Source organism: Petrimonas sulfuriphila, assembly GCA_038561985.1.
GTDB lineage: Bacteria > Bacteroidota > Bacteroidia > Bacteroidales > Dysgonomonadaceae > Petrimonas > Petrimonas sulfuriphila.
Genome location: CP073276.1, coordinates 3,114,257 through 3,833,268, shown reverse-complemented (window position 1 = coordinate 3,833,268; position 719,012 = coordinate 3,114,257). Strand labels below are relative to the sequence as shown.

At 43.6% G+C, this 719,012-nt stretch carries 589 protein-coding genes, 9 tRNA genes, 14 pseudogenes and 1 riboswitch (1 of these 613 cut by a window edge); of the genes and pseudogenes, 341 read left to right on the top strand and 271 right to left on the bottom strand.

The genetic code is table 11. The features are described 5' to 3' along the window. The first annotated feature begins 560 nt into the window (after positions 1–560). The 3 genes from KCV26_16265 to istB (KCV26_16255) are packed head-to-tail and all read left to right on the top strand — an operon-like array spanning position 561 to position 2,462. On the top strand, positions 561–1,106 hold the full coding sequence (locus KCV26_16265; GenBank protein ID WZX36813.1) for a transposase: 546 nt from the start codon (positions 561–563) through the stop codon (positions 1,104–1,106). A 16-nt stretch (positions 1,107–1,122) separates the two neighbouring features. Then, positions 1,123–1,713: a hypothetical protein gene (locus tag KCV26_16260; protein ID WZX36812.1), complete on the top strand. Its 591-nt coding sequence runs from the start codon at positions 1,123–1,125 to the stop codon at positions 1,711–1,713. Next, a complete protein-coding gene (gene istB / locus KCV26_16255) occupies positions 1,710–2,462 on the top strand; it encodes an IS21-like element helper ATPase IstB (protein ID WZX36811.1) in 753 nt (250 codons plus the stop codon). Before KCV26_16260 ends, istB (KCV26_16255) begins: the two co-directional genes overlap by 4 nt. A gap of 115 nt (positions 2,463–2,577) precedes the next feature. On the opposite strand, the gene KCV26_16250 is transcribed toward istB (KCV26_16255), so the two are convergent. The 8 genes from KCV26_16250 to KCV26_16215 form a co-directional block, all read right to left on the bottom strand. After that, the gene (locus KCV26_16250) at positions 2,578–4,440 is read right to left on the bottom strand and encodes a DEAD/DEAH box helicase family protein (protein ID WZX36810.1); all 1,863 of its coding nucleotides are present in this window, start codon (positions 4,438–4,440) and stop codon (positions 2,578–2,580) included. Between the two features lie 522 nt (positions 4,441–4,962). Then, positions 4,963–5,178, bottom strand: coding sequence for a hypothetical protein (locus KCV26_16245; protein ID WZX36809.1), 216 nt, complete (start codon positions 5,176–5,178; stop codon positions 4,963–4,965). Between the two features lie 4 nt (positions 5,179–5,182). Next, positions 5,183–6,259, bottom strand: a complete 1,077-nt coding sequence (locus KCV26_16240; protein WZX36808.1) for a hypothetical protein — start codon at positions 6,257–6,259, stop codon at positions 5,183–5,185. A gap of 523 nt (positions 6,260–6,782) precedes the next feature. Further along, positions 6,783–6,854: transfer RNA gene (locus KCV26_16235), tRNA-Arg, on the bottom strand. A 5-nt stretch (positions 6,855–6,859) separates the two neighbouring features. Next, complete coding sequence (locus tag KCV26_16230; protein ID WZX36807.1) at positions 6,860–7,474, bottom strand: DUF3256 family protein; 615 nt, start codon at positions 7,472–7,474, stop codon at positions 6,860–6,862. A gap of 6 nt (positions 7,475–7,480) precedes the next feature. Continuing rightward, positions 7,481–9,280, bottom strand: a complete 1,800-nt coding sequence (locus KCV26_16225; protein ID WZX36806.1) for an alpha-L-fucosidase — start codon at positions 9,278–9,280, stop codon at positions 7,481–7,483. Positions 9,281–9,394: 114 nt separating this feature from the next. After that, positions 9,395–9,622 (bottom strand): hypothetical protein, encoded by a 228-nt coding sequence (locus tag KCV26_16220; protein WZX36805.1) that lies wholly within the window; start codon positions 9,620–9,622, stop codon positions 9,395–9,397. A 239-nt stretch (positions 9,623–9,861) separates the two neighbouring features. Then, entirely contained in the window at positions 9,862–11,508 is a 1,647-nt protein-coding gene (locus tag KCV26_16215; protein ID WZX36804.1) for an AMP-binding protein, read from the bottom strand. Between the two features lie 221 nt (positions 11,509–11,729). Between KCV26_16215 and mtaB the strand changes: the two genes are divergently transcribed. Genes mtaB through KCV26_16200 form a run of 3 tightly spaced genes read left to right on the top strand, consistent with a single transcriptional unit; the run spans position 11,730 to position 14,997 of the window. Continuing rightward, positions 11,730–13,049: a tRNA (N(6)-L-threonylcarbamoyladenosine(37)-C(2))-methylthiotransferase MtaB gene (gene mtaB / locus KCV26_16210; protein ID WZX36803.1), complete on the top strand. Its 1,320-nt coding sequence runs from the start codon at positions 11,730–11,732 to the stop codon at positions 13,047–13,049. Between the two features lie 11 nt (positions 13,050–13,060). After that, positions 13,061–13,963: a lysophospholipid acyltransferase family protein gene (locus KCV26_16205; GenBank protein WZX36802.1), complete on the top strand. Its 903-nt coding sequence runs from the start codon at positions 13,061–13,063 to the stop codon at positions 13,961–13,963. Continuing rightward, positions 13,960–14,997 carry a glycosyltransferase family 2 protein gene (locus KCV26_16200; GenBank protein WZX36801.1) on the top strand — a complete coding sequence of 346 codons (1,038 nt, stop codon included), beginning with the start codon at positions 13,960–13,962 and terminating at the stop codon, positions 14,995–14,997. The genes KCV26_16205 and KCV26_16200 overlap by 4 nt, the downstream gene beginning before the upstream one ends. On the opposite strand, the gene KCV26_16195 is transcribed toward KCV26_16200, so the two are convergent. Beyond that, positions 14,984–15,688, bottom strand: coding sequence for a PorT family protein (locus tag KCV26_16195; protein WZX36800.1), 705 nt, complete (start codon positions 15,686–15,688; stop codon positions 14,984–14,986). The genes KCV26_16200 and KCV26_16195 overlap by 14 nt on opposite strands. Before the next feature lie 289 nt (positions 15,689–15,977). Here KCV26_16195 and KCV26_16190 point away from each other — a divergent pair, with 289 nt between their 5' ends. Continuing rightward, entirely contained in the window at positions 15,978–16,145 is a 168-nt protein-coding gene (locus KCV26_16190; protein ID WZX36799.1) for a 4Fe-4S binding protein, read from the top strand. A 129-nt stretch (positions 16,146–16,274) separates the two neighbouring features. Here the strand turns inward: KCV26_16190 and gap are convergent, their stop codons facing one another. The 7 genes from gap to KCV26_16155 form a co-directional block, all read right to left on the bottom strand. Continuing rightward, positions 16,275–17,279, bottom strand: coding sequence for a type I glyceraldehyde-3-phosphate dehydrogenase (gene gap, locus KCV26_16185; protein ID WZX36798.1), 1,005 nt, complete (start codon positions 17,277–17,279; stop codon positions 16,275–16,277). 195 nt (positions 17,280–17,474) lie between these two features. Beyond that, positions 17,475–18,386: a putative sulfate exporter family transporter gene (locus KCV26_16180; protein ID WZX36797.1), complete on the bottom strand. Its 912-nt coding sequence runs from the start codon at positions 18,384–18,386 to the stop codon at positions 17,475–17,477. 73 nt (positions 18,387–18,459) lie between these two features. Continuing rightward, complete coding sequence (locus tag KCV26_16175; protein WZX36796.1) at positions 18,460–19,356, bottom strand: LysR family transcriptional regulator; 897 nt, start codon at positions 19,354–19,356, stop codon at positions 18,460–18,462. Positions 19,357–19,581: 225 nt separating this feature from the next. After that, entirely contained in the window at positions 19,582–22,677 is a 3,096-nt protein-coding gene (locus KCV26_16170; GenBank protein WZX36795.1) for an efflux RND transporter permease subunit, read from the bottom strand. After that, entirely contained in the window at positions 22,674–23,753 is a 1,080-nt protein-coding gene (locus tag KCV26_16165; protein WZX36794.1) for an efflux RND transporter periplasmic adaptor subunit, read from the bottom strand. The genes KCV26_16170 and KCV26_16165 overlap by 4 nt, the downstream gene beginning before the upstream one ends. A 34-nt stretch (positions 23,754–23,787) precedes the next feature. Further along, the gene (locus KCV26_16160; GenBank protein ID WZX36793.1) at positions 23,788–25,143 is read right to left on the bottom strand and encodes a TolC family protein; all 1,356 of its coding nucleotides are present in this window, start codon (positions 25,141–25,143) and stop codon (positions 23,788–23,790) included. A gap of 88 nt (positions 25,144–25,231) precedes the next feature. Next, on the bottom strand, positions 25,232–25,834 hold the full coding sequence (locus KCV26_16155; protein WZX36792.1) for a TetR/AcrR family transcriptional regulator: 603 nt from the start codon (positions 25,832–25,834) through the stop codon (positions 25,232–25,234). A gap of 243 nt (positions 25,835–26,077) precedes the next feature. Here KCV26_16155 and ettA point away from each other — a divergent pair, with 243 nt between their 5' ends. The 9 genes from ettA to KCV26_16110 all read left to right on the top strand — a co-directional run bounded on the left by ettA (position 26,078) and on the right by KCV26_16110 (position 38,403). Further along, a complete protein-coding gene (ettA, locus tag KCV26_16150) occupies positions 26,078–27,757 on the top strand; it encodes an energy-dependent translational throttle protein EttA (GenBank protein WZX36791.1) in 1,680 nt (559 codons plus the stop codon). Positions 27,758–27,771: 14 nt separating this feature from the next. After that, positions 27,772–29,367, top strand: coding sequence for a hypothetical protein (locus tag KCV26_16145; protein ID WZX36790.1), 1,596 nt, complete (start codon positions 27,772–27,774; stop codon positions 29,365–29,367). Positions 29,368–29,453: 86 nt separating this feature from the next. Next, positions 29,454–30,470, top strand: coding sequence for a tRNA (adenosine(37)-N6)-threonylcarbamoyltransferase complex transferase subunit TsaD (tsaD, locus tag KCV26_16140; protein WZX36789.1), 1,017 nt, complete (start codon positions 29,454–29,456; stop codon positions 30,468–30,470). Positions 30,471–30,501: 31 nt separating this feature from the next. Further along, positions 30,502–32,199, top strand: coding sequence for a glutamine--tRNA ligase/YqeY domain fusion protein (locus tag KCV26_16135; GenBank protein ID WZX36788.1), 1,698 nt, complete (start codon positions 30,502–30,504; stop codon positions 32,197–32,199). A 1-nt stretch (position 32,200) separates the two neighbouring features. Next, a complete protein-coding gene (locus KCV26_16130) occupies positions 32,201–33,631 on the top strand; it encodes a tetratricopeptide repeat protein (GenBank protein ID WZX36787.1) in 1,431 nt (476 codons plus the stop codon). Between the two features lie 3 nt (positions 33,632–33,634). Then, positions 33,635–34,759 (top strand): DUF5009 domain-containing protein, encoded by a 1,125-nt coding sequence (locus tag KCV26_16125; protein WZX36786.1) that lies wholly within the window; start codon positions 33,635–33,637, stop codon positions 34,757–34,759. Between the two features lie 221 nt (positions 34,760–34,980). Then, positions 34,981–36,450, top strand: a complete 1,470-nt coding sequence (locus tag KCV26_16120) for a Gfo/Idh/MocA family oxidoreductase (GenBank protein ID WZX36785.1) — start codon at positions 34,981–34,983, stop codon at positions 36,448–36,450. Between the two features lie 118 nt (positions 36,451–36,568). Further along, entirely contained in the window at positions 36,569–37,441 is an 873-nt protein-coding gene (locus KCV26_16115) for a DUF1080 domain-containing protein (protein WZX36784.1), read from the top strand. Positions 37,442–37,509: 68 nt separating this feature from the next. Then, positions 37,510–38,403 (top strand): sugar phosphate isomerase/epimerase, encoded by an 894-nt coding sequence (locus KCV26_16110; protein ID WZX36783.1) that lies wholly within the window; start codon positions 37,510–37,512, stop codon positions 38,401–38,403. Positions 38,404–38,436: 33 nt separating this feature from the next. Here KCV26_16110 and KCV26_16105 read toward each other — a convergent pair whose 3' ends face one another. Next, entirely contained in the window at positions 38,437–39,606 is a 1,170-nt protein-coding gene (locus tag KCV26_16105; GenBank protein ID WZX36782.1) for a helix-turn-helix transcriptional regulator, read from the bottom strand. Positions 39,607–39,800: 194 nt separating this feature from the next. On the opposite strand from KCV26_16105, the gene KCV26_16100 reads away from it, so the two are divergent. The 7 genes from KCV26_16100 to KCV26_16070 all read left to right on the top strand — a co-directional run bounded on the left by KCV26_16100 (position 39,801) and on the right by KCV26_16070 (position 45,130). Next, positions 39,801–40,493 (top strand): hypothetical protein, encoded by a 693-nt coding sequence (locus KCV26_16100; protein WZX36781.1) that lies wholly within the window; start codon positions 39,801–39,803, stop codon positions 40,491–40,493. Positions 40,494–40,885: 392 nt separating this feature from the next. Beyond that, positions 40,886–41,647 carry a hypothetical protein gene (locus tag KCV26_16095; protein ID WZX36780.1) on the top strand — a complete coding sequence of 254 codons (762 nt, stop codon included), beginning with the start codon at positions 40,886–40,888 and terminating at the stop codon, positions 41,645–41,647. Next, a complete protein-coding gene (locus tag KCV26_16090; protein ID WZX36779.1) occupies positions 41,634–42,287 on the top strand; it encodes a hypothetical protein in 654 nt (217 codons plus the stop codon). The genes KCV26_16095 and KCV26_16090 overlap by 14 nt, the downstream gene beginning before the upstream one ends. 85 nt (positions 42,288–42,372) lie before the next feature. After that, positions 42,373–42,513, top strand: coding sequence for a hypothetical protein (locus KCV26_16085; protein WZX36778.1), 141 nt, complete (start codon positions 42,373–42,375; stop codon positions 42,511–42,513). 32 nt (positions 42,514–42,545) lie between these two features. Beyond that, positions 42,546–43,130, top strand: coding sequence for a hypothetical protein (locus KCV26_16080; GenBank protein ID WZX36777.1), 585 nt, complete (start codon positions 42,546–42,548; stop codon positions 43,128–43,130). A 137-nt stretch (positions 43,131–43,267) separates the two neighbouring features. Further along, on the top strand, positions 43,268–44,884 hold the full coding sequence (locus KCV26_16075; GenBank protein ID WZX36776.1) for a LamG domain-containing protein: 1,617 nt from the start codon (positions 43,268–43,270) through the stop codon (positions 44,882–44,884). Between the two features lie 105 nt (positions 44,885–44,989). Beyond that, complete coding sequence (locus KCV26_16070; GenBank protein WZX36775.1) at positions 44,990–45,130, top strand: hypothetical protein; 141 nt, start codon at positions 44,990–44,992, stop codon at positions 45,128–45,130. A gap of 63 nt (positions 45,131–45,193) precedes the next feature. Here the strand turns inward: KCV26_16070 and KCV26_16065 are convergent, their stop codons facing one another. Then, positions 45,194–46,186: a class II fructose-1,6-bisphosphate aldolase gene (locus KCV26_16065; protein ID WZX36774.1), complete on the bottom strand. Its 993-nt coding sequence runs from the start codon at positions 46,184–46,186 to the stop codon at positions 45,194–45,196. Positions 46,187–46,456: 270 nt separating this feature from the next. Between KCV26_16065 and KCV26_16060 the strand changes: the two genes are divergently transcribed. From KCV26_16060 to KCV26_16015, 10 genes are all read left to right on the top strand, one after another. Next, positions 46,457–47,614, top strand: a complete 1,158-nt coding sequence (locus KCV26_16060) for an NAD(P) transhydrogenase subunit alpha (protein ID WZX36773.1) — start codon at positions 46,457–46,459, stop codon at positions 47,612–47,614. Between the two features lie 28 nt (positions 47,615–47,642). After that, entirely contained in the window at positions 47,643–47,960 is a 318-nt protein-coding gene (locus tag KCV26_16055; protein ID WZX36772.1) for an NAD(P) transhydrogenase subunit alpha, read from the top strand. Continuing rightward, positions 47,957–49,930, top strand: coding sequence for an NAD(P)(+) transhydrogenase (Re/Si-specific) subunit beta (locus KCV26_16050; protein ID WZX36771.1), 1,974 nt, complete (start codon positions 47,957–47,959; stop codon positions 49,928–49,930). Before KCV26_16055 ends, KCV26_16050 begins: the two co-directional genes overlap by 4 nt. A 165-nt stretch (positions 49,931–50,095) precedes the next feature. After that, positions 50,096–50,407 (top strand): DUF3467 domain-containing protein, encoded by a 312-nt coding sequence (locus tag KCV26_16045; GenBank protein ID WZX36770.1) that lies wholly within the window; start codon positions 50,096–50,098, stop codon positions 50,405–50,407. Positions 50,408–50,458: 51 nt separating this feature from the next. Continuing rightward, the gene (locus tag KCV26_16040) at positions 50,459–50,707 is read left to right on the top strand and encodes a DUF4492 domain-containing protein (protein WZX36769.1); all 249 of its coding nucleotides are present in this window, start codon (positions 50,459–50,461) and stop codon (positions 50,705–50,707) included. Positions 50,708–50,745: 38 nt separating this feature from the next. Then, positions 50,746–52,293 carry a cytochrome ubiquinol oxidase subunit I gene (locus KCV26_16035; GenBank protein ID WZX36768.1) on the top strand — a complete coding sequence of 516 codons (1,548 nt, stop codon included), beginning with the start codon at positions 50,746–50,748 and terminating at the stop codon, positions 52,291–52,293. A 44-nt stretch (positions 52,294–52,337) separates the two neighbouring features. Next, the gene (gene cydB / locus KCV26_16030) at positions 52,338–53,492 is read left to right on the top strand and encodes a cytochrome d ubiquinol oxidase subunit II (protein ID WZX36767.1); all 1,155 of its coding nucleotides are present in this window, start codon (positions 52,338–52,340) and stop codon (positions 53,490–53,492) included. Positions 53,493–53,619: 127 nt separating this feature from the next. Beyond that, positions 53,620–54,531 carry a DUF3298 domain-containing protein gene (locus KCV26_16025; GenBank protein ID WZX36766.1) on the top strand — a complete coding sequence of 304 codons (912 nt, stop codon included), beginning with the start codon at positions 53,620–53,622 and terminating at the stop codon, positions 54,529–54,531. Then, positions 54,528–55,148 (top strand): 16S rRNA (guanine(527)-N(7))-methyltransferase RsmG, encoded by a 621-nt coding sequence (rsmG, locus tag KCV26_16020; protein WZX36765.1) that lies wholly within the window; start codon positions 54,528–54,530, stop codon positions 55,146–55,148. The genes KCV26_16025 and rsmG overlap by 4 nt, the downstream gene beginning before the upstream one ends. 40 nt (positions 55,149–55,188) lie before the next feature. After that, positions 55,189–55,263, top strand: a tRNA-Val gene (locus KCV26_16015). A 72-nt stretch (positions 55,264–55,335) separates the two neighbouring features. Here the strand turns inward: KCV26_16015 and rsgA are convergent. The 6 genes from rsgA to KCV26_15985 all read right to left on the bottom strand — a co-directional run bounded on the left by rsgA (position 55,336) and on the right by KCV26_15985 (position 59,909). Next, positions 55,336–56,403, bottom strand: a complete 1,068-nt coding sequence (gene rsgA, locus KCV26_16010; protein WZX36764.1) for a ribosome small subunit-dependent GTPase A — start codon at positions 56,401–56,403, stop codon at positions 55,336–55,338. Between the two features lie 17 nt (positions 56,404–56,420). Beyond that, the gene (locus tag KCV26_16005; GenBank protein WZX36763.1) at positions 56,421–56,570 is read right to left on the bottom strand and encodes a hypothetical protein; all 150 of its coding nucleotides are present in this window, start codon (positions 56,568–56,570) and stop codon (positions 56,421–56,423) included. A gap of 75 nt (positions 56,571–56,645) precedes the next feature. Continuing rightward, a complete protein-coding gene (locus tag KCV26_16000; GenBank protein ID WZX36762.1) occupies positions 56,646–57,704 on the bottom strand; it encodes a hypothetical protein in 1,059 nt (352 codons plus the stop codon). Between the two features lie 731 nt (positions 57,705–58,435). Further along, on the bottom strand, positions 58,436–58,879 hold the full coding sequence (locus tag KCV26_15995; protein ID WZX36761.1) for a helix-turn-helix transcriptional regulator: 444 nt from the start codon (positions 58,877–58,879) through the stop codon (positions 58,436–58,438). A 5-nt stretch (positions 58,880–58,884) separates the two neighbouring features. After that, positions 58,885–59,100, bottom strand: coding sequence for a hypothetical protein (locus KCV26_15990; protein WZX36760.1), 216 nt, complete (start codon positions 59,098–59,100; stop codon positions 58,885–58,887). 482 nt (positions 59,101–59,582) lie between these two features. After that, entirely contained in the window at positions 59,583–59,909 is a 327-nt protein-coding gene (locus KCV26_15985; GenBank protein WZX36759.1) for a carboxypeptidase regulatory-like domain-containing protein, read from the bottom strand. Between the two features lie 264 nt (positions 59,910–60,173). Between KCV26_15985 and KCV26_15980 the strand changes: the two genes are divergently transcribed. Both KCV26_15980 and KCV26_15975 read left to right on the top strand, forming a co-directional pair. Beyond that, positions 60,174–61,394, top strand: a complete 1,221-nt coding sequence (locus tag KCV26_15980; GenBank protein ID WZX36758.1) for a beta-lactamase family protein — start codon at positions 60,174–60,176, stop codon at positions 61,392–61,394. A 285-nt stretch (positions 61,395–61,679) separates the two neighbouring features. Beyond that, positions 61,680–62,849 carry an ATP-binding protein gene (locus tag KCV26_15975; protein WZX36757.1) on the top strand — a complete coding sequence of 390 codons (1,170 nt, stop codon included), beginning with the start codon at positions 61,680–61,682 and terminating at the stop codon, positions 62,847–62,849. On the opposite strand, the gene KCV26_15970 is transcribed toward KCV26_15975, so the two are convergent. The 3 genes from KCV26_15970 to KCV26_15960 all read right to left on the bottom strand — a co-directional run bounded on the left by KCV26_15970 (position 62,839) and on the right by KCV26_15960 (position 67,236). Next, a complete protein-coding gene (locus tag KCV26_15970) occupies positions 62,839–63,309 on the bottom strand; it encodes a helix-turn-helix domain-containing protein (GenBank protein WZX36756.1) in 471 nt (156 codons plus the stop codon). The two genes, KCV26_15975 and KCV26_15970, sit on opposite strands and share 11 nt — an antisense overlap. 166 nt (positions 63,310–63,475) lie before the next feature. Next, positions 63,476–64,249, bottom strand: a complete 774-nt coding sequence (locus tag KCV26_15965; protein ID WZX36755.1) for a response regulator transcription factor — start codon at positions 64,247–64,249, stop codon at positions 63,476–63,478. A 5-nt stretch (positions 64,250–64,254) separates the two neighbouring features. Next, positions 64,255–67,236, bottom strand: a complete 2,982-nt coding sequence (locus tag KCV26_15960; protein WZX36754.1) for a histidine kinase — start codon at positions 67,234–67,236, stop codon at positions 64,255–64,257. Between the two features lie 866 nt (positions 67,237–68,102). Here KCV26_15960 and KCV26_15955 point away from each other — a divergent pair. Further along, the gene (locus tag KCV26_15955) at positions 68,103–69,155 is read left to right on the top strand and encodes a hypothetical protein (protein WZX36753.1); all 1,053 of its coding nucleotides are present in this window, start codon (positions 68,103–68,105) and stop codon (positions 69,153–69,155) included. A 19-nt stretch (positions 69,156–69,174) separates the two neighbouring features. Then, complete coding sequence (locus tag KCV26_15950; protein ID WZX36752.1) at positions 69,175–69,642, top strand: hypothetical protein; 468 nt, start codon at positions 69,175–69,177, stop codon at positions 69,640–69,642. Between the two features lie 399 nt (positions 69,643–70,041). On the opposite strand, the pseudogene KCV26_15945 reads toward KCV26_15950, so the two are convergent. The 13 genes and pseudogenes from KCV26_15945 to KCV26_15885 all read right to left on the bottom strand — a co-directional run bounded on the left by KCV26_15945 (position 70,042) and on the right by KCV26_15885 (position 89,298). Further along, positions 70,042–71,037 (bottom strand): annotated as a pseudogene (locus tag KCV26_15945) (IS481 family transposase). A 209-nt stretch (positions 71,038–71,246) separates the two neighbouring features. After that, positions 71,247–71,858: a hypothetical protein gene (locus tag KCV26_15940; protein ID WZX36751.1), complete on the bottom strand. Its 612-nt coding sequence runs from the start codon at positions 71,856–71,858 to the stop codon at positions 71,247–71,249. 1 nt (position 71,859) lies between these two features. Next, positions 71,860–73,326, bottom strand: coding sequence for a PglZ domain-containing protein (locus KCV26_15935; GenBank protein WZX36750.1), 1,467 nt, complete (start codon positions 73,324–73,326; stop codon positions 71,860–71,862). Then, positions 73,319–76,087, bottom strand: a complete 2,769-nt coding sequence (locus KCV26_15930; protein ID WZX36749.1) for a DEAD/DEAH box helicase family protein — start codon at positions 76,085–76,087, stop codon at positions 73,319–73,321. Before KCV26_15930 ends, KCV26_15935 begins: the two co-directional genes overlap by 8 nt. Continuing rightward, positions 76,077–77,603 (bottom strand): putative DNA binding domain-containing protein, encoded by a 1,527-nt coding sequence (locus KCV26_15925; GenBank protein ID WZX36748.1) that lies wholly within the window; start codon positions 77,601–77,603, stop codon positions 76,077–76,079. Before KCV26_15925 ends, KCV26_15930 begins: the two co-directional genes overlap by 11 nt. Positions 77,604–77,638: 35 nt before the next feature. After that, positions 77,639–80,263 (bottom strand): hypothetical protein, encoded by a 2,625-nt coding sequence (locus KCV26_15920; GenBank protein WZX36747.1) that lies wholly within the window; start codon positions 80,261–80,263, stop codon positions 77,639–77,641. A 17-nt stretch (positions 80,264–80,280) separates the two neighbouring features. After that, entirely contained in the window at positions 80,281–83,949 is a 3,669-nt protein-coding gene (locus tag KCV26_15915) for a hypothetical protein (protein WZX36746.1), read from the bottom strand. Between the two features lies 1 nt (position 83,950). After that, positions 83,951–84,370 carry a hypothetical protein gene (locus KCV26_15910; GenBank protein ID WZX36745.1) on the bottom strand — a complete coding sequence of 140 codons (420 nt, stop codon included), beginning with the start codon at positions 84,368–84,370 and terminating at the stop codon, positions 83,951–83,953. Positions 84,371–84,611: 241 nt separating this feature from the next. Continuing rightward, the gene (locus tag KCV26_15905) at positions 84,612–85,877 is read right to left on the bottom strand and encodes a DUF4935 domain-containing protein (GenBank protein WZX36744.1); all 1,266 of its coding nucleotides are present in this window, start codon (positions 85,875–85,877) and stop codon (positions 84,612–84,614) included. 285 nt (positions 85,878–86,162) lie between these two features. Next, positions 86,163–86,909 (bottom strand): hypothetical protein, encoded by a 747-nt coding sequence (locus KCV26_15900; protein WZX36743.1) that lies wholly within the window; start codon positions 86,907–86,909, stop codon positions 86,163–86,165. Positions 86,910–87,246: 337 nt separating this feature from the next. Beyond that, positions 87,247–87,982 (bottom strand): annotated as a pseudogene (locus KCV26_15895) (virulence RhuM family protein). A 4-nt stretch (positions 87,983–87,986) separates the two neighbouring features. Next, a pseudogene (locus KCV26_15890) lies at positions 87,987–88,799 on the bottom strand (KilA-N domain-containing protein). A gap of 82 nt (positions 88,800–88,881) precedes the next feature. Then, on the bottom strand, positions 88,882–89,298 hold the full coding sequence (locus KCV26_15885; protein ID WZX36742.1) for a helix-turn-helix transcriptional regulator: 417 nt from the start codon (positions 89,296–89,298) through the stop codon (positions 88,882–88,884). Positions 89,299–89,545: 247 nt separating this feature from the next. Here KCV26_15885 and KCV26_15880 point away from each other — a divergent pair, with 247 nt between their 5' ends. The 9 genes from KCV26_15880 (at position 89,546) to KCV26_15840 (ending at position 104,075) form a co-directional block, all read left to right on the top strand. Next, positions 89,546–90,286, top strand: a complete 741-nt coding sequence (locus KCV26_15880; GenBank protein ID WZX36741.1) for a FadR family transcriptional regulator — start codon at positions 89,546–89,548, stop codon at positions 90,284–90,286. 106 nt (positions 90,287–90,392) lie between these two features. Continuing rightward, complete coding sequence (locus tag KCV26_15875; protein WZX36740.1) at positions 90,393–91,304, top strand: dihydrodipicolinate synthase family protein; 912 nt, start codon at positions 90,393–90,395, stop codon at positions 91,302–91,304. A gap of 79 nt (positions 91,305–91,383) precedes the next feature. After that, positions 91,384–94,548, top strand: a complete 3,165-nt coding sequence (locus KCV26_15870; GenBank protein ID WZX36739.1) for a TonB-dependent receptor — start codon at positions 91,384–91,386, stop codon at positions 94,546–94,548. 50 nt (positions 94,549–94,598) lie between these two features. Further along, on the top strand, positions 94,599–96,026 hold the full coding sequence (locus KCV26_15865) for a RagB/SusD family nutrient uptake outer membrane protein (GenBank protein WZX38417.1): 1,428 nt from the start codon (positions 94,599–94,601) through the stop codon (positions 96,024–96,026). 66 nt (positions 96,027–96,092) lie between these two features. Continuing rightward, positions 96,093–97,550 (top strand): sulfatase, encoded by a 1,458-nt coding sequence (locus KCV26_15860; GenBank protein ID WZX36738.1) that lies wholly within the window; start codon positions 96,093–96,095, stop codon positions 97,548–97,550. A gap of 80 nt (positions 97,551–97,630) precedes the next feature. Beyond that, positions 97,631–98,788, top strand: coding sequence for an exo-alpha-sialidase (locus KCV26_15855; GenBank protein ID WZX36737.1), 1,158 nt, complete (start codon positions 97,631–97,633; stop codon positions 98,786–98,788). Beyond that, positions 98,785–99,720, top strand: a complete 936-nt coding sequence (locus KCV26_15850; protein WZX36736.1) for a dihydrodipicolinate synthase family protein — start codon at positions 98,785–98,787, stop codon at positions 99,718–99,720. Before KCV26_15855 ends, KCV26_15850 begins: the two co-directional genes overlap by 4 nt. 21 nt (positions 99,721–99,741) lie before the next feature. Then, positions 99,742–101,382 carry an exo-alpha-sialidase gene (locus tag KCV26_15845; GenBank protein ID WZX36735.1) on the top strand — a complete coding sequence of 547 codons (1,641 nt, stop codon included), beginning with the start codon at positions 99,742–99,744 and terminating at the stop codon, positions 101,380–101,382. A gap of 56 nt (positions 101,383–101,438) precedes the next feature. After that, a complete protein-coding gene (locus tag KCV26_15840; protein WZX36734.1) occupies positions 101,439–104,075 on the top strand; it encodes a sodium/solute symporter in 2,637 nt (878 codons plus the stop codon). A gap of 71 nt (positions 104,076–104,146) precedes the next feature. Here the strand turns inward: KCV26_15840 and tnpB (KCV26_15835) are convergent. Further along, a pseudogene (tnpB, locus tag KCV26_15835) lies at positions 104,147–104,293 on the bottom strand (IS66 family insertion sequence element accessory protein TnpB). Positions 104,294–104,297: 4 nt separating this feature from the next. Beyond that, positions 104,298–104,675 (bottom strand): IS66 family insertion sequence element accessory protein TnpB, encoded by a 378-nt coding sequence (locus tag KCV26_15830; GenBank protein ID WZX36733.1) that lies wholly within the window; start codon positions 104,673–104,675, stop codon positions 104,298–104,300. On the opposite strand from KCV26_15830, the gene KCV26_15825 reads away from it, so the two are divergent. Then, positions 104,659–104,979 (top strand): hypothetical protein, encoded by a 321-nt coding sequence (locus KCV26_15825; protein ID WZX36732.1) that lies wholly within the window; start codon positions 104,659–104,661, stop codon positions 104,977–104,979. The two genes, KCV26_15830 and KCV26_15825, sit on opposite strands and share 17 nt — an antisense overlap. A gap of 103 nt (positions 104,980–105,082) precedes the next feature. On the opposite strand, the gene KCV26_15820 is transcribed toward KCV26_15825, so the two are convergent. The 3 genes from KCV26_15820 to KCV26_15810 all read right to left on the bottom strand — a co-directional run bounded on the left by KCV26_15820 (position 105,083) and on the right by KCV26_15810 (position 111,897). Next, positions 105,083–107,032, bottom strand: a complete 1,950-nt coding sequence (locus tag KCV26_15820) for a hypothetical protein (protein ID WZX36731.1) — start codon at positions 107,030–107,032, stop codon at positions 105,083–105,085. Between the two features lie 320 nt (positions 107,033–107,352). Then, entirely contained in the window at positions 107,353–109,968 is a 2,616-nt protein-coding gene (locus KCV26_15815) for a DEAD/DEAH box helicase family protein (protein WZX36730.1), read from the bottom strand. Between the two features lie 3 nt (positions 109,969–109,971). Next, on the bottom strand, positions 109,972–111,897 hold the full coding sequence (locus tag KCV26_15810; protein ID WZX36729.1) for a site-specific DNA-methyltransferase: 1,926 nt from the start codon (positions 111,895–111,897) through the stop codon (positions 109,972–109,974). Positions 111,898–112,417: 520 nt separating this feature from the next. On the opposite strand from KCV26_15810, the pseudogene KCV26_15805 reads away from it, so the two are divergent. Further along, positions 112,418–113,561 (top strand): annotated as a pseudogene (locus KCV26_15805) (IS110 family transposase). Between the two features lie 527 nt (positions 113,562–114,088). Here KCV26_15805 and KCV26_15800 read toward each other — a convergent pair. After that, positions 114,089–114,580 (bottom strand): annotated as a pseudogene (locus tag KCV26_15800) (KilA-N domain-containing protein). Positions 114,581–114,628: 48 nt separating this feature from the next. Between KCV26_15800 and KCV26_15795 the strand changes: the two are divergent. From KCV26_15795 to KCV26_15785, 3 genes are all read left to right on the top strand, one after another. Further along, positions 114,629–115,006, top strand: coding sequence for an IS66 family insertion sequence element accessory protein TnpB (locus KCV26_15795; GenBank protein WZX36728.1), 378 nt, complete (start codon positions 114,629–114,631; stop codon positions 115,004–115,006). After that, positions 114,990–115,349, top strand: coding sequence for an IS66 family insertion sequence element accessory protein TnpB (gene tnpB / locus KCV26_15790; protein WZX36727.1), 360 nt, complete (start codon positions 114,990–114,992; stop codon positions 115,347–115,349). The genes KCV26_15795 and tnpB (KCV26_15790) overlap by 17 nt, the downstream gene beginning before the upstream one ends. Positions 115,350–115,444: 95 nt before the next feature. Then, positions 115,445–116,530 (top strand): IS66 family transposase, encoded by a 1,086-nt coding sequence (locus KCV26_15785; GenBank protein WZX36726.1) that lies wholly within the window; start codon positions 115,445–115,447, stop codon positions 116,528–116,530. Between the two features lie 43 nt (positions 116,531–116,573). Here the strand turns inward: KCV26_15785 and KCV26_15780 are convergent, their stop codons facing one another. From KCV26_15780 to KCV26_15770, 3 genes are read right to left on the bottom strand one after another with little or no spacing between them, the layout of a single operon-like run. Continuing rightward, positions 116,574–117,599 (bottom strand): site-specific integrase, encoded by a 1,026-nt coding sequence (locus KCV26_15780; GenBank protein ID WZX36725.1) that lies wholly within the window; start codon positions 117,597–117,599, stop codon positions 116,574–116,576. Beyond that, the gene (locus KCV26_15775; GenBank protein WZX36724.1) at positions 117,586–118,578 is read right to left on the bottom strand and encodes a tyrosine-type recombinase/integrase; all 993 of its coding nucleotides are present in this window, start codon (positions 118,576–118,578) and stop codon (positions 117,586–117,588) included. Before KCV26_15775 ends, KCV26_15780 begins: the two co-directional genes overlap by 14 nt. Before the next feature lie 22 nt (positions 118,579–118,600). Beyond that, positions 118,601–119,836, bottom strand: coding sequence for a tyrosine-type recombinase/integrase (locus tag KCV26_15770; GenBank protein WZX36723.1), 1,236 nt, complete (start codon positions 119,834–119,836; stop codon positions 118,601–118,603). A gap of 210 nt (positions 119,837–120,046) precedes the next feature. Between KCV26_15770 and KCV26_15765 the strand changes: the two genes are divergently transcribed. After that, positions 120,047–120,577 (top strand): transposase, encoded by a 531-nt coding sequence (locus KCV26_15765; GenBank protein WZX36722.1) that lies wholly within the window; start codon positions 120,047–120,049, stop codon positions 120,575–120,577. Positions 120,578–120,707: 130 nt separating this feature from the next. Here KCV26_15765 and istB (KCV26_15760) read toward each other — a convergent pair. The 3 genes and pseudogenes from istB (KCV26_15760) to istA all read right to left on the bottom strand — a co-directional run bounded on the left by istB (KCV26_15760) (position 120,708) and on the right by istA (position 123,038). Further along, a pseudogene (istB, locus tag KCV26_15760) lies at positions 120,708–121,459 on the bottom strand (IS21-like element helper ATPase IstB). Next, positions 121,456–121,779, bottom strand: coding sequence for a hypothetical protein (locus KCV26_15755; protein ID WZX36721.1), 324 nt, complete (start codon positions 121,777–121,779; stop codon positions 121,456–121,458). Before KCV26_15755 ends, istB (KCV26_15760) begins: the two are co-directional and overlap by 4 nt. A gap of 284 nt (positions 121,780–122,063) precedes the next feature. Then, positions 122,064–123,038 carry an IS21 family transposase gene (gene istA, locus KCV26_15750; GenBank protein ID WZX36720.1) on the bottom strand — a complete coding sequence of 325 codons (975 nt, stop codon included), beginning with the start codon at positions 123,036–123,038 and terminating at the stop codon, positions 122,064–122,066. Positions 123,039–123,398: 360 nt separating this feature from the next. On the opposite strand from istA, the gene KCV26_15745 reads away from it, so the two are divergent. Next, positions 123,399–123,773, top strand: coding sequence for a hypothetical protein (locus KCV26_15745; GenBank protein ID WZX36719.1), 375 nt, complete (start codon positions 123,399–123,401; stop codon positions 123,771–123,773). 80 nt (positions 123,774–123,853) lie between these two features. Here the strand turns inward: KCV26_15745 and KCV26_15740 are convergent, their stop codons facing one another. The 6 genes from KCV26_15740 to KCV26_15715 all read right to left on the bottom strand — a co-directional run bounded on the left by KCV26_15740 (position 123,854) and on the right by KCV26_15715 (position 132,069). Then, on the bottom strand, positions 123,854–125,338 hold the full coding sequence (locus KCV26_15740; protein WZX36718.1) for an SIR2 family protein: 1,485 nt from the start codon (positions 125,336–125,338) through the stop codon (positions 123,854–123,856). Positions 125,339–125,599: 261 nt separating this feature from the next. After that, the gene (locus tag KCV26_15735; protein WZX36717.1) at positions 125,600–126,628 is read right to left on the bottom strand and encodes a hypothetical protein; all 1,029 of its coding nucleotides are present in this window, start codon (positions 126,626–126,628) and stop codon (positions 125,600–125,602) included. Continuing rightward, the gene (locus KCV26_15730; protein ID WZX36716.1) at positions 126,628–126,840 is read right to left on the bottom strand and encodes a KTSC domain-containing protein; all 213 of its coding nucleotides are present in this window, start codon (positions 126,838–126,840) and stop codon (positions 126,628–126,630) included. The genes KCV26_15735 and KCV26_15730 overlap by 1 nt, the downstream gene beginning before the upstream one ends. 21 nt (positions 126,841–126,861) lie before the next feature. Beyond that, positions 126,862–128,661 (bottom strand): ATP-binding protein, encoded by a 1,800-nt coding sequence (locus KCV26_15725; GenBank protein WZX36715.1) that lies wholly within the window; start codon positions 128,659–128,661, stop codon positions 126,862–126,864. Next, entirely contained in the window at positions 128,654–129,925 is a 1,272-nt protein-coding gene (locus KCV26_15720) for an SIR2 family protein (GenBank protein ID WZX36714.1), read from the bottom strand. The genes KCV26_15725 and KCV26_15720 overlap by 8 nt, the downstream gene beginning before the upstream one ends. Before the next feature lie 698 nt (positions 129,926–130,623). Further along, positions 130,624–132,069 (bottom strand): caspase family protein, encoded by a 1,446-nt coding sequence (locus KCV26_15715; GenBank protein ID WZX36713.1) that lies wholly within the window; start codon positions 132,067–132,069, stop codon positions 130,624–130,626. A 328-nt stretch (positions 132,070–132,397) separates the two neighbouring features. Here KCV26_15715 and KCV26_15710 point away from each other — a divergent pair, with 328 nt between their 5' ends. Further along, positions 132,398–133,540: an IS110 family transposase gene (locus tag KCV26_15710; protein ID WZX36712.1), complete on the top strand. Its 1,143-nt coding sequence runs from the start codon at positions 132,398–132,400 to the stop codon at positions 133,538–133,540. Positions 133,541–133,964: 424 nt separating this feature from the next. Here the strand turns inward: KCV26_15710 and KCV26_15705 are convergent, their stop codons facing one another. Beyond that, positions 133,965–134,402 (bottom strand): helix-turn-helix transcriptional regulator, encoded by a 438-nt coding sequence (locus KCV26_15705; protein ID WZX36711.1) that lies wholly within the window; start codon positions 134,400–134,402, stop codon positions 133,965–133,967. 301 nt (positions 134,403–134,703) lie between these two features. Between KCV26_15705 and KCV26_15700 the strand changes: the two genes are divergently transcribed. The 7 genes from KCV26_15700 to KCV26_15670 all read left to right on the top strand — a co-directional run bounded on the left by KCV26_15700 (position 134,704) and on the right by KCV26_15670 (position 147,872). Next, on the top strand, positions 134,704–134,961 hold the full coding sequence (locus KCV26_15700; protein ID WZX36710.1) for a hypothetical protein: 258 nt from the start codon (positions 134,704–134,706) through the stop codon (positions 134,959–134,961). Between the two features lie 85 nt (positions 134,962–135,046). Then, the gene (locus tag KCV26_15695) at positions 135,047–138,190 is read left to right on the top strand and encodes a TonB-dependent receptor (GenBank protein ID WZX36709.1); all 3,144 of its coding nucleotides are present in this window, start codon (positions 135,047–135,049) and stop codon (positions 138,188–138,190) included. A 20-nt stretch (positions 138,191–138,210) separates the two neighbouring features. Next, positions 138,211–139,986: a RagB/SusD family nutrient uptake outer membrane protein gene (locus KCV26_15690; protein ID WZX36708.1), complete on the top strand. Its 1,776-nt coding sequence runs from the start codon at positions 138,211–138,213 to the stop codon at positions 139,984–139,986. A gap of 181 nt (positions 139,987–140,167) precedes the next feature. Continuing rightward, on the top strand, positions 140,168–141,760 hold the full coding sequence (locus KCV26_15685; GenBank protein WZX36707.1) for a DUF4091 domain-containing protein: 1,593 nt from the start codon (positions 140,168–140,170) through the stop codon (positions 141,758–141,760). A 205-nt stretch (positions 141,761–141,965) separates the two neighbouring features. Then, the gene (locus KCV26_15680) at positions 141,966–145,178 is read left to right on the top strand and encodes a TonB-dependent receptor (protein WZX36706.1); all 3,213 of its coding nucleotides are present in this window, start codon (positions 141,966–141,968) and stop codon (positions 145,176–145,178) included. A gap of 11 nt (positions 145,179–145,189) precedes the next feature. Next, a complete protein-coding gene (locus KCV26_15675; protein ID WZX36705.1) occupies positions 145,190–146,959 on the top strand; it encodes a RagB/SusD family nutrient uptake outer membrane protein in 1,770 nt (589 codons plus the stop codon). A 7-nt stretch (positions 146,960–146,966) separates the two neighbouring features. Beyond that, a complete protein-coding gene (locus tag KCV26_15670; protein WZX36704.1) occupies positions 146,967–147,872 on the top strand; it encodes a hypothetical protein in 906 nt (301 codons plus the stop codon). Positions 147,873–148,121: 249 nt separating this feature from the next. Here the strand turns inward: KCV26_15670 and KCV26_15665 are convergent. Next, positions 148,122–150,242: pseudogene (locus KCV26_15665) on the bottom strand (sialate O-acetylesterase). Positions 150,243–150,989: 747 nt separating this feature from the next. Then, a complete protein-coding gene (locus KCV26_15660; protein WZX36703.1) occupies positions 150,990–152,003 on the bottom strand; it encodes a virulence RhuM family protein in 1,014 nt (337 codons plus the stop codon). A gap of 228 nt (positions 152,004–152,231) precedes the next feature. Here KCV26_15660 and KCV26_15655 point away from each other — a divergent pair, with 228 nt between their 5' ends. The 21 genes and pseudogenes from KCV26_15655 to KCV26_15555 all read left to right on the top strand — a co-directional run bounded on the left by KCV26_15655 (position 152,232) and on the right by KCV26_15555 (position 173,399). Beyond that, positions 152,232–152,399 carry a helix-turn-helix domain-containing protein gene (locus tag KCV26_15655; protein ID WZX36702.1) on the top strand — a complete coding sequence of 56 codons (168 nt, stop codon included), beginning with the start codon at positions 152,232–152,234 and terminating at the stop codon, positions 152,397–152,399. Positions 152,400–152,809: 410 nt separating this feature from the next. Continuing rightward, positions 152,810–154,051 (top strand): site-specific integrase, encoded by a 1,242-nt coding sequence (locus KCV26_15650; protein ID WZX36701.1) that lies wholly within the window; start codon positions 152,810–152,812, stop codon positions 154,049–154,051. A gap of 133 nt (positions 154,052–154,184) precedes the next feature. Continuing rightward, positions 154,185–154,913 (top strand): hypothetical protein, encoded by a 729-nt coding sequence (locus tag KCV26_15645; GenBank protein ID WZX36700.1) that lies wholly within the window; start codon positions 154,185–154,187, stop codon positions 154,911–154,913. Further along, positions 154,910–155,887: a nucleotidyl transferase AbiEii/AbiGii toxin family protein gene (locus KCV26_15640; GenBank protein ID WZX36699.1), complete on the top strand. Its 978-nt coding sequence runs from the start codon at positions 154,910–154,912 to the stop codon at positions 155,885–155,887. Before KCV26_15645 ends, KCV26_15640 begins: the two co-directional genes overlap by 4 nt. 14 nt (positions 155,888–155,901) lie before the next feature. Further along, a complete protein-coding gene (locus KCV26_15635) occupies positions 155,902–156,306 on the top strand; it encodes a hypothetical protein (GenBank protein WZX36698.1) in 405 nt (134 codons plus the stop codon). A 318-nt stretch (positions 156,307–156,624) separates the two neighbouring features. After that, complete coding sequence (locus KCV26_15630) at positions 156,625–156,966, top strand: helix-turn-helix domain-containing protein (GenBank protein WZX36697.1); 342 nt, start codon at positions 156,625–156,627, stop codon at positions 156,964–156,966. Between the two features lie 4 nt (positions 156,967–156,970). Continuing rightward, complete coding sequence (locus tag KCV26_15625) at positions 156,971–158,179, top strand: helicase (GenBank protein WZX36696.1); 1,209 nt, start codon at positions 156,971–156,973, stop codon at positions 158,177–158,179. A gap of 279 nt (positions 158,180–158,458) precedes the next feature. Then, positions 158,459–159,358, top strand: a complete 900-nt coding sequence (locus KCV26_15620; protein WZX36695.1) for a toprim domain-containing protein — start codon at positions 158,459–158,461, stop codon at positions 159,356–159,358. A 124-nt stretch (positions 159,359–159,482) separates the two neighbouring features. Continuing rightward, positions 159,483–159,884, top strand: coding sequence for a DUF3408 domain-containing protein (locus tag KCV26_15615; GenBank protein ID WZX38416.1), 402 nt, complete (start codon positions 159,483–159,485; stop codon positions 159,882–159,884). Between the two features lie 211 nt (positions 159,885–160,095). Then, positions 160,096–160,407, top strand: coding sequence for a hypothetical protein (locus KCV26_15610; GenBank protein ID WZX36694.1), 312 nt, complete (start codon positions 160,096–160,098; stop codon positions 160,405–160,407). A gap of 10 nt (positions 160,408–160,417) precedes the next feature. Beyond that, complete coding sequence (locus KCV26_15605) at positions 160,418–161,386, top strand: relaxase/mobilization nuclease domain-containing protein (protein ID WZX36693.1); 969 nt, start codon at positions 160,418–160,420, stop codon at positions 161,384–161,386. A 179-nt stretch (positions 161,387–161,565) separates the two neighbouring features. Next, entirely contained in the window at positions 161,566–164,265 is a 2,700-nt protein-coding gene (locus KCV26_15600; protein ID WZX36692.1) for a DEAD/DEAH box helicase family protein, read from the top strand. A gap of 21 nt (positions 164,266–164,286) precedes the next feature. Beyond that, positions 164,287–167,079, top strand: coding sequence for a DNA repair protein (locus tag KCV26_15595; protein WZX36691.1), 2,793 nt, complete (start codon positions 164,287–164,289; stop codon positions 167,077–167,079). Between the two features lie 6 nt (positions 167,080–167,085). After that, positions 167,086–168,507, top strand: a complete 1,422-nt coding sequence (locus KCV26_15590) for an SAM-dependent DNA methyltransferase (protein ID WZX36690.1) — start codon at positions 167,086–167,088, stop codon at positions 168,505–168,507. Continuing rightward, positions 168,507–169,598: a restriction endonuclease subunit S gene (locus tag KCV26_15585; protein WZX36689.1), complete on the top strand. Its 1,092-nt coding sequence runs from the start codon at positions 168,507–168,509 to the stop codon at positions 169,596–169,598. Before KCV26_15590 ends, KCV26_15585 begins: the two co-directional genes overlap by 1 nt. Before the next feature lie 118 nt (positions 169,599–169,716). Further along, positions 169,717–170,316, top strand: coding sequence for a hypothetical protein (locus KCV26_15580; protein WZX36688.1), 600 nt, complete (start codon positions 169,717–169,719; stop codon positions 170,314–170,316). Positions 170,317–170,376: 60 nt separating this feature from the next. Then, the gene (locus KCV26_15575; protein ID WZX36687.1) at positions 170,377–170,694 is read left to right on the top strand and encodes a transposase; all 318 of its coding nucleotides are present in this window, start codon (positions 170,377–170,379) and stop codon (positions 170,692–170,694) included. A 16-nt stretch (positions 170,695–170,710) separates the two neighbouring features. Next, positions 170,711–171,301, top strand: a complete 591-nt coding sequence (locus KCV26_15570; protein ID WZX36686.1) for a hypothetical protein — start codon at positions 170,711–170,713, stop codon at positions 171,299–171,301. Beyond that, positions 171,298–172,051 (top strand): annotated as a pseudogene (gene istB, locus KCV26_15565) (IS21-like element helper ATPase IstB). The gene KCV26_15570 and the pseudogene istB (KCV26_15565) overlap by 4 nt, the downstream one beginning before the upstream one ends. Before the next feature lie 60 nt (positions 172,052–172,111). Then, positions 172,112–172,543, top strand: a complete 432-nt coding sequence (locus KCV26_15560; GenBank protein WZX38415.1) for a restriction endonuclease subunit S — start codon at positions 172,112–172,114, stop codon at positions 172,541–172,543. 52 nt (positions 172,544–172,595) lie between these two features. Further along, positions 172,596–173,399, top strand: a complete 804-nt coding sequence (locus tag KCV26_15555) for a tyrosine-type recombinase/integrase (GenBank protein WZX36685.1) — start codon at positions 172,596–172,598, stop codon at positions 173,397–173,399. Between the two features lie 28 nt (positions 173,400–173,427). Here the strand turns inward: KCV26_15555 and KCV26_15550 are convergent, their stop codons facing one another. Both KCV26_15550 and KCV26_15545 read right to left on the bottom strand, forming a co-directional pair. Continuing rightward, positions 173,428–174,666 carry a restriction endonuclease subunit S gene (locus tag KCV26_15550; GenBank protein ID WZX36684.1) on the bottom strand — a complete coding sequence of 413 codons (1,239 nt, stop codon included), beginning with the start codon at positions 174,664–174,666 and terminating at the stop codon, positions 173,428–173,430. Between the two features lie 172 nt (positions 174,667–174,838). After that, positions 174,839–174,913 (bottom strand) — tRNA-Val (locus tag KCV26_15545). Between the two features lie 276 nt (positions 174,914–175,189). Here KCV26_15545 and purB point away from each other — a divergent pair. The 4 genes from purB to lepA all read left to right on the top strand — a co-directional run bounded on the left by purB (position 175,190) and on the right by lepA (position 181,058). After that, positions 175,190–176,533, top strand: a complete 1,344-nt coding sequence (gene purB, locus KCV26_15540; GenBank protein WZX36683.1) for an adenylosuccinate lyase — start codon at positions 175,190–175,192, stop codon at positions 176,531–176,533. A 107-nt stretch (positions 176,534–176,640) separates the two neighbouring features. Beyond that, positions 176,641–177,747: an rRNA pseudouridine synthase gene (locus tag KCV26_15535; GenBank protein ID WZX36682.1), complete on the top strand. Its 1,107-nt coding sequence runs from the start codon at positions 176,641–176,643 to the stop codon at positions 177,745–177,747. Between the two features lie 111 nt (positions 177,748–177,858). Beyond that, on the top strand, positions 177,859–179,256 hold the full coding sequence (gene asnS, locus KCV26_15530; GenBank protein WZX36681.1) for an asparagine--tRNA ligase: 1,398 nt from the start codon (positions 177,859–177,861) through the stop codon (positions 179,254–179,256). Positions 179,257–179,270: 14 nt separating this feature from the next. Further along, on the top strand, positions 179,271–181,058 hold the full coding sequence (gene lepA, locus KCV26_15525; GenBank protein WZX36680.1) for a translation elongation factor 4: 1,788 nt from the start codon (positions 179,271–179,273) through the stop codon (positions 181,056–181,058). Positions 181,059–181,067: 9 nt separating this feature from the next. Here lepA and KCV26_15520 read toward each other — a convergent pair whose 3' ends face one another. Together KCV26_15520 and KCV26_15515 are read right to left on the bottom strand one after the other, a co-directional pair. Then, positions 181,068–181,469: a polymer-forming cytoskeletal protein gene (locus KCV26_15520; GenBank protein ID WZX36679.1), complete on the bottom strand. Its 402-nt coding sequence runs from the start codon at positions 181,467–181,469 to the stop codon at positions 181,068–181,070. Positions 181,470–181,476: 7 nt separating this feature from the next. Then, the gene (locus tag KCV26_15515) at positions 181,477–182,301 is read right to left on the bottom strand and encodes a peptidoglycan DD-metalloendopeptidase family protein (GenBank protein WZX36678.1); all 825 of its coding nucleotides are present in this window, start codon (positions 182,299–182,301) and stop codon (positions 181,477–181,479) included. 199 nt (positions 182,302–182,500) lie between these two features. On the opposite strand from KCV26_15515, the gene KCV26_15510 reads away from it, so the two are divergent. Beyond that, the gene (locus KCV26_15510) at positions 182,501–182,902 is read left to right on the top strand and encodes a hypothetical protein (protein WZX36677.1); all 402 of its coding nucleotides are present in this window, start codon (positions 182,501–182,503) and stop codon (positions 182,900–182,902) included. Between the two features lie 3 nt (positions 182,903–182,905). Here KCV26_15510 and KCV26_15505 read toward each other — a convergent pair whose 3' ends face one another. Continuing rightward, a complete protein-coding gene (locus tag KCV26_15505; GenBank protein ID WZX36676.1) occupies positions 182,906–183,982 on the bottom strand; it encodes a YncE family protein in 1,077 nt (358 codons plus the stop codon). Positions 183,983–183,994: 12 nt separating this feature from the next. Next, on the bottom strand, positions 183,995–186,016 hold the full coding sequence (locus KCV26_15500) for a TonB-dependent receptor (GenBank protein ID WZX36675.1): 2,022 nt from the start codon (positions 186,014–186,016) through the stop codon (positions 183,995–183,997). A gap of 106 nt (positions 186,017–186,122) precedes the next feature. Next, a riboswitch (cobalamin riboswitch) is annotated at positions 186,123–186,388 on the bottom strand. Between the two features lie 53 nt (positions 186,389–186,441). On the opposite strand from KCV26_15500, the gene KCV26_15495 reads away from it, so the two are divergent. The 6 genes from KCV26_15495 to KCV26_15470 are packed head-to-tail and all read left to right on the top strand — an operon-like array spanning position 186,442 to position 191,270. Next, entirely contained in the window at positions 186,442–187,314 is an 873-nt protein-coding gene (locus KCV26_15495) for a hypothetical protein (protein ID WZX36674.1), read from the top strand. 5 nt (positions 187,315–187,319) lie between these two features. Beyond that, a complete protein-coding gene (locus KCV26_15490) occupies positions 187,320–187,775 on the top strand; it encodes a S24/S26 family peptidase (GenBank protein WZX36673.1) in 456 nt (151 codons plus the stop codon). A gap of 51 nt (positions 187,776–187,826) precedes the next feature. Further along, on the top strand, positions 187,827–188,228 hold the full coding sequence (locus KCV26_15485) for a hypothetical protein (protein ID WZX36672.1): 402 nt from the start codon (positions 187,827–187,829) through the stop codon (positions 188,226–188,228). A 47-nt stretch (positions 188,229–188,275) separates the two neighbouring features. Next, on the top strand, positions 188,276–188,545 hold the full coding sequence (locus KCV26_15480; protein WZX36671.1) for a PqqD family protein: 270 nt from the start codon (positions 188,276–188,278) through the stop codon (positions 188,543–188,545). Next, a complete protein-coding gene (locus KCV26_15475) occupies positions 188,538–189,650 on the top strand; it encodes a nucleotidyltransferase family protein (protein WZX36670.1) in 1,113 nt (370 codons plus the stop codon). Before KCV26_15480 ends, KCV26_15475 begins: the two co-directional genes overlap by 8 nt. Next, positions 189,651–191,270 carry an ABC transporter ATP-binding protein gene (locus tag KCV26_15470; protein ID WZX36669.1) on the top strand — a complete coding sequence of 540 codons (1,620 nt, stop codon included), beginning with the start codon at positions 189,651–189,653 and terminating at the stop codon, positions 191,268–191,270. On the opposite strand, the gene KCV26_15465 is transcribed toward KCV26_15470, so the two are convergent. Beyond that, positions 191,267–192,133 (bottom strand): hypothetical protein, encoded by an 867-nt coding sequence (locus KCV26_15465; GenBank protein ID WZX36668.1) that lies wholly within the window; start codon positions 192,131–192,133, stop codon positions 191,267–191,269. The genes KCV26_15470 and KCV26_15465 overlap by 4 nt on opposite strands. A 98-nt stretch (positions 192,134–192,231) precedes the next feature. On the opposite strand from KCV26_15465, the gene KCV26_15460 reads away from it, so the two are divergent. From KCV26_15460 to KCV26_15385, 16 genes are all read left to right on the top strand, one after another. After that, positions 192,232–193,674 carry an HD domain-containing protein gene (locus tag KCV26_15460; GenBank protein ID WZX38414.1) on the top strand — a complete coding sequence of 481 codons (1,443 nt, stop codon included), beginning with the start codon at positions 192,232–192,234 and terminating at the stop codon, positions 193,672–193,674. Further along, entirely contained in the window at positions 193,671–195,395 is a 1,725-nt protein-coding gene (locus KCV26_15455; GenBank protein ID WZX36667.1) for an SGNH/GDSL hydrolase family protein, read from the top strand. Before KCV26_15460 ends, KCV26_15455 begins: the two co-directional genes overlap by 4 nt. Positions 195,396–195,421: 26 nt before the next feature. Further along, positions 195,422–196,465 carry a TerC family protein gene (locus tag KCV26_15450; GenBank protein WZX36666.1) on the top strand — a complete coding sequence of 348 codons (1,044 nt, stop codon included), beginning with the start codon at positions 195,422–195,424 and terminating at the stop codon, positions 196,463–196,465. A 126-nt stretch (positions 196,466–196,591) separates the two neighbouring features. Then, positions 196,592–197,470 carry a permease-like cell division protein FtsX gene (locus tag KCV26_15445; protein ID WZX36665.1) on the top strand — a complete coding sequence of 293 codons (879 nt, stop codon included), beginning with the start codon at positions 196,592–196,594 and terminating at the stop codon, positions 197,468–197,470. Positions 197,471–197,584: 114 nt separating this feature from the next. Then, the gene (locus KCV26_15440; protein ID WZX36664.1) at positions 197,585–197,830 is read left to right on the top strand and encodes a DUF3098 domain-containing protein; all 246 of its coding nucleotides are present in this window, start codon (positions 197,585–197,587) and stop codon (positions 197,828–197,830) included. A gap of 16 nt (positions 197,831–197,846) precedes the next feature. Continuing rightward, a complete protein-coding gene (locus KCV26_15435; GenBank protein WZX36663.1) occupies positions 197,847–198,731 on the top strand; it encodes an undecaprenyl-diphosphate phosphatase in 885 nt (294 codons plus the stop codon). A 1-nt stretch (position 198,732) separates the two neighbouring features. Next, a complete protein-coding gene (truB, locus tag KCV26_15430) occupies positions 198,733–199,434 on the top strand; it encodes a tRNA pseudouridine(55) synthase TruB (protein ID WZX36662.1) in 702 nt (233 codons plus the stop codon). 48 nt (positions 199,435–199,482) lie between these two features. After that, a complete protein-coding gene (gene queA / locus KCV26_15425) occupies positions 199,483–200,532 on the top strand; it encodes a tRNA preQ1(34) S-adenosylmethionine ribosyltransferase-isomerase QueA (GenBank protein ID WZX36661.1) in 1,050 nt (349 codons plus the stop codon). A 35-nt stretch (positions 200,533–200,567) separates the two neighbouring features. Then, positions 200,568–201,053, top strand: coding sequence for a 2-amino-4-hydroxy-6-hydroxymethyldihydropteridine diphosphokinase (folK, locus tag KCV26_15420; GenBank protein WZX36660.1), 486 nt, complete (start codon positions 200,568–200,570; stop codon positions 201,051–201,053). Positions 201,054–201,220: 167 nt separating this feature from the next. After that, the gene (locus tag KCV26_15415) at positions 201,221–202,201 is read left to right on the top strand and encodes a hypothetical protein (protein WZX36659.1); all 981 of its coding nucleotides are present in this window, start codon (positions 201,221–201,223) and stop codon (positions 202,199–202,201) included. A 21-nt stretch (positions 202,202–202,222) separates the two neighbouring features. Next, a complete protein-coding gene (locus KCV26_15410; GenBank protein ID WZX36658.1) occupies positions 202,223–203,062 on the top strand; it encodes a hypothetical protein in 840 nt (279 codons plus the stop codon). A gap of 253 nt (positions 203,063–203,315) precedes the next feature. After that, on the top strand, positions 203,316–203,462 hold the full coding sequence (locus tag KCV26_15405) for a hypothetical protein (GenBank protein WZX36657.1): 147 nt from the start codon (positions 203,316–203,318) through the stop codon (positions 203,460–203,462). 240 nt (positions 203,463–203,702) lie between these two features. Further along, entirely contained in the window at positions 203,703–204,569 is an 867-nt protein-coding gene (locus tag KCV26_15400; protein ID WZX36656.1) for a patatin-like phospholipase family protein, read from the top strand. Beyond that, on the top strand, positions 204,566–206,263 hold the full coding sequence (locus KCV26_15395) for an alpha-amylase family protein (GenBank protein ID WZX36655.1): 1,698 nt from the start codon (positions 204,566–204,568) through the stop codon (positions 206,261–206,263). Before KCV26_15400 ends, KCV26_15395 begins: the two co-directional genes overlap by 4 nt. A 219-nt stretch (positions 206,264–206,482) precedes the next feature. After that, entirely contained in the window at positions 206,483–207,418 is a 936-nt protein-coding gene (locus tag KCV26_15390) for a ribose-phosphate pyrophosphokinase (GenBank protein WZX36654.1), read from the top strand. A 7-nt stretch (positions 207,419–207,425) separates the two neighbouring features. Next, on the top strand, positions 207,426–208,412 hold the full coding sequence (locus KCV26_15385) for a metallophosphoesterase family protein (GenBank protein ID WZX36653.1): 987 nt from the start codon (positions 207,426–207,428) through the stop codon (positions 208,410–208,412). A gap of 4 nt (positions 208,413–208,416) precedes the next feature. On the opposite strand, the gene KCV26_15380 is transcribed toward KCV26_15385, so the two are convergent. Together KCV26_15380 and KCV26_15375 are read right to left on the bottom strand one after the other, a co-directional pair. Further along, positions 208,417–209,127: a hypothetical protein gene (locus KCV26_15380; GenBank protein ID WZX36652.1), complete on the bottom strand. Its 711-nt coding sequence runs from the start codon at positions 209,125–209,127 to the stop codon at positions 208,417–208,419. A 78-nt stretch (positions 209,128–209,205) separates the two neighbouring features. After that, positions 209,206–210,009, bottom strand: a complete 804-nt coding sequence (locus tag KCV26_15375; protein ID WZX36651.1) for a cation transporter — start codon at positions 210,007–210,009, stop codon at positions 209,206–209,208. A 73-nt stretch (positions 210,010–210,082) separates the two neighbouring features. On the opposite strand from KCV26_15375, the gene KCV26_15370 reads away from it, so the two are divergent. Next, entirely contained in the window at positions 210,083–210,712 is a 630-nt protein-coding gene (locus KCV26_15370) for an HAD family hydrolase (GenBank protein ID WZX36650.1), read from the top strand. Between the two features lie 102 nt (positions 210,713–210,814). On the opposite strand, the gene KCV26_15365 is transcribed toward KCV26_15370, so the two are convergent. Beyond that, a complete protein-coding gene (locus KCV26_15365; protein WZX36649.1) occupies positions 210,815–212,971 on the bottom strand; it encodes an elongation factor G in 2,157 nt (718 codons plus the stop codon). Between the two features lie 416 nt (positions 212,972–213,387). Here KCV26_15365 and KCV26_15360 point away from each other — a divergent pair, with 416 nt between their 5' ends. The 3 genes from KCV26_15360 to KCV26_15350 all read left to right on the top strand — a co-directional run bounded on the left by KCV26_15360 (position 213,388) and on the right by KCV26_15350 (position 218,203). Next, entirely contained in the window at positions 213,388–214,023 is a 636-nt protein-coding gene (locus tag KCV26_15360; protein WZX36648.1) for a hypothetical protein, read from the top strand. Between the two features lie 194 nt (positions 214,024–214,217). Continuing rightward, positions 214,218–216,890, top strand: a complete 2,673-nt coding sequence (locus tag KCV26_15355; GenBank protein ID WZX36647.1) for a calcium-translocating P-type ATPase, PMCA-type — start codon at positions 214,218–214,220, stop codon at positions 216,888–216,890. 149 nt (positions 216,891–217,039) lie between these two features. Next, positions 217,040–218,203, top strand: coding sequence for a phosphoglycerate dehydrogenase (locus KCV26_15350; protein ID WZX36646.1), 1,164 nt, complete (start codon positions 217,040–217,042; stop codon positions 218,201–218,203). 14 nt (positions 218,204–218,217) lie between these two features. Here KCV26_15350 and KCV26_15345 read toward each other — a convergent pair whose 3' ends face one another. The 3 genes from KCV26_15345 to KCV26_15335 are packed head-to-tail and all read right to left on the bottom strand — an operon-like array spanning position 218,218 to position 221,861. Then, positions 218,218–218,766, bottom strand: a complete 549-nt coding sequence (locus KCV26_15345) for a hypothetical protein (protein ID WZX36645.1) — start codon at positions 218,764–218,766, stop codon at positions 218,218–218,220. Between the two features lie 15 nt (positions 218,767–218,781). Continuing rightward, entirely contained in the window at positions 218,782–220,278 is a 1,497-nt protein-coding gene (locus tag KCV26_15340) for an acetyl-CoA carboxylase biotin carboxylase subunit (GenBank protein ID WZX36644.1), read from the bottom strand. A 50-nt stretch (positions 220,279–220,328) separates the two neighbouring features. Beyond that, positions 220,329–221,861 carry an acyl-CoA carboxylase subunit beta gene (locus tag KCV26_15335; protein ID WZX36643.1) on the bottom strand — a complete coding sequence of 511 codons (1,533 nt, stop codon included), beginning with the start codon at positions 221,859–221,861 and terminating at the stop codon, positions 220,329–220,331. Between the two features lie 58 nt (positions 221,862–221,919). Here KCV26_15335 and KCV26_15330 point away from each other — a divergent pair, with 58 nt between their 5' ends. Further along, entirely contained in the window at positions 221,920–222,126 is a 207-nt protein-coding gene (locus KCV26_15330) for a hypothetical protein (protein WZX36642.1), read from the top strand. A gap of 14 nt (positions 222,127–222,140) precedes the next feature. Beyond that, positions 222,141–224,957 carry a glycosyl hydrolase family 2 gene (locus KCV26_15325; protein ID WZX36641.1) on the top strand — a complete coding sequence of 939 codons (2,817 nt, stop codon included), beginning with the start codon at positions 222,141–222,143 and terminating at the stop codon, positions 224,955–224,957. On the opposite strand, the gene KCV26_15320 is transcribed toward KCV26_15325, so the two are convergent. Further along, positions 224,901–225,779 (bottom strand): aldo/keto reductase, encoded by an 879-nt coding sequence (locus KCV26_15320; protein WZX36640.1) that lies wholly within the window; start codon positions 225,777–225,779, stop codon positions 224,901–224,903. The two genes, KCV26_15325 and KCV26_15320, sit on opposite strands and share 57 nt — an antisense overlap. A gap of 192 nt (positions 225,780–225,971) precedes the next feature. On the opposite strand from KCV26_15320, the gene KCV26_15315 reads away from it, so the two are divergent. The 5 genes from KCV26_15315 (at position 225,972) to KCV26_15295 (ending at position 234,623) form a co-directional block, all read left to right on the top strand. Further along, entirely contained in the window at positions 225,972–226,418 is a 447-nt protein-coding gene (locus KCV26_15315) for a hypothetical protein (GenBank protein ID WZX36639.1), read from the top strand. 89 nt (positions 226,419–226,507) lie between these two features. Then, positions 226,508–228,010, top strand: a complete 1,503-nt coding sequence (locus KCV26_15310) for an efflux RND transporter periplasmic adaptor subunit (GenBank protein ID WZX36638.1) — start codon at positions 226,508–226,510, stop codon at positions 228,008–228,010. A 16-nt stretch (positions 228,011–228,026) separates the two neighbouring features. After that, on the top strand, positions 228,027–231,110 hold the full coding sequence (locus KCV26_15305; protein ID WZX36637.1) for an efflux RND transporter permease subunit: 3,084 nt from the start codon (positions 228,027–228,029) through the stop codon (positions 231,108–231,110). Beyond that, entirely contained in the window at positions 231,107–232,282 is a 1,176-nt protein-coding gene (locus KCV26_15300; protein WZX36636.1) for a TolC family protein, read from the top strand. The genes KCV26_15305 and KCV26_15300 overlap by 4 nt, the downstream gene beginning before the upstream one ends. Positions 232,283–232,400: 118 nt before the next feature. Then, complete coding sequence (locus KCV26_15295; protein WZX38413.1) at positions 232,401–234,623, top strand: S9 family peptidase; 2,223 nt, start codon at positions 232,401–232,403, stop codon at positions 234,621–234,623. A gap of 5 nt (positions 234,624–234,628) precedes the next feature. On the opposite strand, the gene KCV26_15290 is transcribed toward KCV26_15295, so the two are convergent. The 11 genes from KCV26_15290 to KCV26_15240 form a co-directional block, all read right to left on the bottom strand. Then, a complete protein-coding gene (locus KCV26_15290) occupies positions 234,629–235,288 on the bottom strand; it encodes a DUF2461 domain-containing protein (GenBank protein WZX36635.1) in 660 nt (219 codons plus the stop codon). Positions 235,289–235,292: 4 nt separating this feature from the next. Further along, positions 235,293–235,922: an HD domain-containing protein gene (locus KCV26_15285; GenBank protein WZX38412.1), complete on the bottom strand. Its 630-nt coding sequence runs from the start codon at positions 235,920–235,922 to the stop codon at positions 235,293–235,295. Positions 235,923–235,939: 17 nt separating this feature from the next. Further along, complete coding sequence (locus KCV26_15280; GenBank protein ID WZX36634.1) at positions 235,940–236,845, bottom strand: transporter; 906 nt, start codon at positions 236,843–236,845, stop codon at positions 235,940–235,942. Between the two features lie 16 nt (positions 236,846–236,861). Beyond that, the gene (locus KCV26_15275) at positions 236,862–237,785 is read right to left on the bottom strand and encodes an alpha/beta hydrolase (protein ID WZX36633.1); all 924 of its coding nucleotides are present in this window, start codon (positions 237,783–237,785) and stop codon (positions 236,862–236,864) included. A 44-nt stretch (positions 237,786–237,829) separates the two neighbouring features. Next, a complete protein-coding gene (gene gmk, locus KCV26_15270; protein WZX36632.1) occupies positions 237,830–238,396 on the bottom strand; it encodes a guanylate kinase in 567 nt (188 codons plus the stop codon). A 2-nt stretch (positions 238,397–238,398) separates the two neighbouring features. Further along, positions 238,399–239,271 carry a YicC family protein gene (locus KCV26_15265; GenBank protein ID WZX38411.1) on the bottom strand — a complete coding sequence of 291 codons (873 nt, stop codon included), beginning with the start codon at positions 239,269–239,271 and terminating at the stop codon, positions 238,399–238,401. Between the two features lie 102 nt (positions 239,272–239,373). Further along, positions 239,374–240,087, bottom strand: coding sequence for a response regulator transcription factor (locus KCV26_15260; GenBank protein ID WZX36631.1), 714 nt, complete (start codon positions 240,085–240,087; stop codon positions 239,374–239,376). A 1-nt stretch (position 240,088) separates the two neighbouring features. After that, positions 240,089–241,648, bottom strand: coding sequence for a HAMP domain-containing histidine kinase (locus KCV26_15255; GenBank protein WZX36630.1), 1,560 nt, complete (start codon positions 241,646–241,648; stop codon positions 240,089–240,091). A 295-nt stretch (positions 241,649–241,943) separates the two neighbouring features. Next, positions 241,944–242,648 carry a CDP-alcohol phosphatidyltransferase family protein gene (locus KCV26_15250; GenBank protein WZX38410.1) on the bottom strand — a complete coding sequence of 235 codons (705 nt, stop codon included), beginning with the start codon at positions 242,646–242,648 and terminating at the stop codon, positions 241,944–241,946. A 209-nt stretch (positions 242,649–242,857) separates the two neighbouring features. After that, the gene (locus tag KCV26_15245) at positions 242,858–243,478 is read right to left on the bottom strand and encodes a 30S ribosomal protein S16 (GenBank protein WZX36629.1); all 621 of its coding nucleotides are present in this window, start codon (positions 243,476–243,478) and stop codon (positions 242,858–242,860) included. A 331-nt stretch (positions 243,479–243,809) separates the two neighbouring features. Beyond that, positions 243,810–244,850 carry a helix-turn-helix domain-containing protein gene (locus tag KCV26_15240; GenBank protein ID WZX36628.1) on the bottom strand — a complete coding sequence of 347 codons (1,041 nt, stop codon included), beginning with the start codon at positions 244,848–244,850 and terminating at the stop codon, positions 243,810–243,812. Between the two features lie 197 nt (positions 244,851–245,047). Between KCV26_15240 and KCV26_15235 the strand changes: the two genes are divergently transcribed. The 32 genes and pseudogenes from KCV26_15235 to KCV26_15080 all read left to right on the top strand — a co-directional run bounded on the left by KCV26_15235 (position 245,048) and on the right by KCV26_15080 (position 283,948). Beyond that, positions 245,048–245,269, top strand: coding sequence for an NVEALA domain-containing protein (locus KCV26_15235; protein WZX36627.1), 222 nt, complete (start codon positions 245,048–245,050; stop codon positions 245,267–245,269). Positions 245,270–245,274: 5 nt separating this feature from the next. Beyond that, positions 245,275–246,324: a hypothetical protein gene (locus KCV26_15230; protein WZX36626.1), complete on the top strand. Its 1,050-nt coding sequence runs from the start codon at positions 245,275–245,277 to the stop codon at positions 246,322–246,324. A 1-nt stretch (position 246,325) separates the two neighbouring features. Continuing rightward, positions 246,326–247,207 (top strand): DUF1573 domain-containing protein, encoded by an 882-nt coding sequence (locus KCV26_15225; protein WZX36625.1) that lies wholly within the window; start codon positions 246,326–246,328, stop codon positions 247,205–247,207. Between the two features lie 58 nt (positions 247,208–247,265). Beyond that, positions 247,266–247,526, top strand: a complete 261-nt coding sequence (locus KCV26_15220; protein WZX36624.1) for a hypothetical protein — start codon at positions 247,266–247,268, stop codon at positions 247,524–247,526. A gap of 382 nt (positions 247,527–247,908) precedes the next feature. Next, positions 247,909–249,060 carry a 6-bladed beta-propeller gene (locus KCV26_15215; GenBank protein WZX36623.1) on the top strand — a complete coding sequence of 384 codons (1,152 nt, stop codon included), beginning with the start codon at positions 247,909–247,911 and terminating at the stop codon, positions 249,058–249,060. Next, positions 249,050–250,105, top strand: a complete 1,056-nt coding sequence (locus tag KCV26_15210; GenBank protein WZX36622.1) for a 6-bladed beta-propeller — start codon at positions 249,050–249,052, stop codon at positions 250,103–250,105. Before KCV26_15215 ends, KCV26_15210 begins: the two co-directional genes overlap by 11 nt. A gap of 318 nt (positions 250,106–250,423) precedes the next feature. After that, on the top strand, positions 250,424–250,669 hold the full coding sequence (locus KCV26_15205; GenBank protein ID WZX36621.1) for a hypothetical protein: 246 nt from the start codon (positions 250,424–250,426) through the stop codon (positions 250,667–250,669). 56 nt (positions 250,670–250,725) lie between these two features. Then, positions 250,726–251,733, top strand: a complete 1,008-nt coding sequence (locus KCV26_15200; protein WZX36620.1) for a hypothetical protein — start codon at positions 250,726–250,728, stop codon at positions 251,731–251,733. 12 nt (positions 251,734–251,745) lie between these two features. Beyond that, a complete protein-coding gene (locus KCV26_15195) occupies positions 251,746–252,162 on the top strand; it encodes a hypothetical protein (protein WZX36619.1) in 417 nt (138 codons plus the stop codon). Between the two features lie 528 nt (positions 252,163–252,690). Further along, positions 252,691–253,698 carry a hypothetical protein gene (locus tag KCV26_15190; GenBank protein ID WZX36618.1) on the top strand — a complete coding sequence of 336 codons (1,008 nt, stop codon included), beginning with the start codon at positions 252,691–252,693 and terminating at the stop codon, positions 253,696–253,698. Positions 253,699–253,804: 106 nt separating this feature from the next. Beyond that, positions 253,805–254,098, top strand: a complete 294-nt coding sequence (locus KCV26_15185) for an NVEALA domain-containing protein (protein WZX36617.1) — start codon at positions 253,805–253,807, stop codon at positions 254,096–254,098. A gap of 80 nt (positions 254,099–254,178) precedes the next feature. After that, positions 254,179–255,168, top strand: a complete 990-nt coding sequence (locus KCV26_15180; GenBank protein ID WZX36616.1) for a hypothetical protein — start codon at positions 254,179–254,181, stop codon at positions 255,166–255,168. A 141-nt stretch (positions 255,169–255,309) separates the two neighbouring features. Beyond that, the gene (locus tag KCV26_15175) at positions 255,310–257,343 is read left to right on the top strand and encodes a hypothetical protein (protein ID WZX36615.1); all 2,034 of its coding nucleotides are present in this window, start codon (positions 255,310–255,312) and stop codon (positions 257,341–257,343) included. Further along, on the top strand, positions 257,344–259,011 hold the full coding sequence (locus tag KCV26_15170; protein WZX36614.1) for an O-antigen ligase family protein: 1,668 nt from the start codon (positions 257,344–257,346) through the stop codon (positions 259,009–259,011). After that, a complete protein-coding gene (lepB, locus tag KCV26_15165) occupies positions 259,001–259,891 on the top strand; it encodes a signal peptidase I (protein WZX36613.1) in 891 nt (296 codons plus the stop codon). The genes KCV26_15170 and lepB (KCV26_15165) overlap by 11 nt, the downstream gene beginning before the upstream one ends. Before the next feature lie 348 nt (positions 259,892–260,239). After that, positions 260,240–260,503, top strand: coding sequence for an NVEALA domain-containing protein (locus KCV26_15160; protein ID WZX36612.1), 264 nt, complete (start codon positions 260,240–260,242; stop codon positions 260,501–260,503). Positions 260,504–260,573: 70 nt separating this feature from the next. Beyond that, positions 260,574–261,584, top strand: a complete 1,011-nt coding sequence (locus KCV26_15155) for a hypothetical protein (GenBank protein WZX36611.1) — start codon at positions 260,574–260,576, stop codon at positions 261,582–261,584. A 340-nt stretch (positions 261,585–261,924) separates the two neighbouring features. Further along, on the top strand, positions 261,925–262,926 hold the full coding sequence (locus KCV26_15150; GenBank protein WZX36610.1) for a hypothetical protein: 1,002 nt from the start codon (positions 261,925–261,927) through the stop codon (positions 262,924–262,926). A 536-nt stretch (positions 262,927–263,462) separates the two neighbouring features. Continuing rightward, positions 263,463–264,563: a 6-bladed beta-propeller gene (locus KCV26_15145; GenBank protein ID WZX36609.1), complete on the top strand. Its 1,101-nt coding sequence runs from the start codon at positions 263,463–263,465 to the stop codon at positions 264,561–264,563. Positions 264,564–264,912: 349 nt separating this feature from the next. Continuing rightward, on the top strand, positions 264,913–265,215 hold the full coding sequence (locus tag KCV26_15140) for a hypothetical protein (protein WZX36608.1): 303 nt from the start codon (positions 264,913–264,915) through the stop codon (positions 265,213–265,215). Between the two features lie 72 nt (positions 265,216–265,287). Beyond that, positions 265,288–266,418, top strand: coding sequence for a 6-bladed beta-propeller (locus tag KCV26_15135; GenBank protein WZX36607.1), 1,131 nt, complete (start codon positions 265,288–265,290; stop codon positions 266,416–266,418). Positions 266,419–267,094: 676 nt separating this feature from the next. Continuing rightward, positions 267,095–268,309, top strand: coding sequence for a 6-bladed beta-propeller (locus KCV26_15130; protein ID WZX36606.1), 1,215 nt, complete (start codon positions 267,095–267,097; stop codon positions 268,307–268,309). A 145-nt stretch (positions 268,310–268,454) separates the two neighbouring features. Further along, positions 268,455–269,576: a 6-bladed beta-propeller gene (locus KCV26_15125; protein WZX36605.1), complete on the top strand. Its 1,122-nt coding sequence runs from the start codon at positions 268,455–268,457 to the stop codon at positions 269,574–269,576. 65 nt (positions 269,577–269,641) lie between these two features. Then, entirely contained in the window at positions 269,642–270,736 is a 1,095-nt protein-coding gene (locus KCV26_15120) for an efflux RND transporter periplasmic adaptor subunit (protein WZX36604.1), read from the top strand. Between the two features lie 93 nt (positions 270,737–270,829). Then, positions 270,830–271,664: pseudogene (locus tag KCV26_15115) on the top strand (6-bladed beta-propeller). After that, positions 271,661–272,836 (top strand): 6-bladed beta-propeller, encoded by a 1,176-nt coding sequence (locus tag KCV26_15110; protein ID WZX36603.1) that lies wholly within the window; start codon positions 271,661–271,663, stop codon positions 272,834–272,836. Before KCV26_15115 ends, KCV26_15110 begins: the two are co-directional and overlap by 4 nt. Next, positions 272,833–274,008, top strand: coding sequence for a 6-bladed beta-propeller (locus KCV26_15105; protein WZX36602.1), 1,176 nt, complete (start codon positions 272,833–272,835; stop codon positions 274,006–274,008). The genes KCV26_15110 and KCV26_15105 overlap by 4 nt, the downstream gene beginning before the upstream one ends. Before the next feature lie 29 nt (positions 274,009–274,037). Beyond that, positions 274,038–274,532 carry a 6-bladed beta-propeller gene (locus tag KCV26_15100; GenBank protein WZX36601.1) on the top strand — a complete coding sequence of 165 codons (495 nt, stop codon included), beginning with the start codon at positions 274,038–274,040 and terminating at the stop codon, positions 274,530–274,532. Positions 274,533–274,557: 25 nt separating this feature from the next. Continuing rightward, positions 274,558–277,653, top strand: a complete 3,096-nt coding sequence (locus KCV26_15095; GenBank protein WZX36600.1) for an efflux RND transporter permease subunit — start codon at positions 274,558–274,560, stop codon at positions 277,651–277,653. A 55-nt stretch (positions 277,654–277,708) separates the two neighbouring features. Continuing rightward, positions 277,709–279,196: a TolC family protein gene (locus tag KCV26_15090; protein ID WZX36599.1), complete on the top strand. Its 1,488-nt coding sequence runs from the start codon at positions 277,709–277,711 to the stop codon at positions 279,194–279,196. 11 nt (positions 279,197–279,207) lie between these two features. Beyond that, on the top strand, positions 279,208–282,390 hold the full coding sequence (locus KCV26_15085; GenBank protein ID WZX36598.1) for an efflux RND transporter permease subunit: 3,183 nt from the start codon (positions 279,208–279,210) through the stop codon (positions 282,388–282,390). Positions 282,391–282,784: 394 nt separating this feature from the next. Beyond that, positions 282,785–283,948 (top strand): 6-bladed beta-propeller, encoded by a 1,164-nt coding sequence (locus KCV26_15080; GenBank protein WZX36597.1) that lies wholly within the window; start codon positions 282,785–282,787, stop codon positions 283,946–283,948. A gap of 194 nt (positions 283,949–284,142) precedes the next feature. Here the strand turns inward: KCV26_15080 and KCV26_15075 are convergent, their stop codons facing one another. The 6 genes from KCV26_15075 to KCV26_15050 all read right to left on the bottom strand — a co-directional run bounded on the left by KCV26_15075 (position 284,143) and on the right by KCV26_15050 (position 289,069). Further along, the gene (locus tag KCV26_15075; GenBank protein ID WZX36596.1) at positions 284,143–285,327 is read right to left on the bottom strand and encodes a 6-bladed beta-propeller; all 1,185 of its coding nucleotides are present in this window, start codon (positions 285,325–285,327) and stop codon (positions 284,143–284,145) included. A 227-nt stretch (positions 285,328–285,554) separates the two neighbouring features. Further along, a complete protein-coding gene (locus tag KCV26_15070; protein ID WZX36595.1) occupies positions 285,555–286,373 on the bottom strand; it encodes a DUF4143 domain-containing protein in 819 nt (272 codons plus the stop codon). Between the two features lie 65 nt (positions 286,374–286,438). Next, entirely contained in the window at positions 286,439–286,741 is a 303-nt protein-coding gene (locus KCV26_15065; GenBank protein ID WZX36594.1) for an ATP-binding protein, read from the bottom strand. Between the two features lie 316 nt (positions 286,742–287,057). Beyond that, entirely contained in the window at positions 287,058–287,225 is a 168-nt protein-coding gene (locus KCV26_15060) for a hypothetical protein (protein ID WZX36593.1), read from the bottom strand. Between the two features lie 241 nt (positions 287,226–287,466). Further along, positions 287,467–287,539 (bottom strand) — tRNA-Lys (locus tag KCV26_15055). 111 nt (positions 287,540–287,650) lie between these two features. Beyond that, entirely contained in the window at positions 287,651–289,069 is a 1,419-nt protein-coding gene (locus KCV26_15050; GenBank protein ID WZX36592.1) for an adenosylhomocysteinase, read from the bottom strand. Positions 289,070–289,199: 130 nt separating this feature from the next. On the opposite strand from KCV26_15050, the gene KCV26_15045 reads away from it, so the two are divergent. From KCV26_15045 to KCV26_15010, 8 genes are all read left to right on the top strand, one after another. Then, entirely contained in the window at positions 289,200–289,529 is a 330-nt protein-coding gene (locus KCV26_15045) for a hypothetical protein (GenBank protein ID WZX36591.1), read from the top strand. A gap of 185 nt (positions 289,530–289,714) precedes the next feature. After that, positions 289,715–290,563: a bifunctional methionine sulfoxide reductase B/A protein gene (locus tag KCV26_15040; GenBank protein WZX38409.1), complete on the top strand. Its 849-nt coding sequence runs from the start codon at positions 289,715–289,717 to the stop codon at positions 290,561–290,563. Positions 290,564–290,667: 104 nt separating this feature from the next. Next, complete coding sequence (locus tag KCV26_15035) at positions 290,668–291,153, top strand: BON domain-containing protein (GenBank protein ID WZX36590.1); 486 nt, start codon at positions 290,668–290,670, stop codon at positions 291,151–291,153. 8 nt (positions 291,154–291,161) lie between these two features. Beyond that, on the top strand, positions 291,162–291,572 hold the full coding sequence (locus KCV26_15030; GenBank protein WZX36589.1) for an SH3 domain-containing protein: 411 nt from the start codon (positions 291,162–291,164) through the stop codon (positions 291,570–291,572). A gap of 184 nt (positions 291,573–291,756) precedes the next feature. Further along, entirely contained in the window at positions 291,757–292,500 is a 744-nt protein-coding gene (locus KCV26_15025) for a glycosyltransferase family 2 protein (protein ID WZX36588.1), read from the top strand. A 2-nt stretch (positions 292,501–292,502) separates the two neighbouring features. After that, positions 292,503–293,150, top strand: a complete 648-nt coding sequence (locus KCV26_15020; GenBank protein ID WZX36587.1) for a lipid-A-disaccharide synthase N-terminal domain-containing protein — start codon at positions 292,503–292,505, stop codon at positions 293,148–293,150. Next, entirely contained in the window at positions 293,140–294,687 is a 1,548-nt protein-coding gene (locus KCV26_15015) for a glycosyltransferase family 39 protein (protein WZX36586.1), read from the top strand. The genes KCV26_15020 and KCV26_15015 overlap by 11 nt, the downstream gene beginning before the upstream one ends. A gap of 10 nt (positions 294,688–294,697) precedes the next feature. Further along, a complete protein-coding gene (locus tag KCV26_15010) occupies positions 294,698–295,717 on the top strand; it encodes an NAD-dependent epimerase/dehydratase family protein (protein ID WZX36585.1) in 1,020 nt (339 codons plus the stop codon). Positions 295,718–295,725: 8 nt separating this feature from the next. Here the strand turns inward: KCV26_15010 and udk are convergent, their stop codons facing one another. Genes udk through KCV26_14990 form a run of 4 tightly spaced genes read right to left on the bottom strand, consistent with a single transcriptional unit; the run spans position 295,726 to position 298,546 of the window. Beyond that, positions 295,726–296,340, bottom strand: a complete 615-nt coding sequence (gene udk / locus KCV26_15005) for a uridine kinase (GenBank protein WZX36584.1) — start codon at positions 296,338–296,340, stop codon at positions 295,726–295,728. A gap of 33 nt (positions 296,341–296,373) precedes the next feature. Then, positions 296,374–296,853, bottom strand: coding sequence for a hypothetical protein (locus KCV26_15000; GenBank protein ID WZX36583.1), 480 nt, complete (start codon positions 296,851–296,853; stop codon positions 296,374–296,376). Positions 296,854–296,869: 16 nt separating this feature from the next. Continuing rightward, positions 296,870–297,463 (bottom strand): LEA type 2 family protein, encoded by a 594-nt coding sequence (locus KCV26_14995; protein WZX36582.1) that lies wholly within the window; start codon positions 297,461–297,463, stop codon positions 296,870–296,872. 30 nt (positions 297,464–297,493) lie between these two features. Beyond that, positions 297,494–298,546: a DUF2027 domain-containing protein gene (locus tag KCV26_14990; protein ID WZX36581.1), complete on the bottom strand. Its 1,053-nt coding sequence runs from the start codon at positions 298,544–298,546 to the stop codon at positions 297,494–297,496. Between the two features lie 109 nt (positions 298,547–298,655). Between KCV26_14990 and KCV26_14985 the strand changes: the two genes are divergently transcribed. From KCV26_14985 to KCV26_14970, 4 genes are all read left to right on the top strand, one after another. After that, positions 298,656–299,897 (top strand): S-adenosylmethionine:tRNA ribosyltransferase-isomerase, encoded by a 1,242-nt coding sequence (locus KCV26_14985; protein ID WZX36580.1) that lies wholly within the window; start codon positions 298,656–298,658, stop codon positions 299,895–299,897. Positions 299,898–300,122: 225 nt separating this feature from the next. Further along, positions 300,123–300,392: an oxaloacetate decarboxylase gene (locus KCV26_14980; GenBank protein WZX36579.1), complete on the top strand. Its 270-nt coding sequence runs from the start codon at positions 300,123–300,125 to the stop codon at positions 300,390–300,392. Between the two features lie 17 nt (positions 300,393–300,409). Next, a complete protein-coding gene (locus tag KCV26_14975) occupies positions 300,410–302,326 on the top strand; it encodes an oxaloacetate decarboxylase (GenBank protein WZX36578.1) in 1,917 nt (638 codons plus the stop codon). Between the two features lie 4 nt (positions 302,327–302,330). Beyond that, positions 302,331–303,539, top strand: a complete 1,209-nt coding sequence (locus tag KCV26_14970; protein WZX36577.1) for a sodium ion-translocating decarboxylase subunit beta — start codon at positions 302,331–302,333, stop codon at positions 303,537–303,539. Between the two features lie 2 nt (positions 303,540–303,541). On the opposite strand, the gene KCV26_14965 is transcribed toward KCV26_14970, so the two are convergent. The 22 genes from KCV26_14965 to KCV26_14860 all read right to left on the bottom strand — a co-directional run bounded on the left by KCV26_14965 (position 303,542) and on the right by KCV26_14860 (position 331,880). Beyond that, positions 303,542–305,068, bottom strand: a complete 1,527-nt coding sequence (locus KCV26_14965; protein WZX36576.1) for a DUF1846 domain-containing protein — start codon at positions 305,066–305,068, stop codon at positions 303,542–303,544. Between the two features lie 130 nt (positions 305,069–305,198). Beyond that, positions 305,199–305,984 (bottom strand): 4,5-DOPA dioxygenase extradiol, encoded by a 786-nt coding sequence (gene ygiD / locus KCV26_14960; GenBank protein ID WZX36575.1) that lies wholly within the window; start codon positions 305,982–305,984, stop codon positions 305,199–305,201. A gap of 88 nt (positions 305,985–306,072) precedes the next feature. Next, on the bottom strand, positions 306,073–306,498 hold the full coding sequence (locus tag KCV26_14955) for a GNAT family N-acetyltransferase (protein ID WZX36574.1): 426 nt from the start codon (positions 306,496–306,498) through the stop codon (positions 306,073–306,075). A 224-nt stretch (positions 306,499–306,722) separates the two neighbouring features. Then, positions 306,723–307,541 (bottom strand): alpha/beta hydrolase fold domain-containing protein, encoded by an 819-nt coding sequence (locus KCV26_14950; GenBank protein WZX36573.1) that lies wholly within the window; start codon positions 307,539–307,541, stop codon positions 306,723–306,725. 119 nt (positions 307,542–307,660) lie between these two features. Then, positions 307,661–308,137: a hypothetical protein gene (locus tag KCV26_14945; protein ID WZX36572.1), complete on the bottom strand. Its 477-nt coding sequence runs from the start codon at positions 308,135–308,137 to the stop codon at positions 307,661–307,663. A 63-nt stretch (positions 308,138–308,200) separates the two neighbouring features. Next, positions 308,201–309,409: a hypothetical protein gene (locus KCV26_14940; GenBank protein WZX36571.1), complete on the bottom strand. Its 1,209-nt coding sequence runs from the start codon at positions 309,407–309,409 to the stop codon at positions 308,201–308,203. 17 nt (positions 309,410–309,426) lie between these two features. Beyond that, entirely contained in the window at positions 309,427–309,768 is a 342-nt protein-coding gene (locus KCV26_14935) for a hypothetical protein (protein ID WZX36570.1), read from the bottom strand. 8 nt (positions 309,769–309,776) lie between these two features. After that, positions 309,777–310,598, bottom strand: coding sequence for an N-acetylmuramic acid 6-phosphate etherase (gene murQ, locus KCV26_14930; GenBank protein ID WZX36569.1), 822 nt, complete (start codon positions 310,596–310,598; stop codon positions 309,777–309,779). A 12-nt stretch (positions 310,599–310,610) separates the two neighbouring features. Further along, positions 310,611–311,465, bottom strand: a complete 855-nt coding sequence (locus KCV26_14925; protein ID WZX36568.1) for an ATPase — start codon at positions 311,463–311,465, stop codon at positions 310,611–310,613. A gap of 13 nt (positions 311,466–311,478) precedes the next feature. Next, complete coding sequence (locus tag KCV26_14920; GenBank protein WZX36567.1) at positions 311,479–312,651, bottom strand: DUF5009 domain-containing protein; 1,173 nt, start codon at positions 312,649–312,651, stop codon at positions 311,479–311,481. A 104-nt stretch (positions 312,652–312,755) separates the two neighbouring features. Next, positions 312,756–313,979, bottom strand: coding sequence for a DUF1343 domain-containing protein (locus KCV26_14915; protein WZX36566.1), 1,224 nt, complete (start codon positions 313,977–313,979; stop codon positions 312,756–312,758). Between the two features lie 136 nt (positions 313,980–314,115). After that, positions 314,116–315,426: an AmpG family muropeptide MFS transporter gene (locus KCV26_14910; GenBank protein WZX36565.1), complete on the bottom strand. Its 1,311-nt coding sequence runs from the start codon at positions 315,424–315,426 to the stop codon at positions 314,116–314,118. 12 nt (positions 315,427–315,438) lie between these two features. Then, positions 315,439–316,752, bottom strand: coding sequence for a SpoIID/LytB domain-containing protein (locus KCV26_14905; GenBank protein WZX38408.1), 1,314 nt, complete (start codon positions 316,750–316,752; stop codon positions 315,439–315,441). Continuing rightward, complete coding sequence (locus KCV26_14900; GenBank protein WZX36564.1) at positions 316,749–318,200, bottom strand: glycosyltransferase family 2 protein; 1,452 nt, start codon at positions 318,198–318,200, stop codon at positions 316,749–316,751. The genes KCV26_14905 and KCV26_14900 overlap by 4 nt, the downstream gene beginning before the upstream one ends. 69 nt (positions 318,201–318,269) lie before the next feature. Continuing rightward, entirely contained in the window at positions 318,270–321,302 is a 3,033-nt protein-coding gene (locus KCV26_14895) for a xanthan lyase (protein WZX36563.1), read from the bottom strand. A 288-nt stretch (positions 321,303–321,590) separates the two neighbouring features. Further along, positions 321,591–323,036 (bottom strand): family 10 glycosylhydrolase, encoded by a 1,446-nt coding sequence (locus KCV26_14890; GenBank protein WZX36562.1) that lies wholly within the window; start codon positions 323,034–323,036, stop codon positions 321,591–321,593. Positions 323,037–323,129: 93 nt separating this feature from the next. Continuing rightward, positions 323,130–324,935, bottom strand: a complete 1,806-nt coding sequence (locus KCV26_14885; protein ID WZX36561.1) for a RagB/SusD family nutrient uptake outer membrane protein — start codon at positions 324,933–324,935, stop codon at positions 323,130–323,132. 14 nt (positions 324,936–324,949) lie between these two features. After that, positions 324,950–328,621 carry a TonB-dependent receptor gene (locus KCV26_14880; protein WZX36560.1) on the bottom strand — a complete coding sequence of 1,224 codons (3,672 nt, stop codon included), beginning with the start codon at positions 328,619–328,621 and terminating at the stop codon, positions 324,950–324,952. A 161-nt stretch (positions 328,622–328,782) separates the two neighbouring features. Beyond that, positions 328,783–329,937, bottom strand: coding sequence for a FecR family protein (locus tag KCV26_14875; GenBank protein ID WZX36559.1), 1,155 nt, complete (start codon positions 329,935–329,937; stop codon positions 328,783–328,785). 59 nt (positions 329,938–329,996) lie between these two features. Then, positions 329,997–330,572, bottom strand: coding sequence for a sigma-70 family RNA polymerase sigma factor (locus tag KCV26_14870; protein WZX36558.1), 576 nt, complete (start codon positions 330,570–330,572; stop codon positions 329,997–329,999). Positions 330,573–330,582: 10 nt separating this feature from the next. Further along, a complete protein-coding gene (locus tag KCV26_14865) occupies positions 330,583–331,089 on the bottom strand; it encodes a dihydrofolate reductase (GenBank protein WZX36557.1) in 507 nt (168 codons plus the stop codon). Next, entirely contained in the window at positions 331,086–331,880 is a 795-nt protein-coding gene (locus KCV26_14860) for a thymidylate synthase (GenBank protein WZX36556.1), read from the bottom strand. Before KCV26_14860 ends, KCV26_14865 begins: the two co-directional genes overlap by 4 nt. A gap of 421 nt (positions 331,881–332,301) precedes the next feature. Between KCV26_14860 and KCV26_14855 the strand changes: the two genes are divergently transcribed. Then, complete coding sequence (locus tag KCV26_14855; GenBank protein ID WZX36555.1) at positions 332,302–332,769, top strand: hypothetical protein; 468 nt, start codon at positions 332,302–332,304, stop codon at positions 332,767–332,769. On the opposite strand, the gene KCV26_14850 is transcribed toward KCV26_14855, so the two are convergent. Further along, complete coding sequence (locus KCV26_14850) at positions 332,770–334,056, bottom strand: bifunctional folylpolyglutamate synthase/dihydrofolate synthase (GenBank protein WZX36554.1); 1,287 nt, start codon at positions 334,054–334,056, stop codon at positions 332,770–332,772. It lies immediately after the preceding gene. A gap of 99 nt (positions 334,057–334,155) precedes the next feature. Next, positions 334,156–336,204 (bottom strand): dihydrofolate reductase, encoded by a 2,049-nt coding sequence (locus KCV26_14845; GenBank protein ID WZX36553.1) that lies wholly within the window; start codon positions 336,202–336,204, stop codon positions 334,156–334,158. Between the two features lie 183 nt (positions 336,205–336,387). Here KCV26_14845 and KCV26_14840 point away from each other — a divergent pair, with 183 nt between their 5' ends. The 6 genes from KCV26_14840 to KCV26_14815 all read left to right on the top strand — a co-directional run bounded on the left by KCV26_14840 (position 336,388) and on the right by KCV26_14815 (position 343,837). Beyond that, positions 336,388–338,433 carry an acetate--CoA ligase family protein gene (locus KCV26_14840; GenBank protein WZX36552.1) on the top strand — a complete coding sequence of 682 codons (2,046 nt, stop codon included), beginning with the start codon at positions 336,388–336,390 and terminating at the stop codon, positions 338,431–338,433. A gap of 6 nt (positions 338,434–338,439) precedes the next feature. Then, positions 338,440–339,621 (top strand): hypothetical protein, encoded by a 1,182-nt coding sequence (locus KCV26_14835; protein WZX36551.1) that lies wholly within the window; start codon positions 338,440–338,442, stop codon positions 339,619–339,621. Positions 339,622–339,689: 68 nt separating this feature from the next. Next, positions 339,690–340,409 (top strand): ABC transporter ATP-binding protein, encoded by a 720-nt coding sequence (locus tag KCV26_14830; protein WZX36550.1) that lies wholly within the window; start codon positions 339,690–339,692, stop codon positions 340,407–340,409. Positions 340,410–340,421: 12 nt separating this feature from the next. After that, positions 340,422–341,597, top strand: coding sequence for an FtsX-like permease family protein (locus KCV26_14825; protein WZX36549.1), 1,176 nt, complete (start codon positions 340,422–340,424; stop codon positions 341,595–341,597). 96 nt (positions 341,598–341,693) lie between these two features. Beyond that, entirely contained in the window at positions 341,694–342,965 is a 1,272-nt protein-coding gene (locus KCV26_14820) for an FtsX-like permease family protein (GenBank protein ID WZX36548.1), read from the top strand. 131 nt (positions 342,966–343,096) lie between these two features. Continuing rightward, positions 343,097–343,837 (top strand): outer membrane lipoprotein-sorting protein, encoded by a 741-nt coding sequence (locus tag KCV26_14815; GenBank protein ID WZX36547.1) that lies wholly within the window; start codon positions 343,097–343,099, stop codon positions 343,835–343,837. Positions 343,838–343,842: 5 nt separating this feature from the next. Here the strand turns inward: KCV26_14815 and KCV26_14810 are convergent, their stop codons facing one another. Further along, positions 343,843–344,676 carry an ROK family protein gene (locus KCV26_14810; protein ID WZX36546.1) on the bottom strand — a complete coding sequence of 278 codons (834 nt, stop codon included), beginning with the start codon at positions 344,674–344,676 and terminating at the stop codon, positions 343,843–343,845. Positions 344,677–344,984: 308 nt separating this feature from the next. On the opposite strand from KCV26_14810, the gene pdhA reads away from it, so the two are divergent. From pdhA to lpdA, 4 genes are all read left to right on the top strand, one after another. Then, on the top strand, positions 344,985–346,073 hold the full coding sequence (gene pdhA, locus KCV26_14805) for a pyruvate dehydrogenase (acetyl-transferring) E1 component subunit alpha (protein WZX36545.1): 1,089 nt from the start codon (positions 344,985–344,987) through the stop codon (positions 346,071–346,073). Beyond that, positions 346,070–347,047 carry an alpha-ketoacid dehydrogenase subunit beta gene (locus KCV26_14800; GenBank protein ID WZX36544.1) on the top strand — a complete coding sequence of 326 codons (978 nt, stop codon included), beginning with the start codon at positions 346,070–346,072 and terminating at the stop codon, positions 347,045–347,047. The genes pdhA and KCV26_14800 overlap by 4 nt, the downstream gene beginning before the upstream one ends. 106 nt (positions 347,048–347,153) lie before the next feature. Then, a complete protein-coding gene (locus KCV26_14795) occupies positions 347,154–348,428 on the top strand; it encodes a 2-oxo acid dehydrogenase subunit E2 (protein WZX36543.1) in 1,275 nt (424 codons plus the stop codon). Between the two features lie 34 nt (positions 348,429–348,462). After that, positions 348,463–349,809, top strand: coding sequence for a dihydrolipoyl dehydrogenase (lpdA, locus tag KCV26_14790; GenBank protein WZX36542.1), 1,347 nt, complete (start codon positions 348,463–348,465; stop codon positions 349,807–349,809). A gap of 15 nt (positions 349,810–349,824) precedes the next feature. On the opposite strand, the gene KCV26_14785 is transcribed toward lpdA, so the two are convergent. The 7 genes from KCV26_14785 to KCV26_14755 form a co-directional block, all read right to left on the bottom strand. Further along, positions 349,825–350,154: a rhodanese-like domain-containing protein gene (locus tag KCV26_14785; GenBank protein ID WZX36541.1), complete on the bottom strand. Its 330-nt coding sequence runs from the start codon at positions 350,152–350,154 to the stop codon at positions 349,825–349,827. 96 nt (positions 350,155–350,250) lie between these two features. Then, entirely contained in the window at positions 350,251–352,077 is a 1,827-nt protein-coding gene (locus tag KCV26_14780) for a U32 family peptidase (GenBank protein ID WZX36540.1), read from the bottom strand. A gap of 22 nt (positions 352,078–352,099) precedes the next feature. Next, on the bottom strand, positions 352,100–353,038 hold the full coding sequence (gene metA / locus KCV26_14775; protein WZX36539.1) for a homoserine O-succinyltransferase: 939 nt from the start codon (positions 353,036–353,038) through the stop codon (positions 352,100–352,102). Positions 353,039–353,057: 19 nt separating this feature from the next. Continuing rightward, positions 353,058–353,624 carry a flavin reductase family protein gene (locus KCV26_14770; protein ID WZX36538.1) on the bottom strand — a complete coding sequence of 189 codons (567 nt, stop codon included), beginning with the start codon at positions 353,622–353,624 and terminating at the stop codon, positions 353,058–353,060. Positions 353,625–353,646: 22 nt separating this feature from the next. Next, the gene (locus tag KCV26_14765; protein WZX36537.1) at positions 353,647–354,099 is read right to left on the bottom strand and encodes an aspartate carbamoyltransferase regulatory subunit; all 453 of its coding nucleotides are present in this window, start codon (positions 354,097–354,099) and stop codon (positions 353,647–353,649) included. Between the two features lie 31 nt (positions 354,100–354,130). Then, positions 354,131–355,048: an aspartate carbamoyltransferase gene (pyrB, locus tag KCV26_14760; protein WZX36536.1), complete on the bottom strand. Its 918-nt coding sequence runs from the start codon at positions 355,046–355,048 to the stop codon at positions 354,131–354,133. Positions 355,049–355,066: 18 nt separating this feature from the next. Beyond that, on the bottom strand, positions 355,067–356,269 hold the full coding sequence (locus tag KCV26_14755; protein WZX36535.1) for a saccharopine dehydrogenase family protein: 1,203 nt from the start codon (positions 356,267–356,269) through the stop codon (positions 355,067–355,069). Between the two features lie 378 nt (positions 356,270–356,647). Here KCV26_14755 and KCV26_14750 point away from each other — a divergent pair, with 378 nt between their 5' ends. The 3 genes from KCV26_14750 to KCV26_14740 all read left to right on the top strand — a co-directional run bounded on the left by KCV26_14750 (position 356,648) and on the right by KCV26_14740 (position 359,727). Then, positions 356,648–357,997 (top strand): mechanosensitive ion channel, encoded by a 1,350-nt coding sequence (locus tag KCV26_14750; GenBank protein ID WZX38407.1) that lies wholly within the window; start codon positions 356,648–356,650, stop codon positions 357,995–357,997. A gap of 83 nt (positions 357,998–358,080) precedes the next feature. Beyond that, complete coding sequence (locus tag KCV26_14745) at positions 358,081–359,103, top strand: aminotransferase class V-fold PLP-dependent enzyme (GenBank protein WZX36534.1); 1,023 nt, start codon at positions 358,081–358,083, stop codon at positions 359,101–359,103. A gap of 60 nt (positions 359,104–359,163) precedes the next feature. Then, positions 359,164–359,727 carry a DUF2179 domain-containing protein gene (locus tag KCV26_14740; GenBank protein WZX36533.1) on the top strand — a complete coding sequence of 188 codons (564 nt, stop codon included), beginning with the start codon at positions 359,164–359,166 and terminating at the stop codon, positions 359,725–359,727. Positions 359,728–359,730: 3 nt separating this feature from the next. Here the strand turns inward: KCV26_14740 and KCV26_14735 are convergent, their stop codons facing one another. The 12 genes from KCV26_14735 to KCV26_14680 form a co-directional block, all read right to left on the bottom strand. Next, positions 359,731–359,940 (bottom strand): hypothetical protein, encoded by a 210-nt coding sequence (locus tag KCV26_14735; GenBank protein WZX36532.1) that lies wholly within the window; start codon positions 359,938–359,940, stop codon positions 359,731–359,733. Next, positions 359,937–360,716 (bottom strand): nucleoside triphosphate pyrophosphohydrolase, encoded by a 780-nt coding sequence (mazG, locus tag KCV26_14730; protein ID WZX36531.1) that lies wholly within the window; start codon positions 360,714–360,716, stop codon positions 359,937–359,939. The genes KCV26_14735 and mazG overlap by 4 nt, the downstream gene beginning before the upstream one ends. 4 nt (positions 360,717–360,720) lie before the next feature. Then, the gene (locus KCV26_14725) at positions 360,721–362,751 is read right to left on the bottom strand and encodes a thioredoxin family protein (GenBank protein WZX36530.1); all 2,031 of its coding nucleotides are present in this window, start codon (positions 362,749–362,751) and stop codon (positions 360,721–360,723) included. Between the two features lie 90 nt (positions 362,752–362,841). Then, positions 362,842–363,885: an ACR3 family arsenite efflux transporter gene (gene arsB / locus KCV26_14720; protein ID WZX36529.1), complete on the bottom strand. Its 1,044-nt coding sequence runs from the start codon at positions 363,883–363,885 to the stop codon at positions 362,842–362,844. Between the two features lie 3 nt (positions 363,886–363,888). After that, a complete protein-coding gene (locus tag KCV26_14715; protein WZX36528.1) occupies positions 363,889–364,314 on the bottom strand; it encodes an arsenate reductase ArsC in 426 nt (141 codons plus the stop codon). Positions 364,315–364,403: 89 nt separating this feature from the next. Next, the gene (gene arsM, locus KCV26_14710) at positions 364,404–365,219 is read right to left on the bottom strand and encodes an arsenite methyltransferase (GenBank protein WZX36527.1); all 816 of its coding nucleotides are present in this window, start codon (positions 365,217–365,219) and stop codon (positions 364,404–364,406) included. Positions 365,220–365,248: 29 nt separating this feature from the next. Continuing rightward, positions 365,249–366,568, bottom strand: a complete 1,320-nt coding sequence (locus tag KCV26_14705) for a permease (protein ID WZX36526.1) — start codon at positions 366,566–366,568, stop codon at positions 365,249–365,251. 3 nt (positions 366,569–366,571) lie between these two features. After that, positions 366,572–367,285, bottom strand: a complete 714-nt coding sequence (locus KCV26_14700) for a sulfite exporter TauE/SafE family protein (protein ID WZX36525.1) — start codon at positions 367,283–367,285, stop codon at positions 366,572–366,574. 7 nt (positions 367,286–367,292) lie between these two features. Continuing rightward, complete coding sequence (locus KCV26_14695; GenBank protein WZX36524.1) at positions 367,293–367,742, bottom strand: thioredoxin; 450 nt, start codon at positions 367,740–367,742, stop codon at positions 367,293–367,295. Between the two features lie 4 nt (positions 367,743–367,746). Further along, complete coding sequence (locus KCV26_14690) at positions 367,747–367,980, bottom strand: thioredoxin family protein (protein ID WZX38406.1); 234 nt, start codon at positions 367,978–367,980, stop codon at positions 367,747–367,749. A gap of 69 nt (positions 367,981–368,049) precedes the next feature. Next, positions 368,050–368,370, bottom strand: coding sequence for a winged helix-turn-helix transcriptional regulator (locus KCV26_14685; GenBank protein WZX36523.1), 321 nt, complete (start codon positions 368,368–368,370; stop codon positions 368,050–368,052). A 203-nt stretch (positions 368,371–368,573) separates the two neighbouring features. Continuing rightward, entirely contained in the window at positions 368,574–369,182 is a 609-nt protein-coding gene (locus tag KCV26_14680; protein ID WZX36522.1) for a nitroreductase family protein, read from the bottom strand. Between the two features lie 211 nt (positions 369,183–369,393). Between KCV26_14680 and dnaB the strand changes: the two genes are divergently transcribed. The 8 genes from dnaB (at position 369,394) to KCV26_14640 (ending at position 375,638) form a co-directional block, all read left to right on the top strand. Then, the gene (gene dnaB, locus KCV26_14675; GenBank protein ID WZX36521.1) at positions 369,394–370,941 is read left to right on the top strand and encodes a replicative DNA helicase; all 1,548 of its coding nucleotides are present in this window, start codon (positions 369,394–369,396) and stop codon (positions 370,939–370,941) included. Between the two features lie 22 nt (positions 370,942–370,963). Further along, positions 370,964–371,251 carry a hypothetical protein gene (locus KCV26_14670; GenBank protein WZX36520.1) on the top strand — a complete coding sequence of 96 codons (288 nt, stop codon included), beginning with the start codon at positions 370,964–370,966 and terminating at the stop codon, positions 371,249–371,251. A gap of 104 nt (positions 371,252–371,355) precedes the next feature. Further along, positions 371,356–373,326 (top strand): LysM peptidoglycan-binding domain-containing protein, encoded by a 1,971-nt coding sequence (locus KCV26_14665; GenBank protein ID WZX36519.1) that lies wholly within the window; start codon positions 371,356–371,358, stop codon positions 373,324–373,326. Then, positions 373,327–374,019, top strand: coding sequence for a PorT family protein (locus KCV26_14660; protein WZX36518.1), 693 nt, complete (start codon positions 373,327–373,329; stop codon positions 374,017–374,019). A 137-nt stretch (positions 374,020–374,156) separates the two neighbouring features. Continuing rightward, entirely contained in the window at positions 374,157–374,471 is a 315-nt protein-coding gene (locus tag KCV26_14655) for a helix-turn-helix transcriptional regulator (GenBank protein WZX36517.1), read from the top strand. Positions 374,472–374,483: 12 nt separating this feature from the next. After that, positions 374,484–374,708, top strand: a complete 225-nt coding sequence (locus KCV26_14650) for a hypothetical protein (protein WZX36516.1) — start codon at positions 374,484–374,486, stop codon at positions 374,706–374,708. Between the two features lie 23 nt (positions 374,709–374,731). Next, the gene (trxA, locus tag KCV26_14645) at positions 374,732–375,232 is read left to right on the top strand and encodes a thioredoxin (GenBank protein WZX36515.1); all 501 of its coding nucleotides are present in this window, start codon (positions 374,732–374,734) and stop codon (positions 375,230–375,232) included. Between the two features lie 7 nt (positions 375,233–375,239). Next, the gene (locus KCV26_14640; protein ID WZX38405.1) at positions 375,240–375,638 is read left to right on the top strand and encodes a DUF302 domain-containing protein; all 399 of its coding nucleotides are present in this window, start codon (positions 375,240–375,242) and stop codon (positions 375,636–375,638) included. Between the two features lie 92 nt (positions 375,639–375,730). On the opposite strand, the gene KCV26_14635 is transcribed toward KCV26_14640, so the two are convergent. Then, a complete protein-coding gene (locus KCV26_14635; protein ID WZX36514.1) occupies positions 375,731–376,681 on the bottom strand; it encodes a diacylglycerol kinase family lipid kinase in 951 nt (316 codons plus the stop codon). 220 nt (positions 376,682–376,901) lie between these two features. Between KCV26_14635 and KCV26_14630 the strand changes: the two genes are divergently transcribed. The 3 genes from KCV26_14630 to KCV26_14620 are packed head-to-tail and all read left to right on the top strand — an operon-like array spanning position 376,902 to position 379,651. Further along, on the top strand, positions 376,902–377,534 hold the full coding sequence (locus tag KCV26_14630; GenBank protein WZX36513.1) for an HAD family hydrolase: 633 nt from the start codon (positions 376,902–376,904) through the stop codon (positions 377,532–377,534). Between the two features lie 34 nt (positions 377,535–377,568). After that, the gene (locus KCV26_14625; protein ID WZX36512.1) at positions 377,569–379,047 is read left to right on the top strand and encodes a sodium:solute symporter; all 1,479 of its coding nucleotides are present in this window, start codon (positions 377,569–377,571) and stop codon (positions 379,045–379,047) included. Between the two features lie 4 nt (positions 379,048–379,051). Then, the gene (locus KCV26_14620; GenBank protein ID WZX36511.1) at positions 379,052–379,651 is read left to right on the top strand and encodes a YihA family ribosome biogenesis GTP-binding protein; all 600 of its coding nucleotides are present in this window, start codon (positions 379,052–379,054) and stop codon (positions 379,649–379,651) included. A 41-nt stretch (positions 379,652–379,692) separates the two neighbouring features. Here KCV26_14620 and KCV26_14615 read toward each other — a convergent pair whose 3' ends face one another. Genes KCV26_14615 through KCV26_14590 form a run of 6 tightly spaced genes read right to left on the bottom strand, consistent with a single transcriptional unit; the run spans position 379,693 to position 386,732 of the window. Next, the gene (locus tag KCV26_14615; GenBank protein WZX36510.1) at positions 379,693–380,436 is read right to left on the bottom strand and encodes a penicillin acylase family protein; all 744 of its coding nucleotides are present in this window, start codon (positions 380,434–380,436) and stop codon (positions 379,693–379,695) included. A 2-nt stretch (positions 380,437–380,438) separates the two neighbouring features. Next, positions 380,439–381,008, bottom strand: coding sequence for a penicillin acylase family protein (locus tag KCV26_14610; GenBank protein WZX36509.1), 570 nt, complete (start codon positions 381,006–381,008; stop codon positions 380,439–380,441). 5 nt (positions 381,009–381,013) lie between these two features. Continuing rightward, positions 381,014–382,072: a 3-dehydroquinate synthase gene (aroB, locus tag KCV26_14605; protein WZX36508.1), complete on the bottom strand. Its 1,059-nt coding sequence runs from the start codon at positions 382,070–382,072 to the stop codon at positions 381,014–381,016. Between the two features lie 21 nt (positions 382,073–382,093). Next, complete coding sequence (locus tag KCV26_14600; GenBank protein WZX36507.1) at positions 382,094–385,069, bottom strand: serine hydrolase; 2,976 nt, start codon at positions 385,067–385,069, stop codon at positions 382,094–382,096. A gap of 60 nt (positions 385,070–385,129) precedes the next feature. Then, positions 385,130–385,963 (bottom strand): metallophosphatase, encoded by an 834-nt coding sequence (locus KCV26_14595; protein ID WZX36506.1) that lies wholly within the window; start codon positions 385,961–385,963, stop codon positions 385,130–385,132. Between the two features lie 13 nt (positions 385,964–385,976). Further along, a complete protein-coding gene (locus KCV26_14590) occupies positions 385,977–386,732 on the bottom strand; it encodes a 5'-nucleotidase C-terminal domain-containing protein (GenBank protein WZX36505.1) in 756 nt (251 codons plus the stop codon). 221 nt (positions 386,733–386,953) lie between these two features. Here KCV26_14590 and rplS point away from each other — a divergent pair, with 221 nt between their 5' ends. After that, the gene (rplS, locus tag KCV26_14585) at positions 386,954–387,304 is read left to right on the top strand and encodes a 50S ribosomal protein L19 (protein WZX36504.1); all 351 of its coding nucleotides are present in this window, start codon (positions 386,954–386,956) and stop codon (positions 387,302–387,304) included. Positions 387,305–387,382: 78 nt separating this feature from the next. Beyond that, entirely contained in the window at positions 387,383–388,105 is a 723-nt protein-coding gene (gene recO, locus KCV26_14580; protein WZX36503.1) for a DNA repair protein RecO, read from the top strand. Here the strand turns inward: recO and KCV26_14575 are convergent. From KCV26_14575 to KCV26_14545, 7 genes are all read right to left on the bottom strand, one after another. Continuing rightward, positions 388,063–388,749 (bottom strand): thiamine diphosphokinase, encoded by a 687-nt coding sequence (locus tag KCV26_14575; protein WZX36502.1) that lies wholly within the window; start codon positions 388,747–388,749, stop codon positions 388,063–388,065. The genes recO and KCV26_14575 overlap by 43 nt on opposite strands. 43 nt (positions 388,750–388,792) lie before the next feature. Further along, complete coding sequence (gene ric / locus KCV26_14570) at positions 388,793–389,527, bottom strand: iron-sulfur cluster repair di-iron protein (protein ID WZX36501.1); 735 nt, start codon at positions 389,525–389,527, stop codon at positions 388,793–388,795. A gap of 28 nt (positions 389,528–389,555) precedes the next feature. Next, entirely contained in the window at positions 389,556–391,781 is a 2,226-nt protein-coding gene (locus KCV26_14565) for a nitric-oxide reductase large subunit (protein ID WZX36500.1), read from the bottom strand. Positions 391,782–391,894: 113 nt separating this feature from the next. Continuing rightward, positions 391,895–392,329, bottom strand: a complete 435-nt coding sequence (locus tag KCV26_14560; protein WZX36499.1) for an Rrf2 family transcriptional regulator — start codon at positions 392,327–392,329, stop codon at positions 391,895–391,897. 88 nt (positions 392,330–392,417) lie between these two features. Further along, positions 392,418–393,077 (bottom strand): hemolysin III family protein, encoded by a 660-nt coding sequence (locus tag KCV26_14555; GenBank protein WZX36498.1) that lies wholly within the window; start codon positions 393,075–393,077, stop codon positions 392,418–392,420. After that, complete coding sequence (locus KCV26_14550; protein ID WZX36497.1) at positions 393,070–394,236, bottom strand: carboxypeptidase-like regulatory domain-containing protein; 1,167 nt, start codon at positions 394,234–394,236, stop codon at positions 393,070–393,072. Before KCV26_14550 ends, KCV26_14555 begins: the two co-directional genes overlap by 8 nt. A 19-nt stretch (positions 394,237–394,255) precedes the next feature. Continuing rightward, positions 394,256–394,783: a sigma-70 family RNA polymerase sigma factor gene (locus KCV26_14545; GenBank protein ID WZX38404.1), complete on the bottom strand. Its 528-nt coding sequence runs from the start codon at positions 394,781–394,783 to the stop codon at positions 394,256–394,258. 211 nt (positions 394,784–394,994) lie between these two features. Between KCV26_14545 and KCV26_14540 the strand changes: the two genes are divergently transcribed. From KCV26_14540 to KCV26_14515, 6 genes are all read left to right on the top strand, one after another. Further along, positions 394,995–396,848: a von Willebrand factor type A domain-containing protein gene (locus KCV26_14540; protein ID WZX36496.1), complete on the top strand. Its 1,854-nt coding sequence runs from the start codon at positions 394,995–394,997 to the stop codon at positions 396,846–396,848. Between the two features lie 104 nt (positions 396,849–396,952). Then, the gene (clpB, locus tag KCV26_14535) at positions 396,953–399,541 is read left to right on the top strand and encodes an ATP-dependent chaperone ClpB (protein WZX36495.1); all 2,589 of its coding nucleotides are present in this window, start codon (positions 396,953–396,955) and stop codon (positions 399,539–399,541) included. 95 nt (positions 399,542–399,636) lie between these two features. Further along, entirely contained in the window at positions 399,637–400,779 is a 1,143-nt protein-coding gene (nspC, locus tag KCV26_14530) for a carboxynorspermidine decarboxylase (protein ID WZX36494.1), read from the top strand. A gap of 82 nt (positions 400,780–400,861) precedes the next feature. Next, entirely contained in the window at positions 400,862–401,107 is a 246-nt protein-coding gene (locus KCV26_14525) for a GlsB/YeaQ/YmgE family stress response membrane protein (protein ID WZX36493.1), read from the top strand. A gap of 27 nt (positions 401,108–401,134) precedes the next feature. Continuing rightward, entirely contained in the window at positions 401,135–401,719 is a 585-nt protein-coding gene (locus KCV26_14520; GenBank protein WZX36492.1) for a nicotinate-nucleotide adenylyltransferase, read from the top strand. Between the two features lie 95 nt (positions 401,720–401,814). Beyond that, on the top strand, positions 401,815–402,327 hold the full coding sequence (locus tag KCV26_14515) for a hypothetical protein (protein ID WZX36491.1): 513 nt from the start codon (positions 401,815–401,817) through the stop codon (positions 402,325–402,327). A gap of 62 nt (positions 402,328–402,389) precedes the next feature. On the opposite strand, the gene speA is transcribed toward KCV26_14515, so the two are convergent. Next, a complete protein-coding gene (speA, locus tag KCV26_14510) occupies positions 402,390–404,291 on the bottom strand; it encodes a biosynthetic arginine decarboxylase (protein WZX36490.1) in 1,902 nt (633 codons plus the stop codon). 194 nt (positions 404,292–404,485) lie between these two features. On the opposite strand from speA, the gene KCV26_14505 reads away from it, so the two are divergent. Then, on the top strand, positions 404,486–405,742 hold the full coding sequence (locus tag KCV26_14505; protein WZX36489.1) for a serpin family protein: 1,257 nt from the start codon (positions 404,486–404,488) through the stop codon (positions 405,740–405,742). Positions 405,743–406,128: 386 nt separating this feature from the next. Then, positions 406,129–408,672, top strand: a complete 2,544-nt coding sequence (locus tag KCV26_14500; GenBank protein WZX36488.1) for an adenosylcobalamin-dependent ribonucleoside-diphosphate reductase — start codon at positions 406,129–406,131, stop codon at positions 408,670–408,672. A gap of 162 nt (positions 408,673–408,834) precedes the next feature. Here the strand turns inward: KCV26_14500 and KCV26_14495 are convergent, their stop codons facing one another. The 5 genes from KCV26_14495 to KCV26_14475 form a co-directional block, all read right to left on the bottom strand. Continuing rightward, positions 408,835–410,625 carry a hypothetical protein gene (locus KCV26_14495; protein ID WZX36487.1) on the bottom strand — a complete coding sequence of 597 codons (1,791 nt, stop codon included), beginning with the start codon at positions 410,623–410,625 and terminating at the stop codon, positions 408,835–408,837. 98 nt (positions 410,626–410,723) lie between these two features. Continuing rightward, positions 410,724–412,085, bottom strand: a complete 1,362-nt coding sequence (locus tag KCV26_14490; GenBank protein ID WZX36486.1) for a Gfo/Idh/MocA family oxidoreductase — start codon at positions 412,083–412,085, stop codon at positions 410,724–410,726. A gap of 194 nt (positions 412,086–412,279) precedes the next feature. Continuing rightward, complete coding sequence (locus KCV26_14485) at positions 412,280–413,764, bottom strand: hypothetical protein (protein WZX36485.1); 1,485 nt, start codon at positions 413,762–413,764, stop codon at positions 412,280–412,282. A 25-nt stretch (positions 413,765–413,789) separates the two neighbouring features. After that, positions 413,790–414,920, bottom strand: coding sequence for a discoidin domain-containing protein (locus KCV26_14480; GenBank protein ID WZX36484.1), 1,131 nt, complete (start codon positions 414,918–414,920; stop codon positions 413,790–413,792). Next, the gene (locus KCV26_14475; protein ID WZX36483.1) at positions 414,901–416,037 is read right to left on the bottom strand and encodes a DUF5126 domain-containing protein; all 1,137 of its coding nucleotides are present in this window, start codon (positions 416,035–416,037) and stop codon (positions 414,901–414,903) included. Before KCV26_14475 ends, KCV26_14480 begins: the two co-directional genes overlap by 20 nt. Before the next feature lie 210 nt (positions 416,038–416,247). Here KCV26_14475 and KCV26_14470 point away from each other — a divergent pair, with 210 nt between their 5' ends. From KCV26_14470 to KCV26_14460, 3 genes are all read left to right on the top strand, one after another. Then, complete coding sequence (locus KCV26_14470; protein ID WZX36482.1) at positions 416,248–416,577, top strand: transposase; 330 nt, start codon at positions 416,248–416,250, stop codon at positions 416,575–416,577. A gap of 147 nt (positions 416,578–416,724) precedes the next feature. Further along, a complete protein-coding gene (locus KCV26_14465; GenBank protein WZX36481.1) occupies positions 416,725–417,114 on the top strand; it encodes a hypothetical protein in 390 nt (129 codons plus the stop codon). Then, positions 417,041–417,958, top strand: coding sequence for a hypothetical protein (locus KCV26_14460; protein ID WZX36480.1), 918 nt, complete (start codon positions 417,041–417,043; stop codon positions 417,956–417,958). Before KCV26_14465 ends, KCV26_14460 begins: the two co-directional genes overlap by 74 nt. Before the next feature lie 77 nt (positions 417,959–418,035). Here the strand turns inward: KCV26_14460 and KCV26_14455 are convergent, their stop codons facing one another. The 4 genes from KCV26_14455 to KCV26_14440 form a co-directional block, all read right to left on the bottom strand. Further along, positions 418,036–419,928, bottom strand: coding sequence for a RagB/SusD family nutrient uptake outer membrane protein (locus KCV26_14455; GenBank protein ID WZX36479.1), 1,893 nt, complete (start codon positions 419,926–419,928; stop codon positions 418,036–418,038). A gap of 11 nt (positions 419,929–419,939) precedes the next feature. Then, positions 419,940–423,170 (bottom strand): TonB-dependent receptor, encoded by a 3,231-nt coding sequence (locus tag KCV26_14450; GenBank protein WZX38403.1) that lies wholly within the window; start codon positions 423,168–423,170, stop codon positions 419,940–419,942. A 398-nt stretch (positions 423,171–423,568) separates the two neighbouring features. After that, positions 423,569–424,591, bottom strand: coding sequence for a DUF4974 domain-containing protein (locus KCV26_14445; protein ID WZX36478.1), 1,023 nt, complete (start codon positions 424,589–424,591; stop codon positions 423,569–423,571). A 120-nt stretch (positions 424,592–424,711) separates the two neighbouring features. Beyond that, the gene (locus KCV26_14440; protein ID WZX36477.1) at positions 424,712–425,263 is read right to left on the bottom strand and encodes an RNA polymerase sigma-70 factor; all 552 of its coding nucleotides are present in this window, start codon (positions 425,261–425,263) and stop codon (positions 424,712–424,714) included. A gap of 460 nt (positions 425,264–425,723) precedes the next feature. On the opposite strand from KCV26_14440, the gene KCV26_14435 reads away from it, so the two are divergent. The 3 genes and pseudogenes from KCV26_14435 to KCV26_14425 all read left to right on the top strand — a co-directional run bounded on the left by KCV26_14435 (position 425,724) and on the right by KCV26_14425 (position 429,278). Further along, complete coding sequence (locus KCV26_14435) at positions 425,724–426,323, top strand: YigZ family protein (protein ID WZX36476.1); 600 nt, start codon at positions 425,724–425,726, stop codon at positions 426,321–426,323. 85 nt (positions 426,324–426,408) lie between these two features. Then, positions 426,409–428,778 carry a type I DNA topoisomerase gene (topA, locus tag KCV26_14430; GenBank protein WZX36475.1) on the top strand — a complete coding sequence of 790 codons (2,370 nt, stop codon included), beginning with the start codon at positions 426,409–426,411 and terminating at the stop codon, positions 428,776–428,778. 17 nt (positions 428,779–428,795) lie between these two features. Then, a pseudogene (locus KCV26_14425) lies at positions 428,796–429,278 on the top strand (GNAT family N-acetyltransferase). Here KCV26_14425 and KCV26_14420 read toward each other — a convergent pair. From KCV26_14420 to KCV26_14410, 3 genes are all read right to left on the bottom strand, one after another. Beyond that, on the bottom strand, positions 429,269–429,826 hold the full coding sequence (locus KCV26_14420) for a chromate transporter (protein ID WZX36474.1): 558 nt from the start codon (positions 429,824–429,826) through the stop codon (positions 429,269–429,271). The pseudogene KCV26_14425 and the gene KCV26_14420 overlap by 10 nt on opposite strands. A gap of 3 nt (positions 429,827–429,829) precedes the next feature. After that, the gene (locus tag KCV26_14415; protein WZX36473.1) at positions 429,830–430,390 is read right to left on the bottom strand and encodes a chromate transporter; all 561 of its coding nucleotides are present in this window, start codon (positions 430,388–430,390) and stop codon (positions 429,830–429,832) included. Positions 430,391–430,779: 389 nt separating this feature from the next. After that, positions 430,780–432,126: a TrpB-like pyridoxal phosphate-dependent enzyme gene (locus tag KCV26_14410; GenBank protein ID WZX36472.1), complete on the bottom strand. Its 1,347-nt coding sequence runs from the start codon at positions 432,124–432,126 to the stop codon at positions 430,780–430,782. 285 nt (positions 432,127–432,411) lie between these two features. Between KCV26_14410 and KCV26_14405 the strand changes: the two genes are divergently transcribed. From KCV26_14405 to KCV26_14395, 3 genes are read left to right on the top strand one after another with little or no spacing between them, the layout of a single operon-like run. After that, a complete protein-coding gene (locus KCV26_14405; protein ID WZX36471.1) occupies positions 432,412–433,002 on the top strand; it encodes a TetR/AcrR family transcriptional regulator in 591 nt (196 codons plus the stop codon). A 34-nt stretch (positions 433,003–433,036) separates the two neighbouring features. Then, on the top strand, positions 433,037–433,783 hold the full coding sequence (gene fabG, locus KCV26_14400) for a 3-oxoacyl-[acyl-carrier-protein] reductase (GenBank protein WZX36470.1): 747 nt from the start codon (positions 433,037–433,039) through the stop codon (positions 433,781–433,783). Positions 433,784–433,787: 4 nt separating this feature from the next. Next, positions 433,788–434,468, top strand: coding sequence for an RNA pseudouridine synthase (locus KCV26_14395; GenBank protein ID WZX36469.1), 681 nt, complete (start codon positions 433,788–433,790; stop codon positions 434,466–434,468). Between the two features lie 21 nt (positions 434,469–434,489). Here KCV26_14395 and arfB read toward each other — a convergent pair whose 3' ends face one another. Further along, entirely contained in the window at positions 434,490–434,897 is a 408-nt protein-coding gene (gene arfB / locus KCV26_14390; GenBank protein WZX36468.1) for an aminoacyl-tRNA hydrolase, read from the bottom strand. Between the two features lie 157 nt (positions 434,898–435,054). On the opposite strand from arfB, the gene KCV26_14385 reads away from it, so the two are divergent. The 6 genes from KCV26_14385 to KCV26_14360 all read left to right on the top strand — a co-directional run bounded on the left by KCV26_14385 (position 435,055) and on the right by KCV26_14360 (position 441,969). Continuing rightward, positions 435,055–435,957, top strand: coding sequence for a nucleotidyltransferase (locus KCV26_14385; protein ID WZX36467.1), 903 nt, complete (start codon positions 435,055–435,057; stop codon positions 435,955–435,957). A 5-nt stretch (positions 435,958–435,962) separates the two neighbouring features. Continuing rightward, complete coding sequence (locus tag KCV26_14380; protein ID WZX36466.1) at positions 435,963–437,264, top strand: HlyC/CorC family transporter; 1,302 nt, start codon at positions 435,963–435,965, stop codon at positions 437,262–437,264. Positions 437,265–437,507: 243 nt separating this feature from the next. Then, a complete protein-coding gene (locus tag KCV26_14375) occupies positions 437,508–438,581 on the top strand; it encodes a galactose mutarotase (protein WZX36465.1) in 1,074 nt (357 codons plus the stop codon). Between the two features lie 47 nt (positions 438,582–438,628). Beyond that, a complete protein-coding gene (locus KCV26_14370; GenBank protein ID WZX36464.1) occupies positions 438,629–439,936 on the top strand; it encodes an MFS transporter in 1,308 nt (435 codons plus the stop codon). A gap of 67 nt (positions 439,937–440,003) precedes the next feature. Next, positions 440,004–441,152: a galactokinase gene (gene galK / locus KCV26_14365; GenBank protein ID WZX36463.1), complete on the top strand. Its 1,149-nt coding sequence runs from the start codon at positions 440,004–440,006 to the stop codon at positions 441,150–441,152. Between the two features lie 124 nt (positions 441,153–441,276). Further along, positions 441,277–441,969 carry an NUDIX hydrolase gene (locus tag KCV26_14360; GenBank protein WZX36462.1) on the top strand — a complete coding sequence of 231 codons (693 nt, stop codon included), beginning with the start codon at positions 441,277–441,279 and terminating at the stop codon, positions 441,967–441,969. 1 nt (position 441,970) lies between these two features. On the opposite strand, the gene KCV26_14355 is transcribed toward KCV26_14360, so the two are convergent. Further along, on the bottom strand, positions 441,971–443,626 hold the full coding sequence (locus tag KCV26_14355; protein WZX36461.1) for an AMP-binding protein: 1,656 nt from the start codon (positions 443,624–443,626) through the stop codon (positions 441,971–441,973). Between the two features lie 350 nt (positions 443,627–443,976). On the opposite strand from KCV26_14355, the gene KCV26_14350 reads away from it, so the two are divergent. The 7 genes from KCV26_14350 (at position 443,977) to KCV26_14320 (ending at position 455,251) form a co-directional block, all read left to right on the top strand. Then, complete coding sequence (locus KCV26_14350; protein ID WZX38402.1) at positions 443,977–446,217, top strand: GH92 family glycosyl hydrolase; 2,241 nt, start codon at positions 443,977–443,979, stop codon at positions 446,215–446,217. Positions 446,218–446,385: 168 nt separating this feature from the next. Further along, positions 446,386–447,552 (top strand): Gfo/Idh/MocA family oxidoreductase, encoded by a 1,167-nt coding sequence (locus KCV26_14345; GenBank protein ID WZX36460.1) that lies wholly within the window; start codon positions 446,386–446,388, stop codon positions 447,550–447,552. Positions 447,553–447,700: 148 nt separating this feature from the next. Next, positions 447,701–449,293, top strand: coding sequence for an SUMF1/EgtB/PvdO family nonheme iron enzyme (locus KCV26_14340; GenBank protein ID WZX36459.1), 1,593 nt, complete (start codon positions 447,701–447,703; stop codon positions 449,291–449,293). Between the two features lie 26 nt (positions 449,294–449,319). Beyond that, positions 449,320–450,690, top strand: coding sequence for a Gfo/Idh/MocA family oxidoreductase (locus tag KCV26_14335; protein ID WZX36458.1), 1,371 nt, complete (start codon positions 449,320–449,322; stop codon positions 450,688–450,690). 21 nt (positions 450,691–450,711) lie between these two features. Beyond that, on the top strand, positions 450,712–451,635 hold the full coding sequence (locus KCV26_14330; GenBank protein WZX36457.1) for a sugar phosphate isomerase/epimerase: 924 nt from the start codon (positions 450,712–450,714) through the stop codon (positions 451,633–451,635). 190 nt (positions 451,636–451,825) lie between these two features. Continuing rightward, positions 451,826–454,267, top strand: coding sequence for a cytochrome c biogenesis protein CcsA (gene ccsA / locus KCV26_14325; GenBank protein ID WZX36456.1), 2,442 nt, complete (start codon positions 451,826–451,828; stop codon positions 454,265–454,267). 3 nt (positions 454,268–454,270) lie between these two features. Continuing rightward, positions 454,271–455,251, top strand: coding sequence for a Gfo/Idh/MocA family oxidoreductase (locus tag KCV26_14320; GenBank protein ID WZX36455.1), 981 nt, complete (start codon positions 454,271–454,273; stop codon positions 455,249–455,251). A gap of 31 nt (positions 455,252–455,282) precedes the next feature. On the opposite strand, the gene KCV26_14315 is transcribed toward KCV26_14320, so the two are convergent. Continuing rightward, the gene (locus KCV26_14315; GenBank protein WZX36454.1) at positions 455,283–455,876 is read right to left on the bottom strand and encodes a TlpA family protein disulfide reductase; all 594 of its coding nucleotides are present in this window, start codon (positions 455,874–455,876) and stop codon (positions 455,283–455,285) included. A gap of 129 nt (positions 455,877–456,005) precedes the next feature. Beyond that, entirely contained in the window at positions 456,006–457,217 is a 1,212-nt protein-coding gene (locus tag KCV26_14310; protein WZX36453.1) for a uracil-xanthine permease, read from the bottom strand. A 159-nt stretch (positions 457,218–457,376) separates the two neighbouring features. Between KCV26_14310 and KCV26_14305 the strand changes: the two genes are divergently transcribed. The 7 genes from KCV26_14305 to KCV26_14275 are packed head-to-tail and all read left to right on the top strand — an operon-like array spanning position 457,377 to position 463,431. Next, the gene (locus KCV26_14305) at positions 457,377–457,901 is read left to right on the top strand and encodes a DUF4199 domain-containing protein (protein ID WZX36452.1); all 525 of its coding nucleotides are present in this window, start codon (positions 457,377–457,379) and stop codon (positions 457,899–457,901) included. 28 nt (positions 457,902–457,929) lie between these two features. Further along, positions 457,930–458,880 carry a glycosyltransferase gene (locus KCV26_14300; GenBank protein WZX36451.1) on the top strand — a complete coding sequence of 317 codons (951 nt, stop codon included), beginning with the start codon at positions 457,930–457,932 and terminating at the stop codon, positions 458,878–458,880. Between the two features lie 10 nt (positions 458,881–458,890). After that, positions 458,891–459,406: a nitroreductase family protein gene (locus KCV26_14295; GenBank protein ID WZX36450.1), complete on the top strand. Its 516-nt coding sequence runs from the start codon at positions 458,891–458,893 to the stop codon at positions 459,404–459,406. A 26-nt stretch (positions 459,407–459,432) separates the two neighbouring features. Next, positions 459,433–460,449: an FAD:protein FMN transferase gene (locus KCV26_14290; protein ID WZX36449.1), complete on the top strand. Its 1,017-nt coding sequence runs from the start codon at positions 459,433–459,435 to the stop codon at positions 460,447–460,449. A gap of 1 nt (position 460,450) precedes the next feature. After that, entirely contained in the window at positions 460,451–460,999 is a 549-nt protein-coding gene (locus KCV26_14285; protein WZX36448.1) for a methylated-DNA--[protein]-cysteine S-methyltransferase, read from the top strand. Between the two features lie 4 nt (positions 461,000–461,003). After that, positions 461,004–462,032 carry a hypothetical protein gene (locus KCV26_14280; protein WZX36447.1) on the top strand — a complete coding sequence of 343 codons (1,029 nt, stop codon included), beginning with the start codon at positions 461,004–461,006 and terminating at the stop codon, positions 462,030–462,032. Between the two features lie 13 nt (positions 462,033–462,045). Further along, entirely contained in the window at positions 462,046–463,431 is a 1,386-nt protein-coding gene (locus KCV26_14275) for a DUF1080 domain-containing protein (protein WZX36446.1), read from the top strand. Positions 463,432–463,446: 15 nt separating this feature from the next. Here the strand turns inward: KCV26_14275 and KCV26_14270 are convergent, their stop codons facing one another. The 3 genes from KCV26_14270 to KCV26_14260 are packed head-to-tail and all read right to left on the bottom strand — an operon-like array spanning position 463,447 to position 468,019. After that, positions 463,447–464,670: an L-serine ammonia-lyase gene (locus KCV26_14270; GenBank protein ID WZX36445.1), complete on the bottom strand. Its 1,224-nt coding sequence runs from the start codon at positions 464,668–464,670 to the stop codon at positions 463,447–463,449. Positions 464,671–464,689: 19 nt separating this feature from the next. Then, complete coding sequence (locus KCV26_14265; GenBank protein ID WZX36444.1) at positions 464,690–467,251, bottom strand: glycoside hydrolase family 2 protein; 2,562 nt, start codon at positions 467,249–467,251, stop codon at positions 464,690–464,692. 18 nt (positions 467,252–467,269) lie between these two features. After that, positions 467,270–468,019, bottom strand: a complete 750-nt coding sequence (locus KCV26_14260) for a DUF1080 domain-containing protein (protein WZX36443.1) — start codon at positions 468,017–468,019, stop codon at positions 467,270–467,272. A 182-nt stretch (positions 468,020–468,201) separates the two neighbouring features. Here KCV26_14260 and KCV26_14255 point away from each other — a divergent pair, with 182 nt between their 5' ends. Beyond that, positions 468,202–470,406, top strand: a complete 2,205-nt coding sequence (locus KCV26_14255) for a bifunctional (p)ppGpp synthetase/guanosine-3',5'-bis(diphosphate) 3'-pyrophosphohydrolase (protein WZX36442.1) — start codon at positions 468,202–468,204, stop codon at positions 470,404–470,406. Positions 470,407–470,458: 52 nt separating this feature from the next. On the opposite strand, the gene KCV26_14250 is transcribed toward KCV26_14255, so the two are convergent. Then, entirely contained in the window at positions 470,459–470,830 is a 372-nt protein-coding gene (locus KCV26_14250) for a 2-amino-4-hydroxy-6-hydroxymethyldihydropteridine diphosphokinase (GenBank protein WZX36441.1), read from the bottom strand. Positions 470,831–470,932: 102 nt separating this feature from the next. Here KCV26_14250 and KCV26_14245 point away from each other — a divergent pair, with 102 nt between their 5' ends. Continuing rightward, the gene (locus KCV26_14245) at positions 470,933–472,315 is read left to right on the top strand and encodes a nodulation protein NfeD (protein ID WZX38401.1); all 1,383 of its coding nucleotides are present in this window, start codon (positions 470,933–470,935) and stop codon (positions 472,313–472,315) included. Between the two features lie 3 nt (positions 472,316–472,318). Here KCV26_14245 and KCV26_14240 read toward each other — a convergent pair whose 3' ends face one another. Next, on the bottom strand, positions 472,319–472,768 hold the full coding sequence (locus tag KCV26_14240) for a type I restriction enzyme HsdR N-terminal domain-containing protein (GenBank protein ID WZX36440.1): 450 nt from the start codon (positions 472,766–472,768) through the stop codon (positions 472,319–472,321). A gap of 50 nt (positions 472,769–472,818) precedes the next feature. Here KCV26_14240 and KCV26_14235 point away from each other — a divergent pair, with 50 nt between their 5' ends. Together KCV26_14235 and holA are read left to right on the top strand one after the other, a co-directional pair. Further along, entirely contained in the window at positions 472,819–473,595 is a 777-nt protein-coding gene (locus tag KCV26_14235) for an AMP nucleosidase (protein ID WZX36439.1), read from the top strand. Between the two features lie 52 nt (positions 473,596–473,647). After that, positions 473,648–474,664, top strand: coding sequence for a DNA polymerase III subunit delta (gene holA / locus KCV26_14230; protein WZX36438.1), 1,017 nt, complete (start codon positions 473,648–473,650; stop codon positions 474,662–474,664). Here the strand turns inward: holA and KCV26_14225 are convergent. Beyond that, positions 474,661–475,212 carry a glutathione peroxidase gene (locus tag KCV26_14225; GenBank protein ID WZX36437.1) on the bottom strand — a complete coding sequence of 184 codons (552 nt, stop codon included), beginning with the start codon at positions 475,210–475,212 and terminating at the stop codon, positions 474,661–474,663. The two genes, holA and KCV26_14225, sit on opposite strands and share 4 nt — an antisense overlap. 822 nt (positions 475,213–476,034) lie before the next feature. Between KCV26_14225 and KCV26_14220 the strand changes: the two genes are divergently transcribed. The 8 genes from KCV26_14220 (at position 476,035) to KCV26_14185 (ending at position 483,392) form a co-directional block, all read left to right on the top strand. Next, positions 476,035–476,493, top strand: coding sequence for a helix-turn-helix transcriptional regulator (locus KCV26_14220; protein WZX36436.1), 459 nt, complete (start codon positions 476,035–476,037; stop codon positions 476,491–476,493). A gap of 148 nt (positions 476,494–476,641) precedes the next feature. After that, positions 476,642–478,051 (top strand): amino acid permease, encoded by a 1,410-nt coding sequence (locus tag KCV26_14215; GenBank protein ID WZX36435.1) that lies wholly within the window; start codon positions 476,642–476,644, stop codon positions 478,049–478,051. 115 nt (positions 478,052–478,166) lie between these two features. Next, a complete protein-coding gene (locus KCV26_14210; GenBank protein ID WZX36434.1) occupies positions 478,167–478,715 on the top strand; it encodes a class I SAM-dependent methyltransferase in 549 nt (182 codons plus the stop codon). A 136-nt stretch (positions 478,716–478,851) separates the two neighbouring features. After that, on the top strand, positions 478,852–479,625 hold the full coding sequence (locus KCV26_14205) for a dihydroorotate dehydrogenase electron transfer subunit (GenBank protein WZX36433.1): 774 nt from the start codon (positions 478,852–478,854) through the stop codon (positions 479,623–479,625). After that, positions 479,613–480,524, top strand: a complete 912-nt coding sequence (locus KCV26_14200) for a dihydroorotate dehydrogenase (protein ID WZX36432.1) — start codon at positions 479,613–479,615, stop codon at positions 480,522–480,524. Before KCV26_14205 ends, KCV26_14200 begins: the two co-directional genes overlap by 13 nt. Positions 480,525–480,642: 118 nt before the next feature. After that, positions 480,643–481,680 carry an aspartate--ammonia ligase gene (locus tag KCV26_14195; protein WZX36431.1) on the top strand — a complete coding sequence of 346 codons (1,038 nt, stop codon included), beginning with the start codon at positions 480,643–480,645 and terminating at the stop codon, positions 481,678–481,680. 167 nt (positions 481,681–481,847) lie between these two features. Beyond that, positions 481,848–482,510: a uracil-DNA glycosylase gene (gene ung, locus KCV26_14190; GenBank protein ID WZX36430.1), complete on the top strand. Its 663-nt coding sequence runs from the start codon at positions 481,848–481,850 to the stop codon at positions 482,508–482,510. Positions 482,511–482,534: 24 nt separating this feature from the next. Beyond that, a complete protein-coding gene (locus tag KCV26_14185) occupies positions 482,535–483,392 on the top strand; it encodes a DUF1460 domain-containing protein (protein WZX36429.1) in 858 nt (285 codons plus the stop codon). Positions 483,393–483,395: 3 nt separating this feature from the next. Here the strand turns inward: KCV26_14185 and KCV26_14180 are convergent, their stop codons facing one another. From KCV26_14180 to KCV26_14170, 3 genes are read right to left on the bottom strand one after another with little or no spacing between them, the layout of a single operon-like run. Beyond that, a complete protein-coding gene (locus KCV26_14180) occupies positions 483,396–483,851 on the bottom strand; it encodes an MgtC/SapB family protein (GenBank protein ID WZX36428.1) in 456 nt (151 codons plus the stop codon). A gap of 3 nt (positions 483,852–483,854) precedes the next feature. After that, positions 483,855–484,919: a CapA family protein gene (locus KCV26_14175; protein ID WZX36427.1), complete on the bottom strand. Its 1,065-nt coding sequence runs from the start codon at positions 484,917–484,919 to the stop codon at positions 483,855–483,857. 10 nt (positions 484,920–484,929) lie between these two features. Further along, entirely contained in the window at positions 484,930–486,603 is a 1,674-nt protein-coding gene (locus KCV26_14170) for a S41 family peptidase (GenBank protein WZX36426.1), read from the bottom strand. A 175-nt stretch (positions 486,604–486,778) separates the two neighbouring features. On the opposite strand from KCV26_14170, the gene KCV26_14165 reads away from it, so the two are divergent. From KCV26_14165 to KCV26_14115, 11 genes are all read left to right on the top strand, one after another. Next, the gene (locus KCV26_14165; protein ID WZX36425.1) at positions 486,779–487,186 is read left to right on the top strand and encodes a VanZ family protein; all 408 of its coding nucleotides are present in this window, start codon (positions 486,779–486,781) and stop codon (positions 487,184–487,186) included. 63 nt (positions 487,187–487,249) lie between these two features. Continuing rightward, positions 487,250–487,834: a redoxin domain-containing protein gene (locus KCV26_14160; GenBank protein WZX36424.1), complete on the top strand. Its 585-nt coding sequence runs from the start codon at positions 487,250–487,252 to the stop codon at positions 487,832–487,834. A gap of 32 nt (positions 487,835–487,866) precedes the next feature. After that, positions 487,867–488,334 (top strand): DUF4870 domain-containing protein, encoded by a 468-nt coding sequence (locus KCV26_14155; GenBank protein WZX36423.1) that lies wholly within the window; start codon positions 487,867–487,869, stop codon positions 488,332–488,334. Beyond that, a complete protein-coding gene (locus KCV26_14150; GenBank protein ID WZX36422.1) occupies positions 488,334–489,020 on the top strand; it encodes an ATP-binding cassette domain-containing protein in 687 nt (228 codons plus the stop codon). Before KCV26_14155 ends, KCV26_14150 begins: the two co-directional genes overlap by 1 nt. Before the next feature lie 115 nt (positions 489,021–489,135). Continuing rightward, positions 489,136–490,308 (top strand): glycoside hydrolase family 99-like domain-containing protein, encoded by a 1,173-nt coding sequence (locus KCV26_14145; protein ID WZX36421.1) that lies wholly within the window; start codon positions 489,136–489,138, stop codon positions 490,306–490,308. 17 nt (positions 490,309–490,325) lie between these two features. Next, the gene (locus tag KCV26_14140; protein WZX36420.1) at positions 490,326–490,892 is read left to right on the top strand and encodes an RNA polymerase sigma-70 factor; all 567 of its coding nucleotides are present in this window, start codon (positions 490,326–490,328) and stop codon (positions 490,890–490,892) included. A 118-nt stretch (positions 490,893–491,010) separates the two neighbouring features. Continuing rightward, the gene (locus tag KCV26_14135) at positions 491,011–492,033 is read left to right on the top strand and encodes a DUF4974 domain-containing protein (GenBank protein ID WZX36419.1); all 1,023 of its coding nucleotides are present in this window, start codon (positions 491,011–491,013) and stop codon (positions 492,031–492,033) included. A 179-nt stretch (positions 492,034–492,212) separates the two neighbouring features. Further along, positions 492,213–495,674 carry a TonB-dependent receptor gene (locus KCV26_14130; protein ID WZX36418.1) on the top strand — a complete coding sequence of 1,154 codons (3,462 nt, stop codon included), beginning with the start codon at positions 492,213–492,215 and terminating at the stop codon, positions 495,672–495,674. A 12-nt stretch (positions 495,675–495,686) separates the two neighbouring features. Next, complete coding sequence (locus KCV26_14125; protein ID WZX36417.1) at positions 495,687–497,369, top strand: RagB/SusD family nutrient uptake outer membrane protein; 1,683 nt, start codon at positions 495,687–495,689, stop codon at positions 497,367–497,369. Positions 497,370–497,388: 19 nt separating this feature from the next. Beyond that, the gene (locus tag KCV26_14120; protein WZX36416.1) at positions 497,389–498,906 is read left to right on the top strand and encodes a Gfo/Idh/MocA family oxidoreductase; all 1,518 of its coding nucleotides are present in this window, start codon (positions 497,389–497,391) and stop codon (positions 498,904–498,906) included. Between the two features lie 63 nt (positions 498,907–498,969). Beyond that, positions 498,970–499,821, top strand: coding sequence for a sugar phosphate isomerase/epimerase (locus KCV26_14115; protein WZX36415.1), 852 nt, complete (start codon positions 498,970–498,972; stop codon positions 499,819–499,821). 149 nt (positions 499,822–499,970) lie between these two features. On the opposite strand, the gene KCV26_14110 is transcribed toward KCV26_14115, so the two are convergent. The 8 genes from KCV26_14110 to KCV26_14075 form a co-directional block, all read right to left on the bottom strand. Further along, the gene (locus tag KCV26_14110; protein ID WZX36414.1) at positions 499,971–502,637 is read right to left on the bottom strand and encodes a TonB-dependent receptor; all 2,667 of its coding nucleotides are present in this window, start codon (positions 502,635–502,637) and stop codon (positions 499,971–499,973) included. 86 nt (positions 502,638–502,723) lie between these two features. After that, entirely contained in the window at positions 502,724–503,725 is a 1,002-nt protein-coding gene (locus KCV26_14105) for a FecR domain-containing protein (protein ID WZX36413.1), read from the bottom strand. 160 nt (positions 503,726–503,885) lie between these two features. Next, the gene (locus KCV26_14100) at positions 503,886–504,485 is read right to left on the bottom strand and encodes an RNA polymerase sigma-70 factor (protein WZX36412.1); all 600 of its coding nucleotides are present in this window, start codon (positions 504,483–504,485) and stop codon (positions 503,886–503,888) included. Between the two features lie 125 nt (positions 504,486–504,610). Beyond that, positions 504,611–511,762, bottom strand: a complete 7,152-nt coding sequence (gene sprA / locus KCV26_14095; GenBank protein WZX36411.1) for a cell surface protein SprA — start codon at positions 511,760–511,762, stop codon at positions 504,611–504,613. A 41-nt stretch (positions 511,763–511,803) separates the two neighbouring features. Further along, positions 511,804–512,394 (bottom strand): Holliday junction branch migration protein RuvA, encoded by a 591-nt coding sequence (gene ruvA, locus KCV26_14090; GenBank protein WZX36410.1) that lies wholly within the window; start codon positions 512,392–512,394, stop codon positions 511,804–511,806. 142 nt (positions 512,395–512,536) lie between these two features. Continuing rightward, positions 512,537–513,154 carry a class I SAM-dependent methyltransferase gene (locus KCV26_14085; GenBank protein WZX36409.1) on the bottom strand — a complete coding sequence of 206 codons (618 nt, stop codon included), beginning with the start codon at positions 513,152–513,154 and terminating at the stop codon, positions 512,537–512,539. Next, positions 513,151–513,594, bottom strand: a complete 444-nt coding sequence (locus tag KCV26_14080; GenBank protein ID WZX36408.1) for a TlpA family protein disulfide reductase — start codon at positions 513,592–513,594, stop codon at positions 513,151–513,153. The genes KCV26_14085 and KCV26_14080 overlap by 4 nt, the downstream gene beginning before the upstream one ends. Beyond that, on the bottom strand, positions 513,584–514,837 hold the full coding sequence (locus KCV26_14075; GenBank protein ID WZX36407.1) for a CinA family nicotinamide mononucleotide deamidase-related protein: 1,254 nt from the start codon (positions 514,835–514,837) through the stop codon (positions 513,584–513,586). The genes KCV26_14080 and KCV26_14075 overlap by 11 nt, the downstream gene beginning before the upstream one ends. Positions 514,838–515,015: 178 nt before the next feature. Here KCV26_14075 and KCV26_14070 point away from each other — a divergent pair, with 178 nt between their 5' ends. After that, on the top strand, positions 515,016–515,270 hold the full coding sequence (locus KCV26_14070; GenBank protein ID WZX36406.1) for a type B 50S ribosomal protein L31: 255 nt from the start codon (positions 515,016–515,018) through the stop codon (positions 515,268–515,270). A gap of 84 nt (positions 515,271–515,354) precedes the next feature. Here KCV26_14070 and KCV26_14065 read toward each other — a convergent pair whose 3' ends face one another. Further along, entirely contained in the window at positions 515,355–515,957 is a 603-nt protein-coding gene (locus KCV26_14065) for a SagB/ThcOx family dehydrogenase (GenBank protein WZX36405.1), read from the bottom strand. 143 nt (positions 515,958–516,100) lie between these two features. Between KCV26_14065 and KCV26_14060 the strand changes: the two genes are divergently transcribed. The 11 genes from KCV26_14060 (at position 516,101) to pyrF (ending at position 534,202) form a co-directional block, all read left to right on the top strand. Further along, on the top strand, positions 516,101–517,243 hold the full coding sequence (locus KCV26_14060; GenBank protein WZX36404.1) for an IS110 family transposase: 1,143 nt from the start codon (positions 516,101–516,103) through the stop codon (positions 517,241–517,243). A gap of 461 nt (positions 517,244–517,704) precedes the next feature. After that, positions 517,705–518,949, top strand: coding sequence for a DUF4105 domain-containing protein (locus KCV26_14055; GenBank protein ID WZX36403.1), 1,245 nt, complete (start codon positions 517,705–517,707; stop codon positions 518,947–518,949). 103 nt (positions 518,950–519,052) lie between these two features. Beyond that, a complete protein-coding gene (locus tag KCV26_14050; GenBank protein ID WZX36402.1) occupies positions 519,053–520,636 on the top strand; it encodes an alkaline phosphatase family protein in 1,584 nt (527 codons plus the stop codon). 97 nt (positions 520,637–520,733) lie between these two features. Then, positions 520,734–524,030 (top strand): preprotein translocase subunit SecA, encoded by a 3,297-nt coding sequence (gene secA / locus KCV26_14045; protein WZX36401.1) that lies wholly within the window; start codon positions 520,734–520,736, stop codon positions 524,028–524,030. A gap of 273 nt (positions 524,031–524,303) precedes the next feature. Continuing rightward, positions 524,304–526,850, top strand: coding sequence for a DNA gyrase subunit A (gene gyrA, locus KCV26_14040; protein ID WZX36400.1), 2,547 nt, complete (start codon positions 524,304–524,306; stop codon positions 526,848–526,850). Between the two features lie 102 nt (positions 526,851–526,952). Beyond that, complete coding sequence (locus tag KCV26_14035; GenBank protein WZX36399.1) at positions 526,953–528,224, top strand: tetratricopeptide repeat protein; 1,272 nt, start codon at positions 526,953–526,955, stop codon at positions 528,222–528,224. A gap of 208 nt (positions 528,225–528,432) precedes the next feature. Continuing rightward, positions 528,433–529,614, top strand: coding sequence for a phosphoribosylformylglycinamidine cyclo-ligase (locus KCV26_14030; protein ID WZX36398.1), 1,182 nt, complete (start codon positions 528,433–528,435; stop codon positions 529,612–529,614). Positions 529,615–529,705: 91 nt separating this feature from the next. After that, entirely contained in the window at positions 529,706–530,791 is a 1,086-nt protein-coding gene (gene prfA / locus KCV26_14025) for a peptide chain release factor 1 (GenBank protein WZX36397.1), read from the top strand. 44 nt (positions 530,792–530,835) lie between these two features. Continuing rightward, a complete protein-coding gene (locus tag KCV26_14020; protein WZX36396.1) occupies positions 530,836–531,555 on the top strand; it encodes a hypothetical protein in 720 nt (239 codons plus the stop codon). A 10-nt stretch (positions 531,556–531,565) separates the two neighbouring features. After that, positions 531,566–533,284, top strand: coding sequence for a hypothetical protein (locus KCV26_14015; GenBank protein WZX36395.1), 1,719 nt, complete (start codon positions 531,566–531,568; stop codon positions 533,282–533,284). A 93-nt stretch (positions 533,285–533,377) separates the two neighbouring features. Beyond that, a complete protein-coding gene (pyrF, locus tag KCV26_14010; GenBank protein ID WZX36394.1) occupies positions 533,378–534,202 on the top strand; it encodes an orotidine-5'-phosphate decarboxylase in 825 nt (274 codons plus the stop codon). On the opposite strand, the gene KCV26_14005 is transcribed toward pyrF, so the two are convergent. The 6 genes from KCV26_14005 to KCV26_13980 all read right to left on the bottom strand — a co-directional run bounded on the left by KCV26_14005 (position 534,197) and on the right by KCV26_13980 (position 540,942). After that, positions 534,197–535,387 (bottom strand): SAM-dependent methyltransferase, encoded by a 1,191-nt coding sequence (locus KCV26_14005; protein WZX36393.1) that lies wholly within the window; start codon positions 535,385–535,387, stop codon positions 534,197–534,199. The two genes, pyrF and KCV26_14005, sit on opposite strands and share 6 nt — an antisense overlap. A 110-nt stretch (positions 535,388–535,497) precedes the next feature. After that, the gene (rpmA, locus tag KCV26_14000; protein WZX36392.1) at positions 535,498–535,767 is read right to left on the bottom strand and encodes a 50S ribosomal protein L27; all 270 of its coding nucleotides are present in this window, start codon (positions 535,765–535,767) and stop codon (positions 535,498–535,500) included. A 20-nt stretch (positions 535,768–535,787) separates the two neighbouring features. Beyond that, positions 535,788–536,099: a 50S ribosomal protein L21 gene (gene rplU / locus KCV26_13995; GenBank protein WZX36391.1), complete on the bottom strand. Its 312-nt coding sequence runs from the start codon at positions 536,097–536,099 to the stop codon at positions 535,788–535,790. A gap of 159 nt (positions 536,100–536,258) precedes the next feature. Then, complete coding sequence (locus KCV26_13990) at positions 536,259–538,574, bottom strand: GH92 family glycosyl hydrolase (protein ID WZX36390.1); 2,316 nt, start codon at positions 538,572–538,574, stop codon at positions 536,259–536,261. A gap of 51 nt (positions 538,575–538,625) precedes the next feature. After that, a complete protein-coding gene (locus tag KCV26_13985; protein WZX36389.1) occupies positions 538,626–540,122 on the bottom strand; it encodes an NAD(P)H-hydrate dehydratase in 1,497 nt (498 codons plus the stop codon). A gap of 409 nt (positions 540,123–540,531) precedes the next feature. Then, on the bottom strand, positions 540,532–540,942 hold the full coding sequence (locus KCV26_13980; protein ID WZX36388.1) for a hypothetical protein: 411 nt from the start codon (positions 540,940–540,942) through the stop codon (positions 540,532–540,534). A 78-nt stretch (positions 540,943–541,020) separates the two neighbouring features. On the opposite strand from KCV26_13980, the gene KCV26_13975 reads away from it, so the two are divergent. The 15 genes and pseudogenes from KCV26_13975 (at position 541,021) to KCV26_13905 (ending at position 556,805) form a co-directional block, all read left to right on the top strand. Next, complete coding sequence (locus KCV26_13975; protein ID WZX36387.1) at positions 541,021–541,320, top strand: transposase; 300 nt, start codon at positions 541,021–541,023, stop codon at positions 541,318–541,320. Then, complete coding sequence (locus KCV26_13970) at positions 541,317–542,117, top strand: IS3 family transposase (protein ID WZX36386.1); 801 nt, start codon at positions 541,317–541,319, stop codon at positions 542,115–542,117. The genes KCV26_13975 and KCV26_13970 overlap by 4 nt, the downstream gene beginning before the upstream one ends. 149 nt (positions 542,118–542,266) lie before the next feature. Continuing rightward, complete coding sequence (locus KCV26_13965; GenBank protein WZX36385.1) at positions 542,267–542,644, top strand: discoidin domain-containing protein; 378 nt, start codon at positions 542,267–542,269, stop codon at positions 542,642–542,644. Between the two features lie 391 nt (positions 542,645–543,035). Further along, positions 543,036–544,122 (top strand): annotated as a pseudogene (locus tag KCV26_13960) (IS110 family transposase). Between the two features lie 407 nt (positions 544,123–544,529). After that, complete coding sequence (locus KCV26_13955) at positions 544,530–544,772, top strand: hypothetical protein (GenBank protein WZX36384.1); 243 nt, start codon at positions 544,530–544,532, stop codon at positions 544,770–544,772. Between the two features lie 69 nt (positions 544,773–544,841). Beyond that, on the top strand, positions 544,842–546,017 hold the full coding sequence (locus tag KCV26_13950; GenBank protein ID WZX36383.1) for a DUF4221 family protein: 1,176 nt from the start codon (positions 544,842–544,844) through the stop codon (positions 546,015–546,017). A gap of 13 nt (positions 546,018–546,030) precedes the next feature. Continuing rightward, positions 546,031–546,477, top strand: a complete 447-nt coding sequence (locus KCV26_13945) for a hypothetical protein (protein WZX36382.1) — start codon at positions 546,031–546,033, stop codon at positions 546,475–546,477. A 17-nt stretch (positions 546,478–546,494) separates the two neighbouring features. Continuing rightward, on the top strand, positions 546,495–548,849 hold the full coding sequence (locus KCV26_13940) for a hypothetical protein (protein ID WZX36381.1): 2,355 nt from the start codon (positions 546,495–546,497) through the stop codon (positions 548,847–548,849). 169 nt (positions 548,850–549,018) lie between these two features. Continuing rightward, positions 549,019–550,230, top strand: coding sequence for a transposase (locus KCV26_13935; protein WZX36380.1), 1,212 nt, complete (start codon positions 549,019–549,021; stop codon positions 550,228–550,230). Positions 550,231–550,274: 44 nt separating this feature from the next. Next, entirely contained in the window at positions 550,275–550,514 is a 240-nt protein-coding gene (locus KCV26_13930; GenBank protein ID WZX36379.1) for a hypothetical protein, read from the top strand. Between the two features lie 142 nt (positions 550,515–550,656). Beyond that, entirely contained in the window at positions 550,657–552,627 is a 1,971-nt protein-coding gene (locus KCV26_13925; protein WZX36378.1) for a transglutaminase domain-containing protein, read from the top strand. Beyond that, the gene (locus KCV26_13920) at positions 552,627–554,276 is read left to right on the top strand and encodes an O-antigen ligase family protein (protein ID WZX38400.1); all 1,650 of its coding nucleotides are present in this window, start codon (positions 552,627–552,629) and stop codon (positions 554,274–554,276) included. Before KCV26_13925 ends, KCV26_13920 begins: the two co-directional genes overlap by 1 nt. Beyond that, positions 554,266–555,153 (top strand): signal peptidase I, encoded by an 888-nt coding sequence (gene lepB, locus KCV26_13915; protein WZX36377.1) that lies wholly within the window; start codon positions 554,266–554,268, stop codon positions 555,151–555,153. Before KCV26_13920 ends, lepB (KCV26_13915) begins: the two co-directional genes overlap by 11 nt. Before the next feature lie 561 nt (positions 555,154–555,714). Beyond that, complete coding sequence (locus tag KCV26_13910) at positions 555,715–555,981, top strand: transposase (GenBank protein WZX36376.1); 267 nt, start codon at positions 555,715–555,717, stop codon at positions 555,979–555,981. 20 nt (positions 555,982–556,001) lie between these two features. After that, positions 556,002–556,805 carry an IS3 family transposase gene (locus tag KCV26_13905; GenBank protein ID WZX38399.1) on the top strand — a complete coding sequence of 268 codons (804 nt, stop codon included), beginning with the start codon at positions 556,002–556,004 and terminating at the stop codon, positions 556,803–556,805. A 423-nt stretch (positions 556,806–557,228) separates the two neighbouring features. Here the strand turns inward: KCV26_13905 and KCV26_13900 are convergent. The 5 genes and pseudogenes from KCV26_13900 to KCV26_13880 all read right to left on the bottom strand — a co-directional run bounded on the left by KCV26_13900 (position 557,229) and on the right by KCV26_13880 (position 562,611). Further along, a pseudogene (locus KCV26_13900) lies at positions 557,229–558,242 on the bottom strand (IS481 family transposase). Between the two features lie 110 nt (positions 558,243–558,352). Next, on the bottom strand, positions 558,353–559,573 hold the full coding sequence (locus KCV26_13895; protein ID WZX36375.1) for a glycosyltransferase: 1,221 nt from the start codon (positions 559,571–559,573) through the stop codon (positions 558,353–558,355). Continuing rightward, a complete protein-coding gene (locus tag KCV26_13890; GenBank protein WZX36374.1) occupies positions 559,566–560,270 on the bottom strand; it encodes a hypothetical protein in 705 nt (234 codons plus the stop codon). Before KCV26_13890 ends, KCV26_13895 begins: the two co-directional genes overlap by 8 nt. A gap of 9 nt (positions 560,271–560,279) precedes the next feature. Continuing rightward, positions 560,280–561,437 (bottom strand): 6-bladed beta-propeller, encoded by a 1,158-nt coding sequence (locus KCV26_13885; GenBank protein WZX36373.1) that lies wholly within the window; start codon positions 561,435–561,437, stop codon positions 560,280–560,282. 1 nt (position 561,438) lies between these two features. Then, the gene (locus tag KCV26_13880) at positions 561,439–562,611 is read right to left on the bottom strand and encodes a TIGR04150 pseudo-rSAM protein (GenBank protein WZX36372.1); all 1,173 of its coding nucleotides are present in this window, start codon (positions 562,609–562,611) and stop codon (positions 561,439–561,441) included. Between the two features lie 368 nt (positions 562,612–562,979). Here KCV26_13880 and KCV26_13875 point away from each other — a divergent pair, with 368 nt between their 5' ends. Continuing rightward, on the top strand, positions 562,980–563,279 hold the full coding sequence (locus tag KCV26_13875) for a transposase (GenBank protein WZX36371.1): 300 nt from the start codon (positions 562,980–562,982) through the stop codon (positions 563,277–563,279). Beyond that, on the top strand, positions 563,276–564,169 hold the full coding sequence (locus tag KCV26_13870) for an IS3 family transposase (protein WZX36370.1): 894 nt from the start codon (positions 563,276–563,278) through the stop codon (positions 564,167–564,169). Before KCV26_13875 ends, KCV26_13870 begins: the two co-directional genes overlap by 4 nt. 842 nt (positions 564,170–565,011) lie before the next feature. Here KCV26_13870 and KCV26_13865 read toward each other — a convergent pair. From KCV26_13865 to yidC, 9 genes and pseudogenes are all read right to left on the bottom strand, one after another. Further along, a tRNA-Leu gene (locus KCV26_13865) sits at positions 565,012–565,095 on the bottom strand. Positions 565,096–565,111: 16 nt separating this feature from the next. Continuing rightward, a tRNA-Leu gene (locus KCV26_13860) sits at positions 565,112–565,195 on the bottom strand. A 101-nt stretch (positions 565,196–565,296) separates the two neighbouring features. Next, on the bottom strand, positions 565,297–566,568 hold the full coding sequence (locus KCV26_13855; protein ID WZX36369.1) for a Gfo/Idh/MocA family oxidoreductase: 1,272 nt from the start codon (positions 566,566–566,568) through the stop codon (positions 565,297–565,299). 24 nt (positions 566,569–566,592) lie between these two features. Beyond that, positions 566,593–567,634: pseudogene (locus KCV26_13850) on the bottom strand (PHP domain-containing protein). A 143-nt stretch (positions 567,635–567,777) separates the two neighbouring features. After that, a tRNA-Gly gene (locus tag KCV26_13845) sits at positions 567,778–567,850 on the bottom strand. Between the two features lie 89 nt (positions 567,851–567,939). Then, positions 567,940–568,416 carry a GAF domain-containing protein gene (locus tag KCV26_13840; protein WZX36368.1) on the bottom strand — a complete coding sequence of 159 codons (477 nt, stop codon included), beginning with the start codon at positions 568,414–568,416 and terminating at the stop codon, positions 567,940–567,942. Positions 568,417–568,485: 69 nt separating this feature from the next. Next, entirely contained in the window at positions 568,486–569,166 is a 681-nt protein-coding gene (locus KCV26_13835; protein ID WZX36367.1) for an OmpA family protein, read from the bottom strand. Between the two features lie 45 nt (positions 569,167–569,211). Continuing rightward, complete coding sequence (locus tag KCV26_13830) at positions 569,212–569,535, bottom strand: hypothetical protein (protein ID WZX36366.1); 324 nt, start codon at positions 569,533–569,535, stop codon at positions 569,212–569,214. 473 nt (positions 569,536–570,008) lie between these two features. Then, the gene (gene yidC, locus KCV26_13825) at positions 570,009–571,973 is read right to left on the bottom strand and encodes a membrane protein insertase YidC (protein ID WZX36365.1); all 1,965 of its coding nucleotides are present in this window, start codon (positions 571,971–571,973) and stop codon (positions 570,009–570,011) included. Positions 571,974–572,350: 377 nt separating this feature from the next. On the opposite strand from yidC, the gene KCV26_13820 reads away from it, so the two are divergent. Next, positions 572,351–572,917: a cupin domain-containing protein gene (locus tag KCV26_13820; protein WZX36364.1), complete on the top strand. Its 567-nt coding sequence runs from the start codon at positions 572,351–572,353 to the stop codon at positions 572,915–572,917. 11 nt (positions 572,918–572,928) lie between these two features. Next, a complete protein-coding gene (locus KCV26_13815; protein WZX36363.1) occupies positions 572,929–574,578 on the top strand; it encodes an AMP-binding protein in 1,650 nt (549 codons plus the stop codon). A 6-nt stretch (positions 574,579–574,584) separates the two neighbouring features. Here KCV26_13815 and KCV26_13810 read toward each other — a convergent pair whose 3' ends face one another. From KCV26_13810 to KCV26_13795, 4 genes are read right to left on the bottom strand one after another with little or no spacing between them, the layout of a single operon-like run. Continuing rightward, on the bottom strand, positions 574,585–575,601 hold the full coding sequence (locus KCV26_13810; protein WZX36362.1) for a S41 family peptidase: 1,017 nt from the start codon (positions 575,599–575,601) through the stop codon (positions 574,585–574,587). 4 nt (positions 575,602–575,605) lie between these two features. Further along, entirely contained in the window at positions 575,606–576,409 is an 804-nt protein-coding gene (locus KCV26_13805) for a hypothetical protein (protein WZX36361.1), read from the bottom strand. A gap of 25 nt (positions 576,410–576,434) precedes the next feature. Then, positions 576,435–576,890, bottom strand: coding sequence for an RpiB/LacA/LacB family sugar-phosphate isomerase (locus KCV26_13800; protein WZX36360.1), 456 nt, complete (start codon positions 576,888–576,890; stop codon positions 576,435–576,437). Positions 576,891–576,917: 27 nt separating this feature from the next. Then, the gene (locus KCV26_13795; protein WZX36359.1) at positions 576,918–578,942 is read right to left on the bottom strand and encodes a transketolase; all 2,025 of its coding nucleotides are present in this window, start codon (positions 578,940–578,942) and stop codon (positions 576,918–576,920) included. 187 nt (positions 578,943–579,129) lie between these two features. On the opposite strand from KCV26_13795, the gene KCV26_13790 reads away from it, so the two are divergent. Then, positions 579,130–579,882: an RNA methyltransferase gene (locus KCV26_13790; GenBank protein ID WZX38398.1), complete on the top strand. Its 753-nt coding sequence runs from the start codon at positions 579,130–579,132 to the stop codon at positions 579,880–579,882. Between the two features lie 10 nt (positions 579,883–579,892). Here the strand turns inward: KCV26_13790 and carB are convergent, their stop codons facing one another. Then, positions 579,893–583,105 carry a carbamoyl-phosphate synthase (glutamine-hydrolyzing) large subunit gene (gene carB / locus KCV26_13785; GenBank protein ID WZX36358.1) on the bottom strand — a complete coding sequence of 1,071 codons (3,213 nt, stop codon included), beginning with the start codon at positions 583,103–583,105 and terminating at the stop codon, positions 579,893–579,895. A gap of 116 nt (positions 583,106–583,221) precedes the next feature. Next, a complete protein-coding gene (locus tag KCV26_13780; GenBank protein ID WZX36357.1) occupies positions 583,222–583,635 on the bottom strand; it encodes a Dabb family protein in 414 nt (137 codons plus the stop codon). Positions 583,636–583,874: 239 nt separating this feature from the next. Between KCV26_13780 and KCV26_13775 the strand changes: the two genes are divergently transcribed. Then, a complete protein-coding gene (locus tag KCV26_13775; protein ID WZX36356.1) occupies positions 583,875–584,657 on the top strand; it encodes a DUF4230 domain-containing protein in 783 nt (260 codons plus the stop codon). A 61-nt stretch (positions 584,658–584,718) separates the two neighbouring features. Here the strand turns inward: KCV26_13775 and KCV26_13770 are convergent, their stop codons facing one another. The 7 genes from KCV26_13770 to KCV26_13740 all read right to left on the bottom strand — a co-directional run bounded on the left by KCV26_13770 (position 584,719) and on the right by KCV26_13740 (position 592,748). After that, a complete protein-coding gene (locus KCV26_13770) occupies positions 584,719–586,296 on the bottom strand; it encodes an outer membrane protein transport protein (protein ID WZX36355.1) in 1,578 nt (525 codons plus the stop codon). 173 nt (positions 586,297–586,469) lie between these two features. Then, positions 586,470–587,789 (bottom strand): hypothetical protein, encoded by a 1,320-nt coding sequence (locus KCV26_13765; protein WZX36354.1) that lies wholly within the window; start codon positions 587,787–587,789, stop codon positions 586,470–586,472. Between the two features lie 224 nt (positions 587,790–588,013). After that, positions 588,014–588,772, bottom strand: coding sequence for an MBL fold metallo-hydrolase (locus tag KCV26_13760; GenBank protein WZX36353.1), 759 nt, complete (start codon positions 588,770–588,772; stop codon positions 588,014–588,016). 111 nt (positions 588,773–588,883) lie between these two features. After that, positions 588,884–589,396: an SPOR domain-containing protein gene (locus KCV26_13755; GenBank protein ID WZX36352.1), complete on the bottom strand. Its 513-nt coding sequence runs from the start codon at positions 589,394–589,396 to the stop codon at positions 588,884–588,886. A gap of 150 nt (positions 589,397–589,546) precedes the next feature. Further along, complete coding sequence (locus KCV26_13750) at positions 589,547–590,809, bottom strand: DUF3472 domain-containing protein (GenBank protein ID WZX36351.1); 1,263 nt, start codon at positions 590,807–590,809, stop codon at positions 589,547–589,549. 111 nt (positions 590,810–590,920) lie between these two features. Next, positions 590,921–591,781, bottom strand: coding sequence for a DUF4382 domain-containing protein (locus tag KCV26_13745; GenBank protein ID WZX36350.1), 861 nt, complete (start codon positions 591,779–591,781; stop codon positions 590,921–590,923). Between the two features lie 175 nt (positions 591,782–591,956). Further along, positions 591,957–592,748 carry a DUF4382 domain-containing protein gene (locus KCV26_13740; protein WZX36349.1) on the bottom strand — a complete coding sequence of 264 codons (792 nt, stop codon included), beginning with the start codon at positions 592,746–592,748 and terminating at the stop codon, positions 591,957–591,959. A 141-nt stretch (positions 592,749–592,889) separates the two neighbouring features. On the opposite strand from KCV26_13740, the gene KCV26_13735 reads away from it, so the two are divergent. From KCV26_13735 to KCV26_13680, 12 genes are all read left to right on the top strand, one after another. Beyond that, positions 592,890–593,489, top strand: a complete 600-nt coding sequence (locus tag KCV26_13735; GenBank protein ID WZX36348.1) for a TetR/AcrR family transcriptional regulator — start codon at positions 592,890–592,892, stop codon at positions 593,487–593,489. Beyond that, a complete protein-coding gene (locus KCV26_13730; protein WZX36347.1) occupies positions 593,486–594,769 on the top strand; it encodes a TolC family protein in 1,284 nt (427 codons plus the stop codon). The genes KCV26_13735 and KCV26_13730 overlap by 4 nt, the downstream gene beginning before the upstream one ends. Positions 594,770–594,792: 23 nt before the next feature. Next, complete coding sequence (locus KCV26_13725; GenBank protein ID WZX36346.1) at positions 594,793–595,710, top strand: HlyD family efflux transporter periplasmic adaptor subunit; 918 nt, start codon at positions 594,793–594,795, stop codon at positions 595,708–595,710. Beyond that, positions 595,707–596,609 (top strand): ABC transporter ATP-binding protein, encoded by a 903-nt coding sequence (locus tag KCV26_13720; GenBank protein WZX36345.1) that lies wholly within the window; start codon positions 595,707–595,709, stop codon positions 596,607–596,609. Before KCV26_13725 ends, KCV26_13720 begins: the two co-directional genes overlap by 4 nt. A 3-nt stretch (positions 596,610–596,612) precedes the next feature. After that, positions 596,613–597,362 carry an ABC transporter ATP-binding protein gene (locus KCV26_13715; GenBank protein ID WZX36344.1) on the top strand — a complete coding sequence of 250 codons (750 nt, stop codon included), beginning with the start codon at positions 596,613–596,615 and terminating at the stop codon, positions 597,360–597,362. Positions 597,363–597,374: 12 nt separating this feature from the next. Next, positions 597,375–598,478 carry an ABC transporter permease gene (locus KCV26_13710; protein WZX36343.1) on the top strand — a complete coding sequence of 368 codons (1,104 nt, stop codon included), beginning with the start codon at positions 597,375–597,377 and terminating at the stop codon, positions 598,476–598,478. A gap of 14 nt (positions 598,479–598,492) precedes the next feature. After that, positions 598,493–599,611 (top strand): ABC transporter permease, encoded by a 1,119-nt coding sequence (locus tag KCV26_13705; GenBank protein ID WZX36342.1) that lies wholly within the window; start codon positions 598,493–598,495, stop codon positions 599,609–599,611. A 54-nt stretch (positions 599,612–599,665) separates the two neighbouring features. Further along, positions 599,666–600,259: a hypothetical protein gene (locus KCV26_13700; GenBank protein WZX36341.1), complete on the top strand. Its 594-nt coding sequence runs from the start codon at positions 599,666–599,668 to the stop codon at positions 600,257–600,259. Between the two features lie 24 nt (positions 600,260–600,283). Then, positions 600,284–600,949, top strand: coding sequence for a 7-cyano-7-deazaguanine synthase QueC (gene queC / locus KCV26_13695; protein ID WZX36340.1), 666 nt, complete (start codon positions 600,284–600,286; stop codon positions 600,947–600,949). A gap of 87 nt (positions 600,950–601,036) precedes the next feature. After that, a complete protein-coding gene (locus tag KCV26_13690; GenBank protein ID WZX36339.1) occupies positions 601,037–601,657 on the top strand; it encodes a DUF1345 domain-containing protein in 621 nt (206 codons plus the stop codon). Positions 601,658–601,792: 135 nt separating this feature from the next. Further along, complete coding sequence (queF, locus tag KCV26_13685; GenBank protein ID WZX36338.1) at positions 601,793–602,260, top strand: NADPH-dependent 7-cyano-7-deazaguanine reductase QueF; 468 nt, start codon at positions 601,793–601,795, stop codon at positions 602,258–602,260. A gap of 97 nt (positions 602,261–602,357) precedes the next feature. Further along, positions 602,358–603,086: a ThuA domain-containing protein gene (locus KCV26_13680; protein WZX38397.1), complete on the top strand. Its 729-nt coding sequence runs from the start codon at positions 602,358–602,360 to the stop codon at positions 603,084–603,086. A 4-nt stretch (positions 603,087–603,090) separates the two neighbouring features. Here the strand turns inward: KCV26_13680 and KCV26_13675 are convergent, their stop codons facing one another. The 6 genes from KCV26_13675 to KCV26_13650 all read right to left on the bottom strand — a co-directional run bounded on the left by KCV26_13675 (position 603,091) and on the right by KCV26_13650 (position 612,064). Then, a complete protein-coding gene (locus tag KCV26_13675) occupies positions 603,091–603,870 on the bottom strand; it encodes a glycoside hydrolase family 16 protein (GenBank protein WZX38396.1) in 780 nt (259 codons plus the stop codon). 149 nt (positions 603,871–604,019) lie between these two features. Continuing rightward, complete coding sequence (locus KCV26_13670) at positions 604,020–604,412, bottom strand: cation transporter (protein ID WZX36337.1); 393 nt, start codon at positions 604,410–604,412, stop codon at positions 604,020–604,022. Between the two features lie 35 nt (positions 604,413–604,447). After that, positions 604,448–606,103, bottom strand: a complete 1,656-nt coding sequence (locus tag KCV26_13665) for an efflux RND transporter periplasmic adaptor subunit (protein ID WZX36336.1) — start codon at positions 606,101–606,103, stop codon at positions 604,448–604,450. A gap of 15 nt (positions 606,104–606,118) precedes the next feature. Then, complete coding sequence (locus KCV26_13660) at positions 606,119–607,609, bottom strand: TolC family protein (GenBank protein WZX36335.1); 1,491 nt, start codon at positions 607,607–607,609, stop codon at positions 606,119–606,121. Positions 607,610–607,622: 13 nt separating this feature from the next. Next, a complete protein-coding gene (locus tag KCV26_13655; GenBank protein WZX36334.1) occupies positions 607,623–611,444 on the bottom strand; it encodes an efflux RND transporter permease subunit in 3,822 nt (1,273 codons plus the stop codon). Between the two features lie 161 nt (positions 611,445–611,605). Further along, positions 611,606–612,064, bottom strand: a complete 459-nt coding sequence (locus KCV26_13650) for a hypothetical protein (protein WZX36333.1) — start codon at positions 612,062–612,064, stop codon at positions 611,606–611,608. Positions 612,065–612,280: 216 nt separating this feature from the next. Between KCV26_13650 and KCV26_13645 the strand changes: the two genes are divergently transcribed. Continuing rightward, on the top strand, positions 612,281–613,216 hold the full coding sequence (locus KCV26_13645; GenBank protein ID WZX36332.1) for a cation transporter: 936 nt from the start codon (positions 612,281–612,283) through the stop codon (positions 613,214–613,216). On the opposite strand, the gene KCV26_13640 is transcribed toward KCV26_13645, so the two are convergent. The 8 genes from KCV26_13640 to KCV26_13605 form a co-directional block, all read right to left on the bottom strand. Beyond that, the gene (locus tag KCV26_13640) at positions 613,217–613,924 is read right to left on the bottom strand and encodes a hypothetical protein (GenBank protein ID WZX36331.1); all 708 of its coding nucleotides are present in this window, start codon (positions 613,922–613,924) and stop codon (positions 613,217–613,219) included. 113 nt (positions 613,925–614,037) lie between these two features. Next, positions 614,038–614,502, bottom strand: coding sequence for a V-type ATP synthase subunit K (locus KCV26_13635; protein WZX36330.1), 465 nt, complete (start codon positions 614,500–614,502; stop codon positions 614,038–614,040). A 40-nt stretch (positions 614,503–614,542) separates the two neighbouring features. Beyond that, complete coding sequence (locus KCV26_13630) at positions 614,543–616,360, bottom strand: V-type ATP synthase subunit I (GenBank protein ID WZX36329.1); 1,818 nt, start codon at positions 616,358–616,360, stop codon at positions 614,543–614,545. Beyond that, entirely contained in the window at positions 616,354–616,968 is a 615-nt protein-coding gene (locus KCV26_13625) for a V-type ATP synthase subunit D (GenBank protein WZX36328.1), read from the bottom strand. Before KCV26_13625 ends, KCV26_13630 begins: the two co-directional genes overlap by 7 nt. Positions 616,969–616,980: 12 nt before the next feature. Further along, positions 616,981–618,300 (bottom strand): V-type ATP synthase subunit B, encoded by a 1,320-nt coding sequence (locus KCV26_13620; protein ID WZX38395.1) that lies wholly within the window; start codon positions 618,298–618,300, stop codon positions 616,981–616,983. Positions 618,301–618,303: 3 nt separating this feature from the next. Further along, the gene (locus KCV26_13615) at positions 618,304–620,046 is read right to left on the bottom strand and encodes a V-type ATP synthase subunit A (GenBank protein ID WZX36327.1); all 1,743 of its coding nucleotides are present in this window, start codon (positions 620,044–620,046) and stop codon (positions 618,304–618,306) included. Positions 620,047–620,101: 55 nt separating this feature from the next. Beyond that, positions 620,102–620,950 carry a DUF2764 family protein gene (locus KCV26_13610; protein WZX36326.1) on the bottom strand — a complete coding sequence of 283 codons (849 nt, stop codon included), beginning with the start codon at positions 620,948–620,950 and terminating at the stop codon, positions 620,102–620,104. 139 nt (positions 620,951–621,089) lie between these two features. Further along, on the bottom strand, positions 621,090–621,677 hold the full coding sequence (locus KCV26_13605) for a hypothetical protein (protein ID WZX36325.1): 588 nt from the start codon (positions 621,675–621,677) through the stop codon (positions 621,090–621,092). Positions 621,678–621,858: 181 nt separating this feature from the next. On the opposite strand from KCV26_13605, the gene KCV26_13600 reads away from it, so the two are divergent. The 6 genes from KCV26_13600 to hemW all read left to right on the top strand — a co-directional run bounded on the left by KCV26_13600 (position 621,859) and on the right by hemW (position 628,350). After that, entirely contained in the window at positions 621,859–623,157 is a 1,299-nt protein-coding gene (locus KCV26_13600; protein WZX36324.1) for an MATE family efflux transporter, read from the top strand. A 17-nt stretch (positions 623,158–623,174) separates the two neighbouring features. Continuing rightward, positions 623,175–624,272 carry a hypothetical protein gene (locus KCV26_13595; GenBank protein WZX36323.1) on the top strand — a complete coding sequence of 366 codons (1,098 nt, stop codon included), beginning with the start codon at positions 623,175–623,177 and terminating at the stop codon, positions 624,270–624,272. Between the two features lie 155 nt (positions 624,273–624,427). Next, positions 624,428–625,981, top strand: a complete 1,554-nt coding sequence (locus tag KCV26_13590; protein ID WZX36322.1) for a serine hydrolase — start codon at positions 624,428–624,430, stop codon at positions 625,979–625,981. Positions 625,982–626,000: 19 nt separating this feature from the next. After that, complete coding sequence (locus KCV26_13585; protein ID WZX36321.1) at positions 626,001–626,777, top strand: glycerophosphodiester phosphodiesterase; 777 nt, start codon at positions 626,001–626,003, stop codon at positions 626,775–626,777. Continuing rightward, positions 626,774–627,226, top strand: coding sequence for a phosphohydrolase (locus tag KCV26_13580; GenBank protein WZX36320.1), 453 nt, complete (start codon positions 626,774–626,776; stop codon positions 627,224–627,226). The genes KCV26_13585 and KCV26_13580 overlap by 4 nt, the downstream gene beginning before the upstream one ends. Continuing rightward, positions 627,226–628,350: a radical SAM family heme chaperone HemW gene (gene hemW, locus KCV26_13575; protein ID WZX36319.1), complete on the top strand. Its 1,125-nt coding sequence runs from the start codon at positions 627,226–627,228 to the stop codon at positions 628,348–628,350. Before KCV26_13580 ends, hemW begins: the two co-directional genes overlap by 1 nt. Here hemW and KCV26_13570 read toward each other — a convergent pair. The 3 genes from KCV26_13570 to KCV26_13560 form a co-directional block, all read right to left on the bottom strand. Then, a complete protein-coding gene (locus KCV26_13570; protein ID WZX36318.1) occupies positions 628,310–629,128 on the bottom strand; it encodes a transporter substrate-binding domain-containing protein in 819 nt (272 codons plus the stop codon). The genes hemW and KCV26_13570 overlap by 41 nt on opposite strands. An 11-nt stretch (positions 629,129–629,139) precedes the next feature. After that, the gene (locus tag KCV26_13565; GenBank protein WZX36317.1) at positions 629,140–631,191 is read right to left on the bottom strand and encodes a putative porin; all 2,052 of its coding nucleotides are present in this window, start codon (positions 631,189–631,191) and stop codon (positions 629,140–629,142) included. Positions 631,192–631,552: 361 nt separating this feature from the next. Continuing rightward, positions 631,553–633,322, bottom strand: a complete 1,770-nt coding sequence (locus KCV26_13560) for an IS1634 family transposase (protein ID WZX36316.1) — start codon at positions 633,320–633,322, stop codon at positions 631,553–631,555. Positions 633,323–633,723: 401 nt separating this feature from the next. On the opposite strand from KCV26_13560, the gene KCV26_13555 reads away from it, so the two are divergent. Genes KCV26_13555 through KCV26_13520 form a run of 8 tightly spaced genes read left to right on the top strand, consistent with a single transcriptional unit; the run spans position 633,724 to position 640,717 of the window. Further along, a complete protein-coding gene (locus tag KCV26_13555) occupies positions 633,724–634,581 on the top strand; it encodes an ATP phosphoribosyltransferase (protein ID WZX36315.1) in 858 nt (285 codons plus the stop codon). 2 nt (positions 634,582–634,583) lie between these two features. Beyond that, the gene (hisD, locus tag KCV26_13550) at positions 634,584–635,897 is read left to right on the top strand and encodes a histidinol dehydrogenase (GenBank protein ID WZX36314.1); all 1,314 of its coding nucleotides are present in this window, start codon (positions 634,584–634,586) and stop codon (positions 635,895–635,897) included. Continuing rightward, entirely contained in the window at positions 635,884–636,915 is a 1,032-nt protein-coding gene (gene hisC / locus KCV26_13545; protein ID WZX36313.1) for a histidinol-phosphate transaminase, read from the top strand. Before hisD ends, hisC begins: the two co-directional genes overlap by 14 nt. Further along, the gene (gene hisB / locus KCV26_13540) at positions 636,912–638,003 is read left to right on the top strand and encodes a bifunctional histidinol-phosphatase/imidazoleglycerol-phosphate dehydratase HisB (protein ID WZX36312.1); all 1,092 of its coding nucleotides are present in this window, start codon (positions 636,912–636,914) and stop codon (positions 638,001–638,003) included. The genes hisC and hisB overlap by 4 nt, the downstream gene beginning before the upstream one ends. A 5-nt stretch (positions 638,004–638,008) precedes the next feature. Next, positions 638,009–638,590, top strand: coding sequence for an imidazole glycerol phosphate synthase subunit HisH (gene hisH / locus KCV26_13535; GenBank protein ID WZX38394.1), 582 nt, complete (start codon positions 638,009–638,011; stop codon positions 638,588–638,590). A 17-nt stretch (positions 638,591–638,607) separates the two neighbouring features. After that, a complete protein-coding gene (gene hisA, locus KCV26_13530) occupies positions 638,608–639,327 on the top strand; it encodes a 1-(5-phosphoribosyl)-5-[(5-phosphoribosylamino)methylideneamino]imidazole-4-carboxamide isomerase (protein WZX36311.1) in 720 nt (239 codons plus the stop codon). A 32-nt stretch (positions 639,328–639,359) separates the two neighbouring features. Further along, a complete protein-coding gene (gene hisF / locus KCV26_13525) occupies positions 639,360–640,115 on the top strand; it encodes an imidazole glycerol phosphate synthase subunit HisF (GenBank protein WZX36310.1) in 756 nt (251 codons plus the stop codon). 14 nt (positions 640,116–640,129) lie between these two features. Further along, positions 640,130–640,717 (top strand): bifunctional phosphoribosyl-AMP cyclohydrolase/phosphoribosyl-ATP diphosphatase HisIE, encoded by a 588-nt coding sequence (locus tag KCV26_13520; protein WZX36309.1) that lies wholly within the window; start codon positions 640,130–640,132, stop codon positions 640,715–640,717. 98 nt (positions 640,718–640,815) lie between these two features. Here the strand turns inward: KCV26_13520 and KCV26_13515 are convergent. Next, a tRNA-His gene (locus KCV26_13515) sits at positions 640,816–640,891 on the bottom strand. A 143-nt stretch (positions 640,892–641,034) separates the two neighbouring features. Here KCV26_13515 and KCV26_13510 point away from each other — a divergent pair. The 5 genes from KCV26_13510 to nth are packed head-to-tail and all read left to right on the top strand — an operon-like array spanning position 641,035 to position 645,766. Next, positions 641,035–641,637 carry a bifunctional nuclease family protein gene (locus tag KCV26_13510; GenBank protein ID WZX36308.1) on the top strand — a complete coding sequence of 201 codons (603 nt, stop codon included), beginning with the start codon at positions 641,035–641,037 and terminating at the stop codon, positions 641,635–641,637. Further along, on the top strand, positions 641,630–642,337 hold the full coding sequence (locus KCV26_13505; protein ID WZX36307.1) for a 16S rRNA (uracil(1498)-N(3))-methyltransferase: 708 nt from the start codon (positions 641,630–641,632) through the stop codon (positions 642,335–642,337). Before KCV26_13510 ends, KCV26_13505 begins: the two co-directional genes overlap by 8 nt. 5 nt (positions 642,338–642,342) lie before the next feature. Next, positions 642,343–643,479 carry a chromate efflux transporter gene (gene chrA, locus KCV26_13500; protein ID WZX36306.1) on the top strand — a complete coding sequence of 379 codons (1,137 nt, stop codon included), beginning with the start codon at positions 642,343–642,345 and terminating at the stop codon, positions 643,477–643,479. 50 nt (positions 643,480–643,529) lie between these two features. Further along, a complete protein-coding gene (locus KCV26_13495) occupies positions 643,530–645,095 on the top strand; it encodes a M81 family metallopeptidase (protein WZX36305.1) in 1,566 nt (521 codons plus the stop codon). Positions 645,096–645,100: 5 nt separating this feature from the next. Beyond that, the gene (gene nth, locus KCV26_13490) at positions 645,101–645,766 is read left to right on the top strand and encodes an endonuclease III (protein ID WZX36304.1); all 666 of its coding nucleotides are present in this window, start codon (positions 645,101–645,103) and stop codon (positions 645,764–645,766) included. Here the strand turns inward: nth and KCV26_13485 are convergent. The 11 genes from KCV26_13485 to KCV26_13435 form a co-directional block, all read right to left on the bottom strand. Continuing rightward, entirely contained in the window at positions 645,751–646,539 is a 789-nt protein-coding gene (locus tag KCV26_13485; GenBank protein WZX36303.1) for an NIPSNAP family protein, read from the bottom strand. The two genes, nth and KCV26_13485, sit on opposite strands and share 16 nt — an antisense overlap. Before the next feature lie 30 nt (positions 646,540–646,569). Further along, the gene (locus tag KCV26_13480) at positions 646,570–647,727 is read right to left on the bottom strand and encodes a galactose mutarotase (GenBank protein WZX36302.1); all 1,158 of its coding nucleotides are present in this window, start codon (positions 647,725–647,727) and stop codon (positions 646,570–646,572) included. Positions 647,728–647,809: 82 nt separating this feature from the next. Further along, the gene (locus KCV26_13475) at positions 647,810–649,849 is read right to left on the bottom strand and encodes a hypothetical protein (GenBank protein WZX36301.1); all 2,040 of its coding nucleotides are present in this window, start codon (positions 649,847–649,849) and stop codon (positions 647,810–647,812) included. A gap of 15 nt (positions 649,850–649,864) precedes the next feature. Further along, complete coding sequence (locus KCV26_13470; GenBank protein WZX36300.1) at positions 649,865–650,872, bottom strand: family 43 glycosylhydrolase; 1,008 nt, start codon at positions 650,870–650,872, stop codon at positions 649,865–649,867. Position 650,873: 1 nt separating this feature from the next. Then, positions 650,874–652,028, bottom strand: a complete 1,155-nt coding sequence (locus tag KCV26_13465) for an exo-alpha-sialidase (protein WZX36299.1) — start codon at positions 652,026–652,028, stop codon at positions 650,874–650,876. After that, positions 652,007–653,818, bottom strand: coding sequence for a beta-galactosidase (locus KCV26_13460; protein WZX36298.1), 1,812 nt, complete (start codon positions 653,816–653,818; stop codon positions 652,007–652,009). Before KCV26_13460 ends, KCV26_13465 begins: the two co-directional genes overlap by 22 nt. A gap of 114 nt (positions 653,819–653,932) precedes the next feature. Further along, the gene (locus KCV26_13455; protein ID WZX36297.1) at positions 653,933–657,871 is read right to left on the bottom strand and encodes a response regulator; all 3,939 of its coding nucleotides are present in this window, start codon (positions 657,869–657,871) and stop codon (positions 653,933–653,935) included. A gap of 184 nt (positions 657,872–658,055) precedes the next feature. After that, positions 658,056–659,018: a glycoside hydrolase family 43 protein gene (locus KCV26_13450; protein WZX36296.1), complete on the bottom strand. Its 963-nt coding sequence runs from the start codon at positions 659,016–659,018 to the stop codon at positions 658,056–658,058. A 59-nt stretch (positions 659,019–659,077) separates the two neighbouring features. Then, a complete protein-coding gene (locus KCV26_13445; protein WZX36295.1) occupies positions 659,078–660,643 on the bottom strand; it encodes a RagB/SusD family nutrient uptake outer membrane protein in 1,566 nt (521 codons plus the stop codon). Positions 660,644–660,663: 20 nt separating this feature from the next. Next, on the bottom strand, positions 660,664–663,684 hold the full coding sequence (locus KCV26_13440) for a TonB-dependent receptor (GenBank protein WZX36294.1): 3,021 nt from the start codon (positions 663,682–663,684) through the stop codon (positions 660,664–660,666). A gap of 366 nt (positions 663,685–664,050) precedes the next feature. Next, positions 664,051–666,120 carry a DUF349 domain-containing protein gene (locus KCV26_13435; GenBank protein WZX36293.1) on the bottom strand — a complete coding sequence of 690 codons (2,070 nt, stop codon included), beginning with the start codon at positions 666,118–666,120 and terminating at the stop codon, positions 664,051–664,053. A 255-nt stretch (positions 666,121–666,375) separates the two neighbouring features. Here KCV26_13435 and KCV26_13430 point away from each other — a divergent pair, with 255 nt between their 5' ends. Continuing rightward, positions 666,376–666,825: a hypothetical protein gene (locus KCV26_13430; protein WZX36292.1), complete on the top strand. Its 450-nt coding sequence runs from the start codon at positions 666,376–666,378 to the stop codon at positions 666,823–666,825. A 17-nt stretch (positions 666,826–666,842) separates the two neighbouring features. Here the strand turns inward: KCV26_13430 and der are convergent, their stop codons facing one another. Both der and era read right to left on the bottom strand, forming a co-directional pair. Continuing rightward, positions 666,843–668,156, bottom strand: a complete 1,314-nt coding sequence (gene der, locus KCV26_13425) for a ribosome biogenesis GTPase Der (GenBank protein WZX36291.1) — start codon at positions 668,154–668,156, stop codon at positions 666,843–666,845. Positions 668,157–668,241: 85 nt separating this feature from the next. Beyond that, positions 668,242–669,135, bottom strand: coding sequence for a GTPase Era (gene era / locus KCV26_13420; GenBank protein WZX36290.1), 894 nt, complete (start codon positions 669,133–669,135; stop codon positions 668,242–668,244). Positions 669,136–669,424: 289 nt separating this feature from the next. On the opposite strand from era, the gene KCV26_13415 reads away from it, so the two are divergent. The 4 genes from KCV26_13415 (at position 669,425) to KCV26_13400 (ending at position 675,947) form a co-directional block, all read left to right on the top strand. Continuing rightward, a complete protein-coding gene (locus KCV26_13415) occupies positions 669,425–671,296 on the top strand; it encodes a TlpA family protein disulfide reductase (GenBank protein ID WZX36289.1) in 1,872 nt (623 codons plus the stop codon). A gap of 220 nt (positions 671,297–671,516) precedes the next feature. Continuing rightward, complete coding sequence (locus KCV26_13410) at positions 671,517–672,416, top strand: GLPGLI family protein (protein ID WZX36288.1); 900 nt, start codon at positions 671,517–671,519, stop codon at positions 672,414–672,416. 21 nt (positions 672,417–672,437) lie between these two features. Continuing rightward, positions 672,438–673,301, top strand: coding sequence for a GLPGLI family protein (locus KCV26_13405; protein WZX36287.1), 864 nt, complete (start codon positions 672,438–672,440; stop codon positions 673,299–673,301). 6 nt (positions 673,302–673,307) lie between these two features. Further along, complete coding sequence (locus KCV26_13400) at positions 673,308–675,947, top strand: hypothetical protein (GenBank protein ID WZX36286.1); 2,640 nt, start codon at positions 673,308–673,310, stop codon at positions 675,945–675,947. A gap of 60 nt (positions 675,948–676,007) precedes the next feature. Here the strand turns inward: KCV26_13400 and gcvP are convergent, their stop codons facing one another. From gcvP to KCV26_13380, 4 genes are all read right to left on the bottom strand, one after another. Then, on the bottom strand, positions 676,008–678,857 hold the full coding sequence (gene gcvP, locus KCV26_13395) for an aminomethyl-transferring glycine dehydrogenase (GenBank protein WZX36285.1): 2,850 nt from the start codon (positions 678,855–678,857) through the stop codon (positions 676,008–676,010). A gap of 89 nt (positions 678,858–678,946) precedes the next feature. Further along, positions 678,947–679,597, bottom strand: a complete 651-nt coding sequence (locus tag KCV26_13390) for an MBL fold metallo-hydrolase (GenBank protein WZX36284.1) — start codon at positions 679,595–679,597, stop codon at positions 678,947–678,949. 152 nt (positions 679,598–679,749) lie between these two features. Beyond that, on the bottom strand, positions 679,750–680,889 hold the full coding sequence (locus KCV26_13385; protein ID WZX36283.1) for a PHP domain-containing protein: 1,140 nt from the start codon (positions 680,887–680,889) through the stop codon (positions 679,750–679,752). Between the two features lie 166 nt (positions 680,890–681,055). Next, positions 681,056–683,080 (bottom strand): hypothetical protein, encoded by a 2,025-nt coding sequence (locus KCV26_13380; GenBank protein ID WZX36282.1) that lies wholly within the window; start codon positions 683,078–683,080, stop codon positions 681,056–681,058. Positions 683,081–683,218: 138 nt separating this feature from the next. Here KCV26_13380 and KCV26_13375 point away from each other — a divergent pair, with 138 nt between their 5' ends. The 3 genes from KCV26_13375 to KCV26_13365 are packed head-to-tail and all read left to right on the top strand — an operon-like array spanning position 683,219 to position 687,431. Continuing rightward, on the top strand, positions 683,219–684,226 hold the full coding sequence (locus tag KCV26_13375) for a family 43 glycosylhydrolase (protein ID WZX36281.1): 1,008 nt from the start codon (positions 683,219–683,221) through the stop codon (positions 684,224–684,226). Positions 684,227–684,263: 37 nt separating this feature from the next. Next, complete coding sequence (locus KCV26_13370; protein WZX38393.1) at positions 684,264–686,534, top strand: alpha-galactosidase; 2,271 nt, start codon at positions 684,264–684,266, stop codon at positions 686,532–686,534. 36 nt (positions 686,535–686,570) lie between these two features. After that, positions 686,571–687,431, top strand: coding sequence for a glycerophosphodiester phosphodiesterase (locus tag KCV26_13365; GenBank protein WZX36280.1), 861 nt, complete (start codon positions 686,571–686,573; stop codon positions 687,429–687,431). Positions 687,432–687,507: 76 nt separating this feature from the next. On the opposite strand, the gene KCV26_13360 is transcribed toward KCV26_13365, so the two are convergent. After that, positions 687,508–687,581, bottom strand: a tRNA-Ala gene (locus tag KCV26_13360). An 86-nt stretch (positions 687,582–687,667) separates the two neighbouring features. Between KCV26_13360 and KCV26_13355 the strand changes: the two genes are divergently transcribed. From KCV26_13355 to KCV26_13345, 3 genes are read left to right on the top strand one after another with little or no spacing between them, the layout of a single operon-like run. After that, the gene (locus KCV26_13355) at positions 687,668–687,976 is read left to right on the top strand and encodes a DUF4286 family protein (GenBank protein ID WZX36279.1); all 309 of its coding nucleotides are present in this window, start codon (positions 687,668–687,670) and stop codon (positions 687,974–687,976) included. Further along, a complete protein-coding gene (gene ruvC / locus KCV26_13350; GenBank protein WZX36278.1) occupies positions 687,973–688,551 on the top strand; it encodes a crossover junction endodeoxyribonuclease RuvC in 579 nt (192 codons plus the stop codon). The genes KCV26_13355 and ruvC overlap by 4 nt, the downstream gene beginning before the upstream one ends. Before the next feature lie 37 nt (positions 688,552–688,588). Beyond that, positions 688,589–689,509, top strand: coding sequence for an SPOR domain-containing protein (locus KCV26_13345; GenBank protein WZX36277.1), 921 nt, complete (start codon positions 688,589–688,591; stop codon positions 689,507–689,509). A gap of 4 nt (positions 689,510–689,513) precedes the next feature. On the opposite strand, the gene KCV26_13340 is transcribed toward KCV26_13345, so the two are convergent. After that, entirely contained in the window at positions 689,514–691,013 is a 1,500-nt protein-coding gene (locus KCV26_13340) for a Zn-dependent exopeptidase M28 (GenBank protein WZX36276.1), read from the bottom strand. Between the two features lie 249 nt (positions 691,014–691,262). Here KCV26_13340 and KCV26_13335 point away from each other — a divergent pair, with 249 nt between their 5' ends. Further along, positions 691,263–692,162: a hypothetical protein gene (locus tag KCV26_13335; GenBank protein WZX36275.1), complete on the top strand. Its 900-nt coding sequence runs from the start codon at positions 691,263–691,265 to the stop codon at positions 692,160–692,162. Position 692,163: 1 nt separating this feature from the next. Here the strand turns inward: KCV26_13335 and KCV26_13330 are convergent, their stop codons facing one another. The 4 genes from KCV26_13330 to KCV26_13315 all read right to left on the bottom strand — a co-directional run bounded on the left by KCV26_13330 (position 692,164) and on the right by KCV26_13315 (position 695,379). After that, positions 692,164–692,868: a response regulator transcription factor gene (locus KCV26_13330; protein WZX36274.1), complete on the bottom strand. Its 705-nt coding sequence runs from the start codon at positions 692,866–692,868 to the stop codon at positions 692,164–692,166. A gap of 73 nt (positions 692,869–692,941) precedes the next feature. Next, positions 692,942–693,241, bottom strand: coding sequence for a type II toxin-antitoxin system RelE/ParE family toxin (locus KCV26_13325; GenBank protein ID WZX36273.1), 300 nt, complete (start codon positions 693,239–693,241; stop codon positions 692,942–692,944). Further along, on the bottom strand, positions 693,222–693,491 hold the full coding sequence (locus KCV26_13320; protein ID WZX36272.1) for a type II toxin-antitoxin system ParD family antitoxin: 270 nt from the start codon (positions 693,489–693,491) through the stop codon (positions 693,222–693,224). Before KCV26_13320 ends, KCV26_13325 begins: the two co-directional genes overlap by 20 nt. A gap of 97 nt (positions 693,492–693,588) precedes the next feature. After that, on the bottom strand, positions 693,589–695,379 hold the full coding sequence (locus KCV26_13315) for a HAMP domain-containing histidine kinase (GenBank protein ID WZX36271.1): 1,791 nt from the start codon (positions 695,377–695,379) through the stop codon (positions 693,589–693,591). 423 nt (positions 695,380–695,802) lie between these two features. Here KCV26_13315 and KCV26_13310 point away from each other — a divergent pair, with 423 nt between their 5' ends. The 8 genes from KCV26_13310 (at position 695,803) to KCV26_13275 (ending at position 704,043) form a co-directional block, all read left to right on the top strand. Beyond that, a complete protein-coding gene (locus tag KCV26_13310; protein WZX36270.1) occupies positions 695,803–695,961 on the top strand; it encodes a hypothetical protein in 159 nt (52 codons plus the stop codon). Between the two features lie 54 nt (positions 695,962–696,015). Then, on the top strand, positions 696,016–696,390 hold the full coding sequence (locus tag KCV26_13305) for an HU family DNA-binding protein (GenBank protein WZX36269.1): 375 nt from the start codon (positions 696,016–696,018) through the stop codon (positions 696,388–696,390). Positions 696,391–696,660: 270 nt separating this feature from the next. Next, complete coding sequence (locus KCV26_13300) at positions 696,661–698,178, top strand: DUF1565 domain-containing protein (GenBank protein WZX36268.1); 1,518 nt, start codon at positions 696,661–696,663, stop codon at positions 698,176–698,178. 81 nt (positions 698,179–698,259) lie between these two features. After that, positions 698,260–698,790, top strand: coding sequence for a hypothetical protein (locus KCV26_13295; protein ID WZX36267.1), 531 nt, complete (start codon positions 698,260–698,262; stop codon positions 698,788–698,790). Positions 698,791–698,942: 152 nt separating this feature from the next. Next, positions 698,943–700,298, top strand: coding sequence for a hypothetical protein (locus KCV26_13290; GenBank protein WZX36266.1), 1,356 nt, complete (start codon positions 698,943–698,945; stop codon positions 700,296–700,298). Positions 700,299–700,548: 250 nt separating this feature from the next. Further along, positions 700,549–702,036: a hypothetical protein gene (locus KCV26_13285; GenBank protein WZX36265.1), complete on the top strand. Its 1,488-nt coding sequence runs from the start codon at positions 700,549–700,551 to the stop codon at positions 702,034–702,036. 130 nt (positions 702,037–702,166) lie between these two features. After that, the gene (locus tag KCV26_13280) at positions 702,167–702,520 is read left to right on the top strand and encodes a hypothetical protein (protein ID WZX36264.1); all 354 of its coding nucleotides are present in this window, start codon (positions 702,167–702,169) and stop codon (positions 702,518–702,520) included. 347 nt (positions 702,521–702,867) lie between these two features. Continuing rightward, positions 702,868–704,043, top strand: coding sequence for an OmpA family protein (locus KCV26_13275; protein ID WZX36263.1), 1,176 nt, complete (start codon positions 702,868–702,870; stop codon positions 704,041–704,043). 137 nt (positions 704,044–704,180) lie between these two features. On the opposite strand, the gene KCV26_13270 is transcribed toward KCV26_13275, so the two are convergent. Beyond that, the gene (locus KCV26_13270; protein WZX36262.1) at positions 704,181–704,732 is read right to left on the bottom strand and encodes a TMEM43 family protein; all 552 of its coding nucleotides are present in this window, start codon (positions 704,730–704,732) and stop codon (positions 704,181–704,183) included. 5 nt (positions 704,733–704,737) lie between these two features. On the opposite strand from KCV26_13270, the gene KCV26_13265 reads away from it, so the two are divergent. Then, on the top strand, positions 704,738–705,355 hold the full coding sequence (locus KCV26_13265) for a hypothetical protein (GenBank protein ID WZX36261.1): 618 nt from the start codon (positions 704,738–704,740) through the stop codon (positions 705,353–705,355). Positions 705,356–705,518: 163 nt separating this feature from the next. On the opposite strand, the gene KCV26_13260 is transcribed toward KCV26_13265, so the two are convergent. Next, entirely contained in the window at positions 705,519–705,722 is a 204-nt protein-coding gene (locus KCV26_13260) for a hypothetical protein (protein ID WZX36260.1), read from the bottom strand. Between the two features lie 201 nt (positions 705,723–705,923). Here KCV26_13260 and KCV26_13255 point away from each other — a divergent pair, with 201 nt between their 5' ends. Beyond that, positions 705,924–706,793, top strand: a complete 870-nt coding sequence (locus tag KCV26_13255) for a hypothetical protein (protein ID WZX36259.1) — start codon at positions 705,924–705,926, stop codon at positions 706,791–706,793. 163 nt (positions 706,794–706,956) lie between these two features. On the opposite strand, the gene KCV26_13250 is transcribed toward KCV26_13255, so the two are convergent. Further along, entirely contained in the window at positions 706,957–708,135 is a 1,179-nt protein-coding gene (locus KCV26_13250; GenBank protein WZX36258.1) for a putative sulfate exporter family transporter, read from the bottom strand. Between the two features lie 208 nt (positions 708,136–708,343). Here KCV26_13250 and KCV26_13245 point away from each other — a divergent pair, with 208 nt between their 5' ends. Genes KCV26_13245 through KCV26_13235 form a run of 3 tightly spaced genes read left to right on the top strand, consistent with a single transcriptional unit; the run spans position 708,344 to position 712,966 of the window. Beyond that, the gene (locus KCV26_13245) at positions 708,344–711,127 is read left to right on the top strand and encodes a TonB-dependent receptor (protein WZX36257.1); all 2,784 of its coding nucleotides are present in this window, start codon (positions 708,344–708,346) and stop codon (positions 711,125–711,127) included. 47 nt (positions 711,128–711,174) lie between these two features. Beyond that, complete coding sequence (locus KCV26_13240; protein ID WZX36256.1) at positions 711,175–712,248, top strand: sensor histidine kinase; 1,074 nt, start codon at positions 711,175–711,177, stop codon at positions 712,246–712,248. 7 nt (positions 712,249–712,255) lie between these two features. Beyond that, positions 712,256–712,966, top strand: a complete 711-nt coding sequence (locus tag KCV26_13235; protein WZX36255.1) for a response regulator transcription factor — start codon at positions 712,256–712,258, stop codon at positions 712,964–712,966. Between the two features lie 12 nt (positions 712,967–712,978). On the opposite strand, the gene KCV26_13230 is transcribed toward KCV26_13235, so the two are convergent. From KCV26_13230 to KCV26_13210, 5 genes are all read right to left on the bottom strand, one after another. Beyond that, positions 712,979–713,473, bottom strand: coding sequence for an O-acetyl-ADP-ribose deacetylase (locus tag KCV26_13230; GenBank protein ID WZX36254.1), 495 nt, complete (start codon positions 713,471–713,473; stop codon positions 712,979–712,981). Positions 713,474–713,486: 13 nt separating this feature from the next. Then, complete coding sequence (corA, locus tag KCV26_13225; GenBank protein WZX36253.1) at positions 713,487–714,551, bottom strand: magnesium/cobalt transporter CorA; 1,065 nt, start codon at positions 714,549–714,551, stop codon at positions 713,487–713,489. Positions 714,552–714,670: 119 nt separating this feature from the next. Further along, complete coding sequence (scpA, locus tag KCV26_13220; GenBank protein WZX36252.1) at positions 714,671–716,821, bottom strand: methylmalonyl-CoA mutase; 2,151 nt, start codon at positions 716,819–716,821, stop codon at positions 714,671–714,673. Positions 716,822–716,971: 150 nt separating this feature from the next. Next, positions 716,972–717,874, bottom strand: a complete 903-nt coding sequence (locus KCV26_13215; GenBank protein WZX36251.1) for a prenyltransferase — start codon at positions 717,872–717,874, stop codon at positions 716,972–716,974. Positions 717,875–717,889: 15 nt separating this feature from the next. Continuing rightward, on the bottom strand, positions 717,890–719,012 hold the 3' portion of the coding sequence (locus tag KCV26_13210) for a methylmalonyl-CoA mutase small subunit (protein WZX36250.1). 776 nt of this gene lie beyond the right edge of the window; the window shows 1,123 of its 1,899 coding nt (coding positions 777–1,899); its start codon lies off the right edge, out of view — the gene reads right to left on this strand; its stop codon occupies positions 717,890–717,892.

Here is a 719,012-nt window from a genome sequence, read left to right as displayed (position 1 = left end):
GTAATCAGTAACTTCGCATGTACAATTTTCGGCAAGATTGAATGTACAGAAATTGGCAATATGCAATGTACATAAAAAGGGTTAAAGAAGAGTCTTCATATATTTGTAATTCACAAAAAATACAAACACTATGAAGACTCAGATACATGACCTTAGAAAGGTACGTATGTGGTACGAAGTTAAAGAACTTTCCAGTAATCCGGGCAATTCGGACAGTAAAATTGCAAAAAAGTTGGGTGTTGATCGCAGAACTGTTTCCAGGTACAAGAAGATGAGTGAAGAAGAGTTTCATGAGTTTTCAATGAAACAACGTGTATACGAACTTGTTCTGTCGCCATATTACCCGGACGTTCTTTCCTTATTGAGTATAGACAATGGTTTGCCGGCGGCAGTGATAGAAGACCGGCTGAAGGAGAAATACGCCGACTTGCCGAAGGTGAACAGCAAGACTGTATACAACTTTGTCCAGCACGTGCGGCGTCAGGAGAAGATCCCTGTACCGGAGAAGATCCGCCAGACGGAAGCCCTGGAAGAGTTTGCATATGGCAGCCAGGCGCAGGTTGACTTCGGTACAGCACAGATGCGACGTTTGGACGGCAGTAGGCGCAGGGTTTATTTTTTTTGCCCTTGTCCTGTCACGCAGTCGCTACAAATATGTGTTTTTCCAAACAACTCCCTTCACCGGGAAAACAGCCGTCCAGGCTCACGAGCAGGCCTTCAAGTATATAGAGGGTATCCCCGGGAAGCTTCTCTATGATCAGGACTCGGTGTTTCTGAAAAGTGAGAACCTTGGCGATTATCTCCTGGCTGATGATTTTCGTCGCTACAGGGATGAACGCGGTATCAGCGTTGAGTTCTGCCGCAAGGCCGATCCCCAGAGCAAAGGCCGGGTCGAGAACGTGGTAGGATACGTGAAAAACAACTTTCTTCGCGCGCGTACCTTTCACGATATAGATCGCCTCAACGAGGAAGCCCTGAGCTGGTTGGAGCGCAAGGCGAACGGCACCAAACATGCCACGACGAAGCGCCTGCCCCATGACGTGTGGTTGATTGAAAAGGAGCATCTCTCCTTTTTTTCGCCCCTCACCGGCAATCCCCCGGGATGAGATTCCCACCTACACGGTGAGAAAAGATAACACAATCAGTTACAAGGGGAACTTCTACAGGGTCCCATATGGCACCTATAACGGGAAGGGACCGGAGGTATTACTCAAGGTCAAGGATGGCACCCTTTCGCTTTCCAACCGGCAAGGCATCCTTCTGGCCGAGCACCCCGTCAGTCTTGAAAAAGGCAAGGTAATCGGCAGCACAACTTATCGACGGGATCGGAACTCCAGGCTCGAGGTCTTCAAGCAGGAAGTCCTATCGATCTGGAAGGGCAACAACACTTTGTACCTGTTCATAGAGGAGATACACAAGTATAAGCCCCGTTATCTGAGAGACAATCTGAAAATGATAAGGGAGGTGATGGGCGAATATGGTGAGGAGATCGTTGGCAGCGCACTTGATTACTGCCTCGACAATGGGCTCCACAACGCCCTTTACCTGAAAGAAGCCGCATCACATTACCGGGAGTTAAAACGCCGGGAGAAGAAGCCCTTGCCTGTTGTAAGCGTGTTGCATGACGGTGTTCAAACAAGTCAGTATGACACGGATGCATACATCCCCGAGAGAAGCAAGATAAACCGGTACGATCAAATCATGGAGCTATGAAGCAGATAGAAAACATGAAGCAATATGCCGGCATACTTCGTTTGGGATACCTGAGCAAAAACTTGCAGCCGATGCTTCACCAGGCGAGCATAGATACACCGGGATACGCGGACTTCCTGGAGAACATGCTTGTAAAAGAGCTGGAGCAGCGACAGCTGAATGATTACCGGCGCAGGACTAAACTGGCCCGTCTGCCACGTGCACACGAGCTTGACGAGTACGATTACAAGGCCTCGAGCAGCATCGGCATAAGGCAGATGACACAGCTCAGGGAGCTGCTCTGGGTCGATCAGCTATACAACCTGGTGCTGATGGGTCCAAGCGGTACGGGCAAAACATACCTGGCCGGGGGACTGGTCAATGATGCCATCAAGAAAGGTTATAGGGCCTATTTTACCACCATGGCTGACCTGATAGGCGTGCTCAACAGGAAAGAAATCATCTCATCGGCAATGAGCACCTACAAGCGATACACCAAGGCACACCTGATTGCCATAGATGACATCATGATGTTCCCGGTGCAAAAGAGTGAAGCGGTGGCTCTGTTCAATCTGATCAATCACCTGCATGAGCAGTGCTCGATCATCATCACCACTAACAAGTCACCCAGCCAGTGGGCGGAGACACTGGATGATGAAGTGTTAGCCACAGCCATCCTGGATCGACTGCTATATCGTTGCGAGGTGATCAGGTTCGAGGGAAACGGTTACCGTATGGACAACCGGAAAACTTTCCTTGAGAAAGAATAAAAAAACAGTTGAATACAATAAAAAAGAGATAGTTAATGTAATGTTAAACCTGTACATTGGATATTGCCAAAAGTTGTACACTCAACATTGCCATTTTTTGTACATTGTAAATTTGCTAATTACAAGCTGAAAATTCAGGCGATTTTTCGTAAATCTTTTGTCCGTCAACAATTGCCTTGCGAACAATCATTTTCTTGTCCTTCAGCACATCATCAACCAAAGTAACAATTGTATCATCGTCAAAACCTGATTTTTCTTTGAGTGTTTTAATGAGTTCTTGTTCTGTGAATGTTTCAGAAATCAAGAATGAGTTGCTTAAAATTTCATTTTGAATTGCCTCAACAAAGCCGTGTTCTTTGCTTGATACAACTACATCAAGGTTGTTGATTTTCCAAAATGTTTCTTGGTCGTCATTCAGATTTTTAAGTGTGTTCCGCTGTAAGTTTTGATTTACGCAAATGCGTAAACCTCTTCCAATCTGTTGCAATTTTGATATTTCGCTTCCCTGATTGGAAAGTTTGCAAATGGTGAACACGTTCGGATTGTCCCAACCTTCCTGCAATGCCCAAATGGAGAAAATGAAACGGGTAGGACTTTCAAACGAAAGCAATTTCTTTTTGTCTTTCAGAATTTCGTCAACTCCTGCTTTTACTTTTTCGTCTGCGTTTCCTTTGTCGCCTGAAAAATATCCTTTGTGAACTTGTAAAGTATTTTCGCTGTCAAAATCGTTTTGCAAGAATTTATAATAGTCGCTTGATTGGTCAAGTTTGCTTACAATTTCGGTGTATTGCTTTTTGTATTCTTCTTCAAAAAAGGTTTTGATTTTTGGATTGTCGCCACGAAATAAACTGGTGTCGGCTTCCATAAAAAACAAAGTGAGTGCTTTTACGCCTTGCTCAAACAAACCTTTTTCTTTCTCAAAATGAATTTTGATTGTTTCTTTAATCATTGCCCGCAATGATTCGTCCGACAAAGAATAATCAACTTTTTCAATGGTGTCGTCCGCTAAAACAATGGTGTCTTTGTTTATTTTCTTTATGCTTTTACCGTTGAAAACTGCCCCAACGCCTAATTCCCGTCTTGCAATAATTCCATTGGTTAAAGTGCTTACAAAGGCTTTATTAACTGTTCCAACTTTTTCAATGCCAATGAGTGTGTCTGTGTTCTCAACTACGTCTTGCGTATAAACCACAATTTTCTTTACCAAACTTTGTCGGAACGAAGAAATGCTGTCTAACACATACGCTACATTGGATAAAGGCAAACTATCTTTCTTTTTTGGGAATGTAGCACCAAAACGCAAAAAGTAATTTTCAAAACCTTCAAAATATGTTTTAAAAGCGTTTCCCTCAAAGCGGTGAGGTTCGTCCATTATCACGATTGGATTTAGTCGTTTCAAACATTCCAAATATGACTTTGGCGGTTCTTGATTGTTTACAAATAATTCAGGCGTGTTAATGTCTTTTTCTAATGGTCGGTTTAAGATATTGTCTTTGTGGCTGAATGAACTTGGTGTCATTACCAAAACCGATAAATGCGAAGTGCCAATAAATTGTCTAACGGCTGAAATATTTCCACCTTCGTAAACAAAGGTTTCAATTTCCTTTTCTTTTTCGTTGGCGTATAAGCTTTTAAAATAATCTTTGGTATCCTCTAGGTTTGTTTTTGTTCCCTCGCGAATAGGAACAGTAGGGATAAGAATGATAAATTTTTTGTAGCCAAAATTCTTACTCAGTTCAAAAATCGTTTTGATAAACGTGAACGTTTTCCCCGTTCCCGTTTCCATCATAATGTCAATATTTTTAGTGTCTTGAACCGGAAAGTTATATTTATTCTTTTTGTGGTGTGCTGTCAGCACCTCACCAAAATTCACTTTTTGGCGAAGGCTTTCAAAAAGACTGGTAATGTTTGTAACACAGTCCTCCTGATAGCTTTGTATTTCATATTGAAACTGTTTTGTTTCTGTTTTTGTCGTCATTTATTACTTCAATTTTCCAATTGTCAAAGTTAAAATTTAATATCGTTGTCTACCCGTTTTTCTCTTGAAATCCACTCGTATTGTGTCAGGGTGGTGGGTGGGCTTGGGTGCGTAGGCAAGAGCAAGCTCTTTTGCATTTTTGGGGTCGGCTTGTGCGTTGGCAAAAATGCAAATGTGCTTGCTGTGCGGTGGCTGTCCTTCAAAAATGGTTTTAAAAAATATGCGGTGGAAAAAAAATAAAAAACATTGGGTCGGCTTGAGTGTCGGCTCAAATGTCCTGTTGAAGTATGGTCTTTATGTTGTCTGTCACCTGTCAAAATGGTTTACTTTTTCTTCTCTGTTTAACGGTCATTTTCTGTTGTGTCGTGTCGTAATACGCTTGCAGCTAACGGTTACGTATATGAAACGTTTGGCATTTCGAAGCACTTATCTGTCAAGTTACAAGTACTTTTGATACGGGCTGAAACGCTCGATAACCCACTGACTGCCAAATGTTTTATATACGATGTTAGGCAAAGTTTTTTATTCAGTCACACATATAAAACTTAAATTTAAAGGTTCTTCTGTTTTCTCAATTATAAGTGAAGTCAAGTCTAATTCACTTGTATCCAAAGTATCAAAACATGTATAAATTTTGTCAGAATTCTCAAAATTGCTCTCGTAAGGATTGTTTCCTAATTCTTTCAGGAATTCATTAGAAAATCCTAAGTTTTTTAATAGAGTCTCTTTTGTTTCCATAATATTATTTTTTTACTCCATTGTTATCGTTACGCATAATACAATAATTCTCTGATATAAACACCTTTGTTAATGGTAAGTTTTCAAAAAGCCAATAATATAATGCCCACATTCTTCTCATTGCTTTATCTAATCCTGCAATATTCTCTGCGTGTGTAATTTTTAATTTACATACATCCCACGCAGCTTCTCTTGTTATTGCATGACCATGATTCTTCCACTTTCCATGGTCACAAAGCATTTTTGCAATCTCGGTAGCTCTTGCTTTTCTTTCTCCATCTGAAACTTGTGTTACACCATCTGAATGAACTGTCCAATTTTTAAATTTATAATTATACAAGTATTCTTCAACCATTTGTATAGAATAGTTACTTGCATTCATTGCATTCCCTATTTCCTTTGGGTCAATTCCATTTAATATTTGCAAATCAGTCCATGCTGGTTTCTGTCCTTTTTTTAAAAGTTCCTCACCTCGAACTTTTATTTCATCAATAAGAGTCAAAATTGATTGTGCTGGCACAAATTCACCATTTCTAGTTCTAACCTGCGGGTCAACGGGGCCAATTTGTGACTGATTAATCATTATAATTTCATCTCCAGATGTTATAAAGATAGTACCTGCACTCATTGATTTATTAAGCAATATAAATCCAACATTATCAAATCTTGGCCTAAGTTTATTAACAAACTTTGCAACTTGATGAGCAAAACCACCTGGAGTTACCAAAACAATATCAATGTCTTTAGCGTCTGGAGGTAACGATGCAATCATTTCGTTGAATGGCAAATCATCAGAATCATCTATTGATATTGAGGAACTTGTTGGTTTGACAACATTTGCAACATAGCAAACAACAGGTCTTTTTCTTATTGCTTTAATTTCTTGTATACTTTTCTGTAATTCTCCAATAACATTCAAGTTATGATATTGGTATTTCAATAGTCTTTCAAACTCTCTACCATCTACCATTTTATCAAGCATCGTCGATGAAATTGGTGGCATTTGGACAGGATGTGGTTGTGGTTTGTTCTGTGGAATCATGGGAATATGTCTCTTATTTGGTTTTTTGTTTTTACTCATCTTGCTTTGAATTATCTGTGTTATTAGGGTTTCTTAAATTTTGCCTAACGTGTTGTTTACGCAATAAATAAACAACTTTCGTAAATACTCGATTTATAACATTCGTATATCCCTTCATAATCGGGGATGTTTACGAAAGATATTAAAATTCGATTACAGCTGTGGAAACTTGCGTTACTCAACGGCATTAGTGTATTAGCGTGCATGAATTATTTGATATTCTACCACCAGGCTTTATTTTTCCTCATTGTCATGATTGGAAAAACCTGACTCTTAATTATTGATTAATCTATTTAAGTTAAAAAGTCAAAGTTAGCAAAATATTATCTTAAACAAACCAATTAGGATATTCTTTTTTCTTCAATAATTTAGTCAAAAAAAGACAATCAAAGTAACTTTACGAAATGAAGATATTAAGAGTTTTCATTTCAGAGAAAATTCAGGAAAAAGCTAAGGCTTAACAAAAAAACGTCCGACATTTAGTCCGACGTTTTCCTAATTAATTGATTATCAATAACTGTTGTACACCCGGCGAGATTCGAACTCGCATCGTCGGAACCGGAATCCGATATTCTATCCATTGAACTACGGGTGCAGAAATTACCTGAAAGAAATATTGTTCCAGTTCAGCGTGATTGTTTCACTTTTTATAAACGGCTTAACCTCTGCTAGTTGCTCATCAGAAAGGTATCCCTCCAGATCGAGTTTCAGTGTTAACGCGTTTGAGCCGTTTTCAAATTCAGCCGAAACGGGATAAATATCCGGCAAAGATAGTGCAAATTTATAATTTTCGGAATCTTTTTTTGATGAATCGAAAAAAGATGCTGCAGAAATATGCGATAAAAGCGTTTTTGCTTCCAATTCTTTCCAATCGGTAGAGTAAAACCGGATGTTGCTGTCGCATGCTTTTCCACAAACGGTTCTAATGACGCAAATAATCTGGGTGTCGTTGATCAGCGGTAATAGTTTCAGTTGCGTTGAGCCAATTCCGGAAGTTTTTATTTTTAAAAAATCCGGTGCATAAGCCAGTTTCTCTATTTCCCCAAGGGAGTAGGGGATGACCGTTTTTCCGGTATCCACCAGAAGCATGGTCCTGTTGCCGTCCGATAATCCCGGTAAGATGGAGTTGGGCATTGTTTTAAAAACATCGTCTATTTTCTGCGGAAATGCAGAGGCGGCGATAAAAATAAATAATACGGTAACTATTTTTTTCATTGGATGTTATTGAGTGAGAATACCTATTTGATCAATGGATACACCTGGTTTTCCACCTTCTGTCCCGATAATGGTTTCGAACCGGAAAAACCTTGCCTTCAGGTCATTATCGAACCTTACAAATTGTGGAATAGGATTGTTTTTGATGTTGCTGAACTCACCTTTTTTCAATCCGGTCCATGTCTTTCCATCGTCGCTCATGCTGAAAGCATAGTTGAAGACCGCTTCTTTTTCACTGATGGGTTTGTAGGTGAAGCCTTTAACGGAAACAACCTCGCCCATATCCACAATCAACGGGCTGTGGCTTTTGACGGTCCATTTTTCTTTGGACACGTCGCTCAGCTTCAATTCGCCGGATGTTTCTGAAATCTGAGGGGCGCGATAAGCACCTACGGCAAGGATATGAGCTTTTTCGCGGGTCTCGGTGACGGTTACCCGGATCCTGGAAGGAGCGCAATCATCAAATTTAAGCAATCGCTTGTATCCGATGGTAGTCCCTTCTGCCAGTTTTTTCCATTCATTGTGAATAAATCCTTCCACTTTAAACACCTCCACGCGTTGACCTTTTTTAATGTCTTCCTGCAACATCACGGTGTTGACGGTGTCGCCGGTTACGGTAAATTCCCTGAATTCTCCGTTGTTGGCGGTCCAGGCAGTGTTTCCGGTATTTATCCTGTTGTTTTCAAAAGTACTCCTGATGTATGCGCCAAATTCTTTCAGCCTAGCCACATCCGCTTCGTGCAGTAAGCCGCGTTTGTCGGGAGGAATATTCAGCAGGAGGACCGAATTCATCCCAACCGATTGATAATAGATATCGACCAGCTGCTGCAGCGTCTTCACCTGGTGGTCCTGCTCAGGATGATAAAACCATCCCGGACGAATGGAAACATCCACTTCCGAAGGGTACCAATAGAGTTTTTTAGCTTCGCCAATAAGGTTGCGGCTACCTAAATCCTTGGACATGGGGTTGATGTCCAGCCGGTTGTTTTCTGCGACAACGGCCTCGTTAATGTCCGGGTTCAGAGGGGTTACGCTCCACTCCGTTTCGCGTCCCAGCCCCGATTCATTTCCAACCCAACGGACATCGTTGCCCATAATGGCTTTCACTGCTTTGGGCTGAAGACTGTCTATCACCTGGTAAAAACGCGTCCAATCGTAAACCTGGCGTTTTCCGTTCGGGCCTTCGCCGTTAGCACCGTCGAACCAGACTTCGTGAACTTCACCATAATTGTTCAGTAATTCTTTCAACTGTTCCACAAACATCGCATTGTATCGTGGGGAATCACCGTAACTTTCGGCGTTTCTGTCCCACGGTGAGAGATAAACCCCGAACTTCATTCCGTACTTGTCACAGGCATTCTTTACTTCGCGGACAACATCGCCGTTCCCGTCTCTCCACAGCGATGACCGTACGGAGTGCCTGGTGGTTGCCGTGGGCCAGAGACAGAACCCGTCGTGATGTTTGGCCGTGAGAATAATCATCTTGAATCCGGCTTCCTGAAGGGAAACAACCCACTGTTCCGCGTTAAAATCTGTCGGGTTAAAAAGAACCGGATCTTCTTTTCCTTCACCCCATTCACGGCCAGTAAAAGTGTTCATCCCGAAGTGAATGAATGCTGTCAGTTCCAGCTGTTGCCACTCGTATTGCTGGTCGGTTGGAGTGAGGTGGGCCGCCAGTTTTATTTTCTGTTCGGGTGTAATATTTTCGGGGAAAGCCAGTTCTTTTACGAAGTACTTTTTGTCTTTAGAAACGCACGAGGAAAACACGGCGAAAATAAGTAAAGCGACAAAAACTGTTTTTTTCATATCTGTATAATCCGTTTTTTGAAATATCCACAAAGTTAAGCTGTTTTGAGAGAACTGCAAATAAAAAAGCCATCCCGCTCAGGATGGCTTCAGGTGATTTTTTCGAACTCCTTCTTACTTAACGGCAGCAGCGGCAGCTTCAACCAAAGTGTCGGCAGCAGCAGCGGCAGCGGCAGCAGCGATGCTGTCAGCTTTAGCTTGTTCTACAGCGGCGATGCTATCTAATCTAGCCACTTCAGCAAGGCTGTCTAATCTGGCTTTTTCAGCTTCAGCTTGTTTGTTTGTGCAAGAGGCAAATCCAAGGGTAGCTACCAAAGCTACAAATAATAATACTTTTTTCATTTTTTCAATAATTTTAAACGATCAATAATACTTGGTTTTAAAAAAACTGTGCAAAGTTATATTGTTTTTATGTTATATAACATGTTTATCGAAAAAAGTATAGTTAAATAATATTAAAAATCGTCGGTCGGTTTTGTTCAATGGTTATGAGGCTCCAGTCCTTTTTCCTGCGTGGCGTGAACAGTCCTTTCCAGATGCGGTTTTCACGTAACAGCAGGCTTTTTGGAAGCAACAGTTTCTCAGTTATATAAAAACCGTTTAATGCTTTTTTTCGGAGTTTTCTCAAACTCTTTTTCAACTATTATCAGAGAGCTGATCCTCTCGTAATTGGCCACCTGTTTGTTTAAAACACCTTTGTTATCATCCATGATCTGCGGCAGTTGACCGGCAGTAAGGCCGCTCGCTTCCAAGGCGGCAAAGTCGGGATAAACCAACGCCGCCAGTTTGTTTTCTCTTTCAACGACGAGGCTTTCTGCTACATACGGGAGGTTGTTTAACTTCGCCTCAATCTCTTCCGGATAGATGTTCTGTCCGCTTGGCCCGAGGATCATGGTTTTGATGCGCCCTTTAATAAAGAGCCTTCTGCCTCTCATAATGCCGGAATCGCCCGTTTTCAGCCATCCGTCTTTGGTGAATGCGGCTTTTGTGGCTTCCGGGTTTTTGTAGTAACCCTTCATCACATTTTCTCCACGAACCTGAATCTCTCCCGGTACATTTTCCGGATCGGGAGAATCAATTCTCGCTTCCATGATGCCCGCCAGAACAGAACCGCAGGAGGTGGGAACAAATTCATAGTGGTGGTCGTAAGAGATCAGTGGGGCACATTCTGTCATTCCGTAACCTACGGTAAAGGGAAATTTTATTTTGTAGAAAAACGCTTCAATATCCTTTCCCAAAGCTGCTCCGCCAATGATTACCTCCCTGAAATTTCCACCCAGGGAATCGATGAGCGATTTTCTTATTTTGCTGTAGATCATGTTGTTTATTCCCGGGATTTGGAGCAGTGTTTTCATGATGGGCTTGTCGACAATCGGAAGAATCCTCTTTTTGTATATTTTTTCGAAAATAAGTGGAACAGTAATAATGATGTTCGGCTTGATTTCCTGAAACGCCTTAATAAGATTTTGCGGCGAAGGAATAATATCAAGGAGCGTAACGTGAACACCTGTAGAAAGGGCATATAGAAAATCGAATGCGCACCCGTAAGCATGAGCCATTGGCAGGAACGCCAAATCCCTTTCACCTGGGAAAAGCAGCTCAAGGGTATGTGCATAGGTGATGTTCCCGGCAAAATTATTCGCAGTGAGCATGACCCCTTTGCTAAACCCGGTGGTTCCCGATGTGTAGTTCAGACAGATAACATCATCGTTGTCCACGTCAGCATAAACAACATCTTCCGGGTGAAACCCGGCGGGGTATTTTTTTGCAAAAAGAGCATCTATTTTGCCGGTAAGATTTCTTGTTTTTTTATTTTCGCTTTGAAGCAAGTTAAATGATGGAAGCGAAAAAACAGGAAGCTTAATATTGCCTTTGTCCAGGTTCTCCCAAATATTTTCGTTAATAAAGATACATTTCGATTCACTGTGAGCAATGATATGCTCCATGCTCTCGGGATTGAATTCGTGCAAAATAGGTACGATGACAGCTCCATAAGTGAAAGTAGCCAGAAAGATAACCGACCAGCTGGTGTGGTTCTTCCCGATCAACGCCACTTTATCCCCTTCTTCTATTCCAAGCTCTGTAAACAGGATATGTATCCGTGCAATTTTTTCAGCCAATTGGCCGTAGGATAAAGTCTCCTGGTCTTTGTAGTTGGACAGCGCAGGTAATTCCCAGTTCGTCTTAAAACTTTCTTCGTAAATCTTTATGAAGTTCTGTTGTATCATTATTTTTGCACAAATATTTAAGTTGTGTGCAAAAATAATACGAATTTATAGATTGACAAAGAAATACTACCGCTAAATTGAGGCAAATTTTGTATTTTTGCGGTTTGGAAACGAGGCTTTTTATATAAATATTCAATATTCGCGTGTGTTACGATAACAGATAAATCGTTTAAAGTTGTACATTGGCAATAAACACGAGCGAAACTTAAACATTTCTATTCATGATCGATCAAACTGTTTTTGAAAATAAAACGGCTGCATATTATACATTGGGTTGCAAACTGAATTTTGCGGAAACGTCTGCTATCGGCAAGCAATTGCTTCATGCCGGAGTATTGCGTGCCCGGAAAGGGCAGAAGGCTGATATTTGTGTCATAAATACCTGTTCCGTTACGGAACTGGCCGACAAGAAAGGGCGTCAGGCCATTCGGAGAATGATTCAAAGCCATCCCGGCGCATTTGTAGTGGTTACCGGTTGTTACGCCCAGCTCAAACCCGATGAAGTTGCCTCCATCGACGGTGTGGATTTGGTGTTGGGGTCGGAACAGAAGCTGGATGTTATCCGTTATCTGGATGATTTGAAGAAAAAAGACAAGGGAGAAGTTGTTACGTCTAAAACGCATAGAATCAGGACTTTTGTTCCCTCTTGCTCTGCCGACGACCGCACGCGGTATTTCCTGAAGGTACAGGACGGATGTGATTACTTCTGTTCATTTTGCACCATCCCTTACGCTAGGGGAAGGAGCCGCAACGGCTCCATTGCCGATCTGGTTAAACAGGCACAGGATGTGGTGGTACAGGGAGGAAAGGAGATCGTGCTTACCGGTGTTAATATCGGGGACTTCGGGCATACTACCGGCGAAACATTTTTCGATTTGATAAAAGCCTTGGATGAAGTGGAAGGCATCGAACGGTTTCGCATCTCATCCATCGAACCCAACCTGCTGACGGATGAGATCATCGATTTTGTGGCGGGCTCAAAACGGTTCGCACCCCATTTCCACACTCCGCTGCAAGCTGGCAGCGATGCCGTTTTGAAACTGATGAAGAGAAAATACGACACGGCATTGTTCCGTCGCAAGGTGGAAAGAATAAAATCTGCCATGCCGCACGCGTTCATCGGTGTGGATGTGATTGTGGGGCTTCGCGGTGAAACGGACGCGTATTTCGAGGAAGGCCGGGATTTTATTGAGTCGATCGACTTCTCACAGCTGCACGTCTTTACTTATTCCGAACGTTCCGGAACGCAGGCCCTGGAAATTGGGCACGTCGTAGACCCGCGCACCAAACACAACCGGAGCAAGGAACTGCACGACATCTCCGACCGTAAGTTGCGTAGTTTCTACGAATCACAAAAGGACGGTTTCAGAAAAGTGCTTTTCGAACACACGCGACACGGAAATAGGATGCACGGATTCACTGAGAATTACGTGAGGTTGTATGCGGATTATAACCCGTTGCTCGTAAATAAGATAACCGGTGTGAAAATAGGAGAGTATAACGAAGACGAAATGGCTATGGAGGCTGTTTTTGGAGAATAATTCGCAAAAGGATGACCGGGAAAAACAGAAAAGGAATCGGGTTTTACCCACTCTACGGCGCAACGTACCTTATGGCAATGCTTCCGTTCCGGGTATTGTATATCCTTTCCGATGTTCTCTATATAGTGGTGTATTATCTGGTCGGTTACCGGAGAAAGATTGTCCGAAAAAACCTTCTGCGTTCCTTTCCTCGAAAGAAAGAGGAAGAGATACTGCAGATCGAGAAGAAATTTTACCGACACCTGTGTGATTACTTTGTGGAAACTGTAAAAACCTTGCGTATCTCCGAAAAAGAAATTCGCAAGCGCATGGTTTTTAAGAACCCTGAGATTGTCAACCGGCTCACCAAAGACGGGAATACCTGCCTGTTAAGCTTGGGGCATTACGGAAATTGGGAGTGGGTGCCCTCAATAGCGTTGTATCTGTTGCCCGGAGTAGAGCCGGGACAGGTGTACAAGACCCTGAAGTCAAAAGCTTTTGATGAGCTTTTTCTGAAGATCCGCTCCCGGTTCAATCCTCTATCCATTGAGATGAAGACGGCCTACCGAACCATCATTCGCAAGAGAAATGAGGGTCAGGCGATGGTTATCGGATTTTTAACGGATCAACGGCCGCGAAAACACAACAACGAATACTGGGCTACATTTTTAAATCAGGATACGTTGTTGCAGACCGGTATGGAACGAATTGCCCGCCAACTAGGGTTGGCAGTGGTTTACCTCGACATCAAAAAGGTGGAACGAGGGCATTATGTGGGGAATTTTTCGGTAATCACGGCAGATGCAAGCGCCGAGGAAGAATTTACTGTAACGGAGAAATATACCCGGAAACTGGAAGAAACGATATTGAACGATCCGGCATATTATTTATGGTCGCATAATAAATGGTCCCGGTCGAAAAAGCAAGAAGCATGAAGACATCGGTAGTGATATTGAACTGGAACGGACGCAAATTACTGGAGCGGTTCCTGCCGGTGGTGTTGCAACACACGTTGGATCACCAAACCGAAGTGGTGGTTGCCGACAATGGCTCTTCCGACGATTCGGTTGATTTTCTAAACACCCGTTTCCCGCAGGTGCCACTCATTGTCCTCGATAAGAATTACGGCTTTGCGGAAGGGTATAACAAGGCATTGCGGCAGGTTGACGCGGAATACGTGGTATTGCTGAATTCCGACGTAGAAACTACCGAAAACTGGCTTTCAACCATGATCAGCTACCTGGATGAGCACCCCGGTGTCTCTGCCCTCCAACCCAAGATCCTGGCACAAAGAAACAAGACCGGGTTTGAATATGCCGGCGCTTGCGGCGGTTTTCTGGACAGGTTCGGTTATCCTTTTTGCCGGGGAAGGATCCTCGACAACGTGGAGCAGGATAGGGGCCAGTACGATACGGTAATCCCGGTGTTTTGGGCCACCGGAGCCTGCCTGTGTATCCGCCGGAAAGATTATTTCGAAGCAGGTGGCCTCGATGCGCGGTTTTTCGCGCACATGGAAGAGATCGATCTTTGCTGGCGGCTGAATGCGCGTGGAAAAAGAATCGAATGCCTGCCGCAATCGGTGGTTTATCATGTGGGTGCTGCATCGCTGGAGAAAGAGAACCCGAGAAAAACCTACCTTAATTTCCGGAACAACTTGTTGATGTTGTACAAGAATGCCCGCATAAGGAGCCTGCTTGTTGTTTTTACCGTCCGGTTGATTTTAGATGCGTTGGCTTTTTTGCATTTATTATCTATGGGAAAGTTCGACAATGCTAAATCGGTTATTGAAGCACACAGGGACTTCTTCAGGATGATGCCCGGTTTCCGGCACGATCGCCGCGAAAATTTAAAACGAAGATTGGTTACCGATATTCCTACAAAGTTCAAAGGCAGTATCTTGTGGAATTATTACGTGAAGAGAAAAAAAACGTATAGCGACTTACCACTCACTCCTGTCACTCAAAATTAAAACTCAGTACGATCATCCGTTGCGTGGCTCTGGCCAGTGAAAGCGGATATTTTATCAATTCCTTGTCGGTCAGGTCGGATCGGTCCTTTTCGAGCATGTCGTTCAGTCCGAAACAGAATTTGAGCTCGGGGCAAAGGTTGAAGTAAGGCAAATAAAAATCGCAACCTATACCGATTTCAACTCCGTAATCGTAGGGTTTCAGTAAGATTGGTTGATTTTTTCGCGAGGCCAGCTCGATACTGCCGTAGGTTCCCGCCACAAGGTAAGGTCGGTAATTGTTAATGCGGGTGGACACCAGTTTCACCTGCAGGGGCAGGGTAACATAATTGTTCCTTAAGCCTGTTTTAAACGTTTCGCCCGAAGCCTGTTCCTTAAATACAAGATTCTTGCTTCCCAGATGCAATGTGGGGATTGCCCGCAGGTTCATAAAACGGTTCAGGTACAAATCGGTAATGATTCCCACGCTAAATCCCGGTGAATAGGACGGGATTTCTGAAAACCATACCTCGCCGTTTTCATCCGTGTGTCCCGATTGTGTCAGCATCAGGTCTTGCGTATGCACCCCTATCGTAAATCCCAGGTGAAAGATCTTATGGTCGGCGTATGGCCGGTTCTGCAGTTTCTGTTGTTGCCCGTATGTTGGGTCAGACAAGGCCGAAAGCACAATAACCAGAAGGAATATCTTTCTCATTACAATTTAAACGATTTTAAAGCAAGGTTATTATAAACGGAATGAAAAAAATCTCCCCGGGATTGTATCTTATTTAGAAATCGTAAAAATAGCACCTCGTTAGTAACGATAAAGATATAGATAATCAGCTAGATAGCTTGTTTTTCTGATTTGAACCATAAAAAGAACAAATATTTGTCCCAAACTAAGTGCAAAACAAAGTTTCTTGTTTTTAAAAAACTATGTATCTTTGTGCAGAGTTTTATGGAAATAAAATAATCACACAACATTAACTAACAAATTATTTATTATGGCTTACGTAATTAATGAAGATTGTATTGCTTGTGGAACCTGTATAGATGAATGCCCGGTTGAGGCAATCTCTGAAGGTGATATCTACGTGATTGATCCCGATGTTTGTACCGATTGCGGTACTTGTGCAGAAGTTTGCCCTACAGAAGCAATTCATCCGGCTTAACATATACCGGAAAAGAGGTAAAAAGGCTGATCGGAATACTCCGGCCGGCCTTTCTTTTTTTTGTGAAACGGCAACAAAAAAAGCACCACCTTTTCGGGTAGCGCTTTTTGCGTATGTGTTAATAAACGATTATCCGTTTACTTTTGCCATATGTGCAACCAGGTCGAGTACTTTGTTTGAGTAACCCCACTCGTTGTCATACCAGCTGATTACTTTAACGAAAGTCGGGCTTAGTTGGATACCTGCTTTTTCGTCAAAGATTGACGTGCGTGCATCACCGATAAAATCGGAAGAAACCACGTCGTCACTAGTGTAACCGAGGATGCCTTTTAATTCACCTTCTGAAGCTTCTTTCATAGCAGCGCAGATTTCTGCGTAAGATGTTTCTTTTGCCAGACGTACAGTCAGGTCAACTACAGAAACGTTCAGGGTAGGAACGCGCATGCTCATACCGGTCAGTTTTCCGTTCAGTTCGGGAATAACTTTTCCTACTGCTTTGGCTGCTCCTGTGGAAGATGGGATGATATTGCCCGATGCTGCGCGGCCGCCTCTCCAGTCTTTAGCGGATGGGCCGTCAACAGTCTTTTGAGTGGCTGTTGTAGAGTGAACGGTAGTCATCAAACCTTCGAGAACGCCGAATTTGTCGTTCAGTACTTTAGTGATAGGAGCCAGACAGTTGGTCGTACATGAAGCGTTTGACACAAACTGCTCACCTTTGGTGTAGGTGTTTTCGTTAACGCCACATACATACATGCGTGTGTCGTCTTTAGAAGGAGCCGACATAACCACATATTTTGCACCTGCATCAATATGGCCCTGAGCTTTGTCTTTAGAAAGGAATAAACCGGTAGATTCAACAACGTAATCCGCACCAACTTCTCCCCATTTCAAATCAGCCGGGTTTTTTTCAGCTGTTACGCGGATGGTTTTTCCGTTTACCACCAAATGGCCGTCTTTCACATCAATCGTTCCGGTGAACTGGCCGTGAATAGTATCGTATTTCAACATATATGCGATGTAATTTACATCAAGCAAATCGTTGATTCCTACCACCTGAATGTCATCTCTTGTTTGAGCTGCCCGGAAAACCAAACGTCCGATACGTCCGAATCCGTTGATACCTACTTTAATCATAATTTTTTGAATTTTTATTTGTTAAGAATGTTCCTAAATACTATCTTTCTAATCAAGTTGCAAAAATACGAAATGTTTTTATTTTAACGAAATTATTTGTATCAAAAAACTGTAATTTTTTGATTTTGAGACCGTCGAAATAAACTGATGCGTTACTTCCGGTGAGTAACCGTTGCTTGTAGTCAAGAAGCCTGATTACCGCGTTAACAGAAAAAGTGAGAAGGCTGCCGTTACCACCCATAATGTAACGCCCAACAGAAAACACCGGGTTCCCGACTGTTTGATTTGATGGAGGGTGATGTTGGAACCGATGAGAAACAGTGCGACAACCATTGCCCTTCTTCCCAGCCAGCTGAAATGGGCATAGCTGGACTCAAAAGCAGGAAAAATGTTAGCAAAGAATATGGCTGCCGCAAAGAGCAGGATAAACCAGGGGAATTTGATTGAACGCTTGTCGCCGTTTTTGCTGAAAAAAGCCAGCACGATGGAGAGCGGGATAATCCATAAGGCACGTATCAGTTTCACCGTAGTGGCCACCTGCAGTGCCTTCTCTCCGTAGATGGCTCCTGCTCCCACTACCGAGCTGGTATCGTGTATGGCGATGGCTGCCCAGTTGCCAAAAACTTCCTGGCTCAACCCGAGCCGTTGCCCGATAAGGGGAAAGAGCAGCAGGGCTACGGCGTTCAGAACAAACACCACGATCAGGGCAAACGAATTTTGATAATTCTCACTTTTGATGATGGGTGCCACAGCCGCAATGGCACTTCCTCCGCAAATTGCCGTCCCCGCGGCAATCAGCAGTGTTGTGTTTTTTTCAACCCTCAAGAGCCTGCCAAGGACAATCCCGCCGGTCATCACCAGGGATACTGAGATGAGCGTCTGTACGAAGCCACTTTTTGACGCAGTGATCACTTCTTCCAGTCCCATCCCGAAGCCCAGGAGAACAATCGATACCTGTAGAACCCTTGAGGTATACCGGTGAATGGAATCGTGCCTGATTCCCAAAAAAGAAAAAACAATGCCTATGCAGAGTGCAACCGCCGGTGAAACAAAAGGTAGAAAACAAAAACAGATAACCACCCAATAAAGCCAACTTTTATTATTCATTCCGATACTTTAAGGCGACAAAAGTAGTATCGTTGTATAATATAAGCAAATGCTTTATTCTTATAATGTATAACTATATGTTATAATTAAGGAGGAAATTTTCAAACAGTTCAACCTGGCGGCTTTTATGTCCCAGCTTGTAGGCTATGCGGAATTGGCGAGGAATGGAAAATCCGGAAACCTTTAATTTTACAAGGGTTTTCAGTTGCAGTTCGCCGGAGACCGCTTTTTCCGATACAATAGCCACGCCATCGAAATCGAGCAGGAAATTTTTTATGGATTCCGTGCTGCCCAGGTGGATGGGTGTATGGAAGTGTTCACTATCTATCCCGTGCCGGGAAAAGGCCTCTTTTATGACTTCCAGTGTGCCGGAACCCTGTTCCCTTAACACCATCGGGAGTCGCGACAGCTCGTCTTGGGTGATGGTTTCCCGTTTAGCATAAACACTTCCGGAGCCGGTGACCACGATCAGTTCATCGTCGAGAAACTTTTTATACCGGATATCCGATTGGGATGAGGTGTTTTCTACAAGCGCTATGTCCACGCTGTTCTCCATCAACTGTTTCTCCATTTCAAACGAATTTCCGTTCATTAAATGGATTTTAATCGTTGGATACCGCTTATGAAACGATGCGATCACTTTGGGTATCACATATTGTGCGATGGTCGAGCTCGCACCTATTCTGAACTCGCCGGCAACGGTGTTTTGCAGTTCCCCTACCTCAAAATCGAGCTCACGGTACTGCCGGTCGATCAGCTTAAACGTGTGGTATACTTTCTCTCCTGCCCGCGTCAGGTAAATCTTGTTGCCTTTACGTTCGAAAAGGTTGGTGTGATACCTCTCTTCCAACTCTTTGATGTGCCTTGTTACCGCAGGCTGACTGATGTTTAGCTCATCGGCTGCTTTCGAGAAACTGAGGTTTTCTACCACTGAAATAAAAACGGTGTCCCTGTAATCCATTCGTTCCATTCTGTTATTCCAACGCTTCCTGCAATCAGAATTTTAAACCGTGTAAAATTACAATTTTAAACGAACATACGGAAACGGCTTTTTTTAGTCATAGAAAAGACTGGTGACACTGATGATGTGAAACAAAGTCTCCATAAATGTCATCACTAATAAGTACACCCGGTGAATTCTTGCCCGATCCTATAGCTTTCATTAACCCATCATGTCGGTTTGTCGGTAGAGAGCTTATTTTTTTATGCATCTCTTCGTAAATTGTTTTACCTGTTCCGCCAGGCTGTATACGACGGGTAGCACGATCAACGAGAGCAGCATCGAGCTGGTCATGCCACCGATGATGACCCATCCCATGCCGCTTTTCCACTCGCTGCCCGTGCCATGCGACAGGGCGATGGGCAACATCCCCACCACAGTGGAAAGGGCTGTCATGGCGATCGGACGGAACCGGAGCCTGACAGCCAGCGTCAAGGCTGCATGGATATCCTTTCCCTCACCGCGCAGCTGGTTGGTGAAATCCACCACCAAGATGGCATTCTTCAATACCAGCCCTACCAGCATGATGATACCCAGCAGGCTGAACAGGCTGAGTGCCTGTCCCGTCAACGCCAGCGCCAGCAGGGCGCCGATGATGGAGAACGGTATGGAAAACAACACGACAAAAGGATGCAGATAGCTCTGATACAGGGCAACCATGATCAGGTATGCCAGCACGATCGCTATCAGTAACGCCTCACCCAGTGAGCCAAACGCCTCTGCCTGGTATTTGAGTTCACCCTCGGGGAGCCAGGTGACCCTGTCGGGTAGTTCCGTTTCCTCGAGAAGACGGAAAATGTCATTGCCCACTTCACCTACCGTCCGGCCCAGCACCTGCGATTCGAGTACGACGGAGGATATACGTCCATAGCGTTCTCTTTTCGATGTCCCCGCTTCTTCCGTGACCGTGGCAAACTGCCGCAGTTTGACTGCCTGACCGGTTTGACTGATAAAAGTCAGGTTTTCCACATCGCTCACTGACCGGCGGTTGAAGGCATCCAGACGCACATTGATAGCATATTCGAAATCACCGCTCCTGAACTTATGATCACTGTTGCCGCTGAAAGAGGTATAAAGTGTGGAACCTACCACGGAGGGGGTGAGTCCGAGATGCGCCATTTTCTCCTTGTCCGTCCTGATCACCACTTCGGGATGACCGCTCTCTACCGTCAGCCTGACATTGCTCGTGCCGGGGATCCCCGCTATCTGTCTTTTCATCTTTTCAGCAAAAGCCAGCAGCGTATCGGTGTCAGCCGACTGAAAGACCACCTGCAGCGGTGCATCGTCTACGCTGCCTACGAGGTTCATCACTGCCGATTCTACCTTCACGTCGGTGAAAGTCTCATTCAGTTCTCGTTCGAGCCTTTTTACAAATAAATTGGAGGAGATATCTCTCTTTGTTTTCTCTACCAGCTTGATATTGATCTCCGACTGATCATCGCCGCTCTGGACCGCCATAAATCCCGACCCACCTCCAACGGTAGAATAGATGGCGGTTACCTCCGGCTTACGGCTGATAAATTCTTCTATTTTTCTTGTCATCAGGTTGTTCTGTGCGAGGGTGTAGTTTTTCGGATACTCCACCCTGACGATACATTCACCCGTATCGCCTATGTTCAGGAATTCACTGCCGATAAACCCTCCTGACAACAACAGGAGGGATCCGATGAACAGGGTGGTTGCCAGAGCCATGGTTGTCCATTGATGCCGTAACGACCATTGCAACAGCGATTGAATAGCGTCGGACAATTGTGTGAGCACCCATTCGAAACCACGGATCAGGGTACCCCACCATCCTTTCCCGTCGAAGGATGCAAGTTTCGAAAAACGGGAGGTCAGCAGGGGTACAACAGTAAATGCCACCAGCAGACTGATCAGGACCGACAGGGTGATCACGATGGCAAAAGGGGCGATGATGGGTGAGATAACGCTGTCGGACATTGCGACCGGGAGGAAGACGACAACCAGTACCAGGGTGATGGAGACTACACTCAGGCCTATTTCGCGTATACCGTCCACCGTTGCCTGCATCCGGTTTTTGCCCATCTCCAGGTGTCGGTAAATGTTCTCAAGCACCACGATGGCATCGTCTACCAGCGTCCCGATCACCAGCGAGAGTGCCAGCAGTGTCATCAGGTTGAGGGAATAGCCGAAAAGGCTGATCCCCACAAAAGTGGAGACAATGGAGAGAGGTACGGCCACCATCACAATCACCGCATTGCGGGCACTATGCAGGAAGAAAAACATGATTACCGTCACCAGGATCACTGCCATCAACAAATCGAGACTCACCGAATCGGCCGCATCAATGATCATCTGTGACCCGTCATGAGGTACGGTGAACTGCATCTGCGACGAAGTATAGCTTTTTTCAATGGATGCGATCTCCTCTTTGATCGCATTACAGACCGCAACGGTGTTGGCCCCCTCCTGTTTGGTTATCTCAATCCCTACCGCCGGCTTCCCGTTCACGCGGTAAAGCGAAGCGGCATCCTTCTCCGTGTCGATGATTTCTGCGAGGTCCTCCAGCTTCACCAGTGATCCGTCGGGATGACGGGTGATGATAAGCGCTGCCATATCGGTGATATGCATGAAGGTGGAGGATAAGCGCAGCATGGTCTGGGTGTGATCATTGGAGATCCTGCCCACAGGATAATCGTGGTTGGACAACTGTATGGTATTGACCACCTGTAACACCGACAGGTTGTGGGCAGCCAGCTTGTCGTGATCAATATTGACCTGAATCTCCCGCTCCGTAGCTCCCAGAAAGTTCACCTCTGCTACCCCTTCTATCCTGGCAAAAGCCGGACTGATCCGATAGTTCAGCTCATCGTACAATGCCGTAGGCGACAAGTTGGCTTGCACACTCAACGTCATCACCGGTAACTCGTTTACCGAGAACTTCCTGATGACCGGATCCATTGCCTGTGGCGGCAACAGACCGCGGATAGCCTGGATTCTGCGTACGGCCTCATTGACAATAGGATCTATCCTGGCATCAATCTTCAGCGTGACAATGACCATGGAGGCTCCTTCCAGAGAAACGGACCGGATCACATCGATGTTGTTCAGGCCGGAGAGCGCTTCTTCGATCTGCCTGGAGACACTGTTTTCCACTTCCAGAGGACCTGCACCCGGGTAAACCGTCGTCACCGTGAAGACAGGAGAACTGAAATCGGGTATCAGCTCATATTTCAGCGACCGATAGCTCATGATACCCAGAAACGTGAGCATGGCAAAGACGACCACCACCAGGGTAGGGCGCCTGACCGATAATTCTGATAGGTTCATTTTCTTGTTTTTTTGGCGTTGATGATGCTCACCTTACTGCCCTCTTCCAGGTTGATCTGTCCGGAAACAACAATCCTGTCTGTTTCTCGGATCCCTGCTATGACGATGACCTCGTTTTCATTCAACGGTAGGGCGTTAACCCGCCGCTGCATCACTGTATCGCCGCTGACAATAAAAATTTTTCCTTCCTTGATGCTGCCATAAATACATTTGCGGGGAATCACGAGGGCCTCGTCCTCTGAGTCATACCTGAATGAGCCCCTGCCACTCATCCCCGCCAGTAGCCTGCCGTCGGTATTACGCAGCAACACCTCCGTTGCATATCGTCCCGCCAGGTCGGGAGTTTTGCTGATGCCCCGCACGATACCCGTGAAGACTTCCCCGGGCATAGCGTCAATAGAAATACGTGTTTCCTGGCCGGAGTGAAGCTTCATCACCTCCTGTTCGGGAATATGCATGAGGAAGATCAGCTGTTCCTGTTCCGACAGGGTAAACAGCGGTAGGGAGGGTATCAGGAAGGATCCTTTTTCGATCATCCGTTTTGAAATCACCCCGCTGACGGTCGCCCGGATCGTGGTGTTTTCCAGCTGTTTCTTCGCTACCGTAAATTGAGTCAATGCATCCTGGTACTTCAGCCTGGCCGCTTCCAGTTGCTGTGGGGTCACCGCCTCACCACCAGCCAGGTTGTTGTAGCGTGACAGGTCTTTTTCTGCATTTTCCAGATTCATCTTCGCCAGCCGCGACAGACTTTCGGAGACCTCCTTTTCCACCGTTACCAGGGTCTGGCCCCGTCGTACCCGTTCGCCAATATTTCCATGGACAGACAAAACCTTTCCCGATGTTTCGGAGAGAATGGTCACTTCAGCACCCGATTGTAGCACACCATTACCGACATATGTTCGTGATACCGCCTGCAACAAGGGGGAGATAACTTCAACCGGCACAACCGGATTGAACTGTTGGAAGGCGGCCAGTTCATCGTTCATTTTTTTTCTGTTGGCAACAAGGATGATTGCCGTGATGATTAACGCGAAAATCATTGTTGTGACTGTTGCGATTGATTTTAGTGTTTTCATATGATTCAGTTGTTTTTTTATCCCACTTGTCATGTTATCGGGGTGATTGATCTATCAGCAATAATTCGAGCGTTCCTTTCGCTTTCATTAATACCAGTTCCGCATTTTTCAGCTGCAACAGCGCGTTGTAATAGGAGAGACGTGCTTCCGTGAGACTGTTTTCCGACAGGAGCAGGTCGGACAACGGTACCAGCTGCTGACGATATCCCTGCACACTCACCGCATAGGTCTCCTCAGCCACCCTGATGTTCTCTCTTTGCCGGACAATGGCTTTGTAGCTGCTTTCGTAGAGCCGGGCAGCATCGGTAAATTCCTTCGAATAATAGGCCGCAGCCTGCTCCTGGCTGTTTTTCAGTTGTCTCAGCTCTAGGTCATATTGTTTGGTCTTCGCCTTTTTCTCCCAACCGTCAAATAGCGGTATATGAAGGCTGATGCCTACCACACCGACCTTGTAGAACTTATCGTCACCCCCCCGGAAAAAGTCGAACGTATTGCGTTGTCCCTGATAATAGAACTCGCCGAATCCCGAGAGCGTGGGCAAATAAGCCTGTCGGTTCATCTTTTGTGTCAGTTTGGTCATTTCGATCTTTTTGTCCAGTAACTGCAATTCCACCCTGCGTGTCCTATCCGCCGCACCAGGCAGCATGGGAGTGGGCGATAACGACAAGGTATCGGTGAGGATCAGTTTCGTATCGGCAGGTAAGCCTGTCAGGTATCTCAGCATGCCAAGCTGCTGCATGTAAAGCTGCTGCAGATGATCGGCCTCTGTCTGCAGGTTGTTCAGATTGACCGAAATTCTTGCTTGGTCTACCTTCCGGATGATCCCGTTCTCATACTGTTGTTTTGCTATTGCGCGTAGCTGTTCCATATTCTGAAGAGCCAGTTCCAGCTGCCCAATCTGCCGGTGGGTGGCCTGACACAGATAATAGAGCTGTGAGATCTGATAGATGACCTCTTCTTCTTTCTGCCGCTGGTTCAGCTCTTCCACCAATTCCATGCTTCGGGCCAACTGTAGCGATGTATGGTAGCTTTGGTTGTACAGCAGCTGTGTCGCCCTAAAACCACTCGTCCACTCGAAACGGGTACCTATCTCCACTGCCATCAACCCTGTCTGCCCGAAGATCTCACCGGGAATGATCAGCTTCGGTATCGCATAGTTATATCCAAATCGACTGTAACCCTCCAGTTGAGGATATCGTTTACTTTCCTTTCCCTGCACGATGTAACCGGCTTTCTGTTGTTGCAGGGTAGCATTCAAGACATCCGCATGCCGTTCTATCCCCAGCCGGCAGGATTGTTTTAGGGACAATGATATGACTTTTTCCTGCGCCGGCATCTGCTGAATCAACAAGCAGAGCAGTGCGGTAACGATGGCTGTTCTTGTTGTCATTTCTTTCCTTGGATGTAAAACCGACTGTTCGGTATGTTTATGCCCAAATTAAAACCGACCAGTCGGCATGTTTTGAATTAAAAAAAAATTATACTTTCAAATCGGCATATAAGCCGTCGTAAAGGGCAAGTACTTCATTTTGCGCCTCTTTAATTTTACCTTCCATCACCAGATGTGCCACCATGCCGTCGGAAGAGTAGATAAAAAGCTTCGCGATTTGCAGGGCGGTCATTTTGCTCGTTATTTCACCGCGGTTCAAGGCAGACTGGATAACCTGTTCCCAGGCACTCAACTCAATAGCATGCATTTTTTCGCTTTGTTCCTTGAATCCGGAAAAAAGCTTGACGGCATCGAGCACCAGAGTGAAGTAGGTGATGTCGTCTTCGTCGTTGGTGTCACTGAGGAACTCTTTCAGGTCCATGAACTTCATTACACTGTTACGGATTACGTCGTGATAGAATCCATGAAATGAATCTTTCCGGAAACTGTCGAAATCTATTTTCATCTGTGAGAAATAGAAGGTCTCCACAATCTCCCTGAACAGCTTCTCCTTGCTGGGGAAGTAGTGATAGAATGCTCCCTTGGAGAGGCCACTTTTCTCGACGATCTCCTTGAGTGTTACTTCCTTGAAGCTCTTCTGCAGAAAGAGCACAAAGGCTGTTTTTAAGATATGTTCCCTAGATTCATTCATAAACCGACCGTTTGGTCTGCAAATATACACACTATTTTTTATTGTACAAACAAATTGATACTTTTTTTTAAAATTGATGTTTTTTTTCTTCATTCATGCTTGTCTTCAGGTTTTGCCCTTTTTCCGTCATTTTTACTATCTTTGTGCTCCGTTACGAAAGGTCGGGTTGAAAAATGTTGATTCATATCGACTTAGAGGGACGGGACATTGATAAAATATTGAATAAACTGACTAAAAACAGATATGGCTGACGATAAAAAAATTATTTTTTCCATGGTGGGGGTAAGTAAAACGTTCCCTCCCCACAAACAGGTGTTGAAGGATATCTACCTCTCCTTCTTCTACGGTGCCAAGATTGGCATCATCGGGCTGAACGGTTCCGGTAAATCTACCCTGCTGAAGATTATTGCTGGGATTGAAAAGGAATACCAGGGCGAAGTAGTCTCCGATAAAAGTTTCTCGGTGGGATACCTGGAGCAGGACCCGAAACTGGATGAAGACAAATCGGTGATCGAAATCGTTCGTGAAGGAGTGCAGCCGGTGATGGACCTGCTGGCGGAATATGAAGAGATCAACCTGAAGTTCGGATTGCCCGAATATTACGAGGATGAGGAAAAGATGAACAAGCTGTTCGACCGCCAGGCAGAATTGCAGGACAAGCTGGATGCCGTCGACGCGTGGAACATCGATAATCGCCTGGAGCGTGCGATGGATGCCCTTCGCTGTCCGCCTGAAGAACAGCCGGTCCGTGAACTTTCAGGAGGTGAACGCCGCCGGGTGGCACTGTGCCGCCTGCTACTGCAGGAACCCGACGTGTTGCTTCTCGACGAGCCGACCAACCACCTCGATGCCGAGTCGATCGACTGGCTGGAGCAGCATTTGCAGCAGTACAAGGGAACGGTGATCTGTATCACGCACGACCGTTACTTCCTCGACCATGTGGCGGGCTGGATTCTCGAACTCGACCGCGGTGAGGGAATCCCCTGGAAAGGGAACTACACCTCGTGGCTGGAGCAGAAAACCAAACGGATGGAACAGGAAGAGAAGCAGGTGAGCAAGCGTCGCAAAACGCTGGAACGGGAGCTGGAATGGATCAACCTGGCGCCCAAGGCGCGCCAGGCCAAAGGAAAAGCACGTCTGAACTCGTACGAGCAACTCCTGAACCAGGATCAGAAAGAGCGTGAGGAGAAACTGGAGATTTTTATTCCCAACGGCCCCCGGTTAGGAAACAAGGTGATTGAAGCTAGAAACGTGAAGAAAGCCTTTGGTGACAAGCTGCTGTTCGACAACCTTAACTTCATGCTTCCACCCAACGGGATCGTTGGCGTTATCGGCCCCAACGGTGCTGGAAAAACCACCCTTTTCCGATTGATACAGGGAATGGAGACCCCGGACAATGGCTCGTTCGAGGTGGGAGAGACCGTTGTTACGGCTTATGTGGATCAGGCTCACGAAGCCATCGATCCCGGTAAGACCGTCTATCAGGTGGTGTCCGGTGGATTGGAGTTTGTACGCGTGGGGGGCAAAGAGGTGAACTCCCGGGCATACCTGTCGCGATTCAATTTCTCGGGAGCGGACCAGGAAAAACTGTGCGGTGTTCTTTCCGGCGGTGAACGAAACCGTCTACACCTGGCATTGACACTCAAAGCCGGGGCAAACGTACTGTTGCTCGACGAGCCGACCAACGATATCGACGTGAATACCCTCCGTGCACTGGAAGAAGGGTTGGAAAACTTTGCCGGATGTGCCGTGGTGATCTCGCACGACCGGTGGTTCCTGGACCGTATCTGTACCCATATCCTTGCGTTTGAAGGAAATTCAGAAGTATTTTATTTCGAGGGTTCCTATAGCGAGTATGAGGAGAACAAGAAAATGCGCCTAGGCAACGTAGAGCCGAAAAGGGTACGCTACCGGAAGCTGTAAACAGAAAATTAAGAATGAGGAAGTTTCTGATTCTGTTTTTCTTGCCGGTATTAAGCCTGCCAGTACTTGCTCAATACAAAGAGGTCAGTGGGGTAGTTATCGATGCGCAGTACAACACGCCGGTCCCCTACGCCGCGATCTTTGTGGAGCATACCAAGATCGGAGTAGTGGCCAGTAATGTGGGTGAATTCTCACTTCAGGTACCCGATTCATTGAAGAATAACCGCCTGGTGAGTGTGGGAGAAGGGTATAGCCTGACTTACCTCTTGCCGGAGGACTATGGGCATGCTCCGCTTCGCATCGCGCTGGTGCCCCAGGACCGTGAGACGGCACTGTTATCGCCGCCGGGCGGCGCTGTCGTGAAACCCGGGAAGGTCGTATCGTTGCTGAGCAAGGCGGCCCGGTTTGTGATGGACGACTGGATCCCGCTGGGAAACCCGGAGACCAACACGTTCGATTTTGGCAGGATCCAGACTCTTCCCACTTACAATCCCGTCGAAGGCGTCCGCCTGCGGGCGGGAGCAGCATCCAATTCGCGCCTGAGTCCCCATTTTTTTATGAAGGGATACTTGGCTTATGGTTTTAAAGACCAGCAGTTCAAGTACCGCGGAGAAGCCGTCTGGTCGTTCGATAAAAAAGCCTATCATGAGGACGAATTCCCCAAAAATAATATGCGCCTGGTGTATGAAAACGATCTGTTCTCCCCCGGCGAGATGCACCCGCGTTCTCTAAACGACCTGTTGCTGATTACCTACCGGAGGTCGGTTAATGAAGCGACGTACCGCAACTTTGCCGAGATAAACTACGAGAGGGAGTACAAAAACGGTCTTGCGCACACCTTCTGGTGGCGAAAATCGAGGTTGATCCCGCAGGGAGAACTGGAGTTCCGGAGGAGTTCCGACGCCGGGCTTACCGCATACGATGGGCTGGACACTTCCGAGGGTGGGGTGCTGCTGCGCTACTCTTTCGAAGAGGCCTATTTACAGCAAAAACGCAAACGAAAACCTGTCGATGTGACAAGTCCCGTCTTTTTTCTTTCACACTCCATCGGCTTCGTACATTTACCCGAAGGTGGTGCTGCATACCACAGAACGGAGTTCTCGGCACAAAAACGTTTCTACTTGGGTTACGCCGGACGACTGGATGCCGTGGGGGAATTTTCAAAAGTGTGGGACGCAGTGCCCTTTCCGCTACTAGTCTATCCCAACCAACGATATAAACATCATATCGAGAACAACGCGTTCTTCCTGAACCGGGCCCTGGAGTTTGTTGCCGATGAGCAGTATACGATTCGGACGACTTTTGTAGGCGATGATTTCCTGCTGGCCAAGATCCCACTGCTGGACGATCTGGGAGCAAAAGAGTTGATCTCGTTGCGCGCCTCTTACGGTAGGCTGAGCAGCAAAAACGACCCGTTGCTTTCCCCCTCTTCTCTCATCTACGATTTTCCGCCGGTATCCTACCGGTACGGCTCAGCCCCCTATGTGGAGGGAACCGTTGGAATCACGAATCTCCTGGGACTTTTGCGTGTGGAATACGTTCATCGGTTCACGTATCGCGATCATCCCGGCGCTTTACTGGGCAGGGTGCGGGTTGACGTGACATTGTAAGAACATTGCCCCTGAGTATTTTTCTTATCAAACGTTTTTTTGTGTTATCTTTGTCGTTTCAATATTACAACATCAGCTGAATTAAATTGATTACGATATTAGGTATAGAATCTTCCTGCGACGACACCTCGGCAGCGGTTATCCGCGACGGTGTCATTTTGTCGAACGTGATTGCCTCGCAGGCAGTACACGAGCGGTATGGCGGCGTGGTGCCCGAGCTGGCATCCCGCGCACATCAGCAGAACATCATTCCCGTGGTGCACGATGCCCTGAAACAAGCGGGCGTCACAAAACAGGAAATTTCGGCGGTGGCTTTCACGCGCGGGCCGGGATTGTTGGGCTCGTTGTTGGTAGGAACCTCCTTTGCGAAAGGGCTCTCCTCTGCTCTTAATATCCCGATGGTGGAGGTGAACCATTTGCAAGCACACGTGCAAGCCCATTTCATCAAAGAAACCCCGGACGATACGAACCGACCGGAGTTCCCGTTTTTGTGCTTGCTGGTTTCGGGCGGTAACTCACAGATTATTCTCGTGAAATCGCACCGGCAGATGGAGATTATCGGGCAAACCATCGACGATGCCGCCGGTGAAGCCTTCGACAAATGCGCCAAGGTGATGGGCCTGGGTTATCCCGGAGGGCCTGTCGTGGATAAATTAGCCAAACAGGGCGATCCCGGCAGGTTTATTTTCAGCAAGCCTCATATCGCGGGATACGATTATAGCTTCAGCGGCCTGAAAACATCGTTTCTCTATTTCCTGCGCGACGAACTGAAAACCGACTCCGGCTTTATCGGGAAAAACAAGGAAGATCTCTGCGCGTCCCTGCAAAAAACGATCGTCGATATATTGATGGACAAGTTGTACCGCGCGTCAAAAGAGTTAAAAATAAAGGAAGTGGCCGTGGCGGGCGGTGTGTCTGCCAATTCAGGCTTGCGCGCTGCTTTTGAAGATTATAGTCGCCGTTATGGATGGAAAATACATATCCCGAAATTTGCTTATACTACCGATAATGCGGCTATGGTAGCTATCTCAGGGTACTACAAGTATCTCGACGGTGAGTTTTGCGGAAAAGACGTGGCGCCTTACGCCAGGGTATCCATATAACAGTATTTTAAAAATTAACCAACCATATATTATGTCACAAAAAGAGATTCCTGCTGTGGAAGAAAATAAGAAAAGTCTCAACTTCATTGAACAGATTGTTGAAAACGATTTAAAAGAAGGTAAAAACGACGGCCGTGTGCAAACCCGCTTTCCGCCGGAACCCAACGGGTACCTGCATATCGGGCACGCCAAAGCCGTGTGTATCGACTTCGGTATTGCCGAAAGATACGGTGGCATTTGCAACCTTCGGTTCGATGATACCAATCCGGTCAAGGAAGACGTTGAATACGTGGATTCCATTATGGAAGATATTCAGTGGCTCGGATTTCAGTGGAAGAACGTGTTTTACGCCTCCGATTACTTCCAGCAGTTATGGGATTTCGCCGTCCAGCTTATCCGGGAAGGAAAAGCCTATATCGATGAGCAATCGGCCGAAGAGATTGCGCGCCAAAAAGGGACGCCAACCGTTCCCGGGACGCCCAGCCCTTACCGCGAACGTCCCGTCCAGGAATCGCTCGACCTGTTTCAAAAGATGAATAGCGGTGACGTTCCAGAAGGAAAAATGGTGCTGCGCGCCAAAATAGATATGGCGTCGTCAAATATGCACTTCCGTGACCCCATCCTATACCGGGTCCTCCATATCCCGCACCACCGTACGGGGACTGCCTGGAAAGCCTACCCCATGTATGATTTTGCGCACGGGCAATCCGACTATTTCGAAGGCGTGACCCATTCCATCTGCACCCTGGAATTTGTGGTACACCGCCCGCTTTACGATTGGTTTATCGACCAGCTGGCCACCGATGATTACCGTCCGCACCAGTACGAGTTCAACCGCCTGAACATGACTTACACCATGATGAGCAAGCGCAAGCTGCTTCAGCTCGTACAGGAGAAGCTGGTTTCGGGATGGGACGACCCGCGCATGCCCACGCTTTGCGGACTGCGCCGCCGCGGCTACACACCACAATCTATACGCAACTTTGTCGATAGTATCGGCTATACCAAATACGACGGGATGATCGACGTGTCGCTCCTTGAGTTTGCCGTGCGCGAGGACCTTAACAAAAAAGCCGTCCGCGTGTCGGGCGTTATCGACCCCGTAAAGCTTATCCTCACGAATTATCCCGAAGGACAAACGGAAGAGATGGAGGCGATCAACAACCCCGAGGACGAATCGATGGGAAGCCGCCGGGTTAAATTCTCGCGCGAACTCTGGATCGAACGCGACGATTTTATGGAAGACGCCCCCCGTAAATACTTTCGTCTTACGCCGGGAAACGAAGTACGCCTGAAAAATGCCTACATCGTGAAATGTGCCGGATGCAAAAAAGACGAAAACGGAAACGTTACGGAAGTATACGCCGAGTATGATCCGCAGACCCGGAGCGGGATGCCCGAGGCTAATCGCAAAGTGAAAGGAACCATCCACTGGGTGTCGGCACCGCATGCCCTCGACGCTGAAGTACGGCTTTACGACCGGCTGTTTATTGTGGAGGATCCGGCTGGAGAGAAAGAAAAGGACTTTCGCGAACTGCTGAATCCCGATTCACTTATCGTGAAGAAAAACTGCAAGGTGGAAGAATACCTGGCCGGAGCTGCGCCGCTAGACAGCTTTCAATTTCAGCGTATCGGGTATTTTAACGTAGATACCGATTCCACGGGCAAAAAACTTGTCTTCAACCGGACAGTAGCCTTGAAGGATTCGTGGAAGAAACAAAATAGTTAAAATGGACGAAGAACTGGACGACATATCTTCCTTGGTGGAAAAATACGAGCAAATGAGTATGTTCGGCAGGAAAATTTATTTCGATGCCGACGAGTTTGCCGTGCTTGCCGATCATTATAACAGCCTGGGAGACAATGAACAGGCCGAAGAGATTATTGAGGAGGGACTCAAGATGCATCCAGCCAGTCCGGAGTTGATGATCTTAAAGGCCAAGACATTGGTATACTCCGAGTTGTATGACGAGGCGTTGTCGTACCTGAACAACATCCCCGGGGAGGGAGATATCGAACTACCCCTGCTTCGGATTGAGAGCCTGCTGCATCTGGAAAAAACGGATGAAGCCAATGAGGTGATCAATGAAACGATGAACAGGGAACTATCGATTGATGATTTGTACGTTTTTATTACCGAGGTTGGTTATGTGATGAACGACGTGGAGCATTTCGACCGGGCCATTTCCTACCTTGAGGAGAGCCTGAAGATTGATGAATCCAATCCCGATGTGCTTATCGATCTGGCATATGCCAACGAGATGAAAGGCGATTTCGCGCGAGCCATAGAATACAACAACCGGTTGCTCGATCTGGATCCCTATTCGTTTGAAGGTTGGGTAAACATCGGCAAGCTCTACTCGATGAATGAACAGTATGAGAAAGCCATTGATTCCTTCGATTTTGCGCTGACCATAAACGAAAACGATATCTCGGCACTGAAGATGAAAGCGCTGTCGCTCTATCTGAACGATAATGCCTCAGAGGCCATCCGTATCTTCGAAGAATGTATCCGCATATCGCCCGATGACGAGTCGCTTTACGATTCGTTGCTCGAGGGGTATGAGGCGATGGAACAGTACGATCAAATGTTGCGTGTTATCGATATCAAGGAAAAGCGTTTCGGATCGAAAGGGATCGCTACGCGCCGGGCATTTGTTGAGCTGTTGAAAGACAACATGACTTCTGCCCGTGAACTGTACAACAACATTCCTGCCGATGAAAAAGAATCACTCGACTACTACATGCTCGAAGGAGAGCTGAGTTTTATCGACGGTGATTTGCGGGCGGCGGAAGCGGCATACATAAAGGCTGCACTGCTTTCGGAAGACAACGAGGAGATCATTGACCGCCTGGCCAACGTGAGTGTTGCCCAGGAGAAATACGAGCAGGCTGCGGAGTATCTGGAACAGCTGCTGGAGATCGATCCTGATTATCCGACGGCAAAATCGCGCCTGGCTTTTATCCGTTTCGAGATTGGAAACAAAGAACCTTTCGATGAAATTATGAAGCAATTTTCGGACGATGAACTCCGTGCCTTACTGAACATCATCTCCGGCTACGAAAGTGCCGACTTCTCTAACTACAATCGCCAGAAGATGCTGGTTCGCCTCAATGAAGCGCGCGAAAACAGGGTGTTGTTTAAGAACATTAAATACTGAACAATGAATACACATTCCATTCCGTCCAATCGCCTCGCATCTCTTGATATCCTGCGTGGCTTTGACCTTTTTATGCTGGTTTTCTTTCAGCCTGTCTTCGTAGCCTTTGCCCGGCACTGGAAAGACGTTCCGGTTTTTTCATTTCTGTTGCATCAGCTTGAACATGTTAAATGGGAGGGCTTTAGTGCCTGGGATTTGGTGATGCCGCTTTTCCTTTTTATGGTGGGTGCCGCCATGCCTTTCTCGTTTGAGAAATATCGCGCGAATCCTGACAAGAGAGCCATTTACAAAAAAATTACGAAGCGGTTTGTCATTCTGTTCATACTCGGTGCTGTGGTGCAGGGTGATCTGTTGAGCCTCGATCCGATGCAGATCCGCATTTATACCAATACATTGCAGGCAATTGCCGTAGGTTATGTTATTTCAGCCGTGCTACTGCTCCATCTGTCCCGGAAAGGCCAGGTGGTGGCCACTTTATTGCTGCTGACGGGTTATTGGGCATTACTTACTTTCCTGGGCGACTTCACCCCTGACGGTAACTTTGCGGAAGCTGTCGATAGGGCCGTACTGGGAAGAGTTCGCGACGGCGTAACGTATGCCGAAGACGGTTCGTGGAGTTTTTCGGATAACTACCGCTATACCTGGGTGCTGACCAGTATGGTGTTTGGGGTAACCACTATGCTGGGTGCTTTTGCCGGACAAATCATGCAAAACGGTAAAGATAAACGGAAGAACAGCCAATTGCTGTTCACTATTGGTGGGGTGTTACTCGTCTCAGCCTGGCTGTTGAGCTTCCAAACCCCCATTATCAAAAAGATCTGGTCGGCCAGCATGACGCTCTGGTCAGGAGGATTATGTTTTCTGTTGATGGCATTGTTCTATTACATCGTTGATTACAAAGGCTGGTCAAAAAGATTGAACTGGCTGAAAATTTACGGAATGAATTCAATCGTTGCTTACACGCTTGGAATGGTTATCAACTTCAGAAGTGCGGCACATTCCCTGCTTTGGGGGTTGGAAAAATATACGGGTGACTATTATTCCGCGGTACTCACTTTTGCCAATTTTCTTATCCTCTTTCTTATTTTGCAATTGATGTATAAGTTGAGGGTATTTGTTAAAATTTAGGCGTAACCCCTGAACGTAAATCAACTGAGTAACCAATTCTTCACCTTAAGGTATTTCCGGGGGGTTAATTTTTTATTGAAAATTTCAGTTGTTCAGTTTTTATTGCTATTTTTACGCCAATTATTCTATATCCATTTTTCCCAGGAAAAAAAGAGTAACTTATTAAATCAGAAAAGTTATAAAACAATATTTTTGAATTTCTAAATCTAAAACAAATTTTTATGTCATCAAAAATGTCAAGAAGGAAGTTTATCCAGGCAGGCGCAACAGCTGCAGTTGGATTAACTGTCGTACCTTCATCGGTACTCGGTAAAAGCATGGGGCACATGGCTCCGAGTGATAAACTCAACATCGTTGGTGTTGGAGTTGGAGGGATGGGTTTTGCTAACCTGAAAAACCTCGAGAGCCAGAACATAATTGGTCTGTGCGATGTGGACTGGAAGTACAGCCAGCGCGTTTTTGATTATTTCCCGAAAGCGAAAAAATACTACGACTATCGTAAGATGTACGACGAATTAGGAAAATCAATCGACGGTGTTGTTGTAGCTACTGCTGACCATACTCACGCTATTATTGCGGCTGAAGCCATGACCATGGGTAAACATGTGTACGTGCAGAAACCGTTGACACACAGTGTATATGAGTCGCGTCTTCTGACGAACCTGGCTAAGAAACACAAAGTGGCCACTCAGATGGGTAACCAGGGATCTTCGGGCACGGGGGTGCGCCAGGTGATTGATTGGATCCGGGACGGACAAATTGGTGAAGTCACCCGTGTGGATACTTTCACCGACAGGCCCATCTGGCCGCAAGGTCTGATGATACCGAAGCAAGTAGACAAAATTCCATCGACTTTAAAATGGGATTTGTTTATTGGCCCGGCCAACAAACGTCCGTTCAACAACATCTATCACCCCTGGAACTGGCGCGGATGGTGGGACTTCGGAACAGGCGCATTGGGAGATATGGCTTGCCATATTTTGCATCCCGTGTTTAAAGGATTAAACCTTGGTTATCCCACAAAAGTTCAGGGCTCATCCACCATGTTGTTAACAGACTGTGCACCCAATGCACAAATGGTGAAATATGTTTTCCCGGCTCGCGACAATATGCCGAAAGTAGCTATGCCTGAAGTGGAAGTTACCTGGTACGATGGCGGCCTGCAACCGTTCCGTCCCGAAGGAGTACCTGCCGGAAAGAACCTGAACGACCAGGGCGGTGGCGTTATTTTCCACGGAACAAAAGACACGTTGATCTGCGGCTGCTACGGCGTAAATCCGTGGTTGGTATCTGGAAGGACACCCAACTCCCCGAAAACCCAGCGTGAAGTTACCCTTTCTCACGAACTGGATTGGGTGCGTGCATGTAAGGAAAGTCCGGAAAATCGCGTTGAAACAGCCTCTCCTTTCTCGGAAGCAGGTCCTTTCAACGAAATGGTAGTCATGGGTGTTCTTGCTGTAAGGCTACAGGGTCTTAACCAGGAACTCCACTGGGATGGTGAAAACATGAAGTTTACCAACATTCCGGCCGATGCGAATATCCGGACAATTATTGAAGACGGTTTCAAAATTACAGACGGTCACCCCACGTTTAACAAAACATGGACGGAACCTGTAAATGCTAACGAGTATGCAGCTGAAATGATCAACCATACTTATCAAAACGGATGGAAATTACCGGCAATGCCGTAAATTTTAGATAACAGATGTCAGATGTCAGACTCCTAAGCTGTCTAGTAACATCGTTTTGAGTCTGATATCTGATGTCGTCATCTACAAGGAAAAGTTTAAATTTTAAAAAAGAACAAGTATGAAAAAAGTTTTTAATGTGCTCTTAAGCGTTGCGGTTGCCACAGCTTTTGTAGCTTGTACCGGAGGTGCAAAAAAAACAGCAGAAACAGAAGGTGTTGATTCTATGAAAACAGAAACTCCTCAATATTCAGTAGTTGACAAACCGCAAGTGGACTTGTCGAAGTTTGAAACGGATAAAGACGGTTACATCGTATTGTTCAACGGTAAGGACTTTACCGGCTGGCGCGGATACGGCAAGGATGCTGTACCCGGAAAATGGACCATCGAAGACGGTGCTATCAAGTTCAACGGTTCTGGAGGCGGTGAAGCCCAGGACGGTGACGGTGGCGATATTATTTTCGACCACAAGTTCAAAAACTTTGAACTGGTGCTGGAGTGGAAAGTCTCCAAAGGAGGTAACTCGGGTATCTTCTATCTGGCACAGGAAGTAACTACAACCGATAAAGACGGCAACGTAAAAACCGAACCTATCTATATTTCCTCTCCCGAATACCAGGTGCTGGATAATGCCAACCATCCCGATGCCAAACTGGGTAAGGACAATAACCGGCAATCCGCTTCGCTCTACGATATGATTCCTGCAGTTCCACAAAACCAGAAACCTTTTGGTGAATGGAACGCAGCAAAAATTATGGTGTATAAGGGAACCGTTGTTCACGGACAGAACAACGAAAATGTGGTTGAGTACCATTTGTGGACTCCCCAATGGACAGAAATGCTCCAGGCCAGCAAGTTCAGCCAGGAAAAATGGCCGTTGGCTTTTGAACTGCTGAATAACTGTGGCGGACCCAACCGCGAAGGATTCATCGGTCTCCAGGACCATGGGGATGATGTTTGGTTCCGTAACATTAAAGTTAAAATCTTAGATTAAGCGTATAATCCCAAAAAGAGTGTTTCTGTCGTGTTCAGGAATACTCTTTTTTTTAATAGAATCAAAGAATGAAGAAAAATTCAAATTTATTTGCATTAATTTTGTTGGGCAGCCTCTTCCTGTTATCGGGTTGTAACCAGGGACAGAAAAAAGAAGAAGCGGAAGCGAGTGTTAAAAAAAACATCTACTTACAGCTCTATTCACTTCGGGACGACATAAAGGCCGACTACGCAGCTACAATTGCTAAAGTGGCTGAAATAGGCTATACCGGGGTAGAGGCTGCCGGGTATAACGACGGTCAGTTTTACGGAATGGCTCCTGCCGACTTTAAAAAATCCATTGAAGATGCGGGGTTGGAAGTTCTTTCTTCCCACGCAGGGCGTCCGTTGGCTGAAAACACAAAAGATACCAACTGGGACGAAGTTTGGAAATGGTGGGATACCGCTATCCAGGCTCATAAGGATGCTGGTATGAAATACCTGGTGGTTGCCTGGATCCCCACACCCAAAACGTTGGTCGATCTTAAAGCTTATTGCGATTACTTTAACCAGGTTGGAGAAAAATGTAACGCAGCAGGAATCCGCTTCGGCTATCACAACCACAACTTCGAATTCACCGAAATAGAAGGAGAAGTGATGTACGACTATATGTTAAAAAATACCGATCCTGCCAAGGTGTTCTTCCAGATGGACGTGTACTGGGTAGGAGAAGGCGGTAAAGACCCAGTAGAGTATTTCAACAATTATCCGGGCAGGTTCGAAGTGCTTCATATCAAAGACGAAACCGAACTGGGTAAAAGTGGAAAAGTAAATTTTGAAAATATCTTCAACAATGTTGATAAATCAGGTGCAAAATACATGGTTGTAGAGGTAGAAAGATATACCGGCACACCGGTGGAAGGTGTAAAAGAAAGCTACGATTACCTAGCGAACGCTGCTTTTGTGAAAGACAGCTATAAATAATTCATAAAGAAACCCGGCACTCGCCGGGTTTCTTTATTCAACTATCCCTCTATATTCTCCGGGAGTTACTTTTTCTTTTTCCTTGAATACCCTGTAAAACGCACTCAGACTCGAGAATCCCGACATCTCGGCGATCTGTAACATCGACAAATTGTCGTACTCCGGATTCTTCATGATTCCCTTTACATACTCTATACGAAAACCGTTCACCCAATCGCAAAAGTTCGTCCGCATCTCTTCATTCACAATTCGGGATATGTAGGTCCGGTTGGTCCCTGCCATCAATGCAATGTCGGTTATTCGCAGTTCGGGATTCTTGTACAGCTCGTTCTTCCTCAGTAAATCCGAGAGCTGCTGCTTGGTTATTCTGTCGCTTAACGCCAGTTGCTTCCTCTCTGTGGCCCGGAGCCTTTTTTTGCGGTAATCATTCACGTCGTTCGTGAAATCGGCTACGGTAAAGTTTTGGTGATAACCAACGTATCCGATAAAAAACAAAAAAAGTGAATGCGTGAGAGCCGGAAAGGCTATTAAAGGGCCTTTATCTACAAAAAAATCCTTACCAATCACATTGGAGACAAGCGAGACAACGGAAGCAAACAGAAAGGCGAAAAGAATCCACTTTACCGAACTGAGGTCCTTACCTCCTGTGTTGGAGTAAAACTCTTTCACCTCCTTATTGTACCGGACTATAAGCCTGTATCCGAACCACACCGATAAGATTACCTGCACCAGAAAAAATGCCTTGAACAAGGTGGTGCGAAGAACCTGCAATCGTACTAACTGAGGATAGGACCCGGTGTAGCCCTGTTCGTGGTACATGACTCCGCGGACAAAAAGGTCCAACTCTTCGGGCGACATGGCGAAGTAGATGACGAACGAGAAGACCGACAACACCAGCGCAGGCAGTAAAATCCAGCTCCACCGCCAGTCGATCCGGATATCGCGCGTAAGAAGCCGGATATAATAGTAATAAAGCGGGTAGGAGGAGAGGGACGTGAACACCCAGATGTTGTCCGTAAAGGCGAACAGGTCGTATTGCCGGTTGAAAAAAGCGGCGTGCACAAAATAGTTGACAGCCGATAACGACAGGAAGAAAGCCAGGTAATTTTTCGGTAGATTCCGGTTATTGTCGCACAACAGAAGTACTACCCAAAACAGGCATACGAACATGGGCATGACCGACAGGATAAGTTGTATCAACATATGGGGGCAGTTTGTTTTTACAAAAATAAGTAATTTTTATGAATTAGGAATAAATTTTTACGAATCGGGAACACAAACATGTTTTTAAGCAAAAAAGGTAAAAAATATTGCGGTAATTTTACAAGCGAATAAATAAAAATCATTAACACTACCGCATTTTAATGCATTATTGATTCTTTAAAACTATTTTAATTATGAAAAATTTGAAAACGGTTTCTAAATTATTTATCTCTTTACTATGTGGATTTTATTTACTGTCTGCTTGCGAAAAAGAAGGAAGTAGCTCAAGTGCAGAATTGGGTGGAGATACAAACTTGACTAAAAATCAAGTGGGAAATACTTCAACCGGAACAATAAAGTTAGGCGGGACAGCTTCAAGCATCAATTCACAGGTGAAAGTTGTAGAAAACAACAATGGTTTAATCGCTGTTGAATTTTCATTCCCCATCTCCTCAAGTTTTAGCGGCACCGTTGATGACATAGGAAATGCTTTATACGGAGAAGATTTTAATAAATACAAATCGTCATTTATCGACTCCAACGGAAACTTCAAAGGGAAATTCAAATTTAAAAACAGTTCAGAAGGAGTAGCAATAGTAAATGCTTCAGGCAAACAGGCTGTTATCATGAAATATGACGTAAACGTGGGTGATAAATGGACATATACAAAAAAGAACGGGAAAATAGCCAATTATAAAGTCACGAAAAAATCAACCACTGATGATTACGATTACGGGTCCCTCAAAATTAAAACTGTACAGGTGGAACGAACCTCCAGCGAACCTGGTGTAACCAAAATTATCTATATCGGAAATCATAAATTCGGATTAATTGGTATAGAAATGTACCTTGAAGATGGAAGTGTAGTAAAATATACAATAAGCTAATATCAAAGAAGTGAATAACAAAAATAAATTTCTAACGGCAACGGGGCTGATTTTTATTGCTGTCGGCCTGCTGGGAATATACTTCTTTGTTTTTAAAGGCATAAAACCCGGATGGTTGCAGCTGAACGTTTTTACTGTTTATTCAAAATATTTAGAAACGAAAACGTTTACTGTTATTCAAAATAACCAAGGAGACGAGTTGGCTGTAACAAGCTACTGCATGGGGTGGCTCTTGATTATCCTCAGGTATAAGCCATCTTTTCCGAGCAGACAGTCATTGGTCATCCTTTTTTTTATTGCCGGATATTTATTTTTACATGGATTGGCCGTAATCTATTTTATGCTTTCGTTGCTTTTTATACTGCCTCTACTCTTTCTTATACATATAAAACATGAATCCTTTCTTTCAAAACATAAGGGATAACACAGAATGGCTGTACGGCGTCATCTTTGAATACAACTGGTTCTATTATGACTTCTGGTCGTTTGTTCATCTCTGGAGCGGAGCCATCATTTTCGCAGTTTTATCGGCTTACAACGTTAAGAAAAGATGGTTAAAACTGCTCTTGATCTTGGGCGTTTTTGAAGTAGTGGAAACCCTTTTTTTTATCGCAATACTGAACTTGTTCAAGCCGGAGAAAGCCGTCGATGTAGTAAACGATATTGTTATTGGAATGCTCGGAGGAGCACTCATGTACGCTTTCTTCAGATGGAATGACACCGGAAAGTACACAAGGTTTCTCGCGTTATTTATTTCAGCAGTAACCGTTGCTTTTATTTGGGTAGGCTGGTATGGATATAATTATACTATACCTTTTTTTAATTCTCCTTACGTGAATTGGTGGGCGCTAAGCTGCTGGACGATATCGGGGGGGACGATCATCTTATTGTTCAGTAATTTCAAAGCTAAAGGAAGTACTTTCTTTGCAATCACTTTTCCTTGGCTGATTTACCTTGTTCTGCTTTTTGCGGTAGAGTACGCGGCTTACCATCTGTTGTCGTTCAGAGAAATTACACAAGGGTCAACGCCATTGATTTTTGATATTGTACATGGGAGCAAGATCATGCATGTTTTTTATGTTACCGCCCCCCTGTTCTTTATAGGATTGTTTGTTTTACTTGACGCATTATTAAAGAAGTATGAACAGTCGTAAAATAAAGAGAACAATTAATAGGTTCTTGTATGCTTTAGGGGCAATTGTATTGCTTTACCTCTTGTTGTATAGTATTGACAGGATATATGGTCGTTATTACAGCCGGACTAATTCGGCCGGAACAATTACCGTTGAACGCGGTGATATCATTTACAAAGTAACCTCTTTTATGTTGGCAGGCAGCAACTACCCGTATTACGGATCTTTCCCCGGCCATTTGGGCATCTTCTTAAGCGATACCACAATCGCTGTTAAAAACAGCGATTTTAAAAAGATGTTGGTTGCGGAGTCATCTTTGTTCAATATAAAAGAGAAAAAGATGATGCCTGTTCTCCGGATTAATCCGGCGGAAAACAATTACGGTTATGCCGGGGGAAGGTTGCTGCTCGTCAAAACACACCTGAACGATAGTCAGAAGGAAAAACTGCAACGGTATGTTGAATTAAACAGCGGAAAACCCTATCAACTGTTTGCCAAAAAAAATGATTCGATCAGTTTTAACTGCGCCACTTTTGTGTGGAATGCCTTTAACAGTGCCGTAAATATTGATGTGGATGCCAACGGAGGGAAGACGGTATTGCCAGCCGATATATTGAGTTATTTTATGAAAAAGGAAGATGCTGAGATTATAAGGTTTTAGCACCCCTCGCTCTATGCGCTAGACGGATAGTCTTTCTTACTTTTTCTGGAACGGAGATACTAAAAAAACAAACATTTTTAAAACAATGAGAACAGAACAAACACCAACGGAGAAGCCTGCTGAATTTTACACAGCACCTCAAATTGAGGTTGTCGACATCGAACTGGTTCAAAACATCATGGGCAGCACCGATACGTTGCCGGACATACCGCTCGAAGACTGGTAAGTGAATTCATTACAAATCACAAATTTTAAATTATGAAAAATAAATTCTTATTCTGGGCAGTATCGGCTTTCTTCGTTATTGCCGGGTGCACCAACGATGCGGTTGTAGACGAAAAAGATGTCACGGCGAAAGGGCACAAAATTACCCTGACGGCCTCCATGCCCGACGGAGCATCAACAACCCGCCTCAGTTTAGAACAGGAAGCCGATAGCAACCAAATCACCGTCAAATGGAAAGCGGGCGATGTGTTGCAGTTCTTTTTCAAGCAAGGTGCAACGCTCGTGACCGGGTCATCCGTAACGCTGGCTGCGGAAGACATTACCATGGAGGGTAAGAAAGCTGCCTTTTCCCTCGAAGTCCCCACGGAGATCGATGAGCGGTCCGCCTTTACGGTCTACACGCTTCACGGGGCGGAAGCTTCCGTCAGCGGAGGGAAGATAAACGCAAATGTTTCCCCGGTAGGGTTCAAGCCCATAAGCGAGTTGACCGAATCGGAAGTGACGGTGAAGTCAGGCACCCGGGTTGCAGCGGTGAATATCGGCCCTGAATTCTTTTCGGTCTATACCGATAACGCCGACTCAAAGATCAAAATCCGGAAAATCATAGTACCCCAATAAAAGTAAAAATCCCCGGCCACATTGGCCGGGGATACTACTGACTTTCCGGAAAATGTCTTAAAAATTGTGTTTTATTTACAATTTGAGAATAATTTTTACGGTATGGGAAGTTTTTAATTATTACCAATTAATAGACCATGAGAACAATCAATTTCACTATTGCCCTCTTGCTGATGCTTTGGGTAACTGCCTGCAGCAATCAAGAGATCGTTGAAGAAGATCCGATGGAAACGGCGCACGCCCGTACCCTCAAGTTGAACGCTTCGATGCCGGATGAGGAGAAAAAGAGCGGCACGTCATCCACCCGTCTCACTTTCACGGAGACCGATGAGGGAGCCATTTCTGTAAGCTGGAAAGCGGGAGACAAGATCCATCTTTGCTTTGTCAGTGAAAATGGAAGCATCGTAAGGACAGTCCCAGATGTGGCTGTGACCAATATCTCCGCGGATGGGAAGAGGGCCGATTTTGAAGTGGTGATTCCCGAAGAGATCACCGGCACCTTCCATCTCTATGGTATCTATGGGGCATCCTTCTCACCGGCAAACAGCAAGACGGTGCTATTCCCGGCTCCGGCAGGAACCACTTCCGGAACTTTGCTGGGCGACACCGAGCCGATCAACGTGATGCGGTTCGCGGCGGAGAACCTGACGGAGGCATCTTCTCCGCAGGTATCTTTCAGCCACATAGGCTCCATCTTTTCCGTTTGGATCTACAACGATACACCATCCCCTGTGAGCGTGGGGCAAATTACCCTCTCCAGCGCCGGAAAGGGTTATAACTGGCTGCGGAACAGCACCGGAAATGCCACATTCGATATTGCCGACAACAGCTTTATCAATACCAATGCCGGTACCGAGCTGGTCTATTCTCCTCCTGCAGGAACCACTATCGCCGCAGGGGAGTCGCTCAAGCTCTATCGCTGGGTGGTGCCGGGCGATGAGGTTGACCCTTCCGACACCTCCAAATTGATGGATATCAAAGATATCAACGGTTCATCATTTACCGAGACAATTTTTGCCAGGGCCATGCAACTCGGGAAGTACTACCGCCTCAAAATGGTGTATGACGGCAGCCGGTTCAGGTATATCAAGATCCCGACCGACAGCGGGCTGACAGGGTACTGGTCCTTCGACGGCAATGCGAACGATATGGTAGGTACAAACAACGGAACCGTATACGGGAACGTGACACTCACCACCGATCGGAAAGGCAACAGCAACCGTGCTTACCAATTCAACGGCGGCAGCGGTGACTATATCAAGTGCTCCTCTCCCGGGATCACCGGCACCGCCGCACGTACCTTCTCCTTCTGGGCTAAAGCGGATGCCTTATCTGCTTCAGAACAGGCCATTCTGAGCTACGGTGGTCCAACAACGGATTATGGAGGCCGTTTTGAAATAAGTCTCGTGAACGGCGAGCTGATATGTGATATCTCATGGTCGAACTTGGGAAAGAAATCGACTGCGATCACTCCAGCCGTGTGGAATTTTTATACGGTTGTATTCATCGGTGGAGAAGGCCAGACACTCACTACAGGTGTGCGCTATTATGTGAATGGCACGTTAATCACCGATGTTGGTAAGATAACAAGGAATGATGTTATCAATACACGAAGCGATAATCCAATCTTTTTCGGCTCTCTTTATGGAACAGGTCGTCCTTTTAATGGGGTTATCGACGAGGTGAGGATGTACGACAGGGCGTTGACCGGATCGGAAGTGAAAGGTCTCTATTACATGGATCGCCAGTTCTGATAAAAAGGGTATGTTGGCTATGAGTGTGCCTCGCTTGTTGCATTGCCGGGTATACGGGTAATATGTGGAACCAGTGGTGCAAACCTGTTCACTAAATATAACACAGTGGAAAATATCGAATCGGAAGTGATGGTGAAAGCAGGCACCCAGGTTGCGGCGGTGAATTTCGGCCCTGAATTCTTTTCGGTGTATACCGATAACGCCGACTCAAAGATCAAAATCCGAAAAATAACAATACCCTTGTAAAAGTAAAAATCCCCGGCCAGTGTAGCCGGGGATTTTTGTATCGTTCAGAAACCGTAAAGTGGATTACGCTTTGCCTGCGCTGCCGAGTACTTTCTCGGTTTTGTGCATATAGAGTTTCTTCAACGATTCGCGAGCCGGGCCCAGATATTTGCGCGGGTCAAACTCAGCGGGCTGGTTGGCGAACACTTCACGAACGGCAGCTGTCATAGCCAGGCGTCCGTCGGAGTCGATGTTGATTTTACATACAGCCGATTTGGCAGCTTCACGTAGCCATTCTTCGGGAATACCGATCGAGTCTTTCAGCTTGCCGCCGTATTGGTTGATGATATCCACGTATTCCTGTGGAACCGAAGAAGAACCGTGCAGAACGATGGGGAATCCGGGTATACGCTCTTCGATCTCTTTCAAAATGTCGAAACGCAGCATAGGGGGAACCAACTTGCCGTTCTCGTCGCGTGTACACTGGTCGGGCGTAAATTTAAACGCTCCGTGCGATGTCCCGATGGAGATAGCCAGAGAATCAACTCCGGTGCGGGTGACAAAATCAACCACTTCATCCGGTTCGGTGTACGTGTGGTGTTCGGCCTGAACATCGTCTTCGATACCGGCCAAAACGCCCAGTTCACCTTCAACCGTCACGTCGAATTGGTGCGCATAATCCACCACTTTCTTGGTCAACGCGATGTTATCTTCGTACGGAAGGTGCGAACCATCAATCATAACCGAAGAGAAACCGCTTTCGATACAATCCTTGCACAATTCAAAGCTGTCACCGTGGTCCAGGTGAAGGACAATAGGTATCTCATATCCCAGTTCCTTTGCATACTGAACGGCGCCTTGAGCCATATAACGCAGCAGGGTCTGATTGGCATACTTACGCGCACCGCTGGAAACCTGCAAAATTACGGGCGACTTTGTTGCCACGCAAGCAGAAACAATTGCCTGCAACTGTTCCATGTTGTTAAAATTGAAAGCAGGAATAGCATAGCCTCCCTCAATCGCTTTTTTAAACAATTCTTTTGAGTTTACCAAACCCAACTCTTTGTAACTTACCATATTCTTGTTATTTAAAAAATTAATGAATTACGTTCCCAAAACAAGGTACAAAAATAACATTTATTCTGCACAAACGGAAATTTTTTCTCCTAAGAGAATGTAAAAGAGTTGAGTTTATTAGAGATGGAGTCTCATATTTTTGTTAAAACTGTCGTTATGTCATTTTTTTCTCCTATTTTTGTGATTAATTTTTGAGTGGCCTTTACAAAGAGAAACATCCAAAAAGTTAGTTTTCTAATATTATTTTGAACAATAAATTACAAATCAATTATGATCGTAGGGATTCCCAAAGAAATTATGTCGGGAGAAGCTCGTGTGGCTGCTACCCCCGAAACCGTGAAGAAATTTATTCAGGACGGCATGACCGTGCTTGTGGAAGCCGGTGCCGGAGTGAAATCGCTTTATTACGACGAACAGTATAGAGAAGCCGGAGCCGAAATGGTAGGCGACGCGGAGCACCTCTTCGAAAGAGCTGACCTCATCCTGAAAGTGAAAGAACCGCTTTTTAACGAAAATGTGGGCAAGCACGAAGTGGAGATGATGCATCCGGGGCAGTTCCTGATTACGTTCATCCATCCCGCCTCACCCGTAAACCACAACATGGTAAAGCAATTGGCCGCCCGGGGCGTGACCGGCCTCACACTCGATAGCATCCCCCGCATCTCGCGCGCTCAAAACATGGACGCCCTCACCTCGATGAGTACTTGTGCAGGTTACAAGGGAATCATCATGGCGGCCGACGACTTGTCGGTATTCATGCCGCAGATGTTCACCGCCGTAGGAATGCTTAAGCCTGCCAACGTGCTGGTTATCGGTGCCGGTGTTGCCGGATTGCAGGCGCTGGCCACTGCCAAGCGGCTGGGGGCAGTGACTTACGCCATGGACATTCGTCCTGCTGCCAGCGAACAGGCCAAAAGCGTCGGAGCCAGGATCATTGAAACCGGCATTCCGGAAGAGTTGGCGGTCGGCAAGGGCGGATATGCGCAAAAGCTCCCCGAGGAGTGGTTGGCGAAAGAGCGTGAAGTGCTGGCAAGTGTGCTGAAAGATATGGACATTGTGTTCTGCAGCGCGTTGATTCCGGGAAAGGTGGCGCCGGTTCTGATTACCGGGGAAATGGTGGAATCGATGAAAAACGGAGCAGTGATTGTGGATATCTCCATCGATCAGGGCGGTAACTGCGAGGTTACCCCGGCAGGAAGAAAAGAGGTGATCCACAACGTGATGGTTCAGGGAATCAAGAATATACCGGGATTAATTCCCACCAGCTCTACCTGGATGTTCTCTCAAAACGTTTATAACCTGGTGAAATACTTATCGAAAGACGGAGAGGTAGCGCTGGACCTGAACGATGAAATTGTCCGTTCTATCCTGGTAACCCATAAGGGCAAGATCGTGCACGAGGGAACGCGTGAAGCGATGGGATTGTGAAAAATAAATTTTAATTGCTGAGGTTGACATGAATCCAGTTTTTTTGATAGTGATTTTTGCATTGGCCACCGGGGTCGGATACGTGATCATCAAAAACGTGCCGAGCTTGTTGCATACCCCGCTGATGTCGGGGATGAACGCCCTGTCGGGAATTACCATTCTCGGTGCGGTAGCCGTGGTGGGCTTGTCGGTGGCGGCCGTTCGGCAGCAGGACGTTATAACCGGACAGATCCTGGGTGGATTGGCCGTTGTTGCCGCTACGGTAAACGTTGTCGGCGGTTTCGGAGTTACACACCGGATGCTTAAGATGTTCGACAAGAAAAAGAAGGAGGAAAGGCCATCATGACACCCACTCTTTATTACGTTGTTTGTGCGGTTTTGTCCGTCACCGTTTTGTTGGGGATCTCCATGATGAGCCGGGTGAAGACGGCTGTCCGGGGCAACATCATCAGTGCGGCCAGTGTTCTCGCGGGGATTGTGGTTACGTTGCTTTACAACCGGATTGCTTCTGTTGGAAGCATATACGTTTATATGTTGGTGGGGGTTGTTATCGGAAGTGCGTTTGCCGTCCGTGTAAAAATGATCCAGATGCCGCAGCTGGTCGCCTTGCTGAACGGGGTAGGCGGGCTGGCATCTGCCCTGGTAGGTATCCTGACGTTGCTGGGAGTGGGGCAGTGGGTAAGTGATTTTCCCGTCTTTTCCAACGTTACCGCCGTCCTGGCGATAGTGGTGGGGGTTATCACCCTGGTTGGTAGCCTGGTCGCTGCCGGGAAGCTGCATAAGCTTTTGTCCCAGAGGCCGGTAATCTGGAAAAACCACGCTGTCGTGTTGAACTTCAGCCTGATTGTGCTCACCGTTTCCGTGGTTTATTCTGCTTTTGCGGGAAACATGTTTGGCCTGCCTGCGGACGTTGCACTGATTCTGTTGATAAGCATCGCATTCAGCACACTTTTCGGATTTGCTTTTTCCATCCGCGTGGGAGGAGCGGACATGCCCATTACCATCTCGCTGCTTAACTCGTTGAGCGGTGTGGCCGGAGCTATTGCCGGTATGGCGATCAGCGATATCCTGCTGGTTTCGGTCGGAGGGATTGTGGGCGCATCCGGATTATTCCTGACGCAGATCATGTGCCGTTCGATGAACCGCAGCCTGATGGATATTTTAACCGGGAAAACCTCCGTTTCGGGGAAAAAAGTGGTCCAGCCCCAGCCAGTAATGGAAGAGCCGAAAAGCGAAACGCCAGATGAGCAATCCGGTAAGCCGTCGGCCGGAGAAATCCTGCGTAATGCCCGGTCGGTGATCATCGTTCCCGGATACGGAATGGCCCTGGCACAGGCACAACACCTGGTACGCCAGCTGGCCGACAAGCTGGAGGCGAACGGTGCGGAAGTGCGTTACGCTATCCATCCCGTCGCCGGCCGCATGCCCGGGCACATGAACGTGCTGCTGGCGGAGGCCGACGTGCCTTACGAACAGCTTTACGAGATGGATGCGATCAACGGCGACTTCAAAGACACCGATGCCGTGATCGTGATCGGCGCCAACGACGTGCTCAACCCGGCCGCCCGCGATGCGGTGGATACCCCCATCTACGGGATGCCCGTGCTGAATGTGGATGAGGCTCCGGAGGTTTTCATCTGCAATTTCGACCTGAGCCCCGGTTACGCCGGCGTGGAGAACCCGCTTTACACCAAAAGGAACGGCGTTCACCTGATGCTGGGCGACGCCAAGGATTCGGTCGGCCGTTTACTTTCGGAGCTGGACAAAAAAGAACCGTCCGCTTCTTCTTCAGGTGAAGAACCTGCTGCCGTCAACTCTTCCGAAAAACTGCGGAATGCCCGGTCTGTAATCATCGTTCCCGGATACGGAATGGCCCTGGCACAGGCACAACACCTGGTCCGCCAGCTGGCCGACAAGCTGGAGGCGAACGGTGCGGAAGTGCGTTACGCCATCCATCCCGTCGCCGGCCGCATGCCCGGGCACATGAACGTGCTGCTGGCGGAGGCCGATGTGCCTTACGAGCAGCTTTACGAGATGGATACGATCAACGGCGACTTCAAAGACACCGATGCCGTGATCGTGATCGGCGCCAACGACGTGCTCAACCCGGCTGCCCGCGATGCGGTGGATACCCCCATCTACGGGATGCCCGTGCTGAATGTGGATGAGGCCCCGGAGGTTTTCATCTGCAATTTCGACCTGAGCCCCGGTTACGCTGGCGTGGAGAATCCGCTTTACACCAAAAGGAGCGGCGTTCACCTGATGCTGGGCGACGCCAAGGAGTCGCTCTCAACGATGATCGCGTGGTTGAATTAAAAAAACAGTTGCAAAAATGTCCCTGAAAACGGGACATTTTTGATTTAAAACAGGCCATTTCCCCATTTTCCCTTACGGATAGCTTTGTAGTTTAATAAATTTTATATTTCTTTGTTTGGCTTTATTTATCTTTTCCACACTTATTAATGTTTAATTTCTCGGCAAATGGAAAATTTCAACAACGATAATCAAATTCAGATAGAGCTCACGGAAGAAATTGCTCAGGGAACCTATTCTAATCTGGCCATCATCTCACACTCCTCTTCGGAATTTGTGGTGGATTTCGTACGGATTGTCCCGGGTATTCCCAAGGCAAAAGTAAAATCGCGCATTATCCTCACGCCCGAACACGCCAAAAGACTTCTTCTGGCGCTGAAGGACAATATTGATAAGTTTGAGAAGATGAACGGGACCATTTCGGTGAACAACGAAAATCCCGGTTTTCTCCCTCCCATAGGAGGAATGGGGCAGGCGTAGCCTCTCCCCCTTTTTTTGTTTACATTTATTTTAAAAATCACACTTTTTTTTATGGAATCAGAAGTAAAAAAAGAAAAATTCAATTGGTTCACCATGTTTTGGGAGGGCTTTATCAGTATGTCGAAACTCGGCAGGACACTGTGGATAATAGTGATTGTAAAGCTCATCATCATGTTTGCCATACTCAAGCCCATTTTTTTTCCCGATTTTCTCAAGGCACAGGTAAGCGACGAATCGGAAAAAGCGGGATACGTGCGTGAACAAATGATTGAAAGGTCGTCTTTCGATTCAGAAGAATAAAAATAAAATTATTAACCCAATTAATCTTTTAAAGATCTATGGACTTATTACTGAATGCATCAGCTGTTGGTTGGGCGAGAGGGCAGTTTGCCCTTACGGCCGGCTATCATTGGATTTTTGTCCCGCTTACGCTGGGATTGGCCGTGATCATGTCTATCATGGAAACCATGTATGTGCGTACCGGAGACGAGAAATGGAAAAAAACCGCCAAGTTCTGGCAAATCATTTTCGGTATCAATTTCGCTATCGGTGTGGCAACGGGCATTATCCTGGAATTTCAGTTCGGTACAAACTGGTCGAATTACAGTTTGTTCGTGGGCGATATTTTTGGCGCGCCGCTAGCCATTGAAGGTATTGTAGCGTTCTTCCTCGAAGCAACGTTCATTTCCATCATGTTTTTCGGGTGGGACCGGGTAAGCAAAAAGATGCACCTGGCTTCGACCTGGCTGGTGACCCTCGGGGCCACTCTGTCGGCGTTCTGGATCCTGGTGGCGAACGCCTGGATGCAGTATCCCATCGGGATGGAGTTCAACCCCGAGACCATGAGGAACGAGATGGTCGACTTCTGGGCGGTGGCCGGATCTCCCGTTGCCATCAACAAGTTTTTTCATACGGTCACCTCGTCGTGGGGCCTCGGCGCCGCGTTCGTGGTGGGGGTAAGCAGCTGGTACCTGATCAAGAAGAGGCACCAGGATTTTGCGCTCAGGAGCATAAAGATTGCCACCATATTCGGATTGGTGTCGTTTATATTGATTGCGGTCAGTGGTGACGGGTCGGCCTATGAAGTCACGCAAAAGCAGCCGATGAAGCTAGCCGCCATGGAAGGCTTGTACGAAGGAAAGGAAGGGGCCGGATTGGTAGCTGTCGGTTTGCTCAACCCGAAAAAGGAAGCATACAACGACGACGTGAATCCCTACCTGTTCAAGATAGAAATCCCCAAGCTTTTGTCCCTGATGGGATATCGGAACATAAACGCGTTTGTACCCGGCATCAAGGACGTTATTGACGGCGGATACACACTGCCCGACGGCTCCACCGCCTTGTCTTTCCAGGAAAAAAGGGAGCGCGGCCTGCTGGCCCACAAGGCGTTGGCCGATTTCCAGCAAGCGAAGAGTGAAGGACGGGATACCGATGCCGCCAATTTCGAAACCATCATCAAAGACAATTACAGCTACTTCGGCTACGGTTTCCTGGAAAAGGAAGAAGACCTGATCCCGAATGTTCCCCTCACGTTTTACATGTTCCACTTTATGGTGATGGTAGGTGGATATTTCATCCTGTTCTTTGCGGTGGTTTGGTATTTCCACAGCAGGAAAAAGCTCGAAAACTTCACAGCCCTGCAATACATCGGTTTATGGAGTATCGTGCTGGCCTACCTGGCCAGCCAGTTCGGATGGGTGGTTGCCGAAGTGGGGCGCCAGCCGTGGACTATACAGGACGTGCTGCCTGTTCAGGCGGCAGCGTCGGGAGTATCTGCCGGAAACGTGATAACCACTTTTATCCTCTTCGCGGTGTTGTTCACCGTTCTACTTATTGCGGAAGTTACCATTATGCTGAAACAGATCCGGAAAGGGCCTGATTTCTAATCTTTCACAGAATAATTTATACACTTTAAAAACTCAAGCAAATTATGATAACTTACGAATTTCTACAGAATTACTGGTGGTTTATAATATCGCTGCTGGGAGGATTGTTGGTCTTTCTTCTTTTTGTGCAGGGTGGACAGTCGATGATCAATTCGATCTCGAAGACGGAAGATGAAAAGAAACTGGTTATAAATGCCCTGGGCCGCAAATGGGAGTACACCTTTACCACACTGGTCACGTTCGGTGGCGCGTTCTTTGCATCGTTCCCGTTGTTTTACGCCACCAGCTTCGGCGGGGCATACTGGGTATGGATGTTGCTTTTGTTCTCTTTTGTGGTGCAGGCCGTATCCTATGAATTTCAATCGAAGCCGGGTAATGTGTTCGGGCCGAAGACGTATCGGTCGTTCCTGTTCTTCAACGGGATAATCGGTACTTTCGTGCTGGGTGTTGCCGTTGCCACGTTCTTCACCGGATCGGAGTTTACCATCAACAAGGTGAATCTGGTGAGCTTTGGAACTGCCGGGAACGTGATGAGCGGGTGGGACAATCCGCTTCACGGCCTCGAAGCGCTGGGGAACCTGAGGAACTGGTGCCTGGGGCTGGCCGTTCTTTTTCTCGCAAGGACGATGGCGAGCCTGTTTTTTGTGAACAGGCTTGATCACGACGTGTTACACAAGAGATCGAGAAAATACACGCTGTACAACGGTGTGCCGTTTGTGGTATTCTTCCTGGCTTTTCTCATCTGGACGCTGGTTTCCGACGGCTATGCTGTTAATCCGGATACGCAGGAGGTATATATGGAACCCTACAAGTACCTGAACAACTTCATCCAGATGCCGGTGGTGCTTGTTCTTTTCCTGTTTGGTGTCGTGTCGGTTCTGTGGGGAATTTTCGGTACGGTGGCCAACAAATCGTTCAATAAGGGAATCTGGTTTGCCGGGGCTGGCACAGTGGTGGCGGTAACCATGCTGCTGCTTGTGGCCGGCTACAACCATACGGCATATTATCCGTCGTATACCAACCTGCAAAGCTCGCTTACCGTACAAAATTCATCCTCCAGCGAGTTCACGTTGACGGCCATGTCAATTGTTTCGTTGCTCGTTCCTTTTGTGTTTGCCTACATCGTTTATGCCTGGAGGGCGCTGGAAGGGAAGAAGCTGAAACTCGAAGACTTGAACAAGGACGGGCACGCCTATTAAAAATTCTGTGTCTGGTGTCATTTAAGAAGGGGAACAATCAAAAAAAGGTTGTTCCCTTTTATTTTAACCGTTTCAGGGCAGGTGTGAAAAATAAAATGTGTATATTTGCATACATATTTTTTAACAGATGAGACGAAAAGTATTCGTGTTTTCATTCCTTGTGGCGGTTCTGCTCTCTTCACTCTTCTCCTCCTGCAACCAGGACAAGAGAAGTTTGTTCAAGGCAGACAACGGGATAGAGTTTGATACGATAAACATAGAAAAGAAATACTTTCTGGATGATAATCCGGAAAATCCCTCGTGTAACCTGAAACTGACCTTTGTTTATCCGGAAAGAATTTCGAATTTCGACGCCCGGGCAGCCAGACGTGTTTTTCTAAGGACGGTGATCGGCCCCAGCTACGACAGCTTGTCCGTTCAGGAAGCCGTTGACAGGTACGCCCGGAATTATATCGCGAACTACCGCAATGATGCGGAGATCTATAAGGTCAACAAACCCTTGCACGACGAGCATACCGGCGACACTGCAGAAGGCCTGTATGTCACCGATGAAGAGCTCGATTATCTCCCCGAGGTGTTTTACTCCTATTACGAGAACCTTTCCGATTCCATCGTTTACAACCAGTTTGGCATTATCTCGTTTCAGGTGAGGCAGGTGAACAACAAGGGTGGCCGCATGTCGTACGAAACCGTTAGAAACTACGTGCTCGACTTGTCGAGCGGCGAGCTGATGGCCGAAGGCGACATTTTCTCCGCCGGTTACGACCTGGCATTGCGTCCGATCCTTCAAGGCTCTTTGCTGGAAGCACACGGCGTAAAGTCCGTCCAGGAGCTGGAAGACCTGGGCTTTTTCGGTATTGACGAGATCGTTCCGAACAAGAATTTTCTCATTAACGATAAAGGAATAACCTACACGTTCAATAAGGGAGAGTACTCGGCTTACCAGCTTCAGGTACCCGAGGTTTTTATCCCGTATACGGCCGTCCGCTCCCTGTTGCGCGAGAATTCCGTTGTCTCAAAATTAGCCCGGCTGAAGTGAGTGTCATCGATACATATTTCCCCTCGCTTTCCGCAAAGCAGAAAGAGCAGTTCGACGCCCTTTTTGATTTGTATTCCGACTGGAACTCCCGGATAAACGTCATTTCGCGTAAGGATATCGATAATCTTTACCTCCACCATGTACTGCATTCGCTTGCCATTGCCCGGTTCATCCGTTTTCAACCCGGTACGTCCGTTATCGACGTAGGGACCGGCGGTGGGTTTCCCGGTGTGCCGCTGGCCGTGTTTTTCCCTGAGGTCCGCTTTCTGCTGCTGGACAGCATCGGGAAGAAGGTAAAGGTAGCCCGCGAGGTTTCGCAAGCCATCGGCCTGGAAAACGTGGACTTCATCCATTCGCGTATGGAAGACGAGAAGCGGAAATTCGACTTTGTAGTGAGTCGCGCCGTCATGCCGTTGCCCGATCTGGAGAAGATCGTGCGGAAAAACATCTCCTCCGAACAGAGAAATGCACTCCCCAACGGGATTATCTGCCTTAAGGGCGGTAATCTGGCCTCCGAGCTGTCCCCGTTCAAGAACAAGGCGGAGGTGTTCTCCCTCAGCAGCTACTTCCCCGAACCTTTCTTCGAGACCAAGAAGTTGGTCTATCTGCCGGTGTAGGGTTGTATATTTGAAGAAAATGTTTTATTTTTGCAAACCCGAATTGTTAGCTCAGCTGGTTTAGAGCGCTGCCTTGACAGGGCAGAGGTCGTTGGTTCGAATCCAACACAGTTCACTACATTACCTTACTTGTCTCCTCCGGGATTCATAATGTCGGTTTAAGCGGAGGATATTTGCATCGTCAAGTTTAGTACTTGTTCTTATTCATGCCTTTCTTATAATTCTTTATTATTTTCCCCAATTCTTTATCTTTTTTGCGTTTCTCCACCACTGTCAATTCAAAGTGCGCTTTCTCTCTTTCCAATTTTAAGTAATTTTCATAAGAGTTTTTATCTATATCTCCTTTTTCAACGGCTTCAAGAATGGAGCAGCCCGTCTCGCGGGTGTGTGTACAATCTTTGAACTTACAATTTTGAGAAAGACTGACAATCTTGTCAAATGTGATTTCTAATCCGCTTGTTGTGTCTGCAATGCCTACTTCTCTCATACCTGGGTTGTCAACCAGTATCCCTCCATTTTCAAGAATAATCAATTCTCTATGACTTGTAACGTGCCGCCCTTTATTTGTACTCTGGCTAATTGTATCTGTCCTCATTATGGTCCTGCCAGAGAGATTATTCAATAAGGTGGACTTCCCAACTCCCGAAGAACCAAGCATACAATATGTCTTCCCTTTTTCAATCGTCTTTTTTATTGCTTCATATCCATTTTGAGTCTCGTTACTTATTGCAATAACCGGTACATTTTTTATACGTAGTTTAATATCGTTCAGTATCCCATTAATTCTTTGCTCGTCTATCAGGTCAGTCTTACTGAGCACAATGATGGGGCTAACGTCTGATGAGTAACAAATGGTCAGGTATCTTTCAAGTCTGTTTATATTGAAATCCCGATCAACCGCTTGAATTAAAAACGCATAATCAATGTTTGTCGCAATTATCTGTACCTCTCCGAATTGACTAACAGACTGCCTCGAAATGATTGAGAACCGTGGTAATATTCCATGGATTATAGAAAAGCCTGAATCATAGATTGTCAATGCAACCCAATCGCCTACTGCTGGAAAATCTTCGCGACCTTTTGCTGAAAATCTCAAGTTGCCGGTAATCTCGGCTTCAAATTCGCCTTTTTCGGTTTTAACTATGTATCTTTCTTTATGTTCCGAAATTACCCTGCCAATATCAAAGTCTTCAAGGTTATTCTCAATCCTTGATTTTTCAATCTTATCATTATATCCTAGATCATCTAATTTCATATCCGTATCAATCTACGTTATTTGAGGAACCTGCTGAAGAACTTCCACAGCTCATCACCCGTTCCATGCCCCACACTGCCAACGGCAGCAACAAAAAGCATGAGTACTGTCAGGAAGGGTCTGGCAGTCAGAACTTCAAATAAATGTTTCAGGTTAGATGTTGACATGAAAATAATGTTTTAAGTTCTTTACAAGCTCGTCATCTACTTTACAACCGAACGCTTTTTCTCTGCCGAGTTTGTTTATTCTACTTCTTGCATAATCCGTTTCCAAATTGTTTGATTCTGCAAAATTTCATGCATCTTGTCATCGGTAAGTGCGTAACCGGGTTTCCATGTTACAACGATTAAGCGAATCTTGTCGTTTGTGTTTTTGGATATTGCCTTGTCGTTCGGTTTTACCAATGGTTGAGCTTTTTCGGTCTCGTTGTCGGAAACAAGCCCCGAAAAGTTACCCTTCTTTTCCATTGAATGAATGGCGTAGTATGCTTGCTTTTTTCTTTCGGCAGGCGACAGGTGGGCTAGTTCTTTCTTGTAGGAAGATGTCAAATCGTCTGTGGTGTTATTTTGAACCAGATCTTTTCGGAAGCTTTCCATATCTTTTCTGAATTCCTCGGCAGCTGCCTTATCGGTTTTCAGTAGTTCCTGATATGCTTTTTCAATCTCTTTCAAATTATCATCCATAGAAATCGGACTGCCATTTTCCTTGTTTTTCTGTTCTTCGTATTTTATCAGTGCATTGAGATATTCTTCTTGCGAAACAGGCAGGAATAATGGTTCATTGCCTGTGTAAATTGCGGTGGTTTCACGTCCTTCGTGTTCATAGATGGGAAAGCCCATAAAATCGCCGGTTTTTGCGGGTAGGGTATAAATTTCGCCGATACCTGACTGCAAGGGTTGTCTGAAAATAGAGGCTATGTCATTGAAATAAAAGTTGATATTGCTTCCCGGCTTGCGCACGGTTTCTCCTTCTTCCAGCAGATAGGGCATAAAGTGTAGCTCCAACATGTGACTGGTTCCGTCGCTGTATGCTTCCACCTCGTAGCCTTGAGGTGTATTTACACTCGGAAGTGGCCGTAAAATGGCAAATATTTTTTGAGCAATCAGGTCATTTTCTGGTATTCTGTTTATAACTTTTCCCTTTATATAGGGTAAAAATGTGTCTTCGCCCACGGTTACGGGTTTAGGGGAATACTGCTGGCCAAAAATTGCCATGTTCGAGACTGCCAAAAGTAATATAAAGAGGCGTGTACGCATTATTGCAGATAAATTTTCATTCATGATACTTTCAGACTCCATCATCGTTTTAGATTTCAATGGTTCAAAGCTTCGCCATCATTTTTTTGATCACTGCAAAACTAATGAAATTTTTTTAATCCCTGTTGTTATCAACAAATTAATCGAAGGAGTACATCCATTCGGAAATCGAATGGGCCCCAATAGTAAACCTGCAATTAAATATTCTTGTTTTTTATGTGCACCCTGCATGAGCAGCGCGCACCTGCTGGAAGCAACAGTAAAATTTCAAAATTACAACAGCATTTCATCCCACTGTACCCCTTGTTCAAGTAGCTACAGCATCCGTATATTTGGATGCTTCTGTCTGATTATCAAATATAACCATTTTTAGTGTGTTTTTTCCCTCCTATAGTACAGTTGTATCAAGCCCGTTTCGAAAGTTTTTGCTGTGATAAATTCAAGTCTTTGTTCAGGTCTTCCATCTTTAAAGTAATTCATTTCGGGGCTTACCCTCCCAAACTCTTCAGAGCTTATCGGCTAATTTTATAATCACATCTTCTTTTATAATTTCCTCAACGTTTGTCAGCGGTAAAACGACATGATTCAGGTCTGTTCCTTCAGTCCTGCTATGTAGAATTCCTCTGGACGTGCCTACCACTATTACACTGAGATGACGTGCGAACCCTTCGCTAATTGTGTATTTACTCCTATCGGCGCATCGGGTTCGTACATATCTCTCAGTATACCAAACTGATCAGTACTCAGTCTTACTAACCTGAAGTTAATAGTTTCTTTCATGCAACATTATCATCCTTGTTTTGGAAAGTATTTTTATAGTTGACATAATCATCATTCACCCGGGTACTCAAACTCTTAGATAATGGAATTCTCGTATATGACTCATTATACGTTATTGTTTCAGGATAAACATACTGTACGTTTCCGTTCACAGAGATGAGGGTAATACCCAAAGCTTCCTCTATTTTCCATATGGTCTCGAGCGATAGATTCTCCTTACCTTTTACTATCTTACTAACATATTGCGGAGACACATTCATTCTCAATGCCAATTCCTTCTGCGATAATCCTTTTTCATCCAATTCGCTAAGGATACGAAAAGCTATTTTGGAAGATTGTTTTAACCATCCATTATTTTGTCTGTACCAATTGGCTTCCTCCTGCCAAGACGACATTTTCCCGGCAGCAAGCTCCTTTAATCTATCTAAACTTTTTCCCATAATTATCAAAGTTGAAATTCAATGAAATCAACGAGTCCGTCACCATCAAAAACATTCTCTTTCATTAAAAAGTTTCGTCCTTTTTCTAATTTGATAAGTTCTTCCATGGTATGCGCCCTTTCTTCCATCTTGTGTGTGAGTTTAATAGCTCCTCCTGTAATCACGTAAACACCCTTCTCAACACGCAGTCCATATAGCCTTAACCAACTGGGAGCATTCATGCCATAGCATTTACTTTTATTCAAATTGATGAATGAAGTTTGTAAATCATTTAGAGGTTTGAATCGTTCTTCTAGATTTATTTCATGATTATCCAGAAATTCGCTTTCAAATTCTAAAGCATCTTGAATTGTTTTATCTATTGCATATTCTATAGAAATGTACTTCCAGATAGATCGATGAAGATCTTTGTAATTGAATTTAAAAAAATTGTACAGAAACTCCGGATCTTTCCAATTGCTGAATTGAAATGCAAGCTAATAAATATCTTTCGATATAAAAAGATTTTATAAATAAATGTTTGAATAAAAGTAATTTGCTTGTTGAGTAATGTCATGTGAAATGAAACATTTGTCAGAAAAGCTCCTTTTATTGCAAATTAAAAAATCTGTCTTCCCCAAGCCCCGACAAGATAAAGAAATTCCTCAAACTTTTGTAAAACATAAAGTTTGAGGAATAGAGTGGGAGGGAAGAGTAGCCGATTTTACTTCACAGCCAGCTCTTCAGGTTCCTTGGCCTCTCCCCGGAGCTTGACATTCTGTTCCGGCAAAGCGCGAAACGAGATTTCTTTGTACCCGTCGACGGAGAACTTCAGCATTTTGTTTACGCTCTGGAGATTTGTGAATGCAAACTCACCGTGCTCATCGGTCGAGGTTTCGTTGATCAGTACCGAGTCCGGCAGGGAGTAGACAGCCACTTTGGCGTACTGAATGGGATTGTTGTTACTATCGGAAACAGTACCTTTTATCTTGGCGCTCATGGGTATGATCAACCCGCTTAGAAGAATAGAAAAGAGAATTTTTTGTACCATCTTGCTTGATTTTTATTTGTTACAATCATAAGACTTCAATTCTCTTTATATGGTTACAATAGTTTTTCCTTTTTTTCTTTTTATCGCAGTGCTCCATCAGCATCTTATCCATCCCTGATTACATCAAAAAGAAATGGGCAGAAGAAAATAGTTTTAGGAAAAACAGTATCTTTGCAAAACAATGATTATATACTATAAAATAATATAAGCGTTTACTTTTAATTGATTACTTCTGCACAATAAACCAATTATCATCATAAAAACATGAAGAAAACGATTTTTTTGCTGATTGCAGTGTTCTGTTTATCAGCTTCAGCCAAGAATGAGCCCAAAGACTCCAAGACAAGTTTTGCAAAAACAGTGCTGCAACCCTACGTGGACAGTGGTCAGTTGGCCGGTGCCATTAGTGTATTCTACAAGGACGGCGTGCAGGAAACCACCTGCATAGGCTATGCCGACGTATCAAAAAAGCGCCCAATAGAGATGGACAATGTATTCATGCAATGTTCACAGACAAAAGGCTTCTGCGGAGTGACAATCGCCAAGCTGGTGGAAGAGGGCCGTATTTCACTCGACGACCCTGTTTCAAAGTATCTTCCGGAGTTTGTGGAATTATGGGTGCTGGATGCAGCAAATGACAGTACCAAGACCCTTCGTAAGGCCAAGAACGTCCTTACCATCCGTATGGTGCTCAACCATACTGGAGGCTTTCCCTTCGAAATTAGTGCCAAGCGCTCCGACGTCAGGGGTGGCGGATGGTCCGGAGGAGCTCCTCTTCGCCAGACAGCCTCCATCGCTGCCGCATCGCCCATCATGTTCGAGCCCGGTACCCGCGAGCTCTATTCCAATACGGGAATTGACATTGGTGCAGCTATTGTTGAGGTCGTCACAGGGATGAAGTGGGAGGTATATCTCAAGCAGGAGGTGCTTGACCCCTTGGGAATGAAGTCCACATGGTTCTGGCCTACCGACAAACAGCTTAAGAACAAGATAGAACTCTATGAGAACAAAGAGAATGCTCCAGCTGAGTGGCGTGAAGAAATGCCATGGCAGCAACGGCCTTATAATGACTCCCATGTATTTGCTTCTGCCGGTGCGGGTCTCTGGACTACTGCCAATGACCAGCTGAAGTTCTATAAGATGCTGATGAATCTTGGCTTGGGAGAGAATGGTGTGCGCATCTTGGAAGAAGAAACCGTGAAGAATCTTCTCGCTCTTTCCACCCGTCCCAAGGGTCTGGGCGGCTATTCCCTCGGCTTGTCAGCACCAGAACAGGACAGCGAAGACGCTTGGTTTGGTCATGGTGGTGCCTGGGGTACTAACTGTTCTGTCAATTGGCACAAGAAAGAGCTTAAGCTCTGGGTGGTCCAATCCGCCGGAGGAGGACAGCCATGGCTTGCCGAAGTCGACGAAGCTGCCGAGAAGTTCTTCGCACAGCCATTAAGCAAATCTGGCGTTGATGCATATACTGGAAGAATGAAATAATTCATTTTTTTCATAAAAGCCAACTGCTTTTACTTTATGGCAAGCTCTTCAGGTTCCTTGGCCTCTCCCCGGAGCTTGACATTCTGTTCCGGCAAAGCGCGAAACGAGATTTCTTTGTACCATCTTGCTTGATTTTTATTTGTTACAATCATAAGACTTCAATTCTCTTTATCCGGTTACAATAGTTTTCTTTTTCCCCTTTCCCTGGGAACTAAGCGGTTGTCTCTTTTGGTAGTTTTAAATACATTTACTACATTTGTGCAAAATAGAAATTGTATTTATGATATGCAAAAACTGGTCGACAGAAAAATAGAAACATTTGTAAAAGAGAATCTAAGCGTATTTCCTGCGGTTGTCATTTTAGGCCCAAGGCAATGCGGAAAGTCCACCTTGGCGAAGATGCTCTATCAAAATTCGAATGCCTATCTATATTTGGACCTTCAGAACCTGGATGACTTGAACAAGTTGAGAGAGCCTATGTTATTCTTCCAGGCTAATCAGCATGTAACAATTTGTTTGGACGAGATTCAGTTAGTACCGGAACTTTTTTCTGTCTTACGAAGTGAAATAGACCGTCACCGTCGTCCAGGACGGTTCATTTTGCTTGGATCTGCTTCGCAGGACCTTATACAGAAAACGTCAGAATCGCTAGCCGGAAGAGTCGGGCTTATTGAACTCACACCCTTTACAATTGAAGAAGTTGAGCAAAACATAGATTTTGAATTGAATAAGTTCTGGCTTCGTGGAGGATATCCTGATAGCTATCTCGCATCATCTGAACAAGGAAGTGTACTTTGGAGAGAAAATTTCCTTAGAACATATGTAGAACGGGATATTCCACAGCTCGGATTTCAAATTCCCGCATTGCAACTTCGTCGTCTGCTGACTATGTGTGCGCACAATCAAGGGCAACTTTTTAATTCGTCCAAATTGGGAGAATCGCTAGGTGTAACCTATCAAACTATTCGCCGGTATATCGACCTGATGGAACAGACCTTTATTATCCGTTCGCTACCGCCATTTGAAAAGAATATCAAGAAACGTCTGGTTAAATCCCCAAAAATTTTTGTGAGAGATAGTGGGTTATTACATAGGCTGCTACAAGTGGATGATTTCAATTCACTAATGGGCAACCCTGTTTTCGGATCATCTTGGGAAGGATTTGTAATTGAAAACATCATTTCTTCATTGAGAGATTGTAAGTTTTCTTTTTATCGCAGTGCTACAGGGGATGAGTTAGACTTGCTTATTGAGAGGGGTTCCCGAACGATAGCGGTAGAATGTAAAGCCTCATCGGCACCACAGGTGACCAAAGGCTTTTGGAGAGCTATAGAAACCACAAAACCGGATAAAACATATATTGTTTCTCCCGTATCAGCATCTTATCCATTTAAAAATGATGTGGAAGTTTGCGGGTTGAGTGATTTTTTGAAAAAGGTCGTAACTATAATCTGATCTCCACGAATTCTACTTTTTCATAAAAGTCAACTGCTTTTACTGATTCGGTAAGGATTAGTCCCTCCTGTGCAACCTTGCTCTCAAGGGCTTTCAATCGCTTTTGAAATGTTTCCAGATCATGCCGTAGCCATACACAACGAACCCCGCAGGGTGAAATAAACATGCCTTCTTTTTTCAATTCATTCGATGCCCGGGTTTGTCCGAAAGCCGGGTGTTCTATGGCAAAGGAAACAACCCTCTCTTCAATATGGGCTTCTATACGGTTCTTGATATTGGGCTTTTTACGACTCATCTCCCGCAGGGCTTCTTCTCCTCCTTCCGAGAATAAATCCTTATAACGATAAAATGTATCCCTGCTATATCCTAAATACTTGCAGGCTAATGATACATTGCCTAATTCTTCGGCCAAGTTCAATAAACCTAACCTACTTTTAATTACTTTTGTTTCTACATTCATTTCTGACAGTTTTAAAGGGTTAAACTTGATTTTGTTTTTAGCATTACAAATTTAATTTGTTTGCCCTTTAACTGTCAGATTAAATCGAAACTAATTCAGTGCATATCACCGGAATATCTTCATTCAATACGCAAAGCTGAATCTTATTAATTGAAACAGCCTCTTTTTAGGTCTTCCTTTTTATTATCTCCAACAACTCCTTGAATTTTTCCCGTGAACTTTTTATTTCTCCAAAAGGAGGTTTAAGAATAATGTCCCTCTCGGTTTTATTTGAAAACCCCTGTATGAAGTTCAAGTTTAAAATGGTATTGTTGTGAACACGAAAAAAATCGCTAAAGGATTTAATTTGTTTTTCATAAAATCCCAAGTTTCTTGAACTCTTTATCACTTGTTCGTTGGCGAGTACGATGTATGTATAAGAATCCTTACTTTGGAAATAAACAATGTCTTTGGGTGAAATAAAATGACTTCTGGTGGCGGTATTTATTACCAGCGTATTTTTCAGAATATTGGCGGATAAGATTGTCTCATTCCTGTTTTCAGGTTTAACCCGTTCAATTGCATTTTTTAGTCTTTCCTTATCAACCGGTTTTGGGAGAAAATGAACCGCACCGTATTGAAATGCCATATCGTAATATTCTCTTTCGCAATGACCGGAGAAAATGATGGGTTTAAACGCAAACTGATTATTCTTCCGATACAGCTCCAGCAAATCAAAAGCTGTTTTTCCTTCCGATACAAACTTAATGTCGAGTAATACCACATCGGGATGCAGCGAATCGATAGTCTTTTGGGTCTGGCTTAAGGTGGTGTGTTTGCCAATTATCTTGGCTTGCGGACAAACTTCCTTGATAAGAGAACAAACCAAGTCAAGACTATCCTCAATGTCGTCTGCTACAACTACACGAATCCCTTTTTCTTTCTGCTTCTCCGGTTCCATTGTATCTAATTTCTGGTTTTCTTTTCGGCCGATTTTAATAAAACAATTGTCACGGTTGTTCCTTTTTCGGATGTTTCGGTATCAATTTCGATGTTAAATCCTAACTCATTCAGCAAATGAATGCGTCTCATTGTAAGTTTTCTTCCACGCGAAGGGTATTTAAATTTGGACTGATCTCGCATTTGGCGCGATTGTTCTATCCCGACACCATCATCAATAATACGGATAATTGTTTTGTTTTGTTTTTTGAATGACGAAATGTCTATCTGCAGCCGTCCTACTCCTTGTTTGGGTATTAAACCGTGACTGATGGAATTTTCAACAAAAGGTTGCAACAGCATTGGAGGAAGATATATTTTTTCAACATCGACATTGTCATCGATGCTGAGTAAATAAATAAATTCCTGTGGATAAAGCAATTGTTGAAAATCGATAAACTCCTGTAATAAATCCAACTCTTGCGCCAAAGTTACTGTATTTTTCAGAATATCAGATTTATTGTCATTATTTTCAATGTCTTGAGCAGGTAAATGTAAAAAACGCCTTATCAGGTGAGCCATTTTTAGCAAAGATTGTTCTGCTTCTTCAATTTTGAGATTGCGAATTTTTGATTGGACATTGGCAAGCACGTTGTAGACAAAATGGGGATTCATTAGTGCTTGAATGGTCTCGGCTTCCGCATATTTTGCACGCATGAGTGTTTTTTGTAAACGGGTTTGCGTCCGTCCATAAACGAGTGTCACAATAATAAGCGTCAGTAACAGCAAAAATAGAACAAGTGGAATGAACCATGCCTGGTTGTAAAAAGCCTTACTAACGTAAATGACAACAGGAAATATCGTGCTTACACCTTGCAGCGATGCTTGCACATATAGTGTTGTTTTCCCGTGTGGTAAATCGATAAGCGTAATGTAATTATCGGTTTGGGCAACGCTCCAGTTCTTACTTTTATTTATCCGGTAATTATATTCGACAGGTGTTGGTCGATTAAATGCAACAGCATCAAACACAATGGTTACCGATTCCTGGTTATGCGGCAGTTTAATTTGGTGTTGTTCATAAAGAATGGGCGTGTTGTTGTATTTAGTGAAAACGAGGTTTAGTCGGAGAGAATCTTTTTTGGGTAATAAATTGGGATTCAATCTGGATAACGCAGATGTGCCCGTAATCCAGATATGCCCTTGTGAATCTTTAAATGCACCTGCTTGTCCCGGCTCTCCGCCTAAGTAGCCATTGGCTTCGTTGTAACACGACAAGATCACTTTTCCATTTCGGTTGAATTCATCCAAGTCTAAAATATATAATCCGTCGGGCTGTGATAACAAAAGCCTGGATTTATCGATGGGTAAAACCATTAATACCCAATTTTGCAATTCGGGAACGTTTATTATTTTTACGCTGTCGGTTTGTTTGTCATAGTAGTAAAGTCCTTTTTGGGTGCCGAACCATGTCCTGCCACTGTGGTCGGTAGCTGCATCCAGACAATTGATAATTTCCGCCGATGAAGCATATTGTTTCAGTCTGTTTGTTTCCCAGTTGTAATGATAAATGTCGGGACTGCCGAACCAAAAGTTGGATGCGGAATCTTGTGCAATGCAATGTACAAAACCGGTTATGGGCATTCCGCTTGCTCTTCCTATTTCACGGACGAGCTTGTCGTTATCGTCCCACACGGCCACGTTACCGCGAAAACCGCCCAACAAATGTCTTCGCTCCTTATCGTAATGGGTATAGAAACAAATGGGAGGATTGTCATTCCATGTGTAATTTAACAATTTCGTCTTTCCGTTTGGCATGTATTTTAAAATACCGTCGCCAAGGGCAAAATAGAGTGAATTGTTGCCATTTACTGCAGGATGAAAATAATTTCCGAGTATTTCCTTGCCGTTCAACAACAGTGACTTCAATTTGTTGTCTTTTAATGATTTTACCCCATAAGAGAAAGAAGCAAACCAAAACCTGCCTTCCTGCTGTTCGGTTACAGACCATATTTCAGGTAAAAGGGCGGGATTAAAGGTTGTAAACGCACCCGAAAAAATACGTAACAAACCATCTTCGGCACCGTACCACAATCCACCGTTCTTATCCTTTAGTATTGTTCTTACATTGTGCCCTGAAACATTGAGCGGATAGATCTCCCCGTTTTCTATGGTATATTGAACATAATTTTGAACCGAAAGTCCTTGAAAAAATGAAATATGCTCGCGTAAGTTGTCAGGTGGATATTTTAAACATTTTCCAAAACTATATTCTGCTATAAGTTCCGATGTGGTTTTATTAAAACTGTAACACAATATGTGGTTCAGGTCGGATGAAACATAAAAAACAATAAAATCATTTTCCAGCCGGATGATTTTTGCAGGCTTATGGTTTTCATAAGGACAAGGATGTGAAAATGACTTCACTTCGTTTTGGTTGACTTGATAAATATTTTCTTCAGAGCTAAAGATGTAAGCATCTAATTTCTCGTTGTAAGTGAATAGATGCCCGTCCTTATACCGGTCAATAAAGGGTAGGTCCAATAATTTATACTCCCCATCTGTCCAATATCCCACCATTCGTTTATCATCTTTTTTTCGGGTGGCGATAAACCGAATCGTATCACCAGCTGTAAAATCACCTTGAGCAAAGTAATATTCATTTTGCGGAAACGCAGCTACGCTGTCGCCGCTTATACAAGCAATGCCATGCCTGCAAAGCACCCAAATCCGCCCTTGTTTATCTTCTGCAAAGTTGTTTACGTATCCAAATGGAAATCCATTTTTAGTGGTAAACGCAAAGAAATTTTCTCCGTTAAACCGTGCAGCACCATTGTTTGTACCTGCCCAGATATATCCTCTACTGTCTTGAAACAACGTGGTGATTTGTGTTTGAGGCAACCCGTCTTTCAACCCGTATTGCTTGTGACCGGGCAATGTGAGTTCTTGTGCAATTCCTGTGTTCGCGAAACAGAGCAAAATCAATATGTAAGTATAGATAATCTTCATTGATTGTGCGGCAATCTTCAACTGTTAAGCTGTATTTAAAGTGTTAATCTAAATTGTATTTGTGATTTACCAATTTATCAAGGGCAAATATATGCTTTTCTTATTTCAACAACAAAATATTCAAACAAAAAACTAATCTTTTAATCCTGAAAACTAACGACATTTGCTTTAAATATCTTCTTTCAAAAATATTTTTTGCTGATTAATGAATAGATAATACCAAATAATGAATGGGTTTGACCGAACAATGAATGACTCATTTCATTTAAGAATTTGCTATTTTTTGGAATGGTTTTTAACTTAACTTTGCGAAAAGGAAATACAAAAAAAATGAGAGGATGCTCAAAAGTGAACAAAAAAATATTCGTTAGGTGATAAAAAAGTTGTATAAGTTTAATTTATCAATATATAAGTTCACTTGTGTCCACTTTAACTTTTAAATTAAATAGATATAGCATTGAAACAATGATATTTACAAGCGAAAATAGATGTCCAAGTCTTGAGAGTCTTGAGAGCTTCGTTGTTGGATAAAACTCCTGTCAGGGATATTTTCTTCAAAGAGACTAATATGGATGAAAATGATATTCAATTAAAACTTAATTTTTTAGTGGATACTAGTGATAAATTAACTTTACTTGCAGTGGTAAACTTTAGATTGAAGACATACAAGCATCTCCTTCTAAAAGCGTTTAGACGATTTTACCAAAAAGTATAGACGTTTTTGGAGAGAGGCAGTGATAATTTTGAGAAAACACGATTGGGGCAGATTGTTAGTGTTGTTTTTTAACTTAATGTTGATGGTAATAAAGAATAAAACGGGGAAACCGAAAACCGGGGAAAAGAGTAGGTAGAAAAAAATCATAATTATGAAAAAAATTATTTTTGGAATTGTTCTTGTCTTACTGACAACCTCTTTCCAAGTTATGGCTCAAGATATGATAACTAATCAGGATATTATATCAATGAAGTCTGCAAAAATAGGAGATGATGTTATTCTTACAAAAATAACTTCAAGTCAATGTGATTTTGATTTGAGTATGTCAGGATTAATTGATTTAAAAAATGCAAAAATATCGGATAATATTATTAAACAAATGCTTATTTCTTCTCCACCAAACGAAACAATTACTAATGAAGATATTATTGGAATGTATAAGGCTAAAATATCTAATAGTATCATAAAAGATAAGATGCTTGCTACAAATCACCAATATGACGTTTCATCAAATGGTTTAATTGATTTAACAACAGCGAAAGTTCCAAAAGACGTTGTGAAACTAATGATTGAGGAGCCACAAGGGAAAGGCAATATTATGAGTTTGCAAAACATTAACAATGAAAAAAGAGGTTTTTTCGATAGACGCAGTAATAATACCAATAGAGAAACTGACTCAAGAGTAGCCCCAATAGAGTATACTTTTAACCACACAGTTGTGGAAGATTGTCCCATACCGGAATTTTCGTTAAGACCTTATTTCTTTTCTAATGAAACTTTGAAAAGCATGGAAAGAGCGGATGCGTCCATTGATGTGAAAGTAGTTGCTTTTGGGTATGGAGGGTCGGAAGTATTTTATACGGTCTTTCCCTCTCAATCAAATTCTAGATTCGGAGAAGGAAAAATAGCCCCAATAATAGTGAAAGTAGAGAATGATAGTGATCCTTCAGAAATATTTTATTTGGTAAAAGCAAAGGAAGTAAAGAAAGACAGAAGAAGATTCATCATGTCGAAAATGTCAATGGGAGGGAAAGGTGCAGATCTATCAGAATTTGTTATTCAAATAGAGTTTAGAAAAATAAAAGACAATATATATCAAATACTTGTTCCCGACAATTTACAGCCCGGTGAATATGGCTTTATGCCGATAAGTTCAAAAAAAGAGGCAACAACGATTAAAATTACCTGCTTTGGAATTGATTAAAAATAAAAAAATAACGAGTATGAGAAAAATATCAAATTATTTATTTATGACGTTGTGCGTGTTTATTTTAAACTCATGCAGCAAAGATGATGTTAATGGTAGCAACTCATCGTATTGGACATTATATGGAGAAACTTATAAAGTGACTTCCACTCTTTATGATAGTCGATCAGAGCTGGAAAGTCTAACTGCCTATACGGATGATTCATATACTTCATTAAGCATTTACTTTGGTGATAAACCCACTACAGCTGGTTTATACGATCTGACTGATTTTTTTGTTTATGAATCGTCAAGTCCTAGTTCAAAAGCTACTCTTGGAGTGGCAGCATATGGGAGTCTTTACTTTGCTACAGGTCGTACTGGTGATAAATTGAAAGTAGAGATTCTATCAAATAATAAATTAAAAGTAACCTTCAGCAATATCGAAGTTAAAAGAACCGGTGAGAAGGCAACTACACTTTCAGGGGTATTGATCGAACAATGAGAAGCTTTTGATTTAATGAGGAGGTAATTAATTGTCCTATAACAATAGATTCGATACATTTTAACGTTGAGTTTTCTAAGTCATTTATGACCGGAATAGTTATTTTTCAATATTATTCTGTTTGAGAAATTTTAAATATTGATAGTTTGTAATAGTTCAGACTTGATCTGACAGTGGGCATTTTTTAATTTATGGATTTGAGTTTTTTGAGACATAGCTGACCGGAATGGGAAAGTGGTAAGAGGGGGTATCTTCACCCCCTCGGCCATTCCAGCCAGTCGGATTATTTCTGACAAGTTGCTCTCCAGCAGCGCCTGTTTCCTCTTCATCCGACGGAGTCAAAGATACAAAATTTTGATTCAGAGTATCCAATAATTTCTCTTTTGTCAGATGAAGGCTATCTTTCCAGGTCTGAATCGGCGTCTTACCGTAACAATATTTGCCCGAATGAGGTCTCTCGTTGTTGTAGTACTTCAACCAGATATCCACATCGTTTTGCAATTCCTCGATCGTTCTGTATATTTTCTTCCGGAATGCAGTCGCATAAAACTCTTCCTGCATTGTCCGGTGAAAACGTTCACAGATACCGTTTGTTTGGGGACTTCTTGCCTTGGTCTTCGTGTGATCGATATCCTCAATCGCCAGATAGAGTTGATATTCGTGATGCTCTCTTGCTCCACAATATTCGGTTCCCCTGTCAGTGAGCACCCGCATCAATGGGATCCCGTACTGGTCGTAAAGAGGGAGCACCCGGTCATTCAGCATATCAGCAGCAACAAGAGCTACTTTGCGATCATAAAGTTTAACTGTGGCGACCTTCGTGTATGTATCAATAAATGTCTGCTGATAAATACGTCCCACGCCCTTGATGTTCCCCACGTAATACGTATCCTGGGCTCCAAGATAACCGGGATGATAAGTTTCAATTTCACCCCTGGCAACCTTTTCCTCCTTGGCCTTTTCCAAAGCCACAACCTGAGCTTCGGTGAGTACGATTCCTTCCTGGGCAACCTTTGCTTCCAGCGCTTTCAAACGCTTGCGGAATGTTTCAAGATCATTTCTCAACCATATGCTTCTAACTCCAGATGGTGATACAAAAACACCCTCCTTTTTTAACTCATTGCAAACACGGACCTGACCAAAAGCAGGGTTTTCTGTTGCAAATGATACTACCCGATCTTCAATCTCCTGTTCAATACGATTCTTGATGATGGGCTTTCGTCTGCTGATCTCCTTGAGAGCTAATTCACCACCGGTTTCCACCAGTTCCCTGTATCGGTAGAAGGTATCCCGGCTATATCCTAAATACTTGCATGCCTGAGAGACATTACCTAATTCTTCTGCTAATTTAAGCAGTCCTAACTTGTTTTTGATTAACTTCGTTTCTGAATTCATTTCTGACAGTTTTAAGGGTTGAACTTTATTTGTTTGTGCAATTACAAATTTAAGTTTTTGCCCTTAACTGTCAGATTAAATCTAAACTAATTCAATTTATCTATTATTATTTATAAAGCCACTTTTTGTAAAGTAAACAAATGGTGACTGATGATGAAACCAATTCGAACATGCATGTTACTATGGATAATCTTTTATAACTAGAATGATCAAATAAATTCAAAATAGGGATGGTCTGCATAATCGTGGTTACTCTCCTCAAGCATGGGATTATTCACAAAAAATGATTTGATATACAAATCCCGAGCGAAAGAAGTCACAATCGAATTATCTTTCTTCGTATACACACCAACTTTTTTCCTGCTAATTAGACCCGCTTCAATGTACATGGGCATGATGCAGTACAATCCATTTGATAGCGAGCGATTGCTTGCATACATCAATGACATATGGTTCATGATAAGGCCGGTGAATACTTGCTCCTGCACATGGAAAAATTTTCCCAATATGACCATGGCATCATAGCCAAAGCCATAAGCTGCATTGATCAGAGCAGCGTATATGATTGCTCTGTCTCCGGTGTATTTGATACTTGTAAGGTATTCCTGCTTGTGCTCTTCAATGAAAGGATAAAGCGGGTTGCGTTGTGTCAATTTACCAATGATACTGCGAGCTTTATTGATTCGGTTTGCGCCCTGGTATTCACCGGCAGCCAAGTCTGCAGCATACTCAGGCGTGAAGCTGCCGTCGAGACAAGCTTTTATTGCCATCTCCATTACATTTATACTTATTCGTTGGTTGATACCTATAATTTTTTCCATTTCAATCTTTTTCTATTGTGACAAAAGGGACGATTACCTCCAGGAAATGGGAACCTCCATGGGTTATTTCATCTTTTCCCTTAAAGCATCGACTGTTTTTCCAGACGGCCCAATTATCATGTACAAGCAACTCTTTATGAATCTCCGGATTATTTTGAATAAAATTGTCCAGGTAGGTTGCATTTGAATAAATAAGATGTCTACTCCCTTTGCTTTCTTTCTCGTATAAAAATGTGCGTTCCTGTGAATTGAGCGATCGCCAGGAATGAGCCATGATATTGCCATGGTCGGCAGTAATATAAATTGTATATCCCTGCTCATGCAACAATTTGATATTCTCTGCTGCTTCTTCTGCCCAGTTTTCCGTCAAATCGTATAAGTCTTTATTGCTGGAAGAGCTGTGCATTTTACGATCCAGACTGACATCCACAAACGCTTGTTTATACAGAACGTTGTCATCTGTCAAGAGACTATCGTGTGTATAGGCAATTTCATAAGGTTGCATCTGTTTGGAACCCCTGTAACGATTGGACCAAAACTCGCTCCAAAGTCTTCCCTCAGCGATGGGAGTCTGCCCGTAATCTTGTTGTGGAATATTTCCTCTAAAAATAGCTTGACGCGATAGTTTGGTAATAGAGGGAATCCAAGCCATGGTTGCATCCTTCTTCGTTTTAATCCCCAACCCTGTTAATTTTTGTTCCAATATCAGGTATTGCCAAAACGTCATACCGTCTATCACAACCAACGCCACCTTTTCGGTACGATTGTGTTTGTAAGCCAAATGAGGCAATATTTTATTTACCGTTTTAGGCTTAACGATGTGTGACGATGAAGACAAAGCAAAATATTTCTCGGCAATATATTGTTGGAAATCTTCATTAATAATTTCTACAGCTGACTCCATCTTATCATAAACTCCTTGGCTAATCGCCTTGAGTAAGATGTGGCAAATGGAATCCATCGTTTCCACCTTCTCCCATTTTAATGGGATTGATTTTAGTTTTGTAGTCAGTTCATTTATGTCTTCTCCGTAGCGTTTTTTTGCCTCTTCAATCACTTCTTTGGTTTCAACAGCAGAAAGGTTATAAACGAATTTCTTGTTGTGGATGTAAGAAGCCATCCCAAATGTTAGTCGAGCTTGACGGATTTCAGCCTCATTGCAAGCAGGCATAAGATCTGGAATTGAAAAGGTATGGGCGTTGTATAACAATCGCTTAATATCAGGTAAGACAGATGATGGGTCATCCATGATGTAGCAAATTCGCTCTCGGGTGTTTTTGTCGTACAGTTCATACCTCACACGAAGTTCAAGTGAAGAAGAGATTGGTAGTAAAAGCAAGCCACAAGCGTTAAGTACGGCTTGTTGTGTGTCTGGCCGTTGTAAGAAACCATCCGGATTTCTCACAATACTGAGACGCTTACCTTCACCGGTAAGCCTCTGTTCTAACCTATGAATAAATTCATCCATCAATTCTTACGGTTAAGATATGATTCACGTCGGGCACCACGCTAAGCCCTTTGACAAAAGCACTTTTCCACTCTTCTTTTTCTGTAGTCAGCTTTCGTAACTTGGCATTTCTAATGTTTTCAATGCCAATGCGGTTGAGCCGATTCTCTGCATAACTCCAAGCCTTCAGTTTTTTCTCTGCTCTTGCTTGCAAAACGTTTTGAATTTCGGCTTCCATCCGATGGAACAAGGCATGAAGATTATTGTTTAAGGCTTGGTTTTCCTCTATAGCCAGATTGCATTCTGTTTCACCCACATATTGAAAACTGTTTTTCTCTTGCACCAATCTATTCCACACATCATTGCCGTAGGGAGCAAATACCCTGCCCGCATCGGTAATAAACTGAGCAGAATAAGTTGTTTTGGTTTCGTAGTTGTTTTTGGCCAACACTTTCCATAAGGTCAGATAGCCACATGTCTCACCACCATTTTTAGACACAATTACAGGAACCATCGTTTGACTATTCCCATCCATCTCATCCAGAATTCGTTTCACGACGGGATGTTGCAAAGTAAGATGTTCCGAACCAGGATTATCACCCAGCTTGTCTGCTTCAAATACAGCTTCCAGTTTATATCCGTTGATGGCGTATTCGGAAACACCGGACAATCGCTTCACAATTTTACCCTTTTCATTCATCGTGTAAAGATCCATCAACTCTTCCAGCCATACAGGAAGCGGACTGTATTTTATTTCACCGGTACTTTCCTTTTTTATATCATCTCCTGTAAAAACAGGTAAAATACCTTCCGTAGATTTATAATCGTTGAGTTTGCTTTTTATCTCATACAGCCATTTGTCACTGGCAAAATCAAATCGATGGGGATCGAGCAATGATTGCAGATAAAGATGATTTACCTGCTTCATATCGATAGTAGAGTCCAATACATCATTGGTTTTGTCAATTCCCAATTCTTGCAGTATGGCATCCAGTTTCTCCACGATAATCTCATATACTCTGGTGTCGACCGTGTTATTGGTCAACATATTGAAAGCAACTACCGGAAATTTCTGACCAATACGATCTACACGTCCGATGCGTTGTTCTATGGCCATTGGATTCCAAGGCAAATCATAATTGAAAACGATGTGGCAAAACTGCATATTCAACGATTCACCCGCCGCATCCGTTGCCACCATCACATTGGCTTCGTTCTTAAATTTCACAAGCGCCTGTTGTCGTTCCGCCAAATCCATGCTGCCATGTATTTCCACCGTAGTCAATCCTGCACCTTCAAGGATTTTTTTCAGATAGCCCTGTGTCTTGCGAAACTCGGTAAACACCAGTACTTTTAACTGAGAATTGTTGTACTTGTCTTGCAGTTTATAGATTTTCCGAACCAAAACTGTCGCTTTGGCATCTTGTTCTGTTTCCAGGCAGGTGCGTGCCTCCACAATCAATTTTTGGAGTGCTGTTTCTTCATTGAAAAAGCCATTATCCTGTATTGCAACCGAAAAGTCGTTCGTATCTAAATCATCAAAGTCGACTACACCCTCTTCATCATAGTCGTCAATGTCATCATCCGTTTCACCATGTTGCAACCTCCACAAACGAGTTTCCATGGCAGCCAAAATAGCGGCCGTACTGCTACTTGCCAACTTTTGCATCATCACCATCACCAGTCCTGTAGCATTCCTATTACCTCGCTTGGCACGTCCAAAACAATACCTCACATAGTTGGTTACATGATTGTATAAATCTATCTGTAAGCGATGATCTGTTTCGTTGAGTGGAACATCCAATCGTATGGTCATTCGCTGCTGAAAAAGTTTCTTCCCGTCATAATCCACCGCATATCGTTTTTCTGAACGCATCACGTAAGGCTCAATCTCTTCAATACTCGGCATTCCGTCTCCCGGGAAAGCGTCGGCATCAATCAATTTGAGCACTCTGCGGAAATGATCGCTCTTGCCGCGATGGGGAGTAGCGGTGAGAAGCAACACATTCGGCACGGCATTACATAGTGTTTCGGCCAATTGATAGCGAGATACCTGTGCCGTACTTCCACCCATGCGGTGGGCTTCATCAATAATAACCATGTCAAATTCAGCATTCACCACGGCTTCCAGGCGATACTTGTTGTATTCATCAATTTTCTCCTGGCTCCATCCTTGTCGAGCTGACAATGGCTTCAACGCATCAGTAGAAACAATGATTTGATGATGCTGTTTCCAGAAATTCAACTCCTCTTCTGCTTCAAATCTGGCAAAAGTACGAGCCATCCCCGAAATAAAATCACTGTTGTAGATATGGAAGTTCTCGTTGAAGTGCTCCCTCAACTCCTGTTGCCACTGAAGCATAGCCGATTTAGGCACAATCAACAAGATTCGCGTTATCTCGCCGCGCAATTTCTTCTCCTTTATCACAAGTCCAGCTTCAATGGTCTTTCCCATGCCCACTTCATCTGCCAACAAAAAACGGGTTTGAATACCCTGCATTACTTTCTCCAATACCAGTATTTGGTGTGGCAAAGGAATAAGGCTACTTTCATAAGGGGCCAACAATCGCTTTTGAGCCATTTCCTCTTTGATACGTGCCGCTATAGCCATATAACGAACGTATGCCATACCCCTGTTGGAGTTCCTGTTCAGATCATCATCCAGATCAGAACGAAGCACTTGGGCAAAACTGTTATCCTCCAGGATACGAATCCAGAGAGTTTCCTTGCCAAATAGCGTTTTACTGCCTATTATCTCTACATTTTTGCCTTTATATTTCATGGTTCTCCTCTGAAAGAATAACTTTCATTGTAATGCCCAACTCCGTAAGTTTATATTTTTGTTTGGGGTGGTGGGGGGTGTCTGCATAGAGAGGGGCTATCCAACCAAGCTCGATAGCCGGTTTAAGAATATGCACCATAAAATAGCGTGCGGAGCTCGTGCGGAGTTCGAGCGGAGTTTGTGCGGAGTTCATACGAAGTTGCAATTCTCTCGCACTATAATAGTCCCTATTGATGTTGCATATCAGTGATTTAACGCGAATTTTGTAGTTGTCATCAAGTTGTGCCAACTTCGTGCGGAGTTCATCATGAGTTCGCTCTAAAGCCGTAACGTTAGCATCCATAACCACCACTTCAAAGACGGTTAATTTATCCACATTAAAATGTGCCGGCTTAGAGCCATTGGTTTGAAGGTATTCCTGCACCCGGCTTATGCCTCGATTGAACATATTTACGTACTTCATTACCTTCATTGCTTCTGCCACGATAGGATTGCGGTAGGCATTCACATGGGGGAAGTTTTCCGGACGAGCTTCGCCATACAGTCCGCCTGCGTTCATAATTTCAATGCGGTCGTCAAACTGATAGAGTCGAATGGGAGTGTTTGACTGATAATCTCTGTGCATGCAGGCATTCATCAAAAGTTCACGTAAAGCTCCTCCGGGGTAGTTTGTAACCGTTTTTTCGCGTAGCAGACTTATTTCTTCCGGTCGTTGCGTAACAATAGCATCGGCTACGAATGATTCTAATCGAGGTAACAAAGTTGTTAATCCTCCTTTAAATTCTTTTTCGTTGATGATTTTGCCGGCCTTTGTTGTTCCCTCAAAGTGAACATATTGCACATAACAACCCGGCATAAAATATTTAGGCTGTTTACCAAAAAGTATGATTGCTGCCATTGTGGGACAATCATATTGCTTGTTGTATAAGCGTAGAGAGGCCATCTGTTCCGTAAAACTACGAGTATCTGTTTCGAGTGTTTCGGTATCGATGGCTTGAGGAAAATATTGCTGTTTGATGATATCTGTATCAATATCATCCAATGTTGCTTCTCGGCAGGGCATTACATCGAAAGTGGCTAGATGTGCAGCATTTCGTTCGGTGAGGATCCGTTCTTCTTCAGCCGAAGCGATATCCTTACGTGGGCCGATGCGTACGAAAACGCGACCTCGGTAGCGGACAGGAGTGAAGAGAGAAGGAGTAACTGCGACGGCAAGCACATCGCCTTTTTCGGTTTCTACCTTTTCTGTACTCATTACAGGTAAAGGGAGGATGTTGCCGTCTGAACGAATTCCGGAAATTTTTTTTACCAGGGCATCATCCACTTTAAGTCCGCTCACCGAACCATCATCATTGACACCTATAAGTAGGTAGCCTTTCTTCCCGGAACCGGGAAGATCATTGGAAAAAGCACAGATTGCCTCCTGAAACTTATCCATGTTGGAAGTGGAAGCAGTACGTTCTATGCGAAAATTTTCATCCGTTTGCAACAACTCGTTCAACTCTTCCTTGGTCATACACTGTCGTTTTAACAACTCAACATTCTAAGAGATTACACTCTTGAAACAGCAATATCGTAATACTGGAGCAGAATCTCATCTTCTTGAAGCAGAGACTCCTGTATGTGGTCGCCCACTGTGATAATTGCCTGGTAGTCCTTTTGCTTGTAACACTCCTTGAAACCATAGCGAAGCACTTCGAGACGGGTATCTCTCATCCGCCTAGCCTTTGGCTTTTGTGCTTGTTCCAGATACATATTATATTCTTTCATCATCTTTCTTCCCCGCATAATCTCCATATCGGCAGCCTTTTCGGCGTCTGGCTTGCGCCATTTGCCATCAGCGTCTTTGATGAAGTTATCTTCCAGAATTTCAGATAGCTCAGGAAGAATATCACCTTTCTTAGTGGGAGTCATATTCTTCATCCATTCAGGTTGCAATTCTGAATAGGTCTGGTGTGTTTCCAATTCACGCTTCAACCATTCAATGCCCTCCGCTTCACTACCTATAAACAAAGCCATTGGCACAATACCTGTCGTCTTACTCTTCTTGTCTTCATATTCCAGTGCTTGAGAAGCCGTAAAGAACATCTCATCGCGCTCAATAAATCGATCGCGAAGATTTTTTTGAAATTCTTGGGCATCCATGGGAATGGCATAACCATGCCGCACATAGTAAGAAATAAGTCTATCATAAAGAATCTTAGGGCTACGTTCCACTACGGCTGTCGTAGAATGGTCTTTTTCTTGATGTACCGGTAAATGCACCAATAATTCTTCTATGAAATCCATCGCATTTGAAGCTTTGTCCAATGCATCCTCAAATTTGAATGTCAATTCATCTGAAGGTTTATAGCAAGTGATCACAAGGTCTTGCTTCACGGCAGTTGTAGTAGTTACTGCTTTAAAAGAACCTTGTTTCTTGTCAAGTGCTGCAACATTCACAACGATAAAGCCAACTCCCTGCAAAGCATTTTGAATTGAATTCCACACAGAAGCAGAGGTATTGCTAAATTCTATTGTTATCCACTTCCCGGGTTTTAATACCCTGTAATACTCTAGAAAAGAGCGGTTCATCAAAGTCTGGTATTCAAAGAGCGATTTCTGCTGAACCTTATTTATAATGGCTTCTTCCTTGGTATTGGTTGCTACTTTTATCCAAGCTTCCCAAATGAAATTTAATTCGGAATACATAATATTTGACCCGAAGGGTGGATCAGTAAAGATATAATCTATGGAAGCATCTGGTAAATTGCAAAGCTGAGTAGCCGAATTAATGCTAATGGCAGTCTTTCCTCGTGTATGATAAAATGCTCTTGTAAAAGCATTTGACTTACTTGTTAAGAATGGGTGAGGAGAATAGACTCTGTTTAGAGAAGGAATATATAAAGTACCACTAACAATCCCTGTTCCGGCAAACATAAATTTGCTCATATACGTTGTTCTTTGTAACACTGAAGTCAACCATGTTTGAAGAAAAATATCTCCTTTAGCCAATTCTAAAACTCGACTTAAATAGATAAAGTTTCTTTTTGAATAGAATTGATGAGCATGAGTTATTCCAATTCTGTCATTTCGCCGGGATTCATCTCCTTCAGGCATCCTTATTGAAGACAAATCTGAGATATCAATTCCATCAATTTTTTTAAATAATTTTAAATCAGATTGTACAACATCTCGTTCCCCGCGTCTCCCATTACAGGTATAATTCACCCTAACCGGAACTTTTTTGTTCATGGTTACAGTTTTATTCAACAAGGAATCATACGATGTTTCCCAAGCTTTATCCATGCTTTTTTTGGAACAGGTAGCGCCACAATGTGGGCAAGGAAAAGAGTCTTTAATTTTTTGTTCCTGAAGATTAACGGCTTCGTTCCACAGCGTAATTTCCTGTCCACACGAAGGACAAACAAAAACATCACTCCAAATTGTATAATTAATCTTTGCTTTTTTTCCGTCTACCTCCGTTTCGTACATCCAACCCAATTCATCTTCTACTTGATTGAGTATTGCATTGGCTTTTTTTGCAAAAGATTGTACATCGAATTTCAAATTATAAGAGGCAGCTATAAGCGAAGCAATAGGTGAAAGGTCGGAGCAAATAGCTTTGCGAACGCCCACTTTGGCATTCTTCACTCCTAATGCTTCCACATCTTCCTTTGAACCGCAAAGTTGTGCTGCCACTCCTGTCATTCCTGTCCCAGCAAACCCATCAAATACAATATCTCCCGGTTGGGTATAATGCAAAATATATCGCATGATAGCTGGATGAGGAACCTTGGTGTGATAAGCATGGGCCATATAAATGGGATTGTTTTTCCCTTCACTGACATCTGCGGCATAAGGCTCATTCACTTCAAAACGAGCCTTTCTCTTTCCTGCTGCTTCCAGTTCTTCTTTTTCTTTTTCCCATTCCCCAATAAAACCATTTAACCAGGGGTTGGGACAAGCTGTATAATAGGGGGGATCAGAGAGATTGACAATGTCATCATCCTCTCCAATAGGAAAGCCTTCTATCTTTTTTAGTTCCGGCAGTTTCTTGCGAAGCTCTTCCCGAAAATAATCCCGACGAGCCTCTTCACATGGAAATTCCATTCCAAGGCAAACTACGGGTTCCGGGTTCAAATTGGTCTCCTCAAATTCATCATCAAGAAACAGCCTGGGGTCTTTATTGCTCATATTTGGTTTTATTCTCTTTATTTGATTATGATACGTACATCTTCCGGACGGTGTCCACGGCTTTGGGCCTCTATGTATTCAGCCAAAGCCTCAATAGCTTGTTGCTTAGTCATAGGCTTAGAAAAGATTCGAAGCATATCCCCATGATTGATCTCGATTTTCGTGAAACTACGCTGTAATTTAGTAATAATTTCTATCAACGGATGTGCATACTGCCGATTGAGTTTGATCACTCCATCGGCAAACTGCTGAATCATGGTCTTTTCCTGATGGCTCAGCATCTCCTGATTGCGCTTAGTTGTAGGATCATCCAGAGCATCACGGAATTGTTGCTCATATTCAGCATAGATTTCGTTTAATTCATCCTGTAAATCTCCAATTTGTGGCAGCGGCTCTCGCTGAAGTGTGGGATTGAAGCCATCGGGAGCTGTGGGCATGGATAGAATTGTCTGCTTACTGACAGTTGGATTCACAACTTGCAGCAGTGCTAATTTTCTTAACCATGCATCATACCGGGAGGGGTGAATGAAAGGTGCATCGCGAATAATATCGCACACCTGTTTATACTCATTGGCCCTAAGTTTCTGTGCCTTGCTATAGTCAATCTCACTGATATGTGCTTTTACATATTCGCTCATATACCAATCGGCATATCGCTCTTTTAGGGTCTTAAGTTCGGATTTATAGGCATCCATCACAATTTTGTCCTGGCCTATTACCTCTTTAATATTGTTAATGCCTGCGATAATATCCTCTTTGAGATTGGGTTCATTGATGTTGGACAGAGCGGTGCGTAGATAGCCAATCATATCCTTGAAGATATTCAACTCTTCCAGTATACGTTCTGTGTCATCCAGCTTCCGCAAAGTTTCGTTCATCGCTTTTTTAACCACATCGATAGACCAATCAATATTGCGCATCTTGGCTTTGGTATTGTATCGCTGAAGTTGGTTGCAAATGCCTTTTAAACGAACAAGTTCCTTGTCAAATTCCGAAGCTTCTTCGCTTGAGATCACTTCAATGTCACCGGCAAAACGATAGCCTCCTTGAATCTTATACTGTAAAGTGACCACGCGATTCTCGATGCTTTGTGCCTTGCTCGACAAATCGGCAAACACACTGCTGTTTGGGCTATCCAATTCATTCACACGGTCTATACCCAGCAGGCCCAACATCAACTCACGAACCAAGGTAACATTCAATCCTTTTGGGGGACAAATATTCGAGAATGTGTAATTATCTTGCGGATTCAGTTTGTTGATATCGGAAATGTTGCTGGCATTGATACGAGTTCCTCCTTGTAGCACAATCTCTATTTCACCCAAGGCTGCCATGGTTGCCATCACCAACATTTGCAAATCGGCCTCAATATGAAAATCGGAGGAGATGTACTCGTGTGTTTCATCGAAGAACAAATCCAATAACTCATCCCGATTCACTACTTGACCATCTTTTGCCTCCAGTTTCTGCTTCAGACTACGGGCATATTGCGAGTGATCGGTGCTAAGGCGACCGTCATTCCACAAACCAAGTCCCATCAGGATGGCTTCTCCATTTCGGTTAATGATGGTAGGGTTGGCTATTTTAGCACGCGCTGAACGCAAAAGATTATCACGATTTTCCCGTGTTAAAGGTTGACCCAATTGTGAGAACTTCGGGTAATGAGGGTTCTCTGCCTCAAACTGCGGCTCCATAATATAAGAAGTGACCGCACTGATGGCATCAATTTTTGATTCTGCCTGTGCTCCCTGCATTGTCTCCATAGCAAGCTTTTCACCCAAATACTCCACCATGGTTTTGGCAAGAAACTGTTGGTTGAAAAGCTCACGTGCTTCCTTAAAGTATTTTTCGCGGAGTTGCTTGTAACGAGGCTTTTCATCGCTACTTGCACTGCCTTCTTGAGAGAGAGCGGAACCATAGAGTGTAACTTTCTTTTTAAACTCATCGCTCAAATCGTCCATCAGGAAGAAAACGCTATCTTTCTCTGTAGGATAAGATTTTCCAGCTGAATCAAAGATAGGCATAAAGTAGATGTAGAAATGCTGCTGTGGCTGAGTTGTTGAACGATCATTTGGATTACCCATAAAGATATATCCGGCACGATGGCATTTGTGGGATAACCATTCTATATTGTGCGCCCAGATCCGGAAATTGCGACGGTAAGTCTCGCCTTCCACCGGCAGTACTTCGGCCAGAAACATAAAGAAGTATTCATCTTTCTGAGCGTCTCCCATCTGTGCGGCATAATCCTTCACCTTCTGTTCGTAATTGACCCCTCCTTCTATTCTGAGGTGGTATTCATTGTTTTCTCCTTTTTCAAAATATTGTCCGATAGTTGCCGAGACAATCGCATCCAAAGTACGGTTAAATGCCAAATCTACCAACTCATCGTAGTTTTCACACGTATGATCGATATGGCAAAGGTCGTTGGCCAAAGATTCAGCTGTAACACCGTTGTGCTGACTAAGGTCCGCCTGAAGCATCTTGATGGCCGCTGCAGCTACAATACGGTGAGCCAACGCTCTTTTAGGAGCAAGGCCCTTCGTAAAGTTATCTCTTATCTTTTGATCAACCAGTTCAGTAATATCGCTCACCTTACTCACATCGGGGTCGGCCTTCAGATCTACATTGTTTTGCATATCTTTCCAATAGGAGTCATAACAGATAAGGCCAGGCTCGTTTGTAGGCACCTCATCGTTCATGATACCTTCAAACTTATGGGATAGTGTCTTTAACACTTCACGTTGACTTTTGCCGATGCGTATCAAAGAAAAATTATCAAAGTAGCTTGGATGTACGGGATATAAGTTCACATAAGTATCCAGGTTGTTATTCATATTTGGGAACATGACTAAAAACCGGGACAGATGTTGACGAATCTGTGCTTTCTGATGCTCATTCTTTCGCAACAATCGTTGTTGTACAATGAACTGAACATCTTCCTTCTGAATGGTGAGCCCAACGTATCGTTCGTTAACTCTTCCCAACATATCTTTGGCAAATTGAAATTCGGGAGAGCGGTAAATAAGCTCCTGAACTCCAAATACCATACGGAAATGAGTGCGATCGCTCATTTGCCCCAACGCCTGCAAAACAGCCAGATCACGATTCAGTTTAGCGGGTTCACTCCGACCTTTTAAATAAGATAACATTTCATCGATGACAAGCATAAAGCCTTTTTCAGGGTATTTTTCTTCAAAGGCTGCCATCATGCACTCTATCTTTTCAGAATAAGATTTAGGAGAATCATCATCCGATATGGAATAGGCAACACCCCATTGCGCCAAAGCCGAATCAATCTTATAAATAATAATATCCCACAATTCCTGATTGTGCCCCAATTCAAAACGGTAAACCATGTATTTCCCCGCAATCGTTTTGAGCCAATCTTTCGCTTTATCACTTTGTACCATGGGTAAGTAGTCTGCATTCTCAGCAATGATGGAGAATAGCGACATCAAGTGAGATTTACCAGTGCCATTGTTTCCCACAATCTGAATACCCTTTGTCTCAGTAGTGGCATTCAAATCGAGTGTTGCACAGATTTTCGGAATAATGTAGTTTTCAAAGGTACTGGAAAACACAAAGTTTTTCACCACTTTTGCACGATAATCATCATTGTAGAGTTTCCCAAACATGATGATTTCATCAATCGGGTCAAATTGTATCAAATCCCTGTATCTCATTCTATAAGATCTTATATGTTATATCTTTCAAGTTTAATGAATAGTTGGTTTCGCTATTTGTGGTAAGAAAGAAGACATGGTTATGAATAGTACCTTCGTGATGAATGATTAACACTCTGGTCCTCGACCACGAATCGACTTTAGCATGAAGATTGATATGTAATGCAGGCTCAAAGAGAATACCAATATTTCGGATAGCAACATAATCGCCAATATCAGGATCATGTATTGTATATTGATTTATAATCTTATCGAGAGCTTCTTCGGCCATCATCGAAAGCCGTTTATCTTGAAGTGCCGGCTCTATAGCTGTAGATAATTCGGTTCCCACATCCACAAACGATATACCTTCTATCACACGGGTAACAAAAAGCAGTTTGTGCCGAGAATCTACAGCGATATGTTGTTTCCATGTTTCCATTTATGGGATTTCTTCTTTGAAAGGATGATCAGTAATCTATCCTTATTCTCCAAAGTAGTGTACGAAATATAACATAGCAAAGATAACGAAGATATTTCAAATCTCTTCAAAGATTTTTATAAATCGTAATATCGTTAATTGGACTGAATTGAGAAATAAATCGTTAAGCACATAGTAACCGCAAACGGTGGGTATAGTTTAACACCGACTCATCGCTGGGTCGTGTCGACCGTTCAGAGTCCTATTTATTAGGTGTAGATTTTTTTTCATCATCACCGTTTGTTTTAGTCTTTTTCATAGATTTCTTAGGACTGTCAGTTTTATTCAAAGAAGAATCAAAAAAGTCAGATATATTTTTTGATGCTAACTTTTGAGCACTTAGCATGTCTGAAATACTTTTTGAAGTCATTGCCTGAGAACTCAATATATCAGAAATACTAATCGGTTTATATGATTGGGCACTAAGCATATCTGAAATACTCTTTGAAGTAATTGCTTGAGAACTTAACGTGTCAGAAATATTAATTGGTTTACAGGTCTGAGCACTTAGCATGTCTAAAATACTCTTTGAAGCAAGTGAGTGTGTGTTCAAAATATCACTTAAATTAGTATAATATTTTTCATCTGAAACACGAATATCTTTTACTTCTTCAATCGTCTCATCTTTAATTTCTGGTAGCAAACCTCTTTCCTTTGCATAAGTTAAAAACTGGTCAGCATTATAAATTAGAATTCTTATTCCTGTAAAATCAAAAAATTCCTTTATTAATTCTTCTCTTGGTCTTAAAGTTTTCCCTTTTTCAATTGTCCACCAATCTTCCTTTCTATCATCAGTTATAAAAATGAGAGGATTTTTTTTGTTTTTCGTATAATTAATTAATTCTTTCCAGACAATCAAATCACCATAAATGTTTCTGAGCCCTTTTTTTTGCTTTGTGTTTTCATCTTTATATCCAGGAGGGATTTCATTAGCATACCTTTCTTTTCCCTCTGAATAAATCTTAGTTAATTCATCTTTTGAGAATTCTTCACCCACACTATCATCAAAAAGTTCAGTAATTTCATTTAATACAGTATCTTCAGTTTTGAAATCTGGATGATTCGCTTTTTGTTTTTCAAGCTCATTGGATACATTCTCCAAGAAATTATCATGTGTTTTTATTATTTCATCTATTAGGATTGACGGATGCTTTTTATAGTGATTTAATTGCTTTTGTAAGTTTTTATCAAAATTTTCTATAAGAAGAGAATTAATATCATCATATGATTTTTCGATTCCTTCAATTACCCCAAGTCTGTTTTCATGATATTCAAATGCGGCTTGATATGGAAGAAATAGCTTATCTTTTATCGTTTTCAATGCTCGAATAAAATCATTTCTTGTATTTACCGTATATCGATATAAGTTTAAAAGTGTATTTGCATCAAAAGCAAATACTCCTTTGCTCCAAGCTTCGTCAGTTTCTTTTTTATCTGGCGAATAATATCCAATAAATTTCTTTTTCATATGTTTTCTGTTTAATTTCTGACTAACTTAAAATTAAATGTCAGTAATTCAATGGTTTATATTATGGGTTTTATTCAGTTTTCATTCACTTTTTTGACCATTCTATTACGTTAGCTTAAGTAGTCAATGTCTCTGGAATAGGGTGAATTACGCCTAAAGTTTTCGGGATTTGCGTTAGGGCGGGTTTCGGAGCACAAAGCATCAAGTTTACACGTCACCCCGCCTGACACAAAATCCGTGTTATGCGGTCGTGCTTCTCTGTCCGTTATACAAATTTCTATATTTTTATTTGTCAATTTCATTATAAAGCTGTGAAATGATGTCAATGTAATTATTCTTTTCGCAAATCTTTATTAGTTCTTCAAAATTGTCAGGAGTCAAATGTTTAAGAAGTAATTCCTTTTTCGTTTTGTCTGAAAGCTTGGAATAATGAATACCCCAAATCAAGCTAGTTTTGTCTTTGTAGGTGAAGTTGGTATCAAAGTTTAATCTCAGTCCAATTAGTTCGGATAAACGATTGTCTAGGTCTTTTTTCTTCAGTCTTTGGTTGCACCAAGTTGTTATTGCCTTGTTGGGTTTAGGATAACGAAGAAGTCTATTTTGTATGTGTTCTGAAATTTCATAATTGTCTATGAGCCAGTCAATGTTTTCTTGTGAAAGTTCAATGTCTTTAATTGTCACGCTTAAACTCCAAACAATCGTCTCATTGACTTCATTTATTAATGACTTGAAAACGAAAAACAATTTGTCAGAAGTTTTGCTGTCAATAAAAGAGTTATCATATTGCCAGCGAATTAACTTGATGAAGGTAATTTTCTGAAATCGTTGATTGCTTTTTATTTTTTCAATAACAGTGTCAAGAAGATGATTTAAAATACGTTTGTCAGGTTTTGCATACCTAATAAGGTCTTTATACTCAAGAATCGTTTTGTAGTCCTGAAATATTTCGTCTGGAATCTGTGTTGGAAAATGTCTTAGAAAAGAATTTTCAAGCAGTATAAATTGTTCAGGTGTCAATTTCATTTTGTTCATTCTTTTGGCGAAATACTGTCGCAAAGCTTACCACTAACATGTTTTTCACCCAATCAATCTCCTCCTTGCCTAAATGTTAAATTTAAAACATTCGTATATCTACACGCAACAGGGGTGTTTACGAAAGTTTGTTGAATCCGGATAAATAATTGATGGAAACTTGTGTGTTGCATAAGTATCAGTATTTTGAATCGCAAATATAACGATTATTTGGATAAAAAAACGATATTGTTAAAAAGTTATGAGTTTTCTTCCATGAGTATATTTTATTGATGTGTTCTCCTATATGTTGGATATTGGCAAAGCGGAAGCAGATCCAAAAGAATAAATATGCTAATTAAATATTATAGTGAGAAATTATTATCCGGGCATCAATATCCAGTTTAGAGAAAGCGAACAGTTTTTTCCCTAAGTCTTTCAGTGATGCTCCCAGGTGGTATACGTCGGTTTCGTCAATAATAAGGAACCGGTCATGTGCTTGTTTATATTCCCGGATGATTATCTCCGGGTATTGATTATTATGTTTCTGCAAATCTAAAAGAAGTCCCTCGGATACCTTTCCGGTATAGGTAATGGCCGTAACCCCAGAATTTCTTTTGGTCAGCATCAAAAGAACGCTTTCATCGACATAGTTATCAATGAGGATCAGTGATTTTTTAGCTGACTTGATTAGGTTGATAGCAAATACATAGGCATCGAATATTTGCCCGTTGAAAAAAATATCTTCCACTGGAGGGAGAGATGTACGAACAAAGAAATCTATCTTTTCGCCCTGTTCGGCAACGGTTCTCACCAACTTATCTATGCGTTGACTGACGACGTAACCTTTAAGCATATACTCTTTCAATACTTTGTTGGCAAATTGCCGGAATTGTGTGCCTCTGATGGATTTTACCCGATAACCAACTGATATGATAACATCCAAACTGTAAAATTTAACAGGCTTGTCAGAATTTGCAATGTGCAAAAAATGCACATTGCTTTTTTTGTCAAGTTCATTTTCCTTAAACGTTTCCAAAAGCCGTTACCAAAGATATTTTGGCTGAAAATAAGCTTTGATAAAGCTGCGCTATCGTCTTATTTCAAATATTTACGATTCTCAACTTCCTGCAACACCCGCATCTGTTGAATGGCTATCTGGTTAAGTTTTTGCAGCCGTTCCGATTGTGGAATTTTCTCGTTGATCAGGACGGCGTTGATGTTCTCCATATTCGACAGGCATATCAGTTCGTTGATGGTTGCGTAATCACGGATATTGCCTTTCAATCCGGGATTGGCTGCACGCCACTGTCCTGCCGTTATCCCGAAAAGAGCCATATTCAACACGTCCGCTTCACTGGCATACACGATTGATATTTGTTGCGGGGTAAGCTTTGCCGGGATCAGATTGTGCTTTACAGCATCGGTATGGATATGGTAATTGATTTTCGACAGTTCCCGTTTGGCCGAGCAGCCTAACGCTTTTTGCTCCTCAATTTTTAGTCGCTTAAATTCGGTTACGAGATAGAGTTCAAACTCTGCTGAAATCCATGCTGCAAATTTAAATGCAATATCCGAGTGAGCATACGTGCCTCCTCCGTAGCGACCCGATTTTGAGGTTATCCCTATCGCGTTTGTTTCGGAAATCCATTTTTGAGATGACATCCAGAAGTGAGGTTTTGCTGATTCGTTTTTAAACCCCTCATAAATGTGGGGTTTAAAATCCGGATTGTTCAGCATTTCCCATAACCCGATATATTCGATTGTGCTGTAGGTTCTTAACCACAAGCTGATTATTTGTGAAGGATTGTCTTTGTCCCGAATTTTTGAGATGTCTGTCAGTGAAATATAGCCTTCTTCTGACTTTTTGTAAAAGACTATATCTGTTCCCTTTTCTGTTATTTAAGACATAATCCATATTCGGTATAATTAAAAGTCGATGTGTAGGGCAAAATGAAGTAATATCAGAGGCGACTGCACATTCCTCGAAACCTTATTTTCTGTCCTCTAACAACTTCTCCAGAAGGGCGCTCTTTTCTTTCTCCAATTCGAGCATTAGCTCGAAGAGAGCTGTTTTCTCTTTGTTCAGTTCCAGAATCTGTTCAATGGGATCGGAGTTGTTATGAATATCACCATCATTATAATAAATACCAGCCATACATCCTTTGTCAAAGGTATTATTTTCAATTATCAAAGTTACCTGATCTTCTTCCACTTCCTTGATCAGTTCGTGAGCCACGTTCAGGGCTTTGGCAAAACGTTCGATTACATCGTCTTTGAGGACCTTCCTCTGTTCGTAGGTGAAAATCAGTGCCTGGCTAAGCTCCATTTCGACGGCGAGGGTTTCCTGCTTGATGTCCAGTGTATGACGGAAACGCTTGATAGCGTGCCCGTGATGGGTGTTTTTCACTTTTTGTTCTTTCGTTATCGGTTACTTTTACCTCTGGAAATAAATGAATGTAGTCTGCAATAAATTTCACCTCTCAATACGTTAATAAAAGTTATATTATTGTTAAATATCAGGTTTTATAACAAATATTTAAAATATTCTTCATTTATTTGTCAGACAAATCAGATTAATAATATCTGTTGTGCATTTTTATCTGAAAACATCGCTCATTTTTAAGTGAGAAAATATATTTGAAAATAATCTTACGATGGAAAGGCTTAGGATTCAAAACAATTCAACTACACTGGTAGATCAGGTCGAGGACAGGCTTTTGAACTATTTCAAAGAGAAGGACTTGCAAAAAGGAGATGCTATTCCTAATGAAATGGAATTAACCGTCTCATTGGGGGTGTCGAGGAGTGTAGTACGGGAGGCATTAAGCCGACTGAAGATGATGGGAATAGTGGAGACACGCACACGACGGGGCATGGTACTTTCCGAGCCTTCTATATTCGGCGGAATGAAACGTGCTGTTGATCCGAGAATTCTAAGTGAAGATACCCTCTTTGATATTCTCGGATTTAGGATTGTTCTGGAAATAGGCATTTGTAGTGAAATATTCCGAAAAATTACTCCTGATGATATTGCAGATCTGGAAGAGATTGTGAATGTAGGAATCATGTATGAAAACAACGAATATGCTCCTTTTAGTGAATTTGCTTTTCACACAAAGCTTTATAAAATAACTGGCAACAAAACTATCTCCGAATTCCAGAATATCATTCATCCTGTGATGACATTTGTGAAGGACAAATTTCAGGAGTTTCTGGCACCCATTAATATCCGTTTAAAAGAGGAAGGGCGGATTGTAACCCATCAGGACTTGCTACAGTTACTAAAAGATGGAGACGAAGACAGGTATAGAAAGGCCTTGGAGGAGCATTTTGAGGTTTACAGAATTTTTATCAGTCAAAGAAATCAATATCACATTGCTCAGCAAAACGGTTGATTTGATCGGTACAGTGCGATGTTGCTATTTAAAGTGTTTATAAGGCTTTTTCGTCCTTGTAATCATCAGCCGAACACAAAAAGTATATTTACCAATTAAAATATCTATGAACAATTACAAAAAACTAAAAGGGCTAATTGCTGCAACCTTTACACCCGTTGATACTAACAGCGATATAAATTATTCTGTGATCAGAAAATATGCACAGCATATTAAAGATTCCGGAATATCGGGTGTATTTGTTTGCGGGACGACAGGAGAGTTTACTTCCCTCACCACTGTCGAAAGAAAACTGATCTTGGAGGAATGGATAAAACGTGGTGAAGGAGACTTTCAAATTATTGCCCATGTGGGCAGCAATAACCAGCGCGAGGCAATGGAGCTGGCACGTCATGCTGCAGTGAAAGGCGCAGATGGAATCGGATGTATCGCCCCTTCTTTTTTCAAGCCTGAAAAAGTGAAGGATCTGATCGATTTCTTTACGCCCATTGCTTCTTCCGCTCCTCAATTGCCATTCTATTACTACAACATGCCCTCCATGACCGGGGTAAACCTTTCGGTTGCACAATTTCTTCACGAAGGGAAAAAAACTATTCCCAACCTGGCCGGAGTGAAGTTTACACACAACAACCTGATGGAAATGGGCGACTGTATTCAGCTGGATAACGGGGCATTTGAGGTGTTGCATGGCTTCGACGAGACACTGATTTGTGGATTAGCACTCGGAGCCGTAGCCGGTGTGGGAAGTACGTATAACTATATACCCCATGTTTATCTGAATATTCTGAAATCTATGGAAAGTAACGATGTGGAAACGGCGCGTGCCTTTCAGATGCAGTCGGTAGAAATGGTGAAAATCATTATTCAATATGGAGGTGGCGTGAGAGGCGGAAAAGCCATCATGAATCTGATTGGAATCGAATGTGGACCCTGCCGCCCTCCTTTTGCCACATTCGAAAGGGAAGAGTATGATGCTCTCAGGGAGAACCTCCAGGGCATTGGTTTATTGGTAAAATAGAGAAGGGAGTGTGTCCTCTAAACAATACCCCCTTCTGGAAGAATTTAAAAACACAATTATTTTTAAAATCTATACAAAGATGAGAAAAATTTATCGATTTTTGGCCTTATTAACTGGTATAATCTTTTCAGTTGCTTTTCTCCAGGCACAGGAGATAATGGTTAAAGGTGAAGTGCGCGATAACGAAGGTGAAACTTTACCTGGTGTTTCTGTGGTTGTGAAAGGAACCACACATGGTACTGTCTCTGATATTGACGGGAATTATGCGTTGGCCGTTACTTCCGGTTCAACACTGATTTTTTCATATGTGGGTTATCAAACATTGGAAGTGAGAGTGACAAGCTCACCGGTCATCAATGTTGTTTTAAACACATCGACAGTAGGTCTTGATGAAGTGGTGGTCGTGGGATATGGAACCCAGTCACGCCGTACCATCACGTCTGCCATTACCAAAGTGGGTGGAGAGGTATTACAAAATGTACCGGTAAACACGGTAGGAGAAGGATTGAAAGGGAAAATTTCCGGAACACGTATTTATTCAAACAACAATACGCCAGGTGAAGATGCAACCATTCGGATTCGCGGCGGTTCCTCCATCAACAAGAGTAATGAACCACTCATCCTGGTAGATGGAGTTGAGAGAGCGTTTAGTGGGATAAATCCGAACGATATTGAATCAATAGAAGTTCTTAAAGATGCCTCATCCACAGCTATATACGGTTCAAGAGCTTCCAATGGGGTTGTTTTGATTACAACGAAAAAAGGATCTGTTGGCAAAGCTCCGAACATCACTTTCGAAGCAAACATGGCATTGCAGGAAGCAGGGACACTCTATAAGTTCATGAACGCCAGGGATTATCTGAGTATTGTTCGTCCGGCAGTAGCTGCAGGTCCCAATGCAAAGTATAATTCAATGGATGGTTATTCCGCCAGTTCCGGCAATACAGCTACCTCCATCTATTCTACTCGTTATCTGGGAGAAGGAGAGACTATCCCGGCAGGTTATTATTCCATGCCCGATCCAATTGATCCGACAAAAACGCTGATATTTCAGGATAACAACTTTCAGGATGAAATCTACAAGCAGGCAGTTTGGCAAAATTATTATGTCGGACTTGATGGGGGAAATGAAGGGATTCGTTACAATGTCAGCCTTGGCTATACCGACGACGCCGGTGTTGCCATAGCCACTGGGTTCGACCGATTGAATTTACGCAGTAACATCGATGTAAATATCAATAAACATTTGTCACTTGTCGCGGGATTCGACTACTCCAGAGCTAATTCACAGGAGTACCCTAATCAGATGAATGTCATTTCAAGGGGTTTGGCGACACCACCCACTCAGAAAAAGTACAATGATGATGGAACCCCCACCAAAGGATACAATGCCACCTCACCCAATCCACTCTGGTATGCCTATTATAATGATCAAAGCCGAGAAGATAAAAGATTGTCAGCTTTTGGTAAACTTACTTACCGCATTTTTGATGATCTGAAAATTGAATCGCAATTATCAACCTACAACCATCATTACCAAAGCAACAGCTTTCAGAGAGCCAATGAATTTAACGGACTCCGTCCAGCCAGTTCATCCTTTGGCGAGCTTAAACGAGACAAACTGGAGATCTATGCAACCTATATTAAGGGGTTAGACGATCATTCATTATCTATAATGGGAGGGCACTCTTATCAGAAGGACAGTAACCAATCCCTGGGGGCTTCCGTTGATGGGGCTAGTTCCGATAAGGTGCCTACACTGACCGCAGGCCCCAATAAGAAGGATGCCACCAGCAATTTTACTCAGGATGTGACGATTGGTTATTTCGGTCGTTTGACATATGATTTTCAAAAAAAATATCTGCTTTCTGCAACATTTCGGGAGGATGCTTCCTCACGTTTTGCAAAAGGAAAACAGTGGGGATTCTTTCCAGGAGCATCAGCCGGATGGATTATCTCGGATGAACCCTTTATGCAGGGAATAAAAAATCTTGATAACTTGAAAATCAGAGTTAGTTACGGCCAAACAGGGAACAATGCAATTGGTCTGTACGATGCGTACGGAAGGTATTCCACCAATGCAAGATATGATGGATTTGCGGGTATTGTAGCTTCTACTATGCCAAATATGGATCTGACCTGGGAGACCTCTACGCAACTCGACCTGGGATTCGATCTGTCACTTTTCAAGAATCGATTCACAGTCTCAGCAGATTATTTCGATAAAATCACAGAAAACCTACTTTTTAGCAAAGAGTTGCCAAATACCACCGGTTTTTCTTCTGTACAAACAAATATTGGAGAAGTAAAATTTTATGGATTCGACCTGGAGATTGGTTCGACCAATATTCGTACAAAAGATTTTGAATGGACTTCGAAATTCACCTGGAGTTTTGTAAAAAACAAGGTGCTTAAATTGCCAGATAACGGACGAGACAAGAATCGTATCGGGGGTATCACCCTAGCCGACGGAACGGCTTTCGGTGGAACTGCTGAAGGTGAGTCGCTTTACCGTTATTATGGATATATGGTAGACTATATCATTGAAACGGAAGAACAAGCCAAAACAGCGATGTATGATAATTCGGCAAAAGGCTATCTCCCTTCAGACGGGAAGAAAATTGCCGGAAGAAAGCATATCGGAGACTATGAATGGAAGAACAGGCCAGGTAGTCAGACCCGAAACGATAAAGATTACATTGACAGTCAAGATCAGTTTTTTCTGGGGTACACTGTTCCACACTCTACAGGAGGTTTAAATAACAATCTTACATTCAGAAATATATCTCTAAATGTTTTTGTTGATTGGGCATTGGGACACTCAATCAATAACAATTCTGAAATGCGATATTTTATGAACACCTTTGCCAATAATTACACATTGATTGATAAGGTAAAACAAACATGGAAAGCTCCCGGTGATAAAACAAAATATGCTCGTTTTACAGCCAATGATCCGGATGACGGAAATGCCAATTTTAGTCGTACATCCAACATCTTCAACTATAAAGGTGATTACCTTTGTATTCGTGAAATTAGCCTGCAATACAATGTACCTTCTTCAAAATTAGGTAAACTGGGTATGCAAAATCTGGCCATTACCTTAGCTGGTAATAATCTGCATTATTTCACCGCAGTGGAAGGCGTTTCACCTGAAGTAGGTGCATCCACCACATATAATGCTGGTTATTACAATTATCCTCCTATTCGTAAATATTCTATCGGAGTAAAAGTTACATTCTAAATCACACTACAAAAATGAGAATCATGAAAAGTAAAATCATCATATGCTTAATGTCCTTTTTTACGTTATTGACAGCATGTCACGGTGATCTGGACATCGTACAAAAGAGTGAGGTATCTGCCAACTCTATGTGGCAGGATGAAGGAGATGCTACTTCGGCTATATATGGGCTATATAACAGATTCAGATCTACATTTGAGCAAGGCTACATGTACTGGGGAGAGTATCGAACAGGATTGTGGGCCGACGGACTTGCTGGTCAGACGGCACGAGATCAGATTTATCAGAATCAGATTCCCACCAACCATGGTTATGCCAATTGGACTGATTTATATACGACGATCAATCAGGCTAATCTGATCCTGAAATATACACCAGAAATAGAATTTGTCAGTGAAGAAACAAAAAATAAGGTATTGGCCAATGCTTATTTCGTGCGTGCATTCTGTTATTACTGGATAGGCCGAATTTGGGGAGATGCTCCGGTATTGCTGGAAGGTTTTGAGTCAGATAAACAGGAAGGATTGTTCCCCGGTCGCGATGCGGCAGATTTGGTGTTTAAGCAAGTTGGTGATGATATTAATGCTGCGCTTATTCATATGCCCGCCTCTGTAACCGACCGTAAATTAGCTTCACAGGCCTCTATAAACATGTTAAAAGCTGATTATAATCTTTGGATGTTTAAGGTACGTAACGGAGGCGATGCGGCACTCAACAATGCTGCAACGGCTGTTGCTGCAGTACTGGGAAACGGCAATTACAGCTTAGTAACTGATTATTCTTCCATTTTTAAGAATGAAGGGGGACCGGAGGTTATCTTTGCCTGGAGTTATCTTCAGGATGAACACACAAGTGGTGCCACGAATGACTGGCTGGTGCCCTCCCAGTATATTTCCCCAGAATATATTGAAAATCCTGTGAAAGTGGGAAGTCATCAACAATGGTGTTTTTATACGGCCGATTACAAAGCATTGCTTTCAGAGTATGAAAATGACCGACGAACCATTGTAAGTTTCCAGACGTTCTTTGATGATAAGAAAAATGGTACTTTCCAATGGATAAACAAGTATGCTGGATCCTGGGTAAGCGGTACTCGTATTTTCGATTCGGACGTGATCGTATATCGTTATGCAGATGCTGTACTGTTTGATGCAGAAATTAAAAATGCAAAAAACGACCGTAACGGAGCTGTGACTGCTCTCAACAAAATTGCCAAACGTGCCTATGGAGTCGATAGTTTTTATTCGAATACGCTTACAGCTTCCGAAATTGATGCATTAATACTGAAGGAGCGAATGAAAGAATTTGCAGCAGAAGGAAAGCTTTGGTGGGATTATATCCGTTTTGATGTAGTTTTTGAAAAAAATCCGTTCCTTGTAGGTCGTGAAAATGAACAAAACATCTTGTTGTGGCCTGTAGCACAAGCATCTATCAATCGAAATCCCAATCTCAACCAGACCCCGGGTTATGATAAATAGAAAATAATAAGAAGGAGACTCTCTAATTTCATGAGTCTCCCTCTTATTTAAAATAACCATAAAAGAGTGAATATCAATTCGTCCATCTGTAACCTGAAATTTGGATTGTTCTTTCATCTGCTTTTTTTATCATGTAGTAATAGAGATGAAGTAAAAGGACAAATACCCAATGTATTATTTATTGCGATAGATGATATGCTTCCGGTATTAGGTTGCTATGGGAACTCAACGGCTCTTACACCCAATATCGACACGCTAGCAAATCAGGGAATTTTATTTATGAATGCCTACTGTCAGGTGGGACTCAGTAATCCTTCCAGAGCTTCATTGATGACGGGAATGCGACCGGATGAAATTAAGGTATGGACGCTAAAACCTCATTTTCGTGAAGAAAAACCGAATGTAGTCACATTGCCTCAGTTCTATAAAGAAAAAGGCTACGCAACACGTGCAGTAGGAAAGATATATCATGATGGGGCATATCATCAGGATCCTGTATCATGGTCGAATCCTTCCGTACTGAGTGTTACGCGTGACGGAAGAGGACATAAGTATGTATTACCTGAAAATTATATGCCCAAAAGGTCAAAAGCAACAACTACGGAGAATGCAAATGTACAGGATACGGCATATATTGATGGGAAAGTATGTCAGGCAGCAATTGAATTACTAAATCAACTGACAGATTCAACTTTTTTTCTTGCAGTGGGTTTCAGGCGTCCCCATCTTCCTTTCTCGGCGCCTAAAAAATATTGGGATCTCTATGAGCGTGAAATGTTCAAAAAAGAATTAAAAAATCCGAGAAGACCCGCAAGAGCACCAGATTTTGCATTTCATAATTCCAACGAGTTAAGAGGGTATGAAGATATTGGAGAATTAGGAGTTATCCGGGAAGAGAAGCAGCTGGAGCTCTTGCATGGATACTTTGCAAGCGTAAGCTATATAGATGCACAAATAGGTAAGTTGATTGCAGAATTAAAGCGACTGGGTCGCTATGATAATACGATCATCGTTCTTTATTCCGACAATGGTTTTCATCTTGGAGATTTCGGATTATGGGGAAAAACAACAAATTATGAAGCTTCGGTAAATATTCCACTAATATTCTGTGGTAAGGGAATTGAACAGGGAGCAATTAACCGATCAATGGTCGAGTTAATCGATATTTATCCAACCCTAATTGATTTGACTCATGGAGAAATGAAATCATCTCACGACGGAATTTCTCTTTTGCCGATCCTTAAAGGAAAGTCCTCAAAAGTGAAAAGTTATGCACTAAGTCAGATTGTAAGACCTTATCAGGACGCCATCAATTCGAGATCACCAGATTCAATGGGATATTCATTGAGAACGGAAAAATATCGTTACATAGAATGGCGAAATACAAAAAACATGTCGGTGTTCGCCCGAGAATTGTATCGGATGGATGATGCTTTGTCAGAAAAAGAAAATATAGCATCTGATATAAAAAATGAAGCATTAATGAATCAATTTTCCGATATTGTTAACAGGATTAGAAAATAGGAGAATGTATGCTGTTTGTGAAATCAAACATCAGTTAAAGAATAACAATACAACAAATGGTTCTTTTTAATCTATATGATATGAGGAAAAATTTACTTTTAATATCGAGTATCCTGCTTGTCTTACCGTTCCTTTCTTTGAAGGAAAAGGAAGATATTGATCAAACCGTCTTGTGGGAACAGGGGATGGGTGAATATAACAATTACAGGATACCGGCGCTGGTTGTTACCAACGAAGGAACACTGCTCGCTTTTTGCGAGGGACGTGAGTCAGGTGATACCGGAGATATCAATTTATTGTTAAAACGTTCGGAAGATAATGGGATGACCTGGAGCAATGAACAGGTTGTATGGGACGATGCAAAAAACACCTGTGGGAATCCTTGTCCTGTGGTCGATGAGGAAACCGGGCGAATCTGGTTGTTTATGAGCTGGAATAATGGGAAAGACAAGGAAAGTGACATCATCAATAAAACGTCGTTGTCTTCTAGATTACCCTATGTCTGTTATTCCGATGACGATGGCAAAACGTGGTCGAAGCCAGCGAGTCTGGAAGAAACATGCCGAGACCCTTCATGGGGGTGGTATGCTACCGGCCCCGGAATAGGGATACAAGTGAAGAAGGGCGCTTACAAAGGCAGGCTGGTTATTCCGGCGAATCATAGTTACGATGATCCTCAAGGAAACCTGGCAGGAGGCCCCTATGGCTATGGGGCCCATGTGATCTATTCTGACGATCATGGAAAATCGTGGCAGATAAGCGAATCCATCAAGCCTGGGTGCAACGAAAGTCAGGTGACTGAATTATCCGACGGTACCTTGCTGATGAACATGCGGTCCTACAATAATAAACAGGCAAGGGCAATCAGTTATAGCACGGATGGTGGGCAAAGCTGGTCGGATATTGAACACGACTTTCAGCTGGTGGAGTCGTTATGCCAGGCGGCCGTATTGAATTTTGGTGAGGTGGACGGACAAGGGGTGCATCTCTTTCTCAATCCTGCCGTGCCTCACGGAAGAGATCATCTGACGCTTAAAGTTAGCCTGGACGACTGCCGGAGTTGGAGCAACAGTAAGCTGGTGTATGAGGGGCCGGCTGCATACTCCTGCATTACCAGGTTACCGAATGGAAGAGTGGGCCTTTTTTTTGAAGCCGGAGAAAAAAGACCGTACGAAAAAATGATCTTTGTCTCCTTTGACTGGAATGAGATTTTTCTTACGGGAACCATCGTACCATGAAGCCACTTTCTTCAGATGAAATATACGGCAATTGGGCAACGCTGCTCTTGGCAACTGACAAAAACGGAGAGATTGACTTTTCCCGAATGAATGATGAGATTGACGTTTTAATCGATTCACAACCCAACGGAATTTATTCAAACGGGACTGCCGGTGAATTCTATTCACAGACCGATGACGAGTTTCTTCGGATTAGTGAACTACTGGCTGTGAAGTGTGAAAAGGGAGGTATCCCTTTTCAAATAGGAATCAGTCACATGAGTCCGCAGATATCGCTGCACCGGTTGAAAATGATTACACATTTAAAGCCGGGAGCGGTACAGGTTATTCTTCCCGATTGGTTTCCCCCCACTTTGGAAGAATGCGCGATATTTCTGAAAAAAATTGCAGCGGAAGCCGGCGAGATCAATCTTGTCCTGTATAACCCGCCACACGCGAAGAAACAATTACAGCCCGAAGAGTGGCAGGTTTTAAAAAAGGGAATACCGGCTTTGGTGGGTGTGAAGGTGTTTGACAGAAATTCCGACGTGGAATGGTACAAAAGGGTAAAAGACAACAGGGATGGCATTTCCGTGTTTATACCGGGTCATAATCTAGCGACCGGCATCAGCCTGGGTGCACAGGGAGCCTATTCCAACGTCTCTTGTCTGAACCCACGGGCTGCCCAGAAATGGTATCAACTAGTGCGAACCGACATGAGTCAGGCGCTGGAGTTGGAACAACGGATCAAACATTTTATGAAAACCCTGATAGAGCCGTTTATTACGCAACATCACTTTTCCAATCATGCCTGCGATCGTTTTATGGCTTTGGTAGGCGGATGGGCCGACGTAGGTGCCAGCTTGAGGTGGCCCTATAAGTCTATTCCGGAAGATTTGGCCGGTGATGTTCGGAAAAAAGCTGTGAATATCATCCCCGAATTTTTTGAATAACAACACACATATCTTTTTATCATGCAAAGAAAATTACTGTTTTTACTTTCTCTGGTCATGCTGACCATCTCATGCGGATATAACAATCGAGTAAGCGCCGAAATAGATTCGCCCACTCTTCCCGTTCTGACTGGAAAAAAGTACAACCCGGTACAGAAAATCAGGTTGATCCGCGATAGTACCGGCTTAAACCGGGAAGAATATATTCTTGAGAAAGTGACGCTCTCACTGGAAGGAACGACCGATATAAGTGACATCGACAAGGTAATGCTGTTCAGGGCAGGAGAGAACGATAAATTAGAAACAGATCATCCTGTCGGCGAGGTGCAGCCTACTGCAACGAAGATTACTTTTTCCAATCACTTCACCGTAACAGAAGATACTACTATCCTCTGGGTTTCAGTTACCCTGAAAAAAAGTATCGATCTGTCACACAAAATAAAAATACGGTGCGAAGAAATAGTCACCGACCGGGGAAAACTGAAAATTTTACCGCATGATGCAAAGGGACTGAGAGCCGGTGTGGCCCTTCGGCAACATGGACAGGATGGTGTACACACCTCACGCATCCCCGGGTTGGCTACCTCTAAAAATGGCACGTTGATGGCAATTTACGATGCACGCTACGAAAGTGCGCGCGACCTGCAGGGTCATATGGACATTGCCTTGAACCGGAGCTTCGATGGCGGACGCACTTGGGAACCCATGCAGGTAGTACTCGATAGGAAGGAGTGGGGTGGCATGCCGGAGAAATATAACGGGGTGAGCGATGCCTGTATCCTGGTGGATGATCGAACAGGAGACATTTATGTAGCCGGCCTGTGGATGCACGGATTGTTGGATGCGGAGACAGGGAAATGGGTTGAGGGTTTGACTGCCGACAGCACACGGTGGCTACACCAATGGCGTGCGAAAGGTTCTCAGCCCGGCTTTGGTGTGAAGGAAACCTCCCAGTTCCTGATTACGAAAAGCAGCGACGATGGCCTCACCTGGAGCGAACCAATCAACATCACCTCCGCAAAAAAGAAGGAGTGGTGGCTCTTTGCGCCGGCACCCGGACAGGGAATCACCATGACTGACGGCACGTTGGTTTTTCCATCACAAGGTAGGGATGAAAATGGCATCTCATTCTCTAACATTACCTGGAGCAAAGATGGAGGAAAGACATGGAAAACAAGTAACCCGGCAACCAAAAATACGACAGAGTGTGCCGTGGTTGAACTCCAAGACGGATCACTGATGCTGAATATGCGGGATAACCGCAACAGGGGCAATGAGGAGGTGAACGGCCGATCGGTGTTTGTTACCAGTGATCTGGGCGAGACTTGGAAAGAACACCCCACCTCCCGGAAAGCTCTTATAGAACCCACCTGCATGGCTAGTCTCCATGCACATCGTTATATGGAGGATGGTGTGAAAAAATCGTTGCTACTGTTTGTCAATCCGGCATCTACCTCAAAACGGAATAACATCACCCTGAAAGTGAGTTACGACGGTGGCAATACCTGGCCCGAAGAGAAACAGATCCTGCTTGATGAATACAGCGGACGTGGCTATTCCTGCATCACATCGGTGAACGACTCCACCCTTGGCATTCTGTATGAGAGCAGCCAGGCTGACATGGTCTTCCAGACGGTTTCTCTTAAAGAGATACAACCATGATGCGTTCGAAGACTTACAATTTTTTATTCACCACAAACTTCATATAAATTTACTGCATGATCCGAAAGAAAATTTCACGTATCTATCTCCTTATATGGATGTGGTTATCCATATCCGTCACTTTCCTAAAAGCGGATAATCTAAATACCCTTCACCAGATAAACTGTTTCTCCATGGAGACATTGGAAGATTCTACCCTGTGGGAGGGGCTGGCAGGTACTTTTTTCGGTAAACAGGAAAACCGGTTTATCATGGCTGGAGGATCCGCTTTCCCCGGAGGGAAACCATGGCAGGATGGAATCAAACATTTTTCGGATCAGGTATTTGTTTTTGAACAACTCCCTGACGGATCTTTCAGCAAGGTCTATCAGGGAAATGACCTGCCTGTACCCTTGGCGGAAGGCTCCTATGCCACGCTTCCCGGCGGACTGCTCTGTGTGGGTGGACTTACCCCGGATGGCATCACCGGAAAATCCTGGTTGCTGGCATACTCCGGCAGCGGCATCACTGTCACAGAATATCCCTCGCTACCAGTGCCGGTAAAAAATTCCACAGCTACAGTCATAGGCTCAAAGGTTTATTTGGTTGGCGGCGAACTGGCCGACGGCACCTCAACCGACCAGTTTTTGGTGCTCGACCTCTCCAATCCGACAAAAGGATGGGAAAAACTACCCAATTTTCCAGTACCGATTTCGGGAGCTACCCTTACTTCCCAGCAGGATGGGGAAGAGGTGGCTCTCTTCTCTTTTGGCGGAAGGGCCAGAAGAACTGCCGGAGAAGCCACAATCTTTTATGCATCTGTTTACCATTTCCGACCTTCACTCAACAGGTGGACCCAAAAAGGAGATATCCAGCACGATAAGGACACTTCAGTTTCTTTGGCAATGGCTACCGCCTCAGCTGTGGGTGGTTCACATGTGCTGCTCTACGGCGGTGATACTGGCCATATTTTTAACCAGGTAGAGAAGGCTGTCCGGGAAGGCAATACAGCTAAAAGAGATAGTTTGTGGATACATCATACGGGATTTCATAACAAGATATTGATCTACAATACCATCACCGATACATGGTTTGAAGCAGGAGAAACCGTGAATCCTCCCGTGGCTGTCACATCGGATGTATCCGACGGAAAGAATGTTTATATTGCCAGCGGGGAAATTCGCCCCGGAGTGCGTTCCCCCCTCATCACGCAGCTTTATTATACCTCACAACCCTCTTTCGGATGGATCAACTACCTGGTGCTTATCCTCTATTTTGGAGGAATGCTGCTGATGGGCTTCTACTTCATGAAACGAAATGAGAATACCGAGGATTTCTTCAAAGCGAGCGGACGCATTCCCTGGTGGGCCGCGGGAATCAGTATTTTTGCCACAACGCTGAGTGCTATTACATTCCTGTCGATACCTGCAAAGACTTATGCAACCGACTGGCGTATGCTTGTCTTTAATATCTGCATCATTCTCATTGTCCCGGTGGTCATTCGTTATTTTCTTCCTTTCTTTACCCGCTTCCGGCTGGGTACTGCTTACGAATACCTGGAGAAACGCTTCAACCGCACCACAAGATGGCTGGCTTCTGCCCTGTTTGTTGTCTTTATGGTGAGCCGCATTGCCATTGTGCTGTTTTTGCCGGCACTGGCACTGAATGCGGTGACAGGGTTCGATATTTATCTCTCTATCGTAGTCATGGGGTTGGTAACCATTATCTACAGTACTAGCGGCGGTATGGAGGCCGTTGTCTGGGGAGACGTCATACAGGGATTTATTCTTGTCTTTGGAGCACTTGCTGCATTTGTTTTGATGGTAATGGGTATCGATGGAGGCTTGGGAGAATTCTGGCATACTTCCATCGAGTTTCACAAATTCCGGACGTTCGATTTCCGGTTTGATTTTACACAGCCGGTATTCTGGGTAGTACTAATCGGAGGGGTAGCCAACTCTCTCATCACCTACACCAGCGATCAGTCTATCGTACAACGTTATATGAGCACAAAAGATGAAAAATCCACTTCCCGCAGCATCTGGCTGAATGGTATCCTAAGTGTTCCGGTCACCATTTTGTTTTTTCTGATAGGAACCGGCCTTTTCGCATTCTATAAAGATAACCCCGCAAGCATGATGGTTACCAATCCCAATATCGATTCGGTATTTCCGCAGTTTATCGTGTCGGAGATGCCGGTAGGGTTTGCCGGACTGCTCATTGCCGCCATTTTTGCCGCAGCCATGTCAACCCTTTCATCCAACATCAACTCCTCTGCCGCCGTGCTCACATCCGATTTCTACCAGACCATTTTCCCGAAAAGTACTTTTTCATCACAACTGAAAATGGCCCGCTGGTCGGGCCTCCTCTGCGGATTACTGGGAATGGGTATGGCATTGATGCTGGCCACCTGGAACATCGCTTCTTTGTGGGACCAGTTCAACACGTTCCTGGGACTTCTCACCAGCGGAATGGGGGCCCTCTTTATCCTGGGAATATTCTTTCCCCGGGTGGGTGCAGGGGCAGCCCTTGTCGGCGTGATCACAGGGCTCTTCCTGCTACTGATTATCAAGGAGCATACTCCCTTGTCGTTTTTGCTGTACGGTTTTATCGGAGTGTCGGTAAGTATCCTGATTGCCTGGCTGTCAAGTTTTTTGTTACCCAACAAAAAGGAGATCAAAGGGTACACCTGGAAGGGTATGCAGAAAGAATGACATGCTACCCCTTTTTTAGGGACAAGATAACTTGATCTTTTCAAAGTGGCACAAATCAAACCGTTATATCCAAGCTTCATGGTTGTACGGTTTCGATTGATGAAGATGAAGACGTCACCCATGCGGACCTCATATCCCATCAGGTTTTGAACCACACCACAGAGCGAGTTCATCCCTTTTCGCATGTCTGTCTTTCCCGGGCACAGGAAATAGCGCATGGTGTCATTCAGGCAGAACATGGCGTGAGCAGATTTGATTCAGTAAATTGATCGCGAGCTCTGTCTGGGCAGTGCCAATGAAACTAACCTGAATACCTCCCGGGAGCTTGATCCTGATCTCTCCCTGACTGCTGCGTGGTGATGAAGCCGGCGAGGATACAGGGGCTTTAACGGGAAGATTGATACTGATCGGTGCCAGCGTACTCGTGGGTGCCTCCGGTGCATGATTGTTATAGGAGCGGGTGAGTCCGAACTTGGTTTTCCAATAGTGGAAGCTGGAGACTGTATAGGACTCGTTCGCACAAAAATCCTTGATGCTTAACCCGCTCTTTTGTTGGCGCTCCAGTATCGCCAGGAATTCTTCTTTGCTTACAGGCTTCATAGAAAATACGTTTGCCGGCAAAGATCGAAAAAAAACATTTACGCTAAAATGGGTATTTTATCGGGGGCTTACAGTAGTACGAGGATGGATGAATTATTACGGGAAGTACTGTATGCATTCCATGAAAGGTATAATGGACGACTTTAATCTTATGCTACCCCGCTGGGCAAAAGCCAAATATAAACGTTTCAAAAGAAAACCTGTTTATTTGGCTCTTAAATGGCTTGGCTGTATTGCAAAAAGAGAACCGATGTTTTATCACTGGAAGCTTGGAATATATCCCAAGAATGTGAAATGTTATTGAGGTTGAATAAGAAGAGCCGTGTGAAATAAGAGTTTCACGCACGGTTCTGTGAGAGGTTTAATGTGAAATCCCTTTTATCTACTCGATTGTATGCTGGCCGTTTTTATTTTTTCTTTTTAAATGTATTTATAATCAAGCTAATAAAAGACCAAATTCCACTTTTTTTTGCGATAAAATCAATTGCCAAAAGTATTAATCCTGCTGCTGAACCACTATAAATCCTAATTTTATTGCTAAGAGGTGAATAGAAAATAGTCCAAGCAATAAAAAGAATAAATAGTGTGATTAAGAAAATGTAAATAATTGATTTTGTTTTTTGCCTTTCTTTAGATAAATCATTTTTGTAAATATCTATCTCCTTATCTTTGTCATTTATTTTAATATCACCATCTGCAAGTTTCTCTTCAATTTTTTGTTTTGACTCACTAAGTTTTGCCTTTTCATATTCTTTTTCAGCAAGAGCTTTTTCTAATTCTTTCATTCGAGCATCCATTTCGGAAATCTGCTTATTTTGCTGCTCTTGCTGCTCTGCTGCTTTCTTGATGAGTTTTAAAGCTGTCTGCTCAACTTTTTCCGGCTCTTCCTCAAGTAAATATTTTTCGATTTTTTTTGCAGATTCTTTTGCTATTGCAGTATGTAAATAAAGATATTGCTCATCAGTTATTTTAAGATTATTCTTTACTTTTTCTTCATAGGTATAAATTATTTCCTGACTTGGAATTTCTTCTTTGAATGTAGTTGAAAGAATAGAACTTAATCCTGCTTTTTTTACTTTATCTAAATATTTCGTAGGGTCTTTAAGCCACAATAAACCTATTAAATAATCAGGAAGAGCAACTTCTGTAATTTTTTTTGTTACTGTATGTTCTTTGTTGTATTTAAAGAGATTTCCATTATTAGTAACAAACCAGTGTTTCCCTTTTTGAACTGAAGAAACGTACTTATCTCTCAAATGTCTCACATACAAATAAGCTAATACATCATGTTCAGCACTATACTTAAATCTCTGCTTTTGAAGTTCCTTTATGTCAGTTGAGTTTTTAAATTTTTCTTTTAACGAAGCTGGAATTAGTTCAAGAACCACACCAAGTTCTTGTTCAATTCTATTCTGGATATCAGAATTAAATATCATTAACCATTCTTTGCCTTTTTTATTTCTAATACAAGCATCGTTTATTATCGTTTTCGGATTCTTGGAATCCCATTTATAAATAGCCTTTTCAATCTGATGCCCAAGTTCACTTAATGTTATCCCTAAAATTTTTAGCTTACCCCCTGTATTCGTTATAATACTCAAAAGTTCTTTAGCAGGATTTGTTTCATATTCTGCCTGTAAGTCTAGGGCTTGTAAAATTATTTGAGTATCTATAAAATAAGTTTCACCATTTTCAAATTTTGTATCAAGGTCGATTTCATTTTCGAAATAGCTTGTAACAATCGCCCCCAAGTATAATTGCTCTGAGATTTTATATAAGTCATTTCGATTACGTTCAATCTCTTTTAAAAAGTTAGCATGGCATAAATATGAAATCTCAATATCGTCACCATTTAATAAATCATTGCCTGTAAAAAAACTCGATAATCTTTTTTGATATTTTTCTATAAAACTTGCAAATGTTGGACAAGAGATTTGGTCATTCTTACTAGCATATCGACTAAACTCATTCTCTATTAGGTTTGCGTCTCTTTGACTTCTTCTGTATTTATCTTCATGGTCTGTGAATACAAAATCATTAAACTGAAATGATTTAGGTCTTTTTTCAGACAAAATCAGTAAATATTTGTCTTGTTCCTTTGCTGAAAATGATTTCTGAATTCTTTTCAGCAAAAGAGAAATAATTGACTCTGGAACATTAATGCCATAAAGTTCAATTATTGTACTTTGTAAATCAGAATATAATCCACTTTTGCTCTTATGAGCACAATGATACGATAATGCTCTTTTACATATAGGAACATATACATCGTTATACAAATCCCTTCCAGTTTCAGTCAGAGAGGCTAAAAAGCAAAATGCTGATAGTCTTGTTGAGTTTGTTTCAGTGTCATTCATAATCAGTATATTATTTAGCTATCGTGTAGGGTTTTTCTCGGCTTGCTTACAACGTTTTCGGGCTTTGCGTTCGGGCGGGTTTTCGTAACACAAAGTTTCAATTTATTACAAAAGTTCATTAGAAACACAAATCTTCTATAAGTTTGCACGTCACCCCGCCTGACGCAAAACCCATGTTACCAGTTCGTGCTTCTTTTCAATCGTGTTGTTGTCTGTCCATGTTGCAGTGTCTTTTGTGTGTTGGCTTAGTGGCTCTTTTGCATAACTTGGCTTTAGCGTGGGCTTGTGCGGTTTTGCAAATGTGCCATCAAATGCGTGGGCTATATATTTTTTATGATGTTTAAAAAGTCTTCCAATTTATATGCTCCGTCAACTGTTCGTCTTTCGTAAACCATGAAGTAACGATAATTATTACCTGCTTTACTTGCCCAAAGTCCGCCAAGTCTTATTTTTTGTTCTGCGTCCAAATGGTCGCCTTTGGTTTCTAATAAAATTGTCTTTCCGCTTTTTGTCTGAATGATGAAGTCGGGATAATGATTTACAAAGCCGTTAATTCTAAATCCTTTACGTTCTATGTTCCTTGTCCAGAAAGCAATGTTTATCATGTTGCCAATTTCATTGATTACACGTTCTTCAAAACCGTTCATGCTTCCTTCTTTCTCGTAAAGCGATTTTGTTATGTCTTTTGCTGTGTCGCCTGGCGAAATATTTTTTGGTAAGGTAAACGATGGTTTGATAAACACTTTGTCAGTGTCTAAAAAGTCTTTGAATTTCTTCTCCGCAAACTGTTCTGAAAGTGTAATTATTTTGAATTTGATTTTGTCTTTGTAAGTGTATTCGTTAGCTGCCAAGTCGCTAAATTGCTCGTCTTTGAAATCTTCTAAAATTCGGTTGATGTATTTTTCAATTTCCTTGTCAGGAATTGGAAACATATTTCCGATTAAGTCCATCAGTCGTTTAGTGAAATTCTTTACTCTGCTGTCTTTGCGTGAAGGGTCGAGAATGTAAGTCATTACACTTTCTTTCACTTCTCCGTCAAGCCTTACAAATGTTGGTGTATGTTCTTTTTTGGTTTCATCCAAGTCAACTTTGTAGAGTTCAGAAGTAATGCTGTCAAACGCAATATTTGTGTCGGCTTTGCTCAATGCAAAACCTTCTAAGAGGTTTTCTTTTTCTAAAGGCAATTCTTCTTCTTTCTTGCCAAACAAATCGTTAGAAGGAACTTTTAAATAAAACTGTGGCAAATTGATTTGCTCTGCCTGTTCTCTAAAAATGTCTTTAATACTGTATGTTTTCACAAGTTGTTGTATTTCATTTGGTAATGCCGTTGTATGGTTGGCTTCCATTTCTGAAACCGTTTTTTCAAATGCATCATTTTGTTCAATGGCAGTTTTTTCAATTTCAGAAACGGTTGTATTTGGCAACTCTGTTTCTGATGGTGCAGAAATTTGGGTTGTGTCAATGTCTGAAGTAATATCTTCTGTTGGTGTTTCGATTGTTGGAAAAACAGTAAGTTGTTGTAAAGGGTCTTGCTTTTTGGCTTCTTCCAACATGGCAGGGTCAGCCAATTTATAATCCTTATCGCTAAAACCTGCTTTGTTCAAACCTTTTACAATGTTGTCCAATGTGTCAAGGAATTTTGATGAAGCCGTTAAAACATAACTCAAATTGAGTAGCGGAAAATTATGTTTCATCACATACGGTTGGCGTAAAACTCTACCCAAAATTTGTTCAACATCAACTGCTGAACTCTTGTCTGCCAATGATGCCAAGATGTAAGCAAATGGACAGTCCCAACCTTCTTTCAGTGCGTTTATGGTAATGATGTATCGAACTTCACAGTCTTTGCTCATCAAGTCAATGCCTTTTATTTCGTTGATGTTTGCCGTTTTAATTTTTATTTGTTCGGCAGGAATTTTCGACTCAATTAGTTTTTCTTTCAGTTTCTGAACGTTTGATTTTTCTTCTTCTTCGTTTAAAAAATCTTTGCCGTTTCTCGGCTGTGCTTGAAACAACACAATGGGACGAATGTATTTACCGCCTTTCTTTTCTTCTTCAATGGCTTGTAGTTCCAAGCGTTTTTGTAGTTGTAAAGCTGAATTGATTACTTCTGTTTTGTCCTGATGATTGTAAACAATAACAGGAAGTTTTACCATGTTTTCCTTTTTCAGCTCCAAGGTATCAATGAAACTGATAATATTACTGTTTTTGCGTGGCGTGGCGGTTAAGTCAAGAATGAAACAAGGGTTAAACTCTTTAAGCATTTCTACACTTAAATCCGTTTCAGCATTATGACTTTCGTCCACAACTATCATTGGGTTTAAGTATTGCATTACTTTCATTAACGAAATTTCTTCGTCTTTGCCGAGTAATGCTTCAAATGATTGCAACGAACCGTTTTGCTCAAATACTTTTCTTCCTTCTTTGTTGGCAGTTCTTATGCTGTCAAAACTCAAAACAAAAATGTTCAATTGCTCTTTTACCGAAGTGGCATTAAATCCGCTTCCCTGCAATAGTTCTGCTTTGTCAAATACTTCTACTTTGTTTCCGAAATGAGAATTGATTTTTTGGCGGTAAGGGTGATTAGTGTCTTTTAAGTTTTTAATGGTTTGGTCTAAAATGGTAATGGACGGAACCAACCAAACTACTGCTTTGAGTTTGTCGTAAGCAAAGGCATTAAAAATGGTTTTAATGGCGTTGCAGGCAATAAAGGTTTTCCCGCCTGCCGTTGGCACTTTTACGCAAATGTGCGGAACACGGGGAGCATTGTTTTTGTAGGGTTCAATGGCTGTGCCTGAAAACGGAAACAAAGGCGTTCTTGGGTGCTTTGCCCAAAAATTATAAAAAGCGTCTTTCACGTCTTTGGTTTCCTGTATGTTTTCCAAAAACAGTGCAAGGTCGTTGATTACTTGTTGTTGATATGGTTTTAATTCCATTGCTTAAAATCTTGTTATATCTCTTGGTATTTTCTTGAAAATGATATTGTGCTTCGTCATGAAATCCTTTGTTAGCAAACAGTTGTCGGCATAAATTACATACTGCTCGGCTTTGGTTTTCATGGTTGCTAAAAAAGTATGGTCTAACGTAGTTACTTCGTCTAGCTCGTAGTGGAAGTAATACGCTGTATCATTATGTTTGCCCAAGAAATGTTTATTGTCTTTGTGTTTGCTTGATGTAAGTGGCGTTTTAGTTTCGGTGTAATAAACATATTGGCGAATTCTCTCAACACCTACCAATTCATTCAAATTGCCATCTTTCAAAAACATGGGTTGCCCCAACTCGTAAAAATCAAAGCTTCCGCCTAATGGCTCTACTTTATCAATAATTTCTGTTACACCTGTTATCAATATTTCATTTCCAGATGATTCGATTTTTACGTCTTTGAATTTGCTTTCTTGTTTTAGCTCATTGTATTGATTAACAATTTTATCTGCTTTTTTAAGAGTAGTAATGTTGATTGGAAAAGTTGATACTACTTCTTTTTTGTTGCCCGAATAATTGTAGCCGCTAATAACTCTTCTGGTTCTTTCAGCGGTAATTGTTTCCGCATAATCCATCATTTCAATGCAAATGAATTTTCTATTGCCTTTGTCTTTTTTGTTGAGTGACAAAACTGCTTGTGCTGTGCTTCCTGAACCAGCAAATGAATCAAGAACGATAGCATTTTGATTAGGAATCAAACTAATCAAGTATTCAAGCATATTTATGTTTTTAGGGTTATCAAATATGTTTGATTCGCCCATTATATTATTTAATTCATTTGTGCCGTCATTTGTTGAAAAGTTAATAATGCTTCTAGAATTGCCAAATGAAATCATTTGAATAAAGAATTTACCTTCTTCTCCAAACACATCTGACTTTTCTACAAAAGTTCTTTTCTTAACAGCGTATGAGCCTTTCTTGCCAGTTATTATTATTTCTTTCTGTTGGTCATTGAATTTGTCAAGTGACCAAGTCCAACAACCTAATTTACCACGAACTTTTGGAGGTCTGATTGGAATGTAACCAAGAGAAACTAAGTTTTCATCCGTTGTATATAATTCGTCTTCATTGTTTGAAGTCTTTGCTAATTCAACATCATAATCTTGAATCGCAATTTTTTCTTTCGTCTCTGGATTATAATAAACTGTATATCCAAGATTAGTCCGTGCATTAAGAATACCACCTTCGCCCCTTGTTGTGATAGAGTCATTTACATAATAGTATTCACCGTCTTCTTCAAACACTTCTTTTGTAATCCATTGCTTATTAATTATTGATGGATTTACTTTAGTTCCTTCCGTAACAGTTCCTTTTTTTCTGTATAGGACAATGAACTCATGATTTTTCTGAACATTAACAGTATCGTTTTTTGCATTCATTTTATTTTGAATTATCGGTCCAATGCAATTAGGATAACCGAAAATGTCATCACATAAAAGTTTTAAGTTAGAGTATTCATTATCATCAATTGAAATAAAAATTGCCCCATCATCAGAAAGTAACTTGTGTAATAATTTTATTCTCGGATACATCATGCAAAGCCATTTGTCATGTCTGCTAAGGTCTTCGCTTTCTTTACCAACAACTTGTCCTAGCCACTTTTTAATTTTCGGGTCGTTCACGTTGTCGTTATATACCCAACCTTCGTTTCCTGTATTGTATGGAGGGTCTATGTAAATGCAGTCAATTTGTCCTTCGTATTCAGGCAAAAGGGCTTTTAGGGCTTCAAGGTTGTCGCCATGTATAATTTTGTTTCCGCTGTTGGTTTCTTGGTCTGTCTGCGTTCCGTTGTCAAAACCGTAGGAGTGTTCCAAAACTTTAAACGGAACATCCATGTGATGATTGATAACTTTATCTTTTCCTATCCAGTGTAATGTTGGCATCTATAAATATCTATTTCAATTCGTTTTTATTGTTGGTGAAGTTAATTTTTTACGCTCTGTAATTGTCAAAAAAGCCCTTCAAACTGTCCGTTATCCCAAAGTCGGGTGGTGGATGGGCTTGGGAGCATGGGGCAAAGTAAAATATGCTGCAAATTGTGTCGGCTTGTGCGTTGGGTTGCAGCTCTTTTTATTTTGCGAAGGGTTGGCATTTTGTCTGTCGTTTTACTGTTCGTTTATGTTTATGATGTCGTCTTTTAGCATGACCGGTAACGTGTTGTTTACGCAATAAACTTATAACATTCGTATATTCCCACACAATCGGGGGTGTCTACGAAGGTTCTTTGAATCGGGATAAATAATAGTGGAAACTTGTGTGTTGCATTAGTATCAGTATTTTGAATTACAAACTTATATAAAAAAGTTTGAATTTTATACGCCGCCCGATAAAAATCGGGGCCGTAACTGTTCTACTTGTAATTAACGTGTTCTAAGACACAAAGTATAATTTAAAATTATCATTATGAGAACAGTTAGCGGCCTCGACGTTCACAAAGATAGCATATTTATGTGCATCCTGGACGAGCAAGGCAAAAAAACAGAAGAAAAATTCGGAGTTACCACTCGCGAAATAAAGCGGATGGCCGTTGTAATGCACTCCCGTTTTGTGAGTGATGTATGTATGGAGAGTACGGGCATTTATTGGATTCCCCTCTGGCGTTTATTGGAAACAGATTTCAAGCTTCATCTGGTCAACCCCCAGTTTCTTAAGCAACTGCCCGGTCGCAAGAGCGATGTGAAAGACGCGCAGTGGATTGCCACGGCCCTGCTCAAGGAATTAGTCAGGGACAGCTTTGTTCCTGACGGCAACATTCAACGCCTGCGCCAATACGGACGGCGCATCAACGAGATAAACAAGGACACGGTTCGTTGTGAACAGCGTATCGACATGCTTCTTCAGCGCTGCAACGTGCGTTTGAGCAATTATGTCTCGCGCACCAGAAGCAGGAGCTACCGCAAAGTGGTGGATTCCCTGATAAGGGGTGAGACATCCGTGGATGAACTTATCCGGCTTATCCACGGGCGCACGGTTAACCGACACGGAAAATCGGCGGTGCATGATGCGTTGGAGGGCTGCATCGTTGAAAGCGACAGGGATTTGCTTGGGCAATACACGCAGATGCTTGACATGTATCAATCACAAAAACAGCAATGCCACGAGGCGATGGTTCAAATGTGTATGAACCTTTATCGGGAAGCATTTTTGTTTCTGCTCGGTATTCCGGGTGTGAAGGAGCTCTCGGCAGCTATCATCATTTCTGAAATAGGCGACAATATGGAACTTTTTGCTACCGCAGCAGCCCTTGTGTCATGGGCAGGACTCAGACCGCGTAACGATGAAAGCGCAGGAAAAAATTAAGAGCCGCCAAATAACACACGGGAACAAGTATCTGAGAAAAGCTTTGATAGAATGTGCATGGAGTGCCGCCCGAACAAGAGGATCCGTGTTTTACTGCCGTTTTTGGCATTTAAAAGGCATGAAGAAACACCATAACGCCATTATCGTAGCCGTTGCCCGGGAGATGCTTACCGTTATCTGGAAACTGCTTTCCAGACATGAGAACTTTGATGAAACGTATCATCTGAAGAAAAAAACTGCTTCGTAGGGCGGACTCCTGTTCCGCTTTTCAGGAGCAGTCGGATTGTTTGTAAGGCCTTTATATTTGTGGTGGATTTTATACCCCGGTTCGCAAACTGACCGTGTCAGACAATCCGTATTGAACGCCGATCAAGAACCGTAAGAGTTCGAAGAGGAAATTAATTTACATTGACGAAAGTTCATTTTTCTTTCGTCAGTAAATCTATGTGTCTAAAATATAGCAAACCAGCTTCAATGAGTTTATTATGCAGGGAAACAAATGGATTTATAGAGGAAATATAACAATTATTTGGATAAAAAAACGGTATTGTTAAAATTAATGAGCTTTATTTTATTGCCCTTGCTTTGTTCACGTTATTCACGACAGTTTAGGGGATAGTTTTTCGGTTGGATAACCGAGAGCGTTTAACAGGTACATCGGGATTGTGCATCCGGTTTTTTCACCTTTGTTCAGGTACAGAATCCGTTTTGTGACATATGCACTCCTCGTTTATATTTGGTCTCCAAACCTATCCCGCAACTCATGGTCCGTATTCAACTCACTTTAGTCGCTTTACAGTTTTGCTTTGCATCAGCGATTTCATTTGCGTGATCGCTGTTTTGTTCAGATGGATAAGTCCTCGTTCTGCGGAAGTCCTTGAGGGAATTGGCGTCTCTCCATTCCTTAGCGGTCATTCCGAAAAGAGGGCGACGTTGAGCAAGTTTGCTTCCGAGGCATAGACCAGATTAGCCTGTTGTCGGGTCACTTTTTGAGGTGTCAGGTTCTCTTTAATGGCGTCGGTGTGGATATTGTGAGCTGATCCACATTCCAAACTCAAAGACAATATCGGGATGCGCATAAGTCCCACCATATCTTCCTGTTGTGGCTTTTAAACCGATCGCATTTGTTTTTTCGCCCCATTCCTTGACACTTAGTTTATAATTGTTCAATCCTGCTAAGCTTTTAATTATGGCGATTTCGCCATAATTAAAATGCGGATTATAAACAGACTCCCAAATACCGTAAGCCCCCGATAAAATACCCATTTTAGCGTAAATGGTTTTTTTCGATCTTTGCCGGCAAACGTATTTTCTATGAAGCCTGTAAGCAAAGAAGAATTCCTGGCGATACTGGAGCGCCAACAGAAGAGCGGGTTAAGCATCAAGGATTTTTGTGCGAACGAGTCCTATACAGTCTCCAGCTTCCACTACTGGAAAACCAAGTTCGGACTCACCCGTCCCTATAACAATCATGCACCGGAGGCACCCACGAGTACGCTGGCACCGATCAGTATCAATCTTCCCGTTAAAGCCCCTGTATCCTCGCCGGCTTCATCACCACGCAGCAGTCAGGGAGAGATCAGGATCAAGCTCCCGGGAGGTATTCAGGTTAGTTTCATTGGCACTGCCCAGGCAGAGCTCGCGATCAATTTACTGAATCAAATCTGCTCTTCCCATGTTCTGCCTGAATGACACCATGCGCTATTTCCTGTGTCCGGGAAAGACAGACATGCGAAAAGGGATGAACTCGCTCTGTGGTGTGGTTCAAAACCTGATGGGATATGATGTCCGCATGGGTGATGTCTTCATCTTCATCAATCGAAACCGTACAACCATGAAGCTTTTGCATGCGGAAGATGGCGGGTTGGTTCTGTACATGAAAAGGCTCGAGGAGGGTACCTTCCGCATACCCGCGTACGATGAAAAGAGTCGTTCCTATCCCATGCAGTGGCGCGATCTGGTGATGATGGTGGAAGGGATACAGGATGATCCGGGAAGCCGCTTGAAGAGGCTCAAGGCGATGAGACACGGGTGATAAAAATAATCGGGAAAAGAGTGAGAATAATCTCCTGAAAGCTTGTCCAGATCAGGTTTTTTTAGTATTTTTATGACTGAATAAAAGCCCGGTAAATGGACCAGATGCAAGCAGTAGAGCTCCTCATACAATCGCAGGCGGAACAAATCCGTCAGCTCACCGAGGCTAACGCGAAGCTATCCGGACAGCTCACCGGGATGCAGCAGCGGATGGATAAGCTGCTGGCACAGATCGCCTGGTTCACCCGCCAGTTCTACGGGCGTAAAAGCGAGAAACTCTCGCAACTGGATCCGGGCCAGCTCTCCCTGTTTGAAACGATTGCAGACGAAGAGGAAAGGCTTGCCGAGATCGAAGCGGCCCGTGCTACTGCCGAGAAGCAGATAGAAGAGCAGGCTCCCGCCAGGAAGAAAGAGAGATCCAACCGCAAGATGTTGGAGGGTCTGCCCGTGGTGGAGGTTGTGCTGGAACCGGAAGAACTTGACCTGAACAAGTATAAGCGTATCGGTGAGGAACGTACCCGCACACTTGAGTTTGAACCCGGGAAGCTGTATGTGAAAGAGCTTGTGCGCCCCAAGTACGCTTTAAAAGACAACACTGCCCCGACGGTTGATGGCACATCCGGTGTGATCATCGCCCCGCTCCCGTTACTGCCCATATACAAGGGACTTCCCGGTGCCAGTCTCCTGGCTGAGATCCTGCTCCAGAAGTATGTGTATCATCTCCCCTTTTACCGCCAGGTACAGCAGTTGGGGCATCTGGGGGTGAAGATACCGGAGAATACGATCTCCGGCTGGTTCAAACCGGCCTGTGAGCTCCTGAAGCCACTCTACGAGGTACTGAAGAAAGAGGTTATTGATACTGATTACCTCCAGGTGGATGAAACCACACTTCCGGTGATCAACAAGGAAAGTCACAAGGCAAAGAAAGAATACTTGTGGATGGTGAGAGCGGTCATGAAGAAACTGGTTTTCTTTTATTACAACGATGGTTCCAGGTCACAACAAACTGTGGGTACCTTACTGAAATCCTTTACCGGTTACCTGCAAAGTGACGGGTGGCAAGCCTACAATGTCTTTTACAAGGAGGATCAGGTGTGTCTCGTTGGCTGCATGGTCCACATAAGGCGTTATCGCAACTTTAATTTAATCAAAAGTAGCCCGATAATGATCGCTGATAATTAATACTTTACAAGTGTTTCTTTTCAAAACTACTTTTGATAATTGTTCAAGCCAAACTTTTTAAAAAAGCTTTGAGCTTGGGATCTTTTTCCCAGCTTTTCACATCTGGTTCTGTTATTCCAAGATCTCTATAGGCATTCTCTATGGCTTCTCTCTTTAACTTCGAGTCTGCCCTCGCGTAAATCTCGGTTGTTTGTATCGACACATGACCCAGAAGATCCCTGATATATACCAGGTTTACACCGACCTGTAGCAGATGCATTGCTCTTGAGTGCCTGAACGTGTGAGGAGTTGGCGTTGACGGGACTATATCGGGATGCGCAATACGTGCCATTGAAGCATATTTATGCAAAATATAGGTAATCCCGGGATTGGAGAGCTTTGCCCTCCAGCTATTGAAGAACAGGGGATGATGATCCATTCCTGGCCTGTCCAAACCATATTCCTTCATATAATTTCCAAGTAAATTCATCATATTATCATCAACCGGCACTAAACGCTTTTTAGCACCTTTTCCGAACAACTCGAAGACATAGGGTTTACTTGCCCTTATCGATGACGGTGTAAGATCTATCATTTCCTGAACCCTGGCTCCAAGATTATACATCAATGACAATAGGGTCAGGTTTCTTCTTCCTTCACGGGTATTTGTATCTATCTGTTCAAGAACAGCTTTTATACCATCAACGGTCAGGTACTTGACACTATTTCGCTCCTCTCGCTTTATACGTATTGAGCATATCGATTTCCAGTGTGATAAATGGACGGGATCTTCGTACATCATGTATTCATAGAAAGATCTTATCGTGGCATATCTCTGGTTCCGTGTGGATACGGCGTTGTGTTTAACTTCCTGGAGCCAGTCCAGGAAGGATAAAACTATACTCCTGTCTATGTCATCCAGTCCCAATTTGTCCGCCGATATCTTCTTCTCTTTATTCATATATTCAAGCAGGAGGACAAAAGTATCCCTGTATGAACGCACTGTATGGGCACTAACACCACGCTCCTTTACCAGGTAATCGGTAAAATACTTTTCAATACACTCTGCAATGTCTTTATATGCTTCCATGATTATCAACCTTAACGAGTGATTTTGCAATAAGTATTCCAAGTCCGGCGGTTACGGACACGTCCATCTGGATAATCTCCGGATACATGTTTCGTGTAAGACGAAGATAATACTCGGTGTCCAGGACTTTTACATGCCCCATAAATGTAGAGAGTATCGGGAGGCAACAGTATATATCTCTACCTTGCCTATGCATGCGGATGAGAGAGTGTACACAAGCGGTATGCCTTAGATTATGAAGGCTTGGACCTTCTTCGTGTCCCCTATAGGGTATGTTTGCCTCCTGCAATAGTCTTCTAAAATATCTGCCCAGACTTGTTTTTGCCAGTTTATGTCCAAGACCATTGACAAAAAGAGGATTCTCCGGCGCCATTATACCTTCGACTGGTAACATATTTCTGTAATGGATGTATTGTCTCAAAGCTTTTTTTAAAGATTCATTTAACGGGGCAAGTCTTTGACGTCCATTCTTTGTATTATCCAAAACAATGGTATGCCCTTCAAAGTCTATGTCCTGATTACGAAGATTTATTGCTTCACCAATTCGTATTGCTGTGCTATACAAAGTTCTTAGCAAAACAGGAATAACCATCATCAATGACTTGGCATGATGTTCTTTTTCCCGGAGATTATCAGCCGCAGCAAACAGGCTCTTGATTTCGTTTTCAGTAAAGATGTATGGTACATATTCAGATTTATGCTTCCTTGGTAATCTTGGGACATAACATTCAAGCCCCATGCTGCTCATATATAGCAAAAAGCGTCTCATTATGGAAACTTTCTGATATATGGTTGATACTTGTTTGTTATCACAAGTTGCATGATACCAACTATCATAGGATATCCTGTCAATATAACTTGACTTATGATCCTTCTCCGCCAGATACCGGTCCAACTCGTAAAGGGTCCACTTTATATCTTCCCCTTTTATCCCTTTTCGGGTTTTTGATTCTACAAAAGATCTTATGTGAGGAGCCATAATACTCCTATAATTTAGATAGTCAAGCATATAACATCCCCCCTTTCTGCGTGTAAAAATTATCGGGAACATCCGGTACCGCCAAGGAACATTCCAGTAGAGACTTGATGTCAACGCCAAGATAATACATAGTCGAGCCCGTCGAACCATGTCCTAACACTTCAGATATTACAGGTAAGGAAGTGCCACTTTCCAAAAGATTCGTGGCCAGACTATGTCTTAGGGAGTGGGTACCATGATGCCTCCCTTTAGGTGACACTCCTGCCGCGTAAAGGTAAGCAGCTACAATAGTGCACAATGTCGACACTTTTATTTGCCTATAAGGCTGGACAAGAGACAAAAACAAATTCTTCGAGTCATTTTTTGGCCTACCGTTCTTTATATAATCAATAATGGCATCTCCTAGATCGGAGAGAAGCGGCAGGGTGATCTCCCTTTTGGTCTTGTATTGTTTGAGAGTAATGATACTCTTATCCCAATCAAAACTAGCAAACTGGAGTCTTGTAATATCGGAAGCCCGTAGCCCGAGTCTGGATGCAAGCAGTATCATCGCGTAATCCCTTTTGCCTTTCGCTCCGGTCCTGTCTACCGCCTCCTCTATTTTTATTACTTCATCCCTTGTATAAAAGGAGGGTAATTTCTCACCCCGATGACACTTCAACCCCTCTAGTTCTTTGCCCAGATCCTCTTTTGTAAAGCCAAATTCGAAAAGATGCTTTAAAAATATTCTGACAGGACCGCATTTGTATAACGTTTGATTTTGGGATGAAGCGAGAAAATAATCAATATCCTCTCTTTTAAGTGTTTCCAATGTCGCACCATGTGTCTTCATGGCTGTGGTGAAACTGTCTAACGAACTTTGATATGTCTGTATTGTTGAATCACTGAACCTGTACTCCTTGCTGCGAAGAGATATGAAGCTTTTGGCTTCCATTCCCAGTTTGCTGGGAAAAGTGTAAAGATCACCTTCCTGATATTTTGGTCGGTATGGCAAACCTTTAAGGAAATTATTCAACAAGAAGACCGCCCCCCTTGATGTTGTGTATTTGTATTTCGAGTCTGTCAACTCCAAACTTTTAAGAAAAGACATTCCGACCTCTTGCGTATAGATATCGCGACCATGCTCCTGCATGAAAGCCACCAGTTCACGGATACGGCGAACATGTCTTGATCCCGTCTGTTGAGTTAGCTTGTATTCTTTTACAAGTAATTCTTCTTGAGACAACAATTCGTCTCTTGCGATTTTTATTTCTTCCATACCTTTAATAAATTTAGATTGATGAATGTATTTTCATCAACCACAAAGATATATAGGCAGGAGTAATTTAATCAGAGGAATATTATCAAAACAATTATTGTCTATCAAAGAGTTCCCGATGTCGAATCAATGGTACTTTTGATTAAATTAAAGTTGCGATAACGCCTTTTATCAAAAGGTTTTGATAAAAGGCGCTATTACGAGAAGGCCTTGAATGAGAATAAGGCACTGGCAGAACATGCCCTGAAAGAGATCCAGCAGCTATACCGTATAGAGAGGATGGCCGATGAGCGAAACCTCCCGTTCGAGGAACGGGCCAAACTCAGGGAGGAACTTGCAGCTCCTATCATGAAGTCGCTTGAAGCCTGGATGGAGAGAACCTACCCGAAGGTTCTTCCCCAGAGCCTTATCGGTGAAGCCATAGGTTACTCCTACTCACTTTGGCCTCGAATGAAAAATTACCTGCTGGATGGGAGGCTGAAACTCGACAACAACATGGCTGAAAATGCCATCCGTCCCATTGCCCTGTCTCGAAAGAACTTCATGTTCTGTGGCAACCACGAGGCAGCCGGGAACACGGCCATCATCTGTTCCCTGTTGACCTCATGCAAGGAGCAGGGCGTGAACCCGCGGGAGTGGCTCATCGATGTTATAGGCAAGATGCCATATTACCAGAAACCGGGGAATGATGAAAACCTGAAGAAGCTCTTGCCGCATTACTGGAAAAACGAAGGAAACTAACGAATCTGTAATTAGCAAATTTACAATGTACAAAAAATGGCAATGTTGAGTGTACAACTTTTGGCAATATCCAATGTACAGGTTTAACATTACATTAACTATCTCTTTTTTATTGTATTCAACTGTTTTTTTATTCTTTCTCAAGGAAAGTTTTCCGGTTGTCCATACGGTAACCGTTTCCCTCGAACCTGATCACCTCGCAACGATATAGCAGTCGATCCAGGATGGCTGTGGCTAACACTTCATCATCCAGTGTCTCCGCCCACTGGCTGGGTGACTTGTTAGTGGTGATGATGATCGAGCACTGCTCATGCAGGTGATTGATCAGATTGAACAGAGCCACCGCTTCACTCTTTTGCACCGGGAACATCATGATGTCATCTATGGCAATCAGGTGTGCCTTGGTGTATCGCTTGTAGGTGCTCATTGCCGATGAGATGATTTCTTTCCTGTTGAGCACGCCTATCAGGTCAGCCATGGTGGTAAAATAGGCCCTATAACCTTTCTTGATGGCATCATTGACCAGTCCCCGGCCAGGTATGTTTTGCCCGTACCGCTTGGACCCATCAGCACCAGGTTGTATAGCTGATCGACCCAGAGCAGCTCCCTGAGCTGTGTCATCTGCCTTATGCCGATGCTGCTCGAGGCCTTGTAATCGTACTCGTCAAGCTCGTGTGCACGTGGCAGACGGGCCAGTTTAGTCCTGCGCCGGTAATCATTCAGCTGTCGCTGCTCCAGCTCTTTTACAAGCATGTTCTCCAGGAAGTCCGCGTATCCCGGTGTATCTATGCTCGCCTGGTGAAGCATCGGCTGCAAGTTTTTGCTCAGGTATCCCAAACGAAGTATGCCGGCATATTGCTTCATGTTTTCTATCTGCTTCATAGCTCCATGATTTGATCGTACCGGTTTATCTTGCTTCTCTCGGGGATGTATGCATCCGTGTCATACTGACTTGTTTGAACACCGTCATGCAACACGCTTACAACAGGCAAGGGCTTCTTCTCCCGGCGTTTTAACTCCCGGTAATGTGATGCGGCTTCTTTCAGGTAAAGGGCGTTGTGGAGCCCATTGTCGAGGCAGTAATCAAGTGCGCTGCCAACGATCTCCTCACCATATTCGCCCATCACCTCCCTTATCATTTTCAGATTGTCTCTCAGATAACGGGGCTTATACTTGTGTATCTCCTCTATGAACAGGTACAAAGTGTTGTTGCCCTTCCAGATCGATAGGACTTCCTGCTTGAAGACCTCGAGCCTGGAGTTCCGATCCCGTCGATAAGTTGTGCTGCCGATTACCTTGCCTTTTTCAAGACTGACGGGGTGCTCGGCCAGAAGGATGCCTTGCCGGTTGGAAAGCGAAAGGGTGCCATCCTTGACCTTGAGTAATACCTCCGGTCCCTTCCCGTTATAGGTGCCATATGGGACCCTGTAGAAGTTCCCCTTTGTAACTGATTGTGTTATCTTTTCTCACCGTGTAGGTGGGAATCTCATCCCGGGGGATTGCCGGTGAGGGGCGAAAAAAAGGAGAGATGCTCCTTTTCAATCAACCACACGTCATGGGGCAGGCGCTTCGTCGTGGCATGTTTGGTGCCGTTCGCCTTGCGCTCCAACCAGCTCAGGGCTTCCTCGTTGAGGCGATCTATATCGTGAAAGGTACGCGCGCGAAGAAAGTTGTTTTTCACGTATCCTACCACGTTCTCGACCCGGCCTTTGCTCTGGGGATCGGCCTTGCGGCAGAACTCAACGCTGATACCGCGTTCATCCCTGTAGCGACGAAAATCATCAGCCAGGAGATAATCGCCAAGGTTCTCACTTTTCAGAAACACCGAGTCCTGATCATAGAGAAGCTTCCCGGGGATACCCTCTATATACTTGAAGGCCTGCTCGTGAGCCTGGACGGCTGTTTTCCCGGTGAAGGGAGTTGTTTGGAAAAACACATATTTGTAGCGACTGCGTGACAGGACAAGGGCAAAAAAATAAACCCTGCGCCTACTGCCGTCCAAACGTCGCATCTGTGCTGTACCGAAGTCAACCTGCGCCTGGCTGCCATATGCAAACTCTTCCAGGGCTTCCGTCTGGCGGATCTTCTCCGGTACAGGGATCTTCTCCTGACGCCGCACGTGCTGGACAAAGTTGTATACAGTCTTGCTGTTCACCTTCGGCAAGTCGGCGTATTTCTCCTTCAGCCGGTCTTCTATCACTGCCGCCGGCAAACCATTGTCTATACTCAATAAGGAAAGAACGTCCGGGTAATATGGCGACAGAACAAGTTCGTATACACGTTGTTTCATTGAAAACTCATGAAACTCTTCTTCACTCATCTTCTTGTACCTGGAAACAGTTCTGCGATCAACACCCAACTTTTTTGCAATTTTACTGTCCGAATTGCCCGGATTACTGGAAAGTTCTTTAACTTCGTACCACATACGTACCTTTCTAAGGTCATGTATCTGAGTCTTCATAGTGTTTGTATTTTTGTGAATTACAAATATATGAAGACTCTTCTTTAACCCTTTTTATGTACATTGCATATTGCCAATTTCTGTACATTCAATCTTGCCGAAAATTGTACATGCGAAGTTACTGATTACAGAATCACCAGTCAAAATCTAATAATGCTCTAATAAATGCCTATAGGCACTCTAATAATACGCTAACAATTTACTGGAGATCCAGTAACTGTCGGAATGAATAATCAGATCAAATCCGTGGGTGCGTATGCTCCGGAATAATCAAGAGGTAGTTGCTCGGGGGCTTACCAAATACCAAGGTATTCGATCGTGTTTCTATTACGAAGTCAGTCGGAAATGTAAAAAACACCGTTGAGAAGTAAGTCCCCGATAAACTACACCAAACTGAAAGAAGTACAACAAGGCTGGTTTCAATACTACCGCCTGGCAAGTATTCAGGAAAAACTCAAAGATGTTGATGGTTGGGTGCGTAACCGGTTGCGATGCTGTATCTGGAAACAATGGAAGAAACCCGAACGAAGACGGAAAAACCTGATACGTCTGGGTGTAGACCTTGAGCACGCATACAATCACAGCCGTAGCCGAATGGGTACATGGGCGGTTGTCTGTAGCCCTATTTTGAAAACCACCATCACGGTGGAACGTCTGCAACAACGCGGTTACGAACCTATGTTTGTGTATTATCTGAAAATAGCTCCATTTCTTAACGAACCGCTGTATACGTGAACCGTACGTACAGTGGTGTGAGAGGCTCTCCCCGTCAGTCAAGACTGGCGGGGCAGTCTACTCGATTATGTGGCGATTTTCTATTTGTCCAATTGCTCAAGTAATCTAGGTGCTTCTGAATGATTATTATACCAAATTACATTTAAGCCGATTTCATGAAAAGTATCTTCTTGGATTTTATGATGCAATTTTGAAAACTCAAGAAACTTTGTTGATTTATTTATTATTTCATCTTTAAATTGTCTTTCTAATAGAATATAATGTTTACAACCATCAAATCTTTTCGAATGAATACTGAATAATCTCCGCAGATTCGGGTCAACACCAGATAATCCAACAAGCACGCATGTTTTTTCTCTTAATGCCTTCATTTGAACCATATTTGACCATGAGTATGCATCAAATTGCAGTTCGTGATACCCTTCTTCACTAAATACTAAAAGTGATTGCTCTAAATTTTTATATTCATCAGCGTTTTTAGGAATGAAACCATGAACATGATATACTGAAAGATTTGTTGGAATCTCAAAATCACCTTCTCTATATATACTCTTGAAGTCAACGCCGTTCTTTTTTAATTGAGTTTCTAGTAAATCATCAAAATTATAGGTTATAATAGCTTCAATACCAACACGTTTCCTTCTTGGGCGAGATAACTTTGCAATTACTTCCAATAATAGTTGGTCTTTAGTTGGTTTGACATGTTTATATAATGAATTTTTAATTTCAGTTACAAAATCATTTCCTAATGCATTTCTTATATATGAGGCACTAACCAATGGTGCTCCATTTTGCATACTTACTAAAGAGTCTGCAAGTTCACTTTTTTCGCTAATATTTAATTTACTCGATATTTGCTTGTCAATAATCGACAAGTTTAAATCTTTCAATAACTCACCCCAGTCAGGTACACCTGCATCCTTTGAAGCTCCAGCCCCAATCATTAAGACAATATCATCATTTTTATATGCTACTTGGAGTTTTTCTATTTGAGAATCACGTTCTTTTGTCCAGTCATTAGATGCCTTTTTTGCATTTTCAATTGTTAAATTAAATATTTCATTATCAATATTATTAATGATGTTTTTGCTTAGTTCATTAGACAAAGAAGCAAGTTCCCTGATTTTATCTAAATCCCATATCTCAAGATTTGTGTTAAAACTTTTTGTCAGATTATTTTTTAAGAATTTCTTGTCCGTATTTGATAAAGAAGTGCCAATAATAAATAAGTATGATTGAAATTCTTTTGCGTAATTTTCATTGAAATTAAATAAATTTTGAATTGTCTTAGTTGAAAGATTTGATTTAATTTCAATTAATGTGGGTCCTGGCAAATTATTAATTCCTTCAGGAGCAATTGCATCAAGTTGAATGTAAGATTTACATTTATTTTTTTCAGAAATTAAGCCTATGTCAGGATATTTTATTAATGGTTTATCTTCTTTTTGAAGTATATTTTCAATTAATTTTAAGACAAATGTTTCAAAATATTTATAAAAATTTCTATCATTTGTGAACCTATTATTGATAAGGTTATTTTCAAAAAAAATATCAAAATTCTCCATAGTTTATTTTTTTAAATTACCACATAACGGTCTCGTGTATGAGCAGTAGCGGTTTTTAATCCACTAAACTGTCAGATAGCACCGACCTTTGATTTATAGTTTTACGTTTCAAAATAGCACTAAACCCGCTATTGCTTATACACAATGTTGTGCGGTCGTACTTTTTTTGTCCGTGCGTTGGCGCAGACACACTCTTTGACAAGCTTTGGCTGGTGCGGCTGCTTTGAACGGCTTGGCAATGTGTGTGGCTGTCTGACATGGTTATATTTCGTTGATGTCTTTTTCGACCAATCTAAATTTATCTTTGATATCTTCTCCTGTATAAAAGTCGAGCAAATCCTTTTTGGAAAGTGTACCATCTTTCAAGAATTTCTTCAAATATTCTTGATTAAATTCCATCAGAAGTAAAGACTTTTCAAGCTGTTTTAAAATTGATTTATTATTATCAATATTCTTCTGAACTAAGTCCTTTATTGTGAGTACTTCATTAATGTCCTTAATAATCCTGTTAACGAGAGCATTTAACAAATCTTTATCCAGCTCGATTTCTCTTGAATTCAAAGCAATGTCCCTTGCAAGCATATATGCAATAGCAAGATTCGAATAGTCTCCTTTTTGAGAATTGATAATTGCAACCAAACCTATACCAGGAATGAAACCGACATTTTCAAAGTTTTTAAGTATAGAATTATCCACTAAAGAAATATCAAAGACTATCAGGCTTACTTTGGAATCACGGTTGGCTTGAGCTTCTATTAATTGGCTCCAAGCCGTATCAGTTTTTCTGGTGAATATTTCTTTGCTATCAATATCTCCGAGACGTATACTTTTATCAAATTTACACTCTATAGCAATCTTCAACTCAGAATTACCGTCTATTTCGCAAATGATGTCACCAGTTTTGTTTTTAGGTAGATTTCCTGCAGTATTCCCTGTAAGAACAGCTCTGTCTTTTAGTTTTCTATCCGAAAAGTATTGATTGAGAAATTCCGCTATTTCATCCTCAGCAAGGACTCCTTTTATAGTCGATTTATAGAAAAGCTCTTTCTTCATTTCGAAGATCATTTTTAAACTTTCCAGTTCTGTTCCTAGTTCATTGCTGGTTTTAGACAAGAAAGCTGAAATTCGATCTTCCATTAAAGCCAAAACACCAATATAGATAGCACGTATAAGCTTTTCATCTCGTTCAGCTGCAGGAAGATTATCGAAGTAATTAAAAACGATTTCATTGTCCAGTTCAAAACTGGATATCTCTATTCGCTTAAGCTTTTGATTTATGGATAATGCCATTAGCCTACTTTTTCATAAGGATATTGCCCTTTAATGTTTTGATGAAGATATGACCCTACTGAGGGGGCATCTCTTAGTGCTTCATATTCCAATTGGCCAACTCCAGTGTAGTCATAAACTGAACCATTTAGAAACCAAACTCTAAGAGTTTCAGTATCCTCATCGTAACCTACTGCTTCGATATTTGAAGATTGTACATATTCTTTTTCCATGATTTATTTATTTACTGTTAATTACTTTAGTTTTCTGTTTCTCCAGCGGAGCATTAATTCTTCGTATTCTTTAGAATCGGGCTTATCCTTTTTCCAACTTTCGGACACCAATGGATCGCTACTTTTAGGTGCATATGGAATTTTATCAAACTTAACTCTAGATGGAATTTTCACAGCTTCCCCCATTACTAATCCTTCACCAGTTCTAAGACTTGGTAGTATAGAAACTAAATCATTAAGGTCATCAGGCATTACGCTTCCTACATGTCCACGATCTTTTGAATTAGTCATTCGTAACGCGATTAGAGACCCTAATTGGCTTAGTACTGTTTCGTCCAATTCGGAAGGTCTCTGAGTTATTAGAAGCAAACCAACACCATATTTACGCCCTTCTTTTGCAATTGTCTGCACTATTCTAGATGAGATCGAATTTTCACCAGCCTTTAGATAGCTATGAGCTTCTTCTAACGCCAACATGATTGGTTGATTTCTTCCCCCAACACTAAGTTCTTGCCCCCAAAACAAGGAATCGTAGATTATCTTCAATATTGTGCCAGAAATAGATGTCATTATTTCCGATGGTACGCCTGATAAATCTAGAATTGTTATTGGACTATCATGATTTAACCAGTCAGATAATAAAAAGTCCAAATCCTTCTTTACTTTACCATCAATATCAGGATGATAATCTTCCAAATCGAAAAGGAATTTATACCTATCATCTAGAATTCGATTCCTCACACCATTTAAGTAGGTCAAAATCCCCATTGCCCCTCGATTAATATTAGGATTTCCTCCTCCTGTTGCTGGAGGATGGTGTTGGCTCGGGATAAGTTTTTCAGGATCACCATCTTCTATTCTCGCAACCAATTGAAGTTCAGTATCAGTACCGACTTTCACTTTATTGAATACTTGTTTTTCAAAATCATCTAAATCATACCAAAGTTGATTTATGCTGAAGGGAATAGGACTGTCGGCATTCAAAGAATGTTCTAGTGGAGGTTTAGTTAGGTGTTTAGCTGACTCTATTTTTCTTTTCTGAATCTCAACCCTTATTGAATCAGATGCAGTTTCTTTTAGTGTGCCAGGAAAAACGGAAAACAACTCATTGTAAGGAAGAGCCCAGAATGGTATTTTGAGCTCACTTTCATTATTTGCTATATCAGCACCAATTTTAAAAACCTTACTATGAGCTTTTAAAGTTTCATTATACTCGCCATGTGGATCTATTAACAATATCCTAGATGATTTGAACTTTCTATTCGAAGCTATTGCATCCAATATTATTGAAACAGTATTAGACTTTCCGCTGCCAGTACTGCCGACAATAGCACTGTGGCGTGATAAGAATTTATTTAAGTCTATATGAGCAGGTAAGCTTTCGGAAGCACTAATTTGACCGACTGTAAGTGAACTTTCACTATCAATTTCACTGTAGATTATCCTTAAGTCATCTATTGTGACTAGGTGAACTTCATCATCAGGGGTGGGATATTGAATAACGCCTCTTTCAAACCTATTTCTTACTCTTTCACCAACTAATACAACAGATATCCAGCGCATACCCTGTTGATGATCCTCAAATGTTTCCTTGTTTATTAGTTTCTCGGGAATTGCATCTGCACCGGCTTGAGTGACAATCCCGTATAAATGAGCATATCCAAGTGGAATCCTCACGAAAGAACCAATCTGTCCTATACGATAAACAATACCGTTAATAATTGGCATTGATGATTTGAAATCATCAGACAGCTTAATTGATAAACGACTTCCGTTTACACTTTTAACCTGCCCAATTATCGTATGTATTTGATCATTCATAGCGGCCTTCATTTGGATATGAAAGATCAACAAGGAATTCAATAAGAGCGTTGAAGTCTACTAGTTTTAGTTCGCCAGTTGGAAGTTCCTTTTCATCGCCTTGTCCTTTATCAGCTACTGGCAATGGAGCATCCCTATCAAAAAATTGGTCAATGAATTCAAAATCATCCTTAGCTGGCTCACGTTTAAGCGCCCATTTACCAAAAATTCCACCAATCAGTGCAGCTTTATTTCCGCAAATCATGAATTTGTTAGAGTTTCTTCCAACTTTGATTGCCGTAGAATCTTCATCTAAGGCTTTGTCAAAAACCAGCGCAATCACTGTTGTAGATTTTGATTGTGCTAAAGCATTGATAATGGTATCGTTAATATGTTCGTCTCCAAATGAATAGCCACAAATAAATAGAACGCCATCATCCTTTTTTATGAATGAGGAAAGTCGCTCTATATAGCTAGAATACGGTTGTTTTCTAGAATCATCATATTTGAGAAGAGAAGGATATATGACAATACCATCATCACTTATTTCTCTACTTCTAATTATTCTTTCTTCCTTGTCGTCATAACCCCAGCCCAAGGAACCATGTAGTTTCCATAATCTTGTCCATTTTGGTATCAAATAATCATTCTCGACACTAACTGGATCGAAAAAAGGTTTATATCCACCAACGAATCCATCAAAATATGGCAACTTTTTAGACTCAAATCCTAGTTCAAAAAGATAATCATAGTTTGTAGTAAAGACCCCATTGGCATTTTTTCGAGAAGCATTATTTACCCATCTAGCAAAGTCAGTATGAAGTTGCGATGACTTCTCTATGTTTATGTCTGGATTATTGTGTACAGAAACTAAGGATCGTATTTCTTTTTGGAAAAGTATTCTCAATTCCTTCAACTCCTCTTTGTTAAGTCCACATAGAGTGTCCTTACCTACTACTTTTAATTTTTGATCGATAGCAGAAATAATATTTTCAAGCATAAAGGCAGAATTGTTTTCTTCTAACTCCGCTTTGATAGTTTCTAATGCCTTTTTAAACTTAGCCTCAACAATTCCCGCAATAATTGAATCTGTCATTGCCCAGACCCCTGGTATCAGAGGCTTTATCCTATTCTTTTCGTCTTTTATAGGCTCTCCATCGCTATCAGTAAGAGGAGCAGCCATGGATGTACCAGCACCAAATAGAAAGCCTATTCTAATAGTATTGTTGATTAGAATTTGTTGAATGCCTCTTATAAATTCCCTTGGGTCGTGTACTTTTTCCATTATTTTCTTAATTCATTCGTCAGTTTATTAAATTCCCTTTCGAGCGCTGGCAACAAAACAGGCTCTTTTGGTTTTTCAGTGTTGGATTTGCGTGTTGGCAAAAACCAAATGTGCCTGTTTGTGTGTGGGCTTTCTTTGTATGCCGCACAACGTGTCGTTTACGTAATAAATACACAACTTTCGTAAATACCCGATTTATAACATTCGTATATCCCTATACAATCGGAGGTGTTTACGAAGGTTCGTTGAATCCGGATAAATAATTGGTGGAAACTTGTGTGTTGCATAAGTATCAGTATTTTGAATCGCAAATATAACGATTATTTGGATAAAAAAACGATATTGTTAAAAAGTTATGAGTTTTCTTCCATGAGTATTTTTTATAGATGTGTTCTCCTATATGTTGGATATTGGCAAAGCGGAAGCAGATCCGAAAGAATAAATGTACAAATTAAATATTTTACCCGATAACCAACTGATATGATAACATCCAAACTGTAAAATTTAACAGGCTTGTCAGAATTTGCAATGTGCAAAAAATGCACATTGCTTTTTTCGTGAAGTTCATTTTCCTTAAACACATTATTGATGTGTTTGGTGATGACAGTTCTTTCACGCTGAAAAAGTTCACTCATTTGTGCCTGCGTAAGCCAAACCGTCTCAGCTTCCTGACGCAAAACCCGTGATAGCAGCAGTAATTATTCTTTTGATGTTTCTTTATTTACAAATTTCTCTTCTATGTCTTTTTTTATTTTGTCAATGAGTTGATTAAATATTTTATTCAATCCTTCCATAATCTTTTCAGTTTCCTTTAATTGGAATTCTGATGTAAACCATTCTATTTTAGTATTTAGTTTTCTTTCGTCCCAATTCTTTGTTTCAAAATTTGTCAAGAAGTAGAAAAAACGAATCTGTTTCTTCGACAACAGATAAATAATTCTTGCAGTATAGCTCTCGATGTTAGGAAATTTGGAGTTTAAAGTGAAAAATATTGATTTGTAAGGTACTTCGACTTCTAATTCAAAACCGTTTCTTACCCATTCAAACTCGAAGTCTTCCTCAATGGGATTTAAAAAACTAGATGTTTGTAAGGCATTGAGACTTCCAAGAATGTTTGTATGTCTATCTTTTTTCTCTCTTACATGACTTAACTTTGCAAAATATTCGTGGGGATTCTCGTAAAGCCATTTGCCAATAGTGTTTTTGTTTACAATTCCGTCATAGTTTTCTTGAAATATAATTGACAGATCAAAAATTTCATTTAGCTCATCGTCAAGTTTATACTCGTTTAGATTTAGCTTTAATTCGTTCAAAAGTTCAATCGCTTGTTCCTTTGTAAAGTATTCAGCAGCCTGTTTTTTTATCTTATCAAGTAATGAGGTTTCAACTTCTTTTTCTTCAGTTTCATCAAAAAATGTTGTGTCAAGGCTATTCAGATATTCTTTTAGAGTTTTATTGATAACACAAAACTTTTCAGTATAGTCAGCTTGAACTACAAAAAAGGGTGTTTGCAAAGTGTTTTTTTCAAATACATCCGAAATGAAATCAATGATGTCTTTGTATCTAATTTCATTCGTGTCATGTTCTTTAATTGAATTAATGAAACTCAATGTAAAATCACTTATCACTTCGGTTTGAAATGAACTTTGGTCTTTTAATGAAGAGTTAAGAAAATAGCACCTATTAAAACGGTTAATTGTTTTTTGAAAGTACTTTGTAATAGCACCTGCTTCCTTTATATAAGCTTTTCCTGACTGACAAGCATCAATAACTTTAACAACGATATCAGGATTTAAAGTTCTAAATAAACTATCCACTTCCTCATTTTGAAGTGATGTCTGATTTTTTTTGATTTGATTGTAATCCGAGAGCAAATAATAGAATTCATTATTTTTGAATTCACCATGTCCAGTATAATAAAAGAATAGTTCGTCTATTCTTTTATTTTTATGTTCAGATATGAATGTTGTTAGCTTTTCTTTTACTATCCCGCTTGAGAGTTTTTCGTTTATAAATAGTATTTCGTCAAACTTTGAAGTTTTGGTTATGATGTTGTTTATACAGTCTGCATCCTTTTTACAACCTGGTAAGTTGTTTATACTATCGGTGTATTCACTAACACTTAATATTATCGCTAGATTCATTTTTATGTTTTATTAGATTCACTAAGTCATGGTTCCTATTATGGTAACCAACATGTTTTCTACCCAATCAATCTCCTCCTTGCCTAAATGTTAAATTTAAAACATTTGTATTTCCTCACGCGCAATCGGGGGGTGTCTACGAAGGTTCTTTGAATCGGGATAAATAATAGTGGAAACTTGTGTGTTGCATAAGTATCAGTATTTTGAATTACAAACTTATATAAAAAAGTTTGAATTTTATACGCCGCCCGATAAAAATCGGGGCCGTAACTGTTCTACTTGTAATTAACGTGTTCTATGACACAAAGTATAATTTAAAATTATCATTATGAGAACAGTTAGCGGCCTCGACGTTCACAAAGATAGCATATTTATGTGCATCCTGGACGAGCAAGGCAAAAAAACAGAAGAAAAATTCGGAGTTACCACTCGCGAAATAAAGCGGATGGCCGTTGTAATGCACTCCCGTTTTGTGAGTGATGTATGTATGGAGAGTACGGGCATTTATTGGATTCCCCTCTGGCGTTTATTGGAATCAGATTTCAAGCTTCATCTGGTCAACCCCCAGTTTCTTAAACAATTGCCCGGTCGCAAGAGCGATGTGAAAGACGCGCAGTGGATTGCCACGGCCCTGCTCAAGGAATTAGTCAGGGACAGCTTTGTTCCTGACGGCAACATTCAACGCCTGCGCCAATACGGACGGCGCATCAACGAGATAAACAAGGACACGGTTCGTTGTGAACAGCGTATCGACATGCTTCTTCAGCGCTGCAACGTGCGTTTGAGCAATTATGTCTCGCGCACCAGAAGCAGGAGCTACCGCAAAGTGGTGGATTCCCTGATAAGGGGTGAGACATCCGTGGATGAACTTATCCGGCTTATCCACGGGCGCACGGTTAACCGACACGGAAAATCGGCGGTGCATGATGCGTTGGAGGGCTGCATCGTTGAAAGCGACAGGGATTTGCTTGGGCAATACACGCAGATGCTTGACATGTATCAATCACAAAAACAGCAATGCCACGAGGCGATGGTTCAAATGTGTATGAACCTTTATCGGGAAGCATTTTTGTTTCTGCTCGGTATTCCGGGTGTGAAGGAGCTCTCGGCAGCTATCATCATTTCTGAAATAGGCGACAATATGGAACTTTTTGCTACCGCAGCAGCCCTTGTGTCATGGGCAGGACTCAGACCGCGTAACGATGAAAGCGCAGGAAAAATTAAGAGCCGCCAAATAACACACGGGAACAAGTATCTGAGAAAAGCTTTGATAGAATGTGCATGGAGTGCCGCCCGAACAAGAGGATCCGTGTTTTACTGCCGTTTTTGGCATTTAAAAGGCATGAAGAAACACCATAACGCCATTATCGTAGCCGTTGCCCGGGAGATGCTTACCGTTATCTGGAAACTGCTTTCCAGACATGAGAACTTTGATGAAACGTATCATCTGAAGAAAAAAACTGCTTCGTAGGGCGGACTCCTGTTCCGCTTTTCAGGAGCAGTCGGATTGTTTGTAAGGCCTTTATATTTGTGGTGGATTTTATACCCCGGTTCGCAAACTGACCGTGTCAGACAATCCGTATTGAACGCCGATCAAGAACCGTAAGAGTTCGAAGAGGAAATTAATTTACATTGACGAAAGTTCATTTTTCTTTCGTCAGTAAATCTATGTGTCTAAAATATAGCAAACCAGCTTCAATGAGTTTATTATGCAGGGAAACAAATGGATTTATAGAGGAAATATAACAATTATTTGGATAAAAAAATGGTATTGTTAAAAAGTTATTAGTTTTATTCGGCAAAGGCATTGGTGAGAGGGAGCTCCGCCACTAAAGCATACTCTTTTCTCTTTCGTTAAATAAGCCACCTGCCTATCTTAAATAGGAAACGAAACCTTATTTCTTCTCCTTTATCATTTGCTCCAAGAGGGCGCTCTTTTCTTTTTCCAGTTCGAGCATCCGTTCGTAGAGGACTGTTTTTTCCTTACTCAGTTCGAGAATCTGTTCGATGGGATCGGAGTTGTTATGAATATCACCATCATTATAATAAACACCAGCCATACAGCCTTTGTCAAAGGTATTATTTTCAATAATCAAAGTTACCGGATCTTCTTCCAGTTCCTTGATCAGTTCGGGAGCCACGTTCAGGGCTTTGGCAAAACGTTCGATTACATCGTCGTTGAGGATCTTCCGCTGTTCGTAGGTGGAAATCAGTGCCTGGCTAAGCCCCATTTCGGTGGCGAGGGTTTCCTGCTTGATGCCCAGTGTATGGCGGAAACGCTTGATAGCGTGCCCGTGATGGGTGTTTTTTAATTTTTGTTCTTTGGTTTCCATATATCTGTCTGGATATTATTTTATTACTACAAATATAGTCAAAAAAAGGGAGGTATTGATAATTATCAATGCAAAATTGATAATTAACAATGGACTTCTTAGCATATGTTTGGTTAAATTTCGTTTTCTTTGAGCCATGAATCAACAATTGTTAAATTTTAAAAAACTAAGAACCATGGATCCATAACAGAATTTAAAATGAATTATTATCTTTGTACCGTAAAACCACGGTACGAAATAATATAGCGCTTTTTTTGGCCTTTATAACGAATCCGCAAAATTCAAAGTCAGAGGCCAAGGAATGGAAGCGCCCTTAGAAATAAGGGCGTGGACATTGTTATATTCTCTGACTAAGGCCCTTGCGGAGCCTGTAAAGAAGAATAACGACAATCGTCCGCGCCTCTTTTTTTATATCCCCGCGCATACTACGATTGCCCGTTACCGCACCGGGTTTCAGTTATCTGCAAACTCTCTTCTCTTTCAACCGGCTTTCGCCGGAAATACCCGTTTAGTTCAGGTTTCGCATGCTGTTGATCTGCCTGTAGAAATGAAGTTGTAGGCCTGCAGTATGTAATTTACCATGACGTATAAAGACTTGACGGGATACTAAATATCTAATAACTAATTTAAAACAAAATTCAAGAATGAAACAAATGTTTTTAAGTGTAAAGAAAGGGATATTTTTTCTCTTTATGTGGTCATTTTCCTTATGCCTGCTTGCCCAAAACATAACGGTAAGAGGCACGGTAACCGATACTTCGGGAGAACCGTTGATAGGCGTAACGGTGCAGGTGAAAGGAACATCCGTAGGCACAGTTACGGATATCGATGGCACTTTTATTCTTTCAAACGTCCCTTCCAACGCTACTTTGGAAATATCTTACGTGGGTATGGCTTCACAAAGTGTTGCTGTTAACGGAAGAACAACCCTCAATATCGTGTTACAAGAGGATGCGGAGACGCTCGATGAAGTGGTGGTTGTGGGCTATGGGGTACAGAAAAAAGAAACCCTCACAGGTGCCATTGCCCAGGTCAGAGGAGAGGAACTGGAAAACCGAATAACCTCTAACATGACATCTGCATTACAAGGAGTTTTGGCTAACGTAAATGTCTCCATTACCAATCGAGGAGGTGAGCCCGGCGCTATTCCCTCTATTAATATCCGTGGCTTTGGATCTCTATCAGGAAGCAATCCATTGGTAATTGTTGATGGTGTTGAGTCTAAGTTGGAAAACATAAACCCGAATGACGTTGAATCTATTGCTGTCATGAAAGATGCTACCGCGACAGCTATTTTTGGTTCCAGGGCAGCTTTTGGAGTACTCAACATAAAAACGAAAAGGGGAAGGGATACGTCAGGAAAAATATCGGTCCGGCTTAATTCTACTTTCGGAATGAATGGCCCTGTTAATCTTCCTCAACCTGCTTCAGGTTATGAGTGGTTGTATACATTGGATACAGCTTTTCACAATGCCGGGGTAACCTCTCCCATAACAAGCGAAACGTTACAAAAAGCCAGGGAGAACCACGAACATCCCGGGACGCATCCTGCCATGACGGTTAATCCGACTAACCCTGAACAGTTCACCAGCTATTACGAGGCTGTTGGCAACACTAACTGGTATCAGGTTTATTATAAACCGTGGGCACTTACGCAAAAACATGATATCAACGTAAGCGGAGGAAGTCAAAAAGCTAACTATTTCATCTCAGGTGGTTTCTATAATGAAGATGGAATTTACAGAATTGGAGATGAGAAATTCCAACGGTATAATTTCGTTGCGAATATTGATTCGAAAATCAGCAATTGGCTATCGTTGCAATTCAACAACAGATACACACGGCGCGATATAGATACACCTCATAACTACGCTGATATTGGAGATTACTATCATTCAGTTGCCAGAACCTGGTCGAATATGCCGGAAAAAGACCCAAACGGCAACTATTACGAAAGTTATCATGTATTGTTATCACAAGCCGGCAGGAACAAAAGAAATCAAAATGAATTGTTGAATAGTGTCAATGTTATTCTTGAACCCCTTAAAAACTGGAAAATTAACTTTGAAACCAATATACGCCAGAATTTCAATAACCAGACCAACCATAAAAAAACCGTTTATAGAACACTGGTAGACGGTGTAACAAAAAGCAGGAGTGGAGTTTCGTTCCCCAATTTTTATGTGGAAAACGGTTCGCGTGACTTTTATAACACCAACAATATTTATTCGAATTTCGATTTAAACATCGCAAAACATAAAATTACTTTTATGGGCGGTATGCAGAATGAATATTATTACCATACATCCGTTGAAGGTAGAAATGATTACCTGGTTACAGAATCAGTCCCGTCCTTAAGGACAGCCACGGGCCAAATTCACCTCTCCGGTTATAAAGGCCATTGGAGCACTTTAAGTTACTTTGGCCGGATAAACTACAATTTCGACGATAAGTTCTTATTTGAAGTTTTAGGCAGATACAATGGTTCTTCCAGGTTTGCACCCGGATATAACTGGGGGTTTTTCCCCGCGTTCTCGGCAGGTTACGTAATCTCAAACAATGATTTTTGGGAAGATAACCTGGCATCTAAAGTCAGCTTTTTAAAGATTCGAGGCTCTATGGGAGAGGTGGGTAACCAAAACGTTGCAAATTATTTATACCTGCCGACAATGGGTATAAATAAAAACCTCAACTGGATAATTAATGGCGCTCGTCCCATATACGTTAGTGCAGCCGGATTAATATCACCTGATGTGACGTGGGAAACGGTACGGACAGCAAATATTGGATTTGACTCTTACTTTTTGAATAACAGGTTGAGCTTGATTTATGATTATTTCGTAAGGGAGACAAAAAACATGTTTGGCCCGGCTGAAAGCTTACCGGCAACTTTAGGAGCATCTGCGCCAAAAAGAAATAATGCAGACCTCCAGACCAAAGGGTTTGAAATGCAAATAGCATGGCGTGATAGAATTGGCGATTTAGGATACAACATAGCTTTTAATCTTTCAGACAACCAGACAACAATTACCAGGTACAAGAATGACAATGGGGTACTGTCTGATTATTATGTAGGACGTAAAATAGGGGAGATCTGGGGATACACCTCTGTGGGTATCTATCAAAGTCAGAAGGAAGCTGATGCGGGCCCCGATCAAACATATTTCTTCTCACGGTGGGGTGAGGGGGATATCGAATATGCAGATTTAAATAAGGATGGAAAAATTACTCCCGGAAACAACACGTTAGACGATCATGGCGACCTGTCTATTATTGGGAACTCAACTCCGCGTTTTAGCTACGGCATTAATCTTGGACTTGACTGGAAGAATTTTGATTTAAGTGTTTTTTGCCAGGGTGTTGGCAAGCGTGATGGGGCTCCGTCCGGTAACATGTTCTATGGAATTTCAGGAGGCATATGGGGAAGTAGCGTGTTCGTTCAACATCTGGATTACTGGAGTCCGGATAATCCGAACGCTTATTATCCAAAGCCCTATTTAGGCACGAATGAACATTCAAAAAACACTCAGACTCAGACTCGTTTTCTGCAAAATGCAGCTTACTTCAGGTTGAAGAGTTTTCAATTTGGATATACACTTCCGGTAGAAGAAAAGATAAAGTTCCCAATTGAGAAAATCAGATTCTTTGTGACGGGTGAAAACTTGTTTACACTAACCAAGATGCATAAATCATTTGATCCTGAAACAGCATTTGTAGGAGATTACGGATCAGGGAAAGCTTATCCCCTGAGGAGAGTTTTTTCGTTTGGATTAAATGTTGATTTATAAAATATAAAAGAATTACAAGTATGAAAAAAATTATATATTTAATAGTATTCTCCTTTACGGTTCTCACAAGTTGTGATTTGGATGATTACTTGAATAAAACACCGCTTGACTCCATTACAGATGTTGATTATTGGAAGTCTGCATCGGACCTGCAGCTATACGTTAATCAATTTTATACGATGTTACCTCAATTTCCCAGCTGGGGAGGAGGATATCTGTGGGATGATAACAACAGTGACAATATGGCAAGCCGCTTTTATGATAATCGTTTAGCCGGAACCAACACGATTACGACAAATAACGGAAGTTGGAATTATTCACGAATCAGGAGCATCAATATCATGTTGAGTAAATACAAAGAGATGAGCGTTTCCGAGTCTGAAATAGCTCCATATGTGGGTGAGGCATATTTCTTCAGAGCATTTGCATACTTTAATCTAGTAAGACAGTATGGGGATGTTCCGTATGTTTCGCAAGTGCTGACCCCTGATTCAGAAGAACTTTTTGCAGCACGTACCCCCCGTAAAGAGGTTATCGACTACATTCTGGATGACCTCTCCCAGGCAATAGAAAAACTACCTCCTAAAGCAGCATCAACACGTAATCGCATCAATAAGGAGTCCGCTCTTTTATATAAATCGCGAGTGGCTCTTTATGAAGGAACATGGGAGAAGTATCATCAGGAAACTGTCTTTGGAGTGAAGGGTGGTAATGGACAGGAATATTTGGAAATCGCTGCCGCAGCGGCGAAGCAGCTGATGGACATGAATACCATAGAACTATACTCCACCGGCCATCCCGAAGTTGATTATGCTTCATTGTTTAACCGTGATGACCTAAGCGGTATAGGTGAGGTTTTGCTCACAAGGGATTATAGTATTTCGCTGAGCACAGTACATAATCTTCAACGATATACAACGAGCGGTGCCGGAACGGGATTGACTAAATCGCTAATAGAGAGCTACCTGTGCGAGGACGGAAAACCGATATCTTTAAGCCCGTTATATAGGGGTGACAAGTCATTGGAAATGGTAGTGGAGAATAGAGATCCACGATTAAGACAAATGATTTATTGGAAAGAAGGAGAACCCAGAAGAACCCAAAACGGAGTTCCAGTACCCGGATATGAATTTACCCGGCCTTATATAGATCAGGGCGGAGAGGGAGGAAATACTACCGGTTACATGTTGAAAAAGGGGCTTGACACCGAATCAAGAGGACAACCGGATCCGAATGCATCGGAAACATCCATGCCTATCTTTCGCTATGCAGAGGCACTTTTAAATTATGCTGAAGCAAAAGCGGAGCTCGGGACTATAACACAAGACGATATGGATTTGACAATAAACAAAATCCGTTCAAGGGCAGGTATGCCGTCTTTAAACTTACACTCCATAGCGAACGATCCTGACTGGCAATTTCCGGAACTTTCACCCATTATTAACGAGGTGCGTAGGGAAAGGAGAATTGAATTGGCTTGTGAAGGATATAGAGGTGATGATCTATTAAGATGGAGAGCACATCATTTGATTGTTGGCATACGTCCTCTTGGATACTGGTTCGACAAGGACTTCTGGACGGGAGTTCAGGATAGTGAGGATAACTATGTAGATGGAGGCCCTTTGTTAATTCCCGGAAAAGATGTTTTTGTGAATGAAGACGGCTACCTTGATCCGTATCAGAAAAACCTGCCAAACGGGTTCGGATTCAAACCCGACAGGGATTATTTATATCCGGTTCCTCCTGCCCAAATATCACTGAACGGTGAGTTGACGCAAAACCCGGGTTGGGAGTGAGTGATAAGGTTTTGTCTAATTTATTAAAAAATCTATGAGAATGACGTTGAAAAATAATACATTTCACCTGTCTGATTCAGTAAAAAAAACTTTTTTAAATGCAATCATTTTACTATCTGTGATTTGTTTCTCTGGTTTCAGTTGCGACAGGAAAGAGATTCAATTTGAATATGTTGACCCTATGGAGAAAGTTCTTGCAGAAAGCAGTTTTTTCCCGGGTTCACAAGAAGCAATTAGTGAAGTGGTACGGGGCGAGCATGCCAGTCTCCAGTTTGTTGTTCGCTCACCCTATACAATAAACAACTTAAGGGTAACGGTTACCCAAGCATCAAATAAAGACAAACTGCTCCCCGCATCGAAAGTAAGATTTGTTGGTTTTGTTAAAGTTGGGCGAAGTATCTGGGATTATTCCCGGGACAGAATCAATTCACCTTCAGGTTATTTTCCCGATCCGTTATTGGAAGAGGATGAGATTGATGTGAAATTTGGTAATTCACAGCCAATTTGGATCACTATACCCATCCCCTCGGATGCTAGCCCCGGACTGTATAGTGGCAAGGTGATAATTAATGGGAATATTGAAAACAAAGAATTTCATATCGAAAAGGACTATTCTGTCAGGGTTTATCCTGTAACAATTGATAAAACCAGTTTATGGGTAACAAATTGGTTCACAATAGATGCGGCTCAACTTAAATGGATGAACCGGGGTGAAGATTTTGAATCTTTTTCTCCACAACATTGGGAGTACATCCGGAAACTGGCAAAAATGATGGCGGAATACAGACAGAACTCGGCCAGAATTTCCCCACTGGATTTATCTGATTTTGCATTCATAAATGGGAAGTGGCAAGTAGATTTCAGCCGATTCGACAAGGTGGTAGAAATTTTCATACAGGAAGGGGTTATTGGCAGGTTAGAAGGAGGGCACATTGGGACAAGAGAAAGTAATTGGGATTCACAGTTTGTGGTGAGGGTGCCTTCAGTGGATAGAAACGCAGAAAATAGGTTTGAAAAACTGCCATTATCCAATGAGCGAGCTCAGCAGTTTTACGTTGATTTTTTCACTTCTCTTAAACATCACCTGAAGGAAAAAGGGTGGGAGGGTAATTATTTACAATATATTGCCGACGAACCTACACCTACTAACGTACAAAGTTATGTGGAAATTGCACGGTTTGTCAAGCAAGTGTACCCGGAGATTAAAATTATTGAAGCTACACATAGCAAAGATCTGGAGGATATTGTGGACATATACGTGCCTCAACTGGATTTCATGAACAAGGATTATTATTTTTACAATAACATCAATAAAAATAGTGAAGGGAAAGAAGCATGGTTTTATACATGCCTGTCTCCCAAGGGAGAATACGCCAATCGGTTTATTGAGTTGCCTTTACTTAAAACCCGGTATATACATTGGTTAAACTTCAAGTATAACATACCCGGTTATTTGCATTGGGGGCTCAATCATTGGCGAACGGATCCCTGGGATGAACAAACTTCAATTAATTATGAAGGAGGAAATATTTTACCGGGAGGCGACTCCTGGATAATTTATCCACAAGGTGATAAACTTCTTAGTTCAATCCGGTTTGAAGCTATGCGTGATGGAATTGTGGATTATGAACTTTTCAAGATGCTCGAAAAGAAAGATCCAGAAGCGGCCCGCGATATCATTGATAAAGTGATTTACAGTTTTGATAGATATGATAACAACATAACTGCGTTCAGAGAGCACAGGAGGAGGTTGATGGAACTGTTGTCTGAATAAACTCCTCGATATCACCGGCAATGAAACCGGTAAATGTTTGCCCCTCAAGGCGGTTCAAAACTGTCTTGAGGGGTTTTTATTGGGTTGTGTTCAATTCTCAAATGTTAAGTAACAAATTCTTCGTTAAAAAGTAACCGCTTCTTAACATGTATAATTTTTCTTTGCGTCTCGATTGGAAATTTTAATTTGATTAACAAAAAAAATTATGGTTAGAAGTAAATTGTCAAGTGTGTTTATAAGCTTGATTGTGTTATTTTGGGCTCTTTCAGCAGGAGCAGTTGCGCAAAACAGTACCCTGAGGGGGACCGTGAAAGACATTACCGGCACCCCGCTCATAGGGGTGAATGTGATTCAAAAAGGTACCACAAACGGAACGGTGACGGACGTGGATGGGAACTTCTCGATCAACGTTCCCGCAAACGCGGCGATAGTCTTTACGTACATCGGTTTTTCAGCGCAGGAAGTTGTCTGGGACGGTGCTTCCGCAATGAATGTGGTTATGCACGAAGATGCAGAGCTATTGGATGAGGTTGTAGTGGTTGGTTATGGAACACAGAAAAAAGTGAATTTGACAGGAGCTGTGGACAATATGTCCGAAAGCCGATTGGCGTCTCTTCATGTAAACACGATGGGGGAGGCTTTGCAAGGCCAGCTGCCGGGTGTTTATGTGTCTACTGCCGACGGGAAACCGGGAAGATTCTCGTCTTTTAATATACGGGGAACTACCTCCATAAATGGAGGCGACCCTTTAATTGTTATTGACGGGGTTCCTCAGTCGAGCAATAGTCTGAATAATTTATCGCCGAATGATATTGAAGATATATCTATTTTGAAAGATGCCGCTTCGGCAACTATCTATGGCGCACGTGCATCGTTTGGGGTTATCCTTATCACCACAAAAACAGGAAAAAAGGGAAAATCCAAGGTGGAATACAACAATTACTTCGGATTCAGCAAAGCTACCATTGTCCCTGAAATATACGATAATCCGGTAGATTATATCGATATAAATCAAAATGAATTCAATAAGTACATAGGGCAATCGTATTTTACCGATGCCCAGGTGGAGTATCCCTACTTGTATGAAAAGGACCCGACCCTTCCACAGGCAAAATTAGAAATAATCGGCGGACGATCGACTTTGCTGTTGGGTGGAAAAGTATATAACTATTATAAAGAGTGGTTGCGCAAATATACTCCTCAACAAAACCATCGGATCAGTGTCAGCGGAGCCAACGACTCTTTTCAATATTACCTGGCGGGAGATTACAATTACGAAGAGGGGAATATTAAGTTCAAACCCGAGAAAATTAAAAGATACACTTTGTTGTCTAATTTGAGGTACAACCTCAACAAGAATGTTTCCTTGTTTAATAATACGACAATGGTTAAAAGGGATGAGGAGCATCCCAACCAGTATTTATATGGCTTTACCTCCAATGTATACAGGTTTATTGAGAATTCAAACGCGATGATGCCTGAATATGTAGATATCGATGGGAAAATGGTGCCTACCGATATCGGGTTCTACAGGAGATTTCTCGAAAAACAATCGGGTATTGAGAAAGATGTGCATGATGTGAAAACCACATTGGGAGTGGATATTTCTTTGTTGAACAAGGATTTGGAAATACGAATAGACGGGACATACCAAAATGAAAATACAGACTACCTAAGGTGGTGGGATAATGTTGGGCCGTACTTGTCAAATTCTTTCAACAACAGAAACATAGTCTTGGATTATTATTCGGATGCCGGGCCGGCCAAAATATACCGGAGTAACTGGAAAAGCGTATTGACCAACATTAACGCCTACGGTACGTATAGTAAACTGATCAATGACCATGACATAAAGGTCATGGGAGGGTATAATCAGGAACATTATGACTATTTGTATTCTTATGCTGAAAAACTGTATCCACTTCCTGTAGACCAACATTCTCTCAACCTGGCAACGGGCGCTTCAAACACGCGGGATGACGACAATCGGAATTCGTCACGCAGTATCTTTTCCCGCTTAAACTACAATTGGAAAAGCAGGTATCTCGTGGAATTTAATACCAGTTATTTCTTGTCATCGAGATTTGAAAAACAAAAGCGGGGACACGGCTATCTTTCTTCATCGGCTGCATGGCGAATATCCGAGGAAGCGTTCTTCGAGCCTTTAAAGACAGTTGTACCTAATCTGAAATTGCGGTTTTCGTACGGCTCATTGGGGAATGCGAATATAGGCTCTTATGACTATATTCCTATTATGAGTGTAAGCCAATCCGGTTTTTCGTTGGACGGAAACCTCGTTAACCTGACGTCTGCTCCTGCCCCGAAGTCTGACAACTTTACCTGGGAAACGGTCGAGTCGTTCAATTTAGGCCTGGATTTTTCTTTGTTCAACAGTAAATTCAATACGACATTGGATGTTTTCAGGAGAGACACCAAAGATATGCTTGCCAACTACAGGTCATTACCATCTGTTTTCGGAGCAAGTGTCCCTAAAGAAAACATTGCATCTTTAAGAACGAAAGGATGGGAGTTGAATGTCAATTGGAACGATTCTTTTACTCTGCTGGATGACAGGTTTATGTACGGCGTGTATTTTAACGTGTCGGACTACATGTCCCAAATAACGGATTATTATAATCCGACAAATTATTTGGCAGATTATTACGTGGGACAAACTATTGGAGAAATCTGGGGCTTGACTACGTTGGGGTATTTTCTTACGGATGAAGAGGCCAAAAAGAGTGCGGTCTTGTCGTCGAGCTCAACCAGCAGGGTCTATGCCAGTGCGGGAACGATAAAGTTTGAAGATAAGAACAACGACGGTGTCATTAGTTGGGGAGACAGGACATTGGATAATCCTGGAGATTATAGGGTTATCGGGAATGAGACTCCCCGTTATCAGTTTGGATTAACGCTTAATGGTGCCTGGAAAGGGTTCGACATGAATGTGTTTTTTAATGGCGTTGGGAAAAGGGACATTTATCCCGGCGCCGAAGCCGTTAATTTCTGGGGGCCTTATAACCGGAAATATCAGGTGATGACAAAGCATGTGATAGAAAATAGATGGACACCTGAAAACCCGAATGCATACTTTCCCAAACCGCAGGGATATATTGCATTAGGGGGGAATGACCTGGGGCAACCTCAAACCAAGTACATGCAAAATGCCGCCTATATACGGTTGAAAAACTTTTCATTCGGCTATTCCTTACCCCATGATCTAGTGAAGAAAATCAAACTGAACAGCCTGAGATTCTTTGTTTCCGGGCAAAATCTCTGGGAATATACAAAACTGCATTTCAGCCTCGATCCTGAAGGGTTGATGAAGGATCCGGACGCCAATCAGGGAAGTGTAGGCCTGGGTACTGCGTACCCCATCCAGAGGGTTTATTCTTTCGGAGCACAAATTCAATTTTAAAAGATGAAAATATGAAAACAATAAAATATTTACACCTCACCGTAATAATTACAGCAATAATATTTCTGTATTCCTGCAACGACGATTTTTTGGAATTAAAACCATTGACAAAACTGGCGGAATCCGAGGCATTCTGGGAAAATGAAAGTAGCATTGAAACTTTTTCGAACAGTTTCTACAATTACATCGATAGAGGCGATATTCTTGCAGATTTCACAAGCGATAATTGCGAACACAAAACTTCACCTCCGGCTCTTCGCAGGGGCGTTTATTCAATGCCTACAGCACTTGGCAGTGGCGGATGGAACTGGTCTCAATTAAGGAATATCAACTATTTCATTCAAAACGTGAATAACTCTAAGCTGGATCCGTCTGTAAAAAATAAACACATAGCTTTAGGAAAATTTTTCCGCGCATGGTTCTATTATAAGAAAGTGCAGCAATTCGGAGATGTCCCCTGGTATTCCCAGCCGCTAGCGACAAGTGATGAAGATTTGATCTTTAAACCGAGAGATCCCCGTACCTTAATTGTTGATTCAATAAGAAAGGATATAGATTTTGCCATCCGGTATCTTCCTGTCGAAAAAACAAAAAACAGAATTTCAAAATGGATGGGACTTGCGTTGAAGTCCCGTATACTGTTATACGAAGGAACATATTCAAAATATCATGGGCTTAGGGACGCAAATGCCTGCAAGGTACTTCTTCAGGAGGCTGTTGACGCAAGCAAGGAGTTAATGGAATCCGGAATGTATACGATTTATTCTACGGGAGATCCGCATCGTGATTACTTTAATCTTTTCCAGCCCAAGGATGCTTATACGGAGGAGGTTATTTTAGCCCGGTCCACACAGAACCAATACTTTTATTATACTCCTAATTTCACATCCACTTCGAATGGAAACTATGGCGCTACTTATTCTTTAATTTCTGATTACTTGATGAGTAATGGGGAGACATTCCAGAAAAGATATCCCGATGAGAGCAAGAGGCGTGCATTACCTTATATGGATGAGTTTAAGGACAGAGATCCCCGTCTATGGCAAACCCTGGTTTTCCCCGGATACGTAAGGGTAGGGACAAGTGGCGAAGCTTTGACCGATTTCAATCAGAATACTACCGGTTATATGATACATAAAAGAGTAGGGCCCCCTATAGAAGATCAGGGCGGCGGACTGAGGGATGTGATCATGATCAGGTATGCAGAGGTTTTATTAAATTATGCGGAGGCGAAAGCTGAGCTAGGCATTTTAACACAAGAAGACTTGGATATTTCTGTGAATTTAATCAGAAAAAGAGTAAATTTACCTCCTCTTTCCATAAATTCGCCTCTGGATCCTTATTTGGATGATTATTATAAAAATACTTCAGACCCCATGATTCTTGAAATAAGAAGAGAGAGGAGGGTGGAGTTGGCTTTTGAAGGATTTAGAACGGAAGATTTAAAAAGATGGAAAGAAGGACAGCTCTTCAGGGATCGTTATCAAGGTATGTATATAAAAGAATTCAACACCTATATCGATCTGAATAATGATGGGAGTCCCGACTTATATGTCCTGAAAAATAATCAGACTCCTCCGTCCGATCGCATCGCAGGAGTTCAGTATTTTCGTTTGGCGGATGTGGCGGCATTGAGTGAGGGGGAATATGGCAGAATAATACCTTACTCAAGAGAATTGCCCGAATTTAAAGACTGGGAATACCTCAACCCGATTCCTACTGAAGAGCTTACGTTAAATAAAATGTTGAAACAAAATCCCGGATGGGATAACTTAAACTAAAAGAACGATGACAAAATGTAAATGTGTTGATTGGATCGCTCTCGTTTTCTTCCTTTTCGTTGCCGTTTCGTGCAGCGAATCAAACTCGAAGCTTCCGCGGGAAATAATCGTCGGGGGAGACAATGTGGTGATGATCCTGGATTTCGACAACTCGGCCGACAGCGTAAAGAAAGTCAATTGGTACCTGAAGACATCCGAAGTCACGAACATGCCCGATACAATGATCCGGCACATGAGGACCGTGGATGATCACAAATCGGTAGATAACCATACCAAGATCCTGATCTGTTCCTCGAGCGGAGGAACCCTTCTGGTGGACCGTGCGACCCGGAAATGCCTCTTTTACGCCATCACACCCAATGCGCACTCCGTAGAATACCTTCCCGGTAACCGTATAGCGGTTGCATTGTCTACCGCCGACAAGGGGAACCGGTTGGAAATTTACGATGCGGGCCGTTCAAATACCGTGTTGTTCAGCGATTCGTTGTATTCCGGCCACGGCGTTACCTGGATGGCGGGAAGGAACTTGCTCTATGCGTTGGGCTACGATGAACTGAGGGCGTATTCGCTGGTTAACTGGGACACTCCCAACCCGGGTTTACAACTGGAGGAGAAGTGGACACTGCCGGAAACGGGCGGGCATGACCTGTATGCCTCTTCGGAAAATCAGCTGCTGATAACCACGTCGAAAAAAGTATGGAAGTTCGATTTAAACAGCAATGCGTTTGAGCCTTTTGCTCCCCTTGCGAACGAGCCCGATGTCAAGTCGGTCTATTACGACGAAAAAGCGGATCATCTCATCTATACCCAGGGTGAAATAAGCTGGTGGACCCACAACATATACTCCATAAATCCAACCAAAAAAATAATGATCCCCGAAATTGATGTGTACAAGGTGAGGGTTATCAAATAATCCGGATACGTTTTAATCAGCACTGCAGTAAAGCACCCGTAAGTCGGTTTTATAACCCCTCTTACGGGTGTTGACGTTCATGCAGGATAGTGATAGTGAATTTACACGAAAGGGAAAAGAAAGAATTGCGTAAAAACACTATCGGAATTTACATATTTCCTTTCTCAACGATATAGATACAGAACAAAAACGACTACTCAAAAGCTGATACGTTTAACGAACTATTGTTGAAAATAACAAGTTAAAAAATTAATTTTTTAAGAGCCTTACGATCTTATCGGCTGTAATTTTATATCCCTCACTTGTCATGTGTATATAATCTGAACTATAAAGACCTTCTCTGATAACATTATTGTTATCTAAATACCATTCCGTAGGGTTAATATACTCTACTTGATTAAATTGATGAGAACTTAATATGTCATGTACTTTATCACATTTGATGCGTATTGGATCTTGTTGATATTTACCAGACGGATAAAGCCCGAGAAGAATGATCCGAGATTCTGGAAATTGCTTCCGTGCCTCTTCCGCTACAGCAATTATTCCTTCAGCAGTATCTTCCGGAGTATCTGATGCTATCAAATTATTAATGCCAATTGCTATAACTACATTTTCTGGCTTGCAAATATTATAATTGCCATTTTGAAGCCGCCATAAGAGATTTTGCGTTCGATCACCCGAAATGCCGGCATTTTCCCACGTACCTTCTCCGATAGCTTCGTCCATTGCTTGCTTTCAGGTAAACGTAGTAATTAATTGCCGTGTTCCTCCCCACGCTTGTGTGATTGAATTGCCCAATAAAAGTAATTTCAATCTCTTATTTTGTAAAGTTTCCGTTATATCTTCAGAGACATTATGCCAATCTGATCCTTTTACCCAACCGGCTCCGGAACGAAACTCATTACCAGGTAAGGCATGTGTGCAATCATTACTTTTTCGTCCGGTAGCAGCAAGAATAAAACGGACAATAGGCTCAGGATTATTAAGAGAATGAGGATGATGACCGATTCCGGGTTTATGAATTACGGTAATGGGAGCATTAAAATTTTTCATACGCTCTTCAAAAACAGCCGTATTTTCATCAACAGGAACCACTACATCAGCGTCACCTACTACATGGATAATCGGAATTTTTGCTTTTGCAATAATTTCCGCCCAATCTAACGGATTATGCTTCCATTCAATCGCTTGATTTTCATTCATAAAACCGTAAGCTGTGAAAAGTTTTTTTGTATCGTCTTCAGACTTGGTTGGTTTACCTTTACCCATTGGCCAGCTTTTAAAATCCATTACCGGGGCATCGGCATAAATACAAGCTACTTTATGTGAGTTTTTTGCTGCCCAGTTATAAACAATTAGACCTCCCCGACTCATTCCTTCCAAAACTACCTTTTTGTTTAATCCGGCTTTGACCATTTTTTTATAAAATCTATTCCATCGCTCAACAGCTTTATTTGAACCATAGAGATCAGCTACGTCACAATACGTAATATAGAAACCCTGCTCAAGAAGATCAATATCTGTTTGGGGTTCATGCCCCCAGAAACGTGCACGAATCACCCATGGTTTTCCATTAGCATCACGATACGGTCTAACAATTTTACATAGGACGCCTCTATCATAGAATTCATAACCTTGGTACCCATGAAAATTAAATTTCTTGGCGTTTTGAGGAATGAGTGATTTGATAGGTTTTGTTTGAGTATAATGTGGTAAAGAAAGATAATTATATATTTTTTTTGCCATTAATCCAGCCCCAATGGAAGAAGGATGGAGCTTATCGGGAGTAAGATAATCCTTAAACTCATCACCGAATATGTTAAACATATTGATGATCTCCAGATTATTTTTCCAGGCTAATTCTTCAACCATTGGCCTTACCTCTTTTTCAATGAATTGTGCATTAATAGATGAACCTTCCGGCAGGAAGCAACGTATCGGTGTGAGCAAAATAATACGAGGATGTGAACTTAGCATTCGATAACTGTCAATAAGCGCTTGATAATCTTCCAAGAAATCATCTTGATATTTCCAATTCTGAGGTTTAGTGTCGTTAGTACCCAGTTTAATCAAAACAACATCCGGTTGATATGCGAGGGATTGTTTATAAACATCCGTTTCTACATAAGGATAATCGCCTTTGATTAATACTGTCCGAGCAGATACCCCAAAATTTTTCACTTCATAATTATCGCCTAAATATTCCTGAAGCTGTGCCGGATAGGAGTTCTTCTCTCTGTTTACAATGCCAGCACCGTAGGTAATACTGTTTCCCACGCAGGCTACTTTAATTGTTTTTTGGGCAAAAATTGTTTCAGTAGAAAATGATAATATTGCAAAGAATAAGTAAAGGATATTTCTTTTCATTTTGATTAGATAGTATATTTTATGAAATCCACCAATTCTTCTATGGTGTATGTCTTCAACCTTAAGTTTACCCCTGCAAGTTTAGTTAAATTATTTTTAATAGATTGGTTTTAGGATAATTTTCTTTTCAAAACCCTCTTTTTTTGTGTGAGAGCGTTCGAAAAGAGAAATATTAGTGTTACGAGCATGACACAGTTTATCCTGTTCGTAAATTTTTCTCCTTAAAAGTATCGACTCTTTTTTATTTGTTTCCTGATTGTTAAAATCTTCTCTCCTCTGCCCAGATAAACGTCGGCAGACTTGAACAGCGATATCCGGGTAATATGGAAATTCCGGAATGAGGGATGACTTAGTATGTTTTTAGGAAGATAGATAAGGTAACCCGATGAGATATCGGCTACCGGCTCAAATAATTAACGTTTTTTAATTTACTAATTCATCCATAAATTACTAAAATAGTATCCATTTGCATAAAATGTAAACAAAATTAGGGATGAAATCGGAAAACCAAGAATCGTTTCCTGTAGTTTTTCATTTACACAATTTTTCGGATAGTGTCTTTAAAACATTAATTATCAACTATATAAAATTTCTATTATATATAGTAGGGTGCTTTCTTAATACACTTTTACTTCACAAAGGGGTAATTAATAGCGTTGAAATGTTTACCGGATACTAATCAATATTTATTTATCAACGCAAATAATTTACAAAAGAGGACACATTTTGTACATTACTGCAAAATATTTATGAGTCTCTTTTATTATTCTTATTTCCTTTGATTCTCTTTATTTCTTTATCAAAGTCGGAAAGATAATATTCGTCTTGAATCTTTCGGAACGTTTCATATTCCTGTTCTGCTTTTAGCTTTGCTTCTAAAGCAGAGACCTTACCTTTGTCCTGTAAAATAGGATATTGAGACAGCTCCAAAAAGAGATTTAAAAAGTTAGCCCAATCCTGCATATTTGTTGTTATTCCCCGTTCCGCTCTGTTTTCCGCCAAATCCAGATAAGCAGATACTATCCGGTTTAATTCCCTGATGTGTGCTTCATTGAGGTAATTTTTAGCAATGGTAACATCCGATTTTAATATTTTTCCATCAGGAGCTTGTTTCCAGTTGGTTAATCCCATGTATAGTTTGGTTGCATCAGCTGAAGTATAAATAATTTCAGCAGCCGTTTTTCCTGTGATTGCCCAATGTAACTTATTCTGTACAGTGGCAAAAAAGTCTTTGGTTACAGGAGCGTTTTTATCATAATCCGCAGCAGTAGCATAGATATCTGTAATTTTCTGATAAAACCTGCGTTCACTTGCCCGAATCTCCCTGATACGTTCAAGCAACTCGTCAAAATAGTCTTTACCAAACGAACGTCCGTTCTTCAGCATCTCATCGTTTAAAACAAAACCTTTGGTAATGTACTCTCTAAGCGTATTCGTAGCCCAGATCCGAAATTGTGTTGCCTGATAACTATTGACACGATAACCAACAGCAATGATTGCATCCAAATGGTAAAAGTCCAGTTCACGGGAGACTTCTCTGGAACCTTCCCGTTGAACTATCCGGATTTTCCGGATAGTTGACTCTTTATCTAATTCTTCTGAGTTGTAAATATTCTGTAAATGTTCATTGATCGTTCTCACATTTACTCCAAATAGTTCTGCCATACGCTTTTGCGTAAGCCAAAATGTATCATCTTCGAATTGAACTTGTACATTCACATATCCATCAGGAGTCGTGTAAAGAATAATATTATTTTCCATATTATTTTCTCAGTTTATTGTAATACCTATTTCTTTGCTTGAACATCTTATCAAAGTAATCTATTTTAGAATCCCGGTAATCAAATATTACAGGAGGTTTACCGGAACGCTGTACACGACCTATGTAAAGATAGGAAAATTAGTTGAAATAAGTACTCATTTATTTTAAAAGTGTCGCCAAAGTAAACGATTTTATTTATGTGTATTTTTGCCAAAAGAGCTAAATTTATGGATAGTCGTATCAACATACTAAAAGGCATTCATCCCGGAAAACTAATAGAAAGGGACTTGAAGAAACAGGATATTACCCAACGCAGTTTGGCAGAGAAAATAGATGTTCCCTATCAAGCCATCAATGCAATTATTATGGGAAAGCGTAATCTTACAACAGAGTAAGCGTTAAAAATAGAAACAGCTTTGGGATATGAAGAAGGATTTTTGTCGATTCTTCAATCCTATTATAATATAAAGTTTAACCTATGTTTAACCCAAAGAAAAAAGCACTCACCGAAAATTATCGATAAGTGCTTGATCATTAGGTGTGGGCGTTGACGGATTCGAACCGCCGACCCTCTGCTTGTAAGGCATAAAGATATCTATTTCTTTCATTTTTATTTATTTTTAATTGTTATTTATCATATTGTATATGAGTATTATATTCGATTTTGTGTTCTATCCGTTTTGTTTATATTCTATGCTTTTCCTATCTTTGTGTGCGAATTATGTGCGAGATATGTGCGAAAAATATGCCATCTTTTCTCTTAAATAAATGGTTTTAGATATAACAATGTGCAAAAATAACGATTATGCTACAATATGAATTTACAAACGGGACAATTTCTTTGTTTTTTGACGATAGAAGAGCAAACAAAGATGGAAAATATCCACTAAGGTGGCGATTGTATTATCGTGGAAAACGAGTTTATTATCCAATTAATAAATATTTAACAAAAGAAGAGTGGGATGCCTTACCAACTTCACGAATTGTGTCGTTAGTTGAGATTAGAAAGGATTTGAATTATTATTTCAACGAAATTCTTATTAATAAAATCAATGAGTTGGTTAGAAATAACAATTTTTCTGTTGAACAATTCAATTATTTGTTAGGAAAATCAGATATCTTATCTGTAAATGATGCATTTAATGCTAAAATCAAAGAATTAGAGAAAGACGAAAAAATATCGAATTCCATCATTTATCAATGTGCCATAAATAGCTTAGAATCTTTTGCGGGAAAAAATATATCTTTTTCTCAAATAACATTTAAATTCTTGAAAGATTATCAACAGGATATGGAGAAAAAAGAATTGCGTAGAAGTACTATTGGAATTTATATGCGATGCTTACGTGCAATTATAAATAATGAAGGGGACCCTTATTTAACCGGGGCGAAATACCCTTTCGGCAAAGGGAAGTACATTGTCCCAACGGGTTCCGGCAGGGAAATGGCTCTGCAGTTGTCCGATATTCACTTGCTTGAAACTTACGATTGCGATGATGTAGTAGCCGAACAATGTCGCGATATGTGGTTGTTTTCATTTTATTGTAGTGGTGCGAATTTTAATGACATTTGCAAGTTCAAGTACAAAAATATAATGAACGGTGAAATCTATTTTATCCGTCAAAAGACGAAAAGTACCACCCAAGACCAAAAAGATATTGTTGTGCCGATTTTAGAGCCGATGCAGAAGATTATTGATAAACACGGAAATGAAAACACCGACAAGGAAAATTACATATTTCCCTTTCTCAACGATACTAACACGGAACAAGAGCGATTTCTCAAAACTCAAAATCTGATACGTCTAACGAATAAAAAAATCAAACTTATCGCAAAGAAAATAGGTTTAATGGACGGTATTAGCACCTATACGGCACGACACTCTTATGCTACGATTTTGGCAAAATTAAGAGTACCGGAAAGTTTTATCGCCGAGCAACTGGGGCATTCAAAACGAACAGTTACTCAAAACTACTTTGATAGTTATACTAAGGAAGAGCGAGTGAGTTTCAACAGCTTGTTACTTCAATATAACTCGGGAAAATAGATACTTTGTCGAAAAGAGAATGTCCAATTTTTTGTGTAATAAACTGGACAAAATATTATTTTAATTGAAATAACTTGTCAAGTAAATGGAGCGAAATACTTGACATTATCAAAAGAATTATTACCTTTGCGTTATGAACTTATCAACGCAAATACAAAAACAAATAAAACGGTTTCCCGAAGGCAAAACATTCGGTTATCCCGATTTAGATATTAGCAGAGAAGACTTCCAATCAACCGCCAAGATACTGGAGCGTTTGCAGGGCAAAGGCTTAATCAAGAAAATGTCCAATGGGGTGTTTTATAAGCCAATAAAAACTGCTTTTGGCGAGCTGAAACCCGATTACAACGAGCAACTACGACCATTTTTGTATGAGAATGGAAAACGAATTGCCTACGTTACAGGAACATATTTGTATAATCAGATGGGATTAACCACACAGTTGGCTGTTCGTGTAAAAATTGCATCTCGAAGCAAGCGAATAAACATTAATCGGGGAGCATTGAAAGCAGATGCTGTAAAGAGTTACGCGGAAGTAACAGAAAATAACTATGCCCTTTTAGGATTTTTAGACGCAATAAAAGATATTAGGAAAATACCGGATACCACAGTTCAAAATTCCGTAAAAATTCTTTCGGCAAAAATTGCTGAAATGGATGAAAAAGAGATTGTCCGATTGATTAAATATGCCCTGTTGTATCCGCCAAGAGTGCGGGCATTATTGGGAGCAATTCTCGACGATTTAAGTAAACCCGAAAACATTACGATGCCATTATTAAACAGTATTAACCCGTTGACGAAAATAGATTTAGGATTGAATGATGTAGATTTGTCAACAGTTGAAAAATGGAATATTGTATGAAACTTCACACGGATAAAAAACTGTTTCGAGATGCTGTCAGCATCACCGCACAACAAATGAATATCCCCACAATCTATGTAGAAAAGGACTATTGGGTTACGTTTGCATTAAAAGAAATTTTCAGTAACGAAATCGGAAGAGATACCATTTTCAAGGGCGGAACTTCGTTGGCTAAATGTTTTAAAATGATTAATCGGTTTTCTGAAGATATAGATCTGGTAGTGATTCGGCGAGAAGACGAAACCGATAATAAGCTGAAACGCAAATTAAAAGATGTTGAAAATGCAATAAATGATACGCTTCCGGAAATCGAAATTCAAGGCTTGACACATAAAGTGGGGATGAGTCGAAAAACAGCTCACAGTTATAGCAAAGAATTTTCGGGTGCTTATGGACAAATACGAGATGTAATTGTAATAGAAGCAACTTGGTTAGGGTATTACGAGCCATTTACAAATCAAAACATTAATTCTTTTGTTGGAGAAATGATGCTCAATGTTGGGCAAACGGAACTTGTTGAAAAGTATGACATGCAGGCATTTACTATTCAAGTTCTCGAACCGGTTAGAACAATTTGTGAAAAGATAATGAGTTTAGTGCGGTTTTCGTATGGCGAAAGGCCCATTGAGGATTTGAGAAATAAAATTCGTCATACCTACGACTTACACCAACTTTTACAACAAAAAGAATTTTTCAACTTTCTCAATTCGTCCGATTTTGATGCCATGTTACTGAAAGTAGCTAACGATGATGTGAAAAGTTTTAGAAACAACAATGAATGGTTGGTTCATCATCCCAATCAATCACTGATGTTCAAAGATTTATCGAATGTTTGGTCGCAATTAGAAGCAACCTACAACGGTAGTTTCAGAGATTTGGTTTATGGCGATTTTCCGAGTAGTGATGTTGTCCTATACACCTTGGAGAGTATCCGTGAAAGAATGTCCGTCGTAAGTTGGAATGTAAAACTGTAAAATAAAGATTATCCATGGCACGCCCCCGCATAAAAACTCTTCCCCTTTCAGACTTAAAATGCTTTGACACTATTGTGTTAGAACTGAAATCTATGCCCGAGTTTGAAGATTTTGATATTGGAAATGCCATTGTCAGCATAAAACAACGAAAGCCAGTATATACTGCCAAACCCGAAAGTATCGAGACCGCTATCAAAAATCTGGAAAAATACATTGAAAAAAATGGTACAGACAAATTTGCGGAATTAACCAAGCAAGATATGAGTGCACTTTTAGGTATTTCTCGCCCTACATTAGACCGCTGGATTGAAGCGGAAATCATAGAAAGAGGCACAATTGGATTTTATCATGGCATAGAAATAAGAACTTTTACGGCTATTTCAGTTCTGAACAGCTTAGAAGAATTAAGACAAAAATAATCCCGTTATATCCTTTTATACAACATTTTATCGATTAATTTTGATTTGTATTCCACTGCGTTTTTTGAATTATTAACGAAAGAACTTTACTGCTTTACGTTTGGCGTTGGTTGGCTTTGATTGACATTCAAAAGTGTTAATGTGTAAAGTAATTTGCATTTTTATTGGTTTGCAATTGTTCCTTAGACTTCCTTATAACTCCCTATAATTCTTTTAAGTGGATTTGTGTAAACCATTTATTTAATTTGATATTCAGTTATTTATGGTTTTAATTTGTGGCATTTAATTGAATGTTTTACAAATTAAAACCAATGAATGATGAACAAAATTATCGTAACTACTCCCGAAGAACTTCGCTTGATTGTAAAAGAAGCAGTCATCGAACTGACCTCTCCAAGAGAAGAAAAGAAAACCGAAGCCGATACGGTAAACCTCGAAACCGCTTTGCAGGTTTTGACCGAAAACGGCTACCCAACTTCCAAAGGAAAAATGTATAAACTTACTTCCGAAGGAAAAATTCCCCATAAAATGTACAACAATAAGCTCGTTTTCTCTCGAAAAGAAATATTGGAGTGGGCTGAAAGTCAAGCAAAACCCAAATACGATGCCACCGAAACCATCCGCGTAGTCGCCCAAAGTGCCCGCCGAAAAATACGTTAATCCGATGAAAAACGATACTTATATCCGTGTGGGAACAACTTATTACAAAATCGTGGAAAAGCCACTCTTGTCGGGTGAAATGGCAAAAGTGCGTGTGGTGTGGAGCATAGAAACCATTCGTCAAGATCACGGAAAGGACTTTATCAGCCAAATTCCCAAATATGACGACTTTTGCATCGTCCCCTCTCACACCCGATACCAAGAGAGGGTAGGGAACTGCTTCAATTTGTACGAACCGATTGAGTATTCGCCTAAACCGGGCGACTGCCAAACCGTTCTATCCGTAGTCCGCCACGTTTTCGGCGAGCAGTACGAAATGGGATTAGACTACATTCAGCTACTGTACTTGCATCCGGTGGAAAAACTTCCCATAATTTTGCTTTTGTCAAAAGAACGCAATACGGGAAAATCCACTTTTCTGAATTTGTTGAAAGATATTTTCGGTAAAAATATGACTTTCAATACCAACGAAGATTTTCGTAGTCAATTCAATTCCGATTGGGCAAACAAACTGTTAATCGGCATTGAAGAAGTTTTATTTGACAAGCAACAAGACAGCGAGCGGTTAAAAAACCTGAGTACTGCCTTTCAGTTCAAAAGCGAAGCCAAAGGAAAAGACCGTGTAGAAACCGTGTTTTTTGGGAAATTTCTACTGTGTTCCAATAATGAACTTAATCCCATTATGATACAACCCGGAGAAACTCGTTATTGGGTGCGGAAACTACCTATATTGGGTAAAGCTAACACGGAAATCAGGCACAAACTGCGAGAAGAAATCCCGGCGTTTTTGCACTTCCTTTCCAATCGGAAACTCTCTACCGAAAAGAAATCGCGAATGTGGTTTGAGCATTCGCTTTTGCACACAGATGCTCTGCAACGCATCATCGACTACAACCGCAATGCCTTGGAAGTAGAGATTAAAGAGTTGTTGCTGGAAATAATGGATACGCAACAGGTTGAAAGTGTTAGTTTTTGCTTGAGCGATTTGCGCTCGCTTTTGATGTTTCACGGCATCGAAGCCGATATTTCCCGTTTGCGGAAAATCATCAAAAACCACTGGGAGATATTACCCAGTCCTAATACACTTACATACATTACTTACAGCATGACCGGCAACCAGTCCGGTGGTTCCTCTTTTAGTGAAACCAAGAAAACGGGGAGATTTTATACCGTATCGAAAGAATTTCTGTATGCTTATTTTTTGATGAGTTGATGAATTATTACTTATATGTTTAAATATAAACTATATACAGTCTCATCAATGCTTCATCAAACGCTCATCAAAGAAAAACGGTGAAAGAAAAAAGACTTACCCAATTACCTCGGGATATACTCACCTTATAAAATGATGAATGAATAAGGAGTGAAATAGATGTTGTAAATAAGTGAGTTAGTTCCATTCTCATCAATTCATCAAATTCATTACACAATTTAAGTCAGAGAAATAATTTTTACTGACGAAAAGAAAAAACAGCTACTAAACTTTTATAAAATGAACACCGAACAAGCCAAACAAATCCGCATCGAAGAATATTTGTCCCGTATCGGGATAATGCCTGCCAAAGAACGAGGACACAATCTTTGGTACATTTCGCCTTTCAGAAATGAAAACGAACCTTCGCTAAAAGTAAATCGTAACATCAACCAATGGCACGACTTCGGAAGTGGCGAAAAAGGCAATATCATCGACCTTGCAATGAAGTTACACAACACCAACAGCGTTTCCGAAGCCTTGCAAGCCATCGAACGAGCTGTGCCGATTTTGCCGTCCGCATCTTTTTCTTTTCGCCAGCAAAACGCCTTGGAAAGAATTGAAAATATAACCCTGAAACCACTCACTCATCCGGCTTTAATCCAATTGCTCCATAAACGAAAAATTCCGACCTACTTAGCAAAAAGCTACTGTAAAGAAGCCCATTACACGCTAAACGAAAAGAAATACTTCGTCATCGCTTTCCCAAACGATAAGGGCGGTTATGAAACGCTAAATCCTTACTTCAAAGGCTGTATCCCGCCCAAAGAAATCACCATTTTCGACCGAAAAACTTCAACGGTGCATCTTTTCGAAGGCTTTATGGATTATCTCAGTTTGCTGACTTTGCAAGCCAAGCAAGCAGATGTTTCAGCCGTTATTCTCAATTCGGTAAACAATATTGATAAAGCACTCCCTTTTCTTTCAAAACACAATTTAATCAACGCTTTTTTGGACAACGATGATGCGGGAAAACAAGCATTGGAAAAACTGCAAAAAATGAATTTGCCCGTAAAAGACATTTCAAAAAGATATGCGGAATTTAAGGATGTGAACGATTATTTGTGTGAAAAGAAAATGGAGAAAAATCAACAGGAAACTTTACCGAAAATCAATAAAAACAGAGGAATAAGACTATAAAAAATGAATTAATACTCAATTGTGACATCGCCTATGACACAAATATTTAGTAAACACAAAAAATAAAATTATGTCCACCATCGAAGAACTACGCAAGCAAGCCATCGCCCAACAAATCCGGAAAATGGCAGACGACGATCCGACCGAAATCCAATCGACGAGACCCAATGAGCCTCTGGAAAAGAGACAAGAAAAACAAAACGAAAAACCGTTTGTCAATAAAGTGCAAACCGAGCCAAGCAAGCCGACTCAGCAATCAACTGAACCGGAAACCATTGTTGCCAGACGAAACAGCCAAAAACAGCGCAAAGCTTCGCTCGAAGAGTACAAAAATAAATTCCTGCATCCTCCCAAAATCACCGACCGAAAGACCGTATACCTCTCCGCAGACATCCGCGACCGATTGGATGAAATTGTCCGCCGACTGGGTGAACGTGGCTCAAGCGTTTCGGGATTTATCGAAAACATGGCAAAGAATCATTTAGATACTTATCAAGAAGAAATCGAGCTATGGAAAAAATTATAACCTGTCCACGAGCAATGCAAGCCAAGCAAGCCTACCGAGCAAGCAGAAAATCGAACACATGGCAGAACTTTCGAATTAGCGGGGCAAGACGTCAGTTTGTTCCCACAAACTGTATCTTGCCCCGCTTCGGGCGTGGGAAAAAAGACTGCAATCACTTCGTTCTCGTCAGTCAAAATGGATGTTATTTTTCATGTCGAAAAACCTTTTTTTTATGGAAAATAAATCATCAGAACTGAAAATCCGATGCACGCCGGAGGAGAAAAAACGGATAGCAAGTAGAGCTGAATCGGTAGGGAAAACCCTGTCTGAATTTGCCCGGGAAATGCTCCTAAAAGGCAAGGTTGTAGCCCCGCCGAAATTCACGGAATTGCAGGAATACGGCATCAAAATGTTGTATGACTACGCCAAGAAATTTACCTATATCGGCAACTATTTGCAAAGTCGGGACGGCCGATTATACACCGAAATCGAGGTCTTAATTTCAGAAATCAAGGCAGTAATCAAGCAGTTTTTCAACACCTAATTCACGAGAAATGATAGCTAAAGGCAAAGCCGTTTCGCACGGAAAAACCGTGATTGAGTATGTGTTGCGGGATAAAAAATTAGGCGATTTTATCGATAAAAACTTGCTGACGAGCGAGCGCCCGGAAGAAATTTTGCAGGAAATGAGGTGGATGCAACGGCACAACACACGGTGCAAAAACAAATTCCTTCGCTTTGAAATCGGCATTGCACCTGCTGACCGTAATAAACTTTCGGATGGTGAACTGATGCTGATTGTCCACGATTTTACCCGAAAAATGGAACTTACAAATCATCAATGGTTTGCCGTAACGCACAAGGACACCAACAATCTACATATCCACTTAATTGCCAACCGCATCGGGTTGAACGGAAAGGTTTATCAGACCGATTTTGTGAGCAATAGGGCATCACGCACCGCCGAAGAAATCAGCCGTGAAATAGGCTTGACCATTGCCAATAAAGTGGTGGCAAAAAAGAAATACCAAAGCCCCAAAGCCGATAAAACCCGAGAAGCCAAGAAGAATGAAGTGCGGAAAATCGCCTATAAACTGCTTGGCGAAAAAGTCGGCACCGGAAAAAAGGGTTTTCTTGCTTTCATCGGCGAATTAAGAAATCACGGCATCCATATCGAAACGATGCGCAACAAGCAAGGCACAGCCTACGGTTTCCGCTTTCTGTACCAAGGCGAAACTTTCAAAGCATCGGAAATCGGGCGGGAATTTGGTTACCGTTCACTGTTCCGCCAATTTGGTTTGGAAGATGTGAAACCCCAAATAGGAAAAACCGCCGTGCCGATTTACAGCCCACAAACGCAAGAACTCACACAATCCACTTTCGACACCATCTTCAACATCACAACCGAATTTTCTTCCGGCATCGGCAACTTACTGAACGTTCACGGGGAAGATTATGCAGAAACGGCTTTTCAAAGGAAATTGAGAGCGGAGCAGAAAAAGAGAAGGGGGAGAAGGATGTGATTCAGGGTAAGTAAAATCTTCACTCAAAAAACATTAAATTGATGATTTTTAAGCAATAGAATATCCATTTACATTTCAGATGCAAAATAATCTAAAACTCGATTAATTTTCTTACATTTGTATCTATCTTCTGATAATTAAATATTATCAGAAGTTTTCATTTTAATATGAATAAAAAAATGTCACCTGAAGAAAAAGCCCGTGTTGAAATTGACCGAAAGTTGCAAGATGCCGGTTGGGAAGTTGTGGATAGAAAGCATTATTCTCCTACCAAGTCGGCTGTTGCTGTAACCGAAGGCATTTTAAAAGGTCATCTTGAAGCTGATTATCTGCTGTTTATAGAGGGAAAAGCGATTGGTGTTATTGAAGCAAAAAGGGCTGATATTTCATTGTCGGAAATTGTAATTCAACAAGCTGAAAATTACACGCATAAACTTCTAAAATGGTATCAATATTGGCGAAAGCCTCTGCCGTTTGTCTATATTTCAAACGGTAAAGAAATATTATTTCGTGACATAAGAGACAAAAAATCATCCTATCAATCCTTGACTCAAATGCATACGCCTAAGGAGATAGCGAAAATGGCGGGCATAGAAAATGGATTTGCAGGATTGCCGTATTTATCTCCTAAAGGACTTCGCATTTGTCAATATGAAGCGATTATTGAATTGGAAAAGAGTTTTCGTGGTGGCGAGAAGCGTGCTTTGATGGTTTTGGCTACCGGTGCTGGCAAGACATATACCGCTTGCATGGCTGCGTACCGTTTGTTGAGCTATACACCCATTCGGCGGATATTGTTTTTGGTTGACCGAAATAATTTAGGCAAACAGGCTGAAGGTGAATTTGGAGCTTTTCGTTTAACGGAAACGGGTGAACCTTTTAATACCATTTTTGCGGTAGAAAGACTAAAATCAGCCTATATTCCACCCGAAACCAATGTCGTTATTTCTACCATTCAACGTGTATTTGCTATGCTTACAGGTAAAGAAATCGTTGATGACGATGAGAAAGATGATTTTCATGAAGAAGAAACGGAAATTACGCTTGATGATGATTTAAAATTACCGGCTGATTATTTCGATTTAATTATTGTAGATGAATGTCATAGAAGCATTTACGGAAAATGGCAACAGGTGCTTAACTATTTTAATACGGCTCGAATTATAGGTTTAACGGCCACACCTACACCCGAAGCCAATGCGTTTTTCAATGATAATTTGATTATCAATTACACGTTGGAAAAATCCATAGCGGACGGCATTAATGTAGGTTATCGTGTTTACCGCATCAAGACTAAAGTTACCGAAGAAGGTGGAGTTATCAAGCAAAACGAGAACACTACGGAAATCACCAAATATACCGGCGAAATAAAAAATGTGGTTGCCGAAGCTCCTGCAGAATATCTAAGAACGGAATTAGACCGTTCCGTGGTAAATCCGGCCCAAATTCGTTTGGTTTTAGAAGAATTCCGTAATTCTATCTACACGGATTTATTTCCTGAAAGAGAGTCAAACACAGCGTACATTCCTAAAACATTGATTTTTGCAAAAGACGATGCTCACGCTACTCGAATTGTTGAAATTACAAAAGATATATTTCCCAATCAAACAGCTGATTTTGTACAAAAAATAACCTATTCGACAGGCGATAGCAATGAGCTAATTCGCCGATTTAGAAACGACAAAACATTTAGAATTACCGTTACGGTAAATTTAGTCGCCACAGGAACCGACATTCGTCCGTTGGAAATTTTGCTGTTTATGCGTGATGTACACTCGTCTATTCTCTATACCCAGATGAAAGGTCGTGGCGTGCGTACTATTGGAGATGAGCAGTTGCGAAACGTAACACCTAATGCAAAAAGCAAAGATTTGTTCTTTTTGGTAGATGCGGTAGGTGTTACCGAAAGTGAAAAATATATTCCAAAGCCTCAAGAAGGCGGTGTTATTGTCCCCAAAAATCCTACATTGGAACAACTGTTAGAGCAAATTACACACGGATATCTTTCTGATGATTATTTAAACCTGCTGGCAAGTCGGCTTTCGAGGATAAATGCAAAAAGCAAAGAAAAACACAGGGTTGAGTTTGCAAATATTGCCTCTGTTACGATGTATGATTTGGCGATTTTTATTTTTAACGCGTTGGAAAATGACAACTTACCCGCCTTTGTCAATACCAATCAACCCAATACAGAGCGAAAATCTTTAGTGGCATCTTTGGCAAATAATCCGCAAGCCCGCGAATATCTTTTGACACTGAATGCAGGATTCCTGAATATTCTCATTCCGGGAGAAGATACATTGATATTTAAAGGATTTTCTCAAGAAGAAGCTATTTCTACCACACAGGCTTTTGAAGAATATGTCAACAAGCATCGTGACGAAATTGAAGCCTTGCGAATTATATACAACAATAAAAATGAGCCTATTACATACGCGTTACTCGCTGATTTAAGAAACAAATTGCTGTCGGCTGACTCCCGATTTGCTCCATTGCGTTTGTGGAGTTCGTATTCCGTTATCGAAGATAACAAAGTGGTAAAACTGCAAACTCAAACCGAGCGTGAAAGCCTGACAAATCTCATTCAATTGGTGCGTTATGCCTTCAAAATGATACCGGAACTGCGGTCGCTTCATTCCCTCGCATCGCAACGCTTTGAGCTTTGGTGCGGACAAATACAGCGTCCGTTGACCGAAACACAAAAAGAGATAATGCGACAAATAGTCGGGTATATCGTTGCCAATGGCACTTACACCAACACTGAATTGCGAGATGAAAACCTAACCGTTTTTGCACAATTGGTCAAAAGTTTTGGATCGGCTAACGTGGTAAATGAAGTATTGGGAAGTCTAAGCGGGTGGATGTTAAAAGTGGGATAAAAAGAATTTAAATTAAAAACTATGAATAAAGAAATGTTTGTAAGAGGCTCTGAATGGAGAAAGTGGGATTTGCATGTACATACTAAAGGTACTAACAAGAATGATCAGTTTGAAAGTGCTGATTTTGATACATTTTGTATTACAATGTTTAAGAAAGCCATAGAAAAAGATATCGAAGCGATTGGTATTACGGATTATTTTTGTATAGAAAACTACAAACGAGTTGTTGATTTTCAAAGAAAAATTAATACTAATACTTCTTTTACTAATGAAGAAAAAAGAAAAATTTCCAAAATTTTCATACTACCAAATGTAGAGCTAAGGATGTTACCTGTAACTGACACGGGCAGACTAATAAATATTCATTGTATTTTCAATCCAGAATTTGTGTATAGTTTAGATAATGATTTTTTCAATACATTAAAACATATAGGCGGGATTCAAGAGTATCTGATGAATAGATTTGGAATTGTTTCTTTAGGTAAGTCTTTGGATAGTTCTATAACTGATGATGAATCTGCATACAAAAAAGGTGTAAAGAACTTCGTCGTTTCACACGAAAACTTAAAAAAGCTACTTACTAATAATACTAATTTGCGTGAAAATGTAATTGTTGTTGTTAGTAATTCAAGCAATGATGGAGCTTCAGGCTTTCAAAAACATTATGACTTATTTGAAAATGAAAACGGTGCATTGGACGGAGTAAGAAAGACTATTTATGAAATATCTAACTGTATCTTTTCTGCTAATAATAATGATATTTTATTTTTTGCAGGAAAACATCCCACACATTCGCCTGAGTCAGTTAAACAAAAGTGTGGCTCCTTAAAACCATGTATACATGGTTCTGATGCTCATACAGAAAATAAGTTATTTAATCCTGACAACGATCGTTTTTGTTGGATAAAAGCAGATTTAACTTTTAATGGATTGAAACAAATTCTCTATGAACCCGATGAAAGAGTTAAAATACAGCAAGATAAACCCGACGAGAAAAGAGGTTATCAGGTTATTGATAAAATTGTTTTAGATGAGAATAAATTTTGGAAAGGAACAGTATGTTTTAATGAAAATCTAAATACTATTATAGGAGGACGTTCAACAGGAAAATCTACTTTATTAAAGGTTATAGCGAAAACAATTGACTTTAAAATAGAGCTTGATGACGAAAATGATTTTATTAAAAATCATTTAAATGGGGTTTCTGTTATATGGAAAGATGGAGAAGAAGCAACGAATAGAGATATTGAATTTTTTGCTCAAAGCTATATGCACGATATAGCAAAGGATACAGACAAGACAAATGCTTTAATAAAACAGATTATTAGCAATAAAGAGGAAAACGAACTTTTAGTTGACTATAATGCGAAAAACAATGAATTGAAAAAATCAATTTCTAAAAACATATTAGATGTATTTCAAATACAGTCAGACATACAAATTTTGCGAGATCTATTAAAAGAAAAAGGCGATAAAAAAGGGATTGAAACTGAAATACAGCGGTTAAATACGAAAATACAAGAGTTGAGTAAAAATGCAACTATTACCCAAGAGGAGATAAAAGAATATCAACTCTTATTAAACAAGATTGCAGAAAAAGAGTTACTAGTCGCACAAGCTGAAAATGATTTGCGATTATTTCAAAAGATGAAAATAGCTACTGTTATCAACAATTCATATCCTAATGATTATAATTTTGAAAACTTATCCTATCCATTAAATAAAGATGAGCTTTATAGATATTTTAAAAACTTGAAAATTGATACAGAAAAGAAATGGATAGAAATAATAGAGTTATTTGAAAAAGCAACTGAGGAAAAGAAAAAAAATCACGAAAATGAGATAATTCACGAAAAACAAACAGAAATATACAAAAAAGGAATTCAATATTACTCCGACAATAAAGAATTAAATGATATTCAAAATAAATTGAAAGAAGAGAGAAATAGGTTGCAGGAAATAACAAAATTTGAAGAGAAATTGTCACAGAAGAATACTCAACAGACTTCTATTATTACGCAAATTATTGAATGCCATGGCTCTTATAAATTAAATGCAGAGTATCTTGTACAAAATCTGAAAATTGAACACGATGAAGTAAAAATCACAACTAAAATAAATTGTAAAAAACAAGAAATCACATCATTTCTCGAAAACAGATTGAATCAACGCGGGTATGAAAGGCAGAGTTATGTGAGTGAATTTGCTAATAATTACGAAGCAGACACTGAAAACATTAGTAAAGACTTTTTGTGTAATGCATTGAACGGTAATATTGAATATAAGAATTATAATACCAATCAAAATGTTGTAACAGAGTTTTTTACAAAAAACTGGTTTGATGTTTCTTTTGAATTATCTTATCAAAACGATATTTTTACTGAGATGTCGCCAGGAAAACAAGCATTTGTAATTTTGAAATTATTACTTGAATTTAGCACTAAGGAGTGTCCAATTCTAATAGACCAACCAGAAGATAGCCTAGATAACCGTGCAATCTACAATGAATTAGTTCAATATATACGCACTAAGAAAAAACAGCGACAAATCATCCTTGTTACTCATAACCCCAATGTCGTTGTGAGTGCAGATGCTGAAAATGTAATCGTTGCAAATCAAAATGGTAAAAATAGTAAGAATAAAGATAACTTAAAATTTCAATATATCAATGGGGCATTAGAAAATACGAAGCCAAAAAATCAAGATTTAATAGTGCTTAACTCACAAGGAATAAGAGAACATGTTTGTGAGATATTGGAAGGAGGAAGGGAAGCGTTTGAAAAAAGAGAAAAAAAATATGGATTTTACAATTAGTCACCTATGTCAAAACAAACAAAAACCACCCCACCTCAATCCCTAATAAAAAAAGTATGGACGCTTGCCGATGTTATTGCGGCGGCAGGTGTGGGATTTACTGATTATATTATTCAGCTTACTTATCTTTTGTTCCTTAAAATGGACGAAGAAAAAGTACAGTTGGGCTTTCAAAGTTCCATTCCGAAAGGATATGGCTGGAATGACCTGATAACACTCGACGGGCTTGACTTGCTCCGTCAATACGAGGAAACATTGAAAACGCTGAGCAGTCAGGACGGCTTGATCGGCACTATTTTCACTAAGGCATCCAATAAAATTGAACAGCCCGTGCTTCTCAAAAAAGTTATTTCGCTGATTGAAGGCGAAAACTGGCTTTCTATGGACGGCGACTTGAAAGGTTCAATCTATGAAAGCATTTTAGAGAAAAACGGTCAGGATAAAAAAAGCGGTGCCGGACAGTATTTTACGCCTCGTGCATTGATAAACACGATGGTGGAAGTTACCAATCCGCTGATAACCGAAACGGTATGCGATCCAGCTTGCGGTACGGGCGGTTTTTTGCTTTCAGCTTTCGACCACATGAAAACGCAAAGCAAGGATAGCGACAAACTGCGTTTTTTACGTACCGAAGCCCTAAGCGGAAATGACATTACACCGCTGGTGGTAACACTTGCCTCGATGAATCTCTACCTGCACGGTATAGGAACGGAACATACGCCTATCCGTTGCCAAGACTCGCTGGAACGCACGCCGTCAACGCTGGTGGATGTAGTACTTGCCAATCCGCCTTTCGGTACGCGACCTGCCGGTTCAACGGATATTTCAGCCATGCGTGACGATTTATATGTTACCACAAAAAACAATCAGTTGAATTTTCTTCAACATATTATGCTGATGCTTAAGGATGGCGGTCGTGCTGCAATTGTATTGCCAGATAATGTGCTGTTTGAAGGTGGAGCGGGAGAAACCATTCGCAAAAAACTGCTTACTGATTTTGATTTACATACCATTTTACGCCTGCCTACCGGAATTTTCTACGCGCAAGGCGTTAAGGCAAATGTTCTGTTTTTTAGGAAAGGCACGCAAACAAAAGAGGTTTGGTATTACGATTATCGTACCAATATAAAGCATACTTTGGCTACCAATCCCATTCAGCGTCATCATTTGGATGAATTTGTTGCATGCTACAAAAACAGGGTTGAAACCTATTCTGAAGAAAATCCCGATGGACGTTGGCGAAAGTACAGTTATGAAGAACTGATTGCCCGCGACAAAACAAGCCTTGACATCACGTGGCTAAGGTCTGGTGAAGAAACTGTAGATTATTCTTTAGCCGAATTGATGGCTATAATGGAAGAAAAAACGGCTAATATCGTTGATGCGATGAGTAAACTGAAAGATATAATTGAGACAATCGAGGAATAATGGATACAAAACAGTTACGACAAAAGATATTAGACCTTGCCATACGAGGTAAACTTGTTCCGCAAGACCCGAACGATGAACCGGCATCGGCTTTACTCGCGAGGATAAAGGCTGAAAAAGAAGAACTTATCAAAGACAAGAAGATTAAACCTGATAAGAAATCTACTAAGGATAAGTCACATTATCAGAACGAAGTGCCGTTTGAAGTGCCGGAGAACTGGGAGTGGGTGAAATTAGGTTATCTCTGTGATTATGGAAAAAATGAAAAGGCTAGTCCATCACAAGTAAACGAGAATGCATGGATTTTGGATTTAGAAGATATTGAAAAAGATACAGGAAAACTGCTAAAACGAGTTCATAAAAACGAAAAAGAGACCAAAAGTATAAGAAATACATTCAAAAAAGGAGATGTTTTATACAGCAAACTAAGAACCTATTTGAATAAAGTTTTAGTTGCTGACTTTGAAGGATACTGTACTACCGAAATTCTGCCTTTGGATTTTAATGGATTTGTTGTGCCAGAGTTTGCAAGGCATGTATTAATGTCTAATTATTTTTTGGAATATACTGCAAAATGTTGCTATGGAGTTAAAATGCCAAGATTAGGTACAAATGACGGAAGAAATGCTCCATTTTCTCTCCCTCCTCTCGCCGAACAACACCATATAGTTTCCGAAATTGAAAGATACTTTGCTTTGATTGATGAGATTGAAGCAAATAAATCAGATTTACAGACTGCAATAACACAGACAAAATCCAAAGTCCTTGACCTTGCCGTACGTGGAAAACTCGTACCACAAGACCCTAATGACGAATCTGCTTCCGTTGTGTTAGAACGGATAAGTAAAGAGCAAAAAGCCCAAAAAACAACTGCCGATAAATTCCATTATCCGTTTGAGGTGCCGGATGGGTGGGTATGGTGCAAGCTTGGAGATATTCTTGACATCAAATCTAGTAAAAGAGTTCATAAATCTGAATGGAAAAAGTCTGGCATTCCATTTTATCGTGCTAGAGAAATAATAAAGTTAGCACAGAATGATTTTGTAGATAATGATTTATTTATATCTGAAGAGCATTATTGTAATCAGTAACTTCGCATGTACAATTTTCGGCAAGATTGAATGTACAGAAATTGGCAATATGCAATGTACATAAAAAGGGTTAAAGAAGAGTCTTCATATATTTGTAATTCACAAAAATACAAACACTATGAAGACTCAGATACATGACCTTAGAAAGGTACGTATGTGGTACGAAGTTAAAGAACTTTCCAGTAATCCGGGCAATTCGGACAGTAAAATTGCAAAAAAGTTGGGTGTTGATCGCAGAACTGTTTCCAGGTACAAGAAGATGAGTGAAGAAGAGTTTCATGAGTTTTCAATGAAACAACGTGTATACGAACTTGTTCTGTCGCCATATTACCCGGACGTTCTTTCCTTATTGAGTATAGACAATGGTTTGCCGGCGGCAGTGATAGAAGACCGGCTGAAGGAGAAATACGCCGACTTGCCGAAGGTGAACAGCAAGACTGTATACAACTTTGTCCAGCACGTGCGGCGTCAGGAGAAGATCCCTGTACCGGAGAAGATCCGCCAGACGGAAGCCCTGGAAGAGTTTGCATATGGCAGCCAGGCGCAGGTTGACTTCGGTACAGCACAGATGCGACGTTTGGACGGCAGTAGGCGCAGGGTTTATTTTTTTTGCCCTTGTCCTGTCACGCAGTCGCTACAAATATGTGTTTTTTCCAAACAACTCCCTTCACCGGGAAAACAGCCGTCCAGGCTCACGAGCAGGCCTTCAAGTATATAGAGGGTATCCCCGGGAAGCTTCTCTATGATCAGGACTCGGTGTTTCTGAAAAGTGAGAACCTTGGCGATTATCTCCTGGCTGATGATTTTCGTCGCTACAGGGATGAACGCGGTATCAGCGTTGAGTTCTGCCGCAAGGCCGATCCCCCAGAGCAAAGGCCGGGTCGAGAACGTGGTAGGATACGTGAAAAACAACTTTCTTCGCGCGCGTACCTTTCACGATATAGATCGCCTCAACGAGGAAGCCCTGAGCTGGTTGGAGCGCAAGGCGAACGGCACCAAACATGCCACGACGAAGCGCCTGCCCCATGACGTGTGGTTGATTGAAAAGGAGCATCTCTCCTTTTTTTCGCCCCTCACCGGCAATCCCCCGGGATGAGATTCCCACCTACACGGTGAGAAAAGATAACACAATCAGTTACAAGGGGAACTTCTACAGGGTCCCATATGGCACCTATAACGGGAAGGGACCGGAGGTATTACTCAAGGTCAAGGATGGCACCCTTTCGCTTTCCAACCGGCAAGGCATCCTTCTGGCCGAGCACCCCGTCAGTCTTGAAAAAGGCAAGGTAATCGGCAGCACAACTTATCGACGGGATCGGAACTCCAGGCTCGAGGTCTTCAAGCAGGAAGTCCTATCGATCTGGAAGGGCAACAACACTTTGTACCTGTTCATAGAGGAGATACACAAGTATAAGCCCCGTTATCTGAGAGACAATCTGAAAATGATAAGGGAGGTGATGGGCGAATATGGTGAGGAGATCGTTGGCAGCGCACTTGATTACTGCCTCGACAATGGGCTCCACAACGCCCTTTACCTGAAAGAAGCCGCATCACATTACCGGGAGTTAAAACGCCGGGAGAAGAAGCCCTTGCCTGTTGTAAGCGTGTTGCATGACGGTGTTCAAACAAGTCAGTATGACACGGATGCATACATCCCCGAGAGAAGCAAGATAAACCGGTACGATCAAATCATGGAGCTATGAAGCAGATAGAAAACATGAAGCAATATGCCGGCATACTTCGTTTGGGATACCTGAGCAAAAAACTTGCAGCCGATGCTTCACCAGGCGAGCATAGATACACCGGGATACGCGGACTTCCTGGAGAACATGCTTGTAAAAGAGCTGGAGCAGCGACAGCTGAATGATTACCGGCGCAGGACTAAACTGGCCCGTCTGCCACGTGCACACGAGCTTGACGAGTACGATTACAAGGCCTCGAGCAGCATCGGCATAAGGCAGATGACACAGCTCAGGGAGCTGCTCTGGGTCGATCAGCTATACAACCTGGTGCTGATGGGTCCAAGCGGTACGGGCAAAACATACCTGGCCGGGGGACTGGTCAATGATGCCATCAAGAAAGGTTATAGGGCCTATTTTACCACCATGGCTGACCTGATAGGCGTGCTCAACAGGAAAGAAATCATCTCATCGGCAATGAGCACCTACAAGCGATACACCAAGGCACACCTGATTGCCATAGATGACATCATGATGTTCCCGGTGCAAAAGAGTGAAGCGGTGGCTCTGTTCAATCTGATCAATCACCTGCATGAGCAGTGCTCGATCATCATCACCACTAACAAGTCACCCAGCCAGTGGGCGGAGACACTGGATGATGAAGTGTTAGCCACAGCCATCCTGGATCGACTGCTATATCGTTGCGAGGTGATCAGGTTCGAGGGAAACGGTTACCGTATGGACAACCGGAAAACTTTCCTTGAGAAAGAATAAAAAAACAGTTGAATACAATAAAAAAGAGATAGTTAATGTAATGTTAAACCTGTACATTGGATATTGCCAAAAGTTGTACACTCAACATTGCCATTTTTTGTACATTGTAAATTTGCTAATTACAATTATTTAGACTTAAAAGACAAATATGGCGTTCCGAAAGAGAATGATATTCTAATATCTGCTGTAGGAAGTATTGGAAAGACATATATTGTAAAAAAAACTGATAAATTTTACTATAAAGACGCGAGCGTTTTATGTTTGAGTAATTCACATTCAGTAAATTCTAGTTTTATTGAGGTAATTCTTGCCACAGATTTTTTACAATCTCAAATGTATAAAAATTCAAAAGGGACTACTGTTGATACAATAACAATTGAAAAAGCAAATCAATATATTTTTCCTTTTCCTCCTCTCGCCGAACAACAAAGAATAGTCACAAAAATTGAAGACATATTTAATCTTTTAGATAAAATACAAGAAAGTTTGTAAACGAACACTTGAAAACCGTTTCTGTTACTGTAAACTTTAAAATATAAAGAATATGGTAACAAAATTTCAAAAATTTCTTGAAAAAAGTGACCTAGCTGAAAGTACAGTTAGGTCTTATGTATGGACAGTCAATCATTTTATGGCTCAGTATGAGCGGGTTGATAAAGAAAATCTTTTAGCTTATAAAGGTTTTTTAGTAGAGCATTTTAAGCCACAAACTGTCAATTTGCGATTACAAGCATTAAACAAGTACCTTGAATTTACGAATAAGGAGAAATTGAAACTTAAATTCATCAAGGTTCAGCAGAAAAATTTTCTCGAAAATGTAATTAGCGATGCTGACTATAAATTTCTGAAAACAAAATTGAAGAATGACGGATACACGGATTGGTATTTTGTTGTTTGGTTTCTCGGTGCAACAGGCGCTCGGATTAGCGAACTGCTTCAAATCAAAGCTGAACATATTGAAATAGGCTATTTGGATATGTACACAAAAGGTGGCAAAATTAGGCGACTTTACATCCCAAAAAAACTTAGAGAGGAGGCTAGAAAATGGCTTAAACAAAAAGAAATCTCATCAGGTTATATTTTTCGCAATAGATTTGGCGATAGAATTTCTGCAAGGGGAATTGCTCAACAACTCAAATTTTTTGCAGAAAAATATGGTCTCAATAAGAAAGTTATTTATCCACACTCTTTCCGACATCGTTTTGCTAAAAACTTTCTCGAAAAGTTTAACGATATAGCATTATTAGCCGATTTAATGGGACACGAAAGCATTGAAACCACCCGAATCTATCTGCGAAGAACAGCAAGCGAACAGCAAACTATTGTTGACAAGGTTGTAACTTGGTAAACTGTTAAAAAAGCGTAGAGTTTTCAATCTACGCTTTTAATGCTTCTTCTATCATATCTAACTGGGCAAAAATTTCTTCAACTTTGAAAACAATTCGTTTTTGTTCTGCGAGAGGAGGAAGCGGAAAAAACAACAAACATACTGACTCTGTTTTTAAATTTTTTACGGTTGAACCTACTGCAGAATTATAAAACTGACTAAACATGAAATGTGAACTTAATAAATAGTACATATAATCAGTATTCAATATTTTTTTTTCAATGCTGATGACAAGCCATCCATCATGGATACAGCCGTCTGTTTTTAAAATATATGGCCGTCCAAAACTCATTGAGTTTGTTAAAAGAAAATCATCAACATTAACAAAACGAGAATATTTTATACCCTCTTTTATTATTTTCTCTTTTGTTGAATAGATATATTTTCCACCTTTTTCAGTATCGCCAATTTTTATCCAATTTACACCATCTGGGTTCTTTGTTAGAAAATGCTTAATAGGTCTTGGAGATCCTCCACGCGCAATATTATTTACTTCTCCTAATTTGCACCACTCCCAATTTTCCGGCACCTCAAACGGATAATGGAATTTATCGGAAGTTTTGCCCTTGCCTTTTATTTGCTCTAAAAGTGCAGTGACAGGCTCATCATTAGGGTTTTGCTGAACGAGTTTGCCTCGAATGGCAAGGTCAAGAACTTTTTGTTTGGTTTGTTTTATGAATTGTGCTAAGGATAATTTGCTTTCTTCTATCTGCTTTATTAGTTCAAATAGTCTATTGATTTCAGCGACTATTCGTTTTTGTTCATTTAAAGGAGGTAATGGAATAATTATTGACGCAAGTGAATTACCCGATAAACTTTGGATACCAACGCCTTTAAGATATTGTTTTATTTCTCCATTTAAATAAATTAGTAGAATAAAATAATAGAGATATTTTGCTTCAATATTTCCTAATGGTCTTACTCTATGAATATGGTTTTGAAAGCATATTGGTTTATCAGACTTCCAAATAGCAGACCTACCAGCATCTCCACCTTCACAAATCAGTAGATCTCCTTTTATTGCAGTAAATCTATCCAATTCATGCACTTCAAATGACATTTTTCTTAATTCTGAAAAATCAAAACTATTCCAATAAAGATTTGACGTTGTAATATATTCGTATAGTTGCCCAGTATTTTTCTCCTTATCTAATGTTTTTCCTGTATTGTGTTGTGAAATATAACCGAATGAAGTCCACGCCCACCCCTCCGGCACTTCAAACGGCACTTCGTTCTGATAATGTGACTTAGAGGATGTAAATAAGCTGTAGTAATCTACTATTGGCGAAAAATGCTAAAAGAATTAATTAGGGTGTGATATAGATAGACTGTGTGCGAGTTATGTGCGAGAAATAAAAAAGCACTTACCGAAATATCGATAAGTGCTTGATCATTAGGTGTGGGCGTTGACGGATTCGAACCGCCGACCCTCTGCTTGTAAGGCAGATGCTCTGAACCAGCTGAGCTAAACGCCCGGTTACTTCTTCTGCTTTTTGTCCGCTCCCGGAGGTTGCTTTCTGAAAAAGTGATGCAAAGATAAGTCGTTTTTCGTTTGCTGCAAAATAATTCGTAAATATTTTTACAAAAATTTTTACGGCACTGTATTTATCACTACTTTTGTACTCTCAATAAAAAGAAAGATAAAAATTTACTGATTCGGCACGTACTGAAAATCAAAATTATGATGAGTGAAGCAGGGTAGGAAGTGATTTTTCGCCTGTTTCGAAATCTATAAAACCAATGCGTTAACAATGAAACTCGACGAACTTTCCGCCATATCTCCTATTGACGGACGATACAGGGATAAAACCCGCGAATTGGCTCTTTATTTCTCGGAATATGCACTGATAAAATACCGCACGCAAGTGGAGGTGGAATATTTTATTGCACTTTGTGAACTGGGCATCTCCCCGCTTGATAAAGTGGAAAAGCCCGTTTTCGGTGTGCTGAGGAAAATGGCGGAAGACTTTTCGGAACAGGACGCGCAACGGATCAAGGAGATAGAGAAGATTACCAACCACGACGTTAAGGCAGTGGAATATTTCTTGAAAGAGAAATTCGACGAGCTGCACCTTGATGCATTCAAGGAGTTCATCCATTTCGGGCTCACCTCGCAGGACATCAACAATACGGCTACGCCGATGATGTGGAAAGAGGCGCTACAGAACACGTACATCCCGCAACTGGAGGAGCTGACCGCACTGATCGGCAAGTTTGCCGAAGAGTGGAAAGAGGTGCCCATGCTGGCACGCACACACGGGCAACCGGCATCGCCTACACGGCTGGGAAAGGAAATACAAGTTTTTGAATATCGGCTGAGGAACCAGACCGAAGTGCTGAAACGGATCCCGGCGAAAGCGAAGTTCGGCGGCGCGACAGGGAACTTCAACGCTCATCGGGTGGCTTATCCGCACATCGACTGGAAAGAGTTTGCAAACAGTTTCCTGTCGAACAAGCTGGGACTGGTACGCGAGGAGTATACCACACAGATATCCAATTACGATGCGCTGGCGGCCTCCTGCGACGCCCTGAAGCGGATTAACACCATCCTTATCGATTTCACACGCGATGTGTGGCAGTATATATCGATGGAATATTTTAAACAACGTATCCGGGAAGGGGAAGTGGGCTCATCGGCCATGCCGCATAAGGTAAATCCCATCGATTTTGAAAATGCCGAAGGGAACCTGGGGATTGCCAATGCATGGCTGGAACACCTGGCGGCTAAACTCCCGATTTCGAGGCTGCAGCGGGACCTGACCGACTCAACGGTGATCCGCAACATCGGAATGCCACTGGCGCACGGATTAATTGCGATAAAAAGCACAACAAAAGGGCTGCATAAATTGTTGTTAAATGAGGAGGCGATAGAGCGGGATCTGGAAAACAATTGGGCAGTGGTGGCAGAAGGGATTCAAACCATCCTGCGCCGGGAAGGCTATCCAAAACCTTATGAGGCACTGAAAGCGTTGACGCGCACAAACCGGCACATAACGAAAGAAAGCATTTCGGACTTCATCGATACGTTGGAGGTAAACGAAGAAATAAAAAAAGAACTCAAGGCGATTTCGCCAAAAAACTATACAGGTATTTGATTGACAGAAAGACTTTTTTCTGCAAGGAACATGGAAACGAAAAAGTTTTAGGTATTGTTTAAAAGGAAACCGTGAGGTTATTGAAAATTAAAATTTAAAAAAGAAAAATGGCAACGAACAACAACGATTCGCGACCCAGCCGGAGTTATGGCAACGCGAACAATGAGAGACACTCTTCTTCAAACAGAAATTACAACGTAGAAAGAAGACCACAGCGGGAAGATGGCAACTATCGCCCATCGTATGAAGAAAATTACAACAGAAACTATGAAAGCAACCCCAATAGCCCTGAAGGTAGCAAAAAACGCCGTCCGAGAGTGGGGGAGAGAGTCTCTTCGGGTGCCCATGGCGGAGGAGGTGAAAGAAATTATAACGCTTACGGCAACGCGCCGGGAAGGCCCCGTAACGCACAACCTGTAAACCAGGGACCGAAAAAGCTGGTGAAGAAGAAGAAAATCTTCAAGCAGATCAAATACAAGGAAAATGCCGATCCAACGGCACCGATCCGTCTCAACAAATACCTGGCCAATGCCGGAGTTTGCTCGCGCCGTGAGGCCGATGAGTTTATCCAGGCCGGAGTTGTGAAGGTGAACGGCGAGGTGGTTACCGAGCTGGGCACAAAGATCACCCGTGCCGACGAGGTGATGTTCAACGACCAGGTAGTATCGCTGGAAAGCAAGGTTTACGTGCTGCTGAACAAACCCAAGGGTTTTGTCACCACTACCGATGATCCCGAGAACCGGAAAACGGTCATGGACCTGGTGAAAGCTGCCTGCAAAGAGCGGATTTATCCTGTTGGCCGCCTCGACAGGGCTACCACCGGAGTACTGCTGCTGACAAACGACGGCGACCTGGCATCAAAGCTGACCCACCCCAAGTACGAGAAACGGAAAATCTACCAGGTATGGTTGGATAAACCAGTGGCTATGGAGCATATGCAAGCTATCGCCGACGGTATTGAACTGGAGGACGGTGAAATCCATGCTGACGCCATCAGCTACGTTACCGAAGAGGACCTGAGCCAGATAGGCATCGAGATCCACTCGGGAAAAAACCGCGTTGTACGCCGTATTTTTGAAAAGCTGGGTTACCGGGTGCTGAAGCTCGATCGGGTGTACTTTGCCGGACTGACAAAGAAAAACCTGTCGCGCGGAAAATGGCGTTACTTGTCGGAAAAAGAGGTGAACATGCTGAGGATGGGTGCATTTGATTAGCTCCCGGCCTCCTGCAGGCCAGCTCGCCGGATGGCGGGGAGATATCTGTAAAACGAATATTTAAATTATATTCCCTTGAATCTGACGAGGATACAAGGGATTAGGAGTAATATGAAACAACTGAAAAGAACAACGATTGCCGATGCGTTAAAATCGGCGCAAACCGGAACAGAAGTAAACGTAAAGGGATGGGTGCGTACCCGCCGCGGAAATAAAAATGTGAGCTTTGTAGCGTTAAATGATGGGACGACCATAAATAATATACAGGTAGTCATAGATATAGCCCAGTTTGGTGAAGAGTATCTTAAACCCATCACCACCGGGGCCTGCCTGAATGTGAACGGCAAGCTGGTGGAATCGCAGGGACAGGGACAGTCTGTGGAGATCCAGGCAACCGGGATCGAAATCTACGGAACGGCAGATCCGGCAACGTATCCGCTGCAGAAGAAGGGCCATTCACTGGAGTTCCTGCGGGAGATCGCTTACCTGCGCCCGAGGACAAACACGTTTGGAGCTATTTTCCGTATGCGTCACCACATGTCGTATGCCATTCACAAGTTCTTCAACGACCGGGGATTCTACTATTTCCACACGCCCGTCATTACGGCTTCCGATGCCGAGGGTGCCGGCTCCATGTTCGAGGTGACCACACTGGATATGAACAATGTGCCCAGGACGGAGGAAAGAAAAATTGATTATTCGCAGGATTTCTTCGGCAGGCAAACGAACCTGACGGTTTCCGGACAGCTCGAAGGCGAGCTCGGTGCGATGGCGCTCGGTGCCATTTATACGTTTGGGCCCACTTTCCGTGCCGAAAACTCCAATACGCCGCGCCACCTGGCCGAGTTCTGGATGATTGAACCCGAAGTGGCGTTCAACGACAATACCGATAACATGAACCTGGCGGAGGATTTCCTGAAATACCTTATCCGGTACGCGCTGGATAACTGCATGGAAGATATCGAGTTTCTGGCAAAGATGTATGACAATGAGCTGATAGACCGCCTGAACTTTGTGGTGAACAACGATTTTGTACGCCTTACCTACACCGAGGGTGTGAAGATCCTCGAAGAATCGGGCCACTCCTTTGAGTTTCCCGTGTACTGGGGAGCCGACCTGCAGTCGGAGCACGAACGTTACCTGGTGGAAAAACATTTCAAGTGCCCGGTGATCCTTACCGATTATCCCAAGGAGATAAAATCGTTCTACATGAAACAGAACGATGACGGTAAAACTGTCCGGGCCATGGATGTCCTTTTCCCGAAAATAGGTGAGATCATCGGCGGGTCTGAACGTGAAGAGAACTACGACAAGCTCATGCAGCGTGTAAAAGAAATAGACATGCACATCGACCCGATCTGGTGGTACCTGGAGATCCGTAAATTCGGCACGGCACCGCACGCCGGCTTTGGCCTCGGCTTTGAAAGGCTGATGCTTTTCGTTACCGGCATGACAAACATCCGCGACGTGATCCCGTTCCCGAGAACACCCAATAACGCAGATTTTTAAGAATAGGTTTTTAAATGAAGAATATACGTAATTTTTGTATCATCGCTCATATCGATCACGGGAAAAGTACCCTGGCCGACCGGTTGCTCGAGTTTACCAAAACCATCGATAGCAAGGACCTGCAGGCGCAGGTGCTCGACAGCATGGATTTGGAACGCGAGCGCGGCATCACGATAAAGAGTACCGCCGTTCAGATGATTTACGAGTATGGTGGTGAAAAATATACATTGAACCTGATTGATACTCCGGGACACGTGGACTTTTCGTACGAGGTGTCCCGATCCATCGCCGCCTGCGAAGGCGCTTTGCTCATTGTGGACGCTGCCCAGGGAATCCAGGCGCAAACCATCTCCAACGTCTACATGGCCATTGAGCATGATCTGGAGATTATTCCCATCATCAATAAGATTGACCTGGAGAGTGCAATGCCCGATGAGGTGGAAGATCAGATCGTGGAGTTGCTCGGCTGCCCGCGTACCGATATCCTTCGCGCAAGCGGAAAAACGGGAGTCGGCATTGAAGAGATTCTGGCGGCCGTTATCGAACGTGTTCCCGCGCCAACAGGCGACCCCGATGCTCCACTACAGGCTTTGATCTTCGATTCGGTTTTTAATCCGTTCCGGGGAATCATTGCGTACTTCAAAATCATGAACGGCAGCATTGCCAAAGGTGACCTGGTGAAGTTCGTAAATACCGGGAAAGAGTACGATGCCGACGAGGTGGGTATCCTTCGCCTTGGCATGGACCCCCGCCAGCGGGTTGAATGCGGCAACGTGGGGTATATCATCTCGGGAATTAAAACGTCGAAAGAGGTAAAGGTGGGGGACACCATCACGCACGTGAAGAACCCCTGCGACAAAGCCATCGCCGGCTTCGAAGAGGTGAAGCCAATGGTTTTTGCCGGTGTTTACCCCATCGAAAGCGAGGAGTTTGAAAACTTGCGGGCATCGCTGGAAAAGTTGCAGCTGAATGATGCTTCGCTCACTTTCCAACCCGAATCGTCGGTGGCCCTGGGATTCGGTTTCCGCTGCGGTTTTCTCGGATTGCTGCACATGGAAATCATTCAGGAGCGGCTGGAGCGCGAGTTCGATATGGACGTGATCACCACCGTTCCCAACGTTTCGTACAAGGTGTACGACAAGAAAGGCAACATGAAGGAGGTGCACAACCCCGCCGGATTGCCCGATCCCACACTGATCGACCATATCGACGAGCCTTATATCCGTTCGTCCATCATTACAAGCACGACATACATCGGCCCGATCATGACCCTGTGCCTGGGCAAGCGGGGTATCCTCATCAAGCAGGAGTACATTTCGGGAGACCGGGTGGAGATTATTTTCGACTTGCCGCTGGGAGAGATCGTTATCGATTTTTACGATAAGCTGAAGAGCATCTCCAAAGGGTATGCATCGTTCGATTACCACATCCACGATTTCCGGCCTTCGAAACTGGTGAAGCTCGATATCCTGCTCAACGGAGAGCCGGTGGATGCACTTTCCACACTCACCCATGCCGACAACGCACAATCTTTCGGACGCAGGATGTGTGAGAAGCTGAAAGAACTGATCCCCCGACAGCAGTTCGATATCGCCATACAGGCGGCGATCGGGGCCAAGATTATTGCCAGGGAGACTGTAAAGGCAGTCCGGAAAGATGTAACGGCCAAGTGCTACGGTGGGGACATCTCCCGTAAGCGCAAGCTGCTCGAAAAACAAAAGGAAGGGAAGAAGCGCATGAAGCAGGTAGGTAACGTGGAAGTTCCGCAAAAAGCGTTTTTAGCGGTACTGAAGCTCGACTGACCGCTGGCTTCAGCGGTTTTCTTTGTCTTTTGCCGATGAAGGGGGGGGAGAGGGTTGCATGGATAGATTTCCGTTGTACTTTCCTCCCATTTCTATTTCAACATTGTCTGCCTGGATGTTGCCGTTCACGGTTCCCGAGCTTTTGATGTTCAACTCTTTGCATTCGATGTCGCCGGAAATGCTTCCGTAGATGATGATGCGGTCGCTTTTCAGGTTCCCGGTCACCTTGGCTTTTTCCCCAACAACAATGCCTTTCGACAGGGAGAGGTTGCCCTCCACGGTTCCATCGACGCGGATGATGCTTTCCCCCCGTATGTCTCCCTTGAACAGGATATCCGTGCCAATCACCGTGTCTATCGGTTGTGACTCAATGGAATGATCGCTTTTGCTTTTGCTTTTACTGTTTCTCATCGGATATTCATTCGTGAAAATTAATGTAGTCGCCCGGGTTCACTTTCTCGTCGTCTTTTATGATCTCGTAATGCAGGTGGGGGCCTGAGCTTCGCCCCGTGCTCCCGAGTCTGCCGATAACCTGTCCGCTCTCTATCTCATCGCCTTCGCGGACGGTTATCTCCGATAAATGGCCGTACAGCGTTTTCAGCTTGTTTTCGTGTTTTACAATCACGCATTTTCCGTATCCTCCGTACCATCCCGCAACTTCTACCTTGCCGTTTGCCGTTGTTTTAACCGGAGTACCCCTTTCGCCCTTGATGTCGATCCCGGAATGATACTCTGCACCGCGGCCGGTGAACGGGTTCCTCCTGTAACCGTAGGATGAAATGATCTTGTCGGATGGGGTGGGGTTCCCGATGGGAACATTCTTCAGTGTCTTCTCCAGGTTATCGAGCTGCTCCCTGTAAAAGTCCGCCAGCTCGTTTATTTTTACCACTTCTACGTTTTCCGGGCCGCCCAGGTTCTCAACCTCCATCTGGACCAGCCCCCTCGATTTCAGCAGTTCGTTTATACGGAAAATACTTTCATCGATCGACTGGAAGGTCTGTTGCGCTTTGGGGACGTCAACGAGGCTCTTGATCTTGTCTGCCTTGGCGATCTCATGTTGGTAAATCTTGCTTGTTTTGTGAAACACCGTCACCCCCAGGACGGCAATGAGGCAAAGCACCACAAGCACCGCTACGGCTGCGTATTTTTTCCAGTGCAGAAGTATCCTGGTTGGAACAAGAAGGGTTTTGTTTCTTTTTCCCTCGGTATTGATAATCAGAATGGATGTTTTGTGACTACGCATGTTGATTTTCCGGAAATAGCACAACGATATTGCAAAGATAAATTTTTTTTTAAAAGAATGTTAACTTTTAGGATAAAAAATGCGGGATCCCCTCAAAGCAGTTCCGGTTTAACGTATTGTTTTTTTGTTTACTTTTGTTTCTGGAACGGCCGGCTTAACCCATTGATTCCCGGCCCTGATCATTTTAATTATTACGGACATGAAATCAAAACTTTTCCTACTGACACTTTTTCTTATCGGCAGCGTATCGTTTGTCGAAGCACAGTACGTGAATGAAGTAGCCATAAGCGATATTGACGCGGACTACGTCATGATCTGGTCGGATTCGGGCCCGATCCTGACATCGAAGATCACGGTGCGGGTAGACTATGGGCAGGGCGGCAGAACGCCGCAGATAACTGATGAACGCCGCCGTCCGATGTCGTTCAACGGGATGCTTGCTGTGCTTAACCTGATGAGCCGCAACGGTTTCGAACTATTTGAGATCATGCGCAGCGAAAAAGACAACCGGGAATTCTTCCTGCTGCGGAGGAAAAATTCGTTTTCCGGTAACGGCAGCCGGGACGCTGTGGATTATGACACAAACGTCCGGAGCCGGTAACCGTTAGTTCAGAAACAGCACCCTGTTAGGCAGGTAACCCGGGTTCTCGAGCGTGAACTTACGTTTTCCTGTTTTGTCGTAGCAGTAGACATTTCCCAATATCTTCACGTATTCAACGGCGTCGGTCAGGTAAATATCGCCGTTAAAGGGGTCTACGGTAATGGAGTAAGGAATAGCTATCGATTTGTCGGCAATGAGCTTGCCGGTGAGTAGCTTGTCGTTCAGGCAGTCAAAAACAGAAACCACGGTTTCAGAGGTGGCGTAATCCTTGTAATAGATAAATGCCCTGTCGCCGGACAGGGTGAAATCCATTATGTTCTTCACTTCATCAAAAGCGGCTACCTCGCCTTTTGGGGTGATCTTTTGAAACGTTGCCGGCACCGTTGTATAGTTGCCTACCGAGTACACATAAACGTCGCCTTCCTTATCGGCATAGACCCTTTTGGGATTTAAACCGACCTCAATCTTTTTCGTTTCCGTAAAGCTCTTCAGGTCGATTACGCTAACGGTTTTGTCGTAGTTGGGGAAATTCATCCCTCCCGAGTTTGCCACGTAAATGTTGTTGTTGGCGATACAGATGCCTTCGGGATCTGCTCCCACCTGCACCGAACCGTCTATGCTCAGTGTTGTGGTGTCGATGCGGGTGACGGTGTCATCGTGTGAAGTGACGTACACTTTTCCTCCGTAAGCCGCGGCATACCGGGGTTGCTTTGCCTGGTTAGTAGCGGTTTTCATCGGGATCTGTTTCAGTGATTTCCCCGTGTTAGCGGCAATCACCTCAACGGTGCTGGACGAGTTGACCACAACGTAGATTTTGGCTCCGTACCGGATGGCGTCGTTGGCTGTGTCGCCCAAACCCCTTTGGTTGACAGACGTGAAATAATCCTTGGTCAATACCTGTTTATCAAAGTCGTAATGCGCAAGCGACGCGCTGTTGTCTCCGTAAAATCCTTCGGAAAGGATCAGAATACGCTTGGCTTCCTTTGCCGGAAGTTCAGTTTCATCGATAACGGTCTCGGGCGTGCAGGCCGTAAAAAACGCAGTTGTGAGCAGCAGAATAAATACAAAATACTTCTTCATTTATTTAAATATTTAAAAGTTTATGGAAATGGTTCCCCTGAATGACCGTCCGGGCATCGGAAAGTTGCGGACGATCTCGTAGTTCTTGTTTCCCAGGTTGAGGGCCTCGACCGACAGGCCGATCCTGTTGTGTTTTATCTCAACACTCTTCGACAGCGAAATGCCGTGATCGGCATACCCGCTCAACCTGTTCTCCGGCATGTTCTGTGCCGAGGTGTACCGTGTTCCCGACCACAGCAACGTGTAAGCCGCGTTTAGCCAGGGCGTTTCCACAACAGCCCGGCCCGAACCCGAGAAGCGGGGCGTATAGGGCAATTGATGGTTATAGGCTGGGCTGCCGGGGTTGGACTTGTTTCGGGAATCCTGAAAGGTGAACGAACTTCCGGCAAGCAGCTTTACCTTGGAGGAAAGCGCAAAAGCACTTTCCAGCGCAATGTCCACGCCGCAGATCTCCACCGAGCCAAAGTTCATCATGCTCCACTCGAAGATGTTCCGGTTGGGGTAGGCGACAATCTTGTTGTTGATCTTGTTGAAATAGGCATCTGTGGTCATTGTCAGCAGCGGGAGCCGTTCGGCCGCGGACGTGGAATAAGTGAACCCTATGTTGAACTGATGCGTATCTTCGGGTTTCAGGTCCCGTTTCCCCACGCGCGAATAATACAGGTCGTTGAAGGTGGGTAGCCGGAAAATATTTTTGTAGAACGCCCTCAGGCGGAAATCGATCGCTTCGAAAGGCTGGAACGTTAGGCTGGAGTATGGGGAGAGCCTGTGCCGGTTGTCTGCAGCCGTACCCGACCGTACGTGCTCCGATGTCTGTGTGTAAAGCAGGCTGGCCGTGGCCAGGAGCCGGTCGGAGACGTACTTCGCGGCAAGGCTCGAGAGTGAGGTGTAGCGGGTGGGGTAGGCAAAATCCGGTAGATTGGCCGACATGTTGTTCATCACGACATCCGTTGATGCCGAGAACGAGAGGTTCTCCAACGCCCTGAACAGGGCAGAAACCGATCCGTAAAATTCGTTTTGCCGGTACCTGTTTTCCAGTTTCCCTTCCGCATTTAAAAATTCCGGATCGAGGTAATACACATAGCCGTGGTTATACTTGGCATTTGCCTGTAAGGCCCACCGCCCGGAGAGGTTGTTGAGGTAGTGTGCCTGCGTGAAGAAGGTGTTGTCCCGGAGCCGTTGTTTGGAAAAGCCGGACGTGTTGTAGAGGATGGTGGCTCCGGGCAGTCCGCGTTCCGACTGGTAGTAGTAGGTGCGCAGGTTTCCGCTGCTTTTATCGGAAAAGTTGGCGAACAGGGCACCCTCTAGCCGGAGGTTCTTCACATCGGTATTTTCGCGTTTCTCTACCGATGAGCTGTCTCTTCCGGCCTCACCGTAATGCAAGATGTACGGATACTCACCGTTTGCCGACAGCCATTCGCCGCTCAACGATGCCGATAGCTTTTCGTTAAGTTTCAGGTTGGTGGAGACTGCCGGGTTGAACATGCCGAACGATCCGGCTTTGAGCGAAGCCCGCCCGTTGACCTTTTTTCCCGGGCCTACCTGTGGTGCGGCGCTCTGGATGTTCAGTACCGAGGCTGACGCGAACAGCCGGGCCGGTTGAAAGATGTTATCGCTTTGTCCCGAGTTCAGGGAGATCATATCGACGTTGTCCAGGGCAAACCGGCCGATATCTATTTGTCCCGTTTGTATGTCGTTTATGGTAAAGCCGTTGTAGTTCACCGCCGTGTGGCTGGCACCGAGGCTGCGTACCGATACGGCCTTGAGCCCGCCGATACCCCCGAAGTCCTTCACGGTAACGCCGGGAAAGTGTTTAACCACGTCGGACAGCTGCAACGCATTGAGGTTCCGAATCGATTTTCGCAATAAAATACGCATCGGAGCCGACGAGCGGATTTCCCGGTCGCCATACCTCTCCGTCACCACCACTTCGGGCAGGCGCTGCAAGCTGTCGAGGCTGGTCTGTGCCAGCAACGGAGTAGTTACCGCATAAAGTGCGGCAACGATTACTGCATTTCTTTTTAAAACATTCATCTTATACCGAATTTTTAATTCCGGTAAAGCATTCTGAAAATGAAGCGCGTAAATAAAAAAGATTCTGTTCGCGAGTCGTTTTCAAGCTTTATCCCCCGAAAGCCATTAACAGGTGCGAAACGATGGCAGGTCTTCTGACTTACTTCCGTGTCCTGAACGCCTTCCCAAAACCGGTTTTCGAGCTTCTTTCCGAAGCTAGTGCCTCCCTTGAGGGGAAGCAGGAGCGGGTTTTAGTGGCAAAAGGTGATCTGTTCAGCACGTGAAACGAAGCTTACAGCAGCGGGTCTGTTCAGGATTTTCACCTGATTCCCTTTTCATTACGGTTCCGAAGCCAAATCTGGAACGCGTAACACCAACATTTCGAGGACAAAGATAGGTAAAAAAAAGTGGAAAGAAAATAAAAAAATATATCTTTGTGTTGAGTTATGAATGAGAAACTTAAATACAGTGTGGCCGGACATCTATTCTGCATAGAAACCCCCGACAGGGCACGTACTACCGGAATTATGCCGAATTACACCCCTTTCCGGGTGGAAAATAGTTCCGGCGATGATTTTTTGTTCAGTTTAAGAGGCCACCGGGAGGTTCATCTGCCCGAATTTCCGCCGGACGATACGATGGAGTGGAACGGCGTGGATTACCGGGTGTACCACTCACCGGAAGGGATGGTTGTCTCCATGAGACAGGGGGAGAAGGAACACCGGTTCTTTGCTCCGGCAGACTGGAAGGAGGTGGTTTGCGATCTCTCGTTTACCGATAAAAACGAAGCCGTCTTTCTCAATAGTTTCCTGAGGCTGGCCTTTGGCGTGACCTCCATCCTTGCGAACCGGACCATCAAGATTCATGCCTCCGTGACGGAACTGAACGGCAAGGCGCTGGTTTTTTTAGGTAAGAGCGGAACGGGAAAAAGCACCCATAGCCGGCTATGGCGCGAGTTTGTACCCGACTGTACGCTGCTGAATGATGATGAACCCCTGATACGCGTCTTTGAAGATGAGCCGGTAAGGGTCTACGGGGCACCCTGGAGCGGAAGCACGGCCTGCTTCAGGAACGCATCGGCAGAAGTGGCCGCCTTTGTACACCTGCACCAAAGCTCCGAAAATCGTCTGACCAAACTTAAAAGCATTGAAGCACTCTCTTCGTTGTATACTTCGGCAGCGGTGCTCCGGTCTGATGTTGAAAATAAAAACAGGGTGCTGGATGTTGTTGCCGCTGTTTTGCAACGTGTACCGGTTTATCGGCTCGATTGCCGGCCGGACTATGAAGCAGTATCATTAACCCGGTCATTGTTGTCTTGAAAATAATGGAATCCCTGATTGTCCCGAACGAGATTTTCTTTTCGCATATATTGGAGGAGATCGATGCGCACCGGGCGGTAAAAATTCCGGTAAAGGGAATCAGTATGCTGCCTTTTATCCGTCCGCCGTCGGATCAGATCGAACTGTCGAAATTAAACGGACAATCGATAACGAAAGGGAATATCGTGTTGGCCAGAACGAAAGCGAACAGCTACGTTGTTCACCGGATCGAGAAAGTTGAAAAGGAGTTGGTCACGCTCAGGGGAGACGGCAATCCGTTTGTCCGTGAGCAATGCGACAAGAAACACGTTGTTGCGGAAGTAACGGCTGTTTATAAAAAGGGAAGAAAAATAGGGAAAGGAAGCCTCAAATGGAACCTGGCAAAAAAGTGTTGGTTTTCCAGCCCGTTGTTGCGAAGATTTTTTCTGCGTATCTACAGGAAGATCAACGGGAGCGGATGAGGTCTGGAGTGAAGTGGTTGACTATAACGTTGGGCTTAATGGTTTTATCGTATGAAAAAAGCTTTGTGTTTATTCGCGATTGTAGCATCCCTTGCCGCCTGTTCCGGACCAAAAGGGATGGTGAAAATTGAACCGCCGCAGGAAGATTCTGTCGAATACGAACTGATTGTATTTGATTCGGGGTTTGAAACGTGGTACATGCTGCAGAATTCTCCGGCCAGGTACCGTTCTCAACAGTACTACGAGAACTGGAACCGTCAATATGTGTCGGAATGGAACTACCTGGCGACCCAGCCTCGGAGAAGATCGTTCTTTGAGTCTATCATAGGGTATGAGCCGGGTGTGGATTATGGGTTTGAACTGAACCACAAACTGTTCTACTATTTCCAGTACGTGGAGCATGTGCTGCGGATACCGATATTGCCCAACGGCCCTTCGGGAGTGATATACTGATTGAAGGGCGTATGCCGTAAACGGCTTTAATAAAAATAACAAGTCAAATGAAGATAAAAGAGAACATCAGAATCAAACAGATAGGGGATGAGTCCATCCTGGTTTCCCACGACGGGGAGAACATGAACTACACCCGCGTAATATCGCTCAACGAATCCGCGGAATTTCTGATAGCCGGGAGCTTCGGTGTGGACTTTACCGTTCAGGACTGGGCGGAAAGGCTGACGGGGAGATACGGTATCGACAAAACACAGGCCGTGGCTGATGCTCAGGTACTGGCCGATAAACTGATGAAAGCCGGTGTGATCTATGAATGAACCGGTTGTTTCTCTTTTCCTGGAGTTGCTCCGCTCCGCCATCTGGAACAGGTCGGCCGACGAAGACCTGTTCCGGCATGTTGGCTCTACGGTTTGGGAAGAGGTGATCAGCCTGGCGGAATCCCAACGGGTGAATGCCTTGTTGTACGACGGAATCATGACGTTGCCTACAGCCCTTCGGCCGGGGAAAAAGGAGGTGTACACGCTTTTTTTGCAGGCTGAAGCTATTGAGAAACTGAACAAAGGGCTGAACGACGAACTGGGGAACCTTGCGATGGAATACGGGAAGATAGGTTGCCCCTTTGTGCTGTTAAAAGGACAGGTCAACGCTATCCTTTATCCCAGGCCGGAGCATCGTGCTCCTGGCGATATTGACCTGTTTCTTTATCGGAAGGGAGATTACGAAAAAGCGAACGAATGGGCCAAAAAAAAAGGATGCCGGATAGATGCGGAAAATATCCATCATCAATCCTATGAAATCAACGGTATTCATGTTGAAAACCACAAAAACATCTGCTACTTCGGGATTAGGAAATACGACGGACTGCTGGAAGAAAAGGTGCAGGAAATTATACGGAACCATCGCTTTATCGAGCTGGAAATCGATAGCTTGAAAGTGAGTGTCTTGCCCGTTGAGTTCAATGCTTTTTTTCTCTTTTATCACCTCTTTCATCATTTTATCCACCTGGGTGTCGGTGTCCGTCAGTTTTGCGATTGGGTACTGTTCATGCATACCCACTCACCGCAAATGGATAAAGAGGCGCTTACAGGCCTGGCGAGGCAGTTCGATTTGTTAAACGCCATGGAGGTATTCGCATCGGCAGCCGTAAGGTACCTGGGTGCAGATCCGGGTGTTTTCCCGTTTACTACCGATACGGAAGGAAAATTTGTGGATGTGGTGATGGATGACGTGTTGAGGGGAGGTAATTTCGGGTTTTCTACCTTCAGGAACAAGTCTTTCCGGGGGAAATGGGATGCAAAATGGCACAGGTTCACCTATTCGGTAGCGAGAACGAAAAAAATATCCGGTATTGCTCCCCGGCACATAAACCCTTTGCCGGTAACTAAAATAACAACCAACCTGAAACTGCTGTTCAAAAAATAGATGTTACGTTTTCTGAAGTTTCTGACCGATATCTCCCGGGGCCATCGTAAAGCGCTGATGGTGATAACGCTTATTGGGATATTAAGCGTGGCCGTGTCGCTGAGTTTCGTATGGGCCCTGAAGCTGGTTATTGATGTGGCGTCGGGAGATGCCGGGGGCTCGCTGTTGCACTATTCACTGATTCTCGTCCTGCTTACGTTGTTCAGGGTGTTGCTGAACGTGGTGGATGTGCGCTACGTGAACATGACCGAGGTGAGGGTCGGAAATTCCATCCGTCAAAAAGTTTTCGCAAACCTGCTTTACACGAGGTGGACCGAGGCCAGCTCACTGCACAGCGGCGATGTGCTGACCCGAATGATCAAGGACACGGACGATATCATAAAAACATTGATATCTGCGCTTCCCATGTTGATAACGGCCACCCTGCAGTTGGGTGGGGCATTTCTGATTCTGCTGTTGATGGATCCGCTGCTGGCCCTTGTCCTGGGTATTGCCATGCCGGTTTTGCTTCTATTCAGCAAACCCTATTACGTGAAGATGAGGGATTACAGCCGGCAGATAAAAGAAAGCGAAAGTTTCATCACTTCCATGATGGAAGAAAACCTGCTGAATCAGCTGGTGGTGCGGGCGTACGAAAGGCAGGAGGATGAGTTGGACAGACTGGGAGACCTCCAGCGGGAACTGCAGCGCAAGGTGGAGAAAAAAACCACGGTATCGGCCTGGGCGCGCTTTGTCTCGGGATTGGCTTTCAGCGGCGGTTACATCACCGCATTTATCTGGGGAGCCTGGGGAATTGCCGGCAAAACGGTTACGTTTGGCACTGTTACGGCTTACTTGCAGTTGGTCAACCAGATACAGCGTCCGCTGTACGATCTGATGCGCCTGTTCCCGACCCTGATTTCTGCCCAGGCGGCCAGTGAACGGCTGTCGTTCCTGAAAAAGCTGGAGAGCGAGGAGATTGGGGAAAAACAATTCCTGGCAGGCCGTGTCTCGTTGCGCGTAGAGGACATCACGTACGCCTACGGAGACGAAAGCCGGCCGGTCATTTCCGGCTTTTCGCTGGAAGCCGGACCTGGAGAAATGGTTGCGGTCATGGGAGAAACCGGTACGGGGAAGACCACGCTGATCCGGCTTATACTTGCCTTGATCGAGCCGCAGAAAGGATCGATCTCGATAAGGAATGAAGAGAGGGAGGTGAAAGCATCCCCGTCGACGCGGTCGAACTTTGTGTACGTCCCGCAAGGCAACACACTGTTCAGCGGCACCATCCGGAGCAACCTGCTGATAGGAAACCCGGATGCCGGAGAGGAGATGCTCGTAGACGCGCTCGGGGTGGCTTCCGCGGGTTTTGTCCTGGAGCTGCCCGAAGGACTGGATACGGTTCTTGGTATGGGCGGTTCGGGGGTTTCCGAAGGCCAGGCTCAACGGATTGCCATTGCACGTTCGTTGCTTCGCCCCGGAGGGATCCTGCTGTTGGATGAAGCCACATCGGCCCTGGATATTGAGACCGAAAAAACGTTCCTGACCAACCTGAAAAAACACATTGGCAGTAGGACGGTGCTGTTCATCACCCACCATGCGGAAGTAGCCCGGTATTGCGATCGCATTTACAGGATTTAATCCCTCTTTCTGCTTTCCAGGTAGTTTATCAGCGCTTCGCTGCGCCCTTTTTCATACTTGAGCTTTTCTATGTCGAGCAGGAGTGTGGATAGCTCGAACGACCGGGAAATGCCTTTCTTCGCTTTTTCCGGCAGGGGGATCGAGGTGGTTCTGTTCCCGATAAAACTGAGGGTGATGGGCGTATCCTTAAACGTGTAGATGAATTTAGCCACGCCGTTGTCATCGTTTCCCGAGAAGCGGACGATCTCGTATGTGGCGTTGAGCGTGCTGAACCGGTAGTTCAGTCCATCGGTAGTGACGGGCAGTGACTCCGCAAAGGAGCCGTCTTTTGTAGCCACTTTTATCCGGTTGTGCTTCAGCGAGCCACCCGAAAGCACACTCTCGATATACATCTGTCCTTTTTCGCTTACGGCTGAACGGAGCCCGTTCTGGTGAAAGGAGCTGCTCAGCGGATATACTTTGGGGACATAATCTCCAAACTCCTGATACTGGGGGTCCCTGACGTAAGTGAAGTCGTTCAGCATTTTGGTAAGCAGCCGGTAGTTGACCGCAAGCATCGAGTCACAATAAACAATGTTCCTTTGGTTTTCTGCCATCCGCACACGCTGCATCAGTCCGAACCCCTTGTTTATCTCGTCGAACGATTGGGGATAAAGCACCTTGATGCTGTCGATCTTGAGCTTTGCCAGCGAATAGTTACCTGCGCTAAGCGCTGATTCGGCTTCGGCAAGGTAGGTTTTGGCATTTTTACCTTTCCCTGAACAGGAGAAAAGAAGAAGTCCAAAAACACAAACAGCCGTAAAGACAAAACAATAACCGGATAACGGTCTGGAATATAATTTATTTGATAGAGTCCCTTTCATAATCAATATACAAAAATAAGAAATAAATTTCAACGTTAAAATGGTTTTCACGCTCAATTATTGTAATTTTGCAAATCATAACAGAATTTGATTTGGCAATGGATATTTCTCGCGAAGAGATACAGGATTTTCTAGACAGAAACATCTTTAAACTTATTTCAGAAGTGGCCGACCGGATGCAGCTCGATTGCTACGTCATCGGCGGTTACGTTCGTGATTTTTTTTTGTACCGTCCTTCAAAAGACATAGATATTGTCGCCGTTGGCAGGGGAATTGCCTTGGCCGAAGCCGTCGCTTCAGCGTTGGGGCCACGCACGAAGTTGTCGGTTTTTAAAAATTTCGGTACGGCACAACTGAAATACAAGGATTTTGAAATCGAGTTTGTCGGCGCCCGCAAAGAGTCTTACACCCACGATTCCCGAAATCCCGTCGTGGAGGACGGTTCGCTGGAAGATGACCAGAAACGCCGCGACTTCACGATCAATGCAATGGCTTTCTGCCTGAATAAAAACCGTTTCGGCGAATTGCTGGATCCGTTTAACGGACTGCAGGACCTGCAGGACTTGATTATCCGCACGCCCCTCGATCCCGATATCACGTTCAGTGACGATCCGTTGCGGATGATGCGGGCCGTGAGGTTTGCCTCGCAGCTGGGATTCGACATTTTCCCCGAAACGTTTGATGCGGTTGCCCGGAATAAGGAACGCATAAAAATCATATCCAAGGAACGCATTGCGGATGAGCTGAACAAGATCATTCTTTCCCCCAAACCGTCTGTCGGCTTTGTTTTGCTCGAGAAGACCGGCTTGTTGGAGATCATTTTCCCCGAACTGGTTGCGCTTAAGGGGGCCGAAACCAAGGAAGGGGTGGGGCACAAGGACAATTTTTACCACACGCTTGCCGTTCTCGATAACATCTCGTTAAAGACGGACAACCTCTGGCTGCGCTGGTCGGCTTTGCTGCACGATATTGCCAAGCCGGTTACCAAACGCTGGGACAATAAGCTGGGCTGGACATTTCACAACCACAACTATGTGGGTGAAAAGATGGTGCCCAGGATCTTCAGCCGCATGAAATTGCCGTTGAACGAAAAGATGAAATACACACAGAAAATGGTGTCGATGCATATGCGCCCGATGCAGCTGGTGGAGGAGGAGGTGACGGATTCTGCCGTTCGGCGTCTGTTGTTTGATGCCGGTGACGATATAGACGATCTGATGATCCTTTGCGAAGCCGACATCACATCGAAAAACGCCGAGAAAGTACGGCGGCACCTCCAGAATTTTAGAATCGTCCGCAGAAAGCTTACGGAGATTGAAGAAAAGGACCGTGTGCGAAATTTCCAGCCCCCGATTGACGGTAACGAGATCATGGAGATCTTCGGTTTGGAGCAGGGACGGGAGGTAGGTGAGCTGAAATCATTTATCAAGGAAGCCATTCTGGAGGGAGAGATTCCCAACGAACGCCAGGCGGCCTATGACTTCCTGATCCGAAAAGCAAAAGAAACCGGGTTGGAACCGATAAAAAAAACCAAATCATGAAAAGTATTATTTTTATTGTCAGTCTTTTGTGTGCGGTAGCATTGCCTGCGCAAACCCAATGGCATGATCCGTTGAAAGAAGAGGCGAACGTCATCCAGAACCAGGGTTGGACCCATGAAATCGGAAAAACCTACCAGCGCCTGCCGGACCGCGCAGCAAAGAAGGTGAGAAAACCGGTTTGGAGTTTATCGGAAAACTCAGCCGGGCTGGCGATCCATTTTTACACAAACGCGGAAAAAATTGAAGTGCGGTATGGTGTAACGGGCAGCCATGCCATGCCGCACATGCCGGCTACCGGAAAGTCGGGAGTCGACCTCTATGCGATGGATTCCGATGGCAAATGGCGTGTGGCGACCGACAAGTTCAGTTTCGGCGACACCGTTACCTATACGTTCAATAACCTGTCACAAAGCCGCTACCACAAGCACGGTTTTGAATACCGGCTTTTCCTCCCGCTTTACAATTCGGTGAAATGGATGGAGATTGGAGTCCCCGATTCGGCGGAATTCAAGTTTGTTCCCGTGCTTAGGGAGAAGCCGATAGTGGTTTACGGGACGTCCATCGCGCAAGGCGGATGTGCTTCCCGCCCGGGAATGGCCTGGACCACTGTTTTATCGAGAAAGCTCGATTATCCGGTCGTCAACCTGGCTTTTTCCGGAAATGGCCCGCTGGAAAAGGAATTTGTAGATTTGATTGATGAAATAGACGCATCGCTCTACGTTTTTGATTGTCTTCCCAACATGGGGAGCTTATCATCCGAAGAAGTGATAAGAAGAACCGTTTACGGAGTTGAAAAACTCCGGGAAAAGCACGATGTGCCTATCCTTATCGTGGATCATATCGGGTATAGGAACGATGAACTCAACGAGTTGTCCAGGGAAACGGCAGACCGGATGAATGCGGCATCGCGCCAGGCATTCGATTCGCTGGTTGAGCTGGGTGTGAAGAACATTTACCACCTGCACAAGGACTCCATTAACATGCCTGCGGACGGATGTGTGGATAACATCCATCCCAGTGACCTTGGAATGCAGGTCTACGCCGACGCATACGAGAAAATAATCCGGAAGATACTGAATATGCCTGTCGGAAAAATCAGCACTACCAGGCCTGTAAGCCAGCGAAGGGAACCTTATATTTACGAATGGAAAGAACGGCATGCCGGTATCCTGCAAAACATTCAGTTGCAGCGTCCGGAAAAAGTGATTATCGGAAATTCCATTACCCATTACTGGGGTGGGGAGCCCGGACGGGAGAACGGGAGCCAAAGCTGGAAAAATCGGGTACAGCCTGCCGGGTATTTAAACCTGGGATACGGGTGGGATCGGGTGGAAAATGTGCTTTGGCGCGTGTATCATGGCGAACTCGATGACTACCGGGCCAGTGAAGTGGTTCTGATGATCGGGACCAATAACTTGGGATCAGTTTCTGATGAAGAGATTGTTGAGGGGCTGGAGTTCCTGCTTGAGCAGATAAAGATTCGTCAACCGGAGGCCAGGATAAAAGTCGTCGGATTGCTTCCCCGACGCAATAAGGAGTCAGAAGTGACAGCCATCAACCGGCAGATCTCCAAGATGGCCTCCCTGAACAATTACCGTTACCTGGATGTTGGTAACAAATTATTGACGAAAAGCGGAAAGATAGACGAGAGCCTGTTTCTGGATGGTTTACATCCGAATGAAAAAGGCTATTCGCTGATCGTTAACGATATAATAGAATAGTTTTTAGAATTACAAGAGTAAACGATATGGAAGTAAGTGCTTCTTTTTGGATAGGTTTTATCATCCTTGTGGTGATTCTCCTGTCGCTTGATATGTTTGTTTTTAATAAGAAAGGTACGGTTATCGATGTGAAAAAAGCGTTGTGGCTCAGCCTTTTCTGGATTTCACTTGCCTTGGTCTTCAACGCGGGAGTTTACGTTGTCTTCGGCAAGGAAAGCGCCCTTGAGTTTCTTACGGCTTATCTTATCGAGGAGTCGCTGAGCATTGATAACTTATTTGTTTTTATCATCATTTTTACGGCTTTCAAGATTAAACCCGAGCATCAGCACAGTGTTTTATTCTGGGGAATTTTGGGAGCGATTGTTTTTCGGGCGGTCTTTATTTTTGCCGGTGTGGCCCTGATTGAACGATTTGCCTGGATCATGTATGTGTTCGGTGCATTCCTGTTGTTCACCGGTGCCAAGATGGTGGCAGATGAGTTCAGGGTGTTGGATCACGAAAAGGAAAAAGAGAAGAAAGATCCGAACAACAACGGGTTGGTGAAAATTTTCAAAAGGGTTATGCCGGTAACCGATGATATGTCGGAGCCAACATTTTTCAAAAAAATCGATAAAAGACTATACGCCACCCCTTTCTTTCTGGCATTGCTCGTTATAGAGTTTACCGATCTTATTTTTGCCATAGACTCCATTCCGGCAGTGCTCTCGGTTTCGACCAATACGTTTATTGTTTACACGTCGAATATTTTTGCGATCCTGGGACTTCGGTCGCTCTATTTCGCATTGCGGGGCATCATGGATTTGTTTTATTACCTGAAGTATGCGTTGAGCGGAATTTTGATCTTCATCGGTTTTAAAATGATCATCAATCATTATGCCCATACTGTTGCGTGGGATTTTCATATTTCCAACGTTGCGTCGCTGCTTGCTATTGCCTCGTTTTTACTCATCTCAATTGCGGCATCCCTTGTCAGGAGCCGCGTCGTAAAGCAGGCGGTGGTAAGAGAGCCTGTAACTGTCCGGGAAATTGTAGATAAAATGGGCCGCGACAACGAGATTTTGGAAAATTAATCTTTCTTGTTGATTATTACCGGAGTAAATTTCCAGTTTTCGCAATATTTTTGTTACTTTGCAGCCAATTTGGAAAAAACCGTTTTATTGAGAGCAATCGGGTTTTTCTTGGTGTAACCCTTTTTTATGTCGAAAAAGAAAAAGATATCCACTGCGCGATTTGTAAATGCAAAAATTACGTCCACCATCAGCATTTCGCTGGTGTTGGTCTTGTTAGGCCTGACCATCCTTATTCTGTTTATGGGCAACGGGTTGTCGAAATTCGTAAAAGAGAACATGAGCTTCAGCGTGATGCTTGATAGCGATGTTACCGATGCCGGGATTCAGCGGTTGAGGAAAAACCTGGACGGCCAGCCGTTTGTAAAATCTTCCCGGTTCATTAGCAAGGATGAGGCAAAAGAACAATTGATCAAAGACTTGGGCGAAGATCCCGAAGAGTTGCTGGGGTATAATCCGGCACAGGACGCCATAGAGGTTTATCTCCATTCGGAGTATGCCAACAGCGACAGTATCGCGGTCATCAGTCAGGTGATCCGGCAGCAAAACAATGTTCGGGACTTGCTGTACCAGCAGGAAGCCATCGACCTTATCAACGATAACCTATCGAAGGTTACCCTGATTTTACTTGTTTTAGCGGCTGTTTTAATGTTTATTTCCTTTACGCTGATCCGAAACACCATTCGGTTGAGCGTTTACTCCAAGCGATTTATTATCAATACGATGAAGCTTGTTGGCGCCAACGGGAGTTTTATCCGCCGGCCGTTTATCCTCGGTAATATTCTCACGGGAATCGTTTCGGGAATTTTTGCAGACGGCATCATCTTTCTGGTCCTTGCGTATTTTAACAAAGAATACGCCGAGTTGCAATCCATCATTGGTGTGACGGATCTGATCGTTATTTTTGTTGTCGTCATCTTGCTGGGAATTCTGATTTCGACCGTGGCGACTTATTTTGCGGTGAACCGCTACCTGAAGATGAAAACCGAGAACTTGTATTATGTATAATTTAATAGATTTCAAACAAAAGATGTTACATACAATCCAAGAGTCTTTATTCAGTATAGCGATCTGACATCTTACTCAACACGCATAAAACTCCAAACTCATAATTTAAAAAGTATGTCTCACAAAAATCTTGCTTTCCATAAAATAAACCTCATCATTTGCGGGGTTGCCGTGCTTGTTATCATCGCTGGTTTTCTGCTGATGAGCGGCCCTGCAACAACTTTTGACGGTTTTGAACCCGATATTTTCAGTGCGCGACGCATCAAAGTAGCCCCACTTGTTTGTCTGGCCGGCTTTGTGCTGATGATTGTCGGAATTTTATTTCCGGCAAAGGACAGGAAGAAGGAAGAAATAAAATAATTCCCAGATAAGTTAGATGAGCATTTTAGAAGCAATTATTATTGCTGTTGTAGAGGGCTTGACAGAGTTTTTGCCCGTTTCTTCGACTGGCCATATGATTATAACTCAGGCGCTGCTTGGGATTGAGAGTACACCGTTTGTAAAAGCATTTACAGTAATTATTCAGTTTGGAGCCATTCTGTCGGTGGTGCTTCTTTACTGGAAACGGTTTTTTAGGCTGAATCCGGTGATAATTTTCGATAAGAGCGCTGTAACAGGAATGGGTTTTGTACAGAAGGGGTGGATATTTCTAAAACGGTTTCTGCATAAGTTCGATTTCTATTGGAAGCTGTTTATCGCCGTTGTTCCGGCAGGAGTGTTGGGATTGATTTTTGGAGACCAGATCGATTCGCTGCTCGAGAATGTTCTTGTTGTGAGCGTGATGCTTGTCGCAGGCGGTATCGTGATGCTTTTTGTGGATACGTGGTTCAATAGACCCGTTGAGAATCAATCGATATCGTGGCAGCGGGCGTTGAAGATCGGTTTCTTTCAGTGTATTGCGATGATTCCGGGTGTTTCCCGGTCGATGGCTACCATTGTGGGAGGTATGAGCACCCGGCTCGACCGGAAAAACGCCGCTGAATTTTCGTTTTTCCTGGCTGTACCTACCATGGCTGCAGCAGCCGGTTACAAGCTGTATCAGCTGATAAAGGATCCTGCCAGTGCAGCAATGTTGCAGGAAAATATAGGGGTGTTGATTATCGGAAACGTGGTTGCTTTTGTGGTTGCCATCATTGCTATTCGGTTTTTTATCGATTTTCTGACCCGACACGGATTTAAGGCATTTGGATGGTACAGAATTATCGTAGGTGTTCTGCTGATCGTGTTGCTGTTATCCGGAACCGTATCAAACGTAGCGTGATATGGATTTTATTGAAGGAGAGATCTTACACATCGATAAACCGCTGCATTGGACTTCGTTCCGGCTGGTGAGGGTAGTACGGGCGAAGTTGTGCCAGAAACTGAAAATTAAAAAGCTGAAAGTAGGGCATGCGGGAACACTCGATCCGCTGGCTACAGGTGTAATGACCGTTTGCACGGGAAAAAAGACAAAAGAGATTGAAAGGTTACAGGCTCAAACAAAAGAGTATATTGCCGAGATCCGGCTGGGAGCAACTACTCCCTCTTTTGACCTGGAGACGGAAATTGATGCCGAATATCCGGTGGAACACATCTCACGCGAAAAGGTGGAAGAGTGCCTGAAGCAATTCACCGGAAAAATTGAACAGATCCCGCCTCTTTTTTCGGCAGTCAAGATCGACGGTAAAAGAGCGTACGAGTTTGCCCGGAAGAATGAAGAAATTGAACTAAAACCAAAGATATTGGTTATAAAGGAAATTGAATTGTTGTTTTACAATTTACCAACGATAACTATCCGGGTTGTTTGCAGTAAAGGCACGTATATACGTGCCCTGGCGCGCGACATAGGTGAAAGCCTTCAGTCGGGTGCACATCTTCTTGCTCTCCAACGAACGAGGGTGGGAGATGTATCATTGAATGATTGTTTAAAGGTTGAAGAGCTGGACGATTTTTTTGACCGGCAGCTAGCCAAAGGGGAGGCTTAACAATAAATTATTTCACGATAGTATTATAAAGAATCAGTTTAATCACATATGAAACTTTCTCAGTTTAAATTTAATTTACCGGAGGAATTGATTGCCAAGTATCCGAGTAGACATCGCGATGAATCCAGATTGCTTGTGGTTCATCGAAATTCCGATAAAATAGAACATCTTGTTTTTAAGGATATTCTGAATTACTTTGATGCTCACGACTTTTTCGTTTTCAACGATACCAAGGTCTTTCCTGCACGGTTGTTCGGAAACAAAGAAAAGACCGGAGCCAAAATAGAAGTGTTTTTGCTCAGGGAGTTGAATCCCTCGCAGCATCTATGGGATGTTTTGGTTAATCCCGCCCGGAAAATAAGGATCGGGAACAAGTTATACTTTGGTGAAAATGAAGAGCTCGTGGCTGAAGTGATTGATAACACCACCTCGCGCGGGCGTACGCTTCGTTTTCTTTATGACGGGCCGTACGAAGAGTTCAAAGACCTGCTTTTCTCCATCGGTGAAACTCCGATCCCAGAATATATGGAGCGGTCGGCCGTGCCGGAGGATGCGGAGAGGTATCAGAATATTTTTGCCAATAACGAAGGAGCTGTCGTTGTTCCTGCGGCAGGACTGCATTTCAGCCGGGAGTTGATCAAACGTATGGAGATTAAAAATATCGATTACGGCTTCCTTACGCTTCACCACGGATTAGGTGCCTACCGCGATATAGACGTGGAGGATTTAACCAAGCATAAAGTTGATTCGGAGCAGATGATCATTACGCAGGAGTTGTGCGACAAGGTGAATACGGCAAAAGACAACGGGCACAAAATCTGTGCCGTGGGTACGTCGGTTCTGCGGGCTATTGAAACCACCATCAGTACAGACGGGCACATCAAGCCGAGGGAGGGATGGACGAACAAGTTTATTTTCCCGCCTTATGACTTTACACTACCCGATGCGTTGGTTACCAACTTCCACCTGCCGTTCTCCACGCTTTTGATGGTGACGACTGCTTTCGGCGGATACGAAAGAATTATGGATGTGTATCAGACGGCCATCAAGGAGAAATACGAGTTTGGTGCGTACGGGGATGCTATGCTGATAATTTAAAACGCGCACTTTGTGCGATGATGCTACGCTGAAAAATGCCTGATAACGATATTCATGTTGTTTTTTTGGGATTGGGCTCCAACCTGGGAGACAAGGAAAAAAATATCGAGCGTGCCTACAGAGAAATTAACAAGCGGATAGGGAGAATTATTTCCAAATCCGCTTTTTATGTGTCCGATCCGGAGGGTTTCGAGTCTGAAAACAGGTTCGTTAATTCCGTTTGTGAACTGGTCACAATCCTGGAAGCCAGAGAGGTACTGCGGGTAACTCAGGCGATTGAAAAGGAACTGGGGCGGACAAAAAAATCTCCGGATGGTGGGTATGCCGATCGCACCATCGATATTGACATCCTGATGGTTGATAACCGAATCGTTGAGGAACCCGGATTAATCATTCCGCATCCCCGCTTCCATTTGCGCGACTTTGTGTTGACCCCTTTTGCCGAAATCTCGCCAGACACCGTTCATCCGGTGTTTGCCAAAACCATTTTGCAATTGAAGAATGAGCTTGGCTACCTTTAATCGTGCATACTGCCTTCCGAAACCGTACCATTCGAGGCGGCAGCTATTTTTCCTTTTCTCTCATTTGTTTCTTTTATTTATATTTAACATTATTTGTGCAGCTTTTTCTCAGATTCTACGTCTTACGTAAAAGAACAGTCAATTAGAATCTTTAGACAATCATTACAATGAGAAAATCTGTATTGAAAAACAGCTGCCTGCTTATGGTAGCTATCCTTTTTGTGCCGCTGGGGTTGGCAAGTTGTGAAAAGATACAAGAAGATTTCCAATCCAAACATTATTTGCGTTGTGAAATAAACGGTGAGAAGTTTGAAAAATTAGGGTTTTTACCCGCAATAAACTTTGGGCCTCCGATAGGAATGAATGCAAGGTATGATTATATGGATAACGACAGTATTTACTTTACCTTTTCGCAGTTTTGCAGTCCTGTTGACAAAACGTCTCAAGAACCTGAATTTTTGGTAAGGGTGTGTCTCCCAACAACCGAACCCATCGTTGTGGGTAAAAGATATTACGTCAAATCCGAAGGTGCCCAGAGTAAGAATCCGCCTTTGTTTGAGTTGACATCGTGGGAGGAAGTTCCTCTTGAACAACACGAATCGTTTAATGTGACAGAAATTAAAACAAAGGAATCCTTTGGAAACGGGTACATCGAATTTGTGCGTTTGGATTTAGACGTAACAAAACCCGATAACGGGCATGTATATGCAAAATTTGAGTATGAGGTACCCTCACCCCTGCACGAAAATAATTCAACAATGTGGAAAGTGAAAGGCGAGTTTCAAACCGGTGTCAGCAAGGATAAAAACAGGGCTATGCATGACTTTGTCAGAGGCTGGGAATACACTTACGTGGAAGGCGGTAAAGAATACACAACGGAATATTATTTTTCGTATAATGGTGCGTTCCCGGGAAACAAATTCTGGACCACTTATGAGAATGGGGAGAAGGTAAGGGTCGCAGAGGCACTTTCCTTCAAGTCCGATAACTTATTGTTTGATGAAGTGTTGGTTACCATGCAAACTCACCAGGAATACTGGAAGGTTATGCGTTTATCTTCTTCTGAAATGGAGATTAAAATTAAAGATGAAAATACGGGTTTGTATGGCGAAACAATTGCGCTAAAATCAATCAAGGAAAATAAATAATCACATAAATTTTGTACAAATATGAAAACCAACACAAAAAGCAAGTTCCTGATACCGCTTTTGGTATTCATTTTAATGCCAAGTTGTGAAAAAACAGAACACGAATCACTCTCTTTCTATTACGATTATCGCGAAGTGCCCGTGAATGGAACGGTCTTAATCGGGCCGAAAACAGGCAGCGGAAATTACACGCTGGAAGTGGAAAACCCGCTTCTGCTTTCGGCAGAAATGCAAACCGGCTGGTCGAGTGCGGCGGGAATGATTGCCATTCAGGGGCGGCTCAAAGGAGATACCCGGCTCACGGTTACGGATAACCTAACCAAAGAATCGCAAAAATTGAAGATTAAGGTGACCGATAACTATGAGGTGATGCGCATATCCAAAGCTAACAAAACAGATAACGGCGAAGTGCCTCCTTTCCCCGCTTCCTTGAACACTATAGAATGGATTTGCCTGGTAAACAACAAGGCGCGGGATCTCTACCTTGTCAACAGGGAGAGCACATCGTCAACCGATTACGTGTTGAAAGTACGGGGTAAAGGAACTTACACGATTGACACAGAGGAGGGTAATTGCTTTATGACCTTTTCATACGGGGTTGATGAAAAAGGGCAGCCAACGCTGGATGAGGAATCGGCAAAAACCGTCTCATACCGTTTTCGCATGTCGATAAATGATTTGGCCCTGCACCGGTTAAATCAGAATTTGAATTTGGGCCTCGATACCTCCATGCCGGGCAATTGGAAAGAACTCATCAGGGATGATTGGGAAATAGGCATCCCAATGGAGGGGATGGACACAGCGTATAAAGCATTCGGCACGTTGTTGTCTTCCTTTGAAATGCCCGTCGGGGTTTTATAATAAAATCATCCCTGAAAAATAAATAATTTTAATCGAATGAAGATGAACAAGCCACTTGGTATTGCGGTATGGGTTTTGCCGCATTAACCATTTGCACAAGTTGCGGAAAAGAACCGGGAACCGTATCGCCTTATATTGAAGGCTTGTCAATCTACAATTTTCCGGTAATGGATGGTTCCACCTCAACACTCCCTCTAAACACGGTTATTGCTTGCGAATTATTGGGACTCAATAATTATTCAGCCATTTATCCTTGCTTACCACCGAAATGTATGCCGTTATCCGTTCCGACACGGACAGGTTGTCAATGGTATACAAAATTTACGAATGGCTTCAAACTGCAGCCGGAAAACAAGGCGATTGGAAAGAGTGGATATATAGTCAACTAACAGAAGGGTAAAGCGATTTCCCCTACAGCAAAAATAACCGCAATCCTTTGTCTCCGGCATTGAAGATTATTTTGTCCTTGGGGTTGCCACGAACGCATCAGATGTACTGCCGTTCCATTGATGAAAAACATCCCGGTGGCCCCACCGGTCTATTTGTATAAAAAAACATAAATAAACCATTTGATAACGGTTTTATTTTTGACAATCATCAAATTTTTTAGCATATTTGTAGTACCATTAAGGGAACCGTCGTGGCAATATTTGGGAAAAATTTTCAATATTATTTGGGTTATGCGCTAAGCGGTGGCGGTGCAAAAGGGTTTGCTCATTTAGGCGCTTTCAAGGTATTTGAGAGTTATGGCCTGAAACCCGATGTAATTGCAGGTACCAGTGCCGGTGCGTTAGCCGGAGTTTTTTATGCCGATGGTTTTTCTCCCGACGAGATTAGCGAGCTCTTCCGAAAGAAAGAGTTCCATGAATTTATCGGATTTTCCATTCCCAAGACGGGCTTTTTTAAAACTTCAGGTGTCGGGAAATTTCTGAAAGACAATTTGCGGTCGAGCTCATTCGAACAACTGAGAATTCCTTTTAAAGCAGTTGTAACCGATTGGGAAAAGGCCCGGACTGTAGTTTTTTCGGAAGGTAGATCGTTAGTAGATGCCGTGGTGGCATCCTGTTCGGTCCCTATCGTCTTTACTCCCAAGGTTATCAGTGGTGTGTCCTATGTTGATGGCGGATTATTGAAAAATTTTCCGGTTTCTGTTATTCGGAATGAGTGTAAGTACGTTATCGGCGTGAATGTTTCGCTGATGACGCCTTTATCGGACAAAGTCAATATCAAAACTACCGCCGAACGTACGTTTAAACTGATGTCTAATTCAAATACGTTGATAGACAGGAGTCTATGTGATATCCTTGTAGAAGCGGAGGAAGCGCAAAAGTACTTTATGTTCGATCTGAACAACATCGACAGAATAAGAGAAATAGGTTACGAATGCGCTTCAGCAGCGCTTGGTGAAGAAAAATCGCTGGGCATTATCAGAAGGTGTCACCGACATTACGAACTCGAGGAGAAAGTGAGGCAGCGAATAGGTAAATTTAAAAAAACAACATTATGAAGCCACGTAAAATATTCATCTATCAACTGTTGCCGCGTCTGCTGGGGAACACTCAGGCCAACAACATTCAAAACGGGACCCTGGAAGAAAACGGATGCGGAAAGTTTAACGATATAACAGGTAAGTTTCTCAATCAGTTAAAGAAGGGTGGTTATTCTCATGTCTGGCTTATCGGCGTATTGGCGCATGCCTCAACAACGGATTACACCCAATACGGCATTCCCCGTGAATATCCGGAAATCATTAAAGGCAATGCCGGGTCTCCGTACGCCGTGCGGGACGTTTACGATGTTGATCCTGATCTGGCGATGAACGTGAACGGCCGGATGCGCGAATTTGAAGCGTTGGTTGAACGTATCCATCGTGCCGGGATGGAGGTAATCATTGATTTTGTGCCGAATCACCTGGCAAGGAACTACAAATCGATTAACCGTCCGGAGGGAGTTGACGAATTTGGTTGCAACGACGACACTTCTGTGGCTTTTTCTCCCGGCAACAACTTTTATTACCTTCCGGGTGAGGAGCTGGAAATTCAATTCCCGGTAAAGAAAATGGCGGACGTAACCTACAGGGAGTCGCCGGCAAAAGTCACCGGGAACGATTGTTTTACCAATAAACCCACCCCATACGACTGGTATGAGACGGTTAAGCTTAACTACGGCATCGATATACAGAACGGTTACATAAAACACTTCTCCAAAATTCCCGATACGTGGAACAAGATGAGGGACGTATTGATCTATTGGTCGAAGAAAAATATTGACGGTTTCCGGGTAGACATGGCAGAAATGGTCCCGCTGGAGTTTTGGCGATGGGTGATTCCGCAAGTAAAAAAAGAGTTCCCGAAAATTCTCTTTCTGGCGGAGATATACAATCCCGATGCCTACCGGTTGTTTCTTGCCCACGACAACTTTGATTACTTGTACGATAAAGTAGGGTTATATGACGTTTTGCGTGATGTGGCCTGCGGGTATCGTCCGTCGTCGGACATCACGTTTGCCCTGAATAACGTGGGCGATATTCAGCACAAAATGCTCAATTTTATTGAAAACCACGATGAACAACGCGTAGCTTCGGATTATTTTCTGAAAGACGGAAAGCATGGACCCGCTGCGATGATTGTTACTGCCTGCGTGAACGTAAATCCTGTAATGATCTATTTTGGCCAGGAGCTGGGCGAGCGGGGAATGGATGAAGAGGGTTTCAGTGGCAAGAACGGGCGTACCTCCATTTTTGATTATTGGTCGCTAGACACGGTTAGGCGTTGGAATAATAACGGGAAATGGGACGATACCTTGTTGACAGGAGAAGAAAGGGCGTTGCAGAAATTTTATGCCAAACTCCTTACCTTGTGTAACCGGGAGAGAGCGTTGAGTGAGGGACTCTTTTACGACCTGATGCCAGCAAATTACGACAATTTTGAGTTTGATTCCACCAAGCAATTCGCATTTCTACGGGGTACTGGAGATGAATTAATTCTGGCGGTGGTTAATTTTGACAACAAGGAGGTTGATGTTGTGGTAAATATTCCCACCCACGCTATGGATTTCTTCGGGATTCCTGACAACGGGAGTTTTAACGCTTTTCCGTTGTTGTCGGATAGCAAGTTCAATACCGTTTTTTCGATAGATAGCCCGATTCGGATAAAGGTTGGGGCAACCTCGGGCGAGCTGTACAAAATTTCCTCTTGTTAAGAAAGTATTTTGAACTTTCCTTTCTTTCGTATATCCTGCCATAGGATGCGAAACGAAAATCCAAATCCATCAAAAAATGACTAAAAACAGTACATAAAAAAATTCAAAACACATTTTAAAGGTTTTTTTAGAATTTAGTTTGTACTTTTGTCCGTGGAAAGACTATTACAAAGAGAGAATCAATCAATAATTTACTAACTCAATTATAATCAACAAGTCATGCAAGATAAGCCGTTTAAAATCTTCTCGGGAACAAAATCACGTTATTTTGCCGAGAAGGTTTGCAATAGTTTGGGGTGTCCGTTAGGAAATATGATTATCGAGCATTTTGCCGACGGAGAATTTTCAGTTTCATACGAGGAATCCATTCGGGGAAGACAAGTATTCCTTATCCAGTCCACTTTTCCCAATTCAGACAACCTGATGGAGTTACTGCTTATGATTGATGCGGCCAAGCGTGCGTCGGCGAAGTCCATCATTGCGGTTATTCCCTATTTCGGATGGGCCCGTCAGGACAGAAAAGATAAGCCCCGTGTGAGTATCGGAGCGAAGCTGATTGCCGATATGCTCAGCACTGCCGGCATCAGCCGATTGATTACCATGGACTTGCATGCCGACCAGATTCAGGGTTTCTTCGATGTTCCTGTTGACCATTTGTACGGATCGGGAGTTTTTGTGGATTATATGAAAACCTTTAATCAGGAAAATTTGGTGATTGCCACGCCCGATGTAGGTGGAACCAAGCGTGCCAGTGCTTATGCCAAGTTCTTGGGTTGTCCCATGGTTATCTGCTATAAGATCAGGAAAAAAGCAAACGTTATTTCGGATATGCAGATCATCGGGGATGTGGAAGGGATGGATGTGTTGTTGATTGACGATATCGTGGATACTGCGGGAACCATGACCAAAGCTGCCGAGTTGATGATGCAGAACGGCGCCAGATCTGTAAGAGCCATAGCCAGTCACGCCGTCATGTCGGATCCGGCCAGTGAACGTGTGGAAAATTCTTCGCTTAACGAGATTATATTTACCGACAGTATTCCTTATACAAAATCGTGCAGTAAAGTGAAAGTCTTGTCTGTCGCCGATATGTTTGCCAATGCCATCATGAGGGTGTGCAACAACGAGTCGATAAGTTCATTGTATGTTGTATAGCAAGAGTATGAAGAAAATTGTTGTTTGTTGTGTTGTTGTGTTGTGGTTCACTGCAGTAGAAGCACAAAAATTAAATTTCAACAAGGACGGTTTGTTCAAGATAGCACAGTTTACTGATGTGCACTACGTCCCCGGAAATTCCAAATCGGATACGGCCTTGTTGGCTATTCAGCGCGTATTGGATACGGAAAAACCCGATATGGTTATTTTCACCGGGGATATTGTAACCGGAAGGCCGATAAAAACAGGATGGGACACCGTTACAAAATTAGTTGTCGACAGGAAAATACCGTTTGCCGTTGCATTGGGAAATCACGACGATGAGAGCGGCACAACCCGCCTCGAACTCGAAAAGATTATCACGGATTACCCGTACAATTGCAACTATCCTGCCGGTGGACAGTTGAGCGGCGTTATGAATAATGTCCTTCCCGTTTACGGAAGCGAAAAAGATATGCAGGTGAAAGCGTTGATTTACTGCTTCGACTCGGGAGCCTATTCAACCGTAAGCGATGTGTCGGGATACGGATGGATAACCTCTGAGGTCATCGACTGGTATAAGAAGCAAAGTTTTCATTTTACCCGGCAAAATAATTTTCAGCCGTTGCCAGCCCTGGCTTATTTCCATATTCCCCTTCCGGAATACCGCCTGGCATTTGACGACGATACGAACAAAAGGGTGGGGGTGCGTAAGGAAAACGAATGTTCCCCCGGTTTAAACTCGGGGATGTTTCTCGCGATGAAAGAGATGCAGGATGTTATGGGTACATTTGCCGGGCACGATCACGTTAACAATTATATCGTGAACTATTTCGGTATTGCATTAGCGTACGGCCAGTTCTCGGGATGGAGAACCACTTATGTACCTGGAATCAACGGTGCGAGAATCGTACAACTGACGGAAGGAAAACGTGAATTTGACACCTGGATCAGGTTACTCGACGGAAGCGTCGAATACAATGTAACTTTTCCGGCTGGACTGAAGGGGGAGTGAAATTTTATTCTCGTCCTTGATAGGCCGGTATATACTCTTTCTTTAGTCGTTTGGCAAGCACGTTGTTTTTTTGTGTTTTCTTATCGAGCTTTTCCAGGGACTTTATTTTGTCTTTCCCCGGGTCAAAGTTATCGGAAAGCAGGATGATCGAAAGAGTTTCTTCATCTTCTCTCTTGACTTTGAAAGCAACCGTCTGGTTTTCAATAACGTTGTTTCTGGCAAGTTTTACTAAAAAATCTTTTCCCTGCTCAACCTCAAAGGCAACATCATCGTAACCCAGGTTGGTTACCTTTATCCTTTTAATTTTTTGATCTTTGGGATGTTGGGATTTGCCCAGGTCATCTGTAATATTTCCACGGATAATTTTGTTGGATTCCGACAGAAACTCCGTCAGCGCTCCCTGGACAGGGTAATTATCCGGGCCGACTACCTTTACAACGATGGAGTCTTTTTTCGTACCGTTGATGGATTCGAACACCGATTTTTCACCGGGATAGCCGGAAGTGTGTACCAGCAAATAATTATCAACATATTCATATTTTCCTTCGCCAACCATTCGGGTAAACAGGGCTCCAAAACCGCTTAGGCTAAACAATGCTTGTCCGTTGGAAAAAGAGAATGAATCGGTCTTATCCTTGTAGTTCCCATCAAAGTCTTGAGACAGAAGAGAAAGCGATAGGGATAGTAAAATAAGAACGGTAAAATATTTTTTCATGTTGTCAGCCTGAGTCATAAATTTGTATAACGATACAAAAATAACATTTTTTATGGTCGGAAAGTGTTAAATCCCCGACTATTTTGCCAGTTTCAGTATCCGGAGCGCCCCTCTTATAACAACTCCAAAGACGACAACACCTACAACAAGATCAGGAATGGCAGAATCGAGTAAAAAAACCAGGATTCCACCCACAATGACGCCCAGGTTCATGATTACATCATTTGATGTGCATATCATGCTTGCCCGGATGTGTGCTTCATTGCTTTTGGCTTTTTCCAGGATGTAAAGGCTGATTCCATTTGCGGCAAGTGCAAGAATAGAGATGCCGATCATAAATTGAAAGTCGGGAGTGGATTCGTTGAAAATGAAACGCCTTGCAACTTCAAACAACCCGGTTGAGGCAAGTAAAATTTGGAAATAACCAATGGCTCCGGCAACTTTTTTCTTCGTGCTTACGGCTTTGCCAACAGCAAATAGGCTGATGGCATACATAAAAGCGTCGGCAAGCATATCCAGGCTGTCGGCAACTAGCCCCATCGAACGGGAAACGAGGCCGGTGCCCATTTCAATAACGAAGAATCCGAAGTTGATAAAAAGCACTGTCCAGAGAATTTTTTTCTGTTTTCTGTTTTTATTCTCGTCTGCGCCGGAAAGTTTCTCTTCAACAACTTCCGAAGAAACAAGCGACGAGCCGAGTTTTAACTCGTTCAGCAGCGTTTCTATTTCGGCCGTGTTGGCCCGGTGAAAAATGGTTGCTTTTCGATCTTGTATATTGATGTCAATTCTGGCAATATCCGGAATTTCGTCCAGTTTCATGCGGACCAGTTCTTCTTCAGACGGACAATCCATCTCCTTGATATGAAATATTGTTTTTTGCATAGCTGTTATGTTTCATGTCTCTAACGCTCGGAGAACGGTTTTGTTTTGTATCTTTGTCCCCCAAATTTGAGAAATGAACTACAAACACATTATATTTGACATAGACGGCACTATGCTGAATACGGAAACGGCAGACATGCTTGCCACGCAGGAAACTTTTTTTCAGCTTACCGGAGAGAAAAGAGAGTTGGATGAATTCCGGTTTTCATTTGGTATTCCCAACTCGGTAGTGTTTCCCCGGCTGGGAATTGAAGATGCCGGAAAAGCGAGCTTGATGTGGGCCGAAAATTATCGTAAATACCACTCATCCATACGCCTTTTCGATGGAATTGAAGAGGTTTTGAAGGAGTTGAAAAAAAGGGGATACATCCTGGGAATTGTTACTTCCAAAAGCCGGCAGGAATTTAATGCTGATTTTGCTACTTTCGGGTTGGAGCATTTCTTTGGTGCGGTTATTTGTGTGGATGACAGCCCCCGCCCAAAGCCCCATCCAGACCCTATTCTGGAATACCTTAAGCGGTCGAATGCAAAGAAACCGGAATCCATTTATATAGGTGATACCCTTTACGATAAGCAGTGCGCACATTCTGCCGGGATAGATTTTGCCCTTGCTGTTTGGGGAACACACAACCGGGAAGAGATAAAAGCCGACTATTTCCTGGAAGCACCTCTCGAAATATTGGAGTTGTTCCGATCCAGATAGCTCATTCTTTGGAAATTCTTAGAGAGGTATCCGAATAGAATGAGGGTGTAATCACATTGTGATACACCCTCCTGTAAAATATTGGAGATTCTCCCCGGGTTTTTACTCTTCCTTTTCTTCCGCCTCGTATTCTTTCAGGAGCTTATCCTGAACATCGGACGGAACGAGTTCATATTCCGAAAACTTCATGGTGAACGACGCACGGCCACCGGTAAGCGAACTTAAAGAAGTGGAATAACTCGACATCTCTTTCAACGGAACGCGGGCTTTCAGTTTTTCAAACCCTTTCTCGCTTTCCATACCCATGATCATGGCACGACGCCCTTGCAGGTCGCTCATCACATCGCCCATATAGTCGCTGGGAACAGAAACAACCACATCGTAAATCGGTTCCAGAATCTTTGGTCCGGCATTTTTAAATGCGGTGCTGAACGCGTTGCGTCCGGCAAGCATAAAAGAGATTTCGTTGGAGTCAACCGGGTGCATCTTACCGTCGTAAACGATAACACGTACGTCACGGGCATAAGAGCCGGTCAGCGGGCCTTGCTCCATACGTCCCATGATTCCTTTCAGGATGGCCGGGAGGAAACGGGCATCGATCGCACCGCCCACGATACTGTTCACGAAAACAAGCTTTCCACCCCAATCAAGGTCGATAGTTTGTACGTCGCGCGATTGTATCTTGAATTCCTGGCCGTTAAAACGGTAAATTTCCGGCATGGGCATACCTTCGGTGTAGGGTTCCACAATCAGGTGAACTTCGCCGAACTGACCGGCACCACCCGACTGTTTTTTATGGCGGTAATCGGCACGGGACTGTTTGGTGATGGTTTCGCGATACGGAATCTTAGGTTCGAGGAAATCAATTTCAATTTTATCGTTGTTTTCGAGTCTCCATTTCATGGTTTTCAGGTGGAACTCGCCTTGTCCTGAAACGATGGTTTGCTTCAGTTCTTTTGAAACTTCAATAACCAATGACGGATCTTCTTCCCGCATACGGGTCAATGCTTCGCTCAGTTTTTCGGAGTTGGCTTCCGTTCTAGCTTTTACAGCCCTGCGGTAACGCGGTTCGGGGAACTGGATAAAGTTGAACCGGTTGTCCGATCCTTTTGCATTCAGTGTATTGCCGGTACGGACATCTTTCAGCTTGACAGCAGCGGCAATGCTTCCTGCCTGCAGTTCTTCCACCTTGTTACGCATCTGTCCGGCAACCAGGTACATCTGAGCGATACGTTCCTTCGAACTTCTGTTGGTATTGGTCAGGTCATCCCCTTCTTTTACTTTTCCGCTCATCACCTTGAAGTAAGAAACTTCGCCGATGTGCGGTTCAACAGTAGTTTTGAAGAAGAACAGGCTTGTCAGTGCTCCTGGATCGGGCTCTACGGTTTCTCCGTCGCTGTTTTGAGGAGACGGAACCTGATCGGGTGAGGGTGCCGCCAGGGTAAGGAAATTCATCAGCCTGTGGACCGCCATGTTTTTTTCTGCCGATACACAGAACACCGGAAAAAGATCCCGGCTGATCATCCCTTTCTGGATGCCTTCGAGCATCTCTTCTTCGGACAGTGTGCCCTGATCGAAATATTTTTCCATCAATGTCTCATCGTTTTCAGCTGCTGCTTCCAACAATACTTGATAATATTCGCCAGCTTTTTCTTTTTCACTGTCGGGTATCTCCAGCACGTCGGGCGCGGTGGCTCCCGGCTTCCATTTATACAGCTTCTGCTTGAGAACATCCACTATTCCGTCGAATGCCAGGCCGCTCCCGGTAGGATACTGGATAGGGGTGACCTTGTTCCCGTAAAATTCTTTCAGGTTGGTAATCGTGTTTTCGAAGTCGGCTTTCTCATGGTCAATGCGGTTCATAACAAACATTAGCGGCTTATCAAGAGATTCGATCTGGCGGAATTGGTTGATTGTTCCCACTTCTACTCCGCTGGTAGCATCAATCAGCATCACGGCTAAATCGGTTACTCCAAGTGCCGATGAAATGTTTCCAGAAAAATCGTCCGACCCCGGACAATCGATCAACGTCATCAGCTTGTTTTTCCATTCGTAAGAGAATACGGTTGAGAATACCGAATATCCATACTCTTTTTCAACAGGGAAATAGTCACTCACGGTATTTTTACCATCTATCGTGCCGCGTCGTTTTATAAGACCACACTCGAAAAGCATTGCTTCAGCGAGAGTGGTCTTGCCCGATCCTGAATTGCCAACAATAGCAATATTCTTGATTTCGTTTGTTTTGTAAACTTTCATGATTAGTAAAATTTATGTTTCTTGAATGTATAAGTTTCTACAACAAAACGACTCTGCTCTTTATTAAAGATACAGAGCCGTACTACAAAAATAGCGACGCAAGTTAGCCATTTTTAACGATATCTTCCCTTGTACAAAATATGTTTTATAACATATATTTGACCTGTTTTTGAGTGAATTACTATTTTCTGAATTTTTAGGTAAAAAAGAATTATAATTTTTTTTCTGTATGCTTTTATTCAGCAATGTGAACAGATAAACTATAAATAATTTAAGAATAATTATAAAAAAATGTTTTATTTTTGTGAATAAAACGGACAATTTATTAATTTTGTAGCTTAATCACATTGTTTTCCTCGTTGCTTCTTGAAATTAAAAAAGTGCGGTGTCAGCACGTTAAACTCTGACGTAATTGTATGAAAAAGTTTTTTCTCTTTCTCCTGGGTTTTTCAGCCTTATTTTTTACTGTTGTTTCGTGTTCCAAAGAAGAAAGCAATAACGAATTGTCGGAACAGGAACAAAAGGAAGTTATACTGGCCATGTTTAATGCCGGTACCAAAGGTGTGAATCAAGGCATGAACAACGAAAGCGGTACGGGCACGAAATCTACGTTGCGTGCTGATTTTCGAAGCGCGAGTTATCCTGTTAAATACGATGGGACCTACGATTGTCCGGATGGGAAAGGGGGCAATATACATCTCGCGATTAACCTGGGTGGTGTTATCAATTATAACCTGGAGCCGTATCAATGCCTGGGAGGATTTATACTGATTAACATAGCTGAGACAATAAATCATTTTAGGGTACCCCTGACCAACGGCAGGGAGGTGTATCTGGACACTGACCAGAGTGTTACCTTTGCGGGAACATTTAAATTACAGCCTGGTTGTTCAACGTTCGATCCGTCTGGCTCACACTTTCGGATAGAAGGCCGTTATCGCTGCAACGGCATTGAATATGACGTTCTGTTGCTCGGATCCATCAAAGCCGACGGAACGTGCGACAGCATTAGCGGAACCGTCAACGGAATTATCCTGAGTTTTGATTTTTGACGGATTGGCCGTATCGGTTGACAGAGGCGTCATTTATGGCGCCTCTGCCGGTATTTGTCCGGTTGTCGCACGGCTTAAGGGCATTCCAAACAATTTATCCTCCGGTTTGTTTTATCAGGTACGGTGCTTTCGACTGGAGCGGAGTGAAAGCTGAATAAGTAATTTCTTAATGACCGCAAACAAAACAAACAACTATGAAACCATTTTTCAACCAACCTGTCGGGGAGGTGTTGCAACAGTTCAATGTATCTCCAGATCAAGGCCTTTCTTCTGCCGAAGCAAAAAAGAAACTCGAAGAGGCAGGGCCTAATCAGCTGGCGTCCAAGAAACAAAAATCCATAGCGGTAATCTTTTTTGAGCAGTTCAGAAGCAGTATGGTGGTTATATTGCTTATAGCCGCAGCTGTGTCGGGTGTTATCGGCGTGATGGAGGGAGAGGGGCTGACCGAAACCTTCATTATCCTTGCTATCCTTATCGTAAATGCTATTATCGGCGTGATGGAAGAAACCAAGGCTCAGTCATCGCTCGATGCCCTGAACAAGATGAGCGCACCGCGGTCAAAAGTATTGCGGGACGGTGAAGTGACGGAAACGGTATCTACGCAGCTTGTTCCGGGCGATATAGTGATTCTCGACACCGGTGATATTATCCCTGCGGATATGCGCCTTATCGAAGCGGTAAACTTGAAGATTCAGGAATCGGCACTTACGGGGGAATCGGTGCCGGCGGAAAAAAGTACGGAGGCAATTGATACGGAAGATGTTCCGTTGGGAGACCGTGACAACATGGCTTTTTCTACCGGTGTAATAACTTACGGTCGGGGAAAAGGAGTGATAGTTAGCACGGGAATGGATACCGAGGTGGGTAAGATTGCCGGTATGCTGCAAAGTGCACAAGAGACGGAAACTCCGATGGGAAAAAGATTGGAGCAGCTCGGAAAAATTCTGGGTTATGTGGCGCTTGGCATCTGTGTGTTGATTTTTGCCGTGGGTATGCTGTATGGAAATCATTGGCTGGAGATGTTTATGATGGCTGTAAGCCTTGCCGTGGCAGCTATTCCTGAAGGTTTGCAGATCGTATCGACCATTGTGCTGGCCATTGGTGTCCAGCGTTTGGTAAAGCTCAATGCCATCGTGCGTACACTGCCGTCGGTTGAGTCGTTGGGAAGTACCACCGTGATCTGCTCCGATAAGACGGGAACGCTCACACAAAATAAAATGACCGTGGTGGAAGGAATGGTAAGCGGAAATCGCATCGATTTCAGAAATCCGCCCGTTCCTGAAGAGTTAAGCGACGATGAGAGAATCCTGCTGAACTCATCGCTCCTTTGTACCGATGCCCACCTGAAAATGTTGCCCGACGGTACACACGAAAACGCCGGTGATCCTACCGAGACAGCTATTGTGGATATTGCTCTTGCCCTGAACCTGAACAAGAACGAAGAGGATCGGAAGTATCCGCGTGTTTCGGAAGTGCCTTTCGATTCGGAACGGAAGCGAATGGCTACCGTCAATCAGATGGCCGATGGGAAGCTGCGTGTGAACGTCAAGGGTGGCCTCGACGAAGTGCTGGCGGTTACCACGCACATCCTGATGCACGGGAAAGTCCGTACCATTACCGAAGAAGACATAACCACGATCCGGAACGAAAACAACCGGATGGCTAAATCTGCGCTGCGGGTTCTTTCCGTGGCGTATAGAGACATTGACCGGCTCCCAGACCGTGTAGATGCAGAGACCATTGAAAGAAACCTGGTGTTTATCGGTATGTTGGGGATGATCGATCCGGCCCGTCCCGAAGTGGTGGAAGCCGTAAAGAAATGCAAGACCGCAGGAATACGCCCGGTGATGATAACGGGTGATCATAAGGTGACAGCCGTGGCCATTGCCGCTGAGATCGGGATTTATACCGAAGGCGATAAGGCAGTGGCCGGAAATGTGTTGCAGGAAATACCCGACGAGGAACTTTATCGTGACATAGAGAAATACTCGGTTTATGCGCGTGTGGCACCCGAGCACAAGGTGAGGATAGTAAAAGCATGGCAATCACACGGAGATATTGTGGCAATGACCGGTGATGGGGTAAACGATGCACCTGCGCTTAAGCAGGCTGATATTGGCGTCTCAATGGGGATTGTGGGAACCGAGGTGGCTAAAGACGCATCGGATGTAGTGCTTACCGATGACAATTTTGCCACCATTGTTGGGGCTGTGGAAGAGGGCCGCCGCATTTACGATAATATTCTCAAAGCCATTCAATTCCTGCTCTCCGCTAATGTGGGCGAAGTATTGCTGATTTTTATCGCTTCTGTCTTCAACCTTGGAAATCCGCTTACGCCTATCATGATCCTCTGGATAAACCTGGTTACCGATAGCCTGCCGGCACTGGCGCTGAGCATGGACCCGGCAGAAAAAGATATTATGACCCGCCATCCGCGTGACCCGAAGCGGGGCTTCTTCACCCGGGGAATGACGTGGCGTATTTTCTACCAGGGAATGACCATTGGTCTGATCTCGCTGGCCGCTTACCGGATAGGATTCAACGATGGCGGACAACAGCTGGGGCAGACCATGGCGTTTGCTGTACTGGCTTTTTCACAGCTGCTGCACGTGCGTAACCTACATTCCAACAGGCGGTCGTCTTTCAGAACAAGCCCGATGAGCAACAAGGCGCTAGTGCTTGCCATTCTCGCGTCAGCTGTTTTGATGCTCATTGTATTGTTTTTACCCGCCATCCGTGACATCTTTAAGATTGTCGAAATGGATGGAGTTCACTGGCTGTATGTTGTCGGGCTGTCGTTTGTTCCGATTATTGTGGTAGAAGCGGTGAAATTACTGGGGATAAACCATACCCGGGATGAGTATTAATACAACTTGATTTGTTCTTACTATTTTTTGTAATAAATTGTAAAATGAGATGAAGATTTTATATCTTTGCGTTCGAAATTTGAAGTCATTTGTTTCAAATAATAAAAACATCTGCTCGTCGATAGTAATTCTCTAATTAACAATAAATAATGGGTAAGTACAAGATTAAAACCCTGAACGGAATTTCCGAATCGGGGTTGGAAAAATTCGGACAAAACTTTGAAGTAGGTGAAAAAATGGATGCACCGCATGGGATCATCTTACGCAGCGCATCGTTGCATGAGATGGAATTTCCCGATAGTTTGCATTGTATAGCACGTGCCGGAGCCGGAGTTAATAATATCCCCGTAGACAAATGCGCGGAAAAAGGAATCGTTGTTTTCAATACGCCGGGGGCCAATGCCAATGCGGTAAAGGAACTCGCAATTGCTGCCATGCTTTTGTCGTCGAGAAAGATTGTGGAAGGGATTAACTGGACACGGTCGTTAACAGGGGACGATGTGCCCAAGCAGGTAGAGAAAGGAAAAGCGCAATTTGTAGGACCGGAAATTCGCGACAAAAAGCTAGGTGTAATTGGACTTGGAGCTATTGGAGTAATGGTTGCCAATGCAGCGGTAAACATGGAAATGGATGTTTACGGATACGATCCCTATATTTCTGTTGATCATGCATGGGGTTTATCGCGTTCGGTGAAAAAAGCTAACGATCTGAAGAAAGTTTTCAAGCACTGCGATTACATCACGTTGCACATCCCTTTGACGGATGAGACAAAAGGTATGCTCAACAAGGAGGCGTTTGCTCAAATGAAAGAGGGGGTGCGGATAATCAATCTTTCCAGGGGAGAGCTTGTGAACGATGCGGACATGATCGATGCTTTGGAGGCCGGTATTGTGAGCGAGTATGTAACTGATTTTCCGAACGAAAAGATGATCAATGTCCCCGGTGTTATTCCTGTGCCGCACTTAGGTGCCTCTACTCCGGAAAGCGAAAACAACTGTGCCGTGATGGCCGTACTACAGACGAAGGATTTCCTGGAGAATGGGAATATCCGGAACTCGGTGAATTTTCCGGTCTGCGACATGGGTATCAGTATCGTAAAACACCGGTTGACTATTGCACACAAAAATATTCCCAAAATGCTGGGGCAGATTTCTGCCGTACTGGCTGAACAGGGCACCAATATTGCCAATATGATCAATCGCAGCCGCGGTGATTACGCTTACACGATGGTGGACCTGGAGGAAGAGATTACCGACGAAAACGTGAAACGCATCAAAGACATTGCGGGTGTCTTAAAAGTGCGGGTTATCTAGCTGTTTCTTACCGGTTACTCGTCTATAGAAGTAATCTCTACCAGCAGTTCGTCCTGCATGATCGATTGTCCCGGTGCAACATGTATTTTGCGGATTACACCGTTGCAACAAGCAGTGATTTCGTTTTGCATTTTCATTGCCTCGAGCCTCAATACCGGTTCGCCTTCGTTCACCAGATCGCCCTCGCTGACAAAAATATCGACAATTTTTCCCGGCATGGGCGATTTCAGGTTGTTGCCGGCTTGTACTTCAACTCCTTTATTGAGCAAATTACGTCGCAAGTAGGAGAAGATAGACTCGATGCTGAATTTGTATTCCACGCCGTTTACCTTTACCATGATCCGGTGCTGGTCGCGCTGGGTTATTTCGCACCGGTATGTGGCATCGCCCATACTGAAGGACGAAAAATTATTTTTGTGTTCAATGAAAAAAACGTCCTTTTCTTCACCGTTGATGATTGGTTTTGACTCTTTGGGCAAGTAGATTTTATACCTGTCGCCGTTGTCCCGCATGGCGATAAACAAGCGGGTGGCATCTCTTTTGTATACGTATGATGTTGCCATTTTGTTAATTACCGTTTATTTGTTAATTCTCTTGTTGAGTACCCAGACGTTGAGTGATTCGCTTTTGAACATTGGGGAATCGGACGAGTATTGGAGGTATTCTTTCGCATAAGTGATGGTCGCTGCCAGCGCTGCCATCATGGCTTCGTCTTCCGATTCGAGCATGTCGGTGGTGAAAACCGAGTCTATCCAGTGTGTGGTATACGTAGCTTCCCTGAATTCCTTGCTGCGCAGGACAGTCCGGCAAAACGGCACAGTTGTTTTCAATCCCGAAATTGAAAATTCTTTTAAAGCATTCAGGGTTTTATCGATACAATCGTCCCGGTTTTCGCCGTGAACGATGATCTTGGCAATCATTGAATCGAAGTAGGGGGTGACCACTGAGAAATCCTTAACGCCGGTTTCCACGCGTATATGATCTCCGTGTGGAAAGAAAACCCTTTCAATAAATCCGGTTTGCGGCGTGAAGCGGTTTTGCGGATCTTCCGTGTTTACCCTGCATTCGATGGCCCATCCGTTAAGCCTGATCTCTTTTTGTTTCAGCCGGAGTTTCTCGCCCAGGGCGATCCGGATCTGCCATTCGATCAAGTCTACCCCGGTTATCATTTCTGTGACAGGGTGTTCAACCTGGATGCGGGTGTTCATCTCCATGAAATAGTAGGATCCGTCTTCGTCGAGGATAAACTCGATGGTGCCGGCAGAGTAGTATCCAATGGATTGGGCAAACTTCACGGCCAGCTTGCCCATTTGTTCCCTTGTCTTGGAATCGATGCTGGCCGAGGGTGCTTCTTCGATCAGTTTCTGGTGTTTTCTTTGCAAGGAGCATTCCCTTTCACCCAAATGAATGACGTGCCCGTATCTGTCTCCAAGGATTTGAAACTCCAGGTGTTTGGGGTTCGTCAGGTATTTCTCGATAAAAATATCGCCGTTACCGAAGGCAGCCACCGCTTCATCGTAGGCCGATTTGAAGTGGCGCTCCATGGTTTCGGCTTTTTCCACGATGCGCATTCCGCGTCCGCCACCACCCGCTGATGCTTTAAGAATGACCGGGTACCCGATTGTGTCGGCGAACTCTTTGGCCACCTGTGCATCGGTAATGGCGCCTGCACTGCCTGGGACGAGCGGCATTCCGGCCTCGGCTGCCATTTTTTTTGCAATGGTCTTGATGCCCATGTTTTGTATCAAATCGGAAGAAGGGCCGATAAACGTAATGCCATTCTGTTCGCAGAGGGCGGCAAAATCCGGGTTCTCCGAAAGGAATCCGTACCCGGGATGGATCATGTCGATCTGATGCTCAAGAGCGAGCCTGACGATCTCTTCGGGATTGAGGAAAATGATGCTGCCGGTCAGGTTTTCCCGCACGGGAATGATTACATCGGCATATTCCAGGTACATGGCATCGGGCTCACGGTTACCCTGAATAACGCAGGTAGTTAAGCCTAGTTTTTTTGCCGACCGGATAATGCGTATAGCTATTTCACCTCTGTTGGCGATAAGAATTTTTTTATTCATGCTGTGATTCAGTTTTTTGCAGAGGCTGTCCAACAAGCCCCTGCGTCATATTACAACGGTATGTTTCCGTGCTTCCTCTCGGGTTGGGAATACTGTTTGTTGGCTAAAATATCAAAGGCGGTGATGAGCACCTGCCGGGTCTTCGAAGGCTTGATCACATCGTCGATCATCCCCAGTTCTTCCGCCTTAAACGGGTTGGCAATCTCGTCCTTGTACTTTTCCACCAGCTCCTTTTCAACAGCTTCCCGGTCGGAAGCTGCGGCAAGCTCAGCTTTGTTTACTATTTTAATGGCTCCGGCGGGGCCCATCACTGCAATTTCAGCCGTTGGCCAGGCGAAATTAAAATCGCCGCCGATGCCCAGGCTGTTCATCACGATAAATGCTCCGCCGTATGCTTTCCGGGTAATGACGGTGACCCGGGGAACCGTAGCTTCACAAAACGCATAAAGCAGCTTGGCCCCGTTGCGGATAATTCCGGTATGTTCCTGTTCAGACCCGGGCATAAATCCGGGAACATCTTCCAGCACCAGAATGGGAATGTTAAAGCTGTCGCAGAACCGAACAAAACGGGCGCCTTTTATGCTGGCGTTTATGTCTAATGTCCCTGCCATTACCTTAGGCTGGTTTGCCACTATTCCAATTGTTTTCCCATCCAGTCGCGCAAAACCGACGAGTATGTTTTGTGCAAATTTCTCGTGAATTTCGAGAAAGGTATTGTTGTCTACCAGGATATTGATGATATCCTTCATGTCGTACGGACGGTTCGGATCATCGGGAACAATCTTGTTCAGATATTCCTGACGCTCCGCATTGAAACTGACATCCATGGAAACAGGGACTGGATCGAAATTGTTCAGGGGAAGGTAGGCCAGCAGTTTGCGAACCTGTATGATGGCGTGTTCTTCGTCTTCGAACACGAAGTGGGCTACGCCGCTTTTCTCTGCGTGGATATTCCCTCCGCCCAGCTCATCCATACTGATATTCTGGTTAAGGACTTCCTTCACCACATCGGGTCCCGTAACGAACATGTACGACGTTTTGTTGGTCATAATCACAAAATCGGTCATGGCGGGAGAGTACACCGCACCGCCAGCGGACGGGCCAAGAATAACGCTTATCTGCGGAATAATTCCGGACGAACTGACGTTGTTTCTGAAGATCCGCGCGTAAGCCGATAAACTGTTGATGCCTTCCTGAATCCGCGCGCCGCCGCTATCGATCAGGCCTACACAGGGAGACCCGAACTTAAGCGCCATCTCCTGAACCTTGGCAATTTTCATCCCGTGCGCAAAACCCAGTGATCCGCCCATTACGGTAAAATCCTGGGCATAAGCAAACACGCTGCGTCCCTGTATCAATCCACGCCCTACCACAACTCCATCTCCGAATGCATTTTGAGTTTTTTTAATCGCTTTAGCCGGCTCAACGAAAGTATTGAGTTCGAAGAAGCTCCCTTCGTCGAACAACACGTTTAATCTTTCGCGTGCAGTAAGTTTGAGCTTGGCATGCTGTTTTTGTACGGCAACCTCTTCCATTTCCTGCAAAAACTGCCTCCGTTGCTCGAATATTTTTCTTTTGTTCATATGATTTTATTGACGGTATAGCAAACAATAAACAGCTGGATAAAAAAAAAGTTTCTTAATGCGTATCGAAAAGCTTGAAATGGATAATATTTGGTTTAATCCGTGCCGGGAAAATTTTTTTAATAAAAATTATTACCTTTACCGGGAGAACAACCTTTTTCCTTCTCCGAGCATTGATACGGGCGGAACTCCGGGACCCGTATCCGGAACAGGAAGCTATAGTGGCAGAGAGAACATGAAACAATACCGGAAAGGAATCGAATAATCAACTCTATTCAAATGAAGAGGATCCTGCTTTTTTTTATCGTGTTAATACATATTACAGCCGTAAGTTCCCAACACAATTCATGGCCCCGGCCTTCCGTCGAATGTAAGCCGTGGACACGCTGGTGGTGGTTGGGAAGCGCGGTAGACCCACCCAATTTAAGCTATAATCTCGAAGAACTGGCCAGAGCGGGCATGGGTGGAGTAGAGATCACGCCGATCTATGGGGTAAAGAACGGTGAACCCCAGTACATAAACTATCTCTCTCCGAAATGGATGGAAATGCTTTCCCATACCGTATCCGAAGCGCACCGGCTGGGCATGGAGGTAGACATGAATACGGGAACCGGATGGCCTTTTGGGGGCCCCGGTGTAACGGTTGAGGATGCAGCAACAAAAGCACTGTTTCAGGAATATAAAGTGAAGGGAGGTACAAGAATGGAGATGAAAATCACGATCGGGGATGAAGAACAGAGAAAAGTGGCATACCTGTCTAAGCTGTACGCTTTTTCCGATGACGGCCAAAAAACAGACCTGACTTCCTCCGTGGGTCAGGACGGCATTTTAGATTGGCTGGCACCGGCGGGGAACTGGAGGCTGATTGCGTTGTTTGTCGGGAAGACATTTCAGCAGGTAAAGCGTGCTGCGCCGGGTGGCCTGGGGTATGTAATGGATCATTTCAACAAAAGTGCCGTAAAAAATTACCTCAACAGGTTTGACGATGCTTTTTCTCGCAGTGGCGCCCCGCGGCCGAACGCATTTTTCAACGATTCTTACGAAGTTTACGGAGCAAACTGGAGTCCCGGCTTTTTGGAGGAATTTGAACAGCGAAGAGGATATAAGCTGGAGGAATACCTGCCCGAGTTATTGGGTAAAGGACAAACAGATACCTCCCGTAGAGTGATTTCCGATTACCGGGAAACGATGGGAGAGATGTTGCTGGAAAATTTCACGGTTTCCTGGACGGAGTGGGCAAACAGGCACGGTGCTACCACTCGGAACCAGGCACACGGATCTCCGGCTAATATCCTGGATCTTTATGCTACTGTGGACGTTCCCGAATGCGAGATTTTTGGAATAACGGGTTTTGATATTCCCGGATTACGAAAAGACAGCCTGATTAAAATAAATGACGGGGATCCGGTAACCTTGAAATTTGCCAGTTCGGCTGCCCACATTTCGGGGAAAAATTATACCTCATCGGAAACGTTTACCTGGTTAACGGAACATTTCAGGACTTCACTGGCGCAATGCAAGGCTGAGATAGACCAAGTGTTCACTTCAGGGGTAAATCATGTTTTTTTTCACGGAACACCTTATTCACCCCGGGGGGCTGCCTGGCCGGGCTGGCTTTTTTACGCATCGGTGAACCTGTCGCCTACCCAACCGATCTGGAAAGATGCACCTGCTTTTTTCTCCTACATAAACCGGGTGCAATCGTTCCTTCAATACGGAAAGCCGGATAACGACCTGTTGGTCTATTTTCCGGTTTACGATATCTGGTACGAGCAGCAGGACGATTTCTACTTCGCTTTTTCCATACACGGCTTACGCGAAAAACTTCCCCGATTTTATCAAACGGTTGAGAAAATAAGAACGGGCGGCAGGGACGTGGATTATATTTCAGACCGGTTTATCCGGTCGTCGTCAGTCGAAAACGGACTTATTAAAACGGCTGGCGGTGCTACATACCGGGCGCTTGTCTTGCCTGCTGTAAGATTTATGCCGCATGAGACCCTGGAGAAGATTTACGAATTGGCTACCGAGGGTGCAAAAATCATTTTCGTTGATCAATACCCCGGCGATGTTCCCGGTTTAAACGACTTAAGCGGCAGAAGACAAAAGTTCATGCGATTGATCTCCCGGTTTCCCCGGGCTGATTTTCAGAAAACAGCCCGGAAGAAAACCGGTAAGGGTGAATTTATTACCGGTACGGATTACCCAAAACTGTTTGAAACGGCGAAGATCGGTCACGAAAGTTTTGTACAGGAATTCAGGGGGCAGCTGGTTCGAAGAAAGAACGAAACAGGTCATCATTACTTTTTTACGTTGTTGACCGATAACGAGATCGACGGTTGGGTACCCCTGGCCGTCGAGGCCCGGTCGGCCATGTTTTTCAATCCGATGGACGGCAAATCGGGAAAAGCGTTGTTGCGTAAAGAAAAAGGAAAAACCGAAGTATATATGCAGCTGAAACCGGGTGAATCCGTTGTTTTGAAAACCTTTGCCCACGATGATGTGGTTGTCCCGGAATGGATGTATTCCCGGGATTCCGGGAAAGAGTTCAGGATTACGAACGGTTGGAGTCTGGAGTTTATGGAAAGTGAACCTGCCATTCGGGGCGTTTTCGGAATAGACAGCCTGATGTCTTGGACGGAAATCGGAGAAGAACGTGCGAAAAGAAATACGGGAACAGCACGTTACCGCGTGAAATTCACGATAAACAAAGTTCCCGGAAGGGAGTACCTGCTTAACCTGGGTGATGTGAGGGAAAGTGCGTGCGTGTATGTGAACGGAAGGGAAGTAGGAACCCTTTTTGCCGTTCCTTTTACAACCCGTATCGGCAGGTACCTGAATAACGGTGAAAACCTGCTTGAAATCGATGTTACGAACCTGCCCGCAAACCGGATTTCGGATTACGACAGGCGGGGAGTTCAGTGGCGTATTTTCAACGATATCAATGTGGTGGACGTAAATTATCAACAGACACTTTACGATAAATGGGAAACGTTACCTTCGGGTTTACCGGGGCCGGTTACTGTAAAAGAAGTTTTACTAACCCATGACCTTTCCGACAGCGTCGTCTACCTGGGCAATGGATTCCAACCCTAACGTCATGCAATGGATGTTGGCCTCGGTAAGCGCAAACTTCAACGACTGTTCGCGTTCACCGTCACTTACGTGACGGCCTTCACCGAAAATCTTCATGCCTATAACCCCTTTTCCGTTCTTCCGGGCTTTTCCCAGAAGTTCTTTTACCGCATCGGGAGTCCCGTCCATGAGGCTTTGAAACGGATTGATGCGCGCCATGATGACATCCACCCACGGGTTGTCTACTGCTTCAACCATGGCATCCCAGTTGTGGCAGGAGACTCCCACCGCTTTGATGATACCGTCTTGTTTGGCTTTCGACAATCCATCCATATAATGCCTGCGGTTCTGGCTCCAACCTCCCTGCATCAGGCAATGCATCAGTACAATATCTATATACCCGGTGCCGAGCTCCTGGCGGTAACGGTCCAGGGATTCCTGTACCGGAATGTTTTTGTCCGATCCGTCTTCATACGTCCAGATCTTTGTCAGCAGGGTGATTTTTTCACGGGGGAGGTTTTTTATTGCTTCACCGACATACGGGTGCGATCCGTACGAGTCGGCCATATCGAAGAACCGGATACCTCTTTGGTAGGCATGGTGAGCTATCTCGACAAATTTCTCCATACCTAACCGGGTTTGGTTTGATGCCTTTGATCCTCCCCGGGAACCTGTACCCAAAGCAATACGTGACACGTTCAGCCCTGAGTTTCCCAGTTTAACCCGGTCAACGGTAATTTCGGGGGTATATGTTAATTTCAATAAACCCGGTCCGCCCACGGTTAACCCGGCAAAGCCTGCCAGCCCGGTACGGATAAATTTTCGACGCGATAAATTTTTCATGAGTTTGTCCGTTTTTCTTTTGCTTTTAAAATGTTCGACGTCTCAAAAATACACAATAAATTCATAAATGCAAGCGTTAAAGGGTTTTTATCGTGAATTTTAACCCTGATCTGCACTGTTTCGTTTGCCTTGATCTCCTTTTCATTTGGAGGGTATATAAATTTTTTTTTACCTTTGCGGACATACTCAAGGATGAAAAGAGCAATTGGAATAAGTTTGATGTTTTTAGCCAATATGGTTTTATTGGCTCATGTGTTTATTCCGCATCACCATGCGCTTTCTGAATCCTGCAGTATATCTTATCATCAAAGCAATGCGGCGCATCATTGCCGGCACCTGGATAGCAAAGCCAATTTCTCTGAAAACGACAGGAATGCTCACCGGGAGTTAGGGTTGAAAGATTGCCTGCTGGACAATATCTACATCCGCTTTGTCAATGACAGCCACACTCTTCACTCCGGAGGAGATGATGTGGAGGGTGATTCTCCGTTTTCAGTACTGTACCTTCCCGCAGATTATTCCAACCGGATTGAACCGGAAAGTACACCGCTTCCTTTCCTGCGAAAACCGCATTTAATCTCTTTATATACCAGCCATATAGCTCAATCCAAAGGATTACGAGCTCCTCCTTTCTGCTGATTTTTACCGTTTTTTTACGATCAACTTCCGGAATAACTCTTTCCGGTTGATTATTCATCTCTTTTTATATTCCATTAAAATCAGTTACAATGAAATTAACTTATTTGGTTTCAGCGTTGTTTCTGGCGGTTGCAACCTTGTCTTGTAACCGGAACAACGATCAGGACCTAGACCACGGCCACGTGGATAATCTGCAGCTGATTTCCTACAGTGACGGCTTTGAAATGTTTGCAGAGGCAACTCCCTTTGCTGTTGGTCACGAAAGCGAAATCCTTGCTCATTTCACTCGTTTGGAAAATTTTAAACCGCTGGAAAACGGAAGCGTAACGGCAAGCCTGGTTGTAGGTGACGATACCGTAAGCCAAACCCTCGATTCACCCATGCGCCCGGGAATTTTCAGATTTACCCTGAAACCCGGGGAGAAAGGAGAAGCAAAGCTGCTGTTCAACGTGAAAATATCCGGTAAAATATCGCAGCTTACCGTTGAGGGAATCACCGTGTTTGCCGACCTGAACGACGCTATACATGCGGCAGAGGATGCGGTGATTACAAGCAGCAACGGTGCTGTTTTTACCAAAGAACAAAGCTGGAAGGTTGATTTTGCTACCGAAGAGATCCGGAAGGAGCCTTTCGGACAGGTCATCCGGACGATCGGGCAAATCCAGCCGTCGCCGGGCGATGAACGTATTGTCGTGGCAAAAACTGGAGGTGTGGTGCTCTTTCCCGGAGATGATGTGGTGGAGGGGAGAGCTGTGGGTGCGGGAGAAACGTTGTTTACCATCGATGGCAGCGGCATGGCCGACAACAACCTCTCCGTCCGTTTCTCAGAGGCTAGGAACGAGTATAGCCTGGCCAGGGCAGAATACGACCGCAAGGCTGAACTGGCGAAAGACCGGATTGTTTCGCAACGCGAGTTGCGGAGGGCAGAAACCGAAATGGAAAATGCCCGGGCAAATTTCAATAACCTGCAAAAGAACTTCTCTGCCGGGAAACAATCGGTGAATTCACCCATCGGCGGGTTTATTGCGGCTGTCCTGGTACGCAACGGAGAGTATGCAGAAGCCGGACAGCCTGTTTTAAGGGTTTCTCAAAACAGGAACTTATTTGTTAAAGCGGAACTGCGGCCCAAATATTTTGAAGAACTCAACCGTATTTCCACCGTTACTTTCCGCTTTATGGAAAACAAAGCAACCTACACGCTGGAAGAGCTGAATGGCCGTGTAGTTTCGTTCGGAAAATCGGCCGACACGGGCAATCCCCTTCTTCCGGTACTGTTTCAGGTTGACAACCGGGCCGGTTTTATTCCCGGTAGTTTTATCGAAATGTTTATCCGGACGCAGGCGGGAGAAGAGGTGTTGACTGTTGCCAATGAAGCGGTAGTGGAGGAGATGGGCAATTATTTTGTGTATGTTCAACTGACTCCCGAACTTTTTGAAAAACGTTTGGTGAAAAGAGGACGGACCGACGGGCTTCGCACAGAAATCACGACGGGCGTTTCGGAGGCTGAACGTGTTGTCAGCAAGGGAGCTATCCTGGTCAAGCTGGCACAGGCTGCGGGTGCAATCGATGTTCATTCCGGCCACGTTCATTAATTAAAGATCCTGAATTATGCTGAATAAGATAATAAACTATTCACTCAACAACAAGCTTTTTGTGTTGTTGGGTGCGGTTCTTCTCATTGTGGGCGGTTTATTCACGACCCAGAAGATGGATGTGGATGTGTTCCCTGATCTGACTGCCCCTACTGTTGCTGTTATGACGGATGCCCACGGCATGTCTGCCGAGGAGGTTGAGCGTTTGGTGACTTTTCACATTGAAACTTCCGTAAACGGTGCTACCAACGTACGCCGCGTACGCTCGGCGTCGATGCAGGGATACTCCTTTGTCTGGGTTGAATTTGACTGGGGTGCCGATATTTTTAAAGCGCGCCAGGTGGTGAGCGAGAAAATGGTTACGTTGGGCAGCGTATTGCCCGAAGGTATTGTTCCGGTACTCGCCCCACAGTCGAGCATTATGGGCGAAATCCTTTTTATCGGATTGAAGTCCGACAGCACCTCGCAGATGGAATTGCGTACTTTAGCGGAGTGGGTGGTGAAGCCGGCAATCCTGGCGACGGGAGGCGTCTCACAGGTTACGATTATTGGAGGGGATTACAAGCAGTACCAGCTCCTGGCCGATCCGCAGAAGATGGATTTTCTGGGAGTGAGCATGAATGAACTGGCTCAGGCCGGGAGAAGTTTTAGCGCTAACTCATCGGGAGGTGTTGTCCGCGACTTTGGAAACGAATACATGATTCGAGGAATGGCCCGTTCCAACGACCTGGAGGAACTGGGGAACACGCACATTAAAACCGTGAACAACCGGCCCGTTGTAGTGTCTGATGTGGCAGAGGTAGTGATCGGGAGCGCGGTGAAGTACGGATACGCTTCCGAGAATGCTGAACCTGCTGTGATAATAGCCGTTTCCAAACAACCCAACATCAACACGTTAAAAGTAACTGAAAATATTGAAAAGAACCTGGGGGAGATTGGAAAGTCGTTGCCTCGGGATGTGGTTATGAATACCCGGATATTCCGTCAGGCCGATTTTATTGAATCATCTGTCAGAAATGTGGGGAGCGCTATGTTAGAAGGAGCGCTGTTTGTGGTTGTCATCCTTTTTCTTTTTTTAGCGAGTTTTCGCACGACGATCATCTCCATCGTGGCCATCCCGCTTTCATTGTTCGGAACGGTTATCGTCCTGCACTTTCTGGGGATGAACATCAACACGATGACATTGGGAGGAATGACTATTGCCATCGGTTCACTGGTGGATGATGCCATTATTGATGTGGAGAACGTGTATAAGCGGTTAAGACAAAACCATCGAAAGCCCCGGGAAGAGAGGAGGCCGGTATTTGATATTGTGTTGAACGCGTCCATTGAAATTCGCGCATCCATTCTTAATGCGACATTGATTATTATGGTGGCCTTTATTCCGTTGTTCTTCCTTACCGGAATGGAAGGACGTATGCTGAAACCGCTTGGTGTTGCATTTATCGTCGCGCTGTTTATGTCGTTGATTGTCGCCATGACAGTCACTCCGCTGATGTGCAAACTGTTGCTCTCCAACGAAAAGTACCTGGATAAAAACAAAGCAGACAGCTGGCTGACGGTCAGGCTGACAAGCCTTTATGAAAAATCACTCGAATGGGTGCTCCGGAACAAGAAGAAGGTGCTTTATCCTACGATTGGCTTGTTTCTGGTTTCGGTTGGCTTGTTCTTTACCATGGGGCGAAGTTTCTTGCCGGAATTTAACGAGGGAGCCCTGGTAATAACGGCAGTGACCAAACCCGGAGTTTCGCTGGAGGAAACCAACCGGTTGGGAGACCTGATGGAAACAGAGTTGCTGAAGATCCCGGAGGTGGCCAGCACTGCACGTCGTACCGGACGTGGTGAACTGGACGAACATTCGCAGACGAGCAACAGCTCCGAGATTGATGTGCAGTTCAGATTGACAAAAAGGAGCAACGAGGAGTTTATGAAGGAGGTCCGCAACGTATTGGCGGCTGTCCCCGGAATGGCGGTGACCGTGGGACAACCGCTCGGACACCGCATTGATCATATGCTCTCGGGAACGCGGGCAAGCATAGCCATAAAGCTTTTCGGTACCGACCTGAGCGATTTGTTTATGCTGGGCAACCAGATTCAACACTCGATAAAAGGGATTGACGGCTTGGTGGATGTTTCGGTGGAGCAACAGACGGAGACGCCGCAACTGCAACTGAGGGCTAACAGGGGAATGCTCTCGAAGTACGGTATCTCGGTAGAAGACTTTAACCGGTTTGTGGAACTGGCCTTTGCCGGGGAGAAGTTAGCCGATATTTACGAAGGGCAGCGTAGCTTTGAGCTGATCTTGCGGCTGAACGGGAACTACACCGAAAGTATCGATCGGGTCCGTTCGGCGTTGATTGATGTGGGCAGCGGCCGCAAAGTGCCGCTGGAAGAGATTGCCGATATTGTTTCAGTTGGCGGCCCAAGCAGTATTTCGCGTGAAAATGTGCAGCGCAAGATTGTCGTTTCCGCAAATACGTCGGGACGCGACTTGAAAAGTGTGGTGGATGATATCCGGCAAAACATTGAGGAGAATGTCGTCTTGCCCGAAGGCTATAGGATTGAGTACGGTGGGCAGTTTGAGACAGCGGCAAACGCTACACGCACGTTATTGATTGCATCGCTTCTGGCAGTTTGTGTCATCTTCTTGCTGCTGTACGGAGAATTCAAGGACCTGACTCTCTCGGCCATCGTTTTGCTCAACCTTCCGCTGGCATTGATTGGTGGGGTCCTGGCTGTGTTTTTTACTTCCGGTGTTATCAGCATACCGTCCATCATCGGTTTTATTACCCTTTTTGGTATTGCCACGCGAAATGGAATCTTGCTGATATCGAGGTATCAGCACATGCAGCAGGATGGGGAGCCTCTTCACCAAAGGGTGTTGCACGGTTCCACCGATCGTCTTAACCCCATTCTGATGACTGCGCTCACGGCTGCTCTGGCTCTTGTACCCCTTGTTTTTCAGGGCGGGAAACCCGGAAATGAAATCCAAAGCCCCATGGCTGTAGTTGTGCTGGGCGGTTTGCTTACCTCCACTCTCCTGAATATTTTTATTGTTCCCATCGTGTATGAAACAATAGAGAAAAAAAGAAAAAAATGAAAGCTTTTATTTTTATCATCCTTTATATTGCTCCTTTTGTGGCTCTTGCCCAAGACAGATATACCGCTGTTTTGCAGCGTATTGAAACAAATAATACCACCTTGGCTGCATTACGGGAACAAACGGAAGCGCAGAAAATCGAAAACCGTACCGGGATCTATATCTCTAATCCGGAAGTTGAATTCAATTACCTTTGGGGAAATCCCGCGGCTATCGGCCGTCGTACCGATCTTGCGGTTACTCAGTCCTTTGATTTTCCAACGGCTTACGGCCATCGCAGAAACATTGGCGACCTGCAAAGCAGGAATGCCGATCTCGCTTACAAGGCAGAACGAACCCGCTTGTTGCTTCAAGCCAAGCAAACCTGTATTGATCTGGTGCATTACAATGCCCTGGCAAAAGAATATGGGATACGCCTGGAGAATGCACAAAGGATTGCGGACACTTACCGCATCAGGTTGGATAAGGGTGATGCGGATATTCTCGAGTACAATAAGGCCAAGCTGAACCTGACCGCCATACAAACCGAACGGGCAAAGGTAGAGGCTGAACAGGTAGCTTTGCTGGCTGAACTGAAAAGAATGAACGGCGGAAAGGAAATCTTTTTTACACAGGATGAGTTCACTCCTCCGGTACTTCCTGCAGATTTCGAAGAATGGTATTCGAACGCGGAAGCGAAGAATCCCGTATTGCAATACGTAAAAGGAGAAGTCAATATAGGAAAGGAACAGGTAAAGCTGAGCCGTGCCTTGTCGTTGCCTAAGTTCACAACCGGGTATATGAGTGAAACAGTGGTTGGAGAGCAATTCCGGGGTATTACGCTGGGAGTCTCCATCCCGCTTTGGGAGAACAAGAACAGGCAACGGCATGCACAGGCCCAGGTAAAGGCTTCGGAAACGGCACTGGAGGATACCCGGCTACAGTTCTATACCCGGCTGCAGGGCCTTTACCATAAAGCATCGATATTGCAGCAAAACGCATTGGAACTTCGCCGGTCGATAACGGAAAACAGGAACGACGCGCTCCTGAAAAAAGCGCTGGACAGCGGAGAAATTTCCTTGCTGGATTACCTGATGGAGATCGGGTATTATTACGATGCCGTTATACAAGCGTTGGTAGTTGAGCGCGATTACGAGCAGGCTTTGGCGGAATTATCCGCAGTGGAACTATAATACGTGGTTCCTGTGTCCAAAACAATTTATTTGATCGATTGTTTTATAGTAAAAACCAAGTATCATGAATCTATTTAAAAAAACGGGCATCATCATTGCCTTAACAACTGTTGTTTTTATGGGTGTAAATGCACAAAGTGTTTCAGGAGACTGGAAGGGAACCTTATCGGTTCAAGGAATGAACCTCGATCTTATTTTTCATCTGGCCGAAGAAAACGGAAGTTATTCCGGCACGCTGGATGTGCCCGTGCAGGGCGCAACGGGAATTCCGGTGGACAAGGTGGAAACTGACGGAAAAACAATTAAGCTGGGAGTATCGGCGGCGCAAATCATCTATAACGGAGCACTACAAGGCGACAGCATCGTTGGAAATTACGAACAAGCCGGAATGTCGTTGCCGCTGACCTTAAAAAGATTTGAGAGCAAGCTACCTGGAATTACGTCCTTGGTTTCGTCCGAAGAGGAACTGCAAGCCTTGAAGCTATCCGACAAGGGAGATTACAAATACAGGGTGGAGGATTATTTCGCCAAGCCGAAAGCCTCTTCTTTTCAGCTTTCGCCGAACGGCAAATATTTGTCGTATATGGAGAAGGATGGGTTGAAAAATCACGTGTATATAAAAGAGATCGCCACCGGCAAGGTCACCCGGGCCATTGAAGAGAAGGAGGAGCCTATTAAGGGTTACGGGTGGGTAAACGACAGCCGTTTGATATTTGTCATGGATAAGGGCGGCAACGAGAACTACCATATTTATGCGGCAAATACCGACGGTAGCAACCTGATGGACCTGACTCCCTTTGAAGGGGTAAGAGCGATGATGTTGAATGAATTGAAAGACCAGAAAGATTACATCATCATCTCGATGAACAAAGACAACAAACAGGTTTTTGAACCCTATAAATTGAATGTAAACACCGGAGCTCTGGAGAAGCTTTTTGAGAATAACGATCCGGCCAACCCCATTCAGGGATATGATTTTGACAAAGACGGCACTTTGCGCGGCTACACCAAAATGGTGAACGGTGTTGAAATGGAATATTATTACAAAGACTTACAGTCGGGGAAGTTTACTTTGCTGAAGAAAATGAAGTGGGACGACACCTTCGGGATCATGAGCTTTAATTATGCGAGTAACCATCCGGATGATGCGTATGTGATGACAAACCTTGATTCCGACAAAACGGAAATTGTGCTGTACGACCTGAAACAAAACGAGGTAATCAAAAAAGTATTTTCCAATCCCCATTTTGATGTCTCGGGGATGAGGCTTTCGCGGAAGAGGAATTACGAAATCGATTACTTTGCATACGAGGGAGAAAAATACGTGATTCTGCCCCAGAGCACGTTCTTTAAAGATTTTTCCAGGAAGATGGCTAACGAATTCAAGGACGTGGAATATTACGTGACTGACTTTGACGACGATGAAACGAAGTTCCTTATTGTGGTACAAAGCGACAGGGTGTATGGGAAGTACTACGAGTACGATGTCCGGACCGGAGAATTCAGCCTGCTGTACGACCTGATGCCCCAGCTCGATCCCGACGACATGGCGGAAATGAAGCCGATCACTTTTAAAAGCCGTGACGGACTTACGTTACACGGATACATTACCTTGCCGAAGGCAGCGCTGGAAGGAGAAAAAGTCCCTTTGGTAGTGAATCCGCATGGCGGCCCGCAGGGAGTCCGCGATTCGTGGGGCTTTAATCCGGAGGCCCAACTTTTTGCCAGTCGTGGGTATGCCACGTTGCAGGTTAATTTCCGAATATCGGGCGGATACGGGAAGGAATTTCTGCGTAACGGCTTCAAGCAAATCGGCCGGAAGGTGATGGACGATGTGGAGGATGGCGTGAAGCATGTGATCGGCCAAGGATGGGTGGATCCTGCTAAAGTTGCCATTTACGGAGGTAGCCACGGCGGTTACGCCACCTTGATGGGGTTGGTCAAGACTCCCGGTCTCTACACGTGTGGCGTGGACTACGTTGGGATTTCCAATATCGAAACATTTTTTGCCTCTTTTCCCGAGTACTGGAAACCACTTACAGAGATGGCTAAAGAGATTTGGTACGACCTGGATAATCCCGAAGAGGCAAAAATTGCCCGGGAGGTTTCGCCGATTTACCAAACCGACAAGATCATCCGTCCGGTTTTTGTGGTGCAGGGGGCGAATGATCCGAGAGTGAACATCAACGAATCCGACCAGATTGTTACTGCGTTGCGGGCCAAAGGCCTGTATGTACCTTACATGGTGAAGTACAATGAAGGACACGGATTCTACCGGGAGGAGAACCGGATGGATTTTTACGGTGCGATGATGGGGTTTCTGGCCAAGTATTTGAAATGAAGCTTTTAGTGTACTGCTCTGTTTAGGAAGTCGTTGAACGGATACTGCACTTTGAATAATTCCATCAACCGCCCAATGACATCCGCCTTCTCGAAAAATTCATTGTCGAGTGCCCGGTGCGTCACAAAGTGTTTGTTTTTCAACAGCTCAACCTCCTTGAAATCCTTCGGATACCCTTTGGGCGGGTTTTTGAGCTTTTCCTCGTTCGAGAGGGCGGGAAAAAGTTCACAAAACCGTTTGTCGTCCAAAATCCTGCGTATCTCTTCCGGATGTTGATAGATCGAGTTCCGTATAGATTCCAGCACGGTAGGGTCGGGAGCATAAATACCCCCGGCGATAAATGATTCGTCGGGTTGCAGGTGGACGTAATACCCGGCCATGCGGGTTTTTCTTCCGCCATTGGCGATAAAAGCGCTGAAATGGGTTTTGTAGGGTGTTTTATCGTTCGAGAAACGAATATCCCGGTAAATACGGAACATGCATTCACTAGCAGTTATCGTTCCGATGCTCGGGTCGAGCTGACTGAGAGGCACGATAAGTGTGTTGACAAATGCTTCGAACGATGCACGTGCCTGGTTGTAATCGCTTTTATGTTCGTTGAACCAGTTTCGGTTGTTGTTGGCCTCCAGGTGGACCAGGAAGTTGAATATTTGGTTGAAGTTCATTTTTTTACGGATTTTTTTTAAGAATACCTTCTTTTACACTGTCGTTTATCAAGTTCTCCGCATAGTTCCAGAGGGCGGCAGATCCTTCTTTAATGGCTTTTTTCTTTTCGTACACTTTCCGGTAATCCACATTGAATTCCACCCACGTCCCGCCCTTGTTGGAGATGTTTTGCAGCAAGGGTTCGAGCCGGTCCATCGATCTGGCAAACTTTGCTTCATCACTGGTTCCTTCTTCGAATTCTTTCCATATTTCTACGAATTCTTCGGCTTGTTTTTCAGGTAACAGGCCGAAAATGCGTTTGGCTGCAGCCAGCTCTTCCTGTGTATTGGTGTGATTTTTTGATGTGTCATAAATGAATGTGTCGCCTGCGTCAATTTCCACGATATCGTGAATCAACACCATTTTCAGGACTTTCAGCATATCAACCGGCTTGTCGGAATGTTCTGCCAGGATAAGCGCCATCATGGCCAGGTGCCAGCTGTGTTCAGCATCGTTTTCCTGCCTGTTGCTGTTGAACAGTCTCGTTTTACGTTGAATGTATTTTAATTGGTCAATCTCTTTTATGAAACTGATTTGCTTCAATAAGTGATTTTTTTCTGTTTCCGTTTGATTTTTTTGTTTTTCAGACTGCATGGCTGATAATGCTTTATTCAAAACAGTTTTTCCGTTTTTTTATTTTTTCTCCAGATCTGGTAGGAATTTACCAAATTTTGCCACAGTACGTATAGTCCGGGACCGAGTGATGCTATCGGGTTCAGATAGGTTTGGGTAAGCCAGATAGCAAGAATTGTGTTTTTTTGCCCCAATCCCTGCCCTCCGGCAATGGTCCTGTCAAATCTAGACCCGATCATCCGTCCTGTTCCAAATTGCAATAGGCAAACGGCTAATGATATGAGCCCGATAACAATCTCAAGGGTGTATTTCCCATCGTCTTGCGCAATTACAAAATTGGCCACGTTCCCGATGACTACTGTAAGGGCTGCCGCCCAGATATAAAAGGAAACGATTTGCGCCGAGCGGACTTTCCGGTGGAGGTCGGGCGATGCTTTCTTCAAAAACAAGGCCACGAAAAAGGGGAGAACAATTATGGGAACTACTTTCCGGAAAATGTACCAAAACGAAGTGATAAACGGAACCTCACTACCCGTCTGGCCAATCAGCGACAGGTAAAGCGGGGCTACAAAGGCCACGGAAAGATTACTGAACATGGAGAACGCTGCAACAGAAGCAATGTTTCCACCCAAGATGCTTGCAACAACCGGAGCCGAAGTGGCTGTAGGGGCAAGTACGCAAATCATGACCGCCTGTGCCAGTGTTTCATTGAACGGCCTGACGGCAAGATAGATCAATGCGCTTCCGATGTATTGGATAGCCAGCAAAATATAATGGAATTTAGTCAACCGTATATCGCTCCAGGAGATGCGACAGTAGGTGATAAAAAGCATCAGTGAAAGGAGATACGGGGTGATGGGTGACAGTATAGCCAACGGGTTGTGAAAGGCTATCCCGATGATCATCGCTATCGGAAGCAGGTATTTTTCCAGAAATTTTTGCATATGAAACGTTCGGGATTTATTTGTAATAACTTCCCGGATCAGTCGAGGTATCCGATTTGCGAAATTTATCTTTCAAATAGATTTCGAGCATCCACTGTTTTTTATCGAAAACAAAATTGCGGATAAACTGCTCAATTTCCGGTAGAAATTCTGTCATGGGGTATTCCGACACATCGTGCCCGATACCTTCCATGGTGTAAAAAGTGTAGGGGTATCCCTGCTCCTTAAACCTTTTTGCCAAAGACTTTGAGCCAAAGACACCCAGTTTAAAGAATCGGGTTTTGTTGTAGGGAACCAGCTTGTCTTTACTCCCGTGGAAAAACAGGGTGGGGGCGGGAGCCGTGTCGTAGGAAGGAGTCCCTTCTTTACTGAAAACTGATCCCGCGAAAGCAATCACGCCGGCATACTGGAAGCCATCCGGCAATACTCTTGTTGTCTCCCGGTGGTCGCGCTTCTCGTAATCTGCCTGTAAAACCGTCATCGCGCCAGCACTTGAACCACTGATGATAATTTTTGAAGTGTCGATATTCAACTCACCGGCATGCTGAAGCAAATAATTGGTGGCGGAGTATACATCCTCTACTGCCAGGGCAATAGCATGCTGCAACGGTTTGTTGTTGAATATGCCGGGTGCTTTTTGCCCTTTCATTCCCAACCGGTAATCGATGGAAACCACCTGGAAGCCTTTGTCTGCAAAATAACGGAAGTAATCGGTGTACAGTGCGGCATCGCGTGTTCCTTCCTTAAACCCGCCCCCGAAAACAAACAGCAGGCACGGCTGGGCGGATACCGATGAGGTACAGGAAGAATAAATATCCATCTTCAGTTCCTGCTGATCTTTTACGGCGAAAATCCGGGTTTCTTTCCTTATCTCCTCAGGATAAAGAAAAAGCGGAGTGAGCAGGACGATAAATAGTGCTGTTAATTTTCTGCGGTTCATACGGATTTTTGTTTATTGTCTTTTGACTTCCGGTTTTCCGTACCTTAATCCTTTTCTATAAACGCTTTAATGGCTTTGTATGCTTCTTCTTTTGCCCTGTCGAAATCATCGTTCAGGACAATCAGGTCGAACCGGGAGGCATAGCTCATTTCAAATTCGGCTTTTGCCAGGCGCCCTTCAATGATTGCGGGAGAGTCGGTTCCGCGTTTCTCCAGTCGTTCGCGGAGGACCTGTACAGACGGTGGCATCACAAAAATACTCAATGCACGGTCTCCGTATATTTGCTTTACGTTAAGCCCGCCGATACAGTCGATATCAAAAACCACGTTTTTCCCTTCAGCGAGAATACGGTCTACTTCACTTTTTAACGTGCCGTAGAATTTATCGGGATAGACCTCCTCGTATTCCAGAAAATCACCTTCAGCAATCTTGTTTTTAAATTCCTGGGGGGTGAGAAAAAAATACTCCACGCCATTTTTTTCTTCACCGCGCGGTAAGCGGCTGGTAGCCGAGATAGAAAACTGCAAGTTTAAATCCTGTGCCAGCATGTATCGTACGATGGTGGATTTACCTGCTCCCGATGGTGCTGAAAATATAATTAGTTTTGACATAACTATAAAACATTCAATATCTGTTCTTTTATTTGCTCCAGTTCGTCTTTCATCCGGACTACGATCCGCTGCATATCGCTATGGTTTGATTTTGAGCCTAATGTATTGATTTCGCGTCCCATTTCCTGTGCAATAAATCCCAGCTTTTTGCCTTGAGATTTTTTCTCGTCCAGTGTTTCTATAAAATAATCCAAATGGTTGGTTAAGCGCGATTTCTCTTCGTTCACATCCAGCTTCTCGATGTAATAAATCATTTCCTGCTCAAACCGGTTGGTATCGTATTCCTTGTTTTCGAGTGTTGCCAGCCCGTCGTGAATGCGTGATTTTACTTTTTCGATCCTTTCACTTTCGTAGGGTTCTATTTCCTGTAGCAATTGGCGGATATTTTCTATTTTTTCCTCCAGCAGGTTTCGAAGCATCTCTCCTTCCTGAACCCGGAATCCGATCAGTTCATTTACTGCTTTTTGAATAGTTTTTTCGATGATGGACCATTCCTCCTCGTTCAATTCTTCCGCGTCCTGTTTCATGACATCGGGCAAACGCAGCAAGGTCTGGAACCAATCCTGAGGAAGGCTGATATTGAGTTCATGCGACAGCGCGGTTATTTCCTGGTGATATTGTTTTAAAAGCGTGTGATCGATAGTGGCGGAAACATCTTTTGAAATATGTTCCACCGTAAACGACAGGTCTATTTTACCGCGTTCCAGTTCTTTCGACAGCCAATTTCGCAAACCGATTTCTTTTTCCCTGTAAATCATTGGAATTCGGGTGAATAAATCGAACTGTTTGCTGTTCAGAGATTTAATCTCTATGGTCAGTTTCTTGTGCGGAAGTTCTACAGCGGCTTTTCCGTAGCCGGTCATTGAGTGTACCATTTCAACTTTTTTACAAAGGTAGTTATATTCATCGGTTTTTGGGTGAAAGAGCACAAAAAAAGCCGTTCCTGAGAACGGCTTTTTTTCGTATTTCATTCGGGATCAAGCATTTTCGTTTTCATCTTCGGTGGGCACAATAAGTTTGTATCCTTTGCCGTGAATGTTGATGATCTCGATGTTCGATTCGGGTTTCAGTAATTTGCGCAACTTAGTGATATACACATCCATACTGCGAGCGTTGAAATAGGTGTCTTCCTCCCAGATCTGTTTCAGCGCATGGTTGCGTTCCAGAATATCGTTGGCATGTGAGCAAAGTAGGGAAAGCAGCTCCGATTCTTTCGTTGTGAGCTTGGTTTGCTCGTCTCCGATGTAAAGAATTTGCTTTTGCGTATCAAAAGTCATTTCGCCGAATTTATAAATCTGCTGTTCTTTTGACTTTTTGCCTTTCACACGACGGATGATGGCTTCGATGCGAAGTACCAGTTCCTCCATGCTGAATGGCTTGGTAATGTAGTCGTCCGCACCCGCTTTAAATCCTTCCAACACATCGTCTTTCATGTTTTTGGCCGTCAAAAATATAACGGGAATCTCGGTGTTGATGCTTCTGATTTCCTTTACCAGCGTGATACCGTCTTTCTTGGGCATCATTACGTCAACAATGCACAGGTCGTACTTTGTTTTCACAAATCCCTTGAAACCTGCTTCTCCATCGGGGAAAAGGTCCGTTTCAAATCCTTTTGCCTGCAGATATTCTCTGAGCAACATGCCAAGATTTTCGTCATCTTCGCATAAAAATAGTTTTAATTTTTCTTCCATTTTATTTCTGTGTTATTACGGGTAAACTTATTATAAATTTTGTTCCTTTGCCCAATTCGCTTTCTGCCCGAATTGAACCTCCCAAGTCGGTTACGATTTTCTTCACGTAAGCAAGTCCCAATCCAAATCCTTTCACATCGTGAATGTTTCCGGTGGAAACGCGATAAAACCGGTCAAATATCTTTTTCACATCTTCTCTCTTTATCCCAATTCCGTTATCTTCTACCCATATAATGATTTTGTTACCTTCGTTCCGGGTACGAATCATCAATACAGGCGGCACATCTTCTCTTTTGTACTTCAGTGCATTGTCGAGCAGATTAAAGAGCACGTTGGTAAAGTGCATTTCGTCGATATTGACCATCGTATTTTCTGCCTGCAGGTCGATATCGAGTTCTCCATTGAATTTTTCTACCTTCAATATATGGGTGTTGGCCACATTTACAATGATATCATTCAGATCTACTTCCTTAATTTTCAATGTGGCTTTCTGTTTATCGAACAGCGACATTTGCAGTACCTTTTCTACCTGAAAACTCAATCGTTTTGTTTCGTCGTTTATCACACCTGCCACGTGTTTGAATACTTCGGGCGATTTGGTGATGGATTCGTCCTTCAACATTTGTGATGCCAGTGAGATGGTTGAAACGGGCGTTTTAAGCTCGTGAGTCATGTTGTTGATAAAATCGTTTTTCATTTCTGACAGCCGTTTTTGCCTGAACAGACTCACAATCGTAAAAATGAACGTAACCAAAAGGATGAACGTAAAAATCATGGAGGGCACAAAAAATGAGAGTTCGCTGTACACAAAGTCCCTTTTTGTTGGGAAATATACTTTCAGCGAGTTCAGTCTCGACGGCGGATCGTTTGGAAACAGAATCTGAGTATAGGTTGATTTTTCATCCCTGGCTGAAAATCCGGGTGAAGAATAAACTATCCTGTTGTTGAAGTCGATGACCTGAAAACTGTAAGGAACGTTTAAAGCGCTGTTTAGCAACTCTGACCGGATATATTTGTCCAAATCGTAAAAGTTTATCCGTTCCTCAATCGGATCGCTGCTTGCCCTGTACAGGAGTTTTAAAATAACCTCATTCATCAGCGCCTGTTCGTACAGGTAACGTTTTGAAAACGATTGTTGCAAGTCAAACGAAGTTTTTGAGATCGTGTTTACGCCGTGCCGTGGCGATAAAAATACTCCCCCTCTTCCTATTTCGTCTATTGAACTTTGGTTTTGAATGATCTGCTCAATCCTTGTTTCACTTCCATCGGGATTCGTAATGGTTGCCCGGGTTTGTTCGGTAACGATGTTGGTTGAAGATCCGGACTGTTTGTACTGAGAGTACCTGTTTTCCGATTCCAGCATATCTTCCTCCAGGTATCGCCGGGTTTGTTCCTGTTCCAAATCTCTCGATACATTAATAAGGCTTCTCTTCACCATCTCGTTAAATTGCTGCTCCCTCACAGACATACTTGCTTTCATATATCTTACCTGAAGGAATAGCAACGAGAAGAAAGCTACGAACATAACTACTGCAAGCAACCAGATAGTCGATTTTTTCATACTTTTGCTTTACCTATCTCCGTTTTTTTTAGTTGACAAATTTAAAAATATTAAAGATCGTTTTTAGTTATCAATTTAACAAATAAACGGCTTTTTTGTTTAACATATCCCCTTAAAATTATAAAAAATCGTAAAAGTAGTTGGCTTACAACATTATTTAAGAGAATAGTTAAAGCGCAGCTTTCTTTTTAGGGAAAATTTGCGTTGGCTGAGGCAGTCAATGCCTGCCGAAAATTTTATTGCCAATAAAAAACCCGATAGGATGATATCGGGGTCTTGCTGGTATTGCGGAGGATCAGGCGTTTTCTCTTTGCCGGTTTTGAAGATCCTCTGCTTTAATTCTTTTCTCTTCCACATCACGTTTATCGGCAAGTTTTAGTAATTTTTTTGCTTCCACGAAATTTGAATAGAGCAAAAAGGCTGTTGCCAATGTAGTGAGGTAATATATGGAATGGGGAATAAATGCTTCCAAGGTAATAATTGCTCCCAGGATGATGCGGACTTCGGTGGGCCCGAATATGCCCGAATCGATGGAATATTGTCCGCCTACCTTATACCTCAGTTGTGCCGTGATCATCTGCCATCCGTACAGAACGACGAACAGAAAGCCCAAGTATTTCCAGACACCTTCTGCATAAACCGTAAATCCGAGTCCTATTAAGATGGTACCTACCCAATCGACGGTAACGTCCAACGAAAATCCGTACCATTTACGTGGATTGTTCCGGTAATAGGCAATTCTGCCGTCGAGTGAGTCGCCAAACCAGTTAATCGCAAATCCAACGATGGATAGCAGTAGCCAGTAGCGGCTGAAAAAAGCACCTAACACAATACTGGACGCGACCATGACATTTCCAAAAAAACCGATGGCGGTCAGTCCATCCGAATTTATCCATAACGGAACTTTTTGAACCAGGTATGCTATTAATTTTTGCTCCGAGCTTTTTAATATATTGGTTCTTTTTCGGTCTTTCGCTATGATATTTAGCGTTTTAACCATTTTTTCTCTTGTTTCTTTTTTCATTTCCGTAATTTTTACACGTGGAAATACAGTATAGTCACGAAGTAATTAATCTACAAATTTAGCTTTAAAAATGGATGTTTCGAATTTGTTAAGGATAATTTATCTTTAAAAAAAGTTAACAATTTATGGCAAAACAAAAAAAATGCGCCGGTCAGGCGCATTTAAAAAGGTATGTGGTAGACTGATTATTCCGCTTTTGGCTCTTCAGCCGGAGCTTCATTAGCCGGAGCTTCTGTTTTTGGTTCTACGGATTCATTTTCAGTTGTTTCCGTAACTTCAGTTGTTTCTGCAGCCTCAACGGTCTCTTCTACTGTTTCTTCTGCAACCGGATTGTTTTCAGCTTCCGCTTCGGCTTTTTTCTTCGCCAATGCTTCCGCTTTTGCTTTGTTCACTTCTTTTTCAGCATCCAGGCGGGCCTTTTCTGCTGCACGTTGTGCTTCTTCGTCTTTGTTTTTCAGCTTTTGGCTGGCTTGCAGTTTGGAGTTTATCCATGCTTCGAATCTCTTTTCAGCTTCTGCCTCATCGAAAGCGCCCTTTGCTACACCTCCCAGGAGATGTTTTTTCATTAATACTCCTTCGTCCGATAAAATATTACGGACGGTGTCTGTGGGTTGCGCACCCACTTGCAGCCAATACAAAGCTCTGTCGAAATCTAAAGTGATAGTAGCAGGATTTGTGTTCGGATTGTAAGATCCGATCCTTTCAATGTACTTTCCATCACGTGGAGCTCTGCTATCTGCAACGATAATCTGGTAGAAGGCGTAATTTTTACGGCCTCTTCTTTGTAAACGCAGTTTTGTTGCCATTTAGTAGTTTTTGTGAATGTTAGAAATTTTGTATGTATGAAATAAAACTCCTGTTTTTTTGTGCAGGAGTTCAGTATTCGTGATCCGCCCGGGATTTATTTTTATCTTGGATTGCTCTGGCAATCAATAATTTATAAATCAAAAATAAGATTACTCCACCGAATAGGCGATTGCTGATTTTCTGCAAATTTCACCTTATTTCATTTTGCGACTGCAAAGGTATGAATTTATTTTAATATTTACCAAAAATAAAATTGAAAATATTTTTTTGCACATTTCTTTACTTCATTTTTTAATTTTGTAAGAGATATAGTATGGTGCATTCAAATCGTTAATCATTCACCATCTTTTCATCTATATCATCTTGCATATGCTTCAATTCATAATATTCATCTCCTTTTTTTGTGACTAGATTAAATGTGCAATCCATCTCTTTAAGATAATTTCTTAATTTGTTAATTGCACTCATCAGATTTTGATCAGCAGTATATTGATTATCAGGCCACAGTATTTTTTTTAGTGCGTTTTTTCTGACTACGTGTTCATCACTCTGGAGAAACATCAAAAGCATTTCAGATGGTTGCTTGGTAACAGCGACGATTTCTCCCTTTTGTCCAATTAATTCACATTTACGCGTATCGAAAATAGTTTTACCAAGATAATAATATTTTCCTCGTTTCACAATTTTATCGGGTTTTATTTTTTTTTTCTCTATAAATAAATATGCGGTTACACCCAACATTAAAATTTCAATAAATAGTAATATGATCAATAATCTCTTAGACATCAACTTAAAGACGACAAAAGGTGAATAGTAAACAAATCCCTCATAGTCAATTTCATCAAAAACTCCACCTTTTACAATTGGCATCCGGTAATAAGAACTAAGATTGGTAGTGTCACCGCTTGTTTGTGTCCGTTGATTGTGGCGTATTAGAACGACAGAAGAACACATAAGTTTGTTTTCCTCCAGTTCGGAGTCGAAAATTTGCTGCAATTCTTGCGGTTGAATACGTTTCCGAAGGAACAGATAGGTTTGCGAACCTTTAAATCGTTCCAATTCCAAATCTCCTCTCACCTCAACTTCTTTTGTAATAGTCGTATCTTCTGTAATAACTGTTTGGCGTCGAATTGTTCCTTTCTTTAAAGATTGATTCTCTGAAATATGAACTAATTGAAATTCTCCTTCCATATTTAGTCTTACCTGCTCATGAATGGACTGTTCAAATACGGATGATAAATTCTGTTGCAATTTGTGCTCGGATTCTTTATACTCAGCAGTTCCTAAAACCGCCAATAACGTAAAGATGGAAGAAGCTGCAATAATAAGATACAAAATTATCTTTCTATATGTTGAATCGGTGAAAAACATCGCTCTTGGTTTTGAACCGTAAAGGTAGAAATAATCTTGAAAGACACAAAATTCACGACAAAATCGGACATGAGCAAACAATATATGCCGCTCATTTTTAAACAATTAAACGAAATGAGTTATAAATGAGCCAGCATTTTTTATTAATTGATTATTAAATTCTATCTTCGTCCGGTTAAGATTAATTTCTCAAGATCATGAAAAAGAAAAAAGTAATTTTGTCACTATTTATGGCAGTATCAGTATTGTCTCTTGTGTATTTAAAAAGCCAACGAAACGGCATAAAATCCGAATTGGTGCTTTCAAATATTGAAGCGCTGGCATCAGGAGAAGATAATCAAATTTATCAATGTTTTGGAATTGGCAGCTTAGACTGTCCGCAGATTTCCACCAAAGTTGCCTTTATTAGAATACTTTAATCGGAATGAGGAAGTACCTAAGCCACAATCTTCTTATCTGCTGTTTACTTACGGTTGCCATAGGGTGTAAGAACACCAACAACAACCTCTCTTATGACTCGTTTCCCGTCAACATCTCACTTACAGGAAAGAGTATTGAAACGGATTCTGTCATGTTGCGCTATCCGTTCAGGATTAAGCATCAAGACAGTTTGGCCATTGTAATGGATTTGCATCATCCCGACTATTTCTATCATTCTTTTACCTATCCACAATTCCGGTATATATCTTCTTTCAGAAAGCGTGGTCAAGCACCCGAAGAGAATCTGTCAGTTGAAAATTTCAGATTAGCCGGGGGAAAGATGTGGGGATTGGATGCGAACAAGCACTTGATTACGAATTTGTCATTGCAACGTGTTCATGAAAAGACGAGTACAAAGGAAATATCTTTAGACAAAGAGATTATTCGCGCATTGGATTTTGCCTTGTATGATGATTCCTGCTTTATCATTCCCGACTATTCTGGCAAACACCGTTTTCATATTATTGATATGAATGGGGATATAAAATCCAGCCGTGGTGAAATACCAAGCGTAGAACATAAAAACAAAGACATAGCTTTAGCCCAGGCATGGCGTTCCTTCATAGACTATAACCCAGATAACGGAATTCTGGCTATGGTAACCCAGTTGGGAGAAGTGCTGGAAATTTTTAACTTAAAAGACGGCACGCATATCGTGAAGTTTGGCCCTCACGGAGAGCCGGAATATAATGAGACGGAAGGAATGGCAATCCCTTCGGGAATTATGGGATTCAGCGACATTCAGGTAACGGATAAATATATTTATGCCGTTTTTCACGGCAGAAGCTTTAAAGAGATTGCACAACAGCGGCAACCCGCGACAGACGGCGGTCAATATATCTACGTTTTTTCGGTAAAAGGAGAACCGCTCGTCAAATATACATTGGATCGGTTTATTTACGGTATTGATGTAAATGAAGAGACAAAAGAGATGTATGCCGTTGATGTAAACTCCAATCTACCCGTGGTAAAATTTAAATTAGAGCATTTGTAACATGAGATTATCTTATTTTGTTTTGTTGACGGGTGTATGCGGATTGATGCTTTCTTGTAAAAATAATCCGCAAATAGAAATTGCCAAAGTCGTTACCGAATGGCAGAACAGGGAAATAATTTTCCCGAAAGGTCTTGTTTTTACGCTGCACGGCAGAGACACCACAGATTACACCATTCCTCCGGCATCTCACAAAATATTGGTGTATGTGGATTCCATCGGTTGCACCAGTTGCAAACTGCAACTGCATAAGTGGAAAGAGTTTATAAAAGAGGCAGATTCCATGACTCACGGTACCGTTCCCGTTATCTTCGTATTCCATCCCAAAGATTTGCGAGAAATATCGTATCTCTTAAAAAGAGACAGTCTTGACATCCCGGTTTGTATTGATATGGAAGATAAACTGAATGCGGTGAATCGTTTTCCGACACATCAGCAATTTCAGACTTTTTTGCTCGACGATGAGAATAAAGTCGTGTTTATCGGAAATCCCGTTCATAATTTGCGGGTTAAGGAGATGTATTTATCCGAAATATCACAGAATGCATATCAAAGCAGAGGAACACCATCATCTCGCAACACACAAATTGAAGTAGGTAACACGGAGTTTGATCTGGGAACCATCCCAAAAGGAGAGGCTAAAATGGTTAGCATTTCAATAAAGAATGTGGGCGGATCGCCTTTGATGATATTCCACACCCGCGCCTCGTGCGGATGCACGCATATTGAGTATGAGAAAAAGCCGGTACATCCGGATAGTACAACAATTGTCAGTATAACGTATAATGCCGACGACCGGGGGTATTTCAATAAAACCGTTTCGGTGTACGGCAATATGGACAACTCGCCGTTAATTATACGGCTAAAAGGAAATATAGAATAAAAACCCTCTGCAAAAGAGGCAGAAATCAATAGTTTTAAACAATTAAATTTTTAAAGGAATGAGGAAGAAAATTCTTTCGGGCGTATTCGCCCTCGCACTCCTGGCAACCGCAGGTTTGGGAGTGCACAAAAGTATGAACGGTAATGCCGATCTGAATGATTTGGCACTGGCAAATGTGGAGGCGTTGGCAGAAAACGAGGGTGGAGGAGGTGAATGTCGTTGGGCTACACGCGAAACCTGGCAGGGATGGGAAGCAATTTGTATTAGTACGGGAGTAGGTTACAACTGTACATGTGGGGAGGTTAAACCTTATTATTAATCAGCCCTTATAGAAGAGAGAGGGAAGTTATTTCCCTCCTCTTATTTAACAGTAGAAGAATTTATTCAATCACCATATAAAAAATTTGAGTTTTACATAATTTAAGTTTCGCAAGCTTCTTTGTTTGGCACTAACATTCGCTTCGCAGAGGTTTGCTACGCTCGGCATAACCAAAGCAAGCTTTGCTTCTGCACCCACTTAACGCAAAAGTTCGCTTACGCTCAAACAGCTTTTCTTTTTTAACGCAAGGCTGCGCGGGATGTGTCCCCGCAAAACAGCTAAATATCTCCTCGTTGTTAGTGAACAATGTCTGATAACTGATACTTGCGAAAGTTGAATACATAATATCCAATCTTTTAAGCTTAATATAAAAATCGATCACATGAATTTTAATAAGTACAATATTTTTATTATTCCTTTGTTGTTTCATATCTGTTGTTGCAATGCTGATAACGAGAAACACAAAAATGACCTAATATCACTTCCCATGAATGCTGCAGTTCAAATAGATTTTGATGAAATTGTTGAAAATGTCAATTGTATCGTGCTTGAAAATTTACCGGATGCCTACATGACCGATTGCTGGAAAATAATAAAATACAAAGATCTTTTTTACCTTTACTCTTTAAGTGATTTTGCCGTTTGTATTTTTGATAAAGAGGGCAAGTTTATTAAACGTATTGATGGAAAGGGTACAGGAGCTGTTGAAACCCCGTGTGATATATTTATTGACAAAAAACAGGATCAACTCTGGGTTGTAGAAAGCCGACATTTTATTCATAAATATTCTCTGAAAGGAAACTTTATGGCTAAAGAGGTATTACCATATTTCGCTGTCAAATTGGCCCGCTTTGACGATAATGGTTTTTTATTTTATGATGGGGGATTTGACAGGGAATCGCCTTTTTTTGTAAGGCAAACCTCTACTGATTTAAAAACTGTAAAGACTTTTGTAGAGAAAAAAAACAAACAATACAGGAGTATCCCTATTTCTTTATTTGCAAATAATGACAAAGATGAAGAAGTATATTCACTTCTACCCTATATTGACACTGTTTATATTAGCAACAACACTAAATCTTTTACGCCTTTTTTTCATTTGAATTTTGACAGCAGTTTGCTTACATTTGATATATTTCCCAACAATGGATTTAGTGATAAAGAAATGGCTGAAATCATAAAAACAAAAAAAATGGTTCATAATATTACAGGGTTTTATTATGTCTCCGGATTGCTATTCATGCAATTGCATGGTAAGGATGATTCTTTTCGGATTATAAATGTTAGTACGAAAAGTGTTTATAAATTCAATACACTAATTGACGAACTTAATGTCGATCATGGTGTTACGACTATACAAGGAAGTACCGATACAAGTTTATTGGTAAGTATGCAGGCAAAAGAATTTTTAGAAAAATACACAGAAAGAAAATACCTGACGCATTACAAATCTATTGTGAAATTACTTAACACTCCGGAGATAATTAAAAACAGGGTTTTAATGGAAATAAAAATAAAAAAACATGAAAAATAAGACGACCGTAGCATTTGTATGCTTTATGTTACTATTCTCTTATTCATGCCAAAAGAGGCAACAAGAATCTTCTCTTATCTCTGGTTTTAATCGAAACGCAATAGAAGTGGAAAGCTTGGATGACTTGTTTGGGAAGAGAGGCAAACAAATCGCGTTAGAAACAACGGACGAGGCTCTTGTCGGTAAAGTGGGAAAAATTATTAAAAGAAAGGACTGCTATTTCATACTCTCCGGAGAAAACAAAATACTTCAGTTTGACAATAACGGACGATTTGTTTCAACCTTAAATAAATTGGGAGCAGGTCCTGACGAATATACCATGATTACGGATTTTGCCTGCCTCATAAATGAAAATAATGAGATTGAGATATGGATTAGTGATTTTAAAAAAATAAGGAAATATCGTAAAGCTGTTGATTCTTGGGAACAATTTGCTTCTATAGATTATCCTTACGTAATAAATAAAATTCATATAATCAATGATAGCCATATACTTCTTCTAACAGGACAGAATGATAACTGTTTAACGATTTCAAATGGGAAAGGGGAAAAAATCTCTTCCTATTTGAAAAGTGAAATACCATTCATGGTATTTAAGCCCGTACAGTTTGTAGATTTTGGGCAAGAGATTATTTTTCAACAAGGTGTCTCTAACCAATGTGTAATATATTCTCCTTTTGATAATAGTTTCACCGAACGTAGAATAATTAATGAAAAAAGATTTTTATCATCAAAGATGTTACAAGATCTATTTTCTAAATATGAATATGACTATCTCAAGGAACTGCCCGGATATTCTTATATCCGAACCCTCCGGAAAGTGAAAGGACAAATACTGATTGATTTTTTTATGGATAAAAAAAGACACGTTTCTTTTCATGCGGACAATGTTTGGCGTACTTTTACTTATGATCCGAAAGATATAACCGAGAATGATGACTTGGAGTGCCTCTCAACGATTGGTGTGGGTGATGGATTGACCAGTTTCATTATGTTTAAAAACAATGAAAATGAAGATGAAAATCCCATTGTGGTAGAGTATTAGTGGTATGGTATAATCAGTAACTTCGTTTGATGACACTTATCTGAAACCTTCAATAGTCTCAATATAAAAGGAATGGTTTCATAGTATGGAACTAAATTCGCGCATGGATAAGTTTGCAAGAAAAAATTGTCAAAACAGTCACCGAATTGCAAAACAAAGTGGTCGTCTTTCTCACAGACTTGGATTCCATGAATCATAGAAAGGATAAGGTGAATAATTCACCGTTGATTGTCAAGCTAAAAGGAAATATAGAATAAAAAAGTCCTCAATAGTGAGGCAAAAATCAACAATTTATTAATTAACTAAACTTTTATTCGTATGAGGAAGAAAATTCTTTCGGGCGTATTCGCCCTCGCACTCCTGGCAACCGCAGGTTTGGGAGTGCACAAAAGTATGAAAAGCGACACCAATTTGAATGATTTGGCGTTGGCAAATGTGGAGGCATTGGCATATGGAGAAGGGAGTCCTAATCTTGAATGTTCTACACTTTGTTCCGATGAATGGTGTGGAACTGTCGTTATAGATGGACACTATTTTTACCTGCAACACTGTGTATTCGTCTAATTATCAGCATTGTCATTCTCTGAGTGACAATGCTTTTACTCAAAAGCAGAAAATGTATGAAGACAGGACAACTTATAATAATCCTATTTTTTATTTTACCGATAAACTGTACCAGGCAGAGTAAGAATCTTTTTTTATCTGATATTAAATCTGTTTCGGGAGAACTTATAGATGTTGATTGTCTGATTGGTAAACCATATAGGTTAATTTCATATGACACGTTGCTATTTATTTGTGACCCATATGATTCGAAGACAATAACCGTCCTGGATGTGAGAAGCAATCGATGCATCGATAGGATATTACAGACAGGAAGTGGTCCAGGTGAAGTTTCGGGATCGCTAAGATTTTCCTTATCTTCTATTCATAACAAATTATATGTATTTCAGATACAATCCGGTATCTTTAACACTTACGATATTTTGGGTAAATCATTAACATTAGCAGAGTCTGTTCATATCAAAGAACGTCCGGCTAATGTTGTTGCAACAGAAAGAGCGTTGGTGGGTATCGGACCCTTTGAAGAAGGACGATATCACATTTATGATAGAGAGGGTAATTTAATGAACCATGCAGGCATGTATCCTTCAGAAGAAAAGGCTCAGAATGCTCATGCTCGCTTCTTTTTGCATCAGGGGAATCTGTGTTCACAGCCTGGGGGAATGTATTTTGCTCTGGGAAGTAGCTATTCCGATAACTTGGAATTTTATAAAATCAAGGACGAAAAAACAGAGCTATTGAAAAAATACGGAACAGGAAATAAAGTCCAAGCACGATTCGATAATACGCTTCAACTTGATGATAATTGTTTATTGGGCTATAAAAGCTCTTACGCCACCGATCAGTATTGCTATATGCTCTATTCCGGAAAAACCTTTGTGGAAAATAATCGCAGAGTATCATGGGGAAAAAATATTTTCGTATTCGAATGGAATGGTAACTTCGTAAAATCTTTTCGTTTGAGCCATGAAGTACTTGCTTTTGCCATTGATGAATTCAACGGGATAATCTACGGCATTGTTTTACACGAAGGCGAAGCTGCCATTATGAAATTTAAAACTTAAAAAGACATAAAGATGAAACGATTTGCATTAATTTTTACTTTGATGTTAGCATGCTGCATTCCTGTGAAACTATATGCTTTCAAACATGACCAAGATTCGACCGTTATTTCCGTTAAAAAGAATTTCGACAAGAAAATTCCTAAATCCACGAAAAAAACAAAGACAACTCTATCGGATGCATCGGGTAATGATTTGACGCACAATATTAAAAAAGTTTTTCTTAACGGTAAGATAATACAAATTCATAATACTGACTCAATAAAGGCGAAAGACATTAAAAGTATTACAACAAAGCAAGTTGAAAACGGAGATATTTGGTTGTACATTGAAACGAATGAAGCTAAGCTTAATAGCGCTAACAGTAAGACGGATACCACCCTATTAAGAACAAAAACAGAAAGAAAATATGGAATAAAGTTTTATTTATAGGGAATGCACTAGCCTTATAAAAAACAGAATTGAAACAGAATCTTAACAATTTATTCTTAGCTGAGCAACTATTTCTGTTTACTTGCTGGTTAAATTTCTGAGTGAAGTGTATTCAATTGAAACAATTTTTTGTAAAATTGATCAACAATGGACTTAGGTAATATATTGCATTCCAGTAAATTATAAAAAATGAGTTATAAATGAGCCAAAAAGAATGTTTATAACAAGATGTTGAGATAGATTTGTTATTGCATTAAGTCTATTAAATTCGTTAGTATGAAGAAGAAAATTCTTTCGGGCCTTTTCGCTCTTGCATGGTATCCGGCTCAATATTGTCACTACTATGTAACATATCCAGATGGTAGTGGCACGGGATGGTCTCATTGGAACATGAAAAATAGATAAAAGGAGGTAAGCACATAGGTAATTGGGTATCAAGTCTATTTATGGGCTTACAAACCGTCTTACTTATGTGCTTATTATTTATCCCTATTGTTTGAAGATTCAACTGTACAATAAAATTATAATATGAGAAAAATATATATATTTTTACTATTGTTATTGATTACGGCTTGTAAGAATCAAAGTGATACAAAAGTGATATCATTACCTCATCCGAAGGTTGTTACGCCTGAAGTGTTACCTGATGAACTTATTATGCAACCACCTCTTGAGATAAAGTCATACGGAGATTATCTGTTATTTACACAACCAATGATGGGTAAGTCGCTTTTATTTTATAACAGAAAAACAGCTCATCAATTTTACTGGGGGGAAATCGGGAGTGGTCCTGATGATTTTATGTCGGCGTCTTGCATTTATCATAACTATAATGACAGCGTGATAGAAATCTATGATACGAATTTGCGAAAAATGGTATCTTTTAAAACACATATCGAAAACGATTCAATTTCCTTAGTCTCTAAAGAGAGATTTCAAGTTAATACGGATTCAATTTCAACTTTAGGACTTCATAAGATGAATAATGGGTACTATGTGAGCCAGGCGTTATTTGGGCACGAGAATATGTTTGTTCTGTTTGATAAAGATTTGAAAATCCTTAAAACTTTTGGAGAAAGACCGATTAGAGAAATGCCTGACGAAAATTATTCATATTTATACGGATGGTTTGCCTCCATAGGCAACAAATTGTATTTTGCATCCCAGCCTACCGGATATTTAGTTTGTTATGAGATAACTGATAAAGGCAACGTCAAAAAAGAGTGGGATGCATTTTTTACTACCCCAAAATATGAAACACGTCCTGCTTTTAACTGGGCAAGGGATAATCAGCAAGGTTTTTACGATATTCAATTGAATGATAAGTATCTTTTTCTTTCATTTAGCGGTAAAACTTTTGAAACAAATGACGTTTATCCCGAAAGTATCGTTATACTCAACCACAACGGCGAATTACAGAAACATATTAAGCTTGATGAAAACCATATATTACTGAAATTTACTTTGGTGGGGGACAGCATTTATGCTGTTGGGCTTGATCAAATGATTAAGTTTAACTGGAAGAAAGAATTATAACGAATGGAAAAATTTCTTTTGATTCTCAAACTTAAAGAAATGTAGAATAAAAAAAGCCTTCTAAAAAAGAGGCAGAAATCAATAGTTTTAAACAATTTTTAAAGGAATGAAGAAGAAAATTCTTTCGGGCCTGTTCGTCCTCGCACTCCTTGCAACCGCAGGTTTCGGAATGTACAAAAGTTTGAACGGAAATGTCAATTTAAGTGATTTGGCGTTGGCAAATGTGGAAGCTTTGGCGCAAGATGAAAGTGGTGGAGGATCAACGTGTTCTGTAAAAATCACTTGTTTAGATGGTGCTGAAATTTCTTGTTCGGGAAGCTCTTGTCGGTATACAAGAGATGAGAGCCATACAATTGGTTATGTATGTTGTGACGATAATTATACATATTGCCAAGGCTAAGTTTAACAAAAGAGTGTCCAACATGCATTAATATAGACTTATAATAATACATTTGGACACTTCTTCAAAATTCAATTCCAATGATCAACTATTTATCTAAAAAACCGGTATTCTTTATATTATTTATCATTTTCATTTGTTCTTGTAAAAAATACAATGCTGATTTTAAAATTATTTCCTGCGTTTTGGAAAGCAGTATGGATGTTCTTCCGGATTCAACTTTCATGTCAGACGCAATAAAAATGCAAATTACAGAAAATCATATTTATTTCTTGGAAAGAACAAGCCGTCAACTAATAAAGCTAAACACAGATTTTAGTATAAATACAAGAATTGGTGAATGGGGAATAGGACCACACGATTTAACGGAACCACGAAATTTTTTTCTTGTTAATGACAGTGTGTATATCATGGATATAGGTAGCAAATCCATAAAATGTTTTTTAGCCGACAATAACTATATCTATAGCTTTAATACGGAAGTATTCTCTGAACAGAGAATATTTACCCATAATAATTTTCTGTATATGGGTTCATATAATAGGGATTTAAAAACCAGTATTTCACTTTTAAATCTCACAAATAAAAAAGACATAAGTTCATTTGGAGAATCATTTGATTTTAATCATTCTCTCCAAAATATTATAAAAAATAAAAGAGACTTATTAAAAGATCATGAATATTTCTATGCCGTATCTGATAATCAACCAATAATAGAGAAGTATGACCTTATTAACAAGGAAAAACTTGAATCATTTAATTACTCTTTTATTCCGATAATTCAGAAAAATATAGAATTCATTAATTCAAAGCCTGATAGTCCTAATTCTTATACAGCTTTTGTAAGGGAATCCTATATAGACAATGGTGAATTATATCTTCTTATTTCCACTCAAGGAGATAAGTTTCTGGCGAACACTATACTACGAATTAAATTACGCCCAAATTTTGAGCTAAATACAATTTATCACTTACCTGGAAATATATATTCGACTTTTTGCATAGAGAATGATACATTTTATGCTTTTAATAGTGAAACTGCATCAATTGAAAAAATAAGACAAAACTAAAAATGAAACATTACCATTTGAACAAATAGTCAGCCGCGGTTGTGGCCTCGTCATACAAAAGAAATGGTTTGTACGTTCTTAGCTAATGAGTTGGAATAAATTTGCCCCGGAAAACAAAGAGAGAAATAATAATCAGCAGATATGGGAGTAAAATTTCAATTAAGAAAATGTCGGCATAAGTTTTGGATTTGTGTACTGGCAACTTTGATTACAATTACTTCTTGTAATCAAAAGGAGAACAAGCTATTGCATCAAGCCTTAAAATTATCCGGCACAAACAGGCCTGAATTGGAAAAGGTTTTTAACCATTATAAGGACGATACGTTAAAGCTTAAAGCCGCCAGATTCCTTATAACAAATATGTACGGGTCTTTTTCTCAAAATAAGGAGATATTAAATTTATGCGCTCCATTCTATGAGGAATATAATGCATTAGCGAAGGAATACAATTATACCATGAACGCCGACAGAGGACAAAAAATCGACAGCCTTTGGAACGCTTTTTCTACCCGAAATCCTCAATTACGCAGCCTGCCTTTCCAATTGGATTTGGAAACCATCTCGGCTAAACAATTAATTTCCGAGATTGACTTGGCTTTTAGTGCGTGGCAAGAGAATGTATATACAAAAAATTGTAGCTTCGATGAGTTTTGTGAATATATCCTTCCTTACAGACGAGTGAACGGTTTGGTAATTGATAGCGCAAGGACAAGGTTCCATGACAGACACAAAAGGCGATATTTCACTCAGCCCGGAAAAGATATGATAGACGAAGCCGATTCGTTACTGTATCAATACCGGCACATCACATATTCGAGATCTTGGGGCATACAAGTTCCTATTTTAAATGCATCGACCTTGGAGTGTCTTCGCCACGGTTTATGTACGAATCGCTGTTGGTATAATTCTTTATTATTTTCATCGTTGGGTATGGCCATTGCTATTGATTTTGTTCCGGCATGGGGTAACAGGTACAACGATCATTCATGGAATGTGTTAATCAAAGACGGTGAGTCATTTGCATTCGAGCCTTTTTGGGATCAGGACAGGTGGAAATATAAACGAATTTATAACAATAAAACATTTGATTATATTTATGGGCGTTTCAGAGCACCTAAGATATACAGGCACACTTTCAAAAATTATTTTGATGGTCCAATTACCGATACTAGAGTGGATATTGAAGATATTCCCCCACTTTTCAGAAATTTCAAGAAAAAGGATGTTTCTCATGAATATTTTGATACTGCAAATGTCTCTGTTCCATTATCAAATCTTTCTGAAAATGTTTACTACGCTTATCTATGTGTTTGGAGTGCAAACGGTTGGCGTCCAGTACAGTGGGGGCGGATTAAGAAAAACAAAGCTGTTTTTAAAGGGATGGGAAAGGATATCGTTTATTTACCTTGTTATTATATAAATAAATCTCTCAATCCTGCCGGGGAACCATTTTTATTAAATGAATCCGGTGAAATTGAATATTTTAATTCAGATCTTAAGGATACTGAGGATTTGTGTATTAAACATTATGGTTCACAATCACTCCTGAGCAATCTATCTAACCATCTAATTATCAGCGGGACTGTGGTGAAAGGAAGTTGTGACCGATCGTTTAAGAAATCAGACACCCTATGTGTTTTTCCCGATTCAGTGGAGATATATGGTGATAAGATAGGTTCATACTCAAATAGAACAGTCAGATATATTCGTTTGTCTTTACCCAGTAAAACCATGGCTTATAGTGATTTGTCCTTCTTTCAAAGAGATAGTGAAAAAAAAGAGAAAAAAATTAATCACGTAAAGTTAGTTCACCCTCTTGATTCTATAGAAAACGGAGAACAAGTTTCTTATATTTTTGATGAATATAAGTCTACAGGATATATTAAGGTGTTAAATAAGAATTTCATCGATATTGACTTAGGGGCAGAATATTGTATCTCAAGTGTGGATTTTACACCTTATATTGACTCCGGATTGAAAAAAGAGTTTGAGTTTGAGTTATTTTATTGGAATAATGGATGGCAATCCATTCAAAAGCAAATGGGGACTGGCAAACATATGATATACAAGGATGTTCCGAAAAATGCTCTGTTTATCCTATTACATCAGGATAAAAATAATAGGCAGGGTTCACGGCTTTTTATTTACAGGGATAAAGAGATTTTATGGTATTAAATGAATGCAATAAATCCAAATAAGCGTTTAATAAATACTAATATCGATATATTTATCGATCTGATAGTTTTTTCCTTTATTGTAGTGATAGCCGTCAACTACGACTATCAGGGACATCTTGCACCTGTATCATTATATACTGTCTTTCTATTGGGTATATTGTGGTGCATTTGTCGTGTGTGCTTTTTTTTGTTTCCTGTTTTCTCAAAGCAAGTAACCTATGCTATTATCATATTGGGTTTAGTGGAAGGTGTTTGGGGTTTGGGACAACTCTATAACTTACTGCCTTCTAGCCACTTTGTGTTCAAAACCACCGGCTCGTTTTTCAATCCAGGTCCTTACGGCGGGTTTATCGCCCTGATTTTTCCGCTGACGTTACACTTTTGGCTCGTTTTCAGGCACAAAAACAAGATTTTAGAACATGTTTTTCTTGCTGTCGGTATAATTCTTCTGTCGGTATTTCCCGCCACATTGAGTCGTACGGCATGGATTGCGGCAATTATTGGGTGTATATTGGTACTGTTTTTTGATACTAATGCAATTGCGAAGTTAAGAAACATCGAAAAACGAAATCCGCCAAGAGTTATTTTGGCTACGGCTATAATGATCGTCCTGTTTATCGGAGGGATTTACGGCATTTTCCACCTAAAAAAAAACTCCGCCAACGGTCGTCTGTTTATGTGGAAAATTACCGCGTTGGCAATCAAAGAATCGCCGGCGAAAGGTGTGGGCTTGGGCGGTTTTCCCGCCGCTTATGCACAGGCACAAATGGATTACTTTAAAAGCGGAATAGGTTCCGAAACCGAAAAGTTGGTTGCCGGAAGTCCCGAATATGCTTTTAACGAATACTTGCGAATATTTCTCGAACAGGGCGTTTTGGGCGGCATCCTGTTCTTGCTCCTCACCGTTTTCATCATTCGAAGTGGCATACGAAACAAACAAATCGGTGCTTCCGGAAGTTTTTTAACATTATCCGTTTTTGCCTTTGCCTCTTATCCCTATTATTTATGGGAATTTCTGGTAATGTGGGTACTGCTTGGCTCGGTTTGCGTTTCAAAAACAGAGAAAGCTCATCGAAAGAAAAAAACAAAGCGAAACATTTATAATTCTATTTTATTTTTAATTGTACTCTTTGCCTGTACGCTGCTTTGTCTGAAACAACTGCAACTCTATAGCCAAGCAAAAAAAGAGTGGACCAAAATCCGTCCTCTCTATAATATGCGCTCATACCAAAGTGTGATGGATGGGTATGCCCAGCTTTATCCAAGGTTAAATCACGACCAAAAATTTGTTTTTGAATATGCTGTCGCGCTTAATGCTATGCAGGAATACGGAAAAGCCGACAGCATACTCGCACGTGGTCTTCAATTGAGTTGCGACCCGATGTTTTACAACGTGAAAGGACGCAATTACCACGAAATGAAAAAATACAAGGAAGCCGAGACGTGCTATTTAAACTCGACATATTTGCTGCCCGAAAGAATTTATCCCTATTACCTGCTCACGAAGCTCTATGCCGATTCCGCCAACTATCAACCGCAAAAAATGAAACGGGCGGCTCATGCGGTTCTGGAAAAAGAACCCAAGGTACACTCGACGGCCATCAATGAGATGCGCGATGAAGTAAAGAAAATATTGAAAAGCAAGGAAATTGAAGATGAAAAGTGAACAACGAAATGTAATAAAAAGAATCGGCAATATCGGGCTGAATATCTTCTACTACAGCTCAATTCTGGTGTTTGGTTTCATCCTGCTGCGCGTATTCGTTTTCGGTTCGTACAGAATCCCCACCGATTCGATGGAGCCGGCAATCATCCCCGGCGATTATGTGCTGGTAAACAAACTGGCGTATGGCGCCCGGTTGTTCGACCTGTTCGATGCCGTGGAAGGGAAAAAGGTAAACATCCGGCGTGCGCCCGGCTATACCCGCATTAAAAACAACGATGTGGTTGTCTTCCATATTCCCCATCCCGATACTTGGGACAGGATCGAAATGGATATGTCAAAATACTTCATCAAACGCTGTATCGGAGTTCCCGGCGACACGCTCCGGATAATTAACGGGTTTTACGTGATAAATGCCGATACGGGCAAAAGATACGGGAACATCGCGGCGGAGCGACAATTGAGCCGAACAACAAAAGAACAATTGCCCGACGGCGTATTTCATGCCTTCCCGTGGGACAGCACGCTCGACTGGAACATCAAGGATTTCGGGCCGCTGTACATCCCCCGGAAAGGAGACAAGATAGTGTTGGACAGGACAAACAGCCTTTTATACAAGAAAATAATCGAGTGGGAGAAAGGTTATCCGCTTACCCTCGGCAAAGATACGTTGTGGGACAATGCTACTCCTCTTCCATCGTACATTTTCTCACATAATTATTTTTTTATGGGCGGAGACAAGGTCGAGAACTCGCAAGATTCCCGTTATTGGGGCTTGCTCCCCGATGATCTGATTGTGGGAAAGGCTTCCTTTATCTGGAAATCCGAAGAGCCGTATTCCCGTAAAATCCGGTGGAACAGAGTATTCAAAAAGATAGAATAATCCCAATCATCCCCTGAAAACAGAATTGAAACAGAATCTTAACACTTTATTTTCAGGAGGATGAGTTTTTATTCTGTTAATTTGCACTTGCTTTGTTTGTGCCCGATAAAGAGAACAACAATACATGCTGCTCATTACATGGAAATTAAGCGAAATGAGTTATAAATGAGTTATGATTTATTGCCGATTCTTTATGAAATTCTATTTTTGCCCTTTACGAACACATAAAAAAGGAGGTAGCAGACAACGAAGAAAAAAGCAGACAAACATTACAAGCTACGGGGTTGAGCCATTGAAAGGATAGATATGGCACAACAACAGTTTTTATAAATCAAAAAAGACGTTATTATGACTAAAAAAACAATTTTAAGCGGTATTTTCGCAATTGCATTGGTGGCGGTTGCAGGAATGGGAATCAATCGAAGTGTGAACAACGATGCGAATCTTTCGGATTTTGCGTTGGTTAATGTTGAGGCATTAGCACAAGCTGAAACAGGAGATGAGTTTACTCAAAAGACTGACTGTATTGCTTGTCAAAGAGATCACAGTTGTCTTGGTAAAGATGGCCAAACATATTCATGGGCACATCATAAAAATGATCCAAGTCATTAATAAAAATGAAAAGTACAGAGGAAAGTTTCTCTGTACTTACTTTTTAATTTAAGAATTATTTATTATTATTATGAAATATAAATATGTTTATTTAATAGCCTTTATTGGCTGTTTCTTAAACTGTACTTCGAAGAAAGAAGTACACAGAGAATCCGTTGTTTATAAAACAGTTACAGATAGTATTTACACTAGAATGCCTGGGGTTTTGTTGAAATTTGGGAACTATAGTGTTTGGCAAGATCCATTTGGAGTGGATGGGTTTATTCATGTAATTGATACTAAGACGAACAAAGAAATAGGCGTGATGGGAAAAATTGGTCAGGGTCCGCATGAGTTCAATACACCTGCTATTCAAAGAGGGACAGGAAATTCTATTTTAGTCTTTGATTTAAACAGTCAAAAACAGGGAATATTTTCCATAGATAGTTTGAAATTAGATAAAAATTATTATACGCCATTGCCAAAATCGAATAACCATAGAGTAACACGTAAAATACAACTTGATGATAATTCTATATTATCATTATTACCAGGCAACTCTATGCCATTTGTTCTTGAAAATAATGATTCATCAAGAAAGGAGTTTGGTGTTTTTCCAATAAACGAACAAATCAATAATGGCTATAATATATTTCAAGGAGCAATTGGTTATAACAAAGATAAAAAGTTATTAATATATTCATTAATGAATTTTTTTTCATTAAACATTTATGAAAGAAGTGATGGAAATGATTTTACATTGAAAAACACTATAATGCCTAATATAAATTATAAAATTACAAAATCTGAATTAGTTTTAGATAAAAATACTCAAATAGGTCCTGCAGAAATGACATTGACAAAAGATTATATTGTTACAATTCAACGTGATTATGAAAAAGACAATACAGAAGAATCATCTGTTGGTATGGATTTTTCAAAAAACCCCACAACGATCTTCCTATATGATTATGATGGGAACTTAATAAAGATTGTAGATGTAGGAATACCACTTCTTCGAATTGCTGGAGAAATCAACAACAATGAACTTTTTGCAATAGGTATTGATAATGAGTTTGTTATAATTGCGTTTGGGATATAAATTTAAAACATCAATACAGATATTGCTAACTCCTTATGAAATTCTATTTTTGCCCTTTACGAACACATAAAAAAGAGGTAGCAGACAAAGAAGAAAAAAGCGACAAACATCACAAGCTACGGGCTTGAGCCATTGAAAGGATAGATATGGCACAACAACAGTTTTTATAAATCAAAAAAGACGTTATTATGACTAAAAAAACAATTTTAAGCAGTATATTCGCAATTGCATTGGTAATATGATACTCCCGAAAAACCAGACAAGCAATTAAGATATGATGGATAAAAGTATGAGGAAAATAATTTATATCATAATATTTCTTTGTTTATTCTCGTCTTGTGTGAATAAAAAAAAGAAAATAAATGAGATGTTTCAACAGAGTAGCTCTCTTGAACATAAAAAAATAATTGATGATAAGACTTATTTAATTGGAAGTGCAGGAAAAATGCTAATTGTTGATTCCATCTTAATTGCTCTTGATTATTCTGCTCAACCAATACTTCATCTGTTTGATATAAAAAACAATATATATATTAATGGTATGGGGGAAAAAGGACAAGGCCCAAATGAATTTTTACATCCTACATCTTTGATACATTCTTCAACTAATTCCTTTTTAATATATGACTTATTGGATAACACACTCAAGAAAATATGGTTGGATTCATTGATGGCAGGAAATGTTTTTTATGAAAAAATTATGAATTTCAATTCAATTTCCAATTCCTTTGTGTTTCCAACTGCATACGATAACTATATAGCTTTCGGATTATATGAGTCAAATATGTTTAAATTGATTGATCAGCATAATAACGATATAGGATATTTTGCTGATTTTCCGGTTAAAAGCAAAGAAGAAAAAAAAATAGATCATAGGAATATTGCCCTGGCTTATCAAGGGACATTAAATATTAGTCCAGACAAAAAGAAAATAGTATACGTATCTTATTACGGCACTATTATCGGAATTTACGATATTCAGAGTTCAGTAATTAATCAAAAATTTTTACTGGTGTGTGATTATCCAATGTACACCGTACAAAATGAAGGAAGTGGCATGTCTAGTCCAATTACCAAAGAGGGCATAAGCGCCTTTAGAGATGTTTATGTGACAGACAAATATATTTATTCTTTATATTCGGGTAACAAAATATCAGAATTAAGAGAAAGAGCATTTGAAGCTAAAGATATATATGTTTTTGATTGGGAAGGAAATCCTGTAGTACACTATCATTTAGACGTTCCTATTAACAATATTGCAGCCCTTCCAAATGATAAAAAAATATATGCAATATCTAACTTGCCAGACCCTACCCTGATAGAGTTTGAAATCGACTTGTAAAATAATAAATCAACCCATAGTGCATTTAGACTATGAGCGTTTTTTAGTTGTTTATATTTCTGTTTAAAAGTTTATTAATCATCTGAATAACAGTAACTGATGTTATTTTTGACAATATTCTTGTTTTATAGCCGTCAAAAGACTTGGCGTAGTTTCGACGGATCATAAATTGATCACACAATTGTGAAAAAAGTGTCTCAATACGTTTTCTTGTTCTTGTTAACAGATAGGCTGTTTTATATAATTTCGCTGATTTACTCTCATAGGAACTTCCAATCTGATAGATATTATTCGATGTGAATAGAAACTGTCTAAGGAAGGGGAGAAGTTTAATGATCTTTATTTTTACTAATATTATTTCAATGAAAGATCTTAAATACAAAATAGATGTAAACACCAATACAACTTTACCTTTCTACCTATCCAAAAGATAAACAAATATATCCCTGCATTTTAAAAATTAAGAATGGAAAGATAGATCAAATAAAATTTCAAACTCCAACAGAAGAATCATTAAAATTAATTTTGTGAATTAAATGAAAAAATTACCAATTATTTTATATATATTAGTATTTCTTATTCTATCATGTACTAAAAGCAATGATAAGGGAAATCTACAAACATTAAAAGTATACGAAAATATAGACAAACAGAAAAGATCTTTTTTAATGGATCAAATGGCAGGATACAAAGAGATAATTAAGCTTGAGACTACTGACAGTTCCTTAATTTCTAATGTTAATATAAAATTCACCACTCTCCAGTATATATGCTTATTAGATAATAATATGATCTTTTTCTTCGACCAAACCGGAAAATTTAAATTTAAAATAAATTCTAAGGGAGAGGGTCCGAACGAATATAATTCCATATCAAATGTTGTTTACAATTCAATTGACTCTACATTCTATATCCACGATATGTTTAAGAAAAAGATGTTGGAGTATCAACTTAATGGAAGATACCTCGGAGAAATTACAATTGACAATATAGGAAGTATTATAGATTTAGATAATAACTTTTATGTAGTCAGTTATTCACCTTATGCTAATAAGAGTAAATTAGTAGGTATTTTGGATCATTCTTTCAATATCATGAATGAATTCATTGGCACAAATTTTAATAATGAAAATTATGCTGACAGGGGATATATTTTAATTAATGATTTTATACAAAGCAATCATACTAAATGTATTAAACCGATCTCTTCGGATACCATTTATAAAATATACCCAAATAAAGTGCAACCTTACTTCTTTATTGAAAAAGGAAGGCTAGCCATCCCAATTGAAATACTTTCTGATGTTTCCCAAAACAATAAATTCAAGAATTATATAACCAACGATTATGGTTTAATAATCAACAATTTATATTTTATGACTTTTTATTATAATAATAAATTATATCAAGACATTTGGGATATTGAAACGAGCAAGTTGTTATATAGAAATATTGCTTCTTCGGTTAATGACAAATATGGCGCTCCTATACATTTAAATGATGAAATAATAAATGTATGGCCTATATTTGTAGACAGTCAATCAGTTTATTGCAAAATTGATGAACGAGATCAACTATTGTTAAAAACGAACATAGAAGAGAATGACATACTGCTGAAAATTAAAGTTGAAAAATAAACATATTTACTTATCTTATTCAGCGTAAGCAGATTGAATCCGTAAATTTTCTTATAAACCTTTTAATTATAGATACATATTTCTAACAACAACGCTTATATTTCGAATGAGACATTTCTATTATATTTTACTGATTTTCTTAGTGGTTTCAAGTTTATTGATTTGTAGTTACTTTCTCTGTGACCTATAGAACAAACAGCGACAATATATGTTGCTCATTATCTGTCAATTTAATGAAATGAGTTATAAGCAACAAACATTACAAGCTACGGGCTTGAGCTATTGAAAGGATAGATATGGCAAACTAATAAACGAATCAGGAAAAGTAATAATTTTAAAACTGAAATTCATGAAAAAGAAAATACTTTTTATATGTACGGCAGCACTATTTGTCTTGGCTGCTTTGAATTTGAAACTTGCATTTAATAACGGATTAGATGTTAACTTCTCTTTGGCTAGCATAGAAGCTCTTGCTCGTGGGGAGACTCTATATTGTTCAGTCTGTGGTGAACAGGTTGATGCCTGTCGGTGCTCACCTGCTATCACATGCGACTATGGACATTGTCTTGGGAAAGAATGTCATGAATTTACTGGTAATTTGATTTGTTCATGCAGAGCAAATGGAGATCCATTTTCTATTTGTCCATTATAATAACAATACAAAAAGATGTTCGGTGCCAATAACGTCGGACATCTTTTTAGAATTTTAATTTGATAAGCAATAATGAAGAAAGTATTCATACTCTTGATTGTGGTATTCTTCACAATGTGTAAGCAAAAGCCACAGACAGATGGTGCTATTTTTGTCGATCTGGACCGTCCGGAGAAAGTCTCTCTTTTCGATTATTTTCGTTCCATTGAATTAATTCCACTAGAAACGTCAAATGATGTGCTTCTTGTAGGTGTGAAAAAGATGCTAATTCATCAAGATAATTATTACATATTAGATCCAAAACAAAGCATAATTTTTGTTTTTGATAAATTTGGCAGATTTAAATCCAAAATAGATAACAAAGGACAAGGCAAGGGTGAATATTCTATGATACAAGATTTTACAATCAACCCTTTTTCAAGTAATCTTGAAGTATTGGAAGCTTACGGCAAGGTGCATGTTTATGATTTATTGGGGAATTATATCGAAACAAAAACAATTACTTTTCCCGGTTTTCGCGTTGTTCATACCATTGCTGCTATAGATGCACAGACTCATGTTTTTCATACAATGTTCGAACCTGAAAAAATTATTTATTTTAACCTTGACGAGCAAAAGTTGTTACATCAAGAATTTAAAGAAAATAGTCGTTTGGGTAGTTTTTCTAATAATCCATATCAGTACCGAGGAGATTGGTTTTTTTTTCGACCTGTTCATCCTATAGTATACCAAATGGGTAGTAGAAAACTTGAAGCCGCTTTTCGATTCGATTTTGGCACGTATACCAGGGAAGGAAAAACTGCTGTTTTCTCAAAAGAATCAGAAAGATCCCTATCTAAATGTGTAGAAGAATTATTCGATCAATTTCCTTACCTGATACACTCAGTAAGACATAACAGTAAATATGTATTTGCCTCGCTTTCAAGAATTGATTTGGATGACAAAGTAAATGTGATATACGACAGGGCGAGCAGAAAGTCAAAATATATTTCTGAATTTACCGAAAAAGTTCAATTTAACTCATATCGAGGCGAGGAGATAATTGTTACGGACGAATATGTTTTGATGCCCTGTCAATGGGTTGATTTAGAAAAACGTATCACAAAAGAGATGTTGGATGATAACCAAAAAGAAATTTTTGAAGAATTGTTGAAATCTGAAATGGAAGAAAATCCTATATTAATTAAATACTGGTTCAAATGAAAAATAAATCAAAGTCAATAATTTTATTATGTATTACAATATGTTTTTTGTTATTTAATGTCGGCTTATTGTTTTTAATCCAATTATATAAGACTGAGTTAAATAATGTGAAACACAGATTGGAACACTTGGAGAGCATCGAATTCATGTTTGATGAATCCAAGGGAATAACGATCAATAGGTTTAAATATGAACAATACAGTATAGGCAATTCACCAATTTATGTGGGATCAAATGACGGCAATATCATTCCTATTCTTTCTATTACGGATCAACCCAAATTGGTAGTAGGGTTAAATCAGAATATGTGTCGCCCATGTGTTGAAGCAGTTTTTAATGATGTAAAGGAGTTTTTTTCCTGATTTCGAAACCAATCCAAACATTTTATGTATTGCTGATATAGAACAACGTTTTAAAGAGAATTATTACGGTAAGGTGGTATTAGTTTTTACAAAAAAGATGATTTTCCTCTGTATGAAATAGGAACAAAACCATATTTTTTTATTCTTGATAAAGATTTATGTGTGAAAATGCTGTTTATTACTGATATAACAAGCCCTGAATTAACGAAGACGGTTCAAAACCGCCTTTTATGTCTCTCACCGAAGACAGTAATCCGGTATTGGTAAAAATAAAGTTGAAATAAGAACAGTTTTTACGTTAAAAGATCACCATAATGAGTAAAAAACAACTCTTCTTTCTGATAATTTCTGTCGCTTTTATTGCATGTACAGGCAGTAAGCACCGAGATCCTTTACAAGTTGTTGAAAACCCCATTCCCGTCATCGATTTGGAAAAGGCCGTTCAATCGCCCACTGAGCCGATGAAAATGAGTGATTTTATAGAAAGTATCGAATACATACGTCCGGAATATCCCGCTTCGCTCGTCGGCACCATTTTTGGAGTGTCGATAAACGATAAGTACCTGCTTCTGGAAGTTTCCGACCGATTGCTTTGTTATACCCGGCAAGGGAAATTCCTGCGCGAAATCGGGAAAAAAGGACAAGGCCCTACAGAGCATCTGGGCATTCGTTCTTCCACCCTGCTCGACACCGTCGTAGCCATCAACAGCAACTTCAACCGCAAAATACTTCGATATGATGTTCAAGGAAACTACCTGAGTTCATTGCCCGTTTCCGACGAAGTGTTCAAAATAAACATGTCCGATACCAATCGGTTTGTCATTAACCTGCATCACGGAATTGCCATGGATGACCCAAATCTTTTTGTAACCGGGATACTCAATGACAAAGGCGATACGGTGCAGTTGAAGAAATTGCAGCCGTATTATCCAAAAGGAATGGCGCACAGTCCCACGATATGGTGGTATGGGGACACGGTTTGCGTACACACTTGCGTAACCGACACCGTGTATTCCGTAAGCAAAAATACTATTACGCCAAGATACATCCTGCATCAGGGCAAATATAAAATCAACCGGGAAGCATTCAAAGACATTCGTCTGTTGGAAGCGGAAAGGAGTAATTTTATTGATGGATTAAGTTGCTGTGAAACCGATGGTTATCTGTTGGCGTCTTTTTCGTTGGATAAAAAACGTTGGTTGGTTTATTACGATAAACATTCGCACGAAACCAAATCTTGGACGCAATATCCCGATGAAGTGAGCAAATATGGGACACTTGTTGGTGGAGGTTGGGAAAACGATGTGGATGGTGGATACAAATTGTCGCAATTGAATGCTATCAATCCTGATTATATTGCTGTTAGCATTCTTCCCGCCAAGCTAAAAGAGGTTTATACTGAAAATAAAAAGAAGGGAATCAAAGTAAAATGCCCTAAACGCCAACAAGAGTTAGAAAAATTAGTCAATTTATTAAACGAAGACGAAAATCCGGTAATCATATTGTATAAATTGAAAGCTAAAATTTAATATTAATACGCATTTAAAAAACAAAGAATAAAAACATTACGATTTGTTCGTAGATTGTGAATTTAATTTTATCTTTGCATAATAATGCATAAAATGAAACACATTAAATTCAGAAATCGTGTAAACATATAGAAAGGAGTACAAAATGAAGAAGCATTATCCTATTTTCTTGATTTTTATTGCTAACATATTACCAATAAATGCACAAGTGAAAAATATTCCGTTGTATAAGAATCTTGCATACAAGGAAAATAAAATTAGCGAGTATGCTTCAGCTATCAAATACGTCCCTTTGGAAACAAAAAGAGAATGTCTTTTAAATGAGGAGCTACAGATTATCGCTACTTCTCAGTACATCTTTGTGCACGATTTTTTGGCAGATAAAGTATATCGATTCGATGTCAACTCCGGAAAGTTCTTAAACACCATTGGGAAGAAAGGACAAGGGCCGGGAGAATATAAAAAAATGTTTGGCATTTATGTGGATGATACAAGAAAAAAATGTTTCCTGATGGATTCCTATGCCGGTCAAACCTACGTGTATGATTTTGACGGCAAATTCGATTCTGTTTTTTCCGGCCCCTATGTCGCAAACAGAATGATAAAAACAAACAATAATTATTTAGTGAACAACATGCTGTATTTGCAGAGTAAAAACGAAATGTTTCTAATAAACGATAAGGGAAAGGTTTTGAGGAAAGCTACTCTTTCGGACAATAAAAAATACGGTATGCAACTTTGGGCGCCTTATTTCTTCAATCATAACGAAAAAATATATTACAAGAATTATATTTCGGATTACATTTATGCCATAGACAAGTCTTTAAATAAAAGTCCTGCATACTTTATCGACTGTGGCAAAAAAGCTGTAAATCCCCGTGAAGATCAATATCGATTAGATAAAGGCAGTGTTATAGAAAAAAGCACCATTGTAATCGGAGAAATAAAAGCATATAAAGATATTTTGTATATCCCTTATTGTACCGATAAACGCAGTTTTGCAGTGTATAATGTGAAAACCGAACGAATTTTTTCGCCCGGAAAAGGCGGAAAATCAGGTTTTACGGATGATATTACAAACGGTCCATTGATCGAAGTTCCCTATTCAAGTTATTTATTTGATTCGTGTGTACCAAACCAATTAGTTTCAGCGATATACTTATCTAAAATTGAAGATGAGAAATTTAAACCCGGGGCCTTCAAAAAAATAATGGATAAACTGGATATAGACAGCAATCCTATTGTTCGCATAATAACATTAAAATAGAAAATTCAAAATATTGATACTTAACGCTATTTTGCCAATAAATCTCTTTGATAATCTAAAAAAATATGAAACACCTTTCTCGCACTACCACCGCCCTTGTCTTGGGAATTGCGCTTATCGCTTTTTCCGCTTGCAACGCCGACAAGAAAGAAAAACCCGACGAAACCGTCCAACAACTGTTGCCCGACGCGCCGGCGGAAGTAACCGCCATCACGCTCAAAACCGTGGATTTTGAACACGAATTGGTGAGTAACGGAAAAATATCGGCACGCACGGTGGCGGAGCTCAAGTTTCAAACCTCGGAAACTATCGCGCAGATATTTGTGAAAAACGGTTCACGCGTTTCTCAGGGACAGCGCATCGCCGTACTCGACACCTATTCTATCAACAACCGGTTGGAGCAGGCAAAAGACGCGCTGGACAGGAGCCGCCTGGAGATGCAGGATGTGCTTATCGGACAGGGTTATAAATTAGATAGCCTCGGCACCGTTCCGGCAGACGTGATGCAGCTTGCCCGCGTAAAAAGCGGATTCAATTCGGCGCAAACGCAGTTCAATATGGCAACGCACGATTTGCAGCGCGCCACGCTCACCGCGCCCATCGGCGGTGTCATAGCCAACCTGTTTGCCAAACCGCATACGCTCTCTTCTCCAAGCGAAGTGTTTTGCAACATCATTGATACACGCAGCCTCGAAGTGCAGTTTACCGTGCTGGAAAACGAACTTGGCTTTATTAACATTGACGATAACATGAAAATCGTTCCTTTTTCGATGCCCGGATTGGAGGTAAGCGGACGTGTTTCGGAAATCAACCCGTGGGTAAACGAAAACGGAATGGTGCAGATAAAAGCCGCTGTTAATTATCACGCGCGATTGGTGGAAGGAATGAATGTACGTGTGAGTACGTTCCGCTCGGCAGGCAAGCAGTGGGTTGTTCCAAAAACTGCCGTTGTGCTCCGTACTGGAAAACAGGTGGTTTTTACCGTTGTAGATGGAAAAGCAATTTGGAATTACGTACAAACCGGATTGGAAAACGCCACCGAATACACCATCACCAGCGAAACGCTGAAAGAAGGCGACCAAATTATCGTGAGCGGAAACATTAATCTGGCGCACGAATCGCCCGTAACGGTAACAGAAAAGGCCGAAGACAATGAATGAAAACGCATCTTAAAAAAGGGTTGAAAACTCGCTATCATAAACAACAGCAAAAGGTGAAAACTGAAAGCCTGAAATAATAAAATGGAAAAGAATATGAAAGCAACAAATTTAATTTTAGCAATCATTTTGTTAGCCACATTTGCAGGATGCAAACAAACCAATCAAAACAATGATTTAATTACTGTTGACGTTTCGAAAAGTTATCCCCAAAAAGAACTGCTCCTACAAGATTTTATGGATGTGGAATATATTCCACTGGAAACTACCGATGAGTTTATTACACAGGGATTTGTGAGATCCGTCGGTAAAAATATCCTATTAGTTACAAACCGAATTATAGATGGGGATATTTTTGTTTTCGATAGAAAAACAGGAAAAGGATTGAGGAAAATAAACCGTTTTGGGCTAAGCGGTGAAGAATACACTCAAATAAATGAAATTGTGCTGGATGAAGAAAAAAATGAAATGTTTGTTGTAAACTACACTGCGAGAAAAATATTGGTATATGATTTAAACGGAAACTTCAACACCCTTTATGACAAGAACACCTTCCATACATACTATGGAGCCACAAGTGTTCCTTTTCCCAACAGTTATTACGGAACAATACGTTTTTATGCAAGCGCTTAAAAAAGAATTCGATTTGGAACGGATGAAAGGGTTTCCTGTTACCGATTTGTTGTACGATAAACAGGAAAAAGCCATTTTCGAGTATTCGATTTATAACGATGATTTTATAAATAAGAAATCAGTCTATTTCGGGTCGAATTCCATAAGCAGGGAAATTGCGCAACATCAACTTCTACAATCCTCGGATCTTGTTGAAGCCTACAAGAAAGGAGAGCTGAAAGGTAAATTAAAAGAAATTGCCTCGGAATTGGAGGAAGAAGACAACCCGGTAATCATGCTTATAAAACATAAAAAATGAAAACGATAAAATTCACTCTGACAATCTTCCTATTAACAATAATTGTTGGATGTACAGAAAAAATTAAAAAATCATCCGATGATCTAATAACCGTAGATGTTACAAAAAGGGATTATCCCAAAAAGGATTTGATCCTTCAGGATTTCATGGATGTGGAATATGTCGCGTTGGAGACGAATGATGATTTTGTTAATCAGGGCTTTGTTCAGGACATCGGTAAGAACTTTATTTTAGTAATAAATCGAAATGATGATGGAAATATTTTTGTTTACGATAGGAGTGGCAAATCTGTTAGGAAAATAAATCATAAGGGACAAAGCGGAACAGAATATACAGATATTTTAGGAATCACATTAGATGAGGATATGGGAGAAATGTTCGTCAATGACCTATTTGCACGAAAAATTGTTGTATATGACCTATTTGGAAATTTTAAAAGAAGTTTTAAACACCAAGATACTGACAGAGCTATTGTCTATACAGATATATTAAATTACGACAAAGAAAATCTAATGTGTTATGATTACTTAAACAAGAAGACATCATTCTTTCTTATATCTAAAGAGGATGGGAGTATTACCAAGGAAATTGAGATTCCGGTTAAGCAGAAGTTATTCCTACGGCAACAACTAAAAGATGAAGTAAATGACATGGTGTATACTGTATCTCCAGGTGAGTATAGTAATATAATTCCTTCTAAAGATGGCTTGATATTACTAGAACTTTCATCCGATACGATTTACACGCTTTTACCGAACAATAATTTGACTTCAATAATCGTAAGAAACCCACCTATCCAAAATACGGAACCACAATTTTTTTTGATTTTGAGGTTAATTTCGGACCGATATTATTTTATGGAAACCATTAAAAACGTGTATGACTTTAATACAAAAGATGGATTTCCAAGATCATTTATGATGTATGATGAACAGGAAAAAGCTATGTTCAATTATACAGTATACAATGGAGATTTTTCAATTAAGAAAGTAATCTATATGGACATGATAAGACTTGTTAACCATGAAATAGGATACTGGTATCCCCTGGAAGCTTATCAATTGCTTAAATCTTTCGAGAAGGGAGAATTGAAAGGTAAGTTGAAAGAAATTGCTTCGACATTAGATGAAGACTCGAATCCAATAATCATGCTTATAAAACATAAAAAATGAGTTCATCAAAATTATACCTGGCACTCATCTTGTTTGCGATTATATCTGGCTGCACAGATGGAAATAAACAATCAACCGATAAATTAATAATTGTTGATGTTACGAAAACGAATTACCCCAAAAAGGAACTGATCCTTCAGGATTTTATGGATGTAGAGTATATTCCGCTGGAAACCAACGATGAATTTCTTAATCAAGGTTTTGTGCAGGATGTTGGCAAAGAAATTATATTGGTAAGAAACCGAACAGGGGACGGAAATATTTTTGTTTATGACAGAAACGGGAAAGCATTGAGGGTAATAAACCGTAAAGGGCAAGGAGGCGAAGAATATGTATCTTCGTTGATCATCAGGCTGGATGAAGAGAACGGAGAAATTTTCATAAACGACCATTCAAGAAGAAAAATTGTGGTATATGACTTAAATGGGAAATATAAAAGAAGCTTTAATCACAAAGAAGGTGGCGGTTCTATGTTTTACACCGAGATGTTCAATTACGATAAAGATAATTTGATCTGTTACGATGAGTATAATAAAGAGATATCTTTCGTTATTGTATCCAAAAAAGATGGAAGTATTACCAAAGAGATAAAAATTCCATATAAAGAAAGGTTGTATTTAGAGCAACAGAAGATCGACAGAGCAAGCGAGACGACGTATACCATATCTCCAGGATATTATCGCACCATAATCCCATTCAAAGGAGATTGGTTTTTGTTAGACCACTCGTGTGATACCATATATTCATTGTTGCCGGATTATAGTATACATCCGTCTATCGCAAGAACGCCGCCAATCAGATCTATGGATCCCGGAGTCTTCCTTATGTTGAGACAACTTTCAGACCATTATTTCTTCTTCGAAACAATAAAAAATGTATTTGACTGGGACACTGAAAGAGGATTTCCAAAAACTTTTATGATGTACGACAGGCAGGAAAAAGCTTTTTTTAATTACACGGTATATAACGGCGATTATTCAACAAAAAAAGAGCTATACATGAACTGGTTAAGACCTGTGAATCACGAAATCGAGTCTTGGCAACCTTTAGAAGCTCATCGATTGGTTGAAGATTATGAGAAAGGTGAACTGAAAGGTAAATTAAAAGAGATTGCTGCAACCCTTAACGAAGAATCCAATCCGGTAATTATGTTGATAAAGCACAAGAATTAAAACATATAGGATAAATTAAAAACTAATTTATGATGAAACAAATATTCTTTTTTATTAGTTTTATATTGTTTTTTTTGGCATGTACTCATAAAGAAGTACCATTAGAATATCCTGTTATAGATTTGGTCGGAAGTGTGGAAAAACATCAGAGAGTTTATTGTTCTGACCTATTTTCATCGATCGATCTTGTTCCTTTGGAAACTAAGGAAAAATGTTTAGTGGTATATACCCCTATCCCTAAAATAATACTCAAGGATAGTGTCATTTTCATATCAGGAAATACATTTTACGCTTTCGATGTTTCCGGAAAATTTTTAAATCAAATTGGAACAAAGGGACAAGGTCCCCAAGAATATTTGCACTCAACGAGGTTTTTTATAAATACTGACACACCCACAATATATATGGAAGATCTCAGAAAAATAGTAGAGTATGATTTTTCAAGAAATTATATACGAACTATTCAAACACCTGAAATTAATGATACTAAATTAATTAAATCTCACAACTCTGTCAGCAACTAAGAGTAGATAGTCAATAATACACAATATGATCAAATTCCTCCTCCGCCGTCCCATCGCCGTCCTCATGGTCTTTCTGGCCTGCGTAATTATCGGCATCATCACCTACAACACGCTGCCCGTGTCGCTGCTGCCCGACATTGCCATTCCCGAAATTACCGTGCAGGTGACGGGCGACAACATGTCGGCACGCGAACTGGAAAACACCGTGGTCAAACCCGTCCGCCGCCAATTGATGCAGGTGGGCAAACTGCGCGACATCCGCAGCGAGACCCGCGACGGCTCGGCATTGGTGCGCCTGAAATTCGATTTCGGCACCAATACCGACCTGGCATTTATCGAGGTGAACGAAAAGATTGACGCCGCGATGAACAGCCTGCCCCGCGATTTCCGCCGTCCGCGAGTAATTAAAGCCAGCGCTACCGATATTCCCGTGTTCTACCTGAACCTCACGCTAAAAGACGATGCGCCTTACACCGATACCGACGAGCAAAAATTCCTGGACCTGTCCGATTTTGCCGACAACGTGGTGAAACGCCGCATCGAGCAACTGCCCGAAGTGGCCATGGCGGACATGACCGGACTGATGTACCGGCATCTTCAGATCGTACCCGACCTTCCCATGCTGGAATCCGCCTCCATCAGTTTAAACGATATCGAAAACACCCTCGCGGCCAACAACATCGAGCCCGGAAGCATGATTGTGCGCGACGGCTATTACGAGTACAACATCAAGTTCTCCTCGCTGCTGCGCACGCCCGAAGATGTGCGCAATATCTACCTGCGCAAGGGCGACCGCATTTTTCAGCTCAAAGATCTGGCAAAAATTGAGGTGGCGCGCCAACCCGAAACGGGAATGTCTCTTATTAACGGAAAACGGGCGGTTACCTTAGGAGTTATTAAACAGGCGGACGAAACCATGAAAAGCCTCAAGAAATCGCTCCACGCCACGCTTGCCGACCTGGAACGCACCTATCCCGACGTGCAATTTACCGTGAACCGCAACCAGACCGAACTGCTGGATTACACCATCGCCAACCTGCGGGAAAACCTCACGCTCGGCTTTCTGCTCGTCTTCATCGTGGCGCTGCTTTTCCTGGGCGATGCCAAATCTCCGATAATTATCGGTATCAGTATGACAACCGCGCTGCTCACCACGTTTATCTTTTTCTACCTCTTCGGGCAATCGCTCAACATCATCACCCTTTCGGGACTGATCCTCGCCGTGGGAATGATGATCGACAGCGCCATCATCGTAACCGACATCATCAGCCAATACCGGATGCAGGGTTACTCGCTGGAAGAGTCGTGCATCAAGGGAACCAACGAGGTCATCACGCCCGTGCTCAGCTCCACGCTCACCACCATTGCCGTGTTCGTGCCGCTGGTGTTCATGAGCGGCATAGCCGGAGCCATCTTCTTTGCACAGGCGTTTGCCGTAAGCGTGGGTCTGCTTATCTCCTACTTCACGGGAATAATTTTGCTGCCCGTGCTGTACAAGTTGGTGTACGGCATGAAAATACGCCCCAACAAGATTGGCGATTTCTTTGCCCGGACACAACGGCAGGCCGATAAACGGGCTTTCAGTTGGTACGACCGCGGAATCGAAATTTTCTTTCGCCACAAAACTGTCACGTTTCTGTTTATCATCCTTTCCGTTCCGTTTTGCGTACTGATGTTTCGCGTCATGCCCAAATCTTCCATGCCGCACATCGACCACACCGAAACCGTGGCAATGGTGGAGTGGAACGAAAACATTCACGTGGACGAAAACAGGGAGCGGGTTTTCAATCTGATGAAATCGACGGACGAAATGACCACCGAACATGCCGCGTACGTTGGACACCGGCAGTACCTGCTCGACAAGGAAAACGACCTCACACCCTCTGAAGCGCAACTCTATTTCCGCACCGGTAAAGCATCGCAAATAGACAAGCTGAAACAATACATTTCCGGGTGGATAAAAAAGAATTACCCGCACGCCGTGGTTACGTTCTCGCCTCCCGAAAACGTGTTCGAGAAGATATTCGATACTTCCGAGGCAGACATTGCCCTGCAACTCTATCCCGCCAACCGCGGGGAGGTTCCCGATGCCGAAACCATCCACACAACGGAGCGAAAACTGCTTGCCGCCACCGGAGAGGAAGCCGAGGGTGTGCCCTTTGAACAGCAATACACGGTGAGCATCGACAAGGAGAAACTGTTGCTTTACAGCGTCGATTACGCCGAAGTATATCGCACGCTGCGCACCGCTTTCCGCGAAAACCAAATAGCCGTGCTGCGTTCGTACCAGCAATACCTGCCCATTTCGTTGGCGGGAAAACAGCAAACCGTGCAGCAAGTGCTGCGTGAAACGCTGGTTAAAACCAACACCACTTCGGGCAATCCGGGAACGATGATACCGTTGCAGTCACTCGTGAAAGTGCATCGTGGCGAAGACATCAAAACCATCGTGGCGGGCAAGAACGGCGAGTACATCCCGATGAATTACTACAACGTGAAGCATCCCGAAACGCTTATCAAAAACGCTGAAACGGTTATCAGACAAGATAATGTGTGGGAAGCGGCCTTTTCGGGCAGCTTCTTCTCCAACCGGAAGATGCTGGGCGAGCTGGTGGTTATTCTGCTGGTCTCCGTGCTGCTGATGTATTTTATCCTCTCCTCGCAGTTCGAGAACTTCCTGCAGCCGCTCATCGTACTGGTGGAAATACCCATCGACATCGCTTTTGCATTGGTGTTGCTCTGGGTAACGGGACATACGCTCAACCTGATGAGTGCCATCGGGCTGATCGTGTCGAGCGGTATCATCATCAACGACAGCATCCTGAAACTGGATATGATCAACGAACTTCGCAAACAGGGTGTTCCGCTGATGGAAGCCATCCACACGGGCGGCGTAAAGCGCTTGCGTGCCATTATAATGACGTCGCTCACTACCATTCTGGCAATGGTTCCGCTGCTCTTTTCGTTCGATTTGGGTTCGGAATTGCAGAAACCGTTGGCCATCGGGATGATCGGGACGATGGTAATCGGGATGCTGGTCAGCCTCTTTGTGGTGCCAGTGGTTTATTGGGCGATATATAGAAATAAAACGTCGGATATGAAGACTGTGGAGAATGATTAATGTGTTAATTGTATAATGTGCCAATTTGATATCTTTATTCTAAAATAATAAAAATATGAAATATAACCGTTTATTATTCCTTTTCGCGGTTATGGGTTGGTTCGGTTCAGTCACTGTTTCCGCCCAACAATCTGAAATAACCCTCGATTTGCAGCGCACCGTGGCGTTGGCAAACGACAGTTCGCTCTCGGCGTTTCGTGCCAAGAACATGTATATGGCAAGCCGGTGGGAATACCTCACGTTTAAGGCGGCACGGCTGCCGTCACTCACGCTTTATGCCACGCCACTGCGCTACAACCGCGATTTTACCCGCCGTTACGATTCGGAACAGAACATCGACGTGTATCGCCGCCAGCAGTCGCTCTATTCCTACGGAAACTTGGCCGCTCAGCAAAACTTCGACTTCACGGGTGGAACGTTTTTCGTGGATACCGAACTGGGCTACATCCGCAACTTCGGTGACCTGGCACGAAGCCAGTTTAACAGCGTGCCCGTCCGTATTGGTTACCGGCAGGAGTTGTTGGGCTACAACCGGTTTAAGTGGGAAAAGAAGATTGAGCCGCTCAAGTTCGAACGGGCGCAAAAGGAATTGATCTCCAATCTGGAAACCACGGCTGAAACTGCGTCGGGTTACTTTTTCGACTTGGCGATGGCGCAAGCCGAACATCAACTGGCGTTGGAAAATCGAAGGAACTCGGAACGGTTATACCGGATCGGTGAGGAGAAACACAAAATCGCCTCCATCGGACAATCGGAACTGCTCACGCTGAAACTCGACCGCGTAAACGCTCAAAACTCGCTTCAAAATGCCGAACTGCGCTTGAAACGGGCGATGTTCGCCCTGGCGGCCTACCTCAATCTGGATAAGGACACGAAAATAACGCTGCAACTGCCCGATTATCCCAAAGATGTCATCGTAAACGTGGACGATGCCCTGATGTTCGCCAAAGAGAACAACCCGCAGTATCTGGAACACAAGCAGCGTATTCTGGAATCGGAGCAAACGCTCGACCGCACCCGTCGTGAATCGCTGTTCAGCATCGGGTTGAACGCAAGCATGGGGTTCAACCAGATTGCTCCCACGTTCCGTGATGTATACCGCAATCCGCTGCGGCAGGACATTCTGGCGCTGACGCTCACCATCCCCATTGTGGACTGGGGCGTTCGCAAAGGACGGTACAACATGGCGAAAAACAACCTGAACATCACGCAACTTTCGGCACAGGAAAGCGAAATCCGGCTGGAAGAAGACGTGATCATGACCGTGGGTGACTTCTCGGTACAGCAACAGATGATCCGCAGCGCTGAAGAGGCGATGGAACTTGCCAAAGTGGCGTATGAACAAACGCAGGAGCGTTTTATCATCGGAAAGGCGGACATCAACAGCCTGACACTGTCCACCAGCCGCCGTCAGGAAGCACAGCGCAACTACATCTCCGCCCTGCGCAACTATTGGCAGAGCTATTTCAAGCTTCGGAAACTGACGCTGCATGATTTTGAAAAGAACAAACCGATAGAAGTGGATTTTAATGTGATGAACTGACGAATTAATAAATGAGCAAAAAAAACTCCATATCCTCCTTTACCGTCATTGTCGCTTTCCTCAGCATCGCGATGATGGGCATTGCCCTTATCCCGATGTTGCCGGTTAAGCTGGCTCCCTCACGCACACTGCCGAGTTTAACGGTCTATTTCTCGATGCCCGGCAACTCCGCCCGTATCGTGGAAATGGAAGCCACCTCGAAGCTCGAAGCGATGCTGGCACGTATCAATGGTGTGAAAAACATCTATTCCACATCGGGTAACGGCTGGGGAAACATCACCCTCGAACTGGACAAGCATACGCCCGTCGACGCCGCCCGCTTTGAAGCCTCCACCATTGTCCGGCAGACGTGGAACGATCTGCCCCGTGAAGTTTCCTATCCCTACATATCCGTCCGCAGTCCCGATGAGAATGCATCGCGGCCTTTTATGACCTTTACGGTTAATTCAGCCGCCACGCCCATCGTCATCCAGAGATACACCGAAAACACCATTAAACAACGATTGAGCGATATTGCCGGATTGTACAAAATCGACGTTCGCGGCGCTACGCCGTTGGAGTGGCAACTGACCTACGATGCCGACAGGCTGCAAGCTCTCGGAATAACGGTAAACGACATCCGCCAGGCCGTTTCAATGTACCATTCCACCGATTTTCTGGGGATGGCGGAAACGCAAAACGGAAACGATACGCCTTCGTGGATGCGCATCATGTTGGTTTCGGGGGAAGATGACAACGCGTTCGATGCCTCCGCCATCACCGTGAAAAACCGCGACGGTGCGCTTATCCGCTTGGATCAATTGGTAAAAGTTGTGCACACCGAACAAGCGCCCAACAGCCATTACCGCATCAACGGGCTGAATTCGATTTACCTGTCGCTCACGGCGGAAGAAACTGCCAACCAGCTGCGGTTGAGTAGGCAGGTGCACGAAACCATCGACGAACTCCGCCGCACACTTCCTCCCGGTTACGAAATTCACAACAGCTACGATGCCACGGAATACATCCATACCGAACTGAACAAGATTTACCTGCGAAGCGGGTTGACGGTGCTTATCCTGCTGCTTTTCGTCTTGCTTATTACCCGAAATCCGCGTTACCTGTTTCTTATTGCCGTTACGCTGGCAATTAACCTTGCCGTTGCCGTCATCTTTTATTACCTCTTCGGTTTGGAGATCCAGCTTTATTCGCTGGCGGGCATTACCATTTCGCTCAGTCTGATTATCGACAACACCATCATCATGACCGACCACCTGGTGCACCGGCAAAACCGCAACGCCTTCATGCCCATTCTGGCGGCAACGATGACCACGGTGGGCGCCTTGTCCATCATTTTCTTTCTGGATGAAAAGATACGGCTCAACTTGCAGGATTTCGCCGCCGTGGTAATGATCAATCTCTCGGTATCGCTGGCGGTGGCGCTGTTTTTCGTGCCGGCGATGGTGGAGAAAATCAAACTGAAAAAGCGCAGGCCGATGAAAAGACGGGGTTGGCTTCGCCGTCTGCCTATCCGTCCACGACGGCTGACCGTTTATTTCAATCGCTTTTACAGCGGAATGATCCGCATACTTTCAAGATATAAATGGATTCCCTTTACGGCAATCGTGCTGCTGTTCGGTTTGCCCGTTTTCCTGATTCCCGACAAAATCGAAAAGGAAACCGGATTCGCGGAACGGTACAACAGGATTTTCGACAATTCCACCTACAAGGAGAAAGTAAAACCGGTTGTAAATAAAGCTCTGGGTGGTACGTTGCGCCTGTTTTCGGAAAAAGTGTATCAAGGAAGTTACTTCACACGAAGCGAAGAGGTGGTGCTTACCATCACCGCTTCGATGCCCAACGGAACCACCCTGCCACAGATGAACGCGCTGATTGAAAAGATGGAGCGGTACCTGAGCGGGTTCTCCGAAATCCGACAGTTCCAAACCGATATTCCCAACGCGCGGCGGGCATCCATCCGGGTATTTTTCAACAGGGAATCGGAACGGAGCGGTTTCCCGTATCAACTCAAAAGCAGCGTTATTACCAAAGCGTTGGAATTGGGCGGCGGAAGCTGGGGCGTTTACGGTTTACAAGATCAAGGGTTCAGTAACGACGTGACCGAATTTGCCGGAAGTTACCGCGTGAAACTCTACGGCTACAACTACGACGAATTGACGGCCTGGGCAGACACGCTCAAAAACCGGTTGCTGACCTACAGGCGTATCAAGGAGGTACTGATTAATTCCAATTTCTCGTGGTACAAGGACGATTACCGGGAATTCTCGTTCGATCTGAACAGGCAGCGGCTGGCTTCCGAAGGCTTTATGCCGGGCGAACTGTTTGCCTCGCTGCAACCCGTTTTTGCCAAAGATGTATGGGCTGGCTCCTTGGTTATCGACGGCGAACGCGAAGATATCAAGCTGGCGAGCCGTCAAAGCAAGGATTACGATATTTGGGCGCTGCAATACATCGCGCATAACCTGGGCAACCGGATGTATCGGTTGGACGAGCTGGCGGATATCTCCAAAGGGCAGGCTCCGCAGGAAGTGGGCAAGGAGAACCAGCAATACCGCCTGGCGGTGCAGTTCGATTACATCGGTGCAAACACGCAGGCGGGGCGCGTGTTAGACCGCGAAGTGGAAGCGCTCAACAAAATCCTGCCGATGGGCTACACCGCCGAAAAGGAAGAATCCGGCTGGGGATGGGGTAAAAAAGAGAACAAGCAATATTGGCTGATCGGTTTGTTGATTGTAATCATATTTTTTACCACTACCGTATTGTTTAACTCCATCAAACAGCCGTTGGCGGTGATCTTCGTCATTCCGGTGTCCTTTATCGGGGTGTTTCTTACGTTTTACGGGTTCAAGCTGAACTTCGACCAGGGCGGTTTCGCATCATTTATCCTGCTGTCGGGAATTACCGTGAATGCCAGTATTTACATTCTGAATGACTTTAACCGGATTCGTCGCGAACGTCCGGGACTTTCATCGCTGAAAGCCTACATCAAGGCGTGGAACTCCAAAATTATTCCGATTTTTCTTACGGTGGTTTCCACTATGCTGGGGTTTATTCCGTTTATGGTGGGCACAACCAGGGAAGCGTTCTGGTTCCCGTTGGCGGCGGGTACAATTGGTGGGTTGGCGATGTCAATTGTGGGGATATGGGTATTTTTGCCGTTGATGGTGGTGAGGAGGAGAAAATTAAGAAGCTAAAAAAAATAAGAGTAACTAAATCGAAAAAATGAGGTCCAATAATCTTACCTTTTTATCCCTCAAAAAAAGATTGACAAACACCCTTCATCCCCGCAGAGGATTCGTGAAGATATACTCGTCAATCGCTTTCTCTCGGAAATTGTGTCCTAAACGTCTGCTAATTTGGATTTTAAAACCTAAAAATACCGGATAGAAAAAAGTCGAAATGGATGGGAAGTGTCTTCGGGTAAAAGCAATTCGTCAGAAAAAAAGTGCACTACTTTCAAAAATAACGAAGACGTTTGCGCTTATTTTGAAGAAATATTGATGGGGGTATATCGGGAATGTATTGAGAAAGGAATGATATTGGAAACTTAAATGAAAACCTATCAACATTTTCTTGTTTGCAATTTTAATGGTGCCACTATGCGGTTGCACACAATCGGCAGAAAAAAAAGCACGCGGGCTTGATGATTGCCTGGTTGTTGCTTCTAAAAGCATTATTAACGGCGACACGGTTATCACGTGTGATTTTTCGTTGGTAAAAGATACTATCGATTTTCCTTTGAGCAACATAATGTCTGATTTGGAGATGATAAAACTTGAAAACTCCGATTCGGCGTTAGTTTCGCGCTACCACACGTTTGTAAGCGAAAATTATATAGGTGTTTATACCATGGAAAATGAATACAAACTGTTTGACAGACAAGGCAATTTCCTTTGTGAAATCGGTAGGAAAGGACAAGGTCCAGGAGAATATATGTTCTTGTATGATTCGCAAATTGACGAGAAAAACAACCGCATTTACCTGATGCCGTGGATGCAAAAAAAGATATTGGTATATAATCTTCAAGGCAAATTTCTGTCGGATATCCCCTTACCCGAATTTGTGCCTAAAGCCCGCTTCAACATAAACACGAACAAACAGATTGCTACCATTATGATTTTACCATTCAAAGGGCAGAATAATTATGTTGTGTGGCAGCAAGATTTTCAAGGCAATATTCTGCAAAGAATCAGCAGTGAATATTTCGCTCTTGAACCGGATTACGGAAACGAAGTAATTTCATATAGAAACACACAAAACATCGATTTTTACCTGGCAGGGTGGCCCGATAAACAAGACACATTGTACTACTATATGGGCAACGAAAACCGCTTGAAACCGGTCTTTACATTTACAGCAACAGAACCGTTCAGTCATTGGTATATCGATTTACCAGACCATGTGATAACCATAATCGCCCAACAGGAGCGGATGGATGAAAACGGACAGTTTTATGCTCCTGTTCCCAAACAATTTATAGTGGATAAACGCACGTTGAAAGGCGCTTACATAAAACCGGTTATCGATCAATTGGGTGGTATTTCCATTCCTTCACGTGTTTTGTATCAGGACGGCTATTTTATTGCCAATATGTATCCGCACGAACTGAAAGATGGATTGGGAAAAATAATCCGTAACACAGAAAACAACTTGTCTGAACAGAAATTGCCCAACATCAAAACTCTTTACGAAGATATTGATGAGGAGGGGAATAATTATATTTTGATTGGGAAACTGAAATCGGTAAAATAATTATCAAATACCAATCGGGGCAAATCTATGATAGATTTTTCGGGTTGTAAATCCTGATAAAAGTTTTGTTGAATTCTTGGGAATCGTTTCGGATAATGATAATGCGGTGGTTGTTATTTCAAAACTAAAATGATCGTCCTTGAAAAACAATCTTTATAATCAAGTAGTTATGCTTTATGTGGAAAATGGTTCAGTTATTTGAAAAAATATTTAATGATAACTGGATTCATTTCTTCTTTTGCATTTACCAAATCCCGAAATTTTTGTCGATTATTTTCATTTAGCATTCCTTCGGAAACGTACTTTTCTAATGTTCCATGATCACACCAGGAAAGAGCAAATTCGTTCGTTACTTTTCTGGGCAGAAAATCTACCTGTTCAGTAAAATATTCAATATATTTACATTCATCGATAGACTTATCATATATCAAATAAACTCCCGTATCCGCCTTAGAATTTTTTAATGCTATCTGGGCCAATAAATACCTGTTATTTTGACCTTGAAGATTTATTTTGTATGGAAGCATGGATATACTCGACGGTTTATTCGGTAAATTTAAATTCTTTGCATCATAGTTTAGTTTACCAAAATTCCACGTGTACGCAGGTTTCAAAGAATCTGTACCAACTTCGTAAGTCGTATTATCAACAAAACGATAAAAATACCATTTCCCGTGATACTCGTAAAATGGAGTATGTGAGTTGGTCGATACAAAAAAATAGGTATTTAAAAGTATATCATCTTCATATTCTTTACGAATAATTGTATTCTTCCCCACATCGTAATAATTAATTTTATACGGGTCTAAACTCATCCCTACATAACAAACGTACAGGTTTGCATTAACCGGTATGAAGTTCCAATAATAACCAGATGAGTTCTCAGGGCGAAATAAGGTTTTTATATATTTACCCGACAAGTCGTAACTATAAATATTTCCCAAGCCCGTGAGGTCTATATTACCAGTGAAAGGATTAATGATCATACTTGTTATATCAATATATTCCCCAGGACCTTGACCGTGTTTACTTATTTTAAATATGAATTTTCCCGTGTCATCAAACACATGAATACTAAGTGAATTCCTGTCAAAAATATAATACCTGTTTTGATAATGAATAATTTCCTCACAATAGCCGATTAGAATATTATCACTTGTTTCCAAAGGAATCAATTCAATATGACTGAAATAATCAAACAAAGAGGCCTTTTGCGGTTTATTAAGGTTAACTTTAATTTGATTGTCTTTTACCGGATAATACACATACGAATCCTCAATCAGAGGTACAATCTCTTTTACCTCTGTAACCTTTACCTGTTTCGTTTTATTGCAGGATACGGAAACTAAAGAAAAGATAATAAATATTATCTTTATCAAGTTTTGATGGCCGATGGGTTTGTGGTATATCGCGTAGATTATCATTCCTAAGTTCAATTATTAAGTATAGCAGAAAGTGAAAAATCATAGAGCGACTCTGTCCAATGTTGTAAATCAAACAATTCTCGTTTGAAGTGAAAAAAATCATTTGACTATTAAAACAAAGATACGAAATTGAATCATACCGCATAACGGACTGATGAATTTTTAACCTCGTCCCATCGGATTTAGTCGGTCGGCGGGATTTGTCTAATCCCGCCTGAAATGCTGCATGGATTTTTAATCCGATACACATACCAATCCGGGCAAATTTTTTGCAGTCGCAGCAGATTGGCAGCGGCATTTTCAATTTGTTTACTGCCTAATTTAACCTCAATTGCCGCCCATTTTCCGTTACGCAACCTGACAATCATATCGGCTTCCAGTTCAGTTTTATCTCTGTAGTGAAACAGGTCGCCATCGTTGGCTTGCGCATAAATTCTCATATCACGGGTGCAAAGAGCTTCAAAGAGAAAGCCGAATGTTTCAAAATCGTGCAAAATGCTATCGGGATTGGCACGCATAACAGCCGTGGCAATAGACGGATCAACAAAATGTCGTTTAGATGATGTGCGAATAGCCGTTTTGGAGCGGATTGACGGTTGCCATGCCGGTAAATCTTCAACCACAAAAATTCGACGTAGAGCATTGAGATAGGATGAAATTGTTTTGTCGGAGATGCCGGTTTCGTGAGCTTCAATGTCGGCTTTTATGGTTTGTATGGATGCTGTGGTAGCGATATTACGCGCCAATGAGCGTAGCAACATACGCACGCGATCCGGACTTTTATCTATTTCGTCCACACGCTGAACATCCATATTGATAACAGCTTCCACGTAGTTTGTAGCCATCTGCAAAGCGGTTTCCTTTTCTTGCCCAACGGTGGCAGGCCATCCTCCCCGACAAGTTAAAAAGGCAATTTCTTCGATGCTTAACCGGCTCATTCCTTCAATTTGTTGTTTGCCTTCAAATAATTCTCGAAGCGAAACCGTCCCGGTCGAATTCATTGATTCAAACAGGCTCATTGGTCGCAGCAGCAACCTTGCAATACGTCCCGTTCCGGTATGGGCGGTTACATTTCTCTTTTATCCACTTCAAAACGGACAGCATCCCATAATACGGGAGCCATTTGCCACTCATCTAATAAACGCGGCGCCTTGCCGGCGAGCAGCATAGAGGGCTTGGTGTCTGCCATAGCGATGTAGGATGCCGAATTATCGGGGTCTTGCATGTATAGCACGTTCTCTGATGCGCGACGTGCCGTTCTGGTTTTTCCACACCACTTGGCGCCTTCTATAAGTACTGCACCGGATGACTTTAAGAGCGCTTTCAGTAAATTATCGCAAATGCGAGGTAAATAGGTGTTATTCTTCATTTTTGCGTGTTTTGTGATAGAGCAAAAAAAGACAATTCCTTTATGACTACAAAGAATTTTCCGTGTTTGGACGTATTTTATTTCCGTGTTTAGTGGATAATCACTTCCGTATTTGGCTGAAAACTACTTCTGGGTTCGGTGATTTTGTGTTTAAAGAAGATAAAAGGCTATGAGTTCAACTTCGCTCTCTAAACAATGTAATTTTAATATTCACGTTCACGATTTTCGGCTTTTTGTTTCAGGTTTTCAATTATTTTTTCTTTTTCGTCAGCGATTTGTTGGAGCAATTCTACTTCCTGTTCCAACTGCCGAAACTTCAGCGTTCACAATTACAATTAGAACCTTCAACATCTCTGCTTAATTGCATTTCTGCCCTTTTGCCGTTCACGGTAATTCTGAGGCAAATGGGTGCCTCACCGTTTTTTAATAATCGTGTTTTCCGAATGAAAAACAGAAGCGAAAAATAATTTGTTTTCTTTTCCACCTAATTTAGTTGATTTAACATTGTAAAATTACTATTTGCAAACCAAAAATAAAGAGTGTAAATTGCATATAATCAATGCAAAACAATCAAATAGGTGGACTAAATTTCTTAAAATTAAAAGTCCACCTATTTGGCCGATTTTTCTGCTCTTTTTCGCACTATTTCGGGTGGACATAAATAAAGAAAACCCCTGAAATCGACTGATATTCAGGGGTTTTCTTTATTTTAATTTGTTAGAAAGTGATTCGCCTGGGGCTCGAACCCAGGACCCCATCCTTAAAAGGGATGTGCTCTACCTGCTGAGCTAGCGAATCAGCCTAAATGCTTTCTTTCAAAAGCGAGTGCAAAGGTAAATCAAAATATTTTAATAAGCAAAACTTGTGGAAATAAAATTGCAATAATTTTTTAACAGTTCTGCTAACGTGTTAATACCTATAATGTTCCGGCTTGTATGGCCCGTCGATATTTACCCCGATATAGCCGGCCTGTTCGGGGGTAAGTGTTGTCAGTTTCACCCCGATTTGTTCCAGGTGAAGCCGGGCAACTTCTTCATCCAGCTGTTTGGAAAGCCGGTATACACCTGTTTCGTAATCGTTTTTCCACAAATCAATCTGTGCCAGGGTTTGGTTGGCAAACGAATTGCTCATCACAAACGAAGGATGGCCGGTTGCACAACCCAGGTTTACCAGACGGCCTTCGGCAAGCAGGAATATGGAGTTCCCTTTAGGGAAAGTATATTTGTCTACCTGCGGTTTGATATTAGTGTGAGCGATCCCTGGAAAACTGATCAGTTTGTCCACCTGTATTTCGTTGTCGAAATGCCCGATATTGCACACAATGGATTGGTCTTTCATGTTGTGCATATGCTCGATGGTAACCACGTCCCGGTTTCCGGTGGTGGTCACAAAGATGTTGCCTTCTTTCACGGCTTCTTCCATGGTGGTTACCTGAAATCCTTCCATGGCGGCCTGCAGGGCACATATGGGATCGATCTCCGTAACGATAACCCTGGCTCCGTAGGAGCGCATGGATTTGGCACAGCCTTTTCCCACGTCGCCGTAACCCAGCACGACCACTACTTTTCCTGCAATCATCACGTCGGTGGCTCGTTTTATGCCGTCGGCCAGTGATTCGCGGCAACCGTACAGGTTGTCAAATTTCGATTTGGTAACCGAATCATTGACGTTGATGGCGGGAACCAGCAGCTCCCCTTTTTCCATCATCTGGTACAACCGGTGAACGCCGGTTGTGGTCTCTTCCGAAATACCCTTCAGTTCGGCAACAGTGCGGTGCCAGCGTTGGCTGTCTTCTCTCAGTATACGGTTTAACGTATCCAGAACTACCTGTTCTTCACGATTGGCCCCTTTTCTATCAATGGTTTTCGCATCTTTTTCTGCCCGATAACCCAAGTGCACGAGCAACGAAGCATCTCCTCCGTCGTCAACGATCAGGTTCGGACCTTTCCCGCCGGGGAATCGTAGTGCCATCTCCGTACACCACCAATATTCTTCCAGCGTTTCGCCCTTCCATGCATAAACGGGGATTCCGGCTGCGGCAATCGCAGCAGCAGCGTGGTCTTGAGTGGAGAATATGTTGCAACTGGCCCACCGTACGTCGGCTCCTAAATCAACCAGTGTTTCTATCAGTACGGCAGTCTGTATGGTCATGTGCAGTGAACCCGTGATGCGGGCCCCCTGGAGAGGTTTTTCCGATGCATATTTTTTGCGGATTGACATCAACCCAGGCATTTCGTGTTCAGCAATTTCAATTTCCTTCCGTCCGAAACCGGCCAGGGAGATATCCGTTATTTTATAAGGTAAATCCAAAGAAAAATTTTTATCCATTTCCGTTTTATTTATTTTTAAGCCTACAAAGTTACAAAATTTACAGAATGTTTTTACCTTTGAAACCAGTAATCACTGAATTTGTTACTGAATTTTAGCATGTGTTACGGTATCGGCAAATATTGACAGCTTGAAGATTATCTATTCAAAATACCTTCCTGTGAAGGGTTTTCGCGCGATCAATCTTTTCGGGATCATTTTTGCCAGAAAGGAACAGCCGGAGTTAAGCAGGCAGATTATCAACCACGAGTTGATTCATACCCGGCAGATGCTGGAGTTATTGGTTATCGGATTTTATGTCTGGTACATTACGGAATGGGTAATTAAATGGATTATTTACAAGGATCGGCTTTTGGCGTACAGAAACATTGGATTTGAGCGTGAAGCATTTGATAACGATGCGAATTTAGATTACTTGAAGTATCGGAGACGGTATGGATTTGCAGGTTACGTTTTGTAACAAGATACATTTCACTTAAAAATCACAGAAATATGGAACCGACAAAAATTCCACCTGACTTTCATGCAAAAAACAAGCAGGTGAAATGTCTGCGGATATTTTTTTTACTGGCTCTTGTCAGCACAACCTTCACCATGTGTGCGCAAAAAAGTAAAAAGGAAATCAATTTAAAACAATATATAACTATGGGATATAATCAATTGACTCCTGAAGAAGAGTTTGTTATTTTACATAAAGGAACCGAACGCCCTTTCACGGGAGAACTGTTGGAAAACAAAGCCAAAGGAACCTACGTTTGTAAACGGTGCGATGCGCCGCTCTACCGTTCCGAAGACAAGTTCGAATCGAATTGCGGGTGGCCGTCTTTCGACGATGAAATTGTCGGTGCTGTAAAACGCGTCCGGGATGCAGATGGACGACGTACCGAAATTCTTTGCAACAATTGCGGGGCGCACCTGGGTCACGTTTTTCTGGGAGAGGGTTTTACGGCCAAGCAGACGCGCCATTGCGTGAACTCCATCTCCATGAAGTTTATTCCTGCAGACCATACGGATCTGCGAAAGGGTTACTTTGCCTCCGGCTGTTTCTGGGGGACTGAATATTTTTTTATGAAAGCCAAAGGCGTGAAAGAGACCCATGTCGGATTTATGGGCGGCCACGTGGATAATCCCACCTACGAACAGGTTTGTCAGAAAAATACTGGACACCTGGAGACGACTGAAGTGGTTTTTGATCCGGCGGAAACAACCTATGAAGAAATGGTTAAGCTGTTCTTCGAAACCCACGATTTCACACAAACCAACGGACAAGGCCCCGATATTGGCCCGCAGTACCTGTCCTGTATCTTCTATTCAACACCTCGGGAGAAAGAGATTGCTGAAAAATACATCGCCCTACTGACAAATAAAGGATACAAAGTGGCTACAACACTTAAGCCGGCTTCTACATTCTGGAAAGCCGAGAATTATCACCAGCAGTATTACGAACATAAGGGAACAAAACCATATTGCCACAAGTACACCAAAGTTTTCTGAATTTATGGTTTTTTATAAAACTTTTCGATGATCCGATACGTTTATTACATGTATTGTTTAAATATAAAATGATCAAAAGTTTAACTAACTAAAAACAGTAAATTATGAAAGCATTTCGTTTGGTATCGATGCTTGCATTGATCCTTGCAGTTGGGGTTGCAACAACCTCCTGCAAAAAAGTAAAAGACGCTGATGTGCAAGCTGCTGCCCAAATGGCGTTGGTCGCTAATCCCGATTTGGCAGACGTTTCAGTGGCTGTATTGGATCAGGTAGCCACACTCTCGGGAACGGTAAAAGATGATGCATCCAAAGCTTACGCAGAAACTACTGTGGCAGCGGTTGAAAATGTTAAATCGGTGGTTAATAACATCGAAGTTGTTCCTCCTGCCCCTGATTTTACAGCTATTGACGCTGCCCTTAATTCCGGCTTGGCTGATGCGTTGAAGGACCACGCAACCGTTAAGGCAGAAGTAAAGGACGGTGTGGTTACGTTGACAGGTGAAATTCGCAAGAGGGATTTACAGAAGTTGATGGAAAAGGTAAATGCGCTTAATCCGCAGCAAGTTGTCAATAACATTACTGTAAAATAACCGGAGATATGGCATTACAGGAAAAATACAAGGAACTGGTTGACCTTGCCCGGCAATATGGCGCAACCGTAAGTGATGAAGGCAACGTGTTAAGAGTGAGGGGAGAGGTCCCCTCGGGTGCTTTGAAAGACAAAATGTGGGAAATCTACGACAGGATTGATCCCAATTTTAAAAACAACGACCTGATACTCGACGTAAATGTTAAAGCCACCGAAGGTGGAAAAGTAAAAGTGGTTACCCGTGAGAGCAACCTGAACATCCGTAAAGGCCCTGGAACGGACCAGCCGATTGTGGGAAAAGCAGCTCACGGAGATGTGATCACGCTTATCAGCAAAGCGAACGACCAATGGTGGTTGGTACGTGACAACGACGGTGAAGAGGGGTATTGCTACTCCCAGTACCTTGAACCCGTACGGTAGGCTGAAGGCATTTGATGGAGAAAAGCTTCCGTTCCTAAAAGGAGCGGAAGTTTTTTTATGGAAAAATGATGCTTGATTCATGTATAAACTTTGCGGTAAACATTCCGGCTGAACAGAAAAATAACTACATTTGCAGATTAATTTATCGTAAAGTCAACGATTACTTTTGAGTTGATTTAAAGTTATGCAGACCAGTACAAATCAAACGGGGCAGTACACCTTTACCATTATTGTCCCTGTTTATAATGAAGAAGACAACATTGCCCGGTTAGAAGAAAAACTCAGCAATTATTTGCCTCAGTCGCTTTATAAAACGTGTGTCTTGTTTGTGAACGATGGTTCAACGGACGATAGTGGAAGCCGCATACACCAGATGTGCGACAGACATCCCGGTTTTTTCTATATTGAGATGAAAAGAAACGGCGGGCTCAGTGCTGCGCTTAAAGCTGGCTTCGATTACTGCTTTTCGGAATACGTAGGGTACATGGATGCGGATATGCAAACCGATGCGGATGATTTTAACCTTCTGCTCCCCGGTTTGGCTAATTGTGAATTTGTTACGGGTATTCGTGCCAACCGCAAGGATTCTTTTTTCAAAAACCTGCAATCGAAGATAGCGAACGGTTACCGGCGGATGATGACGGGAGATGGTGTTTCTGATACGGGGTGCCCGCTTAAAGTGATGTATACAGATTATGCCAAGCGTATTCCTATGTTCAAGGGGATGCACCGGTTTCTTCCGGCGCTCATTTTGTTGCAGAACGGCAACGTGCAACAAATTCCTGTAAGGCATTATCAACGTATAGCGGGAAAATCGAAATATCATTTGTGGAATCGCCTCACCGGGCCTTTTATCGACTGTTTTGCCTATCGGTGGATGAAGAAAAGGTACATAAACTACCACATCGTTGCCAGTAATTTACATTGATTATGCAAGGAAGTCCGGCCTGGGTATACGCGATTGGTTTTCTGGCGCAAGCTTTTTTTTCGGCACGGCTGTTGTACCAATGGATTGTCACCGAAAAGGCCAAAAAAGTACTTTCACCTGCTGCATTCTGGGTACTAAGTATTTTTGGATCGTACCTGCTGTTTATTTACGGTGTGCTCAGGAATGATTTTGCGATTATTCTGGGGCAGTTTATTTCGTATTACATCTATTTATGGAACCTCGATCTGAAAGGGCTCTGGAAGGGCCTCCCTTTTGCATTAAAATCCATTCTGTTGCTCACCCCCCTCGCAGCTACGTTTTTCCTGATGCGGGATATTCCGGCCTTTGCCGCCGCATTTTTTCAGAACAAGAATGTTCCTTTCTGGTTGTTGGTCTTCGGTTCTGTCGGCCAGGTCCTGTTTACTTTCCGGTTTATTTATCAATGGATATATTCGACACATCGTCGTGAATCTGCACTGCCCATTGGCTTCTGGGTGATCAGCCTGTTGGGATCGGCCAGCATCATTGCCTACGGGATTTTCCGGCTCGATCCGGTATTGATTCTCGGACAATCGTTTGGTTTCGTGGCGTATATCCGGAATATAATGATTGATTATTCAAACAAAAAACATATATCGGATGAAGAATAAATACCTGTACCTTATTTGGTTTGTTGCCTTACTTCCGGTAATGATTCTCCGTGATTATACGCCCGATAACGAACTGCGGTATTTAAGCATTGTGGATGAGGCATTGCAAAACGGTGATGTTTTCACGTTTACCAACCAGGGTGAAATTTATGCCGATAAACCGCCGCTCTATTTTTGGCTGATGATGGCCGGAAAAATATTGCTTGGAGGGCATCGGATGTGGTTTTTGTCCTTGTTGTCGTTTGTTCCGGCGGTAATAGTTCTCACGACTATGGCAAAATGGGTCCGGAAAGAAAACGCAGAAAATCAGACCGAAGCTTTGCTGATGTTGATGACGGCGGGGTTGTTTACCGGCCTTGCTCTTGTGGTTCGGATGGATATGCTGATGTGCATGTTTATCGTATTGGCGCTCTATACGTTCTTTAAAATATATAAAGGGGAAGGAGGAAAACGCGACTCTTTTTTGTTTCCGGTATATGTTTTCCTCGCACTTTTTACGAAAGGGCCTGTGGGAATCCTGGTCCCGTTGTTGTCGACACTTGTCTTTCTTCTCTATCAACGGAAAATTCATACGTGGAGACAGTATTGGGGCTGGAAAAGCCTGCTTGTCCTGTTGTTGGGATGCGGTATCTGGTTTGCCGGAGCTTACATGGAATCGGGGAGTGAGTACCTCAATAACCTGTTGGTGCATCAGACGGTGGGCAGGGGAATCAACGCCTTTCATCACAAACGCCCGTTTTATTATTACGTCCTGTCTGTTTGGTACTCGTTGGCACCGTGGATGTTTCTCTCCGTCGGATTGATTGCCTTTGGGGGAGTACGAAGAAAAATTCAAACCGAAATTGAGCGTTTCTTCTTGATTATTATACTGACAACGTTTGTCATGCTGTCGGTTATCAGTTCGAAGCTGGCCGTTTACCTGCTTCCTTCTTTTCCATTTTTCATTTTCCTTCCGGCACTTCTGTTGAAAAAATTTGATCCAACGAATATCTGGTTGCGTATTTCATTAGCTGTTCCGGCAATAATCTTTACATTGGCCTTACCTGCTGTGTTTTATCTTTCTGGAACAGATGATGCTTTTTTTGCCGGTGTTTTTCTGGTTTATCTTGCTGCGGGCATCATCACGCTTAGCGGGTTAATAGTTTTATACCTGTTGTTTTTTAAAAAACAGTTGCAACGCCCGGTTCGGGTGATGGCTGCCGGGGTGCTGCTGACGGTATTTGTTGCCGGGTTGGCCATGCCGCAACTGAATCCCTATTTGGGGTGGAGCCGGTTGTGTGAGAAAGCCTCTGCCGTGGCATCCGAAAAACGAACAACGGATTATTACGTTTATGGTATTTCACGTGCCGAAAGCATGGATGTTTTTTTGAAAAAAGACGTGATTTTTGCTGATAAGGAGGAAATCGTGAAAAATAAGCTGGACGGACAACTTCTTTTGATTTCCGATAAGGCTATAAAAAAAGACGAGGATATCCGGTCGTTTCTTTTCGGTAAAGAGCAATATGCGGTTGGTAAGTATTTAGTTGTAGCATTATAAGTGTAAAAAAATGAAAGTATTGGTCACCGGTGCTGCCGGATTTATTGGTTACCACGTTGTCAAAAAACTGCTTACTCAAGATCTAGAGGTGGTTGGGCTCGACAACATCAACGGTTATTACGATGTAGGATTAAAGTTTGCCCGCCTGGCAGATTCAGGCATTCCGAAAGAAAAAATAAAAAAAGGCCAATGTGTACAAAGCCATAAATTTCCGGCCTATCGTTTTATCCAACTCGATCTAACCGACCGGGAAGATGTTTTTTTACTTTTTAGAAATGAAAGATTTACTCATGTGATCAATCTCGCCGCACAGGCGGGTGTCAGGTATTCGCTCGAAAATCCGTTGTCTTACATTCACTCAAATATTGTCGGTTTTACCAACTTGCTTGAGGCTTGCCGCACATCGTCCATACGGCATCTTGTGTATGCCAGCTCAAGCAGCGTGTATGGTGAAGATACGCCCGTCCCCTACAAGGAGTCTGCCCGGACCGATCATCCGGTAAGCTTATATGCCGCAACTAAGAAATCCAATGAGTTGTTGGCGTATACTTACAGCCGGTTGTATAAACTGCCGGTAACCGGCATCCGTTTTTTTACCGTTTACGGGCCGTGGGGCCGTCCCGACATGGCACCCTGGCTGTTCATGTCTGCTATATCGAAAGGTATGCCCATAAAAGTATTCAATAAAGGGGAGATGCAGCGTGATTTTACATACATTGATGATGTAGTGGAAGGTGTGATGAAAATTATCCCTTCCCCTCCGCAAACCGGAATTCCGAGCATGGTTTATAACATGGGGTGCTCGTCACCGCTGCAATTGATGGATTTTATCGGTATTATCGAAAAGACAACGGGGAAAAAGGCCATTGTCGAAATGGCCGATATGCAACCCGGCGACGTTGTTTCCACTTTTGCCGATACGTCATTGCTAGAAGCCGACTTCGGGTACAAACCTTCCACGCCGGTTGAAACAGGGATCCGGAAGCTTTTTGAGTGGTTCAGCGATTACGAAGCGAAAAGACCGAGATAGACAGGGGATTATTTTGCCAGTAGCTTTCCCAAAATGGCCGAAGAGATAAAATCTGCCGCTTTTGTATTCAACCCTCCGCCCATCACCAGCATATCGGCACGTTCCCGCGATGGTTTTATGAACTCCTCGTGCATGGGCCGCACCGTTTGATAGTAACGTTTTATTACCTCCTGAGCTGTTCTTCCGCGCGACTCCATGTCGCGTTCGATAATGCGCGAAAGCCGGTAGTCCGACTCTACCTCCAGGTAAATACGCATATCCATTTCGTCGCAGAGTTCGGGTTGCGTGAGAATCAGGATTCCCTCAATCAGCAGTATCTTATTGGGTTTTATGCGGATCGTTTCGGGCTGGCGGGTACAGGTAAGGTAGGAGTAGGTGGGGGAATCTATCTCCTGTCCCGATTTCAGTTTTTGGATATCGCCCCGCATCAGCTCCCATTCAATGGAGTCGGGATGGTCGAAATTCAGCACCCGACGTTGCTCAATGGGCAAATGGCTGCTGTCTTTATAGTACGAATCCTGCGTGAGCAGTGAAATCTGGTCGTAAGGAACTCTTTCGAGGATGGAGTTAACCAAAGTGGTTTTTCCCGAGCCGGAACCCCCGGCAATACCAATAATGAACATATATATAAATTTGGGCTTGAATGCTTGTTGGGTTTATTCCCTGGCAAATAGCAGTTTAAGTGAAAGGATGATATCGGCTTTGTTGCTGTTTTCACGAAGAATTACAAGTACCGTATCGTTGCCGGCAATGGTTGCCATGATACCCGGTATGTTGTTGGTGTCTATGTCCTGGGCCACGCCTCGGGCATATCCTCCGGGGGTTTTCAGGACAGCAAACTGGCCCGAGAATTCAATATTGATAATGCCGTGACGGAAAAAAGGAGAGGTCATCCCAAACTTTTCCGATTTTGGCTGGGGCAACTGGATCCCGGGTAGCCGGTAAAAATAGTTGCCGGCGGCATCGGGCGTTTTAGCTACCTTCATCTCCCGGAAATCGCGCGACAACGTGGCTTGTGTCAGTTCAAAACCTCTGTCGGAAAGCTGTTTCAAGAGCTCCTCCTGGCTTTCGATAGAGCTATTGCCCAAAATCTGAGCAATAGCTTCCTGACGTTCCTCTTTACCGGGTTTCTTCATAGACGGTGTGGTTGGCTCACGGATTACTTCCCCCAAAAGTAAAAACAACCGGTATGGGTGCCGGAACTTTGACGGGTCTGTTTCCCACCATAAGCTTAGGCCAAAGTTTCACCGTCACCTTTGTTTCATCGGACGACAAACCTAAAAAGCCACTCATCTCACGGGCGACACGATCGCGGGAATACCTGTTTATCAGGTTTTTTAGATCCACCCCGATGGATAAGGGCAACACGGCTGTTTGTCCGGGTTCAACGCGAAGAGGAACATCCATTTTCCCGGTTGTGAACTCCATTTCATTGATTTCAATGGCATACTCGAGTGCATTTAGAAATGCGGCCGCCTGATTGGGATTTTTTACATCCATGTTGAGGGTCATGCTGAAAGGGATGGTTTGTAAATTTCCTCCGGTCAGGATACTCGAAATGGAAGCAAAGTTAGAAAGTGAGATGGTTGAACCATTCCCCAGGTTTATTCCGGCCAACTGTATATCGGCGACGGAGTTATACGTGTATTCACACTGCGATAACTGAATGGCTCCGCCAATCTGATTAAGCACGTCACAGCTTGATAACGAGAAAATCAGCAGTATAATAAGCACTGTTTTTTTCATCTCTCCAGGGTTATTTTGTTATTTGTTTAATTACCGGATAGTTACCATGGTTGCTCCGAATCCGTATTCACGGAACGAAGCGTCTTGATAGTAACAACTTTTGTATTTATTTTTTATCTCCTTGAGTAGCGTATTTTTTAATACGCCGTCGCCCTTCCCGTGAATAAAGACTATTTTCTGGCCTTTTCGTTTAAGGTTTTCCTGCATCACCTCGTTAAATTTCGCGAGTTGATATTCGAGTATTTCGGCATTGTTCATGCCTTTTGTGTTGTCTATAAGTTCATTGATGTGTAAATCCACTTCAATTGCGGGTTGGTGCTCTTTCTTTTCTATTCTTTGTATGCGGGGACGTTCTTCTGAAACAGTTTTTTCTTGCATTGCACGCTGGATTTCTCCTGCAGAAACCAGCATTTCCCGTTCTGGAATATCGTTCCGGGTAATGTAATAGACAAGTGCATTTTCGTCAAAATAATCGTTCTCCGTAAAACTGTGCAGCTTGTAAAACTTTACCGTATCGATACGTAATTCAACCGAGACCGGACTCTTGAAGCGGAACGTTTTGTTGTGCTTAAACGATACAAACTGAACACAGACTTTTTCCAGATCGTTCAGTTGGGATTTGTCGAACTCTTCGATAAAAATCTGTGTGTTGGGTTCTACGATACCGTTGAAACGACTTTTCCAAGAGTTGTTCTCCCGGCTCATGTAATTGAGGAAAAGGTAGTAATTGCTGTCGTTCACGAAATAGCATTCAAACGAAGTCTGAGTCATGTTCCGGGCATCGGCAGGCAGGTAAACCAGGCAGGTGGTGATCTTCTCGCCTTCGGCGGTTTCGGTGACCGGCCCCGTTTCATCGAGACGGGTAGAAGGCTTCGGTTCCTTAACCGGAACTTCGGTTTCGGGTTGTCCCAATTTTTCGTTTCCTGCGGCTTCCACAACCACACATTCCGAAACAAGAACAGGTACGTCGAATCCGTTTTCGTCTTCTACAATAACCAGTTGTTTGTTTAAAAACCCTTTTACCTGTCCTCCCCCCACGGTGTTCAGAAAACGAACCTTGTCGCCGATTTGTAATTTTTTCATTTGAACGTGCAGTTTCTTATATGCATTTTTTGATGCAAACACAAAGTTGCCTAATTTTGTCGGATTATTTACAGAAATTGTAATAAAAAAAAGACTAATTTTCTTAAAAATGAAAAAATGCGACGCGGAAAAGATCAGAATTGCTGATTATAGCTATACGCTTCCTCCCGAAAAAATAGCCAGATATCCGTTGGAAAAAAGAGATTCATCGAAACTGTTGCTCTTCAGAAACAATACGATATCTACCCGGCCTTTCTCCGGGATTGGTGCAGAAATACCCGAAGGCAGCTTACTGGTTTTCAACGACACCCGTGTGATTCATGCCCGGTTGATTTTCGAAAAAAGTACGGGTGCCGTTATTGAAATTTTTTGCCTTTCGCCGCATGCTCCAAGGGACTATTCGGTAAATTTTCAACAACGAACATCCTGTTCCTGGCATTGTATGATTGGCAATGCCAAACGCTGGAAAGATGATGTGTTGCAGATGAAAGTTTCTGTAAATAATGAAAATGTGTTGCTTTCTGCACGAAAGATAGAGAGTAATGCGGACGATGTGATTGTTGAGTTTTCGTGGAATAATCCGGGTTTTACGTTTTCCGAATTACTGGAAATTGCCGGAAAACTGCCCATTCCTCCTTATTTAAATCGTGCTTCGGAAGCAAGGGATGATGAAACGTATCAAACGGTTTATTCTGCGGTGGAAGGGTCGGTAGCTGCTCCAACGGCAGGGTTACACTTCACCTCCGAAGTAATGAGGTCTTTTCGGAAAAAAGGAATCCAATCTGCCCGGGTTACCTTGCATGTGGGAGCGGGCACCTTCAAGCCGGTGAAATCCGAAACCATCGGTGACCACGATATGCATATGGAGTTTATCTCCGTTTCAAGAGAAACGGTTCAGGCCTTGTACGAAAATGAAAATAACCTGATTGTCGTAGGGACCACGTCTATGCGTACCGTGGAGAGTCTGTACTACCTGGGGAAAAAAATACTTCTTCAGCCGGATATTCAACCGGAGGAATTAGTGGTTTTTCAATGGGAGCCTTACGGTGAAGAAAATCCGGTTTCTCCTAAACTAGCCCTTAAATCCATCATCGATTATCTTATTAGAAATAATGCAGATCAATTGCTTGCCTTTACTCAGGTTATGATTGTTCCCGGTTACACGTTCCATTATCCCCAGGCGCTCATCACCAATTTCCACCAGCCTCAGAGTACATTATTGTTGTTGATTGCTTCGGGTATCGGCAAGTATTGGCGGGATGTTTACGATTACGCGTTACAAAACGATTACCGCTTCTTGAGTTATGGCGATAGTTCATTGCTTTGGCTTACAGCCAATCAAGCGATATAGCTGCTATAGTCCTATGCTTATTGAACGATCAGGGGTAGAGGTGGATTATTGGATATGATAAAAAGAAGATAGTATAACGCTTTTTGTTTTGATTTGAAAGGTTTGGTGCTATTTTAATAAAAATATTTTAGTATATTTGTACCTTGGATTTATACTTCGGAAGCATAAATCATCTTTCCTAATATATGTATTAATAGGTTATCAATTTGAAAATAAGATAATTTTATGGAAAATATAAACGAAGCATTGAGCCTTTTACTGGTAGGTTTAACAACTGTATTGATTATTTTGTATCTGGTAGTTTTGATCGGTAATGGGGTTATTCGTTTTACCAACCGGTTTATTCCGGCGGAAACCATGGCCGTGAAAAAGGAGTTTGCCACCGGGAAAGCCAAACCTACCAATCCCGCGAAGATTGCTGCCGTTATTGCTGCTGTTGAAGCCATAACCGGAGGCAAAGGGAAAATAGAGAAGATCGACAAAATAGAAAAATAAAAATAATCATACAAAACATGGCAAAAGAAATAAAATTCAGTTTACTGTACAGAGACATGTGGCAATCGTCGGGCAAGTATGTCCCGACGGTTGAACAACTGCTGGAGGTGGCTCCGGCAATCGTGGATATGGGGTGCTTTGCGAGAGTTGAAACCAATGGAGGAGGGTTTGAACAGATCAATCTTCTTTTCGGCGAGAACCCCAATGTGGCCGTCCGGAAATGGACACAACCGTTTAACGACGCAGGTATTCAGACGCATATGCTGGAGCGCGGGCTGAACGGTATCCGCATGAGTCCTGTCCCGGCTGATGTTCGCCGGCTGATGTTTCAGGTAAAGAAAAAGCAGGGGACCGATATCGCCCGGTCGTTCGACGGCCTTAACGATCCGCGTAACCTGGAGAGTTCCATCAGGTTTGCCAAGGAGGCTGGTATGATTTCACAAGCTGCGCTTAGCCTTACGGTATCGGAAGTACACACTGTAGAATACTATACCGAACTGGCTGATACGCTGATTGGAATGGGTGCCGATGAAATTTGTGTGAAGGATATGGCGGGAATTGCCCGTCCGGCAACCGTTGGGAAAATAATTAAAAACATAAAAGAGAAGCATCCGGATATTCCCGTTACTTATCATGGACACGCAGGACCCGGATTCCAGATGGCTTCCATACTCGAAGCCGCTTACGCAGGCGTCGATTACGTGGATACGGCCATGGAACCGCTGGCGTGGGGAACCGGACATGCGGATGTGCTGGCTATCCAGGCCATGCTTAAGGATGCAGGCTTTAAAGTGCCGGACATCAATATGAAAGCGTACATGAAAGTTCGCTCCCTGACACAAAAATATATAGATGATTTTCTAGGATATTACATCAACCCGAAGAACAGGTTGATGAACTCGTTGCTTATCGGACCCGGACTTCCGGGCGGTATGATGGGTAGTCTGATGGCTGATTTGGAGAGCAACCTGGAGTCATTGAACAAGTGGCTGTCAAAAAATGGCAAAGAAGAAATTACTCTGGATGATTTACTGATCAAGCTTTTTAACGAAGTGGCTTATGTATGGCCTAAGATCGGAAATCCACCTTTAGTCACTCCGTTCAGCCAGTATGTAAAGAACCTGGCACTGATGAATGTTATGCAGATAGAAAGAGGCAAGGAGCGCTGGTCGGTCATTGCTGATAATATATGGGACATGATCCTGGGCCGGTCGGGAAAACTGCCGGGAACGTTGGCACCTGAAATTGTTCAGTTGATAAAAGAACAGGGCAGGGAGTTTTACAATGGAAATCCGCAAGACCTTTATCCTAATCAGCTGGATGAGTTCCGTGCTGAGATGAAAAAAAACAACTGGGATTTTGGGCAGGACGATGAAGAGTTGTTTGAGCTTGCCATGCATCCCGAACAGTACAGAGCCTACAAGTCGGGCGCTGCAAAAAAAGCTTTTGAAGAGGATCTGGCCAAGCGAAAGGCTGCGGCACAAGTTGAAAAAACTCAGCCTTCACCGGTTGAAGCTCCGGCAAACGGTGCAACAAACAATTTCCAACCCCGGCAGCTAGTGATCAACGTAGATAACGAAGAATACAGGGTCTATATATCCTATCCCGAGAACGACGGTATTCCGTTTCACCCCGTAAACAAAGATGTTCCGCCTCAGCCGAAAGTTGTTGACAGTCCTTCCGCTGTTCTTCCCGGTGGAAAAGTAAAAGAGGTAATCTCTCCCCTCGAAGGGAAGTTCTACTTAACCAAAGATTCTTCTGAAACACCATTGAAAGTGGGGAATGAAGTGAAAATAGGAGAAGTTATCGGCTACATTGAATCCATGAAAACCTACAATGCCGTATCTGCTGAGGAAAGCGGTAAAGTGATTGAAATCTGTTTCTCAAACGGTGATTCGGTGGAAGAGGACGATATCCTTGTAAAATTGCAATGAAGCTATGAATGAGATTTTTTCGAACTTAGTAGATATGACGGCTTTTGGAAGCATTTCCTGGGGTACCTTACTTATGTGGATCATCGCTTTCATCCTGTTGTATCTGGGTATAAAAAAACAATATGAGCCGTTGCTCCTTGTTCCTATAGGGTTTGGTGTGCTGCTGGCAAACCTCCCCTTGGCTGGTTTGGGCATAGTGGATAACTCGCTCGTTCAATCGCCTGACGGAAGCTATATGAACCTGCTTGATATTGCCAGTGAGTACGGGATTATGAATTTCCTTTATTATGCGCTTATCAAGACTGGACTGCTGCCACCCATTATTTTTATGGGAGTAGGTGCATTGACGGATTTCGGACCCATGCTTCGTAACCTGAAACTTTCGTTGTTCGGTGGTGCTGCGCAATTGGGCATTTTTACCGTGCTTATTATAGCCGTACTTGTTGGTTTCAATATGAAGGAAGCCGCATCGCTAGCCATTATCGGTGGTGCAGACGGGCCTACGGCCATTTACACTACCATCAAGTTAGCACCCCATTTATTGGGTCCCATAGCTATTGCCGCTTATTCTTATATGGCGTTGGTTCCGGTGATTATTCCGTTGGTAGCCAATTTGCTGATGACCAAGAAGGAATTTCGTATCCACATGAAGAAAATGGATAAGCAGTTTCCCCCCAAGCACGAAATCAAACACCTGAAGACGGTGAAAATTGTTTTTCCAATAGTTTTGGGTGTTGTGGTAGCTGTTTTTGTACCTTCTGCGGCTCCGTTGGTGGGGATGTTGCTGTTCGGAAACCTTGTGAAGGAAATCGGGGCCAACACCAGCCGGCTCGCAGATGCAGCTTCCGGGCCCATTATGAATACGGCAACCATTTTCCTCGGATTAACAGTCGGGGCAACCATGACCTCTGAAGTGTTCCTGTCGCCACGGACGCTGGGAATTATCGTGGGTGGTTTTCTGGCGTTTGCTATCTCCGTTGCGGGAGGCATACTGGCCGTGAAACTGTTTAACCTGTTTTCGAAGAAAAAGATCAACCCTCTCGTGGGTGCTACGGGGCTGAGTGCTGTCCCAATGGCCTCACGCGTGGCCAATGAGATGGCGTTAAAATACGATAAATCCAACCACATCCTGCAGTATTGCATGGCCAGCAACGTGTCGGGAGTTATTGGATCGGCAGTTGCTGCGGGTGTATTGATATCATTCTTGGGGTAAGATCACTCGCTCACAAACAACCGTTTACTGGAGAATAGCGGGTCGCAGGTTACGTTGATTTTTAATTTACGTAACCCGGCTTCATCTCCCGGAGTAGGTATATGAGTGGAGTGCATTTCGCAATTGTTCAGTTCGGTCAGTTTCTGCAATGCCATTTGTGCTGCAGGGTTGGATATCGCGCTAATCGCCAATGCTATAAGGGTCTCTTCCATATCAAGGCTGGCATTCTTCCCGTTCAAGATATCTTTCTTCAGGTGGGTAACCGAGTCGATAATATTTTCGGGCAGGAGAATCATGTTGTCGGGTAACCCTGCCAGGTGTTTGATAGCATTCAGGATCATACTGGAGGAGGCGTGCAGCAACGATGAATTCTTTCCGGTAACAAGGGTGCCGTCGTTCAGTTCAATGGCAGCGCCGCAATAGATTCCCCCGTATCCCTTTCCGTTCGTTTCGGCATCCTTGGCCGCTCTTCGGGCAGGTTCAACCACAAGACGATCTTCATCTTTCGCCCCGACTCTTTCCATGATCTCGGCGTTACGTTCGAGTGTTTCCGTGTCGATCTGGCCCATTGCGTAATCAACAAATCCCCGTAAATGCCGGCGGATAATTTCCTGATAAGCCGCCTCTTTGCATCGTTCATCATCAATAATCCCCGCACTGATCCGGTTTACCCCCATGTCGGTGGGAGAGAGATAGACGGAATTATTGCCAGTGATTTTCGTCAGAATCTCTTTCAGAAGATTGAAAGCCTCTATATCGCGGTTGTAATTCACCGCTTCCAATCCATATGCCTTCAGGTGGTAAGGGTCTATCATATTAACATCGCCTAAGTCTGCGGTTGCTGCTTCGTAGGCAATGTTGACCAGATGGTCTATGGGTAAATCCCAAATAGGGAATGTTTCAAATTTTGCATAACCGGCATCCTTCCCCTTTTTATAATCGTGATAAAGGTTGCTCAGGGCTGTGGCAAGCTTCCCGCTGCCGGGTCCGGGTCCGGTAACCACCACGATGGGTTTGGTGGTTTCGATGTATTCATTGGAGCCGTATCCTTCGTCGCTCACAATCAAATCGATGTTTTTCGGATAACCTCGCGTAGGATAGTGCAGGTAAACTTTAATGCCTTTCAACTCGAGTTTGTTCTTGAAGATTACTGCGGCGGGTTGTTTTTCGTACCGGGTAATAACAACGGCAGCTACATTGATGCCATACCATTTCAGGTCGTCGATGCTCTTCAATACGTCCACATCATAGGTGATGCCGAAATCGGCCCTGATTTTGCTTCGTTCGATATCTCCGGCATACACGCACATAATAACCTCTACCTGGTCTTTCAGTTTTTGCAAAAGACGCATTTTAACGTTCGGAGTGAAGCCGGGCAGAACCCGTGCTGCATGATAATCATACAAAATTTTTCCTCCGAATTCGAGGTATAATTTATCGTTGAACCGGCTTACGCGTTCGAGAATAGCAGAGGTTTGTTCTTGCAGGTATTTTTCATTGTCAAAACCAACACGACTAAAATTTTCCATCTTTTAATTTTCCGAATAATAAATAATAGATACAACTTACTTTCGGGACTCAAAATTACTCAAAATTTAGGAGAAATCCGCCTTAAATCGAGGAAAAGTAAGGGAGAAGAAGGTAAAACGGATAAGCCTTCTATCCAATTTTCAGCGCGGTCATTACCAATGATCCGCCGACAAATCCCCGGTTGAAGAATTCAACTTTTTCGTTATCTGTCTGTAGTGCGAGCGCATAGAGCATGGGCAGGTAATGTTCGGGAGTAGGAATGGAGAGTCGGAAGTCTTCACCTTGGGTAAAATAATCGATAAGCGGAGCGTGATTATTTGCGGTAATATATCCGTACATTTTTTCTGCAGCGGAAATTGCCCATCCAAACCCGTAATCATCATCGTTGATCCTTCCCCAATCCAGCAGGTGCAGGTTGTGAACCATATTTCCGCTTCCCATGATCAAGATGCCGCGATTACGAAAATCCGACAAGCATCTGGCCAGGGAGTAATGCTCCTGCGGTGTTTTAGAACGGTCGAGGCTTAGCTGAACAACCGGTATGTCCGCATCGGGATACATGTGTTTCAGTACGGTCCACGTTCCGTGATCCAGCCCCCATTGATAATCGGGGCCAACCGAATACTGGCGGAGCGTATCGATTATCTCTCCTGCCAGTTCCGGATTTCCCGGGGCAGGATACTGAACTTCGTACAATTCCCGGGGAAACCCTCCGAAATCATGAATGGTGCGAGGTGTTTCCATCCCCGTGACGAATGTTCCCTCAGTTTCCCAATGAGCTGAAATGCAAATAATGACATCGGGTTTGGGTATTTCCGCTGTTACTTGCAGGAACCCCCGGGTGAAGTTGTTTTCTTCCAAGGCAATCATCGGACTGCCGTGTCCGACGAAAAGAACGGGCATTTTAGTTGACATAAGGCGATTTTGTATATAATTTTATTAACCGTTGAAACAAAAGGCTCTGCGCAAGGATAACCGGACAACAGTAGTATGTGTCTGTCCATTAAAAAGTAAACCGGTATACGTTGGTCTCTCTTTTCCTGAATCCTAACTTTTGGTAAAGCCGGTTAGCCGCTACGCGGGCAGGAGTGGAGGTCAGGTCTACTTTTTCGATGCCTTTTTCGCGTGCGACTTTCAACGCATGATATACCAATGACGCAGCTACTCCTTTTCCCCGGGCGTTCTCATCCACCACTACGTCTTCGATCCATGCTTTTTTCCCCGTGGGAATTTTATAAACGACAAGCGATAGTGTACCTAAAATTTCATCGTTTTCCCGGGCTATGAAAAGAAAAGTATTTCCGGCTTGCAGAATTTCCTGCAACTCTTCCCGGGAAGGATAACTGTTTCTATCGATAAGCTGGGGTATCAATTTTTTGAACGCTTTCAAAACAGTGTTGTCGATATTTTTTAATTGTTCTATCTGCATGTCCTCGTTTTTTGACTTTGTGGAATTTTATGGATAAGTTTTTTTCATGCTTGAAAATAGGGGTTGAATGGAAACATAAAGGTAGTTATAAATACAGCAACAAGTCATAATTTGCTACAAGAAAATAATCGGCGTAAATGCCTGTTTACGTGATGTGGTCTCCGACGGTATAACAAAGAATTTTAATAGTTTTGATGGTCGATAAGTTACCGGTACAGGTGAACTTATTCCTCCCTTATAATTTTTTCGACCTCCTTCATTACCAGCGGTAATGCTGGATATACCATGCCGTGATCGTAGCCGTCGAGTTCGAGAAGGCGGGTTTTCTTGTGTCCCGCCACTTTCATCATTCGAGCAAGATATGCGTTTTCTTCGTACCTGCCAAGCATCTCCAATTCCCTGTCTCCGGTAATGAGCAGGAGTGGCGGAGCATCGTGACGGACGTGAAAAAGAGGAGCAAATTCATCCACAACGGGTTGTGTGTTTTTTATTCCCCGCTGTTCGCGGATATTAAAGTGTGTGATGGTTTGTGCGCTGAGGGGAATAAGCCCTGCAATGCGGTTGGCATCAATATTGTGCGCTGCCAGGTATTTTTTGTCTAAACCCGCCATACAGGTAAGGTAACCGCCGGCAGAATGTCCCGATACGAAAATTTTGGATGCGTCACCACCGTATTTTTCGATGTTTTTGAATGCCCAGGCTATTGCAGCAGCTGCATCTTCTATATAGGCGGGTGCCTTAACTTTTGGTGAGAGCCGGTAATTAACGCCGATGATGCAGGTATTTTTATGTTTGAACCCGTCGGGAAGCTCTTTCTCTCCGCCTGTTAATCCGCCACCGTGAAACCAAACGACGGTGGCAAAATCTTTTTTGTCGGTTGGATAGTAAATATCGAGAATACAACGTTCCCTGATGTATGCATCTGACTCCATCTTCGCATCATCGTAATAGGGGATATTCCTGATGATTCTGTAGTTCGTTTCCTGCGCAATACCACTCAGTGAAGTGCTGATTAACAAAGAGATAAGAAGACTCTTTTTCATTACCAATTATACATTATGAATTGTTAATTATAAATATTATCTTGATTAGAACACCCATTCTTCGTTTTGGGGAGATGACGTTTGGGATTTACCTGTTCCGAAACTCAGTAGCCGGCCTTTTAAATCGAAAGACAGCCATCGATCGGAAAGTTGCAGTTCTGAACGGTGGGTGTAGAAACCCTCTCAACAATCATTCCGGGTTGCAATTGATTCCATCTTTCACTGAAACGATTGTTCGCCAAGGCTGTAGTCCTCCGTATCATATCGTCTGCATGGTCTAGGTAATTGTTTTTGGCTTCTTCGTTTTGGAATATTTTTATCACGTATGTACGTTCGCCTTCATCCAGAAGATAATTGGATTGAAACAGCTGCACATAATTTTTGTACCGGTACCTGTTGAGTATCTCACGGATAAAAGCTCTGAATTCCCGTTCAACATCCGCTTCCGAAGAATTTACATCCCACCGGATGGTTTGATAAGCCACGTCATTCTTTATTTTTACGACCGTTTTTCCACCGAAAGTCAACGTCTCACAACTGCTTAACGAAATAAGCATCACACCTGAGATGATGAGTTTAAGAATCGTTGTTTTCATCTGCCTGTTTCTTTAGTTTACGTTAAAAAGCACCTTTTTTAGAGTGTGCAAGTGCGAGAATGGTTATAAAAAAGCTAAAAATCCGGTAATCATCAGCACGTTGATAAAATCGATAAAGAACGCTCCCACTACAGGAACAATAAAATAGGCCACACGAGAATAGCCGAACTTATCGCAAATGGAATCCAGGTTCGCCATTGCGTTGGCGGTGGAACCCATTGCAAAACCGATCAGTCCCGATGTGGAAACCGCCGAATCGTAATTTCGCCCCATCGCCGGAAAGGCTACGAACCGGGGGAAAACATACATCAACATTACCTGTGCGAGCAACAAAACCATCAGCGGTAATGCCAGACTGCTCAATTCCCAGAGGCGCATTGTCATAATGGCTATGGATATGAAAATGTTCAGGCAGATATCGCCAATCAGTTGGATTTCGGTGTTGAGTGTAAAATCTTCCCTAGTATCCATAATGTTACGGATAATGGCTGCCACGATCATTGGTCCGATATAAATAGGAAATTTTACCGTACCGATAAACATTCCCATAAAATTATTCAGTAAATCGGTAAAAATTACGCCGATACCCATCGAAACAAGGATAAGGAACGATGCTTTGGTAATTCGTTCTCCGTCCATTGGGACCGGGTGAGCTTGCATCGCATCGATTTTCTGTTCTTCTTCATCGGCTTTTCGAGTGCTCAGCAGCTTCTTTCGCACAATCAGGTTATTTCCAATGGGAGCACCCATCAGTGACCCCATCAGCAAACCGAAAGTGGCGGATGCTATTGCCACGGCGTGAGCACCCGAAATACCTGTAGCTTCCACTTCGGGAGCAATGGCCGCCGAAGTGCCTAGCCCGCCCATCAGTGCGGTAGAACCGGTCATCATCGCCAGTTGAGGCGAGAGATTGAGCGGTTTTGCCAACCCAATAGCTACAAGGTTCTGCAACAGGCTGAAAATCGTGGCCAATCCGAGGAAGATAAGCAAAACCGTACCGCCTTTCCTCAGCAATTTAAGGCTTACGTTGAAGCCTATAGAAGTAAAGAAAACGGTCATAAAAAAAGCCTGTAATACGTTGTCGAACTGTAAAAAAAGGATCTCTGACGAATGAAGTGCCAACGATGCCAACGCAAACAGCAATCCGCCGATTACGGGCGAAGGAATGGCATATTTACGAAAAAAATAAACTTTTACTTTCAGGAATTTCCCCAGCAATAACAGCAAAACTGCCAGGCCAACGGTCACATACATATTTATGGTTAAGGTCATTGCCGGAAAAGTATGGGTTAAAAATTGTCGGGTGGTGTGCTCAGTGCGGTTATGGTAACCTCCTGAAAATCCGTATCAAAATTAGCCAGTAACATTTCAACGAATTTGGCATGAAAGAATGTATACAGTTTTGAGGTTACGTGTCTGCGGTCTTTTCGCTTAAGCAATCCGAATCGCAATTCATTCTCCTCCACCCATATCTGCGGTTTCAAAAAGGCTTCGTTTTTCCACAACAAAGGTGAAGGGGTGATGCGTCCGTCTGTCATAACAGTCCATTTCTCCACTTTTCGGGTTGCAATACCTTCGTATATTTTGTCGAGCAGTAAATTGGGGTTGTGGGTCTTTATGATGATAGCCATTGGAACGGTTATTTTTGTTGATTTTTATATATCTCTATCGCTGTTTTTACATTTCCATGTAGCAGGAGCAGGTTTTTTGCCTGCTCATAAGATAACCCGAGTTCGTCAACGATCATCCGGGTTCCCCTGTCCACGAGTTTTTGATTGGTCAGTTGCATATTTACCATTTTGTTGCCTTTTACTCTTCCCAATTTTATCATTGTGGCTGTGGTAATCATGTTGAGCACGAGTTTTTGTGCAGTACCCGATTTCATTCGGGTACTTCCGGTAACATATTCAGGACCTACGACTGGTTCAATTTTTATCTCAGCTTCCGCGGCTACGGGCGAGCCCGGATTGCAGCTTATTGCCCCGGTAAGGATTCCTTTCTCCCTTGCTTTACGTAATGCTCCGATAACGTATGGAGTGGTGCCCGATGCGGCGATGCCTACCAGCGTGTCGTTTTGATTGATTTTGTATTCCAACAGTTCTTCCCAAGCCTGGTCGTAGTTATCCTCCGCCGCTTCTACCGGGTTGCGCAGAGCGGAATCACCACCTGCAATCAGCCCGATAACGTATGTGTCGGGCATTCCATATGTGGGGGGAATCTCCGACGCATCCAGCACGCCAAGCCTTCCGCTGGTTCCGGCCCCTATATAGAAAAGCCTCCCGCCTCGTTTCATGCGTTCCACAATTCCTGTAACGAGCTTTTCTAATTCGGAAAGGGTCTTTTGTACGGCAAGAGCTACTTTTTGGTCTTCCTGATTGATTTCTGCAAGAATTTCGAATATCGGTTTTTTCTCCAAATCGTTGTAAAGCGAGGGTTGTTCGGTTATTTTGATGAAAGTCATACGGGTTATAAGTTACGAATAAAATTTTATTAATCCTTCCATGGGCGATTGTTCAATCTTTCCGATCTTTATTTTTTTTTCTTCAGCAACTTTGCGTAAAACACCGGAAAAATACCATGCGATTGAGCCTACAAAATTAACCTTATTTTTCTGATAATTGTATTGCATCACGTTTCGTTCGAAGAAATCGGAAAAACTTCGTTCAACAATACGCCGAATGGATTGCTCTTCGATATGTTTCCATAAAAAGGGTGCAAGTGTTGCCAGAAACCTGCTGGGGAAAGGTTGTCTATATACTTTATCGATAATGGTTGCCTGGTCCAGATCGTATTCGGCGAGGAGTTCCTCTTTTAATCCTTCCGACAACTGATTTTTCAGCGCATCGCTGACCAATTGCTTGCCCAGTACTGCGCCACTTCCTTCATCGCCCAGGATAAACCCCAGTGGAGATACCTGTTTGACCATGTTGTAGCCATCCCATTCACAGGAGTTGCTTCCGGTACCCAGGATACAGGCGATCCCGGCATTATGCCCGCAGAGGCTGTGCGCTGCAGCCATCAAGTCGCTATATATACAGATGGCATCGATGGGAAACGAACGGTATATGGCGTTCTTCACAAAAACGATTTTTTCCGGGATACAGCCGGACCCGTAAAAATGGATCGACTGAACCTTTTTTCCCTTCAGGAGAGGGTAGGCATGTAACCTGATTTCTTCTGCGATCTCCTCCTCAGTCTGATAGACCGGGCTGATTCCTTTTGTGGAAAACCGCTGCACGATCTCTCCTCCGTATGTCAGGCACCAGTCGGTCTTGGTAGCGCCGCTGTCGGCGATCAGTATATTACCTCCTGATTGTGAATGATCCATTTTGATTGGTTGTTTATAGTTTAATATAAATCTTTTTTCTGTACAGTATATATCCGAACAGCCAACAGAACGTAATGAACAGCAGCGCATAGAGCAGCGATCCGAAATAGTCCCCCGCCCACGGGCGCAGCAGCACTTCGTAAATAAACCCTTTTACAGAGATTATCTCTCCCTGCCAGTTAAGCCGGATGTTGGCGACCAGGTTGGCCATTACGCCTGCAAAAACATATACGATGAGTGGATTTACCCCGAAGGCGTGAAAGAAACGGCTCCATCGCTCTTTTTGATGGATATCGATGATCCAGATCAGCAGTCCCAGCAGTTGCGCGGCAAAGCCGGTGGTAGTTAGCACGAATGTGGAGCTCCATATCTTCTTGTTAATGGGGCATCCGTACTGCAGGAGTAATCCCGAAAATGCCAGTATCGTACCCCATATCAGCAGTTTCTCCACCCGGGTGTGGTTGTCTTTGTTCTCCACAATCAGTTTTCCGGAAAGAAACCCGATCAGTACGTGGGCGACGGAGGGGAGGGTGCTGAGCAGCCCTTCGGGTTCGAATGCGATGCGTACTCCTTCCGGTGTAGTGTCCTTGTACATATGGGAAGTACCCATGAGTGCTTTGTCGACCACCGCTATAATATTCTCTTCCGACATCTCAAACCCTTTTCCGAAACGAAGAATCAGGTAATACCCCAGGAGCAGGATGCCAACCACCCACGGGAGCAGTTTACCCTTCACAAGAACAGCAGTCAGGGCGGCAAAGCCGTATGCCAACGCCAGCCTTTGCAGTACTCCGAGTATGCGCAGGGTGTCGAAATGGCTTGCCGCCACACCGAAGGGTTCTCCGGAAGCAAGACCCCGCGTAAGTTGCCCAAACCATCCCAGTGCCAGTCCGATCACGAAGATGAGGAAGGTACGCCGTACAATTTTCCAGACGGCTGTTTTGGAGGGTTCAAAGTTAAATTTTCGCAGTGACATAAAGGTAGATACCCCCATGATAAACATGAAGAAGGGAAATACCAGGTCAGTCGGTGTGAGTCCATGCCAGTGAGCGTGTTTGAATGGCGCATAGGCGTAAGTCCACGAACCGGGGTTGTTGACCATGATCATACCCGCTATAGTTATTCCGCGCAGAATATCAAGCGAAAGCAGCCTTCCGCTTTTATCAGGTGAAGTAATTCTGTTCATCTTTCAATAATATATTGTTGTTGAATTATTTATTGAATGCATAAACCCGGTTTATGCAAGTATTATGTTAGTACCATTGTGCAAAAAACTTCTTTTTACGAAGTTTACCGGTAAAGGTAATATTTCTTTGATAATAATCTGAACGACTTTTCATCTTTTGTCCAATAAGATTGAATGTCGGCAAAACGATGGTTCTTGGAAAATTCCAGACGGATAAAATCGCTACCGCATACCTTGTCGAACATATTGAATCGGTTTTCGGGAGCGCGCTCGAACACTTTTCTGTCTGGATAGAGCTGTGCAGACACCTCCATTACATGGAACTGGATATCCGACAGCCGTGCACTGAAAAAATCGGTAAGATATATCTGTACTCCCTGAAAGTCCTGTCCCTGTCCAACTGAATAATAGGGCTTCAGGTGTATGGGGCGGAAAATGACACCCGGCAGCTGTTTTGCATTCAGCGTCCTGGCAAACTCTTCTGCGTTGATCCATTCAGCGGCAAACATCTCGAACGGCAGCGTATATCCAACGCCGATAGACATATATCCCAGTTCACCTAAAATGCCTGATACAGGATAAAAAAATGCAGAATGAGAAAACGGGATGTGTGGCGAGGTGGGCACCCAGGGTAGTCCGGTATCCTCGAAGTTCATCTTCCGGCGCCACTTTTTCATCTTCACCACTGTCAGCTTACAAGGCCTTGATATCATCTGTTCGCCAATTATCATCTCTGCCAGCTCGCCACAGGTAAGGCCGTAAATATAAGGAATCCTTAGCTGGCTCACAAACGAAACAAATCCCTCCTCCACAAGATTTCCTTCTACTTTCAAACCGCTTAACGGGTTTGGGCGGTCGAGCACCACAAATTCAATATCGTTTTCAGCAGCCGCTTGCATTGCCAGATACATGGTTGAGATATAGGTGTATGACCGGCATCCGATGTCTTGAATATCGTAGACGAGGACATCTACACCGTTCAACATTTCTTTGCTCGGTTTTCGAGTGGCACCATAGAGGGAATAAACGGGCACACCCGTATTGGAATCGGTGAATGAATCGATTTTGTCGCCGGCATGCACATCGCCGCGCACACCGTGTTCGGGCCCGTAAAGCGCTACAAGCTGCACGCCGGGAGCTTCATGCAGAATATCTATCGTCGATTTCAGGTCATTATCCACTCCGGTAGGGTTGGTGATCAGTCCCACACGTTTCCCCTGAAGGATCTTGAAGTTAGACTCCTTCAGCACTTCAATTCCGGTTTTGATACGTATATTCCGGGCAAAAGCTGATGATGTGATTGTCATACAGTAAAGCATTAATGCCATAGCTGCTACTGTTTTAGTTAATAAAAAGCAGGAGTTGCCTAAATTATTTATTTTTGTGATTATTAACCGGTGCATTTTTTTTGAGTTTGTTTTTTTACTGGATTAATGATTAATTCATATTTATTTGCTGGAATGGTTACTGTTCAGTAGTGACTTCTTCATCCGGCAAAGGTGTTTTCTTTGATTTTCCGAAATCTTTGTCCACTTTCATGAAAGGAATCAACAGTAATGTAGGGATTGTAGCAATCATGATAAAGATAAAAAAGTGTTGGTATCCCAGTTGTTCCTGTATCCATCCTGCAGCCATCCCCGGAAGCATCATTCCGAGTGCCATAATTCCCGTGCAGATGGAATAGTGAGCTGTTTTGTGTTCACCCTGTGAGAAATAGATAAGGTATAGCATATATGCCGTAAATCCGAAACCGTATCCAAGCTGTTCAACAGCTACAGCCACATTCACCCATATGAAACTATCAGGCTGAAAGTACGCAAGGAGAAGATAAGCCGCATTGGGCAACGTAATGGCCAATGCCATCGGCCACAACCAGAATTTCAATCCCTGACGGGAAGCCACAATTCCGCCGATGATTCCGCCAAGTGTAAGGGCGATCACGCCCACCGTACCATAGGTTATGCCTACTTCAGAAGTGTGTAGTCCCAATCCGCCCATATCACGGCTGTCTAATAAAAATGGTGATGCCAGTTTGACAAGCATCGCTTCGGCCAGCCTGTACAGTAGCATGAAAGCGATTGCCAGCCCTATTCCTTTTTTAGTAAAAAAAGATTTGAAGGTATTTCCAAACTCAGTCATCACCTCCTGTGGTGTGTGGGCTGATTTTCCGGTATCAGCGTGCGGGTAAGGCAAAACAAAGCGGTGATAGACGAAAAATGCCAGAAAAAGTCCCGCCAGGATAAAAAAGGTGATGCTCCAGGCATAAGGAATTTTGCCGGTCGATTTTTCCAGGAATCCAGCCAGAACAACCAGTAATCCTTGACCGGTTATTGAGGCAAGGCGATAGAAGGTGCTGCGTATACCAACGAAGAAGGATTGTTGTGAATCGTCAAGGGCAAGCATATAAAAACCGTCTGCTGCGATATCATGAGTGGCCGAACTGAAAGCCATCAGCCAGAAGAAGGCAAGTGATGCCTGCAGATAGAAGGGAGTAGGGAGGGTAAAAGCCACCCCTGCAAGCCCGGCACCTATCAACAATTGCATGGAGATGATCCACCACCGTTTGGTTCTCAGGATATCCACAAACGGGCTCCAGAAGGGTTTGATTACCCATGGAAGGTATAACCAGCTTGTGTACAGGGCTATCTCTGTGTTTGACAGTCCGAAACGCTTGTACATGATAACCGAAACGGTCATTACTGCCACGTATGGCAGGCCTTCGGCGAAGTAAAGGGTTGGTATCCAAGACCAGGGGGATCGTGTAGATTGATTCATTTGCATTGTGTTTTAGTATTTATTGTTGATTTTCGTGTCGGGGAAATAGTGGTGCAGTATCTCTTCGTAGCTGTACCCTTTCTCCGCCATCATGGCAGCTCCAATCTGGCACAATCCCACACCGTGTCCCCATCCGGCCCCTGTGAGTGTGAACAGTTGCGGCACTCCCTCATTGTTTTCATCATAGGCATCCACCACGAAGGCAGAGCTGTAGAGGTGCGATCTTGAAAGTGTACGCCTTATTTCGAGCTCTTTGCCGATGGTCATAACCCGTTTTGTACCGATAATCTTCAGCCGGATAATACGGCCCGATGTGCCCCTTTCGAGTGGCTGCATATCGATAATCTCTCCAAAATCGATACCTGACCGTTCTCTGATAAGATTTGCCAATTCATGTTGAGAATAGTCCACCTTCCAACGGTAAAAGTCGGAGGTTTCCTGGTCGTAGTCGTTTAAAACCTGTTTCAGTACTTTCGCATTCTGCGTGTTACAATAGGCTGGGGGAGAGGTGCGTATCCATTTTTCGGCACTCTCTTCACCGGTGAGATCCGCGGGAAGTGCCCCTGCTTCACTATCTGGTTTAGCCTGCAGGTAGGGGTGGATGACCGGTTCCCATACATTTTCAAATGTCTCCGTCACCCCTCCGCAACATTTCGAGAAGCGGGCATCGCAAATTGTCCCGTTAAATGTGAGCACTTCGCCACGTGTTTGCTCGACAACTTGCTTCACCAACGGCGTCGATTGTTTAGTAACTCCTTGATAACGCTGACAATGGTCATCTGCACAAACATCGAAATTGGCATGGTCTTCACGGTCGTACCATCGGACGATTTCGGTAGATCTAACGAACGAGGTACTGTAATCTTTCCTGATCAACTTATTCTTCTGAATCTGTGCCAGAAGCCAGCTCCGGGAAATTACCGCATGTGCCTTCAGCAACTCTTCCGAGCTGGTAGCACTCATTTCTGACGAAATAACGCTCGTGAGATAATCTTCCAGTGAAACAATGTTGATTGCAGAGACCGCACTGTTCTCTGTAATGAATTTCAATCCACCAATAAAGCTCTGATTTTCTTTTTGTTCCCAGTGGAAATTAACGCCGATAATCACATTTTTAAGTTCAAAACTATCTTTGTGCGGACGATCTGCTTCGAAAGAAATTTCATTGTATAATTGACCATTGAAGAGAATCTCTCCATCCGAAAACTCTACCGAGTAGTCGCCTGGCGTGTATTCTTTTCCGTTAAATTTATAAGCTGTCTGCAGCGAAAAGTTGATCTTCGGCTGTTCCAGTAAAATGCCGGCGTGAATAAACGGTTCCTTTATTTGCGATTTTTTCTGGCCTGTAGCTCCCATGTCCTTATTTTGTCTTTGTAAAGGTTATGTGCATTCATTTTCACAATGTCCAGCGAAGCGTCGCTGTTATCCTCCCAGCGGCGGCAAAGGTACAATATATCATAAATGCGTCCTATCTGATAACGACGTGAAATGTTGAGCCCGAGTGCGTAATCCTCTCCGTAGCTGGTGTTGGGCACCTTGATTTCTCGCAGTACCGGCGTATAGAAAGCCCGTGGCGCCCCAAGCCCGTTTATGCGAAGCGCGTTGTTCCTTCCGTTTTCGGGAGTCCACTCGCGGTGGTCGATGATCCCCGGCGGTATCTCTTCCATATGGAAGTCGGTCATCTGATAGGTCCCTACCACCATGGCGCAGTTCTGTTCGTAGAAAGCATTTACAATTTTCTGTAGCGTGTCCTCTCCGCTGTACACATCGTCGCTGTCTAACTGCACGGCAAACTTTCCGCATTTTGTGTGATGTACACCCATGTTCCAGCAGCCTCCAATGCCCAGGTCGTCTCTTTCAGGGACTATATGTATTAACCGCTCATCATTTTTAAAAGAATCGATAGCCTCAGTGGTGCCATCGGTTGAATGGTTGTCAACCACTATCAGGTTGAATGGAAAATCAGCCTTTTGCATCAGAACAGAGGAGATTGCATCTCTGATGGTTTTGATACGGTTTCGTACCGGAATAATTACCGACGCTTCGTATTCAAAATCTCCCCGGTTAAATTCAATCTTTTCGAATGCAGGTTCCAGAAATGCTCCCACATCTTTCAGATGTTGTGTGCAGGCCTGTTCCATCTCTATCTGCACCTGCCGATTTTTAGGATCTACATAGTCGAATATTTTCTGGCCCGACGCACGGGTATCCTCTTCAATCTCGGTGTAAAGGTACTCGTTTATATGTACAACAGGATACTTTTGCGACACTTTTAGCCTGAGGTCATACAGCCCGGCATACAGATAGTTTTCGTGCATCCTCATCGCTGCGTCCTTTAATGCAGTTGTATTGTAAAGTAGTAGTGAACCGAAGTTAAAATCGTCACGGAGGCTTCCCTCCTGATATTCTATTAACGGATTATTTTTCTTTTCGCCGTTGGTTACCGCATAATAGTCGGCATACACCATTCCCGCCTGCGTATCGTCTGCAATACGCACCATCCGTTCAAGGGCGAAATACCCCGGCTTCAGCACTGTTGGTTTCTGATAGATGAGTGTATAAGGTGTCGTAGATTTTTGAGCGATTCTTTTAATTGTTTGTGTACTCTGCAAATTGTCGATAACGATCTTCTCACATCCTTCAATAACAGATGTGATCTCTTCGGGAGAAAGCAGGAAGATGTTGTTTATCAATGCCGACAGCCTGAGCTCTTCTACTGTTCTTTTTGCCTGATCAGGTTGACTGAAAAGGATAAAGGCGTCTATATTCTTCATTGTTCAATATTGTTTAGGCATCACGCGTTGTTTGTGTCATGAAAGCTACCTGCTCCTCGCGTGATGTGGTTATTTAAATGCATCTGTAATTTGTTTTATCAGCTCATTACGTTTATCCTGACCTTTTACCGCTTCAATAGGGAAACCCAGTATACACGTACTGTAAGTTTCGCCTTTGTACAGAACACCTGCGCTCAGGTTGTTCTCGGAATAGCGGAAAATGGTAAAGGCGTTCTTATCGGACGGTTCTATTGCATCAGGATTTTCTACCACATAGCTATCGCTGTTCAGCTCATTGTAGTATCTGTAATTACCCTGTATCGGGAGAAAAGGGGAGGGTACGGACTTAACATGTCCGGTCACCGCACCGTTGTTGTTACGCCATTTATATTTGAGCGTTTGTTGTGCCCACTCTTTGTCTTTTTCTGTGGCAAACGGATTATCCCACAGGTCGGTCCCCACAAAAGCGCCGCTCACTATGATGTTGCCGCCGCCGTTACAGTAATCGGTTACGGCCTTCTGCTGCAACTGTGAGAAGGTTTTAAATTTCGGCGGTTTCGCTCCCCTGGCTATACTCCATTCGCGCTGTTTGCCCAGTATCCAGTCCACAGTCCTGTAATCAGACAGTTTCACAGTACCGTTTTCCACAGCATCCGCCGCAGTTGAAACAAAAGAGTATCCTGCCTCTGCGAAGGCTTGTCCGTGAACGAAAGGATAATCGAAACTGTTTCCGGCAATCCTGGTGGTTTCGTAGTTCGCATTGCTGTCTCCAAAGCCCGAAGCATCGTCATCCATCCAGGGTATGATGCGCCGGAACTCATGCATCTGCCCTATAAAGTGGTGATCGGCAATATAGGGCACGCCATTGTCCACACTTCCCGCGAAACCGGCGATGCTATCCTCAGAGGTAACAAAACTGAATGGGGCTGAGACCCTGGTGAATCCATTTACGATAAGCGCTTCACCTTTTTGATCAGACTTACGGCAAGCTGACAATATTTCAGATGGAAAGCTTTCCCCTCCTTCGTTCATGGCCGCCACTTTAAAACTGTACACGAGATCTTTTTGTATGGAAACTTTGTAGCTGTTAGTATTTGCAATCACCCCGTTATCAAATCCTCTTCCGTTTATACGGGTATAGATAATATATTTCGTGGGGTTTGCCGAAGGTTCCGTTGCATCTATCGTGGGCTTCCATTTTAGCTCAACCTCTCTTTCCCCCGAAAAAGACAAACTGAAATCCTTTACCGGCAGTGGCTGTACCACATATTCCCGGTTGTATTGTGAGGCGATGAATTTGAGCATCCCCTTATAGATCGACCGGCTTACAGTAAAACGAAACGAAGGGTCAAGCCCATATCGCATATCGGCAAAGTTCTGGTGTGACAGCAGTTCCAGCAGCATAGTGGGAACATTGGGTATGCGCGCCTCTGCATAGGAGCGGTTCCAGAGGTGGCGGCGTGTCCATTCGGGTTCAAACTCCCTTCGTATATCTGAGGTGACCTCCTCCATTATCAACTCCGACAGGTCTCGTGATGCCCATCGCGACCTTCCGTTTTCGAACTTTTCATTGTTAAAGTGTGTCATGTATATACCGAGTGTCCCTACTATGGTGTCGCCCCAGAAAGTACCTGCATCGGTATGGAAAGCAAAGGCCAGATCCAAGGGAATGTTCAGCCCTTTGGCATCAGACAGTACCGACGACCCTCCTGCCAGCCAGTTTACCCACACGCCGCGGCTGGCGTAGTCATCGGTATAGTCATTTTTTCCCTCTGTGCGGTTGTAGATAGTGTCGGGGACTCCTGCCCACTGCATCCAATAGCGTGCCCCTTCGGCATATCGCGGGTATCCACTTATTTCCGGTGAGTAGTTTATTTTTGATGCCAGCATCTCTTTTTGAGTTTGTTCTTCAGCGCTTTTTGTGTTTTCCGTTTCAAAGCCACCCGGGTTAGGCATCCGGGCAATATTACCCATGCCGCCTCCTATTTTTACAGCATCAGCTGTTACAATTTTACCTGTTCGCTTGCTCCTGTTGGAGAGGGTAATTCTGTGGGAGGTACCCTCTTCAAAATCAAAATTGCCAAGAAAAATCCATGTGCCGCCACCCATCTGTTGATTTACCCTGAAGTCGGTTTTGCCGCCGGCATGATATATGCTGTAGAGTGCATCGTTACTACTGTTTTTGACCGTCTGATAAGAGACAAACACCGCATATCGTCCTTTCTCCGGAATATCGGGTGTCCAGGTGGCAATGCTTTCCTCACCCCGTGAGACGGTTTTTGTTTGCCTTGCCGTGCCCATCCGGAAAGGATTTTCGCCATCAAGCCATATTTCGCGAAGGTTTGCAAAACCGGCTGAATCGCTATTTCGCCAGGTTTCTTTGCCATTCGTCTCCCTATAGGTAGAGCCTCTTTTGCTGCCATCGTTATCGATGATGACCTCCTGTTTATTGTAATCACGCTCACGTGGAAGCAGCACATTGGCCCCGGCATTTTCCAGCATCGGCACCAAAAAAGGCAGCACATAACTCTGTGTATAGAGATCTTCCACCGTTTGAAAAATACGCGCCCGCTGCCACTCCCAACGTCCCAGCTTCTGCTCATAATACCAGCCGTGGCTCTGCCAAAGAGCGATATGGTTGTTTGTAAGACCCTTATCGAATGAGTTTTCGGGTGCGGAAAAGTTGGTTACGAGGGGGGGCTTCACTTTGTGTGAAATCATCCGGTTTTTATCCTTCTTCGATTGACGGTAAAAATTGGGAACAAGCGTGCTTATTTCCTGTTTATCAGAAAACACGCTGATGCGATATTTCTTTTGTGCCAAAGACAAGTGATATCGTATGCTATCGTAAATTTGGCGTACGGTATTTTCGCGCATCGGCAGGTAAGAGAGGGAGAAGTTGGTGTGCAGCTCAATGCTTTTTTTACGTTCATTCAGCGCAATACTGTCCACCGTCACCTTTCCCGGGCGAAGTAGCGTCTCCCGGTAAATGTTGGTCAACGACCCGTTAAGTCTGAATTTCAGGGAATCCTCCTGAAGATCCTGGGAAAATAGCGGGTAAGAGAGCATGAGCCCTATTAATATACATATTGATTTACCCATGTAAGCATTCTTTCAATTTATCAAGTTGTTTCTTTTCTTTTATTTTATGTCCGGTTGATATTCATTCAATGTGAATATTATTAAATGATTGCACGGCTATATTTTACTTGATATTCAAATAATCACGAAATTAAAGCTATTTATAAAGTTATATTTGTTATTAACAACCAATCAGTTATGGTTGATCTTATGAAATAATACCGAACTATTGTTTTGTAATAGAATCATAAAACGGTAAAAATAGCAAAACTCTGACAATTGGCATAATTGTTTTTGCAAATCTCTGTCTTATTTTTTCTCTACTGCATCGGATGGTTCACTCTCTTTATTGTCTTTGTTGATGGTGGTAACACAATAGAATCCCGAAGAGGAAACCGGCAAGCTTGTATCTTTTGTTATCGACAAAACAACACCTTCTTTTGTCTGGTCCGGGAAATAATATACAACAGAAATCAAATCACCCTGTCTGTTCCATGATAACATGTTATTTTCTATTTTTATATTCTGCGGTTTGACAGGTGCTGTTGCAACCTCACGTCCCAGGAATGGAATAACTGTAGGGTTCTTGTATATTGTAGCCAATTTATCGGTAATGTTTATTTTGTTGAACAGAATATATCTAGCACTGTACATTGCATTTCCCAATACTTTCTGATTTCTTCGTGTCAATTCCAACTGCCTTTCCAGTTCAAGTGCCGACTGAAAGGCTGCCGGCTGTTGCGGATCTCCGAATTTATAATATCCATGTCCCACCATTGGTACAGCTTTGTAGTTATACTGTGTCCACCAACCCAGTCTGGCCTGAAAATCGTTATACTGATTTCCAATCTCCTGATAGAGTTGCGGCATGACGATGTCGATCCATCCCTCCTTGCACCATTTAGCCACATCGGCGAAAAGTGTCTTCATATTGTAGTCGGGACTGGCTGCAGGAGAAATGGTAAAAACAACCTCCGGCTTCGAGGAAACGATTGCGTTGTGTACCGCTTCTATGGTTTTATCCACATTGGCCCGCCTGAAATCTTCAATGGTAGTGTAACCCGCACCGTACTGCTGATAGTCGCCGGCATCGGAGACCATTGTCCCGGCTGAGGAAGGGGCGGGATAGAAATAGTCGTCGAAATGGATGCCATCCACTTCATAGCGGGTAAGCAGGTCTTTCACGATGTCGGCAAGCCGCTGACGTACCTCCGGCAGTGCCGGATTGTAGATTTGAATTTTTTCGTGATTTACTACCCATTTCGCATTTATCGATGCATGCAACGGAGGGTATGGCGTACTATTGCCTGCACGTGTGGCAATCCGGTAAGGATTCATCCAGGCGTGGAACTCCATGTTGCGCTTGTGTGCTTCATCGATCATGAACTGCAACACATCATACCCCGGATTCTGCCCCCTGGTACCGGTAATCGAAGCACTCCACGGTTCATACGGAGAGTGATAAAAGGCGTCCCCCATAGGCTTGACCTGAACAATCACGGCATTGATATGGAGGGCTTGAAACCTATCGAGGTATTGGATGTACTGATTTTTTTGTGACTGGACATCATATTTCCCCATAGGCCAATCGAGACCCCAGGCCGTAGTGATCCAGACCGACCGCATCTCTTTCGGGGGAAAGATCAGTTTTTCCGCCGGCACCGGGCTGGGCACTTCCGGAACGTCACTCTCCTTGCTGCAACCAATCAGGATCAATGCAGCCAGTATTGTGCAGTATAACAGGTTCTTTTTCATTGATTATTATTTTGCTTTCCGGAGATCAATTATTAACGCACAACGTGGTTCATAATCACGTTGTGCGTTTGAATATTTTCGTGAAAACATTATTTATTCTTCCTGGAGAGTATCCCATCCGGGATTTTGAGCCAATTCAAATCCCATATCCTTGTAGAGTTTGATCTGATCCAAAGGAATTGCTTTGAGGTACTGCCTTTCATAATATGAATTGCCCGCAACCCAGTCGCGTCTCATATTATTTTCGTACAGATTATATACAAACGCCTTCGATTGATCATCAGGATCCGGGTAATAAAAATGAACATTTTTCATCATATTCGCAATCTGTTTGGCAGAATATTTTGCCTTATAGGCATCGATATCTATATAAGCACCTTTACTCAATGTGGTTGGCCCGTTCGTCTCGGTTGTTCTGAGGTACTCATATTTTTTCCACCGTTTCAGGTCACTTTTTCTGAATCCTTCGTATAATAGTTCAACTGCTCGTTCCCGGCGTATTTCCCAAATGACAGGAGGCACTGAAGGATCTCTGTCAGGATCATCCAGAACAATACCATTTGCCAGGATATTGTTACCGGAAACTGTCATTTTCGGCAGTTTCGGTAATATATCACCTTGATTATTTTTTCTGATATTCCTTTTGCGCAACAGATTAATGGACCTATCGGCGACTACCTGATCAAACAGGCCCAGTTCAGCTTTGGCTTCTGCATAATTCAGTAGCACTTCCCCGTATCTTATTACCGGTGCATCTGTGGTGTTCGTCGAACCATTATATATTAAATCTTTGGCATTTGCTTCATAAGGAAGGAACTTCCAAGTTAAAAAACCTGTAGACGAATATGCATCATTAGGGCCACTTATTCTGATAGAATCCACTAAACTTGCAGCCATGCGCGGGTCTCTGTTTTTATATTGACCGTCATAGAATCTAAATCCGTTATCAGATGCATAATCATATACCGGAGATTGTTTGATAGGCAACCCATCTGTAGAAAGATATGTTTCTACAACTTTTAGGGTTGTGCCGGTCTGAGGCTCTAAATTATTATATGAAACAAGGCAATGAGATGTTTTTGCAGACTCATATTGACGATATAAAATGACTTCCTTGTTGCCCGACAGATCTTCCGAACTAAAAATAGCCCGATAATCGTCGCTTATCTGATAATGCCCTTCATTGATTAATTGTTCAGCGGCCCAGGCAGCCCTTTCGAGCAGTTGATTGCCTACATCCATATCAATATTATGATATTTTAAGAATGTCCCAAAGTATAGCATCTCCCTTGACATAAAAGCCAATACTATATTTCTGTTAATTTGTTGAAGGCCGTCATTTATTCTGACTTTATCAGCAGCATATTGAAAATCCTCCATTATTTTTGTTGCTACCAGGGAGAGCGGATCTCTTTTTTTATAACTTGTCTTCAAATCATTATACAAAACCACACGGTCGAAATATGGCACATCTCCAAATGCACGAGCAAGATCTGAATATTCCATAGCTCTGAAAAAACGTCCAATGCCCAGCCAATGCTCTTTGGCTTCGGTAGAAAGATCGGCCATATTTTCAATCCTCTCAATCATGATATTTGCCCATCTCACCCATGAGAATGACCAACCGTTGCCCGATGTGGCCGTATTTTGCGTCCATATTGCCGATGAGCTATATTCATCGCTCCAAGCACCTCCGGTAAAGAAATTGCCCCATGCATATCCGCTGCCATACCCATAAAAATATGCGGTATAACCCTTTTGAGCATATAATCTTATATTCTCTTCTTTGGTCCAAAACTCGTTATCCTCAAATTGGTCTAATCCGGGTCTGTCAAGATAATCTTTGCAGGCAATAAGCGAAATAAATAAAATCGGTATGATATAAAATATTTTTTTCATGTCTTTCTTTTTTGTTAGAATTCTACCTGTAATCCGAATGAAATTGTTCTGCGGTACGGATAACTGCGTCCGAATGAACGGGAATCATTAGCCGTAACACCGTAAACCCAATCTATTTCAGGGTCAATAGGCACTTTGCCCATCTTATCAAATTCAAACAGGTTCTCTCCATTACAATAGAGCCTGCATTTTTCAACGGAAACATATTTTAATAATTTCTCCGGCAGGCTATAGCCAATGTTTAGGCTTTTTAAGCGCATATAGGCTGCATTTAATAAATATCTGTCATTGGGAAGGTAGTTCCACTTAGCGGTTTGACTATATTCCAATGGCCTTGGATAAAATGCTCCTGTATTTTCCGGGGTCCAGTAATCTAACGTATGAGCAAAATTGGCTTCAGCGGCATAATAACCAGGAAGTACCATATTTCCCGTGGCCCATATATGACGTTTTCCTACGCCCTGGAAGAAAACATCGGCATCAAATCCTTTCCACGTTCCTCCAAACCTGAATCCATACTGATACCGAGGTGTTGTATTCCCTATTACTGTTCTGTCTCCCGGATCTCCAACTGTATTAGTCCCGTAATCAATCACTCCGTCTCCGTTCAAATCTTTAAATTTCACATCTCCCGGGCCAAATTTAAATAAACCGGATTCCAATATATATTGATCGGGAACTCCCGGCGCCATTGTGTTTTTCGATAGTCCGTTTTCAAGGATAGTCTGTTTTATCTGATCACCTTCCCAAACAAAATCTTCTTTTTGAAACAAACCATCTGTCTTATAACCCCATATTTGCCCCAGCACTTTACCTTCCCAATAGGAATCGGAATTTCGAGGGTCGCTTGGTGAAGCATATTTTGTCACAACAGTCTTGTAATCTGTAAATTGTCCTGAAACAAATAGACGTAAACCATTTTCAAACCGTTTATTATATCTAACTTCTAACTCAACACCTTTGGTTGCCAACTCTCCAAAATTTCTTTTCGGAGCTGCAATTCCCACAGTAGAAGGTACTGTTTCACCAGGAGCAAGCATATTGAGTGTCTTGCGATTATACCAATCGAAAGTGACATTTATTTTTTGATCTAAAAAGCCGGCATCCAAACCCAAATCAAATGATTCAACTTTTTCCCATGTCAGATCCGAATTCACTAAAGTCGGTCCGCTACTAATATAAGGGACGAAGTTGCCGTTTATTAACCAATAATTCCCTGCGCCTGACGGAGTAAAGGCTTTTAAAGTGGAAATAAACGAATTCAAGGGGACATCCTGATTGCCAACGGAACCATATGTTCCTCTTATTTTCAGCGAACTTAAGATGGGTTTTAACGGCTTCATGAAAGATTCTTCACCCATTCGCCATCCTGCGGATAGAGAAGGGAAAAAATCCCATCTTTTACCCCTTTCGAATCGGGAAGATCCATCGTAACGGCCACTTACTTCTAATAAATATCTATCTAAAAATGAATAATTGATCCTGCCGAAAAAACCGGCAACCGACCACCATGAATGGCTTGAAGAGGCTAATTGATCCCCTCCGGCAAGATTCACCTCTCCTTTATCAAAATCATATACGCCATTTCTGCGCGTTGACATCCAAATGTATTCTGCATCTTCGATATTTGTACCAGCCGTTATTTTTAATTCGTGATTCTGAAACTTATTCTCGTATGTTAAATATCCGTTATATGTGTTTCTGATATTTTTTGAAGAAGTATAACGCGCATAATCATAAGAAGCAGAAGTATAAATGCCGTATAACTCATCTAATTTTTTGTCTTTCGGTACATTCCACTGGTTAATGCCACTGATGTAACCACCAACCGTGTGATTGGTAACATAAGTCTGTGCATACGTATAGTCAAAATCGGCAGTTAAGCCCTTGGCTAGTTTTACTGTAGTCCCTAACACGTACCGGCTATAGTCTCTATCTGTTTCAACAGGCCGTGCGGATTTTAGATCATTCACAGCCCCTCTGAATTCATGTCCGTTATAAGTGCCATAGGGATATACCTGATGCCATCTGTACAGATAATAAATTGGCTGATATACTTCTGATCCGTAGGTAAAAGGAGATTCTTCCCGGACTTTAGAGAGCATATATTGCCCCCGTAATGTAATCCAGTCTTTTACATCGGTACTCAGGTATCCGGAAATATTATATCTTCTGTAAAAATCATCAAACAGCTTTAGGATGCCTTTCTGATTCATATAAGCAGCAGATAAGTTGTATTGGGTTTTTTCCGTTCCGCCATTGACACTGATATTTTGATTTTGTTGAGGTGTCCAGTTTTTATAATAAATTTTATAAATGTCCCATGGACGATAATAATAGACTCCGCCAGAAGGTCTGTAATCAAAATCTCGTCCTTCCACCATTTCACGTCCTAGCCCTTTTCCATCTCCATAGGTGTCAATCCACTCCTTGACTTTTTTAATGACATCTGCATTGTAATAGTATCCTACCTGACCACGCTCCTCAAGAGGTTTATCTCTTAATGCATTTGCCTGATCTAAAGAATATTGCAGGTTTAAATCAGCACGAGTATGTTTGGGTACATCCGTCGGCGTTGACCATGAGAAATTATTCGAATAAGTAATCCTGGGCGCACGGTCTTTGTCTCCTTTTTTAGTTGTAATCAATAAGGCTCCGAAAGCTGCTCTCGCACCATAAATTGCAGTTGTGGACGCATCTTTCAATACGGAAATTGATTTAATATTATCCGGATTCACATAAGATAAATCAGGAACTTCAACGTTATCAACTAAAATCAAAGGATTCCCTGATCCTCCCCCAATTGTGCTAACTGTACCTCTGATACGAATTGAAGGGGAGCCGCCTAATACCCCGGAAGTAGTTTTTATAACCAGACCAGGAGCAGAGCCCTGAAGTGCTCGTCCCACATCGGTTATAGGCCGTGCTTTTAATGTCCTTTCCACATCCACGGTGGAGACGGCACCGGTAAGGTTCTCTTTCCGCTGGGTGCCATAGCCCACCACCACCACCTCTTCAAGTGCCTGAGTATCTTCAGCCAGGGTGATATTTAAGCTGGTCTTCCCAATAGTATTGATTGTTTGACTCAGATATCCTATAAATGAGACTTTAATGGATGCATTGTTGCTTACATTTAGTGTAAATCTTCCGTTAATGTCGGTAATAGTTCCATGGGAAGGAGTTCCCACTTCAATTATATTGGCTCCGATAATGGCTTCTCCATTCGCATTGGTAACCACTCCTGTAATTGTTTTTTCTGTCTGTTGAACTTCCTTGATGCTTGTTTTTACATCAATCTCCTTATTTTCAGCAATACCCGGTTTTCTCGAAATTGTAATCTGTCTGTTAACAATTGAGTAGGTCAGATTGGTATTCTTAAGCAACAGATCGAGTATCTCTACCATTGATTTATTGTTGATTGAGATGTTAACTTTAGTTGTTAAATAACTCTCTGTGTTGTCCATAACAAGGAAGAGGTAATCGCTGTTTTTTTCAATTTCTTGTAATGCCTCCCTCAGCGTGACGTTCTTTAATTCGGCATTCACTGTTTTTGATTGGGAATAGGTGTTTTCTGCCGAGATTGAAAAAATACAGAGTAAAGCTATCAAAAAATAAATTTTCATGATTGTAAAAAACTTTTCGGTTTTTTTCGTGGTAAAATGTGCACGGTTATTATTTTCTTGCATATCTTTGTCATTGAATTTTAATTTGTTACCAAATAGATTATGATTCACTTACATTTTGGCCGGATAATGTTACCGCATTATTCGGCTTTTTAGTTTTCTTTTGGGATTGTTATCATAGGCTTTTTGTTTTAAATGATACATGTAAATTAAATTTACGTTTTTTAGGGTTTACTTATGTATATAACCCTTTCATTCAGTACGTTGTAATTCAGAAAGGTCATTTTTGAAAATGATTGCAACACATCTTCAAAATTATCGGACAGGAATAATTTCCCCGAACAGGTTTGATTGTGCAGTTTTAGCCCTGCATCGTAATTAAATTCGATGTTATAGTATCTTCCGATTTTTTTGAGTACATTGGTCAATGAGGTTTTGTTCAACAACATATATCCGTTTTTCCAACTGGTATATTCCATAACATCCACCTGTTGTTGCTGGATACTTCCGTTACTAATTTCAGCTTTTTGGTTAGGTTTCAGCATCAAAGAGTTGCCCGCGCTCTTTACTTCCACAGATCCGTTCACCAGCACCACCGATTCACTTGGGTCATCGGTATAGGAAGATACGTTGAACGAAGTTCCGTAAACGGTTATCTGGGATTGAGGCGTGTGAATGATGAATGGATGGTCTTGCTTTGTCACTTCAATAAAGATTTCACCTTTTACACTAATTTCCCGAGCCTCGCTGGAAAAAGCAGAAGGAAATTCCAATTCGGTACCGGAGTTTACATATACGGTTGATCCATCGGAAAGAAGGATCGAAGATTTTTTTCCGAAAGGGACAATAAGTCTGTTTTTCCGGTTGTTTTTTAAATCAATTTCCTTTTGGGAGATAGAATCCCTGATCAGGGCCTTTTCCTTGTCTGAGAATTGAACTGTGGCGTTATTTTCCAAGTCAACCACTTGATGTTCTGTGAATAACTGTACTTTGTCCCGGTTCATCACCTCTCCAATGAATGCCATTTGCTTGCCGGGTACGATTTCTTCCCGGCGGGTTGTATAAAGTACCGTAACCAAAACCAAAAATAAAATGGCAGCAACAGATGATGCATACAGAATCCGCAGTCTTCTCCTCCTTGCCTGCCCAAGTCTTCCTTGCAGTTCCCGGTACACAGTTTTTTTTTCAAGCCGGTATGTACATTGTCCCTGTCGTATTTTGTCGAATTCGGAAATGGCTTCCTGAAACGGTTCCCTGAGGTGTTCGTTCTCTCTGATAAATTTGCTCCAGAAAGCTGTCAACTCTTTGGTAGGATGAGTCCTCCAGTATATGAAAAGATCATCACACAAAAAATTTTTATCGTGTATGTTTTGCTTCATTCACACCCTTTTTTATCAAAGACTGGAAAATGTGGACCAAAGGACGTATTTAAGGAATATTAACCAAATATTGTGAATAAATATATAAGAGATGATAACGAATGGGGTCTGGAATTATCTTTCATTTTTTTGAGTGCCCTGTACAATGTTTTTTTTACGGCATCGGGAGAGAGATTGAGAATTTCGCCTATTTCTGCATAATTCAGGTTAAGTTGATAATGATAGTTGATTATTTTCCGTTGCCTGGGAGGTAGAGTTTGAAGCAGGTGTGACAGTTTTTTTTGTAACTGGAGTTGCCTTTCTTCATCAATTATTTGTTCAATGATGTTTTTCTCATTCTCAATAAAGAAGTCCAGATAGTTGATTTCGTGTATTTTGTGTTCTATGGTGTGAATGTCGAATAGCCGATTTTTTACGCTGCCGAGCAAATAGAATTCAATGTTCTGAATATGCCGCAATTTGTTTTTTGATGCATAAAGTTTGAAAAAGACGTCGTGTATCGCATCCTTGCATGTTTCTTCGTTGAATCCTATTTTCAACGCATAGGCGAAAAGCTCCGGGAAGTAGGTATTGTAAAGTGCTTCGAAAGATCTTTCATCACCCGCTAAGAATCTTTTCCATGCTTCTTTGCCCATCGTTGCATGACTATTTTTTGTTATAGTTTAAAAATGTATATGCATATGGATGTTTATCGTCGGTCTCGTGCGATTCTTTTTCAACGAGTTTCCATTCTGTAAAAGGGATTTCTGGAAAAAAAGTATCCGCATCGTCAAAGGTGTGATGGATGCGTGTAAGGTAGAGTTGGGTCGCCAGGTGAAGCGTGGATCGATACAATTTCCCGCCACCTATGATGAATGCTTTTCCCTGATTGCTGCAACGAGAAAGTGCCTCTTCGACAGAGCGAACAACCGTGCATCCGGGATAGTTCTCCGGTTCACCGGAGGTAATCACGATATTGGTACGGTTGGGTAATGCTCCTTTGGGTAAAGATTCATAGGTTTTCCGGCCCATGATCACAGCGTATCCGGTGGTGATCTTTTTAAAGTGCTTCAGGTCGCTGGGCAGATGGCAGAGCAGATCGCCGTTGCTACCAATGGCATTTTGTTCATCGAGAGCAACGATGATGGCTATGGTTTGAGGATTGTCTGTCATACGGCTACTTCACCTTTTATATGTGGATGCGGATCGTAATTTACCAGTTCAAAATCGTCAAAACGGAAACTGAAAATATCCTTCACATCGGGATTGATCTTCATCTCGGGCAACGGTCGCGGTTCGCGGGAAAGTTGCAGTTTTACCTGTCCCAGGTGGTTGAGGTAGATATGGGCATCGCCAAAGGTGTGGATGAAATCACCCTCATCCAGCCCGGTAACCTGTGCCATCATTTTCAACAGCAACGCGTAGGACGCAATGTTAAAGGGTACACCCAGAAAAATATCGGCGCTGCGCTGATAGAGTTGCAGGCTCAGTTTTCCATCGGCTACGTAGAACTGGAAGAAGGCGTGACAGGGCGGAAGCTTCATGTTGGGAATATCGGCCACGTTCCACGAACTTACGATGATGCGGCGAGAATCAGGGTTATTTTTAATCGTGTTGACTATCTGAGATATTTGATCGATATGTCCCCCGTTATAGTCCGGCCACGAACGCCACTGGTAACCGTATATATGTCCGAGATTCCCATCCTCGTCCGCCCATTCGTTCCAGATACGTACACCGTTGTCGTTCAGGTATTTTACGTTGGTATCCCCGTTAAGGAACCACAACAATTCATGTATAATCGATTTTAAGTGAAGTTTTTTGGTAGTGAGAACGGGAAATCCGTCGTTCATCCGGAACCGGTTCTGGTGCCCAAAAATACTGATGGTACCCGTTCCGGTACGGTCTTCTTTCCGCACACCTTCATCCAGCACGCGCTGAAGTAAATCTAAATATTGTTTCATTCTTAAAAGAGTTTCACACAAAAATACAAGTTTATTTTCTTATCTCAAACTGTATTATCCGAAAGATAGCCGGATGAAAATTCCAAAATAGCCCTGTCAAGACGTATTGTTGATTTTTTCCATAGATTCTTTTTTTTACAAAACTAAATGGGTGTTACGGTGTTAAATAAATATCTTTATAAAATTTTTAATCAATTTAACAACATGGACTTATCGGAATTATTAAATGGCCCCATCGGACAAACAATCAAATAAAAGACACTTTATCCTGTTTTTTTCTGTAAAAAGTCCTGAATAAGGACTTTTTTGCTTATTTTTGAAGCAAATAAACAATTGATTTAAAAAAATACGTTTTAACAGTTAAACGAGTGCAGTTTTTTTCAGTCAATGAATCAAGAAAAAACTTTTAATGCTTACACTTATGAAAAGAAATTTTTTTACTTCTCTCCTTGCCGTTGTCCTTTTCCTGGGAGTGGCTTTTGGTGCAGCTTCCTGTTCTAAGAACGATGGTATTGCGGAAACACAATGGAAAGTTATAAATATCACGGTCAAAAAATCGGATTGGGTATGGAACAATAACGATGGATTTTACCAAGCCACTGTGAATCTTCCTGAGTTGACTCAATTTATTTTCGATGAAGGTGCGGCAATAGGATATTATAAATTTAATAATGATTCCAAAACAGCACTGCCTTTTGTGAAAACGTATGCCTATGATATTATTGAAAATGGAGTCACGGTGACAAAATTTTATACCGAAACCATTAGTTGTGATTTTAACCTGGGTAGTCCTTCAAGTGTTGTTTTTACCTTAGAAATGTCAGACTTGGCATTCTATGAAGATGGGGTACCTGTTGATATGAATTTTCAGGTAGTGTTGATCTGGTAATTATTTAAACAACGGCAGTGCATCTGCTACAATGAACGAACTTCCGCCGATGAAAATAAAATCGTTTTCGTCGGCATTTTCTTTGGCTGCATTTATGGCCGTAGACACATCTTCGAAAGTGTTTCCTTTCAACCCGAAGGAAGCAGCCTCCCTGGCAAGCGTCTTTTCGTTCAATGCTCTTTCTACCGATGCCCGGGTGAAATAATAGACGGCTTGTCGGGGCAACATAGCCAACACGGATGTAATGTCTTTATCGTTGACCATTCCAAAAACAACGTGTAACCGGTTGTATTTTTCCTGCTTCAGTTGTTCCACGACGTATCGGATTCCGTGTGCGTTGTGTCCTGTGTCGCAAACAATTTTTGGTTTCTCCTGCAGTACCTGCCAACGCCCCTTCAGCCCGGTTAATTCCACAACCTGGGCAAAGCCGCTGTAAACTGCTTCCTTCGGGATCCTGTAACCTATTTTCTTTAATTCCGCTACCGCCGCCAGGACTGTTTTTGCATTTTTCTCCTGAGCGAAGCCACCCAGCTTGTTTTTTAAGTCAGGGTATTCGTGTGTGGTTATTATCCATTCGTCGTCAGCCCTGTGAGCAGAGAAATCGTTTAAAACTGCTTCGGCAAAAATGATGGGTGCATTTTCGGATTCAGCTTTGACGGTAAAAACTTTTTTCACCTCTTCATCATCGGATTCGCCAATCACCACAGGTGTATGTGGCTTTATAATACCGGCTTTTTCTGCAGCAATTTCGGGTAATGTGCTCCCAAGGTACTGCATGTGGTCAAACCCGATATTGGTGATGACGCATAGGTCGGGCGAGATGATGTTAGTGCTGTCGAGCCTTCCACCCAAACCAACTTCAACAACGGCTACATCAACTTCTTGCTCTTCAAAATAAAGAAAAGCCATTTCCATTGTCAATTCAAAAAAGGAGGGCATTACAGGCTCAAACCGTTCACGGTATTTCTTTACGAAATCAACCACATACTTTTTGGGAACCATCTCCCCGTTTACCCTGATCCGTTCACGGAAATCCACCAAATGGGGCGAAGTGTACAACCCGACTTTGTAGCCCGACTGTTGGAGGATGGCTGCCAGCAAATGCGATGTGGAACCTTTGCCGTTGGTTCCTCCGATGTGAATGGTTTTGTAGTGTTGGTGCGGATGATTGAAAACGGCATCGAGCCGGAGGCTGTTTCCCAATCCTGGCTTATAGGCGAGGTGCCCGACGCGTTGGTATTCGGGCATTTGGATGTAGAGGTATTCCAATGTTTCGGGGTAGGTCATGTTTATTCTTTTACTTAGAAAGCTCGGACAAATATATAACTATAAAGAAAAATGCACTCATTGAGTGCATTTTTTTAACTCTTGTAACGCGAGACTCCTTTAATTCTTCAGGGGAAGTACGGAGTATTGTTTCGAATAACGTAACTGCTGATCAACATAGTTTTCATCGTATGAGATCGTTACATCAGACACCTTGCCGCTTTCGTCGGTTACTAGCTTATAAACCGGATTTACAAAACCTTTGTAGGGAGCCAGGTCCAATCTGGCGTAGCGCTCCAGGATTTCTTTGTGCAACGCCTGATTCACTTTCACACCGTACGATTCCACGAGTTTTTTGCCTGCTTCGAAATCGCCTTCCGACTTGATGCGTTGCACTTCCGAAAGCAGCTTGCCAAATAGATCGCGTAGTTTCGCGTAATCGTTTACTACAACAAATGTTTTGCCGTCTTGCTGCTTTATCTCCACTACGTTTTCGTTTTTTCCGTTTTCGATCACCCAGTTCGATATAAGGGCCCTGTTGCGCATGTGTGCTTGTTCAATGTCTTTTCCGGGCTGGATGCGCGTCAGTTGTGTCATGGCACCGTTCATGATGTACTTGTAATACTCGGCTTTGTATGCCTCCGCATCGGGAAGAAGCTCCAGTTCCACCATTTTTGCGTCGCCCAGGTAATACAAAGCGAACAGATCAGCTCTGGCCTCCTCCAAAGGAGATCCATAGGCTTTCAGTGCATCGCCGTCAATACCGGGAAGTAGTTTGCCCGATCCGTGTCCAAGGCATTCGTGCAAGTCGGTGTGCAGGTTATCGGTTAACGAACCGTATTTTTTCGACAGTTCACGTTCGGCATCACTCCACATGAACTCCTCGTTGAACCCGCTTCCCTGAGCCGCATTGTCGTAAGCCGATGTAATGTTGTCGATAGTCACTGATTTTGATCCGTGGTCGCGGCGAATCCAGTTGGCGTTGGGAAGATTTATTCCAATGGGGGTTGCCGGATAGCAGTCTCCTCCCAGGATGGCTGCCGTGATTACTTTTGCCGATACGCCTTTTACCTCTTCTTTTTTAAATTTGTCGTCAATGGGTGAGTGGGTCTCAAACCACTGTGCGTTATCGCTGATAAGTTGCGTACGTTTGGACGCTTCTTCGCTTTTGAAGTTCACCATGGATTCCCAGGTTGCTTTCATTCCCAGCGGATCGGTATAGGTCTCTATAAAACCGTTGACAAAATCTACGCGCGAAGCGGTATCGGTTACCCATTTAACCGAGTAATCGTCGAATGTTTTCAGATCACCCGACCTGTAATAGGAAATCAACGTGTTGATGACTTCTTTCTGCTGCTCATTTTCAGCGACACCGGCTGCTTTTTCCAGCCATCCGATAATGCGCTCAATGGCTTTGTCATACATTCCACCCAACTTCCACACTTGTTCGGATACAACACCGTCTTTTTTCACAACCTTGCTGTTTAATCCGTAGGAAACCGGCGTGAGGTTGTTCGGATCTTTCATTGTGTTGTAGAAATCTTCTACCTCTTTTTGGGTCACCCCTTCGTAGAAGTTCACTGCCGATGTTGCTACAATATCGGCTCCGGCAGACTGGTTCATTCTCTTAGGCATCACGTTGGCGTCGAACATCACCGGAAGGATTTCCTTCAATGTCAAATCGGCTGCCATTCCGTCGCGGAAAGGCATACGGCCGGGGTCCACCCCTTTGACGATCGACACGAAATAGTCCTGCGAAAATTTCGGCAGGATTTTATCTTCGGAATAGTGGTGATGGATGCCGTTTGCCATCCAAATCTGTTTCAGGTAAGTTTCGAAGTTCTTCCAGTCCTCCGAAGATTTGTCGCCCATGTAATTTTCATAAACGCCTTCGCATACCCTACGAATAGTCAGGTTGTACCGGTTATGCTGGTCGAATAGGATATCGCGTCCTTCAAGAGCTGCTTGAGACAGGTAATAGATTAATTCTTTTTGCGCTAAAGGCAAAGTCTTAAATCCCGGGACATAATAACGGAGTATTTCCACATCGGCGAACCGGTCAACTTTATACTGGAAAGTGGAATCCGGCAGATCCGGTTCAGCAGATACCTGCGAGGTTTCTGATTTGTTGCCTGTGCAGGCAGCCAACAGAAAAAGGGTTGATAGCATAAAAAAAACTTTTTTCATTTTTTATTATAGATTTGTTTAGTTTGGATGCAAAGATAATAAATTTAACTTCACAAATTATACGTAAAAATTACGTTTTTTGTTGGAAAATTGTAACTTTGGACTTTCGAAATGATACTTTATCTGTCGTTTTCTGGCCTCTAACGGTTGAATTCTGAATTATATATGATAACGCTCCAACTGATAAACCCGAAAAGCATTGCCGTGATCGGTGCTTCGGAGAACATCGAAAAACCCGGCGGAAAAGCACTTTATAACGTGAAAAACGGAACGTTTGAAGGAGGCCTCTATGCTGTAAACCCAAAGCACGAAAACATTCAGGGGGTGCAAACCTTCAGGAATGTATCGGAACTGCCACAGATCGATCTGGCCATCCTGGCTATTCCGGCCAACCTGTGTGTCCCGGTTATAAAAAGCCTTCTTGAAGAGAAAAATACCAAAGCTGTCGTTGTGCTCTCTGCCGGATTTTCCGAAATGGGACCGATAGGTAAAAAAATGGAGAAAGAGATGGCGCTCCTGGCGGACAAGCATCAGGCAACGCTGATTGGCCCCAACTGCATCGGGGTTATGAATCCATATCATCAGTCGGTTTTCGTCTCTCCCGTACCGAAAATGGAGTGGGGAGGCACAGCACTTGTTTCCAGCTCAGGAGCTACTTGTGTATTTATCCTGGAATCGGCATTGAGCAAAGGGCTTACTTTTTCTTCCGTATTCTCGGTAGGAAATGCAGTTCAAACCTGCGTAGAAGATGTGGTGGAATACCTGAATGAAACGTATGAGGAAGGGAAGTCGCCCCAAACAATCTTGATGTACATCGAAAGCATTAAAAAACCACAACTCCTATTAAAAAATGCGCGGGAACTTATTGGCAAGGGTTGTCGTCTGGCTGCTGTAAAATCAGGAATATCCGATGCCGGAGGCCGTGCTGCTGCCTCCCACACGGGTGCTATGCTGAATTCGGATATGGCAGTTGATGCGTTGTTCCGGAAAGCAGGCATTGTCCGATGCAACAGCCGTGGTGAACTGACGGCCATGGGGGCTGTGCTCCAACATCCCAAACTAACCGGGAAACGTATAGCCATTATCACACATGCCGGAGGCCCCGGGGTTATGCTAACGGATGTTCTCTCTACCGGCGGGATGAAGGTGCCCCGCTTATCCGACGAGCTGATGAGGAATTTGCGTGACGAACTGTTCGAAGGTGCCTCTACTGCCAATCCAATAGATATTCTCGCTACGGGGACAGCCGAACAATTGGAAAAATGCATCCGTTTTTGTGACAGGTTGGAAAGCATTGATGGAATTGTGGTTATTTTTGGTAGTCCGGGATTGTTCTCCAACATTGACACTTACCGGGTAATCCGTGAACAACAGAACAGCTGCCTTAAACCCATATATACCATACTGCCATCTATCCTTAACGCTAAGGAAGAGATGGATCAATTTGTAGATGAAGGCGGAGTATTCTTCGAAGATGAATTTGTGTTGGGTAATGCGCTGCTGAACGAAAGCCGGTATGTTGCGCCTGTTGAGGAGAAAGAGACAGGAAAGCTAAAAAATGAAAAGAAAATTAAAGCTTTATTAAAAGACAGAAAAGGGCTGATAGATAGCCATGTGGGATTTGAGTTGTTGGATCTAATGGGTGTGAGCCGTCCTAGAAATAAATTCATTTCAACGGAGGAAGAAGCAATAAATGCGGCGCAGGAATTAGGTTTTCCGTTGGTGATGAAAGTGGTGGGTCCTGCGCATAAATCAGATGTAGGGGGCGTTGTGCTGGATGTGGTAACCCTGGAGGCCGTTAGAGAAAATTTCAAACGGTTGATCGGAATAAAAAACGCTGCCGGGGTAGAAGTTTGCCAGATGGAACGGGGACTGGAAGTACTTATCGGTGTGAAAAAAGAGCCGGGATTCGGCCATATCATTACGTGTGGCTTAGGGGGGATTTTTGTTGAAATCCTTAAAGATATCCAGTATACGTTGGCACCCGTCACACGGACGGAAGCGTTGCGGATGATCCGTTCGCTGAAGTCATATAAGTTGATCCAGGGTGCCCGCGGAAAAGAGGGCATAAGCGAAGAAGTTTTTGCCGAAGTGATATGTAAAGTATCTGACCTTCTAGTACTTGTTCCTGAGATTGAAGAAATGGACTTGAATCCGCTTATGGGGCGAGGACATCATCTTTCGGCCGTAGATGTGGTGATCAAAATGTGACGGAAAATGTCGTTTATAACCCTGTTGTTCATTGCTGTTTTTCCTTTACACGCACAAGAACCGTCGGATAGTGCCGGTTCCGTTTCTGACGATGGTTTGCACAGAATTCATTTTGTTTTAAACGGACAGATAACCGGATGGGAAACAACGCAACTCTCCAATTCGGTGAATTGGCAGCCTGGTTGCCGTTTTTTGCCTGTATTGCTCGGAAACTTTAGTTGGGGAGAAAATTCAAAACTCGATGCTGAAGCATCTGTCCACCTCTATGGGCTGTTAAATTTTACAGGGTGGGATTATATCAATAAGGAAGGAAAACTAAAACCTTACCGGGTTTGGTTACGCTATTCGGGCAAAAACTGGGAGCTGCGCGGCGGTTTGCAAAAAATCAATTTCGGTACAGCCCGCATGTTTCGTCCGCTGATGTGGTTCGACGCTATGGATGTACGTGACCCGTTGCAACTGACAGACGGCGTGTACGGCATTCTGGGCAAGTATTTTTTCGAAAACAATGCTTCCGTCTGGCTTTGGTCGCTACTTGGAAACAAACGGCCAAAAGGTTGGGAGTTAATCGGTAGTGCCCGCCGTCGTCCCGAAATTGGTGGGCGATTTGAGTTCCCGGCTTTCGCCGGTGAAATGGGCGTAAGTACTCATCATCGAAAAACAGATGTGCACCATTTGTTGCCGGATGTTCCGGAGAATACGCTGCTGGACGAAAACCGTCTCGGACTGGATGGGCGGTGGGACGTGGGGGTTGGCTTGTGGTTTGAAACCAGTTTTACCCGGTTGCAGAAGAATAATTACAAGATGGCACTCCATCAGGATGCCATAAACGTAGGGATGGATTACACTTTCCCGTTAGGAAACGGATTGGGGTTAACGGTGGAGTATTTTCGTTACCATACCGGAGATGGATTTATGCGAAAAGGTATGAACTTGAACGTGATTGGAGAAATGCTCTCGTATCCGGTCTCGGTTCTGGATAACCTGACGGCAATGTTTTTCTATGTCGGTAACGATTTGAATATGTGGTTGAACTATATCAGCTGGGCCAGGACATACGATAAATGGAGTTTTTATCTGATGGGCTTTTGGAATCCTGAGATAAACTTGCCGTTGGGCGGGCAGGCAGGGGGCAAGAATCTGTTTATGGGAAAAGGCATCCAATTAATGGCGAGTTATAATTTTTAGAAACTGTAAGACGCAACATGCGGTTTCTTACGGTGAAAAACTTCGATAAAGATAAAAGCACTAAATTTATGGACAGCAAAAACAACTTGATTGTTGATGTTAACGGACTGGTTAAGAGGTTTCCGATAGGCTTTTCAGGATTCTTTACGGCGTTGAAGGGTATTGACTTAACCGTATCGGAAGGTGAGTTTATGGGCCTGGTTGGGCCAAGCGGTTCGGGGAAAACTACGTTTTTGAACATTATTGGAACACTCGATAAACCGTCTGAAGGTCGGGTAAACGTGTTGGACAGGAACGCAGGGAACCTTACTCCCAGGCAAGCTGCACAGCTGAGGAAGGAGGAAATGGGTTTTATCTTTCAAAGTTTCAACTTGCTACCTGTTTACACGGTTTTTGAAAATGTGGAGTTTCCGTTGTTGTTGCTTAACCTATCTTATGGGGAACGCAAAAAACGGGTGATGGAGACGTTGGAATGGCTGGGATTGACTTCGAAAATAAATTCCCGACCGCCTCAATTATCGGGAGGGGAGTGTCAACGGGTGGCGATTGCAAGGGCGATGGTAAAACGTCCGAAACTGGTATTGGCTGACGAACCGACTGCTAATCTGGATGCTGACAATTCGCACCGCATTCTGAAAACCATGGTGAAACTGAACGAAGAACTGAAAACCTGTTTCATTTTTGCCACGCACGATGAAAAAGTGATCAGCTACCTGAAGCGAATCGTACATTTGGAAGATGGCCGTATTGTAAAAGATATCAGCAGGCAAAAGTCGGAGTTACAATAAGAAAAGTGAGGTATGAAAATATTGAAACTAGTCTTCCGAAACCTCATTGGCAACGGGCTGAAAACGTGGCTGAACGTTTTTGTGCTGTCGATTGCGTTCGTGTTGATCATTTTTATGCAGGCGATTTTGCAGGGCTGGGATAGGCAGGCTATGTCCGATACCGTAAAATGGGAAATTGCCGACGGGCAGTATTGGAATGCGAATTACGACCCGTTTGATCCCTTTACACTGGACAGCGCTGTGTCGATTATCCCGAAACAGCTTGTCAACCAATACGAAACCGGACAAGTTGAGCCTGTTCTGATAGTTGCCGGCACTATTTATCCGTCGGGCCGGAGCATGCCGGTGTTGATGAAAGGCATCCGCTCCGGACAACAATTGCTGGAGCTTCCCACGTCGTTGTTGATGAACCCGACTGACAGCGCCGATATCCCGGCAATTATCGGATCGAATATGGCACACCAGTCTGGACTGACGGAAAACGATATTGTAACGCTACGGTGGCGCGATGCCAACGGTACTTTCGAAGCGCGGGATATTCGCATTGCCGGCGTATTCAGAACATTTGTTCCGACGGTAGATGCCGGGCAGATCTGGCTTCCGCTTGACATATTGCAGAAGATAACGCTGAATTCTGGTAAAGTTAGCCTTCTTGTTAAATCGAAAGAGGTGAGCGTCGTGCCGGTTGACGGCTGGAATTTCAAGGACGTAGATGAACTCACTCGACCGCTGAGGGAGACCTTGCGATCAAAAACCGTTGGACAAAGCGTTTTTTACGTGATCTTCCTGTTGTTGGCTTTGTTGGCTGTTTTCGATACACAAACGCTTTCCATCTTCTATCGCCAGCGCGAGATCGGCACCTTTGTGGCCCTCGGAATGACTAAAAAAGAAGTGATGGGTTTGTTTACGCTCGAAGGGACCATGAATGCTATCCTTGCCATCGCTCTCGGTGCTGTTTACGGCGTTCCCATGTTTCTTTATTTTGCTGTAAACGGTATCCCGATGCCATCCGGCACAAGTGATTTCGGGGTTGCCATAGCCGACAAGATTTATCCGGCATTTCCCCCTAAACTTATTATCGGAACCATCCTGTTTATTATTTTAATCACGGCATGGGTAAGCTATCTCCCTGCCCGGAAAATTGTAAAAATGAATCCGACCGATGCCATCAAGGGGAAAATACAATAAAGTAAACATCCGATGTCAGGCATCAGGTTTCAGAAAATTAGCCATTAGACTTCTGTCAGCGAAGCGGTCTGATACCTGGCATCTAATAAAAAAACTATGTTAAAGTTTCTGTTAAAAGGATTAATGCGGGATCGAAGCCGGAGCCTCTTGCCGGTTGTTGTTGTGACACTGGGGGTGATGATTACCGTGTTCATGCATGCTTATTTGAGCGGTGTGCTTGGCGAGAGTCTGGAAAAAACGGCTAATTTCTCCGAGGGTCACGTAAGGGTGGAAACCAGGGCCTATGCCGATAATTTTTCGCAATTGCCCAACGATCTGGCGCTTGTGGGTGTTGATACGTTGGAAAAAAGCCTTGAAAGGCTCTATCCCGAATACGATTGGGTGCAGCGGATTGATTTCGGTGGGTTGTTGGACGTGCCTGATAGTTCGGGAAATACGAAAATGCAAGGCACGGTGATGGGAAAAGGCGTCGATCTGCTGCAATCGGATGGTGAAGCCACCCGTATGGAACTCAAAAAACTGCTGGTGAAGGGACGGTTTCCTTCCAAAGCCGGAGAAATACTGGTCAGCGATGAACTTTTCGAAAAATTGTACCTAAGTCTGGGCGACAAGGTTACACTGATTTCTTCCACCATGTTTGGCGAAATGGCTATGTACAATTTTACGGTGGCCGGTTCGTTGCATTTTGGAGTAAATGTACTCGACCGGGGAATGATGATTGCCGATATACGCGACGTGAAGGCAGCCTTGAATATGGAGGATGCTGCGGGAACCCTACTCGGTTTCTCTAAAAACAAGTTGTACAACGATAGACAAGCTGTTGCAACAAAAACAGATTTCAACAAACGGTATGAAAACGACGAAGATAAGTTCGCACCGGTGATGTCTTCCCTTTCGGACAACGGCTTGATGGGTTTCTCTTACGCTTTTATCAAAAATATCGCCGGATTCATCATTCTGGTTTTTATTTTTGCCATGTCTATCGTACTTTGGAATGCCGGTTTGATTAGCGGCTTGAGGAGATACGGTGAGTTCGGACTGCGGATGGCTATTGGCGAAAATAAATCGGAAATTTACAGGTCGCTTATCGGGGAAGCCGCATTGGTAGGAATTATCGGAACTATTTTCGGCTCAATGCTGGGATTATCGGCATCGTGGTTGATGCAGGAATACGGCATCAACGTGGGTAGCATGATGAATAACTCATCGTTGATGATTTCCGACACGTTACGAACACAGATAACTCCTTTCACCTGGTTTATCGGGTTTATCCCAGGAATTTTTTCGACGGTTATTGGAGCCATGTTGTCGGGAGTCGGGATTTATAAACGACAGACGGCGAACTTATTTAAAGAGTTACAGAATTAATTGGAATGCCTCCAAGGCGACCTGGGCAGTCAGGGCAAAATGAGAGTCGTGCGGAAACGGCTACCTGAAGACTGTGTGAAACCTTGAGGCAGGGATAAAAAAGATTTAACAACACTGAAGACATTCAAGCAATGAACAAAAAAACGATAGTAATATTCCTCTCTTTTTTCAGCCCCTTATTGTATGCACAAAATTACCCTTCGGGAAATTCCCTGTTGGACAAGATAGATGCCAATATGTCGTCAGAAACAACTGTCATGACGGCTTCGATGCAGGTGAACAGTGCACGCGCCACGCGTACGATGACGTTGAAAACATGGATGGAAGGCGACAAGAAGGCCTTTACTGAATATCTCTCGCCGGCAAGGGAGAAAGGAACCAAAATGTTGAAGCTCGATAATCAACTGTGGCTTTACTCACCATCGACCGACCGCACCATCCAGATTTCGGGTCACATGCTGCGTCAGTCGGTTATGGGAAGCGACTTGTCTTACGAGGATATGATGAACGATACACCAATGCAGGAGCAATATAATGCCGTAGTTACCGGAGAAGAAACAATAAACGGTAGAAAATGCTGGGTGGTTGACATGACCGCCAGGATAAGCGATATTAATTATTACTCCCGGAAATTATGGGTCGATCAGGAACGGTTCGTCCCGATCAAGATGCAACTGTTTGCCAAAAGCGGAAAGCAATTGAAGGAGATAGCTTTATCGGATATACGGCAGATACAAGGACGTTGGTATCCAATGAAAACGGTCTACAAGGATGTGCTGAAAGACGGAAAAGGAACAGAGTTTACCATAAGCGAAATTTCGTTCAACCAACGTATTCCCGGGAATGTTTTCAATAAATCGAATTTGAAGTAGAACCATCAGTAACACAATGCCGCTGCTCCCAGAATTCCGGGATGGTTTAGTTCCGATCCCAGTATTTTCAGGTTTTTGATGGAATTGGGGTAGGGAAAGTCGTTCAAGTGTTCGTACATCGATTCTTTAAATAAAGGAAGCGATTTGGCAATCGCACCTCCGAAGATAATGGCTTGCGGATCAACGGTAAGAACAATCATTTTTACCAGTACAGCAATATGTTTTCCATATTCATGCATGATTTCCAACGCTTTTTTATCGTTCTGCCCTACTTTCCGGGCGACTTCATATCCCGTTGTACCGTAGTTGTTTGTGAAGAAAAAGCTTCCACAATATTGCTCGAGGATACCGTCCAGGTAAGGCATTTCTCCAAATTCTCCCGATCCGCAGTTGGCATCGCTCAGCAGGTTCCCTTTTTGTATTATTCCACCGCCCACGCCTGTGCCCAGAGTAATTCCGACAAAATTCTCAAAATCCCGGCCAAGTCCGTAAATACGTTCTCCCTTGGCAAAACAGTTGGCGTCGTTATCGATGTGTACCGGTATGTTGAATTCCTTTTCTAGCAGCTGCTTCAGGTGTACCTCATTCCAATCTTTGATGTTTTGTACGTGGTAAACGATGCCTTGGGTACGATCCACAACGCTCGGGACGCCAATCCCTATGGCATGGATTTTATCGGTTTTCAACTTGCGGATAATGTCTTTCAGCACAGTTAAAGTAACTTCCCCGCCTTCCGGTGCCCGTGTATCGGCCACCTCTTCTTTTATCAGGTTTTGCCCTTCTATTAAACCGCCTTTGATGGTGGTTCCACCCAAATCTATTCCGATGATCTGTTTCATTGTGTTGTATTTTAATGGTTGAGATGTACAAAACTAAGCAATATTGGTGAATTAAACGAATGTTATGGACAAAGTCTCTGGCTTAAGCGGCTTAACAGGTCGTCAAGCCTTAACTTGAGACTGAAGAAGTGAACAAAATTCCGAAAATAACGATAAACAGTGCCGGAAAATGAATAAATTTACGGTTTGGGCAAACCTTAAACCAAGTTATTCGTTATAGTCAGTAGTTTTTACATTTTAAAATCATTCCAAATAATTCACTTTCGTATGTTTTCTGACGAGATGAATGCAGCTAAAGATAAGACCTTATGATTTTTGAAGAGTTCAATCCATCGGAAGATAAGATCCTCAGAATTATCGATAACGATGGTCGTATTTTACGTCCCGACCTATTCCCGGAAATATCCGACGATACTATTGTGAAAGCCTGGAAAGCCATGCTCTTTGAACGGGTAGCCGATGAGATGGCTGTATCCTTTCAACGCCAGGGACGCATGTTCACTTATCCCCCCAACAAAGGACAAGAAGCTATTCATATTGCGGCCGGCAACGTGATACGCGAAAACGACTGGCTCGTTCCTGCTTTTAGGGAAGTGGGGCTAATGTTGGCTAAAGGCGTTACAATGAAAGAGATTTTCCTGTATTACAACGGCAACGAACAGGGGAGTAACTTTAAAAATGCCCCGCGTGTATTACCCATAAACGTTCCTATCGGTACACAGTTGCCCCATGCCGTTGGGATAGGATATTCCATTAAATACAGAAAGGAAGGCGATATTGTGTTTACTTATATTGGGGATGGCGGTACGTCGGAAGGTGACTTCAGCGAAGCGTTGAACTTTGCCGGTGTGTGGCAGGTCCCGGTAGTGTTTACCATACAAAACAACCAGTACGCTATTTCCGTTCCGGTAACCACGCAAACCAAATCCATAAATTTAGCTGTTAAATCGGTAGCGTTTGGCATTCCGGGCATCAAAGTCGACGGAAATGATTTCTTCGCCATGTACCTGGTCTACCAAAAGGCATCGGAACATGCGCGAACCGGTAAAGGGCCGGTGCTTATTGAGGCACTTACGTACAGGTGTGGCGCCCATACCACTTCCGACGATCCCAGCCGCTATCGGACAAAAGAGGAGGAGGCAGCGTGGGAGCTGTCGGATCCGTTGTTCCGGTTGAAAAAATTTATGGAACACAAAGGGATATTTAGGGAGAACGAAGAAAAGCTGAGGGAGCAGTATAAAAAAGAAGTGGAGAAACAATTTCTGGATGCTGAAAACGTTGCCCCGTATGCTTTGGAGGATGTTTTCAATTACATGTATGTGGAAATGCCTGACGACCTGAAAAAACAGAAAGAAGAATATCAACAATTTTTAGCTTGGAAAGGGAATCGAAAATGAGCGTAATGACAATGGTTCAGGCGATCAACAACGCGTTGGATATTAAGCTTGCCGAGGATAACGGTGTTGTGGTTTATGGGGAAGATGTAGGAGTTGTGGGAGGAGTATTCCGGGTAACCGAGGGGTTGCAGAAAAAATACGGTGTGGAGCGTGTGTTCGATTCGCCTCTGGCGGAGTCGGCTATCGTGGGAACAGGAGTGGGTATGGCCCTTTCCGGCTTACGGCCCGTGGTGGAAATGCAATTCGAAGGGTTTTCCTATCCTGCATTTAATCAGATAATCTCCAATGTATCGCGCATGCACAACCGTTCACGCGGAAGGTTCAGGATTCCCATGGTCATCCGGTTTCCCTACGGTGGAGGCATCAATGCCATCGAACACCATTCGGAAAGCCCCGAAGCACTTTATAGCCATATTCCCGGTTTAAAAGTAGTGGTTCCTTCAACGCCGCACGATGCAAAAGGGTTGCTGATATCTGCTATTGAAAGTGACGATCCGGTTATTTTTATGGAGCCCAAACGAATCTATAGGGCCATCAAGCAGGAGGTGGTTACCGGTAAATTTACCATTCCAATTGGAAAAGCCAGCGTGCTTACCGAGGGTACAGATGTTACCGTCGTGGCTTTCGGAGCGATGATTCGCGAATGCCAGCGGGCAATGGTAATGGCGAAGGAGGCAGGTATATCGGTGGAGTTAATCGATCTCCGGACGATCTATCCCATAGACAAGGAGACCATCCGGAACTCGTTGCAGAAAACAGGCCGGTTAGTGGTTGTGGCAGAAGCACAACGATCATTCAGCGTGGGTTCGGAGTTGATAGCCATAGCCAACGAAGAGGCTTTCCTCTACCTGGAAGCTCCTCCAAAAAGGGTGATGGGTTTTGATACCATTATTCCGTTGGCGCAAGGTGAGAAATATTTTATGATAACTCCCGAAAGGATTTTTTATGAAATAGAAAAAACGGTTAAGTTTTAAAAACAGCATGAATGAAGTAACTGTGCGAAGCGAGTAACACGAAGTGAATTTCGCCGTAGGCCAATTACAATTAATGTTCAAACCATAAATGATTAAACGAACTTAAATGAGGTATATTTTTAATTTTCCCGATATAGGAGAGGGACTCGAGGAAGGAACCATCCTGGAGTGGTACGTTACGAAAGGACAGGCGGTAAGTACGGGCGATTCCTTGGTGAAGATGGAAACCGACAAGGTAGTGGCCGATATTCCGTCACCGAGAACGGGAATAGTTGCTGCCCGGTTTGGAGAAGTAGGTGATGTCATAAAAGTAGGCAGCCCGCTAGTTGAAATTGAAATAGAAGGAGTTTTTGCGGAAGAGGCTCAGGCCGAGGCGAAAAGAGGATTTGACCCTGAACCGGAGGAGAAAGCCGAAACGGTGGTGGGTACGATGGAGGTGGCTTCGCGAAATGCTTTTTTGCCTGCGAGCAACGAAGGCACAACGGAGCAGCCTCCCGTAACGGAAAAACCACGCCGTAAAGCTTTGTCTACGCCCGTTGCGCGGGCTATGGCCAGGGATTTAGGCATCGATATAAATGAAGTCTGTGGCACAGGGCCTTCGGGGCGGGTCACAAAAGCAGATGTTGAAAACCATAAGTCCGTCAGAAAGCCATCCTCCCTCCGGGTTTCGGAACAAGAGGACGATGAGGTAACTTATGAGCCCCTTACCCAGATCCGCAAGGCTATTGCCCGGAACATGATCCAGTCCAAGCACAACGCTGCCCACATGTCGTTGTTCGAAGAAGTGGAGATATCCGATCTGGTAAGGGTTCGGGAGAAGTATAAGGGGAAATTTGCCGAAAGAGGGGTTAAGCTGACCTACCTCGCTTTTATTGTAAAGGCTGTCGTCAATGCCCTCAAGCAACACAGGCAGTTAAATTCGCAGATCGACCTGGAGAATGACCGGATGATCTTCAACAACCGCTATAACATAGCGTTGGCCGTGGATACCCCTGCCGGACTGGTGGTCCCTGTTGTTAGGGATGCCGACCGTTTAAGCATTTTTGAAATTGCTCAACGCATCGACGAAATATCGGAGAAAGCCAGAAAAAGAGACCTTACCCTGGAAGACATGAAAGGCGGAACATTTACCATTACCAACTACGGTTCCATCGGAGGAATATTTGCCACGCCGGTGATTAATTATCCCCAGGCGGCTATTTTGGGAGTGGGCAGGATCCTCAAAACCCCTGTGGTGAAAGACGATGCCATTGTTGTAGGCCGTGTAATGGCATTGTCACTCTCGGTAGATCACCGTATCGTTGATGGGGGAGAAGTTACCCGGTTTATCAACAAGGTAATGGAATATCTTGCCGATCCCATGGCGTTACTGATGGAATAACACACCTTATTTGAAACACAAAACAACTCATAGTATGGATTACGACGTATTGATCATCGGTGCCGGACCATCCGGTTATGTAGCCGCCATCCGGGCGGGGCAGGTGGGTTTGAAAACAGCTATCGTGGAAAAACAGTATATCGGGGGAATGTGCCTCAATTGGGGTTGTATTCCTACAAAGGCTATTCTGGAAAGTGCGAAGAAGTTTAAAAAACTGGGAGAGATTGAGGATTTTGGTATTGATGGAATAGATACCGGTAAAATTGCCTTTAACTGGGACAAGGTGAAGTCAAGGTCGAAACGCATCACCCGGAAACTGACGGCAGGGGTAAATTTCCTGCTTAAAAAAAATGGCATTGAAATGATAAGTGGAACCGCCCGAATAGGGTCGGACCGCTCTGTGTGGGTTGACGATAAAAAAATTTCGGCAAAGCACATCATCATCGCAACCGGTTCAAAGCCGAAACCGATGGGTGATGCATTCTCCAATGCTCCTGTCGTGGAGATGGAAAACCTGTTTGAAAGGGAGGCTTTTCCGGAGAACATTGTCGTTACCGGTAACCACATTTCCTCGGTCGAGATGGCCCAGTTTTTCAGGCTTATCCATAAAAACGTTACGCTGGTTACCAACAGCGGTTACTTTCTGGACGGATTGGATACCTTTCTTGTCGAGTACATCACGAAGAAACTGGCATCCGATAACATTGAACTGATCACGGATGCCTATCCGGAGAAATATGCGGATGGAGGACTGACTGTTGGTGGTAAGAAAGTAAAATGCGACCTGATCGTTAATTGCAATTCGCGCAAGGCAATTATCCCGGAAAGCGAAACACCCCTGCAGCTCACGGAACGCGGATTTATCAAAACAACCGATAATTTCCAGACCAGTATCGATGGGGTTTATGCCATCGGTGATGTCGCCGGAAGAAGTTTTCTGGCACACATGGCTTCGGCTCAAGGGATTCACGTCATAAACGCCATAAAAGGGATACAAGCCCATTTTGATTACTCCACTTATCCGATAAACATGTATACCACGCCCGAAATCGCTCAGATCGGGATGACGGAACAAAAAATTAAGGAGGAAGGTTACGATTACAAAATAAGCGAGTTTCCGCTGTCTGCAAATGGGAAGGCACTGATTGAAAACAATACGGAGGGTTTGATCCGGCTGCTTTCCGATAAGAAATACGGGCAGGTCCTGGGGGTTCAGGTTGTGGCTGAGAATGCCACCGATATGATTGCCGAAGCCGGCGCATACCTGAAAGTCGAAGCCACGGTTTACGACGTGGCCCATACCATTCACGCTCATCCCACCGTTTCGGAAATATTTTTTGAAGCCGGTTTCGATGCCATGGACAGGGCCATCCACAAGTGAAAGGGAGAGAAAAATTTACTTCCAGAAAACAATTCCTCCCCTGAGGTTGTAAATGGCAGGAAATCCTTTTTTAACCAATACCTTGGCGGCATACATGCTTCGTGCCCCGCTGTGGCAGAAAACGGCTACAGGACAGGATTTATCGAGTTTTTCTATTTCTTGCTCAAAATCCATGGAGGAAACATCCATTAACCGGGCTCTGTTTATGGTGCCTTGAGCATATTCCTGAGCAGTCCGGACGTCTATAAGCTGAACATCCTTACCGGCGATGATTGTTTTGAAATCCGCGGGGTTAAGGGATTGGATTTGACTTTTATGATTTTTTAGGAAAGAAAAAACTGCCATACTTAGAAACTATTTTGGATTTTTTTATGTGACGATTTTTTAGTCATTTTTTGACGGATTCGGGCTTTTATTTTCATAATCCGAATCTACAACCGATTATTGTTGATTTTCAAGAGAAACCCGCATTTCGCATTTCCGGCAATCGAACGAGAGTTTTAATTTGTTCTGTTGATTGATCAGATAGAACGGCTCACGAAAACCGGCTTTCTCTTTGGTCTCACGCGGACACCAACCCAATGCAAACTTGATGCAATGTTTGGTGAACATGAGTGGAACGTTTTTTTGCTGAACTTGTTCAAATGCGGGTTGTAAAATTTTCGTCCGGTGTTGTAAGTAAAAAGAACCGCTGTTGCTGTTGGAGACGTTACCTAAGTAGGTAAGCTCTTTTTCGGGATAGGCGTGTGTTGTGGGTGGGATCGGGCTGCGTTCCTGCCGGTAATTGATTTTTCTGACCGCTAGTAACCCTGAAATCAGTTGTTTACGCCATTCTCCTAGCAGGGAGGAGGGGATGAACCACTCCTTGGAAAACCGGATGTCGATGGATTTTACGCTGAACAGGGTAGTTCCCGTTTTGGAGAGCTGGGTGCGGATATTTTCCTGTTGCGGCTTTTGCGCGGTCTGCTTTTCTAGAATTACTGAAAACGTGTAGGAGTGGTTGTCCTCGTCAGAGATTTGTAATGCGAACCCGGTAGGGATCTCTCGGATAAAAATATTCGCAGCAATTTTTCGCTCCGCTGTTTTTTTGGTTAACCAGTTTTCAAAGTCGTGATCGTAATTTCTATACACCTTTGTTCCTGCGCTGAGGCCGGGCATTACGGCCGGAAAAATCCTGCCGCCTTCAGAGCGGTTTACGCGAAAACCATTTAACCCGTCTTTATCCATAAAACACAATCCGTCACCGTTGTTAATGGTGAGTGTTGTGCTTAACGAAAGCCAGTTCCTGCCCACGGTTTTTACCGTTCCCACAAATTCACCGATGGATTTGGGAGATTCGAAAGAGCCGATATCGTGTTGCCTGCCGTTGAAAAGATAGTGGGTAAATCCCCGGTTAAAACTCTTTGATAAATTGGGTGTAAAATTGATTTCGCTTCTTCCCGACGAAGCTTGCACATACTCGGGCCGTTTCCTGAAAATGCAGTCCAATCGCTGCCGGTAGGCAGCAACTACGTTTTTAACATACGTAACGTCTTTCAGCCGTCCTTCTATCTTGAGCGATGAAACGCCGGCATCCAGCAGCTCTTCGAGGTTATCGTACTGATTGAAGTCTTTTAAGGAAAGCAGGTGTGCATTTTTTCGAACAATACGCCCGTCGGCATCCTGCAAATCAAAAGGTAGCCTGCAAATTTGTGCACACTCTCCGCGGTTGGCGCTCCGACCCGTTATGGCTTGGCTGATGTAGCATTGCCCGCTGTAGGAAACACAGAGGGCACCGTGAACAAAAACCTCCAGCGCAATGCTGGTTTGTGACGAAATTTCGGCAATCTGATCCCGGGATAATTCCCGTGCAAGCACTACCTGTGTGAATCCCGCGTTTTCTAAAAACTGCACTTTTTCCACGGTACGATTATCGGTCTGCGTGCTGGCGTGGAGCGGGATAGGAGGCAGGTTCAGTTGCAAAATGCCCATGTCCTGGACGATAACGGCATCGGCGTGTATACGGTATAACTCCCGGATGAGCTTCTCCACCTGTAAGAGTTCATGGTCGTAAAGGATGGTGTTCAACGCAACATACACTTTGGCGTTGTACTGATGCGCAAATTCCACCAACTCGGCAATATCTTCGATACTGTTTCCTGCAGCCATCCGTGCACTGAATCCCGAGATACCTATGTAGACGGCATCGGCACCGTGAAGGATGGCTTCTTTTCCGATCTCCTTATTTTTGGCAGGGGCGAGAAGTTCAACGATTCGTGGAGCTTTCATCTTTCCATTCATCCAAGCGGGATCAGGTTAAATCCCCTAACTCTTTTATCTTTTTCAAATCAAATGGAGTTGCCTGATATACAAAGTAATTGAGCCAGTTTATAAACAAAAGGTTTGCGTGGCTTCTCCACAAGACAACCGGTTGTTTTTGTGGGTCGTTATCCTTGTAATAGTTTTTGGGGAGTTCCACCGAGTCCAATCCCTTTTGCATATCACGCGTATATTCGTTGTGTAGCGTGAGGGGTGAATATTCAGAATGCCCGGTGACGTAGAACTCACGTCCACCGCGGGAGGCCACGATGTATACTCCTGCTTCTTCAGACTGTGAGAGGATGGTCAGTTCGGGGTGTTGGGAAATCTCCTCGGCAGAAACCGTCGTGTGGCGGCTGTGTGGAGCAAAAAACTCGTCGTCGAATCCGCGGAAAAGCGGGAACGCTTTATCGTTGACGGTATGTGGAAACACTCCAAAAATTTTCTTGTCCAGTGGATATTTCCGGATGCCATAAAAATGATACATCGCCGCTTGTCCTGCCCAGCAGATGTAATACGTGGAGGTCACATGCGTACGGGCCCAATCGAAGATCCCGGTCAGCTCCTGCCAATACCGCACTCCTTCGAACGGCAATAATTCCACGGGTGCGCCGGTAACGATAAAGCCGTCGTAATAGCTTTCTTTTACTTTAGGAAACGTTTTGTAAAACGTCTGCAAATGCTCGATGGGTGTATTTTTAGGCGTATGGGATTTCAATCCCAGAAACTCAATTTCCAGTTGCAGGGGAGAGTTGGATAGCAGCCTTATTAAATCGGTTTCGGTAGTGATCTTAAGCGGCATCAGGTTGAGGATGAGTATCTTCAACGGACGGATATCCTGCGTGGAGGCACGCAGGTCGCTCATCACGAAAATATGTTCCTTGCTCAGGATCTCTATGGCTGGGAGTTTATCGGGTAAATTTACGGGCATATGGTTTATTTAACTCTTATCATTTTTTTTTCTTCACACTCCATCCGAATTTTCCAATATGTTCACCCAGTCCGTAATAATTGCCGTGCGAGTAGGCGAGGAGCCTGGCGTTTTGCATATCGAATTTTCCGGTTTCGGCATCAAAATACTTGTCATCCGCCTGCACGTTTACCACATCGGCGATAAACATGTCGTGCGATCCGAGCGTGATAATTTCCTTTACGCGGCACTCGATGCAGAGCGGGGATTCTTCGATGACGGGAGCGTTTACCGCTACTGCTTTTGCAGGTGTTAATCCCGTTTCGTGGAACTTATTGTAATCCTTCCCCGAGCGTACCCCACACCAGTCGGTGGCCTGAGCCAGTTCTTCGGTGGTGAGGTTGATAACAAACTCCATGTTTCGCTTGATGATTTCGTACGAATGCCGTTCGGGACGAATGGAAATATAACACATCGGCGGATTGGTGCAAAGGGTTCCCAGCCAACTGACGGTGATTATGTTGTACTCGTCGGGATGGCTTCCGCACGATATCATTGCCGCGGGAAGGGGATAGATCAGTGTTCCCGGCTTCCAGTTCTGTTTCATTTGTATTCGTGTTACCCGACAACTACTTTAAGACGATTTCTTCTTTCTTGATTTTCAATTCGCAATAGTGGCACTGCAACACCACATTTTCTTTGTCCACCACTTCGAAGCGGGTTTTCATTGGTTCGTTATTGGTGATGCATTTCGGGTTATTGCATTTTACAATTTCGATAATTTCATCGGGGAGTGTCACTTTTTTCTTTTCAATCACTTCGTAATCCCGGATAATGTTCAGGTTGACGTTGGGGGCAACCAGTGCAATGCGGTTTATCTCGTCTTCCTTGAAGAATTTGTTGGAGACCTTGATGATTCCCTTTGCACCCATCTTGCTACTTTTTAAGTTATTCCCGATAGTGATCCGGTTATCCAGCTTTTGTAACTGGAGCAAGGCAACCACCTTGAATAACTCCCGGGTCGGAATATGGTCGATTGCCGTTCCGTTCTCCAGTGCCGCTACTTGTAATTCTTTTCCCATCTTGTACGTTTGTTATGATAATCTACCTTATTCAATCCAGACGGATATCCAGCAAATCACAGATGACAGCCTGACGGGTATAAACGCCGTTTTCAGCCTGTTGAAAATAATAGGCTTTTGGATTCTCATCCACATCCTGATTGATTTCTTTCACACGCGGAAGCGGATGGAGTACCTTCAGGTTATCCCTGGAGTTGTTCAACATTTCATTGTGAAGAACATAGATGTTCTTTACCTTTTCGTATTCCATCAGGTCGGTAAAACGTTCGCGCTGAACCCGGGTCATGTAAAGAATATCTGCGGAAGCAATGGCTTCGGATGAAAATTCTGTATATTCCCTGTAGGGGATATTCAGGTTGTCGCAAAACACTTTGTACTTCTCGGGAATTTTTAATTCCTCCGGCGCCACAAAGTTGAACGATGGATGAAAATGGGATAATCCCTGAATGAGTGAGTGTACGGCACGGCCGTATTTCAGATCTCCCACGATGGTAATGGTGAGGTTCTCCATCGTCCCTTGAGTCTCGTAGATGGTGAATAAATCGAGCAAAGTTTGCGTGGGATGCTGGTTGGAACCATCACCGGCGTTGATGATCGGTACCGGAGAGACTTCAGATGCATAGCGCGCCGATCCTTCCAGGTGGTGCCGCATGATAATGAGGTCGGCGTAGTTGCCCACCATCATGATGGTATCTTTCAGTGATTCCCCTTTGGTGGAGCTACTGGTGGCTGCATCGGAAAATCCGACAATTCTTCCCCTGAGCCGGTTCACGGCCGTCTCGAAACTTAAGCGTGTACGCGTGGAAGGCTCAAAAAACAATGTAGCGCATACCTTTCCCTGCAATAAATCGCGGTTGGGATTGGCTTTGAACGCTGTAGCTGCTTTCAGTATCCGGAGGATATCTTCTTTGCCGTAGTCGCTGATATTTACTAAACTTTTGGCTTTCATATGACGTGAGGATTTACATCAAACTTCCAGATCCACATCAAACAATTCGTGCCAGGGGAGGCCTTGCTTGTTGAGCTGTTCCATGAACGGGTCGGGATTAAATTCTTCCACGTTAAACACGCCCGGTTTTTTCCATAGCCCCTGCATAAACATCATCGCGCCTATGGTTGCCGGAACTCCCGTGGTATAACTTACACCCTGTGCTCCTGTTTCCTCGTAAGCGGCCTGATGGCTGCAATTGTTGTAGATATAGTATGTCCGCTCTTTTCCGTCTTTAATTCCGCGGATACGGCACCCGATAGATGTTTCGCCCGTGTAGTTTTCTCCCAGTTCGCCCGGATCGGGCAGAACGGCTTTGAGGAACTGGATGGGTACAATCTTCTGCCCGTTATATTCCACCTCGTCGATGCGTGCCATTCCGATATTTTGAATTACGCGTAAGTGCGTGAGGTATTCTTGTCCAAAGGTCATCCAGAAACGTGCGCGCTTGAGGGTTGGAAAATTTTTCACAAGCGATTCCAGCTCTTCGTGATAAATGACGTACGACTCTTTTGGGCCTATGTTGGGATAGTTGAGCGGTTGATGGATCTCGTGCGGTTCGGTCTCTACCCATTTCCCGTTTTCCCAGTATTTCCCTTTCTGGGTAACTTCGCGTATGTTGATCTCGGGGTTGAAGTTGGTAGCAAAGGCTTTGCCGTGGTCGCCCGCATTACAGTCTACAATATCCAGGTAATGTATCTCATCGAAATGATGCTTCGCGGCATACGCCGTGAAAATGCTGGTTACGCCCGGATCAAATCCGCAACCCAGGATGGCTGTCAGCCCTGCCTCACGGAACTTGTCCCGATAGGCCCACTGCCATTTATATTCGAATTTGGCTACATCCTTGGGTTCGTAGTTAGCTGTGTCTAAATAGTTTACTCCACATGCTAAACAGGCATCCATGATGGTTAGATCCTGGTAGGGCAGCGCTACATTAATGACCAGCTCCGGTTTGAATTCGTTGAAGAGCGTTACCAGTTCGGGTACGCTATCGGCATCTACTTTAGCCGTTTTGATGGTAACACCCGTTCTCCGTTTAACATCTTCAGCAATGGCATCACACTTGCTTTTTGTGCGGCTTGCCAGCATAATATCCGTGAAAATCCGGCTGTTTTGAGCTACTTTATTGGCAACAACAGTACCTACGCCGCCTGCACCGATAATCAATACTTTTCCCATTTTTCCTTTTTTTAGATTAATTACATCAGATTTGAAGTTGTTGGTCAACCTAAGGATGTTATGTTGCATCCCGCTGTTATTCGACGCCTGTTCTCCTTTTCTGAGGACACAAATATACGTTTATTTCATTAAATACAACCTGTTTTTCATAGGTATTTAAGAAACTGTTTTGAATTTTTCACGCCCTGTTTCAGGCCTATTTTAGGATGGATTTGGATTTTCAGTGTGCACACAGTAGCGGGTTGTTTTGAAGAGATGAAAATACAAAACAGTTTCTTAAGCTTCATTTAGAGTTTTAAAGGGTTGTCTATACCAATAATGTTTACCTTTGTATTTCAGAAACGGAAAGACTAAAAGAGCGTTATGATACAAGACGAAATGGAACAATTGAAAGACAACGTAGCCAGTGACAGGGTAGAGAGTTTTTCGCAGCAAGTAACGAACCTGATCAGCGGCTGGTCGAAGGATTTTCTTCACGGGGCAGGCGTCCCGGACACCTACATTGGGATTATCAACTCTATCTTCCTGTCTGTCATTCTCGTTGTACTCGTGTATGTGATGCAAACGATGTTGCGCAAGCTTATTACGGTTATTCTCAACAAAGCCGTAAAAATAAACCGTCTGACCATCAGCCGCCACTTGATAAACAACAAGTTCCCGAAGTACTTGGCGATGATCATCCCCATCAGCATAATCAAAGGAGCTATTCCAATTATCTTTAACGATTTTCCTGTTGCGATGAGGCTTTCGCTCAAAGTGTTCGACGTGTTTTTTGTCTTTTATTTCATGTGGTTGAGCGTGTCGGTTATTAATGCGTTCACAGACACCCTTAAAACAAAAGACAACTTTAAGGATAAACCGGTGGAAAGTTTCGGACAACTCATCCGGATATTTGTCTACGCCATTGGTGCCATCGTCATTATATCTCTTTTTATCGGAAAAACCCCAACCACTATCCTGGCTGGCCTGGGTGCGGCATCAGCCATATTACTGTTGATTTTTAAGGATACCATTCTGGGCCTTGTGGCGAGTATCCAGGTGTCTTCCAACGACATGGTCCGCATCGGTGACTGGATAACCATGCCCAAGTACGGCGTGGACGGTGATGTCATCAAAATAAACCTTACGACCGTTAAGATCCTGAATTTCGATAAAACCATCACCACCATTCCTCCATACTCCCTGGTTACGGAGGCTTTTCAAAACTGGCGTGGGATGACTGAAGCGGGTGGGCGGCGTATCAAGAGAGCCATAAACATAAAACAATCCACCATCCATTATGTAAACGAGGAGGAGTTGGAACATTTCAGAAAAATACAACTTCTTTCAGGCTATATCGATGAGCGAAAACAAATTATCGATTCGTTCAACAACGCAACGGGTGCTGACAGAAGCCTTCCCCTGAACGGTCGGAATTTTACCAACATGGGCCTTTTCAGAAAATACGTGGAGTTGTATCTGAAAAACCATCCCCAGGTACATCAGGAACTCTTGCTTTTGGTACGTCAGCTAGCTCCTACTGCCCAGGGACTACCGCTGGAACTTTATCTTTTTACGGCGACTACCAGCTGGACGGAATATGAGAACATCATGTCGGATATTTTCGATCACGTAACGGCGGCTGTCTCCTATTTCGGTCTGGAAATTTTTGAGGATGTATCCAATCCCTTACGGATGAGTTCTGCAAAAACGGATACGGAAAAGATGCCGGTACCGGTGAAAAAGTAGATGAAAGCCAATAATGGGACAAATAAATAGGGGTTAACTTTGCAATGTTTTGTACCTTTGTGTTTCATTTACAATAAAAATTTATGCGAAGTTTCGGAAGCGATAATAATTCGGGTGTCCATCCGCTGATGTTGCAGGCGATAATTGATGCCAACAGAAATCATACAATTGGTTACGGTGATGATGACTGGACACGGGAAGCGGAGAAAGCAGTGAAACGACTGATTGGAAAAGAGGATATTGAACCCCTTTTTGTTTTTAACGGTACCGGAGCAAACATTACTGCTTTGCAAGCCTGTACGTTGCCCTTTCATCACATCATTTGCGCCTCAACCGCCCATATTGCAGTGGACGAGTGTGGTGCTCCCACCAAATTCACCGGTTGTGCGTTGAAGGAAATTGTAACGTCCGACGGAAAACTTACTCCCGAGATGGTTCGTCCGTTATTGCACGGATTTGGTGTGGAACATCATTCCCAGCCGAAGGTAATCGCTATCTCGCAAACAACCGAGATGGGAACAGCCTATACGCCCCGGGAAATAAAGCTGCTTGCCGATCTCGCACACGAACACGGTATGTACCTTTTTGTTGATGGGACTCGTATGGCCAATGCCTGTGCTTTTCTCAATGTTTCAGTGAAAGAGATGACGGTGGATTGCGGAGTGGATATCTTTACTTTTGGAGGGACGAAAAACGGACTAATGGTAGGCGAAGTACTTGTTCCCTTACGCAAAGAACTGGCAGAAAACATAAGGTATTACCGCAAGCAGGCTTCCCAGTTGTATTCCAAAATGAGGTTTATATCGGCACAGTTTATTCCCTACTTCAACGAGGGTATCTGGCTGGAAAACGCACAAAATTCGAATGCTGCGGCACAAAAGCTGGCAGCCGGGATGCGAAAGGCCGGAGTTAAGCTGACGCAGGAAGTTCAATCGAATGCCGTATTTTTTACTCTTTCGGAAGAAGAAACAACTCAGCTTCGTGAGCGCTATTTCTTTTACGACTGGGATGTGGAGCAGAACGAAAGACGCCTTGTCTGTTCGTGGGATACTACGGAGGAAGATCTTGCAGGCTTTGTTTCCTATTTGAGGACTATCGTTAAATAACAATATATTTTGGAAGATTATAAATTCGAAACAATAAAATCATAAAATTATAAATTGAATATGTTTGACTTTCTGGATGTTTATCCCTGGCTTTTGCCGGTTATGATATTTTTCGGGCGGATTTTTGATGTGTCGCTGGGTACGTTACGCATCATTTTTGTATCGAAAGGTGAAAAATACATAGCTCCTGCCATCGGTTTTTTCGAAGTGTTTATCTGGGTGGTTATCATATCGCAGATACTTACCCGTGCCAATGACCTGGTGGCTTACCTGTCGTATGCCGCCGGATACGCTTCGGGAAATTATATAGGTATTCTTCTCGAGCAACGGATTGCCTACGGCATTATACTGTGCCGTATTTACACGCAGAAAAACGGTATGGAGCTGGTGCAGGTCCTGAACAAGATGAATTTCGGGGCAACGATGACGCACGGTAAAGGGTCGACCAATGAAGTGGATATAATTGAAACCGTTATCGATCGTAATCAAATGAAAGCCCTTGAAGATACGCTTACCGGTTTTGATGCCAATATCTTTTACGTGATTGAGGATGTGCGTACAAAACAGAACGGCATCTTTGCCAAAAGAAAAAATATCCTTACCCGGTGGAGGGTAGGGAAGTGAGGCCTAGAACTTATCCGTAAGCATATTGACCGTTCCTTTCCACGAACAGCCCAAACAGTACAACAGGGAAGTGTCGAATCCGTCCAGTGATTCGGCTTCGTGGATGGGATGTATTTCTTTATCTTCGGTAACGGTTACCACTAACCGTTCGCCTACCGCGTTCAGAACGTAGAACCGCCGGATTTTGCATTGGGGACAGAGGAGATTCTTCATACCCGTTTCGCTTCCTGCCAGATTTGTTCCATTTCGTCCAGCGTCATCTCTTTCAGTGAACGCCCCTGTTCCTTTACTTTCTGTTCCATGTAATTGAAACGGTAAATAAATTTTTGGTTGGTCCGTTCCAGCGCGTTGTCGGGATTAACCCGGTAGAGCCTGGCTGCATTAATAAGGCTGAAAAGTACATCGCCGAATTCTTGTTCGGTCCTCTCTTTGTCCAGATTCTCAATCTCGGTTTCCAATTCACCGATCTCTTCCTTTACTTTGTCCCACACATCGTGACGCTTATTCCAATCGAAACCTGAATTCCGGGCTTTATCCTGGATGCGGTACGCTTTTACGAGTGAGGGCAGGGAAGGGGGAACACCTTCCAGCACAGTGCCGTTTCCACCCTTTTCCTTAAGCTTGATTTGTTCCCACGATTTCTCGACAAAACTGGCCGAGTCAGCGTGTAAGTCTCCAAACACGTGCGGATGGCGAAAGATGAGCTTGTCACAGATAGCGTGGCAAACATCGGCAATATCAAAAGCTTGTTTCTCTTCGCCGATTTTGGCATAAAACACTACGTGCAGCAACAAGTCTCCGAGTTCTTTTTTTATTTCCAGGTCGCTGTTGTTGATGATGGCCTCAGCGAGTTCATACGTTTCTTCTATGGTGTTGGCCCGCAGACTTTCGTTGGTTTGCACATTGTCCCACGGGCATTTTTCACGCAGTTCGTCCATTATGTCGAGCAGTCGTCCGAATGCTTCCAGTTTTTGTTGCCGGGTGTTCATGGATTTATTTCTTGAAATTTCTCAGTCCTGTTTCGAGGAAATTTACATAATTGACAATGTTTTCATCGAAAGCGTGTGCCGGAGCAACCGGCTTTCCGGAATGGTCCAGAATGACGTAGTAGGGTTGCGATTGTGCGGCAAATTTGTGCCGTTGCAGGTAACTCCATTTGTCACCAACGGTTTTCAATTTGGTTTTCCTCCCGTTTTCTTCCACTTCGATCGTTTCGGGCAATTTGGCTCTTTCGTCCACCATCAGTGTGATGTACACGAATTCGTTGTCGATCAGTCCCTTTACCCGTTCATCCACTAAAACCGTAGCATCCATTTTGTGGCAGTTCACGCATCCGTGTCCCCCGAAGCTGACTAACGCGGGTTTTCCGGTTTGTGCAGCGACAGCCATGCCGGTCTCATAGTCGGTATAAACTGTGTTGAGCGAGACTTCGTTCAATTTAAAATCTTGTGTGGATAGCGGAGGCAGGATAGAACTGATGGGCTTAAGGGGTGCACCCCACAATCCCGGAACAAGGTATAGGGCGAAAGCAAACGAAAAGACGGATAGGAACAGCCGGGGAATAGTCACGTGAGGAACATCGCTGTCGCCGTGGAATTTCAGTTTTCCCAGCAGGTAAAATCCCAGGATGGCGAAGATCACGATCCACAGAACCAGGAATATGTCGCGGTTGAGAATTCCCCATCCGTTTGACAGATCGGCTACCGACAAGAATTTCATTGAAACAGCCAACACAATGAATCCGAGCACTACCTTCACGGAATTGAGCCAGCTTCCCGATTTCGGAAGCGTTTTCAGCCACGACGGGAAAACAGCGAACAACGTGAACGGTATGGCTAAAGCAATGGCAAAGCCAAGCATTCCTATAGCGGGGGCCAGGTAACTTCCTTGTGTGGCAGCCTCTACAAGCAACCATCCGATGATCGGTCCAGTACATGAGAAAGAAACCAACGCCAGCGTGAAAGCCATGAAAAAGAGGCTTATCAGGCCGGAGGTGCTGTCCACTTTGCTGTCCATCTTGTTGGTCCACGATGCAGGAAGCACCAGTTCAAACGCTCCCAGGAAAGACATGGCGAAAACGAGCAGTAATGCAAAGAAAATGAGATTGAACACAGCGCTCGTTGCTATGTTGTTAAGTGCGCTTGCTCCGAAAATGGCGGTGATAATAAGGCCTAACGCCACGTATATGAAGATGATGGAAGCTCCGTAGAGGGTTGCGTCTGCAACGGCTTTTCTCCGGACCTTTTTGTTTCTGTTCAGAAAGAAGCTTACGGTGATGGGAATCATCGGCCAAACGCAGGGGGTAAGCAGTGCGGCAAAACCCCACAGCAACCCTTTCAGGAAAATGCTCCAAAGCGATGAGCTGCCGTCGTGTTGTGTGCCGAACGCGTTCAATTCTTCGGTAACGGGTGTCCAGAGCAACTCTTTGTCAACAGTGACTGGTGCTGTCGCCGGTGCTGAAATCTGTGAAGAGTCCTGCGAAAGGTTTCCGACAGGGATAACTGCGGTGCCGGGAGCCTCTGTCTCGGATACTGCGGTTGATGCAGTTGCGGTAAACGTTTTAGGCAGATCCGCCGAGGTAAAAGAAAATTCATTGGGCAGCGGGGGAGTGCAGCTCTTATCATCGCAAGCCTGAGCGCGTACATCGCCTGTGATGAGGAAGCTACCTTTGTCGGTAACTTTTATGCGTTGAATGAACCTGGCAGAGTTGTCAAAGGTGCCGATATTCATCTGAAAAACAGGGTCGTACTTGACTGTTGCCTGTTTGCCTGTGGCATTAAAATCACCTACGGCTTCCGCCCCTTTTATTTCATCGAAACTCAACGAGGTAGGATAGGGCCCATTATCGGGAATTTTTGAGTCGTACATGTGCCAGCCTTGTTGGATGGTTGCATCAGCGACCAGCTCAATTTCGCCGTTTCCTTTGTCTTGCAGACTGAACTTCCAGCTGATAACATGTTGTGGAAATGCCTGAGATAACACAAAGAGAAAAAATAACGAAATAATTGTTCTTTTAAGATTCATTATCCGGTGGTTTTACGGTTTAACGCACAAAGATAGTAAAAGTTGAATAAACATCTTACGGATAGCGGGGTTATAAATCGAAAAAATGAGTTATAAACTCCCGAACCATCTCTTTTTGAACCAAAAGGCTACGTTGACCAATGCAATCATTACCGGAACTTCCACTAAAGGGCCTATAACCGCAGCAAAAGCTTCACCCGAATGGATGCCGAATACAGCAATGGCCACCGCAATAGCCAGTTCAAAATTATTGCTTGCTGCCGTGAACGAAAGGGTGGTGGACTGCTCGTAATTTGCTCCCGCTCTCTTGCTCATGTAGAAAGAAACCACAAACATGATCACGAAGTACAGTATCAGGGGAATGGCAATACGGACCACATCCAGCGGCAGTTTTACGATGTACTCGCCTTTCAGTGAAAACATGACAAAAATAGTGAATAACAATGCGATAAGCGTAAACGGACTGATTTTAGGAACAATTTTCCGGTTATACCAGTTCTCGTCCTTTACCTTAAGGCTGATATAGCGGGTAAGAAACCCTGCCAGCATGGGGATTCCCAAATAGATGAGGACGCTTTTTGCAATTTCCGCCATCGTTATGTTGGCTACCGAGTCGTTGGTGGGTAACCCAAACCATCCGGGCAGGACGGCTATGAAAAAATAGGCGTACAACGAAAAGAAAAGGATTTGGAACAGTGAGTTGAAAGCTACCAATCCGGCGGCATACTGACGGTCACCGTGAGCCAGGTCGTTCCATACGATCACCATGGCAATGCATCGGGCCAACCCGATGAGGATAAGACCGTACATATAATCGACATTGAACTGCAAAAACAAAATGGCCAGAAAGAACATCAGGACGGGACCGATGATCCAGTTCTGGACCAGCGATAAACCTAAAATCCGGGTGTTTTTGAAAACATCCCCCAGTTCTTCGTATTTTACTTTTGCCAAAGGTGGATACATCATGATAATCAGTCCGATGGCGATGGGGATATGGGTTGTTCCGACGGACAACGAATCCCAAAAACTGGCGATTGAGGGGAACAGCCATCCCGATAACACTCCGGAGAGCATCGCCATAAAGATCCAGAGCGTAAGGTAGCGGTCGAGTATTTTTAGTTTTGCTTTCATGCTTTACAATTGAGCTTTGATTTCTTCATCGTAGAGTTTTCTGAATGCTTCTTTTATCTCATGGCGAACACGGCGAAACTCGCTTTCTATAAATTCGGGTGTGCCGACGGCGTGGCTCGGATCGTCAAAGCCGATATGCAGCCTTTTCTTTACTTTTCCGGTAAATGCCGGACACACTTCGTTAGCGCCGCCACAAACGGTAATTACATAATCCCAGGCATCGTTGAGGTATTTGCCTACCGGGTCGGATGTGTGGTGGCTGATGTCGATACCCACTTCCGCCATCGCTTTCACCGCACCGGGATTTAATTTCCCCGATGCCTCTGTTCCTGCTGAACAAACCGTGATATCCGGATTGAACGATTGCAGGAAACCGTGAGCCATCTGACTGCGGCAACTGTTCCCTGTACAAAGAATTAATATTTTCATACTGATTTGATTTTTAAAATGTTATTAATGTCTTTTAAACTGTGAATTTGAATATATAAGGACTTCCATTGTCAAAATTTTTCATGTAATTATAACGACTTGTAGCCGGATACGGTAATGCTGAAAATTCCTGTTTCTCCTTTTTTGAAATCGTTGATTTCTTCCTCAGACATATATTTCGAAAGAACTTTATAGGGAATTGGTATTGGCTTCAACTTATGAATTGCTACGTTCTCAAAACCGTTGTCATGGATGATATTGATATATTGATCCCGCGTAATGGCACCCGAAACACATCCTACATACATTTCTGCATCAGAGCGCAGGGTTTCAGGCAACTCACCTTTGGTCACTACATCGGAAACACAAAAATGTCCTCCGGGTTTCAGTACGCGAATCATTTCAGCAAATGCTTTGTGCTTATTGGGCACCAGATTTAGAACGCAGTTCGATACAATCACATCAAAATCGTTGTCAGAAAAAGGCATCTCTTCGATGTCGCCTTGCACAAATTCCACATTCATGAATCCGAGTTTCCGATTGTTTTCAATAGCTTTGGCAACCATCATGTCCGTGAAATCCAGACCCACGATTTTGCCTGTTTCTCCCACAATGGCGCGGGCTACAAAGCAATCATTTCCGGCACCGCTTCCCAAGTCGAGCACACAGTCGCCAGTTTTCAGATTGGCAAACTGAGTAGGGAGTCCGCACCCCAAGCCCAAATCTGCATCGGGATTATAGCCTTCTACGGTGTTGTAGTCATCTCCAATCATGCTGAATTCAATTTTCTCACAACAACCCGAAGTTCCGCAACAGGATGATTTAATCTTATCATTTGACAAGCTTTGTTTGGCTATTGAACCATATTTTTCCTTTACAACCTCTTTTAAATCTTTAACATTCATATATTTAATTTGATTTTAGCTTTGCTTAATTATAAACTTCCAAAAATTAATCCGGATAGGGTTGACAAAATAATGACTAACGCAGCATAGACAACTGTTTTCTGTGTTCCAATAATTCCACGGATAACCAATAAATTTGGCAAAGACATCGATGGCCCTGAAAGTAACAGTGCCAATGCCGGACCTTTCCCCATTCCCGAGGCGATTAATCCCTGAATAATTGGAACTTCTGTAAGTGTGGCAAAATACATAAACGCACCCACAACGGAGGAAAGAAAATTCGATTTGAATGAGTTTCCGCCCACAGCCCAGGCAATCCATTCGTTCGGAATTATTCCGGGAATAGCCACATTATCGTGCGTGGAACCCAGCAAAAATCCGGCAATGACCACGCCTATTGCCAATAAGGGAACAATTTGTTTCGTAAACTCCCACGATGAAAGAATCCACTTCTTGTTTTCTTCGTCGTCCGATTTGTCCGTTAATCCAAGGAATGCGACGGCAGCAATTCCTATTACCATTGAAATGACTGGATTCCTGAAAATAAATGTACTTACGGCTGTAACCACTACGGCAGCAACTACTTTCCATGTTTTCATTTTCAGAATGAAAATCAGGGCTGTAGCCAGTACCAGACTAAAAACACCGGTAATGTACCACTTGTTTTCCCATATAAAATGCCAAAAGCTGTTTGTGTCGTCTGATGTGGGTTTTCCCCAATTGGCAAAAACCAAAATCAGTACCAGTGTGAAAAAGAAAATAGATGTTTGCCACAACGGTCGTTTTTCGGGTTCAGGAATAATGTTCATCTGTTCATCGGCCCGTACTTTTTCCTCTTTTCGGTAAATGAACGCCATAATCAACCCGATGATAATGCTGAACGAAACGGCTCCAATAACGCGTGCTGCTCCCAATTCCCAACCTAAAATTCGGGCGGTAAGAATTATAGCAAGAATGTTAATGGCAGGACCCGAATATAAAAAAGCGATAGCGGGTCCTAATCCGGCACCACGTTTATGAATACTCGAAAACAAGGGTAAAATCGTGCAGGAACAAACCGCCAGAACAGTTCCCGAAACAGCAGCCACCGTATAGGCAACCCATTTTTTTGCTTTTGCTCCAAAATATCTGATAACGGAGCCTTGACTGATAAAAACCGAAATAACTCCCGCTATTAAAAAAGCGGGTAACAAACAAAGTACCACGTGCTCCCGGGCGTACCATTTCGATAAATCGAAAGTGGCATCCATGGCCGTGTTGAACACGTTGCTGTGAATAGGCAAGAAATATATCGCCAAGAACACAACAACAAAAGTGACAAGTATCTTAAATTCTTTTCTGATTTCCATTTTCTAAAAATAAAAGCTGTACGTGTAATAAATTCCTATAATGATAAAGATTAAGGCAATGGCTTTACTAAACCATTTTTCGAATTTCTGAACGCTGTTGTAAAACCGCCCAACTTCGGCAAAACTGAAAGCCAGTAGCCACGCCACAATAATTACAGGCAATGCCGTTGCAATAGCAAATACAACTGGAAAAAAATATCCTCCTGCTTCCATTGCCGACATCGGTATAAGCATTCCGAAGTAGAATATTCCGCTTGTCGGACAAAATGCCAAGGCGAAAAGTACACCCAGCCAAAGTGCACCCCAACCACCTTTTTTTCTGATTTTTTCAGAGTTTTTCCCACTGAACCCGAATTTGGGCAAATTCAGCTTGTGTCCGTACAACATAAACAGCCCGATAATAATTAATAGTGGGCCGATAATGACACCGCCGAATTTCGCAATGAACTTTTGAATTCCGTAAAGGCTTGAACCTTGTTTGAGGATGAAAATCAGAATGATGCCTAATGCCGTGTATGAAACTATTCTGCCCAATGTGTATAGTAACCCGTTTCTGAAAATTCTTTTTTTATCTTCAATGTCTTTACTTATGTAGCCAATAGCGGTAATGTTGGTAGCTAGCGGACAAGGACTGATTGCGGTAAGCAACCCGAGAATGAATGCCGTAATAAACGGAATATTACTGCTTTCGAGTAAGTTTTGAAGAAACTGCTCCATATAAGGATTAATTGGCCAAAAATTCGTTTATTTTTTCGCTTAATCCCCTTTTGAAGGCATCGGGATTGTTGCGGGCATTGGTAAAAGCAAACTCTGTGAGATTGTTTACTGATTCCTGATCTTTTTTCCAGTCGTTGACAAAAAGCGATGACCACGCCACTTCGTACCTGTCGGCGATGGCCTTATTTTCCGGCTTGGAGATATCCACTATTTTGAATATCAATTTTTTGCTGTTAATGGCGTCAGCGAAACTGCTTTCGATCAGACTTTTGGTTCCTGCTTCGATGGCCTGACAGGTTGGACAACGCTGTGTGCCGTGAAAATAAATTACCTCCACCACGTCGCCCGATGGAGCAAATTTCTCTGTGGATTGATTGGTGGTTTGTTCCGCTTTTTTATTTTGATTACAACTTATCGTGAATAGTCCGATAAGGCAGATAAAGATCAACTGTTTCATTGCGCTACTTTTTCAACAGATTTTTTACTTGTTCGAGTGATAATTTTTTTCCTGACGATACCACTTTTTCGTCGATAACAACCGCTGGAACGGAGAACACATTGTACTGCATAATTTTTACCATGTCTTCTTCCTTTACCACTTTTGCCTCAATACCGAGTTCTGAGACTGCTTGTTGTGTGGTTTCAAACAGCGCTTTACAGCTCGGACATCCGGTTCCTAAAATTTTAATTTCCATCATTTGTCTATTTAATTGATTTTATTGTTTATAGTTCGTCAAACAACGAACATTGTTTGTAAAAAATTTTTAGCAATTATTTTTGATTTCCGATGCGAAAAAGTTTCCAAACAGGTTGCGGGCAATTTTCCAGTTCTCTTTGTTGATGCAGTACCTTACTTTGGGCGCTTCAATTTCGCCTTGGATAAGTCCGGCATTTTTCAACTCTTTCAGGTGTTGCGACACGGTAGCCTTGGCATTGGGAAACACATCGTGGATATCGCCGAAATAACACGACTCCTGCGACAGCAAAAACTGGATGATCGCCACCCGGGTAGGATGTCCCAGCGCTTTAGCGAACAAGGCAATTTGCTTATCCGTAGCTTTTATATTGTCTTTTTTCTTTGCCATAACAGTTTATTGTTCGCAAAAGTACGAACAATATGTGGATCTGCAAATTTTTTTTTTGAAAAAAAGAGGTTTTTATAAAATAAACATCAACCTCCTGAGAGGTGAATATTTGGATATTTGTTCTCAAATAGGTTTCCTAATAAAAAATGAGGGTGAAATCACATTGTGATACACCCTCGTATAAGTTTTCCGGCAACGAAAAATCATTTAAAAACCAATATCCGCTTTTCCAGCGGTTCGTGCGTTTTTTCTCCCGGTCCGGACAAGGGAGTTCCGAAAGGCATTTGCGCGACAAGTTTCCAGTCTTGGCTAATGCCCCATTCCTTTTGGATGCCTTCGTCGATAAGCGGGTTATAATGTTGCAGCGATGCGCCAAATCCTTCGTTTTCCAACGCCATCCAAACCAATATTTGGCTTATAGCGGTAGAATGTTCGCTCCATTGTGCAAATTTTTCGCTGTATGAGGGCATACTATCTTGCAAGCCTTTCACCACCGACATGTCTTCAAAAAAAAGTACCGTACCGTATCCGGCGAGAAAAGAGCTGTTCACTTTTTCTTCGGTTTTTTTCCACGCCTCCTCCGAATGGCTTATCTTTTTTAACTCAGCTTTGGTGAGTTCCCATAATTTTTTGTGGTTTTCGCCCAGAAGCAATACCATTCTTGCCGATTGCGAATTGAAAGGTGATGGGGCCCAATAGGCTACGTATTCGATGATTTTCTGTATTTCTTCATCTGAAACCGGTGACTCGTTGCCCAATTGATAATAAGTTCTTCTATCTCTGATAGACTCTTGCAGGCTTTTATTTTTCATATTTTTATGTTTATATTTATGAGTTTTATTATATAACAAAAATAGTATAAAAATGTTTTTCGTATAGATTTAATCTATACTATGAGGTGATAAAAAAGTTTTCAACACACTTTGTTGATAAACTCATTATAATAAAAACGTCAAAAATTGGGATGTTTAAAATTTACGGGATAACTTTGAAGTCTTTTTGGAAAAGATCTTTTATAACAAAATGGAAAAACAGAAGCGACAAAGAAACACAAAAATCATTGAAAAGACTGTCATTGTACCCGAAATCGGAAAATTGCCGCCACAAGCACCGGAACTGGAAGAAGCTGTTTTGGGAGCATTGATGCTTGAAAAAGACGCTTATTCGGTGGTGAGTGATATATTAAAACCCGAAAGTTTTTACAATCCTGTTCACAACATAATATTCGGTGCCATCCAAGGCCTGGCAGTTCAGCAAAAACCGGTGGATGTCCTCACTGTGGTGGAAGAATTAAAACGGCGGGGTGAACTTCAATCGGCCGGGGGAGCAGTCTATATTGCCGAGTTGTCTGAAAAGGTGGCATCTGCAGCGCACATCGAATACCATTCTCGGATTATTGCCCAAAAGTACCTCGCCCGGGAATTGATTTCATTTTCTTCTGAGGTCACGCAGCAGGCTTTTGATGAAACCATTGATGTGGATGATTTGATGCAGGAAACGGAAGGACGTCTTTTCGAGATTTCGCAGCGGAACGTTAAAAAAGATGTTATTCAGATCAATCCCGTTATCAAGGAAGCGATGAAGATTATTCAGCTCGCTGCAAACCGAAAAGACGGGATGAGCGGTATCCCCACCGGATTTAACCAGCTGGACAAGCTGACCATGGGATGGCAAAATTCCGACCTTATCATTATTGCCGCCCGCCCCGCCATGGGGAAAACGGCTTTCGTGCTTTCCATGGCAAAGAATATTGCCATCAATTTTGAACATCCTGTGGGTTTTTTCTCGCTTGAAATGTCCAATGTACAACTGGTAAACCGCCTGATTGTGAACGTTTGCCAGATAAAGGGCGAAAGCATCAAGAGCGGTCGGTTGACGCAAGACGAGTGGGACCGGCTGGATATAAAGATCAAGGAACTTTACGATGCACCGATATTTATTGACGATACCCCCAGTTTGTCGGTGTTTGAACTGAGGACAAAGGCCCGTAGGCTGGTGCGTGAGCATAATGTGAAGATACTGGTCATTGACTATTTGCAATTGATGAATGCCAGCGGGATGAGTTTTGGCAGCCGTGAACAGGAGGTGAGCATGATATCCCGGTCGCTGAAAGGATTGGCTAAGGAACTGAATATTCCCATCATTGCGTTGTCGCAATTGAATCGGGGTGTGGAAAGTCGTCAGGGTAACGAGGGAAAACGTCCACAACTTGCCGACTTGCGCGAATCGGGGGCTATTGAACAGGACGCTGACCTGGTTTGTTTTATTCACCGGCCCGAATACTACCGGATCACGGAAGACGAAAGCGGTAACTCGCTTATCGGCATGGCAGAAATAATTGTGGCAAAACACCGGAATGGGCCGACAGGTATTGCGACCATGCGTTTTGATAACGAGTATGCCCGGTTCGAGAACCTGGATGATCACAACACCAGCCGGAATAAAGCCAATTACATAGAGCGTACTTCAAGAATGAATTCAAGGCAAACGATCAAGGGAGCAGAGGCTGTTCCCGAGATGACTTCAACCGATTTCATGACTGAAAACGGAAAAGAAGAACTTCCCTTTTAAAAGAACTCTAGAATAAAAATCAATGAATAGAATACAACATTTTTTTTCAATGCTTATTCTGCCTGTAGTCCTTATGCTTGCGGTTTCTTGTGGCGGTGTGGATTCCGATGCAAAGAAAGCGGCTTCCCTTACCAATAAATCCATAGAAAAAACCAATCAATTAAAATTGGAAGAGGCAGAAAAACTGTACAGGAAATCACAGGAAATCATCAGGAAGTATGAGTCGCACCGGAAATGGGAAAAATTCAGTAAACTCTACCGGCAATACCGTGACGAAGGAAAAGCCAATCCTCAAGAACAGAATCGCTGACAAAGTTGTTATCACTTTAATTAACACAAGCGAAGTCTCATAAATAATTATTATTTGTATTTTTGCCCTTTCTAGTTTTTATTGGAATATTTAAAATAAACGGAATGCATACTTCACTCGGAACGAGAAAAATATTGTTGTTCTTCCTCCTGGCTGTTCTATTCACAGCGGTTAGTGCTGCCCAAACACCGGCATATGAAAAAATCACTACAAACGGGCAATCCTTTTATAAGTACAAAGTTAAATCGGGCGAAGGATTGATGGCCATTTCGCGGACTTTCAACGTCACGGTAAACGAAATCCTGAAGCATAATCCGACAGCCGGATCAGGGTTGAAAAACGGCCAGGAACTGCTGATACCGGTTCGGGAGGACGCTCCGCTAACTCAAACCCGTCAGCAACTCCCTCTTGACCAAAACCACACTTTCCGCCATACCATAGCCAGGGGAGAAACCCTGTACGGTATTGCACAGATGTATAACACGAGTGTTGACGAAATTATTCGTTATAATTCAGGCCTGACAGAAAATATTACCGAAGGGCAGGTTATTGTTGTGCCGCAGCAGAGATCGCTTTCCTCGACCCACGAGAACTACCGCTATCATACTATTCTTCCGAAAGAGACGCTCTATTCGGTATCCAGAACCTATTCGTTAAAACCCGAGGACCTGGTCGCCGCCAATACCGGCTTGTCCGTAGAAACTTTCCAAATTGGAAAAACCATCCGGATTCCTTTTTTTCAGATGCAGGCCGATTTTATTCCGTACGAACAACAGACGCAAAACATAACTCATAAAGTAAAAAGGGGAGAAACACTCTATTCTATTTCACAGGCTTACGACGTTCCGGTTGAATTAATTGAAAAAGCAAATCCCATACTTGTTGCAGGATTAAAAACAAACATGGAGTTGATCGTCCCCGTAAAAGTTACCCGGTTGGATGAAAATGTCCGCACGAGAGAAATTGAGGCGAACCGCCTACTCAGCCTGAGCAATGAAGCGCAAAGGACAGACGTGATCAGGGTGGGTCTTCTCCTTCCTTTTCTGGATAAATCCGGAGGGCAACATTTGCGGTTGCAGGAATATTACGAAGGATTTCTGTTGGCTGTGGAAAAAATGAAAAAAGAAGGAGCCAACATCGAGGTGTATATTTTTGAGATCGGTAGCAGGGCAAAACTCGAAAGTTTGCTGGGGACCCTGGAGATGGAATCACTGCATCTGTTGATCGGGGGCATGACGGATGACCAGATTAGGATCATTTCCGATTTTTCTAAAAAACACAACATCAAGTACATCATTCCGTTTTCTTCCAAAAACAGTGAGGTTCAGAACAACAACCACATCTTTCAGGTAAACTCGCCCCAGTCCTACTTTTATTCCAAGGCATCCGGAGTGTTTATGGAAACATTCAGGAATGCAAACGTAGTTATCGTGAATGCTCCCGGACGATCCGATAAGGCTGATTTTATTTCTACCCTGAAAGCCGATTTGAAACGGAAAAACGTCCGCTACCAGGAACTTTCACTTACCTCAAACCTCTCAACGGACATGCTACCGTTGCTTCAGACCAACGGAGAAAATGTAGTCGTTCCTACTACCGGAGATTCCGGGTCACTTCGCGAAATTTTTGATGCCCTTGAGAAAGTGCGTCAAGCCCGACAGGGAATTATCACGCGATTGTTCGGATATCCGGAATGGCAGACTTACAACACAGAAGTCAAGAAATCGTTACACGAGTACGGAACCTATTTCTACACATCGTTCTATGTAGATGAACAGGATGTGGAGACGCGGCAATTCGTGGAAAACTTTAAACAGTGGTACGGCCGTGACCTGATCAATACCTATCCCAAATACGGTTTGTTCGGATACGATACCGGAATGTTTTTCCTGAATGCCGTTTACCGTTTCGGAACCAACTTTGAACAACGAATAAACCGGATACCGTCGAATTCACTTCAGTTTGCTTTCAAATTTGACCGGGTCAATAACTGGGGCGGATTCATCAATACCGGATTGTATCTTATCCATTACGATGCAGGAAATGCTGTAAATAAAATCAATAAAAGCCGATAAATGAAACGTTTGTTGCCTGGGATCCTATTGTTTTTACTTTTCTCCGTGCAGGTTTTTGCACAAAAAAATGATTTTGGGAAAGAACTTTATGTCGGGGTAGGGGGAGGAGCACTTATGACGACTGTTGATTTTGTTCCAGCTGTTTTACAGAAATCCCATCTTGGTATTCACGGCGGTATTTCGGCAAAATACATTTCGGAAAAAAACCTGGGGTTATTGCTCGAATTGAATTATGCCCAACGAGGATGGACAGAGGATTTTCCCCCCGAAAACGGATTTGCATACGATAAAACGTTGCACTACCTGGAAGTTCCTTTCATGACGCACGTTTATTTTGGAAGAAGTGTCCGGTTTATTATCAATGCGGGACCACAACTTGGTTTTTTGTTGGGAAGCTCTGAAAACATGAACGAGGCTTTGTCTGCCGATGTGGCCGCCAGAAGAGAAGAAAATCCCGATGAACAAATAGGCATGCAATATGTTTTGGAACCCCGGAGTTTTGATTATGGTCTTGTCGGGGGTGTTGGAATGGAACTGAAAACCGGAGCAGGTAATGTGGAGCTCGAAGGCCGATATTATTTCGGGTTGGGCGATGTTTTTGAAAACAGGAAGACACAAGAGAATTTCTTTTTTAACCGTTCCGCTCACCGCATCATTGAGGCGAAGCTTTCCTATTTCTTCAAAGTAAAGTAACGTTCAATTTCGTTGGGAGTAAACTGCAAAAAAGAAGTAAAAATTTTTAGTTTTTAATTGGTCAATCAAAAAAAATGGTGTACTTTTGAACAAAAATATATGAATATATGTTCATATATTGATTTGATGGAAAAACGATGGAATTTAGCATGCTGGAGATAAAGGAACAAAAGGTGGATAAAGCGCAATTCGAGGAGGCTGCGTACATACTGAAAGCCCTGGCAAATGAAATCAGGTTAAGTGTGATTACCTTGTTGTCCAACGAAAAGGAAAAATCGGTATCTGAGTTGCTGGAGGCAATTGATTGTGAACAATCCCTGCTTTCGTATCACCTGACCGACATGCGCGCAAAAGGTATATTAAACTGCCGCAGAAGCGGAAAAAATTGTTTTTATTCCATCAGAAACAGTCGGGTAATCCAATTGTTGAGCTGCATCATAGATTGTAATTGACAAGAATTGAACATGAAGGATTTTTTTACAAGACACGGATTGAAAGTTGCGGGAGTCATTGTAGGCGCTATCGGAGGCTACTTGTATTACTACTTCGTCGGTTGCGGCACGGGCAGTTGTCCCATCACTTCAAATCCGTGGAGGATGACAATTTACGGTGCCGTTTTGGGACTGCTGATTTTTGATATTTTTAAGAAAGAAGAAGGTAAAAGAAAAGAGATAAAGAACGGTAAATAAAAAAATTATCTACAAAAAACAACATGAAAATTAAACTTATTATCGCCGCACTTGTGGCATCGTTTATCTTTGTTGCGTGCAGCAACAACAACGGCAAGTCAACATCATCGCCGCAGGCGGCGATAACCCTGCAGGAAACTAATTTAAACAAAACAAATATGGCTAAAACAATTCATTTAACGAAAGCTGATTTTCTAACGAAAGTGGCAAACTACGAGAAAAATCCCCAAGCATGGGAATACCTGGGTGACAAACCCGCTATTATTGATTTTTATGCCGATTGGTGTGGTCCGTGTAAAATGGTAGCCCCTATACTGGAACAACTGGCTGCAGAATACGAAGGACAGATTTACATCTACAAAGTAGATACCGAAGCAGAACAGGAACTGGCTGCCGATTTTGGAATCCGCAGCATCCCGACGTTGCTTTTCGTTCCGATGAACGAAGCTCCGCAAATGGCGCAGGGTGCATTACCGAAAGATGCTTTTAAGCAGGCTATCGACGAGGTTTTACTCAAAAATTAAGCTCAGGATCATGGACAAAATGTTTTTCGAAAGTAAAAGCAGGTATGCCTTCGACGAGACGGTTGAAAGACTCGACAATATCATCGCTGAAGCAGGATGGCGTGTTACGCACACCCACGATCTGCAAGAGACGATGAGAAAGAACGGCTACGAAGTGCTTCCAGTGAAAGTCATAGAACTTTGCAATCCGAAATATGCTTACCGCATGCTTTCGGCCGACGAGTTGAGAATTTACGGAAACATGATGCCCTGTCGCATTTCGGTACACGAAAAAGCCGATGGGAAGACCTATGTTTCACGCATGAACTCGGCCTTGTTTGCTTCGCAGATCGGTGGTGTAGTGGAGGAGGTAATGAGTGGTGCGTATCACGATGCCGAAAGCTTTGTGGCGCAAATTGCAGAATAGCGCTTGAAATTTATTTTTGTTTTAATAACTTGTTATGAATGAAGAACGGGTGTACTCGAGATGAGTGTGCCCGTTTTGCTTGTGCCTTGAATTTATACATTGATCCAACGGGTGATGGCAGTGAAAATATTTTCCTTTTCTTTTGGTGGTTTTTCTTCCACTTGCTTTGGGGCAAAAACCTTCAATCCCTTGTGGAAAATTTTCACTTCAATCTCTTTTCCGGTACTTACCGGTTCTCCGTCAACGTGCAGTACGCCTGATTTTTTTCTTTTAATAGTGAGGCTGCTGGTGAGTAACGAGATCATCTTGCTGTTTTTATCGATGTTCCGGGTAAAAAGTTGCAGCGTGGTTTGTGGAATTTCATTGGGATTAAGCGGCTTCAGTATGGATACATTCATCTTTCCGTCTTCCATGTCGGCACCGGGCGCAATGTACACTTCGTTCCCGTACTGGGAGGCATTGGCACAGGTAAGAAGAAACGCCCGTTCGTTAAGCGTTCCTCCGTCGTGCGTGATTTCGTATTCTTCCGACCTGAACTCGATAACGCCTTCCACAATGTTACGGACGTAACCCAGGGGACCGCGCTTTTTTTCTTCGGCAAACTTGTCGCTGATAAACGCATCAAATCCGACGCCGCAAGTGCAAAAGAAAATATGCCCGTTGGCAGAGCCATAATCAATGGTTCGTACATTGCCGTCGAGTATGGTTTGTATGGCCTTTTCCGAATCCATAGAAATACGCAGGTCGCGTGCCAGGCCGTTACCCGACCCAAAAGGGATGATTCCCAGAACGGTATCGGTGTTCACCAGGGCTTTTGCCACTTCATTAACCGTGCCGTCGCCCCCGGCAGTCAATACGTAGGCAAATTTGTTTTTCACGGCCTGTTTGGCAATCTCGGTGGCATGACCGGGATAGCCGGTGATCCGGATAACCACGTCGAATTGGGTTTGGTCGAAAGCGGATGCCACTTCTTCGGGGATATTTTTCTTCGACTCCGTTCCCGATACCGGATTGATTATGACGCAAACGCTGCTCTTTTCCATGTCGTCTATTTGGTACAAAAATAGGATAAAAACTGTTTCCCCGACATTTTCCCAATCATTTATTTGCCCTTTCGGGCATTGTTGAGTACTTTTGCAGCTTACAAATAAAAAATGCTTCCGGTCCACGGGGTGTCGTTATTCTACAGGTATCCCTCGTTTACTTGCAATTATTGCCGCTGTGGCGGGCAGGTAGGGTGGGATCGAACAACTTATTCACCGTATGACAAAACCCGACAGTTTGATTTTTGATATGGATGGAACCCTTTGGGACAATGTTGATTCTTATGCTATTGTCTGGAACAGGGCATTGGAGGCAAAAGGTTATCGTTTGCGGGTAACCCGTGAAGATCTGCTGAGCCTGATGGGAAAAGAAGCGCGTGTCATGCTCGACACCATTCTTCCCGATGCCTCCCGGTCGGTTCAGGATGGATTGTTTGACGAAGTTGTACGGCAGTACCAGTTGTTGGTTCCCGATATGAAACCGCATATCTACGAAAGTGTCTACGAGGGATTGGAAAAACTGTCGGAAAAATATCCGCTATTCCTGCTCAGTAACTGCGAGAAAGGAGGCCTGGTGAATTTCATGAGGCACACCGGAACGGCGCACCTGTTTACCGATTATATGGAACATGGAGAAAACCTGAAACCCAAGTCGTTTAACATGAAACTGCTCAAGGAACGGAACAACCTGCAAAATCCTTTGTATATCGGTGATACCGATTCCGACAGCAAGGCTTCGGCAGAAGCTGGTGTACCGTTTGTGTTTGTGACTTACGGATTTGGGAAAACAGACCGGTACGCGTATACATTCGATTCATTTCCGCAGCTTGTCGACTTCTTTTTAGAGGTATAGTTCGTCCTTGTTCTTTATTCTTTGTTCTAAAAATATGCAAAGCAGCTTTATCCTTATTGTCATAGTCGCCTATTTTCTGTTGCTGATGTTCATTTCCTACTTTACCAGCCGGAAAGGGGCGGACAACGATGCGTTTTTCCGTGCCAACAAATCCTCCAAATGGTACATCGTGGCGTTTGCGATGATCGGAACATCGATTTCGGGTGTGACGTTTGTATCCGTTCCGGGAATGGTCCGCAACCTCGATATGACCTACATGCAGATGGTACTGGGATTCTTTTTCGGATACCTGGTCATTGCCTACGTGCTTTTACCGTTGTACTACAGGCTAAACCTGACAACCATCTACGGTTATCTCGAGCAGCGCTACGGGCAGCGATCCTATAAAACCGGGGCGTGGTTTTTCCTGCTTTCTAAAATAGTGGGTGCAGCCGCCCGGCTATACCTGGTAGCGTTTATTCTTCAGTCGTTGGTTTTCGATGCCTGGGGCGTTCCCTTTGTTGTAACGGTTGTCGGAATTATTCTCATTATCTGGCTCTACAGCCATAAAAGCGGCATCAAAACCATCATATGGACGGATTGGGTTCAGACCTTGCTTTTCCTGACGGCCCTGGTGTTGATCATCTGGCAGGTGATGGCACGACTCGATTTCAGCTGGGGCGACACCTTTCGGGCTATAAGCGAGAGTACGCATGCCCGTATTTTCGTGTTTGACGACTGGGCAAGCACGCAAAACTTTTTCAAACAATTTTTCAGCGGGATGTTCATTACCATTGTGATGACGGGGCTAGACCAGGACCAGATGCAGAAGAACCTGACGATAAAGAACTTGAAAGATGCCCAGAAAAATGTGGTCTCCTACGGCCTTGCTTTTGCCCCGATCAACCTGTTGTTCCTGTCGCTGGGAGTCTTGCTGCTTATTTTTGCGCAGCAAAACGGAATTGTGCTTCCCGAAGTGTCCGACAATATTCTTCCGGTCATTGCCAGCCAGCACCTGGGGCAAGCGGTGCTGGGAATTTTCATAACGGGAATTGTGGCGGCTGCCTTTTCAAGTGCAGATTCAGCGCTGACAGCGCTCACAACATCGTTTTGCGTGGATATCCTGGAAATGAAAAAGACCGAAAATCCCGATACGGAGCGCAAGAACATTACAACACGCCGCAGGGTACATCTGTTTATAAGTATTATTTTTGTTCTTATTATCCTGCTGATAGAGGCCATCGGCTCCGACAGTATCATCACTGCGATTTACAAACTGGCCTCATACACCTACGGCCCGCTGCTCGGATTGTATTTCTGCGGATTGTATACCCGGGTGAAACCCATCGACAAATGGGTACCGTACGTTGCCGTTGCAGCACCGGTTATCTGCTTCGTATTTGAAACCGTGATGAAACAGGTTTTGGGCTACCAGGTGGGTTATGAACTCTTGCTTGTCAATGCTGCACTTACCGGAACCGGCCTTTGGATATTGTCGTTAAACAACTATAAACCTTTAACCCTCAACCCGTAACCTCATGCTTATCAAATCTGCCGAATTTATCATCAGTAACACCGATTACCTGAAATGTCCGCAGGACGGGAAGCCTGAATATGCTTTTATTGGACGCTCCAATGTTGGAAAATCATCGCTTATCAACATGCTGACCAACCGGAAAGGATTGGCCATGACCTCATCCACACCCGGAAAAACGATGCTGATCAACCATTTTCTGATTAACGGAGAATGGTATCTGGTAGATTTACCGGGATACGGCTATGCCCGACGTGGAAAGGAAAACCGGGATCGGTTGCAACAGATAATCGAAGATTACGTGCTGGAACGTGAAGCGCTGACCTCACTTTTTGTATTGGTGGACAGCCGTCACGAGCCTCAGAAAATAGATTTGGAGTTTATGGAATGGCTGGGTGAAAACGGTGTCCCTTTCGGCATTGTTTTTACAAAAGGCGACAAGCAGGGTCCCGTGCGACTGCAGCAAAACGTGGATGCTTACAAGCAGAAATTGCTGGAAACGTGGGAAGAACTTCCGCCCGTTTTCGTTACCTCCTCCGAAAAGAAGTCGGGCAGGGAAGAGTTACTCGATTATATTGAGGAAATAAACAAATCTGTTTTGTAATTGCCGCACCGGGTTCGTTAAATTTCCTGCAACGCTTTTTATCACCGTTTGTGCAGGTATTCCTCCACCCCTTTTTGCGTGAAGACCTCGGTCCTGACGGTGTGTTTTTTTACTTGCTCCGGAGTAAACCAGGCTTCACGCAGCTCTTTCTTCGAAAACAGTTCCAGCTGATCGCCGTTATGCGGAGAGTTGTTTTGCGTCGCATTGCCGTAGCTCAGCAACACGTTGGCTTTTATATTTTCTCCGAATTCGATAATACCCACCCACGAGTCGCCACTGCCAACATACATTTGTTTACCGTCACGGCTGTCGTAAGAATGAGCAACCCTGAAGACGCCCAACCCCTCAGTGGCGCCGTTAGCAGGAAAGTCTCTACCGTTCTGCCTTAACCGGTAAAAATCGCCCCACGGCACATCAAGTCTCCCGAACCGGGCTTGCATCTCGTCGACCGTTGCTTCCAACAACTGCACCGCTCTTAAGGGATCGGAGAAGCCGTCAGGAGTAGTGTCCGGATGCTCCCTGTTCCATTTAACGGAATAATTGGCCGGATCGTTGATGTTAAATCTTGAAGCCCACAAGTAAAATAAGAGCGTTCCCCTACTGTCCGTGTTGGCTTCACGATCCCATTCCTCAAGAACTGCTCTGGCCTCTTTGGCTTTTTGCGAACCGTAATGATCGACGGCCGTGAAAAGATCATCCAACATGCGGTCGGCAAATTCCAGCCGTGTCGAGAGTTTGTAACCGACAAGTTCGTCAAACGTAATGGAACTGTCTTCGAGCATCATTTTCACAGCCCGTTGCGGGCGAAACGGCCCGGTCCGACAGCATACTCATTGGAACCGGATGAACCCCACTGTTGGGACAGTCCCACTTCACGGCTGGCGATAAACCGCGTGAAAACAACAAACATGCTGTGCATGTTTACATCTTTGGGGGTAACCGGCAAAACCATTTCATTTTCCTTGTCGATGGCTTCGGGGTGTGCGTCTGCATAAGCATTCAATCCTTTAACAAACGATCCGATGATTGTTTTAACCCGGGGATCCTGCTGCGCTTCCCAGGTATCCGCCAATTCTTCAAAGCCTAGCGTGTGAATAAGGATGTCGTTTTGCAATTTCTCCTTGCCCCAGTATTCGGCTCCTTTTCCGCGAGAACTCCCGTAGAGCTTGAGTATCAGGTTGGCGTGATTGTGCATTTGTGCCCATCCCTGAGCAAAAAACAGCTCTTCGGTACTGTTTGCTGTTATGTGCGGAACTCCCCAGGTGTCCCAGGCAATTTGAGCGGGTTTGTCCTCCTGTGAGCACGACGAAGTACAGATAAACAACAGGAAAACTCCAGTTAGCAGTAAAGCGTGCATGGTTTTCATAACCCAACGCTGTCCCGGTAAAAATCCAGCGACTGGAAAATCAGGTCTTTGCCGGCAACTTGGTTGATCTGTATTTTTCCAATGCCGGAGAGGAGCGTAAAGTTGACAGACGAAGCGCTTGCGTTCTTTTTATCGTGTTTCATAATATCGTAAAGGTGTTCGTAATCGTCGCAATCCAGGGCAAAGGCACCGTAATTCCGGTGGATAAAACGAACGGTTTTCTGCAGTTCCTCTTTGGGAAACCCGCACATACGATGCGACAGATACAGCTCCGCGATTAACCCCCACGCCACGGCATAACCGTGTAAAACGGGCCTCGCCGTTTCCAGGGCAAAACTCTCGAAAGCGTGCCCGACAGTATGTCCCAGGTTTAGCGCCTTGCGGATATGGCTTTCAAAAGGGTCTTTTTCCACGATCCCCTCCTTGATGGAGACCGAACGGAAGACCGCATCGGTAAGCCATTCATAGTCGATGTTTCCGGCATCGAAAGCCAGCAACCTTTCCCATTCTGCCTCCGCACTGATAAGTGCGTGTTTGAGCATTTCAGAAAAACCCGAAAGGATGTCCTCGCGGCCGAGCGTATGAAAAAAACGGGAAGAGATCAATACGCATTCAGCCGGATAAAACGCCCCTATCTCGTTCTTGAATCCTTCGAAATTGATGCCGGTTTTTCCTCCGACAGCGGCATCTACCGCTCCCAATAGAGTAGTAGGGATGTTGACGTATGTGATCCCGCGCTTGAACGTAGCTGCTGCAAATCCGCCAATATCGGTGATCATTCCGCCGCCCAGGTTTATCAACAACGAGTGTCGCGTCGCACCGTTTTGGGTAAGGTGCTTCCAGATGTGTGCCAGGTTTTCGAGCGTCTTGTTGGTGTCGTTTGCCGGAATTACAATCCGGCTTGCATTCTTTATCGCGGCAAAGGGTTCAAGAATGGGAAAGCAAAGGTTGGCCGTATGTTCGTCCGTCAGCACAAAAAGTTTGTCGTGCTTGATTCCCGACACGGTTTTTTCGATATCGGTTATCAGGTTGGTGCTTTTGATGATTCGTTGCATGTTTGACTCGATGTTTGAAGTTCAATTTTTTCCCAATTGGTTAGTTCCCAGCTCCTTTATGCTCATTGCTTTATACAGTTCATCCTGGATACGTTCCCTGATTTTCAAGGTCGATAATCGATTGGGAGAACGCTCCGGAAAAATCCGGTTCGACAAAAAGATATAAATCATGTTGTTGTCGGGATCCACCCAGAAACTGGTTCCGGTAAAACCTGTGTGACCATATACGGACACAGGGGTAAGCGGACTGGTGGGGCTTGCATTGTTGTTTCGCGGGTCGGGTTTGTCGAATCCCAATCCGCGGCGACTGTTACTGCTTTTTGTTTTGGTAAATAGGTTTACGGTCTCTTCGCTTAAAAATCTTTCCCCGCCGTATTCTCCTCCGTTCAGCCACATTTGGGAGAGTTTTGCCAGGTCGTTGGCGTTGGAAAACAATCCGGCATTACCCGAAATCCCGCCGAACAAGGCTGCTCCTTCGTCGTGGACATACCCCCTTAATTGCTGTTTTCGAAAGAAAGGATCGTTCTCGGTGGGAGCGATGCTGTTGACCGGCATGTGGTCTAACGGACGGAATGTCAGTGTTGTCGCTCCCAGCTTCTTGTAGAAGTTGTCTTTTACGAAGCTGTCCAGACCGGTTTTGGAAATGTGCTCAACGGCTTCTTTCAGTAACATGAAATTCAGGCAGCTATACCGGTAGGTCTTTGAGCGAAGTTCGGTGGCGATCACCTCTTTCAGCAAGGCCCGGTGCATGTCGTCGCTCGCATACAGGTCCCTGGCTACAGGCAAGTGAAAGGTCGCGGATGGTTTATCCGATATAAACGACGGAATAAACGCGTAGTCGGTTCGGCCCCATGCACCGGCATAACGGGCGTGATGGAGCGCCGACCTTTTCCCGAACAGCGATCCGTTAAAGCTGTTCGGGTCAATGGCCGTTGTGTAATAAGGTATAAAGGAAACTATGCCCGTTTCGTGAAAGAGAGCGTCTCGAACAGTCAAGTTTGCTTTGTTGGTACCCCGGGTTTCGGGTACGAATTTTCCAATATGGTCCTGCAGCCGGATCTTTTTCTCGTCGTACAACTTCATGATCGCTGGAACAGTGGCTGCTGCCTTGGTTATCGAGGCCAGATCGTAAACGGTTTCGGCATCAACTTTTGCCCCGGAAGCGTATTCCATGTTCCCGAATCCTTTGTCGTAAATAACCGTCCCGTCTTTTACCACCATCACGTAACATCCGGGATAGGCCCGTTGACGGATACCCTCGAACGCGATTTTTTCTACACCCTGCAGACTTTCGGACAAGATCCCGACTTCTTCGGGAAGCGAGTAGGAGAGACGCGTCTTTTGGGTATCGATCCCTTTGTTAACTTCAAATCCACCGGCCGAAACAGGCAGTTTTCCCGAGAAGCCGATGCCTCCGAAAACGGCTTGTGCCGCACTCATCTGGGCAAAATCGGTGTTGTCGTAAGCTACGACGACGGAAGATGCATGGTCCGTTGCCGGTTTTATATTGTCGAGCGTGTAGGGTGAATCGAACAATACCAGAACCGATTTTGCGGCACTTTTTATCACTTGTTGAAGCGCGGGCGAGTCAACCGCGGGGACGGAGTGTACAGAGATTATAACGGTATCGAACTCTTTCAGCATTACGCTGTCGGCAGTAGCTGCCTGAAAAGCGGTAACTCCGGCATATTTCTTCAGCCATTTCTGAAAGGTATTTTGCTCCGGGGCGCCGATCGCTACGCAGGCAATCCGGTTTTTATCCAGCTCCCTTATTGGCAGGATGGAATCGTTGTTTTTAACCAACGTAACGGCCTTGTCGTAGATTTTTCGTTGTGTCCACTCACTTTCCGGAGCGTGTATGTTGCGGTTCAACGTACGGATGTTTATCGGCTTGATGCGATGAACGCCGAGAATGTATTTGTACGTCAGTATTTTTCTAACTTTTTCTTCGAGCATTGCCGGGGAAATAACTCCTTTCTCAACCGCCTGCTTCACCTCCTGAAATTCTTTCTCCTGATCGATCACTCCCAGAATAACATCGTTTCCGGCCAGCAGTGCTTTTACGCTCATGTCGGACTGGTTGGAAACACCTTTCATCGCCATTCCGTCGGTAAAAGTAAGTCCGGTAAAGCCCATCTGCTCTTTCAACAGTTTCTGTCCCACGTTTATCGATAACGAAGCCGGTAAGTCATTTGTATTTAGTGCGGGGACGTTCAAATGCCCGAGCATCATCCCCGACAGGCCGGCGTTGACGTATTGCCAGAAAGGATATAATTCCACCGAGTCTAACCGGGCCATATCGTGGCTTACGGTCGGCAAGGTCCGGTGCGAATCTTCCGATGTGTCGCCGTGTCCGGGAAAGTGTTTGGCAACCGCCATCACGCCGTTCTCCTCCATCCCCCGTGCAATGGCAATGCCTTGCCGGGCCACGTTGGCGGGAAGTTCGCCAAAGGACCGGGTGCCTATGACCGGGTTGTCGGGATTGGTATGTACATCAATGGAAGGGGCAAAGTTAATGTGGATACCCATTTCACGACATTGCCGGGCAACCTCCTTTCCGTACTGCTTCAGCGTTTCTTCATCGTGAATGGCTCCGGTGATCAGGTTTCGTGGAAAACGCGGCGCATCGCTCAGGCGCATCGATAATCCCCATTCACCGTCCAGTGCCACAAAAAGCGGGGTTTTGGCAATGCTTTGAAGGTAGTTGGTCATTTCGGCCTGCATAGCCAGCGTACCTTTCGAAAACAATACCCCCCCGATTTTCTGGTTATTTATATAACCCGCGATTCTTGTTTTCCAACTGCTCTTCGATTCCACGATAGGCATAAAGAGCTGGCCTATCTTTTCGTCCTGGCTCAGGCTGTTGTAAACGGAGTCCACCCATGAGTCCAATTTTATTGTGTCGGCTTGCCGGTAGAGGTTGGTTTCGGTTTGAGCGGCAAGTACAGCGGTGAATAAATAAAATGTAAAAAACAGGGTATCTCTTTTCTTGAACATGATCGGTTTATTTGTATCAACTTCAGACATTAAGGTTCGGACCAGTAATCTGTCCTCGACTTATTGCTTCATTTTCTCGAGTTCCACGTCAATTCTTCCGACATAGATTCCTCTTCCTGCTGTTTGAAAAACCATAACGTTTTTGTTATCAATATTTTTCAATATATCCGGAGTTTTCATATGGGTGTGGCTGTGGCCACCGATAATAATATCAATGTTTCTTGTTTGTCCCACCAACCGCTTATCGGCCGTGTAACCCAAGTGTGACAGGCAGATAACCATATCGCACCGGTCGGTTGTCTTCAGCTTTAAAGCCAGTTCGTTTGCCACCCGCTCCGGCGGAAGAAATTTCATTCCCTCGTAATTACCGGAAGCAATCAGCCCCCTGGGCTGAATATTGATAGCGATCACACCAATTTTCACCCCGTCCTTTTTAAGTATAAGGTACGGTTTGATCAAATTGTTCAGCGGTGTGCCGGAAAAATCGTAATTACTGCTGATGATGGGGAATTTTGCCCGGCTTACAACTTTTTCCAGTATTTCCAGTCCGTAGTCAAATTCATGATTTCCGAGCGTAACGGCATCGTAACGCATCAGGTTCATGGCTTCCGTCTCCACCTCACCTTTGAAAAGGTTAAAGTAGGGTGTTCCCTGCAAAAAGTCCCCTGCATCGAAAAGTAAAACATTTTTATTTTCTTTCCTTACCTGCTCGATGTAGTTTATCCTGCGGACAACCCCTCCCTTGTTCCCGGCAATGCGGTCGGATTCAGGAACAGGCTCTATGCGGCTGTGTGTATCGTTTGTATGGAGAATGACAATGCTCTTTTGCCCGAAGACAACGGTTCCGCACATAAAAACAGTGAGGATGAGGAGGGAAAAATATTTTTTGTTCATGAGGAGTTGAGTGTTATTCAATAACGGTGATCCTTCCATCGAGACGAGAGGTAATCTCATTTCCCTGGCGGGTTTGTTCCTTCACATAGTCGATCATCACATCGCGGAGCGTGATACCCGTGTTTGTGGTCTTCAGTGCGTTGCGCAAGGCATCCATATCGTTGTTGCCGTCGGCAAGGTAGTCGAGTGTGGAAACCGTGTAAACCTTGTCCTCGTCAATAGGTTTTCCATCTACGGTAACCGATTGAACTTTCCTGTCCTTGATGGCCAGCCTTACGTTGGAAGAGATTCCCGCTCCGCCAATCCAGGCATAGGAGTCAAAAATCTTCTTCAAATCGGTTCCTTTCAGCTCGAGAAAGGTTATGGCGTTGTCGAAAGAGTAAATTTCGTACAGGTCTCCGACCGTTATTTTACCTTTCGGCATATTGGCGCGATGTCCGTTGACGTTCATGATTGCCACGTCGGCACCGCCAGACAGGTGTTCATCGCCATAGATTTTCATCACATCGGAAGTGAAATTGGTAAGCAAACTTTCGGGGCGGCCGTAATCCAGCAACTGTGAAGAAGTGCCGATCACTTCATTCATCTCACGGTCGAGCTCGGTTTTGTAGTTGCGTACCAGGGCTTCCATTTTTTTATTCGGATTCGCATCGAAACGACTGCTCATTTCCACGACGGTACCGTTTATGCTGCTTATCCGGTACTGATGTGACCTGCAAGAAATCAGCAGGATAGCGGCAAGTGCGAGAATGATCGGTTGTCTATTCATTCCTTAAGACGGGTTTATTGGATGTTTGCTTTGTCAAAAATACACTATTTTTGTCAGTTTAACAACGCGTGTAACCTATTTTTACGAATAAAAAGAACCACTGTATTGTGATTTAAATAATTATTACTACCTTTGCAACCGCTTTGCGCAATCTCTGTCGATGTGTTGTCGTTATATTGCGTCCTATAGAGTTAAATATTAACATAAAGCTTTTATAAACAATGGATTTAATTAAAATTGCAGAAGAGTCTTTCGCTTCGGGAAAGAAAGAATTGCCCAAGTTTAAGAGTGGCGACACCATAACGGTTGCTTACCGTATTGTGGAAGGTAATAAGGAGCGTATTCAGCAATATCGCGGCGTGGTGATTCGTATATCGGGTAACGGCGACAACAAACGCTTTACGGTTCGTAAGATGTCGGACAATATCGGTGTTGAACGTATCTTCCCGATAAATTCTCCGTTCATCGACAGCATTACGGTGAACAGCGAAGGTAAGGTCAGGAGGACCAAACTGTATTACCTCCGTCAGTTACGCGGAAAAGCAGCCCGTATCAAAAAGAAAACGTTTTAAGAATTTTGAAACAAACACCCGGACGCTCCGACTTTTATCGGGGCGTTTTTTCATCCATTATCCATCATCCATCAGCATATGCACTGCAAAACAGAGGGCATTGTTCTGAGCAATGCCGGATACAACGATAAGTACGTCATTACACATGTTTTTACACGCAGTTTTGGGCGTATCTCATACCTGCTTCCTAAAACGCGCGGCAGGCGTTCAAGAATTAACCCTGCACTGTTTTCCCCGCTTTCCATATTGAATCTGGAAGTGGAGCATCTTCCGCTTCGTGAAATCCAGCGGTTGAAAGAGGCCGACCGGCAAACGTTGCTTTACGATATCGGCTCGGATTTGACCAAAGTTTCGCTGACTTTTTTCCTGTCGGAATTTTTATCGAAAGTTCTGCGGGAAACGGACAACAACGAATTGCTTTTCGATTACCTGAAACAGGCTGTCGAGGTGTTGGAAGAGACAAAAACGGGGTTGGCCAATTTTCATTTGACTTTTGTCCTGGGACTTACCCGGTTTCTGGGTATTTATCCCAATCTTGAGAACTATACCCAAGGTTGTTGCTTCGATATGCTGAATGGGGAGTTTACTTCCCGGACTCCGGCTCACGCCTATTATTTGCGTGAGCGGGAAAGTGCTTTTCTTAACCAACTCTCGCGGATAAATTTCTCGAACATGCACTTGTTCGTCCTGTCGCGAAACGACAGGAACCTGATCATCGACCGGATGTTGACTTATTACCGGTTGCATTTATACGATTTTCAACCGATCAAATCACTGGATGTGCTTCGGGAATTGTTTTGATCTTTTTCGCTGTCAAACACCTGAAAGACAAGTACCCTCCCGCAAGTATCCACTGTAAAGCTATCGCCCAGCGATTCATTCAGCGTGCCTTGCCACCAGTTGGTGAGAATCCTGTTTTCTATGGGGTACTTCAGCCCTTTGGTGGTAATGGGCTTCTGCCCGATGGAAAACAGGGAGACCTTTTCCCCCGCAAAGCTATTGAAGGTAGTTCTTGAACTGATGGGCGTAAAAACGCCGTAGTTGGTAACCATCTTCACGTTTGCCACCGCTTCGTAATCGGCAAGAAGCGAGATGTTCCCGATGCTGTGATCCTCACGCATCCCGGTTCCGCCCACAATAACGATGTTTCTCCTGCCGTTCTCCGCACAAAACAGAACCGATTTGGTCAGGTCGTTGGTTTCCTGTTCTTTATCGGGAAATAACTTATCCGAGAAGCGAATCCTGTTCTCTTCGGAGATGGAGTCGCAGTCGCCCACAATAGCATCGGGAAAGCCACCGGCTTCGATAAAATGATTGGCCGCTCCGTCACAGCAAACGATGTAGGGTGCATTCTTTATTACCGATAGCGGCACGGGGTGATGGGGATACTTCCCGTTTGCGACAATAACTGCTGTTGAGCCGTCGTCTTTGTTTTCTGATCTCATCTTGAGGGTTCTTTGATACAAAGATAACAACAGGAATCGGATTTCACGTGTGAATAGAGAAAATAACGTGTTCAAATTCTATCGCAGCAGGGAACAGAATATTGTTTTCGAGGTGGATGTGCCTGTGAAGGTCATCTTCAAATTCTTTCAGCAAATTCAGGGTTACCCTGTAGGTATTGCAACCGTCTTGAGGTGTTTCGTAGTTTTTGCTCAATTCACTGATTCTTCTGAAACGAACGCCTTCATTGTCGTGCTCTGCATGCATCGTTTTAATTGGGTTTTCGATGCTTCCGAAAGGAGGTCTTCTTAATTTTTCACCCGTTATTCTTTTATCCACCATTTCCCGGATTAAAGGGAACAAGATACTTTCTTCTTTTTTCATGTGAGCCGATAACGTTTCTGCAGATTGAGAAAACAACTCATTTATTTCGTGTAACTCGGGGTGTCTATTGCCGTGAACATCCGTAATTTTCGCCAGATAGGCAGTTATTTCAGGAATTTTTGCAAAGACATACCTGTGGTGTTTCTTCTCAATGTAATCGGCGAGCAGGTCGATCGACCACGATTTAAAATCAATGTCCGAATCTTCTTTTTTGTTCAACACTTCCGATAACTCTTGCAAAATTACGTTTTCATCTATGTTGTTTTCTTTGCTGGCAGCCGCAATGCTCCGGCTTCCGTTACAACAGAAATCGATGTTGTATGATTTAAAGACAGCTGCCGTTTTGTAGTTTTCAGCTACAATTTTTCCAATAATACTTTCTGAATTGATGAGCATGTTTTTTAATTTTATGTGAATGAATGAACTAATTTGTTGATTTGTCTTTTTTCAGGGTTAATTGATAAACAAACAGGAAGAGCGTAAGGGTTCCTATGCCGAACACGGTGTCTCCAATGATCCTCGACCATTTGAATGCATTTACCACCGGTTGTTGCATGAATTCGGCCGAACGTGCATACCACATCCCGTGGTTTACACTGGCAAACGTTTGCATTAATCCAACGGGCAGTAAGCTGACGACCACCATTAAAAGCAAGCCGGCGTTCAGTGTCCAGAACGTGAATTTAATGAGCTTGTCGTTCCATTTTTGTTTGCGGTACATGCTGCGAAGCACAAACAGCATCAACCCGATTCCCAACATGCCGTATACACCGAAAAGTGCGGCATGTCCGTGTACGGGAGTAGTGTTCAGGCCTTGCATATAATACAATGCGATGGGCGGATTGATGATAAATCCGAAAATGCCGGCACCCAGGAAGTTCCAGAAAGCTACCGATAACAGGAAATAGATGGGCCATTTATAATCTGCCAGCCATTCGGTTGATTTACTCATCCGGTAATTGTGGAACGCCTCAAATCCGATCAACACCAGCGGAACAACTTCCAAGGCGCTGAATGTCGCTCCCAGTGCCATGACACCTGTGGGTGTTCCCGTGAAGTAGAGGTGGTGGAATGTTCCCAGGATACCGCCAGAAAGGAAGATAATGGTGGCGAACAGCACGTTGTTGGTTGCCGACTTTATTCTCAGTAACCCCATCCGGGTAAACAAGAATGCTGCAACTACCGTCGCAAACACTTCGAAGAAGCCTTCAACCCACAAATGGACAACCCACCAGCGCCAGTATTCAGCAATGGCCAGGTTGGTGGTGCGTCCCCACATCAAGCCTGCTGCATAGAAAAATGCAATGGCAAAGCAGGAGATCAGGAAGAGAATGAGCAATCCCCTTTCGCTGGTTCCTTTCTTGATGATGGGGACAATGGGCCGGATCATCAGTGCAAGCCACAGGAACAATCCGATAACCAGCAGCAACTGCCAGAATCTCCCCAAGTCAACATATTCGTAACCCTGGTGCCCGAACCAGAAGTTCTCTACCAGCCCCAGTTTTTGCATTACACCAAACCATTGTCCGATAAGTGAGCCGGCAACAACGATGAGCAACGCCACGAATAGCACGTTCACGCCGAGCTTTTGAAATTTAGGATCCCTGCCGCTTAACGACGGAGCAATATAGAGTCCGGTGGCTAACCAGGCGCTTGCAATCCAGAAAATAGCAATCTGAACGTGCCATGTGCGTGTGATGGAGTAGGGAAGGAAGCTGGCAATATCAATGCCGTAGAGCGCATCGCCTTCCACGCCGTAGTGCGCGGTAAGAATCCCCAGCATTACCTGAGCCAGGATCAGGATGTTTACGATCCAGAAATATTTCTTTGTCGCTCGCATCGACGGGGTAACCACCTGGTTCATTAACGGGTCATTCACCGGCTTCAACACTTCCTCCTGCTGTGTACGCGCCTGTACGAAAACAAGAATACCAATTCCAATTAACAGCATGATGATGCTGAAGCCTGTCCAGATTACCAGGTCGCCGGTCGGTACGTTCCCGATCTGAGCATCGTTGGGCCAGTTGTGGGTATAGGTTATGCTTTCCCCGGGCCTTTCCGTTACACATGCCCACGATGCCCAAAAGAAAAATTGAGCCATTTTCTCCATCCTCGACTCGTCCTTGATGGCATTTTTCGGTATGGCGTAATCGGAACGTAATTTATCCAGCGCCGGGTCATTCATAAACAAGGATGTATAATGAGCCTTGTTGTGCTCAAACGCTTCGATCCTTTCTGCGGCAAGGGTCAGCGTTTTTGTAGCCTTGTCGTAAGTGTTTTTGCGTAAAAAAATCTGAAGACGTCTTTCCAGCAGCGCTTTTTGCTCGGAGCTCTGAGAATCAAAATCGCCTCCGGCCCACTTATTCAGTAAATATTGCGCTTCCCGGTGCAGGTAGTCGGCCGTCCAGTCCGGCGCAACATAGGCTCCGTGCCCCCAAACTGTTCCCACTTCCTGTCCACCCATACTTTGCCATACGTTCTGCCCGTCTTTTATGTTACTTCCGGTAAAAAGAACGTTTCCCGATTCATCCACCACCTGCTCGGGCACCGGTGGCGCTTTCTGGTAAATCTGATTGCCGTAGAACAATAAAACGGCAAATGAAATTCCTACTACCAGTAAGAGTGCAATCCAAAGTTTTTTGTGATTCATAATTAAACGCGTTTAATGATTAATAATTGGATTAAATTGATCTTGTAGTGTATTGAAAATCAATTAGTAAAACTATTTCGGATAAAAATGTCGGAAATTAATTTAAAAAAAACTTACCTTAATAAAACCTGTATGTTCGATTTTAACTCCGTTGCCATGTCGTAAACGGTTGTAGATTCCAACATGGCGGTTAACTTTGTTCTGATCCCGGCAAATTGATGGTGTACGGGGCAGGGATTTTCATCGCTGCAGCCGGACAGCCCCAACGGGCATTGCCAAATGATCTCATCTCCATCAATAACCGATACGATGTCGCTCATCCTTACCGTTTTCATTTTGTCGAGGCCGATCTCGAAACCACCGTTGGGTCCGGTAAAAGAAGAAACTAATCCGTTTTTCGATAATGTTCCCAGAATTTTTGAGGTAAAGGCCTCGGGCGTATCGGTTTTCTTTGAAATCTCTCCCAGGGTAACTCTTTTCCCCTCAATGGATTGGATAGCGATATAAACGAGTGCCTTGATGCCGTATTTACAAGCCTTTGAGAACATTCACGATTCTTTGCCTGCAAATATATGTTATATTTGGTACAAACAAAAAAATAATACCGTTTTTTTCTTCCCCACAAAAAATTACGCCTTAATCAAGAGGGATAATGCCGGCACCGATAATGTGGCTTGCCAGTCCAAAAAGCACAAACAGGTGAAAAACTGCGTGAACAAATTCACGCTTGGCTGTAGCGTAGATGATGGCGCCGGTAATGTAAAAGACGCCTCCGGCTATAAGCCACCCGATAACTTCGATGCAGTTTTTTTCGTTTGCCGTTTCTATGAGCGGTTTAAAGGCAACCAAAACCACTAAACCCATAAAAACATACGATGCGGTCTTTAAATGACTGTTTTTCTTTAGTTCACCAAAACTGACGGCAATACCAACAAGCGCAATGATCCAGACCAGTCCGAACAGCAGCCATCCCCAGAAGCGCTCCTCGCGCAATAAAATCAGCGTGAACGGCGAGTAGCTTGCCGCGATCAGGAGGTAGATGCTTGCATGGTCGAAGTGGCGCCATTTCACTTTTCGTCCAGGCTCCTGCACAAAATGATAAACGGTGGATGAGAGCATGCAGGCCAGCATCCCGAAGCCGAAAATGGCATAGGCCAGGATTGCCCAACGGTTATCGGCAAGTATCGCCTTACGAAGCAGGAGGACGGTCGCAATCAAGGCCATCAGAACCCCGGCAGCGTGGGTGAGGTAGTTGGCCTTTTCCTCCCGTGCGGTGTAAAATTTTTCGTTACTCATTTAATGTCCAATTTAGCATTACTTTCCGGTTACGTTCCGACCAGGGAGGAGATCCCAGCAACAACCGCTTGATCTCGGTCTCCAATTCCTGGCACGAGTTTTCTTTAATGGTGATGCTGCCCGGTTGCCCTTGCCCGTTCACATAAAATTCCACTTTTATCGAAATCGGCTCATTCGGACAAACGGTTTTATCGTAATTTTTTTCGAAATAATGCCTGAATTCGGTTTCTCCGAAAACAGGGACAGTGTCTTTTACCGTTGTTGTGGAACCCACAACCGATTCTTTTTTCTGAGTTCCGAAAGCAACCACCACCACTTCATCCAAAGCCATATCGTCCGATTTCATCACAACGTCACCCAGGTGCTCTTTCAAAGGCATTTCAACTTTTTTCATTCCTATGAAAGAAGCGACCAGCATGCCTTGCTCGTCTTTCGGAACGGTTAACCGGAAGTTCCCGTCCATATCGGTGACTGCTCCGAGTTGAGTGTTTTTGACGTTTACGGTCACTCCGATAATGGGTTCTCCGATCTCATCCACGATTCTTCCCGAAATGGTTTTTGTATTCGGGGAGACAGCAGTTACGGCAGCCACTTTACCCTGAATGGCTTTCTGTTTGGGTAAGGCGGCTCTTGCAACGGATACCTGTTCCGGTTCAATAGCTTCTGCCATCCTTTCGGGTGCTTGGAGTTGCAAAGTTTCTTCGCTGACAATTTCGGCAGTTTTCTCAGCCTCAACAGCTTGCTGTACTTCTTTTTTTTGCACGGTAGTTGCCGTTCTTTCTTCTGCTGTTTTTGGCGGCGTGTGATCGGCCACGAGAACGGAATCTCTTTCGGGAGAAAGAGTGGTTTCTTCTTTTTTCAGGGATTCCGCCGATGCAACCTGAATGTCTCTTGTATCTTGTTGGCGAGGAAGAAAGGGTAGGCCGATAAGCAAGACGAGCACGGCAGCCGCAGCCCACAGCCAGACGCGTTTATCGATGCGTTTGGGTTGCGGAGCAAACCGTTTTTCCAGCTTTTCTATAGCTTCAACATGGTTGCCCGGCACCGAATCGTAACCGTCGATGGTGTCTTGCAGGAACGGATCGTTCATGGCTTCCCGTTCTAAGCGGTTAGCCTCTTTCCCGTACCGTTTTCCGTGTATGTAATCTTTTAAATTCACTTTGTCAAAATGTCGCGTGTTACGTATTGCGTGTTTGGACCCTTTGCTCTTCGTTCAATGCTCTTAGCCGTAAAATGCAATTCTTCAAATTTCTTTTTCCGTTCTGAATGTAACTTTTTACTTTTTCTAACGTATAGCCTGTCAAGGAAACGATGTCGGCATACGACTTGTCTTCGTGATAAAAATACTCGATGCTCGTCCGCTGCTCTGCGCCTAACTTTGCCATACAATAATCCAGCGCCGATTTTTCTTCGTTCACCTTCTCTTCATCTAATGGAGTAAAAAAATCGCCGTTTTCCATAACCGATTCGTTTATATCTTCGAAAAAAACGTGCTTGTCTTTCCTTATCTTCAGTAAACAGTGATTTTTAGCCACGGTATAAAGCCATGAATGAAAGTTGCTTATCTCGTAGTTTGTGATCTTTTGATTTAGATCTTCGAATAAATCCATCACGGCGTCTTGCGCATCGGGTCCATTACCGAGGTATTTCAGGCATAATCCGTACAGCATCGGAATGTATCGACGGAACAATTCGTGGAAGTACATGGTTTGACGTCCTTTTTTATACCGTTCAAACAATTCCTCGTTCGATAGGTTTGTTATTTTCCTATTGGTTTTCAAGAATTTGCTGTTTTAATACATTAATCCCGATTCACAAAAATAAGAAATTTATCGGTTTGTTTATGGAATTTCATCCCCATTTGTATCCATAAAGCAGAAGATTCAAAAAAGTATTCATGTTAAAAACGAAAAAATTATGAAAACAACATTGCAACGGATCGGGATGATCCTATTTATGACAGGTTTTGTTTTTTCTGTTTGCGCACAGGAAATGGAAGTGACCGGGACGGTGTACGATGCTCATGACAAATCGCCGCTGGTGGGTGTGACCGTGCAGGTTAAAGGTACACAAAACGGTACTGTTACCGATGTAAACGGAAGATATAGGATAAAGGTAGAGAAAGGCAATACCCTCTCTTTTTCGTACATCGGTTATTTGGTACAAGAAATTAAAGTGAATAAACTACATTTGGATGTGTATCTGAAACCGGATAAAGTAGCCCTGGAAGAAGTGGTGGTGGTTGCTTTCGGAACACAGAAAAAAAATGCGGTGGCAGGTAGCGTTATGCGTGTTGCTGATCAGTCATATTACCTGCCGTCTGTGATTTTTCCGTATCCTCGCGAGGTAAATACGGAAGAATACGAAGCGTTTAAAGAAAACCGATTTCTGTCTACCATTCAGCATCCGTTATCTACTTTCTCGTTGGACGTGGATGGCGCATCCTACAGCAATATCCGGCGGATGATAAATCAGGGGCAAATGCCTTCGAAGGATGTAGTCCGCGTGGAGGAAATCGTCAATTATTTCAGTTACGACTATCCACAGCCTTCGGACGGGTATCCGGTGCGGATTGTTACCGAAACGGCGGTTTGTCCCTGGAACAAAAAGCATAACATGGTGCACATCGGGGTAAAAGCAAAAGAGATTCCTTCGGAAACGTTGCCGGTAAGCAACTTCGTATTTTTGCTTGATGTTTCCGGATCAATGTTCAGCGCCAATAAACTGCCGTTGGTAAAAGCATCGATGAAGCTGTTGGTAAACAATTTGCGCCCGAAAGACCAGGTAGCCATTGTTACGTATGCCGGAGCCGCGGGCGAAGTATTGCCATCGACAAGCGCTTCGGATAAACAGAAGATAATGGAAGCGTTGGATAATCTTCAGGCTGGAGGCTCCACCGCCGGAGGCGCGGGAATTCAATTGGCGTATAAAATTGCGGAAAAAAATTTAGTGAAAGGCGGAAATAACCGGGTGATTTTATGTACCGACGGTGATTTTAACGTGGGTGTTTCAAGTCTAACCGAGTTGGAGTCGCTGATTGAAAGCAAACGGAAATCGGGCGTTTTTTTAACCGTTCTCGGTTACGGGATGGGGAATTATAAGGATAACAAACTACAGACGCTGGCACAAAAAGGTAACGGTAATCACGCATATATCGATAACTTGCAGGAAGCAAACAAAGTGTTGGTAAACGAATTTGGAGGTACGATGTACGCTGTTGCTAAGGACGTGAAGCTGCAAGTGGAATTTAATCCTAACTTTGTGAATGCCTATCGGTTAATTGGCTACGAAAGTCGGTTGCTCAACGACGAAGACTTTAACGACGACACCAAAGACGCGGGCGAACTTGGCGCCGGGCATACCGTTACTGCTCTGTACGAAATTGTTCCTGTTGGCGTAGATGTTCCTGTCGGCAACGTGGATAAATTGAAATACCAACAAACTAAAAACGATGTATCGTTACCCAAATTTGCCGATTCCAAAGAATTGCTAACCGTGAAACTCCGTTACAAAGAGCCGGATAAAGATGTGAGCAGGAAACTGGAAGTTCCCGTCTTGGCAAACCGGATGAATCTAAATGCTTCGCAGGACTTCAACTTCGCCATGGCGGCGGCCATGTTCGGACAGTTGTTACGCAATAGCGATTTTAAAGGCGATGCTGAATATTCCGACGTGATCCGTCTTGCCCGTAAAGGATTGGGCAACGATCCGAACGGGTATCGGCACGAGTTTATCCGGCTGGTGGAAGCCGTGGAGCAGTTGGAAAAGTGAGTCCCTGCCAAATCGTCATAACTTTCTCTTTGGCAAGGAAATTGTTCGTTTAAAGCAAAGAGTCAAGATGCAAGAATCAAGACTTTTATCTAAAAAAACAACATATGAACTTCAACAATTTTACAATCAAGGCACAGGAGGCGGTGCAAAAAGCCATTGACCTGGCGCAGGCAAGCAATCAGCAAATGATTGAACCCGCTCACCTGCTCAAAGGTGTGATGTTGGTGGGCGAAAACGTTACCCATTTTTTGTTTCAGAAGCTGGGAGTGAACGTGAAGAACCTGGATACAGCTGTGGATAAGGAGATTGAATCCTATCCGCGCGTTTCAGGCGGAGATCCGATGCTGAGCCGTGAAACAAACGCCGTTTTTCAGAAATCTACCGATTTTGCGAGCAAGATGGGCGACCAGTTCGTGTCGCTCGAGCATTTACTGCTGGCAATTATCAGCGAGAGGAACGCTGCTTCGCAGTTGATGAAAAATGCCGGAATTTCACAGAACACGCTCCAGTCGGCCATTAACGAGTTGCGCAAAGGCGAAAAAGTGACCAGCCCATCCGCGGAGGATACCTATCAATCGTTGGGCAAATATGCCGTGAACCTGAACGACAGGGCCAGAAACGGCAAGCTCGACCCCGTTATCGGCCGCGACGAGGAGATTCGCCGCGTGCTGCAGATCCTGAGCCGCCGCACCAAGAACAATCCCATTCTTATCGGTGAGCCGGGAACCGGAAAAACGGCCATTGCCGAAGGAATCGCACACCGTATCGTTCGGGGAGACGTGCCCGAAAACCTCAAGAGTAAGGAGATTTATTCACTCGATATGGGTGCGCTCATCGCCGGGGCAAAATACAAGGGAGAGTTTGAGGAACGGTTGAAATCGGTAGTGAACGAGGTGGTGAAAGCAGAGGGAGAGATTATTCTTTTTATCGATGAAATCCATACGCTTGTGGGTGCCGGAAAAAGCGACGGGGCCATGGATGCTGCCAACATTTTGAAGCCGGCGCTGGCGCGGGGTGAGCTGCGTGCTATCGGTGCTACTACGCTGGACGAATATCAGAAGTATTTCGAAAAGGACAAGGCGCTGGAACGACGCTTCCAGACGGTTATGGTGGACGAACCCACGGAGTCGGACAGCATCTCCATCCTCCGGGGATTGAAAGAAAAGTACGAAAACCACCACAAAGTGCGTATCAAGGATGAAGCGATCATTGCTGCCGTGCAACTGTCGCACAGGTACATCACCGACCGGTTTCTGCCCGACAAGGCCATTGACCTGATGGACGAGGCGGCGGCAAAATTACGCATGGAAGTGGATTCCGTGCCGTATGAACTGGATGAGATCATGCGCCGCATCAAGCAGTTGGAAATTGAACGCGAAGCCATCCGCCGCGAGAATGATACAGCCAAGGAAGAGATGCTGACCAAGCAGATCGAGAACCTGCGCGAAGATGAAAACGTGCTGAAAGCGCGGTGGCAATCGGAAAAAGAGTTGATCAACCGGATACAGCAGAACAAGATTGACATTGAAGATGCCAAGTTCCAGGCAGAAAAAGCCGAGCGGGAAGGTGACTACGGAAAAGTGGCCGAATTGCGGTACGGGAAAATAAAGGAAAAGGAGGCGGAAATCGAGCAGCTTAAAAATCAGTTACACGAAACCCAGGGTGGCAGTGCCATGATTAAAGAGGAGGTGGATGCTGAAGATATTGCAGACGTGGTTTCCCGGTGGACTGGAATTCCCGTGAGCAGAATGTTGCAAAGCGAACGCGAGAAGCTGCTCCACCTCGAGGAAGAGTTGCATAAACGTGTTGTCGGACAAGAAGAAGCCATTACCGCCGTTGCCGATGCCGTGCGCCGTAACCGTGCGGGACTGAGCGATCCGAAACGCCCGATCGGTTCGTTTATCTTCCTGGGAACCACCGGAGTGGGAAAAACCGAGCTGGCAAAAGCCCTGGCCGATTACCTGTTCGACGATGAGAACATGATGACCCGCATCGACATGAGTGAATACCAGGAGAAATTCAGCGCTACGCGGCTGATCGGGGCACCTCCCGGATACGTGGGTTACGACGAAGGGGGGCAATTGACCGAAGCGATCCGCCGGAAACCCTATTCCGTGGTGCTGTTTGATGAGATTGAGAAAGCGCATCCCGATGTTTTCAACATCCTGCTGCAGGTGCTGGACGACGGGCGGCTGACCGACAACAAGGGGAGGGTGGTGAACTTCAAGAATACGATCATCATCATGACTTCCAACATGGGCTCGAACGTTATCCGGGAGAATTTTGAGAAAATTACCGAACGCAACCGGGAAGAGATTGTTGAAAACACCAGGAACCTGGTGATGAATATGCTGAAGCAAACCATTCGCCCCGAATTCCTGAACCGTATCGACGATATCATTATGTTTGCTCCGCTCAAACAGGATGAAATAGCACAAATCGTGCGTATTCAGCTGAATATCGTAAAGAAAATGCTGACGGAGAACGGTATCGCACTGGAATACACCGATGAGGCGGTTCGGAGCATATCGGAGGCGGGATACGATCCCGAGTTTGGTGCACGTCCCGTGAAACGGGTTATTCAGCGTAAAGTGCTCAACCAGTTGTCGAAAGATATCCTTTCCGGCAAGGTGGATAATTCCAGGCCAATTGTGATTGACGCTATTGATGAAAACGTGTATTTCAGGAACTAGTGCCCTCTATTTTCAGCGGTAATCGTTTGTTTTTTGTACGCAGGGGCATGTTCATCGATTTTTTATGTAGATTTGCGTTACGAAAAAAATAAAACATGATCGACCTCAGTAAAATTCCTTCTCCGTGCTACGTAATGGAAGAGCGGTTGCTCCGCAAAAACCTGCAACGGATAAAATCGGTGGAAGAAAAGGCCGGAGTTAATATTATATTGGCATTTAAAGCGTTTGCCATGTGGAAGGCATTTCCCATTGTACGGGAGTATATCGGTCACTCCACAGCAAGCTCGGTAGCCGAAGCGCAGCTGGCATTCGAGGAAATGGGCAGTGCTGCGCATACTTACGCCCCGTCGTACACCGATTATGATTTTCCGCTGTTTCTGAAATACAGCAGCCACATCACTTTTAATTCATTGTCGCAGTTTCACCGGTTTTACCCGAAGGTCGTTGCTTCGGCCGGTGCTGTTAAATGCGGAATCCGCATCAATCCCGAATTTTCGGTGGTGGAGACCGATCTGTACAATCCGAGCATGCCGGGTTCACGGTTGGGGGTTACCGCAAAAAATATGGGTGATACCTTGCCGGAAGGAGTTTCCGGACTACACTTGCACAACTTGTGCGAAAACAATTCCTACGACCTGGAAAAAACATTGGAAGTTGTTGAACGGAAGTTTGGGCGTTTTCTGACAAAGGTGGAATGGCTGAATTTGGGGGGAGGTCACCTGATGACACACGAAGATTACGATGTGGAACATTTAATCGGGTTGCTTATCCATTTTAGGGAAAAATATCCCAACCTGGAAATCATTATGGAGCCCGGCAGCGCGTTTGCGTGGCAGACGGGAGTCCTGGTGGCCGACGTTGCCGATATCGTGGAGAACGAAGGTATCCTGACGGCCATGCTTAACGTTTCTTTCTCCTGCCATATGCCCGATTGCCTGGAGATGCCCTACAAACCGCGGATCCGCGGTGCGTATCACGATCCTGTGGCCGGGAAACCTACTTACAGGATGGGGGGAAACAGTTGTTTGAGCGGAGATTTTATGGGTGAATGGTCTTTTGATGCTCCGTTGCAAGTGGGCGATAAGGTTGTTTTTGAAGATATGATTCACTACACCACCGTAAAAACCACCATGTTCAACGGTGTTTCGCATCCCTCTATCGGCCTTTGGACGCAGGAGGGCGAGTTCAAACTGTACAGGCGGTTCGGTTACGGGGACTATAAAAACCGGATGAGTTAGGAGTTTTACCGGAAAAACAAGAACAAATTAACGCCTTTCTCTGTTTATCTGGTGATAAAGAAACTTTTAAAAAATAAATGTCATGGGTTGGTTGTGGTTTATCATTATTGGAGCAGTGGCCGGATGGCTTGCGGGTAATATTATGCGCGGAGGTGGTTTCGGACTGCTGATGAATATCGTTGTGGGTGTTGTGGGTGCGCTTATCGGAGGCTGGGTTTTCGATCTGTTGGGAATAGGTACGGGTGACGGATTGATAGGAAGCCTCATTACCGCGTTGGTGGGTGCTATTCTCCTGCTTTGGGTAATATCCCTGTTTAAACGGGCGTAGCCCATAGGCGGATACAGTGTAGAGTTGATGAGGAAAAAACAAGTCGGCATTTTTTCAGGTTCCTTTAATCCGGTTCATATCGGGCATTTGATACTGGCAAACTATATGCTGGAATTCACCTATCTCGATGAAGTCTGGTTCGTAGTTACGCCTCAAAATCCGCTGAAAGAGATAGACAGCCTGCTTGAAGAAAAGATCCGGTTGGAAATGACGAGGCTGGCGGTAAAGGATTTTAACCGCCTGATCGTTTCGGATATTGAGTTCAACATGCCGAAACCCTCTTACACGATAGATACATTGACAAAACTGAAAACCGAAAATCCCGATTTGGAGTTTACGCTTGTCATCGGCAGCGATAACTGGACAAGGTTCCCGCGTTGGAAAGACAATGAACGCTTGGCAAAAGAATTTAAAATTCTGATTTATCCGAGGCTGGGAGAAGATATTCGAATAAACGGCCTATATCCGGAAAATGTTCGATTGGTGGACGCACCTGTCGTGGAGATCTCCTCCTCTTTCATACGGGAGGGTATCTTTGCGGGAAAGGACATGCGTGCTTTTTTACCCAACCGGGTTTATGACTTCATCCTGTCCAACAAGTTGTACAAATAATCCACATTTAGCACATTTAACAGGGAAAAACCGGGATAACCCGGGTCCTATTGGTTATTTTTGTCAGGAATAATTCATCCCAAAAACAGAACTATATGAAAAAATTTTTATCGATAGGGTTGGTGCTGTCTTTGATTGCAGCATTTTCATCGTGCAGCAGCAAACCCGGTGATTTACCCGTTTCGCAAAATGCTTCAGCAACAAAATCAATCAGTGTAATTGCTGCAGCTGGAAATACAACCTCCTCCGAAATAACGTTTAATTTAAGTGATTTTGCTGCATTGTCGCAATACGCAAAGTGGGTTGAAAGTGCATTGGTACAGACTACATCCGCAATATCGGTAGGTGGAGTTACTTCGGGTCAGGTTGTTGAATTAACCAATGTGAAATTGTCTTTGAAAAGTAATTCCAAGGCAAACCTGGACTTGCCAACGATTACAGCCAATACCTCATTCAAAGAGTTGCCTCAGCTTAATTTTTTGCAGAAAGTCCTCGATGAGGTTGTTAATAAGGGTACCTCTACCGTTGTTTTAACTTACAGGGCAACGAATGATATCACAACGTCCGTTACGTTTTCAATGAAGATTGACGGGAAGTTTTCGTTCTAAACCGATTTAAAGGTATTAAAAAAAGGCCGTTTTGCGGCCTTTTTTTGTGGGGATTATTCATTTTACTCCAGATAGGTATATCCGTAAAGTCCCGAACGGTAATTCGACAGGAACTCTTTTCCTTCTTCCACCGAAATTTTTCCTTTTTTCACCGAGCTCATTACCCAGGTTTCAACCGTACGAACCAGCTTCTTGGCATTATACTGTGCATACTCCAATACTTCGGCAACCGTCTCCCCATCAATTACCTGCTCTATTTTATATCCTGTATTTTCGTCCGTTACAACGTGGACCACGTTGGTGTCGCCAAACAAGTTATGCAGGTCGCCTAGAATTTCCTGATAGGCACCCACCAGGAAAACCCCGATGTAGTACGATTCATTTTTCTTCAGCGAATGGACCGGGATGAACGATTGATGAAAACCGCCCTGGGCTGTATAGCTGGCAATCTTGCCGTCGGAATCGCAGGTGATGTCCTGAAGTGTGGCCGTTCTTTCCGGTTTCTCATCCAACCGGTGGATGGGAATAATGGGAAATACCTGGTCTATGGCCCACGAGTCGGGCAGGGATTGGAACAACGAGAAGTTGCAGAAATACTTGTCAGGCAAAAGCGAAGAGAGCTGACGTAACTCTTCCGGGGCGTGCTTCGTACGGTTGATCGTAAAGTTAATTTCCCGGATAATGGAAAAATAAAGCTGCTCCACCTGAGCACGCGTTTTCAGCTCAAGCATTCCCAGGCTGAACAGGTCGAGAGACTCCTCCCGGATCTGTTGTGCGTCGTGCCACGCTTCCAGCATACGCGTCTGGGAAAGGTTGTCCCAGATCTTGTACAACTCTTTTACCAGCTCGTGGTCGTTCTCCTGGATTTCCACCTCTTCTCCCCATTCGGGTAACGTTGCTGTTTCCAGCACTTCGAAGATAAGTACCGAATGGTGTGCCGTAAGGGCACGTCCCGACTCGGTGATGATCTTGGGGTGGGGAATTTCGTTTTTGTTTGCCGCATCCACGAACGAGAATACCGAGTCGTTCACGTATTCCTGAATGGAATAGTTGATGCTGTTTTCGCTGTACGATGAACGTGTTCCGTCGTAATCCACGCCCAATCCGCCGCCGATATCCACAAATTCAACGTTGAACCCCAGCAGGTGAAGTTGTACGTAAAATTGCGATGCCTCACGCAGAGCGGTCTTTACACGCCTTATTTTTGTAATTTGGCTACCTATGTGGAAATGGATCAGCCGGAAACAGTCGGTCATTTTGTGCTTCTTAAGCAGGTCGAGCGCCTCGAGCAATTCGCTGGAGTTCAATCCGAACTTACTTCCATCACCGCCCGATTCTTCCCATTTCCCGCTGCCGGAACTGGCTAACTTAATGCGGATACCGATATTTGGCTTCACTTTCAGTCGCTTGGCAATTTCGATGGTCAGTTCAAGTTCGTTCAGCTTTTCAATGACGATGAAAACTTCTTTTCCCATTTTTTTCGCCAGCAAAGCCAGTTCGATGTAGCTTTCGTCTTTGTAGCCGTTGCAAATGATGATGGAATCCTCGCTGGTATTAATGGCCAGAACAGCGTGCAGTTCGGGTTTGGATCCCGCCTCAAGGCCGATGTTGAATCGTTTTCCGTAAGTCACGATCTCCTCTACCACCTGACGCATCTGATTGACTTTAATGGGATAGACGATGTAGTTTTGAGACGCGTATCCGTATTCCTTGGCCGCAATTTCAAAACAGGTAGATATTTTTTCGATCCGGTTGTCCAGAATTTGCGGGAACCTTACCAGAACCGGAGCAGAAACATCGCGAAGATAAAGCTCGCGCATCAACTCGTTCAAATCAACGGCTCCACCCGGTTTTTTTCGAGGCATAACCTGCACGTTTCCCTTTTCGTTTATTGAGAAGTATCCGTTTCCCCAACCGTCTATGTTGTACAGTTCCTCCGAATCCTCAATGCGCCATTTTCTCATTATCAATCAATTAAAAAAGTGGATAAATTTAGTCTGCAAAAGTAATTAATTTATTTGTTTTTCAGGCGGATTTTATAACAACATCCTTTGAAAAAGAAAGGAAGTTTTGTTTTATGTATTTTTAACGATACCGCATGCAGCTTTTTATTCGAAATCCCATCTAAAATTATATCACCCTGAAAATTTTAAAGGACATGAACTCAATAAAAAAAGTTGGTGCTTTGTTGCTTCTTGTAATTCTCTTTTTCTACGGTTGCGAAAAATCAGGTGTTGAAACAGTCACGAAAAATCTACCGGCCCCGGTGAAAATTGAACTTCGATCCGAGGAAGCCCGGCTGGTAAAAACCGATCAGCAGTTTGCTTTTGAATTTTTTTCCAACGTTTTCGAAGAGGAGACTAAAGAGGAAGACCAAAGTTTCATGGTGTCTCCTTTCAGCTTGAGCATGGCTTTGGCAATGACGTGGAACGGTGCTGCGGGAGAAACCAAAACGACGATGCAAAAAACGCTGAAAATGGAAAGTTATTCCGACAACGACATCAACGGTTACTACAAAAAGTTAAAGGAGGCGTTACTGAAAACCGATCCCTCAACCCAATTATCGATTGCCAATGCTATCTTTACAAATAAATTCGTAACCATCCAGCCCGGTTTCATCAAAACCAATACCGATTATTACGACGCAACGGTGCAGCCGGTGGATTTTTCACTTCCGGTAACGAAAGATATCATTAACCAATGGGCAGCGGACAATACCAACAACCTGATCAAAGAGGTCATTGATAAAACGAATGCCTATGACCTGATGTACCTGTTGAATGCAATTTACTTCAAAGGAAGCTGGACCGCAAGATTTGATGCAAAAAACACATCGAAGAAAGCGTTTACAACCGAAAACGGTACAAAACAAACGGTAGACATGATGTTTCAAACCGCTAAGTTTAATTACACCGAAGATGAAACCATGCAGGTGGTCCGGTTGCCTTACGGAAATCAGGCATTCAGTATGCTGGTTCTGTTGCCTAAAAGCGGTAAAAAACAGGCCGATGTAGTGTCTGCGTTGCAAGACAAGGAGTGCTGGGGAGAAATAAGAGCCGCATTGCATGAATACGAAGTGGAATTATATCTTCCGAAATTCAAAACCAAATACAGTAAGAAGCTGAATGAAGTTCTTACAAACATGGGGATGGGATTGGCTTTTAGCGATGCAGCCGATTTTAGCCGGATGTCGGCTTTTCCGGCCCGGATTGCTTTTGTAAAACAAGATACCTACATCAGCACCGACGAGCAAGGAACGGAAGCTGCTGCTGTTACGACCGTAGGTATGGAACTAACCTCCATGCCCGCAATTCCGCAGAAAGTAATTTTCAATGCAGACAAACCTTTTATTTACCTTATTCAGGAAAATTCCACCGGTGCCATTTTGTTTATGGGTTCGGTAAAAGATATTTAAAAAAACAACCTGATTTATTCATATTTTCAATAATTTTTTATTAAACGTTAAAACACTCAACGGTTTACAATTGTCGGGTGTTTTTTTGTTTATATTTCAATGTTTACACAGTACACCATAGATACAAAACTTAATATATTGATTCATATACGAGTTTAATAAAAAAGAAAACTTTTCACTCTTCGATAAAAATTAATCTTCTGTGTATGAGTGTATTGAAAAATATTTTGGAAAACTTTACACTTTGTTGAAAACTTTTTATTGATTCGTTTTGTTAACTTTGAAACATTTCTTAAACTTGTAATCCCAAATAACCATACTGTGGGAAACGTTGTGTTTTATTATTTGGGAAATAGTTGAATTAATCGGTCAAAAAAAATTAATTGATGAAGAAAGAAATTTATACTTTCGACGAGGCTTATAATGCATCGTTGGAGTATTTTAGAGGCGATGAACTGGCTGCAAAGGTTTGGGTCAGCAAGTACGCTTTGAAGGACAGTGAAGGCAATATCTACGAGAAGACGCCTGAAGATATGCATTGGAGGCTGGCAAACGAAGTGGGAAGAATCGAGAAAAAATACGCCAATCCGTTGAGCGAAAAAGAATTGTTCGACTTGTTTGACCAGTTTAAATACATCATTCCGCAGGGAAGCCCGATGACGGGGATCGGAAACGATTTTCAGGTAGCATCGTTGTCCAACTGTTTTGTGATCGGGATGGGTGGCAGCGCCGACTCTTACGGAGCGATCATCCGTATCGATGAAGAACAGGTGCAGCTGATGAAGCGTCGTGGTGGAGTGGGGCATGACCTGTCGCACATCCGTCCCAAGGGATCGCCCGTTAAGAATTCCGCACTCACGTCTACGGGGCTGGTTCCGTTCATGGAAAGGTATTCCAATTCCACGCGCGAAGTGGCGCAGGACGGACGTCGGGGCGCACTGATGCTGAGTGTTTCCATCAAGCATCCCGATGCGGAGGATTTTATCGACGCTAAACTGGAGCAGGGAAAAGTTACCGGAGCCAATATTTCGGTGAAAATCGATGATGATTTCATGAAAGCTGCCTCCGAAGGAAAACCGTACGTTCAAAAGTATCCCATTGATTCGGACACGCCAAAATACGAAAAAACGATAAACGCACAGGAGCTTTGGGAAAAAATTGTGCATAACGCATGGCGTTCGGCCGAGCCGGGGGTGTTGTTCTGGGACACGATTATCCGTGAATCGGTTCCCGATTGTTATGCCGACCTGGGTTTCCAGACGGTTTCAACCAATCCTTGCGGTGAAATTCCGTTGTGCCCTTACGACAGCTGCCGCCTGCTGGCAATCAACCTCTATTCTTACGTGGTGAACCCGTTCAAGGAAAATGCCCGTTTCGATTTTGAGCTTTTCGGAAAACACGTTCGTCTGGCTCAGCGCATTATGGACGATATTATCGATCTGGAGTCGGAAAAGATCGACAAGATTCTCGACAAGATCAACAGCGACCCCGAATCGGAAGAGGTAAAATCCTCGGAGCGTAATTTGTGGGAGAAAATCCGCAGGAAAACGCTTGAAGGCCGTCGCACAGGGGTAGGTATAACTGCCGAAGGCGATATGCTCGCCGCTTTGGGAATCCGCTACGGGTCGGAAGAAGGAAACGACTTCTCGGAGAGGGTGCATAAGATGGTGGCGCTCAACGCTTATGCTTCCTCGGTGGAGATGGCGAAAGAACGTGGAGCATTTAAAGTCTATGATGCCGAAAGGGAGAAGAACAACCCGTTTGTGAACAGGCTCAAGAAAGAGAATCCCCAGCTTTACAAGGATATGGTAAAACAGGGGCGCCGTAACATTGCCTGCCTGACCATTGCCCCTACGGGAACAACCAGCTTGATGTCGCAGACCACATCGGGAATAGAACCCGTTTTTATGCCGGTCTACAAGCGTCGCCGCAAGGTAAATCCGAGCGATAAGGACGTGAAAATCGATTTCGTGGATGAAAACGGCGATTCGTGGGAGGAATACGTGGTCTTTCACCACAAATTCGTGGACTGGATGGAAGCAAACGATTACCCTACTGCGAAAAAGTATTCGAACGAAGAGATCGACGAGCTGGTTGAGAAATCACCATACTACAAGGCCACTTCCAACGACGTGGACTGGCTCATGAAGGTGCGTATGCAGGGGCGCGTGCAAAAATGGGTGGATCACAGCATCAGCGTAACCATCAACCTGCCCGGCGATGTGACCGAGGAACTTGTGGGTGAGCTTTATATGGAAGCCTGGAAAAGCGGTTGTAAGGGATGTACGGTGTATCGCGACGGGTCACGCTCGGGTGTGCTTATCACAAACGACAACAAGGAGGAAGAGAAGGAGAATGAAGATTGTTACGAACTGCCGCAGGTCGTCACTTCCCGTCCTACCGAACTGGATGCCGATGTGATTAAATTCCAGAACAACAAAGAGAAGTGGATTGCTTTTATCGGGTTGCTGAACGGAAGGCCTTACGAGATCTTTACAGGTATCAACGATGAGGATGATGGCATCATGGTGCCCAAAAACGTTACCTCCGGGAAGATCATCAAAGCGTACGACAGTGACGGACGCAAGCATTACGATTTCCAGTTCCAAAACCGGAGGGGGTACAAGGTAACCATTGAAGGGCTGGACGGGAAGTTCAATCCGGAGTTCTGGAACTACGCGAAACTGATTTCGGGGGTGCTGCGTTACGGCATGCCTATCGATCAGGTGATCAAGCTGGTATCGGGATTGGAATTGGACAGCGAAACCATCAACACGTGGAAGAACGGCGTTGAACGGGCGTTGAAGCGCTATCTACCCAACGAAACCGAAGCGAAAGGCCAGAAATGTCCCGTATGCGGCTTCGAATCGCTGGTCTTTGAAGAGGGATGCCTCAAATGCCGCAACTGCGGAGCTTCGAAGTGCGGATGAAAGGATAGTAATTAATGGTTTGTAAACGAATTGTAAAAATATCAAACAAAGAAATTCCTTTTAAACTTTTGTTTAGCATAGTAGTTATTATTAGCTTTAGCTACTATGCTATTTTCTTGTATTAAACTCACGTTATTTAGTTGAGTTGAGCATTGGGAGTGCTTATGGTTCTGTAGTATGTATCCGTTCCAACCAATACTCCCAACGGTTATCCACGGACTTAATCACCTTTTTGGGAGCCCAGTCGTCTTCATAAAGACTGAAGTTATCTCTACTGTTATTCGATACATTCACAAACTCCCAACCAAATCGTGTTCCTTGTTTCAATGTGTTTTCCAATATTCTATTCAATTGCAATTCGGTGTAATTCACAAAATCGCTACCATTAAAAGTCATATGCTCCGATACAACCCAGTCCCGGCTGTGTTCGTTGAGTACTTTCCATACTCTGTTGTAGGCTTTTTGATTGGGTGTATTGTTTGGAAAATACCAACTCCAATTTACTTGAATAATATTTGCCTCAGTAAGGTGTGTCAAGAACTCAATTGGGTCACCCATTCTTAGATACTGTACATTTTCGTTTGCATCCAAGTAATCAACAGCAACATATGCTTTTTCCCCCGCTATGCTTCGATAAGCAGCTGCGTCTTCATTGACCCATTTTGCCAGGAACTGCGCCCTGAATTTATTCCATGTAGGATTCTTCACGAATGAGGCGGGAATAGGGAAAGTAGGAGGCATTTCTGACTCAGGGTCGGTTATCTGATTTTCTTCGCGCCATTTTTCGTACTCTTTTTTCGCCATTTTACTATAACAGAGTGCGATCGATCCCATATATTGTGGTTCGACTGTTGTTTCAAAATAGAGAATTTTATCTGTATCGACTCCTTTAGCCATGTTTTTAATGAATTCATGAACCGTTGATCGATATCCAGAGTGAAATATTGACACAACAGACGATCCAAAGCCATATTCGGTATCTTTCACTCTATTTCCTTTGTCATCAATTGCATAAGCGTCCGGGTTACGGTCCCAAAAGCCGGAAGGTATGGTTCCTCCACCAACCGCATAGGTCTCCAATGAAAGGCAAGGGTACATTCCTTTTTTATAAATGGCATTGATTAGCCAGTTTAGCGGAGCCAGCGATTTGTCAGGAATACCATCTCCATTATGGTCGAAATGATGCCAGTAACAATTTATTTCAATCGTATTATACCCTTTCGATTGTAATATATCCAATTCCGAGATAAGCTTATCGACTTGTGAGGCGTTTGAAAAATCCCTCAAAGGTTTGGCAATCTTTAGAAAAATCCATTCATCATCATCATAGAATTTTCCATTTTTAATTTCCCATAAGTCAGAATTAGCTATAACAACATTTACATTGATGTTTGTTGTATTTTCTCTTGAATCAATTATGGTAATAACTGTCACCCCTTCGCCAACTGCCTGGATAGTCACAATATTTTCATTTACGGAGGCGGTGGCAATTTTTTCGTCCATGGTAGTGACGCTATATCCCCCGTTTCCCGATTCAATTGTAACGGCAATTGTTTTCCCTCTTTTGAGGGTGACGGCTGATTTATCCAGTTTCAAACTAGCATAGGGAACAATAACATTTATAATTGCCTTTTTCTGCTGCTTGTCGGTCACGGTAATGGTTGTCATTCCTTCGCCAACTGCCTGGATGGTCACTATATTTTCATTTACGGAGGCGGTAGCAATTTTTTCGTCCTTGGTTGCGACGCTATATCCCCCGTTTCCCGATTCAATTGTAACGGCAACCGTTTTCCCTCTTTTGAGAGTGACGGCTGATTTATCCAGTTTCAGGTCTATTGCAGGAATATCAGGTTTATTCTCGCTGCAAGATATAATAGTTATAATCAGGTATGCTAAAGAAAACGCACTTAATATTTTTTTATTTATTCTAATGTTAGAAATTACGGTAGTCATATTACCTCATCAGTTTCATTATTTTCGCAGTCATTTTTTTATAAATCAAGCTACGTAAGGGGGCCGATACAAGTCTGTAACCATTATAACATGAATTATTATAGTATTTTAGGATTTTTACCTGGAATTGGAATTAGTCCCTCATGATAATCCGGCAAATCACCCATCTCATATTTCTCGGGTCCATACCGAAGGTCTGAAGCTGTAATTTCATCCCAAGTTATTGATTTGCCCGTGTAAGCAGCTTCTCTTCCTAAAATAGCGACCAAATTGGAGTAAGCTAGATCTTCTGCCTGATTTATTTTTCTGTTTAAACGGATGGATTCAACCAAATGTATATGTTCTTGTTCATAAGGATTTTTTATCGGTTTATTTTGGTAGTCATATTCCCACAATACATTTCCGTTCCAATCTAATATCTTGATTTCGTTGTGGTCGTTTAGTCGGGTAATTCCTTTTGTTCCTAAAATTTGTTCAGATACGTTTCCGTCGCATCCGTCAATTTGACGTGAGGTATGCAACATCCGTCTGTTATTATTATAGTAATAATCAATACTAAAAAAATCAAATATATCGCCTGACAGCCGGCGGGCACGTCCTCCATAACCAATAGCTTTTACGGGTTGTTCTCCCATAAACCAAGTAATAACATCAATATTGTGAATACCCTGATCAAGAATATGATCTCCACTTAGCCATTTTATATTAAACCAGTTCTTAATACAATATTCCATGTCACTCCAGCCAGAACGGCGTTTTACGTCCCATAATGCTCCTTGATTCCAATGTGAAGCAGCGGATACGATGTTGCCAATAATTCCGTTTCGTACTTGAATATAAGCTTCCCAATAATCACGACGATGCCTGCGCTGATTCCCAGTAACTACGGTTAAACCTTTAGTCGTGGCTATTTTAGAGGTGGCAATCACAGTGCGAATTCCGGTAGGATCAACTGCACACGGCTTTTCCATAAATACATGTTTTTCCGCTTCTATAGCCGACTTAAAGTGATTTGGCCTGAAATGAGTAGGTGTGCATAATAATACAATGTCCACATCCGACATATCCATGATTTTCTGATATGCGTCAAACCCTATGAAACAGTTATTGTCCTCAATCTTGTTGTTAAACTTCTCCAGAAGAACTTTACGGCAGGCCTCTATCCGGTCGGGGAATACGTCTGCCAATGCAACGACCGAAACGTTCGGCCCCGATTCTAAAAATTGGCTTGCTGCCCCGGTTCCTCGATTGCCGCAACCTATAAGAGCTGCTTTTAGCGGCCTGCCATCAGGCGCAGTTTCCACAAATGAGAACATACCCAATTTTTCGGCAGAATAAATTTTGTCGGAACTTTTTCTGTCTTTGTCCGAGCACGATGTTATAATGGTCGGGGTTGCCATGCCCAACGGAATTGCAGCTCCCAATAGAGCTGAGTTTGTTAAAAAATCACGTCTTTTCATTTTAATGTTATTCCAAATAATCACTAATTTTCTATATGTACCTTATAACTAAAAGTCCATAGATATATTTTTGTTTCACCAATCAGAATAATGTCAAGGATATGAAATTGATCTTATCTGAACTTCTTATTTTAATATTCTTGAATGGCAATAAATATCTAAGTATGTTCATTGATAAAGATGTTTTTTTTTGATTAAACTATCATTGCCTCAAAATTATAGAGCTGGCAGAAATCCTTTAATTCTTTTTTATAATCTCCGTAAAAGAAAAGCTGATGAAAACCTGGGAAAGAAAGCACTTCTTGACCCCCATCCATTTTAAACTTGACCGAAACTACACAGCCACCTGAAGGAGGAACACTTAAGTTGTCAACAACGGTTCCTGTAGAGAACAGAAGTTGAGATTTTTCTTCATTAGGAATGAAATCGAGGAGTGTGACTCTTTGCCCGATTTTCCAAATTGTTCGTGGAACAGCGTCTCTATTACCATGATGGTGGATCAAATCGAACGGTTCGGGAGGAGTATCAATACCGTTCAAACGTGTAGGACAAGAACAGTGTGCGCCAATCAATGTGTCGTCTGCAGTATCAGCAACCGGATCCTGTTGAAATCCGGGTTTGTCGAATAAGTATTGCACTAAAATGTGAGCGGCAATTGCACCGTGATCAGCTTCACATGCTGCCGGAATGCCATCATCGTTCATTCTCGACCAGGAAATACAGGGCAGGCTTACGTCGATATTGCCAAGCGCTCCCAAGCAGTCCATAGAGATGGCGTCTGCCTTTTCATTTTCAAGAATTTTTCCTGCCACCAAATAACTTTTTATACCGTTAATAACATCCTGACGACTGGCCAATCTTATATCTTTCGCTTGCTTTAAATAATCTTCAGCCAATTTAATGACTTCGTTATTTACCGGCATGGAATTGTACGCTTTTATAAAGGTATTAGCTGGAACATACTGTAGTGTTATGCCTGTATCGGCACTCAATAAGGTCTCTTTTCTTTCTTCACCCTTTATTACAACACACCGTGAACGCTTCATGCGAGTTCCTGCTTTCAGCATTCTTAGTCCAAAGAGAGCTTGGTTGAAGTCATCTGTAGAGTAGGTAACACTACCTGATTTATTTGCCAAGTTAGCTGTATTGGTGGTAAAAGATGTTCCAAGCGGTGAGAAAATTATAGTTGGAATTCCCGATTCCGCTGCTTTTTGAGCGGTTGGCCAAGCATGTTGCTGACGATCATGCACCATAACCAATAAACCATCAGCTTCATCTTCTTTTGCTTCTTGCAACCACAAGTCAGCCTCTTCCAAGCTATGTATTGGACTATCTTTGATTTCCAATGATACCCCTATTTTTTTTGACTCGAGCTTTAACTGTTCTGTATATTTTTTTCTTGAAGCTTCACCATCATACACCGCTCCGGGCCAGGCCATGCCATATTCTCCTTTTCTTCTTACAAATGCTACCTTTATTTTTGGTATATAATTTGAAGCTGGTCCATATCCGCGGATAACCGGCATGATCACTCCGTTCTCTTTGGCAAAAGAAATAAAGTCATTTCCCAAGAGAGGGCTAGCAACTAAAGAACCTGCCGTTAGTATCCCCATTTTTTTTAAAAAATCTCTTCTGCTTGCATTGCAACCGCACTTTGCGATACATTTACTTTCGTTCATTGTTTTCATTATTTAATCTAATTATTTATCTTTTATATGCTCCTATTTCTGACAAAGCTGTAAATGCTCCGTTGTTATAATCCGATTTTGCGATAAGTTTAAAATATCTGCACGAGTAATCTATATCCAGATCAACATACTGTTTAGGTTCTATTTTCTCTAAAGTAAATTCACCCAAGCTACTCCATTTATCGCCGTCATCACTTATTTGCATCTCAATTAATTTGATTGAATACATAAGCCCCCCTCCACCACGTTGAATAAAAGAAAATCCTGAGATCGTATTTATTTCTCCCATATCCACTACCATGCTATGTGGATATATTTTAGTTTTATCCATATGCCAAACTGTGTTGATATTGTTATCAATCGCGTTTTGAGGAGTACGATTCCCATCGCAATTCCCCGTAGCAATCCAGGTTGATTTATTGTATTCAATTGCGGCACCTCTTACTTTTGTCGTTTCATATGCAGTATAAAATGTATCGATAGCTGTTTCTTCGGGGAGATATAAAGTGCGATGTTGGAAAGAAGTTCCTTCACAATAATTTTTTAATACGGTTGATTTTTCTTCCGGAGGTGCAAAGTAGGTACAAAGATTGTTAAACAAGTCTGTATAAACTATTTCGGAACCAATAGCCGTTTCATCAGAAGCGCCCCAGATTACATCAACCAATGATTTATTATTTTTGTTCACATTTGCTTCTCTGACAGGGGTATTTAATAGTGAGGAGGTATAGTTTTCACCATAAACATTGCCATTTGCATATGTTGTGATCGAAGAATTGTTTTCATCGTCATAAACAATAATGTTAAATGAATATGCACCTTCTTGTAAATCAGTTAATTCAATATTGATAGTGTCTATTTGATGTACCCTTTCTATTGGGATAATGAGAGAGTCTGTTTTATTGTTCCATAGAATGGAGACTTTACTTGCAGAAGGATCAGATATTAAGAAATTTAACTTTAACCGATTATTCCCGGGGAAGACTTGTATTGAATCGGCAATTCCCACATAAACAATTTCGCCATCCTTAATAAAATTTTTATAAGAGTCATGCATGTTGTCACACCCTAAAAGTAAAACAAGAGTAGCAACTAAAGAGTAAAGTAAATTAGACTTCATATTGGTATTATTTTGATTGTTTTTCATTTTCTACGATACTTCCCCAGAAAGTAAGTTCACTGATATATACATAGTCAATTAACCCCCAAAGTTTTATTGTTTTAAATCGAATATACCTGACAGGAGGTATTCCGAAAGGAAATTCAAATTCTTGTCCGTCAACTTCAGCGAATTGCTTGTCTTCCGAGGTAATTTGTCCCACAGGCAGCCCGGATGGTTTTATGGACTCACAACTTCTCAATAACGTCCAGTTTTCCCAGCCTCCATCCGGATCAGGATTGTTACTTCCGTAAATTTCAAACATTTTTGGATCGCCTCCGTTGTATGAACCGTCGGTAAGACCCGCATTTCTGCTGTGTAATTTAAACCGACTGAGGGTAGCGGTTACCCCCAAGTCAAATGTAAACCACTGAGGTAATCCATGTCCCGGTGATGTGCAAAAAATATCATCGTGATGGTTGTAATTCCCATTCCAGAGTTTTGTAATGTCCCAGTGTTGATGATGTTTATAATAATCGGTTTTTAATGCTACATGTTTAAATAGAGATTTGTCCAATTTTTGTTCGAAGAGCGGAGTTAGTTCAACAAGCAGAGTATCAGAATAGTTGTTCCACCGGTCACGCACAAAAATACCGAATATATTTTTTATTGGCTCAAAACCCCTTACAGAAAATGAACCGTTTTTCCTTTTGGTATAGTATGCATCGACTTCTACTAGATTGTTCGTAGAATCAGCAGCAAGAACCTGAAAAACTATGCTTGCTTCCGATTCATTTTCAAAACGAACGCGCATTCCTCCAAAAGTTTCATCTATCTGTAAAGATTCAAATACTTTCATAAATGGAGGAGTTAAGGGATTTACCGTAACAGTTACCGGTTCAGAAAAATGTTCACCTCTGCTTACTGTATATAGCTCTACTTTATAATTTCCACTGTTTGGGAAACCATCAATGAACAAAAAATTCTGTAGATAAGAAGATTTAACTTCTCGTTCAACATTCCCTGCAATTCTATAAACTGCTTTTACATAAAGCAGATTTTTATCTTTGGGTATATCATACGTGATTTTTGCAGCACCCGGGAAATTTTCCACTTGCACGTTGCTGACTGGTAAGGGTGCCGTATCACGATTAATTGGACTCATCACATCTTCGTCGCAAGAGAAAAAAAACAGACTTGCAATTAATAATATAAATAGATGAGTCCGCTCCGAAAAGTCGGAGTGATAATTTAGTTTAAAATTTTTTGTACAATAAATTTTATAAATCAGGTAAATTTCACCTGAAAAGTTCTTTGAAATATTTGCGTATATAGCTATTATTCACTACCTTAGTAGGGCTTAAAACTGTATAATATGTTCAAAAAATCGGACGAAAACCCTCAATTGGGCATTTTTTCATCACCGACGGAGTACTTCAGAGACTCTAAGAAGAAAGAATACCTAAAAAATGACTCCTGGCATAACCGGTTCCGAAACCATGTTGTAATGCGTGTGGATGAGTCTATTTTCAGACCACTTTATTCTAATGGAACGGGGGCTCCTAATGCCTCTATCCGTATTTTGGTCGGTATGATGATCCTCAAGGAAGGCCAGGGATGGAGCGACGCACAATTGTTTGAGAACTGCGCATACAATTTACTTGTTCGCAGTGCTCTGGGGTCTGATGTCGTTAGAGGACGCTGAGCCTGTTTCATCCACTTACTACCTTTTCCGTCGCAATCTGGTTGACTATGCAAGGGAACACGGCGAAGACCTGTTCAAAAAAGTGCCAGGGGGCAAATCACCCGTGACCAGCTATTGGAGTTTGAGGTGAGCGGCAAGCAGGTGCGCATGGACAGTAAACTGGTCGGCAGCAATATCGCCTGGTACTCCCGTTACGAGTTGATTCATGAAACCCTGCGTCTGTTTATCAATGAAAGGGAGGAACATATCTTCAATAAGAGCCTGTCCAAAGAGATGTTTTCCCTTATCGAAAGCATACAGGGTGAAACGGGCAACAAGGTGGTGTACCGCAGTACAAAGGCCGAGGTTGATGCCAGGTTCGTTGAACTGGGCAAACTGATGTACCGTTTTATAGGGCTCTTCAAGAAGCATGACTATGGTCATTACCAGACCCTTAAAGCGGTTTTCGAACAACAATACTCGGTTGGCAGGGACAAAACTGTCGTTCCTCTGGAAAAGGAGAAAGTCAGCGCCAAATCCATACAGTCACCCCCATGACACCGACTGCCATTACCGTGACAAAGACGGCAACAAGGTCAAAGGGTATTCGGTGAACGTCACCGAGACATGCGACCAACCGGGAGATGACAAAGATACGGCATTGAACCTGATAACCGATACCGAGGTAACGGTGGCATCGGCTCCGGACAACGGCTTCCTTGAACAAGCCCTGGATCGGACACAGGAAATAATATCCGACAAAATAGAGAAAGTATATGCCGACGGGGCTTACCACAGTGCTGATAATCAGGAGTATTGCCAAAGCGATAAAAATGGCATCGAGCTGATACTCACAGGCATGCAAGGCCCCGCACCGAGATATGACATCCGTTTGGACGAACAGAATGAAATCAATTTAATAGTAACCGACAACAAAACAGGAACAACAATACAGGCACAACGGGTAAAACTCCGCAAAGACAAAACACAGAGGAAATGGAGGATCAAGACTGAAGAAGGAAAATACCGCTACTTCGATGAGGATAACCTCAGGACTGCCGCTCTGAGGAAGAAATTGGACGATATCCCGATAGATGAAAAAAATATCAGGAACAATGTCGAAGCAAGCATTTTCCAGTTAGGATACCATTACCCGAATGACAAGAGCCGTTACAGGTCACTTGCCAAGCACAAACTATGGGCATACTCCCGCTCGTTGTGGATAAACTTCGTCAGGATAGTGAATTATATGACGCGAATAAGTCAAAGAGCGCTTTTTTGGCAAAAACTGCCACAATATATAATTAATTTATGTTTCAATATGTATATTATTGTAAACATACTTTCAATTAATAAAAACAATCACATTTGTCCGGTTAAACTTCATTTTTCAGCAATTTGAAAAAATGGGGTTTTCAGAGCAGACTCAATAGATACATTTTCATAAACTTGTTTATTTGCTGTTAGATGTAGTATTTGTTACCAACCAGGATTTTGATTAATGTTTTTATTTGAAAGCAACTCATTATCATTGATTGGCCATAAATAATCCCTTGTTGTAAATTTCTGGTTAAAAACAACTTTAGGGCGATAGTAATATAATGCCTCTTCTTGAGCTATATCCCATCCCATGATGGGTTTGTTCAGTTCCGTAATGCATTTTTTCCAACGACGAAGATCCCAATAGCGTTGGCCTTCAAACACAAGCTCAATCAGCCGTTCGCGGTGTATGATTTCTCGTAATCCTGTCTGCGATTGATATTTTGTAGGATTGGAAGAATAATTCTCCCAAGATTCTTCAACAGTTTTAAGTCCTGCTCTATCTCTTATAAGGTTTATCCAATGGTAAACATCTTCACTAGGTCCATTTATTTCATTCAGGGCTTCGGCATATAACAGGTAAAGGTTGGCCAAACGAATTTCCGGCCAGGGATACTGTTCAATGGTATAAGTGTTTATTCCGATTACATTGTTGAAATTCACCAATTTTTTAGGCCAATAACCGGTTACTGAATAAAAGAGTTGGTTTACAGGTGATGCAGGTTCTCCTTTTTTACTTGAAACATATAAAAGCCTTTCAGGATTACTGTCATCAAAACGACCCTGCCCATACCATATACCTCCATCGAAACCTAATGATGCATAAAAACGAGGTTCCCTGTTAAAATGCAAGCCAGCAGTTTTATAATATTCACGTATGTAGATTCGAGAATTTGAATCCCCCATCTTAAGCGAATATCTTCCAGCATAATCATATGTTTTGTCTTCATTAATAGGTACACCATTTTCGCTATAAAACATCTCGGCAATTTTAAGAGTAGGAGCATAAAAGCCTCTTGTAAGTGCATTTGAAACATAAATTGGATCCAATCCCCGAGGTGTTGATCCGGCTTGTAAAGTTCCTGCCCGGCTATTTGTATTTCCCCATATAATTTCGGAATTCCATTTCTCGCAGATACTGTTTCGGATGCTTAATTCTATCTGGGTTGACTCGGAAATATTATATCGGAAGAATTCAGGTGAAAATGTATATAGTTTGTGTCCAGTTAATTCGCAGAAATTGATAGCTTCTTTGCAAGCTTCGGCGGCTTTTTCCCATTTTGATACCTCTTCCGTTGAATTAAAAAGTTCTTCTCCTTTTTTATTTTTAAAGTTCAAATAATCGTTGTTGCCATTGAAAAAAGGACTGGCAGCATAGGTAAGGACAATTGCTTTTGCCGATAATCCCGTTGCCTTTGTAATTCTTCCCAATTCCGTTATTTCATTATTGATTTGTTCCGGAAGATATTCAAGCGCCTCATCCAGCAGTTCGACAATATAATCGAAACATTCGTCAACCGGAGATCTAACGGGAAAGACCTCCTCTCCGTCTGCATTTACAGGAACATTTACTTTAATTAAAGGAATTGGTCCATACATTCTGAGTAGGTAAAAATGATAATAAGCTTTTAGAAATTTTACTTCGCCAATCCAGCGTTCCTTTTCATAATCATCCATATCACGAACTGACCCAATATTTTCCAAAAATATATTACATTGTCTGATCCCTTCGTATAAATCAATTCCCCCATTTGTTGCCCGCCAAAATCCCATATATGGATCAACTGAATTCTGGTAGCCACGGGCAATTTGCCAAGAGGCATAATTTTGCCCTGCCGGAAGCCAAAATTCATCACCTGCCGCATTGGCTACATTTAATTCAAAAACGCCATTGCGTGGCACATAGGAATAGCAGGTAAACAGGAATTTTTCAGCTGCAGTGCGCATATTAAATGCGTGATCGATTGTGGCCATATTATCAGGTACTATATCCAGATAATTACAACTTGTTGCAATTATTATGTTTATCAGTAAAAATTTAATCTTTCTCATTTTCAATTAATTTAAAATGTAACATTCATTCCTATGTTGAAAACTTTCTGAATGGGATATCCTAATCCATTTCCTGCCATTTCAGGATCCCATAATTTGAATTTACTGAAAGTGAGCAAATTTGTCCCACTAAAATAAATTCTAAGGTTAGTGTTTTGTTTTCTCATAATTTTCTGAGGAAGTGTATAACCTAATTCAATTGATTTTAACCGAATAAAAGAACCGTCACGCATAAACCAAGTGCTTTGTTGAGAATTATTGTTTATACCTGCAGAGCTTGTGCTTAAACGCGGCCACAGAGCATACAAGTTTCTGTTTTCTTCTGACCAGTGATTGTCAGCATATGCTTTTAGGAGTTGATTCTGGTAGATAAGACCTGATTTTCTTTCCGTATCACTATAATAATAAGGAATAAACGGGGAGGTTGCCCATACATTTATCCAAAAAGACTCTCTGGCAAGACCTTGAAAAAAAGTCGATAAATCAATCTGTTTATAGCCTATGGAAAACCCAAAACCGTATACTATTTCAGGTGTTGTCGGATACCCAATAGGAACTTGATCTAGAGCAGTAATTTGGCCATCGCCGTTAATGTCGCGATATTTAATGTCTCCACCGCCATATTCCCCAAAACTTTGTCTCGGAGAATTATTAGCCTCTTTGTCATCCACAAATAATCGTTCAGCGATGTATCCCCATTGTTGTCTTATGGGGTATCCTATTCTACTTTTCCAGGGCGCATTTTCGTAAGTGGGTTCTTCGAAAACTATATATTTGCTGTTGGCATAAGTAAAGTTTGCTCTACCTTGTATCCAAAAATCCTTATTGATTATTTTATTGTAATCGACAGAGAAATCTATTCCTTTGCTTTCCGCTTCACCTATGTTTGCCTGAGGTATGGCTGATAATCCCATTGTGGCCGGTGTGCTCCAACGAGGCATTAGAATATTGGTGCGATGCTCTTTGTAAGCATCTACCTGAATTTCCATATTTTCAAATAACGTCATTTCTAATCCCAGATTGGTCTTTCTAGCCGTTTCCCAAGTAATGTTAGGATCAGAGTATCGGGAAAGAGAGATTCCATTTCGAAAGTATCCGTAGTCTCTTCCAAATACTGCTGCTCTGCCCGGATCATCCATATTCACATTTGACAAATAGAGAAATCTGGAACTACCGATGGCATCATTACCCACCAGTCCATATGTTCCCTTTATTTTTAAACGAGAAATAATATGGGCCAAATTACTGTTCCAAAAAGACTCATTGGAAATATTCCACGCAAACCCGAAAGAAGGAAAAAATCCATATCTGTTAGACTTATAAAAACGCTCTGAACCATTGTACCCGAAATTAAATTCTACATAATACCGGTTTTGAAAAGAGTAAGTTGTCCTACAGGATAAACCGACATTTCTATAAGGTAAGGATTCTTGCAAGTCTGCGGCGTTTCCGGTTAATTTATTTCTCATCATAAATACAAGCAAACTACTTATTTCATGATTGTTGTGAAAAATTCTGTCATAATTCAGGGAAGATTCCAAATAAAAGTCGGAACTCACTGTTTTTGCTCCGGGATTATAGTTTAAATATTCTGTGCCTTCTTCTTCGTTCAATATATTTAATCTATAAGAATTGGTTTGCTTGTCCCATGAACTGGCTTGATAATAAAACGGACGATAGGCACGACTTACATCAAAGTATGAATACTTGGAGGTATTCATCATTCCTCTTATAACAAGACCTTTGGTTATGAAATTTAAATTCTGCTTTAATTCAAATTGAGCAGCCATATTTGAGCGGGAATAATCTTTGTATCCTTTTATCATATCCGCATAAGGATTTAGATAATTTCCATTTTCGTAATTTCCAAATAAAATGTGATTTGTATATTTGTGTTCTTCATCTATCGGATAAAATGGGGGGAAGAATACTGGATTAGTACGCATTACGTTTCTGTATATGGAGGTACCTCCATCAACCGGACCTGTATAATCATCAAAAGATCCCGAAAGACGAACATTCATTTCTGTACTTTCAGTCATGTTGACGTTTACATTCGTACGCAATGTATATATTTTTAAATCAATGTTGCTGTTGAAGTTATTTTGCTTGTCAACCTTTAATATACCATTTTCTTGATTAAAAGAGCCTGCAACATAATAACGGGCAATTTTTCCACCCCCGCTGACATTGAGGTTTATTCGTTGATTCATTGCATAATCGTTCATCAAGGCTTTCCGCCAATCGGTGACCGGAAACATAATCGGATTAACACCGGCGATTGTCTGATCTATTTTTTGATCAGAATAAGGTATGATACCTAACGGATCCCTTGTGAGTACTGCTTCGTTTGCCAAACGCATATAAGTCACCGGATCGGCCAACTCAACGTTTTTTGTGGGGGTAGAAATAGAGTTTTCAATACGAAAACTAACTTTTGTTTTTCCTTCCGTTCCATGTTTTGTAGTGATTAAAATTACACCATTAGCTCCTCTCGCACCATACAGAGCAGTTGAAGTAGCATCTTTCATAATAGAGAAACTGGCAATATCATCAACTTCCAGTCGTGCCAAATCAATCGTGGAAACTTCTACATTATCGATTAATATTAAAGGATCTACTTTATATCCAAAAGTTGTAACTCCTCGAATAAAAAAATCAGCATTATCCTGTCCCGGCTCGCCACTTCGTTGATATGAAATAATTCCTCCCACTCTTCCAGCAAGAGCGGTAGTAAGATTACTACTGGGTATTTTTAATTCAGTTGGTTTTATGCTTGATATTGAGCCAATTACACTTTCTTTTTTTTGCTTGCCAAAAGCAACGATGGTAACTTCTTCCAGTTCATCAATTTTTTCCTTTAATACAACATTAATTGTGGTTCGACTTTCTATTTGAATTGTCTGGGATTCCATACCAACGAAAGAAAATAGCAGTTGATCGGTTGGTTTTACTTCTATGGAATAAATACCTTCGTAATCTGTTATTACACCCTTCGTGGAACCTACAACAGTTATGGTAACACCAGGTAAAGGATTTCCATCTGCATCCAGGACTAATCCCTTTACAACAATATTTCTTTGTTGTTGACGGGCAGGTTCAATAATTTTTTCTCTTTTATTGAGATAAATATATTGATTTGAAATTTTATAGGTGAGAGGTGTATTCTGTACGAGTATATCCAATATTTCTTTTACAGTCTTTTCTTTCTCATTTAAATTAAAACGTTGAAGGTTAGCCATTTCTTCACTCTTATAGAAAAATACGTATTCGGATTGATTTTCAATCATGGAAACTACTTCTTTCAGAGTGGCATTGTGTGCTTTAATGTTGATTTTTTCATTTTGCCCATAACTGACAGCAAAGGCATTGCAGATGCCTGTCAGCATAAAAATAACGATAAATTTCATGGTCAAAAATGTTTTCCCGGATAGAAATTCCCGTGAGATTGGTATTTTATTCATATATTTGCATGTTTTTGGTTGATTTACACGTAACCGTACCGATAGTTTGCGAGACATGGGGAACGGGTTGTTAATTGATTAAAAACTGATTCACTGAGCCGGGCAATTATTATATTGTCCGGTTTTTTTACTATATTTTTTCCATATTACAGCGTTTTAAATGGTTCGACAATCTATTATTTTCGTTGAAGTGTAATTGTATCGTTATGCGAAATGCAATTAAATTGCCCGTTAAAATTAATAACATCTATTATCTCATTGATATCCTGTTTTGAGGAGAATTTACCTGTATATTTTTCTTTGCGACTTATTTTATCCGGTATCAGAATGGTTACATCGTAAATATTTTCCAGTCGTTGGACAATCTGTTCAAGAGGCATGTCTTCAAACGAATAGACGCCGGTTGTCCACGAAGTGACATTATCTGTATTTACATTGGAAAGCATAACCTGCCCGTTATCTTTATCGAACGATAATTGTTGACAAGGAGTCATCTCCACGCAGCTTTTCATATTGTTTTTTGCATCGAACGTTTCCAGCCGTACTTTTCCGCTTATAAGCGTTGTAATAGAATAAGCATCAGAGGAATAGTCCATCACGTTAAACTGAGTCCCCAATACGTTGATTCGTTGTTTGCCACTATAAACAATGAATGCTTTACCTTCCTGTTTTGCAACTTTAAACAAGGCTTCACCGTCAAGATAAACTTCGCGAACCTGTTTGTTGAATTTTTCCGGATATTTAAGAAAGGATGATGCATTTAGTTGAATCGTTGAACCATCGGGCAAATCAATGGTACGAGGATGACTTCGGGGCATAGTTCGCACTTCCACCCAAATGACTTTTTTCTTCTCTTTCTGATAGAAGAGAAAGGTTGCACCTAAAATCAATAGCCCGGAAAAAACAGCGGCTACGGCTATTCTCCAACGATTTGACAGTAATGATTGTTTCTTTGAAGCAACTGTCCCTTGACCCTGACTTTTTTGAAGTTTCTCCCATAAACGATTCCATCCTGCTTCCAGTTCAATGTTATCGGGATAAAATTTTACCGTTCGGTAGTCATAGATATCCTTCAGATCGAAAAATAAATTTTTATTTTCATCGGATGCATGAATCCATTCGGAGAAAAAATGCATTTCTTCTTCTGAAATGGTGTTTTGTAAGGCACGAATGATGATTTCCTGTATATTAAAGTCCATTAGTTAGTTGTTTCTTTCAATAATCAAAAGCTATTACGTATTTTGCAGCATCCTTTATCTATTATACGATTTGAAAAGGAAAACTACGTATTCAAATTAACAAAAATATGTAGCCTTATGCTAAAATAACAAAAAAAGAATAAATAGGAAAAGTGTTAAATTATCACGAATAATTTTCAAGGCTTTGTAAACTTGTGTTTCTACGGTTCTCACGGAAATTTTGAGCTCTTCTGCGATGTTGGTATGTTTTTCTCCTTCAAGGTATGCTTTTGTAAAAATCTCTCTGCATCTGGGCGGAAGTTTCTTTATTTCATCGTGAACAGCATTTATTCTTTCATTATACAAAAGGTTTCTTTCATACGAATCGTGCCGCATTATTTCTTCCATTTTCAGTTCTGTCCAGGCTTTAGCTACATAAGACTCTTCAACTTTATGGTGCTTCAGGTGATCAAAACAGGCATTTTTCACTAAACGGAAAAGGTAAGGAGCGATTCCATTTTCGTCGAATTTATCCGGATTCTCACGGCAGAATTTAAGGAAGACATCATGTACAATGTCTTCTGCCGTGTAGTAGTCGACAAACTTTCTGGCAAAAACTATTAGCCGGGGAGCCTGCTGTAAGTAAATCTTTTTTAGTTGTTTTTTATTGCCACAAGGTATCATTTCTCTCAAAGGGTACAAACGTATAGAATCTCTATATTATGAAATATGTAATTAACAGTTAACATCAAAGAAAACCATTACCCATCGTAGTATTGATTATTACTTGGGAGGCTATCAAGCCGGCCGTTTTTCATTATTCTGGTGCTTATTGGCCTGGAACAGTAATAAATACAACTAAGATGACGAGGCGAAACACTAGTATTTGTGAGTTTTTAATTACCGCAAAGGTATGTTTTTTTTATAATTTACAAAAGCAATCAGCTTAATATAGCGTGCTATTAGTGAATTGTATACACAATTGATACAAATTGATACTATCCACGGTTCTTATCTGGTTTATTTAATACTACCGCCTTACTTGTCGGTGTAAAGTGTATATTGAAGCTAAAAACTCTAACCCCTAAATTTACAAAATTACCTTGAAAAAATATATTATATCCATTTCATTCAATTTTTATATTTTTGCAGGATGCAAGACACTTATAAAACTATCGAACAGGCGGCCGAAGGTTATGTCACCGAGAAAAAAAGCAAATTCCTTTCGTTTGTTTTTCACGTGGAATCGCCTGAGGAGGTAAAAGGAATTGTGGATGAGCACCGCAAAAAATATTACGATGCACGGCACGTTTGCTGGGCGTATATGCTGGGGCCGGAAAGGGAGGAGTACCGCTCAAACGACGACGGCGAACCTTCCGGAACCGCGGGGAGGCCTATACTGGGACAAATAAATTCGTACGGACTTACCAACGTCTTAATCATCGTTATCCGCTATTTCGGCGGAACGCTCCTGGGTACGGGCGGACTGATCAAAGCCTACAAGGAAGCGGCGGAAGATGCCGTCAGAAATGCGGTAATTGTTGAGAAGACAATCGACCGGACTCTTACCGTCCGTTTCGAATATGTGTTGCTTAACGACGTGATGCGTACCCTGAAGCAATTTGAAGAGGTTTCTTGGGAACAGAACTTCAAAGAGAGCTGTACGATGAAGCTCCGCATCCGGAAGTCGGAATTCCAACGGTTACACGATAGCCTTTCACAAATTTATGGCGTAAAAATTGAAAAAGAGTGAAAAATTCTTTTTGCTAATACAAAATTACTACTTTTGCTACCGAAAATGAAGTGAAATATCCCGACGGGAATATAAAACAAGATGAATGGCAAAGAATTTGGTTATCGTTGAGTCGCCTGCAAAGGCAAAAACTATTGAGAAATTCCTGGGCAGCGATTTTAAAGTGATGTCGAGTTACGGACACATCCGTGATCTCAAGAAAAAAGATTTTAGCATTGATATAGACAATAATTTCGAACCCATTTACGAGATCCCGGCAGATAAGAAAAAGGTTGTGACGGAGTTGAAAGCTTCCGCTAAAAACGCAGAAACTGTCTGGCTCGCATCTGATGAAGACCGTGAAGGAGAAGCCATATCCTGGCATTTATACGATGTGTTGGATTTGAAAAATAAAGACACTAAACGGATTGTTTTTCACGAAATAACCAAGCCTGCCATCCAGGAAGCCGTAAAAAATCCCCGGGAGATAAACCGAAATTTAGTCGATGCCCAGCAGGCACGACGCGTATTGGACAGGATTGTCGGGTTTGAACTTTCACCCGTTTTATGGCGAAAAATAAAACCCGCACTTTCTGCGGGAAGGGTCCAGTCGGTGGCTGTAAGGCTTATTGTTGAACGTGAGCGCGAAATCCAGAACTTCAAGACAGAGGCTGCCTACCGTGTTGTGGCCTTGTTTATCAAGGAAGAAAACGGACAACAATACGAGATAAAAGCCGAATACAACAAACGGTTGAAAACAAAGGAGGAGGCATTGGCCTTGCTGGAAAAACTAAAAACTTCGGTTTTCAGCGTGGGAGATGTTACTACCAAGCCGGCCAGGAAATCGCCTGCGCCACCGTTCACCACATCTACCCTTCAACAGGAAGCATCCCGAAAACTTGGTTTTTCCGTGGCACAGACGATGATGGTGGCACAACGCTTATACGAATCGGGAAGGATAACCTATATGAGGACCGACTCCTTTAATTTGTCGGCCCTTGCCATAAACACCGCCAAGGCCGAGATCATCGGGCAGTACGGGGAGAATTACCTGAAAATCAGAAAATATACAACGAAATCCAAAGGTGCACAGGAAGCACACGAAGCCATCCGGCCGACTTACATCAACGAGCATGAAGCGGGGGGGACTGCCCAGGAAAAGCGTTTGTACGATTTGATCTGGAAACGCACCATCGCTTCGCAGATGGCAGATGCCGAGTTGGAAAGGACGGTGGCCACCATAGATATATCCAATGCCGAAGGAAAATTTGTTGCCACGGGAGAAGTAATCAAATTTGATGGGTTCTTGCGTGTTTACCTGGAAGGTACCGACGAGGAAAACGGTGAAAATGAAGAAGGGTTACTCCCCCCGATGAAGGTGAAAGAGGTGTTGCCTATGCAGGAAACGATTGCCACGGAACGCTTTACACAACGTCCACCAAGGTATACCGAAGCTTCGCTGGTACGCAAAATGGAAGAATTGGGGATAGGCCGTCCATCAACATACGCACCCACCATTTCAACCATTCAGAATCGTGAGTATGTTGAAAAGAAAACCGTGGACGGTGTAGAAAGGTTGTACAACATCCTTACCCTGAAAAACGGAAAAATAAAGGATACCGATAAAAAGGAAACGGCAGGAACCGATAAAAATAAATTGGTGCCCACCGATATAGGCACGGTGGTGAATGACTTCCTGGTGGAGTTTTTTCCGAAAATTGTGGATTACCATTTCACCGCGAACGTTGAAAAAGATTTTGACACAATTGCTGAAGGTAAACGTCAGTGGAACAGCGCTATAAAAGATTTCTATAAAGTGTTTCATCCGATTGTGGAAGAGACCATGGAGATGAGGATGGAGCACAAGGCCGGCGAACGGGTGCTGGGACAAGACCCTAAAACGGGGCGTCAGGTATCGGTTAAAATAGGCAGGTATGGCCCGTTGGTGCAGGTCGGTACTCCTGATGAAGAAGAAAAACCGTTGTTCGCTTCTTTGCAAAAGACGCAGTCGATAGAAACCATAACGCTGGAGGAGGCACTCCGGTTGTTTGACTTGCCCCGTTCGCTCGGTGAGTTTCGTGAAAAAGAGATGACCGTTGGTGTAGGCCGCTTCGGACCCTATATCCGTCACAATAATAAATTTGTTTCATTGCCTAAAGGTGTTGATCCCTTGAAGATTACCGCCCAAGAAGCGGTTGAGCTGATTGAAGCCAAGGAGAAAAAGGACAGGGAGAAAATCATTAAAACGTTTACGGAAGATCCGGAATTACAGGTTCTAAACGGTAGATACGGCCCCTATATTGCTTACAACAAGAAAAATTTTAAAATTCCGAAATCGCAAAAACCCGAAGAATTGACATTTGAACAATGCAAAGGGATTATTGACGACGGGACGCAAAAAACCGATTCTACCAAAGAGGCTCCCCAAAAAAAATCTAAAACGGCTAAAACTCCGGCAAAAAAAACGAAGAAATAAACGGGTCGCTTATGCTCATAAGAATCCACCCCTCACAACCGGCCGATTTGCCACAACTAATGCAAATCTATGAGACCGCACGCCGTTTTATGCAACAAACCGGTAATGCAGGACAATGGGTGGACGGTTATCCGAAAAAAGAACTTCTCGTTGAGGATATAGGTCGGGAACACAGTTACGTTTGTCTGGACGAAGATAACGGGATTGCAGGAACATTTTATTTTAGGGTGGGTGAGGAGCCCACTTATCTTAATATCTTTGAAGGATCGTGGCTGAACGATGATCCTTACGGGGTTATTCACCGCATTGCCTCTTCCGGAAAACACAAGGGTGTTGCAGCAACCTGCATCTCCTGGTGCCTGGAAAAATGCGGTAACATCCGTATTGATACACACCGAGACAATAAAGTGATGCAAAACATACTGCAAAAGCTCGGATTTTCCTATTGCGGAATCATCTACCTGGAGAATGGCGCTGAAAGACTGGCCTATCAGTATACGATCAATCCTGCCACACCCGATAAGAAGATCAACAAAATCGGATCTACTTTTTTAAAGGAAGCCAGGAATACCCCTCCAAAAATGATCCAACTCTTGTAATCGATGAAATTGTAATTGTTCATCAACATCAGTGCAGCTGCCGCAATCAATCCGATGACAGCCGGTTTCAGAACCGACAGGGAGGCGCGCATCCAAGGATTGTTGTTTAGTCTGGCGAAGAAGGCGCAGACAACCGTCATAATAACCAGCGAGGGAATGCTGACAGCCAGTGTGCATACAGCCGATCCGATAATGCCGTGAAAAGTGCTGAATCCCATGTCGGTAACAGCGGAATAACCGATGTATGTGGCCGAATTAAAGGCAATAGGCCCGGGGGTGGTTTGAGAAATAGCGACAATATCCGTAAAATCGGCTACAGATATCCACTTGTGCGTATCCACTACTTCCTGTTGAATAAGAGGGAGCATAGCATACCCTCCACCGAAACCGAAAAGGCCTATCTTGAGGAAAGCGGCAAACAACGATACATATACATCCAAAAGTTCCATCCGTCAGCTTTTGATCTTTCGTTTGACATGAGCGAAATGCAATATCCCCAGCAAAATAGCTGCCAAGACAATATAAACTGGTGAAACCCCGGCCAGTGATACCGAAAGAGCTACCGCCACCGGAATCCATACGTTCTTCAGCGATATTCTTGCCGATCTTCCCAGGCCCAGCAACGGTGCGGCAATCAATGCTACTACAGCCGGCCGGATACCCTTGAAAATTCGTTCCACAACCGGATTATCCTTGAACTGTACAAAGAAAATGGCAATGAGCAGGATAACCAGAAACGAAGGCAGGATAATTCCCAATCCTGAAAACAGACTTCCCTTAAATCCCATCCTTTTGTTTCCTACAAACAGGGAAGTGTTCAGTGCAATCGGCCCGGGCATGGATTGAGCAATGGCAAGCATATCCATAAATTCTTCATCATCGAGCCAGTTCTTCTTTTTGACAACTTCATTCCGGATTAACGGAACCATGGCGTAGCCGCCACCAAAGGTGAAGGCTCCGATTTTAAAAAAAACCAGAAACAATTCCCAGTATTGTTTAAAGATAGGTTTCATAGTTAATTTAGCGGCTTACCGGCCGGACAGCAAAGGAGATAAAATTGAAAAAGCAGACTGCAAATTGATGTAATCGCTTGCTAATCTGCTTTCTATAAGAAGCCGCATCGGTGGAATAAGTCGAAACTCCTTATGACAGGATTTGAGTGTCCCGGTATCTTTGTAATCCGCCGTTCCGATAAATCGGAATACCCGAAGGCGCGGCCCGCCATTAATACCCAAAACGAGTCTCGGTTTATAAAATGTAATTGATGAGTTTCCCAATCGACCAATGCGGCAATAACTCATTCATCTTTCTAATGTCAAAGATACAAAGCAGAAGTGAAACAGACAAATATTTTTCTGTTTTTTTTCACCTGAAATGCCTGCTTATGTTGTATAACAGTTTCTTAATCCTGTAAATATTTTTCGATCTCAAGGGTTGAGATCTCGTAATTTTTTAAATCGCCTGCCAGGTATTGATCGTACGCGCTCATATCCACCAGTCCGTGTCCCGAAAGATTGAAGAGGATTACTTTTTGGATACCTTCTTCCTTGGCCATCTTAGCTTCACGAATGGCAGACGCGATGGCATGAGTGGATTCGGGAGCTGGGATAATACCCTCTGTCTGGGCAAAAAGAACGCCGGCTTCGAATGTTTCCAGCTGCGGGATATCTATTGCTTCGATGAAGTTGTCTTTCTTCAGTTGGCTTACGATGCTTCCAGCACCGTGATAACGCAATCCGCCTGCGTGGATGTTGGCGGGAGAAAAGTTATGTCCGAGCGTGTACATCGGGATAAGGGGGGTAAACCCTGCTTCATCACCGAAATCGTATTTAAAAGTTCCGCGGGTGAGTTTCGGGCACGAAGCCGGTTCTGCAGCAATAAACCGTGTCTTTTTGTCCCCTTTTATAACGTGGCGCAGGAAAGGGAACGAAATCCCCGAGAAATTGGAACCTCCTCCAAAACAACCGATAACAATATCGGGATATTCACCGGCCATCTCCATTTGTTTTTCGGCTTCCAAGCCAATAATCGTCTGGTGCAATGAAACGTGGTTCAATACGCTGCCTAGCGCGTATTTGCAGTTGGGCGTCTGCATCGCCAGCTCGATCGCCTCTGAAATGGCTGTTCCCAGGCTCCCCTGATAAGTGGGACGTTCTGTCAATACTTTTCTTCCCGATTTGGTGGACATGCTGGGCGATGCAATTACCTGCGCACCCCATGTCTGCATCAGCGAACGTCGGTAGGGTTTCTGTTCGTAACTGATCTTCACCATATAAACCGCAATCTCCAATCCGAAAGCCTTTCCGGCAAATGCCAAAGCGGTTCCCCATTGTCCAGCACCGGTTTCGGTAGTGAGGTTGGTTGTACCGTCTATTTTGTTGTAATATACCTGTGGAAGAGCCGAATTTAATTTATGCGACCCCACGGGGCTGACACTTTCATTTTTGAAGTAAATGTGGGCCGGAGTATCCAGCGCTTTTTCCAGGCTGTAAGCCCTCACCAGCGGGGAAGGACGGTATATTTTGTATTTGTCGCGTACTTCTTCGGGTATTTCAATCCACCGGTCAGTTTCATTGAATTCCTGACGGGAAAGTTCTTCTGCAAACAACGGAAACAGGTCTTCCGGTTTCAACGGTTCTTTCGTTCCCGGATTTATCATCCGCTGCGGCTTGTTTTGCATGTCTGCCACTACATTGTACCAATGCGTGGGAATCTCCCTCTCGGGTAATAAAAATTTCTTTGTTTTCATCAGCTGTATTTTTTTATTTTCGTTTCTTTGGATGCTAATAAAAAAGCCTGAAGCTGAGAACATCAGGCAGTAATGTCATCTCGACCTGTAAAAGTCGGTTTTGATGTACAAAAGTATAATTTATTTTTTATAAAGCAAATAAAACGACAGCTTTAAACCGCAAAAAAGATGCCTGCTGCCTCGTAGCAACAAATTTTCCCGATTATTCCCATTTTGTTCGCAAATCGTTTCGTTTCTTAAAAACTTTGTGTTATTTTTGCACAAACATATCATAATTGTGCATTTATGACTGTCGCAACACCCAAAACAAAACGAAACCTCATCGAAGTAGCCCGGCAACTTTTTGCAAAAAAAGGCGTTGACAGCACGACAATGAACGAGATTGCAGAAGCATCGGGATATGGACGCAGAACGCTTTATACCTATTTTAAAAACAAGAAAGATGTTTATAAAGCGGTTATCGGGTCGGAACTCCAAAAGCTGTATGCTGCCCTGGAGGATGTGATTAAACGTGACCTGCCAGCCGATGATAAGTTGATGATGTTTACCTTTTCCCGGCTCAGCATAATCAAAGAGGTTGTCACACGCAACGGAACGCTTCGTGCCGACTTTTTCCGGGATATATGGTTGGTGGAAAATGTTCGCAAGGAATTTGACAAAAAAGAGATACACTACCTGGAAACCATTCTTGCCGACGGTTCCAAATCGGCTGTGTTTACGGTTAACGACATACCCAGAACGGCAGAGATACTGCATTTTGCGTTGAAGGGACTGGAAGTTCCGGTTATAAGAGGAGTGCTGAACTTAAGACTGGACAGGCAGGAAGACAGGGAAATAGTCTATAATCTCGTTTTTAAGGGATTAAACAAGAGATAATATAATCAGAGAGATAAAATAAAAAAATAAACACATGAAATTATTAGAAGGAAAAACAGCGCTTATCACTGGTGCAGCGCGCGGTATCGGAAAAGCCATCGCACTGAAATACGCTTCGGAAGGAGCCAACATTGCTTTTACCGATTTAACTATCGATGAAGTGGGTAAAGCTACCGAAAGCGAAATAGCATCGCTGGGCGTGAAATGCAAAGGATATGCCTCCAACGCTGCAAACTTTGACGAAACACACAAGGTAGTGGAAGAAGTCCTCAGCGATTTCGGGCGGATCGATATATTGGTCAACAATGCCGGGATTACCAAAGACGGATTAATGATGCGTATGACCGAGCAGCAATGGGATGCCGTAATCAATGTGAACCTGAAATCGGCATTTAATTTTACCCATGCAGTCACTCCGGTAATGATGCGCCAGAAAGCAGGGAGCATAATCAACATGAGTTCCGTAGTGGGTGTATCCGGAAATGCCGGACAGTCAAACTATTCCGCTTCCAAAGCAGGGATGATCGGGCTGACAAAGTCGATGGCAAAAGAGGTGGGTTCAAGGGGAATCCGTGTAAATGCCATTGCTCCGGGTTTTATAATTACAGATATGACTGCTGCGCTCTCTGAAGAGGTTCGCAACGAGTGGGCAAAACAAATTCCGTTACGCCGTGGTGGGACACCCGATGATGTTGCTAATACGGCTGTCTATCTTGCATCGGAACTCTCTTCGTACGTGAGCGGACAGGTGATTCACGTGTGTGGAGGAATGAACATGTAAAAAAATGACCGTTTTATACGAAGACAACCATCTGGTTGTCGTTAACAAGGCTCCGGGAGAGATTGTGCAAGGCGATAAAACCGGGGACAAACCACTTTCTGAAGAGGTGAAAGAGTACCTGAAGGTGAAGTATAACAAGCCCGGAAATGTATTCTGCGGGGTGACACACCGCCTGGATCGGCCGACGAGTGGAATAGTGGTTTTTGCCAAAACAAGCAAAGCGTTGTCCCGGTTGAATGCGATGTTCAAAAACAATGAGATCGACAAAACCTATTGGGCAGTTGTGAAAAAACTTCCGGAGAAAACCGAAGCCACGCTGACGCATTACCTCATTAAAAATGAGCGAACCAATAAATCAACGGCATATGATGTGGAGAAACCCAACACGAAGAAGTCGGTATTGCACTACAAGGTGATTGGACAATCGCAAAACTACAATTTACTGGAGGTTGATCTGGAAACAGGCCGGCATCATCAGATCCGTTGTCAGTTATCAAAAATTGGAAGTCCGATAAAAGGAGATCTGAAATACGGTGCCGAACGGTCGAATCCGGATGGGAGCATCAGTCTTCATGCACGGAAAATAGCATTTATTCATCCGGTCTCGAAAGAAAAAATAGAAGTAGTGGCGCCAACGCCTGATGATGTGTTGTGGAATGCGTTGATCAATACAAACGTTCACTGAAACAGGCTTTGTTGAGTGTTCTCAAAAATTTTCCGATCTACGCCTTTTTTTCTCAGATAGCTGTTTTTTGTTGTCGAGCCTTTTCTGAATGGAGCTCAGGGTACGTTTCGTGGCCACGCGTTTTTTTTCTTCGCGACATGCTTTCTTCAGGAGGTTCTCTAATTTTACAATTACCGCTTTCTTGTTCATTGCCTGGGAACGTTCTGTGTCGCTGCTGATCTGCAAGATTCCTTCCTGGCTGATACGGTTTCTCAACTTCTGTTGTATCCGCTGCTTTTGTTCGGTCGACAAAATCTGTGATTGACCGATATTCAAAGACAACGTAACTTTGGTCTCGACCTTGTTTACATGCTGTCCACCACTTCCACTGCTGCGTACAGTCGAAAAAGTACACTCGTTCATTAATTTATCAATGTCCGGCTCCGTCATATCGTAAAAATACGTTCTTTAGAACAAAGATAAGCCATTAGGGCGGGAAAAAGAAATCGACATTTGTTAATAATCTTTTCCGTATATGCTGTTTTTCGTCAATCTTTTTCCTTAAATTTGTGCATCAGAACAGTTTTTTAAATTAGATAAATCATCAATGAAACCAACATTATTTGTATTGGCTGCCGGGATGGGCAGCCGTTACGGCGGCTTAAAACAGTTAGACGGCGTAGGGCCGAGCGGTGAAACCATTATGGATTATTCCATTTTTGATGCTGTAAATGCCGGATTCGGGAAACTCGTATTTGTTATTCGTCAGTCGTTTGAAGAAGATTTCAGGGAGAAGATCGTTAAAAAGTACGAAAAGAAAATCCCCGTAGAACTTGTTTTTCAGGAACTGGACGCCCTCCCCGAAGGATTTGTCGTTCCCGAGGGACGTGTAAAACCATGGGGTACCAATCACGCGGTGATGATGGGTAAAGAAGTGATTCAGGAGCCGTTTGCCGTAATTAATGCCGATGATTTCTACGGCCGTGAAAGCTTCGGCGTGCTGGCCGATTACCTGAAGACATTGGAAAATTCGGAGAACAAGTACGGTATGATTGGTTACCGGGTAGGAAACACACTTTCGGAAAGCGGAACGGTAGCCCGTGGGGTTTGCGAAACTGACGAAAACGGAAACCTGACGGGAGTTGTTGAACGTACTCAGGTAAAGCGTATAGATGGTGCTGTCTGCTACCGGGAAGATAACGGAAATTGGATAGCAATTGACGATAATACACCGGTATCTATGAATATGTGGGGCTTCACCCCTGATTATTTCAACCATTCGGATGATTATTTTGTGCATTTCTTAAAAGAAAACGCAGAGAACACAAAAGCGGAATACTTTATCCCATTACTGGTTAACCACCTTATCGTGAATGGAGTCTCTACCGTGAAGGTGCTGGATACACCTTCCAAATGGTTTGGTGTGACTTATGCCGAAGATCGTCCCGGGGTAGTTAAAAAATTGCAAGAACTGTCAGACGAGAAAGTTTATCCGTCGCCATTGTGGTAGGCAAAATGGTTGATGTATTCATCATATTTTTTCTGATTATCCTCAACGGTTTTTTTGCCATGTCCGAAATTGCCGTGGTATCGGCAAAAAAGACCAAACTTGAAACGGAACGGAAAAAAGGAAACAAAGGGGCGGAAAAAGCATTGAAATTGCAGTCCGATCCCGATAGTTTTTTGTCTTCAGTGCAAGTGGGAATCACCCTCATCGGAATCGTAAACGGAGCCTATGGAGGAGCCACACTCTCTGTTTACCTGATACCTTTTTTCGAGCGGTTTGCCTGGAGTGCGCCATACGCGGAAACAATATCCATGGTGGTTGTAGTAGTGGGTATAACCTATTTGTCAATCGTTATCGGTGAACTGGTACCCAAGACCGTTGCACTGAACAGTGCCGAGAAAGTGGCTGTGGCCGTCTCCAAGCCCATCCATTTTGTCAGCGTCATCTTTTATCCGTTTGTTCGGTTTCTGGCTCTTTCCACCAGTTTGTTCAACAAACTTATCGGGTTGAAGCCCAAGGATGATGTGGTTTCGGAAATGGAGCTTCGGGCCATGCTGAAAACGGCATCAAAAGAAGGAGTTATAGAAAGGGAAGAGAACATCATTCATGAGCAGGTTTTCTATTTTTCCGATAAACGTGCACGTCATTTAATGACTCACAGAACAGATGTGGAGTGGGTAGATATTTCGAAAGAAAAAGAAGAAGTAATTGCCGATCTGTTGCAAACCAAGCACGGAAGGGTACTTGTTTGCAACAAGACACTGGATGAGTTTGTGGGTATTGTAACCATGAAGGAATTGCTTTCGGAATTATACAGGAAAGGAGAGATCGATATCCATAAACTGGTTCATGACCCCCTGATAATACCTTCTACCCTCCGCGCAAGAAAGGTACTGGAGCAGTTTCGCCAACAGCACAAGTTTTTCGCTGTTGTAGTGGACGAATACGGAAGCCTGGATGGAATTATTACGTTGCACGACATTATTGAAAATCTGGTAGGTTCAATCCCTGACGAGAATGAAATGGAGGAACCTGATGTTTTTATGCGCAACGAGAACTCCGCTTTAATCAACGGTGAGGCACCCATAGAGGTGTTGACCAATTTTATTGACGATTTTATTATCGACTTCGAAGAGATCGATTATTCTACGGTTGCAGGATTTGTATTGTCCAACATTAATAAAATTCCGCAAGTGGGGGATGTATTCACGTATGAAAATACAACGTTTGAGGTTGTGGATGTAGACGGCAATAAAATCGACAAAGTAATGGTTACAAAAAAAACGAAAGTAAGCCACGAATATTTGTGATTTTTCTTTTGTTTCTCATAAACAAAAATTATGCCTGATTTATATAATTAATAGGCAAAAAATCAGGTGATTATAAATTTTTAACGGAAGTATATTCCTCAAAAAAAGGATTTTATGACTAAAAATATGTTTTATAACACAATTTTAAATTTGCTGAATAAATTAAAAATGTGTTATTTTTACACGAATTTTCAAAGAAAGATCCAATCTTCATCACCATCTTATTTTTAAAACCTCAAAAACATGGATAATATGTATAGCAAGTCCGGTTTGCTATCAGGCGCGTTCGCAAAAGAGCTCGATGGAGAGCAAACCGGCTTATACGTCCTAACCAATAAACTAGGAAGCGAAATTACCATCACAAATTACGGTGCAAAAATTGTTTCGTTAATGGTTCCCGATAAAAGCGGAACCCTTACGGATATTGTATTGGGTCATTCCTCCATCGAAGAATACCTGACCTCGGAAGAGCCCTACTTCGGGGCTGTTTGTGGCAGGACAGCCAACCGGATTGCCTGCGGTAAGTTCACGTTGGGAGATAAAGAGTACAAACTTGCCGTTAACAACGGACCCAATTCTCTTCACGGTGGCCTAAAAGGGTTTAATGCTGTTGTCTGGAACGTGGTAAATGTTTCGGAAAACAGTATCGAACTACACTACTTATCGGTAGATGGAGAGGAAGGTTTCCCAGGAAATCTGGATGTATACGTTACTTACACGCTTACAAACGATAATGCCCTCGATATTTTTTACAAAGCGGTGACTGATCAAACCACGATCCTTAACCTCACGAACCATTCCTATTTCAATCTTTCGGGTGAGGGAGATCCCTATATCGGCGATCACGTACTGATGTTGAATGCAGATGCCTATCTGCCTACCGATGCAACAGCCATTCCGTACGGAGCTGCGGAGCCTGTGAAGGATACCCCAATGGATTTTACAACTCCTCGCACCATTGGGGAACGGATTAACGACGATTTTGAACAACTTCGTTTTGGAAAAGGATACGATCACACTTTTGTGTTGAACAAACAAAGCGATAATGAATATTCGTACGTTGGCGTTTGTGAATCGCCCAAAACCGGAATTAAAATGGAAATGTTTACTACAGAGCCTGGAGTACAGGTGTATACGGGGAACTGGATGACGGGCGGATTTTCTGCAAAGAAAGGACATCGTTACCCCGAGCGTTCTGCGGTATGTTTTGAAACGCAGCACTTCCCCGATAGTATAAATAAACCCGAATATCCTTCGGTAGTTTTAAAACCCGGTGAAATATTCAATTCAAGGACAACGTACAAATTTTCCACATAACAGACAATGCTCAAAATAAATCAACATTTTTATTAATATCAAAAAGTATGAATACAACAACTAATCAGAAAAGTAACCGGATAGTGCCCATCGTCATGATGATCGCACTGTTTGGAATGATCGCATTCGTGACCAACCTGGCGGCGCCGATGGGACAAGTATTAAAAGAACAATTTGGAGCCTCCAATTTCCAGGGATTACTGGGAAATATGGCGAACTTCATCGCGTATGCCGTTATGGGAATTCCGGGAGGGATACTCCTGCAGCGCGTGGGCTATAAAAAAACAGCTCTCATTGCCATTGTAATCGGTTTTGTTGGAGTTTTCACCCAATTCCTTTCCGGACATGCTCCTCAAACGGCCGCTTTCGGTGTTTATTTGCTCGGAGCTTTTATCGCTGGTTTTTCCATGTGTTTGTTAAATATTGTGGTTAACCCTATGTTGAATACATTGGGAGGCGGGGGAAACAAAGGAAACCAGCTTATTCAGGTTGGAGGATCGTTTAACTCCGTAATGGCAACTTTTACTCCGGCTTTTGTAGGAATCTTAATCGGTGAAACGGCTAAGGCAAACATAAAAGACGTATTTCCGGTAATGTATATCGCGATGGGTGTTTTTGCCCTTGTTTTCTTTGTGCTGTTGGTCGTAAACATTCCTGAACCTCATGCTACGAAAACCAAAGAACCACTAAAGAACCTGATGAGCGGCGCAATGAAATTCAGGCATTTCATTTTAGGTGCCATCGCAATTTTTGTTTATGTGGGTGTTGAAGTGGGTACGCCCGGTATCTTGATTTTATGGTTATCCGATACACCGGTTGGAAAAACAACGGCAGGGTTCGTTGCTGGGACGTATTGGTTTTTAATGTTAGTGGGCAGGTTGCTGGGAGCATCTCTGGGCAGTAAAGTATCCAGCAAGACCATGCTTGCGACCGTTTCTTCAATTGGAATAATTCTTGTGTTGGCAGCGATCTTGTCACCCACCACTACGCAGGTGGCGATTCCGGCACTTCAAACTTCTGCCACCGGCGCCCTTTCCTTTGGAATGGCACAAGTACCCATCAACGCCATGTTTATCGTTATAATCGGTATTTGTACATCCATTATGTGGGGCAGTATTTTTAATCTTTCGGTAGAAGGGTTGGGCAGGTTTACGCCGGCTGCTTCGGGAATATTTATGACCTTGGTTTGCGGAGGAGGAATTCTTCCTGGTATTCAAGGTGCTGTGGCTGATTTAGGCAACGATTACCTGGTGAGCTATTGGGTAATCTTTATTGGGTTGGCATACCTGCTATACTATGCGTTGATCGGATCCAAAAACGTAAACAAGGATATTTCTACCACAGATGTGGAATAACTCCCTGTGAAAACAGCCTCTAACATTAAGTTTTCACAGATGCGCAAATGAAATAATTATAAAAAATATGACTAAAGAACAGGTTTTAAAAATTTATCAAGAAAAATTTGGTAACAATACACCTGAAGTTTACGCGTCTCCCGGACGCGTAAACCTTATAGGTGAGCATACCGATTACAACGGAAGTTTTGTTTTTCCCGGAGCTATCGATAAAGGAATGATAGCCGCTATACGGTTAAACGGAACGGAAAAAGTCCGTGCTTTTGCCATAGATTTAAACGAAAGTTCGGAGTTTGGGCTCAATGAAGAGGATCTACCCCAGGAAGGCTGGGCAAAATACATATTCGGGGTATGCCGTGAGATTATTAAACGCGGTGGAGCCGTAGCAGGTTTCGATACTGTATTTGCAGGAGATGTTCCGTTAGGAGCAGGGATGTCGTCATCTGCTGCCCTGGAAAGTACTTATGCATACGCACTGAACGACATGTTCAATCTGGGGATTGATACCTTCGAACTGGCACGTATCGGACAATCTACCGAGCATAACTACGTAGGTGTGAAATGTGGCATTATGGATCAGTTTGCATCGCTTTTTGGCAAAAAGGGGCATTTGATAAGGCTCGACACAAAAACGATGGAATACCAGTACTTCCCGTTTGATCCCGAAGGGTATAAATTGGTGTTGCTCGATACCGTTGTGAAACACGAATTGGCTTCATCGGCGTATAACAAACGCCGGGAATCGTGTGAGCACGCTGCGGAAACTATTGCCAAACGTCATCCCGAAGTGAAGTTCCTACGTGATGCAACAATGGATATGCTTAAAGAAGTCAAAAACGAAATCTCGGAAGAAGATTATATGCGCGCCGAGTACGTGATTGAAGAGACTCAACGGGTTAGAGATGTGAGCGATGCCCTGGAACGTGGAGATTACGAAACCGTTGGGGAGAAAATGTATGAGACGCATCACGGAATGAGCAAACTTTATGAAGTGAGCTGCGAAGAACTCGATTTCCTCAATGATGTGGCAAAAGAACACGGAGTTACAGGTTCTCGGGTTATGGGCGGTGGCTTTGGTGGTTGTACCATCAATCTTGTTAAAGACGAATTGTATGATTCGTTCATAGCTGACGCTAAATTAAAGTTCAAAGAAAAATACGGACATGAACCTAAGGTATACGACGTTGTCATAAGTGACGGTGCACGTAAACTCTGAAGTAGTTTAATAATATGCTTCGCCGGTAATAGCGCTTCGCGGGTGATATTCCGGACGTCAAGCTTTTATCGGCGAAGTTGTTTTTTCTTGCCTGTTGATCCATAACTTCTAAAATTCTAATATTATGTCCACCGGATTTTATTCTCACGATGCGAAATTCCTTGTTGCAGTAGATTGCATTATTTTCGGATTCAAAAACCAGGAACTTAATATCTTGTTAACTCGTCGCCCGCTTGAACCCAACAAAGGAGAATGGTCGCTTATGGGGGGATTTATGGACGAAAATGAGAGTCTTGACAAAGCTGCAGAAAAAGTACTGTTCCGGTACACCCGGCAGAGAGGTATTTATATGGAACAGGTTGGGGCCTATGGTGAAATTGAACGTGATCCGGGCGACAGGGTCGTGTCCGTAACCTATTATGCATTGGTACGGTTGGAGGAGTTTGACACGAGCCTGGCCAAAGCATTCGACGCCAAATGGGTGAACATTCAGCAACTTCCCCGGCTGATTTTCGATCACAACCTTATGGTGGATGATGCATTGAGGTTATTGAGGTATAAAGTCTCCCTGCAACCCATCATTTTTGAATTTTTTGAAGGAAAATTCACGCTTCCCGCTTTGCAGGATTTATGGGAAGCCATCTATCAGATGCCAATTGACAAGCGTAATTTCCGGAAGAAAATCGCAGCGATGGGCATTCTCGATAAACTGGATGTAAAAGATAAGTCTTCCTCCAAAAGAGGAGCGTTTTACTATACCTTCAATCAAAAGAAATTCAACGAGTTTATTGAGTCTGGAAACAGGTTTTCCCTGTAATTTATTTCTGGTACTTAAACCTTCTAATGCTCCGCTTAGGCGTTTTTTCAAACTCCTCGGCCTGAAGCCTGAATGAAGCTATTTTGCTGTAATTGGCTAATTTTGCGTTTATTGCGTTTATTTCCTTATCGAAGACAGGGTTATACTGTTCTGGTGATATGTTTTCAGCTTTCAGCACCTCAGTGTCGGGAACGATGAGTGCAATAATTTTGCCCTTTTCTTCTATTGCCAGTGACTCCAATATATAGGGAGAGTTGTTTAGCTTATCTTCAATCTCTTCGGGATAGATGTTTTGCCCGGAAGGGCCGAGAATCATATTTTTGTTCCTGCCTCTGATAAATACAACGTTGTCTTTATCCAATATTCCAAGATCGCCTGTCCTGAGCCACCCATCTTCCGTAAAAACAGCTTTTGTAGCTTCTTCGTTTTTATAATAACCGAGCATCAGGTTTGTACCTTTGGTCAAGATTTCCCCAACAACGTTTTGCGGATCATCCGAATCAATTTTAACCTGCATTCTGTCCACTACCTTTCCACACGATCGTTCTTTGAATTCTGTCCAGAACGAGTAAGAAATAAGCGGCCCACATTCGGTCATCCCGTACCCAACCGTGTAGGGAAATTTTATTTTTCGCAGAAATTTTTCTACGTCTGCGTTCAAAGCTGCTCCTCCGATGACGACTTCTACCAGATTTCCTCCGAAAACGTCAATAAGCGATTTCCTTATTTTGTGGTAAACAACAGCATTCAGCAGTGGAATTTTAATCAATGTTTTGGCTGCTCCCTGCTGAAGTTTCGGAAAGACATTTTTAATAACGATTTTTTCGATAATCAGAGGGACGGCTAATACCAGCTTGGGTTTTATTCTTGCAAAAGCATCAAGCAGTACCTTGGGAGAAGGCGTTTTTCCTAAAAAATGGATGTGGAAACCCATAGAAATGGCGTTGAGCACCTCGAAAGCAAGTCCGTAAGTGTGAGCCATGGGTAACATGCAAATCATGTTGTCTCCCGAGTGGATAAAATCAAGGCTGTCGTTTGCAAACCGGGTGTTCGACCATAAACTCCGGTAAGGGATCATCACTCCTTTCGGGCTGCTGGTGGTTCCCGATGTATAGTTTATAACAGCCAGTTCTTCCGGTTTATCGGTCCTGAAAGCAATGTCATTGACAAAGAATCCCTTCTCGTATTTCTTGTCGAAAAAAGAAAACGAGTTGGACACAAATATCTTGAACTCTTTCGATGTCACTTTCAACAAGGAAAAATCATCGAGCGAGAGGACAGTTTCTGCCTTCGGTATCTTGGTCTCATCTATTTCTCTCCAAATGGCTTCATCAACGAAAAACATCTTGGAATCCGAATGATCCACAATGTACTGAACACTTTCTTTCTCAAACTCATGCAAAATACTCACTGCTACAGCTCCGTATGAGAGCGTAGCGAAAAAAGAGATGGCCCAATGGGACGAATTTTTACCACATATCGCAATTTTATCGCCGCGTTGAATGCCGGCAGAGTTGAAATATTCGTGCAGCATATCAATTTCACGGGCAAAATCTTTGAAATAAAGTGTTTTGCCCTGAAAGTCGCTCATTGCAGGTAAATCCCAATGATTTCGTATACTTTGCTCGATTAATCCAAGAAAAGAGTTCTGATTCATTATTGTATGTTTTTGTTATTATACAAACAATTAAGTTTGAGGATTGTTTGTTCGGATTTAATATAAATAAATGTCAAATTCTTGCTTATACTGATAAAATAATTAAATTTGTGCGGACGTAAAGTCAACATGTTACAAATTTAGTAAACTTTGTCATAAATGAAAAACAGCCTCACTGTTTTTGTTTTTTGCTTCACGGTGATTTCTCTCTGGGAACGAAGTGCTACTACTCTTGTTGAAACCCCTTGTTCACCCTGACGGAAATAAATAGAAATTCTAAATTTAAAACAGTTCCTAAATGTACAATAACTATTAAAAGGATGAGAAAGATGCTATTTCTGTACAGATTAATGAGGCAAAGCTACCGCAAAACATATGTAATCGGTTGCTTTATTATCTTTTTGATTACTTCATGTACAAGTTCTCAATCAACTGATCTTGTTGATTTTGTTAACCCTTACCTGGGGAACATCAGCCACCTGTTGGTGCCGACGTACCCCACGGTTCATTTGCCGAACAGCATGTTGCGTGTTTATCCGGAACGCGCGGATTACACGGGTGATTTGCTGAACGGCTTGCCCGTTGCGGTGACCAGCCACCGGGGAAGTTCGGCATTTAACCTGAGCGTCTTCCAAGGGGACGAGCTGGAATTGAAGCCGGTTATTCCCTATAGCTACGACCGTGAAAAAATCACACCCTACGATTATTTTGTCTATCTCGACGAGCAGGAGACCAGCGTATATTACGCCGTTTCCCACCAATCGGGGATCTATGAGCTGACATTCGGACATACCGACCCTGTATACCTGATCCTGAACTCCCGGCGTGGTGAACTTCAATGGGACGGGAAAGCATTTTCGGGTTATCAACAGCTGCAAAACAACACGCGGATATTTGTATATATGGAACCGGACATACAGCCCCAGGGAGCAAATGACAAAGCTGCTTCCGGCCAAAATGCCCACCTTGTTTTGTCGTACCCCTCAAACACAAAGCAGTTGAAACTTCGTTACGGGATTTCGTTTATCGATACAGTTCAGGCAAAGAAGAACCTCTACCGGGAAATGTCCGGGTTTGATCCCTCGGGCGTTGCCGAAAAAGGACGTCAAACCTGGAATGAAACCCTCGGTAAAATTAAAGTGGATGGTGGTTCGTATGACGATAAAGTTGTTTTCTACACTTCGTTGTACCGAACCTACGAACGTCCGGTATGCATATCGGAAGACGGACGCTACTTCAGCGCCTTTGATGGGGAAATCCACAACGATAACGGGGCGCCTTTCTATACGGATGACTGGATCTGGGATACCTATCGGGCAACGCATCCGCTTCGTACGATTATCGAAACGGAAATGGAGTCGGATATTCTCAATTCTTTCCTGAAGATGTCCGAACAAATGCCCGAATTCTGGTGGCCCACCTTCCCCGAGATTACGGGCGACAGCCGCCGGATGAACTCCAACCACGGGATAGCCACCGTTATAGACGCTTACCGCAAAGGATTGAAGGGCATTGACCTGGCAAGGATCTACCCGGCCGTTCGCAATGCCGTTATGGAGAAGACGCTGGCTCCTTGGTCCGGCAAACCCTCGGGTGAGTTGGATCGGTTTTATCACGAGAAAGGATATGTTCCTGCTCTTAGGGAAGGGGAGGAAGAAACCATTCCCGAAGTTCACGGTTTTGAATGTCGCCAGCCGGTGGCTGTAACGCTGGGCACCTCCTACGATGAGTGGTGCCTGGCACAAATTGCCCGGGAGTTGGGGAAGGAGGATGATTATGAATACTTCCTGAAGAAATCCTACAATTATCGCCATCTTTTCAATCCCCAGACCGGCTTTTTTCACCCTAAGGACAAGGATGGAAACTTCATCGAACCCTTCGATTATCGTTTTTCAGGAGGGGTGGGTGCACGACAGTATTACGGTGAGAACAACGCATGGGTATACCGTTGGGATGTGCAGCACAACGTAGCCGACCTGATCCACTTAATGGGGGGGCGGGAAAACTTTATACGCAACCTCGATCAAACATTTCGCGAACCTCTTGGGAAAAGCAAATACGACTTTTACAGTCAGTTGCCCGACCATACCGGCAATGTGGGTCAATTCTCGATGGCTAACGAGCCGTCGTTGCATATTCCTTATTTATACAATTATGCAGGACAGCCCTGGAAGACGCAAAAGCGGATTCACATACTCCTGAATCAATGGTTCAGAAACGACCTGATGGGAGTTCCCGGAGATGAAGACGGAGGCGGAATGTCGGCTTTTGTGGTGTTTTCGCAGATGGGGTTTTATCCGGTAACGCCCGGAATTCCGGCATACAATATCGGGAGTCCGTTCTTTGCAAAGACGGTCATTAGCCTTCCTGGGGGTAAAGCCTTCACCGTTATAGCCCGTAATTTTTCCGAAGAGAACAAATACATCCAATCGGCGGAACTCAACGGAATACCCTGGGAAAAACCCTGGTTCAGCCACGACGACCTCAAAAACGGCGGAACCCTGGAACTTATCATGGGCAATAAAGCGAACAAACAATGGGGTAGTGCTTCGCAAGACACGCCTCCTTCGGAAGGAGAATTAACAGACTAAAAAACAGTAAAAATGAAAGAAGAATTGGTTTTTCTTTCAACGATAGGCCAAAATCAAAAGATGTTCTAATTGTAAAACATTCGGTAAAATTAATAATAACACTGAAAATTGAAGAATAAAACGGATATTTACATTTTTTAAAAATATATAGTTTTAATGCACGGTATCATGATTCAAAAAAAACTTAAAATGGGTATGGTTGGTGGCGGAAGTGATGCTTTTATAGGGGCAATTCATCGTAACGCTGCTTTTATGGACAATCTGATTGAATTGGTATGCGGTTGTTTCAGCGTAAATCCGGAAATATCCCGGAGTTCCGGAAGGGAATATTTTCTCCCCGACAACAGAATATACACTACCTATCAGGAGATGTTCGAAAAAGAAATGCTCCTGCCCGAAGAAGAACGGATGGATTTTGTGACCATCGTAACCCCCAACAAATGGCATTTTGAACCGGCCATGATGGCCTTGGAGAGAGGTTTTCACGTAGTTATTGACAAACCCATGACCTTTTCGTTGGAAGAAGCAAAAATACTCCAAAAGAAAGTGGAAGAAACGGGCCTTGTTCTGGCTCTTACACACGTCTATTCAGGTTATCCGGCGGTTAAGGAAGCCAAAGCCAGGATTGCTGAAGGTAAAATAGGAAAACTGAGGCGAGTTTACGTAGAATATACACAAGGCTGGTTGTCGAAAAGAATTGAAATGTTGGGCGGAAACAATGCGGGATGGCGTACAGATCCAGCCCGTACCGGTAAAGCAGGTACCATGGGAGATGTGGGTACCCACGCCTGGCATCTGGCGGAATACATCACCGGGTTGAAAGTGGAGGAGGTATGTGCCGATCTGCGAACCTTTGTGGAAGGACGCCCGGTAGATGATGACGGAGCTGCCCTTTTACGCTTTGAGAACGGAGTTGCCGGAGTACTTATGGCAACGCAAATTGCAACAGGTGAAGCAAACAATATCCGAATCAGGGTTTACGGTGAGAAGGGGGGCATGGAATGGCGTCAGATGGATCCGAACCGGTTGATCCTGAGATGGGAAGACAGGCCGACAGAAGAGCTTTACATGGGCAGCAACGAATACATGAGCGATTTGGCTTTGTGGAACACAAGAATTCCTTCCGGACATCCCGAAGGGTTTATAGAAGCCTTTGCCAACATATACAGAAACTTCGCGCTGACGGTGTTGGCAAAAAAAAGAGGAGAGGCTCCCGATTATAAGATCCTGGATTTTCCTACTGTAGCCGATGGCGTTCGCGGCATGCAGTTTATAGAAACAATAATTGCTTCTGGTAACGATCACTGCAACAAATGGTGTAAATGGATTGAATAATATTTATCTGCGATTTAAATTGCTTTTTTGTACAAATTAAACCTGCAAACCATTAAATTTTCATATATTTGCAAGCTTAAGATATCATTTTATTTTTTACGCGTTAAAAAGCAACAATTAAATATTTAATTCATTAATTAATAGATAGATGGCTAAATCTAAAAACATCTATGGTGATCAACACAAAAAAAACCGGAAAAAATTTCATCAACGTAAAGGGTTCATTTTGCTGTTGGGTATTGCGATAGGCATAATTTTCATCGGAGCATTGTATCAAACATCCGTTTATTTTTCTACCAACGAATCATGCATGATGTGTCATGTTCATCCTCACGCAGAAGAAAGTTGGAAACTTTCTGTTCACGTGAACAACGGAAGTGGCGTAATGGTCAACTGCGTGGATTGTCATTTGCCGCCAAAAGACGACACATGGGCTCATTACACGGCTAAAGCCGCTTTGGGTATCAGAGACGTATGGGGATATCTTACCAAGGACAGTGCAGACTTCGACTGGGATAGAAAATCTGAACTCGAACATGCTATAAAATATATTCCAAATGCTTCCTGCGTAAAATGTCATCAGAATTTATTCCCTCAGGGAATCACCGATGATGGCATTACCGCGCATATGTATTACGACGAGAATCATGAAAAGCTCAATCTGCAGTGTATCAGCTGCCACCTCGATGCAGGGCATTATAACCCGAACTATTCGCACGGACAAATGGTGGGAATACCTGGGATGAATGTAGCTACTGCTGTGGATTCAAGCAAGTTTTTTAAAGAAGCTGCCGCAGTAACGGCTTTTGAAAATTATACCGAACAGATCCCCGGTACGGCAGTCTCGTTCAACATGAAAGCGGTACCCGGAGGAACTTACACTATGGGTAGTTCACCCAAGGAACCTTTCCACAAAACGGATGAAGCCCCACAACATGAAGTGAAGGTAAGTCCCTTCTTCATGGCTGAAGTAGAAACTACCTGGGATCAGTACTGGGCTTTTTATGCCAATACCATGAGCGAAGGAAGAACTCCTCCCGAAGTGGTTTACGAAAACAACTTGAAAGCTATGGGTGTAGATGCAATCTCCGGTCCAACACCTCCGTTTGGATATCCTGACCAGGGATGGGGCTCGGGCGACAGGCCGGCCATTACAATGACGCATTATGCCGCAGAAACATTCTGTCAGTGGCTGTCGCAGAAAACAGGCAAAAAGTACCGCTTACCTACCGAAGCCGAATGGGAATATGCGGCACGCGGTGGTACGCAAACACCCTATTTCTTTACAGGAAGCCCCAAAGATTTTTCCGATGAAGGGTTTATGCGGAAGTTCTTCCCTGCAAAAACAGACAGTATAAGCGCATTCGTTATCTACGGTAAAAACAGCGATAACCGTACGCAGGAACCGTCGTTGGTGAAGCCTAATCCATTCGGATTAAAAAATATGCTGGGTAACGTAATGGAATACACCGCTGACAAGTATGATGAAGCTGCATACGGAAAAAGAAGCGGCGTTACAAGTGATCCCCTGGTCACCCAAGGTGAAGAATGGGTGGTGAGAGGCGGAAGTTACTTGTCGGATGCAGCCGATGTTCGTTCGGCCGCACGCAGCCACACCCGGCATGACGATTGGTTAAAAACCGATCCACAACAGCCAAAGAGTATCTGGTGGTATTCCGATATAAAAGGAATTGGATTCAGGGTAGTTTGTGAGCCAGACAGTTCATTAATTGCAAAATAAAACATTTCTAAAACAAATTTAAGTATATGAAAAGAGAGAACAACTTAACGAGAAGAACATTTCTTAAAACTTCGGCTGTTGCCGGAGCAGCAGGCGTGATTGGGACCGGAACGACGGGTTTTTTAACCTCTTGCAGCGGTGAGAAAAAGGATGTGACGGTTCCCCTGAAAGAACCCGGAACGTATTACGTGCCGGAGTTGGTGGACCTGGCTACAGACGGAAAAGAGTTGAAAGCTGGTGTTGTCGGTTGCGGAGGAAGAGGATCGGGCGCCGCCATGAATTTCCTGAATGCCGCTAACGGTGTTACGATCGTGGCGTTGGGCGACGTGTTCGAAGACAAGGTGAACGGCCTGGCCGACAAGCTGAAAGCGGAAAAAAGCATCGATGTGCCGGCCGACAAGCGTTTCGTGGGCCTGGATGCGTACAAGCAGGTCATTGACAGCGGGATTGATATCCTGATCGACTGCACGCCGCCGTTTTTCCGCGCGGAACATTTCAAGTATGCCGTGGAACAGGGCAAGCATTGTTTCCTGGAAAAACCGGTTTGCGTGGATTCGGTGGGATACCGCACCATCGTGGCGACAGCCAAACAGGCCCAGGCCAAGAATTTAAGCGTTGTCACCGGAACGCAGCGCCACCACCAACGCTCATACGTTGAGTCATACAAACAGATCATGGGCGGCCTTATCGGGGAGATCACCGGGGGAGCCGTCTACTGGAACCAGAGCATGTTGTGGTACCGCGACCGCCAACCCGCCTGGAGCGATTTCGAATTCATGGTCCGCGACTGGGTGAACTGGAAATGGTTGTCGGGAGACCACATCGTGGAACAGCACGTCCACAACATCGACGTGTTTACCTGGTTCAGCGGGTTGAAACCGGCGAAAGCAGTCGCCTTCGGCTCCCGCCAGCGCCGCGTGACCGGAGACCAGTACGATAATTTCAGTGTGGATTTCACCATGGAGAACGGGATCCACCTGCACAGCATGTGCCGCCAGATTGACGGATGCGCCAACAACGTGAGCGAATTCATCCAGGGAACAAAAGGTTCGTGGACAAGCCAGGGCGGGCACGTGATCAAGGATCTGGCCGGAAACGTCCTCTGGCAATACGACGGTGAGGCTGAAAAGGCGAACTTCAAGCAGACCGACCCCTACACGCTGGAACACGTGAACCTGATTAACTGTATCCGGGCAAACACCCCCATCGAACAGGCATCCGAAACGGCAGTTTCCAACCTGGCAGCCATCATGGGACGCGAGGCGGCCTACAGCGGCCAGGAGACCACCTGGGACGCCATGGCGGCGGCTCCCCTGGATTATACCCCGGCAGACCTGAACATCGGCAAGATGGACATGAAAGGCTTTACTGTCCCTGTGCCGGGAAGTGCCAAATAAAAGAATAAATACGTTATAATCATGACGATAGACAGAAGAAAATTCATCAAATCATCACTTGCCGGTGCCGCTGTAGCCGGCCTTGGAAAGTCCCTGAGCGCTTTCGCGGGTGAAACCCCGGCCGGTACTCCTCCCGCCTTTCCGATCAAGGCAGAGCTCAGAATATCGTTTCAGGAAGGGACAGCTCCCGGTGCAAACCTGAACGAAAAGTTCGACTTTATGGAAGAACACGGCGTGGTGGGGTTCGAGCCCCACGGCAGGGGGATGAAAGGCAGGATGCAAGAGTTCAAGGATGCGTTAAAAGGGCGTAACATCAAAGTTAGCGCCGTTTGCGCCGGCTTCGAAGGATTCATTCTTTCTACCGATCCCGCTATCCGCAAGAAATGCCGTGACACGATGGAAGAACTGATCATCCTGGGCGGTGAACTTGGCTCAACGGGAGTGATCATCGTTCCGGCGTTCAATTCGCAGGTGCCGGTGATGCCACATACACAAGAAACGCGCGATTTCCTGTGTGAGCAGTTCAACGAAATGGGCAACACGGCTCAAAAGTATGGCACAACGGTTATCCTGGAGCCTCTGAACCGAAAGGAAGCCTTTTACCTCCGCCAGGTGGCGGATGCTGCATCCATATGCCGCGACATCAACAACCCCGGAGTTACCTGTCTGGGAGACTTCTGGCACATGACGTGGGAAGAAACGTGTGACATGGCGGCTTTCGTTTCAGCGGGAAAATACCTGCAACACGTGCATATGGCCAGCCGTAAGCGCCGCAGCATGCCGGGAGAAGACGGAGAAGCCGACAACTACGTGAACGGTTTCCGCGGATTGAAAATGATCGGTTACGATAAGTACGTCAGCTTTGAATGCGGCTGCCAGGGTGACCGCAAGGTGGTTGTCCCGGCTGCACTCGACCTGTTGAGAAAACAATGGAAAGAGGCCTGAAAAAGAACAAGTAAGTTAATACGAGCTTTGGCTTGATCTCAAAATCCCCGGAACACCGCTGTTTCGGGGATTTTTATCAGATAATATAACGCATCAACCGGTTATTTTTATATTTTTGTGAAAGCCTGTACCGTATAGAAACGATATTAAGTTGAAATATGGTGGCAATTGTTTCAATATCAATTAAACTATGGAAAAAATAAGACAACTTCTCGCATCCTATAAAACGACAATAGTTCTTTTACTTGTTTATGCCTTTTTAATGGCGCTTGCTACGTTTATCGAAAAAGAGATGACTACCGAAGCGGCCAAAGTTATGATTTATTATTCTCCCGTTTTCTTTTTCCTCCAATTCCTGTTGGTTGTAAATTTCATTTTAACGTTTATTGATCACCGTTTTATAAAAAGACGCCGTTGGGCACTTACGGTTATCCACTTTGCATTTGTTGTTATTCTCGCCGGGGCATTAACAACACATGTTTTTGGAAAAGAAGGAACAATGCACATCCGTGAAGGAGAAACTAACAATGTAATGGTTATGCATACGTCGAAAGGGGTATTTAAGGAAGAACTCCCGTTCACGCTAGAACTTACTAAATTCAGGTTGATCAGGTATCCCGGTTCCATGAGCCCCTCTTCCTATGAAAGCGATTTACGGATACATATCGATGGTGAAGTGCGTGAGGCGCGTGTTTACATGAACAATGTACTCGATTTGAAAGGATACCGTTTTTTTCAGGCCTCTTATGACGAGGATGAACAAGGTACTGTTTTATCTGTCAACAAGGATGTGGCTGGACGAAACATTACTTACGCCGGATATTTTTTCCTGGTAGCCGGATTTGTTTTGATGTTCGTTACTCCAAACTCCCGGTTAAATAAACTTAGCCGCCAGTTAAACGAATTGAGGCGTTCGGCAAAGCTGACGGTCGTTTTTCTGCTTATAGCCTTCAGTGCCGCCGCTCAGGACTTTACCAGCCAGGCTATCTTTCAGGCCGTGCAAAGAAATGCTGTCCCGGTGGAACATGCTGCGGAGTTCGGACAGTTGCCGGTTCAATTCGCAGGCAGGATTATACCGATGAATACTTTTTCAGCGGAGCTATTGAGAAAGATACATAAGGACAATAAAATTGGAAAACTAAATTCCGATCAGTTCTTGCTGGGGATACTCACGATGCCGAAGATGTGGATGCAGGTGCCGTTCATTGCCAATTCCAACGAAGAGGTGGCAAAAATGTTTCAGTTACCGGAACAGCATTTTGCGTATGCCCAGGTCTTTGACCCAAAGGGAAACTACAAACTTCTTGCCCGGGTAAATGAAGCCTATCACAAACCTGAATCGCAAAGAAATGAGTTTGATAAAGACATTATCAAACTCGATGAAAAGATAAACATCCTTTTCTTGTTGCTTAACCATAAACTGGTGGCACTTTTTCCAAAAGCGGATGCTCCCAACGATACCTGGTATGCTCCGGGAGATGATTTGTCGGGAATACCTGAAGAAGATTCCTTGTTTATTTCCCGCTCTTTGCCCCTGTATCTTTCGGAAGTAAACCGGTCGCTTGAAAGCGGAGACTGGCAGCAACCCAACACAATTCTCGATTCAATAGCTGCCTTTCAACAAAAGGCAGATCAAGCCGGTCACATAAACCCCAAGAAAATACGCACGGAGATCCGTTACAACAAACAAAATATTTTCAGTAAAACCCGCACCGGTTATTTTGCCCTGGGCCTCCTGTTGCTTATGACGGCTTTTTTACGGCTTTTCAAAGAAGCAATGTGGACAAATATTCTCTCCAAGGTACTCGTCTGGGGTATTTTTCTAGTTTTTCTGTATCACGTCTACGGCATGGCTATGCGTTGGTATATATCGGGATACGCACCTTGGAGCAACTCGTACGAAACCATGGTATATGTAGCCTGGGCTACCATACTGGCCGGATTGATTTTCGGACGGAAAAGTGATCTCACCCTGGCAACGGCAACCATCTTCGGAGGAATAATTCTTTTTGTTTCCGGTCTGAACTGGATGGAACCCCAGATTACAACGCTTGTACCCGTACTGAAATCTCCGTGGCTTATGTTTCACGTTGCTGTGACGGTGGCTGCTTACGGTTTTTTTGGGATAAGCCTGTTGTTGGGGTTATCTAACCTCCTTATTCTAAGTGTGGCTAAAAAAGAGACGGCAATGCTTCACGTCAGGGAACTGAGTATTATCAACAACATGTCATTGTTGGTGGGGTTGGCCCTGATGACTATCGGTACTTTTTTGGGCGGTATTTGGGCTAACGAATCGTGGGGCCGCTACTGGAGCTGGGATCCTAAAGAGACCTGGGCACTGATTACCGTTGTTGTCTATAGCGTGGTCACCCATATCCATCTGGTCAGGAAATTGAATAACGATTGGTTCTTTAACTTGGCATCGGTAATGGCATTTGCTTCGGTGCTGATGACATTTTGGGGAGTAAATTACCTCTTGAGCGGTTTACATTCCTACGGAGAAAACGAAGGGGTTTCGGAGGTCTTTGTATACCTGTATGCGATATTGTTCGGAGTTATTGTTCTGGCGCTTGTTTCTTACAGAGGATATAAGAAATTCAAGAGCCAAGGGCCAACCTCTAACTTCTATTAAAATATGATTAACTGGGGTTTTATCGGTTGCGGAAATGTAACGGAAAAGAAAAGCGGCCCGGCTTTCCGCAAAGTCGATGGGTCGGATGTAGTTGCGGTGATGCGCCGTGATGCAGAATCAGCCAAGGATTACGCGTTGCGGCACCATATAGCCAAGAGGTATTCCGATGCGCATGCGTTGATTAATGACTCCGCTGTGAATGCGGTATACGTTGCTACGCCACCCGGATCACATGCCGAATATGCTGTTGCGGCCATGAAAGCCGGAAAACCGGTGTATGTGGAGAAACCCATGGCTGCTTCGTTCGAAGAGTGTGTGATCATGGCGGAAGCTGCAAAAGAGACGGGAGTTCCCTGTTTTGTGGCGTATTACCGCAGGACGTTGCCCTATTTTCTGCGTATAAGGCAGTTGCTGGAAAGTGGAGAGATAGGAGAGGTCCGCGAAGTGAAAATCCGGTTCATTATACCGCCGTATCCATCCGATTTAAGCCGGGAAACACTTCCCTGGCGGGTGAAGAAAGAGGTTGCGGGAGCTGGGTATTTCTACGATCTGGCTTCGCATCAACTGGATTACCTGGATTTTGTTTTCGGTGAAATAACCGAAGTAGGCGGAACGGCTAAAAACGTAGCCGGATTGTACGATGTGGAAGATACGGTGGACGGAGAGTGGTTGCATAAGATGGGTGTGAGAGGCAGCGGACACTGGGAATTTGCAGCTCCCGTGAGTGAACGTACGGATGAGGTGGAAATTATTGGATCGAAGGGATCTATCCGATTTTCTACGTTTCATTTCACACCTATCGTCCTCAACCGTGCCTCCGGCGAAAAAATCTATACCGAAGAAAATCCCGAAAACATTCAGTTTTACCTGATTCAGAGCATTGTGAATTACCTGAATGGCAACGGACCCTATCCCGTAAGTGATTTTCGTTCTGCCATGCGAACCAATTGGGTAATGGACAAGATGCTGGGAAGAATACCTTGACAGGTATGCCCTCACCGGATAGCGGTACGTTTTATTCTTGAAGTAACTGGTCAATTGTGCCGGTAACCTTCCTGCTGCTCCAATCGGCGGCGCCTACTTTCCGGATGGCAATACCGCCGTTTTTTCCAATCAAAAAAGTGATGGGAATGGTGTTGGAAGCCAGTTGAGGGGGTGGGGCAGATTGAATGTAATACACCGGCAAATTGTACCCTTTGTCGGTCATGAATTTATCCACCGTATTCTTCGGATCTGTGGTTGCAAACACAAACACCACATCGGGATTATTTTTGTACTTGTTGTAAAGTTCCTGTAAGGCAGGCATCTCTGCAATGCAAGGTGGGCACCATGTTGCCCAGGTATTCAGGAAAATCACTTTCCCCTGCGCCTGACTTAAATCGAAAGATTGACTGTTGTTATCGGTCAGCAGCCAGTGGTAATCGGTTAATTTTTCGCGTTTCTCCACTTTTTGCACCGATGGAGTAAAAGAAGCCATCAGTTTGCTTGTCCAATACTTCAATTTGCTACCAACCGGTGTAAACAAAATCAAGGCAATTAACCCGATAAAAATTATATTAAAAATCCACGATCCCTTTTTGTTGGTTTTCTGCGTTGTCTTTTTTTCCATTTTTACGTTCTTTCCCGTTGAACGTATTTTTCAATAAAAAGTTCTACGGAGCGGAAAAATGAACTTCCGCTCCGTATCCGCAAGACACACCGGCTCCTGTTACTGTCCGGACAATGATTATTGAGTTTTTTATTTGGCTTCGCTTCCCTTCTCTCCCTTGTGGCCGGGTAAAATCAAGTTCAGGACTACACCGACCATAGCCGCTAACCCGATGCCGGCAAAGGTAAAATCACCTATCTTAAAAATAGCCCCACCGATTCCCGTAGTCAGGATAAGCGAGACAATAATCAGGTTGCGTGTAACGCTCATATCGGTTTTGTTGGCGATCATGTTGTTGACGCCGGTAGCTGCAATCATGCCGAAAAGCAACAACATAATTCCACCCAGCACCGCGTTGGGTATGGTTTTAAGGAAGAAGCTTATTTTCCCAATTAACGAAAAAACAATGCCCGTCACCGCCGCAATGCGAATCACTACCGGATCGGTCACTTTGGTCAGCACCATAGCACCGGTAACTTCCGAATAAGTGGTAACCGGAGGCCCACCGATAAGCCCGGCAATGCTGCATGCGATACCGTCACCCAACATCGTTCGGTGAAGGCCCGGCTTTTTTACGAAATCTTTTCCAGCTACCTGGCTCACAGCATAAACGTCGCCAACATGTTCAATAACCGGAGCGATGGCTACCGGAGCCATAAACAGGATGGCCTGCCACGAAAACTGGGGAGTTACAAACTGCGGCAGACTGAACCAGGGAGCTTCAATGACGGGTGTAAAATCGATCTTCCCCATAAAAACAGCAGCAATATATCCCACAATGATTCCGCTGAAAATGGGAATCAGTTTCAGCAACCCTTTGGCAAACATGCTCACGATAATGGCGGTTACAAGCGCAATAATAGCCAGCAGCCAGTTTTCAGCAGCCATATTCACACCCGTTCCGGAAAGCGACAAGCCGATAAGCATGATAACCGGGCCAATAACTACGGGTGGGAACAACCGTTGGATAACTTTTATCCCCTGCCACTTGACGAGTGCACTCATCAGAAAATAAACAGCGCCAACGGCCACCAATCCCGATAAGGTCCCGGCCAATCCGTAAAGCTCGGTGGCTTTAACAATAGGCGCAATGAATGCGAAACTGCTGCCTAAAAAGATAGGGACAATGCCTTTCGTTACCAGATGAAAGACCAGCGTTCCGATTCCGGCGGTGAATAATGCTGTAGAAGGATCCAAGCCGACTAAAAGAGGTACTAAAACCGTGGCACCGAAAGCCACAAAAAGAAACTGAACCCCAACCACAGTTTTTGACAGGGGGGTGAGCGGTTTTACATTTTCCATGTTAAAAAATATGTTTACTTTTTTTGATTCGCGCAAAGTTAACGTATTTATCGAAATTTTTAGTTAATCATTCACGATTTATGAAAAAAACAATCTTCCGGCTTCCGGTTTCCGACTTCTGACTTTTTTTAGTTACTTTTGTACGTTAAATAGTTTTTTATGCAAGAAGATAAGAGTCAGTTGATGAACTATGCCATGTATGGCGGCGTTTTTTTGGGTCTGTTTTGGATGTTGAAATATCTTTTTGTGATGGGTGCGGGCCGGATTCCGGCTTTAAGTATCCTCGGATCATTCTTGGCTGTAGGCACGCCGCTTGTTCTTTTTTATTTTCTGGTAAAGTATAAAACCGCAATCGTAAACAATAATATGGGATATTGGCACGGAGTCCAGTTTGGTATCATGTTGTTTTTTTTTGCATCACTTCTGGAAGCCGTAATTGTCTTCATACATATCACTTGGGTTGACCAGGCTTTTGTAGGGAAGTTGTATGAGAATATGATCGAGACCGTAAGGATGATGAATTTGAGTGAGAGCATGGTAAATTCCCTTGAAGATCAACCGCTACCTACAACCGTAAACTATATCTTCAGTAACGTGATCCTGGCCGATGTTTTTATCGGAATGATTTTATCGTTATTTGTTGTGCCGTTTGCCCGCAGGTACACACCTGCAAATCGTAAATAGTCAATCTAAAATCGTCAAATAAAAAATTATGGATATTTCTGTTGTAATTCCACTCTACAACGAAGAGGAGTCTCTACCGGAACTGCATGCATGGATTAAGCGGGTGATGGAAGAAAACGGATTTTCGTACGAAATTATCTTTGTAGACGATGGGAGTACCGATCATTCGTGGGAAGTGATTACCGGATTTCGTGAGCAGTCGAATCGGGTGAAGGCCATAAAGTTCCAGCGTAATTACGGAAAATCACCCGCTTTGCATTGTGCCTTCCGGAAAGTTAAAGGAGACGTGGTAATCACCATGGATGCCGACCTGCAGGACAGTCCCGACGAAATTCCCGAACTTTACCGGATGATAAAGGAAGAGGGTTACGACCTGGTTTCTGGGTGGAAACGCAAGCGTTACGATGCCACATTGACCAAAAACCTGCCGTCGAAGCTTTTTAATGCCACGGCAAGAAAAGTATCGGGTATCCGCCTTCACGATTTCAATTGCGGTCTAAAAGCCTACAAACGCTCATTGGCCCAAAGCATTGAAGTGTATAACGACATGCACCGCTATATTCCCATTCTGGCAAAAGATGCAGGATTTAAACAGATCGGCGAGAAAGAGGTCCGTCATCAGGCGCGCAAATACGGAAAAAGCAAGTTCGGCGCAGACCGTTTTGTGAACGGTTACCTCGATTTGTTGACCATCTGGTTTTTGAATAAATTCGGCAAGAAACCGATGCATTTCTTTGGGCTCTTGGGCAGTATAATGTTTATTCTGGGGTTTGTTGCCAGCATCCTGGTGGGTGCCTCCAAGCTGTACGATATGCATGTAGGAAATCCGTACCGGCTGGTAACCGAATCGCCCTACTTTTACATATCACTGACGATGATGATCCTGGGAACACTGCTTTTTCTTACCGGTTTTCTAGGAGAATTGATTTCACGCAATTCTCCCGACCGGAATAATTACAGGATTGAAGAAGAATTTTAAGGGATAACAGATGAAACTTGACGAGATAATCCAGTTACGCAGATCGGTAAGAAAATTCAAGGATCAATCTATTGATAAAGAAGTTATTGGTGAGATAATCGAAAGTGCTCGTTTGGCTCCTTCAGCCGTTAATTTTCAACCGTGGAAATTCTACATATGCCGGTCGGAAGAAGCCAAAAAAATAATGCGGCAAAGTTATCCGCGAGAGTGGTTCAATAGTGCCCCGCTATACATCCTTGCCTGCGGAGACCATCAACAATCGTGGAAACGCCCGTGTGACGGCAAGGACCACCTCGATATCGATATAGCAATTGCTGTGGAACACATGGTGTTAAAAATCACTGAACTTGGACTTGGAACTTGTTGGGTTTGCAACTTCAATCCGCAAACCGTAAAGGAGGGATTACAACTCAGTGAAAATGTGGAACCCATCGTTCTATTACCCGTTGGTTATCCGGAAAACGTTGATCCGGATCCCAGAAACAAGAAACGGAAATCGCCGGAAGAAATAACGAAGTGGATCTAATGATATTTCAATTAATTAAAACACAGATGAAGACAAAAATATCTTTTCTAACGGTATCCGTACTTATTTTTACCATTATTGTATCTTCGTGTAATCCTAAAAAACAAAACTACTCCTATTTTCAAAACAGCGGTGAAATTTTCCATACCTCTTACCACATCAAATACGCTTACAAGAGATCATTGGAAGATGAGATTCTGGCTGAACTGGACAGGTTTGAGCAATCTTTGAATCCTTTCCGGGAAAATACGGTCATCACCAAAATAAACAGCAATATACCCGTGAAGCCCGATTCACTTTTTATGGAAGTATTCAACAAAGCCACGGAAGTTTCACGGATGACGGACGGAAAATTTGATATTACGGCCTCGCCGCTTATTGATGCCTGGGGATTCGGTTTCAGGAATATGGACAGCATCACGCCCGAAATTATCGACAGCCTGAAAGAATTTGTGGGATACGATAAGATCCGGATCGACAGTGAAGGAAATGTCGTAAAATCCGATCCGCGGCTACAGTTAAACACTTCCGCCATATCCAAAGGTTATGCCTGTGATTTGGTTGCCCGTTTGTTCGATAGCTATGGGATTGAAAATTACATGATAGAGATTGGCGGTGAGATCGTGACCAAAGGCGTGAACGATAAAGGTGTATGCTGGCGCATCGGAGTAGATAAGCCTATCGATGACAGTACGGGTATGCAGCATGAATTGCAAACCATCTTATCGCTGTGCGATAAGTCGCTGGCGACATCGGGGAATTACCGGAATTTCTACGTGAAAGACGGAAAAAAGTATGCCCATACCATCGACCCGCAAACCGGGTATCCTTCGGAACAGGATATTTTAGGCGCAACCGTTATTGCTGAAGATTGTATGACTGCCGATGCCTATGCTACGGCATTTATGGCTTCGGGCTTGGAAAAGTCGAAGGAGATTGCCCGGAAAATACCGGGACTGCATTATTATTTTATTTACGTGAAACCCGACAGCACGCTGGACATAGCTTATTCCGAAGGGTTTGAACAGTTTTTTGCCAACTGATATGAACAAGATTGTTTCCATTGTTCCTCTGAACAAAAAAGAGGTGAAAGATACGGTTATCAGCTATTTCTTTTATGAAACCGGCTACGGACTGGCCGTTATTGCTTCCACTTCGAAAGGTATTTGTTATGTGGGTTTCGGAGAAAAGGAACCGATGCTGAATGATTTGAAAAAGAGATACTCCGGCACAGCTCTTCAGAAACAAAAAGCCGCTTTGCATAAACTCGCGTTGAGCTTTATTAAAAACGAAAGAGTTTCGGAGCTTCCGTTACATATTGCTGGAACCGCTTTTCAGTTAAGTGTCTGGAAAGCGTTGCTGCAAATCCCCGTTGGAAAATTATCTTCCTATAAAGCCATCGCAAAGGCTGTAAACAATCCGAAAGCGGTACGCGCAGTCGGATCCGCTATCGGGGATAATCCCGTTTCCTACATTATTCCCTGTCACCGTGTTATCCGCTCCGACGGCGGATTGGGTGGCTACTTCTGGGGACTGGAGATCAAAAAGAAAATGATTGAAAGGGAAGCACAAACAGCGGAGATCGAAAATTAAGTAAATGTTAAACGTCAAACAATCCATGTCGTTGAAAAAACTATTCGTTGCTATTTTTATGATGTTTTCCCTGCTGACACCGGCACAGGAAACAGATTCCGTTCGTTATCCTACTTTTAAGGTTGATGGAACGATGAAAAATAAATTTGAGTATGCCTCAGAAACCGGAAGTTCCAGGTTCTCCGTCAGAAATTCCAGGATGGGCGTACGCGGTTACCTGACCCCTTTCTTTTCCTACCGTGGACAGATAGAGCTCAGCGATAACGGTAACTTTAAGGTGCTGGATTTGTACGGTTCTTTTGAACCCGTCAGGGGACTGTCTCTTTCTCTGGGGCAGACTAGTATTCCAATTTTTAATTCTTACGTTGTTTCGCCAGCCAACCTGATGTTTGCCAACCGTGCTTTTATAGGAAAATATTTTATAAGCACACGCGATATCGGTTTTCTGGCCGATTATAATTTTAAGATTGATGCGGTTCCGGCTTCCATTGAGTTTGGTGCATATAATGGGAACACGATCAACGATCCGGTCTGGCGTGAAAAATTGTCGTACGGCGGGCGTCTCGAACTCGGTAGTATGAAAGGGCTTCGGTCGACGTTCAAGTTTTACGATTACTTGAATACACCTACAGTCCATTACTTTTTTTACGGAGCAGATCTGCGTTATGAGGGCGCGAACTGGAAAGTAGAAACGGAATTTATGAAACGTGATAACAAAGAGGTTGACGAAGATCAGATGTTTTCTTACTACCTGCAGGGCGCTTATGCGGTTCCCCTTAAGGAGACCTATTTTTTCAAGAATATTGTGCCTGCCGTTCGATGGGATGCCATTGACAAGCATATGAACGAAAAGGGTTTTGATGTGGATAGGTTGACAGTCGGGCTTGGTTTTGGGCTTACTAAAAAATATTTTTCATCGATATTGCGGTTCGATTACGAATGGTATTTTATAAATCAAGAGCTTGATATTTTGAATCTCTACGAAGAAATGGATTCGGACAAGTTTACAGTTGAATTATTATTGACCTTCTGAAAAATTTAAAACTATGGCAAAAAAAATTCTATCGTTCTTGTGTGTTGTTTCTCTCATATTGCCGGGCTGTACCGAGCAGAACAAGAAAAAAATCCTTTTTGACGGAAAAGATGTGACGAACTGGCTGACTGAAGGGCCGGTGACGGTTTCGGATTCCGTAGTCCGAATGGATGGTGTCGGTAAAATGACCTTGAAAAACGGAATGTTCACCGATTTTGAACTGCTTCTTACGGCAAAAACGATGGATAACGGGAAGGGAGAGGTCCGTTTTCATACCGATGAAAACGGTAACGGCGGTTACGCTGTTGCGCTCAATAACGATCTGGATCATCAACAATGGTGGACAAAAACGGGAAGTTTATTGTCAGTCAGGAACCTGACAAAATCTATTGTGAAAAACAACGAATGGTTTAACCTTCGTATCCGGGTAGAAGGTAAAAAGATAGAGGTGGCTGTTAACGATGAATTACTAGTAGAGTATATTGAACCTTCACAACCGTACCGTACACCGGAAAACAGGTCGCAAATCCTTTCAGGAGGAACTTTTTGTCTACAAAGTACTGAAGGTATCGTTGAAGTGAAATTCATTGAAGTTACACCGTTGAAAATCGAAAAAACGGTGATTGACAGCCAGCTTGTCCAAGCTATCGACGAATCATCGGACGAGATCATAAAACTGCATCAGGCGAATTTCCCGGTACTCGATTATCACGTGCACCTGAAAGAAGACCTGACGTTGGAGCTGGCTAGGTCCCAATCACGCAAGTATGGCATCAATTATGCATTGGCACCCAACTGCGGTATAGGATTTCCCATTCAAAATGATGCGCAGGTACTGGAGTATTTCAATGGAATGAAAGGCCAGCCGTTTGTTCAGGCCATGCAGGGAGAAGGGCGTGAATGGCCGGCCACTTTTTCTAAAGAAGTGCGTGACCTGTTCGATTATGTTTTTACGGATGCCATGACGTTTACAGATCGAAAAGGCAACAGAACCCGCTTGTGGATGCCGGATGAAGTATTCATAGACGATGAACAGAAATACATGGATCTGATTGTTGAGAACATTGTGAAGGTTATGGACGAACCGATGGATGTGTATGTAAACCCCAATTTTCTTCCCGATGCGATGAACGACCGTTACGACCTTTTTTGGACGGATGAACGTCAAAACAAAGTGATTGAGGCTATGGTGAGAACTCATAAAGTATTGGAAATCAATCATCGGTATAAGATACCGAACAAGTCTTTTATTCAGAAAGCCAAAGCTGCCGGACTGAAATTCACATTCGGTACCAACAACTCCAATTCCGATTTCGGTAAAATGGAATATTGCATACAGATGATGAAGGAATGTGGCATTACTGCACAGGATATGTATAAACCCGTTATGACAGAGTAAAAAAGCTGTGGGTAATTAGTTTTTCATCCTTTTGTAATCCCTTGCGAGCCCGCCCTCTCCGGTTTCTTTGTAGAGCGAGGGTAAATCATGGCCGGTTTGTTTCATTACTTCAACCACACGGTCGAACGATACCAGATGGATACCGTCGGTAAACGATGAGTAGAGGTTGGCATCCAATGCGCGCGCAGCGGCATAAGCATTTCGCTCGATGCAAGGTACTTGTACTAGGCCGCAAACCGGATCACATGTCATTCCCAGGTGATGCTCCAATCCCATTTCGGCCGCATATTCAATCTGAGCCGGACTACCCCCGAACAACTGGCTAGCTGCTGCTGCCGCCATGGAGCAGGCTACACCCACTTCGCCCTGACAACCCACTTCAGCCCCCGATATCGATGCGTTTTGCTTGACCACGTTGCCGAACAAACCGGCTGTAGCCAACGCACGCAAGATGCGGGTTTCGCTGAAATCGCGGCTTTCTTCCAGGTAGTGCAGGATAGCTGGAAGTACTCCGCACGAACCACACGTAGGCGCAGTGACAATCTTTCCCCCGGAGGCGTTTTCTTCCGAGACCGCCAGCGCATAGGCAAACACCAACCCGCGCGACTGAAGCGATGCCTTATAGCCTTTGGCTTTGATGAAATAGGATGCGGCTTTGCGTTGCAGGTTTAACGGACCCGGCAACACCCCCTCGTTATCCAACCCATTTTTTACGGCTACTTTCATCACCTGCCACACGTCCCGTAGATGCTCCCAAAGATCGTTATCCTCATGTATTTCAACGTATTCCCAGTAAGTTCTGCCGTTTTGTTCGCACCATGCCTGTATATCGGCAATGGTTGTCATCGGATAGATATCTTTTTGTGCCGCTTCAGATAGCCCCACAATAGTGGTGCCATCGCTTAATGCTCCACCACCTACGCTGTAGACTGTCCACGAATCGAAATTATTGCCTGTTGCGTCGAACGCATCGTACCTCATCGCATTGGGGTGAAACGGCAGGAATGTCCTGGGTAGCCACTCGATGGTGGTTGGGGCATGCGGTTCCAATACGTTCAGGATGGCAGTGTCGGTTAAATGCCCTTTTCCGGTAGCTGCCAGGCTTCCGTACAGCGTTACCACGTATTTCGCAGCTCCAGGAGCCCTTTCCAGGAATAGCTCTGCAGCCTTTTTAGGTCCCATGGTGTGGCTGCTGGACGGGCCGTTCCCAATTCTATACAGTTCTTTTAATGATTTCATGTTTACTTTTAAACTTTCTTCAGTACGTCTCCCTAATATGCCTTACGGTAACCGGTGTTTTTGCTGATGCTTTCAGTTCGGGAGAGGTTATTTCTATTACCTTTTTTTCTCCCGGAAGCAGATCAATGAAGTTATCGGTAAACTTCGCGCCCATTACAGGAATCTCGATGAAAACGTCCTTCGCCAACTTTTTGCTTATGAGCGTAACGGTATATTTGCCGTCGGCATATTTTACCGAAGTTTGTACGGTGGTTTGCGGCAGGTTTAGTTTGTTGGGCCAGTAGAAGAAATGATCTTTGACGGAAAGTTTTTTCCCCTTGCTGTCGGTTAACCACGCTCGGATCATCCTGTTTGACTTATCGGCTTCAGATAGTAATTCTTCTACGTTGAAAGTTCTTACCACGTTGCTGGAGTTGGCTTTTGCGTTCACTTTTTCCTTGAACTGTTTCACTACGCCTTTGTTGAAATCCACTACCTGCACGGTTAACTGTAGGTCATTCCTATCGGTGAGGAAGTCCGACAGGGTGTAATAATTCAGTTGATTATCCTTGAATTCTACACCCAATGCCAACGGAGCCAGCACGTCTCGCATGCGGTAGTGTTGTGCTTTCCAGTTGCCGTAATAATCGATGCTCGACCAGGAAACCACCGGCCAGTCATCGTTTATCTGCCAATAGAGTGCACCCATGCAATAGGGGCGGCCACGACGCATCGCTTCAACGGATTCTTCCATGCCGTTGCCCTGCATTATCAGTCCGATATAAACGAAATCTTCGAAATTTCGGGGTTCGTGGTAATACATGTCCATGTATTTTTTGATGAGTGAGTTTCCGGTGGATGCTTTTTGATGAACTTTCATTACTTCACTTTCCAGGTTCCATTCATTTTCAGGTGAGAAAGAGCGGATGGTTTTCATCTCGGGGAACGACTGGAAGCCGAATTCACTGGCAAAGCGCGGAAGTCGGCCGGCCATTCCTTCGAACGGCAGGTGTCCGTACCAGAGCCCCCAGTCGTGCACATCGCTCGATGCGAATGTTTCGGGATTTCCCCAGTTGGAATCGTATGGCGAACCGTGGATATAGCTGCGTGTTCCGTCGAACTCATTTACCAGGCCAGGAATGAGTTCACGGAACGTCTTGTCGTAACCTTCGAGCCAGACGTTGTAAATATCCGCCGGGTATTGTTTGTCCCAACCCCAGTGTTGAAGCCCTTCTTCCACCTCATTGTTCCCGCACCAGAACGCGAGGGAAGCATGATTGCGCAGACGTTTGAGGTTGTATATAACTTCATCTTTCACGTTGGCCAGAAAACGATCGTCAGACGGGTAGGGCACACAGCCGAAAATGAAATCCTGCCAAACCAGGATGCCTCTTTTATCGGCCTGGCGATAAAATTCTTCGTTCTCGTAGATTCCGCCGCCCCACACGCGGACAAAGTTCATATTTGCCGCTTCAATGTTATCAAAAAGTTTTGTGTAATAATCTTCGTTTTGTTGAGTAGTGAAAATCTCGCCCGGGATGTAGTTGGCGCCCTTGGCAAAGAGCGGGATGCCGTTTACTTCAAAGTAGAACGATTTGCCATGCTTGTCGGGCTCTTGTACCAGTCGAATCGTACGTAAACCTGTTGTTACGATTTCTTGTGCAATCTCTTGATTATCTATATTTATCGATGCAATAAAGTCATAAAGGTAGGGAGTACCCCAACCTGTGGGCATCCATAGATAGGGCTGGTTGATTTCTACTGGAATGGAGATGCTGTTTTTGCCAGGATTTAGGGTTGTTTTCTTGTTGATTTGACGGCGGTAGCTCATTACCCACATGTTGTACTTTACTGAAATCGTAGCTTCAACCGGTTTTTCATTAAGTGAAAATACTTCGATGATGTTTTCAATTTCCGCTTTTTCTTTCGATATGCTTTTCTGTTTTACATAGAAATCGTCAATGCGAGCCTTGTCGTAAAACGTAAGCGATACAGGCTTCCAGATCCCCATCTGTGCTATTCGGATTCCCCAGTCCCAACCGAAATGGTACGGTGCTTTCCGGTTGTAGATGCTCAGCTTCTCATCACGGTGGTCGTTTCCGGCCGGATAATCGTACCCTGCGGTCAGCCGTGCAGGCATCAGCGATTGTACGGGTGAATAAAACCGGATGTATAAACTGTTTTCACCCTCTTTAAGTATGTTTTTTACCGATATTTTGTAGCCAACAAACATATTTTCGGAACGTAGAATCCGAGCGCCGTTCAGGAAAACATCGGCTTGCGTGTCTAATCCCTCGAAGAAGATAACCGCGTCGTCATGCTTGAGTTGCTTGGCCGAAACGTTAAACGTTTTTTTGAAATCCCAGTTTTCGTCTTCTACCCATTGAATCAGCTTTTCATTGGTTCCGTAAAACGGATCGGGCAACACTTTGTGCCGGATGAGGTCGTGCTGCACCGAACCCGGAACTTGAGCTTCGTGCCAGGTGTCTTTATTGGTTTGCGAAAATGTCCACCCGTCGTTCAACAATAATGTTTCTCCGTTTTTTTGGGCGTATCCAAAAACCGGCAAAAATATCAACAGCCAAAGGGATAGTTTTTTCATTTCTTCTGTCAATCTTTTTTACAGGGTTTTTAGTCGGATGTTTCTGAACTCCACCTTCATGGGAGGACCCACATGAACCTGAACGCCAATTAATCCTTGTTTCTTTCCGTTAAGCAAATCATTATCCGTCACCTCGCTCATCAAAACACCGTTCAGAAAGTGCTTCATGTTATTGCCGTTTACAATAAGGTGACAGGAGTTCCAATCGTTATTTTTGATGTGGCTTTTTAATTCGGCAACATCGGCCAACTCAATTATTTCTGCTTTTGTCCAGGCATTGTTTTTGACCAGGTCCGAAACTGGAAGACTGGATAAGGAGTCAGGTAAAGGATGTAACACTACCGTTTGTCCTTGATAGGCGAGTGTTGTTCTTCGCCGTTCTTCGTAGTTCTGTCCGGTATAGTTGTTTTTGCCGTCGATATCGAACTGGTATCCCCTAAGTGCATGGGGAAGATCGGGAATCTCCTCACTCCTGTAGTTGATGCCGCTGTTTCCGTCTTCGCTTATCCGGTATTCCAGTTTCAATTCAAAGTCTTCGGGGGCTCCGTTCTGCCAGACAATAAAGGTATTTCTCTCTAAAATGGTTTCAGGAGTTATCTCACCGGTGAGAATACCGTTCTCTACACGCCAGTAAGTGGAGTCGCCTTTCCATCCGTTCAATGATTTCCCATCGAAAATGGATATAAATCCATCGTCGGTTTTTTTGTTTTGACATCCCGCAACAATTCCAAAAATTAACAGGGCTCCAGGAATGAATAAGTTTTTCATTTGCTTGTTTTTAGAAATACAAAAATAATAAATAAACCGTTAATCGGAAATAATTGCAGCATGGAAACCTGACATTAAACCGGATTTTTTAATCTTTCCGGCGACAAGTTTAAGAGTAAAACAGTCTATTTGTTTCAAAAAATTGTAATTTTACGTTGCAAACCGGACATGAGTTGACAAAAATGAAAACAGTACCCGCTATCCCTTTCGATGATTACGTTTTTTTGCACCGGAGGCTGTACGGCTTATTCCGGCAGAGATGGAGTATGTCGCAAACCGGCCTCTTGAAAAGAGTCTGGAAGGATTCCTTGCAGAAGTCCGCTGATGAAGAATCGGAAGATTTGTTGGCCGGCCTTTTGTTTGATGTAAGAACCGCGGTGATCTTGATTGACGAGATCGGGTTAAAACAAGCAGTGGTTTGTGCAGTTTTGATGTTCAGGCCGTTGATGAAGGGGTACATTACGGTTGATGAAATTAGGAAGGATTTCGGTGAAGAGGTGGCAGCCATTATTCGGGGTTTGAAGAAGGTGAACGACTTGACCGAAAAAAAATCGCGTGTTGAGTCGGAGAATTATATCAAGTTGCTCCTATCCATAGCTGAAGATATCCGTGTGGTTTTCGTACTATTGGCCGAACAATTGCAGTTGATGCGTGATGCAAAAAAATCAACTCCGGAAAATCGATTGGATCTTTCCGTTGAATCCACTTACCTGTATGCGCCGTTGGCGCACCGGTTGGGTTTGTACACTATTAAGTCGGAACTGGAAGACTTGTCGCTGAAGTATACGGATAGGGAGACTTATGATTTCATTGCCCGAAAACTTAACGAAAGTAAACGTTCTCGTGATAAATATATTGAGGAATTTATCCATCCGTTAAAAGAACGTCTGGATAAAACAAACCTGAAATACGATATCAAAGGCCGTACAAAATCCATTCATTCCATTAACAGCAAGCTGAAAAAACAAAAGATTGAATTCGACAATATTTACGACCTCTTTGCTATACGCATCATCCTTGATTCTCCTTCGGAAATGGAAAAGGCACATTGCTGGCAAGTATACTCTATTGTGACCGATATGTATCAGCCAAATCCGAAGCGGTTGAAAGACTGGTTGTCCATACCCAAAAGTAACGGATATGAGTCGTTGCATATTACGGTGATGGGGCCTGACTCAAAATGGGTGGAAGTACAGATCAGGACCCGGCGAATGGACGATATTGCCGAACGGGGCCTGGCCGCTCACTGGAAATATAAGGGAATAAAAGAAGAATCCACACTGGACGATTGGTTAAAATCTTTGCGGGAATCCCTGGAGAACAGGGATGTGGATATCAGGGATAAACTGGGCGATTTTAAACTCGATTTGTACGACGAGGAGATTTTTGTTTTCACCCCGAAAGGTGATCTGTTCAAACTTCCTAAAGGTGCGTCGGTCCTCGATTTTGCTTTTGCCATACATTCTAAATTGGGTGCTACTTGTGTGTCTGGAAAGGTGAACGGAAAGAATGTGCCGATAAAACACATGCTGAAAAGCGGAGACCAGGTCGAGATAAACACCTCGTCGCACCAGTCTCCCAAACAGGACTGGTTGAATTATGTGGTGACCTCGAAGGCCAAAACCCGGATCCGGCAGTTGCTCAAGGAAGAAGCAGGAAAACAGGTGGATATTGCCAAGGAAATGTTGTCAAGACGGATGAAAAACCGCAAGATAGATCTGGACGATCCACTGTTGATGCAACTGATTAAAAAGTTAAAATATAAAACGGTAACAGACTTTTATATTGATATTGCCGCTGAGAAGCTAGATGTAAACTGGGTGATAGACCGTTACTTGGAATTGGGAAGTAAAGAGTTTGAACACAGGGACTTTCTTTCAGCTACGGGTGCAGATAGTTTTATAATCAAACCATCTTCGCAAGAAATAAAAAGTTCCGACGAGCTTATTATTGATCAAAACCTGACTGGGGTGGACTATCGGTTGGCAAAATGCTGCAACCCCATTTACGGGGATGAAATTTTTGGATTTGTGTCGTCGCAGGGAATTAAAATCCACCGGATAAGCTGTCCCAACGCACACGACCTGTTTTCGCGTTTCGGTTACCGGATTTTAAAAGCCCGGTGGTCGGGCAAAACCTCGGGGACAGCAAACTATACATCCGTACTGCGCATCATTGGAAATGATCAGCTCAATATCGTAGCTAACTTGATGTCAATCATTTCCAAGGAAGACGGAGTACAGATGCGTTCCATTTCCATCGATTCAAACGATGGATTATTTCAGGGAAACATCACTGTAATGCTGGCAAGCACCTCAATGCTGGAACAATTAATAAAAAAATTGAAAGCGGTGAAAGGGATAAAGTCTGTTTCAAGGTTGAACTGAGCTGTTATCACCAGGGCGTTGGATGAGACGGGTTTATGTGAAAGAAGTAGAATCAGCTGATTAACCGGGTCAACAATGCTTGCACATAAGCTCTCTCGTAGTCATCCGGACGAAGAATTTCGTCACCATACTGAAGCAGATCGATATCTATAATAACCTTTCCTGTATCTTTATCGCGTGGTTGCCGTCCCATAGCAAACTCTATCATTTTTAATTTTTGGACAATTTCCTCCGAAGGTAAGTCACTGTAAAAAACTGCCAATACATTCCGGAACGGAAAAGAATACTTCTCATCGGTCGCCGTAGTTATTATCGATGGGGTGAAAACAACGTCGGGGAAATAATGAGCGAGCATCCTTCTTGCCCTGTCAATATTTTGTTTTGAGTATATGTTCGAGCCTAAACTGACTAAGATTTTAACCATAGTAGATTTAAATTTAAAAAGGCAAATATAATCAGTTTTTTTTAAAAGGGGCAACGTAGAAATGAAAAACAACTATCTTTGTAAAAATAAACCTGTTAAATGATGAAAAATATCAGGCAGACTTTCGTTTTTTTTTTCATTCTCTTTGTCCATGCGACTTATGGACAGTATTCTAAGCCACTGATTTACAAAATCAATATAAAAGAGAACATTGGAAGCAATACCTGGGTGTACTTACAGAACGGAATGCATCAGGCCCTGAACAAGAATGCCGATTGCATACTTCTTCACATGAATACATACGGTGGTTCTGTTGCAGAAGCCGACTCCATGCGTACCGCCATTTTGAATTTTAAGCTTCCTGTTTATGTATTTATAGATAATAACGCTGCTTCTGCCGGTGCGCTTATCTCCATTGCGTGCGACAGTATTTTTATGAGATCGGCGGCTTCCATTGGAGCAGCAACTGTAGTGAGTGGCCAGGACGGTTCCAAAGCTCCCGACAAATACCAGTCATACATGCGAGGAATGATGCGTGCAACTGCAGAAAGTCACGGCAGAGACACGGTCATTCAAAACAAAGATACATTGATAGAGTGGAAACGCGATCCGAAAGTTGCCGAGGCGATGGTGGATGAAAAAATTGTGATACCTGGCTTTGCAGATTCTACCCAGATTCTGACGTTAACGGCAAGTCAGGCCGTTGAGTTGCGTTACTGTGACGGCATTGCGGAAAATATCAACCAGATTGCCGTACAGTACCTGGGTTATAGTGATTACGACCTTGAAACTTATAATCCAACGCTTTACGACAGAATAAAGGGCTTGTTGATGAATGGACTTCTGCAGGCCATATTGATCATGTTAATCATTGGAGGAATTTATTTCGAATTGCAAACGCCGGGGATCGGCTTTCCTACTGCGGTAGCTGTGACGGCTGCCTTGTTGTATTTCACTCCGCTTTACCTGACCGGTTATGCGCAAAACTGGGAGGTTTTGTTGTTTGTATTGGGTTTAATTTTGATTGTCTTTGAGATTTTTGTAATTCCCGGGTTTGGGGTGGCGGGTATCTCAGGGATAATTCTCGTTTTTACTGCTTTGGTACTTGCTCTGGTCGGAAATATTCATTTCGATTTCAGCGGTTTATCTCTCAGGCAACTGTTTCGTGCGATAATGGTTGTTTTTGCAGGAATAGGAATGGGGTTGGCCCTGATAATCTATATGTCGAGCCGGATCGGAAAACCGGGAATTTTCAGCCGCGTTGCCTTGGTTTCCGATCAGGAAGGATATGTTTCTGTGCCCATGGAACCGCTGACATTGGTCGGACAAACCGGAATGGCCTCTACTGTGCTTCGTCCGTCCGGAAAAGTAAGAATAGGAGATCAACATTACGACGCGGTATCGATGAAAGGATTTATAGAAAAGGGAGACGAAGTAGTTGTAAAACGTTACGAAAACTTCCAGCTTTATGTGATGAAGAAATAAACGCTATAAATCCCCGTACTCCGGTATTTCCTGTAAATAATCAAACGACATATCTTCGTAGTTCATTTTACAGCAATAGTGAGACATCCCGTTGGATACAATCAGGTATTTCACTTTCAATACGATATTGTATCTAACTACCTGATCGAAAGCTTGTTGAGTAATCTCTATGTCGGGTTTCTTAAATTCGCAGATAACCACCGGACGAAGGCTATTGTCATACACAACGGTATCGCATCGTTTGGTGAGCGAGTTTAACCTGATCATTGCTTCATTTGCCATTAAAGAAGCCGGATATCCTTTTTCCGAAATCAGGTAATGTACAAAATGCTGGCGCACCCACTCTTCGGGGGTCAAGGATACATATTTCCTGCGTAACGGATCGAAAATTTCCAAACCGTTAGGGGTTTTTCGGATTTTAGCATCGAAAGTTGGCAAATTTAACGCATACATATGTTATCTTTGTTCATCGGGAAAAGTGATCAGACAAAAGTAAATTAAATATGAGAACCAAACAAGAAATTGTTGAAAATTGGCTTCCACGTTATACAAAGCGCTCTTTGGAAGATTTCACCAAATTCATTCTGTTGACCAATTTTCAAAAATATGTCGAAATTTTTGCCCATCATTTTAACGTTCCTATCTTGGGACTGGATGCCAACATGCCCAGCGCATCGTCCGACGGAGTTACCATCATTAATTTTGGTATGGGTAGCGCCAATGCCGCGACAATCATGGATTTACTAAGCGCAATTTCTCCAACAGCAGTATTGTTTCTGGGAAAATGTGGCGGAGTAAAAGCACAAAACGAACTAGGTGATTATATTTTACCCATTGCTGCTATTCGCGGAGAAGGGACCTCAAACGATTATCTTCCACCCGAAGTACCTTCACTGCCGGCATTTAGCCTTATGCGTGCCGTTTCTTCGAATATCCGGGATTTTGGGCGTGATTACTGGACCGGAACAGTTTACACCACGAATCGCCGAGTCTGGGAATATGACGATGAATTCAAAAACTACCTGCGGAAATTGCGCGTAATGGCTGTGGATATGGAAACAGCAACATTATTCACGTGCGGCTTTGCCAATCATATTCCTACGGGAGCCCTGCTGTTGGTTTCGGACCAACCTATGATTTCTACAGGCGTAAAAACAGATAAAAGCGATAAGGTCATTACCGAGAATTTCGTGGAAGAACACGTTAAGATTGGTATTAAATCGCTTACCACACTTATCAACAGAGGTTCAACGGTAAAACATCTCCGGTTTGACTGGTAATGATGACGGATGCTGAAATCTTCATATCTAAAAATTTAAAAGTCAAAAATAAATGGCCAACATTACCTTCGATTCACTGAAAAAAGACATCTCCAGCCGCATTTTTGCCCCTGTCTATTTATTGATGGGGGACGAAGCCTATTTTATAGATCAACTGACAGAGCTGTTGTTGGAGAAAGTACTTACTGAGACGGAAAAAGATTTCAACTTGCTCACATTTTACGGGGTGGATTCTGATGTGAATGCCATTGTAGCTGCAGCACGTCGTTTTCCGATGATGGCTGAATACCAGCTTATTGTAGTGAAAGAGGCGCAGGAACTCAGCAAGTTTGACCTGTTGGATTCTTACGTCAAAAATCCATTGAAAAGTACGGTGTTGGTTATCAACTACAAACATGGTACCGTGGATAAAAGAAAGGCTGTGATAAAGCACATTGAGAAAAACGGAGGTGTAGTGTTTGAGTCGAAAAAGTGGTACGAAAACCAGGTGCCGTCTTTTATAAAAAACTATTTTTCCGAAAGAATGATCCGGATCGATGAGAAATCGGCTCAGATGATTACCGATTTTGTAGGGAACGACATCAGTAAACTTATTCAGCAACTTCAAAAACTGGAAGTTTCCCTTCCCGAAGGTTCCAACACGGTTACTTCGGAACTTATAGAAAAGAACGTGGGTATCAGTAAAGATTATAACAACTTTGAATTGTTAAAAGCTATTGCCGAAAAAAATATCTTAAAGGCCAATACAATTGTCGATTATTTTAGCAAAAATCAAAAAGACAACCCTAGTATTGTAACGTTGTCGGTTTTGTTCAACTACTTCAGTAATTTGTTGGAATGCTTTTGGTTACCGCAAAAAAACGAACAAAACGTGATGTCGGCGCTTAACCTGAAATCATCGTTTTTCGCCCGTGATTACATGACCGGCCTACGGAATTACAACGCCGTAAAAGTAATGGAGATTATCACCTATTTACGTATTTTCGACGGGAAATCCAAAGGGATTGATAATCACTCTGCTTCCTCCGGAGAGTTACTCAAAGAATTGGTTTACAAAATAATGCATTAGTTTTTTGTCAACCAATTCAGAATGACTTTGCTTTTGGGACTTTCTTTAGGCATCACCACATCCACCAGGTTTCCCTTCTCATCAATCAGGAATTTCTGGAAATTCCAGGTGACTTCCTGATCAATTTTTCCATTTTCAGATTTATGGGTCAGCCATTTATAAAGAGGAGCTTGATCATTGCCGGCAACACTAATTTTCTCCATCATCGGGAAAGTCACACCGTAATTCAGGGTACAAAACTCTTTTATCTCTTTGTTGGAACCGGGTTCCTGATCCTTGAAGTTATTCGCCGGGAATCCAATAATAACGAAGCCCGTGTCCTTATATTCATCGTAGAGTTCCTGAAGAAGTTCGTATTGGGGAGTGAACCCGCATTTTGAAGCAACATTAACGATCATGACTTTTTTTCCCTTAAACTGAGAAAGGTCGAATTTCTTTCCGTCGATATCAATAACTGTAAAATCGTATAGATTTTTTTGTTTGTTTTGGGCAGATGCCAGCAGAACAACGGTGATGAACAGTAAAACTGAAATTATTCCTTTTTTCATTTTTTATACGTTTAAAGTTTCACAAATTAAATCATTTTTCTCTGATTTTCCATTTTTTACTCTTATTATTTATCAGATCACTTTTTTTAGCATAGATTTTTAGTATCAATTGTCTGATTATCAGTAAATAATAGTTTTTTGAATCCTACGAGAATCGATTATTTCTATTGACATGGGGAGTTCCCGGTATTTTTTTGTTTTTAGTGGAGTTCTGGTGTATTTCGAGTATTTATCCTCTGTCTTCCCAAACGCTACTGATTGCTTGACGAAAAAATACGGTTCGGCTTAAATAAATTTTCAACAGTCGTTGAATAATTACAAGCAATAAGACACATACAAATAATTTACTTTTGTATCTATTTCAAAAGTAAACAACAAATGTACCAAGACTAAGATCAAACATAAATACCAAAAAGTATAAAACATTTGTATATTTATTATTTTAACAAACAGATAATCAATTTATTTATAGATACTAAATATCTATAAATCATATAGTTAAAATCATTTATTAAATTTATAGATTAGTTTTTAGCGATTTTCAACTCTAAGAATGCGGATAATTTGTTAAATAATAGCATTATATATTATTTATAATGATATATATCAGTACTATAGATTAATATTTTAAAGTTTATATTTTTTCAGTTTTTGACGTTGTTAACCGTTGTTATTTTATTTGCAAGTACAATTGTTTATTGATGAGATACTTTTGTAATTAACAAATATATATTTTAATAGTTTCTATTTGTAAATAATGTTTCGTACATTTGTATCTAAATTAAATACTGAATATTTATTCATTATTCATATTCTTGCATCATGAGAGAACGAATTAGACAAATAATGGAAAATGAAAATTTGACGCCGGCAAAATTTGCCGATAGACTTCAGATTAACCGGGCCAATATTTCTCATATTCTAAACGGAAGAAACAACCCTAGCCTCGATGTCGTTACCAAAATTTTATCAGGAATGCCGTACATCAATACTGAGTGGCTAATCAATGGTACAGGACAGATGTATAAAGATGGATTTGATATGGATTCTATACCTAAAGAACATGATTTATTCCATCAGGGCCCTCCTGCAACACTCCAGGAGAAAGAAACGGTCGTTAAACCTGAAGGAATTGACGTTAATAAGCCTGAAAAAAATATTCAAGTTATTGAAAATAAGATTATTGATGCTCAGAAAAATAATGATAAAAAAATCAGGCAAATAATTATTTATTACAACGACAGCACATTTGAAACTTTTGTACCGCAGCCGGTTAAATAATGTGTTGTTTTTGACGCTTTCCCTATTCCTCAAAAATTAAATTTCCTTTCCCGTTCAATCCGGAACCCTTGTTTTATTTGACGGATACCTGTAGAACATTAATAAATTAATTATTTGTATCTTTGGATTTGCGATAACTGATGGTGTTATGCAAAAGAACAACGCAAATACAGGCAACGGATCAACAGTTGACAGCAGGATTTCTTCGGATCAAAACGAGATATGTCCGCCCGCAGCTCCCAAACCTACATTACGCCTTATAGACGCTATTGTTCTGATTACAGGCATTGTGATCGGTGCTGGAATTTTCAGAACACCGTCGGTGGTTGCAGCGAACACTCCCGATGGATTTTGGTTCTTGAGTGTCTGGGTGCTGGGAGGCCTGGTTTCTCTTGCCGGTGCGCTTTGCTATTCGGAGCTTAGCTCTGCCTTTCCCAGTGCTGGAGGCGATTACCATTTTTTAAGAATGGCGTTTGGTAATGGGTTCTCTTTCTTGTTTGCCTGGGCGCGTATTGCGGTTATTCAAACAGGCTCCATTGCTATACTGGCTTATATTGCGGGTGACTATATGTCGAAACTGCTATCGTTTGGCGAACATTCAGCCTCTTTTTATGCTGTTCTCGTAGTGGTTCTGCTCACCCTGGTAAATAGGCTGGGAATTCAATTCGGAACTGGCCTTCAAAAGCTTCTGTCCGCATTGCAGTTTACCGGCATACTGATCATCATCGTAGTGGGTTTTTTTGTAGAGCCCGATATTTCGTCAACAGCCTCTCCGGGTATTGAATCATCGCCCTCTTTTCAATCATTCAGCCTGGCTCTTATTTTTGTTTTATTGACTTTTGGCGGATGGAATGAGGCAGCTTATGTCTCTTCGGAGTTGAAGGCTGGCAGTAGGAAGATGGTATTTGTGCTGGTTGCGGGTATTTTGATCATAACCGCGGTGTACCTTCTTATCAATATGGCTTTTTTGAATGTGTTGGGACTTCCTGGGATGGCTGCGTCGGATGCCGTTGGGGTGGATATGATGAGGGTTACGCTTGGAAAAAAAGGGGTTGTTTTAATAGGCTTGCTGGTAATATTCTCTGCTTTAACATCATTAAACACAACTATTTTTACGGGTGCACGATCCAATTATGCACTGGGAAAAGATTTCAGTCTGTTTGCCACTCTCGGAAAATGGAACGAAAGAAAGTCTGCGCCGCTCAATTCCCTTCTTATTCAAGGTGTCATTGCTGTTTTGCTTATAATTTTCGGAGCATTTAGCCGGAGCGGATTCGAATCCATGGTCGATTTTACAGCACCCGTTTTTTGGTTTTTCTTTTTGTGTATGGGCATTGGATTGATTGTACTGCGGGTAAAGATGCCTGACGTACCACGACCGTTCAAAGTTCCGTTGTTCCCGGTAACCCCGCTCTTGTTTGTTGTGTTTTGTGGATATTTACTTTATTCGAGTCTGTCTTATACCGGCAAAGGTGCTTTATTGGGGGCGGCACTTTTAATCATCGGGCTGATTTTTTACCTTCTTTTCAAAAACAAGATTGTAGCCAGGAAGGATTAACAGTCTTAAATTGTTAATTTTACCTTATTTATTCTTACATCGGTTGAACAATTAACGGTACCCGTTGATTTATTACATAAGACCCTTATTTTCTAACAATTAAAAATTACACAACATGAAATCAGTCAAGTGCTTGTTTGTTTTGTTATTCACGTTGGCATTCACACAGTTAAATGCCCAGATAGATCTTGACGTTCCCTATGTTCCTACTCCGATGGAGGTGGTAGATGTTATGCTTGATTTGGCAAAAGTAAACAGGAGCGATGTCGTTTACGATTTGGGATGCGGTGATGGGCGTATAGTGATAACTGCTGCCAAAAAATATGGAGCTACCGGGATAGGAGTGGATCTGAACCCGGAAAGGATTGAGGAGGCCAATGCTTATGCTAAGAAAAAAGGAGTAGAAAAGAAAGTGAAATTTTACGAAGGAAATCTTTTCGATTTTGATTTCAGTAAAGCTACTGTGCTAACCCTTTATCTGCTACCGGATGTCAACCTGAAATTAATGCCGAAAATACTGAAAGAAATGAACCCGGGAAGCAGGGTTGTTTCTCATGCTTTTGACATGGGTGACTGGAAGCCAGATAAGCAGGTATCAGTAGATGGCAGAACGGTATATTTGTGGACGGTTCCCAAAAGAAAGGATAGCAGCCGGATAAAATAGAGAAAAGGGGTTTTTAAAAAACCGTAATCCTGCTTCAGAACCAGGTTTGCCCTTTGCAAGCCTGGTTTTATTTTTGTGCGCCTGTGCAGGAATTGAAAATTATAGTGTAAATTTGTACCCAATAAAGTTTTCACCGATGAAAGTACTCGACTTCATTGTTCGCTCAAACGAACCTCTTAATTACCAGAACAACCTGATCAAGGTTACTCCGGCAGATAATGATACGTTGCCCGATATGTTTCCGGGACAGTTTGTTCAGGTTTTAGTAAGTAATTCAGGCAATGTGTTTCTTCGAAGGCCTATATCCATAAACTTTGTAGATAAGGAAAAAAATGAAATGTGGCTTTTGATACAGCGTGTGGGTGAAGGAACCCGAAAAATATGTGAAACACCTGCAGGTCAACTATTGAATCTGATTTTTCCGCTGGGCAACTCCTTTACCATTCCGAAGAAAGAGGGCAAATACCTGCTTGTGGGAGGGGGAGTGGGCACTGCTCCCATGCTTTTTCTGGGGAAAAAACTCAATGAAAAAGGGTATTCTCCCGAGTTCCTGTTAGGGGGACGTTCCCAAAGGGATATACTTCAATTGAGTGATTTTGAGGCGTTGGGAACAGTGTACTGTACTACTGAGGACGGATCGTTGGGCGAAAAAGGATTTGTAACCGATCATTCTGTTCTTCGGAACAACGTATACGACTTTATTTATACATGCGGACCAAAACCTATGATGGTGGCGGTAGCCCGGTATGCACGCACGAACAAAACCGGATGTGAAGCATCATTGGAAAATCTTATGGCGTGCGGTTTCGGAGCTTGCCTCTGTTGTATCGAGAAAACAACCCGGGGAAATCTTTGCGCCTGCACCGATGGACCCGTCTTTAACATTAACGAACTCACATGGATCGATTAAAAGTAAATATCGGAGAACTGGAATTGCAAAATCCGGTAACCACGGCATCGGGAACCTTCGGTTACGGAGTGGAATATGCTGATTTCATTGACTTGAACCGGTTGGGGGCAATTTTTGTCAAGGGAACTACCCTGGAGCCGAGACAAGGCAACGACTATCCCAGGATGGCTGAAACACCTTCCGGAATGCTTAATTCTGTCGGCTTGCAAAATAAAGGTGTGGACTACTTTGTCGAACATATTTATCCCGGAATAAAAGGGTACAATACCTGCATAATCGTTAATGTATCGGGCTCAACGCTCGATGATTACGTAAAATGTTCCGAAAGACTGGCCGATTTGGATAAAGTTCCTGCCATTGAACTGAACATTTCCTGCCCCAACATCAAAGAGGGCGGAATGGCTTTTGGTACTTCGTGCCAGTCGGCTGCAAACGTTACCAGAGCAGTTCGCAATGTTTACCATAAGACATTGATTGTAAAGTTATCGCCCAACGTTACCGATATAGCTGATATTGCGAGAGCGGTTGAGGATGAGGGGGCTGATTCTGTCTCGCTGGTAAATACATTTCTGGGAATGGCTATCGATGCGGAAACCAGAAGGCCCAGGCTCTCCACCGTGACGGGAGGGTTGTCGGGTCCGTGTATAAAGCCTATCGCGCTGCGAATGGTTTGGCAAGTATACAATGCCGTGAAAATTCCGGTTATCGGGATGGGAGGAATTTCAAATGCAGCCGATGCCATTGAATTTATGCTTGCCGGGTCGACAGCCATACAAATCGGGACCTATAACTTTATAGATCCTGCGGTTTCCATGAAAGTAATCGACGGAATTACCGATTACCTGGATAGGCATAATTTGAAGTCAGTCAGCGAAATAATAGGCAAACTAGAGGTTTAATGCTCTTTTGATCTTATTTTATTAAAAAAATTGTCAAAATGAGTATTTGTGATGAAAATATTTGACAAACTGAATAATTGATGTATCTTTGCAGACGATTACATCAAAACGGTATAAAATGTCAAACCTGATTGTTCCAAAAGGATATAAACCCTTGTTAAATCTAAGGCAGACGGAGCTTGGAATTAAAAAAATCAAGGATTTTTTTCAGCAAAATTTAGCATCGGAGTTACGTTTACGGCGTGTTACCGCACCTCTTTTTGTGGAAAAGGGAACCGGAATCAACGACGACCTGAATGGAATAGAGCGTCCGGTGAGTTTTCCTATTAAGGATATGAACGATACCGTTGCTGAAATTGTACATTCTCTTGCCAAATGGAAAAGAATGACTCTGGCCGATTACGGAATAGAAAAGGGGTATGGTATTTATACCGACATGAATGCTATCAGAGCTGATGAAGAATTGGACAACCTGCATTCGCTTTATGTTGACCAGTGGGATTGGGAGTTGGTAATCGATGAAAAAGAAAGAACGGTTACGTTCCTGAAAGATGTTGTAAAGCGGATTTACAGCGCTATGCTCCGTACCGAATATCTGGTACATGAATATTTTCCTCAGTTAACACCTGAGCTTCCACGCGAAATAACCTTCATTTCTTCTGAAGATTTGTTGCAAAAATATCCGGATCTGGCGGCAAAGGAACGAGAAGATGCCATAGCAAGAGAATGCGGAGCCGTTTTTATTATTGGTATCGGGGGGAGCTTATCTAACGGTGAGCCACACGATGGACGTTCTGCCGATTACGACGACTGGACAACACTCAACGAGGAGGGTTTCGAGGGATTGAATGGCGATTTGCTTGTTTGGAACTCCGTGCTAGATAGGGCTGTGGAACTGTCATCCATGGGAATTCGGGTGGACAAGAAAGCCTTGTTGAAGCAGTTAAAAATCAAAAATCAGGAGGAAAAACTCCGTTTGTTTTTTCACAAACGGTTGGTCAACGATGAACTTCCCCTTTCCATAGGTGGAGGGATAGGACAGTCACGCTTGTGTATGTACTATTTGCGTAAAGCGCATATCGGGGAGATCCAGGCCAGCATATGGTCGAAAGAAATGAGAAGAGAAGCTGCAGAGAACGATATCTTCCTGATATAAGCCGAAGACTTTTCTGTTGAATTTCATTGAAAATTCCTGTTTCTGCTTGTTTTTTTGTATTTTTACTCACCAAAAACCAACTGTTGCGTCAGGCTATGCGAACAGACAATGCTTAAGCCTGCATGAGTCATGCCTTAGCAAGCAATAGTCTAGCTTTATAAACCGTTATGACTGTAAAAATAGAAGAGAGCTGGAAACAACGACTGAGTGAAGAGTTTGAAAAACCTTATTTTAAAACCCTGACTGATTTCGTACGGCAGGAGTATTCCACACGAGCCGTTTATCCGCCGGCAAAGCTGATTTTTAACTCTTTTGACCAATGCCCTTTTGAGCAGGTAAAGGTGGTTATTGTGGGTCAAGATCCGTATCACGAACCCGGACAGGCTCATGGATTGTGTTTTTCAGTGAACGATGGAGTACAAATTCCTCCATCGCTGGTCAATATATACAAAGAGATTCACAACGATTTAGGAAACCCCGTTCCGGCATCGGGAAACTTGGAAAGATGGAGCAGGCAGGGGGTTCTTTTATTGAATGCAACGCTAACTGTCCGTGCCCATCAGGCCGGCTCACACCAACACAAAGGATGGGAAGAATTTACCGATTCCGCTATTTATCACCTCGCCAACGAACGTGAAAATCTGGTTTTCCTCCTTTGGGGAGCCTATGCACAGCGTAAAGGTTCCGTTGTTGATACGAATAGACATCTTGTGTTGAAATCCCCGCACCCTTCGCCATTATCTGCACATCGGGGATTCTTTGGAAACAAGCATTTTAGTAAAACAAATACGTATTTACGGGCTCACGGTATTTCCCCCATAGATTGGTAAATGTAAACTTCAACAAATCTTCAAATGTTGCCTAAACCCATTCATCTTTTCTTATTTTTCTCATTTTTTTTTGATGTTCAGGTCTCCTTTACCCAATCCATCGATTGGGAACCGCAGGACAAAATTATTTTCGAGCATTACAGAAAACACATAGACCCTATCCGGTCAAAATCAAAAGAACTGATTTTGCAACAGACAGCGGAATTTTTTCTCAATGCGCCTTATGTTACCGGGACTTTGGATAAAAACGATACCGAAAGACTGGTGATAAATTTACGGGAATTCGATTGTGTGACTTTTGTGGAAACAGTTATTGCCCTTGCCAACACAGTTGTTTCGGACGATCTTTCGTTTGACAATTTTGCTTCGCAACTAAAACGAATCAGGTATAGAAATGGTGTTGTCGATGGTTACGATTCCCGGCTGCATTACACTTCTGACTGGATTTACGATAACGTGAAAAAGAAAATTTTATCGGAAGCAAGCCAACGGTTGGGTGGAATATCTGAAACGAAAACCATCGATTTTATGACTTCGCACCGCACTGCTTACCGTTTGTTGAAAACAGACGATCAAATGCTCGAAAGAATAAGGAATATTGAAGGCGAGATAAACGCCAGGGGAGGATTTTACTACCTCCCTAAAGAAAAGTTAGAGTCAGCGAAAGTAGATATTCCACACATGGCGATGATTGCCTTTACCACCTCCATCAAAGGGTTGGACACCACACACACGGGGTTTTCCTACAAAAAGGACGGTAAACTGACGTTTATCCACGCATCGAGTGCGAAAAACAACGTGGTGATTGATGAAAAAACGTTGAGTGATTATTGTAAGAAGCAAAAATCCTGTACGGGAATCACGGTAATGCTTGTCCGTTGATTTCTATTCGAATGAATGATCGTTGTTATTTCCGGCTTTCTTTTTCTTCTCTCCCATAAACCATTTGTCCGCTTTCTTGAAGGCCGTATTGACCAGGATAATCAACAGGGCGGAAATCAACAGCTCCACATACAAACCCAATCCGGCAAGGGAGCCCAGGGCGGCGCTGCACCATATCGTAGCCGCAGTGGTGAGGCCCTGGACATTGATGCCCCTGTGCAGGATCACACCCGCTCCCAGAAAGCCGATTCCCGTTACGATCTGGCCGATTATCCGGGTAGGGTCTCCGCCGTTTTCGGTTAAAATTACATTGATCAGCACGTAAATACAGGCACCTACCGATACCAGGGTATTGGTACGGAATCCCGCACTTTTATTATTGATTTGACGTTCAAGTCCCACGGCGCCACCGGCAGCAACTGCCGCCAGCAGGCGAAAAACAAACTCCCATGTTGGCATAGCTTAAAACGATCCAATTAGTTGATCGGCCTTGGTTGCAAAGATATTCATTTTTTGCCATTCTTCCGGGGTTAGCTCCGGAATTGCCTTTTTTTTGTGTTCCTCTACCGGAATGACCGTGTATTTCAACTTCCCGTTTTCGGTATGTTTTCTCACCCAGATCAACGAGTAACTGCACGATATTATCTTCACCGGACTGTTATCATCCGCCATATGGATAACTATCTCAGCCATTGCCCCGCCGTCGGTATTTATTTTTTGCTGGTTGGAGACGAAATTACCGAGCGAATAATAAACAACGGTCTCAATCTCGTTGTTTGTTTTATTCTTAGCCAACGGTTGTACTACGTGCGGATGATTGCCGATAATGATTCTGACACCGTTCCTGAAAAGAAAACTGGCCAGCCTTTTCTGTTCGGCATTCGGACGGGTTACGTATTCATCGCCCCAATGCATATTGGCGATAACGATATCGGGGTTATAAAGTTGCGTGAGCCTTAAATCGCTTTTCATTTGCAGCGTATCGATGACGTTCACCATATGGGGCGCAGTAACCGGGAGTCCGTTGGTGTCGTACGTGTAGTTCAGGAAAGCAATCCGGATACCGTTTTTAATAACCATAAGAGGGTAGTTCAATGCCCGGAAGTCTTTCGAACGGAATACTCCTGTATGTTTTATCCCGATGGAATCCAGCACGCCGAGTGTGCGCTCAACTCCCCTGCGCCCTTTATCAACGACGTGGTTGTTGGCCAGAAAGAAAATATCAAATCCCGCATCTTTCAATCCGGAAGCAAACTCGTCGGGAGCACTAAATTGTGGATATCCCGAATAAGGTTTTCCAGCTAATGTGGTCTCGAAATTCACACAAGCGATGTCTGCAGACGCTATTTTCTCCTTCAGCAAATAAAAACAGGAATCGTAATTGTATCCGTCAGGGGTTTGTGCTGCACGTATTTGCGGCAGGTGTTGCATAGCGTCTCCGGCAAAAATCAACCTTACCTGTTTCTCCTGGGCTTGTGAAAGTGAAAAGGCAAGGAACAGAAATAAAGTTGAAGCAGTGAAACGCACGGCAAGTGGGTTATTGAGGTCCGGTTACGGGTTGCGGCTGGAGCGTGCGAGCGTAAAGTTGTTTGTCTTTCAGCACTTCTTTGGCCTTCTTCAGTGCCGCATCATCCTTCAGCTCATACATCAGTACACCTTCTTTGTAATAGTACCGCTGAACAATCTCGGTTTCGATCATCTGCCTGATCTCTTTACTGAAAAGTTCCAGGTCACGATCGAGGTTGGGTTGCAATTTTTCTTCCAGTGCCTTGAATTCTTCCGAAGCTGTGTTGAAATATCCCTCGAACTCCATGATGTTTTTTAACGACTGTAACGAGCGGTTGCTCATTTGGTCGTACTGAAAATCCTTGCTTTTTACAAACTGTTTAAACAGTTCGTAATCAGCGTCGGAAAGATGAAAATTGGCGGGAGGTGCAACGGACGGATGTTTTAGGGCCCAATCGGTGACGTAGTCGAAAATAATGTTTTCGGTAAGTAAATAATAACCGATCGTGCCGCTTTTTTCCTGGGGAATGACGTAGTCAGGGGTGATACCGCCGCCATCACGCACTTCACGACCGCTTTTAGTTTTGAAAACATGCGTCAAACTATCCGGAACACGTGCTACGGAACCATCGGGATTGCGGTGCGAATAATCCAGGGCCTGAATACAACGTCCGCTTGGAATGTAATACTTCGATGTAGTGATTTTGATGTTTCCACCGTAAGGTAAATCACGTGGTGTCTGCACCAAGCCTTTTCCGAAGGAGCGATTGCCGATAATAACAGCCCGGTCCAAATCCTGAAGTGAGCCGGCAACAATTTCAGAGGCAGAAGCCGAGCCGGTATCGATAAGCACAACAATCGGCATAAGTGTATCGATCGGTTGGTTTTGAGTGTGATACGATCTGTCCCATTGTTTTACCTTGCCTCTTGTGGAAACAATCTCAAGCCCTTTCTGCACGAAGAAGTTGACAACGTTGACGGCTTCATCCAAAATACCTCCACCGTTTCCGCGCAGGTCAATAACCAGAGATTCAGCGCCTTTTTTCTTCAGATCCAGGATCGTTTCCTTAACCCGGTTCGAGCTGCCGTTGGTAAAGCCGGAATAATGCAAATATCCCACGGCATCATCCAAAACGGCAGAATAGGTGATGGGGTCGATTTCTATTTTTTCGCGAACAAGGGTTATCTCGCGGGATTTGTTTTCTCCGGGACGTTGAATTTTCAGTTTCAACGTTGTTCCGGGAGTTCCTTTTAACTTATCGCTGACCTCTTTTACGGATGCTTTTACCATATCCGCTCCGTCAATTTCCAGAATGGCATCGCCTGCCTTTAGGCCTGCTTTATCGGCCGCAAGTCCTTTGTAGGGTTCGTTGATAATCACCCGGTTGTTGTTGTAGGAAATGATTGACCCTATGCCGCCATATTCGCCTGTAGTCATAAATTGAAGATCACCGATATTCTCTTCGGCATAGTACTCCGTATAGGGATCCATCCGGGCCAGCATGGTGCGGATGGTTCCGTTGATCAAACTGTCTACCTTTACGCTGTCCACGTAGAACATATCCAATTCCCTGATCACGGAGTTGAAAATATCGATGCTTTTGTTGATATCGAAATACCGTTGATTTTTATCGGTTTGCGTGGTTTGGGCTTTAACGGTTGTTGCGATTAATACGATTAATAGAAGAAAAGAAATTTTTTTCATATTTAAAGAAATCCGAAAATGATCGTTTTGTATGTTGTTTTTTGTATTTAGCTGACAAAGAAACGAATTTTTCAGGAATTTAAGGGATTGTTTTAGTTATATGTTTTTAAAATTGAGCGTGGAGTCATGTTTTTAAATTATCTTTGAGACGTTTTTTGCAAAACGATGTCCCTATATGAATAATTATCTCCGTCATATTCTTCTTCCCGTTTTTGTTGGATTCCTGATTTTCACCGTAACCTGCTTGATTAGTTCTGATGATGTCCCTCAACTTCCACAAATTATAGCTTGGGACAAGATAGCTCACTTCGGAATGTTTTTTGTATTGTCGGCCGTCTCCTTGTTTGATTATTATCGCTTGCATAACGGTCGTCCCAGAATGAGCCGCTGGGTTTTCTGGGGATTTATTTTACCTGTTATATACGGAGCAGCTATTGAACTGATGCAGAAGTACTTCTTTAGCTCGCGCAGTGCAGAACTGGCCGATTTTTTGGCCGACCTCCTGGGTTCCCTTACCGCTTGGCTTATCGCTTTATTTTTATACAAAAAAAATCGGAAACAGGAAAAAAAACTATCTTTGTGAAGTGTAAACGAAGAACAAAGCGTTTAGCGTAAAAGATTTATTTTTGAAAACCGTTAAAATCATATGCTTAAAGGATTATCTTTCATTTTTTTATTTGTCCTGGCGTTGGTATCGTGTAACCCCTCCGTGAAAAAGAACGGTGTTAATACGCAAAAACAAAATACCGTTCAGGTTCAGGATACCCTTGACCGCCAATACCGGGTAAAAGTAGGAGACCCTGCTCCCGATTTTGAGATGGCTTTGCCCGACGGTAAAAAAATAAAACTATCCGATTTGCGCGGGAGAGTGGTGATGCTGCAATTTACCGCCAGTTGGTGCGGGGTTTGTCGGAAAGAAATGCCGCACATCGAGAAAGAGATATGGCAAAAACACAAAGACAATCCCCAGTTTGCGTTGTATGGTATTGACCGGGAGGAACCGGCAGAAAAAATTCAGGTGCTGCGTGAGGCAACCGGTGTTACCTATCCCATTGGAATGGATCCGGATGCGGGAATCTTCGGGTTGTACGCCGAAAAAGATGCCGGCATCACGCGCAATATCATTATTGACAGGGAGGGTAAGATCGTTATGCTTACCCGGTTGTTTGAAGAAGAGGAATTCAACGAAATGGTTTCCTTGATTGACAAGTTGCTGAGAGCTATGAGTTAAGATTAAATGTACTACATAACACAAAAAAGATCATGAAATACGAAGATTTAAAAATTCTGGACCAACTTCGTGAAAAAGGAAGCATCACCGAAGAAGAATACCAACGTGAAAAAGCGAAGATATTGAATGAAACAATTTCGTCGTCGACATCGTCGGGCAGTAAGCCTCTTTTCGGACTGGAAGAAAACACTTACCTCATGTTGATGCATGTTTCCCAATTGCTGGGTTTGCTGATACCGTTAGCTGGGTTTGTGGCGCCCGTACTCATGTGGGTTATCAATAAGGATATCAACGCCAACGTGGATCTTCACGGAAAAAATATATTGAATTTTACGATCAGCTATCTCATTTACAGTGCGGTACTAGCTATTACTATTATCGGTATTCCGTTGCTCGTCGTTCTGGGTATTGTTTACCTGGTTTTTGTTATTTTGGCTGCTGTTAAAGCCAATAACGGCGAATACTGGAGATATCCGTTTATTATTCAATTTTTAAAATAATGAGTGACGATTTTTTGATAAAATATACCGGAGTACAACTCAACAGAGAGGAAAATATAATTTTACGTGATGTGAACCTGGAGGTCAACCGGGGTGATTTTTTATACATTATCGGTAAAGTAGGGTCGGGGAAAAGTACATTACTGAAGAGTATGTATGCTGAAATTCCGATTGAGTCCGGCGATGCCCGTGTCTTCGATTACCACTTGCAAGCCTTGAAAAGAAAACAGATCCCTTACCTGCGTAGAAAGATCGGTATCGTTTTCCAGGATTTTCAGCTTCTCATCGACCGTACGGTAGAAAAGAACCTGGAGTTTGTGCTCCGGGCGACGGGTTGGAAAGACAAAATAATTATTAAGGACCGTATTATTGAGGTATTGACTCAGGTTGGAATGCAAAACAAAACCTACAAAATGCCGCACGAACTTTCAGGTGGCGAACAGCAACGTGTGGTAATTGCCCGGGCGTTGCTCAATTCGCCATTGCTGATTCTTGCCGATGAACCTACAGGAAATCTGGATCCCGAAACCGGTAGCCAGATTGTAGACTTACTGCAACAGATTTCCAGTGGGGGCACTGCTGTTATTATGTCGACCCACAATTATTCCATTGTTCAGACTTTTCCCGGACGTATCATGAAATGTGAAAACACGGAATTGGTCGATTTGAAGAATTTCGGCTATTAGAGAATTGTTAGGAGGATTCTCAATAGTTTTTACTATAATTGCAAAAATATTTTTTAACTCAAATACTATGGTTTTCAAAATTAATGTAAATTTTTTTTTAAAGTTGTCCGTATGGATGGCATGCTGTATGGCAGTAACTTCATGTACCGATAAAAAAAACACGGTTAAGGAGAGCAGTAATAATTCTGAGTATTACGTTGCAGCCTACATTTGGCCATCGTGCCATCACGACGAGCGTTTCGGTGATATGTTGTGGCCCGAAGGAACCGGGGAATGGGAGGTGATCAAGAAAGGAAACCCACGATTTGAAGGCCATTACCAGCCGAGGCTTCCGTTGTGGGGTTATGAGATGGATAACGACCCTAAGGTGGTTGAGAAATGGATTGACCTGGCAGTGGAACATGGAGTCAATGTCTTTGTGTATGACTGGTACTGGTATGACGAGGGACCATTTCTGGAAAGTGCGCTGAACGATGGATTCCTGAAAGCAAAAAATAACTCGAAGATGCAGTTTTATATCATGTGGGCCAATCACGATGTAAAGCGCAATTATTGGAATGTTCACAAATATAAGGACGATACGTCGGTTTTGTGGAACGCTGTTGTTGATGAAAATAATTTTAAGATTATCGTTGACCGGGTGATCAATCAATATTTCAAGCAACCGAATTATTTTAAGATTGACGGCAAGCCCGTTTTCTCTATTTTCAGTATTGACAAGCTGATGGAGAGCTTCGGAGGAGATGCGAAGAGAACACGGGAAGCACTGGATTATTTCCGGGAGGAAGTTAAAAAAGCGGGATTCCCGGACCTGCATATTCAATGGAACCAGGGGGGAGGCTCCCTCATGTCGAAAGAGTCGGCTGAAAAATTTTCAAACAAAGTAGAGGAGATGGGGTTCAACAGTGTTGCCATGTATAATATGGGAGGACTCAACGAAGATTATTTGGTATACGGCGACAATTCAAGAAAAATACGGACTCAAATGGATTCCATATTGAACGTACCGTTATTCCCATGTGTATCTGTTGGCTGGGATGATACGCCGCGTTTTCCAGCGAAAGGCATGAAGGATGTGGTTCATTACCACAACACCCCCGAAAGCTTCGCAGCTTTGTTGTATCAAGCTAAGAAGTATGCTGATAGTCATCCTGAACAAACGAAACTCATTACCATAAATGCCTGGAATGAATGGGTGGAGGGGAGCTATCTCCTGCCTGATATGCAGAATGGATTTGGCTATTTAAAAGCCGTAAAAGAGGTGATGAGCGGGGAATACGAGCCTTAAAACAGGAAATACCTGAATTGCAAAACGGTCGATTAAGAGATATGATACCCTGTGGCGATGAAAAGCAAGTAAAAAAAATTTACCTGCAACAGGCTCCTCAGTTAATCGCCTTTGCCAGAAAGTTTGTCGATAACTTCACAGCTGAAGATATTGTACATGATGTGTTTCTTAAGTTTTATCACCAAAATTCAGAGAAGTTTAATGAAAACGGAATAAAGGCTTACCTTTTCCGCATGGTAAGAAATGCCTGTCTCGATTATCTGGAGCATCTTAAAGTTGAAGAGACTTATGTGTCAAGGATTCAGGCAGAACTGAAGATTGAAGAATTAAGATGGTATGATTTAAACGAAGATATTTTATTTAATGAGAAAATCAATGCTGTCTATGATGAAATAGAGAGACTTCCCCCACAATGTAAAAGAATTTTTATTAAAGCTTACCTTGAAGAAGAAAAACATGCCAGAATTGCTAAAGATTTAAATATCTCCGTAAGAACCGTAGAAACACAAGTTTATAAAGCTTTGAAAATAATTCGTGATAATTTAATGCCTTTACTTCTCTCCATTTTTTTTGTTTTATTGTGAAAATTATTTAATTTTTTGTAATTTATATACGTAGTTTTTGTTCTTAAACCGTATATATATCAAAAGACGCTATAAAGGCCGTAGAGTCTTTTTGATTATTAGAAGAAATAAGTAATTGATGGACTTTAATATAGAGGAAATAATCATTCGGGTTTTACAAAATACCGTTTCGGAAGAAGAAATGCATTTCTTTTCTGAATGGATTCATTTAACCGACAAAAACAAAAAATTGTTTTTCGAACTAAAAAATATCTATGATTATCGAAAAGGAGATTTGTCTATTGATGGTGTTGAGTTGGAAACCGGATGGAATCGCCTATGGGCAAAACTTCAAAAAAGTAAAAGTAAGGATGAGATAGTTGTTACAAAGAAAAAATCAATACTGTTCAACCGTTGGAAAATAGCTACAACTGCCGCTGTCGCTGGATTCTTAATTTGGGGCGTTACTTTGTTTTACATACGGCAGGAAACATCCGTTACCTGGGTGGAAGTTCATAATCCCGCGTGTAGTCTTCCTAAAACCATTCATTTACCCGATGGTTCGTGGGTACAACTAAATGCGTCGTCTTATTTAAGATATCCGAAGAAATTTAAAAATGAAGAACGTAAAGTATACCTCGATGGTGAAGCATTGTTCAACGTAATAAAGCAGGAAAACAAATTATTTATTGTTCACAGCAATAAACAACAAATCAATGTGCTGGGAACGAGATTTAATGTTATGGATTATTCAACAGATGCATATTCCGTCACTACCCTGATCAGTGGAAAAGTGCAACTGGAAACTTTTGACGAAGAGAAAAATTTAAGGGATCGTATTGTAATGAGTCCTGAGCAACAACTTCGCTTTGATGCATATACCGGACAAATAACCTTGAACCAGACCGATACCCATGAGGTAATATCTTGGACCAACGGGATATATTCGTTTCAGGATGTTCCTTTGCAACAAATAACTGATCGGTTGAGTAAAATGTACGGTGTAACCATTATTGTTACTGATAAAGAAAGCCGTGCGGAGAAGTATACCGGTAAATTCTTATCGAATCAGAGCATAGAAGAGGTTATGCGGATTATTAATTTTCATGGAGAATTCCGGACAATTTTTAGCAACGACTCCATTACAATTGCGTTAAAATAAACATTAAATCATTTAAAATTAAAACCTATGGACGGATAAAAGAAGAATAAAAAGAACCGGGCAATTCGATAGACTACCCGATTCAAGATAAGGCGTTTTTAATCAATTAACAACTGTTCCGGGTGTCTGGTAAACTAACGGAACAATTAGTTCTAACCCAATCAAAAACATGCAAATATATGAATAAAATAGTAATCTTACGAGGATTTATACCCGGAAAAATAGTATTAACCATGAAGTTTATCGTAATTTTTATGTTGGCGGGCATTTGTAATGCATTTGCTCTGAGTCACGCACAAAGTGAAAAAATTACTGTTAAAGCAAAGGATGCCACTTTTAACGAGGTGGTTTCCATAATTGAAAAACAATCGAGTTATGTGTTTTTTTATAAAAACCGCGATGTGGATAATTCTTACCGGTTCAATTTAGATATGACTGATAAAACGGTTAAAGAAATTCTGGAAGTGATGACCCAAAACACTTCTTTGTCATATTCTGTTTCCGACAAGTATATTTTTTTCGATCGCAAACGCACTATCGAACTGGTATCTGAACAACAACCCCAGCAAAAAGTTGTTACGGGAAAGGTTACCGATGTAAACGGTGAACCTGTTATTGGTGCTAACATTATAGAGAAAGGAACAAGTAATGGCACTATCACCGATGTTAATGGGAGTTTTTCGTTGCGTGTGGCTCTTGATGCCATTCTACATGTATCTTATATTGGTTATCTTCCTTATGAAATAACAACAACCGGACAAACATCATTAAGTGTTATAATACAGGAAGATACAAAAACATTGGATGAAGTAGTGGTCGTTGGGTATGGTACTATGAAGAAAAGTGACTTGACAGGTTCTGTTGCTAGTGTCAAAGGAGAAGATTTAACCGGAATACCGGTTAGATCTGCATCAGAAGCATTACAAGGAAAAGTCCCTGGGGTTACCATTATGTCAACAGGAGGCAGCCCGGGAACACCCCCGTCGGTAAGGATTAGGGGTATCGGAACGGTTAACGGGAACGATCCTCTTTATGTGGTTGATGGTTTTCCTCAATCAGATATAGGGTGGCTTAATCAAAATGATATCCAATCGATGGAAATTCTGAAGGATGCATCAGCAGAAGCCATTTATGGATCACGTGGTGCCAACGGAGTTGTTATTATTACTACAAAAAAAGGGACAATGAGTAGCACTCATAGAATGAATGTGAACTTAGATGTTTATTTTGGCAAACAAAATGTTACAAAAAAATTCGATCTTTTAGATGCTGAAGAGTTTATTGATTATCGGAACTTAGCCTATACAAACGGAACTGGACAACCTTGGATTTCGTCAAGTGACAAGCAACAATTATTGGATTTCTTGAAGAATAATTTCGGTAGTACAAAAGGTACGGACTGGCAGGAGCAAATATTTCAATCTGCTCCCATCCGTAATTATAATTTATCCATCTCCAACGGAACAGAAAAAACCTCTTATTATTCTTCCCTTGGTTATATGTCTCAGGATGGAATTGTGAAAGAATCTGACTTTAAAAGAGTTTCATGGAGAACAACCGTGGACAATCAGTTAACCAGCTGGGCCAGGCTTTCCAGCAATTTTTCCATTGTTTCGCAAGAACGCCGCAATGTAGTGGAAAACACTATTTACGATGGAACAATATTCTCCTCATTAACAGTAGATCCGGTTACCCCAATTTTTAGAACCAATTTAAATAACGTAGCTCCTTTATTGGCCAACTTATTGTTGATTGACAAAATTGACGCAAGTAATCCTTATACGGCTTACAGTCCTGTTTTTTTTAACAACAGAGCCAATCCGGTTGCACAATTGGATATAAATAAGAATAATAGGTGGAAGGATGTTACCTTTAGAGGAGGAAGCACGTTGGATATTGACATCTTCAAATGGTTGAAATACAGAGGGACAGTAAATTTATCGATATACAGGGCTAATCCTGAGTATTTTACGCCCTCCTATTATATTGGGGCTTATCAAAATAATATAGACGGATATGTAGGTGCAGCATCCTATTTTTCAAATTATACGGTGATTGATAACTTATTAACTTTGGACAAAACATACGATTGGAATGGAAAGCAACACACGACATTTTTATTGGGGAATTCTGTTGAAATGACTAAAGGTGGGGCATTCAGTGCATCAAAAACAGGTATTGTAACCAATGCGGAAAGTCAGACAGTAATTGATGCAGCCACTAAGAATCCATCTGCCGGGGGAAGTAAATACAATGGATCGATGGTTTCCTATTTTGGACGTCTTTTCCATTCGTGGCAAGATAGATATTTGTTAACCGCCACTCTAAGATACGATGGTTCGTCCAGTTTCGGTATCGGAAATAGGTGGGGAGTATTTCCGTCGGCATCAGCTGCTTGGGTGTTTTCAGAAGAAAGTTTTCTGAAAAACATGGATAGTCATCTATCTAATGGAAAACTGCGTTTAAGCTGGGGACAAATAGGAAACCAAGCAATAGACGGAGGAGCGTATCGTTCAACATATAGTCTTAACAGTGGATATTTCTTCTTTAACGGGATTTTCCAGTTAGCCGGTGGAAAAAGCTATATGGGTAATCCAAACGTAAAATGGGAAACTACAGAACAGACGGATTTAGGTATAGATTTGGGTTTTTTTGATAACAAATTAACTTTTGTTGGTGACTTATTCTATAAAAAGACAAAAGACATGCTTTTGCAGGTACCACTACCTCACTATTTAGGTTATACTAATAACCCATGGACAAATGCAGGAAGTATTGAGAATAAAGGAATAGAATTAAGTATTAATTATCTGGGAAGTACCGGAGATCTTAATTATTCTTTAGGTGGTAATTTCTTTACTTACTCCAATAAAGTTCTTTCATTAGGTGGAGGTCAGCCTTTATACGGAGTTGGGTATGATAATAAAACCATTACGAAAACTGAAGTTGGTCAGCCAGTAGGTTATTTTTACGGTTTAAAGACCAACGGAATTTTTCAATCACAACAAGAAATCGACAGCTATAAAAATGCCGAAGGCAAACAAGTCGTTCAAGATAAAGCTCGACCGGGTGACTTGAGATATGTTGACGTTAATAATGACGGAATAATTTCTGACGCTGATCGAACATATTTGGGTAGCCCGTTTCCGAAATTTACTTTCGGATTAAATGCAAGTTTCGATTACAAAGGTTTTGATTTATTAATGGATTTCTACGGTGTACAAGGAAATACCATTATGAATATGAAAAAATTGGATTTATATTCGGGAACTGCTTACTATAATGCACCAAAGGATTTGATGGAGAATGCTTGGAGTGAAACAAACAAATCCAATACGCAATTCCGCATTACAACCGACAATTCAACAAATGTCCAAGTATCAGATTGGTTAGCCGAAGACGGCTCATATTTTCAAATGAAAAATATTCAAATTGGATACAGATTGCCTGCAAATCTTCTCAAAAAAATATATATGCAGGAAATGAGAATTTGGATAGGCGCATACAATTTATTCACGTTAACCAAGTACACGGGCATGTCTCCTGAAATTGCTGATAGCAGACCTTTATTCAACGGTGTGGATATTGCGTTTTACCCGCAAGCACGTCAGTATCTAATAGGATTAAGTGTTAAATTTTAAAAAAATCGCAATATGAAAAAAATAATATATATACCCATCATTTTTTTGTTGTTTTTAGTTTATTCTTGTTCAGATAGTTTTTTAAATTCGAAACAATATGCTTCTATTGATGAGGCAGGATATTATAATACCCCAGATGCTGCTTTTAAAGCCGTAACAAATTGTTACATAAATATGATTCCATGGGGAGACTGGGATTATTATCTGAATAGGATAGAACTTGGAAGTAATATAACGGATGATGCGGATGCCGGCGGTTCAGATGCAAATGATCGAGCTGAAACGAAAGAGGTAGCTACTGGAAGGCCATTAACCTCAAACGGTGAATTATTGAATATGTGGACGCGAAGGTATACCGGAATATCTCGTTGTAATTCAGCAATTGAAGGTATTAGTACTGCTACATCTTTAGTGGCAGCAGATGGAAGTTTGCTTTCTGAACAAGTAAAATCACGGTATGTCTCCGAAGTGAAATTTCTTCGAGCCTGGTATTATTTTGATTTAGTTTCAACTTTTGGAACTGTTCCTTTATTAACGGGCACCCCTGCACCTTCTGAATTACCCGAAAAAGCCTCTATTGAAGATTTACGAACACAAATACTGAAAGATATTGATGAATGTTTAGCTGATCCGAATATGCCAATACAGGTAACTGGCAATGAATATGGTCGGATATCTAAGCACGTAGCTAACGCTTTCAAAGCAAGAGTTTGTTTATTTTTTGCCGGATTAATGGAAACGGGAAAACTACAAGGTAATGCCGGCGTAGAATATACTCTAGCTTTGAATGCGGCAAAAACTGTTTATGACAGCAAATCTTTTGCTTTAGTTTCAGATTATCAAAACCTTTTTAGGGGAGATTATTTCGCCGGTGAACACAGTGCAGAACTTTATAAAGAAACCATATTTACTGTAATAAGAAAATATGTTCCCGGATATCTTGATATTGGTTATTGTACTGCCGTTATGTATGCCGGACGCGGGGAGGTTGGCGGTTGGGGAGGTAACTGCCCTACAATTGACTTTGCCGAGTCTTTTGACAAAAGAGATCCCAGAAAATTGTTTTCCGTTATAAAATCAGGAGATATCTTTCCGAACGTGGGAGGTAAGCAAATTGAACACTCTTATAAAGGTTATGATAATGTTCATTTTCAGCAAAGCAGGAAAGCATTTGTACCCGATAAATTTAGAGCAGGGTATTCTTTGGGTGATATTCGTTCAGATTGGACTCCATACTATATTCGCTACGCAGATCTCATATTGATGTATGCTGAGGCGCTTTTAAAAACTGGAGGCGATAATCAGAAAGTGGCTAGTTTAGTTAATGAAGTTCGTTACAGGGCTTTTGTTACCACTTCAAAAAAAGATGAAGAAGCCAGCTTCAGGGCTTTTGAAGCTGATTTGATTCCTATTGATGATGTATATTTTGAAACGAATTTAGCAGTTAAGGCTTCTGATGATTTACTGAAAGCGATTAAAAATGAACGAAGATGGGAGCTTGGATTAGAAGGATATAGATTTATAGATCTTTTGCGTTGGGGTGATTTTGTGACCGTTATGAATACTTATAACGTAAAACAGCCCTACGCCAATAAAGGTAAATTAGTTACGGATAAAAGTTGGCCATTTCCAATTCCTCAAACTGAAATTGACACTTCAAACGGAGTGTTGATTCAAAATGATAATTACAAATAGTTTCCAAAATTTTAAAACAATGAACACATATTCACGCAGAAAATTTTTAAAAACAGCGGCAGCAGGCGCTGCCGGGTTGACCATCGTACCTGACAGCATATTAGGTAAATCTTTTGGCCATATGGCTCCCAGCGACAAGCTCAATATTGCGGGTGTTGGCGTTGGGGGCATGGGGCGCCGCAACCTGGCCAACATGAAAACGGAGAACATCATAGCCCTTTGCGACGTGGACTGGAAATATGCCGCAAAGACATTCGGCGATCATCCAAAGGCCAGGCAGTTTAAAGACTGGCGGGAAATGTTCGACAAGATGGGAAACTCCATCGATGCCATCCTGGTGGCGACACCCGACCACACCCACGCGGGCGTGGCCGCCCACGCCATCACCCTGGGGAAGCACACTTATGTACAAAAACCGCTGACACACAGCGTGTATGAATCCAGGCTGCTGACCAGGCTGGCTAAAAAATACAAGGTTGCCACCCAGATGGGCAACCAGGGCAACTCCTTCGACTGGTGCAGACAAGTGGCAGAGTGGGTAAAGTCAGGTGTCATCGGGGATGTCCACGAAGCCCACTGCTGGACTGACCGCCCCATCTGGCCGCAAGGGCTGGCAGAGCCCAAGGGGGGTGTCCCCGTTCCGGCGGCTCTCGACTGGGACCTGTTCATCGGTCCGGCCGCAAGACGGCCCTACGACCCGGCATACACCCCGTGGAACTGGCGGGGATTCTGGGATTTCGGCACAGGCGCCCTGGGAGACATGGCCTGCCACATCATGGACCCGCTCTACTGGGCACTCGACTTGAAATACCCCTCTTCGGTAGAAGGCAGCTCCACGCTTTCCAACCTCTATTCACCGCCGCAGGCACAGAAGGTAACCTATAAATTCCCGGCAAGGCCTCCCAAAGGCAATGTAAACATGCCGGAGCTCACCGTTTACTGGTATGATGGCGGTCTGGTTCCCGACCGTCCCAAGGAACTGAAAGACGGAGAGATGATGGGCGATTCAAACGGCGGCATCATACTGGTGGGAACCAAAGGAAAGATCATGACCGGATGTTACGGCATGAACCCGACGCTCCTGCCGACCTCCCTGATGGCAGACTTCAAAGAGCCGGAGCCCACCATTCCCAGGGTTAAGGGAGGAAACGGGAATATTTGGGCTACCGATGCCCACGAGCAAGACTGGATAAGGGCATGTAAGGAGTCTCCAAATAACCGGAAAGAGTCCTCGTCCAACTTCCAGTTCTCGGGACCGTTTAATGAAATGGTCGTAATGGGCGTACTGGCAACCAGGCTCTCCGGGCTGCACGGCCTGCACCGGGAACTGAAGTGGGATGGAGAGAATATGAAGTTCACCAATATCTCCCCGACCGACAAGATAAAGATTGTGACGGTGGATGAGTATGCGGTGATAGACGGGGACCCGAAGTTCGACCGCAGGTTTGCCGAATTCAACGCCCTGGAGATGGCCAATGAGTGGATTAGGCATACATACCAAAACGGGTTCACGCTGCCGGAAATGCCAAACATTTGAGAATTAATGAAAAAACGATAGTGCTCCGGGGACCGGATGCACTATCGTTATAAAACAAACCGTATGAAAATTAAAAAATTGCTGTTTTTTCTTTTGGCCGGCTGCCTGTCGGCTTGCGTTGCTTCATCCAAGACGGAAACCAAAGCGGAAAAGCAAGGCTGGAGACTTTCCATGCAATCCTACACCTTTCACCTGTTTTCCGTGGTGGAATCATTGGAGAAGACCCGGGAACTGGGACTGCATTACATTGAAATCTATCCCGGACAAAAGATGGGAGAAGGGTTTGGCGATGCTGTTTTCGGTTATGGCCTGACTACGGAGCAACAAGAACAATTGAGGGAGCTGGCCGCATCCAGGGAGGTGAAAATCGTATCTTCCGGTGTCTGGACTTCCTCGCGCGATGAATGGGAGAAGGTTTTCTCGTTTGCCAAAGATATGGGAATGGAATTCATCAGCGCCGAGCCGGCACGCGAGGACTGGGATATCGTGGAACTCTTTGCCAAAGAATATGGCATAAAGGTAGCCACCCACAATCATCCGAACGGGGACTCCTATTGGAAACCTGAACTTTTGCTGGAGTACATCGGACAAAGAGATCCGCTATTGGGATCAAGCGCCGATGTAGGCCATTTCAAGAGAATGGGAATCGATCCGATACCGGCGCTGGGGCAACTGGAGGGAAGGCTCATGGCCATGCACTTTAAGGACATTGCCCCTGAAGGGCCGGAGGGAGTCCTGGAAGATGTGGTCTGGGGAACCGGAGTGTTGAATGTGAAGGGAATGCTGGAAGAGTTGAAGCGTCAGGACTTCAGCGGGTATTTCACCATTGAATATGAAGCAAACTGGGAAAACAACCTGCCGGAAATCAGACAGTCTATTGATTATTTCAATAAAGTTGCGGATGAGGTTTTGTAAAACACTAAAATATTGATCATTAGAAAATTTTAACCCGTCGGAACCATAACTTTTCCGGCGGGTTCTTTTTTGTCTTTAGAAATTGGATGAAGACTGGCTGCATTTATTATTTGAACAGAATTTTATAGAATTTATTCAATTAAAGGTACTTAGTTCGTTCCAAACCTCGATGTATCCACCTGCTTGTGTTCTTTTTCCTTGTAACCGCCAAAGCGGTAGATGAAGGAGAGGGAAACGGTGCGGGTGTCTCGGAAAGCGTTTAGCGTGCTTTTTTGCCCTTTAAAATCGATGGAGGCAAGAGGCGTGCGGGTGTTGAGAACATCGTCAGCTTTTAGGATGATTTGGGTGCGGTTGCGGTCGAATGTCCACGTGAGCGCACCCGCGAGGTTACCTGACGCACCCAAATCGTAAATTCCCTGAATCCCTGTGGGCGTGGAAACGTATCCTGAAACATTCATTTTCACGTCGGGTTTTGCCGACAATGTAATATCGTGGTTCATCTGAAAAATACCCAAAACGGTTTTACGGTCAAACGACAAATTGAAAAACTCGTCGTCTTTCTCGCGCCAGTGCATCACGTTGGTAACCAGTCGCGACGAAACGCGCTTGCCGATAGTGAACGGCAAAACACCCATCAACCCGACAACTTGCCTGTATGTGTAGTTTTGTTCCACAAACTCCTGTTGCAATTTTTCGGGTGACTGATAGGGCAACTGCACAAAATAATGGGGAATGTAATTGAAATAAGGACGAATTACATATTTCCGTTTGTGGATATAGGTGAGGCCGATGCTGTAATCGCGGCTTGGTCGCAGGTGCGGATTTCCATAAGTTACGCCGTAGGTACTGAAATAAAACACGCTTGGATTGAGGCTCCAATACGAGGGATAGGTTTTGTCGGACGAAACGGCAAACTGAAAAATATGGTCGGACGAAGGCTTGTAACTCGCGTTGAGCGTCGGAAACCAAGCTACATCGTTCCAAAGCGGATTGGTATGGCCTTTGGATGTTTCGGAAGCTTTGTAATATTCTGCCGCCAACGATGCTTGCATGGATAGTTTTTCGGAAAACGATTTGGAAAATCCCGCGAAGAAATTCCAGATATGTTCGCGCTGCCGCGTGTCGAAAGTAGCGTCGTCAAATCCCTCGCCGTTTTTGAGCGCGCGGGAACGGTTTTGGGTGTGCGCACCCGAATAGTTGAGCCCGTAATTGATGCTCCAATCGTTGTTGAGCGTGTGCGATTGGGTGACATAAAACATCGTTCGGCGGACTTCCTGCTCGGACTGATAGGTAAGTTTGTTGGCAAGCGCGGAAGATGCCAACGACGTGTTTTCGAGAAAATAATCCGATTTATCGTTATACGCGGTGTAATCTGCTCCGATGTTTAGCCCGAAATGCGCGGAATAATCGGCTTTGATGTTGTGTGTGGACGAGGGCCCCGACGTTCCTGTTTTCGAATTGGTTACCGTGCCTGAAATATCGGTGGACGCGGTTCGGTTGGACCGCCCGTCATCGAAGATTCCCGTGTAGGAAACATCGCCTTTGTCTTTGTTGCCGAACGTGTGTTGAAGCGCCATGTGCACGTTGTGTCCATCGCCTTTGTTCGTTCCTTCGCTGTGTTGACGAATATCGTACACCGTACCGTTGAGTGTATGTGCTGCCGTGAGTTCTTCTTCGCTGAACTCCCTTCCGTTTCGGTACGCATAGAGTGCTTCTGCCGTTGTGCGTTTTCCCACATAAAGCATACTTGCCCGCAATCCGCCCACAGCGTAGGTGCGTTGGCGGTATTCGCTTGTTACTTCGCCCTGCCACGCGTTTTGCTCGTCATCGCCCTGCTGTTTCAAAACCACGTTGATGGCCGCTCCGCGAATGTTGTATTGCGGCGGCGTGCTGTACATGATTTCCACGTCTTCCACGCGCGAGAGTGGAATGCTTTTGAGCATCGCCATCAGTTGCTCGTAAGTCATTGATGTTTTTCGTCCGTTGAGCAGCACCGTCATGCCGCTTGTACCGATGAGGGTGAGGCGTTCGCCCTGCTCCATCACGCCCGGGATTTCTTTGAGTGCGTCGTAAGCGTTGGTTACACCTTTCCCGCGCAAAAGCGTGGGTGTGTGGTAGATAAGTTTTCCGTTTTCGGTTTTCAGGGCGGGGCGTTGGCCTTCCACCACAAGTTCCTGCAACACGGTTTCGTCGGCGGGTAACGTGAAATTGCGCACGATGGGCTGACGGTTTTCGTCCGATACCACAAACTCCGAATACTGTGTTTTGTAGCCGATAAACGACACTTGTAGACGGTATGTGGCGGGCTTCACGTTGGCCAATTTGTAGTAGCCCGCCTCGTCGGTAACTGCACCATAGCCCAGTTTGGTGGTATCGTCGGGTTGCAGCAGCACCACGTTGGCGTAAGGCACGGGTAAGCCTTTTTCATCGATAACCGTGCCGAAAACCTCCGCCCGCTGGCTCTCATATCGGTGTTTGGTGATGATAATGAGTTCGTCCGACTGCATGATGTATGTTAAATCCGTGCCTTCCAATATCATGTGCAGGATTTTTTTTACCGATGTGTTTTCGGCGGTTACCGATACGCGTAAATCATCCGTCACCACTTTGTCATTATATAAAATACGGTAGCCCGATTTTTGTTGGATTTCGGCGAAAACTTGTTTTATGGGCGTGTTTTTTGCCGAGATGGAAATGGGTTTGGTTTGGGCAAATGTGCCGAAGGAAAATAAAAATAGTAAAATGAAAATGACTATTTTTGTTTGATACACAAGGCATTGCGTCTCTACAGTGGTGTGAATGTTATTGTTGTGCATAGTGGTTTGTTTTTTTTGTCTATCAGTCTATCGGTCTAATAGTCTATTGTCATCTATCCTGGTTCCTGTCTCTTGGTTCTAATTTTCTATCTAATTAGGACTGTCTTCCCGTCAATCTCATACTCAAACGGATACGATTGTTTTAGTGCGTCCAGCATTTGCGTAAGACTTTCGTTCTTGATGCTGCCCGTGAATTGCTGTTCGGCAATGGTGGGATTGAGGAGCGTGATTTCCACGCCAAACCGGACTTCCATCAGTTTAGCCAAATTGGTAAAGCGTTGTTTTTGGAAAACGAGCGCGTCGCCCAACCATTGGGTTTCGAGAACGATGGTGTCGTTGGTTTGCGTAACTTGGTAATTGTGTTCGTTTAACACGAGTTTTCCATGGCCTACTGTCGCTTTCTGGTTGGGATACAACAAGAACGCTTCGGTGTCTTTTCGGCGATTCTCTTTCACAGACACCAGCCCGCGGACGAGCACAACCTCTACATCGGGTTGCGTCGCATTCACATTAAACGCCGTGCCTTTCACGGTTATATCCACCTCGTTCGCCGAAACCGTCAGCGGTACTTCGGGGCGATGCGCCACATCGAAGAACGCTTCGCCTGAGAGACGTATTTTTCGTTTTTTTTCACCAAAATTCTTATTGTATGCCAATTGAGAGTGCTTGCTCAACCATACCTGCGTGCCATCGTCTAGCACGGCATAAAGGTTTTCATCTCCGGTTTGCAATGTTTGCGTATGGAGCATCCGCTCGTTCGGCAAATGGTTGTACGCCAGTATGCCCAATCCCACGATTATTGCCACCGATGCGGCTACATGTGCCCACAACGGAACAATCCGCTTGGGAGTATCCGGCTCTTCCGGCTCCAGTTGTGTATGGATACGACGCCACACTTCATCGAGTTTGCCTTCCACGTCCACGACAGGTTGATGGTGTTTCGTCTGCATAAATCGCTGCACTTCGGTATAAACCCGGTCGAATGTCGGATTTTCTTCCCGACTTTCGTCCAACATTTTTTTCTCATCCGTTGAAATAGTCCCTGATATTTCTTTGGCGAGCAGGTGAAGAAACGATTTTTTTGTCATTGTATTACGTTGTTTAATGGGGGTAGAGCAATATCCAACTCGCTTTGTAGATAAGCGGCTTGCGGGCTGCTTCACCTGGGTTCTGTAATAAGGACACGGGAAAGAAAAGGAATACGTAGTGAAAAAACGGAAAATCTACGATATATGAAAACTCTTTATCTCACAATGCCAACGTGATCATCCGATTTACCGTTTTTTTCTTGGGCGAATAACCCAGATATCCGGTAATCTCTTCCTCGAGTCGCTTTACGGCTTTATAGATATGGGTTTCCACGGTTCGAGGCGAAAGCTGTAGGATTTTAGCCGTTTGTTTGGCTGTTAATCCGTTCTCTTTAATCATGCGAAAAATAACTTGCTGTTGCTCTGGAAGCTGACTGATCAAACGGTTTAATTTCTCATACAACTCCCGATGTTCCATTACTTCCTGCGGATTTTCATATTCCAGCATTTTTACATCAGGTTGTGTTTCAGGGGCTACGGCAAAAATTTTGCTCCGCGAGGCGTTAAGGCACCTGTTTTTCACGGATACGTACAAGTAAGTATCTGCGTGATTAACAGTGGCCAATTTTTGGCGATTTATCCAAAGCGATACAAAAACATCCGACACCACTTCTTCCGCCAGACCGCTTTCGGAAACAAAGGTTTGGGCAAAACCCACCAATCTCGCATACCAATCCCGAAAAAGCATATCAAATGCTTCCTGATTCCCAGTAGATAGTTGATTAAATAAATATTTTGTATTACCTGCGGATTTTTGCAAAATAATGGGTTTATATTGTAAAGGACACCTCAAAAGAGGAAAATACGTATCCTGTTTGTGATTTGCCGTATGCAAAGATACTTTTTTCACGGAAAGTCGCAAATCTCCACCTGTTGTAATCCGGATCACCGGTTCAAATTCAGCCGCAGGCTCATTCCTGCACTTGTGTTGGCTGTGGGGTATGCTGCTGAGGAGACCAACGGCACATGAATGGTTTTATCGAAGAATGCACGGAGCGTGAGTGACCGGCTCAACGCATAGTCCGCAGAAAAGCGGATGGCGGTGGTTTTTAATCCGCTGGTGGCTTGGGTAAACCGGTCTTCGATCTTACGGATAAGGGCCTGTGTGATTTTGTGCGACACATCTACCCGGATGTTCAGGTCGTTGTTGAATTCCGGCAGGTTATCGGCGTTCTCTGTTTGCGTTGCTTGTGCGCGGTTAACACGTGTTTGCCTGCGACCGGCTTTTACCGAGTTAGAGCCAAAGCCGATAATGCGGTTAAAATCGGGTAGTCGGTAACCTAACCCGAAAACCATATCGTTGTCGTTCGTTTCCACGACTTGGTAAGATGCGATGTTCAGGTTGAGCGAACGCGTGTGGTTAATGCGGAAATTGAAGGTCATGTTGTTATCGAGTACCCCCCGTGCCTCGATAAGCGGACTAAAAGTTTCGATCAGGTTTACCGCAGAGATGTCGTATGGTGACGACGGAACAGGCGAACCGGTAAGCACATCGCGGACATATCCCAAATCGGAGGTATCATCCAGGGGTACCCAGCTGAGGAACGAGGAGAACGCTCCTACACGATACTGCGACACATATTTGTGCGTAAGCAGCAGCGATTTGAAGTTTGCCCGGAGCGCAGGCAGCATTTGTAAAACGTTGTACGAAATGTCCCAGTTGGGCAGTAGCGATAGCAGGTCAGGAAAAGCGGTCAATCCGATTTTTTGAGCATCCCGTCCCGTATAGGCGGCCAGGAAAGAGGGTATCAGCACATCTGCCGAATGGAGGTTCACGTCGCCGTTTTCCGGACTAAAGGGCTGGTTTTGAAATGCCGTTTCAGCAATAAACCCCCGATTGGGGTAGGTGGAGTTTTGGTACCGGCTGCGTACCCTGCCGGCGACGACTTCCCGGTTTGCCAGGAACCGGTCGAACGATGGCGAGGCGTAATCATTTCTAGCCTTGGAGTTCTCAAAAGCCGAAGCCAAGGCTAATGTACTTATCGCAAAACTTCCGCCGTAAATTTTGGGCATTCCGTCGAACATATATTGGATTTCCGTACGGCGGCTATTTTCATACAGCGCATTTAAATCAATTTTCAGACCGCGGAGCGGTTCAAGTGTGGCCTCCATACGCACGTTATGTGTTTGTTGGTATAGAGCCGGCGAGATATTGTCTGCGTTTTTAACTAACCAGTTGTTGGCATCAGACTTTTCCAGAAAACGTTCACCTCCATCAAATCCAAAAGCAAAGCCCAGCCCGGGGATCAGTCCCGCAGGCGTGTGGCTTTGTCCGAAAAAATCACCGACCATAGGATCAAAACCCGGAATATCTGTCCTGGACCTGTACCCGAAATTTACGTTCACACTGCGCACCATCATCAGGCTGCGTGCCAGGTATTGGGCAACGTCTGCATCAAAGCGTTGTCCGGTTTTTCGCAGAAACCCTATTTTGTTGTACAGCTGTACCAGGTTCAGCCGTCCGTTTACGGTGAGCGACAGGTCGTTTTGCAAAATGTTTCCGATATTTTCATCGCGGATAAACGCACCTCGTTCCCACCGGTAACGCGAATTGTATGCTGTGCTTACACTCATCCAGTCCAGAACAGGAATTTGCGCAAACGGAAGTGTGTAGCTTATATCTGCCGTTTGTTCGTAATTGAGTGGCTTTCCCAGGTTCTGAATACTCTGAATGACAGAATCTTTCCAAAGCTCATAGTCGTCGCGGTTAAGTTTTTTGTTTACCTGCAGATAAGGTTCTTCTATTTCAGCAATGGTGCCCGAACGGAACGAGGTCTTCAGGTTTCGGGTCAGGTCCCAGGTAATCGAAAAATCCCTGTCCCAAGTGAAGAATTGGCTGAACGTTAAATACTGCCGTTGCGACTGTGAAAATCCCGACATGTGTGCGTTCAGATCGCGTAGCTGCGTTTCCTGGTAGTTTCGCATCAGTTGGGAACTGATCTGGATATTGTTGGGGAGGTAGTTGAAACTGAAATTTTTAAAAGGTTCAAACGGTTTCACAAGCGGAGTGTAACCGTAATTCGCCTGCAAGCGCTGATGGATGCTGTTGTTGTATTCGGTATCGGGGCTTTGAAAATGGTTCTCGCTGTAGGAATATCCGAAACTGAAATTCGTTGGGTCGTACGGCATCGGATTCTTACTCTTTATATTCATTTTTATATTGTTCAGAATCAAACTTTTGTTTAGTGTTTGTGTGACAGCCAGGCGAATAACCGAATCCCGTTCTTGTTTGTTTCGCGTGTTTTTTAACGATTCCGAAAGCAAAATATCCCGGTTGAGCGGATCATATTGTGGTGCGGTAGTTTGATTGGAATAGGAATAGTAGAGGGGAGCCGATATCTTTAACGGCTCAGGTAGGAATCGTCCCAGTTCCATATTCATGGCGACATTTATTGATGAATAATCGTCGTTCCGTCTTTCCAGCAAGCTTTGGTCAAGTGTACCGAAGCCCACTGTCTCCTTTCTTCCCGAAACCGTTAACGACCCGATATCCGATAACGCGAGATTAACGTTCCCCTGTACCGCCCAACCTCCTTTCTCGTCGAACTCGCTTAATCGGAGTTCGTTTGCCCACACTTCGGAAGACTTGGCGCTGACGGAGTTATTTCTAACGCCGATCATTATCACTTTCACTTCGGCAAGTGACGGATTTCCCACAACGGTTAACCTGTTCTCCGGCTTTTGGGGATCTGCTTCGGAATAAGGAGTAAGGTAGGTCACACCGCTTCCACGACGTTTTTCCGCATTGCGTTTCAGTTTCAGGCTTGTCAGCAGTTCAAGCGGAAAATCGAACTTGTTCCCGGGTTTCCATACCGTTTCCTGGTGATCGGGGATGTTCGAACTGTAGCGTCCTGCAGGAGTTAATTTAAGTGGAATTTCGTACTCGTAATAATTGTTCCGGTAATCAGAACCGATACGTAAAAAAATACTCATCTCGTCGTCTTGCAGATCGCTGCTGCCGTCTGCCGTTTCTTCGGCATGTATGAACATCTGGAGGCGTTTGTAGCGACGCAGGTCGTACTCGGTGTTTTTGTAAATGGCGCGTGAGTCGCCCGGATCGAGATCCTTTACTTTCAATGCGATGGCTTGCTCGTTTTGTTGACGAAGTTGCGGCTGGCTAGGATCGAGGATACGTGTCACACCCGGAGGTAAAACGTAATTCACGGGAGTACGGTCTCCGTTCTCTTCGATGCTTACGGTTGAGACTTCCAGCTTACCCGGTCCCGATACGGTTCCGCCTGATTGAAGGCTTTGAGTGTATGTCCGCCATTCACTGCGCACGAGTTCCAGCGTGGCAAACCGAAGAAATACAGGTTGTCCGAAACCGGTAAGAAACATTCTCATAAACCGGATGTTGTTGAATCCCCTCATATTACCTACCCGGGACTGGTAATCACGTAGGGGAATCTTAAATTGATACCAGTTCACTTTTCCCGTTTTTCCGTTGCGCAACGAAACGTTTGCTTCTCGTTTATCAACGATATAGTTGCTACCCACTGTCATGTTTCCGGGACGAAGCTGCACTTTATACTGGTAATACGACTCGTTCTCATTCAGCGTATTGTCGTTGTCAATATCTTCCACATCGGGTGTTGTGCGCGATGCGGTGGAGTAGGGCTGTGTTTCATCGGGCGCGAGAGAATTTCCTTCGGTCCCGTTGTAGTATTTATAACGGTCCAGAATACTCAGTTGCGCCCGGTCCTGTTCTTGTCCCCTGTAATGCCTGAAATTGTCTCCTGAAGGGTCGTTGAGCAATGAATGTCTGTCTGCCCGCATTCTTGGCAATACCTCTTCAGAAAGTTTAGGAATAATTTCATCCAAATAGGCGGCGTAGGTAGGAAACGCTTTTTCTTCTTCCGTACTCAATCCGTTCAGGCCCACGTCCTGTACACGGCGCGATTCATCTCCCTGCGAATTATCGAAAGCATAGACGGTGGACTGGCGCAAGGGGTATTTTCCCCAAATACTGGTACCGGAGGTACTCGCATCACCGTTAACAGGTAATCCGTTTTCAAAAAACTTTTTTCCATCTTTCAGCACGTCTTCCGAAATTTCACCCAGGTTAAAATACAAATCGCCGCCACGGTCAGCTCCCGTTTTATCGTTCACAAACGGGTCCATCAGCCAGAATTCGATATATTCGATGTTAGCCGCTTCAAAATCGCGAATGTCCATTTTTCGTGTGATTCCTCCCCACCGCTTTTCCGGGTTAAGTAATTTTCCTTCGGGATCGATGCTGGTGTCGAGGTTGTATGGGCCGCGTTCGTCGGGGTAAAAAGAGATGTTCATCACCGGAAGTGTAGGGGGATCGCCGTAAACGGCTTCCTTGTCGGGAAAAATCTCACGTTCGTAGATTTCGCGTACCAGGTGATTGGATAGCTGCTCCTTGTCGTTTTTTATGTGTGCGGGGGTGAGTGAGGAGTTCCGGTGTGTAAACAGCCCGTCAATATAGAACCACGCCATGTGCGCCCGGTTTTTTCCGTAATCGATATTGTTGGTTAATGCCGCTTCGGGAAACAGCCCGGTGGAGGTATCGTTGAATGGTGTTGATGCCAGCGACCAACCGTAGGGTGACCGTAAGTCGATTCTTGAGGTAGATGTTTCAAAATCGTCCAGGTAAGAATATCCGCCTGTGTACTTGTTGCGGTAATGTCCGGGAATCATGTGGGCAAATTCCAGGTTGGCTGTCAGTTGGGATGGGGCGGAGGCGTCCACGAAGGGCAGTATATCGAGCAGGCGGGTTAGCGCATACGATTGTTTCCTAAACGAGGTATTCAGGCCCCAAAGGGTGTTTTTTACAGATTCTTCGCCAAAAACGGTTTTCACGGTAAGGGGTTTTTCGTAATAGTGCATAACAGTAGCTCCAACCCTTAAATCTTTCGAGAAGTTGTACGCCAGGTCAACTCCCATCATTGTTTTACGCTGCATGTTGAACACCGATTGATTTTCGAGTGTCACGGTCACAGGTGTTCCCGCATCCAGGATCGCCTGGTTGATGATAGTCACCGTCCCGGAAATATAATCCACCGTATAGTCGGTGCCCTCGATTAACGCTACGCCGTTAGCTGTGACCCGCACGGATCCGCGCGTAATGTTCGTGGCATTCAGGTTGAGTTCCGCGCCCGAACTGCCCCGGTATTCGCCCGAAATCCTGAATTTATTTTTCTCTGCAAACTGCCGGGCAACGGTCAGTGTGGAGTCATAAAGTTGTTGAAAAACGTATTTTTCAGCAACGGCATCGTCAGCGATCATTTTTCGCAAGTGTGAACCGAAAGGTTCCACTACAGGAAAGATGATCCGTCCGTTATCGGCCATAACGGTGTAACCGTCCAGAAAGTCAAAAATACCGTCAGGATGAGGGTCGTTAGTTGAATTCAGGTTGTCCAGATTCATCACGCTCAGCAATAGGTGATCGCGGATATCGCCTTCGGGAATATAATTCAGGTAAACGCCGGTGGTGTCGCTCTGGTAAGTGATACTGAGCTTAAACCGGTCTTTCTGTATGTTGTACGCATTGTATCCCAGTGAATAGATATTTTTCATCATCAAATCCCAGGTATAGGCTTGCGGAGAAAGGGAGACAGGCTTCAAGAGCTTCAGAAAAAGGGCACCAACGTTTTGGTTGGATGAAAATTCCCCCACCTGATAAGCTTTTCCGTTGTAGATGTATTCGTAGGCAACAGCTAGTACTTCATCGGCCTGCAACGGTGTACGCAACGAAACATAACCCAATTGCGGCTGGAAAGTATATTCGGAAGGAGTGAGCAGCCGTGCGCTTTCAATTTTCTCGTAATCGCGGCCCATAATCACGGTTGAAGGAAGGACTGCCGCGGTTTGGCTGATATCGCGTGCGGCAACGTAAGTGGAGATCAGTTCCCGGTGCATCGTATTGGCATCGTTATGCGGCACAGTTTCTGTACCGGTAGTCGACCACAGGGGATTATGGATGGAGCTGTGCTCCCCCAGATCAGCTAAAGCCAGTATGTCCCGTGCCTGGTCATAGCTGCTTCGTTTGTTGGTCACCCATACTTCTAACCGGGTTATCGAGACCGCCGATTGGACGTAAGGCAATTTTGCCAGTGCTTTGTCGTAATTGTCCCTGAAGTAATGACTTAAAAAGAAATGACGGTTTTCGTCGTACTGATCGGCATTAATTTCGAAAGGTGTGGTTTGAACGGCACCGCGAGAACTGATGGTCCGGGATTCCGACTCCTGTTGCGACAAAACAGTGCTTACGCGCAATTTGCCGAACTGTAGGTCTGATTTGATACCGAAAAGAGCCGTTCCGCCGTTGATAAGCGAGTTTTCGGTGGTCATACTCACGTTTCCGGCTTCCATGTTTTTGATGATTTCGTCTTCATCACCCTGATAAGCGAGTTTTACACGTCTGGCATCGAAATTGAACGCAGCATCGGTATCGTAATTCAGTCCGAAATTAATCTTGTTGCCGACTTTGGCATTGACGTTAAGCTGAATTTGTGGATCGAGATCGAACCGGGTTCGCTTTCGGGAGCGCTCGGGGAGGGTGGGGTTGTCGATTACGTTTCTTATTAACCCGCTGCTGAGTTCTATCGATCCCTGAGTGGTCAACTGGATTCCGCCAGGCCCGAAAACGTCTTCCAGCAGCGTGTTGCTCCGACGTAGGTTGAAAAACGGTAACGGCTCCTTGCCTGCAGGTTTGTCCTCTTTCCTGATGGCATTTCTATCTTTGAAATACTTGTCGTTCGATTCTTTCAACGTATATTCCATGTACTCCGCAGGCGTCATGGTAAATGGAATTCCTGTTACCTTATCGCCGACTTTGTTTTGGAAAACATACCGGTTGGTTTTGTAATCATAAAACACTTCCGTTCTTATGTTCGAGGGTGTTTGGAGATCTGCAGGTAATTTTTTAGTTAGGTCTTCCACCGTTTCAACGGTCGTTTTCTGCACCGGAAACCTTGATTTGGTGGTGTCTTGCTGAGCAACAACAGGTTGTATTCTGCTCACAGCAAGCAGAACAATGAGAAAGAGGTTATATAATGCTGTTCTTTTCAATTATCCAGTGAGTGGATAGATAACATAACTCACAACTCATTTTACATCCGTTTCAACGCCTCTTTAATAATGGCCTCTACCGATAGTGACGGTGATTCTTTCGCTATTTTTGCCACTGCCTTTTCCGAAGCTTGTTTGGTAAATCCTAGCATCACCAGTGCAGAAACAGCTTCCAGGGCCGCTCCCGAGATAAACAAGGCAGCCGGTATTTTCACCGTTGAACCCTCTTCCGTATACTTGATCTTATCCTTCAGATCGATGATGATGCGTTGTGCGGTTTTTGCACCGATACCCTTTACAGACTGGAGTACAGTCGCGTTTTCAGAAGCAATAACCGCTTCCAGTTCACGGGAACTGAGTGACGACAAAATCATTCGTCCTGTGCTTGGGCCGACACCCGATACGCTGATAAGGTGTAGAAAAATTTCGCGTTCGTGTTTGTCGGCAAAACCAAAAAGCACGTGTGCGTCTTCGCGGATGGATTCAAAAATGTAAAGCTTGGCCGATTGTTTGCCGTTGAGTGCGGTGTACGTGTTCAGGGAAATATTTGCCATATAGCCAATGCCATTGCATTCAATTGTAATGGAAGCAGGTGTTAACTCAGCGATTTCACCTTTGATATAGTCAATCATAAATTCAAAAAGTTGTAACGATACTCGATTCAGTAAATATAACGGAAATTTTGGTTAAAACGTATAAATCAGGGGGAGAAAAATCGTTTATAAGCAAAAACCTTAAAACAACCTTTCCGGACACAGGCAACTCAGTAGGTTTTCACTTGACTTTCCTTCCTATGAACCGGATTACGTTACCGGTACCTATGTGGCTGCTTCCTTCGGAAAGTTCCACCTCTCCTTCACTTGATTCGATGGGCTCAAAATCGTCAAAATCACTCCGGATCATCTCCAGGGTATACAACATCCCGATATTTCGTGGCCCACCGATATTGGGATATTTTTTCTGATATTCGATGTGCTGTTGGCTGAATCCCTCCACAATAATAAGACCCTCGGGCTTGATAAGTTTACCGATCAACCGGTGATACTCCAAACGCAGTTGTGGGGTAAAATGAGCATAAATAAGAGCGGCAGCGGTGAAAATTTCTCCCTCCAACGGAAGATCGGGAAGTTCACCTACTCGATAATCAATTTTTACACCGGCTTTGTCAGCCAGTTTTAGGGCTTTCTTCTTTCCTTCTTTGCTTTGGTCGAACGCGACTACCTCCAAGCCTTTCTTGACAGCATACACGGCATTCCGACCTTCTCCTTCGGCCGGTAGAAGTAATCTTCCGGCCGGTAGAAAAGTATCTATTGCGTACTTGAAGTATTCATTCGGTTCTTCTCCGTAAACATATTCATTTGTGGAATATTTGTTGTCCCAGAATTCTTTCATTCCGATTCTCGTGTTAATTCTTCGAGTGCGTAAATCAAGCGGGTTTGGGAGCCATCCTGCGATCCGAAAATTGACCGGGTCGGGTTGCCTTCTTTATCCAACAGAATCCAATGGGGTGTGCCCTCGCATTCAAACGTTTCGTAATTTGTTTTTTCAATGTCAAAATAGATAGGGAATGGTAGCTCCTTCATTGTAAATAAGTTGAGGATGTCGTCTTTGGAGATCATCTCTTTCCCAAAAGTGGTGTGGATGGCCACTACGTTCAGGTCTTTGAATTCCTGCAGGTAGTCGTAGGCCAAGGGGATTGCTCTGCCCACACATCCCAGGCAATGGATGTTGAAAAACAAGATTAGCAGAGGTTTTCCCCGATAAATATCCATTAAATTCAGCGTGTTGCCGTCCAGAGACTTTACGGTGATTTTTTCTGTTTTAGTTTGCATCTTTTTTGTTTTTATATTTGTCAAGCATTTTTATCATCTGTAGGATAGCCATGTTGGTTGTTCTGTTTATGTTTTCTTCGCGGGAAGTACCGAATTGATATTTTTTCGTTACCGTTTCGCGATGCATCCGGGTGCAAATCCATACCGTTCCCACTGGTTTTTCGGGTGTGCCTCCATCAGGGCCGGCAATACCTGATACGGCTATGGAGCAGTCGGTCTTCATTTTTTCAGATACATTCTGCGCCATTTGCTCCACTACTTCGCGGCTGACGGCACCGTACGTTTCAATTGCTTGGTTTGAAACCTCCAGCAGGGAGATTTTAACTCTGTTGTCGTACGATACAACCGTACCTTTGTAATACTCCGACGCGCCCGGAACAAGCGTTATCCGGTGGGCAATGTTTCCTCCGGTGCAACTCTCGGCTGTGGAGAGGGTGAGCTTTTCTTTTCTCAAAGCTTCACCCAGCAATGCTTCAAGCGGTTCATCACTATCAGCAACAAGGAAATCGCACAACACTTCCCTGAGTTTTTTCTCTTGAAACCTCATTTCCGGAAGGTTCTCTTTGCCCCGGGCCGACAGTCGTAAGCGGATCAATCCGTAGGAGGGGAGATAGGCGAGTGAGAAATTGCCTGGAAGTGTCGCTTCAAAGTCTTCCAGCAGGATGGCCAATGACGATTCCGTGATTCCCGATACGAGGAATGAAGACTTCAGGTAGTCAACCGATAGGAATCGTTTTTTTAATCGGGGAATGATTTCAGTGGTTACTGCTGTTTTCATCTCGAAAGGAACACCTGGCATTGAAACCAATATGTGGCTTCTTTGTTCAAACCAAAGAAGGGGGGCTGTTCCGACTCTATTCTGTATAACAGTACAACCTTTCGGAACAAAAGCCTGGTTCTTTGTCAATTCATTCATCGGATAATTTTTGTGTGCAAAGAGACGGTTGATTTGTCGAAAGACCTTTTCGTTGAAAATTAATTCGGTACGGAAGTAGTTGCAGAGTGTTTTCTTGGTAATATCGTCCCGGGTGGGTCCAACTCCCCCCGTCATCAACAGTACATCCGCCCTGGAAAAGCCTGTGTCAATAGCTTTCGCCATATCTTCTTCCTGGTCGCCGACGGTTGTAATTGCCACGGTTTCAAATCCCTGCCGGGTGAGTTCTGCTGCCATCCAGGCGGAATTGGTATCAATGATTTGCCCGATAAGGATTTCATCTCCAACGGTTATAATCTCTATTTTCATTTGTGTGTAACCGATTTACATGCTTGTTTCTTTTTAGCTTTCCAATTTCGTACAAAATTAAGCTATCGGAATCGATTTTTTCTAAATTATTTCTATTTAATTTTTCTATTTCAATGAATTGTTATATCTTTGCATTCCGAAAATCCAAAGCAACAAAAATAAAACAAATCATATAACAATGAAAAAAGAAATACATCCAAGCAATTATCGCCCGGTAGTTTTCAAAGATATGTCGAACGAAGAAATTTTTATTTCACGTTCTACTATAAACGCCAAGGAAACCATTGAGATTGACGGTGTTACTTATCCTTTGGTGAAACTTGAAATTACCAGTTCATCGCATCCGTTTTACACCGGAAAACAAAAATTGGTGGATACAGCCGGACGTGTCGACAAGTTTATGAGCCGTTACGGAGATCGTAAGAAAAAATAAATCCTTTTTCAGGTAATAATAAAAAACGGTGGTTTTCGAAAGAGAATCACCGTTTTTGTTAACGAACAATGCGAAGCCGACAAACTATTTGGGATAGCCAACCGTTTGTGTGAGCAGCACTTCCTGATTTGCCGGTAATTGCAGGAGCTCTTCAAGTACCTTTTTGTCGTACGAACCGCGTACAACCGTTGCCAATCCTTCGGAGGCGCAGAACAAATAAATATTTTGCGAAACAAAGCCGCAATCGGTGTATGCATAGTTTTTGCCCGATGCTTTTCCGGAATCGGAAACAAAAAGGATATTCACCGGTGCGTTGGCAACATAGGTTTGTGTACCAGCACTTTTCCTATAATCGCCTTTTTTTACCAACGCCAGTCTATGTTCCCGGGCATTGTAAAAATAAATACCGCTTTTCATCACCAGGTAAAGTTCGAGTTCCTGCCTGTTGTTGGCTGTTGGGGCAGTACGCTTATCTTCGCGGTTAAATCCGTTGGCCGCCCAAAGTAAATTGGATAGAACCTCGTCCGGCAGTTCTTTTTCCTGAAACTCACGGGCGGATTTGCGTTCACTCAACGCCTGCATTAGAGGTTTTCCGCCTTTTTTATCCGGAGCGGAGAGTTGAATGTCCTGAGCATCCAAGGGTAGTGTCAGCCATGAAAATAAAAGAAAAATAACCAATTTGTTCATGCTTAAAATTTTAGATTTACGACGTACAAACTTATATAAAAAAGTTTGAATTTTATACGCCGCCCGATAAAAATCGGGGCCGTAACTGTTCTACTTGTAATTAACGTGTTCTAAGACACAAAGTATAATTTAAAATTATCATTATGAGAACAGTTAGCGGCCTCGACGTTCACAAAGATAGCATATTTATGTGCATCCTGGACGAGCAAGGCAAAAAAACAGAAGAAAAATTCGGAGTTACCACTCGCGAAATAAAGCGGATGGCCGTTGTAATGCACTCCCGTTTTGTGAGTGATGTATGTATGGAGAGTACGGGCATTTATTGGATTCCCCTCTGGCGTTTATTGGAATCAGATTTCAAGCTTCATCTGGTCAACCCCCAGTTTCTTAAACAATTGCCCGGTCGCAAGAGCGATGTGAAAGACGCACAGTGGATTGCCACGGCCCTGCTCAAGGAATTAGTCAGGGACAGCTTTGTTCCTGACGGCAACATTCAACGCCTGCGCCAATACGGACGGCGCATCAACGAGATAAACAAGGACACGGTTCGTTGTGAACAGCGTATCGACATGCTTCTTCAGCGCTGCAACGTGCGTTTGAGCAATTATGTCTCGCGCACCAGAAGCAGGAGCTACCGCAAAGTGGTGGATTCCCTGATAAGGGGTGAGACATCCGTGGATGAACTTATCCGGCTTATCCACGGGCGCACGGTTAACCGACACGGAAAATCGGCGGTGCATGATGCGTTGGAGGGCTGCATCGTTGAAAGCGACAGGGATTTGCTTGGGCAATACACGCAGATGCTTGACATGTATCAATCACAAAAACAGCAATGCCACGAGGCGATGGTTCAAATGTGTATGAACCTTTATCGGGAAGCATTTTTGTTTCTGCTCGGTATTCCGGGTGTGAAGGAGCTCTCGGCGGCCATCATCATTTCTGAAATAGGCGACAATATGGAACTTTTTGCTACCGCAGCAGCCCTTGTGTCATGGGCAGGACTCAGACCGCGTAACGATGAAAGCGCAGGAAAAATTAAGAGCCGCCAAATAACACACGGGAACAAGTATCTGAGAAAAGCTTTGATAGAATGTGCATGGAGTGCCGCCCGAACAAGAGGATCCGTGTTTTACTGCCGTTTTTGGCATTTAAAAGGCATGAAGAAACACCATAACGCCATTATCGTAGCCGTTGCACGGGAGATGCTTACCGTTATCTGGACACTGCTTTCCAGACATGAGAACTTTGATGAAACGTATCATCTGAAGAAAAAAACTGCTTCGTAGGGCGGACTCCTGTTCCGCTTTTCCGGAGCAGTCGGATTGTTTGTAAGGCCTTTATATTTGTGGTGGATTTTATACCCCGGTTCGCAAACTGACCGTGGCAGACAATCCGTATTGAACGCCGATCAAGAACCGTAAGAGTTCGAAGAGGAAATTAATTTACATTGACGAAAGTTCATTCTTCTTTCGTCAGTAAATCTATGTGTCTAAAATATAGCAAACCAGCTTCAATGAGTTTATTATGCAGGGAAACAAATGGATTTATAGAGGAAATATAGCCAAAAATGCCGAACGTATGGTTTAAAAACAGGTTAAAATATAGCGGATTATCCCATTTTTCAGGCATCGGTTGTGTCAGAAACCGAGAGGTAGGTGGAGGTCCTGTGGTTTTTCCATTGATTGAAAAGCCGTGAAAATAAACTTTTATATGTAAATTTGCATTTCCAACATAAGTTCAGTCGATAATGAAAAAATATTTTTTTGCCCTGATTCTTATCACGATGTCGGTTTTTGCAAATGCCCAGGTAGTATTGAGCGACAGTGCCAAAATAAGCCTGATGACCTGCGGGCCATGGTCGGGAGCAGTTTATGCGTTTTACGGACATACGGCGTTGCGTGTACAGGACGATTCCGCACACATGGATATTGTATTCAATTACGGTTTTTTTGATCCTACCCAGCCCAATTTTATGTATCACTTTGTAAGGGGAGAAACCGATTATATTTTGGGAACAACATCTTTTGAAGGATTTATCAGCGAATATGCCTACAAGAAGGTGGCCGTTTATGAACAGGAGCTTAATTTAGCTCAACCGGAAAAGCAACAGTTATGGGAGGCCTTGTACCTCAATCATTTGCCGGAAAACAGGGGGTATCGGTATAATTATTTTTACGACAACTGCGCCACACGTCCGCGCGATATGGTGGAGAAATTCGCCGGAGGTAAGATTATATACCCACCCACAAAGGAAGGACAAACCTATCGGGATCTCTTGCACGAATGTTTACAACCCTATCCGTGGAACAAATTCGGTATTGATTTGGTCATAGGTGCGGGAGCCGATTCCCCTATTGATGTTCGTGCAAAAATGTTTATTCCTTCTTATTTGATGAATTCATTTGAGGGGGCAACCGTTGTTAAGAGCGACTCTGTCAGCTACCCCCTTATCAGAAGTACAACTACGGTATTGGTTTCAAATGAGGAGGACAATGGTAGCGAACAGATTATATTTTCACCGTTAATAGCGGCATTCGCGCTTTTTTTTATAACCTTGCTGGTATCGATTATTCAATACATAAAGTGGAATAAAACCCAGTTGCCCCAAATTTATGACACGATTTTGTTCGCTGTTTACGGCTTGGGAGGATGTATCCTGTTTCTCCTGATGTTTTTTTCGGAGCATCCGGCTACAAATCCTAACTGGAATTTTGTATGGCTAAACATTTTTGCGCTTGTCGCTGCCATTTTATTTTGGGCAAAGCCGGTGAAAAAAGCGGTAAATATCTATCATTTTATTAACTTTGCAGCCCTAACCCTCTTTCTGCTTTTCTGGTGGTTGCTGCCACAACAATTACCGGTGGCAGGCATTCTTTTTTCAATGAGTATGTGGCTCAGATCGGGAATGAATGTATTTATGCAGACGAAAAGGAGAAAGGTTAATAAGCGGTATGTTTCGTCGAAATACATGAAGGCAGGTTGGGGGCAATGATGTGAATCAAAACGTAGCACGGTTTTTGCATGATACAATAAGAACTGTATTGCGCACATAAAGAAGCCAACAGAACAAGCTTAAATGAAAGATATACTCTCAAATGAATAAAATATTATCCTCTCTTGTCGCTCTTTTTTCGGTAACCGCTCTTTGTGCCCAGGACACACCAATCGTCCCCAAGTTGGTTGTGGGGATCACCATAGATCAATTACGCGGCGATTACCTGGAGATGTTTCAACATACTTTCGGAGAAAAAGGATTTAAAAGGCTCCTGAATGGGGGGTTGGTTTATGCAGATCTGGAATTTGATTTTCCCCACCTTGATCGTGCTTCCACCATCACTACCATTTTCACGGGTGCCAATCCCGCTTACCACGGAATTACCGGAGAAAACAGGTTTATACTGAAAGAAAACCGGGAAATTCCTGCTTTTTCCGATAACAATTATGCCGGAAATTTCACTACCGAACGTTATTCTCCATTACCTGTAAAGGTTTCTACCCTTGCCGACGAACTCAAAATCGCTTCCGGAGGACAATCGGATGTGTTTGCTTTTGCGCCTCACGCTTCACAGGCATTGGCATCCGGAGGACACGCTGCCAGTGGTGCGTACTGGGTTGAAGACATGACCGGAAACTGGGCAACGACGGCTTTTTATAAAACCCGGCAACCCATCGTGGATCAACATAACCGTACACCGGAGTCATTGAGTAAGAAAATTGGTTCCATCACGTGGCGCCCAGCTATCGACATATCGAATTACAAAGCGTTTCCTTATACCAAGAACCTGTATAACTTCCAGCATTACTTCGGTGTGGATAAAAAAAATCACGTTCGGTTATTGAAACAGTCGCCTTATGTTAACACGGAAGTTCGTGAAATTGCAGAGAAGGTACTAAAATCCAGCTCGTTGGGAAAACGTCAAAATCCTGATTTCCTGGCGTTGACTTTCTATGCCGGCAATTTTGAAAATTCGCTCGACAAAAACTATTCCGTTGAAGTGCAAGACACTTACTACCGGCTGGATCAGGAAATAGAGAAACTGCTCGAAGCTATTGATTCAGCTGTAGGCCTGCAGAACACCCTGATCTTTGTGGTTTCCACCGGATATTTCAACGAACAGGAGATCCACCCTTCGGATATGGTTACTTCAGGCGGAGATTTTTATCCCGACAGGAGCATCGCATTGCTCAACATGTATCTCATGGCCATTTACGGTCGCGAACAATGGGTAAGCAAATATTACAACCAGCAGCTGTTTTTCAACCGGAAACTGATTGAAGACCGGAAAATCAATTTCGTGGAATTTCAGCAAAAAGCGGCGGAATTTCTTGTTCAATCGGCCGGTATACAGGATGTCATTACCTCTCACCAGATGCTGCACGGTGCTTACAATCAACGTGTGCAACATTACAGAAATGGTTTCTACAAAGGAATATCGGGTGATCTTTACCTGGAATTGCAGCCCGGATGGAAGGTAGTGGTAGAAAATGACCTCAACAACAACGTCCGCGTAAGAGACAATGCCGTTCATGCGCCGGTCATCTTTTTCGGAAACAACATTAAACCGCAGCGGATCAATCGTGTGATTGATGCAACGGAGATCGCCCCCAGCGTTTCACACCGCTTGCGGATTCGTGCTCCCAACGCTGCCCAAGCCAATATTTTGGAAGAACTGTTTTAAATAGAGAAGTTAACAATTAACAATTAAAATTAAGGGGACCGGATAAATCCGTACAACAGGTCGGACCTGAAATCCGAAACCCGCAATACAAAACAATATGGGATTCAATTCATTTATAAGTAAAATATTTGGTAATAAGGCACAGAGGGACCTGAACGAGATAAACCCCATTGTAAATTTAATAAAGGAGGCTTATCCGGGAATAGCCAAGCTCTCAAACGATGAGTTACGTGCAAAAACCAAAGAACTCGAAAAGAAAATAGAAGAATACATTACCGGGGATAACGCCCGTATCGCGGAGCTAAAAGCCAGTATTGAAGAAGTGGAACTCGAAAAACGCGAGTCGGTTTGGAACGAGATAGATAAAATTGAAAAGGAGATTACATCGAAATTGGGGAAAATATTATCGGAAATTCTTCCCGAAGCATTTTCTATTGTCAAGGAAACAGCTAAAAGATTTAAGGAAAACCCGGAAACTGTGGTTACGGCCACCGATTTTGACCGTGATTTAGCGGCCAGTCACGATTTTGTGCGTATAGAGGGAGATAAGGCTGTTTACCTGAATCGCTGGGTTGCCGGTGGCAATGAAATAACCTGGGACATGGTGCATTACGATGTGCAGCTGTTTGGGGGCGTGGTGCTGCACCAGGGCAAGATTGCCGAAATGGCAACCGGTGAAGGGAAAACGTTGGTGGCCACCCTGCCGGTATTCCTCAATGCTCTTACACACAGAGGAGTGCATGTGGTTACCGTAAACGATTACTTGTCCAAACGTGACTCGGAGTGGATGGGGCCAATATACATGTTCCACGGGCTTTCGGTAGATTGTATCGATAAGCATGAACCCAACTCCGACGCCCGCCGCAAGGCTTACGAAGCCGACATTACCTTTGGTACGAACAACGAGTTTGGGTTCGATTACCTTCGCGACAATATGGCTGTTTCACCCAAAGATCTGGTGCAACGTATACACAACTATGCCATCGTGGACGAGGTTGACTCCGTATTAATTGACGATGCGCGTACCCCCTTGATCATATCGGGACCCGTTCCGAAAGGCGATGATCAGTTGTTTGATCTTTTCCGTCCACGGGTGGAGCAGGTGGTAAAAGCACAGCGTGATTTTACTACCCGGTTGCTTGCTGATGCAAAAGCCAAAATGACTTCGGAAGATAAAAAGGAACAGGAGGAAGGAGCCTTGTTGCTCTTCCGTTCTTACAAGGGTATGCCAAAATACAAGCCGCTCATCAAATTTTTAAGTGAACAGGGTGTGAAAGCGGCCATGCTGAAGACCGAAGAGTTTTATATGCAGGAGCAGTCGCGCAACATGCATATCGTTACCGACCCGTTGTACTTCGTGATTGACGAGAAACAGAACAGCATCGAATTGACCGATAAAGGCATCGACCTGCTGACGGGGAAGTCGGACGATCCGCACTTTTTTGTGTTGCCCGACATTGCCTCGCAACTGGCCGAACTGGACAACCTGCCGTTGTCCGACGAAGAGAAAGCAGCTAAAAAAGATGAGCTCCTACAGAATTACGCGATAAAATCGGAACGTGTTCATACGATAAACCAGCTTCTTAAAGCTTACACCCTGTTCGAGAAAGACGACGAGTACGTGGTGATCGACAACAAAGTGAAAATCGTGGATGAACAAACAGGCCGTATTATGGAAGGACGCCGTTACTCTGACGGGTTGCATCAGGCTATTGAGGCAAAGGAACGGGTGAAAGTGGAAGCTGCGACGCAAACCTTTGCCACCATTACCTTGCAAAACTACTTCAGGATGTATAACAAGCTTGCGGGTATGACCGGGACAGCAGAAACAGAGGCTGGTGAATTTTGGGACATTTACAAGCTGGACGTGGTGGTGATTCCAACCAACCGGCCCATTGTCCGTAATGATATGAACGACCGCATCTATAAAACCAAACGTGAGAAATATACAGCGGTAATCGACGAAATAGAAAATACCATTTCTAAAGGCCGCCCGGTTCTGGTGGGAACAACCTCAGTAGAGATTTCCGAACTGTTAAGCAGGATGCTTACACTTCGAAAAATAAAACACAACGTGTTGAACGCCAAATTACATCAACGCGAAGCGGAAATTGTTGCCAATGCCGGACAGCGTGGAATGGTAACCATCGCTACCAACATGGCGGGGCGTGGTACCGATATTAAACTTACGCCGGAGGTAAAAGATGCCGGAGGGTTGGCTATTATAGGTACGGAACGGCATGAAAGTCGCCGTGTCGACCGTCAGTTACGTGGCCGTGCCGGCCGTCAGGGAGATCCGGGCTCTTCGGTTTTTTTCGTATCTCTCGAAGATGACCTGATGCGCTTGTTTGCCACCGAACGGATTGCCGGGCTTATGGACCGGATGGGCTTCAAGGAAGGCGATATGCTTGAGCACGACATGTTGAACAAATCGGTGGAACGTGCCCAGAAAAAAGTGGAGGAAAACAACTTTGGTATTCGTAAACGGTTGTTGGAATACGATGACGTGATGAATTCTCAACGCGAAGTGATCTATAAACGTCGCCGTCATGCATTGATGGGCGACCGTATCGAGATTGATGTTACCAACATGATAACGGAGACGGCCAAGAATGTGGTGGAGGCTAACGAGGACGATTTCGAAAACATGAAACTGGACCTTTTCCGTGTAATGGCAGTTGAGATTCCTTTCTCCGAAAAAGAGATGAAGGAGATGAAAATCGACGTGCAAGTTGAAAAAGTGGTTCAAAAGGCTATTTCGGGATTCAAGCGCAAAGCGGATCGATTGGCAGAAATTGCCCAGCCGGTTATCAAGGATGTGTACGAAAAACAGGGTGCCATGTATGAAAACATCCTTATCCCCATTTCCGATGGAAAAAGAATATACAACATTGCTACCAACCTGAAAGAAGCGTATGAATCGGGGTCAAAAGCGCTGGTCAAATCGTTTGAAAAATCAATTTTACTCCACACCATCGACGAAGACTGGAAGGAACATCTCCGGGAAATGGACGAATTACGACATTCGGTTCAAAACGCCAGTTACGAACAAAAAGACCCGCTACTGATTTATAAGCTTGAATCGTTTAGTCTATTTAAAATAATGGTCAACGACATCAATTCAAAGGCGGTTTCTATCCTCATGCGTGGCCAGATTCCCGTTCAGGATCCTAAAAACGTTCGCCAGGCTGCCCCTGAACAGAAAACCGATTACAGCAAATACCGTACTCAAAAGGATGAAATTGAAGGGGGGCCCTCATCCAATGGTTCACCTAGACAGCCTGAACAAAGAAAACTAGAGCCAGTCCGCGTGGAAAAGAAAGTGGGTCGAAACGATCCATGCCCTTGCGGAAGCGGGAAAAAATTCAAAAATTGTCACGGACAAGGTGCCTGATAGTAGTCTAAAAGATAAAACAACAGAACAAACAAACCCGAAGCAAATTTAACTTGCTTCGGGTTGTTTTTTGTTGGAAAAAACCTTCTGGAACAAACAATAAAAAACATTAATTACGGCCTGAGGTAAACGATTTTTGATTGGATTTCTTTTGTTAAACCGTGGAAAATCCGTACCTTAGTACGTTATTTAAAAAGAAGTAAAAGGCCTGTTTATTATTCTGTATTTCAACAAAATATAAGACATGTCTGAAGAAAAAAATTACATTTTAATATGATTGACCAAGAAGACAGAGTCATTAAGATCAACATTGAAGATGAAATGAAGTCGGCGTACATCGATTATTCGATGTCCGTAATCGTTTCACGTGCATTACCTGACGTTCGTGATGGATTTAAACCCGTGCACAGACGTATCCTTTTTGGAATGTCCGAATTAGGGAACACATCGGATAAGCCGCACAAGAAATCGGCTAGAATCGTAGGGGAGGTACTCGGGAAGTACCATCCGCATGGCGATTCATCGGTTTATAATGCCATGGTGCGCCTGGCGCAAGAGTGGAGTATGCGCTACACGCTGGTTGACGGTCAGGGAAACATGGGAAGTGTTGACGGTGACAGCCCTGCGGCTATGCGTTATACCGAAGCCAGGATGAACAAACTTGGCGAAGAAATGTTGCGCGATATCGATAAAGAAACTGTAGATTTTCAATTCAATTTCGACGATACTCTTCAGGAGCCAACGGTTTTGCCGACACGGATACCCAACCTGCTCATCAACGGCGCATCGGGTATTGCGGTAGGAATGGCAACTAACATGGCACCGCACAATTTAACGGAAGTGATTAACGGAATTATAGCATATATTGATGATAAAGAGATAGATACTGAAGGGTTGATGCATTACATCAAGGCTCCCGACTTTCCCACAGGTGGTTATATTTATGGTTATAAAGGGGTTATTGATGCTTTTGAAACGGGTAGGGGACGCATCGTTATGCGTGGAAAAGCCGAAATTGAATCGGGAAAAAACCACGATAAAATAATCATTTCAGAGATCCCGTATCTGGTAAACAAAGCGGAGTTGATTAAGCACATTGCTGACTTGGTGGGCGAAAAGAGGATTGAGGGAATATCAAACGTAAATGATGAGTCGGACCGCCAGGGAATGCGTATAGTTGTTGATGTCAAACGCGACGCTAATGCAAACGTTGTTCTTAACAAGCTATACAAATTAACTGCCATGCAGTCGTCTTTCAGTGTGAACAATATTGCGTTGGTGAATGGCCGTCCGGAAATGCTTAACCTGAAGCGGATGATTGAACTGTTCGTTGAACACCGCCACGATGTGGTTGTGCGACGTACAAAATATGAACTTCGCAAAGCAGAAGAAAGAGCACACATATTGCAAGGTCTGATTATTGCCTCCGATAATATTGACGAGGTAATTGCCATAATCCGCGGTTCAAGCACACCGCAAGAGGCCATTCAACGGTTGATCGAACGCTTTGAGTTGTCCGATATCCAGGCACGTGCCATAGTAGAGATGCGGTTAAGGCAACTTACCGGGCTGGAGCAGGATAAGCTTCATGCCGAATTCGAAGAAATTCAACGGGTGATCGCTCATTTAAACGATGTCCTGAATAATGAGGAACTGCGTATGCAGATCATCAAAGAGGAGTTGATTGAAGTGCGCGACAAGTTCGGTGATCAACGCCGTTCTGAAATTATTTTTGCTTCGGAAGAGATGAATCCCGAAGATTTTTACTCCGATGATGAAATGATAATTACCATCTCTCATTTTGGTTACATCAAACGTACCCCACTGACAGAGTTCCGCACGCAGAACAGGGGTGGAGTAGGGGCTAAAGGGTCGCAAACAAGGGACGAAGATTTTGTTGAATACATTTATCCCGCTACCAACCACAATTATATGCTCTTCTTTACTCAAAAAGGCAAATGTTACTGGTTGAAGGTTTACGAAATTCCGGAAGGAACCAAGACATCGAAAGGAAGAGCCATTCAAAACCTGCTAAACATTGATTCAGATGACAGCATCACCGCTTTTGTACGAGTGCTTACCCTGGATGACGAAGAGTACATCAACTCCAATTACCTGGTTTTCGGAACACAATCGGGGGTTGTTAAGAAAACATTGCTGGAAGCTTATTCGCGACCGCGTCAAAATGGGGTGATTGCCATAGGATTAAGGGAGGATGATCAGGTGATTTCCGTAAGGTTGACCGACGGTAAAAAGGACATCATTATGGCTAACCGAAATGGCCGGGCCATTCGTTTCAACGAAGAGGATGTGAGACCGATGGGCCGTACTGCAACCGGAGTAAAAGGAATGACGTTGGATGAGGACGGCGAAGATTATGTAATCGGTATGATTTGCATGGATCCCGACTCAAAAGACACTATCCTGGTTGTATCCGAACAAGGGTACGGTAAGCGAACAATGCTTAATGACGAGGATGGGGAACCGGTTTATAGGATTACCTACCGAGGCGGGAAAGGGGTTAAAACGCTGAACATTACAGAAAAGACCGGAAAACTTGTCGCAATAAAAAGTGTGACAGACGATAATGATTTAATGATTATTAACAAATCGGGCATAACAATACGTGTGAAAATTTCCGATATTCGCACCATGGGACGTGCTACACAGGGAGTTCGGCTCATAAACCTGGAAAAACGAAACGATGAAATCGCTTCGGTATGTAAAGTTAATTCCGAAGAAGAAATAGATGAGGTGGAAACCGTTTTGCCAGAAGATGTCGATAGTGAGGAAAATTTTACGGATGAGGTCAGCGAATAATGTACATATTTTAAACTTTTTGTATTTTTACAGTCAAATAAATCAATAGAAATTTTAAACAATTAAGAAAAGACGAATACTTAACTTAAAACGATGAATAAAATGAGAAAATTATTTTTCCTTACTGCGGTGGCTGTCTTTGCTGCAAGTTCCATGTTTGCACAAAAGTCGGCTCTGAGAGATGCCAAGAGATCTTTAGGAAGCAACGACCTGAATGAAGCTCGCACCCTGATAAAACAGGCCACTACTAACGCAGAAACCGCCAATGATCCTGAAACCTGGAAAATCTTTGGAGATATCGGTAACAAGGCATTCGACAACGAGAGAACCAATGAAATGTTGGGAAAACAAGCAAACCAGGAAGTGATGTACAACGGACTGTTGGAATCTTACACACCGTATCTGAAAGCCGATTCACTAGGTGAGTTGCCGGATGAAAAAGGCAAAGTGAAAAACAAATTCAGAAAAGACATCGCCGGAGTTTTAAAAGCTAATCATCCTTTCTACATCAACGGGGGAATTTTCTTTAACGAAAAACAACAATATGCCAAAGCTTCCGATTTCTTCGAAATATACTGGAACATTCCTTCGTTACCGATGTTTGCCGGACAGAAAGACCCTTTTCTGATCGACAGTACTTTTCAAACCATTAAATATTATGCCATTATCACGGCTATTCAGGCGCAAGACCATAAAAGAGCATTGGCTATGCTGAAAAGAGCGGCCAGTGAACCTTTTATCGCCAACAGTGCTTATCAGGAAAGCGATATTTACGAACTTATTGCCAGCGAATATATTCAACAGGGAGATACGGCTAAATATATAGAAACTCTTTACGAAGGAGCGGAAAAATTCCCCAAAAGCAAGTATTTTACTCCTAATCTGGTAAACGTTTTTATCCGTCAGGGCGACAATCAGAAAGCCATGGAATACCTGGATGAAGCCATTAAGAACGATCCTTCCAACGCGTGTGATTTAAACAGTGTAAAAGGGGCATTATTGGCAGAAAAAGGAGATTTTGCAGCAGCTGAAGAAGAATATAACAAGGCATTAACGCAAGATCCCAATTGTGAAAGAGCGCTTGAAGCACTTGCGGTGAACTTTATCTTGCAGGCTCAGAATCTGAAGGAAAAAACAGCAACCATGTCGGACCGCAAATTGCAGTTGGAAAATGACAAAAAAACGGTCGATTTTTACCAAAGAGCATTGCCGCACCTGGAGAAATTTACCAAGTCATTGAAAGACAGGACTGCCGACAAAACAGAGATTGACGGCGCTTTAATGAAACTCAGAAATGTTTATTATAACTTAAGCATGATGGGTGTTGACAAATCTGCACAACTGAAACAAGTGGAAGCAGAACTTGGGTTGTAAATTGAAACGATTATTTAATAGCATAAAGAGAAGCGGCATCGGTAAAAACCGATGCCACTTTTTTTATCTATGCAAACAGGATAGAGATTGAATTAAACATAATAGTAATTATAGGAAAAATATCCGTGTTTAAATTAATGGGCGAAATTCGTAGTTTTTTATTACTTTTGTACGGTAACATTATTTGACATTGTCTTCGGTTCAGGATATGAATAAAAAAAACGATCAACGATACAACCTTCGCGGTGTTTCCGCCTCAAAAGAAGATGTGCATGATGCCATAAAAAATATCGATAAAGGAATTTATCCGAAAGCATTCTGCAAAATAATTCCCGATATACTTGGCGATGACCCGGATTTTTGTAACATCATGCATGCTGACGGTGCCGGAACTAAATCGTCACTGGCGTATGTTTACTGGCGGGAAACCGGCGATATTTCCGTTTGGAAAGGAATCGCGCAGGATGCGCTCATCATGAATATTGATGACTTGTTGTGCGTTGGCGCTACCGATAACATACTGTTGTCTTCCACCATTGGGCGCAATAAAAACCTGATCCCAGGAGAAGTAATTTCCGCCATTATAAACGGCACAAACGAGCTTTGCGAAGAACTATCGTCGCTGGGCGTACGTATTTATCCTACAGGCGGAGAAACGGCTGACGTGGGCGATTTGGTGAGGACGATCATTGTGGATAGTACGGTGACTTGCCGCATGAAACGCAAGGATGTTATTGATAATGCCAATATACAGGCCGGAGACGTTATTGTTGGTTTATCCTCTTCCGGGCAAGCCACCTACGAAAGTGAATATAACGGCGGTATGGGGAGTAATGGCCTAACCTCTGCCCGCCACGATGTATTTGCCCATTATCTGGCACAGGATTATCCCGAAAGTTACGATGCTGCCATTCCTGAAGATTTAATCTATTCGGGCAATATGCGGCTCACTGAACAAATAGAAAACCTGGGAATGGATGCCGGGAAGTTGATTCTGTCCCCTACCCGCACCTATTCGCCAATTATATCATTGATATTAAGGGATTTGCGTAGGAATATCCACGGAATGGTACATTGCTCCGGAGGTGCACAAACAAAAATTATGCATTTTCTTAACGATGGTCTGCGCGTTACAAAAGACAACCTCTTCCCTCTTCCTCCTTTGTTCAAACTTATTCATGACCAATCGAATACCGATTGGAAAGAAATGTACAGAGTTTTTAATATGGGACATCGAATGGAAATTTACCTGCCGGAAGTTTATGCTTCGAAGGTGATTGAGATTTCCAGATCGTTTAATGTTGATGCACAGGTAGTTGGACGTGTGGAGAAATCGAATATCCGGGAATTGGTGATTGAGAGTGAATTTGGAAGGTTTGTTTATTCCTAAATCCTCATTCGTTGTACCTCCCAATGGAAAAACATAATATCATCAAACAAAACGATTAAATTCCTTTCAAGAAAATCAGAGGCATCATACTATGTCGGAAAACTCATTATTGGATAAACTCAATCATTTGGTCACCCGTTTCGAAGAGATAGGAACGTTGATTACCGACCCTACAATCATAGGCGATATGAAGCGTTTTGTAAAACTCAACAAAGAATACCGGGAGTTGGAAGAAATTGTGGAAGCCCGAAACGAGTATAAACAGGCACTAGACTCCATCGAAGAAGCCAAAATAATTCTGGAAACCGAATCGGACACTGATTTACGTTTGCTTGCCAACGAGGAACTCTCTGCCAACACCCAGAAACTTCCGGAATTGGAAGAGAAAATAAAGCTTTTGCTTATTCCGGCCGATCCTGAAGACGAAAAAAATGTGATCATGGAAATTCGTGGCGGTACGGGAGGTGATGAAGCGTCGATTTTTGCAGGGGATCTGTATAAAATGTACACCCGGTATTGCGAAAGCAAAGGGTGGAAAACCGAAGTATCCAGTTACACAGAAGGTACAGCGGGTGGTTTCAAGGAGATCATATTTACGGTTAGTGGCGAAAATGTTTACGGAACTTTGAAATACGAGTCGGGCGTTCACCGGGTGCAACGTGTTCCGGCGACCGAAACTCAAGGCCGTGTGCACACCTCGGCTGCCACTGTTGCCGTGCTGCCTGAGGCGGAAGAATTTGATGTAGAAATCAATCCTGCCGATATAGATTTTCATACAGCACGTTCCAGTGGCGCCGGAGGGCAGAATGTAAACAAGGTGGAAACAAAGGTTCAGCTTACCCATAAACCCACCGGTATTGTGGTGGTTTGTCAGCAGGCCCGTTCGCAATTGGCTAACCGGGAGCTCGCCATGCAGATGTTGCGTGCCAAGCTTTACGATATTGAACTTACCAAACGCCAGGGCGACATAGCTTCGCGGCGAAAGACCATGGTGTCCACCGGTGACCGTTCGGCTAAAATCCGCACGTACAACTATCCGCAGGGACGCATTACCGATCACCGCATCAATTACACCGTTTATAACCTTTCCGCATTTATGGACGGTGACATCCAGGATGTCATCAATCAGCTTATCGTAAGCGAAAATGCTGAACGGATGAAGGAAGCGGAAATCTAGTTGAATCTAGACAAAAACACAAGTTATATTTAATTATATGACCTATGAAACAAAAAATTTTGTTACCGACACTTCTGTTGTTAATCAGCGTATCTTTATCCGCACAAACGGAATACAAGATACCGCGTTTACGCATTAGTACATCGGGAGGATTGGGTTATTTGGTTGCGGAAGGAAGTACCGGCGATGCCGGTTCTATCGTCAATGTTGAAAAAATCACGCAATTCAACAATGATTTGAGGTGGACTCCCTCCTTGAACGCAGATGTGCATTATCTATTCAAAGATTGGGGATTGGGAGTGAAGTATATTTTCAATACTTCCTCTGCCACGGCGACGGATCTCATTGTGGATGTCCAGGATAACCAGCATTATCTGGTTGGCGATGCATTGGAAAAGATGTATGTAAACTACGTGGGACTTTCTGTATCAGGACAATACAGGTTTGGAAGAGAAGAGAGATTTCAGTTTTTTGCTTCTTCTTCAGGCGGTTATGCCCGATTGCGGGACGAAAGCCACGTATTAATGAGGAACATGTTGATTACGGGAAATGCTTACGGTGTAAATTACGAGATGGGAATTGAATATTTTTTAAATTCGAACTTTTCATGGGGATTGAATACCGCATTTTTCTGGACAAATTTTTATACGGTGAAAGTGACGGACGGTATCAGTACCGAAGTGAAAAAATTGGGAAGAGAAGACAACATCAATGTTTCCAACGTAAATTTAACAACCGGTCTGCGGTATTACATCAACAAATAAATGAAGCGTCATGAAAAAGAAGATCATTTATCTGCTTACTGTTGTTGTCCTGTTCATTTCCTCTTCGTGCAACAACGATTTTCTGGAAGAAAACAAAAAACAGGTTGATGGATATCATCTCGATACACCTCTTTTTGTGCAGCCTGTCTCAGCATACACCGAAGCCTCAGTTACCCTTCCCGATTTAAAAAACAAAGGTTTCAGGATACTCCAGTATCCGAAAATTATTCATTTTGAAACTTTTGACGGACATATAGATGAGTCGGGAAAATTGTCATTCCGAATAAAAGTGGATGCATACGATAATCCCGTTCAACTGGAGCCACAAAACCTGGGAAGCATCATTTTAAATGTAGAAGAATTTGGACTCCTGTCTATAAACGTTCAAAGCATAAACTGGGGAATGCCAAAAGCATCCGTTCGCGAAACGCTGGTTGACTTTGATTTGTTAAGGGACAGAAAAGAACTTAGAATTGAGAATTTTGCCGACGGAATACTTTTCTATAAATTGACGAAAAAGCCGTCGTGGCTGGAGGTGAGCAAGTCATCCTGGGACAGTGATAATATAAAGACAGGAGATGTAAACTATCTGGAACCAAACAGATACTATACCCTTTTTCTAATTCCTGATGCCGATGAATTAAGCCCGGGAGTGCATGAAGGTGAAATTGTCTTCGAAACATCCGACCCGGAACACCCTCTTCTCAAGATTAACGTAAAAATTAGAGAAAGGACATACGAAAATCCGGAAACGATGATCCCCATAGAAGGTGAAGTGGTGGATGCAGAATTTGATAAAACCACAAACACAGCGGTCTTTATTACCCGCAATCCGGCAAAACTGGTTGCGTTCAATGCCGACACCGGTATGAAAAAAGAAAAACTGTTGGACAAAAATCCCTATTGCGTTGGCTTGTCTGCCGAAAGTAACACAATTCTGCTAGGAGAAAGTGGGCAGATGAAGTTCATCGATTTATCCACGTTCACCGTAAAAGAAAAGGTTGTTCTACCGTATATTGTTGTGGATATTGTTGATGGTGAAAATGGTCATTACTATTATTCGAATAAGGAAGGGGAGATCTACTCCTTTAACCTTTCGTCCAAAGAGGTAAAAAAACAGTTCATTGCCGATTCATTCGGGTACGGAATAAAAGCGGATATCCTATTGAAAGTAGGAAATAAATCGCAGTTGGCATTAACCGGAAGTTTTGTTTCCCCAAATGGCTTTTATCTGATTGACGCAGCCGTGCCGGATGATTTGAAACTCGTCCATTATTGGCACGAAAGCTTTGGAAAGAAATTACTGACCTCCGAAGATTGCAAATACCTGTTTTCTTTTACCAGTTCCATCTACAAATTTCCGGATGAAAATACCGGCAATACGATTCACCTGTTGGGTGAATTAAGCTTGCAGTCACATACTGGAATTACCTGGATGCATCATTCGGCCTTAACCTCTTCTGTTTGGATCTCCTACAGTCCTTATGATCCTTCCCAAAGTTGGTTTAAAGAGGTTATTGCGGAATACGACGACAAAACCTTTGACCTAAAACGTACTATCGCACTAAACGAATATGTGGCGACATACAATGGAACAAAGGATTATTACCATACGTCTGCCCGTTATTTTTTCTCCACCAAAGCGGGGAATAAATTATTTCTGATAAAAAATATCGATGTTGCTAGTCCTCCGGCCGACACTTGGCACATCGAAATTATTGATGTTTAAAAATAGCACTATCGCGTTGTGCCATAAAAGCAGCAGCCAAACTTGTCTGAATTATGCCACGGCGAGCAATATTCTGATAAAATTGAACAAGATATGACCAAACAACAGCTTTTTGCACAAATTCAAAAAAAGAAATCTTTTCTTTGTGTGGGATTGGATACCGATATCAAGAAAATTCCGGAACATCTGCTGGAAAAAGAAGATCCGGTTTATGCCTTTAACAAAGAAATTATCGATAAAACGGCACCCTATTGCGTGGCATACAAGCCTAACCTGGCTTTTTACGAAAGTCAGGGCGTGACCGGTTGGCTAGCGTTCGAAAAAACGGTAGCCTACATCAGGCAGCGGTATCCCGACCAATTTGTGATAGCCGATGCCAAACGGGGCGATATCGGTAATACCAGTGAAATGTATGCTCGTACATTTTTTGAAACTGCCAGGGTGGATGCCGTAACTGTAGCACCGTACATGGGCGAAGACAGCGTAACTCCTTTTCTGAATTACAACGGGAAATGGGTTATTCTGCTCCTTCTTACAAGCAATAAAGGGTCACTAGATTTTCAGTTTGTTCAGGATCAAAACGGTGAGCGTTTGTTTGAGAAAGTACTCCGCAGGTCGCAGGCATGGGCGTCGGAAGACCAAATGATGTACGTTGTGGGCGCTACACAGGGAAAATTATTCGAAGAGGTAAGAAAACTCGCTCCCGATCATTTCTTCCTTGTCCCAGGCGTAGGAGCTCAGGGTGGGTCGCTGGAAGAGGTTTGCCGATACGGAATGAACACAGCATGTGGCTTATTGGTCAACTCTTCGCGCAGTATTATCTATGCCGACAGTACCGAGACATTTGCGGAAGCTGCCGGCAAGGAAGCCCGAAAACTGCAGGTGGAGATGGCGGAAATGCTGGAAAGGTTTTTATAATTTCGTTCCTATCACCCAGATCTTCTCGCTGTCGGCAACAGTGGTAGCAAAAAGGTACACGTCCCCACCCTCTCTCAATCCGGTTTTTCGTCGGATCTCGGCAACGGACAATGGAAAATTGCGGACAGCGATGTTCGCTTTTTTTGTCAGTGATAGAAATGATTTTACGTTTTTTTTGTTCGGTACAAACCATTCCTTCACTTCAAACACGCGTCCGGGAAAAGTGGAAATTTGGTTATCGGAAGTATACAGGTGGCTGTTTACGTGCAGTTTTTGAACAGCATACTGTTGTGCTACACTTTTGAAGGCTCCCGCTTTGAGGATGGAAGCATTGGGTTCGTAAAGGTATTTACCGATAGTTCTGGTAAAAGGAATCTCGAGGCTTCGCTCTTCCTCCGGAGTAAAGGAAAACACTTCAATGTTGCCTCCTTTATTCAGATTAACAGCATAGTACACCGTATCCTCAGCCTGGGAAGAAAGTAAAAACAGCAACTCTTTGCATTCGTTCTCCACGGAGACGACATGAACTTCACTCACCTTTTTCAGGCTTCTTACCGCTGATGAAATATCGAGCATGGGTGAGAATTTAATCACAACCAACTTTGCTTTGGTCAGCAAAGCATTCTGAATTTCAGACACATCTGGAGAACAGTCTTCTATCCGGATCACTTTGCGTCCTGCATCATCCCGGCGCGCCGGATCCAGGAAAACCATGTCTGTAAGGGACATTTTTTCTACAAAAGTTTCACTTGCTTCGTTCTTTACCACAAAGCCTTGCAGGCCAAGTGTTTGGAAATTATTGGCGGCTATCTCACAAAGTTCCGGGTCTTGTTCCACGTAAACCGACAGTATAAATCGTTGGGAGAGAATGGTGAAATCCACCCCCATCCCACCGGTCAAATCCACAAAGGTTTTGTATCCGTCAGGAATCAATGAAACCTTATAGTTGGCAGTGGCTTCAGACGATGCTTGTTCCAACGATAAATGAACCGGATAAATGATCTCATCGTTGGCATAAAAAAAAGGAAATTTCTCTTTTGCTGTTTGGCGTCCCGAGATTTGTTTTAAAATAAACTCAACATTCAATTCCCTCTGTTTCCCGTTATCGAGTTTCAACGCCAGTTCCCGTACATCGTGTTGTTCGTTCTGGCGGATAAAATTCTTTTGCTGCTGAGTCAGTTTCATTTTGTGAAAATAAAAAACAACCTGACTATCGAAATAGCAGGTTGTTCCTATCAACTAAAAAATTATTATTTTATGGATCAAGTATTCTTGATTTCAAGCAGGCAAAAGCCTTATGCTTCTGCTTCCACTTTCGGAAGAACCGATACGAATGAACGGTTGTTGTGACGTTTACGGAAAACCACAACACCGTCGATCAACGCAAAAAGCGTATGATCTTTACCGATTCCTACGTTTTCTCCCGGGTGATGAACCGTTCCCCGCTGGCGAACCAAAATGTTGCCCGCTTTTGTGGTTTCTCCACCAAATATTTTAACGCCCAATCGTTTACTTTCCGATTCGCGGCCGTTCTTTGAACTTCCTACACCTTTCTTATGTGCCATTTTCTTCTGATTTTAACTGATTAAGCAATAATTTCTTTAACCCTTACTTCTGAAAACTGTTGACGGTGGCCGTTCAGTTTCCGGTAACCTTTTCTTCTTTTCTTCTTGAAAACGAGAACTTTATCTCCTTTTACGTGCGAAAGAACTTCTACAATCACTTTTGCTCCTTCAATGACGGGAGCACCCACTTGTACATCGCCATCGTTATCGATGAGCATCACTTTTCCAAATTCCACCTCACTGCCCTGATCGGCATTGATTCTGTGGACAAATAACTTTTGGTCTTGCTGAACTTTAAACTGCTGACCTTGGATATCTACAATTACGTACATATTAAATAACTTATACGTTATATGCCTGAGGCGAGCGGCGTTGTGCCCCTTCTTATTGAGCCTATTAGCGAATCGAGGTGCAAAAGTACATAATTTTTACGAAATTGCCAAATATGTGAAGTATAAATTTACCGACAGGATGATATGTAAGTTCATTTTTCAGTTTCCCCATTCCTTATTCGGGCCGGCTCCCATCTGTAGCGTCAATGTTCCGCCCCGGATGATGTCAGCGTAGTCGATATAACATTTGTTCCACGTTTTTCCGTTGAGGGTAGCACCCTGAATATAGCGGTTCTTCACAGAATTATCTTGGGCTTCGATGGTAAATGTTTTCCCCTGTGCATACCGGGGATCTAACCTGATAGTTATTTTTGAAAACACCGGACTGGTAATCTCTAGACGGGTTTCACCGGGACACACGGGATGAAGTCCCGATGCAGCCAGCACGTACCAGGCCGACATCTGTCCGATATCCTCGTTTCCGACCAACCCCTCCACACTGTTGTGATATGCACGCGAACAGATTTCGCGCGTCCATCTTTGAGTTAGCCAGGGAGCACCCAGCCGGTTAAACAGAAACGGCACATGATGTACAGGTTCGTTGGCATGGTTGTAATAATCGTTCCATAACATATCTTCCGGTACATTTTCAAAAAAGGAGATAAGGTCTTTGATTACCTTCTCCCGGCCACCCATCAGGTTGGCCATACCTTCTAAGTCATGCGGCACAAACCATCCCTGCTGGTAGGGGTTGCTTTCCACACAGCCGTAATTCTGGGTCAACCTCCCTTTTTCAGGCCAAGGAAGCCAGTCACCGCTCCCTTTCTTCGGCCTGAACCAATTGACAGAAGGATCGAAAATATTCCGGTAGCTTTGTGCTCTGACAGCGTAAAGCTTTTCGTCTTCCGGTTTATTCAGGTGATGGGCCAGTTGCGAAAGACACCATTCGAAATAAGCATGTTCGAGGGTTGTTGAAATCCCGTCAGAGAATCCTTTTTCACCGTTGCCGAATTTTTCAACCGTCTGCCGGGAGTATGTATAAGCTTTAGCGATATCAAAATTCCGTATTCCCTTGGCATAGGCATCCGTGATGATAGAAACGGCCGGATTGCCGATCATGCACCCACTATAAGCGTTCAGAAATTCCCAGCGCTCCAGATAATCGTTTCCGCTTTCTTCGGCCAGGGTCACCAACGAGTTGATCATGTCACTGACCACCTCAGGGTTGATGATCGTTTGCAGAGGAAACTGGCTTCGGAAAACATCCCAGCCACTGAAAATAGTGCGTTTGGTAAATGTGGAGCGTTGACGGATTTTCCCGTCACCCCCGGGATAGTTTCCGTCCACATCGGTAAATGTTCGCGGATCGATCAGGGTGTGATAAAGGGCGGTATAGAAAATCGTTTTTTCATCTTTGGTGCCCCCTTCCACGCTAATCTTTTCAAGTGCTTCATTCCATAACTCCCTGGCAAGGACATGTATTCGGTCAAAATCCCAGTCGCTAATTTCCGCCTGCAGGTTCTTTTCGGCCCCCTCCAGGCTGACAAACGAGATGCCGGCTTTCAGCAAAACCTCTTCCCGGTCTTTGGTGGCAAATTCAGTGAAAAAACCCAGGTGCTTTCCTTCCATCTCCTGTACATTGCGGAATACCGGTGCTTGGGCAACAAGCGCCTGATACTCCGGACTAGTCACCTCTTCTCTTTTACGGACACACGAATCCGGGATTTCGGCACTCCAAACCCCCGTATTGATAAAAGGCTTACTGAATTGGGCATAAAAGTAGACGGTATAATCCGCTTTTCCGTCACCGTTTCCCCATCCGCCTCCTTCCGGAGTGCATTTCATCCATCCCCGGATTGTATGGTCGTCCATCACCTGGATAAACTGGTGGGTTGATGTGCCGCCGACTCTTCGCGCAAGGTCAACCTGAATACGTGATTGGTTATGCTCTGGAAACGTAAAGCGCATGATCCCACTATGAGGAGCGGCAGTCATTTCAGCGCGAATACCATAATCTGTCAACGTTACGCCGTAATACCCGGCAGATGCTGTTTCGTCTTCTTTTGAGTAGCGGGAGCGGTATCCTTCTTCCGGTTTTTCTTCTTTTCCGGCTGCTGTTTTTAATTCACCGGTTACGGGCATAACCAGAAAATTTCCCAGGTCGCCATACCATCCGGTACCGCTCATTTGGGTAAAGGCAAATCCTTCAATGGTCGTATGTTCATTGCTGTAACCGGAAGCATTGTCTCCTCCTGTGATTGTATTCGGACTGAGTTGAGTCAGTCCAAAAGGAGTAGCGGCGCCGGGGAATGTTTTTCCCAGTCCGTGACTGGCACCGGCTTTCTCCATGTTGGTACTGGCACCAATAAAGGGGTTCACGTAATCGGCAGGTTGTTGAACACGGTCGGAGCAACCTGTTATTAAAGCAAATAAAATAGCCACGGTGTTGGCTTTAATCAAATTCTTTTTAAGCATGTTGTTTGACTTAGTTTATTTTTCTTATCAACAGTACAATGTTTGAAATTGCTATTTCTCGATGTCAAAATAGGCATTTCCGATGTTATCGATAATGTCCGAAGCTGTAAAACTTCGGGCGTGAATCTTCGTTGCCGACAAGTTTGCCGTTAAACCGTGGATAAAAACACCTGCTTTAGCTGCGTCCAAAGGCTCATAACCTTGTGCGAGCAAGCTTGTGATGATACCTGTCAGTACATCCCCGCTTCCGGCTGTAGCCAACGCCGGGGTTCCGGAACTGTTGACATAAACATTTTCTGAATCGATAATCAGCGTGTAAGCTCCTTTCAGAACGATAATTAACCGGTATTTTTTTGCGAATTCCCTTGTTTTATATATCTTATCATAGTCTTCGTTCCACACCCCAATAAGTCTGGAAAGTTCTTTTGGATGAGGGGTCAAGATTGTTCTTGAGGGTAATAGGGCTAACCATTCTTTATTCTTCGACAAAATATTCAATCCGTCAGCATCGATAACCAGAGGGGATTTATTCTGCTGCAAAAAGCGGTAAAAAGCATGTTGTGTTTCCGGTGATTCGCTTAAGCCCACACCGGCCCCGACGGCATCCGGATGTATGGTGAAATCGATTCCCGTAATGTGTGTGTCGTTTCTGTCTTCAACCACCATCGCTTCGGGAAAAGCGGATTGAAGAACCGATGTTCCACATTTGGGTACATATGCAGTGACCAGTCCGCATCCTGTTTTCAAGGCCGCCCGGGATGCCAGGCAGACTGAGCCCATCTTCCCGATGCTTCCGCCGATAAGCAAACTGTGTCCTTGAGTACCTTTATGAGCAAATTTATCCAACGGTTTCAGCAGTTCTTTTATTTCTTGTTTTGTGATAAAGTAAAAAGCGGTTTTCGCATCACTGATGGCCGTTTCGTTTAGTCCAATGTTTATCAGATACACCTCTCCGGTGAAATTTCGGTTGTCCGGCAAATACAGTGCAAGCTTGGGGATCTGCATCGTTACCGTTTCTGTGGCGTGAACGGCAAAATAAGTTTTTCCGTTCATCGACAATCCGCTAGGTACGTCGATGCTGATGATTTTTTTCCCGCTCCTGTTGATTTTTTCAATCACTTCACGGGCTATGCCTGTCACTTCCCGATTAAGCCCTGTTCCAAAAATAGCATCAATAATTATCTCAAAGCCGGACAAGGAAGGGAGATCACCGGTTGAGGTAATTTTTTTAATCGGAATATTTTCAACTTTGGCACGACGAACATTGTGCGCGCAATCTTCGGAATAGTGCTGACTGTACTCTACTATAAAAACATTAACCTTGTATCCCGATTTCTGAAGCATTCTTGCGACAACCAATCCGTCACCGCCGTTATTTCCCGTTCCAGAAAATACCGAAACAGGAAGGTTTTTATCGGTAAACCTCGTTGTAAACCAGTCGAAGAAAGCCTTTGATGCTCTCTTCATCAGTTCCAGCGAAGAAATGTTTTCGTAGGTAGTTGTCTTTAAGTCAATCTCCCTGATTTGTTCGGCAGTGAGTATTTTCATTTTCATCGGTTTTAGCACGCTAAGTTATCTTTTTTCCCTGTAAAAACAAAAACAGGCATCCAATTTCTTGAATACCTGTTTTAGTTGTGCACCTTTTGACACAAAACTCGAACTCTTTACTCGAAGATTTGAAAAAATTAAACCAGCTAAAAAGCTCTAAAAATCAACAGACTGCACCCTACCGTAAAGATAGAAAAGATATCACAGTTCAACCTCCAGAGGTAAAAAAATCGAAAAAATTAAGAAGATGATAGTTTCGTTAAAAAAATCACACAAATAAATAGTCAAAATTTATAGCATTTTCCAGGACATAACTGTTCTCCAATTTTCGTACGTTTTGATCCGACTCACTTGTGAAAATATGTCGGATTATATAGTTTAAAAGAAATTGACTGAGAGGATAATTTGTTTATAATATTACTAATTCTGAATAGCTAAATTGATTTTGCATTATTATATTCATCAATAATCCAATATTGATTGAATTGGTAGAGAAAATATATAATTTCACTGCATGTTGATCTATTCGATTTAAAGTAAATGTATTTTTGGTATAAGAATCAATGCTATAGATATTAACGGTCTTATTAATGTCATCATCTCTCAAATCACCAGATGGATTACTAATGGTTAATTTTACTCCATACTGAGGCATCGATATAGTTTCTTGACGCTGTTTTGCCAATGTACTTATTTGGTAGCTTAGACTCTCAATCCTCTTAATAATCACATCCTGATCACTCCCTGGAGTTATTACCTTATCCATTGCAAAACTTTCCTCAGCTCTATAGATGGGATTGACAGGTTTTTTGTCCTTCAAAGGGCTTACACCGGCAGTGGAGTTACTAACTTTGCTGGGACAAAAAGTTAAGCATAAAAAACTTACATTTGTCAAAGTATGAGAAAACAAAGAACACATTATGACAAGGCATTTAAAGATAATGCCGTCAAATTAAGTTTCGAGCGGAAGAATGTTTCCGAACTCGCACACGAATTGGGCATATCACCTGCACTATTGTATCGCTGGTGCAAAGAGTACCGGGAACGTGGGGAAAGCAGTTTCCCGGGCAACGGAGTCCGTTCTCGTGAAAGAGAAGCCGGAAGGGTTGCAGAACTGGAAAAACGCCTTAAAGAGGCTGAAACAGAGCGTGACATATTAAAAAAAGCCTTAGGCATCATCTCCACGAGCGATCGTTGATTTATCAATTTATAAAGGATTACAACTCGAGGGAGTGGACGATTGGGATGATGTGCAGAGTATTGAGTGTATCTCGCAGCAGTTATTACCGTTGGATTAATAACCCTATAAATAAACGAGAACAAAAGCATATGGAACTTAGCCGAGAGATTAAAGATGCATACTTCGATGCCAAGGGGCGCAACGGCAGTCCCAGGTTGGCTAAAGATTTGCAAGCATCCGGAGTCAATGTTTCCAGAACAACTGTTGCCCGTCATATGAGAAATATGGGATTGCGCAGCAAGCTTTCTAAGAAGTTTAGGGTAACCACTGATGCATCCCACAATTACAATGTAGCGCCTAATTTGCTTAACCGTGAGTTCAATCAAAAAGAACCAATGAGGGCTTGTGTGTCCGACATTACTTACATCTGCTGTAAGGATGGATTCCTTTACCTTACGTGCGTGATTGATCTTTTTGATCGAAAACTCATTGGGTGGTCTATCAGCGATAATTTGACTGCTTCCGGCACTGTCATACCGGCTATCAGGATGGCCAACCGAAACAGACCGTTTAAAGAAGGGATGATCTTTCACTCTGACAGGGGCATTCAATATGCCTGCAAACAGACCGTTAATTTGTTGCAGTACCATAGGGTAGAGCAAAGCATGAGCGGGAAAGGCAACTGTTGGGATAATGCGGTGGCTGAAAGTTTCTTTAAATCTTTCAAAATCACTTCAGAGACCGAATGGTTGGTGGTATATTTGAGGCTTCGACTAACCCCGAATTCAAAAAACCGGATACACTTCATATCATAAAGGAGAGGCCGTTTCGTTTGTACCATCATGTCCCGGTGTCTTCTGCCGAGCCATATAGATTTATACGGTATAAAGGCCCTAAGGATAGCTACTGTAACGTTTCCGAAATTCAATTTTTCTCGGATTCCATTCTTTTACGGGGAAAAATTATGGGAACACCGGGAAGCTGGCACAATGACGGCTCCCATGAATATACCAATGCTTTTGATGGCTCGACCGAAACGTCTTTTGATCATAACACCCCGAGCGACGGATGGACCGGTCTGGATCTCGGACAACCCCAGAAAATAACGGAAATTGTATATTCACCCCGGAATCACGACAATTACATCAAAAAAGGGGATAGGTACGAACTGTTCATAAGTGACCGGGCGGGGTGGAGTTCCATGGGTATTCAGATTGCTTCTTCGGATTCTTTGCGGTATGAGAATATTCCTACGGAGGGTTTGTATTATCTGAAAAACCACTCCCGAGGAACTCAGGAACGACCATTTATAATGGAAGAAGGTAAAGCGGTTTTCCAATAATAAAGAGTTTAAGGAGGGTTGACCGTAATAAGTATCATAACTCTCAGGATACAATTTATTATGCATCTAAAGGATAAAATAGATCGGTCTATAATAAGTGATATAATAATAGCCGCTCACTTTCAGCGAATTAAAAAAAATGAGTTATAAATGAGTCAAAAAAATAGGAAGTAATTATATTTTTCTGCTCTTTTACATAATTAAGTTAGTAAGATAAAAACAAAAATACAGACAAGACCCTTTTCGAAAAGAGTTATAAGTAATCATTTTTAAAATTAGTTCCTATGTTTAAACTTGGAAAAGACGGATAGGTAGTCCAGTAAAAAAGCTATATCATTTTAGTTAACTTTGTTTTTGAGAGATAACAATCTTAACTTAAACAATATAGCTTATGAATACAAGGCAAAGTAACAAATTAGATTTCAAAGGACAAAATATTTACATAGGAATTGATGTCCATTTGAAGAGTTGGTCGGTATCGGTATTGTCGGAACATTCGGTTCTGAAGAGGTTCAGTCAATCTCCAAGTCCGGAATCGCTGCACAAGTTTTTGACAACCCATTATCCGGGAGCGGATTATCATTCGGTTTATGAAGCGGGCTTCAGCGGGTTCTGGATACATGAGAAGTTAGTAACATTGGGGATCAACAATATCGTAGTCAATCCGGCGGATGTGCCGACCATGAGTAAGGAGAAATTGCGCAAGACCGACGCGGTTGATTGCGGGAAACTGGCCAGGGAGTTACGGTCGGGAACATTAAAAGGTATTTATGTGCCGGATATAGCCACCCTGGAAATGCGTTCTTTGATAAGGTTGAGAAACAGGATCGTAAAAGACACCACGAGGGAGAAGAACCGGATAAAGTCATTTTTTACGCTTCCACGGGATAGATATCCCGGAGGAATTCACACGTTATTCGGTGGGTAACTGGTCAAAGCGGTTTCTGACATGGCTACGCGAAGTACTCCTTTCTACCGAATATGGAAAGGAAGCACTGGGGATACATATTGAGCAGTTTGTACGCCTGCGGGGCATACTCCTGGGGCAAACACGCCTGCTGCGTGCGTTATCCCGCAGTGATGCACTCAAGGAGCCAATACGTCTGCTGACTTCGGTCCCGGGAATAGGGATAACCACCGCCATGTCGTTGGCGGTCGAGATAGACGATATCGGGCGGTTTTGCAATGCCGATGCGCTGGCCTCCTACATCGGTCTGATACCGATGTGTCATTCCAGCGGGGAAAGTCAGGCAAACGGTAACATCACGGTTCGCAAGCACGCCATGTTGCGCTGTTATATAATCGAGGCTGCCTGGATAGCCATAAGGAAAGACCCGGCAATGACGATGGCTTACCAAGGGTACCGTAAACGGATGAACGCTCAGAAGGCCATCGTCAAGATTGCCCGTAAACTGGTGAACAGGATATTTTTCGTACTCAAACATGGACAGGAATATGTGCCTTGTGTTGTCAATTAACATACAATCCTACAGTGTAAGCAATTTTTCCACGGGGGAAACACTATCATAATGTTGCAGCTTTGAAGTCTGCTTAAATTAGTATGTGACCCCCGCCTATCGTAAACTGATACAGGAATTTGCAGCTCCCGCCGAAAGGACGGACAGTCTGCTGTGGAAAGATTGTTTACCGTAGGATGTAGGATCGGGTTTTCTTAGCCATATGGACAGTATCAGTAATACAAAAAGGGAGGTAGAATCTCGACCTCCCCCAGTAGCATTACTGCGTACCGTCAGGGTGCTTATTGCTGACAGGTTGCCCCCCGGCAGAGCCTGTTTCCTCTTAACACCCTGACACAAAGATAAAATTTAAAAGTTAATTAAAGTGAATTGTCCAATTTTATTTGGATTTTAAATGGAAAATCATTATGAAGAAAAAAATCTTTAAATTTGTAGGAGCAGCTGCTCTTGTAACTGTATTGGGGTTGAATTTATCCCTAGGTATGAATAAAAAAAGTGTTGAGAGTGTTGATCTCCTCAACTTATCTCAAACAGCACAGGCAGCATGTGAAGCTTGGAACGATTGGTCTGCCCATGGCAAATGCTTACAATTAAGCCAGATTTGTGTTTTCGCTGTTGAGTATGAGCAATGCGATCCTTACAAGAGTTAAACCTTGTTGGAGTAAGGCAAAAATTTGCCTTACTCCAATAATAATAATTTATTATCTAACAAAAACATTATGTGGAAACACTTTTACCTTGTATATGTTACCTTGTTCATTTTTTCTTGCACCCACAATACAATTCAAGTTGTAAATGAAGAAAAGGGTAAATTAACAGCAACACATGAGCTGGTTATTAATGGGGAGAAAAAATTTTATCTGGATTCTGTTACGGCCCCCTTTCCACCCTATACACAAATGATAACAGATTCTACAGGGAACAATCTGTTTACTTTCCTAAATCCCTATAACAACTCCATCTATTTTTACAATTATACCGACACTAACTATATAAACCGGATACAATATTACCGTGAGGGGGCCAATGCAATACTTAAGCCGGCAGGATATTATATACACAACATGGATTCAATCTATATCTATAATATGCCTATGACAGAAATTGTTTTAAGCAATGATGCCGGAATGGTAAACGATAAAATTTCATTACGGAGCAATGATCCTGAGTGGCCATTATATCTGCCACAATATTTATTAAGTACGGTAAATCCTATTTATGAAATAGACCGTCACCTTATCATTACCGGACAATCATTTTTCTCAATCCCCGAGCAAAATTTGTCAAAGTTCCGCTTTTCTGCCTATATAGACATTCAGAATAATCAGGTTAATTATTCTCATACCTACCCCGAAGAGATATACGGTAAAAACTCCAATTGGGAAGGAGGTTTACCTACACAGGTATATCCGGCATTGTCTCCCAATGGATCTTTAATATACAGTTTCCCGGCTTCACACGATCTGTACATATCTGATTACGATTCCAACGAATATAAAAAAGTATATGGCGGAAGCAACAATGCCAATACCATCAGGTCTATTGACAGGGAAGCCAAAAATACACCGGATGAGTTGGTAGTTGCACATTATTTACAACAGGATATGTATGCAGCTGTTCTTTATGACAAATTCAGGGATATATACTATCGCTTTCTGTTAAAAGGCGTACCGGGTGCTACTTTCAGTACTCCCAAGGAGGAAAAACCCATCATGATCATAATAATGGATGAAAACTTCAACTATTTAGGCGAAACAAATATCGGCACAGGCAAAGAATGGAATTGGAATAACTCGTTTATCACCCGTGAAGGATTGAATATTGAATTTATTGGTGATGATTTGAATGAGGATTATCTTACTTTTAAGATTTTCTCTATGGATTCGATTAATTAAATATACACATACAATGAAAATCATATTAAAAGTTCTTTTTCTGTTTCTTTTATTTTCATCCTGTGGTGACAATGATACAAAGAAAGAAATGGAGTTTTTGACAAACGCAATTAATCAGGTTCCGATTGATAACCATTACAAATGGGTCGTTATCTTACCCGGATTAGGATGCCATGGTTGCATTCAGGAAGGAGAATACTTTCTGAAAAGCCATGTTGATAACAATGAAATTCTTTTTGTACTTTTAAAAACACCTTCATTGAAAATTCTTCAACAAAAAGTAGAAGTAAATCTACTTGATCGTCAAAACGTATTAATAGATAAAGAGCTTCTCTTCAACATCCCCACACAAAATAATATTTACCCATGCGTGGTATCCCTCAAGGATGGTAAAGTAGTCAAACATTCTTTTCAATCACCTGAAACAACAGCTTTATATGATCTCGAAAGACAACTTTAATAGTTCCATTTGGTATTATGAAAAAGGAAATTCTCATCTGTATCTTTGTCATTGGACATGTGCTTTCGTCCCAGGCCCAGTCTGACCTTGACATGCTTGCAGGGAGGGTTACGCAACAATTGAGCCACCACGCACCCGAGATGATCTATTTGCAAACATCCAAAGACACTTATGAAACCGGGGAGGACCTCTGGTTCAAGGCATACCAGTTAGACGCACAGACACTGCAATTTTCCAACCTCAGCCGGACACTCTACCTCGAATTAAGAGGCGAGAACGACACACTGGTATGGCAGGAAAAATATCCCATAGAAAAAGGCGTGGCCGAGGGTCAGGTATACATTGACAGGGAACTGCCTCCTGGTGATTACTTCATGGAAGCATTCACCCCGCAATCATTCCGTGCAGACAGCACCCGGTTCACATCGCTGCGGAAGATACGGGTCGTGGACAATATCAGTGGACATACTTATTCCTTAGATACTGTCGCTATGGCCGGCATAGAACCTAAGGGGGAGACCTCATCTTTCGTCATCCTGCCCGAAGGTGGGAACCTCGTCAGAGGTTTTCCGGCACGGTTGGCATTCAAGGCGACTGATGGAAAGGGAAAGCCGGTCGAAGTATCGGGCATGCTCTATGAAGATGATCACCCCCTACAGCCAGTCTCAACCATCCATGCAGGAATGGGGACTGTAGAATTCACACCTCGAAGCGACAAGGATTACCGCATGGAACTCACCAATGGGAAAAGCTATCCATTACCCCATATTCATGACGAAGGTATTTCCCTGCGGCTCTCCGAGCAAACCGGAGAATATTTACAGTTTACCGTTTTCCAAAGTCCCGGACTGTCACCACAGCCATTCTACCTGCTCGGACAACAAAGGGGCATTGTATGCAGCATCGCCCGGGGGATGTTGAGGGACAGCATCCCGGTAAAGATGCCGCTCGGCGATTTTCCCGGCCAGGGTATCGCGCAGTTCACCCTCTTCACCCGTGACATGAAACCGGTATGCGAACGGCTGGTGTACCTGTTCCCGGAGAGGAAGCTGAATATCAGCCTGGCAACCCCTAAAGATATTTATTACACCCGTGAAAAAACGGAGGTGGTTATAAAGGTAACCGACAAAGAGGGTAAACCGGTGCAGGCGCACCTCGGTCTAAGCGTGTTCGACGAGGCATACTCCAACCCTGCCGATCCGGTAAACATACTAACCCACTATCACCTTTCTACACAGCTGAAAGGAAGGATTTTCAATCCCGCCTACTATTTTGATGAGGAAAATGAAGACCGTATTGAGGCGTTGGACTTGCTGATGCTCACCCAGGGATGGAGGCGTTACGTGTGGGATGCAGAAACCTTTACACCATGCGGTGAAATTTTCCTTCCTGACGGCGTACCCGGACGGCAGACGTTCAAAAGCGAACGCAAAAGCAGGGATGTCAGCGGTGGCGAACAACTCGTGCAGGTTTTCGGGGCCGAAGGCGACGCACAGTTTGTTTGGACGGATTCTGCAGGGTATTTCAACGTGGAACCTGAAATATTGAGAGATTTGAGGGGTGGCTATATCTACCTGAAACCGATGCTTGGCAAGGAGTTTACACCCAAAGTGGAAACCGAAGGATTTTTCCATCTGGTCGACAGCTTGAGAAAGATAAAAGCTCGAAACTACCCCCTTGCAGCTAATAGGCCACAACCGAACGGGAAACAGGAAGACAGGATGCCGGTGATGAGCAGCGACAGCATCATCATGCTGGATGAATTCACTGTCATCGGAACGAGGGGGCGTGTTTACCGTGACAAGTTCATGGGACGGCTCGACAGCCTGGCACAGGTCAACCTCAACCCGGCATGGGTGTGTGACCATCAAGGTAGCTACCCCTTTTTGAATGATTATCTGCCAGGATATACACATCATCCAATGGGCTGTCCCTGTTCTCATTACGATGGAAAAAGATCTGCTCCGGTTCATGGAAAAACATACGAGATCATTAAATACGAACCAAGAGAGGATGGCTATTGGCATGTAAAAGATATCAAAGTAATAGAATACCGAGGCCCCTACTACACTGACGAGGAACTATTGGAAATGAATAATATCTTCCGTGAAAAAGGTTACTACGGAAAACGGGAATTTTACCAACCCGACGAGTTTGATATACTTTCCTCGATTCCCGACAGCCGAAATACACTTCTTTGGGAACCCAATGTAGTAACCGATGAGAACGGCGAGGCTACTGTTTCATTCTACTGCTCGGACATCAACAACAAATTCAAAATGTATGTGGAAGGAGCCGGAGGTAACGGACTTCTCGGTACCGGTAAAAAAGATTTCCGTGTAATGAGGAATGTAAAAGTTTCATCCGAATAACCACTTAAATATAAAAAGTAAAAATTATTTATCAATTTAATTCAATAGTTCGGTAAATATTTAACTAACTAATTAATAATCAATGATTTATACAACATGATTTAACATAAAAAATAAGGTTAAGCAGCTGATATTCAGTATCTTTATAGTAATTGCAAACACTGTAAAGATGGACAAAACCAGCATACTTAACCAATATAGGGATATCTGTAGTGACGTTTTAAATAAACTAGCTACGAAGTTAAACAAAAGTTTCAAATCGTTCCTTATGGAGACATTAATCTTATACACAATCATCCCTGGCAGGATTAATTTCCTCCAGATGGGAAGGTATGGCAAATCGTGTGAACAACGATTCCGTCAAAACTTCTCGAAGGATTTTGATTGGCTTTCGTTTAACCTTTCCTTGTCTGAACGGATATTAAACGGCGATCGTAAGGCCATAGCCATTGACCCCAGTTATATATCCAAGTCAGGAAAGTGTACTCCCTGGATTGGTTACTTCTGGTCGGGCACAGCCGGAGGGGCAAAAAAAGGATTGGAAATTCTCGGAGTAGGCCTCATTGACATAGACAATAAAGACTGCATCAGTCTTCAGGCTGTTCAGACACCGGATGGTAAAACGCTGGAGAGCAACGATATCAACCTGATTGATTGGTACCTTCTTGTACTAAAATCAATGGAAGAAAAACTTCACAAGATAAGCCCTTATGTGGTAGCTGATTCCTATTTCTCCAAAATCAGTTTCGCTTCCGGTTTAAAAGAAATGGACTTCCATCTTATCAGCCGTTTCAGGGATGATGCCGTTTTGTTTTATCCTACACTGGAGGGCCCAACAGGTAAAAGAGGCAGACCTAAGCTATACGACGGCAAGATTGACATGGCAAATCTTGATAAATCAAGAGCTGAGAAAATAGCTGTCGATAATGGAGGGCTATATACGCTGACAGCCTACTCAAAATCACTAAAGCAGATGGTACGACTTGTTATCTGGTATTCTAAGGACTCAAAAAAGCCTAAGCTGTTTTTCTCAACTAACCCCCACATGAGCGGTAAAGATGTAATAGAATACTACCGTACCCGTTTTCAAATTGAATTTTGTTTCCGTGATGCCAAGTCTTTTACAGGACTTATGCAATCCCAGGCAAGAGATGTTTCAAAATTATCTTTCAACTTTAATGCTTCTCTTACATCGGTAAACCTGGCAAAGGTGTTGGCAAAAGAAAAGGGCATCCCTTTTTCAATGGCTTCCTGTAAAACTATGATTCACAATGCGTATCTGCTTGAACGATTTATTTGCGTGTCCGGCATAAAGCCGAACAGAAGATTAAATGATAAACTTGTTAAAGAACTCGTGGAGTTTGCAGCCATTGCTGCATGACTCATATAGTAAATTTTTAACGGACTATTGTTAATTATATTGTTATGAAAAAAAGAATTTTGATTTTTTTTGCGGCTATTGTTCTTGTGACAATCATAGGATTTAACTTATCCCTTGGTTTAAGTAAAAAAAGCATTGATAGTATCAACCTGTTAAGTTTAACTCAATCTGCTGAAGCGTGTGAAATCGGTTCCCCCAGCACAAACGTTGGCAAGTGTATACAACTGAGTCATATTTGTGTGTTCACCCATGATTTTCGAGACTGTGATCCATTTTTGGATTAATAAAAAGTTTCCGCAATGATCTGTTATAATTTTTGAAATATAACTATGCTGTTATCGGATAAAGTAGAAAATGAGGAGGATAATATTATAGGAACAAATGATATGGTCACTTAAGAACAGAATTCATTTCAAAAATTCATAGATGGAATCAATTATTTTAAAAAACAGGAGAATATATATACTTCTGATATTCGGTTTGTTATTTTTTCATTTGATATGTATAAACTGTAGTCCGGGCAAAAAAGACACTGCACTAAATCAATCATTAAAATTTGCCGGAGAGAACAAAATAGAACTGGAAAAAGTATTGGAACATTTTGAGAGTGATAGCCTAAAACTGGAAGCTGCAAAGTTCCTGATCAGGAATATGCCTTTTCATTATTATTATGACTATGATGCTCTGGATAAATACTATGCGGATTTTTATAACATAGTTACTTCTTATGATATTTCAATTAAAGAACTTGCTGATTCTTTAAATGAAGTGTACGGAAGAAAAATTTTTTCCAATAACGTTATGTTCAATGATGCAGAAAATATAAAAGCCGATTATCTTATAGAAAATATTAATCATGCGTTTATGGCATGGGAAAATTCTGCATGGAGAAATAACCTGAATTTTTCAGAATTTTGTAATGAAATACTACCTTATCGTGTGGGGAATGAACCAACGGAAAGATGGCGCGAACCTTATTACAAAAAATTCCATCCCGTCCTTGATTCTCTGTTAACTAAAAAAGACCCGGTATCAGCTTGCCAAATATTATATGATTCAATCATAAAGCAAAAATGGATATTTGTACCGGATCCGGGGCTACCCCACCGAAGTGCTTTATTCCTGCTTGATAAAAGAACGGGAAGTTGTGCGGAATATAGTAAATTCATGACGTATGTCATGCGTGCTCTTGCAATTCCCGGAGGAATTGATATGATCGTACAAAATCCCGATAGTTATTACCGTGCGCATTATTGGAATTATGTGTCTGACACAAAAGGAAAACATGTGGATTATTCTTTGTATGAAAAAAGACCTGACACCAATATAATTGGACCTCCTAACCGGGTTATTGGAAAGGTGTATCGAATGAATTTTGAAGTTCAAAAAGAATCTTTACGCTATTTATACCCTGACTTGGAAATTCCTGTATCATTAAGTAATATTTTTTTATCGAATATTTCCGATAAATACATAGATGGAGTATATTTAACTTTTAAGATTGACGATATAAAAATAAAAAACGGTGATATCTTATATATCAGTGTTTTTAATAATAAAGATTGGATTCCTATCGATTGGGCAATCGTAAATGACAGGAAAATTATTTTTAAAAATTTAGAACCGGGTATCGTTTATTCTCTTACCTCTTATAAAGATAATACGAACAAACAGATGGATTTTCCCGTATTAATTCAGAAAGATAAAAAAATTAGAAAACTGATACCATCTGAGAATATAAATCATATTTCGATAAAACGAAAATATCCTTTAAAAGCTTCCTATATAAAAAGGATGGCGGGCGGAAAATTCCAGGCATCAAATAATATACAATTTCATGACGCAACAACTTTATATACAATACCGGAGACAAATACCGAACCTTATGATACAATTTTGATAGAAACAACAAAAGAATATAAATATATTCGCTATTTATCCGCTCCGGGAGCACGTTGTAATGTGGCTGAAATAAATTTCTTTTCAGATAAAAATCAAAAAATGAAGGGCCGTATAATAGGGACTGACGGTTCTTATAAAAATATCAAGAGCGGAAATAAATATGCAGTATTCGATAATGACCCTCTTACTTTCTTTGACGCAAGAGAGAGTTCGGGGGCGTGGGTCGGCCTCGAATTAAATTATCCTCAGAAAATAAAACGAATTGAATATATCTTCAGGAACGATGATAATAATATCAGACCCGGAGACCTATATGAATTATTTTATTTTTCAAGAAACGATATAAAATCTTTAGGTATACAAACAGGAAAGGCAAATAAGGTCTTAGAATTTAATAATGTTCCACGAGGGGCATTGTTATGGTTACACAATAGAACCAGGGGAAATGAAGAAAGAATTTTCACCTATGAAAACAATGAACAGGTATGGTGGTAATGAGGGTGAAAATAAATAAACCTGTAATAAGTGATGGAATAATACTATTATTCTCAATAATAGTTTTTACGACTTTTCAATACGGGAAGAATCTTTCACCAGAGTTTCTCCTGTTTTTTATTCAAATAGTACTCCTTTGGTTTATCTTAAAAATCACGTACCGGTTTTTTCCTAAATTTAAAGCGTTTATATTAATCGGGCTGTTGGTTTGGGGACTGGTTGAAGCCGTATGGGGATTAGGGCAGTTATATAATTATTTCCCGACAAAACACGCCCTGTTCAAAACCACCGGATCGTTTTTCAACCCCGGTCCGTACGGTGGATTTATAGCATTGATATTTCCTTTGGCTCTGCACTATTGGCTATTTTACAGATATAAAAACAAACTGACTGGTTATCTTTTCCTTTTCGCCGGAGCGGTTTGCCTGATGGTGTTTCCTGCTACATTGAGCCGTACGGCATGGATTGCAGCAATAGTGGGATGTGCGGTCGTATTGCTGTCAGACAAACGCATTATTGTAAAGTTACGCCTGTTTTGGAAACGCCATAGAAAACAGTGTATCATTGGAGCAGCTCTTCTAAGCTTGTTTTTAGTTGTAGCTGTTTATGGTATCTACCACCTCAAAAAAGACTCTGCGGACGGACGCTTATTTATGTGGAAAATCACCGCATTGGCCATACGGGAATCTCCGGTAAAAGGATCCGGGCTGGGCGGATTCCCTGCCGCTTATGCAAAAGCGCAAATGGAATATTTTAAAAACGGCAATGGTTCCGAAACCGAAAAATTAATGGCGGGAAGTCCGGAATATGCCTTCAATGAATATTTGCAGATATTTCTCGAACAGGGGTTGTTCGGCTTTATCCTATTTCTTTTACTTTCATTCCTGATCATCAAATCAGGTATTCAGAATAAACAGATCGGAGCGGTCGGCAGTTTTGTAACCCTATCGGTATTTGCTTTTGCCTCTTATCCCTATCAGTTGTGGCAATTTCCGGTTGTTTGGGTATTATTGGGAACCGCTTGTACAGTCGGAACAGACAGTAAAAATAGTCGAATTTACCAGCATGGTTGGAAAAAAATAGTCGTTTTCATTCTACTGTTAGGAGCTTTGTGCTCTGTTTCTGTTATCACTGCATACCGGCAAAAGATATTCTATCAGGAAAAAAAAGAGTGGAAAAAACTTCGGCCTTTTTACGCCATGAAAGCATATGAAAATGTGGCAAACGATTATGAACAGTTGTATCCGATACTGAATTACGAACCGAAATTCGTCTTTGAATATGGAATAATACTGAACGCCATAGGACAACGGGAAGATGCTGACAGCATTTTCAACCGGGGGCTTGAGAAAAGCTGTGATCCAATGTTTTACAATGTAAAAGGACGTAATTATCAGGAAATGGGAGAATATAGTAAAGCTGAAGAATGCTATATAAACTCTATATGGCTGCTGCCGGAACGAATTTATCCTTACTACTTACTCACAAAACTGTATGCTGATTCGCTCAACTATCAACCCGGAAAAATGCGGCAGGCAGCTTTGGCAGTTCTTGAAAAAGAACCGAAAGTCCATTCCCTGGCTATCAGGGAAATGCGCGATGAAGTAAAAAAGATATTGAAAGAAAAGGAGGTAATGAATGAACAATAAAAATAAAATAATCCGCAAGATCGGAAATACCGTCCTCAATCTGTTTTATTATACTTCCATTGTAGTATTCGGTTTTATATTATTACGTGTATTTGTATTCGGTTCATACAAGATACCGACGGATTCCATGGAACCTGCCATTGTACCGGGCGACTATGTGCTGGTTAACAAGTTAGCCTACGGCGCCAGGTTGTTCAATCTGTTCGCTGCGGTGGAAGGAAAGCAGGTAAAAATTAAACGCATGCCGGGTTACACCCATATTAAAAATAACGATGTGGTCGTTTTTCATATTCCCCATCCCAATACATGGGATAAGATAGAGATGAACATGTCAAAATACTTTATCAAACGCTGTATAGGCGTTTCGGGGGATACCCTACGTATTGTGAACGGCATCTACACTGTGAACTCTGATACGTCAAAGCGGCTGGGAAACTACCCGGAGCAATTAGCTTTGAGCGGCAAGCCGGAAGATGCATTTCCGGAAGGCGTGTATAATACTTTACCCTGGGACACTGTATTGAATTGGAATATCAAAGATTTCGGACCGATATATATCCCTAAGAAAGGAGACCGTATTATACTGGACAAGGCAAACGCGTTGCTCTATAAAAAGATCATCGAGTGGGAAAAAGGCTATTCCGTTACTTTTAAAAATGATAAGTTGCGGGATAATGAAAAGCCTTTACAAACATATACTTTCACCCATAATTATTATTTTATGGGAGGCGATAAGGTAGAAAATTCGCAGGATTCCCGTTACTGGGGACTGCTTCCCGACGACCTTATCGTCGGGAAAGCATTGATGGTATGGAAATCGGTGAATCCTTATTCAGGTAGGTCCAGAAGGGATAGGATCATAAGAAAAATTGAATAAACTGCCAAATAGACTAACATCCACAATGCCGGCGGACGTCGTCAATGTCTTTTTTAAGAAAAAAGTGGAACAGGACGGCTTTACCTCGTTTATCCTGCTGTCAGGCATAACAATCAATGTTGCCATCTATATCCTGAAACGAATACAACCTGATCCGGCACATGGGGGATATTTCTCTGACTCATTTTGTCACTTTATTGTCTAACCTGATGAAAATAAGAAAATATAAACATTTATCCACTCAGGCCACAAATGAAATTTTATGTCTGATTGGAAATTAATAAGCAGACACTATTTAACTCTTTTTGTACAGAGATGATATTTTTGTAATAAATAAACTATTATCATGTTATACATTCCTGTAAAGTTTAAGGTTACATATTTGCTGGTTGAGGTAAAAATACTCTTTTTAGAGTAAATTCCAGATAATTGTCAGCAACTTTCTCGTTACTTTTAATCCAATATGTTATAGATTATCCTAATTCCTCTGTAACCTTCCCTATTTGTAGGACAGTTCCAAGTTAGACAAAAGTATTAACTTTGTTTTGCATAGGAACAACAATGAAAAAGAAAGTACACAGCGAGTCAGAGAAGGTAAAGGCAGTCCATCAGCTTGAAAGTGGAGTGGATGCCGCAGTTGTAGCGCGTGACTACAACATATCCAGGGCTACCCTTTATAATTGGAAGTCCAAGTACAGTGGGATGGAGGTGAGTCAGGTCAAACGCCTCAAAGAGCTTGAAGATGAGAACCGGAAGTTGAAGCAGATGTATGCTGACCTTGCTCTCGACAACAAGATCCTGAAGGAGGTCATCGAAAAAAAGCTCTAGAGCCCGAGGTAAAGAAGGAACTGGCAGGAGAGATAGTGGAAGAACATGGTATAAGCATCTCTCGGGCGTGCAAGCTGATGGAGATCCATCGCTCCTACTTCTACTATACAGAGAAGAAAGATGATACGGAAGTGGAAGAAGCAATCCGTGCCGCCGCCGAGTTCGGTGATGGCTTCTGGAAGATTTATTCAAGACTGAGACGTGAGGGTAAGAGATGGAACCACAAGAAGGTTTACAGGGTGTACAAGGCAATGCGCTATGAGAAACGAAGCCGATTGAAGAAACGCTTACCCGCAAGGGTTAAAAACCCTCTGGTTATGCCCAAAGAGCCCAATGTTACCTGGTCCATTGATTTTGTCAGTGACAGGATTGAGTGCGGAAGGCAGTTCCGCGTTCTTAACATCATGGATGATGCCTGCAAGATTGCCGTGGCGCAGGAGATATCGATGTCCATGCCGGCAAAACGGGTCATTAAAGTTCTGGAAAAGATCATATGGCTGAATGGCAAACCCAAAAACATACGCTGCGACAACGGCCCTGAGTTTATCGCCCAGGCATTCAAGGATTGGTGCGAAGGCAATGAGATAAACATCATCTATATTCAGCCCGGTAAACCCACTCAGAACAGTTACATTGAACGCTTCAACGGAAGTTACAGGCGGGCTGTTCTTGATAGATATATTTTCCGCAACATATCCGAAGTCAGGGAACTGACTGAAGCCTGGCGGAAATACTACAACGAAGAACGGCCCCATGAAGCGTTGGACAACATGACGCCCTTTGAATATAGGGAAGAACTGATAAAACGAAAGGAAGCAGTATGACAGATGCTTTGACAAGCAAAGTTAACACGAGCCGGTACAGCGGTCAAGGCCAAGACGAGTGCCCTTACGGGCAGTCTTGCCCGCTGTACCGCCTCGTATTGGGGGTGGCTTATCAAAAATCTGTCAGACATCATAACATTGTACACGAAAATAACTAATTTAGCAGTCTAATCTAAGACTGTCCTAAAATGTAATAGTTCAGACTTGATCTGACAGTGGGCATTTTTTAATTTATGGATTTGAGTTTTTTGAGACATAGCTGACCGGAATGGGAAAGTGGTAAGAGGGGGTATTTTCACCCCCTCGGCCATTCCAGCCAGTCGGATTATTTCTGACAAGTTGCTCTCCAGCAGCGCCTGTTTCCTCTTCATCCGACGGAGTCAAAGATACAAAATTTTGATTCAGAGTATCCAATAATTTCTCTTTTGTCAGATGCAGACTGTCATTCCAGGTTTGCATCGGGGTTTTACCGTAGCAATATTTGCCTGAATGTGGTCTCTCGTTGTTATAGTACTTCAACCAGATATCCACATCGTTTTGCAATTCCTCGACCGTTTTGTAAATTTTCTTCCGGAATGCAGTCGCATAAAACTCTTCCTGCATTGTTCGGTGAAAACGTTCACAGATACCGTTTGTTTGTGGACTCCTGGCCTTGGTCTTCGTGTGATCGATATCCTCAATAGCCAGGTAGAGTTGATACTCGTGGTGTTCTCTAGCACCACAATATTCGGTTCCTCTATCAGTGAGCACACGCATCAATGGGATCCCGTACTGGTCATAAAGAGGGAGAACCCGGTCATTCAGCATATCAGCAGCGACAAGAGCCACCTTCCGGTCATAAAGCTTAACAATGGCCACCTTTGTGTACGTGTCAATAAATGTCTGTTGATAAATACGTCCCACGCCTTTGATGTTGCCAACATAATATGTATCCTGGGATCCAAGATAACCGGGATGATAGGTCTCGATTTCACCTTTGGCTACTTTTTCCTCTTTGGCCTTCTCCAAAGCCACAACCTGAGATTCAGTGAGTACGATTCCTTCCTGGGCAACCTTTGATTCCAACGCTTTCAATCGCTTGCGAAATGTCTCCAGGTCATTTCTCAACCAAATACTTCGAACTCCTGATGGGGATACAAAAACACCTTCCTTTTTCAGCTCGTTGGAAACGCGGACCTGACCAAAAGCAGGATTATCTGTTGCAAATGCTACTACCCGATCCTCAATCTCCTGTTCAATACGATTCTTGATGATGGGCTTGCGTCTGCTAATCTCCTTGAGAGCTAATTCACCACCGGTTTCCACTAGTTCCCTGTATCGGTAGAAAGTATCCCGGCTGTATCCTAAATACTTGCATGCCTGAGAGACATTGCCCAATTCTTCTGCTAATTTAAGCAGTCCTAACTTGTTTTTGATTAACTTCGTTTCTGAATTCATTTCTGACAGTTTTAAGGGTTGAACTTTCTTTGTTTGTGCAATTACAAATTTAAGTTTTTGCCCTTAACTGTCAGATTAAATCAAAACTAATTCACCTAAAAACGGGTAGCTTACACCTCTATCAATCTTTTGTACCGCTCCCTCATGTGGCGGGAGTGATATTGTTTTTTATAGGTATCGGTTACACCGCTTCTGATCCTTTCCTTCAATTCACCGGAATCCAACAACCTGTTAATACAATTCGTCAAGTTTGCTATATACTCCCTGTAATCGTTCTTTGGATTTCCGATTTTGGCAACCAACGCGTTCTCTCCCTGCCGGAACATATCTCTCAGCCCTATACCATCTGAAGCAATTATTGGCAACCCATGCATCATCATTTCCATTCCGACATAACTGCATTGTTCGTATAGGGAAGGTATAACGGCTATGTCCGTAACCGCATACCATTTGAACAACTCCTTTCTCGGAATAAAGCCGATAAAGGTTATCCTCGAAGCGATAGATGAATGATTTTTGGAGATATACTCCAAAGCTTCTTCTTTAAAAGTTCCGACAACAATCAACCGCAGGTTAGGTTCTCTCTTCAACACTTTTTCAAACGACCGGATAAGCGCGAACAATCCTTTCTGTTCGGTCGCTCTTCCCACATACAACATAATTTTCTCTCTTTCTGGAAGAAACAAAAGATTTCGTAGTTTATCCGTATCCCGTACTTTTAATTTGTTTGTTCGTATCCCGTTTGGGATAATAGATATTTTACAGGACGGAACTTTATAGATATCGGTCAGGATCTTGAATGTGCTTTCCGACAGACAAACCACCCTGTCCACAAGGGTATACATCCTTTGCTCTTCTCGGAAATAACTGTAGATATTCTTTTCCGTCTCATCCTTTTCCTTTTTGCTCAGTACGTGCTTCAACCGTTCCAGACTGCCGTTCAGGAGTTCTGTCCATATCAGGTCATGAATAATAAAGACCCGCTTGGATAAAGGGTGGGAGGATTTTATAGATTCCAAGAGTTTTTCACAGGGTGTATGATTCAGGAAAAACAGGTTATCAGTCGAATCCGGAATATAGAGCAACATAAACTTATTGATTATGCCAACATACTTCTGATACTCCCGATCATTATTCATTATGGGGAATAAATACCTTTTCACTCCATACTCTTCCCTGATCGTAAACCCTTCTGTCTTTGCATTGAATGACAGGAGATGGATACGAAAATCCAACTCCCTCATGATTGAAACAAACTCTTTAAGGAAAGTGCCGATCCCGTTTTCACGGGAACTTAAAGAATCATCGAGAATATAAACGTTCTTACTCATTTGTGATCTCCTTCAATAATAACCCTGCCAACCCATCTTTGATCCCTAAAGGATAATCTGTTAACTTATCCGTATCAAGATGAACTATATCTATAAAAGAGAATAAATGGAGTGGATAGTCGATCGGCTCCTGTTTTTCTATAAAGTCCATATAAATCTCCGCTAATGATCTGAATGAATCCGGGATATCCTCTTGACAAGCTTGTTTAACAACAGTGTACAGATCTTTCAAGTACAGGCTGTCAAAAGGAAGCCTGACGTTTTGTTTGATACTCGCTGATATATGTATAAGCACATAATGTATGAGCCCTTCCAGCCCCTGTTCGAGGGAAAGGTCGGATATTCGCCTCGGATCGCTTTCCATGATCTTTTGGTCAATATTTTCACAGATTTCCACACCACATCCGTCTACGAAACCTTTCAGAATAAGGTATTCAATTCCCCATCCAATACCGGTCAGTCCGTTACTGAAAGCGATATCAATGCTTTTGTCGAGGGATTCAAGCGCATTGTCCAACAGTTCACCAGCAAAGTCTCCATAGACAGCACACTCGGTGTGCCTGTAATATGTGTAAAAAGCAAGCGCAATACCCACTTGTCCGGTCAACAATCCTACGGATGGTATAAAAGGTGCGTTTAACAGCAGGCGGTGGATAATTTGTTGCTCTTGATTGAATAGTTGGTTGCTTTTCTCCATTTTAAACCACTATTTCTTTTGCTTTATCAGCATAATCACCGGATTGTCATCTTCATCCAACCTCGAGGCGATTTCTTTCAATTGGCCATCTTTCAGTTGGCCTTTCTCGTAAATTTCAACAAGTCGAAATGCATCCAAAATAGTGACGTATTCGATTTCACGATTAACTGGTGCCGCTGTCATCGCTACAGGTCTTTTTTCTGCATAGTCACCATTGTATACGGCAACTTGGAATAGGGCTTTTTCTTCCTTGTCGTACACCAGTTCATCAGTATAGAATCCGTTACCCTTCTCAAAGTTAAATACATTTTTAACGGTTTGCATAAAATAATAACGGTCGGTACAAATACCCATATAAAGAAAAACTTCAGGATCCATGGTATGTGTGGAGGGGGTTCTTGCTATAAAGGGGCTTAATGTACCATCCGGTGCATAGTTATACAATGTATCGGATGATGTCTCTATAAGTGTCCATTCGCCGTGGCTTAGTCGTATCTGGTAAGAATAACTTGCTACAAATTGATCCCCATCAACCGCAATCGGGGTGTTGATCGTTTTAAAAGGAATAAAGATTTCCCGGGTGATACTTCCATCCTGTTTTGATATGATAACATGGTATGATCTGGTTCTATCCTCTCCCTTACTATGATAATCCGACATGTCATAGCAAATCAAATTATGTTTGTCATAGTCAAAAACAGATGAAACTTCCCGATCAAGATTCAACACCCGTTTGAAACTTCCGTAAAGATCGTACACTAAGATTCTATTTCCCGGCGACTCTACGAATATTTCGCCATTGCTTTCATCAAGAATCATATCATTAATCCTTGCATATTCTTCCCCCCCTTGCCCTTGCCGGTTTATCTTCCTTACTCCTTTGCCGGTTTTTCTGTCAAAAATTAAGATATCACCATCACTATTCCTATTTTTTACCAATAAGTATTCTTTTCCTACATCCAGTACCAAACCTTGTGTAAGAAATTCGTCAGTGGTTTCGAGCGCAATATATTCCACATCCATAAAATCCTGAAGAATCAGTTCTTTTTTAGGATAGCTTTTCGAAACGTCAACGATGATTACATCGTCGTTTGATTGTTTGTTTCCTCCACACCCTACCAATACCATCAACAGAACAAGTGCTAAAATTGTATTTATTTGTTTCATTTCAGTTATTTTTTATATGACAAAGATTAGTACGACCAATAATTATCTCATAGTCGGATGGTGATGGGCAAAACCACTGATAAACACAATTATTGCATGGTGCATGATTGCGGACATTGAACCAGGATTTCCCATTATCAATTTCTTTTTGTATTATTTCATAAATATTTTCTTTATAAATATTTCCCAGCATAGGGTGTTTTAAATTTGCATAAACGTCACCGGTAGGTAATATGTTGATTTTTCCAAAATCATATAAATTTAGTGCCTGACGAGAGAAGAAATCTTTTATAGTCATAGGTGTGGATAAAATGTCCTCTTTCGAGAGAAAAACATTTTCTTCAAAAAAACCTATATTCTCCCCGGTATATACTGGGTTTAACCGATATTTTTCAATCTGTAGCGCTTCAACAAGTAGTTCTACCTCTTGACAATCTTCAAGTGAAGATACTTCAAAAACATACTCAACCGGCAAATCCTGGCTGAGTAATATCATTCTTGACCGGTTCAATTGCTGCTCGTATAAAGGGAAATCGACAGATACTATGTATGAAAAATTATTATTAAAATCCGGCTGTAAGGCGACTAAGTGCTTGTAAGAGCATATGATGTTTTTTGGCGAAAGATGATGATCTAAATAAGACAGAATTTCATTGTAATTTGTGACCTCTCCAATATTTCCAATGATATTAAATGTTGGACCTTCCGGTATAGATTCCAAGAATGAAATCAATCTTGTAGCGTTAGTTTCGAAATTTAAATGGACATTTATTTCAAGAAGATTTTTTAAAATATTTCTATCAGAAGAAAAACTATGCATTTTGTATATTGCCAACTTATCTGTCTTATCTGCGTCAGAAAAATTAAAAAAAGGCAATAATTGAATCGGTTTCCCTTTTGATAAAGCGACGTCAATAATATCTCCCATGTATTTCTCTCGAAGCTCTTTGATAAAAGCCTTTATGTTATTATTGAGATACCTCTCCTCTGTTAATAAAATTACGCCATGATTGTCTTTATAAATCGACTCACGAAGCAAGGTAATCACTTCAATTTTATCTGATTCAATAGTGACTCCATCAAGAGTATTGTATAATAATGTGTATTGATTTGTTAGTCCAATAACCACATAAGGTTCTATCGTGAACCAATAATCAGCTGCTTTTTCTTTCATTCCTCAATTATAAAATTTTCCAATATTTCAAAAAAGTCATTTGGATTCTTTTCTAAAAAAGAAAATATATGATACAATTTCTTTTGAAATTTCTTTTTATCATAAAAATTATCGCAAACAAATTTTTTAGTTTTTAATTTGTCAAAATTTTTAATTTGAAACATACATAAGCCGCAAGACTTGTATGAATAACAGTATTGGCAAACTTTTTTCAAACCTTCATAATAAGAATTATATTGTTGTGTGATACCTTGAATATCAATTTCCACATCTTGATTAACTGTTCCTAATATATAATTATTTCCAATTTGGAATTACTAACTTAGCCGGGACACAGAGTTAAGCATAAACGCTTATTTTTGTGTAATATGAGAAAACAAAGAACCCATTTTGACAAGGCATTCAAAGAGAATGCGGTCAAACTCAGTTTAGAACGCAAGAATATTTCCGAGCTTGCACAGGAATTGGGTATTGCCCCCTTTCTTTTATATCGTTGGCGGAAAGAATACCAGCAGAAAGGAGAAGCCAGTTTCCCCGGACACGGTGTCCAGTCATTAAGTGAAGATACCAAAAGGATTGCTGAACTGGAAAAACGCCTTGGCGAGGCTGAAACGGAGCGGGACATATTAAAAAAAGCTTTGAGCATCATCTCCAAGAGAGATCGTTGATCTATCTCTTTATAAAGGAATATAACTCGAAACAATGGACGGTCGAGGTGATGTGCAGAGTACTGAAAGTCCCCAGGAGCAGTTATTACCGCTGGCTTAAAGATCCGGAGGGCCAACGTAAGCGCAAATATATGGAGCTGGACGAAAAGATCAGGGATGCATATTTTGCAGCCAGGGGACGCAATGGAAGCCCCCGGCTGGCAAAGGATTTGCAGGTATCCGGAACTCCTGTCTCGAGAACCACTGTAGCATGCCACATGAGGAAAATGGGCTTGCGCAGCAAACTCTCGAGACGATTCAAAGTGACGACGGATGCCTCTCACAACTATAAGGTTGCTCCAAATCTGTTGAATCGCGAATTTAATCAGAATGAGCCTGTGAAAGCGTGTGTCTCTGACCTGACGTATATTCCGTGTAAGGATGGATTTCTTTATCTGACCTGTGTGCTGGATCTTTTTGACCGCAAACTGATCGGATGGTCCATAAGCGATCATATGAATGCATCCCATACCGTAGTTCCGGCCATCAGGATGGCCAATAGGAACAGACCTTTTGGAGAAGGAATGATATTTCATTCTGACCGGGGCATACAATATGCTTGCAAACAGACTGTCAATCTGTTGAAATCCTTGAAGCTGGAACAAAGTATGAGTGGAAAGGGAAATTGTTGGGATAATGCCGTGGCTGAAAGCTTTTTCAAAACTTTCAAATCTGAATTGGTCTATGGTACCAAACTCAAAACAAGAGAGCAAATGCGCTTGTATGTATTTGAATATATTGAATCCTGGTATAATCATAAAAGAAGATTCTCAGCATTGGGAAACTTAACCATTGATGAATTTTGGAATCAGTATAATATTAAAAAAGAATCAATTAAAAATGTCGCTTAACTTTTTGTCTCAATTAAGTTTGCAAGTCCAGGACGAAGTTGGCTATTTTGTGGATGGTCAGCACGTACCCCTTATCAGTGAAAAAATGTTCTTTGAAGTTCAAGCTGTCCTTGATGGTAGGAAGCGCGAAATAAAACCAAAAATCGTGTCAGTGGATAATTTGCCTTTAAGAGGATTTATTAAATGTCCTAAATGCACAAGGATGTTGACTGGCAGTGCCTCTAAAGGAAAAATGGGTGTCTACTATTATTATTATCATTGTACGTCATCCTGTGGAACAAGATTTAAAGCTGAAGACGTCAATGAAGCTTTTGTGAAACAATTACGGTATTTATCTCCTAAACCTGGTATTGTTGATGTTTGTATTGAGTCATTTTTAAATGATTTCAATAAACAGACGAAATCACAGAATAGTGAACGTGCCCAAATCATTGCCCAACTCGATACATTAAATAAGCGCTATCAAAATGCCCTTATTATGAATGCCGATGGCGAAATGGAGTATGATGATTTTAGAGAACTTAAAAGAATAACCAAATCAAAAATAGATGAACTAGAAAAGAAATTAAATGATTTAGCTGACATAAATGCAGAAATAAGAGATTTAATGACTTCTTCATTAAAGTATGTCGCTAATATAGATAAACGCTATGAAAACGGGGATATTGAAGAGAAAAGAATGATAATAAGTTCGATCTTTCCTGAATATTTAGAATTTGACGGTACACGACATCGAACTCAAAGAATAAACTCTGCGGTTCATTTTATATATCAGAGTATCAACAAATTAACACAAAAAAAGAATGAGTCCAATACTTTTTTTTCTGACATGTGTCAGGATGTGCGCAGAATGAGACTCGAACTCACACGCCGTAACCGGCACTACCCCCTCAAAGTAGCGTGTATACCAATTTCACCACCTGCGCAAACATGTTTGCGAAGTGCCCGGAACAGGACTCGAACCTGCACATCGTTTCCAACACTAGTCCCTGAAACTAGCGCGTCTACCAATTCCGCCATCCGGGCGTGCTCCACTACTTATAGAAATATACGGCCACTGCCGTGTTCATTTTTTGTGGCTGCAAAGTTAAATCTTTTTTAAACCTTTACAAAATATTTTTCAGGTTTTATTTTCTCGGAAACTGTTTTAAATCCAATTTTGGGTCAATTTTCTGAGGAGTGTAAATCAATTCGTCCCACATTATCTTTTCTTGTTTCGAAGCAGCCTCTCTTCCCAGGATCGCACTCAACGTTGAGTGGCAGCCCGATTCCAGTTGGTTTAAATAATTCCCACTGGTAATGCTTTCGATGAAAGCTTTGCCTTTGTTGGGGTCGGCATCGTCCAGTGAAGATGAACTGGCACCTTTTGCTATGGATTCCGGAGTCAGTTCCGATGCAGAACGCACAATTCCCGAATCCCATTTGTTGTCGCCGTTGATAAAGACTCCTCCGCTGTAATGTGCTTCTGCCAACCCTTTGGTCCCGATGAATCGGGCGCATACATCACCAAAAACTTTTCCGAACTTGGAAGAATGAACAGATACGTTTACATCGTTGGGATATTTGTATATTACCTGGTAGTTGGTCCAGGCATTTCCAAAATCTGGTCCGCCCTTTTTGCTGCCGTCTCCAATTGCGTATAGCGGAGTGGTACCGAGAATCCAGTTGCAAACATCGATCATATGAATGGCCTGGTCGAGGTAACATCCTCCCGAAATTTCGTGGAAATGATAGTGGTTCCGGATACGCATCTCATCGTATGACATTCCTTCGTAAGGTATTATGGCAGCACCTGATGAGAAATAGTAAAGTTGTACTGTAACAAGTTCACCTATATCGCCTCTTTTTATTCTTTTTGCCATTTCAACGTAGGGTGTTGCGTAACGGATCTGAAAACCGTCGAAAGCCGAAATCTTTCCGTTAATGGTATTGGCTGTCCGGATAATCTGGTTGCATCCGTCCGCATCAACCGCTAACGGTTTTTCGCAATAAACATGTTTTCCGGCAGCTACGGTATCTTCCAGTATTTGAGGATGTGAGTAACCGGGAGAAGCAATGATGACAGCATCTACCTCTTTATCTTCCAATAACCTGAGATAAGCATCTGATCCAACATATGTTTTGTTCTTAGCTACTGCCGCATAGTTTCTTTTTTTGTTCAGTCCATTAGCAAACTCTATTCCTTTGATGACTTTATCTTCAAAGATATCGGCAAGGGCAGTGATATGAATGTTGGCATTGTCGGCCATGCTGCCCAATATTCCCGTTGCGCGAGACCCACACCCAATCAGCCCGATCCTCACGGCAGAATTGGTATTGGATGCAAAAACAATTTCGGGCTTTAAAATGGTCAGCGTAGAGAGTGCAGATACATTTCTTATAAAATTTCGTCTGTTCATATGGCATACATATTTAAAATTTTACTAAATATCGAAATCCGAAACGGTGACGGTTAATTTTTCTCCGTTCCCGGTATGACAATTCTCTACGGTAAAAACGGTTTCAGGTCCAGGAATAGTTAGTAAGACGGTTTTATTTGCTGGGAGAATGTATAAATTATTGCCGGAAACTGCCCGGTAAGTAATGTCGGAGATATTAGTTACTTCTGCTCGTTTTTCATTGATGATACGTATTTTCACGGAGGCTTTCAGCAAGCCTTTCAGGTGTTCCGGTTTACCTGCCAGCTCACCGTGAAAATAAGCGATACTTCGTTTTGCAAACAGAGCTTCCTTGATGCTTTCCACACTTCGCTCTTTGGCCAGAACGAGTGTCATGGGACGGATTTTGTTCCCCGCACCGTAGTCGGTATTTATCAAACCATGAATATCTGTATTGGCCATAAAAGCCAGATTATTATTTTTGCTCCAGTCAAAAGTTACCGGATAATATTCCATGTAATTAAATACTTCTACACCGTGAATTTTTCCGGCTTTTATCAGTTCTTCGTGAACGGGGTAAAGGGTTGATTTGTCATCGGGCCAGCCGGGGTGATTCCACATAATGAACGCACCTTGTTGTATAGCTTTCTCAATAGCCTCCAGGGGATCTTCAATATCCAAGGGCATGGCATCACTGATGAAAAGTGCGTTGAGATGACCCAGGGGTTTGCTTCGGGTGATTTCTGTTCCGTGAATAACCATAAATCCGGTGGCATCTCCGGCTCTTTTGGCAATTTTATACGATTCGTTCAGGTCTCCCTTGAGGGTTTCTTTGTTCGGCCGATACTCAATGTGATCGGTTATGGCAATGGCATCCAATCCTTCCTGCCAGGCTTCTGCTACCCGGATATCGGGCCAGACCTTTCCATCTGAAAAAACGGTGTGAATGTGAAAATCGCATTTCAATGTTTTATAACCGTCAATGTCAGGAATGTGAATTTCGCTTCTCACGCGCGAATTATCCATCTCCGTTACCTCGTAAACATCGTTGTTGCGTAGTTGTGCTTGAAGGGACAAAACGCTGCATAACATTAAAAAAACGGAAACCTTTTTCATGTTGCTTTAAATTTAGTACTATCGGTATAGGTTTTAATTGAGTTTAGAAAGCCCGGTTGTTAAGCAATATACGCTCCAAAACGATGGTTTTTGGAGCGTATATACTAACATTTGAGCGGAAAACGAGACTCGAACTCGCGACCCTAACCTTGGCAAGGTTATGCTCTACCAACTGAGCTATTTCCGCAAAGGGGTTTATTTTGTAAGGATTCAGCGGATGGACTGAATTCATGTTGCAAAGATAATTTGTTTTTTTGAACTTTAGAAATTTATTTCTCAGAATTTGATCCATCCCGCTATTTCCGACAGGAATTTCTCATCTGTCTCATCAAAATGGTTGAGAAATTCACTGTCCACATCCAAGACCGCAGTAATTTTTCCGTAATGAAAAACGGGAACGACAATTTCTGATCTGGACAAAGAACTACAGGCAATGTGTCCGGGAAATTCATCTACATTGGGAACAAGAATTGGTTTTTGCTCTTTCCATGCCGTGCCACACACTCCCTTTCCGTACCGGATACGCGTACAGGCAACCGGACCCTGAAAAGGTCCCAGTACCAACTGTTCGTCTCTGACGATATAAAAACCTACCCAAAAGAATCTGAAAATTTCTTTTAAGGCTGCAGAAATGTTTGCCATGTTGGCTATCACATCTGTTTCAGACTCTACCAATGGCTTTAATTGCAGGATTAAAGTTTCATATTTTTCTGCTTTTGAAATTCCTTCCGGAATAATTATCTCTTCTGCCATGCTTTTGTTCAACTAAAAATCGCACTACCGAAACCGATAATGCGATTTTATATAGCCTACCTTTATTAATTATTTTACTTGTTCCTGAGCTTCTTTTACCATCTTGGCATTTGGAAGAATGAAAACTTCTACACGGCGGTTCTGAGCTCTTCCGGCGACTGTACTGTTGTCGGCAACCGGTTGGGAGGATCCGTAACCTTGAGAAGTCATGCGAGTTCCTGCTACACCTTTGGATACGAGGTAATTGTAAACTGATTCTGCACGACGATCAGAGAGCGGATTGTTGATAGCGTCACTACCCGTACTGTCGGTATGCCCATAGATTTTAACATCTGTATCGGGGTTATTCAACAGAGATGTGGCAAATTTGTCCAGGGAAGCACGTGATGCTGTGTTTAAGGTGCTTGAGTTGGTTGCAAAAAGGATTCCTGATTCGAAAGTAACCTTTATAGCCTCGCCTTCGTTGATCTTTTCAACCTGTGCTCCTTCAATTTGTTCCAGCTCAGCTGCCTGCTTATCCATCTTGTTTCCAATAATGGCACCAGCAGCTCCACCGAGAACAGCGCCGATTCCTGCACCCCAAGCTGCGCCTTTGCCTCCGCCTGCAATTGCACCTACACCGGCTCCTACTGCTGCGCCTGCACCTGCACCAATACCTGTACCTTTAACCGTGTTGCTTGTTCCACAACCGGATAATACCAAAGCACCACCTAGAATAATGATGCCAAAAAATTTAAAAATCTGTTTCATAGTTAATGTTTTTGGAAAATATAGTTAATTGATTTGTTAAAAGAATTATTCAAAAAGATTCAAAGTGTCGCAATACGCTAATTCACCGGCAACGATAGCTTCGACCTGTTCATCGGTAAAATCCCTGATCTTGTCTTTACGGGCGTTTTTAATAACATAGTCCAATAGCTCATCTTCGTCAATCTCAATGTCTTTGTCATCATCTTCATCCAGAAAGCCCTTCTCTTCGTAAAACTCATATACCAAATCAACGATGTAGTTGATTTCGTCATCCGAAAATTCGTTTTGCATTTCTTCAGGCAGACTTTTCCGTATAAATTTTACGGATTCATCTTCATCGTACTCAATAATAGTTTTCTCTTTACTCATACCGATAATATTTGTAGTTTACTTTTGATTGAATCAGTAGTATTATTTTTAATTTTCAACCTCAATCTTAAAACAACTATTCAAAAAATAAGTTCAACAAGTACTTGGGATTTTAGGGAAAACTTACTCTGCAACCTAAAAAAGAAGAAAATCAGGAAGAAAATTGTAAAAAGTCTTACCCAAGAGAAACTGATTGAGTTCGTAAGGTTATTGGCAGATTCGACGAAGATTAAGCTGGAGATAAAAATTGAAGATTCAATAGTGCTAAAATATCTTGTAACACTTGAAAAGGATGCGGCTGAACCAGAGAGTGCCAACAAGGGCACCTTGTAAACCTATTTTAAACAAATTGCCCAAAGGCATGCCGGTATGCCGATACCGGATGAAGAAGGTTCGGTTTAAAAGGAAAACAGCCCGAGAGAAAAATTCTCCCGGGCCATTTTCTATCGTTGAAATTATTGAAAATTCTACGTTTACTTGCGGTAATTTTTCTTTGCTGCTTCTTTTGCCCTTTCGCGAGCTTGTTTTTCCTGCATTTTTTGAGCTTCAGCCAGTCGAGCCATAAAACCCGATTGTTTTTTGGGCTTTTTCTTGTTGGCTTCCAGCTGGGCAAGCAGTTTATCTTCGTTCAGAAACTGTTTGAACAGGAACGTAAACCCAATGGTGAACAATGTGGATAAGAAATAATAGTAATTCAAACCTGCGGGATAAGAGTTCAGGAAAAAGAACATCATAACGGACATAAGAATGGGCATCGATTTCATTCCCGGCATTTGGGTCTGCCCGGTATCGGTGGCCGCCATGTTGTATTTGGTGTAAAACACGTTCACTACCGTCATCAATAAACAAAACAAGCTGATGTGGTTCCCGAGGAACTTCGAAATAAACGGAATATTAGCCTCCCACCTTATAATGGAGTCGAATGTGGAAAGGTCGTGTGCCCACAGAAAACTTTGCTGGCGCAACTCGATTGCCGAAGGGAAAAAGAAGAAAAAAGCAAGCAAAATAGGCATTTGAAGCAACATCGGGAAACATCCGCTCATAGGGCTTGCCCCAGCTTTGTTATAAAGTTCCATAGTGGCCTGTTGACGTTTGAGCATCATTTCCTTATCCTGTCCGGGATATTTGGCTTCAATTTCTTTGATTTGCGGGCGTAGCACACGCATTTTCGCAGATGATTTAAACGACTTATATGTCAACGGAAGAATGATCAACTTGATTAAAAGTGTCATTATAAGAATAATGATTCCCATTCCCCAATCGAATTTCAGGAAGTAATTAAATACGGGAATGGTGAAATATTTGTTGATCCAACTTAACCATTTGTATCCTAAATCTACCAGTTCTTCCAGATAAAGTTTCTGATTGTTCTCCTTGATCGCTTTATCGTAGTTTTTCAGTGTATAAAAATGGTTTGGCCCGAAATAGTAATTAAAAGATGCGGTGAGTTCGTCTTTCTGCGGGTCGGCAGTTACCGGGACCCAGGTTTCAGCCTTATAATCCTTGATGTATTCGGTTGTACTGAGCGGTTGTGATGTAAGAATGGTGTTGCTGAAAGGTTTTTCGGCAATAATGATCGTGCTGAAGAACTGATCTTTGAACGCAACCCATTTTACCGGCTCGGTAAGTTCTTTCCGCTCGTTTTTGCTGTCACTTAATTTCAGGACATCTTGCCCTAGGTACCTGTAGTTCAATCGAGCGAAACGGTTTTCAAACTGACGTCCCTGCTCTTGCTGACGTATTTTTTGTTCCCAGTTGATGCGGAAATTTGTTAAACTCTCCGGATGCAAACCGTTCTTCATTCCGGCTATCCGGATATCAAAGCCCAGCATGAATTCATTGGCAGGAAGGGTGTAGATTAAGTCAATGTGCTGTTCCGGAGAACTTTCTAAACGCATTATCACTGACTTTCCGTCTGCGGTTAGTATTGGAGTAAACAATTGATCTTCCGTGGATAAACGAACGCTGTTGCGGTTAAAGAGTTCCAGGTTAAACCGAGCTTCGTCGCCTTCAAAAAGATAAAGGCTATCGCCGTTAAATTTCTTCTCGCCTTTGAGTTGTACTGCATGAATGCTTCCACCCAATGTGCTTAATACCAATTTAAGCTTTTCATTTTCCAAGGTGACAAATTCTTCTTCAGCGGCCTTTGTTTCTGTTGTTGAATCGGCTGGAGCACCAATTGAATCATTGGCAGCAGGTGTTCCGGTTGCGAAAAAATCGGCAGCTCTGTTTTGTTGTTTGATTTCAGAAGTTTGCCGGGGACCATCGGTTGCTAATCGTTCTGCTTCCGACACAGCCTTTTGGCTTTCAACCTGTTGTATTGAATCGCGCAATCTTTGCTGCTCCGCTATCTGTTCCTGGCTGGGCCGGTTTAAAAATGTGAAAGCAATAACTATTGCACCAATCAGTAAAAAACCAATAATTGTATTTTTATCCATCCTTACACAATAAAAGAGAGCGAATTGAATCACTCTCGCAATTATCAAAAATAACTATTTCTTTTAATCGAAACCAACATTTTCGTTGATCAAATCAACCAGAAGCCAAACTTGCCCGGATTATGAGCATAGACGACTCTAAATGGTAAACTTTACTAAGCTCGTTTTTCTCGAAGCTACAAAGGTACAAAAAAAAGTAAAACGAATAACAGAAGAACTTTTTTTTAGCGATTCAACCATTTGTTACCGACAAGGTAAAATATATTTCATAATTGACAAAATAATTGTTTTTTCGTATCATATTAAAATTATATTTGCCGATAACGTAATACTTTTGTAGTTTTGTGCCCTGAAATAAAAAAATATTTACGAAATTTATGAACCCTGTTACAGAGAAAATAAAAATGGTGTGTGCCAGCAAAAATATTCCGGCGGAAGAGCTGGCGGCTAATGCAGGCTTGGCTGTAGAGCAGATTGAACTTATTTTTAACAGTGAAAAAATACCTTCACTGTCATCGCTTATCAAAATTTCCAGGGCACTGGGAGTTAGATTAGGAACCTTTCTTGATGACAATGAAAACATGGGGCCCGTTGTCAATAAAAACTCTAGGCAATCGTCTCCGGTTACTTTTACCAGCCATTTAACCAATGATAATTCACACATCGATTTTTTTTCTTTAGCGGCAAGCAAATCGGGGAGGCATATGGAGCCGTTCCTTATTGACATAAAGCCTTCCGGCTCATCCAAAATGACCCCTTCTTCACACGAGGGAGAAGAGTTTCTCTACGTTTTGAAAGGATCGATAACTGTTTTATACGGATCGGATAAGTTTGTTTTGAATACCGGTGAAAGCATTTACTACGACTCAGTAGTAGAGCATCTGGTAATCTCGGCAAGCGATGAGCCTGCTCAGGTGCTTGCGGTAGTATACACCCCTAATTAATTCACCGTTTTATGCAACTTTTTGAGAAGACACTAGGTGATTGGCTCGAGTACTGGGCCAATGAAACCCCTGATAAAGAATATATTGTATATTCCGATCGAAACCTTCGCTTCACATGGAAGTCGTTCGATGAACGGGTAAACAACATGGCCAATGGGCTGTTATCGATCGGAGTAACCCGAGGAACTAACGTAGGGATTTGGGCACAAAATGTTCCCGATTGGTTAACAGTGCTTTATGCCACGGCAAAAATAGGTGCTGTGGCAGTGACTGTTAACACTAACTACAAAACCGAAGAACTGGCTTTTGTGCTGAAAAATGCGGATATGCACACGCTATGCCTAACTGAAGGAATCCCCGGTAGTGATTATATTGATATGATTTATGAACTTTTGCCGGAATTGAGAACCACACAACGCGGAAAACTCAAAAACGACCGTTTTCCCGGGATGAGGAATGTGGTATATATTGGACAGGAAAAATTCCGCGGGATGTACAACACAGCTGAGCTTCTTTTAGTAGGTGCCAGCCGTCCCAAAGATGAGTTCCGTGCGCTCCGAGAGCAGACCGGTTGCCACGATATAGTGAATATGCAGTATACATCGGGAACAACCGGATTTCCAAAAGGCGTGATGCTCAGCCACCACAACATCACCAACAACGGTTATTTAACGGGTGTCCACATGAAATTCACACCCGATGATAAGTGCTGTATCTGCGTTCCTTTGTTCCATTGTTTTGGCGTAGTGTTGGCTACGATGTGTTGCCTCACTCATGGGAGCACCCAGGTAATGGTGGAGAGATTTGATCCGCTATTGGTTCTGGCTTCTATTCACAAGGAGCGCTGTACCGTCTTGCACGGCGTTCCTACTATGTTTATTGCCGAGTTGAATCATCCCATGTTCCCTTTGTTCGATATGAGTTCGTTGCGGACGGGAATAATGGCTGGTTCGCTTTGTCCGGTAGAACTGATGAAGCAGGTAAACGAAAAAATGTTCATGGACATTACCAGCGTGTACGGACTTACTGAAACCTCGCCGGGAATGACACAAACCCATGTTGATGATCCATTCGGAGTACGTTGTTCAACCGTAGGGCGTGCCTATGAGTTTACCGATGTTAAGGTGCTTGATCCGGTTACAGGAAGAGAATGTCCCGTAGGAGTAGAAGGAGAAATGTGCTGTCGCGGTTATAATGTGATGAAGGGTTATTACAAAAACCCGGAAGCAACTGCTCAGGTAATTGATGCTAATGGATACCTGCACTCGGGCGACCTGGGTATGAAAGACGAAGACGGCAATTATCGTATCACGGGAAGGATCAAAGACATGATTATTAGGGGCGGAGAAAACATTTCTCCCAAAGAAGTAGAGGATTTTCTTTATAAAATGCCTGAAGTCAGGGATGTGCAGGTAGTAGCAGTGGCTTCACCCAGATATGGGGAGGACGTGGGTGCTTTTATTATTCTAAAAGAGGGAAAAGAACTGACGCGTGAAGATGTCCGCGATTTTTGCAAGGATCATATTGCCCGGTACAAAATTCCAAGATACGTGTTCTTTATCAGTCAATTCCCAATGACAGGAAGCGGTAAAATACAAAAATTCCGTCTGCGCCAAATGGCATTGGAAATGTGCGAAGCGCAAGGCATTGAGATAATTTAAGGGTCGTCATCGACCTGAAGAATGAATCAGTTCCCTCGCTTTTTCGATAATGGAGTCTTTTCCTTTTGATTTGTCACTTTCAGTCATGGAAACATATACATCGGGTTCGATACCGAATTCGATATGTTCCTTGTTAACATTGTACATGGGTGATGCGGAAAACCGGATAGACCAGCCATTTGGTAGTTCCGACGAGAAAGGTAATCCGCTCCCGCCGCCAGTTTTATCCCCAATAATTGTAGCGTTTGGGGCATGTTTCATAACGTTTACGAAGTCGTTCGTGGCGCTGTAACAACTTCTGTTGGTCAGAACAATTACCGGCTTTTGATACCTTATCTTGTCGTAGCTGTTCACGTATTTGGGATAAAAATCAGAAAAGTCGGAATGCCCTTTACCAATCTTGTGGGAAATATATCCTACCAGTGTTTTTTCGTTGAAAAATCGTGAAGCAATTCGCTCTACGTTGGTTAAACTGCCTCCTCCATTGTTGCGGACATCAAAGATGATTCCTTTACAAACAGCCATCTGGCTTAATACCTGCGACATATTTGCGTCACCGATATCGTTCGAAAAGCTACCGTAGTAAACGTAGCCGATATTATCGTCCAAAATTTTATAATACATTCCACCGGCAATGGCGAAATCTCGCTCAAGGTATTTTTTCTGAATATTCGGGTCAAAGTTTAACGGGAAATCCTCCGTCCAACTCCAATAACGGGACATGTCGTGCGAGGCAATCAAGTTTACATGTCCGTCTTTCAGCTCGGAGAGCATTTCACCCATTAGGTTGAAAAGGGCGTAGTTTCCCATATCGTTCTTTACCCTTGAACCGTACTTTTTGTACACGGCATCCCAGTCAATTTCCTTGTATTCAAAGAAACAATAATTCTCATCGAGAATCTTCCAAAGTGCGTCGAAATTACTGCGTGGATCGTTATCAAAACGCATACTGTCTTCGCATCCCGAAACAACGGAAAGCGAAAAGAGAAAAATCAACAGGTGTTTTATTTTTCTGAATATCATTGCGCTAAGGTAATAACAATTTTTTAAAGTCATCAAATGAATTGCGGTAATAATTCAGGTCGATATCGTTAACAACACCGGAAATTTTTCCTGTATGCGAAAATTGCCACATTACCCAGTTCTTATAGTCACCGCCGGGTTCTTTATGTAAGTCGCATATCCATAACGGGTTGTCTGGAAAATTATCCTTTATATACATTTTATAGCATTCCTTGTTGGTATATATTACCGGACGTTTGCCGTATTGTTTAAACAGTGCGGACTCGAGGTTTCTGAGCTCTTTTATCATTCTCCCGTGCGACTCTTTATCGTTGCAGGCACGGTTGATAGCAGAATGTTCAACATCTATGGCTGGAATCATGTCGCCGGATTGCAGGGTCGAATTTCGTATGAAATGCTGTGCCTGTTTTTTACCGTCCCGTCCGAAAGTGTAAAAATGGTAGGAGCCAATTCTCAGGCCCGCATCTTTGGCTACTTTATAATTTTTCTTGTAATCCCTGTCTTTGTGCTTCGATCCTTCGGTTGATTTCAGATAGACAAACGTAATGTTTTCTTCCCGGAGTTGGTGCCAGTTGATATAAGAATTATGATGAGAGACGTCTACCCCGCGAACCAGGTACTTTTGAGAGAACTGTGGATGGTCAAAAGAATGAAATATTTCATTCGTTGAAAAGCGGATGAACCGATAAACGCCAACGGCAAAAAGAGCAGCCAGAAAAACGACAATAAGCCAAACAACCTGTCGTCCATTTTTGCTTAATTTTAATCGTTTCCCGCGGCTGTATGCAGCCCGTCTTCTTTTTGCCATTGGCGTTCAAATACAACAAACTCTCTTATTCGCAGGGAATCTTGTTGATTCTTCTCTCGTGTCTACCACCTTCGAAAGGCGTATTGAGAAAGGTTACCAGGATTTCGTAAATTTCTTCCTCGTTTAGCAGCCTGCCTGGCAAGGCCAGCACATTAGCATTGTTGTGAGCACGCGCCAGATAAGCTACTTCTTTGTTCCAGCAGAGGGCGGAGCGAATATCCCGGTGCTTGTTCATCGTCATATTTATACCGTTCCCCGATCCACAAGCAGCAATTCCAGGATAACATTCTCCGTTCTCAACGGCTGTTGCCAGGGGATGGGCAAAATCGGCATAATCTGAACTTTCTTCGGAATAGGCACCAAAATCTTTGAAAGGAATTCCCTTTTCCGTCAACAGTTTGATAACAATTTGTTTGGCCGCAAAACCAGCATGGTCTGAAGCCAATCCAATGGGTTTCTCTGTTTTATCGAATAAAGACATGATTCTTTTATTTAAACTCAAAACTTGTTATAGTAATTTTTTCACTTGCTCATACACGTTTTTACCCGTGTAGCCGAGTTTTTCATCCAGGATCTTGTAGGGTGCCGAAAATCCAAAAGAATTCATTCCCCATACTTTTCCGTCTGCACCGACCAGGCCTTCTAGCGTTACAGGGAGTCCAGCGGTTAAACCGAATTTCTTTTTGCCTTCAGGCAGAATCGATTCCTGGTATTCTTTGGTTTGACTGCGGAACAATCCTTCTGATGGAACAGAGACGATTCGCGTTTTTATACCATCGGCTTTCAGTAGTTCTGCTCCCTCTGCAAGTGTGGAGACTTCCGAGCCCGAAGCCAGGAGAATCACATCATAGTCATTCTCATCCTGTACCACGTAAGCTCCTTTTTCAGCCTGTAATGCTTCTTTGTACCGGGATCCTGCAGCGGGTAGATCCTTGATGTTCTGTCTCGATAAGATCAACCCTGTAGGCGTCTGTGCATTTTCCAACGCCATTTTCCAGGCGACTGTCGTTTCATGCACATCTGCAGGACGGAGAACAAGCATCGAATTTTGTCCGTGGTGATTTTGTAGCTTTTCCAACAACCGGATTTGTGCTTCCTGTTCAACGGGTTGGTGTGTTGGCCCGTCTTCTCCTACTCGGAAAGCATCGTGAGTCCAGATGAAAATAACGGGCGTTCCCATCAAGGCGGCTACACGAATTGCCGGCTTCATGTAATCGGAGAAGGCGAAGAACGTACCGCACGCAGGAATAACGCCTCCGTGCAAACTCATTCCAATACACATGGCCGACAGGGTGAACTCGGCTACACCGGCTTGCAAAAATGCTCCGGAGAAATCATTCTTTTCAAATGCTTTCGTATACTTTAAAAAACCGTCTGTTTTGTCGGAATTTGACAAGTCGGCTGAAGCAACAATCATGTTTTCTACTTTTTGAGCCAAAACGCCCAGGACGGTCGCCGATGCTGCACGAGTAGCGTTATCCGGTTTTTGCCCGATAGAGGCCCAATCGATTTCGGGCAGTTCCCGGGCAAACCAGCGGTGTTTTTTCGCTGCAAGTTCGGGATTGGCTTTTGCCCATACATTGTACCTTGCTTTTTTAGCAGCTACGATATCGTTGAGTTCTTTTTTTCTCTTCTCGTAAAGTGCTGTAACTTCGGGGAAAATAACAAAAGGATTTTCCGGATCACCTCCCAGGTTTTTAACGGTTTGAGCAAAATCAGCTCCTGCTGCACTTAGGGGTTGTCCGTGTGTTGATACCTGGCATTCAAACGATGTGCAATCTGCTGCCAAAGCACCACGCCCCATGATGGTATTACCGATAATCAGTGTCGGGCGTTCTTTTTCCGCCTTGGCTTCCGTTAACGCTTTGCGGATTTCATCCACATTGTTTCCGTCTATCGTGATCACTTTCCAGTTCCACGCTTCGTATTTCTTGGCTACATCTTCACTTGTAACGGCGTCTGTAGTGGTAGAAAGCTGAATGTTATTGGAATCATAAAACATGATGAAATTATCCAATCCCAAGTGGCCGGCAAGCCGCCCTACCCCTTGTGAAATCTCTTCCTGAATACCACCGTCCGTAATGTATGCATAAATGGTATGATCAATGGTATCTCCCAGGCGTGCTTTTAGAAATTTAGCGGCAACAGCGGCTCCGGCACCGTAAGCGTGTCCTTGCCCCAGAGGCCCCGAAGTGTTTTCGATTCCCCGTTCGATATCCCGTTCCGGATGGCCGGGTGTGGGACTCCCCCACTGGCGGAATGCTTTGGTCTCGTCTATCGAGAACTTACCGCTTAAACACAAAACCGAATAGAACATAGGCGACATATGTCCCGCATCGAGGAAAAACCGGTCACGGCCTTCCCAATGAGGGTTTTCGGGATCGTATTCCAGAAATTCGCTGTAGAGAACGTTAATAAAATCAGCACCACCCATAGGGCCTCCCGGGTGTCCTGATTTTGCTTTTTCTACCATTGATGCCGACAGGATGCGGATATTATCGGCCGCTTTGTTCATTAATGCATTGTCATTCATAAGATTAGGAAATATTTATTTTTATCAGTTTCTAACGGATCCTTATTGATGTAATTCGTGGAACAGTTTCTTATCATACAAAGATACGGTTTTTTAAAAATAAAGGGGTGTGAAAATTGACATCATTTTGTGGATATTTGACTCTTTTAATTTATTAACTACCTTTGCAACGTTTAATACAACAGAAATGCCGCTGAGTAAAAACAGAATAAAACAGATTCGGTCTTTAAGTGAAAAAAAGTACCGCAGCGAACACGGTACGTTTGTTGCCGAAGGGAAAAAATTGGTTCTCGATTTGCTTGGTAATTGCCGGTGCCAGTTTTTAGCCGGATTACCGGATATTTTGCAGGAGATCCCGCGTTTATCGGCAGAAGAGATGGTAGAAGCTACCCCCGAGGAACTGAAAAAGGCATCTCACCTGAAAACCCCGCCGCAACTTATCGGTATTTTTTATCAGCCCAAAAACGCTCTTGAAGAAATTGAGTTTGTTGGTAAGTTGCACCTTGTCCTCGACGGAATTCAGGACCCGGGTAATATGGGTACCATTGTCCGGTTGAGCGACTGGTTTGGCATTCAACACGTTTTCTGTTCACCCGATACCGCCGACATTTTCAACCCCAAAACAGTACAAGCTACCATGGGGGCTATTGCACGGGTCAATGTTCATTATGTAGACCTGAAAGACTTGTTAACTAGAAATAACTCATTGCCTGTTTTCGGTACATTACTGGAAGGTGAAAACATTTACAAAGCAGAATTACCGAAAAACGGATTTATTGTTATGGGGAACGAGGGAAAAGGAATTTCCCCCGATATTCAAAAACTCATTACCCATAAACTGTTTATTCCTAATTATCCAACAAATTCTCAAACATCGGAATCACTAAATGTGGCTGTGGCTGCAGCCATTGTGTGCTCCGAATTCAGAAGAAGGGTCTGAACCGGCAGATTCAGTACTCCTGCCAGCTTTTGATTTTCAACTGCTCTACATCCAACATGCAGAAAGCCGTAATAAAAGCCGATGCCAGTCGTGCATTGGTGATAAGCGGAACGTTAAAATCCACCGCAGTGCGCCGGATAATGTAACCGTTGGTAAGCTCGCGTCGGGTAACATCCTTGGGAATATTGATAATCAGATCGAACTTATTGTGGGTAATCATCTCCTGAATGTTGTGTTCGCCTCCTTCATCCGGCCAATTCACATCGGTAGCTGCAACGCCGTTATCGGTCAGAAATTGTTGTGTCCCGTGGCTCGCATACAAGTCGTACCCTTTGGCATGGAGCAGTTTGCAGGCTTCCAACAAATCCACTTTCGATTTCACTTCTCCCGACGAAATCAGGATCCCTTTTCTGGGAATCCGGTATCCTACCGAAAGCATCGATTTAAGAATAGCCTCATTAAAGTCGTCGCCTATACAGCCCACTTCTCCCGTCGAGGCCATGTCTACTCCCAAAATCGGATCAAACTTCTGTAAGCGGGAATAGGAGAATTGTGACGATTTCACACCGATGTGGTCGAGATCGAAAACAGTGCCGTCCGGTTTGTTGTAAGAGGCTCCCAGCATTACACGGGTTGCTGTGTCGATAAAGTTATGCTTGATGACTTTGGAGACAAACGGGAATGAACGCGAGGCGCGCAAATTACACTCGATGACCTTTATTTCATTGTTTTTAGCTAGAAACTGAATATTAAACGGCCCACTTATATTCAACTCTTTGGCAATCTGCCGAGATATCTTCTTGATGCGGCGCATGGTTTCGAAGTATATTTTTTGTGCCGGGAAAACCAGTGTAGCGTCACCTGAATGCACACCTGCAAACTCCACGTGCTCAGAAATGGCATATTCCACAATTTCGCCTTCTTTTGCCACAGCATCCATTTCCACCTCCTTGGCATTTTGCATGAAAACAGAAACTACTACCGGATATTCTTTGGACACGTTGGCGGCCATTTCGAGAAAACGGTGCATCTGTTCTTTGTCATAACAAACGTTCATGGCTGCTCCCGAAAGCACATACGACGGACGGATCAATACCGGGAATCCTACTTCTTCAACAAACTTATCCACTTCTTCGTAGCTCGAAAGCTCTTTCCATCGCGGCTGGTCGATACCCAACCTATCGAGCATGGCAGAGAACTTGTGCCGGTTTTCCGCACGGTCAATCGATTCGGGAGATGTCCCTAAAATGGGCGCGTTTTGGCGATGCAGCTTCATGGCCAGGTTATTTGGAATCTGCCCACCCATGGATACGATTACTCCTTTGGGAACCTCAATGTCAATAACGTCGAGCGTACGTTCAAAAGTAAGTTCGTCGAAGTATAACCTGTCGCACATATCGTAATCGGTGGATACCGTTTCAGGGTTATAATTGATCATTACTGACTCGTAACCCAATTTACGTGCAGTCTCTACGGCATTTACCGAACACCAGTCGAACTCAACCGACGACCCGATGCGATACGCTCCCGAACCCAGGACGATGATTACTTCCTTACCCGATTTCACAGGTTGGTAGGCTTTGTCCGATCCGTACGTGAAATAGAGATAATTGGTTTTCTCCGGGTCTTCCGATGCCACTGTGTTGATACGCCGGACAACAGGCAAGACGTGTTGCTTTTTCCGCCATTCGCGCACACGGATCAATTCGGGTTCCATTGTTCCCTGTGGGTTTTCCACGTAACGGGCTATCTGAAAATCGGAGAATCCCAGTCTTTTCGCTTCCGCAAGGACCTCTTTTGGCAGGTCCTCTATTTTCTTGTATTGGGTAAGCACATGTGTGTAGTTGTAAATATTCTCCAGCTTTTCGAGAAACCATTTGTCAATCTTTGTCAGCGATTCAATCCGGTCTACCGTGAATCCTTTTTCAAAAGCATCGGCAATGGCAAAGATGCGCAAATCCGTAGGATTGGACAGTGCTTCTTCCACGTTATCGAATGTAAGGTCGCGGTTGCCTACAAAGCCGTGCATACCTTGCCCGATCATGCGCAACCCTTTCTGGATGATCTCTTCAAACGATTGCCCGATAGACATGATTTCACCCACTGATTTCATGGATGAGCCAATCTCACGACTCACTCCGGCGAATTTAGACAAGTCCCAGCGGGGGATTTTTACAATCATGTAATCCACTTTTGGGGCCACATAAGCCGAATTGAGCGTACCCATTTCGCCGATCTGATCAAGTGAATAACCCAATGCCAACTTGGTTGCCACAAACGCCAGCGGATAACCCGAAGCCTTGGAGGCCAGTGCCGATGAGCGGCTCAGGCGGGCATTGATTTCGATAATGCGATAATCATTGGTTTCCACGTTAAACGCATATTGGATGTTGCATTCACCCACTATCCCGATATGGCGTACAACACGGCGGGCTATGTCTTCCAACAAGGCTATCTGTTCCCTGGAAAGAGTAATGATGGGTGCCACAACAATACTTTCTCCCGTATGTATTCCCAACGGGTCAAAATTTTCCATGGGAACGACTGTAAAACAGTGATCATTTTTGTCGCGGATAACTTCAAACTCAATTTCTTTCCATCCTTTCAGGCTCTCTTCCACCAGAATCTGTTTCGAGAACGAAAGGGCGCTTTCGCAAAGCGTAACAAACTCTTCTTCGTTGGTGCAAATTCCCGAGCCCAGGCCACCCAGTGCGTAAGCTGAGCGTACCATTACGGGAAAACCAATTGTATGAGCCGCTTTCAGTGCATCTTCCATGCTTTCCACCGCTTGCGAAACCGGTGTTTTGGCATCAATCTGGTTGAGTTTCTTTACAAACAAATCCCGGTCTTCGGTAATCATTATCGCTTCAACTGAGGTGCCCAGCACTTTTACATCATATTTATCCAGTACACCGCTTTGATACAGTTCCGTCCCGCAATTTAGTGCCGTTTGTCCGCCAAAAGCCAGCAAAATGCCATCGGGTTTTTCTTTCTGAATCACTTTCTCTACAAAAAACGGGGTGATCGGAAGGAAATAAACCGTGTCCGCCACCCCCTCGGAAGTTTGTATGGTTGCAATGTTAGGATTGATAAGTACCGTGCTTATTCCTTCCTCCCTCAAGGCCTTTAATGCTTGTGATCCTGAATAATCGAACTCACCTGCCTGTCCGATCTTTAATGCTCCTGACCCCAATAAGATAATTTTTTTGATTGATTTGTCCATTTTTATTTTTGTTCAAAACGTTCTGTATGTTTTTAGTTGCTGACTTCAGGCTTCAGCTCTCTTCTCTAACAGATTTCAGTCGGAAGAACGTCCAAAGGGCTGATGCCTGTCACCTTCTACTTTGTATCATAAATCAGTACACGTGTCCACCAATTGGCGTATTTTTCGCGGAATTCGTCGTGGATGGGATGTGTCTGATACACATCGTGTCCATTTTCGTCATCGAAAACAACAAGCAGTGAAAACGTATATGTGGTATCAATAATTTCACGGTTTGTGGCTGCCGGAGTACCTATATGCCTGAACCGAACGGTTTCCACAGATGCCAGTTTAATTAACGCTTCGCGAAAGTCACGTTTTACTTTTTCATCGTCAGGCTGCTTAAGCCAGAAAAAAACGTGATGCATAAACTTACCGCTTATATCGTTTCCTTTTCCTTTTGAACGGCAACTTGTCAGTACTGGTGCTGCAGCAATAGCGCCCAAAGCTGCCGTTTGTTTTAAAAAGTTTCTTCTGTCAGAATGCTTCATACGGATAAAAAAATAAGTGATTTGCTGACTTGGAGGAAATCAACGAATGGATTGTAGAACCGGAAAGGAAGGAGTATTTGTACATTTACTGTTTTAGTTTGCAAATTTACACAAAAATAACCGAATTAAATCTCATTTTCTGACTAAAACGCCGACTGAAGAAGAATATTTGCTAACTCTTTTGTTTCCAAGGAAAAGATTTTCTTAACTTTGCCTCTGCATTAATCTACAAAGCCTCAATGAGAAAATTTAAACTTGTTATTGGATTGACAGCTATGTTTCTTGTGCTGCTTCTCACCGGATTTATATACGCTACCTTTTTCAGACCGCATTATGCGGTGCCCGAAAACAATACGTTGGGATTATTGATTTTTGGGTCGATCATCGGTGCGGTTATTGCTTTTTTGATTTTCAAATTGATTTACCCATCAAGCAGTATTGGCAGTTCAACGAACGTTACTTCCCATACCGTTGTTGAAAGTATCCGCAGGGTGTTTAAAATTGTGGTAGCTGAAGGCCAGTTGAATGAAATCTATAACTATGAGAACACAAAAAAACTGCTAAAGTTTATTCCTTCGACCAAAAAAGCCCTGGTCATTGTAAAAGCTAAAGTGCTGATTGGTTATGATATTGAAAAATGCAAATGGGAAGTGGATAATGAAAATAAAATAATAAAACTACTCACCTTCCCGGCTCCAGAGATTCTTTCCCTTGACCCGGATTTCGATTATTATTATTTCGAGGATGACCTGTTTAACTTTATTAGCCGGAAAGATTTGCAACTCATTCAAGGGCTGGCAAAAGAACAGGTAAAACAGGCAGCATTAAACAGCGGATTGATGAAAATTGCATCGATGCAGATGAAGACCCTGTTGACCGAAATGCTAAACGCGAATAAATGGCAACTGGAAGGTGTTGAGAAGATTGAGGATTATCACGTGATCCCAGTTACCCCACAAAAATCAGAAATAACCATAGGTGACAACATTACCTTGTCGGAAGTGGACACCCTTCGCAAATAACCACAAAAAAACCGGGCAATCTATAAGGACAGCCCGGCACTAAAAAATTAACATGAATTATCTAAAACCTGTACCCGAGTGTCAGCAATCCTCTTACGGATCTGTTTTTCAGGGTAAAGGGAGATGCATCAATAACTAGTTCTTCCCGTGTATCACCGTTATAGGTAAACAGGTTCGGAAACGGATACAGCTGGTCTTCCTGGGTTTGATAAACCACCGCCAGATCGGCATAGAAATTTCTGTTGAACCGATAACCCAATCCTCCGGTGAGGTAATGGGTATCACCTTCCATTCTGTAGATGGTGTTTGAACCAGATACAGCGGCATCTCCTGCTTTAGAAAAATCAGCATCATACGGGTTCTGCATCCATGCGTAACCCAATCTTCCTGAAAATTGCGGAGTAAAACGGTATTCTGTACCCACCCTTACAGTAGATGCAACTTTAAAATCTTTTTTGATGTAATCGTTATCAATATCGTACCAATCTTTGCTGGAATAACTACCGGAAGGCACGCTCAGTTTCATGTTCCGATAGTTCATCACTTCGTAATCGGCACTCAAGATAAAACTGTTTCCTAAAACTGCGGCACCGCTTAGCACCCATTTATCGGGAGTTTTTAAATCGTAGTAATTGGTGAATTTGGCAGAATAAGTTCTACCTTTTTCATAATTGGGATCAACTACATAGGCACCTAAATCATCATCAATACTTGCCTTATAAATTTCTGACATAGAGTACCAGGTAGGTGTATGGTATGCCAAACCAATCCTGAATGTATTAACCGGACGGTAAATTACCCCCAGCTTGGCACCAACTCCGGCACCGTTTGTTATTATTTCGTTGTTCAGTGTATAACCTCCGCTGTTAAAGTCTTCCAGAAAATCGGTAGAAAGAGAGTGGTTGATGTCAGATATATTCAGTGCTAATCCAACATTCACCACATTATTTATAGTGGTTCCGATGGTAAAATCGTAATTATCGATATAACCTCTTTCTGAAAGTATAATTTCTTGAAATGGTGTTTCGTTCCTAGTGTTCAACGGATTATAAAAATTTCCGTTAGGAGACATTAACTTTGAATTATATCCTAAAACAGATAACCAAGGTTGATCGATAAATGGGTCGGGTATGTTATCACCTACAAGAAGCGAGTTGGGATTAATTCCACTATTGTTATTTGCACCATTAGTTCTATCAACAATATAATCAATCATCCTACTCTTACCATCCCCTTTAGCGTTGATATCGGTATTGAACGTTTTTTGTTTGTTGTACGAAAAACCGAAATTAATCATGGGCATTACCTCGTTTCTCAAGGGAAAGTACCCGACAAATCCCAGGTTATGCAGGTTGAAATCACTCACTTTTTTGTCGATATCACCCACCTTGGCTGTGTTTTGTTGTATTCCTAACGTACCCACTACTTCTGAGCTCCTGTAAACAGCAATTCCGGCAGGATTGATGGAAACACCCGTGATGTCTCCTCCCAGTGCGCCAAAAGCATTGCCCATTGCCATAGAACGTGCTGTTCCGTAAAGCTCATTTCGGGAATACTTCAAAGCTTCCACTTCTCCTTGCGAGTAGGAGTAGTTGGCAATAAACACTAAAGAGAAAAGAAAATATGCAAATTTTTTCATTTTTATAGTTTTTATTTTGTTTTCACTAAATTATGCTCTTTCCTGCCAGGCAAAATACAAGTAATCCAGGCATATGCTCGTACGGTTTTACAAAATGTTGGATAAAAAATGACTGCCTCATTTAAACCCCTTCTGAGATTTTTGTGAAGCAGTCATTGTTTATTGTTTATAGTTTAACGACGTCCTCCACTGCTACGACCGCTGCTTCCGCTGCTATATGAGCCGGAAGAGGAACTTCTACTGGAACCCGATGAGGAGGAACCAAACGATGAGCTGCGGCTTGAAGAGTCGTACGAAGACGAACGACTTGAGCTTGAACTTCTGCTTGGCGCGGAATACGAACCGCTGCCCGACGAACTTCTCGAAGGTGTTGAGTAGGTATTGCTTCTGCTCGACGAGCTTCTTTCGTAAGTGTTGCCACCGCTTCTCGCCGGCGAGGTGCTGGAACTACCCCTGCTGTTATATATCCTGGAATTGGCACCTAATGTGCCGGTGCTGGAGGAGCGGGAAGAAGATGAGCCTCTGTTTATAATTTGGCCGGACCGGGAGTCATAGACTCTTCCGCTGTTATCGATAATCCTTGTTCTTGGTGATGCAGATGAACTTCTGCTGTAAGCCGAGGAACTTCTGCCTGAGGCAGTTCTTGTGGAGCTACCAATTGCCGAGCGGCCTGATGTTGCGCTTGAACTTCTGCCTACACTTGCTACAGATGATCTGTTAGCAATGTTTGCCGAGCTTCTTCTGTAACTTCCCGTACTTCTGCCGGAGCGATTGTTACTTAATCCGGAATAGTATCCGTCGTAGAAACCGCTATAATAACCGCCTCCGTACCATCCGCCGTAACCGTAATACCAAGGATCATAGTAACCACCGTAGTACCAGGGAGAATACCAGGATGAGTACCACCCACCGTAATACCATGGGTTGTGCCAACGGCTGTAATACCACGGGCTGTACCAACGGTTGGAATAAGGATAACCCCATCCGTATCCGTAGTACCAGGGATCATACCAGGGATCGTACCACGGATAGTAGCTGTTCCAACCCCACCCTGTACCGAAATAGAGGTTAGAGCCCCATCCACGGTTATCGTAATAATCGGCGTAAATGTCGTCACCTACATAAACAGTAACCTCATCGGCACCGGTTATCTTGATACTCGATTCCGGGTCGTGATACTTGATAATCCTGTCTGTATATTCGTATTGCTGATAGGCTGTATCTTCAAGAATTACTGTGTCATTGGCAGCCAATTCTTTTTGTTCACGACGGTTATACTCGTCAATATTGCGGCCGTTTGCTCGGACTTCCATATTGGATGCTTTTCCCTCAACAACAACAATTTTCTTTTTTTGTGGTTCTTGTTTCTTCTGAACCTTTAGGGTTGTAGTGTTTTGAGCGGGATCGGCATAAATATCATCCCACTCCTGGGCAAAACCTATAACGGGCGCCAGGACCAGCAACCCCGAAATAATTAAGTTTTTAGTTTTCATAGCTTTTTCCCTTTATTTTTTGTTTTTGGTTGTTTTAAATAATTCATTCCGCAGAGTTTGACAATAATTCATTCATTTGGTTTAACTCACTGTTCCGTTATTTATCATCCACAAATATACAAATTTTTAAACGTCAACTCATCGATTTGTTTATTATATAGATGAAAAATGTATAAAAACGCTGCACTTTACGTAGTTAAAAAAATACAAAAGCTCCCCGTTTTTTACAGTGATAACTCTAATCCGTCATAAGCAAGGGTAAAGGATGAGGGCAAATCCTTGCTTATCGCTTTATGCAAACCGATCTGATGACTCATATGTGTAAAATAGGTTTGTTCCGCTCCAATTTTTTTTGCCAACGAAAGAGCTTCTTCCAGTGTTTGGTGTGAAGGGTGTTTCTCCTTTCTCAATGCGCTTACTATCAGTATATCTAGGGCGGCGAGTTTGCTTAGCTCTTCGTCGGGCAAATATTTTACGTCGGTAAGGTAAGCGACATTATTTATCCGGAAACCTAAGATGGGGAGTTTAAAATGCATGACCCGGATAGGAATAACTTTTGTGTTATTTATAAAGAAAGGATGAAGGCCGTCGGTTGTTCGTATCCTGATATCCGGAACGCCGGTGTACCTTTGTTCTCCAAAACAATAGGGTATTCGTTGCATCAACGCGCTTTTCACTTTAGTTTCGGCAAAAACATCGACGGGTCCAAACCTGCAAAAAGGCCTTAAGTCGTCCATCCCGCCCACGTGATCATAATGTTCGTGGGTGATGAGCAACCCGTCAATTTTCCTGAAAGGCAAATCCATCACCTGTTGCCTGAAGTCGGGTGTGCAATCGATGATAAGGCGTGAATCAGCAGTCTCCACTTGAACAGAACATCTTAACCGTTTGTCTTTAGCATCGACTGATGTACATACTTCACAATTGCAACCTATTTCGGGAACTCCTGTAGATGTCCCCGTACCTAAAAACCGTACTTTCATTTTTTATTGTCCGTGTAAAATAATAAAAGCTACCCGTTTCAATAGCGGGCAGCTTTATTATACGTTCATTTCCTATTGGTCACCAGACATCCGGATCCGGTGTTTTAACATTTAATACTGTCTTTCTAAAATCCAAAGATCGTTGAAAGGAACGCCGTAAGTTCTTCGCAAGTAATCGGTATTGCCAAGGGCAGCATATTTTTGGTAAATCTCATCGCGTTTTGCAGCAGCCGATGCTTTGTCATCATAGCTTGCAACGATAACCCTGTACATGCCTTGCTCGTTTTCGGCCAGAATCACCGGATACCCTTCGTTTTGCATTCGTGTCTTCAACGATTCAGCATTAAGCTTTACACTTAAAGAAGCGATTACTACGCTGAAGTTCTTTAAATTGGCGGCATCTGAAGCAAGAACGGGTTCAACCTTCTCTTTTCTCACTGACACTTCAACCGGAGGCAGTGTGCCGGCATCTTTTACAACAGTTGGCTGTGACGCCGTTTGCTGCATTTCCCTTTCTTTGGCAGCTTCATATACTTGTTTATATGCACTTTGTTTTGGTTTACAGGAAATTGCTAAAACCAACATGGCAGAAAGCGCCATCATCAAATAGATTGATCTTTTCATTTGTGTCATTGTTTTATTGTTCGAATATCAAAACTAAAAGCAAAGATAGAAATAAGTAAATGATTATAACTCCTACAGATGTGAAAATAAATTAAATTGTTAAAAACATCTTTTCTCCAGACAGAAACTCAAGAGAACCAATGACTAAAGTTACAGTTTTTCGAGTTCGGAGAAGTTTATTTTCGGAATTTTGTTTTCCTTTTTCCTTGTGAATCTTGATTCGTAAAGAGTTGATTTGTTGAAGAATCCTCCGTTTTGAAGATAAAACAGGTTCTTTTGCTTGTTGTACCCGCCCCGGTAATCCAACCGGACTTGTTTTCGGGCAGTTTCATCGTATGTGAAAACCGATTCGCCGGCTTCTATCCATTTCCGGTTACTGGTCACAAACCATTGATTCCCAAACAATACCTTTCGGGTCAGGTATCCTTGTCCAGGAATAAAATTTTCGAGGAAAGAATGTGCACGGGTATAAAAAACATGGGTTTTGGGCCTAAGGAAGCTGGCTATCAGCCTCCATCGATTTTCATCGGAAGCAAAGAAATAAGAGGTATACACGGTGTTCCCCAGTCCGTCTGGCTTTATCCGGGTCAGGAATTTATAGGCCTTGCCGGCTTTCCAGTTGTACCGCAAAAAACTTTGTCCGCCCGAACCTTCGTTTCCAAATTCACCGATATAGACTCCTTCTCCTTTTCGTAAGAGTTTGATCTTTAAACTGTCGGGAATACGTTTTGGATCCTGTGTGTTGAACGGGCTCCAAACGGAGAACAGCACCCTTCGTTCGGTTTCGGAATTGCATTGAATTCCAAAATACCCTTCACCAAAACCGTTCGCCATGTAATAACTGCCCGGGATATCGTTTCCTGCCGGAACAGTGACTTCGTTATAAAACCATTCAACCGTATCTTCGGGCATTGTATAACGAAGATGAACAGAAGGCCCTCGCCTACCCCAATAGTCGGAGAAATCGTGCACATAAGTTGGTTGTTCCTCCGATTGAACAACAAACGATTCTATCTGGGCGAACTCTTTCCCTGACCTGCTTATACCCCGTAATTCTATGGGTTGATAACCCGTGTTGAGAATTTGAAAGATCCCTAGAGGAATTTTAAATCTTCCGGCAGGAACAGAAATTTTTGACCTCTTCCCTTGGAAAGTCGCTTCAATCACTGACTCTTTATCCGAATCTCCTTTTATTGAAATCACTATTTTTTCCGTTTTGTGGAAATAAACGAATGTCTTGATGACGGATTTTTCGTTGACCCATTCTTCAAGTCCGGACCGGGTGATGGATGCACCCTGTTGAAAAGAAGTCACGTAAGCATTTCCATTTAATTCAATTTCATACGTTACTTCTTGCGAAAACAAAAATAAGGCGGAACAGCAAAAGAGAACTGTTGAGCAAATCTTATTCATCTGTTTGAATTTATCTGCAAAGTTACGTGTAAAGACCAATAAAAACAACAAAGCCCCCGGGAAAAGGGGCCTTGCTTTTTTTTACTCGATAGTATGCTAATACTTGTTGTATTACTTTACCAATGTAACGGTGCCTACATCTTTTATCTCGCCTTTAACAACCGGAACACTCTCCATTACAAAATTAGTATATTCCGTTGCCGTGTCGGCAATAAACTCCACTTTCCACGTACCTTCGTCAATACCCGGGAACAAGAATTTACCGTCCTCTTCGGGCAGCGAAATCAATGTGTCCGTTGCTTTGGTAATTTGAACAAAAGCGTTGGCTTCCGGCGGGAGGACAAAACCTCTCAATGTGGCGCCCCAAGCTTCTGCGTACGTACGAATAACCGGTTTTAAAATGTACTTGTTATTTCCCGTAGCGACTACCGAACGCGCAGCATCAAAATCAATGACGAAACTGTACATCATGTCGGCAAGTAAAGTTTCGTGAAGATTGAACTTCAACCCGCTTGTTTGTGCAGATGGTGTCTTAAGGGGATACTCTGTTCCATCCTTAGTTTCCACATAGCTGTCGGGGCCCAGCAGTAACCTGACCTGGCTTATTTTTCCAGCGGGAATTTCTCCACCGGCCAAGGCGATCATTTCTCCGTTTCTGTAATCCAGCAAATTATACAATCCGGGGTTGCTAATGTTCAGGGTAACCCATTCAACTTCGTCTAATTCATCGGTGTCATCATAAAAAGGATCGTTGTCATCCTCGTAATATTCATCCGCTACTCCAACTTTAACGCCCTGTATGTCAATAACCACTTTGGCGTAATCTAATGATGGGGCATCGGTCAGTTTAAACTGAATTTGAGCTTTTCCGCCGGACAACCCTTCGTTTTCATTTGCACAGCTTGTAGCAAAAAACAACAATGCCAGAATGGGCAATGCTGATAGGATGTGTTTAAAAAATTCTTTTCTCATAAAATTTGATGTTTTAGTTAAACTTTTTCTTTCTTAATATGACCCATTTTTCGAGTGTACCAATAAAACACCCCATCTCTTGCCTTTGTTGTACAGTTGTGCTTAAGAAATACAAAAAAACAACTTGCTTTTTAACCCGGAAGATTAAAAAAAAGAAATTTGTATGACAAAACGTTTATTTTTTTAGGACAATCTTCGATTTCAACTCCCGTGTTTTGCCGACAAATACGGAATCCACAAAAAGTGTATCCCGGTAACCCAGGCTCGAAGCTGATAAAACGGCAATTTCCCATTCACCTGCTTTCAAGCCTTTAAAAAGAAACATCCCATCGGATTTTTCGGGTATGGTGAATAGCGTATCCTTGTCTTTTACGATTTTGACGATAGGCATGGCTTCCACGGGCAGGGCATACCCTTTTAACGACCCGCCAAACGCTTCTGGGAAAATACGCAATACCGGTTTAAGAAAATAATTCCCGTTGGATTCGTAGAACGAAAGGGCTGCATTGATATCAATCATTATGCTGGTGATGTAATTGGCATAGAGGTTCTCATTGACCTCCACAACAATACCGTCTTTAATCTCGGAATCCAAAATAAGGTCTTTTTCCCCTGTGTCTGTTTTAATTTTTGAATTGTTTCCAAACGTTATTTTTATTTTTCGCAATACTCCTGCCGGGAAAAACTGATCGATAATCTGTTTTGATTTTCCGTTCGAAAGCGGAAGAACGTTGTAAACCCCTCCCTGGAAATCAAGGGTCGTCCATTTTTCATCGCTGGTGGTGTTGTCGGTAGTAGAGATTTCAATTTTCTGAATGTCTATGTTAAATTCCGATATCAGTAATACGGGAGCATCCGTAAGTTTTATTCTCAGCCGGGTGGCGTTTATGCTCGGATCGTTCTTGGAGCATCCCGTAAAAGAGATTGCAAAAAGAAAAAGGGAAAATAGGGTTAGAATAGCCTTCATTTTTAGTCAATTTACCGCAAAGATAACGAATAACGGAAAAAAGATACGAGAAAAAAACCAAAATGTGTTTTAAACAAATGTTTAAAACACTTGTTTAATAAATGGGGATTGTATACTTTTGCATAAAAAATAAACCTGAAAATGGAAGACTTGACTACGGAACAGAAAATAGCAGCAGCTGCGAGAAAAATATTCACCCAAAAAGGGTATGCGGCGACCAAGACGCGGGACATCGCGGAGGAAGCCGGAATAAACCTGGCATTGGTCAATTACTACTTCGGCAGCAAGGAAAATCTGTTCAAACAGGTTTTGAAGGAAAAATTTGAAGCTCTTTTCGGCTTGATGATGCCCGTTTTATCGGATAGAGATATTTCTCTGGATGAGAAAATCAGGCTTCTTGTCAAGAATTACACGAAATTGTTAATAGAAAATGAAGAGCTGCCCATTTTCGTGCTCAACGAACTAAGAAATAATGAAAATATATTTAACCCCATTTTACAGCAGGCGCGGACAATATCCCAGCCAACCATAGACGAGCAGCTTCAACACAACGGTTTTGCCATTTCCACACCTGACTTTATCATGAATATCGTCAGCCTGACCATCTTTCCCTTTATCGCCAAACCCCTGTTTATCACTTCAGGAATGGTGAAAGAAGAAGATTTTTTACAATTTATCGAAAACAGGGAAAAATTGATCCCTGAATGGATTTTTGCCATCTTAAAACAATCTCAGCAATGAAATACAGAAGATTTACATTATTTATACCGCTGTTTTTTATACCCGTGTTCACAGTTAATGCACAATCCCTCACTATCGAAGATTGTCAGGGGATGGCTCGCGAAAATTATCCAGCCATTGCACGGTTTAATGTCATTGAAAATATCAGGAGTTTTAATTTGGAAAACGCTAACAGAGCCTATTACCCGCAACTTTCCCTGAATGCAAAAGCAACCTGGCAAAGCGATGTTACAAAGATTGATCTGGAGCTGCCTTCTAATTTCCCTCCTCTTGAGGTTCCGGTTCCCGATAAAGACCAGTATCAGGTCTATGGCCAATTGAATCAGCTTATCTGGGATGGTGGAAAGGTTTCAGCGCAAAAAGAGATGATCGTCGCCAATGCCGAAGTGGAGAAACAAAAACTTGAAACCGAAATCTATTCGCTTCAGGAACGGGTCAATCAGGTTTTTTTTGGTATTTTACTGCTTAACGAACAATTGACGCAACAGGGTATCCTGGAAAAAGAGTTGCAGCGAAACTTAGAGAAAGTGCAAAGCTACGTGTTAAACGGTGTGGCCAACGATGCCGATTTAAGCGCCGTAAAAGTGGAGCAACTAAAAACAAACCAGCAACGCATTCAAATGGAATCGGCGTTGGACAGTTATATCAAGATCCTTTCCGTTTTGACCGGACGCCGTATAGATCCGAAAACCGTTTTTGTAAAACCACCGGTAGCTGAAGTACCTGATCATGTGGTTATTGACCGTCCCGAACTGCGGTTATTTACGGCTCAGGAAAACCTGCTTAATTCACAAAAAACAGCCCTGAACGCCAGGAACAGGCCTGTTATCAGTGCGTTTGCCCAGGGCGGATACGGAAAGCCGGCATTGAACATGTTTGAAAATAAATTTAAACCGTATGTGATTGGAGGAGTGAGTTTCTCGTGGAATCTCGGCAGCCTGTATACCTACAAACAAGAGAAAAAAAGCATTGAACAGCAAAAACTGACGCTCGATTCAGAGCGTGAGACCTTTCTCTATAACCTGAACGTGCAGCTTCCGCAACAGCAAAACGAAATAAAAAAATACCGCCATACCATGCAGGATGATGACGAGATTATCCGGCTGAGAAAGCAAATAAAAGACGCTGCGGAAGCAAAAGTGGAGAACGGAACGCTGACGGTTTCTGATTTACTGCAGGAGATCAACGCTCTGGAAGCTGCCAGGCAGGCAAAATCGCTGCACGAAATTCAATACCTGATGTCGGTTTACAAGTTAAAATTCACAACGAATTTAAATTGAAAATCAATATAAACAGCAACAATATGAAGCCAACAAAACTTTTTATTTTTCCGGTTATACTTTTTCTTCTTGCTTCCTGTTCAGGCAATGACAGCGACTACGACGCCACCGGATCGTTCGAGGCCACAGAAATTATTGTGTCGGCGCAGGGAAGCGGTGAAATTCTGTCGCTGGACATTGCAGAAGGACAAACACTACAAGCCGGAGAAGTTGTGGGGCAGATAGACACCGTGCAACTTTTTCTACAAAAAATGAGCTTGGAGTCAAACATACAGGGTGTCCGGGTGCAACGTCCAAATATCGGTGCGCAAACAGCTGCCATTGAGAAGCAAATTCAAACGTTGCAACGGGAGCGCACCCGTACGCAGAACCTGGTTGAGGCAAACGCGGCAAATAAAAAGCAACTGGACGACATAAACGCTCAAATTGAAGTTTTACAAAAACAATTGTCGGCCCAAACCTCCACCTTACAAAAGAGCAGCGAGAATATATACGCACAAAGCTCCGCCTTGCAGATTCAGGTAGCACAATTGGATGATTTGTTGAAAAAATGCACCATAAAAAGCCCTACTTCGGGTGTAGTGCTCAACAAATACGCCGAACGGGGTGAACTTGCCGGTACGGGATCACCGCTTTTCAAAATCGCCGACATCGACAATATGTACCTACGTGCCTACATCACCAGCGATCAGCTATCTGGCATAAAACTTAACGATTCCGTGACCGTACGTGTGGATGCCGGAGAGGGTGACATGAAATCATACCCCGGTACCGTGTCGTGGATATCCGGAAAATCGGAATTCACGCCCAAAACGATTCAAACCAAAAATGAACGGGCAAACCTGGTGTATGCGATAAAAATTGCTGTAAAGAACGACGGTTTTCTTAAAATTGGCATGTACGGAGAAGTTAAATTCCGGAACCTGGAGGGAAGGCCATGATTACGGCAACAAATTTGCATAAAACGTACGGGAAGGTAACCGCGTTAAACGACCTTTCCTTTTCGGTAAACGACGGAGAAATCTTTGGTGTGATCGGGCCCGACGGTTCGGGGAAAACCACCCTTTTTCGCATTCTAGCCTCATTGTTGTTGCCTGATAGCGGATCTGCCGGAATAAATGGATGGGACTTAGTCAAAGATTTCCGGAAAATTCGTTGCATAATCGGATATATGCCGGGGAGGTTTTCGCTTTATCCGGATTTGAGCGTGGAAGAAAACCTCAAGTTTTTTGCCACCGTTTTCAATACCACCCTGGAGGAGAACTACCCGCTTATCAAGGATATTTACCAACAGATTGAACCTTTTAAGAAACGCCGGGCGGGAGCATTGTCGGGCGGGATGAAACAGAAACTTGCTCTCAGTTGCGCGTTGATACACAAACCCGGAGTACTGATTCTTGACGAACCCACAACCGGTGTGGACCCTGTTTCCCGGAAAGAATTCTGGGATATGCTGGAGCGGTTGAAATCCGAAGGGATAACCGTTTTGGTTTCCACGGCATATATGGACGAGGCAAGCCTATGCGACCGCATTGCGTTAATGCGCGAAGGAAGCTTTATCGCTACCGATACGCCGCAAAACATCATAAACCGTTATACAGAAACCTTGTGGACGGTACAAACTGAAAATTTATCGGCATCGTTGCACGATTTACGGGCGCATCCAAAGGTGAAAACCTGCTTTGCGTTCGGAAATGAACACCATGTTACCGTTCAGCCGGATTTACCGGTCGCCGGGCTTCAATACTATCTAAAAGAAAAAGGGTATTCAAAAGTGCAGATCAATGTTACGACGCCGACTGTGGAGGATTGTTTCATGGCGTTGACAAGTGAAACGTGAAGAATGGAAAGTGATATTGTAATAAATGTCTCGGGATTGACGAAAAAGTTTGGCAACTTCACCGCTGTTGACCGTATCTCCTTCGATGTCCGCAAAGGGGAAGTATTTGGTTTTCTGGGTGCTAACGGCGCCGGGAAGACCACTGCCATGCAGATGCTGTGCGGGATCAGCAAGCCTACATCAGGAAAAGGGACGGTGGCCGGATACGATATCCTGAAAGAAAACGAGAAGATAAAACGCAGCATCGGATATATGAGTCAGCGTTTTTCGTTGTACGAAGACCTGAAAGTATGGGAAAATATACGCCTTTTTGGTGGGATTTACGGGTTGACAGACAAAGAGATAAAAGAAAAAACGGATGAATTGCTTCACCGGTTGAGGTTCGAAAGTGAACGAAACACTTTGGTTAAATCCCTGCCGTTGGGTTGGAAGCAGAAACTCGCTTTTTCGGTAGCTGTTTTTCACACGCCTCAAATTGTTTTTCTTGATGAACCTACCGGCGGAGTCGATCCGGCCATGCGGCGCCAGTTCTGGGAAATGATTTACGAAGCTTCCGACCGTGGGATCACGGTTTTTGTAACCACGCACTACATGGATGAAGCCGAATATTGTCACCGAGTATCGATAATGGTCGACGGAAGAATTGAAACGTTGGACAGCCCCGGCAACCTCAAGGAAATTCATCAGGCGGAAAGCATGGATGAGGTATTCCGGAAGTTGGCCAGAAAAGCGACAAGAATGGATAATGGATAATAGACAATTGATATGAAGCAATTTTTCTCTTTCGTACATAAGGAATTCTACCACATACTCCGTGACGGACGCACCATGCTGATCCTTCTGGGAATGCCGGTTGTGCAGATTTTGTTGTTCGGATTCGCTATCAATATGGAAGTACAACATATCCGTACCGTGGTCTTCGATCCGGCACAAGATGCCGCCACACGCGATATTACCGAACGCCTTATGGCGAATCCCTATTTCCATATGCAGGGATATGTGTACTCGCCCGATGAGATAAACAAGTTGCTGCAACGAGGGGAAACGGATGTGGCCATCGTGTACGAACAAAATTTCAACGAGAACCTTGTCCATTCAAAGAAAGCTCAACTGCAGATCATTGCCGACGCATCCAATCCAAATACGGGAACCATTGTAGCCGGATACGTAACCGCTATCGTTGGCGAGTACCAGCAGGAAATGCTGCGACTCAACAGCATCCCTTATCGGATTGAAGTGGAGAATAAACTGCTTTACAATCCCGAAATGAAATCGGCATACACTTTTGTGCCCGGAATCATGGGATTGGTGCTGATGATAATCTGTGCCATCATGACTTCGATCTCCATCGTCCGGGAAAAGGAGCGCGGTACGATGGAAGTACTTCTGGCATCGCCGCTAAAACCAGGAACGGTACTGATTTCAAAAACGGTCCCTTACTTGGCACTCTCGTTCATCAACCTGATTACCATCCTGTTGTTGTCTTATTTTGTGTTGGATGTTCCTATCCAGGGAAATTTGGCCCTGCTGATTGCCGTATCGGTTCTTTTCATTTTCCTGGCGCTCTCTCTGGGTTTGCTTATTTCTACCCTCGTACAAACACAGGTAACCGCTGTGCTTATCTCGGGAATAGGACTGATGATGCCTACTTTGATCCTGTCAGGAATGATTTTCCCCATTGACAATATGCCTGAACCGTTGCAATGGGCATCATCGGTTGTACCTGCACGTTGGTACATTGCTGCGGTGAAAAAGGTGATGATCGAAGGACTGGGATTTACCCATGTGGCAAAAGAAGTAGGTATCCTTGCCGGGATGGTTGTTTTTCTTATCGGGGCAAGCATTGCGAAAATCAAAAACCGACTTTAAACAATTAAAACAACATGAGTCAACTTAAATACCTCATTGAGAAAGAGTTCAAGCAGATCAGCAGGAATGCGATCATACCCAAGATGATCGTGCTGTATCCGGTTTTGGTACTGTTGATCTTTCCGTGGGCGATTAATTTTGAAGTGAAGAACATACAAATCAACGTGGTGGACAATGCCAGAAGTGTCTACTCCCAACGGTTGATAAACAAAATAGATGCATCAGCTTATTTTATTCTTACGGGTGTATCCACCCGTTACAACGATGCCATTAGCGATATAGAGAAAGAAAAGGCGGATATTGTCTTGGAAATTCCCGCTTCATTCGACACCGATATGGTGAAGGAGCGACGTGCTAAGGTAATGATTTCAGCAAACGCTGTAAACAGTACACAGGGGTTGTTGGGGAACAATTACCTGACGCAGATTATCAATGATTATTCGCAGGAACTTCGTACTGAACTCTTTCCGGCATCCGAACTGTCGGATGCATCGCACATTGATGCCGTAACCGATTACCGTTACAACAAACGCCTCGATTACAAAACCTTTATGCTGCCGGCGTTTATTGTGCTCATGATGACGCTGATATGCGGTATTTTGCCTTCACTGAACATCGTGATTGAAAAAGAGACCGGCACCATCCAGCAGATCAACGCCACGCCGGTGAGTAAATTTAATTTTATTCTGGCAAAGCTTATTCCGTACTGGATTATCGGGCTTGTTATCCTGACCCTGTCGTTCTTGGTCACGTGGGTGATTTACGGATTGCTTCCGTCGGGAAGTTTTGCCACGCTGTATATCTCCGCCGTTGTTTTCCTGCTGGGGATTACCGGATTGGGAATCATCATTTCCAACTATTCCGACACGTTACAGCAGTCGATGTTTCTGGTTATGTTTTTTATTCTGATCATTATCCTGCTCAGCGGGATGTTCACCCCTGTTTCCGCCATGCCCGGGTGGGCACAGGCTGTCGCTTATGCCAATCCCCTCACCTACTTCATCGAGATCATGCGGCTCGTATATCTGAAGGGCAGTGCATTGCCCGATCTTTTTAAGCCGTTGATGTGGCTAACCGGGTTTGCGGTGTTCTTCAATACGTGGGCGGTATTGAGTTATAAAAAACGTGGCTGAATAATTGAGAATAGGCTATTGAAACAAAAGTGCAAGAAAAGTGTTATTAAAAATATGAAACAAAACATTTCCACAATCGTTATTCTTGCCGTAGTCCTGTTAACGGGAGCGGCCTGTAACCGACAAGCAAAAGAAGCTGCCGGCGGTATTCAACAGCCTCCTAAGACAACTGTTGAAAAAACGGAGCAACTTTCGAAAAACCTTCACGACAAATTAATGTCGTCCTTCAGCCCCAACTGGGAAATGGAGGAACCGGCAGCAACCGACTACCCTCCATACTACGGTGGCTCTTTTATCGACAACGATGGAAAATTTGTGATCTGTGTGGTGGGGAATCCGGAACAGTACCGTCCGGTATTAGCCTCGATTCTTGGAACTGATGATTTTCTGACTGAACCCTGTACCTATTCTTACCGTGAAATGATGCAGGTGATGGATCGTATCGACCAGTTCCTCAGCAATTCGTCCGTCCCGGCCGACCATCCCTTTCTAACCCGTTTTGCCGGTGCCGGTGCCGACGTTTTTGAGAACAGGGTGGTTGTTCAGTTGACGGAAATGAATGATGACGCCATACAATCCTTCAAAAAAGACATTTCCAATTCTCCGGCCGTTAAATTTGAAAAGGGAGAGGCGCCGGTTTTGATGTAAGAATGAAAAGAAACCCTACTAAAAATGACAGATTACAAAAATGAAGATGCACTTGTCCTTTTTTCAGGAGGACAAGATTCTACCACCTGCCTGTTTTGGGCAAAACAAACTTTTAGAAACGTTGAAGCGTTGTGCTTTTCCTACGGACAACGGCATTCGCTGGAAGTAGAGGTTGCCCGGAACATTGCCGAAATAGCCGGTGTGTCGTTTCAGCTGCTCGATGCTTCCGTTATCTCCCACCTATCGCCCAATTCGTTAACAGACGCGTCCATTGTTATGGATGAAGAACAACCTGCCGGTTCATATCCCAATACGTTTGTGCCGGGACGAAACATGTTATTTATCACATTTGCGGCAGCTGTCGCTTATGCAAAAAACATCAAGCATCTGGTAACAGGCGTTTCCGAGGCTGATTACAGCGGATACCCCGATTGCAGGGACACGTTTATCCATTCGTTAAACGCAACGATAAACCTTGCTATGGATAAGCATTTTGTCATCCACACCCCACTGATGCACCGGGATAAAGCAAAAGTATGGGCACTTGCCGACGATCTAGGGGTCTTTGATATCGTAAAAAATGAAACACTTACTTGCTACAACGGAATTAAAGCCGGGGGGTGCGGACACTGCCCCGCATGTAAGTTACGCAACCGGGGATTACAGGAATATCTTGCGGATAGAAAGTAAAACTTACCGTGTACACAAAAATGCGCCATGAAACCAGCCTGTAAATTCGTAAGCTTTTTCTTGGAAATTACTCATATTACTCGGTTTTTGATCAGTTTGTTCATTACCGGTGGTGCCTTTTTTCTGATAGAAAGAGAGGTCCCCGTTCTTTTTCGCTTAATGATTGCCTGGATTATTTTTTCGTGTGTTTTTCTAATCCTCAGTTGGATGGTTATCTTTTTGCGTCAGGTAGATCAGATTAAGAAAAAAGCGGTGGAAGATGACGGGAGTACAATATTTGTGTTCTTCATGGTGATCATCTCTTCTTTTACCAATATTTTTATCGTTCTGTTGTTGATGATGTCCAAGGATCAAACATTCATGGAAAACCCTTTTTTCGTTCCTCTTAATGTGGCAGGTATCCTTTTGAGTTGGGCGATGATGCATACGATTTATGTCTTTCATTACGCTCATGAATATTACAATGGAACGGGAATTAAAGGCGAACGATTTACGGGAGGTCTGGACTTTCCTTCAGAGAAAAACCCCGATTATATGGACTTTGCGTATTTCTCTTTTGTGATGGGCTCTACCTTTCAGGTTTCCGATGTTTCTATTGTTTCGAAGAGAATACGCCGTATTGCACTGGTGCATGGAGTCCTGTCTTTTTTGTTCAACACTTTTGTTGTGGCTCTTACCATTAACATTATTGCGGGACTCATGAAGTGACCGTATTATCAGAAACGCTTAAATAATAGGAGAACGGCGGATCGGATTTTCTCTTCTACAGAAAAACAGGAGAATATTTTATTTGTATTTTTTTTCGTATTATATTTGAAGAATAATCGACTTACAATTGAAATTATGTCTCAAACCGAAAACTTAAGCCTTCTCGGCAAAAAAACAGCATACAAGCAAGATTACGCTCCCGAGGTATTGGAAGCTTTTGAAAACAAGCACCAAAGTAACGATTACTGGGTTACCTTTGATTGTCCCGAGTTCACGAGTTTATGTCCCATAACAGGACAACCCGACTTCGCCACCATACGGATCGATTATATTCCCGACGTAAAAATGGTAGAGAGCAAATCGTTAAAGATCTATCTGTTCAGTTTTCGCAATCACGGTGCTTTTCACGAGGATTGTGTCAACATCATTATGAAAGACCTCATCGGGTTGATGGATCCGAAGTATATTGAAGTTACCGGAGTTTTTACTCCCCGCGGCGGCATCAGCATTTATCCGTATGTCAACTACGGCCGTTCCGGTACCCGATACGAGAGATTGGCTGAGGAAAGACTGTTTAACCATTCGTTTCCCCTAAATACCTGAAAATATGAAAAAGTTATCGCGTCGCAAATTTATCCAGGCATCCGTTGCGCTGGGAGCCGGATCTGTTTTACTGCCTGAGAATGTACTTGCACAGGGAATGATCCTCAATGCGGAGAGGGAGAGCACGGTTTTAAAAGGCAAGAAAGTTTTGTATGTTTATGGGGGCTGGGATGGCCATGAACCCCGGCAGTCCGTCGACATCTTCGTGCCGTGGCTCCGAGCTGAAGGTGCGGAGGTAATTGTTTCCGATAAACTGGATACGTATGCCGACAAGGAACTGATGGAGTCCCTTGATCTTATCGTTCAGGTTGTCACGATGGCCAAAATAACGCAGGAGCAGGAAAAAGGGCTGCTGGAAGCGGTTAAGGCAGGATGCGGTTTTGCCGGATGGCACGGAGGAATCGGGGATTCTTTCCGGGAAAATACGGAATATCAGTTTATGGTTGGCGGACAATGGGTGGCTCATCCCGGCGGAATTATCGATTACCGGGTGAAGATTACCGATCATAAGGATGGAGTTACCCGGGGATTGAACGATTTTGACATGCACTCCGAACAGTATTTCGTACACGTCGATCCCAACGTGAAAGTGCTTGCCACAACGACTTTTACTGGAGAGCATTCCTCATGGATTGATGGATGTGTTGTTCCTGTTGCGTGGAAAAAGTACTACGGGACCGGACGAGTTTTTTACTCCTCCCTGGGGCACGTAATGAGTGACTTTAACGTTCTGCAGGCCCTGGAGATTCAAAAGAGGGGAATCCGATGGGCGGCCGAAAGCAAATACCGGCCGAAAGAACAATGGGTCAGTCCCGTGTATAAGTAACGGCTTAATTTTTCTTAGGCTCGTAATAGCGTACCCAGTCGATATACATCTCTACGGGTAGCTCCGCCGGATTGACAGCCCCTACCCAACTGCCGCCCAGCTGCATGTCGAGCAACAGGTAGAACTCCTGGTCAGCAAATGGAAATTGCCCTTCCTGAGAAGTTGTAATCCGCGGATAATTTTTTGTCCGGGTGCCGTTCACATAGAAAACCAGGCTGTCCGGGTATTTTTCAAGGGCGTATACGTTGTAGGTATCGGGATTCATACCCACAATGGAACTGGCTGGCGGATTAACCCGTAAACTGTCGGTTTGTGTATACCTGGAATGTACGGTTTGATAAATAAGCTTGTCGTGGCTTAACCTTTCCATAATGTCTATTTCACCTCCATCGGGCCATTTCCCTTCTTTCGGGAGCATCCAGAATGCAGGCCAGGCACCTTTAGCAGGATTTAATTTTGCCTTTATCTCCAAACGACCCAGTCCGAATGTCCGTTTGTCTTTGGTATAAACCCCGCCCGTCAGAAAAGGAGCCGTATCGTTGGGTAAAACGTGGTTCTGGATACCCCTCAGCACCAGGTTACCGTCTTTCATAACATACAGTCCGTCGTAATCGCTCATGTAATTGTTCCAATCGCTTTTTCCCCGGGGAATTTTAGACCATTGGGTAGTATCCAGTTGTTTCCCTTTGAAATCGTCTTCCCAGACCAGTGTCCATTTATCATTTTTCGGATCGCTTTTTTTTTGTTCCGAACAAGCGGAAAGATTCAACAATAGGGCCGGCATGAGAACCAGCAAAAAAGAGTTTTTCATTATTTCGTGATTTTAATTGTCTACAAATGTAAGAAAAATAAAACAGTTAACCGGAAACCAAAACACCCGATTTTGCAGCGTTTTGCAAAACCGGGTGTTTTTACAACGATTAATCCCGTTTCTCACGGTTCCCTGTATTTGCAACAAGCGGGCAAAGCGTTATAGACCTCGTCAGGTGCTTTGTCCTTGTCTGTATCGTGTCCAGCTGCGGCAATAGCCTTACTGATAGTCTCAATACTGGTTTTGTCGGGATCAAAATTCAGATGGAGTTCTTGCTTTTCCATATCCCAGCTTGCAAAAGTGACGTTTTCCACACTCTTTGCTGCCTTCTCGATACGATCCTTGCACATTTCACAACTTCCCTTTACGCCAAGCATGGCATGCTCTTCGTTGACCGTTCCGGGTGTCATCTCTATGTGCTCTCTCTGCGTTTTATTTTCTTTGGAGGTTCCTGAATTGCAGGAAATGAACAATAATCCGCTCAGTGCAAATGTCACTAAAATTTTTGTTTTCATTTTTGTTTTCACTTTTTGGTTTGTAAATCTGATTATTAATCTCTGTACTTGCAGCAAGAAGGTAACGCATCATATGTAGCCTTGTCTGCTTTGTATTTATCGGTATCGTGCCCGGCTTTGGCAATGGCTTTGCTAACAGCATCGACCGATGTTTTGGCCGGATCAAAATCAAGATGTAGTTGTTTTGTATTTAAATTCCAACTGGCAGTATTAACTCCAATAACTGATTTCGCAGCTTTTTCTATACGATCTTTACACATTTCACACAATCCCTGCACCGCCAGCATCGCATGTTCACTGCCCGAAGCGGCGGCCTGCATGTTATGACCCTCATAACCCGTAGCTGGTGCCGTGGTTGCAGGAGTGGATCCATTCATTGTATGTCCTTCATGCCCCATAACGGCCCGGCCCACTTCATCGTTCATCATGCTTCGTTTTCCAGCCAGTTGAGCACTGGCATCGATGGTAAAGGTGCCGTTAGTCACGATTTCATCCCCCTCGTTGAGGCCGGACAGAACCACGTAGGCATCTCCCAGCGATGGCCCAACTTCTATTTCCCGGAGCAGGAACGCCGGCGTTTCCGTATCCGGCTGCTTCACATAGACGATGGATCGTTTCCCGGTCCAAAGAATAGCCGACTTGGGTACAACAATTTCATTGTTATATTGTTTCAGCGGTGCACGGATGAAGGCATTGGCATACATCTCCGGTTTCAGTTCCATGCGGGGGTTGGCTGTCTCTACCCGCACCTTTGCTGTCCGCGTGGACGGATCGAGGATAGGATTGATAAAGGAGATTTTTCCCGAGAATGTTTTGCCTGGCAACGACTGGAGTGTATATTCCAGCCGGTCGCCCACTTTCAGGAAAGGGAGGTCCGATTCGTACGCATCGAACAGGGCCCAGACCTGTGATAAGTTGGCTACATCAAAGAGCACAGTACCGGTATTTACATAGTCACCCTGGTTCACTTTCTTTGCCATCACGACTCCACTTGTGGTGGCAGTCACATTGATCAGCGGAGAGACCTCGCCCGATTGTTCAATGCGCGCAATCTGTTCATCCGTCAGCTTCCATAGCCGCATTTTTTCCCGTACTGCCTGTAATAGTGCAGGCTGAAGGTCTTTCATTTTTACCGCCTCAATCAGTTCCTGCTGGGCATTTAACAACTCAGGGGAGTAGATGGTGGCGATGGGTTGTCCGCGGCGTACACTTTCGCCGGTGAAAGAGACATACAGCCTTTCGATGCGTCCGCTCACGTGCGATGTTTGCGATTGAGAAAGCCGCTCATCCACTTGGATGGTACCGTAAAGCTGCACTTCCTTCACCGGATTTTGTTTGCTTACGATCGTGGTTTGCACATTGGCTAGTGCAGCCGCTTCAACGGAGAGCTGAATAGCATCCGGATCGACGGAGATATCGCCCGATCCGTTGGTTTGCAAAGGAATCAGGTCCATTCCGCAAATGGGGCAATCACCGGGTTCTTCCATCCTTATCTGTGGATGCATGGAGCAAGTCCAAACTGAGGAATCCTCTCCGTGATCATGGTCATGATGGCCGACCGGAGATGTTACATCTCCGCCGGAAGGGCTACCGGAGAAAATTAGCCAGCCGAGAAATAATCCGGCCAGCAGGATCAGCCCGTACCTGAGGTAAGGGCGATGGAGAATTTCTTGTATTTTATGCTTATTCATAATGATTGTCTTGAGTTAATTGTTGGATGTTTGAAAAGAACGCAATTTCCGGATGGAAGCCACCTTTGTGTTGTATTCGGCAATGGCTTCAGCTTGTCGCAACCGGTAATCTAACAGTTGCCGTTGAACCTGGATCACGTTGGTAAGATCACTTTTTGCTGAGACAAACTCCTGTACCACCAGTTGATAGGCTGTCAGCGCCAGTTGTTCCTGTTTCCGGTAAAGCGCGATCTTTCGCTCCGCATCATCGAGCTGGTGTTTCAGCCGTAACAAGTCGGATTGAAGTGTGTTCAGCGTGTTTCGGTACTTTTCCCGGGCTGCCTGCTGCATAAACCGGCTTTCCCGTTGTTGTGCCTTGTATTTGTTCCGGTAAATGGGAAGGGTGATGGAAATCATGGGCATGACCATGTCCATACCGCTCATGCCGTTGTCCATTCCCTGATCCATCGGTGTTGCAGCGTTTTTGCCGATCAGCATGTACTGCAGCCCGATGCCAAACATGGGATAACTCATTTTTTTTTCCATCTCACCTTTTGCCCGGAAAACCTGTTCCTCTTCCATCAACATACCTAGCATAGGGTTTTGGTTTTCAATCTCTCCCTGAGAAACGGCCTCATCAAAAAGAAAGGAAACTTTTGCTATGGAATCGGGCAGGGTTACTTCAAGACCTGTGGGACGGCTTAATAACGCGTTGAATCTGGCTTTTTCAGCTGCAATCTCCGAAAGAATGCTTTCAATATTATTTTCGATTTCAACTACTTCCAGTTGTACACGGAGCACATCCGACATGCCTGGGGCAATGCTACCCATACCTGAAGACATACTACCTCCTGAACCGCTCATACTGGACATAGAGGAAGAGGAGGTACCGGAAGAAGTTGTGGATCCCCCCATCGAACCCATCCCCGCCATGCCACCGCCAGTTGGTGATGAGCTGCTGCTTTTTGTCGCCGGAGAAGGAGCAGGTACAGAATAACCTGAAGTAGAACCACTGAACGGAGAGGATACTTTGCGAAGGGCAAGCTCTTCGAGTTGTTTCAACAGTTGCAGATTCTCACGGTTGTTATTGAGCTGTTCCACCAGTGTAGAAAGAACGTACCACTGGGTATATACCTCCAAGTAAAGGTTGTCGCGTGTCTCCCTGAATTGTTCATACGCCATCCTCGCCATATGGGTGGCTTCGGTCTGTGCCGTCTTTTTGGTTCCAAACCAGGGGAACATCTGCATGAGGGTAAAATCGGCGATCTGCCGCCCACCCACAATGTCCATCGGCTTAAGAAAAAAACCGATATCCAGCTCCGGATCGGGCCAAGAACCGGCCTGCGGCACTTTTTCAAGTGAAGCTTTGTAAGTCAGGAAGTCAGCATTCAGCCCCGGATTATTCCTGCCGGCGACTTCAAGGTAGTGGCTGAGCGAATCCGTTTCCTGTGCGAAGATGGATATTATGCTCCAGGTAATCGCCACGGTTGCGGTAAGAAAAAGTCTTAATCTTATGTTGTGTTGCATAATGTTTTGTATTTTATTCGTTGATATGTCCCTGTTTTCTGATAGCCCATTCCCTCCACATGCATTGCAATACGGGGACGATGAAAATCGTCATCGTCTGGATCAACATGCCTCCGAATGTGGGTATTGACATGGGTACCATGATGTCCGATCCCCTTCCCGTAGAGGTCAGAATCGGCAGCAGTGCGATGAGTGTGACGGAAGTGGTCATGGCAGCGGGGCGAACCCGGCGCAGCCCGGCAAACACCACTGCCTCCCTGATTTCTTCCTTTGTCTGCGGGTTCCGCTCCAGGAACGTGTCGTGAATGAATGATCCCATCAACACGCCATCACTGGTGGAAATACCGAACAGGGCAATAAAGCCAACCCATACCGCGATACTCAGGTTGATGGGATGTATCTGAAAAACATCGCGCAAGTTAACATCACCCAGGTTGATGTCCAGGAACCAGGGTTGCCCGTAAAGCCACAACAAGATGAATCCACCCGCGAATGCTACAAATACGCCGGAGAAATGGATAAAAGCTGCGGTGAACGATTTAAACTGAAAATGAAGGATCAGTATTATCAGTACCAGACAGGCAGGAATCAGTATGGAAAGACGTTTCGCTGCACGTGCCTGTTGCTCGTAGTTTCCCGCGAAATGGTAGGAAACCCCTTTTGGAAGTTCCAGTTCCCCGGTTCTTATTTTCTCCTGAAGTACCCTCCGGGCTTCCTGTACCACATCTACCTCGGCCTTGTCAGCTACCTTGTCGAAGATCACATACCCTATCAGGAAGGTATTCTCGCTTTGGATCATCTGCGCACCCCGAGTGTAAGTGATATCGGCCACATCACCCAGCGGAATCTGTGCACCGGTTGCGGTCGGCACGATGATACGTGCCAGCTCCTCGGGATTTTCCCGCAGTTCACGGGGGTAGCGCAGCCTTACCGGAAAGCGTTCGCGCCCTTCTACCGTGGTAGTCAGCGGCATTCCGCCGACGGCCGCGCCGATTACGTCCTGCAGGTCGGCTACAGTAAGGCCGTAACGGGCCATATGCTGCCTGTTCAGGTTGATTTCAATATAGGGAGCACCCACAGCGCGGTCGTAAAACACGGTAGAGGGCAAGACGGAAGGTACGTCTTTCAATGCCTCTTCTAGTGCTTTACCCCCTTGTTCGATGGCCTCCAGGTTAGGCCCCGACACCTTTACGCCCATGGGGGCGCGCATGCCCGTAGACAGCATCACGGTACGTGCTTCGATGGGTTGCAGTTTCGGAGCCGAGGTGAGCCCGGGTATGTGGGATACATTGATGATCTCTTTCCAGATATCGTCCTCGTTTTTGATTTCCGGGCGCCATTGCCTGAAGTACTCTCCTCCCCTGTCTGCAACCAGGCTGTCGGCTGGTATCAGCCTGAATCCGTCCTTGGGATTGTAGGTGGATTGATCGATCAGGACATAGGCACCGTCGCGGTTGACTTTGAAGCGTTGGCGATGGCCGTCCTGATCGACAATAAACTCGGGACGGTAATTGATGGTATTTTCGAACATCTGTGTCGGTGCCGGGTCGAGAGCCGAATTGACACGTCCCCATTTCCCCACGGTCATCTCCACCTCTGGAATATTGCTGATACGCTTATCCAGCGTTTCAATATATTGCAGATTCTGCTCGATACCGGTATGGGGCATGCTGGTCGGCATCAGCAGGAAAGATCCTTCGTTCAGGCTGGGCATGAATTCTTCTCCGATACCGGGAAAAGTACGGTTGGCCGCCTGCCATACCCCGGTCTGCCGGAACGATTTCCAGCCTACTGTTTCAAAACCTTTGGCCACAAACCCAAAAAGCGAATCGAAGCCAAACCAGATCGTCACACCCAAAAGTAACGTGAGTGCGGGGAGGATCATAAACTTCCAGCGATTGGCCAGACACCAGCGGATCAGGAATTCGTAATTTGAAATCAGGGTCTCGAAAAAGGCCAGGATCAGAGCGATGCTGACTATCACAACAATGAAATTCACGACAAAACCACTGTGAGGACCTACAGGCATCCATTCTGAAGTAAGCAGGTATAGGGCTGCCAGAACGGCAATAGCCGCACTGATATAGGTGGTTGTCTTGGTATTTTTCCATTTGTGAGCAAGCAGGTTGCTGAACCCGAAAAGGGAAATGAAAAGCACCAGGAATGTGCCCGAGAAGGCGTACCACACAATACCGCCCACAATAAGCAAGACATTGAACACCCTCTTCACTTTCTTTGAAGAGAGACCGATTGAAAAAACGTAATAGGCCAGGGTCGGCACTACAGTCATACCCAGCACGAGTGCACTCACCAGGGTGATGGTCTTTGTGTAGGCCAACGGCTTGAAGAGCTTACCTTCCTGAGCTTCCAGGAAGAAAACGGGGATAAAACTGACAATGGTGGTCAGCATGGCTACGATTGTGGGTACCGATACCTCGCTGACACTCCTGTAAATCAGGTCCACAAATGCCTGACCTTTCGTGATTCCCTTGTTTGCCGGCTTCTCCATATGTTGAATGATGTTTTCCACAAACACCACACCGATGTCGACCATCACACCTACGGCAATGGCAATACCGGAAAGGGCGACAATGTTGGCGTCGATCCGCAGGAGACGCATGACAATAAAAGTAAGCAATACCGTCAGGGGCAATAATCCGGATACAATAAACGAAGCTTTTAGGCTCATAAGAATGACAATGATCACGATGACGCTGATTAGGATCTCATGCGATAAATCTTCCTGTAGGGTGCCGATAGTCTCCTGGATCAGGCCTGAACGATCATAGAACGGAACCACCGTCACTTTGGTTACAGTCCCGTCGGCCAGGGTCTTTTGCGGAAGTCCCGACTCCATCTCTTCGATTTTTGCCTTCACGTTGTTGATCACATGAAGCGGGTTGGATCCGTAACGGGCCACCACCACACCGCCCACGGCTTCCACTCCTTCCTTGTCGAGCCCTCCGCGCCGGGTAGCGGGCCCCAGTGTGACAAAGGCCACATCCTTTATTTTTACCGGCACGCCATTCCGGACGGTTATTACCGCTTCTTCAAGGTCAGACACATGCCTGATGTATCCCAGCCCTCGGACCAGGTACTCCACCTTATTGATCTCGGCCGTTTCAGCACCAATGTCCAGGTTACTCTTTTGTACGGCAGTCATCACATCCATGATGGTGATGTTATAGGCCCGGAGTGCGTTGGGATTCACCTCCACCTGGTACTCTTTCACAAAACCTCCGACGGAGGCGACTTCGGCTACTCCTTCGGCTGAGGAAAGCGTGTACTTGGCATAGAAATCCTGTACCGTCCGCAGCTCTTCCGGATCCCAGCCTCCCGTAGGCTCTCCCGTCTCCGGATTCCGCCCTTCGAGAGTATACCAGAATATCTGCCCCAGTGCGGTCGCATCAGGGCCAAGGCCGGGTTGGACACCGTCGGGTAACGTTCCGGGCGGGAGTGAATTGAGTTTTTCCAATATCCGGGAGCGGCTCCAGTAAAATTCGATATTTTCTTCGAAGATGATGTAGATAAACGACATCCCGAACATGGAGGTACTTCGGATGGTTTTCACTCCCGGGATACCCAGCAGTGAAGTGGTTAGCGGATAGGTAATCTGCTCCTGTATATCTTTGGGTGAACGCCCCATCCATTCAGTGGCCACAATCTGTTGATTGTCACCCAGGTCGGGAATGGCATCCACCGGTATGGGGTCGCGCGGCAGCAGGCTTTTCCAGTTAAACGGTGCCGTGGATATCCCCCATGCAATGATGACAACAAGCAGTAACAGGGTAATTAACCTATTATTCAGAAAATGCTTGATTATTTTGTTTAGCATAATGATTTTATTCAATTGTTGAACAACTTATTTTATCTGTTGGTAAATAAAAGTATGCGCAGTATTTTTCAAAGTCAATACCCATGGGTATGAAAACATGAAAAATGCACATAAGTGTCCTGTCAATAACCGGTAATTGCGATCATTGACAATCGAAAAAATCAAATGCGGTAGATGCAGATGTAATCGCGGATACTTACATCTTGCAGAAAAAGCCCTTTGGGCGGAAAGTCATTTTGAAGTAAAAGGGTATTGGGTTCGGCAATTGTCCCCCCAAGCAGGTTATACAGGGTAAGCCATACATTTTCAAACGTGAGGGACAATTTATCTGAATTAAACTCCTGTATTTGTTTCTGATAATCGTCTGTTGCAACCTGAATGGTTTCAAAGTCGCAGCAATCATCCAGGGCTTTATTCAAACTGCAATTCGGATTGTCAGAAGAATGGGTTCCGCAGCAGGAGTGTCCTTTTGTTCCCGGCTGGCAGCACGACGACTCGTCGTTACTAGCAAACAACCCCCAGGAATACAACTCTCCTTCACAGAAATGCATGGCTATAACCGGTTGAACAGCAACCAGCGCCATGATATTCAGTAAAAATAGAGCCAACCCTTTTTTCATTTTAGTTCCTTCAATTATTATGGTATGAACAACAACTGCTCAAGAAAGTTGACAAAAATACGTTTTATTTTGGAATACTGCAAATCCGGGAAGATCGAACAGTTTCCGATTTTGTCAATGAATGGACCTGTTTAACGATGAATTGCTGTAATTTTCCGGAGATTTTAGGTCACAATATTTAAAATGATTAATTTTGCAACACTTATTTGTAAAAAAATGAAAACCCGGTCGCTGAAAAAATTCATGTATCTGTCCATTGCTGCAGCAGTGGTAACTATCGGTTTGAAGTTTACGGCTTATTTAAAAACCGGGTCAATGGGTTTTTTCTCCGATGCGTTGGAGTCTTTTGTGAACCTTTTTGCCGCGGTTATAGCCCTTATTCTCCTGCATATTTCCGAAAAACCTGCCGATGAGGGTCACGAATACGGGCACGGAAAAGCCGAATATTTCTCAAGCGCCATTGAGGGTGCGCTTATCCTGATTGCGGCCTTCAGCATTATTTACACGTCAATCCCGCGGATTATCCATCCGCAACCGCTGGAAAACCTGGGTATAGGAACGTTGTTCTCTGTTGGGGCATCCTTGGTGAACCTGTTTGCAGGAACTCTATTGATTCAAAACGGAAAGAAACACCGGTCAATGGTGCTCGAGGCTGACGGAAAGCACCTGATGACAGATGTGTGGACTTCAGCAGGGGTTATTGCGGGGGTTTTGGTGGTGAAATTTACAGGGCTTCTGGTACTCGACCCCATCATCGCTATTCTTGTTGCGTTGAACATTGTTTACACAGGGTATAAACTCATCAGCAGGTCGGCAAGCGGACTGATGGATGCTTCCATCCCGCAGGAAGAAATCAAACAGATTACGGGTTATTTCGATTCACTGAAAGGAAAGAACATCGATTATCATTCGTTGTTGACACGTCAGGCCGGACACCGGAAATTCATATCGTTTCATTTGCTGGTTCCGGGAGACTGGACAGTAAAAGAAGGCCACGACTACGCCGAAATAATTGAACAGCGCATCGAAAATATGTTCGATGATACGGTTACCGTCACCACCCACATTGAGCCCATTGAAGATCCATTGTCGCTGAACGACATCAAAATCGACCGGATGAATTATTCCGACGATGACGATTTTGATACCTGATCAACTGACTTTTGAAAACCGGGTCAGGGAAAAATCCCCGGGCATCAATATGCTCTTTAATTTATCCTCCGGCTCCACCGCCACGAAAAAGTATGCTGCCAGGTTATCGTCTTTCAGCTTCAGGAAATTATCCTCTTTTTCCCACGTTCCATTGGAAAGTTCCAACGAATAAAACCGTATGGAATAGGTTCCGTCTTCATGCGCACGAAACGTAAACTCCGGATTGAAATCGGATTGATAAAAACCATTTCTGAATTTATTTTTGTAAATATTCTTATCTATCCTTATCTTTTCCCTGTAACTGAGCAGCTCACTGCGCGACAGGAAATCACTTGAAATTGATACGGGGGACGAGGGCTTATCCGAGCTTTTTACAAAATAATTTAATTGCATCCATCTGAATCCGTCCTTCACCATAAAAATCTTGTTTCCCGTAACAGGTTCCAGGGTAATGACATATTGATTTGTCCCGTCGGTCAGCGTGTAGTTGCCGTTATCTTCCACCGCATACTTCCCGAAGGACAAAGGTTGCGATATCACCAGGTCGGGAGCATTTTTGTGGCTTAATTTTATCAGGTACTTCCCACTTTCAAAGATATCGAGGTAGCAAGCCAGATCGTTGTTTGTCAATTGCAAGGCATAGGATTGCGCCCGTACCGTCAAAAAAGCAGGAAAAATAATCAGGAAAGAGAACAGTATTTTTTTCATTGTTTTGGTCCTTTGTTTTCTGATCAGACTACATTTTTAGCCATTGGATTAATTGGATACAAAAAAGCCGCCCTTGTATCGGAGGACGGCTTTTGAAGAATAATGAACTGTATTTATACCGCAATTGCGCTTCCGATAAGGAATGCAGCGGCAAGGGCCACAATAGCGTAAAGCTCGGGAAATACGGCAAGAATCAGGGTGTTACCGAAAGCATCGTGTCCCTGCCCAATCGAGACGACACCGTTAGCGCAAACCTGCCCCTGACGGATTGCCGACAACAAGCCGATAAAGCCCAGTGCAAGTCCGGCTGCAAGCGTGGCCATTGACTGGAAAAATGTGATCTCGGGTGTAAGCACGTTAAAGATGTTTTGAAACATAAAGTATCCGGCAAATCCATACAATCCTTGCGTCCCTGGCAAGGCTGTTAGAACCAGGAAGTTACCGAATTTTCCGTCCACTTTTTTAGCAGCGCCAATGGCTGCATTTCCCACAATCGTAACCCCGTAAGCACTTCCGATACCTGTGAGAGCCAACATAATCGCTATGCCGATATAGGCAATAAATAAATTAGTTTCCATAAATTGTTTTTAAATTATTGTGTTTATTAATTTCTGATTGCTATTTTCTAAACGGACTGTATTTTTTTCCTCCTCCTTCGAATTCCGAGTTCTTGTAAAATTCAACAAATGTAAGGCGCACAGGATGCACGATAGCTCCCAATGTATTCATAAAGATATTGATGGCGTGTCCGATAAGAAATATCAACACATAAACAATGGGTTTTGCTATAGCGTTATCGGGGCTCATGCCTGCTGCCAGGCTGTTGAATACACTTGCCAGGATTCCTCCCGACAACCCCAGGGCAAACAGGCGGACGTAAGACAACACATCACCCAATAGTCCGGTAGCCATGTTGTAGGTGTCCCACAAACCTATCCCCAGATTCAGGAACGGATTCTTGTCCGGTGAGTTGTAAAAGTAAATGAGCAACGCTGCCGGAATGAGCACGATAAGGTGAACGGTTCCGAACATCGGTAACGCGTTAGGCAATAACGCCGCGACAATAAAACTCACCAGAAGTACAATCCATCCCACGGTGGATAGCGAATACTTGAATCCTTGCTGTTTTATGCGGTTGAAAACCTTCATGCACATACCGAATAAAACCTGAACGACACCGAGCACGAGCGACAACATAAACATGCGGTTATTGTCGAAAAAGGCTTTCTCTTTCAATGCCTGAACAATAGGCCAGTCGAGATCGTATAAGGCAAATCCGAAGAATCCGCCTGTCAGCAAGCCTGTTACCATGGTGGACGCACCCAACACCTGTACCAACGACAGGATCGCCTTCATGGAAGTGCTGAGTTTGCTTTTCTGAAGTATTTTAGCCAATGTGGCTGCCGTGAAAAGAAAAAGTCCGTAACCGACATCGCCGAGCGACAAGCCGAAGAACACCATGTAAAACGGTGCAAAATAGGGAGTCAGGTCAATTTCATTGTATTTCGGAAGCATATAAAGTTCGGCTATCGGTTCAAAAAGTCGGGCGAACTTGTTGTTTTTGAACTTGATGGGCACCTCATCGTCGGGAGTGGGATCGGCAACGTCAAAATATACCGCTTTCAATTCCAGGTAATCCGATATTTCCCGTTGGTTGTCTGCCGGTGCCCAGCCCTGTAACAACATTAATTTGTCGTCGGCCAGTGAAGTGCCGCTTTGGTGAACCCGGGTATAGTTCATCCTTTGTTCAATATCCCCTATCGCTGCTTTCAGCGAAGGCAGTTCTGCTGCGAGCGCTTTCAGCTTTTGATCTTGAACCTGAATTTTTTCGCGCAGTGATGCAATGAGCCCGTCCAGTTGCGTGAGGGATATCCCGGGAATTTTCACACTCTCCAGGTTTAGCTCGTCTGCCACTTTTTCGTTTTGTGTAAGGGTGACAAAATAGGTCCTGGAGGTTTCCCGTTTCACCACTACCGCATCGTAGGTAGTTTCCCATTCGGGATTGTACTGATTATCGGGGACTATGAAGAAATCCAGTAAGTATCCTGCTTTTCGTAGCCGTTCAATGTTTTCAGGATCGAAGTTTCCCCAGGGTCGCAGTAATTCGCGTTCTTTGATGCTCACCTGCAATTGCTGGTTCAACGAAGCCGTTGCGTTCTGGATAAGTTCAATCTCGCGGGGAATTGTTTTTCCCCGTTCGATATCGGGTTCATTTAGCGGGGCCGCTGATTTTTTATCGATTTGCCTGTTCAATATTTTTTGTGCCTCCCGCAACTGTTTTAACTTCACCAGGAACTCGTCCAGTTGTTCGTTATCTTCCACCGGCCGGTCCGACGCTGCCACATGAATAAGCCCCAGATCGCGCAAATCATGCAAAAACGCATCGTAATCCCTGTAAAAGGCAAGGAAAGTGAATTTTTTCATTTTTGCTACCATACGCTATCCTCCTCTTCCTTCTTTTTCTCTAAATGAGCACGCATAATCTTTTGCGATGACTTGGAGAGATTTTCCTCGTCCTCGAGGTATCGTTTTATTTTCAGGATGGCATCCTGATAACCGGGTATCTGAACTTTCTCGAACAGATTTACTTTTTGAGTCGTCTTCTTTCTCGCGTGATCGAGCCGCTGAATCCGTAACTCGTGAAAATCTCTCCGTATACCTATTTCGGCAAGCGTTTCGAGTGTCCGGACCCCGTCCAGGTACCATTTCGGACGATTAAAAACACTGAACGGCCGGGTTTCGAAATCCACCGTTTCCAGTATCGGGATCAATACGCCGGCTATTTTCTTTTTTGAGAAATGAACATCTTTTACGCGGAGAAGGCTCGCGTCGAACTCGAGCCACATTCCCACCATTTTTTGGTAAGACCGGATCTGTTTTTCGAGTTCTTTTTCCAGCTCATCGATTTCATTTTTTGCCCTTTTCACCTCCATACGCAAGGCTGTTTCCTTGTTTTGCAACGTAGGGAGTGCACGCTCGCGTATCTTCAGTTGTTTTTCCAACTGCTGACGCGACGTTTTGTTGTATTGAAATTTTATAGCCATAAACTTTACCTGTTACTGCTTCCAGTACCTGTCTACCATTTCGCGCTTCATGTTTACTTCCTGCGGTTTGAAATGCTTCGATAACAACGTCCAGGTTGTATCCAGCATCTCAACGGTGTCGAGGTTTACATCTATGGCGAGAAGGTATTCGGAATAGTCCCTGGCGAACGACAATGCCCGCTGGTCGTAATCAGTCAGGTCGAAGCCGTTCTCGAGTTTGGTTTTCGCATTGGCGGCATCAGCGTACAAGCGTACGGCAGCGTTCATCACCTGCGGGTGGTCTTCACGTGTCTTCTTGCCTTGAACCAGTTGTTTCAATCGCGAAAGCGAACGGAAAGGATCCACGATCACCTTACCTACATCGCTGTCCCGGCGAAGGAACAGCTGTCCTTCGGTAATGTATCCGGTATTATCGGGAACGGCGTGTGTGATATCGCCGCCCGAAAGCGTTGTAACAGCGATGATCGTGATGGAACCGCCATCGGGGAATTGAGCCGCTTTCTCATACACTTTTGCCAGGTCTGAATATAACGATCCCGGCATGGAATCTTTCGACGGAATCTGGTCCATACGGTTAGACACGATGGACAACGCATCGGCATACGAGGTCATGTCCGACAAAAGGACCAGCACCTGTTCGTTTTTATCTACGGCAAAATATTCTGCGGCCGTCAATGCCATATCGGGAACGAGCAGCCGTTCAACGGCTGGATTTTCCGTCGTGTTCATAAAGCTGATGATGCGGTCGAGCGCGCCAGCGTTGCTGAACACATTTTTGTAATAGAGGTAATCGTCATTCGTCATCCCCATCCCGCCGAGAATAATTTTATCGGCCTTGGCACGAAGGGCCACCGTTGCCATTACCTGGTTGAAAGGCTGGTCGGGATCGGCAAAGAACGGGATTTTCTGTCCCGAGACGAGCGTGTTGTTCAGGTCTATACCCGAGATGCCCGTAGCGATGAGTTCCGACGGTTGTTTCCTTCTTACCGGGTTAACCGATGGCCCGCCAATCTGGCGTTCTTCTCCTTCGGGTACAGGCCCGCCGTCGATGGGGTCGCCGTAGGCATTAAAAAAACGTCCGGCAAGTTGGTCTCCCACTTTCAGCGAAGGCGCTTTTCCGAGAAAGACCACTTCTGCATTGGTCGGGATGCCTTCCGTTCCTTCGAAAATCTGGAGGGTAACCTCGTCGTTGATGATTTTCACTACCTGGGCCAATCGTCCGTCTACGGTGGCCAGTTCGTCGTAACCCACATCGGTGGCTTTTACAGAACACGTGGCTTTGGTGATCTGTGTGATCTTGGTGTATATTTTTTGAAATGCTTTAGCCATAATTTTTCAATTGTTAATTAATTCCTCCAGTTGCCTGCGGTAATCGTTGAATTTATCCGATTTGAACTCCGAATAATTCATCTGTCTGCATACGTTGATCAGTTTCTTGAAGTATTCCGCTACCTGGTTGAAATTTTCAAATTCGAATTCAGCACGACATATGTCTACTACCATATCCAGGATATACTTCTGCCGTTCGATCGGTGTTACCGAATCAATTTCGTCAAAAGCGTCCTGTTGCAGGATAACAAAATCGATCAACTCCGATTTCCAGAATGTGATGTGGTATTCAACGGGGACACCGTCGTCGCCGAGAATATTAATTTGCTCGGCAATTTCCTTTCCCCGGAGCAACCGCGTTTTAATGTCGTTGACCTTTGTTGTCCAGTCTCCGGATATCTCTTTTGAGATATATTCCTCAAATTCGGGATATTCAATGTATTTGGAATAAGATTCGATGGGGTTGATGGCCGGGTAGCGTTTTCTGTCGGCGCGATCCTGCTCGAGTGCGTAATAACAACGGGCTACTTTCTTCGTGTTTTCGGTAACGGGTTCTTTCAGGTTACCGCCAGCAGGCGACACGGTTCCGATAAAGGTGATGGAACCTTCCTTGCCGTTATTCAGCGTAACGTGTCCGGCACGTCCGTAGAAGTTCGAAATGATCGCCGACAAGTCCATCGGGAAAGCATCGGGTCCAGGAAGCTCCTCCAGCCGGTTGCTCATCTCGCGTAACGCTTGCGCCCAACGCGATGTGGAGTCGGCCATCAGCAACACCTTCAGCCCCATGGAACGATAATATTCTCCGATGGTCATGGCCGTGTAAACCGAGGCTTCGCGTGCGGCAACGGGCATGTTGGACGTGTTTGCAACGATAATGGTCCGCTCCATCAGTTTCCGTCCGGTATGCGGGTCATCAAGTTCGGGAAATTCGGTGAAAATTTCCACCACCTCGTTAGCACGTTCACCACAGGCAGCGATAATAACAATATCGGCCTCCGCTTGTTTGGAAATGGCGTGCTGCAGCACCGTTTTCCCAGTTCCGAAAGCGCCGGGTATAAATCCGGTTCCGCCTTCCACAATCGGGTTCAGTGTATCTATCGTTCTCACGCCGGTTTCCAGCAGTTTAAACGGCCTGGGTTTTTCCTTGTACAGGGTAATGGGCACTTTCACCGGCCATTTCTGAATCATGTTCAGTTTATGCTCCTCCCCGTTTTTATCTTCAACCACCGCTACGGTGTGGTAAATGTTGTACTCTCCTTCCGGTGCGATACTTTTCACCTTGTATTCGCTGGTCATCACGAACGGGACCATTATCTTGTGGGGTTGGAAATTCTCATCCACTTCACCCAACCATGATCCTCCGGAAACGTTGTCGCCAACCTGTGCTATGGGCTTAAAAGCCCATTTTTTTTCCTCGTCAAGCGGAAAAGTATATTGTCCCCTTTTCAGAAAGACACCCTCCATCTTGTCCAGATCGTTTTCCAAGCCGTCCAGGTTTCGTTCAAGAAGACCCGGTCCGAGCACAACTTCGAGCATATGTCCCCGAAACTCCACCCCGGCGCCTACCTTAAGACCGCGCGTGCTTTCAAAAACCTGGACATACACGTTTTTTCCGATAACCTTAATGACTTCCGACATCAGATGCGTACCGTCAAGATTGATATAGGCAATTTCGTTCTGCGCAACAGGGCCATCTACCTCCACAATTACCAGGTTGGAAATGATCCCCTTTACTGTTCCTTTTGTCATATTATAATTCTTTGTTATTTGCTTCGTGTTATGCAATGGAAATTCAACTTCTTTTTTATTCCTCAGGCATTTTTACATCGCCTTTTAATCCAGCGATTAGTTCACGGAAAACACGTTCACCTTCTTCGGCATTCAGTTTTACCCAGCGTTCCAGCATCTGGAGCTTGCACAGGTAGGCAAAAATATATTCTATGTTGAAATAATCGAAAACCGTGTTTTCTTCCAGCCAATCCCAACGGAATTTGTCCATTTTCCTTTCGCGTTCGTATATATCCGTCTCTTCGGAGAGCCGCACGACAGCATCAAAAATCTCCAGTTCCTGACTCAACCCGAAATCGCGGGCATTCGCGTTCTCACGGATCAGCTGAGCTACCGGGTTATGGCCAACGACCACCCGGGCCACATCCAATCCATACTTTCGGGCATAAATTGCCGACAACAGGTTGCCTATATTCAGATTGAGCTCAAACCATCGCGACATGAGCGAATTTTTCACCTCTGTGCCGTAATCCATATACAAAGAGGCCATCAGGTCGTCCCACAATTTGTTTTCTGCCTGAGCCTCTTCGTCCAGCCACGCTCGGATGAATTTTTCGTGGAAAGCAGGGATCTTTTTGTTTTTTACCGGTAAGTCCTCCTTGATTCTTCCGATCGTTTCCTGAATCTCTTCGCGGGAAATACTCCCCATCGGATTCAGTTCGGCATCCTTGTTTTTCAACAAGTACAGGAGGTTGTCGTTGTCGTACTTCAGGAAGTATTTGCTCAGCAACCGTTTGTCGTCCGGCTTCAATTCTTCGTCGAGCGTCCGCTTGAACTCTTCCACGGTAAACGGAAGTTTCATGGTGTCGAAAGAAAAATCGGGTAATCCTGCTATAAAACAGTAATATTGATGTTTGAAAAGCATATGTTTCACAGTTTTTTGCCTGCGTTGTAAGTTAGCTCCGCCGTAATTTGCGTTTTGCGTACTATTGGTGCGACGTTGAGCCGTTTAACGAAACAACGGATTACAATAGAATAGGTGCTGGATTACAGCTGAATACCTTTTAAAAAAGCAGTTTTTGTATTTGCGGGCGAAGGAATTCACGGAAATATTCTATAAACTCTTCTTCGCCGAATTTTACCCGGTAAGAACCGTCTTCGGGGGATAAGATAAAGCTGGTTTTCAATCCATTCACGGATTCAATCTTCAGGCCTTTGTCAAGCAGGTATTTAGCGTTTTCGGAAATGTATTGCTTCAATTCCTCGGAATTTTCTACTCCGATTGTTAATGTTTCGTTCTTCGACCAATTTTGCACAAGTTCAGTGATCAGTTTTTGCATGAACGTTTTGTCTTCCAACGCTGCTTTCACGTTGGATGCCGATAACTTACCGGTCACCAGGTTGGTGATTTCGCTCTTCAGCGCCTCGACCGCCTGAGATGCGAAAAGCTTAAGTTCAGACTCCGTATTGCTTTTCCATTCGTGGGTTTCTTTCTTTGCTGACACAACGATCTGTTCGGCCTCTTTTTTTGCCTCCTCCACTATCTGATCACGCAATACTTTTGCTTCGGCAACAATTTTATTGGCCTCTTCCTTACCTTTTTCTATTCCTTCCGCGTAGAGTTTAGAGGTGATTTCCTGAATTTTGTCCATAAATTTTTTCTGTTATTGAGCAACAAGGTTAATCGCTTATTGGCTATCAAAATTTTATAGAACAAAGATATAAAAAAGGAAGATAATCATCACAAAATATTTTCTTTTATTTTTTGTGGATCTTTTTTTCTTTCAAAATAGTTTTTTACCCGTGTCAATGTTTTGTATTATTTTTGCAGCCATGGATAAGAAAATCTTTCGGCTTGCCATACCCAATATAATCACCAACATTACTGTTCCGCTGCTTGGGATGATCGATATCGCCATTGCGGGGCATTTGGGTTCGGCAGTATATATAGGTGCCATAGCTCTCGGCGCCAATATCTTCAACATGATTTACTGGAATTTTGGGTTTATCCGGATGAGCTCCAGCGGATTTGCCGCGCAGGCCTATGGAGCCCGCGATTTTACCGAAGCCATGAATGTGTTGATACGTTCGCTTATCGTGGGTGTGGGAATCGGGCTGCTGATTGTCTTGTTGCAATACCCCATCGGGAAGTTTGCCTTAAGCCTGATAAAGTCCGGTTCCGAAAGTAAAGCAGCTGTTGAAACCTATTTCCGTATTTGTGTCTGGAGTGCCCCGGCCGTACTCGGGACGTATGCTTTTAAAGGTTTTTTCATCGGAATGCAGAATGCTAAAACACCAATGGTAATTGCCATTCTCAACAACGTGCTGAATATTGTCCTGAGCATGTTGTTTGTTTTCGGATTTGGCATGAAGGTGGCAGGAATTGCCCTTGGGACAATGTTATCGCAGGTGATAACACTTGTCGTTTGTGTGCTGATGTGGCTGAAATTTTACGGCCGGCTGAGAAAATACATTGTCAGGTCTTCTGTTTTGGAAACCGCTGCCATCCGGTCTTATTTCCGGGTAAACGGCGATGTTTTTGTACGCACGTTCCTGTTGACGCTGGTTACCACGTTTTTCACGTTTGTGTCATCGGGTATGGGAGACATGATTTTAGCTGCCAACGCCCTGTTGATGCAGTTTTTCATGCTTTTCTCCTACTTTATGGATGGATTTGCATACGCTGGGGAAGCATTAACGGGAAGATACATAGGGGCAGATAACAAGGTGCTGCTTGCCGGGATGCTAAGAAGATTGTTTTTCTGGGGATTTATCGTGAGTGCCGTATCGGTAATGATTTACCTGTTCTTCCCCGACCCGATTTTGAAAATGCTCACCAACGATAAAGCGGTCATTGAAACCACCAAATCGTTCCTTTTCTGGACAGTGCTTATCCCGGTAACCGGTTTTGCTGCTTTTCTCTGGGACGGTGTTTTCATTGGGGCAACAGCCTCGAAAGAGATGCGCAACGCTATGGTGTTCTCTGCTGTCGTTTTCTTTGCCTGTTATTATATCGCCGTGCCGGTACTCGGAAACAACGGCCTGTGGCTGGCTTTTATTTTGTATTTGTCCGTTCGGGGAATTTTACAAACCGTATGGGCGAAAAAGGCGTTAAAAATGGCACAATCCTAAACCTGTAATTCAAAGAAATGAAACAATTCGAATCCATAACCGAACTGAAACGTTTTTTAACGGTTCCTTACGTAGAAGAGATTGCCGTTCAATCGCTTCGCCTGACCGAGATTGAACCGCTAATGCTCAATATCCGTTTTTCCAGGTGTTTGTTTCTGGGTTGTTCGATGTCTGACGACCTGTTGCACCATTTACTGCCCGGGAATTTTATTTTTCCCCTCCTGGATGTTCCGTTCAATACCTATCCGAGCCGGTTGTACGACACAGATTCGCTTTATGCCGGTTTTAACCGCCACAAGCCTAAAACGTACCTGAAGACTCCTGATAAGGTTGTTTACGATTATTACCGGGAGTCCCGGAAAAACCTGTCGATAAAGGATACGCTGGCGCAACGTTTGCACGACCACTCCATCACCGATTCGCTGCACGAGTACATCGCCAGTTTTGATGAACGCAAGCTCGTGGCAATAATGGGCGGACATGGCATCCTGCGAACCGAACACATCTACCGGCAAGTGGTCTTGCTGTCGAAATCACTCACGGAGCAGGGTTACCTGATGCTTTCCGGAGGCGGCCCCGGGGCAATGGAAGCCACGCACCTGGGAGCGTGGATGGCCGGAAGGGGCGACAACGAATGTCTTCGGGCCGTCGGCATCTTGAGTGCGGCCCCCCGTTACTCCGATGAGGGATGGCTTTCTTCGGCATTCGAGGTAATGGAACGTTTCCCCGACCCGCCTTTCGATAGTCTGGGAATTCCCACATGGCATTACGGGCACGAGCTCCCCACCCCATTTGCCACGAAAATTGCCAAATATTTCGAGAACAGTATCCGCGAAGAAGGGTTGCTCGCCATCGCCAAAGGAGGCGTGGTTTTCACCCCCGGAAGTGCGGGGACCCTGCAGGAGGTTTTTCAGGACCTGGCACAAAACCATTACGAGTCATACGGTTACGCCAGCCCGATGATTTTTTTGGATAAGCACTTCTGGACAACCGAACGCCCCGTCTACCCCGTCATCGGAGAAATGGCGGAACGCGGCGATTTGCATCACCTCAACCTGGGGCTTTACGATAACAATGAAGAGGTTATCGCCCACTTGAAAAAGTTTTCGGAATAAACCGGTACCGTCACTTTCTGGCTCCGTATTTTAACATCTCGATCATAAAATAATGCGAAACGAAAACCATATTCTTTAAAAAATTCAAGCCTGTTTCTGAAAAATTATAAATTTCCGTACCTTTGAACCAAATTCATCGATTAAACAGGCAGTAAATGAAAAACTCGCTCCTTTTTCCCCTATTTGGATTGATCCTCATGTTGAGTGGATGTGTTCAAAAAACGGAACAAAAAATGATCGACAATTACTCGTTGCCCCGCAGTACACCTGAAGCAGAGGGCTTATCGTCCGAGGCGGTCATCCAATTTATCGACGCTGCTGAGAGCGTTCGCGACAGCAGCATCGAACTCCACAGTTTCATGATCGTACGGCACGGAAAAGTCCTGGCCGAAGGCTGGTGGTCACCCTACCGGCGCGGCCTCAGGCACACGATGTATTCCGTGTCCAAAAGTTTTACTTCCACCGCCATAGGCCTAGCTGTGGCGGAAGGGAGACTGAAACTGACCGACAAGGTGGTTTCGTTTTTTCCCGAATCATTACCCGACACGGTCTCTCCTTATCTCGCGCAGCTCGATGTGGACGACCTGCTGAAAATGTCCGTGGGACAGGCCCGGGAACCTCAGGAGATGCGCTTTAGCGACGATTGGATAAAAACGTTTTTGGCCGCTCCTGTCCAATACGAGCCGGGAACGGTTTTCCTTTATAACTCGGCAGGATCGTTCATGCTGTCTGCCATCCTGCAAAAAGCGACAGGTGAAAAACTCATCGATTACCTCAAGCCCCGCCTGTTTGAACCTTTGGGCATTAAAGATGCCGATTGGGAAGTGAACCCGCAGGGAATAAACGTCGGCGGATGGGGGCTGCGCGTTAAGACGGAAGATATGGCGAAACTGGGGCTGCTCTACTTGCAAAAAGGTAAATGGAGAGATCACCGGATCCTGACGGAAGAATGGGTGAATGCGGCTACTTCCGAGCAGATCAAGACCGTAACGGGAGAAGAAGACCCGGCGAATGACTGGGCACAAGGTTACGGTTATCAGTTCTGGCAAACGCGAAATAACGCGTTCCGCGGCGACGGGGCTTTCGGGCAGTTCATCATTGTCCTGCCGGAGAAAGATGCGGTTATTGTCCTTACGGCTAACGCTCAGGATATGCAAAAGGAGATCAACCTGGTCTGGAAGCATATTTTTCCTGCTTTCCGGGAATCTGCGTTGGCTGAGGACGGTGACGCGCTGGACAGGTTGAAATCCCGTTTGTCGGCGTTGAGGTTACCTGTCCACACCACGAGAACCTCCTCTCCTGTCCGGGAAATTATTTCCGGAAAAACAATGGCTTTCAACAAAAATCCACTGAAAATATCGGAATTAACATTGCGATTCGAAGGCGACGTTTGTCGGATGACCCTAAGACAAGACACGGCAACCTACGAATTCCGGTTCAACTCCACTTCGTGGGAAGAAGGTGAAACGTTGCGCCACGGGCCTTCGCTCACTGCTGGCTCCAAAGCCGGTTTAACGGGTTTGCCACCCTTTAAGGTGGCGGGAAACTATGTCTGGAAAGATGAAAAAACACTGGAGTTGGTGCTCCGTTACATAGAGAGCCCCAACGACGAGCGGTTCGTCTTTTCTTTCGAAAAACCGGCCGTTTCGGTAGAGTATTCAGCTAGTTACGATTTTTATCAACAGAAACTACGGTGGACTGAAAAATAACAATATAAATCCGACAATCATGAATCAAAAAAATGTAATCATTACCCTGATCTTTCTGACGTTTGTTTTTTCCGCAACGTCACAGGAAATCATTGCGCATCGCGGATACTGGAAAACTGAGGGTTCCGCACAAAACTCCGTTGCTGCCTTAATGAACGCCGATGCGCTTGACGTTTACGGATCTGAAGTAGATATCTGGCTATCGTCGGACGGCGTGCCTGTGGTAAATCACGACGCCGATGTGCTGCTCGACGGGAAGAAATTACGGGTGCAGGAAACTTCTGCCGCTGTCCTCCGGAAAGTGAAATTAGCAAACGGTGAACCGTTGCCTACGGTAGAAGAATATTTAACTGCGTTTGAAAAATGCAGGAACGCCCGGCTGATAGTCGAATTCAAGACGCACAGCGACAGAAAAGCGGAAGATGAGTTGGCAGAGAAGGTGATCAATATGATTCGAGAAAAAGGATTGCAAAACCGGGTAGAATACATTTCATTCGGCATTAATTTTGTTAATCAGGTCAGAAAACTTGATCCGGCGGCACCGGTATATTACCTGAACGGAGACCTGTCGCCCCGGGTAATCAAATCCATGGGCGCAGCAGGCATAGACTATCACTTCAATGTGTTGAAGAAAAATCCGCACTGGGTGAAGGAAGCACACGACCTCGGACTGAAGGTCAACGTGTGGACGGTGAATACGCCTGAGGGTATCCGGGAAATGCTTGACCTGAAAGTCGATTTCATAACCACCGACGAGCCTCTTTTGACCGGGGAATTGATAAACAAACAAAAATGACTCTGCAGGAACAGCTCTTACGGGCGACGGATATTGCCATCGAAGCGCATACGGGGCATTACGATAAAAACGGACAGCCCTACCTCGGACACGTCTTGCGCGTGATGAGCACCGGGCATACGTTACGGGAAAAAATTGCCGGTGCGCTGCACGATGTGATCGAAGACTCTGATTGGACATTGGAAGATCTGGCGGAAGAAGGTTTTTCCCCGGAAATACTGGATGCGGTCGGAGCCTTGACGCATGATGATCCGGAAACATACGACGCGTATCTGGCGCGTGTAGCGAAAAATCCCCTGGCGGTTCGGGTAAAGATGAACGATTTGTCGGACAACATGGATGTTCGCCGCTTCAGAGAACTTGATGATACCGCCGTTTCCCGTATCCGGAAGTATTTAAAAGCTTATAAATTTCTCATAGAAACCCTTCCCACACTCCAATCCGAATAATGGCCGGCATTTACATCCACATCCCTTTTTGTAAAACGCGTTGCGTTTACTGCGATTTTTACAAGGAAACCGACGAAAGCAAAATAAAGGTTTTTGCGGAGGCGCTTTGCGCCGAAGCTTTACGTAGAAAAAACGAAGTGAGGGAACCGGTAAAAACTATTTATTTCGGGGGCGGAACGCCGTCGAGATTAGATAACCAAGCTTTCGGGGAAATTTTTGAAACATTGTTCTCCCATTTTCCGATAGAGGAAGATGCGGAAATCACCCTAGAAGCAAATCCTGACGATCTTTCGGAAGAATATATACACTTGCTGCGGAAATTGCCTTTCAACCGGATCAGTATTGGAATTCAAAGTTTCGATGACGGGGAATTGAAGTTTTTAAGCCGAAGGCACTCGGCCCGACAGGCGATCCAGGCAGTCAAGCTCTGCCGGCAAGCAGGGTTTGAAAACATAAGCATTGACCTGATGTACGGTTTGCCCGGCCAGACACCCGGAATATGGGAGAAGAGCCTGCGACAGGCCTGTGAACTGGATGTCTGGCACATCTCGGCGTACCACCTTATTTACGAGAAGCAGACCAGGCTCTATGCTCTCCTGCAGAAAGGGAGCGTGAGGCCCGTTACCGACGAAGCAAGCACGGAAATGTTTTCCATGCTCATCGATACGCTTGCCCAAAACGGGTTTGAACATTACGAAATTTCAAATTTTGCCAAAAGCAAGAAATATTCCATTCACAACACCTCGTATTGGAAAAACGAAAAATATATCGGACTGGGACCTTCGGCCCACTCATACGATGGGGAAAACCGGTCGTGGAACATAGCTTCGCTCGAAAAATACATCACCGCAATTCAGTCCGGGGAACTTTTGCAGGAAACGGAAAAGTTAACGTTCACCCAAAAATACAACGAGTTTATTCTGACGGGGTTGCGCACGATGTGGGGCGTGGACCTAAACCTGCTGAAGGAAAAATTCGGACAGGAACTGTTCGATTACTGCTTGCAAAATGCGCGAAAATTCATCCGTGAAGGCTTTCTTGTGTCTAAAGACAATTCGCTGATAATGAATCGGAAAGGTATATTTATTTCCGATGGGATAATGAGTGAGTTGATGCGGGTGTAAGAAATCGCGAGAGCCAGGCATTCAGGCTATCCAGCAGAACAGGCGAGTCTTTCCGCACCGCCCACGACTCCAATTGCGTGAAGCTGATGTCGGTATCAACATCTATCTCCGGCATCTCTTTGGCAAGTTTTCGCGCAAGTACCTCGTCACAAACCGTGAAGTCAATATCCCCGCCTGCAACCATCATCACCAGTTGTTCTGTTTCGTATATATCGTTTTGTATTATAAAAATGGTATCTCCTATTTCGTGAGAAAGGTTTTGCAGACGCAAAATTACGGGCGAATCCCTGTGTATATGGATGGTTTTTTTGGCTAAATCCAGGTGTTGGCGGATGGGTGTTATGCTGTCGTTAAACTCCGGTTTTCGCTGTACAAGTACCTGTTTATTCAGGTTAATTGACTCGGTAAAGCCAAACTGCTGACGCAAATGCGTGGTTACGGGAATGTTCCGGGCAACGATATCGTACCGTCCCTGTTTCAGCCCTTGAAGATTTTTATCCAGGCTGTTCTCCAGAAAGATATTTACTTTCAGCTTCCAATCCTGTTCCAGGGCCTTGATGAGCCCATGCTGAAATCCGGCCAGGGTATCGCCGGAGACATGGTATCCAATGGGATTATAATCGGTAACGATGTTCAACTCGCCGCTGTTCACTATCTCGGAAAAATCTCTGGGTAAAACAATCTCCACCTTCCTGGAAACGGTATAAAGGATAACCATCAGGGAAAGCGCGACAACTAAAAGTACGCCGTAAATGACAATTATTTTTTTCGATTTCACAGCAGAGAAAATTAATTGTGCAGGTCAACCGAAAGCCCCAGTTTAAGCATCATTGGATTTACCGGATAGCCAGGCAAAGAGAAGTAATCGCGTGGTTTCCAAACGGCAGACGCCGCGTTGTAAAGCATCACAAAAAAGCGGGTTTGTTTCAGGTGCATGTTGGCATACACCGTTGCAATGGGGTAATTTCCGATCTCTTTTTCCCGCTGATTGTAAAATTGGAGCAATGCCGGCTCGTATCCGGGGGAAAAATAAGCGGTATGATAATGTGCATCAACTCCAAACTGAAAAGTTAATTCATTCACTATCAATGCTTTCAGATACATGTTTGAATAGATACTTACCGTAGGGACGGGGATTACCTCCTGATTTCCTGAAGTTTGATACACTACCCGGTTATCCCAGTTAAAAACGCCCAGTCTCAGGTTCTGCTCCACACCAACGGTCAAAACCTGTACGTTTGAAGAATACTGTGCACTGTTTCTGTCCTTGTCAAAATAGATATAATTCTGCAAATTTTCTACTCCGACACTCAATGTCGTATTGGTAAAGGGTATATAAAGTTTACCGCCTACAAACACCCTGCGCATATTATTGAAGTCTTTGTTCCACCAAAAATACTTGGAGTGATAGTGTTTTTGCAAATAATTAGGGGTTAGGTTCTTAATATATGCATGGCCGCTTAAGACAGTTCGTTTTCCAGCAATGGTAAAACCTGTTTCAACCTCACCTTCCAGGTTAAATTCTCCGAGATCGACCCCCACCACCCCAAGATTGGCCTGAAGGTTGAATCGGAGGTTTTCGCCCTGTTGTTTATTAAGAATTCCACCGATAAAAAGCGAGTTCTCCCGGTGTTTTCTCCGGTCAATAGTCCCGTTGATGGAGTCCATCATCGAAAAATTACGGAGCTCGTGTTCGATATATCCCGTTAATCCGAACTTCACCCACGGTTTGAATCCTTCGCGAAGCGATAGGGCAAACGTGTTTTTTAAGGATGAGAACGTTGTGCTATCGTCGACCGCGGTGTTATAAAACCGGTTGGGGTAAAACTGATCAATACGCTGCATCTCCTTGCCTTCTACCGTTACCTGCACCGTGTCGTAAGAAAGGAAGCGGCGGTCCTGTCCGGTATAATGCGACGTAAAAATGACACTCGCCACGGGAATAAACTCTCCGTTACCGAGTGAATCCTTTTTCTGATCATTGTAGCCGATATTGTATTTTCCTGAAAAAAACAAATGATTGGTCTTCATCTTGTTCCATGTATCGGTAAATTTTACAGGAATGTCTACAGTCGAAAAGTTCTGTCCAACGGATTCCGGATCACGGATAAACCGTTCGTCGGTAACCCCGCCGTTTTCAAATTGCTTGGCAGTTGATGTCGATACCAAAAGATGGGTCTCAAACCGGTCGCTCAGGTAGTTCCCAAAGAAGCTCCAGTCATTATGCTTGGTCTCCTGCGACTTGTATAATCCTTTTGCACTGATCAGGTCCCCCTCGAGGCCCACATTGAGGCGTTTTCCGAAGTTTGTTGTCAGTAAGGCCCTAAGACGCTGCTCCCTCAACGGACGGCTGCCCGCCGTCTGGTAGTCCAGTCGGGCATACGGCACCCGGGTATTATAAAAGACCTGTTGCCTGGGAGATTTGTTGTAGGGTTTGTAGGCATCGTAAAACGGAAACTGGCTCGTTTCATCCCTTTCAAAAAACAGTTTGGATATAAACGGTGAACCAATCGGGCCGAGATACCCTCCGGCAACCGAATACCCATCTGGAACGGTCGTTTGCTGGAAGTTGTGCTTCAACGTATCCATGGGCACAACGATGCGGTCTCCGCTTCTTGGATGTAAATGCCATACCGTTGCTGCCGGCAATTCCAGGTTGACGGTATCGAAAGGTTCTTCCGGGCCACGGCTTAGGCCTGACGGAGCTTGTCGGGGTAACAGGTTTACCGAATCGGGATGGGTGGTGATCTGCGACGAATCGGGCAAAATAACGCGCGCCTGCGAAAACACAAGCGTCGTACTCACGCAGAAAAAGAGAAGTATGAGCAGTTTTCCTTTCATCGGTGCAAACTTACATAAAAATTTGCCACATGCCGATAGCTAACAGCCTATTTGTTGTGTTTTTTCAGGATTTTTAGGAAGCAAAAGAAAAATAAACAGTTATTTTTGTCCCGCATTAAAATTATTCTATTATCTTCCCGTGTTTGACACTTTGATTTTGTCAGACTGGTGATAGATCAAGGCCACAGGCCGCTTCAGGGGCGATTTGTGGCCTTGCTGTTTTTTCTGACTTTGTAGCAATATGGCAGGTGTGGGACGGTGAGGGATACAGGGGAAGGGGGCCTGTGGGGCCTCCGCCCCATGGATGAGGTTGCCTGCCCGGCGGCGTTGCCGCCGGCAGGCCCCTTCTCCTGTATTCTACCTACTCCTCATCCTTCTCCCTTTTCCTGGTTTGGGCAATGATACTCCTCATCTTCTGTTTGGTGACTATCTGGGTATCCGTCCTGAAGCCCGCGCTGCCATGGAGATGATTGGTCAAGTCCGTCCTGGTGTAAGTGGGGATATATCCTTCACCGGGTATGCCTAGGAAGTCCATCCCCCTGAGCGTATCCACTATCTCATCTGTTGTGAAGTGCTTCCCGCCACGGTTCACTTTCTTCTCCAGATACTTGTATACCAGCAGTGCCAGGAAGCATGTGAGGAAGTGGGCCTTGATGCGGTCATCCCTTCTCACGTATACCGGCCGGGCATCGAAATCGGTTTTCATGATACGGAAGCCGTTCTCGATGATCCAACGGCCGCCGTTGAGTTCGATGATGGCCGGGGCCGGGTCTTCGAGGTCCGTACACAGGGCATAGAAGCCGTCGAAGCGCGCCTCCTGGTCTATCATATCCTGATTGAGCGAGAAGTTCTCTATCTGGGCCAGCTCACCGTCCGCGGTGACGTGCTCGGCCTTGATGAAGCGCTTGGCATCGCCCGGGCTCTTCTTCTTTGAGGTGGCACCCCAGCCCTTGGCAAGCAAAGCTTTGGCACGAGCTATCTGACGTTCGCGGACATGGCGGAGGTACTCCTGATACTTGAACGAGAAGGTCACGATGACGCGCTGCTCCAACGTCTCTCCAGTTGACATCAGCGTGGGGTCCCAGCGTTCCTTGAAAAAGAGAGTCTCATGGTACTCCTTTGCGTCCAGGATGCTGATGTCATACTCCTCCTTGCCCTGCGAACCGGCAATACGCCAACCCTTGCTGTCCAGGGCCCATTCCTGCAGGTGCTTTTTCAACTTCTTCAGTGACTGCACGGTAATGAATGACCTGTCTCCCACGCTGTCATTCTTGCGGTTCTCATAGCTTGAAAGGCCTCCATCGGTGCAGACCACCAGCCTGGACAGGCCGAACTTGTCCCTCAGTATCTGCTCCATCGGCTTCAGGGTGGTGGTCTCCGCCGTATTGCCCGGCTCGACGCACATTGCCAGCGGGAAGCCGTCGCGGTCCATGAACAGCCCCATCTGCACGATGGGCAGCGGACGGTTCTCCTTGCTGTGGCCATACTGGCGCAAGCCGCTTTCCTCTTCACACTCGAAGAAGTAGTTCGTCAGGTCATAATACACCACCCGCGTATTGCGCTTCCCGAGTTTGAGACTGCGTTTGTACACGCCGGCCTGTATCTCGTTGAACTCACCGGCCAGCAGCGAAAGCGCCCTGTACACCTGCTCCAGCGCGCACTCCGGCTGCTCGAGGAACTTCCTTGCATCTTCCAACGAGGACCGCTTGGATCCCGGATACAGTATCCGGGTGTATACCAACATCGAAAGAATGCCGTTCAGGTCATACTTCAGCAGCTTGTGCTTCTTCGCTATCTTCTTGCAGATGTAGTCCAGGCCCAGTTCGTAATATATTTTCTGAAGGAACAGGTAGCCGCCGTTGTACGAGCGCTGCTCGCCTTTGGGGATAAGCGCCATGGGGTTGCAGTCAATAATGACGTGCTTGTTCTCTTCTTTTTCAAGTGCGGTCATCCCGGCAACTTGAGTCCTTGCCCATTCAATCGGGTCTTCACCATTCAACTTCTCGCGCAGTTCTTCAACGGTCCCTAGACGCTTGACCACTTTGGACGTGCTTTTGCCGCTTTCGCTCCTGTAAGAACGTGCCGCGTAGAGAATAGTACAGTTCTTGGACTTGACAATATTCAATTTCATATCTGTAACAATGCTGTATAATGCTACAAATATAGAAAAAATATTTGACAAAAAAAAGACCTCCGGAGGTCTTTTATCAAAAAAATCGAAAATTTATTGTGTCAAACTACCGAGCTAACAGCCTATTTGTTGTGTTTTTTCAGGATTTTTAGGAAGCAAAAGAAAAATAAACAGTTATTTTTGTCCCGCATTAAAATTATTCTATTATCTTTGCGTTATCAAAACAGATAAAATGAAAGTAAACAAGCTTCACCATCATCATTTTCATACTTGCAATCAGGCGAGCTGAATAGGATGTGTAGAAGCATGAATATACAACATAGACCCGTCTGAACAGCTCAGGCGGGTTTTTTTAATTAACACTCAGCGGTTCGGAGCCGCTAACGCAAAAAAGAAAAGCAATGGAAAAACTGAAAATAGCCATCCAGAAAAGCGGACGATTAAGCGAAAAATCGTTGCAGCTGTTGAACGAATGCGGCATTAAAGTATCGAACGGTGACCGGAAACTCAGGACAGAAGCTCGCAACTTTCCCATGGAAATCCTTTTCCTACGTGACGATGATATTCCTCAATACGTTGAAAATGGCGTTGCAGACATCGGTATCCTGGGAGAAAACGAAGTGTGGGAAAAAGAAAAAGACGTGGATGAAATTGAAAAGCTGGGATTCGGCAACTGTCGGCTTTCGCTCGCTATTCCCAAGGACGAAGTGTATACCAACCTGGATTATTTTCACGGGAAACGCATTGCCACCAGCTATCCGAAAATTCTCAAAAAGTACTTCGGCGTTAAAGGCATTGATGTAAAGATCGAAGAACTGGGAGGGAGTGTTGAGATTGCCACCGGGATTGGGCTAGCTGATGGGATTTTTGATATTGTAAGTACGGGCAGTACCCTTATTATGAACGGCCTGAAAGAAGTTGAGGCCATCATAAAGAGTGAAGCGGTACTGATTGCCAACAAGAGCCTCAACGAAGTCAAACAAGAGCTGCTGGAAAGGTTTCTTTTCCGTATACGGGCTTACAAAAGAGGCATGGGCAGCAAGTACATTGTAATGAACGCGCCGAATTCGTCGATTCCAAGAATTTGCTCCATCCTTCCGGGTATGAAATCGCCCAGTATCCTTCCGCTTGCCGAAGAGGGATGGAGCAGCGTGCACTCGGTAGTACAGGAAGACCAGTTTTGGGATGTGATTGATGCGTTGAAAGACGTGAATGCCCAGGGAATCTTAGTGATGAACATTGAGAAAATGATACTCTAAAAGTGAAAACATTAAACAACCCGGCCGAAAGGAAATGGCCGCAATTGGCAGAAAGGTCCGCCATCAAGCAAGCCAGGCTGATGGAGTTAGTGGACAAGGTTTTTTACGATATCCGTAAAAAAGGTGATAAGGCGGTGTTGAAATATGCCCGGCAGTTTGACAGGTTTTCGGCGGATGACTTCACGGTTGATCACGAGACAATCGAGGCGGCGTCGCAACAGGTCTCGGAACGGTTGAAGCAAGCCATCGCCCTTGCAAAAAGCAACATCGAGAAATTCCACTTTTCGCAGAAAGAGGAAATTGTAAAAGTGGAAACCTCTCCCGGTGTGGTATGCTGGCGCGAAGCACGGCCTATCGAGAATGTAGGGATTTATGTCCCCGGAGGAACCGCTCCTCTTTTTTCCACGGTACTGATGCTGGCCATTCCGGCAAAGATAGCCGGCTGTAAAGAGATCGTGCTTTGTTCGCCTCCCGGCAAGGAAGGCGCTATCCACCCCGCCATTCTTTACGCAGCGAACCTTGCGGGGGTAACCCGCATATTTGCGGTCGGAGGTATCCAGGCTATCGGGGCCATGTCTTTCGGCACGAAGTCCGTCCCGAAAGTAGAGAAAATATTCGGCCCAGGCAACCAGTACGTGATGACGGCAAAGCATGCCGCCCAGTACTACGGTACAGCTATCGATATGCCTGCCGGACCCAGCGAACTCCTTGTGGTGGCGGATGAGACCTGCCGCCCGTCGTTCGTCGCCTCCGACCTGCTTTCTCAGGCAGAACACGGGCCGGACAGTGAGGTCATCCTTTTGTCGGACAACAAAAAGGTGGTTAAGGAAATAAACAAGGAACTCGATATTCAACTGGCGAATCTGCCGCGAAAAGAAATGGCGGAAAAAGCGCTGAAGAACAGCCGTGCCATTTTGTTTAAAGACGTAGAGACCTGCATCCGCTTCAGCAACGTTTACGCTCCCGAGCACCTGATCCTGGCGGTAGAGAATCCTGTTTTGCGCAGCCGTGAGGTGACCAACGCGGGCTCCGTTTTTCTGGGGAACTACAGTTGCGAAAGTGCCGGTGATTACGCTAGCGGCACTAACCACACGCTTCCCACAAGCGGATACGCGAAAGCATACAGCGGCGTTTCTCTGGACAGTTTTATAAAGAAAATCACCTTTCAGCAACTGTCGGAAGAAGGAATTGTCGGTATCGGGGTAGCCGTGGAAACCATGGCTGAAGCAGAAGAACTTTTCGCTCACAAGAATGCCATGACACTGCGTTTGGGCGAAGTGTCGGCACAGCAAGCAAAGAATTATGAGAACAGTTGATATAGAAAAAATGGTCAGGCCGAATATCCTGGCACTAAAACCCTATTCAAGTGCCCGCGATGAATTTTCGGGCAACGAAGGTATCTTTCTCGATGCAAACGAAAATCCGTACGGGACACTCAACCGGTATCCCGACCCCCACCAGAAAGCGTTAAAGACGAAGCTGTCAGAAGTTAAAAACGTACCTTTCAACCAGATTTTTATCGGCAACGGAAGTGACGAGGTCATCGACCTGATATACCGAATTTTCTGTGAACCTGGAAAAGACAGCGCGATTGTTTGTCCGCCCACTTACGGGATGTACGAAGTCTCGGCTAACATCAATCACATCCAACTGCATGAAATCCCATTAACATCCGATTTTCAGCTTGATATTGAAAAGATCCTGCAGACGGCCGAAACAGACAGTTCCGTAAAGCTTATTTTCGTTTGCTCACCGAATAACCCCACCGGGAACAGGTTGGACAACCTGGAGAAGCTGCTTGAAAACTTTAACGGAATCGTGGTGGCAGACGAAGCTTACGTGGATTTTTGCCCCGAATACAGCCTGAAAAGCAAAATAAACAAATACTCCCACCTTATTGTGATGCAGACATTCAGCAAAGCATGGGCGTTGGCGGGTGTCCGGGTTGGAATGGCTTTTGCCGGCGAAAAAATCATATCGTTGCTGGACAAAACCAAACCGCCCTACAACGTCAGTATCATCAATCAGCAAGTTGCCCTGGAAGCGCTTTCGCGCGTGGATGAATTTGAAAAGCGCCGCGACACGATTCTGCAGCAAAGAGCATATCTCGCCGAAGAATTATCGAAACTGGAAATTGTAAAGAAGATTTATCCTTCGGATGCCAACTTCCTCTTGGTTGAAGTATCAGATGCCAACCGGATTTACAACGAACTGGTACAAAAAAAGGTGATTGTCCGCAACCGGAACAGGCAGGTGACAAACTGTGTGAGAATTACCATCGGCACTCCCGGTGAGAATGAGGAGTTGTTGAATAAATTACGCACCCTTGTATGAAAAAAGTTTTATTTATCGACCGGGACGGAACACTGGTTATCGAGCCGCCCGTTGACTTCCAGATTGACAGCCTGGAGAAGCTGGAGTTTTACCCGCAAGTATTTCAGTACCTGTCGCGGATTGCCCGAGAATTGGAATATGAATTGGTTATGGTGACGAATCAGGACGGGTTGGGAACTCCGTCTTTTCCCGAAGATACGTTCTGGCCGGCACACCATAAAATGGTAAAAGCATTCGAAAACGAAGGGGTTGTTTTTAGCGAAATCCTTATCGACCGCTCTTTTGAACACGAAAACCTTCCTACCCGAAAACCGGGGATAGCGTTGCTGACACATTACACAAAAGGGGGTTACGATTTGGAAAACTCTTACGTTATCGGAGACCGGAAAACTGATGTGCGGTTGGCCAGAAACCTTGGCTGCAAAGCCATTTACCTGAACGTGGATAAAACCGATGATGCCGTGCTGTGCACGACCGACTGGGCCGAGATATACGCCTACTTGAAGTTGGAACCCAGAAAAGGAATTGTCCGCCGCAAAACTTCAGAAACCGATATCGTTGTGGAGATCAATCTTGACGGATCAGGAAAAAGCCGGATAGCTACCGGATTAGGTTTTTTCGACCATATGTTGGAGCAAATTGCCCGTCACGGAAATGTGGACCTCTCCATCCGGGTAAACGGTGATTTGCATATCGACGAACACCATACGGTCGAAGATACGGCCATCGCCCTGGGAGAGGCTTTTTTACAAGCACTGGGGAAGAAGAAGGGTATAGAACGTTACGGGTTTCTGCTGCCCATGGACGATTGCCTGGCACAGGTTGCTATCGACTTCGGCGGCCGGCCTTGGCTGGTCTGGGAGGTGGATTTTAAACGCGAGAGAATTGGAGATGTGCCTGCCGAAATGTTTATGCACTTCTTCAAGTCGTTTTCCGATAACGCCAGGTGTAACCTTAACATCAAAGCCGAAGGCGATAACGAACATCACAAAGCGGAAGCCATTTTCAAAGCATTCGCCAAATCGATCAAGATGGCGGTGAAACGTGGTGAAAATACAGGAATTCCCAGCACAAAAGGAATATTATAATGTCAATGGTTGCTATCATCAAATACAATGCTGGCAACATCGCGTCGGTAAAAAATGCGGTGGAGCGGTTGGGGCATCAGTGCGTCATTACCGATAGCGAGGTTGAAATCCGCCGTGCGGATAAGGTGATTTTTCCCGGTGTGGGCGAAGCATCGTCGGCCATGGAATATTTAAAAGAGCGGAAGCTGGATGCGGTAATAAAAACGCTCGGGCAGCCCGTTCTGGGAATATGCCTGGGCCTGCAACTGCTGTGCCGGTATTCGGAAGAGGGAAACACCGGCTGCCTGGGTATCTTTGATACTGCGGTAAAAAAATTCCCGTTGACGGACATTGTTCCCCACATCGGATGGGACAACCTGAAGCATACGGAGTCATTGCTTTTTGATGGTTTTGGAAAGGATGATACGGTCTATTTCGTACACAGTTATTATGCCGAGAGCTGTGCGCAAACTATCGCCGAGTGCGATTATATTTTGCCGTTCAGTGCCGCCATGCGGAACAGGAATTTTTATGCCACGCAGTTCCATCCCGAGAAATCGGCGAATGTCGGTGAACGAATATTGAAGAATTTTTTGAAAATAAGGTAAACAAACGATTGAAGTTTATGAGAATTATTCCTGCCATAGACATTATTGACGGAAAGTGTGTCCGCCTGACCAAAGGCGATTACAGCACCCAAAAAATATATAACGAAAATCCGGTGGAAGTTGCAAAATCGTTTGAAGCCAACGGAATTCGATATTTACACTTGGTTGATTTGGATGGAGCCAAATCAAAACATATTGTGAATAAAGATATTCTGAGAAAAATATCAACAAAAACTTCATTGACGGTTGATTTTGGCGGAGGTATTAAAACCGATGAAGATGTACGCATCGCTTTCGAAAACGGAGCTGCACAGGTTACGGTGGGAAGCATAGCTGCTCAAGAACCGGACCTTTTTTTAAAATGGCTGTCGGTATACGGTCCGGACAAGATTATTTTAGGTGCAGACAGCCACGGCAGAAAAATTGCCACCCAGGGATGGCAGCAGCAATCGGAACTGGATGTTGTGGATTTTATTGCCGGTTATGAACGCAAAGGCGTAACATACGTGATCTGTACCGACATCTCGAAAGACGGTATGCTGCAAGGCACTTCCAATGAGCTTTACGCTGAAATTCTCCGGGAGACCGGAGTTAAGCTGATTGCCAGCGGTGGTGTTTCATCGATGGACGATCTGACAAAGGTAAAGGAGTTAGGTTGTGAGGGAGCCATTATCGGCAAAGCTCTTTACGAAGGGAGAATTAGCCTGGACGAGTTACGCGTTGCGGGTTTCCTGTAACGGGTTTGAAAGAACAAAAAATATAAACTTATATGCTTAAAAAAAGAATTATTCCCTGCCTCGATATCAAGGATGGCCGGACGGTGAAAGGCATTAACTTTGTGGGGCTTCGCGATGCCGGCGACGCTGTGGAACTGGCCAAACGTTACGTCCAGGAAGGTGCGGATGAACTGGTGTTTCTCGATATTACCGCCACCGTTGAGAAACGGAAGAACCTGACCGGACTGGTCGAAAAGATTGCCCGTGAAATCAACATCCCGTTCACCGTGGGCGGTGGCATAAATTCGGTGGAAGATGCGCAGGCAATAATCAAAGCGGGAGCCGACAAGGTGAGCATTAACACTGCGGCTGTAGATCATCCGGAGATTGTTTCGGAAATTGCTGCAAAATTTGGCAGCCAGTGTGTTGTACTGGCGATTGACACCAAGCTTGATGACGGTGAATGGAAGGTTTATATTCACGGAGGCAGGACTCCTACTCCACTCAATGCCGTTGACTGGGCACTGGAGGGCGAACGGCGCGGTGCAGGGGAAATTCTGCTTACATCCATGAACAACGACGGTACCAAAAACGGTTTCGCACTCGATATCACCGCCGCGGTTTCCTCAGCCGTCAATATTCCTGTTGTCGCCTCTGGTGGCGCGGGGACAATGCAACATTTTGCTGATGTCTTCCAACAGACAAGGGCAAGTGCGGCATTGGCGGCAAGCATTTTCCATTTCGGTGAAATACCGATACCCCGGTTGAAACAGTTTTTAAAACAACAAAACATTGAAGTGAGGATTTAAAAAGTAAAAAAATTATGACCATCAATTTCAAAAAATCCGGAGGATTGGTTCCGGTAATCATCCAGAACACCCATACGTTACAAGTGCTGATGCTCGGCTACATGAATGAAGAAGCCCTCGAAAAAACCAAAGCGGAAGGCCGGGTTACTTTTTTTAGCCGCAGTCAGAACCGGTTATGGACAAAAGGAGAAACTTCCGGAAATTATCTTATCGTGAACGAAATCCGGGAAGATTGTGATAACGACACGTTGCTGATCAAAGCCCTTCCTCAGGGACCCACCTGCCATACCGGAGCCACAACCTGTTTTTCCGAAGAAACACCGAAAGGTTTTATCTATGAACTGGAAAAAGTGATCGAACAACGGATAGAAGCTAAAACCGAAGGATCCTACACGAGCAGGCTTTTCAACAGCGGAGTAAATAAAGTGGCGCAAAAAGTAGGTGAAGAAGCCGTTGAGCTCGTTATCGAAGCTAAGGATAACAACATCGACCTGTTTAAAAACGAAGCGGCTGACCTGCTCTATCACTTCCTGATCCTGTTGAAGACAAAAGCGTTGAAACTGGAAGACATCGAAGGGGTGTTAAAAGGAAGGCACAAGTAGGAGAGCTTTTCGGATAGTGGCAAAAAAAATCACGTATGTAAAATACGTGATTACCTAAAACAAATCTAAGAGAGAAAACACCTATTACCAGTGTATTCGGGTGGAAAACGGGATTCGAACCCGCGACCTACGGAACCACAATCCGTCGCTCTAACCAACTGAGCTATAACCACCGTGTCGTAAAGTGGGTGCAAAGATAAATAATTTTCTTCATAATCCCCAATAAATTTCCAAAAAATCAAAAAAATGCACTTATTCCTGTTTTTCTTGTTTAAAAATTGTATTTTTGAAGTTATAACCGATTAACAGCAATAATTGTGACGAATAAAGTTAAACTCTCCATATTGGGTATATCGTTCAGCCAGGTGCAAGCCGGAGCGTATGCGCTTATATTTGCTGAAGAGAACGGCATACGCCGGCTGCCGATTGTGATTGGTACGCCTGAAGCGCAATCCATTGCCCTGGTAATGGAAAACATGACCCCTCCCCGCCCCCTGGCACATGATCTGATATACAACATTTTCGAATCCTTAAGTATCGAGTTGCTGGAAGTTTTTATTTATAAATTTGAGGACGGTGCTTTTTTTGCCGAGCTGCTTTTGCGTCAAGACAATCGGGAGTTTCGTATCGATTCCCGGACATCGGATGCCGTTGCCATCGCATTGAGGACACATTCACCCATTTTCACCACGGAAACCATCATGCAGAATATGGCCATTGTGTTTGATGAAAAAGAGGTGCTTTCCACAGAGTTTCAGAACAAGGACATGGAAGTGGAGGAGATCGTGGAGAATATGGAGGAGGTAAAAATCGACGCGTTGAAAAAACGGCTGGAAGAAGCCATAAAAGACGAAGATTACGAGTTGGCGACTAAGCTTCGCGATGAGATAAACCGCCGGCAGGGTGCAGAAAATGGCTGATACGGTTTTTTATTCGCCCGGTATCCGGCACTTGCAGCAGTTGCCCGAACAAGAATCGCTACATTGCGTAAAAGTGCTTCGAATGAAGGAAGGGGATAAATTGACCGTTACCGACGGTAAAGGCTTCTTTTACCCGTGTACGCTGATTCAGGCACATCCCAAGCATTGCGTGGTTAGCATGGACGCGGAAGTTGCTCAACCCAAAACGTGGAATTTCAGCCTTCATATAGCTTTTGCGCCTACCAAAAACATCGACAGGATGGAATGGTTCGCCGAGAAAGCCACCGAATCGGGAATAGACCGGTTTACACCGTTGCTTTGCCGCTTTTCGGAAAGGAAAGAGTTGAAAACCGAAAGGTTGGAAAAAATAGTCGTTTCGGCAATGAAGCAGTCGCAACAAGCCGTAATGCCAGTTATTGACGAGATGAATCCCTTTGACTTGTTTGTTGAGAACCCGTTTACGGGCAGAAAGTTTATCGCGCACTGCCACCCTACCCCTAAAACAGCGTTGGCCAAAACCTACCAAAAGGGAGAAGATGCCCTGATTCTTATCGGTCCCGAAGGAGATTTCAGTGAAGAAGAAATTCAAAAAGCCGTCAGTCTCGGCTTTGAACCGGTGAGTCTGGGCGAAAACCGCTTGAGAACGGAAACCGCCTGTCTAGTGGCTTGCCATACCCTTCACGTGTTGAATTTAACGTAAAAACGATGAAAGAAACGCCCAAACCGATACTGAAAGAACTCGCGGCACTTTTTCTTAAGCTGGGCATTATCGGTTTTGGCGGACCGGCTGCGCATATTGCCATGATGCAGCAGGAAGTGGTCGAAAAAAGGAAGTGGCTCACGGAACAGGAGTTTCTCGACCTTCTGGGTGCCACCAACCTGATTCCCGGCCCCAACAGTACTGAGATGGCCATCCATATCGGACAGGAAAAAGGAGGCTGGAGAGGGTTGATCATTGCCGGAGCCTGCTTCATTTTTCCCGCGGTGTTGATTGTCGGCTTTCTGGCATGGCTGTATAAGGATTACGGCCAGTTACCACAGGTACAGCCATTTATATACGGAATCAAACCCGCCATCATCGCCGTTATCCTTGGAGCCGTATTCCCGTTGGCAAAAAAGTCGATAAAATCGGTTGAACTGGCTATTCTAGGCATCCTAGTACTAGTTTTATCTCTGCTGAATATCAATGAAATATACCTGATGTTTGGTGCAGGATTGCTAGCGATGCTGCTTGCCCGAATCCGGAACCGGCAGAAAATAAAATTCAACGGAATCGTTCCCCTGGCATTGTTGCCACCAACAGTCCCAGTCCTGTTGTCGGTTTCCAATGTCAACCTGTTTTTGATTTTCCTGAAAATCGGAGCTATTTTGTACGGTAGCGGTTACGTGCTGTTCGCTTTTTTGGATACGGAACTGGTGACAACCGGGTTCATGTCGCGTCAACAACTTATCGATGCCATTGCCGTAGGCCAGTTTACTCCCGGCCCCGTTTTTACGTCGGTTACCTTTATCGGTTACCAGATCAACGGTTTTTGGGGAGCCGTAGTCTCTACTGTCGGCATCTTTTTACCCTCTTTTGTGTTCGTTGCGTTGTTGAATCCTGTTGTAAAGAAAATGCGAAAATCAACGCTTTTCTCCCTGTTTCTAGATGCCGTGAACGTTGCTTCGGTTGCCATTATCGCGGCCATTTGTTTAATAATGGGGAAAGAGACCATAACAGACGTGCGAACGGTTGTTATCGCAGTATTAAGTATGGCTGTGGTCTTTCGTTACCGAAAAGTCAATAGTGCATTTATTGTGATCGGAGGCTGTTTGGCAGGATACCTGTTGTCGCTGATTTGATTTTTTACTAATTTTGATGCTTTAAACCCAACCGAAAAAATTACAAACAGATGAAAAAACTTTTTTCTACTTCCCTCCTTTTGGCCATACTGATTTCAGCCGTGGGATGTCAAAACCATAAAAAGAAGCTTCCGAGAATAGCTATTGCCGGGCTTGCCATTGAGTCGAGCACGTTTTCACCCGCCGTTTCCCACGAAGATGCGTTCCGGGCAAGGTATGGCGACAGTGTTTTCAGTTATTACCCGTTCTTTGCTGCTGATTCGGGCATTATCGACCGGGCCGTTTGGCTGCCGACCTTGCGCGGACATGCCATGCCGGGTGGCATTGTAAGCCGTGAAGCCTACGAATCGCTGGTGTCAAAAACACTGGACAGCTTAAAAGCAAAACTGCCCCTGGATGCCCTCTTTTTTGATGTTCACGGTGCTATGAGCGTTCAAGGGTTGGATGATCCCGAGGGCGATTTCCTGGTCCGCATACGCGAACTGGTGGGCACGGATGTGTTGATTTCCACCTCGATGGACCTGCACGGAAGCGTTTCGCCGCGTTTGGCACAGAATACCGACTTAATTACCTGCTACCGCCTGGCACCACACGAAGATGCCATTGAGTCGAAAAAAAGGGCGGTTACCAACCTTCTCGATCGCCTCGAAAACGGCAAGGGAAAGCCTGCGTATAAAGCGTGGATTCCCGTTCCCATCCTGCTCCCCGGGGAAAAGACCAGCACCCGCATCGAGCCGGGGAAAAGCCTGTATGCACAGATTCCGGAGGTTATTGAAAAAGACAAGGTGATTGACGCATCCATCTGGATGTCCTACCCTTGGGCCGATGAACCTAGAAATCACGGTGTGGTGGTTGCTTACGGAGATGACAAGGAGGCTGTTGGCAAAGCAGCCGAAAAACTGGCCGCCCATTTCTGGAACGTGAGAAAAGAGTTCGATTTTGTGGCTCCTACCGTTTATTTGGATGAGGCTTTGGAAAAAGCGCTGGCAAGCGATAAAAAACCGTTTATCATCAGCGATATGGGTGATAACCCCACGGCAGGAGGAGCAGGAGATGTTACCTGGACACTGCAGGAGATACTGAAAAGGCCGGAATTGAAGTCGCCGCGGGCAAAGTCGTTGATTTACGCCTCCATTCCCGGTGAAGAGTTTGTGAAGAAAGCCAAGGAGATTGGTGTTGGCGGAAAAATTGATGCGACAGCCGGAGCGGCCGTAGATAACCGGTTCGCACCGCCGGTAAGGATCACCGGAACCATTACGGCCATCCACGAAGGGCATCCCAATGCCAAAACCGAAGTGGTGGTAAGAAACGGCAACACCTCTGTGATAGTCACTGAAAGACGCATGGCCTACCATTACGAAAAGGACTTCACCAAACTGAGGTTAAATCCGCGTGAAACAGATATCCTGGTGGTTAAAATCGGCTACCTCGTGCCTGAGTTGTACGACATGCGTGCCGATTGGTTAATGGCATTAACACCCGGCGGGGTTGATCAGGACCTTCTCCGACTGGATTACAAGCGGATCAACCGCCCCATTTATCCACTCGATCCCGATATGGCCGATCCCGATCTCAACGCAACATTTATCCCGTTATCGGATGAGATAAAAAGATGATTAGAATGACAAAGAAACAACGCTTCGCTTATGTGATGGACTGGTTCCTGGAAAATGCCGAATCTTCCGAAACCGAGCTTCATTACGCCAACAACTATCAACTGCTTGTTGCCGTCATCCTGTCGGCACAATGCACCGATAAACGGGTAAACCTGATTTCCCCGCATGTTTTTGAGGCGTTTCCAACCCCCGAAGTCATGGCAGCATCGTCACCCGACGAAGTTTTCGAATACATAAAATCGTGCTCTTACCCCAACAACAAGGCCAAAAATCTGGTGGGAATGGCAAGAAAACTTGTCTCCGATTTCAACGGGGAAGTCCCGTCAACCATTGACGATTTGCTGACCATTCCCGGTGTGGGCAGAAAAACAGCTAACGTGATGTTGTCCGTCGCTTTCGATCTTCCTGCCATGGCAGTGGATACTCACGTTTTCCGGGTTTCTAACCGGATCGGGTTGACGGACAACTCGAGATCACCACTCGAGACCGAACGGGAACTGGTCAAATATATCCCAGAGAAATTGTTGACCCGAGCCCATCACTGGCTGATTCTTCACGGCAGGTACATCTGCATCGCACGAAAACCCAAGTGCGGTATTTGCGGGCTGAGGGATTGGTGTAAATACTATCAGCGTGAAGTTGTTGTGGGATTGCCTCAAAAATCGGAATAATCTGCCGGACGCAGAAAGGTGATATCGCTGTGGGAAACGTTGTTTTGATATTCAGGCAAGGAAGACATCCGTTTCCAGGCAGGGTCTACACGAAAGGCATCCCAGTGTGCATCCCTGTCTTCTTTATTTTCAAACGTTGTCATATACATCAGGTTGGGCATTTTTCCCCCTGCGACCACCTCGCTGTAGAATACAGGGTTGAAATTAAGCCGGGTGAATATCTCCATTTCCCCGCCTTCGTTAAACATGTGCACTTTATTCCGGAAAATTTTCTCACTGGCGCTCTCGTAACTGCGTAACTCATATATCCGTTGTTTTTTTGCTGATTTTAGGTTTGGAAGCTTCATTGCGGGTGCCAGGGGAAAAGCTTTTAGAAGTATAGTTTCCATCCGGTTGTAGGCCGGATTATTGTGAAGAACATCTGCGTACTCTTTATTGTTCGCATTAAACTTATTGTTCCTCATTAAACGGGTGTTAATTTCATCCACCGCATTCAACGATTTTAACGGAACAAAAAGATAGAGCGTTTTGTTTGCGGAGGTATCGTTTGCTATAGCTTTAAATACGCCGACGGACTTGATCTTCATTTCGTGCAAGGCAGGTATCAATGCTCCCTGCAGGTAATTATCGATAATTTTCTCCTGATCGATCGTATTGTAGTGATAAACCGTCAGCTGATAGAATTCACGAGGTTGTCCTTTCGACTGTGACCGGATAAATTGGGGAACGATAAAAAGAATGACAAATAGCGGAAGCAAAAGTTTTGTTTTCATTGGATGGGGCTGGATTATAGAATGTTTGTGTCACAGGTTCACCGAGAACTTATAGATACAGCGGCTGGTGTATTTTTCCCCGGGTTTCAGGTAGGAGGATGGCCAATCGGGCTTGTTGGGTGAATCGGGATATTTTTGCGATTCCAAGCATATGGCACTGCGTTTGTTGTAAACGATTCCTTTCTTTCCGGTCATTGTACCATCGAGAAAGTTTCCCGTGTAAACCTGCAATCCGGGTTCCGAGGTATATACGTCCAGTTGAATTCCGGTAACCGGAGATACCACCGTGGCCGCAACTTGGGTGACATCACCTTTTGCGTTCAGCACCCAGTTGTGGTCATAGCCTTTGCCGTTTTTCAATTGAACGAAAGTGGTATCCTCAATACGCTGTCCGATGGGTGTGGCAACCGTAAAATCCATGGGCGTGTCTTTCACCGGATCAATTTTTCCGGTGGTCATAAATGTATCGTCAACCGGAGTATATCCATCGGCATAAATAGTCAGAAGATGATCCAGTACCGTGTTGTTGGGGTCTCCGCTCAAGTTGAAGTAGGAATGGTTCGTCAAATTCACAACGGTTTCCTTGTCGGTATCCGCCTCGTATTGAATGTCGACAGCATTATCGTTTGTCAGGTTCATGGTGACTTTTACGTTCAGGTTTCCGGGAAATCCGGCTTCACCGTCTTTTGAAAGATAAGTTAGTACAACTGTCTGGCTGTCGGGTTGTATTGCCCTAAAAACTTTTGTGTCGTAACCTTCAGGACCACCGTGCAATGTGTGGCCGTAATTGTTTTGCGGAAGCTGGTATTCTACACCGGCAACCTTTATTTTCCCGTTAGCAATGCGGTTCCCGTAGCGTCCGATGGTTGCTCCCAAATTGTTGGAAACGCTTGTATAGCCCTGAATAGAGTCGAATCCGAGGACAACATCCTGCAGGGTTCCGGTCTTATCCGGGACCATTACCGATACAATACGCCCTCCGTAATTCGTCACGGTAACTTCCATCCCGTTGGTATTTTTCAACACAAACAAATCGGTGGAATCACCGTTTACTGACGACTGAAAATGGCTTCTTTTCAACCCCGATAACGTTGAAGGTTCCCCCGGGGCTTCTTTTGGATTGGATGTGCAAGAAATCATGGCGGCAACTGCCATAATCCATGCTGTTAAATACTTTAGTTTCATCATGTTGTTTTCTTTTTTATATAAAAATGAGTATCCGGTTCAATCGTGTAACACAAATTTACATCATTTTCACCTACAAACTGTTTTATTTGGATAAAAAATTCTCGGCCCTGCCGGGAGAGAGCAGTTCCCATAGAGAGGCTACGGTCCATCCCGGAGCAAAAATATCGTTATAAAACCCTTTTCCGTTCTTGCCATAGTCCCAGTTAGTATGTTGCACCACCTCCGGATAATAGCCGGTCTTGGCCACTCCACACATATGATTTTCAAACGGCAACAACTGGCGCATCGACGACGAAATAACTTGTACAAAATCGTGAAAACGAGGTTCGTTGTATCTTTTTGAGAGCCAGTTGAGCACCGAACCAAACTCGAAAATAAATACGTCTATGTGGTTGTTTTCTACCGAAACGTTGCCCCATCCCCTTGTCTGTAGACCGTTGTCGCCAATCATCTGGCCTTGTGCGAACGGCACATCCCACAGGTAGTACCACGAGAGCGCGAAGTAAGAAGCCTTCAGACACAGGTCGGCATAACGTTGTTGTTCTTCGCCTGTGGAAATCAATGCCAGGTAGTACATGGCTGTAGCAGCATACAGGGATGCTTCCTTGTCTTCACAATTGGCATCGAGGGTAGACGAGAAATAATCTGCCTTCGAAATGATTTCACGTTCCAGGTAGTCGGCAGTTTTTTGGGCAGCGGTGAGGTATTTAGGGTTGTTGAAATACCTGTATGCCATCACCAGGGGTAAGGTCACCGAAGGGGTGCTTCCTCCGCTTGCGTCACTGATGACCAGGTTGTCAGTGAATTTCCGTGGAAAACTACCGTCTTCATTCTGTAAAAGAAGCATCCGGTCCAACAAGGTTTGCAATTTTGTCTCCCATTCCGGATGCCGTCTTCCGTTGTTTTTTTCGTATTGGAGGAACTGGAACATCGCGTACACACCTTCCGATTGTCGGCGAATACTTAAGTTACTGGCCTCCGTGTTTTTGTCGTAGTACACATGTTCGCGGAGAAGTCCGTTGGCTGTGAACCCATGCTCCAGGTAACTGTCAAAAACGGAATAGCCGTTGGCTACCAACTCCGAACGGTTGTTCTGTTGTCCATATTCCAACGCATTGAAGGCGTTCAACAAAACTCGACCTACAAAACCTATTTCCGCGCGGGCAAGGTTTTCACAGGTAGCTACTACCAGCCCTTCGCCCGAATTGAACTTCAAGGGATAATCGCTCACGAAGCTCCGGGTGAAAAAACCGGTAAGGGTTTTCTTCACGAACGCATCGCTAAAGGGTGTGTTAACGGGGCCCGGGAGCCAGGCATCATAACTGTATTCCCACGATTGACGTACGAAATCCGAGAAATCCGAGGCTTTTCCCGATTTCACTAACCACGTGAGCCGGATGGATTTCCCTTTTTCGAGAAACTGGAATGCTTCTACCGAAGGCGCCAGCGTAAGTTTACGAATATAGGTCTTTGGCGTTTCCTGGTAAGGAAACCCGAAGGATATACGGGCATCGCCATTCTTGTTCTCGAATCCGGTATAGCCGATAGATGTTTTTCCGGAGATAATTACTTCTCCTTCTTTATGGGTAGTAAGTGCTTCATGCTTAAAATCATCCATTCGCATTACCGACAGGTACGTTCCCGATTTTTCATTAAATATGGCCGTCATAGGCACGCTCAATCTATCCTCACGCACTGTCCAGCTATCGGAGGTGTGAAAAGAAGGGGCCTCCTTGGGCGAGCGCAAGTTGCGGCGGTACCAGAACCCCGGCATGTAGAATTGACAATCGTTGTGAGAATAACGAGTATTTACCCACTGCTTGAAGTTGAAATAGATATTTTCTTTAGCAGTAATCACCACTTCCACCACATGATCTGCAGCCGAAAGGTTAGGTGACACGATGGTTCGTGTTATCACTACCGGGATGTTTTGATTGGCTTTTAATTGAACTACATCCCCTTTCCGAATTTCTTGTAAAGGGTAGTGAGCCGCATTGTTTCCTGGTATTTTCAAAGCGATGGAGGAACTAAAATTATTTTCAGCCACACGGGCTGTTGCCTGTACCGTGCTCACTATAAACAAAACAAGCAGAGCATACCGTGCAATATCCTTAATTTTCATGCAATATTTCTTTTTCTAATTAAAAATTGGTTTTGGAGATGTTAACGAAGAGGTATTTCCTTCCACGTAGGGCCACTCATCCTTCCACCGTACCTGGTCCATCATCAGGACACGCCCTTTGGGATTGTCCACCGAGACGGCGTGATAAAGCATCCAATCCTGTCCTTCCTGGTCCTGCACGATCTCCGAGTTATGTCCCGTACCCACGAATTTTTGATTCTTCCGGATCATTACTTCGTGATGATTATCCATCATGGACTGTCCTTGCTTATCCACATAAGGGCCAAAAAGATTTTCTGAACGCCCTACCACAGTGGTATACGTGCTGTTTAACCCTTCGCAGCAGGATCCGACGGAGGCAAACAGGTAATAAAAACCGTTTCGTTTATGTATGTATGTCCCTTCATAAGCCGTGCCGGCAATTCGTTGCTTTTCGGCTCCCGGTCTTACGCTGACGTCGTCCGAAAGTTCGATGGCGTAAATGCCCCGAAAGCTGCCCCAGAACAGGTATTTCTTCGCGTTTTCTTCGATATAAAAGGGATCGATGGAATTTTGCACATCGATCTCGTTGCTGCGAAACAGCTTGCCGTGATCGGTAAACGGGCCTTCGGGTTTATCGGAGGTAGCCACGCCTATCCCGCAGGTCCATTCCTCACCCCATACCGACATGGAATAGTACAGCACATACTTTCCGTTAATGTAATTGATATCGGGCGCCCACAAACCGCCTTTCGGTTCAAATGTCGGACGGGTTGCATCGGTAAATGCAGTGCCAACAAATTTCCAGTTCACTAAATCTTGCGAACAATAAATGGGAGTATTCCGGATATCTTCAGTCGCATAAAGGTAGAAGAATCCGTCGTTGGCTTTGATCACTGTCGGATCGGGAAGACTGTAGTTAATTACCGGGTTTTTATAGGTGTCATTTCCCGCAGAAGGAATTTCCGGTGGGGTTTCTATTGCTTTACATCCTAACAAGAGCAAGAGCGCCAATGCCTGTTGAATAATATGTATCATCTTCATTTTATTGTTTTCTGATTTTCCCTTTAATCATCCAAACTCCTATTTTTTCTCCTTCGAAGTTTGTGGAAGCAAGTGCGGCAATGGTGTTGTTCCCTAAATCGGCCAATGAATTCCATTTAGCTTCTTTCGACAGTGGGACAATGAAAGGCTGAGACGGGTTACTGAAATCGGACGGCACACCGCTAACCTGTATCTCCATAGTCGACCGTTCCCAATCGAAACTCCTGTTGTTTGTAGTCTGATAGGAGAGTACGTAAACGTTGTTCTCTGTACGAATGAGGTAAGGAGCTCCTGCGTAAACCGTATCGGGTAGCGGAGACCGTAATGCAGAATAGCGGTACGGGGAATCTTTTCGCACGGCTTCTACCCATGGACTACCAACCGCACTGCGAATGATGTACGGTTTAAACTGCCCCGACAAGTTATCTTCGATAGCCAGGTAGATATTCGTACCGTCATGAATGGCTACCGGCATCCCATCGCGATATCCTTGCCTGAAACTAACCGTTGTTGGGTTTTCACTCCACGTATAGCCGTTATCAACAGATCGTATCATTGATATTTCCTGTTCATCCGAGTTGCGGTAAGGCGATTCGTTCGCGAAATAAATCTGTACCGTTCCGTCCGGCAAAATCAGGAAAGAAGGTTCCCAGCAGCCATCCCTGAAAAACGGAGCAGCTTGATAGAGTATTTGTGCCTGGGACCACGTCCTCCCCTTGTCAACACTCCTTTTTAACGCAATCGAAAACGGATAAAGACCTTCTTTTCGGGGGCGCAAATTACTGGCCAGCAGAATATCCCCGTTGGCCAACTGAACAATTTCAGGATTGGCTATATTCACTACCGTAGAAGCAGAAGACGCCGGATCGACAAATTCAAACTTTTCGTATGCAGTTACCGGGTCATCCCAGGAAACACCTTCATTGCTGCTCCTTTTTACAACCACATCTCCTTGCCTATTCTCGTATGCTGCCAAAAACGAACCGTCGTTTAAACGGCGTAAACGAGGATATCCCCCCTCTTCCGCTATGCGAAGGAGGGAGGCTCTATCCCATTCAATATAATAATACTGATCGTTATGGTCCTTCTCGCCTTGACAAGCAGAAAAAATGAGCAGGAGGATTGAAATAAAAATCAGTCGTTCAGTATATGGCATATTTCCTGATTTACTTTCCGTACCCTGCCTTCGTCGATCTTCACTACAGCCCTGTCGTAAGTCATCAGCCCGTTCACTTCCACTTCCACATCGGTAGTCTGGGTGTATACAGCAGCGGAGAAACCCTGACGGATCATCTGTTTCAGCTGTTCAGCATATTTAATATACTCGTTGGTCACTTCATTGGAGCTGTTGAACTGTACGTATCCCCAGTTGCGGTCGGGTTCCCAGAGGTGTTCCTTGTTTGCCCAACCGATTCCTCCGTATTCGCCAAGAACAGTTGCCCGCTGTCCGTCGTACAAATACATTTCCGGGTGTGGGTAATTATGTAAGTCAAGCATGTCTCCTAGGTGATAATGATTTCCTCCACTGGCCGGGTTTACCAGACGAGACGGGTCATACTGCTTGGTCCATTCCACAATTTCCTGCGTTTTAAATTGTCCCCAGGCTTCGTTGAACGGGACCCAAACACCGATTGAAGGATATGAGTACAGGTAATCCATGATTTCTTTCCACTCTTTGCGGTAGTTGGCTTCCGACTCCGGTGAACGCAGTCTTTCCGCACCGGTGAAATATTCGCGCATTTGCCACTCGGGGCTTCTGTCACCGTTAGGCATGTCTTGCCACACAATGATACCAAGCTGGTCGCAGTGCATATACCAACGGGCAGGTTCCACTTTTACGTGTTTGCGAATCATGTTGAATCCAAAGTCTTTGGTTTTAACCACGTCATATCTCAACGCCTCGTCAGTAGGAGCCGTATACAGTCCGTCAGGCCACCATCCCTGGTCGAGCGGGCCGAACTGGAACAAATCTTTATTGTTCAGTTGTAAACGGACAATTCCTTTGTCATCGCGCTTGGTTGAATATTTGCGCATGGCTGTGTAGCTTTTCACCTTATCCAGCTGTTTCGAACCGTTGAACACGGTTACTTCCAAATCATACAAGAAAGGATCATTGGGCGACCATAACCGGGGATTCGCCGGCATAGACACTTCAACAGGCTGGTTATTGATGGACTGTCCCGTAGCCACGACATGGGAACCTTCCATCACTTTCACTTCAATCCTGTCGGAAGCGGTTGCCTGATTGATAAAAGCTTCAACACCTATGGTGTTCTTATCGATATCCGGGGTGATTTTTACATTTTCGATGTATTTCTCAGGAACGGGTTCCAGCCATACGGTTTGCCAGATGCCGCTCACCGGGGTATACCAGATGCCGTGCGGATTGTTTACCTGTTTTCCCCGCGGCTGGTATCCTTGGTCGGTTCCGTCCCATACCTTTACCACCAGTTTGTTCGTTCCGCTTTTCAAAGCGGGTGTTACGTCAAATGAGAACGGGGCATATCCGCCGGTGTGTTGTCCTACCTTAATGTCGTTTACCCAGACATCGGCTTTCCAGTCCACAGCTCCAAAGTGAAGCAGTACCCTGTTGTTTTTCCAGTTAGACGGAACGGTGAATTCACGCTGGTACCAGAGTTCGTTCTCGCTTCCTAATCTTTTCTGCACACCCGACAAACTCGATTCAATGGCGAACGGGACAAGTATTTTCCCATCGAAAGAAGTCGGGTTTTGTTTCCCCACCGGTAGAATGGCATAATTCCATAACCCGTTGAGGTTCTGCCACTGGGAACGCTCCATGATGGGCCGGGGATATTCCGGCAATACGTTGTTCACATCTATCTGTGAGGCCCAACGCGTTTTAAGCCTGTCACCCGCCGGTTTCCACTGAGCGGAAAGTGAGAGCGTTGCTGTAAGCAAAATGAATACGACTAATTTTGATTTCATGCTGATATTATTTTAATGAATTAATATTTTTTATTCCACGAAAATAGTTACTTTAAACAGAAAAAATGAGAGCAAATTGATCAAAAAGTATAAATACAATCTCAAATGCAGAACTTATTGCTCAAAATCTCTTGGCAGGACCCCGAATTGTTGTTGAAAGCATTTCGAAAAATAGGAAGGAGAGTTAAATCCTACCATGTAACAGATTTCGTTCACCTTGTATGTTTTTTCCTTGAGCAGCTGAGCGGCTTTTTTCAAACGTTCCACCCGGATATACTCGTTGGGTGTCAGATTGAGTACGCCTTTTATTTTTCGATAAAAACTGGCACGGCTCATGTTGAACTGCTCGGCGATATCTTCCACGATAAAGCCGGAGTTGTCTATATTTTCAAGTACAATAGCATGCAGCTTCCGGATAAATTCTTCGTCTGACTTGGTAAGGGCCACGCTGTTGGCACCAATATAGGGATGTTTTAAAAATGTTTCACGTAATTTTTCCCGGTTTTGCAACAAGTTGGCAATCTGCGCCAACAATACTTCCAGGGAGAAAGGTTTATCGATATACGCATCCGCACCGATCTCAAACCCTTGTACCTTTGACTCCACGTTTACTTTTGCCGTCAATAATATCACGGGGATATGGCTGAACTCGATATTGGATTTTACCCGTCGGGTAAACTCAAAACCGTCCATCTCGGGCATCATGATGTCACAAACTACCAAGTTCACATTAGCCTCCCGCAGCACTTCCAAGGCTTCTTTACCGTTCCTTGCCGTTAACACATGGTAGTGAGGGGAGAGAAATTTCTCTTCAAAATGAAGCAATTCCGGATCATCGTCTACCAACAGGATGGTTGTATGGGATGACTTACCCGTTTCACCGGAAAATTCCAGGATTACGTCTGTTGAGCTTCCTACCGGCAGTACGAGGTGGAACCGGACAGTATCCTCCGAGTCCTCCAGGTCGAGTGTCCCTTTGTGAAGCTCAGTCAATGAACGTGATAGCGCTAGGCCAATCCCGGTACCGTTAACCGTCCGGTCATCCTTGTCCAGTTGCACGAAAGGTTTGAAGATTGCCTGCTTATGTTCGTCGGGGATTTTTTCTCCGTCATTGTCTGTAATCAGGTGAAACCAGCTGTCTTCATTATCTCCGGCGATGTAAGCCTTAAGCCTCACGAAGCTTTTGCAATACCGGATAGCATTATTTATCAGGTTGCTGATAATTTTCAGGAATGCCTCCTTATCCACCTGCACGTACATATCCTTTTCGGGGAGATCCATATCAAAAAGCAATCCTTTCTGCTTTGCCAGGGGGGTAAAACGAAGTGACGTCTCCCGGATCAGTTCCGATACGTTTCTCGGTTCAAGATTCAACAGATACGCATCCGACTCGGTTTTTTGGAAATCGAGCAGCTGGTTGGTCAGGTTAAGAAGCCGGTCCGTATTCTTGCTCATGATCTGCAGGTTCTCTTTTACGCCTTCTGACACCTCTTCCGTATTAATCACATAATCCAGTGGTGCCTTAATAAGGGACAGCGGGGTGCGAATTTCGTGGGCAACGTTGGTGAAGAAATCAATTTTCGAACGATACAGTTCCCGTTCTTTCTGTTGCTCGAAAATTTGCATTCTCTCTCTTTGTATTTTTTGGCTACGATAACTCAGAAAGCGAAATAAACCTGCTATTCCGGCTATAAACAGCACCACATAAACCAGGTAGGCCCACCTACTAAGCCAGAATGGGGGGCGAATATGGATAGTTAACGATTTTAGTGTTTCTTCATCACTGTCCTTCAATCCATTATGTAATTTCAACGAGAGTACGTACTTTCCTGGTTTCAGGTTAGAGTAGATGATATCGTTATTTGATTCCGACTGAATCCATTCTTTATCAAAGTCATCCAGTTTATAAAGTATCTGGTAATCATTTCTGTTTGAATAGTTCAGTACTGCATAACTTAACCGGAAGGAGTTTTTACGGTGTGCTAAGGTTAGGTTTTCCGTAAACAAGATGCTTTGTTTCAGCAGTGATTTTTCATCCTTAGGGCTTACCGGAGCATTATTAATAAACAGTTCGGTAAACACTACCGGTACAGCGTGTTCAGATTCTCTGAAGGTTGAGGGATTAAACCGTACAAAGCCGTCAATTGATCCGAAATAAAGTGTTCCGTCTGACGCCTTAAAACTGGACTGGTAATTGAACTGATTGGTTTTCAGTCCATTTTCAACCGTATAATTTCTGAATGATTCTGTTTGAGGGTCATATTTAACAAGTCCCGAATTTGTTGAAAGCCATAAATTACCATCCAAATCTTCCTGCAATTGATATACCACATCGTTAGGTAGTCCTTTCGAACTATTGACCGGAATAAATTCTTCGTTTTTCCTGTCGAAAAGATAAAAACCTCCGCCTTCCGTAGCCACCCACAGTTGTTTCTGACTGTCCTCAAATATACTTGTTATTTTATTATACAGCGTGTTTCCACCATCGGCAGGATGATGGAAAAAAATCTTCCAGGCGCCTGTGGCCGGATCATGCCGGTAAAGCCCCTTGGTAAAAGTGGCTACCCATATTTTCCCATCTGTATCTTCAAAAATATCCTGAACATATATCCCTTGGAATGCATCGACTTGTTTGAAGTTGTTATTCTCGTAGTCATAGATATTTAATCCCGACAGATTTCCTATCCACAATGTGTTTTGCCGATCCTTGTATATGGAGAAAGTGCTGTTTTGACTAATGGAGTTAGGCGCATCCGATTGTTTGAATGTAACCAGTTCGTTTGTTTTCAGGTTAAACCGGTTTAATCCTTTTGAAAAAGTTCCGATCCATAAATAGTCTCCGTCAGCATATAATGCATGTATATTCGTGTAAAGCGATTGTAGCGGGAGTGGAAGTGGTAGAAATTCATTCTTCACGGGATCGAAGAGGTTGAGTCCATTGTCTTCGGTCCCGATCCAGATTTTTCCATCGGGGGCTTCACAAAATTCACGGACCCGGCTTCCTTTCATCCGGTTCACTCCATCCACGGGATAAAACAACTCAAATTGATTGTATTGATTGGAATAATAATCGACCCCTCCAAAAAACGACCCCACCCAAATACCTCCTTCCCTGTCTTTGAAAATAGAATAAATAGCGTTGTCAGATAACGAATAAGGTACGGACCTGTTGTGACGGAGGTTTTCGGCTTTTCTCGTTTCGGTATTATAAATATACAATCCCGATTCACTGCCTATCCAGATCGTTTTAGGATCGATCTTTGTCAGACATCGGGCAAAGATAGGCTGACCTTCTGCGTCTTCAGCCAACAGAATGCGGTGCGTCTTACTCACGGTGTTTACACTTATAAGGCCTTTAGTAGACGATGCGATGAGCAATTGATTGTATTCATCAGCAACTACTTTCCATATCTCTCCCGTATTGTAAAATAAATCAGGGTTATCAACAAGCTTAAAGTCAGTTATTTTACCTGTTTTTTTATCAATACTGACAAAAGGAAGATTGTAAGGGAATGCCCAGATATCCCCCTCTTTCCCGAGACATAAACTGACCATACTCATCCCGTCTGGAGCTTGTGGTATTTTGTAATTCGTTAGGACACCTGTGAGATAATTGTAATGAAAAACTCCTTTTTCTTCCAGGGAAATCCAGATATCCCCTTCTTTATCTTCCAGCATATCACTTACCACACCATCTATCGATACGTTATCGGGTGTGGTTAATTCAAAACGGTTGAACTCTTCTTTCCGCGGGTCATAAATGTATATTCCGTCATCGGTCCCTACCCACAGGTTATCCAGTTTATCTTGAAGGATACGATGAAATACATTGTCTCTCAAATTCTCTCCCGGAGAAAATTTATAAATTTTAAACAACGTCCCGTCAAATCGGTTGAGGCCATCTTTTGTGCCAAACCACATGAATCCGAGTTTGTCTTGAAAAATGGCATGGACAGTATTCTGGGATAATCCGTTGTTTATGTTGTAATGTTTGAAAGAATAACTTGGCAAACAGAATAACTCATTGATGTTCAAAACGAATAGGATGAACATCAAAATAAAGAGTTGATTATGTTTTTTCAATTTCATCAAAAATAAAGACACACCATATAGTCTTAAGGAGAGTTATGTTTTTTGTCAGCAAGATAAACAAATTTTTTTATTTTTCTCAGAATGCTACGGTAAAATTACTCCACGCCAACCAGAGAATGTACGGAATGAGTAGCGATTGATGAATTCATTTTTGGGTAACCGTTAATTTGGGTATCAGGTATTCTTGGGAAATATAAAGTTTATCCACTTCCCCTTCTTGTTTGAATTCGACTTTTCCGATGTACATCTTTCGCGGGTGTATATTTTTATCGTCATGATGTGCATGAAAAACTATTCGCAAATTCTCTTTTTTATCCCGGAATAATGCACTGTGCCCTACACCAACCAGATTACCGGGTTTCTGAAGCAGGGGATTATCCGGATATTTTGTCCATTCACCCATGATACTCGTGGCGGTAGCACACCCGACACCATAGAACGGGCTTTCATAGCTGTTTGCGGAGTACGTCATGTAATACATGCCGTTATGTTTTGTTACGAAAGCACCTTCATTTACCCTGGGCCATACTTTTTCCCATTCTTGAGATACATGAATGCACGGATGTAACGTTTGCTTTTTGATGGTTATCAGATCCTCTTCCAGTTCTGCGACCCAGATATTTAGCCCGTCATTAAACCGATCGAAGAAAAGGTAAGGAGTTCCGTCATCATCGATAAACAGAGAATTATCAATAGTCTTTTCACCTTCCAGCATCGGCTTTTTAACCTCCTGGATAAACGGACCCAACGGAGAATCGGAAGTTGCCGCACACATATGCTCTTCTGCCGTATAATACATGTAAAACTTCCCGTTAACGTAATATACTTCAGGTGCCCAAAACCATTTGTCACCAAAAGAGTTATCCTTGTGAAGAGCGAGAGCAGGAACCTTTTCCCATTCTTCAAGATTATCCGATGTGTATACTTCAATTCCATCTTCGGCCTGGGTACCGTAAGCGTAATATACGCCTTGATGCAGCATGATAAATGGATCGCCCAACGAAACAGGAGTGGTGTAGCGAATCGTTTCATCTGCCTTATCAACACCTTTGCAGGACGATGCGATTATGAATACACCTATAAACAACAGATACCAGTATTTTTTCATCTCTATTTTATTTTAAAATACCTCCCCAACCGGGTAGCCGGGGAGGTATAATGCTTTTATTAATAATCAGGATTCTGAGAAATATTGGGGTTATTATTCACTTCATCAGAAGGAATAGGCAGGCAGCTATGGCGACCGATGATGAAATTATTGAAATCCGGATCACGTGATTTCAATTCGTCGATACCGGCTTGGTTATCCAGCAATCCCCAGCGCTTGATATCTGCCCAACGTTGTCCCTCTGTAGCTAATTCAAGGACTCTCTCCACCTGTAGGCGTTTCAGAAAAGCATCCTTGCTGGAGACTACGGCTGGATGATTGACGGCAAGCGCCGGCATTTCTACCCTGGCCCTTACCCTGTCGACATGTGCAATTGCATCAGACAAGTTTCCTCCTGACTGGGCAATACATTCTGCGTACATCAACAATACGTCTGCAAATCGAACCAACCTTACATTGGTCGGATTATGATAATCATCAAAATCGCGAAAATGCTCCGAACTGTATTTTCTGTAAAAAACACGGCCTTTCCAGTTGTCCCTGTTCCACGTTGCATCATTGCTGACCTCACGGTATATCCGTTCATTATTGGGAAAATCCAAATGTTGTTCACTGTAAAAAGCAGTATGTCTTAAACGTATATCGTAACCTTCGTTCAGGTTTTTTTCTTTTTTAAATTCTGTTACCAGCCAGGGACGTATTTCACCGTCTGTCCATCCAATTCCGGGAGGAGCAAAAAACTGACCGCGATTCAGTCCTAAGTTCGGATCCACATCAAAGTCCCCGTCTCCGGCAGGAGCCTTATGAATATCGGAATACTGTATCTCAAAAACAGATTCAATATTGTTCTCCGTATCTTTTCTGAAATTATCCGCGTAATTGGCCGCAAGGTCGTAATATTTCTTGCCCTCACCTTCTACCAACCATTGTAAATCATTTTTAGCTTCATTCCATTGGAGCAGTTGCATGTGACATTTTGCCCTGAAAGCCAATGCAGCACCTTTCGTTGCACGTCCTTTATTGGCGTCGTCCCACACTTCCGGCAAAACTTTCTGTGCTTCTGTAAAATCGCTGATTGCCTGTTGGTATACAGCGATACCATTATGGCCTTCGGGCTGCATACCCGGCGTTGATGGTTCCAGAACAATCGGAAGACTGTTGTTTTCACTCCCCCACAACACTGCCAGGTTGTAGTAGAAAAGGCCTCTCAGAAAGTATGCCTGTCCGAGGATTTTGTTTTTTTCGGTTTCATTTGCAAACTGAATTTCGGGAACGTGGTACAACACCTGGTTGGCTCTGAATATTGCTTCATAACTATCCCGGTAAGTCCAGCTATTGCCTTCCCAGAAGTTATAGTTTCTGTATTGAAACTGTGTCCATTCTTTCAATTCAGCCCAGGGGCTCTGACTAAACCCTTCATCTGAGGTTAGATCCAGCCGGAACCACAACCAACGGCTGTAAGTCCCCGGTTTGTAGAACATGTTGTACACAGCATTGATGCCATATTGTGCATCGGTTTCCGTTTTCCAGAATGTGGCGGTAGTAATGGTGTTCGGATTATCCACGCTCACATCACAGCTATTCAGCAAGAATACGGCGAATAATAAGTATATGATTTTTTTCATTGTGATAAGTTTTCTGAAAATTAGAATGATATTTGTGCTCCAAAAGTTACACCATACGGATTAGGATAAGCTCCCCCGTCGTAGCTGCGGTCCCATATATTACCATTTAAGAACTCAGGATCCAAGCCTGTATAGGAAGTTAACGTGATCAGGTTCTGAGCATTTACATATAGACGAATGTCACTGAATGTACTGCCAAGCATGGATTTAGGCAAGTTATATCCGAGAGCTATTTGTTTTACTTTTAGGTAGTTACCGTTCTCTAACCAGCGGTCTTGATCGCCCCGGACATTGCGGGAATCTGCGTAGATAGGCCGTGGGTCTTTTGCGTTTGGATTGTCTGGAGTCCACGGATCGTAACTGGCCCTATAGTTTGAGTTGTCGTCAAACCGGTCAAATCCGCTGCGCGGACCGTTGAACGCTTTATATCCAAATGCCCCTCCTAACTGGAATTGGAGATCGAAATTTTTATATTCAAATCCAAGGTTCATTCCCAGCTGGAATTTCGGGATAGTGGATCCGCAGTGTTGTCTGTCGGCGTCTGTTATTACTCCGTCATCGTTGTAATCTATATACTTTACATCACCCGGCTTGGCATTGGGTTGAATAACTTTTCCTTCACTGTTTGTATGAGCCACCACTTCTTCCTGAGTACGGAACAATCCATCAGTTTTAATGAGGTACCATTCACCGATGGGTTTTCCGACTATGGATTTAGTATCCCATTGTGTAAATTCTTTGCGTCCGTATCCCAATTCCAATATTTTGTTTTTAAGATAAGAGCCATTCACATTGATGCTATAACCAAAATCAGAGCCTACCTTGTCTCTCCAGGTAGCAGAGATTTCAACTCCCGTATTCTGCAAAGTAGCTGCATTCACATACGGATTACCTCCGTTATTGCCTGTAACCATCAATATCTGCATCGGGGTAAGCACATCCTTCGTTTCTTTTAAGAAATAATCTGCCGAAAGATTCAATTTATTATTAAGCAGAACAGCATCAAATCCGGCATTCAGCTGAGTCAACTTCTCCCACCTGAGATCAGCATTTGCAAGTCGTATTTGAGTCATTCCGGTTTGCAATGACTGACTTCTGCCGAATATGGCCTGCGGGAAAACGGTAATAAATGACACCCAATCCCATACGCCAATATTCGATGTTCCTAAAATCCCGTAATTCGCTCTTAACTTCAGGTCATTCAGCCAGGACACATCAAAGAAGTCCTCCTGGCTTATTCTCCAACCTCCTGACACAGAAGGAAAATACCCTACCCGGGTAGACGGTGAAAATTTAGAAGACTCGTCCCTTCGCACGGTAAAACTGAACAAATACTTCTCATCGTAATTATAGTTTACACGGCCAAAAACGGAAAATAATTTCTGTAAATCGGTGTAATTTCCAGTTTTTGGATTGGTCAGGGCTGCATCCAAGTTTCTGAAATAGTCATCTCCGGACCTAAGCACATCATTTTTTGTACCCCATATTTGCTCATAGGTAGATGTTTGATAGCTCAGTCCGAATACAGAAGAAATATCGTGTTTTCCAAACTTTTTATTGTATTCCAAGGTATTATCAAACACGAGCCCCTGATACTGGGCTTGATTTTTATTTAAAGAAGAGGGATCATACGGTTGATTATACGTCCAATATCCTTCTTTCCGCAAATAGGTATGCCTATCGTTGCTAAAATCAAATCCCATGTTAAACCTGTATTTCAATGCTTTCAGCAGTTCCAGTTCGGTAAAAATATTTCCCCGGATGCGCAAGTTACTGTTTTTCGTATCTTCAAAGTCTTCTTTGGCAAAGGGATTGGTACCGAACGTAACATCCCTGCTTCCGTCCCCGAATCCGTATCCACCTTTAGCTGTATTGTTTGGATCATACACAGGAATAGTAGGAAGCATGCGGTAAACATCGACAATAGGATTTGTATTTAACTCATCCACAGCAAAGTGACTTAACACGATATTCTCACCAATACGGAATGTAACCTCATCGCCAAAATCACGTGAAGCCGACGTATTTGAACGTAAAGTGAAACGTTCGCTTTGTGTTCCGATAGTTGTTCCCGAATTATGCTGGTAGTTACCTGAAATAAAATACCGACTATCTTTGTTGCCTCCAGAAAAAGCAATATTATGATCCTGTACTATGCCGGATTTGAATACTTCTTTTTGCCAGTCTGTATTTCCGTCAAAATGGTTGGCAGCAGGTCGGCCGGCATTTGCAAAAGCCAGGTCATTTAGTTCAATCCATTGATTACGGTTTGTAAGGTCGTATTTTGGTAGCCATTGCAAGGTTGCACGAGAAGAGACATCTATCTTCATTTTCCCTTCTTTCCCTTGCTTGGTGGTAATAATAATTACTCCGTTTCCGGCTCTTGATCCGTAAATTGCTGCAGCAGAAGCATCTTTTAAGACCTGGATGCTTTCAATATCGTTAAAGTTGAAATCCCTATTTGCGCCGGAGATAACCCCATCAACCACATACAGCGGAGCACTGTTTCCAAATGTTCCCGTACCACGAATTTCTACTTTTCCTTCCCTACCCGGAGCGCCGGATGTGCGTACATTAACCCCGGGAAGAGTGCCTAAAGCATCCCCTACCGTACCGGTTACGATTGTATTTTTCATTTCATCGGGATTAAATACGGAAACAGATCCTGTTAAATCGGCTTTTCGGATCGTCTGGTAACCGATAACCACAAGTTCTTCCAACATTTCCGTGTCTTCCTCCAGCGTGATGCTGATGGATGTTCTCCCGTTAAGAGAAACAATCCGGGTTCTCATTCCCACATAAGAGATTTCTAATGAAGCATTTGGATTCACATTAGTCAATCTGAAGTTTCCATCCAGGTCGGTAACGGTACCCACAGAAGTACCTTGCACCTGAAGGGTTACTCCAACGAGTGTCCCTCCACTAGTATCATACACCGTTCCACTCACCGTAATGGGTTGAGCAAACACAGCAAAGGAAAATACCCACAATACAGCGGGCAGTAAACCTTTCAATAGTTTAATTGAGTTTTTCTTTTTCATTCCATCATTTGTTTTAGATTAATAAAGATCGTTGCTTTAAGACATCGTTACTAAATAAATTTCATTTAATTCAATCAACATGCATCCAATGGGTGGTTTTCTTTGGGTTCGTGTTTTCTCGACTATTATTTTTCAGTGTGTCTTTTCTGCGAAAGTAGTGGTAAAGGTCTAGAACGCATACAACATTTATCTCAAAAAATAACACATTTTTGTCAAACACCTGTTAAATAGATTAATCCCGATGTTCACAGCCCACCAGCGATGGTTTGTAGATTTCACTCTTCCGGAGATGGATGCTTGTAAACCCACGTAATAAAAAAAGGCGACCAAAAAACTGATCGCCTAACATTTTATATAAAGCAATTATTATAGTTCCTCGTCTATGGCTGCAATTTTTTTCACCAGCAACTCAAGCTCTGATTTTATTTTTTTCATCTTCTGGTTCATATCGTCCACCAGGTTGTTGCCTTTTTTCGACGAAACCGACAAGAAGCCGATGTTGTTTTCGTACGTTTGCAATTCCACTTTCATACGCTCATATTGGCGCATCAGCCTTTCCCGTTCACGCAACAATTGACCTTTGGCATTATCCGATCTGGCTATATCCGAGATGTTCGACCTGAAACTGTCTAATTTCCGGTCGGTTTTATCGATATTCAACCTGTCGAACTGAGCTTCGGTAGCATCATAGAACTCTTTGTAAGCCCTGTCCTTAACCTTGAAAGGCACGTGTCCGATACCATACCACTCATCCATTAGTTCCCTTAACAGCGGCAACGCCTGTTCAGGAGTGAGGGTGGTATCCAGCATGTTTATCTTCTCCACGATCTCTTTTTTCTTTTCGAAATTTCTGGCCTCTTCATCGTGTTGAGTGGAGGTGTGGAGTTTCTTTTGTTCAAAGAAATAATCACAAGCGGCAATAAACCGTTTCCACGTGCTGTCCACATATTTGCGGGGAACAATACCAATGGTTTTCCACTCTTTCTGAATAGAAATCATTTCCTGGGTTGTTTTTTTCCAATCCTGGCTATCCTTTAAGGCTTCGGCACGTTCACAAAGAGCAACTTTCTTTTTCAGGTTTTCCTCCATTTCGCCGTGCATCGATTTGTAGAAATCGTTTTTATTACGGAAAAAGAAGTCACAGGCAGCACGGTAACGGTCGTATATTTTGGTGTTCCATTTTTTTGGCACATAGCCTATCTCACGCCATTGCTTCTGAATATCAAGAACTTCCTTAATCTTGTTGTTCCAGTCCCTAACGGAGTTTAATTTCGAATAATCGATGGCTTCAAGGGTTTCGCACAACGCGGTTTTAGCCGCCAGATTCTCCTCTTCTTTCCCTTTAAGGCTTTCGAAATGAGATTGATACTTTTTATTGATTAGGGTAGAAGCTGCTTTAAAACGGTTCCAGATTTCTTCGCGGTCTTTGCGAGAAACCGGGCCTACATCACGCCACTCCTGGTGAAGATTTTGCAGTTGATGAAACGCCGAAACCACATCCGGTTCTTCGTCGAGCCTTTCGGCTGCTTCGCAAAGTTCGGTCTTGAGTTCCAGATTTTTTTTGAAGTCGTATTCACGGAACTCGTTGTTGATGCGCACCAGGTCGTAAAATTTTTCCACATGGCGTTGGTATTCTTTCCAAAGTTCATTCACTTTAGTCTGTGGTACAAGTTTAATCTCGTTCCACTGTTGCTGAAGTGAGCGGAACTCCTGATAAGTTTTGTTAAAATCCTCCTGGCTTTGATTTTCGGCAAGGTGTCTTACCTGATCGATAATCGCCATTTTTTTAGCAACATTCTTTTCCTTTTCCGCATCTTCACGGGCGAGAATTACAGCACGTTTTTCTTTTATTTTTTGAATCAGTTCCTTACCTTCGGCATAGATTTCCGATTCATTAACAACAAAATCGATAGACTCGCCTCCCGATTCGAGGAAAACAGCTTTTTGCGCTTCGGTTTCGTTGCGAAGTGAACGGTAAAATTGATTTTTCACCTCATCCACTTCTCTTCGCTGAGGATGGTCGGAAGCCAGCAAATTCCTGAGTTTCTGCACAATCTCTTCTATGGCCAATAACTCCGTGGAATCATCATCCGAAACGCTGTTTTCATCTACTTCTTCCTCCGCATCTTCAGTTTCCGCATTCACACCTTCTGGAGTTTCTATATCGTAATTGATTTCACCCTCCTCTCCGTCAACAGATTTTTCGGTTTTCAGCTCCGAATCAGGCGCTTGTTCCGTTTCGGCATCCTTTACCGGCTCTGTTTCAGCCACTTCTGGTTCCGCAACTGTTTTTTCTGCCTCTACCGGCTCTCCGGAAGTGGTTTCAACGGGCTCCGCAGATACTTTTTCTTCCTGGGGAAGTTGGTCAATAGTTTCTTCAGCCTTACCTTCCCTGTTTTCAGGAAGTTTCTCATTTTCAAGATTGTTACTATTCATCAATTCACTCTTCCTATTTTAATCCCAACCAACATAGTTGAGAAATATTGCTACATAAACGTCTTTTGGTAAAATAAGTTTACGTTCAATTTGTTTAACTTATCCTATAAATTATATACAAATTAACGAATTTTTTTTCTCATATCATCGATTTTTCATGTTTATTTACAAAAAACCGCGTAATAATTGTATTTTTGTAAACTGAATTATTTGTTATTCAGCAGATAACATTAAATTCGATAAACAACGTTTGTTATGGAAGACCTGAAAATTGTTTATTCGTTACCGTCGAAAGTGAAGATTACCGCATTGGTTGCCGGAGGGTTTCTGTTTGCGCTGGCTGTTGGAGTCGGCATATCCCAGGCTATACACGCCAGCTTGGATTTTCTGTTTTATGTTGGGGTAGCAGGAGCTGTTTTAGCGGCACTATTGGTGTTTACAGTAACCGTTTGGCAATCGGATTTTATTGTGGAAATTGATAACGATGAATTTCGAATTAAATTACCTAAACAACGCATAAACGGTTCCATCTTGTGGGAAACGGTCACACAACTGGGTATCGGGCTAAGCTACCTGACACTGACTACTACCGGGACCAACTACAAGATAGACCTGGGTAACCTTAAATACAACGACTTAAAAAGGATTAAGGCCAAACTGATTGAGGTCTGCGAGGCAAAAAACATTCCTTTCGGGAATATTTGAGGACCATTATTGTGTCATCACTTTTCCCGGAAAAAAACATTAATCGGCGTTCCGGTGAAGTTCCAGTTTTCACGCATCCGGTTTTCGATGAACCGCTTATAAGGCTCTTTGATCCATTGGGGAAGGTTGCAAAAAAACACAAAAGAGGGAACTTGAGTGTTTGGCAGTTGCGTTATATACTTAACTTTTATGTACTTCCCTTTATTTGCCGGTGGCGGAGTCCTTTCAATAATAGGCAGCATCACTTCGTTAAGTTTGTGCGTAGGCACTTTTTGTTTTTTGTTCTGATATACCTCTTTTGCCAAATCCATCACTTTCAGAATCCGTTGTTTAGTTAAGGCTGAACCAAAAATAATGGGGAAATCAGTGAACGGTGCAAATCGTTCGCGAATAATGTTCTCGAAGTTCTTTATCAGGTTGTTGTCTTTTTCTTCAATTAAATCCCATTTATTGACGAACACCACCAGGCCCTTCCGGTTTTTCTGGATCAGTGAGAATATATTCAGGTCCTGGCTTTCTATTCCTCGCGTGGCATCAATCATAAGGATACAGACATCAGCCTCCTCAATGGCACGGATGGAGCGGATAACCGAGAAATATTCCAGGTCTTCCGTCACTTTTCCTTTTTTGCGAATCCCTGCAGTATCGATGAGGTAAAAATCCATCCCAAACTTATCATACCGGGTATAAATGGAGTCCCGGGTAGTACCGGCAATCTCGGTCACGATATTGCGTTCTTCACCCACCAGAGCATTTACGATCGATGATTTCCCGGCATTGGGACGGCCAACAACAGCGAACTTGGGAATATCTGCTAATTTTTCCTCTTCACCTTCTTTCTTGAACAACGACAAAACGTGATCCAACAGATCACCCGTTCCCGAACCATTGATGGCCGAAATAGGAAAAGGATCACCTAGCCCCAGCGTATAAAACTCTGCCGATTGATGACCGATCTCAAAATTGTCGGCTTTGTTGGCAACCACGACTACAGGCTTGCCGGAACGACGCAGCAAATGAGCCACCCCATTATCCAGGTCGGTAAGCCCGTTCATTACGTCAACAACAAAAAGGATCACGTCGGCTTCTTCCACCGCGATCTGTACCTGCTTGTTTATTTCGTCCTCCATTATATCGTCGGAATTGACTACCCAGCCGCCGGTATCGACCAGCGAAAAGTCTTGTCCGCTCCAATTGACTTTTCCGTACAAACGGTCGCGTGTGGTTCCCGATACATCGGTAACAATAGCCTGGCGGCTTTGTGTTAACCGGTTAAATAACGCTGATTTCCCGACGTTCGGGCGTCCAACTATAGCTACTAAGTTTCTCATATTCTTTTAAGACTATCAGACAAAAGACATTGGGCTTTCAGACTGATAAATTTAATTTGTAATTTGTAATTGATAATTGGAAATTCTATTCCAACTTGTACCCAAAATTCTTCAACAGATTGTCCCTGTTTCGCCAGTCTTTTTCTACTTTAACGTAAAGTTGCAAGAATACTTTTTTTTCAAAAAACAGTTCGATGTCTTTTCGCGCCAGGGTACCCAGTCTTTTCAGCGACTCCCCTTTATGGCCGATTACGATGCCCTTTTGTGTATCTCTCTCCACCAAGATAATGGCGCGGATACGGATAATGTCCGTTTCTTCCTTAAATTCTTCCACTATCGCTTCAATGGAATAGGGAACCTCTTTCTGATACAGCAACAAGGCTTTTTCGCGGATGATCTCGTTAACAAAGAACCGGGCAGGCTTATCCGTCAGCGCATCTTTCTCAAAGTAAGGCGGTGACTCGGGCAAAAGCTCTAAAATGCGCTTTTGCACCCTGTCAATACTGAAGTTATTGAGTGCTGATATGGGGTAAATTTCAGCATCCGGCAACATCTCGTGCCACGTATCAACCATTTTTTCAAGTTCCGTTTGTGTGGTCTGGTCAATTTTATTGATAAGCAATAAAACCGGAAGGTTCAACCGTTGTACCTTGGAGAGGAATTCATCGTTTTTATCGGTTTTTTCCACTACATCGGTCACGTACAGCAACACATCGGCATCATCAAGCGCGGATAACGAGAAGTTAAGCATCTGCTCCTGTAGCTTGTAGTTGGGACGAAGCACACCGGGCGTATCGGAATACACTACCTGGTATTCAGGGGTGTTTACGATGCCGATAATGCGGTGACGCGTGGTTTGCGATTTGGGCGTTATTATGGATAACTTTTCGCCTACCAGCCGGTTCATCAGCGTGGATTTTCCCACGTTGGGATTTCCCACAATATTTACGAATCCGGAACGATGATTTTGTTGCTGCACTTATTGGACACTTTGGGTTTGAGGTGCAAAGATACGAAAAAAAGAGATACGTCAATTAAAGAGCAAAGAATCAAGACAAAATAACGGGAATGGATTGCGACAATAAACTCGTATGATATCATAATCATGACTAATGAGTAATTATCAAGACAACAAATTAGTAAATTTTTTACGAAAATATAGTAATAAATGATTTATTGTTCTATATTTGCAAATAAGTATAAGTGTTTATAACCTTGGAACACATAAAGATATAGCATTTACTAATCCAACATAAAACATAATGGCTATGAAAAAAATATTTTTCTTTTCTTTCCTGATTTATTTTACCAGCAGCCTGTGTGCACAAAATCAAGTCCTGACCATACATCCATTAAAGCCTGAATCGGGAGATACAGTAACCGTTACATACATAGGAGATTTAGCAAAACCGGATACGGAAATTTCTTATTTTTTTAATTATATGGGGGAGAACAGGTTTAAAAATGAAATTATTCCGTCTGAATTTCAAAACAATAAAATTACAGGACGTTTTAAATTGCCGGACACAGTGTTGTATGTTTCTATAAAGATTACCAACGGAAAAGAATTTGACAATAACCGTGACAAAGGTTACGGTTTCAATGTTTATGAAAACGGAAAACCTAAAAAAGGAACTTTTTTTACACAAGGAGCAGTAAGCCTCTACAACAAATATTTCTTTAATGCAAAAGTGGATACCCTCAAAGCCATTCAACTCATGGAAAAAGAGTACCAATTGCATCCCGATTTAAAAGAATCGACGTTACCGATATATTTGAGCACGTTGAAACTCGATAAATCAAAAGAAGCGGAAGCAGTTAAATTGGCAACTGAGTATTACAATAAAATTTTGGAAACAGGGAAAAACGACAATTTTACGGAGCGAATTGTTGAAACCATCGTTGGCAGGGATCATCAAAAAAGAGATTCTTTGATCAATGAAGTGATTAAAAAACACCCTAAAGGAAAAGCAGCGTTAAGAAAACAATATATAGATTTTTATTTTATGGCGATGTATTTACCCGATTCCGCCCTTACAAGATATAATTCAATCGTGGAAAATTTCAGTGATATAGAACCGGAAATGCGAACACAGCTTACCCACAGTTTGATTACTACTTATAGAGGTTTGTTGGATTACGATAATTTCGAAAAACATATTTCCAAAGTTAACGATCCTTCTTTTCTTGCCAGAGAATATAACGAAATTGCTTGGAAGATGGCTACAAAGGATAAAGATATGGACTTGGCAAAAAAATATTCAGAAAAATCGTTGCTTAACGTAGATAAAATGATGGAAGTTAAAAAACCGGAGACCACAAGAATAATATTTCTCAGAAACAAGGCCAATTATTTAGATACTTACGCTTATATTCTCAATAAACTTGGGGATACACAAGGTGCGGTAGATAATGAGGTGAAATCGGCAGAATTATTCAATTGGGAAAATTTAGGGGCAAATGAGAATGTTGTGCAGTATTTAGTGAACAACAAGCAATTTGAAGACGCATTATCAAAATCCGAAAATTTTATAAAAGATAAGTACGGAAGCGCCAAAATGGATTCGTTATACAAAGTTGCTTACATCGCCTTAAACGGCGATGATACCGGATTACATCAAGCTCTGGAAAATCTGAAAAATGCCGGAAATTTATCATACATTGAGGAGTTGAAAAAGAAGATGATTAGTATGCCGGCTCCCGATTTTTCACTGAAAGATGATGAGGGAAACACGGTAAGACTATCAGATTTTAAAGGTAGTGTGGTAATTTTAGATTTTTGGGCAAGCTGGTGTGGTCCCTGCATCGCTTCTTTTCCGGCTATGCTAAAAGCGATGAATGAATTGAAAGGCGAAGATGTTGTATTTCTTTTTATCAATACACAAGAATATGACAACAGTGATGAAAAAAGACTTGAAGCCATTAGTAAAACTCTTGATGATAAATTTGCCGATTTTCGAGTATTGATCGATGAAAAAAATAATGATCAGTTTTTAGTAGGTAATTTATACAATGTAAAAGCTATTCCGGTAAAGTTTTTTATCGATAAACAAGGCACATTGCGTTACTCAAGCACCGGTTTCGAGAGTGAAGAAAAACTTGTCAAGGAACTTAAAGCGTTGGTTAATGTTTTGAAATAAATGTTCGGGGTAAAATTTAAATGTATGGATATTTTAGGAACGTGCTTATTTTGCAAAAAATATTTTCTTTTGAATCATTTGAATTGATGTCCGCAAGAAACAGCATATAGAAACGATTGATAATAGGCGATCTATTGAATAATCGATATAGAAAAAGAAGGTTAGAGTGTGAAAGTATGTGGGATCTTTATCGATTACCCCAATTAAAGGATATTGTTATATGAAGATTAAAACATTTATCATCTTACTTTCTATATTCCTATTTTGGACAATTATTGGTTCACCAGCCCTGGAGTCTACTCAAAAAACACCCAATCGCGAAATATTAGATTCCGCTTTTTTTCGTGTGTTTTATAAAGTCGAGCAACGTGCACTGAAAGATGGTAACCCAATAATTATTACGGATACCATGGCATTAGATATTGGGCAAAACTGGTCATCGTATTTTTTTATTGGACAAGACAAGACTCCTGCAAACAAGGTTTCTCCAAGAAAAATACGTTACAGCAGTGATGCTGAAGCTTTAGAAAAACGGTTAACTGCTAAACAAGAAGTCTTAGAAGTCAGAAACTTAAGAAATAATCTGGGTGAATCTGCCAAAATATTTAAAAATAAAGAGAAGAACGAAATCATAACTATAGATCAGGGACCGATAACCTCTTTCGATAAATTCGCTCTTTTTCGTATTATTGAATTTATTCCACCCCAACAATGGTTAATAAGTGAAGATATGCTTACTATTCTGAATTATCCCTGCCACAAAGCAACCACAGTTTTCAGAGGCCGTCAATATGCCGCATGGTTTACGTTAGATCTGCCTATGAATGAAGGGCCTTGGAAGTTTTATGGATTACCTGGACTGATACTGAAAATAGCAGACAATGAGAAAGTATTTGAATTAAATGCTATTGGCATGCAAGAATTGACAGATACGGAAATTGCTATTGATTGGGATTTTCGATTTGTGTCAGGATACTTAAATGGCAGCATAAAACAATGGCAAGCATTTCGAAAAGATAAATTTAGTCGTATTACTATCGGCTTTTCTGATGGTGATGCCGTTATTTATTATCGGAGCAAAAATCCGATAATGTATCCTGAAATGAAAATTATAGAATGAATACCAGCAAAAAATTCAAAAATGAAAAAGTCTGTATCAATTATTAACTCTCTTTTATTGTTGTTTTTATCCGCAAAAGCACAATCGATCAAAGAAACGCAAAACTCTGCCATTTTCCGTATAATCTATAGAGCCGAACAGCAAGCAATTAAGAATGGAGACCCTTTTGTCATAACCGATACCATGGCTTTAGATATTGAAAATTCATATTCGGTATACTATGACTGGAGACTCAGAACTATTGATTCCACAGATAATTCAAATTTTCTGAAAATGAAAAGGTTACGTTTTTCAACCGACAAACAAGAACTCGAAAGAAGATTGGAGTTAAACATGAAAGTAGATGAAACAACTGGTGGAAGAAAAGCTGAGACTGCATATATCTTTAAGGAACGTCTTTCTAATGAAGTTATTACATTAGGCAGAGATAATGATTTAAAATATAAATATAAAGTAGCCGAGTCAATTGTTTTAGACTGGGAAATATTAGCTGATACAGCGACTATTCTTAATTATCATTGTATGAAGGCTGTAACGCAGTTTAGAGGTCGCAGATACTATGCATGGTTTACAATTGATATTCCTATTAATGACGGCCCGTGGAAATTTCACGGATTGCCCGGAATGATTATGAAAATTGAGGATTCTGACAACGTTTTTTGTATGACAGCCATTGGACTGGAAAAGATTGATTCTCCGATATTGAAAGTCAATGATATTTTAAATAATACTTTTGAAACAATCGATTATAAGCTATTTAATAAATTAAAACAAAATAAGTATCAGAAAGTTGGGTATGGTTTTTACGAAAGTTCAAACTCAATAATCTTTTTTTACAATATAAATAACCCCATTACATATCCCGAAATGGAAATAGGTGAATAAGCATAAATGAGCAGAAAAACAACTCTTTTCATTCTAATACTGTTGCTTTCTTTTAGTGCTGTTTTTGCTCAGAAAGAAATCAAAGGCCGAGTACTTGACCAACAAACCCGGGAGCCTGTTGCAAATGCTGCCGTTACAATGCATCCTGTAGGCTCAACATCAATTATATCCTATTCGATGACTTCGAAAGAGGGGACGTTCACGCTAAGGAGCGCCAATATGCCCGACTCGGTAGAAATATCCGTGAAAGCCATGACATTGGAAAGCCAGACAAAACACGTAAAAAGCGATATAGGGTTCGTGGAATTCTTGGTAGTTGAAAAAACAATGGAGCTAAAAGAAGTTATTGTCCAGGCACCTAAAATCCGTCAGTTGGGTGATACTATCCATTACGATGTAGCGAGTTTTCTGGACGAAACCGACCGCAGCATTGGCGACGTATTAAAAAAACTGCCCGGAATCCAAGTGTTATCTTCGGGACAGATACTCTATCAGAACAAAGCTATCAGCAAATTTTATGTAGAAGGATTGGACCTGCTGAAAGGGAAGTACGGTATCGCCACCAATAATGTCGATGCTACAAAAGTGGCATCCGTGCAAGTGCTTGAGAACCACCAACCCATCAAGGCGCTAAAAGACATGGAAATTCCCGAAGCAGCCGCCATTAATCTTAAATTAAAAAAATCGGCACACGGTGCTTTTTTTCTTACTGCGCAAGCCGGAGCGGGACTTCCACCTATGTTATTGAGCAACGAATTGGTAGGAATGCGTTTCTCGGCGACTCAACAAGATATGTCGGTCTATAAGGGCGATAATACAGGACGGGATATCGTGCGGGAGTTGACGTCTTTTTACGGTGGATCCGGCGGAGGCCCGGTAAACTTCATGTCGGTAATTGCACCCGTTCCGCCTGCCATAAGAGAACAGCATCATCTGTTTAATAATGCACACTTGGGATCGCTCAACAGCCTGAAAGCATTAAAGAAAGATCTTACGCTGACCGGGAACCTTAATTATTTATACGATCAACAAAAAAGCAGTAGTTATTCAAAACGAGATATATTTGTGGCTGACGGTGGAAACATCCACATAACCGAAGATATGAATGCCCAATTATTAAAGCGTGAGCTGGAGGGAACACTTACACTGGAGGGGAATACCGATGAATATTTCCTGAATAACAAGCTCAATGTATCTTCCAGATGGAACGAGCATACCGGTAAAATTGCCGCTGTACGCGACATATCCCAATTTCTACAATTTCCATCGTTCAACATTGGCAACGATTTCGAGTACTTGCGCCGGAAAGAGAATAAAAATTTCAGGGTTGGCTCTCAAATATCCTATACTATGCAGAATCATTCACTGAGCGTTTCACCTGTTTTGTTCGATGAAGTTTTTACTAACTTAAAAGAATCAGATACATTAATCCGGCAAGAGGTTTCTTATAACCATTTAAAAACTAATCTGTATGTATCTGGAGGAAACTTGGGCAAGCGTTTTACGGTTGGCTACAGCACCAATGTATTTTCCGATCATTACTTTATGCAGTCCGGCCTTTTTGTGTCTGATGCGATTTCATCAGTTTCGGCAGACACTTTACGAAACCGATTACATCGAAACGAAATTGGTATTCGCCTTAATGGGAGCCTGTCTTATCGTTTTTCGGAAAATTTCAAACCGATTCTTTCTTTTCCGGTTAGTTATCTGTTTATCAATCGGAACGCCCACATTCGAAATACTTCAAAAAACGGGGGGCATGTGCTTATTTCACCACTCCTGATCATTCAATATCCTATCAGTTCGCGATGGGACTTGTTTTCAAACGTACGTTTTTCAAATCAATTTGGGGGTATTAACGAAGATTATCTGGGATATATCATGGCTAATTACCGGGGAATGAACAGAAGTAACGGATTGCTCGGCAAAAACCATCAAACCGGCACTTTCGTGCATTTCAGTTACAAAAATCCCTTTACAACATTATTTACATCTTTCAGGTTATCCTATTCCAATATATGGCGCAATACACTTGGAGATGTCCGCTATAACGGCATAATGAGCAGTTCCACGAGTATTCCTTATACTAATACTTCGCATTACTACGGGTTGGATTATTCTTTCAGCCAAAGTATCGATGCGATAAAATCGGAAATGAAGTTGTTTGCAAGTTATAATAAAAGCAAAACCCTGTCGCTAAATCAAGGCATTGTTTCGAATTTGAATTTTGACTCTTACTCCTTATCCCCTTCCATTACTACGGATATTGGCAGATTTATGGTCCTCAAATACGACATTTCTTATCGCCATACCCGAAGTAAAATCCGCAATCAATCCATGCCGGCCGTTCATAATGTTGCACAAAATCTAGGCACCTCAATAATTCCGGTAAAAAAACTGATTTTCAATATATCGTTCAATCATTATTTCAACAGCTTGATAGAGTCTGAAGCCCGGTCATCTTGGTTTGGGAACCTGGGTGTAAAATACAAGTTAAAAAACGTGGATTTAATGCTGGATTGGACAAACATTTTTAATACAAACAAGTTCATAACCTATTCCTACAGCGATATCAGCAGTTATTATTCAATATATGATTTGCGCCCGTCAGAAATACTTTTGAGAGTGAGATTTAAAATCTTGTGACTAACATATGAAAAAGTTAAGTGAAATTAAACTGTATGAAGCAGTAGTTCTTGAAAATTGCTACATACTGCATAAACACGCTACCAGGTTTCTGTCGCCAAACGCATTATCCACGCGGGCAACATTTACCCAGAATTTGTTTTCTGCCACGAAAGGCAACGGATAAACCGCCTTGCTGCGCGGGTAAGCATGCTTCCACTCGTCGGCAACCGATTCGTACTCGGGATGCGGAGCATTTACCAGTACATTGTCTTCGGCAGTGTATTCGCCTCGTGAGACCTCGATGATTTCGGCATGGATTTGCTGCATGGCATCCACAAATCGATTCAACTCGGCAAGGCTTTCACTTTCGGTAGGTTCGATCATTAACGTCCCGTGGACAGGGAACGAGAGTGTGGGCGCATGAAATCCGTAATCCATCAGTCGTTTGGCAATATCCGTTTCTGTGATTCCGGAAACGGATTTCAATCCCCGGCATTCCAGAATCAACTCGTGCCCTACCCTGCCGTTCGCTCCGCGATAAACGATCCCGTAAGAATCGTTTAATTTCTCAGCCAGATAGTTGGCGTTCAAGATAGCTATTTTAGTGGCTTCCGTTAAGCCATCCGTTCCCATCATTTTTATATATCCGTAAGTAATAGCAAGCACGCCTGCGCTGCCGTAAGGAGCAGCAGAGACGGCATTCACGCCCGATTCGAACATCACTGGATGGCCCGGGAGGAAGGGCACCAAATGTTCGGCCACGCAAATAGGGCCAACTCCCGGCCCACCACCGCCGTGAGGGATAGCAAATGTTTTGTGCAGGTTGAGGTGGCAAACATCGGCTCCGATAGTTCCGGGGTTAGTTAGCCCGACCTGTGCGTTCATGTTCGCACCGTCCATATAAACCTGTCCGCCCGCCTCGTGAATGATGTTGCACATTTCCCGGATCTCGACTTCGAAGATACCGTGTGTAGAGGGATAGGTAATCATGTAGGCAGCGAGATCGTCACGATGTGTTTCTACTTTTTTCCGCAAATCTTCCATATCGACGTTCCCTTTCATATCCGTCGCCACAGTCACCGGGTTAAAACCGGCCTGCACTGCGCTGGCAGGATTGGTTCCGTGTGCAGAAGCCGGGATAAGCACTGTCTTGCGATGTCCCTGGCCAATGCTCTTCAGGTAACTGGCTATAACCAGTAACCCGGAAAATTCTCCGGCAGCACCCGAATTGGGTTGTAAGCTCGTTGCCGTAAATCCGGTAATTTCAGCCAACATGGATTCCAATTCATGAATCATTTCCTGATAACCCTGCACCTGGTCTTCAGGAGCAAATGGGTGTATTTTCTGAAATCCCGGATGCCCCAGAGGGAGAAGCTCTGATGCCGCATTCAGTTTCATGGTGCATGACCCGAGCGAAATCATGGAATGTGCCAGGGATATATCTTTTCTTTCCAACCGCTTGATGTAACGCATCAACTCAGTCTCGGAGTGATAATTATTGAAGTTGGGATGAGACAGGAAATCCGAGGTGCGCAACTGATCTCCCTTCAACGTTATTTTCTCCGGCATTTCGTCAATCATAAATACCTTGGAGCTTCCTGCCGCCATGGCAAACACGGCCAGTAATTCATGAACACGATAACCGTCTGTTGTTTCATCGATACTGATACCTATTTCTCCGGTATCGAAGTAACGGAGATTGATGTTGCGCATTTCAGCCAGGTCTTTCACACCGCCTTGCGTTATATTTTCGGGAAGCTGCAGTTTTAGCGTATCGAAGTAGCTACTATTAAGCTGTTTAAACCCGAGTTCTTTTAACTCATCTGCCACCAGCGAGGTAACGGAATGAATACGTTTCGCAATCTTTTTCAATCCCTCGGGTCCGTGGTAAACGGCATAGAACGAGGCCATAGTTGCCAGCAATGCCTGAGCAGTACAAATATTGGACGTGGCCTTTTCGCGCTTGATGTGCTGTTCCCGTGTTTGCAGGGCCATGCGCAGTGCATCCTTGCCGTAAACGTCTTTCGATATGCCAATGATCCTCCCCGGCATACTGCGTTTATACTCATCACGCGTGGCAAAAAAAGCAGCCGAAGGACCACCGAAAAACATGGGAATCCCAAAACGCTGGCTGCTGCCGAAAGCAATATCAGCTCCCCACTCGCCCGGAGGTGTCAACAATACGAGCGACATCAGGTCCGCGGCAACAGCCACTTTGCAATCCGATGCGTGTGCTTTTTCCACAAAACTCCGGTAATCTTCCACATTTCCGTTGCTGTTGGGATACTGTACGATGGCGCCAAAATATTTTTTCTCCGCATCGAAACATTTGTAATCCCCCACTTCAATTTCGATGCCTGCCATTCCCATTCGCGTGCGTAAGACGCCCAGTGTTTGCGGGAAAATGTATTGATCAACAAAAAGGATTTCCGTGTTATTTTTCACCTGATCGCGGCTTCGCAACCCGTACATCATTGTTGCTGCTTCTGCAGCTGCAGTAGCTTCGTCCAGCAGCGAACAATTGGCCAGGGGCAGGCCGGTCAGTTCGCTCACTGCCGTTTGAAAATTAAGCAATGCCTCGAGCCTTCCCTGCGAGATCTCGGCCTGGTATGGCGTATAAGAGGTGTACCATACGGGATTTTCAAATACGTTGCGGTAAATGGCAGCAGGCGTAATCGTATCGTACCATCCCATACCGATGTATGACGTAAAAACTCTGTTTGCCGACGCAATACGTCCGATCTCTTCGGCGTACTCCATTTCGGATTGTGCTTTAGGCAATGATAAAGGCTTCTTTAGCCGAATATCTGCCGGAATAGTTTGATCGATCAGTTCGTCAACAGAAGAGACTCCTACGGTCTGCAACATGTTGCCCAAGTCCTCCGGCTTAATTCCGATATGACGGGTTTTAAAATGCTCCATTTCCATATAGTTATTTGTTTAAAGTTTAATTATGATTTACAAATTACGAATTAAGAGCATCTTAGCTCCTTATCCTTTGTTTTTCACCCGTGGTCCTAACTCCCTGTTCCAACAAAAGGGTTGTATCTTCTCTCCTGTCCGATAGTTGTTTTGGGGCCATGTCCCGGGTAAACTTCCGTATCATCGGGAAAAGTAAAGAGTTTTGTCCGAATACCTTCGGTAAGTTGTTCAAAGCTTCCTTCGAGCAAGTCTGTGCGTCCGATGCTTCCGTTGAAAAGTACATCTCCGACCAGGGCAAGCTTCTCTTTTTCGTTGTAGAAAACAATGCTTCCGGGAGAATGTCCGGGGACGTGCAAGACCTTCAATTGTTGCTCTCCAAAAGAAACTACATCGTTTTCAGCAAGAAAACCGCCGATTTCAGGCCGGTAATCCACATTTGTATTGAATCCAAACAGCTGAAGTTGTTGCGACAGGTTTTCAAGCAAGACAATATCGTCCCGATGCACCAGGAGTTTCAAACCAAATTGCGATGCTAAAAAATTTACCCCGAAAATATGATCAAAATGCAAATGAGTGTTTACAAGATGTTTAACAACTAAGTTGTTATCCAGTATAAAATTAAGCAGCAGCTTATTCTCATCGGGGAAAAAACAGGATGCATCCACAACAATACACTCACCCGTTCTGTCATATAATACGTAGGTGTTAACTCCCAATGGGTTAAATTCGAATGTCTTAATCTTCATCTATCGGCAGAAATTTCTTGTAATGCGTTTCCTATTTTGATACAAATATACGGCTTTCTTTTCAAATTGTAGTGTAAAAAAAAGCTATTCCGGCGTCATCTCGAAAATGAAAACCGGAATAGCATATTTCGTTTTATATCTCCCTAAAAAAATTAAGGTAACAGTAAATTCACAGAAAGATGTTTGTCGCTGCGGACGTAAGTGGTAACCACGCTGTATACGGGTTGGCCGCTCTCGGCGGCAATTACTTGTGACGATTGCGGATAAAGGACAATACGTCCGGGGCCGTTACCGGCTGTACGTTCCATCTCGAAATACAAGTCGCTGTTGTTTCTGATCTGATAATATTTGATGGTTTTTCCCTCGCGATTGGTTTCGGAATGATGGCTAGGAAGAACTTCCACACATGCATTAAACAGAGAGCGGACATTTTCTTCTTTTCCCATGAGGTATTTACTTGCCCATGCCACTGTTCTTCGTGCATCCAACGCTTCCCGGACAGATTCGGGAGTGTTATCACGGACCAGAACAAGGGTCATCGTACGGTGTACATAATCTCGGCTGTTGTCATAACTAAGGCTGATTAAATTGTGAACATCTGTCGATCCCATTACGGTCAGGTTTTTGTCGATACACCAATCCAGTGCTTTCATGTGAAAACCTGTTCCGTTAACAACCTCTATTCCGTCGAGCGCTTTATTTTTATACAAATCTTCAATAAACGGAAGCCATTCATACGAACCGGCTATTCCGGGCTGCCAACCGGGATGGTTCCAGAAAATAAAAGCATTTTGTGCCTCGGCTTTCATCACGGCTTCACGATCCGTCTCGTTGGTGTTCACGGTTAAATAATCGTCCGTATCACCGATAAACAAGGCATTGAAATGTCCGGGAGGAGTCTGGCGGGTCACTTCCGTTCCTTTTACCAGGGTAATCCCCTGCCGTTGAGCACTGGGTTTCGCTATTTCATAAGGACGGTTGTTGTTGGGTGTAATATCGTCTTTTTTTGGCGTATACTCCATGTGATCGGTTATTGCAATGGCGTCAAGCCCTTCCCTCCACGCTTCCTGAACACGTACCGTAGGCCAGACATCGCCATCGGAAAAAACAGTGTGCATGTGGAAGTCACACTTCAGCACCTTAAAGCCGTTTACATCCGGTATGACGATATTACTGCGTTTGTTGGGCCTGGAAAATTCATTGAGATTCATCACGCCGTTATTGATCTGTTGGGCCTGCGAAACAAAGGCGAAAAAAGAAGCAAGAAACAGGGTAAAAATTGTCTTTTTCATACGATTATTTTATTTGTGTTATGTATAAAATTCAGATGATTCCGGATACAAAGAAACAAAAATAAATCCGGAAAAATATTACGTTCTAATTAAGAAACAGCATTTCCACACTCACACACATGCGTTCTGACAAAAAAAACCGGATAACCGGAAAAGACTCTTGTTTTTAAGGAATAACTTGAAGTTCCACAAAACGAGCCGCCGCATTCAGGAAATGCGCTGTAATCCAGAAAACGGTCCAGCCTTCTGCGTATCCACCCCGCAGGTTATGTACATTGCTCATATCGCCGCGCTGCGCAAAATTGGTCTGTTGCAGTTGCTCTCCCTGCGACCCGTACATATCAGTAAGCTGAAAACACGAGCGGTACATTACTCTCGCCAATTGCTTTAACCGGTCGTCGTCCAGATATTTGCCCATCTTATAAACTTCCGGAGCGAATAGGACGGCATAGACATCAATATGCTGGTTTTGCGGAGAGACTACGCTCCAACCAGTCGATTTGAAATGAAAGTCGGCTAGACGTCCTGCGGGTAAAGGGATATCCCACACCACCACATAACTCAGGCATACGTCCATCGCGTGTTTGGCCCAGTCCAGGTATTTATCCTCTTTGAACCGCTCGTACAGTTCCAAAAAACCCTGGAAAGCAGCCCATGCCCCCTCTTTGTCCTCGCAGGTCGCATCGAGGGTACCTCCCCAATAGCAGCCGTCCATGGCAAGGTGACGATCCGCGTAGATTGCGGCTATTTTTTCCGAGGCTTGTCGGTATTCTTTTTTACCAAACAGAACCGATGCTATTGCCAGTGGTGCCATGTAAAAACCTTCGGCAGTAGAGTGAGGATCCCAGGCCGGATTCAATATTCGTTTTACCTGTCCATCGCATGCCGATGTGAGAAATGCTTCCCATTTTTCCGTGTTGTACCGTTTGTTTTTTTGAGCCGTTTCAATTGCTTTGGCAAAATTATACAGCGCTTGTCCGCACGAAACATGATCACCCCCATAGAATTCTTTTCCGTTAAAACCCACAGGAAACATCCCGTTCTCCCTATTCACCGGAAATGATGCCAGAAAATCCAACGATTGCTGTACTTTAGCCGGTAAATCCTCATCGTTTAACCGGTCGGCAAGAACCTGCAACGCATATCCCGGGGATTCCGCCTGGCCGCACCATCCCATCACCATATCTTTTCTGTTTTGCAAATCATACATTCCATAGCCTGCGGCATTATTGCCGTAATCCACCCACCGGCTCCGGGCAAAGCGGTATTTGCTTGCAAGTATCGTATTGAAATCCGGAAACCTCTCCGCATCATAGGGTTTGTGCAAATCCAGTGAAGTGTATACCGGTTGTTGAAAACCGCTCCCTTCCCGATCAATTGAATACAGCTCGATATAAAATTCTTTTTCGATAATACGTCCCGGCTCCATACTCAAATAGGTATTGGTATATTTCATGGGAGTTAACTGGAGAGCCTTGGCTACACTGTGTTTTTTGTTGTAGCCGATAGGGCCGGAATAAAGGACAAAATCTGTATACCCGTCACCAGCCTCTACACCGGCAGACCACCATTGATCAGCTAGCAAAGCTCCACGCACGGGGCTGGGGGTAAAATGAATCGCGGCCGCGTATTGATCTTCCCGGTTTTCCAGCATTACAAACGGCATCGGGTAACGATGATCTTCAAAGATGGCAAATTCACCGGCTTTCCCTGTATAAACCGGAATAATGTCGGGATTGACACGCGCTCCGTTTTTATTTCCATAGTAAAGAATCCCGGGCATAAAAACGGACATCTCCTTCCCTTTTACGCGCAAACGCACAGAGAGGGTTAAAGGAGATAATGTCTTTTCCCCTTTCCATTCAAACCGCCGTACACATTTGATCAATCCCGGCTTTTCCTCACGATAGGCATCCCTCATGTAGAGAACTCCATGCGGCAACACAATCTCTCCTTTCAGGATAGTCCATTCATCGTATTGCTCCACTTCAGTTGGAGTAGCATGGACCCATTCTGTCATCCAGTCGTTTTCCCATCCTGTGGCAACCGACCAGACTCCTTCCTCCGGAGCGGTAATGATCGCATCATTCTTCAAGACAAACAACGGTCTGTGATCTTCTACTTTCAGCTGCGCCTGGCCTTGCAGGCATAATAATAGGCACGCCAGTACCCCGATCCCTGTTTTTTTCATTTTATCGCAAACAAAATCATTAGTTCGTTGAGCGGACAGAAATACAAAATAAATTACTTTCTTGTCACGACGACAAAATTATCGATTTTTTCCTGTTTCCTGAAAGATTCTGTGTATCTTTGAATACAAAATAATAATATGGACCTGAAAAATCAATCGTTAACACTCTTTTTCATTATTGTTATCAACGCTTTGCCGTTATGCGGTCAGACCGTAAAAAAGCTATCGGAAATTCCTATCCGTGATCCTTACATTATGCCAGATAAAAAAAGCGGATATTACTACATGTACAAATCCGCTTCAGTCAATACTTCGGGAAAAGTTATGGGAGGAGTTGAGGCTTATAAAAGTAGGGACCTGAAAAACTGGGAAGGTCCGGTGCAGGTGTTTACTGTGCCGGATGACAACTGGATAACCGGAGCGGTTTGGGCTCCCGAAGTGCACACTTATAATGGGAAATACTACCTTTTTGCCACGTTAAATTCAAATATTCAGTGGAAGAAAGAGCAGCAAGGATGGCCTAAATACCTTTTCCGGGGAACACAAATCTTTGTTTCCGACCATCCTGATGGGCCTTTCCTCCCTTACGCAAAAGTACCTCATACACCTATGGACCAAATGGCGCTTGATGGAACATTATGGGTTGAGGAGGGACGCCCCTATATGATTTATTGCCACGAATGGGTGCAGGTGATCGACGGTACCATGGTATTGGTGGAACTGTCTGCAGACCTTTCCGCTCCCGCAGGAGACCCGCTGACCTTGTTTCACGCTTCGGCAGCCGGTTGGTCCACAGGATCCTCACACGACAACATTTCCGTAAAATCGTACGTTACCGACGGATGTTTTCTTTACCGCACCAAAACAGGTAAATTACTGATGATATGGTCCAGCTTTATGAACGGTGAATATGCCATTGGAATAGCGGAGTCGGTAACCGGAAAAATACACGGGCCATGGGTACAACAAGAGAAGCCACTGTTCACGCAAAACGGCGGACACGGCATGATATTCCGCACTTTCGAAGGCCGTCTATGCATGACTTTTCACCGTCCCAACTCACCGAGAGGCCAGGAACGTGCCCGGATATTCGAACTGCAAGATACCGGAGATACCCTGCAACTGCTTCAGGAATTAACGCTTTAACGTTATGCAGTAAATTATTTAACTACATCTGCAACCCATGATTGAACGGAGAGATTTTTTAAAAAAAGTTGCAATTAGCGGTGTCGCACTAACATCCGCAAATGGATTAACAAGTTTTACCTCTCGCTTTCCCGACACACCAAATAATTCCGAAGGACAAGGGATTATCGAGAAAGAAAAAGATACACTTTCTGCTGTGTGGAAATTTGATTTTGACGAGAGAAATGCTCAACTTATCCTGCAAAATCTAAATGTGACCCTAAAGGGAAAATTACGTTTTCTGTCGGACGATACGCCCTGGATGGTCTGCTGCTCCCGGGACGGAGTTGCCAACCGGAATACCTTGGTGGATCCTCGAGGCGACGTGCAGGGTTATTGGGTGCTCAATACAGTAGGCACGCAGCTAGAGCTACTGTTCTACCACCGGACAGCACAGCGATTCGCAGGGAGGTTCTCTTTTGAGGGTACTATTTTCTTTTCAGAAGATGCTTTTCCCTGTCGGACCAAACCCGTTGTCGGAGAGAGGGTGTTAAATCTGATGAGTGGGTTTGCCGATTCGCTCCTGAATGATTCCTTATTCTCTCCGAAGGATGATCTTTTATTACAGTTCACTGCCGCAAATTTCAGGATCCAAACGGTTGTCAAGGGGGAGTTTTCATTCCGGTTAAGCGGACGAATCGAAGATGCCGCTGAGACGGTTTTTGTCTTCAACATGGAGCCTGGTTACTTTCAAAAACGATATATCCCCTACTATCAGCCCATTGACAGGAAACGCTGTCCTGTCGTCCCTACCGGATGGATGTCCTGGAACACCTATTTCGATAAAGCTTCGGCGGAAGACAACTTGGCCGAAGCCCGGATTGGAAAGAAGTACCTTCAACCTTTCGGTTGCGAGTTTTGGTCCATCGAGTCTTGGCAAGGAAATTCCGATCAATTGCCAGTGAGGGACTTCTACAACATGAACCTTGAGGTAAATGAAAAACAATTTCCCAAAGGAATGAAAGCGTTGGCCGATGAAATACGGTTGCTGGGTTTTCGTCCCGGGTTGTGGATGGCTCCTTTTGGCACGGGAAATGAATTGTTTTATAAGGAACACCATAGCTGGTTCTTGCACGACAAGAACGGAAAACCCATCAGCTCCTGGAACGGCAAGTACACTCTGGATCCCACGGTAAGGGAAGCGAGAGAACACCTGCGGGAAATACACCGGATCGCATCCAGGGAATGGGGATATGAGTTTTTTAAGATTGATGGTATGTCGGGACGAAATTCCGGTTACTGCGCTCATTTATACGAACGACCCGAAATCAGGGCGTGTTTCAACGATCCGTCCTGCCTCAATCCTTTTGAACTCTGCGTACAGGCATTCCGTGAAGGAATGGGTGAGGACCGGGTATTTCTGGCCTGTCAAGGACATACTTCGGGTCCGGAAGCGAGATATGCAGAGGCCTCCCGTATCGGGGCAGATATTGTACATCCTAACCAGCCGGTCGTGTGGAGTGGCGTGGTAAATCAGGCAAGTTGTCTGGTTAATCAAGTATTTACTCACAATATCGTAATGATAGCAGATCCCGATACCTTGCTTGTGGGTGATCTTCCTTTGGAGGAAGCACGTACCTCGGCCACGATTGTCGCTTTACCCGGACAAATGACATTTTTTGGTGATAAACTAGCTGGCCTAGAGGAAAGAAAAATGAAAATTCTACAACAGACATTGCCCGTAGCAGATGTTCGTCCAGGGAATCTCTATCCCTATTTTGGGACAATGCCTGTGTGGAATTTGCGGATACAACACGAATTTATAGGCAAGTATAATGTGATCGCTTTTTTTAATTGGGAGGATCAGAGAAACTTCATATCTACAACGCCGGAGGAGTTAGGCATCGAGAATCAGGATTACACCGGTTTTGAATTCTGGGAAAAACAACCTTTTAATTATAAATCGATTGAGAAACAATTTTCGTTGGAAGTTCCTCCTCATGCTGTGAGATTGGTGGCCATCCATCCGATAAAAGATGTTCCTCAATGGATCAGTAGTGATCGTCACATTACCCAAAATGGTATGGAGGTGTCGGCTATGGAATGGGAAAGCAAGCGAATGCTATTGAACGGAACTGTTCGGCTTGTCGGGTCGTTTCCTTTATCCATGTATATCAAAGTTCCTCGGCGATATACATTCGGGGACATAACATGTAAAGACGCCAAATGTCGTGTTATTCAAAATCAGGATGTGCTTTCGATCACTTTTCAAGGAGAAGAGTCTGGGGAAACGGACTTTTCCATCAAATTCAAACAGAAGATTAGTTAATATATCTTTTTTAAAAAAAATTAAACCATAAAAGTCATGATCATGAATGCAGATGGCCGTGTAAAAAGAATGGGTTTTTCATTCAGAGTGAAATTAGCGATTCTAATAATTCTGTGTTGTTTTTTCAACAGTTATGCACAAGTAATAAATGTCAATATCCACGCTCATCGTGGTGGAATGCTTGAATACGAAGAAAATACGATCAATGCTCTGAAAGAAACCTATGAGCGGGGTATTCGCGGATACGAAATTGATATACGGCAAACGAAGGACGGTAAGTTAGTCCTTTTACATGACGCATCTTTGCTCCGGTCGGTCGGCATTGATCGTCCCATTGAATATTTAACATTAAATGAGATCAGAAAATTAAGGACGAAACAGGGAAATACAATTCCGACATTGGAAGAGGTTCTTGATTTTTTCAACGATAAAGAGGAGGTATATGTGGAATTCGAAATGAAAACAAATAACCCCATGTATGATGAAGCCACTTTAAAGCGCTATTGCGACCAGCTTTGTGATAAAATATATGCAGCGAAACCGCCAACATCCACATATGTATTGACATCCTTTGACAAAAGACCACTGAAGTATTTAAAAGAAAATCGTCCGAAAACAGAATTAATGTTAATAAAATCGGAAGGATTGAGTGAAAATCTGCTGCAGGAGGCCAACGAACTTGGAATTAAAAGAGTCGCGTGCAGAATTGATGGAACCACACGCGGGATGGTTCAGCATGCGAAAGAAGAAGGATTTACGGTTTGTCTATGGCCCGGCACGTCTGTAGAGGATTTTTTACTAGGGGTTGCCTTAGGAGGTGATCATTTGTGTACGGATGTTCCTTTGGCAATTTCGAAATGGGTAAAAGCAAATGTTTCTTGGATTAAGTTAAAGTGAAATCATTAATTTAGGCACTCATAAACGACACCTGCAAGCATCACTCACATAAATAAACATTTAATCCTGAGATAAGTGGAGAATATCGGAGTCGAACCGATGACCTTTTGACTGCCAGTCAAACGCTCTAGCCAGCTGAGCTAATCCCCCATGTTTTTTGTTTCGGTTTGCAAAGATAGAGTTTTTATTTAAATTTGCAACGGTATTCGAAAAGTAAATTTACAGAAAAGAACACAATGATTATTTATAACACTACTTTTAGCGTTCCGACAGAATTACAGAACAAGTTTCTGGATTTTATCCGTAACGAGTACATCCCCTTATCCACCCAAAACCATGTCATGAAAGAGCCAAGGCTCACACGTGTTTTTTCTAAAGACGACAACGGGGATGCCTCCTATGCCCTGGAGTTTAAATCCGATACAATTGAAGCCCTGGAGGAATGGAACAAAACTGTGGGAAGAAAGCTCTATTTTTTAATAACAACAAGATTTGGACAAAACATTCAGGGATTTGCAACACTTTTGCAACCCATTGATCTATGATACAACAACCGCCTATAAAAGAACGAATTATTCTGGGTATCGACCCGGGGACACAAGTTATGGGATACGGAATTCTCAAGGTCCTCGGGAACAAGCCGGCACTTGAAGCAATGGGTGTTATGCAGCTCGACAAATATGAAAACCATTACCTTCGTCTGGCAAAAATTTATTCACGGGTTGTCAGCTTGATCGAAGAATATTTACCCGATGAGATGGCTATTGAAGCACCTTTTTACGGTAAAAATGTGCAAAGCATGCTCAAACTTGGCCGTGCACAAGGTGTTGCCATGGCCGCAGCCATAGCACGAGACGTTCCCATTTTTGAATACGCTCCGTTGAAAATAAAAATGTCCATTACCGGAAATGGGCGTGCGGCAAAAGAACAGGTGGCCTACATGTTGCAAAAGATTCTGCAGATCCCTGACGCGAACATGCTTCCTCAGCTGGATGCCACGGACGGTCTGGCTGCAGCCATGTGCCACTATTACCAGTCTTTGGGTGTTCAATCCGATGGTCTTAAATACAAGAACTGGAAAGATTTTGCAGAACGTAATCAGACAAAAATAAGAAAATAAATTTTCAAATCCATAATCATTTTTTTATCTTTGCGTTATGAACCAGCTGATTTCCCATATAGAATATCTTTTACATACACACAATTGTGTAATTGTTCCTTCACTGGGAGGATTTGTTGTGAATACGGCTCCTGCCCACAGAAACGGACTCTCGGTTTTCAATCCACCGGAGTGTGAACTGGTATTTAATCGAGAACTCTCCCACAACGACGGATTATTGGTGGAGTCTTACATGCGTATTGACGGCATTTCTTTTGAAAACGCCACACAAAAAATCAATGACTCCGTGCGACAGATTAAAAACCAGTTACGTTCTGAGAAATCTGTCGATCTGGGCGATCTGGGAAGTTTCCGGATGGTGGATGATCAGCGGTTTGTTTATCAGTCAAAAAATTTTGTGCGACCCGAACACTTTGGGCTTTCCAGTGCTTCCTTGAAACCCGTAATTCAGCTGCAGCCGGCTGCACAGTTAGTCGAAATACCGGAAAGCAGCAAGAAATCCATTGTAAGGAAAGCAGGCATTGGTGCAGCTGCAGCAGCGGTTATTGCCGCTATAATGCTTCTTTTCCCCATTCAGGACAGTACTCTTCGCCATCAAACGGCTCAATTCTTCTCCCTCGGTTCAGTTCCATCCGTTGCGGCTGGAGTTGTTTCCGGGGAAACGCCGGAGCTTAGTGAAAACATTACCACAACCCAACCCGAAGTAGAAGCTACGCTGTCATCGGAAGGCCCCAAGTTTTACATCGTGACCGGTGTTTATCAGGTTCGCAATGTAGCCGATGACATGATTGCCCTGTTGCATTCCGAAGGATTTTCAGCTGCTTCCGTTATCGATCGCCCCAATCGTATCGATGTTTACGCCTTGTCTTTCTCTACACGCGAGGAAGCTGAACAAAACCTGAAACAGCTCAAAAAGGATTTTCCCAATCACCGGGATGCCTGGGTATTGAAAAGGTGATCGTTTACTCCTGAATATAAATCCCGTCCCGCGGTAACAAATTCTTTAAATTAGCCATGTTATAAACTGTAACCGCCTGCGTTACGGATGTATAGTCCATGTACTCAGGAATGCTTAAGTTATACAGGTCGCGGGTAGTATGCCAGATTTCCCGGTAACTGAAATTATACCCTAACGGATCCGTATTGCTGAAAGCAAGAGTCGGAACGCCATTCATGGCAAAATAGGCATGATCGCTACCTCCGGCAGTAATGGGGACTGCACGAGGAGGTTGTGTGCTTTTTTCAACGGTGAAAGGAATCTGAGGGTTGTAATCGGCTAACCCCTCCGTACATTTTACAATATCGTCGTACATATTTTCGGGAACGTTCAACCCCGATGCGGCGGTTGGACCGCCGTCACGGTTAAAATAATTGGATATCTTTTTCAATTTATCCGGATTGTTCTCCACCCAAAATTTAGAGCCCAACAACCCAAACTCTTCTCCTGCCCAAAAACAAAACAAAATCGTCCTGTCGGGACGGTTTCCTCCGGCAGCCATGATCATCCGCGCCATTTCCAGATTAGGAGCAACGCCCGTCCCACAATCAACCGCCCCAGTGGAGGAATCGTAGGAGTCCAGATGACAGCCGCTCATCACGTATTCATCCGGATATTTCGTCCCCCGGATCTTTCCTATCACATTGTGGTATTTTACCGGTCCGGGTTTGAAATGGTTGCGTATGTCAAATTCCAACATTACAAACTCCCTCCTTTCCACTTTTTTTCGAATAATATTATACTGATCTTCATTCAATTTTATATCGGGAATGGTGGGCAGGTTATCAAACGACAAGCTGTAAATATTTTTCCGGTCATACATCGCCACCAGTGGAACCGGAGCCGACTGGATCGTTCCCAGAATTCCGGCTTCCCTCATCTCCTTATAGAATAATGCCGGCTCGGTGATTTTGTCAGAATCGTTTGGAGATGCTTCTTTTTTGGCAATGATGGCACTCCGCAGGGAATCTCCGCTTACAGAGTGATCAATAGGAAAACCGGTATTCTGTCCTTCAATCAACACCCATGCTCCTTTCAATTTCCCCTTCATCCGTTCAAACTCCTGCCGGGTTTTGGGTTCAACAACCACATGTCCGCGTTGTACTCCCTTTGTTCCGGATGTATAGCTAGGCGTTACAAAATCGAGTGACATGGAGGTATCACTGTACATTTTCCCAAACCAGGGGCCCCGGTTAAAACCCACGGGCATTTCTCCCACTTCCTGAATTTCCACTTCCAACCCCCACTCCTTCAGTTTACCGGCCACCCAGTACGTAGCATTTTCATAAGCGTCGGAACCTATCGGCCTACCGCCGATCCGGTTGGTGAGTATATCCAAATGTTGCATGGTGCGGTTATCCGTTTTTCCTAACTCCATGATTTTTCTGCTCACTTTGTTCTGCGCTCCAACAGGTAGGCTTCCTATCAGCAGAACGAGGAAGCAAACTTTTCTGATAATATGCATTTGAAATGTATTTTGATTTTTTTTTTGCAAAGATATTCATATTTACGTAAAATCCGCCATCAAACTTCCTTTCAAAAAGGAAACCTCCCGAATACTTTTAACTTTTCTTATGCAGTGATTTTGAAAAATTGGGCATCTCTTAAGAAACAAATGATTAATTTTGTTATAGATAGCAGGTAACAGATATTAGACTGAAATCTGTCAGAAAGGCGGTCTGATTTTGATAGTGTAACGGCCAAAATATACAATATGAAGATTCCGCAACGACTTTTACTTCTGTTTTTCCTGATGTTTCTGGTGTTTTATTCGGTGTGCGCACAAGAGAACCCCATCAGAAAAGACAGTTTAAGGATAATCCCGAAAAATCCGTTGTCCTTGCCCTCCGATTCTGCTGCACCGGGTGGTGTTTCCGTCACTATTCCCACCATACACCCGATCGTGGGAAAAGACGGGCTTCAATACAACCGCTTCAACGACTTCACGGTAAATCCTTACCTTATGTCTCGCACACAACCATCGGGCGTTCAGTTCTACGGTACCGGATCGGATAATATTAATTCCAAATCACGAACAGCCGTAGCAACCTATTCACCGGTTCCGAGAATAAGCCTTTATTCTGCAGCTACACTGGGATTAGTGGAAACCCCTTTTTTTGGGAAAGGAAACTATTATATACTGAATGCCGGGGCTAGCTATCTGCTTACACCCAATCTCAATGCGGGGTTATCGGGGATGTATAATTCAAATTTTAACGTTATTCCCTTCTGGAGCGTCTCTGCAGATTTACAGTATCTGGCAGGCAGGAACTTGATGTTAGAAGGCAGTGCCGGCTTTATGAAGACCGGCGCCAACATGTTTGGGCTGAATCAATCGGCCGTCTTGGTGGATTTACATGCCCGATACCGATTATCCGACGACTGGTTCCTGAACGCCTACGGCGGATTTCCGGTGACGCAAAAGACCAACCGCCCTGCTGTACCCATGATGCCGATGATGGACAACACGCACTACGGCGGCACTGTTGAGTACTGGTTTCAACCCACTGTTGGTGCGGAAGCAGGTTTGATTTGGATACGCGATATGTTTTCGGGCAAGATGCGCCCGCAGCCGAAACTGGAACTTAAGTTCAGGCCGGGAAGGGGTAAATGATTCAGATTTCCACCAGCCCTTCTTTAATGGCAAACTTCACCAAATCAACGAGATTGGAAAAGCCTAATTTTGCCAGTATATTGCTTTTGTGCGTTTCTACGGTACGTATGCTGATACACAAACGGCTGGCAATTTCTTTCATTGATTTACCATCGCACAGCAGGCAGATTATCTCTGTTTCACGTTCAGAGAGAATGGATTCTGATGGCGCCGCCGGTGAAATTTGTTTTTTATAATTGAAAATCCCTTTTTTGCGCGGGCTATCTTTTTGATATTGTTGTGCCAGATAAATTTCGTACATCATTTTGGCAACGCTCCGCCCGAAATACGGGTTGCCCCCTGCTACCGTACATAATGCCGCCTGCAAATCTTCCCTGCGCGCCAATTTATTCAGGTATCCGTCCACGCCTATTTCCAGCAATTCGGTAATCAATTCTTCTGAAACCTCGGAAGAGAGCATGATGATTTTCATTTCGGGATATTCCAGCCGGAGTTTGCGCGCTATTTCCACTCCCGACAAGTCGGGCAGCATAATGTCCAGCAGCGCCATATCGGGAATATCGCCTTTTTGCAGAAACATGAAAAACTCAGCGGCAGAACCCGCCTCTCCAATTATTTCGCATGGACACTCAGTTAGTTTAGACATCGAGGATCTTATTCCTTCTCGATACATGGCGTGGTCGTCAACTAAAATTACTGTATGCATATTTTTTTAAGTTTGAAGATTTAATGCGGGGTTGTGTGCTTGCTGCCAAGCCTGTGGAATGTATGGTTGGAATTTAATCGTTCAGTCTGTTTTCAACATCCATCCGTTGATGCAACACCCTAATTATTTCAACACAACTCTTTTCAAGGTTAATTCTGTAAAAGATGAAATGTGATTTTACTTTTGAACGAAAATATCCCTTTCTTATTTTGCCGTAATTTTTTGCTGCCTTTGGATTATTGGCTATATATTCTATTTCGTCAAGAATTAAGCCGACATATCTATCAGCTTGTTCTATTGACCACGTTTCAAAAGTATAAAGCCAATTTTTTTCAAGGTCAGCTTGAGCTTCATTACTGATTTTCAACTCCATTATTGGGCAATTTATGTTTTTGATGTAAATTATCTAAAAAAACTTCTCTATTGAAGTTCTTAATGAACCCCGATTGCTCTCCTTTTTTAAGTTCCTTAATCAATTCCGTTTTTTTAGCTTCTTCATGTTCAAACATTCTGAGCGCCGCCCTCACAACTTCACTTGCCGAAGAGAATTTTCCGGATTCAATTTGCTTGTTTATAAAATTATTGAAATAGTCGCCAAGTAAAATGGATGTATTTTTAGCCATAATTAAAAATTGTTTTTGCGAAAATACCAATTATTGGTACACCTTGCAAACCTCCACGAGTTAAATATATAAAAAAACGTTTTCACCGCCCAAACCCCTAAATATCAAACCCCACCTCCGTGCCTTTTCCTTTCACGCTGTGGATAATAAGTCGGCTATTGTTTCTGACAAGCATTTCTTCACAGATAATCAGTCCCAGCCCGCTACCTGTTTCTCCGTGGGTGCCGTTGGTTGATTTGCTTTCGCCGAGCGTTACTATTTTTTTCACATCCTCTTCACTTATTCCCACGCCGTTGTCTTTTATCCGAAGCGAAACACCCGTTTCATCACACGTTACATCGACGTTGATTTCTCCTTCTTCGGGCGTGAATTTCACGGCGTTGTTCAGCAGATTGCGCAGCACCGTGTGTATCATCTGGCGGTCGGCGGTAACCATACAGCGTTCATCGCTGTTCAACCGCAGGGTTATTGCTTTGTTTTGCGCGGGCAGCCGGTAAAGTTCCATTACCTCCCTCATCATTTCAGACAAGTCAAACAGCGATGGGCGGTATTTCATCTCGCCGGTTTGCATGCGCGCCCAGTTGAGCAGATTTTGGAGCAGCTCCAGCTGGGTTTCAATTGCCCGGCGGAACTCGTTCAGGTTTTTCAGCAAGGAGTCCGTGTTATAATCGTCAAAACTTTCAAGCATATTCTCCACGGCCATGCGCTGTGCGGCTACGGGCGCTTTCAGGTCGTGCGAAATTATGGAGAACAGTTTGTCTTTGGTTGCATTCAGTCGGTGCAGACGCTTGTTCTGCCTCCTGCGGATACGGTACATGACGTAAAACATCCCCCCGAGCAGCAAGGCAGATACAGCGACAACCGCCAGCAGCAGGCGGTGCGTCCGCGCGAGTTTGACTTCCTGTTCCTTCCCCTCCACGTCATGCTTCACCCGCATCTCCTGCAGCGAGCGGTGCAGGGTGTAGTCCGACTGGCGGCGCATCAGTTCATGAAACCGTTGATGGCTGTTTATGGTCATTTTCACGTCGCCGAGATGCGCGTAAATCCCTACCAGATGGTCATACATCTGTATCAGCATGGCATAGTGAGTCGGCTCGCACATTTCTATTACTTTATGCGCATAGTTCAATGCGTTATTGTAGTCTTTCTCCACCCGGTAGTAGCGCACATAATTGGCATAAGTGCCCAGGGTGAGCAGCGGGATATTCTTCATGGCAACCAATTCCATCGCTTCGTCCAGATACTGCTTCACTTTCACTTGGTATTCGGGTAGCACGGGGTCGGTATAGCGATTCAGGTTGGTGTAATAGGCGGCATGCAGGTTCAGGTTTTGGATCATGTACAGGGTATCTTTCAGTTGCTTTGCAGTTTCGAGCGATTTAGCCGCCAGCGCGAGGCATTCCTCGTTGCGCTCGAGTACGGAATACAATTGCGACAACGAATTTTCGACCATCATCACCTCTCTATTCAGGTGATTTCGTTCTGCCAGTTTTTTGGCTTGGAGCATATAATCTTCTGCCAGCGAATCATTATACATCAGGTAATGCACTTTGCCAACAGCCAGCATCGACAGGGCGGTCAGCCGGTTGTCTTTGTGTTTCTTGCTGATATCGTAAGAGAGGATGGCATCTTCGAGAGCCGGTTCAAAAAAGGTAAGGGTTCCCAGCACGCGGCTTCGGAGAAGGAGAGCCTCCGCCCTGCGCGCGTAATGGGCGGTGTCTTGCATGCCTGCCAGGGCAAGGTCGAGGCATACCAGCGCCGAGTCGTTTTTGGCGTTCAGGTAATACTTATCCGCTTTGGCATAATAGTCGCCGCTTTCGGATAAAGCCCGGCAGAACAACGTGGAGCACATGGCGGCAAGCAGGATGACAATGAAGATTTTTTTCATACGATTAAAACTATTATTTTCAAAGGTATCGTATGAAACTCGCTTTTAATCATGCACATGGGTGTAACTAATTTAGATGCTCGTTTCATAAACTTTAATCAGTAGTTGTTTTTATCAAAAAATGATTTTAGTACTACGAACGCGATTTTTTTCTGACACGACAAATATACAAACGTTTTTTAACACAACCAACCATTTTGTTAAAAATAAATACAGAAATTAACAGAAAAGCATCTGCTCACGTGCGCGGGTTAACATTGCCACTCGCACACGTGTCATAACTTCTACATTTTGCACAAAACACGTACGTAAAACCCGCAATTTTAACATTTAAAAATACGTGTTTTTACGGATTGACAGCCCCCTGTTTATCCCCTAATTTTGCGATGTATATGAATGCAGGCATTTTAGTATAGGAAAAGAATGAGCGGAAAAGACAATATCGGGAAAGATGCGGAAAGAATACGGCAGATTTTGCGGCAGTTGGCTGACTCGTACAAGCAGTTTCTGGATGCCTTGAACGGCGCGCTGCCCCCGCCTCCGAAAAAGAGCGATGAGCAAGGAGAAAAGAGCGAAGAGTAAGGAGTGATGAGGAAATCTTACCAACATCAGTATTAATATAAAAACAGAACAGTTATGAAGTACAAATTAATTGAGCGGGAAAACCCGCAAGACCGCAGCCAAAAGAAATGGTACGCGCAGCCCGTCAACGAAGGAAGGATAGGACAAAAAGAAATCGCGACAGACATCATGGACTTATCGTCCTTGTCGCGCGGCGATGTGTCCAACGTCATCGAAAGCCTGATAGCCACCGTGCCCCGCTACCTGCTGATGGGCAAGAGCGTAAACCTGGGCAACCTGGGCACGCTGCGCCTCTCGTTCTCGAGCGAGGGAACAACCGACCCCAAGGCATTCAACACGGGCATGATTTCGGGAGTGAAAGTCATCTTTACCCCGAGCGTGGAGTTCAAGGAAAAACTGACCAAAATCAGTTTCGAGAAAGCCGAATAAGAACAGACGCGCCGGACGCTTGAATTTTCCCACGCGCGTAAAAATATTTAGGCACGCGAGAAAATAAAATTACCCACGTGAGAAAAAATATTCGCGCACGTAGGCAAGAACAAGCGACAAGTGGACGAGCCCCCCCACGCGGGAATTTGCTTAACAAAAACCCCCAAACGACCGAACGCATAAACTTTTTAACATCCCGATGCTTCGGGACAACAGTTCAACGATTCAACAGTTCAACAATAATCAATAACAATTGGTAAATAAAAGCACATGAAAAAACTAATTGCAATCCTCATCCTTGCATTGGCGGTACAAGTTCCCGCGCATGCGCAGCTCGGCGGGCTGCTCAACAAAGCAAAAGACGCCGTGAAAAAAGAAACCCAAAAAGCAGTGGACAAGGCGGAGGAAAAATTGGACAGGACAGCTTCCGCTGGAACATCCGGCGCAGCATCCGGCAGCGGGAAAGCCGTTGCTAAAGGCGAAATCCCCAAAGGGACAAAAACCATTTATGTTTCGGCAAACAAAGGAAGCAACCGTAATGACGGCAGCAAATCATCGCCACTCAAAGACTTACAGCGCGCGGTGGACGATGCGCCCGAAGGAGCCGTCATTCTGGTGGCCCAAGGAAATTACCTGGGAAAATTAGACGCGGGGTACATTTCCATCAAGAAATACATCTCCATCGTGGGCGGCTACTCCGATGATTTCTCCGAGCGCGACCCGCTGAAATACCGCACCATGATACAACCCGGTTCCGCTGCCGGAGGCACCAACGCCAACTACGGGCTGCTCGACATCTACGTGCGCGGCAAACGCACCGGCGTAATTCTTATAGACGGAATGATTTTAGACAAAGGACAGATGAACAAATACGTCATCCCCAATCCGCCTAATCCAAAATTCAAAGCGCCCGAAGGGTTGGAATCGAGCCTGCTGAATCCTCCCGGAAAACAAATCAACCAGCCTTCCATGAACGGAATTACAACAGTTTCCAACCAACTGATACACGGCGATGTAGAAGGTCAAGTTACCATTCGCAACTGTGTTTTCCTGAACGGAAGCCATTTTGGCATACAAATGGGCAATATCGGCGGGAATTGGAATATCTATAACAATGTATTTCTCGCCAGCCGGATGGCGGCGTGCGAAGTACGCAGCATGAACAAAACGCCCGGCGAAGCTGCCGTAGAGTTTCACAACAACACCGTGCTTTTTACCTGGCGGAGGGACTGGGTGCCGAGCGACAAAGACATGGGATACGGATTCCGCTATATGACAGGAATAAATGCCGATGTGTATAATAACATTATAGGGTGCTCCGATTTCTCAGCTTTAGACCGTACATACGTGGATGCCGACAAAAGCAAGGAAGCAGCCCGCAAAACATCGGCTTGGGACAACCTCTTTTTCGGAAACATAGAAGCCGACCTCGCGATGCCGTCAGGCGGCGGAAAGTTCTTACGCGTCTTCGCTAAAAGTTTCGAAGATGTAGATCAATTAGTGAAATACGAGGGCAACCGCGAAATGACCGATGCCGAAGTGAAGACATTCAGCAAGGCGGTAGATGACGCCTACCTCAAAGCATTTCTGAACATGGAAGGTTCGTCTGTATCTACCCACAACCCCAACTCTTCGGAAAATATCTTCCGCTCGGCGCTGGGGATGAACATGCGCGGCACAGAGAGCAACTATACATCCATGTACGGCAATATCTATCCGCTCGAAAAAGCATTCGACCTGTTTGGAGCCATGCCGAAGTATGGGGCGCAGATGATTGAACAGATTTAGCGGTGAGCAGTGAACGGTGCACGAAACAATTTTATAGTTTGAAACAAGTAAACGGATGAACACCCAAACACCCAAACAACTATGAACCAAGGAATCTTACAATCAATCGAAACAAGGCGGGAGTCGTTGTACAGCGCTTTTAATTTACCGCCGGAAGCAAAGAGCAAAGCCGAAGAGCTGTTTTCGCGCATGGAGGAATTCGGGAAGACGTGCGAAGACCAAGCCGATTTTGAGAAAAAACTCCTCAACTCCCCATTAACCGACGAATACCACAAGCTTTTTGAAGGATTTACACGCTACGCGAAAGGAAGAGAACAACTTCCTACATCCGAAGAACTTATCAAGGGCGCCGTCAGCTCCAGCATAGAACACCGTGCAAAAGTGGGACTGCGGGCAAGGATTTTCAGAATGATGCCCGAATCAATACAAAATTGGATGGTGCGCGGAGCGTACAACATACCCATAATCGGCGACATTCTCTCTGCCCGCAATCAGGTAGATATGGTGCGAAGATTTACCGGAGGATTTAACGATGATGAAGAGGATGACACAAAGCCGGAAGGAAAAAACAAAATTACAAAAAGAGAAACAAGTAACTTAATGTGCCAATAACCACCTCATCGGTAAAATAAACAGCAAAGACAAAGCATGCCTTGTTTCAACAACCCAACGCCCAAACGAGTGAAGCGTCCCTGCCTGCGGTAGGCAGGCAAACACCCAAACACCCGAACAATTAACTAATCAACAAATTAACTAAAAATAAAATGAAAAAAATAATTGCAATTCTCATCCTTGCATTGGCGGTACAAGGTACCGCACAAGCGCAGCTTGGCGGGCTGCTCAACAAAGCAAAAGACGCCGTGAAAAAAGAAACCCAAAAAACAGTCAATAAAAGCACAGAACGAACCGAAACAAAACTTTCGGAACAAGCGGAAAAACAAATATCACAGTCCACCGCTTCCACTACAGATATTGACCCCTATTTGGGCGTATCTATGAGTCAACTGAAAGCATCGTACGAAAAATTGGACCCCAATATTTACTATGCCCCTTATCATAGAGAGCCAAACTTTTTCTACGCGAACAGCGGCAACGAAACCAACAATTTGTTTATGAGCCAGCGCACGATTTTAGCATGGCAGATGAGTTCGGGAAAAGATTCACCGCCCGTAGTTTACGAGTGGGGAAAAGGATTCCCCGGCATCCCTGCCGAGTTTATTATCAATGCCAATTTTGCTGTGTTCAAAGCTTTTCCCAAGCAAGCCTATCCGCTATTCTTAGAGGCGCGCACCTTATTGCGTGCTATGGAAAATGGAAAAATCAGAGTAGATGTGGAAGACGCGAGCACAATATGCGGCTACAAAAAAGGAGATGAACTCTTTTTCAAAGCCTCCCCCGATAAGAAACACGGGTTCGGATACAAACGCGGTTTGATTGAATACGTCGGCGATGTGAATGCGCCTGCATCTGACCTGATTAAACAGTGGAAAGCCGAAGAAGCGAGGCTGCTGAAACTCTATAAAGAAAACACACCTTTTGAAAATGTAAAAAACACATTCTTCAACACCATGGTAGAATCTGTAAACCTGAGCAAGCAGCAAAACTGGGGCATCGGGCTATACAAAGGCTATCAATTGGAGCTGGCGGCTGAGGATATGAAAACGCACCCCAAAAAGGTGGAAGACAAAGATTACAATGACGGATTGGCATCGTACGAAAAACTATCCAAAGACAATTATCCCAAATGGGAAAAACACATAAAATCCCAATGGATGGATATCTTGGAAGCATACGACTTCAATGCGCTGGAGAAAGTACCGAAAGCTGCTATCAGCAACCCAAAATTAGAGGCAGAGATGATAGCCATTGCCAAAACAATTTACGACGATGGACGCGTACCCGTGAAAGCAGTTATCAAATATCCCGACTGGAATTATACCCGCAACGCGTTTGGCGTTATCATAGACCGCTATCACACGGCTTACATTATTTTCAAAATGAAAGACGGCACACACCGCATGGTGGATATCGGCTTCAAACAACTGTACAACGGCAGCTCGTACGGTAAGACCCAACTGCGGGGCATCGGAACTAACAACCTGACCGTAGAATATCCGTAAGCGGGTAATCGGTCATAGTTTGAGAAACTAACAAGTTGGATAACGGTAGTTTGATGTTGAGATGCAATGACCCCGCTCGCGAGGATTTGCAAACCGAAGCCCCGGCGAAGACGACGGCCCTATTATCTGCTGGCTGTTAGCTGTTAGCTATTGGCATTATCCAAACACCCAAACAACTAAACAACCAAACAACTAAACAACTAAACAACTAAATAACTAAACATCCAAACATAACGTAAAACAAAAAAAAATGAAAACTAAAAATTTATTTACATTACTCGCCATCCTCGCGTTGATTCTATCAGCAGGATGCCAGCGCACCGATTTCGATGAAATCCTGCGCAGACAAGAAAACCAATTGGTAACACTAAACGACCACGAGGCGCGCATAAAGACTCTCGAAGACCTCGTGAAGACAGTAAACACCGACATTGCCACCATCAAAGGACTGGTTGATGCCTTAGAGAAAAAAGTAAGCATCGTATCGTACAATCCGTTGGCAGACGGCACAGGCTATGAACTCTCCATGAGCGACGGCTCAAAAATCACCCTTAAAAATGGAGACAAAGGAGATAAAGGCGATAAAGGAGACAAAGGAGACAAAGGAGACAAAGGAGACAAAGGAGACAAAGGAGACAAAGGAGACAAAGGAGACAAGGGCGATACCCCTATTGTTAACGTAAAACTCCACACCGACGGCGTGCTCTATTGGACCATCAACGGCGAGTGGATGCTCGATGCCAAAGGCAATAAAGTACCTGCCACAGGTAAAGACGGGCAAGACGGCAAGACGCCGCAAATGCGCGTGAACACCACCGGAAACTGGGAAATGAGCCTCGACGGAGGAACCACCTGGCAAGAAGTGAAAGATACCAACGGCAACCCCGTGAAAGCTATTGGAAAAGACGGAAAAGACGGTGTTGACGGAAAAGACGGTGTTGACGGAAAAGACGGTGTTGACGGAAAAGACGGTGTTGACGGAAAAGACGGTGCCGATGGTGCCACCGGACCGCAAGGACCTGCCGGGCAAGACGGCGACGCCAACCTCACCATTACCGAAACCCCCACTGCCATCATCATTGTATATAAAGGCGTTACCTACAAGATTAGTAAAGGAACGGGATTAACTCCCGATGATGCGTTACGCAAATACGCCTATGTAACATTCAGGATACAATCAGGATCAGGAACAATCACAGCTAAAATGTCCGATGGCACGCCTGTTACTAGCCCTTCAGTTGTTGATGTTACTAAGCAACCTGTAACATTTACGGCTACACCCGCCGAAGGCTATGAAGTGGTGCAATGGTTGGATGACGACAAAACAGTCTTGCCCTTCCCCGGAAAAGTGTATTCAAAAGCATTGAACGATTATCAAGGAACTGCCATTGTCAGAGTCGAATTTGACGAAATTGCAGCTACTTCCATTGATCCGGCGCTTATCATTGGCAATTGGGAGCTGAACAGGTTAAGGATGTTAGAAGATGGAATCTGGTATAACGTGATGCCCCCAAAATACTCGGTGCAGTTCCTCACTACGAACACAGGGGTGGCCAACAACACCAATAATTTCACCTATACCATCGGCGGGCTGTGGCTTCAACAAAGCACAAGTTATCCTCCCTCTATTCCGGAATACGCCCACGTAAAAATACGTAAACTTACCGCTACCGAGCTTGTATATTCGTACGATGATTCAGACGGTAGGCATAGAAGGTATTATTTCACAAAGCAATAATTCTTCCGCGCTCTCTCCCCCTCGTTTGCAGCTGGGGGCTTTGGAGCTGTCGATTTCAGAACAGTCGGTTACCCTGCGGCAAGCGGGCTAACCGGCTACTAAAAAAACATCAGCTAAATTAAAAAAAACAATGGAAACAAAAACCATAAAAAAAGCGGGTTTGCTGTACAGACGCCCCCTTACCGGACGGGTAAAAGAAAACCTGATAAAAGTAATAGAAGACCAACCGGTGAAACGCAGTCCGGGCATTATTACAATAGGCGGTGAAGACTGCGGGCCTATTATAATAGTGGATTTTGGTCCCGCACCCCAACAACCGGTGGGAGACCCCCGCGTGATGCAAACAGTAAAAAACGCCATAAAAACAGGCAGTATAAAACGAACTTCTGCCGGCGGTATTACCACGCTTACCATTTCCCAAAAGGGCATTGCTCCTATCCGGGTAATCGTTATTGAAAAGACCCCCCGACGCGGGGATTTTTAACCCAAAGCCCCGACGGAGACAAACCCATTAGCACGTTCTGAAAACGGATGAAAAGTATCGGCTGTTAGCTGTTAGCTGTTGGCTGTTGGTATTATCCAAACATCCAAACAACTAAACATCCAAACAACCAAACAACCAAACGAGCGAAGCTCCAAAACATCCGAACATCCGAACGAGCGAACAAACAAAAACAACGTAAAACAAAAAAAAAGTTTATGAATAAAATAAGAATAATTTTTATCGTCCTGCTCGCTACCCTATCTATGGGTGCGCAAGCGCAGCGGGCTGACGCGGCGGAGAGCAACCCGCGCGGCTTTTACCTCGGCGTGCAGGCAAATTCCCCCCTTATGTGGGGCGACCTCTTTTCATTGGGCAAAGAAACCCGCCCGGGCTACGGCGGCGGCGTGTTTGCCGGATATACCATCGGGGGATGGTTTTCGCCGGAGCTATCGTTCGATTACGGTATCGGCCGCCTCGGCGCCAAAGAGCATCAGATAAACGACTACTTCAACAAAGCCGGTATCATCAAATACGTGCAGTACGACCCATCGGATATGAAATTGGGCGATATTTACAGCAAAGCCCAATATATGCAAGCCGGGCTGCGCCTGCAAATGGGTTTGATAAGCCTTATCCGCGGCGGGCGCTACACGCCGTTCGATATTGAGCTGGCGCCGGCAATATATGCCCAAAAGTTCTCGCCCACCCTCTATGCCGCCGCCGACAACAAGAAACTGGACGGCTACGGCATCGCCGAGAGTGGCTGGAACTATGCCGCGGGCGGAGACCTGGGGCTGCGTTACCGCTTCTCGCCCAAAGTATCGGCACACCTGCGCGGCGGCTTGCTGTGGATGCGCAACGAAGCCTTCGAAGGCGTGAACAACGACCCCCTCTGGCGCGTGAACCTCATGGCAAACGCATCGGTGGGCGTAACCTTCCATCTGGGCAAAACCGCACCCAATCCCGTAAAGACGGACGGACGTCCGTCTATGAAAACGGACGGACAGACGTCTATGGTTCCACCCGCACCCGATGACAGCGACCAAAAAGCCGCCGAAGCCGAACGCCTCCGTCAAGAGCAATTGGCACGTGAGCAGGCTGAAAAAGAAGCGCAAGCTAAAATGTTGGCAGATGCCGAAAAACAACGAATGGCAGATGCTGAAGCCAAAGCCAAAGCATATCAGAACGAAGTGGCGGCGCTCCGCATTCCTCCTGTTTATTTCCGCAGGGGAAGCGCTGTTATACACAAGGATATCAACGAAGAAAACCTGAATGAAATCCTCCGTGTTCTCCATGCCTACCCCGAAACGGCAATCCGCATAGAAGGCTGGTGCGACGTAACGGGAACGGAAAGGATTAATGCGCTTCTTTCACAGCAACGAGCCGACTCGCTCCGCAACTATCTGACCGGTAAAGGTATTAATTCCCAGCGTTTTGTATCAGCAAAGGGTATGGGTGTGGATGAAGTAGGCGGATATAGCCAAGAAGCGAGAAGAGTTGTCGTAACACTAAGTTTGGAATAGGAGTGGCGGCAGGAATGTCGCCACTCCCAAGCCTCCGCCCTTTCGACTTCTTTACTCCTTCACCACCTTGTATGTGCCGGTGTCTTTGGCGGTACGGAGTTTGAGGATATAGACGCCGCTGTTCAGGTGCGATATGCTTAAACAGCGGCAAGTGCGGCTTTTTTCTCCTTCCCGTGCTTGATTAGGTAGAAAATCAGCGCGCCTGAAACAACCAATAGCGCTATCGCTATTACCGGCCTGTATGCCAGCCACGCAATGGCGATAACCAACACGCTCCACGCAATGCCCGCTACCGCAACTATCAGCCCTACACCCGCTCCAACGATATTTGCCAAAAAGGGAAGGACTTTAAACAGCGTTTCGACAATGCTGAACATAGCACACAGCCCGCCGATAACCATCAAGACGCCTACTAACCGAAGCATCCACGTCATCATCGAGTTTTCGGAATGGGCATCGGCAAACATTGTTTCGGCGCCGACCGTCCCCTGTGCCACGCGGGATACGGTTTTGCCGTTTTTTGCCACATACTTTTCAAATGTGTTTCCGTTTACTTTTGCCAAAATAGAAATATCGCACGGCTCGGTCTTAGTTATCGTTACCCGCACATCGCCTATCTGCGGATTGGTGGACGACCCGCCCATATAAACGATATCATATTTATGCCGAATACACTGGTTCTGGCACATTATTGTTGGGCAACAGGTTCTTAATACCTCCCACCGGCATCGCCATTGCCAACACGCCCATCTATACCTGGCCCGGGAAATCAAACGATATCGGCCTCACGCTTACTCCCACGGTAAACGACCCCGAATTTATAAGATGGTTACAGAGCAATAGCAACACCTCCCCGGGGATAGGATTGAATAAAGATACGGATACGGGTAGTAAATGGTCGGCGCGGTTCAATAGCACCAATAACCCCGGCTATCAAGCCGCTGAAGGCGTAAAATTCACGCTTACCGGCAGGCTGCCCAACAATTCCGAGGCAACCACCGACATATACGCACGGTTAAACATGTGGGGGCGTTGGGGCAATGACTGGAACAGCGGCACTGTTGTGTGGATGAACGTCGGTTCCGGTATATCGTGGGCGAAAGCTAGCACCACCTTAAAGGGAAGAGCCTATTATGCCAAGGATGCCACGCAATTTGCGAAACCTACCGATATCAATGGCGATAATAATCTAACCAAGATACCCACAACGGAATACACCGTCACGTCGAGCGATACGCTCAAAGAGGTTACCATAACCTACACCTTCGGCAACCAAACCTTTACCGATGTATTGACGTTGCTGAAGAACTAAATTCACAAGTTTCCCAAGTAGCTGCTGCTTCCAAAGCAGCCGCTACTTTGAGAAGCCTCCGTAGCTCGCGCACTTCTGTGAAGTGTGTGTACAATCTTTTGCAAAGACGACAACCGTTTGCCAATCACAAAAGATATCCAGATGTTTGTATCTACAATGATTTTCATCGCTTATAGCGGACGGCATATAACTCATTCAAAATCTCATCATCTGAAATGGGTACATCCTTCGGACGCGATTTAATAAAGTCACCCAATACGCTTTTCTTAGTTTTCACACTCCAGCCCATTTTCTTGGCCAATGTGTTGAAAAACTGATAATCGGTTGCGGGCAATTCAATGTAGAAACCTTTGGTTGATGTGTTCATAACAACATATTTTATGGTTACAAATATAAATTATTTATCATATAACCACAAGAATAAAACAGCAAAATCGGTTTTTGGTTCATTATTTCCATATAGATGTAGCGCGTTGAAGTATCCCCCGCTCGCGCAAGTTCCTCGTCAAAACGAGCGAACAAGTTCGAGCGGTAATTTGTGTCATAAAGAATTCGAACCCTAATACGCATGTTACATTATCAAATTGCCGGACATACCGTAGCCATTGAAACGCCCGATGCATCGGCAACGGCAGCGTTGCTGCCCAATTTCGATCTGTTTCGTGTTCATGATGCGGCAAACGGCGTGCTGTTCCGCTTGTCGTGCGATCTGCCCCTTGCCGTTCCCAGTTGCCCGCGCTACGACAGTTTCGAGTGGAACGGCATCCAATACGAAGTATATAATACTCCCGGCGGATGGACAATAACCATGCAACTGAACAACTGCAAACAGGTGCTCTATGCCACCCACGACTGGCAGCATATATATACCGACCTGTCGCTGGTGACGAAAAATGAGGCGCTGTTTCTCAATAATTTCCTCGTCATGGCTTTCGGGATGGCATCGGCCCCGGTGAAAACCGTAAAAATGCACGCTTCGGTAATTGAGGCGGATGGCAAAGCGTTGCTGTTTCTCGGCAAAAGCGGTACGGGCAAAAGCACTCACAGCCGCCTGTGGCAGGAATTTGTGCCGGATTGCGCGTTGCTGAACGATGACGAACCGGTGGTGCGCCTTTGTTCCAATGGTATGGTGCGCGTATTTGGTACACCGTGGAGCGGAAAAACGCCGTGCTACAAAAACCGGTCGGCAGAAGTTGCCGCTTTCGTGCACCTGTATCAGCACCACGAAAATAAACTCACGCAGCAGAAAGGGCTGGCCGCCATTTCATCGTTGCTGCAATCTGCCAGTGTGATGCGTGCCAACTCGCACAACAAGGAACTGATAACCTATACCCTGAGCGACATATTGAAACGCACGCCTGTTTATCGCCTCGATTGCCGTCCCGACCGCGAAGCGGTGTCCCTTACGGAACAATTGCTGGAGAGAAGTGCCCTGTAGCGAAATTATCGACATTGAACTCACGCAGAATATCCTGGGCGGAAGCGTACCCAACGTGCCCGGAGAACCCATGTGGGCGTAATAAGTTGGCAGTTAGCATCAGACATCACATAGCCCACAGCCATGGCTCTTGGTTCTAAAATCTTTAAAACAAATATGAAAATCAGAAACTTCTGAACAGAAACCACGCAACAACAAGCGTCAGGACAATATTAAATCCCTGCGCAATAAGAAACGACCAGATATATTTTGAATTTTCTTTCTTGAAGATATCCCTGAAGCTGGTTTCCAGGCCAATGCAAACAAAAGCCAACGAGAAGAGCAACCCGCGCGATTCCTGGGCAATTTTCGAGAGACTTTTCCCGGTTGCCGGTTCAAAAGCAAAGCTGAAGATCAGCGATGCCACAAGAAACCCAAGGACAAATTTTGGGAAACGCTCCCACAAAACACTCCCCGAAGGACGAATATTGGAATTTGTACCTTTGTAAGACCAGTAAATGGATATAGCAAAAGCAGCAACACCCAGCAACACGTTTTGCGCCGATTTAATGATAACGCTGTATTGCTCTGCCGTTTCCCCGATGAATTTTCCCGAAGCCACCACGGCAGCCGTAGTATCAATAGTGCCTCCCAACCAAGCCCCGGCCACCTGCTCACTCAATCCCATCCATTTGGCAAAGAAAGGCAGGATATACATCATCGGGATAGCGACAATAAGAACAAGCGAAACAATGAAAGAGAGTTTTTTAGGGTCGCCCTTGATGGCTCCGCAAGTAGCAATGGCAGCAGAAACACCGCAAATGGAAACTGAGCTCGATAACATCATGGACATTTCAGAATCAACACCCATCTTCCGCGAAACCCAGAAACTGAAATACCACACGCTTAGCACCACAATTACGGCTTGAATCATACCCAGGCTGCCCGCCCTCATAATTTCTCCGAAAAGGATGCTGCTACCCAGGATAACCAAGCCCGCTTTTATGTAATATTCACTCCGGACGGCAGCTCCCATCCATTTGGGTAATCCAATCGTATTACGCACAATCAATCCTATCAGAACAGAGAAAAAGACCGATTCCAGCCCCATTTTTTTCACAAAAGCCACGTCGGTTATCACATCAGCCAACAAGGCAAGTGCGTAGATAATGATAAAGGATAAGATAAATTGTCCCTTATCTTTGTTTCCTAAAAAAAGATATCCCAGGTAGGATAACACGGCAATTGATGTAAACAAAACTACCGGATTTTTCATGTAACCCGGCATCAATATGACAAGCAACAAAATGACTCCACCAATGAGCGTAGCCGTCCAGTCTTCGTTCTTTAAGGATTTTAACATTTTGAATGAGATTTTTGATTTTCTTCGCCAAAGGTATAAATAAATTTTATTTCTCATCCGTTATTTACGTCATTTCGTCGATACAATCCACTCGTTTGTCTATTTCATTTGTTATCCAGGTGACATCCGGTTATTTTTGTTCCGGTTTTAACAGCGAATTTACAGTTTTGGTCGATCGCTTATCAAAATCAGTTAAATTAATAAACGTATGAAAAGATTTGTTTTATTTATCGGATTACTACTCATCGGGGTGTCAATTTTCGCTCAAAATAACGGAAGAATTACGGGGAAAATTGTCGATCAGGAGACAAAAGAGCCTGTTGCCCAAGCCAATGTTCGCATTTTACATCAGAAAGATAGCCTTTATCTCAACGGAGTAGCCAGTGATCAGGAAGGTAATTTTGCTATATCGGTTCCTTACGGAAACTACATTATACACGTTACGTATGTTGGCCACCATGATCTTTTTCGTAATGTGACCATCAGTAATACAAACAGAACGGCTAATTTAGGTAGCGTTGAGCTGGGAACAGACAATATCCTGCTCGATGCGGCAGTGGTAACGGCAAAAGCTGCAGAAATTGTAGTCAGGGGAGATACCGTTGAATACAATGCTGACTCGTACAAGGTGACCGAAAGTGCTATTCTCGAGGATCTGCTGAAAAAGATGCCGGGGATTGAAATAGATTCGGAAGGGAAGATAACCGTTAACGGCCGCGAAATAAAAAAAATCATGGTAGACGGTGAAGAGTTTTTCAGCACTGACCCGAAAGTGGCCTCGAAGAATCTGCCCGCCAAAATGGTCGAAAAGTTGCAAGTCCTTGACCGGAGAACAGATATGGCGCAGATGACCGGATTTGATGACGGAGAAGAAGAGACCATCATCAACCTGATGGTAAAACCCGGGATGAAAGAAGGTTTGTTTGGTAACGCCTTTGTGGGATACGGCACAAAAGACCGGTACGAAGGGAATGCGATGGTCAATTATATGAAGGACAAGAACCAATATACTGTTTTGGGTGGTTTTAACAACACCAACAATGCCGGATTTTCCGATTTGGCATCTTCGATGTTTGGAAGTGGAGGCGGTGGAGGTAGAAGGATGTTCTTTGGCGGACGAAGCGGAATCACCACATCCGGAAATGCAGGTTTTAATTTCAGCCAGCAATTTACCAACAAACTGAAGCTCGGCGGTAATCTCCGGTATGGAAATACTGACAACAATACACTTTCCAAAACACATACACAAAATATTCTCAGCAGTGGTAACACATTGGAAGACGAAAATAATTCCAGCAACAATTACAGCCAGAATTTCAACATGGACCTGCGCCTGGAATGGACACCCGATACGTTGACAAGAATTATTTTTAATCCTGAAGGATCGGTTTACAACAATCGAAGGACTGAGCTCAGTGACTTTCTGACCACAACCGAAACCCTGGAGGATTCCATAAATTACGGAGATTCAAGATATAATTCCACGGGTGATGGGAAGAACCTTTCTGCGCGTTTGGATGTGAGCCGTACACTCGGTAAAAAAGGCCGTATATTGAGTGTCCAGTTGCGTGGAGGAATGTCCGATTCTGAAAATGAAGGGACAAATCTATCCAACACTTTTTACAACGGGACGAAACCCGATGACCTTATTGATCAGCGGTTTGTCAATACCAATGATTCCAAAAACTGGCGCGGTTATGTATCTTACGTTGAGCCGTTGGGAAACAACAACGCTATTCAGTTTGCCTATCAGTATCGCCAAAATATTTCCGGATCGGATAAAGATACCCGTGTTAAGGATGAGTCAGGTAATTACACGGTTTTAGATGAACAGTACAGCAAACGTCTGGAAAATAATTTCACCAATCAGGAGATTGAGTTTAACTTTCAGTCTGTTCGTCAGAAGTACGATTATACGATTGGGTTCTCTGTACAACCTTCAAGCTCACAAAGCAAAACGTTTATAGGAGACAATAAAATCAGTGATTTTACCCGAGATGTGGTCAATTATGCACCCATGGCGCAGTTCAACTACAGATGGACACGACAGCATAACCTGAGGCTCCGTTATTTTGGCAATACCGATCAACCTTCGGTAACCCAACTGTCTCCGGTGGTGGATGTTTCGAACCCGCTGAACATCACTTATGGGAATCCCGATTTGAAGCCTTCTTTTGAACACCGGCTAAACCTTCGTTACCAGAATTTTAATCCCGAGAAGAACCGTTCCATGGGTTTTTTTGGAGACATCCGTTACCTGACTAATGATATTGTCTCATCCACCATGACCGACCGGGAAACGGGACGCAGGGAAACCACGTATGAAAACGTGACAGGGAACTGGAATGCTAACGGCCGTATGATGATGAATATCCCGTTGAAGAACATCAGATTCTCTGTTTTCTCCATGTCATTTGCCAGCTATAATCATGCAAACGGTTTCTCTAATCTGGAGAAAAACCTGAGCCGCAGGCTCAATCTGGGTGAAACGCTCGGGTTAAACTACCGGTCGGACCTGATAGACTTTGGGATCCGCGGTAATATTAGCTATAATAAAGTAAAAAACAGCCTGGAAGGACAACGCGACCAGGAGTTCCTGAACTACGGGGGAAATGCCAATACCACCCTTTACCTTCCCTGGGATATGTCCATTGAGAGCGATATCAACTACAGTACCAATTCAGGTTATTCCGATGGTTTTACGCAAGACGAGTGGTTATGGAATGCTTCCATTCAGAAGCAATTGTTTAAACAAAAGAACGGCACCATCCGTTTAAAGATATATGATATTCTGCAACAACGTAGCAACATCAGTAGATCTGTGACGTCCAACTATATTCGTGACACAACAACCAACACGCTTACCACCTACTTCATGGTGCACTTTGTTTATCGTTTCAATATTTTTAAAAATGGAGCAACACGAGAAGACATGATGCCTCAGCACGGTCCAGGTCCCGGAAGAGGTTTTGGACGTGGCCATGGCGGTTAATGCTACGGAGACACCTTTAATTACCCAAATTTTAAACTGGATTTACAATGGAAAATCGCATCAGGAACAACACGACCAATACATACGCAGTCATTCTTGTGCACATTTTATTGTGGAGCATGATTGTGGTTGCACCCTATTTTTTTATTGACCGGGAAAGGCTTTTTCGCTGGGACCTGTTCATCCGTTCAACACCCGATACATTGGGATTGTTGCTGGTTTTCTATATCAATTATTTTCTGCTGATAAAACAGTTTTTATTTAAAGGGAGAACAAGGGAATTCATTTTCTATAACTTGCTGTTGATCGTTGCCGCTGCCGTACTCATGCATTTTGGAAATGATTTGTTGCGATGGATAAGCCCGGAACATATGCCGCGACGCGGTGGCCGTAAATTCAGGCCTTCGCCCTGGCTTTTTGTCATCCGGAACTTAACTACTTTAGTAACCATGATGGGATTAAGCGTTGCCCTGAAAATGACTTTTCGTTGGTTTGAAGTGGAGAGTGAGCGGAAAGAGCTGGAAAAAGCAAAATCGGAAGCTGAATTACAAAACATGAAAAATCAGATCAGCCCTCACTTTCTGCTCAACACCCTCAATAACATCTATGCGCTGGTGGAATTTAATCCTTCCAAAGCACAACAGGCTGTGCTAGATTTGAGTAAACTATTGCGTCACATCCTTTACGACAACGACAAACCGCTTGTTCCTTTGCATCAGGAAGTGGATTTTATCAAAAATTACGTTGACCTGATGCGGATCAGGCTGTCTGAAAATGTAAAGCTGAACACACAACTTTCAGTAAAAACAAACAGCGGTACCCCCATAGCACCGTTAATTTTTATATCTTTGATTGAAAATGCTTTTAAACACGGGATCAGCGGTGATAAACCATCATTTATCGATATTTCTTTGTCGGAAACACCCGATGGAAAAATCGAATTTGTTTCCCGGAACAGTTACTATCCCAAGTCGGAGGCAGACAAGAGCGGTAGCGGAATCGGACTAGGGCTCGTTAAAAAACGGTTGGAAATGGCTTATCCAGGGCGGTATCAATGGGATTCCGAAGTTACCGGAGACACCTACTCCACCACTTTGATCATCAATACGAAAGAAAATTAATAACGTTATGAAACTGAATTGCTGGATAGTTGACGATGAGCCTCTGGCATTGGAATTACTTGATTCTTATGTGCAGAAAACACCTTTTTTAAACTCGACCGGCAAATACTCCAGTGCCATACAGGCGATGAACAATATGCCCAACGAGCGCATAGATGTGATTTTTCTCGACATTCAAATGCCTGAAGTGAACGGCATGGAATTTGCGCGGTTCCTGGATAAAAACACTCGTATTATTTTCACTACCGCTTTCAGCGAATATGCTCTGGATGGGTACAAGGTCAATGCTTTGGATTATCTACTGAAACCTTTCTCATACTCCGAATTTTTAAGTGCTTCGAAAAAGGCATTGGAATGGTTTGAAATGAAAGCCGCTTCGGAGGAGAAGGGAGAATCTGAAGTTTCGGGAATTTTCGTCCGCTCCGACTATAAGCTGGTGCATGTCCTTTTTGATGACATCCTATTGGTTGAGGGGTTGAAAGATTATATTAAAATTTTCACCGGTAAAGATCCCAAGCCCATCCTTACGCTCATGAGTATGAAATCGATGGAAGATGAATTGCCAGCTACACGGTTTATTCGCGTACATCGGTCGTTTATCGTGAATCGCGATAAGATTGTCCGGGTAGAAAAAAACCGCATTATCATCGGAAAGCACGAAATCCCTATCGGTGAAACTTACCGCAAAGCGTTTATGGAAGAAATTAATGGGAAGTAAATAAAAAATATTCTATTCCAATCGCCGCTTATAAATTTCAAAATTCTCTTCATCAAAACACACGAAAGTAACTTCTTCCACAAATTTAGCCGGAAAATTTTTCACTGCATCCACAGCTATTTCAGCTGCTCTTTCCTTCGGAAACCGGTAAACCCCGGTACTGATGTTGGGAAAGGCTATCGATTTCAATCCTTGCTCATCGGCAAGTTTAAGTGAATTTACATAACACTCCTTCAGCAGACTCTCTTCGTTTCGGCTTCCACCGTGCCAAACGGGTCCTACCGTATGTATAACGTGTTTTACCGGCAACCGGTAACCACGGGTTATTTTAGCTTTTCCGGTTTCACAACCGTTCAACGTTCTGCACTCTTCCAGCAACTCCGGCCCTGCAGCACGGTGGATCGCCCCGTCTACCCCACCTCCACCCAATAACATACTGTTTGCAGCATTTACAACAGCGTCCACTTCCAGTCGGGTTATATCGGCTTTTACCCATTTAATTTTCATTTTTTTCAATCGATTAAAACCATTTTCTCTTTTTAAAATACCCAATCATCCCGGCGACAATGAGTAACATTATGCCCCAGACGATAAAGTATCCGTATTTCCAGTGCAACTCGGGAAAATTATCAAAATTCATTCCGTAAACACCCACAATAAAAGTTAACGGGATAAAAATCACCGAAAAAATGGTGAGTACGGTCATGGTGTCATTGAGTTTTGTACTCATCGATGAATGGTACATGTTTAATTCATCGTAAAGTACTTCGCGGTAATAATCAAGCAGGTCAACTGCCTGATTAATATTGTCCTGAAGCTCTTTGTAATGCTTTTCGTTTTCCTCCTGTATAAAATCCGTATCCAGTTTCACCAGTCCCATAATCATTTCTTTTGCCGGTTTTATATCAACACGTAAATTATTGAGCTCGTGTTTAAAAAGGTTGATTATCTTAAGTGTTTCTTTATTGGTGTCCAGAATAAGTTTTCCTTCAAGTGTTTCCACTTTTTCGCCGTAAACACCTAAAATATAGATATAATTATCGATCACGACATCCAGCAGGGTGAACGCCAGATAATCGGATCCGGATGTGCGGATTTTAGTTTTGTGCTTGCGGATCCTTTCCCGGACAGGTTCAAACACATCGCCTTTTTCTTCCTGAAAAGTGACAAGAATCTTGTCCATCACGATAAGACTCAGGTTATCGACCGACATTCTGTTCTTTTTCTCATTAAACTCCATCATCTTTATGGAAACGAAGAAACCGTTATCAAACTCCTCCGCCTGTGGACGGGACGATGGCTCCATCACATCCGAGAGGATATCAGCGGGAATAGAAAAGATATCCGACAAATCACGGATAATTTGTTCGTTGTGCAATCCGTCAACGTTTATCCAGGTGATGGAATCAGAGCTCAAATACTTCCTCAGTTCCCCGGTATCTTTTATTTCCGTTTCACGTACCCCTTCCAGGTCAAAATCGATGACCTGAACACGTATGTCTTCGGCTTTCTTTTTCCCTCTGAATTTCAATTCATAGGGTGAAAGGCCAATGTCTTCTTTCTTCTTATGTGGAATATAAGGCATAAAAATTTAGGATTTTCACAAAGTTAATCATTTCATAAAAAAAATGCGGATTACGAAAAAAGTTTCGCAACCCGCAACTTGTTAAAACCCAATTCCGAAATCGAGAATTGTAATTCCTATCATTCTTCTCCCAACAAGATCTTTACAATCTGGATGGCCGATTTCGCCACCGGGGAGCCCGGGCCAAAAATAGCGGCAACCCCTGCCTTGTAAAGGAAATCGTAATCCTGGGCGGGAATTACACCACCGGCGATAACGATAATATCGGGACGGCCTAATTTAGCCAGTTCTTCAATGACCTGAGGAACAAGCGTTTTATGTCCGGCTGCCAACGAAGATACGCCCAGCACGTGAACATCGTTTTCTACGGCCTGGCGGGCAGCTTCTGCCGGAGTCTGGAAGAGCGGTCCCATATCCACATCGAAACCGCAGTCGGCATAACCCGTAGCAACCACTTTTGCTCCACGGTCGTGTCCGTCCTGTCCCATTTTTGCCACCATGATTCTCGGCTGGCGGCCTTCTTTCCTGGCAAATTTTTCGGTCATCGCACGTGCTTCCTCGAGCGTGGCGTCTGATTTTGATTCTGCTGAATACACTCCTGAAATTGTTCTGATTACTGCATTATAACGTCCTACAACTTTTTCGCAGGCATCGGATATTTCGCCCAGTGTAGCGCGAACCCGTGCTGCTTCGACCGATAGTTCAAGGAGATTTCCCTGTTTAGTTTCCACGCATTTGGTAATGGCGTCCAGCGCTTTGCGCACCGCTTCGTTATCTCGTCCGGCCTTAAGTTGTTCCAACCGGGAAATTTGCTGTTTCCGTACTTCGGTATTATCCACTTCAAGAATATCGATGGGGTCTTCTTTCTCCAGCCGGCAAACGTTTACACCGATTATCTTCTGTGCTCCCGAATCGATACGGGCTTGAGTACGTGCGGCAGCCTCTTCAATACGCATTTTGGGAACACCCGTTTCAATAGCCTTAGCCATTCCGCCCAGTTTCTCAATTTCCTGAATCAACGCCCACGCTTTGTCCACCAGTTCCTGGGTAAGCGATTCCACGTAATAGGAGCCTGCCCACGGGTCAACCTGTTTGGTGATCTGCGTTTCTTCCTGGATATAGATTTGCGTGTTACGGGCAATACGGGCCGAGAAGTCGGTCGGCAGAGCGATGGCCTCGTCCAATGCATTTGTGTGCAACGATTGCGTGTGTCCCAGAGCAGCCGCCATAGCTTCGATACAAGTACGTCCCACATTGTTGAACGGGTCTTGTTCGGTCAACGACCAACCTGATGTCTGCGAATGGGTTCTTAACGCCATCGATTTTGGGTTCTTCGCGCCCATGCTTTTCACAATCTTCGCCCAAAGCAGCCTGGCTGCCCTCATTTTGGCAATTTCCATGAAGTGGTTCATACCAATGGCCCAGAAGAACGACAAGCGGGGAGCAAAAGCATCGATATTGATGCCCGCGTTGATTCCAGCACGCAGGTACTCAATGCCATCAGCCAAGGTATAAGCCAGTTCTATATCGGCTGTCGCTCCTGCTTCCTGCATATGGTATCCCGAAATGGAAATAGAGTTGAACTTCGGCATCTTCTGTGACGTAAACTCAAAAATATCGGCAATGATTTTCATGGAGAATTCGGGTGGATAGATGTAGGTGTTTCGCACCATAAATTCTTTCAGGATATCGTTCTGAATCGTTCCAGCCATCTCTTCCAGATTAGCTCCCTGTTCCTGTGCCGCAACAATATAGAAAGCCAGGATGGGTAACACAGCCCCGTTCATGGTCATGGAAACAGACATCTTGTTAAGCGGAATTCCATCGAAAAGAATTTTCATGTCTTCCACCGAACAAATCGATACCCCAGCTTTGCCCACATCGCCTACCACACGCTCGTTGTTGGCATCATATCCACGGTGTGTGGGTAGATCGAAAGCAACGGACAATCCTTTTTGGCCCGAAGCCAGGTTGCGGCGATAAAAGGCATTGGACTCTTCGGCGGTAGAAAATCCGGCATATTGACGAATAGTCCACGGACGCATTACATACATGGTAGAATAAGGTCCACGCAAGAAAGGCTCCACTCCGGCAGCATATCCGAGATGTTCCATTCCTTCGAGGTCTTCCCTTGTGTATACAGGTTTTACCGGAATTTGTTCCGGTGTAAGCCAATCGGCTTTTATTTCATTTTTCTCAGCCCACTCGGCAACGTCTGTTGCTTCAAAGCCAGCCGATTTAAAATCAATACTTTTGAAATCAGGTTTCATATTTTTTCTTTTTTAGAGTCAGGACTCTTAAATTCAAGAGCCAAGACTTTTAAATACTATTTTTTCTGTATGAAATGTACTTTATCTTTAATCGTGTACTATTTTTCCTATCAATCCAAGCCCAATGTCTTGATTCTTGTTTCTTTTTGTCTAGACAAACGGTGCGATAAAGTTTGCCGCCGATAACAGCACGCTGAACATCAATACCAGTTTTGCCGTGTAGGTATCGAGAAACTGTATTTTTACCAGGTTGTCAACAGTAGCTTTTTTCATGAGTTTGATGTTTTTTATGGCCAATGGAAAAGTAACGAGCACCACAAAAACAACAGGATGCAGAAAACGCATCATTACGGCAATAGCTACTATAAGATAAGCCACCAGCAACAACGTTTGATACACTATTTGTGATCCCTCCAGCCCCAACTTCATCGCTTGCGTTTTAATGCCGGCTTCCTTGTCCTGAAGCATATCGCGGGTATTGTTAGCGTGCAGTATAGCTACGATAAGCATTCCCACGGGTGTGCTGATCAGCAATATCGGCCAGTAGAGTTCCGTTGTCATGACATACACCACGCCTAAAGTGATAGACAATCCATAACAGATGAATATTACCAAGTCACTCATACCGGCATACTTGAACTTATAATAAAGTGTGGAGCTGATAATCCCTATTGTTCCTATAATAAGCAAAGGAAACCCTGTGTTTACCAACAGGTAAATACCCAGGAGGATACCTGCAGACAGTACCAAGTACCCGTACAGCAACACCGGCTTCGGTTCAAAGATACCGAGAACGATAAGGCGTACGGGGCCTGTTTTTTCCAGTTTATCCACTCCGCTTACGTAATCGTGATATTCACTGATGAGGTTTCCGGCTGCATGGAATATTACTGCTCCGATTATCGCCAACATGCCAAAGAGCCAATTCACTTCAGCCACAACACCGGTTTTGTACATGTAAAACACGTACGAAAAAGCGATCATTGCCGGTGATCCCGACGCGGGCCAGGACCAGGGATGTGCAACCATTAACCAGTGTTTGAGCTTGGGCATATTTTGTTTGGATTGTTAGAGTAATCTCTTGTTAAACCCTTTCAACGTTTCATACACGTTGCTGCGAACATGGATGAAGTATTCAATTCCGTGAGCTTTCAAATCATCCATACAAGCGGGAGCGCCTGCAACTACAAAGATCTCTTTTCCGCCTTTCAACAGATCAAAAACCTTGGGAGCCAACTCCACATACTCGTCGTCGCTTGAACAGAGGACCACCACGTCGGCTCCTGCATTACGGGCAGCAATTACGCCATCTTCCACTGTTGGAAAACCGTTGTTATCGATGATCTGGTATCCTGCACACGAGAAGAAGTTGCTGGAGAATTGCGAACGAGCGAGACGCATAGCCAGGTTTCCGATAGTAAGCATAAACACTTTCGGTGTTTTACCGCTCTTTTCGGTAGCCAAACGAAGCGTGTTGAACGGTTCGGCCAAACGCCGTATCGCAAGCGGCTTCAGTGCCGTCTTGTCTCCAGTACCGCACCCACACGAATGATCTTTAGGATCAGCTAATTTTTCAGCCATTTTTTCCGTGAAGTTTGGATACTGGTTGGTTCCCAGCAGAATTTCTTTTCTGTTGGCCACTGCATTAAAACGAGCATCGGACGATGCTGCGATGACATCTTGTACAGCACCTGCTTTGAGAGCTTCGTAAAAACCTTTTTCTTCAGTTTCGAGGAATAATTTCCACGCTTGTTCGGCAAGCGATACAGTTAATGTTTCTATATAGTAAGAGCCCGAAGAAGGATCGGTAACTTTATCGAAGTGTGCTTCTTCTTTTAACAACAGTTGCTGATTCACGGCAATGCGTTTCGCAAATTCGGATGGCGTTTCAAACGCTTCGTCAAAAGGACGTACGGTCAGCGAATCCACCGCACCAAGAGTAGCCGACATAGCTTCGGTTTGTGTCCGTAGCAAATTCACGTACGGGTCATAAAGCGACTGATTAAATCGCGATGTGGAAGCGTGAATATTCATTTTGGCCGCACAAAGGCAAGTGCCGTCTGTAGCAGTGTTTTCACATTCAATATAAGGAGGGCAAGGCGGCTTGTATGCATTCACAATCTCGGCCCACAACCAACGTCCTGCACGGAATTTGGCAATTTCCATAAAATAGTTGGATCCTACACCCAAT

Bases quoted from the DNA above. Each gene is read 5' to 3' on its own strand.
- KCV26_14020 (WZX36396.1), top strand. From the start codon at position 530,836: ATGAAACAAAAAATTTTGTTACCGACACTTCTGTTGTTAATCAGCGTA.
- KCV26_15585 (WZX36689.1), top strand. From the start codon at position 168,507: ATGGATACAAAACAGTTACGACAAAAGATATTAGACCTTGCCATACGA.
- KCV26_14945 (WZX36572.1), bottom strand. From the start codon at position 308,137: ATGAAAACAACGATTCTTAAACTCATCATCTCAGGTGTGATGCTTATT.
- ric (WZX36501.1), bottom strand. From the start codon at position 389,527: ATGCTCATCAATTCAGAAAGTATTATTGGAAAAATTGTAGCTGAAAAC.
- KCV26_13455 (WZX36297.1), bottom strand. From the start codon at position 657,871: ATGTTCATCCTATTCGTTTTGAACATCAATGAGTTATTCTGTTTGCCA.
- KCV26_16060 (WZX36773.1), top strand. From the start codon at position 46,457: ATGATCGTAGGGATTCCCAAAGAAATTATGTCGGGAGAAGCTCGTGTG.
- KCV26_15465 (WZX36668.1), bottom strand. From the start codon at position 192,133: ATGAAAGGGACTCTATCAAATAAATTATATTCCAGACCGTTATCCGGT.
- KCV26_13940 (WZX36381.1), top strand. From the start codon at position 546,495: ATGAAAAAGGAAATTCTCATCTGTATCTTTGTCATTGGACATGTGCTT.
- KCV26_13405 (WZX36287.1), top strand. From the start codon at position 672,438: ATGAAAAAGTCTGTATCAATTATTAACTCTCTTTTATTGTTGTTTTTA.
- KCV26_16230 (WZX36807.1), bottom strand. From the start codon at position 7,474: ATGAAAAAAATAGTTACCGTATTATTTATTTTTATCGCCGCCTCTGCA.
- KCV26_13560 (WZX36316.1), bottom strand. From the start codon at position 633,322: ATGAAATTGAATATTGTCAAGTCCAAGAACTGTACTATTCTCTACGCG.
- KCV26_15125 (WZX36605.1), top strand. From the start codon at position 268,455: ATGAAGAAGCATTATCCTATTTTCTTGATTTTTATTGCTAACATATTA.
- KCV26_14985 (WZX36580.1), top strand. From the start codon at position 298,656: ATGAAAAAATGCGACGCGGAAAAGATCAGAATTGCTGATTATAGCTAT.
- KCV26_13235 (WZX36255.1), top strand. From the start codon at position 712,256: ATGAAACTGAATTGCTGGATAGTTGACGATGAGCCTCTGGCATTGGAA.
- KCV26_15520 (WZX36679.1), bottom strand. From the start codon at position 181,469: ATGAGAAACAGTAAAAGCAAAAGCAAAAGCGATCATTCCATTGAGTCA.
- KCV26_14650 (WZX36516.1), top strand. From the start codon at position 374,484: ATGAAGGATTTTTTTACAAGACACGGATTGAAAGTTGCGGGAGTCATT.
- KCV26_14695 (WZX36524.1), bottom strand. From the start codon at position 367,742: ATGAAACAGTTGATCTTTATCTGCCTTATCGGACTATTCACGATAAGT.
- KCV26_15985 (WZX36759.1), bottom strand. From the start codon at position 59,909: ATGGTACAAAAAATTCTCTTTTCTATTCTTCTAAGCGGGTTGATCATA.
- KCV26_14840 (WZX36552.1), top strand. From the start codon at position 336,388: ATGATAACGCTCCAACTGATAAACCCGAAAAGCATTGCCGTGATCGGT.
- KCV26_13750 (WZX36351.1), bottom strand. From the start codon at position 590,809: ATGAATAAGATTTGCTCAACAGTTCTCTTTTGCTGTTCCGCCTTATTT.
- KCV26_14170 (WZX36426.1), bottom strand. From the start codon at position 486,603: ATGAAAAAAATTTCTTTTCTTCTATTAATCGTATTAATCGCAACAACC.
- KCV26_15050 (WZX36592.1), bottom strand. From the start codon at position 289,069: ATGGATAAAAATTTTTCTTTGGATTTACCTTATAAAATAACGGATATC.
- KCV26_13275 (WZX36263.1), top strand. From the start codon at position 702,868: ATGTGGGGCGACCTCTTTTCATTGGGCAAAGAAACCCGCCCGGGCTAC.
- KCV26_13240 (WZX36256.1), top strand. From the start codon at position 711,175: ATGGAAAATCGCATCAGGAACAACACGACCAATACATACGCAGTCATT.
- KCV26_15040 (WZX38409.1), top strand. From the start codon at position 289,715: ATGGGATATAATCAATTGACTCCTGAAGAAGAGTTTGTTATTTTACAT.
- KCV26_16190 (WZX36799.1), top strand. From the start codon at position 15,978: ATGGCTTACGTAATTAATGAAGATTGTATTGCTTGTGGAACCTGTATA.
- KCV26_15605 (WZX36693.1), top strand. From the start codon at position 160,418: ATGATAGCTAAAGGCAAAGCCGTTTCGCACGGAAAAACCGTGATTGAG.
- KCV26_14065 (WZX36405.1), bottom strand. From the start codon at position 515,957: ATGAACAAATTGGTTATTTTTCTTTTATTTTCATGGCTGACACTACCC.
- asnS (WZX36681.1), top strand. From the start codon at position 177,859: ATGAAACAACTGAAAAGAACAACGATTGCCGATGCGTTAAAATCGGCG.
- KCV26_15500 (WZX36675.1), bottom strand. From the start codon at position 186,016: ATGAATGTTTTAAAAAGAAATGCAGTAATCGTTGCCGCACTTTATGCG.
- KCV26_13725 (WZX36346.1), top strand. From the start codon at position 594,793: ATGAAGCCAACAAAACTTTTTATTTTTCCGGTTATACTTTTTCTTCTT.
- KCV26_15730 (WZX36716.1), bottom strand. From the start codon at position 126,840: ATGGAAAAAGAATATGTACAATCTTCAAATATCGAAGCAGTAGGTTAC.
- KCV26_13215 (WZX36251.1), bottom strand. From the start codon at position 717,874: ATGCCCAAGCTCAAACACTGGTTAATGGTTGCACATCCCTGGTCCTGG.
- mazG (WZX36531.1), bottom strand. From the start codon at position 360,716: ATGAACACCCGGCAACAAAAACTGGAAGCATTCGGACGACTGCTCGAC.
- KCV26_14795 (WZX36543.1), top strand. From the start codon at position 347,154: ATGAGGTATATTTTTAATTTTCCCGATATAGGAGAGGGACTCGAGGAA.
- folK (WZX36660.1), top strand. From the start codon at position 200,568: ATGCCTGATAACGATATTCATGTTGTTTTTTTGGGATTGGGCTCCAAC.
- KCV26_15475 (WZX36670.1), top strand. From the start codon at position 188,538: ATGAATGAACCGGTTGTTTCTCTTTTCCTGGAGTTGCTCCGCTCCGCC.
- KCV26_15380 (WZX36652.1), bottom strand. From the start codon at position 209,127: ATGAAAAAATATTTTACCGTTCTTATTTTACTATCCCTATCGCTTTCT.
- KCV26_15705 (WZX36711.1), bottom strand. From the start codon at position 134,402: ATGGAAACCAAAGAACAAAAATTAAAAAACACCCATCACGGGCACGCT.
- KCV26_14910 (WZX36565.1), bottom strand. From the start codon at position 315,426: ATGAATCAATCTACACGATCCCCCTGGTCTTGGATACCAACCCTTTAC.
- KCV26_16160 (WZX36793.1), bottom strand. From the start codon at position 25,143: ATGACAACAAGAACAGCCATCGTTACCGCACTGCTCTGCTTGTTGATT.
- KCV26_13740 (WZX36349.1), bottom strand. From the start codon at position 592,748: ATGAAGGCTATTCTAACCCTATTTTCCCTTTTTCTTTTTGCAATCTCT.
- udk (WZX36584.1), bottom strand. From the start codon at position 296,340: ATGTTCATTATTGGTATTGCCGGGGGTTCCGGCTCGGGAAAAACCACT.
- KCV26_13285 (WZX36265.1), top strand. From the start codon at position 700,549: ATGAAAACTAAAAATTTATTTACATTACTCGCCATCCTCGCGTTGATT.
- KCV26_15145 (WZX36609.1), top strand. From the start codon at position 263,463: ATGAAAAAATTACCAATTATTTTATATATATTAGTATTTCTTATTCTA.
- KCV26_14410 (WZX36472.1), bottom strand. From the start codon at position 432,126: ATGAAAACAAAGAAATTTTTATTACCCGAGAGGGAGATTCCCACGCAT.
- KCV26_13840 (WZX36368.1), bottom strand. From the start codon at position 568,416: ATGGCAGAAGAGATAATTATTCCGGAAGGAATTTCAAAAGCAGAAAAA.
- KCV26_15455 (WZX36667.1), top strand. From the start codon at position 193,671: ATGAAAAGTATTATTTTTATTGTCAGTCTTTTGTGTGCGGTAGCATTG.
- KCV26_15410 (WZX36658.1), top strand. From the start codon at position 202,223: ATGAAAACCAACACAAAAAGCAAGTTCCTGATACCGCTTTTGGTATTC.
- KCV26_13325 (WZX36273.1), bottom strand. From the start codon at position 693,241: ATGGAGTTGAAAATCAGTAATGAAGCTCAAGCTGACCTTGAAAAAAAT.
- KCV26_15225 (WZX36625.1), top strand. From the start codon at position 246,326: ATGAGATTATCTTATTTTGTTTTGTTGACGGGTGTATGCGGATTGATG.
- KCV26_14290 (WZX36449.1), top strand. From the start codon at position 459,433: ATGAAGACAAAAATATCTTTTCTAACGGTATCCGTACTTATTTTTACC.
- KCV26_14885 (WZX36561.1), bottom strand. From the start codon at position 324,935: ATGAAAAAAATATTTTATATCATACCGATTTTATTTATTTCGCTTATT.
- KCV26_14735 (WZX36532.1), bottom strand. From the start codon at position 359,940: ATGAAGAATCTCCTCTGTCCCCAATGCAAAATCCGGCGGTTCTACGTT.
- KCV26_13520 (WZX36309.1), top strand. From the start codon at position 640,130: ATGACCATCAATTTCAAAAAATCCGGAGGATTGGTTCCGGTAATCATC.
- KCV26_13260 (WZX36260.1), bottom strand. From the start codon at position 705,722: ATGAACACATCAACCAAAGGTTTCTACATTGAATTGCCCGCAACCGAT.
- KCV26_14600 (WZX36507.1), bottom strand. From the start codon at position 385,069: ATGTTCAAGAAAAGAGATACCCTGTTTTTTACATTTTATTTATTCACC.
- KCV26_14415 (WZX36473.1), bottom strand. From the start codon at position 430,390: ATGAAACCTATCTTTAAACAATACTGGGAATTGTTTCTGGTTTTTTTT.
- KCV26_13315 (WZX36271.1), bottom strand. From the start codon at position 695,379: ATGAAAAAAATCTTCATTGTCATCCTGCTTGCCGCCATGTGCTCCACG.
- KCV26_14465 (WZX36481.1), top strand. From the start codon at position 416,725: ATGGACAGTAAACTGGTCGGCAGCAATATCGCCTGGTACTCCCGTTAC.
- KCV26_13585 (WZX36321.1), top strand. From the start codon at position 626,001: ATGAATCAAAAAAATGTAATCATTACCCTGATCTTTCTGACGTTTGTT.
- hisF (WZX36310.1), top strand. From the start codon at position 639,360: ATGCTTAAAAAAAGAATTATTCCCTGCCTCGATATCAAGGATGGCCGG.
- KCV26_13800 (WZX36360.1), bottom strand. From the start codon at position 576,890: ATGTCTTTATTCGATAAAACAGAGAAACCCATTGGATTGGCTTCAGAC.
- KCV26_14205 (WZX36433.1), top strand. From the start codon at position 478,852: ATGAAAGTACTCGACTTCATTGTTCGCTCAAACGAACCTCTTAATTAC.
- rplU (WZX36391.1), bottom strand. From the start codon at position 536,099: ATGTACGTAATTGTAGATATCCAAGGTCAGCAGTTTAAAGTTCAGCAA.
- KCV26_14630 (WZX36513.1), top strand. From the start codon at position 376,902: ATGACAAAACCCGACAGTTTGATTTTTGATATGGATGGAACCCTTTGG.
- KCV26_16000 (WZX36762.1), bottom strand. From the start codon at position 57,704: ATGATGGAGTCTGAAAGTATCATGAATGAAAATTTATCTGCAATAATG.
- rplS (WZX36504.1), top strand. From the start codon at position 386,954: ATGGATTTAATTAAAATTGCAGAAGAGTCTTTCGCTTCGGGAAAGAAA.
- KCV26_14345 (WZX36460.1), top strand. From the start codon at position 446,386: ATGATTCAAAAAAAACTTAAAATGGGTATGGTTGGTGGCGGAAGTGAT.
- KCV26_15235 (WZX36627.1), top strand. From the start codon at position 245,048: ATGAAAAAGAAAAAAGTAATTTTGTCACTATTTATGGCAGTATCAGTA.
- KCV26_15820 (WZX36731.1), bottom strand. From the start codon at position 107,032: ATGAATGACACTGAAACAAACTCAACAAGACTATCAGCATTTTGCTTT.
- KCV26_14405 (WZX36471.1), top strand. From the start codon at position 432,412: ATGACTGTCGCAACACCCAAAACAAAACGAAACCTCATCGAAGTAGCC.
- KCV26_16170 (WZX36795.1), bottom strand. From the start codon at position 22,677: ATGAACCTATCAGAATTATCGGTCAGGCGCCCTACCCTGGTGGTGGTC.
- KCV26_13310 (WZX36270.1), top strand. From the start codon at position 695,803: ATGAGCGGAAAAGACAATATCGGGAAAGATGCGGAAAGAATACGGCAG.
- KCV26_14470 (WZX36482.1), top strand. From the start codon at position 416,248: ATGTTCAAAAAATCGGACGAAAACCCTCAATTGGGCATTTTTTCATCA.
- KCV26_15140 (WZX36608.1), top strand. From the start codon at position 264,913: ATGAAAAAGAAAATACTTTTTATATGTACGGCAGCACTATTTGTCTTG.
- KCV26_13305 (WZX36269.1), top strand. From the start codon at position 696,016: ATGAAGTACAAATTAATTGAGCGGGAAAACCCGCAAGACCGCAGCCAA.
- KCV26_14715 (WZX36528.1), bottom strand. From the start codon at position 364,314: ATGAAAATATTAATTCTTTGTACAGGGAACAGTTGCCGCAGTCAGATG.
- KCV26_13475 (WZX36301.1), bottom strand. From the start codon at position 649,849: ATGAAAATTAAGGATATTGCACGGTATGCTCTGCTTGTTTTGTTTATA.
- KCV26_16165 (WZX36794.1), bottom strand. From the start codon at position 23,753: ATGAAAACACTAAAATCAATCGCAACAGTCACAACAATGATTTTCGCG.
- KCV26_15320 (WZX36640.1), bottom strand. From the start codon at position 225,779: ATGAAAAATTTATCGCGTCGAAAATTTATCCGTACCGGGCTGGCAGGC.
- KCV26_13875 (WZX36371.1), top strand. From the start codon at position 562,980: ATGAGAAAACAAAGAACCCATTTTGACAAGGCATTCAAAGAGAATGCG.
- KCV26_16125 (WZX36786.1), top strand. From the start codon at position 33,635: ATGAATACACATTCCATTCCGTCCAATCGCCTCGCATCTCTTGATATC.
- KCV26_15315 (WZX36639.1), top strand. From the start codon at position 225,972: ATGAAAAGAGCAATTGGAATAAGTTTGATGTTTTTAGCCAATATGGTT.
- KCV26_13910 (WZX36376.1), top strand. From the start codon at position 555,715: ATGAAAAAGAAAGTACACAGCGAGTCAGAGAAGGTAAAGGCAGTCCAT.
- KCV26_13655 (WZX36334.1), bottom strand. From the start codon at position 611,444: ATGCTAAACAAAATAATCAAGCATTTTCTGAATAATAGGTTAATTACC.
- KCV26_14565 (WZX36500.1), bottom strand. From the start codon at position 391,781: ATGAATCACAAAAAACTTTGGATTGCACTCTTACTGGTAGTAGGAATT.
- KCV26_14685 (WZX36523.1), bottom strand. From the start codon at position 368,370: ATGGCAAAGAAAAAAGACAATATAAAAGCTACGGATAAGCAAATTGCC.
- fabG (WZX36470.1), top strand. From the start codon at position 433,037: ATGAAATTATTAGAAGGAAAAACAGCGCTTATCACTGGTGCAGCGCGC.
- KCV26_15010 (WZX36585.1), top strand. From the start codon at position 294,698: ATGAAAGTATTGGTCACCGGTGCTGCCGGATTTATTGGTTACCACGTT.
- KCV26_15700 (WZX36710.1), top strand. From the start codon at position 134,704: ATGGAAGCGCCCTTAGAAATAAGGGCGTGGACATTGTTATATTCTCTG.
- KCV26_13975 (WZX36387.1), top strand. From the start codon at position 541,021: ATGAGAAAACAAAGAACACATTATGACAAGGCATTTAAAGATAATGCC.
- KCV26_14310 (WZX36453.1), bottom strand. From the start codon at position 457,217: ATGGAAAATGTAAAACCGCTCACCCCCCTGTCAAAAACTGTGGTTGGG.
- KCV26_13625 (WZX36328.1), bottom strand. From the start codon at position 616,968: ATGGCTATAAAATTTCAATACAACAAAACGTCGCGTCAGCAGTTGGAA.
- KCV26_14115 (WZX36415.1), top strand. From the start codon at position 498,970: ATGAAAATTAAAAAATTGCTGTTTTTTCTTTTGGCCGGCTGCCTGTCG.
- KCV26_15210 (WZX36622.1), top strand. From the start codon at position 249,050: ATGAAAAATAAGACGACCGTAGCATTTGTATGCTTTATGTTACTATTC.
- pdhA (WZX36545.1), top strand. From the start codon at position 344,985: ATGATTTTTGAAGAGTTCAATCCATCGGAAGATAAGATCCTCAGAATT.
- KCV26_15030 (WZX36589.1), top strand. From the start codon at position 291,162: ATGGCATTACAGGAAAAATACAAGGAACTGGTTGACCTTGCCCGGCAA.
- KCV26_13440 (WZX36294.1), bottom strand. From the start codon at position 663,684: ATGAAAAAGAAAAACTCAATTAAACTATTGAAAGGTTTACTGCCCGCT.
- KCV26_14665 (WZX36519.1), top strand. From the start codon at position 371,356: ATGCATACTTCACTCGGAACGAGAAAAATATTGTTGTTCTTCCTCCTG.
- KCV26_14080 (WZX36408.1), bottom strand. From the start codon at position 513,594: ATGCAAACTAAAACAGAAAAAATCACCGTAAAGTCTCTGGACGGCAAC.
- KCV26_13780 (WZX36357.1), bottom strand. From the start codon at position 583,635: ATGAAGCATTCTGACAGAAGAAACTTTTTAAAACAAACGGCAGCTTTG.
- KCV26_15205 (WZX36621.1), top strand. From the start codon at position 250,424: ATGAGGAAGAAAATTCTTTCGGGCGTATTCGCCCTCGCACTCCTGGCA.
- KCV26_13650 (WZX36333.1), bottom strand. From the start codon at position 612,064: ATGAAAAAAGGGTTGGCTCTATTTTTACTGAATATCATGGCGCTGGTT.
- KCV26_14815 (WZX36547.1), top strand. From the start codon at position 343,097: ATGAACAAAAAAACGATAGTAATATTCCTCTCTTTTTTCAGCCCCTTA.
- KCV26_14490 (WZX36486.1), bottom strand. From the start codon at position 412,085: ATGAAAAGACGTGATTTTTTAACAAACTCAGCTCTATTGGGAGCTGCA.
- gyrA (WZX36400.1), top strand. From the start codon at position 524,304: ATGATTGACCAAGAAGACAGAGTCATTAAGATCAACATTGAAGATGAA.
- KCV26_15335 (WZX36643.1), bottom strand. From the start codon at position 221,861: ATGAACAAAAGAAAAATATTCGAGCAACGGAGGCAGTTTTTGCAGGAA.
- KCV26_15950 (WZX36752.1), top strand. From the start codon at position 69,175: ATGAGAAAAATATCAAATTATTTATTTATGACGTTGTGCGTGTTTATT.
- KCV26_14480 (WZX36484.1), bottom strand. From the start codon at position 414,920: ATGAAAAACAATCAAAATAATACCAATATGAAGTCTAATTTACTTTAC.
- KCV26_14655 (WZX36517.1), top strand. From the start codon at position 374,157: ATGGAATTTAGCATGCTGGAGATAAAGGAACAAAAGGTGGATAAAGCG.
- KCV26_14625 (WZX36512.1), top strand. From the start codon at position 377,569: ATGCAAAGCAGCTTTATCCTTATTGTCATAGTCGCCTATTTTCTGTTG.
- KCV26_14755 (WZX36535.1), bottom strand. From the start codon at position 356,269: ATGGGAAAAGTATTGATTATCGGTGCAGGCGGCGTAGGTACTGTTGTT.
- KCV26_15510 (WZX36677.1), top strand. From the start codon at position 182,501: ATGAAATCAAAACTTTTCCTACTGACACTTTTTCTTATCGGCAGCGTA.
- KCV26_14975 (WZX36578.1), top strand. From the start codon at position 300,410: ATGGCAAAAGAAATAAAATTCAGTTTACTGTACAGAGACATGTGGCAA.
- KCV26_15580 (WZX36688.1), top strand. From the start codon at position 169,717: ATGAAGACTCAGATACATGACCTTAGAAAGGTACGTATGTGGTACGAA.
- KCV26_16055 (WZX36772.1), top strand. From the start codon at position 47,643: ATGAATCCAGTTTTTTTGATAGTGATTTTTGCATTGGCCACCGGGGTC.
- KCV26_14900 (WZX36564.1), bottom strand. From the start codon at position 318,200: ATGAAGAATATAGACGCCTTTATCCTTTTCAGTCAACCTGATCAGGCA.
- KCV26_14880 (WZX36560.1), bottom strand. From the start codon at position 328,621: ATGCAAGAAAATAATAACCGTGCACATTTTACCACGAAAAAAACCGAA.
- KCV26_16175 (WZX36796.1), bottom strand. From the start codon at position 19,356: ATGGAACGAATGGATTACAGGGACACCGTTTTTATTTCAGTGGTAGAA.
- KCV26_14935 (WZX36570.1), bottom strand. From the start codon at position 309,768: ATGGCTATCATCATAAAGACCCACAACCCCAATTTACTGCTCGACAAA.
- KCV26_14315 (WZX36454.1), bottom strand. From the start codon at position 455,876: ATGGAAAAAAAGACAACGCAGAAAACCAACAAAAAGGGATCGTGGATT.
- KCV26_14690 (WZX38406.1), bottom strand. From the start codon at position 367,980: ATGGAAATTAAAATTTTAGGAACCGGATGTCCGAGCTGTAAAGCGCTG.
- KCV26_13955 (WZX36384.1), top strand. From the start codon at position 544,530: ATGAAGAAAAAAATCTTTAAATTTGTAGGAGCAGCTGCTCTTGTAACT.
- KCV26_13880 (WZX36372.1), bottom strand. From the start codon at position 562,611: ATGAAAGAAAAAGCAGCTGATTATTGGTTCACGATAGAACCTTATGTG.
- KCV26_14420 (WZX36474.1), bottom strand. From the start codon at position 429,826: ATGGAACTTTTGGATGTATATGTATCGTTGTTTGCCGCTTTCCTCAAG.
- hisC (WZX36313.1), top strand. From the start codon at position 635,884: ATGAGAACAGTTGATATAGAAAAAATGGTCAGGCCGAATATCCTGGCA.
- KCV26_14245 (WZX38401.1), top strand. From the start codon at position 470,933: ATGAAAAATATCAGGCAGACTTTCGTTTTTTTTTTCATTCTCTTTGTC.
- KCV26_15965 (WZX36755.1), bottom strand. From the start codon at position 64,249: ATGGAACCGGAGAAGCAGAAAGAAAAAGGGATTCGTGTAGTTGTAGCA.
- KCV26_13925 (WZX36378.1), top strand. From the start codon at position 550,657: ATGGAATCAATTATTTTAAAAAACAGGAGAATATATATACTTCTGATA.
- KCV26_16040 (WZX36769.1), top strand. From the start codon at position 50,459: ATGGAATCAGAAGTAAAAAAAGAAAAATTCAATTGGTTCACCATGTTT.
- KCV26_15695 (WZX36709.1), top strand. From the start codon at position 135,047: ATGAAACAAATGTTTTTAAGTGTAAAGAAAGGGATATTTTTTCTCTTT.
- KCV26_14920 (WZX36567.1), bottom strand. From the start codon at position 312,651: ATGAACAGAATTACTTCACCTGATAAAAGCGGAAGGCTGCTTTCGCTT.
- KCV26_13735 (WZX36348.1), top strand. From the start codon at position 592,890: ATGGAAGACTTGACTACGGAACAGAAAATAGCAGCAGCTGCGAGAAAA.
- KCV26_14560 (WZX36499.1), bottom strand. From the start codon at position 392,329: ATGTTCTCAAAGGCTTGTAAATACGGCATCAAGGCACTCGTTTATATC.
- KCV26_13370 (WZX38393.1), top strand. From the start codon at position 684,264: ATGATTGAACGGAGAGATTTTTTAAAAAAAGTTGCAATTAGCGGTGTC.
- ccsA (WZX36456.1), top strand. From the start codon at position 451,826: ATGGAAAAAATAAGACAACTTCTCGCATCCTATAAAACGACAATAGTT.
- KCV26_15020 (WZX36587.1), top strand. From the start codon at position 292,503: ATGCAAGGAAGTCCGGCCTGGGTATACGCGATTGGTTTTCTGGCGCAA.
- KCV26_15365 (WZX36649.1), bottom strand. From the start codon at position 212,971: ATGAAAGTTTACAAAACAAACGAAATCAAGAATATTGCTATTGTTGGC.
- queA (WZX36661.1), top strand. From the start codon at position 199,483: ATGAAACTTTCTCAGTTTAAATTTAATTTACCGGAGGAATTGATTGCC.
- KCV26_15620 (WZX36695.1), top strand. From the start codon at position 158,459: ATGAACACCGAACAAGCCAAACAAATCCGCATCGAAGAATATTTGTCC.
- KCV26_14110 (WZX36414.1), bottom strand. From the start codon at position 502,637: ATGCACAACAATAACATTCACACCACTGTAGAGACGCAATGCCTTGTG.
- KCV26_13610 (WZX36326.1), bottom strand. From the start codon at position 620,950: ATGCTTTTCAAACATCAATATTACTGTTTTATAGCAGGATTACCCGAT.
- KCV26_13270 (WZX36262.1), bottom strand. From the start codon at position 704,732: ATGTGCCAGAACCAGTGTATTCGGCATAAATATGATATCGTTTATATG.
- KCV26_15610 (WZX36694.1), top strand. From the start codon at position 160,096: ATGGAAAATAAATCATCAGAACTGAAAATCCGATGCACGCCGGAGGAG.
- KCV26_15110 (WZX36603.1), top strand. From the start codon at position 271,661: ATGAAAACGATAAAATTCACTCTGACAATCTTCCTATTAACAATAATT.
- KCV26_13605 (WZX36325.1), bottom strand. From the start codon at position 621,677: ATGGACAAAATTCAGGAAATCACCTCTAAACTCTACGCGGAAGGAATA.
- KCV26_14385 (WZX36467.1), top strand. From the start codon at position 435,055: ATGAAACCAACATTATTTGTATTGGCTGCCGGGATGGGCAGCCGTTAC.
- KCV26_13600 (WZX36324.1), top strand. From the start codon at position 621,859: ATGGATAAGAAAATCTTTCGGCTTGCCATACCCAATATAATCACCAAC.
- KCV26_15065 (WZX36594.1), bottom strand. From the start codon at position 286,741: ATGAAGAATAACACCTATTTACCTCGCATTTGCGATAATTTACTGAAA.
- KCV26_16045 (WZX36770.1), top strand. From the start codon at position 50,096: ATGGAAAATTTCAACAACGATAATCAAATTCAGATAGAGCTCACGGAA.
- KCV26_15930 (WZX36749.1), bottom strand. From the start codon at position 76,087: ATGAAATATAAAGGCAAAAATGTAGAGATAATAGGCAGTAAAACGCTA.
- KCV26_14260 (WZX36443.1), bottom strand. From the start codon at position 468,019: ATGAAAAACTTATTCATTCCTGGAGCCCTGTTAATTTTTGGAATTGTT.
- KCV26_15785 (WZX36726.1), top strand. From the start codon at position 115,445: ATGGACCAGATGCAAGCAGTAGAGCTCCTCATACAATCGCAGGCGGAA.
- KCV26_13365 (WZX36280.1), top strand. From the start codon at position 686,571: ATGATCATGAATGCAGATGGCCGTGTAAAAAGAATGGGTTTTTCATTC.
- scpA (WZX36252.1), bottom strand. From the start codon at position 716,821: ATGAAACCTGATTTCAAAAGTATTGATTTTAAATCGGCTGGCTTTGAA.
- KCV26_13645 (WZX36332.1), top strand. From the start codon at position 612,281: ATGAAAACCCGGTCGCTGAAAAAATTCATGTATCTGTCCATTGCTGCA.
- KCV26_15995 (WZX36761.1), bottom strand. From the start codon at position 58,879: ATGGGAAAAAGTTTAGATAGATTAAAGGAGCTTGCTGCCGGGAAAATG.
- KCV26_13290 (WZX36266.1), top strand. From the start codon at position 698,943: ATGAAAAAAATAATTGCAATTCTCATCCTTGCATTGGCGGTACAAGGT.
- KCV26_13250 (WZX36258.1), bottom strand. From the start codon at position 708,135: ATGTTAAAATCCTTAAAGAACGAAGACTGGACGGCTACGCTCATTGGT.
- KCV26_13770 (WZX36355.1), bottom strand. From the start codon at position 586,296: ATGAAAAAATTTGCATATTTTCTTTTCTCTTTAGTGTTTATTGCCAAC.
- KCV26_13460 (WZX36298.1), bottom strand. From the start codon at position 653,818: ATGAAATCAAAATTAGTCGTATTCATTTTGCTTACAGCAACGCTCTCA.
- KCV26_14050 (WZX36402.1), top strand. From the start codon at position 519,053: ATGAATAAAATATTATCCTCTCTTGTCGCTCTTTTTTCGGTAACCGCT.
- KCV26_13760 (WZX36353.1), bottom strand. From the start codon at position 588,772: ATGAAAGTACGGTTTTTAGGTACGGGGACATCTACAGGAGTTCCCGAA.
- KCV26_15915 (WZX36746.1), bottom strand. From the start codon at position 83,949: ATGAGATACAGGGATTTGATACAATTTGACCCGATTGATGAAATCATC.
- yidC (WZX36365.1), bottom strand. From the start codon at position 571,973: ATGGATAAAAATACAATTATTGGTTTTTTACTGATTGGTGCAATAGTT.
- KCV26_16115 (WZX36784.1), top strand. From the start codon at position 36,569: ATGAAAAAAGTTTTTAATGTGCTCTTAAGCGTTGCGGTTGCCACAGCT.
- KCV26_15905 (WZX36744.1), bottom strand. From the start codon at position 85,877: ATGAAAAAGAAATTTATTGGATATTATTCGCCAGATAAAAAAGAAACT.
- KCV26_16025 (WZX36766.1), top strand. From the start codon at position 53,620: ATGAGACGAAAAGTATTCGTGTTTTCATTCCTTGTGGCGGTTCTGCTC.
- KCV26_15300 (WZX36636.1), top strand. From the start codon at position 231,107: ATGAAAGCTTTTATTTTTATCATCCTTTATATTGCTCCTTTTGTGGCT.
- KCV26_15435 (WZX36663.1), top strand. From the start codon at position 197,847: ATGAGCATTTTAGAAGCAATTATTATTGCTGTTGTAGAGGGCTTGACA.
- ung (WZX36430.1), top strand. From the start codon at position 481,848: ATGACTGTAAAAATAGAAGAGAGCTGGAAACAACGACTGAGTGAAGAG.
- KCV26_14800 (WZX36544.1), top strand. From the start codon at position 346,070: ATGAGCGTAATGACAATGGTTCAGGCGATCAACAACGCGTTGGATATT.
- KCV26_13450 (WZX36296.1), bottom strand. From the start codon at position 659,018: ATGAAAAAATACTGGTATCTGTTGTTTATAGGTGTATTCATAATCGCA.
- KCV26_13410 (WZX36288.1), top strand. From the start codon at position 671,517: ATGAAGATTAAAACATTTATCATCTTACTTTCTATATTCCTATTTTGG.
- KCV26_15660 (WZX36703.1), bottom strand. From the start codon at position 152,003: ATGGAAAATAATATTATTCTTTACACGACTCCTGATGGATATGTGAAT.
- hisB (WZX36312.1), top strand. From the start codon at position 636,912: ATGAAAAAAGTTTTATTTATCGACCGGGACGGAACACTGGTTATCGAG.
- KCV26_13705 (WZX36342.1), top strand. From the start codon at position 598,493: ATGAGTCAACTTAAATACCTCATTGAGAAAGAGTTCAAGCAGATCAGC.
- KCV26_14335 (WZX36458.1), top strand. From the start codon at position 449,320: ATGAAAAGAGAGAACAACTTAACGAGAAGAACATTTCTTAAAACTTCG.
- KCV26_13580 (WZX36320.1), top strand. From the start codon at position 626,774: ATGACTCTGCAGGAACAGCTCTTACGGGCGACGGATATTGCCATCGAA.
- KCV26_14820 (WZX36548.1), top strand. From the start codon at position 341,694: ATGTTAAAGTTTCTGTTAAAAGGATTAATGCGGGATCGAAGCCGGAGC.
- KCV26_15195 (WZX36619.1), top strand. From the start codon at position 251,746: ATGAAACGATTTGCATTAATTTTTACTTTGATGTTAGCATGCTGCATT.
- KCV26_15925 (WZX36748.1), bottom strand. From the start codon at position 77,603: ATGACCAAGGAAGAGTTGAACGAGTTGTTGCAAACGGATGAAAATTTT.
- KCV26_15450 (WZX36666.1), top strand. From the start codon at position 195,422: ATGGAAGTAAGTGCTTCTTTTTGGATAGGTTTTATCATCCTTGTGGTG.
- KCV26_16050 (WZX36771.1), top strand. From the start codon at position 47,957: ATGACACCCACTCTTTATTACGTTGTTTGTGCGGTTTTGTCCGTCACC.
- hisH (WZX38394.1), top strand. From the start codon at position 638,009: ATGGTTGCTATCATCAAATACAATGCTGGCAACATCGCGTCGGTAAAA.
- KCV26_13720 (WZX36345.1), top strand. From the start codon at position 595,707: ATGATTACGGCAACAAATTTGCATAAAACGTACGGGAAGGTAACCGCG.
- KCV26_13815 (WZX36363.1), top strand. From the start codon at position 572,929: ATGCAACTTTTTGAGAAGACACTAGGTGATTGGCTCGAGTACTGGGCC.
- ruvA (WZX36410.1), bottom strand. From the start codon at position 512,394: ATGATTGACTATATCAAAGGTGAAATCGCTGAGTTAACACCTGCTTCC.
- KCV26_15215 (WZX36623.1), top strand. From the start codon at position 247,909: ATGAATTTTAATAAGTACAATATTTTTATTATTCCTTTGTTGTTTCAT.
- KCV26_13380 (WZX36282.1), bottom strand. From the start codon at position 683,080: ATGAAAAAAACAGGGATCGGGGTACTGGCGTGCCTATTATTATGCCTG.
- KCV26_14505 (WZX36489.1), top strand. From the start codon at position 404,486: ATGAACTCAATAAAAAAAGTTGGTGCTTTGTTGCTTCTTGTAATTCTC.
- KCV26_15290 (WZX36635.1), bottom strand. From the start codon at position 235,288: ATGAACTTCAACCAAATATTCAACTTCCTGGTCCACCTGGAGGCCAAC.
- KCV26_15100 (WZX36601.1), top strand. From the start codon at position 274,038: ATGATGAAACAAATATTCTTTTTTATTAGTTTTATATTGTTTTTTTTG.
- KCV26_14035 (WZX36399.1), top strand. From the start codon at position 526,953: ATGAGAAAATTATTTTTCCTTACTGCGGTGGCTGTCTTTGCTGCAAGT.
- KCV26_15735 (WZX36717.1), bottom strand. From the start codon at position 126,628: ATGGCATTATCCATAAATCAAAAGCTTAAGCGAATAGAGATATCCAGT.
- KCV26_14555 (WZX36498.1), bottom strand. From the start codon at position 393,077: ATGAGTAACGAAAAATTTTACACCGCACGGGAGGAAAAGGCCAACTAC.
- KCV26_14450 (WZX38403.1), bottom strand. From the start codon at position 423,170: ATGGCTAACCTTCAACGTTTTAATTTAAATGAGAAAGAAAAGACTGTA.
- KCV26_14180 (WZX36428.1), bottom strand. From the start codon at position 483,851: ATGCCAACATGGGAGTTTGTTTTTCGCCTGCTGGCGGCAGTTGCTGCC.
- KCV26_16215 (WZX36804.1), bottom strand. From the start codon at position 11,508: ATGATACAACAGAACTTCATAAAGATTTACGAAGAAAGTTTTAAGACG.
- KCV26_13810 (WZX36362.1), bottom strand. From the start codon at position 575,601: ATGATATTCAGAAAAATAAAACACCTGTTGATTTTTCTCTTTTCGCTT.
- KCV26_13930 (WZX36379.1), top strand. From the start codon at position 550,275: ATGAAAAAAAGAATTTTGATTTTTTTTGCGGCTATTGTTCTTGTGACA.
- KCV26_14615 (WZX36510.1), bottom strand. From the start codon at position 380,436: ATGATGCTCGAAGACAGTTCCATTACGTTTGACGAACTTGTCGGTTAC.
- KCV26_16105 (WZX36782.1), bottom strand. From the start codon at position 39,606: ATGTTGATACAACTTATCCTGTCGGTCATGCCCATGTTCGTATGCCTG.
- prfA (WZX36397.1), top strand. From the start codon at position 529,706: ATGTCGGAAAACTCATTATTGGATAAACTCAATCATTTGGTCACCCGT.
- KCV26_14940 (WZX36571.1), bottom strand. From the start codon at position 309,409: ATGACCTTAACCATAAATATGTATGTGACCGTTGGCCTGGCAGTTTTG.
- KCV26_15090 (WZX36599.1), top strand. From the start codon at position 277,709: ATGAAATATAACCGTTTATTATTCCTTTTCGCGGTTATGGGTTGGTTC.
- KCV26_13765 (WZX36354.1), bottom strand. From the start codon at position 587,789: ATGAAAACTAAAAACTTAATTATTTCGGGGTTGCTGGTCCTGGCGCCC.
- KCV26_14350 (WZX38402.1), top strand. From the start codon at position 443,977: ATGAGGCAAAGCTACCGCAAAACATATGTAATCGGTTGCTTTATTATC.
- KCV26_14525 (WZX36493.1), top strand. From the start codon at position 400,862: ATGGGTTGGTTGTGGTTTATCATTATTGGAGCAGTGGCCGGATGGCTT.
- ettA (WZX36791.1), top strand. From the start codon at position 26,078: ATGGCTGACGATAAAAAAATTATTTTTTCCATGGTGGGGGTAAGTAAA.
- KCV26_14765 (WZX36537.1), bottom strand. From the start codon at position 354,099: ATGGGAAAAGAATTACAAGTAGCGGCACTGGAGAACGGAACGGCAATC.
- lpdA (WZX36542.1), top strand. From the start codon at position 348,463: ATGGATTACGACGTATTGATCATCGGTGCCGGACCATCCGGTTATGTA.
- KCV26_15250 (WZX38410.1), bottom strand. From the start codon at position 242,648: ATGGTTAAAACGCTAAATATCATAGCGAAAGACCGAAAAAGAACCAAT.
- KCV26_15390 (WZX36654.1), top strand. From the start codon at position 206,483: ATGCAAGATAAGCCGTTTAAAATCTTCTCGGGAACAAAATCACGTTAT.
- KCV26_13820 (WZX36364.1), top strand. From the start codon at position 572,351: ATGAACCCTGTTACAGAGAAAATAAAAATGGTGTGTGCCAGCAAAAAT.
- KCV26_15710 (WZX36712.1), top strand. From the start codon at position 132,398: ATGAGAACAGTTAGCGGCCTCGACGTTCACAAAGATAGCATATTTATG.
- KCV26_13375 (WZX36281.1), top strand. From the start codon at position 683,219: ATGGACCTGAAAAATCAATCGTTAACACTCTTTTTCATTATTGTTATC.
- KCV26_15080 (WZX36597.1), top strand. From the start codon at position 282,785: ATGGTGCCACTATGCGGTTGCACACAATCGGCAGAAAAAAAAGCACGC.
- KCV26_13855 (WZX36369.1), bottom strand. From the start codon at position 566,568: ATGAACAGACGAAATTTTATAAGAAATGTATCTGCACTCTCTACGCTG.
- KCV26_14125 (WZX36417.1), top strand. From the start codon at position 495,687: ATGAAAAAAATAATATATATACCCATCATTTTTTTGTTGTTTTTAGTT.
- KCV26_15355 (WZX36647.1), top strand. From the start codon at position 214,218: ATGAAACCATTTTTCAACCAACCTGTCGGGGAGGTGTTGCAACAGTTC.
- KCV26_14225 (WZX36437.1), bottom strand. From the start codon at position 475,212: ATGAAAAAAGGAATAATTTCAGTTTTACTGTTCATCACCGTTGTTCTG.
- arsB (WZX36529.1), bottom strand. From the start codon at position 363,885: ATGAAAGCAAAACTAAAAATACTCGACCGCTACCTTACGCTCTGGATC.
- KCV26_15245 (WZX36629.1), bottom strand. From the start codon at position 243,478: ATGGCAACAAAACTGCGTTTACAAAGAAGAGGCCGTAAAAATTACGCC.
- KCV26_16240 (WZX36808.1), bottom strand. From the start codon at position 6,259: ATGAGTAAAAACAAAAAACCAAATAAGAGACATATTCCCATGATTCCA.
- KCV26_15295 (WZX38413.1), top strand. From the start codon at position 232,401: ATGGGTGTAAATGCACAAAGTGTTTCAGGAGACTGGAAGGGAACCTTA.
- KCV26_15655 (WZX36702.1), top strand. From the start codon at position 152,232: ATGGATAGTCGTATCAACATACTAAAAGGCATTCATCCCGGAAAACTA.
- KCV26_15255 (WZX36630.1), bottom strand. From the start codon at position 241,648: ATGAAAAAATCGACTATCTGGTTGCTTGCAGTAGTTATGTTCGTAGCT.
- KCV26_14145 (WZX36421.1), top strand. From the start codon at position 489,136: ATGGCATGCTGTATGGCAGTAACTTCATGTACCGATAAAAAAAACACG.
- KCV26_15460 (WZX38414.1), top strand. From the start codon at position 192,232: ATGGATATTTCTCGCGAAGAGATACAGGATTTTCTAGACAGAAACATC.
- KCV26_13665 (WZX36336.1), bottom strand. From the start codon at position 606,103: ATGAATAAGCATAAAATACAAGAAATTCTCCATCGCCCTTACCTCAGG.
- KCV26_15780 (WZX36725.1), bottom strand. From the start codon at position 117,599: ATGGAAGCATATAAAGACATTGCAGAGTGTATTGAAAAGTATTTTACC.
- purB (WZX36683.1), top strand. From the start codon at position 175,190: ATGAAACTCGACGAACTTTCCGCCATATCTCCTATTGACGGACGATAC.
- KCV26_15350 (WZX36646.1), top strand. From the start codon at position 217,040: ATGGGTAAGTACAAGATTAAAACCCTGAACGGAATTTCCGAATCGGGG.
- KCV26_15170 (WZX36614.1), top strand. From the start codon at position 257,344: ATGAATGCAATAAATCCAAATAAGCGTTTAATAAATACTAATATCGAT.
- KCV26_14295 (WZX36450.1), top strand. From the start codon at position 458,891: ATGAAACTTGACGAGATAATCCAGTTACGCAGATCGGTAAGAAAATTC.
- KCV26_13335 (WZX36275.1), top strand. From the start codon at position 691,263: ATGAAGATTCCGCAACGACTTTTACTTCTGTTTTTCCTGATGTTTCTG.
- arfB (WZX36468.1), bottom strand. From the start codon at position 434,897: ATGACGGAGCCGGACATTGATAAATTAATGAACGAGTGTACTTTTTCG.
- KCV26_15725 (WZX36715.1), bottom strand. From the start codon at position 128,661: ATGAATGATCAAATACATACGATAATTGGGCAGGTTAAAAGTGTAAAC.
- KCV26_14005 (WZX36393.1), bottom strand. From the start codon at position 535,387: ATGAAACTGACTCAGCAGCAAAAGAATTTTATCCGCCAGAACGAACAA.
- KCV26_14055 (WZX36403.1), top strand. From the start codon at position 517,705: ATGAAAAAATATTTTTTTGCCCTGATTCTTATCACGATGTCGGTTTTT.
- KCV26_13945 (WZX36382.1), top strand. From the start codon at position 546,031: ATGAAAATCATATTAAAAGTTCTTTTTCTGTTTCTTTTATTTTCATCC.
- KCV26_15680 (WZX36706.1), top strand. From the start codon at position 141,966: ATGGTTAGAAGTAAATTGTCAAGTGTGTTTATAAGCTTGATTGTGTTA.
- mtaB (WZX36803.1), top strand. From the start codon at position 11,730: ATGATCGATCAAACTGTTTTTGAAAATAAAACGGCTGCATATTATACA.
- KCV26_13300 (WZX36268.1), top strand. From the start codon at position 696,661: ATGAAAAAACTAATTGCAATCCTCATCCTTGCATTGGCGGTACAAGTT.
- KCV26_14355 (WZX36461.1), bottom strand. From the start codon at position 443,626: ATGAATCAGAACTCTTTTCTTGGATTAATCGAGCAAAGTATACGAAAT.
- KCV26_15275 (WZX36633.1), bottom strand. From the start codon at position 237,785: ATGAACCGCAGAAAATTAACAGCACTATTTATCGTCCTGCTCACTCCG.
- KCV26_14445 (WZX36478.1), bottom strand. From the start codon at position 424,591: ATGGACTTTAATATACAGGAAATCATCATTCGTGCCTTACAAAACACC.
- KCV26_13895 (WZX36375.1), bottom strand. From the start codon at position 559,573: ATGAGTAAGAACGTTTATATTCTCGATGATTCTTTAAGTTCCCGTGAA.
- KCV26_14745 (WZX36534.1), top strand. From the start codon at position 358,081: ATGCGAAGTTTCGGAAGCGATAATAATTCGGGTGTCCATCCGCTGATG.
- KCV26_14250 (WZX36441.1), bottom strand. From the start codon at position 470,830: ATGGTTAAAATCTTAGTCAGTTTAGGCTCGAACATATACTCAAAACAA.
- istB (WZX36811.1), top strand. From the start codon at position 1,710: ATGAAGCAGATAGAAAACATGAAGCAATATGCCGGCATACTTCGTTTG.
- KCV26_14215 (WZX36435.1), top strand. From the start codon at position 476,642: ATGCAAAAGAACAACGCAAATACAGGCAACGGATCAACAGTTGACAGC.
- KCV26_15395 (WZX36655.1), top strand. From the start codon at position 204,566: ATGAAGCCACGTAAAATATTCATCTATCAACTGTTGCCGCGTCTGCTG.
- gcvP (WZX36285.1), bottom strand. From the start codon at position 678,857: ATGGAAATGGAGCATTTTAAAACCCGTCATATCGGAATTAAGCCGGAG.
- carB (WZX36358.1), bottom strand. From the start codon at position 583,105: ATGGACAAATCAATCAAAAAAATTATCTTATTGGGGTCAGGAGCATTA.
- queF (WZX36338.1), top strand. From the start codon at position 601,793: ATGTCTCAAACCGAAAACTTAAGCCTTCTCGGCAAAAAAACAGCATAC.
- KCV26_13985 (WZX36389.1), bottom strand. From the start codon at position 540,122: ATGAAAATACTCACTGCCGAACAAATCAGGGAGATTGACTTAAAGACA.
- KCV26_15615 (WZX38416.1), top strand. From the start codon at position 159,483: ATGGCAGACGACGATCCGACCGAAATCCAATCGACGAGACCCAATGAG.
- murQ (WZX36569.1), bottom strand. From the start codon at position 310,598: ATGACTTTCATCAAAATAACCGAACAACCCTCGCTTTACAACGATTTG.
- KCV26_14515 (WZX36491.1), top strand. From the start codon at position 401,815: ATGAAAAAATTTTTATCGATAGGGTTGGTGCTGTCTTTGATTGCAGCA.
- KCV26_13555 (WZX36315.1), top strand. From the start codon at position 633,724: ATGGAAAAACTGAAAATAGCCATCCAGAAAAGCGGACGATTAAGCGAA.
- KCV26_16075 (WZX36776.1), top strand. From the start codon at position 43,268: ATGAGAACAATCAATTTCACTATTGCCCTCTTGCTGATGCTTTGGGTA.
- KCV26_15070 (WZX36595.1), bottom strand. From the start codon at position 286,373: ATGAATTCGACCGGGACGGTTTCGCTTCGAGAATTATTTGAAGGCAAA.
- KCV26_14575 (WZX36502.1), bottom strand. From the start codon at position 388,749: ATGAGATCAGAAAACAAAGACGACGGCTCAACAGCAGTTATTGTCGCA.
- KCV26_16095 (WZX36780.1), top strand. From the start codon at position 40,886: ATGAATCCTTTCTTTCAAAACATAAGGGATAACACAGAATGGCTGTAC.
- KCV26_15870 (WZX36739.1), top strand. From the start codon at position 91,384: ATGAGAAAAATTTATCGATTTTTGGCCTTATTAACTGGTATAATCTTT.
- KCV26_14220 (WZX36436.1), top strand. From the start codon at position 476,035: ATGAGAGAACGAATTAGACAAATAATGGAAAATGAAAATTTGACGCCG.
- KCV26_13565 (WZX36317.1), bottom strand. From the start codon at position 631,191: ATGAAAGGAAAACTGCTCATACTTCTCTTTTTCTGCGTGAGTACGACG.
- KCV26_14455 (WZX36479.1), bottom strand. From the start codon at position 419,928: ATGAGAAAGATTAAATTTTTACTGATAAACATAATAATTGCAACAAGT.
- KCV26_14770 (WZX36538.1), bottom strand. From the start codon at position 353,624: ATGAAACAGAACTGGAAGCCGGGAACACTGATCTATCCCCTTCCCGCG.
- KCV26_16225 (WZX36806.1), bottom strand. From the start codon at position 9,280: ATGAAAAAAACAGTTTTTGTCGCTTTACTTATTTTCGCCGTGTTTTCC.
- KCV26_14980 (WZX36579.1), top strand. From the start codon at position 300,123: ATGGAAAATATAAACGAAGCATTGAGCCTTTTACTGGTAGGTTTAACA.
- KCV26_15645 (WZX36700.1), top strand. From the start codon at position 154,185: ATGAACTTATCAACGCAAATACAAAAACAAATAAAACGGTTTCCCGAA.
- KCV26_13630 (WZX36329.1), bottom strand. From the start codon at position 616,360: ATGGTAGCAAAAATGAAAAAATTCACTTTCCTTGCCTTTTACAGGGAT.
- KCV26_14285 (WZX36448.1), top strand. From the start codon at position 460,451: ATGAACAAGATTGTTTCCATTGTTCCTCTGAACAAAAAAGAGGTGAAA.
- KCV26_15155 (WZX36611.1), top strand. From the start codon at position 260,574: ATGAAATATAAATATGTTTATTTAATAGCCTTTATTGGCTGTTTCTTA.
- KCV26_14165 (WZX36425.1), top strand. From the start codon at position 486,779: ATGAATAATTATCTCCGTCATATTCTTCTTCCCGTTTTTGTTGGATTC.
- KCV26_16220 (WZX36805.1), bottom strand. From the start codon at position 9,622: ATGAAAAAAGTATTATTATTTGTAGCTTTGGTAGCTACCCTTGGATTT.
- KCV26_15160 (WZX36612.1), top strand. From the start codon at position 260,240: ATGACTAAAAAAACAATTTTAAGCGGTATTTTCGCAATTGCATTGGTG.
- KCV26_15480 (WZX36671.1), top strand. From the start codon at position 188,276: ATGAAGATAAAAGAGAACATCAGAATCAAACAGATAGGGGATGAGTCC.
- KCV26_14475 (WZX36483.1), bottom strand. From the start codon at position 416,037: ATGAGTCCAATTAATCGTGATACGGCACCCTTACCAGTCAGCAACGTG.
- KCV26_14060 (WZX36404.1), top strand. From the start codon at position 516,101: ATGAGAACAGTTAGCGGCCTCGACGTTCACAAAGATAGCATATTTATG.
- KCV26_13790 (WZX38398.1), top strand. From the start codon at position 579,130: ATGCCGCTGAGTAAAAACAGAATAAAACAGATTCGGTCTTTAAGTGAA.
- KCV26_14825 (WZX36549.1), top strand. From the start codon at position 340,422: ATGAAAATATTGAAACTAGTCTTCCGAAACCTCATTGGCAACGGGCTG.
- KCV26_16005 (WZX36763.1), bottom strand. From the start codon at position 56,570: ATGTCAACATCTAACCTGAAACATTTATTTGAAGTTCTGACTGCCAGA.
- KCV26_16035 (WZX36768.1), top strand. From the start codon at position 50,746: ATGGACTTATTACTGAATGCATCAGCTGTTGGTTGGGCGAGAGGGCAG.
- KCV26_13730 (WZX36347.1), top strand. From the start codon at position 593,486: ATGAAATACAGAAGATTTACATTATTTATACCGCTGTTTTTTATACCC.
- KCV26_15990 (WZX36760.1), bottom strand. From the start codon at position 59,100: ATGAATGCTCCCAGTTGGTTAAGGCTATATGGACTGCGTGTTGAGAAG.
- KCV26_15675 (WZX36705.1), top strand. From the start codon at position 145,190: ATGAAAACAATAAAATATTTACACCTCACCGTAATAATTACAGCAATA.
- KCV26_14185 (WZX36429.1), top strand. From the start codon at position 482,535: ATGTTGCCTAAACCCATTCATCTTTTCTTATTTTTCTCATTTTTTTTT.
- KCV26_15325 (WZX36641.1), top strand. From the start codon at position 222,141: ATGAAGAGGATCCTGCTTTTTTTTATCGTGTTAATACATATTACAGCC.
- KCV26_16245 (WZX36809.1), bottom strand. From the start codon at position 5,178: ATGGAAACAAAAGAGACTCTATTAAAAAACTTAGGATTTTCTAATGAA.
- KCV26_14240 (WZX36440.1), bottom strand. From the start codon at position 472,768: ATGTATGCGTTAAATTTGCCAACTTTCGATGCTAAAATCCGAAAAACC.
- KCV26_15385 (WZX36653.1), top strand. From the start codon at position 207,426: ATGAAGAAAATTGTTGTTTGTTGTGTTGTTGTGTTGTGGTTCACTGCA.
- recO (WZX36503.1), top strand. From the start codon at position 387,383: ATGCACTGCAAAACAGAGGGCATTGTTCTGAGCAATGCCGGATACAAC.
- tnpB (WZX36727.1), top strand. From the start codon at position 114,990: ATGTTCTGCCTGAATGACACCATGCGCTATTTCCTGTGTCCGGGAAAG.
- KCV26_15935 (WZX36750.1), bottom strand. From the start codon at position 73,326: ATGGATGAATTTATTCATAGGTTAGAACAGAGGCTTACCGGTGAAGGT.
- der (WZX36291.1), bottom strand. From the start codon at position 668,156: ATGAGAAACTTAGTAGCTATAGTTGGACGCCCGAACGTCGGGAAATCA.
- KCV26_15490 (WZX36673.1), top strand. From the start codon at position 187,320: ATGGAATCCCTGATTGTCCCGAACGAGATTTTCTTTTCGCATATATTG.
- KCV26_16110 (WZX36783.1), top strand. From the start codon at position 37,510: ATGAAGAAAAATTCAAATTTATTTGCATTAATTTTGTTGGGCAGCCTC.
- KCV26_16065 (WZX36774.1), bottom strand. From the start codon at position 46,186: ATGGTAAGTTACAAAGAGTTGGGTTTGGTAAACTCAAAAGAATTGTTT.
- KCV26_13745 (WZX36350.1), bottom strand. From the start codon at position 591,781: ATGAGAAAAGAATTTTTTAAACACATCCTATCAGCATTGCCCATTCTG.
- KCV26_15900 (WZX36743.1), bottom strand. From the start codon at position 86,909: ATGAACAAAATGAAATTGACACCTGAACAATTTATACTGCTTGAAAAT.
- nth (WZX36304.1), top strand. From the start codon at position 645,101: ATGACAAAGAAACAACGCTTCGCTTATGTGATGGACTGGTTCCTGGAA.
- holA (WZX36438.1), top strand. From the start codon at position 473,648: ATGGCCAACATTACCTTCGATTCACTGAAAAAAGACATCTCCAGCCGC.
- KCV26_15740 (WZX36718.1), bottom strand. From the start codon at position 125,338: ATGGAGAATTTTGATATTTTTTTTGAAAATAACCTTATCAATAATAGG.
- KCV26_15105 (WZX36602.1), top strand. From the start codon at position 272,833: ATGAGTTCATCAAAATTATACCTGGCACTCATCTTGTTTGCGATTATA.
- KCV26_16180 (WZX36797.1), bottom strand. From the start codon at position 18,386: ATGAATAATAAAAGTTGGCTTTATTGGGTGGTTATCTGTTTTTGTTTT.
- clpB (WZX36495.1), top strand. From the start codon at position 396,953: ATGAACTTCAACAATTTTACAATCAAGGCACAGGAGGCGGTGCAAAAA.
- KCV26_14890 (WZX36562.1), bottom strand. From the start codon at position 323,036: ATGAAAAAGAACCTGTTATACTGCACAATACTGGCTGCATTGATCCTG.
- KCV26_15865 (WZX38417.1), top strand. From the start codon at position 94,599: ATGTCCTTTTTTACGTTATTGACAGCATGTCACGGTGATCTGGACATC.
- KCV26_13965 (WZX36385.1), top strand. From the start codon at position 542,267: ATGGGAACACCGGGAAGCTGGCACAATGACGGCTCCCATGAATATACC.
- KCV26_14370 (WZX36464.1), top strand. From the start codon at position 438,629: ATGAATACAACAACTAATCAGAAAAGTAACCGGATAGTGCCCATCGTC.
- KCV26_13595 (WZX36323.1), top strand. From the start codon at position 623,175: ATGAAACAATTCGAATCCATAACCGAACTGAAACGTTTTTTAACGGTT.
- KCV26_15880 (WZX36741.1), top strand. From the start codon at position 89,546: ATGGAAAGGCTTAGGATTCAAAACAATTCAACTACACTGGTAGATCAG.
- KCV26_14700 (WZX36525.1), bottom strand. From the start codon at position 367,285: ATGGAGCAGTTTCTTCAAAACTTACTCGAAAGCAGTAATATTCCGTTT.
- KCV26_14875 (WZX36559.1), bottom strand. From the start codon at position 329,937: ATGAAGCAAAACATACACGATAAAAATTTTTTGTGTGATGATCTTTTC.
- KCV26_13255 (WZX36259.1), top strand. From the start codon at position 705,924: ATGTTACATTATCAAATTGCCGGACATACCGTAGCCATTGAAACGCCC.
- KCV26_13445 (WZX36295.1), bottom strand. From the start codon at position 660,643: ATGAAAAAAATCATATACTTATTATTCGCCGTATTCTTGCTGAATAGC.
- istA (WZX36720.1), bottom strand. From the start codon at position 123,038: ATGAAGACTCAGATACATGACCTTAGAAAGGTACGTATGTGGTACGAA.
- KCV26_13430 (WZX36292.1), top strand. From the start codon at position 666,376: ATGGAAGACCTGAAAATTGTTTATTCGTTACCGTCGAAAGTGAAGATT.
- KCV26_15955 (WZX36753.1), top strand. From the start codon at position 68,103: ATGAAAAAAATTATTTTTGGAATTGTTCTTGTCTTACTGACAACCTCT.
- KCV26_15845 (WZX36735.1), top strand. From the start codon at position 99,742: ATGCAAAGAAAATTACTGTTTTTACTTTCTCTGGTCATGCTGACCATC.
- KCV26_13295 (WZX36267.1), top strand. From the start codon at position 698,260: ATGAACCAAGGAATCTTACAATCAATCGAAACAAGGCGGGAGTCGTTG.
- KCV26_16145 (WZX36790.1), top strand. From the start codon at position 27,772: ATGAGGAAGTTTCTGATTCTGTTTTTCTTGCCGGTATTAAGCCTGCCA.
- KCV26_13485 (WZX36303.1), bottom strand. From the start codon at position 646,539: ATGAAAACAAAACTTTTGCTTCCGCTATTTGTCATTCTTTTTATCGTT.
- KCV26_14340 (WZX36459.1), top strand. From the start codon at position 447,701: ATGGCTAAATCTAAAAACATCTATGGTGATCAACACAAAAAAAACCGG.
- KCV26_14590 (WZX36505.1), bottom strand. From the start codon at position 386,732: ATGAATAGACAACCGATCATTCTCGCACTTGCCGCTATCCTGCTGATT.
- KCV26_14925 (WZX36568.1), bottom strand. From the start codon at position 311,465: ATGGATCATTCACAATCAGGAGGTAATATACTGATCGCCGACAGCGGC.
- KCV26_13355 (WZX36279.1), top strand. From the start codon at position 687,668: ATGATTATTTATAACACTACTTTTAGCGTTCCGACAGAATTACAGAAC.
- KCV26_13340 (WZX36276.1), bottom strand. From the start codon at position 691,013: ATGCATATTATCAGAAAAGTTTGCTTCCTCGTTCTGCTGATAGGAAGC.
- KCV26_15190 (WZX36618.1), top strand. From the start codon at position 252,691: ATGAGAAAAATATATATATTTTTACTATTGTTATTGATTACGGCTTGT.
- rsgA (WZX36764.1), bottom strand. From the start codon at position 56,403: ATGAAATTAGATGATCTAGGATATAATGATAAGATTGAAAAATCAAGG.
- KCV26_13805 (WZX36361.1), bottom strand. From the start codon at position 576,409: ATGGCAAAAAGAAGACGGGCTGCATACAGCCGCGGGAAACGATTAAAA.
- KCV26_13480 (WZX36302.1), bottom strand. From the start codon at position 647,727: ATGATGAAACTAAAGTATTTAACAGCATGGATTATGGCAGTTGCCGCC.
- lepB (WZX36377.1), top strand. From the start codon at position 554,266: ATGAACAATAAAAATAAAATAATCCGCAAGATCGGAAATACCGTCCTC.
- KCV26_15940 (WZX36751.1), bottom strand. From the start codon at position 71,858: ATGGAAAAAATTATAGGTATCAACCAACGAATAAGTATAAATGTAATG.
- KCV26_15495 (WZX36674.1), top strand. From the start codon at position 186,442: ATGAATGAGAAACTTAAATACAGTGTGGCCGGACATCTATTCTGCATA.
- KCV26_13320 (WZX36272.1), bottom strand. From the start codon at position 693,491: ATGGCTAAAAATACATCCATTTTACTTGGCGACTATTTCAATAATTTT.
- KCV26_15440 (WZX36664.1), top strand. From the start codon at position 197,585: ATGTCTCACAAAAATCTTGCTTTCCATAAAATAAACCTCATCATTTGC.
- KCV26_15265 (WZX38411.1), bottom strand. From the start codon at position 239,271: ATGGTACACTCAATGACCGGCTACGGAAAAGCCGCTGTAGAACTTCCG.
- KCV26_15185 (WZX36617.1), top strand. From the start codon at position 253,805: ATGAAGAAGAAAATTCTTTCGGGCCTGTTCGTCCTCGCACTCCTTGCA.
- queC (WZX36340.1), top strand. From the start codon at position 600,284: ATGACAGATTACAAAAATGAAGATGCACTTGTCCTTTTTTCAGGAGGA.
- KCV26_14635 (WZX36514.1), bottom strand. From the start codon at position 376,681: ATGGAAAAGAGCAGCGTTTGCGTCATAATCAATCCGGTATCGGGAACG.
- KCV26_14195 (WZX36431.1), top strand. From the start codon at position 480,643: ATGTCAAACCTGATTGTTCCAAAAGGATATAAACCCTTGTTAAATCTA.
- KCV26_13795 (WZX36359.1), bottom strand. From the start codon at position 578,942: ATGAATGACAATGCATTAATGAACAAAGCGGCCGATAATATCCGCATC.
- arsM (WZX36527.1), bottom strand. From the start codon at position 365,219: ATGAATGTTAAAGATTTAAAAGAGGTTGTAAAGGAAAAATATGGTTCA.
- KCV26_13935 (WZX36380.1), top strand. From the start codon at position 549,019: ATGGACAAAACCAGCATACTTAACCAATATAGGGATATCTGTAGTGAC.
- KCV26_13660 (WZX36335.1), bottom strand. From the start codon at position 607,609: ATGCAACACAACATAAGATTAAGACTTTTTCTTACCGCAACCGTGGCG.
- gap (WZX36798.1), bottom strand. From the start codon at position 17,279: ATGATTAAAGTAGGTATCAACGGATTCGGACGTATCGGACGTTTGGTT.
- KCV26_15630 (WZX36697.1), top strand. From the start codon at position 156,625: ATGAACAAAATTATCGTAACTACTCCCGAAGAACTTCGCTTGATTGTA.
- KCV26_13245 (WZX36257.1), top strand. From the start codon at position 708,344: ATGAAAAGATTTGTTTTATTTATCGGATTACTACTCATCGGGGTGTCA.
- KCV26_15015 (WZX36586.1), top strand. From the start codon at position 293,140: ATGAAGAATAAATACCTGTACCTTATTTGGTTTGTTGCCTTACTTCCG.
- KCV26_16195 (WZX36800.1), bottom strand. From the start codon at position 15,688: ATGAGAAAGATATTCCTTCTGGTTATTGTGCTTTCGGCCTTGTCTGAC.
- KCV26_15340 (WZX36644.1), bottom strand. From the start codon at position 220,278: ATGAATAAAAAAATTCTTATCGCCAACAGAGGTGAAATAGCTATACGC.
- KCV26_14500 (WZX36488.1), top strand. From the start codon at position 406,129: ATGAAGAAAGAAATTTATACTTTCGACGAGGCTTATAATGCATCGTTG.
- KCV26_13495 (WZX36305.1), top strand. From the start codon at position 643,530: ATGAAAAAACTTTTTTCTACTTCCCTCCTTTTGGCCATACTGATTTCA.
- KCV26_15590 (WZX36690.1), top strand. From the start codon at position 167,086: ATGTCAAAACAAACAAAAACCACCCCACCTCAATCCCTAATAAAAAAA.
- KCV26_15535 (WZX36682.1), top strand. From the start codon at position 176,641: ATGGCAACGAACAACAACGATTCGCGACCCAGCCGGAGTTATGGCAAC.
- galK (WZX36463.1), top strand. From the start codon at position 440,004: ATGACTAAAGAACAGGTTTTAAAAATTTATCAAGAAAAATTTGGTAAC.
- KCV26_14075 (WZX36407.1), bottom strand. From the start codon at position 514,837: ATGAAAATAGAGATTATAACCGTTGGAGATGAAATCCTTATCGGGCAA.
- KCV26_14895 (WZX36563.1), bottom strand. From the start codon at position 321,302: ATGGGTAAATCAATATGTATATTAATAGGGCTCATGCTCTCTTACCCG.
- KCV26_15200 (WZX36620.1), top strand. From the start codon at position 250,726: ATGAAGACAGGACAACTTATAATAATCCTATTTTTTATTTTACCGATA.
- KCV26_14275 (WZX36446.1), top strand. From the start codon at position 462,046: ATGGCAAAAAAAATTCTATCGTTCTTGTGTGTTGTTTCTCTCATATTG.
- gmk (WZX36632.1), bottom strand. From the start codon at position 238,396: ATGTCAAAACTAATTATATTTTCAGCACCATCGGGAGCAGGTAAATCC.
- KCV26_14150 (WZX36422.1), top strand. From the start codon at position 488,334: ATGAGTGACGATTTTTTGATAAAATATACCGGAGTACAACTCAACAGA.
- KCV26_14395 (WZX36469.1), top strand. From the start codon at position 433,788: ATGACCGTTTTATACGAAGACAACCATCTGGTTGTCGTTAACAAGGCT.
- KCV26_13590 (WZX36322.1), top strand. From the start codon at position 624,428: ATGAAAAACTCGCTCCTTTTTCCCCTATTTGGATTGATCCTCATGTTG.
- KCV26_13775 (WZX36356.1), top strand. From the start codon at position 583,875: ATGAGAAAATTTAAACTTGTTATTGGATTGACAGCTATGTTTCTTGTG.
- KCV26_14495 (WZX36487.1), bottom strand. From the start codon at position 410,625: ATGACTACCGTAATTTCTAACATTAGAATAAATAAAAAAATATTAAGT.
- KCV26_15795 (WZX36728.1), top strand. From the start codon at position 114,629: ATGAAGCCTGTAAGCAAAGAAGAATTCCTGGCGATACTGGAGCGCCAA.
- KCV26_14210 (WZX36434.1), top strand. From the start codon at position 478,167: ATGAAATCAGTCAAGTGCTTGTTTGTTTTGTTATTCACGTTGGCATTC.
- KCV26_14995 (WZX36582.1), bottom strand. From the start codon at position 297,463: ATGAAAAAAACAGTGCTTATTATACTGCTGATTTTCTCGTTATCAAGC.
- KCV26_13435 (WZX36293.1), bottom strand. From the start codon at position 666,120: ATGAATAGTAACAATCTTGAAAATGAGAAACTTCCTGAAAACAGGGAA.
- KCV26_16205 (WZX36802.1), top strand. From the start codon at position 13,061: ATGACCGGGAAAAACAGAAAAGGAATCGGGTTTTACCCACTCTACGGC.
- ygiD (WZX36575.1), bottom strand. From the start codon at position 305,984: ATGTCAACTAAAATGCCCGTTCTTTTCGTCGGACACGGCAGTCCGATG.
- topA (WZX36475.1), top strand. From the start codon at position 426,409: ATGGCAAAGAATTTGGTTATCGTTGAGTCGCCTGCAAAGGCAAAAACT.
- KCV26_14540 (WZX36496.1), top strand. From the start codon at position 394,995: ATGAAAACAACATTGCAACGGATCGGGATGATCCTATTTATGACAGGT.
- KCV26_15220 (WZX36624.1), top strand. From the start codon at position 247,266: ATGAGGAAGAAAATTCTTTCGGGCGTATTCGCCCTCGCACTCCTGGCA.
- KCV26_14070 (WZX36406.1), top strand. From the start codon at position 515,016: ATGAAAAAAGAAATACATCCAAGCAATTATCGCCCGGTAGTTTTCAAA.
- cydB (WZX36767.1), top strand. From the start codon at position 52,338: ATGATAACTTACGAATTTCTACAGAATTACTGGTGGTTTATAATATCG.
- KCV26_14670 (WZX36520.1), top strand. From the start codon at position 370,964: ATGAATAGAATACAACATTTTTTTTCAATGCTTATTCTGCCTGTAGTC.
- KCV26_14135 (WZX36419.1), top strand. From the start codon at position 491,011: ATGGACTTTAATATAGAGGAAATAATCATTCGGGTTTTACAAAATACC.
- KCV26_15960 (WZX36754.1), bottom strand. From the start codon at position 67,236: ATGAAGATTATCTATACTTACATATTGATTTTGCTCTGTTTCGCGAAC.
- KCV26_13755 (WZX36352.1), bottom strand. From the start codon at position 589,396: ATGAAAAGATCAATCTATTTGATGATGGCGCTTTCTGCCATGTTGGTT.
- KCV26_14085 (WZX36409.1), bottom strand. From the start codon at position 513,154: ATGAAAGAATTCTGGGACAACAAATATTCCACAAATGAATATGTTTAC.
- nspC (WZX36494.1), top strand. From the start codon at position 399,637: ATGATCGACCTCAGTAAAATTCCTTCTCCGTGCTACGTAATGGAAGAG.
- KCV26_15775 (WZX36724.1), bottom strand. From the start codon at position 118,578: ATGGCTCCTCACATAAGATCTTTTGTAGAATCAAAAACCCGAAAAGGG.
- KCV26_15690 (WZX36708.1), top strand. From the start codon at position 138,211: ATGAAAAAAATTATATATTTAATAGTATTCTCCTTTACGGTTCTCACA.
- KCV26_14120 (WZX36416.1), top strand. From the start codon at position 497,389: ATGAACACATATTCACGCAGAAAATTTTTAAAAACAGCGGCAGCAGGC.
- KCV26_13400 (WZX36286.1), top strand. From the start codon at position 673,308: ATGAGCAGAAAAACAACTCTTTTCATTCTAATACTGTTGCTTTCTTTT.
- KCV26_14015 (WZX36395.1), top strand. From the start codon at position 531,566: ATGAAAAAGAAGATCATTTATCTGCTTACTGTTGTTGTCCTGTTCATT.
- KCV26_14485 (WZX36485.1), bottom strand. From the start codon at position 413,764: ATGAACGAAAGTAAATGTATCGCAAAGTGCGGTTGCAATGCAAGCAGA.
- KCV26_13230 (WZX36254.1), bottom strand. From the start codon at position 713,473: ATGAAAATTAAATGGGTAAAAGCCGATATAACCCGACTGGAAGTGGAC.
- KCV26_13950 (WZX36383.1), top strand. From the start codon at position 544,842: ATGTGGAAACACTTTTACCTTGTATATGTTACCTTGTTCATTTTTTCT.
- KCV26_14845 (WZX36553.1), bottom strand. From the start codon at position 336,204: ATGCTATCAACCCTTTTTCTGTTGGCTGCCTGCACAGGCAACAAATCA.
- KCV26_14660 (WZX36518.1), top strand. From the start codon at position 373,327: ATGAAACGTTTGTTGCCTGGGATCCTATTGTTTTTACTTTTCTCCGTG.
- KCV26_14200 (WZX36432.1), top strand. From the start codon at position 479,613: ATGGATCGATTAAAAGTAAATATCGGAGAACTGGAATTGCAAAATCCG.
- dnaB (WZX36521.1), top strand. From the start codon at position 369,394: ATGGAAAAACAGAAGCGACAAAGAAACACAAAAATCATTGAAAAGACT.
- KCV26_14360 (WZX36462.1), top strand. From the start codon at position 441,277: ATGTCCACCGGATTTTATTCTCACGATGCGAAATTCCTTGTTGCAGTA.
- KCV26_14780 (WZX36540.1), bottom strand. From the start codon at position 352,077: ATGAAAGCTCCACGAATCGTTGAACTTCTCGCCCCTGCCAAAAATAAG.
- KCV26_14595 (WZX36506.1), bottom strand. From the start codon at position 385,963: ATGAACAAAAAATATTTTTCCCTCCTCATCCTCACTGTTTTTATGTGC.
- KCV26_15135 (WZX36607.1), top strand. From the start codon at position 265,288: ATGAAGAAAGTATTCATACTCTTGATTGTGGTATTCTTCACAATGTGT.
- aroB (WZX36508.1), bottom strand. From the start codon at position 382,072: ATGCAACGAATCATCAAAAGCACCAACCTGATAACCGATATCGAAAAA.
- KCV26_13615 (WZX36327.1), bottom strand. From the start codon at position 620,046: ATGACAAAAGGAACAGTAAAGGGGATCATTTCCAACCTGGTAATTGTG.
- trxA (WZX36515.1), top strand. From the start codon at position 374,732: ATGAAAATTAAACTTATTATCGCCGCACTTGTGGCATCGTTTATCTTT.
- KCV26_14810 (WZX36546.1), bottom strand. From the start codon at position 344,676: ATGAAACAGATCATCGGAATAGATTTGGGTGGAACCACCATCAAAGGC.
- KCV26_14950 (WZX36573.1), bottom strand. From the start codon at position 307,541: ATGAAAAAGAGTCTTCTTATCTCTTTGTTAATCAGCACTTCACTGAGT.
- KCV26_14300 (WZX36451.1), top strand. From the start codon at position 457,930: ATGGATATTTCTGTTGTAATTCCACTCTACAACGAAGAGGAGTCTCTA.
- pyrF (WZX36394.1), top strand. From the start codon at position 533,378: ATGACCAAACAACAGCTTTTTGCACAAATTCAAAAAAAGAAATCTTTT.
- KCV26_14545 (WZX38404.1), bottom strand. From the start codon at position 394,783: ATGTACTTCCACGAATTGTTCCGTCGATACATTCCGATGCTGTACGGA.
- KCV26_15240 (WZX36628.1), bottom strand. From the start codon at position 244,850: ATGTTTTTCACCGATTCAACATATAGAAAGATAATTTTGTATCTTATT.
- KCV26_13640 (WZX36331.1), bottom strand. From the start codon at position 613,924: ATGAAAAAAATACTGTTCTCTTTCCTGATTATTTTTCCTGCTTTTTTG.
- KCV26_15025 (WZX36588.1), top strand. From the start codon at position 291,757: ATGCAGACCAGTACAAATCAAACGGGGCAGTACACCTTTACCATTATT.
- KCV26_13470 (WZX36300.1), bottom strand. From the start codon at position 650,872: ATGAAGATGATACATATTATTCAACAGGCATTGGCGCTCTTGCTCTTG.
- KCV26_13385 (WZX36283.1), bottom strand. From the start codon at position 680,889: ATGAAAAAGACAATTTTTACCCTGTTTCTTGCTTCTTTTTTCGCCTTT.
- KCV26_15840 (WZX36734.1), top strand. From the start codon at position 101,439: ATGATCCGAAAGAAAATTTCACGTATCTATCTCCTTATATGGATGTGG.
- KCV26_14030 (WZX36398.1), top strand. From the start codon at position 528,433: ATGAATAAAAAAAACGATCAACGATACAACCTTCGCGGTGTTTCCGCC.
- KCV26_16120 (WZX36785.1), top strand. From the start codon at position 34,981: ATGTCATCAAAAATGTCAAGAAGGAAGTTTATCCAGGCAGGCGCAACA.
- metA (WZX36539.1), bottom strand. From the start codon at position 353,038: ATGCCCGTAAATTTACCCGATAAACTCCCAGCCATAGAGATCCTGAGC.
- KCV26_15310 (WZX36638.1), top strand. From the start codon at position 226,508: ATGAAATTAACTTATTTGGTTTCAGCGTTGTTTCTGGCGGTTGCAACC.
- KCV26_14870 (WZX36558.1), bottom strand. From the start codon at position 330,572: ATGGGCAAAGAAGCATGGAAAAGATTCTTAGCGGGTGATGAAAGATCT.
- KCV26_14305 (WZX36452.1), top strand. From the start codon at position 457,377: ATGCAAGAAGATAAGAGTCAGTTGATGAACTATGCCATGTATGGCGGC.
- KCV26_14830 (WZX36550.1), top strand. From the start codon at position 339,690: ATGGACAGCAAAAACAACTTGATTGTTGATGTTAACGGACTGGTTAAG.
- KCV26_15180 (WZX36616.1), top strand. From the start codon at position 254,179: ATGATCAACTATTTATCTAAAAAACCGGTATTCTTTATATTATTTATC.
- KCV26_14965 (WZX36576.1), bottom strand. From the start codon at position 305,068: ATGGAAAATTTTAGTCGTGTTGGTTTTGACAATGAAAAATACCTGCAA.
- corA (WZX36253.1), bottom strand. From the start codon at position 714,551: ATGCCTTATATTCCACATAAGAAGAAAGAAGACATTGGCCTTTCACCC.
- KCV26_14705 (WZX36526.1), bottom strand. From the start codon at position 366,568: ATGGAAATCAGAAAAGAATTTAAGATACTTGTCACTTTTGTTGTTGTG.
- KCV26_15260 (WZX36631.1), bottom strand. From the start codon at position 240,087: ATGGAAGAAAAATTAAAACTATTTTTATGCGAAGATGACGAAAATCTT.
- KCV26_15980 (WZX36758.1), top strand. From the start codon at position 60,174: ATGAAGAAAACGATTTTTTTGCTGATTGCAGTGTTCTGTTTATCAGCT.
- KCV26_13330 (WZX36274.1), bottom strand. From the start codon at position 692,868: ATGCATACAGTAATTTTAGTTGACGACCACGCCATGTATCGAGAAGGA.
- KCV26_15640 (WZX36699.1), top strand. From the start codon at position 154,910: ATGAAACTTCACACGGATAAAAAACTGTTTCGAGATGCTGTCAGCATC.
- KCV26_16130 (WZX36787.1), top strand. From the start codon at position 32,201: ATGGACGAAGAACTGGACGACATATCTTCCTTGGTGGAAAAATACGAG.
- secA (WZX36401.1), top strand. From the start codon at position 520,734: ATGGGATTCAATTCATTTATAAGTAAAATATTTGGTAATAAGGCACAG.
- KCV26_15715 (WZX36713.1), bottom strand. From the start codon at position 132,069: ATGAATCTAGCGATAATATTAAGTGTTAGTGAATACACCGATAGTATA.
- KCV26_15485 (WZX36672.1), top strand. From the start codon at position 187,827: ATGAAAAAAGCTTTGTGTTTATTCGCGATTGTAGCATCCCTTGCCGCC.
- KCV26_13830 (WZX36366.1), bottom strand. From the start codon at position 569,535: ATGAGTAAAGAGAAAACTATTATTGAGTACGATGAAGATGAATCCGTA.
- KCV26_15810 (WZX36729.1), bottom strand. From the start codon at position 111,897: ATGCCAACATTACACTGGATAGGAAAAGATAAAGTTATCAATCATCAC.
- KCV26_16155 (WZX36792.1), bottom strand. From the start codon at position 25,834: ATGAATGAATCTAGGGAACATATCTTAAAAACAGCCTTTGTGCTCTTT.
- KCV26_15970 (WZX36756.1), bottom strand. From the start codon at position 63,309: ATGAATGTAGAAACAAAAGTAATTAAAAGTAGGTTAGGTTTATTGAAC.
- KCV26_14835 (WZX36551.1), top strand. From the start codon at position 338,440: ATGTCGTTTATAACCCTGTTGTTCATTGCTGTTTTTCCTTTACACGCA.
- KCV26_13920 (WZX38400.1), top strand. From the start codon at position 552,627: ATGAGGGTGAAAATAAATAAACCTGTAATAAGTGATGGAATAATACTA.
- KCV26_14380 (WZX36466.1), top strand. From the start codon at position 435,963: ATGGTTGATGTATTCATCATATTTTTTCTGATTATCCTCAACGGTTTT.
- KCV26_14970 (WZX36577.1), top strand. From the start codon at position 302,331: ATGAATGAGATTTTTTCGAACTTAGTAGATATGACGGCTTTTGGAAGC.
- KCV26_14155 (WZX36423.1), top strand. From the start codon at position 487,867: ATGAAATACGAAGATTTAAAAATTCTGGACCAACTTCGTGAAAAAGGA.
- KCV26_13670 (WZX36337.1), bottom strand. From the start codon at position 604,412: ATGAAAACAAAAATTTTAGTGACATTTGCACTGAGCGGATTATTGTTC.
- KCV26_14435 (WZX36476.1), top strand. From the start codon at position 425,724: ATGCAAGACACTTATAAAACTATCGAACAGGCGGCCGAAGGTTATGTC.
- KCV26_15130 (WZX36606.1), top strand. From the start codon at position 267,095: ATGAGTAAAAAACAACTCTTCTTTCTGATAATTTCTGTCGCTTTTATT.
- rpmA (WZX36392.1), bottom strand. From the start codon at position 535,767: ATGGCACATAAGAAAGGTGTAGGAAGTTCAAAGAACGGCCGCGAATCG.
- KCV26_15120 (WZX36604.1), top strand. From the start codon at position 269,642: ATGAAACACCTTTCTCGCACTACCACCGCCCTTGTCTTGGGAATTGCG.
- KCV26_14265 (WZX36444.1), bottom strand. From the start codon at position 467,251: ATGAAAAAACTATCCCTTTGGCTGTTGATATTTTTGCCGGTTTTTGGA.
- KCV26_15285 (WZX38412.1), bottom strand. From the start codon at position 235,922: ATGCAGTCTGAAAAACAAAAAAATCAAACGGAAACAGAAAAAAATCAC.
- KCV26_15000 (WZX36583.1), bottom strand. From the start codon at position 296,853: ATGAAGAAACCCGGTAAAGAGGAACGTCAGGAAGCTATTGCTCAGATT.
- KCV26_14255 (WZX36442.1), top strand. From the start codon at position 468,202: ATGAAAACAGTACCCGCTATCCCTTTCGATGATTACGTTTTTTTGCAC.
- KCV26_15685 (WZX36707.1), top strand. From the start codon at position 140,168: ATGGAGAAAGTTCTTGCAGAAAGCAGTTTTTTCCCGGGTTCACAAGAA.
- KCV26_15770 (WZX36723.1), bottom strand. From the start codon at position 119,836: ATGGAAGAAATAAAAATCGCAAGAGACGAATTGTTGTCTCAAGAAGAA.
- KCV26_15230 (WZX36626.1), top strand. From the start codon at position 245,275: ATGAGGAAGTACCTAAGCCACAATCTTCTTATCTGCTGTTTACTTACG.
- KCV26_14160 (WZX36424.1), top strand. From the start codon at position 487,250: ATGCTTAAAGGATTATCTTTCATTTTTTTATTTGTCCTGGCGTTGGTA.
- KCV26_13675 (WZX38396.1), bottom strand. From the start codon at position 603,870: ATGCCGGCCCTATTGTTGAATCTTTCCGCTTGTTCGGAACAAAAAAAA.
- KCV26_15345 (WZX36645.1), bottom strand. From the start codon at position 218,766: ATGGCAACATCATACGTATACAAAAGAGATGCCACCCGCTTGTTTATC.
- KCV26_14915 (WZX36566.1), bottom strand. From the start codon at position 313,979: ATGGCATTAATGCTTTACTGTATGACAATCACATCATCAGCTTTTGCC.
- truB (WZX36662.1), top strand. From the start codon at position 198,733: ATGGATTTTATTGAAGGAGAGATCTTACACATCGATAAACCGCTGCAT.
- KCV26_15360 (WZX36648.1), top strand. From the start codon at position 213,388: ATGAAAAAGTTTTTTCTCTTTCTCCTGGGTTTTTCAGCCTTATTTTTT.
- KCV26_15555 (WZX36685.1), top strand. From the start codon at position 172,596: ATGGTAACAAAATTTCAAAAATTTCTTGAAAAAAGTGACCTAGCTGAA.
- KCV26_14860 (WZX36556.1), bottom strand. From the start codon at position 331,880: ATGAAACAATATTTAGATTTACTTCAGCGCGTGCTGGATGAAGGTGTG.
- KCV26_16080 (WZX36777.1), top strand. From the start codon at position 42,546: ATGAAAAATAAATTCTTATTCTGGGCAGTATCGGCTTTCTTCGTTATT.
- KCV26_15920 (WZX36747.1), bottom strand. From the start codon at position 80,263: ATGAGCAATAAAGACCCCAGGCTGTTTCTTGATGATGAATTTGAGGAG.
- KCV26_13635 (WZX36330.1), bottom strand. From the start codon at position 614,502: ATGGAAACTAATTTATTTATTGCCTATATCGGCATAGCGATTATGTTG.
- KCV26_15975 (WZX36757.1), top strand. From the start codon at position 61,680: ATGCAAAAACTGGTCGACAGAAAAATAGAAACATTTGTAAAAGAGAAT.
- KCV26_13415 (WZX36289.1), top strand. From the start codon at position 669,425: ATGAAAAAAATATTTTTCTTTTCTTTCCTGATTTATTTTACCAGCAGC.
- KCV26_14130 (WZX36418.1), top strand. From the start codon at position 492,213: ATGAATAAAATAGTAATCTTACGAGGATTTATACCCGGAAAAATAGTA.
- KCV26_15470 (WZX36669.1), top strand. From the start codon at position 189,651: ATGTTACGTTTTCTGAAGTTTCTGACCGATATCTCCCGGGGCCATCGT.
- KCV26_15085 (WZX36598.1), top strand. From the start codon at position 279,208: ATGAGCAAAAAAAACTCCATATCCTCCTTTACCGTCATTGTCGCTTTC.
- KCV26_13890 (WZX36374.1), bottom strand. From the start codon at position 560,270: ATGGAGAAAAGCAACCAACTATTCAATCAAGAGCAACAAATTATCCAC.
- KCV26_15330 (WZX36642.1), top strand. From the start codon at position 221,920: ATGCGTATCGAAAAGCTTGAAATGGATAATATTTGGTTTAATCCGTGC.
- KCV26_15095 (WZX36600.1), top strand. From the start codon at position 274,558: ATGATCAAATTCCTCCTCCGCCGTCCCATCGCCGTCCTCATGGTCTTT.
- KCV26_15515 (WZX36678.1), bottom strand. From the start codon at position 182,301: ATGCGTAGTCACAAAACATCCATTCTGATTATCAATACCGAGGGAAAA.
- KCV26_16135 (WZX36788.1), top strand. From the start codon at position 30,502: ATGTCACAAAAAGAGATTCCTGCTGTGGAAGAAAATAAGAAAAGTCTC.
- KCV26_14280 (WZX36447.1), top strand. From the start codon at position 461,004: ATGTTAAACGTCAAACAATCCATGTCGTTGAAAAAACTATTCGTTGCT.
- KCV26_15175 (WZX36615.1), top strand. From the start codon at position 255,310: ATGGGAGTAAAATTTCAATTAAGAAAATGTCGGCATAAGTTTTGGATT.
- KCV26_14785 (WZX36541.1), bottom strand. From the start codon at position 350,154: ATGGCAGTTTTTTCTTTCCTAAAAAATCATAAAAGTCAAATCCAATCC.
- KCV26_15635 (WZX36698.1), top strand. From the start codon at position 155,902: ATGGCACGCCCCCGCATAAAAACTCTTCCCCTTTCAGACTTAAAATGC.
- KCV26_14270 (WZX36445.1), bottom strand. From the start codon at position 464,670: ATGAAATCATTAAAAGAACTGTATAGAATTGGGAACGGCCCGTCCAGC.
- KCV26_14680 (WZX36522.1), bottom strand. From the start codon at position 369,182: ATGAAAAATAAAAGCCTGCAAGAGTCTATCAGAGATAGAAGAACTTAT.
- KCV26_15875 (WZX36740.1), top strand. From the start codon at position 90,393: ATGAACAATTACAAAAAACTAAAAGGGCTAATTGCTGCAACCTTTACA.
- KCV26_14955 (WZX36574.1), bottom strand. From the start codon at position 306,498: ATGCAGATAGAACAATTAAAAAATATCGACAACACTGTTTTGAAAGCG.
- KCV26_14320 (WZX36455.1), top strand. From the start codon at position 454,271: ATGATTAACTGGGGTTTTATCGGTTGCGGAAATGTAACGGAAAAGAAA.
- KCV26_13700 (WZX36341.1), top strand. From the start codon at position 599,666: ATGAAACAAAACATTTCCACAATCGTTATTCTTGCCGTAGTCCTGTTA.
- KCV26_13710 (WZX36343.1), top strand. From the start codon at position 597,375: ATGAAGCAATTTTTCTCTTTCGTACATAAGGAATTCTACCACATACTC.
- KCV26_13345 (WZX36277.1), top strand. From the start codon at position 688,589: ATGAACCAGCTGATTTCCCATATAGAATATCTTTTACATACACACAAT.
- KCV26_14740 (WZX36533.1), top strand. From the start codon at position 359,164: ATGTTTGACTTTCTGGATGTTTATCCCTGGCTTTTGCCGGTTATGATA.
- KCV26_16085 (WZX36778.1), top strand. From the start codon at position 42,373: ATGAGAACAGAACAAACACCAACGGAGAAGCCTGCTGAATTTTACACA.
- KCV26_16100 (WZX36781.1), top strand. From the start codon at position 39,801: ATGAAAAATTTGAAAACGGTTTCTAAATTATTTATCTCTTTACTATGT.
- KCV26_15625 (WZX36696.1), top strand. From the start codon at position 156,971: ATGAAAAACGATACTTATATCCGTGTGGGAACAACTTATTACAAAATC.
- KCV26_14620 (WZX36511.1), top strand. From the start codon at position 379,052: ATGCTTATCAAATCTGCCGAATTTATCATCAGTAACACCGATTACCTG.
- KCV26_13280 (WZX36264.1), top strand. From the start codon at position 702,167: ATGGAAACAAAAACCATAAAAAAAGCGGGTTTGCTGTACAGACGCCCC.
- lepB (WZX36613.1), top strand. From the start codon at position 259,001: ATGAAAAGTGAACAACGAAATGTAATAAAAAGAATCGGCAATATCGGG.
- KCV26_14850 (WZX36554.1), bottom strand. From the start codon at position 334,056: ATGACCTACCCCGAAACATTGGAATACCTCTACATCCAAATGCCCGAA.
- hisA (WZX36311.1), top strand. From the start codon at position 638,608: ATGAGAATTATTCCTGCCATAGACATTATTGACGGAAAGTGTGTCCGC.
- KCV26_14610 (WZX36509.1), bottom strand. From the start codon at position 381,008: ATGCACGCTTTACTGCTAACTGGAGTTTTCCTGTTGTTTATCTGTACT.
- KCV26_15445 (WZX36665.1), top strand. From the start codon at position 196,592: ATGTCGAAAAAGAAAAAGATATCCACTGCGCGATTTGTAAATGCAAAA.
- ruvC (WZX36278.1), top strand. From the start codon at position 687,973: ATGATACAACAACCGCCTATAAAAGAACGAATTATTCTGGGTATCGAC.
- KCV26_15830 (WZX36733.1), bottom strand. From the start codon at position 104,675: ATGAAGCCTGTAAGCAAAGAAGAATTCCTGGCGATACTGGAGCGCCAA.
- KCV26_16090 (WZX36779.1), top strand. From the start codon at position 41,634: ATGAACAGTCGTAAAATAAAGAGAACAATTAATAGGTTCTTGTATGCT.
- speA (WZX36490.1), bottom strand. From the start codon at position 404,291: ATGAGAAAATGGCGCATTGAGGATTCGGAGGAACTGTACAACATAGAC.
- KCV26_15305 (WZX36637.1), top strand. From the start codon at position 228,027: ATGCTGAATAAGATAATAAACTATTCACTCAACAACAAGCTTTTTGTG.
- KCV26_14330 (WZX36457.1), top strand. From the start codon at position 450,712: ATGACGATAGACAGAAGAAAATTCATCAAATCATCACTTGCCGGTGCC.
- KCV26_15910 (WZX36745.1), bottom strand. From the start codon at position 84,370: ATGGAAACATGGAAACAACATATCGCTGTAGATTCTCGGCACAAACTG.
- KCV26_14375 (WZX36465.1), top strand. From the start codon at position 437,508: ATGGATAATATGTATAGCAAGTCCGGTTTGCTATCAGGCGCGTTCGCA.
- KCV26_14520 (WZX36492.1), top strand. From the start codon at position 401,135: ATGAGGAAAAAACAAGTCGGCATTTTTTCAGGTTCCTTTAATCCGGTT.
- KCV26_13505 (WZX36307.1), top strand. From the start codon at position 641,630: ATGGCTGATACGGTTTTTTATTCGCCCGGTATCCGGCACTTGCAGCAG.
- KCV26_14855 (WZX36555.1), top strand. From the start codon at position 332,302: ATGAAAAGAAATTTTTTTACTTCTCTCCTTGCCGTTGTCCTTTTCCTG.
- KCV26_15595 (WZX36691.1), top strand. From the start codon at position 164,287: ATGAATAAAGAAATGTTTGTAAGAGGCTCTGAATGGAGAAAGTGGGAT.
- KCV26_13715 (WZX36344.1), top strand. From the start codon at position 596,613: ATGGAAAGTGATATTGTAATAAATGTCTCGGGATTGACGAAAAAGTTT.
- KCV26_15035 (WZX36590.1), top strand. From the start codon at position 290,668: ATGAAAGCATTTCGTTTGGTATCGATGCTTGCATTGATCCTTGCAGTT.
- KCV26_13885 (WZX36373.1), bottom strand. From the start codon at position 561,437: ATGAAACAAATAAATACAATTTTAGCACTTGTTCTGTTGATGGTATTG.
- KCV26_14725 (WZX36530.1), bottom strand. From the start codon at position 362,751: ATGAATCTTAAAAGAACAATTATTTCGTTATTTTTTCTCTTTGTGTTA.
- KCV26_14235 (WZX36439.1), top strand. From the start codon at position 472,819: ATGAGAACCAAACAAGAAATTGTTGAAAATTGGCTTCCACGTTATACA.
- KCV26_14990 (WZX36581.1), bottom strand. From the start codon at position 298,546: ATGAAAAAATTACAAATCGGCGACAAGGTTCGTTTTCTGAACACCGTG.
- KCV26_13680 (WZX38397.1), top strand. From the start codon at position 602,358: ATGATCCTCAATGCGGAGAGGGAGAGCACGGTTTTAAAAGGCAAGAAA.
- KCV26_16200 (WZX36801.1), top strand. From the start codon at position 13,960: ATGAAGACATCGGTAGTGATATTGAACTGGAACGGACGCAAATTACTG.
- chrA (WZX36306.1), top strand. From the start codon at position 642,343: ATGAAAGAAACGCCCAAACCGATACTGAAAGAACTCGCGGCACTTTTT.
- KCV26_15370 (WZX36650.1), top strand. From the start codon at position 210,083: ATGAACTACAAACACATTATATTTGACATAGACGGCACTATGCTGAAT.
- KCV26_13465 (WZX36299.1), bottom strand. From the start codon at position 652,028: ATGCCATATACTGAACGACTGATTTTTATTTCAATCCTCCTGCTCATT.
- KCV26_14750 (WZX38407.1), top strand. From the start codon at position 356,648: ATGGAACAATTGAAAGACAACGTAGCCAGTGACAGGGTAGAGAGTTTT.
- KCV26_15415 (WZX36659.1), top strand. From the start codon at position 201,221: ATGAGAAAATCTGTATTGAAAAACAGCTGCCTGCTTATGGTAGCTATC.
- KCV26_13835 (WZX36367.1), bottom strand. From the start codon at position 569,166: ATGAAACAGATTTTTAAATTTTTTGGCATCATTATTCTAGGTGGTGCT.
- KCV26_15670 (WZX36704.1), top strand. From the start codon at position 146,967: ATGACAAAATGTAAATGTGTTGATTGGATCGCTCTCGTTTTCTTCCTT.
- KCV26_13990 (WZX36390.1), bottom strand. From the start codon at position 538,574: ATGCTTAAAAAGAATTTGATTAAAGCCAACACCGTGGCTATTTTATTT.
- KCV26_15720 (WZX36714.1), bottom strand. From the start codon at position 129,925: ATGGAAAAAGTACACGACCCAAGGGAATTTATAAGAGGCATTCAACAA.
- KCV26_15280 (WZX36634.1), bottom strand. From the start codon at position 236,845: ATGCAAAAATTTCTGGAAAAATACCTGCTTCCGATAGCGATGATCATC.
- KCV26_15375 (WZX36651.1), bottom strand. From the start codon at position 210,009: ATGCAAAAAACAATATTTCATATCAAGGAGATGGATTGTCCGTCTGAA.
- pyrB (WZX36536.1), bottom strand. From the start codon at position 355,048: ATGAAAGCCAAAAGTTTAGTAAATATCAGCGACTACGGCAAAGAAGAT.
- KCV26_15505 (WZX36676.1), bottom strand. From the start codon at position 183,982: ATGAAGAAGTATTTTGTATTTATTCTGCTGCTCACAACTGCGTTTTTT.
- KCV26_14105 (WZX36413.1), bottom strand. From the start codon at position 503,725: ATGACAAAAAAATCGTTTCTTCACCTGCTCGCCAAAGAAATATCAGGG.
- KCV26_15650 (WZX36701.1), top strand. From the start codon at position 152,810: ATGCTACAATATGAATTTACAAACGGGACAATTTCTTTGTTTTTTGAC.
- KCV26_13390 (WZX36284.1), bottom strand. From the start codon at position 679,597: ATGAAGATTAAGACATTCGAATTTAACCCATTGGGAGTTAACACCTAC.
- KCV26_15815 (WZX36730.1), bottom strand. From the start codon at position 109,968: ATGGAATTAAAACCATATCAACAACAAGTAATCAACGACCTTGCACTG.
- KCV26_15850 (WZX36736.1), top strand. From the start codon at position 98,785: ATGAAGCCACTTTCTTCAGATGAAATATACGGCAATTGGGCAACGCTG.
- lepA (WZX36680.1), top strand. From the start codon at position 179,271: ATGAAGAATATACGTAATTTTTGTATCATCGCTCATATCGATCACGGG.
- KCV26_15855 (WZX36737.1), top strand. From the start codon at position 97,631: ATGAGGAAAAATTTACTTTTAATATCGAGTATCCTGCTTGTCTTACCG.
- KCV26_16250 (WZX36810.1), bottom strand. From the start codon at position 4,440: ATGACGACAAAAACAGAAACAAAACAGTTTCAATATGAAATACAAAGC.
- KCV26_14865 (WZX36557.1), bottom strand. From the start codon at position 331,089: ATGACAGACAATCCTCAAACCATAGCCATCATCGTTGCTCTCGATGAA.
- KCV26_15600 (WZX36692.1), top strand. From the start codon at position 161,566: ATGTCACCTGAAGAAAAAGCCCGTGTTGAAATTGACCGAAAGTTGCAA.
- hemW (WZX36319.1), top strand. From the start codon at position 627,226: ATGGCCGGCATTTACATCCACATCCCTTTTTGTAAAACGCGTTGCGTT.